The organism is Pseudomonas sp. BS3782 TE3695 (genome assembly GCF_050435305.1).
Classification (GTDB): Bacteria; Pseudomonadota; Gammaproteobacteria; order Pseudomonadales; family Pseudomonadaceae; genus Aquipseudomonas.
Map to the genome: position 1 here is coordinate 3971794 of NZ_JBNDKB010000001.1, position 922746 is coordinate 4894539.

817 protein-coding genes, 5 tRNA genes, 20 pseudogenes and 2 riboswitches (2 of these 844 cut by a window edge) are annotated in these 922746 nt (G+C 58.7%); of the genes and pseudogenes, 403 read left to right on the top strand and 439 right to left on the bottom strand.

All coding sequences use genetic code 11. From position 1 onward, the window contains the following. The 5 genes from ABH909_RS17860 to ABH909_RS17880 all read left to right on the top strand — a co-directional run. Positions 1–527 carry the end of an RHS repeat-associated core domain-containing protein gene (locus tag ABH909_RS17860; protein WP_429435609.1) on the top strand. 4426 nt of this gene lie to the left of the window's left edge, so only the last 527 of its 4953 coding nucleotides appear in the window; its start codon lies beyond the left edge, outside the window; its stop codon occupies positions 525–527. A gap of 265 nt (positions 528–792) precedes the next feature. Next, the gene (locus ABH909_RS17865) at positions 793–1344 is read left to right on the top strand and encodes a fimbrial protein (protein ID WP_429435612.1); all 552 of its coding nucleotides are present in this window, start codon (positions 793–795) and stop codon (positions 1342–1344) included. An 81-nt stretch (positions 1345–1425) separates the two neighbouring features. Beyond that, the gene (locus ABH909_RS17870; RefSeq protein WP_429435615.1) at positions 1426–2181 is read left to right on the top strand and encodes a fimbrial biogenesis chaperone; all 756 of its coding nucleotides are present in this window, start codon (positions 1426–1428) and stop codon (positions 2179–2181) included. Positions 2182–2198: 17 nt separating this feature from the next. Continuing rightward, complete coding sequence (locus ABH909_RS17875; RefSeq protein ID WP_429435617.1) at positions 2199–4712, top strand: fimbria/pilus outer membrane usher protein; 2514 nt, start codon at positions 2199–2201, stop codon at positions 4710–4712. A gap of 75 nt (positions 4713–4787) precedes the next feature. Continuing rightward, a complete protein-coding gene (locus tag ABH909_RS17880; protein ID WP_429435620.1) occupies positions 4788–5885 on the top strand; it encodes a fimbrial protein in 1098 nt (365 codons plus the stop codon). A 50-nt stretch (positions 5886–5935) separates the two neighbouring features. Here the strand turns inward: ABH909_RS17880 and ABH909_RS17885 are convergent, their stop codons facing one another. The 4 genes from ABH909_RS17885 to ABH909_RS17900 form a co-directional block, all read right to left on the bottom strand. After that, entirely contained in the window at positions 5936–7411 is a 1476-nt protein-coding gene (locus ABH909_RS17885) for a hypothetical protein (RefSeq protein ID WP_429435623.1), read from the bottom strand. A 124-nt stretch (positions 7412–7535) separates the two neighbouring features. Then, positions 7536–9749, bottom strand: a complete 2214-nt coding sequence (locus ABH909_RS17890; RefSeq protein ID WP_429435626.1) for an autotransporter outer membrane beta-barrel domain-containing protein — start codon at positions 9747–9749, stop codon at positions 7536–7538. 230 nt (positions 9750–9979) lie between these two features. Then, positions 9980–11755, bottom strand: coding sequence for a hypothetical protein (locus ABH909_RS17895; RefSeq protein ID WP_429435629.1), 1776 nt, complete (start codon positions 11753–11755; stop codon positions 9980–9982). A 238-nt stretch (positions 11756–11993) separates the two neighbouring features. Further along, positions 11994–13202, bottom strand: a complete 1209-nt coding sequence (locus ABH909_RS17900) for a pyridoxal phosphate-dependent aminotransferase (RefSeq protein WP_429435631.1) — start codon at positions 13200–13202, stop codon at positions 11994–11996. Between the two features lie 274 nt (positions 13203–13476). Here ABH909_RS17900 and ABH909_RS17905 point away from each other — a divergent pair. Continuing rightward, positions 13477–13704: pseudogene (locus tag ABH909_RS17905) on the top strand (DUF6124 family protein); the annotation flags it as partial. Between the two features lie 348 nt (positions 13705–14052). Here ABH909_RS17905 and ABH909_RS17910 read toward each other — a convergent pair. Continuing rightward, positions 14053–15189, bottom strand: coding sequence for a glycerate kinase (locus ABH909_RS17910; RefSeq protein ID WP_429435634.1), 1137 nt, complete (start codon positions 15187–15189; stop codon positions 14053–14055). 274 nt (positions 15190–15463) lie between these two features. Beyond that, entirely contained in the window at positions 15464–16579 is a 1116-nt protein-coding gene (locus ABH909_RS17915) for a sugar diacid recognition domain-containing protein (protein ID WP_429435636.1), read from the bottom strand. A 169-nt stretch (positions 16580–16748) separates the two neighbouring features. On the opposite strand from ABH909_RS17915, the gene ABH909_RS17920 reads away from it, so the two are divergent. The 3 genes from ABH909_RS17920 to rarD all read left to right on the top strand — a co-directional run bounded on the left by ABH909_RS17920 (position 16749) and on the right by rarD (position 20550). Further along, on the top strand, positions 16749–18059 hold the full coding sequence (locus ABH909_RS17920) for an MFS transporter (RefSeq protein WP_429435638.1): 1311 nt from the start codon (positions 16749–16751) through the stop codon (positions 18057–18059). Between the two features lie 237 nt (positions 18060–18296). Beyond that, a complete protein-coding gene (locus tag ABH909_RS17925; RefSeq protein ID WP_429435641.1) occupies positions 18297–19310 on the top strand; it encodes an aldo/keto reductase in 1014 nt (337 codons plus the stop codon). Between the two features lie 358 nt (positions 19311–19668). Further along, complete coding sequence (rarD, locus tag ABH909_RS17930) at positions 19669–20550, top strand: EamA family transporter RarD (RefSeq protein ID WP_429435644.1); 882 nt, start codon at positions 19669–19671, stop codon at positions 20548–20550. 153 nt (positions 20551–20703) lie between these two features. On the opposite strand, the gene hppD is transcribed toward rarD, so the two are convergent. Then, complete coding sequence (gene hppD / locus ABH909_RS17935; protein ID WP_063343742.1) at positions 20704–21780, bottom strand: 4-hydroxyphenylpyruvate dioxygenase; 1077 nt, start codon at positions 21778–21780, stop codon at positions 20704–20706. Positions 21781–22026: 246 nt separating this feature from the next. Then, positions 22027–22974 carry a DMT family transporter gene (locus tag ABH909_RS17940; protein WP_429435647.1) on the bottom strand — a complete coding sequence of 316 codons (948 nt, stop codon included), beginning with the start codon at positions 22972–22974 and terminating at the stop codon, positions 22027–22029. Between the two features lie 78 nt (positions 22975–23052). On the opposite strand from ABH909_RS17940, the gene ABH909_RS17945 reads away from it, so the two are divergent. The 3 genes from ABH909_RS17945 to ABH909_RS17955 all read left to right on the top strand — a co-directional run bounded on the left by ABH909_RS17945 (position 23053) and on the right by ABH909_RS17955 (position 26162). Next, complete coding sequence (locus tag ABH909_RS17945; protein WP_429435650.1) at positions 23053–23925, top strand: LysR family transcriptional regulator; 873 nt, start codon at positions 23053–23055, stop codon at positions 23923–23925. A gap of 102 nt (positions 23926–24027) precedes the next feature. Continuing rightward, a complete protein-coding gene (locus ABH909_RS17950; protein WP_429435652.1) occupies positions 24028–25563 on the top strand; it encodes an EAL domain-containing protein in 1536 nt (511 codons plus the stop codon). 233 nt (positions 25564–25796) lie between these two features. After that, a complete protein-coding gene (locus tag ABH909_RS17955) occupies positions 25797–26162 on the top strand; it encodes a histone-like nucleoid-structuring protein, MvaT/MvaU family (protein ID WP_429435655.1) in 366 nt (121 codons plus the stop codon). 172 nt (positions 26163–26334) lie between these two features. On the opposite strand, the gene ABH909_RS17960 is transcribed toward ABH909_RS17955, so the two are convergent. Then, positions 26335–26838: a DUF4946 domain-containing protein gene (locus ABH909_RS17960; RefSeq protein ID WP_429435658.1), complete on the bottom strand. Its 504-nt coding sequence runs from the start codon at positions 26836–26838 to the stop codon at positions 26335–26337. Positions 26839–26994: 156 nt separating this feature from the next. On the opposite strand from ABH909_RS17960, the gene gloA reads away from it, so the two are divergent. Then, positions 26995–27516: a lactoylglutathione lyase gene (gene gloA, locus ABH909_RS17965; protein ID WP_007935657.1), complete on the top strand. Its 522-nt coding sequence runs from the start codon at positions 26995–26997 to the stop codon at positions 27514–27516. 177 nt (positions 27517–27693) lie between these two features. On the opposite strand, the gene ahpF is transcribed toward gloA, so the two are convergent. The 3 genes from ahpF to ABH909_RS17980 form a co-directional block, all read right to left on the bottom strand. Further along, a complete protein-coding gene (ahpF, locus tag ABH909_RS17970) occupies positions 27694–29256 on the bottom strand; it encodes an alkyl hydroperoxide reductase subunit F (RefSeq protein ID WP_429435660.1) in 1563 nt (520 codons plus the stop codon). 125 nt (positions 29257–29381) lie between these two features. After that, positions 29382–29945 carry an alkyl hydroperoxide reductase subunit C gene (gene ahpC / locus ABH909_RS17975; RefSeq protein ID WP_038983195.1) on the bottom strand — a complete coding sequence of 188 codons (564 nt, stop codon included), beginning with the start codon at positions 29943–29945 and terminating at the stop codon, positions 29382–29384. Positions 29946–30082: 137 nt separating this feature from the next. Further along, entirely contained in the window at positions 30083–31021 is a 939-nt protein-coding gene (locus ABH909_RS17980; RefSeq protein WP_401170770.1) for a site-specific integrase, read from the bottom strand. A 178-nt stretch (positions 31022–31199) separates the two neighbouring features. Between ABH909_RS17980 and ABH909_RS17985 the strand changes: the two genes are divergently transcribed. Next, positions 31200–32219: a DNA-binding protein gene (locus ABH909_RS17985; protein ID WP_429435665.1), complete on the top strand. Its 1020-nt coding sequence runs from the start codon at positions 31200–31202 to the stop codon at positions 32217–32219. On the opposite strand, the gene gorA is transcribed toward ABH909_RS17985, so the two are convergent. Both gorA and galU read right to left on the bottom strand, forming a co-directional pair. Continuing rightward, entirely contained in the window at positions 32216–33574 is a 1359-nt protein-coding gene (gorA, locus tag ABH909_RS17990; protein WP_429435667.1) for a glutathione-disulfide reductase, read from the bottom strand. The two genes, ABH909_RS17985 and gorA, sit on opposite strands and share 4 nt — an antisense overlap. A gap of 129 nt (positions 33575–33703) precedes the next feature. Next, entirely contained in the window at positions 33704–34543 is an 840-nt protein-coding gene (gene galU / locus ABH909_RS17995; RefSeq protein WP_007900040.1) for a UTP--glucose-1-phosphate uridylyltransferase GalU, read from the bottom strand. Between the two features lie 280 nt (positions 34544–34823). Between galU and ABH909_RS18000 the strand changes: the two genes are divergently transcribed. Together ABH909_RS18000 and ABH909_RS18005 are read left to right on the top strand one after the other, a co-directional pair. Then, entirely contained in the window at positions 34824–35012 is a 189-nt protein-coding gene (locus ABH909_RS18000; RefSeq protein WP_007900038.1) for a hypothetical protein, read from the top strand. 139 nt (positions 35013–35151) lie between these two features. After that, positions 35152–35433, top strand: coding sequence for a hypothetical protein (locus tag ABH909_RS18005; RefSeq protein WP_429435670.1), 282 nt, complete (start codon positions 35152–35154; stop codon positions 35431–35433). Positions 35434–35444: 11 nt separating this feature from the next. Here ABH909_RS18005 and ABH909_RS18010 read toward each other — a convergent pair whose 3' ends face one another. Together ABH909_RS18010 and ABH909_RS18015 are read right to left on the bottom strand one after the other, a co-directional pair. Next, positions 35445–35675, bottom strand: a complete 231-nt coding sequence (locus ABH909_RS18010; protein ID WP_007935641.1) for a hypothetical protein — start codon at positions 35673–35675, stop codon at positions 35445–35447. Between the two features lie 72 nt (positions 35676–35747). Next, complete coding sequence (locus ABH909_RS18015) at positions 35748–36104, bottom strand: hypothetical protein (protein WP_429435673.1); 357 nt, start codon at positions 36102–36104, stop codon at positions 35748–35750. 212 nt (positions 36105–36316) lie between these two features. Here ABH909_RS18015 and ABH909_RS18020 point away from each other — a divergent pair, with 212 nt between their 5' ends. From ABH909_RS18020 to ada, 5 genes are all read left to right on the top strand, one after another. Further along, positions 36317–36619 (top strand): DUF1883 domain-containing protein, encoded by a 303-nt coding sequence (locus ABH909_RS18020; protein ID WP_429435675.1) that lies wholly within the window; start codon positions 36317–36319, stop codon positions 36617–36619. 29 nt (positions 36620–36648) lie between these two features. Next, positions 36649–36819, top strand: a complete 171-nt coding sequence (locus ABH909_RS18025) for a hypothetical protein (protein ID WP_162232616.1) — start codon at positions 36649–36651, stop codon at positions 36817–36819. A 126-nt stretch (positions 36820–36945) separates the two neighbouring features. Beyond that, positions 36946–37656, top strand: coding sequence for a 2OG-Fe(II) oxygenase (locus ABH909_RS18030; RefSeq protein WP_429435678.1), 711 nt, complete (start codon positions 36946–36948; stop codon positions 37654–37656). Continuing rightward, a complete protein-coding gene (alkB, locus tag ABH909_RS18035; RefSeq protein WP_429435680.1) occupies positions 37646–38326 on the top strand; it encodes a DNA oxidative demethylase AlkB in 681 nt (226 codons plus the stop codon). Before ABH909_RS18030 ends, alkB begins: the two co-directional genes overlap by 11 nt. Before the next feature lie 87 nt (positions 38327–38413). Further along, complete coding sequence (ada, locus tag ABH909_RS18040; RefSeq protein WP_429435683.1) at positions 38414–39487, top strand: bifunctional DNA-binding transcriptional regulator/O6-methylguanine-DNA methyltransferase Ada; 1074 nt, start codon at positions 38414–38416, stop codon at positions 39485–39487. Here ada and ABH909_RS18045 read toward each other — a convergent pair. Both ABH909_RS18045 and ABH909_RS18050 read right to left on the bottom strand, forming a co-directional pair. Further along, positions 39451–39939 carry a GyrI-like domain-containing protein gene (locus tag ABH909_RS18045; protein ID WP_429435686.1) on the bottom strand — a complete coding sequence of 163 codons (489 nt, stop codon included), beginning with the start codon at positions 39937–39939 and terminating at the stop codon, positions 39451–39453. The two genes, ada and ABH909_RS18045, sit on opposite strands and share 37 nt — an antisense overlap. A gap of 52 nt (positions 39940–39991) precedes the next feature. Continuing rightward, positions 39992–40975 carry an MDR family oxidoreductase gene (locus tag ABH909_RS18050; protein ID WP_429435688.1) on the bottom strand — a complete coding sequence of 328 codons (984 nt, stop codon included), beginning with the start codon at positions 40973–40975 and terminating at the stop codon, positions 39992–39994. 159 nt (positions 40976–41134) lie between these two features. Between ABH909_RS18050 and ABH909_RS18055 the strand changes: the two genes are divergently transcribed. The 9 genes from ABH909_RS18055 (at position 41135) to ABH909_RS18095 (ending at position 47858) form a co-directional block, all read left to right on the top strand. Then, complete coding sequence (locus ABH909_RS18055) at positions 41135–42199, top strand: NAD(P)H-dependent flavin oxidoreductase (RefSeq protein ID WP_429435691.1); 1065 nt, start codon at positions 41135–41137, stop codon at positions 42197–42199. A gap of 270 nt (positions 42200–42469) precedes the next feature. Continuing rightward, complete coding sequence (gene modA / locus ABH909_RS18060; protein ID WP_429435694.1) at positions 42470–43228, top strand: molybdate ABC transporter substrate-binding protein; 759 nt, start codon at positions 42470–42472, stop codon at positions 43226–43228. Further along, positions 43229–43909 carry a molybdate ABC transporter permease subunit gene (gene modB, locus ABH909_RS18065; RefSeq protein ID WP_429435697.1) on the top strand — a complete coding sequence of 227 codons (681 nt, stop codon included), beginning with the start codon at positions 43229–43231 and terminating at the stop codon, positions 43907–43909. It begins immediately after the preceding gene. Between the two features lie 3 nt (positions 43910–43912). Then, positions 43913–44992, top strand: coding sequence for a molybdenum ABC transporter ATP-binding protein (gene modC, locus ABH909_RS18070; protein WP_429435700.1), 1080 nt, complete (start codon positions 43913–43915; stop codon positions 44990–44992). A gap of 75 nt (positions 44993–45067) precedes the next feature. Further along, the gene (locus ABH909_RS18075; protein ID WP_429435703.1) at positions 45068–46138 is read left to right on the top strand and encodes a DNA topoisomerase IB; all 1071 of its coding nucleotides are present in this window, start codon (positions 45068–45070) and stop codon (positions 46136–46138) included. A gap of 35 nt (positions 46139–46173) precedes the next feature. After that, complete coding sequence (locus ABH909_RS18080) at positions 46174–46431, top strand: hypothetical protein (protein ID WP_038983179.1); 258 nt, start codon at positions 46174–46176, stop codon at positions 46429–46431. Positions 46432–46561: 130 nt separating this feature from the next. Next, entirely contained in the window at positions 46562–46792 is a 231-nt protein-coding gene (locus tag ABH909_RS18085) for a hypothetical protein (RefSeq protein ID WP_008012835.1), read from the top strand. A 307-nt stretch (positions 46793–47099) separates the two neighbouring features. Beyond that, a complete protein-coding gene (locus tag ABH909_RS18090; protein ID WP_429435705.1) occupies positions 47100–47384 on the top strand; it encodes a hypothetical protein in 285 nt (94 codons plus the stop codon). A gap of 45 nt (positions 47385–47429) precedes the next feature. Further along, positions 47430–47858 (top strand): hypothetical protein, encoded by a 429-nt coding sequence (locus ABH909_RS18095; RefSeq protein ID WP_429435708.1) that lies wholly within the window; start codon positions 47430–47432, stop codon positions 47856–47858. Positions 47859–47919: 61 nt separating this feature from the next. On the opposite strand, the gene ABH909_RS18100 is transcribed toward ABH909_RS18095, so the two are convergent. Further along, on the bottom strand, positions 47920–48501 hold the full coding sequence (locus ABH909_RS18100; protein ID WP_429435711.1) for a TetR/AcrR family transcriptional regulator: 582 nt from the start codon (positions 48499–48501) through the stop codon (positions 47920–47922). Positions 48502–48726: 225 nt separating this feature from the next. Between ABH909_RS18100 and ABH909_RS18105 the strand changes: the two genes are divergently transcribed. After that, positions 48727–49512, top strand: a complete 786-nt coding sequence (locus ABH909_RS18105) for an SDR family NAD(P)-dependent oxidoreductase (protein WP_429435714.1) — start codon at positions 48727–48729, stop codon at positions 49510–49512. Positions 49513–49627: 115 nt separating this feature from the next. Beyond that, positions 49628–50635: an NADP-dependent oxidoreductase gene (locus tag ABH909_RS18110; RefSeq protein WP_429435717.1), complete on the top strand. Its 1008-nt coding sequence runs from the start codon at positions 49628–49630 to the stop codon at positions 50633–50635. A gap of 222 nt (positions 50636–50857) precedes the next feature. On the opposite strand, the gene ABH909_RS18115 is transcribed toward ABH909_RS18110, so the two are convergent. Then, the gene (locus tag ABH909_RS18115; protein ID WP_429435720.1) at positions 50858–52069 is read right to left on the bottom strand and encodes an MFS transporter; all 1212 of its coding nucleotides are present in this window, start codon (positions 52067–52069) and stop codon (positions 50858–50860) included. Continuing rightward, entirely contained in the window at positions 52066–53094 is a 1029-nt protein-coding gene (locus ABH909_RS18120; protein WP_429435723.1) for an alpha/beta hydrolase, read from the bottom strand. The genes ABH909_RS18115 and ABH909_RS18120 overlap by 4 nt, the downstream gene beginning before the upstream one ends. Positions 53095–53284: 190 nt before the next feature. On the opposite strand from ABH909_RS18120, the gene ABH909_RS18125 reads away from it, so the two are divergent. Beyond that, positions 53285–54193, top strand: a complete 909-nt coding sequence (locus ABH909_RS18125) for a LysR family transcriptional regulator (protein WP_429435725.1) — start codon at positions 53285–53287, stop codon at positions 54191–54193. A 58-nt stretch (positions 54194–54251) separates the two neighbouring features. Here the strand turns inward: ABH909_RS18125 and ABH909_RS18130 are convergent. The 3 genes from ABH909_RS18130 to ABH909_RS18140 all read right to left on the bottom strand — a co-directional run bounded on the left by ABH909_RS18130 (position 54252) and on the right by ABH909_RS18140 (position 55876). After that, positions 54252–54338, bottom strand: a tRNA-Leu gene (locus tag ABH909_RS18130). Between the two features lie 195 nt (positions 54339–54533). Beyond that, positions 54534–54607, bottom strand: a tRNA-Cys gene (locus ABH909_RS18135). A 363-nt stretch (positions 54608–54970) separates the two neighbouring features. Then, the gene (locus ABH909_RS18140) at positions 54971–55876 is read right to left on the bottom strand and encodes an AraC family transcriptional regulator (protein WP_429435728.1); all 906 of its coding nucleotides are present in this window, start codon (positions 55874–55876) and stop codon (positions 54971–54973) included. Positions 55877–56199: 323 nt separating this feature from the next. Here ABH909_RS18140 and ABH909_RS18145 point away from each other — a divergent pair, with 323 nt between their 5' ends. After that, on the top strand, positions 56200–57510 hold the full coding sequence (locus tag ABH909_RS18145; protein WP_429435730.1) for an ABC transporter substrate-binding protein: 1311 nt from the start codon (positions 56200–56202) through the stop codon (positions 57508–57510). Between the two features lie 181 nt (positions 57511–57691). After that, entirely contained in the window at positions 57692–58465 is a 774-nt protein-coding gene (locus ABH909_RS18150) for an L-iditol 2-dehydrogenase (RefSeq protein WP_429435733.1), read from the top strand. An 86-nt stretch (positions 58466–58551) separates the two neighbouring features. Here ABH909_RS18150 and ABH909_RS18155 read toward each other — a convergent pair whose 3' ends face one another. Genes ABH909_RS18155 through nirB form a run of 3 tightly spaced genes read right to left on the bottom strand, consistent with a single transcriptional unit; the run spans position 58552 to position 61971 of the window. After that, positions 58552–58992, bottom strand: coding sequence for a CBS domain-containing protein (locus ABH909_RS18155; protein WP_008071340.1), 441 nt, complete (start codon positions 58990–58992; stop codon positions 58552–58554). A 31-nt stretch (positions 58993–59023) separates the two neighbouring features. Then, positions 59024–59410: a nitrite reductase small subunit NirD gene (nirD, locus tag ABH909_RS18160; RefSeq protein ID WP_429435736.1), complete on the bottom strand. Its 387-nt coding sequence runs from the start codon at positions 59408–59410 to the stop codon at positions 59024–59026. Beyond that, positions 59410–61971, bottom strand: coding sequence for a nitrite reductase large subunit NirB (gene nirB, locus ABH909_RS18165; protein ID WP_429435738.1), 2562 nt, complete (start codon positions 61969–61971; stop codon positions 59410–59412). Before nirB ends, nirD begins: the two co-directional genes overlap by 1 nt. A 479-nt stretch (positions 61972–62450) precedes the next feature. On the opposite strand from nirB, the pseudogene ABH909_RS18170 reads away from it, so the two are divergent. The 5 genes and pseudogenes from ABH909_RS18170 to ABH909_RS18190 all read left to right on the top strand — a co-directional run. Next, positions 62451–62546, top strand: a pseudogene (locus ABH909_RS18170) (DUF6124 family protein); the annotation flags it as partial. A gap of 279 nt (positions 62547–62825) precedes the next feature. Further along, positions 62826–63431, top strand: a complete 606-nt coding sequence (locus tag ABH909_RS18175) for an SCO family protein (protein WP_123494776.1) — start codon at positions 62826–62828, stop codon at positions 63429–63431. Next, entirely contained in the window at positions 63431–63904 is a 474-nt protein-coding gene (locus ABH909_RS18180) for a copper chaperone PCu(A)C (RefSeq protein WP_429435741.1), read from the top strand. The genes ABH909_RS18175 and ABH909_RS18180 overlap by 1 nt, the downstream gene beginning before the upstream one ends. Before the next feature lie 183 nt (positions 63905–64087). Then, positions 64088–65059 carry a TerC family protein gene (locus tag ABH909_RS18185; RefSeq protein WP_429435744.1) on the top strand — a complete coding sequence of 324 codons (972 nt, stop codon included), beginning with the start codon at positions 64088–64090 and terminating at the stop codon, positions 65057–65059. Between the two features lie 246 nt (positions 65060–65305). Next, a complete protein-coding gene (locus tag ABH909_RS18190; RefSeq protein WP_429435747.1) occupies positions 65306–66232 on the top strand; it encodes a bifunctional 5,10-methylenetetrahydrofolate dehydrogenase/5,10-methenyltetrahydrofolate cyclohydrolase in 927 nt (308 codons plus the stop codon). A gap of 202 nt (positions 66233–66434) precedes the next feature. Here ABH909_RS18190 and ABH909_RS18195 read toward each other — a convergent pair whose 3' ends face one another. Then, complete coding sequence (locus ABH909_RS18195; protein WP_429435750.1) at positions 66435–66953, bottom strand: SgcJ/EcaC family oxidoreductase; 519 nt, start codon at positions 66951–66953, stop codon at positions 66435–66437. A 169-nt stretch (positions 66954–67122) separates the two neighbouring features. Here ABH909_RS18195 and ABH909_RS18200 point away from each other — a divergent pair, with 169 nt between their 5' ends. From ABH909_RS18200 to ABH909_RS18215, 4 genes are read left to right on the top strand one after another with little or no spacing between them, the layout of a single operon-like run. After that, the gene (locus ABH909_RS18200) at positions 67123–68307 is read left to right on the top strand and encodes a sensor histidine kinase (RefSeq protein ID WP_429435753.1); all 1185 of its coding nucleotides are present in this window, start codon (positions 67123–67125) and stop codon (positions 68305–68307) included. Continuing rightward, complete coding sequence (locus tag ABH909_RS18205) at positions 68304–68957, top strand: response regulator (protein ID WP_429435756.1); 654 nt, start codon at positions 68304–68306, stop codon at positions 68955–68957. The genes ABH909_RS18200 and ABH909_RS18205 overlap by 4 nt, the downstream gene beginning before the upstream one ends. Then, positions 68954–71281: an ATP-binding protein gene (locus tag ABH909_RS18210; RefSeq protein WP_429435759.1), complete on the top strand. Its 2328-nt coding sequence runs from the start codon at positions 68954–68956 to the stop codon at positions 71279–71281. The genes ABH909_RS18205 and ABH909_RS18210 overlap by 4 nt, the downstream gene beginning before the upstream one ends. Further along, the gene (locus ABH909_RS18215; RefSeq protein ID WP_429435762.1) at positions 71278–71742 is read left to right on the top strand and encodes a response regulator; all 465 of its coding nucleotides are present in this window, start codon (positions 71278–71280) and stop codon (positions 71740–71742) included. The genes ABH909_RS18210 and ABH909_RS18215 overlap by 4 nt, the downstream gene beginning before the upstream one ends. Here ABH909_RS18215 and ABH909_RS18220 read toward each other — a convergent pair. Next, on the bottom strand, positions 71719–72636 hold the full coding sequence (locus ABH909_RS18220) for an alpha/beta fold hydrolase (protein ID WP_429435764.1): 918 nt from the start codon (positions 72634–72636) through the stop codon (positions 71719–71721). The two genes, ABH909_RS18215 and ABH909_RS18220, sit on opposite strands and share 24 nt — an antisense overlap. A gap of 303 nt (positions 72637–72939) precedes the next feature. On the opposite strand from ABH909_RS18220, the gene ABH909_RS18225 reads away from it, so the two are divergent. Both ABH909_RS18225 and ABH909_RS18230 read left to right on the top strand, forming a co-directional pair. Beyond that, positions 72940–73617 carry a glutathione S-transferase family protein gene (locus ABH909_RS18225; protein ID WP_429435767.1) on the top strand — a complete coding sequence of 226 codons (678 nt, stop codon included), beginning with the start codon at positions 72940–72942 and terminating at the stop codon, positions 73615–73617. Between the two features lie 446 nt (positions 73618–74063). Next, positions 74064–76259, top strand: a complete 2196-nt coding sequence (locus ABH909_RS18230) for a TonB-dependent siderophore receptor (RefSeq protein ID WP_429435770.1) — start codon at positions 74064–74066, stop codon at positions 76257–76259. Here the strand turns inward: ABH909_RS18230 and ABH909_RS18235 are convergent. Then, a complete protein-coding gene (locus ABH909_RS18235) occupies positions 76256–76585 on the bottom strand; it encodes a hypothetical protein (protein ID WP_429435773.1) in 330 nt (109 codons plus the stop codon). The genes ABH909_RS18230 and ABH909_RS18235 overlap by 4 nt on opposite strands. A 240-nt stretch (positions 76586–76825) precedes the next feature. Here ABH909_RS18235 and ABH909_RS18240 point away from each other — a divergent pair, with 240 nt between their 5' ends. Then, positions 76826–78250: a homospermidine synthase gene (locus ABH909_RS18240; protein WP_429435775.1), complete on the top strand. Its 1425-nt coding sequence runs from the start codon at positions 76826–76828 to the stop codon at positions 78248–78250. 36 nt (positions 78251–78286) lie between these two features. On the opposite strand, the gene ABH909_RS18245 is transcribed toward ABH909_RS18240, so the two are convergent. Further along, the gene (locus ABH909_RS18245) at positions 78287–78991 is read right to left on the bottom strand and encodes a phosphoribosyltransferase (protein ID WP_429435778.1); all 705 of its coding nucleotides are present in this window, start codon (positions 78989–78991) and stop codon (positions 78287–78289) included. A gap of 81 nt (positions 78992–79072) precedes the next feature. After that, positions 79073–79960 carry a universal stress protein gene (locus tag ABH909_RS18250; RefSeq protein ID WP_429435781.1) on the bottom strand — a complete coding sequence of 296 codons (888 nt, stop codon included), beginning with the start codon at positions 79958–79960 and terminating at the stop codon, positions 79073–79075. 295 nt (positions 79961–80255) lie between these two features. On the opposite strand from ABH909_RS18250, the gene ABH909_RS18255 reads away from it, so the two are divergent. Then, positions 80256–81479 (top strand): DUF3422 domain-containing protein, encoded by a 1224-nt coding sequence (locus ABH909_RS18255; RefSeq protein WP_429435783.1) that lies wholly within the window; start codon positions 80256–80258, stop codon positions 81477–81479. Between the two features lie 289 nt (positions 81480–81768). Here ABH909_RS18255 and ABH909_RS18260 read toward each other — a convergent pair whose 3' ends face one another. The 4 genes from ABH909_RS18260 to gabT form a co-directional block, all read right to left on the bottom strand. Beyond that, positions 81769–83892: a TonB-dependent siderophore receptor gene (locus ABH909_RS18260; RefSeq protein WP_429435785.1), complete on the bottom strand. Its 2124-nt coding sequence runs from the start codon at positions 83890–83892 to the stop codon at positions 81769–81771. A 149-nt stretch (positions 83893–84041) separates the two neighbouring features. Continuing rightward, positions 84042–84530 (bottom strand): Lrp/AsnC family transcriptional regulator, encoded by a 489-nt coding sequence (locus ABH909_RS18265; RefSeq protein ID WP_008146530.1) that lies wholly within the window; start codon positions 84528–84530, stop codon positions 84042–84044. A 47-nt stretch (positions 84531–84577) separates the two neighbouring features. Next, positions 84578–85234: an HAD family hydrolase gene (locus ABH909_RS18270; protein ID WP_429435788.1), complete on the bottom strand. Its 657-nt coding sequence runs from the start codon at positions 85232–85234 to the stop codon at positions 84578–84580. 93 nt (positions 85235–85327) lie between these two features. Further along, positions 85328–86620, bottom strand: coding sequence for a 4-aminobutyrate--2-oxoglutarate transaminase (gene gabT / locus ABH909_RS18275; RefSeq protein ID WP_429435791.1), 1293 nt, complete (start codon positions 86618–86620; stop codon positions 85328–85330). A gap of 287 nt (positions 86621–86907) precedes the next feature. Here gabT and ABH909_RS18280 point away from each other — a divergent pair, with 287 nt between their 5' ends. The 3 genes from ABH909_RS18280 (at position 86908) to ABH909_RS18290 (ending at position 89725) form a co-directional block, all read left to right on the top strand. Further along, positions 86908–87834 (top strand): 2-hydroxyacid dehydrogenase, encoded by a 927-nt coding sequence (locus ABH909_RS18280; protein WP_429435794.1) that lies wholly within the window; start codon positions 86908–86910, stop codon positions 87832–87834. A 268-nt stretch (positions 87835–88102) separates the two neighbouring features. Continuing rightward, the gene (locus ABH909_RS18285) at positions 88103–88960 is read left to right on the top strand and encodes a GNAT family N-acetyltransferase (RefSeq protein ID WP_429435797.1); all 858 of its coding nucleotides are present in this window, start codon (positions 88103–88105) and stop codon (positions 88958–88960) included. Positions 88961–89017: 57 nt separating this feature from the next. Continuing rightward, on the top strand, positions 89018–89725 hold the full coding sequence (locus tag ABH909_RS18290) for a cupin domain-containing protein (protein WP_429435800.1): 708 nt from the start codon (positions 89018–89020) through the stop codon (positions 89723–89725). 304 nt (positions 89726–90029) lie between these two features. Here the strand turns inward: ABH909_RS18290 and ABH909_RS18295 are convergent, their stop codons facing one another. The 13 genes and pseudogenes from ABH909_RS18295 to ABH909_RS18355 form a co-directional block, all read right to left on the bottom strand. Beyond that, a complete protein-coding gene (locus ABH909_RS18295; RefSeq protein ID WP_429435803.1) occupies positions 90030–91109 on the bottom strand; it encodes a tartrate dehydrogenase in 1080 nt (359 codons plus the stop codon). A 41-nt stretch (positions 91110–91150) separates the two neighbouring features. Next, positions 91151–92609 (bottom strand): annotated as a pseudogene (locus ABH909_RS18300) (NAD-dependent succinate-semialdehyde dehydrogenase). Between the two features lie 294 nt (positions 92610–92903). Continuing rightward, positions 92904–94061 (bottom strand): acetylornithine deacetylase, encoded by a 1158-nt coding sequence (argE, locus tag ABH909_RS18305; RefSeq protein ID WP_429435805.1) that lies wholly within the window; start codon positions 94059–94061, stop codon positions 92904–92906. Beyond that, a complete protein-coding gene (locus tag ABH909_RS18310; protein WP_429435807.1) occupies positions 94058–95227 on the bottom strand; it encodes an NAD(P)/FAD-dependent oxidoreductase in 1170 nt (389 codons plus the stop codon). The genes argE and ABH909_RS18310 overlap by 4 nt, the downstream gene beginning before the upstream one ends. Next, positions 95224–96600, bottom strand: a complete 1377-nt coding sequence (locus ABH909_RS18315; protein ID WP_429435810.1) for an FAD-dependent oxidoreductase — start codon at positions 96598–96600, stop codon at positions 95224–95226. The genes ABH909_RS18310 and ABH909_RS18315 overlap by 4 nt, the downstream gene beginning before the upstream one ends. Beyond that, positions 96582–96890: a (2Fe-2S)-binding protein gene (locus ABH909_RS18320; RefSeq protein WP_048393142.1), complete on the bottom strand. Its 309-nt coding sequence runs from the start codon at positions 96888–96890 to the stop codon at positions 96582–96584. Before ABH909_RS18320 ends, ABH909_RS18315 begins: the two co-directional genes overlap by 19 nt. Then, entirely contained in the window at positions 96887–98731 is a 1845-nt protein-coding gene (locus ABH909_RS18325) for an ABC transporter ATP-binding protein (RefSeq protein WP_429435812.1), read from the bottom strand. The genes ABH909_RS18320 and ABH909_RS18325 overlap by 4 nt, the downstream gene beginning before the upstream one ends. Position 98732: 1 nt before the next feature. Then, positions 98733–99605: an ABC transporter permease gene (locus ABH909_RS18330; RefSeq protein WP_429435814.1), complete on the bottom strand. Its 873-nt coding sequence runs from the start codon at positions 99603–99605 to the stop codon at positions 98733–98735. Beyond that, the gene (locus ABH909_RS18335; protein WP_429435817.1) at positions 99602–100558 is read right to left on the bottom strand and encodes an ABC transporter permease; all 957 of its coding nucleotides are present in this window, start codon (positions 100556–100558) and stop codon (positions 99602–99604) included. Before ABH909_RS18335 ends, ABH909_RS18330 begins: the two co-directional genes overlap by 4 nt. Before the next feature lie 46 nt (positions 100559–100604). Then, on the bottom strand, positions 100605–102251 hold the full coding sequence (locus ABH909_RS18340) for an ABC transporter substrate-binding protein (protein ID WP_429435820.1): 1647 nt from the start codon (positions 102249–102251) through the stop codon (positions 100605–100607). 85 nt (positions 102252–102336) lie between these two features. After that, entirely contained in the window at positions 102337–103611 is a 1275-nt protein-coding gene (locus tag ABH909_RS18345) for an NAD(P)/FAD-dependent oxidoreductase (protein WP_429435823.1), read from the bottom strand. A gap of 36 nt (positions 103612–103647) precedes the next feature. Continuing rightward, complete coding sequence (locus tag ABH909_RS18350) at positions 103648–104316, bottom strand: haloacid dehalogenase type II (RefSeq protein WP_429435826.1); 669 nt, start codon at positions 104314–104316, stop codon at positions 103648–103650. A gap of 363 nt (positions 104317–104679) precedes the next feature. Next, a pseudogene (locus ABH909_RS18355) lies at positions 104680–106004 on the bottom strand (NAD(P)/FAD-dependent oxidoreductase). 408 nt (positions 106005–106412) lie between these two features. Between ABH909_RS18355 and ABH909_RS18360 the strand changes: the two are divergent. Continuing rightward, complete coding sequence (locus ABH909_RS18360; RefSeq protein ID WP_429435829.1) at positions 106413–107882, top strand: aldehyde dehydrogenase family protein; 1470 nt, start codon at positions 106413–106415, stop codon at positions 107880–107882. Positions 107883–107964: 82 nt separating this feature from the next. Here ABH909_RS18360 and ABH909_RS18365 read toward each other — a convergent pair whose 3' ends face one another. Next, positions 107965–110052 carry a TonB-dependent siderophore receptor gene (locus tag ABH909_RS18365; protein ID WP_429439964.1) on the bottom strand — a complete coding sequence of 696 codons (2088 nt, stop codon included), beginning with the start codon at positions 110050–110052 and terminating at the stop codon, positions 107965–107967. Positions 110053–110792: 740 nt separating this feature from the next. Here ABH909_RS18365 and rfaH point away from each other — a divergent pair. The 14 genes from rfaH to ABH909_RS18435 all read left to right on the top strand — a co-directional run bounded on the left by rfaH (position 110793) and on the right by ABH909_RS18435 (position 127540). After that, complete coding sequence (gene rfaH / locus ABH909_RS18370; RefSeq protein ID WP_429439965.1) at positions 110793–111314, top strand: transcription/translation regulatory transformer protein RfaH; 522 nt, start codon at positions 110793–110795, stop codon at positions 111312–111314. Positions 111315–111541: 227 nt separating this feature from the next. Then, positions 111542–112696: an outer membrane beta-barrel protein gene (locus ABH909_RS18375; protein ID WP_429435832.1), complete on the top strand. Its 1155-nt coding sequence runs from the start codon at positions 111542–111544 to the stop codon at positions 112694–112696. Positions 112697–112713: 17 nt separating this feature from the next. Beyond that, complete coding sequence (locus ABH909_RS18380; protein WP_095631111.1) at positions 112714–113247, top strand: polysaccharide biosynthesis/export family protein; 534 nt, start codon at positions 112714–112716, stop codon at positions 113245–113247. A gap of 2 nt (positions 113248–113249) precedes the next feature. Beyond that, a complete protein-coding gene (locus ABH909_RS18385) occupies positions 113250–115496 on the top strand; it encodes a GumC family protein (protein WP_429435835.1) in 2247 nt (748 codons plus the stop codon). 139 nt (positions 115497–115635) lie between these two features. Continuing rightward, positions 115636–117027, top strand: a complete 1392-nt coding sequence (locus ABH909_RS18390; protein WP_429435837.1) for an undecaprenyl-phosphate glucose phosphotransferase — start codon at positions 115636–115638, stop codon at positions 117025–117027. Between the two features lie 28 nt (positions 117028–117055). After that, positions 117056–117763 (top strand): WecB/TagA/CpsF family glycosyltransferase, encoded by a 708-nt coding sequence (locus ABH909_RS18395; RefSeq protein ID WP_429435839.1) that lies wholly within the window; start codon positions 117056–117058, stop codon positions 117761–117763. A 24-nt stretch (positions 117764–117787) separates the two neighbouring features. Beyond that, the gene (locus ABH909_RS18400) at positions 117788–118867 is read left to right on the top strand and encodes a glycosyltransferase (RefSeq protein WP_429435842.1); all 1080 of its coding nucleotides are present in this window, start codon (positions 117788–117790) and stop codon (positions 118865–118867) included. Continuing rightward, on the top strand, positions 118864–119976 hold the full coding sequence (locus ABH909_RS18405) for a glycosyltransferase (protein ID WP_429435845.1): 1113 nt from the start codon (positions 118864–118866) through the stop codon (positions 119974–119976). The genes ABH909_RS18400 and ABH909_RS18405 overlap by 4 nt, the downstream gene beginning before the upstream one ends. An 843-nt stretch (positions 119977–120819) precedes the next feature. Beyond that, the gene (locus ABH909_RS18410; protein ID WP_429435847.1) at positions 120820–122133 is read left to right on the top strand and encodes an O-antigen ligase family protein; all 1314 of its coding nucleotides are present in this window, start codon (positions 120820–120822) and stop codon (positions 122131–122133) included. Between the two features lie 17 nt (positions 122134–122150). Continuing rightward, entirely contained in the window at positions 122151–123104 is a 954-nt protein-coding gene (locus tag ABH909_RS18415) for a glycosyltransferase family 2 protein (protein ID WP_429435850.1), read from the top strand. Positions 123105–123117: 13 nt separating this feature from the next. Further along, positions 123118–124536 carry an oligosaccharide flippase family protein gene (locus tag ABH909_RS18420; RefSeq protein WP_429435853.1) on the top strand — a complete coding sequence of 473 codons (1419 nt, stop codon included), beginning with the start codon at positions 123118–123120 and terminating at the stop codon, positions 124534–124536. Positions 124537–124618: 82 nt separating this feature from the next. Beyond that, positions 124619–125683: a UDP-glucose 4-epimerase GalE gene (gene galE, locus ABH909_RS18425; protein ID WP_429435856.1), complete on the top strand. Its 1065-nt coding sequence runs from the start codon at positions 124619–124621 to the stop codon at positions 125681–125683. Next, the gene (locus ABH909_RS18430) at positions 125680–127152 is read left to right on the top strand and encodes a LamG domain-containing protein; glycoside hydrolase family 16 protein (RefSeq protein WP_429435859.1); all 1473 of its coding nucleotides are present in this window, start codon (positions 125680–125682) and stop codon (positions 127150–127152) included. Before galE ends, ABH909_RS18430 begins: the two co-directional genes overlap by 4 nt. Before the next feature lie 94 nt (positions 127153–127246). Continuing rightward, positions 127247–127540 carry a hypothetical protein gene (locus tag ABH909_RS18435; RefSeq protein WP_429435862.1) on the top strand — a complete coding sequence of 98 codons (294 nt, stop codon included), beginning with the start codon at positions 127247–127249 and terminating at the stop codon, positions 127538–127540. Between the two features lie 16 nt (positions 127541–127556). Here the strand turns inward: ABH909_RS18435 and ABH909_RS18440 are convergent, their stop codons facing one another. From ABH909_RS18440 to ABH909_RS18510, 15 genes are all read right to left on the bottom strand, one after another. Beyond that, positions 127557–127811, bottom strand: coding sequence for a hypothetical protein (locus tag ABH909_RS18440; protein WP_429435865.1), 255 nt, complete (start codon positions 127809–127811; stop codon positions 127557–127559). Positions 127812–127813: 2 nt separating this feature from the next. Beyond that, complete coding sequence (locus tag ABH909_RS18445; protein ID WP_429435868.1) at positions 127814–128479, bottom strand: cytochrome c oxidase subunit 3; 666 nt, start codon at positions 128477–128479, stop codon at positions 127814–127816. Beyond that, positions 128442–130040, bottom strand: coding sequence for a cytochrome c oxidase subunit I (locus ABH909_RS18450; RefSeq protein ID WP_429435871.1), 1599 nt, complete (start codon positions 130038–130040; stop codon positions 128442–128444). Before ABH909_RS18450 ends, ABH909_RS18445 begins: the two co-directional genes overlap by 38 nt. Further along, on the bottom strand, positions 130037–130981 hold the full coding sequence (gene coxB, locus ABH909_RS18455; RefSeq protein ID WP_429435873.1) for a cytochrome c oxidase subunit II: 945 nt from the start codon (positions 130979–130981) through the stop codon (positions 130037–130039). The genes ABH909_RS18450 and coxB overlap by 4 nt, the downstream gene beginning before the upstream one ends. Next, on the bottom strand, positions 130978–131778 hold the full coding sequence (locus ABH909_RS18460) for an SCO family protein (protein WP_429435875.1): 801 nt from the start codon (positions 131776–131778) through the stop codon (positions 130978–130980). Before ABH909_RS18460 ends, coxB begins: the two co-directional genes overlap by 4 nt. Further along, on the bottom strand, positions 131768–132154 hold the full coding sequence (locus ABH909_RS18465) for a hypothetical protein (protein ID WP_429435877.1): 387 nt from the start codon (positions 132152–132154) through the stop codon (positions 131768–131770). The genes ABH909_RS18460 and ABH909_RS18465 overlap by 11 nt, the downstream gene beginning before the upstream one ends. After that, positions 132144–133154, bottom strand: a complete 1011-nt coding sequence (locus tag ABH909_RS18470; protein WP_429435880.1) for a hypothetical protein — start codon at positions 133152–133154, stop codon at positions 132144–132146. The genes ABH909_RS18465 and ABH909_RS18470 overlap by 11 nt, the downstream gene beginning before the upstream one ends. Beyond that, the gene (locus tag ABH909_RS18475) at positions 133154–133684 is read right to left on the bottom strand and encodes a c-type cytochrome (RefSeq protein WP_429435882.1); all 531 of its coding nucleotides are present in this window, start codon (positions 133682–133684) and stop codon (positions 133154–133156) included. The genes ABH909_RS18470 and ABH909_RS18475 overlap by 1 nt, the downstream gene beginning before the upstream one ends. Further along, a complete protein-coding gene (locus ABH909_RS18480) occupies positions 133681–134205 on the bottom strand; it encodes a DUF3341 domain-containing protein (RefSeq protein ID WP_429435884.1) in 525 nt (174 codons plus the stop codon). Before ABH909_RS18480 ends, ABH909_RS18475 begins: the two co-directional genes overlap by 4 nt. Further along, entirely contained in the window at positions 134198–135562 is a 1365-nt protein-coding gene (gene nrfD / locus ABH909_RS18485) for an NrfD/PsrC family molybdoenzyme membrane anchor subunit (RefSeq protein ID WP_429435886.1), read from the bottom strand. The genes ABH909_RS18480 and nrfD overlap by 8 nt, the downstream gene beginning before the upstream one ends. Further along, positions 135552–138449 (bottom strand): TAT-variant-translocated molybdopterin oxidoreductase, encoded by a 2898-nt coding sequence (locus tag ABH909_RS18490; RefSeq protein ID WP_429435889.1) that lies wholly within the window; start codon positions 138447–138449, stop codon positions 135552–135554. Before ABH909_RS18490 ends, nrfD begins: the two co-directional genes overlap by 11 nt. Further along, a complete protein-coding gene (locus ABH909_RS18495) occupies positions 138446–139030 on the bottom strand; it encodes a cytochrome c3 family protein (protein ID WP_429435891.1) in 585 nt (194 codons plus the stop codon). Before ABH909_RS18495 ends, ABH909_RS18490 begins: the two co-directional genes overlap by 4 nt. A gap of 142 nt (positions 139031–139172) precedes the next feature. Further along, positions 139173–139475 carry a hypothetical protein gene (locus ABH909_RS18500; protein WP_429435894.1) on the bottom strand — a complete coding sequence of 101 codons (303 nt, stop codon included), beginning with the start codon at positions 139473–139475 and terminating at the stop codon, positions 139173–139175. A gap of 268 nt (positions 139476–139743) precedes the next feature. Then, on the bottom strand, positions 139744–140643 hold the full coding sequence (locus ABH909_RS18505) for a proline iminopeptidase-family hydrolase (protein WP_429435897.1): 900 nt from the start codon (positions 140641–140643) through the stop codon (positions 139744–139746). Between the two features lie 93 nt (positions 140644–140736). After that, on the bottom strand, positions 140737–141498 hold the full coding sequence (locus ABH909_RS18510) for a LuxR family transcriptional regulator (RefSeq protein WP_429435900.1): 762 nt from the start codon (positions 141496–141498) through the stop codon (positions 140737–140739). Between the two features lie 180 nt (positions 141499–141678). On the opposite strand from ABH909_RS18510, the gene ABH909_RS18515 reads away from it, so the two are divergent. The 6 genes from ABH909_RS18515 to ABH909_RS18540 are packed head-to-tail and all read left to right on the top strand — an operon-like array spanning position 141679 to position 147867. Further along, on the top strand, positions 141679–142566 hold the full coding sequence (locus ABH909_RS18515) for a proline iminopeptidase-family hydrolase (protein ID WP_429435902.1): 888 nt from the start codon (positions 141679–141681) through the stop codon (positions 142564–142566). Positions 142567–142569: 3 nt separating this feature from the next. Then, positions 142570–143517, top strand: a complete 948-nt coding sequence (locus ABH909_RS18520) for an ABC transporter permease (RefSeq protein ID WP_429435904.1) — start codon at positions 142570–142572, stop codon at positions 143515–143517. Next, complete coding sequence (locus tag ABH909_RS18525; protein ID WP_429435906.1) at positions 143514–144368, top strand: ABC transporter permease; 855 nt, start codon at positions 143514–143516, stop codon at positions 144366–144368. Before ABH909_RS18520 ends, ABH909_RS18525 begins: the two co-directional genes overlap by 4 nt. Beyond that, positions 144365–145351, top strand: coding sequence for an ABC transporter ATP-binding protein (locus tag ABH909_RS18530; RefSeq protein WP_429435909.1), 987 nt, complete (start codon positions 144365–144367; stop codon positions 145349–145351). The genes ABH909_RS18525 and ABH909_RS18530 overlap by 4 nt, the downstream gene beginning before the upstream one ends. Next, positions 145348–146319 (top strand): ABC transporter ATP-binding protein, encoded by a 972-nt coding sequence (locus tag ABH909_RS18535; RefSeq protein WP_429435911.1) that lies wholly within the window; start codon positions 145348–145350, stop codon positions 146317–146319. Before ABH909_RS18530 ends, ABH909_RS18535 begins: the two co-directional genes overlap by 4 nt. A 33-nt stretch (positions 146320–146352) precedes the next feature. After that, positions 146353–147867, top strand: coding sequence for an ABC transporter substrate-binding protein (locus ABH909_RS18540; protein ID WP_429435914.1), 1515 nt, complete (start codon positions 146353–146355; stop codon positions 147865–147867). A 77-nt stretch (positions 147868–147944) separates the two neighbouring features. Here ABH909_RS18540 and ABH909_RS18545 read toward each other — a convergent pair whose 3' ends face one another. The 13 genes from ABH909_RS18545 to ABH909_RS18605 all read right to left on the bottom strand — a co-directional run bounded on the left by ABH909_RS18545 (position 147945) and on the right by ABH909_RS18605 (position 160851). Next, entirely contained in the window at positions 147945–148892 is a 948-nt protein-coding gene (locus tag ABH909_RS18545) for a Csu type fimbrial protein (protein ID WP_429439967.1), read from the bottom strand. A 72-nt stretch (positions 148893–148964) separates the two neighbouring features. Further along, a complete protein-coding gene (locus ABH909_RS18550) occupies positions 148965–151322 on the bottom strand; it encodes a fimbria/pilus outer membrane usher protein (protein WP_429439970.1) in 2358 nt (785 codons plus the stop codon). Positions 151323–151539: 217 nt separating this feature from the next. After that, the gene (locus tag ABH909_RS18555) at positions 151540–152328 is read right to left on the bottom strand and encodes a fimbrial biogenesis chaperone (RefSeq protein WP_429435917.1); all 789 of its coding nucleotides are present in this window, start codon (positions 152326–152328) and stop codon (positions 151540–151542) included. A 30-nt stretch (positions 152329–152358) separates the two neighbouring features. Beyond that, entirely contained in the window at positions 152359–152856 is a 498-nt protein-coding gene (locus tag ABH909_RS18560) for a Csu type fimbrial protein (protein WP_429435920.1), read from the bottom strand. Then, complete coding sequence (locus tag ABH909_RS18565) at positions 152856–153389, bottom strand: Csu type fimbrial protein (protein ID WP_429435923.1); 534 nt, start codon at positions 153387–153389, stop codon at positions 152856–152858. Before ABH909_RS18565 ends, ABH909_RS18560 begins: the two co-directional genes overlap by 1 nt. Before the next feature lie 18 nt (positions 153390–153407). After that, positions 153408–153941, bottom strand: coding sequence for a Csu type fimbrial protein (locus ABH909_RS18570; RefSeq protein WP_429435926.1), 534 nt, complete (start codon positions 153939–153941; stop codon positions 153408–153410). Between the two features lie 110 nt (positions 153942–154051). Next, positions 154052–154552, bottom strand: coding sequence for a Csu type fimbrial protein (locus ABH909_RS18575; RefSeq protein WP_429435928.1), 501 nt, complete (start codon positions 154550–154552; stop codon positions 154052–154054). A 192-nt stretch (positions 154553–154744) separates the two neighbouring features. Continuing rightward, positions 154745–155242 (bottom strand): Csu type fimbrial protein, encoded by a 498-nt coding sequence (locus ABH909_RS18580; protein WP_429435931.1) that lies wholly within the window; start codon positions 155240–155242, stop codon positions 154745–154747. Between the two features lie 223 nt (positions 155243–155465). Continuing rightward, positions 155466–156530, bottom strand: a complete 1065-nt coding sequence (locus tag ABH909_RS18585; protein WP_429439973.1) for a 2,3-butanediol dehydrogenase — start codon at positions 156528–156530, stop codon at positions 155466–155468. A gap of 89 nt (positions 156531–156619) precedes the next feature. After that, the gene (locus tag ABH909_RS18590) at positions 156620–157732 is read right to left on the bottom strand and encodes an acetoin dehydrogenase dihydrolipoyllysine-residue acetyltransferase subunit (protein WP_429435934.1); all 1113 of its coding nucleotides are present in this window, start codon (positions 157730–157732) and stop codon (positions 156620–156622) included. Then, positions 157729–158748 (bottom strand): alpha-ketoacid dehydrogenase subunit beta, encoded by a 1020-nt coding sequence (locus ABH909_RS18595; RefSeq protein WP_429435936.1) that lies wholly within the window; start codon positions 158746–158748, stop codon positions 157729–157731. Before ABH909_RS18595 ends, ABH909_RS18590 begins: the two co-directional genes overlap by 4 nt. Positions 158749–158781: 33 nt before the next feature. Then, positions 158782–159759, bottom strand: coding sequence for a thiamine pyrophosphate-dependent dehydrogenase E1 component subunit alpha (locus ABH909_RS18600; protein ID WP_429435938.1), 978 nt, complete (start codon positions 159757–159759; stop codon positions 158782–158784). A gap of 33 nt (positions 159760–159792) precedes the next feature. Next, positions 159793–160851 (bottom strand): ATP-NAD kinase family protein, encoded by a 1059-nt coding sequence (locus ABH909_RS18605; protein WP_429435941.1) that lies wholly within the window; start codon positions 160849–160851, stop codon positions 159793–159795. Between the two features lie 358 nt (positions 160852–161209). Between ABH909_RS18605 and ABH909_RS18610 the strand changes: the two genes are divergently transcribed. Further along, complete coding sequence (locus ABH909_RS18610) at positions 161210–163096, top strand: sigma-54-dependent Fis family transcriptional regulator (RefSeq protein ID WP_429435944.1); 1887 nt, start codon at positions 161210–161212, stop codon at positions 163094–163096. A 110-nt stretch (positions 163097–163206) separates the two neighbouring features. Beyond that, positions 163207–165207, top strand: coding sequence for a peptidase U32 family protein (locus tag ABH909_RS18615; RefSeq protein ID WP_429435946.1), 2001 nt, complete (start codon positions 163207–163209; stop codon positions 165205–165207). 199 nt (positions 165208–165406) lie between these two features. On the opposite strand, the gene ABH909_RS18620 is transcribed toward ABH909_RS18615, so the two are convergent. After that, positions 165407–165481, bottom strand: a tRNA-Gln gene (locus ABH909_RS18620). Positions 165482–165633: 152 nt separating this feature from the next. Between ABH909_RS18620 and ABH909_RS18625 the strand changes: the two genes are divergently transcribed. The 4 genes from ABH909_RS18625 to ABH909_RS18640 all read left to right on the top strand — a co-directional run bounded on the left by ABH909_RS18625 (position 165634) and on the right by ABH909_RS18640 (position 171767). Further along, entirely contained in the window at positions 165634–166746 is a 1113-nt protein-coding gene (locus tag ABH909_RS18625) for a CapA family protein (protein ID WP_429435949.1), read from the top strand. 334 nt (positions 166747–167080) lie between these two features. Then, entirely contained in the window at positions 167081–168820 is a 1740-nt protein-coding gene (locus ABH909_RS18630; RefSeq protein ID WP_429435951.1) for a dipeptidase, read from the top strand. 63 nt (positions 168821–168883) lie between these two features. Further along, on the top strand, positions 168884–169693 hold the full coding sequence (gene dapF, locus ABH909_RS18635) for a diaminopimelate epimerase (RefSeq protein ID WP_429435954.1): 810 nt from the start codon (positions 168884–168886) through the stop codon (positions 169691–169693). Between the two features lie 97 nt (positions 169694–169790). After that, complete coding sequence (locus ABH909_RS18640; protein WP_429439976.1) at positions 169791–171767, top strand: preprotein translocase subunit YajC; 1977 nt, start codon at positions 169791–169793, stop codon at positions 171765–171767. A gap of 238 nt (positions 171768–172005) precedes the next feature. Here ABH909_RS18640 and ABH909_RS18645 read toward each other — a convergent pair whose 3' ends face one another. Then, complete coding sequence (locus ABH909_RS18645; RefSeq protein ID WP_429435957.1) at positions 172006–173571, bottom strand: carbohydrate porin; 1566 nt, start codon at positions 173569–173571, stop codon at positions 172006–172008. Between the two features lie 168 nt (positions 173572–173739). On the opposite strand from ABH909_RS18645, the gene ABH909_RS18650 reads away from it, so the two are divergent. The 9 genes from ABH909_RS18650 (at position 173740) to ABH909_RS18690 (ending at position 194189) form a co-directional block, all read left to right on the top strand. Continuing rightward, positions 173740–175014, top strand: coding sequence for an ABC transporter substrate-binding protein (locus ABH909_RS18650; protein ID WP_429435959.1), 1275 nt, complete (start codon positions 173740–173742; stop codon positions 175012–175014). 21 nt (positions 175015–175035) lie between these two features. Next, entirely contained in the window at positions 175036–175998 is a 963-nt protein-coding gene (locus ABH909_RS18655; RefSeq protein WP_429435961.1) for a carbohydrate ABC transporter permease, read from the top strand. Further along, positions 175995–176837 carry a carbohydrate ABC transporter permease gene (locus tag ABH909_RS18660; RefSeq protein WP_429435964.1) on the top strand — a complete coding sequence of 281 codons (843 nt, stop codon included), beginning with the start codon at positions 175995–175997 and terminating at the stop codon, positions 176835–176837. The genes ABH909_RS18655 and ABH909_RS18660 overlap by 4 nt, the downstream gene beginning before the upstream one ends. 27 nt (positions 176838–176864) lie before the next feature. Beyond that, positions 176865–178010: an ABC transporter ATP-binding protein gene (locus tag ABH909_RS18665; protein ID WP_429435967.1), complete on the top strand. Its 1146-nt coding sequence runs from the start codon at positions 176865–176867 to the stop codon at positions 178008–178010. Further along, positions 178007–179509 (top strand): glycoside hydrolase family 32 protein, encoded by a 1503-nt coding sequence (locus tag ABH909_RS18670; RefSeq protein WP_429435969.1) that lies wholly within the window; start codon positions 178007–178009, stop codon positions 179507–179509. The genes ABH909_RS18665 and ABH909_RS18670 overlap by 4 nt, the downstream gene beginning before the upstream one ends. Before the next feature lie 75 nt (positions 179510–179584). Beyond that, a complete protein-coding gene (locus ABH909_RS18675) occupies positions 179585–180577 on the top strand; it encodes a LacI family DNA-binding transcriptional regulator (RefSeq protein ID WP_429435972.1) in 993 nt (330 codons plus the stop codon). A gap of 297 nt (positions 180578–180874) precedes the next feature. Next, a complete protein-coding gene (locus ABH909_RS18680) occupies positions 180875–185002 on the top strand; it encodes a DUF5801 repeats-in-toxin domain-containing protein (RefSeq protein WP_429435975.1) in 4128 nt (1375 codons plus the stop codon). Between the two features lie 306 nt (positions 185003–185308). Then, positions 185309–187999, top strand: a complete 2691-nt coding sequence (locus ABH909_RS18685; protein WP_429435977.1) for a DUF5801 repeats-in-toxin domain-containing protein — start codon at positions 185309–185311, stop codon at positions 187997–187999. A gap of 241 nt (positions 188000–188240) precedes the next feature. Continuing rightward, a complete protein-coding gene (locus ABH909_RS18690) occupies positions 188241–194189 on the top strand; it encodes a DUF5801 repeats-in-toxin domain-containing protein (RefSeq protein WP_429435980.1) in 5949 nt (1982 codons plus the stop codon). 124 nt (positions 194190–194313) lie between these two features. Here the strand turns inward: ABH909_RS18690 and ABH909_RS18695 are convergent, their stop codons facing one another. The 6 genes and pseudogenes from ABH909_RS18695 to ABH909_RS18720 form a co-directional block, all read right to left on the bottom strand. Continuing rightward, the gene (locus ABH909_RS18695) at positions 194314–195057 is read right to left on the bottom strand and encodes a response regulator transcription factor (protein ID WP_429435982.1); all 744 of its coding nucleotides are present in this window, start codon (positions 195055–195057) and stop codon (positions 194314–194316) included. Positions 195058–195595: 538 nt separating this feature from the next. Continuing rightward, positions 195596–196975 (bottom strand): TolC family outer membrane protein, encoded by a 1380-nt coding sequence (locus ABH909_RS18700; protein ID WP_429435984.1) that lies wholly within the window; start codon positions 196973–196975, stop codon positions 195596–195598. Between the two features lie 2 nt (positions 196976–196977). Further along, positions 196978–198291, bottom strand: a complete 1314-nt coding sequence (locus ABH909_RS18705; RefSeq protein ID WP_429435986.1) for an HlyD family type I secretion periplasmic adaptor subunit — start codon at positions 198289–198291, stop codon at positions 196978–196980. After that, positions 198272–200053, bottom strand: a complete 1782-nt coding sequence (locus tag ABH909_RS18710; RefSeq protein WP_429435989.1) for a type I secretion system permease/ATPase — start codon at positions 200051–200053, stop codon at positions 198272–198274. The genes ABH909_RS18705 and ABH909_RS18710 overlap by 20 nt, the downstream gene beginning before the upstream one ends. A gap of 267 nt (positions 200054–200320) precedes the next feature. Further along, positions 200321–201504 (bottom strand): annotated as a pseudogene (locus tag ABH909_RS18715) (MFS transporter). Continuing rightward, positions 201501–202715 (bottom strand): serine hydrolase domain-containing protein, encoded by a 1215-nt coding sequence (locus tag ABH909_RS18720; protein WP_429435992.1) that lies wholly within the window; start codon positions 202713–202715, stop codon positions 201501–201503. Before ABH909_RS18720 ends, ABH909_RS18715 begins: the two are co-directional and overlap by 4 nt. Positions 202716–202840: 125 nt before the next feature. Between ABH909_RS18720 and ABH909_RS18725 the strand changes: the two genes are divergently transcribed. Further along, positions 202841–203758, top strand: a complete 918-nt coding sequence (locus ABH909_RS18725; protein ID WP_429435995.1) for a LysR family transcriptional regulator — start codon at positions 202841–202843, stop codon at positions 203756–203758. An 80-nt stretch (positions 203759–203838) separates the two neighbouring features. Here ABH909_RS18725 and ABH909_RS18730 read toward each other — a convergent pair whose 3' ends face one another. Beyond that, complete coding sequence (locus ABH909_RS18730; RefSeq protein WP_429435997.1) at positions 203839–204861, bottom strand: AraC family transcriptional regulator; 1023 nt, start codon at positions 204859–204861, stop codon at positions 203839–203841. A gap of 130 nt (positions 204862–204991) precedes the next feature. Between ABH909_RS18730 and ABH909_RS18735 the strand changes: the two genes are divergently transcribed. From ABH909_RS18735 to ABH909_RS18745, 3 genes are read left to right on the top strand one after another with little or no spacing between them, the layout of a single operon-like run. Next, complete coding sequence (locus tag ABH909_RS18735) at positions 204992–206176, top strand: acetyl-CoA C-acyltransferase family protein (protein ID WP_429436000.1); 1185 nt, start codon at positions 204992–204994, stop codon at positions 206174–206176. A 13-nt stretch (positions 206177–206189) separates the two neighbouring features. Then, positions 206190–207041, top strand: a complete 852-nt coding sequence (locus tag ABH909_RS18740; protein WP_429436003.1) for a 3-hydroxybutyryl-CoA dehydrogenase — start codon at positions 206190–206192, stop codon at positions 207039–207041. Then, positions 207028–207654 carry a TetR/AcrR family transcriptional regulator gene (locus ABH909_RS18745; protein WP_429436006.1) on the top strand — a complete coding sequence of 209 codons (627 nt, stop codon included), beginning with the start codon at positions 207028–207030 and terminating at the stop codon, positions 207652–207654. Before ABH909_RS18740 ends, ABH909_RS18745 begins: the two co-directional genes overlap by 14 nt. Before the next feature lie 134 nt (positions 207655–207788). Here ABH909_RS18745 and ABH909_RS18750 read toward each other — a convergent pair whose 3' ends face one another. From ABH909_RS18750 to ABH909_RS18760, 3 genes are all read right to left on the bottom strand, one after another. After that, positions 207789–209033 carry a saccharopine dehydrogenase family protein gene (locus ABH909_RS18750; RefSeq protein WP_429436009.1) on the bottom strand — a complete coding sequence of 415 codons (1245 nt, stop codon included), beginning with the start codon at positions 209031–209033 and terminating at the stop codon, positions 207789–207791. 27 nt (positions 209034–209060) lie between these two features. Continuing rightward, positions 209061–210158 (bottom strand): carboxynorspermidine decarboxylase, encoded by a 1098-nt coding sequence (gene nspC / locus ABH909_RS18755; protein ID WP_429436011.1) that lies wholly within the window; start codon positions 210156–210158, stop codon positions 209061–209063. A gap of 608 nt (positions 210159–210766) precedes the next feature. Further along, complete coding sequence (locus ABH909_RS18760) at positions 210767–211363, bottom strand: TetR/AcrR family transcriptional regulator (RefSeq protein WP_429439979.1); 597 nt, start codon at positions 211361–211363, stop codon at positions 210767–210769. 606 nt (positions 211364–211969) lie between these two features. On the opposite strand from ABH909_RS18760, the gene ABH909_RS18765 reads away from it, so the two are divergent. From ABH909_RS18765 to ABH909_RS18800, 8 genes are all read left to right on the top strand, one after another. Then, complete coding sequence (locus ABH909_RS18765) at positions 211970–212983, top strand: SDR family oxidoreductase (RefSeq protein WP_429436014.1); 1014 nt, start codon at positions 211970–211972, stop codon at positions 212981–212983. A gap of 80 nt (positions 212984–213063) precedes the next feature. Beyond that, a complete protein-coding gene (locus tag ABH909_RS18770) occupies positions 213064–214584 on the top strand; it encodes a class I adenylate-forming enzyme family protein (RefSeq protein ID WP_429436016.1) in 1521 nt (506 codons plus the stop codon). Beyond that, a complete protein-coding gene (locus ABH909_RS18775; protein WP_429436019.1) occupies positions 214574–215185 on the top strand; it encodes an HAD-IB family hydrolase in 612 nt (203 codons plus the stop codon). The genes ABH909_RS18770 and ABH909_RS18775 overlap by 11 nt, the downstream gene beginning before the upstream one ends. 3 nt (positions 215186–215188) lie before the next feature. Further along, positions 215189–216949, top strand: a complete 1761-nt coding sequence (locus ABH909_RS18780) for an FAD-dependent monooxygenase (protein ID WP_429436022.1) — start codon at positions 215189–215191, stop codon at positions 216947–216949. A gap of 115 nt (positions 216950–217064) precedes the next feature. Continuing rightward, complete coding sequence (locus ABH909_RS18785) at positions 217065–218150, top strand: acyl carrier protein (protein WP_429436024.1); 1086 nt, start codon at positions 217065–217067, stop codon at positions 218148–218150. 83 nt (positions 218151–218233) lie between these two features. Next, the gene (locus tag ABH909_RS18790; protein ID WP_429436026.1) at positions 218234–221644 is read left to right on the top strand and encodes a beta-ketoacyl synthase N-terminal-like domain-containing protein; all 3411 of its coding nucleotides are present in this window, start codon (positions 218234–218236) and stop codon (positions 221642–221644) included. Between the two features lie 39 nt (positions 221645–221683). Then, positions 221684–222160: an SRPBCC family protein gene (locus tag ABH909_RS18795; RefSeq protein WP_429436028.1), complete on the top strand. Its 477-nt coding sequence runs from the start codon at positions 221684–221686 to the stop codon at positions 222158–222160. An 82-nt stretch (positions 222161–222242) separates the two neighbouring features. Further along, positions 222243–222941, top strand: coding sequence for an outer membrane protein (locus ABH909_RS18800; RefSeq protein WP_429436030.1), 699 nt, complete (start codon positions 222243–222245; stop codon positions 222939–222941). Positions 222942–223123: 182 nt separating this feature from the next. Here the strand turns inward: ABH909_RS18800 and ABH909_RS18805 are convergent, their stop codons facing one another. Then, positions 223124–224221: a GlxA family transcriptional regulator gene (locus ABH909_RS18805; RefSeq protein ID WP_429436032.1), complete on the bottom strand. Its 1098-nt coding sequence runs from the start codon at positions 224219–224221 to the stop codon at positions 223124–223126. A gap of 113 nt (positions 224222–224334) precedes the next feature. After that, a complete protein-coding gene (gene gabP, locus ABH909_RS18810; RefSeq protein ID WP_429436035.1) occupies positions 224335–225741 on the bottom strand; it encodes a GABA permease in 1407 nt (468 codons plus the stop codon). Between the two features lie 409 nt (positions 225742–226150). On the opposite strand from gabP, the gene ABH909_RS18815 reads away from it, so the two are divergent. After that, on the top strand, positions 226151–226840 hold the full coding sequence (locus ABH909_RS18815; RefSeq protein WP_429436037.1) for an SOS response-associated peptidase family protein: 690 nt from the start codon (positions 226151–226153) through the stop codon (positions 226838–226840). Positions 226841–226913: 73 nt separating this feature from the next. Here the strand turns inward: ABH909_RS18815 and ABH909_RS18820 are convergent, their stop codons facing one another. Both ABH909_RS18820 and ABH909_RS18825 read right to left on the bottom strand, forming a co-directional pair. After that, positions 226914–227444, bottom strand: coding sequence for a DUF2867 domain-containing protein (locus ABH909_RS18820; RefSeq protein ID WP_429436039.1), 531 nt, complete (start codon positions 227442–227444; stop codon positions 226914–226916). A 227-nt stretch (positions 227445–227671) separates the two neighbouring features. After that, positions 227672–228292, bottom strand: coding sequence for a DJ-1/PfpI family protein (locus ABH909_RS18825; protein ID WP_429436041.1), 621 nt, complete (start codon positions 228290–228292; stop codon positions 227672–227674). Between the two features lie 126 nt (positions 228293–228418). Between ABH909_RS18825 and ABH909_RS18830 the strand changes: the two genes are divergently transcribed. Together ABH909_RS18830 and ABH909_RS18835 are read left to right on the top strand one after the other, a co-directional pair. Further along, positions 228419–228973, top strand: a complete 555-nt coding sequence (locus tag ABH909_RS18830; protein WP_429436044.1) for a TetR/AcrR family transcriptional regulator — start codon at positions 228419–228421, stop codon at positions 228971–228973. Between the two features lie 135 nt (positions 228974–229108). After that, positions 229109–229510 carry a GFA family protein gene (locus ABH909_RS18835; protein ID WP_429436046.1) on the top strand — a complete coding sequence of 134 codons (402 nt, stop codon included), beginning with the start codon at positions 229109–229111 and terminating at the stop codon, positions 229508–229510. Between the two features lie 182 nt (positions 229511–229692). Here ABH909_RS18835 and ABH909_RS18840 read toward each other — a convergent pair whose 3' ends face one another. From ABH909_RS18840 to ABH909_RS18855, 4 genes are all read right to left on the bottom strand, one after another. Continuing rightward, the gene (locus tag ABH909_RS18840; protein WP_429439981.1) at positions 229693–230454 is read right to left on the bottom strand and encodes a tetratricopeptide repeat protein; all 762 of its coding nucleotides are present in this window, start codon (positions 230452–230454) and stop codon (positions 229693–229695) included. 398 nt (positions 230455–230852) lie between these two features. Then, positions 230853–231044, bottom strand: a complete 192-nt coding sequence (locus tag ABH909_RS18845; RefSeq protein ID WP_429436048.1) for a tautomerase family protein — start codon at positions 231042–231044, stop codon at positions 230853–230855. Between the two features lie 110 nt (positions 231045–231154). Beyond that, the gene (gene ahr / locus ABH909_RS18850) at positions 231155–232186 is read right to left on the bottom strand and encodes an NADPH-dependent aldehyde reductase Ahr (protein ID WP_429436051.1); all 1032 of its coding nucleotides are present in this window, start codon (positions 232184–232186) and stop codon (positions 231155–231157) included. 193 nt (positions 232187–232379) lie between these two features. Next, positions 232380–232745 carry a hypothetical protein gene (locus ABH909_RS18855; RefSeq protein WP_429436053.1) on the bottom strand — a complete coding sequence of 122 codons (366 nt, stop codon included), beginning with the start codon at positions 232743–232745 and terminating at the stop codon, positions 232380–232382. A gap of 135 nt (positions 232746–232880) precedes the next feature. Between ABH909_RS18855 and ABH909_RS18860 the strand changes: the two genes are divergently transcribed. Both ABH909_RS18860 and ABH909_RS18865 read left to right on the top strand, forming a co-directional pair. Continuing rightward, entirely contained in the window at positions 232881–234092 is a 1212-nt protein-coding gene (locus tag ABH909_RS18860) for a multidrug effflux MFS transporter (protein WP_429439984.1), read from the top strand. Between the two features lie 754 nt (positions 234093–234846). Then, complete coding sequence (locus ABH909_RS18865) at positions 234847–235305, top strand: HvfA family oxazolone/thioamide-modified RiPP metallophore (RefSeq protein WP_429436055.1); 459 nt, start codon at positions 234847–234849, stop codon at positions 235303–235305. A gap of 808 nt (positions 235306–236113) precedes the next feature. Here the strand turns inward: ABH909_RS18865 and ABH909_RS18870 are convergent. Further along, entirely contained in the window at positions 236114–237010 is an 897-nt protein-coding gene (locus tag ABH909_RS18870; protein WP_429436058.1) for a serine hydrolase domain-containing protein, read from the bottom strand. Between the two features lie 185 nt (positions 237011–237195). Beyond that, positions 237196–237657: a hypothetical protein gene (locus tag ABH909_RS18875; protein ID WP_429436061.1), complete on the bottom strand. Its 462-nt coding sequence runs from the start codon at positions 237655–237657 to the stop codon at positions 237196–237198. 199 nt (positions 237658–237856) lie between these two features. Between ABH909_RS18875 and ABH909_RS18880 the strand changes: the two are divergent. Then, a pseudogene (locus ABH909_RS18880) lies at positions 237857–238071 on the top strand (hypothetical protein). Between the two features lie 197 nt (positions 238072–238268). Continuing rightward, positions 238269–238649 carry a hypothetical protein gene (locus tag ABH909_RS18885; RefSeq protein ID WP_009043509.1) on the top strand — a complete coding sequence of 127 codons (381 nt, stop codon included), beginning with the start codon at positions 238269–238271 and terminating at the stop codon, positions 238647–238649. Positions 238650–238686: 37 nt separating this feature from the next. On the opposite strand, the pseudogene ABH909_RS18890 reads toward ABH909_RS18885, so the two are convergent. The 3 genes and pseudogenes from ABH909_RS18890 to ABH909_RS18900 all read right to left on the bottom strand — a co-directional run. Then, positions 238687–238949, bottom strand: a pseudogene (locus ABH909_RS18890) (integrase); the annotation flags it as partial. 108 nt (positions 238950–239057) lie between these two features. After that, positions 239058–239837, bottom strand: coding sequence for an SDR family NAD(P)-dependent oxidoreductase (locus ABH909_RS18895; RefSeq protein WP_429436063.1), 780 nt, complete (start codon positions 239835–239837; stop codon positions 239058–239060). A gap of 274 nt (positions 239838–240111) precedes the next feature. Next, positions 240112–240903 carry a response regulator transcription factor gene (locus ABH909_RS18900; protein ID WP_429436066.1) on the bottom strand — a complete coding sequence of 264 codons (792 nt, stop codon included), beginning with the start codon at positions 240901–240903 and terminating at the stop codon, positions 240112–240114. Between the two features lie 138 nt (positions 240904–241041). Here ABH909_RS18900 and ABH909_RS18905 point away from each other — a divergent pair, with 138 nt between their 5' ends. Both ABH909_RS18905 and tssI read left to right on the top strand, forming a co-directional pair. Beyond that, positions 241042–242145 (top strand): polyamine ABC transporter substrate-binding protein, encoded by a 1104-nt coding sequence (locus tag ABH909_RS18905; RefSeq protein WP_429436068.1) that lies wholly within the window; start codon positions 241042–241044, stop codon positions 242143–242145. A 402-nt stretch (positions 242146–242547) separates the two neighbouring features. Further along, on the top strand, positions 242548–244098 hold the full coding sequence (tssI, locus tag ABH909_RS18910) for a type VI secretion system tip protein TssI/VgrG (protein WP_429439987.1): 1551 nt from the start codon (positions 242548–242550) through the stop codon (positions 244096–244098). Between the two features lie 93 nt (positions 244099–244191). Here the strand turns inward: tssI and ABH909_RS18915 are convergent, their stop codons facing one another. Further along, entirely contained in the window at positions 244192–244614 is a 423-nt protein-coding gene (locus tag ABH909_RS18915; protein WP_429436071.1) for a MarR family winged helix-turn-helix transcriptional regulator, read from the bottom strand. After that, positions 244607–245095 carry an AAA family ATPase gene (locus tag ABH909_RS18920; RefSeq protein WP_429436074.1) on the bottom strand — a complete coding sequence of 163 codons (489 nt, stop codon included), beginning with the start codon at positions 245093–245095 and terminating at the stop codon, positions 244607–244609. Before ABH909_RS18920 ends, ABH909_RS18915 begins: the two co-directional genes overlap by 8 nt. Before the next feature lie 291 nt (positions 245096–245386). On the opposite strand from ABH909_RS18920, the gene ABH909_RS18925 reads away from it, so the two are divergent. Continuing rightward, positions 245387–245890, top strand: a complete 504-nt coding sequence (locus tag ABH909_RS18925; RefSeq protein ID WP_429436077.1) for a helix-turn-helix transcriptional regulator — start codon at positions 245387–245389, stop codon at positions 245888–245890. Positions 245891–245936: 46 nt separating this feature from the next. On the opposite strand, the gene ABH909_RS18930 is transcribed toward ABH909_RS18925, so the two are convergent. After that, on the bottom strand, positions 245937–250991 hold the full coding sequence (locus tag ABH909_RS18930; protein WP_429439990.1) for a trifunctional serine/threonine-protein kinase/ATP-binding protein/sensor histidine kinase: 5055 nt from the start codon (positions 250989–250991) through the stop codon (positions 245937–245939). 352 nt (positions 250992–251343) lie between these two features. On the opposite strand from ABH909_RS18930, the gene ABH909_RS18935 reads away from it, so the two are divergent. The 17 genes from ABH909_RS18935 to ABH909_RS19015 all read left to right on the top strand — a co-directional run bounded on the left by ABH909_RS18935 (position 251344) and on the right by ABH909_RS19015 (position 275384). Continuing rightward, the gene (locus ABH909_RS18935) at positions 251344–252336 is read left to right on the top strand and encodes a response regulator (RefSeq protein WP_429436080.1); all 993 of its coding nucleotides are present in this window, start codon (positions 251344–251346) and stop codon (positions 252334–252336) included. A 44-nt stretch (positions 252337–252380) separates the two neighbouring features. Further along, positions 252381–252746 carry a response regulator transcription factor gene (locus ABH909_RS18940; RefSeq protein WP_429439993.1) on the top strand — a complete coding sequence of 122 codons (366 nt, stop codon included), beginning with the start codon at positions 252381–252383 and terminating at the stop codon, positions 252744–252746. Between the two features lie 352 nt (positions 252747–253098). Continuing rightward, positions 253099–253752, top strand: a complete 654-nt coding sequence (locus ABH909_RS18945) for a hydrolase (protein ID WP_008075462.1) — start codon at positions 253099–253101, stop codon at positions 253750–253752. 70 nt (positions 253753–253822) lie between these two features. Continuing rightward, positions 253823–254827 (top strand): MBL fold metallo-hydrolase, encoded by a 1005-nt coding sequence (locus ABH909_RS18950; protein ID WP_429436083.1) that lies wholly within the window; start codon positions 253823–253825, stop codon positions 254825–254827. Between the two features lie 80 nt (positions 254828–254907). Then, a complete protein-coding gene (locus tag ABH909_RS18955) occupies positions 254908–256254 on the top strand; it encodes an OprD family porin (RefSeq protein WP_429436086.1) in 1347 nt (448 codons plus the stop codon). A 69-nt stretch (positions 256255–256323) separates the two neighbouring features. Then, positions 256324–257700, top strand: a complete 1377-nt coding sequence (locus ABH909_RS18960) for an NfeD family protein (RefSeq protein ID WP_429436089.1) — start codon at positions 256324–256326, stop codon at positions 257698–257700. A 220-nt stretch (positions 257701–257920) separates the two neighbouring features. Then, positions 257921–259486 carry a methyl-accepting chemotaxis protein gene (locus ABH909_RS18965; protein WP_429436091.1) on the top strand — a complete coding sequence of 522 codons (1566 nt, stop codon included), beginning with the start codon at positions 257921–257923 and terminating at the stop codon, positions 259484–259486. Between the two features lie 331 nt (positions 259487–259817). After that, a complete protein-coding gene (locus tag ABH909_RS18970) occupies positions 259818–260036 on the top strand; it encodes a hypothetical protein (RefSeq protein ID WP_429436094.1) in 219 nt (72 codons plus the stop codon). Between the two features lie 578 nt (positions 260037–260614). Continuing rightward, positions 260615–261739, top strand: coding sequence for a cellulose biosynthesis protein BcsQ (gene bcsQ, locus ABH909_RS18975; protein WP_429436097.1), 1125 nt, complete (start codon positions 260615–260617; stop codon positions 261737–261739). Next, positions 261736–263967, top strand: a complete 2232-nt coding sequence (gene bcsA / locus ABH909_RS18980) for a UDP-forming cellulose synthase catalytic subunit (protein WP_429436100.1) — start codon at positions 261736–261738, stop codon at positions 263965–263967. Before bcsQ ends, bcsA begins: the two co-directional genes overlap by 4 nt. Next, entirely contained in the window at positions 263964–266267 is a 2304-nt protein-coding gene (gene bcsB / locus ABH909_RS18985; protein WP_429436102.1) for a cellulose biosynthesis cyclic di-GMP-binding regulatory protein BcsB, read from the top strand. The genes bcsA and bcsB overlap by 4 nt, the downstream gene beginning before the upstream one ends. Before the next feature lie 22 nt (positions 266268–266289). Beyond that, positions 266290–267516, top strand: a complete 1227-nt coding sequence (gene bcsZ, locus ABH909_RS18990) for a cellulose synthase complex periplasmic endoglucanase BcsZ (RefSeq protein WP_429439996.1) — start codon at positions 266290–266292, stop codon at positions 267514–267516. Further along, on the top strand, positions 267492–271352 hold the full coding sequence (locus ABH909_RS18995; protein ID WP_429436104.1) for a cellulose synthase subunit BcsC-related outer membrane protein: 3861 nt from the start codon (positions 267492–267494) through the stop codon (positions 271350–271352). Before bcsZ ends, ABH909_RS18995 begins: the two co-directional genes overlap by 25 nt. Positions 271353–271369: 17 nt before the next feature. Continuing rightward, positions 271370–272032 (top strand): SGNH/GDSL hydrolase family protein, encoded by a 663-nt coding sequence (locus tag ABH909_RS19000; RefSeq protein ID WP_429436107.1) that lies wholly within the window; start codon positions 271370–271372, stop codon positions 272030–272032. Continuing rightward, positions 272029–272703, top strand: coding sequence for an alginate O-acetyltransferase AlgF (locus ABH909_RS19005; RefSeq protein ID WP_429436110.1), 675 nt, complete (start codon positions 272029–272031; stop codon positions 272701–272703). Before ABH909_RS19000 ends, ABH909_RS19005 begins: the two co-directional genes overlap by 4 nt. 18 nt (positions 272704–272721) lie before the next feature. Continuing rightward, positions 272722–274131: an MBOAT family O-acyltransferase gene (locus ABH909_RS19010; protein ID WP_429436113.1), complete on the top strand. Its 1410-nt coding sequence runs from the start codon at positions 272722–272724 to the stop codon at positions 274129–274131. Continuing rightward, entirely contained in the window at positions 274131–275384 is a 1254-nt protein-coding gene (locus ABH909_RS19015) for an alginate O-acetyltransferase AlgX-related protein (protein ID WP_429436116.1), read from the top strand. The genes ABH909_RS19010 and ABH909_RS19015 overlap by 1 nt, the downstream gene beginning before the upstream one ends. Positions 275385–275463: 79 nt before the next feature. Here the strand turns inward: ABH909_RS19015 and ABH909_RS19020 are convergent, their stop codons facing one another. Both ABH909_RS19020 and ABH909_RS19025 read right to left on the bottom strand, forming a co-directional pair. Continuing rightward, positions 275464–276453 carry a lipase family protein gene (locus ABH909_RS19020; RefSeq protein WP_429436118.1) on the bottom strand — a complete coding sequence of 330 codons (990 nt, stop codon included), beginning with the start codon at positions 276451–276453 and terminating at the stop codon, positions 275464–275466. 163 nt (positions 276454–276616) lie between these two features. Continuing rightward, positions 276617–276709: pseudogene (locus ABH909_RS19025) on the bottom strand (transposase); the annotation flags it as partial. Between the two features lie 186 nt (positions 276710–276895). On the opposite strand from ABH909_RS19025, the gene ABH909_RS19030 reads away from it, so the two are divergent. Continuing rightward, on the top strand, positions 276896–277156 hold the full coding sequence (locus ABH909_RS19030) for a DUF6429 family protein (protein WP_429436121.1): 261 nt from the start codon (positions 276896–276898) through the stop codon (positions 277154–277156). Positions 277157–277708: 552 nt separating this feature from the next. Here the strand turns inward: ABH909_RS19030 and ABH909_RS19035 are convergent. After that, positions 277709–277994, bottom strand: a pseudogene (locus ABH909_RS19035) (LysR substrate-binding domain-containing protein); the annotation flags it as partial. Positions 277995–277998: 4 nt separating this feature from the next. Here ABH909_RS19035 and ABH909_RS19040 point away from each other — a divergent pair. The 5 genes and pseudogenes from ABH909_RS19040 (at position 277999) to ABH909_RS19060 (ending at position 282101) form a co-directional block, all read left to right on the top strand. Continuing rightward, positions 277999–279020: pseudogene (locus ABH909_RS19040) on the top strand (transketolase family protein). A 269-nt stretch (positions 279021–279289) separates the two neighbouring features. Next, complete coding sequence (gene tnpA, locus ABH909_RS19045; RefSeq protein WP_429436124.1) at positions 279290–279622, top strand: IS66-like element accessory protein TnpA; 333 nt, start codon at positions 279290–279292, stop codon at positions 279620–279622. Beyond that, positions 279619–279954 carry an IS66 family insertion sequence element accessory protein TnpB gene (gene tnpB / locus ABH909_RS19050; protein ID WP_429436127.1) on the top strand — a complete coding sequence of 112 codons (336 nt, stop codon included), beginning with the start codon at positions 279619–279621 and terminating at the stop codon, positions 279952–279954. The genes tnpA and tnpB overlap by 4 nt, the downstream gene beginning before the upstream one ends. A 61-nt stretch (positions 279955–280015) precedes the next feature. Then, on the top strand, positions 280016–281572 hold the full coding sequence (tnpC, locus tag ABH909_RS19055) for an IS66 family transposase (RefSeq protein ID WP_429436130.1): 1557 nt from the start codon (positions 280016–280018) through the stop codon (positions 281570–281572). 22 nt (positions 281573–281594) lie between these two features. After that, positions 281595–282101: an AAA family ATPase gene (locus tag ABH909_RS19060; RefSeq protein WP_429436133.1), complete on the top strand. Its 507-nt coding sequence runs from the start codon at positions 281595–281597 to the stop codon at positions 282099–282101. 414 nt (positions 282102–282515) lie between these two features. On the opposite strand, the gene ABH909_RS19065 is transcribed toward ABH909_RS19060, so the two are convergent. The 3 genes from ABH909_RS19065 to ABH909_RS19075 form a co-directional block, all read right to left on the bottom strand. After that, positions 282516–283742 (bottom strand): maltoporin, encoded by a 1227-nt coding sequence (locus ABH909_RS19065; RefSeq protein WP_429436135.1) that lies wholly within the window; start codon positions 283740–283742, stop codon positions 282516–282518. A gap of 231 nt (positions 283743–283973) precedes the next feature. Next, complete coding sequence (gene pgi / locus ABH909_RS19070) at positions 283974–285638, bottom strand: glucose-6-phosphate isomerase (RefSeq protein WP_429436137.1); 1665 nt, start codon at positions 285636–285638, stop codon at positions 283974–283976. Positions 285639–286052: 414 nt separating this feature from the next. Further along, the gene (locus ABH909_RS19075) at positions 286053–287063 is read right to left on the bottom strand and encodes a LacI family DNA-binding transcriptional regulator (protein WP_429436140.1); all 1011 of its coding nucleotides are present in this window, start codon (positions 287061–287063) and stop codon (positions 286053–286055) included. Between the two features lie 517 nt (positions 287064–287580). Between ABH909_RS19075 and ABH909_RS19080 the strand changes: the two genes are divergently transcribed. The 5 genes from ABH909_RS19080 to ABH909_RS19100 all read left to right on the top strand — a co-directional run bounded on the left by ABH909_RS19080 (position 287581) and on the right by ABH909_RS19100 (position 292992). Then, positions 287581–289140 (top strand): sugar ABC transporter ATP-binding protein, encoded by a 1560-nt coding sequence (locus tag ABH909_RS19080; protein ID WP_429436142.1) that lies wholly within the window; start codon positions 287581–287583, stop codon positions 289138–289140. Next, positions 289137–290159: an ABC transporter permease subunit gene (locus tag ABH909_RS19085; protein WP_429436145.1), complete on the top strand. Its 1023-nt coding sequence runs from the start codon at positions 289137–289139 to the stop codon at positions 290157–290159. Before ABH909_RS19080 ends, ABH909_RS19085 begins: the two co-directional genes overlap by 4 nt. Positions 290160–290202: 43 nt before the next feature. Next, positions 290203–291129 (top strand): ABC transporter substrate-binding protein, encoded by a 927-nt coding sequence (locus ABH909_RS19090; protein WP_429436148.1) that lies wholly within the window; start codon positions 290203–290205, stop codon positions 291127–291129. Between the two features lie 161 nt (positions 291130–291290). Further along, entirely contained in the window at positions 291291–291929 is a 639-nt protein-coding gene (locus ABH909_RS19095) for a nucleoside/nucleotide kinase family protein (RefSeq protein WP_429436151.1), read from the top strand. A gap of 124 nt (positions 291930–292053) precedes the next feature. Next, a complete protein-coding gene (locus ABH909_RS19100; RefSeq protein ID WP_218537082.1) occupies positions 292054–292992 on the top strand; it encodes a carbohydrate kinase family protein in 939 nt (312 codons plus the stop codon). Positions 292993–293230: 238 nt separating this feature from the next. Here the strand turns inward: ABH909_RS19100 and ABH909_RS19105 are convergent. The 6 genes from ABH909_RS19105 to ABH909_RS19130 form a co-directional block, all read right to left on the bottom strand. Continuing rightward, positions 293231–293306, bottom strand: a tRNA-Gly gene (locus ABH909_RS19105). A 62-nt stretch (positions 293307–293368) separates the two neighbouring features. Next, positions 293369–293929 (bottom strand): CDP-diacylglycerol--glycerol-3-phosphate 3-phosphatidyltransferase, encoded by a 561-nt coding sequence (pgsA, locus tag ABH909_RS19110; RefSeq protein ID WP_008066866.1) that lies wholly within the window; start codon positions 293927–293929, stop codon positions 293369–293371. A gap of 33 nt (positions 293930–293962) precedes the next feature. Next, complete coding sequence (uvrC, locus tag ABH909_RS19115) at positions 293963–295786, bottom strand: excinuclease ABC subunit UvrC (protein ID WP_429436153.1); 1824 nt, start codon at positions 295784–295786, stop codon at positions 293963–293965. Positions 295787–295789: 3 nt separating this feature from the next. After that, positions 295790–296431, bottom strand: a complete 642-nt coding sequence (gene gacA, locus ABH909_RS19120) for a response regulator transcription factor GacA (protein WP_008015884.1) — start codon at positions 296429–296431, stop codon at positions 295790–295792. 127 nt (positions 296432–296558) lie between these two features. Then, complete coding sequence (locus ABH909_RS19125) at positions 296559–297002, bottom strand: GNAT family N-acetyltransferase (protein WP_429436156.1); 444 nt, start codon at positions 297000–297002, stop codon at positions 296559–296561. Further along, on the bottom strand, positions 297003–297761 hold the full coding sequence (locus ABH909_RS19130) for a carbon-nitrogen hydrolase family protein (protein ID WP_429436158.1): 759 nt from the start codon (positions 297759–297761) through the stop codon (positions 297003–297005). Positions 297762–298389: 628 nt separating this feature from the next. Between ABH909_RS19130 and ABH909_RS19135 the strand changes: the two genes are divergently transcribed. Continuing rightward, entirely contained in the window at positions 298390–299478 is a 1089-nt protein-coding gene (locus ABH909_RS19135) for a 3-deoxy-7-phosphoheptulonate synthase (RefSeq protein ID WP_429436161.1), read from the top strand. 61 nt (positions 299479–299539) lie between these two features. Here ABH909_RS19135 and ABH909_RS19140 read toward each other — a convergent pair whose 3' ends face one another. Then, positions 299540–300592: a hypothetical protein gene (locus tag ABH909_RS19140; protein ID WP_429436164.1), complete on the bottom strand. Its 1053-nt coding sequence runs from the start codon at positions 300590–300592 to the stop codon at positions 299540–299542. Between the two features lie 337 nt (positions 300593–300929). Here ABH909_RS19140 and ABH909_RS19145 point away from each other — a divergent pair, with 337 nt between their 5' ends. The 10 genes from ABH909_RS19145 to ABH909_RS19190 all read left to right on the top strand — a co-directional run bounded on the left by ABH909_RS19145 (position 300930) and on the right by ABH909_RS19190 (position 313982). Further along, complete coding sequence (locus ABH909_RS19145) at positions 300930–301811, top strand: esterase/lipase family protein (protein ID WP_429436167.1); 882 nt, start codon at positions 300930–300932, stop codon at positions 301809–301811. A gap of 97 nt (positions 301812–301908) precedes the next feature. After that, positions 301909–302190 carry a peptidylprolyl isomerase gene (locus ABH909_RS19150; RefSeq protein ID WP_007898306.1) on the top strand — a complete coding sequence of 94 codons (282 nt, stop codon included), beginning with the start codon at positions 301909–301911 and terminating at the stop codon, positions 302188–302190. Between the two features lie 136 nt (positions 302191–302326). Next, complete coding sequence (locus ABH909_RS19155) at positions 302327–304195, top strand: extracellular solute-binding protein (protein WP_429436170.1); 1869 nt, start codon at positions 302327–302329, stop codon at positions 304193–304195. Then, positions 304195–305256 carry a microcin C ABC transporter permease YejB gene (locus ABH909_RS19160; protein ID WP_429436173.1) on the top strand — a complete coding sequence of 354 codons (1062 nt, stop codon included), beginning with the start codon at positions 304195–304197 and terminating at the stop codon, positions 305254–305256. Before ABH909_RS19155 ends, ABH909_RS19160 begins: the two co-directional genes overlap by 1 nt. After that, a complete protein-coding gene (locus ABH909_RS19165) occupies positions 305256–306278 on the top strand; it encodes an ABC transporter permease (protein ID WP_429436176.1) in 1023 nt (340 codons plus the stop codon). Before ABH909_RS19160 ends, ABH909_RS19165 begins: the two co-directional genes overlap by 1 nt. A 14-nt stretch (positions 306279–306292) precedes the next feature. Beyond that, on the top strand, positions 306293–307873 hold the full coding sequence (locus tag ABH909_RS19170) for an ABC transporter ATP-binding protein (RefSeq protein WP_429436178.1): 1581 nt from the start codon (positions 306293–306295) through the stop codon (positions 307871–307873). 148 nt (positions 307874–308021) lie between these two features. Next, positions 308022–309437, top strand: a complete 1416-nt coding sequence (locus tag ABH909_RS19175) for a sigma-54 interaction domain-containing protein (RefSeq protein WP_429436179.1) — start codon at positions 308022–308024, stop codon at positions 309435–309437. Positions 309438–309719: 282 nt separating this feature from the next. Next, positions 309720–311111: a GntP family permease gene (locus ABH909_RS19180; protein ID WP_429436180.1), complete on the top strand. Its 1392-nt coding sequence runs from the start codon at positions 309720–309722 to the stop codon at positions 311109–311111. A 7-nt stretch (positions 311112–311118) separates the two neighbouring features. Continuing rightward, a complete protein-coding gene (locus tag ABH909_RS19185; protein WP_429436182.1) occupies positions 311119–311904 on the top strand; it encodes a 3-hydroxybutyrate dehydrogenase in 786 nt (261 codons plus the stop codon). Between the two features lie 122 nt (positions 311905–312026). Further along, positions 312027–313982 carry an acetoacetate--CoA ligase gene (locus ABH909_RS19190; RefSeq protein WP_429436185.1) on the top strand — a complete coding sequence of 652 codons (1956 nt, stop codon included), beginning with the start codon at positions 312027–312029 and terminating at the stop codon, positions 313980–313982. A 123-nt stretch (positions 313983–314105) separates the two neighbouring features. Here the strand turns inward: ABH909_RS19190 and ABH909_RS19195 are convergent, their stop codons facing one another. Further along, entirely contained in the window at positions 314106–315215 is a 1110-nt protein-coding gene (locus ABH909_RS19195; RefSeq protein WP_429439999.1) for a PilT/PilU family type 4a pilus ATPase, read from the bottom strand. Between the two features lie 117 nt (positions 315216–315332). Between ABH909_RS19195 and ABH909_RS19200 the strand changes: the two genes are divergently transcribed. Beyond that, complete coding sequence (locus ABH909_RS19200) at positions 315333–317870, top strand: PAS domain S-box protein (RefSeq protein ID WP_429436188.1); 2538 nt, start codon at positions 315333–315335, stop codon at positions 317868–317870. Positions 317871–317936: 66 nt separating this feature from the next. After that, positions 317937–318212 carry a peptidylprolyl isomerase gene (locus ABH909_RS19205; protein ID WP_007898282.1) on the top strand — a complete coding sequence of 92 codons (276 nt, stop codon included), beginning with the start codon at positions 317937–317939 and terminating at the stop codon, positions 318210–318212. Between the two features lie 152 nt (positions 318213–318364). On the opposite strand, the gene ABH909_RS19210 is transcribed toward ABH909_RS19205, so the two are convergent. From ABH909_RS19210 to cobW, 10 genes and pseudogenes are all read right to left on the bottom strand, one after another. After that, positions 318365–319300: a sugar kinase gene (locus ABH909_RS19210; RefSeq protein ID WP_429436191.1), complete on the bottom strand. Its 936-nt coding sequence runs from the start codon at positions 319298–319300 to the stop codon at positions 318365–318367. A 141-nt stretch (positions 319301–319441) separates the two neighbouring features. Next, on the bottom strand, positions 319442–320659 hold the full coding sequence (locus ABH909_RS19215) for an amino acid deaminase (RefSeq protein ID WP_429436193.1): 1218 nt from the start codon (positions 320657–320659) through the stop codon (positions 319442–319444). A gap of 39 nt (positions 320660–320698) precedes the next feature. Next, positions 320699–321463 carry an IclR family transcriptional regulator gene (locus ABH909_RS19220; RefSeq protein ID WP_032830034.1) on the bottom strand — a complete coding sequence of 255 codons (765 nt, stop codon included), beginning with the start codon at positions 321461–321463 and terminating at the stop codon, positions 320699–320701. Between the two features lie 151 nt (positions 321464–321614). Continuing rightward, positions 321615–322004, bottom strand: coding sequence for a RidA family protein (locus tag ABH909_RS19225; RefSeq protein ID WP_429436196.1), 390 nt, complete (start codon positions 322002–322004; stop codon positions 321615–321617). Positions 322005–322127: 123 nt separating this feature from the next. Then, positions 322128–322240, bottom strand: a pseudogene (locus ABH909_RS19230) (transporter substrate-binding domain-containing protein); the annotation flags it as partial. Between the two features lie 501 nt (positions 322241–322741). After that, positions 322742–324388 (bottom strand): phospholipase D-like domain-containing protein, encoded by a 1647-nt coding sequence (locus ABH909_RS19235; protein ID WP_429436199.1) that lies wholly within the window; start codon positions 324386–324388, stop codon positions 322742–322744. A 190-nt stretch (positions 324389–324578) separates the two neighbouring features. After that, positions 324579–325115, bottom strand: coding sequence for a vWA domain-containing protein (locus ABH909_RS19240; protein WP_429436202.1), 537 nt, complete (start codon positions 325113–325115; stop codon positions 324579–324581). Positions 325116–325234: 119 nt separating this feature from the next. Beyond that, positions 325235–326242: an ATP-binding protein gene (locus ABH909_RS19245; protein ID WP_429436204.1), complete on the bottom strand. Its 1008-nt coding sequence runs from the start codon at positions 326240–326242 to the stop codon at positions 325235–325237. Positions 326243–326424: 182 nt separating this feature from the next. After that, positions 326425–330342, bottom strand: coding sequence for a cobaltochelatase subunit CobN (gene cobN, locus ABH909_RS19250; protein WP_429436207.1), 3918 nt, complete (start codon positions 330340–330342; stop codon positions 326425–326427). Positions 330343–330345: 3 nt separating this feature from the next. Further along, positions 330346–331419 (bottom strand): cobalamin biosynthesis protein CobW, encoded by a 1074-nt coding sequence (gene cobW / locus ABH909_RS19255; RefSeq protein ID WP_429436210.1) that lies wholly within the window; start codon positions 331417–331419, stop codon positions 330346–330348. A gap of 100 nt (positions 331420–331519) precedes the next feature. Continuing rightward, a riboswitch (cobalamin riboswitch) is annotated at positions 331520–331733 on the bottom strand. Positions 331734–331931: 198 nt separating this feature from the next. Further along, positions 331932–332159, top strand: a riboswitch (cobalamin riboswitch). Between the two features lie 121 nt (positions 332160–332280). Between cobW and ABH909_RS19260 the strand changes: the two genes are divergently transcribed. The 4 genes from ABH909_RS19260 (at position 332281) to cobM (ending at position 334445) form a co-directional block, all read left to right on the top strand. Beyond that, the gene (locus ABH909_RS19260; protein ID WP_063340162.1) at positions 332281–332487 is read left to right on the top strand and encodes a CbtB domain-containing protein; all 207 of its coding nucleotides are present in this window, start codon (positions 332281–332283) and stop codon (positions 332485–332487) included. 11 nt (positions 332488–332498) lie between these two features. After that, entirely contained in the window at positions 332499–333206 is a 708-nt protein-coding gene (locus ABH909_RS19265) for a CbtA family protein (protein WP_429436213.1), read from the top strand. After that, complete coding sequence (locus ABH909_RS19270; RefSeq protein ID WP_007898224.1) at positions 333203–333616, top strand: cobalamin biosynthesis protein; 414 nt, start codon at positions 333203–333205, stop codon at positions 333614–333616. The genes ABH909_RS19265 and ABH909_RS19270 overlap by 4 nt, the downstream gene beginning before the upstream one ends. A gap of 82 nt (positions 333617–333698) precedes the next feature. Next, the gene (cobM, locus tag ABH909_RS19275; protein ID WP_305445821.1) at positions 333699–334445 is read left to right on the top strand and encodes a precorrin-4 C(11)-methyltransferase; all 747 of its coding nucleotides are present in this window, start codon (positions 333699–333701) and stop codon (positions 334443–334445) included. 168 nt (positions 334446–334613) lie between these two features. Here the strand turns inward: cobM and nfuA are convergent, their stop codons facing one another. Both nfuA and ABH909_RS19285 read right to left on the bottom strand, forming a co-directional pair. After that, a complete protein-coding gene (gene nfuA / locus ABH909_RS19280; RefSeq protein WP_007941757.1) occupies positions 334614–335198 on the bottom strand; it encodes a Fe-S biogenesis protein NfuA in 585 nt (194 codons plus the stop codon). A gap of 198 nt (positions 335199–335396) precedes the next feature. Then, on the bottom strand, positions 335397–337682 hold the full coding sequence (locus ABH909_RS19285; protein WP_429436216.1) for a fatty acid cis/trans isomerase: 2286 nt from the start codon (positions 337680–337682) through the stop codon (positions 335397–335399). A 155-nt stretch (positions 337683–337837) separates the two neighbouring features. On the opposite strand from ABH909_RS19285, the gene metH reads away from it, so the two are divergent. Continuing rightward, positions 337838–341548: a methionine synthase gene (gene metH, locus ABH909_RS19290; protein WP_429436218.1), complete on the top strand. Its 3711-nt coding sequence runs from the start codon at positions 337838–337840 to the stop codon at positions 341546–341548. 71 nt (positions 341549–341619) lie between these two features. Here metH and ABH909_RS19295 read toward each other — a convergent pair whose 3' ends face one another. Beyond that, positions 341620–348291: an NEL-type E3 ubiquitin ligase domain-containing protein gene (locus ABH909_RS19295; RefSeq protein ID WP_429436221.1), complete on the bottom strand. Its 6672-nt coding sequence runs from the start codon at positions 348289–348291 to the stop codon at positions 341620–341622. A 176-nt stretch (positions 348292–348467) separates the two neighbouring features. Between ABH909_RS19295 and ABH909_RS19300 the strand changes: the two genes are divergently transcribed. After that, on the top strand, positions 348468–348689 hold the full coding sequence (locus ABH909_RS19300; RefSeq protein WP_429436223.1) for a DUF2970 domain-containing protein: 222 nt from the start codon (positions 348468–348470) through the stop codon (positions 348687–348689). Positions 348690–348694: 5 nt separating this feature from the next. Here ABH909_RS19300 and ABH909_RS19305 read toward each other — a convergent pair whose 3' ends face one another. Further along, on the bottom strand, positions 348695–349780 hold the full coding sequence (locus tag ABH909_RS19305) for an ABC transporter substrate-binding protein (protein WP_429436226.1): 1086 nt from the start codon (positions 349778–349780) through the stop codon (positions 348695–348697). 521 nt (positions 349781–350301) lie between these two features. Between ABH909_RS19305 and ABH909_RS19310 the strand changes: the two genes are divergently transcribed. Further along, on the top strand, positions 350302–351960 hold the full coding sequence (locus ABH909_RS19310; protein ID WP_429436229.1) for a nitrite/sulfite reductase: 1659 nt from the start codon (positions 350302–350304) through the stop codon (positions 351958–351960). Then, positions 351944–352438 carry a DUF934 domain-containing protein gene (locus ABH909_RS19315; RefSeq protein WP_429436231.1) on the top strand — a complete coding sequence of 165 codons (495 nt, stop codon included), beginning with the start codon at positions 351944–351946 and terminating at the stop codon, positions 352436–352438. The genes ABH909_RS19310 and ABH909_RS19315 overlap by 17 nt, the downstream gene beginning before the upstream one ends. 73 nt (positions 352439–352511) lie before the next feature. Here the strand turns inward: ABH909_RS19315 and sohB are convergent, their stop codons facing one another. Continuing rightward, positions 352512–353534 carry a protease SohB gene (sohB, locus tag ABH909_RS19320; protein ID WP_429436234.1) on the bottom strand — a complete coding sequence of 341 codons (1023 nt, stop codon included), beginning with the start codon at positions 353532–353534 and terminating at the stop codon, positions 352512–352514. 203 nt (positions 353535–353737) lie between these two features. On the opposite strand from sohB, the gene ABH909_RS19325 reads away from it, so the two are divergent. The 7 genes from ABH909_RS19325 to ABH909_RS19355 all read left to right on the top strand — a co-directional run bounded on the left by ABH909_RS19325 (position 353738) and on the right by ABH909_RS19355 (position 362413). Next, positions 353738–354448, top strand: coding sequence for a histidine phosphatase family protein (locus ABH909_RS19325; protein WP_429436237.1), 711 nt, complete (start codon positions 353738–353740; stop codon positions 354446–354448). Between the two features lie 65 nt (positions 354449–354513). Then, positions 354514–354828: an SCP2 sterol-binding domain-containing protein gene (locus ABH909_RS19330; protein WP_310659038.1), complete on the top strand. Its 315-nt coding sequence runs from the start codon at positions 354514–354516 to the stop codon at positions 354826–354828. A 304-nt stretch (positions 354829–355132) separates the two neighbouring features. Next, positions 355133–356980: an amidohydrolase gene (locus ABH909_RS19335; RefSeq protein ID WP_429440001.1), complete on the top strand. Its 1848-nt coding sequence runs from the start codon at positions 355133–355135 to the stop codon at positions 356978–356980. A gap of 324 nt (positions 356981–357304) precedes the next feature. Continuing rightward, entirely contained in the window at positions 357305–359023 is a 1719-nt protein-coding gene (locus ABH909_RS19340) for a hydrogenase maturation protein (protein ID WP_429436241.1), read from the top strand. Between the two features lie 185 nt (positions 359024–359208). Continuing rightward, complete coding sequence (locus tag ABH909_RS19345) at positions 359209–360072, top strand: LysR family transcriptional regulator (RefSeq protein WP_429436243.1); 864 nt, start codon at positions 359209–359211, stop codon at positions 360070–360072. 110 nt (positions 360073–360182) lie between these two features. Next, positions 360183–361328, top strand: a complete 1146-nt coding sequence (locus ABH909_RS19350; RefSeq protein ID WP_429436246.1) for a sterol desaturase/SRPBCC family protein — start codon at positions 360183–360185, stop codon at positions 361326–361328. Continuing rightward, entirely contained in the window at positions 361325–362413 is a 1089-nt protein-coding gene (locus ABH909_RS19355; RefSeq protein WP_429436248.1) for an SMP-30/gluconolactonase/LRE family protein, read from the top strand. Before ABH909_RS19350 ends, ABH909_RS19355 begins: the two co-directional genes overlap by 4 nt. 148 nt (positions 362414–362561) lie before the next feature. Here the strand turns inward: ABH909_RS19355 and ABH909_RS19360 are convergent, their stop codons facing one another. Both ABH909_RS19360 and ABH909_RS19365 read right to left on the bottom strand, forming a co-directional pair. Next, entirely contained in the window at positions 362562–362822 is a 261-nt protein-coding gene (locus ABH909_RS19360) for a hypothetical protein (RefSeq protein ID WP_429436250.1), read from the bottom strand. 107 nt (positions 362823–362929) lie between these two features. Next, positions 362930–363172: a hypothetical protein gene (locus ABH909_RS19365; protein ID WP_429436253.1), complete on the bottom strand. Its 243-nt coding sequence runs from the start codon at positions 363170–363172 to the stop codon at positions 362930–362932. Between the two features lie 218 nt (positions 363173–363390). On the opposite strand from ABH909_RS19365, the gene ABH909_RS19370 reads away from it, so the two are divergent. Beyond that, on the top strand, positions 363391–363912 hold the full coding sequence (locus tag ABH909_RS19370) for a DUF4142 domain-containing protein (RefSeq protein WP_429436256.1): 522 nt from the start codon (positions 363391–363393) through the stop codon (positions 363910–363912). 157 nt (positions 363913–364069) lie between these two features. Here the strand turns inward: ABH909_RS19370 and ABH909_RS19375 are convergent, their stop codons facing one another. The 6 genes from ABH909_RS19375 to ABH909_RS19400 form a co-directional block, all read right to left on the bottom strand. Next, entirely contained in the window at positions 364070–366181 is a 2112-nt protein-coding gene (locus ABH909_RS19375; protein WP_429436258.1) for an ATP-binding protein, read from the bottom strand. A gap of 129 nt (positions 366182–366310) precedes the next feature. Beyond that, the gene (locus ABH909_RS19380) at positions 366311–369409 is read right to left on the bottom strand and encodes an error-prone DNA polymerase (RefSeq protein ID WP_429436261.1); all 3099 of its coding nucleotides are present in this window, start codon (positions 369407–369409) and stop codon (positions 366311–366313) included. Then, positions 369385–370800, bottom strand: a complete 1416-nt coding sequence (locus ABH909_RS19385; RefSeq protein ID WP_429436263.1) for a Y-family DNA polymerase — start codon at positions 370798–370800, stop codon at positions 369385–369387. Before ABH909_RS19385 ends, ABH909_RS19380 begins: the two co-directional genes overlap by 25 nt. 7 nt (positions 370801–370807) lie before the next feature. Continuing rightward, positions 370808–371425: a translesion DNA synthesis-associated protein ImuA gene (gene imuA / locus ABH909_RS19390; protein WP_123722357.1), complete on the bottom strand. Its 618-nt coding sequence runs from the start codon at positions 371423–371425 to the stop codon at positions 370808–370810. Continuing rightward, a complete protein-coding gene (lexA, locus tag ABH909_RS19395) occupies positions 371425–372042 on the bottom strand; it encodes a transcriptional repressor LexA (protein WP_253548010.1) in 618 nt (205 codons plus the stop codon). Before lexA ends, imuA begins: the two co-directional genes overlap by 1 nt. Positions 372043–372248: 206 nt before the next feature. Continuing rightward, positions 372249–373136, bottom strand: a complete 888-nt coding sequence (locus ABH909_RS19400; protein ID WP_429436267.1) for a Dyp-type peroxidase — start codon at positions 373134–373136, stop codon at positions 372249–372251. A 209-nt stretch (positions 373137–373345) separates the two neighbouring features. On the opposite strand from ABH909_RS19400, the gene ABH909_RS19405 reads away from it, so the two are divergent. After that, entirely contained in the window at positions 373346–374971 is a 1626-nt protein-coding gene (locus ABH909_RS19405) for an NADP-dependent glyceraldehyde-3-phosphate dehydrogenase (RefSeq protein WP_237884375.1), read from the top strand. Positions 374972–374978: 7 nt separating this feature from the next. Here the strand turns inward: ABH909_RS19405 and ABH909_RS19410 are convergent, their stop codons facing one another. After that, complete coding sequence (locus ABH909_RS19410; protein ID WP_429436269.1) at positions 374979–375872, bottom strand: DMT family transporter; 894 nt, start codon at positions 375870–375872, stop codon at positions 374979–374981. A 135-nt stretch (positions 375873–376007) separates the two neighbouring features. Between ABH909_RS19410 and ABH909_RS19415 the strand changes: the two genes are divergently transcribed. Genes ABH909_RS19415 through ABH909_RS19425 form a run of 3 tightly spaced genes read left to right on the top strand, consistent with a single transcriptional unit; the run spans position 376008 to position 377248 of the window. Then, positions 376008–376445, top strand: a complete 438-nt coding sequence (locus ABH909_RS19415; RefSeq protein ID WP_008006559.1) for an Lrp/AsnC family transcriptional regulator — start codon at positions 376008–376010, stop codon at positions 376443–376445. 57 nt (positions 376446–376502) lie between these two features. Continuing rightward, complete coding sequence (locus tag ABH909_RS19420; protein WP_429436272.1) at positions 376503–376832, top strand: YceK/YidQ family lipoprotein; 330 nt, start codon at positions 376503–376505, stop codon at positions 376830–376832. Positions 376833–376843: 11 nt separating this feature from the next. Continuing rightward, positions 376844–377248 (top strand): VOC family protein, encoded by a 405-nt coding sequence (locus ABH909_RS19425; RefSeq protein WP_429436274.1) that lies wholly within the window; start codon positions 376844–376846, stop codon positions 377246–377248. A gap of 58 nt (positions 377249–377306) precedes the next feature. Here the strand turns inward: ABH909_RS19425 and ABH909_RS19430 are convergent, their stop codons facing one another. After that, positions 377307–377978, bottom strand: a complete 672-nt coding sequence (locus tag ABH909_RS19430; protein WP_007898177.1) for a Bax inhibitor-1/YccA family protein — start codon at positions 377976–377978, stop codon at positions 377307–377309. A gap of 124 nt (positions 377979–378102) precedes the next feature. Between ABH909_RS19430 and ABH909_RS19435 the strand changes: the two genes are divergently transcribed. Further along, a tRNA-Ser gene (locus ABH909_RS19435) sits at positions 378103–378190 on the top strand. A 370-nt stretch (positions 378191–378560) separates the two neighbouring features. On the opposite strand, the gene ABH909_RS19440 is transcribed toward ABH909_RS19435, so the two are convergent. Next, positions 378561–379583 carry a hypothetical protein gene (locus ABH909_RS19440; protein ID WP_429385727.1) on the bottom strand — a complete coding sequence of 341 codons (1023 nt, stop codon included), beginning with the start codon at positions 379581–379583 and terminating at the stop codon, positions 378561–378563. A gap of 138 nt (positions 379584–379721) precedes the next feature. On the opposite strand from ABH909_RS19440, the gene ABH909_RS19445 reads away from it, so the two are divergent. Further along, positions 379722–380393: a TetR/AcrR family transcriptional regulator gene (locus ABH909_RS19445; RefSeq protein WP_429385725.1), complete on the top strand. Its 672-nt coding sequence runs from the start codon at positions 379722–379724 to the stop codon at positions 380391–380393. Between the two features lie 97 nt (positions 380394–380490). Here ABH909_RS19445 and ABH909_RS19450 read toward each other — a convergent pair. Then, positions 380491–380628: pseudogene (locus tag ABH909_RS19450) on the bottom strand (arsenical resistance protein ArsH); the annotation flags it as partial. A 223-nt stretch (positions 380629–380851) separates the two neighbouring features. After that, a pseudogene (locus ABH909_RS19455) lies at positions 380852–381033 on the bottom strand (SDR family NAD(P)-dependent oxidoreductase); the annotation flags it as partial. An 8-nt stretch (positions 381034–381041) separates the two neighbouring features. Between ABH909_RS19455 and ABH909_RS19460 the strand changes: the two are divergent. Both ABH909_RS19460 and ABH909_RS19465 read left to right on the top strand, forming a co-directional pair. Beyond that, positions 381042–381863 carry an alpha/beta fold hydrolase gene (locus ABH909_RS19460; RefSeq protein WP_429440004.1) on the top strand — a complete coding sequence of 274 codons (822 nt, stop codon included), beginning with the start codon at positions 381042–381044 and terminating at the stop codon, positions 381861–381863. Positions 381864–381931: 68 nt separating this feature from the next. After that, positions 381932–382930: an NADP-dependent oxidoreductase gene (locus ABH909_RS19465; RefSeq protein ID WP_429388883.1), complete on the top strand. Its 999-nt coding sequence runs from the start codon at positions 381932–381934 to the stop codon at positions 382928–382930. Between the two features lie 391 nt (positions 382931–383321). On the opposite strand, the gene ABH909_RS19470 is transcribed toward ABH909_RS19465, so the two are convergent. Beyond that, a complete protein-coding gene (locus ABH909_RS19470) occupies positions 383322–383879 on the bottom strand; it encodes a nuclear transport factor 2 family protein (protein ID WP_429385723.1) in 558 nt (185 codons plus the stop codon). 148 nt (positions 383880–384027) lie between these two features. Here ABH909_RS19470 and ABH909_RS19475 point away from each other — a divergent pair, with 148 nt between their 5' ends. Continuing rightward, positions 384028–384972 carry an NADP-dependent oxidoreductase gene (locus ABH909_RS19475; RefSeq protein ID WP_429385721.1) on the top strand — a complete coding sequence of 315 codons (945 nt, stop codon included), beginning with the start codon at positions 384028–384030 and terminating at the stop codon, positions 384970–384972. A 97-nt stretch (positions 384973–385069) separates the two neighbouring features. Further along, positions 385070–386038 (top strand): SDR family NAD(P)-dependent oxidoreductase, encoded by a 969-nt coding sequence (locus tag ABH909_RS19480; RefSeq protein WP_429436277.1) that lies wholly within the window; start codon positions 385070–385072, stop codon positions 386036–386038. 80 nt (positions 386039–386118) lie between these two features. On the opposite strand, the gene ABH909_RS19485 is transcribed toward ABH909_RS19480, so the two are convergent. The 3 genes from ABH909_RS19485 to ABH909_RS19495 all read right to left on the bottom strand — a co-directional run bounded on the left by ABH909_RS19485 (position 386119) and on the right by ABH909_RS19495 (position 389976). After that, positions 386119–387138 (bottom strand): aldo/keto reductase, encoded by a 1020-nt coding sequence (locus ABH909_RS19485; protein ID WP_429385717.1) that lies wholly within the window; start codon positions 387136–387138, stop codon positions 386119–386121. A 79-nt stretch (positions 387139–387217) separates the two neighbouring features. Beyond that, positions 387218–388624 carry an acyl-CoA reductase gene (locus tag ABH909_RS19490; protein WP_429385715.1) on the bottom strand — a complete coding sequence of 469 codons (1407 nt, stop codon included), beginning with the start codon at positions 388622–388624 and terminating at the stop codon, positions 387218–387220. Continuing rightward, positions 388621–389976, bottom strand: a complete 1356-nt coding sequence (locus ABH909_RS19495; protein ID WP_429385713.1) for a hypothetical protein — start codon at positions 389974–389976, stop codon at positions 388621–388623. Before ABH909_RS19495 ends, ABH909_RS19490 begins: the two co-directional genes overlap by 4 nt. Positions 389977–390174: 198 nt before the next feature. Between ABH909_RS19495 and ABH909_RS19500 the strand changes: the two genes are divergently transcribed. Continuing rightward, positions 390175–390990, top strand: coding sequence for a metalloregulator ArsR/SmtB family transcription factor (locus ABH909_RS19500; RefSeq protein WP_429385711.1), 816 nt, complete (start codon positions 390175–390177; stop codon positions 390988–390990). 36 nt (positions 390991–391026) lie between these two features. Here ABH909_RS19500 and ABH909_RS19505 read toward each other — a convergent pair whose 3' ends face one another. The 5 genes from ABH909_RS19505 to ABH909_RS19525 form a co-directional block, all read right to left on the bottom strand. Next, the gene (locus ABH909_RS19505) at positions 391027–391995 is read right to left on the bottom strand and encodes an NAD(P)H-dependent flavin oxidoreductase (protein WP_429440007.1); all 969 of its coding nucleotides are present in this window, start codon (positions 391993–391995) and stop codon (positions 391027–391029) included. Positions 391996–392093: 98 nt separating this feature from the next. Continuing rightward, positions 392094–393068: an NAD(P)H-dependent flavin oxidoreductase gene (locus ABH909_RS19510; protein ID WP_429385709.1), complete on the bottom strand. Its 975-nt coding sequence runs from the start codon at positions 393066–393068 to the stop codon at positions 392094–392096. A 101-nt stretch (positions 393069–393169) separates the two neighbouring features. Then, positions 393170–394663 carry an aldehyde dehydrogenase family protein gene (locus ABH909_RS19515; RefSeq protein WP_429385707.1) on the bottom strand — a complete coding sequence of 498 codons (1494 nt, stop codon included), beginning with the start codon at positions 394661–394663 and terminating at the stop codon, positions 393170–393172. A gap of 96 nt (positions 394664–394759) precedes the next feature. Further along, positions 394760–395590 carry an SDR family NAD(P)-dependent oxidoreductase gene (locus ABH909_RS19520; protein ID WP_429385705.1) on the bottom strand — a complete coding sequence of 277 codons (831 nt, stop codon included), beginning with the start codon at positions 395588–395590 and terminating at the stop codon, positions 394760–394762. Between the two features lie 112 nt (positions 395591–395702). Then, positions 395703–396710 carry a phytanoyl-CoA dioxygenase family protein gene (locus tag ABH909_RS19525; protein ID WP_429385703.1) on the bottom strand — a complete coding sequence of 336 codons (1008 nt, stop codon included), beginning with the start codon at positions 396708–396710 and terminating at the stop codon, positions 395703–395705. A gap of 277 nt (positions 396711–396987) precedes the next feature. On the opposite strand from ABH909_RS19525, the gene ABH909_RS19530 reads away from it, so the two are divergent. The 4 genes from ABH909_RS19530 to ABH909_RS19545 all read left to right on the top strand — a co-directional run bounded on the left by ABH909_RS19530 (position 396988) and on the right by ABH909_RS19545 (position 400370). Further along, entirely contained in the window at positions 396988–397587 is a 600-nt protein-coding gene (locus ABH909_RS19530) for a TetR/AcrR family transcriptional regulator (RefSeq protein ID WP_429385701.1), read from the top strand. A 106-nt stretch (positions 397588–397693) separates the two neighbouring features. Beyond that, positions 397694–398506: an SDR family NAD(P)-dependent oxidoreductase gene (locus ABH909_RS19535; RefSeq protein WP_429385699.1), complete on the top strand. Its 813-nt coding sequence runs from the start codon at positions 397694–397696 to the stop codon at positions 398504–398506. Further along, positions 398503–399279 carry an SDR family NAD(P)-dependent oxidoreductase gene (locus ABH909_RS19540; protein WP_429385697.1) on the top strand — a complete coding sequence of 259 codons (777 nt, stop codon included), beginning with the start codon at positions 398503–398505 and terminating at the stop codon, positions 399277–399279. Before ABH909_RS19535 ends, ABH909_RS19540 begins: the two co-directional genes overlap by 4 nt. Before the next feature lie 86 nt (positions 399280–399365). Further along, complete coding sequence (locus ABH909_RS19545) at positions 399366–400370, top strand: GlxA family transcriptional regulator (protein WP_429385695.1); 1005 nt, start codon at positions 399366–399368, stop codon at positions 400368–400370. 69 nt (positions 400371–400439) lie between these two features. Here the strand turns inward: ABH909_RS19545 and ABH909_RS19550 are convergent, their stop codons facing one another. The 8 genes from ABH909_RS19550 to ABH909_RS19585 all read right to left on the bottom strand — a co-directional run bounded on the left by ABH909_RS19550 (position 400440) and on the right by ABH909_RS19585 (position 409405). Continuing rightward, complete coding sequence (locus ABH909_RS19550; protein ID WP_429385693.1) at positions 400440–401189, bottom strand: SDR family NAD(P)-dependent oxidoreductase; 750 nt, start codon at positions 401187–401189, stop codon at positions 400440–400442. Positions 401190–401224: 35 nt separating this feature from the next. Continuing rightward, complete coding sequence (gene cysN / locus ABH909_RS19555; protein ID WP_429385691.1) at positions 401225–403129, bottom strand: sulfate adenylyltransferase subunit CysN; 1905 nt, start codon at positions 403127–403129, stop codon at positions 401225–401227. Then, complete coding sequence (gene cysD, locus ABH909_RS19560; protein WP_429385689.1) at positions 403129–404031, bottom strand: sulfate adenylyltransferase subunit CysD; 903 nt, start codon at positions 404029–404031, stop codon at positions 403129–403131. The genes cysN and cysD overlap by 1 nt, the downstream gene beginning before the upstream one ends. Then, on the bottom strand, positions 404024–404800 hold the full coding sequence (locus ABH909_RS19565; RefSeq protein ID WP_429385687.1) for a 3'(2'),5'-bisphosphate nucleotidase CysQ: 777 nt from the start codon (positions 404798–404800) through the stop codon (positions 404024–404026). Before ABH909_RS19565 ends, cysD begins: the two co-directional genes overlap by 8 nt. 31 nt (positions 404801–404831) lie before the next feature. Next, positions 404832–405995, bottom strand: coding sequence for a sulfotransferase family protein (locus tag ABH909_RS19570; protein ID WP_429385685.1), 1164 nt, complete (start codon positions 405993–405995; stop codon positions 404832–404834). Positions 405996–406151: 156 nt separating this feature from the next. After that, a complete protein-coding gene (locus ABH909_RS19575; protein WP_429385683.1) occupies positions 406152–407336 on the bottom strand; it encodes a DUF1214 domain-containing protein in 1185 nt (394 codons plus the stop codon). Between the two features lie 114 nt (positions 407337–407450). Further along, positions 407451–408470 carry a zinc-dependent alcohol dehydrogenase gene (locus ABH909_RS19580; protein ID WP_429385681.1) on the bottom strand — a complete coding sequence of 340 codons (1020 nt, stop codon included), beginning with the start codon at positions 408468–408470 and terminating at the stop codon, positions 407451–407453. Positions 408471–408607: 137 nt separating this feature from the next. Beyond that, positions 408608–409405 (bottom strand): metalloregulator ArsR/SmtB family transcription factor, encoded by a 798-nt coding sequence (locus tag ABH909_RS19585; protein ID WP_429385679.1) that lies wholly within the window; start codon positions 409403–409405, stop codon positions 408608–408610. Positions 409406–409616: 211 nt separating this feature from the next. On the opposite strand from ABH909_RS19585, the gene ABH909_RS19590 reads away from it, so the two are divergent. After that, positions 409617–410105, top strand: a complete 489-nt coding sequence (locus ABH909_RS19590) for a VOC family protein (protein ID WP_429385678.1) — start codon at positions 409617–409619, stop codon at positions 410103–410105. 25 nt (positions 410106–410130) lie between these two features. Here the strand turns inward: ABH909_RS19590 and ABH909_RS19595 are convergent, their stop codons facing one another. Beyond that, entirely contained in the window at positions 410131–410907 is a 777-nt protein-coding gene (locus ABH909_RS19595) for an SDR family NAD(P)-dependent oxidoreductase (RefSeq protein ID WP_429385676.1), read from the bottom strand. A 121-nt stretch (positions 410908–411028) separates the two neighbouring features. Here ABH909_RS19595 and ABH909_RS19600 point away from each other — a divergent pair, with 121 nt between their 5' ends. Next, complete coding sequence (locus tag ABH909_RS19600) at positions 411029–411349, top strand: 2Fe-2S iron-sulfur cluster-binding protein (RefSeq protein WP_429385674.1); 321 nt, start codon at positions 411029–411031, stop codon at positions 411347–411349. A 59-nt stretch (positions 411350–411408) separates the two neighbouring features. Here the strand turns inward: ABH909_RS19600 and ABH909_RS19605 are convergent, their stop codons facing one another. From ABH909_RS19605 to ABH909_RS19615, 3 genes are all read right to left on the bottom strand, one after another. Next, positions 411409–412203, bottom strand: coding sequence for an HpcH/HpaI aldolase/citrate lyase family protein (locus tag ABH909_RS19605; protein ID WP_429385672.1), 795 nt, complete (start codon positions 412201–412203; stop codon positions 411409–411411). 91 nt (positions 412204–412294) lie between these two features. Then, positions 412295–413146 (bottom strand): FAS1-like dehydratase domain-containing protein, encoded by an 852-nt coding sequence (locus tag ABH909_RS19610; RefSeq protein ID WP_429436279.1) that lies wholly within the window; start codon positions 413144–413146, stop codon positions 412295–412297. A 17-nt stretch (positions 413147–413163) separates the two neighbouring features. Beyond that, complete coding sequence (locus ABH909_RS19615; protein ID WP_429385668.1) at positions 413164–414054, bottom strand: enoyl-CoA hydratase/isomerase family protein; 891 nt, start codon at positions 414052–414054, stop codon at positions 413164–413166. Positions 414055–414571: 517 nt separating this feature from the next. Between ABH909_RS19615 and ABH909_RS19620 the strand changes: the two genes are divergently transcribed. From ABH909_RS19620 to ABH909_RS19645, 6 genes are all read left to right on the top strand, one after another. Beyond that, entirely contained in the window at positions 414572–416215 is a 1644-nt protein-coding gene (locus tag ABH909_RS19620) for a DUF1302 domain-containing protein (protein ID WP_429385666.1), read from the top strand. Positions 416216–416229: 14 nt separating this feature from the next. Further along, positions 416230–417600, top strand: coding sequence for a DUF1329 domain-containing protein (locus ABH909_RS19625; RefSeq protein ID WP_429385664.1), 1371 nt, complete (start codon positions 416230–416232; stop codon positions 417598–417600). Positions 417601–417707: 107 nt separating this feature from the next. Then, on the top strand, positions 417708–418313 hold the full coding sequence (locus ABH909_RS19630) for a WD40/YVTN/BNR-like repeat-containing protein (RefSeq protein WP_429436282.1): 606 nt from the start codon (positions 417708–417710) through the stop codon (positions 418311–418313). Continuing rightward, positions 418216–418761 carry a WD40/YVTN/BNR-like repeat-containing protein gene (locus ABH909_RS19635; RefSeq protein ID WP_429436284.1) on the top strand — a complete coding sequence of 182 codons (546 nt, stop codon included), beginning with the start codon at positions 418216–418218 and terminating at the stop codon, positions 418759–418761. Before ABH909_RS19630 ends, ABH909_RS19635 begins: the two co-directional genes overlap by 98 nt. A 65-nt stretch (positions 418762–418826) precedes the next feature. Beyond that, a complete protein-coding gene (locus tag ABH909_RS19640; RefSeq protein WP_429436287.1) occupies positions 418827–421319 on the top strand; it encodes an efflux RND transporter permease subunit in 2493 nt (830 codons plus the stop codon). Positions 421320–422931: 1612 nt separating this feature from the next. After that, the gene (locus tag ABH909_RS19645) at positions 422932–423498 is read left to right on the top strand and encodes a methyl-accepting chemotaxis protein (protein WP_429440009.1); all 567 of its coding nucleotides are present in this window, start codon (positions 422932–422934) and stop codon (positions 423496–423498) included. A 67-nt stretch (positions 423499–423565) separates the two neighbouring features. Here the strand turns inward: ABH909_RS19645 and ABH909_RS19650 are convergent, their stop codons facing one another. The 20 genes from ABH909_RS19650 to ABH909_RS19745 form a co-directional block, all read right to left on the bottom strand. Beyond that, positions 423566–423991, bottom strand: coding sequence for a carboxymuconolactone decarboxylase family protein (locus ABH909_RS19650; protein WP_429385657.1), 426 nt, complete (start codon positions 423989–423991; stop codon positions 423566–423568). 102 nt (positions 423992–424093) lie between these two features. After that, positions 424094–425383: an MFS transporter gene (locus ABH909_RS19655; RefSeq protein WP_429385655.1), complete on the bottom strand. Its 1290-nt coding sequence runs from the start codon at positions 425381–425383 to the stop codon at positions 424094–424096. A gap of 60 nt (positions 425384–425443) precedes the next feature. Beyond that, positions 425444–426616 carry an NADH:flavin oxidoreductase gene (locus ABH909_RS19660; RefSeq protein ID WP_429385653.1) on the bottom strand — a complete coding sequence of 391 codons (1173 nt, stop codon included), beginning with the start codon at positions 426614–426616 and terminating at the stop codon, positions 425444–425446. Positions 426617–426645: 29 nt separating this feature from the next. Continuing rightward, the gene (locus tag ABH909_RS19665) at positions 426646–427206 is read right to left on the bottom strand and encodes a nuclear transport factor 2 family protein (protein ID WP_429385651.1); all 561 of its coding nucleotides are present in this window, start codon (positions 427204–427206) and stop codon (positions 426646–426648) included. Further along, the gene (locus ABH909_RS19670; protein WP_429385649.1) at positions 427203–427364 is read right to left on the bottom strand and encodes a hypothetical protein; all 162 of its coding nucleotides are present in this window, start codon (positions 427362–427364) and stop codon (positions 427203–427205) included. Before ABH909_RS19670 ends, ABH909_RS19665 begins: the two co-directional genes overlap by 4 nt. A 12-nt stretch (positions 427365–427376) precedes the next feature. Then, positions 427377–428162, bottom strand: a complete 786-nt coding sequence (locus ABH909_RS19675; protein ID WP_429385647.1) for an SDR family NAD(P)-dependent oxidoreductase — start codon at positions 428160–428162, stop codon at positions 427377–427379. Beyond that, positions 428159–428872 (bottom strand): SDR family oxidoreductase, encoded by a 714-nt coding sequence (locus ABH909_RS19680; protein WP_429385645.1) that lies wholly within the window; start codon positions 428870–428872, stop codon positions 428159–428161. Before ABH909_RS19680 ends, ABH909_RS19675 begins: the two co-directional genes overlap by 4 nt. Before the next feature lie 52 nt (positions 428873–428924). After that, positions 428925–430046 carry an acyl-CoA dehydrogenase family protein gene (locus tag ABH909_RS19685; protein ID WP_429436289.1) on the bottom strand — a complete coding sequence of 374 codons (1122 nt, stop codon included), beginning with the start codon at positions 430044–430046 and terminating at the stop codon, positions 428925–428927. A 10-nt stretch (positions 430047–430056) separates the two neighbouring features. Further along, positions 430057–431271: an acyl-CoA dehydrogenase family protein gene (locus tag ABH909_RS19690; RefSeq protein ID WP_429385641.1), complete on the bottom strand. Its 1215-nt coding sequence runs from the start codon at positions 431269–431271 to the stop codon at positions 430057–430059. A gap of 54 nt (positions 431272–431325) precedes the next feature. Further along, positions 431326–432867 carry a class I adenylate-forming enzyme family protein gene (locus ABH909_RS19695; RefSeq protein WP_429385639.1) on the bottom strand — a complete coding sequence of 514 codons (1542 nt, stop codon included), beginning with the start codon at positions 432865–432867 and terminating at the stop codon, positions 431326–431328. Between the two features lie 67 nt (positions 432868–432934). Beyond that, positions 432935–433744 (bottom strand): 2-oxo acid dehydrogenase subunit E2, encoded by an 810-nt coding sequence (locus tag ABH909_RS19700; protein WP_429385637.1) that lies wholly within the window; start codon positions 433742–433744, stop codon positions 432935–432937. Positions 433745–433768: 24 nt separating this feature from the next. Further along, positions 433769–433999 (bottom strand): biotin/lipoyl-containing protein, encoded by a 231-nt coding sequence (locus ABH909_RS19705; RefSeq protein WP_429385635.1) that lies wholly within the window; start codon positions 433997–433999, stop codon positions 433769–433771. A gap of 25 nt (positions 434000–434024) precedes the next feature. Next, complete coding sequence (locus tag ABH909_RS19710) at positions 434025–435014, bottom strand: alpha-ketoacid dehydrogenase subunit beta (protein WP_429385633.1); 990 nt, start codon at positions 435012–435014, stop codon at positions 434025–434027. Continuing rightward, positions 435011–435994, bottom strand: coding sequence for a thiamine pyrophosphate-dependent dehydrogenase E1 component subunit alpha (locus ABH909_RS19715; protein WP_429385631.1), 984 nt, complete (start codon positions 435992–435994; stop codon positions 435011–435013). The genes ABH909_RS19710 and ABH909_RS19715 overlap by 4 nt, the downstream gene beginning before the upstream one ends. Before the next feature lie 44 nt (positions 435995–436038). Beyond that, the gene (locus ABH909_RS19720; protein ID WP_429385629.1) at positions 436039–437745 is read right to left on the bottom strand and encodes an FAD-binding protein; all 1707 of its coding nucleotides are present in this window, start codon (positions 437743–437745) and stop codon (positions 436039–436041) included. Continuing rightward, a complete protein-coding gene (locus tag ABH909_RS19725) occupies positions 437742–439103 on the bottom strand; it encodes an aromatic ring-hydroxylating oxygenase subunit alpha (RefSeq protein ID WP_429385627.1) in 1362 nt (453 codons plus the stop codon). Before ABH909_RS19725 ends, ABH909_RS19720 begins: the two co-directional genes overlap by 4 nt. A 315-nt stretch (positions 439104–439418) precedes the next feature. Further along, positions 439419–440618 carry a cytochrome P450 gene (locus ABH909_RS19730; protein WP_429385625.1) on the bottom strand — a complete coding sequence of 400 codons (1200 nt, stop codon included), beginning with the start codon at positions 440616–440618 and terminating at the stop codon, positions 439419–439421. Positions 440619–440676: 58 nt separating this feature from the next. Continuing rightward, positions 440677–441846 (bottom strand): serine hydrolase domain-containing protein, encoded by a 1170-nt coding sequence (locus tag ABH909_RS19735; RefSeq protein ID WP_429385624.1) that lies wholly within the window; start codon positions 441844–441846, stop codon positions 440677–440679. A 59-nt stretch (positions 441847–441905) separates the two neighbouring features. Next, positions 441906–443510 (bottom strand): GMC family oxidoreductase, encoded by a 1605-nt coding sequence (locus ABH909_RS19740; RefSeq protein ID WP_429385622.1) that lies wholly within the window; start codon positions 443508–443510, stop codon positions 441906–441908. 64 nt (positions 443511–443574) lie between these two features. After that, positions 443575–444822, bottom strand: a complete 1248-nt coding sequence (locus ABH909_RS19745; protein WP_429385620.1) for a cytochrome P450 — start codon at positions 444820–444822, stop codon at positions 443575–443577. 263 nt (positions 444823–445085) lie between these two features. On the opposite strand from ABH909_RS19745, the gene ABH909_RS19750 reads away from it, so the two are divergent. Genes ABH909_RS19750 through ABH909_RS19765 form a run of 4 tightly spaced genes read left to right on the top strand, consistent with a single transcriptional unit; the run spans position 445086 to position 448664 of the window. Beyond that, positions 445086–446339, top strand: coding sequence for an NAD(P)/FAD-dependent oxidoreductase (locus ABH909_RS19750; protein WP_429385618.1), 1254 nt, complete (start codon positions 445086–445088; stop codon positions 446337–446339). A gap of 21 nt (positions 446340–446360) precedes the next feature. Beyond that, positions 446361–446681, top strand: coding sequence for a 2Fe-2S iron-sulfur cluster-binding protein (locus tag ABH909_RS19755; RefSeq protein ID WP_429385616.1), 321 nt, complete (start codon positions 446361–446363; stop codon positions 446679–446681). Positions 446682–446729: 48 nt separating this feature from the next. Beyond that, positions 446730–447686: an SDR family NAD(P)-dependent oxidoreductase gene (locus ABH909_RS19760; protein WP_429385614.1), complete on the top strand. Its 957-nt coding sequence runs from the start codon at positions 446730–446732 to the stop codon at positions 447684–447686. Between the two features lie 51 nt (positions 447687–447737). Beyond that, positions 447738–448664: a LysR substrate-binding domain-containing protein gene (locus tag ABH909_RS19765; RefSeq protein ID WP_429385612.1), complete on the top strand. Its 927-nt coding sequence runs from the start codon at positions 447738–447740 to the stop codon at positions 448662–448664. A 54-nt stretch (positions 448665–448718) separates the two neighbouring features. Here the strand turns inward: ABH909_RS19765 and ABH909_RS19770 are convergent, their stop codons facing one another. From ABH909_RS19770 to ABH909_RS19855, 18 genes are all read right to left on the bottom strand, one after another. After that, entirely contained in the window at positions 448719–450263 is a 1545-nt protein-coding gene (locus ABH909_RS19770) for a class I adenylate-forming enzyme family protein (RefSeq protein ID WP_429385610.1), read from the bottom strand. Between the two features lie 107 nt (positions 450264–450370). Continuing rightward, positions 450371–451303 (bottom strand): electron transfer flavoprotein subunit alpha/FixB family protein, encoded by a 933-nt coding sequence (locus ABH909_RS19775; RefSeq protein WP_429385608.1) that lies wholly within the window; start codon positions 451301–451303, stop codon positions 450371–450373. Next, positions 451304–452053, bottom strand: a complete 750-nt coding sequence (locus ABH909_RS19780; RefSeq protein WP_429385607.1) for an electron transfer flavoprotein subunit beta/FixA family protein — start codon at positions 452051–452053, stop codon at positions 451304–451306. A 549-nt stretch (positions 452054–452602) separates the two neighbouring features. Continuing rightward, entirely contained in the window at positions 452603–453733 is a 1131-nt protein-coding gene (locus ABH909_RS19785; protein ID WP_429385605.1) for an acyl-CoA dehydrogenase family protein, read from the bottom strand. A 27-nt stretch (positions 453734–453760) separates the two neighbouring features. Continuing rightward, on the bottom strand, positions 453761–454957 hold the full coding sequence (locus ABH909_RS19790; RefSeq protein WP_429385604.1) for an acyl-CoA dehydrogenase family protein: 1197 nt from the start codon (positions 454955–454957) through the stop codon (positions 453761–453763). Positions 454958–454970: 13 nt separating this feature from the next. Next, positions 454971–455840, bottom strand: coding sequence for a MaoC/PaaZ C-terminal domain-containing protein (locus ABH909_RS19795; RefSeq protein WP_429385602.1), 870 nt, complete (start codon positions 455838–455840; stop codon positions 454971–454973). A gap of 69 nt (positions 455841–455909) precedes the next feature. Next, positions 455910–456827, bottom strand: coding sequence for an SDR family NAD(P)-dependent oxidoreductase (locus ABH909_RS19800; RefSeq protein ID WP_429385600.1), 918 nt, complete (start codon positions 456825–456827; stop codon positions 455910–455912). 62 nt (positions 456828–456889) lie between these two features. Further along, entirely contained in the window at positions 456890–457702 is an 813-nt protein-coding gene (locus ABH909_RS19805) for an enoyl-CoA hydratase (protein WP_429385599.1), read from the bottom strand. 10 nt (positions 457703–457712) lie between these two features. Then, positions 457713–458876 (bottom strand): acyl-CoA dehydrogenase family protein, encoded by a 1164-nt coding sequence (locus tag ABH909_RS19810; protein ID WP_429385597.1) that lies wholly within the window; start codon positions 458874–458876, stop codon positions 457713–457715. A 17-nt stretch (positions 458877–458893) separates the two neighbouring features. Then, complete coding sequence (locus ABH909_RS19815; protein ID WP_429385596.1) at positions 458894–460048, bottom strand: acyl-CoA dehydrogenase family protein; 1155 nt, start codon at positions 460046–460048, stop codon at positions 458894–458896. A gap of 2 nt (positions 460049–460050) precedes the next feature. Then, on the bottom strand, positions 460051–461247 hold the full coding sequence (locus tag ABH909_RS19820; RefSeq protein ID WP_429385595.1) for an acyl-CoA dehydrogenase family protein: 1197 nt from the start codon (positions 461245–461247) through the stop codon (positions 460051–460053). Between the two features lie 9 nt (positions 461248–461256). Then, the gene (locus tag ABH909_RS19825) at positions 461257–462402 is read right to left on the bottom strand and encodes a CaiB/BaiF CoA transferase family protein (protein ID WP_429385593.1); all 1146 of its coding nucleotides are present in this window, start codon (positions 462400–462402) and stop codon (positions 461257–461259) included. Position 462403: 1 nt separating this feature from the next. After that, positions 462404–463255, bottom strand: a complete 852-nt coding sequence (locus tag ABH909_RS19830; RefSeq protein WP_429436292.1) for an SDR family oxidoreductase — start codon at positions 463253–463255, stop codon at positions 462404–462406. A 3-nt stretch (positions 463256–463258) separates the two neighbouring features. Next, complete coding sequence (locus ABH909_RS19835; protein WP_429385589.1) at positions 463259–464050, bottom strand: enoyl-CoA hydratase/isomerase family protein; 792 nt, start codon at positions 464048–464050, stop codon at positions 463259–463261. A 10-nt stretch (positions 464051–464060) separates the two neighbouring features. Then, a complete protein-coding gene (locus ABH909_RS19840) occupies positions 464061–464849 on the bottom strand; it encodes an enoyl-CoA hydratase/isomerase family protein (protein WP_429385587.1) in 789 nt (262 codons plus the stop codon). A gap of 10 nt (positions 464850–464859) precedes the next feature. Next, positions 464860–465657 (bottom strand): enoyl-CoA hydratase/isomerase family protein, encoded by a 798-nt coding sequence (locus tag ABH909_RS19845; RefSeq protein ID WP_429385585.1) that lies wholly within the window; start codon positions 465655–465657, stop codon positions 464860–464862. Beyond that, positions 465654–466805, bottom strand: coding sequence for a thiolase (locus ABH909_RS19850; protein WP_429385583.1), 1152 nt, complete (start codon positions 466803–466805; stop codon positions 465654–465656). Before ABH909_RS19850 ends, ABH909_RS19845 begins: the two co-directional genes overlap by 4 nt. A gap of 59 nt (positions 466806–466864) precedes the next feature. Continuing rightward, positions 466865–467233, bottom strand: coding sequence for a Zn-ribbon domain-containing OB-fold protein (locus ABH909_RS19855; RefSeq protein WP_429385581.1), 369 nt, complete (start codon positions 467231–467233; stop codon positions 466865–466867). A 350-nt stretch (positions 467234–467583) separates the two neighbouring features. Between ABH909_RS19855 and ABH909_RS19860 the strand changes: the two genes are divergently transcribed. From ABH909_RS19860 to ABH909_RS19880, 5 genes are read left to right on the top strand one after another with little or no spacing between them, the layout of a single operon-like run. Continuing rightward, on the top strand, positions 467584–468783 hold the full coding sequence (locus ABH909_RS19860; protein WP_429436294.1) for an acyl-CoA dehydrogenase family protein: 1200 nt from the start codon (positions 467584–467586) through the stop codon (positions 468781–468783). Positions 468784–468833: 50 nt separating this feature from the next. Beyond that, positions 468834–469313, top strand: a complete 480-nt coding sequence (locus ABH909_RS19865) for a MaoC family dehydratase (protein ID WP_201195554.1) — start codon at positions 468834–468836, stop codon at positions 469311–469313. A 17-nt stretch (positions 469314–469330) separates the two neighbouring features. After that, entirely contained in the window at positions 469331–470608 is a 1278-nt protein-coding gene (locus ABH909_RS19870) for a CaiB/BaiF CoA transferase family protein (RefSeq protein ID WP_429385577.1), read from the top strand. A gap of 20 nt (positions 470609–470628) precedes the next feature. Continuing rightward, positions 470629–471393, top strand: coding sequence for a glucose 1-dehydrogenase (locus ABH909_RS19875; protein WP_429385575.1), 765 nt, complete (start codon positions 470629–470631; stop codon positions 471391–471393). Between the two features lie 28 nt (positions 471394–471421). Further along, on the top strand, positions 471422–472198 hold the full coding sequence (locus tag ABH909_RS19880; RefSeq protein ID WP_429385573.1) for an enoyl-CoA hydratase-related protein: 777 nt from the start codon (positions 471422–471424) through the stop codon (positions 472196–472198). A gap of 236 nt (positions 472199–472434) precedes the next feature. Here ABH909_RS19880 and ABH909_RS19885 read toward each other — a convergent pair whose 3' ends face one another. Both ABH909_RS19885 and ABH909_RS19890 read right to left on the bottom strand, forming a co-directional pair. Then, positions 472435–473673: a CaiB/BaiF CoA transferase family protein gene (locus ABH909_RS19885; RefSeq protein WP_429385571.1), complete on the bottom strand. Its 1239-nt coding sequence runs from the start codon at positions 473671–473673 to the stop codon at positions 472435–472437. A 15-nt stretch (positions 473674–473688) separates the two neighbouring features. Continuing rightward, positions 473689–474489 carry a crotonase/enoyl-CoA hydratase family protein gene (locus ABH909_RS19890; RefSeq protein WP_429385569.1) on the bottom strand — a complete coding sequence of 267 codons (801 nt, stop codon included), beginning with the start codon at positions 474487–474489 and terminating at the stop codon, positions 473689–473691. Between the two features lie 204 nt (positions 474490–474693). On the opposite strand from ABH909_RS19890, the gene ABH909_RS19895 reads away from it, so the two are divergent. The 5 genes from ABH909_RS19895 to ABH909_RS19915 are packed head-to-tail and all read left to right on the top strand — an operon-like array spanning position 474694 to position 481814. Then, positions 474694–477186 (top strand): alpha/beta fold hydrolase, encoded by a 2493-nt coding sequence (locus ABH909_RS19895; RefSeq protein ID WP_429385567.1) that lies wholly within the window; start codon positions 474694–474696, stop codon positions 477184–477186. Positions 477187–477236: 50 nt separating this feature from the next. After that, positions 477237–478847 (top strand): MFS transporter, encoded by a 1611-nt coding sequence (locus ABH909_RS19900; protein WP_429436296.1) that lies wholly within the window; start codon positions 477237–477239, stop codon positions 478845–478847. A 57-nt stretch (positions 478848–478904) separates the two neighbouring features. Continuing rightward, positions 478905–480545: an electron transfer flavoprotein-ubiquinone oxidoreductase gene (locus tag ABH909_RS19905; RefSeq protein ID WP_429388878.1), complete on the top strand. Its 1641-nt coding sequence runs from the start codon at positions 478905–478907 to the stop codon at positions 480543–480545. A 43-nt stretch (positions 480546–480588) separates the two neighbouring features. After that, the gene (locus ABH909_RS19910; protein ID WP_307337335.1) at positions 480589–481365 is read left to right on the top strand and encodes an enoyl-CoA hydratase; all 777 of its coding nucleotides are present in this window, start codon (positions 480589–480591) and stop codon (positions 481363–481365) included. 8 nt (positions 481366–481373) lie between these two features. Then, positions 481374–481814, top strand: a complete 441-nt coding sequence (locus tag ABH909_RS19915; RefSeq protein WP_429436298.1) for a PaaI family thioesterase — start codon at positions 481374–481376, stop codon at positions 481812–481814. Positions 481815–481905: 91 nt separating this feature from the next. On the opposite strand, the gene ABH909_RS19920 is transcribed toward ABH909_RS19915, so the two are convergent. From ABH909_RS19920 to ABH909_RS19940, 5 genes are all read right to left on the bottom strand, one after another. Next, positions 481906–483261 carry an MFS transporter gene (locus ABH909_RS19920; protein WP_429385561.1) on the bottom strand — a complete coding sequence of 452 codons (1356 nt, stop codon included), beginning with the start codon at positions 483259–483261 and terminating at the stop codon, positions 481906–481908. Further along, positions 483258–485657, bottom strand: coding sequence for an efflux RND transporter permease subunit (locus ABH909_RS19925; protein WP_429436300.1), 2400 nt, complete (start codon positions 485655–485657; stop codon positions 483258–483260). Before ABH909_RS19925 ends, ABH909_RS19920 begins: the two co-directional genes overlap by 4 nt. Positions 485658–485667: 10 nt before the next feature. Continuing rightward, a complete protein-coding gene (locus ABH909_RS19930; RefSeq protein WP_429385557.1) occupies positions 485668–486750 on the bottom strand; it encodes a WD40/YVTN/BNR-like repeat-containing protein in 1083 nt (360 codons plus the stop codon). 61 nt (positions 486751–486811) lie between these two features. Beyond that, complete coding sequence (locus tag ABH909_RS19935; protein WP_429385555.1) at positions 486812–488185, bottom strand: DUF1329 domain-containing protein; 1374 nt, start codon at positions 488183–488185, stop codon at positions 486812–486814. 29 nt (positions 488186–488214) lie between these two features. After that, positions 488215–489564 (bottom strand): DUF1302 domain-containing protein, encoded by a 1350-nt coding sequence (locus ABH909_RS19940; RefSeq protein WP_429440012.1) that lies wholly within the window; start codon positions 489562–489564, stop codon positions 488215–488217. On the opposite strand from ABH909_RS19940, the gene ABH909_RS19945 reads away from it, so the two are divergent. The 5 genes from ABH909_RS19945 to ABH909_RS19965 all read left to right on the top strand — a co-directional run bounded on the left by ABH909_RS19945 (position 489539) and on the right by ABH909_RS19965 (position 494087). Then, positions 489539–489760: a hypothetical protein gene (locus ABH909_RS19945; protein ID WP_429436303.1), complete on the top strand. Its 222-nt coding sequence runs from the start codon at positions 489539–489541 to the stop codon at positions 489758–489760. The genes ABH909_RS19940 and ABH909_RS19945 overlap by 26 nt on opposite strands. A gap of 353 nt (positions 489761–490113) precedes the next feature. After that, positions 490114–490602 (top strand): PaaI family thioesterase, encoded by a 489-nt coding sequence (locus tag ABH909_RS19950; protein WP_429385551.1) that lies wholly within the window; start codon positions 490114–490116, stop codon positions 490600–490602. Between the two features lie 6 nt (positions 490603–490608). Next, positions 490609–491622 (top strand): NAD(P)H-dependent flavin oxidoreductase, encoded by a 1014-nt coding sequence (locus ABH909_RS19955; protein ID WP_429385549.1) that lies wholly within the window; start codon positions 490609–490611, stop codon positions 491620–491622. Next, on the top strand, positions 491615–492871 hold the full coding sequence (locus tag ABH909_RS19960; protein WP_429385547.1) for an acetyl-CoA hydrolase/transferase family protein: 1257 nt from the start codon (positions 491615–491617) through the stop codon (positions 492869–492871). Before ABH909_RS19955 ends, ABH909_RS19960 begins: the two co-directional genes overlap by 8 nt. Before the next feature lie 19 nt (positions 492872–492890). Further along, on the top strand, positions 492891–494087 hold the full coding sequence (locus tag ABH909_RS19965; protein ID WP_429385545.1) for an acetyl-CoA C-acetyltransferase: 1197 nt from the start codon (positions 492891–492893) through the stop codon (positions 494085–494087). A gap of 91 nt (positions 494088–494178) precedes the next feature. On the opposite strand, the gene ABH909_RS19970 is transcribed toward ABH909_RS19965, so the two are convergent. Both ABH909_RS19970 and ABH909_RS19975 read right to left on the bottom strand, forming a co-directional pair. Then, positions 494179–494973, bottom strand: coding sequence for an enoyl-CoA hydratase/isomerase family protein (locus ABH909_RS19970; protein WP_429385543.1), 795 nt, complete (start codon positions 494971–494973; stop codon positions 494179–494181). Positions 494974–495056: 83 nt separating this feature from the next. After that, positions 495057–495971 carry an SDR family oxidoreductase gene (locus tag ABH909_RS19975; protein WP_429385542.1) on the bottom strand — a complete coding sequence of 305 codons (915 nt, stop codon included), beginning with the start codon at positions 495969–495971 and terminating at the stop codon, positions 495057–495059. Positions 495972–496295: 324 nt separating this feature from the next. On the opposite strand from ABH909_RS19975, the gene ABH909_RS19980 reads away from it, so the two are divergent. Then, positions 496296–497090, top strand: a complete 795-nt coding sequence (locus ABH909_RS19980) for an IclR family transcriptional regulator (protein WP_429385540.1) — start codon at positions 496296–496298, stop codon at positions 497088–497090. Positions 497091–497158: 68 nt separating this feature from the next. On the opposite strand, the gene ABH909_RS19985 is transcribed toward ABH909_RS19980, so the two are convergent. From ABH909_RS19985 to ABH909_RS19995, 3 genes are read right to left on the bottom strand one after another with little or no spacing between them, the layout of a single operon-like run. After that, the gene (locus ABH909_RS19985; protein ID WP_429385538.1) at positions 497159–498319 is read right to left on the bottom strand and encodes an acyl-CoA dehydrogenase family protein; all 1161 of its coding nucleotides are present in this window, start codon (positions 498317–498319) and stop codon (positions 497159–497161) included. Positions 498320–498329: 10 nt separating this feature from the next. After that, positions 498330–499541 (bottom strand): acyl-CoA dehydrogenase family protein, encoded by a 1212-nt coding sequence (locus ABH909_RS19990; protein ID WP_429385536.1) that lies wholly within the window; start codon positions 499539–499541, stop codon positions 498330–498332. 12 nt (positions 499542–499553) lie between these two features. Then, complete coding sequence (locus tag ABH909_RS19995; RefSeq protein WP_429385534.1) at positions 499554–500330, bottom strand: SDR family NAD(P)-dependent oxidoreductase; 777 nt, start codon at positions 500328–500330, stop codon at positions 499554–499556. Between the two features lie 90 nt (positions 500331–500420). Between ABH909_RS19995 and ABH909_RS20000 the strand changes: the two genes are divergently transcribed. The 3 genes from ABH909_RS20000 to ABH909_RS20010 are packed head-to-tail and all read left to right on the top strand — an operon-like array spanning position 500421 to position 503023. Further along, positions 500421–501212: an IclR family transcriptional regulator gene (locus ABH909_RS20000; RefSeq protein WP_429385532.1), complete on the top strand. Its 792-nt coding sequence runs from the start codon at positions 500421–500423 to the stop codon at positions 501210–501212. Between the two features lie 34 nt (positions 501213–501246). Beyond that, on the top strand, positions 501247–502179 hold the full coding sequence (locus tag ABH909_RS20005) for an NmrA/HSCARG family protein (RefSeq protein ID WP_429385531.1): 933 nt from the start codon (positions 501247–501249) through the stop codon (positions 502177–502179). Between the two features lie 40 nt (positions 502180–502219). Beyond that, positions 502220–503023: an enoyl-CoA hydratase/isomerase family protein gene (locus ABH909_RS20010; RefSeq protein ID WP_429385529.1), complete on the top strand. Its 804-nt coding sequence runs from the start codon at positions 502220–502222 to the stop codon at positions 503021–503023. Positions 503024–503104: 81 nt separating this feature from the next. On the opposite strand, the gene ABH909_RS20015 is transcribed toward ABH909_RS20010, so the two are convergent. The 6 genes from ABH909_RS20015 to ABH909_RS20040 all read right to left on the bottom strand — a co-directional run bounded on the left by ABH909_RS20015 (position 503105) and on the right by ABH909_RS20040 (position 509404). After that, on the bottom strand, positions 503105–504196 hold the full coding sequence (locus ABH909_RS20015; protein WP_429385527.1) for an NAD(P)H-dependent flavin oxidoreductase: 1092 nt from the start codon (positions 504194–504196) through the stop codon (positions 503105–503107). 59 nt (positions 504197–504255) lie between these two features. Beyond that, positions 504256–505155 carry a crotonase/enoyl-CoA hydratase family protein gene (locus ABH909_RS20020; protein WP_429385525.1) on the bottom strand — a complete coding sequence of 300 codons (900 nt, stop codon included), beginning with the start codon at positions 505153–505155 and terminating at the stop codon, positions 504256–504258. A gap of 80 nt (positions 505156–505235) precedes the next feature. Beyond that, positions 505236–506045 carry an enoyl-CoA hydratase-related protein gene (locus ABH909_RS20025; protein ID WP_429385523.1) on the bottom strand — a complete coding sequence of 270 codons (810 nt, stop codon included), beginning with the start codon at positions 506043–506045 and terminating at the stop codon, positions 505236–505238. Next, positions 506045–506959, bottom strand: a complete 915-nt coding sequence (locus tag ABH909_RS20030; protein ID WP_307337266.1) for a crotonase/enoyl-CoA hydratase family protein — start codon at positions 506957–506959, stop codon at positions 506045–506047. Before ABH909_RS20030 ends, ABH909_RS20025 begins: the two co-directional genes overlap by 1 nt. Before the next feature lie 178 nt (positions 506960–507137). Beyond that, the gene (locus ABH909_RS20035) at positions 507138–508061 is read right to left on the bottom strand and encodes an SDR family NAD(P)-dependent oxidoreductase (protein ID WP_429436305.1); all 924 of its coding nucleotides are present in this window, start codon (positions 508059–508061) and stop codon (positions 507138–507140) included. Positions 508062–508264: 203 nt separating this feature from the next. After that, on the bottom strand, positions 508265–509404 hold the full coding sequence (locus ABH909_RS20040; RefSeq protein WP_429385519.1) for a hypothetical protein: 1140 nt from the start codon (positions 509402–509404) through the stop codon (positions 508265–508267). 170 nt (positions 509405–509574) lie between these two features. Here ABH909_RS20040 and ABH909_RS20045 point away from each other — a divergent pair, with 170 nt between their 5' ends. Together ABH909_RS20045 and ABH909_RS20050 are read left to right on the top strand one after the other, a co-directional pair. After that, complete coding sequence (locus ABH909_RS20045; RefSeq protein ID WP_429385517.1) at positions 509575–510261, top strand: TetR/AcrR family transcriptional regulator; 687 nt, start codon at positions 509575–509577, stop codon at positions 510259–510261. A 198-nt stretch (positions 510262–510459) separates the two neighbouring features. After that, positions 510460–511092 carry a TetR/AcrR family transcriptional regulator gene (locus ABH909_RS20050; protein ID WP_429385515.1) on the top strand — a complete coding sequence of 211 codons (633 nt, stop codon included), beginning with the start codon at positions 510460–510462 and terminating at the stop codon, positions 511090–511092. 68 nt (positions 511093–511160) lie between these two features. Here ABH909_RS20050 and ABH909_RS20055 read toward each other — a convergent pair whose 3' ends face one another. The 4 genes and pseudogenes from ABH909_RS20055 to ABH909_RS20070 form a co-directional block, all read right to left on the bottom strand. After that, the gene (locus tag ABH909_RS20055; RefSeq protein ID WP_429385514.1) at positions 511161–512033 is read right to left on the bottom strand and encodes a reverse transcriptase domain-containing protein; all 873 of its coding nucleotides are present in this window, start codon (positions 512031–512033) and stop codon (positions 511161–511163) included. Between the two features lie 1165 nt (positions 512034–513198). After that, positions 513199–513408, bottom strand: a pseudogene (locus ABH909_RS20060) (AraC family transcriptional regulator N-terminal domain-containing protein); the annotation flags it as partial. A 51-nt stretch (positions 513409–513459) separates the two neighbouring features. After that, positions 513460–514085: pseudogene (gene tnpC / locus ABH909_RS20065) on the bottom strand (IS66 family transposase); the annotation flags it as partial. Positions 514086–514114: 29 nt separating this feature from the next. Further along, positions 514115–514387 carry a hypothetical protein gene (locus ABH909_RS20070; protein ID WP_429385510.1) on the bottom strand — a complete coding sequence of 91 codons (273 nt, stop codon included), beginning with the start codon at positions 514385–514387 and terminating at the stop codon, positions 514115–514117. Positions 514388–514669: 282 nt separating this feature from the next. On the opposite strand from ABH909_RS20070, the gene ABH909_RS20075 reads away from it, so the two are divergent. Continuing rightward, positions 514670–515437, top strand: coding sequence for an SDR family NAD(P)-dependent oxidoreductase (locus tag ABH909_RS20075; RefSeq protein ID WP_429385508.1), 768 nt, complete (start codon positions 514670–514672; stop codon positions 515435–515437). Positions 515438–515492: 55 nt separating this feature from the next. Here the strand turns inward: ABH909_RS20075 and ABH909_RS20080 are convergent, their stop codons facing one another. Continuing rightward, positions 515493–516371, bottom strand: a complete 879-nt coding sequence (locus tag ABH909_RS20080) for a LysR substrate-binding domain-containing protein (protein WP_429385506.1) — start codon at positions 516369–516371, stop codon at positions 515493–515495. 193 nt (positions 516372–516564) lie between these two features. Between ABH909_RS20080 and ABH909_RS20085 the strand changes: the two genes are divergently transcribed. From ABH909_RS20085 to ABH909_RS20095, 3 genes are read left to right on the top strand one after another with little or no spacing between them, the layout of a single operon-like run. Beyond that, complete coding sequence (locus tag ABH909_RS20085; protein WP_429385504.1) at positions 516565–517842, top strand: ribulose-bisphosphate carboxylase large subunit family protein; 1278 nt, start codon at positions 516565–516567, stop codon at positions 517840–517842. Between the two features lie 3 nt (positions 517843–517845). After that, positions 517846–519234 (top strand): four-carbon acid sugar kinase family protein, encoded by a 1389-nt coding sequence (locus tag ABH909_RS20090; RefSeq protein WP_429385503.1) that lies wholly within the window; start codon positions 517846–517848, stop codon positions 519232–519234. A gap of 56 nt (positions 519235–519290) precedes the next feature. Further along, the gene (locus ABH909_RS20095) at positions 519291–520634 is read left to right on the top strand and encodes an MFS transporter (RefSeq protein WP_429385501.1); all 1344 of its coding nucleotides are present in this window, start codon (positions 519291–519293) and stop codon (positions 520632–520634) included. 187 nt (positions 520635–520821) lie between these two features. Here the strand turns inward: ABH909_RS20095 and ABH909_RS20100 are convergent, their stop codons facing one another. Beyond that, positions 520822–522006 (bottom strand): aldo/keto reductase, encoded by a 1185-nt coding sequence (locus ABH909_RS20100; protein WP_429385499.1) that lies wholly within the window; start codon positions 522004–522006, stop codon positions 520822–520824. 187 nt (positions 522007–522193) lie between these two features. On the opposite strand from ABH909_RS20100, the gene ABH909_RS20105 reads away from it, so the two are divergent. The 12 genes from ABH909_RS20105 (at position 522194) to ABH909_RS20160 (ending at position 533330) form a co-directional block, all read left to right on the top strand. Further along, positions 522194–523174 (top strand): AraC family transcriptional regulator N-terminal domain-containing protein, encoded by a 981-nt coding sequence (locus ABH909_RS20105; protein WP_429385497.1) that lies wholly within the window; start codon positions 522194–522196, stop codon positions 523172–523174. A 491-nt stretch (positions 523175–523665) separates the two neighbouring features. After that, positions 523666–524340: a hypothetical protein gene (locus ABH909_RS20110; protein ID WP_429436308.1), complete on the top strand. Its 675-nt coding sequence runs from the start codon at positions 523666–523668 to the stop codon at positions 524338–524340. Between the two features lie 109 nt (positions 524341–524449). Beyond that, positions 524450–524680, top strand: a complete 231-nt coding sequence (locus ABH909_RS20115; RefSeq protein WP_429385493.1) for an AlpA family transcriptional regulator — start codon at positions 524450–524452, stop codon at positions 524678–524680. Positions 524681–524684: 4 nt separating this feature from the next. Then, on the top strand, positions 524685–525527 hold the full coding sequence (locus ABH909_RS20120) for a ParA family protein (protein ID WP_429385491.1): 843 nt from the start codon (positions 524685–524687) through the stop codon (positions 525525–525527). An 85-nt stretch (positions 525528–525612) separates the two neighbouring features. Further along, complete coding sequence (locus ABH909_RS20125; RefSeq protein WP_429436310.1) at positions 525613–525792, top strand: hypothetical protein; 180 nt, start codon at positions 525613–525615, stop codon at positions 525790–525792. Between the two features lie 44 nt (positions 525793–525836). Beyond that, positions 525837–527423: a ParB family protein gene (locus tag ABH909_RS20130; protein WP_429385489.1), complete on the top strand. Its 1587-nt coding sequence runs from the start codon at positions 525837–525839 to the stop codon at positions 527421–527423. After that, positions 527420–527968, top strand: coding sequence for a DUF2857 domain-containing protein (locus ABH909_RS20135; protein WP_429385487.1), 549 nt, complete (start codon positions 527420–527422; stop codon positions 527966–527968). Before ABH909_RS20130 ends, ABH909_RS20135 begins: the two co-directional genes overlap by 4 nt. Then, the gene (locus ABH909_RS20140; RefSeq protein WP_429385485.1) at positions 527965–529155 is read left to right on the top strand and encodes an STY4528 family pathogenicity island replication protein; all 1191 of its coding nucleotides are present in this window, start codon (positions 527965–527967) and stop codon (positions 529153–529155) included. Before ABH909_RS20135 ends, ABH909_RS20140 begins: the two co-directional genes overlap by 4 nt. A gap of 243 nt (positions 529156–529398) precedes the next feature. Further along, positions 529399–530154, top strand: coding sequence for a PFL_4669 family integrating conjugative element protein (locus ABH909_RS20145; protein WP_429436312.1), 756 nt, complete (start codon positions 529399–529401; stop codon positions 530152–530154). Next, positions 530151–530666, top strand: a complete 516-nt coding sequence (locus ABH909_RS20150; protein WP_429385482.1) for a DUF3158 family protein — start codon at positions 530151–530153, stop codon at positions 530664–530666. Before ABH909_RS20145 ends, ABH909_RS20150 begins: the two co-directional genes overlap by 4 nt. Continuing rightward, positions 530666–531136 (top strand): single-stranded DNA-binding protein, encoded by a 471-nt coding sequence (locus ABH909_RS20155; RefSeq protein ID WP_429388875.1) that lies wholly within the window; start codon positions 530666–530668, stop codon positions 531134–531136. The genes ABH909_RS20150 and ABH909_RS20155 overlap by 1 nt, the downstream gene beginning before the upstream one ends. Positions 531137–531362: 226 nt before the next feature. Then, entirely contained in the window at positions 531363–533330 is a 1968-nt protein-coding gene (locus tag ABH909_RS20160) for a DNA topoisomerase III (RefSeq protein ID WP_429385480.1), read from the top strand. 44 nt (positions 533331–533374) lie between these two features. On the opposite strand, the gene ABH909_RS20165 is transcribed toward ABH909_RS20160, so the two are convergent. Further along, positions 533375–533632: a hypothetical protein gene (locus ABH909_RS20165; RefSeq protein ID WP_429385478.1), complete on the bottom strand. Its 258-nt coding sequence runs from the start codon at positions 533630–533632 to the stop codon at positions 533375–533377. 209 nt (positions 533633–533841) lie between these two features. On the opposite strand from ABH909_RS20165, the gene ABH909_RS20170 reads away from it, so the two are divergent. The 23 genes and pseudogenes from ABH909_RS20170 to ABH909_RS20280 all read left to right on the top strand — a co-directional run bounded on the left by ABH909_RS20170 (position 533842) and on the right by ABH909_RS20280 (position 552156). Continuing rightward, the gene (locus ABH909_RS20170; RefSeq protein ID WP_429385476.1) at positions 533842–534183 is read left to right on the top strand and encodes a helix-turn-helix domain-containing protein; all 342 of its coding nucleotides are present in this window, start codon (positions 533842–533844) and stop codon (positions 534181–534183) included. Between the two features lie 898 nt (positions 534184–535081). Further along, positions 535082–535663: an STY4534 family ICE replication protein gene (locus tag ABH909_RS20175; protein ID WP_429385474.1), complete on the top strand. Its 582-nt coding sequence runs from the start codon at positions 535082–535084 to the stop codon at positions 535661–535663. A 71-nt stretch (positions 535664–535734) separates the two neighbouring features. After that, the gene (locus ABH909_RS20180; protein ID WP_429385472.1) at positions 535735–535992 is read left to right on the top strand and encodes a hypothetical protein; all 258 of its coding nucleotides are present in this window, start codon (positions 535735–535737) and stop codon (positions 535990–535992) included. Positions 535993–536093: 101 nt separating this feature from the next. Further along, a complete protein-coding gene (locus ABH909_RS20185; protein ID WP_429436315.1) occupies positions 536094–536234 on the top strand; it encodes a hypothetical protein in 141 nt (46 codons plus the stop codon). Further along, a pseudogene (gene radC, locus ABH909_RS20190) lies at positions 536218–536589 on the top strand (RadC family protein); the annotation flags it as partial. The gene ABH909_RS20185 and the pseudogene radC, both read left to right, overlap by 17 nt. A gap of 52 nt (positions 536590–536641) precedes the next feature. Next, a complete protein-coding gene (locus tag ABH909_RS20195) occupies positions 536642–537388 on the top strand; it encodes an ABC transporter substrate-binding protein (protein WP_429385468.1) in 747 nt (248 codons plus the stop codon). Positions 537389–537494: 106 nt separating this feature from the next. Beyond that, on the top strand, positions 537495–538037 hold the full coding sequence (locus ABH909_RS20200; protein ID WP_429385466.1) for a PilL N-terminal domain-containing protein: 543 nt from the start codon (positions 537495–537497) through the stop codon (positions 538035–538037). Further along, complete coding sequence (locus tag ABH909_RS20205; protein ID WP_429385464.1) at positions 538034–538705, top strand: chemotaxis protein; 672 nt, start codon at positions 538034–538036, stop codon at positions 538703–538705. The genes ABH909_RS20200 and ABH909_RS20205 overlap by 4 nt, the downstream gene beginning before the upstream one ends. A 9-nt stretch (positions 538706–538714) precedes the next feature. Next, positions 538715–539434, top strand: a complete 720-nt coding sequence (locus ABH909_RS20210) for a TIGR03759 family integrating conjugative element protein (RefSeq protein WP_429436318.1) — start codon at positions 538715–538717, stop codon at positions 539432–539434. Next, complete coding sequence (locus ABH909_RS20215; RefSeq protein ID WP_429436320.1) at positions 539416–539964, top strand: lytic transglycosylase; 549 nt, start codon at positions 539416–539418, stop codon at positions 539962–539964. The genes ABH909_RS20210 and ABH909_RS20215 overlap by 19 nt, the downstream gene beginning before the upstream one ends. Continuing rightward, on the top strand, positions 539961–540476 hold the full coding sequence (locus ABH909_RS20220) for an integrating conjugative element protein (protein ID WP_429436322.1): 516 nt from the start codon (positions 539961–539963) through the stop codon (positions 540474–540476). The genes ABH909_RS20215 and ABH909_RS20220 overlap by 4 nt, the downstream gene beginning before the upstream one ends. Positions 540477–540485: 9 nt before the next feature. Further along, the gene (traD, locus tag ABH909_RS20225) at positions 540486–542591 is read left to right on the top strand and encodes a type IV conjugative transfer system coupling protein TraD (RefSeq protein ID WP_429436325.1); all 2106 of its coding nucleotides are present in this window, start codon (positions 540486–540488) and stop codon (positions 542589–542591) included. 90 nt (positions 542592–542681) lie between these two features. Then, positions 542682–543413 carry a TIGR03747 family integrating conjugative element membrane protein gene (locus tag ABH909_RS20230; RefSeq protein ID WP_429436326.1) on the top strand — a complete coding sequence of 244 codons (732 nt, stop codon included), beginning with the start codon at positions 542682–542684 and terminating at the stop codon, positions 543411–543413. Positions 543414–543894: 481 nt separating this feature from the next. Beyond that, positions 543895–544455: a DUF1353 domain-containing protein gene (locus ABH909_RS20235; protein ID WP_429436329.1), complete on the top strand. Its 561-nt coding sequence runs from the start codon at positions 543895–543897 to the stop codon at positions 544453–544455. Positions 544456–544688: 233 nt separating this feature from the next. After that, on the top strand, positions 544689–545024 hold the full coding sequence (locus ABH909_RS20240) for an RAQPRD family integrative conjugative element protein (RefSeq protein WP_429436331.1): 336 nt from the start codon (positions 544689–544691) through the stop codon (positions 545022–545024). Next, on the top strand, positions 545021–545260 hold the full coding sequence (locus ABH909_RS20245; RefSeq protein WP_429436334.1) for a TIGR03758 family integrating conjugative element protein: 240 nt from the start codon (positions 545021–545023) through the stop codon (positions 545258–545260). Before ABH909_RS20240 ends, ABH909_RS20245 begins: the two co-directional genes overlap by 4 nt. 17 nt (positions 545261–545277) lie before the next feature. After that, on the top strand, positions 545278–545649 hold the full coding sequence (locus tag ABH909_RS20250) for a TIGR03745 family integrating conjugative element membrane protein (RefSeq protein ID WP_429436336.1): 372 nt from the start codon (positions 545278–545280) through the stop codon (positions 545647–545649). A gap of 7 nt (positions 545650–545656) precedes the next feature. Next, positions 545657–546070 (top strand): TIGR03750 family conjugal transfer protein, encoded by a 414-nt coding sequence (locus ABH909_RS20255; RefSeq protein ID WP_429436339.1) that lies wholly within the window; start codon positions 545657–545659, stop codon positions 546068–546070. After that, positions 546067–546708: a PFL_4703 family integrating conjugative element protein gene (locus ABH909_RS20260; RefSeq protein ID WP_429436341.1), complete on the top strand. Its 642-nt coding sequence runs from the start codon at positions 546067–546069 to the stop codon at positions 546706–546708. Before ABH909_RS20255 ends, ABH909_RS20260 begins: the two co-directional genes overlap by 4 nt. Beyond that, entirely contained in the window at positions 546705–547517 is an 813-nt protein-coding gene (locus ABH909_RS20265) for a TIGR03749 family integrating conjugative element protein (protein ID WP_429436344.1), read from the top strand. The genes ABH909_RS20260 and ABH909_RS20265 overlap by 4 nt, the downstream gene beginning before the upstream one ends. After that, positions 547507–549024: a TIGR03752 family integrating conjugative element protein gene (locus ABH909_RS20270; protein ID WP_429436346.1), complete on the top strand. Its 1518-nt coding sequence runs from the start codon at positions 547507–547509 to the stop codon at positions 549022–549024. The genes ABH909_RS20265 and ABH909_RS20270 overlap by 11 nt, the downstream gene beginning before the upstream one ends. Then, positions 548987–549403, top strand: coding sequence for a TIGR03751 family conjugal transfer lipoprotein (locus ABH909_RS20275; protein WP_429436348.1), 417 nt, complete (start codon positions 548987–548989; stop codon positions 549401–549403). The genes ABH909_RS20270 and ABH909_RS20275 overlap by 38 nt, the downstream gene beginning before the upstream one ends. Continuing rightward, complete coding sequence (locus ABH909_RS20280) at positions 549403–552156, top strand: conjugative transfer ATPase (protein ID WP_429436349.1); 2754 nt, start codon at positions 549403–549405, stop codon at positions 552154–552156. The genes ABH909_RS20275 and ABH909_RS20280 overlap by 1 nt, the downstream gene beginning before the upstream one ends. 40 nt (positions 552157–552196) lie before the next feature. Here ABH909_RS20280 and ABH909_RS20285 read toward each other — a convergent pair whose 3' ends face one another. Continuing rightward, positions 552197–552454 carry a LasR-specific antiactivator QslA gene (locus tag ABH909_RS20285; protein WP_007901072.1) on the bottom strand — a complete coding sequence of 86 codons (258 nt, stop codon included), beginning with the start codon at positions 552452–552454 and terminating at the stop codon, positions 552197–552199. Positions 552455–552623: 169 nt separating this feature from the next. Here ABH909_RS20285 and ABH909_RS20290 point away from each other — a divergent pair, with 169 nt between their 5' ends. Then, entirely contained in the window at positions 552624–552878 is a 255-nt protein-coding gene (locus tag ABH909_RS20290) for a helix-turn-helix domain-containing protein (protein WP_007901074.1), read from the top strand. Positions 552879–552913: 35 nt separating this feature from the next. Here ABH909_RS20290 and ABH909_RS20295 read toward each other — a convergent pair whose 3' ends face one another. Next, the gene (locus tag ABH909_RS20295; protein ID WP_238542609.1) at positions 552914–553138 is read right to left on the bottom strand and encodes a hypothetical protein; all 225 of its coding nucleotides are present in this window, start codon (positions 553136–553138) and stop codon (positions 552914–552916) included. On the opposite strand from ABH909_RS20295, the gene ABH909_RS20300 reads away from it, so the two are divergent. From ABH909_RS20300 to ABH909_RS20315, 4 genes are read left to right on the top strand one after another with little or no spacing between them, the layout of a single operon-like run. Next, positions 553065–553940 (top strand): TIGR03756 family integrating conjugative element protein, encoded by an 876-nt coding sequence (locus ABH909_RS20300; RefSeq protein WP_429436353.1) that lies wholly within the window; start codon positions 553065–553067, stop codon positions 553938–553940. The two genes, ABH909_RS20295 and ABH909_RS20300, sit on opposite strands and share 74 nt — an antisense overlap. Beyond that, entirely contained in the window at positions 553937–555319 is a 1383-nt protein-coding gene (locus ABH909_RS20305) for an integrating conjugative element protein (RefSeq protein ID WP_429436355.1), read from the top strand. The genes ABH909_RS20300 and ABH909_RS20305 overlap by 4 nt, the downstream gene beginning before the upstream one ends. A 3-nt stretch (positions 555320–555322) precedes the next feature. Further along, positions 555323–555631, top strand: coding sequence for a hypothetical protein (locus ABH909_RS20310; RefSeq protein WP_429436358.1), 309 nt, complete (start codon positions 555323–555325; stop codon positions 555629–555631). A 10-nt stretch (positions 555632–555641) separates the two neighbouring features. Next, on the top strand, positions 555642–557183 hold the full coding sequence (locus tag ABH909_RS20315) for a conjugal transfer protein TraG N-terminal domain-containing protein (RefSeq protein WP_429436360.1): 1542 nt from the start codon (positions 555642–555644) through the stop codon (positions 557181–557183). Here the strand turns inward: ABH909_RS20315 and ABH909_RS20320 are convergent. Further along, positions 557172–557567, bottom strand: a complete 396-nt coding sequence (locus ABH909_RS20320) for a DUF3742 family protein (RefSeq protein ID WP_429436363.1) — start codon at positions 557565–557567, stop codon at positions 557172–557174. The two genes, ABH909_RS20315 and ABH909_RS20320, sit on opposite strands and share 12 nt — an antisense overlap. Positions 557568–558021: 454 nt before the next feature. Between ABH909_RS20320 and ABH909_RS20325 the strand changes: the two genes are divergently transcribed. Together ABH909_RS20325 and ABH909_RS20330 are read left to right on the top strand one after the other, a co-directional pair. Further along, on the top strand, positions 558022–558351 hold the full coding sequence (locus tag ABH909_RS20325) for a hypothetical protein (RefSeq protein ID WP_429436366.1): 330 nt from the start codon (positions 558022–558024) through the stop codon (positions 558349–558351). Positions 558352–558487: 136 nt separating this feature from the next. Beyond that, complete coding sequence (locus tag ABH909_RS20330; protein WP_429436369.1) at positions 558488–559450, top strand: ArdC family protein; 963 nt, start codon at positions 558488–558490, stop codon at positions 559448–559450. Positions 559451–559573: 123 nt separating this feature from the next. Here ABH909_RS20330 and ABH909_RS20335 read toward each other — a convergent pair whose 3' ends face one another. Both ABH909_RS20335 and ABH909_RS20340 read right to left on the bottom strand, forming a co-directional pair. Then, positions 559574–559768 (bottom strand): hypothetical protein, encoded by a 195-nt coding sequence (locus ABH909_RS20335; RefSeq protein WP_093432593.1) that lies wholly within the window; start codon positions 559766–559768, stop codon positions 559574–559576. Positions 559769–559990: 222 nt separating this feature from the next. Continuing rightward, positions 559991–562153 carry a methyl-accepting chemotaxis protein gene (locus ABH909_RS20340; protein WP_429436372.1) on the bottom strand — a complete coding sequence of 721 codons (2163 nt, stop codon included), beginning with the start codon at positions 562151–562153 and terminating at the stop codon, positions 559991–559993. A 614-nt stretch (positions 562154–562767) separates the two neighbouring features. On the opposite strand from ABH909_RS20340, the gene mobH reads away from it, so the two are divergent. Both mobH and ABH909_RS20350 read left to right on the top strand, forming a co-directional pair. Next, positions 562768–564498 (top strand): MobH family relaxase, encoded by a 1731-nt coding sequence (gene mobH, locus ABH909_RS20345; protein ID WP_429436375.1) that lies wholly within the window; start codon positions 562768–562770, stop codon positions 564496–564498. A gap of 259 nt (positions 564499–564757) precedes the next feature. Beyond that, positions 564758–564973 (top strand): annotated as a pseudogene (locus ABH909_RS20350) (hypothetical protein). Positions 564974–565396: 423 nt separating this feature from the next. Here ABH909_RS20350 and ABH909_RS20355 read toward each other — a convergent pair. The 5 genes from ABH909_RS20355 to ABH909_RS20375 form a co-directional block, all read right to left on the bottom strand. Continuing rightward, a complete protein-coding gene (locus tag ABH909_RS20355; protein ID WP_429436378.1) occupies positions 565397–566347 on the bottom strand; it encodes a DUF2971 domain-containing protein in 951 nt (316 codons plus the stop codon). A 398-nt stretch (positions 566348–566745) separates the two neighbouring features. Continuing rightward, on the bottom strand, positions 566746–567168 hold the full coding sequence (locus ABH909_RS20360; RefSeq protein WP_429385416.1) for a hypothetical protein: 423 nt from the start codon (positions 567166–567168) through the stop codon (positions 566746–566748). Between the two features lie 130 nt (positions 567169–567298). Beyond that, positions 567299–567592 carry a hypothetical protein gene (locus tag ABH909_RS20365; protein WP_429385414.1) on the bottom strand — a complete coding sequence of 98 codons (294 nt, stop codon included), beginning with the start codon at positions 567590–567592 and terminating at the stop codon, positions 567299–567301. Between the two features lie 2 nt (positions 567593–567594). Next, positions 567595–567849, bottom strand: coding sequence for a hypothetical protein (locus ABH909_RS20370; RefSeq protein WP_429436380.1), 255 nt, complete (start codon positions 567847–567849; stop codon positions 567595–567597). Positions 567850–568764: 915 nt separating this feature from the next. Continuing rightward, positions 568765–569025 (bottom strand): hypothetical protein, encoded by a 261-nt coding sequence (locus tag ABH909_RS20375; RefSeq protein WP_429385412.1) that lies wholly within the window; start codon positions 569023–569025, stop codon positions 568765–568767. Between the two features lie 332 nt (positions 569026–569357). On the opposite strand from ABH909_RS20375, the gene ABH909_RS20380 reads away from it, so the two are divergent. The 4 genes from ABH909_RS20380 (at position 569358) to ABH909_RS20395 (ending at position 573321) form a co-directional block, all read left to right on the top strand. Then, on the top strand, positions 569358–570293 hold the full coding sequence (locus tag ABH909_RS20380; protein ID WP_429436382.1) for an alpha/beta fold hydrolase: 936 nt from the start codon (positions 569358–569360) through the stop codon (positions 570291–570293). Positions 570294–570393: 100 nt separating this feature from the next. After that, entirely contained in the window at positions 570394–572082 is a 1689-nt protein-coding gene (phaC, locus tag ABH909_RS20385) for a class II poly(R)-hydroxyalkanoic acid synthase (RefSeq protein WP_429436385.1), read from the top strand. Positions 572083–572482: 400 nt separating this feature from the next. Beyond that, positions 572483–572986, top strand: coding sequence for a hypothetical protein (locus ABH909_RS20390; protein ID WP_429436388.1), 504 nt, complete (start codon positions 572483–572485; stop codon positions 572984–572986). A 98-nt stretch (positions 572987–573084) separates the two neighbouring features. Then, entirely contained in the window at positions 573085–573321 is a 237-nt protein-coding gene (locus ABH909_RS20395; RefSeq protein ID WP_429385404.1) for a hypothetical protein, read from the top strand. A 78-nt stretch (positions 573322–573399) separates the two neighbouring features. Here the strand turns inward: ABH909_RS20395 and ABH909_RS20400 are convergent. The 5 genes and pseudogenes from ABH909_RS20400 to ABH909_RS20420 all read right to left on the bottom strand — a co-directional run. After that, positions 573400–573774 (bottom strand): annotated as a pseudogene (locus tag ABH909_RS20400) (DNA adenine methylase); the annotation flags it as partial. A 19-nt stretch (positions 573775–573793) separates the two neighbouring features. Further along, positions 573794–575050, bottom strand: a complete 1257-nt coding sequence (locus tag ABH909_RS20405) for a tyrosine-type recombinase/integrase (RefSeq protein WP_429385402.1) — start codon at positions 575048–575050, stop codon at positions 573794–573796. Between the two features lie 149 nt (positions 575051–575199). Continuing rightward, complete coding sequence (locus ABH909_RS20410) at positions 575200–575367, bottom strand: hypothetical protein (protein WP_429436391.1); 168 nt, start codon at positions 575365–575367, stop codon at positions 575200–575202. 357 nt (positions 575368–575724) lie between these two features. Further along, on the bottom strand, positions 575725–576957 hold the full coding sequence (locus ABH909_RS20415) for an NADH:flavin oxidoreductase/NADH oxidase family protein (protein WP_429436393.1): 1233 nt from the start codon (positions 576955–576957) through the stop codon (positions 575725–575727). A 74-nt stretch (positions 576958–577031) separates the two neighbouring features. Continuing rightward, positions 577032–578111 (bottom strand): saccharopine dehydrogenase family protein, encoded by a 1080-nt coding sequence (locus ABH909_RS20420; protein WP_429436396.1) that lies wholly within the window; start codon positions 578109–578111, stop codon positions 577032–577034. A gap of 194 nt (positions 578112–578305) precedes the next feature. Here ABH909_RS20420 and ABH909_RS20425 point away from each other — a divergent pair, with 194 nt between their 5' ends. Further along, the gene (locus ABH909_RS20425) at positions 578306–579097 is read left to right on the top strand and encodes a type 1 glutamine amidotransferase domain-containing protein (protein ID WP_429436398.1); all 792 of its coding nucleotides are present in this window, start codon (positions 578306–578308) and stop codon (positions 579095–579097) included. A gap of 115 nt (positions 579098–579212) precedes the next feature. Further along, the gene (locus ABH909_RS20430) at positions 579213–580139 is read left to right on the top strand and encodes an acetoacetate decarboxylase (ADC) (protein ID WP_429440015.1); all 927 of its coding nucleotides are present in this window, start codon (positions 579213–579215) and stop codon (positions 580137–580139) included. Between the two features lie 15 nt (positions 580140–580154). On the opposite strand, the gene ABH909_RS20435 is transcribed toward ABH909_RS20430, so the two are convergent. After that, complete coding sequence (locus ABH909_RS20435; protein ID WP_429436401.1) at positions 580155–580634, bottom strand: MerR family transcriptional regulator; 480 nt, start codon at positions 580632–580634, stop codon at positions 580155–580157. Between the two features lie 229 nt (positions 580635–580863). Between ABH909_RS20435 and ABH909_RS20440 the strand changes: the two genes are divergently transcribed. The 4 genes from ABH909_RS20440 to ABH909_RS20455 all read left to right on the top strand — a co-directional run bounded on the left by ABH909_RS20440 (position 580864) and on the right by ABH909_RS20455 (position 586283). Continuing rightward, positions 580864–581694: an alpha/beta fold hydrolase gene (locus ABH909_RS20440; protein WP_429436403.1), complete on the top strand. Its 831-nt coding sequence runs from the start codon at positions 580864–580866 to the stop codon at positions 581692–581694. Between the two features lie 327 nt (positions 581695–582021). Continuing rightward, positions 582022–582921, top strand: a complete 900-nt coding sequence (locus ABH909_RS20445; RefSeq protein ID WP_429436406.1) for an alpha/beta fold hydrolase — start codon at positions 582022–582024, stop codon at positions 582919–582921. Between the two features lie 192 nt (positions 582922–583113). After that, a complete protein-coding gene (locus ABH909_RS20450) occupies positions 583114–583857 on the top strand; it encodes a protein-L-isoaspartate(D-aspartate) O-methyltransferase (RefSeq protein ID WP_429436408.1) in 744 nt (247 codons plus the stop codon). Between the two features lie 2 nt (positions 583858–583859). After that, positions 583860–586283 (top strand): spermidine synthase, encoded by a 2424-nt coding sequence (locus ABH909_RS20455; RefSeq protein WP_429436411.1) that lies wholly within the window; start codon positions 583860–583862, stop codon positions 586281–586283. A 212-nt stretch (positions 586284–586495) separates the two neighbouring features. Here the strand turns inward: ABH909_RS20455 and ABH909_RS20460 are convergent, their stop codons facing one another. The 4 genes from ABH909_RS20460 to ABH909_RS20475 form a co-directional block, all read right to left on the bottom strand. Further along, a complete protein-coding gene (locus tag ABH909_RS20460; protein ID WP_429436413.1) occupies positions 586496–586813 on the bottom strand; it encodes an isochorismate lyase in 318 nt (105 codons plus the stop codon). A 45-nt stretch (positions 586814–586858) separates the two neighbouring features. Then, entirely contained in the window at positions 586859–588082 is a 1224-nt protein-coding gene (locus tag ABH909_RS20465) for a histidine decarboxylase (protein ID WP_429436416.1), read from the bottom strand. Between the two features lie 63 nt (positions 588083–588145). Next, a complete protein-coding gene (locus ABH909_RS20470) occupies positions 588146–589981 on the bottom strand; it encodes a (2,3-dihydroxybenzoyl)adenylate synthase (RefSeq protein ID WP_429436418.1) in 1836 nt (611 codons plus the stop codon). 27 nt (positions 589982–590008) lie between these two features. Beyond that, positions 590009–591181: an isochorismate synthase gene (locus ABH909_RS20475; protein WP_429436421.1), complete on the bottom strand. Its 1173-nt coding sequence runs from the start codon at positions 591179–591181 to the stop codon at positions 590009–590011. Positions 591182–591299: 118 nt separating this feature from the next. Here ABH909_RS20475 and ABH909_RS20480 point away from each other — a divergent pair, with 118 nt between their 5' ends. Both ABH909_RS20480 and basC read left to right on the top strand, forming a co-directional pair. Continuing rightward, on the top strand, positions 591300–595637 hold the full coding sequence (locus ABH909_RS20480; RefSeq protein ID WP_429436424.1) for an amino acid adenylation domain-containing protein: 4338 nt from the start codon (positions 591300–591302) through the stop codon (positions 595635–595637). Between the two features lie 82 nt (positions 595638–595719). After that, the gene (gene basC, locus ABH909_RS20485; RefSeq protein WP_429436426.1) at positions 595720–597039 is read left to right on the top strand and encodes a putative histamine N-monooxygenase; all 1320 of its coding nucleotides are present in this window, start codon (positions 595720–595722) and stop codon (positions 597037–597039) included. Between the two features lie 77 nt (positions 597040–597116). On the opposite strand, the gene ABH909_RS20490 is transcribed toward basC, so the two are convergent. Then, on the bottom strand, positions 597117–599294 hold the full coding sequence (locus ABH909_RS20490) for a condensation domain-containing protein (RefSeq protein ID WP_429436429.1): 2178 nt from the start codon (positions 599292–599294) through the stop codon (positions 597117–597119). A 225-nt stretch (positions 599295–599519) separates the two neighbouring features. On the opposite strand from ABH909_RS20490, the gene ABH909_RS20495 reads away from it, so the two are divergent. From ABH909_RS20495 to ABH909_RS20545, 11 genes and pseudogenes are all read left to right on the top strand, one after another. After that, on the top strand, positions 599520–600038 hold the full coding sequence (locus ABH909_RS20495) for a sigma-70 family RNA polymerase sigma factor (protein WP_429436432.1): 519 nt from the start codon (positions 599520–599522) through the stop codon (positions 600036–600038). 126 nt (positions 600039–600164) lie between these two features. Beyond that, positions 600165–601967, top strand: a complete 1803-nt coding sequence (locus ABH909_RS20500; RefSeq protein ID WP_429436434.1) for an ABC transporter ATP-binding protein — start codon at positions 600165–600167, stop codon at positions 601965–601967. Then, positions 601961–603730, top strand: coding sequence for an ABC transporter ATP-binding protein (locus ABH909_RS20505; protein ID WP_429436437.1), 1770 nt, complete (start codon positions 601961–601963; stop codon positions 603728–603730). The genes ABH909_RS20500 and ABH909_RS20505 overlap by 7 nt, the downstream gene beginning before the upstream one ends. Next, on the top strand, positions 603727–604671 hold the full coding sequence (locus tag ABH909_RS20510; protein ID WP_074877668.1) for an ABC transporter permease: 945 nt from the start codon (positions 603727–603729) through the stop codon (positions 604669–604671). The genes ABH909_RS20505 and ABH909_RS20510 overlap by 4 nt, the downstream gene beginning before the upstream one ends. Beyond that, on the top strand, positions 604668–605618 hold the full coding sequence (locus tag ABH909_RS20515) for an iron chelate uptake ABC transporter family permease subunit (RefSeq protein ID WP_429436440.1): 951 nt from the start codon (positions 604668–604670) through the stop codon (positions 605616–605618). The genes ABH909_RS20510 and ABH909_RS20515 overlap by 4 nt, the downstream gene beginning before the upstream one ends. Next, a complete protein-coding gene (locus ABH909_RS20520; protein WP_429436442.1) occupies positions 605615–606397 on the top strand; it encodes an ABC transporter ATP-binding protein in 783 nt (260 codons plus the stop codon). Before ABH909_RS20515 ends, ABH909_RS20520 begins: the two co-directional genes overlap by 4 nt. Next, positions 606394–607386: a siderophore ABC transporter substrate-binding protein gene (locus ABH909_RS20525; protein WP_429436444.1), complete on the top strand. Its 993-nt coding sequence runs from the start codon at positions 606394–606396 to the stop codon at positions 607384–607386. The genes ABH909_RS20520 and ABH909_RS20525 overlap by 4 nt, the downstream gene beginning before the upstream one ends. Positions 607387–607545: 159 nt before the next feature. Next, complete coding sequence (locus ABH909_RS20530) at positions 607546–609816, top strand: TonB-dependent receptor (protein ID WP_429436447.1); 2271 nt, start codon at positions 607546–607548, stop codon at positions 609814–609816. Positions 609817–609963: 147 nt separating this feature from the next. Next, a pseudogene (locus tag ABH909_RS20535) lies at positions 609964–610059 on the top strand (carbamate kinase); the annotation flags it as partial. Between the two features lie 51 nt (positions 610060–610110). After that, entirely contained in the window at positions 610111–610674 is a 564-nt protein-coding gene (locus ABH909_RS20540) for a hypothetical protein (RefSeq protein WP_429440017.1), read from the top strand. A gap of 49 nt (positions 610675–610723) precedes the next feature. Next, on the top strand, positions 610724–611398 hold the full coding sequence (locus ABH909_RS20545; protein WP_429436449.1) for a MarC family NAAT transporter: 675 nt from the start codon (positions 610724–610726) through the stop codon (positions 611396–611398). Positions 611399–611539: 141 nt separating this feature from the next. Here ABH909_RS20545 and ABH909_RS20550 read toward each other — a convergent pair whose 3' ends face one another. The 3 genes from ABH909_RS20550 to ABH909_RS20560 form a co-directional block, all read right to left on the bottom strand. Continuing rightward, positions 611540–612142: an eCIS core domain-containing protein gene (locus tag ABH909_RS20550; RefSeq protein WP_429436451.1), complete on the bottom strand. Its 603-nt coding sequence runs from the start codon at positions 612140–612142 to the stop codon at positions 611540–611542. A 144-nt stretch (positions 612143–612286) separates the two neighbouring features. Next, entirely contained in the window at positions 612287–612982 is a 696-nt protein-coding gene (locus tag ABH909_RS20555) for a tRNA (adenine(22)-N(1))-methyltransferase (RefSeq protein WP_429436454.1), read from the bottom strand. Positions 612983–613002: 20 nt separating this feature from the next. Continuing rightward, complete coding sequence (locus ABH909_RS20560) at positions 613003–613164, bottom strand: DUF2986 domain-containing protein (protein ID WP_429436456.1); 162 nt, start codon at positions 613162–613164, stop codon at positions 613003–613005. Positions 613165–613316: 152 nt separating this feature from the next. On the opposite strand from ABH909_RS20560, the gene ABH909_RS20565 reads away from it, so the two are divergent. Next, positions 613317–614033, top strand: a complete 717-nt coding sequence (locus ABH909_RS20565) for a class I SAM-dependent methyltransferase (protein WP_429436458.1) — start codon at positions 613317–613319, stop codon at positions 614031–614033. A gap of 84 nt (positions 614034–614117) precedes the next feature. Here the strand turns inward: ABH909_RS20565 and ABH909_RS20570 are convergent, their stop codons facing one another. Continuing rightward, on the bottom strand, positions 614118–614363 hold the full coding sequence (locus ABH909_RS20570; protein ID WP_429436460.1) for a DUF3079 domain-containing protein: 246 nt from the start codon (positions 614361–614363) through the stop codon (positions 614118–614120). 206 nt (positions 614364–614569) lie between these two features. Here ABH909_RS20570 and ABH909_RS20575 point away from each other — a divergent pair, with 206 nt between their 5' ends. The 4 genes from ABH909_RS20575 to ABH909_RS20590 are packed head-to-tail and all read left to right on the top strand — an operon-like array spanning position 614570 to position 617677. Then, positions 614570–615100: an iron transporter gene (locus ABH909_RS20575; protein ID WP_429436462.1), complete on the top strand. Its 531-nt coding sequence runs from the start codon at positions 614570–614572 to the stop codon at positions 615098–615100. After that, entirely contained in the window at positions 615101–615433 is a 333-nt protein-coding gene (locus ABH909_RS20580) for a cupredoxin domain-containing protein (protein WP_429436464.1), read from the top strand. A 22-nt stretch (positions 615434–615455) separates the two neighbouring features. Continuing rightward, positions 615456–616310, top strand: a complete 855-nt coding sequence (locus ABH909_RS20585; protein ID WP_429436466.1) for an FTR1 family iron permease — start codon at positions 615456–615458, stop codon at positions 616308–616310. Continuing rightward, a complete protein-coding gene (locus ABH909_RS20590) occupies positions 616298–617677 on the top strand; it encodes a 4Fe-4S binding protein (RefSeq protein ID WP_429436469.1) in 1380 nt (459 codons plus the stop codon). The genes ABH909_RS20585 and ABH909_RS20590 overlap by 13 nt, the downstream gene beginning before the upstream one ends. A gap of 15 nt (positions 617678–617692) precedes the next feature. On the opposite strand, the gene ABH909_RS20595 is transcribed toward ABH909_RS20590, so the two are convergent. The 11 genes from ABH909_RS20595 to ABH909_RS20645 all read right to left on the bottom strand — a co-directional run bounded on the left by ABH909_RS20595 (position 617693) and on the right by ABH909_RS20645 (position 632409). Next, positions 617693–618388, bottom strand: coding sequence for an anaerobic ribonucleoside-triphosphate reductase activating protein (locus tag ABH909_RS20595; RefSeq protein WP_429436471.1), 696 nt, complete (start codon positions 618386–618388; stop codon positions 617693–617695). Then, positions 618385–618552 (bottom strand): anaerobic ribonucleoside-triphosphate reductase, encoded by a 168-nt coding sequence (gene nrdD / locus ABH909_RS20600; RefSeq protein ID WP_017338867.1) that lies wholly within the window; start codon positions 618550–618552, stop codon positions 618385–618387. The genes ABH909_RS20595 and nrdD overlap by 4 nt, the downstream gene beginning before the upstream one ends. Positions 618553–618584: 32 nt before the next feature. After that, complete coding sequence (locus ABH909_RS20605) at positions 618585–620600, bottom strand: ribonucleoside triphosphate reductase (RefSeq protein ID WP_429436474.1); 2016 nt, start codon at positions 620598–620600, stop codon at positions 618585–618587. A gap of 327 nt (positions 620601–620927) precedes the next feature. After that, positions 620928–621920 carry a GTP 3',8-cyclase MoaA gene (moaA, locus tag ABH909_RS20610; protein WP_429436476.1) on the bottom strand — a complete coding sequence of 331 codons (993 nt, stop codon included), beginning with the start codon at positions 621918–621920 and terminating at the stop codon, positions 620928–620930. 25 nt (positions 621921–621945) lie between these two features. Further along, on the bottom strand, positions 621946–622905 hold the full coding sequence (locus ABH909_RS20615) for a peptidylprolyl isomerase (RefSeq protein WP_429436479.1): 960 nt from the start codon (positions 622903–622905) through the stop codon (positions 621946–621948). A gap of 10 nt (positions 622906–622915) precedes the next feature. Next, the gene (narI, locus tag ABH909_RS20620) at positions 622916–623596 is read right to left on the bottom strand and encodes a respiratory nitrate reductase subunit gamma (protein WP_429436481.1); all 681 of its coding nucleotides are present in this window, start codon (positions 623594–623596) and stop codon (positions 622916–622918) included. Beyond that, positions 623589–624344 carry a nitrate reductase molybdenum cofactor assembly chaperone gene (narJ, locus tag ABH909_RS20625; RefSeq protein WP_429436484.1) on the bottom strand — a complete coding sequence of 252 codons (756 nt, stop codon included), beginning with the start codon at positions 624342–624344 and terminating at the stop codon, positions 623589–623591. The genes narI and narJ overlap by 8 nt, the downstream gene beginning before the upstream one ends. A 2-nt stretch (positions 624345–624346) precedes the next feature. Further along, a complete protein-coding gene (narH, locus tag ABH909_RS20630) occupies positions 624347–625885 on the bottom strand; it encodes a nitrate reductase subunit beta (RefSeq protein ID WP_095631842.1) in 1539 nt (512 codons plus the stop codon). Between the two features lies 1 nt (position 625886). Next, positions 625887–629660: a nitrate reductase subunit alpha gene (locus tag ABH909_RS20635; protein WP_429436486.1), complete on the bottom strand. Its 3774-nt coding sequence runs from the start codon at positions 629658–629660 to the stop codon at positions 625887–625889. A 69-nt stretch (positions 629661–629729) separates the two neighbouring features. After that, complete coding sequence (locus ABH909_RS20640; RefSeq protein ID WP_429436489.1) at positions 629730–631127, bottom strand: NarK family nitrate/nitrite MFS transporter; 1398 nt, start codon at positions 631125–631127, stop codon at positions 629730–629732. Then, positions 631105–632409 carry an MFS transporter gene (locus ABH909_RS20645; protein ID WP_429436492.1) on the bottom strand — a complete coding sequence of 435 codons (1305 nt, stop codon included), beginning with the start codon at positions 632407–632409 and terminating at the stop codon, positions 631105–631107. Before ABH909_RS20645 ends, ABH909_RS20640 begins: the two co-directional genes overlap by 23 nt. Before the next feature lie 303 nt (positions 632410–632712). On the opposite strand from ABH909_RS20645, the gene ABH909_RS20650 reads away from it, so the two are divergent. The 4 genes from ABH909_RS20650 to ABH909_RS20665 all read left to right on the top strand — a co-directional run bounded on the left by ABH909_RS20650 (position 632713) and on the right by ABH909_RS20665 (position 636393). Then, positions 632713–634515: a HAMP domain-containing protein gene (locus ABH909_RS20650; protein ID WP_429436495.1), complete on the top strand. Its 1803-nt coding sequence runs from the start codon at positions 632713–632715 to the stop codon at positions 634513–634515. Next, a complete protein-coding gene (gene narL, locus ABH909_RS20655; protein ID WP_429436498.1) occupies positions 634512–635159 on the top strand; it encodes a two-component system response regulator NarL in 648 nt (215 codons plus the stop codon). Before ABH909_RS20650 ends, narL begins: the two co-directional genes overlap by 4 nt. A gap of 86 nt (positions 635160–635245) precedes the next feature. Next, the gene (locus tag ABH909_RS20660; protein ID WP_429436500.1) at positions 635246–635920 is read left to right on the top strand and encodes a Crp/Fnr family transcriptional regulator; all 675 of its coding nucleotides are present in this window, start codon (positions 635246–635248) and stop codon (positions 635918–635920) included. Between the two features lie 74 nt (positions 635921–635994). Next, positions 635995–636393, top strand: a complete 399-nt coding sequence (locus ABH909_RS20665; RefSeq protein ID WP_429436503.1) for a putative zinc-binding protein — start codon at positions 635995–635997, stop codon at positions 636391–636393. Positions 636394–637323: 930 nt separating this feature from the next. Here ABH909_RS20665 and ubiT read toward each other — a convergent pair. The 7 genes from ubiT to norR form a co-directional block, all read right to left on the bottom strand. Next, a complete protein-coding gene (ubiT, locus tag ABH909_RS20670; RefSeq protein WP_429436506.1) occupies positions 637324–637794 on the bottom strand; it encodes a ubiquinone anaerobic biosynthesis accessory factor UbiT in 471 nt (156 codons plus the stop codon). Beyond that, entirely contained in the window at positions 637788–638678 is an 891-nt protein-coding gene (locus ABH909_RS20675; RefSeq protein WP_429436508.1) for a U32 family peptidase, read from the bottom strand. Before ABH909_RS20675 ends, ubiT begins: the two co-directional genes overlap by 7 nt. Before the next feature lie 10 nt (positions 638679–638688). Continuing rightward, positions 638689–639684, bottom strand: a complete 996-nt coding sequence (ubiU, locus tag ABH909_RS20680; RefSeq protein WP_429436511.1) for a ubiquinone anaerobic biosynthesis protein UbiU — start codon at positions 639682–639684, stop codon at positions 638689–638691. A 214-nt stretch (positions 639685–639898) separates the two neighbouring features. Next, a complete protein-coding gene (locus ABH909_RS20685) occupies positions 639899–641134 on the bottom strand; it encodes a molybdopterin molybdotransferase MoeA (RefSeq protein ID WP_429436513.1) in 1236 nt (411 codons plus the stop codon). Then, positions 641131–641685 (bottom strand): molybdenum cofactor biosynthesis protein B, encoded by a 555-nt coding sequence (moaB, locus tag ABH909_RS20690; RefSeq protein WP_038982823.1) that lies wholly within the window; start codon positions 641683–641685, stop codon positions 641131–641133. Before moaB ends, ABH909_RS20685 begins: the two co-directional genes overlap by 4 nt. A gap of 315 nt (positions 641686–642000) precedes the next feature. After that, positions 642001–642648: a pyridoxamine 5'-phosphate oxidase gene (gene pdxH, locus ABH909_RS20695; RefSeq protein WP_429436515.1), complete on the bottom strand. Its 648-nt coding sequence runs from the start codon at positions 642646–642648 to the stop codon at positions 642001–642003. Positions 642649–642727: 79 nt separating this feature from the next. Next, entirely contained in the window at positions 642728–644257 is a 1530-nt protein-coding gene (norR, locus tag ABH909_RS20700) for a nitric oxide reductase transcriptional regulator NorR (protein ID WP_429436517.1), read from the bottom strand. Between the two features lie 154 nt (positions 644258–644411). Here norR and ytfE point away from each other — a divergent pair, with 154 nt between their 5' ends. After that, positions 644412–645086, top strand: a complete 675-nt coding sequence (gene ytfE, locus ABH909_RS20705; RefSeq protein WP_429436520.1) for an iron-sulfur cluster repair protein YtfE — start codon at positions 644412–644414, stop codon at positions 645084–645086. A gap of 75 nt (positions 645087–645161) precedes the next feature. Here ytfE and ABH909_RS20710 read toward each other — a convergent pair whose 3' ends face one another. Together ABH909_RS20710 and ABH909_RS20715 are read right to left on the bottom strand one after the other, a co-directional pair. Beyond that, the gene (locus ABH909_RS20710) at positions 645162–645599 is read right to left on the bottom strand and encodes a hypothetical protein (protein ID WP_429436522.1); all 438 of its coding nucleotides are present in this window, start codon (positions 645597–645599) and stop codon (positions 645162–645164) included. 27 nt (positions 645600–645626) lie between these two features. Further along, positions 645627–646817, bottom strand: a complete 1191-nt coding sequence (locus tag ABH909_RS20715) for an NnrS family protein (protein WP_429436524.1) — start codon at positions 646815–646817, stop codon at positions 645627–645629. Between the two features lie 591 nt (positions 646818–647408). Between ABH909_RS20715 and ABH909_RS20720 the strand changes: the two genes are divergently transcribed. Together ABH909_RS20720 and ABH909_RS20725 are read left to right on the top strand one after the other, a co-directional pair. After that, positions 647409–648092: a Crp/Fnr family transcriptional regulator gene (locus ABH909_RS20720; RefSeq protein WP_008075049.1), complete on the top strand. Its 684-nt coding sequence runs from the start codon at positions 647409–647411 to the stop codon at positions 648090–648092. Positions 648093–648097: 5 nt separating this feature from the next. Beyond that, positions 648098–648289, top strand: coding sequence for a protein DnrP (locus ABH909_RS20725; protein ID WP_429440020.1), 192 nt, complete (start codon positions 648098–648100; stop codon positions 648287–648289). Between the two features lie 234 nt (positions 648290–648523). On the opposite strand, the gene ABH909_RS20730 is transcribed toward ABH909_RS20725, so the two are convergent. From ABH909_RS20730 to ABH909_RS20755, 6 genes are all read right to left on the bottom strand, one after another. Next, the gene (locus ABH909_RS20730; protein ID WP_429436527.1) at positions 648524–650365 is read right to left on the bottom strand and encodes a nitric oxide reductase activation protein NorD; all 1842 of its coding nucleotides are present in this window, start codon (positions 650363–650365) and stop codon (positions 648524–648526) included. 78 nt (positions 650366–650443) lie between these two features. Continuing rightward, positions 650444–651871, bottom strand: coding sequence for a cbb3-type cytochrome c oxidase subunit I (locus ABH909_RS20735; RefSeq protein ID WP_063340224.1), 1428 nt, complete (start codon positions 651869–651871; stop codon positions 650444–650446). A 3-nt stretch (positions 651872–651874) separates the two neighbouring features. Continuing rightward, positions 651875–652315: a c-type cytochrome gene (locus ABH909_RS20740; protein WP_038982840.1), complete on the bottom strand. Its 441-nt coding sequence runs from the start codon at positions 652313–652315 to the stop codon at positions 651875–651877. A 279-nt stretch (positions 652316–652594) separates the two neighbouring features. Continuing rightward, positions 652595–652852 (bottom strand): cytochrome C oxidase subunit IV family protein, encoded by a 258-nt coding sequence (locus ABH909_RS20745; protein WP_429436530.1) that lies wholly within the window; start codon positions 652850–652852, stop codon positions 652595–652597. Positions 652853–652863: 11 nt separating this feature from the next. Further along, positions 652864–653451 carry a cytochrome c oxidase subunit 3 gene (locus ABH909_RS20750; protein ID WP_429436532.1) on the bottom strand — a complete coding sequence of 196 codons (588 nt, stop codon included), beginning with the start codon at positions 653449–653451 and terminating at the stop codon, positions 652864–652866. Further along, complete coding sequence (locus tag ABH909_RS20755; protein ID WP_052964435.1) at positions 653435–654226, bottom strand: CbbQ/NirQ/NorQ/GpvN family protein; 792 nt, start codon at positions 654224–654226, stop codon at positions 653435–653437. The genes ABH909_RS20750 and ABH909_RS20755 overlap by 17 nt, the downstream gene beginning before the upstream one ends. A gap of 199 nt (positions 654227–654425) precedes the next feature. On the opposite strand from ABH909_RS20755, the gene ABH909_RS20760 reads away from it, so the two are divergent. The 11 genes from ABH909_RS20760 to ABH909_RS20810 all read left to right on the top strand — a co-directional run bounded on the left by ABH909_RS20760 (position 654426) and on the right by ABH909_RS20810 (position 663463). After that, the gene (locus ABH909_RS20760; RefSeq protein ID WP_429436534.1) at positions 654426–656117 is read left to right on the top strand and encodes a cytochrome D1 domain-containing protein; all 1692 of its coding nucleotides are present in this window, start codon (positions 654426–654428) and stop codon (positions 656115–656117) included. Positions 656118–656141: 24 nt separating this feature from the next. Beyond that, a complete protein-coding gene (locus ABH909_RS20765; protein WP_429436536.1) occupies positions 656142–656456 on the top strand; it encodes a c-type cytochrome in 315 nt (104 codons plus the stop codon). Between the two features lie 16 nt (positions 656457–656472). Then, positions 656473–656799 carry a c-type cytochrome gene (locus ABH909_RS20770; protein ID WP_008075032.1) on the top strand — a complete coding sequence of 109 codons (327 nt, stop codon included), beginning with the start codon at positions 656473–656475 and terminating at the stop codon, positions 656797–656799. Beyond that, positions 656796–657974 carry a cytochrome D1 domain-containing protein gene (locus tag ABH909_RS20775; RefSeq protein ID WP_429436539.1) on the top strand — a complete coding sequence of 393 codons (1179 nt, stop codon included), beginning with the start codon at positions 656796–656798 and terminating at the stop codon, positions 657972–657974. Before ABH909_RS20770 ends, ABH909_RS20775 begins: the two co-directional genes overlap by 4 nt. 1 nt (position 657975) lies before the next feature. Further along, positions 657976–658434 (top strand): Lrp/AsnC family transcriptional regulator, encoded by a 459-nt coding sequence (locus ABH909_RS20780; protein ID WP_429436542.1) that lies wholly within the window; start codon positions 657976–657978, stop codon positions 658432–658434. After that, positions 658431–658946 carry an AsnC family protein gene (locus tag ABH909_RS20785; protein ID WP_429436544.1) on the top strand — a complete coding sequence of 172 codons (516 nt, stop codon included), beginning with the start codon at positions 658431–658433 and terminating at the stop codon, positions 658944–658946. The genes ABH909_RS20780 and ABH909_RS20785 overlap by 4 nt, the downstream gene beginning before the upstream one ends. Continuing rightward, positions 658939–659382 carry an Lrp/AsnC family transcriptional regulator gene (locus ABH909_RS20790; protein WP_123494260.1) on the top strand — a complete coding sequence of 148 codons (444 nt, stop codon included), beginning with the start codon at positions 658939–658941 and terminating at the stop codon, positions 659380–659382. Before ABH909_RS20785 ends, ABH909_RS20790 begins: the two co-directional genes overlap by 8 nt. After that, complete coding sequence (locus ABH909_RS20795) at positions 659357–659860, top strand: nitrite reductase (RefSeq protein ID WP_429436546.1); 504 nt, start codon at positions 659357–659359, stop codon at positions 659858–659860. Before ABH909_RS20790 ends, ABH909_RS20795 begins: the two co-directional genes overlap by 26 nt. 24 nt (positions 659861–659884) lie before the next feature. Next, complete coding sequence (gene nirJ, locus ABH909_RS20800; protein WP_429436549.1) at positions 659885–661063, top strand: heme d1 biosynthesis radical SAM protein NirJ; 1179 nt, start codon at positions 659885–659887, stop codon at positions 661061–661063. 70 nt (positions 661064–661133) lie between these two features. Next, positions 661134–661973: a uroporphyrinogen-III C-methyltransferase gene (gene cobA / locus ABH909_RS20805; RefSeq protein WP_008075018.1), complete on the top strand. Its 840-nt coding sequence runs from the start codon at positions 661134–661136 to the stop codon at positions 661971–661973. Then, positions 661970–663463, top strand: coding sequence for a cytochrome D1 domain-containing protein (locus tag ABH909_RS20810; RefSeq protein ID WP_429436551.1), 1494 nt, complete (start codon positions 661970–661972; stop codon positions 663461–663463). The genes cobA and ABH909_RS20810 overlap by 4 nt, the downstream gene beginning before the upstream one ends. Positions 663464–663649: 186 nt before the next feature. Here the strand turns inward: ABH909_RS20810 and ABH909_RS20815 are convergent, their stop codons facing one another. From ABH909_RS20815 to ABH909_RS20860, 10 genes are all read right to left on the bottom strand, one after another. After that, positions 663650–664393 (bottom strand): SDR family NAD(P)-dependent oxidoreductase, encoded by a 744-nt coding sequence (locus ABH909_RS20815; protein ID WP_429436553.1) that lies wholly within the window; start codon positions 664391–664393, stop codon positions 663650–663652. Between the two features lie 115 nt (positions 664394–664508). Then, positions 664509–665036 carry a nitrous oxide reductase accessory protein NosL gene (locus tag ABH909_RS20820; protein WP_429436556.1) on the bottom strand — a complete coding sequence of 176 codons (528 nt, stop codon included), beginning with the start codon at positions 665034–665036 and terminating at the stop codon, positions 664509–664511. Between the two features lie 31 nt (positions 665037–665067). Then, positions 665068–665898 (bottom strand): ABC transporter permease, encoded by an 831-nt coding sequence (locus ABH909_RS20825; protein WP_429436559.1) that lies wholly within the window; start codon positions 665896–665898, stop codon positions 665068–665070. After that, entirely contained in the window at positions 665895–666818 is a 924-nt protein-coding gene (locus tag ABH909_RS20830) for an ABC transporter ATP-binding protein (RefSeq protein WP_429436562.1), read from the bottom strand. The genes ABH909_RS20825 and ABH909_RS20830 overlap by 4 nt, the downstream gene beginning before the upstream one ends. Further along, positions 666815–668101 carry a nitrous oxide reductase family maturation protein NosD gene (locus tag ABH909_RS20835; protein ID WP_429436565.1) on the bottom strand — a complete coding sequence of 429 codons (1287 nt, stop codon included), beginning with the start codon at positions 668099–668101 and terminating at the stop codon, positions 666815–666817. Before ABH909_RS20835 ends, ABH909_RS20830 begins: the two co-directional genes overlap by 4 nt. A gap of 27 nt (positions 668102–668128) precedes the next feature. Next, a complete protein-coding gene (nosZ, locus tag ABH909_RS20840) occupies positions 668129–670051 on the bottom strand; it encodes a TAT-dependent nitrous-oxide reductase (protein ID WP_429440022.1) in 1923 nt (640 codons plus the stop codon). 53 nt (positions 670052–670104) lie between these two features. Further along, entirely contained in the window at positions 670105–672285 is a 2181-nt protein-coding gene (gene nosR, locus ABH909_RS20845; RefSeq protein WP_429436568.1) for a transcriptional regulator NosR, read from the bottom strand. A gap of 109 nt (positions 672286–672394) precedes the next feature. Next, the gene (gene hemN / locus ABH909_RS20850; protein ID WP_429436570.1) at positions 672395–673783 is read right to left on the bottom strand and encodes an oxygen-independent coproporphyrinogen III oxidase; all 1389 of its coding nucleotides are present in this window, start codon (positions 673781–673783) and stop codon (positions 672395–672397) included. Between the two features lie 22 nt (positions 673784–673805). Then, positions 673806–675149 carry a coproporphyrinogen III oxidase gene (locus tag ABH909_RS20855; RefSeq protein WP_429436573.1) on the bottom strand — a complete coding sequence of 448 codons (1344 nt, stop codon included), beginning with the start codon at positions 675147–675149 and terminating at the stop codon, positions 673806–673808. A 117-nt stretch (positions 675150–675266) separates the two neighbouring features. Then, complete coding sequence (locus ABH909_RS20860; protein WP_429436575.1) at positions 675267–675710, bottom strand: CopD family copper resistance protein; 444 nt, start codon at positions 675708–675710, stop codon at positions 675267–675269. A gap of 216 nt (positions 675711–675926) precedes the next feature. On the opposite strand from ABH909_RS20860, the gene ABH909_RS20865 reads away from it, so the two are divergent. Both ABH909_RS20865 and ABH909_RS20870 read left to right on the top strand, forming a co-directional pair. Next, positions 675927–676637, top strand: a complete 711-nt coding sequence (locus tag ABH909_RS20865; RefSeq protein WP_429376835.1) for an SOS response-associated peptidase family protein — start codon at positions 675927–675929, stop codon at positions 676635–676637. A 76-nt stretch (positions 676638–676713) separates the two neighbouring features. Then, complete coding sequence (locus ABH909_RS20870; RefSeq protein ID WP_095632617.1) at positions 676714–677127, top strand: CBS domain-containing protein; 414 nt, start codon at positions 676714–676716, stop codon at positions 677125–677127. 184 nt (positions 677128–677311) lie between these two features. On the opposite strand, the gene ABH909_RS20875 is transcribed toward ABH909_RS20870, so the two are convergent. The 3 genes from ABH909_RS20875 to ABH909_RS20885 all read right to left on the bottom strand — a co-directional run bounded on the left by ABH909_RS20875 (position 677312) and on the right by ABH909_RS20885 (position 678498). Continuing rightward, entirely contained in the window at positions 677312–677566 is a 255-nt protein-coding gene (locus tag ABH909_RS20875) for a hypothetical protein (protein WP_429436578.1), read from the bottom strand. A 259-nt stretch (positions 677567–677825) separates the two neighbouring features. Then, positions 677826–678137, bottom strand: a complete 312-nt coding sequence (locus ABH909_RS20880) for a hypothetical protein (RefSeq protein WP_429436580.1) — start codon at positions 678135–678137, stop codon at positions 677826–677828. Between the two features lie 166 nt (positions 678138–678303). After that, positions 678304–678498 (bottom strand): hypothetical protein, encoded by a 195-nt coding sequence (locus ABH909_RS20885; RefSeq protein WP_429436582.1) that lies wholly within the window; start codon positions 678496–678498, stop codon positions 678304–678306. A gap of 188 nt (positions 678499–678686) precedes the next feature. On the opposite strand from ABH909_RS20885, the gene ABH909_RS20890 reads away from it, so the two are divergent. Beyond that, on the top strand, positions 678687–678881 hold the full coding sequence (locus ABH909_RS20890; protein ID WP_429436584.1) for a hypothetical protein: 195 nt from the start codon (positions 678687–678689) through the stop codon (positions 678879–678881). Positions 678882–679144: 263 nt separating this feature from the next. Here ABH909_RS20890 and ABH909_RS20895 read toward each other — a convergent pair whose 3' ends face one another. From ABH909_RS20895 to ABH909_RS20910, 4 genes are all read right to left on the bottom strand, one after another. Beyond that, the gene (locus ABH909_RS20895) at positions 679145–679375 is read right to left on the bottom strand and encodes a hypothetical protein (RefSeq protein ID WP_429436587.1); all 231 of its coding nucleotides are present in this window, start codon (positions 679373–679375) and stop codon (positions 679145–679147) included. Between the two features lie 84 nt (positions 679376–679459). Then, positions 679460–679795 (bottom strand): hypothetical protein, encoded by a 336-nt coding sequence (locus ABH909_RS20900; RefSeq protein WP_429436590.1) that lies wholly within the window; start codon positions 679793–679795, stop codon positions 679460–679462. A gap of 76 nt (positions 679796–679871) precedes the next feature. Further along, positions 679872–680108 (bottom strand): hypothetical protein, encoded by a 237-nt coding sequence (locus ABH909_RS20905; protein ID WP_429436592.1) that lies wholly within the window; start codon positions 680106–680108, stop codon positions 679872–679874. Positions 680109–680211: 103 nt separating this feature from the next. Further along, positions 680212–681438: an RtcB family protein gene (locus ABH909_RS20910; RefSeq protein ID WP_429436595.1), complete on the bottom strand. Its 1227-nt coding sequence runs from the start codon at positions 681436–681438 to the stop codon at positions 680212–680214. A gap of 91 nt (positions 681439–681529) precedes the next feature. On the opposite strand from ABH909_RS20910, the gene ABH909_RS20915 reads away from it, so the two are divergent. Next, positions 681530–681769: a hypothetical protein gene (locus ABH909_RS20915; protein ID WP_429436597.1), complete on the top strand. Its 240-nt coding sequence runs from the start codon at positions 681530–681532 to the stop codon at positions 681767–681769. 11 nt (positions 681770–681780) lie between these two features. Next, complete coding sequence (gene osmE / locus ABH909_RS20920; protein ID WP_429436600.1) at positions 681781–682143, top strand: osmotically-inducible lipoprotein OsmE; 363 nt, start codon at positions 681781–681783, stop codon at positions 682141–682143. 49 nt (positions 682144–682192) lie between these two features. On the opposite strand, the gene ABH909_RS20925 is transcribed toward osmE, so the two are convergent. Beyond that, a complete protein-coding gene (locus ABH909_RS20925; RefSeq protein ID WP_429436603.1) occupies positions 682193–682396 on the bottom strand; it encodes a DUF2188 domain-containing protein in 204 nt (67 codons plus the stop codon). A gap of 221 nt (positions 682397–682617) precedes the next feature. Here ABH909_RS20925 and ABH909_RS20930 point away from each other — a divergent pair, with 221 nt between their 5' ends. Further along, positions 682618–682980 (top strand): NUDIX hydrolase, encoded by a 363-nt coding sequence (locus ABH909_RS20930; RefSeq protein ID WP_429436605.1) that lies wholly within the window; start codon positions 682618–682620, stop codon positions 682978–682980. A gap of 27 nt (positions 682981–683007) precedes the next feature. Here the strand turns inward: ABH909_RS20930 and ABH909_RS20935 are convergent, their stop codons facing one another. The 8 genes from ABH909_RS20935 to ABH909_RS20970 all read right to left on the bottom strand — a co-directional run bounded on the left by ABH909_RS20935 (position 683008) and on the right by ABH909_RS20970 (position 690495). Next, entirely contained in the window at positions 683008–683781 is a 774-nt protein-coding gene (locus ABH909_RS20935) for a 1,6-dihydroxycyclohexa-2,4-diene-1-carboxylate dehydrogenase (protein ID WP_429436608.1), read from the bottom strand. Between the two features lie 66 nt (positions 683782–683847). Continuing rightward, complete coding sequence (benC, locus tag ABH909_RS20940) at positions 683848–684861, bottom strand: benzoate 1,2-dioxygenase electron transfer component BenC (RefSeq protein ID WP_429436610.1); 1014 nt, start codon at positions 684859–684861, stop codon at positions 683848–683850. A 10-nt stretch (positions 684862–684871) separates the two neighbouring features. After that, complete coding sequence (benB, locus tag ABH909_RS20945) at positions 684872–685360, bottom strand: benzoate 1,2-dioxygenase small subunit (protein ID WP_429436613.1); 489 nt, start codon at positions 685358–685360, stop codon at positions 684872–684874. Further along, entirely contained in the window at positions 685357–686721 is a 1365-nt protein-coding gene (gene benA, locus ABH909_RS20950) for a benzoate 1,2-dioxygenase large subunit (protein WP_429436615.1), read from the bottom strand. The genes benB and benA overlap by 4 nt, the downstream gene beginning before the upstream one ends. A gap of 253 nt (positions 686722–686974) precedes the next feature. Then, positions 686975–687934 carry an AraC family transcriptional regulator gene (locus ABH909_RS20955; protein WP_429436618.1) on the bottom strand — a complete coding sequence of 320 codons (960 nt, stop codon included), beginning with the start codon at positions 687932–687934 and terminating at the stop codon, positions 686975–686977. Positions 687935–688052: 118 nt separating this feature from the next. After that, on the bottom strand, positions 688053–688982 hold the full coding sequence (gene catA / locus ABH909_RS20960; RefSeq protein WP_429436621.1) for a catechol 1,2-dioxygenase: 930 nt from the start codon (positions 688980–688982) through the stop codon (positions 688053–688055). Between the two features lie 51 nt (positions 688983–689033). After that, complete coding sequence (catC, locus tag ABH909_RS20965; protein WP_429436623.1) at positions 689034–689324, bottom strand: muconolactone Delta-isomerase; 291 nt, start codon at positions 689322–689324, stop codon at positions 689034–689036. A 10-nt stretch (positions 689325–689334) separates the two neighbouring features. Continuing rightward, on the bottom strand, positions 689335–690495 hold the full coding sequence (locus ABH909_RS20970; RefSeq protein WP_429436626.1) for a muconate cycloisomerase family protein: 1161 nt from the start codon (positions 690493–690495) through the stop codon (positions 689335–689337). Positions 690496–690622: 127 nt separating this feature from the next. On the opposite strand from ABH909_RS20970, the gene ABH909_RS20975 reads away from it, so the two are divergent. Continuing rightward, positions 690623–691516 (top strand): LysR family transcriptional regulator, encoded by an 894-nt coding sequence (locus ABH909_RS20975; protein ID WP_429436628.1) that lies wholly within the window; start codon positions 690623–690625, stop codon positions 691514–691516. 96 nt (positions 691517–691612) lie between these two features. On the opposite strand, the gene ABH909_RS20980 is transcribed toward ABH909_RS20975, so the two are convergent. From ABH909_RS20980 to ABH909_RS21000, 5 genes are all read right to left on the bottom strand, one after another. Next, positions 691613–691864, bottom strand: a complete 252-nt coding sequence (locus ABH909_RS20980; RefSeq protein ID WP_192342802.1) for a DUF1652 domain-containing protein — start codon at positions 691862–691864, stop codon at positions 691613–691615. A 196-nt stretch (positions 691865–692060) separates the two neighbouring features. Next, entirely contained in the window at positions 692061–692960 is a 900-nt protein-coding gene (locus ABH909_RS20985; protein ID WP_429436631.1) for a polysaccharide deacetylase family protein, read from the bottom strand. A 263-nt stretch (positions 692961–693223) separates the two neighbouring features. Continuing rightward, a complete protein-coding gene (locus ABH909_RS20990; RefSeq protein ID WP_367375148.1) occupies positions 693224–693382 on the bottom strand; it encodes a hypothetical protein in 159 nt (52 codons plus the stop codon). Positions 693383–693449: 67 nt separating this feature from the next. Further along, the gene (locus ABH909_RS20995; RefSeq protein WP_162830927.1) at positions 693450–693761 is read right to left on the bottom strand and encodes an AzlD domain-containing protein; all 312 of its coding nucleotides are present in this window, start codon (positions 693759–693761) and stop codon (positions 693450–693452) included. Beyond that, on the bottom strand, positions 693761–694459 hold the full coding sequence (locus tag ABH909_RS21000; RefSeq protein WP_032830637.1) for an AzlC family ABC transporter permease: 699 nt from the start codon (positions 694457–694459) through the stop codon (positions 693761–693763). Before ABH909_RS21000 ends, ABH909_RS20995 begins: the two co-directional genes overlap by 1 nt. 136 nt (positions 694460–694595) lie before the next feature. Here ABH909_RS21000 and ABH909_RS21005 point away from each other — a divergent pair, with 136 nt between their 5' ends. Continuing rightward, positions 694596–694982, top strand: a complete 387-nt coding sequence (locus ABH909_RS21005; protein WP_429436635.1) for a DUF2784 domain-containing protein — start codon at positions 694596–694598, stop codon at positions 694980–694982. A gap of 15 nt (positions 694983–694997) precedes the next feature. Here ABH909_RS21005 and ABH909_RS21010 read toward each other — a convergent pair whose 3' ends face one another. Together ABH909_RS21010 and ABH909_RS21015 are read right to left on the bottom strand one after the other, a co-directional pair. After that, the gene (locus ABH909_RS21010; RefSeq protein ID WP_429436638.1) at positions 694998–696575 is read right to left on the bottom strand and encodes a sensor domain-containing diguanylate cyclase; all 1578 of its coding nucleotides are present in this window, start codon (positions 696573–696575) and stop codon (positions 694998–695000) included. Between the two features lie 149 nt (positions 696576–696724). Next, complete coding sequence (locus ABH909_RS21015) at positions 696725–697252, bottom strand: DUF3087 family protein (RefSeq protein ID WP_429436641.1); 528 nt, start codon at positions 697250–697252, stop codon at positions 696725–696727. A gap of 226 nt (positions 697253–697478) precedes the next feature. Between ABH909_RS21015 and ppnN the strand changes: the two genes are divergently transcribed. Beyond that, a complete protein-coding gene (gene ppnN / locus ABH909_RS21020) occupies positions 697479–698852 on the top strand; it encodes a nucleotide 5'-monophosphate nucleosidase PpnN (protein WP_429436644.1) in 1374 nt (457 codons plus the stop codon). Between the two features lie 346 nt (positions 698853–699198). On the opposite strand, the gene ABH909_RS21025 is transcribed toward ppnN, so the two are convergent. From ABH909_RS21025 to ABH909_RS21050, 6 genes are all read right to left on the bottom strand, one after another. Next, entirely contained in the window at positions 699199–699558 is a 360-nt protein-coding gene (locus tag ABH909_RS21025) for a DUF6124 family protein (protein WP_429436646.1), read from the bottom strand. A gap of 610 nt (positions 699559–700168) precedes the next feature. Beyond that, a complete protein-coding gene (locus ABH909_RS21030; protein WP_427623069.1) occupies positions 700169–700540 on the bottom strand; it encodes a hypothetical protein in 372 nt (123 codons plus the stop codon). A gap of 2 nt (positions 700541–700542) precedes the next feature. Next, positions 700543–709170, bottom strand: a complete 8628-nt coding sequence (locus ABH909_RS21035) for a DUF637 domain-containing protein (protein ID WP_429436649.1) — start codon at positions 709168–709170, stop codon at positions 700543–700545. Between the two features lie 30 nt (positions 709171–709200). Further along, positions 709201–710871: a ShlB/FhaC/HecB family hemolysin secretion/activation protein gene (locus ABH909_RS21040; protein ID WP_429440027.1), complete on the bottom strand. Its 1671-nt coding sequence runs from the start codon at positions 710869–710871 to the stop codon at positions 709201–709203. 523 nt (positions 710872–711394) lie between these two features. After that, a complete protein-coding gene (locus tag ABH909_RS21045; RefSeq protein ID WP_429436651.1) occupies positions 711395–712822 on the bottom strand; it encodes an FAD/NAD(P)-binding protein in 1428 nt (475 codons plus the stop codon). A 158-nt stretch (positions 712823–712980) separates the two neighbouring features. After that, a complete protein-coding gene (locus tag ABH909_RS21050) occupies positions 712981–713544 on the bottom strand; it encodes a helix-turn-helix domain-containing protein (RefSeq protein WP_429436654.1) in 564 nt (187 codons plus the stop codon). A 15-nt stretch (positions 713545–713559) separates the two neighbouring features. Here ABH909_RS21050 and ABH909_RS21055 point away from each other — a divergent pair, with 15 nt between their 5' ends. The 7 genes from ABH909_RS21055 to ABH909_RS21085 all read left to right on the top strand — a co-directional run bounded on the left by ABH909_RS21055 (position 713560) and on the right by ABH909_RS21085 (position 720915). Continuing rightward, positions 713560–714564 (top strand): DMT family transporter, encoded by a 1005-nt coding sequence (locus ABH909_RS21055; protein ID WP_429440030.1) that lies wholly within the window; start codon positions 713560–713562, stop codon positions 714562–714564. 275 nt (positions 714565–714839) lie between these two features. Continuing rightward, positions 714840–717770: a monovalent cation/H+ antiporter subunit A gene (locus tag ABH909_RS21060; protein ID WP_429436657.1), complete on the top strand. Its 2931-nt coding sequence runs from the start codon at positions 714840–714842 to the stop codon at positions 717768–717770. Continuing rightward, complete coding sequence (locus ABH909_RS21065; RefSeq protein ID WP_008029186.1) at positions 717770–718114, top strand: Na+/H+ antiporter subunit C; 345 nt, start codon at positions 717770–717772, stop codon at positions 718112–718114. Before ABH909_RS21060 ends, ABH909_RS21065 begins: the two co-directional genes overlap by 1 nt. Then, the gene (locus tag ABH909_RS21070) at positions 718111–719796 is read left to right on the top strand and encodes a monovalent cation/H+ antiporter subunit D (RefSeq protein WP_429436659.1); all 1686 of its coding nucleotides are present in this window, start codon (positions 718111–718113) and stop codon (positions 719794–719796) included. Before ABH909_RS21065 ends, ABH909_RS21070 begins: the two co-directional genes overlap by 4 nt. After that, the gene (locus tag ABH909_RS21075) at positions 719793–720281 is read left to right on the top strand and encodes a Na+/H+ antiporter subunit E (protein WP_429436661.1); all 489 of its coding nucleotides are present in this window, start codon (positions 719793–719795) and stop codon (positions 720279–720281) included. Before ABH909_RS21070 ends, ABH909_RS21075 begins: the two co-directional genes overlap by 4 nt. Further along, positions 720278–720556: a K+/H+ antiporter subunit F gene (locus tag ABH909_RS21080; RefSeq protein ID WP_429436664.1), complete on the top strand. Its 279-nt coding sequence runs from the start codon at positions 720278–720280 to the stop codon at positions 720554–720556. The genes ABH909_RS21075 and ABH909_RS21080 overlap by 4 nt, the downstream gene beginning before the upstream one ends. Continuing rightward, positions 720553–720915: a Na+/H+ antiporter subunit G gene (locus tag ABH909_RS21085; RefSeq protein WP_008067690.1), complete on the top strand. Its 363-nt coding sequence runs from the start codon at positions 720553–720555 to the stop codon at positions 720913–720915. The genes ABH909_RS21080 and ABH909_RS21085 overlap by 4 nt, the downstream gene beginning before the upstream one ends. Before the next feature lie 168 nt (positions 720916–721083). Here the strand turns inward: ABH909_RS21085 and ABH909_RS21090 are convergent, their stop codons facing one another. The 4 genes from ABH909_RS21090 to ABH909_RS21105 form a co-directional block, all read right to left on the bottom strand. Beyond that, complete coding sequence (locus tag ABH909_RS21090; RefSeq protein ID WP_429436667.1) at positions 721084–721521, bottom strand: DUF3995 domain-containing protein; 438 nt, start codon at positions 721519–721521, stop codon at positions 721084–721086. 228 nt (positions 721522–721749) lie between these two features. Then, complete coding sequence (locus tag ABH909_RS21095; protein ID WP_429436669.1) at positions 721750–722766, bottom strand: ABC transporter substrate-binding protein; 1017 nt, start codon at positions 722764–722766, stop codon at positions 721750–721752. Positions 722767–722885: 119 nt separating this feature from the next. Beyond that, entirely contained in the window at positions 722886–723089 is a 204-nt protein-coding gene (locus ABH909_RS21100) for a hypothetical protein (RefSeq protein WP_429436672.1), read from the bottom strand. Then, positions 723089–723559, bottom strand: a complete 471-nt coding sequence (locus ABH909_RS21105; RefSeq protein WP_429436675.1) for a hypothetical protein — start codon at positions 723557–723559, stop codon at positions 723089–723091. Before ABH909_RS21105 ends, ABH909_RS21100 begins: the two co-directional genes overlap by 1 nt. A gap of 411 nt (positions 723560–723970) precedes the next feature. Between ABH909_RS21105 and ABH909_RS21110 the strand changes: the two genes are divergently transcribed. The 3 genes from ABH909_RS21110 (at position 723971) to ABH909_RS21120 (ending at position 724926) form a co-directional block, all read left to right on the top strand. Then, complete coding sequence (locus ABH909_RS21110) at positions 723971–724219, top strand: hypothetical protein (RefSeq protein ID WP_429440032.1); 249 nt, start codon at positions 723971–723973, stop codon at positions 724217–724219. A gap of 158 nt (positions 724220–724377) precedes the next feature. After that, positions 724378–724608, top strand: coding sequence for a hypothetical protein (locus ABH909_RS21115; RefSeq protein WP_429436677.1), 231 nt, complete (start codon positions 724378–724380; stop codon positions 724606–724608). 78 nt (positions 724609–724686) lie between these two features. Next, a complete protein-coding gene (locus ABH909_RS21120; RefSeq protein WP_007907886.1) occupies positions 724687–724926 on the top strand; it encodes a DUF2789 domain-containing protein in 240 nt (79 codons plus the stop codon). Positions 724927–724951: 25 nt separating this feature from the next. On the opposite strand, the gene ABH909_RS21125 is transcribed toward ABH909_RS21120, so the two are convergent. From ABH909_RS21125 to ABH909_RS21185, 13 genes are all read right to left on the bottom strand, one after another. Then, positions 724952–726556, bottom strand: a complete 1605-nt coding sequence (locus tag ABH909_RS21125) for a methyl-accepting chemotaxis protein (RefSeq protein WP_429436680.1) — start codon at positions 726554–726556, stop codon at positions 724952–724954. Positions 726557–726806: 250 nt separating this feature from the next. Next, on the bottom strand, positions 726807–727211 hold the full coding sequence (locus tag ABH909_RS21130) for a TraR/DksA family transcriptional regulator (RefSeq protein ID WP_429436683.1): 405 nt from the start codon (positions 727209–727211) through the stop codon (positions 726807–726809). Between the two features lie 327 nt (positions 727212–727538). Next, a complete protein-coding gene (locus tag ABH909_RS21135; RefSeq protein WP_008012126.1) occupies positions 727539–728561 on the bottom strand; it encodes an ABC transporter permease in 1023 nt (340 codons plus the stop codon). Between the two features lie 175 nt (positions 728562–728736). After that, positions 728737–730302 carry a sugar ABC transporter ATP-binding protein gene (locus ABH909_RS21140; protein ID WP_429436687.1) on the bottom strand — a complete coding sequence of 522 codons (1566 nt, stop codon included), beginning with the start codon at positions 730300–730302 and terminating at the stop codon, positions 728737–728739. 69 nt (positions 730303–730371) lie between these two features. Continuing rightward, the gene (locus ABH909_RS21145) at positions 730372–731298 is read right to left on the bottom strand and encodes a sugar ABC transporter substrate-binding protein (protein WP_429436689.1); all 927 of its coding nucleotides are present in this window, start codon (positions 731296–731298) and stop codon (positions 730372–730374) included. 367 nt (positions 731299–731665) lie between these two features. Beyond that, positions 731666–732718, bottom strand: a complete 1053-nt coding sequence (locus ABH909_RS21150) for a Gfo/Idh/MocA family protein (protein WP_429436691.1) — start codon at positions 732716–732718, stop codon at positions 731666–731668. 311 nt (positions 732719–733029) lie between these two features. Continuing rightward, positions 733030–734055 carry a Gfo/Idh/MocA family protein gene (locus ABH909_RS21155; protein WP_429436693.1) on the bottom strand — a complete coding sequence of 342 codons (1026 nt, stop codon included), beginning with the start codon at positions 734053–734055 and terminating at the stop codon, positions 733030–733032. A 31-nt stretch (positions 734056–734086) separates the two neighbouring features. Further along, on the bottom strand, positions 734087–736018 hold the full coding sequence (iolD, locus tag ABH909_RS21160; protein WP_429436696.1) for a 3D-(3,5/4)-trihydroxycyclohexane-1,2-dione acylhydrolase (decyclizing): 1932 nt from the start codon (positions 736016–736018) through the stop codon (positions 734087–734089). Between the two features lie 172 nt (positions 736019–736190). Then, positions 736191–737012: a TIM barrel protein gene (locus tag ABH909_RS21165; protein WP_429436698.1), complete on the bottom strand. Its 822-nt coding sequence runs from the start codon at positions 737010–737012 to the stop codon at positions 736191–736193. Between the two features lie 26 nt (positions 737013–737038). Continuing rightward, positions 737039–738541, bottom strand: a complete 1503-nt coding sequence (locus tag ABH909_RS21170; protein WP_429436700.1) for a CoA-acylating methylmalonate-semialdehyde dehydrogenase — start codon at positions 738539–738541, stop codon at positions 737039–737041. A gap of 44 nt (positions 738542–738585) precedes the next feature. Then, positions 738586–739428 carry a 5-deoxy-glucuronate isomerase gene (iolB, locus tag ABH909_RS21175; RefSeq protein WP_429436703.1) on the bottom strand — a complete coding sequence of 281 codons (843 nt, stop codon included), beginning with the start codon at positions 739426–739428 and terminating at the stop codon, positions 738586–738588. Continuing rightward, positions 739425–740318: a myo-inosose-2 dehydratase gene (gene iolE, locus ABH909_RS21180; RefSeq protein WP_429436706.1), complete on the bottom strand. Its 894-nt coding sequence runs from the start codon at positions 740316–740318 to the stop codon at positions 739425–739427. Before iolE ends, iolB begins: the two co-directional genes overlap by 4 nt. Positions 740319–740520: 202 nt before the next feature. Then, positions 740521–742458: a bifunctional 5-dehydro-2-deoxygluconokinase/5-dehydro-2-deoxyphosphogluconate aldolase gene (locus tag ABH909_RS21185; protein WP_429436709.1), complete on the bottom strand. Its 1938-nt coding sequence runs from the start codon at positions 742456–742458 to the stop codon at positions 740521–740523. A 311-nt stretch (positions 742459–742769) separates the two neighbouring features. Here ABH909_RS21185 and ABH909_RS21190 point away from each other — a divergent pair, with 311 nt between their 5' ends. Beyond that, complete coding sequence (locus ABH909_RS21190) at positions 742770–743690, top strand: MurR/RpiR family transcriptional regulator (RefSeq protein ID WP_429436712.1); 921 nt, start codon at positions 742770–742772, stop codon at positions 743688–743690. Between the two features lie 88 nt (positions 743691–743778). Beyond that, positions 743779–744390, top strand: coding sequence for a glutathione S-transferase (locus tag ABH909_RS21195; protein ID WP_429436715.1), 612 nt, complete (start codon positions 743779–743781; stop codon positions 744388–744390). Between the two features lie 124 nt (positions 744391–744514). On the opposite strand, the gene hcnC is transcribed toward ABH909_RS21195, so the two are convergent. The 6 genes and pseudogenes from hcnC to ABH909_RS21225 all read right to left on the bottom strand — a co-directional run bounded on the left by hcnC (position 744515) and on the right by ABH909_RS21225 (position 750018). After that, entirely contained in the window at positions 744515–745774 is a 1260-nt protein-coding gene (gene hcnC, locus ABH909_RS21200; RefSeq protein ID WP_429436718.1) for a cyanide-forming glycine dehydrogenase subunit HcnC, read from the bottom strand. Further along, entirely contained in the window at positions 745767–747176 is a 1410-nt protein-coding gene (gene hcnB, locus ABH909_RS21205; protein WP_429436721.1) for a cyanide-forming glycine dehydrogenase subunit HcnB, read from the bottom strand. The genes hcnC and hcnB overlap by 8 nt, the downstream gene beginning before the upstream one ends. Further along, a complete protein-coding gene (locus ABH909_RS21210; RefSeq protein ID WP_429436723.1) occupies positions 747173–747487 on the bottom strand; it encodes a (2Fe-2S)-binding protein in 315 nt (104 codons plus the stop codon). The genes hcnB and ABH909_RS21210 overlap by 4 nt, the downstream gene beginning before the upstream one ends. Before the next feature lie 529 nt (positions 747488–748016). Next, positions 748017–748967, bottom strand: a complete 951-nt coding sequence (locus tag ABH909_RS21215; protein ID WP_429436726.1) for a hypothetical protein — start codon at positions 748965–748967, stop codon at positions 748017–748019. 182 nt (positions 748968–749149) lie between these two features. Further along, positions 749150–749323: pseudogene (locus ABH909_RS21220) on the bottom strand (hypothetical protein); the annotation flags it as partial. A gap of 188 nt (positions 749324–749511) precedes the next feature. Further along, positions 749512–750018 (bottom strand): DinB family protein, encoded by a 507-nt coding sequence (locus tag ABH909_RS21225; RefSeq protein WP_429436728.1) that lies wholly within the window; start codon positions 750016–750018, stop codon positions 749512–749514. A gap of 324 nt (positions 750019–750342) precedes the next feature. Between ABH909_RS21225 and ABH909_RS21230 the strand changes: the two genes are divergently transcribed. Next, positions 750343–750639 carry a DUF2388 domain-containing protein gene (locus ABH909_RS21230; protein WP_429436730.1) on the top strand — a complete coding sequence of 99 codons (297 nt, stop codon included), beginning with the start codon at positions 750343–750345 and terminating at the stop codon, positions 750637–750639. Between the two features lie 66 nt (positions 750640–750705). Here the strand turns inward: ABH909_RS21230 and ABH909_RS21235 are convergent, their stop codons facing one another. From ABH909_RS21235 to ABH909_RS21245, 3 genes are all read right to left on the bottom strand, one after another. Next, a complete protein-coding gene (locus ABH909_RS21235; RefSeq protein ID WP_429436732.1) occupies positions 750706–751638 on the bottom strand; it encodes a pyridoxal-phosphate dependent enzyme in 933 nt (310 codons plus the stop codon). Between the two features lie 365 nt (positions 751639–752003). Continuing rightward, positions 752004–752672, bottom strand: a complete 669-nt coding sequence (locus ABH909_RS21240; protein ID WP_429436735.1) for an HAD-IA family hydrolase — start codon at positions 752670–752672, stop codon at positions 752004–752006. A gap of 131 nt (positions 752673–752803) precedes the next feature. Next, positions 752804–753211 (bottom strand): response regulator, encoded by a 408-nt coding sequence (locus ABH909_RS21245; RefSeq protein WP_429436737.1) that lies wholly within the window; start codon positions 753209–753211, stop codon positions 752804–752806. Between the two features lie 260 nt (positions 753212–753471). Here ABH909_RS21245 and ABH909_RS21250 point away from each other — a divergent pair, with 260 nt between their 5' ends. From ABH909_RS21250 to ABH909_RS21265, 4 genes are all read left to right on the top strand, one after another. Next, positions 753472–754005 carry a sigma-70 family RNA polymerase sigma factor gene (locus ABH909_RS21250; RefSeq protein ID WP_429436739.1) on the top strand — a complete coding sequence of 178 codons (534 nt, stop codon included), beginning with the start codon at positions 753472–753474 and terminating at the stop codon, positions 754003–754005. After that, complete coding sequence (locus ABH909_RS21255; RefSeq protein ID WP_429436741.1) at positions 753998–754534, top strand: DUF4880 domain-containing protein; 537 nt, start codon at positions 753998–754000, stop codon at positions 754532–754534. Before ABH909_RS21250 ends, ABH909_RS21255 begins: the two co-directional genes overlap by 8 nt. A 234-nt stretch (positions 754535–754768) precedes the next feature. After that, complete coding sequence (locus ABH909_RS21260) at positions 754769–757132, top strand: TonB-dependent receptor domain-containing protein (RefSeq protein WP_429436744.1); 2364 nt, start codon at positions 754769–754771, stop codon at positions 757130–757132. A 72-nt stretch (positions 757133–757204) separates the two neighbouring features. Beyond that, a complete protein-coding gene (locus ABH909_RS21265) occupies positions 757205–758143 on the top strand; it encodes a class I SAM-dependent methyltransferase (protein WP_429436746.1) in 939 nt (312 codons plus the stop codon). 132 nt (positions 758144–758275) lie between these two features. On the opposite strand, the gene ABH909_RS21270 is transcribed toward ABH909_RS21265, so the two are convergent. Further along, entirely contained in the window at positions 758276–759049 is a 774-nt protein-coding gene (locus ABH909_RS21270) for a helix-turn-helix transcriptional regulator (RefSeq protein WP_429436748.1), read from the bottom strand. 111 nt (positions 759050–759160) lie between these two features. Here ABH909_RS21270 and ABH909_RS21275 point away from each other — a divergent pair, with 111 nt between their 5' ends. Together ABH909_RS21275 and ABH909_RS21280 are read left to right on the top strand one after the other, a co-directional pair. After that, positions 759161–760264 carry a polyamine ABC transporter substrate-binding protein gene (locus tag ABH909_RS21275; protein ID WP_429436751.1) on the top strand — a complete coding sequence of 368 codons (1104 nt, stop codon included), beginning with the start codon at positions 759161–759163 and terminating at the stop codon, positions 760262–760264. A gap of 181 nt (positions 760265–760445) precedes the next feature. After that, entirely contained in the window at positions 760446–761567 is a 1122-nt protein-coding gene (locus ABH909_RS21280) for a P1 family peptidase (RefSeq protein WP_429436753.1), read from the top strand. A gap of 185 nt (positions 761568–761752) precedes the next feature. Here ABH909_RS21280 and ABH909_RS21285 read toward each other — a convergent pair whose 3' ends face one another. Continuing rightward, positions 761753–762406, bottom strand: coding sequence for an NAD(P)H-dependent oxidoreductase (locus ABH909_RS21285; protein WP_429436755.1), 654 nt, complete (start codon positions 762404–762406; stop codon positions 761753–761755). A gap of 100 nt (positions 762407–762506) precedes the next feature. Between ABH909_RS21285 and ABH909_RS21290 the strand changes: the two genes are divergently transcribed. The 10 genes from ABH909_RS21290 to ABH909_RS21335 all read left to right on the top strand — a co-directional run bounded on the left by ABH909_RS21290 (position 762507) and on the right by ABH909_RS21335 (position 773812). Beyond that, the gene (locus ABH909_RS21290; RefSeq protein ID WP_429436758.1) at positions 762507–763148 is read left to right on the top strand and encodes a TetR/AcrR family transcriptional regulator; all 642 of its coding nucleotides are present in this window, start codon (positions 762507–762509) and stop codon (positions 763146–763148) included. Positions 763149–763249: 101 nt separating this feature from the next. After that, positions 763250–765007 carry an L-lactate permease gene (locus ABH909_RS21295; protein ID WP_429436761.1) on the top strand — a complete coding sequence of 586 codons (1758 nt, stop codon included), beginning with the start codon at positions 763250–763252 and terminating at the stop codon, positions 765005–765007. A gap of 226 nt (positions 765008–765233) precedes the next feature. Further along, the gene (locus tag ABH909_RS21300) at positions 765234–766607 is read left to right on the top strand and encodes a glutamine synthetase family protein (RefSeq protein WP_429436764.1); all 1374 of its coding nucleotides are present in this window, start codon (positions 765234–765236) and stop codon (positions 766605–766607) included. A gap of 9 nt (positions 766608–766616) precedes the next feature. Beyond that, a complete protein-coding gene (locus ABH909_RS21305; RefSeq protein WP_429436766.1) occupies positions 766617–768008 on the top strand; it encodes an aldehyde dehydrogenase family protein in 1392 nt (463 codons plus the stop codon). A 3-nt stretch (positions 768009–768011) separates the two neighbouring features. Next, positions 768012–769172, top strand: coding sequence for an iron-containing alcohol dehydrogenase (locus tag ABH909_RS21310; RefSeq protein ID WP_429436768.1), 1161 nt, complete (start codon positions 768012–768014; stop codon positions 769170–769172). A 263-nt stretch (positions 769173–769435) separates the two neighbouring features. Continuing rightward, positions 769436–770323, top strand: coding sequence for a YghX family hydrolase (yghX, locus tag ABH909_RS21315; RefSeq protein WP_429436770.1), 888 nt, complete (start codon positions 769436–769438; stop codon positions 770321–770323). A 234-nt stretch (positions 770324–770557) separates the two neighbouring features. Next, entirely contained in the window at positions 770558–770746 is a 189-nt protein-coding gene (locus ABH909_RS21320; protein WP_429436772.1) for a DUF1843 domain-containing protein, read from the top strand. A 41-nt stretch (positions 770747–770787) separates the two neighbouring features. After that, complete coding sequence (locus ABH909_RS21325) at positions 770788–771432, top strand: DUF1842 domain-containing protein (RefSeq protein WP_429436774.1); 645 nt, start codon at positions 770788–770790, stop codon at positions 771430–771432. A 54-nt stretch (positions 771433–771486) separates the two neighbouring features. Beyond that, positions 771487–772068, top strand: coding sequence for a DUF1842 domain-containing protein (locus tag ABH909_RS21330; protein WP_429436776.1), 582 nt, complete (start codon positions 771487–771489; stop codon positions 772066–772068). A 280-nt stretch (positions 772069–772348) separates the two neighbouring features. Continuing rightward, complete coding sequence (locus tag ABH909_RS21335) at positions 772349–773812, top strand: GDL motif peptide-associated radical SAM/SPASM maturase (protein ID WP_429436779.1); 1464 nt, start codon at positions 772349–772351, stop codon at positions 773810–773812. Positions 773813–773946: 134 nt separating this feature from the next. On the opposite strand, the gene ABH909_RS21340 is transcribed toward ABH909_RS21335, so the two are convergent. The 3 genes from ABH909_RS21340 to ABH909_RS21350 all read right to left on the bottom strand — a co-directional run bounded on the left by ABH909_RS21340 (position 773947) and on the right by ABH909_RS21350 (position 777387). Further along, positions 773947–774876, bottom strand: coding sequence for a LysR family transcriptional regulator (locus ABH909_RS21340; protein WP_429436781.1), 930 nt, complete (start codon positions 774874–774876; stop codon positions 773947–773949). A 30-nt stretch (positions 774877–774906) separates the two neighbouring features. After that, on the bottom strand, positions 774907–775881 hold the full coding sequence (locus ABH909_RS21345) for a quinone oxidoreductase family protein (RefSeq protein WP_429436783.1): 975 nt from the start codon (positions 775879–775881) through the stop codon (positions 774907–774909). Positions 775882–775965: 84 nt separating this feature from the next. Further along, the gene (locus ABH909_RS21350; RefSeq protein ID WP_429436786.1) at positions 775966–777387 is read right to left on the bottom strand and encodes an MFS transporter; all 1422 of its coding nucleotides are present in this window, start codon (positions 777385–777387) and stop codon (positions 775966–775968) included. Between the two features lie 128 nt (positions 777388–777515). Here ABH909_RS21350 and ABH909_RS21355 point away from each other — a divergent pair, with 128 nt between their 5' ends. Continuing rightward, complete coding sequence (locus tag ABH909_RS21355) at positions 777516–778451, top strand: LysR family transcriptional regulator (protein ID WP_429436789.1); 936 nt, start codon at positions 777516–777518, stop codon at positions 778449–778451. A gap of 166 nt (positions 778452–778617) precedes the next feature. Here ABH909_RS21355 and ABH909_RS21360 read toward each other — a convergent pair whose 3' ends face one another. Both ABH909_RS21360 and ABH909_RS21365 read right to left on the bottom strand, forming a co-directional pair. Next, positions 778618–778800: a DUF1289 domain-containing protein gene (locus tag ABH909_RS21360; RefSeq protein ID WP_123494088.1), complete on the bottom strand. Its 183-nt coding sequence runs from the start codon at positions 778798–778800 to the stop codon at positions 778618–778620. A 3-nt stretch (positions 778801–778803) separates the two neighbouring features. After that, positions 778804–779175 carry a hypothetical protein gene (locus tag ABH909_RS21365; RefSeq protein WP_429436792.1) on the bottom strand — a complete coding sequence of 124 codons (372 nt, stop codon included), beginning with the start codon at positions 779173–779175 and terminating at the stop codon, positions 778804–778806. 497 nt (positions 779176–779672) lie between these two features. Here ABH909_RS21365 and katG point away from each other — a divergent pair, with 497 nt between their 5' ends. After that, positions 779673–781961: a catalase/peroxidase HPI gene (gene katG / locus ABH909_RS21370; RefSeq protein WP_429436794.1), complete on the top strand. Its 2289-nt coding sequence runs from the start codon at positions 779673–779675 to the stop codon at positions 781959–781961. 257 nt (positions 781962–782218) lie between these two features. Here the strand turns inward: katG and ABH909_RS21375 are convergent, their stop codons facing one another. From ABH909_RS21375 to ABH909_RS21400, 6 genes are all read right to left on the bottom strand, one after another. Next, positions 782219–783112 (bottom strand): tyrosinase family protein, encoded by an 894-nt coding sequence (locus ABH909_RS21375; RefSeq protein WP_429436797.1) that lies wholly within the window; start codon positions 783110–783112, stop codon positions 782219–782221. After that, positions 783099–783554: a hypothetical protein gene (locus tag ABH909_RS21380; RefSeq protein WP_429436800.1), complete on the bottom strand. Its 456-nt coding sequence runs from the start codon at positions 783552–783554 to the stop codon at positions 783099–783101. Before ABH909_RS21380 ends, ABH909_RS21375 begins: the two co-directional genes overlap by 14 nt. Positions 783555–783635: 81 nt before the next feature. Next, positions 783636–785231, bottom strand: a complete 1596-nt coding sequence (locus tag ABH909_RS21385) for an MFS transporter (RefSeq protein ID WP_429436803.1) — start codon at positions 785229–785231, stop codon at positions 783636–783638. Continuing rightward, positions 785228–786325 carry an HlyD family secretion protein gene (locus ABH909_RS21390; protein ID WP_429436806.1) on the bottom strand — a complete coding sequence of 366 codons (1098 nt, stop codon included), beginning with the start codon at positions 786323–786325 and terminating at the stop codon, positions 785228–785230. Before ABH909_RS21390 ends, ABH909_RS21385 begins: the two co-directional genes overlap by 4 nt. 97 nt (positions 786326–786422) lie before the next feature. After that, positions 786423–786836 carry a cupin domain-containing protein gene (locus ABH909_RS21395; protein ID WP_008070774.1) on the bottom strand — a complete coding sequence of 138 codons (414 nt, stop codon included), beginning with the start codon at positions 786834–786836 and terminating at the stop codon, positions 786423–786425. A gap of 43 nt (positions 786837–786879) precedes the next feature. Next, complete coding sequence (locus ABH909_RS21400) at positions 786880–787632, bottom strand: SDR family oxidoreductase (protein WP_429436809.1); 753 nt, start codon at positions 787630–787632, stop codon at positions 786880–786882. Between the two features lie 241 nt (positions 787633–787873). Between ABH909_RS21400 and ABH909_RS21405 the strand changes: the two genes are divergently transcribed. Then, a complete protein-coding gene (locus ABH909_RS21405; protein WP_429440035.1) occupies positions 787874–789463 on the top strand; it encodes a winged helix-turn-helix domain-containing tetratricopeptide repeat protein in 1590 nt (529 codons plus the stop codon). A gap of 101 nt (positions 789464–789564) precedes the next feature. On the opposite strand, the gene ydiJ is transcribed toward ABH909_RS21405, so the two are convergent. Beyond that, entirely contained in the window at positions 789565–792588 is a 3024-nt protein-coding gene (ydiJ, locus tag ABH909_RS21410) for a D-2-hydroxyglutarate dehydrogenase YdiJ (protein WP_429436811.1), read from the bottom strand. A 157-nt stretch (positions 792589–792745) separates the two neighbouring features. On the opposite strand from ydiJ, the gene ABH909_RS21415 reads away from it, so the two are divergent. Continuing rightward, on the top strand, positions 792746–793630 hold the full coding sequence (locus tag ABH909_RS21415; protein WP_429436814.1) for a LysR substrate-binding domain-containing protein: 885 nt from the start codon (positions 792746–792748) through the stop codon (positions 793628–793630). Between the two features lie 16 nt (positions 793631–793646). Here ABH909_RS21415 and ABH909_RS21420 read toward each other — a convergent pair whose 3' ends face one another. The 8 genes from ABH909_RS21420 to ABH909_RS21455 form a co-directional block, all read right to left on the bottom strand. After that, complete coding sequence (locus tag ABH909_RS21420; protein WP_429436817.1) at positions 793647–795191, bottom strand: amidase family protein; 1545 nt, start codon at positions 795189–795191, stop codon at positions 793647–793649. Positions 795192–795337: 146 nt separating this feature from the next. Next, positions 795338–796219, bottom strand: a complete 882-nt coding sequence (locus ABH909_RS21425; protein ID WP_429436819.1) for a glycine betaine ABC transporter substrate-binding protein — start codon at positions 796217–796219, stop codon at positions 795338–795340. Between the two features lie 52 nt (positions 796220–796271). Beyond that, positions 796272–796928: an ABC transporter permease gene (locus tag ABH909_RS21430; RefSeq protein WP_429436822.1), complete on the bottom strand. Its 657-nt coding sequence runs from the start codon at positions 796926–796928 to the stop codon at positions 796272–796274. A 14-nt stretch (positions 796929–796942) separates the two neighbouring features. Beyond that, complete coding sequence (locus ABH909_RS21435) at positions 796943–797941, bottom strand: ABC transporter ATP-binding protein (RefSeq protein ID WP_429436824.1); 999 nt, start codon at positions 797939–797941, stop codon at positions 796943–796945. Further along, positions 797938–798627, bottom strand: coding sequence for an ABC transporter permease (locus tag ABH909_RS21440; protein WP_429436827.1), 690 nt, complete (start codon positions 798625–798627; stop codon positions 797938–797940). Before ABH909_RS21440 ends, ABH909_RS21435 begins: the two co-directional genes overlap by 4 nt. A 337-nt stretch (positions 798628–798964) precedes the next feature. Continuing rightward, entirely contained in the window at positions 798965–799960 is a 996-nt protein-coding gene (locus tag ABH909_RS21445; RefSeq protein ID WP_429436830.1) for a GlxA family transcriptional regulator, read from the bottom strand. Between the two features lie 142 nt (positions 799961–800102). Continuing rightward, positions 800103–801077 carry an alpha/beta hydrolase family protein gene (locus ABH909_RS21450; RefSeq protein ID WP_429436833.1) on the bottom strand — a complete coding sequence of 325 codons (975 nt, stop codon included), beginning with the start codon at positions 801075–801077 and terminating at the stop codon, positions 800103–800105. 34 nt (positions 801078–801111) lie between these two features. Continuing rightward, a complete protein-coding gene (locus tag ABH909_RS21455) occupies positions 801112–802005 on the bottom strand; it encodes an amidohydrolase family protein (protein WP_429436835.1) in 894 nt (297 codons plus the stop codon). A 125-nt stretch (positions 802006–802130) separates the two neighbouring features. Here ABH909_RS21455 and ABH909_RS21460 point away from each other — a divergent pair, with 125 nt between their 5' ends. Next, complete coding sequence (locus ABH909_RS21460; protein WP_429436837.1) at positions 802131–802301, top strand: hypothetical protein; 171 nt, start codon at positions 802131–802133, stop codon at positions 802299–802301. 91 nt (positions 802302–802392) lie between these two features. Here ABH909_RS21460 and ABH909_RS21465 read toward each other — a convergent pair whose 3' ends face one another. Further along, a complete protein-coding gene (locus tag ABH909_RS21465) occupies positions 802393–803247 on the bottom strand; it encodes a sterol desaturase family protein (protein ID WP_429436839.1) in 855 nt (284 codons plus the stop codon). A gap of 67 nt (positions 803248–803314) precedes the next feature. Between ABH909_RS21465 and ABH909_RS21470 the strand changes: the two genes are divergently transcribed. After that, positions 803315–804331 (top strand): AraC family transcriptional regulator ligand-binding domain-containing protein, encoded by a 1017-nt coding sequence (locus tag ABH909_RS21470; RefSeq protein ID WP_429440038.1) that lies wholly within the window; start codon positions 803315–803317, stop codon positions 804329–804331. Between the two features lie 424 nt (positions 804332–804755). Then, on the top strand, positions 804756–806183 hold the full coding sequence (gene arcD, locus ABH909_RS21475; RefSeq protein ID WP_429440041.1) for an arginine-ornithine antiporter: 1428 nt from the start codon (positions 804756–804758) through the stop codon (positions 806181–806183). Positions 806184–806256: 73 nt separating this feature from the next. Here the strand turns inward: arcD and ABH909_RS21480 are convergent, their stop codons facing one another. Further along, positions 806257–807126 (bottom strand): LysR family transcriptional regulator, encoded by an 870-nt coding sequence (locus ABH909_RS21480; RefSeq protein ID WP_429436842.1) that lies wholly within the window; start codon positions 807124–807126, stop codon positions 806257–806259. A gap of 242 nt (positions 807127–807368) precedes the next feature. Between ABH909_RS21480 and ABH909_RS21485 the strand changes: the two genes are divergently transcribed. Both ABH909_RS21485 and ABH909_RS21490 read left to right on the top strand, forming a co-directional pair. Beyond that, positions 807369–808136 (top strand): sulfite exporter TauE/SafE family protein, encoded by a 768-nt coding sequence (locus ABH909_RS21485; protein ID WP_429436845.1) that lies wholly within the window; start codon positions 807369–807371, stop codon positions 808134–808136. A 212-nt stretch (positions 808137–808348) separates the two neighbouring features. Then, complete coding sequence (locus tag ABH909_RS21490; RefSeq protein WP_429436847.1) at positions 808349–808888, top strand: AAA family ATPase; 540 nt, start codon at positions 808349–808351, stop codon at positions 808886–808888. Positions 808889–809086: 198 nt separating this feature from the next. Here ABH909_RS21490 and ABH909_RS21495 read toward each other — a convergent pair whose 3' ends face one another. Beyond that, entirely contained in the window at positions 809087–810133 is a 1047-nt protein-coding gene (locus ABH909_RS21495) for an alpha/beta hydrolase family protein (RefSeq protein WP_429440044.1), read from the bottom strand. Positions 810134–810713: 580 nt separating this feature from the next. On the opposite strand from ABH909_RS21495, the gene ABH909_RS21500 reads away from it, so the two are divergent. Together ABH909_RS21500 and ABH909_RS21505 are read left to right on the top strand one after the other, a co-directional pair. Continuing rightward, on the top strand, positions 810714–811085 hold the full coding sequence (locus ABH909_RS21500) for a c-type cytochrome (protein ID WP_429436850.1): 372 nt from the start codon (positions 810714–810716) through the stop codon (positions 811083–811085). A 129-nt stretch (positions 811086–811214) separates the two neighbouring features. Beyond that, the gene (locus tag ABH909_RS21505; protein WP_429436852.1) at positions 811215–811784 is read left to right on the top strand and encodes a DJ-1/PfpI family protein; all 570 of its coding nucleotides are present in this window, start codon (positions 811215–811217) and stop codon (positions 811782–811784) included. A 164-nt stretch (positions 811785–811948) separates the two neighbouring features. Here the strand turns inward: ABH909_RS21505 and mqo are convergent, their stop codons facing one another. The 4 genes from mqo to ABH909_RS21525 all read right to left on the bottom strand — a co-directional run bounded on the left by mqo (position 811949) and on the right by ABH909_RS21525 (position 816743). Then, complete coding sequence (gene mqo / locus ABH909_RS21510) at positions 811949–813628, bottom strand: malate dehydrogenase (quinone) (RefSeq protein ID WP_429436855.1); 1680 nt, start codon at positions 813626–813628, stop codon at positions 811949–811951. Positions 813629–813943: 315 nt separating this feature from the next. Continuing rightward, on the bottom strand, positions 813944–814654 hold the full coding sequence (locus ABH909_RS21515; RefSeq protein WP_429436858.1) for a GNAT family N-acetyltransferase: 711 nt from the start codon (positions 814652–814654) through the stop codon (positions 813944–813946). 59 nt (positions 814655–814713) lie between these two features. Continuing rightward, positions 814714–815283 carry a YceI family protein gene (locus ABH909_RS21520; RefSeq protein ID WP_429436861.1) on the bottom strand — a complete coding sequence of 190 codons (570 nt, stop codon included), beginning with the start codon at positions 815281–815283 and terminating at the stop codon, positions 814714–814716. A gap of 128 nt (positions 815284–815411) precedes the next feature. After that, positions 815412–816743 (bottom strand): PLP-dependent aminotransferase family protein, encoded by a 1332-nt coding sequence (locus ABH909_RS21525; RefSeq protein WP_429440047.1) that lies wholly within the window; start codon positions 816741–816743, stop codon positions 815412–815414. Between the two features lie 88 nt (positions 816744–816831). On the opposite strand from ABH909_RS21525, the gene ABH909_RS21530 reads away from it, so the two are divergent. Next, entirely contained in the window at positions 816832–817728 is an 897-nt protein-coding gene (locus ABH909_RS21530) for a DMT family transporter (RefSeq protein WP_429436864.1), read from the top strand. Between the two features lie 144 nt (positions 817729–817872). Beyond that, the gene (locus tag ABH909_RS21535; protein WP_429436867.1) at positions 817873–818421 is read left to right on the top strand and encodes an Hsp20/alpha crystallin family protein; all 549 of its coding nucleotides are present in this window, start codon (positions 817873–817875) and stop codon (positions 818419–818421) included. 85 nt (positions 818422–818506) lie between these two features. On the opposite strand, the gene ABH909_RS21540 is transcribed toward ABH909_RS21535, so the two are convergent. Further along, entirely contained in the window at positions 818507–819424 is a 918-nt protein-coding gene (locus ABH909_RS21540) for a universal stress protein (protein ID WP_429436870.1), read from the bottom strand. Positions 819425–819865: 441 nt separating this feature from the next. On the opposite strand from ABH909_RS21540, the gene ABH909_RS21545 reads away from it, so the two are divergent. Beyond that, entirely contained in the window at positions 819866–820786 is a 921-nt protein-coding gene (locus ABH909_RS21545) for a universal stress protein (RefSeq protein WP_429436872.1), read from the top strand. 58 nt (positions 820787–820844) lie between these two features. Here the strand turns inward: ABH909_RS21545 and ABH909_RS21550 are convergent, their stop codons facing one another. Together ABH909_RS21550 and ABH909_RS21555 are read right to left on the bottom strand one after the other, a co-directional pair. Further along, entirely contained in the window at positions 820845–823685 is a 2841-nt protein-coding gene (locus ABH909_RS21550; protein ID WP_429436875.1) for a cation-translocating P-type ATPase, read from the bottom strand. A 44-nt stretch (positions 823686–823729) separates the two neighbouring features. Then, positions 823730–825118 carry an MBL fold metallo-hydrolase RNA specificity domain-containing protein gene (locus tag ABH909_RS21555; protein ID WP_429436878.1) on the bottom strand — a complete coding sequence of 463 codons (1389 nt, stop codon included), beginning with the start codon at positions 825116–825118 and terminating at the stop codon, positions 823730–823732. 293 nt (positions 825119–825411) lie between these two features. Between ABH909_RS21555 and ABH909_RS21560 the strand changes: the two genes are divergently transcribed. The 3 genes from ABH909_RS21560 (at position 825412) to ABH909_RS21570 (ending at position 828177) form a co-directional block, all read left to right on the top strand. Further along, a complete protein-coding gene (locus tag ABH909_RS21560; protein ID WP_429436880.1) occupies positions 825412–826059 on the top strand; it encodes a BON domain-containing protein in 648 nt (215 codons plus the stop codon). Positions 826060–826116: 57 nt separating this feature from the next. Then, entirely contained in the window at positions 826117–826542 is a 426-nt protein-coding gene (locus ABH909_RS21565; RefSeq protein ID WP_429440050.1) for a potassium channel family protein, read from the top strand. 267 nt (positions 826543–826809) lie between these two features. Next, positions 826810–828177 carry an erythromycin esterase family protein gene (locus tag ABH909_RS21570; RefSeq protein WP_429436883.1) on the top strand — a complete coding sequence of 456 codons (1368 nt, stop codon included), beginning with the start codon at positions 826810–826812 and terminating at the stop codon, positions 828175–828177. Between the two features lie 6 nt (positions 828178–828183). Here ABH909_RS21570 and ABH909_RS21575 read toward each other — a convergent pair whose 3' ends face one another. Continuing rightward, entirely contained in the window at positions 828184–828861 is a 678-nt protein-coding gene (locus ABH909_RS21575; RefSeq protein WP_429436885.1) for a dienelactone hydrolase family protein, read from the bottom strand. A gap of 155 nt (positions 828862–829016) precedes the next feature. Here ABH909_RS21575 and ABH909_RS21580 point away from each other — a divergent pair, with 155 nt between their 5' ends. Then, positions 829017–829601 (top strand): phosphoribosyltransferase family protein, encoded by a 585-nt coding sequence (locus ABH909_RS21580; protein WP_429436888.1) that lies wholly within the window; start codon positions 829017–829019, stop codon positions 829599–829601. A 152-nt stretch (positions 829602–829753) separates the two neighbouring features. Continuing rightward, entirely contained in the window at positions 829754–831580 is a 1827-nt protein-coding gene (gene ftsH / locus ABH909_RS21585) for an ATP-dependent zinc metalloprotease FtsH (protein ID WP_429436891.1), read from the top strand. Positions 831581–831586: 6 nt separating this feature from the next. Here the strand turns inward: ftsH and ABH909_RS21590 are convergent, their stop codons facing one another. Continuing rightward, positions 831587–833968: a phosphoketolase family protein gene (locus tag ABH909_RS21590; protein WP_429436893.1), complete on the bottom strand. Its 2382-nt coding sequence runs from the start codon at positions 833966–833968 to the stop codon at positions 831587–831589. 210 nt (positions 833969–834178) lie between these two features. On the opposite strand from ABH909_RS21590, the gene ABH909_RS21595 reads away from it, so the two are divergent. The 3 genes from ABH909_RS21595 to ABH909_RS21605 all read left to right on the top strand — a co-directional run bounded on the left by ABH909_RS21595 (position 834179) and on the right by ABH909_RS21605 (position 837903). After that, complete coding sequence (locus tag ABH909_RS21595) at positions 834179–834925, top strand: cyclic nucleotide-binding domain-containing protein (protein WP_429436895.1); 747 nt, start codon at positions 834179–834181, stop codon at positions 834923–834925. 33 nt (positions 834926–834958) lie between these two features. Beyond that, a complete protein-coding gene (locus tag ABH909_RS21600) occupies positions 834959–835942 on the top strand; it encodes a zinc-dependent alcohol dehydrogenase family protein (protein WP_429436897.1) in 984 nt (327 codons plus the stop codon). A gap of 155 nt (positions 835943–836097) precedes the next feature. Next, a complete protein-coding gene (locus ABH909_RS21605) occupies positions 836098–837903 on the top strand; it encodes a DAHL domain-containing protein (protein WP_429436900.1) in 1806 nt (601 codons plus the stop codon). 148 nt (positions 837904–838051) lie between these two features. On the opposite strand, the gene ABH909_RS21610 is transcribed toward ABH909_RS21605, so the two are convergent. Beyond that, positions 838052–838996: an aldo/keto reductase gene (locus ABH909_RS21610; RefSeq protein ID WP_429436902.1), complete on the bottom strand. Its 945-nt coding sequence runs from the start codon at positions 838994–838996 to the stop codon at positions 838052–838054. After that, positions 838993–840276, bottom strand: a complete 1284-nt coding sequence (locus tag ABH909_RS21615) for an NTP/NDP exchange transporter (RefSeq protein WP_429436904.1) — start codon at positions 840274–840276, stop codon at positions 838993–838995. Before ABH909_RS21615 ends, ABH909_RS21610 begins: the two co-directional genes overlap by 4 nt. Before the next feature lie 121 nt (positions 840277–840397). Here ABH909_RS21615 and ABH909_RS21620 point away from each other — a divergent pair, with 121 nt between their 5' ends. Further along, on the top strand, positions 840398–841186 hold the full coding sequence (locus tag ABH909_RS21620; protein ID WP_429436907.1) for an alpha/beta hydrolase: 789 nt from the start codon (positions 840398–840400) through the stop codon (positions 841184–841186). Position 841187: 1 nt separating this feature from the next. Here ABH909_RS21620 and ABH909_RS21625 read toward each other — a convergent pair whose 3' ends face one another. From ABH909_RS21625 to ABH909_RS21665, 9 genes are all read right to left on the bottom strand, one after another. Beyond that, entirely contained in the window at positions 841188–841700 is a 513-nt protein-coding gene (locus ABH909_RS21625; RefSeq protein WP_429436910.1) for a DUF6644 family protein, read from the bottom strand. Continuing rightward, entirely contained in the window at positions 841700–842050 is a 351-nt protein-coding gene (locus tag ABH909_RS21630) for a DUF6152 family protein (RefSeq protein ID WP_429436912.1), read from the bottom strand. The genes ABH909_RS21625 and ABH909_RS21630 overlap by 1 nt, the downstream gene beginning before the upstream one ends. 71 nt (positions 842051–842121) lie before the next feature. Then, the gene (locus ABH909_RS21635; RefSeq protein ID WP_429436915.1) at positions 842122–842442 is read right to left on the bottom strand and encodes a hypothetical protein; all 321 of its coding nucleotides are present in this window, start codon (positions 842440–842442) and stop codon (positions 842122–842124) included. A gap of 245 nt (positions 842443–842687) precedes the next feature. Continuing rightward, a complete protein-coding gene (locus tag ABH909_RS21640; RefSeq protein WP_429436917.1) occupies positions 842688–843503 on the bottom strand; it encodes a YfaP family protein in 816 nt (271 codons plus the stop codon). A gap of 3 nt (positions 843504–843506) precedes the next feature. Further along, entirely contained in the window at positions 843507–845129 is a 1623-nt protein-coding gene (locus ABH909_RS21645; RefSeq protein WP_429436919.1) for a DUF2300 domain-containing protein, read from the bottom strand. Position 845130: 1 nt separating this feature from the next. Next, on the bottom strand, positions 845131–849705 hold the full coding sequence (locus ABH909_RS21650) for an alpha-2-macroglobulin family protein (protein ID WP_429440053.1): 4575 nt from the start codon (positions 849703–849705) through the stop codon (positions 845131–845133). Then, positions 849702–850367, bottom strand: coding sequence for a DUF1175 domain-containing protein (locus ABH909_RS21655; protein WP_256348518.1), 666 nt, complete (start codon positions 850365–850367; stop codon positions 849702–849704). Before ABH909_RS21655 ends, ABH909_RS21650 begins: the two co-directional genes overlap by 4 nt. Further along, on the bottom strand, positions 850337–852046 hold the full coding sequence (locus ABH909_RS21660; RefSeq protein WP_429436923.1) for a DUF2138 domain-containing protein: 1710 nt from the start codon (positions 852044–852046) through the stop codon (positions 850337–850339). Before ABH909_RS21660 ends, ABH909_RS21655 begins: the two co-directional genes overlap by 31 nt. A gap of 35 nt (positions 852047–852081) precedes the next feature. Further along, on the bottom strand, positions 852082–852873 hold the full coding sequence (locus ABH909_RS21665) for a YfaP family protein (RefSeq protein ID WP_429436926.1): 792 nt from the start codon (positions 852871–852873) through the stop codon (positions 852082–852084). Between the two features lie 506 nt (positions 852874–853379). On the opposite strand from ABH909_RS21665, the gene ABH909_RS21670 reads away from it, so the two are divergent. Next, a complete protein-coding gene (locus tag ABH909_RS21670; protein WP_429436929.1) occupies positions 853380–854129 on the top strand; it encodes an SDR family oxidoreductase in 750 nt (249 codons plus the stop codon). A 53-nt stretch (positions 854130–854182) separates the two neighbouring features. Beyond that, positions 854183–854614 (top strand): hypothetical protein, encoded by a 432-nt coding sequence (locus ABH909_RS21675; RefSeq protein ID WP_429436931.1) that lies wholly within the window; start codon positions 854183–854185, stop codon positions 854612–854614. A 259-nt stretch (positions 854615–854873) separates the two neighbouring features. Here the strand turns inward: ABH909_RS21675 and ABH909_RS21680 are convergent, their stop codons facing one another. After that, positions 854874–855569: a DUF1963 domain-containing protein gene (locus ABH909_RS21680; RefSeq protein WP_429436933.1), complete on the bottom strand. Its 696-nt coding sequence runs from the start codon at positions 855567–855569 to the stop codon at positions 854874–854876. A 253-nt stretch (positions 855570–855822) separates the two neighbouring features. Then, a complete protein-coding gene (locus ABH909_RS21685; RefSeq protein WP_429436936.1) occupies positions 855823–857181 on the bottom strand; it encodes an MATE family efflux transporter in 1359 nt (452 codons plus the stop codon). Positions 857182–857274: 93 nt separating this feature from the next. Between ABH909_RS21685 and ABH909_RS21690 the strand changes: the two genes are divergently transcribed. Together ABH909_RS21690 and ABH909_RS21695 are read left to right on the top strand one after the other, a co-directional pair. After that, entirely contained in the window at positions 857275–857943 is a 669-nt protein-coding gene (locus ABH909_RS21690) for a hypothetical protein (protein ID WP_429436939.1), read from the top strand. 287 nt (positions 857944–858230) lie between these two features. Continuing rightward, positions 858231–858692 (top strand): PRC-barrel domain-containing protein, encoded by a 462-nt coding sequence (locus ABH909_RS21695; protein WP_429436941.1) that lies wholly within the window; start codon positions 858231–858233, stop codon positions 858690–858692. Between the two features lie 175 nt (positions 858693–858867). Here the strand turns inward: ABH909_RS21695 and ABH909_RS21700 are convergent, their stop codons facing one another. The 8 genes from ABH909_RS21700 to ABH909_RS21735 form a co-directional block, all read right to left on the bottom strand. Continuing rightward, positions 858868–859482, bottom strand: coding sequence for a LysE family translocator (locus tag ABH909_RS21700; RefSeq protein ID WP_429436943.1), 615 nt, complete (start codon positions 859480–859482; stop codon positions 858868–858870). A 239-nt stretch (positions 859483–859721) separates the two neighbouring features. Further along, complete coding sequence (locus ABH909_RS21705; protein ID WP_429436945.1) at positions 859722–861140, bottom strand: aldehyde dehydrogenase family protein; 1419 nt, start codon at positions 861138–861140, stop codon at positions 859722–859724. Positions 861141–861153: 13 nt separating this feature from the next. Then, the gene (locus tag ABH909_RS21710) at positions 861154–862194 is read right to left on the bottom strand and encodes a homoserine dehydrogenase (protein ID WP_429436947.1); all 1041 of its coding nucleotides are present in this window, start codon (positions 862192–862194) and stop codon (positions 861154–861156) included. A gap of 150 nt (positions 862195–862344) precedes the next feature. After that, entirely contained in the window at positions 862345–862782 is a 438-nt protein-coding gene (locus ABH909_RS21715) for an Lrp/AsnC family transcriptional regulator (RefSeq protein ID WP_429436950.1), read from the bottom strand. After that, positions 862779–864167, bottom strand: a complete 1389-nt coding sequence (gene thrC, locus ABH909_RS21720; protein ID WP_429436952.1) for a threonine synthase — start codon at positions 864165–864167, stop codon at positions 862779–862781. The genes ABH909_RS21715 and thrC overlap by 4 nt, the downstream gene beginning before the upstream one ends. An 18-nt stretch (positions 864168–864185) precedes the next feature. After that, positions 864186–865076 (bottom strand): LysR substrate-binding domain-containing protein, encoded by an 891-nt coding sequence (locus ABH909_RS21725; protein WP_429436955.1) that lies wholly within the window; start codon positions 865074–865076, stop codon positions 864186–864188. Positions 865077–865125: 49 nt separating this feature from the next. Continuing rightward, the gene (locus tag ABH909_RS21730; protein ID WP_429436957.1) at positions 865126–866565 is read right to left on the bottom strand and encodes an amino acid permease; all 1440 of its coding nucleotides are present in this window, start codon (positions 866563–866565) and stop codon (positions 865126–865128) included. 140 nt (positions 866566–866705) lie between these two features. Then, complete coding sequence (locus ABH909_RS21735; protein ID WP_429436959.1) at positions 866706–867974, bottom strand: cystathionine gamma-synthase family protein; 1269 nt, start codon at positions 867972–867974, stop codon at positions 866706–866708. A gap of 290 nt (positions 867975–868264) precedes the next feature. Here ABH909_RS21735 and ABH909_RS21740 point away from each other — a divergent pair, with 290 nt between their 5' ends. From ABH909_RS21740 to ABH909_RS21755, 4 genes are all read left to right on the top strand, one after another. Next, positions 868265–868810: a histidine phosphatase family protein gene (locus ABH909_RS21740; protein ID WP_429440055.1), complete on the top strand. Its 546-nt coding sequence runs from the start codon at positions 868265–868267 to the stop codon at positions 868808–868810. A 41-nt stretch (positions 868811–868851) separates the two neighbouring features. Further along, a complete protein-coding gene (locus tag ABH909_RS21745) occupies positions 868852–869172 on the top strand; it encodes an isochorismate lyase (RefSeq protein ID WP_429436961.1) in 321 nt (106 codons plus the stop codon). A 48-nt stretch (positions 869173–869220) separates the two neighbouring features. Beyond that, the gene (locus tag ABH909_RS21750) at positions 869221–869721 is read left to right on the top strand and encodes a GNAT family N-acetyltransferase (protein ID WP_429436963.1); all 501 of its coding nucleotides are present in this window, start codon (positions 869221–869223) and stop codon (positions 869719–869721) included. Positions 869722–869979: 258 nt separating this feature from the next. After that, positions 869980–870534 carry a YSC84-related protein gene (locus tag ABH909_RS21755; protein ID WP_429436965.1) on the top strand — a complete coding sequence of 185 codons (555 nt, stop codon included), beginning with the start codon at positions 869980–869982 and terminating at the stop codon, positions 870532–870534. A gap of 95 nt (positions 870535–870629) precedes the next feature. On the opposite strand, the gene ABH909_RS21760 is transcribed toward ABH909_RS21755, so the two are convergent. From ABH909_RS21760 to ABH909_RS21775, 4 genes are all read right to left on the bottom strand, one after another. Beyond that, positions 870630–871226, bottom strand: a complete 597-nt coding sequence (locus ABH909_RS21760; protein WP_429436966.1) for a LysE family translocator — start codon at positions 871224–871226, stop codon at positions 870630–870632. 51 nt (positions 871227–871277) lie between these two features. Then, positions 871278–872114, bottom strand: coding sequence for an AraC family ligand binding domain-containing protein (locus ABH909_RS21765; protein WP_429436967.1), 837 nt, complete (start codon positions 872112–872114; stop codon positions 871278–871280). Between the two features lie 67 nt (positions 872115–872181). Next, on the bottom strand, positions 872182–872658 hold the full coding sequence (locus ABH909_RS21770; RefSeq protein WP_429436968.1) for a VOC family protein: 477 nt from the start codon (positions 872656–872658) through the stop codon (positions 872182–872184). Between the two features lie 49 nt (positions 872659–872707). Beyond that, positions 872708–873637, bottom strand: a complete 930-nt coding sequence (locus ABH909_RS21775) for a LysR substrate-binding domain-containing protein (RefSeq protein ID WP_429436971.1) — start codon at positions 873635–873637, stop codon at positions 872708–872710. A 155-nt stretch (positions 873638–873792) separates the two neighbouring features. Between ABH909_RS21775 and ABH909_RS21780 the strand changes: the two genes are divergently transcribed. The 3 genes from ABH909_RS21780 to ABH909_RS21790 all read left to right on the top strand — a co-directional run bounded on the left by ABH909_RS21780 (position 873793) and on the right by ABH909_RS21790 (position 875910). Further along, positions 873793–874551 (top strand): sulfite exporter TauE/SafE family protein, encoded by a 759-nt coding sequence (locus tag ABH909_RS21780; RefSeq protein WP_429436972.1) that lies wholly within the window; start codon positions 873793–873795, stop codon positions 874549–874551. Between the two features lie 263 nt (positions 874552–874814). Then, on the top strand, positions 874815–875294 hold the full coding sequence (locus ABH909_RS21785) for a phage infection protein (RefSeq protein WP_429436974.1): 480 nt from the start codon (positions 874815–874817) through the stop codon (positions 875292–875294). A gap of 310 nt (positions 875295–875604) precedes the next feature. Beyond that, positions 875605–875910: a panthothenate synthetase gene (locus ABH909_RS21790; protein WP_429436976.1), complete on the top strand. Its 306-nt coding sequence runs from the start codon at positions 875605–875607 to the stop codon at positions 875908–875910. Between the two features lie 167 nt (positions 875911–876077). Here the strand turns inward: ABH909_RS21790 and ABH909_RS21795 are convergent, their stop codons facing one another. From ABH909_RS21795 to ABH909_RS21805, 3 genes are all read right to left on the bottom strand, one after another. Beyond that, complete coding sequence (locus ABH909_RS21795) at positions 876078–877247, bottom strand: hypothetical protein (RefSeq protein ID WP_429436979.1); 1170 nt, start codon at positions 877245–877247, stop codon at positions 876078–876080. A gap of 181 nt (positions 877248–877428) precedes the next feature. Then, positions 877429–877764: a hypothetical protein gene (locus tag ABH909_RS21800; protein WP_429436982.1), complete on the bottom strand. Its 336-nt coding sequence runs from the start codon at positions 877762–877764 to the stop codon at positions 877429–877431. Between the two features lie 129 nt (positions 877765–877893). After that, the gene (locus ABH909_RS21805) at positions 877894–878283 is read right to left on the bottom strand and encodes a c-type cytochrome (RefSeq protein ID WP_429436984.1); all 390 of its coding nucleotides are present in this window, start codon (positions 878281–878283) and stop codon (positions 877894–877896) included. A gap of 132 nt (positions 878284–878415) precedes the next feature. Between ABH909_RS21805 and ABH909_RS21810 the strand changes: the two genes are divergently transcribed. Then, a complete protein-coding gene (locus tag ABH909_RS21810; RefSeq protein WP_429436986.1) occupies positions 878416–879213 on the top strand; it encodes an alpha/beta fold hydrolase in 798 nt (265 codons plus the stop codon). A gap of 15 nt (positions 879214–879228) precedes the next feature. Here the strand turns inward: ABH909_RS21810 and yfcF are convergent, their stop codons facing one another. Then, the gene (yfcF, locus tag ABH909_RS21815; RefSeq protein WP_429436989.1) at positions 879229–879861 is read right to left on the bottom strand and encodes a glutathione transferase; all 633 of its coding nucleotides are present in this window, start codon (positions 879859–879861) and stop codon (positions 879229–879231) included. A 242-nt stretch (positions 879862–880103) separates the two neighbouring features. Between yfcF and ABH909_RS21820 the strand changes: the two genes are divergently transcribed. The 3 genes from ABH909_RS21820 to ABH909_RS21830 are packed head-to-tail and all read left to right on the top strand — an operon-like array spanning position 880104 to position 881770. Beyond that, the gene (locus tag ABH909_RS21820) at positions 880104–880676 is read left to right on the top strand and encodes a thioesterase family protein (protein ID WP_429436991.1); all 573 of its coding nucleotides are present in this window, start codon (positions 880104–880106) and stop codon (positions 880674–880676) included. Positions 880677–880733: 57 nt separating this feature from the next. Then, positions 880734–881237: an SLATT domain-containing protein gene (locus ABH909_RS21825; protein WP_429436993.1), complete on the top strand. Its 504-nt coding sequence runs from the start codon at positions 880734–880736 to the stop codon at positions 881235–881237. A gap of 47 nt (positions 881238–881284) precedes the next feature. Then, on the top strand, positions 881285–881770 hold the full coding sequence (locus ABH909_RS21830; RefSeq protein WP_429436996.1) for an adenosine-specific kinase: 486 nt from the start codon (positions 881285–881287) through the stop codon (positions 881768–881770). Positions 881771–881969: 199 nt separating this feature from the next. On the opposite strand, the gene ABH909_RS21835 is transcribed toward ABH909_RS21830, so the two are convergent. The 3 genes from ABH909_RS21835 to ABH909_RS21845 all read right to left on the bottom strand — a co-directional run bounded on the left by ABH909_RS21835 (position 881970) and on the right by ABH909_RS21845 (position 884286). Beyond that, positions 881970–882791, bottom strand: a complete 822-nt coding sequence (locus ABH909_RS21835; protein WP_429436998.1) for a MinD/ParA family protein — start codon at positions 882789–882791, stop codon at positions 881970–881972. Positions 882792–882996: 205 nt separating this feature from the next. After that, positions 882997–883383: a cupin domain-containing protein gene (locus ABH909_RS21840; protein WP_429437001.1), complete on the bottom strand. Its 387-nt coding sequence runs from the start codon at positions 883381–883383 to the stop codon at positions 882997–882999. A gap of 90 nt (positions 883384–883473) precedes the next feature. Further along, positions 883474–884286, bottom strand: coding sequence for an AraC family transcriptional regulator (locus ABH909_RS21845; RefSeq protein WP_429437003.1), 813 nt, complete (start codon positions 884284–884286; stop codon positions 883474–883476). 261 nt (positions 884287–884547) lie between these two features. Between ABH909_RS21845 and ABH909_RS21850 the strand changes: the two genes are divergently transcribed. Further along, positions 884548–885408, top strand: coding sequence for a CAP domain-containing protein (locus tag ABH909_RS21850; protein ID WP_429437006.1), 861 nt, complete (start codon positions 884548–884550; stop codon positions 885406–885408). Here ABH909_RS21850 and ABH909_RS21855 read toward each other — a convergent pair. The 4 genes from ABH909_RS21855 to ABH909_RS21870 all read right to left on the bottom strand — a co-directional run bounded on the left by ABH909_RS21855 (position 885378) and on the right by ABH909_RS21870 (position 890477). Next, positions 885378–886304 (bottom strand): hypothetical protein, encoded by a 927-nt coding sequence (locus ABH909_RS21855; RefSeq protein ID WP_429437009.1) that lies wholly within the window; start codon positions 886302–886304, stop codon positions 885378–885380. The two genes, ABH909_RS21850 and ABH909_RS21855, sit on opposite strands and share 31 nt — an antisense overlap. 624 nt (positions 886305–886928) lie before the next feature. After that, positions 886929–888161: a nucleoside permease gene (locus ABH909_RS21860; protein ID WP_429437011.1), complete on the bottom strand. Its 1233-nt coding sequence runs from the start codon at positions 888159–888161 to the stop codon at positions 886929–886931. 49 nt (positions 888162–888210) lie between these two features. Beyond that, complete coding sequence (locus ABH909_RS21865) at positions 888211–889314, bottom strand: sugar phosphate isomerase/epimerase family protein (protein WP_429437014.1); 1104 nt, start codon at positions 889312–889314, stop codon at positions 888211–888213. After that, a complete protein-coding gene (locus ABH909_RS21870) occupies positions 889311–890477 on the bottom strand; it encodes a Gfo/Idh/MocA family protein (RefSeq protein ID WP_429437017.1) in 1167 nt (388 codons plus the stop codon). The genes ABH909_RS21865 and ABH909_RS21870 overlap by 4 nt, the downstream gene beginning before the upstream one ends. Positions 890478–890679: 202 nt before the next feature. Here ABH909_RS21870 and ABH909_RS21875 point away from each other — a divergent pair, with 202 nt between their 5' ends. Further along, on the top strand, positions 890680–891681 hold the full coding sequence (locus tag ABH909_RS21875) for a LacI family DNA-binding transcriptional regulator (RefSeq protein WP_429437019.1): 1002 nt from the start codon (positions 890680–890682) through the stop codon (positions 891679–891681). Positions 891682–891691: 10 nt separating this feature from the next. Beyond that, a complete protein-coding gene (locus ABH909_RS21880) occupies positions 891692–892189 on the top strand; it encodes a heme-degrading domain-containing protein (RefSeq protein WP_429437021.1) in 498 nt (165 codons plus the stop codon). 219 nt (positions 892190–892408) lie between these two features. Here ABH909_RS21880 and ABH909_RS21885 read toward each other — a convergent pair whose 3' ends face one another. The 5 genes from ABH909_RS21885 to ABH909_RS21905 all read right to left on the bottom strand — a co-directional run bounded on the left by ABH909_RS21885 (position 892409) and on the right by ABH909_RS21905 (position 896663). Continuing rightward, the gene (locus ABH909_RS21885; protein ID WP_429437024.1) at positions 892409–893062 is read right to left on the bottom strand and encodes a peroxiredoxin; all 654 of its coding nucleotides are present in this window, start codon (positions 893060–893062) and stop codon (positions 892409–892411) included. A gap of 119 nt (positions 893063–893181) precedes the next feature. Next, a complete protein-coding gene (locus tag ABH909_RS21890; RefSeq protein WP_429437025.1) occupies positions 893182–893922 on the bottom strand; it encodes a TorF family putative porin in 741 nt (246 codons plus the stop codon). 117 nt (positions 893923–894039) lie between these two features. Further along, positions 894040–895782 carry an amidohydrolase gene (locus ABH909_RS21895; protein WP_429437027.1) on the bottom strand — a complete coding sequence of 581 codons (1743 nt, stop codon included), beginning with the start codon at positions 895780–895782 and terminating at the stop codon, positions 894040–894042. A gap of 447 nt (positions 895783–896229) precedes the next feature. Beyond that, positions 896230–896412, bottom strand: a complete 183-nt coding sequence (locus tag ABH909_RS21900; protein WP_429437029.1) for a hypothetical protein — start codon at positions 896410–896412, stop codon at positions 896230–896232. Positions 896413–896477: 65 nt separating this feature from the next. Further along, positions 896478–896663, bottom strand: coding sequence for a zeta toxin family protein (locus ABH909_RS21905; RefSeq protein WP_429437031.1), 186 nt, complete (start codon positions 896661–896663; stop codon positions 896478–896480). Between the two features lie 733 nt (positions 896664–897396). On the opposite strand from ABH909_RS21905, the gene ABH909_RS21910 reads away from it, so the two are divergent. Beyond that, entirely contained in the window at positions 897397–897756 is a 360-nt protein-coding gene (locus ABH909_RS21910; RefSeq protein ID WP_429437033.1) for a DUF6124 family protein, read from the top strand. 232 nt (positions 897757–897988) lie between these two features. Here ABH909_RS21910 and ABH909_RS21915 read toward each other — a convergent pair whose 3' ends face one another. The 3 genes from ABH909_RS21915 to ggt form a co-directional block, all read right to left on the bottom strand. Further along, positions 897989–899011 carry a helix-turn-helix transcriptional regulator gene (locus ABH909_RS21915; protein ID WP_429437035.1) on the bottom strand — a complete coding sequence of 341 codons (1023 nt, stop codon included), beginning with the start codon at positions 899009–899011 and terminating at the stop codon, positions 897989–897991. Positions 899012–899119: 108 nt separating this feature from the next. Further along, a complete protein-coding gene (locus ABH909_RS21920; protein WP_429437038.1) occupies positions 899120–899653 on the bottom strand; it encodes a cysteine hydrolase family protein in 534 nt (177 codons plus the stop codon). Between the two features lie 229 nt (positions 899654–899882). Then, on the bottom strand, positions 899883–901610 hold the full coding sequence (gene ggt / locus ABH909_RS21925; RefSeq protein WP_429437040.1) for a gamma-glutamyltransferase: 1728 nt from the start codon (positions 901608–901610) through the stop codon (positions 899883–899885). 150 nt (positions 901611–901760) lie between these two features. On the opposite strand from ggt, the gene ABH909_RS21930 reads away from it, so the two are divergent. Next, positions 901761–902279 (top strand): methylated-DNA--[protein]-cysteine S-methyltransferase, encoded by a 519-nt coding sequence (locus tag ABH909_RS21930; protein WP_429437043.1) that lies wholly within the window; start codon positions 901761–901763, stop codon positions 902277–902279. A 55-nt stretch (positions 902280–902334) separates the two neighbouring features. Here ABH909_RS21930 and ABH909_RS21935 read toward each other — a convergent pair whose 3' ends face one another. The 4 genes from ABH909_RS21935 to ABH909_RS21950 all read right to left on the bottom strand — a co-directional run bounded on the left by ABH909_RS21935 (position 902335) and on the right by ABH909_RS21950 (position 904520). After that, complete coding sequence (locus ABH909_RS21935; RefSeq protein ID WP_429437045.1) at positions 902335–902928, bottom strand: NUDIX domain-containing protein; 594 nt, start codon at positions 902926–902928, stop codon at positions 902335–902337. A 240-nt stretch (positions 902929–903168) separates the two neighbouring features. Then, positions 903169–903411 (bottom strand): hypothetical protein, encoded by a 243-nt coding sequence (locus ABH909_RS21940; protein ID WP_123493819.1) that lies wholly within the window; start codon positions 903409–903411, stop codon positions 903169–903171. A 12-nt stretch (positions 903412–903423) separates the two neighbouring features. Continuing rightward, on the bottom strand, positions 903424–903924 hold the full coding sequence (locus tag ABH909_RS21945) for a hypothetical protein (protein WP_429437048.1): 501 nt from the start codon (positions 903922–903924) through the stop codon (positions 903424–903426). Positions 903925–904082: 158 nt separating this feature from the next. Next, the gene (locus ABH909_RS21950) at positions 904083–904520 is read right to left on the bottom strand and encodes a hemerythrin domain-containing protein (RefSeq protein ID WP_429437050.1); all 438 of its coding nucleotides are present in this window, start codon (positions 904518–904520) and stop codon (positions 904083–904085) included. A gap of 146 nt (positions 904521–904666) precedes the next feature. Between ABH909_RS21950 and ABH909_RS21955 the strand changes: the two genes are divergently transcribed. Continuing rightward, entirely contained in the window at positions 904667–905095 is a 429-nt protein-coding gene (locus tag ABH909_RS21955) for a GNAT family N-acetyltransferase (protein WP_429437053.1), read from the top strand. Positions 905096–905204: 109 nt separating this feature from the next. Here ABH909_RS21955 and ABH909_RS21960 read toward each other — a convergent pair whose 3' ends face one another. After that, positions 905205–905555, bottom strand: a complete 351-nt coding sequence (locus tag ABH909_RS21960; RefSeq protein ID WP_123493811.1) for a hypothetical protein — start codon at positions 905553–905555, stop codon at positions 905205–905207. Then, positions 905488–905721, bottom strand: coding sequence for a hypothetical protein (locus ABH909_RS21965; protein ID WP_429437055.1), 234 nt, complete (start codon positions 905719–905721; stop codon positions 905488–905490). Before ABH909_RS21965 ends, ABH909_RS21960 begins: the two co-directional genes overlap by 68 nt. Between ABH909_RS21965 and ABH909_RS21970 the strand changes: the two genes are divergently transcribed. The 9 genes from ABH909_RS21970 to ABH909_RS22010 all read left to right on the top strand — a co-directional run bounded on the left by ABH909_RS21970 (position 905720) and on the right by ABH909_RS22010 (position 910739). Next, on the top strand, positions 905720–905974 hold the full coding sequence (locus ABH909_RS21970) for a hypothetical protein (protein WP_008008546.1): 255 nt from the start codon (positions 905720–905722) through the stop codon (positions 905972–905974). The two genes, ABH909_RS21965 and ABH909_RS21970, sit on opposite strands and share 2 nt — an antisense overlap. A 2-nt stretch (positions 905975–905976) precedes the next feature. Then, positions 905977–906306 (top strand): DUF6388 family protein, encoded by a 330-nt coding sequence (locus ABH909_RS21975; protein WP_429437058.1) that lies wholly within the window; start codon positions 905977–905979, stop codon positions 906304–906306. A 28-nt stretch (positions 906307–906334) separates the two neighbouring features. After that, positions 906335–907039, top strand: coding sequence for a YoaK family protein (locus ABH909_RS21980; protein WP_429437061.1), 705 nt, complete (start codon positions 906335–906337; stop codon positions 907037–907039). Positions 907040–907263: 224 nt separating this feature from the next. Then, positions 907264–907656 (top strand): sulfurtransferase complex subunit TusD, encoded by a 393-nt coding sequence (gene tusD / locus ABH909_RS21985; protein WP_429437064.1) that lies wholly within the window; start codon positions 907264–907266, stop codon positions 907654–907656. 2 nt (positions 907657–907658) lie between these two features. Beyond that, positions 907659–908021: a sulfurtransferase complex subunit TusC gene (gene tusC / locus ABH909_RS21990; protein WP_429437066.1), complete on the top strand. Its 363-nt coding sequence runs from the start codon at positions 907659–907661 to the stop codon at positions 908019–908021. Then, positions 908021–908314, top strand: a complete 294-nt coding sequence (tusB, locus tag ABH909_RS21995) for a sulfurtransferase complex subunit TusB (protein WP_429437069.1) — start codon at positions 908021–908023, stop codon at positions 908312–908314. Before tusC ends, tusB begins: the two co-directional genes overlap by 1 nt. Next, positions 908311–908646, top strand: coding sequence for a TusE/DsrC/DsvC family sulfur relay protein (locus ABH909_RS22000; RefSeq protein WP_429437072.1), 336 nt, complete (start codon positions 908311–908313; stop codon positions 908644–908646). The genes tusB and ABH909_RS22000 overlap by 4 nt, the downstream gene beginning before the upstream one ends. Beyond that, complete coding sequence (locus ABH909_RS22005) at positions 908643–909644, top strand: glycosyl transferase family protein (protein ID WP_429437075.1); 1002 nt, start codon at positions 908643–908645, stop codon at positions 909642–909644. Before ABH909_RS22000 ends, ABH909_RS22005 begins: the two co-directional genes overlap by 4 nt. Positions 909645–909734: 90 nt before the next feature. After that, positions 909735–910739 carry a glutathione S-transferase family protein gene (locus ABH909_RS22010; protein WP_429437076.1) on the top strand — a complete coding sequence of 335 codons (1005 nt, stop codon included), beginning with the start codon at positions 909735–909737 and terminating at the stop codon, positions 910737–910739. 139 nt (positions 910740–910878) lie between these two features. On the opposite strand, the gene cysG is transcribed toward ABH909_RS22010, so the two are convergent. From cysG to ABH909_RS22040, 6 genes are all read right to left on the bottom strand, one after another. Continuing rightward, positions 910879–912273 (bottom strand): siroheme synthase CysG, encoded by a 1395-nt coding sequence (cysG, locus tag ABH909_RS22015; protein ID WP_123493798.1) that lies wholly within the window; start codon positions 912271–912273, stop codon positions 910879–910881. Continuing rightward, positions 912274–913554: a serine--tRNA ligase gene (gene serS / locus ABH909_RS22020; protein ID WP_429437079.1), complete on the bottom strand. Its 1281-nt coding sequence runs from the start codon at positions 913552–913554 to the stop codon at positions 912274–912276. Positions 913555–913569: 15 nt separating this feature from the next. Beyond that, on the bottom strand, positions 913570–913944 hold the full coding sequence (crcB, locus tag ABH909_RS22025; protein ID WP_429437082.1) for a fluoride efflux transporter CrcB: 375 nt from the start codon (positions 913942–913944) through the stop codon (positions 913570–913572). After that, on the bottom strand, positions 913941–915266 hold the full coding sequence (locus ABH909_RS22030; protein WP_429440058.1) for a replication-associated recombination protein A: 1326 nt from the start codon (positions 915264–915266) through the stop codon (positions 913941–913943). Before ABH909_RS22030 ends, crcB begins: the two co-directional genes overlap by 4 nt. A gap of 172 nt (positions 915267–915438) precedes the next feature. Further along, positions 915439–916062, bottom strand: a complete 624-nt coding sequence (lolA, locus tag ABH909_RS22035; protein ID WP_007904916.1) for an outer membrane lipoprotein chaperone LolA — start codon at positions 916060–916062, stop codon at positions 915439–915441. Positions 916063–916130: 68 nt separating this feature from the next. Then, a complete protein-coding gene (locus ABH909_RS22040) occupies positions 916131–918536 on the bottom strand; it encodes a DNA translocase FtsK (RefSeq protein WP_429437085.1) in 2406 nt (801 codons plus the stop codon). A gap of 306 nt (positions 918537–918842) precedes the next feature. Between ABH909_RS22040 and trxB the strand changes: the two genes are divergently transcribed. The 4 genes from trxB (at position 918843) to infA (ending at position 921822) form a co-directional block, all read left to right on the top strand. Continuing rightward, a complete protein-coding gene (gene trxB / locus ABH909_RS22045) occupies positions 918843–919802 on the top strand; it encodes a thioredoxin-disulfide reductase (protein ID WP_429437088.1) in 960 nt (319 codons plus the stop codon). A 67-nt stretch (positions 919803–919869) separates the two neighbouring features. After that, a complete protein-coding gene (gene aat / locus ABH909_RS22050) occupies positions 919870–920550 on the top strand; it encodes a leucyl/phenylalanyl-tRNA--protein transferase (RefSeq protein WP_429437091.1) in 681 nt (226 codons plus the stop codon). 87 nt (positions 920551–920637) lie between these two features. Beyond that, a complete protein-coding gene (locus tag ABH909_RS22055; RefSeq protein WP_429437094.1) occupies positions 920638–921345 on the top strand; it encodes an arginyltransferase in 708 nt (235 codons plus the stop codon). A 258-nt stretch (positions 921346–921603) separates the two neighbouring features. Next, positions 921604–921822: a translation initiation factor IF-1 gene (gene infA / locus ABH909_RS22060; RefSeq protein WP_002553999.1), complete on the top strand. Its 219-nt coding sequence runs from the start codon at positions 921604–921606 to the stop codon at positions 921820–921822. Positions 921823–922003: 181 nt separating this feature from the next. Here the strand turns inward: infA and clpA are convergent, their stop codons facing one another. Beyond that, positions 922004–922746, bottom strand: the 3' portion of a protein-coding gene (gene clpA, locus ABH909_RS22065) for an ATP-dependent Clp protease ATP-binding subunit ClpA (protein ID WP_429437097.1). Its footprint extends 1528 nt past the window's final position; only the last 743 of its 2271 coding nucleotides appear in the window; its start codon lies beyond the right edge, outside the window — the gene reads right to left on this strand; its stop codon occupies positions 922004–922006.

Sequence of the window (922746 nt, forward strand, 5' to 3'; positions counted from 1 at the left end):
CATTAACACCGGCCCTTCGAAAAGGCCTCGGCAAATTGTTTAGTAAGGGGAGTAGTCGTTTATCGATGAGAAAGGGTTCTGCTGCCAGCTTGAAGGATGCGCCTGATGGTGGTAAAGGCCTCGGGGCTCAAGGACCAGAAGGACCTCCAGGACAACCAGGACGTGATGGGGCTCAAGGACTAGAAGGACCTCGAGGACAACCAGGACCTCCAGGACAACCAGGACCTCGAGGACAACCAGGACCTGATGGGGCTCGAGGACCTGATGGACGTCCAGGGCTGCGGGGGGCTCCTGCTGCGAGTGCAAGTCCGCCAGCAACGGCCGTCTCTCCACCTACGCGCCCTAAAGCTCCACCAGCGCTTCGCAGCCCTGAACCAGTGCCCAGCACTTCGCAAGGTAGACGTAAAGGTGATTGGTCGTGGCCTGACCTTCACAAAAAACAGACGACCCCACGGGAAGCGACTGATGTTGGGGGCCACCTCATCACCGCAACTGACCAACTCAGGGAGATAAGGCACTTAACTTGAAATCCGGATACGCCATAAAATAACTTTTACTAAACATAAAATCCGACGGGTTCCCTCTTCCAATTGGAGCCCGTTTTTTTAAAGCACATATCTGAAAACACCTTCGACGCAAACACTGAGAGTTCTCTCATATCCCCGCTCTACCTCCGCATCTAAACTCCCGCCGCCGAGACAACACCACCTTCCTCAACTCACATCATCGTGAGCACTTCCGGCACTGTCTCGCTCTACAAACGCCGGACTAACAACCTAAGGATTTTGTTACATGAAGACATCTTTGTTCGCACTCCCCTTGGCACTTGCCATGGGCTTGGCCGCCACTTCGGCATTCGCCGCCGATGGTCGCATCAACTTCACCGGCAATATCAACAGTGCCACCTGCCCTATTGAAATCGTCAACCCCGAGAACGGCAACGTCAGCAACCTGGTGTCCCTGGGCTGGGTCGATTCCAGTGCCTTCAAGGGTATCAACACCGTGGCCGGTGAGCGCGCCTTCCAAATGCGCGTAACCCCAGGCTCCAATTGCGTGCTGGACCCCGCCAAGCTCAACGCCACGGTCACCTTCAACTCGGTATACGGCGGCGGTGGCAACCACTATGGCCTCAAACCAACCGGCACCCCCGCAAATGGCGTTGCCGTGGCCATCAAGGATGTGAGCGGCAGCTTCATTGAAAACGGTGACACCTCCATTATTTACACGCTGGACGAAAACAACCCGACGATCATGGACTTTACCGCCATGTACATCGCCACCGCCGCCACCGTAACGCCCGGCCCTGCCGATTCAGATGTCGAGTTCACACTCAACATCAACTGAACACACGCGCCAGTTGTAGAGCAACGGGCCTGATGGTCCGTTGTTTACAGGTAACGTTTCGATACAGGGTTATTTCTTATTATGTTTGGTTTCAATAAATATCCCGACCGGACCCGGTGTGGGATTTTCTCCTGCGCGCTGTTTGGAGTTTTGACGACATGGATTGCAGACAGCCACGCCGCATTAACGATCAGTAGTACACGGGTGGTGTTTGACAGCGACAAACGCAATGTATCGCTAAACATTTCAAATCCGAGCAACAAACCGTTTGCCGTGCAAACCTGGGTCAATACCGCAGCAGACGATCAATCCACTGCGGTGCCGTTTATCGCCTCCCCGCCACTGTTCCGCTTGAATGCCAACAAAGAACAACAAGTGCAGATCAACGGGCTGCCTAATACGTTACCCAAAGATCGCGAGTCACTGTTCTATTTCAATGTTCAGGAGTTGCCGCAACTCGAGGCCGGCGATGCCAACCAGTTGAACATTGCACTTCGCACACGCATCAAGCTGTTCTACCGCCCGGTTGAAATCAAAAGCAAACCGCTGGAGCGGTTGCAGGACTTGCGCTGGTCGATCCAGCACATCGATGGCAAATCTCGCCTGCAAGTGAGCAATCCCAGCCCGTTCCATGTGTCTTTCGTGCGTATCGAACTGCGCGCCAACGGCAAGACCATCACGCTCAAGGAAACGCCCATGGCCGCCCCCATGGCGACCCAGGACTTTGAACTCGACGGTCTCAAACCCGCGCCAGGCATGCAAGTGAACTTTTCCGTGATCACCGACTACGGCGGCTACACAACCCCCATGACGCTGCCGGTCGCCCTTGATCCTTAACTTTGCGGACGCTCACCATGCCCTTCTACACACCGCGGCGCACACCTGTGGCGCAGCGTTTGCTCCACCTCTTCGTATTTACCGGCGCAGGGTCAGTGCTGCTCGATAGCAAACCGGCCCTGGCAGATGCGCCCGTGGAGTTTCAATCGACGTTCATGCGACAGCTGGACAACCATGCCAGCGATGCTGGCGCATTGGCCTTGAAGACCCTCTCCGCGAACCAGGATCTGGCACCGGGACGCTACCTCGTCAATATCGAAGTCAATCGCAGTTTTTTCGACCAGAGAGAAATAGAGTTCACCGCCAATGCCCAAGGTGGCGGGCTTTCACCTTGTCTTTCACGGCAACTACTGCTGGACATGGGGATCCGGCTCGACAGCCTGGCCGAGGCTGAATCGCTGGCCGACGCCTGTGTTGATCTGCTGCGCCTGGTGCCCGGCGCGTTGATCGAACTGAACGGCGGTCAACTGCTGCTTTCCCTCTCCATTCCGCAAATTGCCATGCGCCGGGATGTCGTCGGCTACGTCGACCCGCAACGCTGGGACTACGGCATCAACTCGGCGTTCATCAACTATCAGGTCTCTGCCCAACAGGGGCGGAACCAGTCAGGCCACAACAACAGCCAGGATCTGTTCCTCAACAGCGGCTTGAACCTGGGGGCCTGGCGCTTGCGCAGCAATAATGCTTTTCGCAGCGACGCTCAGGGCGAACGAAACTGGACGCGTGCCTATACCTATCTGCAGCGTGATCTGCCGGGCACGCATTCACAATTGACCGTGGGCGAGACGTTTACGCCTGGCGATGTGTTCAAGAGTGTGCCGATCAAAGGCATTCAGGTGGCTTCGGACATGAGCATGCTGCCCGACTCTCAGCAGCACTATGCGCCAATCGTGCGCGGCGTCGCGCAGACCCGGGCCCGGTTGGAAATCCGGCAGAACGGTTACCCGATTTATTCCAGCTACGTCAGCCCGGGCCCCTATGAAATCGATGACCTCACCATCGGCGGTGGCAGTGGTGAACTGGAAATCATCCTGACGGAAGCCGATGGTCAGGTGCGGCGATTCACCCAACCTTACGCAACACTCAGCAACCTGTTACGTGAAGGCGTCTGGCGCTACAGCACCAGCCTGGGCCGGTACAACGCCGCCTCGTCGTCCATCGATGACACCTCGCTGTGGCAAGGCACACTGGCCACCGGCATGGGATGGAATTCGACGCTGTATGGCGGGTTGATGGCCAATGAGTTTTATCGCGCAAGTACATTCGGCGTCGGCAGAAATTTCGGTCAGTTCGGCGCGCTGTCACTCGACGTCACACGCTCCTCGGCCGATGTCGACTCAACGAACAGTAGCCGCAATGTCCAGGGCATGAGCTACGCCATCAAATACGGCAAGACCTTCGAGACCCGCACCAACCTGCGCTTTGCCGGCTATCGCTACTCCACCGAAGGGTATCGGGACTTCGACGAAGCGGTGCGTGAACGCAGTGCCGACCAGCGTTTTCGCGGCAGCCGGCGCAGCCTGCTCGAAGCCTCAGTGTTTCAGAACATCGCTAGCGACAGCTCATTGAGCCTGACGTTATCCCAGGAAGATTTCTGGCAATCGGATTATCAGCAACGTCAGTTCCAGTTCAACTTCAACAGCCGTTACAAATCGATCAACTACAGCCTCTACGCTTCGCAGTCGCTAAACGATGAGCAGTCCAATGACCGGCAACTGGGCTTGAGTGTTTCCTTCCCGCTGGACTTCGGGAACTCGACCACTGCCACATTCGACATGCGCCAAAGTCGTGGCTCAATGAATGAACGGGCATCCCTGTCGGGGCGCAGCGAGGGAGATCGACTCAACTATCGGGCGTCCTTGTCCAACAACGAACAACATCAACAGACCGCCGAACTGGCGGTGGGTTACCAGACCACTTTCGCCAGCGTCGGCGCGGGCATGACTCAAGGCACTGACTACAACAACCTCTCGGTCAATGCCAATGGTGCGCTGCTGGCCCATGCCGATGGTATCGAATTCGGCCCCTATCTGGGTGAAACCAGTGGCTTGGCCTACGTGCCCGGTATCGCCGATGTCGGCCTGGTGAACGCTTCGAGCACCAAGACCAATGATCGTGGTTATGCCTTGATTCCTTACCTGCAGCCTTATCGGGTCAACCGGGTGATTCTGGACACCGATCAACTTGATCCGAATGTCGAGATCGAAAACGGCGTGACCCAGGTCGTACCCCGTCGAGGTGCTGTGGTCAAAGCGACCTTCCCTGCCCGAACCGTACAAAGGCTGTTGCTCACCACACATGACAGCCAGGGCGCACCGCTACCGTTCGGTGCACAGGTCAGCAACGCCGCTGGCGAAGTACTCGGGGTTGTCGGTCAGGCCGGCCAGGTGCTGTTGGGCACCGTAGATGGCCAGCAAACCTTCGATGTGCGTTGGGGCAATGCCGCTACCGAGCAATGCCGGCTGCACGTTGATGTCCAGAACATGCCCCTGGACCAGGGCTATCGGGTTCAAGACATGACGTGCCACTGACCAAAGCCTTCGCTTACCCCAGCTCGATGCACCTCGTGGTGCAGCGGGTGGTTTTTTTGCCAGGATAAAAACCGTATGTCGATCAGAAAACTTCCAGGCCTGTTGCTCGCGTTAACCGCCAGCGGGCTCATGCCGCTCGATGACGCTCATGCCGCAGGTTCCTGCAGTTGGGGCGGCAGCGCCGGCCCCATTCGCTACGTGGCCAATGTGGGTTCGCTGTACATCCCCAGAGATGCCCAGGTGGGCGACCCCATAGGCCCGGTTGACCAATCCTTCCTCGTAAGCGGTGGCGGACTGTCCATCCACTGCTTTACTGACGGACTGACCCGTCTGACATTCAATGCCGACTCGGCAACTGCCACAGTGCCCGGCCCTGTGCCGATAACAAACGGCAGGCGGACACGGGGCGCCTTAATACAAACCAGTATTGCCGGAGTTGCGGCTCAAATCAGCCTTGGCAGTCCATACGACGGCAGAACGCCTGACTACTGGAAAATCAGCGGCACCGACAGTTCGGTGCCCTTCAGTGGCTACATCGACTTCAATACGCCCTTTACTTTGCAACACACACTGTTGAGAGGCGTTGTCACACTGATCAAAACCGGACCGATCGGTAGAGGCATGCAGCCACTGGATGCCGGGCATGAATTGGTCAAGGCGTCCTTCAGCGATATCCCCGATGCCTTTAGCCTGGCGTTGAGCGGTTCGGTTACCCAGGCCGAATGCACGTTATCGGCCACCCCGGTGAGTGCCGACCCGGTGAAGCTGGGGGACTGGTCGACGGCGCAGTTTGCAGGCCAGGGCGATACGACCGATCCGGTGCCCTTCAGCATTGCATTGAACTCGTGTATTTCCGACTCGCTGCCCGGCGGCACGGTGACCACCGCGCACATTCGCCTGGAGCCCATGGCCGGCTCGACGACAATCGATGCGAACCTGGGCTTGTTTAGCCTCGGCAGTGGCTCGACCGCGAGGGGCGTCGGCATCCAGATACTGGGACGAGATGCCACGACGCCTGTCATGCTGAACACCGACGTGGTGCAGGGTACCATTCCGGCCAGCGGTGGCATGCTGCTGGAGTTCAACGCCCTTTACTATCAGACCGGAGCGACGGCCGATGTCTCGCCGGGGTCTGCTGACGCATCGCTGGCCTTTACCATCACCTACAAATAACCCCACTCGTCCGGCAGGTCCTCCTGCCGGGGAACGAGGGAAGTGGATGGTTATGTGACCACTTTCATCGGCATTGGCTTGAAGGCACGGTAGCTATGTCCCAGGTCAAAGCTGACGCTGGCATATAGCGTAAAGGTGCTGTTAAGCGGCAGCGACGCGACATAGTCCTTGGGCAGAGGCGTGCTGAATCTTCTGCTGGCATCGAGGGTGGGCGGCGCATCCTCCAGGAAGTCAGTGCGAACCCCGGAAGCGATTGCCCATACGTTTATTCGATGCTGGTTGTCGTGATAAGCCCATTTCTCTATTTCGATACTGGCACCGACGGATGCAACCTTGCTTTTGGAAAGCGTCGCCGGCGAACCGATCTCAGCCTCGGGGCATTCGATCGAGCCAAGCGTTTCTGCGGATAATTCGCTGATGGTCAGCGTATAGGTCGCTGAATGTTGAGGGTCATGACCGGCCCAGTACCAGATCTCTACCTTGCGCCCATCGCCACTGACCGGGATGTTGGCGGCAACGACAGGGGCTGCAATGGCGAATTCCAGGCTACCCGGCGTGACCGGGCTCACGTCCTTAACCGAGCCGATACCCTCCTCTCCGCCCAGCCCGATAAAATCCACCCGCACCACTTCCGTCGGATCGACTTCCGATGCTTCCACCACCACGGTCACCCCGGCCGTCCCCCTGAATGGGTTCAGTATCCCCGTGCCCATCTGGGTGCTGTCCGCCTGCTTGACGGTTGGAAACTTGCGCGGGGTGGGTGGGCGGATATTGACGCTCAGCTTTTCGTCTACGGACAGAACACTCTCGTTTCCGGCTCTGTCACGCACCCGATAAGTCGCATAAAAATCGCCATTATCCTTACGAAGCAAATCCCCCGAAAAACTCACCTGCACTGGTTGCCCGACATCACTCAGCGCGAGCGTCTTCGTGCCTGCAGCAGGGTCCCGGCCGCCGGGAGACCGCTCCCAATACCAGGAGATCACGTCACCTACTTTCTTCGCGGAGTAATCGGGCACGGTTGCCAGTACCTGATCCTGATGTGCGGGCTCGGCCAGGTAAGCGGCAGTGATGGCGTAGGGCGGAAGTACGTCAGAAGGGAAAATCAATTTGCTGTCAGCTGCGAGCAAGGGCCGCTGCGTATCAAGTGTCATCGGCAGATCGAATGAATCCGCTGACTCACCGTTGTAAATCGTCACCCTGTAATGGAACAGGTGCTCCCCATCGTGACTGCGTAGCCAGGCCTGGGGCACTTCCAGGTATCGATCTGAGTCTTCGATCGGCTGGTTCCACCGACGAGTCACCAGTGCATTCGGGCTGCCGTCAACGAACAGCGCAACGGTTTCCTCTCCCAGGTCGGGATCGGAGTTCTCCGGTACGGTAAACCAGATTTTCAGATCGGTATGGGTCGATGCCTCCGGCAACAGATTGGTTTCACCGTCCGGTACATCCGGCAGTAGCTCTTTGATCTCGGGCGGAGGCATTTCCGGGTTGCGGGAAGAGCGGACATTGCTGGACTTGACCATGAACAAAACTCCTTGAAAAAACAAAGAAGAAAAAACCCGACAGATTTCCCTTCTTTGCCTCATGAAAAGAACGTTGAACCGGTAGTGCATTGGCCTACAGACGTGTCGAGATCAAGCCAAATGTTTACCAGCTATAGCGCGCGCCCACGTTGAAGCCCCACGGCTGCTCTATCTTGTCTCCATTGCTGTAATCAAGATCCACATGCATGGAAACCTTGTCAGTCACCGCCATGGCCACGCCCGCGCCCAACTCGCCGCGAGAGCCCGACAAGTCGGAACTGAAACGGTTGTCATTGACCTCGACATCGCTGTTCTTGGCAAACTCGTGCACGTACGCGGCACGCAGGTACGGCTGGACTGTTTTGCCTTGTGCCCAAGAAAAGTTGCGACCCAGCGTGGTACCGACCTTACCCAGCAAGGAGTGCACACGATCACCTTTGGCGGCCAGGCCGTTGTCCAGGTCGTAATCGGCGCCATCGATCATCACACCGGACAGTTGAACGTAGGGCTCGACAAAGTAGTCATCCGCCAGCTTGATGTTTCGCCCAAACTCCAGCGACGCACCGATGCCGTCAGTGTCGTAATTGCCCTTGGTTTTCTTGCCGTCGCTGAGTTGAACGTCGGAATCGTTCTGGAACCGGTTGTATTTGACGACACCATCGAAGTAATAACCGCTCTGCGCATCCAGCCAGGTGGTATAGGCACCCAGGTAGTAGCTGTCGACTTCACCGGTCGTACCACGGCTCATGTCCAGGTCGGACTGGCTGTAACCGCCCAGCACACCGACCAGCCATTGCCCGTCCCCCATCGGCAGCGGCGCATCGGCACCGAACGAAATGCCTTGCTGGGTTTGCTTGTAGGCCACGCCGGCACTGTCGCTCACGTTGTATTTGTTGCCATAGGCACGGACCCAGCCACCGGCCTTGCCCTGATCCATGCGTACCTCGCCCATGCGGGTGCGCAACTTGCTGAGTTCACCGTACCAGACGGTCTGCGCGGCGCTAAACAGTGCCATGACCGATTGTGTGCCCGGACTGATAACACGCGAGGCCGTGTCCAGCACCCAAACATTATCGCCCTGCTTGATCAGGTCGTAGGAAAACGCCCCGAGGTTCACGGCACCGTCGGCCAGGGCGAATGTGGCGTCACCCGAGCCGATCTGCACCACGGCCTTGGAGCCTGCTCCTACCGGTTCGGTGCCCTGGCTGTCGAGGGCGACAAGATGGTTGCCACTGGCATTGCCAGACACGGTCAGGGTATCCACCTGCCCGGTGGTGAAGTCGTTGTGCATGTAAAAGGTTCCCCCCGTACCCGACAGGGTTTCCACGGAGAGATTGAAATACTGCCCTGGGTTGCCGAACTGGACGCCACCGCCGTTGAGCGAAAGGTTTTCGACACTGCCGTCACCGACCATGACCCAACGCGCATCGTTGTTTACAGTCAGGTTCTCGACGTTTTCCAGACGCCCGGTAAAGGTTGCAGACTGATCGAGCAACACGTCGGCACTGCTGCCGTCGGCCACGACGATATCGCCGACCAGATGGCTGTTGTAGACGTTGAAATTAGCGGCAGAACCGTTGGTGACTTCCAGCAGCGTGCCGTTTCCCCCTTTCAACGTAGAACCGTTTGTGACCGTGATATTGGCCCGCTCGGTGTTGGTTTGAGTCTGGCCGTTGACAATAATGGCCGAGCCACTCAAGCCCTCGACATGGGTCTTGTCAAGAATCAGGGCGTTGTTCGCGGGCAGGTTGCCCGCGGTGAACAGGCTGACACCATTGAGCCCGCCGACGATCGTGCTGTCAGTCGCCTGTACCTTGCCGCCGAAGCTTTGAATACCAATGCCGTCAGCGTTGCGGGCGGTGACTGTGGTGCCGGACTCCAGCGTCAACTCCGATTGTGCACTGAGGCTTACGCCAAACTGGCCGCCGGTGATCTCGCTGGCGCTGACCCGTGCAGTGGAGCCACCGTTGGCCGTGGCGATCAGACGCAATCCAGTGCTGTCACTGATGACCCGACTATTGGTAATGCTCGCCTCACTGGTGGACAGCTCAATGCCGTTGCTTGTACCCAAGGCCGTCGCCGTGGTGCCATTGAGTGAAAGCTTCGACCCCGTCTCGACACGAATCTGGTTAGTGGCGGCACCGTTGGCCGTCAGGCTCGAACCGCCTCGCACCAGCCAACTGTCCTGCGCCGTAGTTTCGTTGATGGTCCTGGAGGCGCCATTTTCAACCGTTGAAAGTGCCAGCGCGCACGGGCTGATCAACAGCATCGGCGCAAAGGTGGCAAGCGTGAGCTTGCGTGCGAGCGGCGAACATGAAAATGAATGTCTGAAGTACATAAGGTCGCTCCTGAGTCTGTCGGCTATAGGCAGAAACTCCACCTACCGGCGCTTTTCCAGATCGTGTATCTGTTGGGGCGGCAATCTTAAAAAACTTCCTACACCAGATATGTAGGAGTAATCCGAAACAACACTGGAATACTCCCTACCACCTGGGTAGCCGATGTTCACAGGTGTTGGGCCAGAGTCGACACGGACAGCAAACATCCGTATCGGCTCTGTGACTTCACCTAAGGTGTTATTGGGCATGGATCATCGGGCCCATGGAACGCTGTACGACTGACCAACGGCTCAGACCCGACCTTCTCTATTCCGTCATCGAAGAAATACTGGATCTTCACACGGCCCCGGCGAGTCGTCGGATTCTGGTCATAAAGCGGCTGGATATAGGTGGCGTAAGGCTCAACCCGAAATTCGAAGCCAGTCACGGGCGTACCGGCATTCCCCAAGATAAAATCAGCTTCGAACTTCACGTCGGGAATGGGATTGTCAGGCGAGGACAAGTCATCACCTATCATGGGAATGAACTCGAAACTGATGGTATCGCCATCCTTGAGCAGCCCCGTCAGATCGGGTATTCGAACCATCAGCGCGCCATCAGACTCCAGTGCCGTGCACCCCGGATAACCGGTTGGATCGGGAATTTTCGGAAAGCTTGCCGGTGGCAACTCAACCGCAACCGCATTGACTTCAACGTTCGTGGTATCGGAATCCAGATCATTTGCGACACCAGGCCGGTGGAGCTGATAGTGCACCGGTACGGCGTCGCCGTTGCCACCCTTTTTGATGTAATCCCAAAGGATATCGACCGTGAGGTCATCGCCAGGTGTATGGATTGTTCCGTCAAAAGTGACCTGTGCCTCAACGACTCTCTGCCCGTTCCAGAAAAAATCGACGACATCATCATCCTTTGCCGAGTCGTACCAGGTGAAGGTGAATTTGGCGTCCTGGCCCTTGTCAGCCCTGGTCAGCTGATTGGTCCGGCTATCATCGAAGTTTTTGACTTCACCGGCGAGCAGGTCAGGTACCACTAGGGTATTACCCCAGGTCACGCGTACATGGTCGCCAGCCTTCCAGTTTGTGTACTTATCGATCCAGACACTCACGCCCACCCGGACATGCTCATTCACCAGCGGTCCTGGATCGGCTTGCGGAACTTTTGGGGGGAGCAACGCGTCAGGCAAAGGCCCGAAGGTCAGGCCAACTAATTTGTGCACAGATACTGCACTGGGGTTTTGCGCCTCATCAATCAACACATAAAGAAGCACACATTCCGCATCGCCAAAAGCACGGATTGCATCCGCTGGAACCAGCACTGGCGTATCGGTAACACCGGGTGCAGGAACATTGCCGATAAACACCAGGTCGGCATCCGTCGGATCCTCAGGAATTTGCGCAGCATCCACCAGATAGATGGCAATTTTATCGGTTGCTTTCCAGTCCGGATAACCGGGAACCGTAACAGTGAGGTTTCCTCCAACGGGCAGATTGGAGTCATCCAGGTAATCAGCAGCGAGTTTCAGTGCATCGGGGGGCCCGTGCTTGTAGGGTGGCAAACGATCGCAAATGACCGTGAGCTCCGACGATGGAGTTTCGACGTTGTTGTAACCGGTAAAGATGTATTGCAGTTTGCACGTCGCGTCATCCGGAAGATGATTGACGTCGATAGGCATGGGATAAGGGAACGTCTCCGGAAAGGGCGACCCGTCAGCAGGGCGAGTGAATTTGTGATAGCCGACCTCATCCCAACGTCCCGTTCCACTATCAAAATAAAGCCGGACTTCATCACTGGCACCTGGCGGGGCCAGGTTTGTCCAATCCGGAATGTAAACCGACAGCCCGCTACTCAGCTTGGGTCCGTTGAGCAGCCCCGTTGCAGGGTTGGCATAATCCTCAGGTTTGATCACGATCACCATATCGGCAAGATTTGCCCGATACTCCGTGCGCATTTTCAAATAGGCAGCGCTTGCCTCCTGTCGTTGAAGCTTGCTCATTGCAGTTGCCATGTCCCGCTCTCCTGCTACGTCACTTGAACCATCGGCCATGCCATGGCCTTTCCATCGGTCGACAACAGGGGCACTGCGGGCAAGCCAAATGAACGTCTTCGCGCAGCAGGCCAAACTGACCTTGGGTGGATTAAACGCTCATGAAAAAAAAAGCGATACTGTCAAAGTTGACAGGTGGGTACCGATTCCCTGCGCAGCAAGGATGGGAGGCGCAGGGTTCAAGATGGCGAAGAAGACCTCAAGACCGTGCCGAAAAACCCAGGCTCGCAGCCCCCTCGAGCAAGTCCGTCACACACAGGGAAATACGTCGACAGGCGTCCGCCAGCTTCAGTCGGTCCACCACCAGGCCGATGCGAATGTGCCCCGCCGCACTCGGCCCGAAGGCCTCCCCGGCCAGCACCGACACGCCGTACCCTTCCAGCAGCCGCTCGGCGAAATGCTGGGCCGACAACCCGGTCTGGCGCACGTCGACCATCACGAACATACCGCCATCGGGGCGAATCGCCCGGATGCCAGGGCACAGATCCAGACTGGCGCACACCAGGTCGCGACGCTGACGATACTCCTCGCGCATCAGCGCCACTTCCGGCAGGTTTTGATCCAGGGCCAATTGCGCGGCGTTCTGGATGAAATCCGGAATGCCGAACAGCATGCACAACGACAAATTTACCAAATGTTCACACAGCGATTGCGGCCCGATCACCCAGCCCACCCGCCAACCACTCATGGCGTGGGATTTCGACAGGCTATTGATGGTCGCCGTGCGCTCGGCCATGCCGGGCAAACTCGCGGGGCTGATGTGTTCGCCCTCGAACAGCAGCTCGCTGTACACCTCGTCGCTGATCAACCACAGGTCATGGCGAATGCACAACGCGGCCAACGACTTCCAGGTCGACAACGGCAGGCTGGCGCCGGAAGGGTTGTTCGGACTGTTGAGCAAAATGGCGCGGGTCTTCGGCGTGATGCGTGCGGCCACGTCCAGCGGATCGACGCGAAAACCGTTTTGCGAATGCACCGGCACCGGCACCACTTTCGCCCCGCAGGCACCGAACACGCCTTCGTAGGTCACGTACATCGGTTCGGCGACGAGTACTTCGTCCCCCGGGTCGAGCAGGCATTGCACGACCGAATACACCGCGCACTGTGCCCCGGGGAAGACGATCACGTGCTGCGCATCCACTGCCTGGCCACTGCGCTGGCGATGATGCCGGGCGATGCTGTCGCGCAAGCCCTGGCTGCCGCGCACCGCCGGGTAGTGCGTGTCGCCGGCCAGCAAGCTGCCAATCGCGGCCTGCACGATGGGTTGTGGGGTGTCGAAGTCCGGGTCGCCAATCGACAGCAGCAAGACATCGACACCCAGTTCGCGTAGCGCAATCGCTCGATCGTGAATCTGCCAGGCCGCCGCTCCGTCGCCGGCGATTCGTTGGGTCAAGGCTGAGTAGCGCATGGCGTTCTCCTGTGGCGCGTATTCCTTGCCTCAACCCTATCTCAAATCGCGAAACACGCCAGCCGCGGGCGCCTGTTTAACGGCGTTCAAGGTTACTTCATGCAAGCTACAAGACCTTGCGCCATTGCCTACGGGTACGCCAGAATCCTCCGGCTTGTGCGCCTGGGGGCCATCAGTAACTTGATTCGCGTCACTGCTCATCAGTGATCGGGTTTAGTCGCCCAGTGGTTTTCTAGTGAAGTGCACAAGCTCTGTCAGTCAGGCATTCCCATGAACGCCGCGTACTCCCGGCTCACTGTTTACCGTAAACCCTGACGCCACGACCGAAACCCTGGTGGTTTATCTGGTGGAAACGCTGGCTTCGGTGGATGTGATGGTGCATCAATTGGTGGATCACCTGGACGGTGGATCGCGCAATGCGCTGCTGGGGATTTCCAACAGCGTGATGCTGGCGGAGATCACGGCGAACCGGGTGCTGGATCAGATTGATCCGCCTGAATAGTCCGCCAACACTCAAGAAACCTGTGGGAGCGAGCTTGCTCGCGATAGCGGTATGTCAGTCAGCATTGATATCGCTGACACACCGTCATCGCTAGCAAGCTCGCTCACACAATTGAACCGTGTGGATCTGCGAAGGATTGGTTGGCTGTCAGGCCGTCCTCGCGGGCAAGCGTCCTACAAGTGGGGCAGCGTAGATTTGAAAGAAATTGGTCGGCTGTCAGGCCGCCAAGATCAAAAGATCGCAGCCTTCGGCAGCTCCTACGTGGGGTTGTGTACACTCGCGATAGATTGATCGGCTGGCAGGCCGCCTTCGCGAGCAAGCCCCACAGGGATTGGGGTGTTCGAAAGGTCAGCGACTGGCCAGCCGCCAGACCCGCGCCACATCGGTCGCCCGCTCACGCAGCAAGCGCGGCGCCTCGGCACAGGCCTGCTCCAGGGTCATCGGCCCGCTCGCCAAGGCAAACGCAGCGTCGATACCGTGCTCGTACAGCGCCTGATAGCCCTCGCCCAACGTGCCGGCGATAACGATTACCGGCACGCCGTGTTCCCGGGCGACCCGCGCCACGCCAAAGGGCGTCTTGCCGCGCAGGGTTTGCGCATCGAAACGCCCTTCACCGGTGATCACCAGGTCGGCGCCGGCAACGGCATCGGCCAGGCCCACGAGTTCGGCCACCACTTCAACGCCCGCCTTGAATTGCGCACCGAGGAACGCCTTGGCGGCAAACCCAAGGCCGCCGGCCGCGCCACTGCCCGGCTCGTCGCGCACGTCGTGGTTCAAGGCTTGCGCGCAATGGTCGGCAAAGTGCCCCAGGGCGCGGTTCAGTTGCTCGACCTGCACGGGCGAGGCGCCTTTTTGCGGGCCGAAGATCGCCGAAGCGCCGTGGGGGCCGCACAGCGGATTGTTGACGTCGGCGGCGATGTCGAAGCGCACCTGGGCCAGACGCGGATCGATGTCGCTCAGGTCGACGCGGGCCAATTGTGCAAGCGCGAGCCCGCCCGGTGACAGCGTCTGCCCCTGGGCGTCGAGCAGTTTCACACCCAAAGCCTGCATGGCTCCGGCACCACCGTCGTTGGTCGCACTGCCGCCAATCGCCAGGATCACTCGTTGTGCACCGGCATCCAGTGCGGCACGGATCAATTGCCCGGTCCCGAAAGTACTGCTGATGCACGCATCCCGCTGCGCCACCGGGACCAATTGCAAACCGCTGGCCTCGGCCATTTCGATGATTGCGGTGTGGCTTTGCGGCAACCAGCCCCAAGCGGCGTCAACCTGCGCACCCAGCGGCCCGCGAACGTTGTTGCGGCGCAGTTCGCCGTCGTAGGCCGCCAGGATTGACTCGACCGTCCCTTCCCCGCCGTCGGCCATCGGGCATTTGATCAACTGCGCATCGGGCCAGACGTCAGCCAACCCGAGGGCGATGGCATCGGCCACGCCCTGGGCGCTGAGGCTGTCTTTGAACGAATCGGGGGCGATGACGATTTTCATGGGAATTCTCCAGTTCCAATGCCCACATGCTGCCAGCAGCCCGGAGCAATAACGCCGGGCCGCTGCACAAGTGGCTTCAAGGATTATTGTTCATTCCCACAAAACTCTCTGGATCGATGCTGATCGTGCGCCCGAATCAACGTTGACTGCACGCCTGGACAATGTAGGAGCTGTCGAGTGCAACGAGGCTGCGATCTTTTGATCTTGATTGTTTGGGATCAAAAGATCGCAGCCTCGTTGCACTCGACAGCTCCTACAGGGGGATTGGGTTTGGTCAGGGGTTTGTGTCGGGCAGGAGTTGCACGCCGAGGTACAGGGCGAGCATGCCGTCCAGGCGCAACGGATCAACCCCGCTCAGTTCGGCAATCCGCTCCATCCGGTATCGCAGGCTGTTGCGATGGATGCCCAACGCATCGGCGCAGGCCTGGCTCTGGCCGTCGTGTTCGCACCAACTGCGCAGCGTCGCCAGCAACTGACCGTTGCTGTCCTTGGCGATAACTTTGCGCAGCGGGTTGAGCAACTCGTCCAGCGCATCGTCGTTGCGATGACGCCAGAGCATCACCGGCAGCCGATATCGGTTGAGCGTCAGCAACCGCGAGCGCGGTAACACATCGCGTCCATAGGCCAGCAAATCCCCGACCCGACGATAACAGCGGCGCAACCCGATCAGCCCATCCGCCTGCCCGCCGACGGCAATGCGCAGAATGTTCCAGCCAAGACCGTCGAGCTTTTCCAGCAGCCGATCGTTTTCCACGGTCTGGCTCGCCGGCCGGCACCAGAGCAACGAGGACTTGGCCGAACTCACGCACCAACTGTCCGGATAGCGCGAAGTCAGCCAGGCGCTGAGGGCCTCGACGGTTTGCCCCGGTCCATGTTCCATGCCCAATTCGAACAGATACGGCACCCGCGTCATCTGAGGCTTGAGCCCCAATTGCTGCGCCTCGTCGATCAGGCGCGGCGAATTGCCGGCATCACTCAACAGCAAGGCCAGCAGGTCATCGCAACGCTGCCGCCGCCATTGCTGCTCGGCTTGCTGATTGCGCTGGCCGACGAGCATCTCGGCGGTCATGCGCACCAGTTCGGCGTAAGTGCGCAATTGTTCCGGTTCGCCGGTAATGCCCAGCACACCGATCAGACGCTGGTCGAGCAACAGCGGCAGGTTGATTCCCGGCTGCACGCCTTTGAGGTGAATCGCGGTTTGCGCGTCGATTTCGACCACGCGCCCGTTGGCCAACACCAGCTGCGCGCCTTCGTGGCGAGTGTTGATGCGCTCCGGTTCGCCGCTGCCAAGAATCAATCCCTGGCTGTCCATGACATTGACGTTGTACGGCAGGATGGTCATCGCCCGGTCGACGATGTCCTGGGCCAGGTCGTGATCGAGTTCGAACATAGCGCGGTTCCTTGAAAACGTGATGGAACGGGTTGTTCACCCGCACAGGCCTTGGTCATAAACCCTGTGCTCAGGCACAAAGACAATCACCCAAGGGGTGGCCGAGACTCACTGGGCGATCAACGTTACCCTTGCGTCGCAAAAAATCATAATAAAGAGAGAGCCCGCCATGTCACAGAGCGCCATAGCTACCCTGGCCAACGCTGACGACAAAAATGCCGTCTACAAACGCATTACCCTGCGTTTGATCCCCTTCATTTTCATCTGCTATCTGTTCAACTACCTTGACCGGGTGAACGTCGGGTTTGCCAAACTGCAGATGCTCGACGCATTGAAATTCAGCGAAACCGTCTACGGCCTCGGCGCCGGGATCTTCTTCATCGGCTACGTACTCTGTGGCGTACCGAGCAACCTGGCCCTGACCAAATTCGGCCCGCGACGCTGGATCGCGCTGATGATGATCACTTGGGGCACGCTCTCGACTTGCCTGCTGTTCGTTACCACACCGACCGAGTTCTACACCCTGCGCCTGTTCACCGGTGCGGCCGAAGCCGGGTTCTTTCCGGGCGTGGTGCTTTACCTCTCGCAATGGTTCCCGACGTTCCGTCGTGGTCGCATCATGGCGCTGTTCATGTCGGCGATCCCGGTGTCCGGCCTGCTCGGCAGCCCGTTTTCCGGCTGGATTCTCAACCACTTCGCAGCTGGCCAGGGTGGATTGGCGGGCTGGCAGTGGATGTTCCTGCTGCAAGGCATTCCGACGGTGATCCTTGGCGCGCTCGCCTACTTCCTGCTCAGCGACAGTTACGCCAACGCCAAATGGCTGACCCCTTACGAGCGTTCGGTGCTTGAGGCTGATCACGCTGAAGATTTGGCCAGCAAACCGAAAACCGCTACCGATTCGCTGCTGGCCGTGTTCAAGAACCCGGTGATCTGGGCCTTCGGCCTGATTTATTTCTGCATTCAGAGCGGCGTCTACGCGATCAACTTCTGGTTGCCGTCGATCATCAAGAATCTGGGTTTCAGCGATAATCTGGTGATTGGTTGGCTCAGTGCGATTCCGTACCTGCTGGCGGCAGTGTTCATGTTGATGGTCGGTCGTTCCGCTGATTTGCGCAAAGAACGCCGCTGGCACTTGGTGGTGCCGATGCTGATGGGCGCGGTGGGTCTGTTGATTGCGGTGAACTTCGCTGCCAACCCCGCCATTGCCATTCTTGGGCTGACCATTGCCACCATGGGCGCCCTCACCGGCCTGCCGATGTTCTGGCCCGTGCCGACCGCCATGCTCAACGCGGGTGCGGCAGCCGGTGGGTTGGCGTTGATCAACTCCATGGGGCAGATGGCGGGTTTTCTTAGTCCATATCTGGTGGGTTGGGTCAAGGACAGCACCGGGTCGACTGATGCGGCGCTGTATCTGCTGGCGGGTGTGATTGTTTGTGGGAGTTTGCTGGCGTTGCGCATGACGCGCACGTTGCGGGTTTAAAAGGGCAAGATCAAAAGATGCTTTTGTGGCGAGGGGGCTTGCCTCCGTTGGGTCGCGAAGCGGCCCCGGCATTTCAAAGTTAAACCGCATGTAATGGGTTTACGACTGCTTCGCAGCCGAACGGGGGCAAGCCCCCTCGCCACAGGGTGCCCACGAGACTGCGCAATAATTCCGTTTGCTCCCAGTCACGGTTCTGGTATTTGATTAGGGCTTTCTGACTGGTAAAAGGATTTCGTCATGAGCTATCGCACGCTGGGTCATTCGGGTTTACAGGTGTCGACCCTTGCATTGGGCACCATGATGTTCGGCGAGCAGACCAGCACCGAAGATTCCCTGCGGATCATCGACAAGGCCTGGGATCAGGGCATCAACTTCATCGACACTGCGGACGTGTACACCAACGGCCGTTCCGAAGAAATCGTCGGCGAAGCGATCGCCAGTCGCCGTCAGGAATGGGTACTCGCCACCAAGGTCGGTTTCGGACCGGTGGACGGTATGCCGAACCGCAGCGGCCTGAGTCGCAAGCATCTGTTCAACGGCATCGATGCCAGCTTGACGCGGTTGGGCACCGATTACCTGGACATCTATTACCTGCACCGCGAAGACCACAACACGCCGCTGGAGGTCACGGTGTCCGCCATTGGCGATTTGATCCGCCAGGGCAAGATCCGCTACTGGGGCTTGTCGAATTACCGTGGCTGGCGTATTGCCGAAGTCATCCGCATCGCCGACAAGCTCGGTGTCGACAGGCCAGTCATCAGCCAGCCGCTGTACAACATCGTCAACCGTCAGGCGGAAACCGAACAGATTACTGCCGCGCAAAATTATGGCCTCGGTGTGGTGCCCTATAGTCCGCTCGCACGCGGCGTGCTCAGCGGCAAGTACGCGCCCGACGTGACACCGGACGCCAACAGCCGCGCGGGCCGTCAGGACAAACGCATTCTGGAAACCGAATGGCGGGTTGAGTCGTTACGCATCGCCCAACATATCCAGGAATACACCCAGGGCCGCGGCGTGGGCATCGTCGAGTTCGCGATTGCCTGGGTACTGAACAATGGCGCTGTGACTTCGGCCATCGTCGGACCTCGTACTGAGGAGCAGTGGGATGCGTACACCAAGGCGCAGGCGGTGAAGATCACGGCTGAGGACGAGGCGTTTATCGATTCGCTGGTGACACCGGGGCACGCGTCGACGCCGGGATTCAATGACGTGAGCCACTTTGTACCGGGGCGTAAACTGCGTACGGTTTGAGACTAATCGCGAGCAGGGCTCGCTCCCACAGGATTCTTGTGACCGAAATATTGAGTACACCAGCGGCAAAAATGTGGGAGCGGGCTTGCTCGCGAAGAGGGCTTCACATTCAGCATTGATGTTGATTGGCAGTCCATTTTCGCGAGCAAGCCCGCTCCCACAGGGTTTTGTGTGGGCCGCACGCATCGAGTACACACCGGAAAGTTGTGGGAGCAAGCCTGCTCGCGATGGCGGTTTTGCATCCACCATTTGTCTGTGCGTCTGCCACACTCGATGGGTGTTGATCGTTCGGACAATATTCGCTTCGAAAACCACGTATCCTCCGCCCCCATTTCACGTTTAACCTCGCGAGGACAGTTTGTCTAAAGGTATTGCTCTATCGGTTACAGCCTCGATGCTGTTTGCCGTCATGTATTACTACACATCGCTGCTCTCCCCCTTGAGCGGCGTAGAAATCTTCGGTTGGCGGATGCTGCTGACCGCGCCGTGCATGACGGTGTTCATGGTGGTGTCCGGCGAATGGAAGCGCGTGGTCGAAATTGTTCGGCGGCTGGCCGGCAAGCCGAAGCTGATTGTCGGGCTGGTTGGCTCTGCAGTGCTGCTAGGCCTGCAACTCTGGTTGTTCATGTGGGCACCGCTCAACGGTTATAGCCTCGACGTGTCGCTAGGGTATTTCCTGTTGCCGCTGTCCATGGTCCTGACTGGGCGAATCGTCTATGGCGAGCGCCTTTCCTATCTGCAGAAAATCGCCGTGTTCTTCGCCAGCCTTGGCGTGCTCAACGAGTTGTATCAGGTGGGTGGTTTTTCCTGGGCGACCTTGCTGGTGGTGGTCGGCTATCCGATCTATTTCATCCTGCGCAAACGCCTGGCCACCGACAACCTTGGCGGACTCTGGCTGGACATGGCGTTGATGCTGCCAGTGGCGTTCTGGTTCGTGCAGGGCGGTGAACAAGGTTTCGGCGTCTTCGACCAGCATCCATCGCTGTCGCTGCTGATTCCGCTGCTCGGCGTGATCAGCGCTTCGGCGCTGGTGGTCTACATCATTGCCAGCCGTCTGCTGCCGTTCAGCCTGTTCGGGTTGTTGAGTTACGTCGAGCCGGTGCTGTTGCTCGGCGTTGCGTTACTGTTGGGCGAAAGCATCAAGGCCGGCGAATGGCTGACCTACATTCCGATCTGGTTGGCGGTGCTGGTATTGGTGTTTGAAGGGTTCAAGCATTTGATGCGTCATCGACGCCCGTAACGCAAAAGATCGCAGCCTTCGGCAGCTCCTACAAGTGGGTGTTCCGCAAACATTGCGGCGAACACGGTCAATGTAGGAGCTGCCGAAGGCTGCGATCTTTTGATCTAAAAAAAAGCCCGGTCAAAAACCGGGCTTTTTCACGCCTGAACCAGGTTAATCAGTAGAAAGCACACCCCGACGAACCTGGTCACGCTCGATGGATTCGAACAGTGCCTTGAAGTTGCCTTCGCCGAAGCCATCGTCGCCTTTACGCTGGATGAATTCGAAGAACACCGGGCCCATCAAGGTTTCCGAGAAGATCTGCAGCAGCAGACGCTTGTCGCCCGACTCGGACGAACCGTCCAGCAGAATGCCCCGCGCTTGCAATTCGTTGACCGGCTCGCCGTGGTTCGGCAAACGACCTTCGAGCATTTCGTAGTAGGTGTCTGGCGGCGGCGTCATGAAACGCATGCCGATGCTTTTCAAATGATCCCAGGTCTTGATCAAATCATCGCTGAGGAAGGCCACGTGCTGGATGCCCTCCCCGTTGAACTGCATCAGGAACTCTTCAATCTGCCCGGCGCCCTTGGACGACTCTTCGTTCAACGGGATACGGATCATGCCGTCCGGCGCGGTCATGGCCTTGGAGGTCAGGCCGGTGTATTCGCCTTTGATGTCGAAATAGCGGATTTCACGGAAGTTGAACAGTTTCTCGTAGAAGTTGGCCCAGTAAGCCATGCGACCGCGATACACGTTGTGGGTCAGGTGATCGATGATCTTCAGGCCGGCTCCGACGGGGTTGCGGTCAACGCCTTCGATGAACACGAAGTCGATGTCATAGATCGAACTGCCTTCACCGAAACGGTCGATCAGGTACAGCGGCGCGCCGCCAATGCCTTTGATCGCCGGCAGGTGCAGTTCCATCGGACCGGTTTCGATGTGGATCGGTTGGGCGCCGAGTTCCAGGGCACGCTTGTAGGCCTTTTGCGAGTCCTTGACGCGGAACGCCATGCCGCACACCGACGGGCCGTGCTCGGCTGCGAAGTACGACGCCACGCTGTTGGGTTCGTTGTTGAGGATCAGGTTGATCTGGCCCTGGCGATACAGGTGCACGTCTTTGGAACGGTGGGTCGCGACCTTGGTGAAGCCCATGATCTGGAAGATCGGCTCCAGGGTGTTAGGGGTCGGCGATGCGAATTCGATGAACTCAAAGCCCATCAGGCCCATTGGGTTTTCGTATAAATCTGCCATTTTGGCGCCTCATCATTTCTTATCAATTAACGGATCGTTAGTTGCTAGCAATGCTGAGAGCGGCGGGTGGCGCGCAGGAGATGCCCCTCACACTGCGGGCGAGGAAGTCACCGTAGATCAATTGAAACCCAAAACTCTTCATTGTCGACCCAAGGCTCTTGCGGGCGAGGCTTCTGCTGCCAGAAGACGATTATTCTTATATGCGTAAACCGATTCTACACAGCGTAAATCAGTTTGTCCGCCTTCTTATAAAATCCCCCTTTTTGCAGCCTGCGCAAGCGGTTTGTTGCACAGAAAAATCCCCGCCAGGATCAGCCCGCCGCCCAGGCACATCACCAGTGTCAATTGCTCGCCCAGCAACAATGCGCCAAACAGAACGGCGGTCAGCGGGTTCAAGGCGATGAACACACCCGAGCGCGTCGCACCGATTTTGCGGATACCGTCGTAATAACCAATATAGGCCAATGCCGAACCCAGTACGCCCAGGTACAGCAGGCTCAACCATTGTTGCGTGCCGAGTTCAGTCAGCGCCGCGACGCTCAGCTCACCACGCACGGCGCTGGTCACCCAGAGCATCAGCGTGCCCAGCAAAATCGAGTAAGTCACCGTCTGCACCGGCCCCAACGTTTGATTCAGGCCTTTGGAGAACAGAGAATAAATGCCCCAGCCGAGCACGCAGCCGAAGATCAACAGATCGCCGATCCAGGCATCAGTACCACCGGCCAGTAACTGCGGATTGCGGCTGACGATCACCAGGCTGGCGCCGGCAATGCAGATCGCAATACCGGCCACTTTCGCTCTATTCAGTCGCTCCTTGAACAATAGCCACGATGCCAGGCCGATCACAGCCGGATTCAACGCCACGATCAACGACGCCCGTGACGCGTTGATGTAGTGCAGCCCGTAAAAGAAACACAGGTTGTAGAAGAAGATCCCGAAAAAACCCAGCAGCGTCAGTTGCAGCCATTGCCGAGGGCTGGGACGCACTAAAGGCACCCGCGCCAACAACAGAAACAGCAGCAACGCCACGCTAGCCAGCAAGAACCGCAGGCTCGCGGCCAATAACGGACTGAGGCTGTCAGCCAGAAATCGCCCGGCGACGAACGTCCCGCCCCAGATCATGGTGACCGCGGCCAGTTTCAGATAAACCGGTACATCGGACGAATTCACCAAGGTCTGTTCATACGTAGTCATAAGTCTCCACCGTTAGATATCGGGCACATGGCGTATCATTCGACTAATGCCCAATCATCGTAAAATGAGTAAATGCTCATGACCCTGACGCAACTCGAGATTTTCTCGCTGGTGGCCGAGCTGCGCGGCTTCACGGCGGCGGCCCATCGTTTGGAGATTTCCCAATCCGCGGTGTCCCATGCGCTCAAATCACTGGAACAGGAATTGGGCGTTGAATTGCTGCGCCGGTATCAGTCCCAGGTCGAATTGAGTGACATCGGCCAGCAGATATTACTGCGCGCTCGGGCGATGCTCGGGCTGGCAAACACCTTGCGCCAGGAAGCGGCGGATGCCAGAGGAATGAAACGCGGCACCCTGCGCATCGGCTCGTTTGGCCCGACTTCATCAATCAAACTGCTGCCGAAAATCCTGCAGCATTACCGCGTTGCACACCCGGGCATCGAGGTTCACATCGACGAGGGGCCGGATCGCCAAGTGATTCAGTGGCTGGAAGAGAGACGTATCGATATCGGCTTCGTGGTGTTGCCCCAGGAACGTTTCGACACTTTCAGACTGATCGAAGACCAGATGGTCGCGCTGTTGCCAGCCGACCATGCGCTGGCCGGTCGCGACAGTTTGAGCTTGAGCGATTTATGCCATGACCCTTTTGTGCTGACCGAAGCCGGCTCTTCGGAACTGGTGTCGCGCTTATTCAATGCCTCGCGATTGACGCCGAATATTCGGTATCGCTGTTCGCAGTTGCTCAGCACGCTGGACACCGTCAGCCGAGGCGATGCTCTGACCGTTGTTGCCGAAGGCTCTTTGCCTGACCACAACGACAACCGCTACGTGAAAAAAACGCTGTCGCCACCGGTCAGTCGCCAGGTAGGGCTGGCTGTACTCGATCAGCGTCAGTCATCACCTGCGACGCTGGCCTTTATCAAATTGGCTTCAAGTCTGAATGATCATTGAACGGCATAAGTGCTGTCGGCCAACTATCATGACTGAACTCTTCCGAAGGCGTGTCGCCCTGCCAACCTTTGAAAGTCCTCTATTATCGCGATGGATTTGGGAATGCCTCTGAACCTCAAAAGTCGCCGCAAACGCGGTACCCGGATCATCGTGACCGCTCTAAGCGCACTGCTTCCGGTGGCGTTGGGCGTCGCCATTCTCTATCTGCAGGCTGAACGTACGCTCAAGCAAAGTACTGAACTGACTGGCGAAGAAGCCGTTCGCCAATTCGAGCTGATGCTCGACAACACCGCACAAGCGGCGCAAGAACTACTGCCTCTGGCCGGCCAGAATTGCAACGACGTCAAACTGGCCCTGCGTGAACAAGTCACCCGCCGACCATTCGTGCGCTCGACCAATCTGGTATGGAACACCAACCTCTATTGCAGTTCGTTGTTCGGTGACTATCAGGAAAAGATCAATCCGGGCGATTACACCCAAGGCAAGCTTTGGCTCATGAACGGCAATCCAGTCACGCCCAATACCGCGTTGCTGGTGTATCGGCTGAGCGAAGGAAATCAGGGCGCATTGACCACACTGGACGGTTATCACCTGAGTAATGTTCTGCGCCTGATCGGTCGCAAAACATTATTGTTGTTGCAAGTCGGTCCTCACTGGTTGTCGGCCGATGGCAAGGTCCACAACGAAGCCCTGCCCGCCTTGCCGGTGGCGCAAAACATGCTGACGTCCTCGCGTTATGCCTTTACCGTCGCCGCCGGTTTTCCCGAAGGAGAAACCTGGCGTTACATGCGCAATGAGTACCCGCCGCTGTTCAGTCTATTGATGTTTTTCGGTGTAGTGTCCGGCTCGATCGGGCATGTGCTGCAGAAACGCTCGATGTCACCGAGCCGTGAAATGCAGCGGGCACTGGAGGCAGCAGAGTTCATTCCTTATTTTCAGCCGGTAGTGCATGGCGACAATAAGCAGTGGTCCGGCGCCGAAGTATTGATGCGTTGGAAACATCCCAAAGAAGGCCTGGTACGCCCTGATCTGTTCATCCCGTTTGCCGAACATTCCGGGCTGATCGTGCCGATGACTCGCTCTTTGATGAGACAGACCGCCGCATTGCTGGCACCTTTGTCGGCCTCATTCGAGGAGCCATTTCACATCGGCATCAACATCACTGCCAGTCACTGTCGGGATCTGCAACTGGTCGAAGACTGCCGTGAATTCCTCAGCGCTTTCGCCCCGGGCAGTATCAACCTGGTGCTGGAGCTGACCGAGCGCGAACTCATCGAGCCGACAACCATCACTCTGCAATTGTTCGAACAGCTTCAAGAGATGGGCGTGATGATCGCGATCGATGACTTCGGCACCGGTCACTCAAGCCTGGGTTATTTGCGTCAATTCAATGTGGACTTCCTGAAAATCGATCAAAGCTTTGTCGCCATGATTGGCGTTGACGCTCTGTCCCGACACATTCTGGACAGCATCATCGAACTGTCGGCCAAACTCGATCTGGCTATCGTCGCTGAAGGCGTGGAAACCCTGGAACAGAGTGACTATCTGACGGCCCACGGCGTGAACTTCCTGCAAGGTTATCTGTTTAGTCGGCCGATGCCCGGCGCAGACTTCATTAGAACATTAAGTGATCATTAACTAACCACTTTAAGCACCGAGATCATGATGATACGCACCAAATTGAATCAAAAGACTACTCTTGTTACATGAAGAAAACGTCAGGATTTACTCTTGGCCCATTAACTACTACAATTTTTCATGCCTGTGCTGAACTGGCAGGTGCGCTACTATCACCGAGTCGCTTCAAGGCTCTTGGCTTATAGCTTTGTTTGCGGTTGGTATCAGCCAAACACACTATTGGAGTAAAGATATTGTCCAGACTCGCTGAATTCCGTGCAGCTGAAAAGGCCCTTCAAGAACAGCTCAAGCAGTTGGAATCGCTGAAGAACGATGCCGGGCTCAAGAAAGAAATCGAATTCGAAGAGAAGCTCCAGGGGCTGATGAAAACATACGGCAAGAGCTTGCGCGACATCATCGCCATCCTCGATCCGAACCCGGCGAAATCCGGCCTGCAGCAGACAGCAGCGCCCAAAACCCGCCGCGCTCGCGTGGTCAAGGTGTATCAGAACCCGCACACCGGTGAATTGATTGAAACCAAGGGCGGCAATCATCGCGGCCTGAAAGCCTGGAAGGAACAATACGGTGCTGCCACCGTTGATTCCTGGCTGCGAGGCTAAACACTCGCGATCATAAAAAAGCCCTGCATTGCAGGGCTTTTTTCATAGACAGCGTCTAAATGCAACGAAAGTCGCCGATCAACTCGTTACATATCGTCCAACTTTATGCTTAATCCCTTTGGCTATCTAAAAACTCCGAACCCGCTGAAATCTACTATACGCAAACCTTAAACTAAAGTTTCAAGCTGTTTCGAGCCACTGCTATGTCGTCCTGACTTGCCTTGTAAACCTCTGCCTGCCCCGCATAAGAAAGAACATAGGCCTTATCGGCGTCTACCGCAGCGACCAATGTTTGAGACAGCACATGTCGACCGTTCTGCGTAATCGTGCAGGTAGTTTCCAGCGCCGATAGCCGGCTTAAGGTAGTCGGGTGAATTTTAGTGCAAACGCTCTGATATCCACTCTGAAAAAAGTCCTTTTGCACCGACTTGCGCATTTCCAGCAGCACGCCTTCCAGGTTCACCTGATGACCACTTTCTACCTGAGTCATGGTCAACTCCATCACCATCACCGGCGTACCGTCCTGATCGTTTTTTACCGCGCGTTGCCGGGATACCTGCGGCTTAGCCTCATCTTGCGAAATAGCCTCGACAGTCCATCCGCCTGGCCAGGGCACGACCGGAGCCTCTGCATAAGCGGGGGTAACACCTGAAAGCAGACACATCAGGACGAACATCGATCGACAGAATCGGGTCATTGCAATGAACACTCACGAATTGAGCCGTAAAGTCTGATCCTCACCCGGCTGTCAGGCAAGCCTGCGGTTTTGGTTTGGCGATGCCGGAGCCCTTGCGTATCATTGTGACCATTCTTGGATTTTCCGGAGGGCCCCATGAGCCTGCACGAACTCAATACATTTCCCGGTGTGACTGCACAACCCGACACCGCCACCCAGAAATTCGTCTTCAACCACACCATGCTGCGGGTCAAGGACATCACTCGGTCGCTGGATTTCTACACCCGCGTCCTGGGTTTCTCGCTGGTGGAAAAACGCGACTTTCCGGAAGCCGAGTTCAGCCTGTATTTCCTGGCGCTGGTCGATAAAAACCAGATCCCGGCCGATGCCGCGGCGCGCACCGAGTGGATGAAGTCGATTCCCGGCATTCTCGAGTTGACCCATAACCACGGCACCGAGAACGACGCGGACTTCGCCTATCACAATGGCAACACTGACCCACGCGGCTTTGGCCATATCTGCATTTCGGTACCGGACATTCGTGCCGCATGCGAGCGCTTCGAAGCGCTGGGCTGCGATTTCCAGAAACGCCTGAACGACGGCCGCATGAAGAGCCTGGCGTTCATCAAGGACCCGGATGGTTATTGGGTCGAGATTATTCAGCCTGCACCGCTGTAAGCACCTCCGCAGATCCCCTGTGGGAGCGGGCTTGCTCGCGAAAGCGGACTGTCAGCCAGCATCACCGGTGAATGACACACCGCTTTCGCGAGCAAGCCCGCTCCCACAATTTAGAATGTGCAAGACACAAAAAACCCCATGATCACTCATGGGGTTTTGTATTTTCAGCGTCGGCGTTTATGCAGGTGCCGAGGTGCGGATCAAGTGATCGAATGCGCTCAGGGAAGCCTTGGCGCCCTCGCCCACCGCAATCACGATCTGCTTGTACGGCACGGTGGTCACGTCACCGGCCGCGAATACGCCAGGCATCGACGTTTCACCACGGGCATCGACGATGATCTCGCCACGCGGCGACAGCTCGATGGTACCTTTGAGCCAATCGGTGTTAGGCAGCAGTCCGATCTGCACAAAGATCCCTTCCAGCTCGACAGTGCGCAACTCGTCCGACTGACGATCCTTGTAGCGCAGGCCGTTGACCTTTTGACCATCGCCAGTCACTTCAGTGGTTTGTGCACTGGTGATCACGGTAACGTTCGGCAGGCTGTGCAACTTGCGCTGCAACACCGCATCGGCGCGCAGTTGGACATCGAACTCCAGCAGAGTCACGTGAGACACGATACCGGCCAGGTCGATCGCCGCTTCGACGCCGGAGTTACCGCCGCCAATCACCGCCACACGCTTGCCTTTGAACAACGGACCGTCACAATGCGGGCAGTACGCCACGCCCTTGTTGCGGTATTGCTGTTCACCGGGAACATTCATTTCACGCCACCGGGCACCGGTCGCCAAAATCACGGTCTTGGCTTTCAAAGAGGCGCCACTGGCGAAATGGATTTCGTGCAGCGCGCCATTTTTGCCCGGCAGCAGCTTGTCGGCGCGTTGCAGGTTCATGATGTCCACGTCGTATTGGTTGACGTGTTCTTCCAGCGCCACAGCGAGTTTCGGCCCTTCGGTTTCCTGCACCGAGATGAAGTTCTCGATGGCCATGGTGTCGAGTACCTGACCACCAAAACGCTCCGCCGCGACACCGGTGCGAATGCCTTTGCGAGCCGCGTAGATCGCCGCCGAAGCACCGGCCGGGCCACCGCCGACGACCAGTACATCAAAGGCTTCTTTGGCGCTGATTTTCTCGGCCTGGCGCTCGATGCCGCTGGTGTCGATCTTGGCGAGGATCTCTTCCAGGCCCATGCGGCCCTGGCCGAAGTTTACGCCGTTCAGGTAAACGCTCGGTACGGCCATGATCTGACGCTCGTCGACTTCAGCCTGAAACAGCGCGCCGTCGATAGCGACGTGGCGGATGTTCGGGTTCAGCACAGCCATCAGGTTCAACGCCTGGACCACGTCCGGGCAGTTCTGGCAGGACAGTGAGAAGTAAGTCTCGAAGTTGAACTCGCCTTTGAGCGAGCGGATCTGTTCGATCACCTCGACACTGGCCTTCGACGGATGGCCGCCAACTTGCAACAGCGCCAATACCAGGGAAGTGAATTCGTGGCCCATCGGGATGCCGGCGAAACGCAGGCTGATGTCGGCTCCCGGGCGGTTGATCGAGAACGATGGTTTGCGTGCGTCGTCACCGTTGTCGAGCAAAGTAATCTGGGTCGAAAGACTGGCAACGTCCTTCAGGAGTGCGAGCATTTCCTGGGATTTCGCACCGTCATCGAGGGATGCAACGATCTCGATCGGCTGGGTGACCCGTTCCAGGTACGATTTCAACTGGGCTTTAAGAGTGGCGTCCAACATACGGGCGATTTCCTTTATTCGTGTCGAAAAAAAACGCCCGAGCGAATCTCGCCCGGGCGTTTTTGAGGGCGGTGCAGCTTACTTAGGAGGTGCGGAGTTCCGCCCTGATGAAGCGCGTCACAGACTTAGATCTTGCCGACCAGGTCCAGGGACGGAGCCAGAGTGGCCTCGCCTTCTTTCCACTTGGCAGGGCAAACCTGGCCTGGGTGAGCAGCAACGTACTGAGCAGCCTTGATTTTGCGCAGCAGCTCGGAAGCGTCACGACCAACACCGCCGTCGTTGAGTTCAACGATTTTGATCTGGCCTTCCGGGTTGATCACGAAGGTGCCACGGTCAGCCAGACCAGCTTCTTCGATCAGCACGTCGAAGTTGCGGGAGATAGCGTGAGTCGGGTCGCCGATCATGGTGTACTGGATTTTGCCGATCGCTGGCGAAGTGTTGTGCCAGGCAGCGTGAGCAAAGTGGGTATCGGTGGAAACGCTGTAGATTTCGACACCCAGCTTCTGGAACTCGGCGTAGTTGTCAGCCAGGTCTTCCAGTTCGGTCGGGCAGACGAAGGTGAAGTCAGCTGGGTAGAAGAACACGACAGACCACTTGCCTTTCAGGTCAGCGTCCGACACTTTTACGAAGTCGCCATTTTTAAAGGCGTCAGCTTTGAACGGTTTAACTTGGCTGTTGATGATAGGCATCGATGACTCTCCGTCAGGGGTTAAGAAGTTGATGGGTGAATCCTACCCAGTCGATCGCCGGCTGGCTCATTGGCAAACCTGATGCTGCTGATTGGTTTTCGCTATTAGCCGACAGTATTAATAGAAGAAAACGTGATCTACAGCGCCAATGGCTTTTCAGCGATGCGGGTCATCCCGATAAACGGGCTGGATTCAACATAGCGCATGGCGGACTTCATATCCTTCCAGCCCACGTAACTCATCAACGACTTCAAATCCCAACCGCTCTGATGAGCCCAGGTGGCAAACCCACGACGCAAGGAGTGACTGGTGTAGTGCTCGGCCGGAATACCGGCGCGCTCCAGGGCCTGGCGCAACAACGGGATCACGCTGTTGGCATGCAAGCCCTCCTCGCTCAAATGGCCCCAGCGGTCGATACCCCGAAATACCGGCCCGCGGACCAACGCGGCGTCAGTGATCCATTGGATATAGGCCTGCACCGGACACAAACGCTGCAAGGCTGGCGTCTGGTACGTCTGACCGAGGTTCTCGCGGTCGCTCTTGCTGCGAGGCAAGTAGAGGGTAATGCCTGAACCGGCGCTGGCCTGCACATGCTCAATCTGCACGCGACACAACTCATCGCTACGAAAACCGCGCCAAAAGCCCAGCAGGATCAGCGCCGTGTCGCGCCTGGCCCGCAGCAATCCCGGTTGATCGCCCTGCGCCTTGGCGGTTTGTGCTTCCTGCTCCAGCCAGGCCACCACTTGCTCCAGATGCTGAAGCTGCAACGGCTCGGCCTGTTTCTCCTGCGCCGGGTGCAGCGCGCGAATACCCTTGAACACTTTGCGCACCACGGGTGCCTTGGTGGGATCGGCGAACCCCTGACTGTTGTGCCACTGGGCCAACGCGGACAAGCGCAACTTCAAGGTATTGATCGACAACACGCCTGCGTGGGCCACGAGATAACGGGCCACGCTGTCACTGGTCGCGGGCAGGAAACCGCCCCAACTCACTTCGAAATGCTCGATGGCCGCGCGATAGCTGCGACGGGTGTTGTCGCGCGTGGCGGCTTGCAGGTAGCGATCCAGTTCAGTCATGGGCTCAGTTCTCGAAAACGTACCGCTCTGGCGGGCGAAAACCCGGATTACAGCGCATCACACGGGGTAATACCAGTATATCCCGCATGAGAATCCATTGAATTCTAACTTCAATGGCATCATGGTACACTGCGTGATCTAGTGGTACGTACCACAGTATCAAATCGTAGGAGAACACATGGCACGTGGCGGCGTAAACAAGGCACTGGTGCAAGCGGCACGTTCAGCAATCCTTGCCCGGGGCGAACACCCGAGCATCGACGCGGTGCGGATCGAGATGGGCAATACCGGTTCAAAAACCACAATCCATCGCTATATGAAGGAACTCGAGGACGGCGCCGAGCCCGCCCTAGCACCTTCTGAGCCTATCGATGATGAGCTGACAAGCCTGGTGTCGCGCCTGGCGCAACGCCTGAAAGAACAGGCCCAAGAGCCCATCGACCAGGCACGCGCACAGTTCGAGCAGCAACGAAAAGAGCTGGAGACCCAGTTGCATGAGGCCCGCGAGGCCAATACCGAACTGCACCAGCAATACGAAATTCAAAGCCTGGCACTGACCCAGGAATCAGCAGAACTGCATGACACCCGCTCCATGTTGCAAAGCGAACAAACCCGCAACGCCGGATTGAACCAGGCGCTGGCGGATTTCGAACTACGCTTGCAAGACAAGGATGAGCAGATTCGCTCGCTGGAAGAAAAGCACCTGCACGCCCGTGAGGCGTTGGAACACTACCGTAATGCCGTCAAAGACCAGCGCGAGCAGGAACAGCGCCGCCACGAAGGGCAGGTTCAGCAGATTCAGATGGAGTTGCGGCAGGCGCAGCAAAGCGCACTGGTTCGCCAGGATGAAATCACCCAACTGCATCGTGACAACGAGCGTTTGTTGACGGAAAACCGCGGAACACTGCGAGAGTTGAGCCTGTCGCAAGAGCAACTCAAGCACACCCACAGCCGACAGGATCAGTTGCTGGAACAGGTCAACCGTATCGACAGTGAGCGCACCCTCCTCCAGGAACGCTTGCGCATCGCCTTGCTGGAAAATCAGTCGCTCAAGCAGAACATCGACGAACAGTCGCACATCAACAAAGCGCTGGAGATCGAACTGATCAAGTTGCAGGCAAGCCTGGATGAAAGCGCGCGCCTGGCCGCTGTCGTTGCGACAGGACCAGACGCATCAGCGCCGCGCAAGGAGGATTAACTCGCGACCGGCGTACGCATGGTGACGAACTCTTCGGCGGCAGTCGGATGCACGCCGATGGTTTCGTCGAAGTCACGTTTGGTTGCGCCCGCCTTCAGCGCAATCGCCAACCCCTGAATAATTTCGCCGGCCTCCGGGCCTACCATGTGGCAGCCCAGGACCTTGTCGGTCTTGGCGTCCACCACCAGCTTCATCAAGGTCCGTTCCTGGCATTCAGTCAGGGTCAGTTTCATCGGCCGGAAACGGCTTTCGAAGATCACCACCTCGTGCCCGACTTCTCGCGCCTCCTCTTCGGTCAGGCCGACAGTGCCGATGTTAGGCAAGCTGAACACGGCGGTCGGGATCATCTTGTAATCCACCGGGCGATATTGCTCGGGCTTGAACAAGCGCCGCGCTACGGCCATGCCTTCGGCCAGCGCGACCGGCGTCAATTGCACGCGACCGATCACATCGCCCAGAGCCAGGATCGATGGCTCTGCGGTTTGATACAACTCATCGACCTCGATAAAACCCTTCTTGTCGAGTTTGACGCCGGTGTTTTCCAGCCCCAGGTTATCGAGCATCGGACGCCGGCCGGTGGCGTAGAACACGCAATCCGCCTCCAGCTTACGACCGTCTTTGAGCGTGGCTGTCAGGCTGCCATCGGCTTGCTTGTCGATACGCTCGATGTCCGCATTGAATTGCAGGTCCATGCCGCGCTTGGTCAGCTCTTCCTGCAAATGCTTGCGCACCGCACCATCGAAGCCGCGCAGGAACAGATCACCGCGATACAACAGCGTGGTTTCGGCACCCAGCCCGTGGAAAATCCCGGCAAATTCCACCGCAATATAACCACCACCGACCACCAGAACGCGCTTGGGCAGCTCTTTAAGGAAGAACGCCTGGTTAGAACTGATCGCGTGCTCATGCCCCGGAATCTCCGGGACCTGCGGCCAGCCACCGGTAGCGATCAGGATGTTTTTGGCGGTGTAGCGCTTGCCATCGAACTCGACGGTATGCGGATCGACGATTTTCGCGTGGCCTTCATGCAAGCTCACACCGCTGTTGACCAGCAGATTGCGATAGATGCCGTTCAGGCGATTGATCTCGCGATCCTTGTTGGTGATCAACGTCGCCCAGTCGAACGTCGCTTCACCCGGGGTCCAGCCGAAACCTTGCGATTGCTCGAAGTCTTCGGCGAAGTGCGCGCCGTAGACCAGCAATTTTTTCGGCACGCAGCCGACGTTCACACACGTACCGCCCAGATAACGGCTCTCAGCCACGGCGACTTTCGCGCCGAAACCCGCCGCAAACCGCGCAGCCCGCACACCGCCGGAACCGGCGCCAATCACATACAGGTCAAAATCGTAGGCCATTTCTATCTCCTCGGCAGGCCACCAGCATACCTGCGAGCGGTCTTTGGGCAAGCGTTGCAAACTATTTGGGGCCGGAAAATGAAAAAGCCACCCGAAGGTGGCTTTTCAATACAAGCAGCTCAAGCGCTATCAGTAAGCCTTGCCAGTCTTGTAGAAGTTCTCGAAGCAGAAGTTGGTCGCGTCGATGTAGCCTTCGGCGCCACCGCAGTCGAAACGCTTGCCTTTGAACTTGTAGGCCATGACGCAGCCGTTTTGTGCCTGCTTCATCAGGGCGTCGGTGATCTGGATTTCGCCGCCCTTGCCTGGCTCGGTTTGTTCGATCAGGTCGAAGATATCCGGGGTCAGGATGTAACGGCCGATGATCGCCAGGTTCGACGGTGCATCTTCAGGCTTCGGTTTTTCAACCATGCTGTGAACGCGGTAGATGTCGTCGCGGATCATCTCACCGGCAATCACACCGTACTTGTGAGTTTCTTGCGGGTCGACTTCCTGAATGGCAACGATCGAGCAGCGGAACTGCTTGTACAGCTTGACCATCTGGGTCAGTACGCCGTCGCCTTCCAGGTTTACGCACAAGTCATCCGCCAGTACCACGGCGAACGGTTCGTCGCCGATCAGTGGACGACCCGTCAGAATGGCGTGGCCCAGGCCTTTCATTTCGGTCTGGCGAGTGTAGGAGAACGAGCACTCGTCGAGCAGTTTGCGGATACCGACCAAGTATTTTTCTTTGTCGGTGCCCTTGATCTGGTTTTCCAGCTCGTAGCTGATGTCGAAGTGGTCTTCCAGAGCACGCTTGCCACGACCGGTGACGATGGAGATTTCGGTCAACCCGGCATCCAGTGCTTCTTCAACGCCGTACTGGATCAGTGGCTTGTTTACCACCGGCAGCATTTCTTTGGGCATGGCTTTAGTCGCTGGCAGGAAGCGAGTACCGTAACCGGCTGCTGGGAACAAGCATTTCTTGATCATATAAGTCCTTGAAAGGGCTGTGTGTACGAGTTTCGGCGCAGTCTAATCAGGCGGCGTGCACCTTACAATGCCCCGCGCTGGCTAACCGACGCCATCATAGAGAAATATTCTGGGGGATAGTTCCGCAGATACATTACACAACCTCTTATAGATAGCAGAGATCGGCAGATCTGCGCGGCCTCATCCGAACGGCAATCGGCCCCACCCTACACGCATTGGCACCCGTTGAGGGCATTTGGCGCTATCATTGCGCGATTGAACCAGCCAACGAGGCAGATAGATGTCGGCAGCAAAAAGCGTTAACGGGTACCTGATCAATCAGGCAAAAGACGGTCAGTGGTGGGTAGACAGCGTCGGCGGCGAGAATATTGCCGGGCCGTTCCCTACCGAAGCGTTGGCGATTGAGGTGGCATCGGTGCTGCAGGATCAACCCGCAGGCCCCAAGCGGCGCGGCAAGGACAAGCCTTGAGCTGAACCTGACACGACGCAGCCTTGCCTTGCGCAGGGCTTTTTTGTGTTTATCTGCAGAGAAGTGGCCATTCGCTACAATCTTTCGATGCCACCGCTGTCACAGCCTTTAGCCCCCCATCACCGACGATCACCCCGACATGAATAAATTTTTGCCACTGATTGCAGTTCTGGCCCTGAGCGGCTGCGCCACGTCCGAAACGACTTACCTGAAAAATGGCGAACAAGGCCTGAGCATCGACTGCTCCGGGGAAGCCAACGCCTGGGCCACCTGCTACGAAAAAGCCGATGCCTCTTGCGCGGGCACCGGTTATCGGATTGTCGGTACCGACGGCACACCTTCGCCCCAGGAAAGCGACAAGACCCTGGGCGTCGACGTCGGCAATTACAAAAACCGCAGCGTGGTGGTGGTCTGCAAATAGGGCTCTTTGCCCTACATATGTATTTCGGCGAATTTGATCCCGAGCCCGCGCACGGTCTCGATCAAATCGTCGAGGCGACTGAAGGATTCGACTTCATCGTTATCATCCACCAGGAAAAAACTGCGCCCTGCGCTTTTCTTGAAAAACACGATCCACTCCCCCGGGTTCGCCGGGTTCTGAATCACGTGGGTGGCAGAGATATGACCCTCTGCATGGCGCTCGCGCACCTGTTCTCGCTTCATGCTTGACTCCAGAAATGACAATGCCGTCAAAGCGCGACTTTGACGGCATCGATGCTGACTGGGGGTAGTTTATCAGCCGGATATGCATGCGGTGGCGGCATTGCGTACATCCCATGGGCGCAATGGCACATTGGAGATGCGCTCATGCAACTTGATGCTGCTGCCGCCAGAGCGGTCTTCAATTTCAAATACGGCGGCCGGCCCCGACGAGAACTTTTGCGGCACGATAACTCGCACGCCTTCTTTATGCGGCTCGACTTGCAGGGCTCCACGGCTATCGGCGAGCTTTTCGACAAGGCATTGGGCGTACTCATGGGGATTCTTGCCTGATATCACGCTCATGGTGGGCATTGTCTGATTGATGTCCGAGACACTCGCACATCCACCCACTACCAACGCCAACGGCCCGACCAGTACTCCCCACTTCATACCAAACCTCCGATAAAGACCTTCCGACAACTCAAATGCTGGTTTTCTCCGAGGCTCACTGCTTTTATCGCTCATAGAATTCCGTATAACTGTTTTTAATTGTCAAAGCGCACCACGAGAGCCGGATAATAACCTGTTCGGGCTGATAAACTGCGTCAATCGCCCATGCTATCGTTTTGATTTTGTAGAAAAAGCCCTTTTGGAGGCGCCTCATGAAATTTATCCACCAGCGCGAGCACCTCAACGAAGACGACATCGTCGTCATTCAATGCTCCCAAACGTGCAACATCCGCTTGATGAACGACGCCAACTTCCGCAGTTTCAAGAATGGCGGCCGTCATACTTACCATGGCGGCGCATTCGACACCTTCCCGGCCCGCATCACTGCGCCAAGCACCGGCTTCTGGAACATCACTATCGACACGGTCAACCGCCGGCCGATCAGCGTGACCCGCAAGCCGAGCCTGACGCACTCGATCAAGATCATCCGCCGCTCCAGCTCGAAATTGAGCTGAGCCCACCTCGAAAACAGGCAGGTATGACCGTGGCCCAAACGACTAAGTACGTCATCAAATACAAACTCAACGGCGAACGCCGCTTTGAATTCGCCCAGCTGGAAAACGGCACGGAAGAAGAAGCCAAGGCTGCACTCGACGTCATTCATGGCCAGACTGAAGATGTCATCAGCGAGATCAGCGTGAGCAAAGCGCTGTAGTGCGATCCGGAGCGACAACATGGACGTCTGCTCCCCTTTCGAATTCGACCGCAAGCGCCGGAGTGCCCACTCCCGCCACGCTCACTACACTGGCCGCCTCGACCTTTTGGTCAAGGAGTCAGAACCTTGTTTACCGACCCGATTCATCTCGATGCCCTCGACTGGGCCGGGCTTGAGCAGCAACTCGATCAGGATGGCTGCGCGCTAATCCGGTCGTTTTTAGACCATCAGACCTGCGATGAAATAAGCGCCCTGTACGACCGACCCGAGCCCTTTCGCTCCAAAGTGGTGATGGCTCGCCACGGTTTTGGCCGTGGCGAGTACAAGTACTTCAAGTACCCGCTGCCGGCTCCGGTGGCCCGGTTGCGTAGCGCGCTCTACCCTCGACTGGTGCCTATCGCCAATCGCTGGTACGAATCCATGGGCCTGCCGACCCGTTTTCCCGAATCGCACGAAGCGTTTTTGCAACGCTGTCATGCCGCCGGTCAGGAACGCCCGACACCTTTGTTGCTGCAATACAGGCCACAGGATTACAACTGTTTGCATCAGGATTTGTACGGCGAACACGTCTTTCCGCTCCAAGTAGCGATTCTTCTGTCAGAACCGGGAGAAGACTTTACCGGCGGCGAGTTTGTGCTGACTGAACAACGCCCACGGATGCAGTCGCGCCCGCAAGTCATCGGCCTGAAGAAAGGCGATATGTTGGTTTTTGCCGTGAATCAGCGTCCGGTAAAAGGTGTTCGTGGCTATTATCGAGTGACCATGCGCCATGGCGTGAGTCGCCTGCACAGTGGAAAACGGCATACCCTTGGAATCATCTTTCACGATGCGTTATGACCCCATGAGCCCGATCACCTTCGATCTGTTTGCCGATGCCGAACCCGAGCAACACGCCAGACGCGAGCAAATCGGCGAACAATCCTTCGTTCTCAGAGGCTTCGCCCTGCCCTGGCTCGACCGGTTGCTGCCGGCACTGGAGACGGTTCTGGCAGCAGCCCCTTTTCGGCAGATGGTCACGCCCGGCGGTTTTACCATGTCAGTGGCGCTGAGCAGTTGCGGCACCTGGGGCTGGACGACCGACCGCAGCGGTTACAAGTACACCCGTAACGATCCGCAGACCGGCGCGCCCTGGCCTGAAATGCCTGAGGTGTTTTTCGAGCTGGCGCAAGCGGCGGCGCGAGAGGCAGGCTTTATGGATTTCGTACCGGATTCCTGCCTGATCAACCGCTATATTCCCGGTGCCAAAATGTCGTTGCATCAGGACAAAGACGAAGGTTCCTACGCGGCGCCCATTGTGTCGGTGTCCTTGGGGTTGCCGGCGACGTTTCTGTTCGGCGGCTTTGAACGCAGCGCCAAAAGCCAACGCGTGTCGCTGCTGCATAGGGACATCGTGGTCTGGGGCGGCGTCGACCGTTTGCGTTATCACGGCGTATTGCCGATCAAGCCGGGTTATCACCCTCGCTTAGGCGAACAACGGATCAACTTCACCTTTCGTACCGCGGGATGAAACCGTTGAATTCAACCGCAAGACCCAGAGTGTGACGTCTCTGGCGGCTGGTTAATCTGCATGAAACGGGTCAACGGACATGAAGCCATGACAATTCAATCGACAAAAAACGCTACCGAGAACGATCCTCGCTGGGCGGCTGTGGTCGCACGCGATCCCCGCGCCGACGGGCAGTTTGTGTATGCGGTGAAAACCACCGGCATCTATTGCCGCCCCAGCAGCCTGGCGCGTCTGCCGAAGCCGCAGAATGTCGAGTTCTTCGACACCGCCGAGCAAGCTCAGGCAGCGGGTTATCGCCCCAGCAAACGGGCCGCGAAAGATCAAAGCGACGTCGCCGCACAACACGCCACGACGGTGGCCGCCGCATGCCGTCGCATCGAATCCGCCGAGACGTTGCCGGCGCTGAATGAACTGGCGGATGCCGCCGGCCTGAGCAGTTTCCACTTCCATCGCGTGTTCAAGGCCATCACCGGCCTGACGCCCAAGGGCTACGCCACCGCCCATCGTTCACGCAAAGTTCGCGAGCGCCTGGCGCACGGTGGCACGGTCACCGACGCGCTGTATGAGGCCGGATTCAACTCCAACAGCCGTTTCTATGAGGCCGCCGATCAAGTGCTGGGCATGAAACCTGGCGATTACCGTGCGGCCGGGCAGAACAACGACATTCGTTTTGCCGTCGGCCAGTGTTCTCTGGGAGCGATTCTGGTGGCGCAAAGTGAGCGCGGCGTCTGCGCGATTCTGTTGGGGGACGACCCGCATCAATTGGTCTGTGACCTGCAGGACAAGTTTCGGCGCGCCAACCTGATTGGCGCCGATCATGAGTTCGAGCAGTTGATCGCTAAAGTGGTGGGCTTTATCGAAGCCCCGGCGCTCGGTCTGGACTTGCCGCTGGACGTACGCGGCACGGCGTTTCAGGAGCGGGTGTGGCAAGCCCTGCGGGAAATTCCCGCTGGCAGCACCGCCAGTTATGCCGATATCGCTCAACGCATAGGCGCACCGAAAGCCGTGCGCGCCGTGGCCCAGGCCTGTGGCGCGAACAGCCTGGCGGTGGCAATCCCTTGCCATCGCGTGGTGCGCAGCGACGGCAACCTGTCGGGCTATCGCTGGGGGGTGGAGCGCAAGCGTCAGTTGCTGGAACGCGAAAACGCGGCTGAGTCCTGAATGCCGATATAGACCGCCACGGTCTCCGGGCCGGTGTAGACCTCGAAGTCCGTGGCGAACTTGCGGCGAACCTGCGGGTTATCCTCGAAGTAAGCCCAGATCAAGCCCCACGTCTGAATGACGCTGTCGGGCATCAGCCCTTTGCCGCTGAACACCAGGTAATCGCCGCCCTCAACCTGAATCTGCGCAAAGTCCTCGGTGGGCGCGGTAACCGCCGCACCCGCGGTCACATCGAAGTGGCCCGAAGCATCGGACTCGTAGTTGGAATAGACGCCGTACATAAAGGAGTCCGGCTGTTTGTGGGCGATTTTGTCGAAAACGTCCTCAACGAAGAACTGTTCCCACATAGGGCCGATACGCGCGGTATCTGGCTGCTGTTCTGCGGCATTGAGGGTTCGCACCTGCAACCCCGAGACGCTAAACGGCAGCACTTCACGCAGCTTTACATCCATTGTCGCTTTTCCTTGTTTCTACAGTTTGTCTGTTTGATTGGCGCGAAGACGATCAAAGATTGACGTCGACCACCACCCGACCGCGCAACTGGCCGGCAAGCAGGCGCTGGGCCGCGTCGATGACTTCACTCAAGCCGATTTCGTGGCTGATCAGCGGCAGCAAGGCGAAATCCAGATCCTTGGCCAGGCGATTCCAGGCCAGTATTCGCTTGGCTTTGGGCTGGGTCACGCTGTTGATGCCGGCCAAGGTCACACCGCGCAAAATGAACGGCGCAACGGAAGCCGGGAAGTCCATGCCTTGGGCCAGTCCGCAAGCAGCGACGATGCCGTTGGCCCGAGTGCTGGCGCAAGCGTTGGCCAGCGTGTGACTACCGACCGAGTCGATCACCGCCGCCCAACGCTCCTTGGCCAACGGTTTGCCCGGTTCTGACAATGTGGTGCGATCGATGATTTCGCTGGCGCCCAATTGCTTGAGATATTCGTGCTCGGCGGTGCGGCCGGTGGATGCCACCACGCGATAGCCGAGTTTGCTCAGCAGCGCGATGGCGAAACTGCCTACGCCACCGTTGGCGCCCGTTACCAGCACTTCGCCCTGCTCGGGGTTCACGCCGTTATGCTCCAGCGCCAGGATGCTCAGCATCGCCGTATAGCCGGCCGTGCCGATGGCCATCGCTTGTGCAGCGGTGAAGGCTTTGGGCAACGGGATCAGCCAGTCGCCATTCAGGCGAGCTTTCTGCGCCAATCCGCCCCAGTGTCCTTCGCCCACACCCCAGCCATTAAGCAAGACTTGATCACCAACCTTGTAGTCCGGATGACCGCTGACTTCGACAGTGCCCGCCAGATCGATCCCCGGCACCATCGGGAATTTTCGCACCACCGGGCTGCTGCCCGTGATCGCCAGGCCATCCTTGAAGTTCAGCGTGCTGTACGCCACGCGCACGGTCACATCGCCTTCAGGCAATTGATCATCACTGATCTCTTGCAGCGTGGCTCGGTAACCGCTGTCGTCCTTGTCGATCAAAATGCCTTTGAACATCACTGCCTCCCGATGGAATCGCTCAGTTGTCATGCTGTTGAATAACACATGAAAACACATCGCCGCAGCCGACTTTAAGCCAATACTCAAACTCGACTGGCCTTGCGTCAGTCATTACTGATACAAATTCGCTTCTACCGACGTCGGAGAACACTGCACATGAGCCAATGGCCAGACACCCGCATTCTTGATCTGCTCGGGATCGAACTGCCGATCATCCAGGGCCCCTTGGCCGGCGCGACGACGTCGGCCATGGTGATTGCGGTGAGCAACGCTGGCGGCCTGGGCTCGATGCCCGCGGCAATGCTGAGCATCGAGCAATTGCTCGAAGAGCTGAAAACGATTCGCCAACACACCCAGCGCCCGTTCAACGTCAATTTCTTCTGCCATCAACCACCGCCGGCCGATGAGCAACGCGCCCGGGACTGGAAGAATCTGCTGGAACCGTATTACCGGGAATTGGGGGTCGATTTCGATGCCCCGACACCGGTGTCCAATCGCGCTCCGTTCGATAACGCAGCCTGCGAAGTGATTGAAGAGTTTCTTCCCGCAGTGGTGAGCTTTCACTTTGGCCTGCCGGAAAAATCCCTGCTGGATCGGGTAAAAGCGACCGGGGCGAAAATTCTCTCTTCGGCGACCACCGTTGAAGAAGCCATCTGGCTGGAACAGCAGGGTTGCGACGCGATCATCGCCATGGGTTACGAGGCCGGCGGCCACCGGGGGATGTTCCTCAGTGATGACCTGAGCAGCCAGGTAGGGACCTTTGCCCTGGTGCCACAAATCGTCGATGCGGTGAACGTGCCAGTCATTGCGGCGGGCGGGATCGGAGATGCACGGGGCGTAGCGGCGGCTTTTCTGCTGGGCGCTTCGGCGGTCCAGGTGGGTACGGCTTATTTGTTCACGCCGGAGGCCAAGGTCAGCGCGTCTCACCACAAGGCGTTGCGCACGGCCAGGGAAAGCGAGACGGCAGTGACCAACATTTTCACCGGGCGCCCGGCGCGCGGGATTCTCAATCGGGTGATGCGAGAACTGGGCCCCATGTGTGACAAAGCGCCGGCCTTTCCGTTGGCGGGCGGTGCGTTGATGCCGTTGCGGGCCAAAGGGGAAGCGGACTTCAGCAATCTTTGGGCTGGCCAGGCGTTTACGCTGGGGGTTGAAATGACTTCGGCAGAGCTGACCCGGCGGTTGGCGGATGAGGCGTTGGCCAAATTGACTCACTGCTAGACAGCGACCAACAAAAACTGTGGCTAGGGGGCTTTCCTGTGGCGAGGGAGCTTGCTCCCGCTGGGTCGCGAAGCGGCCCCAAAAGCTTCACGACTGCTTCGCAGCCGAACGGGAGCAAGCTCCCTCGCCACAGGCAAGCTCCCTCCCCACAGGGAACCCCTTCACTGTTGAGCACTTCACGCCGCTAGGCCGCTAGAAAGTTCCGTTTACAGGCCATTCGCTATATATTCCGCTATATAGCGTTTCACTCGCCTGCCACGGAGCCGCTCCATGATTGTTCGTGCCTCACGTATTGCCCCTGCGTGCCTGATCGCTGTGTTTGTTTTCGGCTCCGCCCAGGCGGATGAAGTCCAGGTCGCTGTTGCCGCCAACTTCACTGCGCCAATCCGAACCATCGCGGCCGATTTCGAGAAAGATACCGGGCATAAACTCGTCACCTCCTTTGGGGCAACCGGCCAGTTCTATACCCAGATCAAGAACGGCGCGCCATTCGAAGTATTTCTCTCGGCAGACGACGCCACCGCGCAAAAACTCGAGGCCGAAGGCGACACGGTCAAAGGCTCGCGCTTCACCTACGCTGTCGGCACCCTGGCGCTGTGGTCGGCCAGGGATGGTTATGTCGACGCCCAGGGCAAGGTGCTGAGCGACAATCAGTATCAGCATCTGTCCATCGCCAACCCGAAAGCTGCCCCATATGGCCTGGCCGCCACTCAAGTGCTGGCCAGGCAGGGCCTGACCGACAAAGTCAAAGACAAGCTCGTCGAAGGCCAGAACATCACCCAGGCCTACCAATTCGTGTCCACCGGCAATGCCGAACTCGGTTTTGTCGCCTTGTCGCAGATCTACAAGGACGGCAAAGTCACCAGCGGTTCGGCCTGGATCGTTCCGGCCGATCTGCATGACCCGATCAAACAAGACGCCGTGATCCTCAATAAGGGCAAGGACAACCCGGCCGCCAAGGCACTGGTTGATTACCTTAAAGGCCCGAAAGCCGCCGCCGTCATCAAATCCTACGGTTACCAACTCTAAATGACGCTATCGAGTGCCGACTATTCAGCAATCTGGCTGACCCTGAAACTGGCGTCCCTGACGACCGTGATCCTGTTGATCATCGGTACTCCGATTGCGTTATGGCTGTCGCGCACCCGATCCTGGCTGCGTGGCCCGATTGGGGCGATCGTCGCCCTGCCCCTGGTGCTGCCGCCGACGGTGATCGGTTTTTACTTGTTGCTGGCGCTCGGACCAAACGGCTGGATCGGTCAATTCACTCAATCGCTGGGCCTTGGCACTCTCACATTCAGTTTTGCGGGGCTGGTGATCGGCTCGGTGCTGTACTCGATGCCGTTCGTGGTCCAACCCCTGCAAAATGCTTTTTCCGCTATCGGCACTCGCCCATTGGAAGTGGCTGCAACCTTGCGCGCCAGTCCCCTGGATACGTTCTTCAGCGTAGTGGTGCCTTTGGCCCGTCCCGGTTTCATCACGGCGGCCATTCTTGGTTTCGCCCACACCGTCGGCGAGTTCGGCGTCGTGCTGATGATTGGCGGCAACATTCCCGACAAGACCCGCGTGGTCTCGGTGCAGATCTACGATCATGTCGAAGCCCTGGAATACGCCCAGGCTCATTGGCTGGCCGGGGCGATGCTGGTGTTCTCGTTTGTGGTATTGCTGGCGCTCTACTCCAGCCGTAAAACCAAAGCGGTCTGGAGCTGATCGATGATTCATGCGCGCTTGAAACTGAATTATTCGGGATTCTCCCTGGATGTGGACCTGCAACTGCCCGGCCGCGGAGTGACAGCGCTTTACGGCCATTCCGGCTCGGGCAAAACCACGTGCCTGCGCTGCATCGCCGGGCTGGAACGGGCCGAGCAGGGTTTTATTCAGGTCAACGATGAAGTCTGGCAAGACAGCGACAAACGGATTTTCATTCCGCCGCATAAACGCGCCCTGGGTTACGTTTTCCAGGAAGCCAGCCTGTTTCCACATTTGTCGGTGCGGGGCAATCTTGAGTTCGGCCTCAAGCGCATCCCACGCCAACAGCGCCGGGTCGACATGGCCCATGCCACTGAGTTACTGGGGATCGGCCATTTGCTGGACCGCGATCCACACAACCTTTCTGGCGGTGAGCGCCAGCGGATCGGCATCGCTCGCGCCCTGCTCACCAGCCCGAAACTATTGCTGATGGACGAACCGCTGGCGGCGCTTGATACCCAGCGTAAAAACGAAATCCTGCCGTATCTGCAACGACTGCATGACGAACTGGATATTCCCGTGTTGTACGTCAGCCATTCCCAGGATGAAGTCGCGCGGCTTGCCGACCACCTCGTGCTGCTCAGCAACGGCAAGGCTTTGGCCAGCGGCGCCATCGGCGAAACCCTGGCCCGGCTCGATCTGCCGCTGGCGCTGGGCGATGATGCCGGCGTGGTGATCGAAGGGCATGTCAGCGCCTATGACGCCGACTATCAGTTGTTGACCTTACAGCTGCCCAACACGGACCTGAGCATTCGGGTCGCCCATTCGCCAATGGCTGAAGGCCAGGCACTGCGCTGCAAGGTTCAGGCGCGGGATGTCAGCCTGAGCCTGCAAGGCGTCGAGCAAAGCAGCATTCTCAATCGCCTGCCGGTCACGGTGATCAGTGAAATCGGTGCTGATAACGCCGCTCACGTACTGATCCGCCTGAATGCGGCCGGCACCCCGCTACTGGCGCGGATCACCCGCTATTCCCGAGACCAATTGGGCGTGCACCCCGGGCAGCAACTTTGGGCGCAAATCAAAGCGGTAGCGGTTCTGGCGTGAATCCGTCGGCACCCCGACGATGGCGCGCGGTCAATGGCTTAACGCCCCGTGATTCGTCGCCCAGGATTGCCCGACATGCCAGATACCGCGTTGCCCGATGTTCTGCCGCCCGACCTGCATTACGTCGATGACAGCCAGCCCGGCATCACCCGCAAGATCCTGCGCGGCAACTTCTGTTATTTCGACCCCGCGGGTCAGCGCATTACCGATCCGGATGAAATCAAACGCATCAATGCACTTGCGGTGCCGCCCGCCTACACCGATGTGTGGATTTGCCCCGATCCGCGCGGCCATCTGCAAGCCACCGGCCGCGACGCTCGTGGCCGCAAGCAATACCGTTATCACCCGCGCTGGCGCGAAGTGCGTGACGCCGACAAATACTCGCGTTTGCGGGACTTCGGCCTGGTCCTGCCGAAACTGCGCAAACAGCTTGAAACTCTGTTGGCCGCGCCTGGTTTCAGCCGCGACAAGGTCATGGCCACGGTGATTACCTTGCTTGATGCGACGCTGATCCGAGTCGGCAACACGCAATACGCCCGGGATAACCGCTCATATGGCTTGACGACCCTGCGCAACCGTCACGTCGAGGTCAACGGCAGCGCGATTGTGTTCCAGTTTCGCGGCAAGAGCGGCATCGAGCACCAGATCACCGTAAAAGACCGGCGCCTGGCGCGGATCATCAAGCGCTGCCTGGAAATCCCCGGGCAAAACCTCTTTCAGTATCTGGATGAAAACGGCGAGCGGCACACCATCAGTTCCTCCGACGTCAACGCCTACTTGCAGACGTTGACCGGTGCCGATTTCACCGCCAAGGACTACCGCACTTGGGCCGGCAGTGCATTGGCATTGGCGGTGCTGCGCGAGTTGCAGTGGGAATCGGAAGCCGACGCGAAGCGGCATGTGGTGGAAATGGTCAAGAATGTAGCCCGACAGTTGGGCAACACTCCGGCGGTTTGCCGCAAGTGTTACATCCATCCGGCGGTCGTCGATGGTTTCATGCAGGGCGCATTATCCAAGCTGCCGCGATCAAGAGGACGTAAAAGATTGAGGGCAGAAGAAGTCGCGTTGGCTGTGCTTCTGGAGAAGCTTATCGAGACGGCTGAAACCCCTGAGAGCTCTTTGAGGCGAACTAAACCGACGAACTGACCTGTCCTTTTTTTGCGTGATTGCAAAGGGCTTCTATGCTTGATCTGAATACGAATAGCTTCGGTGACGCCATGGAAGACATTTTCGTTGTGAAACGCTGCAACAAGATCATCATTCATGGCCGCCGGGCCGGAGAACCCGATCACCCGCCACCCGATGCTGCCGTCTGGTATCGCATCGCCGATACCCGCACTCGCGGCTTCATCGGGGACGGCTTCGATCTTGAAGAGGACGCCGCGCGCGAATGTCGGCGGCTTAACGCGGTCAGCTCGCCGAAGTCCCGGCAGGCCTGAAGCTGGCCTGTTTCATTTCCGGGTCTATACTTAAAGGTGCTGAAGGATCGGCGACCCATCGGCAGAAAGCTCGCTCCCCGCGGGCTTTTTGTTGCCCTTCACCCGATTTCTTTGAACGGAGGTGTATGTCATGTCCGAGAAAGAGTCCATCACCACCCTGCTTACCCTGCTTGACTCCCGTCAGGCGCGTCTTGCCGCTGCCTGCAAGGAAATCGCCGATTGGGTTGATAATCAAGGGGGGCATCCGACAGCCCTCAGGATTCGCGATCGTCTGAACGACATCGAGAAAGATACGCCGCAGATTCGCAGCGCGCTGTCATCACTCAAACCTGTAGAGCCGCCGCTGCCTCGGTTCAGATGAATAACCCGAAACACTTGAGCCATGCACGAAGCCCCACTCAGGGCACTGAACGGTAACAATCGTCACCGGATTTATACCTGCCTGCCTTCATGCGCGACACACCCACCCGGCCAAATTAGCCGGTTTTTTTTGTTTGTGTCTTTCCCCCATTTCACACGGCGTTCACAACTCATCCTCTACAGTGCATCCACTCCTTTCAAGAAATCCCCTGGCCCGCCCGCATGCGGGCCTTTTTTTGCCTGCTATATAGCGAACGAACGCCCTCGCCCGTCTGTCGAACGATTACACATAACGAAGGAGATGCCTCGTGGTCACTCACTTCAAAGTCGGCGGGCACCTGGCCTGCGGACACAAAGGCAGTAATCTGACTTCAAGCCGAATACTGACCCGCGTGAAATGCCGAAGCTGCCGAAATACCGATGCGTTCAAAGAAGCACGCAAAGCCGAACGCAACGCCGCCCGCCGAGCCGCACGCAAGGCCAAAGCAACCCACACCACCAATGACTGGCGCGCAGCCTGGACCCAGCGCCTGATCGAAATGCCTGGGTTGCAAAGACTGCCGCGTGGTTTCACCGGCCAGCCATTCGTGTAGCTGACTCCAACCCCAACAAGGGGCGCTATAGGAGAGGAAATACCGATGAACAGTAGACTGCTTGGGCTTCTGATCGTCTGCCTGTGCCCCTCGTGGGTGATGGCACAAGGATGTGACGTCAAGACCCGATCCCAAAGCCCTTCCGTTCCCGTGATCGAAACACACTCCTGCTATGAGTACGAAGGCATGCCGGTGGACTCTATCGATTGGTCCTGCAGCAACGAGAGCAAGGAAATGCTGACCAGCACCAAGAAAAAAGTTGCCCAGTGCAGCGATCACTATCGGGCCACGTGCCTGGGCACCTTGACTGCAGAGGCGCTGGCCAACCCTCAGTCGATAAGCAAGGACAAGAACAGCAAACCGCTGAACATTCCCGACAATGCCCAGGTCATCACCTATTACTACAGCGTGGAGAACCTGCCGCAAGCCAGGATCGATTGCGAGACCGCGGGTGGGAAGTGGACGGAAAAGTAGCTGCTTTATGAGCTGATCTGACCCATTGCAGGCATAGCCAAAACGATCGATCGAGCAGGTCCTACGTTTCCGACTGAACGGTTAAAGATGCAGTGATACGAGCGTGGCAAACCTCGAGTATTTCATCGGCCAGCGAAGAGTCTTCCGGACAAGCGCGCGACAGTATGATCGCCCCTACCGCATGCGCCAGCATGTCGATCATCTTCACTCTCGCATCCCCGGGTGGCGCATCCGGCGCAGCTGGATACTTACTTCCCAGGGTTTGCAGCGTGCGCTCTATCCCGTCGGCAAACGCCGCTTTCAACGCATCCGGCTGGCGCGCAGCGTCGCCACACAATGCCGCCATGGTACAACCGCTGCTGCGGTCGTCCCGGTGAGCCCTCGATACATACACATCGATGAATCCCTGAACATCAAGCGCTTCGGCACTGGCTAACGATCGGGAAAGACTGTTGGCGGATGCCTCGGTCATCAGGTCAGCCTTCGAGCCGAAATGTTTGTAGAAGCCTCCATGGGTGAATCCGGCAGCCGCCATGAGGTCCGCCACGCCCACACCGTCAAAACCTCGCTCGCGAAACAGCACAGAGGCTGTCTCGACGATGTGCTCCCGATTTGCTTGCGCCTGGGCCTTGGTAACTCTCACGTGCACACCTCGTGTTCTGCTCAAAAATCATGCGCCAATGATACATAGATGTTGAGCGTAATCAAATTACGTTGACAGTTTAGATTTCGGTCATCATCCTAAATGCAGGTACTCACTCCCCTGCCGCACAACTGTGGGTGAAGGCTTCGTACTTAACGCGAACCAGGCATCAAACGTGATTTCGCGCATCAATCCTATCGATGTCCCTGAAAAAGAGAGAAGGCCATGACCACTCGCCCCACTGTTCTCATTACTGGCGCTTCCACCGGCATCGGCGCTGTTTACGCCGAGCGTTTTGCCCAACGCGGGCATGATCTGATCTTGGTTGCCCGAGATCAGGCGCGCTTGCAAACGCTCGCAACCAGGTTACGCAGCGAACATGACGTCGCCATCGATGTGCTTCAAGCGGACCTGACCCAACTCAGCGACCTGACCGTCGTCGAAGCTCGCCTGCGCGATGACGCCAGCATTGGCATCCTCGTCAATAACGCCGGCGCCGCGCAGGCCGGTAACTTCATCGAGCAGAGCACCGACAGCGTCGCGCATCTGGTAGCCCTGAACACGACTGCACTGGTGCGCCTGGCCAGTGCCATCGCTCCGCGTCTGGCCAAAGCGGGTAACGGCGCGATCATCAACATCGGTTCGGTGGTCGGTTTGGCTCCGGAGTTCGGCATGTCGGTCTACGGGGCGACCAAGGCGTTTGTGCTGTTCCTTTCCCAAGGCCTCAGCCTGGAGCTTTCGCCCCAAGGTGTTTATGTGCAAGCCGTATTGCCTGCCGCCACCCGCACTGAGATCTGGGATCGCGCCGGCATCGACATCAACACCTTGAACGAAATCATGGAGGTGGGTGATCTGGTGGATGCGGCGCTGGTCGGCTTCGACCGTCGCGAGCCGGTGACCATCCCACCGCTGCATGAAAGTGAGCGCTGGGATGTCCTGCAAACAGCCCGTCAGGGTCTGCTCTCGCAGATCAGGCAGTCCGCTGTCGCGCAACGATACCTGGCCCGTTGACCTGCTCGGCGGATTCGTCGCGCAAGACCTCAACGCCTGACAGCCTCGACGCCTTGTTTGCATCAAGATCAGGGTGTCGGAGCCCCTCATTCCAACAGACAAGAGCAGCAGCATCATGAAGGCATTTTTTATCGACCATTACGGCAAGCAGAACGGGAGTATTGGCGAAGTGCCCGACCCTACGGTGGGTGCCCATGACGTACTGATTCAAGTGCACGCCGCAAGCGTGAATCCGTTGGACTCGAAAATCAGAACGGGCGAATTCAAAATGATCCTGCCCTATTCATTTCCATTGGTCCTGGGCAATGACCTGGCCGGTGTCGTGGTTCGCACCGGCCCGGCGGTGAGACGATTCAAGCCAGGAGACGAAGTCTATGCACGCCCTCCCGAGAAACGGATCGGCACGTTTGCTGAACTGATTGCCGTGGACGAAAACGCGCTCGCGCTCAAACCCTTGAATCTCAGCATGGCCGAAGCCGCGTCCATCCCCTTGGTCGCTTTGACTGCCTGGCAGGCACTGGTTGAAACCGCTCGATTGAAAAAGGGCCAGAAAGTGCTGATCCACGCTGGATCCGGCGGTGTTGGTACGCTTGCCATTCAACTCGCCAAACACCTTGGAGCCTTCGTTGCGACCACCACCAGCACATCGAATGTCGAGTGGCTGAAAACACTCGGGGCGGATGTGGTCATCGATTACAAACAGCTAAATTTTGAAAGCGAATTGCACGACTATGACGTGGTGTTAAACAGCCTCGGTGCCGATGTACTGGAAAAATCATTGAAGGTGCTCAAGCCTGGCGGCCAGCTCATTTCCATTTCGGGGCCGCCCACAGCGCAGTTCGCCGTGGAACAGGGTTTATCCTGGGCACTGCGCCAAGTCATGCGTCTGCTGAGCAGCGGTATTCGAAGAAAAGCGGGCAAGCACGGTGTCAGCTATACATTTCTGTTTATGCGCGCAGATGGCGCACAACTACAAAACATCACCACGCTCATTGAAGCTGGAGTGATCAAGCCCGTCATTGACCGCTCTTTCTCTTTTGAATCGACGGCAGAAGCGTTGCGGTATGTCGAACAGGGCAAATCAAAAGGCAAAGTCACCATAACGATCAACCAAGCGCCTTAAAAAATGTCAGCAGATAACGTGCATGCTGCCGAGCATCAGACGCCGGCACCTGAACCAGAAGAGCAGCCCTCGTGCAAAATACAGGCGCCGGAGCAGTTGCAACCGGAAGTCTTGCCTTTGAAACAGCCGATCATCATTTGGCGCAGCTTGCTGCTTGAGCAGTAACGAAGACCTCGATTGTGCATTGCGCATGACTCGCCATGCTCGCCCGTCTCGCGGTGGCTAGCATGGTGAGGTGCGCAGCGCCCGAACCCCTGCCGGATCCGATCGCGACACGAACAGTGCGAGCGCGGCAGCGATCAAAAGAAATACTCCACTTGCGATGAATGTTGCCTGATAGCCAACTCCGTCATATAGCAACCCACCCAATGTCGCACCCAGTGTGATAGCCAACTGAATCACCGCCACCATTAACCCCCCTCCGATTTCGGCATCTTGTGGAAGAATGCGTGACAGCCAGGTGAACCAGCCCACAGGTGCACATGTAGCAATAAGCCCCCAAATACCCAGCAAAACGGCGGTCGCCCACATCGAGCTGCCAAAGACAACCAGAGCCGCAGCAATGCCCGACATCAGGAAAGGAATGATCATCAACACTCGATAAAGACTTCTGTTCAACACCGAGTCGATCACCAGAGTGCCTCCCAATCCGGCCATTCCTATAATCAGCAAGAGCAGGGAAAGTCCGGAAACATCGACGCGAGTCACCAACTCCAGGAACGGACGCAGATAGGTGAATAGCGCGAATTGCCCCATGAACAAAAATGCCACTGCGGCCATGCCTAGGGAGACGTTGGCGTTACCTAACAGCCGAAACACTTGAAGTGCAGAGCCGGACTCATTTTGACCAGGCATCTTCGGCAGTGTGAATGCCTGCCAACAAAGCGCCAGGGCGGCGAGCGGAACCACGCAAAAGAACGCACCTCGCCAGCCGATCAGCCCACCCATGAAACTGCCAAGGGGTGCTGCGACTGCAGTGGCGAGTGCCGTACCACCCTGGATCAAAGCAATGGCTTTCGGTACGAAGCTCTCAGGTGCAATCCGCATCATGACGGCAGTCGACATTGCCCAACTGCCGCCAATAGAGATCCCCAAAATGGCCCGACCAACCATCAATGCCGAGTAATTCGGGGCAAAGGCGACGAGCGTGCCCGAGGCAATCATCAAGGCGGTCAGGAAGAGCAAAACGGGTCTTCGGTCGAGCCGGCGAATGACTGAGGAAATGCAAAGACTGGTGATGACCGCGAAGAGGCCGGAGATGGAAATCGCCTGTCCGGCCTGCCCCTCGGTCAGCGCGAGATCGTTCGCAATCGGCGTGAGCAAGCTCACCGGCAGAAACTCCGAAGTCACCAGAGCGAAGGCGCACAGCGACATCGCCAGGACTGCGCCCCATACCTGTCGACTGGCTGCCTGGGTGGATATGATCAATGTCATCTAAGGTGAGTCAGGAAGAACGAGGCCAGCTTGGAAAACGGGATAAGGCCGACCCGATCATAGAGATCCACGTGGCCCGCACCTCGAATGATGACAAGCTCTTTGGGTTGACCCGCCAGTCGATAAGCCTCTTCACTGAACTCACGCGAGTGAGCATTTTCACCGGCGATGAACAGCATTGGGCGCGGCGAGATCGTCTCGATATCGTTGAAGGGATAGAAATTCATGAACTTGGCATTGCTGGTCAGCGTCGGGTGAGTGGTCAGCAACGGTGACTGTCCTTTGGGGGTGAACTCTCCACGTGGCGTGCGGTAGAAATCGTAGAACTCGCGCTCGATAGGGTTGGATTTTTCCGTCAGCGCATGGACCGTTCCACTGGTGTACCTGGTTTCGCCACCGGTGAACTCGACATAACGCTGCTCAGCGGCAGCGGCGATAGCTTGCTTGCGTTGCTCGACAGTGACGGAGTGCTTCAAGCCGTTTCGGTTGGCCGCGCCCATGTCGTACATGCTGACCGTTGCAATCGCCTTCATCCGAGGGTCGATCTTGGCAGCGCTGATGACAAAGCTCCCGCTGCCACAAATGCCCAGGACACCAATCCGATTCCGATCCACGAACGTCTGTGTGCCAAGGTAATCAACAGCTGCGCTGAAGTCCTCAGCATAGATATCGGGTAAAACCGCATTGCGTGGCTGCCCTTCACTTTCGCCCCAGTACGATAAATCAATGGCAAGGGTCACAAAACCTAGCTCTGCCAGTTTCTGAGCGTACAGGTTCGAACTCTGCTCTTTGACCGCGCCCATGGGATGGCCAATGATGATCGCCGCGCTTTTATTGCCTGCTTTCAAATCCTTGGGAATGAACAGATTCCCTGCCGTTTTCATCTGGTACTGATTTTTGAAGGTCACCTGTTGCATCGTGACCTTCTCACTTTGGTAAAAGTTATCGGCTCCGTTAGACATGTCTGCCCCCAGTGCGGAGAGCGACGCCATCAGAAGGCCGAGCAAAATAACGAGTTTTCTCATGAGTGGCTCCCATCAGTGAATAGATGCTGATCGCCGTAATTGCCGGTCTGAATCAGCGGATTGTACGAGCCCTGCCTGTGACCACAGGTGAGGCTTGTCCTATTCTCTGGGAATGCGTCATGCTTGATAAGCTAATGAAAGCTTCTTGAAGTTATAAGCGCAGCTAATCAATCACGACAGGCCGATTTCGATGCCGCGACATAATCTGAACGACCTTCTAGGCTTTGTGACCGTCGCAAGGGAGGGCAGCTTTACCCGCGCGGCCGCCCACTTGGGTGTCACGCAGTCCGCCCTGAGCCAGACTGTTTCCGCGCTTGAAAAGCGGCTGAAAATTCGCCTGCTTACGCGCACCACGCGTAGCGTCTCACCGACCAGCGCGGGCGAACGCCTGATGCAAGCCATTGGTCACCGGTTCGACGAGATCGAGTCCGAGCTCGATGCTTTGACTGAGCTTCGTGACAAGCCTGCCGGTACGGTACGCATTACCTGCGGCGATTTTGTTCTGAAGACGATCCTCCTTCCGCGACTCACTCCTCTACTCCTTGAATACCCTGACATCAAGGTTGAGTTTGATATCAATTACGGCTTCCGGGACATCGTGGCCGATCGCTTTGATGCAGGCATAAGATTTGGCGACACTGTCGATAAAGACATGATCGCCATTCCAATCGGACCCGAGGTACGGATGGCTGCCGTAGCATCGCCCTCCTATTTCACGCGCAACCGTATGCCGAAGAAACCACAGGATCTGGTGAGTCACGCCTGCATCGACATACGCTATCCCACCCTTGGCGGAGTTGACGCCTGGGAATTCGAAAAACGTGGTCGAAAAATCAACGTGCGTGTGGCTGGCCAAGTCATTGTGAACACCAGCGCACATGTCCCGGCGGCGGCAGTTAACGGCTTGGGAATAGCCTATTTGCCAGAGGAAGAATTTGCCCCGCACCTTGAGGAGGGTCGTTTGGTACGGGTACTGGAGGACTGGTGTCCCTTGTTCCCGGGTTATCACCTGTACTATCCAAGCCGTCGTTTGCCGACTCCAGCTTTCTCGCTGGTCCTGAATGCGTTACGAGGTGAGGATTTGGGAAAAGATTTTTGATTGCGGAAAACGAAATAAGGGCTTGCATGAGGAACCTCACGCAAGCCCTTGATATTCATGGTGCCCGAAGCCGGAATCGAACCGGCACGCCCTTACGAGCGGGGGATTTTAAGTCCCATGCGTCTACCAGTTTCGCCATTCGGGCGGTAGCGCGGTAAAGCGGTCTGAAGACTGACCCATAACAATCTGGCAGTTCTGACGCTTGTGCAACAGAGGGGGAAATATATACATCCCGCCCCGGTGAAGCAAGTTCGCAAAGATCCTTTTCAAGACTAAATCTTGCAGGACTGCGAAAATAAAAAAGCTCCGTAGATCATGGATCTACGGAGCTCGTTTAAAGTGGAGGCCGAAGTCGGAATCGAACCGGCGTAGGTGGATTTGCAATCCACTGCATAACCATTTTGCTATTCGGCCTCAAACATCTGATGTCAGTATCACAACATCAAACGTGTAAACTCGTATCTGGAAACAAGATTCTAATCTAGTATCCAACCCTTTGAAATCTAAGGGGTTTTCGTGTTCCTGAATCAGGAATGGACGCAATTCTGGACTGCTTCGAAAGGCATGTCAAGAACTGGAGGAAAATAATTCGAGATACGCTATCGCCAATACCCGGTCACCCGGTCGCTTTCGAGCCTAACACTTCAGCGCCACAAAAAACGCTGCCTATCGCAAGATGAGTGTCGGCTTTTGTGCCTCAAAAAGATCGCAGCCTTCGGCAGCTCCTACGCGCCTGTGGGCGCCGCCGAAGGCTGCGATCTTTTGATCTTGTGCCCTTTAATGCCTGACCGCCACCACTCTCTGCAACCGCTGCCGATACTGGCTGGGCGTTTCCTGCATTTCATGGCGGAAGTGTCGATTGAAATTCGACAGGTTGGCATAACCCACTTCAAAGCAGATTTCTGCAACGCTGAAACTGCTTTGTGCCAGCAAACGGCAGGCTCGCTGGATCCGCAGTTTGCGTGTCAGGTCGACGAAGGTATGGCCAGTGGCGCGCTTGAAAAACTTGGAGAAGGCCGGTTCGTTCATGTCCAGGCGCTGGGCGATAACGGACATCCGCAGCTCATCCGCGAGATCGTTGAGGATGTAGTCGAAGACAATACTCATGCGCTGGGCCGTCAATGCATCGAGCATCGGCGCATATTGCAGGCTGGCGAGCGTCTGTCGCTCGGTGTCGGGGGCCGATGCCAACAACTGCAGCAACGACAGGAACAGGCACAGCCTCTGTAATCCTTGGCATTGACCGATTTCTTCCAGCAGTCGGGCCGCTTTTTTACGGGTAACGCCATGAAACTGGATGCCCTGGGCCGCCTGACGAAACAGGCTTTGCAATTCGCTGAGTTCGGGGATCTTGTCGCGCAGTTGCATCAACATCTGACCGTCGAACTGCAGCACGACGTCGCGCCCCTCAATCACCTCGCCTTTGCCCAGGTCACTGATCCAGTCGTGAGGCAGGCCTGGACCGATCAGGGCGACGTGGCCGGCCTCGAAAAGGCCGATGTAGTCACCCGCCAATAGCCGGCCACTGCCTTCGCGGATCAGGTGGATCTCGAATTCCGGATGATGATTCCAACGCGCGAGGTCGAAGGGATAGTCATGCTCGTACCAACGAAAGCTGTGCTGGGGCTCGTTCAGAATGACTTCAAGCGCGGGCGGCTTGTCTGCGGTTACGTGATGGTTCATCACCCTGGCGATTCCATTTTTGTTGGTTTTATCAAGGTACCGCGAAGCCCGATAGGAGTCGAAGCTGATTCGAAACTCTACGGCACTGTTATCAGACTCACCCTAAACAGACAGTAATCCTAGCGCGCTATATGGCGGCCACTGATACTTTTTTTCCACTGTCCTGCCCGGTTAAAAAAGTATCAGCAAGGTGTATGCCGTTCATTTGTTCACCACTTGGGTTGCTGTAATCCTGTGGTCATCCCGTTGCGGCTATGACTCGCATCGTGGATTACAACAACAATAAGTGCCTCTGCCGCCCAAGGCGCAGAGCGGAGAACACGATGAAGATCATCCCAAGGGCGTTTTTTTTATCCGCCGGCCTGTCCTCTGCCTTGCTCTGCCAGGCTGCCGAAACGGTGACCATCGCCACGGTGAACAACAGCGACATGATCCGCATGCAGCGGCTGTCCAAAACATTCGAACAGCAGCATCCAGACGTGAAGCTCAACTGGGTGGTGCTTGAAGAGAACGTGTTGCGTCAGCGCCTGACCACTGACATTGCCACTCAGGGCGGTCAATTCGACGTGCTCACCATCGGCACGTACGAAACACCGCTGTGGGGCGCCAAGCATTGGCTGGAACCGATAAAGGATCTGCCCGCCAGCTATGACCTCGAGGATATTTTCCCCTCGGTTCGTCAGGGGTTATCAGTCAATGACACGCTCTATGCCCTGCCGTTTTATGGCGAAAGTACCATCACCTATTACCGAACCGACTTGTTCAAGAACGCCAGCCTGACAATGCCCGAGCACCCGACCTGGACGCAGCTCGGCGAGTTCGCCGGCAAGCTGCACCAACCGGACAAAGAGCAGTATGGAATGTGCCTGCGCGGCAAGGCTGGTTGGGGTGAAAACATGGCGTTGCTGACCACCATGTCCAACGCTTTTGGCGCGCGTTGGTTCAACGAGCAGTGGCAACCACAACTCACCGGGCCGGAATGGACCGCCGCCGCGAACTTCTACGTCAACACCCTCAAGCAGTACGGCCCGCCGGGTGTTTCGAGCAATGGTTTCAACGAGACGCTGGCGTTGTTCAACAGCGGAAAATGCGCGATCTGGGTCGATGCCAGCGTCGCCGGCTCCTTCATTACCGACAAAACCCAAAGCAAAGTGGCCGACAACGTCGGCTTCGTCGCCGCGCCCACGCAAGTCACCGACAAAGGCTCGTCCTGGCTCTATGCCTGGTCGCTGGCCATCCCTGCGACGTCCAAACACAAGGAGGCCGCCAAAGCCTTTGTGACGTGGGCGACCTCCAAGGAATACATCCAACTGGTCGCCGAGAAGGATGGCATCACCAACGTACCGCCGGGCACCCGCATGTCCACCTACAGCGACGCCTACTTGCAGGCTGCGCCCTTCGCCAGTGTCACGCTGAAAATGATGCAGCACGCCGACCCTGCGCACCCCTCAGCCCAACCTGTGCCCTACGTCGGTATCCAGTACGTGACCATTCCTGAGTTCCAGGCTATCGGCACGTCAGTCGGCAAGCTGCTGTCTGCGGCGCTCACCGGGCAGATGCCAGTTGAGCAGGCACTGGCCTCGGCCCAGCAAACCACCGAACGCGAGATGAAGCGCGCTGGTTATCCCAAGTAGCAACGGATTGGCGAAAATCCTTGTGGGAGCGGGCTTGCTCGCGAAGAGGCCGGCACATCCAACATCGATGCCGTCTGACACACCGCCTTCGCGAGCAAGCCCGCTCCCACATAGGTTCTCCGCAGACTTGCCATGCCCTCAACGGGGGCATCTCTTTAGCTCTAACGATTGGATGGGAAAAATGAAACGTTTGGAAGGAAAAAGCGCCCTAATCACCGGTTCTGCCAGAGGCATTGGGAGAACGTTCGCGCAAGCCTATATCCGCGAAGGCGCCACGGTCGCGATCGCAGACATCAACCTGGAACGCGCGCAAGCCACCGCGGCCGAGCTGGGGCCGAATGCCTATGCGGTCGAGATGGACGTGACTGATCAGCAATCCATCGACGGAGCCATCGCTGCGGTCATCGCGACCACAGGCAAGCTCGATATCCTGATCAACAACGCCGCCCTGTTTGATCTCGCGCCGATTACCGAGATTTCTCGCGACAGCTACGAACGGCTGTTCTCGATCAACGTTTCCGGCACCCTGTTCACGCTACAGGCCGCGGCCAAACAGATGATCCGCCAGGGGCATGGCGGCAAGATCATCAACATGGCCAGTCAGGCCGGTCGACGGGGTGAAGCGCTTGTCGCGGTGTATTGCGCAACCAAAGCCGCGGTGATCAGCCTCACGCAATCGGCCGGCCTCAATCTCATTCCCCATCACATCAACGTGAACGCCATCGCGCCGGGCGTGGTGGACGGTGAGCATTGGGATGGTGTCGATGCGCTGTTCGCCAAATATGAAAACCGCCCGCTCGGGGAAAAGAAGAGGCTGGCGGGTCAGGAAGTGCCCTACGGACGCATGGGCACGGCAGAAGATCTTGTCGGCATGGCGATCTTCCTGGCATCAAACGAGAGTGAGTATGTCGTGGCGCAAACCTATAACGTCGATGGCGGCAACTGGATGAGCTGACGAGTATTGAACCCGAATTAAAGCCCGTACCGAACAGGCCATGTCTACTGCACCGTAGACATGGCCTGCTCGTTCCCGTCCGGCCCTCAATGCCCGCGAATGTAGTGCTCCAGTTGCCGAATCAAATCGGCCTGCTCGACGATGGCTTCCTTGACCAGATCGCCAATCGACAGCAGCCCGATCAGTTCACCGCTCTCCAGTACCGGCAGATGGCGCAAATGACTGTCGGTCATGACTGCCATGCAGCGCTCGATGCTCTGCTGACTGTCGGCGGTCACCACCGGCGCGCTCATGATCTCGCGCACCGGTGTACCGACCGAAGAACGGCCCTGTAGCACCACTTTGCGCGCATAGTCGCGCTCGCTGATGACGCCGACCACCTGCCCGTCTTCGATGACGGGTAACGCGCCGACGTTTTTCTCGGCCATCATTTTCAGGGCGTCGAGGACCATCTGGTCCGGCGCGATGCTGTGCACCTGCTGGTTTTGCACGACTTTCAGTTTGAGCAACTGTGCGGCTGTCTTCATCAACGTTCTCCGATACGGTTCAGGGCGACAGTCAAGCCGCCGCGACTTCCACGACGCCGGCGTTCAGGCGCACCGGCCATACGCGCAGGCGTTGCTCCGGGTATTCCAGGCAACTGCCGTCCTCAAGACGGAAATGCTGCTTGTAGATCGGCGACGCCACCACCAGATCACCCTTGAGGCTGCCGATCAGTCCGCGGCCGATGACGTTCGCGCCGGATTGCGGATCATGGTTGTCGATGGCATAGAGGGTGCGACCTTCGGCCTGCGGCAGGTAGAACAGCGCCACCTGCGCGCCGTCGAGCCAGACGACGACGCCTGAGTTGCTGACCAGATCCTGCTGGCTGCACACCGCTTGCCAGGCTTGAGCATTGGCGGCCGTGGCAAGGGCGTTGACACGCTGGGTAGTGGACTGATTCATCAGGCATTCTCCTCGGTGACAGGGATAAGGTTGAGTTCGGCGGCCATGATCGGCCGGCGTTGACCGCGTTCCTGAACAAAATGGATGTCCGGGTCCGGGCGTTTATCGTTGACGAAGGTGCGGAAGCGCTTGAGTTTTTCCGGGTCTTTGAGGGCGTTGGCCCATTCGCATTCGTAGCGGTTGACCACCAGTTGCATCTGCGATTCGAGTTCTGCGCCGAGCCCCAGGCTGTCGTTGATGACCACGTCCTTGAGGTAATCCAGGCCGCCCTCCAGGCTTTCGCGCCAGACCGAGGTGCGCTGCAATTTATCGGCGGTGCGGATGTAGAACATCAGGAAGCGGTCGATGTAGCGGATCAGGGTTTCATCGTCCAGGTCAGTGGCGAACAACTCGGCATGACGCGGACGCATGCCGCCATTACCGGCCACGTAGAGGTTCCAGCCGTTCTCGGTGGCGATCACACCCACGTCCTTGCTTTGCGCCTCGGCACATTCTCGGGTGCAACCGGAGACGGCGAACTTGAGCTTGTGCGGTGAGCGCAGGCCTTTGTAGCGATCCTCGAGGGTCAAGGCCATTTTCACGCTGTCCTGCACGCCGTAGCGACACCAGGTGCTGCCCACGCAAGACTTCACCGTGCGGGTCGATTTGCCGTAGGCATGCCCGGTTTCGAAACCGGCCTCAATCAACTCGGACCAGATGTCCGGCAACTGATGCAACTGCGCGCCGAACAAGTCGATCCGTTGGCCGCCGGTGATTTTGGTGTAGAGGTCGTATTTCTTCGCCACCACGCCAATCGCGATCAGCTTGTCGGCCGTGATCTCGCCCCCGGCGATACGCGGCACCACCGAATAGGTGCCGTTTTTCTGCATGTTGGCCATGAAGGTGTCGTTGGTGTCCTGCAACGGCACCAGCGAGGCGTCCATGATCGGCTGGTTCCAGCACGAGGCGAGGATCGAGCCCACCGCCGGTTTGCACACGTCGCACCCGGTATGACCGCGACCGTGCTTGGCCAGCAGTTCTTCGAAGGTGATCACCCCTTCTACCCGCACCAGCGCATAAAGCTCCTGGCGGGTGTAGGCGAAGTGTTCACACAGGCTCTTGTCGACACTGACGCCACGGGCAATCAATTCATGCTCGAACACTTGCTTGAGCAGCCCCGCGCAACCACCGCAACCGGTGCAGGCCTTGGTCTGCGACTTGAGCAGGCCCAGGTCGGTGCAGCCACCGTCGATGGCCGAGCAGATCGAGCCCTTGGTGACGTTATGGCACGAGCAAACGGTCGCCGACTCGGGCAGCGCGCCCGGGCCCAAGGTTGGCGCGCCGGTGGACGACGGCAGAATCAGGCTGGCAGGTTCCGACGGCAAGGCAATGCCGTTCTGCATGTATTGCAGCAAGGTGTCGTAGTAGCTGTTGTCGCCCACCAGCACCGCGCCGAGCACACGTTTGCTGTCAGCATCCACCACCAGGCGACGGTAGCTGGCTGTGGCTTCATCGATGAACTGATAGCTGCGCGCACCCGGCGTCTGGGCGTGAGCATCGCCGATGGAGCCGACGTCAACACCGAGCAGCTTGAGCTTGGTCGACATGTCGGCGCCCTGGAACGGCTCCGCCACTTGATTGCACAGCAGCGACGCGACGCCACGGGCCATCTGATAACCGGGAGCGACCAGACCGAAGAGGCTGCCATTCCAGGCGGCGCACTCGCCAATCGCATAGATATTCGGATCGCTGGTCAGGCATTGGTCATCAATCACCACGCCACCACGCGGCCCGATGTCCAGTGCGCATTGGCGGGCCAGCGCGTCTTGCGCGCGGATGCCAGCGGAGAACACGATCAGGTCGGCTTCAAGAAATTCGTCATTGGCAAAATTCATCCGGTAGCGGTACTGCTCGCCGGCACTGATCGACTGTGTGCCACGGGACAAGTGCACACCCACACCGAGCCGCTCGATTTGCGCCTTCAGCGCCAGGCCACCCTGCTCGTCCAGCTGCACTGGCATCAGGCGTGGGGCAAATTCCACCACATGCGCTTCCAGACCCAGGCTTTTCAGGGCGTTGGCGGCTTCCAGACCAAGCAGGCCTCCGCCGACTACTACGCCGCGCCGGGCATTGGCCGCCGCGGCACGAATCGCGTCGAGGTCTTCGAGGGTGCGATAGACCAGGCGCGAGTCACCTTCCGCACCTTCAATAGGCGGCACAAACGGATAAGAACCGGTGGCCAGAACCAGTTTGTCGTACGCGACGCAACCTTGTGCGGTGATCACCTGACGGCGGTCACGGTCGATTTCCAGCACCGGCACGCCCAAATGCAGAGTGACACCCGGCGTCTGGTACAGAGAGGCTTCACCCAGGGCCAGCGACTCGGCATCGCGACCACCGAAATACTCGGACAGATGCACCCGGTCGTAGGCGCGCATCGGCTCTTCGCTGAAGACATGCAGCCGGTAATGGTCGAGGGCGCCGCGCTCGATGAGCTGCTCGACACAATGATGTCCGACCATGCCATTGCCGATCACGATCAGTGTTTGCAGTTTGTTCAACGCGGCAACATTGGAATTCATAGTAAGCACCCAGCCAAAGCCAATCACGGTTAAAAAAAGCAAAAAAAACGCCTGAAACCTCTCGGTTTCAGGCGTCTTTGCCTGTTCTTCGCGGTGTTCGACCTGGCGCCTTCGCCGGATCCACCGATGTTGCCCACGACCTGCTCGGCCGGTCGATCTTCGTTGATCGACGGGGCTGCCCATCTGTTATCGATGGACCTGAGGGGAACGATGCAGCCTTTGTGCCAGTCTGCAGTTTATGATTTCCTCAGTGTTGGAAAATCGACCATCTGAACGATGGAAGAATGCGATGAAGACCGCGATCCAGGCGGGTCTCATCAGGCGAGAGTCAACTTTGCAGGTCTGCGCGAGCGGCTAGGAAAATGGTGGAATTGGAGGAAGGAATAGCTCAGGAAACCGCTTCGCACTGGTGCACGTTGTCAGGCCTGCTCTTTAAAAGTGCATTCAGCTACGTTCTATTTGGGCTTGAGCAATGCCAGGAGTCGCGCTACGCCCTGCTGGGCATTTCAAACAGCATCATGGTGGCGGAGATCACTGCGAACCGAGTACTGGATCACACTAATACGCCTGAGTAGGTATGGGCTGTTGTGGTGAGTGAATTACTGACGCTGGGTTGTGCAGTGATCCTTTTTTTGGGGCCGCTGCGCGACCCAGCGGGAGCAAGCTCCCTCGCCACAGGTTTCTCGGTGTTTGTTCCCAGTAGCGTATCCCGAAGCCGCGACCTTTTGGCGCATGACCGGCGGGCCATCGATTGAGCGCCATAGCGCAACAGTTTGTTAACATCCGTGCGCTTTTTTTCGTCTGATTGATCAGCCACTGTAGATTCCCGGTCGCTACACAGGATGCTTTTTTCCATGAGTACGTTGTATACCCGTCGCACGGTCCTGCAAGGCATGAGCCTGTTGAGCCTTGGCCTGCTCGCCGGCTGCGATGACAGCAGCAAGCTGTCATTCAAGTACGGCAAGGACCTCAGCGACAAGATCATGGGGCGTACCTTCAAACTCAAGGACGCCCAGGGCGAAACCCGGATGCTGGGCAGCTATCGGGGCCTGATGCCGATGGTTTTTTTCGGTTTCACCCAATGTCCGGCGGTCTGCCCGACGACGCTGGCCCGTGCGGCACAGGCGAAAAAACTGATGGGCCGCGATGGCGAACGCCTGCAAGTGATCTTCATCACCCTGGACCCCGAGCGCGATACGCCGCAAATGCTCGACGCCTACGTCAAAGCCTTCGATCCAAGTTTCGAGGCGCTGTACGGCTCGCTGGAAGAAACCGCCGCCACCGCCAAGGAGTTCGGTGTGTTCTTTGAAAAGATCCCCAGCGGCTCGACCTATACCCTCTCCCACACCGCGACCAGCTTCGTTTTCGACTCCCGAGGCACTTTGCGCCTGGGGCTGTCCGCGTCCCTTACCGCTCAAGAGTGTGCAGAAGACCTGCTCACCGTCATGGAGGTCTGCTGATGACTTCGATCTACGCACCACGTATTAAACAGCTGACCCTGGGCCTTTTCCTGATCGGCATGGCCTGGCAGGTGTCCGCTCAAACCCAGGTGAACGACGCTTGGGTTCGCGCGACGGTGGCCGGCCAGAATTCGACCGGCGCCTTCATGACCCTGCAGGCCGACAGCGACAGCAAATTGCTCAGCGTGCAGTCGCCAGTCGCGAATACCGTGCAAATTCACCAATCCAGCATGAAAGACGATGTGATGAGCATGAGCCAGGTCAAGTCCGTCGCGCTGCCGGCCGGCAAACCGGTGAGCTTTGATCCCCATGGCTACCACATCATGCTGATGGACCTGACGACTCAGGTTAAGGAAGGCGACAAAGTGCCGCTGACCCTGACCGTGGAAAACGCCAAGGGCGAAAAAGAGACGATCAAGGTTGACGCCGAGACTCGGGCGCTCGGCATGCAGGATCACAGCAAGATGCATTGAGAGGCTCAACCCGGCCTGTCTGATCGTCGGGGTTGCGGTGGTGTTCGGCTCGCGCTGAGAATTATCAGCAATACTTCGTAAATAACGAATTATTGGTAAAGAATATTCGATTTTTCTTCGCTGCAATCTCCCCGCTAGCATGACTCCGTCGACTCCAGAATAAGTCCAGACAAGGAGAACGACATGCAACCCTTGAACATCGGTGAACTCTGGATGTGGGTCGCCTTCATTGTCTTTGTCGTCGCCATGCTGGCGGTGGATCTGTTTGTCTTCGGCGGGCGCAAAGCGCATCGGGTATCGGTGCGCGAGGCGTCGTGTTGGGTGATTGCGTGGTGTGCACTAACGCTGACCTTCGCCGGATTGCTCTGGTGGTACTTGCAGGGCGAGTTCGGACCGGAGATTGCGCGACGCAAAACCCTGGAATTCTTCACGGGCTATTTGATCGAACAGTCGCTGTCGATCGACAACATGTTTGTCTTCGTGATGATTTTCAGCTACTTCGCCGTACCTGCGGAGTTACAGCGTCGAGTGTTGCTGTACGGTGTGCTCGGGGCCATCGTGATGCGTGGGGTGATGATTCTCGCGGGTGTGTGGCTGGTGTCGCAATTTGCGTGGTTGTTATATGCGTTCGGTGTGTTCCTGATCATCACTGGAATCAAAATGCTGGCATTCGCCCGTCAGCGGCCTGATCTCGATAAAAATCCCTTATTGCGTTGGATGCACGGCCGTCTGCGCGTCACCGACGAGTTTCATGGCGATCACTTCTTTGTGATGAAAGAGGGTCGGCACTGGGCGACGCCAATGTTTCTGGTACTGGTGCTGATCGAGGCCAGCGATCTGATGTTTGCAGTCGACAGCATCCCGGCAATCTTCGCCATTACCACCGACCCGTTCATCGTGTTCACCTCGAACATCTTCGCGATCATGGGCCTGCGCGCCCTGTACTTTTTGCTGGCCGACATGGCTGACCGTTTCCATCTGCTCAAATACGGTTTGGCGATCGTACTGGTGTTTATCGGCGCCAAAATGACGCTGATACCGTGGCTTCACATGCCAATCGAATGGTCGCTGGCTGTTGTCGGCGGGATCATTCTGACTTCGGTGCTGTTGAGTTTGATCCTGACCCGCAAGGAGGATCAAATACGCTCTCTGTAGGAGCTGCCGCAGGCTGCGATCTTTTATCGATAACGAAGATCAAGATCAAAAGATCGCAGCCTTCGGCAGCTCCTACAGATTGCCCACGATCCCTTGCCTGTCTTATCTTCCGGTGTTGCGGTGGCATTCGCCTGCCCTCAACTGGTAGCCTGAGCCCCCTTGCCTGCATGTCTCTGATGAATCATCGTCGCGCAAAGACGCCGCGATGATCACTGCCCCCTTTTAAATCAGACAACGGTGACTCTTTTGACCAGCAGCACCCCCGCATTTGCCCGTGACATTGACGGCAAAGCCATTTCCGCCCAGGTTCTCGACGAGGTCCGGGAAGAGGTTCAGGCCCTGGCCGGCCAGCAAATCTATCCCGCCCTTGCGGTCCTGTTGGTCGGTGACGACCCGGCAAGCCATGTTTATGTGCGCAACAAACTGCTGCGCGCCAAGGAAGTCGGTATCCGCTCCCTTGAATACCGCCTGCCGGAAACCGCCAGCCAGACCCAGGTTCTGGAACTGATTGCTCAACTCAACGCCGATCCCACGGTGACCGGCATCCTGGTGCAATTGCCTTTGCCGGCCTCTATCGATGAGCAGGCGGTGATTCATGCCATCGACCCGATCAAGGACGTCGACGGTTTTCATCGGGAAAACGTCGGTGGGCTGGTGCAAGGCATGGAGGTCCTGACCCCGTGCACGCCCAGTGGCTGCATGCGCCTGCTGCATGAGACCTGCGGGGATGACCTGAGCGGCTTGCACGCGGTGGTCATCGGCCGTTCGAACATTGTCGGCAAACCGATGGCGACCTTGTTGTTGCAGGCCAACTGCTCGGTCAGCGTGGTGCATTCGCGCAGCGTCGACGCCCCGGCATTGTGCCGGTTGGCGGATATCGTGGTTGCGGCGGTGGGCCGGCCAGAGTTGATCGATGCCAGTTGGCTCAAACCCGGTGCGGTGGTGATCGATGTCGGTATCAACCGCATTGCCAGCGAATCCGGCGATCGTCTGGTGGGCGATGTCGATTACGCCAGCGCCCGCACCGTCGCCCGGGCGATCACCCCGGTACCGGGTGGCGTCGGGCCGATGACCATTGCCTATCTGCTGAAAAACACTTTGATCGCCAGCCAGTTGCAACGCGCCGCACAGGCCCGCGGGCAGCAGCCTGTGGACGACTTGGCGTTGAACTGAGTACAACGCACGCGGCCCACTTCAAGGTAGGCCGTGTCGGTAATGCCAGTCAGGCGCGGAACCTGTGGGAGCGAACTGTGGCGAGGGGGCTTGCCCCCGTTGGGCCGCGCAGCGGCCCCAAGACCTGCGAGCGCTACGCACTCGAACGGGGGCAAGCCCCCTCGCCACACAAGCCCGCTCCCACAGGGATTGTGCTTGGCCGTTACTTCCCGGCGTGCAGCACCTGCGCTTGCGGCATCGCCGAAGAGTGGTGGTTGAGAATCTTCCACTGCCCGCCAACCTGTTCATAGACGAAGGTGTAGCGCGCCTGCACCTGACGAGTCTTGCCATCGGCCTCGGTCAGGAAAAAGGTGTAGACGCCGCTGTCCATCGCCACATTGGCGCCCAATGGACGGATCTCACGGAAGTTGATCTGGCCCACCGGCTTGAGCGCCATGAAGTGATCGAAGTAGTCCTTGATCTGTGCCGGCGTGGTGCGCACTTTGTTGGAAACCGTCGGCTGCAGCACGGCATTCGGCGCGTACAGGTCGACCACGCTCTGCACATTGCCGCTCTTCAACGCGCTATTCCATTGATCAAACAGCGCGGCGATTTCACGATCCTTCGCGTTACCGGGCTGTTCGGCCACGCTGCTGTAGACGTACGGCACTGCCTCCAATGCCTGGGCCAACGGAGCGGTCAGGGCGAACAACAGGGCGATGGTTGAGGTCTTGAATTTCATTGCGCTATTCCAAGGGTGGTCGATGGCCACACTGTGCCGCTCGAAACGTCATCCGCCATCGGCCAACCGGAGTCATTTGCCTATGCCATTCGGCAGATAGCGCCCTGCCCCGTCAACAAGGTTTAATGACGCCCCAGCCCGAACGGGCGTGCCCGCCGGAATCTGCCCCATGCAAAACCCTGATCATGACCCCGGTAGCGCCCTGGCCATTCGCACCCAGTATCGGCAAGCGCAAAGTCGCGCCGCGCGACTGCGGTTGCTGGTGGATACCGGCCAGGAATTGACGCAACTGGCCCCTGAGGCCATGCGTCAACGGGTGCTGCAACGGGCCTGCGCCTTCCTCGCGATGGACCACGCGTTACTGCTGGAATGGGACGTAGAGGCGCAGGTCAAGACCACCGCCAGTCACGGTAGCCGTGATCGTTTACACAGCCTCGAGAGCCTCGCCGATACCGCGATGTGCGCCCCGCAATGGCAGGAGCAACCGAACGCGGTCCTGCCCAATGTGCTGCGAGTGCCGTTGCGCGGCGGCGATGGCGCGGCCTTCGGTGCGTTGGTGCTGGCCAACAGTGTCAGCATCAGTGCACCGGACACCGAGGACGTCGAATCCCTGCAATTGCTCGCCACCCTGCTGGCCGCGCACCTGGAAAACCAGCGGTTGCTGGATGCACTGGTGGCCCGCGAGCGCACCATGTCCGATCTGGTGCATCGGTTGTTCAGGGCACAGGAAGACGAACGCAAACGCATGGCTTACGACCTGCACGACGGCCTGGCGCAAACCCTCGCCGGGCTGCATCAGCGCCTGCAAGGTTTTGCCGGCCGTTGCCCGCCACTGCCCGACGAACTCGGCGCAGACTTACAGACGATTCTTGCATTGGCCCAACACTGCGTGGGTGAAGGCCGGCAATTGATCAGCGGCCTGCGCCCGACGGTACTCGATGACTTTGGCTTGCTGAAGGCGGTCGACAAAGAAGCGGATCGCCTGCGCGAGGCCGGGATCAAAGTGAACTGGAATGGGCGTTGCGAAGCGCGTTTGCCCAGCCAGGTGGAAATCGCCCTGTTCCGGATCGCCCAGGAAGGCATCAACAATATTCTCAAACATGCGCAGGCCAGCCACGTCGTCCTCGCGCTGGAACTGCACGAAGGACTGGCCTCGCTACGGCTGGACGACAACGGCAAAGGTTTTGCTCTGGAACAACGACTCGTCACCTGTGGCGCCCGGCACCTGGGGCTCGCGGCGATGAAGGAACGCGCAAGCCTGCTGGGCGGCGATTTCACTTGCGTCAGCCATGTGCATGGCGGGACGCAACTGCGCGCCACCGTACCTTCCGACCTCAATGGAACAGCTCAATGACTGAAGTTTTACGTTTGGTTCTGGCGGACGATCATGAGGTCACCCGAACCGGCTTCGTTGCGCTGCTGGCCGGCCATCCGCAATTCGAAGTGGTCGGCCAGGCCCGCGATGGTCAGGAAGCGGTGGACGCGTGCGAACGTCTGTTACCCGACATCGTCATCCTCGACATTCGCATGCCCGTGCTCAATGGGCTAGGCGCGGCGCGAATTCTTCAGCAGCGCCTGCCGGGCCTCAAAGTGGTGATCTTCACCATGGACGACAGCCCGGATCACCTGGAAGCGGCGATGAATGCCGGCGCCGTGGGTTACCTGCTCAAAGACGCCAGCCGCAATGAAGTGATCGACGCCCTGCAACGCGTCGCCGCGGGCGAGGAAGCCCTCAATAGCGCCGTCAGCGCCCGCCTGCTGCGGCGCATGACCGAACGCAACGCCAGTGGCGTCGTGCCTGCCGAAACCTTGACCGCCCGGGAACGTCAGGTTCTCGGGTTGGTGGCCAGCGGTTTCAGCAATCGTGAAATCGGCGAAGAACTCGGCATCACCACGGGCACGGCCAAAGCCCACGTGGAACGGGTCATCGGTAAACTCGGCGCCGCCGACCGAACCCAGGCGGCCGTTCGTGGCATGGCCCTCGGGCTGGTGCTCCAGTCATGAAGGTTTCAAATGCTCGACGCTGGGCCGATCTGCCGTTACGCGGCAAAGCCCTCGTGGTGATTTCCCTGCCGTTGGTGATCCTGTTGCTCTCGCTGGTGCTGATTTACATCACCGAGCGTCAGACCGCACGCGCGGAAGAGGACGTACGTCGCGTGCTGCTGGTGCAAGGCGACATTCAGGCCGTGCACACCCTGCTCGCCGAGGCCGCCGCCAGTGTGCGCGGTTATCTGCTGACTCGTCGCGAGGATTTCCTGCCGGGTTATCGACAAGCCAAGCCTTTGATCGAATCGGCCCTGCACCGGCTCGACAGCAACGTTCGCGATGAACGGGTGCGCAGACATCTGGCGGTCATCACGCCACTGATCGAGACCAAGGTCGAGGGTCTGGTTGAACTGCTCAATGATCGCAGCGCCACACCCGAGTCGATTACCACCATCCTGATCAATAACAAGCACGTCCTCGACGAATTGCGTGAACGCATCAGCGCCATGCGTACCCTTGAAGACACGTTGCTGGCCGAGCGCACCGCAGCCGCGGCTTCCACCCGACAGCGGTTGTTGTTCTCCACCCTGCTGGCCGCGGCGTGCGGGTTGTTTGGCGCCATCGTGGCGGTGCTGTTTCTGTCCAAGGGCATTGTCGCCCGGGTCAAACAGGTCCAGGGCAACGCACAACGGCTGGCACTCGGTCAGCCGTTACTGCCGCAACCGCCGGAAAATGACGAGATTGGTCAATTGGGCACACGCCTGGTCGAAGCCGGGTTGTTGCTGGCTGAACGTGAACGGGCGTTGCGCGACAACGAAGAGCGTCTCCGGCTGATCATCGACGGCGTGAAGGACTACGGTATTTTCGCCCTCGACACCCAGGGCTTCGTCACCAGTTGGAATGCGGGCGCCGAACGGATCAAGGGCTACACCGAACAGGAAATCGTCGGCCAGCATTTTTCGGTGTTTTATCTGTCGCAAGAATGTCCGCAGCATCCCGACATGGCGCTGCGCGAGGCCACTCGCGACGGTCATTACATGGAAGAGGCCTGGCGTTGCCGCAAGGATGGCAGCCGCTTCTGGGCCAGCGTGGTGATTACCGCGCAATACGACAACAGTGGTGCCCTGCGCGGATTTTCCAAGATCACCCGCGACATCAGCGATCGCCGCGTGGCCGAGATAGCACTGAGCACCGCACGGGAAGAAGCCGAACGCGCCAGCCGCGCCAAAAGCGAGTTCCTGTCGCGCATGAGCCACGAATTGCGTACCCCGCTCAACTCCATTCTCGGCTTCGCACAACTGTTGGACATGGACTCATCCAAAGGTCAGCGGGCACAGATCGGTCATATCTTGCGGGCCGGACAACACCTGCTGACCTTGATCAACGAAGTGCTGGACATCGCCAAGATCGAAGCCGGGCGCCTGCCGCTCAATGTTGAAGCAGTGCCCCTGGCGGCGGTGCTACAAGAAGCCCTGACACTGGTTTCCCCCATGGCCTGCGACGCCGGCATTCAGTTGGTTGAGCTGCCGATGCTGGCCGCCGACAGCGGAATCGTCGCCGATCGGCAACGCCTGGTTCAGGTGCTGCTCAACTTGCTATCCAACGCGATCAAATACAACCGGCCCCAGGGCCAGGTGCACATCGAAGTCAGGGTTATTCAACAGCGAATTGCGGTGTCGGTCTGTGACACCGGCAAGGGCATTGCGGCCGATCGACTGGAACAACTGTTCAAGCCGTTCGAGCGTCTGGAGACCGATCCGAACGTGGAAGGCACCGGCCTGGGCCTGGCCTTGAGCAAGAGTTTGCTGGAAATGATGAACGGCAGCCTGACCGTCAAAAGCCAACCCGGCGAAGGCGCCAGTTTCACCCTGGAGCTGCCCTTCGCGCGCCTGCAGCCAGTCACCGAGCCACCGGTTGCACGAATCAGCCCCCCAACGGTCACGGCCGCCCTCGCCGCGCCCGATTACCAGGGCAAAGTCCTGTGCATCGAAGACAATCTCTCCAGCCTTGCCCTGATCGAAACCCTGCTGCAACGGCGACCGCACATCCAGTTGCTCTCAAGTATGCAGGGGCAAATGGGTCTGGACCTGGCCCGTCAACATGCGCCACAGCTGATTTTGCTCGACGTGGCACTGCCGGATCTGGATGGTTTCAATGTGCTGCAACGCTTGCGTCAGTCTTCCATCACCCGTGCCATTCCCGTGTTGATGATCACCGCCGATGCCAGCGACCTCACGCATCTGGCATTGCTGGAAGCGGGAGCGACGGCGGTGCTGACCAAGCCGATTCACATCCCTTCATTTCTCGCCCATCTTGACCAGCATCTACCGGAGCCCGTGTGAACACCGACCTGCGCATTCTGATCATCGACGACCAGCGGCCCAACCTCGACTTGATGGAACAGTTGCTTGTCCGCGAAGGGCTGACCAACGTACTGAGCAGCACTCAGCCGCTGCGAACCCTGGACCTGTTCAACAGCTTCGAGCCTGACCTGGTGATTCTCGACCTGCACATGCCAGAGTTCGACGGCTTTGCCGTACTGGAACAACTCAACCGGCGCATCCCGACCGGCGAGTACCTGCCAATCCTTGTGCTCACCGCTGACGCCACGCGCGATACCCGCCTGCGCGCGCTGGCTCTGGGCGCCAAAGACTTCATCAGCAAGCCACTGGACGCCCTGGAAACCATGCTGCGCATCTGGAACCTGCTCGAGACCCGCGCGCTGTATAAAGCCTTGCGTACCTTGGTCCCGGCGGATCAGATCGAGTTGCTGCGTCAGTTAAAGCCGCACCCAGTTGGCTGACTGAAGAGGCGGAATCACCGACGCTTTGCTACTGAACGTCAAGTCTCGGGGCTGGCTCGGTATTTTGGCGATCGGCTGCAGGAAGCCCAGCAAGGCCTGCTGGGTGTCAGTCCAGGCCGTCGGGTGTTCCATATCGAGGAAGTGCCCGGCGTTCTTGATGGTCTGAAATTGAGCCTGAGGGTTATGCGCAGCAAAAAAACGGGCATCTTCCACCGAGGTGTACTCATCCCGTTCGCCGTTGATAAACAGCAACGGAACTTCGATGGCGTCGGCACAGGAAACGTAGCAATGGGTGTCCTGAGTCAGCACTTCGTTGACGTGAAAGTGCATCTGCCGGTATTCGTGTTCGTCCAGGCTGCTGACATGGCGTTCGTTGAAACGCTTGAACAGCGACGGCAGATGCTTGCCGATCGTGCTGTTGATCAAGCGCGCGACATTGCGCCGGTCACAGGCCTGCAGAAAGTGCCGACCACTCTCCAGATAGTCGCGCATCGGCGTATTGATTCGCGCCGCGAATGAACTGATCACCGCTTTTTCAATTCGTTGTGGGTGCTGGGCCAGCGCCAGCAAAGTCGCCGCGCCGCCCCAGGAAAAGGACAGCACATGCTGCGCGCGAAAGTGCTCGATTAACTCCAGCAATATTTCGGCTTCGTCTTCCTTGCGGATCGGCTGGTCATGCTGGTTGTGGTGTTTCGATTGACCGGCGTAGGGCTGATCGTAGAGGACTACGTTGAAGCGTGGCCGCAGGTAGCGCACGGTCTGGGCAAAAGAGGCGGTCGTTGCCAGCGAGCCGTTGACCAGAATAATGGTCTTGTCGGCGGTGGCGTTGAGGTAATGCTCGGTATAAACCTTGTACTTCTTACCAATCTGGACAATCGCGGTTTTCAACGTCATTTCATTCTATTCCTTGAACAAATTGGGCCAGACACACAGCTTGATTGACCGTCCGGCTTCCTCCGGGCAAGCCTGACAGCACAAACCAGCGACAACGGTACAAGGGCGCTGAGATGAACGCCATGACCAATAAGTCACAAACCGACCAGCGGTTCAGTCCGGCTGGGATTCTTCCGTTTGCAAGCACGCACATTCGAGCCCTGACGCACTGCTGACATCCGCCTATGATTGCTCACTGCCCCCGTCTTTTTCATATCAGGGTGTTGCGCTTCCCGCCCCTCCCCTCCAACGAGGAGTTGAAAGATGTCGCTGACGCTTTACTACCATCCATTGGCGTCGTTCTGTCACAAGGTACTCATCGCGCTGTACGAAAACGGCACTGAATTCGAGAGAAGAATCATCGATCTCGGTGACCCTGCCGACAGCGCAGAACTTCAGGCATTGTGGTCAATCGGAAAGTTCCCACTAATTTTTGACTCTGTTGACCAGCGGAATCTGCCGGAGTCCAGCGTCATCATCGAGTACCTGGATAGACGATTTCCGGGCACGCACTATCTGGTTCCAGACGATTGGGAGACCGCGCTGGAAGTCCGATTATGGGATCGATTTTTTGACCAGTATGTACAAGGACCGATGCAACAGATTGTCAGTGATCGACTACACGCGACCAACGGCGATTTGACCAAAGAGCGATCCATGCTGAAAACGGCCTACGGCATGCTTGAACGCCGGATGGCATCCAGAATCTGGGTGGCCAGCCCGGCCTTCAGCATGGCCGATTGCGCCGCTGCCCCGGCACTTTTCTATGCCAGGACGCTCGTGCCGTTCCCCGATGACTACAGTCACCTGAGCGCCTATTTCGAGAGGTTGGTACAGAGACCGTCATTTCAGCGCGTGATCGATGAAGCCCGGCCCTGGTTTTCGTTCTATCCGTTTGCGGAGGCCCTCGAGCAACGGTTTCGTGTGACGCGCCCCCCGTAGGAGCTGCCGCAGGCTGCGATCTTTTGATCTTTACCGTAAATGACTCGTTGCCTGAACAAACGCCAAGGTCAAAAGATCGCAGCCTGCGGCAGCTCCTACAGTTACCCGGCGCTCGTCGCGATTTCAGCGGGTGATCGAGAAGCCTGGCCCGGGTTTGCGCTCTACCCCGTTTGCGGAGGCCCTCGAGCAACGGTTTCGTGTGACGAGCCCCCCGTAGGAGCTGCCGCAGGCTGCGATCTTTTGATCTTTCCCGTAAACGACTCGTTGCCTGAACAAACGCCAGGGTCAAAAGATCGCAGCCTGCGGCAGCTCCTACAGTTATCCGGCGCTCGTCGCGATGACACTTTCATTTCATGATCGGTCCTCTTGTATGATGCCCCGCTTTCAAGCGTGAGCCACAGGCCAAGACTCGCCATACCCGGGCCCGCAGTCGTCGAGGATTTTTCATGAATAGGCTTTACCGGACCTCCCGCCAGGGAGTGGCCGCCCCGCGGTTTGCGCTCAATCCCCTGAATCTGGGTCTGGGCCTCCTGCTGAGCAGCGCCGTGCCTTCGGCCTGGGCCGCCGCGACCGAATTGCCGGCGGTGACCGTCACCGGCGAAGATTCTTCCGGTTATCAGGCCGACAGCGCTTCGGTCGGTGGATTCGAGGCGGCGCCATTGCTCGATACGCCGGCTTCCATTTCGGTATTCAATGAAGCCTTGATCAAGGATCAGCAGGCCCGCCTGCTCAGCGAAGTACTGCGCAACGACGCTTCGGTGGGTGAAAGCTACGCGCCGGTCGGCTACTACGAAAACTTCGTCGTGCGTGGCTTCTCCCTCAACTCCGCCAGCAGTTACAAGATCAACGGCCGCACCATCACTGGCGAGCAGAATGTCGGGCTGGAGAACAAACAGCAGGTGGAGTTGCTCAAGGGCCTCTCCGGTTTGCAAAGCGGTGTCAGCGAGCCCGGCGGATTGGTCAATTACGTGACCAAGCGGCCTGGCGACGTACGTTCGGTCACCGTCTCCACTGATGATCGCGGCAGTGGTTATCTGGCGACCGATGTCGGTGGCTGGTTCGGCAGCGAGCAACAGTTCGGTCTGCGCGCCAACCTGGCCCACGAAGACCTGCATTCCTACGTCGAACACACCAATGGTCAGCGCGACTTCGCCTCGCTGGCTTTCGACTGGAACATCAGCCCCAATGCGCTGCTGCAACTGGACGCCGAGTACCAGACCAAGGAGCAGCGCTCTGCACCAGGCTATCAACTGCTCGGTGGTTCCAGTCTGCCGCACCACGCCTCGCCGAAGAAGCTGCTGGCACACCAGAGCGGTTCGAAGCCGGTCACCACTGATGCGCTGAACCTCAACGGTAATTTCGAATACCGCTTCAACGACCAGTGGAAAGGCAACCTCAGCGCCTCGCGCAGCCGGGTGGTGATCGATGACTACAGCTCGTTCGCCTGGGGCTGCTATGGCTCCGCCAGTTGTGCCGGCGCGGCAGTGCCGAACTACTTCAGCCCCGAGGGCGACTACGACATTTACGATTTCCGCAGCCCCGACGATACCCGCCGCAACGATGAAGTGCAGGCGCTCCTCAGCGGCCACTTCGAAACCGGTGGCCTGGGCCACGAACTCAGCGTCGGGACTAGCGCGTTCCGCCGCGTGGTGGACAAACGCGATGCCATCAATCAGATGATCGGCAGCGCCAACATCAACAGCGAACCGGCTGATTTTGCCCCTTACGATGGCCCGCTCAACGATTCCTACCGACGCCTGGACAGCCGCCAGTACGGGCTGTTCTTCAATGACCGGATCAGTTTCAACGAGCAATGGCAGGCAGTGCTGGGCGGGCGCGAAGTGCGTCTGGATGAAGAGACCTTCGACAGCCAGGGCGAGACCACCCGGCATACCCAACGCTATGAATTCCTGCCCCAGGCAGCGCTGATCTACAAGCCGGTGCAAAACCTGTCCCTATACACCCGCTACAGCAAGGGCCTGTCCTTGGGCGGCGAAGCAGCGTGGTTCACCACCAATGCCTATGAAATCCTCGCGCCCACCGTATCGCGACAAATCGAGGCCGGGATCAAATACGACTGGCAGCGCATCAGCCTGGCCGCGGCGCTGTTCCAGATTCGCCAGGCCTACCAGTACTCGCGACCGAATGATGACGGTACGTTCACGTTCACCCAACAGGGCGAACAGAAAAACACCGGGCTGGAGCTCTCGGCCAATGGCTGGGCCAGCCAGCGCCTGCAGATCGCCGCCAGTGTCGCGGCGATTCGCGCACGGGTCACCGACAGTGGCACGCCAGCTTATGAAGGGCACCAGGCAATCAACGTTCCGACCCTGCGCGCCAACCTCTACGGCGACTACGCCCTGCCCTGGTTCAATGGCCTGGCGCTGCTCGGTGGAGTGCAGTACAGCGCCAGCAAGTACGCCAACCGCCAAGGTGAAGTGCAGACCGGGGCCTACGCCATCTTCAACATCGGCAGCCGCTACAGCACTCGCATCGACGGATATGACACGGTGTTCCGCCTGACCGTGGACAACCTGTTCGACAAACGCTACTGGCGCGATGCCGGTGAATACATGGGCGATGGCTACCTGTTCCAGGGCGCTCCACTGACCGCCCGGCTGAGCGCCTCGATCAACTTCTAGCGTCGGGCCAACTCATGCCGGATGCATTGCTCGTAATACGTTTGCTTGATCGCAGCAGGCTTGAGACGTGAGGCACTGTTATAGGTTTGTTCGGTAATCCCCATGGCCGTCATGCGCATCCACGGCCGGGGGAATTTTCGCGATTGCAGTTTCTTGCGTGCCCCGTAAAGCGTGAAACCGGAAAGCTTCGCCGCTTGTGCATCTGCGGCGATGTCCGAGCCCCAGCTGCAGACAAAACGACTGTTTTTGCTCAGGTCCTTTGCCTGAGCCTCCAGCGAGAGCGTCACCACGGCAAACGTCGCAGCCATCCATACCAAAGTCCGCATATCGCCAATGCCTAACCTTCTGAAAAGAAAGCAAGTTTGACAACGAAACGGAAATCGGGGGGCCAGCAGTTCGCCTCATTCTCATCTGTTTTTTGGTCTCGATCAGCACCGCCGTCCCGTTGAAGATGCCCGAAAAATTTTTTGAGCTTTAACTGAGCCTTGCAGTCTCTAATTTGAGAGCGTCGTGGTTATCGACAGGTCATTTGCGGCGAGCGCGCGGTCAGCCGGTGGAGGCTATCGATGTCGGATCTTGAGCATGTCATTCAGCCCTTTGATGCCCGGTTGGTGATGATCGGCTCTGGCTGTATCGGAAAAGGCGTACTCCCGCTGTTGTTGCGCCATCTTGAACTTGAACCGCAACGCCTGTTGATCCTCAGTCCCGATGAAGATGGACGTTTACTCGCGCAGGAATTTGGCGTCGCCCACCAAGCCGAGCAACTGGATCAGAACAATTACGAGGCGGTACTGGACCCTCTGTTGAGCGCTGGCGATTTCCTGCTCAACCTCTCGGTGGGAGTATCGAGTCTTTCGCTGATTCAGTTCGCCCAGCGTAAAGGCGTGCTGTATCTGGACACCTGTATCGAGCCGTGGGAAGGCGGTTACACCGACCCCGACAAATCCCTGTCCGAAAGATCCAACTATGCATTGAGAGAGGCTGCTCTTCAGCTTCGCAGGGAAAGTGCGCAAGGTTTGTCCACCGCTGTCTTGACCCACGGGGCCAATCCGGGGCTGGTGTCCCACCTGATCAAGCAGGCACTGGTCAACCTCGCTGAGGATTTGGGTGACACAATGCCCCAGCCCGCTACTCGCGAAGAATGGGCGCAGTTGGCCAACCGACTGAATATCCGCTGCATCCACATCGCCGAACGCGATTCGCAGTTTTCATCGCAACACAAAGTTGCCGATGAGTTCGTCAACACTTGGTCCGTGGACGGTTTCATCAGTGAAGGCAGCCAGCCAGCGGAATTGGGTTGGGGCAGTCATGAGAAAGCGCTGCCCGAGGATGGCTATTACCACGCCTTCGGGTGCCAGGCCGGGATCTACCTGCAACGTCCCGGTGCCTCCACCGGGGTTCGGACCTGGACACCCTCGACGGGGCCAACCCATGGGCTGCTCGTGACCCACAACGAAGCCCTGTCGATTGCCGACTACCTGACCGTTGGCCAGGGAAGGCAGCCGACTTACCGGCCGACCGTCCATTACGCGTATCGGCCCTGTGACGATGCCTTGCTCTCGGTGCATGAACTCGCCGAGCGCAACTGGAAACCCCAGAGCGGCCAGCGCCTGCTCGATGACGAAATCCTCGACGGCAGTGACGAACTCGGCGTGCTGCTGATGGGGCATGCCAGAAACAGTTATTGGTATGGCTCGCGCCTATCAATCCAGCAAGCCCGGGTTCTATGCCCTTATAACAGCGCCACCAGCCTGCAAGTGACGGCGGGAGTGCTGGCCGGCGTGATCTGGGCCATTCGCAATCCGCAACGCGGTATTGTCGAACCGGATGAGTTGCCCTTCAGGGAAATTCTGCAGATCTGCCTGCCTTACCTTGGCAAGGTAGAAGGTATTTATTCCGACTGGACGCCGCTTGCCGGACGTCACTCATTGATGCCCGAGCAGACCGATGAATCCGATCCGTGGCAATTCATGAACGTCAGGATCACGTGAAGGCCTGACGTGGTTTGCTCCACGCCAGGCAACGGCTCAAATACCGGAACCGTTCTGAAAGGAGTCGCCCGAACCGGACTCTCGTTGCCAGGCCCGGTGCAGAAGATCGATGACTTCTTCGTCCGATGTCTGCGAAAAATCCGTGTACCAATGACCGATCGAGATCATCCATTCGGGGATGAGCGGGCAAATCAGTTCGTCCACTTCATCGCGCAGCGCCTCTGCCGTCTCCTGCGGTGCCACCGGCACGGCAACAACGATGCGCGAGGGCGCTTGCAGGCGCACGGACTGTATCGCGGCCATCATCGTGGCGCCTGTGGCCAGGCCGTCATCGATCAGAATCACCACCTGATCCTTGAGCACTAAAGGTGCACGGGATGCCCGGTATAGCTGCTCGCGACGCAACAACTCCCGCGTTTCCTTTGCAACCACGGCATCGAGGGTGCGTTGATCAATTCCGTTAGCCCGCAGCGCATCTTCGTTGACGATTTGTATGCCGCCACTGGCAATTGCGCCCATGGCGAACTCCTGGTGGGACGGTACTCCCAGTTTGCGCACCAGCATCAGGTCCAGACGAACCTCCAGGGCCGTGGCGACTTCATAAGCCACCGGAACGCCGCCACGGGGTAAGGCGAGAACGATGACATCGGCTCTTTTAGCGTATTTGAGCAACGGCTCCACCAAGCCTCGGCCGGCATCCACCCGGTCATGCAAGATGGTTTGCAATGAAGGACTAGTCATTTGAAAACCTCCCTGGGGCGGGAGCCCCAAAAACGGGCGTTCGTTTGACGGCGGCCATCATTCCGATCGGGGCGCCCGCCCCTAGACCGCCAGAATGCTGCAAGGCACCTGATACAGAATATGTTCCGTCGTGCTGCCAAGCAGCCGTTCCAGACCACGGTATTGGGTTCTGCCTACCACGACCACATCCATCTGATGCTGGTGGGCGAATTCGCTCAGCACCGAGACAGGGTGCCCCATGATGAAATGCCGACAGTCAGAGGGCACGCCGAACCGACCGGCCAGTTTGAGGAAAGACTTTTCCAGGTCGCTGCGCAGTTCCCGGGTGAGTTGCGCAAGCGTCAGATCGACGTCCATATCCGCCAGAAAAGCTGCCGATATGTCACAGGCGTACAGCAGATGCAACTCGGCATTGCACTGCAGCGCCAGGCCCGACGCCTGCAAGATGATCCGGTCATTGAGTTCACCGTTCGAAGGCTCGGTATCCGACACGTCAACTGCGGCCACCACCTTCTGCGGCAAGGCATGGCCCTCACCACCGACCAGATAAACCGGTACCGGACAATGGCGCAACAAACGCCAATCCAGCGGTGTGAAGAATGCGCGTTTGAGCACGGGCTCATGCTGCACCTGCTTGATCAACAGATCGGGCTGCATTTGCGTGACATGGTCAAGAATGTCCTGACGCATGTTGTCGGCCCATGCAACTTCGGTTGTCACCTCTATCCCTCGGCCTCGCATCTTTTCCGCTTGTTCATCGAGCCAGTCGCGGTGTTCCTGCAGGTAGGTTGCCCGAGCCATTTTGCGGTCGCCTTCTTCGAGCAGCGACAGAATATCCAACGAGGGGATCAGGCCGGCAATGTGCAAGCTCGCCCCGCTGGCCTTGGCCAGGGCGGCGCCATGGTTTATCGCAGGAGAATGGCGCAGCAGCGGGTTGATGATCAGTAATAACCGTTGATACTGGCTCATGAGCAGACTCCAGACAGGTTGATCCCCGACGCCGGCTCGAGAATCCGGCATCAGGCCCAGATTCATCCCTTAAAGCCTCTTAAGCGTTGATTTATATCAACTCCCTTGGATTGAGGTATTTGAAAGGGTCACTTGAGAAGAATAGTTCACAACGCTGCAGTGCATTCCCTGGCAGGCTCATACGCGATGGCCGTTCGCCTGAAAATCGGCATTGGGCATCGCCAGGTTTGGTTTGTGACTCGGGTATTCATCACCCAGTCCCAAGAACAAACAACTCCAACATGGCCCAAACAGCATGCACCCGCAAAGACTGATCCTGCACAACGAGTTGCACGCGCGCCCGTCGCTGTATTTCGACGAGCCCGCCCACGTGTTTCATCTGGCGTTTCTGGCGAATGACGGGCAGTGCGACACCTTGCTGAGTCACTGCTGCCCCGGCCCGGTCGACCCGGAAGCGGCCCAGGGCATCACCGAGCTGGAGGGCCATGCCTTGAAGTGGGAACGGCACGCAGAGTTCCTGACGCTGACGCTGGTGGTGCCCTCCTCCAGTCACGAACCATGCTGGAGCCCGCCACCCAGAGCCTTGATGGACCGGGTCGAGCCTTTCATGCAGCACGTGATCAACGCTGTGCAGATTGTGGTGCGCACCGATACGTCTTTTTCCGGCGATCTGTCCGTTTATGAATTCAAGGATCCCAGCGGCTCTTGCATCGGCGGTGGCGATGCGACGGTCTGGAGCGATTTTCGCCTGAGCGAGGACGGCACCAACCGTTTTCTGTTCGTGAACAAACGCCTGAATGCCTATCGCCTGGGACGGATGATCCGCCGCCTGCTGGAAATCGAAACCTACCGAATGATGGCTTCGCTTTCACTCATCACCGCGAAAGCCTTGAGCACTCAGCTCAATGTCTTCGACAAGACTCTGGTCAACCTTTCGGAACGTAACGCCGGCCCCGATACCGGAAATGCGAAAGCGTTGCTGACCGATATTGCCAACCTGTCGGCGCAAGTGGTCAGCAGCAACGCAAAAACCCGACACCGCTTCAGCGCCACCCAAGCCTATGCACAGCTGGTTTTCGAACGCCTGGGTGAACTGCGCGAAAGCCATGTGGGTGATTGCCAGCGACTGGGTATCTTCATAGAAAGACGCTTCAAGCCCACGGTCAGATACTGCGCCGTCACCGAACAACGCCTGGAGCAACTGGCCGAGAGCGTGGCCAACCTCGGGGACTTGTTGCAGGCCCGTGTCCAGGTCGAAATGGAAGAGCAGAACTCGGAAATCCTGAAGAGCCTGAACGCCCGCGCCGATACTCAAATCAAAATCCAGCGCGCGGTCGAAGGCTTGTCGATTATCGCCATCACCTATTACTTGTTGAGCCTGTTCAAGCTGTTCTACTCGGGGCTGCACGTCATGGGCGCGGACATTTCCGCCAGAGATGCCCTGCTGGCCATGACCCCGCTCGCGCTCTGCGTCCTGCTGTTTATTTTGATCAGGATCAGGAAGGCCAAGGAGCATTGATACTGCCCTGTGGTGAGGGGGCTTGCCCCCGTTGGGCTGCGAAGCAGTCCTGAAATCTTTGGTGTAGCAAAGATTTTTGTGAGCGCTACGCACTCAAACGGGGCAAGCCCCCTCGCCACAGTTCGTTCCCACATCGATCGTCACCGAGGCAGACAAGGGTGAGCCAACATCGCTGGAATGGCGAATGATCAGAGCCATCCTTTCGAAGTTGAAGGCGAACGTTCATGACGCCGCCTCCGACTGATGCAGGTTGTTCGTGTGGCGCTTTAAGTGCGCCCTGAAACGCGCTCTACAAGGTGTATGAAATCCCCATCTGCACGGTTCTCGGCGCGCCCGGATAGGCGTAAACGTTGCCAAAGGCACCTTCATCATAGTGGCTGTCGAACACATTCTTCAGGTCAAGGTTAAGTCGCAGGTGCTCGTTGACTTTGTAAAAGCTGAGCAGATCGAACACCTTGTAGCTATCCATGGAGAAGGCATTGGCCGCGGTCTGGCCGGCGCGCTCGTCGACATACTTGGCGCCCAGTCCCAGGCCCAGTCCTTTGAGGCCACCGTCCTGAAACTCGTAGACGTTCAGCAGGCTGAAACTGTCGCGCGGAATGTTCATCAGGCGGGTGCCTGACTTCAGCACGTTGTCCTGGGTGACTTCGGCATCCACGTAGGCGTAGCCACCGATCATGCGCCACTCTGGCGTGAGGTTGCCGGCCACGTTCAGATCAAAGCCACGGCTACGCACTTCACCCGCCGCAACGCTGAAAGTCGAGTCCACTGGGTCCGTTGTCAGGACATTGCTTTTTTCGATCTGATACACCGCGGCATCCACGCTTAACTGCCGATCAAAGGCCTGCCACTTGACCCCCACCTCGTAAGATTTGCCTTCTTCAGGCTTGAAACCGCCGCCCGTTCGACTGGCACCGCTGTTGGGCTTGAAGGAGCGTGCCGTGTCGGCATAGATCGCCACGGTCGGGGTCAGATCGTAGATCAGCCCCAGGCGCGGAGTGACGGCGTTGTCGCTGTTGGTCCAGCTCACACCGTTGACAAGTTTGTTGTCGTAATCATGTTCGAAGCGTTCGAAACGTACGCCAGCCAAGACTTTCAACCGCTCAGTCAGCGTTACCTGATCTTGCACGAAAGCGGCATAGGTCTTGAGGTTTTCCTGATCATTGGTGGTGGTGCGGGTCAACGCCGGGCGCGGCTGGCCGTAGACCGGATTGAAAATATCAATGGGGTAGGCACTCACCGCGCCACTGGAGCGACGGATGATCGACTTGTAATCGTAATCCTCATACTCGATGCCCGTGAGCAACGTGTGATCGAATCCACCGGTGGAAAAATGCCCGGTCAGGTTCAACTGCACATCCCGGTCACGCCATTCCAGTTTGCGGTAATTGAAGTTGCGTCCCAACGTTCGGCCGTCGGCAGCGACCCCGTTGCCTTCAATGGCATTGCCTTGCAGGCTGCCGTCGAGAAATTGCGTGCCGCCGCCCAAGGTCCAGTTGTCGTTCAGGAAATGTTCGAAACGCAGTTGCGCCATGTTGTTGTCGTTGTGCAGCTTGCCGATATCCTTCTCACCGAAAAAAGTATCCCGCGACGCGACACCGATCTGATTGCGATAGCGGGTCACACCCCGATCGAGCGGCGCGTTGTTGCGCATGAAATCGCCTTCGAAGGTGATACGGGTAGTGTCGTTGACCTGCCAACCGAGGACCGGCGCCACACCATAACGCTCGTTTTCGACGTGATCACGGAAGGTGTCGCCACCCTCGCCTATCAGGTTCAGCCGGTAGGCCAGTCGCCCTTCATCGTCCAGCGGCCCTGAGGCATCCATCGTTGCGCGACGCATGCCCTGATCATTGAGCTGACTGCCCAGGGTGACCGTGGGTTCGGCCAGGGGTTGTTTGGACACCACGTTGAAGGTGCCGCCGGGATCGCCACGGCCGTAGAGCGTGGTGGCTGGCCCGCGCAGGACCTCCAGACGCTCGATGGTATTGGCGTCGGGCATGTTCGGATAACCGCGGTTGATCGGGAAACCGTTGCGGTAGAACTCACCGGTGGTAAAGCCACGCACGGTGAAAGTGGTCAGGCCCTGGCCGCCGAAATTGTTCGCACGGCCCACGCCACCCGCATAATCGAGAGCGTCTTGCAGGCGGGTGGCGCCGAGGTCTTCCACGACATCCCGGGTGACCACGCTGATCGATTGTGGGGTTTCATGAATCGGAGTGTCGGTGCGCGTCGCACTGGCGGAACGGGTCGCTCGATACCCCTGGACCGGGCCCTGGGCCGACTCTTCGAATGTGCCGTTGATGTCGATCGCTTGTAACTCTATTGACGCAGGCTCAGTCGGTGCCTGGTCAGCCCAAGTGGTTTGGGAAATGGCTTGGATCACACACAGAGAAACGAGAGTTCGACGCATCGACAGACGACCTTCAGAAGATGCCGGGGACTTCAGGAACCCGGCGAGAATTGATGACGAATAATATCAATTCCCATTCTCTACTGATACGTTTTATCTCTGTAAAACAGGGGGCAAGTGCAAATTAATTGCGGCTCATGGCCGGGGCCTCAGTGACGCAATAGTCTACGCAGCGGAACCCCATCTTTGAGGACTGGCGATTTGATGACGATGTAACTGAAGTACTTGGATATACCGATATTCTTGTCCAGCAAGCCTTCAATCACTTCCTGATAATGCTGGATGCTGCAGGTCATGAAACGCACCAGGTAATCGTAACCACCGCTGATCAAGTGGCACTCCAGTACCTCATCGACCAAACGGATATTGGACTCGAACTTGGCGAAGTCCTCCCGCTTGTGGTCGCTGAGCGTGATCTCGGTGAATACCGTGACCGAATCGGTAATCTTGGCAAGATTGAGATGGGCTCTATACCCGGAAATGTACCCGGCCGACTCAAGTCGCTTGACCCGTTGCAAACAGGGGCTAGAGGACAGACCCACTGCATCGGCCAGGCTGACGTTAGTCATTCGGCCGTCTTTTTGAAGTTCAACCAGGATACTGATATCAATTCGGTCTAGTTTGATTAAACCTTCCATCGTGTACCTCTTGATTGCCATTCAGTCATACAGTGGTTTTAGCAAAGTCAGCGTCGCAAAGATAGCTGATGCTGAGCGACCAGGTCGGCCATGCTGTTGATGCAAAAATCCGCAGGACTTTGCTGGGTATCGTTGCCATGCCCACGACAAATCAGGCACAAACCAGCCGATTTTGGCGGCTCGGCGGGAGGCCTGGAAACCTGCAGGATATCTTTGGCTTGCAGGTTATTGTCTTGCAACCAGACGCTGTCCTCCAATGGCTTGCTGACTCGGGAAAGCAAGTCTTCAGGCGTAATCCCCAAACGCTCACAGAGCTGTTCGCGATCCTCGGCATCACGATCGCAGCACACCAGCAGCCGATAGAATTTGCGCAGATACAACATGGCACCGGGCGCATCTTCGAACAGCGACCAGTTGCCCACCGATCGGGCGAAACTCATCCCCTCCTCCCAACTGGCCTTGAGCCCGAAGCGCTCTGCCAACTGACGATGGGCAAAGCACAATAAGCCACTGAAACCCAGTTCGGAAAAACGTGGATAGAGCGTGCGTACCGCCTCGTCAAACGCAGCCAATACCTCTTCCCTGCCCGGCACACCCGGATGATTTTCGAGCAACGGTTGCAGCGCCGTCCAGATACCGGAATCTCGATCGACCAGAACCTCATCACAATCGATCAGCAGTGCACGATAGTCAGTCAGGTACATGGTGTGTTGCCTCCCATGATGCATTTCATCAATCCATGCGTTCCAAATGCCCCGGTTGGCGCAGTATTACGTTGCGCCAACCGAAGCCTGAGATTAATTCAACACGCGTAACAATGCTGCCTCAAGAATCGTCAGCGCTTCATCGATCTGCTCCTCTTCGGTGACCAGAGGCGCAAGGAAGCGCAGCACATTACGGTACACGCCGCACTTGATCACCAACAGCCCGCCAACCCTGGCCTGATCGATCAGTTGCTGGGTGAGTTCGGCATCGGGGCTGCGGGCTTCATCGTCTTTGATCAGTTCGATCGCCAACATGAAGCCGGTGCCGCGTACGTCACCGATCCGAGGGTGACGTGTCTGCAGGCGCAGCAGGCCCTGGCGCAAGCGCTCGCCCAATACTTCACCGCGCGCGAGCAACTGCTCTTGTTCGTAGGTTTCGATCACTGCCAACGCTGCGGCGCAAGCCAGGGCATTACCACCGTAAGTACCGCCCAGACCGCCGGGTAATGGCGCGTCCATGATGTGCGCACGACCCACCACGCCCGAGATCGGCAAGCCACCGGCCAGGCTCTTGGCGACGGTGACCAGGTCCGGCTGGATGCCTGCGTGCTGGAAACCGAACCATTTGCCGGTGCGGCCGAAGCCTGTCTGAATTTCATCGAGAATGAGCACGATGCCATGTTGTTCGGTCAGAGTCCGCAGCGCCTGGAGAAACTGCGGCGGCGCGGAAAGGAAACCACCATCGCCCTGCACTGGTTCGATGATGATCGCTGCCACTCGGTCCACAGGGACTTGGGTCGCCAGCAACTCATTCAGGGCTTGCAGGGCCATCTCGCTGGTAAAACCGCGATAGGCATTAGGGTACGGGGTATGAAAGACCTCAGGAGCGAAGGGCCCGAAGTTCTGCTTATAAGGTTGGCTCATGCCGGTCAAGGTCGTGCCGAGCAACGTGCGTCCATGGAAACCGCCACGAAAGGAGATGACCGCTGGGCGATTGGTATGTGCGCGAGCGATCTTCACCGCGTTCTCCACAGCCTCCGCACCGGAGGTAAACAGCGCCGCTTTGTAAGCTTCACGACCACCGACCAACTCGCACAAACGCTGGACCAGGTCGAGATAAGGTTTGTAGGCCACTACCTGGAAGCAAGCATGGCTGACCTTTTGCAATTGGGCTTGCACCGCCGCGACTACCTTTGGGTGATTGTGACCGATGTTCAACACGCCAATGCCGCCGACGAAGTCCAGGTAGCGCGTGCCGTCCACGTCCCACATCTCAGAACCCTGGGCCCGGTCAATGACCAGCGGGTGTGCGGTAACCAAACCCCGTGGCACGAATTGATCGCGTTGACGGAGCAAACTCGGAGTTTCTTCGACTTTACTGTTCATAGGCATCTCTCATAGTGGGCCTGGCAACCGGAAAGCGGCTGCAATGTGGTTCACAGGTTAAGCTTTCGACGCAATTGTCTAAGCCGAACTTGGCCTCTGAGAAATTCGGATCGACTGTTTTCACCCCTGCAAACAGCAGAATCCTTCAGCGGCGACCAGCCCCATGGAATCTGCCGATATGCGCCCTATACAACGCAATGTCATGTGTTTATGCAGAGTCTTTCGGCATATCCTGCTTTGGCACTCGGGCATGCTTGATGCTCCCCATTTAATGCGAGAAATCACTCATGGCCCTGCTCTATAAAGCTGACCCGGTGCGCGGCGAACATTGGAAGCGGCTATTCGCCGAGCATGCTCCAGATATCGAATGGCGTGCCTGGCCAGACATCGGTGATCCGCAGGATATTCGCTACCTGGCGGCGTGGCAGGCCCCGGATGATCTCGACACCTTGTTGCCAAACCTGCAGGTATTGTTCGCCTTGTCGGCCGGGGTCGATCAGCTTGACCTTGACCGCTTGCCCACGAGCCTGCCGGTGGTCCGTCTACTCGACCCGAGCATTACCCGGGGTATGTGCGAATACGCCGCTTTTGCGGTGCTGAGCCTGCACCGGGATATGCTTCGTTATCGCCAGCAACAAATGGCCCGGTGCTGGCAGGCTCACTTGCTGCAACCGGCAGCCAAACGTCGAGTAGGCGTGATGGGGCTCGGCACACAGGCTCAACAGATTCTGGCCACGTTGCAGCCTTTTGGCTTTGCCTTGTCGGGCTGGGCACGCAGCGAGCATCGCATCGCCGGGGTGGACTGCTTTGCCGGTGCCGAGCAACTGCCGGCCTTCCTCGCCCAGTGCGACATCGTGCTTTGTGTTCTGCCACTGACCGAGCAGACCAAAGGGATTCTCAACCGTCAGTTGTTCCAGCACCTGCCCAAAGGCGCTGCCTTGGTCAACATGGGCCGGGGTGGGCATCTGGTAGAAGAGGATCTGCTTGAAGCCCTGGCCAGCGGCCAGATCAGCGCGGCGGTGCTCGACGTACTGCAACAGGAACCGGCCGCACCGGATCATCCCTTCTGGCACCATCCGCAGATAGTGCTGACACCGCATATCGCGGCAATGACTCAGCCAGAAAGTGCGTTTAGCGTATTGCTGGAAAATATCCGTCGGCATCAACGCGGTGAGTCCATGCTTGGCCAGATTAACCGCGAGCGAAGCTACTGACCCGCCGTTATCGAATTTCCGGGCGCCTTTTTTTAAGCAATCTCCCCATCAGAAGTGCATTTGCTTTGGCCTGCATCCTGAAAGTCGATCCAGTATTTGCTGCCGATCCTGCTTCTCATTTGAGCAGTAAATGTGGCCTACAGAGCTGTCGCTTTAAGAATCTACCGAATCAATAGGGACCTCTTGTCAGGCCTCGCCGCAGGTGAGATACCAATACTTTCAGCGGAAAAATCCGACCGATTAAGCTCCCTGTCAATGGAGACCTGCCATGTCCAACTCACAACGCTCTGCATATCTCTATCGCCCCATGACCTCGGCCGATGTGGCGTCGGCCCACGCCTTGTCCGTACAGTTGAAGTGGCCCCACCGCCTGGAAGAATGGGCCATGTTGCAGCGCATCGCGCAAGGTTTTGTCGTGGAAGACGAAGGCCGCCTGATCGGTACTGCGTTCACCTGTGCGCAGGGAGATTACGCCACCATCGGCCTGGTGATCGTCAGTGATGAATACCAGGGCCAGGGTATAGGTCGCAAGCTGATGGAGCTGGCACTTGAGGCTTGCGGATCGCGCACCGCCATACTCAATGCGACGCTGGCCGGTGCCCCGCTTTATGCCAGCCAGGGGTTCGTTGACTTTGGGCATATTCAACAACATCAGGGGCAAGCGCTATCCCCTGTACCAAATGATTTGCCAGCTGGTGAGCGCTGCCGCCCGCTGACCGAAGCCGATCGGAGCGTGCAGATTGAACTGGCCAACGCCGGCAGCGGTCTGGACCGAGACGCCGTGCTCAAGGATCTGTTCGATATTGTTGAACACTCGGTTGGTATCGAACGCGATGGTCAGCTGCGCGCCTTCGCCATGCTGCGTCCGTTCGGCCGTGGTCGCTGCATCGGCCCGGTCATCGCAGAAAACCCAGAGCAGGCCAAGCACTTGATCGCAGTGTTATTGGCCCAAGTGCCGGACGCCTTCGTGCGCATGGATATACCGTCCGACAACGGTCTGGCTCCTTGCCTGGAAGAAGCCGGGCTGAAGCACGTCGACACCGTTGCACAAATGGCTCGCGGTACCCCACCGCAGGCGATCGGCGCAGTGCACCAGTTTGCGCTGGTGACTCAGGCCATCGGCTGACAAACCCCACCGTTACATCCAACGCTACACGCTGCATTTCCCTGGAGAAACACCTTCATGCTAGAGCCCACTGCAGTGCTGTTGGCACACGCCGACGGCAGTCCCGTTCTAACAAAATTCGTCCCCGGTTCGTTGGGGGCAAACGATCCTTTCGACAGACAGATCGCTTATGTCGGGCCGGATGACATGGCTGCCGGCGTGGTCCAGGCGAGCGGACAATTCAGCATCGATGACTATCCCTACAGTGAAACGATCGTGGTGCACGCGGGACAAGTCACTTTGCGTAGTCAGGATTGCACGCTCCAACTGAATCCTGGTGACAGTGCGGTGATCGCCCGTGGCACGTCGCTCCAGATCGAGGCGCAACCCGATTCTTGCTGGGCATTCTGCGCCGATACACAGCCTGTTGAGGCCTGCAATCGCGGATTAACACCTCTCCCTCCGTTAACCCTGCTCTCTCCCTCGGCGGCACCGGATGCAGAAATTCTGCTAAGCCCGGCACCGCAATGTCGCTCGCACAATGTGTTTGTCGAAGAAGCGACCAACCTGCGCATCGGCGTCTGGGACTCGACGCCCTATACCCGCAGGGCGAGACCACACATGCTGCATGAACTGATGCACCTGCTCGAAGGCAGCGTCACCCTCCAGATTGCGGATGGGACCCATCTGACGGTCAATACTGGCGATACGGTGTTCGTGACTCGAGGTGCTCCCTGTGCCTGGAACAGCAGCGTGTATGTGCGCAAGTTTTACGTCGTCAAATAACTTGATCCGCGTTAACGCCGGCGGAGGATTTTTCTCCGCCGGCATTATCAGCCCTACTGATCAATCAATTGCTACTACTCCCCTCCTTGCGCGCAGCGCGCCCCCACTAAAAACAACAGCAACAGCTGCATTCAAGACTTGCCTCATAGACCGCTGCCCTCCTTCGTTACTCCCTTCGCAACAGCAAAAGAAAGAGAGATTAATCACGAGGGCGCCAGACAAAAAAAAGCCCGCAGTGAGACGGGCTAAAAGGGTGAGACACAAGAATGAGCAAAGCTTCCTGCTGAGCAGTTGTTGCCTCGGCTCAAAGCAATGCGGCGATCGCCATACCAACATCCTGGGTCGAGCCCTGTCCTCCCAGATCGGGAGTGATCGGCCCTTGGGCGATAACCTGCTCGATCGCCTGCAGAATTCCGTCGTGGGCGGCGCGATAACGCTCATCGCCATTACCCAGGAAGTCCAGCATCAGCGCACCGGACCAGATCATCGCAATCGGATTGGCAATGTTCTGCCCATAGATATCCGGTGCCGAGCCATGCACCGGTTCGAACAACGAGGGGAAGCGTCGCTCCGGGTCGAGGTTGGCCGACGGCGCAATGCCGATAGTTCCAGCACAGGCCGGCCCCAGGTCGGACAGAATGTCACCGAACAAATTCGACGCCACCACCACATCGAAACGATCCGGTTGCAGCACGAAGCGCGCGCACAGGATGTCGATGTGTTGTTTGTCCCAAGTGACGTCCGGGTACTTTGCAGCCATCAATGCAGTGCGCTCGTCCCAATACGGCATGCTGATGGAAATCCCGTTGGACTTGGTCGCCGCCGTCAGGCGCTTGCGTGGCCGGGTCTGGGCCAGGTCGAAAGCGAACTTGAGAATCCGGTCTACGCCGCGCCGGGTGAACACCGACTCCTGCAACACGAACTCATGCTCGGTGCCTTCGAACATCTTGCCGCCAACCGACGAATACTCGCCTTCGGTGTTCTCGCGGATCACCACGAAATCGATGTCCCCGGCTTCGCGCCCGGCCAGCGGGCACGGTACACCGGGAAACAGCCGCACCGGGCGGATGTTCACGTATTGGTCGAAGTCACGACGGAACTTCAGCAGTGAACCCCACAGGGAAATGTGGTCTGGCACCTTGTCCGGCCAGCCCACGGCGCCGAAGTAAATCGCGTCGAAGCCCTTGAGCTGTTCGAACCAATCGGCGGGCATCATCTGCCCGTGTTCCAGGTAGTAATCGCAGTGAGCCCAGTCGAGCACTTCGATGCTCAAATCCAGTTGCCATTTTTTTGCGGCCTGCTCCAGTACCCGCAGCCCTTCCGGCAAGACTTCCTTGCCGATGCCATCGCCGGCAATTGCGGCGATTCTGAATGGTTTGCTCATCAATCGGCTCTCCTCAATGTCTGTTCAAAACTGTGACCGGATCACAGCCCACCGATGTGGAAGGCTTTGACTTCAAGGTATTCATCCAGGCCGTACTTGCTGCCTTCACGGCCCAGACCCGATTGCTTGATACCGCCGAATGGGGCGACTTCCATGGAAATGAGCCCGGTGTTGAGACCGATCATGCCGAACTCCAGCGCCTCGCCGAACCGCCATGAACGACGCAAGTCCTGGGTGAAGAAATAGGCGCCCAAGCCATAAGGCGTGGCATTGGCCAACGCCAGCGCCTCTTCTTCCGTGGTAAAGCGCATCAGCGGTGCAACCGGGCCGAAGGTTTCTTCATTGGCCAGCAACATCCCGGCATGGGCGTCACCGAGCACCGTCGGCTGAACAAACTGGCTGTCACCCTCGGGGATGCCGCCACAGAGCAAACGCGCGCCCAGGCTCAAGGCATCATCGATGTGCCGGGCGACCTTGGTCACCGCCACCGCGTTGATCAGCGGGCCGATGCTGACGTCGGCGTCCAGGCCGTTGCCGACCTTGAGCTTGCCCACCTCTTCTACCAGGCGCTGGGCGAAGCGTTCGTAGATACCGTCCTGCACCAGAATCCGGTTTGGCGCAGACGCAGGTTTGTCCGGCGTTGCGAAACTTGCTGAGCATGATCCCGGCCACTGCCTGCTCAAGGTCAGCGTCGTCAAACACAATGAACGGGGCGTTGCCGCCCAATTCCAGGCTCAAGCGCTTGATGTGTTCGGCGCTCTGGCGCATCAGCAGCCGACCGATAGCGGTGGAACCGGTGAAGGAGATTTTGCGCACCGTCGGGTTGCCGGTCAGTTCTTCGCCGATGCCGGCGGGCATGCCGGTCACGACGTTGAACACCCCGGCCGGAATGCCGACCCGTTCGGCGAGTACGGCCAGCGCCAGGGCCGACAGCGGCGTCAGGTCCGAAGGTTTGACAATGATCGTACAGCCGGCGGCCAGGGCCGGCGCACACTTGCGGGTGATCATCGCATTGGGGAAGTTCCACGGGGTGATGGCGGCGCAGACCCCGACCGGCTGCTTGAGCGTGAGCAAGCGGCGGTCGCCACTGGGTGCCGGTATGGTTTCACCGTAGACCCGTCGGGCTTCTTCGGCGAACCATTTGACGAAACCGGCACCGTAGCGAATTTCGCCCTTGGCTTCATTCAGCGGTTTGCCCTGTTCGCAGGTCATGATCAGCGCCAGGTCGTCGAGGTTGTCGATCATGGCCTGATACCAGCGCTCCAGCAGCGCCGCCCGTTCTGCCGCCGGGCGTGCGCGCCATGCTGGCCAGGCGCGTTCGGCGGTTTCGATGGCGCGTCGGGTTTCGCTGCCTTGCATCGCGGGTACACGAGCGAGCAACTGGCCGCTGGCCGGGTCGATGACGTCAAGGGTGGCGGCGTTGTCGGCGCTGATCCACTGACCGTCGATGTAAGCGAGTTCTACCAGCAGGCTGGGGTCTTTCAAGCGATTCTTGAGCATGGTGTCGAGTCCTGTTCCGAGACAGCCTTCAGTCTATTGGGTCGTCCCGGACGAGGATGCTGAAAGCGCCACCCCAGCAGCCGTTGAATGCTGAAAATCGGTATTCGACGGCAGGCTCTACTGTTGGTGGGTGATGGAGGCCAAGGCTCGGCGGCACTCGGTCGATGCACTGTCGGGGGTCTGGTGTTTTTGGAGTACATATCCATTTCTGCGGTAACGGCCGCTGGCGGAACCAATAGCCGCCGTGACCGCAGCAACGGATATGTACACCGATCAAAATCGGGAAGCGGAACTCTAAAGCCGCATCGAACCCAACAACCCTTGAAGGAAGTGCTCGCCCGCCTTCATCTGGCTGATCTCGATAAACTCGTCAGGCTTGTGCGCCTGTTCTATCGAGCCAGGGCCGCAGACTACAACCGGCACATCCAGCCGCTGTTTGAACAACCCGCCTTCGGTGCCAAAGGAAACCTTGGCGGCACCGGTATCCGGCGCAGCAAAGTTCTTCAGAAAACGCACCGCTTCAACACTCGGGTGAGTATCGAGGCCGGGATAGACGTTCAGAGTTTCAATTTCGATATCCGCCACGCTGGACAGCTTTTTAGCTTCGCGCACGATCACTTCGGCACGTTCGCGCATCTGCTCCAGAAACTGATCCAGATCGTCCGCCGGCAAGTTGCGCACTTCGAAATCCAGGGTGCACAGGTTCGGCACGATGTTCAGCGCCTTGCCGCCGACAATCTGCCCGACATGCACGGTACTGAAGGGCACGTCATAGTCGGCATCCTGGGCGCCCTGCTCTTGCAGTTGCTGCTGGCTCTGACGCAGTGCCGCGATGAAATCGCACGCCACATGAATCGCATTGACCGAACGCGGTGCCAGCGAGGAATGCGCCTCCAGACCGCGACAGTAAGTGCGATAAGAACCCTTGCCCTTGTGCCCGAGCACGAACTGCATGTTGGTAGGTTCGCCAATCACGCACAAAAACGGCCGCACCGGTGCCAGGTGCAGTACGTCGAGCAAACGCCGCACGCCGACACAACCGATCTCTTCATCATGGGACAGTGCCAGTTGCAATGGCCGGTTCAATGAATGGTCGGCGGCATCGAGCATGGCGTCGATCGCCAGTGCGATAAAGCCCTTCATATCGCAACTGCCACGCCCGTAAATCCGCCCGTCCTGCACCGTCGCCTGAAATGCCGGGAAGGTCCAGGCCTGTCCCGCGGCGGGAACCACATCGGTGTGTCCGGACAGCAAAATACCTGGCACTTCCCGTGGACCGGTACTGGCGAACAGGTTGGCTTTTTTACCGGTGCAATCCTTGACGATCAACGACTCGATGCCCTTGGTCAGCAGCAGATCGCGCACGTACTCGATCAAGGCCATGTTCGACTCCGAAGACACGGTGTCGAACGCCATCAGCCGTTTGAGAATGTCCAGTACGCGGGGTTTCATGAGGCCCTGCTCCTTTGCTCAGTTGTCCGTTGCTCGGCTGAAGAAGCGAACCGGTTGATGGAGAACGGTAAAATCGAAGTGCTGGTGCTACCGGTGCTGATCAGTTCGGCCATCACGTCGCCCACGCCCGGACCGAGCTGGAAGCCATGGCCGGAGAAACCGAAGGCATAGAACAAGCCATCAACGGTGCCGCTTGGCCCCATGATCGGCAGGGAATCAGGCAGGTAACCTTCGATACCACTCCATACCCGAATGATGTTCAAGTTGCCGACACCCGGCAGCAGACGACGCATTTGCTCAAACTGATTGAGGATACTGCGCGGCTCGACCTGAGCCCGACGAGTGAGCATGTCGGGCTTGCTGCGGTAGCCGCCACCGATGACGATGTTGCCGCGGGGGATCTGGCGGAAATAAATCATTTCCTCTTCAATTTTGGTGTACACACCGATCACCGTCGGCAAGGCGTAAGGTACCGGTTCGGTCACGGCCATTTGCGGGCCTTTGGTCTCAAGCGGCACCGGTTCGCCAAACTGCGCCGAGAGCTTTTGCCCCCATGCGCCAGCGGTGATCAATAGCTGAGCGGCGCTGAACTGACGACCGTCGGTGGTGCTGATGCTGAACTCGCCGCCGACCTTCTGCACCTCGGCCACTTCTGTACGCTCTTCAATCCGCGCGCCGAGGCGTCGTGCCGCCCGGGCAAACGCCGGGGCGGCCAGACGCGGGTTGGCGTGACCATCGTGGGGAGCGTAGGAGCCGCCCTTCACATCCGGGCCGAGGAACGGGAAGCGCTTGTGCAACTCGTCGCCCCGAAAAATCTTCAAGTCCAGCTGCTCCGCCTCAGGGGCGTCTGCGTAGGCTTGCAACTCGGCGATCTCGTCTTCGCGGTAACACACACGCAAATGACCGCTGGCGATGAATTCCAGGTCATCGTCGATCAACTCCGGCAGACGTTTCCATAACCCATACGAGCGATTGGCCAACTCAAGCTGCCCGAGGTAACGACCCTGGCGCCGCACGTTGCCGAAATTCACGCCGCTGGCATACTGGCCGATCTGGTCGCGCTCCAGCAGAATCACCGACTGCCCGCGCTGGCGCAGGAAAAATGCCGCCGCCGAACCCATGATGCCACCGCCGACAATCACGACATCGGCTTTCTGTACAGTCATGGCGACACCTCCTCGGTGAGCATCGAAAGGGGTTTGACCGGTGCCTGACCGCGCTGACGACCGACCTGTTCGACATCAACGCCGGCAGCCGCGGCAATCAGCTCAGCCCCGGCCTGGGAGCAATAACGCCCCTGGCAGCGGCCCATGCCGACCCGGCTGAACGCCTTGGCCCGGTTGACTTCACAAGCGCCTTTTTCCCGGACCACTGCACGCAATTCCCCCGCGCTGATCATTTCACAACGGCAGACGATGGCCGTGTCCGGCAACGCTTTGGCTTGCGCCGCCGGCCAGGGAAATGCCTGGGCCAGGCCGAGACGAAACTGCTCCATTACCGCCAGCGCATGCCGTTGTTCGTCGCGCAACCCGACGTTCACCGGTTGCTGCAGATCCTCCAGCAGCGCCATGGCCACTAGTCTCCCGGCGTGCTCGGCGGCATCGGCACCGCGAATTTTCGAACCGTCGCCGGCGGCATATACACCGCTGACCGAGGTCCGACCGTCTTCATCGACGGCCAGCCACCATTGGCTGGAAGCCTCGTCAAAGCGCATACGGCAACCGGCCAGGTCGGCCAATTGGGTTTCCGGGCGCAAGTGATAACCCAGCGCCACAGCGTCGCAATCGACCGTCAACGTCTCACCCCGCGCCGTGCGCACGCGTACGCCACTGACACCGTTGGCCGCATCGCCCAGCACTTGCAGCGGCGAAATGCCCAGGTGCACCGGAATTTTCGCTCGATAGAGCTGCGCCAGCAGTTTCATCCCGGTGAACAGCAAGCCGGGGCGTGCCAACAGCTTGGGCAATGCGCCGACTCGCTTGCTCAATGGCGAGGTGTCGAGCACCGCCGCGACCTTGGCCCCGGCTTTCACATACTGACTGGCAACCAAATAAAGCAACGGCCCGCTGCCCATGAATACCACGCGGTGGCCGATGGACACGGCCTGGGACTTGAGCGCAATCTGCGCCCCGCCCAGGCTATAAGTGCCCGCCAATTGCCAGCCTTCGATCGGCATCAAACGGTCGGTCGCGCCGGTGCACAGGATCAGCGCGTCGTAATCCACCGTCGAGTGTTTGCCCTGGCTGACGCAGCACAGTTGCCCCGGCGTCAGGTTCCACACCAGTGTGTCCGGACGGTAGTCAATCTGCCCGCGCAAGCGGTCGAAGCTCTGGTGCAGGTCGTTGGCCTTGGCGGCTTCAGTGCCATACAGCGTGGCGTAATCGCGGGTAAAACCTTCGGGTTGGCGACGGTAGATTTGCCCGCCATCCCGACGATTCTCGTCAATCAGAATGGGCTTGAAACCCGCGGCGACCAGGGTTTCGGCACAACGTATGCCGGCTGGCCCGGCACCGACAATGGCTATCCGCGCAGTGGCCATATCGCCTCCGGTTGTGTGGTGACGATATCCAGGCCTTCACGGACCTCATTGGAACAGGCGCGCAGACGCTCGCCGCTGCGGGTCCAGACCCAACAGTCCTGGCAGGCGCCCATCAGGCAGAAGCCGGCGCGCCGGCCCGAATCGAATTCCGATTGGCGCAACGCCGAGCCCTGAGTCAGCAACGCGACCATCAGCGTATCGCCCTGCAGCGCCTCGATGGGCTTGCCGTCTACCTGAAGCTTGACGGTGGGCCGGCCCTGTTCGGCCAGCCTTACGAAACGCCCGTTCATGCATAGGCTCCCGTGATCAAGCTGTTGGCATCCTTCTGGGTTTTCAGCAACTCGGCACTGTCGTGATGACAAAGGACTTCACTGCCGCCAACAATCAACCGACGGTCCGGCGGGACGCAATTGCACAAGCCGTCAACCCGCACCGGACAACGATTGAGGAACGTGCACAGCCCAGGCACATTGGCTTTTTCACCAATGGGCGGCAGCGTGCCGCAGGTGGTTGTTCCACAGCCTTCCAGCCAGCCCTGGCGCAACTCTGGCACCGAATGGATCAACAGGTCGGTGTAGGGATGGAACGGCGCCTGGGCGTACGACTGGCGAGTGCCGGCCTGAATCTTGTGGCCGCTGTACATCACCACAATGTCATCGCACAGCGCTCGCACGGTGGAGATGTCATGGCTGATGAACAGATAGGACACGCCCAGTTGCTGACGCAGGTCGCGCAGCAGTTCGAGAATCGCTGCACCGACCACGGTATCCAGGGCGGAGGTCACTTCATCGCACAGAATCAGATCCGGCTTGGCGGCCAGGGCCCGGGCCAGATTGACCCGTTGCTTTTGCCCGCCGGACAGTTCGTTCGGGCGGCGCTCGGCCATGGTTCGCGGCAAGCGCACCAAATCCAGTAGCTCGCCGATACGCTCGCGCAATGCCGCCCCCTTGAGACCGAAATACATCTTCAGCGGCCGACTCAGAATGGTACTGACGCTGTGCATCGGATTGAGTGCTGTGTCGGCATTCTGGAAAACCATTTGAATCCGTCGGAACTGCTCGTCGGTGCGCGACGACAGGCTGCCACCCAAGGGTTGGCCATCGAAGGTCAGACCGCCGAGAGCGGGCTCCAGCAATCCGGCCACCACCCGTGCCAGGGTTGACTTGCCAGAGCCCGATTCACCGATCACGCCGATGGCCTGGCCTCTGCGAACCGTCAGGTCGATGTCTTCCAGCACGCGAATGGCCGGCATGCCTTGCGCGTTCTTGTTGCCGTAACCGGCGGTCAGGCCCTGGATGGTCAGCAGCGGGGTCTCTTCGGCGATGCCGCAAGGCGGACGAATTGTCGTGTCCGGCCGCGCCGCCGCCAGCAGGCTGCGGGTGTATTCATGAGCCGGGCCGTTGAGCAAAGGTCCGGTGGCGCTCTGTTCGAAGATCTCGCCGCCATTGAGCACCACGATCTGGTCAGCCATCTGCGCGACCACGGCCAGGTCATGGGATACATAGACCGCCGTCGCACCACGTTCACGCACCACCCGTTTGAAGGCACGCAGCACGTCGATCTGGGTCGTCACATCGAGTGCCGTGGTCGGTTCGTCGAGCACCACCAGCAGTGGATCGCTGATCAGTGCCATGGCCGCCATCACCCGTTGCAGTTGCCCGCCGGAGACTTGATGGGGATAGCGTTGGCCGATGCGATCGGGGTCTGGCAGGGCGAGATCGCGGAACAACTCGATGGCCTTGGCCTCAAGCTCCGCCCGGCTACCCAGGCCATGAATCAACGCGCCTTCCACCACTTGGTCGATGAGTTTTTTCGCCGGGTTGAACGCCGCCGCCGCGCTTTGCGCGATGTATGACACCCGATTGCCGCGCAAGCCTTGCAGTTCGCTTTCGCTCAACGCCAGCATGTCGTGTTCGCCGATTTGCACCACGCCACCTGCCAGCCGACAACCGCGCCGGGCATAACCGAGCAATGCCAGGGCGATGGTGGTCTTGCCGGAACCAGACTCACCGATCAATGCCAGCACTTCACCCTTTTGCAGGGAGAAGCTGACGCCCTTGACGATTTCCACCTCGCCGAGTTCGCCACAGGCGACCACTCGCAGGTCCTGGACTCGAATCAATTCGCTCATTTCAATGGCCTCCCGAACGTCGACTACGTCGCGACGACAGCCGGTCGATAAACAGATTCACACCGATGGTCAGTGTGCCGATGGCCAGGGCCGGAATCACGATGGCCGGTGCTCCCTGATTGAGGCCACCGATGTTCTCGCGCACCAGCGAGCCGAGGTCGGCATCCGGCGGTTGCACACCCAGGCCCAGAAAGCTCATGCCGCTGAGCAGCAGAACGATGAAACCGAAGCGCAAGCCCAGGTCCGTCAGCACCGGGTTGAGGATATTCGGCAGGATCTCCACGCAGGCGATGTACAGCCGACGCTCGCCGCGAGTGCGGGCCACTTGCACGTATTCCAGCGCTTCGATATTCACTGCCATGCTGCGGGCAATACGGAACGCGCCCGGGGTAAAGCTCAATACCGCCGTGCAGATCAGCAAGGTGACCGAGGAGCCGAAGGCCGAGACCATGATCAGCGCCAGCATCTTGCTGGGGATCGAAATGAAGGCGTCCATCAGGCGACTGATCAGCTCATCCAGCCACTTTGGTGAAACCACCGACAGCAACGCAAAACTGGTCCCCAACCCGCTGGCCAATACTGCGGCTATCAACGCCAGGCCGACAGTGAATCGTGCACCGACGAGGATCCGGCTGAGCATGTCCCGGCCCAGGTAATCGGTGCCGAACGGGTAAGCAGCACTCAGGTTGTCGAAGACATTATCAGAGACCACTTCCCCGACCGGATGTGGCGCCAGCCACGGGCCGAAGATGGCCACCAGCAACCAGATCACACACATCGCGGCACCGATCAGGCCGAGCCAGGACGATCCGTGGGAAACCTTGCCCAGCGCTAATTTTGTAGTAGCCGGCGATTTCACAATGAGATTGTTCATTGATTTCTCAGCCTCGGATTGGAAAGAATCGCGCACAGGTCGGCAATCAGCACCAACGTCAGATACGCCGTACAAAACAACATGGTGCAGGCTTGAACCAGGGCCATGTCGCGGTTGGTCACTGCATCGACCATGAGGCTGGCGATGCCGGGGTAGTTGAAAATCGTCTCGACGATCACCACCCCGCCCAACAGGTAGGAAAGACTCAGGGCGATGGCATTGGCAATCGGCCCGATGGCATTGGGCAAGGCATGGCGCAGGACGATTCGAATTTTGCTCACGCCTTTGAGCCGGGCCATTTCCACGTAAGGGCTATCGAGCTGATCGATCACCGCCGCCCGGGTCATGCGTGCCATTTGCGCGACGATGACGCAGCACAGCGTCATCACCGGCAACGCGTAAGTGCGCATGAATTGCCAGGGTGAAGTGATGTCACTGGCATACGACAGCGCCGACAACCAACCCAGGTTCACCGCGAATATCAGCACCGCCAGGGTCGCCACCAGAAACTCCGGCACCGCTACCATGGTCAAGGTCAAAAAGCTGAGGAAACCGTCGATGCGCCCGCCCCGCCCCATCGCCGAACCGATGCCCAGGATCAATGCCACCGGTACCGATACCAGCGCCGTAGCGGCCGCCAGCATCAGGGTGTTAGGCACCCGCCCGGCCATCAACTCGCTGACCGGCATGGCATTGGAAACGGACTGCCCCATGTCACCACTGAGCAAGTTCATCAACCAGTGCAGGTAACGCAACACACCCGGCTGATCCAGCCCCATTTTCAAGCGCAAGGCTGCCACTTGTTCCGGTGTGGCGAACTGCCCCAGAGACTGTTGTGCCGCGTCTCCCGGCAACACCGCCGTGATGGCGAAAACCACCATGGACACAATCAACAAGGTCACGATCGCCGCGCCCAGGCGCCGGCCGATCAACCACAGTGTGTTGCTATTCATCACCCTATCCTCATGCAATGTCGCTGCAGCAAAAACCCGACGTTCATCAAGCATCCAGCCAGATCTGCTCGGCAAACATGTAGCCCATGAAACCGCCCAGCGGGTTGGTGCCGTAGCCTTTGACTCGCTGATCGGCGCCATCAATGTTGCTGATGAACACCGGCACGCCGATACCGCTGTGCTCGTGCACCAGGGCTTGCATGTCTGCGTACATCTTGCCGCGCTTGGTCTCGTCGGTTTCGCCTCGGGCCTGTATCAGCAACTGATCGAACTGATCGTTTTTCCAGCCGGACTCGTTCCAGGGCGCTGTCGACTGGAAGAATTGCGAGAACAGCATGTCGGCATTGGGCCGCGGGTTGATGTTGCCGAAACTCAGCGGGTGCTTCGCCCAATGGTTGGACCAGTAGCCATCGCTCGGCAGGCGGTTGACGTCGAGCTTGAGCCCGGCCTGTTTGGCTGACTGCTGCAGCAACACGGCGATGTCCACCGAACCGGTCGCGGCCGGCGAGCACATCAGCGGCATGGTGATGCTTTCCATACCGGCTTTTTTGAGCAGGAACCTGGCTTTTTCCGGGTCGTAGGCACGTTGTGGCAGGTCGGCGTTGTAGAAGCGCGCACCGGGTGCGATCGGGTGATCGTTGCCGACCCTGGCGAAGCCACGGAATATCGCCGACTTGATCTGTTCCCGGTCCAGCAGCAATTTCATCGCCTCGGTGAATTCCGGGCTTTTGCCTGGCAACTGGTCCTGACGGATGATCAGGTCGGTGTAGTTACCCGACGGCGAGTCCACGACTCGATGCTTGGGACTGGCCTTGATGCGGATCGTTGAGCGCGGGTTAACTTCGTTGCAGATCTGTACGTCGCCCGACAACAGGGCGTTGATCCGCGACGGCTCGTCGGCAATGGCGATAAATTCGATTTCATCCAGATAGGGCAAGCCGGGTTTCCAGTAATTGGTATTGCGCACACCAATCGAACGCACTCCAGGCTTGAACTCCTTGGCCTTGAACGGGCCGGTGCCGATGCCTTGGCTGAAATCGCTCGTGCCCTCGGGAACGATCAACATGTGAGAGATGGCAAGCACCGACGGCAGCTCAGCATTTGGGCCGCTCAACTGTATCTGCACTTCATGGGTGCCGTTGGCCTTGACTTCGGCGAACTGCGACGCCAGCGGCAGGACCTTGGAACCGGTGATTGGATCCTTGTGCCGCAGCAGCGAGAACACCACGTCGGCGGCAGTCAGAGGCTTGCCGTTGTGGAAGACCACTTCCTTGCGCAGGGTGATCACCCAGAGCGTGGCGTCAGTGGTGTCGATACGCTCGGCCAACTCGAGTTGCGGCACCATATGGCTGTCGAAACGCGTCAGGCCGTTGTAGAACATGTAATGGCGCACGTAGTCGGTGGACGATGAACCTTTGGCCGGATCCAGCGTATCGGCGGTGGAACTGGACGAGCCTGCTACGCGAATACGACCGCCGGGTTTGCCTTTGCCAGGGCTTGCGGCTTCATCATCGGCAAACAGCTTGCCGGCGGCGCCGAACAGGCTGCCGGCGCCCGCGACGGCCACCCCTGCCAGCCCCAACATTTGCAATGCATTGCGGCGTGACATGCCGCGATTGAGCCCTTCGAAAATGCGCAGACTTTCTTTCCCTGTAATCAACTGGGAGTCGATACTGTTTTTGTTGTCAGTCATGTCAGTTCTACCTTTCGAAAAATGATAAGGCTCGAGTGCGCGCGGTAAATGGTGTGTGGTTAAAACGTAAGCAAATACCTTGAACTCAGTGTAGGTAGTCCTGCAGGCGGTAATACGCACCGACCAGGGGCAGGAACCAGGGTTTGCCGAAATGCCCGGGGATGGCCGGCCAGTCGAGTTCGCGCCACGGATTGGCCTCGACCCTGCCGGCCATGACCTCGGCCATGACCTGGCCCATGTGCACCGACATCTGAACACCGTGGCCGCTGTAACCCATGGAGTAATAAACGCCTCCATGCTGGCCGGCCCGTGGCAAACGATCAGAGGTCATGTCCACCAACCCGCCCCAGCAATAATCGATCTTCACGCCTGCCAACTGCGGGAACATCTGCACCATCGCTGCTTGCAACACTTTGCCGCTCTTGGCGTCGGAAACGCTGTCAGACATGGCAAACCGTGCACGACCGCCAAACAGCAAGCGGTTGTCTGGCGTCAGGCGGAAGTAGTTACCGATCATGCGGCTGGTGACATAGGAACGCCGTGCCGGCAGCAAGCTGTCGATCAGGGCCTGCGGTAGCACCTCGGTGGCGATCACGAAACTGCCCACCGGCACGATCCGCCGCCGATACCAGCCCAATCCGCCTTGCTGGCATGTGCCGGTAGCCAGCAGAACCTGTTTGGCATGCAGCGAGCCCTTGGTGGTATTGACCTGATAGCCGCCGGCGCGGGCCTTCCAGTCCGTCACCGACACGCCCTGGAAGATCAACGCACCGTGACGTGCAGCCGCCTCGGCCAGACCGACACCGAAGCGCCCGACGTGCATCTGCACGCCGTTGCGCTGCAGCAAGCCGCCATGGAACTGGGCTGAGTTGACTTCAGCACGGACCTCTTGTGCAGACAGCAACTCGACCTCGGCATCGACCTCCCGCCGAATCAGTTCACAGGTGCGCGCCAAGCCTTCGTAATGCATCGGTTTGGCGGCCAGCTTGAGCTTGCCATTGCGCTTGAGGTCGCAGGCAATCTGCTCCTGCTCCACCAGCGAGACGACACTCTGCACGGCGCTTTCGTAGGCCAGGTAATAGGCTCGCGCTTTATCAGCGCCGAGGCTGGCGCTGAGTGCCGCGTAGTCCTGGGCAACGCCGGTGTTGCATTGACCGCCATTGCGCCCTGACGCCTCGCCAATCACCCGCCCACCTTCCAGCACCACCACACTGGCCCCCTTCAAGGCCAAGGCCCGGGCCGCCGCCAGACCGGTGAGACCACCACCGACGATGGCCACATCGACCTGCCCAGGCAACGCACCGAGCTGGGCACCGGTGAATACCGGTGCGGTATCGAGCCAATAGGACTCACTGCCCATGTCTAACCCCTTTTGCCTTGAAGAGTGCCCTGAGACTCAGAGACCGACCAACCCGGCCAGACCGCCGATATCGGGGATCTGGTGGTAGCCATAGACCGCGTTCGCCGGCTGCTCGTGACCACGGGCAACGAAGGCTTTGTTCTTGATCTTCATGTCGTGGGCCGGCATCAAGTCATAGCGGAAGCTTGAAGACACATGCAGAACATCCTCAGGCCCGCAGCCGAGGTTATCGAGCATGAACTCGAAGGCAGCCAGGCGCGGCTTGTAGGCCTGGGCTTGCTGGGCGGTGAAGACCTTGTGGAAGGGTGCACCGAGCTTGTCGACGTTGGACATGATCTGCTCGTCCATCGCGTTGGAGAAAATCACCAGCGGAATCTTGTCGGCGATTTTCGCCAGGCCGGCCGGCACATCGGCATGTGGGCCCCACGTCGGTACGGCGTCGTAATAGAGTTGGCCTTCGCCTCTATACTCGATGCCCCAACGCTTGCAGACCCGCGCCAGAGAGGTCTTGATAATCTCATCATACGGCCGCCAGTCACCCATCACCTGATCCAGACGATAGGCGGAGAAGTCCGTGACGAACTGATCCATTTGCCCGGCCGGGACACGATCGGCGAACAGCTCGCGCGTCATGTTTCCCATTTGAAAATTGGTCAACGTGCCGTAGCAGTCAAAGGTAATAAACTTGGGTCTGAGAAAGCTCATGAGTGCAGTCCTGAATGATGGTTGAGGTCATGACGGGGCAAGCAGTTACGCCGCTCGGGAAGCATCGGTGTAACGCTGCATCACGGATTCATTACAACATCATGAGACCATGCATAAATCGTTAAAAGTATCGGTTGCTTGGCACAAACCACCGTTTTGCAGGGCTTGCTCAGCAGACTGTGCGGGACGCTCCAGACTCGGGCGCAGCCCCCCTTTTTCTGAGCTTTGTGGGCCGTTTTAGCGCACCGGCGAGCGACTCGGAACCCGACATGCGGCAGAATCTGCCTGCACAACGAGAACGGGCGCATCCCTTGAGGAATGCGCCCGTTTATTGTTTTTACGAGTGAGTGACGCGGCCTTTCCTCAGAATTCCGCGACCTTGCCCCACGCCGAAGACCGGAACCGGTCCGGATGATAGGGATGAGGATCAACCAGGGGCTCGGCACCGCTGATAATGTCGGCGATCAAGTGGCCAGCCCCAGGGCCGATGCCGAAGCCATGGCCACTGAACCCCGCCGCCAGCACCAAGCCAGGGAGGGTCGCCATCTCGCCGATCCCCGGGACGCCATCGGGCGTACTGTCCACATAACCTGCCCAGGCTCCGGTGACCGACGATGCCTTCAGCATCGGGACCAGGTCCAGCGCGCGCTTGTAAGTCAATTCAACGATCTTGGCGTCTGCCCTCGGATCAAGAACTCGCATTCTCTCCATCGGCGTTGGCTGATCCAGCTGCCAACGGCCCAAGCCTTCATGACCCGACTGGAAGCCTGCAGTCCGCCGGGCGCAAGCTTGCGCCATCTACGCTGGAACATCGGCAGGAACTGCGGGGCGAAGCGCAGAAGTTGCAGGGTGGGGTCAACGCGTCCACTGCCACTGATGGACAGCGTGAACCCTCCATCAGAACGACGGGTCATGGAGATGTCATTTGTGTGGAGCGCATCCGGTATTTCTTTGCTGCCCTTGGAAACCGACATCACCGTCTGGCGAATGGTCGCCTGGGGAAATCGAATGTCGTACTGACGGCAGAAAGAGGACGCCCACGCTCCCCCGGCGAGCACCGCGTGCTTCGTGCGAATGGTGCCCTTCTCGGTGACGACTGCAGACAACCGGCCACCTTCGGTCTCGAGGCCACGTGCTGCGCAACCCTGGTGCACGGTGCCCCCAAGCTTGATGATGGCTCGTGCGACCGCCGGGGCCGCACGGGATGGGTCCGCGATACCGTCGCTCGGTGAAAAGACCCCGCCTTTCCAAGGCTTGCCAGTCACCCGGCCGCGTTGAGCGGCCTGTTCCGCGGTCAGCATATGGGTTGTTACATTGACAGTGCGGGCAAATTCACCCCAACGTGCCCAGCCGGCCAGTTCCTTCTCGTTGTTGCTGAGATAGAGCAAGCCGCATCTTTTGAATCCCGTGTCCTCACCGGTCTCTGCGGCGAACTGCTCCCACAGATCCAGGCTTTTGGTCGACATCGGCAGCTCACGAGCGTCTCGATTCTGCTGACGGCACCAGCCCCAGTTTCGACTCGATTGCTCAGCACCGACACGTCCTTTTTCCACCAATGCGACCTTCATGCCGCGCTTGACCAGGTAATAGGCAGCAAAAGTCCCGACAATGCCGCCGCCAATCACGACAACGTCAGCGTGTGTCGGAAGTTCAGAATTCGTCTCTACGGAAGTTAAAGGTGCAGGCATTTCAAAGATGTCCATTGAGGGCCGGGGTCGCTGGTGCACCGGCCATTCGCGGAAGATTGCGACCAAGGCAAGCAGTTGCTCCGTTCCAGAAACATCGGCGCAATGCTGCATCACGGATTTATTACAACACCATGCGACCACGCATAAACGGCTAAAAACATAAGCTGTCTGGTACAAACCACTGTTTTACGCGGCTTGCCCAGCAGACTTTGTGGGACGATCAGCTGCTCCATGATCGCCAGGCTTTGCACCCCATCACATTGATGCAAAGTTAGCCTTGCAGATACAGCAGATTATCCCTTGCAAACTTAAAGAACGGCACATTTTGTCTGGGCCGCTTTGTTAGCTTATTGATAACCACCCTCTGCTGCTCGCAGTGCCTAATTACCGCTCTAAGGAGCTAGTTGGATGACCACACAATCTTCGTATAGCTACAGCGTTGATCCGCAAACGTCTCACACGTTTTATATCAATGGCTGTTGGTGCTTCCCGGCAATCCCGGCCAGTTTGCCGGTGATCAATCCGGCGACTGAAGAGGTTGTTGCGCACGTCGCGCTGGGCTCCGCCGAGGATGTTGATCGGGCAGTCGCTGCAGCTCGTGCAGCGTTTCCTGGCTGGTCTGCCACCTCGGCAGCATCGCGCGCGCTTTTCCTTGGAAAGATCTATGACCTGATCCTTGAACGAAAAGAAGTGCTTGCCCAGGCGATCTCTCTCGAGATGGGGGCGGCCATCGGTTCCGCACGAGCAATGCAAGTGCCCCTCGCGGCCGAACACGTTCGGGTCGCACGGGATCTGCTGTCCAGCTATCGTTTCCAGACCATTGAAGGCAGCACCGCGATTGAACGCGAACCCATTGGCATCTGCGGTCTCATCACTCCGTGGAACTGGCCGCTTTATCAAATCACCGCAAAAGTCGCCCCGGCTATTGCTGCCGGCTGCACAGTGGTCTTGAAACCCAGCGAACTGTCGCCATTGAGCGCCCTTCTCTTCGCACAACTGGTGCATGACGCAGGCCTTCCACCGGGCGTGTTCAACCTTGTGAATGGAAGTGGTTCCGAGGTCGGCGCAGCCATGGCGGCGCACCCGGATGTCGATATGATTTCGATCACCGGCTCAAACCGCGCGGGCGCGCTGGTCGCCCAGGCGGCCGCCCCTACGGTAAAACGCGTCACGCAAGAACTGGGGGGCAAGTCCCCGAACGTCCTGCTGCCCGACGCCGATTTCGCTAAAGCCGTCCCGCTGGGAGTGATGTCTGCGTTTCGCAACGTCGGGCAATCGTGCAGTGCGCCGACAAGAATGATCGTACCGAAGGACAGGCTGGCCGAGGTCGAGTCGCTAGCCGCGGCAACTGCCAATGCAATCATCGTGGGTGACCCGCGTTCGGAAGAGACGGTGCTGGGCCCCATTGCCAACGAAGCACAGTTCAATCGCGTGCAATCAATGATCGAGGCGGGCCTGAACGAAGGCGCAAAACTCGTTTGCGGCGGACCAGGGCGCGTACAGGGTTATGAAAAGGGCTTCTACACCCGACCCACTGTTTTCTCCGAGGTGAATTCCGCCATGCGGATCGCCCAGGAAGAAATTTTTGGTCCAGTGCTGTGCATCATTCCCTATGAGACCATCGATGAAGCGATCGCTATCGCAAACGACACGGTATACGGGCTGGGCGCCCACGTTCAGGCTCAGAACCTTGATCTTGGACGCGCCGTTGCCGCTCGCATCCGCGCCGGACAAGTGCACCTGAATTACCCTGCCTGGGATCCAATGGCTCCATTCGGCGGCTACAAGCGATCGGGTAACGGTCGAGAGTATGGTGTCTACGGTTTCGAGGAATATCTGGAAACCAAAGCAATCATTGGGTTTGGCGGCGAACGATAGAGATTTCGTCGGGGTTACCATGAGGCGCCCCGTTCCGACCGGTATAAATACCAGCGGAACGGGGCAGCGCGTCAAGGTGCGATCAGAACGTCACACTGGCGCTCAGGCGTGCCGTACGCGGCTCGCCGACATTGACTGCCAGTTGGGTGCCGGTAGAGGACGGGTAGTACTGTTTGTCGAACAGGTTGTCGACGTTGAATTGCAGCGAAGTCTTGTAGCCGAACATCGGCGTTTCCCAACGCACGAAGGCATCGGCCACGGTGTAGCTGCTCAGCCAGAAATCGTTGGCGTTGTTGGCCGCACGCTCGCCGACGTAACGGGCGCCAGCGCCGGTATGCCAGGCCCCGAATTCCGTAGGCACGTTCAGGTGATGGGTGAGGTACAGGCTTGCGGTGTGCTTGGGCGCATCGGCAAGGCGATGTCCTTCGTCATCCGGATCGTCGAGGATTTCCGTGTGGGTATAGGCGTAGGTGCCGATCAGGTCCCAGCGCTCGGCCACACGCCCGGTGATGTCCAGTTCCAGGCCCTGTGAACCGACCTTGCCCGCCGCTTCCGAAAGGCTGACGCCACCGATCGACTGGCTGGTCACGACGTTTTTCTTGACGATGTCGAACAGCGCAAGGTTGATATTCAACCCCGGCAGCGGATCGTACTTCGCACCCACCTCATAGCTGCGGCCCTCCTCCGGATCGAAGGTGTGGCCGGCGTCGTCGACTTCGGTATTGGGCTTGAACGAACGGCTGTAGTTGCCATACAGCGACAAGGTATCGGTGGCTTTGTAGACCAGGCCCAGAAACGGCACGAAGGCGTCGCCATTATCGTCGCGGTTGACGGTATAGCTGCTGCCTCGGCCCTGATCGCTGTACTGATCGTAATGTTGCTGACGACCGCCAAGGACCAGGATCCAGCGGTCATCGAGGTGCCAGTTATCCTTGAAGTACACGGAGCTTGAGGTCAGCTGGTTGCTCAGATCACTTTGCGTGGCACTGACCAGACTGGGCTCGGCCAAACGCCCGTAAACCGGCGCGGTAATGTCGAAGCCTGAGCGCGGGGTATTGCGGTAGGTTTTGCCACGGAACTGGTCAGACACTTCGTTATCCGCGCCGATCAGCAGGTCATGGCGTTGACCGAACAGCTCCTGCTGGCCGATGAAATCCCAACTGGCATAGCGGGTCTCATCATCGTAGTGAGCACCGTTGGCAGCACGTCGCAGATTGTTGCCGGTCAACGCATTCGGCTGGGCAATCGAGAGGCTGTAGCGGTCGTTGTTCCAGCCGTAGGTGACGCGGGTTTTCCAGTCGTCACTGAGCTGATATTCGAAACGCGCGGTGGCCACCTCACGGATACCGACGCTTTTGGCCCAGCGTTCGTCGAGACGCTTGTCGTAGTCGATGTCCGCCGGATGACCGTTGGTGAATACGGTGCCACGGTCGAAGGGGCTGGAATAATCGTTGTATTCATAGCTCAAGGTCAGGCTGGCGCGATCACCGGTCCAGCTCAGCGATGGCGCGACCAGGGTGCTCTCGTTCACGCCATAGTTGCGCCAATAATCCTCATGGCCGCGTTCGGCAATCAAGCGATAGGCCAGGCCCGTGTCTCCCAAAGGCCCCGTGGTGTCCACGGCCAGGGTGCCGCCGCCTTCGCTATAGGCCGAGCCGCTGAGCGTTGTGCTCTGGGTGTATTCAGGCTTCTTGCTGATCACGTTGATCAATCCGCCAGGCTCCAGCGCGCCGTACAGCATCGAAGCAGGCCCTTTGAGCACTTCCACACGATCCGTGGTGGCGCTGAAGTTGTGGCCCATATTGGAACGCACGCCATCGCGCAGGATCGAGCCGTCGTCGTTGCTGCCAAAACCGCGCTTGACCAGGGAGTCTCGCGAGTTGCCCAAGGTATTGCTCTGGCTGACACCACTGACGAACTTCATGGCGTCGTCCAGCGAGCGCACCTGATAATCAGCCAGGGTCTGTTGGGTAACCACATTGACCGATTGCGCCTCTTCCTTGATCGGCACATTGCTTTTGCTTGCCGTGCTGGCCTGAGAAGTGGTGTAGCTCGTGTCCTGGCTGACGCGGCTTGCCTGAATATCCGTGGTCGGCAGTTCGAGTGGGAACTGGGCCCACAGAGGACTGGCAAACATAACGCAGGAGAGCGTCGGCAACGCGTGTTTCATAAGGACCTTGCGGCGGGCAAAGGGGTGGGGCTGGCTCAAGACGTCGCACTCGATGAATTAGTAGTAACGATTCTCATTGTATTGTGCGATCTATTTTCAGTAAACCCTTGACGGCCATCTGTCCGCTTTTGATTTAGGAGGGGTTTTTGTCTGTTGTCTGCCGATCGATTTCAGTAAGCACGCTGTGTGCGTCAAAAAAAATGCCCCGTTAAAACAATGGCTTGAGGGCTTTTAATAGATTATTGGACAGAAGGCTATATTTTTGACTAGTGACATTTGACAGTCCGTCTGGAGTGGTCGATACCTAACAGGGTCGACGTATAACAAAGATGTAATTCCATTAATAGATATACGTCAGCCCCCTACGATTAAATTCACGATAGACAGTGTTTATTTTTCATAGGACCGAAAGTTCGGACCCTGCGGTAGCTTTGGCCATTGCACCGATATGATGCCACATCGATATCACTGATAGCGTTAAGTTACGTTTACACTTTACGATCAAAGGTTCTATTTGAGCGCCGTCCGACAAAGCGAACTAACTGTGCGGCGCTCACGCCAAATTGTTGACTTGCGCACTCTATCGTTACTTGTCCATTACCTGTTTCATTATTGATACACCTGTTCCAGCACCTTAACACTTTCGTGATGCCACAGGCCTCTAAAAACGTTCATTTGGAGACTCGGCCTTGCGGATACACGAACAGGCGATGCCTTACCCTATTCCGGAGCTTGCCAGAATGCTGACGAGTACCCAAGGTTCCAACTGGTATCTTTTACAGTGCAAGCCGCGTCAGGAGGAACGGGCCCAAATCAATTTATTGCGACAGAACTACGTTATATTTTGTCCGCAAATTATTAGCGAGCGCCTGATTCATGGCAAACCCCATCAATCGCTTGAACCGCTCTTCCCGGGGTATCTTTTCATCCAGCTGAGCCGCGACGACAGATGGGCGCCCCTGCGTTCTACCCGCGGTGTCAGCCGTCTCGTCGACTTCAATCACGGCCCGGCAATCGTCCCGGACGATGTCATCGAGCATCTGCGTACCCGGTGTTTCAAGCCACCCATAATGCAGGCCTCTCAACCGTTCAAACCTGGGGAAACGCTGCAAATAACCCGAGGACCACTGTCGACACTGGAAGGTATTTTCCTGAGCATGTTAGGGGATGAACGAGTGATGATTCTTCTGCACTTTTTGAATAGAGAACATCAGGTGCGCGTGCCATTAACCGACATTGCACGCCCTCGGCCTTACTTATAAACAGATCATGACATTTTTTAACTTTTGCAGTTTGCAATCACTACGCAGCTCAAATTAAAGGCCTGTTATCAGCAGCACCGCACGAACTATTGAACGCCACCGCAATTAAACTTACCAAACCATCCCGAACTCATTAATTATTGATTGCCGCCAGCGTTACACAACCTCGATTCACCCACTGTTTTTCCGGTCTATAGTCATTGAACTCACCCCCCAGGAGCAATGATATGACTCTCAAGACCCGCGGCCCTTTCGCACTGTTCATGATCTATTTGTGTCCCGGAACGGCCTGGAGTCTTGATCCCCAGTCCATTGATATTTATGGGTTCGACTTCACCCCTACCCTGCTGTTTTCAGAAAGTTATGATGACAACTTCCGCGAACTGGAGCGGGCGCAATCTTCGATGGTGACAAAAGTGGCGCCCACTTTTGAACTCAAGGCTGAAGACCGCAACAGTGGTACCCGACTCATCTGGCAGCCTACCCGGTACATTTATCATGACGATTCGGATGCCTCGAATACGGCGCAACGCCTGCGCCTCAATAGCATCATGGAATTCACCGACCGCCATCGACTGAAACTTGAAGCGGAAGCACGTAAATACGAGCGTACGACGTCGACCGCTGTCGATGGCGTCAATGACAAGATTCGCAGTCAACGCGCCAACGGTCTCTATACCTACGGTGCCAGAAGCGCTGCCAACCAGATTGATCTGGGCGCCAGTTACGCCCGACTTCGCTACGACAACTCAGGCGGCATCAACGACGACAAAGAGCGCGATACCACTGGCCTGACCACCACGTGGTACCACCGCATCGGCAGCAATACACGTGGATTACTGCAGTACGACCATACCGTCTTTGATTACGAGTCCAACACCCGTCTCAACAGCACATCCGATGCGGTTCTCGCCGGTGCCGAATGGGATTTCACCGCACGCACCACTGGCAAAGTCCGTGTCGGTTACGAGCGCAAGAACTTCGACGACAGCGAGGTCGATGACCTCAGCAACCCGACCTGGCAAGTGGATCTGCGCTGGAAACCACGCACCTATTCGACCTTCTCCTTTGTTGCCCGCCAGGCCATGGCCGAGGGCGATGATGGTGCTGATGCCGTCAAGACCACTACGGCGCTGGTCGGCTGGCGTCATGGCTGGACGGAACGTATCACCACAGTGGCCGAAGTCGGCCTTGGCCGTTATGAGTACGAGGGGCAGGACCGAACTGACGACCTTCGTGACTACAACCTCGGCGTGGAATACGCCATGCGCCGCTGGCTGGATATCGAGCTGGGCTATCGCTACCGCAATGATGACTCCGATGTCGACAATCAGAGTTTTGAACGCAACATCTTCTTGCTCAGCTTCAACGTAAGTCTCTAAGAGAAGAGGTTTTCCCCATGAACTCGCGAATGCTTGGCTTGTTGTTCGTGCCGTGGCTGTTGCCCGTGACGTTTGCAGCAGACACCGGTGCCCAGTACAAACTGGCAGCCGGCGATGTATTGCGTATCACTGTGTTCGGTGAGCGGGACCTGAGCTTCGAAAAAATCCGTCTCAACGATGCCGGAATGTTTTCCTATCCGTTTCTGGGTGACATTGCCGCCAAGGGACTCACGCCCCGGCAGGTAGAAAAACTCATCGTCGACGGGCTCAAGCAAGGTTATCTGGTCGACCCCAAGGTCAGCCTCAACCTGATCGCCTACCGCTCGTTCTACATCAATGGAGAGGTCCAGAAACCCGGCAGCTATCCATTCGAGCCCGGGCTGACGCTGGAGAAAGCCATCGCCCTGGGCGGCGGGCTGACCGAACGAGCCTCGATCAAGCGGGTGACCATCGTGCGCGGCGATGGCTCCCCACCGCTGACCGACAAGATCACGCGCAGCACTGCCATCGGCCCCGGTGACACTATCTCCATTGCACAAGGCTTTTTCTAATCATGGACAACAGCCCTAGCGTATATGTCGAACGTCCGATCCAGCCGCATGTGCCGCAATATCAGCAGTACAGCGAGGAAAAGGACACCATTGACCTGCTCAAATACTGGAGGGTGATCTGGCGCGCCCATTGGAAAATCTGCTGGTGGGTAGTGTTTGGCTGTGTGTTGGCGGTGGTTACGCTGTCGTTCATTCCTTCGCAGTACATCGGCAGCACCACGTTACTGATCAAAGAGAAAACGCCACCGTTGTTGGCCTTTCAGCAAGTCACGGACTCGAGCGCCGGTACCGTCGATTATTTGCATACGCAATTGGCGCTCCTGCAATCGCGCGATCTCGCTGAACGCGCCGTCAAAAAGCTGAACCTGACCACGCACCCGGTGACTGATCCACGCCAGCAACCGCAGTCATGGTTTGCGCCGCGCAAATGGTTGGCAACGCTTGAACTTGGTCAATGGCTGCCAGTACTGGGCCGTTTGGCGCCGATGCAGGTGGTGCCCTCCGAGGCCGAGGTGTTCAATCAGGTCACACAGAACCTCATGCGGCGGACCCGCGTCAAATTCGTCGGCAAGAGCCAGCTGATCAAAATAGAAGTGGAGCTGCCCGACCCTGGTTTGGCGGCCGCTACTGCCAATGCGATTGCCCAGGGTTTCATCGACAGCCAGCTCGATAACAGCCTGAAGTCGTCGTTGACCAACGCCAGCTGGATGAACACACGCCTGATCGAGTTGCGCAACAACCTGCGCAGCGCCGAAGACAAACTTCAGGCTTACCGGGAAGCACAAGGCCTGGTCGACGTCGGTGGTGTCGCCACCATCAGCGCCAATGAACTGGAATTGACCGGAAATCGCATGATCGATGCCCGTCGTAATCTGGCAGAGGCCGAGAGCCAGTACCGCCAGGTACAGGCCCTGAGCAACGGCAACCTGAGCAAGCTTTCCAGTGTGCCGGCGGTCTTGAGTAACCCTTTGGTGCAGAAATTCCAGGCCCAGCGGGCCAAGGCCCAAGCCAAGGTCGAGGAGCTGTCCGGGCGCTACGGTCCAAAACATCCGACCCTTGCGGCCGCCCGTGCCGAGTTGCGGACGGCTACCGACAGTTTGCGCTTGCAGGTCCAGCAAGTGGTTGCCGGTATCGAACGTGAATATCAGTTATCACAAGCCAATGAAAACTCACTGCGTAAATCCTTCAACAGCAACAAGGCGCAGCTACAGGATATTTCGCGCAAGGAATTTCAACTGCGTGAGTTCCAGCGTGAAGTCGACAGCAGCCGCGCGTTGTATGAAACCTTTATCACCCGTTTGAAAGAAACCGCGGCCACCTCAGACATGGACTCCACCAAGGCGCGCATCGTCGACCCTGCAATTGTTCCTCTGGAACCCAGCAAGCCACGTAAAAAGCTGATTCTGGCGATTGTCGCTGTCGTGGCTGCGCTGATCGGGGTAGCGCTGGCATTGTTGTCCGAAACCCTGAACAGAACCTTCACGAGCGACGAAGCCATTGAAAGCACGCTTGACGTTCCCCTTCTCAGCGTCGTGCCGCTGGTCACGAGGAGAAGCCGCCGGCAACTCGCGCGACTGTTCGATGACAACGACCATCCGCGCTTTTGCGAGACCATTCGCAACCTGCGCACCTGGTTGATGCTGCACGGCGGCGACATGCCGTCACAGGTGGTACTTGTGGCCTCGACCATGGCCGAGGAAGGCAAAAGCACCGTCGCCAACAACCTGGCCTACTCACTGGCCAAGCTGGAGCGTGTCCTGTTGATCGACGCCGATATGCGCAGACCCAGCCTTTCGCTCAACTTCGATTTCCCGGCAGACAGCCCGGGATTGGCCAACGTGCTGGCGGGTACTGCGCGGCTGGAGGACTGTATCCGTTCTGTCGGCAACCTCGACATGCTGCCGGCCGGAAAACTGTCGCCACCACCGCTGGATCTGCTCGGTTCGACGCGCCTGGCCCCGATGCTTGAGGCGCTGAAGTCGCGGTATCAACGCATCATCATCGATTCCCCGCCGGCACAAATGGTCAGCGATGCGCTGTTGCTGGCCAAGCACTCGGACGCGGTAATCTACGTGATCAAGGCCGAAAGCACGCCTGTCAGCGAGGTACAGAAGTGCCTTGCGAACCTGCAGCAGTGCCATGCGCCGGTGTTCGGTGTGGTACTTAACCAGGTTGATCTGAGCAAGGCCCGCAAACAAGGCTACAGCCATTCCGATACGTTCCAGAACTATGACTACTTGCCCAGGTAGAACCTTGCGCCTGCCTCACCCGTAGTCCCTTTCAAACATCTACTGAAAACTGCTTCATCCCAGTCGAGCTATACCAGCGTGCGGGAACGAGGGCGTGCAATTGCCGCCGATGTCCAACCCATGCCCGGAGGTTACGCCGATGACATCTCTTTACACCGCTCAAATGACGCGCCGCCGAGGTCTGACCTTCTGGGGCCAATGGCTGTGCGCGCTCACGCTGGTCAACCTGCTACTGATGTTGCTGGTGTATTGGCGCGTTGGCAGCCTGACCAGTGAATACCGTGTGCTGATGATTCTCACCGTGCTCGGTTCGGTGCCGATCTACAGCGTCATGCAGGTTTACCACAAACGCCATGAATGGTTGTCAGGGCTCGCTCGGCTGCTGGCGGCCTGGATGATCTTGCTGGCCGTGCTGATCAGCATTGCTTTCGTCACCCAGACCAGCGTGATTTTCTCCCGTCAGGTGATCATTGTCTGGGCCGTATTGGGTTACCTGATCCAGGCGGCGAGCTTTTTGCCCCTGCATTACCTGGCCCGACTGTATTCGCAAAAGCTCTGCAATGAGCGCCGCGCGGTGATCATCGGGACCTGTCCGACCGCACATACGCTGGCCAGAAAACTGTCCAGACGCAATCGCGTACCGCTGCTGGGTTTTATCGCAACCGCCGACCATACCGGCCCGGCCCCGAGCGTTCTGCCGCTGCTGGGACGTATCGACGAAGTTCGCGAAATCATCACCCGCCTGCACGTACGCCGCGTCTATATCGTTTTGCCGATGGCCCAAGCCGCCATCATCGAGGCGCTCTACATCGATCTTCTGGACGTGAATGTCGACGTGGTCTGGATCCCGGATTTCGGCAGCATGGTGCTGCTCAATCATTCGATCTCGGAAATAGAGCGAATGCCCGCCATCTACCTCAATGAAAGCCTGATCAGTTCGCACCCCGGCAGCCTGCTCTGCAAAGAACTGTTCGAACGTAGCCTGGCGGCCATGGGCATTATCGTGCTCAGCCCCTTGCTGCTGATCGTGGCGGCCGCCGTGAAGCTGTCTTCCCCCGGCCCGGTGCTGTTCAAACAAAATCGCTACGGCTGCAACGCTGAGGTGATCAAGGTCTGGAAGTTCCGGACGATGCGTGTGCATGACGACAGTGAAGTGCGTCAGGCCACCCGCGATGATGAGCGCATCACCCCGCTTGGGCGGTTTTTGCGCCGTAGTTCCATTGATGAACTACCGCAACTGTTCAACGTGCTCTTCGGCGAAATGGCCCTGGTCGGCCCGCGACCGCACGCCGTTACCCACAACATTTACTACACCGGCAAAGTCCGCGCCTACATGGCCCGTCATCGCCTCAAGCCAGGCATCACCGGACTGGCCCAGATCACCGGGCATCGAGGTGAAACCCAGACGCTGGAAAAAATGCAGCAACGCGTCGCCCAGGACCTCAACTACATCAATCAGTGGTCGCTGTGGCTGGACATCAAGATTCTGGTCAAGACGCCTTTTACGTTGTTCTCAAAAGACATCTATTGATAGGGTCGGTGACCCTGGGGCTCAGTCAATGATCGACCTGGAATTAATCGGGCATTACGCACCCAATCTGCTGGACGCCAACAAGGCATTTTCCTTCATCAATTTTGCGTCCGTCGGCGGTCTGCTCGATCGCCCCCCGACGTCCATCGCCTATTTTTGCGACGGCATGCTGATGTCGACCTTCATGTCGCGCATCACCGGGCGCACGATCGGCCGGGTCAGCTTTGACTTCACGTCCATCGCCGATTCTGTGTTCAGTTATGCCGAGAAAAACGGCAAGCGCCTCTACTTTGTCGGTGCCCGGCAAGCCGAACTGGACCTGTTCCTCGATAAGATCAGGGCTCGCTATCCGGCGCTGATGATTGCCGGGCATCACAATGGCTATTTCGATGCAGCGCAGGCCCCGTGCATCCTGGCAGACATCTGCCGCAGTGAAGCGAACATCCTGATCGTTGGCCTGGGCGCCGGGCTTCAGGAGCAGTTCGAGCAGGATGCCCTGCGTGCCGGTTTCAACGGTGTGGCATTCACCTGTGGCGGTTTCATTCGCCAGGAAGCCACGGCGACGCATGATTATTACCCTGAACTGATCAACCGCCTGCATCTGCGCGCGTTCTATCGGATGTACCGCGAACCGCACACCATCAAACGTTACCTGATCGATTACCCGACCAATTTTGTTCATCTGTTGGTGATGATCATCCGGCGAAAAGTGATCATCAATATCACTTATCCCTGAACATTCCAGTACCGAGCCGCGACCATGCATATCCTGTTCACCCTCAAGGACTTCAAGCCCGATGGTGGCCTCGAGCGTGTCCAGCAACGCCTGGCCAGACAGTTTCTGAAAGATGGTCAGCGTGTCAGTTATTTCGTCATGAATGGCGACACGCCAGACGATGAAGGAACGGCCACGCTCAATGGCGGCGGCAATGGAATCGTCGGTCTGCTCAAGTCCATCGTGTTGCTGCGCCGCATTATTCGTCGCGAACAAGTGACTCACCTCATCGCCGCCAAAGAACAAGCCAACCTCTGCACCTGGTTTGCCACCTTGGGTAGCCCCTGCAAGGTCATCTATAGCCGTCATGCAGCACTGGATTGCGGTGAACAAAAAATCAGCCCCGCCACCCTGCGCCTGCTCTATGCGTTGTACCTCTGCGGCAACGGCCAGGTAGTGACGGTTTCCAACGGCTTGCGCCAGTCCCTCTCTGACCTGGTGCCCTGGGGTCGCGAACGCATTCGTTATTGCCCCAATGCCGTGGTGACTGAACAGCTGCTCAGCGCCGCCCAGACGCCCATGTTCACCGGTTTGCCTGCGCAGTTTTGGCTGGCAGTGGGACGGCTGATAGAACCGAAAGGTTTCCACCTGCTGCTCGATGCCTATGCCCTGGCCTTGCGCCGTGCTGCGCTGCCGGATCTGGTGATCATCGGCGATGGCCCGCAACACGCCGCGCTGATTTCACAGGCCAGCCGCCTGGGCATCGAGGACCGTGTGCATTTCACCGGTTTCCTGAGCAATCCCTACCCGTTTATCAGGCAGGCGAGACTGCTGATTCTGAGTTCGTTTCATGAGGGCTTGCCGACCGTGCTGATCGAAGCCCTGGCGTTGGGCACCCCGGTGTTGGCCTGCGACTGTGAAACCGGGCCCCGGGAACTGCTTGATAACGGCCGCCTTGGCGAGCTGGTCAAGGTCAATGATGTACCGGCGCTGGCCGAAGGGATGTTGCGCAGCCTGCTCTCGCACAGCCAGGCGACGCCACGCGGGGAAATGGCCGCTGAAGCCGTTCGGCAGTACACCAGTCAACACGCCGCGCAAGCGTACTACCAGGTTTGGAATCAATGAAAAGGCTGCTGATTATTCTGCAGGACTTGAATGGCGGCGGCGCCGAAAAAATGATGGCGCGGCTTGCCGGTGCGCTGACTGAGGCAGGCAATGACGTGACCTTGTTGATGCTCACCGGCACAGGTGTGAACTCGGCATACCTCGACCCCCGGGTCAAACAGGTGCAGTTGCATAGTGCGCGCAGCGCCAGAGCCGTTCCGGCGCTGGCACGCTTTCTTCGTCACAATCGCTTTGACGCACAACTGGCCGCCCTCACCCATGTCAATGTCGTAGCCATCGCCGCGGCTGCGCTGTCAGGTACGCTGGCGTGCCTGCATGTCAGCGAACGCAACGCGTTTTCCCATGACAGGCACGTCAATCCGGCATTGATGGTGCGTATCGCCTATCTGTTGGCACCGCTGCTGTATCGGCTCATTCCCAATCCGGTGATTTGCGTCTCGCGCGGTGTTGCTCAGGACCTGGTCGACACCACCATCACGCGTCCGCAGGATGTCACCATCGCTGACAACCCGGTGCTCGACAACGATTTTCGCGACAAGGCGCCGGGACGTCCAAACCATCGCTGGCTGTCGAAAAAAACCGCCCCGGTGATTGTCGCCGTAGGTCGTCTGGCACAGCAAAAAGGCTTTGACGTATTGCTCGATGCCTTTGCCCGATTAGCCGATCCCACTGTTCGATTGATCATCTTCGGCGAAGGCGCGCTCAGAGCCGAATTGCTCGAGCAGGCCGTCACCCTGGGCGTGGCCGACCGCTTCGATCTGCCGGGCTATACCAACGATCCATTGGCCGAGGTGGCAGCGGCCGATTGCTTTGTGCTGTCGTCGCGTTTCGAGGGCAGTCCCAACGCGCTGGTCGAGGCCCTGTCCACGGGCACTCCGGTGGTATCGACCCGCTGCCCCTATGGCCCGCAAGAAATTCTCGACAATGGCGCGATCGCCCCGCTGGTGGCGGTCGACGACCCTGACGCACTGGCCCGGGCGATCACCGTGGAACTGACATTGCCGCGTGATGCAAACCGCCAGGCGCGCATCGATGCCGCTGCCCGTTTCGTGAGTGCCTGCGCGGCCAAGACCTATCTCGATGCCTTGCTAGGGGGCGTTTTGAACTAGTTCCGCGCCGGGGCTGGTGCTGTGCAGGGGAAGGCCGATTTTGAGGGGGTACATATCCGTTGCTGCGGTCATAGCGGCTATTGGTTCCGCTCTTACAGCGGGTCACTTTGGAAAAGCGCCAAAGTAACCAAAGCGCTTCTGCCCCTTTCGTTCGGTGCCTCGCCCAGGCTCGGCATGCTCTCGCTCCGGTCCCGCTCCGTGGGCCCGCCGCGATCGGCCATCCATGGCCGTGCGCGGCTAACCCGGCATCCATGCCGGGTTGCCCACTGCGCAGAACCTCCACTCGGCCTCTCGAGGGGGCGGTGCATCAAGATCAAAAGCTGCAGGCGAGCTAACGCTCGGCCTGACTGTAGGAGCTGTCGAGCGAAGCGAGGCTGCGATCTTTTGATGTTGGCTTCTGCTTCTGCTGTTGCTTTGGCCTTGGCTTTGGATCTGCCGCCCCCTTCCCAGAGGCCGAACGCAGGCGTTGCGTAGGGGGCACCGCGGCAAGGATGCCGCGGTAGCCGCCCCCGGCCATGGATGGCCGATGGCGGCGGGCCCCCGGAGCAATGCCGGAGTGAGGGCATGCCGAGCCTAGGCGAGGCACCGAATGGCGGGGCAGAAGCCCTTTGGTTACTTTGGGGCTTTTCCAAAGTGACTCGTTGTAAAAACGAAACCATAAGTGGCCGTTACCGCAGCAATGGATATGTACACCATCAAAAAAACAAACCGCCTGGCATACAGCCTTCGCGGGCAAGCCTCGCTCCTACAAAAGCCCAAGAGCTATGTAGATACCCATGCCGTTCTAACACGACAACGCGGCGGGGAAACTCATTGAGAACGCCCCCTAGGGAGCCAATCGTGATGAACAAACTGGAAGTCAGGTACACCACCCTGCGCGACGCTTTCACATTGTTCGGCGTGCTGTTCTATACCCAGGTCATCGGATTTTTTTTCGGGTTGACCGATACATCGAATCTGGGTGCCGCCGAAAAAGACCTCGAAGGCAACGTGGTCAACCAGATCTGCGGCCTGATCACCCTGCTGGTTCCGTTGTTCTTCTTCATCCGCAACAAGGTCTTCATCAGCAAAAGCTTTTACAGGAACAACGCCTTCCTGCTGATATTCATGCTTAGCCTGGCCGTATCGATCAGTTGGTCCTACGACCCGATGTTGAGTTTCAAACGGTTTGTGGCGCTGATCAGCGTGGTGTTCTTTGCCGGTTTCATTGCCTACAACTACAGCCTCGAGAAAATTGCTTTCATGCTCGGCTGCACCATCGGCGCAATAGCGCTGTTCGGTTTGATATTCGCGCTGATAAGGCCCGACATCGTTTTCATTGATGGCGGCATTCGTGACGGTGCGTTCAAGGGGATTTTCCCGGAAAAAAATGCCGCGGCCCGGATCAACGCGATCGCCATTCTGTTACTGCTGCCGATGATCCGTCAGCGCAATCCTTGGGCCATCGTCTACTCGTTATTCTCACTGATCGCGATTGCGCTGGCCCAATCTGCCACGGCAATCGCACTGATTATTGCCGGCACCGTGAGCTATTGGTACTTCCTCACGCTGATCCGCTTGCACATCAACCGCTCACTGACAGCATTCCTCGCTACCACATTCATCTATGTGCTGATCTGCCTGTTTCTATACGGCAATTACACCCTGCTGCTGGAACTGATGGGGCGTGACGCATCACTCACCGACCGCACGCTGATCTGGGAGTTGCTCACACCGCTGATCGACGCCGAATTCCTCAAGGGTTACGGCTTCGGCGCTTTCTGGTCCAGCCCGGGCGCCGAGACATTCATCAACCGCTGGGGTTACATCGGCAATGCCCACAGCGGCTACATAGAGACCTTGCTCAACGGCGGTGTCATCCAGCTGACAGCGCTGGTGCTGATGCTGATCGAGGCGTTGATCAAACACTACCGGGCCGTGGTAGCGGATCAGTCGGCGCGGTTTCACGCCAGCGCAATGGTGATCATCGCAGCGTTCATGCTCACCAACTATGTGGCGTATGTCGTTCCCAACTACCGCTCTGCAGAGTTTCTGGTGTTCTGCGTCCTCGCCCTGTCCTTGCGGCATCATCACGCGACATACCCCGAGTGGTCACGACCAACCCTGGGTCAGCGTCCGCCTGGCAAGGCATTACCACGCGACTCAGCCAATGCGTAACAGAAGGAGAAATAACCATGCCAGACCAAGCCCCCTCTTCACGCCCTACGGTATGCGTCGTGATCGCGATGTACAACGGCGCCGACAGCATCGAGCAAACACTGGCGTCCGTGGCCGGGCAAACCCGACTGCCCGATCACGTCATCGTCATCGACGATGGTTCCACCGATGATGGGCCACAACGCGTCAAGGACTTCGCGGCGCCGTTTCGCCTGACGCTGTTGCATCAAGCCAACGAAGGCCAGGCCAGCGCCCGCAACCACGGACTGCAGCACACTGAAGAGACCTATGTGGCGTTTCTCGATGCCGATGACCGATGGTATCCGCAAAAGCTGGAGCGACAACTGGCACTGTTTGAGGAACTGAGTCGTCAGGGACGGCCGGTGGCGCTGATAGATTGCTACGTGCACAACGACTACAGCGACGGAACGCGAATACTGGAAAACCGGCAAAAAAACGGCAGGCATTTCGACGATTTCATCCGCGCCAACGTTCTCAATGGCGTGTCCTCCGCGATGGCCAGACGTGACGTGATCATGCAACTCGGCGGCTTCAATCCCAGCCTGCGTTACTCCGAAGACCGCTTCATGTGGACCCGGATCGCCGAACACTGGGAGGTTCACACGGTGCCAGAGGTGCTGCTGCAGCGCATGGTCAACAGCGGCAACATGACCGCGCAACCGACAAGGTACTACCCGTCCAAAATCAGGTTCATCGAAGCGTTCCTCGACCAATTTGGCCCGCGGTTGAGCAAGCAGCAACGGATCGATTTCGCGCTGGGCGCCCACTCCGACTTTCTCGAACTGTTTTCCCGCAGAGGCGAGCATGCCCAGGTGATCGATGTGTACCGGCGAATGCTGGAATATTCCTGGCAAACGCTGATCTTCAGGAACGGCAAACCGACCTTGCGCTTGCTCTATGCATGCCTCCAGTCATTGCGCAAGGCAGCTGCGTCAACCACCGCTCATTGAGCCGGTATCCGCCATGGCCAATCACCGTCTGGTTAAATTGATCTGGATTTTCACCGAGAAATTCGGCCTGATTTTCCTGTCGATGATTACCTTTGTCGCGTATGCCAGGCTGCTCTCGCCCACAGAGTTGGGTGTGGGCACGGTCATCATTGCCATCGTCGAGTTGATCGGCATGATGTATTCCTCGGTTCTGGAAGACCCGCTGGTACGACTCGAGCGGCTGGAAGACAAACACATCGCCACAGCCTTCTGGGCGTCGGTACTCGTCAGCCTGGCGTCCATCGTCGTCATCTCGGGCGCGGCGATGCTGTACACGCCTGACCCGATGCTGCAATGGATGACGGCGGTGGCCTCGGTAAAGATCCTGTTCACCATGATGGCGCGGGTCTATGTGGCGCAAATGCGCCGTAGCGGCAACTTCAAGATGCTGGCGTCGCGTACGCTGCTGGGCAAGGTGTGTGGTGGCGTGGGCGGCATCGCTGTCGCGCTCTGGGGATTGGGCGCCTGGGCGGTCATTGCTCAGGCGCTGATCATGGAGTTCGTGTCCATTATCGTATTGATGCGCGCAGACCCGCGCCGCATTGCCTTTTACATTGACGGCCCGCTGTTGCGCGAACTGTTGAGGGCCGGCGCACCGGTTGCGGTCAATGCGCTGAGTTCGCAAACGCTACAGCGCGGGGTCACCGTCATCCTGGGCATGACGGCCGGCACCAACGCGGTTGGCATGTTCAACATGGCGATGCGCATCATCGATCTGCCGCGCACGGCGATCTATCACGGCCTGATCAGCTATGCGCTGCCGGTGTTTGCCCGACGCAGCGCCGATCCATCGCGGTTGCGCGCGATCATCAGCGATTCGACCGCCGTCAGCTGCTTCCTGCTGACGCCCCTGTTCATCGGCATCGCACTCACGGCGCACGAGTTGATTCTGTTGATCTTCGGCGCCAAATGGACCGACGCTATTGTGCTGCTGCAAGTGCTTGCGGTCACGGCAGCCATCGGTAATACCGCCATGTACGCCACGACCGCACTGGTCGCGGTCAATTGCAGCCACCTGACCATCAAGGCCGAAGTGGCAACCACCGTATTGGCACTGGCGCTGGTCTATGGCTTCGGCAGCCTCTATGGCGGCATGGCCGCCGCCCTCGCCCTGCTGGTCCGGATGGCGATCATCACGCCACTGCAAATCCGCGGCTTGAACAGTGCAATCGGCTATGGCTGGCGGCGATTTTTCGAAACCAACTATCGCAGCGTGATTGCTTCGTTCGTCATGGCAGCGATCGTCCTGATGGTTTCTCCCCGCCTGGGTGTTCAGGGCTACTTGCACCTGATCTACAGCATCGTGGTTGGCGCGCTGAGTTATGCCGTGGCGTATAGCGTGATGCATCCGCGCTGGCCGCAAGAATTCAAATCGGTTTTCACCACCCGCTGAGTGAACGCACCCGACAACCTTTTCCCTTCCCGGACACATTCTCCTGACTCGTGCAATTTCCTTGTGACAGGAACGCCTCATCATGCACAAAACCACGTTGATTACCGGCGGGGCCGGCTACATCGGCTCCCATACCACCCTGACCCTGATTGACGCCGGTCGACAGGTGCTGGTCCTCGATAACCTGTGTAACAGCTGCCGCGAATCGCTCACGCGCCTGGAGTATCTGACGGGCAAGCGAATCGACTTCATTGAAGGCGATATTCGCGATAGCCACCTGCTCGACGATATTTTCAGCCGCTACGACATCGATGCCGTGATGCATTTTGCCGGCCTCAAATCCGTCGAGGAAAGCGTTCACAAGCCGCTGGATTATTACGCCAACAATGTGATCGGCACGCTCAACCTCTGCCATGCGATGGCCCGGTTTGAGGTCTTCAAACTGGTGTTCAGCTCGTCGGCCACCGTGTATGGCGCCCCCCGGCAGATACCGCTCATCGAAGACCTGGGCGCAGGCAAACCGATCAATCCCTACGGCCGCACCAAGCTGCTGATCGAAGAGTTGCTCACCGACCTGTGCCTGTCCGACCCACAATGGAGCATTGCGGTGTTGCGCTACTTCAACCCGATTGGTGCTCACGCAAGCGGGCTGATCGGAGAAAACCCCAATGGCAGGCCCAACAACCTGCTGCCTTGCCTGACACGGGTCGCGATGAGGCAAATGCCCGAACTCATGGTGTACGGCAACGACTATCCCACTGTCGACGGAACGTGCGTGCGCGATTACGTCCATGTGCTCGACGTTGCCGATGGCCATCTCAAAGCGTTGCGGGCGTTGCAGAACACAAACGGCATCCACGTCTGGAACCTGGGAACAGGCATTGGCCATAGCGTGCTGCAGATCATCCACAGCTTCGAGAACATTACCGGTATTACCATCCCCTTCCGGTTCGCACCGCGCCGCGATGGCGATATCGCCGAATGCTGGGCCGACCCCACCAAGGCCGGGCGTGAGCTAGGCTGGTACGCACAGCGCGACCTGATGCAAATGATCATCGACACTTGGCGATGGCAATTGTGTAATCCGCATGGGTACCGCTCCCCACCCGGATTGGCGGAATCGGCTGCGTTGAAGCAATGGATATGAGCAGGTTCATTGTTTGGGTGGCCTTGCTATCGGTCGTTTGCAACGCCTTGGGAGGCACTCCCCCGCCGCAGGGCAACGGCCTGGTGCTGTGGCTCGACGCCACCGACGCGTCGACGATGACCCTCGATACCCAGAACCACCTCCTGCGGTGGCACGACAAGTCCGGCGAAGCCAATGACGTTACCGTAGACAATGGCGCAGACGCCGCACTGCCGCAGCGTGTAGAGGACGCCATGAATGGCCATCCGGTGGTGCGCTTGAGTGGTACTTCAGCCTTCCTTGGCAAGGCCATTCGTACGGCAAAAGGCCCGGTAACCCTATTGATCGTGTCACGCAGGCTAAACGAGCAAAGCGGCGGCGAGACCTGGCAGCGACTGTTCAGTTCGCGCCCGATAATCGCCGATAACGACAACGTGCCACCGAACTTCGCGATCAGCGTGCAACAGCGCACCGCCTACGATCCGGCCCTCTTCGTCCTGGAACTCAACGACGTGCCCATCGGCCCGTACGCGGTGGGGCGCAACGTAGTCGGCAGCGTCGAACATTTGCGCGGCGACATCGCCGAAATACTGATGTACGACCGGCACCTCGCCTCCCTGGAAGAACGGCAGCGTGTATTTAAGTACCTGGCGGACAAATGGTCCGTCGCCCTTCCCAAGGCTGCCAATTCCTGGACCCGCGTCGGCCCGCTGGGAACGATACCGGAACGGACCAACACCGGACTGCCGCTGTCCGATCAGGGCAATGCCGGCCAATGGAGGCTGGACACACAATTCTCAGACGATTTCGATGGCGCGACCCTTGCCCCCAGCCGCTGGCACGTCAACAACGCCACGGGCACCGACTCGCTCGGGCGCAAACCGGCGCTGTTCATGCCAGACAACGCTTACCTGAGCGATGGCCATCTGAACATCGTTTTCCGCAAGCAAACCTTGCCGCAAAAGTACGTAAAACTCGGCTTTGAAGATTACAGCTCGGCGATGGTGCGAACGATTGAGCGCAGTTTTTACGGCTACTACGAAGCCCGCGCCAAACCGATGGACTCGGCCGGCTCCAGCGCCTTCTGGCTCGCGTTTACGGGGCTTGCCGACAATGCCACGGAAATCGACATTTTCGAAATCGGTGGCAAAACCAAAAATGGCACCTTCGACCGTCGCTACAACATGAATGCCCACGTTTGGGCTACGCCGCACAGTACCGAACATTTGAGCGATGGCAGCAGTTGGGTCAGCCCATGGCGGCTGGCCAGTGACTTCCATGTCTACGGTTTTGACTGGCAGCCCGACACATTGCGTTGGTACGTCGACGGCGTACTGGTGCGCGAGGCAAAGAACACCCACTGGTTCTTCCCCATGTATATCCTCTTTGACAGCGAGGCCATGTGGCAGTGGTTCGGCGTAGTCGATGACGCCGACCTGCCCTCCACCTTCAGCGTGGATTACCTCAAGGTGTGGCGTCGCGGCAGATAGTCGTCGACCGTTTTTCTTGAAAGGCTCCCACCGTTTTTCACCGGCGCCAGGCATTACTCCAACTCCAGGAATCCCCATAAAAGAGGTCGCAACAATGAACGGTACGATGACTTCCGATCAAGCGATAGCCTGCCTGAATCTGGCGCTTGAACGTAACCAACAACTGTTCAGCGACGCCTATCACTTGAGCCATGCCGCCCTTGATCTTCTCGATCAGCCCAACATGGACGCGGAAAAGTTCACCCAGTATCAAAGGAAAAGACGCCAGGCCGATCTTAAATACCTGGAAGCTATCGAACACTTGCGATTGATCATGGAGCAATACCCTGCCCATCTCTTTGCAGTTGACCACTCAGCCCATCCGCCGCAGGTTTCGGCCGGGAAATGAATGACAAAATCCGACCTCAACGGGTCGCTGCCTCACCGAGGATGAACAGCATCATCATCAGCAACCACAGCAGATACAGCCAACCAAACAGCCGCACCCAACCCTGATGGCGATAAAGGCCCAGGTAAAATATCAGCAGCAGCAAAAATTGCCCGGCAGCGGCGAGCATGATCAGGCTGCTGTTGCGCGGCCACAACAGTGCGGTCAACACTTCTGCTGCCAGAAGCAGGAGCAAGCCGACGTAGACTTTCAACGCGTTCGCCGTGCTCATTCTCAGCGCCCTGCCAGGTAGAGGGTTGGAAATAGCAGAATCCAGATCCCGTCCACCAGATGCCAGTACAGGGTGACCATTTCCAGACGTGTGCGTGTCCCACGATTCAGCAGCTTGTCTGGCGCGAGTCGTACGTAAAGCCACAGCCCCAAACCGACCGCCACCAGTACGTGCATGGCGTGCAGCGCCGTGGCGATGAAATACAGGTTCATGAACAGACGCGCGGACGGTAGATGCAGCGGTGAGTCGACGGCGAATCCTGGCAGCAGTCCTTCGCGGTATTCAAGACCGTATTCGACGCCTTTGCACATCAGAAACAGTACCCCCGACAGAGTCGCCCCCAGCAAGCAGCGGCGCAGACGCCGCGCATACCGCGACGTGCGAGCCGCCAGCGCCAGGGTCATCAGCAAACTGCTGGTCAACAACATGAAGGTGTTGGCCGCTGCCAGTTGCCAGTGCAAAACCGCCACCGCTTGCGCCACACCGTCGGGGTGCTGCAGCTGGTAAATCCATGCCACCAGAATCAGGCTGCCGAACATCATCACTTCGGTGGCCAAGAACAGCCACATGCCCAGCCTCGCGGCCTCACGCTGCTGCGCCCAGGCCACGAAGGGCTCGGCTGGCCTCTCGTCAGACCGGATCACGGCGCGCCTCGGGAGAATAATCATAGGCTTCGAAATCCACCGTCACCGGCACCTCGAAATTGTGCGACGGCGGTGGTGACGGCACGCGCCACTCCAGGCCCGCCGCCTCCCAGGGATTCATTGGCGCCCGCTCGCCCCAGCGCAAGGAGCCCAGCAGATAAAAGAACGGCAACACGTAGGCCAGCGCCAGAATCGAGGCCCCGGCCGATGACAGGACGTTGAGGAACTGAAAATCCGGGTCATAGCTGTGATAACGCCGGGGCATGCCCAGATACCCGAGCAGGAATTGCGGAAAGAACGTCAGGTTGAAGCCGCAAAAAACCAGCACCGCGGTGATCTTGCCCCACAGCTGCGAATACAGGCGTCCGGTGATTTTCGGCCACCAGAAATGCAACGCACCAAAGTAGCCGGCCACCGCCGCACCGACCATGATGAAGTGGAAATGCGCGACCACAAAATACGTGTCATGGGCATGCAGGTCGGCGGCGAGCAATGCCAGGAACAAGCCGGTCACCCCCCCGATAATGAACAGCCCGATAAAGGTCAGGGCAAACAGAAAAGGCGCATGCAAAGTCAGGTCGCTTTTGTACAGGGTCGCGCTCCAGTTGTAGGCCTTGATCGCCGACGGAATCGACACCATGAAACTCAGCAGCGAAAACACCAGGCTGGCATACATCGACTGCCCGGCGACAAACATATGATGACCCCAGACCAGAAAACCGATGATCGCGATCGCCACGCTGGACCCGGCGACAAAACGATAACCGAAGATGCGCTTGTGCCCCGCCGCCGTGATCAGTTCGCTGACCACACCCATCGCGGGCAGGATCATGATGTACACCGCCGGATGGCTGTAGAACCAGAACAGGTGCTGGAACAGCAACGGATCACCGCCCAGGCGCGGGTCGAATACGCCAATGTTGAACACGTGCTCGGCGAGCAACAGTAACAAGGTGATCGCCAGCACCGGCGTCGCCAATACCAGAATGATCGAGGTGGCGTAGATCGCCCAGATGAACAACGGCAGACGCATCCAGGTCATGCCCGGCGCGCGCAACGTGTGCACGGTGGCGATGATGTTGATGCCGGTGAAGATCGAGGAAAACCCGGCGATGAACACACCGCAGATCACTGCCACCACGTGGCCGTTGCTGAACATCGTCGACAGCGGCGTGTAGAACGTCCAGCCGGTGTCGACCCCGCCGAGCAGCAGCGCCAGCAATGTGAACAAGCCACCGCCGAGCAGCAGGTACCAGCTGAACAGATTCAGGCGTGGAAAGGCCATGTCCCGGGCTCCGATCATGATCGGCACGAGGAAGTTGCCGAACACGCTGGGGATCGACGGAATCAGGAAGAACCAGACCATGATCACCCCGTGCAGGGTAAACGCTCGGTTATAGCCGTCGGCGGTCAGCAGATCGCCTTGCGGGGTGACCAGTTCGAGACGGATCAGGGTCGCGGCCAACCCGCCGGCAAAAAAGAAGAAGGTCACCGTGACCATGTACAGCACCGCGATGCGCTTGTGATCGCGGGTCAGAAACCACGAAAGCAAACCTTGTTGATGCAGATAGCCGGGAGCGCTCATTTCGGCTCCCCGGAAGCTGTGGTCGGTAAAGAACGCAGGTAAGCCACCAGGCGCTGCACGGCCTCTTCGTCCAACAGGTTGCTGTAGGTCGGCATGATCGGCAGGTAACCGGTCACCAGGTGTTTTTGTGGCAACACAATGCTGTCGCGCAGGTAGACGTCGTCCGCCACGATCTGGCTGCCGTCAGCCAGGCGCACCGTTCGATTGAATACGCCGGCCAAGGACGGCGCGTTGCCGGAATCGTGGCAACTGCCGCAGCCGTATTGGCGGTACAAGGTCTCGCCTTGGCTGATCAGGTCGGCGACGCTGCCGTTGTTCTGCAGCCATTGCTGATAGTCACCCGGATCGAGCACCACCAGCCGGGCGAGCATCGCCGCATGGTCGGTGCCGCAGTATTCGGCGCAATACACCTGATAGGTGCCGCTGTGTTCGGCCTGGAACCAGAGCATGCTGTAACGCTGCGGCAACACGTCTTGCTTGATCCGCAAACTGGGGAAAAACAGGCTGTGGATCACGTCTTCGGAAATCATCGTCAGCCTCACCGGGCGCCTTGCCGGGACGTGCAAGGTGTTGATCTCACGCTGCCCGCCCTGATGCTGAAACTTCCACATCCATTGCCGCGCCGTGACCTGGATTTCCAGGGCATCGGCGGGAGGCGTGCGCGCAAAAAAGAACAGCCGTGCCGAGAACAGAAAAATCACCAGCGAGCCAATGAACGGCAAGATGATCCAGGCCAGTTCGATCGGCAGATTGCTCTGCGCCCGATGATCCCGATTCGCCTCGCGCCCACGTCGATAGCGCCAGATAAACACCCATAGCGCGACAAACACGGGCACCACAAACAACGCCATCATCCCGGTGAAGCCGATCACCAGCCAATCGACCGAGGCGGCGTAGTCCGAGCCCTGCACGGGCCACAAGCGCAGGAAGTGTTCGTTCATGGCTGCCCCTGTCGATCGCGGCGCACCGCCAGAACAATGAACAGTCCCAATACCGATACCGTCACCAGTCCCGCCACTTGCAGCAAAAAGATGATCCGACTGCTGTAGGTGCCGCTCTGCGGGTCGTAGTGGTAACACAGCAGCAGAAGCTGCTCCTTGAATGCGCCCAGTTTGCCCTGCCCCGCTTCGGTCAATGCCAGACGCACATCGCTGGCCTGATATCCGAGGCCATAGAGCCAGCGCGACAGGCGTCCATCGCCGGTCAACACCGCCACCGCCGAGCTATGCGCGTATTGTTGCTGTTGCTCATCGAAGCGATAACTGAAGCCCAGTGAATGGGCCAGGGCCTGACTCGCACCGGCGTCGCCGGTCAGCAAATGCAAGGCTGGCTCAGCCGCCAGCGACGGCCAACGATGACTCAATCTGGCGAGCTCTTCGCGGGCGGCATGGCTGTCTTCCCGCGGATCGAAACTGAACGCAATCACCTGAAAATCCCGGCCCAAGCGGTAAGGCTGAATAGCCAATTGGCTGAACAGGGTCGAGAGCGCCGCGCCACAGACGTTCGGGCAGCGGTAATACAAAGGCACCAGCAGCGTTGGCCGACCGCCCAGCAAATCGCCGAGGCGTACCGAATGGCCGCGCTGATCGGTAAATTTTGCATCCAGCGCCAAACGCTGGCCGACCTGGGCCGTGTCGATTGGGGCGGAGGAAAACGGGTCGAACGTTTGCGCGGCACTGTATTGAACGGTGATCAGCCATAGCAACGCCAACGCCAGCGAAACCCGTTCACGGTTCATGCGAGGTGTCCTCGGGTGCTGGCCAACCCTGCTCCAACAGCACTTGCCGTGCGTGTTCCAGCGGCAGGTGCACGATGCGCCGCTCGCGGTCGACCCAGCCGAAGCTGTCGAGGTGAATACGCTCGGCGGCAAGCTGGCGTTCACCCTCCTGTCGAGGCTGGGATTGCAAGCGCGGGGCCGGTGGCAGCAGCCGCTCACGCTCCAGAGCGCTCAAGGGTGGCTGCCGCGATTCTGCGCGATGTTGATAGCTGATCAGCCACCAGGCCACGCCGGTGAGGCACAACAGCACCGCCGCCAGAAACAGCGCCACCAGGCTCCAGACGGTGTCACTGTCGACCGTGTCGGGTTCGTAGCCGAGCGGTTTTTCAGACTTCATGGCGCCTCCGTTGCCATTGCCAACGCCACCATGCCCACAGGCCAAGACCGTAAATCCCTTGGCAGAGCACGGCCATCAGACCGGCTCCGATTTCGACGTCGGGGAATATCGACGGCAAGCTCATCCAGATCGACTCGACACCGCCCAGCAGCAGAATCGCCGAGCAACCCCAAATCAGAACCTGTGACCGAGCGCCCCAAGGCGAGGCCAACGCCAGCAGGCACGTCACCTGCCCGGCCATCAGCAACCCGCTGAGCGCGCCCCAGACACCTGCCTGGCGTACGCGATACCACTGGGTTTCGTCTTGAAGATTCACCGACCAGATAATCAGGTACTGCATGAAATGCACGTAGGCCCAGAACGCCAAGGCACCGATCAGCAATCCACGCAGCACCTGACGCTGTGGGGCCGGCAGCGGCACAAGGTTCCAACACAGCACGCAGAGGCCGGCAAACGCCAGGCCATCGAGCAACTGCCGGGCGATCAGCAACACACCGAACAGGCTGGACACAAATCCCGACTGCAATGACATCAACCAGTCGACCGCCGCCAGGCTGACCACCAGCCCATACAGGATCAGCCCCGGACCACTGCGTTCAGCATCCGGACGCTGCGACCAGCACAGCAGAGCCAGCGCAAGCCCGGCGTAAAGCAGCGTGCGCAGCACAAAAAACCACGGCGACAGCCACAGCCCGCGAAACCCTGGCGTGTCGAGGTGGAACCACGGATACAGCCAGTTCATGGTGAGCAACACCGGCACCAGCATCGGCACAATCAGCAGCACCGCGCTGCTCCCCAGTCGGCTGCCCGGCGCCAGCAGCATTTGCCAGCGGCCACTGATCAAGGGCGTCAGTAGCGCCAGCAGCAGGCAACCCCACACAATGTTGCTGCCGTTGACCGCGGCCGCCAACGCCCCGGCGCCTACCCAGGCCGGCTGCCAAACCCCGAGCAGCATGACGCCGACGGCGCCAATGGCGAATGTTCCCGCTAACCGCCTCATCAGTTACTCTCCTCGAACGCCTGACGCAGCTCGGCTGGCAGACGCTCCAGAGGCGCGTGCTGGCTTAACTGCAACAAGCGCACATGAGCAACGATGGCCCAGCGTTCCGCCGGCAGGATGCGTGATTCATAGCCGTACATCAGGCCTTTGCCCTGAGCGATGACCTGCATCAGTTGAGCATCGGAGGCATCGAGCAATCGCGGTTCGGTCAACGGCGGCGGTGCCGGGAAACCCCGGCTCACCACCAGACCATTGCCTCGCCCGCTCAGGCCATGGCATGGAGTACAGAACGTCTGGTAACTCGCTTCGCCACGGGCAAGCAACGCAGCGGTCAATGGTGGACGCTGCTGCACAATCGCTTCACGCTCCAGTTGCCCTCGGGCGACGGTACCGACGGGAGGTTGTCGGCTACTCAGGCCGTTTTCGAACAAGGCGCCGGGGCGTTGTTGCGCAATTTTCGCCTGACGCGACATGTCATCGCAGCCGCTGCCCAGCACAACGACTATCAGCGCCCACGGCCAGACCTTCATGGCTGCACCTCGTGCACGCTGATCGCCCGCTCAGCCAGCCAGGCTCGAGTAGCCTGCGCGTCGAACAATGGATCGCCGGCGTCGATAAACAGGAAAAACCCATCGTCACTGGCCCGTTCGAAACCCTCTGCGCCAAACAACGGGTGATGCAAACGTGGCAGGCGGCTGCTGATCAGCAGCGTAAGTACCGCAGCCATCGCCGACCCGACCACGGCGAACAGAAAGGTCACCATCATCAGCAACGGCAAGGCAATCAACGGCCGGCCGCCGACGTTCAGCGGATAGCTCCACACCGAGCCGATCTGCATAAGCAGCGCCAGGCCGATGCCGAGCAATCCGCCGATGCAGGCCATGCCCGATACCCTGGAAGCCTTGGGTTTCAACAGCGGTTGCAGCGCCTCGAGCGGAAACGGCGCGAACGCATCGAGCTGTCGGTAGCCGATGGCCCAGGCGTGCAGGCTGGCTTCAACCAGCGTTTGCGGTGCATCGAATTCAGCCAGCAATCCTACGGATTCAGTCATCGCCGCGCTCCTGATGCAGCGCCTGCTTGACCTCGAACGCCGAGACCATGGGCACGTAGCGCAAAAACAGGCTGTAGGGCAGCAGAAACACACCGAAACTGCCGATGAACAGTGTCCAGTCCCAAAGCGTCGGGGTGTAGCCGCCCCAGGTCGAGACCAGAAAATCGCGGGTCTGCGGCGGGACCACCAGCATGAAGCGCTCGGCCCACATGCCCACCAATACCGCCAGCGCCACCGCCGCCAAAACGCCCGGACGCTGACGCACCGAACGCCACCACAACGCCTGGAGTACGCCGACGTTGCAGACCATGGCCAACCAGAAACTCCAGGCATGAGGGCCGCTCAGGCGTGTCAGCAGAACTTCGATCTCATGGGAATCGCCGCTGTAAAACGGCATGAATAGATCCATCAGATAGCCATAGGCGGTGAGCCAACCGGTGGCCAGCAGCAGGCGTCCGAGCATGTCCAGATGACGCAAGGTAATCAGTGCTTCGATGTGCAGCAACCAGCGCACGCCAATGGCGAGCAACGTCACCAAGGCAAAACCGGAAAACACCGCACCGGCCACAAAGTACGGCGGGAACAGCGTCGAATGCCAACCGCTTTGCGGGCCCATGGTCAGCAGGAACGAATAGCCGCTGGACACGGCAAACACCAACGGGATCGCCAGCATCGCCAGCACCCGGATGGTACGTCGCCACAACGCCCAATGCTGCTGCGAACCGCGCCAACCCAGCGCCATCAGGCCATACAGCGTTTGCCTCAGCGAACCTTGGGCACGATCTCGCGCCGTGGCGAAATCAGGAATGGCTCCCACCAGCAGAAACAGCAGCGACACCGTCAGGTACGAAAGGATCGCAAACATGTCCCAGGCCGTCGGGCTCTTGAATTGTGGCCACAGGCCCATTTCATTGGGGTACGGCAGGATCCAGTAAAACAGCCAGGGCCGCCCCAGGTGCAGGATCGGATACAGCGCGGCGCAGATCACCGCCATCAGTGTCATCAACTCCGCCAGGCGATTGAGGGTGTGCCGCCACGGCCGCTCGATCAGCAACAGCAAAGCCGAGATAAAGGTGCCGGCATGGCCGATGCCCAGCCACCAGATGTAGTTGAGAACACCCAAGCCCCAGTGCACCGGCTGATTGTTGCCCCACATGCCCACGCCGTTGGCCAGCAGTACCGCGGCCGAAGCCAGATACATCAGCAACAGCGTGATGGCAATTGCGAACATCCAGCGCCACGCCACCCGCCGGGGAAACTGCTGCAAGGGGCCGAACACCTGCCGTGACACTTGCTGATCGCTGAGGTCCCGTGGCAGAAAATGCCCGCTATCGTGCAGCAGCGGTTCAGGCCTCATCGCCGTCACCCCCCTCCTCGATCCGTGCCAGGTAAGTGGTACGAGGGCGTGTGCCGAGGGCTTCGAGCAAGCGGTAATGACGTGGATCCTTGCGGGCATGGCTGACCGCGCTGGTGGCGTCGGCGATGTCACCAAAGCGGATCGCCTGGCTCGGACAGGTTTGCTGGCAAGCGGTGACGACTTTTGTGGTGTCGAAGTCGGTGCCCTGCTGTTTGTCCTCGATGCGCGCGGCGCTGATGCGCTGAATGCAGTAGGTGCATTTTTCCATCACGCCCCGGGCGCGCACGGTGACGTCGGGGTTGCGCTGGGCCTGAATCGAGGGCGCGGTGTCGGCGTTCCAGTCCAGCCAGTTGAAGCGCCGTACTTTGTACGGACAATACGAGGCGCAGGTGCGGGTGCCGATGCAGCGGTTGTAGACCATCTGATTCAAGCCGTCGCGGCTGTGTACCGTGGCATTCACCGGGCAACCGGTTTCGCACGGCGCCTGTTCGCAGTGCATGCACGGCAATGGCTGGAAGCGCGAGCGTGGCGCATCCAGTGATCCCTGGTAGTAATGATCGATGCGCAGCCAGTGCATGTTGCGCCCTTTGGCCACCTGCTCGGCACCGACCACGGCGATGTTGTTTTCCGCCTGACACGCCGTGACGCAGGCATTGCAGCCAGTACACAAGTCTAGGTCGATGACCATGCCCCACTGCGGGCCGCTGTCAACGACCGGGCTATAGAGCGAGGCCGGAATCTGCTGCGCCGGCAATTGCGGCGCCTGGCGCTGCACCACGCGAATCGGCGGCGCTTCATCGCTCGGTAATTGATGATGGGTCTGGGTCACGGCCAGGGTATGGCGCTCGCCACTGGAGCGTACCGAGGCACTCACCGACGAGGACTGGATCGGCCGTACCGCATAACCCAACCCGTTGCCGACCCGCCCGGCATGGCTGCGCCCGTAACCGGTGTACAGGGCAATCACCTGATCGGCCTGTCCCGGCTCGATCCACGCCGCGCCGCGCAATAATTGCCCTGGAAGCGCCACTTCGACGCCATCGCCATTGCCCACGCCCACCTGTTCTGCCAACCGTGGCGACAGTCCGACCACGTTGCTCCAGGTCAGGGTGCTGATGGGTTTGGGCAACTCCTGCAACCAGCCCAGATTGGCGAAACGCCCGTCCCATACGCAAGGGTCCGGACGCACCACGGCTTCGAGGCCATCGATATCGATCAGGTTCAGCACCCATGTCGCCGCTTCAGGGACTTGCACCGCTGGCGCAGAGGTTTCGATCCAGCCATCGGCCAAGGCCTGACGCCACTGACTTTGCGGAACATGGGACCAGGTGATTCGCACCGGATCCAGGGCGTCGCTGTCGGCGGCGGTCAGCAGCAGTTCGATGATTTGATGCAGGGTTCGGGTCGAGTACAGCGGCTCGATCAGCGGTTGCACAATGCACGCGCTGCCATCCGCCGCCCGGCTATCGCTCCAGCCGTCAAGCGCATGATTGAGCGGCAAATGCCAATGGCAATGTGCGGCGCTCTCGTCGTAGTAAAGCCCGGCATGCAGGCGCAACGGTACTTTTTGCAGCAACCCTTCCAGCCCCAGATCCGGTGCCGAGGTCAGCAACGGGTTGCAATCGAGCAGCCACAATTGGCTGACGTTGCCACCAGCCAATTGCTGACTCAGTTGCTCCAGCGACGCCCAGAACTGTCCACGTTCATAACCCAACAACGTCGGCGTCTGCCAGTCCAGCGTCCGACCGTGGGCACCCAGCCGCTGGTTGAGCCGCATCACCTGCGCCTGCACATCACCTGCCGCTTGCTTGCTCACGCAGATCAGGCCACGGCCGGGATGAGCCTTGAGCGCCGTGGCGGCTTCGTCGACCCAGTCGAGCTGTCGCGCACTCAGGCGCGGCTGATCGGCCACGTTGTCGCCCAACGCGCGGCTCAGCGCCAGCACCAGATCAGGCTGTCGCGAAGGGGCAATCGGCAACCGTCGCGTGGCAGCAGCCCCGGTCAGCGTCGGAATGCTTTCGGCGACAAACGACAACGCCGCACCGTGCCCTTGCGCCGCTTGCCGTCGACGTTCCGCCCAGCCGCGTTGCAACAGCGTCTGGTGCGGACCGCTGCCCAGCGGATCGTCTTCCAGGCAAACCAGCACCTCGGTGTGTTCCAGGTAACGTCGGGCATCCAGCGGCTGGCCGAATACTCGTTCGCTGATGCGCAATGCCTGAGTCTCGGCGAACGGTTCGGCGTGATACAGCTGCGCCTCGGGCCAACGCCGACGCAGCGCTTCGAGTTGCCGCCCAAGGGTTGGGGAACTGCTGGCTGCGCAAACGATATGCAGGCCTTTGCCTCGCGTGGTGTCCAGCGTCAACCGTTGTCGAGCCAGCGCACCACGCACTTCGTCCCAACTGGTTTCCCGGCCCTTGAAGCGGGGCGCTTGGGAGCGGTCCGGGTCGTAGAGTTGCAGGATTGCGGCCTGGGTAAAGGCATCGCACGCACCACCGGACATCGGGTGCTGCGGATTGCCTTCAAGTTTGATCGGGCGTCCGCCGAGGGTTTTGCCCAGCACGGGTTGGGCGATGCCACAAAACGGCATGGCCGTGGCATACCAGCTCGCAATGCCAGGTGTCAGTTGCGTGGCTTGTCTGATCGCCGGCACGGCTTGCTCAGGGGGTTTGCCACACGCGGCCAGGCCTGCCATGGCCAGGGACGCCGCCATCAGTTGCAGAAAATGTCGGCGGTTCAACAAGGGTGCGGTACCGGGAAATTCTGCCTCAATCAGCGCCTGCGCCTCAGGCGTCGCGGCCAGCGCTTCAAGGCCGCGCCAGTACGCGGCGCCTTTGAGCCCGGCGAGCTGCTCGCGCCATGCGGCGAAGTCCGGCGAGGAGGCGCTCATCGATGACAAATCCCGCAATCGCTCAGGCCTCGGGGGTCGATTCGTCGCTCCCCCGCAGGGCGCGGCGCCGGATCGCGGTGGCAGGCCAGGCACTGGCCCATGCTCAGCGATTCGGCCTTGAACATCAGCTGCATGCGATCCACTGCGCCGTGGCATTCGCTGCAGCCCACGCCCGCCTTCACGTGCACGCCGTGATGGAAGTACACGTAGTCCGGCAGTTTGACCACTCGCTGCCAATGCAACGGCTGTGATTCGCGCAGGCTTTTGCGCAAGGGTTCGAGCAGGTCGGCGTTTTTCCAGATTTGCGAGTGGCACGTCATGCAGGTTTCGGTGGGCGGCAGACTGGCCATCGCGGAAGATTCCACGGAACTGTGGCAATAACGGCAATCGATTTTCAGCTCGCCGACATGGTGGGCGTGACTGAACGGCAGCGGCTGTTCGACCACCCAGTTACGGCCGGTTCGGTAGTCGGAGCGGTCCAGGGCCAATGCCACAAGCAAACCTCCCGTGAGACCGACGAACAGCACCAACAGCCCCAGGCGCAGCCAGGTATCGGCCGAGCGGCTGAAGATCTGCGCCATCGCCGGATTCCAGAATTCACGTTCTTAAGGCTATGGCTGCGTTTGCGCTCAGGAGTTCTTTATTTCCGATGCACGTGATCACGACTGCATGGATCCATGCAGGAGCGAGGCTGTGGCAGGTCCCGATCACCCCCTGCGCAAATCAACCGACCTTGTCGTTATCCTGTTCTGGCGTTTCGATGCCGGGCTCCGCTTCGCTGGTTTGTGCCCGGGTTTTGGTTGTCGATGACGTCTGCTCATCAGGCGCGTCACGCGGGTAACCGGGCATTCCTCGGGCGTCACTCGGGCCTTGGCGATGATCTTCCGCGTTCCTTTCCTTGTCCCAATCGGTGGTGGCATTGGGGTCTTCATCGCGGCCAGCGGTACCGAGCACGCAGCCATCGTCATTGGGGTTGCTCAAATCCTGGGTGGACTCTTCCTTGGTGGTGGACGGATCAGGTTTCATATCAGTCTCCAATACCAGGTAATGGAACTTCTTTGGAGACATTGTCCGTGCCAGAGTGCAGGGCAATTGACGAATGGTGCCTGCGATCTGAGCGATGATCTGGGTGCAAAAGGTTTCTCGCGGGCGAAAAAAAATGGACTTCTTTTCAGAGGTCCATTTGTTTCCTCATCCCACCAGAGATCGCAGCAAGCCGACGTCTGATTGGGTGATCGATCTTTGAGTGATTTTGCCGCACAAGCAGGCCCGTGGACCTCACGGGCCGTTTCGCCTACAAGCACTCATCCAGGAAACTCACCACCGTCCCCATGCAGCCGACCCGCTCCTCGACATGGGGCATATGGCTGGAGTTCTCGAACAACGCCCAACGAACATTCGGTATCTGCTGCAGAAAGGGTCTGACCACGGTCGGTGTTGCTTCATCGTAGCGACCTGATATCACCAGCGTCGGCACGTTGACCTGCGGCAAACGGTCGACGATGGTCCAGTCTTTCAGGCTGCCTATCACATGAAATTCCGTCGGCCCGCTCATGGCATGGTAAACGGTGGGATCGGCATCGACCTGGGCAAACGTACGCGCGACTTCTTCGGGCCAGGGAATGACGCGACACACATGGTTGTCGTAAAAAACCCTCGAAGCGTCCTGATAGGCGACCGCTTGAAAATCCCCTGCCCGTTCGTACTCAAGCAAAGTTTCATGGACACCGGCAGGCAGCAGTTGACGTAAACGGTTGGCTTCCTGAACCCAGACGCGCATGTCCGACGGGGAATTAGCGAGAATCAAGGCCCGGAGTCCCGCAGGTTGCCGTACCGCGTGCTCGCTGGCGAGCATGCCGCCCCAGGATTGCCCCAGGAGTGCGTAATTGTCGCTGATCTGAAGATGATCCAGCAGATTATCCAACTCCTCGAGAAACAGCGCTACGTTCCAGAACGAGGCGTCTTTTTCCGGCAGGTGGGTCGAGCGACCGTTACCCAGTTGATCGTAATGCACCACCGCCCGCCCACTCGCGGCGATGTCCTTGTAGGCATCGACGTAATCATGCGTGCAGCCCGGGCCACCATGCAGAATCACCAGCGGCGTGTGTTTACCGTCAAAGTGACCGGTGATGCGATACCAGGTCTGATAAGGACCAAAAGGTGCAAAGCCTTCGCGTATTCCGATAGATTCCATTTCTTCGTGCCGCCCCTGAAAAACCGTACGGCACACAATAGCGGGATCCGACCGTCAAAATAACTAGAGAAACAGATAGGTTTTTGCCCTGTTTCAGCTATCGAGCAATCGATAGTGGGTGGCACGAACCACGGCCTGGACCCGATTCTTGGCCCCGAGTTTGTGCATGGCCGAGGTCAAATGAAGGCTGATAGTGGCCAACGAACGATTCAGTTGGCTGGCAATCTCGGCGGCGGTCAGCCCCTCCGCCGCCCATTTCAGGCACTCGCGTTCACGTTTGGTCAGATGAATGGGAGGCGTGTGAGCCTCCTTGCCAAGCAACGGATAGGCCGCTTCCTGCAAGGCATGGGAAATCAGGCTGAAATCGGCCAGGGTCCGCCGGGCATCGCGCAACACACCGGCGCTGTTGCCGGAACGCAACCCGGTCAACGAGGCGAAACCGCCTTTGGGCAGATGAATCGGAACTGAGACGCCACACGTCATTTGCGTGTCTTCCAGATAGCTCACCACTGGCGCATGGCACTGGTTGATGACCGGTTCCAACAGGGTGTCAGTCCCGGGTTTGTAGGACCAGACAAAGGGTGAAACACAATTGAGGGCTACCTGCTGGACCGGGTCGATCTGGTAGTAACCCTCCGCACACCAACGCGTATGCCAATCGGCTGGCGTGTTGCGCAGTTTGAGCACCGAGGGCGTGATCAACTTGCCTTCATGGTCCAGTGGCACCGGGCTGTAGTCGTACACCAAAGCATCGAAGCCCAGCTCCTGAGCCAATAGCAAGGCGTTGTCCATCTGCTCATCCAGGCTCTTGCCTGATAAAAGACGGGGATTAACGTCAGATAGCTTGCTCTGCATCCATTGCGCTCCGTAATTAATTTCAATCCTGAAATTCAGCACGTAGAATGCCACGCCTCGGCGAGGGACTGCCAGACCAAACCTATAACAAATACTAGCTTTTGGGCACATGACTTACTCAGTAAGGTAGGCCATTTGGTTAGCATCCGAACCGGTCAGCATCATAAAGGGAGAGTTTCGATGTGGCGTGAAATCGAGCCGGACCAGCACTTTAACGTCGAAGTCGATGGCCACAACCTGGTGGTTTACAGCTTTGGCGAGGGCGATGAGGTCCTGTTGTGCCTCAATGGAGGCCCGGGGCTTCCCTGCGATTATCTGCGTGATGCCCATGGCTGGCTCAAGGACAAGGGGTTGCGCGTGGTCGCCTTCGACCAACTCGGCACCGGCGCGTCTGACAGACCTCAAGACCCATCCCTGTGGGATATTTCCCGTTATGTCGCTGAGGTGGAAACCGTCCGGCAGGCCCTCGACCTGGGCCGGGTGCATTTGCTGGGGCACTCCTGGGGCGGCTGGCTGGCGATCGAATATGCCATTTATCACCCTCATGCAATTAAAACCCTGATTCTGGAAAATACCGTAGGCGATATCCCGCACCTGTCTCAGGAATTGGAGCGTCTGCGTGGTGCGCTTGGCAGCGAAACCGTGGCCATGATGCAGCGCCATGAAGCCATGGGCACCCTCGATCACCCCCAATACCAAGCGGCAATCACCCTCCTCAACTATCGCCACGTCTGCCGCCTGGACGAGTGGCCGGCACCGGTCACACGCTCTTTGGGCGACTGGAACATGGGGCCCTACACAACCATGCAGGGGCCAAACGAGTTTCTCTACGTCGGCAATCTGAAAAACTGGAACCGTCTCCAGGAAATGGCGGACTTCACCATGCCGGTATTGATTACCACCGGCCAGCACGACGAACTGACGCCAGCCTGTGCCATGCGCATGAAAATGGCGCTCAAGGATGCGGCACTGCATGTGTTCCCCAACAGCAGCCACATGCCCTTCTACGAAGAACCTCACGCCTACTTTCCGGTGTTACTGGATTTCCTCCAGCGGCACCGAGGTTAGTCGATGAATCTGTCGCGTTACCGTTTCATCCTCTCACGCCCCCTGCAGCTGCTGCCGGTGCTGTTCGGCATCAGTCTCATCACGTTTGTGCTGGTGCGCTCGATTCCCGGCGACCCGGCGCGCGCCCTGCTCGGCTCGCGCAGTACGCCGGAGGGGCTGCTCAGGGTTCGCGCTCAGTTCGGCCTCGATCAACCGCTGTGGATGCAGTACTTCTACTTCCTGAAAAACCTGTTCAATGGCGACCTTGGCCAGTCATTGCTGTACAAGGTCGATGCCTTGAAGCTGATCAGCACGCGCATCGAGCCCACGTTGTCTCTGGTGCTGGGCAGCGTGCTGCTGGCCATGTTGATCGCGGTGCCGCTGGCCACCGTTGCGGCCCGTAACAAGGGCGGTTGGGGCGACAACCTGATCCGCCTGTTCACCACCGCCGGCCTCGGCATGCCGGCATTCTGGCTGGGGATCATGCTGATCCTGCTCTTCAGCGTACAACTGGGCTGGTTCCCGGTTTCCGGCTACGGCCGTTCCTGGCTGGACAAACTGCACCACATGGTCCTGCCCTGCCTGACCATTGCCCTGGCGTTATCGGCGGTATTGATACGTAATCTGAGGGCAAGCATGCTGATGGAATTGCAAGCCGACCATGTCACGGCAGCCCGCGCTCGCGGCCTGTCTGAAGACGTGGTGTTTCGTCGCCATGTGTTGCCCAACTCGCTCGTACCCGCCGTCAACCTGCTGGCGGTGAACATCGGCTGGCTGATCAGCGGCACGGTGGTCATCGAGAGTCTGTTCGCCATTCCCGGGATCGGCCAGTTACTGGTTCGAGGCATCTTCACCCGTGACTATATGGTGGTCCAGGGCGTGGCGATGGTGCTGGCCTGCGCCACTGTGGCGGTAAACTTTCTTGCCGATGTGGTAACAGTCGCCATCGATCCACGGGTGAAAATCCGATGAGCAGCCAGGCAACGACGGTTCCTCGATTGAACCTGCGCCTGGGTTTGCGCAACCCTCGACTGGCAATGGGATTGGGCCTGGCAATCCTGCTCAGCTGGCTGGCGCTGGCGATCTTCGCGCCCTGGATCGCGCCCTTCGATCCGATCGCCCAGAACACTGATATTCGCTTGCTGGCGCCCCATCTGGCCCACCCGTTCGGCACCGACAATTTTGGCCGCGACGTGTTGTCCCGAGTGATCTGGTCGGCCCGCATCGACTTGCAACTGGCGGTGATCGGGGTGATTTTCCCGTTTCTGATCGGCACCTGTGTCGGGGCGTTGTCCGGCTACATCGGCGGGCGTTTCGACACGTTCTGCATGCGCCTGATCGATATCATCCTGGCCTTCCCGTTCCTGGTGTTGATGCTGGCGATCATGGCGATCCTCGGTCCTGGCCTGATGAGTTTCTATATCGCCATGGCGCTGGTGGGCTGGGTGTCCTACGCACGCTTGATCCGCTCGCAGATCCTGATCCTCAAGGAAAGCGATTTTGCCCTGGCCGCCAAAAGCCTCGGCTTCGGTCATGGGCGCATTCTGTTCAGGCACCTGCTGCCGAACGCGATGTTCGGTTCGATCGTGTTTTCCATGTCCGATGCGGTACTGGTATTGCTCAGCGGCGCGGCGGTCAGTTACCTCGGTCTTGGTGTTCAACCACCGACCGCCGAGTGGGGCACGATGGTCGCCGAAGGCCAGAGTTTCATTACCTCCGCCTGGTGGATCTGCACCTTTCCGGGATTGGCGATCGTCACCCTGGCCATGGGGTTCAGCCTGTTGGCCGATGCTGTTGCCGAACACTTGGGTGAACGCTCGTGAGTGCGCCTGTGCTGAAGGTCGAAGAGCTCAGCATTATCGCCCGTAAGGGTGAGCACGAGGTGACGCTGGTGGATCGCTTGTCCTTTGACCTGGCCGAGGGTGAAGTGCTTGGGCTGGTGGGGGAAAGCGGCTCCGGTAAAACCATGGCTTGTCGCGGTTTAATGAGACTGCTGCCGTCTCCAAACCTGCGAGTCGAAGGCACAACCGTGCAGTTGGCCGGGGAAAATCTGCTGCGCCTGGACGAGGCCGGCATGCGCCGCATGCGTGGACGTCAATTGGGGATGATTTTCCAGAACCCCAGCAGCCATCTCGACCCGTTGATGCGCATCGGCGAGCAGATTGGCGAAGGTATTCGTCTGCACCAAGGCGCCAGCAAGCGCGAAGCCCGCGTTCAAGCCATCGACGTCCTTCGGCAAGTGGGCATTCCCGATCCGCAGCGACGAGTCGACAGTTACCCTCACGAATTTTCCGGCGGCATGCGCCAGCGAGCGATGATCGCCGTGGCGTTGGGTTGCAACCCGAACGTGCTGATCGCCGATGAACCGACCACCGCCCTCGACGTCACGGTGCAAGCGCAGATCCTGCGCCTGCTATTGGATCTTCGTGACCAGCGTGGCCTGTCGATCATCATGATCACCCATGACCTGGGGGTCGTTGCACAGACCTGCGACTCGATTGCCGTAATGTACGCCGGACGCTTGTGCGAGCACGGCAACAAGCACGAGGTGCTGGCCCATCCACGCCACCCTTACACCGCGGGGTTGATCGACTGTCAGCCGGCCACCAGTCACGGTCACGCATTGCTCAAAACCATCGCCGGGCAACCGCCCCTGCTCGACGCCCTGCCCCAGGGTTGCCGCTTCAATCCGCGTTGCCAGCAAATCGGTAACCGATGCACAACACTGATGCCGGGGTTGCAGCCGGTCAGCCATGGACACCGCATCGCTTGCCATTACCCCTTGGCCGCCGGAGACCGCTCATGACCCTGCTCAAGGTCAAGGATCTGCATGTGCGCTTCGCCGCGCCGGGCACTGGTTTTCTGGGCATGAACCGACAATGGCTGACGGCGGTCAACGGCGTTTCGCTGACCCTCTCGGCCGGAGAAACGCTCGGACTGGTCGGCGAGTCGGGCAGCGGTAAAAGCAGCCTGGGGCGGGCGATCCTGCACCTCAACGAGATTTACGCCGGGCAGGTACTGTTCGACGGCATCGACATGGCCCATGCCGGAAAAGTCGACATCGAGCGGCTGCGTCATGAGACGGCGATGGTTTTCCAAGACCCTTATGCCGCGCTCAATCCACGCTTGAGCATCGGCCAGACCCTGGCAGAAGTGCTTCGGGTACAACGCAAGGTGCCGGAATCGCTGATTGCCGCCCGTGTCGATGAACTGCTGACTTTGGTTGGTCTGCGCCCCGAATTGGCCGCCCGCAAACCGCACGCCCTGAGCGGCGGCCAATGCCAGCGTGTCGGGATCGCCCGTGCGCTGGCCGTGGAGCCGCGCCTGATCGTCGCCGATGAATGCGTCGCGGCGCTGGACGTGTCCATCCAGGGGCAGATCATCAACCTGCTGCTGGAGCTGCGTCAGCGCATGAACCTGGCGATTGTGTTCATTGCCCATGATCTGGCGATCGTTCGCCGGCTCTGTGATCGGGTGGCGGTGATGTACCTGGGCAAGATCGTCGAAGAAGGCCCCGTGGAGGACATATTTCGCTCCCCGCGACATCCTTATACCGCCGCGCTGATCCAGTCGATTCCAGAAATCGATCCGGCCCGAGCGCTACCCACCGACCCTTTGCCCGGTGAACCGCCCAGCCCTTTGCAGTTGCCATCCGGCTGCGCCTTTCACCCGCGCTGTCGCTACGTTCGTGCCACTTGTAGCCAGGTGGCGCCCCCTACCCGTCAACTCGACGTTCGCCGTTACGACTGCGTGCTCGAGGAGCCTTTGTTCTAAAAAACCACGTACTCATCAAGAAGGAGTTTGACCATGAGATCCAGGCATTTGAAATTGCTCGCCGCAGCCACATTGACCGCTTGCACCCTTGCCAGCGGCATTGCTCAGGCGGCGGGTGTACTCACCATCGGTTGCCGAGAAGAAAGCACCACGTTCGACCCGATCAAAAGCGCGCAAAACCGTGATACCTGGGTGTTTTCCAATGTTTACGACACGCTGATCCGGGTCGATAAGGCCGGCAGCAAAATGGAACCTGGCCTGGCTGAAAGCTGGAAAGTCTCCGACGATGGCCTGACCTACACCTTCAAAATGCGCAAGGCGAAATTCTCCGACGGCTCGCCGATCACGGCCGATGATGCGGCATTCAGTCTGTTGCGTACTCGCGATAACAAGGCCTCGCTGTGGAGCGATGCCTACAAACTGATCGACACGGCCAAAGCGGCCGACCCGCAAACTCTGGTCGTCACCCTGACCGCCCCGTCGGTGCCGTTCCTCTCGCAACTGGCCTCGCCGACTGTGTCGGTGCTCTCGCAGAAGGCCATGACCCGCATGGGGGAAGATGCCTATGCCCAGGAACCTGTGGTGTCAGGGGCATTTTTTGTCAAGGAATGGCTGCGCGGCGATCGCGTGAAGCTGGAGAAGAACCCGCATTTCTGGCAGGCCGACAAGGTCAGCCTGGATGGCGTGGAGTGGATTTCCATTCCCGACGACAACACCCGGATGCTCAAGGTGCAGGCCGGTGAGCTGGACACCGCGATCTTCGTACCGTTTTCGCGAGTCGATGCGCTGCGCAAGGATCCCAACCTGACCATCCACTCCGACCCTTCCACTCGGGAAGATCACCTGCTGATCAACCATGAGCACGGCTTGCTGAGCAAGCCTGAAGTACGTCAGGCGCTGGACATGGCGATCAACAAAAAATCGGTGGTCGATACCGTCACCTTCGGCCATGGCCAGGAGGCTTACTCCTACATTCCCAAAGGCTCGCTTTACCACTACGCCGACAACTTGAAGCGTCCATTCGACCCGGCCAAAGCCAAGCAGATGCTGAGCGATGCCGGCGCAGCGGGCATGAAGCTGAATTACGTGGTCAACGCTGGTAACGAAGCCGATGAACAGATTGCCGTGCTGGTTCAGCAGCAACTGGCGGCTGTCGGTGTGACCGCCACCCTGCAAAAGGTTGACCCCACCCAGAGCTGGCAGATGCTGGTCGACGGTGACTACGACCTGTCCGTGATGTACTGGACCAACGACATCCTCGACCCGGACCAGAAGACCACCTTCGTTCTGGGCCACGACACCAACATGAACTACATGACCCGCTACAAGAACGACAAGGTCAAGGATCTGGTATCGGCTGCCCGCATTGAAGCGGCCCCGGCCAAGCGTGAACAGATGTACGTCGACCTGCAGAAAATCGCCAAAAATGACGTTAACTGGATCGACCTTTACTACAGCCCTTACATCAACATTTCGCGCAAGAACATCGAAAACTTCCAGCAGAATCCACTGGGGCGCTTCTCTCTTGAGGAAACGGTGAAGAACTGAGTAATCGTTGCGCTCAAGCATGGAAAAACAAAAGGACCTCTTTTCAGAGGTTCTTTTTTTATGCCTGGAAGCTGGTACTAGAACCCAACATCCAGCACCACACTGTCCATGTAGGTTCCCGGTGGCGGCGTGCTCTGGTCGAGGTAGATTTTGGCGTTGTAGTTGAAGATCTGACTGCCAGTGCCCAAGCCGTTGCCGGGGTTGACCTCGGCATCGGAACTTGTGCGACGCGTCGTGCTGACACTGCCCCAACGAGTGCTTCCGGCACTCTTGAAAATGTCGTAATCCAAGTAATTGCTACCCGAGATCATCCGCCTGCGCCCGCCCACGCCGACAGCATGCTGACCATCGTCCAGCCCCACCGTATAGGCACTGCCCTTGGTACAGACCAGATTGATCGTCTGGCCAGTGACGGTGGAGAAGGAGCTGATTGCCGAGGCGCTGCCAAAACTGATGTTCGGCGCAGTGATCGTGCAATCGTTGTCCACGGTCATATTGACAGTCAGACTCGTGGAACCGCTGTTGATGTCTCGCCCCTGACAGCTGCCACCGCCACCATAGTCATGGCAATAATCCCAATTCCAGAAAATGTTGAGGGTTTCAGAATAAATCCCGGCCGCCACGTTGCTGCCGATGATCGTATTCAGGTAGATCGGTACAGCCTTGGCAACCGTTGGATTGGAAAGCAGGCCGAGGTCATCGATGATCGAGTGTCGGGCGAAATCGAACGCTACGCCGCGAGTGATCGGATAGCTGCTGCTGTTGTTGGCAAACAGTGTGTAGCCAATCACATCACTGGTAGGCCCGACCACCCCCGCGGTTGCCGATGTGATGGTGGCATAAAAATGCTCATCGCTGGCCAACGGCGATACCAACGAACCGGTGCAACTCAAACCGGCATGGGTGGTGGAACTGGTTTGCAAAGTGGTACGCACCGCGATCGAACTGAGCGAGCCAAAACCCGCCGGTGAAGTACTGGCCACCTCGCACAAGGCATAGGCCTGACACGGCAGAAAAATCGCCATCAGCTTGATCACTCTACCCGGCCATCCATCAGAAAATTGCACACCCACCTCCCTGTTCTAATCAATGCGGTTTCATTGGCATAGCAGCGGCCCGATCAACGGCACCTGGTCCTGTTGCATGTCCAGCGTGAACTGCGCCTGGCAAGTCCGGCCATCGTCCAAGGTCACCTGCAAACTGTTGTGCGCTTCCAGGTTTTCCAGATAAACCAGCCCGTCCCAACCGACCACGGCGTGCGCCCCGCTCTGCTCGTGCCGCACGCCGCTGCCCAAGGGCAATGGGTGCTGCTGCGAGTCCACCAACACAACACTGGCGGCAATGATCCGGCTCAGTGGAAACTCCAGCAGGTAACCACTGCCACGGCGCACCGCGACTCGTTGTTCAACATTCGAACTCTGCACATTGGTCGGCAAATTCAGTGGGTCGATTTCATATTTGCCGCGGTAATAGGCGCTGCTCCATGGCACCAGCAGATGACCGTTCTTATCCGTCTGGCCCACCCGTTGATTTTCGTAACGCACCGGAATATCGGCAAAGCCACCGGTGCTGACCACGACGAAAGCATCATCGATACGATTGGCAACGAACACTTGATGGTCCATCCACACCAGCGAGCCGCTGGCATCGGCCCAACGAGTCTCGGCGTCACTGTTGCCGTAAACCCCTGCCTGCAATTGCACCGATTGCAGGCGCCAGGTCAGGTCGGCCTGGCGATAATCCGGACCTTCGTCGTGGGCATAACCGAGGTTGAAGCCCACGCCGCCGGCACTAGGCACCGCACGACTGTAATTGACGCGCTGGCGGTTAATGCCGGTCTTGCTGCGCTCGCCACTCATGCTCAGAGTGCCCCGTAGGTCGAACGGGATGACCAGTTGCGCCTGCATCGCCCAGTCGCTATCGCCGATCTCGCGATTGGCCGACACGTAAAAACTGGTATTGCGCCACAGGGGCTTGCTCCAGGTCAGATTGAGTAACCGGGTGCGCGAATCATCCGCCGCTCGCACATCGAAATAGCCTGCGCCAAGGCTGCCCCAGCCGTTGAGACTGACGCTCAGGGTCAACTGCTCGCTGCGCTGGCTGAGGCTGACATAGGGGCTGTCGACCACGGTCAGGTCGGCGTACTGGTCGCGGCGCTGCATACGCTGATAGGCAACGCTGTAGTGCTGACTGCTGTATTGATAACCGAGGCTGACTTGCTGACCGCTATTGCCGTCGAACCGGCTTTGACTGACCGCCGTGTTGAGCACGCCGAAATTGCCCACGCGCAGGTTGCCGCCAACGCCACCAAGGGCCAGCGCGTCCGAGGCCTCGGCATGGGTTTCGAGGGTTAGACTGTCGTTCAGACCGTAACGCAGGCTGCCGGAGGTCACACCCGGACCGTAACCGAAATCGCGGATCCCGAAGTCGCGGCGCAGGGTACCGGCGGCCACCGAGAAATCCATCAGGCCTTTTTGCAGCAGGTTGCTGGTGACATAAAACGGCACGGTGGTCGAGACTTGTCGACCCAGGGCATCGGTCGTGACCACCACTGCTTCGCCCGCACCGTTGATGAACGGAACGTTGGTCAGCGTGTAGGGACCGGGCTGCAACTCGGCGCTGCTGGACTTGTAGCCGTTGATGAACAGGTCGACCGATGAAGGTACCGCCGCTTCCCCGGCGAACTGTGGCAACGGGTAGGTCACAAGGTCCGGGCGCACGCCGAAATCGCGCGACACTTGCACACCGCCCAGGCGCACCGAACTGCTCCAGGGCAAGGCACCACTGATCAGGTCGCCCGCCTCGTAAGTCAGCAGGCGTTCATCATCAGAATAACGCCAGGTGGTGTCGTAACGCCGATAACCATTGTTCAGTGTGTCGTTGCTGATTCCGGAAATCGTGCGCCGGTATTGCCCGGTGTTGGACAGCGTGCCCCAACTGTCAAATAGCCGCACCTCGTTCCAGGCCGCAAGGTAGGTGGCGCTGTCGTCGGTGTCATTGAGATACAGGTCGTAGTTGAGCAAGGCACCAAAACTGCTCAACGCCGCGGTGCGCGGGTACGCCTCTTGGCTGCCGACAAATTGCTCCGGCAACCAGTCCGGCGGGACGGTCAACAAAAGCCGCTGCCCCTGACTGTCATAGTCGCTTGTCAAACCTTGCAGACTGTCGAGGGCGACCTCAGCGTTGAGTGCTTGCGGCAATTTCATACCGATTTCGCGTAACGCCGCGACCGGTACAAAGAAGCGCCCGCCACGCTGCTCCACTGCCACCACACGCCCGGTCTCCATTTGATTGACGATCAGTTCCAGAAACAATTGCGCGTCGACAATTGCCTCCATGCCAATGGGGGCTGGCGGCAGCTCTGCCGCCAGGCCGGGGTGGGCGAATACCAGACAGTAGAGGCCAATCGCGGCCCACAGCGGACGCTTGATACTAAGAGCCCAATCCTGGCTCATCACCGCTTTACGTCCGTCAATGGACATTTCCTTACTGTGGCGATCAAGAGATACGCACAACACTTGTGATGAGGGGGCATGCTCCCGCTGGGTCGCGGAGCGGCCCTAAATTCAGCGACACCGTTTTATCAGGTAGAACGCGGCTGCAGATTTTACGACTGCTTCGCAGCCGAGCGGGAGCAAGCTCCCTCGCCACACTGTTCCTATCACCGGGCTATCATCGCCCCGGCGCAATATTCTGAACCTGCGGAGCACCATTGACCCGTACCTGCAAGGCCTGGTCCGCACTGATCGGCTCCGGTGTCGGCCACCGCATGATCGCCCCCGGCAGCACATAACCGAGCAGTCCCTCAACCAGCGGCCGTGTCTGACCGCCCTGCTTGAACGCGACATCGGTCAACCGGGCATGCACCGCGCCCTGATTGCGCACTTCCACGTACGAACGGCCATCGACCGCCACTTTGCGCCAGCTCAAATCAGGCGCCCCGGCGCCTTTGGGGTCGCGTTTACGGGTCATGTCTTCCTTGCTCCACAGACCGGCGCCGTAGGCAAACAGCGGCACCGAATAACGCATTTGAAACCGGATGGCGGCAGCGGTTTTGCCGTCTTCAGCCGTTACGGGCCTGGCCGCGGGAATTTCATCGATAATGATGCGATAGGCCAACTCCTGCCCCGGCGGTACATCGCGGGTACGGGTCAGGCGTACGAGTTGCTTCTGCCCGGGTTCGATTTTCGCGACTGGCGGGCTGCCAATGACATCGCGCTGGTTTTGATACTGATCGCTGAAACCACTCTGGCTCCAGGCAAACACGCGGATCTGCAGATTCGCCGTCTCGTTGCCGCGATTTTCCAGCCACAACGCACTCGCTTGTTGATCGGCCTCCAGCACCGGATCAATCGGCCAGATCAACACCGAACTGGCCGCCTGCACCTTGACCCCGCCCAGCAATGCCATTGCCAGCACAGCGCAACGCGCGGCTGGTAATCTGCGCAAAGGTGAATACATATGCCTGCTCCTTATGCCCGAACTACCGAGCTACCACGACAGCTGCACCTGCAGCACATCGCTATAAATTCCTCCGGGCTGATCACCCGGTAACTGTACTTGTGCGTAGATAGGCAATCGGATGTTGTTCGCATCGCTGTAGGCCACGGCCACGCTCTGACCGATGCCCAGGCTCTCACTGAAGGCCGCGTCACTGAATAATTGGTAGGCCATGCGGGCACTGCCGTCATCAAGCTGCAGATGTCGCCCGTTGCTGTTGTACTGGCCGCCATCGACGCTAATGTTCAGGCTCACGCCCGGCGTGCATTGCAACTGCACGCCGTCGCTCAATTGCACTTGAACAGTGTTGGTCGCCAACGCCGATTGAGTGCCGAAATCGAGGTTGCCGTAAGTGGAAACCCCGCCCATCACCAGACATGCCGCTGTCACTGTCGCGCTGACCTGAAAACTCTGACTGGTGCCCGCCGCCAGCGGCAGAGGCAAACCAGTCGCGCCGATCAGGATCAGCGCGGCAGGACTCCATTGCACTAGAAAGTCAATTCAACGGCGACAGAGTCCGAGTAGGTGCCCGCGGGCAAGCCGGCCTTGCCCACGGCCTTGCCGTAGATATTCACGGTCTGTGCTACCCCGGTACTTTCTGCAAGTGCGATCACTCCGTCGATCGCCAGGACCTGCGTACGACCGGAGTCGGTATACAGGTCGTAAGGTACGAAGTTGTTGCTACCATCGGTCAGTGCGCGAGTGCCGCCGACAGATCCGCCATCATTGTTGCCGGCCCCGACTGTGACAGTCGGTAAGGTGCCGCTGGAGCACAGAATCGACAGTGCGCCACCGCCGCCAGCGAGCACCTCCCCGTTTGCTGTAGTGAATAGACTGCCGGTGGCACCGAAGTCCAGCGTACCGAAGTTCACCCCGCTGGTTCCGCCGGCACCGTTGATCTGACAGCTGCTACTGAGCGTCATGCTGGAAGTGAACTGGCCAGTCGTCGTGGCTGCCTGAGCACTGCTGGCCAGCGCCAGAACGAGCACTGAAAATCCAATCCTTGATACGAGCGTATGCATGATGTCCATCCTCTGGGTTTACCAATCCAGCGTGACCGTCAAGGTGTCGGTATAGACCCCTGTCGGAACCGCGCCGGTATTCGCGACCACCGAGCCAAATACCGGGATTGGTACCTGGCCCCCATTGGTAACAGCGAAATTGCGTTGTTGCCCGATGCTGTAGCTGTCGCCACCAGACGCATCGAGGAACAATCGATAAGGGATGGTCTGGGTACCATTGCTCAGGCGCCGCGTGGTGCCGTCGCCATGGGTACCGCCATCGATGGTCACCGTGAAACCGGTGACCGAAGAGTTGCAAGAGACTTGCAGTGTGCCGTTGCCGGCATCGCTCAGGTTGGCATTGATCGGGTTGGTCCAGGTCGGACCTTGCGAGCCGAAATCCAACAGGCCAACATCACCGACCGGACTGCCGTCGCTATTGGTTATGTCATTGGTCACTGCACAACTGGCGATGATGATCAGCCGCGCATCAATCTGCCCACTGATCGCCGCTTGCGCCTCCTCGACCAGTAGTAAAACTGTGCCAAGGGTCATCACCACCCAACTTTTCATCGTCTTGCACCGATCCTAATTCCATCAGGATTCAAACAGTGGCCGTCCATTTGCGAACGACGTTTCCTTGTACTGCCCGAATCCATCGGACAGGTGTCACTCAATGCCTGTTACCAGCTCACGGTCACTTTCAAGAGATCGGAATAACGGCTGACGCGGGGGATCTCGGCCAACCGTTCGATACGAGCATACAGAGGCAAATCCACCGTACCTGAATCCGGTACCCGCCCACTCAAGAGCACATTCACCGGCAGCGGAATCTGCCGTGCGGCGTCTTGATAGAGGCGATAAGGAATGGGTTTGCTGTGCTCTGCACTGCCCGCCAGATAGCGGACCTCGTCGACGCCGCCATGCAGTCCGCCGTCGACCTGTAATTGGTAAGGGGTATCGGGATTGCATTCCAGGCGTGGCAGGCGTGTGTCAAGCAATGCTGCACTCAATGGCCCTGAAGGATCGTCCAGGCGGGCGGTGGTGCCGAAGTCGAGGACGCCCAATTGCTCGATACCCGCTTCACGCTGTTGGCCAACCAACTGACAACCGCGCTGCACATTGACCCGGACCTCAACCTGAAACTGCGCCGCCAATGCTGTCGTACTGAGCATCGTGCTCATGACCGCCAAAACTCCGAGCCCATTCAAATTCCCATTCCCTTTAAGGGGTTACTCGCAGGCTGAGGTTAGCATCGAAGTGGGAAAGAACACGTCAAATCCGCACCTTTGCGACGAAGGGGCATATTGGGTGTGTATCAGGGCATCGGCAGGTTTTCTGAAGGAAGGCACCGTGCTTGACCATGGTCTTTAAGGTCAAAAGGTGACGGTGGCCGTCATTGTGTCGGCATAGGTGCCTGGCGGACTAAGCTGCCCCGCCGCTACTCGACCATAGACAGGAATCACCTGAACGGAGCCACTGCCGGTTCCAGTGATGAGCCCGGTGCCACCGGTGTCGCCCCAATTGGTCGCCCGCGTGACGTCCGAGTACAGCGCATAGAACAGAATGCCTGCCGGAGTGCCGGACATCTGCCGGGCGGTCGCGGTGCCGCCGCTCGTCCCGGCACCGAGGCCCACACTATAGGCAGTCGTGTTGGTGCAGTTGACCGACAGGCTGGATTCGGCATCGGCTTGCACACCTGTATAGGCGCCGAAAGCCAAAGGAGAGGCGGTGATCCCGCAGCCGGCCACAATGCTTGCGGAAACGGTGAAGGTCGCAGTGGAGGTCGCTGAAATGGCCAGAGTGGGCAGCAGGCTGAGGGTAAAAACGCTCAGGATGCCGACACGGGCGAGAATGCCGCTATTGCGGTGCATTCGAGTCTTCTTGCCTGTCAGCGTGCCATTACTCACCCAAAGGGGATGTGAGGAGGGTTGCGTGCAATGCAAAAACGTCATGGCGATAACTCCCTGTAGTACTTGGCGAACGATCAGGTTTTTTCAAAGTTCTGAAAGAACCTGATCGTCCAGCCTGGATTCCAAAGCGTAGTCCAGAGTGGGCCTCTCACGGATATTTCGTGGCCGCACGCTTCAAGTGGCCTCAGACTCGAGCGGGTGAAACGATGATTTTCACGTTGTGTTCCTTGTTGTTGACCAATTCCTCAAAGCCCTGCCCGACGATCTGTTCGAGCTGAATGCGCCCGGTTACCAGCGGGGTGATGTCCAGCCGGCCGTCGGCAATAAAGGCGATCACATCAGCGAACTCACCGTTGTAGGCGAGCGCACCCAGCACCTGTTTTTCGGTGGAGACCAACTCGAAGAAATTGAACTCGCTGGGCTCCTCGAAGATGCCCACCAACACGCACATGCCGGCCTTGCGAATGAGGTCGATAGCGAGCTTGGCCGTGTGTTTGTTGCCGATGCATTCGAAGCTGACATCCGCCCCAAGTCCGCCGGTCAGCCGCCGTACCTCTGCCAGAGCGTCACATTCATTGGGGTCCAGCACGTGGCTCGCCCCAACCTCCAGAGCCTTGGCCTTGCGCGCTCCTGACATTTCCAGGGCGATGACCTGGGCCGCACCAGCAGCCTTGGCACACATGATGGTGCACAGACCGATGGTTCCCGCGCCAACCACCACCACATTTTTCCCCAGCACACTCCCGGCCTTTTTCACCGCGTGCATGCCCACGGCCAGCGGTTCGATCAGCGCCCCGGCCTCGGCGGGAAAGTTGGCCGGCAACTTGTACAGCAGATTGGCCGGCACATTGACCAACTCGGCGAATGCACCATTGTTCATCAACCCGGTGAAGGCCAGGTTTTCGCAAATGTTGTACAAGCCATGGGTGCAGTAATAACAGGTGCCACAGTGCTGACAGGCGTCGGCTGCCACCGGCTCGCCCACACTGAACCCTTCAACGCCGGCTCCCAGTTCGACGATTTCGCCACAGAACTCATGACCGAGAATGCACTGGCCCTTGATTCCGGTCAGCGGGTGCGGCGCATCCACCGGGATGAACACTGGCCCGGCCACGTATTCGTGCAAGTCGGAGCCGCAAATACCGCACCATTGCACGCGAATCTGGACCCAGCCCGCAGGTGGCGACACGGGCAGCGGAACGTCTTCGACACGGATATCGTGACGGCCATGCCACACAGCGGCGCGCATGCGGCGGGTCGGATCAATTGAAAGGCTCATGTTGCTATCTCCTTGAAGTCGTTGGCCTTGGCGACCCGCAAAAGGTCGCCATGGGAGCATCAGTGTTGTTGCACAAAGTCCAGAATCAGCCGGTTGACTTGCTCGGCCGCTTCCATCTGCACCATGTGCGCCTGGCCCGGCAGGATTTCGATCCGGGCTGTCAGGCCGGCACTGTGGGCCGCAGGAATGATCGCGTCGTCACCGCCCCAGATCAGCAACACCGGCTGCCGGCTTTCTTGCACCACGTCGCGCAGATCGAACTGTTGCCGTCCTTCTTTGAACAATCCCGAAACCAGCTGGCGCAGGGCCGCATCCACCCCTTCCAGGCGCTTGTACTTGAGCATGTCTTCGAGCATCTGCCGATTGACCAGTTCGGGGTTGGAGAACAGTTGCACCAGCTGTGGCCTGAGGGCATTGCGGCTGGCCGCCTCGACAAAACCTTGCAGGTAATCGCCGTTGATTTCCGCGCCCAAACCGGCGCTGCCGATCAAGATCAGGGAACGTACCCGTTGTGGAGCCAGACGCGCAGTGTTCAGCGATACCGCGCCGCCCATGGAGTGCCCCACCAGATGCGCTGCGCGAATGTCCAGGTGATCAAGCAATGCCAACACCACGTCGCTCAGCTCATCCAGGTTTCCGTGCTCCAGCTGTTTGGTCGACTCGCCATGGCCCGGCAGATCCAGAGCAATCACCCGGCGCTCGGCAGCCAATGCTTCATGATTGAACATCCAATTGTTCAGATCGCCGCCAAACCCGTGCACCAGCAGCAACGGTACCCCGCCTTCGCCGCGCTCGAAGTAACGGATCAGCCGCCCATCCAGTTCGACCTTCTGCGGTTTCGGCCCACTGTCTTCCTCGGCGCCGTCACCCGGCACGAAGGCGGCCTGAAACTGCTCGATCACTGCATCGATTTCGGCATCACTGGCTTCGCCGTCGACCACGATGCCGAGCAACGCACCGACCGCAAGGGTTTCATCCTGGCGCGCGATCTGCCGACGCAGCACACCGGAAAACGGCGCCTCGACGCTGCTGGAAATTTTGTCGGTTTCCACATCGAGCACTTCATCGCCCTTGGCGATCACCTGGCCCTCCTCCTTGAGCCAGACATCGACCCGGCCTTCTGTCATCGACAAGCCCCACTTGGGCATCGTCAGGGTATGAATCTGGCTCATGAACGCTTGCTCCACTCGATCAACTTGAGCACGGCGTTTTCGATCTTCGCCGCATCAGGGATATAGAGGTCTTCCAGGGCGTCGGAGAATGGCACTGGTGTGTGCGGCGCAGTCACCATCTCGATGGGTGCCTTGAGCGAGGCGAACGCTTTTTGCGCCACCAGCGCCGAGATATCAGTGGCCATGGAACAGCGCGGGTTGGCTTCGTCGATCACCACCAGGCGTCCGGTCTTTTCCACGCTTTCCAGAATACTGTCTTCGTCCAGCGGGCTGGTGGTGCGCAGGTCGATGACCTCGCAGTCAATGCCTCGCGCGGCCAGGTTGCGGGCTGCATCCATCGCCGTATTGACCGTGCGCCCATAGGAGACCAGCGTCACGTCCTTGCCATCGCGCAGGAAATTGGCTTCACCGAACGGGATGGTATAGAGCTCTTCCGGTACCTCGCCCTGCATGCTGTAGAGCAGTTTGTGTTCGCAGAAGATCACCGGGTCGTTGTCGCGGATAGCCTGGATCAACAGACCCTTGGCGTCATAAGGAGACGACGGGCAGACGACTTTCAGCCCGGGGATGTGGGTCCACAGCGATGTGAGCATTTGCGAGTGTTGGGCCGCTGCCCGCAAGCCCGCGCCGACCATGGTGCGAATCACCAACGGGGTGGAGGCCTTGCCACCGAACATGTAGCGAAACTTGGCCGCCTGATTGAGGATCTGGTCCAGGCAGCAACCGGCAAAGTCGACAAACATCAATTCACACACCGGGCGTACGCCGCAGGTCGCTGCGCCTACCGCGGCACCGACATAACCCAACTCCGACAGCGGCGTGTCCAGCACACGTCCGGGAAATTGGTGATAGAGGCCCTTGGTCACGCCCAGCACCCCGCCCCAGGCGTCGTTTTCACCGGGAGCACCGGCGCCGCCAGCGACGTCTTCCCCCATGATGAACACGCTGGGATCGCGGCGCATTTCCTGGGCCAGAGCTTCATTGATTGCCTGCTGATAACTGATTTTTCTCGCCATGATGAAGGTCTCGATTCTTGTTATAGGGGGCGTTCAGGGATAGGAAACGTAGACGTCGGTCAGCAGGTCGGCCGCACTCGGCTTGGGGTCGGACTTGGCCTTGCGCACGGCATTTTCGATCAGCAGGTCCACTTCGCTATCGATCTGGTCCAACTGGCTGGCATTAATCAAACCGGTCCTGGTGGTGCGTTCGCGAAACTGCATCAGGCAGTCGTTGTGCTCGCGGAAATACTTGACCTCATCCGGTGCCCGGTAGGTCTGGGCGTCGCCCTCGAAGTGACCGTAGTAGCGGGTCAGCTTGATCTCGATCAGTGACGGTCCTTCACCCGCTCGTGCCCGTTCCACGGCGGCGCCGGCGGCTTCATGAACAGCGAAAAAATCGAAGCCGTCGACGGTGACCCCGGGCATGCCGAAGCCGGCCGCGCGGTCGGCGATGTGATCGCACGCCACAGACCAGTTGGAGGCGGTGGCCTCGGCGTAACCATTATTCTCGGCAACGAACAGGCACGGCAGGTTCCACACCGAAGCCATGTTCATCGCTTCGAACACCGCCCCTTCATTGGAGCCGCCGTCGCCAAAGAACACCACCGCGACGCTGTCCGTACCTTTGAGTTTGGCGGCCAGAGCCGCGCCCACAACCAACGGTGCGCCGGCGCCGACGATGCCGTTGGCGCCGAGCATGCCCTTCTCGAAATCGGCAATGTGCATGGAGCCGCCCTTGCCCTGACAAACCCCGGTTTTCTTGCCGTAGATCTCGGCCATCATCCCGTACACGTCAACGCCCTTGGCGATGCAATGACCGTGGCCACGGTGGTTGGAGGCGATGCAATCATCATCCCCCAGGTGAGCCATGACACCGGCGGCCGAGGCCTCTTCACCGGCATAAAGATGGACGAAACCGGGAATCTCGCCGGTGGCGAACTCCACGTGCAAGCGCTCTTCAAAGACGCGGATGGTGCGCATCACCCGATAGGCATGCAGTAATTGATCAGCGGTCAGCTGTGTCGACATTTTTATTCTCCAGGGTGTCTTGAGGCTCAGGTTTCAAGGTGCAAGGTTCAAAGGGTGTTGCGGATGTTCACGGCCAATGGCCAGCAGCCGCTCTCGCGCTGCATAGGCCAGCGCCGCATTGACATCGATGCTCAGCGGACCGCCGGCATCGAGGGTAACGGTGGGGAAGTCATGGGCGTTGAATTCGATTTCCCGTTCGCCATCCAGGGCCAGGGTGCCGCTGGTCAGGCACAGACGATGGGCAACGCCGGGTTCAAGGCTGGCGGCGGCGAGCACGCCGCAGCCTTGCAACAGGCCGGGCGCCAGTGGCACCAGCAACGCTTCGCAAGAGTGCGGATCAAGGCGCATCCAGGCGCCATTGGGGGCTTGGCGCGATACCGGAAACCACAAGCCACAGAGCGCTGAAAGGCCAATGGACTGAGGTTCGGCGAACGTTACAAACACCTCCGCCAGATCGATCCCACGGCTGATGGCGCGGGCGCCGGTAAAGGGCAGCGAGGACACCGCCACGTCCACCAGGGCCACTTCGCACAGGTCGCGGTTCGCAATCCGCACCAACAAGCGCTTATTACGGCGCAAAGCGATTTCGGGTGGAATCCGCCCGCTGGCGAATAACCCGCCGGCCAGCCCGGCACTGGTGGCCTCACGCAGTTCCGGGAAGGCATTGTTGGTTCCCGTCGACAGCGTCAGCAGTGGAATGTCGCCGACTTCTGCTGCCACCGCTTTGTGGGTGCCGTCACCGCCGAGTACGGCAATCAGCGACACGCCGCGTTCAGCCATCCAGCGCGCAGCTTGGCGAGTGTCCGCCACGCTCTGGCGCAAGGTAAGGTCGAGGAACTCCAGGATGGGCCAGTAGCTGTCGCGCGCCTGGCGACCATGACTGTTCTTCAATACCGCAGCGGCGATGCCGGTCATGTCGGTGGGCATCAGCACCCGCTCGACACCGGTGGCACCAAAAGCTGCCAGCAGCCGCTGGATCACCGAGACCTTGTCGGTGCTGGAAAACAACCCGGCATTCGCCGTCAGGCGCCGTACATCCCGGCCGGACGCCGGGTTGGCAATGATGCCGACGGTCAATGGCAAGCGACTCATGCCAGCACCACAGGTAGAACAGGGAAAAGGCCTCGGCAGGAGGACATAGGGCACCTCTTTTTATTATCGGGTTGGCAGCGCACTGGTTGCAGGGGCTACGTTTCAGGGCTAGAGCAAGGCCGGTGCCAGGTTCGCAAAAAAGCGCCAGGAGGCCTGTTCCAGAGCGGCTACGACCTGAGTTCCTGAGGGTTTGGATTACGCTCGATTGAGACGTCCCATGTCAGCCCGCAGGGGTACGTGGTGAGACCTTGAGACGTTGCGTCTCACCATCGCCGTGAGTGAACCGATGCTTGTCGAGCGTCCGTGAACGGCGCTTAATGGCCGCACAACTAAAAGAACATCGAACCGGAGACCTTAAATGCTTTCCGCCCACTCGAAGGCGCATGTGGATTGCGTCAGCCGTGTTTTGAAGAACGCAGCGCACCTGCCGCAACTGCCTGTGCCGGACTTGATATTGGACTCCTGGCGCCGCTCCATGGAGCAACACCACCTGGACCCCGGCTCATTACAAGGGCCACGAATCCTTTCGCAAAACGTGCTGCAGGAGTGTCAAGAACGCTCCGAACTGTTCCTGCGCATCGCCAGCGAAGAAGTCGCCCGCCTCCATGGTCGCGTGCGCGATGCCGACTACTGCGTGTTGCTGACCGATGCCCAGGGCCAGACCATCGACTACCGCGTGGAAAGCACTATCCGAAATGACTGCCGCAAAGCCGGCCTGTACCTGGGCACCTGCTGGTCAGAAGGTGAAGAAGGCACCTGTGGCGTGGCTGCGGTGCTGACCGCACGCACACCGGTCACGGTGCATAAGCGAGATCACTTCCGCGCCGCTTTTATCGGGCTCACCTGTTCTGCCGCGCCCGTCTTCGACCCTCGGGGCGAACTGCTCGGCGTGCTTGATGTGTCCGCGGTGCGCTCTGCGGACGACCGCCGTTCGCAACACCTGATCCGGCAAATGGTGGTGCAGAGCGCGCGGGAAATAGAACAGGCTTTTTTCATGAGCAGTGCCCAGGGCTACTGGGTGCTGCGGGCTCACAACAGCCCCGGCTACGTCGACAGCCAACCCGATTACCTGCTCGCCTGGGACGATGACGGCCGACTGCAGGCGCTGAACCCCGCGGCGCGACAGTGGTTGTCGCACAGCTTTGGTCAACTGCCGGAACACATCGACCAAGTGTTCGATCAGCAAGTACTACATCGGGCAAGGGACGAATCGCTTTGCCTGTTTCATGGCCAAGGTGACCGTCATGCCTTGCATGGACGACTCAACGCGCCACGGCGGGTCAAACGCACCCCAGCGCGTCGGGTACTGTCACCCGCCGAACTCGACCCGCGACTGGAAGAAAGCCTGCGCCTTGCGGTACGGGTCAAAGACCGCAACTTACCGGTGCTGGTCCAGGGGGAAACCGGTTCTGGCAAGGAAGTCTTCGCCCGCCAGCTGCATCAGGCCAGCCTGCGCCGTGAGCGACCTTTTATCGCGGTGAACTGCGCAGCGATTCCCGAAAATCTGATCGAAAGTGAGCTGTTTGGTTATGTCGCCGGCGCCTTCACCGGTGCATCGAGTAAAGGCATGCAAGGGCTGCTTGAACAGGCCGATGGCGGCACTCTGTTTCTCGATGAAATCGGTGACATGCCCCTGCCCCTGCAAACCCGCCTGTTGCGGGTTTTAGCCGAGGGCGAAGTGGCGCCCCTCGGAGCATCACGGAGCAAAGCGATCGACATTCAGGTCGTCTGCGCGAGCCACCGCGATCTGGAAGCGCTGGTGACCTCTGGCGAGTTTCGCGAGGACCTGTACTTTCGCCTCAGAGGTGCGCGATTCCAGTTACCGCCGTTGCGCGAACGCAGTGATCGGCTGGCCTTGATCAACCGGATACTCGAAGAAGAATCGTCGGCCTGTGGGATAGCGGTGCAACTGGGAAGCGCCGCGCTGGAATGCCTGCTCGGCTATCGCTGGCCGGGAAATGTGCGCGAACTGCGGCACGTGCTGCGTTACGCCTGTGCGGTGTGCGAGACCCATTTGATTCTGTTGAGTGACTTGCCTGAGCAGCTGCTCGGCCATCGCATCAATGATCCGGCTTCAGCTGACACCGTGGAACGCTGCGCCAGTCCGGAACGCCAGGCACTGATCGATGCCCTCGTGCGTCATCGCTGGAAACCCACCGCCGCGGCCAAGGCCTTGGGCATCTCACGGGCAACGCTGTATCGACGGGTGCATCAACATGACATCGACATGCCTGGCAGAGGCTGACCACAGTTTCATTTGGCTGCCGCTCGTCAGCGGAGGGGCCTGTGGGTGCCGATCAAACATTTCGCCGCTACAATGCGCACCTCGACCGTGACAAGCCCGACTAAAAAAATATGTCCCTGCCCAAACATCATCTGGAACTGCTCAGCCCTGCCCGCGATGTGGCCATCGCCCGCGAGGCCATTCTGCATGGCGCCGACGCCGTGTACATCGGGGGCCCGAGCTTTGGTGCCCGCCACAACGCCTGTAACGAGGTGAGCGATATCGCCCAATTGGTGGAATTCGCCCGTCGCTACCACGCCCGGGTGTTCACCACCATCAACACGATCCTGCACGACAACGAGTTGGAGCCGGCCCGCAAGCTGATCCACCAGTTGTACGACGCCGGCGTCGACGCGCTAATCGTTCAGGACCTGGGCGTGATGGAACTGGACATCCCGCCGATCGAGCTGCACGCCAGCACCCAGACCGACATCCGCACCCTGGCGCGGGCGAAGTTCCTCGACCAGGCCGGCTTCTCCCAACTGGTACTGGCCCGCGAGCTGAACCTGCAGGAGATCCGCGCGATCGCCGACGAAACCGATGCGGCGATCGAATTCTTCATCCACGGCGCGCTGTGCGTGGCGTTCTCCGGCCAGTGCAACATCTCCCACGCGCAGACCGGCCGCAGCGCCAACCGAGGCGACTGTTCCCAGGCTTGCCGCTTGCCGTACACCCTCAAGGACGAAAAAGGCGGTGTCATCGCTTACGAAAAACACTTGCTGTCGATGAAGGACAACAACCAGAGCGCCAACATCCGCGCGCTGGTGGAAGCCGGCGTGCGCTCGTTCAAGATCGAGGGTCGCTACAAAGACATGGGCTATGTGAAGAACATCACCGCCTGGTATCGCCAGCGCCTGGACGATGTCCTCGAAGAGCGCCCGGACCTGGCCCGCGCGTCCAGCGGCCGCACCGCGCACTTCTTCGTGCCCGATCCGGACAAAACCTTCCACCGTGGCAGCACCGACTACTTCGTCAGCGACCGCAAGATCGACATCGGCGCTTTCGACACACCGACCTTCACCGGCCTGCCAGTGGGCATCGTGGAGAAAGTCGGCAAACGCGATCTGCTGGTGGTCACCCACGAACCGCTGTCCAATGGCGACGGCCTCAATGTGCTGGTCAAGCGTGAAGTCGTGGGCTGGCGTACCAACATCGCCGAGCCGAAGGGCGAGTTCGAAGAGGACGGGGAAAAGCGCTACCGCTATCGTGTGGAGCCCAATGAGATGCCCAAGGGGTTGCACCAGTTGCGGCCGAATCACCCGCTGAGCCGCAACCTCGACCACAACTGGCACCAAGCCCTGCTCAAGACCTCCGCCGAGCGCCGGGTCGGTGTTGCCTGGGTCGCTCGCCTGCGTGAAGATCGCCTGGAACTGACGGCCACCAGCGAGGAAGCTGTCAGCGTCAGTGTCGCCCTGGACGGTCCATTCGGTCTGGCCAACAAGCCGGAGCAGGCGCTGGAGCAATTGCACGACCTGCTCGGCCAACTGGGTACTACTCAGTACCACGCCACGGCTATCAAACTGGATGCACCGCAGGCGTATTTCATTCCCAACTCGCAGCTCAAGTCCTTGCGCCGCGAAGTCATCGAAGCGCTGACCGCGGCCCGCATCAAAGCCCACCCTCGTGGTAGTCGCAAGGCCGAGACCGAGCCGCCACCGGTGTATCCGGAGTCGCATCTGTCGTTCCTGGCCAACGTCTATAACCAGAAAGCCCGCGACTTCTATCATCGCCACGGCGTCAAGCTGATCGACGCGGCCTATGAGGCTCACGAGGAGACCGGCGAGGTGCCGGTGATGATCACCAAGCACTGCCTGCGTTTCTCCTTCAACCTCTGCCCCAAGCAGGCCAAGGGCGTCACCGGCGTGCGTACCAAAGTCGCGCCGATGCAATTGGTGCATGGTGATGAGGTGCTGACGCTGAAATTCGACTGCAAGCCTTGCGAAATGCACGTGATCGGCAAGATGAAGGGGCACATCCTTGACTTGCCGCAACCGGGCAGCGGGGTACAGCCGGTCGTCGGCTACATCAGCCCCGAGGAACTGCTCAAGACCATCCCTCGCGCGCCCCACTGAGTGACTGGCGAGCGCGCCGCTACGGCGCCGCGCTCGCTGCACTCGCAAGACGGCTGAACGTCAAAGACGTCACCCAGAGGGATTTGCAGGCATAAAAAAACGCCAGGCCGGATCGGCGTTGGCGTTTTCTGTAAGACGACTCTCCAGGACTCCCGCACTGCCTGTCGGCGGGGCCATACTTGGATGAGTATCAGGAAAATGGCAGGGGCGGCTGGATTCGAACCAACGCATGGCAGGATCAAAACCTGCTGCCTTACCGCTTGGCGACGCCCCTGTATCTGTAGCGAGTGCCCTTGCGCTACAAGCCCTGTAAGGGCCGCTGCAAGAACGGGCGGCAATTTATCAACTTTCTCTTCGTCTGGGAAGGCCAATACAAAAATATATTTGTTTTAAAACAGATGCTTACTCTTGATGCTGGAGGGTGCCATGGCGGCTGATACCGATTCACTGAAGCTGTTTCTCGCCGGCGATGTCATGACCGCCCGTGGCATCGACGCAGTATTGCCACATCCTGGCGATCCGCAGCTTTACGAGGACTACGTCAAGAATGCCGGCGTTTATGTCCGGCTGGCGGAAAGACTCAATGGCCCGATTCCCCTCCCCGTCGATTTCACCTATGTCTGGGGCACTGCGCTGGATGAGTTCGAACGTCGCCAGCCACACGCACGCATCATCAATCTGGAAACCGCGGTGTCGCGCCGCGGACGACCGGCGCCAAAAGGCATCAATTACCGCATGACCCCGGAGAACTTCCCGGCCATTAGCGCCGCCGGCATCGACTGCTGCGTGCTGGCCAACAACCATGTGTTGGACTGGGGAGCAACCGGCCTGGCCGATACGCTGGAGACCTTGTCGATCAACGGCGTGTGCAGTGCCGGCGCCGGGCACAACCGGCAAGCGGCCGAAGCGCCCGCGGTGCTGCCGCAGCCTGGCGGGCGACGCTTGCTGGTGTATGGCCTCGGCGCACCTGACAGCGGCATTCCGTCGGACTGGGCCGCCACAGACAGGCGCGCGGGTGTCGCGCGCCTGGAAGATCTGTCGATGCGCAGCCTGCGCCCTGTGGCCGAACGGATACTTCAGGACAAAAAACCGCGGGACCTGGTAATCGTCTCCATTCATTGGGGCGGCAACTGGGGATTCGATATCCCGCACGAGCAGGTCCGGTTCGCCCATGCCTTGATCGACGAAGGCGGAGTTGACGTCGTGCATGGGCATTCCTCGCACCACATCAAGGGCATCGAGGTGTATCGCGAACGCCTGATTCTCTATGGCTGCGGTGATCTGCTGAACGATTACGAAGGCATCGAGGGTCACACAGCCTTTCGCGGCGACCTGGGGCTTCTGTACTTTGCCTCGCTGGACCCGAACGGGCACCTACAGTCGCTGGACCTGATCCCCACTCACTTGCGTGGCTTTCGCATCTGTCGCGCCGAAGGGGATGACTGTCAATGGCTGCACGACACCCTTTCTCGCGAGTACGCACGCTTGGGCAGCAGCATTCAGTCGGGCGCAAAAAATGCCTTCGAGTTGCGTTGGTAGAACCCTACTTTTGTGGCGAGCGAGCTTGCTCGCGCTGGGCTGCGGAGCGGCCCCAAAAATCTGACAACAATCGCCGATTTTTGTGAGTGCTACGCACTCAAGCGGGAGCAAGCTCCCTCGCCACGGGTTCTCTACTGACTCAAGACTTTCTTAAATGAACAGCCTAGGGAACCTTCCCGTTTTTTTTCGTTTCTGCGTCGCTTTTGCATTTTTGTGCGACAGATCCCACTCCAGGGACTCCCGTACCACTGCTTTGTGGTGTTAGTTTGGAAACGTTTCTGACTCATCGACCAGATATTTCTTACAACCTGCCTGCAAAGGAATGCCCCTAACAATGGATTTTTCACTCAAGCACTTGGCCGCGACAACCCTGATGCTGGCCAGCCTTTCGTCGTTCACCACGTCAGCGCACGCCAACATCACCCCGCAACAGAGCGCGACCATCCTCAAGACGTTCAGTGACACTTCCGTCGCCGATTTCAGGCAATTCCTGGGACGCCTGGCCAAGAGCGACCTTGCCCACGCCAGCGACCTCGGCCCGGCGATCAGTGCCTTTCAGGGCAACAAGCCGCTTACCGCTGAACAACAGAACGAGATCCATCGCCTGCTTGGCCTCTATGCACGGGTGAAATACGGCAACGCTGCCACCGAGACTCTGCGCGAGCTGGTGGCAATCCCGACCTTCCGCGTGGACGGCGTTGCCCAGCACGACAATCCCGAATTCATCAAGATCGCCGACAAGCTCAAAGGCCTTGCCCAAGCGTTCAACCTGAGTTTTCGCAACATTGACAACCGCGTCTATGAAATCTCCCTCGCAGGCAATGGCGACGAAGTCGTAGGCATTCACGCGCATGCCGATGTGGTGCCCGTGACGCCGGAGAACTGGGTCCTGAAAGACGGCACCCGACTCGACCCGTTCAAGGTCACCCTGGTCGGTGACCGCCTGTATGGCCGGGGCACCGAGGATGACAAGAACGGTATCGTGGTGGCGCTCTACGCCATGAAGATCATCAAGGAAGAGAAGCTGCCGCTGGCGAGGAATTTCAAGCTGCTGGTAGACACCACCGAAGAAACCACCGGCGACGCCATCCCCTATTACTTCGAACACAACCCGACGCCCAACTACAACCTGGCGCTGGATGGCGGCTACCCGGTGGTGATTGCCGAGAAAGGCTACGGCACCGTCATGGCCAGTTTTCCTCGTCGCGCCGCAGAGGGTAAAGGCGCCGAAATCGTTGCAATGACGGGCGGCCTGGCAACCAACCAGATTCCATCGACGTCGGTCGCCACCCTGGTAACCGACAAGCCCGCTGAATTGGCTGCCAGCCTGCAAAAGGCAGGTAGCGATTATGCCAAGCGCAATGGCGGCAACTTCGAGGTGAGCGCCAAGGTCGTCGGCAAGGACGTCAAACTGACGGTCACCGGCGTTTCTGCCCACTCCTCCGAGCCCGAGTCAGGTGTCAATCCGGTGGCAAGGATGCTGAACTTCATCAACAGCCTCGACGGGAAGGTCGCGCTCAAGCACAACCACATCACCAATGCCGCTCGCTACGCCGCCGACAATTGGGGTCTGGACTACCTGGGTGGCAAATTAGGGGTCGGCTTTTCCGATGACTTCATGGGACCGCTGACCGCATCCCTGACCTACGTCGGGATGGATGAAAAAACCTTCAAGCTGGCGGTCAACCTGCGGGTGCCCAAAGGCAAATCCCCGGAAGTGCTCAAGACCGAAATCGCCGACAAGCTTGGCATCTGGAGCAAGAAGACCCAGATTACGGCGGCCTTTGACTACTCGATCGCCGAGCCGATGCACCGCAACCCTGAGGGTGAATGGGTCAAAGCCCTGCTGGCCGTGGCCAGCGAAAACCTCGGCATGGAACACAAGTTCGGCACCTCTGCCGGCGCCACATCGGTCCATGAGTTGCCCAATGGCGTGCAATTCGGCCTGGCCAGGCCCGAGGTCAAGTACACCGGCCACAACGACAACGAGTTCAAGACCGTCGACCAGTTCCTGCTGGACCTGCAGATCGTGACCGAAATGTTCGGGCGCATCGGGCAGATGCCGACACTCTGATCCTCCTTTCGGACCCGCTATTGTGGCGGGTCCATTTTTATGCGATTGGGGCAGGATCCTTTTATGTCGCTAAGTTTTCATAAAATGCACGCCAATGGCGATGACTTCGTCATTGTGGACTCGCGAAATTCGGCCAATCCAGTGACAAGCGCCATGGCCCGGCGAATGGGTGATCGGCACCGAGGAATCGGGTTCAATCAGCTCGCGGTGCTGCTCGATTGCGATGATGCCGTTGCGCGCCTGATGTTCTGGAATGCCGATGGTTCCACCCTGGATGCGTGTGGCAGCGCAACGCGGGGCGCCGCGGATAGGCTGATGCGCGAATCAAATACGACGTCGATAACACTGCGAACCAACCGTGGCCTACTCACGTGTGAGCGGACCTCAAGCGGTGCGATTTCCGTCAACATGGGGGAACCGCTTTTCGGCTGGGCGGAAATTCCCCTGGCGCTGGAACTGGATACGGCTGTTTTACCCCTGGCGGGTGGCCCAGCCGCGACCAGTATGGGCAATCCGCACTGCACCTATTTCGTCGATGATCTCACCGCCGTCGATATAGCGACCCTCGGACCGACCATTGAAACCAGCCCTCTTTTCCCCCTCAAGACGAATGTGCATTTCGTCCAGATCATTCATCGAAAGCACATTCGATTGCGTATCTGGGAGCGCGGAGGCGGGATTCCACTCGGTTCAGGTTCCTGCTCTTGTGGCGCCGCCGTTAACGGCATTCGTCGTGGTTTGCTAGACCATTGCGTTGAGGTTGAATGTGATGGCGGCACCGTAACGGTTCAATGGGATGGCGTGGGACCTGTCTTTCTCATCGGGCCGGTAGAAACGACGTTTTCGGGAACCGTTCACGACAGCATCTCCTGAATCGGCAGCCATCGCGTAACTGACCTATTCTGAATCGACCGACAAAAGATCACCCTTTTGAGGTACCTGAACTCGTTACAGCAATGGAGGCTGGATGATGAAGGAGCATTCGATTGAATTTCGCGCTGGAGAGGTGCATACGCCGCACACTCCGCCCCTCGCCATGACCCGTTCCACCCAATCTCCCACGCTCAATAGCCGAATCGAGCTTTACACCCAGGAGGCGATGGTCAACTGGCTGGGCCCGTTGCAGCTGATGCGCACGGGCTTGCAAACGGCTGTCGCCACCACGATGGGAGCCTTCGCAGACCCGCGCGAAGTGTTGGCGATGCTCAACCCCCGGGACTCTAACCCGCCCATCCAGGTGGTTGCCGACGGTGACGTGTGGGTCGATTATCTGGCCGATACCGGCGATGGCTGGGACTCCACCTACTCGATGGCGCTGTGTGTCAGCCATGCTGTCGAGTTGCCGGAACACCAGCTCTCATTACCGCGCGGCGACGTGCTGCTGCTCGGCGGCGATCAGGTCTATCCCACACCGGCCGGTAACGGGTATCGCACTCGTTTCCTCGATCCCTTCCGCGCCGCATTTCCCGCGCCGGTACCCAAGGAACGACCTGATGACCAGGCCCAGCCCGTAAGGCAGCCGGGGGCGCCGTGGATATTGGCGACGCCCGGCAACCACGATTGGTATGACGGTCTGCGCGGTTTCTCCCAGCTGTTTTGCGAGCAGAAGCCCATCGGCGCCTGGGACACCCGCCAGCGCACTGGTTACTACGTGCTGCAGTTGCCCAATGGCTGGTGGGTCTGGGGCCTGGATCTGCAGTTTGAATCCATGATCGACCGCCAGCAGAAGCAATACTTCCAGCAGATGCACGCCAAATTGCAACCAGGCGATCGCGTGATCCTCTGCACACCCGAGCCGAGTTGGGTGGACGAGGCCGAACGGCTGGCACGGGAGGACAGCAAGGCCTTGCCCTCGATCGAAACCCAGACGCCGCGCTTTCGCAGCCTGCGCGAGATCGAGGAACTCTTGGGTGACCACCTTGCGGTGGTTCTGGCCGGCGACTCACACCATTACGCGCGCTATCAGCCAAAAGCGGGCACCCCGGCGCCGCAGCGCATCACCTGTGGAGGCGGCGGCGCCTTCTTGAATGCCACCCATCACCTTCCCGATCCGCCCAAGCCGATCAACGTGGGCGGAACCCGCCAGCACTACGAACTGGCGGCGGTCTACCCGACCAAAAAGACCTCCGAGCAACTGCGTAACCGGGCATGGCGACTGCCTACCCGCAATTTCTCGTTCTGCGCCATGCTGGCCATCTTGTATCTGATGTTCGACTGGATGGTACAAAGCGCCAGCACGGTGCCCCACCTGGCACGAGGCAACCGCAGCCTGATGGACGTGTTGTCCGACCTCCAGGCGTCTATTCCCAACATCAGCGAAGTCTGGCGACATCTGCTCCTGGTCTTGTCACACAGTCCTTCGTCGGTGATGTTCGCCGTGATCATCGTGCTGGGTTGCGCCGTGTTCTCAGCCGCCGGGGTCAAGCGCACCCGAAAGCTCGCCTATGCCATTGGGGCTGTTCACGGGCTCCTTCATCTGGGACTGGCGATCGGGCTGCTGTGGCTGATGGGCCGTGTCAACATCCACTACCTGCAGTTGGAGGTTGAAAACCTGCACCAGGTTGTGTTGTTCCTGGCCGAAACGCTGGTGCTCGGCGGCAGTTTGGGAGGCCTGTTGTTCGGTGCCTGGATGGTGATGGGCAACACTTTCTGGGGGCTACATAGCGAGGCAGTTTTTTCCTCGCAGTGCATCGCCGACCACAAATGCTTCCTGCGTATGCACTTCAAAGGCGACCAACTGACCATTTACCCACTCAAGCTGGAGAAGGTCTGCCGGCGCTGGTCCCTGGGATCGGGAGTCGCCAAACTGGCGAAGGTGCAGCGCACCTGGAGGTTGCGGGCAACGCCTGAAAGCACTGGCCCGCGCTTCGTGCCAGCCTCGGGGGCGCTCGAACTGCAACTGATCGAGCCGCCGATCGTGATTCAACGTGGAAAAACCGCCTCATGAACGCTTCGTAGGCGTCAGGCTTGCCGGCGAAGGCGCTTTCAAAGACGCCTTTACCGGCAAGCCTTCAATGCCAGTCAGTTAAGGCGCGGAACCTGTGGGAGCGGGCTTGCTCGCGAAAGCGGCGTATCAGGCGACATCAATGTTGACTGTGCCGCCGAGCAAGCCCGCTCCCACATGGATTGCGCTTAACTGACTGGCATTGTCGGCAAGCCTGGCGCCTACACAGATGAAGCCGACATCAGAACCAGGTTTCCATCTGTATGCCGTACTGCCATACACCGCCGGCGTTGAAGTCCGACTTGCCGAAGTTGTCTGTGGAACTGTATCCGTCCAGATCCGAAGACCAGTTCATCAGGCTGGCGAATACTCGCAATTCAGGGCGTGTGAGCAGGTCTCCAACGTCAGGTTTGAATGTCGGGGCAATCGTGAATTTCCAGAAGTTGCCGTCGACTGCATTACGCTGCATGTAGCCCTTGGGGTCGAGGTCCATGGTTTGCCAGCTCATCTCGTAGGCCATCTCGAAATTGCTGTTGATTTCATTGGCCAACCGCATGTTCAACGTCATCCAGCGGTAGTCGTCACCCTTGACGTATCTGTCCTTGCTTTGTTCGGCCAGCAAACTGGGGCCTATGCGCCAGCCGGGGGCAATGGGCGTCTCGCCGTATAGCGCCAGACGCAGCGCACGGGCATCGTCGATCAGCTCACCATCCGCACCGATGTTCTTGACCTCTGCCCCCAGGCCTTGCCCGTAGAGCAGCGCCGTTTTAAAGAAGCCTTCGCGGCCGAAAAAGTCTTTCTGGTGATTGGCCAGCATGCTGTGCAAGCCGGAATCCGCAGGCGTCAGGCCCGCTTCATTGGTGCGAGTGGCAAAGTCGTTTTTCTTTGAGCCAATGCCATTGAACATCCACTGCCACTGACCATCATCGAAGAACTGGTTGGAGGTCAGGATGTAGCTTTCCACATCGGCATTGACACCGCCCTCACTGAAATCCCCATAGTTACGCCCCATCAAGGAATAATTCGAGCGCCAGTCCTTGTTCATCTGCACATCGTAGATACCACCCCCGGTGCCGGCCAGGAAGACCACGTCCGAGTCCAGCCAATGGATATCGTAGTTGTCTCTGTCGAATCGTTTGCCTGCCCACAGGGTGGAGTTCTCGAACACTGAATTGCCTTTGAAGGCGGCGAGATGATCGAGCTCGGTAAACACCTGACGCACGTTCAAATTGCTCTCGTCGGCGGTCCAGTCGTTGGAACTTTCCACACCGTCGGCGATGGACACGGTGAATTTGGAACGGGTGCCGTTCTGCGCATAGATTTCTTTCGACAGGTCTATGCGCATGTAGGTGTCGTCTTCGTTACCAAGTCGCCCGACGGCACCACCGACTGAACCGGCAGGCGTTGTATAAGGGCCGCCACGACCCCCCCCCAGCCCATCGTTGATCAGCAATCCGGAGCGGGCGTAGCCCTTGAAGCTGAAACCGTCAGTCAGGTGTCCGCTACTGTCTTGCTTTTCCATGCTTTGCTGACGGGCTTCGAGTTTTGCCAGTCGAGTGTCCAAAGTGGGCGCCGCAGTGGCGGCTGCAGTGGATGCCGCCGGCTGCAAGGCGGGAGTCGCCAGTTTGATCTGCTGCAATTCCCTGGCGAGTGCCTGGGTTTGCTGCTCGGCTGCGGCGGCGCGTTTTTCCGCAGCGGCGGCGCGCGCTTCAAACGCGGCCATTCGTTGTTCCAGGGTCGCGGCCTGAGAGGTGGCCGCCGAGGTGCCGAGTACGCCTGCGAGTAGCCAGCTTGATGCTTTCTGCATGGGGGATTTCCTGTTTTGTTTTTATTTTTCTGTCCTGCGACCGGCCTTTTTTTCGTGAATTGTTAATTGTCAAAATCCACGAAAAAAAGGATGCCTCATCGCAAATACGCTGCTACATTTGGCGATGTTAACGTTAACTTTTCTAAAAACAAAAATAAAGAGGGCTTTATGAAACACCTCAAATCTCTTCTTCCAGCAGCACTGCTTACCCTCTGCGCCGGGCTTCCATCCCTCTCGAGCGCAGCCGATTTGACGATCTCGTGTGGGGCGGTAGGTGCGGAATTACAACTCTGCAAAGAGGCTGTCCAGGCGTGGTCGAAACAGACCGGCAACAACGTCGAGGTGGTTTCCACGCCTAACTCGGCCACCGAGCGATTGTCGTTCTATCAACAGATCCTCAGTGCGCAGTCCAGCGACATCGACATCATTCAAATCGATATGGTGTGGCCGGGGATGTTGGCCAAACATTTGCTGGATCTGCGCGAGGTGCTTCCTGCCAACGCGACCCAAGGCTATTTCCAGGCACAGGTGGACAACGCCACGGTGAACGGACGGCTGGTGACGATGCCGTGGTTCACCGACTCGGGCCTGCTGTATTACCGCAAGGACTTGCTGGAGAAGTACAACCAGCAGGTGCCCCGGACCTGGGAGGAAATGACCGCTACCGCCAAAACTGTTCAACAGGCTGAGCGCACCGCCGGAAACCCCAATGCCTGGGGTTATATCTTTCAAGGGCGCGCCTACGAGGGCCTGACGTGCAATGCGCTGGAATGGATCAGCAGTCAACCGCAAGGCGGACTGGTCAATTCACAAGGCGACATTGTGGTCAACAGTCAGGCCTCAAGAACAGCGTTGACCCTGGCCAAAAGTTGGGTCGGCGACATCTCCCCGCGCGGCGTACTCAATTACACCGAGGAAGAAGGCCGGGGCGTATTCCAGTCGGGCAATGCGCTGTTCATGCGTAACTGGCCGTATGTCTGGGCCCTGGTCCAGGGTCAGGACAGTGCCGTAAAAGACAAGGTCGGGGTCGCTCCCCTGCCCCGCGGCGGCGAGACCGGCACCCATGCATCCACCCTCGGAGGCTGGGGCCTGGCGGTATCGCGGTACAGCGCCCACCCAAAACTGGCCGCCGAACTGGTGAGCTACCTGACCAGTGCCCAAGAGCAAAAACACCGTGCCCTGATAGGCGCCTATAACCCGGTTATCGAATCGCTGTATCAAGACCCCGAATTGCTCGCGGCCATGCCTTATTACGCTCAGCTGCACAGCATTCTCAACGATGGGGTCATGCGCCCCGCCTCCATCACTGCCGATCGCTATCCACGGGTCTCCAATGCGTTCTTCGATCGAGTGCATGGCGTGCTGGCGGGCGAGTTGCCTGTCGATCAGGCGCTGGCGGAACTGGAAAGCGAACTCACGCGCATCAAACGCCGGAACTGGTAAGCCACAAGGAAGGAAATCACCATGTCTGTCTCTACAACCCATGCCCCCGGTGATGAGCTTCTGCTCACCAGGGAAACGCCCGTACAACGTCGCCGAGTGCGCGCCGCCTGGCTATTTCTGACGCCGATGTTGCTATGTCTGGCCCTGGTGGCAGCCTGGCCGCTACTGCGCACATTCTGGTTCAGCCTGACCGACGCCAACCTGGCGGACACCGGTGGCGGAACCTTCATAGGCTTTGGCAATTATCTGTTCCACAACGGTTCCAGTTGGTCGGGCATTCTGGTCGATCCGCAATGGTGGAACGCGGTGCGCAACACCTTGCATTTCACCGTGGTGTCGGTGGGGCTGGAAGTCGTACTGGGGCTGCTGGTGGCGTTGCTGCTGAACATCAAGTTCACCGGCCGTTCGCTGGTGCGGGCGATGATTCTGATTCCCTGGGCGATTCCGACCATTGTTTCGGCGAAGATCTGGTCATGGATGCTTAACGACCAGTTCGGCATCATCAATCACCTGATGCTGAGCCTGGGCCTGATTGACGCCCCTCTGGCCTGGACGGCCGATGCGGATCTGTCGATGTGGGCGGTGATCATCGTCGATGTCTGGAAAACCGTCCCGTTTGTCACACTGCTGATGCTGGCCGCGTTGCAGATGTTGCCGAGCGATTGCTACGAAGCCGCCAGGGTCGATGGCATTCATCCGCTGAAAGTGTTCTGGCGTGTCACGCTGCCCCTGCTGATGCCCGCACTGCTGGTGGCGGCGATCTTCCGCATCCTCGACTCGCTGCGGGTATTCGACGTGATCTATGTGCTGACCTCGAACTCATCGAGCACCATGAGCATGTCGGTGTATGCCCGCCAGCACCTGGTGGAGTTCCAGGACGTCGGTTACGGCAGCGCGGCCTCGACACTACTGTTTCTGGTGGTTGCGGTCATCGCCCTGCTTTATCTCTACCTCGGACGCCGTCAACTGGAGGTCCGCTCATGAACCTGCGCCTACTGAAAAAAGCCCTGTTGCGCCTCGGGTTCTGGTGTCTGATCGGGGTGTTGCTGGTGTATGCGGTCTTCCCTTTCTACTACGCCATCGTGACGTCGCTGAAGCCGTCCAGCGCCTTGTTCGAGGTGAGCTACTGGATCGACAACCCCGACTTCTCCAACTACGCGGCGGTGCTCAATCAAGCCTCATTCCTGCGGGCGATCGGCAACTCGCTGGTGGTTGCGCTGTGTGTGGTGACCCTGGCGCTGTTCCTCAGCCTGACCGCCGCCTATGCCTTGGGCCGGGTGAAGTTTCGGGGGCGTGGCACGGTCTTGATGATGGTTCTTGGCGTGTCGATGTTTCCTCAGGTCGCGGTGCTGTCGGGACTGTTCGAAGTGATCCGCGCGCTGGGCCTGTACAACACGTCCTGGGCGTTGATCCTGAGCTACACGATTTTCACCCTGCCCTTCACCGTCTGGGTGCTGACCACGTTCATGGGGCAACTGCCCCATGAACTGGAAGAAGCGGCAATCATGGATGGTGCCTCGCCCTGGGTCACGCTGACCCGCGTGCTATTGCCGCTGCTCTGGCCCGCACTGGTCACCACTGGCTTATTGGCTTTCATCGCCGCGTGGAACGAGTTCCTGTTTGCCCTGACCTTCACCCTCACCGACACGCAACGCACGGTGCCGGTCGCCATCGCCCTGATTTCCGGCGGCAGCCCCCATGAGTTGCCTTGGGGGTTGTTGATGGCTGCATCGGTGGTGGTCACCGTCCCACTGGTGATTCTGGTGCTGATCTTCCAGCGCCGAATCGTTTCCGGTCTCACTGCCGGCGCGTTAAAGGGTTGATGCCCAACAAAGACAAGGAACAGCATCGTGATCAAATTGAAACTGGACAACGTAAACAAACAATTGGGCGGCGCGCGAATTCTTCGCGACGTCAGCCTGGAAATCGCGGCGGGTGAATTCGTGGTGTTCGTCGGCCCTTCGGGCTGCGGAAAATCGACCCTACTACGACTGATCGCCGGCCTGGATTCGATCTGCGGCGGCGATCTGCTGATCGACGGGCGTCGGGTCAACGACCTGGAGCCCCGGGAGCGTGGCGTCGGCATGGTGTTTCAGTCTTATGCGCTGTACCCGCACATGAGCGTCTACGACAACATCAGTTTTGGTCTCAAACTGGCCAAGACTGAAAAGACCAGCCTGCGCGAGCGCGTGCTGAAGACTGCGCAAATCCTGCAGTTGGACAAACTGCTGCAACGCAAGCCGAAGGAACTGTCCGGTGGGCAGCGTCAGCGTGTGGCCATGGGCAGAGCCATGGCGCGGGAGCCGGATATTCTGTTGTTCGACGAACCGCTTTCCAACCTGGATGCCTCCTTGCGGGTGCAGATGCGCAACGAAATTGCCCGGCTGCATGATCGGCTCGGCTCGACGATGATCTACGTCACCCACGATCAGGTTGAAGCGATGACCCTGGCCGACAAAATTGTCGTGCTCAATGGCGGTCGCGTAGAACAGGTCGGCTCACCGCGTGAACTCTATGAGCGCCCGGCCAGCCGCTTTGTCGCCGGTTTTCTCGGTTCGCCCAGAATGAATTTTCTGTCGGCGCGCCTGCAGACGCCAGGCGAAACCAGCCTGGTCGATACCCTCGTGTGGGGTATCACCTCCCTGCCCTTCGACAGCTCGAACCTGGCGGCAGGCACACCGCTGAGCCTGGGGATTCGTCCGGAACACGTGTCGCTCAAAGCGGCGGATGGTACCACTGGCGTCATGGTGACCGCGGTCGAATACCTGGGCAGCGAAACTTATGTGCACCTCGAGACAGGTCAGGACGAACCACTGATCTGTCGTTGCGAGGTCAGCGCCGGATGGCAAGCGGGCGATCGGGTTGAGCTGCAACTGGACATCGACAACCTGCACCTGTTCGACGCCGACGGCACGGCCTTGAGCCGTCATCCACACGCCATTGAAACCCTGCCGGCTGGCGTCCCTCAGCGCTCGGCACGAGCAAGCGCCCTATGACTGTGTCTTTGAATTCCATGAGTGTTCCAATGTCCGCTGCACTTGAGCTTGCGCAACATGCGCTGAGTGATGGCCTGTCCCGCGTCATCGATGATTATCGTCCCGGTTATCATCTTGCCCCCCCGGTGGGCTGGATGAATGACCCTAACGGGGTGGTGTACTTTCGTGGCGAATACCACGTGTTCTATCAACACCATCCCTTCGACTCGAAATGGGGCCCGATGTATTGGGGGCATGCCAAGAGCGCCGATCTGGTCCACTGGCAGCATCTGCCCATTGCGCTGGCGCCCGGCGATGACTTCGACCGTGATGGTTGTTTTTCCGGCAGCGCGGTGGTGTGTGGCGATACCCTGGCGCTGATTTACACCGGGCACACCTGGCTGGGTGAAGTGGGTGACGAGCGCTCGATCCGTCAAGTCCAGTGCCTGGCCACCAGCAGCGACGGCATCCGGTTCGTCAAGCATGGCGCCGTCATCGAGACCGCGCCGCACGATTCGATCATGCACTTTCGTGACCCCAAGGTGTGGCAAGAGGATGACGGCTGGTACCTGATTGCCGGCGCACGTCTGGGCGATGTGCCGTTGCTGCCGCTGTACCGTTCCGCGGATCTGCACACCTGGGAATTCCTCGACTATGTGTCCAGCGGCAGCGAGGGCGATGGCTACATGTGGGAATGCCCGGACCTGTTCCGGCTGAACGGGCGCGATGTGCTGCTCTACTCCCCCCAAGGCATGCAACCCGAGGGTTACGAGCGGCTCAACAAGTACCAGACCGGTTATCGAGTGGGCCGACTCGACAGCGAGTGGCACTTCACCGGCGGGCCTTTTATCGAGCTGGATAACGGCCACGATTTCTATGCCGCGCAAACGCTTCTGGCCGCCGATGGCCGGCGCCTTGTGTGGGCGTGGCTCGACATGTGGGAAAGCCCGATGCCGAGCCAGGCTCATCACTGGTGCGGCATGCTCGGTGTGCCGCGCGAACTTGAACTGCACGCCGATCGCCTTTGCGTGTATCCGGCACGGGAGCTAACCGCCCTGCGCATGGCGCCATTGCCAGGCGTGTCTTGGTGGGAGGGTTCGGGAAGTCGGTGGGTGCCGGAAGTGAATGGCCAGATGCTCGAAATTCATGTGCATCTGGATTTGCGTGGCTGCACTGATGGTCACCTCGGAATCGCCTTGCGTTGCAGCGACGATGGTCATGAAGAAACCCTGCTCTATTACGATGCGTCGCTGCAACGTCTGGTGCTTGACCGCAGCCGTGCGGGTGCGCAAGTCACCGGTCAGCGCAGCGTGGCGATTGACCCGACTCAAGAACGACTGGAATTGCGAGTGTTCCTCGATCGCTCGTCCATCGAGGTGTTCGACGAAAACGGTCGTTTCAGCTTCAGCAGCCGTCTCTATCCGCGACCCGACAGTCTGGGCGTGAAGCTGTTTGCCAATGGGAGTGGCGGGCGTGTCTCGATTCCCAAGGCATGGCCTCTGGCCTCGGGATGGCTGTGAGCGGCGTCATTCGAGTCGCGGGAAACCCGGGCCCTGTGTCATGATCCTGCGTCAACCTGACCGGCCTCGCCTCGCATGACTTCAGTGAAAGACGTTGCACAGCTGGCCGGCGTGTCCCTGATGACGGTTTCTCGAGCGCTCAATAATCCGGAAAAACTGAGCCCCGAAACCCTTCAGCGGGTGCGTCGCGCCATTGACGAACTGCAATTCGTACCGAGCCTGTCGGCGCGCAAGATGCGCGGCGACAACCTCCAGTCGCGCACCATCGGAGTGTTCGCGCTGGACACCGCGACCACACCGTTCGCGGTCGAGTTGCTGCTGTCCATCGAACAGACCGCGCAGCAGGCGGGCTGGAATGTGTTCATCCTCAACCTGTTGAGCAACCCGCCGACCGACCAGAACATTGACCTGATGCTGTCGCACCGTCCCGACGGGTTGATCTTCAGCGCCATGGGGTTTCGCCAGGTGTGCATTCCCGAACGCTTGAAGAGCAAACCCCTGGTGCTCGCCAATTGCCTGGCAGATGACAGTCGCCTGGTCAGTTATGTGCCCGATGACGAAACGGGGCAGTATCGAGCCGTGCATCACGCGTTGAGCCAAGGCTATCGACGTCCCCTGTGTATCAACTTGCCCAAACAGAGCCTGGCCTGGGGCCTGCGACAAAAAGGCCTGCAGCGTGCCTGCCAGGCATTTGGCCTCGCGCCTGAGGCACTGGTGCAATACGACCTTTCCGATCACGACGCCTATGGTGAAACCGCAGCCATCCTCGACCGGCACATCATCGAGGGTCGCCCGCAATTCGACATCCTGATCTGTGGCAACGACCGGATTGCCTTCTGTGCCTATCAGCTGTTGTTGGGCCGAGGCCTGAAAATTCCCGCCGATGTCGCCGTGCTCGGCTATGACAACATGATCGGCATCGCCGAACTGTTCATCCCGCCGCTGACCACGGTGCAATTGCCGTACTACGAGATCGGTCGCAATGCGGCCCGGCATCTGATCGAGACCCTTGAGGTAGAGGGTGCCCAGCCCGTTGATTGTCCGTTGGTGGTCAGAACGTCGTTGTGAGCTGTCAAAACCCTTTATCGAGGACCAGCGCTTGGTAAAGGGTTGATTGTTTAGTTGGGCGGAACGACGTTATCCGGCATTCGATTCACTGCCAATTCCCCCAGCATAATGACCTTTTGTTCCTGATCGCTGCCACGCCGCGCCCTCACGCCTCCTCCCGCCTCCCCTCCGAGTAGTCCGAAACTCCCAGCCCGTTTGGGAGTATCCGCCGATGCGCAATCCCTGGCGTTTATCCATAGTGGCGACCAAAGGTCAACGGTCAGGCCTAGATGACCGCAACTGCCCCAGGAAAAAGTCATGACTATTGAGCAAAATTCGTTGAGCATCGTGGCGACCGGCGTGGACGTTACGCTGGACGAAACGGCCGGTTTGCAGAACGCCACCGCCACTTCAAGCCCTGGGGAAGACGCTAACGACAACGACACGGCGCGATCCCTGCCCTCGGCCTTCTCTACCCGTTTGACCACCCTTGCGGCAGGTACCGCAATGGATGCGGCCTTGAGTGGCCATGACGGTGCCAACGAGGGCAGTAATGCGTTCACCATCAGCGGTGCAACAAGCGGTACTGATGTCAGCTTCGTCGGCAGCGATGGCGCACCGCTCAATGGTTTTGACAGCGGACTGGATACCCTCGATGGCACCAGCATCCTTCTCTATACCGATACCGAGAACAACAATATCCTTCTGGGCCGAGCCGGAGGCGCAACCGGCGCGATCGTGTTCGCTGCCTATATCGAGGAAACCGGATCGCCGGTCACAGGCGGCAAGATCTGGACCGTGGAGTACCAACCAATCAAGCATCCAGGTACGACGAACCCCGATGACTCGGTCGATCTGACGGATCTGGTTTTCATCGGAGCCAGTCAGAACCTGGAATTCAGTCTCGATAATGCGCCCTCCGGTCAGAACCTCTTCCTGATGTTCACAACAGCGAACCCGGCAACTGAAACGGTCGGCGGTGTCGTGCGGATCACCGATCCCGCCGTCATTGCCACTGGCAAGCTACCGGCGAATCAGTCCGGGCTTGACCCCAACGACCCGGGCGACGACATCAGCATAACGACTGGCGACACGATCAATACCAGCCAGGCAGGCGGGCCGACCACCTTCGGCACTAACAACCAAATGATTACGGAACAGGAAGGCATCCGTTTTTCGTTCGTCACCGGTGCCAGGCAGGATGTGACCATTCCCAACCTCAGTCAGGGTGAAGCAGACGTTGAATCCAACATCGACTTTACCGGCGTCGTCAATGTGAATACGGTCAGCTTCGACGTCGTGCAGTTGCAAAGCGGCAAGAGTGCTGTCGTAAAAATCAGCGCATTCAGTACCGATCCTGAACTTAAAACGGATTTCATCGACGGATATGCAGATGATGAATCGATTCCCATCACCAGTGTGCGCGTCCTCAACAGCTCCGGGACGGTGATAGAGAATTCAGATGGACCGGAGAATGACACGACCATTGAAATCAGCTTTGACGCTGATGGGGTTGCAACCCTCACCGGCATTAAAGCCGGCTACGTGATTGAATACACCACAACGGAGGTTCACAACCGCGTACTCATCGAGAACGGGGCGGCTCTCAACGCCAAGGGCAATGCCCACGCCGATTTTGATATCGATGGCCTCCACCTGTTCCAAGCCTCTATTACGAAAGCGGAAATCGGTTCCCGGATAAACTTCGAAGACGACGGGCCGGCGGCGGCCGGGACCGCCGTGGCGGGAACCGTCGACGAGGACGGCCTGACCAATGGCATTGCCGGTGGTACGGGCGACGTGGATGGCGTGGCGACCACGGCCAGCGGCAGTGTGACCGGCATCTTCCAGTCTGGCGTCGACACGCCGCTGACCTATGCCTTGTCGAGTGATACCAGCGGCTTACCGGCGCTGAACTCGGGCGGAGTGGCGCTGGTGTACAGCGTCGCGGGCGGCACACTCACCGCCAAGGCCGGCGTAGCCGGTGCAGACGTGTTCACCTTCAGTCTCACCGCAGCGGGAGTCTACACCTTCACACTGCTCAAGCCGCTGGATCACGCGGCCGGTAACAACGAGAACGACATCACCATCAACCTGGGCTCGCTGCTGCAAGCCACCGACAAGGACGGCGACACGGTGACAGCCGCGGCCGAGAAATTGGTCATCACCGTCGATGACGACACGCCGACTGCGACCGGCACTGCCGCAACGGGAACCGTCGACGAGGACGGCCTGGCCAATGGCATTGCCGGTGGTACGGGCGACGTGACTGGCGAAGCGACCACGGCCAGCGGCAGCGTGACCGGCATCTTCCAGTCTGGCGCCGACACGCCGCTGACCTACGCCTTGTTGAGTGATACCAGCGGCTTACCGGCGCTGAACTCGGGTGGAGTGGCGCTGGTGTACAGCGTCGCGGGCGGCACACTCACCGCCAAGGCCGGCGTAGCCGGTGCCGACGTGTTCACCTTCAGCCTCACCGCAGCGGGTGACTACACCTTCACGCTGCTCAAGCCGCTGGATCACGCGGCTGGCAACGACGAGAACGACATCACTATCAACCTGGGCACGCTGCTGCAGGCCACCGACTACGATGGCGACACGGTGACGGCCGCGGCCGAGAAACTGGTCATTACCGTCGACGACGACACGCCGACCGCGACCGGCACTGCCGCAACGGGAACCGTCGACGAAGACGGCCTGACCAATGGGATTGCCGGTGGTACGGGCGACGTGGAGGGCGAGGCAACCACGGCCGGCGGCAGCGTGACTGGCATCTTCCAGTCGGGCGCCGACACGCCGCTGACCTATGCCTTGTCGAGTAACACCAGCGGCTTGCCGGCGCTGAACTCGGGGGGGGTGGCGCTGGTGTACAGCGTCGCGGGCAACACCCTCACCGCCAAGGCAGGCGTAGGCGGTGCCGACGTGTTCACGTTCAGTCTCACCGCAGCGGGTGTGTACAGCTTCACGCTGCTCAAGCCGCTGGATCACGCGGCTGGCAACGACGAGAACGACATCACTATCAACCTGGGCACGCTGCTGCAGGCCACCGACTACGATGGCGACACAGTGACGGCCGCGGCCGACAAACTGGTCATCACCGTCGACGACGATACGCCCGTTATATCAACAGCCCCTGTGCAAGATGGCGATCCCACTTTGGGTGCGACGTCATGGACCTTTTCGGGTGAGTTCGCCTACTCGTTAGGTGCGGACCAGCGCGGGCCGACCTACTCTTCGGCAGCGGACAGTGATTTTGCCGAACTCGCCCTCGCTGGTACGGCGAACGATGTTGCGATCGTTGATCCAACGGTCACCTGGGATTCGGAGAATCTCGACGCTGCCACGTTTGATGTGTCGTTCAAATACGATCACGACCGCAACGCTGCCACCGATCCTGAACTGGTGGAAGGCACGCTGGTGTTTGACAAAGTCAATGACACCTACACCTTCGAGATGGATGCGCTGCAAACGACGCAAGACGTCACGCTGGGCGAAGGCACTGGATACGAAACGTATGACGTGGGTGGCATGAGCCCTTCCAGTGGCCCATCACCTGTGGCCACCGGGAAGCTTGGTGAAGGTTTCTTCATCCAGATCACGGGCTTCGAGTCACCACTGAGTGCCAACGGCAATACTGCCGTGGCGGAAGGTGAGCTTGTGAGCGGCACGCAGGCCCCGGTAACCTTGTCCAGCACGGCTCTGGGCGTCTCCGGAAATACGATCCAGGCCGGTGAAGCGGCCAACATCAACTTCTTCCAGACTGATCCGAAAGGAGATCTGGGCGCGACCGATTTTAGTTACGCGACCGATTTCTTTATCAAGTTCGATGGATACGAGACTGAAAGCGATGATCTTGTGCTTATAGTCAGTCTTGCTGATAGTACCGGCGCGACTACAACACGTGCCATCTACGTCGACCAAGGCGATGTGTACGAGAACGATACGGTCAATACCGATCTTGTTGGAACCAAGTACGAGGCCCTGATCGCCAACGACCTGGCCGATCCGAACGACCCGTTCCTGGACAATAATGATGCTCTATTGATTGTTGAAAGTAATGATTTCAACATTCAGAGCGGTGATAACTGGCTCATCAAGGGTATTCAGATTCTTTCGAATGATGCTGGCCTTACGGGCAGCGCGATAAATCTGAATCGCGATGTCGGTGCCGATGGCGCAAGCAGCACTTCCGCACAGCCGGTCAGTGGTCTCGTCGGGCCTGGAAACACGATTGCGGAGGATACGAGTACGAATCCGCTGAAGATCATCGATGCTGGTTTTTCCACCACCACGACTACACCCGCTACCCTTGATCTGACGCTGGATTTCAAGGTCGTCGATAGAGATAGCGATTCCACCGCTGTCCAGACGATTGATATCGAAAATCCTGTCGTGGTCGAACTGGTGGGAGTGACCAACTTGGCACCGACAGATTTGGTGCTTTGATCCGGTGACCGACATCGCAAGCACTGACATTGTCTGAAAACCGCTGCAGATACACGGCTTGGCTCCCGCAAGGGGCCAGGCCGTTTTTTATGGCCACTGTGAGCCTTGCGACATGTCCTCATTCACAAACGGAATAGGCGGCACCGTTCCTTCATCCCCTCGTGCTGTTCCCTCATCCAGATAGTCTGAAACTCCCATCCCGCTTGGGAGTATCGGCCGATGCGCAACCCCCGGCGCATGCTCATAGTTGCGAACTATGGTCAACGGTCAGGCCTCGATGACCGCAATTACCCCGGGAGAAAAATCATGGCTATTGGAATTACCGGCGTGAACGTTTCGCTGGATGAAACGGCCGGATTGCAGAACGCCACCGCCACGCCAACCCCACCGGGAGACGCTGACGACAACGACATTCTGGTGGCATCCCTGCCCTCGGCCTTCGCTACCCGTTTGACCGCACTGAGTGCCGGGACCGCAACGGGTGCAGCGTTGAGTGGCTATACCGGTGCCGTGGGCGACACGGGCAGCAATGCGTTCACCATCACCGACGGAGCAAGCATTACCGATATCAGCTTCGTCGACAGTACGGGCGCACCGCTCGATGGCGTCGACAGCGGATTGTTTACCCTCGATGGCACCAGCATCCTTCTCTACACGGATACGAACAACAACATCCTTCTGGGCCGAGCCGGGAGCGCTACCGGCGCGATCGTGTTCGCCGCCTATATCGAAGAAACCGGATCGCCGGTCTCGGGCGGCAAGATCTGGACCGTGGAGTACCAACCGCTCAAGCATCCAGATGATACGAACCCCGATGATTCACTCAATCTGCTGGATAAGGTGTTCGTCGGAACCAGTCAGGATCTGGAATTCAGCCTGGCCGGTGTGCCTTCCGGTGCGAACCTCTTCCTGATGTTCACGAAGGCGAACCCGACAGTTGTCGACGACGGTGGTGTCTTGCGGATCACGGATCCAACCATCATCGCCACCGGCAAAGACCCCGCAGACGAGTCAAGCGGCACCAATATCAACACTGGCGACACGATCATTACCAGCCAGGCGGCTAACCCGACCACCTTCGGCACCAACAGTCAGATGATTACGGAACAGGATGGCATCCGCTTTTCGTTCGTCACCGGTGCCCGGCAGGATGTGACCATTCCCAACCTGAGTCCGACCGAAGCAGATGTTGAATCCAACATCGACTTTACCGACGTCTTCAACGCGAAGATGGCCAGCTTCGAGGTCGTGCAGTTGCAAAGCGGCAAGAGTGCCGTGGTAAAAATCAGCGCATTCAGCACCGCTGCTGAACCTGGCGAGGATTTCATCAACGGCTATGACGGCGATACGCCGATTGCCATCACCAATGTGCGCGTCTTCAATTCAGGCGTATTGGTGACTGATCCGGCCCTTGTCATCAGCATTACTGACGGGGTTGCAACCATCACCGGCGTTAAAGCCGGCTACCAGATTGAATACACCACAGCGTCGGATCACAACCGCGTGCTCGTCGAGAACGGAGCAGCCCTCGACGCCAGGGGCAATACCCACGCCGACTTTGACATCGGTGGTTTTACGCTGCTCCAAACCGCTGTTGCGACCGCCGAAATCGGCTCCAAGATGCTTTTCGAAGATGATGGCCCTGCACTCGCCTTTGGTAACCTGATCGGCAGCGGTAGTGTCCTGCCACAAACCGGGTACTGGAGTCATTTGGCCGGTGCCGACGGGCTGGATGCGGACGGTCTGGATATTTCGGTGAATAGCTCGTTCACCCTCGTCAGGCCAGACAACACCACCACGACCGGGACCGCCACACTCACCGAGCAGTCGCCTTCACCGGACGGCAATGGCGCGTACCAATTCGCCGGGACCTTGACCGGCGATTTCGACAACAACGCGGCCACGGCGGATACCATCATCGACTACACGCTGAGTGCCTTGGCCGATGGCAGCTATGTACTGGATCTGGTGCAAGGCTTCAGTTCGACGGTCGTTCTCAGCAGTGCCGATGGCGCCCTCGGTGCCGGCGGCCCGGACCCCGTGCGCACCTTGTTAATCCCAGAGCAGGATCCACCAACTATTCCTTCGCCATCCGAGGAGATTGTCTTTTTTGGTGTTAACGCGACCACGTCCTCAAGCGATATATTTTCCGCCATCGGACTGGGAGCGCCCGACCTCACCGAAGCACAGATAGAAGGTGGCGGGTTTGCGTTCATCGGCGCCGCAAACATGAACGTCAGCACGTCCGGTATCGGCATCGCCAACAATAACCTGGATGGAAACACGACAGCAGGCATCAATGCCGGTGACGAGAGTTTCGTCATCAATCCCGAGTCTTTGTTGTCGAGCATGAAAGTATTCATCGACAACTCGGTGCAAGGGTACAACCCGGCAACGGAAGAGCTGTATTACACGATCTACTACGCGGACGGCACCACCTCGGGTTCGCCGACGAAGGTTCTTGCCGCTGATCTGACCGCGGAGGCCGGAGGACAGACGTCCTTCGTCATCGAGAAAGCGGATGCGACGCTGATCGACGCTGTTCAGCTCACGATGGGCCTGGGCACGATCAAGATCCCGGTGATCGAGTTCATTCAGCAGACCGAGAGCCTGGCCAGCGATGTCCAGCTGACATTCAACGCGACGGTGACCGACAGGGATGGAGACTCGGCGACGAGTACGTTCGACGCCAACCTGTTCGCCAACGACTTGACCGGCACCTTCGACTACACGCTGGTGGGCACGGGCGGTGAGCGGGATGCCTTCAACGTCGATCTGTCGTTCACCGAGAACCAGTACCAGGTCACCGGCTTCGATGCAGACGCCAATCTGCGAGACACGCTGGTGCTCAACGGCGACCAGAACGCGGTTGTCCAGATCGACAACGACGGCGCAGACAGCATCGTGTCGGTCACCGAAACGGGCGGACAGGTCACGACCATCACCTTGGTTGGAGTCGATCTTCTGACTAGCGACATTGTTCTTGGCAGCGCCTGAGCAACGCATGAAAGGATGCGAGGGTGGCACAAATCACCCTCGCATTTTTGCAATTCCAACAGGACATCCGCACGCTCGCATCAACCTGGGCACCCTGCGACAGACTACCGATGAGGATGACTAGGCCGAAACTCCCATCCCGCTTGGGAGTATCGGCCGATGCGCATTTTCCGGCGCTTGGTCATAGTTGTAGAGGTCAATGGTCAGACCTCAATGACCGCAATTGCTCGGGAGAAAAATCATGGCTATTGCAATCACAGGCGAGGACGTTGCGCTGGACGAAACGGTCGGGCTACAGAACGCCACCGCCACGCCAACCCCTGCAGGAGACGCTGACGACAACGACATTCTGGTGGCCTCCCTGCCCTCGACCTTTTCTACTCGTTTGACCGCACTGGGTGCCGGTACTGCAACGGGTGCAGCGTTGAGTGGCTATACCGGCGCCGTGGGTGATACGGGCAGCAATGCATTCACCATCACCGGTGGAGCCAGCATTACCGACATCAGCTTCGTCGACAGCGCTGGCGCACCACTCGATGGTCTGGACAGTGGACTGGATACCCTCGATGGCACCAGCATCCTTCTCTATACCGATACGGACAACAACATTCTTTTGGGCCGAGCCGGGGGCCCAAGTGGCGCCATCGTATTCGCGGCCTACATCGAAGAAACCGGATCGCCGGTCACCGGCGGCAAGATCTGGACCGTGGAATACCAACCGCTCAAGCATCCAGATGCGACGAATCCCGATGATTCGCTCAATCTGCTGGATAAGGTGTTCATCGGAGCCACTCAGGACCTGGAATTCAGTCTGACCAATGCGCCTTCCGGTCAGAACCTGTTCCTGATGTTCACGAAATTGAACCCGGCCACTGAAACGGTAGATGGTGTCGTGCGGATCACGGATCCCACCATCATCGCCACCGGCAAAGACCCCGCAGACCAGTCAAGCGGTGCCAATATCAACACTGGCGACACCATCAATACCAGCCAGGGGGGTGGCCCGACCACCATCGGCACCAATAACCAGATGATTGTGGAACAGGAAGGCATCCGCTTTTCGTTCGTCACCGGTGCCAGGCAGGATGTGACTGTTCCCAATCTGAGTCAGACCGAAGCGGATGTTGAGTCCAACATCGACTTTACCAGCGTCTACAATACGACCTCGGCCAATTTCGACGTCGTGCAGTTGCAAGGCGGCAAGAGTGCCGTGGTAAAAATCAGCGCATTCAACACTGCTGCTGAACCTGGCGTGAATTTCGTCAACGGCTATGCAAACGATACGCCGGTTGCCATCACCAATGTGCTCGTCACCAACATCAGCACCGGGCTGGTGATCGAGAATTCAGACGGTTCGGTGGATGATCCGAACATTAACATCAGCTTTTCCGGTGGGGTTGCAACCATCACTGGCGTTCTGGCCGGTTACCAGATTGGATACACCACGACGTCGGACCACAACCGCGTACTCATCGAGAACGGCGCGGCCGTCGATGCCAGGGGCAATGACCACGCCGATTTTGATATCGGCGGCTTCACGCTGAGCCAGGCCTCTAGCACGATCGCCGAAATCGGCTCCAGGATGATCTTCGAGGACGACGGCCCGAGCATCAGCGCCGCCGGCGACGAGCCAACACTGACGGTGGACGAAACGGTACTGGCGACTGACGCCACCCAGAGCTTTACCGCCAACTTCAGCTCGGCGTTTGGCGCGGATGGCGCGGGTACGCTGACCTATGCGCTGGGCGTCACGGCCGGGCCTTCCGGGCTGACCGACACGGCCACCGGCGAGGCGGTCAACCTGTCGCTCAACGGCACCGTGGTCGAAGGCCGCACGGCCACCACCAACCTGCTGGTGTTCACGGTCAGCGTCGCCGCCAACGGTGACGTCACTCTCGATCAACTGCGCGCGGTGGTGCATCCCGATGCGACCGATCCCGATGACGCGACGACGCTGTCGGCGGACAATCTGGTCACGCTGACGGCGACCATCACCGACAAGGACGGCGACAGTGCCCAGGCGACCCTCAACATCGGCCAGAACCTGGTGTTCGAGGACGACGGCCCGAGCATCCACACCACCGGTGACGAGCCAACGCTGACGGTGGACGAAACGGTGCTGGCGACCGACGCCACGCAGAGTTTTACCGCCAACTTCAGCTCCGCATTCGGCGCGGATGGCGCCGGCACGTTGACCTATGCGTTGGGCGCGACGGCCGGCCCTTCGGGGCTGACCGACACGGCCACCGGCGAGGCAGTCAACCTGTCGCTCAACGGCACCGTGGTCGAAGGCCGCACGGCCACCACCAACCTGCTGGTGTTCACGGTCAGCGTCGCCGCCAACGGTGACGTTACCCTCGACCAGCTGCGCGCCGTGGTGCATCCCGATGCCACCGATCCCGATGACGCGACGAGCCTGAGCTCGGACGATCTGGTAACCCTGACCGCCACCATCACCGACAAGGACGGCGACAGTGCCCAGGCGACTCTCAACATTGGGCAGAACCTGGTGTTCGAGGACGACGGACCCAGCATCCACACCACCGGCACCGAGCCCATACTGACGGTAGATGAAACGGTGCTGGCGACCGACGCCACGCAGAGCTTTACCGCCAACTTCAGCTCCGCGTTTGGCGCGGATGGCGCGGGTACGCTGACCTATGCGCTGGGCGTCACGGCCGGGCCTTCCGGGCTGACCGACACGGCCACCGGCGAGGCAGTCAACCTGTCGCTCAACGGCACCGTGGTCGAAGGCCGCACGGCCACCACCAACCTGCTGGTGTTCACGGTCAGCGTCGCCGCCAACGGTGATGTCACCCTCGACCAGTTGCGCGCCGTGGTGCATCCCGACGCCACCGATCCCGATGATTCGACGACGCTGTCGGCGGACAATCTGGTGACCCTGACGGCCACCATCACCGACAAGGACGGCGACAGTGCCCAGGCCACCCTCAACATCGGCCAGAACCTGGTGTTCGAGGACGACGGCCCGAGCATCCACACCACCGGTGACGAGCCAACGCTGACGGTGGACGAAACGGTACTGGCGACCGACGCCACCCAGAGCTTTACCGCCAACTTCAGCTCGGCGTTTGGCGCGGATGGCGCCGGCACGTTGACCTATGCGTTGGGCGCGACGGCCGGCCCTTCGGGGCTGACCGACACGGCCACCGGCGAAGCGGTCAACCTGTCGCTCAACGGCACCGTGGTCGAAGGCCGCACGGCCACCACCAACCTGCTGGTGTTCACGGTCAGCGTCGCCGCCAACGGTGACGTCACCCTCGATCAGCTGCGCGCCGTGGTGCATCCCGATGCGACCAACCCCGATGACGCGACGACGCTGTCGGCGGACAATCTGGTGACCCTGACGGCGACCATCACCGACAAGGACGGCGACAGTGCCCATGCAACCCTCAACATCGGGCAAAACCTGGTGTTCGAGGACGACGGCCCCAGCATCAGCACCACCGGTGACGAGCCAACGCTGACGGTGGATGAAACGGTGCTGGCGACCGACGCCACCCAGAGCTTTACCGCCAACTTCAGCTCGGCATTCGGCGCCGATGGCGCCGGCACGCTGACCTATGCGCTGGGCGCGACGGCCGGCCCTTCCGGGCTGACCGACACGGCCACCGGCGAGGCGGTTAACCTGTCGCTCAACAACGGTGTAGTCGAAGGCCGCACCGCCACCACCAACCTGCTGGTATTCACGGTCAGCGTCGCCGCCAACGGTGACGTCACCCTCGATCAGCTGCGCGCCGTGGTGCATCCCGATGCGACCGATCCCGATGATTCGACGACGCTGTCGGCGGACAATCTGGTAACCCTGACGGCCACCATCACCGACAAGGACGGCGACAGTGCCCAGGCGACCCTCAACATCGGCCAGAACCTGGTGTTCGAAGACGACGGCCCAAGCATCAGCACCACCGGCACCGAGCCAATACTGACGGTGGATGAAACGGTGCTGGCGACCGACGCCACCCAGAGCTTTACCGCCAACTTCAGCTCGGCATTCGGCGCCGATGGCGCCGGCACGCTGACCTATGCGCTGGGCGCGACGGCCGGCCCTTCCGGGCTGACCGACACGGCCACCGGCGAGGCGGTTAACCTGTCGCTCAACAACGGTGTAGTCGAAGGCCGCACCGCCACCACCAACCTGCTGGTATTCACGGTCAGCGTCGCCGCCAACGGTGACGTCACCCTCGACCAGCTGCGCGCCGTGGTGCATCCCGATGCGACCGATCCCGATGATGCGACGAGCCTGAGCTCGGACGATCTGGTAACCCTGACCGCAACCATCACCGACAAGGACGGCGACAGTGCTCAGGCGACCCTCAACATTGGGCAGAACCTGGTGTTCGAGGATGATGGACCGAGCATCAGCACCACCGGCACCGAGCCAATACTGACGGTGGATGAAACGGTGCTGGCGACCGACGCCACCCAGAGCTTTACCGCCAACTTCAGCTCGGCATTCGGCGCCGATGGCGCCGGCACGCTGACCTATGCGCTGGGCGCGACGGCCGGCCCTTCCGGGCTGACCGACACGGCCACCGGCGAGGCGGTTAACCTGTCGCTCAACAACGGTGTAGTCGAAGGCCGCACCGCCACCACCAACCTGCTGGTATTCACGGTCAGCGTCGCCGCCAACGGTGACGTCACCCTCGACCAGCTGCGCGCCGTGGTGCATCCCGATGCGACCGATCCCGATGATGCGACGAGCCTGAGCTCGGACGATCTGGTAACCCTGACCGCAACCATCACCGACAAGGACGGCGACAGTGCTCAGGCGACCCTCAACATCGGGCAGAACCTGATATTCAAGGATGACGTCCCGTCACTTGCATTCGGCAACCTGATCGGTACCGGTAGTGTCCTGCCGCAATTCGGCTTCTGGAATCATTCGGCCGGCGCCGATGGGTTGGGTGCGGCCGGGTTGGATATTTCGGTGAATAGCTCGTTCACCCTCGTCAGACCTGACAACACCACCACGACCGGGACCGCCACGCTCACCGAGCTGTCACCCTCACCGGACGGCAATGGCGCGTACCAGTTCGCCGGGACGTTGACCGGTGACTTCGACAACAACGCCGCCACGGCGGATACCAGCGTCGACTACACACTAACCGCGTTTGCCGATGGCCGCTATGCACTGGATCTGGTGCAAGGCTTCAGTTCGGAGATCGTGCTCAGCACTGCCGATGGCGCGCTCGGTGCCGGAGGCCCGGATCCCGTACGCACGTTGTTAATTCCAGAGCAGGATCCGCCGACTATTCCTTCGCCATCTGAGGAGGTTGTGTTCTTTTCCGCGAAGGCACTTGCGTCGACTTCGGACATTCTGAGCGGTATCGGACTCGGAGAACCCGATCCTACCGAAGCCACGCTACAAACCAACCCCCTGCCCTCGTACATCGACCCGTCGGCCATGAACGTGAGCACCGCCGGCATCGGCGTCGCCAATAACCTGTTCCAGGGAGACGACCTGGCGGCCATCGGCGTTGACGATGAGAGTTTTGTCGTCAATCCGGAGAGCTTGCTGACGGGCATGAGGGTCTTCATCGACAACTCCGTGGGAGGTTACAACACGGCAACCGAGGACCTGTACTACAGGGCCTACTATGAGGACGGCACGTTCTCGGACCTCATCGAAGTGAACACCCTGACGCCGGAGGCAGGCGGACAGGTATCCTTCCTCATTGAGAGCGATGGCACGAATCTGATCGACGCTGTTCAGCTCACGATGGCCCGAGGCGAGATCAAGATCCCGACGATCCAGTTCATTCAGGAGAGCGAGAGCCTGGCCAGCGATGTCCAGCTGACGTTCAACGCGACGCTGACCGACAAGGATGGGGACTCGGCGACGAGTACGTTCGACGCCAACCTGTTCGCCAACGACTTGACCGGCACCTTCGACTTCACGCTGGCGGGCACGGGCGGTGAACGGGATGCCTTCAACGTCGATTTGTCAGTCGATGAGAACCAGTACCAGGTCACCGGCTTCGATGCGGACGCAAACCTGCGAGACACTCTGGTGCTCAATGGCGACCAGAGTGCGGTTGTCCAATCGATCGACATCAGCGGTGCAGACAGCATCGTCACGGTTGCCGAAACGGGCGGACAAGTCACGACCATCACCTTGGTCGGGGTCGATCTTCTGAGTAGCGACATTGTTTACGGCAGCGTCTGAGAAACGCGCGTAGTAAAAGAATGCGAGGGTGGCGCAGACCACCCTCGCATTCTTTTGTCAGTTCCAATATGCAGATCCGCACGCTCTCACCAAACCCGGCACTTTGCGGCAGGCACCCAGGGTGTCAGATCGTCTTGTTTCGACGTGAAACCAAATCCAGTTCCACCCACGTGGACTCGGGTGGTTTTTCGTTGTTGGTGAGTCCGTGCTTCAGCGCATACATCAACAAATCGATGCGATTGATCAGGTCAAGCTTTTGGTAAATGTTGCTGAGGTGGTTGTGCACGGTGTGTTCGCTGATGCCCAGACGTCCGGCGATGCTCATGTATTTGGCGGACGGATCCCCGACAATGGCGCGAATCAATTCCCTCTCGCGTAGCGTCAGCCGCGCCTGTTTTGCCTGCTCCAGATTGCATTTCAAGTGAATATTCCCGGTCGCGGCATAGCCGGAAAGCCCACCGGCCCAGGCTCTATCCAGCCCGGTGTCGCGATGATGGACTGTGATGATGGCCTGGATAATTGATTCCGTCGGGTCTTCCGCCAGCACGATACCCCGTGCGCCCGCCTCTATTGCCTGGGCAACGGGGATCGCTTCGTACAAGCCCTTGAGCACCAGCACTTTCATTTCGGCGTTGCGGGTGAGCCCCGCAACGACTTCCAAAGGATTCAGCGCATCTGGAAAGAAACTGAAAAAAATCACATTGGGGCGCAGCTGATCAGCAAGATCCAGCGCATTGGTATAGGTGGTGGCCTGGCCGCTCACTTCCATCTGAGGCTTTCTGGCATTGATCAAATCTTGAAGGCCCATGAGAACGAGGGGACGACAATCGACCAGCATCACACGTATTGGTTTTTTGTGGGTCGTCATATTTTCCTGACTCCCTTGAAGAATTAATGACCTCCCTCCCTTGGCCTTCCTGAATCAGCAGCTCACTCACTTGCCCCACCGTGATCGAAGGACAGATGCGAACGCCGACAGGCCTTAGCGGTGCCTGCCCGGTTATTCTATTTTTTTGGGCCCTTCCACTGGCTTCACAAGCAGGGATTGCGGGCGTTTCCAAAAGCCGGGCAAAGCTATCGAGGCAACATAAATAGGAATAATCATCAATAACTTGCGCGTGATGACGTGCTCCCTCGAGCTGTTCAACTGAGTCTAGGCCAGACCAGCACACTGCCAGCACGCCTATCCGCCAGTCGTCGACTCGTGCCTTATGCAGGCAGCCCGACTGCTGTTAAAAACACCAATTTAATCTATTAGAATCAATGTCTTAGGCGTTCTGAGGGTGACTGCGATCAAAGTCTGATTGCGATCGAAATCGTCAATTAACCGACAAATGGTTTCTGCACAGACGTAATCGCAATACTGGCGTCAATTTGTCGTCGATACAGTCGGTGTTGCGGCAGGATCAGGGGGATGTGAAGTTCTGGCTGGAACTGCCGGCGCCCAACCAGCCATTAACGCTTTCGACACTTTCGGCAGGCAGCTTTCCCGCCCAACGATTGAGGGTGAGGACATTCGTGACGAATTCGTATTGCGTCTTGAGCAGGTCACGACGCGCCCGGAATTCGTTGCGTACGGTGGCCAGTACATCGACAGCATTGACCATGCCGTAATCGAGCGCTTTCTCTGCCGCCACTCTGGACAGCTGTGCCGAAGCCAGGGCATTGCGGCTCGCACTGATTTTTTCTCCGCTCGAATTGGCGGTCAGGTAAGCGCTGGTGATCTCCTTGACCACCCGGCGCCGAATCGCTTCCAGCTCCTGCTCGGCGGTAATCTGATCCTGATAAAGCCCACGCACCCGCGCCGAGGTCGAGCCGCCACTGTACAGAGGCACCTGCACGCCAATCCCGGCGACATAGCTGTCGGTGCGCGGCGCCAGGGCATTGTTGTAGCCCTCGTTGGTCTGCTGCGCGCTCAGCGTAAGGCTCAGAGTCGGATAGTGCCCGCCCTTGCCACTGCGCAACGCCGCGCCCGCTGCCTCGACGCCGCTCTCGTTGGCCTTGAGTGCCGGGTTCAGCGCTATACCCTCGCGCACCCAGGAATCCAGACTCTGCGCCGAAACCCGCAGTTGCACGTCATCGCGAATCCGGTTGAGCTTCTCCTTGACCGGCCGACCGACGATCTCCGCCAGCGCCTCGCGACTGATACTGGCCTGGTTCTGGGCATCCAGTTCTTGCGCCGCCAGCAAATCTACCCGGGCCTTGAGGTCGAGCTGATCAGTAATCAATGCCAGCTGCTTTTCGTATAACGCATTGACTCGGTCCAGGCTCTTTTGCGTAGTTCGACGCTCTGCCCTCACCAACTCCAGTTCATCCTCGGCGGCCAACGCGGCGAAGTAACGCTGCGCCAGGTCCACTGTGGCCTCGGCCTGAGCATCCAGCGCCTGGGATTCGGACTGACTGGCCAGGCTTTTGAATTTTTGGTAGTTCTCCCACGCGGCCTTGTTGTAGAGGTACTGACGCAGCACCAGGCTGTAGTTTTCGCTATCGTAACTTTGCTCCACCAGGTCGCTCTCCTGATGAATCCGATTCGTCCCGGCGTTGAGCGATACCTGCGGGAACAGCGCACCCATCGCCTCACGCTGATGTTCCTTGCCCGCCTGCGCTTGCGCATAGGAGGCCAATACCCGCGGATCTTCCAGCCTCGACTCACGGTACAACTGCATGAGGTCGGTGGAAAACGTCGAGGCGCTGACCCCGGTCGGTGTTGCCGCAAGGGTTTGTGCCAGAGCGGTTCCCGCTGCAAGCATGAACACACCGCCCAGCAGAACTGCCGACGCGCTCATGGTTATTCCTCGATCATCGATTGAGCCATGGCATCGCGAGCCGGCTGCATCAAATACTGCAACAACGTGCGTTGCCCGGTGATGATCAAGACGTCGGCCGGCATCCCCGGCAACAACTTGCGCTCACCCAACGTGCGTAAGCCCTCCTCGGTTACCCGCACCCGCGCCAGGTAATAAGCCGTCCCGGCCTTTTCATTGACCAGCCGGTCAGCCGACACGCTGCTGACCTCACCTTCGATCACGGGAGTGGTCGAGCTGTTGAACGCGCCGAAACGAATATCGGCACGCTTGCCGATGGCGACGCGATCAATATCCACCGGCGCCACCTGAGCCTCTATGACCAGCTCGGAAACCGATGGAACGATATCCAGCAGCGGCGTCGCCGGGCTCACCACACCACCGATGGTGTGCACGGTCATGCCAATCACCATGCCCGCGTCGGGTGCGCGGATCACAATACGACTGAGCCGGTCTTCCAGGGACGAGGTTTTCTCTTGCAGGTCGTACATCCGGGTCTGAACCTCGGCCAGTTCCTTGACCACCTCGGTATTGAAATCCTTGTCGATTTGCAGAATCTGCAGCTGCGTTTCATTGATCTGCAGACGGGTCTTGTTAATGGCGGAACGGTGATCGGCCACCTCCGACCTGAGCATCCCCAGCTTGCGTTCCTGCTCGAGCAGACGTTGTTTATCAACGAACCCTTGCTTGAGCAGGTCGGTCAATTCAACGATTTCACCGCTGTAGGATTTCTCCAGATGAACCTTGGCAGCAATCATCGATTCCAGTCCCTTGATCTGTTGACTCAACTGGCCAGTGCGCTCGCGCAACACCGAGATCTGACCCAGCCGCGAGCGTTGCCTGGCGTTGAATACCTGAGTCTCGCCCTGGCGCGCCTCCACCCCTCGCAGACTGTCTGGATCGGCTATCTCGCCAAAGCTGATCGCCGACTGTGTGTCGCGCTCAGCCCTGAGCCTTGCCTCCATGGCTCTGGTCGCAACCAACTGACCTCGGGTCATCTCGTATTCGAAGCGCAACTGGGCATCATCAAGAATGATCAGCGGGTCACCCCGCTTGACGATGTCACCGTCATGGACCAGTACCTCTTTGACGATGCCGCCTTCAGGATGCTGGACCGTTTTGCGGTAGGTCTGCACGGTGACCACCCCCGGCGCGTAAGCGGCACCGTCCAGGGGCGCAAGCGCCGCCCAAGTGCCGAACAGGCCGAAGGTTACCCCGACAATAGCAATGCCCAGGCGGCGGGCTTTACGATCAGATATCGGCAGGCCGGCGAAGCTTTCAATTTGACGACTGGGCATCGTAGGGTTCATCAGCATCGCCCTTGCTGGTTTTGACCGAAGCCATGGTGGCGCCTGCCGACATGGCGTGCTTTTGTGCCTGCTGTTTCTGCGCGAGTTCGGCGAGTACTTGCTCGCGTGGCCCGTAGAGACTGATAACCCCTGCGTTCATCACCATGAGCCGGTCCAGTTGCGACACGATGTTGGTTCGGTGGGTAATGACAAACAGGGTCGCACCGCTCTGCTTGATCTGCTGGATAGCTGCCACCAGGGCGCGATCACCGACTTCGTCAAGATTGGAATTGGGCTCGTCGAGAATAATCAGGCGCGGGCTGCCATACAGGGCGCGGGCCAGGCCGATGCGCTGGCGTTGCCCTCCCGACAGCGTGAGGCCTTCACTGCCGATGACGGTGTCGTAGCCATCGGGCAATTGCAAAATCATTTCGTGAACGCCAGCGGTCCTGGCAGCCTGAATGACTTTTACCGAGTCAACCTCGGCGAAGCGGGCGATGTTCTCGCTGATGCTGCCTTCGAACAGCTCAATGTCCTGGGGCAAGTAACCTATATACGGTCCAAGTTCATCTTTATCCCACGCGCTGATGTCCGCGCCATCGAGCCGGACCACGCCGTGCAGCGGAACCCATACCCCCATCAAGCCCCTGGCCAGGGTCGATTTGCCCGCGGCACTGGGCCCGATGATGCCGACAACGCAACCGGCAGGTACGTTGAAACTGATGTTGTTGATGATCGGGGTTCTCGAACCGGGTGCCGCAACCACCAGATTCTCCACCTGCACATGGCCCTGAGGCGCAGGCAATGACATACGCTCGGGCTGAGCCTGTTGTTTGTCGAGGATGTCGTTGAGACGGCCGTATTGCGAGCGAGCCGCAATAAAGCCCCTCCAACTGCCGATGATCAGATCGATGGGCGCCAATGCACGCCCCAGTAGCACGGCGCCGGCAAACACAAGGCCTGCCCCCACTTGTTGATCCACAGCCAGATATGCCCCCAGCCCCAGGATCAATGATTGCACCAGGATCCGGAACGTCCTGGAAATCGTGCTGACAATGGCACCTCTATCGCTGGCCTGGGCCTGTAGCAACAGAACATTTCTTTGCCGGTGACCCCAACGATCCATCAGGGTTTCAAGCATGCCCATGGACTCGATGACTTCAGCATTGCGCAGATTTTTCGTGGTGTAGAGCGTCGCGCCGATATGTTCCTTGTTCGCCTGGGCCAGCGCGGGCCCCGTCAGCTTCTCATTGATAAACGCGAGCAATAACAACAGCAGCGCACTGCCCGTCGCTACCCAGCCAAACCAAGGGTGAAACATGAACATCACGGCGATGTAGATAGGCAACCAGGGCGCATCGAAAAAGGCGAACAAGCCATTACCGGAAAGAAACTGCCTCAAACCCGTCAAGTCGTTGAGCGACTGGGCCGAGGCATCCATCCCACCGCTGTCCAGCGCCCGTTTGAAACTGGCCTTGTAGACCTGGCGACTCAGCAACACATCCAGTCGGGTACTGACCCGAACCATGATGCGCGAACGGATCCATTCCAGGGAGCCAAGCGTGATGATTAGCCCGGTCATGATCAGTGTCAGCATTGCCAGGGTTGTCAGGCTTCCGCTGGCCATCACTCGCCCATACACCTGCAGCATGTAGAAGGTGGGAACGAGCATGAGTGCGTTGATGAAAAAGCTGAAAAAGCCAACAGAAATAAAGCTGTCTCTACAGGCTTTCAACGCATTTTTCAGGCTGTTTTCAGGTGTGCTTCGCATTGAAACCCCTGCTCGCAAAAACCATCTTCTGGAGCTTAGATCATGCCGAAGGACTGTGTGTAGCAATCGGCCGGATCGCCTCAAACAACGAGCATTACCCATGCCACGACTCGGGCAGGAAGCACTCGACGCGAGGTTCAGAGAAGCTTCGGACACATGATTACTGGCCAGACCGCATTATTTCCAGGTAGTGCCCCTCCCGCTGACCGCAATCCGATGGCCGGCACCGACAGTGCCGACTGCCGCTACAAGATCGACAAGTTCCACTCAATCCGCGGCGATCTGCACGCCTCCCTTGCGCGTCTCGGCATTGAAAAACAGGACTTTCACCACGATGGCCAACACGGCCAGCGCGGCATATAGCAAACCGCTGTAAAGGGTGCCCTGCAAGCCCATGCGTGCCAGGAACCATCCACCCGTCGTTGAGCCAATGGTCACGCCCAGGTTGATGAACGAGATATAAATGCCGGTGGCGAATTCGGGTGCTTCCGGCGCTTCTGAGGTCAGCCATATCTGCGTGACGATCAGCCCGCTGGTATGGGTCGCGCCCCAGATCACCACGATAACCAGCATGGTCATCAAGGACGGGCCGGCGAACAGGTACAACAGCCCATAGGCACCGGCCAGCAGGATCGGCTGCAGGAGGGTTGTCCGAACCATGTTCCGTCCGATCAGCTTGCCGGCATACAGATTGCCCGCGACGCCGCCAATGCCGAAGATCACCAGCAGGATGCTGATCACCTGCGCGCTCATGCCCGCTTCCTTGGCCAGATACTCGGCTGAGTAGCTGTAGACGGAAAACATCGCGGCAAAAATCAGCGTTGAGGCGGTGATGTTCAGCCAGAGCGGGAACTTGCGCAGAATGGCCAGTTGCTCTTTATAGGAAACCCGCTGTTTGTCGGGCGCGTCCGGCAGCTTGGCAATGATCCCCAGACCGGCAATGCAGTTGACCACGGCGCAGAACAGAAACGACGCTTCATAGGAAAACTGCGCCGCGATCAGCGTCGTCAACGGCACGCCCAATACCATGCCCATGCTGGTGCCGACAAAGGCCTTGGCGGCGGCGCGGGTCGACTCCTGCGGTGGGTACAGCGAAACGGCCGCGACAAAGGCCAGGGAAAAGTACACGGGGTGAAACAACGCGGGGATGATCCGCAGCACCATCAGCGATTCAAAGTTGGGTGCGTAGGCCGATAGCACGCTGGTGCCGGCAAAAATGAACAATGCAAACGTCAGGATCTTCTTGCGATTGAAGCGCGACAGCAGCAAGACCATAACCGGGCCAAAAACCGCAATGATCAGCGCAAACAGCCCACCAACAGGCCGGCCTGGGACGCACTGATCGCGAAGCGCTCGATGATCACCGGAAGAATTCCGACCACGCCAAACTCAATGGTGTAAACGCCAAACAGACCTAGAGCGAGAAAGTAGATCGGATGGAGCATTTTCATGAGTCTGACTCCAGCGGGACCACGACTTTGTTGCGCTCACTGTTAATCGCCCCATAAACGGCGTTGCACAGGTCGACGGTAAATTGTCCGAACATGCCTTCGAAGGCGGTATTGGTGAAGGCAACGACCGTCAATTGCTCGGCCGGGTCGACAAACCAGGAGTGTCCATAGGCACCGCCCAATCGCCAGCTACCCACTGACTCGGCCGTCTGGGCGGCGGCCGGGTCCTTGAGCACGGTAAAGCCCAGACCGAAGCCGCGACCGGGCCAGTTTTCCAGTTCGAGCTCGCCGGTCTGGTTGGTGGCCATTTCTTCCACCAACGCTTCAGGCAACAACGGCGCCCCGCCTTTGCGCAGGGTTTCGAGCAACTGGAGGAACTCACCGGCACTGCCGATCAATCCCGAACCACCGGAGTTGAAAGCCTGTGGGTCGAGGGCCCGGCTCGGCTCCAGCTTGATGCCGGCGGTGCCTTCGAAAACCGGCACCACTTCCAGCTCTTTCATGCGCCGCGGCTGTGGTTGATCGTTCAGGTACGTCGGGCTCAGGCGGCTGGCGTCGGACACGCTGAAACCGATATCGCGCAAACCCAGTGGCTTGGCGATCAGCGCGTCGATTGCGGCGGCCAGCGAGGTGCCGGTGACCGCAGCAATCACGCCGCCCAAGACATCGGTCGCGATCGAATAGCCCCACGAACTGCCCGGTTTGTACAACAAGGGCACGTGGCTCAAACGACGCAGATTTCCTTCCAGCGTCAGGTTGCTGCGCTCCATGCCATCGGACACACCGGCGTCACGATAAGGACCACCCTGATCGCTTTCCAGAAAACCATACGTGAAGCCGGCGGTATGGCTCAGCAATTGACGCACCGTGATCGTCGCTGGCTGGCCGTCGCTCAGGGTCGGCTTGAAGTAAGGCAGCCAGCGGCTGATGTCGCCATCCAGGTTGAGTTTGCCCTGGCCGATCAGCGCCAGTGCCGCCACCGAAACGATTGGCTTGGATACCGAAGACAGCCGAAACAAGGCATCCCCGCGCATCGGCAACTGCGCCTCGCGGTCGGCCATCCCGGCCGCGCGCTGGTAAATCAGCTCGCCGCGGTGAGCCACCAGCACCACTGCGCCTACCAGGCGCTGATCGTGCAAGGTCTGCTCCAGCACCGCGTCGATGCGCGAACGTAGAGACTGTAACGGGCGGAGCGGTTTGTTGACTGACATTGGCGGGCCTGAATAGTTGGATGAATGACTCGATGTCAAGAGGGTAGAACGGGCCGTTGTCAGGAAACAGAGGCTACAATTCCGGGGTCAACGGACCTTTTTGTCCGCAATCAAAGGAGTGAGCGTTGGATAAGCTCAATGGCATCACGGTGTTTGTGCAGGTCGCCGAAAGCCGCAGTTTTGTTGGGGCCAGCCGTTTGCTGGGGATCTCCGCCTCGGCGGTGGGCAAGAGCATCGCGCGCATGGAAGAGAAACTCGGCGCCCGCCTGTTCCATCGCAATACCCGCAGCATCAACCTGACCAGCGAAGGCTCGTTGTTTCTGGAGCGCTGCCGCCGGGTGCTCAACGAACTGGAAGCCGCCGAGCAGGAACTCTCCAGCTTCAGTGAGACACCGCGAGGCAAACTGCGCATCAGCCTGCCGCTGCTGGGCAACGTTCTGTTCATGCAGCTCTCACGATTCATGCAGCATTATCCAGACATCCAGCTGGAACTGGACTTCACCGATCGGCTGGTGGATGTGATCGAAGAAGGTTTCGACGCCGTGGTGCGCACTGGTCAGTTGCACGACTCCCGGTTAATGGCCAGGAAACTCGATAGCTTCAGTTTCTACCTCGTCGGCGCCCCCAGTTACTTTGCCAGCCACGGCTACCCGCAAAATGTCGAGCAACTGCAGGAGCATCACTGCCTGCATTACAAACTGCCCTCCACGGGCAAACTGGAAAAATGGCCCCTGCCGGGGCTTGCCGAAGGCAGCGAGTTGAAAGTACCGGCCACGATGGTCTGCAATAATCTGGAAATGCTGATCCACATGGCCCGCCAAGGCCTGGGCATCGCCTGCGTCCCGGAGTTTGCGGTGCGCGAGGCACTGGCGGCCGGAGCGCTGGTGTCGATACTGGACGACAAAGTGCTGCGCACACTGAACATCCAGGTGGTATGGCCGTCGAGCCGTTACCTGACGCCAAAGTTACGAGCGTTTATTGACTTTGTTTGTGATGGCGCAACGGCGGGCCTGCGAAGTGGCAACGCAGCAGTAAACGGTTGAGGCGTTACAGGGCCGGTGTTCAGCGTAATGGCACGGCAGAACTGCTCGCGGGCCTGCGCATCGCGAGCAAGCGCAATTCATCAATCAATCGCCTCTGACGCCTGATACCGCGCCCGATACCGCCCCGGGCTCTCCCCTGTCCACTTTTTGAATGCGCGATGGAACGCACTCGGCTCCTGAAACCCCAACTGCTCGGCAATATCGCTGATGCTCGCCTTGCTCTGGCGCAACCGTTCAAACGCCACCGCGCGCCGCACTTCATCCTTGATTTCCTGATACGAACAGCCTTCACGTCCCAGCTTGCGGCGAAAGGTGCTGGGGCTCAGGTGCTGCTCCAGGGCGAAGGCCTGCAAGGTCGGCCATTCGCTGTAATGGCTGTGGCGCAGGCGCTGATGAACCTGCGAGGTCAGCCCATGCTGGTTGCGGAAGCGGATCACCAGCCATTGCGGTGCGGTGCGTAAAAACACTTTCAACGAAGCAAGGTCTTGAATCACTGGCAGGCGCAGGTAGTGACTGGCGAACTCGATTTCGGTGCGTTCGGTGCCAAAGGTCAGGTTGGGGCCCCAGAGCATGGCATCGTCACGCAGCGACAAACGCTGATGACGAAAGTCCGCCCGATCGATCGGAATGCGCCGCCCGCCCAGCCAGCACAACAGGCTGATCATCAACACCAGAAACGTTTCCTCGCCCAACCGGCTGACCTCGCTGTTCTGCGCGCGGGTCTGCAAGCTGATGACCGCACGCTTGCCCCGCACGCTCAACGTGCCGCGAAAATCACGCAAGAACAGGCCGAAATTGGCCAGGCACTGACGCATGGCTTTTTCCAGCGTCGGCTCCTGAATCAACGCCCGACAGATCAAGGCAAAACTGCCCGGCGGCATTCCATGAGAATCCAGCCGGAAAAATTCATCGTTCAACTCGCGAATCTGCACCAGCCACAATGCGGCGAAAGCCTTGGCCGGGACCCGTGCCGTCGGCTGGTCCATCAGTGCCGGATCAATTCCCGCCTGTTCAAGCACTGACCGCAGACGCTGCGGTTGCTCACGTAACGCATGGATCATGGGGTACATGAAGTAAACCGCCACCGAATCCGTTTCCCGCATTTGAATGCCTCTCTCGTCACATCTGAACATGGCAAAAAACGCCATCACCCTTGAACAGTTTTGGCATAGGCCAGTGGCGCTGCTGATTCTAGACTCGTGCCAACAAAAAAGACCTATTCAGAGAGCCAACATGAACCATTCCGATATTTTTGTAGTGAGCGCCGTTCGTTCTGCCATCGGCAGTTTTGGCGGTTCACTCAAGGATGTGCCGCCTATTCAGTTGGCAACCGACGTTTGCCGCGCCGCCATCGAACGTTCCGGCCTGGCACCCGAACACATCGGTCATGCGGTGATGGGCCATGTGATCCCGACCGAGGCACGCGATGCCTACATCTCCCGCGCCGTAGCGATCAATGCCGGCCTGACGAAAGAGACGCCTGCCTTCAACGTCAACCGCCTGTGCGGTTCGGGTTTGCAGGCGATTGTCAGTGCCGCGCAAAGTTTGATGCTGGGGGATGCGGGCGCTGCGCTGGCAGGCGGCGTCGAGTCCATGAGCCGAGGCGCGTACCTGTTGCCGCAAGCGCGCTGGGGCGCACGCATGGGCGACATGCAGGCCATCGACTACATGCTTGGGGTGCTGCAAGACCCGTTTGCCGGTTTCCACATGGGTATCACCGCTGAAAATATCGCCGAACACTATGGCATCACGCGTCAGGCCCAGGATGAATTGGCGCTGCTCAGCCAGCAACGTGCTGCCCAGGCAATTGCCGAAGGGCGTTTTGCCGGACAGATCGTACCGATCGAAATTGAAACCCGCAAAGGCACGGTTACGTTTGCGACGGATGAGCATGTGCGGGCCGAGGTCAACGCCGAGCAATTGAGCCGCATGAAACCCGCCTTCAAAAAGGACGGTAGCGTCACCGCCGGCAACGCGTCCGGCCTCAATGATGGTGCTGGCGCACTGATCATGGCCACGGGCCAGACTGTTCAGGAACAAGGCCTCAAGCCTATGGCTCGACTGGTGGGTTATGCCCACGCAGGCGTTGAACCGTCGATGATGGGACTGGGACCGATTCCCGCCACCCGTCTGGTGCTCAAGCGCGCCGGCCTGACTGTTGCCGACCTTGATGTGATCGAGTCCAACGAAGCCTTCGCGGCCCAAGCCTGTGCCGTAGCGCAAGAACTGGGCTTCGATCCACAGAAGGTCAACCCAAACGGTTCTGGCATCTCGCTGGGCCATCCGGTGGGCGCCACTGGCGCGATCATCGCCACCAAAGCGATTCATGAACTGCATCGCTGCCAAGGCCGATATGCCCTGGCAACCATGTGCATCGGCGGCGGCCAAGGCATCGCCGTATTGTTCGAGCGGGTTTGATAAGGACATGCGCATGAATCTTCAGAACATTGGCGTCATCGGCGCCGGCACCATGGGCAATGGCATCGCGCAAGTCTGCGCCCTGGCCGGCTTTAACGTGACCTTGATCGACATTGCTGAGAGTGCCTTGCAAAAGGCAATCGCGACCGTCGATAAAAATCTTGATCGGCAGGTCGCCAAAAACACGCTGACGCCTGAGCAAAAGCTCGCTGCCCTCGACAAGATTCGCACCAGCACCGATTACAACAGCCTGCAAAACGTGCAACTGGTGATCGAAGCCGCCACCGAAAACCTCGACCTGAAACTGCGCTTGCTGCAACAAATCGCCGCGCAGGTCAGCGCTGACTGCGTGATCGCCTCCAACACGTCGTCGCTGTCCATTACCCAGCTCGCCGCCAGTGTGAGCCAGCCTGAACGTTTCATCGGTCTTCACTTTTTCAATCCGGTGCCGGTGATGGGCCTGATCGAAGTGATTCGTGGCCTGCAAACCAGCGATGCCACCCACGCCCTGGCGCTGGACATGGCCACCGCACTCGGCAAAACCGCGATCACCGCCGGCAACCGTCCGGGCTTCGTGGTCAACCGGATTCTGGTGCCGATGATCAATGAAGCGATCCTGGTGTTTCAGGAGGGCCTGGCCAGCGTCGACGACATCGACGCCGGCATGCGCCTGGGCTGCAACCAGCCGATCGGCCCGCTGGCGTTGGCGGACCTGATTGGCCTGGACACCGTGCTGGCAATCCTTGAGGCCTTCTACGACGGCTTCAACGACAGCAAATACCGCCCCGCTCCATTGCTCAAGGAAATGGTCGCCGCCGGCTACCTGGGACGCAAAACGGGGCGTGGCTTCCATGCCTATGCCTGAGCGGTGCTCACGCTTCGCCGAATACCGGGACAAGGTGCTGGAGCTCTTTGCCAGCAAAGGTTTCGGCCAAGTCGGCATGCGTGAGCTCGCGACGTGCCTGGGGCTTTCCCCGGGCTCGCTGTATCACCATTACCCCAGCAAGCAGCACTTGCTGCTCGACCTGATCGAGGAGTTTTATGAAGAGCTGCTGGCCACTTTGGGGCGCGTCGAACAAACGGCCCCGGCAAAACGCGACAGACTCAATCAATTGATTCGCGCTCACCTGAATCTGCATCAGGAAATGCCCTGGCATTTTCGTCTCGTGGAGCGCGATAGCGGCTGCCTGAATGACGAGCAGCAGCAACGGGTCCGGCACCTGCGCGAGCAGTACGAACGCAAGTTGCTGCTGATACTGCGCATCCGCCCCCGGTTCAGTGAAGAGGGCGTGTTGGCCGCCGGTCATGTCATTGGCGCCTTGCTGAACAGTGCGCCCAGTTGGCTGACGCACTATTCGCTGGATGAACAAGAGCGCGATAGTCTGCTGGAAAACATGGTAAATGGCGCGATCGAGCGGTTACTGACGCCAGGCGATAAGCCCCGCCTCGCCAGCGTGAGCAAAAGACAGGACGTGTAACAAGCGCAAGCCCCCATGCAGTAAAGTCCCGCACCGGATGACACAACACATGACGCACAAACAAAAACGCCGCTCAAAGAGCGGCGTTTTTGCGTTTAGAGCGAAACACGAGTTTCACCTGGATTTTGCACGCCTCAGGCGTTGCAGTTCCAGGGACGGTCTCCGTTCTCATCCTTGATGCGGGTCGGCAGGCCCATCACATCCAGCGCCTTGAGGAACGGCTCGGCCGGCAGCTCCTCGACGTTAGCCATGCGTTGCACATCCCATTCGCCACGGGCGACCAACAGGGCGGCCGCCACAGGTGGCACGCCAGCGGTATAGGAAATGCCCTGGCTATCGGTTTCGGCAAAGGCCTCTTCGTGGTCGGCCACGTTGTAGATGAACACTTCGCGCGGCTGGCCATCCTTGGTGCCTTTGACCAGGTCGCCGATGCAGGTCTTGCCGGTGTAGCCGGGCGCCAGCGAGCTCGGATCAGGCAGCACGGCCTTGACCACTTTCAGCGGCACGACTTCCAGGCCTTCAGCGGTTTTGACCGGTTGCTCGGAGAGCAGGCCGAGGTTCTTGAGTACGGTGAACACATTGATGTAGTGCTCGCCAAAGCTCATCCAGAAACGCACGTTGGGCACACCGAGGTTCTTGGACAGGGAGTGCACTTCATCGTGGCCGGTCAGGTACAGGTTCTGCGCCCCTACGACTGGCAGGTCGTCGGTGCGTTTGACTTCGAACATCGTGTTGCTGGTCCACTGACTGTTCTGCCAGCTCCACACTTGTCCGGTGAATTCGCGGAAGTTGATTTCCGGATCGAAATTGGTGGCGAAATACTTGCCATGGGAACCGGCATTGACGTCGAGAATGTCGATCGAATCAATACGGTCGAAATACTGTTGTTGCGCCAGCGCTGCATAGGCGTTGACCACACCCGGGTCGAAGCCCACACCGAGGATGGCGGTGATGTTCTTCTCTTTGCATTCCTCGAGGTGCTTCCACTCGTAGTTGCCGTACCAGGGCGGCGTCTCGCAGATCTTGCCCGGTTCTTCGTGAATGGCGGTGTCCAGATAGGCCACGCCGGTATCGATGCAGGCACGCAGCACCGACATGTTGAGGAAGGCAGAACCGACGTTAATGACGATCTGCGATCCGGTTTCGCGGATCAGCGCCTTGGTCGCCTCGACATCCATAGCGTTCAGCGAGAATGCTTTGATGTCAGCGGGCTCTTTGAGGCTGCCCTTGGCCTTGACGCTGTCGATGATGGCCTGGCATTTGGAGATGTTGCGCGACGCGATAGCAATACGACCGAGTTCATCGTTGTGCTGCGCGCACTTGTGGGCCACCACCTTGGCGACACCTCCTGCACCAATGATAAGTACGTTCTTCTTCAATTTTTCTCTCTCTCCTTCACTGCCAGCTTACGAAAGGCTGGACATGTAGTCGTTGAAACCAAACTCACGAACCACCTCGACAGTACCGTCGAGTTGTTTCACTACGATGGACGGCATTTTCAGGCCGTTGAACCAGTTCTTCTTGACCATGGTGTAACCCGCCGCGTCGACGAACGACAGCCGATCACCGATGGCCAAGGGACGATCGAATTGATATTCGCCGAAAATGTCGCCAGCCAGGCAGGATTTGCCACACACCATGTAGGTGTGTTCGCCCTCGCTGGGCGCCAGCTTGGCATTCAGACGATAGATCAGCAGATCGAGCATATGCGCCTCGATGGAGCTGTCCACGACGGCCAGGTGCTTGCCATTGTAGAGCGTGTCGAGCACGGTGACTTCCAGCGAGGCGCTCTGAGTAATGGCGGCTTCGCCCGGCTCCAGATAGACCTGCACGCCGTATTTTTGCGAGAAGGCCTTGAGCCGCGCGCAGAACTCGTCGATCGCGTAGCCTTCACCGGTGAAGTGAATGCCCCCGCCCAGGCTGACCCATTCGACCTTGTGCAGCAGATGGCCAAACCGTTCTTCGATGGTGCTCAACATTTGGTCGAACAGGCCGAAGTCGGCGTTCTCGCAGTTGTTGTGGAACATGAAGCCCGAGATCTGCTCGATGACTTGCTCGATCTTCACCGGATCCCACTCACCCAGACGGCTGAACGGCCGCGCCGGATCGGCCAGCAGGTAATCCGAGCTGCTCACCTGCGGATTGACCCGCAGACCGCGCACCTTGCCTGCTGAAGCCTCGGCGTAGCGCTGCAGTTGGCCGATGGAGTTGAAGATGATCTTGTCGCAGTTGTCGAGCATCTCCTCGATCTCGTCGTCGGCCCAGGCCACGCTGTAGGCATGGGTCTCGCCAGCGAACTTCTGTCGACCGAGCTTGAGCTCGTAGAGCGACGACGACGTAGTGCCGTCCATGTATTGCTGCATCAGGTCGAACACCGACCAGGTGGCGAAGCACTTGAGTGCCAGCAGGGCCTTGGCCCCGGACTGTTCGCGCACATAAGCGATCTTCTGCATGTTCGCCAGCAGCTTTTGTTTGTCGATGAGGTAGTACGGCGTCTTGATCATTTCGAGGCCTCCGGCAAGGCCAGCCAAAAAAAGGATGCGCATTGTGCCTTCACTGGCAACTTATCGAAAGAGCAGAAAGCCCAGATCGCTGAGTCGTCCTGAACTGGATCCAGGAGCATGTTGAACGATGGGACGTCGAACATGTCGTCGGCGCTGCCTTTGCCGCGAGGTCCTTTCCATGCGTAGCAAACGGCTATTGTAGCTCTCTGAACTTTCCAGCCTCTGGATAGCTGACGGCCAGCCTTTACCTCCCTGCGGGAAAAATCTGCGCTGTGAAGGCGTTTTTTGCTTGATGATTTTGGCGAAAGCTTCGCCGAGTCCACCCATTGCGAGTGTGGCTGGGCGGTGTGTGCCGGCCTTTTCGTAGGTACCGCGTCGCAGCCAGTTGCAGTTGTAGCCAATCGGTCGCTGACCCGTGACTTCTTCGACCATGCCAGCTGCCTGGATGAGGAACTGCTTCTCTTCCTCGCGGCTCCTGCTGTGTAAGCCGATGACTCTGGGGCTCCTGACGGGAGACGCCATCGTAAGCACGCCAGGGCGGCGTACGCGTGGTGGCGCTTGGCGGACTTTGCGCCGCCGCAGCCATTATCGTATCGATGGGTGGGCTTCTATAAAGGCTCTGCTGTCTGGATAAGCGAGTTCAACACCAGCTTTATTTCAGAGGCTGGATCTTTATGTCCTTGCAGTATCAAACCTTCCGACAAAGCGGTAAAGGTCCTTGCAAGAGCGGCAGACGCCAAAGGAGGCTTCTTGCCTGCATGATTAAATATGATAGTAATCAACTTGCCCAAGGCTTCACTATTTTCCTGATGCAGGTCGTAGTAATGCTTTGAAAACTCTTCATCGCGTAAGGCAATCAGTTGCAGCTCTGCATCAAGAATTGCACAACTGGCATTATTTTTAAGCGTGTCAATATATGCATTCAACCCATGAGTCAGCTGCTCCGATGAATATCCTGAAGTGAGGGTAATACCTAAGCGTTCTATCTCAACTCCCTTGAACCTCTGAGTCAACTGCAGAAGCAAGTCTGACTTACTTGTAAAGTTTGAGAAGAAGGCCCCTTTTGAAAAGCCCGCCTCCTCGGAAATAGCATTGACACTGGCCGCATGAAAGCCTTTTCTCACCATAAGGTCAGTGGCGGCGTCGAATAACTTATCTCTTGTTACTTGCTGGCTTTCTTCTCGACCTAATCTCTTTTTGATCACACCTTCGGCTCCTTTGGCCAACATGAAAATCTATTTGTACTGGATGCAACGGACCTGCTACTCACTGCGCAAAAACCTGTTTCAACTATCACATCTTATACCAGACCCTCTTAATCATTTGGCATTTAAACTTTAACGAGTGCCATTTAAATGCCATGTACGGGGGGCTCAAGATGGCTGCACCGACGATTTTTCGCCGGTATTGCAGCGCTTTCAACTCATGAAGAAGTCTCGGTTCCAATACGCTCACGCGCGTTGGCATCCGGCCTGGCACGTGCCTCCCCTGTCGGATCGAGTCAGAGCGAGATGTCTTGTGACGCCTTCCAGAGACAGGCGACGGGTGGCGGAAATGCGCCTTGCGATGACATTGATCCGGTCAATCCAGGTGAATGCAAGCTGCCGACGACACTCTAAACCGCTGGATTTTTGTGTTTTAGAGCGGATTTAAGAGTGTCGACCTCTCAGCGGCCATGAAATACCGCTTGATTTTCAGATACCGAATGGTTTTTACTTGCCGCCGTTGATGGAACCAACGCCTGATCAAAGCATCGAGCCCGGGGACATTGATCTCAATGCAAGCAGGTACCTCACAGGAGCTGGATTTTAATGGAATATGCCTTTGTTACAGGCGCTACAGGCCTGCTCGGCAACAATGTGGTTCGTGCGCTTTTAAAGCGAAAAATCAAAGTAAAAGCGCTGGTCCGTTCCGTCGAAAAAGCCAAAAAGCAGTTCGGCAATCTGCCTGTCGAATTTGTCGAAGGCGACATGCTCAATGTCGATGTCTTCAGCCATGCCTTGCAGGGCTGTGATGCCTTGTTCCATACAGCCGCCTATTTCCGCGATAGTTACAAAGGCGGAAAACATTGGCAGAAACTTTATGACACCAATGTGACCGGAACCGAGCGACTACTGCAAGCCGCTTATGCCGCAGGCATTCGTCGTGCCGTGCATACTTCATCCATTGCCGTGTTGAAGGGCAACAAAGATCAAGTGATCGATGAAACAATGTCTCGCAGTGAATCGGAGGCTGACGATTATTACTTGAGTAAAATAATGTCAGAACAGAAAGTTCAGGAATTTCTGTTGCGGCACCCGGATATGTTCATCGCCATGGTATTGCCAGGCTGGATGTTTGGTCCTGGGGACATCGGTCCGACCTCATCAGGACAGTTCCTGCTCGACTTTGTCGGAAAAAAATTGCCCGGCGTACTGCCTGGAAGTTTTTCCGTTGTCGATGCCAGGGATGTGGCGGAGCATCAACTCGCGGCAATCACACGCGGCAGATCCGGCGAACGTTATCTGGCAGCCGGCAATCACATGGACATGAAAAGCATTTTCGAGGCGCTCTCGAGTGTCAGCGGCGTAAAAGCGCCGGAGCGCAAAGTCCCCCTCTTCATGCTGCGTATAATTGCCTTGATATATGAAGGTTATTACCGAGTTACGAAAAAGCCGGTACTCATCAGCACATCCACCGTCAAGCTCATGGAGCAAGAACAAGGGCGTACACATTTCAGTCACAACAAAAGCCTGACGGAGTTGGAGTGCAAGTTCCGCCCCGTAGCCGAAACATTAACCGATACCCTGGACTGGTATCGGAAAAACAACTATATCGACGTCTAATTGAAACAATTTATATGTAGCCTGCCTCTGTAGTACTTTATTGTCTAACCATATATTCAAGGATTGAGAGAGGTTGGTAAATGAAAAGCCTTTCATATAAAGAAGGTTTTCTGCATCGGTTCGTCGGTTTTTCAGAGACGTTCCCTGACCATATTGCTATCAAGAATCTGGACACGGAAGAAGATACCGTCACTTACCGAGAGTTGCGAATAAAAGCTGAAGAGTGCAATGGCGCCCTCAAAGCATTAGATGTATTGCCGGGCGACAAAGTAGCGCTTGTTCTACCCAATGGGGTGGAGTTCATTGCTTACTATTTGGCGATCATCGGGCGCGGTGCGGTTCCGGTCATTCTCAACTACAAACTTACGCCATTCGAAATGAACAGCGTCATCAGCATCGCCAGACCGATAGTGGTCGTGACGACCGAAACGCTATTGGAGCAGCATAGCGAGACATTTCAGCCTGCGTACGGCGTTCGGCACTCCTTGGTGTTGAACGCCGGAAACGAGCCGTCATCGCCCCTGCCCGGCAACACAACGGCGGATTCTCAGCTTCCCCGACAAACCGAGTCCTTGTTATTGCCCGAAGGTAATCCGATTGTCTCGGTACAGTTCACCTATCGGGGTATCGGCAAACCTCTGGCCGTTGCTCACCGCTACCTTGATCTGACGCAATCGAGTGATGGGCTGCATGAGCAGTTTCATCTTCAAGGCGTCGGATCCGTTCATCTGGTGACGCTGCCGCTGTACGCGATCTTCGGACTGTCCGTGATGATGGTTTTCCCCTTGAGCGTGGGTGCCACCCTATTAATGACTAACACCCTGCTCAATAGGGATCTGGCAGAAGTCCTGTCCCAGCATAAGGTTACTTTTGCCTGTCTGGTGCCTGACGTCATTCGCTACTTCAATACACGACTGGCCAAACGCAAAGGCGCGCTTTTGCCGATGCACCCACAACTGATGATTTACTCGGGTGGCAGCCATCTACCGGCAGACGAAGCCGAGAAGCTGGGAAGGCTGCTGGGGTGCAATCCGGTGCTGCAAGGCTATGGATTGACCGAGAGCATGCCGGTGATTGTCCAGAGCTCGATTGGCAAGGTCCATCGCGGCGCCATGGGCCAACCGATCAGGGGCGTGGAACTACGGGTCGTCGATGCCGAAGGGCGGGATGTCGCACCTGGACGTATTGGTGAACTGCTGATTCGCAGCTCGATGGTGATTGACGGCTATATCGATGCAGAGGACGCCAATGCCCGGTTCTTCCGTGATGGTTGGCTACACACGGGTGATCTGGTCTGGCAGGACGATGATGGACATGTGTTCTTCTATTGCCAACGCCTGCGAATCTCGAAGATCAAAGCGCAAATGGTCGACCTGACTGAAATCGAATCCATTGCCCTGAAGCATCCAGACGTGGTGCGCGCGAAAGCTTATATCGTCCCGGACAACAAGGAGGTCAACGTACTGCACCTGTGCGTTGAGGGGAGCGACGACCTGACCCAGAGCGCTATCTCTACCCTGCTCTCGCGCTACCTCTCAGGCTTCAAGTTGCCCAAAACTATCGAGATCATCTCTCTCAAGGAAGAGATTCATGCAAGCTAATGGCACACAACCGGTACTGGCCGTTTTTGACTTTGACGGCACATTGACCGACAGGCATACGTTTTGGCGCTACATGCGTTTTATCGTGGGAACCAAATCGTTCTGGCTCAGGATCATTCCCCTGCTGCCCAAGATGCTCAGTGTAATCCTTGGCATCACACCGTTGATGCAAGCCCGACTGGCATTCATTGCCTGTTATCTGGGCGGTCTGTCCGTTGAGCAAGAGCGCGAGCATGCCAGGTATTTCATCAGCGAGCAGCTACCGCTCTGGCTCAGGCCCGAGGCCCTGCGCCGGCTGAAATGGCATCAGTCCATGGGGCATGTCACCGCGCTGGTCAGTAACTCGCCGGAAAACTACCTGATTCCCTGGGGCCAGGCAGCGGGTTTTGACTATGTCTGCGGTACCCGCCTGGCAACTTCGAGGAACAAACTGACCGGCGGGATATCAGGTACCAACTGTGTTGAGAGAGAAAAGGTCACACGGCTCAGAGGCTGTCTGAGCAACCTTGATGACTTTTACATTTATGCCTACGGAGATTCATCAGGTGACGATGCCCTGCTCGACATCGCCAACTCTCCCTTCTATAGAAACTGGTACTGACAGATGAACACTCTGAGCACTTTGGCCCCAAAGCACTTCAGGCAAGCCGGTAATACCCCGACAGTAATGATCGTAGGCGCCGGCCCTATTGGCCTGTCCCTGGCAATCATGCTGAAAAAGTGGGGCGTCTCTTTTCGTATTATTGAAAAGAATGCCGGCCCCTCGACCGCTACCAAGGCGATGGCCATCCATTCCAGAACCCTGGAAATTTTTCGGGATCTGGGAATTGCCGATCAAGCCATCAGCGACGGTTTCACTATCAACCAGTTTTCGGTGCAATCGAACGCCAAACGGGTACTGAACTACAACTTCTCCTACCTGGACGCCACCTATCCCCTGCTCCTCAGCCTGCCACAGCCGCAGACAGAGAAAATTCTGCTTGAGCGACTGAACAAGTTGGGGGCAGATGTTGAGTGGAATACCGAGCTGGTCGATATAAAGAATCAGCCGGGATCAGTGCAGATGACACTTCATCATGCGGATGGCAGCGACGAATCAATTTCCAGTCGTTGGGTGGTCGCGTGCGACGGTGCTCGCAGCAACATTAGAAAACGTCTTGATATGACCTTCGAAGGATCATCCTACGACCGCTTCTTCATGCTCGCCGATGCCGATATCGAGTGGTCTGGAAGTAAAGACGAAGGCGCTTTCTTCCTGGGTGCACAAGACGGTTATGTGGCGGTCGCGCCGATCAGCGCCCAATCCCGTTATCGACTCTTCATCGAGATGCCCTACAACCTGCCGCCAGAAGGTGAGCGCCCTTCCTTGAGCCTGGAGAACTTTCAACGGCTGTGTGAAGGACGCGGGCAAAAGATGACGCTATCCAATATTTCATCGACCACCATCGCCTCTTTTCAACATCGCCGCGTGCAGTCACTGCAGCAAGGCTCGATGTTTCTGGTGGGCGACTCGGCTCATATCGGCAGCCCGATCGGCGGCCAATGGATGAACCTGGGGGTTTCCGAGGCCTATAACCTGGCGTGGAAAATGGCCTATGTCGATCAGGGCCTGGCAGATCCATCGTTGCTGGACAGCTACAACGAAGAACGCTACCCGGTGGCCCTGGAAGTCGAGAACACGGCACACCGACTGACCGGACTGATTACCGTCAAGCATCGCGCCCTCGTTTGGCTGCGCGACAATGTTCTGCCACTGATAAGCAACAGGCGCAAGGTTCAGCGCAAACTGCCCTCGATGATTTCCGGTCATCAGTACCACTATGGCAAGAGTGATTACATTCAAGAATCACTGACGAAAAAGCAGCGCATGAATTGGGACAGAAAAGGCAAGAAACCTGAGTTCCAGACATCTGTGCCTCGCGCAGGTCAACTGGCTCCCGATGTTGAGTTGTGGCAACTGCAGGGTACGCCGCCAAAGCGCTTGATCGACTTGTTCCACGGAACGTTCACGCTGTTGATTTTTAGCGCCGCCGATCAGTTTTCCCCTTTGTTACCGGGCTATTACTCGCTGGCCGAGTCGGTGGAGAAGGACTACCCAGGCATCAAGGCTTATTGTGTTATTGATGCCCTGAGCAGCGCCGAACCGCCTTCCTGGCACTCGACGTTGCTGGACCCCGATTGGCGGCTGCACAAGCGCTACCATGCCAAAGAGGGCACGTTGATGCTGATTCGTCCTGACGGCTACATCGCTTTCCAGGGAGCCGATGCAATAACGCTCTTCACTTATCTGAACGTAAGATCCGGGCTGCTCAAGGGAGTCAGAAAAACAGCTTCCGAGATCGACGCAGTGGAACTCCAATTTTAAGTCTCTATATGGCTACTGCCAGTTTGCTTCATTGATTTACACAAGCCCCCCTGGGCCAAGACTTTTTATTTATTGTTTATAGAAAACATATACCGACTTTAGTTAGGAGAACCTCATGCGCTTCCAACTCAACGATGTGGTGCAGGAATTCATCGTGTCCAATGGAAAAATAGCCAACAGCTATTTCTCTCTTTCAGAAAAGATCATTGATTCACTGTGCGAATCCAATATCGCAAAAGAATCAATATTGATGCGTTTGCTGGAGCAGGCTGAATCCGTCACTGCGCATTATTTCAATGCTCATCAACAAGTTCTCGAGGGCGTTTATACCCATGGAATTGAAGCTCCCGTCAATAAAAGCCTTCCGATGCTGGAGCCCGTACACTCGAACTCGGTAACCCTGGCATCGGCTCCCATCGTTGAACAAACGCCCGCACTCACCTACGGGCAATGGTTGCGCACCGAAATAAGTTCGGTCACAGGATTCAAAGAAGAACAAATCGACTTCGATCAAAGTTTCGAGAGTCTGGGCATCGACTCTCTCGGGCTGGTCGATATTTCCGAATCCCTGGCCCAACACTTCCCGGAAAAGAAAGAGCTCACATCACTGCTCTTTGATGCCCCCACTCCTACCGCCTTGCTGGCGCGCCTTGAAGCCGAGCCGCAGGCGCCTGCCGTGGATATAGAAGCATCGGTACTTGAACAACTGGCGAATATCACCGGTTTTACGGTTGACCAGATCGACCAAAAACAAAGCTATGAAAGCCTGGGCCTGGACTCTCTCGTGCAGCTGGACTTCCTGGAGTCCGTCGTCGCACTGTGGCCGCAACTCAAGGCCAACAGTACTGAGCTGGCCAACGCCAGGTATCCGCAGGCAACAATCGCCCTGATTAAAGCCGCCCTGGCCGCCCCCGAGTCGACATCAACACCCGCTACCGACGTGCAATCACCTGCTACAACGGACACCCAAGGACAGGTAAACAACCTGCTTTTCAACTCCCTGTCCCCCCTGATCCCGGACGCGCCACAGTCGTTCGATATTGAGACGCCCTTTGCACAGTTGGGGCTCAACGGTTTTGCCCGAGAAGCACTCTGCCAATCAATGGCTCAACAGTGCTCTGCCAGCGAGTTTGCCGGTGAAGCGCTGATGTCGCGTCGTACGCCGCAGGACGCCTTGTCACTTCTGGCAAGACTGAGCTGAAGCACTGAGCCGCTGTAAAAAATGGCATGGAATCCGGGTGATCGGACAGATCACCCAGCATTTTGGCAATCAGGAGACAGGGTATGAATGGCGCGGTAACAACAGAGGGCGACTTTTGCTTCAGCGCAATGGCTGGCGAGTTTCCCGGGGCACCGTCAACGGATGCGCTATGGCACTTGCTGTCGCAACGACAGATAGCGCCTATCAATTCGATGCTGACACGCTGGGAACTGGATAAGGCGGCAATTTTTTCAGCAAAGGCAGGAGAAAAGGATCGCGTTTACCTGGACAGTGCTTTTTGCCTGACCGATGACGTATCAACCCCTTCACGGCATGAAGGACGGCAGGTCGCCATCGGTAAGAAAGTACTGCAGACGCTCCTCACCCAACTTGCCGGACAAGGCTCGCCACTGATCAAGGAACGCACCGCATTGGTGGTCGCGACGTCTTGGAGTGACGAGAGTTATTTCGTCACAGGAATGTCCGGAAAGACCGATGCACCAAAGGGCTACACGCCGGGTGAACAAGTGGCTGAACTGGCTGCGGCTTTTGCCTTCGGTGGCCCGGCGTTATCGGTAGACACTGCCTGTAGTTCGTTTCCCTATGCAATCGATATGGCTCAGGCCCTGGTCAATAGCGGGCAGGCGGATAACGCGATTGTCATGGCGCTGAACACTGTGCTGCCACCGGCGCTGTTTCTGGGGTTCTCGCAGTTGACCGCCTTTTCCTCCCGGGCCCAAATGCAGGCGTTCGGCCAGGACGCTGACGGCATTGTGCCGGGCGAATGTGCGGTCGCCTTTCTGGTCGAACCCGTATCGCAGGCCCTGATTGCGCAGCGTCGTCCCCTAGGTGTTTTACGGGCATTGGGAATGTCCGCCGATGGCGCCGAAGGTTCAGTGTTTGCGCCTGGCAAACAGGCCCAGTACACGGCTTACCAGCGTGCCTATATCGGTCTTGATCCTAACGACGTGGACTACATCGAAACCCATGGCACCGGTACTCCGTTGGGTGATGCGACAGAGCTGGACTCGCTGAACAGCTTCTTTGCCCCCCACTGCACAGATGGCAAGAAAATTACCATCGGTTCGATCAAGTCCGTCATTGGCCACCCACTGGCCGCCGCCGGAGGTGCTTCGCTCGCCAAGGCGCTGATGATCTTGCGTCACAAAGGGATTCCACCTCAGCCCGACTACCGACCCAGCGCAAAAGTCGACGAGACCAGCTTGCAGCTGGCAACAAAGCAGATACAGCCGCTCGCGGATCGTCAGTCGGCGATCCGGATCGGCATCTCCAGCTTTGGTTTTGGCGGCGCCAATGCGCATCTGGTGGTGGATGAATATATTCCCGATAACCGCCCTGCCGTCCACTTGGCCAACCCCGGCGTGTTAATGCTGGACCTTGCGATTGTCGAGGCTGAAGCAGCGATCGGCAGTCACTGCTCACTACAGTCATTCAAGCAACAGCTCGATCGGCCAGCAGCGTCACCAGTCAGTTTCCCTTATGGGCGTTTCGTTGATTACACCCCTGCTCCAGGTCAGCCGTTACTGGGCCAATTCCTGGCGCAGGATCGCGTCATTGATATCGACGGTTTCGGCATGGGCCCCAAACCTCTGGCGCATGTAGATCCGTTCAAGCTGTTGATCACCGATCGCGTCAACCATTTACTGCGACGCCTGCCAGGTGTGGCCGGCTCGCCCGGCACTGCGATGGTCATGTGCTGCAACATGGGTGGGGAACGCTTCAGCAATGCTTACAGCAGCGCTCACAACTTCTACTCCCAGGCTCAAGGCACGCCACCGGGCGTGGAGGTAGCGGACGTGGCGACCATGTTGCCGAACATGTTGTCCGGCTACCCGGCGCAGATTTTTGACTTCAAGGGATTTCATCAAACACTGGTCGGCACCCCGGGTTTGTTCTGGCAAACCTTGCTGGCATCGCAGCAATGGTTCAAGAAGGGCGTAACAACGCTCTTGCTCGGTGCAGGGCGCTTTATCAGCGGTGAAATCGAGATCGAACGCGCCCGACACTCAGCGACGGTGCAAGGTGAAGGACTGGGGCTGATTGCACTGCGTCCTTATCAACCAGACGCCAGCGACAAACCTTTACTGGTGATCCGCGCGGCGGTCCTCGCCCATGCTGCGAACTCGCTGGAAGAGGCTTGCCAACTGCTGGGTAAAGAGCGGAGTCAATACCAGAACGTTGAAGTCTGCGAGCTGCAACCTGACGCGACTCATGCAAACGGATCACTGCAAGAGATTACCGGCTTCCTGGCTGAAGCCAGTGGCATCGAAACCCTCTTGGCGGTGATATTGAGTGCATCGGTTCGCACGGTGATCGAGGTTCGCGAAGCCGGCAAGGCCGTGATGTGGTTGTTTACTGAAAAGCTTCAGGAATGGAGCCCGGTGGCTGAACCCGCTCCTGCCATCAAGCATCCCTTTACATTGCGCTTTGCTCACTCGGCATCCCACGAACTGCAGCAGGTCATCCCGCCTGCCCGCCCTGTCAGCCTTGTACGCGAGCCGCAAAACGACGGCGTCGACGTGCTGCAACTCAGCGATATGCTGACCAACACCCTGCTCTCAGGGCTGCGTGTCAGGGTTCGCGCCATGGAGGGCATTTTCGCCCTGCATCGCGGAGCTGAAGTCCAGCGCCCGGCGCACTGGCAACGTAACCCGCAAAACATCGTGATCGCCAACGTCCAGCGCGGCCCTCAGTCACTGCACGCCCAACTCGTGGTGAATGAAGCGCACCCTTACTTCTTCGATCACCCTCTTGATCACATCCCCGGCATTTTACTGCTTGAGGGCGTGTTGCAACTGATTGAACTTGCCCTGCCCCCACTGAGCGGGCGAGTCGCCTATGTCAAAACCCTGAGTATCAAATTCCAGCAGTACGTACAAAAGCAGGGCGTGATTGATCTGCATCTGGAACAAGACAAAGACCCCCATGTATTCCATGCAAAGGTCATGCAAGGCGGAAAACTGATGTGCACCTGCATCCTTGGGATGACCTACAGCTCAGCGTTCGAGACATTGCCCGCTGGCGAGTTCAGGGCCACTCGCTGCCGCGACAAGGCCTTGCTGCATAAGGCCCGAGAAGAAAACGTCATCGTCAGTGACATGAGCACATTCGCTCAGGGCTTGAGCGTGGACACACTCAAGCTGCCGGATGATCACTTCTTCCAGGAGGGCGACCCCGAGCACTATTCGATGGTGTATTTCCTCGAAGTTGCCCGCCAGTGCTACATGCAGATAGCCCACACCTATCTGCGGATTCCACTCAATACCCCAATGAACCTGCTGGCTTTGAGTTTCACCCTGGATCGACCAATCCCCAGAAATAGTCCGCTGTCATTGGCACCGCAAGCCGGTTTTGACGCGCAGCAGCCATTCAAAACCAACCGCATCTATATCGACCTGTTCAACCGGGGAGAAAAAATCGGTCAAGCCAGTATTACAGCTCAAGTGCTGAGTCAATCCGCACCCGCAGCCTGAGGCAATGGCATGACCGTCCCCCACAACCAAGGTGTCGCCGTGAACGATGTCAAAGTGCAAGTCATAGTCAAATCGCCGCCTTCTGAAATATGGAAGATCTGGAGCAATTTTTCGGAAGCGCCGTTATGGGATACCGACGTTCGCCAGTGTGAACTCAATGGCCCGTTTCAATCTGGAACGAAAGGCAAATGCATTCTCAAGAATGGACTGAACATGCCGCTGAAACTGGAAGCAGTAAGCATGCATGAAAGCTATCGGAACACGGCAAGACTGCTTTGGATCGACCTTGAGTTCGATCATCAGATGCGCAGGCTTTCCCCGGATGAAACCCATGTCATCCATAGCGCGAAGATCTCTGGCCCGTTAAGTTTTTTGTACCGCGGGCTGCTGCGCAAAATGCTGACCGCGGCAATGACCACAGCACTGCGCAACCTGTGCACTTTGGCTGAACAACGAGCGAAAGCCATAAGTACTCCAGGGCTGAAAAAACCTGGAGCGCATTTGCACCGTGTATGAAATATCCCGGGAGCGAGCGTGATGGACGGTCGCTCCCGAACCCCTCGCTTACTTATCGATAACGGCACACTTCGGACCGAGCATGAACCTACTAAAAAAACCTCAGTATCTCGTGATGGGCGTCATTGGCATGGGCTTTATCACCCCGGCGTCCAGTTCCGCCGAGACGCTCGGCCCCTACATCAGTGTCATGGGCGGCGTGAACTGGGTTGCTGCGCAGGACCTCAACCAGAACGACCTCGATTTTGTCGAGATGGAGTTCAATCAACCGTTGCACTCCGGCTACGCCACCGGACTGGCATTGGGCTGGCGATTCCCCATCGGGCTCAGACCTGAAGTGGAACTCAGCTACCGCAAAAACACCCTGACCCAGTTCAATAACCGGGTCTACGAAGGCGGTGGGAGCATAGACGGCAAAGGCGAAGAGGAAGCTACCACCCTGATGGCCAACCTCTGGTACGACGTCTTGAACCTGCCAGCCCCCTTCAGTCGGTTCACTCCCTATATTGGCGGCGGCCTTGGTTACACAACCCTAACGGTCAGCGGCCTGGAAGCCGGTGGCGTCCAGTTCGGCGGCACTCATCGCGACACTGTACCGGCCTATCAACTCGGAGCTGGGGTAGGTTACGAGCTCACCGAGCAATGGACCATGTCCCTGGATTATCGATACCTCAAGACTCGCGATGCGCACTTCGGTGACATTCAGGGCCTGCCCCAAGGCGATGTACGCTCTGACTACAGCGCCCAGTCATTAATGCTCGGCCTGCATTATTGGTTCTAAGCGGGGAACTCCTCGATAGGCGTAGTTTCACCTATCGAGGAGTCCGAGGGGATACCTCAGCGACGTCCCAGGGTTGCGGCAAGATGTAAGTGGGAAAGCGGCTGGCCAGGGCGATCCAGATCAACAGTTGGAATGGCAATGACGCTGATTATTTGGAGTAATGAGTTTATCAACCGGATTGTTCAGGGCTTCAAAATTTTGATACTGGCGAACGTTGATTCATCACGGGCCTGATCCAGCAAACTCATCGGCCTTGCCAGTGGCAATGCCTGTACAACCGGCCTTGATGTCGCTTGCGGTTGCGTTTGCGTTTGCGCCGCCAAGCGCTCATCGCTGGGTGGGATGCCAAAGCACTCGCGATAGCACTTTGAGAAATGAGGGGTGGACACAAAGCCGCACACCACCGACAACTCTACTATCGAAATCGGCGTTTGCTTGAGTAACTGACGAGCGCGGATCAGACGCAACTTGAGGTAGTAGCGTGAGGGTGAGGAATGCAGGTATTTCTGGAATAACCGCTCCAGCTGTCGACGGGACAAACTGACATAATTCGCCAGTTCATCAAGGTCGATCGGCTCTTCCAGGTTGGCCTCCATCAAGGCGACGATTTCCTGCAACTTCGGTTGGTGGGTACCCAGCATGTGTTTAAGGGGCACGCGTTGGTGATCCTGTTCGTTGCGGATTCGCTCGTAGACGAACATGTCGGAGATGGCCGCTGATAGTTCATGACCATGATCGCGACTGATCAGGTGCAGCATCATGTCCATTGGCGCGGTGCCACCGGAGCTGGTGAAGCGGTCTCGGTCAAGGGTGAATAGACTGGAGCTGAGGTTCACTCGCGGAAAAGCTTCCTGCATGGCCGCCAGAAACTCCCAGTGCACGCTGCAATCGAAGCCATCGAGCAAGCCTGCCTGGGCCAAGGCCCAACTCCCTGTGCACACGCCCCCTATCCGCTTTGCGCGCCGCGCCTGGGCTCGCAACCAGGTAATGTGCGCATGGGTCACCGCGCTTTGAATGCCAATGCCGCCGCAGACGATCACGGTATCCAGTATCGGTGCGTTATTGATCGCCGCATCCGGGGTGATCGGCATGCCATCGCTCGCCCATACCCGCTCGCCCCCCAAACTGAAGGTGTGCCAGCGGTACAGCTCTTGTCCGGTCAGCTGATTGGCCATTCGCAGAGGCTCTATGGCAGATGCCAAAGAGATCAGCGTGAACTGGTCCAGCAGCAAGAAACCAATGGTTTGCAGAGGAACGGCCTTGGAGGTGTTGTATGCCATCGATGTTTTTTCTCGCAGTGAGCGGTAATGGCCCGTGGCGCTGGCGGCGTTAACCGCCCCGCCACTGCTGGCACACTGAAAAGATCGCAAGCAGGTTTATGCAAATAAAGCTGCTATGCACTTTCCGCCGACACTGCACGCTGCGGCTGCCCATGCTGACGCGCGGTCACAAGGCCGATAAAGGAAATCACCAGTGCCAGGCCAATGGTCGAAGAAACTTCCATACGGTGCTCGGGCGTCACCATCATCACCGCCAACGCTGCGCAGATGAAGGCGATGACCAACCAGGTGAGCCAAGGGAACAACCACATTTTGAAGGTCAGCGTGACATTCTGCCGACGCAGAATCTTGCGCATGCGCAATTGCGATACTGCGATAGCCAGGTAGACCAGCAAGGCAATGGCGCCAGAACTGGCGAGCAGAAACTGAAACAGTCCGGCGGGCATGAAGTAGCTGAACAAGGTCACGCCGGCCCCCAGTACGGTGCTGGCGATCACTGCAGCCCTCGGTACGCCACACGAAGACGTCGCCTTCAGCGGCTTCGGTGCATCACCGCGCTTGCCCAGCGAAAACAACATGCGCGAGGCAATATAGATCGAGGAGTTCATGCAGCTGGCCACGGCGATTAACACCACCACATCTACCATGAACTTGGCGTGGGGAATGTTCATCAGTTCCAGCGCTCGCTGGTAAGAGCCCACCGACGCCAGCAACGGATCATTCCAGGGCACCACGGAAATGACCACGAAAATGGACAGCAGATAGAACACCCCGATCCGCCAGATCACCGAGCGTGTGGCTTTGGCGATGTTCTGCGCCGGGTTGTTGGATTCGGCAGCTGCAATGGTCACCGCTTCTGTACCGATGAAGCTGAACATGATGGTGATGAATGCCCCCACAACCGCGGACAAACCGTTGGGCGCGAAACCGCCATGTTCCTCCATGAGTCGACTCAAGCCGCTGGCTTCGCGCTCAGGAATCCAACCCATCAACACCGCAAAACCAAGACCGATAAAGCCGATGATCGCCACGACCTTGGCCATCGCAAACCAGAATTCGAACTCGCCGTATTTGGACACGCTGAACAGGTTAGTGACGACCAACAGGATGATCGACGTCAAGGCAAACAACCAGGTATCGATCTGCGGGAACCATTGGTTCAATACATGCCCGGCCGCGAGCGCCTCGATGGGTATCACCAGCACCCAGAACCACCAATAGAGCCAGCCGATGGTGAAGCCTGCCCAACGCCCGATTGCCTGGTCGGCGTAGGTAGAGAAAGATCCGGTGTCCGGGTTGGCAACCGCCATTTCGCCCAGCATGCGCATGACCAGAACGACCAAAAGGCCGGAAAACAGATAAGCCAGCAATACCGCCGGCCCCGCCGCAGCGATGGCATGTCCGGAGCCAACAAACAAACCTGCGCCGATAATCCCCGCGATAGAAAGCATTGTGACGTGACGCGGTTTGAAACCCTGCGCCAACTGACCGTTCGAATCTCTGGAGTTCAGGTTATTCATTGTCTTTTTTTTGTTCTCTGGTGATCGACGTTAGGCGTACTGACTGAGGGTCAGGCGATCATCATTTTTCCCTGTTGCCGCGTCTCGAACGCGGCGCACCTCAACGCTCCGGAGTTTCTAAATCAAGCATCACAGCCGCATACGGCCATGAAGTGACGCGTCACCTTACGCGTCTTGACTTGGAAACCAGTAGCCCGAGTGCGCCACTTACGAGTCTGATTTCGACACGCGTTGCGCGTATCGCGTGTGGTGCATAAACCGGAAAAAGAGACCAAAGTCTCTTTTCCTGTTTTTAGTTGGCCCGCGGATCAATGCCGCCACAGCGCAAACCGATGTTCGGGTCGACGTTTTCCTCATCAAGCCGCCAGGTTCTGGACTACGCTGAAAACACAACCGGAGGCTTCCAACTATGTGCGGACGTCTTTCCCAGTACCGAGGCATTCATGACTTTGTCGCGGCGCTGAACATTCCAAACGCATTGATCAACTATGCAGGAAATCAGCCTTTAGAGCTCTACAACGTCGCGCCATCCGCTCAGCTCGCCCTCTTCCACCAGGAAGGTCAGTTTATGCGAGCCGACATGGTGCGCTGGGGCTGGCGGCCACGCTGGGCAATGGAGCATGCCGCACCGATCAAGGTCCGAGTAGACGGAGTTGCCCATAATCCATTCTTCAGAACGATATGGCCGCATCGGGCGATCATCGCGATCGACAACTGGTTTGAATGGGTGGACGAAGGTGGAGCGAAAACACAGCCTTATCTGATCCGGCGCAAGGATCGCGCACCAATCTTCTGCACCGCGATAGGCCAGTACCCCACCGCCGAGCATGAACCGGACGCGCATGACGGCTTCGTGCTCATCAGCGCCGACAGCAAGGGCGGCGTGGTGGATATACACGACTGGCAGCCGGTGACGCTCAATCCCGAACTGGCGCGGGAATGGCTGAACCCAGCAATCTCGGAAAAGCGCGCAGAGCAAATAATGCTATTGCAGTGGGAACCGCCGGAGGCTTTCGAGTGGTTCAAGGTCGACCGCGCTATCGGTAATATCCGCAATCAGCAAAGCGGCCTGATCAATCCCAGCGATCGACTTATCTGAATGCCTGCTGTTTATAAAAGTAGCAGTGTTGGAAGCTAAATCAGTTCGATGGAAGGGTCAGACCTCAGGAGCCTTAGGGGCAGGTAGCCAGAGGCCAACCGACGCGCGCTGCACGAAGGAGACTGGCCTTAACCACCAAGCGGTGAAATGGGGCAATAACGAAGATGTAGGCCCGGCCTAGACGGTTGTGGCACTGGACCACGGTTGAAAAAACGAGTTGGCGATTGCCTTCTGGCTCTGTCTCTCCAGAACATAGAATCGATATCCGGAAGTCGAGGTGCTTGTCGTCCTCTCCCAACACGATCTCAGTCTGGTTCGTGCTGTAGACCTTGAAAATTCCAATCCGATTAGCAAGTGATGCCAAATGTCTGGCTGTCTTGAGACCAAAACAGGCAACGATAGTGTCTCGGACTTTCATGAGCCATCCGATCCAGGATGGCTGGTGGGAAAGGATGAATCGAGCTAGCAAATCTGGGTTGCTAGATGTGCCCGCAGGGAGTCGAATCGCAAAAGCGTCTGCTAGGTTCATCGACTTGTAAAGGTGGGTGATGCCGGACCTCGATGGGACTGGCACGGACATAACGAGCTCAAATTCTCGTGGCATAGGGGATCTCTCCTGAGTTCTAACTACTAATTAGACGACATGCCATGTCGCGTTTCTTGTTGCGATGGTTTGTCGTATAACGCTCCTTGTCGCCCTGTAGGTGCTTGTCTAGCTTGGAAGTGACGGTTACCGACTTTCAAACCGGACAGGGACAACCGCGCTCACTGCTCATTCCCAAGCAGACGAGGTATCTGCATAGTGGAGGAATCTCGCTGAGCGCGCATGGATTAACGGGATGTTGTTGAGGCGCCAACTTCTCCTTGTCGGATACTAAGCCCGATCAAGGTATCATAAAGTTCTTGCTGCCCAGCTGGCAGAACAGGGAGCAACGTCGCACGGCGCTTGTCGACATCGAACCAGGATTCAACCAGCCATCCCACCAGATAGAGCGCCGAAAGGCATCCGCCAGCGGTTGCAACGTTCCCCTGGCATACAAGAGGCTGGTTCACGGACTCAAGTCCCAGAGCTTGCAAGCTCGATCGTGCATCCGGGTGTGTAGTTGCTTGGCCGCTGAGCAGCCCAAGCCGTTCGAGAATGAAAGCTCCGGCGCATATGGAACCGATTCGCTGGCGTCTGGAGTCAAGTTCAAACGACGGCAGGAAATCCGGGGCGGCAAGTGCAGCGGGTATCCCTTCCTTGCCGCTGACGAACAATACCGCGTCGGCACTATTGGCCTCGGAAAGCGGACCGTGCACCGAAACAGGCAGGCCGTGCGCCGATCGCACGATAGAGCTGGAACCCAATATTCGGACGTGCCAGTCTTCAGTGTTGCGGCCTAAAATGTCCCACATCAGGAATAGATCAATATCAGTGAATTGGTCGAAAGCAACCAGGACGATTTTCTTCAAGGCGAGCTCCATGAAAAGTGCTGGCGTGCAAAACGCAACGGCCATCTTTGCTGGTGTTCGCAGCGTATCAATCGGTTGCGCACCATACACAGTCTGTATGGCGCTAAATATGGAGCGAAATAACGGGTGAGAAAACTAACTCGTAATCATTGGATCGCGGCTGGTTTTGAGGCCCTCGACCAAATAGGGCATGTTGGCGTTTCGGCCGAGAGTCTATCGCGCCGATTGAATGTGACCCGCGGATCGTTCTATCACCACTTCCGCAATCGCGAAGACTTTGTCCGCACCTTGTTGGCCGCTTGGGAAGAAGACTACACGGAGCGCATGCTCACTTATGCGGCGCAGGGTCGTAGCGCGGGCGAAATCTTGAAACGCTACTTGAGTATTGCCGCTGAGAAACAACCTGGGCGGGAAGTTTCCATCCGAGCCTGGTCGCTGCACGATCCGTTGGTAGGCGAGTTTCAGCAGCGTGTTGACACAAGACGACTGGACTTCGCAATACGGACGTGCCGCCGCTTGGTCCATATGCCAGGCGAAGCAGAAGTGATTGGTCAGGTGGCCCATCTGTGCCTGATTGGTGGTCAACAGGCAGGGTTGCGGCGTGATGCCGCTCGCTTCAACAGTTTCCTGCATCGAGCCTTTTCACTTTTCGAAGGGGCTCTTCCGCCGTGGCGGGCCTAAGTCATGATCTTGTTGCTCCTAAGCCTTGGTGTCCTGCTTAGGCTGCCCCCCATCTATTTGGGCTGGCGTGGAGTCAGTCGACTGTCTTGATAGAGATGATTAAGCTGATGTGTTTTCACTTTCAGGGATGGGCGCATGACAGAGGTACACCAAGGAAGCTGCCTCTGCGCAGCAGTCAGTTACGAGCTACTCACTCCACCAAAAGCAGTGAGTCATTGTCATTGCAGCCAGTGTCGCAAAGGTCACGGAGCAGCATTCGCTTCGTATGGCAGCGTTCCCCGCAACGCGCTACGGATACTCAGTGGCGCCACCAGCATCAAAACCTATGCTTCCTCAGAGGCGGTGTTACGCGAGTTCTGCGCGCACTGTGGTTCGACGCTATTCTGGTCACGATCTCAAGGCGAATTTTCCGATTGGGTTTCGATAGCACTGGGCACGCTCGACACGCCCTTCATGCCTCCAAAACAAAAACATGTTCATGTCGACGCCGCAGTCCACTGGCACACACCACCCAAGTTGTGTCCCCACGCCAACTGACTGCTTCGGCTCGTTTTTCAGCCGGTCGCGACAGGCAATAAACGGCCGATTCTGTTAAAAAAAATCCAGCATGATTTCCACGGCAGAAACGTACACGCCTGAGATTGAAACCCTTGCTTTTAGCAGAGGTCTGAGGTCTCGGATTTCACGTAGCAGCGCGTGCAAAAGAGGACATCAGCAACTCAACCGCGCACCAGGTAGGCCCCTGACGGAACCCGATATCGCAGCTTCTTGCATTTGCCCGGTGCAGGCTGATGCCCCGGCGGACGATCAGGAAACCAGATTCGGCATTTACCCGGAGGTGGCATATGACCGCGGGGAATCTCAACCTCACCGTACGCAGGCTCTGGCTCGACATTAACCATTTGCAATTGTCCTTCGGGCCCGGCTCTGCCAACCGTCGGTGCATCCGAAACCCGATTTGCCTCTGCGTGAGTGAAGTTGTCAGCGTTGCGTCCAGTGTTCTGAGTGGATTGCTCAACAACCGCCATTTTCGCTTCCCGGCGACTTTGGCTCTCCTCTGCTAACCCCTTCTGTGCTGCGACCAGATCGTTTGGGGCATTGGGTGCGGTACCCGAAGACTGGGCCTGCTGCGCCGCCTGGATCAATTGGAAGTTACGGTTGCGCAATTCGACGTTGCGACCCACCCGCATGTTCGAGCGCACTGCCAAGGTTTCAGCCTGCTGGTACTGCCCCTGCTGAAGACGCAACACACCAAGGTAATGCAGCGTCGCGGGATTGTTCGGCTGGATATGCAGGGCACGCTCAAGCGTGGCGGCGGCCTGATCCAGTTGGCCATTTTCGTGCCGCGAGGCAGTTTCGATCAGGGTCGTTGATGCGCCGTTGCTTTGCGCGGGAGCTCTTCGCTCGGCAGCAAACGAATAAAGCGACGCGACGGCGCAGAACACCAGAATGAGACCCGGCAGAAAACTCTTGGTTGGCATCAGGGGGCGGACTCGAGTGAATTCGGACGGCACTGCTGTAAACAGATCACAGCGCTGCCCGGCACTTCCTATACCGGGCCGCTATTGACCTGGCCAATATCTCGAAGTTCCTGCGGCAATGGGCGTCGCAACCTGCATCATTTTTTACCATCCCAATATTTAAGCATGAGCTATTGCTGCACTTCGCGCAGAGCAGAAAAACGGACAGAAGCGGGCATCGAGTATGCAAATTTCAAAAGTAGTCGAACACTGAGAGCATTGGCTATTTAACCAACGGGTCCCTAGAACTTTTCCCTATTTATCGGTCTATGTGGATAGGTAGATTCGCTAGGAGAAAACGCGCTTTTTCTTTTTTTGTATTGGTCTCGTCAGTGATGCTGATAACAAGATGGAACGCGCTACCCCCTGCCTGCGATAACGGTTTCCCCGGCGATGAACCAATCCTCATTGGCGATATATTCGACGGTCGTTGCCATGAGTTCAGGCTGTTTGCCCAATACCGTGGCAGTGAGCTGATTGATAACAACCATAGCTTGCTGACCCAAGTTGGGATTGCGTGGACCTGACAATTTGAGCGAGATCGAAGGCATGAGATTGTCCTCTCAGGTAGATGGCGGCGGGTAAGTACTTAAGACGCGCGGTCGATACATCGCGAGCGTGAATTTGATAGTGCGTGTAGCGCACTTGCCACGCCGGTTTGTCATTTGTTCGCGTCCAGCACGACGCGGTATCGGGCCTTGCCACTGCGCAAATGATCGATGGCTTCGTTAACTCGGCTCATGGGGAATATCTCTACTTGCGGCAGGATATTATGACGTGCGCAAAATTCCAGCATGGTTGCCGTGTTGTTGGGCGAACCGATTGGTGAGCCGGACAAGCTTTTTTGTTGTGGTATCAGGTTGAAAACATGTACTGGAATGGCGCTCGGCACGATGCCTACAAAATGCAGTCGGCCTTTCCCGCGCAGCGTTCCTAGCATGGTCGGCCAGTCGAGATCCGCGCTGGCGCTGACTAAGAGAAAATCCAGGGTGCCGGCAATGGCTCTCAGTGCATTGCTATCGGTCGAGGCCATCACGTTGTGTGCACCCAGACGCTTGGCTTCGTCCTGTTTGTCCAAGGTCGAGGTAAAGGCCGTGACTTCGCACCCCCAGGCGTTAAGGAAGCGAAGTGCCAGATGACCGAGGCCACCAATGCCCACTACGCCGACGCGGTCAGTGGGTTTGACTTCGAATTCCAGAAGTGGATTGAAGACCGTCGAGCCAGCGCAGAACAGTGGCCCGGCCATGGCAGGGTCGAGTTCTTTCGGTAACGGAACAGCCCAGGCCCAGTGCGAACGCAGGTAATCCGCAAAACCACCGTTGCTACCAATAATGGTGGGTTTGACGGTGCCGCATAAGTGGTGTGAGCCACCGATGCACGAGGAGCAATGCATGCAACTGCCCTTGTACCAACCAATCCCCACGCGTTGCCCTACATCGAGCCCGCGCACGTGCGTACCCATTCGCACGATGCTGCCGACCACTTCGTGACCGGGGATAAAAGGATATTGGCTCAGCCCCCATTCGTTATCGATCATCGACTGGTCAGAGTGGCAGACGCCGCAATACTCAATAGCGACCTCTACCTCTTCATCTCCCAACGGACCGGGATTATAGCTATAGCGCTCCAGTGGAGCGCCGGCCGCCATAGCAGCCCAACCGGTAAAAGAGTTGAGTTCGGTGCTAGCACTCATCGAATACCTCCAAATTAGGAGAAGGTTTTGGCCGTGATGCCTGGTAGGAAGTTTGGGCGCCGACACAAAGCCCCGTTTGATTCGGCGTTGTATTTTCAGCCTCTGGAAAAATCAACAACTACATCTGCAAGGCGAAGCCCTGCTTTCAGGTATGCAAAACATTGCATTCGACTCCTTCAAAAAAGCGTGGAAACTATTTCGATTCCTCACCCAAGGTGCCGGTGTAATGCGCAAGGCGTTTCTCAACGTCGGCTTTTATCTGCAACCCAAGTTCCATTAGCTGTTTTATACGGGGTTGCGCCGCCGGACGTTTCACTGAACCGATGAAACCTTCCCATTCTGAGGCGATGGCTTCATTGGGTGGCAGGCTGGCCGCGTCGACCAGTCTCTTGATGTCGGCAATTGACTGTTTGTCGAACCGGGCGATGCGGCGAGCCATGGTGTCGACGAATGTGTCGAGTTCGGCATCGGGTAGCGCGCGATTGACGTAGCGTCCCGCATGCGAAGGTGCCCAAGGGATCCTAAGGAGATAAACGGCAGATAAAATTATGCCCGTCATATTTACAGCAATAAATTATTATGATCATAATACCGCAGGTTTCTTACGCTTGCGACTTCGTTTTAATGCGCCATAACCCAGCCAGAAACCCCAACAGATTGAGCGTGCCACCCTCACGTCACCTTGGAAATAGCCATGAAATATCCTAGTCGTTCCAGCGTGTTGCTTGCCCTCCTAATCGGACTTTGCGGCCTAGGTGAAATTTCTACCCAGTTGCTGATCCCTAGCCTGCGAGACCTTGAGATGGGGCTCAACGCCGCGCCGGGTGCCTCCTTGGCGGCTTTATCAGTGTTTGTCGCTGTCTTTGGCCTCGGACAACTTTTCCTAGGCCCGCTATCCGACCGCATCGGTCGCCGGCCGTTGCTGCTCGCCGGGGTCGCCATTTATGTGCTTGCTTCTCTATGGATGGCGTTTGCAGGGAATATGGCCGAGTTCATCGGTGGCCGAGCGCTTCAGGGGCTGGGTGCCTGCGCTGCGTTGGTAGTGGCGCGGAGCATCGTGCGCGATGTCTGGAAAGAGAAAGCGGGCCCAATAATGGCCATCACCGTGATTGGCATGCTCAGTGCGATCATGCTGTCACCGGTGCTTGGCGGGTTGATCGCTACCCACGCTGGAGGCTGGCGCGCGGTTGTGTTCGCCACCGTATTGTTTGGAGCACTTGCGCTGATCGCCTCGCTGTTCTTCAAGGAGACCAATCTGCAACGCGACCCACAGGCGGGTCGGTTGAAAACGCTTTTAAGCAACTACGCTGTGTTACTCAAAAGCTCATCCTTGCGCAGCTTTTCCATGGCCATTGCCTGCACCTATGGCGCGATGTTCTGCTTTATTGCCGGCTCCTCGCGGGTATTCGTTGGGCAACTCGGCTTGAGCCCGACCCAGTATGGCCTGGTTTTCGGCGGCATCGTGTCGGGGATGATCGCTGGTGCGATTTTTACCAACCGTACGATCATGAAGTTCGGTCCGGAAAAAATCGTGGGTATCGGCACCAGCCTAGTTGCGGTTGGCGCCAGCCTGGTCCTGGTACTCCATGAACTTATCGGCCCATCAGTGCTCGGCTTGATGCTGCCACAGATGGTGCTGACTCTGGGCGCGGGCATGGTCTTGCCGGGTTCGGTAGCTGGCGCGGTGATACCAAACCCGACTCGCGCAGGGTTGGCGGCGGGTTTTATCGGTTTTGCCCAGATGGCTGGCGCGACTATTTCCGGCCTATTGCTCAGTCGACTTCAGGACGACTCGGCCTTGCCAATGGTCGCTCTGAATGCTGCCTTCGCCGTGGTCAGTTTTTTAGCTTTCCGGATCATGCGCGTACGCAAGGCGCCCGCTGCGAAGGTCACACTTGCGGAGTAACCTCAGCAGTGGCATTCAATTTCAGCTCGGTCGTTCGGCCCGCACGATAAAGCCTGCTGCTTGCGATGGTGTCCAATAGTCCACAAAAAAATCCGGAGCCTTAATCAGGCCCTGGATTTTTTTTTGAAGTCACAACCGTATGTGAAAGTGCGGCACGTTGCGTCCTACGTTATTCAAGGTTTGAGTAGTCTTACTGCCTACTGGTCTTAATAACTATTGCCCGAAGCCAGCTTCGCAGTCATCGCGCTATTCACTATCTTTTTTCTACTCTGCGGGCCTCTTTACATAAATCGAGCATAAGCAAAGTCTTCTACCTGCCGCCAATACCAGCTTGCCTATAGTGGTTTGCTCTGTGCAACGCAAATTCGCGTCATTGAATTTTTACGAGTTTAGCAGATCATTGCCATCTGTCTTAACCCCTTAATCAGAGGCAAAAGGCCACATTGGGTGAAGAGGTCCAGAATCTTAATTCAAAATTTGCGAAACAGAATTATATATATGTATTGCATTGTATCTCAAAGAAACTATTAAACATTGACTTACAAAAACCTATTTTACCGATACATCAAGGATACACGGCTACGGCTAAATGGTTTGGCCCAAATGAGATCTGCCTGTCGAAGTGAACGTGGTTGCGCGTATGTCGCCAGAGATCTCTGGTTTCATCCGCTTCGCCTTTTGCCTTCTAGAAGGTTTTTCTCTTTCTGGCATGTCCTGCGCGGCTTAGTCGCGCAACAATATCCGGAGAAGTAATATGTCCCGCTCGTTCTCGAATAAAACCAGCCTCGGCTTGGTAGCTCTTGCCCTGACTGGCATTAGCTTAGCGTCATCCGCCGCCTTTGCCGTGGAAGCATTGCCTCAAGGTTATCAACTAGCCGCTGCGGATAAAACCTCGGAAGGTAAATGTGGCGAGGGCAAATGCGGTTCCAGTGAAACCAACGCCAAGCCCTCGAAGGCAATCACCGCTGAAGGAAAATGCGGTGAAGGCAAATGTGGCGACGCGATTTTCAATTCGATTGATACCGATCACGATGCTCGAGTCTCGCTTGCAGAGTTCCTGGGTGTTGCACCAGGCGCTCAAGCAATATTTGCAAAAAAAGACACTAATAAAGATGGCTATATCGACGAAATGGAGTCTTATATTAGCGTTAAAGCCGCTTACAACGAAAATGGTAAAGAGTTGCCAAAAGGTCTCTTTTCGACAAAAGAGTAATATTGCTTTTTCGTGATATCGCCTCCGCCTTTTGCGGAGGCTTTTTTGGTTAACCAGACATGAATGATCACTCCTCCAAAACCTGTTGATGAATAAAGACGCTCTGCACTAAATACGAGACGTTTAGAAGCCCCATACGTAAAACAGAAGGCACGCTGCCTCCAATTTCAACGCATACCGCACTGGGTTTTTGGTTAACGGTCCTAATCACACTTTTTGAAGCCTTGAACATGAAAATCATAAGTGTCGAGAATTACAAAGCAAGCGCACTGAATCAGTCATTGCTTGGGATAAAAACCATGAAATCGATATTTTCTCCACCGCTGCGATAGAATTATTTTCTTTTGTGGTTGCTGCGGCCGACTCCGGCCCGCATGTGTTCGACCGGTATGAATACTGTTCTCCGAACCAAATTCTTACACTTTGGGACGCCGACGAACAATACGATCGTCAAGGCGGAGAAGAACGTGAGGTGTGGGGGCAGATCGGAATTGGTAGCAAGGAATATGTCGCGGCAGTTGAGGGTCTTCATCAGTAGCGATTAGGTGCCACGAAGGACCGGTCTTGCCCATTTTCAGACCTTCACACCAGGCAGCTTTCGGCCCAGAGTGTGTAAAAACGCTTCGTCAAAATTGAAGTGCGCGCGTCTACGTTAAATCTGAAATTTATCGGCACGTCAGCGGATGTGGATTTGCGCAGAAGCGCGATTTCCAGTCCGGTTTTGAGTACTTGTCGCGCTCGAAAACGTTTTTACACAGCCTCGGCCCTAAGCGGTCTCCGGCAAATCATGAGGCAGACGCCAAAGGATTTAGACGCCTTCAGCCCCCTGCCGCAGAACTTGCATCAGCAGTCCTACAACGATTGCTTCGATGGCACCTTCACTGGCGCCCGCCTCAAAAGCAGCGCAACAAGCCGATGCGTCGCCGTCGCAGATACGGTAGACAGCAGTGACACTGCTTGGCCCGCAGCCTGTGTGCCCGCATAGGGAATATCCGCCGTCAATCGACCCCTGCATCACACCAAGGCCATAGCCCGGCGTGATCCATGGGCGCCCGGGAATCGGGCCGCCCAATGTTCGTGCTGTCTGCATCTCCTGGAGCAAGCCCATGGAGAGCAGATCTCCGCGGAGGAGTCGATCCAGAAATAGCGCTGCTTGCGAAATTGGGCCGATCAACAGGCCGTGATAAACCCAGGCGGGGTCATAATTTGAGGCGCTTCCAAGATGGGTCATTTGTAAGTCTGCTCGCGTTTTAGCAAAACGAACGTTCGACAGGCCCAGAGGGGAAAGTGCCCGTTGAATCACTGCTGCATCAAGGGTCAGATCGGTTAGCCGTTCAATTAGCCTGCCAATGAGCAAGTAGCCCACATTCGAGTAACGCCAACCGGTTCCGGGACTGTGTCGAAGTCGAGCACCGTCCAGGCGTTGCATCATTTCATTTGCCGACCAGGCTGGCTCATTGTTGGCAACGGCGGCGTGATACTCCGCAAGTTCGCCGTAATCAGCCAGACCTGCCTCATGCCGCAGTAGCTGGCGTAACGTGAAAGGCTGATCAAGAATTGGGTCGTCCAATCCGATCAGCCCGTCACGTACCAACGATAGGGCTGTCGCAGCCAAGACTGTTTTCGTAAAACTCCACCAGGGGACCATCAGTTCTAATCGGTCAGGCGTTTGTAGCTGACCATTTGATACGAGTGAACTGAGCATTGGCTTCCTTGGAATGTTGAGCAGATCGACAGTTCGACAAGATATCTCATTCACTCTTCTTCGCCGGAGTGGAAAGTCATCCTTTTGTACTGTCCTGAACGACTGCTTTTGGGCCGATTAAAGCCCTTCGCGAAAGGAAGTAATCCATTGAATCCACAGCCAAAAGCGGGCTTTCGGTTCCAGCTTTACACCCCGAGCGACAATGCACCGCAGTACATCAGAGTGGAGCACACAATCATCTGGGCGACCATGAACCCCGAGGCAGCTCCCAGAAAACCAACACCTGCGACGATCCACGGCAAGCTTGCTTTTACGCGGCACCTCAATAGCCAAGCCGACACGCCTGCACCAACCAACATGCCGGGCACGGAGAATAAATGCCCAAGCGCAATCAACCCCTCAGTGTGTTCCAGGCTGGACATGATTTTCATGTAGATCAATAGAGTAGCTACCGCTGCGGCTGTCGTGCCGGACAGAAACAACGCGGGTGCTCGCAGGATCAAACCCGGCACTAGCGCCGCCACTGCCACTCCGACGAGGTACCAACTGCCTGTGTACAGCGGATCGGCCCCCATGCTTGTGTAAAGGAGAACGGGAGTGATCAGCAGGATTGAATAGGTAAGATCATCTCTACGGCGGATTGTCATTCCTATCCTCGCTTTCAGCATCGGGGTTGCTGGAATAGCGTAGATGACGGGAACGTTCTTGTACTGTAAGTCCGCTATGGGTCGAAAGTAGCCGGTGACAGCTTCATCAATTGACCATACTCCAATAGACCTATTGCAGGTTCCAATTGGGGGCACTGTCGCTGCTATGCTTGAGCTTTCTCGAAAAGGAATCGACACCATGCCAAGCGATTATTCACTGTCGGATGTACTGGAAAGGCTGTTCGAAAATCAGCAGGCCTTAGAGGCCGCCATTAGGAGTTGACCCTGCTGATTGAGGAGCAAGGGGCACAGGAAGTGGGCGGAAATGTCCGTGGTGCACGGTGGACCATGGGTGAAAACGCCGGTCATATCAAACAAGGCCTGGCTCGATTGAAGAAATTGGACATCGGCTAGGTGCAACACCCTTTGCCAAGGCTGCGTGAATCCGACTCCAAAGTGCCTATGGGCGCATCGTTCGAGGGTTCTGACGACGATCAGACGCTTGATGCCAAAAAGAGGCGGAGAGTTGATTCTGGCAAGCGATGAGCAGACATTTTTTTGCGATTTACTCTGATACGCTGCTGAAGCACTCGTTTACAGGAGTTGTTCGTATGATTGGCAAGTTAATTTCGACGGGTTTCAGTTTGGCCACCTTGCCCGCCCGCCTGACTTTTCGCAGCGTCCGCGCCTTGGCCATGACGCCTGCCGAAGCCAGCCGCCTGCTGGCGGACATGCGTCAGGCATCGGATCAGGCGGTGCAGGAACTCCAGGGGCTGTTGGCCAATGTCGATGCGGACATGACCCACAAAACGGCGCACCTCAGTGCTGCCGACAAGCGCCTGGCAGCCGAACTGGCCCTGCACGCCGCCGAACAACACCTGAACATGGCCGCGATCAACATTCTGCGGGCCGTCTGGCTGACGCTTCACTCGACGCCGAACTTGCCGCCAAGCGAGCTTGATAAGCGGCTTGAACAGACACGTAACGACTAACAGACCGTCCGGCGGATCGGTCGATCCGGGAGAAATGGTCAAGGCCAATGGTTGTCACCCATGCTTTGACTATTCGAGCGTATTGCCTGGTGGATAGATCGTCTGAGCCGTGCAACCGGGTCGGAAACAAGAAGTCCTCGCTGCGGAGGCGGGCCTGATGTATCCACGCCTCCAAAATCGTTCGAGTTTGCTCAGTGATTTCAAATTGCACTGGGCCCAGATATCTCTGACTCGGAGCGGGGCTTTCTGCCCGACTAGCTTTCCCTTGTTCCAAGGCTGATGACTATATGTAGCAATGATCTTCCACGTTGAGGGAGGACAAGGGTGGATCAGTCAGGGTGCGTGGTGGTCGCTAACCGACCCATAGCTGCCGGTGAGCAACGGCAGCGTTCGCCCCATAGCTGCCCCTCAACGGGGCCTTTTGTTCTCAGAGAGGCAGTTGCCCCCGTCGACCACGAGAAGCTCGCCCGTAATGTAGCTGGACTCTGGAGAAGCAAGAAAGGCTACCGCGGCAGCGACCTCCTCTGGTCTACCGGCACGCCCGACGGGAACATACTGCGCTGCGGTCATTTCCTCTGCTGTGCTCGATTGCGTCGCGATCCACCCAGGGGCAACAGAGTTCACGGTGATACCGTATGGCGCGACTTCCAGCGCCAAGCTCATGTTCATGCCCACAATCCCCGCTTTCGCCGCCGCATACGCGGCCTCGCCAGGGTTGCTGACGCGGGTGCCGGTCGTAGAACTGATATGGACGATGCGTCCGTATAGACGATTCTGCATCCCCGGCAACACTGCGCGGGTCAGCAAAAATACAGTGGTCAGATTACGGGCAATCGAAGTGTTCCACACATCGACGCTCATATTGGCCACTTCAGAAAACGTTTCGGCTTCCCCCTGAATCGCCATACCGGCGTTGTTCACGAGTACATCGATTCGCCCCCATAGCGATTCCGCCCAAGTCACCAGTTCGACGACCTGAGCCGGCTGAGTGAGATCTGCAGTGCGTCCTTGCACCTCATAACCTGCCGCGATCAGTTCCGCGACGCGATCATGGATACGGGCACTGCTGCCGGTGATGATCAGCTTTGCGCCCGAGTCCCCAAGCCGTCGCGCGATGGCGAGACCAATCCCATGTTCGCTGCCAGCTCCACTGATCAATGCGACCTGACCACTCCAGTTTTTGAACATGCAATGCTCCACAGGGTTACACAGGAAGTACTGTCTGACAGTCCAGAGTAGACGCTAGCCGCCCGCATCGATGCATGACACAAGGATATCCCGATGACACTGGCTGACCTGCAACGTCTATCCGTATCTCAGAGCGAACTGGTTTCTCCACGCGATTAAAGCTGCCGATTATCCGTCGGGCGATAAAACACTTGAACATGGATGCAATCAGACCGAGTTCGTACCTGAAGCTGTGACCCCATTTAGAGGGAAAGCCCAGACTAAAACGCCGATTTCAACTTGTAGGAAAAATATCCTGTTTTGGCATAAAAAATCGGGCAAATAGTTCGGATTGTGACTTGATGTTTAATTTGGCGTAAATATTGCGACGGTGAACCTTTATCGTTTCTACTGAGAGGGAAAGTTTTCCGGCGATCTCTTTATTGGAGAAGCCACTAAGCAATAATCTGAGCACATCACTTTCGCGCGTTGTTATTTGCGTGCCAAGCTGGGTAATCGTTTCTGGCCATAGAGGTGGTTCGGTGAGATTTTTCTCTACGTCAATTTCAAAGCACATGCGCTGATGCATTAATGCAGTCACCCATGGCTTGATAATATCAAGCATTGTTATTTGCTCTTGATTAAAACGGACTTTGCTACCAACAGAAATGCATAACGTTCTATCGGAGTCGAGCTGAACATTGTACTGAGCCTCATCCACAGAGATATATTGTGCAAAATATTGTTGGTAATACTCAGTCTCAAGAAAATACTCCGGCGCAATATCCAGCAGATGGAAGAAACCGCTCTGCGGGTCTTCTCGATTAGCTATATAAAATGGATCCAGCAGATAAAGCCCCTTCACATAGCGATGAATGAACGCGTCTATCTCTTCCGCATCTGTTATCTCTGGGAGACTAACAACTTGCACTTGTTGATTGCTAAAAATCAATACAACCCAATTATCGATTTGAACATATTCATTCAATATACGAACAAGTGAACTCCAGAATTCTGGACGGTTCAACTGCATGATCAGCTTTCCAATCGAGCGGTGCCAAGCCAGGCTTTGAAGGTCGAACGGCATTTTCTACCCCTTTTGGGTTAGGAATTCGTAGGCCAGAGGTAAGTATTCGTAGGTATTTACTATTCGGTAATGCCCGGTATATTCACTATCAGAGCTTACGATGGCCATGAGGGCACATCGCCTTGACAAGGATGTTGCATGAGAAAATCACATTTGCGAACCGTTTTTTCAGCCTCGCTTCTCTGTGTAGGGATAAGCACATCAGTGGGGGCTGTAGAGCCTGGGTTGTATCTGTATAACTGGTTCGGGTTTATCGCACCGGAGACCCCAAAGGAGTTCGAGCAGGAAACCGGCACCAGAGTGCATATGGATGCGTTCGACAGCGCCGAAATCATGCAGAGCAAGGTAATGGCTGGGCGCACGGGGTATGACGTGGTTGTGGCTACCTCCAATGTGTTGCCCAGCCTGATCCAGGCGGGAGTACTTCAGCCACTGGATCGTAATCAACTGAGTAATTTGTCACATATCGATCCTGATATCTTGTCCCAGGTCGCGATCAATGATCCCGGTAATCGCTACGCTGTGCCCTATTTATGGGGCACCACCGGCATTGGCTATAACGTTGACAAAGTCAAAGCGGCATTGGGTGATAATGCTCCGGTGAATAGCTGGGATTTGATCTTCAAAGAAGAAAACATCAGTAAGCTCCAGTCGTGTGGTGTGGCAATGCTCGACTCTCCAAGTGAGATCATTTCGATTGCTTTGCATTACCTTGGGCTCCCCAGCAACAGTAGGAACCCGGATGATTACCAGAAAGCTCAAGCCCTGCTGTTAAAAATCCGTCCTTACGTCCTCTATTTCGATTCATCCAGAATTGACGCTGACCTGGCCGACGGCAATATTTGTGCAGTTGTGGGATGGGCTAATGGTGCCCTTGCTGCACAGGCCATAAACGAGAAGGACAACACTGGACGCAAGATTACCTACAGCCTTCCTCGCGAAGGGGCGCTGGTCTGGTCGGAAAATCTGGTTCTACTAAAAGACGCTCCCCACCCAAAGGAAGGCATGGCGTTTATTAATTACATGCTGCAACCAAAAATTATTGCCAAGACCTCAAACCACACGCTATATCCTAACGCCAATAAAGATGCCACTGAGTTTGTCGAACAGAAGCTGCGAGACAATCCTTGGATTTATCCAGACAAAAAGACTATTGCTACATTTATTCCACTTGAGCCACTGCCATTGAAGTTGGAGCGAATCCGTACACGGATTTGGACCAAAGTGAAGAGTGGCGTGTAATTCGACTTGATTTTGTCGCCTGCTGCTCTATGTAAATTTTAAGAGGATCGATGCCCGCCGCCACATCATTAGCCTTTGGTCCTGGGCCATAGACGTGAGCGTGGGGCGGCCAGCAGGTTGAGGCTATGTTATGTCCGGAAAGTAAGACACGCCGACATATAGGGAGTGCTGAGCTAGTGCCGATACTCCATTTTGCCCGGTATTACCCAGAGCTCTCTCCGGTCCATTGTTTAAAAGCCCGGTGAAACGCACTCGCCTCGCGGAATCCGGCTTTTTCAGCAATGGACAGGATACCCAATCGTTGCGCAGACACTCGAAGGCGATGGTCACGCGCACCTCACCCCGAGTTCCTGGAAGGAGAACCCCTCGCGTTGGAATTGGCGTCGGAAGCTGCCGATATTGATGGTCCCTGCTCTGGCCATTGCTCGTAACGGCATTCGCGCAGATGTTTTTAAAAGTGGCTGCCAAGCCCCTTCCGACTATAGGTTTTTGCCCTGGGCTGGATTTGCCCAGCTTCCTGATATTGCTGTCTGCGATAGCGCCAATTCAACACCTTATGTAGGAAGAGAACAACGGATGTTCAGCCCAGCCAATCAGACGCATTTCAGTTTGACAATCGACGGTTTTGAGCGCGATTTTCAAGTGCTCGCATTCACCGGAAAGGAAGCGATCAGCAGGCCTTACTTCTTCAACGTGGAGCTTGTTAGCGAGCGGTCTGACCTGAATCTCGAAAACCTCCTCGACAAAGAGGCTTTTCTGAACTTCGACACGCAGGGCAACGGCATTCATGGACGGGTCTATCACATCGCTCAAAGCGGTAATGGTCAGCGTTTGACGCGCTACAACCTGGCCCTCGTACCGCACCTGTCCTACTTGCGCCACCGCATCAACCAGAGGATCTATCAACAGTTCTCAGTGCCGAAAATCGTCGCATTGATACTGGAAGAGCATGGGATCTTGGGCGACGCTTATCGGTTTTATCTGGGGTCGACCTATCCCGAGCGTGACTACTGTACCCAGTACGACGAAACGGATTTGCACTTTATTCAGCGCTTGTGCGAAGAAGAGGGTATCCACTTCCACTTCCAACACAGCGCTCAAAGCCACGTGCTGGTCTTTGGCGATGACCAGGCGGTTTTTCCCAAGATTGGGCAACCCACTGCTTATAGACAAGAGAGCGATATGGTGGCCAACGAGCCACTGATCAAGCGCTTCAACCTGCGTCTGGGGGCCCTCACCAGTCATATCTCGCACAGCGACTATGATTTTGAGCAACAGCGTTTGCAGTTGGAATCGACCTTTCGCCTAGGGAGAAACGAGCAACGGCTAGACATGGAAAACGATGACAAGCTGGAGCGTTTCACAGGACATGAGCACGGCAAGCAGATAACTCTGCGTGCGATGGAGCGCCGCCACGCGGCTTACCGTCAAGCTGAAGGGCAAAGTGACCAGACGCGGTTAGTCAGCGGCCATGTTCTGGAAATCTCAGGCCACCCGCGCCAAGAGTGGAACGACCTATGGCTACTGACTCAGGTCATCCACGAAGGCAAGCAACCACAAGTATTGAGTGAGAACGTCGCCAGTGGCAACACTGACTACGAGGATGACTTTCATCAGGGTTACCGCAACCGCTTTAGGGTTCTTCCGTGGAACGTGTTCTATCGTCCGCCTTTGGCTCACCTGAAACCTCAGGTGCCAAGCAACCAGACCGCTGTGGTCATCGCTCTGGAAGACGAGGAGATCCAGTGTGATCGGCGCCTCGCAAGGGTCAAGGTCAAGTTTCCCTGGGACCGCGAAGGTAGATTTGACGACAAAAGTAGTTGTTGGCTGGGGGGGGCCTCCAATTGGAGTTGTGAAATTACGTCCCCCCGAACGGGAATGGAAGTCATGGTCACATTTCTCGAAAACGACCCCGATCAACCGCTGATCAGCGGTTGCCTGTGTTGCCGCTGACCGCAAACGAGTGGAATGGTCGAGGGTGGCATGTAGCTGTCGCATCAGTGGCTGTCGTTTCCAAGAGCCGTTTCAGATTGTAGGCGAGTACATTCAAGCGTCTGTCATCTCACCCAAAATGGCTTGGTAAGCCTCCTGGCACGAGCTCTCTGCAGTCAGCACCGCATCGTCAACGAGCTGCGCGCCCGCGGGGGTTAAGCACGCATAACCAACGCGCGCATCGCGCGGATCGCTTTGGCGAGATACCCAACCTATCTTTTCCAAGGGCAGAAGTGACTTGGTTACGGCTGACGCGGTTAAGCCCATGCATTCTGCCAAATCTGCACGACGAAGCCTGCCGCCATGGGCTTGTTTAAGATGATGCAGAATCATGAAGTCGCTAAAGCTCAATCCATGCACGGCGGAGAGTTTGGCGTCGATACGCCGAGTGGCGGCAGTGTATGCCCGGGATACACGGATATAGCGTTCAAGTGTTGAGGACGAAGTGCCTTCCGCACCCGGCGTATGGTCAGACATTGCAACACTCCTCCAGTTCGGATGGGGATGGGTGTTCAAAGCGTGCGTCCATGGCTTCGAACATTTGGGCCGTTATTTCGAACGAATAGCCCGCGCCTTTTTCCAGGTTCCGTTGCAGCACGCGCTCACGGCGTAGCGGCTTATCGGCATTTACGAAGTGGCTAAGCACCTCATAGCCCGCGTTGTGAGCCTGCAGTCGGATTTGAGTGCGGTCTGCTTTCGTCATAAAGCCTTGATCCAGCACCACATCCTTGCCCGACGCTAGAACCTGCACGCACGTTTCCCATATTTGCGCCTCGCAACGTCTAACACGGGGAAGCACCCATTCCAGGCTAAGGGGCTGAGGCAGATCCGGGCCGTATAGACGCTGCATCCATTCATCAATCGAGAAGCTGACAGCGTTTAGCTGGGCCGTTATCTGCCGAGCCAGGGTCGACTTACCGGCCCCGAGTGGGCCAAAAATAATGTGTACGGCGTTCATCTGTCACCTTACGTCCAAGTACTTTACCTGTACAGTATCCAGACGCAAGACTGGCGTTGTCAATCCACAGAACGTTTTGAAAAAACTGCTTCCTTCGACCAGACGCTGCCCCATACCTTAGATGATTGGCGCTTGTTCAATCAGAAGGCGAAAAGTAATCAAGCTGGCTGGCCTTGGAAGGTTATGAACCGGAGTCGATGTGGGCGCAGTCTTTCATAACTCTTAAGGTTTGCTTAAGGACTTTAAATGTCGCTGGCGGACAGACTTTCCTGAACGATCAGGAGAGCTGCCATGAACCCGCAAACGGTAGATTCAGACACCCCACGTCCCCTTGCGCGACCGCTGGGTGCCCTGTCCAGCTGGCAGGAGCGTCGCGCCAAGGAGTTGATGCTGCGTGACATGAGCAGCTGCGTGCGCATCAGCGATATTGCCGAACACTGCAACCTGTCCCGCAGCCATTTTTCCCGGGCATTTAAAAAGGTTACTGGCTACTCGCCTCAAGGCTGGCTGATGAGGATGAAGATTAAAAAAGCCAAAACCCTGCTAAGCACCTCAATACCGATTACTGAGGTGGTCTATGAATGCGGTTTTGCGGACCACTCGCATTTCACCCGCACCTTCAGCCGCCTGGAAGGGATGACACCCAAGGCATGGCGTCGGGCCTTTGAACATGCAACGAGCCATCTTCCCCAGCCGCCAGTGATCGATCGGGACATACCCGATTGGAGCCTTCGCGATAGCCTGGTCGAGGGCGTGGGACAGTTGCGCGTGCAGGATCTGCACGTGTGGAACTGATCGAGGTCGACAAAACGCTCCCTTTGGCCGCTTATGCGGCCCTTTTTTATCCGGCGCTGGTCGGCGCCAGTGGCAGGTTGAAACAAATCCGGGCGCCCTGCTCGCTGTCCTCAACGACCAGCGTCCCACCGTGCGCGCCAATCACCGACCTGCAAATGGCCAGCCCCATTCCCATGCCGCTGGCTTTGGTGGTGTAGAACGCATCGAAGATCTGCTCGCGCTGGTGCGCGTCAACGCCGGGCCCGTTGTCCTGAAAGCAGACCTGCACATGAATATCCTTCACCGCTGAACTGATGATAATGCGCCCTTGCGGCAACCCCGCTCCGGCGATGGCCTCCAGCGCATTGGTGATGAGGTTGAACACCACCTGTTGGATCTGCACCGCATCGACCCACACAGGGCATTGCGCCTTGAGCCGGGTTTGCAATTGTACGTTGCGGTTCGCCAGGTCGATGGCGGCCAGGCGCACGACCTCACCGATCAAATCATCGATCTGCACTGACAACCGTTGCAATGGCGTTTGTTTGGCGAGCGCACGCAGCGCCTGGACAATGTCGGCAGCGCGGGCGCTGTCGGAACGAATGTCTTCGAGCCCTTGAATGGCTTCTTCCAGATCGGGCTGATCACGCTTGAGCCAGCGCAGGCTGGCCGAGGCGTTGGACAAAATGCCCAGCAGCGGCTGGCTGATTTCATGGGCAATCGAAGCCGAAAGCTCCCCCATAAGCTTGAGGTGCGAGCTACGCGCCAGTTCAGCCCGGGAGCTGCGCAAATCCGCTTCCATCTGCGCACGCAGCTGGTTGTCCTCGACCAGTCGTGCATACAGCTGGGCGGTTTGCAGTGACACAGCGGCCTGGGAAGCGAGAATTTCCAACATGGTCAGGCGCTCGGCGCTGAACAGATGGGGGACGAGGCTGTTCTCCAGATAGACCACACCGATCAACATATTCTGTTTGAGTAACGGCAGGCACAACATGGAGCGCGTCTGGCGCCGTTGCAGATCGGCGCCGTAGGCCTCGGGACAATCAGCCCGGGCATCATCAATCACCAGAGGTATGCGGGTGCGCATGGTCGCGTTAAGTACCGAGGACGGCGCCAACTGTTCGAGCGGTTGCAGGGTGTCCAATGTGACGCGCACGTTGCCGACCTCGACAGAAGCCGTCGCTGCCACTTGCAGTTCAGTACCATTGACAATTATCAGAACGCCATTGTCGGCACCGGCCTGAATCATGAGGTGATTCATCAAGGTTTCGATCAGACGTTCGAGCAACACCTCCTGCGAAAGCGCACGCGCCGCCTCGATTCCCACTTCAAGATCTAGCCGGACCTGGGTCACGGGCCGGGCCGGCTCGAACGACGGTTCAGCCCTCAGAAACGGATGCAAGGTCTCCAACTGACGGGCCTTGCCGCAAGCGCCCCACAGGTTGTAGCAGTCGCGCGCGACGCGTAGATGGTGGTTGGCGCCGGAGACCAGTCCGTTAGGTAAGCAGATATTGGCCAGTTGTTCGTGGGCCAACGCCTGCTCATGGATAAAACCGGCCGCCGCCGCGGCGATCTGCGACTGATCGAAGCAGCGGATGGCCACCAATTCCTGACCACGCAAACGGGCAATCACCCCTTCGATCAGCAGCAGTTTGCTGCGGAAGGTCGTCGGGTTGAGCTCAACCCATGACAGAAACCGCTGACGGTGCTGCTCGAGCTTTTGTAGCTTTTCGACCACCTCACCGGGCGCCTGCGCACTGCCCATCGCCAGACTGTAAAACAGGTAGTAATCAGCAAGATTGATATGCGCCGGAATGGACCAGGTCAGCACCGCAGCTTCTTCGAAACGTCGCAATGCATAACGGATATCACCGAAATAAAACGCGGACATGCCGGAATACAGCCACGAAAAGAACAGAGTCGTTTGTGACACGTTGCAGCGATCGATGGGGCCGAACCTGTCATGTTCCATGCCATCCAGTTCGGCCAGCGGCCGGTGCGTGCGCCCTTCTCGCAGATCGGTAGCGAACGCCTGTTGCGCCAGCAGGATGCGTTCGATGTCGACGTAATGGAATTGACGCACCCAGGCCAGGCCCTGATCCAGTTCGTTCAATACCCCTTGCAAGGGTTCGCCCATGAACAGCAGGTCGGAGCCGATGTGGTTGCAGGCATAGCAGGACATACCCAGGTCGCCGCCAGCCTGGCCACATTCCAATGCAGCGAAAGCTGTCTGTCGGGCGTAGGCCATCGGCCGGGTCCACGGGCAGACCTGATCGAGCGCTACCAGCGTACCTGTGCGCCCTGCTTCATAGCCGTGCTTGTTGGTGAGTGCAAGGGCCACTTCGGCATAGGCTAGCCCGTCCACATATTCACCATAGCGCTCGGCAATCATTACGCCAAACCAGGCAAACCCATAACCACAGCTCGGCGTGGTGCCATGCATCAGCGTGAGTTCGACCATTTTCGCCAGGTGCAGCAAACGAATATCGTCATTGACGAAGAACGAGGAAATCAGCGTGCTGAGCAACTCCATGGCGGCTTCGATAGGCCGGTCATTCGCTTTGGGTAAATGCACCAGATCAGCGATCTGACGTGTGCCGAGGAGTGCACGTACCTGGAAAAACGCCAAGGTCAGCTGTTCCTGCGAGGGGTTGCGCTGCAGGGGAATGTCCAACAGGGTCAGACCGCTCAGGGCCTCGGTTATCGCGCCCTCGTAATCGGAGTGCAGCGTGCGCAAAGTGGCGCGTAACCGATAGGTCTTCGCGCGGTCGAGCACTGTGGTGGCGTGGCTCAGGCAATCGTCCAGGCGTCGTTGGGCGCCGGACAGATCGGCCAGGAGCATGTCGCACTCGGCAGCCAGCCATTGGGTAGCGAACGCTTGGGTGTAGAGGCTTGACCAACCCGTCTGGCCGAGCAAGTTCTCGGCAGTGCGCAGAAAACCCACGGCCTGCTCGACGGCGGCAGTGTCCCTGGCGCGTTCGGCGGCTTCGACCAACAGTTCAACGAACGCGGCACGGCGATGCGCTTCCAGCGTATCGACGTCAATACGCTGGATCTGGCTGGCGACTTCAAAAACACGTTCATGTATCTGCTCGCCCCACTGATCCAGCATGGCGCCGGCGATACGGGCATGTTCGGCAGCGCGTCCCGACTGCGCAGGAAGCTGGCAGGCGGCCTCTAGTACACGGTCGTGGGGAAACACCAGTTGCTCGCGTTCGCGCAGCAAAAATCCAGCATCGACCAGGCTTTGCACATCGCGTGTCATCTGTTCTGGATCATAGGGCACCAGCTGGTGCAGCAGCGATTCGTCACAGCGCCCGCCGACATAGCCGGCGGTGCGTATCACCTCACGCTCCATCGAAGACAGCCGTTCGAGTCGCTGCACCATCAAGTCGGCGACATTGTCCGCATAGCGATAACCGTCCACCTCCTCCTGGTTCCAGACCCAGCGGCGGGACTGCACGTCAAAGCGCACCAGATGCTCATCGATCAACGCCCGCAATACCTGGCTCACAAACAGCGGGTTGCCGGCCGTCTTGTAATGCACGACATGTGCGAGCGCTTCAATATGCGCGGTGGCAGTGTCCAATTCAGCGGCGATCAGTTCTGCGACCGCAGACACTGACAACGAACCGAGCATGACGCGTGTACAGGGCACCGATTGCTCACGTGCGAGTACCTCGAACAATCCGCCCTCACCTTCGAGCGCGTGCGACTCGGTCTCGCGGTATGCCAGAAAGAGCACGAGATGTCGGGGCTGCCGATCGACGAAGGCCTGAAGGAACGAGAGGGTCGAATCGTCCGCCCACTGCACATCATCCACAAACAGCACCAGGGGTCTGCCTGGCTGAGCGAAGACTTCCAGTACATCGAGCAGGGTGCGGTTGGCGCGATCGAGCGCATGTCGGGCCGGCATGTTCGGCAGCTCAGGCGTGACACCGATGACCAGCTCAGCCTCGGGCGCCAGCTCCACAAGGACCCTGCCCCGCCCCTTTAGCCGTTCGACCAGTTGATCGCCAAGCGTCTCCAGCTCCAACGCTGGCTTGCCCAGCAACTGGGTCATTAGCGATCTGATAATTTCCGACAAGGGTGCGTAGGGAATGTCCTGCTGTTGCAGATTGCTCTTGCCGCTGGCCCAGTAGCCGGGCGCCAGCGGACGGATACCCTGATGGATCAGCGTCGACTTGCCGGCGCCCGGCGCGCCGCCGACCAGCAGGACCCGGGCGACGCCATCGCTGCGGACCTGATGCAACAATTCAATCAGCTGCGCGCGCTCGATCTCTCGACCGAACAGAGCACCGCCGCGGGCCACAGAAGGCAACGCATCGAAAGCGCCCAGCCGAAACGCGTCGATGCGCTCATGCTCCAGCCATTGCTGTTGGCACCAGGCCAGATCCGCGGCCATCGATGCGGCGCTTTGATAACGGGCACCCGGCTCTTTCGCCAAGCCTTTGAGCAGCACTCGACAGATACCTTCCGGCAGACCGGCGACATGTATCACCGGTGACTCCGGCTGGACGGCAGCTTGCACGTGTAGCCATTGGGATGGGTCACGGGCAGTGAGCGGCAGGTTGCCGGTCAACGCTTGATAAAGAATCGTCGACAGGGCATAGACATCACTGCGCGCGTCAAAACTGGCGTCATCGCGCCGCAGCTGCTCGGGGGCCAGATACGGCCATTGCTCCAAGCCAGGCAATTCAGCGACGGGCGTCTCCCCACAATGGCTGTGAAAACCCAGGAGCTTGACCGAATTGGCAGCATCCACCATCAAGTGGTGGGGTTGCAGACTGGCATGTCGCACGCCCACTTTCTGCGCACAGGAAAGCGCATTGGCCGCCGCGACGGCGATGGCCAGAAAGCGCCCCAGTGGCAGCCCGGTATCACTGATCAGATCCATCAGCGGCGTTTGCGTCGAGGGATAGAGCAACAAGGGCCCTTCGGCCGAACGGATGAATGCGACAGGGGCAATCGCCCAGGCCGGATCCAGGCACAGGTGAAAATCGCGCTCCAGCCGCTGGCATGTGGCAGGCCGCTGGATCGGCGCCCGGGCGGCGATCCAGCATGTCCCCGATTGCGGGTCCTGAAGCGTGAACCAGGTCAGATCGTTTTCCCGGCGCAGCATTGCGAAGGCACAACGTTCCAGCCAGGCTTCATCGTGGACGACTTCAAGGTGGTGGGATCTGGATGCTGAGGGAACACTGCCGGGCATGAGAAATCACCGCTAAAGATTCGTTTCAGGCTGAGCCTCGAGAATATACGTACCGTTCTGGCCAGATAAATGCGGACGAACGATCTTGTCCGTAACCGGCACCATGATGGCCGTTGAGAGGCCCTGTGCCGGCGGTTTTCGCACCTGAAAATCACGCGTGTTATCCCTCGGGATAATTGCAATATGTCGGGCCGTCCCCTAGCGTGTAGACCAGATGAATCGAAGCTTCCCCAAGATTCCTCCCCAACGCAATGCAGAGAAACACATGATCCGACTCGGCCAAGCCACTATTTCCCTGGAACGGCGCGAAGCCTTTCGTGATGGACAGCCATTGCGTGTCGGGGGCCGGGCGTTCGAAATCCTCTCAGTGCTGATGCAGGCCGATGGCCGGATCGTCAGTAAGGACGAATTGATTACCCAGGTCTGGCCCGACACCATCGTTGAGGAAAATAATCTGCAGGTGCAGATTTCTTCGCTGCGCAAGTTGCTCGGAGAAAAACAACTTATCCAGACGGTCCCGCGTCGAGGTTATCGATTATTGAAAGAACGTGAACCGCCCCTGCCCTCGTTCCATCCGATGGTTCCGGGCCCCTTGGCGTCTCAAGATCAGGAGACGATCGATCCTGACAGCGTGCCGGTGTTCATCGTGGACGATGAAGCCTCCGTGCGCACAGCGCTCAGTCGATTGCTGCGAGCCGAAGGCATCGCGCACCGGATATTTTCCTCGGCGGAGGAGTTGCTTGGCGCTGATCTCAACATCGGCCCCGCTTGCCTGTTGCTGGATATAAGCCTGCCCGAGGCGACAGGACTGGAATTGCAATCGACGCTCGGACAACGCGGCCATCCGTGGCCGGTCATCTTCATGACCGGTTTCGGCACCATCCCAATGTCGGTGCAAGCCATGAAAGCGGGAGCGGTGGAATTCCTGACCAAACCTTTTAATGACGACCAGTTGCTGGACATCCTGCGCACCACCCGTCAGCGCGCAGCGACGGCGTTCGTGCAATGGCAACGCATTCAGAGCGCCCGTCAAAGGGCGGTCCTGTTGACACCCCGTGAGCGCGAAGTGCTGCCGCTGATCGTCGCTGGGCTGTCCAACAAGCACATCGCCAACCGGCTAGGCACCAGTGAAATCACCGCCAAGGTCCACCGCAAACACATCATGGAGAAGATGCAGGCGCGTTCGCTGGTCAGTCTGGTCAGCCTGTATGGCCTGATCAGCGCAGAGCCGGCGCCAGCCATGCAAGGTTCTTCATGACTATCGGCACTGGCGGCGCCGCCCCCGCACTGTCCGGCAATGCCATGATCATCGTCTGCATCGTGGACGACGATGCGTCCGTACGCAAAAGCCTGGCCAATTTGCTCCGGTCAGCGGGCTACCGCTCTCGGGTATTCGCTTCGGGTGAAGAATTCCTGGCTCTCGAAAACTTCGATGACGTCGCCTGTCTGCTGCTGGATCTGAAAATGAAGGGCCTTAGCGGAATAGACGTCATGCAAGCGCTTGCCCACCTGGACATAAAGTTTCCGGTGATATGCATGTCGGCCTACTGGGATGAAGCGACCCTGATTGAATCCAGCCGCTACGGCGCCAGTGAATGTCTGCGCAAACCCTTTACCGGCGATGCGTTATTGACCGCTGTCGAGATTGCGCTTCAACCGCGGCACTAGAGTCATCAGGATAAAACACCGCCAGTGCTCGCGCCCTCACCTGTGCCGGAACCATTCGACAGCACCCAATTCAGGCCGCTACAGGTCCATATCACTGGGCGTGAATCATTTCCCCTCATCTGCAGTCCTCAAGTGACGCCCATCGCTGCCGTCACCCGGTAAGCACTGCGCTGTCTTATCGAGAAAACCGCACGCTATCGCACAAACATCCCAAACCACAGCACACCTGTTCAATCTCGGCCTTGTGGAATGCGTGACCATTTCCCCCACGAAAGACCCGATGACTTTTTCATCAGCTCAACGGCACTTGTCGTCGCAAATAACCCTCGCCCAATGCTTAAGGAAAAATATCATGGCCCTCGCAAAAGCAGCTCCAGGCAAAACCCTTCTTACCCCAACTGACCATACCTTGATCATGATCGATCATCAGTCGCAGATGTCCTTCGCAACCAAATCGATTGATGCCGTGACCTTGCGTAACAACGCCGCGCTGGTAGCCAAGGCTGCCCGGGGCTTCGAGGTATCGACCATCCTCACCACCGTTGCCGAGAAAAGCTTTTCCGGCCCGATCTTCGACGAGATCAAGTCAGTGTTTCCGGATCACAAGGTGATCGACCGCACCAGCATGAACACCTGGGAAGACGAACGCATCGCCGTTGAAGTCAACGCCTTCGGCAAACAGAAAATCGTCCTCGCCGGTCTGTGGACCTCTGTGTGCATCGTCGGCCCGGCGCTGTCAGCTATCGATCAAGGGTTTGAGGTGTATTTCATCGCCGATGCCTGTGGCGATGTCTCCATTGAAGCCCATGAAATGGCCGTGCAACGCATGATCCAGATCGGCGCCCGCCCGATGACAGCACTGCAATACCTGCTGGAACTGCAACGTGACTGGGCTCGCAGCGAAACCTACGAAGAAACCGTCAAGACTTCGATCGCCAATGGCGGCGCCTACGGCCTGGGGCTGATCTACGCCAAAACCATGTTCCAGGCCTCTGAAGGCCATTAAGCAATGACAGCGGCTGCGCACAGGCGTAGCCGCTTTTCACGCCTTTCTTATTGCAACCAGGACGCAAGCCATGAGTCTTCTCCAGCACCTCCCCTCCTACTTCAAGGGTTCACTGATGGCCCTGAGTCTCACGCTTGCAGGCAATCAAGCCCAGGCGGCGCCACCGCCGCCCGTGCAAACCCAGGTCCCCGGCTATCAGCGCCTGGCAGTGGGTGAATTCGAGATCACCGCGCTGTTCGATGGCTACAACGACCTCGGGCCGACGCTGCTCAAAGGCCTTTCGCAGAAAGACATTCGCTCCCTGCTCGAACGCAAGTTCATTTTTACTCCAGGCATGCCGACCGCGTTCAACGCATTCCTGATCAACACCGGTAAAAACCTGGTACTGGTAGATGCCGGTGCCGGTGCCTGTTTCGGCGAAACTGCGGGCTGGCTGCCCGATAACATCCGCGCTGCCGGTTACCAACCTGAGCAAGTGGATACCGTGTTGCTCACCCACATGCATGTCGATCATGTCTGCGGCCTGATCAATGCCAAGGACGAGCCGGTGTTTGCCAACGCCACCGTGTATGCGGCGAAACCAGAGGCCGATTACTGGCTCAGTCAGGAAAACCTGGACAAGGCTCCAAAAGACGCCCGTGGCTACTTCGAGATCGCCCGTAAATCCGTGGCGCCCTATGTCGCCGTCCAGCGGTTCAAAACCTTCACCCCCGAACAATCGCTGGTGCCCGGCGTAACCGCGGTCAGCCTGCCCGGCCATACACCCGGCAGCAGTGGTTACACGTTCAGCTCCAACGGCCAGAGCATTCTGTTCATGGGAGACCTGGTCCACAGCTTTGCCGTGCAGTTCCAGCATCCAGAAGTGAGCATCGGCTTTGATGTGCAGGGTAAACAGGCCGTCGTGACGCGCGAAAAACTGTTCAAACAGGTCGCTCATGACCGTACCTGGGTTGCTGGTGCTCACTTGCCCTTCCCCGGTATCGGGCATATCAGCAGTCGCGAAAAAGCCTTCGCCTGGGTGCCCGTCGAATACGGCCCTTACCAGCGACCGAAAAATGTTCCGCTGATCCAGTGATCACCCCCCCGGACATAACCCGACTTCACTGCGGGAGTTCCCCACTCCCGCCTGTCTATAAAGGTTCGTGAGCAGTGCTGATGTATGCATCCAAAGCCCTCAACACGACCGGACTCTGGGCGCCCTTCTGGTTGGTCATGTTGCTCACCAGTACAGCCGCAACCGCGATCGCCGCCGAGCCTGTACACACCGCACAAGGTTTGCTGGCAGGGTCGACGCTTGAGGTGCTCAGCCGAAACTTTTACCTCAACAATGACTATCGATCGCCCTCGCCGACAGACAAGAGTTACAAACAGGAATGGGCTCAGGGTTTCATCGTATCGTTTGAATCCGGGTTCACTCCCGGCATGATTGGGATGGGTATCGACGCCCATGGATTCCTCGGCTTGAAACTGGACGGTGGCAAGGCACATTCCGGGACGGGATTGTTGCCTCTGGATCAGGACGGTCGCAGCGAAGACCGCTACTCCAGTGGCGGTGGAGCCCTGAAGCTGCGAGCCTCTCGCACCCTCTTGGCGTTCGGCGAAATGACTGTTGAAACTCCGGTGTTCGACACGGCAGACAAACGCCTGCAACCGGAATACGCCACGGGCGTGTTGATCGACAGCCGTGAAATCGATGACGTGCATCTGGAGGCCGGTCACTTCACTGCGTTCAAGAATATGGATGCGTCCACCAGCAAGGGCGACTTTTCCGGCTACGGTGTGAGCACCGGCACGGGCGGCATCGATTTTATCGGAGCCAACCTGTTCGAAGATCGTCCAGTGGGCGGCGCCTTTTATGCCTCGCAACTGAGCGACACCTGGCGTCAGTACTACGCCAACCTGCACCTGAAGCAGTCCGGTTTTTTTTTCGATGGCAATCTTTACCACACTCAGGACTATGGCGATGCCGTGGCAGGAGCGATCGATAACAGCGCCTACAGCCTGTCGGGCAAATACACCACCGCAGACCAAGCCTTCACCCTCGCCTATCAGAAAATCAACGGCGACACACCCTTCGACTTCGTCGGTGGTGATTCCATCTACCTGGCTAACTCGATCAAGTACGCTGATTTCAACGGCCCCCATGAACGCTCCTGGCAGGTGCGCTACGACTTCGACTTCGGCACTTTCGGCCTGCCCGGCTTGAAGTTCATGACCCGCTACGTAACCGGGCGTGGCATCGACGGCACCCAGGCCCCCAAGGGCGGCGCTTATCACCCGTTCGACCCGGGCACCGGCGATTACCAACCTCAACAAGGGCATGGCGGCCGGCATTGGGAACGCGATATAGACCTGCGCTACATCGTGCAGTCGGGCCCGGCCAAGGACTTGTCCGTGCAGCTGTCCCATGTGACGCATCGAGCAAACAGCGCTCAGGCCGGCGATGATATCGATCGGGTTTATGTGGTTATCGAGTACCCGCTCAAGCCGGGATCGCTTTGAGCGTCCAAAGTAGACTCAACTACGCTTTAAGTGAGGTTGCAGGCTGTCATACCCACAACTGGAGGTCCCGTGAACAGTCATTGGTGGTGCCGCCTGTTCTTGCTAATCATACTGATCGGGTTATCGACGGGTTCGACGATGGCGGCAGGTAGTGTCGTGGTACTGACTGTCAACGATGCTATCGGTCCGGCCAGTGCCGACTACGTGGAGCGCGGCTTGACGCGTGCAGTGACCGAGGGCGCGCAGTTGGTGGTCATCCGCCTCGACACCCCCGGCGGGCTAGACACCTCGATGCGCTTGATTATTAAGGCGATTCTGGCCAGCCCCTTGCCAGTGGCAAGTTTCGTCACTCCCAGCGGCGCACGGGCGGCCAGCGCCGGCACTTATATTTTATATGCCAGCCACATTGCCGCGATGACCCCCGGCACCAACCTGGGCGCTGCTACACCGGTGCAGATCGGCGGCCTGCCCGGGACCGCGCCCGAACCGCCGGGCTCCCCCCCCAGCGACAAGGATTCTGCGCGTGAGTCGCAAGACGCCATGACTCGAAAACAGATCAACGATGCAGCGGCTTACATCCGTGGCCTTGCGCAACTGCGCGGACGGAATGCCGACTGGGCCGAACAAGCGGTACGTGAATCGCTCAGCCTGTCGGCCCACGAAGCGCTCAAACTCAAGGTGGTCGATTATGTGGCCAATGACGTGGCAGACCTGCTCAAGCAACTGGACGGCAAGAGCCTGAATGTCTCTGGTCAAATGTTAAAGCTGAACACCGCCGGGGCCGCGCTCGTCGACCACGCGCCTGATTGGCGCACACAACTGCTGGCGGTGATCACCAACCCCAGCGTGGCGTTGCTGTTGATCATGTTGGGGGTCTATGGCTTGATCTTCGAGTTCATGAACCCAGGGTCGGGCGTTGGTGGGGTGCTCGGTGGCATCTGCCTGTTGCTGGGGCTGTATGCCCTGCAACTCTTGCCCGTGAATTACGCCGGGGTCGGACTGATTCTGCTAGGGATCGCCTTCATGATTGCCGAAGCGTTTCTACCGAGTTTCGGTGTCATTGGCTTCGGTGGGGTGGTTGCTTTTGTAGTGGGCGCAGTGATTTTGATCGACACCGATGTACCGGGCTTCGGCATTCCATTGGCACTGATCATCGGCGTGGCACTGATCAGCGCCCTGTTGCTGATGACGCTGGTCGGCATGGCGCTCAAGGCCAGACGCCGTGCCTTGGTCAGCGGCGATGCGGGCTTGGTCGGCAGCCAGGCCACGGTGACGGGATTGCTGCCGGGTATGCCGATGAGCGGCTGGGTGCAATTGCAGGGCGAAAGATGGCAAGTTCAGAGCCGCTCGCCCCTGCACCTGGGCCAGCAGGTCCGGGTAGTGGCGCGCACGGGTGTGATGCTGGACGTCGTTGCACTGGAGGAAACGCCATCGCAAGGAGATTGATGCGTGTTCGTGCTGCGAGTCCTGCCGTCCGGATTTTGCGCCACCCGGGCCCGGATCTGGACCAGGACCAGGACCAGGACCAGGACCAGGACCAGGACCAGGACCAGGTCAAAAATATAAATGCAACTCATTGTTATAGAAGAGTTTTTTAGAAAAAAAGACGCTAATCTTTTTCAAGTCCTAGCCGATGGCCTCTTAAAGGAACCAAGGAGCAATCGGAATGAGAAATAACCAGCCCGTTACGCAGCGAGAGATTTCACTCACACCTCAGCAGAAACTCATCTCGACGACAAATGATCGAGGCGTTATTACGTACTGCAATGACGCCTTCGTAGAGATCAGTGGTTTTGATAGAGCCGATCTGATTGGCGCTCCGCAAAATATCGTCCGCCATCCTGACGTCCCCGCTGCTGTATTTGCCCATATGTGGGGTGCTCTCAAGCAAGGTCGCCCGTGGATGGGTATCGTCAAGAACCGTTCCAGAAGTGGCGATCACTACTGGGTCAACGCGTACGTCACACCGATATTTGAAGGCAGCCAGGTTGTGGGCTTTGAATCGGTCAGAGTCAAACCGACGACTGATCAGATTCGTCGTGCTGAATCCCTGTATAAGCGCATCAGCCAGGGAAAACCGGCCATCCCCCGCCAAGACGCTTGGCAACCTGCCCTGCTCCATTGCTTGCCGTACCTGGCCATGGGACTGGCGGGTACCCTGAGTGGCTTGTTCTTCAGCGCGCCCGTGGCGATTGCCGTGGCCGTAGGCATAGCCGTGCCGATCGGCTTGCTCTCTTCACGTTGGCAGATGCGAGGAACTATGCGACTGCTGCAGATGGCTGAGCCTTCTACCTGCGACTCACTGATCGCTCAAATGTACAGCGATGCGCGCGGACCACAAGCCCGCCTGGAAACAGCCTTCGTCAGCCAGACTTCGCGCCTGAAGACTTGCCTGACGCGCCTGCAAGACACCGCCGAGCAACTCAGCGAGCTGGCGGGACAATCCGATGTACTTGCCACTGACAGCTCAAAAGGTCTTGATCGCCAGCGCGTCGAAACCGAACAGGTGTCTACCGCGGTCAACCAGATGGCCGCGACCACCCAGCAAGTCGCCAGCCACGTCCAGCGTACGGCTGATGCCACCCAACAAGCTAACCTGCTGACCCGTCGCGGCCGCGATGTGGCCCGAGACACCCGAGAGGCTATCGAGCGCCTCTCCGAAGTTGTCGGCGAGACAAGTCTGACAGTTGCACAGCTGGCCAGGGACAGCAACGAAATAGGGACAGTCGTTGACGTGATCAAAGGCATCGCCGATCAGACCAATCTGCTGGCACTGAATGCCGCCATCGAAGCAGCGCGCGCCGGCGACATGGGCCGGGGTTTCGCTGTTGTGGCCGACGAGGTTCGCCAACTGGCCCAACGCACTTCGCAATCCACCACCCAGATCCATGATCTGATCACCAAGCTCCAGACATCATCCAACAGTGCCGTGCAGACCATGGAGAGCGGTCATCGTCAGGCCCAAGAAGGTGTGACCTGGGTACTTGAGGCAGACAAGGCATTGGTGGGCATCAGCGAAGCGGTCTCCCACATCACCGACATGACCACCCAGATAGCCGCGGCCACTGAAGAGCAAACTGCAGTTGCCGAAGAAATCAGCCGAAACATCACCACGATCGCAAACTTGGCTGATCAAACCTCGGAACAGGCGCACCAATCGGCAGATCTGAATAAGGAACTGACCAAGACCGCGTCCACGCAGTACTCATTGGTTGAACGGTTTAACCGATAACCGATCAATCCTCATGGAGAGGCCCGCCTCATGCGGGCTTTTACCCGCGTTTTCGTATCCGGCCTGTCATGCCTTCGTCACACCCACTATGCACAATGCGGTCAGCCAAAAGGATTTGGCCCCATCGACAGAGAGCCCGGCCAAGTGCCGGTTTTTTTCGTTCCAGCGACATGCTTTTCACGAAATGCTCACAAAACAGAGCGCAGATTGAACGGACAAAAGGATTTGACCCCATACAGAGAGCCCGCCATGCACGACGCCATGCGCGGGCTTTTTGTTGTCAGCCATTCCCGCTGCTAAGCTCTCCACTCCCTCGAACGGAGTCGAAGCGATGCCCTCCCCTGAATATTCTCTCCCCGATGCTCTTGAACGCCTGCACCACAACCAACTCGCCCTGGAGGCTGCGCTGATGGAGCTGACCTCACTGGTTGAGAAACAAGGCCATGCCACGGCTGGCGACAACGTCCGCAGCGCGCTTCAAACAATCGGTCAGAACGCCGGACACATCAAACAGGGCTTGGCCAAGCTGAGAGCCCAAGGCCCACACTGATCAAGGCAGCCCCAATGGAAAGGCGGGAACAGCCAAAGAAAGACTTTTCTTTAGACGAAAAAATGGACCTCTTTCCAGAGATCCATTTTTTAATGCCTGGGGCGGGAAACGAAACTTCCATCTAGCGTCATGGAAACCCAAGGGGTTCTTTTATTCCTGAGGCAGGAATGGATTTATTTTCAAGGTGTATAAAAAATTTTTGAAATCGTCACCACCCCTTTCAAATACATCAGCCAACTTATTTAATGGATAACCCCGCATCAAATCATTGAAGGGATCAATACTCCATCACGCAGTCTCCTTACAAATACGCCCATTACCCACTACCACATCATACAGCCACCGAAACGTCATCATTGGACGCACTCTAACACTCCACACTTTCCGCGAAAAACATAACACCTTAATAACACTCGAATTAACACTTACAAGCCTCGCTGACTTTTTATAACAATCATTGACACCCAGACGCCGGCATCCTAGATTAATGGCACTCTGCCAACGCCCAGACGATACATCAACTTTGTTAAGTTAATGGAATGCTGAGTTTTTGAGTTATTTCATTCCTGGTACAACGCATGAAATATGTTGACGATATTACAAAACTCTTTACACGTTTTGGCGCCAATGCGCAGAGTTACCAGGAAATACAACCAAACTATAAAGGTTTCAAAGACGATCCGATTACACCTGTACTGGCTGAGCCAGAACAGTCGGTGGCCTTGTCTTCCCCAATATCAACACCCCCTGTGTTTTTTCTGGACGAGGCACAGCCTTCTTTATTCATGGGCGCGCCCAACTCCCCTCCCCTGACCGAGCCATCTGCAAGTTCTGGTACGGGTGACCGTCAGCGATTGAGCGACCTGTTGCGTGAACTCAACCAGGTTCGTCGAGACGGTCTGCCAGAAACGACTCGCAAGCGGACCAAGGCGAAGGTCATTGCTATCGTTTCGGCGAATGGTGGGGTGGGTAAAAGCACCGTCGCCGCTGGCCTCGCGCAAACACTTCGGCACCCCGGCGGGCGAACCCTCGCGATTGATCTGGACCCTCAGAACGCGCTGTCCAGCCACTTGGGTATCACGAGGCAGGTTCCGGGGCTGATCCAGCTCAAAGAGCAGGATGCAGACTGGGGCGCTCATTGCCTGCCAGGCTTTAGCGACAGTGAGTGCCTGCCCTTCGGCATTGGCGACATGAACGATCGCGGCTTGCTCAGGCAGTTGATGCTTGAAGATTCTGACTGGTTGAATCAGCACCTTGCGTCAATGAACCTCAGCGAAAACGATACCGTGATCCTGGACACGCCTTCGGGTGCGACCGTCTATTCGCAACAGGCACTCGACGCCGCCGATCTGGTGCTGGTGATGACGGTGGCCGACGCGGCCTCCTATCTGGCACTGGACACCATGACCCAGTGGCTGGAAACCACCCGACGACGCGCGCAACGGCACCGGTATGTGCTCAACCAACGGGATGACTCGCGTTCGTTCAGCAGGGACATGGGCGTGTTGTTTGTGCGGCGGCTCGGCGCTGACTTGATCGGGACGATTCGTCTTGATCACCAGTTCAACGAGTCGCTGGCCTATGGTCGGGACCTCTTCCAGTACGCACCTGAGAGCATTGGCTGTCAGGACATTCTTTCGCTGTCCGGCGCGGTCCATGCCCTGCTTTTCGCGGATGCTACCAACCAGCAGGGCACGCCATGACCGCCCAACTGAATCAGCTACCTGCAAAGACGTGGTGGTTGCAGGGGCTGCTGGATACTTTCCAGGATCGCGTCAGTCGATGGCCCGTGCGTTGGCGCCAAGGCCTGAAGATCTCAGCCGGGCTGATCGCAGCATTGTTGGTGCTGGGTATCCTCACTGCGCCGCTGAATCTGTATTCCCAGGCCGCGTTTGCCGCCGTCTGTTTTGCTGCCAGCCTGATCATCCGCAAACAAGCCGGGCGTCTGGCGATCCTGACCCTGATCACCCTCTCGCTGATCGCTTCGTTGCGTTACATGTACTGGCGCTTGTCCGACACTCTGAATTTCGACAACTGGCAGGATGCCGTATTTGGCTACGGGCTGGTGCTGGCCGAACTGTATGCCTTGCTCGTCCTGATCTTCGGCTATGTACAGACCGCCTGGCCGCTGCACCGCAAACCGCAGTTTCTGCAACAGCCACCTGCAGAATGGCCGACGGTAGACGTCTTCATTCCCACCTATAACGAATCATTGGGTATCGTCAAACTGGTGGTGCTCGCAGCTCAGGCCATTGACTGGCCCGAGGGCAAACTGCGGGTGCACATGCTCGATGACGGACGCCGGGAAGAATTCAAGATTTTCTGCCAGCAAATTGGTGTCAACTACATCACCCGTGACAATAATCAACATGCCAAGGCCGGCAACCTCAATGAGGCACTCAAAGTCACCGATGGCGAGTTCATTGCCATATTCGACGCCGACCACGTGCCCACCCGCTCCTTCCTGCAGATCACCATGGGCTGGTTTCTAAAGGACCCAAACCTGGCGTTGCTGCAAACGCCGCACTTCTTCTATTCACCCGATCCGTTCGAAAAAAACCTCGATACCTTTCGATCGGTACCCAATGAAGGTGAGCTGTTCTACGGCCTGGTGCAGGACGGCAACGACCTGTGGAACGCGGCCTTCTTCTGTGGCTCTTGCGCGGTCATCCGGCGGACTCATTTGCTGGAAGTCGGCGGCATCGCCACCGAAACCGTGACCGAGGATGCGCACACGGCACTCAAGCTCAATCGCCGTGGTTTCAATACCGCTTACCTTGCCGTTCCACAAGCGGCGGGATTGGCCACCGAAAGCCTTTCCCGACACATCAGCCAGCGCATACGCTGGGCGCGGGGTATGGCGCAGATTTTTCGGACCGACAATCCGTTGTTTGGCAAAGGACTGAACCTGGGGCAGCGCATCTGCTACCTCAACGCCATGATGCACTTTTTCTACAGCCTGCCCCGCCTGGTGTTCTTGACCGCCCCGTTGGCCTACCTGTTTTTCGACGCGCAGATTTTCCATGCCTCGGCATTGATGGTCACGGTCTATGTACTGCCGCATATTTTCCATTCCAGCCTGACCAACTCCAGCATCCAGGGGCGCTTCCGCCATTCCTTCTGGAACGAAGTGTATGAGTCGGTATTGGCCTGGTACATCATGCGACCGGTGCTGTTGGCCTTGATCAGCCCTTCGCTGGGCAAATTCAACGTGACCGACAAGGGCGGCACCCTCGAAAAGGACTATTTCAACTGGAAGCTTGCGCGGCCTTATATCGTCCTGCTGACCTTGAACATGATCGGTCTGGCGATCGGCGTGGTGAAACTGATCGGCGGTGATTCTGCCGAGGCCACTACCCTGCTGATCAACCTGGCCTGGACCGTGTACAACATCGTCATCGTCAGCACCGCTGTGGCGGTGGCCACTGAGTCCTCTCAGGTGCGCAACGAACCCAGGGTGCCTGCGGATTTGCCCGTGCGCATCTATCGCGAAGACGGCACCTGGTTCGATTGCGTAACCCGGGACTTTTCACAAAACGGCGTGGGTCTGGCACTGCCACCGCAGGTTCTGCTCAGCGTCAATGAGAAGCTGCGGCTGTGCATTCTGCGCACATCGCCCTCAAGCCTCTTTCCCGCCAAAACAGTCTTCAGCAACGACAACGTGGCGGGCGTGCAATTCGAGGCTTTGACCCTGCGCCAGCAAAGTGAGCTGGTGCGTCTGACTTTTTCACGGGCCGACACCTGGGCCAACACGTGGGGTAACGGCCGCCTCGACGCGCCCATGTCGGCGCTGCGCGAAGTCAGCAGCATTGGCTTTCGCGCCATCCTGCGCTTGTTCGTTGCAGCCCTAAAGGACAGCCAGGCGCTGCTGCGCAAACGCCCGGACACTCCATCATCTATCGACTCCACCGCGGACACGCAACGATCTTGAAGCCTTCCACTCGCCGGACCTTTCTTCCTCGTCGCTCACTCATGCTGATCACCTGCTCGTTAGTGAGCTGGAGCGGCTGGGCATTGAGTGCTGCCGCCCAACTCAACGTCACAGAGCCGGCGGTGATGCCGGTCATAACGTTGCCCGGGACCGATGACCCGAGCAACAGCTATACCCGCACCCTCAAGGAGCTGGGCAAAAGCTATTCGATGACCCTTAAAGGCGTGGAGGCCACCGACAGTGTGAACTTCGATGTGCGCGCCGATGAAGTCGTCACGGCGGCGCAGGTCACGCTGCAGTACAGCTACTCACCGGCGCTGCTGGCCGACCTTTCGCAGATCAATGTGCTGGTCAACGATCAAGTGGCCGCCAGCCTGCCCCTGCCGAAGGAAGAGGCCGGTAAATTGCAGACCCGGACCGTGCAGATTCCGCCGCAGACCATCACCGAATTCAACCGGCTCAGCCTGCAGTTCATCGGTCACTACACGATGCAATGTGAAGATCCTTTGCACTCCAGCCTATGGGCCCGGATCGGCAACGAGAGCCAGCTGAGCCTCCAGGTGTCCTCGATTAAACAGCCCAATGACTTGTCCGCCCTGCCGCTGCCCTTGTTCGATCGTCGAGACGCCTCGCCCCTGAAGTTGCCCTTCGTGTTCGCCGCGCGCCCGGGCGGCCCTGAGCTTGAGGCCGCCGGTATCCTGTCGTCCTGGTTCGGCGCCTTGGCCAGCTACCGTGGCGCAACCTTCCCCGCCAGCCTCACCAGCCTGCCGGCCAAAGGCAACGCCGTGGTGTTTGTCAGCGGCAGCGAAACAACGACCGTGAGTGGCTTACCGATCAAAGAGGCCACGGGGCCGACATTGACGCTTGTGAGCAATCCCAATGATGCTCAGGGCAAACTGTTGATCGTCTCCGGGCGTGATGGCGCCGATCTCAAGGTCGCCGCGACTGCACTGGCCCTCGGTAGCTCGGCCTTTTCCGGGCAGAGCGTAGTGATCGACCGGATCGACTCGCTCAAGCCACGCCAACCGTACGACGCACCTAACTGGCTGCCCTCCGATCGGCCGGTTCGCCTGGGTGAACTGGCGACGCCCGCAGAGCTCAATGTGTCGGGTTATAACCCGGGGCAAATGACGGTTGCGCTGCGCTTGCCACCCGACCTGTTCAACTGGCGTGAGCCCGGTGCGCAGCTTGACCTGAAATACCGCTATACGCCGCAACCGGTCTCCACCAACTCCTCGTTGCTGGTCAACTTCAACGACACCTTCATCAAGTCGATCGATCTGCCCTCGATAGAGAAACTCGGCAACAGCGACAGCCTGCTGGCGATGCTCAAAACCGATGACAGCCTGGCCCGCTCGTCGCGCATGCTGTTGCCGCTCAATTCCGTAGCGCTGCAATCGCGCCTGCAATTTCGCTTCATGTATGACTACATCAAACAGGGCGAATGCCGCGACATCATCATCGACAACATGCGCGGTGTGATCGACCCGGACTCGACCCTGGACCTCAGCCAATACGAACATTTCATGGCCATGCCCAACCTCGGAGTGTTCAAGGACAGTGGCTTCCCGTTCACTCGCATGGCCGACCTTTCTGAAACATCGGTAGTCCTGCCCAACGAGCCAGGCCCAGCCGATCTGAGCGCCTATCTGACCCTGCTGGGCCGCTTCGGCGACTCCACCGGTTACCCGGCCACCGGCGTGAAGGTGGTCCATGCCGACCAGGTGGCCGAGCAAAACGACCGGGATTTGCTGGTGTTCGCCTCTGGCAACAATCAGCCACTGCTTGAGCAATGGCAAAACCTGCTGCCGGCCAAGGGCGAAGACGCTGCGCAGTACGTTGAACTGTCTGACCTGCCCTTGCGTCTGCGCAACTGGATCAGCCCGGATACGAAAACCAATCTGCGTGAAGCGCGCAGTAGCTTCAGGTTTACCGCTGACGATGGCAGTGCTTATCTGACTGGATTCGAATCGCCGCTCAAGAGTGGCCGCAGTGTGGTGTTTATCGCCAGCGCAAGACCCAACGGCTTGGCCGACGTAACCAACGCCCTGCTCAGCAACGAAGAAAACGCCCGCGAGTTGCAAGGCAGTCTGGTGGTGGTCAGGGGTAAGCATGTCGAGTCGCTGGTCGCCGAGCAGGATTACTACGTCGGGAGCCTGGGTCCATTGCGCTATCTGCAGTGGTATCTCTCGCAAAACGTGATGGCGCTCATGCTGTTCACGCTCCTCGGGATCCTGCTGCTTGCTTCGATGGCCTACCTGGCCCTGCGCTTACGAGCCAAACGTCGTCTTGGTCAATGAGCCGCGCATGCCTGTGTCGTCCATGAGCCGCCGAGGTGTTTCACTTCGCCAGTACCTGCGTGGTAACACATGCAGGTTGAGCGCTGTGCTTGTGCTTGCCCTGCTGACGCCTGCGATAGCGGCCGGGAAATCCTGTGAGTCGCCAGCCTGGCCACTGTGGCAAACCTATGCAACGCGCTTCGTCCAGGCCGACGGCCGGGTTCTGGAATCGAGCCAGGAAACCAATCACAGCACCTCTGAAGGGCAGTCCTACGGCATGCTCTTCGCACTGATCGGCAACGATCAGCGACGCTTTGACAAACTCTGGCGCTGGACCTCAGCCAACCTCGCAGGCTCCGCCACCGCCACACGCCTGCCGGGCTGGTTATGGGGGCAAGGCACGGACGGTCAGTGGCGCCTGCAAGACGCCAATTCGGCCGCCGACGCCGACCTGTGGATCGCCTACGCCTTGCTCGAAGCCGCACGCCTGTGGGATCGGCCGGATTATCATCAGGACGCCCTGCACCTGATGGCGACGATTGAAGCTCAATTGGTCGTCACGCTGCCCGGGCTGGGCCCGATGGTGTTGCCTGGACCACAGGGCTTCGTCCAGCCGGACGCGCTTTGGCGCTTGAACCCCAGCTATCTGCCACTGCCACTGTTACGACGGCTGGCCAAGGAAGCCCCCTCCGGGCCCTGGCAAGCGATTGCCCACAACACCGCGACGATGATTGCCCAATCCAGCCGCCACGGTTTCGTCGCTGACTGGGTCGGTTATCAAGGCACTTCAGCGCAATCGGGCGCCTTCACAAGCGACCCGATCCACGGCGACACGGGCAGCTACGATGCCATTCGCGTATACCTCTGGCTGGGCATGAGTGACACCTCCGAACCGCTGGCAGCGCGCCTACTCAAGCGGCTGGACGGTATGGCCCGCAGCACTGTCGCAACGGGTTATCCCCCAGAAACAGTCAAGGTTCTCCACGGCACTGTTCAGGGTCAGAGCCCGTTCGGATTCTGGGCGGCACTGATTCCCTACCTTCAGGCCAAGGGCCAACCCGGGTTGGCCGATCAGCAACGACGCCGCGTGGAGCTCGCCTTGCACGAGGCGCTGGCCAGGCCTGATGGCGAAGCCGGTCCGCCGCGTTACTACAACTTCATGCTCAGCCTGTTCGCCCTCGGATGGGCAGATAAACATTACCGATTCCGGGAAGACGGAACGCTGAAACTCTCCTGGGAGACCGCATGCACGCGCACCACCGCACGCTAGCCATCGTCGTCATGAGCGCATGGACGGCTGCTGCACACGCTCAAAGTCCGACACCACAGGCATTACTCGTCGAGCAAGGGCAGTACTGGCAGTTGCGCAACAACCCTCAACGCGCGGCGGAAGTCTGGCTCAAAGTCCTGCTGTTGGACCCGGCCCAGGTTGACGCACTGTATGGCCTGGGCTTGATTGGCGTGCAACAGGGCAAGCCACAACAGGCGCAGCAATACCTCGCCCGCTTGCAGGCCATCCAGCCACCGCCTCGGCAGGCACTGCAATTGGCGCAGGACATCAGTGTGGCCCAACCGCAGAACCAGCAGCGTCTGGAAGAGGCTCGGCGCCTCGTCGATGCCGGTGAGCGTGACAAGGCGACTGCAGTGTTTCGCTCGCTGTTCGATGGCCGTCCACCTCAAGGTACGATCGGCCGCGAGTATTACAACAACCTTGCCTTCAATCAGGCAGATTGGGCTGAGGCACGCAGCGGACTTCAGCGCCTGCAACGCGAGATGCCCAACGACTCGATCGTCGCGCTGTTTTACGCCAAGCATCTGGTGCGCCGTGAAGACAGCCGCGCCGAGGGTATTCGCGCCCTGGTCGCGCTGACCCAGCGTGCCGACATTGCCGGTGATGCCGACGAAAGCTGGCGCCTGGCGCTGACCTGGATCGGTCCGCCCAATCCGGCACAAGTGCCGTTGTTCGAGGCGTACCTCAAGACGCATCCGGATGACGGAGAAATCCGGGCGCAGATGAACAAGGGCAAGCAACAGGTGGCAACGACGGCCAGCAAGGAATGGCAACCGCCTGCCGAAGTCGCGCGCGGCCTGAAGGCGCTCAAAGAAGGCGATCAGGCCACCGCCGAACAGGCTTTTCAAGCACGCTTGAAAAACCGGCCCGATGATGCTGACGCGCTGGGTGGCCTTGGGGTTATTCGCCAGCAGCAACACCGACTGGCCGAAGCGGAAAAGCTCTTGAGTCAAGCCATACGACAAAGCGACGGCAGCCGCTGGCAAGTTGCGCTGAACGAAGTGCGCTACTGGTCAGCATTGCAGCAGGCCCGCGACGTCCAGGCCAAAGGCCAGACAGCCCAGGCACAGGTCTTGGTCAACCAGGCGCTGCGGTTGAATCCAAACGGGGTAGATGCGCGTCTCGCTCTGGCGGACATTCAGGCCGGCGCGGGCCAGTTCGATGACGCTCAGCGCAACTATCGGCAGATTTTGAACCAGCGCCGCGACGACCCTCAAGCACTGGAAGGGCTGGTTAATGTGCTGTTCAAGAGCGGCAAGAACGATGAAGCCCTGCAACTGATCAACAGCCTGCCCGCCACCGGACAGGCAAAGATCGGCCAGTCCGCACGCCTGCAAGCCTTGCGCGCGACACAACTGGCCGCCCTCGCCGAACAACGCAACAACCTGCCCGCTGCGCGCAACGCCTTGCAAGACGCGCTGCGCGTTGAGCCGGACAACATCTGGACACGTTTCGCCCTGGCCCGCCTGAACCTGGCGATGGGCGAACCGCAAAAGGCTCGGGACTTGATCAACGCCATGCTCCAGGCCCGACCCGACAATGCCGATGCGCTTTACGTCAGCGCCTTGCTATCGGTGCAGATGGGTGAGTGGAAAGCCGCCCAGACCACGTTGGGACGCTTGCGCCCCGACCAACGCACTCCGGACATGGACGCGCTGGCCGCTGATGTCAGCCTCAACCTGCAACTGCGCCAGGCGATCGAGTTGGGCAAGCGCGGACAGCGCCAGGAAGCCCTGACCTTGCTCGACCGTATTCAGCCGACGGCCAACAACAGTCCAGATCGCACGGCGAGCCTGGCCTCGGCCTATGTCGACATCGGCGAGCCAACCCGTGCGCTGGCCCTCATGCGCGGCCAGTTGCAAAACACCACGGCGCCCTCGGCGGACTTCATCCTGCAATACGCCGCGGTCCTGCTTAAAACCGGAGAAGACGCACAAGTCAACGAGATTCTGCGCGACCTTCAGAACAGGCCTTTGAACGCGCCAGCTCGCAAGCGTTTCGACGACCTGCTCTATCACTATCGCATCCGCCAGGCTGACCAGTTGCGGGAACGAGGCAATCTGGCCAGCGCTTATGACACGCTAGCGCCGGCCCTGGCGCAACGCCCCGGTGACAGCGCGGCCGTCGCGGCATTGGCGCGGATGTACTCGGCCAACGGCGACACGGCAAAAGCCCTCGAACTCTACAAACCGCTGTTACAACGTCAGCCAAACGACCCGCAACTGCTGTTGGGTGCCGCCGACGCAGCGGTGTTAGCACAGGACACGGCCTTTGCCGAACAGGCACTGCAACAGCTGCTCAAGACTGAACCCGGCAACCCTCAAACGCTGACAGAGGCCGCCCGCCGCTACCAGAACATGGGCCAGACCGGCACGGCGACCGATCTGCTGCGCAAAGCGGTGGCCATTGAACAGAGCGAGAAACGCAGGAGCCAGGGAGGCCAACTGGCCGGCTCGACGTTGGCGGCCAACCCTTTTGCCGGGATTTCGGGTCCACGTAGCGAGGTCAGTCGCGACACCTTGCTGGCAGCGATCCCGCCACCGGTTCAGGAGATGCCGGGCAGCGTGAGGTCTGCCACCCCTTTTGGCATCGACGCCCCGCCACGGCCACAGCAGGCAAGCAATCGATTCGAGTCGCAGCTGCCGCGCTCAGCACTGGTGAGCGAGGACATCAGCCCCGCGCAACTGGCGCTGAATAAAATCCTTCAGGAGCGCAGTGCCTACGTCACCCAGGGCGTGAGCATTCGCAGCAACAACAGTGAGTCGGGGTTGAGCAAACTCACCGATATTGAAACACCATTGGAAATCAATATCCCGCTGGATGAAAGCCGCGTCGCTTTGCGTGTGACGCCCGTCTCGCTGAACGCCGGCAGTGTCAGCGACGATGCACTGTCGCGCTTTGGTAGCGGTGCGCAGAGCGACGGCGTCGGCTCGCAAAAAGCCGAGGGTGTCGGCCTTTCCGTCGCTATTCAACGACCCGCGGATGGATTCAAAGCTGATCTGGGCACCACCCCGCTCGGCTTCAAATACACCACCGCCACTGGTGGCATCAGCATTGATCGACCCGTGAGCGACTCCTCTAATGTCCGTTACGGTGTGAGCGTTTCCCGGCGGCCGGTGACTGACAGCGTCACCTCGTTTGCCGGCACCACGGACAAACGCAGCGGGCAGTCCTGGGGCGGTGTGACCGCCAACGGCGGGCGTGGCCAGTTGAGCTTTGACGACAACGAAGTCGGTGTCTATGGCTACGCCTCCTGGCACCAGCTATTGGGCAACCATGTCGAGTCCAACAGCCGCGGTGAGCTGGGCAGCGGTGTCTACTGGTACCTGCAAAATGCAACGGACAGCAAGCTGACCGTCGGCCTGAGCATGACCGGCATCAGCTACGCCAACAATCAGGACTATTTCACCTATGGCCACGGTGGCTATTTCAGCCCGCAGACGTTCTTCGCCCTGGGCGTGCCAGTGACCTGGGCACAACGCACCGGGCGCTTGACGTATCAAGTCAAGGGCTCGGTTGGCGTGCAACATTTCGAGCAGGACAGCGCCGACTATTTCCCCAACGACAAAGCCCTGCAAGCGGCCTCGGGCCTGCGCTACGAAGGGCAAAACAAAACCGGGATCGGCTACAGCGTCGCCGCGGCGGCTGAATACAAGGTCGCTTCGAACTTCCTGCTGGGTGCCAATCTGGGCCTGGACAACGCCCACGACTACCAACAACTCAGCGGTGCCCTGTCTTTGCGTTACCAGTTCGAAGACATCAGCGGCCCCATGAGCCTGCCGGTCAGCCCGTACACCTCGCCTTATTCCAACTGATCATTCTGGAGCTTTCGATGCCCACTTCTGCCCTTGCCGGCCTGTCCCTCCTTGTTCTTGGGGAGAGCCATATGAGCCTCGCGGACCATTTGCTGGAGCCGCTGCACGACAACCTGACTCGCCAAGGCGCCCTGGTTCATTCCATCGGTGCCTGCGGCGCCAGCGCCGGCGATTGGCTGATCAGTAAAAAGGTCGACTGCGGCGCCGAGCGCAAAGGCAACGACAAGATCGTGATCAAAGGGCGCGAGGCAACCACCACACCGATCCAGGACCTGATCGCCGCCGACAAACCCGACCTGGTGGTACTGGTCATCGGCGACACCATGGCGTCCTATGACAAGCCAGTGTTTCCGAAGGCCTGGGCATGGCAAAGCGTCACCGGCCTGGCCAAGGCCATTGCAGCCACCGGGACCCGTTGCGCCTGGGTGGGCCCGGCCTGGGGCAAAGCCGGTGGCATGTACCAAAAGAATGATGCCCGCACCCAGTTGATGTCGCAGTTTTTGGCCGCGAACGTGGCGCCTTGCACCTACATCGATTCGCTGACGCTCTCCAAACCCGGGCAGTGGATCACCACTGACGGGCAACACTTCACCGTCGCCGGTTATCAAGCATGGGGCACTGCGATTGGCGGTGCGTTGGCCAAACTGCCCGCCAACACCGTCACAGGAGCCGGTAAATGAGCCGATCCGCATGTGGCTGGGCGCTGTTAGCGCCCTTGATGCTGAGCCTGCACGCCCAGGCCGCCGACATTGCCCTGTACCCGACGGGCCCGGATCAGGACTCGGCCTTCCTGCGCTTTATCAACGCTGCTGACCAACCGTTGCAGCTGCTGGCCGAAGGTTCACGGGCCAGCCTCAGACTCGAAGGTTCGAATGCCGTGTCCGACTACCTGCCCGTGCCCGCCAACCAACCGATCAAGGGCAGCCTGGAACGCAATGGCAAAAGCCAGCCGCTGGACCTCCAGGTGGCAGCAGGTGAATTCGCCAGCGTGATCGCTTTGCCAGACAGCGCCCAAGGTATCCGCCAAGTCGTCATCCGTGAGCAACCCGACGACTTCAATAGCCTGAGAGCCTCGCTGGCGTTTATCAGCGCCGATCCAGCGTGCACCCAGGCCAGTTTGCGCGCGGCGGGGAAGAACGCCGACCTGTTCAAGGAGGTGGCCGAGGGCAGCGTGCAACGTCGCGCGATCAACCCGGTCAGCCTGTCGGTTCAATTGGTCTGCGCCCAAACCAACGTCGGTGCCCCGCTTGACCTGGGCCAGCTCAAGGCCGGCGAGCGCTACAGCGTTGTGCTGCTACCTGGCGCAAAGGGTTCTTACCTTTTGCTCGCAACTGACGTTATGGCCCACTGATCGGATCGCGCCACCACCATGGTTTTTGCCTCTCTCGAGTTTCTGACGTTGTTCCTGCCGCTGTTTTTGTGCACTTATGCAATGTGCCCAGCCGCCTGGCGCAACGTCACGCTACTGATCGGCAGCTGGCTGTTCTATGGCTGGTTGAGCCCCCGGTTCCTCGCCGTGCATGTTGTGCTGACTATCACGGCGTGGGCCGGCGGTTTGCTGATTGACGCCTCGCGGGAAAAAGGCAAGGGCCGTGTGCGGCTATTGGTGATGCTGATCGTGCTCAATACGGCGGTGCTGTGCTGGTACAAATACGCCAACATTGTCGCCGGCACGTTGATCGATACCGTCACCTGGTATGGCGCCATGCCGCTGGACTGGCAGCGGGTCATCATGCCGGCCGGGCTATCGTTTATTGTTTTGCAGGCGATTTCCTATCTGGTGGATGTACACCGCCGCACGGTGCCGGTCGAACGCAGCTTCATTAATTACGCCACCTATATTTCGATGTTCGGCCATTCGGTCGCTGGCCCTATCATTCGCTATGACTGGGTTCGGCGTGAGCTGAATCAGCGTCACTTCAACCTGCAGAATTTCTCACTGGGCGCACGCCGGTTCATGGTCGGGATGAGCATGAAGGTGCTGGTGGCCGACACCCTGTCGCCGCTGGTCGATGTGGCGTTCAGTTTGCCAAACCCCAGCTTCTCCGACGCCTGGGTTGGCTGCCTTGCCTATTCCCTGCAACTGTTCTTCGACTTCGCCGGCTACAGTGCCATGGCGATTGGGCTGGGACTGATGCTGGGTTTTCACTTTCCCGAGAACTTCGACCGTCCCTATCTGGCTAACAGCATCCAGGACTTCTGGCGTCGTTGGCATCTCTCGCTGTCCAGCTGGTTACGTGACTACTTGTATATTTCGCTGGGTGGCAATCGCAACGGCACCTGGAAGACCTATCGCAACCTGTTCCTGATCATGGCCATCGCCGGTCTTTGGCACGGTGGTGATAGCTGGAATTATCTGCTGTGGGGCAGCGCCCATGGCATTGCGTTGTGTGTGAATCGGGCCTGGAACAGCTCTACCCTGTCCCCGATGCCGCCGGTGCTTTCCCATGGGCTGACACTGCTGTTCGTTTGCCTGGCCTGGACACTGTTCCGCGCCCCCGACTTTCACAGCGCGCTACGTCTGTATGCCGGACAGTTCGGCCTGCAGGGCATTGCCCTCGGTGATGAACTGTCCGCGACCCTGCGCCCGGTACACGGCCTTGCGGGCTTGCTGGGTGTGTTCGGAATCGTCGCACCGCTGCTGCGCCCTTACTGTGAGAAACAACTGGGCGGCATTGCGTTTTACACCGCTGCCCTTTGGCCCATCGCCGGTTTATTGCTGTCGTTCGCACTGATCGCCAGTCGCGAAACCGTCCCCTTCCTGTACTTCCAATTCTGATGACGAACCTAAAGCACACCCCGTCCCCCACTCCGCCAGATGATCTGGCGATACGCAGCAGTCGGTTGGCAGGCGTGGCGCTGCTGATATTCCTGTTCGTCGGGCTGCTGTCCTCTGGCCGTCTGATTGTCTCAGGGCAAATCTCGCTACCCGATAAAGTGCTGACCCCGCAGATTCTTGACGGCGATATTACTCATCGGATCGCCAAGGAACTGTCGAACGCTCAACTCCCCACGACCTTCGCCGAGCTGGAGCGCGGTGCCAGTTGGCTGCTCCTCGGTGACACCGGGCCGAGGGTTCGCTCGGGCTGTCCTGACTGGTTGTTTTTGGCCGATGAGCTCAAGGTCAATGATCAAGCGCAGCGCAATGCCGATGCCAAAGTCCAGGCAGTGATTGATCTGAAGCAGCAGCTCTCCCAACGTGACATCAGTCTGCTGGTGGTCATTGTTCCAGACAAAAGCCGCATCGCTTCCGGGCAGCGTTGCGCACTGCACCGTCCAGCCGTTCTTGAAGGGCGCATCCAGACCTGGGCCTCGAAATTAGATGTGGGTGGCGTGTCGAATCTGGACCTCACCGGTGCGCTGATGCCACTGGGGGCCAGTGCCTGGTTACGCACCGATACGCACTGGAGCGAATCCGGCGCGAAGGCGGCGGCCAACGCCATCACCCAACGCCTGAAGACCCTGGGCATCAGCGCAACGCCACGCAGGTCGTTCAACGAAACTTATGCCCCGCTCGCGGTGCGACCTGGCGATCTGGTGCATCTGGCGGGCATCGACTGGCTGCCGCTCAAATGGCAACCCGCACCCGAAATGGTCGCCCAAACCAGCACCCACGAACTTCCCGTTGCGTCAGCCGACAGCCCTGACACTGAGGCAGACCTCTTTGGCGATGCCGACCTGCCCAACACCGCGCTCATCGGCACCTCATTCTCGCGCAACTCCAACTTCGCAGGGTTTCTGCAGCAGGCACTGGGCGCCCCCGTGGGTAACTTCGCCAAAGACGGCGGAGCGTTCTCTGGCGCGGCAAACAGCTACCTCAACAACCCGGCCTACAAAGAAACACCGCCAAAGCAAATCATCTGGGAGATCCCGGAGCGGGACCTGCAGTCGGCTTACATCGACCCCATTGCCCCCGTCTCTCAGATAAAAAGCGAACAAGGTCGTGTCTTTCTCGGTGGTCGTCGTCCGATGAACTCACCGACCACATCGCGTCTGCCTAAGTGCTATTGCGGGCAAAAGGCTTCCGGATAAGCGAATTGCAGTTGCGTCGACTTCCCCAAGGAAACCTCGGCAACCGCAACTCAAACATCTGGACGGCGAGACTGCCCCACTAGCTGCCGAACGGCGGCATCGGTATATCGGTGGGCTGCAGGCCCAACAGTGTCATGTACTCATAGATGTGCTGATAGCCGGATTGAGACTTGTAGTTTGTGCAGTCGGATTGAGGTTTCCCGCAGAGCCGCAGTTCCATGTTCACGCTGCCCATTCCCCATTGCGTATAGTTCAGGTTGTTATTCACAACCTTGTCTATGCGGGACCAAACCGTGTTCCTCGTGCTTTCATCAATGGGATCATCCTCATACACGGTCAGGGAGTAATCGAGAGAAGTTGCGCACCACGCCATAGGAACAATATCCAGGGTGTTGTAGATGCGAAGCGCATTACCGGCCATTTGCTTATTGAAATAACCGGCGAAAAAACCATCTCCCGCCGTGGGCGCAGCGAAGGTTTCGCAAAAGAAGTTAAAGCCCGGGAACCTGTCTTTCAGATAAAGCGCGAGCACCGACATGAGCGCACCGCCAAGGCTATGTCCAACCAGACGGATCGTCGCCCCACTTTGCTGCCTCCCAAGAAAATCGCACAGTGTACCCGTGGCACCGATAGTCGAGGCTGTGGTCAGTATCGCGTTCACACCATCCGCCGTTCCCTGGGCGATACTCGCCGATCCCTGGTAACCCGGAATAACGCTCTGCAACGGTACCATTGGAAAAATATCGAGATCGTCCACCAGATCCTTTAAAGAATCCTTGAGTGTCCCACTCGTCACCACGACGATATCGTTCCCACTTCTCCCGCCGGTCAGCACCACGGTGATGTGCGCCGTGTACTCGCCATCCGTTACCAGCGCGGGGCCCCAGGCTACGGCATAGCCGCCGCCTACCTTCGAGCCATTGAGACGCGTAAGAATATTGTCTTTGACCTGGCTCGGCTTGGGGTTCTTGATGTTTTCCCAGGACTGCGAATACAACGCCGCGTTATTGACCACGAAAGCGTGGGTGAGGCTGATTTGCCTTTGCAAAAGTGTGTCTGGGGTAGTCATGACTGCTCCTTGTCTCGAAGAAAGTTTTCAAAGGATCCACGAAAACCTATGGCAGCCGTCGATCCTTCTGGGCCAGCAAGACCGAGTGTAGTCGCAGTTTTGGAAGCGACAACTTGATGTGCAGCGATTTGAGCAGCAGGTCGAACGGTCCTTGATTCCGTCAATCCCGAAACTGCTGGTAGACCGCAGACCAGGAGCCGAAGCGTTCGGACATATCGCGCCAGGCGGCGCTTGAGCAAAGCATCCAGAGCACGCCATCAACCGCTGGGCCGCCACGGCGTCGATGTTCCACGCCAAACCTTGGCGCGCTGGATGATCCAGTGCAACGAAGCTTTACTGCCCTGGAACTGCTCGCCGGTATCGTATAATTAAGCGCGCGATCCATCTTGATGGCTGGTGGGGTTTATGATGAGTATTAAAAAATACGAGCGGAGCAGCGATCATGGAGTACGACGATAAACGGATTGAAGAAGCCGTGCTTGCCCTGTTGGCAACCTTCAGTTTTGATAACGGCAATGCTTGGAAAGGGTTCGACTTCGAGACCATGAGCCGATTGCATGAACAGGGTCTCATCAGCAATCCGGTGAACAAGAGCAAATCGATTTGGTTGACGCCTGAAGGGCTGGAGCGCGGTCGACAGATAGCCGATCGATTGTTTGGGGTAAGAACTCAAGTGGAGCATGTATCCGGCTCGGATACTTGACTTCATACCACGACCATACGGTAGGTGAAGTTTATGGATCGCTTACATTACGCTCCAGCTGCCGACGGATACGCGGACTGCCGTATTTGTGAGGTCAAAGAAAGACTTTTCTTTGGACGAAAAAAAATGGACCTCTTTTCAGAGGTCCATTTTTTAGTATTTGGAGCGGGAAACGTGACTCGCATCTAGCGTCCGACCCATTGAAATCTAAAGGTTTTGTAATATCCCCTCAGTGGGAATGGACTCATTTTTGGACTTGTTCGGAGGGCATGTCAAGAACAAGAAGAACATAAGTCCGAGTCGCGCTACCGAGTGCTTTCTACAGCCACGCGGAGAAGCGGCTATCAGGCCGTGAGTATCATTTTCCACACGATTGCCGCGATGGTCGGAGGTACGTCGATCAGCTGTGTTCTCTCGCTTTTCGTGGCGATTCAAAAAACGACATCGCCCGATCGAACACCACTCCAAATATCGAACGCCGCAAAAGCGGCCTCGCCGTCGATGGACTCATGATGACCATGGTTATCGGAGCTCCTCGCACCTAACTGACATTCAGTAACTAAAATCATGCCCCAACTCTTTCTGCATCCATTCCAGGAATCGTCTGACCCGAGGGAAGTGTGCGTGGGCCCTTGGGAAAACCAAGTGGTGTGCAGTAATCGAAGCGCTCAGCTCCGGCGCTACCTCTACCAACGCACCGTGCGAGATAGTCCTGCGCCAGCAAGGTGCTTTCGAGGGCAAAGCCGAGCCCGTGGCTGGCAGCCTCCAGCGTCATGTAGGAACGATCGAAGCTGAGGGTGTAGGGCTTCTCGGGGTGTGACACACCATGAAGGAAAAAACCAATGAGCAACGCCGCCAACACTCCGACTTCGATTGCCGAACCGACCAAAAAACGCCTGACCACCTCAGCGATGATCGCTTCGATTGCCTCAGAAGGCCAAGCCACGAAATCCGCACCTTTCGGTCATGCGCTCGCGGCGCTGGCAGAACAGCGTTCAGACATCGTCGGTCTGTCCGCCGACCTGTCCAAGTACACCGACCTACACATCTTCGCCAAGGCACATCCCGACCGTTTCTATCAAATGGGCATGGCCGAACAGTTGCTGATGAGTGCGGCCGCGGGTATGGCCCGCGAAGGCTTCGTGCCTTTCGCCACCACCTACGCGGTGTTCGCTTCGCGCCGCGCCTATGACTTCATCTGCATGGCGATTGCCGAAGAAAACCTCAACGTTAAAATCGTTTGTGGGTTGCCCGGCCTCACTACCGGCTACGGCCCAAGCCACCAGGCCACCGATGACCTGGCAATCTTCCGCGCCATGCCCAACCTGATGATCGTCGACCCGTGCGATGCCCTGGAAATCGATAGGCCGTGCCCGCCATCGCCGCGCATCAGGGGCCGGTATACATGCGGTTGTTGCGCGGCAATGTGCCGCTGGTGCTGGATGAGTACGACTATAAATTCGAGATCGGCAAGGCCAAGACCCTGCGCACCGGTAACGATGTGCTGATCATCTCCACCGCTCTGATGACCATGCGTGCGCTGGAAGCAGCCAAGGAACTGCAAGCGGACGGCGTCGATGTCGCCGTACTGCACGTACCGACGATCAAACCACTGGATGAGCAAACCATTCTTGCCGAGACAAGGAAGTCAGGTCGACTGGTGGTCACCGCAGAAAACAGTTCGATAATTGGCGGTCTCGGTGAGGCCGTTGCCGGAGTGCTGCTGCGCAACGGAGTGACGCCAACCTTCAGGCAGATCGCCTTGCCCGATGCGTTCCTCGATGCCGGGGCGCTGCCGACGCTGCATGATCGTTATGGCATTTCAACTCAAGCCGTTTGTACGCAAATCAAAGCCTGGCTTTAACGGGCGAGCACAAGGCACCTGGAAGCGGGGCCATTGAGTTCGAAGCAAAGGGAGGGGAACGTTGAAGCAAACCAGTAACACTCCAGTCCAAGTCTATCGGCAGGTTCGACTCAGGTTTGGCCGATGGTTCCTCATCAGCTCGGATCGACATATAGGGGAAATCGCGGTATCCGTCCGGCCAAGTCATCTACCCAGTCCCGCGAGGCCAGGACATGGTGTGCACTTAAATTTAGGTGGACACCAGTTCTAGCCTTTTAAGCGGGTATTTCATGCAGCCACAACGCCGTTCCTACTCCAAGTCCTTCAAGGCTCAAGTCATTCAAGAGTGTGCCCAGCCCGGCGCTTCTATTGCCAGCATCGCGCTCAGCCATAGCCTCAACGCAAACCTCGTCCATAAATGGATTCGGGTACAAGCGCAGAAAAGCACGGCGCTGCAACCTGCGTTTGTTCCGCTACCCATGCAGCTGGTCGGAGCAAATTCGCAAGCTGTATCGTCGAATATCTGCGTCGAGATCCAGCACCCGTGTGGCACCGTCAAAGTGAACTGGCCAACTGAAAGTGCTGCTGCGTGCGCGACCTTTCTTCGAGACCTGCTGCGATGATCCGCATCGACTCCATCTGGCTCGCCACCGAGCCGATGGACATGCGAGCTGGCACCGAGACCGCGTTGGCCAGAGTGATCGCGGTGTTCGGTGCGGCGAAGCCGCACTGTGCTTACCTATTCGCGAACCGCCGCGCCACTCGTATGAAAGTTCTGGTGCATGACGGTTTCGGCATCTGGCTGGCTGCTCGCCGGTTGAACCAAGGCAAGTTCCACTGGCCAAGCATTCGCCATGGCTCTGAAATACAGTTGGATACCGAGCAACTCCAAGCCCTGGTATTGGGCCTGCCATGGCAACGCGTGGGGGCTGGTGGCGCGATCACACTGCTTTAACGGCTGCCATTAGGCTATCGGTCTATCGCTGCAAACTGCCTGCTCTGCCAAAATCGGCGCCATGACTTCGCACCCCAATCTCGACCACCTTACCCCTGAACAACTGCGCGCTCTGGCAGCGCAGTTGATGCAGCGTGTGGAAAGTCTCGATCAGACAGTCGAAACAATGGGCAAGAAGATCCATCGCGATCAAACGGTGATCGAGAAGCTGACTCACAAGATTGCGCAGCTCAAGCGTTTGAAGTTTGCCAAGCGCAGCGAACAGATGAATCCTGATCAGGCTAGCTTGCTCGATGACTTGATCGATACCGATATTGCGGCGATTGAAGCAGAGCTTCAGGCCTTGCAAACAGTGCCAGCGGCGACCGAGAAAAAGCAAAAGCCCAAGCGCACAGCGTTGCCGGCAGAGTTTCCACGCACGTTGATCCATCACGAACCGGACAACACTCACTACCAATGTGGTTGCGTACTCAAGCGCATCGGTGAGGACATCAGCGAGAAGCTGGACTACACGCCCGGCGTGTTTACCGTTGAGCGCCATGTGCATGGCAAATGGGTCTGTGATGACTGCGAAACGCTGATCCAGGCACCGGTTCCGGCGCAGGTCATCGACAAGGGCATCCCGACCGCCGGGCTACTTGCCCACGTCATGATCGCCAAGTTCGCCGACCATCTGCCGCTTTACCGCCAGGAGTCTATTTTCGGTCGAGCTGGTTTGGCAATTCCACGTTCAACCTTGGCTCAATGGGTTGGCATGACGGGCGTGCAGTTGCAGCCTCTGGTCAATGCGCTACGCGACGTAGTGCTCGGGCACCAGGTCATCCACGCCGATGAAACACCGGTGCAGATGCTCGCTCCGGGCTCGAAGAAAACCCATCGTTCTTATGTGTGGGCCTACGCCACCAGCCAATTCTGCGAAACAGCGGCTGTCGTTTACGACTTCAGCCCCAGCAGAGCCGGTGAGCACGCTCGCAACTTCCTGCAAGACTGGAAGGGCAAGCTGGTGTGTGATGATTTTGGCGGTTACAAGGCCAGCTTCGAACTCGGCGTAACCGAGATCGGCTGCATGGCCCATGCGCGCCGCAAGTTCTTCGAACTGCACGCCACCAACAAGAGCCTGCTCGCCGAGCAGGCCCTGCGTTATATCCAGTTGCTGTACGAAATCGAGAGCGAAGTCCGTGACCTTGAACCGGGTTTACGGGGCCGAATACGGCAAGAAAAAGCCGTACCGGTGATGGATATGCTGCATGCCTGGATGATCGCCCAGCGTGATCTTGTACCCGAAGGATCGGCTATCAGCAGAGCGCTGGATTACAGCCTGAAACGCTGGTCAGCACTGTCGCGCTACCTAAATGACGGGGCCGTACCCATAGACAACAATTGGGCGGAGAACCAGATCCGGCCGTGGGCTCTTGGACGCAAGAACTGGCTCTTCGCAGGGTCACTACGCAGCGGAAAACGGGCAGCGGCGATCATGAGTTTGATCCAGTCTGCGCGGTTGAATGGGCATGATCCGTATGCTTATTTGAAGGATGTTCTCGCGCGGCTGCCGACGCAGCGGGCGAGTGAAATCGACCAGTTGCTGCCGCATAACTGGCAGCCACCTAAACTGGGTTAACTCACTAACCTAAGGACATAGAATGCTCATTGTCTTCAGCGGCCTTCCAGGTACCGGAAAAACGACTATCGCAAGTGACCTTGCCACCAGAACAAGTGCCGTGTATCTGCGGATCGATACGATTGAGCAGGCTATTCGAGACTCCGGTGCTCTTGCACAAGACGTAGGTCGGAGCGGTTACATGGTCGCCAATGAGCTTGCTCTGAGCAATCTTCGTTTTGGCAGCACGGTCATAGTTGACTGTGTTAACCCAGTAATCGAAAGCCGAAAGGCGTGGAGCGATATCGCCGCACGCTCTGGTGCTCCATTAGTGAGCATCCAAGTGATCTGCTCTGATAAACATGAACACCAGCGCCGGGTAGAAACCAGAAAAATTGATATTCCTGGGCTGACTCCACCAACCTGGCAATCTGTACTGGATCACGAATATGAGGCGTGGGAAAGCGCTCCGTTTCATATAGACACAGCCCTGACGTCTCCGGCGCAGGCGGTGGCGATGATCACCGAACGATTTTTATCCAAGGAGTAGCGCCAGCTAAAAGCCCAAGGTCGCAAGGTGTGATTAGCAGACGCTTACAAATCGCGGGTTCGCCGATGCACCTTATTTCATTCGACATCTTCAGAACATGTTTGGCATGTCACCCGGAAAATTGCGCAAAGAGTTGATGCGAAAAGCGACACAGTGACGCAATTACAAACTCGATCACTGGATAAAAGGATGGTGACGTTGTCTCTCACTCTGAGTGACTCGCCTGAAAAAGCTTCAACAATGTTCGAGCGACTATGGTGCTGAACGTCACAACGTTCAGCACCATCTGACTCGCTCACTTCCTCTCGCGGTTCACCACTCCCTTCCTGTTTGAGAGCAAGCGTTGGATTGCCCTCGCTATCCGCAATTGTCGAAGCAGATCCGGGCTGATTGTCAGCCCTGTCATTTCAGGATTTATTTCCACCAATACTCGATCTGAAACCCTACGTTGGAGCCGTGCAGGTCTGTACCAAACGAACCGGTATCAGACAACGCCGATCCCGGAGATTGCAAGCTGGCGGCGCGTTGCGCAGCCTTGTTCCAGGTAGCGTAGGTGTAATACAGACGAAATTCCGGCCTGTCCCAGAATCCCGGGCCCTTCGGAGACCAGGTCGGCGCGATGGTGTACTTAGTGAGTTTCCGGGTACCGTCTGCGGCTTCAACCTGGTCACGCCCAACTTCGGTGATCAACTTGAACTGATCCGTGAACGCATAAATTGGCCGAACACCAATGGATAACCAGTTCTGATCATCACCATCAGGGCGCGTGTCTTTTTGATAGACCAATTCAACTTGACCACTGAAAGCATGGGTCATTTGCCAGTCGAAAAACTCCACGACCCGCCAGCTCTTGTTGCTCTCATCCAACGTGGTATCACCGGTGTAGCCCAATGCGGTGCCCGGCCCTCGGCCGTATTGAACAGCGAACTTGTTGACTCCGCCAAGAAACGCGACCTGCTTGTGCTGGGCAACCACCGACCAGCCCTGATGAGCATTCTCGCGGCTCGGCTTGTCCAGATAACTGACGCCCAGTTGAACCTCGCCACCGGGATTTGTGTTGAATCCGCTGACGGTCACATCATGACGGGTAACAAAATCCTTTTGGAAGACGTTGTCCTTGCGTGAGAACACGTAGCTGTATTTCAGATCTCCCAATGCGACCTGGTCGAACCCAAAGCCTGTTGAGCTTTGGTTCCAGTAGAAGTAGTCGGAAATATTGATGTCGTTTCGGTTGTAGTAACGACGGCCCGCCCAGAAAGAACCGCCATTCAATGCCGGCATCTTGCTCCACTCAGCGTAGAGCTGACTCATCCGCGTATAGCCGTGCTCCCCGTCAAATTTTGGTTCATGGCCATATTCGTTATAAAACTGTGCCATGCCTTCCACGCTGACCACCGAGCCGTCGTCCAGTGAAAGCAGATCCTGGCGCAAATCCAGTTCCAGATATTGCTCACATTCGTTGCCAAGACGGTATTTGGATTGCGCGCCCGGTAGCTGAAAACACGACTGTTTCCCTCCTTGAGTCGAATCTCCAACTCCGGTTCTGAAATAACCACTGAAGTCTGTTGAATACGCGTCAACGGGTAAAAAGCCGACAGCAAAGGACGCACCCAGAACTGAGCTGAGAGTTTTAACGTTCATTCATAACACCTTTTGTTTGTTATATTTATTGGATAAGGCCGACGCGAACAGCACGCTTTTAATCAACGTACGCGGTTAACTCCCACGCTCCTGTTTCAGAAAGGGAAATACCAAGTTAAATCGAATAGAAAAGGCACCGCTGAACCAATGAGAAAAATCCAGGCATTGCCGGTGCAAAGTGACCAGACGAGCTAACGATAAGGTATTAGTCCCGTCCAATCTTATAAGGCTCTACCCCCGATGACGTCCTCGGAAGAAATCTATAAGACCCTGCGTCGAGGAATCATCAGCCGGTTGCGCGTCATAACGAGTCAGGAGGCTATGCACGCTGTTACTTAGCTCCTTGCCCAGTTCCACGCCCCATTGATCAAACGAATTGACTCCCCAAATTACGCCCTGGACAAAGACTTTGTGCTCATAAAGGGCGATCAGCGCACCAAGGCTATGTGGATTGATGATCTCAAGAGCAACTGTATTGCTTGGCCGGTTACCGGGGATCACTTTATGCGGTGCCAGTCGTTCAATCTCACTGGATGAAAGGCCTTTGGCTTTTAGCTCTGCCTCAGCTTCACTGCGGGTTTTGCCCCACATCAGCGCTTGGCTTTGAGACAAGCAATTGGCGTACAGCCATTCCTGATGATCAGCCACTGGATTGTGGCTGACCACAGGCACAATGAAGTCAGCTGGAATCAGAGGCGTGCCCTGATGCAGCAACTGGTGGTAAGCGTGCTGTCCGTTACACCCCACGCCGCCCCAGATTACCGGGCCCGTGGTGCAGGACACTGACGTGCCATCATGACGAACACTTTTGCCATTTGACTCCATGTCCATCTGCTGTAGATGCTTAACGAAGTTGCGCAGGTAATGGTCATAGGGCAAGAAAGCATAGCTTTGCGCCCCCCAAAAATTGTGATACCAAACGCCGAGTACCGCTAAAAGAACAGGAAGGTTCTGTTCCAATGGTTCGTTCAGGAAATGCTGATCCATAGCGTACGCGCCGGATAGCAGTTCCTTGAAGTTAGCGATGCCAATGGCCAGCGCAATCGGCAGGCCAATGGCAGACCATAGTGAGTAACGGCCACCGACCCAGTCCCACATAGGAAAAATGTTTGCTTCACGGATACCGAAATCCAGCGCTGCCTGGCGATTACTGGTCACAGCAATGAAATGGCGATATAGCTTCTCTTCCGTCCCGCCCTTAGCCAAGTACCAGTTACGAGAAGCTTGTGCATTCTTCAAGGTTTCAAGAGTACCGAAGGTTTTGCTGGAAATGATAAACAGCGTTGTTTCTACGTTCAGTTCGGCTGTAACCTCTCGGAACTCACTGCCGTCGATATTAGCTAGATAATGGCACCGCACCCCATGCCGAGCAAAAGGCGCCAGCGCCTCAGAGACAAGCTCCGGGCCCAGAAATGAGCCACCAATACCAATGTTTACGACATCGGTGATGACCTTGTCGTTGTAACCACGCCACAGATGGTTATGGATACGACTCACAACGTCAGTCATCTGCGCCAGGGCGCTATGCACATCGCGCATCAAGTTACGACCATCGACCATCAAGGCGTCCCCTACTGGTCGCCGCAGCGCCGTATGCAGCACTGGGCGCCCTTCGGAGCAGTTGATTTTCTCTCCACTGAACATGGCACGCGCGGCCTGTTCCACGCCTGCCTCGCGAGCAAGGTTTACAAGCAATGAACGCGTTTCGTGAGTGATGAGGTTTTTGGAGTAATCCAAAAAAAGCCCGCAGCCCGCCAAGGAAAAGTCTTGAAAGCGTTTACTGTTATCTCGAAAGGCATCGCGCATACTAAAATTTTTCATGCTCTCCCGATGGTCGAGCAGATTGCGCCATGCCGGCAGTGCAGTCACATCATTCGTTTTGTTGTAGTTATTCATGCTCAGCCCTTCTTCGCCAATACGGCTTGTGCCGTCTCAATCAACTCTTTTCTTGCCATTCAAATGTGGGCGTTTTGTAATTCTGCAAACGCAGAAGCGCCATCACAGGAATAAGCCCTGCATTGTGCAGTTACGACCCATTATCGGATTTACTCCCGCGAGGGCCAGCGTTCTCCATCGCGATTCAAATAAATGTCTATCTCTATAACGAAATCATTGAAACCTGAAGAAAACAAAACCGAACGCGGGGGCGCTCAAGCAGAAAGCACTGCAAACATGCATATCCGTGCACGACAAGTGGAAACCAGGTGCCAGTCATTTAGTTTAAAAATTATCCAGACGGCGAGACGTGGACAAGCATCAAATAATTCACGTCTGCACCGCTAGATCGTCAGGACGAAACCCTGAGTACAGTCATTTTGGAGTGCCGCAAGAATCTCGCTGGATTAAAGAGGGTTTCAATCTAATAGTTTGACGTCGACCCTCAGGTTGCTTGATACGCTTCAATAAAAGCTTCACAGCCTGGGCTCCGAGTTCCTCGAGAGGTTGCGCTACAACTGTCAGTCTTGGGCTAAAAGCATCCGCCCAGTCGAAATCGTCAAAGCCAACCAGCGCGATATCCTTTGGCACCTCAAGCCCCGCTTCACGAAGAGCCTGCATTGCACCAATGGTCATCAAGTTGTTTGCAGTCATTATTGCGGTGGGCGGGTGCTCTAGCGATAGCAAACGGCGCGTGGCTTCCATTGCCGGCGCAATCGCCGATTCACCGCAGCAAATTAATTGATCTTCGTACTCAATTCCAGCGTCAGCTAAAGCCGCACGATAGCCGTCAATTCGCTCATGAGAAGAAGACTGAGTCAATCGTCCGGATACCATCCCGATACGCCGATGACCCAGCTTAATCAAATGTGCAATCAACTCTTGAGAGGAGTGCTTATTCTCTACCCCCACCTGATCAAAAGACGTCGAGAGAAGTCGATCGATGAGAACCGTGGGTATCTTGTTGGCTTTTAAGTAATTAAATACTCGATTTTCCGGATCATATTCCGACGCGAGTACAATCCCGTCAACACGTCGCTCATGCAGTGCCTTGACCGCTTTGAGTTCCTGTTCCGGATCTCTTTGCGTATTGACCAGTATCATCATCAATCCGCTTTTCGCGCATGCCGCTTCGATGGCACGTACTGTTTCACTGAAGTAATAGTTTGAAAGCGTAGCAATCGCCACGCCGATAGCCCCCGAACCCGAAGAGGAACGAGCCAGAGATCGAGCGAGTGAGTTTCGAATATAGCCTACGGACTCTACAGCCTGATTCACACTTCGGACGGTGTCAGGATGTACTTTACGAGTACCGTTGAGTACATGAGATACCGTAGACATTGATACGTTCGCGGCTCTCGCGACATCGCTCATCTTTGCGCCCACTGTGTATCACTCCTTTCTCACGTGATTTGATGGATAGCGCTGAACTCATGTCCAGTGGCTACCTATTGTAAAGCTCACGGCGAGAAAATGCGTCGATGGCTCTCGGAATTGATGCCGGGACGAACCCGCAATTTCGTGAAAGACCCAGCGAGGTGCGCAGCACATCTGAAGTCTGTGAATCGAGATGGTGGAATCCGCTATGTAGCATAGCCGGGCACTCCTTTTTATTATCGTAGCGATCCTCCTGCGAACCAATTAATGGACGCAGCAGCGCTTGTTGAAAAAAGCATAGCCGAGACGAAAGCGCTTGCGCAAGCGCTTTTCTAACATCCTATTCATGTCCTCTTTGGTCGGGGCTTCCCTAGGGGATGGACATGGAAGTGCTTTTTTGAGAATTCCTCGAACGAAAAGGAAAGCGCTTGCGCAAGCGCTTTCCTTTCGACTATGTTGCTCGAACAAGAACACCGATGAGAGGTTTCAACTGCTTCTCAAATCGGTAGATAAGGAGTTAACAGCTATGCTGAGCACTGGATCTGAAAGCCCCCCTCCTGCCCTATTGGAAATGCATTCCATCTCGAAGTCATTCAATGGGGTGCGCGTCCTGCATGACATTGACCTCAGTATTTTCCCTGGACAAATCCACGCGCTAATGGGCGAAAACGGCGCCGGAAAATCCACTCTGATGAAAATACTATCGGGGGCCTATGTCGCCGACAGTGGCACTATTCGAATCGACGGATGTGATATTCGAAACTATGGCGTGAACGATGCGAAGCGCCATGGCATATCCGTCATCTATCAAGAGCTCAGCTTGTGCGCGAATATGAGCGTGGTGGAGAACATCTACCTGGGTAGAGAGATTCGACGATGTGGAGTTATAAATCGCAAGGCAATGACCGACGGTGCGCTCGTAGTACTAAAGCGACTTGGCGTCACATTTGATCCGCACGCACTGGTCGGTACTTTGTCGATTGCGGACCAACAACTTGTTGAAATCGCGCGTGCAATTCATGCCGATACGCGAATCCTGGTGATGGACGAGCCTACAACGCCGCTATCCACAAAAGAGACCGAAAGTCTTTTTACATTGATTCGCCAGCTACGTGATGATGGCGTCGCGATCATCTATATCAGCCATCGAATGGCCGAAATATACGCATTGTCCGACTTTGTTTCGGTGCTCCGGGACGGTCATTACGTTGGTTCGCTGGATCGCGTCACGCTGTCAGCTGAAACCCTGGTCCGGATGATGGTTGGCCGCGATGTTTCCGGCTTCTACGCCCATGAGCGCTCTTTGTGCTCTTACGAGCAACCGATACTACGTGTTCGCAATCTTACAGATGACTTCAAAATTCAGGATTGCAGTTTCGATCTGTATGCCGGCGAAATTCTCGGGATTGCAGGACTGGTCGGTTCTGGAAGAACCGAACTTGCCCGATTAATCGCAGGCGTCGATGCGTACTCAGGCGGAAAGATTGAGATGGACGGCGAAGTTGTAGTCATACGCTCTCCTCGCGATGCAGGTAACGCAGGCATTGTCTACCTGACAGAAGACCGCAAAGCACTGGGCCTTTTTCTCGACATGAGTGTCCACGACAATATCAATGTATGTGTTGTGGGAAGTGATGCTCGATTTGCGGGGTTTGTGGACCGAACGGCCGGAACTGGACGTACCGAACAAGCAATTCAGGCACTCAATATCAAAGCGTCTTCAGATATCAATGTTGGAGCATTGTCCGGAGGCAATCAGCAAAAAGTTTTGTTGGCTCGTCTGCTGGAGATGAAGCCCAGAGTATTGTTCCTCGACGAGCCTACATCGGGTGTCGACATTGGGGCTAAATCAGAAATATATAAAATCATCAATGCATTAGCAGCATCCGGCGTTTGCGTAGTGATAATTTCAAGTGAACTACCAGAAATCGTTGGAATTGCCGACCGTGTATTGGTCATGTGTGAAGGTAAACTTGTCACCGAACTCGGTGGCCACAGCGGTCTTGATATCACACCTGAAGCCATTATCGCGTCTGCTACAGGCAGCGACAGGTTGACTCTAGCCAACGGAGACTTAGTCCAATGACTTCCCCACTGCAAAGCAAAGTAGCAAGTGACTTCACCACGTCTGGTGTACGAAGCATCGCCGGAGCTTCCACCCAGGATAAAATGCGCCAATTGATGAGAGTGGCGGGCATGCTGCCCGTACTGTTACTCCTTTGTGTGGGCTTTGGCCTGATGAGCGAGAGCTTTTTCTCGGTTCAGAATTTCTCGATCATCAGTCAGCAAGCCTCTATCAATGTGGTATTGGCGTCAGGTCTGACTTTTGTGATTTTGACAGGAGGAATTGACCTTTCGGTTGGTTCGATTCTGGCTGTTTCCGCAGTAGTGGCGCTATTGGTATCGCAAGTTCCGGGGTTTGCTCCCCTGGCCATCGCTGCGGGGCTTGGAGTCGGACTGCTACTAGGGCTCGTCAATGGTGTATTGGTCGCTTTTGGAAAGCTACCGGCATTTATCGTCACGCTAGGCGGATTGACTGCGATGCGTGGAATCGCACGCCTCATCGGCGAAGACAAAACGGTTTTCAATCCTGACCTGTCCTTTGCTTACATTGGAAACGATACGTTGTTTGGGGTGCCATGGCTGGTTGTAATCGCGGTAGTCGTGGTTACTCTTTCGTGGGTTATTCTTCGACGTACAGTGTTAGGCGTACAGATTTACGCAGTGGGCGGCAATCCTGAGGCCGCACGGTTGTCGGGAATCAAAGTCTGGAAAGTCCTGTTATTTGCTTATGCCCTATCCGGTTTGTTGGCGGGTGTGGGGGCTATTATGACTTCCGCTCGACTGATGGCTGCTAACGGACTGCAAATGGGACAGTCTTATGAACTCGACGCTATCGCCGCTGTTATTCTGGGAGGCACGCGCTTTACAGGAGGCGTCGGCACCATCGTCGGTACGCTAATTGGCGCCCTGATTATCGCTACACTTTCCAATGGCCTGATATTGCTGGGAGTTTCGGATATCTGGCAATACATTATCAAAGGTGTTGTCATCATCGGCGCGGTAGCCCTCGATCGCTTTCGGCAGTCAGGTGCACGAACCTGAATCATATATAACCCCCACACTCCAATAACAAGAGACAGTGCTCATGAAAAAAATAATATTTACCGCTGTTTGTACACTACTGGCATTTAGCAGCGCTCAAGCGCGAGAGTTGAAATCCGTCGGGATAACTGTTGGCTCGCTGGGTAATCCTTATTTTGTAGCGATGGTAGATGGCGCCAAAGCCGAGGCACTGCATATCAATCCAGCCGCAAAATTTATCTCGGTGTCGGCAGATTACGATTTGAATAAGCAGTTCACTCAAATCGACAACTTCATTTCTTCGGGCGTGGACTTGATTCTTGTCAACGCCGTCGACCCTGTCGCAATCGCGCCTGCGATTGCGAAAGCAAGGAAGGCAGGCATAGTGGTTGTGGGCGTAGATGTCATGGTGCAAGGTGCCAACGCCACGGTACAGACCGATAACGTCGAAGCCGGCAGGATTGTATGTCAGTACATCTCTGAGAAGCTGGGTGGCAAGGGTAACGTGATTATCCAGAATGGTACGCAGACTTCAGCAGTCTTGGACCGAGTCAATGGCTGTAAGAGTGTTTTCGCGCAGGCACCCGATATCAAGGTGCTGTCTGATAATCAGGATGCCAAAGGCTCGCGCGAAGGTGGCTACAGCGTGATGCAAGGCGACTTGACTCGCTTTGCAAAAATCGACGCAGTGTTCGCGATCAATGATCCCCAGGCCATAGGTGCAGACCTGGCAGCAAAACAACTCAAGCGCAAAGGCATCATTATCGCATCGGTGGATGGAGCTCCCGATATAGAGACTGCGCTCAAAAGCGATACACAGATCCAGGCATCGGCCTCTCAGTCCCCGTGGGGCCAGGCACAACAGGCCGTAGCAATGGGCAACGACCTGCTGAATGGCAAATCGCTGGAACGCACAACGGTACTGCTTCAACCCTCACTGGTAACCCGAGCCAATGTCATGGAGTACAAAGGCTGGCAAGCTGACCACTGACCACTGAGGGGTTGAGTCAAATGACATAGGGGTTTCTAGCCACCTCTGTCATGCGGGGAATGGCTGCTGCGAGGTACTCGCAGCGGCCGCACGGCATGAAAATCCCTAAAGGGACGAACCTACGGGAAACCTGAGCGACGGCTGCTGAGGAGAGATTTGGCATGTTCACCAAAACAAACACAATAGTAAGCACAGAGCTACTCAACTACGTTAAGGCTCTGTCTGGTAATCGAATTGTCGTTGCGCTAGCGGGGCCGCCTGGTGCCGGTAAGTCCACCGTCTCTCAAGCCTTGGTAGAGGCTCTTAATAACGTTATGCCGGGGAGCGCCGCTGTCGTTCCCGGGGATGGCTTTCATTACGATGACGCGGTTCTTGGATCCTTGAACCTATTAGACCGTAAGGGCTCACCTGATACATTCGATGTGGGTGGCTTCAGGAGTCTGCTGCTACGGCTTCGCGCGAACAATGAACCAGCGGTTGCCGTTCCGGTATTCGATCGAATTCTGGAGATATCCCGTGCTGCAGGACAATTGATTTCCTCTGACGTGAAATATCTCATCGTGGAAGGAAACTACCTTCTATTAGATCTCGCCCCATGGTCGTCCTTAATAGACTGTTTTGACGCCACCATAATGCTGCAGGCTGACCGCGAAACCCTGGAAGCGCGCCTGCTTGATCGATGGCGATCATTGGGTTTCGATGAGGCTACTTCCTATGAAAAGGTTCATCGCAACGACCTTCCGAATGCCGACATTGTGATTGCGGCCAGCAATATCGCTGACTTCACGATCACAAATTAAGATCCCAATTCCTCTCTTTTGAGAAAGAATCACGCGTTCAGCTTTGCTTGGCTAGCTTTTTAACGCTCACAGGCCTACGAACGCTATCAACAACTTGTAGCGAACCTTTAAAGAGCGAATGACTATGTATCTGGTATGTGGTGAAGCGCTGTTCGACTTCTTCAGTGAAAACGACGTCAACGCTCAAGCTTCAAAAGTGAATTACAAAGCAATTGCCGGTGGTTCGCCGTTCAACGTCGCCGTCGGCTTGCGCCGTCTGGGCATCGACGTCGCGCTGTTCGCCGGGCTGTCCAGCGACTACCTCGGCCGGCGTTTACAGCAAGTGCTGCAGGAGGAAGGCGTGCGCCCGGACTACCTGCAGGACTTCGACGCACCGACCACCCTGGCGATGGTCGCCGTCGGTGCCGACGGCTCGCCGCATTACAGCTTCCGAGGCGAAGGCTGTGCCGATCGCCAGCTGTTGCCGGGGCATTTACCTGAGTTAGGCGCTGAGGTGCGTGGGTTGCATATCGGCTCGTTCTCGCTGGTGGTGCAGCCGATTGCCGACACCCTGCTGGCCCTGGTCCGCCGGGAAAGCGGCAAACGCCTGATCAGCCTCGACCCCAACGTGCGACTCAACCCAGAACCGAATATCGAACTGTGGCGCGAACGCATCAACACTCTGGTCGAGCATGCCGATCTGATCAAGGTCAGCGACGAGGACCTGAACCTGCTCTACCCCGAGCGTGATCCGCAGAGCGTGATCCATGGCTGGCTGGAACACCGCTGCCAGCTGGTATTCCTCACCCGTGGCGGCCAGGGAGCAACGGTATTCAGCCGCCGCCATGGCAGTTGGTCGGCACCGGCCTGCGCGGTGGTGATGGCTGATACCGTGGGCGCCGGCGACACCTTCCAAGCGGCGTTGATCGCCTGGCTGACCGAACAGCAGCTGGATTCGGTGGAGGGTTTGCAGCGCTTGAGTCGCGAACAGATCGACGCGATGCTCACCTTCGCCGTCAGTGCCGCCGCCCTGACCTGCGGCAAGACCGGGCCGGACTTGCCTTATCGGCATCAGTTGGATTGATATCCGGAGAAAGGGATTGCGTGAGGGGCTTGGGAAGCGCTACCACATCAAGGTACGACGCGGAATTTTGGTCAAGCCCCCCAATCCGAATTCAAGACTCTCATTCGAGACTCAATTCAGGACTTAAAAGCACTGGGTGGCGCTGAATTTCAGTGGTTCCCGCAGGAACGAAAAAAGGACCCGAAGGTCCTGATTTCAATCGCTTACAGAATTCAGTGGAACTCTGTAGCGCAATATTTGGAGCGGGAAACGAGACTCGAACTCGCGACCCCGACCTTGGCAAGGTCGTGCTCTACCAACTGAGCTATTCCCGCGTCTTGGTGAGGCGCATTCTATAGAATCCACATCCCCCGTCAACCCCTTGATTCAAAAAAGTTTATTTCTTTTCCACGTCCGTCTTCAGATGCGGCCAGGCAGCCCGCAAGTATTGGACCATGGACCACAACGTCAGGCCTGCGGACACCAGCAACAAGGCGTAACCCATCAGGACCCAGAAGCTGAAGTCCGAAGGGTTGGCCAGCAGGATCACCAGCGCCAGCATTTGCGCGGCAGTTTTCCATTTACCCAGGTTCGACACCGCTACATGGGCACGGGCACCGAGTTCGGCCATCCACTCGCGCAGTGCCGAGACAACAATTTCGCGACCGATGATCACGGCGGCCGGCAGTGTGAGCCACAGATTGCCATGCTCTTGCACCAGCAGAACCAGTGCAACGGCGACCATCAGCTTGTCTGCAACAGGATCGAGGAAGGCCCCGAACGGTGTGCTTTGTTCCAGACGACGGGCAAGATACCCGTCCAGCCAGTCGGTCGCGGCGGCAAAGGCGAAAACCGAGGCAGATGCCAGATAGCTCCAATGGTAAGGCAAGTAAAACAGCAAAATGAAGATCGGGATGAGCAGGACGCGTAGAACGGTAATCAGATTAGGGATATTCATCGGCACAACTGGCTACGAGGTGAGTTGGGCATTCTACTCGCTGTGCAGATTTGCATAAATCAACTCTGCGAGCTTTTTGCTGATTCCGGGTGCTTTGGCGATCTCTTCGATGCTGGCACGAGACAGCTCCTGCAATCCACCAAAATGTTTTAACAAATCGCGCCGACGTGTCGGGCCGACACCGGCAACGCCCTCAAGTGTAGACGTGCGGCGAGTTTTGCCACGACGTGCGCGATGCCCCGTAATGGCGAAACGGTGCGCTTCGTCGCGTATCTGCTGAATCAAATGCAGCGCGGGGGAATCGCCGCGCAAGGTGAACTCATGAGCTGCGTCGTTGAGGTACAGGGTTTCAAAACCGGCCTTGCGCGTCGCGCCCTTGGCCACACCCAGCAAAATCAGGTCGGGCACAGCCAGTTCGTTAAGCACATCACGGGCCATGGATAGCTGACCTTTACCGCCGTCGACCAGCAGGATGTCCGGCAACTTGCCCTCGCCGTCCTTCAATTTACTGAAGCGCCGGGTCAAGGCCTGGTGCATCGCGGCATAGTCATCGCCCGGGGTAACGCCTTCAATGTTATAGCGGCGGTAGTCGGACTTGATCGGGCCTTCCGGGCCGAACACCACGCAGGACGCCACGGTGGCCTCGCCGCTGGAATGGCTGATGTCGTAACACTCAAGACGTTGCGGCGGCTCGTCCAGGTTCAGCACTTCGGCCAGCGCATCGAAACGGGCCGCAACGTGTTGCCGGTTAGCCAGACGTGCACCCAGCGCTTGCTCGGCATTAGTGACTGCCAATTGCTGCCAGCGCGCGCGGGTGCCGCGTACTCGATGGCTGATGGTCAATTCTCGACCGCGCAGCGCTTCGATGGCTGCGATAAGGGTCGGGAAGTCTTCGTGAACCACGTTGACGATCAGCTCGCTCGGCAAGTCCCGTTCAGGACTGCTGATGAAGTATTGGCCGAGAAACGCTGCCATGACTTCAGAAACGTCTTCCTCAATACCCACCTGCGGAAAGAAGTTCTTGCTCCCCAACACCCGACCACCGCGCACGCTGATCAAGTGCACGCAGGCGCCACCTGGATTGACGAACGCCGCAATCACATCGACATCGCCCGTCCCACCTTCCATGCTCTGCTGGTCCTGGACCCGACGCAGCAATGAGATCTGATCACGCAATTCGGCGGCGCGCTCGAATTCGAGGTTGACCGCCGCCTCCTCCATGGCCGCAGACAACTCATCCGCCAGAGCGTTGCTGCGCCCTTCAAGAAACATCACCGAATGGCGTACATCTTCGGCATACACCTCGGGCTCCACCAGCCCCACACACGGCGCCTTGCAGCGTTTGATCTGGTATTGCAGACAAGGTCGAGCGCGGTTCTTGTAAAAACTGTCTTCACACTGACGAACGAAAAATGCCTTTTGCAGCAGGCTCAGGCTTTCGCGAATCGCACCCGCGCTGGGATAAGGGCCGAAATATTTGCCCTTGGCCTTTTTTGCCCCGCGATGAATGCTCAAACGTGGGAACTGGCCATCCGAGAGAAAGACATAAGGGTAGGATTTGTCGTCGCGCAGCAGGATGTTGTACGGCGGACGCCATTCCTTGATGAGCGTCTGCTCAAGCAGCAAGGCTTCGGTTTCGTTGGCCGTGATGGTGGTTTCGACCTGGGCGATACGCCCTACCAGTGCAGCGGTCTTGGGGGCAAGACCTGTTTTGCGGAAGTAGCTCGCCAAACGCTTCTTGAGATTTTTCGCTTTGCCGACATAAAGCAGGCGCGCCTCGCTGTCGAGCATGCGATAGACACCTGGTCGCCCGCTGACCGTCGACAGAAAAGCACTTGGATCGAAAGTTTCAGTCATTTTTCAGAGGCTGGCATCAACCATGCCGTGACGAACCGCCAGCAGCGTCAATTCGACATCGCTGCTGATCGAAAGCTTCTCGAAAATACGGTAACGGTAGGTATTCACTGTTTTTGGCGACAGACACAGTTTGTCGGAAATGATCTGCACCTTCTGACAGCCGACAATCATCAACGCAATCTGGATTTCCCGCTCCGACAAGGCGTCGAAGGGTGAATCATTGGTTGGCTGGAACGACTTGATCGCCAGTTGCTGGGCAATCTGCGGGCTGATATAGCGTTGCCCGGCAAACACCAGGCGGATGGCCTGAACCATTTCCGGCAATCCGGCGCCCTTGGTCAGGTAACCGGCGGCACCTGCCTGTAACAGCCGGGTAGGAAACGGATCTTCTTCGCACACGGTGACCGCGACAACTTTGATGTCTGGATGACTGCGCAGTAATTTGCGCGTGGCTTCAAGACCGCCGATCCCGGGCATCTTGACGTCCATCAGCACCACATCGGGTTTCAACTCACGCGCTTTAAGCAGGGATTCCTCCCCTGACTCGGCCTGACCGACTACTTGCAGGCCATCGATGTCAGCCAGCATTCGTGTAATGCCTGTACGAACGAGATCATGGTCATCGACTACTAGCACCCTAATCAAGCAGACACCTCGCGAATTGGTCTTATTGGGTTGTCGGACACCTTAGCAAAAAGCAACTGGCAGACCTAGCGCAAAGCAGCATTTAAAAAGTGTCAAATCTTCTTGCGAGGCTTGCCGCCAGTGTGTTTCAGCGATGCAGTTCATTGATATCACGCTGCATTCTCAGGAAACACTGGTCTTTGCCGACCACCTTCAGGCCTTTTCTTTCGTAAAGCTTTTTTGCCGGATTATTTTCAAAGACGGTCAGACGCAATGCCGGACGTCGTTCCTTGCACGCCATGGCGAATACCTGATCGATCACCCAAGAACCGGCGCCCTGCCCCTGGTACGCTTCAAGCATATGCAATTCGCGGATATACAAGGCTCTGGCGTCACGGCTCAGGCTGACATAACCCATCAGCGTGTCATCACGTACGATCAACCAGTTTTCGCGTCCCTCCCAGGCGACATCGAAGGCCTCGTCCAGCCACAACAGCTCATGTTGAATGTAGTAGCGAAGCATATTTCGACACGTCAGGTCACGGGCAAAATCCAGGTCCCTGGACGTTGCCGGACGCAATTCGAAACCCATTCAAGCCTCCGCCACAGCCACGATTTGCCCTTTCCAGCCATCAGCATTGCGGCGAGCAACAACCATAAGGCTGCCTATACCCGGCGCCGCTGCAATCAACGTTCCGTCCTCCGCCCAGATTGCACTGCGCCCTGCAGACTCCCAGCCACCCGTTGCGCCACCATGATTGGCCATCAGAACCGCCATCGAATGAGTGCAAGCATAGTCTTGCAATAGCGCGGTATCCGGAGCGTAGCCGTTTTCTGTGATCAACACACCCGCGGCATAAAGATCAGCACCCAGCCGTGCCGCGGCTGCCGCGTGACTGGCGTGAGAAAAATCGGCGCAGACCGCCAGCGCGACGGTATCGGTGCCGATCTTTAATGTCGAACCGCCCGTTCCCGGAGCAAACGCCACCTCCTCGCCCGGGTGCAGATGCTGCTTGCTGTAAACCCCAAGCGAACCATCGGCGCCCAATACCAGAGCTCCGATCAATACCGGCGAATCGTCCGACAGACGAATCGGCATCCCGACGACACTGGTCACACCGACTTCCCGCGCGAAATCGCGCAGCGGTTGCAGCACCCCGGCGTCTGGTGCTACGGCCAGGTCCGCCGCCAGGCCGCGTTCGTACCCGGTCAGTGACAGTTCCGGAAACACCAGCAATTGCACGCCCTGCTCCGCAGCAACCTGCATGAAGCGCTGATGCCAAGCCATATTGGCGGCAAGATCACCGGCGATGGAGATCGATTGAGCGGCGGCAATGGTCAGTGTCGTCATGGTTCGTCCTTGTGGCATTGTGGTTGTTGGGCGCAGCGCAAAGTGTGTCACAACCCCCGACGTACTCAAGCGATAGACAAGCCCGTGATCATCGATAGCATTTTCTGATTGAATCCGCGTACCGGCCTCTAGTAAGCTCGGCTCATTCATCGGAGACAGACCATGCTCAACGCCCTCTCACAGCTTCGTACCGCCAGCGCCCCGCGCTCGGTTGCGGCTGCCCGGGCGAATGACGTTTGTGCTTCGGTCAGCTTTTATTTTGGGTATTGGTTTAGCCACTGGCGCGCCTGATACCCACATGGCGCCCACTTAAAACGGGTCGCCACCAGAGAATTCTCAACCCCCGGTCGGCCTCCCGACCGGGGGTTTTGTTTTTTCAGCCCTGAACATTTTTAGCGTCACACCAGACAATTTGAGGATTCACGACATGAACTACGCCACTTATTACCGTCACGACAGTTTTACCGCCTGGCGATTTACCAGCCTCCGCTCGGGACAGCCTGCCGCCTCCGATCGGTCACCCACAGGTGGCAAGCACACACACGCAGCCAATCCGGCCAATTGTCGAACACCCCAGTAGGGCCGAGCGCGCGGGAACGAACCCGCCGCCAGCCCAGGAAGCCCGAATATGAACTCGTCCGTCTCTGCTCTGCCGCTGTCCACTTTGAACCCTGCCAATGAGGCGCTGACCTTGCGTCTGCCCAGCTCATTGCAGCTCAAACAGCAATTACCCCTCAGCAACGCCCTGACCCAGCAAGTCGCCGCCCACCGTCAAGCGGTTCGCGCGATCCTCAACGGTGAAGACTCCCGTCTGCTGGTCATCGTCGGTCCGTGCTCGATTCACGATCCCCGCTCCGCCCTCGAATACGCCGCACACCTTGCCCGCCTGGCCGACGAAGTCAGCGACGAGATGCTGCTGGTGATGCGCGCCTATGTCGAAAAACCCCGCACCACGGTGGGATGGAAAGGCCTGGCCTACGACCCGCACCTGGATGGCAGCGACGACATGGCCGGCGGTTTGACGCTGTCTCGCGAATTAATGCGCGAAATGCTCCAGCTGGGCTTACCCGTTGCCACCGAGCTGCTGCAACCGATGGCCGCCGGCTACTTCGACGACCTGCTGAGCTGGGTCGCGATTGGCGCCCGTACCACCGAATCACAGATCCACCGGGAAATGGCCAGCGGCTTGAGCATGCCGGTAGGGTTCAAGAATGGCACCGACGGCGGTGTGGCCGTCGCCAGCGACGCCATGCGCTCGGCCGCCCATCCGCATCGTCATTTTGGTGTCGATAGCCAGGGGCACCCTGCAATTATCCAGACACCGGGCAACGCCGATACCCACTTGGTATTGCGTGGCGGCCATCGCGGGCCGAACTACGACCGTGACAGCATCGCTCAAGTGCACAGCGATTTGACCCGGCTGAAGATTCCGGCGCGGATCATGGTCGATTGCAGCCACGCTAACAGCGGTAAAGACCCATTGCGTCAGCCAGCGGTGTTCAACGACGTGCTTGAACAGCGCCTGCAGGGTGATCGATCGTTGATTGGCATGATGATCGAAAGCCATCTGTTCGAAGGTTGCCAAGCGCTGAGCCCGTCGCTGCGTTACGGGGTGTCAGTAACGGATGGCTGCCTCGGCTGGACCGGGACAGAACGGTTGTTGCAGGAGGCAGCCGAGCAACTTCGTGCGCAGGGTTGTACCCAACAACCGAAGTGACCAGCAGTAAGCCGCCATCCAGTTCTCCAAGCGAAACTGGATGGCGGTTGCCTTGAACCGGTTACGACTGCACTTGTACCAACGTGACTTCGGACTGTTGGCTCACATCGTCGAGACGTTCGACCGAATAGGCTACCCGGACTGTCAGATCCCGATGTTCGCGCCAAAACCTGTAGGGAACGATAAATACCAGCGGTTGACCGGCCATTTCCCTCGTGATCTCACGATCATCGCGATGATTGAGACGCTCCCCGTCACATTTCAGATAAACCAGCTCCCCCTCTTCGGCCTGGGCATTGTCGATCACGACTGTGACACCATCGATCGCATCTTGCAGATCCAGCCATCCCTCATCGGCCTCCAGCACAGAGGGCGGCAATAGCGGTCCTCGCTCCAGAGGGCCGATCAACAACTGTGCAGGCTCCGAGCAGCGAGGCGCTTGGCCTTCTTGCTCGACGCAATAGCTGATCGTAATGGTTGCACCAAGGTTTGGTGCAATAGACTCGGGACGTACCCAGAACGACAGTTCGCCACCCACTGCGAAAGATTCGATTTTCAATGTGTCATTGAAGCTTGATTGTGGCGTACCGCCGGCCCAGGACAGCAAGACCCGATCTCCAGCCTCCATTCGGGAATACGGCCTGATCGTAACGCGCGCGCCCTCGGCAACCCTGTCCGGATCGAGTGTGCCGCCCACCGCATCGTTCACAATCACTGGCAACAGATCCGAGCGGACATCACCGACGTTCAACTGTAAACGCCCGGACTCCAAAGGTTCACAATGAAGCGCGCTGTACAGCGTGTAGTAAACCTCGAGCGAACCGCCGTCCAGTGCGGCGATGTGTACGTCCGACACCGTAAAGACAATGACCTTGTCCAGCTGGGCTTCGCTGACGAACCGCGACACTTCATGCCGATACGCCACACCCTCTGCATCGATACCTGACCAGGACAAGACCAGCTTGTCTCCGCAGGCCATGGCCTGATAAGGCGCAACAGTGACAATGGCCTTTCTTTCGGATGGATCCAGCATGGCGTTTTCCGCCTGGTCCAGCCGTGGTGCGGCCATGTATTGCTCTACAACATTCAGGTTTGCCGCTTCATAAATAGTCATTCATACGCTCCAGTCCTTGGAATAAATGCCGGTTGAAAGTCGGCATCGAACGAAGCCTATTGAACCTCACGGCGCTGATTCGTGATGCAGGGCAAAGGCGTCGGCTTGCACGGAAAAATGACGCTTCACAAGTAGGTCATTGCGAGGGAGCACTCAACCATCGTCAAAAAGATGTCCGGATATTCCGACCAAGACCTCATGCTCATCCGAACTTTCGTACATTTTCTATTCCGTTTTCAGCGGGTTATAGCGGCTTTTTCATACATCGGCGAGCAGCTGGTGTGCTTTAGAGTGCCCCCTGAGCACACACCTGACCTACTGCGAAAAAGGAATCTACATGCTACGGAATGCAACCACTCACTATCCCATCCTGCTGGCCCACGGGCTCTTCGGCTTTGATCGCATCGGCAACCTGGAACTGTTCCATGACGTCAAACTGGCCCTCAGAAGCGCCGGCGCCAGGGTCTTCATCCCGCATCTGTCGGCTACCCACAGCAATGAAACCCGCGGCGAGCAACTGTTGGCGCAGATCGATCGGGTACTGCAGGGAACCGGTGCAAGCAAAGTCAACCTGATCGGTCACAGTCAGGGAGCGCTGGCGGCACGCTATGCGGGAGCGTTGGCACCCGAGATTGTCGCCTCGGTGACATCGGTCAGCGGGCCGAATCATGGCTCGGAACTGGCCGACTTCCTGCGCAAGGCGCTGATACCCGGACGCCTGCCGGAACACGTTGCCGGAGCGGTGGCCACGTTGTTCGCCGATTTCCTGTCATTGCTCAGTGGCAATCGGCATCTGCCGCAAAACGCCATTGCCGCGCTCAATGCACTGACCACCGAAGGCGTCGGCGTCTTTAACGACAAGTACCCGCAAGGGTTGCCAAAAACCTGGGGGGGCAAGGGTCGCGATCAGGTCAATGGCGTGCGCTACTATTCCTGGAGCGGCATTTTGCAGGGGGACATCCTCGATGAGGGACTCCACGCACTCAATCCCCTGCATGGGTTTCTGCGGGCCTTCTCCCACTATTTCACCACCGAAGCCGAGCAGAATGACGGCATGGTCGGTCGATTCAGTTCCCATCTGGGCAAAGTGATCCGTTCGGATTATTCGCTGGATCATCTGGATAGCCTCGGCCAGACGACCGGTCAGGTCCGTCGGGGTACCGACCCGATTGCCCTGTATGTGCAACATGCCGAACGCTTGCGAAATGCCGGCCTTTAAAAACGCGGCATGAAACAGACGGAACTTTGAGGAAGAAATAGCCCACTGAATCCGGTAGGCTCCGCATTTTATTGAACATTGAATGGAGTATTTTCCCATGGCCAAAGCCACTGCCCGTCATATCCTGGTTTCCAGCGAAGAAAAGTGCAACGAACTCAAGGCCCAGATCGAGGCTGGTGCCGATTTCGCCGAAGTCGCCAAAGCCAACTCATCCTGCCCTTCCAGCCGCCAGGGCGGTGACCTGGGTTCGTTCGGCCCGGGCCAGATGGTCAAGGAATTCGACACCGTGGTCTTCAGCGCGCCGATCAACGTGGTGCAAGGCCCGGTCAAGACCCAGTTCGGTTACCACCTGCTGGAAGTGACCAGTCGTCAGGACTGATCAATGCTTTGAGTTTGCTGCATAACGGCCCGCCTTTTGGCGGGCCGTTGTGTTTTCGTTACGTGATACGGCTGGCGAGGGACGCGCCGCTAGCGTACAAATTGTGGTTATCCACCACCCGGCTCCAAGGCTGACAATGCGACTGGCTTTCCCCACTTTGTTGTTCACTGCCGTGACGCTGCTATTAAGTGCCGCTGGTGTGAATGCTGCACCACAACATGCGTTGACCGTGTACGGTGAACCGGCGAAATATCCCGCTGACTTCAGCCATTTCGCCTACACCAACCCGCGCGCGCCCAAGGGCGGCACGATGCGTCGCTCGGCGATGGAAATCGGTCATTTCGACCATATGCTGCCGTATATCGACAAGGGCACGGGTGTGACGCAGATCGACGGCTTGATCTACTCGCCCCTGGCCCAGCGTTCGCTGGATGAGCCCTATACCGTTTACGGCCTGGTCGCTCAACAGATGGAGCGTTCCGACGACGGATTGTCGCTGCGTTTCTACCTGAATCCGAAGGCCCGTTTCGCCGATGGCAAGCCGATCACCGCCGAAGACGTGCGCTACACCTTCAACCTGCTGATGACCCAGGGTAGCCTGCGCTATCGCACGCAATTCGCCGACGTCAAAGGCGTCGAAGTGGAGTCACCACTCACCGTTCGGTTCGACTTCAAGAGCAACGAAAACCGTACCCTGCCCCTTGACCTCGCGACCTTGCCGGTGTTTCCCGAGCATTGGTGGAAAACACGCGACTTTGCCAACGGCGGTGGTTACGAGCCACCACTGGGCAGCGGGCCGTACCGCGTGAGCAAGGTCGACTCCGGGCGCAGCATCACCTTCGAGCGTAACGCCGATTGGTGGGCCAAGGATTTACCGGTCAGCCGCGGCCTCTACAACTTCGATCATTTCAGCATCGAGTATTTCGGCGATACCGACGTTGCCCGTCAGGTCTTGCGAGGGGGCGCCTACGATTACAACCGCGAATTCTCCGCCACCGCTTACTCTATTGGCTATGAGAGCCCGGCCCTGAGCGACGGTCGCCTGCAAAAAGCCCACCTGGCCAAAGAGGCACCACAAGCGGCCCAGGGTTTTGTGTTCAACCTGCAAAACCCGATGTTCCAGGACCGGCGCGTGCGTCAGGCCCTGGCCATGCTCTGGGATTTCGAGTGGAGCAACCGGCAGATGATGCGCGAGATGTACATCCGCCAGCAGAGCTACTTTTCCAACACCGACCTCGCTGCCCGAGAACTGCCCGACGCTGGCGAACGGGCGATTCTCGAGCCGTTGCGCGGGCAGATCCCCGACGAAGTCTTCACTCAGGTCTTCGAAGCGCCGAAAACCGACGGCAGCGGCGTGATTCGCGACAAACAGTTGCAAGCCCTGGGTTTGCTCGAACAAGCCGGGTGGAAACCCGATGGCGATCAACTGGTCAACGCCCAAGGCCAACCGCTGAGCTTCACTTTCCTGGTCAGCCAGAACGGCATGGACCGTTTACTGCTGCCTTATAAGCGCACCCTGAAACAAATCGGCATCGACCTGAATATTCGGCGCATCGACGCCTCCCAATACATCAACCGCCTGATGTCCCGGGATTACGACATGATCGTCACCGGCTACCCGGTCACCACCTCGCCGGGCAACGAGCTGTACAACTATTTTGGTTCGGCGGCGGCCAATGATCCCGGTTCCAACAACTACATGGTGCTGAAGAACCCGGCGGTCGATACGCTGGTCAACGGCCTGGTTCGCGCCACCACCCAGGCTGACATGCTGCGCTACGCCCATGCCCTTGACCGCGTCCTGCAATGGAACTTCTATTGGATTCCCAATTATTACCCGCCGGGCAGCTCGACTGTGTGGTGGAACCGCTTCGGCATTCCTTCTGTGCAAGCGAGCAATGACGAAGCCATCGAGAGTTGGTGGGAAGTGAGCACCACGCCCCTGACCAACGAACAGATGACCGCCGAACTGATCAAACGCGGCCAACCCGGAGGGCCGCACTGATGTGGGCTTACATACTGCGGCGCTTGCTGCTGATCATTCCGACACTGGTGATCATTCTTCTGGTCAATTTCGTCATCGTCCAAGCCGCGCCCGGTGGCCCGGTGGAACAGGCCATTGCACAATTGCAGGGAATCGGCGGTGCGAGTGTCGGTGGCGGTTCCAGCGAAACCATGCATGGCAGCTCACGGGCCAGTCGAGGGCTCGACCCGCAGCTGATCAAGGAAATTGAAAAGCAATATGGCTTCGACAAACCGGCCCCGGAGCGTCTGTGGCTGATGCTCAAGAGCTACGCCCGCCTCGACTTCGGCAAGAGCTTTTTCCGCGGTGCCATGGTCACTGACCTGATCCTGGAAAAAATGCCGGTGACCATTTCTCTCGGGCTCTGGGCCACGTTGATCACTTATCTGGTATCGATTCCGCTGGGCATCCGCAAGGCCGTGCACCATGGCAGCCATTTCGATATCTGGAGCAGCACCGCGATCATCATCGGTTACGCCATGCCGGCGTTCCTGTTCGCGATGTTCCTGATCGTGGTCTTCGCCGGTGGTACTTCGTTGAACTGGTTCCCGGTGCGCGGGCTGGTCTCGGACAATTTCGAGTCACTGTCGACCCTGGGCAAAATCGCCGATTACTTCTGGCACCTGGCGCTGCCGGTGACGGCGCTGGTGGTTGGCGGTTTCGCCACCCTGACCATCCTCACCAAGAACTCCTTCCTCAATGAAATCACTCGCCAGTACGTGGTCACCGCCCGAGCCAAGGGCTTGAGCGAACGCCGGGTGCTTTACGGCCATGTGTTTCGCAACGCCATGCTGCTGGTGGTGTCGGGGATACCGCAGGCTTTCATCAGTGTATTTTTCGCCGGCTCGCTGCTGATCGAAGTGATCTTCTCCCTCGACGGATTGGGGCGCATGAGTTACGAAGCGGCGGTGTCACGGGACTATCCGGTGGTCTTCGGTTCGCTGTTCATCTTCACCTTGTTCGGCCTGCTGATAAAACTCATCGGCGACCTCTGCTACACCCTGGTCGACCCCCGAATCGACTTCGCCGCGAGGAACGCCTGATGTTCAAGCTCTCGCCGCTGGGCCGTCGCCGTTTCGAGCGTTTCAAGAAAAACCGCCGGGGCTGGTGGTCGCTGTGGTTGTTTGTCGGCCTGTTCCTGCTGACTCTGGGCGGCGAGCTGATCGCCAACGACCAACCGCTGGTGGTCAGTTATCAGGGCTCGCTGTACTTCCCGGCGTTCAAACGCCACACCGAACAGGAGTTTGGTGGGCAACTGCCGTTCCGGGCCGACTTCCGCAGCGATTACGTGCAGAAGCTGATTCATAAGGACGGCGGCTGGATGCTGTTTCCCCCGATCCCGTTCAGCGACGACACACCCAATTACGATCTCAATCAACCCGCGCCGAGCCCGCCGTCGAAGGTCAACTGGCTGGGCACTGACGATCAGGCCCGCGACGTGCTGGCCCGGGTGATTTTCGGGGCGCGGGTGTCGATTCTGTTCGCGCTGGCGCTGACCTTCATCAGCGCCTTGATCGGCATCGCCGCCGGCGCGCTGCAAGGCTACTACGGCGGTTGGGTCGACCTGATCGGTCAGCGCTTGCAGGAAGTCTGGTCGGGGCTGCCGGTGCTGTACCTGCTGATCATTCTGTCGGGCTTCGTCGAGCCGAATTTCTGGTGGCTGCTGGGGATCATGGCGCTGTTTTCCTGGCTAGCGCTGGTGGACGTGGTGCGCGCCGAATTCCTGCGCGGGCGCAACCTGGAATACGTCAAAGCCGCCCGTGCGTTGGGCCTGACCGACCGCAAGGTGATCGTGCGGCACATCCTGCCCAACGCGATGAATGCGACCCTGAGTTATTTGCCGTTCATTTTGACCGGGGCGATTTCCACCCTCACGGCACTGGATTTCCTCGGCTTCGGCATGCCGGCCGGCAGTGCGTCCCTGGGCGAATTGATTGGTCAAGGCAAGCAGAACCTGCAAGCGCCGTGGCTGGGGCTGACGGCGTTTTTCACCCTGGCGCTGATTCTTTCTTTATTAGTGTTTATCGGGGAGGCATTACGTGATGCCTTTGATCCTCGGTCTTGAAGCGGACTGTTGATATGAGTGACAACCTGATCGAAATCCGTGACCTCAACGTCGCCTTCAGCGGCCAGACCGTGGTGCGCAACCTGTGCCTGGACATCCGCCCCGGCGAATGCCTGGCGCTGGTCGGCGAGTCGGGCTGCGGCAAGTCGGTGACGGCCCACTCGATCCTGCAACTGCTGCCTGAAAACGGCACGACAACCACCGGCAGCATTCGCTATCACGGGCAGGAATTGATCGGCGCCGACGCCAAGGTCTTGCGCGAGCTGCGCGGCAACCGGATCGCGATGATTTTCCAGGAGCCGATGACCTCCCTCAACCCGTTGCACAGCGTTGAAAAGCAGATCGGCGAAACTCTGCTGCTGCACCGAGGGTTGGGCGGCAAAGCGGCGCAAGCAAGGATTCTCGAGTTGCTGCAACTGGTGGGCATCCAGAAACCCGAGGAGCGGCTCAAGGCTTATCCCCATCAATTGTCTGGCGGCCAACGGCAACGGGTGATGATCGCCATGGCCCTGGCTTGCGAGCCGCAATTGCTGATCGCCGACGAGCCGACCACCGCGCTGGATGTGACGGTGCAGCGCAAGATCCTGTCGCTGCTCAAATCCCTGCAACAGCGGCTTGGCATGTCGCTGCTGCTGATCAGCCACGACCTCAATCTGGTGCGCAGCATCGCCCAGCGGGTGTGCGTGATGAAGGCCGGGGAAATCGTCGAACAGGCGCCTTGCGAGACACTGTTCACCGCGCCGAAACATCCTTACAGCGGTGTATTGCTGCACGCCGAGCCGGAAGGTGAAGCCTTGCCCCGGGATGAGCGTGAAAATGTGCTGGAAGTGAATAATTTGCAGGTACGATTCGCCATCGGTGGAGGCCTGTTCCAGCGTAAAACTTACCTGCGCGCAGTGGATGGCATCAGCCTTAATGTTCAGCGAGGCAAGACACTGGGCATTGTCGGTGAGTCCGGTTCAGGCAAGTCCACCCTTGGTCAGGCGATTCTGCGCTTGCTCGATTCGCAAGGCAGCATTCGCTTTCAGGGCGAGGCCCTGGAGGGCCTGACGCAAAAGCAGCTGCGGCCGTGGCGCAAAAAGATGCAGGTGGTGTTCCAGGACCCCTTCGGTAGCCTCAGCCCACGAATGTCCGTGGCGCAGATCATCAGTGAAGGCCTTGAGGTTCATAGCCAATCCACCCCGGACGAATGCGAAGCCCAGGTGATCCGGGTGCTGGAAGAAGTCGGCCTCGATCCGCAAAGCCGTCATCGCTACCCGCACGAATTTTCAGGTGGCCAACGCCAGCGCATTGCCATTGCCCGCGCACTGGTGCTGAAACCGGCGCTGATCCTGCTCGACGAACCGACCTCGGCGCTGGATCGCACGGTGCAAAAACAAGTGGTCGCCCTGCTCCGCCAGCTTCAGGAAAAATACGGCCTGACTTACCTGTTCATCAGTCACGACCTGGCGGTGATACGCGCTCTGGCCCACGACATGATCGTAATCAAGGACGGTAAAGTGGTGGAAAGCGGCGCGAGCCATGCTGTGTTCGACTCGCCGCAGCATCCCTACACCAAAGAGCTGTTGGCGGCGGCGCATCCGGGGTGGGCATAATCGGCGTCATGTCGTTGGACCGTGTCGTGGCCTTCGCGAGCAAGCCCGCTCCCACATTGGATCGCATTAACACCTCAATTCAAATGTGGGAGCGGGCTTGCTCGCGAAGACGCCCATAACAACACCACACATTCTGGATATGACACCGATGAACACCACCGAAAGCCTCAAGGACTACCAGCGCGTTCGTACCCTGGCGATCCGTTCGCTGTTCGAAATCATCGAGCAATCGAGCGAAGGCACGGTGATTGTCGACCGCGACGCGAACATCGTCTGGATGAACGAGCGTTATGCCCGGCGTTTCGGTCTCGAATCGGCTGCAGGTGCGATCGGCCGGGCCTGTGAAAGTGTGATCCCTGGCAGCCTGTTGCGTGAGGTGGTGCGCACCGGACGCCCCATCCTGCTGGACATGCAAGACACCCCCAAGGAACCGCTGGTGGTGATGCGCCTGCCGATTCACGACGATGCCGGCGCAGTGATTGGCGCTATCGGCTTTGCCCTGTTCGATGAACTGCGCAGCCTATCGCCGATGCTCAAGCGCTACCTGAGCATGCAGGAAGAACTCGCCTCCACCCGCTCGCTGCTGCGGGCACGGCAGACCAAGTACAACTTCGCCCACTTCATCGGCACCAGCGCCGCCAGCCTGGACGTCAAGCGTCGTGCCCGGCGTAGCGCCAGTGCCGAATCTCCGGTGTTGCTGCTCGGCGAAACGGGTACTGGCAAGGAGCTGCTGGCCCAGGCGATTCACAGCGCCTCGCCTCGGGCGCACAAAGCCTTCGTCAGCATCAACAGCGCGGCGATCCCCGAGTCGCTGCTGGAAGCCGAGTTCTTTGGCACCGCCCCCGGCGCATTCACCGGCGCCGATCGCAAGGGCCGCACCGGCAAGTTGCAGATCGCTCAGGGCGGCACGCTGTTTCTCGATGAGATCGGCGACATGCCGCTGCCGCTGCAAAGCAAATTGCTGCGGGTGTTGCAGGAAAAGGAATTCGAGCCGGTGGGCTCCAACGAAGTAATCCAGAGCGATGTGCGAGTGATCGCGGCCACTTCCACCGACCTGGAAGCGGCGATCAAACGCGGCGAGTTTCGTGCCGATTTGTATTACCGCCTCAACGTGTTGCCGATTCAGGTCCCGCCCCTGCGTGATCGCCTCGACGACCTGCCGGCCCTCAGCGAAGCGATTCTCGAAGAGCTGCGCAGCCAGCACGAACTGAACCCCGAAGCCCTGGATTTGTTGGGCCAACACGCCTGGCCGGGGAACATCCGCGAACTGCGCAATGTGCTGGAACGGGCGGCATTGCTCAGTGATGATTTGATGCTGAACGCGGCGGATATCCGCGCGGCGATTGGCAGTTTTATCCCAGTGCAGCGTGTGCCGCCCTTGGCCATCGAGCCGGTTGCCCATGAGACTTTCAGTGAAGCTCGCTTACGGTTTGATCGGCAGTTGATTGAAGCCGCCCTCGCGCAATGCGGCGGGAAAGTTATCGAAGCGGCGGCACGTTTGGGGCTGGGGCGGTCGACGTTGTACAAGAAGATGGTGGCGTTAGGGATTGCAGAGTCTCCATAGAGAGACATTGATCTCCATTGGTAGATGTATTTTTCAAGATCAAAAGATCGCAGCCTTCGGCAGCTCCTACGGTGGATTTCCGCGTCCCCCTGTAGGAGCTGCCGAAGGCTGCGATCTTTTTGGGCGTCGCACGTCTCAAAATAGAGACTACAATCTTCATAGCATTCAAAAAAATCAAAATAAAACCTTATATTTCAATGACTTAATCTTCTGGCACGAAACTCGCTATAGCCCTTCCCACAAGCTTCACCCTACAAAAATAACAATCGAAGGAGACACACCATGAGTGTGATTATTGCCTTGGCAGCTCTTACGCTGCTGATGGTGGCTGCTTACCGTGGCTACAGCGTTATCCTCTTTGCCCCGATCGCCGCCCTCGGCGCCGTCCTGCTCACTGACCCATCCGCCGTTGCCCCCGTCTTCACCGGGGTGTTCATGGAAAAAATGGTCGGCTTTGTCAAACTGTATTTCCCGGTGTTCCTGCTCGGTGCCGTGTTCGGCAAGCTGATCGAGTTGTCGGGCTTCTCGCGCTCCATCGTCGCAGCGGCCATTCGCTTGCTCGGTACTCGTCAGGCGATGCTGGTGATCGTGTTGGTCTGCGCCCTGCTCACTTACGGCGGCGTGTCGCTGTTTGTGGTGGTGTTTGCGGTCTATCCGTTTGCCGCCGAGATGTTCCGTCAGAGCAATATCCCCAAGCGCCTGATCCCGGCGACCATCGCCCTTGGCGCATTCTCCTTCACCATGGATGCCCTGCCGGGCACGCCGCAGATCCAGAACATCATTCCCAGCACCTTCTTCAACACCACCGCCTGGGCCGCACCGTGGCTGGGTGTGATCGGCACGATTTTCGTGTTCTGCGCCGGCATGCTGTTCCTGCAGAGCCAGCGCAACAAGGCCCAGCGCAGCGGTGAAGGGTATGGTTCAGCGCTGCGCAACGAGCCGGAAACCGCGCCGGACATCAAGCTGCCCAACCCATGGATCGCGCTGTCGCCGCTGTTGATGGTGGGCCTGATGAACCTGCTGTTCACCCGCTGGATTCCGTTGTGGTACGGCAAAACCCACAGCGTCGCGCTGCCAGGCATGGCAACCCCCGTGACCACCGACATCGCCAAGTTGACGGCGATCTGGGCGGTGCAAGCAGCCTTGCTGGTGGGCATCGTCATGGTGCTGGTGTTCAGTTTTCAGACGATCAGCAGAAAGTTGGCCGAAGGCAGTAAAAGTGCGGTCAGCGGCGCGCTGCTGGCGGCGATGAACACCGCGTCGGAATACGGTTTTGGTGCAGTAATCGCCTCGCTGCCAGGTTTTCTGGTGCTGTCCGGTTGGCTCAAGAGCATTCCCAACCCGCTGGTCAACGAAGCGATTACCGTGACCCTGCTGGCCGGCATCACCGGTTCGGCGTCGGGCGGCATGAGCATTGCCCTGGCGGCGATGTCCGAGACGTTCATCAGCGCCGCCCATGCCGCCAATATTCCGCTGGAAGTGCTGCACCGGGTTGCCGCGATGGCCAGTGGCGGTATGGACACCCTGCCGCACAACGGCGCGGTGATTACGTTGCTGGCGGTCACCGGTTTGACCCACCGCGAGGCCTACAAAGACATTTTCTGTATTACGCTGATCAAGACACTCGCTGTTTTTGTGGTGATCGGTACTTTCTACGCCACTGGCATTGTGTGAGGTATTCATGACGACTCTTTCGGGCAAGACCGCACTGGTCACCGGTTCCACCAGCGGCATAGGTCTGGGAATCGCCCTGAGCCTGGCCAAGGCTGGCGCCAACCTGATCCTCAATGGTTTCGGCGATGCGTCCAGGCTGATCGCCGAGGTGGAACAGCTCAATAATAAAAGCGGCGGCAAGGTCGGCCATCACCCCGCCGACGTCAGCGACCCGGCGCAGATCGCCGACATGATCGAGTACGCCGAGCGTGAGTTCGGCGGCGTGGATATCCTGGTCAACAACGCGGGCATCCAGCACGTGGCGTCGGTGGAAGACTTTCCGGTGGAGCGCTGGGACTCAATCATTGCGATCAACCTGTCGTCGGTGTTTCACGGCACCCGTTTGAGCTTGCCGGGAATGCGCTCCAAGGGCTGGGGACGGATCATCAACATCGCGTCAGTGCATGGCCAGGTCGGTTCGGTGGGCAAGGCGGCGTATGTCGCGGCCAAGCATGGTGTGATCGGTCTGACCAAAGTGGTTGGTCTGGAAACCGCCACGACGAATATCACCTGCAACGCCATCTGCCCGGGTTGGGTGCTGACGCCGCTGGTGCAGAAGCAGATCGATGATCGCGCCGCGACCGGAATCGACCCGCAGCAGGCGCAACATGATTTGCTGGCCGAGAAGCAACCGTCGCTGGAATTCGTGACGCCACCGCAGCTGGGCGAGTTGGTGCTGTTTTTATGCAGCGAAGCCGGTAGCCAGGTGCGTGGCGCCGCGTGGAATATTGATGGTGGGTGGTTGGCGCAGTGAGCTACCGGTAACCCCTGTGGCGAGGGAGGCTTGTCTGTGGCGAGGGGGCTTGCCCCCTCGCCACAAGAGCTCCCTCGCCACAAAAGCCTGCGTGTTATGCATAAATCAGAAGAGGCCAAGCCATGTCCGACATCCTCTGGCAACCCGGCACCGAGCGCATCGGCAAATCCCGCATGGAGGCCTTTCGGCGCTCGATCAATCAGCGACACAACCTCAAGATCGCCGACTACCCTGCCCTGCACCAGTGGAGCATCGATCAGCGCGAAGCTTTCTGGCAGGCCATCGTCGATTTCTTCGACATCCGTTTCCACGATCAGCCAGACGCGGTGCTGATTGAGGGCGCACAAATGCCCAGCGCCCAGTGGTTCCCCGGCGCCACGCTGAACTTCGCCGAACACTTGCTGCGCCGTCGCGACGACGCCGTGGCGGTGGTGGCCATTGGCGAAAACGGCCAACGGGAACAACTGACCTGGGCCGAACTGGCAAGCCAGGTCGCCGGTTTTCAAAACGGCCTGAAAGCCGCCGGCGTCGGCCTCGGCGATCGCGTGGCCGCGTGCATGCCAAACACTTGGCAAACACTAGTGGCGATGCTTGCCACCACCAGTCTGGGTGCGATCTGGTCTTGTTCCTCGCCAGATTTCGGTACTCATGGGGTGATCGACCGCTTCGGCCAGATCGAGCCGAAAGTGCTGATTACCTGCGCCGGTTACCGTTACGCCGGCAAAGAGATTGACCAGACCGCCAAGGTCAACGAAATCCTCGGGCAACTGCCGTCCTTGCAGCAGTTGATCGTTGTGCCTTATGCACGACCCCAGGCGCGCATCGAAGACTTCCACAGCCAGGCCAACGTGACGCTCTGGGACGATTTCTACGACCCGGGCGGCGAGCCGCAATTCATTCCCGTGCCCTTCGCTCATCCGCTGTACATCCTCTATTCCAGCGGCACCACCGGCGTGCCGAAGTGCATTGTTCACAGCACTGGCGGCGTACTGCTGCAACACGTCAAGGAACATGGACTGCATACCGATCTCGGCGCCGGCGACCGTTTGTTCTACTACACCACGTGCGGCTGGATGATGTGGAACTGGCTGGTCTCGGCCCTGGCAGTCGACAGCGCCGTGGTGCTGTACGACGGCTCGCCGTTTCATCCAGGCCCGGAGCGCTTGATCGACCTGATCGACGACGAACGCATCAACGTCTTCGGCACCAGCCCCAAGTTCCTCACCGCACTGCAAAGCAATGGCCTGAAGCCCTGCGACAGTCATGACCTGGGCAGCCTGAAAACCGTGCTGTCCACCGGTTCCGCGCTGTCCCCGCAAAGCTTCGATTACGTCTACCGCGCGTTCAAGTCCGACCTGTGTCTGTCTTCGATGTCTGGCGGCACCGACATCGTTTCGTGCTTCGTGATTGGCAATCCGGTCCTGCCGGTGCGCCGTGGCGAAATACAGTGCAAGGGCCTGGGTATGGCGGTCGAAGTCTGGAACGACGCCGGTAGGCCTGTGATCGGTGAAAAAGGCGAACTGGTGTGCACCCGACATTTTCCGGCGATGCCCATCTGTTTATGGCATGACCCTGACGGAGAGAAACTGCGAAAGTCCTATTTCAGCCTGTTTCCCGGCGTCTGGGCCCAGGGCGATTACGCCGAACAACTGCCCCATGGTGGCCTGTTGATCCACGGGCGCTCCGATGCCGTGCTCAACCCCGGCGGCGTGCGCATCGGCACGGCGGAAATTTATCGTCAGGTGGAGAAAGTCCCGCAAGTTCTGGACAGCGTCGCCATCGGCCAGCAATGGCAGGATGACGTGCGAGTGGTGCTGTTCGTGAAATTGCGCGACGGTGTCGAGCTGGATGAAGCGCTGCAACAACAGATTCGCCAGGTAATACGCGCCAACACTACACCACGGCATGTGCCGGCGAAGATTGTCGCGGTGACGGACATTCCGCGGACCATCAGCGGCAAGGTGGTCGAGTTGGCGGTAAGGAATGTGGTGCATGGCCAGAAGGTGAAGAACACCGATGCACTGGCCAATCCCGAGGCATTGGAGCAGTTTCGCGACCGCCCTGAATTGAATGATTGAAACGTAGATCCATTGTGGGAGCGGGCTTGCTCGCGAAGACGATTTCACCTTCAACATTGATGTTGGCTGATAGACCGCTTTCGCGAGCAAGCCCGCTCCCACATTTGATCGTCGTTGCCGGCGCTAGTCCACTAATCCCCATTCCCCTGGCGGTGTATGGGGCCCGGGCGTGGCCTCGGCGTGCATTTTCAGGCGCAGACGCAAGTTGTTCACCGAGTCCGCATGTTTCAACGCCTCTGCCTCATCGATCGCGCCTTCGGCAAATAGCCCGAACAGCGCACTATCGAAGGTCTGCATTCCCGCCTCTGACGACTTCTCCATAATCCCCTTGAGTTCGCCAAGCTCATTGCGCCGGATCAGGTCGCCGATGGTTGGCGTTCCCAGCATCACTTCCACCGCCGCCCGGCGTTGCCCGTCGCGGGTGCGTACCAATCGCTGGGAAACAAAGGCCTTGAGATTATTGCCCAGGTCATGGAGCAGTTGCGCCCGGCGCTCTTCCGGAAAGAAGTTGATCACGCGGTCCAGCGCCTGATTGGCGTTGTGGGCATGCAGCGTGGAAATGACCAGATGACCGGTATCGGCAAACGCCAGCGCGTGCTCCATAGTCTCGCGGTCACGGATCTCGCCGATCAGCACCACGTCCGGCGCCTGGCGCAGGGTGTTTTTCAACGCCGCATGAAAACTGCGGGTATCGACGCCAACCTCACGCTGGTTAATGATCGACTTCTTGTGCCGATGGATAAACTCGACCGGGTCTTCGATGGTGATGATATGGCCGCTGCTGTGACGGTTGCGGTAATCGATCAGCGCCGCCAGCGAGGTCGACTTGCCCGAGCCGGTCGAACCGACGAACAGGATCAGCCCCTGTTTGAGCATCACGGTTTCGAGCAGCACCGGTGGCAGCTTGAGGTCTTCGAAGCGTGGAATATCGAGTTTGATATTGCGCGCCACGATCGACACATCGTTGCGCTGCTTGAAGATATTGAGCCGAAAGCGCCCGACCCCGGCCAGGGAAAGCGCCAGGTTCATTTCCAGTTCGCGATCGAACTCCAGGCGCTGTTCGGCGTCCATGATGGACGCGGCAATGGCAGCGATTTCTCCGGGCTTGAACGGTTGCTCGGCCAGGGCTTTGAGCACACCGTCAAATTTCGCGCTGGGTGGCGCGCCCGTGGACAGGTAAAGATCGGAGCCATTACGGCTGGCCAGAATCTGCAACAGTGCATCGATTTCCATGGCAAAAAACACCCGCGAAGCATTCAATTGAAAAAATGACCCCATTTGGGTCATCCAGCGTCTACCGCCCTGCAAGGATAGTAGACGCCGCCACACCGACTGACGCAGGACATTGCAATGAACGCACCACCGATCGCCAGCGACGCCCAGGCCTTGATTGCCCGACTGGACTGGACAAACAACCCGCTAGGCGCCGCTGATCACTGGCCACAGAGCCTGCGCACCGCCGTGGACATTGTGATTCACTCGCCAATGCCGATGCTGTTGCTGTGGGGCCCGCAGCTCACCCAGATCTACAACGACGGCTTCGCCTTCCTCGCCGGCAGCAAGCACCCTCACGCTTTCGGACAACCGACACACCTGATCTGGCCAGAACTGAAAGACTTTACCGACCCGATTTACAGCGCCGTCCTACAGGGTCAGGTGCGGACCTACAGCGAACAGCGCTTCACCTTGCAGCGCGACGGGCGAGATTCCGACTTCTGGCTGGATTTGACCTACAGCCCCATTCGCAATGAAAGCGCCGAGGTCGCCGGGATTCTGGTCACGGCCATCGAAACCAACGAACGCCGCCGCATCGCTTTGGAACTCGAACAACGCTCCGCCGCCAGCCTCAAGGCGCAGCATGAAACCGAGCAGCGCTTGCAACTGGCGCTGGCCGCCACTGATGCCGTCGGCACCTGGGACTGGGACATCGGCGAAGACCGTTTCATCGCCGATGCCCACTTCGCCCAATTGCATGGCGTCGATCCGGCCATGGCCAACCAGTTACCGATCAGCGAATACCTCCACGGCGTGCACCCGGAAGACCGGGCGATGATTGCCCGCAGCATCAAGCACTGCATCACCCATGGCAGCGAGTACGCCGAGGAATATCGCTTGCTGCAAGCCGACGGCCAATTGCGCTGGGTGTTTGCCCGGGGTCGTTGCTACAAGGATCATCATGGCCGACCGATTCGGTTCCTCGGCGCGGCACTCGACCTGACCGAACGCAAACACATCGAGCAGGCCTTGCGCCAGAGCCAGACCGAGCTGCAACTGATCATCAACGCCATGCCGATCCTGATCAGTTATGTCGACAGCGAGGAGCGTTTTCGCCTCAACAATGCCGCCTACCTGGAATGGTACGGCCTGACGCCCCAAGAGCTTTACGGCCGCACCGTGCATGAAGTGCTGGGCGACGAAGCCTATGCCCTGCGCGCCGAATACGTTGCCGAGGCGCTGAAAGGCAAGGCTTGCAGTTTCAGCATCAGCGCCGCGCACCGCGATGGCAGCACCCGTCAGGCCTTGATGAACTACCTGCCCCGTCATGGCGCGGACGGTGCGGTCAATGGTTTTTACATCTTCGTGATCGACGAGACCGAGCGCAAACAGACCGAAGAAGCCCTGCGCAACCTCAACGAAACCCTTGAAGAACGCGTCAGCGCTCGCACTCAGCAATTGGCCGAAGCCAACCAGCGATTGCAGAACGAGATGTTCGAACGTGAGCGCGCCGAAGACGCCTTGCGGCATGCGCAGAAAATGGAAGCGGTGGGACAGCTCACTGGCGGCATCGCCCACGACTTCAACAACATGCTCACCGGGATCATCGGCAGCCTCGATTTGATGCAGCGCTACATCGCCGACGGACGCGCCGCCGAGATCGGTCGCTTTACCGAAGCCGCGGTGTCCTCGGCTCACCGCGCCGCTGCCCTGACCCATCGCCTGCTGGCGTTCTCCCGGCGTCAGTCACTGGATCGCAAACCGCTGAATGCCAATCAGCTGGTGCATTCCCTGGAAGATTTGTTCCGCCGCACCAAGGGCGACTCTATCGAGCTCAAAATAAAGCTGGCCGATGAAGTCTGGCCCGTCAGCACTGACGTCAGCCAACTGGAAAACGCCTTGCTCAACCTCGTGATCAATGCCCGGGATGCGATGCCCGAAGGTGGCGAGCTGCTGATCGAAACCGCCAACGTTCATCTTGACGGAAGTGACGTCACCCCTCTGGAACCGGTCAGGGCCGGGGATTACCTGATGATTGCCGTCAGCGACAATGGTGCTGGCATGACGCCGTCAGTATTGGCCAAGGCCTTCGACCCGTTTTTCACCACTAAACCCATCGGTCAGGGCACCGGCCTGGGGCTGTCGATGATCTATGGTTTCGCCCAGCAGTCGGGCGGGCACGTCAGCCTTCACAGCTTGCCGGGCCAAGGCACCAGCGTTCGTCTGTATTTGCCACGGCTGCACGTCGCGGTGCCGGAGCACACTCTGGAGCCGCTCACCGGCGAAACTCCGGCAGCGGTGGCCGGTGAAACGGTGGTGTTGGTAGAAGACGATCCGGCGGTGCGCATGCTGGTGCTCGATCTGCTCAATGAACTGGGTTATCACGCTCATGAGGCCGAAGACGCGAAGGCCGCCCTGCCCTTGCTGGAATCCGACCTGCGGGTCGATCTGCTCGTGACCGATGTCGGGCTGCCGGGCATGAACGGTCGGCAACTGGCAGAAATCGCGCGTCAGCATCGCCCGGGTCTGAAGGTGCTGTTCATGACCGGTTATGCGGAGAAAGCCGCCGAACGCCAGGGCTTCCTGGAGGAAGGCATGGACATGGTGGTCAAACCTTTTTCCATTGACCTGTTGGCCAACAAGATTCGCACGATGATCGGCCAAGCGGACTGAGTTAAGGCATAATCGCGCGCCCCACGCTGGCACCAACATAGCCACCACCGTTGCAAGGTACTGCCAATGAAAGCCCAAGCCCGCCATATTCTGGTGAAAACCTCGGAAGAAGCCGAGCAGCTCAAACAACGCATCGCCAAGGGCGAAGCCTTCGATGTGCTGGCCAAGAAATACTCCACGTGCCCGTCCGGCAAACGCGGCGGCGACCTGGGCGAAGTACGGCCCGGGCAGATGGTCGGCGTGATCGATGCGGTGATCTTCAAAAAACCACTGCGGGTGGTACATGGGCCGATCAAGAGCAAGTTCGGTTATCACCTGGTGCAGGTGTTTTACCGAGATTGATGGGCCCCTATGTAGGAGCTGCCGAAGGCTGCGATCTTTTGATCTTGATCTTTTGATCTTTTGATCTTTTCGGGATCGCTGGAGATCAAGATCAAGATCAAGATCAAGATCAAAAGATCGCAGCCTTCGGCAGCTCCTACAGGGATTGCATTTCAATTCTTGGGGATGAGTGCCCCCGGCACCTGAATCACCCGACTCGCCAACCAGTGCCCCGCCTCGGCAGCCTCGACCGGGCTACCGCCCTTGAGTCGACACGCCAAATACGCCGCGCTGAACGAATCCCCCGCCGCCGTGGTGTCCACTACCCGCTCGACCTTCTGCGCCGGTACTTCAAATGACTCACCGTCACAGCGAATCAAACACGCCTCGGCCCCGCGCTTGAACACCACCTCAGGCGTGCCCATCTGCTCGTAAGCGGCAAACACCGCCGCGCAATCGGAAAAATGGAACAACGCCTGCTCATCGTCAACCGTCAGCAACGCCAAGTCGATATAGGGCAGAACGCTGCGATAAGCCGCCCGTGCCTCTTCAATCGACGCCCACAAACGTGGCCGGTAGTTGTTGTCGAACACGATCCGCGCATCCCGTTGCCGGGCTTCGATCAGGGTTTCCAGCAGTTTTTCCCGCCCTTGCACACCGAGCACCGCCAGGGTGATGCCGCTGAAATACAACACGTCGTAATCCGGCAGCGCCGCCAGAATCGGCGCGGCCGCCGGGGTGGTGAAGCAGTCGCGCACTGCCGCTTCGTTGCGCCAATAGAGAAAACGTCGCTCGCCGGCCGCATCGGTCTGAATGCAATACAGGCCAGGCAGGCGACCGGGCAAACGCTGGACCCTGTCCAGCCCGATATTTTCACTGGCCCAGCTCTGGCACATCGCGTCGCTGAAACTGTCATCGCCCAGGGCGGTGACGTAATCCACCGTGCCGCCATCGCCCAGCTCACGGGCCAGGTAGACCGCCGTGTTCAGGGTATCGCCGCCGAAGCTTTGTTGCAGCGTACCGTCGGCGCGTTGCTGCAATTCGATCATGCATTCGCCGATCAGGGCGATGCGCGGCGTGTTGGGGCCGAGGGGGCTGATGCTGTTCATTGATGTGGTGTCTCTGGTGTTTCGGTGGTGTCTGGGCGGACGTCTTCGCGAGCAAGCCCGCTCCCACAGGGGTCTTGTGAACACTGAAGATCCAATGTGGGAGCGGGCTTGCTCGCGAAGGCCACGACGCGGTCTCAAACCTTAGAAACAGGTTTCCATGGTTTCGATGACATTCAACTGCTCATCCACCAGACACCCAATGCGCCATTTGTCGAACGTCAGGCACGGGTGCGAAGTACCGAACGAAATGATATCGCCCACCCGCAACTCAACCCCCGGCGCCACAGTCATGAACGCGTGCTGGTCCATCACCGCTGTCACCTTGCAGGCACTCACATCCTCGCCTATCGCCGGCACCACACCGGCCTTATAACGCAGCAACGGTACCGGCAAACCGGCGTCATAGGCGACGTCGCGTTTACCCAGGGCGATCACCGCAAAACCCGGTTCAGGCAATGACTGCACATGCGCCCAGACTTCCAGTGCCGGGCGCAAACCTTCGTGCAGGTCACTGCGACGGTCGAGCACGCAGCATTGCGCTTCCTTGTAGATGCCATGGTCGTGGGCCACGTAACTGCCGGGGCGCAGCACGCTGAGGAAACGCCCGCCGGCGTTCTGCGCTTCGAAAGACTCGGCGATCAGGTCGTACCAGGCCGAACCCGACGCCGTGATGATCGGCTTGGCAATGGCGAACGCACCGCTGTCCTGCAATTGCACCGCCAGGCGCACCAAAGAATCAGCGAATGCACGGATGCCACTCACCGCGTGATCGCCGTGAATCACCCCTTCGTAACCCTCGATGCCGGTCAGCGCCAATGCCGGTTGCGCCGCAATCGCCTTGGCCAGCGCCAGCACTTGGGCTTCGGTGCGGCAACCGCAACGCCCGCCGACCACGCCGTACTCGATCATCACGTTCAACCGCACCCCGCGCGAGGCGAAATACGCGCCGAGGTCCGCGACGTTATCCGGATGATCGACCATGCAATAGAAATCGAAGGTCGGGTCTGCCAACAGATCAGCGATCAGCGCCATGTTCGGCGTGCCGACCAATTGGTTGGCCATCAGCACCCGATGCACACCATGGGCGTAAGCCGCGCGGGTTTGCGTGGCGCTGGCCAGGGTGATGCCCCAGGCACCGGCGTCCAGTTGGCGGCGAAACAGCGCCGGGGTCATGCTGGTTTTGCCGTGGGGCGCCAGTTCCGCGCCGCTGTTGCTGACGAAGTCCTGCATCCAGCGAATGTTGTGCTCCAGCGCGTCACGGTGCAGCACCAGCGCAGGCAGGCTGACGTCGCGCACAAGATTGGCGCCTGTGTGGGCAAAGCCCTTTTCCACGGTGGCAGTATTTTTGGCGGAATACATGGTCGAGCTCCTCACATTCGCGGCCGCTGGCAGCCGCTGTTATTCGTTGATACGCCGGGCGAGGCTGTTGGCGCTGTCGATCAGCACCCGACGATAGTCGTTGTAATTGTTCTTCGCATCGGCCCTTGGCGCGACGATGCACAGGGTTGCGATGGCCACGCCGTTCGGGTCTTTAACCGGGGCGGCGAAGCAATGGGTAAACGTGTCAGCGACGCTGTCGAAGGAAAAGAACCCGTCGATACCGGCCTGGCGAATTTCCTCGAGAAACCGCTCCAGCGGCAAACGTTCGCCATCAGGCAGGATGAAGTCGTCCGGATCGATCAAGTCGACAATCTGCTGATCGCTCAGGTGCGCCAGCAGCAAGCGCCCGGAAGCGGTCCAGGGGATTGGCGCGTTCTCGCCGATGTCCGAGGAAATGCGGAAATGCCGCTCGCCTTCTTTCATCAACGCCACGGTGTATTTGCGCCCGTTGAGCAGGCACATCTGCGCGGTTTCACGGGTCTGGCTGACGATCTCTTGCAAGGCAAGATCGGCCTCGCGGGTCAGGTCGAAATGGCGCAAATGCGCCTGCCCGAGGAAGTACAGCTGACGACCGAGGTAAACGTGACCGTCCTTGCCCACAGGTTCAAGAATGCGCCGTTCCAACAAGGAGGCGACCAGTTCGTAGACCGTGGATTTCGGGCTGCCGATGCCGCTGGCGATTTCATTCGGGCGCAGGGGCTGGCCGATTTCCTTGAGGAAATCGAGAATGTCGAACGCCCGGTCCAGACCGCGAGCCCGGCGCTTGATGGTGTCTTCGGTCATTTCAGTGGTTCCCATTCAAAGTCGCCCCCGTAGGAGCTGCCGCAGGCTGCGATCTTTTGATCTTGATCCTGCTCTTGCGGCTCATCCAAAAGCGCCAAAAGATCGCAGCCTTCGGCAGCTCCTACAAGGGCCAATCAGCCGCGCTCTCGGTTCAGGCCTTTTTCTTGTACGCGATGCAATCAATTTCGACCTTGCAGTCGACCATCATGTTCGCTTGCACGCAGGCCCTCGCCGGGGCGTGTTCGCTTTTGAAGTACTCGGAAAACACCTTGTTGAAACTCGTGAAATCCCGCGGATCCTCCAGCCATACGCCAGCACGCACCACATCTTCCAGGCCATAGCCGGCCTCTTCGAGAATCGCGATCAGGTTCTTCATGGTCTGGTGGGTCTGTTCGACAATGCCGCCAGTGATGATCTCGCCATCCAGCGCCGGCACCTGCCCGGAAACATGCAGCCAGCCATCGGCTTCAACGGCGCGGGCGAAAGGGCGAGGCTGACCGCCAGCGGCGGTGCTGCCAGTGCCGTAACGAGTAATGCTCATGGGTGTTTCTCCTGATTGAAAACGTTAAAAGCGAGTGTTCTTGACAAATTCCGCCAGACGCGGCGATTGCGGGCGTTCGAACAGTTCCAGCCATTTCTCACCGGTGCCCTCGATCAATTTTTAAGGGGCCAGTACGCTGTCGAGCTTGCTGTCTGCCGTTTGGGCGACACCCATGACAGGGCCGAAGCCGCGAACAGAAAAACACACGCTTTAAACAACGGAGGTCGGCGATGCATGGCAAGCACTCCAGAGTTGTGTTAATTCCGCTATACCGGAACATGGTATGTAACAACGGAATAGACAGCAGAAAGTGTGCCATAGGTTGTGGGCGGAATCTCAGGGAGTCTGGAAAGTGTTTTGAATCAGATGGATGCGCGTGAGCGCGAGGAAGGCGTTACGAAACGCACATATAAGAGAACGCTACCGTGGGACACAACGTTCGAGTACTTGCACCCCATCTGGAGCCATAGCGATTCAAAATGAAGCAGAGCCCTACCTGTAATTTCTGAGAGTAGACCCACCTGCTTGCCTCCTTTAACGTCAACAGGCCAGAAAACCCTCAGCACGTTATGCACTGCGCCTCGGACGCAGGAGCTGTTGCATGTGCGTTTGATGGGTCAAGTTTGAGTCGTCTGACAGACCGCTATCGCGAGCAGGGCTCGCTCCCACATTTTGATCTGCGGCGTCCACAAAAAATGGATTCACCGCAGGTCCCCTGTGGGAGCCCGCCAGGCTGTTTATCGTCCGGCAAAGCGCAACCGCGACAACATGCGCAGATCGCCTTCGAGGTAATAATCATCGGTCCAGCTATCGTCCGCTGCCAACGGTCGGACCTGTTTGAGCGCCAGTTTTTTTGCGAAGTAGCGGAACCGGTAATGCTCGTAAAAGCGCAGCAGTTCCAGCCCGTAACGATCGGCCAGGTCGGTGTCGCCACGGATGATCAGGTAGTTCTCGTCATTGCCGTTACTGGCCGCCTCACTCAGGTTGTGACTGCCGCTGATGATCGTCGGTTTGTCACTGGTAAAGTCGACGACGATGGCTTTGGTGTGTACCAGCAGTCTGCCCTTCTGGCCTTTCATGTTTTCCTTGAGCCAGCCTTCCAGACCAGTATTGAGCAGCGCGGTGGCGGCAAATTGAGCGGTGCGATCAGCGTGGAAACCGGTGATGCTGCTGACGGTGTTTTGCAGGCCGTAACGCAAGATGTCGTCGTGGGGCAGGCCGAGCAAGGCGTTGAGCACTTCGTCCGGCAAGGCGAACGCCGTGACAAACAGCAGGTCTTTTTTGGCAGCATTGATGATGTCGACGAACTCACGCAAGTCGCCCTGGCCCGAGCGCGGTGAGAAGCCGGCGAACAGCGCCTGCTCCGGCTGCATCGGATTGTTTTCCGTGAGCCATTCCCGGGTGGCGCCCACGTCTGCTGGCGTGCCCCAGACCTGTTCGAAGGTTTGCAGATAACTGGCACTAACCCGAGCGTCGTCCAGCACATGCACCACGTTGGCCTGACGATAAACGCCGTTGGCGGTGAAATTGGTGCTGCCACACAGTACCGCTTCGGGCTGATGCTGCCCCGCTGCGTCGAGCCGGCTCAGGACCATGAACTTGTTGTGAAAGATGTTGTGTGTGACCCGCCCGCGCTTGTTCGCCGCCGGGATTTTTTCCAGGCGGGCTTCGTTCAGTGCGGTGGTGTCCTCGTCCGGTTGGGCGTGGTACAAAACCCGAACCTTTACGCCGCGCTCGAAAGCGGCGTTCACCGCATCGACGATCACCTGCAACTGGTATTCATAGATCGCGATGTCCAGCGCCCACTGATCATCCTCAGCCCGTTCGATAAACCCCAGCAAACGTGCGAGCAGGCCATTTTCCAGCCATTGCCGCGCAGCGTCGGGCCATTCTTCGATGGCCAGTTTTTTGTTGGCGCTGAGCAGCGCATCGAGGTCGGCGAATTTGCGCTGGAAGGCCTGACTCGCGGCCACTGCCCGGTTGAAGATTACGCTCTGGCCCGCTGGAAGGCCATTGTCGGTTGTGAGCGTCACCTCCAGAAACTCACCCAGCTGCGGCGCATCGGCGGTGCCGTAGGCCAGGTGAACTCGATAATGGATCGTCACGCCCGGATTGACCGCGTAATCGGCCCAGCGAAATTTCTGCAACGGCGCGGCATCGCTGGGGGTGGCGCGAAACTGGGGGAACGTATGAGCCTTGCCGGGGAAAGTCAGGCTGTTGAACAGAAACAGCCAGGGTTTGCTGCCTTGCTGTTTTTCGATGGCGAAACCCAGCAGGCCTTTGCGGCGGGGTTCGGCCAGATCGATTGCCAGCAACACGCCATTGGTGCCAGCGTAGGCTTTGACGCGGAAATCGTCCTGATCGTTGCGGGCTAGAACGCGCATGGGTCACTCCTGTGAAGATCAAAAGATCGCAGCCTTCGGCAGCTCCTACACCGATTGTGGCACACCCGCCATACGCGGATGTACCCGCATGTGCGCCAATCATTCGCGGATGTACCCGCTACTCACCCATCATTTGCGGATGTACCCGCTCCCTGTAGGAGCTGCCGAAGGCTGCGATCTTTTCGCCCTGCTACAGCTCATCGATATGTTGATAATGCGTTTGCAGTTGAGCCGCCAACACTTTAGCCCGGCCAAGACGAATCGGCCCGCGCTCGATGTCGATCAGCAGCCCCGGGCAATCGAGTGTTGGCAACGCTGACCATTCCTTCAGTCGTCCATCCGTCACCAGCAGCAGCCGTTGCTGCTCTGCCGGAAAACGCTTCTGCCGAGCCGCCAGCCAGAGCCCTGCCTCGCCCAACGCTGCCAGCATCGGCGTACCGCCGCCGGCCCCGAGCCCGTCGAGCCAGTCGCGCAAGCCAGCCGAGGCTTTCAACCCTTGCACCTGCCACTTCGGCATATGACCGCTGGCGGTCAGCAACGCCAGGCGCGCACGCTGTCGATAGGCGTCGTCGAACAGTTGTGCCAACAAGCCCTTGGCATCGCTCAACGCTTGATGGCGCCGGGTCGAGGCCGAGGCGTCGACGATCACCAGCCATAACTCATGAGGGCTGCGGGTGCGCAGGTGAAACAGCACATCGTCGCGTTGACGCGGTCGACCATTGAGCAACGTGCCGGGCCAATTGATCGATCCGCTCAGGGCCGCGTAACGCTTGCCCTGTTTGCCGTGATTCAGCCGTCCTGCACGGGGTCTGGCATTCGCCCCCGCGTCCGATCGAGGGCGAATGCCTAGGGCTTTTTTGGCCAGCTCGGCACCTCACGTCGGGCGCCGACCGGCAGCGCCTGGGCGGGCATTTCGCCCCACTGGCCCTGACCTTCGCTCGGATTGGCGTGCCCGTTCGAGGGCGGCTGCGGTGCCTGGGATTGGTGCGGCGCCGGTGGCGAGTATTCGCGACGGCGATGGCGCAAGGCTAACTCGGCGACCGCGTCGATATCTTCTTCGCCAATGGCATTCGCTCCGCGCCAGGCCGCATGGGCCCGAGCTGCACGTAGCCAGACCAGATCGGCTCGCAGGCCATCGACACCGGCAGCAAAGCAGCGCTCGGTTATCTGCGCCAGCGCGGCATCGTCGAGGGGAATGTTCGCCAGTGCCGAGCGCGCCTTCTGGCAGCGCTCACGCAGTGCGTGTTGCTGACTTTCCCACTCGACGCAGAACCCTTGCGGGTCGCTGTCGAAATCCAGTCGGCGACGGATGATCTGACCACGTTCGGCCGGTGGGGTGTGGCCACTGAGGGCGACGTTCAGGCCAAAGCGGTCGAGCAATTGCGGACGCAACTCGCCCTCTTCCGGGTTCATAGTGCCGATCAGCACAAACTTCGCCGAATGCCGATGGGAAATTCCGTCGCGTTCGATCAGGTTGGTGCCGCTAGCGGCCACGTCGAGCAGCAGGTCCACGAGGTGATCGGGCAACAGATTGACTTCATCGACATACAACACGCCGCCGTCGGCCTTGGCCAGTACGCCGGGGGAAAACTGCGCGCGGCCCTCGCTCAAGGCCGCGTCGAGATCGAGGGTGCCCACCAATCGTTCTTCGGTGGCGCCCAGGGGCAAGGTGACGAATTGACCGCTGGCCAACAGGTCCGCCAAACCTCGGGCCAGGGTGGATTTGGCCATGCCGCGCGGGCCTTCGATCAGTACGCCACCGATTTTTGGGTCGATGGCAGTCAGGTATAGCGCGAGCTTCAAGTCATCGGCGCCGACCACGGCGGAGAGCGGGAAATGTGGGGTGTCAGTCATGTTCAAATCTCGGTCATGGTCGGTGATAACTCTGTGGCGAGGGAGCTTGCTCCCGCTCGGCTGCGTAGCAGTCGTAAACCTGAAAATGCGGTGTGCCTGACAGAACCTGGTTTTAGTTTTGGGGCTGCTGCGCAGCCCAGCGGGAGCAAGCTCCCTCGCCACAGGTGTCCTTTGCTCGCCAGCTACCCGTCTTCTTCTATATCCAGCAACAAATTCTCCAGCGCCTCGCGGTACTCGCCCGGCTCTTTCCACAGCCCCCGCTGCTGCGCTTCGAGCATGCGTTCGGTCATGTCGCGCAAGGCATGGGGATTGTGTTCGCGGACAAACTCCCGGGTTGCTGGATCGAGCAAATAGGCATCCGCCAGCAACGCATATTGGTGGTCGTCGATCAACTGCGTGGTGGCGTCGAAGGCAAACAGGTTATCGACCGTCGCCGCCAGTTCGAACGCACCTTTATAGCCATGACGCTTGACCCCGTCGATCCATTTCGGATTGGCCGCCCGGAAACGGATCACCCGATTCAGCTCTTCCTTCAAGGTGCGGATCTTCGGCAAATCCGGCTGACTGTGGTCGCCATGGTAACTGGCCGCCGCTTCACCGCTGAGGCTTTCGACGGCCGCCAGCATGCCTCCCTGGAACTGGTAATAGTCGTTAGAATCGAGCAAGTCGTGCTCGCGGTTGTCCTGGTTTTGCAGCACCGCCTGCACCTGGCTCAAACGCTGGGCGAACTGTTCGCGAGCGGCGGTGCCTTCGTCAGAGCCGCCGTAAGCATAGCCGCCCCAGTTCAGGTAAACCTCGGCCAGGTCTTCGCGGCTTTGCCACAAGCGACCGTCGATGGCGCCCTGCACGCCCGCTCCGTAAGCACCCGGTTTGGCCCCGAAGATGCGCCAGCCGGCCTGACGCCGCGCCGCTTCTTCATCCAGCCCGGATTCCAGCAACGCTTGCCGCTCGGCGCGGACCTTGGCCGCCAACGGGTTGAGATCGTCCGGTTCATCCAGCGCGGCGACCGCTTGCACAGCGGCGTCGAACAGCCGGATCAGGTTGGCAAAGGCATCGCGGAAGAATCCGGAGACGCGCAAGGTCACGTCCACCCGTGGGCGGTCCAGCAAGCTCAATGGCAAAATTTCGAAATCGTCGACCCGCTGGCTGCCCGTCGCCCACACCGGACGCACGCCCATCAGCGCCATGGCCTGGGCGATGTCATCGCCGCCGGTGCGCATGGTTGCGGTGCCCCAGACCGACAGACCGAGCTGCCGCAGGTGATCGCCATGGTCCTGCAAGTGTCGCTCAAGAATCAGGTTTGCGGACTGGAAGCCGATGCGCCACGCGGTGGTGGTTGGCAGGTTGCGCACGTCCACCGAATAGAAATTGCGCCCGGTGGGCAGTACGTCCAGCCGTCCGCGACTCGGTGCGCCGCTCGGGCCAGCGGGGACGAATCGGCCGCTGAGGGCGTCGAGCAGGCCGCGCATTTCCGCTGGGCCGCAGGCGTCCAGGCGCGGGGCAATGACCTCGCGCAGGTTGTCGATGATGGCGTCTACTTCCGACCAATCTGACTCCTGTGGACCTTTGTGGCGAGGGAGCTTGCTCCCGTTGGACTGCGCAGCAGTCCCATTTTTTGGGGCCGCTTCGCGACCCAACGGGAGCAAGCTCCCTCGCCACAAAGGCTCGCGCTCACAGGGGCCTGGCTCGACTTGGGGAGGGTTCAGAAACTCGACCTCGGTATTTAAACTCAGCGAGATCAGTTGAGTGGCGAACAGTTCCAGACGTTCACGGGTATCGCCCGCCGTGCGCCAGACTTCATCGCTGATCGACAACAAGGCATCTGGTCGAGGGCCGCTCCAGGGCTCGGCCAACGCACAATCCAATGGATCAAACCCCAACGCAAACGCCTTGGCCAGCGCCCGCAGCAAGCTCGATTGCGCCCCACGACCATCTCCGCGGGGAATACGCAGCAAGGCCAACAAGGTGTCGATGCGCAATCGCCCGGTCGGCGACTCGCCAAACACGTGCAGGCCATCGCGGATCTGCGACTCCTTCAAGTCGCACAGGTACGTGTCCAGGCGCGGCAACCAGATCGCTGCATCGGCATCGCTGTCGAGTTTCTCGTCCAGTTGCAGTTCGCGGTCGATGTGCGTGTCGCGCACCAGTTGCAGAATGTCGCGCTGCAGTTCCCGGGCGCGGCGCGGATCGAGCAATTGCGCTTCGTAATATTCATCGGCCAACGATTCGAGATTGCGCAGCGGACCGTAGGTTTCGGCGCGGGTCAACGGCGGCATCAGGTGATCGATGATCACCGCTTGGGTGCGGCGCTTGGCCTGGGCGCCCTCGCCCGGGTCGTTGACGATGAACGGATAGATGTTCGGCAGCGGCCCGAGCAACGCATCCGGCCAGCAGTTTTCCGACAGCCCGACGCCTTTGCCCGGCAGCCATTCGAGGTTGCCGTGCTTGCCCACATGGATCACGCCGTGAGCGCCGTAGGTGTTGCGCAACCAGAAGTAGAACGCCAGATAACCGTGAGGCGGCACCAGGTCGGGGTCGTGATAGACCGCGCTCGGGTCAACCTGATAACCCCGGGCCGGTTGAATGCCAACAAAGGTCAGGCCGAAGCGCAGACCAGCAATCATCATTCGTCCGCCACGGAACATTGGATCGCTTTCGGGCGCGCCCCAGCGCTCCAGCACGGCTTGGCGATTGGCCTCGGGCAGCGCGTTGAACATCAGGTTGTAGTCGTCCAGCGCGAGGCTTTGATGACAGGGACGCTGATCGAGGGTGTCGAGGTCGTTGCTGACGCCGCCGAGCAATTGCTGGATCAGCGCGGTGCCGGTGCCTGGCAATTCAGCCGGCAGCGGATAACCTTCAGCGTGCAGCGCTCGGAGGATGTTCAACGCCGCAGCCGGAGTATCGAGGCCGACGCCGTTGCCGATACGCCCATCGCGAGTCGGGTAGTTGGCGAGGATCAGGGCGATGCGTTTTTCGCCGTTGGGCACCCGCGCCAGATCGATCCAGCGCCGGGCCAGTTCGGCGACAAAATCCATGCGCTCAGGTTGCGGCCGGTAGCAGACCACGTCTGACTGACTGCGCTCGCTGCGCCAGGCCAGGTCCTTGAAACTGATCGGCCGGCTGATGATCCGCCCGTCCAGCTCCGGCAGTGCGATGTGCATCGCCAGGTCGCGGGGACCGAGGCCTTGTTCGCTGGCGCGCCAACCGGGTTCATTGTCCTGGGCGCAGATCGCTTGAATCACTGGAATGTTGCGGCGAAACGGCCGCAGGTGCGGCGCTTCGGGGCTGGACTGGGCGAAACCGGTGGTGTTGAGAATCACCCCCGCCTCGGCTTCATCCAGCAAGTCCTCAACCACCGTCAGGCAGCCGGGCTCTTTCAAACTGGCCAGCGCAATCGGCAACGGATTCAACCCCGCTGCCTGCAGACACTGGCAGAAAATATCGATGAAACCGGTGTTCGCCGCCTGCAAATGCGAGCGGTAAAACAGCACCGCCGCCACCGGCTGATCAGCTTGCCAGTCGGCTTGCCAATCACTCAACTCAGCGGGGCTTTTGTGCGGGTGGTAGATCGCCGTGCGTGGCAGGGTTTGCGGCTCGGACCATGAGTAGTCGCGATCCAGCCAGCGATTGGCGAGGCAGCGAAACAGGTCGAGTGCGTTGGCCATGCCGCCCTGACGCAGGAAGTGCCAGAGCCGGTCGCGGTCTTGCGCGGTTACGGTGCTCAGGTCACTGAGTTCCGGGTCCGGGCGATCGTCCCCCGGCACCAGAATCAGCTGCACACCGCGCTCGGACAATTCCACCAGCCGCTCAATGCCGTAACGCCAATAGGCGATGCCGCCGTGCAGCGAGATCAGAATCACCTTGGCGTGGCGCAGCACTTCATCGACATAGAGATCGACCGAGGCGTGGTTCTGCACCTGCATCGGGTTGGCCAGGCGCACGCTCGGGTAATCGTCGGGCAACTGTTGCGCCGCTTCGGCGAGCAACGCCAGGCTGGAATCGCCGCTGCACAGGATCACCAGCTCGGCGGGGGTTTGTCCAAGGTCGGCAATGTTGTCATCCGACACGAAACCGCCGGGCTGGGTCCTGAGCAGGTGCATGGCTTAAACGCTGAGCGCAGCGCGCAATTGCGCTTCGAGCGCAGCGGCGTCCAGGCCCTGACCGATCAACACCAGACGGGTGCTGCGCGCTTCTTCAGCACCCCACTGACGGTCGAAGTGCTTGTCGAAACGCGTGCCCACGCCCTGGATAAGCAGGCGCATCGGTTTGTTCGGCACCGCTGCAAAACCTTTGACTCGCAGGATGCCGTGCTGGACCACCAATTGAGTCAGCGCATCCATCAGCAGGCTTTCGTCGGCTTGTGGCAGCTCGATCGAGATGGAATCGAATGCGTCGTGGTCGTGGTCATCGTGATGGCCGTCTTCACCTTCATGGTGATGATCGTGATGGCTGTGCCGGCTGTCGATGTGTTCTTCGGAACCGGCGCCGAGGCCGATCAGCACGTCCAGTGGCAGACGACCGCTGCTGGCTTCGATGACTTTCACCGCTGGCGGCAGTTCTTCGGCGACTTCCAGGCGCACGCGGGCCAGGTCTGCGGCGCTGATCAGATCGGCCTTGTTGAGGATCACCAGGTCGGCGCTGGCCAGTTGGTCGGCGAACAGCTCATGCAGCGGCGATTCGTGGTCCAGGTTCGGGTCAAGTTTGCGCATGGCGTCGACCTGATCCGGGAACGCAGCGAAGGTACCAGCAGCGACGGCCGGGCTGTCGACCACGGTGATCACCGCGTCAACGGTGCAGGCGCTGCGGATTTCTGGCCACTGGAAGGCTTGAACCAAAGGCTTTGGCAGGGCCAGGCCCGAGGTTTCGATGAGGATGTGGTCGAGGTCGCCGCGACGGGCCACCAGTTCGCGCATCACCGGGAAGAATTCTTCCTGAACGGTGCAGCACAGGCAGCCGTTGGCCAGTTCATAAACGCGACCGTTGGCTTCTTCTTCGGTGCAACCGATCGAGCACTGCTTGAGGATTTCGCCGTCGATGCCCAGCTCGCCGAACTCGTTGACGATCACCGCGATACGACGGCCCTGGGCGTTGTCGAGCATGTGGCGCAGCAAGGTGGTTTTGCCCGAGCCGAGGAAGCCGGTAACGATGGTGACGGGGAGTTTAGCCAGTGTTTTCATCGGATGCCCTTTGGCAAGATAGCGGGCATACGGGACGACAATCGCAGCGGCGGATGCGCGCGTGGAAGAGTTCGCCACCGGATCACCCCGCCCGGTTGTAGTGAGAATCTGTGTCGAGGCAGGTCTCCTGGCTGACGGTGTGCCAATCGTTCGACTGGCGTTTGCTGCGCCTTCCCGCGAACCTGATGGATCAGGGTTTGCAGTGGCGTGGCAGCGAACATCACCGTTCACAGTTGCGGGGGCAGCCGCGGCATCGACCGCGTTCCCTTCTTAGCTTCGGCAAATGCCGAAGAACCTCGAAAGCGCAAGGCTACGCATCGTGTGGGGGCGGGTCAATCACTGAGCACGCCGCCCCCCTGTAGGAGCTGCCGAAGGCTGCGATCTTTTGATCTTGTTTTTGAAAGCAACATCAAAAGATCGCAGCCTTCGGCAGCTCCTACAAAGAGCCAGTCAGCAGCGGGCATCCAAGTGAGAACCCTTGCCAATTGACGCCCAACCCCCGCCCATGCTCTCCTACACGCCTTGTTACGGGTGCCCTTCACAGGGTGAAACGGGAAACCGGTGAATCATGTGCTTTACTCTAAAGCCATGTCAGTCCGGTGCTGCCCCCGCAACGGTAAGCGAGTGAAGCGTCAGATCCACTGTGCCCGTCATATGGCATGGGAAGGTGATGCTTGCAGGTCTGGGCGCAAGCCCTGCCCCTCGCGAGCCCGGAGACCGGCCCGCAACACAAAGTGACTTTTACGTTCACTGAATAACAAACCCGCGGTGGGCGGGCGCTGTTCGAAATCTCGGCGTGCCCCGGCGTGCGGAGGTTTTCATGCGCTCTATTCACCCGCTGACAGACCAGAGGGAAGCGCCATGTCGATCATCAGCAGCACCGCCAGCAACACCGATAAAAAGAGCACGATCAGCACCACCACTACCCTGAGCCAACGCCTGACCGCCGCTTTTTGTGCGTCGATCCTTGGCGCCAGCCTTGTGTATTTCGCCGGTTTCTCGCACATCGAAGCGGTACACAACGCCGCGCACGATACCCGTCACAGCGCCGCATTCCCGTGCCATTGAGACCTGCTGACATGATCAAGCGTATTGCGCAAACCGCAGGTTTCACCGGGCTGCTGGCCGCCCTGCTGCTCACCCTGCTGCAAAGCTTCTGGGTGGCTCCGCTGATTTTGCAGGCCGAGACCTACGAAAAATCCGAGCCGGCCGCGGTTCAAATCCACGAGCATGCCGCGGGAGCTGTCACCGCTCACACCCACGATGCCGAAGCCTGGGAGCCCGAAGATGGCTGGCAGCGCGTGCTGTCGACCACCGGCGGCAATCTGGTGGTATCGGTCGGTTTCGCTTTGATGCTGGCGGGCCTCTACACCTTGCGCGCTCCACGCCGTACTTCTCAGGGCCTGCTCTGGGGCCTGGCGGGTTACGCAACGTTCGTGCTGGCGCCAACCCTCGGCCTGCCACCTGAACTGCCAGGCACCGCCGCGGCAGATCTGGCGCAACGGCAGATCTGGTGGATTGGCACCGCCGCATCCACCGCTGTCGGCATCGCGCTGGTCGCTTTCAGCCGCCACTGGCTGATGAAGGTACTCGGCGTGGCAATCCTGGCTGTGCCTCATGTGATCGGTGCGCCGCAGCCGGAAGTCCATTCGATGCTGGCACCGCAAGCTCTGGAAACGCAGTTCAAAATCGCTTCGCAGCTAACCAACATGGCGTTCTGGCTGGCCCTGGGCCTGATCAGCGCCTGGTTGTTCCGCCGCAAAAGCGATGGCCAGTATTGCGCATGACTGACGTCAGCGCAGCGCCGACCCTGGTGGTCGGCCTGGGCTGCCAGCGCGGCTGCCCCGTCAGCACGTTGCGGGCGCTGCTTGATCAGGCATTACAGGCCCATCAAATCGAGCTCCGTGAGATCAAGGCCCTGGCCAGTATCGACCTGAAGCGCGAAGAACCCGCCCTGATCGAACTGGCCGAACAGCTGGCCTTGCCGTTAATGTATTTCAGCAGCGAACAATTGGCCGGTTATGAACCGCAACTCAGCCATCACTCGGACATCGCGTTCGAACGCACCGGCTGTTACGGCGTAGCGGAAAGTGCCGCGCTGGCACTGGCCGAACAATTGGCCCAAGCACCGGCAAAGTTGCTGATTCCACGACAAAAATACGCCCAGGCCACCCTCGCATTGGCCAGCGCCGCGTAAAATCCCCGATAATCCCCGCCTTCGATCATGAGCAATCTTCATCTGAAGCGTGCCCATACCCCTTTTCTGACAGGAAACGACGATGACCGTCTACTTCATTGGCGCCGGCCCAGGCGACCCGGAACTGATCACCGTCAAAGGCCAGCGGCTGATTCGTAGCTGCCCGGTCATCATCTATGCAGGCTCCCTGGTGCCCGCCGCCGTGCTGGAGGGCCACCGCGCCGAACAGGTGGTCAACAGCGCCGAATTGCACCTGGAACAGATCATCGAGCTGATCAAGACTGCTCATGCCAACGGCCAGGACGTGGCCCGGGTACACTCCGGCGATCCGAGCCTGTACGGCGCGATTGGCGAGCAGATTCGCTACTTGCGTGAACTCGACATCCCTTTCGAAATCATTCCCGGCGTCACCGCCACCGCCGCCTGCGCGGCGCTTTTGGGTGCTGAACTGACCCTGCCGGACGTGTCACAAAGCGTGATTCTGACCCGCTACGCCGACAAGACCGCGATGCCGGCCGGCGAAGAGCTGGGCAGTCTGGCGCAGCATGGGGCGACCATGGCGATCCACCTCGGGGTCAATCATCTGGAGAAGATCCTTGCCGAACTGCTGCCGCACTACGGCGCCGATTGCCCGATCGCGGTGATTCATCGGGCGACCTGGCCGGATCAGGACTGGGTGGTGGGGACGCTGGCGGATATTGCCGGGAAGGTTCAAGCCAAAGGGTTTCGCCGCACGGCGTTGATTCTGGTGGGTCGGGTGTTGGGCAGCGATCACTTCAGTGAATCGTCGTTGTATCGCGCGGGGCATGCGCATTTGTACAGGCCCTGAAGCACTTGTGGCGAGGGAGCTTGCTCCCGCTGGACCGCGCAGCGGTCCCAATATCAACCAACGCATTCATCACGGAAAAATGCATCGGCTGGTTTGCGACTGCTTCGCAGTCGAGCGGGAGCAAGCTCCCTCGCCACAGCACCGTTTTTTTATGTCGCAGCGAACACCTTAGTAGTAGGCGTTTTCTTTCTGCGTGTGGTCGGTCACGTCACGAACACCCTTGAGCTCAGGAATACGCTCAAGCAAGGTGCGCTCAATGCCTTCCTTCAAGGTGACGTCTGCCTGGCCGCAGCCCTGGCAACCGCCGCCGAACTTCAGCACGGCGATGCCGTCTTCGACCACATCGATCAGGCTGACCTGACCGCCGTGGCTGGCCAGCCCCGGGTTGATCTCGGTTTGCAGGTAGTAGTTGATGCGCTCGTTGACCGGGCTATCGGCGTTGACCATCGGTACTTTGGCGTTTGGCGCCTTGATGGTCAGCTGGCCGCCCATGCGGTCGGTGGCGTAGTCGACGACTGCATCATCCAGGAAGGCTTCGCTGAAGTGATCGATGTACGCGGTGAAGCTTTTGAGCCCCAGCGCGGTGTCTTCAGGTTTTTCTTCGCCCGGCTTGCAATAGGCAATGCAGGTTTCGGCGTACTGGGTGCCAGGCTGGGTGATAAAGACGCGGATGCCGATACCCGGGGTGTTCTGCTTGGAGAGCAGATCAGCCAGGTAATCGTGGGCGGCGTCGGTAATGGTAATAGCGGTCATGGAAACTCCTCGCAGGCTTGGACGCAGTTTACGCCAATCATCGCGCCGCACAAAGTCCTAGTATTTTTGTCGGGAAAGATGCGCTGATCCAATGTGGGAGCGGGCTTGCTCGCGAAGGCGGCGGCACCGTCAACATTGATGTTGCCTGACACACCGCTTTCGCGAGCAAGCCCGCTCCCACACTGAATCGCAGGCACCTCAAAGATTCTCGTAGCGGTTCATGTCCAGCACGCCCTCTTCCACCGGGTTGGTGTCGTGGATATAGCGACTCAGGTCATGAAAATACTGCCAGAACTGCGGGTGACTGCGGCGGATGCCCCAGCGTTCGACGATTTTCTCAAAACTGGCAGCGTCCTTCGCGATTTCCATCGCATCAACGAAAGCAGGCACTTGGCCGGCCGGAATGTTGAACATGAAATTCGGGTAGCTGCTGAGTACCCCCGGATAAATCGTCAACGTATCGAGCCCCGGCTGATAGCGCCGCGACTCCCCCAGCAGGAACGCCACGTTGCTGTGGGCCCGGTTGCGCAGCAGGCTGTAGATCTCGCGCTTGCCGCTTTGGCTCTCGATACGCAGCATCGTGGCTTCCGGCAAGTGATCGATGACCTTCATCCCCGCCGCCGGACGCGAAGTCAGGCGGCTCAGGGCCTGCTCGGCGTTCTGCAATGCCGGGTCGATGTTCGGTCGCGAGCAGTAAGCACCGTCGCAGCGGTTGATCGGGTCGGGATTGGCATTGAGCTCACCGTACCGGGCCAGCAATTGCAGGGCGAAATCGCGTTTCGGGTCCTTCTCGTCCAGCGTCAGTGCCGTGGGTTTGTCGTTGTCGATGTACTCGTAATCCAGCCACATCTTGAGTTGGCCGCCGTTCTGATACCAATCGTCGAGATACCCATCCCGTGAATCGGCCGGCATCAAGCGCAGGAAGTTCTGCTCGGCACCATTGCGAATCAGATCGAAGTAAAGCCGGGTCTGGGCTTGATGGGATAGGTTGCCAAACACATCGAAGTTGACCGCCAACTGGTAATACGTGCGTTCCAGCAAGGGGAAATCGAACAGCCACATCGTCTGCGGCACTTCACCGATCAGCCCTTTGTTCACCGAGGCGCTGTCGAAATGCCGGAAGATGCTCAGCAGCGCGTTGTCATTGCCGGCCCACAGGGTCGACCAGCTCGGGGCTGGCAAGTCGGCATAGCTGTCCCGGCGCAGGGCCTCGTATTCGTTGCGTTTGTCGCGGTAGTCGTGCCACAGGCTCAGGACACTGCCGACGTCATCGTTCTGCCCCGGCATCGCCAGCAGCGGCGTGGCCTGGCCGCGATAATTCGGGTCGGTGATGTAAAGGTCATGCTCCGGGGCCTGGAACAGCGCCCAGAAGTTATCGCGAATCACGTCGGTGGCGATCTGGCCGCGGCAGACCGGGCCACGAATAAAGGTGCGTACGAAGTATTCGGCGTTATCGAGCATGAACTGATAACGCGCCTGCGCCGGAATCGCCTCGAACGTGGCGAACGGATTGGCCCGGCGTTCCGGCCCATAACCCGGCAGCGCGTTGACCTGCCAGTCGGCGCTGTAGAACAGGCTTTTGATCCGCGCCATCTTTGCCGCGCTGAGCGGATAGGTGATGTGGGTCTTGTGCACGATCACGCCCTGCACCGGCCATAAACGGTAATAGACCTGAGTGCCCGGATCGTCATTCGGACGACGGGTGTTGATCAGGTCAATGGGCTGGCCGGTCGGCGTGCGCGAACGCACCCATTGAAAGAAATGCCCCGGCTCGCCGTCCTTGAAATAGAGGTGGGCCAAAAACCAGTGCTCGAACAACCAGCGTCCCACCAGGCTTTCCCGGGCGCCCGGCGCGTTGAGCAGGTTTTCCCACTGCACCACCTGCAGGGCTTCCCTGGCGCTGGGCACCAGGCCCTGCTCATCGATCGGCGCGCCGGAGGCCAGCCAGCGTTGCAGCGTCTGGTATTGCTGATCGGTCAGACCGGTGACCGCCAGCGGCATGCCTTCTTTGGGATGAGAACGGGCATAGCCGTCGAATTCGGCCGGCATGGCGCACACGTTCTCCCGGTTCAGACCCAGGACGATCTCTTCCGGTAGTTTGGCATTGGGTTGCAACGGCGTTTTGTGGCCCAGCTCGAGCATGCGCGCCATCAGTGCCGCCTGGCTGCCTTGGGCGTCGAGCACCGAATAAAAGCCTTTTTGCTGCCAGGCGCGTTTGCCGAAGGCGTCATAAAACAGCCGGGTCGGCGCTGCGGCCTGTCTGCGTTCACCATCATAAACGGGCGCCTTGGTTGCCCCTCGGGTCGCCCCTTCACCACTGCCCAGATTGAGCTGACAGGCGGAGTCGTAGCAGGCATGGCAGGCCACGCACTTTTCGGTGAAGATCGGTTGAATGTCCCGGGCGTAGGAAATGTCCGGACCTTGCGCAACGGCGCCCCCGCTTAAAAACAGCATCAATAGGCTGGTGACGACGCGATACGACATATCCCTGGTCCTGATCATGAGAAAACGCCGCGATTCTACCGGTCTGGCCTGCGCACCAACATGAACGATATTCATGCAAAACCCGCACATGCTCCAAAAGCGCACAGGTTTGTTATCATTCCGGCCCTTCGTCATGGCCTTACCGAGTAGTCCAAATGTCCGATCGCAGCGTTCGCCTTCAAGCTCTCAAGCACGCCCTCAAAGAGCGCATCCTGATTCTCGATGGCGGCATGGGTACGATGATCCAGAGCTACAAGCTCGAGGAGCAGGATTACCGTGGCAAACGCTTCGCCGACTGGCCGAGCGATGTCAAAGGCAACAACGACTTGTTGGTGTTGACACGTCCTGACGTGATTGGCGGCATCGAGAAGGCCTATCTGGACGCCGGCGCCGACATCCTGGAAACCAACACTTTCAACGCCACCCGGATTTCCATGGCCGATTACGGCATGGAAGAACTCGCCTACGAATTGAACGTAGAAGGCGCTCGCCTGGCCCGCAAGATTGCCGATGCGAAAACTCTCGAGAACCCGGACAAGCCGCGTTTCGTCGCTGGCGTACTCGGCCCGACCAGCCGCACCTGCTCGCTGTCGCCGGACGTGAACAACCCTGGCTACCGCAACGTGACCTTCGATGAGCTGGTGGAGAACTACACCGAAGCCACCAAAGGCCTGATCGAAGGCGGCGCCGACCTGATCCTGATCGAAACCATCTTCGATACCCTCAACGCCAAAGCGGCGATTTTCGCCGTGCAAGGCGTGTTCGAAGAACTGGGCGTCGAGTTGCCGATCATGATCTCCGGCACCATCACCGACGCCTCTGGCCGCACACTGTCGGGACAGACCACCGAAGCGTTCTGGAACTCCGTGGCCCACGCCAAACCGATTTCGGTCGGCCTGAACTGCGCCCTCGGGGCCAGCGAATTGCGTCCGTACCTGGAAGAACTGTCGAACAAGGCCAACACCCACGTTTCCGCACACCCGAACGCCGGTCTGCCAAACGAATTCGGCGAGTACGACGAACTGCCGGCCCAAACCGCCAAGGTCATCGAAGAATTCGCCCAAAGCGGCTTTCTGAACATCGTCGGCGGCTGCTGCGGCACCACGCCGGGCCACATCGAAGCCATCGCCAAAGCGGTGGCCGGCTATGCGCCGCGTGAGATTCCGGACATTCCCAAGGCCTGCCGCCTGTCGGGCCTGGAACCGTTCACCATTGATCGCAGCTCGCTGTTCGTCAACGTCGGCGAGCGCACCAACATCACCGGTTCCGCCAAGTTCGCCCGCCTGATCCGTGAAGACAACTACACCGAAGCCCTGGAAGTCGCCCTGCAACAGGTCGAAGCCGGCGCACAGGTGATCGACATCAACATGGACGAAGGGATGCTCGATTCGAAGAAGGCCATGGTGACCTTCCTCAATCTGATTGCCGGTGAACCGGACATCTCCCGCGTGCCGATCATGATCGACTCCTCCAAATGGGAAGTGATCGAAGCCGGCCTCAAGTGCATCCAGGGCAAGGGCATCGTCAACTCGATCAGCATGAAAGAAGGCGTCGAGCAGTTCATTCATCACGCCAAACTGTGCAAGCGCTATGGCGCCGCCGTGGTGGTGATGGCCTTCGACGAAGCCGGCCAGGCCGACACCGAAGCGCGCAAGAAAGAAATCTGCAAACGCTCCTACGACATTCTGGTCAACGAAGTCGGCTTCCCGCCGGAAGACATCATCTTCGACCCGAACATCTTCGCCGTGGCCACCGGTATCGAAGAACACAACAACTACGCTGTGGACTTCATCAACGCCTGCGCCTACATCCGCGACGAACTGCCGTACGCCCTGACTTCCGGCGGCGTGTCGAACGTGTCGTTCTCATTCCGTGGCAACAACCCGGTGCGCGAGGCGATTCACTCGGTGTTCCTGCTGTATGCGATCCGTAATGGCCTGACCATGGGTATCGTCAACGCCGGCCAACTGGAGATCTACGACCAGATCCCGGCGGAACTGCGCGATGCCGTCGAAGACGTGATCCTCAACCGCACCCCGGAAGGCACCGATGCCCTCCTCGCCATCGCCGACAAGTACAAGGGCGACGGCAGCGTCAAGGAAGCCGAGACCGAAGAGTGGCGCAACTGGGACGTCAACAAACGCCTGGAGCATGCGCTGGTCAAAGGCATCACCACCCACATCGTCGAAGACACCGAAGAGTCGCGTCAGTCCTTTGCGCGCCCGATCGAAGTGATCGAAGGCCCGCTGATGTCCGGCATGAACATCGTCGGCGACCTGTTCGGCGCCGGTAAAATGTTCCTGCCGCAAGTGGTGAAATCCGCCCGCGTGATGAAGCAGGCCGTGGCCCACTTGATCCCGTTCATCGAACTGGAAAAAGGCGACAAGCCAGAAGCCAAGGGCAAGATCCTGATGGCCACGGTCAAGGGCGACGTACACGACATCGGCAAGAACATCGTCGGCGTGGTGCTGGGCTGTAACGGCTATGACATCGTCGACCTTGGCGTGATGGTGCCGGCGGAGAAGATCCTGCAAGTCGCCAAAGAACAGAAATGCGACATCATCGGCCTGTCCGGCTTGATCACGCCTTCACTGGACGAGATGGTTCACGTGGCCCGCGAGATGCAGCGTCAGGACTTCCATCTGCCGCTGATGATCGGTGGCGCGACCACCTCCAAGGCGCACACGGCGGTGAAGATCGAGCCCAAGTACAGCAACGACGCGGTGATCTACGTGACCGACGCCTCCCGCGCCGTGGGCGTGGCGACGCAACTGCTGTCCAAGGAGCTGAAGGCCGGTTTCGTCGAGAAGACTCGCCTGGAATACATCGACGTTCGCGAGCGCACCGCCAATCGCAGCGCCCGTACCGAACGCCTGAGCTACCCGGTGGCCATCGCCAAGAAGCCGCAGTTCGACTGGGGCAGCTATGAACCTGTCAAACCGACGTTCACCGGCGCCAAAGTGCTGGACAACATCGACCTGAGGGTTCTGGCCGAATACATCGACTGGACGCCGTTCTTTATCTCCTGGGACCTGGCCGGCAAGTTCCCGCGCATTCTCAAGGACGAAGTGGTCGGTGAAGCCGCCACCGCGCTTTATGCCGATGCCCAGGAAATGCTCGCCAAACTGATCGACGAAAAACTCATCAGCGCCCGTGCGGTGTTCGGCTTCTGGCCGGCCAATCAGGTGCGCGACGATGACATCGAAGTCTACGGCGATGACGGCAAGCCATTGGCCAAGCTGCACCACTTGCGCCAGCAGATCATCAAGACCGACGGCAAACCGAACTTCTCCCTGGCTGACTTCGTGGCGCCCAAGGACAGCGGCGTGACCGACTACGTGGGGGGCTTCATCACCACCGCCGGGATCGGCGCCGAAGAAGTGGCCAAGGCCTATCAGGATGCGGGCGACGACTACAACTCGATCATGGTCAAGGCCTTGGCCGACCGCTTGGCCGAGGCCTGTGCCGAATGGCTGCACCAACAGGTGCGAAAAGACTACTGGGGCTACGCCAAGGACGAGACGCTGGACAACGAGGCGCTGATCAAAGAGCAATACACCGGCATCCGCCCTGCTCCAGGCTACCCGGCCTGCCCGGATCACACCGAGAAAGCCACACTGTTCAAACTGCTGGACCCGCAAGCGGAAGAACTCAAGGCCGGCCGCAGCGGCGTGTTCCTCACCGAGCACTACGCCATGTTCCCGGCGGCAGCGGTCAGCGGCTGGTACTTCGCTCACCCGCAGGCGCAGTATTTTGCCGTGGGCAAGATCGACAAGGATCAGGTGCAGAGCTACACCTCGCGCAAAGGCCAGGAATTGAGCGTGACCGAGCGTTGGCTGGCGCCTAATCTCGGCTATGACAACTAAGCTGCGGTAAAAACGATCAGCCCCGCGGCGCCGGAAAAACCGACGCCGAGGGCCTGAGTAGCAGCCATGTTTTACGCGTTTGACGGCTCCGTCAGGCGCTTCGATGTGCCCGACTGCCCTGCACTGCTGGCGGACGCTTCAATCTCCCTGACTTCTTTTCGGGACAGTTCGATCATCTTCCCGTTGCGCGCGGCCGCAAGATCAAAAAGCTTGCTCATAAACGCAGAGTCGTCCGATTCATCTTCAATCTCCTGCGCCTCATCGAGCTTTCTGAACTCATCGGGATACTTCTCCTTGAGGTAATCCACCCAGTAGTCACGCTGGATCAGCTCTTCAAAAAAGCCATCACCCTGCTCTGCACTCATCACCTCGATGCGCGCTTCGGCCAACTGCCCGGGCGTGACACCTGAGGCATACGTCATATGTTTCGGTTGCCCGGGCAGGTCCAGGCCGTCGCCCCAGCCCTGCGTCAGACCAATTCGATAACCCAGGCGCACCTCTGCCTCATCGTGACCTGTGCGAGCGGCAGCTTTTGTCGCCAGATTGTCGACCTTGTCCAGCCGGAACAGCCGCCTGGACAACTTCAACAGCGCCGCCCCCTTCATGCCCTGACGTCCGACAGGAATCTCGAGCAAGGCATTGTGTGTGAACACTTTGCTTTCCAGCCCACTGAAGGTAAGGATTCGACCGTCGACACAGGTGCCATGGGTGTTCGAACTGGCGAACACTGTCTCCCTGAGTTCGGTATTGCTGGCGGCGGCTTCTATAACAGTCCACACCCGTCGCGTCAGGTCGGCATTGGCCACACTGAACTCACGGGTGTCCTGCAACCGCGACAGCAAATGAAAGAACGCGCCGTTGTCTGGCTCTGCCGCCAGTTGATTCCAGATCTGATTTTTGGTGGCCAGTTCATCGGGAGGGACATTGGCCAGCCATGGCGCTTGTTGTGCGGTGTCAGGCGTCACATCAGGGAGAATTTCATCAGACTCGACGCTTTCACTTGCACTGTCACTCCAACCCTCGCCGGTAGCATCGGCAATCCAGTCGTCAAGCTCAGAACGCGAAAACCCCAGAATGCTGCCGCGATCACCTGTGTCACGGTACACCCTGAGTCGCTCAAGACTCTCAAGCGACAAATTGTAGTTGTCGCTCAGGTCTGTACCGGACATCAATGCGTCGTGGCTGCCATCCAGGCCCTGTGAAGGAATCGTCGTGATGTCGTTACCACTCAGGTTCAGGGTTTCGAGAGCGCTGGCATTCAGCACCCCTTGCGGCCACTCGGTCAGATTGTTGTTGCGCAAATCGAGCATCACCAGTCGTTCAAAAAACCCGACATCGAAGCTTTCCAGTTTGTTGTAGCTCAGATCCAGCCATTTCAAATGCTCATGGTGGCTCAACGAGTCATATAAGTGCTCGGCGTCATCCAACCGGTTTTCGGACAACTCCAGTCGTTCAAGCTGAGCCATGTGCTGAATCGGCTCAGGCACTGCCGGCAGCTCGTTGCCATTGAGCTTGAGCGTCTTCACGTGGGTAAACGCCTTCAGAAACCCATCGCTGCCCTGTGCGGAAAGCCGAACGCCGGTCAGATTCAAGGTGCTCACATGGGCGAATACTGCCGGCAGTTTGGGAAGATCCCCCAGTTGCAGGCCATTGAGATTCAATACGGGGCTCGCAATACCGTTCCCAATCAGACCTTCGCGCCAGCTCTCGAGGATTCGCAAAGCCGCCAGCCTGCGAGTGTCGGATGACACTCTCCAGTCAGCGCCGCGGGATTCCCGGGTATATAGCCAACCATTCAATTCACGCGTCAGCGTTTCGAAGGTCTGGTCCCACTCCGTCATCCGTTCGCTGATCTGAATATCCGTTGCCCCGCGCCTGCGCAGCAACTCAATCGCTTGCCAGGCTTGATCATCGGTCAGTGTCGGATTCAGCCGTTGCAAGCGCTTGGCAAAATACGCAGCCCCTTCACCTACCGGGGCTTGCGGTAGCGCCAGCAAATGGCGAGCAAGTGAAAAACCGCTTTCTGACGGTGGGAATGGCGGCACCGCTTCTTGGGCGAACTTGCCCAGAGTACCGGCGGGCAGACCTTTGGCAATTTCCAATCGCTGCCAGGCCGCTTCAAGCGCGGCTTGAGCTTGCGGGGTCAACGGGGTTCCGGTCAGATTGGTTTTGATCAGCATCTCATCTTCAAGCACCGCTTCCGGCAGCGAAGACATCTGGCTGTCACGCACATCCAGCCAGGTCAGTTCCGGCAGATCATGCGCCCCCGTTGGCCACTCATGCAGATCGGTTGCCCCCAGATTCAACGCCTTGAGGCGACTCATTGCACTAACGTCCAGAACGTTCAGCGGGTTATGGCTCAAGTCCAGGTATTCGAGGGACTGCAATCCATCAATACATTGCTGAACGGCAGGCTCGACCATAATCCGGTTGCCGGAAAGATCCACACGCTTCAACTTCGCAAGATCACCAGGCGCAATAGGCACTTCGGTTAAACCGCTGGCACTCAGATCGAGCGTCTGAAGCTCGGTAAACCCGCGAACAAAGCCGCGCACCTGCTCGGCAGTCGCTTGCACGCCTTTCATATACAACGTCTGGACATGCGAGAACGCTCCGCTGGGCAGTTCGGGGAGCTCTTCTACCTGCAAATTCGATAGATCAAGCACCGAGGCATCGGCCGTCGAACCGTAGCGTTTGAACACGCCGTTACGCCAACAGGTTCTGATGGAAACCGTCGCCATTGATCGCTGGATAACCTCGGCAACGTCCAGTTGTCTCTGCATCGCACGCCCCGTCCATCCATTGAGTTGGCGGTCAAGCACGCCATATTCCTCGCTCAAGGCGTCCATGGCCTCGAACCTCTCCTGGGCTCCTTGCCATTGTTCGACAAACCTGTTGAACATGGCGTTGGAAGACTGGCGTCCGCCTTCGCCTAGACGCCTTAGTTCACCCTTGCAGTAATCGCTGACCATTTCCTCCAGATCGATAAGGTGCTCAGGGTGTTGTTTTACATATTCATATGCCAACTTGAAGTTGTCCCGGGGAAAGTTCGACCAGTCCAGCGACAACCCGGACCACAGTCGTTCATGTCCCTCGTACATTGCATCAGGCAATGTCCTGATGCCCGTGCCTTTGAGGTTCAGACGTTCAAGATGGGGCAATTCAAGAATACCGGCGGGCCACTGGAACAACGAAGGCGCAATGATCTCCAGTTTGTGCAGATTGCGTAAACGGCTGACATCCAGAACCATGGGTGTGTAACCCGAAGAATAAATACTGAGCTCCTCAAGCGAGGTCAACGTGCTCAACCTTGTTGGCATATCGACTGCATAGGGAGCGGCTGAATACAGGCTCAGGCCAGTGAGTTCCTGCATCCCGCTCAATGCCTCGGGAACGTTACTGAATTCATTTCCTGTCGCATTGATCCTGAGGTTTTTCAGCTTGGGGAAACGTCCCAGCAGTGCATCGATATTGGCGTCCGTGACACACCGTCCTCGCACATGCAAATCCCGCACGTGTGAAAAGTCCGCCGACAGGGATGGAAGCGGATCATCACAGATCAGATCAAGCGAACTGAAGTGCGTGCTGCCCTCGGCCAATGGTGAGTAACGCCAGCATTCCTTGATATTTCGCGCAACGCTCGCCCTGCCCCCCAACATTGACCGCAGCAAAACGTCCGCTATCGGTTCTCCAACCCATTGATCGAGGGTTGACTCAAGCGCCTCCCACTCATGCCGACGTGCCTGTAACAGGTCATAAATCTGTGCGTCGGTTTTTCCTGCCCGCAACTGCCGCAGGATAAATCCGTTGGCTTGCTGATCGGTGAGCGCCGGATAGACATCGCGCACGCGAGTCACCAGCATAGGATTGACACCCTGCCCGCGCCCACTGGCGTAGTAACCCACCAGGCCGTCATTCACGCGTACGGGGCGCTTGAACACCTTGTTGCTGCCAATTCGTTTTTTCAGCCGATGTGCCAGTTCAACGTGATGCCTGGTTGCTGAGTCGATAACCGCGCTCTGCAGATCGGCACATTGACTGACACGCGGAACACCCAATGCCTGCCGCGACTCATCGGGCAACGCATGCATGATCGAGGCGAAAAAGTTGTCGCCGCTTGAGGGCACGCCATTGAGCGCATTTCCCCGCTCATCAAACGCCTGATAGACCGGCCCCTTCTTGACGACATAGGTGAAGTTCGCGGCGGACTCGCTGCCAATGCCATCGATCAGGGGGCCGCTAATGTGGCCGTCGCGCATCTCCAGACGTACCTCATCAGACCAGCCCGGCAGTTTTTCCAGCGCGCGCAGCGCGAGCCATTGGCTGTCAGCCGATGCCATGTGCTCCAGATGCAAACCGACAAAGGCCCGACTCACTCGCCCCTGTTGCGCATGCCAACGAGCCTCCTCGAGCATTTTCAACGGAATTCGCCGCGTTGTTTCCAGGCGTGCGAGCTCTTCGGCATTGGCATCCAGCAGCACCCTGTGCGCTGCGGATTCACTAAGCCCGGGGCAAGCTCGCTGCAACATCCCGGTAAATAGTTCGCCGCTGATCTGCGCACTGACTTGCGCCGCCCCATGATCAGCCGCGAACAATCGCAAAGCGTCAGCCAGTTCAGGCGGTGGAGGCAAATGATCCAGGTGCATTTTGCGCAAGGCGTTGTCATTGATGCCCACGGCGTCGGCGATCTTGAGCAGTTGCTCATCGGTCAGCGCCTCGGTCACATGGCCCATGCGCCGCAACAGCGTCAGGCGATCCCATTCAAGTGGACGCTCCAGCATATGGCGCCAGGCGCCATAGCCGTTGTGCTCGAGTATTGGCTGATAGGCATCTGCGTCGGTCGGATGCTGGATGCGCCACTTTTTCAGCGGCTCATCGTAGATCGTTTCATAGACCTTGCCCGTCTGGCGGATATAGGTCTTGCCGTTTACCCGGTGTTGCCCCAGCGCATCAGCGGCGGAATTGCTATCTAACGTAATGTCGTTTTCATAGGCGTCCAGGTCTGGCTTCCATAAGCGGGTCTGGCCATTGAGTCGCTTGATTGGCTCCAGACACTCGATCACCGGCTCGGGTTTCACCGCCATCAGTTTGCCTAACCCTTTGCCCACGCCGGCCATCACGCCAATCATCGCCAGGTTTTGCGCCACATCGATCAGGTGCGCCTTGGCGGCGTCACGATCGCCCTCACTCCATTCGATCGCACCCTCAAAAGTTTCATACAACAATTGACCCGCCATCACCGTCATCATGACCTCGCCCAACACCGGTACGAACATTGACACCATGTTCAATGCCAGCATGCCGACTTCCAGTAGATGACTGAGCTTTTGCGCACGCACCCTCGCATCGACATCGGCAGTGGGAACCGCATGGCTGCGTGCATCGGCAATGACCTTTTCACGGCTTTGTTCGTAGAGATAGGTCCACAGATCCGTATTGTCAGACCACAGGCCACCTTCTTTTTGAAGGATGCCGAATGGATTGAGATAAGGATCCTCGACCGGCTCCCGCGCACCCTGGCGCTCAGGAGGCAACTCTTTGATACGGGCGATGGAAGAAAACGGCGGAAGGAACTGTGCGACTTTCAGCCAGACCGAATGCAAGGGATCCGCTGGAGCGTCCGCCGCTTTTCGAGTGAACTGGCTAAAGTAGTAAGGACGGTCGGCGTAGGCCACGAACTGGCTGAAAAAACGCTGGTAGGCCGTCGGGCCGTCACCACCGGACGGCGCTGTATCCCGGGCCGTGAACTGGCGCTTGAATACTTCACGCAACTGCGAAGTGGTGTAGCGCTTGAGCGGGTGCTGCGGATCATGGGGAATGTAAACAATGAACTCATCGGTGTAGTGATACTTCTCACTGATAGCGAACACCACGCAGCCTGTCATCCTGCGCTTCATCAAACTCAGGTCACGAAACCAGACTTGTTTATTGCCCTGCCAGGGATGAATGTTTCCATCAATGACTGAAAGAATCATTTCATAGTCTTTGCGCTCGATATCCTTTTTCAGCAGGGCCAGCTCGGCAGCCGCCCTCATCGCCTCTTTCTGACTGGTCATGAATTGCTGACGCAGTGTCGTTTCCGCCGCCTGGAAAAACACCTTCACGTACGTCTGATACTTCGCCCCGATGTCCAGATTGCGACAAAGCGTCAGGAACTGCCTCACTGTCACGCCAACGGTGACAGGCTGATATATGCCGGGTGTCGAGGTTTCTATCAGGAAGCCGGATGCTTTATGAAAAGCCTCCGCCTCACATTCGGATGCTTCGAAGTTATGCAACGCAGCCTGCAGCAGCGAAAGTTTGAACACCTCGAAATGTGAAACTTCAATTTCAAGATCACTGATTTCCAGGGGGCGTCTGAGGCACAACAGGGTTTTGCTGACATCTACCTCTACCCTGAACTGATCCTTTAGTGCGTTGCTCAGCAAGAGTTCAGCAAATGTGTCGATGTCCTGAAGCGCCGACATCGCCTTGTCCAAACGGGTCTGTGAGGTAAAACTGGTGCTGAAACATTCTTTCAGTACCTGTTGTTGCGCAGAGGATGCGCGCTGATACCAGTCCGGCGAGAACGTGCTGGCCTGTTTTATCGCATGACGTCTTGCTGGTGTGGCACTGATCAGCCATTCGGGAGCCATCCGTTCAAGAAGCTCGCCATGAATGCTGGTTCTCTCTGAGACCCGCGGTTTTAACTGCATGAGTGGGGCCGTCGCCATGGTGGACGAAGGTGGGGGCATGATGGGCATGGTGTCTCTCCTGAAGTAAAGCGACAGGACACCATTTCAGGAGAACGATTTGCGGTAGATAGTTATCGCTATACCGGCGATTTGTTACGAATGACTTCTATCTGGAGCGAACCTGCCACGGCACGAATCGTCGAATTGACTATGCTTTGGGGACATACTTTTAAGACGGGGGATTTATGGACGATCCAGTCGACAACAACAAGCCACCGACCTTCTGGCAGATGCTGCACAGCGTCATGGCGGCGGCGTTCGGGGTGCAGAGCGGGAAGAACCGGGCCCGGGATTTCACCCACGGCAAGCCGAGTCATTTCGTGATCTTGGGGATTCTGTTCACGACAGTGTTCGCCTTGACGCTGTTTGGCATCGTCAAGCTGGTGGTGTACCTGGCGGGTCTCTGAACGGCTCAGTGCATCAGGGCTTGCAAGCTGAACGGGTAGCGATACGACGCCGGCCGCCCCTTGGCCGAGAGCTTCTGGAAATCCACACCATAATCCTGAGTCGCACTCAACGCCAACAAACGCTTGGCTTGCACGTGATCGATCAGCTGCAACAACGGAATCTGCCGGTCGCGCCCGCCGTACTGGCTGACATCCACGCCCTGATCGTAGTCATGCAGTTGCACCAGGGCCCAACCACCCAGAGTGAAGTGCCCGCCCAACAGCACACTCAATCGCCCCTCCAACAGCGCCTGTAACGCAGTCGGTGAATTATTGACGGCGCTGAACAGCGCGTCCTTGCCGGGTTGGCCGCCCGTTTCGGCGTAGGCCTGCATGGCACCAAAGGCCATTTCATCGTTAGCCGACCAGACCAGCGACGTTTGCGGATAACGCTTGAACAATAACCTGGCCTGTTCATAGGCGCGCTCGCGGGTCCAGCCGCCATAGACCAACTGGCGCAACCGCACTTCAGGGTGTTCGGCCAATGCCCGCATCATGCCCTTCTCACGCTGTTGCGCGGCGGGCGTGATCTTCAGCCCGGAGAAGGCCACGAGATCAATGACCTGACCGGGCGCGACCGGGCGATGCAGGCGAATCAGTTCCTTGAGCATCAAGTAGCCGCCCTCCTCATTGTTGGGCACCAGGCTGCCCAACCAGTCGGGATACTTGTCCGGCTGGGCGCCGAGCAGGCGCATCTGGTCTGCGGTCAGGCCGTTGTTGACCAAAAACAGCTTCACACCGCTGCCTTGAGCCAGACGCAGGATTTCGGGTGCAACGTACAGTTCGTTGACGAACACCAGATAGTCCGGTCGATTCGGTCCTTGCAGGGCTTCGCGGGCTTGCTTGAGTGTGGTTTCAGCGTTTCGCTCGGAATACTGGATGCGCAAATCCATGCCCAGGTTCTTGGCCGCTGCCTGCATGAATTGCGAATAGCTGACCCAGAACGTTTCCTGGCTCGTTCCCGGATTCAGGAACACTACGGACGCCGCCTGAACACAAGGTCCCAAGACCGTGCCAAGTATCAGCACTACACCATAGAAGAACTTCAACATTAAACGTCCGAGCCCCCGAAAATCCGCTGGGCATTATAGCCAGCGAACTCCCTTGGAACGGCGCTTATTCCGGCTTCCGTCCGACAATCGTCGGTGCCGGGCCCGGACGGGGTCGTTTATTGATGGCTGACCCAGAACACCGCTGTGCCCACGACCAGGATAATCAGGAACAAAATCGCCCAAGCATCGACCGTGCTATCGCTTTTCCTTGCTTTGGTTGGGTTGCTCATTGCATCGCCTCTTGTCGGTTTTATCGGTGATTGCATAAAGACTCGAGCACAGTTAAGACGATGTTTGCCCGCACCACAAATGTGGGTTTTACACCCATGAGTTTCATTAGTCGTTTTGGTTCTTTGCATATACTCAAACATCACTTTTGCGCATAACTGCAAACTGGTATCTTGCGACGGCTCCGTTGGGAGTGCGCGGCCGTGCGCGCAGAATTGCCGAGGCTGTATCGGATGAAAGCTCGCGAAAACGCAGCTGTATCCAACCGGCCCAAGCCTGAGAACAGGACTTATATGTACGTATACGACGAGTACGATCAGCGGATCATCGAGGACCGCGTCAAGCAGTTCCGTGATCAGACCCGACGCTATCTGGCAGGCGAGCTGAGCGAAGAAGAATTCCGCCCCCTGCGCCTGCAAAATGGCCTTTATATCCAGCGCTTCGCGCCGATGCTGCGGGTGGCGGTGCCTTATGGCCAACTCACTTCGCGCCAGACGCGGATGATGGCCAAGATTGCCCGCGACTATGACAAGGGCTACGCCCACATCAGTACCCGGCAGAACGTGCAGTTCAACTGGCCGGCGCTGGAAGACATCCCGGACATCCTGGCTGAACTGGCGACCGTGCAGATGCATGCGATCCAGACCAGCGGCAACTGCCTGCGTAACGTCACCACCGACCAGTTCGCCGGTGTCGCGGCCGACGAATTGATTGACCCGCGTCCATGGTGCGAAATCGTCCGTCAGTGGACCACCTTCCACCCGGAATTCGCCTACCTGCCGCGTAAATTCAAAATCGCCATCAACGGTTCGACGTCCGACCGTGCGGCCATTGAAGTCCATGACATCGGCCTTGAGCCAGTGCACAACGCCGCGGGCGAGCTGGGTTTCCGTGTGCTGGTCGGTGGCGGCCTGGGCCGTACGCCAGTGGTAGGCGCGTTCATCAACGAGTTCTTGCCGTGGCAGGACTTGCTGAGCTATCTCGATGCCATCCTGCGGGTTTACAACCGCTACGGCCGTCGCGACAACAAATACAAGGCGCGGATCAAGATTCTGGTCAAGGCCCTGACACCTGAAGTCTTTGCGCAGAAAGTCGACGCGGAAATGGAACACCTTCGCGGTGGCCAGACCACGCTGACCGAGGCCGAAGTGCATCGCGTGGCCAAACACTTCGTTGACCCGGACTACAAGGCCCTGGACAACCAGACCGCCGAACTGGTCGAGCTCGACAAGCAACACCCAGGCTTCGCCCGCTGGCGCACTCGCAATACCCTGGCCCACAAAAAGCCGGGTTATGTGGCCGTGACCCTGTCGCTGAAGCCGACCGGCGTTGCGCCGGGCGACATCACCGACAAGCAGCTCGATGCCGTTGCCGATCTCGCCGACCGTTACAGCTTCGGTCAGCTGCGCACTTCCCACGAACAGAACATCATTCTGGCTGACGTTGAGCAGAGCCAGTTGTTCACCCTGTGGGGCGAGTTGCGCGAGCAAGGTTTCGCGACACCGAACATCGGCTTGCTGACCGACATCATCTGCTGCCCAGGCGGCGACTTCTGCTCCCTGGCCAACGCCAAGTCGATCCCGATCGCCGAATCGATCCAGCGTCGTTTCGAAGACCTGGACTACCTGTTCGACATCGGCGAACTCGACCTGAACATCTCTGGGTGCATGAACGCCTGTGGTCACCACCACGTCGGCCACATCGGCATTCTCGGGGTGGACAAGAAAGGCGAAGAGTTCTACCAGGTGTCCTTGGGTGGCAGCGCCAGTCGTGATGCAAGCCTGGGCAAGATCCTCGGCCCGTCCTTCGCACAGGAAGCCATGCCTGACGTGATCGAGAAGCTGATCGACGTGTACATCGAACAACGTACCGAAGATGAGCGCTTCATCGACACCTATCAGCGTATCGGCATCGACCTCTTCAAGGAGCGCGTCTATGCAGCGAATAATTAAGAACAACGAAGTCGTCGACGAAACCTGGCACTTGCTGCCGAAAGATTTCAACATCGACGAGATCAGCAACTGCGACGACCTGATCGTCCCGCTGCAACTGTGGCGCGAACACAGCCGTATGCTCAAGGCCCGCGACGGCGGCCTGGGTGTGTGGCTGGATGCCGATGAAGAAGCCGAAGAGATCGGTGATGACGTGGACCAGTTCCAGGTGATCGCCTTGAACTTCCCGGCCTTCACCGACGGGCGCAACTATTCCAACGCTCGTTTGCTGCGTGACCGTTATGGTTTCAAAGGCGAATTGCGGGCGATCGGCGATGTGCTGCGCGACCAGTTGTTCTACATGCGTCGCTGCGGTTTTGACGCGTTTGCGATTCGCGCCGATAAAGACCCGTACGAAGCCCTTGAAGGCCTCAAGGACTTCTCGGTGACCTATCAGGCCGCCACCGACGAACCGCTGCCGCTGTTCCGTCGCCGCTAAGTACGCAGTCAAACAAAAAGCCCTGAATCGGCAATACGGTTCAGGGCTTTTTTGTGTCGCGCGTAAACGAGTACTACCAGAAGCGTTGCTGGGTCAATCGGCTCCACCAGCTCAGTAATACGCGATCGATCGAACCGCTGGCCGCGATACCGATGCGCTCCTGCAGGCTTTTGCGTTCGGCGTAATGCAAGTGGTAGAGCTCGGACTGCCTGGCGCGTTCGGCAAGGTATTCATCGCTGGTCTTGAGTTCATCCACCAGGTGTTTGTCGAGCGCCGCCATGCCCAGCCAGATTTCTCCGGTGGCCACTTCGTCGATGGCCAATTGCGGGCGATAGCGGGAAACGAAGTTCTTGAACAACTGATGGGTGATGTCCAGGTCTTCCTGGAATTTCTCCCGGCCTTTCTCGGTGTTTTCGCCAAACACCGTCAGGGTGCGCTTGTACTCACCGGCCGTCAGCACTTCGAAGTCGATGTCGTGTTTTTTCAACAGGCGATTGACGTTGGGCAACTGCGCCACAACACCGATCGAGCCGAGGATCGCGAACGGCGCACTGATAATCTTCTCGCCGATGCACGCCATCATGTAGCCGCCACTGGCCGCGACCTTGTCGATGCACACGGTCAACGGCACGCCGGCTTCACGAATCCGCGCCAGTTGCGAAGACGCCAGGCCATAGCTGTGAACCATGCCACCGCCGCTTTCCAGGCGCAGCACCACTTCATCCTTGGGTGTGGCGAGGGTCAGCAGCGCGGTGATTTCGTGGCGCAGGCTCTCAGTGGCCGACGCCCTGATGTCACCATCGAAATCCAGCACGAACACCCGGGGTTTGGCCTCGGGTTTCTTCTTTTGCTTTTTATCGGTTTTAGCCTGGGATTTGCGCAAGGCCTTGAGCTGATCCTTGTCGAGCAAGGTTTCCTCCAGGCGTTCGCGCAGCCCTTTGTAAAAATCATTGAGTTTGCTGACTTGCAGCTGCCCGGCCGACTTGCGCCGACCTTTGCTGCGCAACGCCGCAAAACTGGCCAGGACCACCAGAATGGCGATCACCAGAGTCACGGTCTTGGCCAGAAAAATGGCGTATTCGAACAAAAGCTCCACAGGGACTCCTTCAATCAATGCGCGGGTTAAACACGCGCGGGGATTGCTCCAGCATACCCATCCGTCGCCCCCACGGCCAGCCATGAAACCTCTGGCAACAGGCCTGTAACGGGCATTTCAAACAAGCGTATGTTTTTTCATTGACAGCTCACCGCCATCCTCATAACCTCGCCAAACCTTCAACGTACCGGGATGACGCGGACGTGGGCAGCATCTACTTGATTCGACATGGCCAGGCCTCCTTTGGTGCAGACGACTATGACGTCTTGTCGTCGACCGGTATTCGCCAGGCAGAACTCCTCGGCCAGCACCTGGCCGAACTCGGTGTCAGCTTCGATCGCTGCCTGTCGGGCAACCTGCGCCGCCAGCAACACACCGCCAACAGTGCGCTGGAACAGTTCGCGGCCGTCGGTATGCCGGTGCCTGCCCTGGAAATCGATTCCGCTTTCAATGAATTCGATGCCGACGCAGTGATCCGCGCCCTGCTGCCGGCCATGTTGGAGGACGAGCCCCACGCGCTGGATATCCTGCGCAATGCGGCACAAAACCGTGCTGAATTCCAACGCATTTTTGCCTTGATCATTGAGCGCTGGCTTGCCGGCAGCTACGACACACCGGGACTGGAAAGCTGGCTGGGCTTCGTCGAACGCGTACAGAGCGGTCTGCATCGATTGCTCGAACAAGCCGACAATACCCAGAAAATCGCCGTGTTCACCTCCGGCGGCACCATCACTGCCCTGCTCCATCTCATTACGCAAATGCCCGCAAAACAGGCCTTTGAACTGAACTGGCAAATCGTCAACACCTCGCTCAACCTGCTTAAGTTTCGCGGTCGCGAGGTGGCCCTGGCTTCCTTTAACAGTCATGCACACCTGCAACTGTTGAAGGCCCCGGAACTCATCACATTTCGCTGAGTCCGGATTAGTTGTGACCCTGGCTGTAATCACCCAGCTCTTATTACCCAAGAAAGGATCGAACCATGACCTCCGTAGCTGATGCCGTACAAGCAATGAAAGCCAAGTTCAACCCAGCCGCTGCTGCCGGTCTGGACCTGGTATTCGGTTTTCGCATCGACGACACCAAGAACTTCTCGCTGATCGTCAAAGACGGCACCTGCGAACTGCAAGAAGGCGAGAACCCGGACGCCCAGGTCACTCTGGTCATGGACGGCGAAACCCTGCAAGGCATCGTCGACGGTTCGACCGACGGCATGCAAGCGTTCATGGGCGGCAAACTGCGCGCTGAAGGCGACATGATGCTGGCCATGAAACTGTCCGAGCTGTTCCCGGCCTAAGCACGCCGCTCCCGTCTTTCGGGAGCACGTCTGGCTGCAAACGAATCCCGCCCCTCGTGGCGGGATTCGTCGTTTTCGCCCTCGGCAAAAGGCTATCTGTGGATTTGCCGACTATATTCCTTCTGGCCGCATGCGTCAGACATCGGCTGTTGATCCCCTCTTCTTTGTGAAGAACTTTGTGGAGAGCGCTGCCATGAGCCCACCTGACGAACACAACGACTTCAGTCGTCGCCGTGTACTGCAAGGCCTTTCGGCAGGTGCCGTCGGTGCCTGGGTCAGCCCACTATTCGCAGGGAGTAAAGCCATGCCCGATACCCCAGCCGACCTGATTTTGTACAACGGACGCCTGCACACCGTTGACCGCAAGAAACCCCAGGCCAGTGCCGTCGCGATCAAGGACGGGCGCTTCGTGGTAGTCGGCAGCGACGCCCAGGCCATGGCCCTGCAAGGCCCCGGTAGCCAAATCATCGACCTGCATGGCCGCACGGTGATTCCAGGTCTCAACGACTCTCACCTGCACTTGATTCGTGGCGGCCTGAACTACAACCTCGAGCTGCGCTGGGAAGGCGTGCCATCTCTGGCCGATGCATTGCGTATGCTCAAGGACCAGGCCGATCGCACGCCAACGCCGCAATGGGTGCGGGTGGTCGGTGGCTGGAACGAGTTCCAGTTTGCCGAGAAGCGCTTGCCGACGATCGAGGAATTGAACAAGGCCGCGCCAGACACCCCGGTGTTCGTTCTGCATCTTTATGATCGCGCCCTGCTCAATCGCGCGGCGTTGAAAGTGGTCGGCTACACGCGCGACACGCCGAACCCGCCGGGCGGCGAAATCCAGCGCGATGCCAATGGCGAGCCCACCGGCATGCTGATCGCCCGGCCCAATGCGATGATCCTCTACTCGACCCTGGCCAAGGGACCGAAATTACCGCTGGAGTATCAAGTCAACTCGACCCGTCAGTTCATGCGTGAACTCAATCGGCTGGGCGTCACCAGCGCCATCGATGCCGGCGGCGGTTATCAGAATTACCCGGACGATTATCAAGTCATCCAGCAACTGGCCAAAGACCAACAGCTCACGGTGCGCATTGCCTACAACCTGTTTACCCAAAAACCCAAGGAAGAGCTGACCGATTTCAAAAACTGGACCAGCACCTCCCATTACGGTCAGGGCGATGACTTCCTGCGGCACAACGGTGCCGGGGAAATGCTGGTGTTCTCGGCAGCCGATTTCGAAGACTTCCTCGAACCCCGCCCAGACTTGCCGCAGACCATGGAGCAGGAGCTGGAGCCGGTGGTGCGGCATCTGGTGGAACAGCGTTGGCCCTTCCGCCTGCACGCCACCTACAACGAATCCATCAGCCGCATGCTCGACGTGTTTGAGAAGGTCAACCGGGATATTCCGTTCGACGGTTTGCCATGGTTCTTCGATCACGCCGAAACCATCAGCCCACGGAACATCGAGCGGGTCAAAGCGCTCGGTGGCGGCATCGCCATCCAGGACCGCATGGCATTCCAGGGTGAATACTTTGTCGACCGTTACGGCGCGAAGGCGGCCGAAGCGACACCACCGATCGCACGCATGCTGGCCGAGGGTGTGCCAGTGGGCGCCGGCACCGATGCCACGCGAGTCTCCAGCTACAACCCCTGGACCTCGCTGTACTGGCTGGTCAGCGGCCGCACCGTCGGCGGGCTGGAGCTGTACCCGCAAGGTTTGAGCCGTGATACGGCGCTGGAATTGTTCACCCACGGCAGCGCCTGGTTTTCTTCCGAACAAGGCAAGAAAGGCCAGATCAAAGTCGGGCAACTGGCGGACCTGATTGCGCTGTCGGCGGATTACTTCCACATCGAAGACGAAGCCATCAAATGGATCGAGTCGGTGCTGACCATTGTCGACGGCAAGATCGTCTACGGCAGCGTCGAATTCGAAAAACTGGGGCCTGCGCCTATCCCGGTAGTGCCCGAGTGGTCGCCGGTGGTGCATGTACCGGGGCACTGGAAACCCTTGGCGCCGCTGACTGCGCAAGTGCACCAGTGCGTGGGCGCTTGCGCGGTGCACGCCCACAGCCACGAGCGAGCGCGGTTGTCGTCGGCACCCGTCAGTGACTTTCAAGGGTTTTGGGGGGCGTTTGGCTGTTCGTGTTTTGCGTTTTAAAAAAAGAGAAAAGATCGCAGCCTGCGGCAGCTCCTACAGGATTTATATTCACCGAAATATCGTGGGTGAACATCGATCCTGTAGGAGCTGCCGCAGGCTGCGATCTTTTGATTTTAAGCCCCAACATTCCCACATACATTTGAAGTAATAAAAAATCAATCCACAGAAATAAGCCGCTCGGCCGCCAATGAAACACCCACTGACACAAGCTTGATCTCGATCAGTTGCTCACTCCCTCGCAATCACTATTATCACGCTTCCATCGAAGGCCAGGGACGGCTCATTGGGAGCCTGCGGCCCGTCATTCTCAAGGAAGAGTCAATCGTGCGGTCATTGAAAATCATTCTACTGGCGTCAGCGTTCAACGGCCTGACCCAGCGGGTCTGGCTGGACTTGCGTCAGGCCGGCCACTCGCCCAGCGTGGTGCTATTCACCGATGAAGAGGCGGTAGGCGAGCAAATCGAACACTCCGGCGCCGATCTGGTGATCTGCCCGTTCCTCAAGGACCGGGTACCGCAACAGTTATGGAGCAACCACCAACGTCCGGTGGTGATCATTCATCCGGGCATTGTCGGCGACCGTGGCGCCAGTGCGCTGGACTGGGCGATAACCCGTGAACTCAACCGCTGGGGCGTGACTGCGTTGCAAGCGGTGGAAGAAATGGATGCAGGACCAGTCTGGGCCACCTGTGAGTTCAACTTGCCCCAAGGCTTGCGCAAATCCGAGTTGTACAACGGGCGCGTCAGCGATGCGGCGATCTCCTGCATCCGCGAAGTGGTGGAAAAATTCATCGACGGGTTCGTGCCGGTGCCCTTGGATTACAGCCAGCGCCATGTGATTGGCCGCTTGCAGCCGAACATGAAACAAGCCGACCGGTCTTTCAGCTGGCACGACAGCTCACACTTCATCAAACGCTGCATCGACGCCGCCGACGGCCAGCCCGGCGTATTGGCGAGCCTGGCCGGCGATCAGTATTACCTGTATGACGCTCACCTGGATTCGCGCGGCGGCACGCCGGGAGAGATTCTCGCGTTGCACGATGACGCGGTGCTGGTGGCGACCGGCGATACCAGTCTGTGGATCGGTTCCTTGCGACGCAAACCCCAGCCCGGTGAAGAAACCTTCAAGCGCCCGGCCCGGCATGTACTCGCCAAACAGCCGGCGCAAGTACCTACCCTTGATTGGTCGATCGCCTCCCATCCCTTCAACAATGAAAGCTATCAACCGATCCGTTATCGCGAATCCGGCCATGTCGGCGAACTGACCTTCGAGTTTTACAACGGTGCGATGAGCACCGAACAGTGTCAGCGACTGATAGAGGCCCTGCGCTGGGCCAAGTTGCGGGACACCCAGGTGCTGCTGATCAAGGGTGGGCGCGGCAGTTTCTCCAACGGCGTGCACCTCAACGTGATCCAGGCTGCAGCGGTTCCGGGGCTGGAAGCCTGGGCCAATATTCAGGCGATTGATGATGTCTGCCAGGAACTGCTCAGCGCCCGGCAACTGGTGGTCAGCGGCTTGACCGGGAATGCCGGGGCCGGCGGTGTGATGCTGGCGCTGACTGCCGATATTGTCTTCGCCCGGTCCGGTACCGTGCTCAACCCTCATTACAAAACCATGGGCCTGTACGGCTCCGAGTACTGGACCTACAGCCTGCCCCGCGCCGTCGGCCAGGCAATGGCGAAAAAACTCACTGAAGACTGTCTGCCGATCAGCGCCACCCAGGCCTTGCAACTGGGCATGGTCCAGGAAGTCGGCCCGCGCTGCCCCGACGAGTTTGGCCTGTGGTTGTTGCAGCGGGCCAATGGTGCGTTGAGTGATCCGGCGTATCAGGCGATCCGTGAGCGTAAAAGCCAGTTCGATACTCAACTGGTGCAGCACTGTCGCAATACCGAGCTGGAAGAGATGCAGCTGGACATGGTGCAGAACCGCAAACAGTTTGCCGAAAAATGCCGAAATTTTGTGTTCAAGCGCAAGGCATGTGGCACGCCGCAGCGGTTGGTGGCGCAGTGGGCGATGGTGAAGGAGGTTGAGCTGGCCGGCTGATCGGTAGCGTCTGCAAAAGATCGCAGCCTTCGGCAGCTCCTACATTGAAATTGCGCATGCCGAGAAATATCGGGCGAACACAAACACTGTAGGAGCTGCCGAAGGCTGCGATCTTTTGATCTTGCTTTCTATCCGCTGGCGGCGCCTGCTCTTACAATGCCCGCACCTCCCGCATCGGCCTGCCCATGGACATCGACCTCGCCCGCACCTTTCTGGAAATCGTCCGCCACGGCAGCCTGGCCGCGGCGGCCGAAAAGCTGCACGTCACCCAGACCGCGATCACCGCCCGCGTGCAAAAGCTCGAAAGCCAGCTCGGCAGCACGCTGTTCGTGCGCAACCGTGCCGGGGCACGCCTGACACCCAACGGTGAGGCCTTTGTGGTTTACGCCAATCAACTAGTGCAGACCTGGGAAGCAGCGCGCCGGGACTTGCCGCTGCCCGAGGGTTACCGCGACGTGCTACACATCGGTGGCGAGGTCAGTCTGTGCAACCCTTTGATGCTCAGCTGGGCCGGCGAGTTGCGCGATAAAATCCCCAGCCACGCCCTGCGCATGGAAATCCGCGACGGCGAAAACCTGCTGCGGCAACTGGAACTGGGGGTGCTGGATGCGGCGCTGGTCTATCAGCCCGAGTACTGGCCACGCCTGCAAGTCGAGCAGGTGCTGGAAGAAAAACTCATTTTGGTACGCTTGGCCGGCCAGCCCGAGCCTTACGTGTATATCGATTGGGGCCCGGACTTTCGTCGTCAGCACGATGCCGCACTGCCGGAAAAGGCCAAGGCCGCCTTGAGCTTCAACCTCGGGCCGCTGGCCTTGCAATACATCCTGGAAAACGGCGGCAGTGGCTATTTCCGCACCCGCGTAGTCCAGAGCTATCTGGAAAGCGGTGTTCTGGAGCCAGTGCCCAAAGCACCGGAATTCAGCTATCCGACCTACCTGGTTTACTCCCGGGACCGCGATTCGGTGACCCTGCAACGAGCTTTCGACTTACTGCGTGAAGTGATCAAGTCGGACGACGATTGGTCCCAGCGCTGGAACCCCTTGACCTGACGCCAGGCGTCTTGCACCGGAGCATGGCGCATGTGACCTCAAGGTTGGACCGGCCTCTGCGGTGGGATCGACTAATCTGCTGGTGATAACAATAACCACAGGTGAACGCAGTGAGGCAGACCACCGAAGCATTCCGCGCGCGCTACCGTGCCGATATTCATCCGCTCTACAACCCCTGGCTGCATGGCGCCTTTGTGTTGCTGTTCGGGTTGCTGGCCATCGGCGCATTCTGGAGCACCGTGCATCAGGTACAACCCCTGGAATGGCTGGCGGTACCGCTGACCCTGTTGTTCTTCAACTTCGGCGTCTACGTCGTGCATCGGCATCTGGGGCACCATAAAAAGCGCTTGGCGCGAATGTTCTACGCCCGTCACGCCGGTGACCATCACAGCTTTTTCACCCCCGGCCACATGACCTACGACAGCGCCCGGGACTGGCGGGTGATTCTGTTTCCGGCCTGGCTGATTGTGTTGCATACCCTCGTCATCACCACGCCCGCCTGGTGGCTGTTGGCTCAATTCAATGACAACGTTGCAGGGCTGTTCGGCGGTTGCATGGTCCTCGGTTACCTGACTTATGAGGTGTTTCACGCTTGCGAACATCTACCACCCGGCAACCCGCTGACACGTCTGCCGTGGATTCGCCAGATGCGCCGTCTGCATGAACTGCACCATCGCCGTGAGCTGATGCAGGAGCGTAATTTCAATATCGTGTTTCCACTGATGGACTACCTGTTCGGCACCTTGTACTGGGAGTCGGAGCAAGCGTCCATGCACCTTACGAGAGCGCCCATGACCCGCCTGCAGCACGTGGTCGATATCGCTGGAAATCCGCTCGCCGTGCTCGCCTACGCCAGCACCGCGACACGTTGGCCAGAGTGGCATCCGTCCTCCCTCAAGGTCGATGGCCAGAGCGGCCCTTTGTATGCCGGGGCGCGGTTCGAGGAAGACATTCGGGCCGGTGGGCGTGAGGGACATCTGAGTTGGGAGGTCGACGAATACTTGCCCGGCCGTCGCTGGAGCGCTCGGGCCCAAGACGATCATGGGCTGTCGTTGGTGTTGACTTACGAGTGCGAGGCTTTGGGCGACGGCACACGGTTTATCCGCACCCTGGAATATTGCTTCAGCGGTGTGCTGATGCGCATTGCCAATCGATTGTTGCTCAAGCGGCGCATCGAGCGTGAATCGGCGCAATCGATGCTGGCGTTACGCGAGATGGCGCAAAAACATCTGGCCTCGACAGGAGTCACCGCGTGAAAAGAGCCTTCAGGTTTCGGCATTTATTGTTGCTGTTGATCATCGTGATTGGCGGCTTCCTGTTGTTATTACCCACCAAGGTCCAGCCGATTGCCTGGACACCGTCACCAGCGCCCTCCCTCATCGATGGTATCTACACAGACAATCAGCGCCTCAAAGGCGTGGAACGTGTCGGTGCCGCTGACATCGACGGCCCGGAGGCATTGCTGCTGGAAGAAAACATCCTCATCACCGGCCTGCATGATGGCCGGTTGATTAGCACCAGCCTCGACGGCAATACCACCAAGGTGCTGGCCGATACCGGTGGCAGGCCATTGGGCCTGGCGCGCCATCCCAATGGTTTGCTGGTGATCGCCGACGGGGTCAAGGGTTTGCTGTCCCTCGATGCTCAGGGCCGTGTGGCTGCATTGAGCACCACGGCCAATAACGTGCCCTTCGGCTTTACCGATGACGTGGTCATAGACAAGTCCGGGCATTACGCCTATTTCAGTGATGCTTCCAGCCGGTGGGGTTACGGCAAGGATGGCGAGGCGATCATCGAGCACGGTGGTGACGGCCGATTGCTGCGATATGACTTCCAGACCGGCAAAACGACGGTCCTGCTGGAGAAACTGGAGTTCGCCAACGGTGTGACCCTGGGGCCTGACGATGCGTTCGTGCTGGTCAACGAAACCGGCGCCTATCGCATCAGCCGCTATTGGCTGACCGGGCCGAAAGCCGGGACACACGATCTGTTTATCGACAATTTGCCGGGGCTGCCGGACAACCTGGCATTCAATGGTCGCGACCGTTTCTGGGTGGCGCTGTATGCACCGCGCAATGCACTGCTCGATGCCACCGCGCCCTACCCGCTGGTACGCAAAATGATCGTGCGCGCGATGACGGTCTTGCCCATACCGGTGGAGAAACGCGCCTTCGCGCTCGGCCTTGACCTCGACGGTAAAGTAATCGCCAATCTGCAGGATGCCAGCAGCGGCAACTACTCCCCCATCACCACCGTGCGCGAGTATGGGGACTGGTTGTATCTGGGATCGCTGAAAGCGCGGCACATGGCGCGGTTGCCGTTGAGTACGGCATTGCAGTAGTAAAGGTGGTCAACCTGTGGGAGCGGGCTTGCTCGCGAAGGCGGACTGACATTCAACATTGATGTCGACTGACATGGCCTCATTCGCGAGCAAGCCCGCTCCCACAGTTGATCGGGGTGCCGCGAGATTTGCGATCAACACTCGTGAATCAACGTGGATCCATCTCACCGTCACGAACCGAATTGTCTGTCTCTTCGCGCACTCGCTCCGGGTCGATGTCAGTGACGTCATCCTGCTCCAGAGGCGTTATGCCCTCATTGTCCGGCAATTCATCAATGCCCGGCTCGTCCTCGGGGTTGACGGTGGTACGCCCCGGGCTAAGGGGGTCCGGATGTTTCGGAATCGGGTCGTAGCTGCCCTGTTGTTCGCTGGGGTACTTTTCTTTATCGGGAAAGGCTGAATGGGGCATGGGGCACCTCGCATGGGCCGCAAAGTCGGCTCTGATCGTTCGAGGTGCCGGTATTTATCACCATTCCAATTTTTCAGTCACCGGTTGTCGGTGGTTGACTATGGAGGTCAGGATGACGTCTGGAGTCGTTCAACGATCTTGTTCTTTACCTGCACGCGCTTCTCCTTGAGCTTCTTCAGTTCGTCATCGCTGAGTGCATTCGATTGTGCAGACTCGGCTTTCACCACTTCCGCGTCCGTCTGGGAGTACTTGTTGAGCAGTGAATCCAGTAACGGATCCTTGGTGCGTTTTTGCTGGATCTCTTCCTTCGTGCAGCGCAAGTCCTGATAAAGGTCATGAGTCACCGGCATGGAACACCTCCGTTGGTTAATCGGTAGCGAACGCGATCGATTGCGCTCACCAGCTATCAGAATGGCCTTGCTTATGGTGTTCTGTCGACCGCCTATCAGACCAGCGGTGTCCGTTCGTCGTCCTGTCGCAAATGCGATAAAACCTTTGCCCGATCGTCCGTCTCCATTGATTAACGATCACCTGGATCGCCCATAAAAATCTGTGTGGAGAATGACCGATGGACGGATTCAATCTGCGTCACCTCGCCCTGGCCGTAGCCTTGAGCACCGGCATGGGCACGGCTTTTGCCGCCACTTCCAACGACTTCGTCGATGACGCCGCCGAGGGTGGCATCGCGGAAGTCGAGACCAGCAAACTGGCCCTGGAAAAAAGCTCATCAGCCGACGTAAAGGCGTTCGCCAATATGATGGTCACCGATCATTCCAAAGCCAATGAAGAACTGGCGGCCCTGGCGAAAAAGCACGACATCGAGATGCCGGACACCACAACGGTGGTCAAACAGGCCAAGGAAAAAATTCTCGACCTGCGCGATGAATCCTTCGACAGGGCCTACGCCAACAATCAGGTGAAGGCTCACGAAGAAACGATTGAACGGTTCAAAAAACAAGCCAACACAGTAACGGACGACAAAACCAAAGGCGCCACCGATCTCAAGGCCTTTGCGCAAAAAATGCTGCCGTCGCTGGAAAAACATCTGGACATGGCGAAAAAACTTCAGGCGGCTCATCCCGACAAATAAGCCCACGCGCTGATGACAGTCAGTCAAAGCGCGGAACCTGTGGGAGCGGGCTTGCTCGCGAAGGCGGCAGCACAGTCAATATTGATGTTGCCTGGCACCCCGCTTTCGCGAGCAAGCCCGCTCCCACATGGATTGCGCAATCAATGAAAATCCAGAATCAACCCCCCAGCACGTTGCGGATCTTACTCAACAGTGCTTCAGGGCCATAGGGTTTGCTCAGCAGATAAGTATCGGGGCTGAGTTGGTGATTGCGCGAAATGATGTCCCGGGTGTGGCCGGAGGTAAACAGCACCGCCACCGGTGGATTCTGTACCTTGGCCCAAGCGGCCAGATCCGCGCTTTTGATCAGACCGGGCATGACCACATCGGTGAAGATCAGGTCCACCGACGCGCCATCGAGCAACATCTGCATGGCCAGGTCACCGTTGGCCGCGGTCAACACCTGATAGCCCTCTTCATGTAACAAATCCACTGCCGAGCCACGCACCGCTTCGTTGTCCTCGACCACCAGAATGGTTTCGTTCCCGCCCCGATGCAGCGGATCATGACGCATTGTTTCACCGGGCAACGGGCGCAAGCTGCGGGGAAAATACAACTGCACCCGAGTGCCCTGCCCGACGACGCTGGAAATCTCGATGTGCCCACCGCTCTGTTTGACGAAACCGAACACCATGCTCAAACCCAGGCCGGTGCCCTGGCCGTCGGCCTTGGTGGTGAAAAACGGTTCAAAGGCTTGGGCGAGCACTTGAGGCGGCATGCCGACACCCGTATCAGCCACCGCGACGCAAACATAGTCGCCGGCGACGATGCCCTTGCCTGCGCAAAACTTGCGGTTGAGGGCAATGTTCTCGGCGCTGAGGGCTATGGTCCCCTCGCCGCTCATGGCGTCTCGGGCGTTGATCGCCAGGTTGAGAATGGCGTTTTCCAATTGATTGCGATCCACATAGAGATGCCATGAATGGTCAGGCGCCGTCACCTTGATCTGAATAGTCTCCCCCAGCGCCCGTTGCAACAATTCACCCAGCCCTTCGAAGATCTGCCGTGGATCGCAGACCGCCGGCGACAAAGGCTGACGACGGGCGAACGCGAGCAATTGCGACGACAGTTTGGCACCGCGCTCGACCGCGGCAATTGACGCACTGACCCGGCGTTGCACGTTGGCGTTGTCCGGCTCGTGACGCGCCAGTAAATGCAGATTGCCGGCGATGACCTGCAACAGGTTGTTGAAGTCATGGGCCACGCCGCCGGTAAGACCGCCGATGGCTTCGAGTTTCTGTGATTGGCGCAACTGCTCTTCGGCCGCCAGCCGCGCGTCGACTTCATCGGCGACTCGTTGCTCCAGGTTGCGGGTGAATTTGAGCAAGGATTCTTCGGCGGTCTTGCGTTCATGAATGTCAATCAACACCCCGGGAAAGCGGAACGCCTCGCCTTTTTCATCGAACTCGCAACAGCCGCTGGCCAGCACCCACAGGTAACTGCCATCGGGCCGCAAAACCCGGTACTCGGCGTTGTAGGGGATGCCCGTTTCCACCGATTGATTGATCCGCTCCTGAACCCAACCGCGGTCGTCGGGATGAACCTGCATCTCGGCGATGAGCGGTGGCAGGTTGGCCAGGTCCTGATCGGGCGGGTAGGAAAACGTGCGGGCGAAGCGTTCGTCGGCAGACAACACATCAGCCTTGATATCCCAGACGAATGAGCCGAGCAAAGCCCCGGCATTGAGCGCCAGGCGAACTCTTTCGTTGTCGGCGCGATAAGCGCGTTCAGCTTCCTGGCGCCGGCGCTCGGAAATCACATGGTCAGTGGTGTCGACCACCATCGCCATGACTCCGGCCGGATGCCCGTCATCATCGGCGACAGGACTGTAGTAAAGATCCATCCAGACGTCTTCGGGTACGCCATCACGCAACAGCACCAGGGCTTTGTTGTGATAGGACAAGGTGCCGCCCGCCAGGCAGGTGTCCACCACATGCCGATTGAATTCGGCAACCTCTGGCCAGCCCAATTCCACCGGGGAGCCCAGCAGGTAAGGATGTCGTCCTCCGGCAAATCTCGAATAGGCATCGTTGTAGATCATGTAACCGGGCCGGCCCCACAACATCACCATCGGCAGGGGTGAGGCGAGCAATAGCTGTACCGCGCTGCATAAGCTCCCGGGCCAGGTATCGATGGGCCCCAGCTCGGTCAGGCTCCAGTCGAACGTACGAATGCGTCCGGCCATTTCGCCGCTCCAGCCGGTACATCCGTGGCTATTGTCTAGAAACTGCATCGACTGGCCTATGTCCTGTGGATGACATGTTTTCAGGCAGTGCAACGGCGTGAGGAGACGGTGCGTGCCCGTTTGTTTCGAGCATCGCCGACGCCAATGGTTTCATAGAGGTATAGCTGAATGTCAAAGTCAGCGGAAATCCCGGCTGCGCACGTGAATACCGTCGAGCAGTGAACTCAGGTCGCTCAGGCGTCCGGCAATCAGATGCCGCACCTCCCCTTCCTTTTCCCAGCGCCCATCGACCTTGAGCAATTGCGAGCCGACCAGTACCTGCCGTTGCCGTTCGGCCAGGTCGCGCCAGACCACCACGTTGACGTTGCCGAACTCGTCTTCAAGCGTCACGAAGGTCACGCCACTGGCGGTCCCCGGACGTTGCCGACCGGTGACCAGCCCGGCGACGCTGACCGGTCGACCGTGCTCGACATCCATAAGCTCTTTCGAACTGCGGCAACGCCGGGCTTTCAACTCGCCTCGCAGCAATGCCAGCGGGTGCGGGCCGAGGGTAGTGCCAAGACTGTTGTAATCGGCTTGCAAATCCTCGCCCACGGTGGGTTTGGGCAGAGACACCGTCGGCTCTTCCTGGCTGGGCAAACCGGCAAACAAGCCGAGCTGCTTTTGCACCCCCGCCACTTCCCAACGCGCCCGATGCCGGTCACCGGCCAGCCCGCGCAACGCACCGGCATCGGCCAGTTGCTCCTGGGCGCGGGCATCGAGTCGCGCCCGTTCGCCAAGGTCGGCGATGTCGGCAAACGCCCCTTTCGACCGTGCGACTTCAATACGCCGGGCATCGTCCTCGCGAAAGCCCTTGATCATCCGCAATCCCATGCGAATGGCCGGCTGCGCGCCGATAATCGGTTCCAGGCTGCAATCCCAGTCACTGGCCCGCACATCCACCGGACGAATCTGCAAATGATGCCGACGGGCGTCCTGAAGAATCTGGTCCGGGCTGTAGAAACCCATGGGCCAGCTGTTGATCAGCGCACAGGCGAAGGCTGCCGGCTCGTGGCATTTCAACCAGCAACTGGCATAGGTCAGCAAGGCAAAACTGGCCGCGTGGGATTCGGGAAAGCCGTAATTACCGAAGCCTTTGATCTGCTCGAAGATCTGCGCAGCGAACTCCGCCGTGTAGCCGTTTTTCTTCATTCCGTCCGCCAGACGTTCCTTGTGCGGTTCCAGTCCGCCGTGGCGTTTCCAGGCGGCCATGGAACGGCGCAATTGATCGGCCTCGCCGGGACTGTAGTCGGCGGCGACAATCGCGATCTGCATCACTTGCTCCTGAAACAGTGGCACGCCCAACGTACGTTCCAGCACCGCTTCGAGTTCTTTCGACGGATAGATCACCTCTTCTTCGCCCTTACGCCGCCGCAGATAGGGATGCACCATCCCGCCCTGAATCGGCCCCGGGCGAACGATCGCCACCTCAATCACCAGGTCATAGAAGGTCGTGGGTTTGAGCCTGGGCAGCATCGACATCTGAGCCCGGGATTCAATCTGGAACACCCCGATGGTATCGGCACGTCCGATCATCTCGTAGGTTTGCGGGTCTTCGGCCGGTACCGTTGCCAGACTCAGGTCCCGGCCACGGTGCCGTCGCAGCAGGTCGAAACAACGGCGAATCGCGCTGAGCATGCCCAGCGCCAGAATATCGACCTTGAGCAGCCCGACCGCATCCAGATCGTCCTTGTCCCACTGGATGATGGTGCGCTCGGCCATGGCGGCGTTTTCCACCGGCACCAGGCTGTCCAAGGGCTGCTCGGAAATCACGAAACCGCCAGGGTGCTGGGACAGGTGCCGGGGGAAACCGATCAACTGTCCTGTCAGGCTCAGCACTCGGCGCAACACCGGGCTGTCGGGATCGAAACCACCTTCACGCAGACGCTCGACGGGAGGCGCCTGATCACTCCAGTGACCGCAGCAGTCGGCCAGGGCGTTGACCTGATCGGGCGGCAAACCCAGTGCCTTGGCCACATCGCGGACTGCGCCGGCACCATGGTAAGTGCTGACCACCGCCGTCAGCGCCGCGCGGGTCCGACCATAACGCTGAAACACGTATTGCAGGACTTCTTCACGCCGCTCGTGCTCGAAATCGACGTCAATGTCTGGCGGCTCGTTGCGCTCTTTGGAAAGAAACCGCTCGAACAGCAACGTGCTCCGCTCCGGATCGATCTCCGTAATCCCCAGCACGTAGCACACCGCCGAGTTGGCCGCAGAACCGCGCCCCTGACACAGGATGTGTTGCTTGCGGGCGAAATTGACAATGTCGTGAACGGTCAGGAAATAACTTTCGTACCCCAGCTCGGCAATCAGTTGCAGTTCCTTGTCGATCTGCGCCAACACCTCGTCTTTAGGGCCTTTTTCCCAGCGCCACCGAACACCCTTTTCGGCCAATTCCCGCAGCCAGGACGTAGCCGTGCGCCCCTCAGGCACCAGCTCCCGGGGATATTGATAACGTAACTGACCGAGGTCGAAGGTGCAGCGCCGGGCGATGTTCAGCGTTTCGTCGAGCAGTGCCTGCGGATAAAGATCGCGCAAGGCGTCGAGGCTGCGTAGATGCCGTTCGCCATTGGGGTGCAGGCGCAACCCGGCCTCGGCCACCGGCAAGTGATGACGAATCGCAGTCATGGTGTCCTGCAAGGCGCGACGGCCACGGGCGTGCATGTGCACATCGCCGCTGGCCACCGCCGGGATCCGCAATTCCCGCGCCAGGGTCAGCAGCGCCGCCAGTCGCCGGGTGTCGTCCTGCCCGCGATGTAACTGAACGCTCAGCCACAGGCGCTCGGCGAAGGTCTGCTTCAGCCAGTGACCCTGCTCAACGTCATCGACGGCGTCCGGCACCCACAACGCCAACAGCCCCGGCAACGGCTCGGCGAAATCCTCCCGCAGCACTTGATACTGACCTTTCTGCGTACGGCGTCTGGCGCGGGTAATCAGGCGGCACAGGGTTTGGTAACCCTCGAGGCTTTCGACCAGCAGCACCAGTTTCGTGCCGTCTTCGACGCGTATTTCACTGCCGATGATCAGCGGCAATTCCACGGCCTTGGCCGCCTGCCAGGCGCGGACGATGCCCGCCAGGGTGCATTCGTCGGTGATCGCCAACGCTCGATAGCCCTGCTTTTTCGCCCGTTGGAAAAGCTCGAGCGCACTGGAAGCACCGCGCTGGAAACTGAAGTTCGACAGGCAGTGCAGTTCGGCATAATCGACACTCATGCGAACCAGCCTTGCAGCCACAACGGACCGCCTTCGCCCACCGCCCGATAGGCCCAGCCCTGCTGACCGGAACGGGTTTCGATCAGGTAATAATCGCGGCGCACATCGTCGCCGTCCCACCAGCCCGACTCGATACGTTCCGGCCCCATGAGGATGCGCGTCGAACCTTCGTGTACTGCCTGCGGTTCCGTCAGCAACCACCCTGGTCGTTGCACCGCAGGCAGCGCCCCACAAATCTGGCTGTCGACACTGGCCTGCCACGCGCATTCCGGCCGGTGATCGGCCTGGAACCGCAAGCCTTGCACCGCGTCATCCCCCAACCGTGCGCGCAAGCGTTCGCGCAGTTGCTCCCAAGGCAAGGATTGCTGCGGGCGATCATCGAACAGTTCCTGGTACTGGGGCACAAAGGTCGGCAAATCTTCGGCGCGCAGACGAAAACCGCGCACCGGCGCCTCGACCTGAACCTGCTCCAGCCTCCCCCGGGCCAGCTCGAACAGCATCGCCGGATCGCGCTCGGCACTGAGCAGGCCGACCTTGATCAGCGTGTCTGGCAACCCGGCGTGCTCCAGATGCAGGTCAAAACGCTGCACACCGCTGTCGCGCCCGCAGAGGAACGCCGCCAGATCGCCGGTCAGCCTGCGCAATGGAAACAGCAATGCCTGATGGGATTGCACCTCGAAATTGAGCTCAATGCGCACATCGAAACGGTCCGGCGGCAGGTAAAACGCCAGAGCCAGGTGCCGTAAGCCGAACAGGGTGTCCAGATGCTTGAGCACCCGGGCTTCGAAACGCCGGGCCAGGCTATGTCGTGGCAGCGCCTGTACCTGACGCAAAGTGCGCAACCCCATGCGCGACAGTGCCGTGGCAACGCTTGGCTCCAGGGCGATCCGGTCAACGGGCAACTGCCCGAGGTGATGCTGCAAAGCGTCATTGTCCGGCACCACCAGACCGTCATAAACGTTGGCCAGCACCCGCGCCGCCACCGGGTTGGGCGCGGCGACAATTCGGTGACGAAACCCCAGCTCGCCAAGTTCCGTCCGCAACCGCGCCTCGAACTGCGGCCAAGGCCCGAACAAGCCCAGGCTGGATTCGATTTCAAACACCACGGCGCGCGGGTAATGCACGCTGACCTGAGAACTGAACCGATAGGCCCAGGCGGCCAGGAATTGCTGCCAGTGCTCGATCTCGGCGGCGTCGTATTCAGCGGTGACAAACCCTTTGCTCAGGGCCTGAGCGGCGGTCATCGACTGGCCGGGACGCAAGCCCAGCGCCCGCGCCGAGCCGTTGACCGCTTGCAGCACCCGACGCTGGGCCGGGCCGGTCAGCAGCGCCAGCGGCTCATTGGGGTCGGGGCGCTGACGCAATACCGCGTCCAGCGCCAATTGCGGGAAGAGAATACAAACCCAGCGCATGGCAACCTCAATGCCCGACGGCAAAGGCAATCGGCGCCGAACGGGCCAGCCCGCCCCGGCACTTGAGCACTCGCAATTGCGCAGGTTTGGCGTCGATGGCGATGCGCAGGGCCGCTGGCGACGGGTTGATGGCTTCACTGATCGAGCGATAGGCGAACGCCAGGGTCTGACCGGTTTCCGCCGCCACCTGCAAACGTCGCAATGCCCGATCGTCGGCTTTATGCGGCCAGCACAACACCGCCCCGCAACTGCCCGAACGCAGGCATTGTTCCGCCGCCCACAGCGCATCGCGCTCACTGGCCTGGATGATCGACAGTTGCCGCAAATCGACCCCTGCGTTCTGCCAGGCCTGGGGATACGGCACGTAAGGCGGCGCCACCAGCACGATGCGCTCCCCCGCCGCCGACAGCCGCGCCAGCGCCGGCCACACCAGCTGCAACTCACCCACGCCCTGCCCGGCCAACAGGATTTCAGTCAGCGCCGCTTCCGGCCAGCCACCCGTGGGCAATGCTGCATCCAGCGCCGCATGCCCGGTGGGTTGCGGGCTGACGGCCGGTGGTGCAGGCCGGCCCTTCCAGACCTGGCCGCCATTGAACAGCGTATCCAACGCAACGACGGCGCCCATTACCCTTGCCTCACCAGACCGCAGAACACGCCTTCGATGGCCAGATCCTGATCGGCTCGAACAATGATCGGTTTGTAAGCCGGATTGCGTGGTAACAGCCGAACAGAATCGCCGACCCGCTCGAAACGCTTGATGGTGACTTCGCCGTCGAGCCGCGCCACGACGATCTGGCCGTTGACCGCTTCGGGATTGCGCCGCACGCCCACCAGATCGCCGTCGAGAATGCCGTCCTCGATCATCGAATCGCCCTGCACCCGCAGCATGTAATCCGGTAGCCGCGAGAAGATCGACGGATCAAGCAGCAAACGGCTGTGGACTTCGGCATCGGCACCGATCGGCGCACCGGCCGCCACTCGACCGAGTACCGGAACGTCCAGTAGTTCGGGCCGCGGCGGTTGATTCAATAGCCGAATGCCGCGCGCCTGATGTGCATTGACCTCGATGAAACCGGCCTCGGTCAGCGCCAGCACATGCTTGCGCGCCACGCTACGGGAGGCGAAGCCAAAGGCCTCGCTGATTTCAGCGAGGCTGGGGGGCTGACCATGTTCGGCGATTCGATCGCGGATGAAGGTCAGGATGGCGGTACGGCGGGGAGTTAAAGTCGTCATGGAGTACATTTGTACTCTTTTGGACTTTTCCTGACAAGGACTTGTAGAAGCTGTGTAGGAGCTGTGTAGGAGCTGTCGAGTGAAACGAGGCTGCGATCTTTTGATTCTTGCTCTTTAAAAACAACATCAAAAGATCGCAGCCTCGTTTCACTCGTCAGCTCCTACATCTTCAACCAAGACAGAACCGGCATCGGCGTGTCCGATTTACCCGAGGTTTAGCCGACACGCAGTGCGCGCAGGTCAAGGCGACCGTCCTTGAGCGGCGGGCACCAGTAGTAGCCGCCGGTGATCGGTCGGCTGATGCGATACAGACCGTCGGTAATGCCGTCTTCCAGACCGCTCATGCGCCGCAACTGGGATTCGAACGCATCGAGGGAAAAACCGAAGGCCAGGAACATCAGGCCGGCACGATCGCCTTCGATCCACGGCATCGAGCGACGGACCACGAAGGCTTCAGGTGAGAAGCTTTCCTGGGCGGTGCGCTTGACGTGGGCAGAGATCGGCGCGTCATCGATTTCTTCGTTGTCGCTCAGGCGACGGCCCATGATGTTGTCTTTCTCATGGGGCGGCAACGCGTGGAAACCTTTCAAATCATGCTGCCACTGCTGGATCGCGGCGAAGCTGCCACCGACCAGACCGTCCGCGCCGTCGCTCAACAATGCAGCGGCCACAGCGGCTTCATCGTGAGGGTTTTCGGTGCCGTCTTCGTAACCGGTCAAGTCGTGCCCGGTCATGTGGCGGAAGGTTTCGTTCATCTGCACCACACGCAGGGCCGGTGCCAGCGCGGCTTCGAGTGCACGGCTGCGATTGAGCAGTTCGCCACGGTCAACCCCGTGCAGCCAGCACCAGAGCGCGTGTTGGGTCGACGGGTTGTCGACACCCACACCGACCAGCGCAGGAAAAGCGCGCAGCCCATCGATCTGCGCGTGCAGCGCCTTGACCAGGGAGTCACCAAAACCGACTACAGCCGATTTGCCGTCCACCAGGCGCATCAGGTTATCCAGCGCAGCCGGCAGTGCCTCGGCGGATTCAAGGGCGAAGAACATATGACGAGCTTGAGGCGGAACAGGGGTGGCGAGAATGCCCGGCTGGTAATAACTCATATGAACTCCTTTGAGAAAGAGCATGAAGTTTAACCGGGGGATCGTTACTTGTGTGTTTTCAGGGCAAAAGATCGCCCCGTAGCAGCTGCCGACAGATTCGCGACCCATAACGCCGAGCAAAAAAATCATAAGATGAGCCATGACAAGCGAGTCCGAGGTCTGCTAAAACGATTCATCAGTGCATCACCCAATCCAGACGGGGTAGCGATATGACCACAGCACAAATCCTTGGCAACCTGTTTCCCACCGCCGACAACGTCCCGGAAAAGTACCGCCTCAATGGCCCGACCGAGCAGCGCGAGTATCTGGTCGATGGCGAACTGAAAACCTGGTCCGGGCCCCTCGCTCAAGTCCGCAGCCCGGTGTACCTGAGCGGTGCGAATGGTGATGAACAGGTGATTCTCGGCAGCACGCCACTGCTCGATGCCGATACTGCACTGACCGCACTCGACGCCGCCGTCCGCGCCTATGACCGCGGCCAGGGCCTGTGGCCGACCATGCGCGTGGCCGAGCGCATCCAGCACGTCGAAACCTTCCTGGCTCGCATGCGCGAACAGCGCGAGGCGGTGGTCAAGTTGCTGATGTGGGAAATCGGTAAAAACCTCAAGGACTCGGAAAAAGAGTTCGACCGCACCTGCGACTACATCGTCGACACCATCAATGCCCTCAAGGAACTCGACCGCCGCTCCAGCCGCTTCGAACTGGAGCAGGACACCCTCGGCCAGATCCGCCGCGTGCCGTTGGGCGTGGCGTTGTGCATGGGGCCTTACAATTACCCGCTGAACGAAACCTTCACCACGCTGATTCCCGCGCTGATCATGGGCAACACCGTGGTATTCAAGCCGGCCAAGCTTGGGGTGCTGTTGATTCGCCCGTTGCTGGAAGCCTTTCGCGACAGCTTCCCGGCCGGAGTCATCAACGTTATCTATGGCAGCGGCCGCGAGACGGTCAGCGCCCTGATGGCCAGCGGCAAGATCGATATCTTTGCGTTCATCGGCACCAACAAGGCCGCCAGCGACCTGAAAAAACTCCACCCAAGGCCTCACCGCCTGCGCGCGGCGCTGGGCCTGGACGCGAAGAACCCCGGCATTGTTCTGCCGGAGGTCGATCTGGACAATGCGGTCAGCGAAGCCGTCACCGGCTCCCTGTCGTTCAACGGTCAACGCTGCACCGCGCTGAAAATCCTCTTCGTCCATGAAGACGTGGTCGAAGCGTTCATCGAGAAGTTCAACGCCAAACTCGCCGGCCTCAAACCCGGCATGCCGTGGGACAGTGGCGTGGCCCTGACGCCATTGCCGGAATCAGGCAAGGTCGATTACCTGCACACCCTGGTGGCGGACGCGGTCAGCAAAGGTGCAGCCGTGGTCAACCCCAATGGCGGTGAGTCCCGCGCATCGTTCTTCTACCCGGCGGTGCTGTACCCGGTGACACCGCAGATGCGCGTCTACCAGGAAGAACAGTTCGGCCCGGTCGTGCCGATCGTGCCTTACCGTCATTTGGACACCGTGATCGATTACGTCCTGGAATCCGACTTCGGCCAGCAACTGAGCATCTTCGGCACCAACCCGGTGGCGGTCGGCAGGCTGGTGGACACCTTCGCCAACCAGGTCGGACGGATCAACCTCAACGCCCAGTGCCAGCGCGGTCCGGACACTTATCCGTTCAACGGCCGCAAGAACTCCGCCGAGGGCACGCTGTCGGTGCACGATGCGCTGCGGGTATTTTCGATTCGGACCCTGGTGGCGACCAAGTTCCAGGAGAGCAGCAAAGAGCTTCTCAGCGAGATCATCAGCGGACGCAACTCGAGTTTCCTGACCACTGATTACATCTTCTGAGGCCTGTTTACTGCGCCGCCACCCGCCGAAGCTTCAGGCTCCAACCCTGTTGCATCCCGGCGGCGGCCAACAGGATCGCGGCGACACCGATCCATTGCAGCGGCTCCAGGCGATGGCCGAAGGCGAACCAGTCGACGAAAATCGCCGCAATCGGGTAGATGAACGACAACGCGCCGGTCAGCGCTGTCGGCAGTTTTTGAATCGCGCCGTAAAGCAGCACATACATCAGACCGGTATGCACGATGCCCAGGGTCACCAGACTGGCCCAGGCATCGGGCGTTTGCGGTATCGCCGAGAAATGCGCAAAGGGCGCGAGCAATAGCACGCCGGTGCACACCTGGACCAATGCGATCAGATGCGGTGGTGTGCCGGTCAGGCGCTTGATGATCAGCGCGGCAACCGCGTACAGAAAGGCAGCCCCTAGCGCCAGACCAATCCCCATCAGGTAATCGTTACCGCCCTCGCCCTGCTCACCGTGTGCGCTGACAATCGCCAGCATTCCAAGAAAGGAAATGCCCAGCCAGAACAACTTCTGCAGGGTGATCTTCTCCCCCAGGAACAACGCAGCCAGCCCCACCAGCATGAACGGCTGGACGTTATAAACCGCCGTGCCAATGGCAATCGAGGCGCGGGAATAGGATGCGAACAACAGCACCCAGTTACCGACAATCGCCACACCGCTCAGTACGGCCAACAGAAAAGTGGTGGACGTCAAAATGCCGGGGCGCAGGAAGCCGAACGCCGCGCAAATCAGCAACAAGGTGCCGGCGCCGAACACGCAGCGCCAAAACACCACGTCCAGCACCGGTTGCCCGGACACCAGCACGAACCAGCCAATGGTCCCGGAAATCAGCATGGCGGCGGTCATTTCGAATGAGCCGCGACGTATTGTTTTGTCCATCATCAACCTCCTGTGTTTGAGCCCAAAGTATGCCAATCCATTTGGGGGCTTCTCCAGCGCAAAAAGCAGGCTAAACTCGGCTTTCGCCTTTTTTATCAAGGCTTATTCAACCGATTGCCTAACAGGGGATTCGCCATGACCGACGACATCGACCAAGTGCTGATCAGCGCGCTGATGGAAGATTCACGCCGCTCGCTCAAGGCCCTGGCACAGATCAGCGGCCTGTCCTCGCCCAGCGTCGCCGAGCGCCTGCGCCGCCTCGAAGAACGTGGCGTGCTCAAGGGCTACACCGTCGAGATCGACCCCAAATGCTTCGGTTACCAACTCCAGGCCATTGTCCGCATTCGCCCATTGCCGGGCCAGTTACAGGAAGTGGAGCGACAGATTCAGGCCATCCCCGAATTCACCGAGTGCGACAAAGTCACTGGCGATGACTGCTTCATCGCCCGCCTGCACGTGCGCTCGATGGAACAGCTGGACACCCTCCTCGATCGCCTCAACAGCCACGCCGAAACCAACACCGCCATCGTCAAGAAGACCCCGGTCAAACGCCGGCTGCCACCGATGGCTTGAGTGCTGTTTTGTTCGCGAAGAGGTAGATTGGGGTTTTTCCGGCGAAGGATTGGCGGTATGAAAACTCAAGTCATGTTACTGGCGGTAATGATACTCACTGGTTGCGGCACGTTTCAGACCGTGGTGCGCAGTGACGAGGCAGCGGCGAAGAGTCTCAAGGAACAGAAAACCTACTGCGGTGCGGTTCCCCGGATCTATAGCGGCGTGACGTATGACTTTTGCAGTCTGCATGCACCTCCAGGCCCGGGCATCGATGAGTACAAATACAACAACGGCACGCCCTTTGTACTGATCGACGTAGTGATTTCCGGCGTTCTCGACACCATGCTGCTGCCCTACACCATTTATCGGCAACAGGCTGATGGCAGCATCATTGTGGTCGAATAAGGAGCAGATGAATGTTGTCTCACGTTTTTATCGGCATCACCGATTTCGATCGTGCATTAGCGTTCTACCGACCGATCATGGATGCACTGCAGCTGCAGATGAAATTTTGCGATCCCGGTAAACCCTGGGCGGCGTGGATGAGTAAGGATGCGCCGCGTCCGCTGTTCGTCATTGGCACTGCGTTCGACGAACAGCCGGCCACACCGGGGAACGGGCAGATGATCGCCCTGCTTGCGCCGAGTCACGAGATCGTCAAACGCTGTCACGCACTGGCCATGGCTCATGGTGGATCCTGCGAGGGGCCGCCGGGCCTGCGTCCGCATTACCATCCCGATTACTTCGGCGCCTATATGCGCGACCCGGACGGCAACAAACTCTGCGTGTGTTGCCACGAACCTGATCAAAACCAACGCTGAGCCAAATCACAGACAATAAAAAACCCGCCTAAGCGGGTTTTTTACTCAAGGCTGGCGATCAATCATCGCGGCTCATGATGCCGAACAGTTGCAGCAAGCTGACGAACAGGTTGTAGATCGATACGTACAGGCTGATGGTCGCCATGATGTAGTTGCGCTCACCGCCGTGAATGATGGCGCTGGTCTGGAACAGAATGCACACCGAGGAGAACAGCACGAAACCTGCGCTGATCGCCAGTTGCAGACCGCTGATCTGGAAGAACAAGCTTGCCAGTGTCGCGCCCAGCAGCACAAAGAAACCAGCGGTGATGAAACCACCGAGGAAACTCATGTCCTTACGGGTAATCAGCACATAAGCCGACAGGCCGCCAAACACCAGCGCGGTCATCGCGAAGGCCGAGCTGACGACTTCCGCACCGCCCTGCATACCCAGGTAACGGTTGAGAATCGGGCCGAGCAGGAAACCCATGAAACCGGTCAGCGCGAACGCAGAAACCAGGCCCCATGCCGAATCACGGAGTTTATTGGTGAGAAAGAAAAGGCCGTAGAAGCCGATCAGCACCACGAAGATATTCGGGTAGCCGACACGCATCTGCTGTGCGACAAACGCCATCACGCCGCTGAATGCGAGGGTGAGAGCGAGTAGACCGTAAGTGTTGCGCAGGACGCGGCTAACCTCTAGCTGCTCAGCCTGCACGCTGTTATTCACTGCGTAATCCTGTTCGCGCATGGCGACACTCCTGTTGGGTTTGAAACGTTCAGTCGCAAAGATCATAACAGACGCTCTGTAACAAGCCATGCACAGAGTTTGACAGTGTGTTTCATTCAGGTATTATGGCGCCCGCAACGCAAACGGAGGTGTGGCCGAGTGGTTTAAGGCAACGGTCTTGAAAACCGTCGACTGTAACAGGTCCATGAGTTCGAATCCCATCGCCTCCGCCATCTTTATACGACAAAGCCCTGATTTTTCAGGGCCTTGTCGTTTCTGGCTTTTGGAAAAACCTCACAGCCCACACTCCAGCCCACACCTTGGATGAAGTCTTGCTTTTCGACCGGCGGCTAGTTTTTCGAATGGCCTGTTGCGTGCACCTACCGTTCTGAGAAACGGGCTCAGGGGGAGTTTTCGCAGGAAGCGCCGGAACGAATGTAGAGATCGCGATCTTCTCCTCGACGCAGCCCACAAATTACACACAAACAATAACGCCGCTCAGTGAGCGGCGTTTTTGCGTTTTTGGAGAAAGAAACGAGACTCGTATCTGGCGTCCGATTCATTGAAACCTAAGGGGTTTCTTTCTTTCCAGAACAGGATTATTCAGAGTCGAAATCTCAGTTTTCGCTCGGTGCCGGTTAGCGGGCTTATTTCGCCCCACGCCCAGTACGTCTCTGGTTCCCTTGTGTCTCCTACCCGGCGCCAGCGTCCTTCGTTCTGAGGGGTCGACGGCTGAGATTTTCCGAGAAAATCAGGCATACGCCCTTTCGGATCGGGGATGAACTCCCATAGAGAGTCCCCGGCGCGCAGGTAGATGGCCTGAGGGAAGTTTCGATCGGGGCCAGCCTTTACGATGGCTTCGACATCGGTGCAGGTGGTGACCACCTGTTGGTCCGTGGTTATAAGTGCGAAACCCCATCGGTCATGTCCGGCACTAAAGTGGCCCCCCTCAAATGAGCCATCCTTATAGCGCGTTCCCCAAGTGTACCAAGTGACGTGCGTATGATCGCCGGCCATTGGATCTCCATCGCCATACAGCATCGCGTCTTCGCGCATGAACACAGTGTCGGCGCAGACGAAGCCCCGAACATCACGGCCGGCTAGTTTACCCGTCACTTGGAACATTGCTGAAGCGTAATAGATACCTGAGTCAGTCTGCGGCAGGTACCAATGCAGGCCGGGACCACAGAGGCTACCGTGCAATTCCATCACACCCTGCTCGCGCCATTGCAGCGTGTCCGAGCCGTAGACAATCTCGTAGGCGGCGCCGTCAGCGTCGGTCGGACTACGACGAAAGGCGTTGCCGTTCTCAATGCCGCTAACAACGTTCTTGCCGGACGCGGCGCCTTGGAATAACGGGGGATCGAAATGCAGGCACCCCTCAGCATTGCGCGATGACTGGATGATGAGACTATCCCGCCCTCCTTTGCTCGTATCACAAAAGCGCCGGGTTAGGGAATAGAGATGACCTTCGTCGTCTCGCAACGTCCCATAGTGCAGCGCGCCTTCCCAACTAAGGCCAAAATAGCCTCTAGTTTCAATCAGTCGTTCAGGTTCATATAAATGCGGCCCGACTAGGGGCTTGTAGCCGAAATTACCTCGTTGAGGCCATTGCAGATTGGACATGTGCAGCTTTCTCCTATATGGACAGTGTACAGAGGCGCCGGAATCAACGTTTCGACCGGTACTACGTAGAGAGCCAGGCGGGCCGCGGCCAGGACCATAATGGTACGGTCGTGTATCTTTATCAAGGGTTACTTGTACATGAAGCAAACCATTTCTACTGAGTCCGACGCAGCTGCTGCATCAGGCGAGCTTCGCAAGCCGCGTAGAGGGCGCCCGTCGCAAGCCGACGCGCCGCGTTTGGAGCAGCATCTGCTTGATATTGCGCACCGCCTTTTCGTCGCCAATGGATATGACGTAACGACCATGGACTCCATTGCGATGGAAGCGCGTGTTTCCAAGCGAACGCTTTATCTTCGTTACCCTAGAAAAGAGCTGCTGTTTGCGGCGGTGATAGCCGACCATACGGTTCGCAGTTTCGCAGCAGTGCAGGCGGTGCTGAAGCGATTTGAAAGCGACCCTAGTTTGGATTTGCGCGCACGGTTACAGATGTTGGGTCATGTCTTCGTGGAGCAAGCTGTTAATCCGGATACCCTATCTTTAGATCGGAGTATGGCGACTGCTGCCAAGCGCTTCCCCGAACTACTCGATTCGCTGCACAGAGCTGGATATGAGCGCGCTACTTCCATAGTCCAAGCCTTGCTATCAGAGGCGGGGGCCATGGAGTCAGAGATTTCCGCACAGGCCTTTTATTCGTTGCTCGTACTTGCTCCGATTCGAGAGCGTCTAAGGGACGGGAAACAGCAGGTTCCAGACGTTAACCGAGTGATTGACTTCATCACCGCTGGGGCTCGAATTTCTGCGACATGTTGAAGTCTGCATCAACACCTATTTAAGGCTCGTTTTAGTTCGGAAGGTAGTTGGTCGGAAGCTTAGGTTCGGGAAAACGCCCGACCTGGTCGACCGATCACAAATCACAGAAATCCTGAATCTTGGGATGCTCAACCGGAGCACCGTCTGGCAGCGGCAAGCCGGATGGGTTGCAGGTGCAAGTTTCTACGTCAAAATATTCCAGCCGTCGTGCTGCTTGCTCCGTCAGCAAGCGGCTGACGTGCGCTCCAACTTCGATCGTGTTACCTCGATATCGAGCATCTGCCTCATGAAGGCTCCAGGGTCATCATTCCGCCTCTGTTGCTAACTCGATTCAGAACGCGCTGCTACCGAAGACACTCGAAGGTTGCGAATCTGGTCGACCAGAACTTCGACATCGTGGCCACAAGCTAGCGCGCTCTGAGCTGCCGATCGTTGATTTGGCCGCACTCATCAAAAGATCACTGTAGGGTTTGGTAGCGCTGGGCAACCGCAGCTTGGCGGATTTGCCCAGCAATCCCTGACGTGCGCTCTGCAGGTCATCCCAGCGTTCAGCTTCGTGCAGCGGCGGGATCGTCACCGGCTCGCGACGATCGAAACCGACCAGTGCGGCATCCACCAGATCGTCCACTTCCATGATTTCGCGCGTTCATCAACGCGGCGAACCGGTCGATCACAGTCAATGGCACTCCCTTCGCCTACCGCGACATCGGCCCCGCAACCGGTGTGCCTCTCGTACTGTTCAACCATTGGGGCGCGGTGCTGGACAACTTCGATCCCGCGATCATCGATGGCCTGGCACAAACACGACGCGTCATTGCCACTGACTATCGCGGGATCGGCGGCTCTGGCGGAACCGCGCCACTGACGGTCGGCGAAATGGCTGACGATGCCATCCAGTTGATCCATGCGCTGGGGTTCGAAACCGTTGATGTGCTCGGTTTTTCGCTCGGTGGCTTCGTCGCTCAAGACATCGCCCTGAAAGCCCCCGAAAAGGTGCGTCGCTTGATTCTGACCGGCACCGGGCCGGCCGGCGGAACCGGTATCGACAAGGTCGGTTCGGTGACGTGGCCATTGATGATCAAAGGTTTGCTGACCTTGCGCGATCCCAAGTGCTACCTGTTCTTTACTTCGACGCCCAATGGCCGCCGAGCCGCCTCGCAGTATTTGCAACGCTTGAAAGCGCGCAAAACAAATCGCGACAAAGGCCCGACGCCCTACGCTTTCCTGCGGCAGTTAAAAGCCATCACCGCGTGGGGTAATCAGGCACCGCAAGACCTCGAGCGCTTGCGGACGCCGACGCTGATCGTCAACGGCAACAACGACATCATGGTGCCCAGTGTTAACTCGCTGGCGCTGGCCAACCGCGTCCCGAACGCACAGTTGGTTATTTATGAAGATGCCGGGCACGGCGGAATTTTCCAGAACTACGCTGACTTCGTGGCCAAGGCACTGGCGTTCCTCGATGCTTGACGACGCAGCCCATCAACACCGAAAACGTACCGCCCCCCCTCCCTCCAACCGACAAGAGCCGCACCACGATGAAGGCATTTCTAATTGATCGCTATGGCAAGAACACTGGGCGCATTGGAGAAGTGCCCGTCCCTAACGTGGGCGCCCACGACGTCTTGATCGAGGTACACGCCAGCAGCGTCAACCTGCTGGATTCGAAGATCAGGAAAGGCGAATTCAAACTGATCCTGCCCTATGCATTTCCGCTGGTGCTGGGCAATGACTTGGGGGGCGTAGTGGTTCAGATTGGAGCACAGGTGACGGGGTTCAAGCCGGGAGACGAGGTCTATGCCCGCCCGCCTGAAGCGCGGATCGGAACGTTCGCCGAATTGATCGCTGTGGACAAAAACGCGGTCGCACGCACACCCGCCAATACCACCATGGTACAAGCCGCGTCCCTCCCCTTGGTTGCACTGACCGCCTGGCAAGTGCTGGTCGAAACCGCCCAACTGAAAAAGGGCCAGAAAATACTGATCCACGCCGGCTCCGGCGGCGTCGGCACCCTCGCCATCCAGCTCGCCAAACACCTCGGCGCCTTTGTCGCGACCACCACCAGCACCGCAAATGTCGAATGGGTGAAGGCACTCGGGGCCGATGCAGTGATCGACTACACACAGCAGAACTTCGAAAGTGTCTTGCACGACTACGACGTGGTGTTGAACAGCCTCGGCGCCGATGTACTGGAGAAGTCACTCGAGGTCCTCAAGCCCGGCGGCCAGTTTATTTCCATCTCAGGTCCACCCACTGCACAGTTCGCGCGGGAGCAAAGGTTGTCCTGGCCATTGCAGCAAGTCATGCGTCTGCTGAGACTTGGCATTCGTCGCAAAGCGCGCAAACAGAACGTCAGCTACGCGTTCGTGTTCATGCGGGCCAATGGCGCTCAACTGCAACAAATCACCGCACTCGTTGAGGACGGCATCATTAAACCTGTGGTTGATCGCTCCTTCACCTTTGAATCAACGGCAGAGGCGTTGAAGTACCTCGAGCAGGGACGAGCCAAGGGCAAGGTCGTTGTTACGCTCAAATGACGACGCCACAAGTGGCTTGCGATGCGGCCGTTGCGCACGAAGTGGACCCAGTTGGGCTTGATACGATCCCCTAGTGCAGCGCGCGTAACCCTTATCGGGCCGCTGGCAAACGCCGCCGGCTTGATGCCCTTCCAGACCTTCGGGGGATTCGGCGCGCCAAAGCTCTCGGCATGTGCGTACGCAATGCCCAGCCAGCGTAAGGTGTTCCCGGTTTTAGCGCCCACGAACCAGCCGCTTGTGGTCCTGACTTTCATGTTGATCATTCGTTGATGGGCCTCAGGTGAATACGAGCAAACCGAGCGGCAGTAATTGAGTCTGCGAGCGCACCAGAGTGAATTTCGTTCTGCCCGGCAATGACTGTGCTGGAAAATGATCGACGCAATCATCCTCCTCAGAACGGCAAGTGGCCTCGAGGGCGAGTCACTGTTAGTGGACGCTCGTAGGAAGGGTCGGTCTTATCGCGCGATGCCACGCCCGTAGCGGCATAAGCGTCCAGCGCTTCCTGAGGCAGAGGGAATTCGCCAAGCGCACCGTTCCATTCAATCACGCACTTGCGTGCAGCAATCGCCCACCTGCCGTCACGGCGTTCGAAACGGTCAAGGTACCTGCCGCCACTCAGAGTGAGGCCTGGACCGACCTGATTCTTGCCCGAGAATATCCAATAGGTTTCGGTGTGCGCCGTATCGCCATCCAGATCGCATCGATGGTTGAGCACGTAATGCTTATGGGTGTGTTGATACTTGGCGTGATAAGCGAACGCCCAGTCGATGAACTCATCTACCGACCCGACAAACGCGCCATGATCATCCAGGGCATCGTCGTGATACACGCTTTTCACCATTTCCCGGTCGAATCTGTCCACGCCGCTGCAATACCGAATGATGCAGTCATGGATTTTCTGACGGTCGATAAGCTCTTGCAATTCAACAGGAACAAATGGGCTGGTCATGGATTTTCCTTTTCTTGTCAGAGGTACCGCACCGGATCAATGAACGTCGCGAAGCCTTGTTCAAAAACGCTTCATCTATCTCGCCAGGGATGCCATTATCTGAACGGCGATCAGATAATAGAATAAAAAACGATTAAGGGAGAAAAAAATGAAAGCGATTCGCTTCCATCAATACGGAGGGCCCGAGCAACTTGTTTTGGATGATGTAGCCACGCCGGGTATAGGCGCCAACGAGGTTCTGGTGCGAATTCATGCGGCGAGCGTCAACCCGGCGGACTTCAAGTTCCGCGCAGGCTGGTTCAGGGACTTCGTCGACCTTGCCCTGCCCTTCATTCCCGGTGCGGATTTTTCCGGTACGGTGGAGAAAGTTGGCTCGCAGGTCGACGGCTTCAAGCCTGGGGATGATGTGTTTGGCATGCGGGACGTCCAGGCGGGCGGTAGCTACGCGCAGTACATCGTTGTGAGCAGCGACGCGATTGCCTTGAAACCGAAGCACTTGAGCCATGCCGAAGCAGCCGCTGTGCCTTTGGCCGCGTTGACTGCATGGAGCGCTCTGTTCGATCACGCACAGCTGAAACAGGGGCAGCGAATACTGATTCATGCCGCGGCAGGCGGTGTAGGAATATTCGCCGTTCAACTGGCCAAGCTTGCGGGTGCTGAAGTCATAGCCACAACGTCCACGCCCAACGTGGACCTGGTTCGCTCGCTTGGCGCTGATCAGGTGATCGATTATCGGCTTGTGGACTTTGCAAGCGTCGTGCGAGATGTCGATGTGGTTCTGGACGCTCTTGGCGGTGAAGGCCAGGCGAAATCGATGAGTACGCTGCGACAAAATGGCTTGATCGTGACGCTGCAGCCGCCTGGCGTCGATGCCGCCCTCGCGCAACAGATGCAGGTGCGTACAGCATTGGTGGCTGTCTCCGCTAATGGCATTCGTACCGCCGAGCTAGCTGCACTTCTGGACAAGGGCACTCTAAAACCCGTGATCGATCAGCAATTCCCCCTGGCGGATGCGGCCCAGGCCCACGTTCGCAGCGAGTCGGGCAGGACCCGGGGCAAGATAGTTCTGACCATGGATCAAGAACCCGAGTAGATCACTTCTCATTGGCCATCACGCTGGCACTTGAAGGCCGGACATCGGCTTGCTTAGTACTGGCGACGGCCCGATTACAAAAAGGGGGAAAACCCAAATGCTCAGTTTCGATGCAAAAGTCGCTCTCATCACCGGTGCAGGACGCGGCATCGGCCGCCAGCACGCCCTTTCGTTGGCTGAACGCGGCGCTTTTGTCGTGGTGAATGATTACGGCGTCAACGGGCGCGGCGAGCAAGGCGGGAATGCCGACCCGGCGGCTTCGGTGGTGGCCGAGATTCACGCTTCAGGCGGTCAGGCCATGGTCGCTTGCTGCGATATCGGCGACAGTGCCCAGGTGGCCGAGATGATGGATGCGGTCATTGCACGGTGGGGCAGAATTGACATTGTGATCCACAACGCGAGCACCTACGCGGATCTCGGCCCGTTCGAATCGACCCGCGTGGATGACCTTGAACGCATCATGCGCGTCAACGTGACCGGAGGCTGGAATGTCGCCCATGCCGCCTGGCCGCACATGCAGCGCCAGGGACAGGGCCGCATCGTCATGACAGGCTCAGGCGCCGGCATGTTCGGTCGCCGCCGCGATCAAGCGTACAGCGTGGCAAAAAGTGCGCTCATAGGCCTGACCAAGGTGCTCGCCACCGAGGGCGAACGCCAGGGCATCATGGTCAATCTGGTTGGCCCGGTAGCGTTCACCGACCAGTCCAAAGCTCAGGGCATACCGTCGATCATGGAGCGTTTCGCCCCGCCCATCATGGTCAGCAATCTGGTGATGCTGCTGGGCCATACCGATTGCCCGGTGAATGGCGAAATGTTCCATTGTGGTGGCGGATTCGTCTCGCGGGTATTCGTGGGGGAAACGTCCGGCGTGACATTCACGCTGGAGGATATGTCGCCCGAAGGCTTGCTCGAAGCGTTGCCACGCATTATGGATGAGACTGACTACGCCGTGCCCAGAAGCTCTGATCAATCAGGTGCGCGGCTGTCAGCCGGTATCGCTTCGGTCAATCCGGAATTTGCCGAAGTACTGGCGGCTGCCAAACGCGCGCGTGACGTCGCGCGGTAAGACGAATTGAAAGGCAACACGGGGGCGAGGAACTATCACGCCCCTGGAATTGGGGCCGCTGCACGGCCCCTTTTTAGACTCTACAGCTTGATCACGCCCTCGAAGCCCCCCAGCACAATGCCTTTAGTACGCTTGATGAAGTCATGCGGGTAACCCAGCTCCAGCTTGCTGAGCTGGTCTAGTGACGCCACCTGATTTGCATCCAGCTGGAAATCCAGGCAGGCCAGGTTGTCGCTCAATTGTGCCAAGGTCCGGGCTCCCAGCAGAGGGATCACTCCTTGCTTGGCGCGTAGCCAGTTCAGCGCCACATGCACGGGATGCCTGCGTAACTGTTCGGCCAGTACGCTTACCCCCTGGGCGATTGCGAGGCTACGCTCATCGAGGGGCTTGAGCTGGAAGGTCTCCAGACGTTTGCCCTGAGTATCGTCAGCATTGCCATATTTGCCGCTAAGAATGCCACTGGCCAGCGGCGACCATGCGCAAACGGAAAGCCCCAGCGCTGCAGCCATAGGCAGCAATTCGCGTTCTGCCGCGCGTTCGATCAGGTTGTATTCGATCTGCAGCCCCACGAATGAGGTCCAGCCCCGCAGCTCGGCCAGGGTATTGGATTGCGCCACTACCCAAGCCGGGGTATTGGAGGCACCGATATAAAGGATCTTGCCCTCTCGAACCAGATCGTCCAATGCACGCATCACCTCATCCACCGGGGTGATACCGTCCCAGCAGTGTGTCCAGAGCACATCAAGGTAGTCAGTGCCCAGCCGACGCAGGCTGGCCTCCACCGAACGCTTGAGACTTTTGCGCTGGTTCCCGGCGATGTTCGGATTGCGCGAGCCGGGTACATGGAAGCTGTACTTGCTGGCGATGACCGCTTCATCCCTGTGCCCTTTGACCAAGCGTCCCAGGATTTCCTCCGAGCGACCATCGGAATAGATTTCGTTGGCCGTATCAAAGAAATTGCCACCGGCGTCGCGAAACGCCTGATAAATCGGGCCAGCCTCCTGCTCGGAAGTACCCCATTGTTTGGCCCCGAAGGTCATGGTTCCCAGGCAAAGCTCAGATACCCGCAAACCGGAGCGGCCGAGTAGTTGATAATTCATGTGTTTCCTCGCTATTGAATTCGAATGTCGTGAACCGCCGTACAACGCGGCGGCGATGAAAAATCATCAGTACCTGGCCCTATCCCTCATCATTCACCCAGCGAACAAAACGCTGCAGAGGGTTGAAACCATCGTGGGGCAAGCCCGCTTCCACGCCAGCGGAACCGCCAATATTCACGACCCTTTGCGCCCCGGCGCAGGCCAGCCGGTCGCGCAACTGTGCCTTGCGTTCTGGGGGATAGACGCCCACCGTCTGCGTGGCGATGTTCACATGACGAACAGCGTCCTGTAGGTCATCCACCTGCACGACATTGACGACCTTGCCATCAGGGTGGAAATCGACAGGCTCCTGGGAACGGATTACCAGCCCTTCCCCGCCGTGCCCGCCCCATACGCGATAGGACGGCTCGAGCATGCGCAATCCGTCGATTTCATCCCGCAGTTCTGCAGACACACGCGGTCCGATCGCCGATGCCGTCGGCCTGTCGATATTCATTCGCCGTTGCAACAGGGCGCAGAATCGGTCCACCTGCTCGGTGCTTCCCTCGACGAACTGGAAGCGGCTGGAGGCGCAGGCTTGCTGATTCATCAGCGTCACATCAAAAGCCGCCTTGTCGGCGACCGCTTCCAGCGTGTCCTGCGAGTCGAACACCTCGCGGCCGATCATGGAGATGGAGGTTTTCGGATCGAACGACACCAACTCGAACCCTGGGCCGATGTATTTGCTCACGCTGCGGATCGCGCTGTCCCCGCCCCAGGCAACCACCTTGTCAAAGAACTGCGGCCTGAACAGCGCACGCTCGACCTGCTCATCGCCGCCTCGCCAGTACACCGCAGAGAAAGAACGCGTGAGCGGGTGGCCAGGCGCCACGGCAGCCATGGCGCGCAAAATGGCGGGTGCCGTGAACAAGTCGTTCGAGGGCAACTTGAGCAGGTGCACGCCTTTGGTGAGCGCACCCCGCACCACCGTCAAAGCCGAAACCCCTGGAGCGTTGCCCGCGACGATGTGGATCAATCTTGGGGGGAACGCACGGATGCGACTTTGCCGTCCGCTTGGAGCGTCGTTGATCACACGCCAACCATCCAGTACGTCGGCACCACCCAGCTCGGTGCGAATCTGGAACTCCAGGCTTGTACGGTTGAATGGTGCCGAAATGTTCTCGTAGGAAAACTCCATGATGTGACGCGGCAACGGGCCGGTCCTCAGCGAGTTTTCCAGGGCCTCGGCGACGAGGCCGTGCGGGTCCGACTTGAGCCACTGCCCCGTCTGCTCCAGCACTTCGATGATCTCAGCAACAGGCGTATCGAATGCAGGCCCGGGCTGGTCGCGCGTCCACACCAACTGGTCGAGGTCCAGCCTGGGCGTCGCAAAGCGCGCGCGGGCGGGTCCGTGTTCACATTCAGCGCCGTGCACTGTCTGGCCCTTGATGAAGTGGCAAACCGTAACCGTACCGGGCACTTGTTGTGCTGCGGGAGAATAAGTCATTCTGCAAGCGCTCCTCGAATGTAGGCATCTAACGTCCCGGCGCAGCCGATGTGATCGTCCTGGCCGATCTGGCTGAAACGGGTGATGTTGTCGAGCAAGGTCGGGCCATGTCGCCCACAGGGACAGCTGTCGGAAAAATCGACGGTCACTTTGTCGCCCGTGATGACACCACCCCACCGGCCTTCGTACAGCAGGTCGAGAAACGCAAAGCGCCCCTCGGCGAAACCTTCTGCATTGGCATCTTCCATCGTTAACAAGCGCTCGCCGGGCTCATCAGTGATCAACCAGATCAGACCCGGCGCACGGTGATAGCGCCCGGCTTCACAGCGGGGCATCAGTTGGGCGATTTCGGTCATGCCGTAGGCCGCGGGGCGGATGACATTGCCATAGAATCGAGCGACCTGATCCTGATAATCCTCAGGCAACGCCACGCCTTTTATGCCGCCGCCCGCCTGAACGATGCTCTGGGGATGGAATTCACCGTCACCGATTCCGCGCTCGCGGGCGCACTCGATGATCATCATGTGCTGGGCCCACAGCCCGCTGATCATGATGGGCTCATGCCGGTGATCAAGAATTTTATCGGCAAGCTTGCGCATGTCCTCAGCACCCTGGCGAGCCTTGAGTCGTGCCGCTGCTTCGAAGGCCTGGATCTCCTCGGGCAGTGCAGTACCCTCCGCGATCGCCTTGCGCATGGCAGCGGCGCGGCTGACCTCGCTGATCAGCAACGGCTCTTCGGTCAACGCATACATTGCTCCCGCGCGGCCCCAATTCAGGCGGCCGATCTGCGCCGATTCGATGGCGCTGTTATAACCCTTGATAGGGCCCAGCCAGAACAGCGCCCGGTTGGGCTCGGCACGCACGAACGGCCAACCGGTGGCGTGTTTGTAATGCAGCGCCTTGTTCTCTTGATCGGCGGCGGTGTGATTAAGGAAGGAACATTTGCCACTCGAACCACTGGTCGCCAGCGGTCGGTGCCCTGCCGCATATAAGCGTTCAAGCCACTCATCAACGTCCTTCACGCCTGTGACGTCGACGTTGCTGACATCCGCCACGGAAAACGTTTGCAGCCACTGAAGCATCCGATCCCATTGATTGTTGTCGATGAAGGTTTGCGGGTAGGACTTGTAGACCGTGTGAGAGAAAAGCAGCGGCACCAGCTGCTCGAGGCTGTCGATTCGAGTGATGCCCGCTTCCTCCGCGCGGTGACGTAACAGCGGTATCTGTTCGATACGGACCTCGAACAGCTCTTGCGCAGCGAGCAACTGAAGTTCATGGACCTGTGCTTGTGGCTGATCGAACGCGTGGGGCTCGACGATCTGATCAAGCAATTGTTTTCGTATGGGCGTCATTGAATACCTCGGCTTGTTGTTCTTATATGTGAACGGCATTTAATTTACGAGGGAAATTAATAGCCCGGTTTAAAGCCGTGGTCAACCCCTTCTTTCCGACTGTCATTGCAACGCCTTTTAAATCAATAAAACCATGGCCTCTGTTGAGCACAGCTGCTAACTTCAAGCCTCATTACGGCAACGACCAACATAACAGCCATGACTAACCAATCTGATGTTCTTACGGAAGCCTTCATTGCCTTGGCCGACCCCACTCGACGGACACTTTTCGAGTTGCTGGCGACCGCACCGTCATCTGTTGGCGCGTTGGCGCAGCAAATGCCGGTCACCCGCTCTGCGGTTTCTCAGCACCTCCAGGTGCTCCATAAAGCCGGATTGATCGAGCAAACCAGGAGTGGCCAACGGCGAATTTATGCGCTCAGGAAAGAAAGGCAGGGAGTGCTGGAGAAACTGAGCGAATACGCGCGCTCATTCATGGAGTCCACAGCAATCATCGTGGATGAATGCGTCCCGCCCCTGCGCGGCGATGATCGATCCGAAATGGCACAGTTGAATTGGCAGGCGGTGAACGCTGAGGTCGATACTCAGGTCGTTGCGCTGGCAGGTCGGTTCTATGTAGCAGGTCACCGCATGGAGCAACTCCTGGCGCGCACGGCTGCACGTCACCGCTTGAACGTCGGAGAAGCGATGATTCTAGGTACGTTGAAGCGCCTGGGCAGCGAACGCGCTTGTACACCCACTCAATTGGGCCGGCACTCGCTGATATCCCTGCCGGGCATTGCAAAACGGCTAAGCCGTCTCGAACAGATGGGCCTGATCGAGCGCACGATGGCTGATCGGGATCGGCGCTCGGTACAGGTTATTTTGACAGACGCAGGGGCGAAGGTCTTCGAAGCGATCAGCCACGAACAGTTCACCCACAGTTACGCAGGCTTCATTGCGCTTTCCGCCGCCCAACGCGATGGGCTGGATGAAGTGTTGGATCGCCTGCTGACGACGCTGCCTCCACTCTGACACGGCACAGAGCGTCCCCCATCCTGAAGAAGGCGCTCACTCTGAAAATCGTGTCAGACGCCCGTCAATGACCGCACGCGCTTGCGACATGATCGATTGCACCAGGTCGGCGCAAGTGGGCACATCATGGATCAGCCCTACTCCCACGCCTGCGGCATAGGCACCGTCGTCCGGGTCGCCACGCTCCGTGGCGAGCACCCAACGCAGGCCGCTGGCCAACGCCATTATTTCATCATGCGCCGCTCCGACCTTTTCCATCTCCAGGATCTGTTCGGTCAAAGCGTTGCGCAGTACCCGCGTCGTATCGCCAATGCTGCGACAAATCAGCGTGGTGTCGCGCTCAGTGGCCGCCAGGTAGCGAGCCTTGATCGCTTCCGGCATGGGCGACTCCTGAACCATCAGAAAGCGCGTGCCCATCGCTATCCCCTCCGCACCCAACGCCAAGGCGGCTACAAGGCCGCGACCGTCGGCAAATCCGCCGTTGGCGACCACGGGAATTCTCAGTTGATCGACCGCCGCCGGAATCAGCACCATATTGGGCACATGGTCCTCACCCGGATGGCCTGCTGCCTCAAACCCGGTCAAGCTGACCGCATCGGCCCCCAACTGTTGCGCCTTCAAGGCAAAGCGAACCGCCGTGCATTTATGCAGCACCTTGATTCCAGCCTCCTTGAAGGCGGTAATGAACTGGGCTGGATTACCGCCGGCCGTTTCCACACAAGTGATGCCCGCATCCAGGATGACCTTGGCGCTGTCTTCAGGTCTGACGCTGAGCTTGGGCAGGATCGTCAGGTTGACGCCAAAAGGCTTGTTCGTCAGGCCGCGGGTCTTCTCGATTTCTTCGTGCAAAGCAGTCGGTGACGGGAAACTGTGAGCGGACAGGAACCCCAGCCCGCCTGCGTTGGCAACCGCTGCCACAAGCTCGGCGCGCGACACATAACGCATACCGCCCTGGATCAGGGGAAACTGGATACCGAACAGCTCAGTGATTCTGGTTTTGAACATCATGACTCGCTCTAGGAGGTGATACCTGATCCGACTGTCGTCTCACAGCGCTCCGCAGTCGCAGAACGCCTTCAAGCACGTCCGTTCGTATGTGTCGATCAGGCTGAAGCCAGTTCTGCCGCTTGGGCAAGCTGCACTCGACATTCGCGGACCATGCGATCGAGCAATTCCTTGCAGCTGGGAATGTCATTCATCAGGCCAATCGACTGGCTGGCCCACACCAAGCCGTCGTTCACGTTGCCCGATTCCAGCGTCGCGCGACCTCGAGCGCCTGCTACCAGCGGACGCACGTCCTCGAATGTGCAGCCGCCAGGCTGACGCTCGATGGCCACGACCTGCTCGGAAATGGCGTTCTTGAACACCCTGCCGCTGTTTTTCAGGGTTCGGAAAATCAAAACGGTGTCACGCTCACTGCCTTGCACGACTGACTCCTTGATGCCGGAGTGGATCGGCGCCTCCTGCGTAAGCATGAAACGTGTACCCATGTTTACACCCTGCGCGCCAAGCACCAGTGCCGCCGCCAATCCATAGCCATCGGCAATGCCGCCGGAGGCGATGACCGGGATGCTGAGCGCCTTGACCGCTGCCGGGATCAGCACCAGGCCGCCGACGTCATCTTCGCCGGGGTGCCCCGCGCATTCGAAGCTGTCGATACTGATGACATCGACGCCACTGCGTTGCGCACTCAGTGCATGGCGGACCGAGGTGCACTTGTGCAGGATAGTGATACCGGCTGCCTTGAGCCTGTCAAAGTATTCCTTGGGACAGTTACCTGCTGTCTCAACGATCTTCACGCCACTGTCGATAATCGCCTGAAGATATTCGGCATAGGGCGGCGGGTTGGCCGTCGGCAGCACGGTCAAGTTAACGCCGAAAGGTTCACGGGTAAGAGTACGGCAACGTTCAATTTCATCGCGCAACGCGTCGGGCGTTGGCTGCGTCAACGCAGTCAGAATGCCAAGCCCGCCGGCATTGGAAACCGCAGAAGCCAGTTCGGCGCGACCCACCCACATCATGCCCCCCTGAATAATCGGGTAGCGAATGCCCAGCAGCTCCGTCACTGCAGTTTTCATGATGCCCTTCTCCTCATGCGCTGATCATTGTTTGTTCTTATATTTGAACGTCATTCAACTTGTCATGCTGTCCCCGACCGAACAAGCCTCCCGGTCATTGCTCACTCAGGCATCACGCTCACCCCAACGCCCTTGATACGGATGAACTCATCGAGGCCCGCCTTGCCTCCCTCACGGCCAAATCCGGAGAGACCCACGCCGCCAAACGGCGATGCAGGATGCAAGGCGGGAGTTGCCCGATTGATGTAGACCGTGCCCGCGTGCAGGCGATGAATGAGACGCTGGCTGATGTTCAGGTCATTCGTCTGCACGTAAGCCGCCAATCCATATTCGGTTGCATTGGCGAGGGCCACAGCTTCGTTTTCATCGCGGAATTTGAAGGCGCAAAGCACCGGTCCGAAGACCTCTTTCTGGGCGATGGACGCGTAGGGGTCCGTATCGGCAATGAGGGTGGGCTGGATGAAATTGCCCTGCCCCTGCACTGCAATGCCTCCAGCGAGAAAACGACCCGCATTGCCAGCACGCGCTGCGCCGATCATTTCCAGCACCCGTCCACTGGCCTTGGCGTCGACCATTGGCCCAACGATCACGTTCTCGTTGAGCGGATCGCCATACGGCAATTGTTCGACAGTGGCCTGCAATGCTTCCAGGAACGGCTCGTACACCGCCTCATGAATGATCAAGCGGGTTGGCAGCGCGCAACCTTGCCCGCTATTGGACAGCCCGAATGTGGCGCAATAGGCCGCCGTGGAAGCAATGTCGACACCAGGAAAAACAATGTTGGCTGATTTACCGCCCAACTCGAACACCAACGGCTTGAGGGTGTCAGACGCGGCCCGCATGATTGCGCGGGCGGCTTCCGGGCCGCCGGTAAAGGAGATTTTGTCGACCCCCGGATGGCTCGCCAGTGCGGCCCCTGCCGCGACCCCGCCTGGCAACACGTTGATGACACCTGGCGGCACACCGGCCTCCAGGGCCAGCTCGGCAAAGAGTTGCGAACTGAAGGGCGTGGACTCCGCGGGTTTGATCACAACGGTGTTGCCCACTGCGAGCGATGGCGGGACTTTCATCGCCAAAGACAGCAAAGGCGCGTTCCAGGTGATGATGTGGCCGATCACGCCATAGGGCTCAGGAACCGTGTACTCGAAATGCCCCGCTGGCGATGTACCGGTTACGAGGCCTTCGATCTTGTCCGCCCATCCTGCGTAGTAGCGCACCCAAGCACTGATACGCGGCGCCATGCCGTGCACCATCGTGCTGATCGGGATGCCGTTTTCGACCACGGCAATGTGCGTAAAACGCTCCATGTTTTGATCAATCAGGTCGGCAAAACGATCAAGAATCTGTCGGCGCTGGACAGGCTTCATCGCACGCCATGCCGGGTAAGCGGCGCGTGCAGCAGCGACGGCCATCACGACTTCATCGCGCCCCGCCATGGGAATATCCATCTGAAACTGTCCCGTCGCGGTATTGCGGTGACTGAAGGTGCCGCCGCTCCCGCGCGCAAGGCTGCGCTCACCAATCAGCAGGTTGACAGCGGGCAACGTGGCGGCAATCGCGGCGTGCTGCGCCGGGTTCGGGGGAATGAATATCATCGTCCAGATTCCTTTTGGCTTACCCAGTGTGGCCATGCCACGCAGGCTGGCCCCTTGATCGGGGCCCATGGATAGACGGGACAGACAAAACTGCTGTCAGTTTTCGTCCGCACCTGCTTCGATCAAAGCATGCGCCGCCATCGGGCCGATCTCCGTCACGCCACCGTCGACCGGCAGGTGCACGCCGGTGATGAAGCGCGCTTCATCGCTGGCCAGGTATCGCACCGCCAGGGCAACGTCCCACCCGTCACCTTCAATGCCGAGCGGGCCGACATTTTTACGCGTGACGCGCATCTGCGCAGGCAGCAGCGACATTGCCAACGGCGTGAGCACATGACCAGGAGCGACCGTGTTGGCGCGAATGCCCTGGCGCCCATAAAGAACGGTCAGTTCGCGCGCAAGCGCAGCCATTGCCGCTTTCGATGGTCCATAGGCGATACTTCCATGGGCGCGAATGCCTGCTATCGAAGAAATGTTGATGATCGAACCGGCACCGTTGCGAATCATTTCAGGCACGGAGTAGCGGCTCATCAGCATCGCGCTGGTCAGGTTGATGTTGAGTACCCTCATCCACGCTTCTTCGTCCGGCGCGTCCAGGGTGACGGGCGTCGCCACACCGACGTTGTTGACCAAAATATCGAGGCGACCGTAACGGGCGACCGTTTGCTCGACGATGCGGGCACAGTCATCGCGCAGCGTAACGTTACCAGTGCAAACGAAGGCTTCGGCGCCCATGTCCTGGATATGCTTGAGAGTGTCCTGCGCACGTTGGGCGTCGAGGTCAACGAGGCACACCTTGGCCCCTTCGCCGGCGAGAACGACAGCGATGGCACGGCCGATCCCGATGCCGTCGCCTTCGGCGCCAGCTCCCGTGACGATGGCGACCTTACCGGCCAATGTGGCGTTGTAATGCTTGGGTTGGGGCATGATGGAACTCCGAGTTCGTGCGGGTTCCGAGCAGGCAGCAGGATGACCCCGGCCCGCCTGCCCGATGATGGGCATGGCGAGCCATCTGGCCACTCGGTTTTCAGTCAAGGAATCAGTGAATCGAACGCACCAACGTCGCCGCCCGTCCGTCGTCGCTGTTGACGAGTACGGTCTCGCCGTGCTGGAACGTCTGCGGAATGTCAGCACCTTCGCGCTTCTTGCCATCGGTCCCGCGCACGTACGTCTGGGGCTCGATATCGAACGTCCTCTCTAGTTGAGTGCGGTCGTCACGCAGGGTGATATGCTGCGGCGTAATGCTCACCACACTGCCAATCGAGGGCACCTTGCCCGAAGCTTCGGTCACGCGAATGTCCATCGACATGCGAAAGCGATCCCGGGACAGGTTGGTGAGCCCGCTATGCGGCAGATTCAAGTCGAAAATCATGATATCCCCGGCTTCGAAATCCGCACGTTTCCAACCCTCGATGGGGATGAGGTCGGTTGGAATGGGGAATTGTGGCGGGTTGTTCAGATCATGCAAAATCGGGCCGCGATGGGCACCCTCCACCCAGGCACAGCCGCCCACTTCATCGTCCACCGTGTCGATGGGCACCCAGCAGATTTTCATCTCCAGGCCACGGCTGTAAAAGCCATCCTGGTGCGGATAGATAAAGCGGTTCTGGCCCGGATCTTCCACAGGTGGGTTCGCCCGGTATTCGGCGATCGGCAACCAGAACGGATCGTCGCCCAGCAACTCCTTCATGGTGGCGACAATCTTCGGATTCTCGGTCAGCATGCGGTGCATGTTGTTGTGATTGAACTCGCTGACACGCGCCAGCTCGGCGGGAGAAACGCTCTTGCCTTCGAAACTGGACCCGTTGTAGCGGTTTTCATTGACACCCGGATCGATCAGACCATGGCGCTGGAGGTAGTCTATCCAGCGCGCACGCATTTCGCCGATCACGCCTTTGTCCAATACATCCTTGAAGTACCAGTAACCGTCTCGCTCCCAAGCCTTGTTGAGCGCCTCCCGGTCACCAAGCAAATGATTGGCAGTCTTCAACTGCCCCATTGTCCGGGGCTGTTCCAACGGTACGGCTTGTGCATTTTTATTGTTCATGGACCGTCTATCCTTCTGGCTCGCGTTCGGCCAAGCAGGTTGATGATGCCCCATGCTGCCACCCCTTCGCCCCCACCATTAGGGTCGTATTCGACATAATCAGGGGGTGAATTCAACATCGCGACCGCCCACCCTGTTTATCGGATGCTCCGCTGCTCTGGAGCGAATAAACACCCCCTCAACGCCGTATCGAGTTTTTCTATAGATCTATTGAATTCCTTTGAAGTGCCGGCTACCTTACCTGCATCCTCTCCCTTGCCTTGCCCCGGAAATAACCATGTCTAACAGGACAAGTACCGACAAGTATTCCCGACGTCGCCTGGAAATCCTGATGGCGGCCGCCTCGGTGATTGCTGAAAAGGGCTTCCATGGCTGCCGGACTCAAGACATCGCCGATCGGCTCAACCTCAAGCAGGCGAGCCTGTACTACTACTTCCCGACCAAGGAAAGCGCGCTGGAAGCGGTGTGCCTCTATGCCGTTGAGGAGTCGACCAACCGGCTACGCCAGATCACGCAGAACACCGGAGCGCCGCTGGCCGATCAGATTCATGCCGTGATTCATGCCTATTTGCACGATCTGGACACTCACCGGGATTGCATGATCGTGCTCGCCGAACAACGTCGTTATCTGGGGCAGGACCAGCAGGTTGCGGTCCGTGCGCAGAGGCGCGAATACCGAGCCCTGCTCGAGCAGATGCTTGAGGATGCGCGCGCAGATGGCCAATTGAGCGCTGACATCGATTGCCAACTCGCCGTGCGCGCGTTGATCGACCTGTGTCATTGCGCCGCCTTGAGACTGCAGCGCAACCCCGGACATGACGCGACGTACATCATCGACCAATACAGCCGCCTCTTCTGCAAGGGTATTGAGCGTTGAGTTCGAAGACGCCCGCCCTCAAAGCGGTTGGGTAATGCACCAGACCGGGCAAGGGTGATCAGTGCCTTCGCTCGAGCCAGCAACGTCATCCGGAGGATGAATCATCATGAATCAGCTCAGCGGCAAGGTGGCGCTCGTCACTGGATCCACCCAAGGCCTCGGCGAGGGCATTGCCATGCGTTTCGCCCAGGAAGGGGCGAAACTGATCGTCAACGGTCGATCCGAAGAGAGGGGGCGAAAGGTCGTCAGCGCCTTGCAGCAGTTGGGTGCTGAAGCGATATTCATACGCGCCGACCTGACCGATAAAGATCAGGCACAGCGCCTGGTCCAGGACGCGGCGCAGCACTTCGGCCGTCTCGACATCCTGGTTAACAATGCCCAGGTTGTGCCGCCGCTGGCGCCCGCCGAATTTGCAGTCAACGACGGACTTCTCGACGCAGCCCTGCGCTCCGGGCTGTATGCCTCGCTCTGGACCGGACAAGCCGCGCTTCCCTGGTTCATCCAGGCCGGCGCTGGCCGCATCATCAACTTCGCTTCGGTGAACGGTGCCTACGGCAGTCGCTACGGTCTGGCCTACAACGCCACCAAAGAGGCCATTCGCGGCCTCACCCGAACCCTGGCCAACGAATGGGGGCGGCACAACATCACCGTCAACGTAGTGTTGCCCTCCGGCTGGAGTCCGGCGTATCAGGCCTTCTATGGCGACGATCTGCAGAAGCTCGAAGGTGTAGCCCGACACACGCCGATGCGGCGCCACGGACGAGCTCAGGAAGATATTGGTTCAGCGGTGTTGGGGCTTGCCAGCGACGACAGTCGATTTATCACAGGGCAATCACTCTACATCGATGGCGGTCAGAACTTGCTCGGCCTGCCTCAGTTGCACACCCTGGAACCCCTTCAGCAGGAGATTGCGCCATGAGCCAGCTACAAGATAAACATGTGCTGGTCGTAGGCGCCGATGCGATCGGCCGCGGGATCGCCATCCGTTTTGCGCGAGAAGGTGCCCGAGTTGCAATACTGGACCCAACGTTCGCCCTCGCCCAGGAAGTCGCCGAGGCCATTGAAGCCGGCGGCGGCTGTGCCGTCGCGTTTGCTGGCGCCTTTGATGCACACGTTGGACCGACACTGCAAACCGCCATCGCTGCACTGGGCGGTGTCGATGTGCTGGTCAATAACGTCCTGCCCATTCCCGTCATCGCGCCCCTTGAAGAGCAATCGGCCGATGCGTTCAACGACGCGTTCGCCCGGGTCCAAGCAGCGGTGTGCGCGATGCAGGCCGCGCTGCCCGTCATGCAACAGGCAGGCGGCGGACGTATCGTCAATGTCGGGCACCGTTATGGCGAAGGTGTCAACGAAGCGTTGGCCGCGTACAACTGCGCCGCGTGGAGCCTGGCTGGGCTGACGCGCACTGCGGCGGTCGACTGGGGGCGCTACCAGATAACTACCAACCTGCTGCTGCCATTGGCCGATACGCCCGAAATGCGCCAGTGCCATGCGCGTCGCGCCCGGGTCATGGACCTGATGATCGACCAGCTTCCATTGGGGCGCCTGGGCGATCCGATTGAAGACGTTGGCGCAGCGGCGTTGTTTCTGGCTTCGGACGCCTGCACCTTCGTCAATGGCGAGACCCTGCATGGCGACGGCGGCCAGCACGTGGCCGGCCCGGTGTTGAACCCCGCACGGTTCGGCTGACTGGCCAATGCCGGTGAACACAGATGCGCCTGACGCCTGGCTTGCGCCATACTGCGCCAAAGCGCCCCACTGACAAGGACCAATAAATGTCGGGTTTCGCAGTCGTCGGCCTCTCAGGCGCTTACCTTTCCAGCCTGGGTGTCTTCCTTGATGCATTCGAGCTTATCGGCCGGCAAGTCATTGAGCTGTATCGCACCCGCGAACCGATTGCCATGCAGACCCGCGTTCATCTGCTGACGCTCGACGGACGCCCTGCCCGATTGGCCGGAGGCAGAACCCTCCCTTCCGACGGCGGCCTCGATGCGCCGGTCCAGTATGACCTGATCCATCTTCCGGCCTTCATCTTTGACGACCAATCGACACTGCCGCCCTGGCTGGATAAAAACGGTCCGCTCTGCCAGTGGCTGATTCGCCAACACGCAGGCGGTGCACTGATTTCGGCCAGTGGCTCAGCGGTTTTCCTGCTTGCCGAAGCAGGACTCCTGGGCGATGGCACCGCGACGATTGCTCGCCCGTTGATACATCTCTTCCGCCGTAGGTATCCCAATATTCGTATTGATCATCGCTCGGCGGTGGTGGAGCACGGACGGGTCATCAGCGGCAGTGGCCTGGCGGCGGATATTCAGCTACTCACGCGCGTGGTGGAGTACGTCACCACCCCGGAGCTTGCCCGCTGGTTGAGCGATGTGACGAGCCTTCACCAGGCCGCCGAAGATCACCTGGCAGACGACCCGCTCACCGCCAACGCCCAGCTGTGGCTGGAGGAACGCTTCGCCCAGGACGTGCGCATTTCGGAGCTGGCCAAGGCCATGGCCGTCAGCCAGCAGACAGTCCTGCGACATTTCCAGCGGCACCTGGGGACCACGCCTCAGGAATACGTGCGACAGCTGCGAATGAAATCCGCGCAGGGATTGCTGATGCGTACCAGCCGCCCCATCGCACAGATCGCGACACTGTGCGGTTACAGTGATGTGCAGACCTTTCGCAAGGTCTTCCGAGAGTATGTCGGGGCGAGCCCGAGCCAATACAGGGTCCACGGCAAGGACACCTCATTCGGGCACCTTCCTCAGACCAGATTGCCGGTCCATTGATCGGCAAACATGCTTTCCAAGCGCCAACCGAGAATCTTTGCGACATCCTTGTCGCACGATTCCAAGGGCTCACACTCCCGCCGTGCGCCCATCATCGATCACCTGCATTGTCCCCGTGATGCCCGCCGACTCGTCGCCTCCCAGGAACAGCGCAAGGCTTGCCACTTCATGTGGCTCGATCATGCGCGCGCTGGTACGAGCCAACAAGGCAGCCATGCCCTCTTTCGACACCTCGTCGAAGATGGACGTTCGAGTCATGCCCGGGCAGATTGCATTGACCCGTATTCGGTGCTCACGATATTCCAGGGCGGCCGCACGGGTCATCATCAGCAATGCGCCTTTGGATGCCAGGTAGGCAATGGCATTGCAGGTGGCTGAAAAGGCGCCAACCGAGGCCACATTGATAATCGACCCTCCACCCGACGACATCATTGCAGGCAAAGAGTATTTCATCATCAGGAACGCCCCTCGCTGGTTAACGCCGATCACCCGATCCCAATCCTCGAGTGCTACCGCGTGGGTCGGAACCCTTTCACGCGGACCGATGCCTGCATTATTCACCAGCACATCAAGGCGACCATAGCGGGCTTGCACATGATCGAGCAGCGCTTGCACCGCCACCGGGTCACTGACGTCGCAGCCCCGACTTTCCAGTCTGCCGCCAACGTCGCGTGCAGCGCCAGCGGGTTCCAGCTCAAACACGTTGAGGTCAACAGCGACCACCTGCGCCCCCTCCTCGGCAAACCGCAACGCCACTGCGCGCCCGATTCCCGCTGCCGCGCCCGTGACCAGGGCGACCTTTCCAACCATTCGTGACATGACACCTCCTCCCTGCAAAAAGCAACCGTCAGTTTTTAACCAACCAGAACACCGCGCTCACGCATGCACGCGACTATCTGCCGTGCAGCGTCGATCGCGCTCTGGCGGGTCGTGTCGATGTAGACGTCCGGTGTCAGTGGTACTTCATACGGCGAGTCGATGCCGGTGAAGTTCTTCAACGCCCCCTGACGCGCTTTTTTGTATAGGCCCTTGGGATCACGCCGCTCTACAACTTCCAGAGGCGTGTCGACGAAGATCTCGATGAACTCCTGCTCTTCCACCAGACTGCGCGCAAGCTCCCGCTCGGCTCTGAAAGGCGAAATGAAGGCGCTGATGACCACGAGTCCCGCATCGACCATCAAGCGGGACACCTCTGCAATGCGGCGGATGTTCTCGACGCGGTCGGCGGCAGTGAATCCAAGGTCCTTGTTCAAGCCATGACGAACGTTGTCGCCGTCGAGCAGGTAGGTGTGCACGCCCAGCGCATGAAGCTGCTGCTCGACCAGATTGGCAATGGTCGACTTCCCCGTACCCGACAGGCCGGTCAACCACAGCACCACGGGCTTGTGACCATTGAGCTGGCCACGGGCCGATTTGTAAACCTCGACCGCTTGCCAATGCACGTTCTGCGCACGACGCAGGGAAAATTGCAGCATGCCTGCGCCCACCGTCAGGTTCGTAATCCGATCGATCACGATGAAACTGCCCATGTCGCGGTTCTGGCTGTAGGCATCAAAGGGTAACGGCCGATCCAGCGAGAGGTTGCACACGGCAATGTCATTGAGCTGCAGGGTTTTACCCGGAAGATGCTGCAGCGTATTGACGTCAACCAGGTATTTGGGAGTCGAGAAGGTCCCAGCCACAGTGCTCGCGCCCATTTTCACCAGGTACGGGCGGCCGGGAAGCATTTCGTTCGCATCCATCCAGACCAGCGTGGCCTGAAACTGATCGGACACCTCGCAAGGATCGCTTGCGGCCACGAGCACATCGCCGCGGCTGACGTCGATTTCGTCGGCCAGGGTCACCGTGACGGACTGGTGATGCTGAGCCGATGCGAGGTCACCGTTAAGGCTGACAATGCGTTCGACCTTGCTGTTGGTGCCTGATGGCAGCACACGCACGTTATCTCCGGGGCGCAGCGTGCCGCCCAGTATGCGACCTGAGAAACCGCGAAAATCAAGGTTGGGCCGATTGACCCACTGCACCGGCATGCGAAACGGCGCATCACTGCTCGCACTCTCGATGTCGACGTTTTCAAGGTAATGCATCAAGCTCGGCCCCGTGTACCAGGGAGTATTGGCACTGGGTTCGGTCATGTTGTCGCCCTTGAGCGCTGACAGCGGGATGCTTTGAATGCAACTGAAACCCAGTTTTTCCGCAAACGCCCGATAGGCCCGGTCGATGCGCTCGAAAATCTCCTGCGCATAATCGACCATGTCGAGCTTGTTCACGGCCAGCACCACGTTCTTAATGCCAATTAGCGAAACCAGATAGCTGTGACGGAAGGTCTGGGTCAACAAGCCTCTGCGGGCATCAACAAGGATGATCGCGACATCGGCCGTCGAAGCGCCGGTGACCATGTTGCGGGTGTATTGCTCGTGCCCTGGGGTATCAGCGACGATGAACTTGCGCTTTTCGGTGGTGAAAAAGCGGTAGGCCACGTCGATCGTGATGCCCTGTTCCCGCTCGGCACTCAGGCCATCGACCAGCAGGGCGAAATCCAGCTGGTCGCCCTGGGTCCCGCTTTTTTTCGAGTCAGCTTCCAGGGTAGCCATCTGGTCTTCCAGCAGCGCTTTGGCTTCATAAAGCAGTCGGCCGATCAGCGTGCTCTTGCCATCGTCCACACTGCCGCAGGTGATGAAACGCAGCAGCGTCTTCTTCTCGTGCAATTTCAGGTATTGATCGATGTCCTGCTCGATGAGTGATGTGCTCGCGTTCATCAGAAATACCCCTCGACTTTTTTCTTTTCCATGGAGCCAGAGCTGTCGTGATCGATCACGCGCCCCTGACGTTCAGTGGTGGTGGACAGGAGCATTTCCTGAATGATGGCGGGCAACGTTGCGGCCTGTGATTCCACCGCGCCGGTGAGCGGATAACAGCCAAGGGTGCGGAACCGCACGCTGCGTGTCTGCACGCTTTCGCCCTCGCGCAATGGCATCCGTTCGTCGTCGACCATGATCAGCGCGCCGTCGCGCTCGACCACGGGCCGCTGGGCAGCGAGATACAGCGGCACGATGGGGATGTTTTCCCGGTAGATGTATTGCCAGATGTCCAGCTCGGTCCAATTCGAAAGCGGGAATACGCGAATACTTTCACCGGGATGCTTACGCGCGTTGTACAAACGCCAAAGCTCCGGACGTTGGGCCTTGGGGTCCCAGCGCTGTTGCGCGGACCGGAACGAGAACACGCGTTCCTTGGCCCGGGATTTTTCTTCATCACGACGGGCACCACCGAATGCCAGGTCGAACTTGTGCAGGGCCAGGGCCTGTTTGAGCCCTTCGGTTTTCCACATATCGGTGTGCAGGGAAGAACCATGGGTGAAAGGATTGATATTTCGCGCTTCGGCTTCCGGGTTGCGGTGGACCAGCAACTCCATGCCGGACTCCTTGGCCATCTGCTCGCGCATGCGGTACATGTCCTGGAACTTCCAGGTAGTGTCGACATGCAGAAGCGGAAAAGGTGGACGCGAAGGGAAGAAGGCCTTGCGTGCCAGATGGAGCATCACGGCGCTGTCCTTGCCGATCGAATACAGCATCACCGGGTTTTGTGACTCGGACACCGCCTCCCGGAAAATGTCGATGCTTTCGGCTTCAAGGCGTTGCAAGTGGGTCAAATCAGGCATGATGAAACTCCTCGTGCCGTAGGCACTCGGCAATGGTCGACAATAAAGAAGCAGCAAGCTCCGGACGGCAGATCAGCACGTCGGGCATGAACACCTCGGCCTGGTTGTAGCGGCAGGGGCTGCCATCGATGCGCGAGGCGTGAAGGCCCGCCGCCAATGCAATGCCTACGGGAGCGCAGGAATCCCATTCGTACTGGCCTCCCGCGTGCAAATAGGCATGCGCCTCACCCCGCACGACGGCCATGGCCTTGGCACCTGCCGAGCCCATGGGGATCAGTTGCGCCCCCAGGCGCTGCGCTACCTGCTCGGCGACGCGCGGTGCCCGGGTGCGGCTGACCAGAATCTTCAGCGAACCTTCGAGCGCTGCCGGCAAGACCGGCGGCGCGGCGCCGCTGAAGGTTTGACCCAGGGCCGGCAGGCACACCGCGCAGGCCGCGTCTGCGATGCCGTCCTTGACCAGGCCGACATGCACCGCCCAATCCGTTCGGCCTTCTGCGTATTCCCGGGTACCGTCGAGCGGGTCGACGATCCACACCCGGCGCCTGGACAGCCGGGCCTCATCGGCAGCTTCTTCTTCCGAGAGCAGGCCATCGTCCGGTCGATGCCCACGCAACAAGTCGGTCAGCAGCGTGTTGGCCAGGCGATCGCCGTGGGCTCCCAGATAGTTCGCGGGCAGCAGGCCGTGTTCGCGCAGTTTCAGCAGGTGTTCACCGGCGGCGATCGCCAGGCGTGACGCCAGTTGCGCGTCGTCGAGTACTGATTCAGACATTCAGGCACCTCCTACAGGTGTCGGTCGGCTTTCACGCCAGGGCGTGTCGCTGGATGTACGGCGCGAAACGTTGATTGATCCCGGCCGCGTCAAGGCCGAAGGTTTCAGCGCTGTAGCGATGCTCGCCATGGCGAGCCTCCGGCGCTGCACCGATCCGCTGCAGCATTCGAGCCCGTGCCTCGTCGCTCAGGGTCAGCCCGAAGTGCTGATAGATGTTCTGGACGACCGCCATGGGCTCACGCTGAATGTCGCTTTGCAGCACGTCCAGAAACTGCCCTGGCGCACGGGCACGCGCCTGGTGCGCATCGTCCACGGCAGCTTGCCAATAGCGGGTTTCCCGCTGCCCGATGGCCTGCGCATCGACGCCCTCCTCCAGGATTGAACGCGCCTCGCGCAGCACGCTGCACAGTGAAGGCAATGCACTTGCCGGGGAGCGATGGGTCTGAACCACACAGGCGTCGGGAAAAATGTCGAGCAGAGCGTCGACCTGCGCCACATGTCCCGGGTTTTTCAGTAGCCAGGTTTTCTGTGGGCTGTTGGCGCCAATCAGCTGGATCACTTTCAACAAGCGCTTGTAACTGCTGGCTTCGCTTTGCTGCAGCCACCAACGGTCGTAGTCGGGAACACGCAACGAGGAGCCAAAAAAATTGCTGCAGAAGTTTTGCTTGAGTACTTCCAGGCACTCGTCCACGTCATCGGCGCGCATGTCGTGGGCGGCGCGCATATGAGGCGCTGCGGCAAAAAACTGCTCAAGCCCGGCCTCGCACGCTTGATACCAGGGATTATCAACCCAGGACTCGCGCTCGGGCCTGGGCATCGGGAACGCGGTCAGCCATCGTTCCATGCCTTGAAACTGCGGGTCCATGGACAGCAACTTGTGCAACGCAGTCGTGCCGGTGCGGGGTATTCCGATCACAATGAGCGGGCGCCGCACAGGCTGCTGCAAACAGTGCGGATGGGTTTTCCAGCCCTGCTCGCTGAACAGGCGCGAAATCAGCACCCCCACCAGCAGATTCCACGCAAAAGCTCGACCCTGCGGCTTGAACACCGGCCCGTTTTCATCCAGCGCAGCGAGCAAGCGCTGCAACCCCGGAAGGTATTCGGCGGCATCGCCGAAGTCGGACAACCCTGTTGCGGCGCTGGCGGCGGCATGCAGCTGCCCCTCCGCGCCTTTGAATGTGGCGGAAATAGTCATGTCAGTCTTCTCTGAAGATAGGAAGGAAGCGTGGCGGTGGTCACGTTGCCGATGGGTCGATCAGCCAGGTCTGGCCGCCGCGACCGCTGCCTGGATTTCGGCAAAGGCGGGATTGCGGCGAAATGTCATGCCGTTGAGATGTCCCATTTCAGCCCCCTACCAGCGTCGACGCAGCTGCGCGCCAACACGCCGCTCACGCAGAGCTTCAGCGCGTTGCGCTGGGGTGAGCATCAACGTGTCTGGCGGAAGGTGGTCACGCAGTTGAGCGAACTTGACCTTGGTCAACGTGGGCGTAGGGTGCGAACTGCTGCGATACCACCGTCCGATCAACATGCCCTTGAGATGGCCGCCACTGTCCAGCCAGTTCGCCACGCCGGGGTCCTCGACCGACAACACGGCGCGGAATCGACCGTCGCTGTCAATCTGCGCCTGATGGCCATTCAGGCTGCTTTGTCGGTGCACCAATTCGACCTGATTCCACAGGGCATCGACCACTTGGACGTTCCAGTAGACCAGTTGCTCCGGCAGTTCGGTTTCGAGGATCAGCGCTTCATCCGACTCCAAATCGTAAACGCATTCGTAATAGGCTTGCGGCCAGTCATCGCCGTTGCCCAACTCGGGGTAGGTCGTCAGCTGCATTTGATGGAGCGGACGACTTTTGCGGCTGTTGGCGAGGATGCCCTGGCAAAGTTGCGACAGACGCTTCACGTATCCGCCAAACAGCTCACGCAGTTGCTGGTCGATGGTGGCCACACTCATCCGGGGCCGCAGCGCCTGCTCATCCAGATACTCAATGCACACCTTGACCTCTCGCTCCCGCCCCCAGTCATAGGAAAACTGACGCAGCAGCAGGAAACGTGATTCAGGGTGCAGGTACAGCCAGTTGCCCTGATACCCCGGCGGGCGCTCACTGCTGAAAACAACGTCGAAGCTGCCATCCTCGGCGATGTCGAGCATGTCCAGGTCATAGTTGTTGAACCCGGGACCTGGCGGGTTCGCCATGCCGATCATGTTTTTGCCAGTGGCGAAGCCCGCGACGGGCACGTTCCCTCGATTGCCGGACACGCGATAGGTTCCCTGACCGTTGACTGCGCTGTAGTGATACACCGCGTCGGGGTTTGGCTGGGCGAGAAACACCGAGTTTTCGAAAGGCGCCCAGTCGGGATAGAACGGGTCTGCCTGGAAGTACAGGAAATAGCCCTGGGACAAATTCATGGCGAACTGACGGTAGAGCTCGGCGCGCAACTGCTCGTCTTGCGGCTCCCACAGTTGGAGCTCAACCTCGCTCGCCGCTTTGAGCAGATCGACATAGGTCGCCCAGGGTTGCAGGGAAGCATTCATTCATTCACCTCCAATGAAGCACAGTAAATTTCGCTGGATTACCGAAAAATTGACAAACCTGTGGCGTGAAGCCCATTTCGCCCCCAGATCTAAATCAAGCTTTGAATAGGCGGTTCATGCCCAAGGATGAATCATCACCTTGCAATGTCCGCTGGGCGTACGTAGCTCTTCGAACACTGACGGCACGTCGTCCAGGGAAATATGCCCCGTGATCATGGCGCGCGGCTCCAGCGAGCCTCGGGCAAGCACCTGCGCCACGTAGCGGAAATCATCGACGGTGTAGGTGTTGGAAAAACGCAGATTGATTTCTTTCCATACCGCCGTGGCCGGTACGAAGCTGTCGGACGACGTACAGAAGCCCAGCACCACGACCGTTCCGCTCTTTCGAACCGCCTGGATCGCCTGGCCGATGCACCCCGGCTGCCCTGCACACTCCAACACGATGTCCGGCAGCGCACCGAGGACCTCCTGGACCGCAGTGTCCAAGGGTTGTGCCTCACTCTGAACGATAAAGGCGTCCGCCCCCATCTGAAGTGACAATGCTTCCCGGCGAGTAGAGTTGGCCACCACGACGATTCGACCCGCACCCAGCTTGCGAGCGAAAAAGGTGGCGGCAAGTCCAATGGGTCCGGCCCCCATGACGAGAACCGTCGAACCTGGCTTGATACCCGCCATCGCCGCACCATGCAGTCCCACCGCCAAAGGCTCCAGCAGCGCACCGTCGTCGTAACTGAGCGATTGCGGGAGCTTGATCGATGTCCGTTCGCTGACCGCGACATATTCACTGAAGCCACTGCCGAGCCCGCGAAACTCGGGGCAATGACTGGGATTTCCCATCTGGCAGGCCTGGCAGTGCCCGCAGCCGGTGAATGGCAGAGCGCTAATTCGATCGCCTATCCGCAACCCTTTGACATCAACGCCAACGGCAACGACTTCACCGGCGTATTCGTGCCCGGGAATGGTTCCCGATGGGTAGTCGAAAGCCGGGGCATGCCCTTGGGTCATGTGAAGATCGCTGCCACAGATGCCGCAGCTATGGACTTTCATCACGACTTCACCGGGACCCGGATCCGGATCGGGACGTCGCTCGATGACCAGAGGCTCGCCGGCCGCGTGAAACACCGCTGATTTCATTATTGTTCTCCGCAGGTGATTACGTTTCCAGTGCTGCGAGTGGCCGAAGATGGCAGCCAAGCGTCGAGCACCTTGGAAACAATAGTTCACCAGGAAACAATAATCGTCAACAGATTTTTTTGAACACCGTGCAGTTATTACCTCGAGTTCCGGCGAAGCAGCTCCTCGTTCATGAGGCCGTGGTACTCCTGCAACAGCTGCGACAGCTTCGCCAACCGCTCGGGTGGCAAGCGCTTGGCAGCGGCATGGTCGGCGCCATACTCGTGGTGATTGAGGATATTCGCCAAGGTTTCATGCGCTTTGGACGTCAGTGCGACGTGGCTGCTGCGGCGATCCTCCTGCGACCCCGTCCGTTGCAGCAATCCCAGACTTTCGAGATGACTCATCAGTTTGGTTACCGCGCCCTTGCTCAGTCCCAGCCTTGACTGAAGCTGGGATGGTGTAAGGCTATCTTCGGGTGTCAGGTTGAGCGCATCGAGCAGGAGCAATTCGCTCCCTTGCAGGCCATGGCGTTCGGCGGTCTCCTTCAGCGCACGCTCCACGTACCGCCCCATCATCAGAAGGCGCTGGGTCACCGCGTACACATGCGGGTCCTGGCCAGGCCAAGTATCGGCCCAGCGGCGAGCAGCCAAGGCGATGGCATCGCTTGCACCTCCAGTCGAAACCGTCTCCTGCGGCGCCTCAGGCTCAGCCAGATAATTCCTGAGCTCACTCAGTGCGCCTTCGCAGGCACTGTAGAGCGTGCGCCGACCATCGACTACCTGGGAAACCAGGCCCGCCTCGAGAAGCACCTTGAGATGCTGGGACACGGCGGGCTGACTCAACGGTAACTCGGCCACCAGGGTGGCCGTGTAGGCAGGCGTTTGCCGGATGCGATCGTAAAGTGCTCGGCGACTGCCATCCGCCAGTGCACGAAGCTTTTTATCATAAGTCATTGCTTATCTTGGCCTGCGGGATGTGATGCGGGATGGCTGGATTAAACATAAGCGCTTACTTATGTGTCAACATCATAGCGTGCTGCCCGGGACGAAACGACGAATTTTTCTATAGAGTTATTGAAAGATCGATGGGCGCTCGCTATCGTCTACCGGCACACAAGGGTATCAAGTTTCAGGAAAGTCACTTCTTCAGCCCCTCGAATGAGGCATGATCGGCATGGAATTTGAAGGCAAGCTGTATCAGATCGGAGTCGTCGTACGCGATCTGGATGCAGGCATGAAACATTACCAAACCCTGCTCGGGCTCGGACCTTTTCGTCGACTCGACACCCATTACACCGGCCGCTACCGAGGCACCGTGCAAGAGATCGCCAACAGAAACGCGTTTGCGCGCTGGGGCGACCTGTACCTGGAAATGGTCGAGCCCGGTCGCGGCCAAAGCAGCGCCTCCGAATGGCTCGCGGCGCGCGGTGAAGGGATCTTCCACATCGGCTACGCCACGACCAACCTCGAACAACGTCCCGGTGGAGCGCAGGTCTGCTTCGAGACCATCGACAACCTGACCGAAAGCGGCCAGCCTGCCATCGTCCATCTCGATACGCTCGCCGAACTGGGATACTTCGTCGAACTCGCCGATGCGGATTTGGCTGAACGCCTTGCGCGCTGGATTGACGGCGATGCAAGCCTGGATGAATGAGGCTTGCACCCAACCAGAGAGCTGATCAACTGATCAGGAAGCCACCGTCAACCGCCAGAAGCTGGCCGGTGATGTAACGTGCTGCCGGGCTTGCCAAAAACAATGTCGCATTGGCAATGTCCTGCACGTCACCCATGCCGCCCAGCGGTATGCGCCCCTCGCCCATGATCGGCCCTTTGAGCTCGATGGCGGCTGATGCAGCGCGTGCGCCTGCCGTAGGGATGCCGCCTGGAAGCACCGCGTTGACCCGGATACCATCAGCGCCAAATTCGAGTGCCGTGGTACGGGTCAGGCTGTTCACGCCCGCCTTGCTCGCATTGTAGGTACCGTTGTGATGCACGACAGCCTGCATGGACGACACCGATGAGATATTGACGATCGAGCCACCGCCGCTTGCTTTCATATGGCGTATTGCTTCGCGCAAGCACAGGAAAGTGCCCCGCAGGTTGACCGCCTGCAGACTGTCCCAGAATGCTGAATCGACCTCCAGGAACGGCTTTTTCGGAAAGATGGCGGCGTTATTGACCAATATGTCGAGGCTGCCATAGCGCCCCACTACATCCTCGAACATAGCAATCACTTCAGACTCTTGCGAAACATCAACCGCCATTGCATAGGCCTGCCCACCGGATTCGACAATGGCCTTGGCGGCGGCTTCAGCGGCTGCATGATCCAGGTCAGCCACGACGATGCATGCGCCCGCTTGGGCAAACGTTTCAGCAATACCGCGGCCGATGCCGGAAGCGGCCCCGGTGATGACAGCGATCTTGTTGTCCAAACGGAAAGCAGTTGGCAGCGTCATTCGGCGTTCCTTCAAAATCAGTGGTAGGTTGGCCGCGGCCAGTTTGACAGCAGCCCTTTTTGTCGTTCAGTATTCCTAACAACGTTCCGAATATCATATAGATGTGAGTCAAAAAATAACAATGCCAACGATAACGTTCATTCAATACGATGGTCGCGTACAGACAGCAAAGGCGGAAATCGGACAGTCAGTCATGCAAGTCGCGGTCGACAATTCGATCCCCGGCATTCTGGGTGATTGTGGCGGCAATTGCAGTTGTGGGACTTGCCACGGCTATGTGGACAAGGTTTCGGCGGCCAAGATTCCGGCAGCCGATTCCTATGAACGGGACCTGCTCAGCTGTGCGTCAGCACTGACAGAGGACAGCCGGCTCACTTGCCAAATCATCGTCACTGATGCCTTGGAAGGAATGATCATTCACTTGCCGGAATCGCAATACTGATTTGTACCGCAACCCGTGTGCCCCCCGCATGCCTGCTCGATGCCGATGATGGTTACGGTTCACGAAACACTCCCCGCCAGGGCTAGAAGATTTTGCGCCCGGATTAGCACGGGCAGGTCGACCATTGCACCATCCACCGACACTGCAGCGCCACCCGCTCGCCTGCTGGCCTCGACCACGCGCTGGGCCCAGGCCAATTCCTGCGGTGACGGCGTAAACGCCTGGTTGACGAACTGCACCTGGCGCGGATGAATGCAGAGCTTTCCTGCAAAGCCGAGTTCCCGACTACGCGTTGCTTGGGCGGTGATCACCTCGCCGTCGTCCAAAATGACGGACACCCCATCGATCGGCGCTTGCAAGCCTGCCACACGAGACGCCAGGACGATTTGCGACCGGGCATACAGAAGCGCCTCGTCTGTGTGCGCGCAGCCAACGTCGACCTGAAAGTCGATGGAGCCGAACGCCAGCCGTTCGACATTCGTCCCACCCGCGATATCCAGCACGCGCCACACACCCGACGCGCTCTCAATCAGGGGCACAATTGCTGCATCGGTCGCGTCGGCTAACACACGTATGGATTCAGCGGATTCCGCCTTGGGTAACATTACTGCTTTTACCCGCAACCGACGCAGCAGATCCAGGTCATCGGCGAACGCGTTGGAGCCTTCGCTGTTGATGCGAATCATCACCTCGGCGCCCTCTTCGACCGCCCGGGCAATGTGCTCTCGGGCGATCGGCTTGTTGGCCGGGCTCACCGCGTCCTCCAGGTCGAAAATGACCCTGTCGGCCCCTGCCGCCAATGCCTTGGCGAATCGCTCCGGGCGGTCGCCCGGCACAAATAGATAAGAACGCATGATCACCCCGTACCCAAAATCGTCAGAAAGATAAGCATCAGCCACAACAGCACCCAGATGAGGTCAGTGGCCAAAATCGTGCGCCGAAACATCAGGCAAGCTCTGCCCAGGCGTCCATGCACAAAAAGCCCTCGGCATCTTCCGCCCACAAATGGATTCGCTCCGCTTGCTCTTCACACCCGCAGACCCGCATCGAACGCTGATCGAAAATCGGCCGTAGCGCGCGAAAGGAAAAGGCGGTCACCTTTGCCGACGGACGCTCGTCACGGAGCAGGTTCATCAATAGGGTGGCTATCAGGGGGCCATGCACAACCAACCCCGGATAGCCTTCTTCTTGAGTGGCGTAAGGGCGGTCATAGTGGATGCGATGGCCGTTGAAGGTCAGCGCAGAGTAGCGAAACAGCAGCACCGGGTCCGGAAAGAGCTCGCGAGTCCACTGAGCATTGGTCGGCGCAGGCTGGGCGCGTGGAGCAGGCTCGTTCGGACTGGGCGCGTCGCGATAAACGATGTCCTGTTCTTCTCGCACTCGTACCTGGCCCTCGACCGCCAATTCATGCAGCAGCTTGACGAATATCAGGCTTCCGCTTCGTCCGGTCTTTTGTGTCACGTCCAGAATAGTGGAGGTGCGCTCTACCTCTGCCCCGACCGGCAACGCGCCCTCGAAACTGAGCCGACTGCCTGCCCACATGCGCCTGGGCAGTGTGATGGGGGGAAGAAACCCGCCGCGAAGCGGATGACCATCAGGCCCAACGGCGGATTGATGAGCCAACGGCAGAAAATACAACCAATGCCACAGAGGCGGCACTTCCCCTGCCGGGGTGTAAGTGCGGTCTTCGCGATCGAGCGTCGCTGCCAGGGCATTGAGTGGCACGCAAGTGAGTACGTCGCGCTGGCATTCCTGGCGACCGATCCATTGCTCGAAAAACTGTTCATCGATAGGCACGGCGGTGAGTCCTTTTGTCATGGAGCGGCAGGATCGACCCGTGGGCGATTCTCCGGCGCTGATTCCAGAAACCGATCGCGGCCACGCAGGATCTCGTCGCCAGCCATCAATTGATCGTAAAGCCTTCGGGCACAGTCCATACCGGCATCAAAATCCGATAAAGATGCCCCGGCCTCGACAGCCTCGAACAACGATCGGGATGCAGCATCTTGCCTGCCCGACAGGCACTGCCGGGCTTCTGCCAGGTCGCGCTGAATATCTGTGCCAGGGATCGCCCAATGGCGTATCAACCGCTGCTGTAATTCTTCATTGCTGGGCGGCATTGCCACCAACTCGGTCGCCAGCGCACATGCTGTGGAAAGGCCCTGCCCAGGGTCGACAATCCGGTCAAACAGTGCGGTATGGGAAAATTCCGAGACTGTTTTTTGATGACCTTCAATCATGAATTGCACCGCTGGGACGATGCCCAACACTCGCGGTAGACGCTGTGTTGCGGATAAGGGCAAGGTTCCCAGGGACACCTCTGGAAGCCCTAGCACGGTGCCTTGTTCGGCGACTCGATAGTGGCAAGCGAGCGAGGTCTCGAGGCCACCGCCCATGGCAAACCCGTGAACGGCCGCAATGACCGGTTTGCCGAGCTGCTCGATCGCCAGGTGAATATGACTGGACAACCCTGGCGCCGCGCTGGCACGAGCGGTTCCAAACTCGCGGATGTCCCCGCCTGCGCTGAAGCCTCGCCCACTGCCAGTCAGTACCACCGCTTTGACGCACTCTGTCGCAGCTGCCCACTGCAGCGCGCTGTACAGCTGGAGCCGCAGACTCAGGCTGAACGAGTTGACGGGGGGAGCGTCGAGGGTAAGCACAGCAACAGGACCGTGGCATTCCTTATGGACCTTCGCCTCACCCATGGTCGTACCTCACTGCTCGGCGTCGGTTGCCAAGCCCGGCCGCTCCTGGCGCTGGTACGCGCACAAACAAAGGACTCAGGTAGAGCAAATATTTCACGATACACAAGACCTCTCTATTCGCATTTACGAACGTCGTTCAGCATATTATCTTATTCAGATGCAAGGCAAGCGCTCCGATTAGTCGGCTGAAATTGTCAGGCTAAATTAAAACAAATGTATGAAATTAGCCCGCCCCAATCGTTAGGCAACACTTGCGCTGGCCTCATCGAACTCATATAAATGTTGTGCGTGTATGTGAACACGATTCAGGAAAAGCGAATTCAGTGCCTAATGGAATGCGGCGAAAAATTCTCCGAGAGGTCGTTACAACACAGTGCAATGAACAAGCAGTGCCTCGCGACCTCAGGTCCACCACGTCACTGCTATTAGAATGAAAACAAAAACAATAATTCAGAGGGCACTTCAGATGGATAAAAAGAAAACGCTGGTTTCTCGCCCCCTAACGGCAGCTCCCCTAATGCTCGCCAGCCTATGCCTGGCCATGGGGGCCAGCGATGAAGCGTTCGCCTTGCGCATCGATAGCGGCAACCCCGACCTTTCCATGAGCCTGGATACGACCGTGCGTTACAACCAGGGGTGGCGGGTCGACGGCCGAGACAAGAAGCTGGCCAACAATCCCAACTTCGACGAAGGCAACTACACCTTCGACAAGGGCGATGTGTTTCTCTCGCGGCTCGACCTCTTCAGCGAGTTTGACTTGAACTGGCAGGATAAGTACGGCCTGCGCGTCAGTGGTGCTGCGTGGTATGACCATGACTTTCCCGACCAGACCGAAAGCGCTCCAGGCCTGGCACCGGTAGCCAACTATCGCAACAATGAATACTCGGGTGTGGTCAAGCGCTACTATGCAGGGCCGTCTGCCGAGTTCCGGGATTATTTCGTGTGGGGCAACTTCAACATCGGCACCACTGAATTGAATGCCAAGGTGGGTAGCCTCGCTTGGTTGCCTGGCGAATTCCTGTTCAGCAACGGCAGCAGTGTGTCGTATTCGATGGCACCCAATGATGGTTTGCTGAGCGACCTCAGCCCGGGCGCCTCGGCCAAGGAAACCTCACTTCCGATCGGTCAGTTCGCCACCACCTGGCAGTTCATCCCTGAACTGTCCCTGATGTTCCAGTACACCTACGAGTTCGAACCCTCACGTGTATCGGAAGGCGGTACTTACTACGCCGTTGCCGACGGTGCCCTCAAAGGTCCGGACTTCCTGGCCCCCGGCGTAGCGCGTCGCGATGCCAAGGAAGGCGATAACGGTGATATCGCCATTGGTCTGCGTTGGTCGCCGGACTGGGCAATGGACAGCAGCTTCGGTGCCTGGTATCGCAAGTTCGACGACAAGAACGCCAGCTGGGCGAACCAGGTTATCGTGCAAAATCCGAGAGCCCCCTACGCCCGCGCGGTCTACGCGAAGGATATCGAACTGTACGGGCTTACCTGGAACGGCGTGTACAAGTCTGTCAGCATCGGTGCCGAGGTGAACTACCGCACCAACATGCCGCTCAACACCACCGGCCAAACGTTCATCGCGATCGGCCAGCCTGAGCCAGGCAACCTCGATGGTGCGCGTGGCGATACTGTGCATGCGTTGCTTAGCGGCGCATTCACTATCAACAAGAATGCATTCTTCGACAACGGCTCCATCGCCGCCCAACTGGACTACATGCATCTGGTCAAGGTCACCGATAACAAGGCCTTCTACAATGGCAGTGACAGCGAAGGTGGTTCGGTTGCCGGCCGCTGTGAAGACAAAGAGCTGCTGCGTGGCTGCTCTACTCGTAACGCCGCTTCCTTGGGGGCTTCGTTCACCCCGGTATGGCAACAGGTAATGCCAAGCGTGGACGTCTCGTTCCCTGTATTTGCAACCTACGGCCTTTACGGCAATCCGGCTGCACAGAACGCGGGCATCCCGCCTGAAGACTCCTACCTGCTCAAGTTCGGCCCGCGTGTGGAGTACTTTGCCGGTTCAATGAAACATCAATTTGACCTCGCGTACACCGCACGTCATGGCCGCACCGGCCGAATCAATGGTAACAACGCTTATTCCGGTCTGGGCTACTTGCATGATCGTGACACGCTGATCCTCACTTACCAAACCGCATTCTGATCGGGAGTTCCAGGATGAAAATAATACATACAACGCTGGCGATTACTCTGTTGGCAGCCAGTGCTGCCCAAGCTGCTGTCTCACCTCAGGAAGCTGCAGAACTGGGGAAATCCCTCACGCCTTGGGGCGCAGAAATCGCAGGCAATAAAGATGGCACTATTCCCGCCTACACCGGCGGGCTGGCGACGTCAACGCGTCCGGCGGGCTTTCAGCCGGACACGGGGCACTGGAGCAACCCGTTCGCAGATGAAAAACCTCTGTACGTCATCACAGCGAAGAATGTCGATCAGTATGCCGACAAGCTCTCCGAGAGCACCAAAACGCTGATCAAGCGTTTCCCCGACACCTACAAGGTTGCGGTCTATCCCAGCCACCGTACTGCGAACTATCCTGACTGGATCAACCAGAACAGTGTTGCCAATGCCACCCGTTGCAAGACCAGCGAAGATGGCCTTGCGGTAGAAGGCTGCTTTGGTGGCGTGCCGTTTCCGATTCCAAAAAATGGTCATGAAGTCGTCTGGAACGCTCAGTTGCACTACAAGGGTGAATCGAACATCACCAAGGGCGAAGGCTGGTATGTCGACTCCAAAGGCAGCCGCGTATTGACCGGTGGCATCAACAACCGTGGCGATGCTCAGTATTACAACAAAGAGCTGGACGTTGAGAAATTTTCGTCCATCGGCACGTACCTGACCCAACTCAATATCTACACCGCGCCTTCGCGTAACGTCGGTGAAGGAAACCTGCAACGGTTCTATGTCAATCCGGTTGCAACACCAAACCCGACCTGGGCGTACTCCCCAGGTCAACGTCGGGTGCGCCGCTCGCCAGATGCCGAATATGACTTCCCTGTTTCGACCTCGGGCGGCGCGATGCTGTACGACGAAATCTACGGTTTTTCGGGCAAGCAGGACCGGTACGACTTCAAGTACCTGGGCAAGAAAGAGATGATCATCCCGTACAACAACTATGACTGGATGCAAACGTCGCCTGACGATCTGCTCAAACCCAATCACCCGAATCCCGATGCTACTCGCTGGGAACTGCACCGCGTCCATGTAGTAGAAGCGACGCTCAAACCCGGGATGCGCCACGTGCAACCCAAGCGCCGGCTTTATTATGACGAAGATATCCTTGCCGCTGGCATGACCGACGCGTGGGACGCTTCAGGCAAACTCGCCAAGGGCGTTTATATGCCCTCGTGGCAGATGTATGACAAACAGATCCCGCATACGTCGTCGACCTGGTTGTTTGACTTCGCCACGGGCGTTTATTACCACTCCAGTATCACCGGCGGCGCTCGAGGCGGGATTTTCCCTCAGGCCAAGATGCAACCACCTCAATTCTTCACCCCCGAATCGCTGGCGCGTCAATCCCAGCGCTGATGGATATGACAGCAACAGGTGGACCGGCGGCTGTTGTTCGGCAACTCAAGCGATCACTCGACGACGGATTCGGCGTAGTGATCGCTTGACCAGAAATGGAGAAGACGATGAATGCAGTACTGAAGGTGCTGGCGATAAGCGCAGGTGTGTGGAGTTGCGCATCCCCCGCTTTCGCCTTTACTGACCCGCTGGATCAACCTGCCATGTTATCGGAGCGCGCCTCCAGCTCGCCGCTTTACGGGTTGGCTGGAGATGGTAGCGCACGGGTCGTGGCCGTGGGGCCACGGGGCCACATCCTGTATTCGCAAGACGCAGGCAAGCACTTCAATCAAAGCCAGGTGCCTCTAAGCAGCGACCTGGTGGCGGTCTATTTTGCCAGCGCTCAGCAGGGCTGGGCGGTGGGCCACGACGGCGTCATCCTGCACAGCAGTGACGGCGGCGCAAGCTGGGAGCGCCAGCTGGACGGCAGGCAGATCGGTGATATAGCCGCTCGCTACTACGCATCGATTCAGGAAGATGGCGAAGCGTTCGACCGCGCGAAGGAATACGCCCAGACACTACAAGACAGCGGTCCGGTCCGACCGCTGCTCGATGTCTATTTCGAAGACGAAAAAAATGGCTGGGGCCATTGGCGCCTACAACCTCATCCTGCGCACTACCGATGGCGGCAAACAATGGACGCCATGGATGGAGCGCGTGGAAAACCCGGATGAATACTCGTTGCATGCCATTCGCAAAGTGGGCGACCAGATCTTTATCGTGGGCGAGCTGGGGCTACTGCTGCGCCTTGATCGGGAGCAGCAGCGTTTCGTCAAACTGCAGAGCCCTTACCCTGGTTCGTATTTCGGGCTGACAGGCCGCGATGGGCTGCTTGTGGTATTCGGCCTGCGCGGCAACGCTTATACCAGTCGCGACGAAGGCAACTCCTGGAAGAAGCTGGATACCGGAGTCAGTGATTCAATCAACGGCGGCACGATGCTCGCTGATGGTCGCTTTGTGCTCGCCAGCGCCAGCGGAACCCTGCTGGTCAGCAGTGCTGATGGCGACCGCATTGCCAACAAGGTGTCCGAGGCTCGCAGCCCTCTCTATGGCGTGACAACCTCCAGCGCTGGCATGGTAGCGATCGGCCCCAATGGCGTGCGCATCATCGCCCTGCCATAAAGAACAACAAATCGTGCGCCCGTCCGGGTAGCGCGAGTACTCGCTTCCCCATCGGAGAAACCGCGATGGCTATAAAGATGGACAAAGCCACGGACAATTACCCCGTGATCAAGGATCGTCGAGACTTCGACCAGAAGACCGGCAATCGCGTTGAACGACTGATCTTCAATTATCGAGCCTTGATCATACTGGCAATCATGCTGGTATCGCTGTTTCTTGGCTGGCAGGCAACACGCCTGGTGATCAATGCGAACTTCGATCGAATGATTCCCACCTCTCATCCTTACATTCAGAATTTCATTGATAACCGAAATGAGCTGAGTGGTTTGGGCAACAGTTTGCGCATCGTCGTGGAGAACACCAAAGGCGACATTTTTGACCCTGCCTACCTGGAAACGCTGAAGCAGATCAATGACGAGGTGTTCTTGACCCCGGGCCTGGACCGGCCATGGATGAAATCGCTGTGGACGCCCATCCTGCGCTGGACGCAAGTCACCGAAGATGGCATGCGTGGCGGCCCCGTCATGCCCGATCACTTTGACGGTTCACCGGAAAAGCTCGACGAGTTGCGCGAAAACCTGAGCCGTTCCGGCGCACCTGGGCGAATTGTGGCCAATGACTACAAGTCGTCGATGATTACTGTGCCTGTGCTTGATCGCTACTCCGACTCAGGCCTGCCGATTGATTACAAGGCGCTGTCGCAAGCCCTTGAAGAGAAGATTCGGAGCAAGGAAGGCGACGGCATTCGGGTGCACATTGTCGGGTTCTCCAAGCTGGTAGGCGACCTGATCCAAGGTATGAACAAGGTCTTGATGTTTTTTGGCATCTCGGCATTGATCGCCACTGTTTTTGTCTATGGTTATTCCCGCTGCCTGCGCAGCACGCTGATGCTGGTCGCGGTGTCCATTTTAGGCGTTGTCTGGCTCTTGGGCCTGATGCATCTGGCAGGTTATGAACTGGACCCATACACCATCCTGGTGCCTTTCCTCATTTTCGCCATCGGGCTGTCCCATGGCGCCCAGAAAATGAACGGGATCATGCAGGACATCGGCCGAGGCACCGACAAATACGTGGCCGCGCGCTATACCTTCCGACGCTTGTTCATGGCCGGGCTCACGGCACTGCTGGCTAACGTAGTGGGCTTCGCCGTACTGATGATCGTCGATATCCCGGTGATTCGTGATCTGGCGCTGACTACCAGCATCGGCGTGTCGGTGCTGATCTTTACCAAGCTGATCCTCATTCCCATCCTGCTCTCCTACACCGGGGTCAGCCAGAGCGCGGCCAACCGTTCGCTTCGTGAGCAAAACGGTGAAAAGGGCCTGCTCAATCCCATCTGGGCATTCTTCGCGGCATTCACCCGTCGCAAATGGGCCGTGTGCGCGATCGTTGTTGCTGCCCTGCTGAGTACCACAGCCCTCTTCGTTCGGCACGACCTGCAGATCGGCGACCTCAGCGCCGGCGCCCCGGAACTGTGGCCAGACTCGCGCTACAACCGCGATGTCGCTTTCGTCGCTGCGAATTACGGGCTGTCCAATGATCAGTTTGCGATCATGGTCAAGACTCCGCCTAACGTGTGCGATCACTTCAGCAACCTGGTGGAAGCAGACCGGCTTGGCTGGGAATTGAGCCATGTGCCTGGAGTGCAGGCCACGGAATCCTTTGCGACTCTGACCAAGCGCGGAGTCAGCGGTACCTATGAGGGCTACTACAAGTGGAACAGCATTGTTCGCGAACCACGGTCCCTGGGCTATGCGGCATCGCAGGTTTTGGTGAACAATCCTGACGTGCTTAACCCCAAGTGCTCGGTCTTCCCGGTCATGGCCTATCTCACCGATCACAAGGCCAGTACGCTGAGCGGCGTGCTTGAGCGGGCGGAAGCGTTCGCGCAAAAGCACAACAGCGCCGAGGTGCAGTTCCTTCCAGCGGCAGGCAGTGCAGGGATCGAAGCCGTCACCAACATCGTCGTCAAGGAGTCGTTCTACAAAATGCACGCGCTGCTCTACGTGGGGGTGATCCTGCTGTGCCTGATCACCTTCCGCAGCTGGCGGGCTGTTCTTGTCGCGCTTGTCCCGTTGTTGATCACCACGGTGTTGTGCGAGGCCCTGATGGTCTGGCTCGGCATCGGGGTCAAAGTAGCGACGCTGCCGGTCATCGCACTCGGCGTGGGGGTCGGCGTTGACTATGCGCTGTACTTGCTATCGATCCAGTTGCTCCTGCAACGGCGTGGGTACAGCCTGTTCCAGGCCTATACCGAGTCGCTGCAGTTCACCGGCCGCGTCGTGGCACTGGTCGGCATGACCATGGCTGCAGGCGTGATCACCTGGGCCTGGTCGCCGATCAAGTTCCAGGCCGACATGGGCATATTGCTGGCGTTCATGTTCCTGTGGAACATGCTCGGCGCGCTGATTCTCATCCCTGCCCTGTCCTACTTCCTCTTGCAGAGTCGAGAACAAAGGAAGCAGGCCCAAGCGGCAAGTGTCGAGGCTGAGCTGGCGGAAGACACTCCAACGGCCAAAACCAGCCACAAAAAAGCGGTAACAGTCAGAACCGCGTAAGTACCGACTGCTGGCGGCCCGCTTCGGCAGGCCGCCAGCGACCGTCCAGTTCCCTCCCCTTTCAATAACGTTCCGCCGGATCAGTGCTACGTGCGCCAGCATCGCTGCGCGTCAACGTCCGTTGGCCCCGGGGAACCCCACACAAGAAAAACCGATTAAAAATCGGGAAAAGGATAGAGACATGAAATTCATACTCAACCCGGCGGTTGCGTTGATGAACCGTTTGAATTTCACCCTGAAGTCCAGCTTGATCTGCATCCTTATCCTGGCCCCCTTGCTAGCGGCCGAATATTATTTGACCCGCGATGTCTACGAGCAGATCGGCACTGCCCGTGTCGAACGCGAGAGCCTGCAGACGCTGCATACCTACCTGGACGTCGTCCGGGATCTACAAGCGCTCGCTGATCTCTCGGAATTACTGCTGGTTCATGGCACGACTGGGCGCGCCGCCGAAGCGATAAAAAAGTCAGACGCGCTCGAAGCATCGGTTTTACAGAAACTCAACAGCATGACCTGGAACGATGCTGGCGAATTCGGGAAAAAGCGCGATGCCATCGTCACCGGCATGAAAGCCGCGAGCAAGGAACAACTCTGGTCCGCCAAGCTCGAAATTCGCCGCAAGCAGCTGGCCCACTCGCTTAACCTGGGCCGATTCATCTTCTCCGAAGCTGGACTCTCGCAAGATAGCAGCCGCGCCATCCGTCAACTGGTGGACCTGCTGGCCAGCAGTACGCCTCGAGTTACGGCAATCCTGGGCACGACCCGCGCCGTCGGCTCTCTGGTGATGCTCGACCAGCAACTCGGTTCTGCCAGCGCCATTCGCCTGGAGCAGGCCTTGGTGGCCTTGGCTAGCCTCGAAGATGAGTACCGCCAGACCCTCGATGAGTTGCAGGAGCCCGCATTGGCCGAACGGGCCGCGCAAAGCTTGCAGACGCTCAAGCATCAGCAAGATGTACTGGCCAATGACCTGCTGGCCAGCGATCAACTCGATACGCCTTGGCAGACGTTTTATGCCAAGGTCACTGACGAGATGGCCAAGACCTACAATTTCAACGAGGCGGTGCTTGAGCTGATCGATGAGAAGCTGCAGGCGCGTATTGATCGTCAGGTCATCAACCTGGGCATGCTGATCGCTTTTCAGGCTTTGTTGCTGCTGGTCATCGTCTATCTCTTCTGCGGCTACTACGTGTCAATCCGCGCATCCCTCCAGGGCTTGGGGACGCTGCTGGAGCAGGTCGAAAAAGGCGACATGACCGCGCATTACATCCCGTCCAGCCGCGACGAGCTGGGGGATCTGGGTCACAAGCTGTCACGGGCGCTGGCCAGGACACGGGAGCTGATCGTTCGCGTAAGCGCAACCGCCACTCAAGTGGCGCAGCGCACCGCTCAAGTCGAAGTACATTCGGTGGATGGCTATCAGGCCATCTCCAGCCAGAGAGACCAGATAAGCCTGCTCGCGACTGCAATGAGCCAGATGACGGCGAGCTCGCAGTCGGTGGCAGGAAATGCTGCGATGGCCGTCGACAGTGCGCACCGAGTCAATCAGCAGACGGTGAACGGCCGGACATTGATTGATTCCCAGGTCGCAGCCATCGCCGACTTAAGCAGCGAGATGGAGCAGTCAGTCGCGGCAATCGACCGGCTCGCGCAGAACAGCCACCAGATCAGCCGAGTAGTCGACGTGATTAACAGTATCGCGCAGCAGACCAACTTGCTGGCACTCAATGCCGCGATCGAGGCCGCAAGGGCTGGCGAACAGGGTCGAGGCTTTGCCGTAGTCGCCGATGAAGTTCGAACCCTGGCCAAGCGAACCCAGCAATCCACGAGCGAAATCGGGGAAATGATCGATGTGCTTGGGCAAGGGGTCGCAAAAGCGGTAGAAACCATGAACACCAGCCACGACCTGGCCAGCCGGTGCAAGAGCCAGTCTCAGCAAGTGGAAGACGCGCTGACCGACATCCTGAAATGTGTCGCGGATATTCTTGATCAAAGCCAGCAGATTGCCGCTGCGGCGCAGCAGCAGAATGCAGTGGCGGTGGAAATGGACCGTAGTATCGTCGAGATTAATAGCGCTGGCACACGCACCGCTGCCGGGGCGGGTCATACCGAAGATGCATGTCGCCAGTTATCGATTCTGGTCGTTCAGCTGGAAGAGGCCGTAGGCCGATTCAGCGTTTAAAGCCCGGTTTTCTGTTAGAGAACATCTGGAACTGGGGGCATGAGTTGGGACCACCCCCCGTTCGTCGTTACAGCAGCCCTGTTTCTGCCGCCGTCTTCACCCCATCATCCAAACCGCGTTCACGCAACACTTCCACCGCCACCGCCAATGCGCTGGAGACGGCTGGAAACCCAACGTACGGCACGGTCTGGATGATCACTTCCTGAAGCTCATCAGCAGTCAGTCCGTTGTTGAGGCCGAACCGCAGGTGGTTGCGCAGTTCTTCGGTCTGACGCAGCGCAATCAGCGAACTGATCACGACGATGCTACGCACCTTCAGGTCCAGCCCTGGGCGAGACCATACAGCGCCGAACGCGTGTTCGACGGCCATGCGCCCGACATCAGCGGCGAAGCGCCCGGAGGTGACATTGGCCTCCATCGTCTTGGCAAATTCCGGTCCCATCATGCGGACCATCAGGTCGTAACCGGCTTTCCAATTGTCGTTATCAATCATCTTCAACACTCCTGGAGAAAAAAGAAATTCCGGGCTCCGCATGCCGGCCTTTCAAAAGGCCAGCTTCTAAGCGGTTAGCCAAACCCGAGGCGTTGTGCCTCCTCATTTGGTCTGAGCAATGCCTGCAGCGGGCGTGATAACCACGCGTTCACCCTCGACTGGCGACGGTTCACTGGATGGATACCGCCCCATGCCGAGGTAGCTGAACGCGGACAAGACGAAACAGGCAGCGGCGACGACCAACGCCACGTTGTAATGGCCGAAATAATCGTACGAGAGACCAATCAACGAGCCCTGGATAGCGATCATCACCGCAATGCACAACACGCTCAGCCCGTAGATCGACGCATAGGAGCGCATTCCGAAATAGCGCGCAATCATGAAGGCGACGACATCGATTTCGGCCCCCTGCCCGAGCCCCAGCAACACCAGCGCGACAATTGCCACCCAGAGTTCCAGCGAATCGGGTAACAACAACAGGCAGCCCAATGCAGGTCCCAAAGTGAAAACACAGGCCACCAAGGGTGCCCAAATACGATCAACGAGCAGTCCGGTCACCACGGCCCCTACCAAGGCCGAAACTCCGACCACTCCAATCAGCGCCGCAGCACTGGCGGCCTCCAGTCCCTTACCTACCAGCAATGGCTGGAACTGTGAAAGCAAGGCCACAATGGGGGCATAGTTCAATGCAGAAGCCAGGCACACCAGCACGACCTTGTGATTTTTCAGCAATTGAAGCATGGAGGCCTGGCTTCGACCCGAGTACTGCTTGCGCGGCACCGCCACGCTCGCGCCCCGCACCCAGAAAATAGCCGTGGGCAGGGCAGTCAACAAGATGAGCACACCCAGCGCAACATAGCCCATCCGCCAGCCGTAGTTGGCGATGATTGCGAAAATCGTAGAGGGCAATAAAGCACCGGACACCGCCAGTCCTGACCGGGTAATGGCTAACGCCAGCCCTCGTGAACCGACGAAGGCGCCGCTGACCACGCGAGTGTAGGTCAGGCCGGTGGTCGCCGTACCCACCAGGCATAACACCGCGTAGAGCAGGTAATACAGCGGCAGCGGCCCGCGTTGTATGGCCAGCAGAAAATAAGCCATGGCCGTTAACAGCAGGCCGCCGAGCAGTACGGGGCGAACACCGATACGGTCGACCAACCGACCGAGCGCCGGCGAAATGAATGCGGCAGCAAGGCTGGCGTTTTGCGCCAGGGCAATTTCGCCCCGGCTCCAGCCAAACGCCTCCTGAAGCGGACCTACGAACAGGCTGGAAACCGATGGCCATACCGACAGACACGCTCCGGTGCCGATCAATGATGCCAGTCCGAGACGCCAGTTCTCGCGCCATTCGCGCTTGGCAACGCCCCAGGCACCTTTGTTGTTGACTGTCATGCTGCACCCTTTTGTTGTTATGGAGAGTTCGCGTGCAAGAGACACGCGGCAGTCGAAGCGTCAGTTGAGTGCCGACAGCGCTTCATTGGAAAAAGAGTCGAACGCTTGGCCCAGACGGGCCTTGAGCGCCCACTGGGGGTCTTGCAAGAGTGAACGCCCGACGCCCACCAAATCGAATTCGCCGCGATTGAAACGCTCCATCAACAATTCGAGGTTATTGCTGGCCTGGGCACCGCCCTGCTTGTTGCTGTCGTACATGCCGTTGTTCAGGCCGATGCCACCTACCGTCATCGAAAGACATCCGGTCACCCGCTTAGCCCAGCCGGCAAGGTTCATTTCACCGTCCGGGCCCGCCTGGTCCGGAAATTCCGCTCGGTTGAAATAGCGCACGCTGGCGTCAAAGACGTCGACGCCAGCCTCGGCGATGGGCGCCAGTACGTCCTCCAGCTCGGCTGGGCTGTTGGCCAGACGCGCCTTGAAATCCTGCTGCTTCCATTGCGAAAAGCGAAACACGATGGGCATCTCCGGGCCCACTGCGCGCCGTATCGCACGGACCACTTCTGCCGCGAAACGGCTACGCTCGCGTCGACTCCCACCCCACATATCCGAGCGTTGGTTGGTCACCGACCAGAGGAAATTGTCGATGAGGTAACCATGCCCGCCGTGAATCGCGATGCCGTCAAAACCGCACTCGAGCGCATGCATTGCACTGCGGGCATAGGCTTCTATGACCTCTTCGATTTCCCGTTCGGTCATGGGTTGTGTGGGCACCAGTTGGCTCTGTACGTAGAAGTCCGGAGATGACGTCAGTCCGCCCGGTAACCCCCAGATCCCCGAAGGACGCATCGAGGCGACCTGCGGGTGAGGACCGGTGCCCTGGCGGCGCATCACGCCTTGGTGCCAAAGTTGCGGGAACACAACACCACCGGCATCGTGCACCTGCTTGACGACGCGGCGCCAACCACTCAGCGCCTGCTCTCCGTACAGGTGGGGCAAGTCACTTTCACCGATGCCGGCTTCACCGAGCGCCGCCGGATGATCGATCCCGACGGCTTCGGTGATGATCAAACCGGTTTCACCTTCAGCGCGGCGCTGATAATAGCCGGCTACATTTTCGCCAGGCACGCCGTCGGGGCTGTAATTACGGGTCATCGGCGCCATGACGATACGATTTTTCAAACGTAACGAGCCGACACGCAAAGGCTCGAACAGTGGGGCAAGCAGTGTGTCCATCGGATTGTCCTCGAAATGCTGGCAAATCTTCAGCGAAGAGCGTTATGTACGCCAGAGCCGGCCCAGAAACGCTCCCAGGTCGAAAAGCTGGAAGGAAGGCGTGGTTGATGACGTTCGCCGGTGTATTTGCCCGGCCAGTTCTGCCATACCGGATCGCCGGGGCGTTGCAACCAGTCGGTGGAGTACCAATGGCGCTCATCCCGTCGGGCAAAAAACCACTGGCCGTCACGGCATACGTAATGATCGAAGTAACAGATCGCCATCACTACCCAGTGCTCGCCGTCTTCGTGTTCTGCCCGGCAATAGACAGTGCCGGTCGCGTGCGCAGCGTCCTGAAAGTCCAGGGTCTGCCCACACACCTGGTGCACGCTACGGTGGAACGCCTGAAGGATCTGTTCGGAGCTGTAAAACGCTGCAAGTGCTTCACGTCCGGTGCCCCAGCGCCCGCAGTCGACATCGTCGACAAACAGCGCGACCAGGCCATCAATATCGCGCGAGTCGACTGCCAACGCGTACCTCGCAGGCAATTGCCCAATGGCGAGCTGAGCTTCTAGTCGCTCGACGCGCGCCAACAACGCAGCCTGGTTCATGGCTGTTCCCCCACCAACCAGCGACGCTTATCGGCCAGATACGGTTGATACGAGAACAGCCCGCCATCGACATGGGTCATCTGGCCCGTAATGAAGTCAGTGTCCATTGCCAACAAAGTGCCGCGCAGGTTGATGCGCAGGGTGGTGAGTAGTTGCATCTCCTGCTCCTTTTACACCGCGGTATAAAGGCCACCATCGACCTGAATGACCTGCCCCGTCACGTAACCCATGCCCGGACCGCACAGGCTGGCTACCGCCTGACCGATATCCTGACGCTCATCGCCCATTCGCCCGAGCGGGAAGTTGGCGATATAGCTGTCGCGCAAGACCGGGTTGAGCTCAAAAAAGGCCGCTGACGCAGCGGTCAGCGCCGAAGGGGAGATAGCATTGACGGTGATGCCCTGCGGGCCCCACTCCCGTGCCAATGCCTTCGTCAGTCCACGAATGCCGCCCTTGATGGCGGCGTAAGCTGGATTGAGCGCAGCACCATGCAGACCGAAGGTCGAGCAGAGCAGGATCACGCGCCCTTGACCACTGGTGCGCAGCGCTTCATAGCCGGCAAGCGCACAATGATGGGCGCCCGCGAGGTCGACCGCGACCTGTGCATCCCAGTCGGCATCGTCAAAATCCTGCAACTGCTTGGGATGGCCCGAAGCGCCGTGTGTGGCATTGTGAACGAGGATTTCGAGGCTGCCGAATCGCTCGAGCGTGGCCTTGACAGCGTTGTGCATGTCTTCGAGGCGGGTCACGTCGCCTTCCACGGACAGTGCTTCTGCCCCTTCTGCTCGCACGAGGCGCGCCGTCTCTTCACCCGTCGCACCACGTCGCGCGACGATGACAATTCTGGCTCCGGCAGCGGCCAGTTCCAGGGCAATGCCGCGCCCAATCCCCCCGCCTGCGCCGGTAATCAAAGCGGTTTTGCCCGCCAGGCTTTTGTTTCGCGTTAGCTCATTCATGGCACCATCCATACGCCACCGTCCACAGGGATCGACGCACCCGTGATGGCAGTGGCACCGATAAGCATCGCGATGGTTTGCGCCACCCCGGTCGTGATGCCCGGCACGAAGCCGAGCGCTGGTGGCGGTGGTCCCATTTCAGGGCTCAACGGCAGCGCGGCGTTGGCCAACTGTGCGTCGAACACGTGAGCATCCAGACCCAGCCAGTTCAGACGAATGCCCTGTGCGCCCCATTGCCGCGCGGCGGATTTCATCATCGCACGCTGCCCCTCGCTGAGTACGGACAGCGCCGCCAGCCCGCTGGCTCCCGTCAGGGAAAAATTGGGGCCAACCACCACGATACTTCCCGGCTCACCTGCCAGGGTCCGCCACGCCGCCTGCAGACAATGCCGGCTGGTACGAAGCGGATCGAGACAGGCCGTGCGCCATTGCTCAGGCGACAACGAGACGAACGTGCGCGCTTGCCGGCTCTGGAGGTTGCCGACCGCCAGGACGATGGCATCGACGCCGCCCATTGCGGCCCTGGCTCGCCCGAAGGCAGCTTCGATGGCAGCGAGGTCAGTGAAATCCTGATCAGCATCAAGTCCCACACACACCGCGCCGTGGGCACCGATGGCGTCGCATAAATGACTCAACTCCGGGCATCCAGGCGTCGCCACCAGCACTTTCATCCCTTCGAGCATCTGTTTGTTCCAGGCCGGCTCCGTCATCGTAAGTCCTCTATTGTTCTTATCGAGCTGAGGGGTACTGCGAACCGAGTGATTAATACCCTTTGGCGAAGCGCGCCAAATGGAAGTCCGTATCGCCGAAACGCTTTTCGAGCAACGTCATGAAGCGGAAGTAGTGGCCAACCGGATATTCCTCGGTCATGCCGATACCGCCGTGCAACTGCACGCCTTGTGCGCAGACAAAACGCCCCGCCTTGCCGGTGGCTGCTTTCGCCGCAGAAATCGCCCGAGCGCGCTCGTCGGCAGGTTTGTCCAGGTAGGCCATGCCCCGGTAGAGGATGGAACGGGCGTGCTGCGCCTCGACGAACATTTCAGCCATGCGGTGCTGCAAAGCCTGAAACTTGCCGATGGGCTGACCAAACTGGTTGCGGGTCTTGATGTACTCGGCAGTCATGTCCATGACGCCGTGCATGACACCCAGGCTTTGCGCCACAACGGCCAAGGCTGCGCGGTCCGATGCTTCCTCGAGAATGGGTTGGCTGAGCGAGGGTTCGACAAGCAGCGCGGCGGCGGGTAGATCAACCTTGCTGAATCGAACATCCGCAGCCCGGGTGCCATCAACCAGTGCGTATTCGATCACTTCCACGCCCGGTGCAGTGCGGTCGACGACGAATATCGCAGGATGCGAATGGTCATCCAGGCGCGCGGTCACCAGCAACTTGTCAGCGGAAGGCGCATCGAACACCAGCGTCTTCAAACCATCGAGCTGATAGCCGTCTGCTGTGCTGCGTGCCATGGTCTGTTCAATGCTGCCCACGGCGAAACGTGAGCCGCACTCGCTATCTGCCAGCGCGAGCAACAAATGACCCTCGATCACGGCAGGCAACAGATCCTGGCGGTGGTATTCGGAGCCTGAGCGGTCAACGATGCGCGAGCACAACATGACGCTGCTGATAAATGGCTCCAGCACCATACCGCGGCCAAACGATTCCAGCACCACAGACGCTTCGACGAATGAGCAGTCCAGACCGCCGACATCCTCTGGCAAGGTCAATGCCAGCCATCCCAACTCGGCGAATGTCTGCCAGTGTTCCCGACTGAAACCTTCGCCAGACGTGGCCTGGTGCCGGCGCTGCTCGAAGCCGTAGTCATCGCGAATGTATCGCTCCACGCCATCACGCAGCATCAACTGCTCTTCGGAAAGATTGAAATCCATGTGAAAACCCTCAGAGTCCGAAAGCCAGTTTGGCGATGATGTTTTTCTGTACTTCGCGAGCCCCGCCGTAAATGGTTGAAGCACGCTGGAAGAAGTACATGTTGGTGCGGCCCAGGGTGTGGGCTGGCCAGAGATCGTCCCATTCTTCGGAGGCGTCTTTCTGCCGTGCGTCGTGACTGAAAAAACGCAACGCGCGAGGTCCCATCGCGTCGACCTGCAATTCGGTCACGCGTTGCTGCAGTTCCGAGCCACGTACCTTCAGAGTCGAAACGACGGCATCGAGGTTATCGCGCAGTTCCTCCTTCGCCAGAATCCGCAATACGGACCATTCCAGCGCGAGGATGTCGGCCTCGATCTCCGCCACTTTGCGAGCGAACACGGGCGTCTCCAGCAGTGGCACACCATCGATCAGTTCGGCACGGGCAATGACCTTGGCTTTTTCCAGTTCGCGCTTGTTGAAGTAGATGAATGCGCTGGAGGTGCGCTCCTTTTCGAGCAGGTATTTGGCGTAGGTCCACCCCATGCCCGGCTCACCGACCAGTTGCTCTTTGGGAACCCGGACGTTTTCCAGAAACACTTCGGTCAGGCCATGCCCACCGTCGATGGAAATGATCGGTCGTACGGTGATGCCAGGTGACTTCATATCGATCAGCAGGAAGGAGATGCCCCGTTGCGGCTTGACCGTCGAATCGGTGCGTACGAGGAAAAAGCCCCAATCAGCGATCGTCGCATCACTGGTCCAGATTTTCTGGCCAGTGACCACATAGTGCGTGCCATTTTCGTCGAGCTCTGCGCGAGTCTTCAGGCTGGCGAGGTCAGAGCCGGCATTCGGTTCGGAGAAGCCTTGGCACCAGAAGACTTCACCCGACAGCAAGGGTGGCAGGAAGGTCTGCTGCTGCCACTCGTTGCCAAATGCGATGACCACGGGAGCCATCATGTGGGTGCCTTGCCAACCATAGTCCAGGCCGTTGGCATTGAGCATTTCCTCCAGGAAGATATGCTTTCGGATCGGCGACCAATCAGTCCCGCCAAATTCTTGCGGCCAGTGCGGTGCGCCCCAACCACGCGCGTGCAAGGTCTTTTGCCATTGGCGCAGGACATCACGGGGTGGAGGATGAGCTCCCACGTAACCAAAGTGAGCGACTTCAGGGCTGACACTTTCCTGGAAAAACTGCCGGACTTCCTGACGGAAGTTCTCATCTTCGGGGCTGAACTGGAAATTCATACTGCAGTCTCTCACTGTCGTTGAAAGGTTGGCGATAAAGGCAGCGAAGGCTGCTCAGCCATTGGAGGCCAGTGCGCGCTCACGCAGCGCAACCTTGTTGATCTTGCCCGTCGCGATGCGCGGCAATTCGCTGATGAACTCGATGGCCTTCGGGCACTTGTAGGAAGCAAGCACCGATTTGCAATGGCCGATCAGCTCGGTCTCGGTGAGCCTGGCACCCGGCGCAGGGACGATGAAGGCTTTTACCGCCTCACCCCAGCGAGGGTCTGGAATGCCAATGACCGCCGACTCCAGCACCTGTGGATGCAACTCGATCGCTACCTCGACTTCCCGGCTGTAGATGTTTTCACCACCGGAAATGATCATGTCCTTCTTGCGATCCACCAGGAACAGATAGCCCTCATGGTCCTGATAACCCATGTCTCCGGTGTGGTACCAACCGTCACGCAGGGCTTCCATGGTGGCTACCGAGTTGTTCCAGTAACAGGACAACTGGGTGTCCGAACGCAGCAACACTTCGCCGGTCTCACCCTGTAAGCAGTCATGACCCTCGTCATTAACAATCCGCAAGTCAAATCCCGGGGCAGGCAAACCGACCGACTCCAGCCGCCTTATCTGATCCGGGCTGCCATTGGGATTGACCTCGTGACGAGGCAAAGCGCAAGCATTGCTTTCGGTCATCCCGTATTGCACTGAGAAGATCGGGCCAAGCCTCTCGATCGCCCGCTTGAGCAGCGGCACCGGAATCGGCGCCGCTGCCGTCACGACATGTTCGAGTGACTTGAGGTTGAAATCATCTATCTGCGGCAGGTCGAGCACCGTTTGCAGCATGGCCGCCACCATGAAGGTAAACGTCACCCGCTCCTCCTGGACGGCCCGCAAAGCAGCCAGCGGATCAAAGCCTTGATGTACGACGGTCGAGCCGCCCATCCAGGCGGCGGAGTTGACGAACCCGATGCCGCCGATGTGAAACGCAGGCGTAGTTTGCAAAACCCGAGTCGCACCACTGAAGCCGGTTACCAGGGCACAGGATTCGGCAGTTCTGCACATGGCGTGGTGAGTGCGCACTACGCCCTTGGGCGTTCCCGTGGTGCCGCTGGTGTACATCAGGTAGGCATAATCCTGCGGCTGGGCGCGAATAGGCGGGCCCGCCTCATCGCCATCGGCGATCGCCTGCTCGAAGGGCACCGCCCACTGCGGCGTCACACCGATGCAGATGAACTGCTCGATCGTGGGTAGCTCGGCGCGAAGCTGATCGACCAATGCCGTGTATTGCGCTTCAAAAACCAGCGTCCTGGGCGAGGCGTCCTGCAGGATGTAGAGGATTTCCCGGGGGGCCAGGCGGAAATTGACCGTAGCGGCAATGAATCCTGCCCATTCACACGCACGGTACGTTTCAAAATACTCCACACAATTGGTCGACAGAATCGCCACGCGATCCTGGCGGCGCAGACCTGCACGATAGATAAAGGACGACAGCCTGCGCGCGCGTGCAGCCAATTCGTAATTGCTCACCCGCCGTGAAACGCTGGTGAAAGCATTGCCAGCAGGAAAATAGCGAGCATTGCGCTCGGTCATCTCACCAAGAGTCTTCATTGAAATTCCGTCATTTTTATCAGGCTGTTGTTGAACGGATTATCTGAGTGCTGCGCGAAGCGTGGCGTCAGGCCTCCAGAGCGGCAGGATCTGCAAGCAGTCCGGCCACCCTGGCGGTAAACCGCGCGGCGTCGGCGCCGTTAACCACTCGGTGGTCATAACTTAATGAAAGCGGCAGGGCCAGGCGCCACTCGATGGCGTCCCCGCTACCGCGGCGCGGCTTCTCTTGTGCGCGCGTGACCCCGAGAATGGCCACCTCGGGCGCATTGACGATCGGGGTGAACGCTGTTCCGCCAAAACTTCCGAGCGAGCTGATGGTAAAGCTGCCGCCACTCATTTCAGCCATCGAGAGGCCCTTGTCACGCGCTTTCGTTGTGATGGCCTGGAGCTCGGCAGCCAACTCGTGGATGCTCTTGCGATCACAGTCGCGCAGCACGGGGACCAACAGACCGAAGCGCGTATCTACGGCCACGCCAATGTGGAAATATTTTTTGAACACCAGGTTCTTGCCAGTGCCGTCGAGCGAGGCGTTGAACTGCGGGAAGCTTTGCAGCGCACCGACCACCGCCTTGATGAGATAAGGTAGCAGCGTCAACTTGGTGCTCACGCCCGCTTCGTTCTGCGCTTTACGCAACAGCTCAAGATCGGTGATGTCCGCATCGTCGTGGTGAGTGACATGGGGAATCGTCACCCAGTTACGCGCCATGTACTTGGCGGTCAACACTTGCACCCGGCTGAGCGCACGAGTCTCGATCTCGCCAAACTCGCTGAAATCGACCTGCGGCCACGGCGGCAAGTCGCTACCGAACGCCGGCTGTGCAGGTCGCTCGACGGCGGGTTGGCTGGACTGTTTAGCCACTGGAATATCGACGCTCATTCGCTTCACCCTACCCTACGATTCTTAGACAATCTCAGCCAACAGGGTGCCAACCTCATAGGTCTCACCGGCCGCAGCGATGATCTTCAAGGTGCCACTGATCGGAGCCTCGACTTCCTGGACTGACTTGTCGCTTTCCAGGGCATAGATGATCTGGCCTTCTTCGACCGGGGAGCCATCGGCGACCAACCATTCGGACAAGGTGCCTTCATTCATCGAAAAGCCCAGTTTGGGCAGGAGAATCTGAGTGCTCATCACGCTTTCCTTAATTTAAGTTGCTTCATTTGAACGTTGCACGGACGGCCACTTCGATCTGCTCGAGGCTCGGAACGTGTGCGTCTTCCAGTGGTTTGGAGAACGGCACCGGGGCGTAGTTGGAACCGACACGCTGCACGGGCCCCTTGAGTTGGCCGTAAAGCGACTCGTAGATGAGCGAGGCAATTTCTGCACCGACACCAAACGGTTTGACCGCTTCATGGACGATGACTGCCCGCCCAGTCTTCGCCACAGAGGCGAGGAATGTTTCGGTGTCCAGCGGCGAGATGGTCCGCAGGTCGATCACCTCGGCCGAAATGCCCTCGGCAGCGAGCTTCTCGGCCACCGCGCAGCAGTCCAGCACTCGCCGGCTGTAACTGATCAAGGTGACGTCGGTGCCTTCGCGCAGAATGCTGGCCTTGCCCAAGGGGATTTTTACCCCGCGCTCGGGGGCAGGCCCCGGCGTCCAATAGGTCGGCATGTTTTCGATGAACAACACCGGGTCGTCGTCTTCGATGGCTGAGAGCATCAAGCCGTAGGCATCAGCCGGACTGGAGGGCGCAACCACCTTGATGCCAGCAGTATGGGCGAACCATGCTTCGAGATAATCCGCATGTTGCCCGCCCGTACCGAAGCCTGCACCGGTCATGGTGCGGATGACCATTGGCACATGCGTTTGCCCGCCCGACATGAAGCGTAGCTTCGCTGCGTGGTTGACGATCATGTCCATGGCCACGGTGGTGAAGTTCATCAGCATGATTTCGGCTACTGGCCGCATGCCAACAATCGCCGCGCCAATGGCTGCGCCGATGATTGCCTGCTCTGAGATCGGCGTGGAACGCACCCTCGCGTCGCCGTACTTGCTGGACAGGCCTCGGGTCACCCCGACAATGCCGCCTTCTTCCTTGTCGCCGACATCCTCGCCGAGCACAATGACATTGACGTCCGCCGCCATCGCGTCGTCGAGCGCCTGATTGATTGCCTGAATAGTGTTGATCTTGGCTGGCTGGTTCATACGTTCACCTCATCCTTGTAGATATCGCGATGCAGTTCCGCAAGATCCGGGTAGGGGCTGTTCAAGGTGAATTCGACAGCCTCGTCGATTTCGAGCTCGATGGCTGCTTCCAGGGTCGCCAACTGGTCTTCGCTGGCAAGGCCGGTCGCGATCAGCCAGTTGCGGAAAAGCGGCACCGGGTCTTTGGCCATCCACGCATCTTTCTCGCCCTTGTCCATGTAGGCATCGGCATCACCGAAGACATGTCCATGGAACCGAAAGGTCTTGGCCTCGATCAGTGATGGACCGAGACCCTGGCGCGCCCGATCGACGGCTTCGCGCGCAGCAAGGTAGGTGGCAACGGGATCGTTGCCGTCCACGGTGATGCCCGGCATGGAATAGGACGCCGCGCGCTGGGCAATGTTGGCCACGGCGGTTGAGTTGGCATATTTGGTATGCTCGCCGTAGCCATTGTTCTGGCAGACGAAGATCACTGGCAGCTTCCACACCGAGGCCATGTTCAGCGCTTCGTGGAAAGCGCCGATATTGCTCGCGCCGTCACCGAAATAAGCCACGCTGACACGCTTCTCACCACGGATCTGGGCGGCGAGCGCCAAGCCGTTGGCAATCGGCATCGAACTACCGACGATGCCGGTGGTGACCATCACGCCCGTTCCCGGATGGGTCACGTGCATCGGCCCACCCTTTCCCTTGCAGGTACCCGTGGCGCGACCGCCGAACTCAGCCCAGAGGTCATTGAGCGGGATGCCCTTGGCGATCATGTCATGCACACCACGATAGATAGTGCAGATGTAATCCTCATCGTCCAGGCACGCCGACACTGCCGAAGGGATAACTTCCTGCCCGCGTGGCGAGTAGTACGGCATGACCAGCTTGCCGGACTTCAGCACCGCACGAAAACGCTCATCATTCTGTTTGATCCGAGTCATGCGCCGGTAGATGCCTACAAGGATCTCGCCGTCCGGGATTGCGGCTGTCATTTTTAATTCTCCATTGGAACCAAATCAAAGGCTGAGTTGTTGACTCACCAGATCTTGTCCTGCCCCGCCGAGTGCGCAGCAGCGATGTAACCGAAGATAAAGGATGCGGCGATACTGGTGCCGGCCCCCGGATACACACGCCCGCTGACCCCTGCGGTGGCGTTGCCCGTGGCGTACAGCCCACTGATGGGCTGGCCGTCTTCGCGCAATACCCGAGCGTACTCATCGGTAACCAGCCCGCCGGCAGTGCCGACATCACCCGGGTACATGCGAACCGCATAGAACGGACCCTTTTCGATGGCGCCCAGGTTGGGGTTTGGCTGGATGGTCGGGTCACCGTGACTGCGGTCGAACGCCTTACCGCCGCGTGCAAAGTCTTCATCTTTGCCGCTGGCACAAAACCCGTTGAAACGCTGTACGGTCGTGAGTAGCCCGCGGGTATCGATACCGCACTTTTTCGACAGTTCCTCAAGCGTCTCGGCCTTGATCATGTAGCCACTGTCCAGCCACTGCTGCGGCACCTTGCCAGGCATCGCCGTTCCCCAGGGGTAGAATTCACGCTGGCGACTGTCCATCACCACCCAACTGGGCACGGCCTTGCCGGTTTCGGCCTGGCGCTTGTACATGCGCTGGCCGATTTCCATGTAGGACCCCGCTTCATTGCAGAATCGCTGGCCGTCCTGATCGACCATGATCGAATAAGGCAACGACAAATCCAGGTGATGCATGAAAGGCAAAGGTTCACCCGCCGGTGTGCGCGCGCCTTCGGGGAACGTCTGACCCGGGCCGAGGGACGTCACCACCCACCAGGCTTCGTCCATGCAATCGGTGGCGGCGCCAAGACGCATGGCGGCTTCAATCACTTCGCCGGTATCACCTGGGTTCGCATTGGTCCAGTCGGCGGAGGTTGGTTGTGGCTGGTAGCGTTTGCGCATCTCTGCATTGTGCGAAAAGCCACCGGTATTGATCAGCACGGCGTCATGCGCCTGGATGCGCCGTACACGGTCATCCTGACGAACCGTTACGCCCACCACCCGGCCTTGCTCCACGATCAATTCCTCGACAGGCGAGTCGGTCCAGATCGGCAGTTGTTCGCGCAATGCGATCTGCAACATGCGTCCCTGAATGGCGGCACCACCGCCCAGGATGTTCTGGCCACGCAGCTTTTGCTTGAGCATGCGCCAGCCCAACTGCATGGCCTTGCGCTTGCCCGCCCAGGTCCGCTTGAGCAGAAATAATGTTGGAAATTCATTGGAATTGGCCGGGATCGCTGCGCCACGGTAGCGTGACAGGCGCCCTTCCCATTCGCCCAGTTCCCGGACGTCGAACAACTTGGCCACTAGCGAGCGTCCACGCGGCTCACCGCCTGGACGGTCATCGTAATAATCGCTCCAGCCGTCGGCGTACTCGAACGCCATGCCTTTGCGCTCAAGAAAGTCGACGATCAGAGGGCTCATGTGCAAAAAAGCATCACGGCGTTCGACGCTGGTGGAAGGACCCTCGTAGGTCACCACGCTGTCGAAGTATTGCCGAGCGCGCTCGTAGGAGTCCTCCACGCCGTGGCGTTTCATGACCGGGTTGTTTGGCAGCCACCAAACCCCGCCCGAATAGCCAGTTGAGCCACCGATCTTATCCAGCTTCTCGATAATCAGTGCACGCTTACCCAGCTCCTTGGCCTTGAGTGCCGCACACATCGAGCCGCCACCACTGCCGATGATGACCAGGTCGTAGGACTCGTCCCATTGACTCATTGCGCGGACTCCGTGCCGTAGATGTATTCCTGAAGTTCACGGTGGAAATTGGAGATCGACGATTCCTGCAGTGGGTTAGTCCGTGAGCCGTCGAAGCCACGAGACTTCATGCCCATCTGCACCTGCCCCATGTTCTGGAAGTCCTGGCTGAGGATCAGGCCGAAATTCTTGACCGTATCCTTTTTCCAATCATCGACGCCGTGATAGAACTCGCGCTCGAGTTTGGGTTCCTGGCCGGGTGCATAACGCTTGAGTGACCAAATGTCATAGATGCAGGAATCGGGATTGTCGCCATCGGGACGGGCACGATAGAACAGAGCGCCGTCCGGATAGTGCAGGAACACCAGGTTGGGGAAGACGTGCCAGTCGGTGCCGGCGCGCATCATCTGCTCCATCGAGATATTCGGCCAACCGGCCCCGTCGGCGATGGCGGCTTCGACCTGAAACTGCATCGCCTTGCTCAGCACCAGCATCTGATCCTGAGTCGGTTCCACTTCCGTCAACAGCCGCTTGGTGGCCTCGTTGTCCCGATCGGTGAAGATTGCCTTCAGCTGGTCTTCCATGATCTGGTAGAACTTCACCATCCCCGGACGGATATCATCCGGAATGGGTTTACCCGTGCGCGGGGACGGCGTGCCGGGCAGACGGGTCGCAGTCGAGTAGTCGAACATGCCGTGCTTGCCGAAAGCAAAGCTGCGGGTAACGTCGTCGCCCTGGGTATCGAGAATTTGCGGATGTGTCGCGGCGACGTGGTAGCCCTCGTTGAAGGCCTCGAGTGCGACTTTCCAGTTGCACGGCAGACGCACCGACTTGTACCAGCGGTAGCGCATGTTCTCGAATTCGTAGCAATCGGTAATCTCGGGGACCGGCGCCAGGTACTTGGCCAGCGGCTCGGCATTGGGGTCCATGTTGATGAACACGAAGCCACCCCAGGTATCCACCAGCACTTCCTTGAGTGCCAGCTCTTCATGAGTCATGTTCGGGCAACCGGCCCAATCCTGCTCATCAAGGATACGCAACACGCTGCCGTCAAGGTTCCACTGCCAACCATGGTAGCTACAGTGGAACTTGGCGGCATGCCCGCAACCACTGGTGAGGCGACGCCCCCGGTGCTGGCAGACGTTATAGTAGGCCTTGATCTTGTCACCAGTAAGACGAGTGACGATGATGGACTCGTCGATCACGTCGAAAGTGACGTAATCCCCCACACTGGGAATCTCCTCGAGGCGGCAGGCAACTTGCCAGACCTTGGGCCACATCCGCTCCTTTTCCAGATGAACGTATTCCTTTGACAAATAACCTTCACGGGGGACGAAGTCAGGCCGTACGGTTTTGGGTGCCGATTCTCGAGCGGTCATTGCAAACCTCCTTCACCGGCAGCCTCTGTAATGCTGCCTTTGGCTTATTATTCTTGTTTGAAGAGCGGCTGAAGCGCTCTATCATTTTGTGAACGATGTTCAAGACTATAAACGGCGCGAGATTGAGTGTCAACGCACTGCAACATCGAAGATGAGGGCTTAAAGACGTGGAAAAATGACGCGGGATTGAAGCTTGAGACAATGTAGGAAGGGCCTCACAGGTCTGGCATCGGTCGACGCAGACCCAGCCCTGAGGTTGTTCGCGGCCCGCGGCCGCGAGGTGCCATCCGGCAACCGAGAGCACATCAATCGCTGTCAGTCGATTTTCCAGCGCAACGGAAGATGAAGCAGGCCGTTGACCATGCCTGAGGCGCAACGAGGTGGGTCTTCTGCAACGAGTTCGAACTCCGGTATACGCTTGAGCCATTCCTGGAGGAAAACCTTGATTTCCATCCGGGCCAGAAATGAGCCGGGGCAGCGATGAGGACCATTTCCGAAAGCCGCGTGCAACACCGGCTTGCGCTCGAAATCGATGGCCATGGGATCACTGAATCGCCGCTCATCAAGACCAAACAGTGCGTTTGGCACCTGGATAGGGTCGCCGCGCTTAAGGTATACACCATTGAGATGCATATCCTCGACCACTACACGCGCCGTGTTGGTCACGCCGTGCCGCCTGACCAACTCGTCCACCGCCGTCAGTATGAGCTCGGGCTGTTCGACCAGGCGCCTGCGCTCGACAGGATGCTCGGCCAGGTAACGGCAAACAAAACCCATCATGGCCGCCACCGTATCCAGCCCACCGAATATCACCACCACAAGCAACCCGAACATGCGCTGCGGCGCAATGGGCTCTCCATCGACCTTGGCATTGACGATCAGGCTGATCAAGTCGGTTCCGGGTTTGTGGCGTCGGTTCTCGATCCATTTTCCGATGTAACCCGCCAGCATCTGTTGGGACCGATGGCGCTCCTCGACGGTGCCTCGCACAGCCAACTCGGTCATTTCCAGCAGCTGCAGCCGGTCCTCCTGGGGCAGGTCAACCAGTCGCAGAAAAATCACGATCGGCAGCATCTTGGCAAACTCACCAATGAACTCACACTCGCCCTTGCCCGCAAACCCCTCGATCAGTTCAACCGTCAACAGCCGTATATCGCCTTCCATTGCAGCGATGGCTTGGGGCAGAAATGCAGGCGTGATGAGCGCACGATAAGCACTGTGCTCTGGCGGATCGAGCTCCAACGGCACCAGCGCAGGATCCTGTCCCGGGGGGATGTTCACCCGCGCATGAGAAAAGCGCTGATGGTCTTTCTGTATGACTTCGATATCGTCGGCGCGAGTGGCAATCCAATGCCCACCGTTGTAGGGCGACCAGACGATGTCGGGTCCGTTGTGCAGGGCCTTCCAGGCCAGGTGAACATCGGCGGTCACATTGGGAGGGTTCATGAAATCGAAATCGACGACACGGTCGCTGGGGACATGTTCGGGCACGGTCCAGGTAGCAGATGCATTCATTACAGCCTCCACGGATGTTGCTGTTAGGTTATCGGGGGCGGGTATCAACGAGGCCTCGTTACCCGCGGCGAAGCATGTCCGCCGCCTGACGAATGGACTGGGCTATGGGGTACAGCGGGTCCTGGTCGATTGACGCGGGATTGAAAAGACGGTTGTGACAAATCGCCACCGCCAGGTTCAGGTCAGGATCGGCCCAGCCAATCGAGTTACCCTGCCCCGGGTGACAAATGGCTCTGGGGTTTTGCACGCAGCCAACCGGAGGATGATCGCCCCCCAGCCAAAAGCCACCCTCGGTGATCGGAATTGGGAAACCGAACATCACAGCGTCGGGTTCCGCGCTATTGGCACGCGGTGCCCTTATTGCCGCCACACGCTGCGCCGACAACAAGCGCACGCCGTCCAGCTCCCCGCCGTTAGCCAGCAATGCCCAGAAACGCGCTTGGGAACGGGCGGTGAAAATGCCGCCGACCCCGGCGATCTCCGCTCGGCGCACGTCCGCTCGCTCGAAGACTTGCGGCACGAGCGCAACCTGCGGCGGCATGGACGCCAGGAACAGGGGCGGCAGGTGTTCGGGCGGCGTGACGAGCATGGCATCGATCTGCTTCGCAACGCGGTGCTCAACGGCGTCGGGCAGGCCGATCCACAGGTCGCGGATGCCCAGAGGTTCGGCGATCTCCTCGCGCACGAACTGCCCCAGCGAGCGACGACCGGGATCTACACGACGCACCAGCTCGCCGATGATCCAGCCAAACGTCATGGAGAGGTAGAGCGTTCTGGTACCGGGCTCCGCCAGCGGCTCCAGGTCGGCGATGGCGCGGGTCATCCAGTCCCAATCACACATCCGCTGCGGCGTCACATCCCTCGGCATCTGTGGCACGCAGGCGCGGTGAGTGAGCACATGGCGCACCGTGGTCGCCGCTTTGCCCTTTGCCCCGTATTCCGGCCAGTAACGGCTTACCGGCGCGTCATAGTCGATGTGCCCCCGCTCTGCCAGGATGTGCAGGGCGGTCGCCGCGACCGCCTTGGTGACCGAGTAAACGTTGAACAGCGTGTCGCCGTCTACAGGGCGCAGGTCTTGCGGGTCTGCAATACCACTCCAGGCATCGACGATCAATTTTCCATCCAGATAGGCCGCCACCTGCACACCGACCTCACCGCCTTTGCCGGTAGCATTGTCCAGCGCGCGTTGCACGATCGTCTGCACGCGCGGATCGAGCTTCTGCTGCATGTCTACCTCTCCAATTTACGACGGGTTGAGTAGTGACCGGAAGCCTGGTAACCGAGGAATCATTGAGCATCTTCAAGGATCAATTGCGCGGCTCGCCATGCCATGGCCATCATCGGCCCATTGGTATTGCCGGACACCATCGTCGGGATAACCGACAGGTCCATGACACGCAGCCCTTCTACCCCCCGAACCCGTAGCCTGGGATCCAGCACCGAGTCGTCGCGCGACCCCATCGCACAGGTCCCACAGGCGTGATAACCAGACTGCCCTCGCTGGCGGAACTCCTCGAGGATCTGCTCGTCGGTCTGCACCTGCGAGCCTGGATAGGTTTCGCCCTTCACCAGGTGCCTCATGGGCGCGCTGTGGACAATCTTGCGCATGAAGCGAAAGGCCCCGATAGAGACCTGCCGATCGTATTCATCGGCCAGATAGTTGGTGACGATCCGGGCAGGCCGACCGGGATCAGCAGATTCGATCGTCACACTGCCCTGGCTGCGTGGACGCAATGGATAGGAAAAAAGCTGCATGCCGGGATCAGTTTCGCAACGATAGGTTGGCGCGCCAAAATCCATCGAATAGGGGGCCATCATCAACTGCGCATCCGGCCGCTCCAGGCCCGGATGAGTTTTGAAGAACCCACCCACCGGAAAGGGGCCGAGGGCCATGACTCCACTACGGGTGAGCGCGTATTGAACGGCATTCTTGAACAATCGGGCGCCGGAAAACTCGCGGTTCTGGCTCTCGTGCCAGTCATGTAACCTGAGTTGCAGGTAGCACAGAAGGTGCTCACGCATGTTTTGCCCGACCTCCGGGCTATGGGCGACGACCGCGATACCCAGCGGCTCCAGCAAGGCTCGGTTGCCGATGCCGGACAACTGCAGCAAACGCGGCGATTCCAGCGCTCCTGCACACAGAATGACCTCTCGCCGCGCGCGGTGGATGCCGGGTTCAGCCGTGCCTTCGCGGGCACTCACACCGATCGCCCGGCGCCCGTCAAAAAGAACCTTCTGCACCTGGGTATCGGTCATGACGTTGAGGTTGCGCCGTTTGCGCGCAGGCTTCAAAAAGGCTTGTGCGGCGCTCTGCCTCACGCCTCGCGACAGTGTATAGGTGAGGTAGGCAACACCTTCGTGGTCCAACTCATTGATATCTTCCTTGCGCTTCAAGCCCAGGGTTTCACAGGCCTCGATCACGGCATCGCCCACGCCTGTGCGCCGAGGATAAGGAGCGACCTTGAGCGGGCCTTCATCCCCCCTGAGCGCAGACGCGCCCAAGGCGTGATTTTCAATGCTGCGAAACGCCTTGGCCATGGTCTCCCAGCCCCACCCGATCGCCCCATTGGCCGCCCATTCGTCATAGTCCGCGGGATGCCCGCGCATATAGACCATGCCGTTGATGGCACTGGAGCCGCCCAACATCTTTCCGCGCGCCCATATTTCCTCGCGGCGCCCACTCGCAGGGTCCACGGTAACGGGAAGGTGCCAAGCGTGGTTGGGGTCGCTCAGCAGCTTGCCAAAGCCTCTGGGCATCCGCACCAGGGGGTTACGGTCGTCGGGCCCCGCCTCTATCAGCAGCACGCTGTGTCGTCCACTGGCGGACAATCGATCGGCCAGGACACAGCCAGCGGAACCTGCTCCGACAATGATGTAGTCAAAATCGCTCATATTTGATTGGGCTCGTTTTGCCGCACCGGCGAGTGCCAGGCGGCACGACTGACGGAGAGGATGCTCAACCGAACTTGACGTGGATCGAATGCGGTACGCGCATCATGGTCCCACGCGTCTGCGGTGCCGGCTTATCCGGGTCCAGGCGCAGGTTGGGCAAAAGGTCGAGGATGGCATTGAGGGCCCGGGTCATCTCCACCCGCGCCAAGTGCTGTCCGATGCACACATGTGGACCGAAAGCGAAAGCAAAATGCCGATGCTGCGGCTTGCGAAAAATGTCGAACTTGTCCGGCTCGGGGAATTTCGTCTCGTCGCGGTTGGCGGAGCCTGCGACGACGTCGATGAAGGCGCCTTGGGCAATGTCCACTGAACCCAGCGTCACAGCCTTGCTCGCGTATCGAGACTGCATCAGCACGGGGCCGTCCCAGCGCAGGGCCTCTTCAATGGCCTGAGGTATCAGGGAGCGATCCTCTCGGACCGCGGCGAGCTGTTCTGGATGATGCAGCAACGCACTCAGTAACACACTGGTGGCACGGTAAGTCGTGTCGCCAGCCGCATTGACCAACTGACGGAGGAAGGAAATGAGCACTTCTTCGGGCAAGTATTCTCCGTCTACTTCCGCCAGGGCCAAATTACTGACCAGGTCGTCACCCGGATTGCGCCGACGTTCGGCTACAAGATTTTCGAAATAGGTACCCAGCTTGCGTGAGGCCTCGGTGCCATGGGCAACGTCCACGGCGACGACCGTCTGGGCGATGGCCATCTTGTGGAAGATGGCGACATCTTCCGGCGGTAGCGCCAACTGGCGGTAGATGATCTGGAAGGGATAATGCAGGGTGAAGTCCTGAACCAGATCGGCCTCGCCCCGATCGACAAACTTGGCCATCAGTTCGTGAACCACCGGATCGACCAGTTTGTCGCCCCATGCAGCGACCGTCTGCGGCATGAATGCTTTTTGAAAAATTCTACGGAAACGCGGGTGCTCGGGGACGTCCATGGTGGAGATGCTGCGCCCGAAGCTGATCCCCAAATTGTAGGTGTAGCTGTGGTTGGTAAATGTCTTGGGATCCCCAAGCACTTGCGCCACCTCATCGTAGCCGAAGACGCAATAATGCTGAGCCTGGGCAGGGCTGGTGATGTCCGGCGCAAGCCCCATCATCACTCGATAGTCTCCCTGATGAACACTGGCCTCTCGCCTCAGCTGCGCGAGCCTTGGATACGGATCCGGGTGATCGCCAAATACCAGTGCATCCTCCATGAATGGATCGAAGGACGGATCATCAAACGGCTCGATTGGCTGCACCCTGCTCATCACTACAAATCTCCGGCGTGTCCATAGTAGTCAGCTACCGCACGATATCCGCGCTCGAAAGCCGGAACGTGCTTTTCGCCACTCTAGGCAACCGCCGTAATGGGATAAACCCACATAAACCAACAACATCTTTCAATGAAATTGAATAATGCCGCGCTGTTCAAGCGGCATACTTTGTCGTGACTCGAGCGACGCGATGGGCGGGTTTCGAATAAGTCACAACGCCACGTACGTGGATCAAGTCGTCGATCAAAGGTGTCGATATGAGCGAAGTACTTTCAGGCACTGCCATCATCGTGGGCGCAGGGCACGCCGCCGGTGAATTGGCAATCCATATGCGAGACAACGGCTGGCGAGGCCGAATTTCTGTCATCGGTGAAGAGTCGTCCCTCCCCTATCATCGCCCGCCGTTATCGAAAGCTTACCTGGCAGGCACCGTCACTGCTCAAAGCCTGCTGATAAAGCCAATGGCAGTCTTTGAAAGCGCGAACATCGAGTTCATCGGAGGCGTAAGGGTCAACGCCATCGATCGCGCCAGTGCCAGGGTCCACCTCGCCGATGGCAGGACAGCGCACTACGACCGACTCATTCTGGCCACGGGAGGAAGACCACGCCCGCTGCCAGTGCCGCGAATTCAACAAAGGACCCCGGACAACCTCCATTACCTGCGCACGCTCGCGGATGTCGATCGCATGCGCGAGCAGTTCAAACCTGGCAAGCGCCTGGTGATCATTGGCGGTGGCTACGTTGGCCTCGAGGTGGCTGCCGTTGCAATAGAGCGCGGGCTGCACGTCACGATCCTGGAAGCACTGCCGCGCGTGCTGGCTCGGGTCACTGCCCCCGAACTGTCGGCTTTCTACGCCGCGCAACATCGAAACGCGGGCGTCGAGATTCGCACTGACACTCAAGTGGAGGACGTCCAACTGGATCCTTCAGGTAATACCATCACCACGGTGGTGTCCGTCGATGGCAGCTGGGTTGAGGCTGATCTCGTCGTGGTCGGTATCGGTCTTGTCCCCAACGTCGAGCTGGCCTCAGATGCCGGCCTGGCAGTAGACAACGGCATCCTGGTCGACGAGTTCGGTCAAACCAGCGACCCGAATATCTATGCCGCCGGTGACTGCACCAACCACCCCAATCGCTTTTTTGGGCGACGACTGCGACTGGAGTCGGTGCCGAATGCCCTGGAGCAGGCGCGCTGCGTCGCTGCGTCAGTCTGCGGCATACCCAAAGCCTATGCGTCCGTCCCATGGTTCTGGTCGGACCAATACCATCTGAAGTTGAAAATGGTCGGTCTGTCCCAAGGCTATGACCAGTTGGTGATGCGCGGGACGACTGAAAGCGAATGCTTTGCCGCCTTCTACTTGAAAGACGGTTACCTGCTGGCGGTCGATACGGTCAATCGCGCGCCCGAATTCATGTTGGCCAAGCGGCTGATCAGCGAACGGATCCGTGTCGACCCGTGTCGCCTGGCTGACGAGGACATCCCTGTCAAAGACTGGCTGACCCATCCCTGACATTTCCCCGCGAGGTTACCCATGCCAACGATCATCTTCATCCAGCCAGACGGCAGCGAACAGCGCATCGATGCACCGCTCGGCCTGTCGGTCATGCAGGTCGCGGTCAATCATCAGGTTCCCGGCATTCTCGGGGACTGCGGCGGCAGTTGCAGCTGCGCGACCTGCCACGGCTACGTCGAGCGAGAATGGGCGCAGCATATGCCTGTTGCCGAGCCCTATGAAAATGACATGCTCGCCTGCGCGGTCGAAGTCACCGAAAGCAGTCGGCTCAGTTGTCAGATCATCGTCACGCCGCAGCTGGATGGGCTGGTGATCCGGCTCCCCCCGACATCACGCTGACCTGAGCGTGCGAGTCCCCCCGACAACAAAAACAAAGCGAGACCACACATGACTAATATTGACTTTACCCACCGCGTCGCCATTGTCACCGGTGCAGGCGGTGGCCTGGGTCGCACCTTCGCCTTGGAACTCGCCGCCAGGGGTGCTGCAGTGGTGGTGAATGACTTGGGCGGTCGGTTCGACGGCCAAGGCAGTTCCCATGGGATGGCGGATGAGGTCGTGGACGCCATCCGCGCGGCCGGCGGCAAAGCTGCCGCCAATTATGACTCCGTCAGCAGCCGCGCCGGTGGCGAAAGTATCGTGCGAACAGCATTGGAAAACTTCGGCAAGGTCGACATCGTCATCAACAACGCCGGTCACTTGCGCAACGCGTCGTTCGAAGACATCGATGACGAAACCCTCGATTCGCTTTTGGATGTGCACCTTAAAGGCGCCATCTACGTCACCCAACCTGCCTACAGGATCATGAAGCAGCAAGGCTACGGCCGAATTTTGTTCATGTCCTCCGGGGCGGCCGTTTTCGGTAATCCCAAGCAGGCGGCGTATGCCGCCGCCAAGGCCGGACTGTTGGGCGTGATGAACGTGTTATCACTCGAAGGCAAGGACCACGGCGTGCTGTGCAACGCGCTGCTTCCCGTCGCCACCAGTCGCATGGAGGCCGCGATGGACCCTGAACAATTGGCCGCGTTTACCGCCCAATATGCGTCATTGGGCGAAAAACTGGGCAGCTCCTACTTACCCGAGTTTGTCACGCCGCTTGCGGTCTACCTCGCGAGCGAATCCTGTACCAGCACTCGCGCAATCTATTCGGCGGCCCTCGGTCGATATGCGCGAGCCTTCATTGGCGTGACGGACGGCTGGGCCGGTCCGCGATACAAGCCGGCAACAGCCGAGGGCCTGGCCGAGCATTTTCTGCGGATCGGGGACGTGGGAGCGTTCAGCATTCCGGATTCCCTGTCCGACGAATTCTCGATTATTGGCCGCACACTGGGTCAATCGCTGTAACATGCTATCGCCCTGCGGGATCCAGGGCGTTCTGTTTCGTTGGAGATGAACGTGGACAAGCTACGCAGCATGGAAGTCTTCATGGCGGTGGTGGACCATGGCAGTCTCAGTACCGCAGCGACGGCGCTGAGTCTGTCGCCGTCGATGGTCTCTACCCATTTGAGCAAGCTTGAGCGCGCTTTGGGCGTGCGCCTTCTCAATCGCACCACACGCCGCATCAACCTGACCGACGAAGGCTCGATCTATTATTCGCATTGCCGGCATCTGCTCGATGAGCTCGCCGACGTAGAGTCCCTGCTCTGCGGTTCGCAAGTCCAGCCGCGCGGAAGGTTGCGTGTAGACGCCCCAAGTATCATTGGCCAATACCTGGTCGTCCCCATGCTTGACGCGTTTCGCCAGCGTTATCCGGACATTCAGCTGGACTTCTCGGACTCCGAGCAGCTCTACGATACGGTCGAAAGCCAGCATGACGTGATCATCAGGCTCGGTCCCCTGGGCGACTCGAGCATGATCGCGCGCCCGCTTGGCCACACTCCCCTGCTCACGGTGGCTTCGCCGCGCTACCTTGCAACACGTCAAATGCCACAGGTTCCGGAAGACCTGCGCGCCCATGACTGCATCAGCTACCGGGATACACGCACCGGCCGGATGCATCCCTGGTCGTTTGAGCAGCATGGTCATCGCAAGACGCTGGACCTGCCAAGCAACCTGTCCATCACACAAGGCTGCATCCAGATAGAAGCAGCGCTGAGTGGTCAAGGCGTCATGCAAGGCATGGGGTTTTATCTGGAGGAGCACCTGCGCAGCGGGGCGCTCTGCCAGATCCTGGCGGATTGGGTAACGGACGCCCCAACCATGGAAATGCTCTACCCGCAGGGGCGCAGAGCGTCACGCAAGGTACACGCGTTCGTCGATTTCATGCTTGAACACTACCCAGCGGGCAGGCCCATTGCAGCGCCCCCACGTTCTGCGATTTGAAATCGCGCCATACGCAAAAATGCTACCCGCTTGCGATGTGATGCAGTCCCGGTATCAAGCCGGCGCCTGGGCGGAAAACATCTGACGAAGCGCGATTTTATTGACCTTGCCGCTTGGAAGGCGCGGCAGTTCGGTCACGAAGTCCACGCTGGTCGGCCGCTTATAGCGCGCAATCCGTATTCCAGAAAAGTCGATCAACTGTTCAGCGGACAACTCGGCATCCGCCTTCAGCACCACGACTGCCTTGACGGTCTCGCCCCACTTCTCGTGTGGCACACCGATGACCGCCACGTCGCTAACATTCGGATGAAACATGAGCGCCTGCTCGACCTCCTGGCAATAGATGTTTTCACCGCCGGAAATGATCATGTCCTTCTTGCGGTCAACCAGATACAGGAATCCCTGATCGTCGCGCCACGCCATGTCACCGGTGCGTAACCACCCATCACGCAGCGCTTCGAGCGTGGCGGCATTGTTGTTCCAGTAATAAGCCAGGTTGGCGGGTGAGCGGATCCAGATCTCACCCGGTGTTCCGTCAGGGCAGTCCTGCTCGTTGTCATCCACGATACGGATGTCACAGTAGGTCATGGCCTGCCCGATCGAGCCAAGACGGCGCAAGTCTTCCTCGCTTCCCTCTAGCTTGTGCAGATGCCGGGGCAACACCGTACCGCTGGTCTCGGTCATGCCCCAGGAGTTGACGAATATGGGCCCCAGTAATTCCACCCCGCGTCGCAAGACCGCGACTGGCATGGGCGCGGCGGCATACAGGATGGTTTCCAGGCTCGACAGATCGTAGTCGCGGATATCGGGAAGCTCCAATACCTGCTGCACGATGGTCGGGGCCATGTGCACGGTGACCACGCGCTCACGCTCAATGGTGCGCAGCACTTCGCGGGGCTCGAATTTACGATGCAGGATCACGCAGCCCGCATTCCAGAACTCCGATAGCATCATCGACAGCCCGCCGGCATGAAACATGGGCATCATCACAAGCACACGCCCGTTGATGCGGATGTCCATCACGGCGGCCTGGTTTTGCGCCAGGGCAAGATCGCCTCGCTGGCTGCGCGCTGCCCCCTTGGGTCGCCCAGTGGTGCCGCTGGTGTAGACCAGATGCACGATATCATCGGGTACCGCTCGCATCGGCGCGCCAACGCTTTGCGCTACCGAAAGAGCTTCCTCGTAGGGCTGCGCCCAAGGTGGGCAGTTTCCGATGCACAGGTAGTGCTCGACCGACTTCAACTGCGGGCGCAGGGCATCGATCACATCGCTGTACTGATCTTCGAAAACCAGTACCCGAGGGGCGCTGTCCTGGAGGATGTATTCGATTTCAGGTCCTGCCAGGCGGAAGTTCACCGTGGCACAGATATAGCCCGTCAGCTGACAGGCCGCGTACACATCAAAATATTCATTGCAATTCATTGCCAGGATCGCAACGCGATCCTGATGTCGCATACCGCGAGCGTACAAGGCGGATGACAACCTGCGAGCGCGATCGAGCAGTTGCGAATAGGTGATGCGACGGTCATCGTAAACGACCGCTTCCTGGTGCGGAAACAGGCAAGCGTTGCGTTCCAGCAACTCACCGAGTGTTTTCATTATTATCTCGTATGCTGATGGTCCAGAGTCGGCAGTCAGGGGGGGCCCGCACCTGCCGCTCATGTAGAGGTCGCCGCGTTGTACCGGACCTGCGACGACCGTTAGCGTCAGGTTAGACTGCCAGTCAATTCCGGTACAGCCTCAAACAGGTCCGCCACCAGGCCGTAATCGGCCACCTGGAAGATCGGCGCTTCTTCGTCCTTGTTGATCGCAACGATCACTTTGGAGTCTTTCATGCCGGCCAGGTGCTGGATCGCGCCGGAGATACCGACGGCGATGTACAGCTGTGGAGCAACGATCTTGCCGGTCTGACCGACCTGCATGTCGTTGGGTACGAAACCTGCGTCGACGGCGGCGCGGGAAGCACCGACGGCAGCACCCAGCTTGTCGGCCAGGGCGTACAGATGTTTGAAGTTGTCGCCGTTCTGCATGCCGCGGCCGCCGGAAACGACGATCTTGGCAGCGGTCAGTTCCGGACGATCGGACTTGGCCAATTCTTCGCCGACGAAGCTGGAAATACCCGCATCGTGAGCAGCTGCAACGGCTTCAACCGAAGCCGATCCACCTTCAGCAGCAACCGGGTCGAAACCGGTAACACGCACGGTGATCACTTTGACCGCAGCGTTCGATTGAACGGTGGCGATGGCGTTACCGGCATAGATCGGGCGCTTGAAAGTGTCAGCGCTTTCGACCGAGATGATCTCGGAGATCTGGTCAACGTCCAGTGCAGCGGCAACGCGCGGCAGGATGTTTTTGCCGTTGGAAGTCGCGGCAGCCAGGATGTGGCTGTAGCCCTTGCCCAATTCGGCAACCAGAGGAGCAACGTTTTCCGGCAGCTGGTGAGTGTAGGCGGCGTTATCGGCCACCAGCACTTTAGCCACGCCCGCGATTTTCGCAGCGGCTTCAGCCACGGCACCAGCGCCTTGGCCTGCAACCAGAACGTGGATGTCACCACCGATTTTAACGGCGGCAGCGACGGTGTTCAGCGTGGCCGGGGCCAGCACTTTGTTGTCGTGTTCAGCAATAACCAAGATAGTCATTTAGATTACCTTCGCTTCGTTTTTCAGTTTCTCGACCAGTTCAGCCACCGACTTGACCTTGATACCCGCGCTGCGTGCAGCTGGCGCTTCGACTTTCACGGTCTTGTTGGTGGAGGCGGTGGAAACGCCCAAAGCGTCCGGAGTCAGCACTTCGAGAGGCTTCTTCTTGGCTTTCATGATGTTTGGCAGGGACGCGTAGCGCGGCTCGTTCAAACGCAGGTCGGTGGTGACGATGGCCGGCAGTTTCAGGGAAACCGTCTGCGCGCCGCCGTCGACTTCACGAGTCACGGCAACGCTGTCGCCGCTGATTTCGACTTTGGACGCGAACGTGCCCTGACCGTAGCCGCTCAATGCCGCGAGCATCTGGCCAGTCTGGTTGTTGTCGCTGTCGATGGCCTGTTTGCCAAGGATCACCAGCTGAGGCTGTTCCTTGTCGACAACGGCTTTCAACAGTTTGGCAACAGCCAGCGAAGTCAGATCTTCGGCGGATTCGACGAGGATGGCACGGTCGGCACCCAGAGCCAGCGCGGTGCGCAGTTGCTCCTGAGCGGTGGACGGGCCGACGGAGACGACGACGATTTCAGTCGCAACACCCTTCTCTTTCAGGCGTACGGCTTCTTCCACGGCGATCTCGCAGAATGGGTTCAACGACATTTTGACATTGGCAAGGTCGACACCAGAGTTATCCGGTTTGACGCGAACCTTGACGTTGTAGTCGACCACACGTTTCACAGCTACAAAAACCTTCATCGCAACCTCGCAAATATACGAACGACATTCACAATGATGAATAACGTTTGGCGCATTGTCAAACGTTCGCCTCTATGATCCGAGCGCCTGGTCGAACCACTCGTCCTATTCCGCTGGCAAACCTTCACACACCTGCTATTTATATTTACAAACGGCGTTCAGTTTTGCTGAGCGCTGTGGCAAGATCAAGCCAGCGCCTGAGATGTACTCTCAGAGACCACGCATCTCGACAGAGGGCCAGGCGCTACTAATTCCAATAACACTGCTAAAAGCAGGTATGAACGACATGAAACTATCCTTACCCGTTAGTGTTTCGCTGTTCATGTTCGCCCTCATCGTTGGCGCGCATTTCGTTATCGAAAGCCGCCAGGCTGAGCTTCGAGCTCGTGTCGAGGCTTGCCACCTCCATCCCTATACCTGCTACGCACCGACAGGCAGCCTGGCGATGCTCCGCTAGCGAGCCTGCTTTCGCTTGGACCACCACGACCCAGGGCCGCAATGCGGCCCTGGGTTTTGGTGCTGAATCGGATTGATTCCTGCGGATTTGCCCTACATCAATGTGCCATAACGTTCGACGTAGTGGTCGCTGTCGCCCCATGTCATATCAATCACGGTCAAACGCTTGAAGAACCAACCCACCGCGAGTTCATCGGTCATGCCCATGCCGCCGTGCAACTGCGTGGCATGTTGCCCGATCAAGCGGCCGGCGCGTCCGACCAAGGTCTTGGCGGCTGAAACCGCGCGTGCTCGATCATCGCGCTCACCATTTAGATTGGCCGCAGCGTAGTGGGTGATGGAACGTGCCTGCTCGCTCAGCCCGAGCATTTCGGCAACCCGATGCTGCAACACCTGGAAGGTGCCGATCGGCTTGCCAAACTGCTTGCGGGTCTGCAGATACTCGACTGTCAGTTCAATCAAGCGGTCCATGCAACCTACGGCTTCGGCACACAAGGCGAAGCAGGCACGATCCACGGCCCACTCCAGATCCTCCAATGCCTCATGCACCGGCCCCAGCAAGGCATCTCGAGCCACGTTGACGCCATCAAACTGCACCTCCGCGACACGTTGCCCATCCAGCCCGGCAAAACTGCGTACGATGACGCCGGGCGAGTTCGCATCAATCAGAAACAGACTAATGCCATGACGGTCAGTTTGCGCGCCGCCGGTCCTCGCGGAAACGATCAGCCAATCAGCAGAGTCACCGTGCGATACCACGCTCTTGCGCCCCTCCAGACGGAAACCGTCTTGAGTTTCGCGAGCAATGCACGACACATCGCACAAGTCGAATCGGCTCTGCGGCTCCAGCGTTGCCAGGCTGATGCGAAGTTCACCACTGGCCAACGTCGGCAACAAATGCTCTTTGTGCTGCACGCTGCCAACCCGCTGCAGCAGCGGGGCGCCGACCAGCGCGCTGGCCAGATAGGGCTCCAGAACGAGCCCCCGGCCAAATGCTTCCATCACCGCCAGCATTTCTTCGGCTCCAGCGCCGAGACCACCATACTGCTCATCGAGAGCGAGGGCTAACAGGCCAGTTTCAGCGAGCGCCGCCCAGTTGTCCTCGGACCAGCCCCGGTCGCTCGCAGCCGAGACGCGGCGCGCCTCGAAATCGCATTGGCGTTCGACAAAGCGGGCAACCAGGTCAGCGAGCATCTGCTGCTCTTCATTGAGGGAGAAGTCCATCGCAAAACCTCCGGGCGTATGCGCCGGTCAAAGGCCAAGGGTCAATTTGGCAATAATATTCTTCTGCACTTCGTTGGACCCGCCGTAGATCGAGATCTTGCGCCAGTCCAGATAGTGCGGCGCCAATGCGTTGAGCAATCGTCCATTGGCCGTGTCGATGTCGGCGTCACCTTCCAGTGCCTCGGGCACGAAGGGCACCGCATAAGGCCCGGCACACTCCATGATCAGCTCGGTCAGGCGTTGCTGTATCTCCGAGCCCCGAATTTTCAACAGCGAGGCCTCAATGCCTTTGCCCTGCCCCTTCCCTTCCTGGTCGATCAAGCGCAGCAACGACCATTCATGGGCGAGCAGCTCCATCTCTATGGAAACGACCTTGTCGCGAAACCGCACGTCTTCGAGGAGAGGCCGGCCGTGTTTTTGGGTGCTGGCGGCGATTTCCTTGAGCCGTCGCATGAACCGTTTGCAATTGCCCAGGCCGGCAATGTTGGTGCGTTCATGACCGAGCAGGTATTTAGCAATGGCCCAGCCCTTGTGTTCTTCACCCACCAGGTTGTCCCGAGGCACCCGGACGTTGTCGAAGAACACTTCGTTCACGTCGTGGCCACCATCGAGCGTTTTGATCGGACGCACCTGAATTCCAGGGGTGGACATGTCGATAAGCAAGAAGGAAATGCCCTCCTGCTGGCGGCCTTCGCTGTGCGTACGGACCAGGCAAAAAATCCAGTTCGCCCACTGCGCGAACGATGTCCATATCTTCTGGCCATTGACCAGATAGCTGTCGCCACTGACCTCGGCCCGGCAACGCAGTGCCGACAAATCGGAACCTGCGCCCGGCTCCGAGTAGCCTTGGCACCACCAGTCGCTCATATCCAGAATACGCGGCAGGAAACGCGCCTGCTGCTGCGGTGTGCCGAATTTTTGCAGCACCGGTGCGACCATGGACAACCCGAACGGCATTTGTCTTGGCGCACCTGCCGTGAAGCATTCTTCGTCAAAGATGTTGCGCTGCGCAGCCGTCCAGCCCGCGCCGCCAAAGGCAGCCGGCCAACCCGGTGCCCCCCACCCCTGCTGGTGCAGGATGCGCTGCCAACGCACATAATCCTCGCGGCCCAGGTGTTGAAAATTCAACACCCGATCACGGATGTCCGTCGGCAGTTCGCGCTCTACGAATGCACGCACTTGCAGGCGAAAAGTCTGATCTTCGGCGCTTTCACGAAAGTCCATCGGCCCATACTCCTCAATCGATCTCGATCAAACCGTTGTTCAGCACCACAGTGTCGCGACTGTCGATCCGCGCCCGCAGGTGCACCCGACCGCCCTCGCCGCTCCAAAACTGGAAGCGCAGCGTTTCACCTGGGTAGACAGGCGAGGTAAAACGCGCGGCCAAGCGCTTGAGCCGCGATGCTTCGCCATCGGCACAGCACTTGATCGCGGCGAAAGCCGCCATGCCGTAGGTGGCCAGGCCATGCAGGATCGGCTGTTTGAAACCCGCACGTGACGCCACCTCAGGATCGGCATGCAACGGGTTGGCATCGCCGGACAACCTGTAGATCAGCGCGGCCTGGGTAGGCGACAAGAGTTCATATTCAAAATCAGGCGCGCGATCCGGCACCGCCGGCAGGCTCTCTGGCGGTTCGTCACTGGCGCCGCCTTGCGCCGTATAACCACCATCACCACGCAGGAAGGACACCTGGCGCGTCTGGGCGATGCGCTCGCCACTGCCTGCGTCGATAATGTCGCGCAGCAGTTCGACGATGGCACCCTTGCCTTCACCCTTATCGCAGACTCGATTGACACGGGTACGGCTGATCACCGTTGCGTTGGTCGGCATCGGCAGAAACCAGCGGGTATCCTGCTCTCCATGAACAAGTTTGAGGTAGTTCACGCCGGTGTCAGGGTTGGTCATCCATGGCTTGGGCCAAGCGATTGCCGCCGCGAGCGTCGGCACCGATTGCAACTCTTTTTCATAGGTGAACCGCAGCTGGACGGGGTCCATTGGATCACCACCCACCCCGAGGCCGAGAGCGTAAAGAATGGTGTCGCGCTCCGTATAGCTGCGCGTGACCTCTTCGATAGGCCAGTGCTTGACGCGTTCATAGTTCAACATGGGGATCGCTCGCAGTTGGTGTCGGGCTCGCCCCAACGACAGCATCGATGGGGCTTGATGGCATTCAGCTCAGATGGGTTCCCAGCTGTAGACGTCGTGAGTCTGATGCAAGGGCAGGAAGCTTGAGCGCAGCGCGGGTATGGCGTGCTCGGCCACGTCGCGCGGGGTCCAGCCATTGTCACGGTGTACGGAACGGGTAACGCGCGGCTGGCTGACCAGCATGATTTCGTTGGCACGTACGTAGAAGATCTGGCCCGACACATCCTTGGCCTGGTCGGAGGCCAGGAACACCGCCAACGGCGCTTGACGCGAGGGGTGCATCATTCGCTCCATACGCTCGGCCTGCAGCTTTTTCTCTGGCGTGTCAGTGGGGACCGCGCCGATCATCCGGCTCCAGGCCGCTGGCGAGATACAGTTGGACCGCACGCCGAAATTGGCCATGTCCAGAGCGATCGCCTTGGACATGCCGACGATGCCCATCTTGGCCGCCGCGTAATTGACCTGACCGATGTTCCCGACCAGGCCAGTGTTGGACGTCATATGGATGTAGTTGCCCGAGCCCTGCGCGCGGAAATGCGGGGCGGCGGCGCGGGCCATGAAGAACGAACCATTGAGGTGCACATTGAGCACCGCCATCCATTCCTGCTCGTCCATTTTGTGGAACATGCGGTCACGCAGGATGCCGGCATTGTTCACCACGGTGTCGATCTGGCCGAACGTATCCATCGCGGTTTGCACGATTCGATGGGCCGAATCCCAACCCGCCACGCTATCGGTGCTGGCCACCGCTTCGCCACCCGCGGCCTTGATTTCATCGACCACACGCTGCGCAGGGCCTGCGTCCTGGCCTTCGCCATGAACCGAAGAACCCAGGTCGTTGACCACCAAGCGGGCACCTTCAGACGCCATTGCCAATGCAATGGCTCGACCAATACCGTTACCGGCACCGGTGACGACCACGACTTTACCTTCAACCATTCCACTCATAACGGATTCCTCTTGTTGTTAGATTGGACCACTGCCCCGCAGGAGCCCGTGGTCGCGAGTATTCAGAATTTATCGTCCGGGAACTGCGGTGGGCGCTTCTCCATAAAACTGGCGATGCCCTCCTTGTAGTCTTCCCCTTGATTGGCGATCGGCATATCGAGGCCGGCGCTCATCACCGCCTCATGACACGTCTGGAACGGCACCTCCCACAACTGCTGCTTCATGATGCGCATCGAGCGCGGCGAGCAGTTCTGCGCCAGGTCACGGGCGTAGGCATAGGTGTGAGCAACCAATTCATCGGCAGGCACTGCGAGGTTTACCAGGCCCATGCGCTCGGCCTCGCGGCCCTTGATCTTGCGTCCCGACAACAGCAGGTCCAGGGCATGCGCCTGGCCGACATGGTGTTCCAGGATCCAGGCCATGCCGTACTCGGCCGTCAGGCCACGACGGGCGAACGCTGTCGTGATCGTGGCGTCTTGCGCGGCAAACCGGATGTCGCAGAACAGTGCGTGGATAAGACCGATTCCCACTGTCGCGCCATTGAGCATGGCGATCACGGGTTTGGGAATGGCCGGGTAATAAGAGCATCGGGTCTGCCAATCGGCGCGCTTGCGCATGTCGAAAGGCCGCGGCAGCTTGGTCATCAACCCGTTCGGGTCGCCGCCAAAGCTATTGATGTCACCGCCCGCGCAGAAGGCCTTGCCGGCACCGGTGAAGACGATCACTCGCACGCCCGGGTCCGCACCCGCCGCTTGCATCGCGTCGTACACCTCCGTCGCCACCTGGTCATTCCAGCTGTTGAGCTGGTCCGGCCGGTTGATGGCGATGGTGGCGATGCGATCCTTGATTTCGTAGAGAATGCTCTCGTAGCTCATTCCAACCTCCTCAGAACGACCGCGGCAGACCGAGAATGTGCTCGGCCACGTAGGAAAGGATCAGGTTGGTGGAGATCGGTGCCACCTGGTACAAGCGGGTCTCGCGGAATTTTCGTTCCACGTCGTACTCGCAGGCGAAGCCGAAACCCCCATGGGTCTGCAAGCAGGCGTTCGCCGCCTTCCACGAAGAAGTCGCAGCCAAGTGTTTGGCCATGTTGGCCTCGGCGCCGCACGGCTGGTGAGCGTCGAAGAGTTCGCAGGCACGGTAGCGCATCAGGTCCGCAGCACGGATGTCCATGTAGGCTTCGGCGATGGGGAACTGGATACCCTGGTTTTTCCCGATCGGCCGATCGAACACCACGCGGTCGTTAGCGTAGCGCGTGGCACGGTCGACAAACCAGTAACCGTCGCCGATGCATTCTGCCGCAATCAGCGTGCGCTCGGCATTGAGCCCGTCGAGGATGTACTTGAAACCCTGCCCTTCTTCGCCGATCAGGTTTTCTTCCGGGATCTCCAGGTTGTCGAAAAACAGCTCGTTGGTCTCGTGGTTGACCATATTCGGAATGGGCCGCACATCGAGCCCTTTGCCAATGGCGTCATGCAAGTTGACCAGGAAGCACGACAAGCCCTCGGATTTCTTTTTCACATCGGCCAGCGGCGTGGTGCGAGCCAACAGAATCATCAAGTCCGAGTGCTGGACGCGAGAAATCCATACCTTCTGCCCGTTGACGACATAGCGATCACCTTTCTTTACAGCGGTGGTGCGCATCTTGGTGGTGTCGGTACCCGTGGTGGGTTCCGTCACCGCCATGGACTGCAGGCGCAACTCGCCACTGGCGATCCTGGGCAGGTACTGGCGCTTCTGCGCTTCGGAGCCGTTTCGCAGCAACGTGTTCATGTTGTACATCTGACCGTGGCAGAACCCCGAGTTGCCGCCATTGCGGTTGATCTCTTCCATGATCACCGACGCCTCGGTCAGTCCCAACCCCGAGCCGCCATACTCTTCCGGGATCAGCGCGGCCATCCAGCCCGCCTTGGTCAGGGAGTCGACAAACGCTTCCGGGTAAGTGCGCGCATGATCGATCTGGCGCCAGTATTCATCCGGAAACTCTGAGCACAGGCTGCGCAGGGAGTCACGCAGTTCGCGGTACGGGTCGTTTGCGTCATGTTTCATAGGATTCTCTCGTCGATTCAGGCGTCAGCGGCGATCAGTCCGCCGTCGCGCGCCAGCTGGGCTAGATGGTGGTCGGCATCGCCGAACAGGATTTCGATCATGGACAGGCGCCGCATGAAATGGCCCACCCGACATTCTTCGGTCACGCCGATGCCGCCATGCAGTTGCACGGCCTGCTGCGCCACGAAGCGCGCCGATCGGTTGATCTGCACTTTGGCCGCGGCGATGGCACGGCGACGCTCGAGCACGTCTTCTTCGTTGACCATCATGCTGGCGTAATAGGCCATACTGCGCGCTTGTTCGATCATCACCAGCATGTCCACCGCACTGTGCTGCAGCACCTGGAACGAGCCGATGAGCACGCCGAACTGCTTGCGCAGCTTCAGGTATTCCACAGTCATGTCGAAAGCCTGCTGCATCGCGCCGACGGCTTCAGCGCACAAGGCCGCAATGGCACCGTCGACGGCTTTTTCGATCAGCGGCAACGCCTGGCCGGACGTACCGAGCAGCGCCACCAACGGAACACGCACGCCATCCAGAGTGATGTCCGCGGCGCGCAAGCGGTCCTGGGTTTGATAACCCCTGCAACTCACGCCGACAGCCTTGGCGTCGACGACGAACAAGGCGATGCCATCGGGATCGCACCGCTCGCCGCTGACGCGAGCTGACACGATCAACTGGTCGGCGCAGTCGCCATGCAGCACGAAGCGCTTGCAACCATCGATGACCCAGTGATCCCGATCGCGGCGGGCACGGGTGTCGACGTCGCCCAGGTCATAGCGGGCTTGTGCTTCGCTGTGAGCGAATGCCAGGAGCCGTTCTCCGGCAATGAGGGGCGGCAGTATTTCGGCGCGCTGTTCTTCGTCGGCGGCGCTGGCCACCAGGCCGCCGGCCAACACCACACTTGCCAGATAGGGCTCCAGCAGCAAGCCACGGCCCACCGCCTCCATGACGATCATGGTTTCAGCGGGACCGCCTGCGAAACCACCGTCAGCCTCGGCAAACGGCAGGCCGAGCAGGCCCAGTTCGGCGTAGCTGGCCCAGAGCTCACGACTCCAGCCATCGGCCTCGCCCAAGTAACGCGCGCGCTGTTCAAAGCCATAGCGGTCGGCGACCAGACGGTCGACCGCATCCTTGATCATGCGCTGTTCTTCATTGAAATCGAAATTCATACTTAAAGTCCGAGCAGAGTTTTGGCCAGGATGTTGTGCTGGATTTCGTTGGAGCCCCCTACGATGGAGACGTGGCGTACCCAGTAGTAATTCGGCGCGATAGTGCGTGCCCAATCATCGTCGTGCTGCACCTCACGTTCACCCGTGACGAAAGCGTGGTCATATTCCAGGGCGTTGTACCCGGCGACCTCCATCAGTAGTTCTGTGGCTGCCTGCTGCAACTCCGAACCTTTCATCTTGAGAATGGAGCTTCTCGGATCCGGGCTGTGGCCGAACTTGTCGCTGTCGGCAATGACACGCATCTGCGTCATTTCCAATGCCTTGAGCTCGATTTCCAGGGCTGCGACGCGCTCGCGGAAGCGCGGCTGGTCTGCCAGTACGCCATCGCCGGCGGGCGTCTTGCGCGCCAATTGCTTGGCCCGGCGTACGCGGAATTTGGACAGGCCGACACGGGCGATTCCTCCCCGTTCGCTACCCAGCAGGAACTTGGCGACGTCCCAGCCCCGGTTTTCTTCGCCGATCAGATTACTCACCGGGATACGCACGTTATCGAGGAACATCTCGTTGGTTTCGTGATGTCCATCCAGGGTAACGATCGGGCGAATGGAAATGCCGGGCGTTTTCATGTCCATCAACACAAAGCTGATGCCCTGCTGCTTCTTCGCCGTGGCGTCGGTGCGCACGAGGATGAAACACCAATCGGCATGATGGGCAGTGGACGTCCAGAGCTTCTGACCGTTGACCACATAATGGTCGCCATCGCGCACCGCGCTGGTTCGCAAAGAGGCCAGGTCCGAGCCCGCGCCAGGCTCCGAGAAGCCCTGACAGAACCAGTAATCCATGTTCGCGACGCGTGGCAGAAAGTGCTCTTTCTGTTGCTGCGTGCCGAAGGCGATGAGCACCGGTCCGATCATGTTCATATTGAAGGAGATCGGCTCGGGCGCGGGCGCCATGTGCAGCTCCTCCTTGAAGATGTAATGCTGCGTGGCGCTCCAGGCCTGCCCGCCCCATTCCGGGGCCCAGGCCGGGCATGACCAGCCCTTGGCATTGAGAATCTGCACCCAATTGACCATTTCCTCCTTGGAGAGGCGCTGGCCATATTCGACCTTGCGCCGGATCGAAGCAGGCACGGCATTCTTCAGAAAATCCCTGACCTCATCGCGAAATGCCAGTTCTTCCGGTGTGAATCGCAATTCCATGGAGTTTCCTCAATCAATGATGCCGCATTCACGCAATTGGGCGACCCGATCCGGGGCGAACCAGGCGGACAACGCGGTATCGGTGTTCGACGGTGTGATGGGCTGGGGTGCAAAGGGGGTTTGCGGGACGCTGCGCGAGAAACGGGGTGCAGGCGCAGGCTGAGTCACGCCGTCAACCTCGATGAAGGTTCCCCGTGCGCGCAGATGCGGATGGTCGGCGGCCTCAGTAAAACTCAAGACCCCGGCAGCACAGGCATCACTGGCCTCCAGCAAAGCGACCCATTCGTCCCGGGTGCGGCTGCTGAAACGTGCGGCGAGCACCTGCTTGGCATTGGCCCAGGCGGAGCGATCCATCTGCTCTCCCAACAGATGCGGGTCCAGATCCATGAGGCGCAGCAGCTCGTCGTAAAACTTGCTTTCGATGGGGCCCACACTGATGAATTTGCCATCGGAGCAAGCATAACAATCGTAGAAAGGCGAACCGCTGTCGGTGATGTTGGTCCCGCGCCCCTCCTTCCAGATGCCAGCGGCCATCATGCCGAAGAACGTGGTTGCCAGGTGCGCAGTGCCGTCCACGATCGCCGCATCGACTACCTGACCCTTGCCTGAGCTTTTAGCCTCAAGGATGCCGGCCAGCAGACCGAGTGCCAGGTACAACGATCCGCCCGCGTAGTCACCCAGCAGGTTCAGCGGGATAGTCGGCGGCTGGCCTTCACGGCCAATGGCATCGAGTACGCCGGTGAGTGCCAGATAGTTGAGATCGTGACCCGCATATTTAGCCATCGGGCCCTGCTGGCCCCAGCCGGTCATTCGGCCATAAATCAGACGCGGGTTACGGGCCAGACACTCCTCCGGCCCCAGGCCCAGGCGTTCAGTGACGCCAGGACGGAATCCCTCTATCAGGGCATCTGCCTGCTCTACCAACTGCAGTACCGTCTCCACACCCGCCGGATCCTTGAGATCGACGGCAATCGCGTAGCGGTTACGCAGCAGGGTGTTGTACTGCAACGGACGCTCGATACCGAGCTTGGCAGGTTGCTTGCGGTCGACACGAATGACGGTCGCCCCCAGGTCGGCCAGTAACATCGCGCACATCGGACCCGGGCCAATGCCGGCCAGCTCGACGATTTTGATTCCCGCCAGTGGACCACCCATGTCATGTACGCCCTTTGCCGCGCATGGCTTGCCACTGGTCTTCGTTCCAGTCCTGCATGGCACGGAAACTCGGCCCGCCCACACCTTGCATCCAGCGCCCTCCATCCATCACGATCATTTCGCCGTTGATATAGGCGGAGCCCTCACTGGCCAGATAGCTGTACAGATCCGCCAATTCGCGATGGTCGCCGAAGCGGCGCAGCGGAACGCTCTTCTCCTGGGGTTCGACTTGCGAACCCGGTGGATAGAGCTGCTCCCAGGCACCCGGAGTGGGAAACAACCCGGGGGCAACACAATTAAGGCGGATGCCCTTGGGCCCCCATTCCACTGCCAGACTGCGGGTCATGGCCAGCACCCCTGCCTTGGCGGCTGCGCTGGGCGCCGTAAACGCCGATCCGGTCATGGCCGGGGTGGAGACCGTGCTGATGATATTGCCGGCACGCCCCTCGGCGATCCAGCGCTTGCCGGCGGCGATTGCACAATAGAAGCTACCGTGCAGGACGATGTCCAACACCGCATCCACCGCTCGCGGCGACAGCGTCTCGGTGCGCGCGATGAAATTGGCGGCCGCGTTGCACATCAGCACGTCCAGTGGCCCGCTGCGCCATACTTCTTCCATCATGGCCTCGACCGAGTCAGCGTCGCGCACATCGGCCTGCACGGTACTGACTCGCGCTGTCGGCAGCGCATCGCGGAACTCCTCAGCGGTAGCGTCCAGCACTTCCTTGCGCCGACCCGCAATGACCAACTCCGCGCCCAATTCCAGAAAACGTTGGCCGATGCTCTTGCCCAATCCGGTACCACCACCGGTAATCAGGATTTTTTTGCCTGCCAAAAGGTTGCTCGCAAACATGGTTCAATTCCCGCTGAAAGTCGGTTGACGTTTTTCCATGAAGGCCGCAACAGCCTCCTGGTGATCCTGGGTCTGGCGGGTCAGCGGGTTGAGATCCACCTCGCGGCGCCATGCGGCCTCGATGCTGTCGCCGCCACGCACCAGCGATGACTTGAGCAAGGCCAGGGTGACTGGCGGCAACGCTGCCAGGTGCTGAGCTCGAGCCACAGCCGCTTCCAGGGCTTCGCCTGGTGCGACGACCTGATTGAAGAGGCCGAATTGCCCCGCCTGGATGCCATCGAAAGGTTCTGCACCCAGCATCAGCTCGCGAGCCTTGCTTGCACCGACTTTCTGTGGAAGGGTCCACAACAGGCCTGTATCGGGTATCAGGCCGACCTTGACGAAGACGCAGGCCAGCTTGGCCGCTTCGCTACCGACCGCCAGGTCACAGGCGGCGGCCAACGAAATGCCGGCGCCCATGCAGTTGCCCTCCACGGCCGCTACCACCGGTTTGTCTCCGGTGAACAGCAATCGAAACAGGCGCACACCGATGCTGATGCGCTCACGCATCTGCAGCAACGAAGGCGACACGGTAGTCATTTCGGACAAGTCGCCGCCGGCACAGAAATGTCCGCCGGCACCGGTCAGCACGATGGCACGGCAGCTGTCGTCCTGGTGGTGCAGCCGGTGGAAGGTTTCCAGCAGTGCCAAACGCATGTTCAACGAGAAGGCGTTGCGTCGTTCGGGGTAATTCATGGTGACGATTGCCACGCTGCCCCGATGTTCTACCTGGACGATGTCGCTGTGTTGAGTCATCACAGGTTCCTTATTGGCCAGTGAATACAGGGGAGCGCTTTTCGAGGAAGGCGTTGGCTGCCTCGAGGTGGTCACTCGATTGGCGCAACAGCGGCTGGAAGTCGATCTCGGCACGCAGTGCGGCGTCCATGTCATCGGACGAGAACGTCAACGCCGTTTTGGTCAATGCCACGCCAAGCGGTGGCAGCTTGGCCAGGGTCTTGGCGTAGTCGATGGCCGCGCTCAATGCCTGCCCCGGCTCGACAACCCGGTTAGCCAGGCCGATACGCCCCGCTTCGACGCCGTCGATTTCACGCGCCAGTGACAGCAACTCGCGGGCTTTGGCCGGGCCAATCTTCTTGGGCAGCGTCCACAGCACGCCGGTATCGGGAATCAGTCCGATACGCAGAAACGCCGCGCAAAACCTAGCGCTCGATGCCACCACCAGATAGTCGCTCGCCACCGCCAGCGAAAGACCGGCACCAAAAGCCACGCCCTCCACTGCAGTCACGACAGGTTTCGGCCCCCCGAGCAAATCACGCACCACTTCACAGGACTCTTCGAGTATTTCCCGACTCTGCGACACGGTTCGCTTGGTCATTTCGGAGATATCGGCGCCGGCGCTGAATTGCCCGCCCGCACCGGTCAGGACGATGGCACGTGACTCGGGGTCAGCGACCATGAGCCGATGCACCGTGTCGCGCAACGCAAGGCGCATCTGGCGGCCCATCGCATTACGCCGTCCGGGATTATTCAGGGTGATGATCGCCACTTCGCCATCGCGGGTGACTTGAATACGTTCGTCGGTATGTTCGGACATTGCGCTCTCCTCAATTGCCAACGAATACAGCAGGACGTTTTTCCATGAAGGCTTTGGCGGCCTCCTGATGGTCCTGGCTGCGACGCATGATCGGCTGCAGGTTCACCTCGGTTTCGATCGCCTGATCGAGCGAACCAATGCCGTTGGCCAGTGCAGCTTTCAGGTGTGCGAGCGCCAACGGCGGCATGAGCGCATATTGGCGGGCGATGTCGACGGCGGCCTGACGGGTTTCGCCCGATGGTGCCAATTGGTTTGCAAATCCGATGCGCAGCGCTTGCTCGCCGTTGAACTCGTCAGCGGTAAGCATCAACTCACGCGCCTTGGCGGCACCGACTCTCTGGGCGAGCGACCAGAAAAGACCGGTATCAGGCATCAGGCCAACCTTCACGAATGCGCAGGCATAACGTGTATCGGGCGCACAGACCACGTAATCGCTGGCCGCGGCCAAAGAAACCCCCGCACCCATGGCGAACCCTTCGACCGCGGCGATCACAGCCTTGGGCCCTTCGACCAGCAGGCGGAAGATATTCAGCGGCAAAAGGTTACGTTCACGGTATTGCATCACCGTGCGTTCCTTCATCTCGGAAATGTCGCCGCCGGCGCAGAAGACGCCGTTGGCGCCGGTCAGGACGATGGCCCGGCAAGAGCCGTCCTCATACATCAGCCGGTAAAGGACCTCATACAGGGTTTCGCGCATTTTCAGCGAGAACGCATTACGTCGCTGCGGGTAGTTGAGGGTCACAACGGCAACGCCGTCAGACTGCTCGACCTGAACGATTGAATCGGTAATGGTCGGCTCCTGGCTCACAGCGTGTCCTCCGTACCAAGAATCAACGTCGCCTGGCTGGACAACACGCCGCCATTGCCGTGGGCAATCGCGAGCCTGGCCTGCGGCACTTGGCGCGCGCCGCATTGGCCCATCAACTGCTGGGTGGCCTCGACCATGGTGAACAGGCCATACATGCCGGGATGGACGCACGAGAGTCCACCGCCATTGGTATTGACTGCCAGTTGTCCGCCGGGGGCAATGGCGCCTCCTGACACGAATCGACCGCCTTCGCCTTTCGGACAGAACCCCAGGTCTTCGAGAAACAGGATCGGGTTGATGGTGAACGCGTCGTACAGCATAACGACATCGATGTCCGCGGGGCCGACGCCCGCCATGGCATAGGCACGCTGCCCGGATTCACGGGCGGCGGTGACGGTCAGGTCGGCCATCGAAGCAATCTCACGGTGTGAAGTGGCCGAACCTGCGCCCAACAGATAAGCCGGTCGGGCAACCAGGTCACGGGCCCGGTCGGCTCGGACCATGACTACAGCCGCAGCACCATCGGTGACCAGGCAGCAGTCACGCACGGTCAACGGATCGGACACCATTCGCGCATTCAACACATCATCGATGCTCAAGGGATCGCGCATATAAGCGTCCGGATTGAGCTGTGCCCATTTACGCGCTGCAACAGCGACTTCGGCGAGCTGCTCGCGCGTGGTGCCGTACTGATGCATGTGCCTGGCGGCGGCCAGCGCGTACGAAGACACCGGATTCATCGGCCGGTACGGGGTTTCCCAAGGCGATGGGCGCGACGATTGCACCAGCTTGCCGGATGAGCTTTTCTGGTTGCTGCCATAGGCAATGAGAGCTACATCGATCTGCCCTGCAGCCAGAGCCATTGCAGCGGTGTGGGCGTAAATCTGAAACGCCGATCCACCGGTACGGTTGTTGTCGGTAAAGCGCGGATGGATACCCAGATATTCCGAGAAGGTCAGGCCGGAGAGCATGTCGTCGGGTACGCTGACGAACAGTCCATCCACATCCGCTGGCGTCAACCCCACCTGTGCCAGTGCGCGAACGCTGGCCGCTGCTGCCAGGTCCATGGATGACAGACCAGGGGCTTCGCCCATCCCATAAGTGGCGCCCGCCACAATGGCCGTTTGTCCACGTAGACTTTGATTCATTAGTTTCCTGCCTTTGTTGTTATGGCTGCAGGTTTGCAATTATTTGTGCACCGCGCCGATCAGACTGGCTCGAACACCAGCACCGACGCATCAGCGTCCAGCGCTACGATCTTTGCCCGCACCGGCATACCGATGCGCACGTCTTCAGGCGGCACCCCTTCGACACGGGACATCATCCGCACACCCTCCTCCAGGTCAATCAACGCCACATTGTAGTTAGGCGTCGGTGGGCGCTGGCGGACCACTGTCGAGGAGTACACCACGCCGACTCCGCTGGCTTGCACCCATTCCAGGTCGGTGTTTCCGGTACCAGGCTGGGCGACGCGCGGATAGAAGAAGTAGCCACCGTTCTGGCGACTGCGCTGCAACATGAAGCGTCCCTCATTAAGGAACCGTTGGTAGTCGGATTCTGGCTGCAGGCTTTGCATGAGCTCTCCAGTGACAAGCGGCTATGTTTTATGAACAACGTTCCGAATAGTAAACGCGAGCTCCGTAATTCGTCAAGCCATCGACGGCGGCTCTGCCTACTCTTATGCACTATGCGAAACAGCGTTTCCATTAATTTCTAATATTTATCGCTCGTTTGACCCTTCGCAAAATTTTTCAAGACGGACCGAAACGCCCGCACGCTCTGGTTACGCCCGGATATCGAAGCACACGCGGGCAAATGTCCCATCACATCGGCTTGACACTTTCGATGACCGTCGTTTACTTTTACGAACATCGTTCAGAATATCACCTTGCCCTGTAGCGACCGATCATGCAGCGGGTGCAGTCCATGACTGGAGCCATGAAAACCGTGAATTACGAATTGACCGATGAACAGCGAGAAATCCAGGACCTGATCCGTCGGGTTGCCCGGGAAAAGGTCGCGCCCAGAGCCGATGAGATCGACCGCACGGCGGAATATCCCCATGACATGTTTGCCCTGCTCAAGGAACTGGGGCTGTTCGCGCTCCCCTTCCCAACCGAGTACGGCGGCACCAACAGCTTGCTGTCCGCCTGCATCGCCGTCGAGGAACTGGGCCGGGTCTGCTACAACACCGGCTATCTTCTGGTCGTGCAATGGACCCCGTTCGGCGCCATCCTTGCCGGCGGAACCGATGAGCAAAAACAACGTCTGCTGCCAGGGCTGGCCAGTGGCGACTTGCGCGGCGCGCTGTCGATAACCGAGCCGCAAAGCGGCTCCGATGTCTCCGGTATCAAGACTTCCGCACGTCGAACCAAAGGCGGCTACGTCCTCAACGGCGCCAAGATCTGGTGCACCAACTCCAACATGGCTGACTTCATCCTGGTAGCCGCCAAGACGGTGGCCGAGGATGGCTCGGCCCTGGGCATCAACCTCTTTATTGTTGACCGGGGTACGGAAGGACTGACCATCGGCGCGCCGGAACACAAGATGGGCGCACGGGGTGTCGCGGCCTGCCCGCTGTTCTTCGACAACGCCTTCATTCCGGTCGCCAACCGCGTGGGCCCTGAAGGAGGTGAAGGCTTCAAAGTTGCTATGGAAGCCCTCAATACCAGTCGCCCCTTGGTGGCCGCTCGAGCGGTGGGCCTGGCACAGGGCGCAATCGATCATTCGGTCGATTACATCCAGAACCGCGTGGCCTTCAAGCAGAAAGTCAGCGACTTCCAGGGGATACGCTGGATGGTTGCGGACATGGTGACGCAAACCGAAGCCGCACGGCAGCTCGTCTACCGCACCGCGTCCATGGTCGACGCCGGAGTGTCAGGACGCACCCTGGCCCCGATGGCGGCCATGTCGAAATTGTTTGCCTCCGATGTTGCGATGAAGGTTGCCACAGACGCGGTGCAACTGTTCGGTGCGGCGGGCATTTCCAATGAATACCCGATCAATCGGTATTTCCGTGATGCCAAAGTCGTGCAGATCATCGAAGGCACCAATCAGATCCAGCGCAACATCATTGCCGACAGCGTGCTCGGCCGTATTGCCCGCAGCGACTCGAAAGTTCGCTGAGGCGATGTACCCATTGCAGTTCCACATAACCAACGCCAGGAAACAATAAGATGGAACAGATCGAAACCGTGGGCTTGGGCATTCACTGGGAAGATCTCCCGGTTGGGCGCCGATTCAAAACCGTAGGTCGAACCGTGACTGAGGCCGATGTCGTTAACTTCGTCTCGGTAACCGGCATGCTTGAGGTGCTTTTCACCAACGTGGAATTCCTCAAGGAACAATCAGCCATCAAAGGCCGCGTTGCCCCTGGTGCGCTGGTCTTCACATTCGCCGAGGGTCTGCTGACACAGGCCACCATGCAGGGAGTGGGTTTCGCGTTCCTCAACATGGAACTGGACATCAAGGGACCAGTCTTTGTCGGTGACACCATTCACGTGGAATGCGAAGTCATCGAATGCCGTGAAAGCAATGGCCGTCCTGGTCTGGGGCTCGTGCGTACGCGCAACCGCATCTACAAACAGGACGGCACTCTGGTGCAGGAGTACACCCCTCTGCGCCTTGTCAAAGGCAAGGACTACAGGGCTGACTGATCATGGCACAACGGGCAATGGCACAACCCACCGGCCCGCTGTCAGGGCTGCGTGTGATCGACCTCACTATTAACGTTCTGGGGCCAGTCGCCACACAGATACTGGGCGACATGGGGGCGGACGTCATCAAGGTAGAACCGCCAACGGGCGACCAGAACCGGCAGAACGGGCCGGGCCGGAACCCTGGCATGTCGGTGTTCTACCTCATCATGAACCGCAACAAGCGCAGCGTCGTGCTCGATCTCAAGCAGCCGGAATGCATGGAGGCATTGCTCAAACTGGTTGAGACCGCCGATGTCATCGTGCACAGCATGCGCCCGAGCGCGGCCAAACGCCTGGGCATCTGTTACGAAAAAATCCGCGCACGCAATCCGAAGATCATCTACGCCTTCGCTCCCGGTTACCGAAGCGACGGACCAAACGCCAACATGCCGGCTTTCGATGACGTGATCCAGGGTGAAAGCGGTTTGGCAGCCATCAACCGTGACGCTGATGGCCGACCGCGATACTTCCCGACGGTGATCGTCGACAAGTTCTGCGGCTATGTCCTGGCGTCGTCCATCAGCATGGCGTTGCTGCACCGCGAACGCACGGGTGAGGGGCAGGAAGTGCGCGTGCCCATGATGGAGACCATGCTCCAGTTCAACTTGTTCGAGCACCTTTGGGAGGGTGCGTTGGGCAAATCGGACGGCCTGGGGTACACGCGCATGTTCTCCACCAATCGGCGCCCCTACTCGACCCGCGACGGATACATCTGTCTGCTGGCGGTCAATGACGAACAGTGGCGGCGAGTATTGACGGCGATAGGTCGACCGGAGCTGCTGACTGACCCGCGCTTTTGTCGCATGACGGAACGAATGCTCCATATCAACGAGTTGTACAGCATCCTCGGGGAAGTGATCGCTACGCAGACCTCGGCGCATTGGGAAAAAATCTTCGATGAAGCCGACGTGCCGCATGGCCAGGTGCGCGAACTGCACGACCTGATGGACGACGAATATCTGCGCGAAACCGAGTTTTTCAAGAAGGTTCAGCACCCGACCGAGGGCGAGCTGGTCATGACCTCGATTCCCGTGGAGTTTTCCGCTTCTCCAGGCAACGTGCGTTATTTGCCACCGAACCTGGGTGAACACAGTGACGAGATCCTTGGCGAACTTGGCTACAGCGCCGAGCAGATCACCTCATTGTGCGCCTCGCGTAACCAGGCTGCGGCACCGACACACCCACCTGCACCGCCGCAACAAGCCGGCGCCGAGGGCATGATCCCCAAAACCGCGGCACAGCCGCGCCCCTGAAAAAAGCAAAGGTAGTGAAAATGAAAGGGTTGAAAGATAAGGTCGTGGTGGTAACTGGGGGCGCAGGCGGCATCGGCAGCGCCATTTGCAAGCGCTTCACCGAAGCAGGCGCCATTGTGGCGGTCTTCGACCTCAACACCCAGGCGGCAGATGCCCTGGTGGGCGAAATCGAAACCGCCGGTGGCCGTGCCCGTGACTATAGCGTGGACATCACCGACCACGAGGCGGTCCACGCCGCAGTCGAACGTGTCGAGCAGGAGCTGGGGCCGATCGATGTGCTGGTCAACAACGCCGGCTGGGACACTGGCGCGTTCTTCCTGCAGACCGAAAAACCGTTCTGGGACAAGGTCGTGGCCATCAACCTGTATGGACCATTGAACATGCACCATGCCGTCCTGCGCCGCATGAGCGAGCGCGGTCACGGTCGTGTGGTCAACATTTCCTCCGATGCGGGCCGCGTCGGCTCCTCAATGGAGGCTGTGTACTCCTTCTGCAAGGGCGGGCTGATCGCCTTCAGCAAAACCATGGCCCGGGAAATGGCCCGCCAGCAAATTCCGGTCAACGTGGTCTGTCCCGGGCCGACGGCCACGGCACTACTGGACAATCTTGCCCAAGGTGAGAAAGGCGAGAGGATCAAGGCTGGGCTGGTCAAGGCTGTGCCCTTCGGACGCATGGGCCAACCCGAGGACATCGCCGGAACGGTGCTGTTCCTGGCAAGCGACGACGCAGCGTTCATCACCGGCCAGGTGATCAGCGTTTCCGGCGGCTTGACGATGGTGGGCTGAGGCTCATTTTTTCCAAGAGGAGAAACACATGGAATTCAAAGATATTCTCTACACCGAAGACAATGGCATCGCGACCATCACCATCAATCGCCCTCAGGTCTACAACGCGTTCACCGCCGATACCTGTGAGGAATTGATCCAGGCGTTCAGCCTGGCCGGGTACAGCAAGGACATCGGCGTCGTCGTACTGACAGGTGCAGGTGACAAGGCATTCTGCACCGGCAGTGACCAATCGGGTGGCCGACACAAGGGTCGCGGCGTGGTGGGCCTGCCAATCGAAGAATTACAGAGCATTATTCGCGACATCCCCAAACCTGTGATCGCTCGAGTCAACGGCTACGCGATCGGCGGCGGCAACGTGCTGGTGACCTTGTGCGACCTCGCCATCGCTGCCGAGACTGCGCAATTGGGTCAGGTTGGCCCGAAAGTCGGCTCAGTGGACCCCGGCTTCGGCACCGCCCTGCTCGCCCGTCTGGCCGGCGACAAGCGTGCCCGCGAGATTTGGTATCTGTGCCGTCGTTACAGCGCCAAGCAAGCGCTGGACTGGGGCCTGGTCAACGCGGTGGTTCCGGCCGTCGAGCTGGATGCCGAGGTCAAAAAATGGTGTGACGAAATCCTGCAGATGAGCCCGACCGCCATCGCCCTCGCCAAGCGTTCGTTCAACATGGACAACGAGAATATTCGCGGCATCGGCGCATTCGCGATGCAGGCCTTGGCCATGTATTACGAGACCGACGAATCCAAGGAAGGCGGCAACGCCTTTCGCGAGAAGCGCAAGCCTGAGTTCCGCAAATACGTCAAATGATCGACCGGATGAACGTACGGTGACCCATGCCCCCCGGTGATCTCTGGGCCGGGGTTGACGCAGGTCATCGACGCAACTGAGCTTGGTACCCTTTTGCCGCCCGCCTTGTGCAGGCGGCATTTTTTTTGCCAGCGCTTTTTATCCACCTGCGAATTGTCTGCCTGCAAAAAAAATCCCGGCTGCGCGTACGGGCCGGGATTTTTTCAGACGCTGGGCAGCTATCACTAGGTGCTTCGTCAGATGACGCCTTTGTCACGCAGTGCTCGAATCTCACCTTCGTCCATGCCCAGCCATTCGCCCAGGATGGTCTCGGTGTGCTCTCCCTGAGTGGGCGGTGCCTTGTATTCAACGATGGGCGTTGCCGAGAATTTCACCGGGTTGGCAACCATCCGCACTTTTCCATCGGCAGAAGCGGCATGGTGGCTTTCCACACACATTCCGCGCTCCTGAACATGAGGGTCGGCGAACACCTGCTCCAGATTGTTGATTGGGCCTGCTGGCACTCCCGCCTTATCCAGGGCGTGCAGCAAGTCGAGCACTTTCCAAGCCGCCACCAGCGGCTCGAACACATCCCCCAGCGCCCGACGGTTGACCACCCGCAGCGAAATTTCGGCAAACCGGGCGTCAGTGGTCAATTCCGGATGACCCAGCACCTCGCAAAAACGCGCGTATTGTTCGTTATTGCCGGCGACGATCATGATATCGCCATCGGCACAGCGGAACATACGCGAGGGCATGCCGCCGTTGCCCTCGGTACCACGCCGCACGGGGACGTCCCCTGAGACCAGGTACTGAGAAGCATAGTGCGACGTCGATGCTATCAATGCGTCCAGCAGGGCAATGTCGATGTGCTGGCCGGGCGCTGCGTTGACGTCGCGAGCGTACAGCGCCGCCTGGATGGCGTAGGCCGCATATTGACCCGCGAGTATGTCAGCCAGGCTCGGTCCGGTTTTCATCGGCCCGCCGCCTGGGATCTCATCCGGCAGGCCGGTAATGCTCATCAGTCCGCCCATGGCCTGAAAAATCGAGTCGTAGCCCGGACGTGGCGCGTAAGGCCCCGTCTGCCCGAAACCGGTCAGCGAACAGTAGATCAGGCGCGGGTTTTCTTCACTCAAAGAGGCATAGTCCAGGCCATACCGCTTGAGATCACCCACCTTGTAGTTCTCCAGCAGCACGTCGCACTTCGCGACGAGCTTGCGTACAAGCGCCTGCCCTTCGGGTTTCGCAATATCACAGGTAATGGACTTCTTGTTGCGGTTGGTACTGATGTAGAACGAGGATTCACGGGTGTTGCGTCCCTCGGCGTCTTTCAGAAACGGCGGGCCGAACTGTCGCGAATCGTCGCCTTTTCCCGGACGCTCGATCTTGATCACCTCGGCGCCCAGGTCCGCAAGCATCTGCGCCGCCCAGGGTCCGGCGAGAATGCGGCTCATATCAAGCACGCGGATGTTGCTCAGCGGGCCTTTAATCATCATGTTCTCCTCTTATTGTTATCGCCCAACAAAATGTGCAGGCCGCTTTTCGATGAAAGACTGCACACCTTCCTTGGCATCTTCGGTGTTGAACAAACGACGCTGGGTGTTGGCTATGGAAGCATACGCGGCCTGCCACCCGTAATTCACCGCCGTGTGTGCATTTTGCAGGGTCGCTTGTACCGCGAGCGGGGCTTGCTCGGCGATTCGTTCAGCCAGTGCGATAGCCCTTGGCAGCTCCTCGCCAACGGGTACGACCTCCTGCACGAAATTGAGCCGCAATGCTTCGGCGGCGTCGAACTCGTCACCGGTCAGCAAGAGCTTCATTGCGTTGCCCCAGCCGGCACGTTCAACAAACCGGAACGTCGCACCGCAGCCAGCCATGATGCCGCGCTTGACCTCAATCTGGGAAAAGCGGCAATCCTGCGCGGCGATGACGATGTCGGCCGCTAGCATTAACTCGATGGCTACGGTGAAACTGATGCCCTTGAGCGCCATGACCACAGGTTTGCTGCGCAGTGGTTCGCGCAAGTTGAAGGGGTCGACTTCGGCTGGCGGGATATAAGGTTTGCCCTCTTTGCGAAGCGGCGCGCATTTGGGCATATCGAGCCCGGCGGTGAAATGTTCGCCTTCAGCGTACAACACGCCCACTCGCAGCTCGGGGTCCTGTTCCAGCCGCGTGTAGGCGGCGGCCAACTCGGCGAACATTTTCGGGGTAAAGCCATTGCGCTTCTCGGGGCGATCAATGCCGATCAGCAACAGGGCGCCGCGTTGCTCCAGCTTGATCTGGCCATCTGGATCGCGTTGTGCCTCATTCATAGGTTCGTTCCTCGTTGAAAGAGCCGTCAGTACCGGGTTCGTTCTGGGCGCATTTGCGCGACCAGACCTCCAACCGAGCCAAATTTTTGCGGCTAAAAACGGCCGCTGACACGACTGTAAAGTATCAAACTACTTCACATATTAGAACAGCGGACCTATATTCGAACAACATTTTGCCTTGCCAACCTCATCGACATAAGTGCCATGACCGACAAGAACCGCTCTATCACGCTTGATTCAACCTCGATTGCGAACCTTTCTCGGGCATGTGACGTGGTACATCATTGGGCGAGTGTCACGCCCTCTGCCCCCGCGCTGAGTGACGCGAGCCGCTCGCTGGACTACAGCCAGTTGGCGCAGGCTGTTGAAGAATTGGCCACACTGATTTCCGGGCAAGGTGTCTTACCGGGTGACCGGGTACTCATCGTTGCCGAAAACAATATCGCCGCCGTCGTCGCCCTCTTCGCCTGCCAGCGCGTCAATGCATGGCCCGCAGTAGTAAATGCACGTCTGCCGGCAGCAGAGTTGGAGGGACTCAAGGCACTGGTCGAGGCCCGACTCTCTCTGTACGCGGTGGAAGACAGCGAAGCGTGTGAAGCCCAGGCATCGAAAGCCGGCGCCTTGCCTGTCGAGGGTTTGCTCGCGGGGCCGGTCGCGCTCAGCGCTAGCGATACCACCGAAGCACAGCCGCCGTCGGCCGACACGAATGTGGGACTGCTCATCTTTACCTCTGGCACCACCGGAAAGCCCAAGGCCGTGATGCACAGCCACGGCGGGCTTCTGGCGCTCGGCTCGATCCTCAGTCGTTCGCGTCGCGTCAGTGCTACCGACTGCTACAACGGCGTCGCCCCCCTTGCGCACATCATGGGAATCGCCAATCTCATGTCAGTGATGGCGGCAGGCGCCAGCCTGCGCCTCATGGCTCGCCTGGCGTTGCCGCAGCTGGCAGCCGGTATCGCCGACGGCAGTATTTCGCACCTGTCGTTCGTTCCGATCGTCTACGCCCGATTGCTCGATTACATCATCACCCAACGGCTGGACGTCTCGGGACATCAGCTGCGCTACATCAGCTGCGGCGGTGCGCCGCTCGATGCCACCCTGCAACGGCGGGTCCAGTTGTTGTTCGGCATACCGTTGGTCAATGGCTATGGAATGACCGAATGCGCACCGGGTGCTCGAACCCCGGGTGACCGTCCAAGCGAACCCGGCACCATCGGCTTCGCTGAAGAGGGCGTCGAGATCCGTTTCGTCGACGCCCAAGGCTGCGACGTGAGCGACGGCACCATCGGTGAACTGTGGATGCGGGCGCCGGCAACGATGCTCGGCTACTACCGTAACCCGAAGGAAACCGCTGCCACGTTGCGTCCTGGGGGCTGGATCGCCACCGGAGATCTGGGCAAACGACTTCCTGACGGCGCACTGGCCATTGCCGGTCGCCAGAAGGAAATGATCATCCGCTCAGGCTTCAACGTTTACCCAGCGGAAGTGGAGGCGGCGCTCAACAGCCTGCCAGGTGTCGCCGCCTCGGGCGTCGTGGGTCGAGCCCTTGCAGAAGGTGACGAAGAAGTCGTTGCGTTCGTCGAGCCACGAGCCGGCCACAAGATCGACGCGCCAAGTATCGACAACGCCTTGCGCGAGCTGATTGCACCTTACAAGCGACCAGGTCGTATCGTCATTCTGGAGCAATTGCCCCAAGGCAGCACAGGCAAGATCTGGAAAGCCAGGCTGGCGAGCATGGCGGCGGCACTGGATGATGCGCCACAGGGTGGTGGACCCTCGCCTACGCCACAATATTGCGATGCACAACCCTGGCTGCTGCGCGCCATCAGCGCCCCGACACGCTCGCATTTTCAGCAGTGTCCAGAGACACGCTTGCATTACCGCAGCTGGAACGCGAGCGATACCGAGAAACCGGTTCTGCTGTTCGCCCACGGCTACCGGGCCAACAGCCATTGGTGGGATTTCATTGCGCCCTACTTCGTCGATCGATATCGGGTTTTTGCAATGGATTTTTCCGGGATGGGCGAAAGCGGAGCCCGGCAGACTTACAGCGCGCAGGCTTTCTCCGATGACCTGATCGCCATTCTCGAGAACGCGCTCGGCCCTGCCACCGTGGTCGGTCACAGCTATGGCGGTTTGCGCACGCTCAGCGTCTGCGCCAACCGACCGGATCTGGTCCGACGGGCCGTTATTCTCGACAGCCGGGTGCGTTTCCTCGATGAACCAAAGTCGAGCTTTCCGCTGCCGCCGGCGCGCAGCGGTCGGGCAAGGCATTACCCTGATTACGCGACCATTCGGGAGCGCTACCGGGTAATCCCCGACCAGCCGCTACCCCTCGCGGACACCTTCGAGCACGTTGCATTCCATTCCATCGCGCAGAGTCCCGAGGGATGGCATTGGCGCCTTGATCCGACCCTACCGTTTACCCTGAATGAAAAAGATGGCGACACTTTGCTGGGGAGTATCGAAGTACCGGTGGACTTCGTTTACGGTGAAGAAAGCATCGTCGTCGAACGCTGGCGCGCCGAGCGAATCGCCTCTCGGTTACGTCACTGCCGAGGCGCTATTGGCATTCCCAACAGTCACCATCATCTGATGCTCGATCAGCCATTGGCTTTGGTGGCCGTCATCAGGGCACTGCTGGCACCCGTCGTCGAGCGAGCGGTTGACAGCAACCAAAAAACGCATTCAGAATAGTAAACACCGTTCATTATAATAAATAGGGGTCACACCCCGACAGGCCCAGCATGCAGTCAGACGGATCCACAGGCCATCAAACAACGGCCGATAACCTGCCACCGTTGCGTTATGCGTTGTTTCGGGCCGTCTGGTGCGCAACGCTGACAGCGAACATCTGCCTGTGGATGCAGAACGTCGCGGCAGCGTGGTTGATGGTCCAGTTCGATCCCTCTCCGTTGATGGTGGCGCTGGTGCAGACAGCAATCACCTTGCCGGCTTTCCTCTTCGGTCTGCCGGCCGGCGTTTATGCCGACTTCATCGACAAGCGGCGGATCCTGATCGTCACTCACGCCTGGATGCTGGCTGCGACTGTGTTGCTCTTCTTGTTGTTGATCAACGATCAGCTTACGCCGTGGGGTCTCTTACTGTTGGCGTTCAGCCTCGGAACCGGCAGCGCGGTGAGTATCCCCGCCTGGCAGGCGACGACGTCGGACGCGGTGCCTCGCAGTGTTCTGGGCGCTGCGATCAATCTCAATGCGATCGCCTATAACGCAGCCCGTGCCGTGGGGCCCGCCCTCGCCGGCATCATCATTGCCAGTTCGAGCCTGCAATGGGTGTTCGCGCTGAACATCGTGTTGCTGGTGGCCGTGCTCGCGATATTCATTTTCGGGTATCGACCTGGCCCTACGACGCCTGCGCCAAGGGAGCCACTGCTGACCGCCATGCGTACCGGCCTGCGGTATATTCGCCATGCGTATCCGCTGCATGGTCACATCCTGCGGACTTTGTTCTTCATCAGTTGCGCGAGCAGCCTCTGGGCCTTGCTGCCGTTGGTCGCTGGCGGCGACGAGGTGGGCGGCTACGGCCTGCTGGTGGGCAGTCTGGGCGCCGGCGCCGTTCTGGGCGGTGTCCTGCTCAACCAGTTCAGGTCGCGCATCAATAATCTGCAGCGCTTGGCGGCGATATCTAGCGTCATCTTCATGCTGGCAATGCTGGTTGCGGCCTGGACCCCTTTTCTCTACCTGACCAGCATCACCCTGGTATTAGCCGGCGCGGCCTGGATCAACTTCAATTCGACCACCAGTGCTGCCTTCCAGACCACCCTCCCGGCCTGGGTGCGGGCGCGGGCATTGGCCATCTTCATGCTGACGTTCCAGGGTTCCATGGCCATTGGCGGCATGCTCTGGGGCGCAGTGGCCAACTACATGGGCGTTTCGTGGACGCTGACTCTTGCCGCGGGCTTGATCGCCATCGGTCTGTTTTTTACCCGTCATTATCCATTGCGCATGGGCCAGGAAGCCGAGGTGACGCTGTCGGCACACTGGGCGGAGCCACGCGTGCACGGCAGCCCGAATGCCAGTGACGGGCCGGTGGCGGTCCAGGTCGACTATCAGATTGTGGCCGAGCACCAGGATCGATTCTGCAACCAGCTGTTTCGCCTGGGGCGCATCCGCAAACGCGACGGCGCCAGCCACTGGCTCCTGTATCAGGATCTTGCCGACCCCCAGCGTTTCAGCGAGCGCTTCATCATTGCCTCCTGGGGCGAGCATCTGCTGCAGCGCCAAAGAAGCACGCTGGCTGATTTCGAGCAGGAAAGCCAACTGACACATTACCTGAAACCCGGGACTGTCCCTTCGGTGTCCCACTACCTGCTCGTCGCGACTGCGACGCTACCGTGAAACTGGTCGCCACCGCAGACGTGGCATAGGAGAAATCTGTTGACCGATCGTGAGTACATGGAATTTGACGTTGTCATCGTGGGCGCAGGCCCCTCCGGCCTGTCAGCGGCCTGCCGACTGAAGCAGCTTGCCACTGATGCGGGCCGGGACATCAGCGTGTGTGTGGTCGAAAAAGGCTCCGAGGTCGGCGCCCATATCCTCTCAGGCGCAGTGTTTGAAACTCGCGCCCTGGACGAGTTGTTCCCAGATTGGCAAGAACGGGGGGCGCCGCTCAACACGCCAGTGACCCGCGACGACATCTATCTGCTGCAGGGTCCGGATACCGCCACCCAGATACCGGGATTCTTTGTGCCCAAAACAATGCACAACAAAGGTAACTACATCATTTCGCTCGGTAATCTTTGCCGGTGGCTTGGCCAGCAGGCGGAGAACCTGGGCGTCGAGATCTACCCAGGCTTTGCGGCCCAGCAAGCGTTGATCGACAAAGCAGGCGTGGTGCGCGGCATTGTGACGGGTGACCTTGGGGTGGATCGTGACGGCCAGCCCAAAGATGGCCTGTACACACCCGGCATGGAATTGCGCGGCAAGTACACCTTGTTTGCCGAGGGCTGCCGTGGACACATTGGCAAACAACTGATCAAACAATATCAGCTCGATAGCGAGGCCGATGCCCAGCATTACGGAATAGGCATCAAGGAAATCTGGGAAATCGACCCCACCCGGCACGAACCTGGGCTCGTGGTGCACACCGCTGGTTGGCCGCTCAATGACGACAATCCGGGCGGCTCTTTCCTTTATCACCTGGAAAACAACCAGGTGGTGGTCGGGCTGATTGTCGACCTGTCCTACAGCAACCCGTACCTTTCGCCGTTCGACGAATTCCAACGGTACAAGCATCACCCGGTGGTCGCACACTATCTGGAAGGCGGCAAACGCTTGTCCTACGGCGCTCGCGCCATTTGCAAGGGCGGTCTGAACTCGCTTCCAAAAATGATATTTCCTGGCGGCGCACTGATTGGCTGCGACCTTGGGACCCTGAATTTCGCCAAGATCAAAGGCAGCCATACCGCCATGAAGTCCGGCATGCTCGCTGCGCAAGCGGTAGCCGACGCCCTGCTCGCCGGCGGCGAAGGTGGCGACATGCTTCAGGAATACGTCGAGGGCTTCAAGGCCAGCTGGCTGTACGACGAGTTGTTCCGTAGCCGTAACTTTGGTGCCGCCCTGCACAAGTTTGGCGCGCTGGCTGGCGGTGCTTTCAACTTCATTGACCAGAATGTCTTCGGCGGAAAGCTGCCGTTCACGCTCCACGACAACAAACCGGATCATGCCTGCCTCAAGCCTGCGGCCAAATCCGAAAAAATCAGCTACCCCAGACCGGACGGCAAGCTCAGCTTCGACAAGCTGTCGTCGGTGTTTCTCTCCAACACCAATCATGAAGAGGAACAACCTTGCCATTTAAGGCTCGCCGATCCAGATGTCCCCCTGACCAGCAACCTGCCGCTGTACGACGAGCCCGCGCAGCGGTATTGCCCGGCCGGCGTGTACGAAGTGGTGACGCAGGAGGACGGTCATAAGCGCTTCCAGATCAATGCGCAGAATTGCGTGCATTGCAAGACCTGCGACATCAAGGACCCTGCGCAAAACATCACGTGGGTGACCCCTGAAGGCGCTGGTGGCCCCAACTACCCCAACATGTAAGCAACCCTGGCGCCTCAGCGCCTGCTTCCACAGGAGCGGAAATATGCCTTTTGAAACCCTCATCCTGGAAAAACAGGAAAATGTCGGCGTGGTACGCCTGAACCGACCAGAAGCCTACAACGCATTAAACGATCAGTTGATGGACGAGCTGACCACCGTGCTCGACGAACTGGAGGCGGATGACACGATCGGCGCCATCGTGCTGATCGGCAGCGACAAGGCCTTCGCCGCCGGCGCAGACATCAAGATGATGCGCGAGTGGAGCATGATGGACGTCTTCAAGCGGCAGTTCATCACCGCCAACTGGGAGCGCGCCGCATGCTGTCGTAAACCGGTAATCGCGGCGGTGAGTGGTCTGGCACTCGGTGGCGGTTGTGAGCTGGCGATGATGTGCGATGTCATCATCGCTGCCGATAACGCACGTTTCGCCCTGCCCGAAATCACTCTGGCGACCATTCCTGGCGCCGGAGGCACTCAACGTCTTACACGCGCCGTTGGTAAGTACAAGGCCATGGAAATGATCCTCAGTGGCCGTCCGATGCTGGCAGAAGAAGCCGAACGCAGCGGCCTGGTCAGCCGTGTGGTACCGCTCGCTGAACTTCGTAATGAGGCATTGGCATTGGCGGCCAAAATGGCTGGGTTCTCGCAACCGGTCGTGGCATTGGCCAAGGAATGCGTCAACAGGGCGTTTGAAAGCAGTCTCAGCGAAGGGGTTCTTTACGAGCGTCGTATGGCCTATGTCACGTTTGGCACCGAAGACCAGAGCGAAGGCCTGGCCGCATTCGTGGAAAAACGCCCGCCGCAATTCAAGCACCGTTAGGAGTCCACATGGCTGATTACGACACCAGAAAAAGAGCCGTCCGTTACGCTGATTACCGTGTGGATGTTCCCTTTCTTGACTACCTGGATATCCTCGTCGAACCAGACCCTGAGCCCCCGTGCCTGGTTGTCGATCTGGAGCACAAACACCTCAATGGCGCTGGCCAGGCGCATGGGGGATTGATTATGACCCTGCTCGATATGGCCATGGCGGCAGCGACCCGCACTACCGATCCCAAATGCCGTTCATGTGTGACTGTGGAAATGAAAACCAATTTCCTGCGTCCTGGTGGCGCCACTGGGAGACTGTCGGCACGTGGCCGGTTGCGATACGCCAGCAAAAGTCTCGCATTTTGCGACGGCGACCTGTTTGATGAGCAAGGACGGCTTGTGGCCAGCGCCAGCGGCACCTTCAAGTTCGTCCACCTGCCCGGTGACGATGCTCCGTGAACAAGATCCGGAAAAACTAGAAATGCCCCTTCGTTGATTCCCTTCAAGAGGCGTGCCGCATCACGCCTCATTTTTTTTGCTTGCGTTGCAGTCAGACCGCCATGTTCTCAATCACGGCCGAACGCATCGCCGGCCGGCCCAAATGCAGGGCAAGTGCTGATAACGGACAGGCCAGGACGAAGATCAATGCCAGCGAATAACCCACCTTGGCATCGTCCTGAAAAATGAAATCGGTGAATGCGGCGACGACTGAGGGCCCAGCGCCAATTCCCAGCAAGATCATCACGAATAGATAGAGCGAGGACAGACGACCACGCAGGTAAGCCGGGGCAGCAATTTGCAGGGCCGCGGCCGAAATGCCCATGATCGGACTGACCAGCATCTGGATGAGGAAGAAGGCCGCCAGGAATATATAAGGGTCGTGCCACAACACTCCGACCACCGCGACCGGCACGCTCACGAGGGAGGTTAGGCTGAACAACCGCATGTGAGCGTCAAGGCGCCCTCGGGCGACCTGCCGATCAATCAACTGACCGCATCCCAACGCACCGATGACCCCGCCCAACGTACCCACCACGCCAAGCCAGATCCCTACCTGTGCAGGCTTCCACGCGAAAGCGCGATAAAGGTAGGTGGGCGCCCATAGTGCCATTCCCGCGACAGCCATGACGCACAGCGTGAAGCCTATATGGTGACAGAAGAAAAACCGTCCGTGGCGGCGAATATGCCGAAAGACCTCGCCGAACACTTGGCCCACAAGAGCGGTGGATGGCCGCGAGGAAGCAGTGGTGCGCCGGGGAGGTTCGCGGAAGGTGAATACCAACAAACCCAGGAACACACCAGGAAGGCCAATGGCGATAAAGACCAGTTGCCATGAGCGCACTTCGCCAACCAGCGGTAGCAGCACCGAGTGATGCTCACTGACCAGGCCGACGATAACCCCGCCCAGCAGATAGGCCATGCCGGTTCCGAACAGCGAACCGAGGGAATAGACCGCCAGGGCAGTCGTCAGCCGGTGTGCTGGGAAGCTATCAGCCATCAGCGAATACGCCGCCGGACTCAAGGCGGCCTCCCCTGCGCCGACACCGACACGCGCTAGAAAAAGCTGCCAATAGCTGTGAGCCACCCCGCAGAAAGTGGTGGCCAGCGTCCAGATAGTTACGCCACCGAAAATGACCCAACGTCGACTGAAGCGATCCACCAGCCAGCCCAACGGTAACCCGCACACTGCGTAAAAGACGCCGAAGGCAAAACCTTGCAGCAGTGACAATTCGAAATCAGTGATGCCCAGGTCGCGGCGAATCGGATCGACCAGCAGCGAGATAACCAGTCGATCCAGCAGCGACAACCAGTAGAGCAGGAAGAGCACGCCCGTCATGTACCACGCCGTGGCCGGCCTGGGGAATGCTTGCAGGCCCGCCGCAGGTCCGGGAATTTCCAGTTTCATCGCGATGCACTCCGTAGCAGGAAGCAAGACAAGGCTGGAATGAGGATCAGCGCACCGAGCATGTTCCACACGAACATGAAGGTCAGCAAAATGCCCATATCTGCCTGAAATTTGATAGGCGACCATGCCCAGGTGATGACGCCAGCGGCGAGCGTGACGCCTACCAGCGCGACCACCTTGCCGGTGAACAGCAACGCATGCCGGTAGGCTTGCGCCAACGGCACCCCGTTACGCTGTTGGGCCAGTTGCACACTGAGCAGGTACAAGGCGTAGTCGACACCGATGCCAACCCCCAGGGCAATCACGGGCAGCGTCGCTACCTTGACGCCGATCCCCAGCGCGACCATCAGCGCCTCGCACAAAATCGAAGTCACGATCAGTGGCACCAAGGCCACCACGACCGCTCGCCAACTGCGGAACGTGATAAAACACAGCACGGCCACCGCCAGATAAACGAACACCAGCATGGTGCGATTGGCGTCCCGCACCACAATATTCGTCACCGCGTCGATTCCCGCGGAACCTGCGGCCGGGAGGAACAGAGCACGATCGGAGTCATGCTCGCGGGCGAAAGCTTCCACGGCCAGCAAAACCCGATTCAGCGTCTGCGCCTTGTGATCGGCCAGATAAGCGATGACGGGCACCATCGAACAATCCGAATTGACCAGGTCCGGATTGGCTTCCTGAGCCCGCAGCACCGAGGTGTTCACCAGTGCCTGGTTATGGCTGATGGTGATCCATTTCGGCGACGCTTCGAACAGGGCCGAGGACAGCCGGCTGACTGCGCCCGCCAGGGACACCGTGCTCTGCACGCCCGGCACCTGTTGCAATGTCCATTCAAGACGATCTATTTCCATTTGAGTCTGCCAGGCTTCGCAACCTCCTGGCGGCGTCTTTACCATGACAGCAAATTGATCACTGGACAGCCCGTAATGGGCCGTGATGAATGCTGCGTCCTGGTTGTACCTCGCGTCTGGCCGCAGCTCCGGCGCGCCAGCGTCAAGATCACCAATCTGCAACTGCAGGCTGAGGACAAAGCCCAGAACCGAGAGTATGACGGCCACGCCGATCGCAGATATCGCCCACACAGGCTCAGTGAAACGTACCAGCACGTTCCAGGCGCCAGGTGGATTCTGCACGGCCTCGTGGCTTCGCCGTGCTGCCGCAGCGCCGACACCGACGTAGGACAGAAGAATTGGCAACAGGATGAGGTTAGTGAATACCAGCACGGCAACGCCAATACTTGCGGTCAGTGCCAACGACTTGATCACCGGGATGTCGATGATCATGAGCACGGCGAAGCCGACTGCGTCGGCGACCAGTGCAGTCAACCCGGCCAAGAACAATCGGCGAAAGGTAAAACGCGCCGCGACGTATTTGTGCGTACCGCTGGCGATGTCCTGCATGATGCCGTTCATTTTCTGGGCGCCGTGCGAAATGCCGATGGCAAACACCAGGAACGGAACGAGTATGGAGTAGGGATCGAGCGAATAACCCAGCGCGCGCACCATGCCCAGTTGCCACACGACCGCCACCAGTGAACAGGCAACCACCAGGACTGTGCTGCGCACGCAACGGGTGTAGAAAAACAGGATGACAATGGTCACCACGGCCGCGATAGCAAAGTAGAGCATGACCTGATACAAACCGCTGATCAGGTCACCGGCCAGTTTCCCGAACCCGACGATGTGGACACGAATTTTACCCGGCTTGTCCGGCACGGCAGTGTCCTGCAATGAACGCAAGGTTTCGAGCTGATGGTAAAGCTGGCGGTAATCAATGGCCTTGCCGGTGTCAGCATAACGCTCCAGCAAAGGCGCGACGATCATGGCCGAGCGCTGATCGTTGGCTACTAGATTCGCGCGAAGCCCTGCTCGGCTGACGTTCAGCCGCAGGTCACTGATCGCTCGGGCGGAGCCATCATAGGTGTCCGGCATCACCGGGCCACCGCGGAAACCCTCCTCGGTGACCTCGGTCCAGCGCACGACAGGCATCCAGATCGATTTCACGAAGGAGCGGTTCACGCCCGGCATCAGGAACAGCTTGTCGTTCACCTGCCTGAGCGCCTCCAGGTATTCGGGGTCGTAGATGTCGCCCTGGGTATTTTCCACGACGACGCGAAGATTGTTGCCGAGCCCCCGAAGGTCTGTTTTGTTCTCCAGGTAGTTGCGGATATAGGGGTGCGACTGGGGAATGATGTCTTCAAACCCTGCGTTGACCTGCAGCTTGCTTGCCTGGAAGGCACACAGGACGGTCAGCAAACCGCACACCAGCATGATAATGCCACGATGGTTGAACAGGAGGCGCTCGAGAGAGCTACCCGAGTTCGAATCAAATTGCGAGCGTTCGCTGACCACGCGCCGGTGATCGGCATCGTTGTCCAAAAAAATGGTCATGTCGGTCTCCTCACTGACGTTCAAGTTCGATGCGCGTTACCCCACCGAGGCCAACGGCGACGATGGCTTCACCTCCTGCCGGAGTTACCCCGTACAAAGGGATCGATTGCTGGCTGGCAACCGGGCGGTAACGTTCAGCCGAATCATCGTCACTGAGCAACACTTCGCCTGCCTGGGTGATGAGGACCACTCGGCCGTCGCCCAGAGGCGTCGCCGCGGTGATTGTACTTTCGCTTTGGGTACTCGCCTGTCGCCAGTGGCGCCCATCGTCATGACTGACGTAGGCGTTGCCGCGAAGACCAAAAAGCAGCAGGCGCCCAGGCTGCTCAAGCATTCCGAACCAAGTGCCGCCATAGGGTGTAGCAAGTGCTTCGAACCGTCCTGTAAGCGGATTGTTTTGCAGTAACAAACCTTGCTCCCCTGCCAGGTACACGCGGCCGCCGTAGCCAAGTCCCACGGCGTTGAAGTGCAAGCCTCCCGGGTTGTCCGTTCGACTTGCCAGTGACTGCCAGGTCTGACCTCCGTCGCGCGTCTGCAGCAAGAGATTGTATGCACCCACCGCGTAGCCGTTCAGCGCATCGGAGAAGCGTACATCCAGGAAGGGCCGGCCAGGCCCCTCCGCCTTCAGGCGTTCGGCATCCATCAGCGCCAGGGATGCGCCAGGTTCCTCGTCACCGGCACTGGCGGCGAGCGGTTGCCAGTACGCAATCAACAGATCCGCCAATACCCGCCCGTCCATTTGCTTGACCCAGGTTCGGCCGCCATCGGCGGTATGCAGGATGACCGCGCCATGGCCAACCGCCCAGCCCTGCTCCGCGGTGGGGAAATGCACAGCGACCAAATCTACCGAGACCGGCACACTCGCTTGATGCCATGTGGCAGCGTCATCGGAATACACGATGTGCCCACGGCGGCCCACGGCCACCCATCGGCCATTGGGCGCCTTAGTGATGCCGGTCAACATGCTGCTGCGGGCCAATGCGCTGGGGCTGGCCGGCAAGTCCAGAGGGTCGCGGAACTCGGCTGCCATGACGCCAGCCAAGCCCAACAGCAACCCGGCAAACGCCAATAGGGTTTGTTGTATCAGTCGCATCGCAATGATCCTTGTAGGTGGCGCCTGGCGTCATGCGACGCCAGTCGATTACGGCAACCGCTCAGCGGCCGCTACGAGCCTGCAAGGCTTCCGGGGTGAATGTTGAACGTGGGTGCAGCTTGTCCAGCACCTTCCAGCCGAATTTCAGATCGGCATAATGCTGGGAAAAAGAGTAGGCACCGGTTGCGAAGTCATATGCCCAATAGGTGCGCGACATGGGAGCCTGCTTGTCGTAGAGCTGGCTCATGCCCTGCTGCATCGACTTGTATAGCTTGCCGGATCCGTCGTACTCATCGGCAACGCCTGCGCCGGACCAGTCTTCATCGTAGTAGTACAGCCGTTTGCTATAGACGTGACGCACGCCGGGCTTGAGCGTTCCCTCCACAACCCACACTCGGTGCAGTTCCCAGCGCACATGGTCGGGATTCACGTGCTTGGGCGTCAGCGACTTGTCCGAGGTCACATTGAAGCTCAGGTCATAAATGTTGTAGGGAATGTAGAGTTCACGCTTGCCCACCAACTTCCAGTCAAAACGATCGAGACGGCCGGTGTAGATTTCAGCATCGTCATACGTGGTGACCCCTCCCTGCGAAGCGATAGGGGTGTCGTAGGCGATGTCCGGACTAAGACGCACACGGCGCGTACTCGCCGAATAGGCATAGGCACGCCGGGGCATGTCGACCAGGTCGACGGTGTCGTAATACATGGTCGCATCACCGACGCTGCGTGCTGGGCCGGTGAAGTGGTAAGCATTCTGGAAGATGAACGAATCGTTCTTCTTGATCGACTCTGCCGTGGCCTCTGGATTATGAAAGGCGAAATTGCGCGACAGCTTGATTTCGCCTGAGTTGATCAACTTACCGTTGCTATCGACGTAGAAGTTGCGCATGTGATCTTCGACCGCGATACCGTTGTACCGCGTCATATGGTTCCACATCACTTCCTGGCCGGTTTTCGGGATCGGAAACGGAATCCCACCAATTGCACCCTGCAGGGCATCGCCCCCCTTGCCGAGGCTGGCCTGGGTCGCATTACTACGGGTCTTGTCGAGGATGTACTGCGGGTAATTGACACTTCGATGGGTGGGATACACATCAAGCCGGTAGGTGGGCTGCCGGCGCAGCATTTCCTTGGTGCCTTCCGACAGCTTGTCCGTGTAGTCAGCCATGTTAGCGGCGGTGATCACGTACAGGGGCTTCTCCGCCGCATAGGGGTTGACCCATTTTCCGCTGTCCTTGACGAAGCCGACGGGATTGGTCGAGGTAGGAAGGCCGCCGTTGTAGGCGGGAATGCTGCCGTCTGCGTTGCCCTGCGCCTGGGCGCCAAACAGCGTCAGGCCGGCGCCCAACTGCGCCGCTTCATCGGCGCTGACTGCGGCCAGCGCATGGCCGCACAGGCTTACGATTGCGCAAGCTGCAATGGTTTCTTTCAACATGGGAGTGCCTCGATAGAATGGTCGGCAAGTCAAAAGGAGGTCTGGTAGGTCAGTGATACCCAGGCCTTATCCAGATAGGGAGCGCCGAGAATCAGGTTGTCCGACTGGCTTTTTTTCTGGTCGTAGTAGGTCACGGCCAGATCCACGAAATGACGGGCGTAAGCCTCTGCAGAAATGCCTACCTTCGCCGTGGTGAAGCCTTCGCTGCCTCCGCCGTTGGTGGGCGCGTTTCCGCTGAGATTTCGCGAGAGGAAAATCGGCAGCTTGAGGTCGATGCCGGGGAAGACCTGGACCCAGGTCGGGGTAAACGCCACTGAAATCGAATAGAACTCATCATCCGAGCAACCGAGCATGGTGGCGTTGTTGTTGCACCCGGCGTTATAACCCTTGGCACGGTAGGCACCACGGTTGTCGGTGACTTTATCCAGCCTTGCCCACGCAACCTCGCCAGACAGGCTGGCCGAGTCGAAGTACGCCGTGTCACCATACGTCTGCACTGCATTGAACAACCCATGCCAGGTCGAGCCGCGAGCGCCTTCCAGGTGATGCGCCTGGTCTGCAGCCGCGCCACTTGAATTGAGTGGCATATTTTCGCGGTAAGACAATTCGGCCCCGACTGCAACACCCCACAGGTTACTGCTGACACTGACACCGTACAGCTCGATGTCCTTGGCATAAACCGCGTGCACCAGGCCTGTGGCAAAGTCGCGCTGGGAAACCCATGCCGACTTCTCATCGAAGCGGCGATAGTAGAAACCGAGCGTGCCATCAAACCATTCCGGTCGATACCGTAGCGACACGCCGTAGTCGCCCTTGTCGCCCTCGATGGCCTTGCCCCGCCCCACGTTGGGGCCCTCGAGTATCGCGTCGCTCCCCGCAAAGTAGGTCCCGCCCTCGGGGATGCGGTTAGGTTTCCACTCGAACAGATACTGCCCCGCCAACACGATGTCGTCGTTGAGTTGAGTCATGAAGGAAATCTGATCGACAGGCAGCGCCGTTTCCTTCGCAGAGGCGCCGGGGTTGGCGGTGCCCTTGCGCAGATCAGCGGGCGCTTGCGAATAGGACACTGCGTTGGTGCTGCCGAAGAGTCCCTCGCCCCAGATCACCGCATGCTGGCCAGCGCGCACATCGGTGGCCAGGCCTGCAGGTTCGAAACGTCCATACACGTAGGCATCCAAGAACTCGCCCGAGGGACCCCCGTAGTAGCGCTTGACGATAGGGGTGAATTGATTGTCGACGTAGCTGGTGCCGCCAGGGACCGTTGCCGGATGCTTGCCATCATAGGCCTCGTCATACCAGGCGGCTGCACTGAGGCGCGCGCCGTAACGGCCCTGATAATTCAGGTCCAGTTCGGTGAGCAAATCGAGCCGGTTGGTTATGGTGTCGTATTTGTCGAACGCGGCGTTGCTCTGGTCGTATGCGCCAGTTGTAACGGGCGGTGTTGTCCCACCTCAGGTGAAAATCGGAATCACCCATGTCTGCTTCGAACGCCTGAACCTGGCCCACCGTCATGAACGCAATCGTGACGCCGAGCAAATGGGGCGGCAATCGCCCCGCAGCCTTCATCATCATTGATAACCCTTTTCGCTTTTTTATTTGTGAGGGTGCGGCAACTTCATATTCACTAATGTGAATGGCGTTTCATAAATAGTAGAGATATTGATGCTGCGCAAGAAAACTGATGATTTTTTTATTTCTCGCCTAATCCGGGGAGTACAAGCAGTTATTGGGCAAAAATGGGCCACGAACGGAAGAAGCCGCGGGGATGAGACGAAAAATACGTATTGATATATGAACGTCGTTCATTATAAATTAAACCCCATCAATAGCGTCGCGCTAGCAGCGAGAGCTCGGGGTTGAGGGCGAAAATCACATGAAGCGTTTGAGAAAGGCCGGCGTCGGTGAGGCAACCATAGATGGACTGACGTATGAGTGACTCATGCCTGCGACCATTGACGCCGATCCAATTGCAACAGGTCATCGATGCCAACCCCTTCAGTAACTGGATGCAATTGCGTGTTCATCGAATCGATGAAGGAGAACTCGAGCTGCGTTTGCCGAGCCGCCCAGAGATGCTGGGAACCGAGGCACTGCAGCGGCTGCATGGTGGCATTATCAGCAGCCTTATCGATGTTGCCTGCGGTTATGCGGCGCTGTGCATCAGCGGCCGTGGCGTCAGCACGGTCAACCTGCAAACCGACTTTCATCGCGCCGCAAGCCTGGGTGAATTACGCGTCGAAGGCAGCGTGCTACACCAGGGAGGCCGCCTTTTGACAGCGCAAGCGCGCGTGACATGCTGCGCCGGCATTCTTCTCGCCAGCGGCCGCAGCACCCTCTACATGAGTCGGAATGTCCATCCTGTACTTGCGCCCGAGTCGCTGGCAGATGCCCTGCCCGGCGTCCATCACCAAAGGTAACAGCCGATGCGTGAAGCACTCTTCACCACTCCCATCACCGAAATGCTGGGTATTCGCCATCCGATACTTTGCGGTGGCCTGGGTCCTGCAATTGCCGATGCCGACTATGTAGCGGCCGTGGTCAACGCGGGCGGCATGGGCTTCATTGTGGCGGCCGGTTTTCCCGACCCCGACGCATTCCGCGAACAGTTGACGCGATGCCGCCTGCTTACCGGCGGCAAGGGCTTTGGCGTAAACCTCTATATCTCTCGCCAGGCCGGAGGGGCGCAACGGCTGGAGCGCCATTTGCAAATCCTGATTGAAGCAGGTGTGAAGTGTGTCGAAACGGCAGGTGCAAGCCCCGAACCGGTGCTGCCCATGCTGCGCGACGCCGGTGTGAAGGTGCTGCACAAAGTGCCTGCGGTGCGGTATGCCCACACGGCCGCGCGGCTGGGCGTCGATGGAGTGATCGTGGTGGGCAATGATTGCGGGGGGCACCCCGGGATCTATGGCATCAGCAGCATGGTGCAAGCCGCGCAGGCTACAGCAGAACTAAGTCTGCCAATCGTAATTGCCGGTGGTATAGGCACAGGCCGGCAACTGGCAGCCTGCTTGGCGATGGGCGCTGACGCTATCCTGATGGGCTCACGCATGCTGGTTGCCAAGGAGCTCGCAATCCATGACGCCTACAAAGAGCAGGTGGTCCGCGGTGACGGCACGGAGAGCATCGTGGTGAAAACCGGCCTGAGAGACCATCACCGGGTGCTGGTCAATGACAGCGCCAAGGCTGTTGCGGCGCTCGATGCCAGCGGCGCCAGCGAATTCGAGCAATATCGACCGCATGTGATGGGCGCCCTCGCAACTCAAGCCTATCAAAGCGGCGATAGCCGCCAGGGGATGCTCGATTACGGGCCGGCGACGGTGTTTGCCGATGCCATCAAGCCTGTGGAATCCATCTTTGATGAAATGATTGATGACGCCCGCAATGCCCTCACACGCCTGGGGCTACTGACTCGCCAACTGAAAAAAGACCATGACTAAAATTTTCACCCACGAAGACTCGCTCGACCTCAGCGGCATCATCAGGCCCGGCGAGACCGTGATGTGGGGGCAGGCCAATGCCGAACCTCTGCCCTTGACGAACGCGCTGATGCGCAAACGTCGGCGCATCGGACATTTGCGCGTTTTTCTGGGCATCACCGACAGCGACACCTGCCTCCCTGAACATGCCGACTGCGTCGAGTTTGTCTCGTATTGCGGCAGCGGGCACAACAGAGCTCTGGCCAAGGCGGGCGTACTGAATATCCTGCCTTGCCATTATTCCGAATTCCCTAAGTTGATTCGCCAGGGCCTGCTGAGAGTCGACGTGTTGATGTTGCAATTGGCACCGCCAGATGAGCTGGGACGGTTCAGCCTGGGACTTGCACACGAATACCTGCTGCCCGCCCTGGAAACCGCCAGGGTTGTCATAGCCGAAGTAAACCAGGCATGCCCATGGACATTCGGTGAGCGCTACCTGATCCAGGACGAGCTGGACGTCATACTGCACACCGATCGCCCGCCCCTGCAAAGCCGGACGGTGGAGCCTGGACCAGTGGAGCGTGCCATCGCCCAGCGCGTTGCCGAGCGCATCGAACACGGCGCTACGCTTCAACTTGGAATTGGCGCGATCCCCGAAGCCGTACTTCAAGCTCTGCATGACCATCGGGAGCTCGGCGTGCACTCCGGGACCATCGGTGATGGAGTGGCCGAGCTCATGCAACGGGGCGTCATCACCAACTCCCGAAAGAGCCTGGACAAGGGAGTCACCGTGGCCGGAGTGCTGATGGGCAGCGAACTGATCCACCGCTTCGCCCATCGCAACCCTTTGATCCGCATGCGCTCCACCGAATACACCCATTCGCCGCAGGTCCTGGCCGCTCAGGATCGTCTGGTAGCCATCAACTCGGCGATCGAGGTGGACCTGACAGGGCAAATCAATGCGGAGAGCGCGGGTGGCCAGTACATCGGCGCCTTGGGCGGCGCAGTTGACTTCCTGCGCGGAGCACGACAATCGCGTGGAGGGCTGCCCATCATTGCCCTGCCTTCCACTGCCGGGCCGCGCAGTCGGATCGTGTCGCGCCTGAGTGGGCCCGTGAGCACGCCGCGCAGCGACGCCGGACTGATCGTTACTGAATATGGCGTCGCCGACCTGCGCGGGCTTAGCCTGAGCCAGCGCGCTCGCTGCATGATCGAGATCGCTCATCCGGATTTTCGCGAACAACTCAAACAAGACGCCGCCAGCCTGTAGCTGGCAACAGGAGCAAAACATGAGACGTGCAGCAATTGTCGCCCCACTGCGAACCCCCGTAGGCACCTTTGGAGGCAGCCTGCGACCGCTCGCCGTAGAAGTGTTGGGGGCCCATGTCGTCAATGCCGTACTGAGCAAAAGCGGGCTGGATCCGGCGCGCATCGACGATATCGTCTTTGCGCAATCGTACGCCAACAGCGAAACCCCTTGCGTGGGGCGATGGATCGGCCTGCAAGCAGGGCTGCCGGTTGAAGTGCCCGGCATGCAGCTCGACCGACGCTGCGGTGGTGGCCTGCAAGCCGTACTGAGCGCCGCGATGATGGTACAGACCGGGGTGGCTGACGTGGTCGTGGCGGGCGGCGTCGAGAGCATGAGCAACATCGAGTACTACAGCACGGATATGCGCTGGGGCTCGCGCGCTGGCACAGTCAAAATGCATGACCGCCTGGAGCGAGGTCGGGAACGTTCGCAGCCTGAGGAGCGCTTCGGCCACATTTCCGGAATGATCGAAACCGCTGAAAACCTGGCCCGCCTCTACGGCATCAGCCGCGAAGACAGCGATGCTTATGCCATGCAAAGCCACCGACGAGCAGCACAGGCCTGGTCTGAAGGACGTTTCGAGGCGGAAGTAGTCCCCATCAGTGTCCCGCAACGCAAGGGCGAGCCGGTACTGTTCAGCCGTGATGAAGGCATCCGCGCCGAAACCAGCATGGAAAGCCTGAGCAAGCTACGCACACTGATGCGCGATGGCACCGTGACCGCGGGCAACTCCAGCCAACAGAACGATGCCGCAGCGGCCTGCCTGGTAGTGGCTGAGGACAAGTTGGCCGAATTGGGACTTGAACCGATGGGGTATCTGGTCGGTTGGGCCGCCGCGGGTTGCGAGCCCTCGCAAATGGGTATCGGTCCGGTACCCGCCGTGCACAAGCTGCTGGCAAAAACCGGCCTGAGCCTGGCGCAAATGGACCTGGTTGAATTGAATGAGGCATTCGCCTGTCAGGTGCTCGCAGTACTCAAGGGATGGCAGTGGCACGACACAGATCGATTGAACGTCAATGGTTCCGGCATCTCGCTGGGTCACCCGATCGGCGCCACTGGAGTGCGGATGATGGCCACTCTGTTGCACGAGCTGCAGCGCCGCCAGGGACGCTATGGCCTGGAAACCATGTGCATCGGTGGCGGACAAGGGCTGGCTGCTATTTTCGAGCGTTACTGACCGCGTGAGGTGGATGCGGTTAGTGTAAATCCCGGGCCGCACTGCGGCCCTTTTTATACGAGCGCATCCATTCCATATCGGACGTCAGCGGTCACCGACCTTTGAAGACTGGCTTGCGTTTTTCACGAAAAGCGTTGACCGCCTCCTGATGGTCTTCAGTCAAGTTGGAAAGCGCCTCGTACGCCAGCGATGCATCGATCACCGAAGTCACCGCCTGCTTGAGTACAATGTTCATCGAGGCCTTGGTCCACTGGATCGCATAAGCTGCACCATTGGCCAGGCGGGCGGCCATTTCCTGGACGCGCTCATCGAGATCGTCCGCAGAAACAGCGTAGTTGATCAGCCCGATTTTCTCGGCATGCTCGGCAGTAAGGGCATCACCTGTGAGCAGGTACTCCTTGGCTTTGGCAAAACCGATGAGCTGCGGCCAGATGGCTGCACCACCGTCCCCCGCGACGAAGCCTACCGCAACGTGCGGATCGCCGATTTTCGCGTGTACGGCGGCGTAGCTCATGTCGCAATAGAGGGCCAGCGTGGCTCCCAGTCCAATGGCATGGCCATTGATCTTGGCAATGATCGGCTTCTGGCAATCGAGCATCGAGAACACGATTTGCTTGCCACGGCGCATGCTGTCGAAGAAGCGTTGTGGCTCATCGATCACCTTCTGCATTTCTTCTATATCACCACCGGCGCTGAAGGCCCTGCCTGCGCCGGTCAGGATAATGACCCGCGTTTGCGGGTCATGGCCGGCTTCGATAAACACCCTCGATAACTCCTTGTCCATGTCGTCATCGATGGCGTTGAGCGTGTCCGGTCGATTGAAGGTGATGGTGAGAATGCCGTTGTCGCGCTCGACTTTGAGCGCCTGATAACTAGAAAGATTCATTGTTGTCCTCATCATGCAGCCGCTCGGGGCGCATCAATTTGTTAGGGCTGAAGTGTCCCAGGCCCGCTGTTGTGGCGCCTGAATCAAACAGGATCCCAGGTAAACACATCACCCGAGCGTTCCATAGGTACGAACGACCCCTTGAGCGCAGGCATGCCATGTTCGGCAAGTGACTCTGGCGTCCAGCCCTCGGAGCGCTGCACCGAACGAATCGGTCGAGGCTGACTCATCAGGAAGATCTCATTGTTGCGCACCGCAAACACTTGCGCATTGACGTCGCTCGCCTGATCGCTGGCCAGATACACACAAATGGGAGCGATCTTGGCGGGCGTCATCTGCTTGATTTTCTCGACGCGGGCCTGCTGCTCCGGTGTATCGGTAGGAATGGCGCCGATCATGCGACTGAAGGCAAAGGGCGCTACGCAGTTGGAACGTACGTTAAATTTTTCCATGTCGAGGGCAATGGACTTGGACAATGCCATGATCCCCAACTTGGCCGCGTTATAATTGGCCTGGCCCAGATTACCGATCAGCCCGGACGTGGACGTCATATGGATATAGCAGCCGGCGCCCTGCTCCTTGAAGTAGTTTGCCGCAGCCCTGCTGACGTAAAAGGAGCCATACAAGTGAACCTTGAGCACCGAGTCGAATTCTTCGGCACTCATTTTGTGGAAGAAGCGGTCGCGAAGGATGCCCGCGTTATTCACCACGCAATCGATTCGACCAAACCGTTGTACCGCCTGCTCCACCATGCGCGCAGCGGCACCAGGGTCTGACACGCTGTCGGTGTTGGCCAAGGCTTCACCACCCGCGGCGACGATTTCATCCACCACTCGCTGCGCCGGGCCGACGTCCGCCCCTTCCCCCGCGACCGAGGCACCAACGTCATTGACCACTACCTTGGCGCCATGTTGAGCCATGAGCAGGGCGATGTCGCGGCCAATACCGCCGCCAGCGCCCGTTACCAAAACGACTTTGCCTTCGACCATTGCAGCCATTTCTTACTCCGTCCTGTCGGGAGACGCACTGCGTTAGCGCGTTCTCGGCTTCTCAATACAACCAGCGCCAATGCCAGTCGTCCTCAAGCGATATTAATGAACGTTGTTCAACTATGCAAACATTAGGTAGGTGGCTAAGTACTCGTCGGACTTCTGATCCCACTATAAAAAACGGTTCAGCGAGACAAATTGCCGAGCGCAGAGCATCAAGCTGTGATATTGGAATGAGTGATCACATGTGAACGCTATTTGATATACTGCACACCACGTGCGCAAGAATTACAAATTATTGCAGCACCGATTTTTTACCCAAAGGGAACATTCATGAAAAAAACGGAAACCGACGTGGACGCCGCTGAAACGCCCGTATCGCTGGGCCCCCGCTCCGTCACCCGAATCCTTGGGCTGTTCGAGGTCCTGGCCAAATCGCCAGACGGCCTGTCCCTGGCAGAACTCAGCAGTACTTTGGAGTCTCCGAAAAGCAGCCTGCTGACATTATTGAGACCTTTGGTCGCCGAGGGTTATCTCAACCACACGGCCAGCCGCTATTACCTGGGGCCATTCATTTATCGACTCGCGGGCAATATCCTGGCGACACGTAACTTCTCAAGGATGATGCGCCCATACCTTAATGAACTGGCGGGCAAAACCGGCGAGAGCATCTATCTGTCCGTCATTGACATGGACACCCAGATGGTCACCCACATCGATGGCATCGACTCGCAGAATCCTGTGCGTTATGTATCGCCACTAGGCGCGCCCCGCCCCCTGCACTGCACGGCACCTGGCAGACTGCTTCTCGCGTATCAGGACGAAAAAGTGCAGGAGCATTATCTGCGCACGGCCAAACTGAAGGCGATGACGTGGCGGACTGTAACCGACCGCGGGACACTCAAAAAACAGCTCAAGGAAATCCGCGAGTCCGGCATATCCATCAGCATCAGCGAGCTGAGCGAGGGTGCGGCAGGTATTGCAGCCCCGGTATTCGATACCGATGGCACCGTCGCGGCAGCCTTGGTTATTGCGGCTCCCGCCGAACGTATGCAACACAAGCTCAATGATTTGCGGCCAATGTTGATAGAGGCCGCTGCGGAAGCATCGGGCTTGTTGAAAAATTGATTCCAACTGCTCCGCGCAAGGGCCTCACCGGCGTACCGAGGAGGCCCTGCAAAACGGTAACAGCGAACCTAAGCCATTTCTGCGCAGGCTTGTTGGATCGAGCGCGCGTAACGTGCCAAGTGATAGTCCATGCCTCCGAACCAGGCATTGCTAAGCACAAGACGACGGTAGTGATGTCCCACCCTGAACTCTTCCGTCACCCCATAGCCGCCGTGTAGCTGAATTCCCTGGGCGGTGACGAATTTAGCGCTGCGCATCACCTGCGCTTTGCAGCCGGATATCTGCGCACTGCGCTCATGGTCTGCTGCGGTAACCGACGCGAGAATGGCGAGCCCACAGTGCAGACTCGCACGAGCCTGCATGGTCTCGATGGCCATATCCGCCATGCGATGCTGGAGCGCCTGGAAACTGCCGATTGCCACCCCGAATTGCTTTCGGGTTTTGAGGTACTCAGCGCACAGCGCGAGCACATCTTCCATCCCACCGACGATTTCTGCGCACTGGTGGACAATGCTCTCATCGATTGCTCGCTGCAATCCTGCATACGCAGCGCCCTCGGCGCCCAACAAGGATGCCGCCGGGACCACCACTTCATTGAGTACAAGGTCAGCCGCTGGCGTGCCATCAAGCAAACGCACCGGTTCCAGCAGGACGCCCGGCGTATCGCGGGGCAGCAGAAAAATCGAGAGCCCCTCGGTGGCGCCCGTCTCTCCCGCGCTACGCGCCACTACCAGCAGCCAGTCGCTCTGCGCGGCGCAGACCACCATACTCTTGCGACCATTCAAGACATAATCGTCACCCCGACGCTGCGCTCGCGTGGCCACCCATGCGACGTCGCCCCTGGATTCGGGCTCACTGCAAGCCACCGCGATCAGTGCCTCGCCCGAACCGATAGCCGGTAGCAGTTGCAACTTGTGCGCCTCGTTGGCGCAGTGCTGTATCAAGGCTGCTGGCAACAGGCACGCATGCAGGAAGGGTTCGAGCAACAAACCCCGGCCCATTTCTTCCATGAGGATCGTAGTTTCAACCGGGCCGAAGCCTACCCCGCCAAATTCCTCGGGAATGCCGGCTGCCAGCCAGCCCAGTTCCGCATACTCTTGCCACTGCTTGGTGGCGAAATGGCCATCGGCGGCGATTGCCTGCCGGTTGTTGAACGCGTAGCTTTTCTCCATGTAACGCCGGGCGTTTTCCTGCAACATGCGTTGCTCATCGCTCAATTCGAAATTCATGGCATTCCCCTCAAAGATTGAACATTGCCTTGGCGATGATGTTGCGCTGGATCTCGGCCGAGCCGCCGTAAATTGAACAGGCACGGCGGTAGAAAAGCTCTGCGGCCAGGCCTGGGGCGAACTCCGGACCGATGAAACGCTGCCCTCGCAACTCGCGATCCTCGTTTGGGTCCGGGTAATAGGCCGAACCGTAATCGCCCAACACGTCCACCAGCATTTCAGTGAGTTTCTGGTGCAGTTCCGACCCGCGGACTTTGAGCATTGAACCCACGGCCATCCCGCCCGTCTGCTCGCTTACGCCTAGGTGCAAGACCCGCTTGACGGCCATGTCGATGGCGAGGACCTCCAGTTCGTATTCCGCCAGGCGGTTGGCGAACACCGGGTCCTGGATCAAGGGTTGCGCACCCGCGCGCGCCTGCGAGGCATACCGACGAATCTTGGCCAGGTAGCGTTTGAGTGCTGGAGCCTCCGCACCGAGAAAAGCGCGCTCATTGAAAAGCAGGAACTTGGTGTAGCCCCACCCTTTGTTTTCTTCACCTACGAGGTTCTCCACCGGAACCCGCACGTTCTCGTAGAACACTTCGGCCAGATGGTTACAGCCATCGAGGCTGGTAATCGGCCGCACCGTCACGCCGGGTGTGTCGAGATCGACAAGCAGGAAGGAAATACCTTTTTGCGGTTTGGCCTCGGTATCGGTTCGAACCAGCAGAAAACACCACTGCCCCCAGATACCGTTGCTGGTCCAGATCTTCTGGCCATTGACGACGTAGTGATCACCGTCACGAATCGCCGTCGTACGCAAGGACGCCAGGTCCGATCCCGCTTCAGGCTCGGAGAACCCTTGCACCCAATACACTTCGCCCTTTTTGATCGCCGGCAGAATCCGGCGTTTCTGCTCTTCGTTGCCAAACTCGCAAATTACCGGCCCCACCAGGGTGACACCTTGCTGGTTGGGGGACGGAGCGCCAGCCAGATAGCATTCCTCCTCGAAGATGTAGCGCTGCTCGGCGGTCCAGTCAGTGCCTCCGTGCTCCTTCGGCCAGAACGGCACCGACCACCCGCGCGTTTCATGGAGGATGCGAGTCCACTTCAGCGAGTCATCGTCACCTGGCAAATAGCCTTGCTGGCCACGCCAGGCCATGTCGGCCGGAAGGTGTTCGCGCAGGAAGTCCCGAACTTCTTCCCGAAAGATTTCATTGGCAGCATTGGATTCGAAATTCATCGTCGACTCCACTCAGCGGAAAGAAATCGTATGACCACCATCCACTGCGATGGTCTGGCCATTGATGTACCCGCCAGAAGGCGATGCCAGCAGCACTGCAAGACCCGCGAGTTCGTCCACTTCACCGAAGCGCTGTGAAGGGTTGCGTCCTCGGTACCAGTTCACCATGGCCTCGTCCTCCCACTGGGATCGCGCCATCTCGGTCTTGAAGGTACCGGGCGCAATGCAGTTCGCCGTGACACCCTTGCTGGCAAACTCGTTAGCCAGATTACGCACCAACTGCATGTCGGCAGCTTTTGTGAGGCCATAGGTGCCGGTGACAGGATCTCCCAGCAGGCCAACAACCGACGCTACGACAATGAAGCGTCCATACCCGCGCTCCAGCATGCCCGGCACGGTCATTTGTGCCAGCCAGATACTGCTTTGTACGTTGACCTGCATGAATTTATTGAAGGTCGCTTCCTGCAGGTCCAACACCGAGCCGATCCAGGGGTGAATGGCTGCATTGGCCATGACGATATCCACCCGCCCCCAGGTGTGCATCGCGCTGTCGACCAGACGCTGCAACTCTTCCTTGCTGCCGATATTGCAAGGAACAGCAATGGCTTCTCCACCATCGGCGCGGATCTCGGCGGCGGCCTGTTCACAGGCATCCGCTTTGCGTCCGGAAATCACTACCTTCGCGCCATGCGCTGCCATACCCTTGGCACTCGCCAGCCCTAAACCGCGACTGGAGCCGGTGATGATCGCGACTTTGCCGTGCAGGTCAAACAAGGAAGATGTTGTCATCGTAACCTCTTATTTTTATTCGCTGTGCAAATACACTATCCACACTGTGAATTTTGACTATACTCTGAAAATCCTTCTGGAGCGAAAGTAATGATCCAAGTTTTGCCCACAGACCCAAGCCCCGAGGGCGAGAAAGACCGCCAATACGTCACGGCGCTGGCGCGGGGTCTGCAAATTCTGCGTTGCTTCAGTCATGACAAGCCCGAGCTCACTCCTCAGGAAATCGTGCGAATGACCGGGCTTCCTCAGCCGACCGTATGGCGCCTGTGCCATACGCTGAGCAAAGAGGGATTCATCGTCTGTGCAGGTGAAAACAATCGCATGGCGCTAGGTTTGCCCGCGCTGGCGTTGGGGTATGCGGCGCTGGTAAGGCAGTCGTTGCCCAAGATCGCCTTGCCGCACATGCAGGCCCTCACTGACAGCGAAGGTATGGGAATGTCGCTGGCCGTTCGTGATGGCCTGGACATGTTGTATATCCAGCGCACACACGGTGATTTCGTCTACATGAACGATCCGGTGGGCGCCCGGCGTCCGTTTGCTTCTGCGCCGACAGGCTGGGCTTGCTTCGCTGGCTACGACGACCACGAGCGCGAAACGGTGCTCCTGGCGTTGGAGCAGCATGAGCCGAAAGCTTTGCCGGCGTTGCGTGTGCAACTCGAACACAGCCGCGCGCAATTCGCACAGCATGGTTTTGTCACCAGCCTCGGCATTATCCACGAGCACCTCAACGCGGTGGCGGTTCCCATTCGCTCATTGCGCAGCGGCACTGTCTACGCGTTATCTGCTTCAGGCCTGGCTGCGGATTGGCCGCAGTCAAAACTGGAGGCCATCGGTCATCGGCTTGTGCACCTGGCCCGGCAACTTGAAGTCGCCGCCGATTGAATTTCCCCCCATACAGCCATAAAAGGAGTTACCTGTGTCAGCTATCAAACCTCTGGTCCTGGTCACGGGCGCCACCGGCGCTCAAGGTGGCGCCGTCGCGCGAGAATTACTGTCGGCAGATTTCCACGTGCGTATCCTGACGCGCAATCCGCAGTCACCTGCGGCGCAGGCGTTGATCGCCGCTGGCGCTGAGGCGGTAGTGGGTGATCTGGAGGATGCGTCGTCCCTGGCCGCGGCCCTTGAGGGCGCGTCCGGAGTATTTTCGGTGCAGATACCCGATGCTGCAGGTACGGACGCGGAACGCCGACACGGTTTCGCCCTGGTTCAAGCAGCAAAAGCGGCGGGCGTTACCCACTTCGTTCACACCTCGGTATGCGAAGCCGGTAAACATACGCAGTTCCCCCGTTGGGACAGCAACTACTGGTGGCAGAAGTACTGGACCGATAAGTGGGATGTGGAAGAAGCCGTTCGCGGTGCCGGGTTTACCCATTGGACCGTGCTGAAACCGGCATTCATGATGGAGAATTTCGCCCAGCCCAAAGCGCGCCACATGTTTCCCCACCTGAAGCAGGGCAAGATCATCACTGCGCTCTTACCGTCCACACGCATGCAACTGATTGCCGCAGATGATATAGGCGTTGTTGCACGTGCCGCTTTCGTCGACCCTGGACATTTCTCCGGGCACAACATTGACCTGGCCATCGAGGCCCTGACCATGGATGAAGTGGCCCTGACCCTCTCGCGGGTCCTGGACAAACAGGTTCGTGCGGAGTCGGTCAGCCCTGAGAAGGCGATCGAATCCGGTGTGTTTGCAGGCTGGGTACGCTCCCAGGAGTGGACCAACGAAGCCGGATACCAAGCGGACATCCCTGCACTTGTCCAGTCGTTCGGCCGTCGCGACATCGTGCTGACGCCTTTTGAAGCATGGGTCAAACGACACGCCGGTGAAATCCACGTCGATGCGTGACAGGTCTACTTGTAGCTGACTAACAAAAAGAGATGAAACCATGTCCAACTTGTACGATCTTCCCGATGACATCATGGTCACCGCCGAAGGTGGCCTTCGCATCATTACCCTCAACCGGCCGGACGACCTCAATGCCTCGACGACCGAGATGCTTTTTTCCTACCCCAAGCTGTTCCGCGGCCTGGCCGAAGATCCCGATGCCAGGGTCGCCATCCTGACGGGTGCGGGCCGGGCATTCAGCGCTGGCGGCGACATGAACCATTTCGTCAAGACACTGGACGACAACGACTTCGCGCGCGCAGTCCAGGAAAATGCTCGTCGCACCATCCACAGCTTCATCGACTTGCCTATTCCTATCATCGCCGCCGTCAACGGACCGGCAGTCGGCTGGGGCGCAACGCTCGCGACCTTATGTGACATCGTCCTGATTTCCGAGAACGCCTTCATGGCGGAACCCCACATCAACATAGGTCTGGTCGTCGGTGACGGCATATCCGTTTCCTGGCCGCTCTACACGAGCCTGTTGCGCGCGAAGGAGTTGATCTTTACCGGAGACCGCATCAGCGCCCAGCAAGCTGTCGAATTCGGCTTGGCTAACCGTGTTGTCGCCCCGGATAAGCTGCTCGAGGAAGCCAGGGCACTGGCCGCCAAACTGCTCAAGCAACCAAGCCAGGCGTTGCGCGAGACCAAGAAATTGATGAACCTGTACCTGCACCGCTCCGCCGCGCACATGCTCGACGCCACCTTGGGTCGCCAGCTCGCGGCTACTACCAGCCCCGAGCATCACGCGGTCGCCAGTCAATTCATCGAACAACAGAAACGCAAGCAAAAAGAAGCGAAGTAAAACCCGCTGAAACAAAAGCCCCCGAAGCGATGCTCCGGGGGCTTGGTTGCAGCCCTTCCCGTCAAAACCGAGTGCCTGGCCTCAAGAGCGTGGAACGGATGCAACCTTATCCTGGAACCGGGGCGCCTCGTTTACGGGGATCTGGGTAGCGAGCCGACGCTGGACAGCTTCCGCTTCGGCGATCAAGGTTTTCATCAGCTCGGCGATGCTCGGCAAGTCATGTACAAGGCCAACCGACTGCCCGGAAGCGGTCATGCCTTTGTCGAGATCACCGGTCGACATGGTCAGGCCATGCATCTGCAACATCTTGGACATGCGCATCATCGACTCGATCTGCCGAGGGCCCAGCGAAAGTGTGTGCTTCACTAACTTGAACCATGGCGTTTTCAACTCTTTGGCAATGGTGAACGAGTTGAGAAAAATCTCCCAGACATTCAACATTTTCGCATTCACCATGCGTTCAGCGGCCGCCGTTTTCATTTGCCGGCATGGAATACCGTCGAATCGGTCGGAAAAGATGGTGTCTTGAACGTCCAGTTCCAGCGCCTTGTTCTTGAAATTGGCATGCATCGGACCTTCCTGAGTGACCCAGAACCGCGTGCCCATGGACACGCCCGCGGCTCCCAGCGCCAGCGCGCCCACCAGGCCGGCACCGTTGGCCACCCCGCCGGCAGCGATGATGGGAATGTTGAGCAACTCGGCCAACCGAGGAATCAGAACGAAACTGCCGATTTCCCCGGCGTGGCCCGCGGCCTCGTAGCCTGCGGCGATCACCGCATCGCAACCATGGACCTCGGCCCGCTGCGCCAGCCTGACGTCACTGACCGACGCCACGACCTTACCCCCATAGGCGTGCGCAGCCTTGACGATCCAGTCGCCCTTGCCCATGGAGTAGTTGATGACCGGCACGCCTTCCTCGAGCATGACTTTGGCGTTCGCCATGCCATTGGGCAGTGCCAATGGCGCATTGGCACCAAAGGGTTTGTCGGTCAATTTCCGGATCTCCCGGATCGCTGCCCGCGTCACATCAGGCGGATTGGAGCCGGCGCCGTAAACGCCCAAGCCACCAGCGTTCGACACCGCCGCGACCATGTTCGGGAACGCAACTCGGCCCATTCCTGCATTGAGGATTGGATAATCGATCCCGAACAGTTCAGTAATCGCAGTTTTCATGTTCTAAGTCCCTGGGCGCATGGGTAACGCCGGATATTGTTGTTGGGTTTTTCCAAGGATTAGGAATAAGTCGGCTCATCCCACCAGGGGAAATAGTCCGGCATGTCTTTGGACACTGTACATTCAAACTCAGGCAGTCGTTTTTCCATGAATGACTTCACCCCTTCCTTGGCATCCGGGCTGCGTCCGCGGGTGCAGATACCACGGCTTTCAATGCGATGGGCTTCCATGGGATGCGACATCCCGAGACTGCGCCAAGCCATCTGGCGCATCAGCGCCACCGATACGGGAGCCGTGTTGTCGGCGATCTCGCGAGCGATCTCGTAGGCACGGGTCAGCAGTTGGTCATGCGCCACCACCTCGCTGACCAGGCCTCCGGCCTTCAGCTCGTCGGCTGGCATGACGCGTCCGGTGTAACTCCACTCCAGTGCCTTGGTGATGCCCACGATGCGCGGCAAAAACCAGGACGAACAGCATTCGAAAACGATACCGCGGCGTGCGTAGACAAAACCCAGTCGCGCCTTCTCGCTGGCGATACGGATGTCCATCGGCAGCAGCATGGAGGCGCCGATACCGACACCCGCACCGTTGATGGCACCGATCACCGGCTTCAGGCTGGCAAAAATGCGCAACGCCAATTTGCCACCGCCGTCACGCGCGGATTCCTTGCTGTAATCGAACGAGCCATCGGCACGGAATGGACTTTCCTTCTGAGCACTGCCGTTCTTGTCCTTGTCGAAGATGTCCGCGCCTTTTGACAGGTCTGCGCCACCGCAGAAGCCTTTGCCCTCGCCCGTCACCACGACGACCCGCACTGCGTCGTCGCGGTCAGTCTCATCGAACAAGGCGATGAGCTCATTCATCATGACCGAGTTCATGGCGTTGAACACCTCGGGACGATTGAGCGTCACCGTGGCGATACCGTTTTCAACCTGGTAGCGAATAGTTTCGTAAGTCACCGGTCAATCTCCTCGACAGCGGGTCGTCTCGACCCGCCGCGCTGCTTTATCTGATAGAAGCCGCTACCCGTAGGCGCGCTTTACTTGTAGGAAAACTTTGGCGGACGCTTCTCGAAGAATGCTTTTTGCTTCTCGACCTTGTCTTCGGTGGACTGTGCCACATACACGCCTCGGCCCTCGAACTCGATGGCTTGCTCCAGGCTGCCAGCGTTCATGTTCTGCCACAGTGATTGCTTCGTCACCCAAATGCCCATCGGCACATTGACCACGATGTTTCTGGCGATCTCAAGGCAGGCCTCCTGCAGTTCATCGTCCGGCACGGCCCTCAACACCAGGCCGATGCGCTCTGCCTCTTCGGCCAGCACGGGGCGGGAAGTGAACAGTATTTCGGCTGCACGTTGTGCGCCGACTGCACGGGGCAACAGATAGCTGATGCCCAGCTCGGCGCCTGATCCGGCGTTGTGGATGGCATTGACGAATTTCGCGGATTTCGCTGCCAGAGTGATGTCAGCCGCCAGCGGAAAAGCCAACGCCATGCCTGCCACAGTGCCGTTGACGGCGCAGATGATCGGTTGCGGCAAGTTGCGCATCAGCACCGGAAGAGAGGCGATTACATCGATCGTGTAACGCGAGTAGAAAGGCTTGCCGACATCATCCGGCACCCAGTCGGCCTTGCCTGGGTTTTTCAAGTCATGGCCGGTGCAGAAATGCCTGTTTCCCGCAGCGGTGAGAATAACCACGCGCGTTCTCGGGTCATATTTGATCTGTTTGAACAGATCGGCCAGCTCCGTATACATCTCGAATTGAAACGCGTTGGTCGCATCCGGGCGGTTGATCGTGATGCGTTTGACGCCTTCGATCGGCTCGTCAATCAGAAAGTTGTCGCTCATCACTTGGCTCCCTCTTCACCGTTCAACCAGTGCGCCTTTACCATGCCATCGCCATAGGGCTCATCGCGCTTCTTCAGGGCATCCTTGAGGCCATGTTCGGCCATGTCGGCTTTAAACTGGGTACGGCGCGGTCCTTGAGTGAGATGAGCACGGGCATCCATTTCTGCCGCCAGACGCTGAAGCGTCTTCGCGCCCTGCAGTTCCAGCGCGGTATTGACGATACGCTTGTGCGCCGAGAGCAGCTCGGCGTCAACGAAGCTGATTCGACGAGCCAACTCGTTCACTGCATTGTCCAGCTCTTCCACCGGAACAGCGTCAAGCACCAGACCGATTCGGGCAGCTTCACGCCCCCAGAGATTGTCGCCAGTCATCAGCATGCGCTTGGCCCATTGCGGACCGACGTGATAAATCCACATCTGAACGGGCGGCGTTCCGTTGGCCCGCGCTGCGGGGAAACCGATCTTGGCGGTCTCGGTACAGATAACGAAATCGCACATCAGCGCCAGGTCGGTGCCTCCCGCCAGGCAGTTACCCTGAACTTTGGCAATGACCGGCTTGTGCATGTCGAACAGCACCATGTTCAACTTCTGGGTCTGCTCCAGATTCCAGCAGTCATCATCAATGGACTTGTTGGTCGTACGGTACCGATTGACGTCCCACGGCGGCGTACCACCCTCGAACCCTGCATAGGCACCCGCCAGGTCATAACCTGCACAGAAGTCTTTCCCGGCGCCTTCGAGGATGACAACGTTGACGTCGTTGCGATCATCAGCCTCCAGCAAAGCATCACGTAGTTCGGTGAGCATCGCAGGATGGAGAGCATTCCGCTTGTCAGGACGATTCAGGGTAATTCGAGCGATGCGGTTTTCGACACTGAATAGCAGATATTCGGTGCTACGGAGGTGCTTATTCATTGTTATCTCCATGCGATTTTATAAACGATGGTCGATAATATAAACGATGAGTGCGGATGGTCAAGCTGATCTGAGTGGTTGGCGGACGACTGCGCCGCGTGCAGGCAGCGCAGTTGCAGCCCCTGTATTATCCGCCCTACACGAGGGGCTGCTCGTACAGCGATAGTCGAACTTGAACTCAGCGACGCCGCGCCTCGCGCTCGAAGAGTCGACCGGCAATCACCGCCCCAGATTGATTGGCTTCCTCGGGCAGGTCCATACCGGTGACATCCATCACCTCGTTGAACCCGTCAAGCAGCGCTTCAGCCGACTCAAAGGCGTTTCCCCGGGTCTGGCCGACGACAACGCGGGACAGATGCTGACCCACGCTGTGAAAAAGCTCGCCATTGACCGGGCATGAACGATGCGCGAAGAGTGCGACGGTTTCAGCGACGCACTCTGCAGTCGTCAGCTGTGTAAGTGCCTCGGGTACATCCTGGCCGTCCCAAGCGCGTGTCGCGGCCACTGGCGCGATGCAATTGACGCGAATGCCATGGTTCTCCCCCTCCTTGGCCAGGTACTTGGCAAAACCCGACATCGCCGACTTTGCCATCGAATACGCCGGCATGCCTACTCGCCCCCAAAGGCCCGCCGCGGAATTGATCAATACCATGCGTCCATACCCCTGGGCGCGAAAAAGCGGCCAACACTGACGGGCAAGCTCCCAACTGCCCACAGCGTTCACTCTCAGGCTCGTGTCAAAACCTTCCTGCGCCGCCTCTTCGAGGGAAGTCATGGGCATCACCGGGCTGGCGTTGTGGATGACTATATGCACACCGCCCAATGCAACGGCTGCCTCGATCACTTCGCCGACACCTTGTGCGCTGCCGATGTCAGCCACGACAGGGACAGCCACCCCCCCCGCCGCCCGTATCTCGGCGACCACATATTCAGCGGGGCCCGCGTTACCGCCCTGCTCGCCCGTCAGCGCGCAACCGAGATCGTTTACCACTACGGCGGCGCCGCGAGCAGCAAGGTTGAGCGCAATCGCCCGCCCCAATCCACGTCCTGCACCTGAAACGATGGCGACCTGCCCGTCAAACCGAAGCTGTTGCTGACTCATGGTTGTCCTCCCGGTCATCCAAGACATTCACGCAAGGATGACGCGTCTGATTATTTTTGTTATGTGATTTGCAGTGCGAATAGCTTAACTGCATAGTGAATTTAGCGCACAATTTGCAGACAGGCGACATTTCCCCTGATATGCAGGGTTGATGAGTGAGGGGCGACCGGCAGATCGGGTCGGCCGCCCTCCGCACGACCGGGTCACACAGGGCGTTGCGCCACAGGGCCCGTGGTGGTTTCAGTGGCTGTTAAAATGGTGCGACAGAAGGAATTGACGGTCAGATGTTCCTTAAGCTCAATCGTACGCCCGTCCGGCAATTCAACGGTCCCGGTCATCGTGGACAGCAGATAGCAATACATGCGGGTGCCATGAGCCGTTGGCCAGTGACTGTAGGCGCGACCATGGGCGGCGATGTCTACGGCTACCTTGCAGCCCCCGCGCTCCATGTTCAATTTCCATTTGACCGGCAGATTCATACCGGTCCGCGGATCCTCCCATTTCTCCGTCACGTCGAAGCGAAGGCTCGCCTCTTTATCCTGCGAGGAGATGTTGACCTGCTCGTGTTCGCCATACTTCACGAACCCCAGCTGCATCTGGTCATTGATCTGGAAAAAGTTCACCTTCACGTCCCCTTCGATGGTGTAGAGCCACCACATCCAGTTCGGCGCCGGAAGATTCCTCACCGGGTCATTCATCTGACCGGTCAGGATGTGCTCCCGCACGCCATAAGCATTGACCAGGTTCAACGTCTGCTCGGGTAACTTGATGGAACCGTTGGCAGTCACGAACGCGTCATAGCCGGCGCGATCCGCCTGAGCGGCATTCGCAAAGGGCCCCCAGTTCCAGAGCGGCGTGCCATCCTGCTCATAGGTAAGGTCGAAGTGAGCGCCACCGGCTTCCCCCTTGAGCGCCCAGGTGGGCGGCGCTGCTTCGAAGCGCAGGCCGTTGAAGTCCCAGGTGACACGTTCGTCGTCACGCGTCACTTTCAATTGATCGGCCGTCAGTCGCTCGGTGGGTGTCCAGCCCACCCGCAGAAAGTTGTTGTCGCTCATCGTTCCTCGTTGCGAGCGAGGCACGACGATGAGCTGGATCTCGCGCTCGGCGGTGATGCCCTCCCCCCAAATCCCCTTCCCATTGCCCGACAGGACATAGCCGGCAGCCCAAAGGAGTACGTCATTGTCACCGGCTTGTCCGACCAGCCCCAGTGCCGTCTCTTCCCAAAAATCCGTCTCTTCCGGGGGGGGCGACAGTGAGTCAAAATGCGTCCCCTCGTCGTCGAGCGTGATCGCAGCGTGGGAGTGGTCGATGGACTTGTACTTTGAGTTGTAATCGTCGCTCATAAATCGATCCTTTCATTTGATGGGTTTGCAGGCTCGAGTGCCGTCGCAGCGAACGGCAAAAGGACGTTGCAACCAAAAAATTACAGGCTCCGCACCTTAAAGTATACTCCAGGGTACCATTAAAAGTTGGCGCGGATATTCGCACCTCAAGACATTCAAGGAATCATTGATTGAATTCAGCGCTTACTGAACAGAACAACACAAGCCCCGCATTAGCGGAAGGGCGCTCCAGCAAGGGAGGTCGGCCAAGCCGCGAAGTGGCGGCAAAGCTGCGCAACCAAATCCTTGAAGTCGCCTTGCGCGCGTACAGCCAGCACGGTATCGACGGCGTCACGCTCAGCGATATTGCGCGCGAAGCAAGGATTTCCAAGCGCACGCTCTACACTCGATTCCAAAATCGCGACGATCTTCTGGTTGCGGCGATTGAGCATGGGATCGAACGTTTACTGACTCCGCTGTCGGATACTCTTCCGGCAGGTCCGTTAAGGGACCAGCTTCTTTATATAGGGAGGGAAATGATGACGATTTCCTTGCAGCCGAGTGTCATCGGACTCGAACGCCTTCTCGCCCTGATCGCTCAACGAATGCCTGAGGTCTATCAGCGGGTTTCCGAGACCATTCAGAGGGGTCGCCTGTCGTTGATTGAAGCGATCCTGAAACAGGCTGCCGCCAAAGCTGAAATCGAAGAAAAATCAATACGCATCGCGGCCTCGATCATCTTCGACATACTCGTCACACAGCCGAGGCGGGAGCTCATCAATCACCCAGGCAAAGATGAGGAGACGCTGACTGCAAACGACTATCTGCCAGAGGCGATCGATCTCATTCTGTACGGAATTTGCGTCAGAGCGAAGTAGAGGACGGTCTGGGTCATACAGGGTAGGTCGTTGTCCACCCATCAAGGTGTCCGATCCAGAGTCGCGGTTTCGGCGCGCTTGGCATACTGGACCGGATGACATCGTGATATTCTGAACCTTGTTCACAATATAGAACTCCGCTATGACTCCGATAAAACCTCTGCAGCGATTGGGCTCTTGGCATTGGGTGGTTCATCCATGAATGCCCAACGACTGACACACCGGAAACGTTCAGCCATCATCCAGGCTGCCACCACCGAGTTCCGGAGCAGTGGTTACGATGCCACCAGTATGGATAGAATCGCCACCAGTGCCAACGTTTCCAAGCGAACGGTGTACAACCATTTTTCGAGTAAGGAAGAGCTGTTCGACCAGGTTTTCCAGCAGTTAAGGGCAAGCAGTGCAAAAGCGTTAGACATGACGTATTGCACCCATCGACCCGTGCGGGAACAGCTCAAGCAACTGTTAGTTTCGAAAATGCGCGTCATTAATGACTCCAGCTTTCAGGGCCTGGCTCGTTTTGTCACCGCCACAGCCATGCACTCCTCCAACAAAGCTCAGCACATGGTTAGCCAAATAGGTGAGCCTGATGAAGGTTTCGCTTCCTGGATTCGGGCTGCCCAAGCCGACGACAAACTCAAGGCAGCCGATCCCTATCTGATCGTCAGGCAAGCGAACGCCCTGCTGAAGGAGTTCGCTTTCTGGCCCCAAATCACCACCGGCCAAGCACGGCTGTCTGCGGCTAAGCGGCAGCACGTGGTAGAAATGACGCTGAATATGTTGTTATCTTCATATGAATTACAGGAACAGACACTCCAGTGGTCGCGGTAGGGATGGCAGTTACCTGCCACCCCCCGCACAGATCCGTACGTGCGGAACTACCGCATACGGCTCCTGCCTCAGGTACGTGACGCGAAGCGTTCCTCTGGGTAAGGATGAACGGTTCTGGGCCTTGGTATATAGAGGTCGGCAAGGCGTCCATATCGCGACCACTGAAGCCTGTTTCTCTGGCTACGTCGTTTGAGGGCTTGCCGCCATAAGCGGCAGACCGCAACTCGAAAACCATCAAGACGTAACAGGTTTCCTGGCACGGCGTGATAGTTGAAGTATCCCCCAACAACACTGCCAAGCCATCGTCCTACGATTTGAACAGGCTCATGTCGGCGGCGATTTAGAGCGACCCGAATGGATTGTAATGTCGCACGCATTCGCTTCTTGACCGTCAGGCGCAGTATTTGAAACCCACCGCTTCTATTGGTACTACAACAGTGTGTGAAGCCCAGGAAGTCAAATGTCTCCGGTTTTCCTAACCCTCGCTTCCTACGATTTCTCGCAGCAAAACGACCAAACTCAATCAGCCGTGTCTTCGAAGCGTTAAGTGATAAACCGAACCTGGCCAAGCGTTCCTGCAACTGCACCAGAAACTGCTGAGCTTGCCATTGCGTCCTGAAACCCACCACGCTGTCATCCGCGTAGCGCACAACGATCACATCGCCACGGGCGTGGCGCTCGCGCCACTGCCTTGCCCACAGATTTCCCAACGGGCGTTGCCTGCCATCGGCTTTGGGAATGTAGACCCGCCGCGATGGCGTTGCTCGATAGGCTCCACCGTGGAGCCTTGCGTGCAAATCAGCTGCCCGCTGGAGAAGACCTTCCTCGTATTCCCGCCACGACATGCCGTCCACACCTACCGCTGCATCGCGGCGCAGGGCATAGAAACTCTGCGCCAATAACTGCGGTGTGATGTGGTGCAGTAAAGCCGTGAACTGCATGCCCCTGTTCCTTCGGGCTGCTTCACGTACACCTTCAAGTCCCATCGACGCGCAACTGATCCGGCTCAGTGTCCGGGGCGCGGGAGGCTTGTTGGTGTTTCCCTTGGCTACGTCCCTTTCCTCCACTATCTCCGCAGGGCCAGACCCTTTGTTCGATGGCTTCTCAGGTACTACGGACGTATCCGACTTCTCGGCGGCGTAGGTAGCAGGGTTACGGCTTTTGGCCTTTCCTGCTCCGCCCGATGCTTGCGCACCGGGCACTGCTGAGATCTCCCAGTTTCTGTGCAAAGGACTTCCCGACGTGCACAGGGTCTCCGACCGCGCGGGATCAGAGCATGACTGGCGTATAACGCCATGCTCCGTGTTGCCTTCTGCTTCGCTTAACAGCATCGGCATCCCGAATTTCTGATTTCGTGGCTCAATGGCTGGCCCATCGGTTTCCCTGTCAACGCTTCACCCTGCACCTCACGGTGCAACATGCATGACTCGGGGTCTGGTTGATTCGCCATTTCTTACCAGTATCGAACTTTCATCGACTATCCTCCGCCAGCTTTAACTGGCGCACTAAGCGCCCGACGATAGCTCTTAATCCCAACAATGAACAAACCTTCCTCAGGATGGGCAAGTTCTACCGCGCCATGAGCTCTGACCGTACCGCAGCTGTGTTCATTGGGATCAATCATTGGAGCAAGCAAACCTGAGCTTTGGGTAGCAGGATCGAGTGCGACACGCAGCTCCGCGAGCAGGCTCATGTCAGGTCGGAATCCAGTCGCCACAATGATTGTGGTCCGCAGGTGGAAGTATCTGGTCTCCCGCCTTCACGATCACCCCTTGGTCATTGCCTGAAACCTGATCGATAGCGACGTTTTTGAATCGTTAACACATCACGACAGTCAATTTCCGACTTCCCCAAACGAATTCCACGAGAAAGCCGCACTCCCGCGATATCAGGCGCGTAGCTACAGACGTCTTTTATCGCATTTTCCTCAGGGGCGCTGCGATGAACTTCAAGATGATGTGCTTTAATTTCTGATGTGCGAGTGTTACCACCATTTACAGGCGAGATGCATCATGCATGGGGCTATGACGAGCGCTGAGAGAGTTAAGAGGGAAGACGTATTTGTCGTCCTTGGCCGACTCCATTTACGTCATAGATCGGCTTGCCGTCCGCTCCGAAGCTCAGAAGATTGTCGTTAATTGCGACGCGCTTCGAGCCTTGCAGGATGAAGCAGATCATCGAGCGATACAGGCATGGCGCCTTGTCTGTAGAGCCTTGTCCGACGCAGATGTCCACACGCGGGATCGGTGTGATAGTCAAACCTGGTGGCGCATGGCGCAGGGCTATATCAAGATGCGGTGCAAGATCGTTGTGCATGAGCCGATTATGCGTACGCGCCGCCACCACGCAACATGATTGATACAATCATACCAGCTTGCCGTTCCAGGAGCCGAGGAAGTTACGCGCATGCTCGCCCGCTCGGCTTGGGCTAAAGTCATAAACCACAGCCTTGAGTGTCGAAAACGGCGTGGCGCAATAGGCCTAGACATATGCTCGGTGAGTTTTCTTCTCGCCTGGCGTAAGCATTTGAACTGGGGTTTCATCGGCGTGAATCACGCCCTGGGAAAGTATCGTTTCACGTAACGCATCGACCAACGGCTGGAGCTGCACGCCGGTTTGCCCGACCCACTGCGCCAGTGTCGAGCGAGCAATCGTCAGCCCGGTGCGGCCGAAGATTTTCTCCTGCCAGTACAGCGGCAGGTGGTCAGCGAACTTCGCCATCATTACGTGGGCCAGCAAGCCTGCGGTCGGAATGCCCTTGTCGATCACCTAAGCCGGTACCGGCGCCTGGATCAGTGTTTCGCACTTGCGGCAGGCCCACTTCCCACGCACGTGCTGCTTGACGGTGAACACGCCCGGCGTGTAATCGAGCTTCTCGCTGACATCTTCGCCGATACGCTGAAGCTGGCAGCCGCAGGCGCACTGGGGGGCGGCTCGTGATGGATTACGGTGCGTGGGAACTGCGGCGGCAACGGCGTGCGCTTGGGCTGTTGAGTGGCGAGCCAGATGGCGTCGATGCGGATCACTGGGCAAACTCACGGACAAAGCGTGCGCATCCTTCAGGATCGGAAGTTGGCCATTTCATCGTGATTGATTGTTCACCAACGGACAGCTCAATAATAGCCAACGCCTCAGCCGGTCGTTTAGGCGAAGCCCTCAAAGGAACAAACGCCAGCAGCGCCGCTGTTGACTGATCCCCGTAAAGCGGCAGCCACTTGCGAATGACGTCGGCGTTGATACCGTGGGTGATCGCAACGCTGGAGATGGTCGCGCCGGGTTGCAGGAATGCCTGCAACCGGCGCTACCGTTTCCAGTGGCGCCATTCGCCCCGGATCACTAATGGCGATTTCTGACGGACTCCAGTACGGCAGTGGCTAGAACTCAATGCGTCTTCGTACCTTTATTAAGCGACTAGTCAGAGTGCGTTGCACATGAGCTACGGTGCCGAACCGGTGCCGTCGGCTGTGAGTTTTTGTGACGTCCTGGCGACTTTTTTTCGGTTGCGCAATCGACATGCCCCTCTTAGGATTTCGACTGACCGCCTGCCTTGGTAACTATAATAAAAGAGGAATTCTCGATGACGCTTACAAATAAGAAAGTCGCCGTAATCACCGGCGGCGCTATGGGTATCGGAGCGGAAGCAGCAAGTGCGCTGGCGAGAGATGGCCACCATGTAGTCATCTGCGACATCAATGCAACCGAGGCCGAACGTTTCGCGCAGGAGCTACGTGATCAAGGTCACACTGCCGATGCCTTCCAGATCGATGTTGGTGTACCTGCTTCGGTGTCCGCTGCGTTCGAATGGATTGAGGCCGAGTTTGGGCGCTGCGATGTGCTGGTCAACTCTGCGGGCATCGCCAAGACTATGTCTTTCTTGGAGTTTGATGCTGATGTCTTCAACCGGACAATGCTTATCAATGTCACGGGCACATTCTTGTGCTGCCAGCTAGCGGCACGCATCATGTGTAAGAACGAGTTCGGCCGGATCATTAACATTGCCTCCGTCGCCGGGATGCGCGCAGTCGGCAAAGGCAGAACGGCCTATGGCACATCAAAAGGTGCTGTAATCGCGCTGACGAGGCAGATGGCCGTCGAGCTGAGTGAGTACGGAATCACCGCGAATGCCATCGCCCCTGGCCCGGTCGATACGCCGATGACCAAAGAATTGCACAGCGATGAGTTCCGTAAGGCTTACAGCAGCGCCATCCCAGCAAAACGCTATGGCACCACCCGTGAGATCGCCGGTGCAGTCAGTTATCTGGCCTCTGACGTCTCAGCTTACGTCAATGGAATTGTCCTTCCCGTGGATGGTGGCTTCCTTGCGTGGGGCGCTGGCGATATCTGAGCCCTGACACGAACAAAGGGGGGGCGCTAAATCCAGGCACGCCTTTTGCGGCTGATCATTCAGCCGCCATTTCTTCTTTGACCCACTTGACCAAGTCCGCTGTGTCGGCCCGCATTCTGGCGTTGGGAGAGATCCACAGCACCAATTTTTCCGGACCTTGAACACAGCCAAAGGGTGCTACCAGCGCACCATTCTCCAGTTCCGCTTGTACCAGGAGCCTCGGCACGCAGGCAAATCCCAAGCCAACCTTAGCCGCTTGAATTAGCAAATAAAAATGCTCGAAGTATTCCAATTCAAGTGGGTCGGCTGTGGGCATATGCAGAGCTGAATACCACTCTTTCCAAGCATGCGGGCGGGTCTTGGTAGCCAACAGCTTTTCGCCGTTCAGGTCGCTAACCTGTTGCACCCCTGAAGCCTTAAGGTAATCAGGCGAGCATATAGCTCCAATCCATTCATTGGCCAGCGGGATCGGCGCGATGCCGGGCGGCGGGACTATGCTTCCCAAGCGTATTGCCACGCTGACACCATCCTGGGCAAAGTCGATCGGCCCATGTCCTGTTCTCAAGCCCAGCTCCATCGTCGGAAAGTTACTGTGCAGCCCGGCAAGTCTCGGCAGTAACCAGTGCATCATGATGGACGCCGAACATGACAGTTCTAGCGGCTGAGGGCGCACCTCTTCAACACTTTGTTGGATCAAGTTGAATGCGCGACTCAAGCCGGCAGCAAGACGCGCGCCTTCGGGGGTCAGCTTAGTGCCATGTGCATTACGTGTGAGCAAGACAACCCCCAGCACATCCTCAAGCGTCCGAATGTGTCGGCTGATAGCACCGTGAGTCACGGAAAGCGCATCAGCGGCTTCGCCAAAGGTGCCTTTCCTCGCAACCATTTCGAAAGCTCTCAGTGCATTGAGAGATGGCCGTGGGGGGGATGACATGTACTGCACCTCATGAGCAGGCCGTGGTGGCTAAAACGCTAGCCTAGCCAGAAACCTAGTGTGAGTTTTTCTCAACTTATAAGGAAATCATATCGTTAGCACGCCAGCAGGGTCAATGTATATTCGGGGGTGAGGGCCACCCTCGCTAAGGCGGCCAGTCTGTATAAAAAACAATTAGAGCCGAGGTATTTAAATGATCGATCTAACAGCCGGACGCGAAGAGTTTACGGCCCGTTTTTTCGTAGAGAGCAGCTACCCGATTGAACGAGTCAGCGAGGTTATCGCTGGCGAGCAGTCCAGCGGGACATTCATTGCCTTGCCCGGTGAGTCAGCAGAGTTGAAACAGCGTTCACGGGCCCGAGTGGTGTCCGTCAAGTCTCTTCCAGCGGTCGCCAGTGCTTCGTTACACAGCGACTACCTGGATAGGCACAATCCTTCCGCGACGTTCTACCGCGGCGAAGTTGAAATCGCCTTTCCAACTGCCAATATTGGTACGAATATTCCTGCCTTGTTGACCACCATTGCCGGCAACCTTTTCGAGCTAGGTGAAGTCAGCGGTTTGAGAGTGCTCGATGTCGATCTTCCGGCGAGGTTTGCCGCCGGGTTCTTGGGCCCACAGTTCGGTATTGAAGGGACTCGTAAATTGTGCGGCGTTCATGACCGTCCAATCATTGGCACTATCATTAAACCCAGCATCGGCCTGACGCCTGAGCAGACCGCTACCATAGCCGATGAGCTCTGTGCCGGCGGGATTGAGTTTCTCAAAGATGATGAACTCTTGATCGACCCAACGTATGCATCCTTCAATGCGCGGTTAAATGCTGTCATGCCTGTTCTGCACAAGCATGCAGACCGCCTCGGCAGGATGCCAATGTACGCGATCAATATTTCTGGGAGCATTGATGAAATGCTTCGCCGCCACGACGCCGTGCTGGAGGCGGGAGGGACCTGCGTCATGCTCTGCCTGAACTGGATTGGGCATTCGGGAGTCGAGCACATCCGTAAGCATTCCCAACTACCCATTCACGGCCATCGCAACGGCTGGGGAGCCTTTACCCGCAATCCACAGCTTGGCTTTTCGTTTGAGGCCTATCAGAAAATCTGGCGCCTGGCTGGCATCGATCATCTGCACGTCAATGGTATTCAGAGCAAATTCTGGGAGCCGGATGACTCAGTCATTGCCTCGGCACTGAGCTGCCTAACCCCATTTTCGGGCGTCCAACCGGTCCTGCCGGTTTTCTCTTCCGGCCAATGGGCTGGGCAGGCGCCTACGCTTTTCGAAAAGCTGCAGTCGGTGGACCTCATGCATCTGGCTGGCGGCGGCATTATCGGCCACCCACAAGGTATCGGTGCCGGCGTTCAGAGTATGCGTGAAGGATGGGAAGCTGCGACTCAGGGCATACCGCTTCAACATTACGCTGAGGGCAGGCCTGCACTAACCGCCGCCTTGGCGAAGTTTGGGGGCGTATAAATCATGCACCCTCATTCGCCCAAGCTTCGTCTGGTGTTCTACGGTGATGATTTCACCGGCTCGACCGATGCTCTCGAGGTTCTTACCGCAGCAGGCCTAAGATGTGCACTGTTCCTGACGCCACCATCGCCCGAGCTGCTAGAGGAGCTGGGCGGTTTTGACGCTATTGGCATCGCTGGCGACAGCCGTGCGTTGTCCAATGCTGAAATGGATGAAGTACTCCCGGAAATATTTGAAGCGATCAAGCGCCTGTCCCCGGATATTGTGCATTACAAGGTTTGCTCCACGTTCGACAGCGCTCCCGACGTGGGCAGCATTGGCCATGTCATTGAGCTCGCATCATGCGCCTTTGGGGTAAAAGGGGTGCCAATCATCGCGGGTAACCCGGCCCTGGGTCGTTACTGCGTCTTTGGCAATTTGTTTGCGTTGTCCAAGACCGACCACGGTGTGCACCGGATCGACCGCCATCCTATCATGCGGGCCCATCCCATCACGCCTATGGGAGAAGGGGATCTGAGTGTCCATATTGGCAGGCAAAAAAACTTATCGATTGCCAAGATTGACATTCTGCAGCTGGAGCAGGCTGCCGACCTGGCTTCCCTGGTTCGCGAAGCCGCCCTGTGCCATGACTCGGTGCTGATCGACGGCACTACCGAAGCACATATGACCCTCGCAGGAAAGGTACTTACGGAGATCTCTAGCAGCAAGGCGCCGCTATTCGTAGTTGGCTCCTCGGGCGTTGAATATGGATTGACGCAGCACTGGCATTCGGTAGGACTGATAGACGCCTGCCAAACTCAGGTCACTCCGCTGAAGCCCACCAGGCAAGTGCTGGTCATCTCGGGAAGTGCATCCCCGTTAAGTCGCGCTCAAATCGATACCGCAATCTCTAGTGGATTCGTCGAACTAAGTGTGGATGCAGCAGCAATCATCGCAGAGTCCCATAAAGGCGGGATGGTCCAGGATGTGGTGGCGATGGCATTAGCGCACCTCAAAAGCGAGCGCTCCGTGCTGATCCACACGGCAAAAGGTCCAGATGACCCGAGAATCGAACAGATGATCGAAGCGATGACCGCCAAAGGCCTGCTTCGTGACGAGGCAAAGATCCGCGGCGGTAAGCAATTGGCTGTCGAAATGGGCTACATCGTTCTGGAAATTCTCAAGGCGTATCCGCTCGGAAGACTGGTTATATCGGGTGGTGATACGTCAAGTCAGATCACCAAGATTCTCGACCCTGATGCATTGGTCATTAAATCTGATCTCTCTCCCGGCGCGCCCCTCTGCCAGGTTCGCTCAAACAAACCGTACTTGGACAACCTGGAAATCGCTTTGAAAGGCGGGCAGATGGGTGACCAAGACTACTTCGTAAAAGCGCTCACAGGTAGGAGCTAACTTCCGTTCAAGGACAGGAGCACGCTTGCATATTTACAATAACAACAGGTGGAACTATGCAAACCTCACTTTCAAGTGACATCGAGACTCATCATGAATATGTTGATGATGAGAAGAAAAAATCCATGAAAAATGTTGTTGCCGGAAGTCTCTTCGGCACAGCGTTAGAAACTTATGACCTCTATTTGTACGGTACCGCGGCGGCGTTGATCTTCGCCCCTCTGTTCTTTCCAGGCACTGATGAAGCCGTCTCAAGACTCGCTTCGCTAGCATCCTTCGCCATATCATTTGTCGCACGGCCACTGGGTTCGCTGGTGCTTGGACATTTCGGCGACCGGATAGGCCGCAAGAAATTGCTCTACCTCACGCTGATTATCATGGGCTTGAGCACCGTCGGTATTGGCTTGCTGCCTACCTACGCGAGCGTAGGAATCTGGGCGCCCATTATGCTGTGTGTGCTGCGCTTCATCCAGGGCTTCGCTTTTGCCGGAGAATACAGCGGTGCAGTGCTCATGCTACTTGAGCATGCGCCCCGGCGAAAACGAGGTTTTTATACAGCCATCAACAATATTGGTCCGGTGTTCGGCTTCATCGCCTCGGCGGGAATGCTGCTTATCGTTAGCAGCTTATTGTCCACGGAGGATTTCTATAAGTGGGGATGGCGCATTCCATTCATTGCCAGTATCGCTCTGTTGATTGTCGGCGTTTTTGTACGGTCTAAGGTTCCCGAGTCTCCAGTGTTCAAGAAGACCGTTGAGAAACGCGCTGCGGCTGAGGGGGCTAGCCAATCGCCTGCCATGCGCCTGTTTACCAAATACCCTAAGCAGCTACTTTTGGTCGCAGGTGCGAACATCTGTCATTTTTCAACCTTTTATCTTTTTACCGTGTTCGCATTAAGTTATGGCCAGAAGGAGTTGGGCCTTTCCAATGCGTTTGTGCTCTCAGTAGCGATGGTAGCTATCTGCACGCACCTTGTAGTTGTACCCTTCGCCGGCGCAATGGCTGATCGAATTGGTCGACGCACAATGATGTTGATTGGCTTCGCGGTGACTGCACTGGTCGCGTTTCCCTTCTGGCAGCTATTTTCCACAGGCCAGTTCCTACCTATGGTCTTGGGCTCGTGCCTGTTCATGATTGGCTACGGCCTGGTATACGGTGCTGTGGCTTCATTCACCGGCGAGGCATTTGGGCCCAGTGCACGATTCACTGGTTTCGCCATGGCCACCAATGTCGGTGGCATCATCGGGGGCGGCACGGCGCCTATCGTCGGCGCATATTTGCTCAGCCACTATGGCTCGCCCTACGCCATCTCGGTCTACACGGTTGCGCTCGCAGCAATCTCTGCCTTGTGCGTCTACCTGTCAGCCGAAACCAGAACGATCGACATCTCTGACGAGTAATGACAATGACCCCGCGTGCGGTATGTCGGCTTGCCTTTATGCCGCACGCTTGCTCGACTCAGCAAGCGTCGCCCTCAGTACCAGCCCAGCAACCATTGCAGTCGGCGAAGCTGGCATATGCGTCCGACCATAACGAGGCTGGCGACGATGGCTTCACATCAGCAGGTAGCACGGGCGTAGCCCCGACTCAGGAAGGTACCGGTGCTTGAGCATCAATCAAGCTCTGGCTCTTCAGCTCCTCCCAAAAGGCTGCTGGAATATCAACCTTCATCGCCTGAACATTGGAAACGATCTGCCCCGCCGAACGAGCACCCGGAATGATCGCGGACACTTGCGGATGTGCCGCTGCGAACTGCAAGGCGGCAGTATGAATGTCGATGCCATGTCGGCTGGCAATTGCCATGATTCGCGCGCGCTTCTCTATCGCACCGGCAGGTAGATGCTGGCTGAAGTTATATCGGCTGCGACCTCCCAGAAATCCATCATTCAGTGGTGTTCCAATCACGACGCTGGTGCCCTTCCTTCTCAAAGCCGGAAAGGTGCTGCGCAACGCATCGCCATGGTCAAGGAGGGAATACTGGCAGGCAAGCAACACGATGTCGGGAATCGGGTCATCATTGGTCAGTGCCTGAACCACGGCATTCGGTGTATTGACTCCGAAGCCCCATGCCTTAATGAGCCCCTCATCGCGCATCTTTTCGAGCTCAACCATCGCCCCTGTGCGCGCAATTCGATACGCCGCTTCCCAGCCGCCTTCCAGCTCGGTGTTATCTGGCGAGATATCATGGATAAAAACGATATCGATACGTGGCAACCCGAGACGCTGCAGGCTGTCTTCCACGGAGCGACGCGCGCCTGCCGCGGTGTAGTCATATCGGTAGTTGAAGGGCGCCGGCGATTTCCAAATGGCATGGTCTGCACGCTGGCCACCAGCGGCCGTCAATACGCGGCCGACCTTGGTGGAGACCACATAGTCGTCTGGATTTTTGCCGTGCAGGAAGCGGCCTAGACGATACTCACTCAATCCAAACCCGTAGAACGGAGAAGTGTCGTAAAGCCTTACACCCGCGCCCCAAGCCGCCTGCAGAACCAAACCCGCCTGCTCGTCGCTGATCGGCGCAAAGATATTGCCGATCTGCGTCCCACCCATACCTAAGCGTTGAGGTGTCATGTATCTCATTGTATGTGAGGGCACACTGAGAGGCAGGTCTGCGCGCCCGAGCCGCCCTTCCGTACGCATTACGCTTCCGGGGTCTGTCAGTGAAAGGGGCGCTGAGGCTATGGCCACCGAACTTGCGACACTCGATGCGGGCAGCAAAGCGGCTGCAACAGCACCAGCGGCCGAATAGGTAAGAAAATCTCGTCTGTCCATCCAACTTTCCTTTAGCGACTGAGGTTTCACGGGTTCATCGAAGCCGGCATTCATACTAGAAATTAGAACAACGAGGGATTGCCGGGTGAGCCTAATACGCCATATTTTCTGCATAATCCTGCCGATAAGCTTGTGCTAGGCACGCACTCTCATCACACTCAAAAACTCCGTTAACAGGGCGCAGGTGATGACGAGCGGTTCCTTCTCGCAGTTCGGTTTCGGCCATGTGCATTCCCTGAACTTGGGCGAACCCGCTCAGCCCAGCGAACGCCTCCAGGCACTTAGACGGCTTATCGAAAAAGTCACCCTGCAGATTGGTTTAAACGAGGTCTGCAGAACATCGATTCCCGACCTGACCTTTTATCGAATGGCCGAACTGGGTACGCCCACTTACTGCGTTTATGAGCCCTGCGTGGCGATCATTCTGCAGGGCGTGAAGGAGATCACGTTCGGCGAGGAGGCTTGTGAGTTCGGGCAAGGGGCGTTCTTCGTCACATCGGTTGATATTCCGACACTGGCTCGCGTTACCGCTGCTAGCGTGCAGACCCCCTATTTATCTATCGTGTTGAAGCTCGATCTTTCCATGCTCAACGAGGTGATCCAGACCCAGGCACCGCCAAAGAAAGAAATGACATCTGAAGCGCGAGGGTTCGCAGCCGGATTGGCGTCAAGTGAGCTGCTCGACGCGTTCGCTCGACTCGCCACGCTGATCGAACGGCCATTTGAAGCAGAAATGATGTCGAACCTTATCAAGCGGGAGATATGTGTTCGGCTGCTGCTCAGTGGGGCGGGTCCGTGGTTGCGCAGCGTCACTCGTGATGGTTACCGAGACAAGGGCATCGTGAGAGCCATTGAATGGTTGAAGCATCACTATGACAAGCCGCTGCACGTGGCCGAGCTAGCCGCACTATCAGGCATGGCCAGCTCTACGCTGCATCACAACTTTCGCAAGCTGACTGGCACCAGCCCCGTTCAATATCAAAAATCGTTACGGCTGCAAGCCGCGCGCAGCCTGATGTTGACCGAGCGGGTAGACGTGAACACCGCCGCGTTGCGAGTAGGCTATGAAAGCGTCGCTCAATTCAGTCGCGAATATGCCCGGCGCTTCGGAGCTCCACCCTCGAGAGACATCAAGCACGCACGGCAAAATGGTGGGCGGCTCGATTAGCCGCACCACGCATGGCACGGGTAGGCGCCCACATCATAGGCATAACAAAGGTGAATGAATAGGAGAAGCAATAAAGGAGAGAGTCGACAGCATCGCTTGCGCATTTACTTTGCTTGTTGATGAACATGACCAATATGAGTTCGCACAGGCGCCGACTATCAGTAGGGAAAATCGGCTGACCCGATGCATCATCGTTATGTAAGCCCGGACATACGGGGCTGCATGCCTCATCAAAGTTGAACCGTTGGTTAAATCAAGCTGCTCCAAAGTGACTGATCAACTCAATCAGAACGGAAAATACTTGTTCAGCATCTGGGACACTGGACAGCAACCGCACGGAAGCCTAGGTCACTTCAATAGATCTTTAGACTGTACCTAGCGGGTCTGCCCTTTAATAGGAGGCTACCTCTATGTACAGACCTAATCCCTATAGCTCTGATGAGAAGCTGTTCTACAGGCCCATCGAAGCGGCTATACGCTGGTGTGGCTTGATGAGTTACGAAGCTAGCATTCTCGAATTGACGTGGGATTACCCTGAGCGCCTCATCTCGGCCTTCCCCCAATGGCCCTGTTTATACAAGAAGTTAGAGAAAATTCTGGATGCCGTACGAAACCAGGAGTTGCGTTATGGGCTGCTCGGCATCACCGTTTCACCTGGTACCCCTGTCGATCTCAAACTGCTGACCATCCGGCACTCGGACCTTAAGTCGTGGATGTTTCATCACTATCCGGATGAGCGTCCTTCTTTTCTTTTTCACGAAATCACACCTGACCACGAATCGATACGCTACGGCACATACCTAATTTTGCTAGCTGATAGGGACGCCCTACAGGTGCAGCTAAAATCTACCGAGGCAAAGCTCCAGGAGGTCATGGCAGAACTGGCAGCTGCTGGACTAGAGCGAGAAAATCTACGCTCGCTTGCCGACACGGCAAAAGAGCTAAGCGGACAGAGTAAAGCCGGCTATCTCAACGTCATTGGTGCTCTAGTCAATACCATGCTTGGCTCTTCTGAAAGCGGAAGGCGTCATTCGATCTTCGATAGCCAGGCATCTATTGTCGACTCGATAACCGCGCATTACGGCGAGGTTCCCGGGCTGAGCAAGCGTTCACTGGATGAAAAGTTTGCGGCGGCCCGACGCAGTCTTAGTCAAGCCAGACGGTAAGGATTGCAACGCAATCAAGTCAATTGCATTGCAATGACTAGGCACATTTTCTGGTATTGAATCCAAGTCACTTCTCACCAAATGCCAACTGGCGCTAGGAGTGACCACTATGTCCAGCCAACCCTCCCCCAACGATGAAACAGCTCGACCACAGATCGAACGCCACATTATGCGGCGTGACGAAGTGGAGCGGAAAACCGGTTTCAAACGTGCACACATTTATAACCTGATGAAGGAAGGTAAATTCCCTCAAGCCAAACGCATTGGACTACGCGCTGTAGGCTGGGACTCGCTGGAAATCGAGCAGTGGGTCACTCAGCGCTTAGACCCGCAGGCCTGATGTGATGCGTGTGGTATCAGTGGTTTCCACTAAGGGTGGGGTGGGTAAAACAACGGTGACCGCGAATCTCGGCGGTCTGTTGGCCGATGCAGGCCTGCGCGTTCTGCTGTTGGACCTAGATAGCCAGCCCACCCTCTCCAGCTATTACGTTTTGAACCAGAAGGCTGTTGCCGGTGCGTACGAGTTCATTGCGCTCAACCTAGCAACTCCTGCCCAGATTGTTTCCAAGACGGTGATCACAGGGCTCGATCTGATCGTCTCCAACGACGATCAAGCCCGACTCAGCACCATGCTGCTGCATGCCCCTGATGGGCGACTGCGTCTGCACAATTTGCTCGGCAATTTCAGCCCCCACTATGACGTGCTTTTGATCGACACCCAGGGCGCACGTAGCGTGCTGCTGGAGATGGCCATCCTCGCCTCCGATCTCGCCCTTTCTCCCATCACCCCGGAAATGCTCGCCGCCCGCGAACTGCGACGCGGCACCTTGAAGCTGCTCAGTGAGCTCGAACCATTCCGTCATCTGGGCATTCCACCGCCGCCCTTGCGCCTGCTACTGAACCAGGTGAATACCATTCGAGTGGACACACGGATGATCATCCGTGGCCTGCGCGAGACCTTCACTGGAGTTAACAACATCTCGGTTCTAGACACCGTAGTTCCAGACCGAGTGGCTTATCTCAATGCCGCTTCCCTTGGCCTACCGGTCCACCGAATCGAGGTGCGCCAGTCACGCGAACGACGCTCGCCATCCGCGATGGAAACCATGCAAGCGCTGGCCATTGAGTTATTTCCGGAATGGCGCGAGGCGATCTCTACGGTGACCAGATGCGCGGAGGTTCAATGAGACAAATCACCAAGCCCACATTTCTCACCCAGTCATTAGGTTTGATCGACCTTGAGGCCAACAGCGTTTGGCTAGGAGTCTTTTGATGTTGGATCAACTGCCCATCATCGTTCCACCCTCCATTCGACCACACCACCCACCTTGCGAGGAGTACTGCACCGTGGTCTTTCGCCTGCAAGGTGGGCGCTCGGCCATGGGTTGGTTCCTCGCAGAGCTCTCCCGACATTTCGAAGGTTCGGGCACTGCCGAGATCGTCAAGTTCTAGGTCGGTGACCATTTGCGCAACCGGCGTTAACCGAGGTTGTTCCGATGAAAAAGCTCAGTCAGGAGCAGATCACCGATAAGCTGCACCAGGACCACTTCCCTCGCGGCCCAGAACTGGAGCGACTGTCTGACCCACTTACTGACACGCCGATGCTGGTCACTCTGGAGCAGTTGCGGCCCTACGAACACAACCCGCGTTTCATTCGAAATCCGCTTTACAATGATATCAAGGCCTCCATCCGCGAACGCGGGCTGGATCAACCGCCGCCGATTACCCGCCGTCCAGGAGAAAGCTTTTTCATCATCCGCAACGGCGGTAATACGCGCTTAGCGATTCTCGGCGAACTGTGGCAGGAAACCCGCGACGAGCGTTTCTTCCGCATTCATTGCCTGTTCCGGCCCTGGAGCAATGAAATCACCGCCTTACTCGGCCATCTGGCCGAAAGCGATCTGCATGGCCAGCTCACCTTCATCGAGCGTGCGCTGGCCGTGGCCAAACTCAAAACCATGCTCGAAGCAGAGGGGGCTGGGCTCTCGCAACGTGAACTGGCACGACGCCTCGCGGCTGGTGGTTATCCGATTTCGCAGTCACACATCAGCCGGATGCTCGACACCCTCGAACACCTACTGCCCGCCATTCCGCAAACGCTGTATGCCGGGCTGGGTAAGCCCCAGATAGAACGCCTGATCGCACTGCGTAGCCAGGCCGAACGAACCTGGAACCGTTATCCAACCGCCACCATTGCGTTCGCTGATTTTTGGCTCGATACCCTGAGTTACTTCGATGCCGAACCCGAGTCCTTCGATCTTGAGCAAATCCAGGATGAACTGCTCGAACGCATGAGCCGCTTGCTCGGACAGTCCTACCGTATGTTGTCCCTGGAACTGAGCGACACCCAACGGGTCATCTCGACGCCTGGCGTTGTCGTCACCACGCCCTCGGAGAACAGCCATCTGCCGAGCGTTGATGAAGCTGCGGCAGGACCGCCCTCCTTCGAGTCCCATCCCCAATCAATTGAGACCAGAACCCAAACCGAAACAGCGCGAGAGGAGCTGCTCACACTGCCCGAAACAAATGTCGTATCAGCGGTCAGCCCTGCGTCACGCGTTCAACAGATTCGCGAGCAGATCGATCGCGAGACCGCCACCGAAACAGCACCGAGCGTCGAGGGCTGCACGACCAACGACCTCTGGACCATTGCACCAGCACTGGATTGCCCCGAACAACTGCGTTTAGCCATCGCCGGACTGGCACGGGAAATGGCGGCCTATGCCGGACATCCCGAGAGCATCATCGAACAGCAGCTTGGCTTAGGCTTCGTCCTCAACATCGAGCGACTTGATCTTGCAGCACCTCGCGAGACCGGCGTTCACCTACTGCTCCTGGCCCTGCTGCGCGCTCAAGACGACGTGAACTGGGAGGATCGCAAGCAATTGCCCTCAGCCCTGTTCGGCCAATTGTTATTGGGGGTCTATCAACTCCCGCTGACAGATCATCCCGCCGTGGACATAGGACTGGAGCGACTGCCCGACAGCTTGTTGATCAAGCTGTATCGGCTGATTCGTTTGGCCCGTCGCCTGATCGACTTAACGCTTACCCCTGAAGACAACTTACCGAAGGAGCTGCCATGAGCCTGTCCTTCAATGTGCTCAACCAGGCCATGCTGACCCAGGTGCTGCATGAGCTGCGTCAGGGTAATCTGCAACGCTGCAAAGCACTCGGATTGAGTGAAGACAATATCTACCTGTTGCAATCTTTACCCCCCACCACGCTGTCTCGCCTGGCCCATGCCACCGTCCCTTGGGTTGAGGTCAAGATTGACTCGCCAGTGCTGCATCGGTTGATCGAGCAAGCCGAACGCGACGAGCAGAATGAGCGCTTGATCAACCGCGCGCTCAAGCTCGGCGCCAGCAGCACCATCATGTATCAATGCTTCGGCTTGGCGCATTCGGAAACCGCCCTGCGCCGAAGGCTACTCAAGATAGAAACCCGTAAGGGCCGCCCTCAGCATTTGAGCGAAACGCAGGAACATGCGCTCTGGCAGCGATGGTGCCAGCTACGCTCTCAGGACGGTACCGAGGATCAGCTCGACGCCATGATGATGCTGGCGGAGGAGCAACAGATCAGCTTGACCATTGTTTGGCAGCAGATCGACCAGTACAGCAACGAAACATGAACACTCCCCTCTCCAGTCGCTGGCAGCGTGTCCTGCAGCAATGCACCCAGCAACTGAGTGAACGCTGGCCCGCACGCCCTACCACTGAACAACCGTCCAGTCAGGCGCTGCAGGCTGGCTTTTTGTTCAGTGGCCAATCACACGAAGTCGTGCCGCGTCGCCTGCTGTTGGATCATCGGCTGACGCCATTGGAACGTAATGCCTGGCAAGTATTTCGACTCATGCTGCAAGGCCAGGGCGTGATCACACCGCGCTATGAGGATTTGCAGCCTTACCTCTCGAGCGTGCCCTACGGCGCGTCAGCCTCACGTGAAACCATCGCTCGCGTGTTGACGATGCTCAGGTTGACGCGCTGGCTTAGCTTGGTGAGTCGCGGGCGCGATCAGCTCAGCGGGCGCCTGCAAGGTTCTCTGTACGTCCTGCACGATGAGCCGTTAACCCCCGCCGAAGCCATGGAACTGGATCAGGATTACCTCGAGCTGGTCGGACATGCCCTCGGTCATGCGACCAAGGCTGTGCGCATTGTCGCTCAGAATATGCTGGAAGAAATTCGACAGGACACCCGTATCGATTTAGGTCAGCTACCCACACGGCTCGATAGTTGGGGCGAACACTGGATGCATCAAGGATTGGATCAGGCGATCGACGCCAGCATGCACGATTCCGAACTGGGGGAAGATCACCTCGTTCGGAATCGTGCAGGCCCTCGTTCGGATTCCGAACCGGGCCTGAACGCCAGTGTTTCCGGCGCAGTTCGGAATCCGAACGCCGCCTGTACTGTATTAAAAGAAAGTACTTGTACTGTACCGCGCGCGACCCCGGCGGTGGATAACCTGCACTGGCCCGATCCGCTGCACCTGCGTCCAAGCGAACGTCAGGCCGTCGCCGTGGCGCTGAACAAGCTCAAACCCGCGGATCGTCAGGCGGTGCTCAACGAAGCGGGTGCACGCTGTACGGCAGGAGGTATCCGCAAGCCAGCGGCGTATCTGATGGGTCTGATCCAGCGCGCACTGAACGGCGATTTTCGTCCTTGGGCAGTTCAGACAGCGCCCTCACCCGTTGCAGAAACACCCTTCACAGCACCGTCACGTCCGTCCCGAAAACAGGGCGAACCTGCCTCCGCCCTCGCCCAAGCGTGTCTGAATGAGCTACGCCAATTGCGCGGCAAACGCCCTGGACCTCAGTAGATTTGATGCCAGTGGCATCAAATCTACTGAGTTCTACTGTGGGATCGCAAAGGGCCGAACCTGCGCAATTCGAGCGCCATCGCCATCGCCATCGCCATCCCTGGAAATGATGCCACCAGCATCACTCACGAACGTCTCCGAAATTAACCCTCTCAAACCGAACAGACCGCATTCAGCTTTTTGGCTGCCCTTGACCCTCATCTGTCGCAACGTTCCCGTCCAAGCCAATGCGAGGACAACACCGTGGCCGACCACTATCAACTCAATCTGGGTTCATTGCGCAGCAGCATCACCCTGACCCTGCACACTCACCACGCCGCCCGTATCTGGCAAGGTCGAACCGCACGCGAAGGTGTCCACTCGATCATGGGCATGGCCGGCTACATCAGTGTCACCAACCTGATCAAACAAACCGCGGCCCAGGACGATCCCTATGCCGACTGGGCCATGGTGCAACTCGAAGAAAAACTGATGCAGGCCAAGGCTGGGATGCTGGAACTGACCCAACAGCTGGATCGGATCAGGCAGGACCTACCGACACAGATCGACATGGGCGACAACCTCAACATCCACCCCGTCACTTTGCCGTTATACATCGGCAGCCAGTTGGGTTTTCTGGCGGTCTACCTGCTGACTGACTACGACACCCTGGTGCGTCGTACGCTATTGGCCCATCACACCGCCTTGATCGGTCGCAGAGACATGGAAGCCTGGATCGACGACGGTGCCCATCTGCTGCGCAGCCTATTCGGCCAAGCGCAACGCTATCGGCATGCCGGCGTCACGCGTGATGACATGGCGGCGAACAACGCCCGTGCCCTGACGGCCATCGAGAAGTTAGGTTTGCCCCCAATGGACATTCTTGAGGGTCATCGCCGCTCCCAGTTCGCGCCGCCGATCATTCGTCGTAGTGCTGTGCCAGTGGATGACAATGATGCGCTGGCAGAGGAAGCAGGAGAGCTACCTACAACGGTGGACATGCTGAGGGACGGAGCATGAATCCCCTGACTTCAGCCCAACCAATGCCCTTCGAAGCATTGACACCCGATGCCTATCGGCAGCTCGAACACGCAGCCTCCCTAAAAGGCCTTTTAAAGCCATTTAAGGGTAAGGGGGAGCTGGAGCGTCTGGCGCAGGTGGCGAGGGAAACCGAGGCGCAGCTATGTCACCTGATGGAGGCTGTGGTGCAGCAGGCCGGACAGCCTCCGTACTCATTGCTGGATATCCGATTGGTGCTGCAGAACACCAGCGCGAGCAGCACCTTTTTGCGTTGGCGCACCCGTGATTTTGCCCGTATGGGGGTTGCGGTCTGGGAACGCCAGGTCTGCAACAACGCCCTGTCGCAGGTCGTGCGCGAGGGATTGCACCGTTTCGAATGCGATCGCATTGCACTGAACCTGCAGATGAGCGTGGTGCATTCGCTCTACCGCCAGGCCACCACCTGCGCGATCAAAATGGACAGCGCCGTACGGCTGCTGCGCCAGTTCACACCAGCAGTGGAGATATCATGATGAGTACTTTTTTCGTCGGCGAAGGCAACATTGGCAGTGCGCCAGAGTTCCAGGAATTTGCCTCAGGCAATGACGAGCCACGGCGTTTGCTACGGCTGAATGTGTACTTCGACAACCCCGTGCCACGCGAGGGCGGCTATGAAGATCGAGGCGGCTATTGGGCGCCGGTTGAGCTCTGGCACCGCGAGGCTGAACACTGGAGCACGCTGTACCAGAAAGGCATGCGTGTGCTGGTCGAAGGCCGCACCGTACGCGATGAGTGGGAGGACAGCGAAGATAACGCGCGGGTGACCTTCAAGATCGAGGCCCGTCGCGTCGGCATCCTGCCTCACCGGGTGCACAGCGTAGTCATGCGGGAACGCTCCAGTGAACCGGAGGCATCGGCGACACACGTTGGGAAAAACACAGAACAAGCCAGTTCACCTGCGTCGAAATCCAGAAAGCGCAGAGGGCAACCACCGACGGACTGACAGACTTCAGACATAAAAATTGCGCCTTTGCGCGAAGTTGCTGGGCTGTTTTTACTCGCTGCTCGGGACGCCCCACCCTGTTGCCCACGCGCCAACCGGCTAGCGGCCTCGAACCATTTAAGCTGGTCCTCACCGAATAATATGAGGAACCTGCCATTCAGGTTTCTCATATCTCGCCACCGCTGTTTCCAACAACGCTGCTCCGAACTCAATCCGGAGCAGTTCTATGCGCCTCTTCCTCTGCGAGAAACCGTCCCAAGGTCGTGACATCGCCAAGGTGCTCGGAGCCAGCCGGCGCAGCGATGGCTGCCTGATCGGACCCGAGACAACCGTCACCTGGTGTATCGGCCACCTGCTGGAGACGGCCCCACCCGAAGCCTATGGCATTCAGTACAAGAACTGGTCGCTGGATGATCTACCAATCATTCCCGCGCAGTGGCAGGTCGAGGTCAAACCCAAGACTGCGGCCCAGTTCAAAATCATCAAGCGCCTGCTCAGTGAAGCGGCTACCGTCGTCATCGCCACCGACGCCGATCGCGAAGGTGAAATGATTGCCCGCGAATTGCTGGAGCTCTGCCAGTATCGAGGCCCTGTTCAGCGCCTCTGGCTGTCCGCACTCAACGAGGCGTCAATTCGCAGGGCACTGTCCGCGCTGAAGTCTGGTCAGGAGACCTACCCACTCTACCACTCCGCCCTCGCCCGCAGCCGCGCCGACTGGCTGATCGGCATGAACCTCAGTCGTTTGTTTACCCTTCTTGGTCGACGAGCGGGCTACGACGGCGTGTTGTCAGTGGGACGCGTCCAGACACCCACCTTACGTCTGGTGGTCGATCGGGATCGTGCGATTGCCAGCTTTGTCCCGGTTCCTTACTGGAACGTTGAAGTGCACCTATCGTCGATGGGCCAGCGATTCATCGCGTCGTGGTTACCGCCATGCTCAGGACGGGACGAGTCGGGGCGTTGCCTGCAACAGGCGCTTGCCCATCACGCGGTCCAAACAATCACCGACGAGAAGTCCGTCACGGTACTCTCGTTGCAGACTGAGCATTTCCGCGAAGCGCCGCCCCTGCCCTTCGACCTGAGCACCCTGCAGGAGATCTGCTCGCGCAAGCTGGGACTCGGCGTCCAGGAAACCCTGAACATCGCCCAAGCCCTGTATGAAACCCACAAAGCCACCACCTACCCGCGCAGCGATTGCCGCTATTTGCCAGCAAGTATGTTCAACGAGGTAGCTGCGGTATTCGATGCCCTGCTCAAAACGGATCCCGCACTGCGGCACGCACTCGCAAGCCTCGATCGATCATTGCGGTCACGGGCATGGAACGATGCCAAGGTCACCGCGCACCACGGCATCATCCCCACCACCGAGTCGGCCAACCTTGCGCGGATGTCTGAACAAGAGCGCCAAGTCTACGAACTGATCCGTAGCCACTACCTCGCGCAATTTCTTCCGCACCATGAGTTTGATCGGACCCAGGTCGAACTGGAGTGCGGCGCAGAGCGATTGACCGCTGTTGGCAAACAGATCCTGGTTCCGGGCTGGAAAGGCTTGCTCTACGAAAACACCGAGGAGGATGAGCCCCATCACAAGTCCCAAGTCTTACCCGTCTTGCAACAGGGTACGCGGTGCGCAGTGGACGACGTCGAACTCAAGTCCATGCGCACCGCCGCCCCCAAACCTCTCACTGAGGGCGATCTGATCAAGGCGATGAAAAATGTGGCCAAGCTGGTCAACGATCCACGCCTGAAACAGAAACTTCGGGACACCACCGGTATCGGTACCGAAGCCACGCGAGCCAGCATCATCAAGGGGTTGATTGATCGCGGTTATTTGCTGAAGAAAAAACGCGCCTTAATGGCCTCGGCGGCGGCCCATACCCTGATCGAAGCGGTACCAACAGCGGTTGCAGATCCGGGTATGACCGCAGTCTGGGAACAGGCTCTGGACGAAATCGAATCGGGACGTCTGACCCTGGATGCATTCGTCGCCAAGCAGGCAAACTGGATAGCGCAACTGGTCGCACACTGCGGCTCACTGACTTTAGCCATGCCTGTCGAAACCAGCCCGGCCTGCCCCATTTGCTACGCCTCAATGCTCAAGCGAAAGGGGAAATCAGGGCCGTTCTGGTCATGCTCCCACTACCCCGACTGCAAGGGCACTGCCCCGATCAAAAAAGATACGCCTCGCCCATAACGCGCCATTGGAGATCAACATAAGCATTGGGGTCAATGTAGTGGTCAGTGCATCATCAACGGCGACTGATCCCTCTCTAAGTCGATTAAGGGTTGTCCAATTTCACGGGCCAAAGCAATGCCTGCTGCCATCCATATCTGCCCCAAATCGTTGAAGGCTTGCAGGTGTACAGAATCTTCGTTGAGCCAATGGACAAGGCTGTCGAAGTGTTCGGGGTTATCCGGGTGATCATGGATCTTGATGAACAGCTCCAGTGTTCGATCCCAGATCAGATCCATGACGTCCTTGCTCTCATCTTCCATGCTCAACCATCCCTCAGCTTGGCCCTATCAGACCGTTCATTCTCACTGACCACCCTGGACTCTGATTCCTGGCGGAACAGAAACCACGTCGCGATACACAGCTATTTAAGTCACTATAACAACCCAATAAGTCGATACTCAACCTTTAAGGATGTTCATGTCAACGGGTCTTTGCTCAACCATTCGGGTTGAACTGGAGAACTCATCACTTGGCACATAAACATCCAACCCAAGCCCAAATCGGGCGCATGATCGCGAAGCACCGCACCGAGCGAAATCTGACCCAGGAAGAGGTGGCTGAACGCTTGGGGATTGGTAGCGAAGCCATCTCGCGCCTAGAGCGGGGTGTAGTGGAGCTTTCCGTGGTCAAGCTGATGCAACTGGCGGATATTTTCGACTGCCGGATGGATGAGCTGCTGACGGAGTCGAGCAATCGTCCCAATGACCAGGGTCAGATGATCGCGGGTCTGCTGAACGGTCTGAAAGAAAGCGACCGAGCCTTTATCTTGGCAACCGTCGAACAATTAGCCGCTCATCTCGCCAACAAGTAAGTTCATTCACTCGCATCCGATACCGGGGTCTTTGAGGCGGCGCACTCTGCCTTGACGTCGTCCCACCCTCTCTGCTGTAGTGCCTCAGGATCATCGCCAACGGCGACCCAAGACCGATTCGCTCCGGGCAGCTCGGTCAGACTCTTAGAGTTCGGAGCCTTCTCCTCTGCGGGATTTCGTTCCCGTTTTGTGCTCGACCTGATCGTGGTGGCGGATGACCACTGTTGCCGCTACAAGGCAACAGCGGTCATCCGCCTCGGCGATCGTATTCAGTCCCGGAGCCCCCCGGGGAAACACGGGGCACCCTTTGTGCGCGGATGCGTGCCAGCATGTTCCGACCCAGGCCACGACAAGGGTCGGTTGACGAATCAAGGCGCAGTTAAACCAAGCTTTGCGAGGAGCTTTTCGACTGCGTATGACCGTCAAAGGTGGCTTTTCTATTCCTCGCCTGGTGACCCACCAGGCCAGCTCTTCTTTTTCTCATTCCAGTGACTGCCACCGTATTCCGGCCATAAAAAATCGGGTTGCAGCGTCTTGACGCTCCCCTGTGACAGGCTTATACAAAGGGCGTGGTTCGCTGTCGTTGACAGCCCAGCCCAGGTAGCTTGAACCTTCAAGGCTACGCCACGTTCGTGGTGGTTTACCCAAGTGCGATCAGCGTTCGGAAGCTCGCACGGTTACCGCTTCAGCGGTGATGAATGCCCACTACCCCATGCCTGCGGATCACTACCGCAGACGTTTCTCTGCTGCACCGCTATTCTCCCAGACGCATCGTTCTGAACGTCATCGCCTTGCCGGTGGCGAGTCGTTCATTGCTCATCTTACCCACCCTGACGGGGGCTCACTTCCCCGTCAGGGATTGTGCGCCGCCGTTTTCCCTTGAAACAGGAGAACCACCATGGCCCACGCCAACCATCCCCAAGAAGCAACCACTTACTTCAACCTGCACACCGTCGGTATCGGCTACCTCAACCGTGTTCGTGAAGTACAAGTCCGCCGCGGCCAGCCATTCATGGCCTGCGATATTGCAGCCCTGCACGGCGCCACCGATGCGGTGGAGTACACCCGTTTCGACTGCAAAGTCGCTGGGGGTGAAGCTGAACGCTTGATTCGTCTCTATATGGACGCCGTCAACGTCGAGAAAAAGGTCTTGTTGTCGTTTCGTATCGGCGACCTGTGGATCGATCCGTTTCTCTACGAGAAAGGCGATAAACAAGGTCAACCGGGCGCCAGCCTGAAAGGTCGTTTGCTGTTCATTGACTGGATCAAGGTCAACGGCACGTTCGAGTACAAAGCGCCCGCCAGGCAGGAAGCAACAGCACCTGCTGAGCAAGCGCCAAACAGTGAGTCATCCGCACCATCGGCTGATGCCGAAGCTGAGGATATCGGAAACCCAATAGAGGCTCGGGTTGAACCTGAATCTCCACCCACTCCGCGCACGGCCCGCCGTGATGCCACCCGTACCGTTCAGTCCGCCTGAACAGTTCACGATGTTCCACATCAAGGCGCTCCCTCGAGCGCCTTGTCTTCAACCCGCAAAGGAGAACCAACATGGAATCCTTCTGGCTTTGCGACGTCTGCCTGTTCGCTGCTGCTTACGAGGACTACAGCACGTTATCGCTCTACTACACGACAGATGAAATCGAGAAACGCATCGCCGGCATCCATCGTGGACTGGTGCGGTTAATGCCCATCAGTGCCGACTTCGATCCCGAAACCGGCTGGGGAATAAAAGCCTTTTCTCCATTGCCTTGCGATGGTTGTGGTTCGCCCTTGTACGGTCAACGCCACCGATTCACTCGGCTTTAAACAGCGCGCCATCGGCTAACGCCCACGACTCCACACCCACCTTGGGGGATACCACTCCCCTCGGGCGTGTACCCCTGATTGTTCCCTTCGGAGGTACCGCCATGAGCACCCAACTCACACTGATTGAGACCTCGGACTTCGAGGCTGATCGCATTGTCCAAGAAAACCAGCTGATCGACGAAGCGCTGCATATTCTGGATCGTCGGCTGTTCACCCGCGGCCCCAATCCTGACATCACCTGACGCCGTAGCCTCCTACCTAAAACTGCACCTTGCGCAACAAGAGCATGAAGTCTTCGGTGTGATCTTTCTCGATGCCAGGCACCGGGTGCTGACATTCGAAGTCCTCTTTCACGGCAGCATTGATGGCGCCAGCGTTTACCCCCGCCAAATCGTTAAGCGCTCCCTCGCGCATAACGCTGCGGCCGCCATTTTTGTTCACAACCACCCCTCAGGGTGTACAGAGCCCAGCCAAGCGGACCGCGTTTTGACCGCACGGCTGAAAGAGGCCTTGGCCTTGATCGAAGTGCGCGTACTGGATCACTTCATCGTGGGTGAAGGTCGTCCTCTCTCCCTTGCCGAGTACGGCTGGCTTTAACCCTCACAGGCGCCTACGGGCGCCTTGTTCATTTCCATTCTGGAGCATGCCCATGAACCCCACACACCAAGCCCCAGCCCTACTGACGGCCTCAAACCCATTTGCTCGCGGTTACGACCATCTGCATATCGAACGGCTGCTACTGATCACCTACGAAAACACCTGCCCTCCCTGTTTTCGAACCGTGCACGACTCACAGATCCACCTGCCCGACGATGAACTGCAACTGTTCCCCTGCATCTTCAATGACGATTTTGCTTTGATCAGCGAAGGCCAATCCATTCCGGATGAGTTGGGTGAACGCTGCCCGTCCACCGGTCTGGTGCGCCACGTGATCTATGCCGTGATGGGCGAAATGCTCAACGAGCGACATCACGTCGGCGATCTGTACTCCCTGGAAGAGGCACAAGCCATGGTCCATCGCTTGCGCTTCGAAACGGGACACTACAGTCGAGCCTGGGAGATCAGTACCGCACACCTTCCTGAAGAAGCGATGTTTTATCTGGAAGGGTGGGTCAGTCACTCCGCTCCGAGGCAAACCGGTCTTTTGTTCGAACTTTTCGCGTTGCCGGATTGCTGCGGCATCGGTTGCAAGTTGATCGGCACACCATGGACGGACGAGAACTTGCTGAACATTGAGGGCAAACGTTATTCAAGCTTGAGACAAGAGCAACTCGACGCCGGCACACCGGAAGCCCTGGTCACGGTGTTATACCTGGCGGCATTGGCGGATGTGCGATTGTTGATCTTCGACCCCGACGCCACCGTCTTGGATAGACTCGCCATTTTTGATGAGTAACAACGCGCTCGGCTTTAACACGACCCGCTTTGAATCAACTTTCTCACTGAATCGCTCCTTCACCTCATGTCAGGTTCTGCACTGAATCTGACATGAGGTTTTTTCCATGGAGCGTTTTTTTACCCCTGTCTGCCTACTGGGTTTGTTGAGCGCCTGCACCGCGCAAATCCCCACCCCATTACCGCCCCATCCAGAAATCGGCAGTGGCTCCAATCAAACCCCGCACTCGAGGGGTACAGCCGAAGAAAGCCATCCGGCAGAACTTCGTTATGGCCGCTACACGCTGGTCAGCACCGAGCCCACCACGGAACAACGCGATCTTCTTGCCCAAATCATTGACGTGAGCATCCCGTCCAGTCTGAGTCCTTCGGTGCAGGATGCGTTGCAGTACGTATTGCGACGCTCGGGCTATTCGCTCTGCCCCGCTACTGCGTCGGTGAGGGTGCTCTTTACTCGGCCCCTGCCCGCAGCTCATTACCGGCTCGGCCCGCTCTCTTTGCGCAACGCGCTACAAGTGCTAGCTGGGCCCGCCTGGCAACTCACGACCGATGAAGTCAGCCGTTCGGTCTGCTTCGAACAGCAGAAAACGCAGGCCGGCGTCGTGCGGGCCACACCAAGCTCATCCCATCAGGCGGAGGCACGTCCATGAAAGCCTCGACGTTTCAAACCCTCATTATTGGATTGCTTTGCCTGGCGGCCGCCGGGCTGAGTGGTGGATTGTATAACCAGTATCAGCGCGTGGCGGAACTACAGAGCAAGAACACGCAATACCGACAAACCCTGGATACCCTGCAACGTGATTCAAGCGCCCTCAAGGACGCCCAGGAGAAGCTTCAGTACGCGCTGAAAGACCTGAAGCAGATGGTCGATACTGGTGAGCAACAGGCCAATACCCTCGATCCGATGTTGGATCAGTGGGCGCAAGAGGTACAGGAACTGCGCGACGGTCTCGCAGCCCGCGCCACCCAGGCAGACCTGACAGCGCTGCGCGCACGCCTTGAGCACGTCGAGCAGCAGCTCCTGGACCTCAAGACTCAGCCTTCCCCCCCACCGTCGACGCCTTCCGCAACCAAACCGAAAAAGACCGCTCGCCCCAAACCCGCCCGGCTATCGCCACCGTTCTCGGTGTTGAGTGTCGAGTCTCGTGGTGGTGAGCGCTTTCTGGCGGTCGCCCCCCATGACAGTCACTCACTCACGGATGTCCGGCTACTGCACAGCGGTGAGCAGCTCGGAGCCTGGCACCTGAAAGTGCTGGAACCGAACTCAGCCGTCTTCGCGGTGGCCGCTCAGCCAGACCAGACCGTGCTCCTCCCTTGAGAAGTGATCATGAACCGAGCACTACTGTCCCCCGTCGTCTGTCTCGTTTCACTGCTTAGCGCGGGTGCTGTGCTGGGCAACTCTGTTACGACACCGTCACGGAACCAGGACATACAGTCCACTCCGCTGGGGCGCTCGCACTCTGAACAGGCGGCAAGCTGGGGTCTCACGGAGCAGGAGTGGACACGCTTCGAACAGATCCAAGCCGGCCCGCGTGGTTTCTGGAGTCCGAATCTCGATCCGTTGACCGCACTCGGCGTCGAGGCCCAGACCGACCAAGAGCGCCAGCGCTACGCCGAATTGCAGGTAGCGCTGGAAGCCAAACGCGCCGAGCGCGAATTGTCCTACCAAAACGCTTACACCGCCGCCTGGGCCAAGCTGTTTCCCGGGCTGCTGCCGATCCAGGGCATGGCATCCCCGTCCCCTGCCAGCTCATCGGTCGTGCCGCGCCAGGCCCTGTTTGTAGAGGACCACTGCCCGGCGTGCACCGCCGAAGCGCAGCGTCTGCAAAGCAGTGATACGGCGTTCGATATCTACCTGGTGGGCAGCCAAGGCGAGGATGAACGCGTCCGTAGCTGGGCTCGGCAAGCAGACGTTGATCCGGCCAAGGTCCAACGCCGGCAGATCACCCTGAACCATGACCGTGGTCGCTGGTTCAGCCTGGGAGCCCCGGGGCCATTGCCTGCCACATTTCAACAGGTGAATGGACAATGGCAACGCCTCGACTGAGTGGTATTGCGCTCATGCTGACAATGCTCGCCGTCCAGGCTGACGAACTTCCGCCTCCTGCCTACCAACTGGCGGCGCATGACGCCGACATCCCTTCTACGGTGCTGTTCGCGATTGCCCTGCAGGAGAGTGGTATCCGCGTCCGTGGTCGACTGCTGCCCTGGCCTTGGACCCTGAACATCGCCGGAACACCCTACCGCTTCGCCACTCGCCAGGCCGCCTGTCACGCCTTGCTTCAGGCACTCGCCCGACATGACGCCAAGCGGGTCGATGCCGGTCTCGGGCAAACCAACCTGGGTTACCACGGACAACGTTTTTCCAGCCCTTGCGAAGCCCTTGATCCCTACCGAAATCTCGCCGTGACCGCCGCGCTGCTGCAGAAGCATCACGCCGTCACCGGTGACTGGGTGTCAGCTGCCGGACGCTATCACCGTCCGGCAGGAGGAACGCTGGCGGCGAGTTACCGCGCCGGATTTACCCGGCAACTCGAACGGTTGCTGGTCTCCTTCAAACAGGGCACACCGCCATGACGCGAATATTCCTTACCTGCTATTTCATCCTGTTCTTGGCACCTGTCGCCCAAGCGAAACCAACCGTAGTCAGGGATCCGGCTGGCAACGTCACCCAACCCTATTTCCAAGCCACAGACCTGCCCATAAATAACAGAGTTCAGGCTGACCGGGCCGTGCATGCGGACCTGTCCACGTTTGCCGATGAAGCCTGGATACTGCCCGTCCGCAGCTCCCACTTGAGCCCCGGTCAGATCACGTCTCGCGCCCTGAACATGCCGGGCTTGCGGCCATTTTTTTTGGTCGGTGAGGATCCCCAGTCGCTGACTTGGCTGCGTCAACGCGCGGCTGAACTGCAGGAAATGGGCGCGGCTGGCCTCGCCATCGAAGTGGCCGATAATGAAGCCCTGGCCCGGATTCGAGCAGCCGCTCCGGGCATCACCATCCTGCCGGTGAATGGCAACGACATCGCCACCCGCCTGCAGATTGAGCACTATCCCGTCTTGATCACTGCCACCTCACTGGAACAGTGAGTCCAGGTCATGGCCGAGCATGCGATGGAGTCCAAGCTCCGGCCAGCGGTGGAGCTGTATACCGTAGCAATCTGTATCGCTGCCGCGGTGTTGTGCGTGTACTCGCCCTGGGCCGTGGCGCTGTCACCCGAGATCGGTCTGGTCGCAGCGTTGGCCTATGTCCTGTTCGGCCTTATCCGGCTGCGACAAGCCTGGGAGGTGCTGCGTTATCGGCGCAATATCCGTCGGCTACCCCGCTACAAGCTGACCAGCCGGCAGATACCGGTCAGCCGCAGGCGCCTGTTCATGGGCCGAGGCTTTCGCTGGACCCGCCTGCACACCCAGCGCTTGGTCGAGGCCCAGGATCCGGCGGTCGCCCACTATGTCGACCAACCGACCAGCTACCGCCTGGCCCGTGGACTCGAACGGCGGCTGGAGCATGCACCATTTCCACTCTCGATACTGGCCCGTGTCACGGCCTGGGACAGCGCCTTCAATCCGTTGCGGCCTTTGCCCCCGGTAGGTGGCTCGCCACTGTTGCATGGGGTCGAGCCCGATGAAACGGAAGTCAGTCTGCCGCTGGGCGAACGGGTCGGACACACCCTGGTGCTCGGCACTACCCGTGTCGGCAAGACCCGGCTCGCCGAGGTGTATATCACCCAGGACATACACCGCGTCGAACACGAGGTAGTGATTGTCTTCGATCCGAAGGGCGATGCCGACTTGCTCAAACGGATGTACGTCGAAGCCAAACGCGCTGGTCGGGAAAAGGAGTTTTATGTGTTCCATCTGGGCTGGCCGGAGATCTCCGCTCGCTACAACGCCGTGGGGCGCTTCGGACGCATCTCGGAAGTGGCGTCACGCATCGCCGGGCAGCTCAGTGGCGAAGGCAACTCGGCGGCCTTTCGTGAGTTCGCCTGGCGCTTCGTCAACATCATCGCCCGCGCCCTGATCGAGCTGGGCCGGCGTCCGGACTACCTGCAAATCCAGCGACATGTGGTCAACATCGACGCACTGTTCATCGAATACGCCCAGCAGTTTTTCGCCAAGACCGATCCGAAAGCGTGGGAAGTGATCGTCCAGCTTGAAGGCAGGCTCACCGAGAAAAACATTCCCCGCCATATGGTAGGACGCGAAAAGCGCGTCGTGGCCATCGAACAGTACCTGGCGGCCAAACGGGTATTTGATCCGGTGCTGGACGGACTGCGTTCGGCGGTACGCTATGACCGTACTTACTTCGACAAGATTGTCGCCTCGCTGCTACCGCTGCTGGAGAAACTCACCACCGGCAAGACCGCCCAGTTACTGGCCCCCAACTACACCGACCTGGATGACCCGCGGCCGATCTTCGACTGGATGCAGATCATCCGAAAACGCGGCATTGTCTACGTCGGTCTGGATGCACTGACCGACGCCGAGGTGGCCGCCGCTGTGGGCAACTCCATGTTCGCCGACTTGGTCTCGGTCGCCGGGCACATCTACAAACATGGCATTGACCATGGCCTCCCCCCATCGGGCAGTAGCAGTGAGAAGTTGCCGATCAACCTCCACGCCGATGAGTTCAACGAGTTGATGGGTGATGAATTCATCCCGCTGATCAACAAGGGCGGCGGTGCCGGTATCCAGGTCACCGCCTACACCCAGACCCTCAGCGATATCGAAGCACGTATCGGCAACCGCGCCAAAGCTGGCCAGGTTATTGGCAACTTCAATACCCTGCAGATGCTGCGGGTGCGCGAAACCGCCACCGCTGAACTGCTCACTCAGCAATTGCCCAAGGTCAACGTGCTGACCAAGACCCTGGTGTCGGGTGCCACCGACACCTCCGATCCGGAAGCCAATACGGACTTCACTTCGTCCTCACAGGACCGTGTCAGCAGCACCAGCGTGCCGTTGATCGAGCCTGCCCACATCGTCAGTTTACCCAAAGGGCAAATGTTCTCCTTCCAAGCCGGTGGCCAGCTCTGGAAAGTCCGCATGCCGTTGCCAAAACCCTCCAACGACGATGCCATGCCCAAGGACCTGCAGGAGCTCACCCAGCGAATGCGGACCACCTACAACGAGCAAGCGGGGCAATGGTGGAACGCAAGCGGTGGCGGCCCAACAACACACTTCGATCTGGATCAGGTGGGGTAGTCCGTACCCGCGACAGGTTTCGATTCAGCAGAGAACGATCCAGAAGGCGTTGTGACGACATCAACTTTGCAGCGCGCAATGGAGTGAACAATGGCGACTTCAGCCCAGAACATGCCGCCACAACCGATCCAGCGCCCAGGATTAATCGTCTCAGCCATCAGCCTAATGCTGCGCATCATCGGCTTGCTGATAGCCTCGTTGCTGTTCTCGATCCTGATCGAGTTCGCGGGCCTGCTGCTCTTCTGGGGTGATCAGGGCTGGCGGCATAGTCAGGCCATGCTAACCAGTGAATTGGGCTGGCTCAGCGAGCACTTCAAATCTTCACTTCTCATCCAACAACCCGGACAGACGATTGTCCAATGGCTGGATTTTCTCAATCAGTGGTTGTTAGTCAAGACCGGCTTTGCAGGTTTTGCCCAGCAGACGCGGGTGTCGAGCCAGGGCAACGACTTCTGGAGCTGGATCAATCAGCTCTACGTAAGCATTGAGGATTTAGTGCTGGCGGCGGTGTATGTCACCTTCACCTTCGTGGTGCGTCTGAGCATTCTGGTCCTGGCGACACCCTTGTTTCTGCTGGCCGCGCTCACCGGTTTGGTCGATGGTTTGATGCGCCGCGATCTGCGCAAGTTCGGGGCGGGACGAGAAAGTAGCTTCGTCTATCACCGCGCCAAGCGTGCCGTGATACCGCTACTGATTGTGCCCTGGGTCATTTACCTATCCCTGCCCTTTTCGATCAATCCACTAGCCGTTTTTTTCCCCTGTGCGGTGTTCCTCGGGATGGTAATTGCAATCACTGCCGCGACGTTCAAAAAGTTTCTCTGAGAACTTAAGGAAACTCCGAGCAACTTCGGTTATGCACTCAATTAACCGCAAAAAAACCGGATTTCAGCACCTTTCAGTGGGTGGACACCACGTAGCGACTCTTGACCGGGCTTTTCAGTTCGGTTTCCCGCTCACAGACGCGCCTGCCCATACCCACTAGGTGTTTTTGAGTCACCCACAGGTTCGACAGCACGAACAGAGTGGTCAGTCGAGCGATGTGTTTAAGTGGTCCAAGTTTAGAGCGTACCTCATCACGTTTGAGGACTTGTTCGGAGAATCCTTAGCGCGACCATTGGACAGTCCATACTGCATCGTCTTAGCTAATGCTGTCACAGTAAAGACCCTCTACGGAGCATTCCCGTAGGCAGTACATGAGCCTAAACCCTGGGTCTTGATGTGTTTACTTACGTTTCAATCTTTCGATTAATGGTGACTACAAGCGTAAGGCCGACTCAATAGCATCTCTTTATAGGAGTTTCATATGGCGAACTACGGATACTTTTCAGGCAATCCAAAAACTGAGTGGCTTGTCGATGAGACAGGGGCTGACCGTGACATGAAGCTACTGGAGGATTTCTTTTATACTGACCCAAACAACAGGATTTGGCCGGCTTTAATGGACTCGGTAGTTAACGGAGCGAGCATCCCGGCAGCTCTTTGGTCCACAGTCGGCAGCCCCTACACGGGCGACTACCGACGGGCTTCCATCGTCCACGACGTGGCGTGCGATAGCCCGATAGTTGTCAGGAAAGATGCGGATGTTATGTTCTTCTATGCATGCTTGGCTGGAGGATGTGGCCTGCTTCAGGGACGAACTCTTTACGCAGGTGTACGCATCGGAGCATGGTCCGCTTCAAGTTTACCGCAGGCAAAACTTTCTCAAGATAGGATGCTGTTTCGGAAGCGCCTTGATCTCCCAGTGTTAGAGGAGGCTTTCCTTCAAGGCAAATTGTCTGAAATCTCGCGCGAGATGGAATCCTTACCTGAGGAGGCATCCATTGAGGATCTAGATGCAGTTATAGGACGCCATCTTATAATCTAGGACCTTATCTCCAGGGCATTTTTCCATGTAACCCTTAGCCATGGGGATTCCGGCTTTCGGCTGGTGGGGTACGCGCTATGCCGCGTTTTATTAGGTTCTCGGACGCGAAAATCCACACCCTGTTATCCATTAGCTTTCGCAGAGAAAAAAGCGATCCATCACACCTCAGGTTTCTTACGGAATTGTTCGACCTCTAACTTGATTCTGTTCCCAGATCCACATGGGCCAGCATCATGCCAACTACCGTCTTTCGCTGCTTGTTATTACTCTCGCTGGCAATCGCCCATGGCAGCGGCTATGCCGCCTCGGCTCATGAGCAGGAGCAGCTCAGCCTTATCCAGCAGCAGCTCGACATTATCGAACGCCTTGCAGCACGAGCTGAGACAGCCAGTGCCTCTGAACCAGACAACCGCTATCGCTTCGACTACACCCGCTTAATTCAGGACATCCAACGTATTCGCCAGGGCGTGCAGGGCTATCTGTCCCCCTCTCGCGCTCAACCCCGCGACCCCAGCGAACTGGTCGGCGATTACCGCCTCGACACTCCGTCCACGGAGCCTTCGCCATGAGCATGACCGACGCCCAGACCGCAGCCTTCCAAAACGCCTCCGGCTTCTCGGCGCAGAGCAGTTCGACACTGTGGCTGTCCCTGGTTCTGGTCCTAGCTTTGCTCTGGTGTGCCTGGGTGATGTGGACGGCTTACCGGGGATGGGCGACAGGCAGTGTGCGCTTCGGCGCGTTTGGCGGCAGTACCGCCCGTGCACTTATCACCTTATTGGTTTTGATGTTCTTCACGCTGTCCTAACCCAGGAGATCACCGCCATGTTCAAGTGTTTTGTCCCCCTGAAAAACAACCTGCGTGATCGTGCCAGTCAGCGCTTAATCGGTCTGCTCCTGGTACTCGGCCCAAGCCTAGCTTTTGCCGAGCTACCGACCATGGAAGCGCCTTCCCGCGGTGAAGGTTCCGGGTTGATCGAGACGATAAAAAACTACGCCTACGACGGCGGCATCCTGCTCGGCCTGCTGATCGCGCTACTCGCTTTTCTCGGCGTGGCCTGGCATTCCCTGACCGTTTATGCCGACGTGCAGAACCAGCGTAAGACCTGGAAAGACTTGGGTGCAGTGGTCGGTATCGGTGCCCTGCTGGTGGTCATCATCATCTGGTTTCTGACCAAGGCCGCCGCGATTTTGTGAGGTTGGCATGAACGACACTATCGAGCGTCTTGCCGACGGCACCTTGGTCTTTCTACCGGAGCGACTCAACCGTGATCCCGCCGTGTTGCGCGGCTTGACCAATGATGAGATGTGGGTAGCGCTCGGCGCTGGCGCCGTCATTGGTCTGCTGCTGGGCATCCCTCTGGCGATCACCACCGCCTCCATTGCCGTGGCGCCGACCGGCATGATCGCGGGCATGACGGTGGTGCTATTGGCCGGTGGCACGCTACTGCGGCGGGCCAAACGAGCCCGCCCCGAGACCTGGCTGTACCGCAAGCTCGAATGGGTACTGGCCAGCCGTTGGCGCTTGGGTCGCGGCAGTCTGATCCTCCACTCCGGCGCCTGGACGGTTCGCCGCTCGCGCCGACTGCGTCCTGCCCTGTCCCGGTGGCAGCCATGAGCCGATTTCGGAACAAGGTGGATGCCCAACAGGCCCATATCTTCAGTCTGCGTCTGGCAGTAATGATCCTTGCCCTGGTCTGTGCCGGACTCTGGTACGGCTGGCGCTCGACACCGACCGATCTGACCGTGCATGTCCCCCCGGATCTGCGCTCGGGCAGCACGCGCAAGTGGTGGGATATCCCCTCGGAGAATGTCTATGCCTTTGCCCTGTACATCTTTGGCCAACTCAACCGTTGGCCCTCGGATGGTGAGCAGGATTATCGCCGCGCCATCTATGGCTTGCAGTCTTACCTGACACCCGCCTGCAAGGCCTTCCTCGACGGCGACTACGAGTACCGCAAGGCCGCTGGCGAACTGCGCCAGCGGGTGCGTGGTGTCTACGAAATTCTGGGTCGAGGTTACAGCGAAGATCCGGAACTCAGAGTGCAGCAACTCGATCGCGACAGCTGGCTGGTCAAGCTCGACCTCAATGCCGATGAATATTACGCCGCCGAACCGGTGAAACGGGTGGTGGTGCGCTATCCATTGCGCGTTGTGCGTTTTGACCTGGATCCAGAGCGCAACAAATGGGGGCTGGCGCTGGATTGTTATCAGGGCACACCGCAAAAAATCTCCCTGCCTGGAGGTGAGCCATGAAGCGGAGTTCTACCCTAGGACTCGCCGTCGCACTGACCACATGGGGAGTTGCAGCGCAGGCCGTCGAGCTGATGCACTGGGAACGCCTACCCCTCGCGGTCCCGCTGGTAATCAATCAGGAACGGGTGGTCTTTGTCGATGAGGCTGTTCGAGTCGGCGTGCCCTCAACCCTGACCGGCAAACTGCGCGTACAATCAACTGGCGGCACGCTGTACCTGCGCGCGTCGGAAGCCATTGCCCCGACCCGACTGCAACTGCAATCGGTCACGACGGGCGAGATCATCCTCCTGGACATCGCGGTCACGCCTGGTGATCAACCGCTGGAGCCCGTGCGTATTCTCAAGAATGCTCCGGTGCAGGCTACCGAGGCTGAATCGAGCGCCGCCCCGGCTCCAGAACGCACTCCGATCCCGGTCGCTTTGACGCGCTATGCCGCGCAAAGCCTGTACGCGCCGCTGCGCACCGTAGAGTCCCTACCCGGCGTACGCCGCGTCCCGCTCAAGCGGCACACCGAACTGCCGAGCCTGCTGCCGACGGAAAACGTGTCCAGCACACCCATCGCCGCCTGGCGACTCGGTGATTACTGGGTAACGGCGGTGAAGTTGCGCAATCGTGGTTCAGAGACGGTGCATCTCGATCCTCGTCGGCTTCAGGCCAAGCTGTTCGCTGCGGCCTTCCAACATGCTTTCCTCGGGCCTGTCGGCAGTGCTGAAGACACCACGATCGCCTACCTCGTCACCCGCGGTGCCGGCCTCGAACAAGTCGTGCTACTCCCGCCCGTTGCGCGAGGTGCTGACGATGAAAGCTAACGCATTGCTCAAATGGCTGGTACCGGCTGCGCTTCTGGCCGTGGTGTTGATCATCCTGAAAAGCTGGGTCGCGGGTGGCAGCACGCCCTCTCCAGAGAACCCAGTTGATCAGGGCAATATTCAGTTAACCGCCGAGCAAGCCAAGTCGCTCGGCATTGCGGGCGATACCCCACGCGACACGGTCGCCACCCTGGTCGGGCAGGTGAAGGCCATGCGCAGCGACATGCTCGGTTTGAAGAAACACAACGATTCACTGCAGACGGAGAACAACCGCCTGCGCGAGCGGGAAAACAGTGTTGATTCGCGTATCCAGACGGCGCTTGGCAGTGTGACCCAGCAGGTCGACGAAGGCCGCCGACAAGCCAACGAGGCCCGACTCAAAGCAGAACAAGACAGTCGCCAGGCCCGTGGCCTGCTGACGCAATTGCAAGACAAGTTGTCGGGGCTGACCGGCAAAGGCAAGGACATGCCGATCGGATTGGGGCTTGGACCGGGCGATGGGGCCCAGTTCGACGGGCGGCATCCTGCTGATGATGCGCTGCAGTGGATTGAACCCTCGGATGCTCCGCCCACCAACGCCCGAGGCAAAACCAAGTCATCCACCGCACTGAGTCTGCCTACCGCTTTCAACTCGCTGGAGGGCTTGAACGATAACGCTATTGATCGCAGCCAGAAACAGCTGCGAGCCGTCACCCAGGGTGGACGTGACCTGACGCGATCGGTTGATCGTACCGAAGGCGCGAAGCCGGTCTACACCATTCCCGAAAACGCCACGCTGATGGGCTCAGTCGCCATGACCGCGCTGATCGGCCGCGTCCCGGTGGACGGCACCGTGAATGATCCCTATCCCTTCAAAGTGCTGGTTGGCCCCGAGAACCTGACGGCCAACGGCATCGACCTGCCGGACGTCGCGGGGGCCGTGATGAGCGGCACGGCGTCCGGTGACTGGACCCTGTCTTGCGTACGCGGACAGGTCGAGTCGATCACCTTTGTGTTTACCGATGGCACCATCCGCACGGTGCCGCAGCCGAAGGCGGTCGCCAGCCGCAATGCCTCCACCACCCAGAGCTCGAACACCGACAAGATCCGCGGTGGACTCGGCTACTTGTCCGATCCGTATGGCATTCCTTGCATCGCTGGCGAGCGCCGCTCGAACGCCCAGCAGTACCTCGGCAGCCAGAGCCTGATCACCGCGGCTGGCGCCGGTGTCGCTGCCTTGCTCGGGGATGAGCAGAACAACAGCAGCGTGATCAATTCGGGCGGCAGTACCCTCGGGGTCACCAGCAGCAGTGGCAACAGCGCACTGAATTCAATTCTCAGCGGTGGGGTCAGCGACATCCGCGAGTGGGTCAACAAGCTGTATGGCGAGGCCTTTGCTGCCGTGTACGTGCCACCGGCCGCACAGGTCGCACTGCACCTCGACCATGAGATCACCATCGACTACGAGCCCAAGGGCCGGAGCGTTCGCCATGAAAAAGACCATGCCTCTCTGCCTGACCTGGATTAGCGTGCTCTGCTGGGTCCTGGCGGGGTGTTCCACCGACAAGGACACGCTTTTGCCCCATGGCGAGCAAAACATGCTGGACGTCTGGAACGATGCCGGTTCGCAAGGCACTCAGCAGCAACTGCTAGATGCTCGGCAGGCGTTACGCCGCCCGCTGGCCCAGGCAGATTTCTCCGTTGCTCTCCAGGAACCGTACACGCGCACCGCAGCGAACGAGATCCGCAGCCTGTTCCCTCGCCTGCCCAATCCCGATCTGGTGCTGTACGTGTATCCGCATTTGAGTGGTACCGAGCAGGCACCGGTTCCGGGTTACTCGACCGTCTTTCCGTTCTACCAGCGTGTGCAGTACGCATTGCCGGGTGAACGTCAGGAAGACTTGTAGTGCGTAGCGGCGATTCGGGCAATCGCACTCCCCCGTGGAAAGGCTGGCGCCATCCATTGCGCCCTCGCGCCACCTTGGCCGATGAAGCCGCACTGTATGCGCGCAACCCCAGCTTCACCGATCACCTGCCGTGGGTCGAGTACCTCGACACCGAGCAGTGTTTTCTGCTCGATGACAATCGCTCGGTGGGTGCGGTGTTCGAGTTGCTGCCCATCGGCACTGAAGGGCGCGAACCCGATTGGTTGATGGCGGCCCGCGATGCGCTTGAGGATGCCCTGCAGGATAGCTTTGACGAGCTGGATCAAGCACCTTGGGTGGCGCAGTTTTTCTGCCAGGACGACAACGACTTCACCCCCTACCTGACCCGGCTCACCGATTATATTCAGGACAGCGCGCGAGGCACGATTTTCACCGAAGCGTACCTGGAACTTACTCGCCGCCATCTGAAGGCCATCGCCAAGCCTGGCGGTCTGTTTGAGGATAAGGTGGTGACACGCCTGCCCTGGCGTGGCAATAACTGCCGGGTACGCCTGGTGGTCTATCGCTGGCTTGAGTCTGACGCTGAGGAGACAGGACTGACCCCGGTGCAATCCCTGCATCAAGCTTGCGAACGTATCGCGGCTTCATTGCAGGCGTGCGGGGTGCAATCGACCCGAGTCGATGGTCGAGGTCTGTATGCCTGGTTAGTGCCCTGGTTCAATCCGGCCCCCAGTCTCACCGATGAAGCGCCCGAGGAGTTCTATCACCGCGTGGCCTATCCGGAGTGTGGCGACGGTGAGTCGCTGGATCTACCCTTCGACCACGACTTTGCCGAGCGGCTGTTCTTCAACGAACCGCGTTCGGATCTGCAGCACGGACTTTGGTTTTTCGACGATCAACCCCACCGGGTGATGGTGGTAGACAAGTTGCGGCGGGCACCGTTGATTGGCCAACTCACCGGCGAAACCCGCAAGGGTGACGTGGTGAATGCCCTATTCGACCAGTTACCTGAAGGTACGGTAATGAGTCTGACCCTGGTGATCAAGCCGCAGGACGTACTCGAGGACCAATTAAACCGCCTGGCGCGCAAAGCCATCGGTGAAAACCTGGCCTCGACCCAGACCCGTCAGGATGTCGAAGAGGCTCGTGCGATCATCGGTCGTCAGCACAAGCTGTACCGCGGCACCCTGGCGTTCTACGTGCGCGGTCACGATGAGCAGCAATTGCACCAGCGCTCGGTCAGTCTGGCCAACGCACTACTGGGTGCGGGCCTGCAGCCGGTACGCGAAGGCGATGAAGTCGCCGCCTGCAACAGTTACCTGCGTTGGTTACCGATGGCTTACAACCCGGCCCGCGACACGCGCAACTGGTACACGCGCCTGATGTTCGCCCAGCACCTGGCGAACCTCGTTCCGGTCTGGGGTCGCAGCACCGGCACCGGCCACCCGGGCATCACCCTGTTCAATCGTGGCGGCTCGCCGTTGAGCTTTGATCCGTTGTCACGCCTGGACCGGGCCATGAATGGTCATCTGTTGTTGTTTGGCCCCACCGGCGCCGGCAAATCGGCGACCCTGGTCACCTTACTGATGCAGGTCATGGCCGTGTACCGCCCTCGCCTATTTATCGTCGAGGCCGGCAACTCATTTGGCTTGCAGGGCGACTACTTCGCGACACAAGGCTTGTCGGTCAACAAGGTCCAATTGAAACCTGGCGCCTCCGTCAGCCTTGCGCCCTTTGCCGATGCTTGGCGCCTGGTCGAGCAACCGGATCAAGTGGCGAGTCTGTCGATCGATGAGTGGGACGAAGAGGCGGTAGCCAGTCGCGAGGACCAGCGCGATGTTCTCGGTGAACTGGAAATCACCGCCCGGCTGATGATCACTGGCGGCGAGGCCAAGGAAGAAGCCCGCCTGAGCCGGGCCGATCGCAGCTTGATCCGCGAGTGCATCCTCGATGCGGCGCAGACCTGTGTCGCGGCGGGTCGCCAGGTCCTGACCCACGACGTGCGCGACGCCTTACTGCGCGTCGCCGCCGACCCGCACTTGCCGGAGAAGCGTCGCGAACGTGCCCAGGAAATGGGCGAGTCCATCGACCTGTTTTGCCAGGGTTTCGAGGGTGAACTGTTCGATCGCGAGGGCACGCCTTGGCCCGAGAGCGATGTGACCATTGTCGATCTGGCCACTTACGCTCGCGAAGGCTACGAGGCCCAGATGTCCATCAGCTACATCAGCTTGATGAACACCGTGAACAACCTTGCCGAGCGCGACCAGTATTTGGGGAGGCCGATCATCATGGTCACCGACGAGGGCCATATCATCACCAAAAACCCGCTGCTGGCGCCCTTCGTGGTCAAGGGGACCAAGATGTGGCGCAAGCTCGGCGCTTGGTTCTGGCTGGCAACCCAGAACCTTGCTGACTTTCCCACTGCCGCGCAGACCATGCTCAACATGATCGAATGGTGGATTTGTTTGAACATGCCGCCCGCGGAAATCGAAGAGATCGCCCGGTTCAAGAAACTCACGCCGGCGCAGAAAGCCTTGTTGCTCTCCGCCAGTAAGGAGCCGGGGAAGTACACTGAGGGGGTCGTGCTGTCGAAGAAGCTCGAGACACTGTTTCGAGCCGTGCCACCCAGCCTTTACCTCGCCCTGGCCATGACCGAGCCCGAGGAAAAAGCCGAGCGTTGGACGCTGATGCAGGAGAACGGCTGCTCAGAACTGGAAGCGGCGTATAGGGTAGCTGAACGGATCGATAGAGCGCGAGGAATAGAACCCGCATAGGGGAATCTATTGAGGCTCTCGCTCTAAAGCGAGTGACCGGTTATTGCGGTACGCCCCGGAGCCGCTGCTGAATCCTCAACAGGAATCCGGCTTCGAAGGCATCCTGGCAGTCACCGACAGGAAAGGTCTTGCGGGTTTGCGCCAGCTCCCACCACAGGGGTATCTCACCGGTTGAATCAAGCCAAGCCTGAGCGCATTGCACGCCACGTTCGATCATCGGGGCAAATTCGTTGCCCCAAGGTGTCAGAAGACTTGGGCAACCATCCGCCGCCGGAATTGAAATGTAGTTTTCGTCCATACACACCCTAGATTTCTGAATTATTGTTAGACAAGGAGTCCAGCTTCGAAAAGCTTAACGACACCAAATGAACGCTCGATAACAGGCATGAGCATCAAATGGCCTAGATCACTACCAATGTAGACTATATCCCGTGGATTGAGAGTCCCTCAAAGCGCAATTTGCGCGCATGACTCAAGACTACGAACAGCTTCGTCTGCAGCTGGCGGAAAACATCCGCTTGATGCGACGCGTGAGAAACCTTACCCAAGAGCAGCTGGCGCTCATGGCCGAGGTGGATCGCACCTACGTCAGTCAAATCGAACGATGCACGGGCAATCCGTCGCTGTTGGTCCTGTGCAAACTCGCCAATATTTTCGAAATTACCGCAGATCAGTTACTTGTGGAACCCGATACCCTACGCAGCGCCCTTCACGTCAAATAATAGTCTCACGTCTCACAAACCCGATAGACCCGCCTTCATAATTTCAACTGACAGTCTTCAGCCCGTAACTGAACCTGCCCAGGCCATACACCAAGAGCCTGGATCATGCCCGTTGCCTGCTCGTCAATCCCACCCACAAAGCTAAGGCCCTTGGCGCTGAGCGTCCTGTTAGTGTGCGGCCCAAGCATGGCGCTGGACAGCGGCAGCATCACGTCCTCCGTGCTTTCTTCAGGCTGTCTCGAATACCGGATCGTCGGCATTTGTTTCTGGCTCCTCTGCACGCCCTTCGGCTGCACAGTCAAAACCTCGATGAAGGTTCGTCATTTCATTCCTGAGTTGGTGGTCTCGAGCTATGCCACCACCGGCGACAACCCCTGGACCGAGATGGCCGCCCTCTCCGCTCCCATCAGCGGCGCGGAAGGTGGCGGTAACCTGATCACCCCGAACACCCACCGCGACAACCTGCCCCGCTTCAAGAACGTCGACGGCATCGGCCACCCCGGTGGCTGGGCCGCCACGCAACTGGCCTCGCAATCCGGCTACGCCTGCGCCAGCGGCGCTACTGCGTTCATGCCCTACTACCTGAGCACCCTGGACTCACTGGCCTGGCGCCAGGGCATCCCAGAAAGTTTCTACCCCGAGTCACTCATGCCGGGGCTCCGTGAAATTGGTCGTCAGGCTTCGGGAAACATGTGGGGCAACGTCTATCCCCGCCAAGGCATTCTGGTACAGCCCGACGACTTCAAGGCGGCCGCGGTCATGGCGCAACGGGCCGGCGATGTGATTACCCGCAACGGACAGCCGCATGTGTATGTACCGCTCACGCCCGCCAAACGCGACGGCTACTGGCCGCCTGGTCCGATCGTTGAAAACGACGCTTCGACCCACAAATGGCAATTGCTCTACCCCCAGGTTCAAGCGACTTGCGCCATCTTCCCCAGCGATCCGGTACCGGGCGCGGATGGCGGCTACGCCTGGTCGCTGTGGCGTCCCTATAGCTGCTGCAAACGTGAGGGACAGACCTTTCTGTTCAGCATCGACTTCGAAGGAGGTGCTTCATGAGTCGGCTTCTTGCACGACCATGGTTGGTCGTGATGAGTCTGTTGCTCAGTGGACTGCTCGCCATGGCCACTCATGCCCACGCCGCCGAGGGCGATTATCGCCTGGGTACTCAAGGCGAAGTACTCGACGACCGAGTGATGTACACCATTGGTGGCGGCTCGGCAGTCGGCTCACCGAGTTCGCTCTACCGCCCCAGCGGTCTCGGTGTCGGCGGGTCCTGGCGAGCAAACATGATGTGCGGAAACATGAGCCTCACCAACACCCTACAAAATCAACTGAATGGTGTCACCGAAGGCTTCCAGCAGATCATGGGCAGCATCGTGCAGAACGCAACCCAAGCGGTAATGTCGTTGCCGGCGTTGATCATCCAGCGCGCCAACCCCGGTCTCTATGAGTTGCTGAGTAACGGGGTGATGCAGGGTCGTATCGACTTCGACCGCTCCAAGCTGACCTGCCAGGCCATGGCCGAAAAGATGGCGGACAAGGTCGGTCAGGCCGGCTGGGGTGCGTTGGCCAAGAACCAGGAAATGCAGGGCAACCTGGAGCAAACCGGCGGTGATGCGGTGGCCGCGGTGAAAAATACCGAGACCCATAACGGCAACAATGGGGTGTCTTGGGTCGGCGGTTCGAAGGCTGGTGGGTATGGGCAGACACCCATTCGGGTAACCTCCGACGTAGTGCGCGCGGGCTACAACCTGCTGCATAACCGGACGGTGGATGACAGTGCCTCGATCAATAGCAGCGATTGCCTGGGTGGGGCCATTTGCCAGACCTGGGCTTCGCCCCAGGAGGAGTCCGAATGGGCCGTTCGGGTATTGGGCGAGAGCGAAGTCGCGACCTGCGACAGCTGCGAAACCCTGCGTACGACCGCCGGCAGCGGGCTGACTCCGCTGATCCAAGAGGCCTACAGCGAGCGGCTGAAAGCCTTACAAGGAATGCTATCAGGTTCACTGCCGCCTACCCCTGACAACCTGGCTAAAGCCTCCAGCCCGTTGCTGCCGGTGACTCGTGGCGTGGTCGAAGCCCTGCGCGACGATCCCGATCAAGATCTGCTGGCACGGCGCCTGGCGAGTGAGACGGCCTTGTCCAGCGTGCTCGACAAGGCACTGCTACTACTGCGCACGCTCCTGGCGGGCAGTCACGAACCGAACATCGCCTCCGCCGAGCCGGCCCAGACCGCCTTGACGAAAAACATCGACGCTCTGGAGCGCGAAATACGCCTGCTGCAGACCGAACTGCAGGTCCGGCAGATGCTGACCACCAATACCGCCAGCCTGGTGCTCGATCGGCATGCCGGTGGTGCCGATGCTTCGCGTACCGTCGAGCAAGGCGACCCTGAGCCCGGTCGACTTAATGACGCTGACGCCAGGCGCAAGTGAGCCATGAAACGCTCACCGCTATTCACTTTGCTTTCGAGTCTGGGGATTGCCACGGTGATGATCCTGAGCGCCGCGCTGGTCACCTGGATCGGCCGCGCTGCGCTGGGTAGTTTCGAAGTCTGGCAGCAGGCATTCGAATCCGCACGGCCTTATCTACGGTGGTGGCGCGCCCTGCTCTACTGCGCCCTCTTTGCGCTCTGGGTCGATCTGTTCCAGCGCTACCGACATCGACCACAGGATCGACTGCGCGTGAAGCGCATCGGGACATTAGGGCTCGTGCTCTTGACCGTCGTCGAGTTCACCCGACTGTGAGGTCACCACCATGCTCATGAGCACCAACAGTTACTTGGAGTTTTACCTCTCCCTGCTGGCCTGGATCATCAACAACGGCCTCTGGAGTGTCCTGTCCGACACCGGGCTATTCGCCGCGCCCTTTGGTGCAATCATCTTGCAAGAATGGCTATCGGCCCGTCAGCAAGGCGCGGATGAAGGCAACAAGGGCCTGCTCTCGGTGCCGCGAATCGAAAACCGGCTGTGGCTGGCCTACATCGTCGTGTTGTTCGGCTGCGCGCCGGTCTTTCCGCTGAGCCTCACGTCAATGGCGTTCGATGATGCGGCCAGCCAGCGCTGCGGCGTGAGTGTGGCTAAGCCAGCAGAAACCGCCTGGGGGACCACCTTCAATACCATCGGCGAACGCTCTGCCAACGTGCCGATCTGGTGGTTTCTGGTGCATGCTTTGAGCAAAGGTGTGACCGCTGCGGCCACCGCCTCCATCCCCTGCGCACCGGATATCCGGCAGATGCGCATGGAGATCGACAGCTCGCGCATCGACAGCCAGGTACTGCTGCAGGAGGTCGCCGATTTCACCCGCGACTGCTACGGCTATTCCCGTTCTCGGCTATTCACCAACCGCCCGCAGTTGGACAAGGCACAAAGTCATGACGCCTCCTGGATCGGCTCAAGCTATTTGCTCGACACGCCCGGCTACTACGATACGGATCGTTCACACACACCACGAGTCAGCTGGCCCTATGACGAAAGTCGCGATGTTTCCTTGCCGCGGCTAGAGAATGGCGCGGGCTATCCAACCTGCAAGCAGTGGTGGAGCGATAGCGGTGTTGGGTTGCGCGAGCGCTTGATCGAGCAGGTCGATCCTTCGCTGCTGACTCAACTGAAAGGTTGGTTGGCTGGCCGTTCGAGCAACGAGATCGAAGATGCCACCCTGCGCGAACTGGTCAGTCCGCGCCAGCAATCGATGTCCATGTCGCCCGGACAGGTGTATCAGGACTATGGCTCCAGCGCTCGTGGCGGCTCGATCAATCAGGGGCTCAATAACCTGGCCACCAATACCGGGTTGGCGCTCGGTTCCTTCAGCAACTTCCCGGCAATGAATGCACTACGCGCCGCCTTGCCGATGGTGCAGGCGTTCCTGATCATGGGCGTCATCATCAGCTTGCCGCTGATCCTGCTGGTCAGTACCTACCAGCTGAAGACCGTCATGACGGTGACGTTCGCGCTGTTCACCTTACACATGCTGAGCTTCTGGTGGGAACTGGCTCGCTGGGTCGACTCCAGCATGCTCGACACCTTGTACAACCAAGTTTCGACGTCCAATCAGGTGCTGTTGTCGTTGCCCACATCCGGCTTTATGGATGGAACGGTCACGGCACAAGTGATCGAGTATGTGATGGGAGCGATGTTCATCGTGCTACCGATGCTGTTTCTAGGGGCCATGAGCTGGGCAGGATATTCAGTCGGCAACGGCATTCAAGGCATGTTGGCAAACGGTAGCAAAGCCGCAAGTGATTCAGCGAGCAAAGGTACGGATCAAATATTGGGTGCTGCTAGGCGCTCAATTAGATGACTTGCTGTCGCCTATATAATGCCCATTGTCGTCGAAGTCTCCGATATAGAGATCAGCACCTAGGTAGTCAGGCCCTGGATTTTCCTCTTGATGATCGGAACCAACAAAAACCCTGAACCATAGCAAAGTGATGACAGCCAGCATCATCACAATGAAAGTAACCAGCCAAGCACTGAAGAAGAGCAGCACCCCGATCAATGCCAACTTGGCAATCAGAAAGCTCCCGCGAACGAGTAATTTACCTGCGGGCAGACCTGCCGTCACCGCACGCTCAGCCACACGGGGCTCAAGCGCTTTCAACTTACGAAAGCCACACTTCACCGACATGCCACAGGTATATGCCCAGCGGTGGGCACGGGAAACCACAGAGTTTGGAGTTGGCATGGTCTCGCCCTCTTCTGAGCGTTTTCATGGTTGAAACAGGAGTAACAGCCTACTACTGAAAACTGTCCATGCCTGACCGTTTATCAGTTTGCCCAGCCGAATAATCTTCACTGGAAGACAGAAGACTAGCCGCGAGAAACAGCGTCTCTACAGTGATTGACCCATATAAATTGTCCGGCTAAATACAAGGTACGGATCGCTGTTATCGACAGCATCTTCCCAGGTAGCCAGAGCCTTCAAGACTACGTCACTTCGGTGATGGCTCTTCCCAAGTGCGATCAGCGTTCGGTAGCTCGCACGGTCACCGCTTGTAGGGTGATGAACGCCCACTGCTCTCCTGAGCGCCTTTCGAGCTCTGCTCGCCAGGCAAACCATCTTGTTTTTTTCAACCCACTGCGGGGAAATTCTTTCCCCCACGGGACAGGTTTCTTCGCGTTTTCAACGGAGGCACACCATGTCCAACTCACTTACACCGGAAGCACTGAACTTCCTTCGGTTGCCAATTGTGTTCACTCCTGGCGCTTGGCAACGCGCAGTACTGCTCGATCGCTCAGGTCATCCTGAGAAGCTGCAGGTCGATCGGCTGAGCAACGTATTACGCGCAGCCTTCGAGGCTCACCTGGCCTACCCACACGAGCCCTATGTGGTGTTCGAGGTCGCCCAAATAGCCTCAACGGGTCATCCACGCCATGATCCATTGCTGCAACTGAGCCTCAGCCTGCTCCAAGAGCCGGACCAACCTGACGCCTTGCTGATAGCGCTTGCAGGAGAGCACCAACGCTAAACGCATACGGCCGTACTCAGCACCCAGATCCACACTCAGACGGTAAGCAAGTCCTGCATCAATCCAGCCCATCACCCACCGGGTAACCCTCCCCGACGGGCAAGGCGTTCCTCCATTCTCTGTTGAGGAAAATGCCATGCGCGATATCTACCAAGACGTGACTGACAAGATCGTTACCGCTTTGGACCAAGGCGTTACCCCCTGGATCAAACCCTGGTCCCCGAGTCGCTCAGCTTACGTTGGTCATCATCAACCCTACCCCATCAACGTAATCACGCGTCGTCCCTATTCGGGCATCAATTTACCGTTGCTCTGGGCCGAGGCGAGGTTGCAGGGATTCACTCAAGATCGTTGGCTGACCTTCAACCAAGCCAAAAAGGCCGGTGGGCATATCCGTAAGGGTGAGCACAGCACCCTGGCGGTGCTCTACAAGCCGATGGAGCGCGAGGAACAGACTGAGTCAGGCCAACCCGTACTCGATGAAAACGGTCAGCCCAAAGTCGCTCACTTCGGCATTCTCAGGACGCATTTTCTGTTCAATATCGAGCAAACGGAGGGGCTCGAATCGCTCAATGAAACACTGCTCGAAACGGAACCGACCGATGCCTTCCAGGCCAACAGCGCTGCGGAAAATCTGCTGTTAAGTTCAGGTGCACGCATCGTTCATCGGCCTGCCGACGAAGCTTTTTACCACCGGATCAGGGATCTCATCCAACTGCCGACGAAAGCACAATTTCACGATGAAGGCGGGTACTACGCTACCGCACTGCACGAGCTGACACACTGGACCGGGCATCACTCTCGGTTGCAGCGCGAGGGTGTGACGTCATCCTGTCCTTTCGGCTCGCCAGGCTACGCGTTTGAGGAGTTGATCGCCGAAATGGGCGCTGCGTTTTTATGTGCCTACACCGGTATACAGGGAGAGTTGCGACACGAGGCCTACATTGACTCCTGGCTCAGCCTACTCAAGGCTGACAAACGCGCGATCTTCCGCGCCAGTGGCCACGCCCGAAGCGCCTCGGAGTATGTACTCAACCTGGAGCAGCAACTGAAGCAAGCCGTCTTGGATGACTCACTATGCATGAACGATGGAGCTTAATGATTGCCTCACCACTGCAAACGCTTCACAGGGCCCAACGCGAGTTGAGCCCTTTTTTTGTGTCCAGAAGCATTACGCCGCGGGGCCCTCACGCAAGACAAGAGAGCCCCCCGCAGCTTGTCATTACGTATCCAAGTTCTGCGCCAGAAAATCCACCAACTCGAGTGGGCTTCGGCTGTCGATCACCTTGTAGATCAGATCGCGTTTACTGCGCGGCAACTTCTTGACCACGCTCTTCGCCGAGGCCCTGACGGCTTCGTCTGTCCCATGGATGCGTGCCGCAAGCAGCAGCACGAGCGTGGCGTCAGTGAGGGTCATGATAGGACTCACGAAAATTTGCACCGCAGTGTACCGAGTTCTCCTTACCCAACACTAACTAGATCATCGATGTACTCGCCGCATAGCCAGAGAATGAGCAATATTTCAGTCTTTTAATAGTTGGATCCCTCACCAAAAGACATGATCCAGCGCATCGATGGCGGTCTGGATCAACCCCGTACTCTTCACCGATCTGCGTACTTTGAAGTACGCGGCAAAGCCTCAAGCAGCACTTTGCCGGGAGTTGTTGCTCACCTCGAACAGCCCCACCAGTTTTTGCAACTTGTTGGCGTCGAGCCTTACCGTTTCCGCACTGGTCTGCAGCACGATCACCGTCTGGCGCATCTCTGCGGACGACTGGTCGACCTGCTTGATCGTTTTGCCATAGTCGAGGCTGCGTTCATTGAGTTGCTGGATGATGCTGAACATGCTTTCCACTGCCTGATGCAGTTGCACATTTTCCGAGGATGCCTCTTCGGCCAGGCGCAGGCTGTTGTCAACATCCTTAACTCCGTTTTCCATAAAACCCACGGCTCTTTGCGTTTCGTTTTGCAGGCCTTCGACCATCTGCCGGATGTCGTCGGCGGCGCGGGATGTGCGCGCGGCCAAGGTTCGGACTTCATCGGCTACCACCGCAAAACCACGACCATGTTCGCCGGCGCGGGCGGCCTCAATGGCGGCGTTCAGCGCCAGCAGGTTGGTCTGATTGGTGATGTCGCTGATCAGGCCGGTGATATTGCCGATTTGTGCCATCCGGCTGTCAAGCAACTGCACGCTCGAAGAAGACCGCTCCACGACATCGCGAATTGACTGAGTCCCCACTTGTACCGCGAGAAATTGCTCGCGGGCTCGGCTGACCACTTCGTCCATCGCTTGCTTCATTTGTTCGGCACTGGCCGAGGCTTGTTGGATCTCGCCCAGTTGCTCTTCGACAATGATCATCATGCGATGCACCGCATCCGCGACCTCACCGGAAGTGAGTGTGGCTTCCTGGCTGCGACTGAGCATCAGCTGGTTGGTCTTGCCGACGCTATGGCTGGCCTTGACCACCTGCCCGACGACTGCATCCAGATGGTCGATAAAACTGTTGATCCAACGGCCCATATCTCCGGTCTCGTCGTTGGCCATACGCGTGGTGTCGAGGCGCTGACGCAGATTGCCCTCGCCTTCAGCGATGGTCCTGATCACACCGGTCATTTCGTTTAGACGCGCAGCCAACCGCTTCGGGCCAAAAGTGCTGAACAGGGCCGCAGCCGTCAACATGCTCAAAGTCTCGCAAGCATCGATCAGGCTCTGCTCCAGACCACTGTAGTGCTGGACCAGGAAATTGCAGGCGAACAGGCCAACCATTGTTGCCAGGTAAGGTTTCATCAACCCATAACTCAGCGAGCGCCGTCGATAGACTTCCTCCAGATCGGCTTCGCACATCATCCCCCAGCGGTCAGGTGAACCCGGCAGTTGGAAAGTAACACCCTTGCCGACTACCGGAATGTGCCGGTAGTCCGAGTAACCTGGGTAGGTGACGAACAGATTGGAACCGCTACGAATGGTTTCTCGCACACCGGGGTGCAACTGCTGGGTCGCCGGATCGGTGAAGCGCAGCTCCAGTTCGGTGTGGCGCTGTATCTGTACGGTCTTCCAGGGGGTGCGTACGCCACTTTTGAGGTTCTCGCCGCGGGTGAACGTACCGTCCTCAAAGCGTGAACGTGACAGGGCAATACCCGGCTGAATCGTTGAATCGAAACGCGACTGGACCATGAACAGATAGTTATCTCCCGACTCGGCAAAAATATGCCCGGCCTCACGCTGGATCAAGTCGCCCAGGACATCGTTCGGTACACGGCCGCAGAGGCAGCCAAGGACTTTGCCATCAGCCTTCAGGGGCTGGTAGAACATCAGCGTGACCTCATCGTGAAAGCGCGAGGATGAAGGGCCGATCTGCAAGGTCAGAGGGTCACTGTAGGGGCCGTGGAGAAACGGTGCTTTCAAACCTTCGGCCAGTGCTTTGGGGTTGCAGGGGCTGCTTTTGCCATGGCCATTCCAAGTCGAGGCGATGACTGCGCCACCTATATCGACGACAAAGAGTTCGGAAAAGTCCTCGGCCTGGCCGAGCTTGTCCAGCAGCGGATGATTGTCGAGATGGGAGAATTCGCGGCTAAGGGTCACGGCCAGTTCGGCCAAGTGTTCCCACTGCTCCCGAGTCCAGTTGTGCAGCAATTTGACTCGGGTTTCGGCAATAGCCTCGAATGTCTGCTCAATCACCGGGTAGGCAGACCGATTGAGTCGGCAGGACCAGCTCATCGCCAGTTTTCCGGTCTTGCCAAACCAAGGTAACCAGCGCTTTTCGGCGGAGGATAACTGCATAGAATTGCTTGATAGCGACATTCACTTCCCCAAGTACGACATATGAGTGCCAAACTTGCAGGCAATTACCACGCCAATACGAAAGCTTGCTATCCATCGCCGATGCTTAAGAACTTAGACTCAGAGTTGGCTTGCGCAGGATCTACCCAAGCTGAAGGTTGTCAGCGCTAGGTAGGCGCTCAGAGCAACAGAAGGTTATTGAGCGGACTATCCGATTGGAACATTCGTGTTTCAAAGAAGTGCACGATGCGATACACGCTCACTAACAGGGCCGTATACGACTACCCGATATAACTGCTAGCGTGATTGGGGTACTGCTTCCCGTCTCGATCAGATCGTTGATTTGACCGCCCCGCTGCTGGGAACCGGTGCCCTCGCTGATTACTCTTAGTCGGTGATATGACGCTGGATCATTGCCTACCCCTGATCAGCGAAATCATGGCTCAGCACCTACCGGCTCCCTCCAAGCTCCGCTGCAAAATGGTACTTGGAGAAAATCGGCATTCCCATTGCCGCACAAAGGGACACGCGCCAAAAGGACAGGTAAGGGTTGGAACGGAATGGGGAGTCAAGGGTAAGAGCCCTATCCGAAAAGGCTAAAAGGCCACTGACCCAGCCGCTTCCCGGAGGTCACGATGCTCCTCAGCCCGTTTCGCCGCAAAAGGCAAAAGCCTCCTCCGCCGCCGACCGTGAGCGTCGCCGAAGGTTACCTGCCCATCGAGTCGGCCCACAGCTTGTTAGCAGTGGAACACCGCCGCCAGTTGCTCGATCGCATCTGGCAATACACTGCCCTCTCCCATGTCCAATTCACCCAGCTCTACTTAAACCCGATCCATCGCTACGCCGAACAGGTCCAGCAACTTCCGGCCAGCGAGACGCACCACCATGCGTATCTCGGTGGCATGCTCGATCATGGCCTGGAGCTGGTCGCTTGCAGTTTGAAACTGCGCCAGTCGTATCTGCTTCCGACCGGCGCTGCCCCCGAAGACCAGGCCGCCCAGACCGATGCCTGGTCGGCTGGCATCGCCTATGGCGCCCTGCTGCATGACATCGGCAAGATCGCCGTGGACCTGCTGGTCGAACGCCAGGATGGCAGCCCTTGGCACCCCTGGCAGGGGCCACTGGATCAGCCCTACCGTTTCCGCTACCTCAAGGGTCGTGATTACCACTTGCACGGCGCCGCCGCAGGCTTGCTCTACACCCAAATTCTCGACCGCCCAATCCTCGATTGGCTCAGTGGATTTCCGCCACTGTGGGCCAGTCTGCTGTATGTCCTGGCGGGCCAGTACGAACGTGCGGGCGTGCTCGGTGAGTTGGTGATGAAGGCCGACCGTGTTTCCACCGCACAGAACATCGGTGGTAACCCGAGCAAGGCGCTGCAAGCGCCGATTCATTCGCTGCAATATCACTTGATCAGCGGACTGCGTCATCTGGTTCAGCACGAACTGAAACTCAACCAGCCAGGTGCCGCAGCATGGCTGACCCAGGACGCGCTGTGGCTCGTCAGCAAGACGGTCACGGACAAGCTGCGCGCCTATCTGCTGTCGCAATCGATTGAGGGCATTCCTTCATCCAACATTGCTGTGTTCGACGAACTGCAGTCGCATGGGCTGGTCGAGTCTACCCCGGAAGGCAAAGCCATCTGGACCGCTCTCGTGACACAGGGAAACTGGCAGCAGAGCTTTACCTTTCTGCGCCTTCAGCCGGCGTTGATCTGGGGGAACGAAGACCGCCCCGAGGCTTTCAGCGGAACGTTGAGCGTGGTAGCCGATGACCACTCGACTGACACTCCGACATCACCACCAGTGCCTAAAACTGTTAGTACAGGATTGCGTCAAAGCTCCTTGTTGCCAGATCCCATAGCGATGGAAGATGCCGACTATCTCGGAACGCTACTGGATATGTTCGACTCGGCAGAACCTGAGGTTCGTGAAGAACCGTCAGAAAGCGCTCTCGGAATTTTAAATCCCACTTCGGACAACCCTGGCCAGGCATTCCTGAATTGGGTCAAGGAAGGCATCCTGAGTCACAAGCTGATCATCAATGACAGCAAGGCCAAAATCCACACGGTGAGTGGCAGCGTATTTCTGGTCACGCCTGGTCTCTTCCAACGCTACGCGCAGGAGTTTCCTGGTCTCTCTCAGGGGACCGAAGTTGAAGAATGGCGTTGGGTGCAGAAGCAATTTGAAAAACTGAAGGTCCACAGGAAGCGAGCCAACGGCCTAAATATCTGGGCATGCCATGTCCAGGGCCCTAGGAAGAAAACCACCTTGAAGGGATATTTGATCGAGGAACCGAAGTTACTTTTTGAATCGATACCACCAGATAATCCTTTTCTGAAAATCGAAAAAATTAAATTTCCGTAGTGCCCCCCATTGGTGGAGATCGAAGCGCAGAGTTGACTCTGGAGTGACTCGCGACGTCACTGGCCTGTTACCCTTCCCCGCCGGTGAATCGTGCCCAATGATGGATTGGGCATAGCCCTCCCCCAACGCCCCAGCCAGACTGGCTAACCCGCCGCAACCTCTTCGCTTTGTAGCAATTTCTAAGCAAGCTGCAATAACTGCCTGACACGAGCACTGCCGGCACTTATGCTTGTACTTTTTCTCGAAAGGAGTCGACGTCATGCCAAGCAATTATTCGCTGCCGGACGTGCTGGAAAGGATCTACGAAAACCAGGAGGCTCTGCAGGCGGCCATTATGGAGTTGACCCTCCTGGTTGAGGAGCAAGGGGCGTAGGAAGTGGGCGGAAATGTCCGTGGAGCACTGTGGACCATGGGTGAAAATGCCGGCCATATCAAACAAGGCCTGGCGCGATTGAAGAAATTGGATATCGGTTAAGCTACGTCGGGGTGAATTCTGGGTACCAGTTCTGTTCACCTCACAGCGGGTATGGCCAGGAGCGGACGTTTGAGTAGGAAAATGAAGTAACGGAAAAGCGTGAACTAGCCGTTCTCGATAGCTAGAATCCTTTGCCACTGCGTTCGCTTCGGGCCTTCGCGCGGATCGTTAGCTCAACGTAAGAATTACACCGACATGTTAGAGGGGGTATGTTCGGTTGTTAGGGTCAATGAAGCCGGGGGTTTTGTACTCATACGAACCCAGTTTCCCGTGCTAAAACCCACCTAGTGGTACAGAAATTGGTACGGGAATACTTACCTCGACGACGTTCCCAGTATCCGTAGTTACCTTGATTACCAGTCTGGTAGGAGTTGCAGCAAAGTCGTTGGTGAAAAGGAATTTTCCGTTCGGCCCCTTGCGGCACTACAGGGAATGAGGCACTGCCTCCATGCGAAACTCGTGCGGAATCAGGCGCATTTTGAATACTGGCACTCCAGCTATGAGAGCGTCTTCGAGAACCGAATTCTCATCTTTTTCACTGATTTTAGAGCCGAGATAAACAGCCTTTAGTGGCGCAACAAAATTTCTCGGTGGTTCCTTCGGACTATCTGCCAAAACCAGCCGCCACTCTTCCTCATATTTCCAATCGGGTGATTTGTGAAGTGCAGCGATCACACCAAACAAATTATTGAACGATTGCCCTGGCTTTATCCCTCGTAGTAAATCCGAGGCATTGAACACACCACTGTATCTCACAGGCCACAACGATAGCCCGACCAAGCTATTGAACGGCAAGCATCGGAAGTCGTACCCCATCGCAAACCCGGTGTGATTCTTTGCGTAATGGGCCCAAAGGGGCAAGGAGTCCAAACGTTCAGTAAGCGAACAGATTTTGTAAGAATTCTGGAGCTGACTATTCATTTCAGTGACGATCTTGGCGACGAAGCCTGCGTGAACATCCTTTATCACCGCAGCGATTTTCGCTAATACCTCCTCGCCAACCTGACCCGCTGCCGCTTGAGTATGGTGATATCTCACCACCTCCAACATCGGATCTTCTGCGCTCAGAATAGCTAAGCGACTCTCCTCGGAAACCCCTTCAGTTCGCTCCAAAAACAACTCGGCATGCGTGGTTCCGAAGTGAGGATCAAAGTCCACAGCGGAGTCGTAGGGATCGTTAAATGTGCTCGCGAAAGTCAGGTGAAGCGTGGCATTTCTTAGATTGCTCAAGGAATATTCATTAACCTCGCGAAACTTGTATAGCGAGGCCGGAAAGTTACGACGCTTCATCTGCTGAGCAGCACTGATGTTTTCCAGCGGCAGATCACGCGCGCACATTAACTGCATTAGCTCTTCGACCCAGTCCTTCGACATCCCTGTCTCCCTACTCTCTGGCTAAGCTATAGATTATTCGCATCATTTTTCTCAGACGTCCAATGAGTTTCTGTGGAATATAGCTGCGCCATTACTATAGCCCGACGTCTGCTTTGGGTCGAAGGTAGCTAGTGACAGCTTCACTAACTGGTGGCGGCGTTGCCCCTATAGGCCGTGTTTTCTGGCTGTAACGCCCGTTCTTGCCTACTTGCATAAATGCATAGCGGGCATTGAATGGCAAGGTTTTGCGTACGGTTTGCCCCATCCCCAACCTCCGCTCCCCCCTAGCCCAGGTTCAAGCCAGGTAACCCTGGCGAGGACCGATCTATTTCGCAAGCAGACAACTATCGGCCACGATCAGACATCCGTATGTCCACGAATTCGGTGTCGAAATGCCCCTATGAGGCTGCCGGTAGGTTAATCAGCCTGAAGAATAAGCCAGCTACCGATATCACGATGGCGATACTAGATAGCCAAGTGGACAATTGAAATTTGTTGCTTTCCTCTTGGAGTCCCGCTAACACAGAAGCAAGGAGTGGGAAGTTAATGCACTTATCATCAGGCCCTACCCTCAGCGAGAAGAAAGCTACTCTACTGTCGTCCGCTCTCTTGTAACCGTATTTCTCTTCCAGATGGTAGTAGAGTCTGCCAAATACAATGTCATCATCAACCTTCAGCTTCTTGGCAATCATTTTGCAATTGATAGGCACGTAAACCTTGGAACATCTGCTGTTCTCACCGTCAGCGGTATAATTTTTGAACTCCTTGTAGTACATCTTGTATATGGCATTCAAAATTTTTAGGTCTGAGGGCGCTTTCATCAGTTGTTTCCATGGGTAAGAAGCCAATTCTATTTTAATTAGCAGAATGCCATTTCGTCATACGAAGCCCCAGAACGAGGTATAAAAAACCCCGCCGAAGCAGGGCTCTCCTACGCTAGCTTGTGTTAATTCAAGCGCCCAGCAAGATGGTAGGCTTCCTCCACTCCGTAGGTGCCTCATCCGCCAGCGAAACTAAGGCTTCATACTTTGCGATTCCTGCAATCCGCGCTGCTTTATCAATGCTGTCACGAGCATCTTTGAGAGCGGTTGCTTTTGTCCAGCCATCCATATAGCGCACTGTCCATAATGTGGTCAGTTTGTGCTTGGCGAATTTTTCTTTTTTCAGTTCTTCGTTGAAAACATTACGGGCCGACGAGCTAACACCGCCGTCTAAGTCAACGGTTGCGACTGCATAAAGCGCCATGATTATACCCCTCGCGCTTTGTTGGATTGGGACACAACCGAAGCAGCAAGAGACTTTGTCTCGTCGCTGTACTTGTCGCTCTGGAGAACCTTACCTGCTTTTGCCTCCATCTCAACGCTCGTCTGTTTTCCAGAGTTGGTTTGGGCCAAGGTGGAGGCTGCGAGGCTCTTCGCGATTGCAGATGCGGTTGAATCGCGGAGGATTTCAGATGCCAGTGTGGCGACCTTCGCGGAGGATTGCTTGGAGTTCTTTTTCATGAGTAGTTTCTCGATAATTACGCTCAGGGCGCACTTATCCAGAACGACCGCCAATCGACTCCCTGTTGACGAAATCGTCAGTAGTGGGCTAAATGGCGTCCTTCTCTAGATACGTGCATTTACAAATGCGTGCGTCAGAGGGTGCAGGTAGTCGCGCTACGTTTGGCGACAGAAACGTGACTACTTGCATGCATTCTTTAGCGAAACGACCTTAAATGGTCGTTTTTGCGTTTGTACGCCAAGACTACTTGAGCGTCCTTTCTAATAGCAACTCGATTCTGTGCATATACTGCGAGTTTTCTGGGGATAAACCTGTGGATAACTTGCGAGTTCTATTTGCGTAGCCCCTACAGGCCGCAGTCTGTGGAGATTTCTACCGTTTGTCGGCGGAAGTGAATATTTTCATAAAATGGCCTCCTGTACGTCTCTAGAGGCGTAGATCAGCGCGGTGGCACTGTCGACCAGCGTTAAAGTCGAATTGCCGCTTGAGTGCCTTTTGAGGGCCTTCTGAGGGCCTATTGGGTATGCATCCAGTATCGTTATGCTAGGCGCTCGTTGTGAATTCCCCCAACGAGAGTTCTATCTGCTACCCCGACATAGGCAGTTGCCAATGGCCCACGGAGTCGATGGACATTTGCCTTTGTCCGCTTTGGTCAAATGCGGACGTTGGTATGACAAGAAAAGTGATACTGGATAGGGATTCGAACCCTTTGCCACTGCGTTTCGCTTTGGACCTGGCCAACTCAGAATCTCCCGTCAAAACGCGGTCATTGGTACAAAAATCGGTACACCCCCCTCTCAGAACACATAAAAGCTCCGTGACGGCTGTACCCGTGCGGGGCCTTTTGACAACTAGAGTTGATGCTCTTAACGCTGCCTGAAAGGGCACCGGCATTACCCGCCCTCCCATCTTGTTCACGTGCTCTCCACAATTAGTTGATGCTTTGTAGTCTCGTCACGCGTAATCGCAGGCACTAGGCCCGGCCGAGAGTGGATCATCAAATATTGCTGCGTACGCTCGGTGTCAAAGACCTGATCTGCTGCCTCCATCTCGTCAATCAACTGCCGATCGACTGAGTAGTAGCCACAGTTCGGACATTTAAACTCATCAAAACTGCCTACTGGAAAAGCTTTTTCGGCGCTATCACCACATACGACGCAGACGGTGATACTCATACGCACCTCCTTTCAAATGATCTATCAACTGTAGTTGATCCCGCCTAAATCAACCGGCCTGTTGCTGGCGTGCAGATGCTTCAAACCGCAATTTCTAAACAAGCTGCAATTACTGCCTGTCGGCCGCCGAGCCTTCGGGCAGTCCATCTTCACGGGCATAGCTCACAGCCCGTCGGAATAGTTTGTTTGCGCGCTTGCATGTGGAAGATCACCTGCTTAACTCTGAACCTCTGGTCAGTCAGTGACTAATTGGTCTGCTATTCGCAATATGGCCTACGGGCAGTAGCTCAACCCTCTGCACGTAGTCCAATTTGCTCAAGGAAGAGAATGACATGATGCTGAAGACTGCTATCGTCGAGATCGGTAAGAAGTACAAGGTTTATACCGAGCATTATCTCAACGCCGCCGCCGACAAGACCATTATTCTGGTCAACGGCTCGCTGGCAACGACTGCATCGTTTGCCCAAACCGTGCGCTATCTGCGGCCACGCTTCAACGTAGTCCTCTACGATCAGCCCTACGCCGGTCAATCGAAACAACACAACCTGCATGACCAGCCGATCCGCAAGGAAGACGAGGCCACAATCCTGTTGGAGTTGATCGAGCACTTTCGTGCGCAACATGTGCTGTCCTTTTCCTGGGGCGGCGCGGCGACTTTACTGGCGCTGGCCCAGCACCCACGACGAATCGAAAAAGCGGTGATCAGTTCATTCGCGGCGCGAATCAATACGCCGATGCGCGACTATCTGGAGAGTGGCCGGCACTTCCTCCAGGCCTGTGATCGGCGCAATGTCGCGCGCTTGATCAACAGCACGATCGGCAAGCACCTGCCGTCGCTGTTCAAGCGTTTCAACGAACGCCATGTCAGCAGCCTGGACGAACACGAATACCGGCAGATGCATTTTCACGTCGACGAGGTGCTGACTCAGGACACTCATTGCTACGTTTCCTGTGCCGACGCCATCGAAGTTCCGCTGCTGTTTATCAACGGCGAACGGGATGAGTACACCTCGGTGGAAGACGCCCGTCTTTTTGCGGCTCATAGCCGTCAGGCTCAGTTTCAGACCATCAAGAACGCCGGGCACTTTCTCGACATGGAACACCCGACGGCTTGGCATGACACCCAGCAGGCGTTGCTGGGTTTTCTGCAGCCGGCCTCCAGCCTTGTCAAACCGAAGAGCCCGCCACTGTTGGGCAGCCCGCACCGCTACACAACCAGTGACCGTATCTTCAGTCACAGTGCGGCGCATAACCACTTGTCTCGCTAGGACGTGGCTCTGGGTTGACTCTTGGCGCGGCAGTTTGGCGCATGTTGGTACAAATCCTTTCTGTTTGGCTCGATAACGATACGACGATGGAGTTTGGTCCATGCGAAAAAAAACAACTGCGGCGAGCACCTTGCCCGGATCCGCGTCCCTTGTTAAAGCAGAACGAAGCGCAATACTCGGTCTACATGGTCGAAGTCTGTTCCCCACATTGCGCACTCTGGCGCTGCAAGGAATCAAGCAGCCTATCCACAGCGCCCGCCATACTCTAGCTCTTGGTGGCCTACTGGGCCGCGTGCTGCTCGGTAATACGTCGAATCCCTCCCCCGTCCAGGATGCGCGCTTCCAGGACCCATCCTGGCGCTTCAACCCCTTCTACCGCCGCAGACTGCAAGCCTATCTTGCCTGGCAAAAGCAACTGAACGCTTGGATTGACGAGAGCAATCTGGCGGCCGACGATCAAGCGCGCGCACACTTCATATTGGCTCAACTCGGCGATGCGCTGTCGCCGTCCAACAGCCCGCTCAATCCGCTGGCGATCAAAGAGCTGTTTAACACCGGCGGCGCCAGCCTGGTCAAAGGGATTGGTCATCTGCTCGACGACCTGCGGCACAATGGCGGCATGCCCAGCCAAGTCAGCAAGCAGGCCTTTGAAGTCGGCCAGAATATCGCGATCACCCCTGGCGCCGTGGTGTTCCGCAACGAGCTGCTAGAGCTGATCCAGTACCGGCCGATGAGCGAAAAACAATACGCCCGTCCACTGCTGATCGTGCCGCCGCAGATCAACAAGTACTACATCTTCGACCTCAGCGTGGAGAAGAGCTTCGTTCAGTATGCACTGAAGAACGGCTTACAAGTGTTCATTGTCAGCTGGCGCAACCCCGACGCTCGCCATCGCGAGTGGGGTCTATCGCGTTATGTAGAAGCCATCGAAGAAGCCCTCGATGTTACCCGTGCCATCAGCGGCAGCAAAAAAGCCCATCTGATGGGCGCCTGCGCGGGCGGCCTGAGCATCGCCGCCCTGCAAGGCTACCTGCAAGCCAAACGACAGCTGCACAAAGTCGCAAGCGCAACCTATCTGGTCAGCCTGCTAGACAGTCAGATCGACAGCTCAGCCATGTTATTTGTCAATGAGCAAACCCTGGAAGCCGCCAGGCGCCGCTCCGATCAGCAAGGCGTGCTGGATGGCCGCGACTTGGCCAAGGTCTTCGCCTGGATGCGCCCGAATGACCTGATCTGGAACTATTGGATCAATAACTACCTGCTCGGCAAGCAACCCCCTGCCTTCGACATCCTTTACTGGAACAACGACAGCACTCGCCTACCGGCCGCCCTACATGGCGATCTGCTGGACTTCGTCAAACTCAATCCGCTCATACATCCTGACGGCTTGGAGGTCTGCGGCATGCAGATTGACCTGCAGAAAGTCACGGTCGACAGTTTCAGTATTGCCGGTATCAACGACCACATCACACCTTGGGACGCGGTATACCGCTCGACCCTGCTACTCGGTGGCGAACGGCGCTTCCTGCTCTCCAACAGCGGGCATATCCAGAGCATCCTCAATCCGCCAGGTAATCTCAAGGCTAGCTATCTGGAGAACGACAAACTGCCATCCGACCCGCGTGCCTGGTATTCCGATACGCAGAAGCACGATGGCAGCTGGTGGCCAGGTTGGCTGGGCTGGATTCAGGCGCGTTCTGGTGCGCAACGCGAAATTCAGCTGGAGCTGGGAAATCAGAATCACCCACCGATGGAGGCCGCTCCCGGCACCTACGTGCATGCGAGTTGAACCCTGACTTGAACATTGAAAAGACCGGCCGGGGATTTCTCGGCCAGTTACCGTTGCCGACCTGCAGAAAGAAGCAGGGATGAAACTTGCGATCTTATCCACGAATGCAATGCAGGCAACCAGAAAACCTAGGAAGGCCGTGAGGACAATCATCGGGCCGCCCGTGATTGCAGATCAAGGATAAGCCTTGGTCTTTGGATGATTTGGTGATTGCGGTCGCCACCTGCTTCAACCCGATACTCCCATTCATAAACGGTGGACCTATAGTTATTTATCCCGTTCCCAACTGCGGGCGCGCCATGACTGAAAATTACTTCATTGCCATACTATTGGCGCTGAGCATGATATGGATTGCGGTTGTTTGGTGGATGATGGCTCCGTATGTATGAGACATCCTCCCGTGACACCAACCGATTCTCCAAGTCGCTGGCCTGATAAACCGGGGCTTCCAGAGTGTCCGCACCCTCCCCGCGCCTTTGAGCGCTCTGTAGCCCAGAACTGGGTTCGATCACTGATTGCGCCACCGCGCCCTTTTGCACAAAAAACGGACATAGGGCGTCGGCGGGAGGGGATAAGTGCTTTTCGTCATGTTTTTTTGCCATCGGAAGATTTGGTATCGGGCTGCTATGGTTTTCAATATGAGACAGCTACCCATAGGGCCACCGTGATGAGCGAGAACGGGATGCTAAAAATTAGCTATAACGAGCTTGGTTATCCGATGGAGTTGTTTATCGCTGTGCCATTGCATGCGAGAGCAGATGAGTACGCTGCACTGTTCAATATTCTTAGACAGTATGAAAACCGGAAGGACTTTGACATTGACTTGACCGCAATCGAGGCAGAACAGCTGCGTCCGCAGGTGGCAGCGTTAGGCATAACCGATGTCACATGGGAATTCGTATAGCGGAAAGAACGGGCCCTGTTCGGGGTATGCCCGGCGCATGAATATGCCAGGCTGGCATGTCATTGTTGATATCAGACAGTGAGTTAAAGGGTACAGGGATGAAAGACAACGGGACGCTAAAAATCATCTTCAAGAAACACGGCCATCCAGCACAGATGTCTGTAGGCACTCTCCTCAGGGCGAGAACAGATGAGTTCACCGTACTGTTCCATATTCTCAAACGCTATGAACATCAGCAAAGCGTCAACGCCAGGTTGACTGAAATCGAGGCAGAGCAATTGCGTTCGCGGGTAGCAGCGCTAGGTATCACGGACGTTATGTGGGAGTTCGTGTAGGGAGTGGATAATGGAGCCCTAAAGGTAAAACCCGCATTGCGCGGGTTTACAGGGATGCGTCATTAGGTTTGGTCGCTGGAAGGTATGCGCACGGTCATAACGCTCCGCGCATTCGAGCCAGGGTAGATGTTCGACGTAGGTCCCAGACAGGCGCTGCCAGGCCGCCGAGAGATTTTCCTCAATCCGCAGCAGGTTGATGGCCGGGCCTGTGCTGGAGGTACCGAACGTCTGCCCGGTGACCTTGCCGGCGAAGGCATGGTGCTGTAGGTAGAAAAATCGCGCGGCGCGCTGGATGTCGGTGAGGTTTTCGGGGCGGGTCATCTTCTGCCACTCGAACACCTGGCGTGAGCTCAGCGCCCATTTGAACTGGCGCACGAATTCTTCCAGGTGGTTCTGCACGACGCGGTACAGCGTGACCAGGTCGCCGTTGATGTCGTTGAGGACTTCAATAGGTCACTAAACAAGCTGAACCTTAACTGGCAGCCTCCCTACTGTCCGGTGCGTCCTGCATGCCACACACATATCGTGACCATTGATCCATTAACATTTGACGCTTCCCGAACAGATCTCCACGGCGATAAGCAGCCTCAACCGCATTCTCTACTGTATGTGCAAGCGCCTGTTCGCAGACCTCTCGAGGATAGTGGGTGACCTCACTCGCCCAATCCCTAAAAGTCGAGCGGAATCCATGCGTCGTGAGATCGTTGCGCTTCATTCGACGCAACACCATCAACATCGCCATATTGCTCAGCGGCCTCCCTTTTCGAGCACCAGGAAACAGATGATTGTTCCCTTCTACGCGAGGAAGACCAATCAGTAGATCCAATGCTGGTTTCGACAGCGGAACCCGGTGCTCTTTCCCTGCTTTCATTCGCGACGCTGGAATGGTCCATATTCCAGCAACGAGATCAATCTCTGCCCACGTAGATAAGAGTACTTCGCTGGTTCGGCAAGCAGTCAGGATAGTGAAGCACAGGGCCTTAGAACTCAGATCTTCTGCTTTCTCAAGAGTCGCCACGAACGTAGGGAGCTCAGTCCATGGGATTGCTGCGTGATGTTTTACAGCACGCACTTTTTGGCGAGGAGGCAAAAGCTTGTCCAAGTGTCCTCGCCATCGAGCGGGATTTTCGCCTGCGCGTAGGTCTCGAGCTCTTGCTGCGTCGAGGACAAGTTCGATACGGTTTCGCAAACGACTAGCGGTTTCGGGCTTTACTGTCCAAATCGGCTTGAGGATTTTCAGCACATGTTCAATGCCTATCTCCTGGGTGGGAAGATCGCCTATGACCTTGAACGCATAAGTAGTCAGTGTGTTCTTCCACTGTTGGGCGTGCTTGGCATTTTTCCAGCCCGCCTTATGGGCAGCGATGTAATCAAGAGCAACCTCCTTAAAGGTTATTGGTTTGGTCGGGGTTTCGCGCTCCGATAGAAACGTGGCTTCTTTTTCCAGCCTTTTCCTCTCCAACACCTCATCTCGACTCGCAATTGGATCGACTCCAGATCTACTCAGCCTTCTAGCATCAGATGCTTTTTCCCGAGCTGCCGCGAGACTTGTCTCTGGATGCTTTCCCAAGCCCATGTATCGGCTCTTTCCTGAGAGCTTATAGCGGAAAAGCCAACTTGCGCCGCCGGTAGGGCCAACTCTCAGATACAACCCATCTCCGTCATTGGTCATGCCAGGCAAGCCAGTTCTGACTATTTTCTCCACCGCCTTTGTCGTAAGTGATGCCATGCGTCACCTCATCTTTTTAAGGACGATGACCTAATCTAAATCAGCTCCAGCCCACACTCCAGCCCACACCTTGGACGATGGCTTTCGGTAATATCCATTGGAACACAAAAGACAAAAAATCAAATATCTACATGTTTAATAAGGACTTTTTAGTAAACAGCCAGACGGCAATAGAACTCAAAATACGTCAAAATAGCGGACATCGCCTCCGCCATATTTGTACCGACAAAGCCCTGATTATTCAGGGCTTTGTCGTTTCTGTGGCGCACACTTTCTATTGCATCATTTCTGGATCGTTTCCGCATCTTTTCGGCCATTTCCGCAACCTTACCTCTCAGCCCACCCTCCTACCGCCAAATATCAGCTGCCCGACCTGAAGTGAAGATGCGTTTGGTGTGGTGCGACAAGCAGCTTTCGGCCCAGAGTGTGTAAAAACGCTTCGTCAAAATTGAAGTGCGCGCGTCTACGTTAAATCTGAAATTTATCGGCACGTCAGCAGATGTGGATTTCGCGCAGAAGCGCGATTTCCAGTCCGGTTTTGAGTACCTGTCGCGCTCGAAAACGTTTTTACACAGCCTCGGCCGAAAGCAGTCGCTCATAAGTGGCTACTTTCGGCCAAAACCGGTTACTTCATCAGCCGTAGAGGGTGGTCATAAGGTTACCCATGGCGGATTTCAGCTCATGTATTTTTCTACCCAGCTCCGATACTGACGCGTGCGAAACGCCATGCCGATCTGCTGCAAAATCAGCGCACGCAACGGTGACACGCTCGGGTCAGGCTTTTTCGCGCGACTGAGTTTGCGCAGCTGAAACTTCACAACCGCCATGTTTGCCAAGGCGGCTATGGCCTTGTTTTTCCAGGTGATTGCCGGCAATTGCGGAGCGTTGTCCTTGCCTTGAAGCCAATCACGCGGCAGATATGGATCGATGGCCAACGCCGTGCCGATACCGACCATGTCCACACCACTTTGCACGACGCTTTCGGCAACTGGACGCCGGCGGATGCCGCCGGTGACCATCACCGGCATTTTGGCGACAGTCTGGACGTCCCGGGCAAACTCGACGAAATATGCCTCACGAGCCAGCGTGCGACCATCGCGCGCCTCCCCCTGCATGGCCGGGACTTCGTAACTGCCGCCGGACAACTCCACCAAATCCACGCCTAGATCGTTAAGCAGTTCAACAACCTTTTTCGCATCGTCGGCGGTGAATCCTCCGCGCTGAAAATCGGCGGAATTGAGTTTCACCGCAACGGCAAACTCTGCGCAAACCACCGCCCTGACTGCTTTGACGATTTCCAGCAGCAGCCGCGCGCGGTTTTCCAGAGAGCCGCCCCACTCGTCCGTTCTTTGGTTCGTCAGTGGCGAAAGAAACTGGCTCAACAGGTAGCCGTGAGCGGCATGGATTTCCACGCCGGTGAAGCCGGCTTGCTTGCCAAGGCGTGCGGTGTTCGCGAAGCGCTGAATGACATCCTCAATCACGCTTTGAGTCATCGCGTGAGGCGTAGCGAAACGCTTGGACATTTTGCCCAACTCCAGCGGAACTGCCGACGGCGCCCAGGTTTTTTGCCCGAGGTTGGCCTGCATCTGACGCCCTGGGTGATTGATCTGCAGCCAGAACTGGGCACCGCCGGATCGGCCAATTCGCGCCCAGCGCTTGAATTTGTCCAGTTGCTGATCATCCTGCAACACGACGCCACCGGGTCCGGTCATGGCGCGGCCATCGACCATCACGTTGCCAGTAATGATCAATCCTGCACCGCCGTCGGCCCAGGCCTGATACAGACGCATCAGGTCTATCGAGGGCGCCTGGTCGGCGTCCGCCATATTTTCTTCCATGGCGGCTTTGGCGATGCGGTTCTTGATGGTCGAACCGTTGGGCAGTATCAGGGTGTCAAACACGTTCATGGGCAAGTCCTCAACTGGAAATGAGGCCACCATAAGATTGAAGTCAACTTTAAGGTCAATGACTTTTTTCAAGGTCATTCAATGTCGATGGCGCCCGACCCAGGCAAGCGCGTCACCAGATCGGCACCCAACAACCGCGCAGGCGTGTAGGCACCGCCAGGCGTGCGTGTCTGCAACAGATAGCCCACCACCGCCAACGCAGCGTCGATCGTCAGGCTGTAAACGTTCGCCGTGTGCACGCGGGCGACTTTGCATTCACCGCGAGCATTACGGGCCTCGCCCCATACATATGTGCCTTGGTCAGCACGTTTTGCCTGATCCGGCCCGACCACAGTCTTGCTGATGCGAGCCTTGAGCAACCGCTGCACAAACGACAGCCCCAGCAACGGGCGAATCAAGTTGGCAAGCCTGGCGCCGCGAATCATTCCCGCCGAGCCCGGTATGAACACCTCGATATTGGCGATGCCGGTGGTGTGCCAGGCAGTGGATACATCGCCCCAAGGGATGGTCATCGCCAGCTTCTCTCCAGCACCGAAATCGATACGACGTACCCGATAGGCCAGCGGCACCGAAACGATCTTGCCGTCACGCCGTATCTTGCCGCCCTGCGCCAGGCCTTCGATTGAAGTCTTGGCGGTGCCGGGTGAAAAGCTCGATCGAGAATCGAAGCCTAACGCCAGATGCGTCGCATCCGGCAGCGCGTTTTTCAGTGCAGCGGCGACGCAGTCGGTCGGGACTACATCGAAGCCGACGCCCGGGCAAATGACCGATCCGGCTGCGCGCGCCCGTTCATTCAGGGACTGCGCATGCTCGAATACGGCAATCTCGCCAGTGATGTCCAGGTAATGCGCGCTAGCCCGCAGACAGGCCTCGATCATCGGCGCGGCGGTTGCGGAAAATGGCCCCGCGCAATGCAGCACCAACCCATGCCCCTTGATCTGCGCAAGCAACCGCGCTGGCTCATCCAGCCCAAATACCCGGGCCTCGAGCCCAAGCTCCCAAGCCAACGCTTCGACCTTGTCACGACTACGTCCGGCCAATACCGGCCTGAGTCCACGCCTGACGGCATCGCGAGCGATCAGTTCGCCGGTGTAACCGTTGGCGCCATAAATCATCCATTTCATCTGCGTATCCGGTTTGTCTTGCTGACTCATGCGTTCCTCCTGAGGGGATTGATGATGAGCGTTATGGCCTTGCCCGATCTGCTTCAGACGCTAGCGTTAAAGTCAGGTTGAGGGTCAAGTCAAAGTACAGATGCAGTGACGGAAATTATTTACAGCAGCGGGGTTGACCTTAAAGCGAGGTTTAAGGTGAGCATGCGCAGACCTGCTTGATCGATGGAATCCGGATGATGCTGAAGACCCTTTTTTCCTACGCCCTGGTATTGATAGGTGCTGCTTTCATGACGTTTGCAAATGCTCAATCGGCTACTACCAAGGATCGCCAGATACTGGTGATCATGACCAATCACGCCAGCTATCCCTCACGAACCGATACCACGGGATTGTGGCTGACCGAGCTGACCCACTTCACCGATGTGGTGGAAGCAGCCGGCTACACCACCGTCTTTGCCAGTCCCAAGGGTGGCGCGGTGCCTCTGGACGAACGCAGTCTGGGCTGGTTGTACATGGATAACGCCGCCCGGAAGCATTTGCAGTCTCCTGCTTTCCGCGCTCGCCTGGCCAATACGCTGCCGATATCCGAGGTCGATCCGTCACGCTTTGACGTCATTTACTTCACTGGTGGCCATGGGGTGATGTGGGACTTCCCTAACAATCCCGACCTGCGGCGCGTCGCCGAGAGCATCTACAACCAGGGTGGCATCGTCTCGGCCGTCTGCCATGGCGTAGCGGGTCTGTTGGATCTGAAGGATAAACAAGGCCAGTTGATCATCAAGGGCAAGAACATCACCGGTTTCTCTGATCGCGAAGAGCTGTTCTCCGGCATGAAAAGCCAGGTGCCCTTCTTCCTTGAGGACAGGTTGGTGAGCCAGGGCGCGCACTACCGCAAGGGGTGGCTGCCGTTCACTTCATTTGCCATCACGGATGGAAGGCTGGTGACCGGCCAAAACCCTCAATCGCCCAAAGCCGTAGCTGAAGCCGTGATGGCGGTGCTCTCTGGCGACAACGTAGCTCGCTGAACCCTCAAGTAGTTCCCACCACCCGGAGAAAGACCGATTGAAACTCGCAAGCATCGTATTAGCAGGATTGCTGTTCAGCTCAATTGCCAACCATGCGTTGGCGGGGACGCCGGAAATGCTCAGCCCGATTGAAACCAACACAATCGATATCGCAGGCCACCAAGTGCCCGTCGTCAAGGGAGGCCTGTACGACCGTTATCGCTCGAATCCGCCCTTGTCGGTGATTGCAGCAGAGCTGCCGGGTGTTGATCTGAGCTGGTTCAAAGGACTGGAAAAGCACAAGGTCGACATTGGCTTCGAGTCATACTCCCCGAACTTTTACTATCAGAACAGTCGAGTAACGGCGGTCTACACGGCCGACCTGGACGCACTGCGGGCATTGATGCCGCCCGAAGTATTGGCAACCGTACACCCCCTGCAAATCTGGCCAGGTCGCGGCTTGATTGCGTTTACCGCCTACACCTATGAACATTGTGATAACGACGCCTATAACGAAGTGGCCGTGTCGATCATTACCAGCAAGCCAGGCAAAACCAATCTGGGTCCATTCACACTGATTGGCCAGTCGATGTCGGGAGATTTTTGGGGCTACGTGCTCAAGCTGCCGGTCAATACTGAGCTTGCACGGGTGCGCGGTGTCGTCGGTTACAACCTGCCTAAATGGCTGACCGGTATTGACCGCAAAGAAGATGCCCAATCTGTGGTCTATGACATCACCGACAGTCAGACCGGAAAAGTCGACGTGTCCTTCAAAGCGAAGAAGCTCGACAACCTCTCTCGCGATGTCGACATCGTCACCAGCAGCTTCATCAATCTCGATCATCAGGGCCAACTGGCCTACGGGTATGCGGTTTCCCGCCAGCTCAGTCACGGCTCCAGCCGCGACGCAGATTCGGCCACCCTCACGCTGGGTGACGGCAGTCTGTCGAATTACTTCCGCGCCCTGAAACTGGGAAAAATGATGAAGTACGAATACGTGCCAGAGTTCCAGAGTGCGCTTTATGCGCCCAAACCACTCACCAGCCTGATTGGCGAGCGCTGAAACCTTTTGCGCCTGTCAGGCCCCGGAAGCCTGGCGGGCGTTTTTTTTCGCGGAAGACGTTGCCGCACGCCTATCTGAAGCCTTGCCAACCCCCTCTTCCCGCAGACGATTTATCAGCATTTGCGCATTGTCCCCACACGCCATGCCCTCGGGCTTACCTTCGATGCCCTTTATGACGAGCAGAAGTTGCGCTTTGTTTTGCGCTAGCCTTTCCTGCAGAACACTGATTTCTTTCACCTTTTGCTTGAGTCCAGTCAGCAACTCGTCGTGCCGCCAGCCACTGGCATTCATCGGCATCAATTGCCGGATCTCCTCCAATGAGAAACCAGCCGCCTGTGCGCCGGTGATGAGCTCCAGAATCCACTCGGTATCAGGCGCGTAGTCCCGGTAGCCATTGGCCTTACGTTCGACGGAGCTAATCAAGCCACTGGCCTCATAGAATCGGATGCGTGACGGTGCCAATCCGCTGATTTTCGCCAGTTCGCCTATTCTCATATCCCACCCTGAAAAACCTATTGACCTTAAAGTTGACTTTAAACCTAAAGTCATCGGACGCCCAAGCACAACGTGTGACTTGGGCGTCATGGAATTCATGGGGAAGCGGAGACTAATCCAGCATCACGCCCCCTGAAGTGCCTAACGGAAGGGCTGCACTCTGTTCACTCAAGGCCATGATCGGAACACGATTCGATGAAGGCCTTCACTTCATTCAGGAGATACGAACATGGGGTATGTCACTACGCAGAATGGTGTTGAAATCTTTTACAAAGACTGGGGACCACGCAATGCCCAGGTCATCTTTTTCCACCACGGATGGCCACTGAGCGCGGATGATTGGGACGCGCAAATGCTTTTTTTCCTGGCCAACGGCTACCGGGTTGTTGCGCATGACCGAAGGGGGCACGGGCGATCCACTCAGGTATGGGACGGACACGACATGGATCACTATGCCGATGACGTCGCCGCCGTGGTAGATCACCTAGGTGTACAAGGTGCAGTCCATGTCGGCCACTCCACCGGCGGCGGCGAAGTCGTTCATTACATCGCTCGCCATGGCGAAGACCGAGTCTCTAAAGCAGCCATCATCAGTGCGGTGCCACCGTTGATGGTCCAGACGCCGACCAATCCTGGCGGCCTGCCGAAGTCAGTGTTCGACGACTTGCAGGCACAACTGAAAGCCAACCGCGCGCAATTTTACTACGACGTTCCGGCAGGATCTTTCTACGGCTATAACCGCCCAGGTGCAAAACCGTCCGAGGGCATCGTTTGGAACTGGTGGCGACAAGGCATGATGGGTTGTGCAAAGGCACACTATGACGGGATCGTGGCGTTTTCTCAGACAGACTTCACCGAAGATTTGAAGAGCATCAAGATCCCCGTTCTGGTGATGCATGGTGATGATGACCAGATCGTGCCTTATGAAAATGCCGGGGTTTTGTCAGCCAAACTTCTGCAAAACAGTACGTTGAAAATCTACCCGGGCTTCCCTCATGGAATGCCTACAACCAACGCCGATACGATCAACGCTGATCTGCTAGCGTTCGTGCGGAACTAAAAATGGGGGCGGGTAGAAATCCCGCCCTTTCCCCTTCAAGGCTACTAGATCGGAGTTCGGATTCAGCAAAGTGGATTCGAAACTGCGCTAACTGATTGTCCGCTCTTGGCCGATTTCTGCCTGTCACGAAGAGCTGCCACCGGCCCAAAGCGGACGCTAAGGATTGCAGGCGGGGATAGTTTCCTGGCGCATTCGTGCGCCGTATAGTGGCAATATTTTTTCGGTCAAAGGAATGGCTATGAACCCCTTAAGCTGCCTACTTGTCGGTGTGATTGGCGACCGTGACATCGTAAATGTCACTTCGCATTGCGCTAAAAGGGGAACGTCATGCGTGTGGGAATGATCCTTGCTGGGATCGGCACCACGTTGGCGCTGGTGTCAACATCGCCAGCCCAGCCTGCGTCCCTGCCGCCAGGAACTATCAACCAGGGTGGTATCTCGGTGCTGGTCCAAGGCTCGGGAACAGACATTATATTAATTCCAGGATTGGCGTCGTCCTACGAAGTATGGGCTGATTTGGCCTCCAGATTACGGCAGAGCTACCGTCTCCATCTCGTACAGGTAGCTGGCTTTGCCGGCTCGCCTGCCGTATCCGATCCAGATGGGAGAGTAGCAGCGCCGACGGCCGAGGCAATCGCTGAATATATCCGAAGCCAGAGCATCAAGGCGCCGGTCATCATCGGTCATTCGTTGGGTGGTGAGGTGGCACTGATGCTAGGTGCTCGTCATCCCGACCAAGTTGGACGCCTGATGATTGTCGATGCGCTGCCCTTTTATACGTTGCTGTTTGACCCCTCCGCGACCAGTGAAACGGCGACCCCGCACGCTGCTGCGATGCGCGCTGCAATGTTAGCGGCAACGCCTGAGCAGGCGAAAGCCATGCTGCATGCATCCATCGCCCGTCTCGCCAAAACTGAAGCGGTCAGGCCTGGCCTGGCCGCAGCGGGAATAAGCTCGGACCGAAAGACCATGGCCAATGCCACGTATGAACTGATGGTCACCGACCTCCGACCTGAGCTTGGACGTATCAGGGTGCCGGTCGAGGTCGTCTATGCCTACGACCTGCTATACGGCGTACATGCGTCCCACGTTGATGCAATGTTCCGTAACGCCTATGTCTCGACCCCAAACATCAGCTTCAGGCGCATTGACGGCAGTTTTCACTTCGTCATGCTTGATCAGCCAGAACTGTTCGCCGGTGCTGTCATCAAGTTCCTGAATCAGTGAGCGGCGGCAGCGGGGTTGGTAGAGTGACGAATTGCCGTAAATGGGCAGAGGATGGCCGACTGCAGCCCTTCGCTACGGGCAGAAATCGGCCACTAGCTGACAATTGCATTCGCTTTTGTATCAGCACCCCGGGCTTGCCGAGCCAGCCCGCCGGCCATACGATTCGATTATTCCTCAGGCGGAGGAGTCATTGTGAAGCCGGTGATGCTCCTGACGCGCATCCTGGCGCCTGCCATCGCTCTGGCGCTGGCATCCGCCGGCCTGCATGCCGACGATCCGTTCGCACCGTTGCGCGACGCCATGGTGCGGGAGATCACCAACATGTCGTCCGACACCCGCGAGGAAACCGGCAGGGTCGAGTTTGCCGCGCCGGTGATGGCCGCGATGGCCAAGGTGCCACGCCATAAGTTCGTCCCGCCCGACGAAGTGCCCTACGCCTACGAGAATCGCCCGCTGCCGATCGGCTACGGCCAGACCATCTCCCAGCCTTACATCGTCGCCCTGATGACCGACCTGACGCAGGTCGGACCCGGCGACGTGGTACTCGAGATCGGCACTGGCTCGGGCTATCAGGCGGCGATCCTCGCCGAGCTGGCGCAGGCGGTCTATACGATGGAGATCATCGAGCCGCTGGCAGTGCAGGCCAGTGAGCGCCTGGGCCGGCTGGGGTATGCGAAGGTGCAGGCCCGGCTGGGTGATGGCTACCACGGCTGGCCCGAGCACGGACCTTATGACGCCATCCTCGTCACTGCCGCCGCCAGCCATGTGCCGCCGCCACTGATCGCCCAGCTCAAGGCCGGAGGACGGATGGTAATCCCGGTCGGCGCGCCGTTCATGATCCAGTACCTGCTGCTGATCGAGAAGGCCGGCGATGGCAGCGTGTCCACCCGGCAGGTGCTGCCTGTGCGCTTCGTGCCTCTGGCCGGAGGCGATTGAGCATGCATTCGCCGCCGCTGCTCGCCCTGGCGCTGCTGTCTGCCTCCGCGCTCGGCTATGAGGTGCTGCTGCTGCGGCTGCTTTCGATCATTCAGTGGCACCATTTCGCCTACATGATGATCAGCGTCGCGCTGCTCGGCTACGGCGCCGCCGGCACCGCCGTGGCGCTGGCGCGGCCTGTCCTGGCGCCGCGCTTCCATGGCGTGTTCATCGGCGGCGCGGTGCTGTTCGGGCTGAGCGCCATTGCCTGCTTCGGCCTGGCCCAGCAGGTTCCATTCAATCCCCTTGAGATCCTCTGGGACGCGCGGCAGTCGGCGCGCCTGCTGATGATCTACCTGCTGCTGTTCGTGCCGTTCTTCTGCGCGGCGGTGTGCATCTGCCTGACCTTCACCTGCTTTCAGGAACAGATTCATCGGATCTACGCCTTTGATATTCTCGGCGCCGGCGTAGGCAGCCTGGCAATCGTCGCCGCGCTGTTCGCCCTGACGCCCGTCGATGCGCTGCGGCTGCTGGGCGGTACCGGCATCGCCGCCGGGGCGCTGGCCAGCATGGCTTGCACGGGGCATAGGCACTGGCTCGCGCCGTTGCTGCTGGCGGCGGCAGTCGTTGTGCCTGCCGGCGTGCCCGAGCGCTGGATCGCCCTGTCGCCCTCCGAGTACAAGGAACTGAGCCAGACGCTGCGTATTAAGGATGCGTACGCAATCGCCCAGACCTGGAGTCCGCTGGGCCTGCTCACGGTCGTCGACAGCCCGACCATTCCCCTGCGCCACGCGCCGGGTCTGAGCCTCAACGCGACGCAGGAACCGCCCGCCCAACTGGCCATCTTTACCGACGGCGATGGTCTTTCCGTGCTGAACCGCTATGACGGGCGCCGTGAACCGCTCGCCTACCTGGGCTACCTGACCTCGGCTCTGCCCTATCACCTGCTGCGGCAACCCCGCGTGCTGGTGCTGGGCAGCGGCGCCGGTGCCGATGTGCTGCAGGCGATCTACCACGGCGCCAGCGCGGTGGATGCCATCGAACTGAACCCGCAGGTGATCGATCTGGTCCAGCGCCGCTTCGCCGACTTCTCCGGCAAGCCGTACAGCGCGCCCAACGTCCGCGTGCTGATCGGCGAGGCGCGCGGCCTGGTGGCTTCACGTGTCGAGCCTTACGACCTGATCCAGATCGCCCTGCTCGACTCCTTCGGCACCGCCTCGGGCGGCCTGCATGCGCTGTCCGAGAACTACCTGTACACGGTGGACGCCTTCGCCGAGTACCTGCGCCATCTCGCGCCCGGTGGCCTGTTGGCCATCACCCGCTGGGTCACCCTGCCGCCCCGCGATGTTCCCAGGCTGCTGGCCACCGCGGCCGCAGCTATCGAGCGCGATGGGCAGGCCAGCGCGGCGCGGCGCATCGTCATGATCCGCGGCTGGAAGACCGCGACGCTGTTGGTCAGCAACAGGGATTTCAACGAGGCTGGCATCGCCGTGCTGCGGGAGTTCTGCCGAGCGCGCTCCTTCGACCTGGCCTACTACCCCGGGATGACCGTGGCCGAGGCGAACCGCTACAACCTGCTCGACCGGCCCTGGTTCTTCGAAGCGGCGCAGGCCCTGCTGTCCGGCGAGCGCGCGGAGTTCCTGGCACGCTACAAGTTCGACGTGCGTCCGACCACGGATGACCGGCCGTATTTCTTCCATTTCTTCAAGTGGCGCTCTCTGCAGGAATTGCTGGCGCTGAAGGAACAGGGCGGCCTGTCAATGCTGGAGTGGGGCTATCCGGTGCTGATCGCCACGCTGCTGCAGTCCAGCGTGGCCGCCGTGCTGCTGATCCTGGCGCCGCTATGGGTGGCGCGGCGGCGCTCTCAGAATGCGGCTTTGGCCAGGTTCGAACTTAGGGTCGTGTCCTACTTCGCCGCCATTGGCTTCGCCTTCATGTTCGTGGAAATCGCCTTCATCCAGAAATTCACCCTTTTCCTCAGCCACCCGTTGTATTCGGTGGCGGTAACGCTCAGCGCGTTCCTGATCTTCGCTGGCCTCGGCAGCCGTTACTCTGGCCGCCGGCGGCGGGACATCGGAACGGGTGTAGCGCCCCGTCATCCGCTCACGTGGCCAGTCTTGGCGATCTGCGTGATCGCCCTGCTCTACCTGATCGCCCTGCCCCCGTTGTTCCAGCTGCTGGCGCCGGTGCAAACCCTCGCCAGATTCGGCACCTGCGCCGCGCTGATAGCGCCGCTGGCGTTCGCCATGGGCATGCCGTTTCCGCTCGGACTCGAGCGCATCTCCGCGCGCGCCGAAGCCCTGGTGCCGATCGCCTGGGGCGTCAACGCCAGCGTATCGGTGGTGGGGGCCGTGCTGGCGACCCTGCTGGCGATCCACCTGGGCTTCACCGTGGTGTTGCTGCTGGCGTTGCTGCTGTACCTCGCAGCGGCGGTCACATTTCCCTGATCGCGGCGGTTCGCAGCGAAACGTCAACAGACCCTGGTGAGACGAATGACCTATTGGAACCTCGCTTGCCGCAGTTCACACGTCTCACCGTGTCGAGACGCGAGAGTGACTTTCTCAGCAACTGGGCCAGGTCGACCTGCGACAGCGAGTCGAAACCCAGGCCCCAATGTTTCTCGAATCGGGCCGCCTGACGGCCCGAAGCTGCCGCGCAATCAGGATTGCGCGGGAGGAAGCGAACGCCAGTGGAGTATTTGCTGCTGGATGTTCCAATAGATGATGTGTTCGTACAGCGTTTTGATGAAGGCCGGGTCAAACCCGGCGTCAGCGGCCCACGCGAGGCGTTGCTCTAGCATCGCGGCAACCCGTTCCGGGGCCGGAATAGCCTGCTCATTGGCCTTGAATTGCGTGGCAGCCTTGACGTAGCCCAGGCGTTTTTCGAGTGCCTCGAAGATTTGCCGGTCATGGTGGTCAATACCTGCCCGGATATCGTCAAGGCTGGTGCAGGTATCAGGGCTTTTCAGTGGCAACATTGTGGGTGTCTCAAATCTGCAGAGATGGAAATCGTCGGGAAGTGTTCATATGACATCGAAGCGCGAATCAGGCATGCGGACGTGCGTCTGCAGCCGAATGCCGGCGGTAGGGTCATCGCTGTCGTCGCGTTTTGCATGCCAGACTTCCGGCTGTTCGGCAATGATCTCGTCGATCAGTGCGTCAACCATGCGGGTATCCCGATGATGGGGCGTGGTGATCAGGTGTGCGCTATCACCGGATGTCGCCAGGCTGTATTTCTTCGCAATACGCGCAGAGGGGCACGGGAACACTACGGTGATCGAGTTCTCATTGCACCAGGCCGCAATGCCTGCGGCCTGCATCCGGTCGACGGCATGCCGGGCGATCGCCAGACTGTGCTGGACGCGCCGGCGCCATTGCGCCGGCGAGTAACTGCGTAGCGCCGCCCACATCATCATCGGCGTATGGCCATTGCGTGAACCGCTGATGGTCTTGTCGCTGGCGCTGATGTAATCGACGTCGACGGAGATGCGCTCGACGTTGTCGCGCTTGGCCACGACAATCCCGCAGGGGATCGGCGAGCCGATCATCTTGTGGCCGGAGACACAGATCGAGTCGATGCCATCGGCAAAGGTAAACGGCTGCGGCTGATCGACAAAAGGCAGGATCATCCCACTCAGTGCCGCATCGGCGTGCAGGTAGTAATCCTTGCGGGCGATGCCCGCCAATTGCAGGCGGTGCTGGATGACTGCAATGTTGTCGACCGCACCGCGCATGGTCGTGCCGATGTTGACGAAGATGATCGGGTGGCGTTCGTTGTCAGCAGCGATCTTCGCCAGGAGGTCGTCGTAGTCAATCTCGCCATTGGGCAGCGATTCGACCGCGCGGCATTTGATCCTCAGCAGCTTGACGATTTTTGCCACCGAATAATGGGTGTCCTTGGAGTAATAGAAGGTGCCGTCGGGAAACAGCTCCCGGCCCAGGTAACAACCGAACATGTTGCCTTCGGTGCCGCCGTTGGTGACGTAGCCCCAGCTGTCCCCCAGGCGAATGTCGAACAGTTCGGAGAAGTACGCCATCACCTCTTTCTCGAAGTCGAAGGTGTTCAGCACATAATTGCTGGGGGCCGCCCAATCCCCGCAGTTGTTGATGGAAAAGCGCAGAAAGCGATGCAGCGCCGAGTAATCGAAGTCGGCGTTCTCCGGGTAGCCTATGTTGAAAAACTGATGTTCCAGGCAATGCTGCCAAAATTCATCCAGCCGGGTTTTATCGGCGAAAGACAAAGTCATATTCAACTCCTTTTAAACTGACCTAAAAGGCCGCCCCTAGCCGGTGCGGCCCATTGCTGGCTGTCAGGCGGCCTTCTGGCGCGCCTCCACCAGCGACCACCAACCCGCCAGGGTGGGGGCGCTGGCCAACTCTTCAAAGCTCACCGCAATGCCACGCTCCTTGAGCTCGGTCGCCAGCTTCATGACTTGCAGAGAATCCAGGCCGTAGAAGATCAGGTTTTCCTCTGGATCAAGCTCATTGCCATCCTCGAGCAATTGCACCAGCCGCGACTGCAGCCACTGGCGAGTGGTATCCACCGCCAACAGGTGACGCAGCTGTTTTTTGTCGATCTTGCCCACGGCAGTGAGCGGCATGACCTCGATCATGCGGATGCGATCCGGCAACTTGTATTCGGCGATGCCCAGATCCAGCAAGTGACGCCTGAGCGCCGGTGCCTTGAGGTTGGGGTTGCGCGTAACGACAAATGCGCAGCTCTTCTCACCCAGTTTTTCATCGGGCATTGCCACCAGCCCGGCATGGGTGACCTGCGGATGCAGCACCAGCAGGTTCTCGATCTCTTCCGAAGCAACCTTCTCGCCACCGCGGTTGATCTGGTCCTTGATCCGCCCGACTACTCGCAGGTCGCCGGTAGCAGTCATCTGCACCAGATCGCCGGAGTAATAGAAACCGTCCTGATCAAACGCCTTGGCGTTCTGCTCCGGGCTCTTGTAGTAACCGCAAAAGGTGTAAGGGCCGCGGGTGGCGAGCATGCCGGTTTCGCCAAGTGCGACGGGCATGCCCTCCTCGTCCACGATCTTGATTTCGTCTGCCGCGCTGATCGGGCGTCCCTGGGTGGTGAAGATCTGTTCATCACTATCGTCCAGGCGGGTGTAGTTGATCAGCCCCTCGGCCATGCCGAACACCTGCTGCAATTTGCAACCGAGCACCTCGGGTACCTGGCGCGCCAGAGAGTCGGCGAACACTGCGCCGCCGACCTGCAGGTACTCCAGCGATTGCAGCTGCTCACGGTGCTGCGGTGCTGCCTGCAGCCAGAGCGCGACAGCGCTGGGGACCAGGGCCACGGTATTGATTTCGTGCCGATGGATCAGCTCGAAACAAGTCAAAGGCTCCGGGTTCGCGGCCATGACCACGCAGCCTCCGGCATGCATGACGCCCAGGGCGCCTGGGGAGCTGAGCAGGAAATTGTGCGCCGCGGGTACCGCGCAGAGGAAACGGCTACGGGTCGTCAGTGCACAGACGTCGGCGCAGGCGCGGGCGTTGTAGTAGTAATCGTTGTGCGTGCGCGGGATGAGCTTTGGGGTACCGGTGCTGCCGCCCGACAACTGGAACAACGCCACTTCATCCGCTGCCGTGGGTGCGTAGTGCACCGGGCGGTCGCTGGGGCTGTCGAGCCACTGCGCAAGGCTTCGCTCAGCCTCGGGCTCGCCCAGGAACAAAGTGACCTGCGGCTGGGCGCCGGCTTGCTCAAAGAGCGCAACGTAGCTGTCGTCGCGAAACACTTCATGATCGCGGGAGGCAATCAACAGTTTCGGCAGGATCTGGCTGGCGTACGAGGTCAGCTCCAGCTTGCGGTGGCTGTACAACGCCATGAGCGGCGCAACGCCGGCTTTGAGCAGGGCAAACAGCGTCATATAGAATTCGGCAACGTTTGGCAGTTGCACCAGCGCCGTATCGCCTTGGCCAAGCCCTCGCGCCGCCAGGCGCGAAGCCAGGTTGGAAGACAGTCGATCAAGTTCGGCGTAAGTGAAACTCCGCTCTCCACCGATTACCGCCAGCGCATTCGGCTGGGCTTGGCAACGCTGCTGAAGAATCTGCGTAAGTGGCTGGTCGATCCAGTAGCCATGATCGCGATAGCGCTGCGCTCTGTCCTGGGGCCAGTGATTGAATTCAAGAGTCATAAGGTTTCACACTTCAGAAGTTTCGGTTCAGTGGGGCAATCCGCAAGCACGCAGCATGGTGCGTAGCTTGGTCTGGACTTCCGCCCATTCCATTTCAGGCTGCGAGGCTTCGACGATGCCTGCGCCGGCAAACAGCCGGACACGATTGCGTCTGATCGTGCCGCAGCGAATGGTCACGACCCATTCCCCGTTACCCTGTGCATCGCACCATCCCACCATGCCGGTGAAAAGCCCGCGCTCGGCCGCTTCGACGAAGCGGATCAAACGCCGCGCGCGCTCGGTAGGGAAACCGCATACGGCCGGTGTAGGGTGCAGCCGGCAGGCGAGCTGCAAGGCTGTCACGCCCGGGTCGATCAGGTTGCCCTCTATGCGTGTAGACAGATGCCACAGCGTCGGCGTACTGATCAGGGAGGGACGCTCGGGCACTTCAAGGCGGGTGCACCATTCGCCCACCCGGGAGGCGATATCGCTGGTAACGAATTGATGCTCGTAGTGATCTTTTTCCGAGGCCGCCAACCATGCGGCATTACGGCGGTCAGCCTCGGCATCGGCCATGCGCTTGGCCGAACCGGCCAGCGGATTGGAAATGAAGCTCGGCCCTTCCTTGCGCACAAGCAGCTCCGGGCTGACGCCCAGCAGTACCCCGCCATCGCCCATCGGCACGCGGAAATGGTAGCCGCTTGGGTTCTGCGCACGCAGGTTGCGCTCGACAACCTCAGCATCGACGTCCTGTGCAAACACCAGCTCACGTTGAGTGGAAAGCACCGCCTTGCGCACATCGCTGTGGCGGAAATTGACGATGGCATGCTCCACCGAGCGCTTGAAGGCGTGTTCGCCGGGTATGTCGTATTGTTCGAGCAGCTCGGGCAATGCGGCGCTCGCGCCCTCTGCTTCCGCTACTGCATTGCGTGTACGCCATTCGGCGTGTTCGGGGATATAGAGGCAAGAAGCCTCGGCGGGGTCGAACGGAACGGCGCCGACCATGATCGGGTTCGCCTGGCCTGCTTGGCGGGCACGTTCGAAAGCCCGCGCGACCGCCTTCTGAAACACACTTTCTGGGTCATCCCCACCAACGGCAGGGGCTTCAACCCGCTGCATCGCACCACTGACCACCAATTCCCGATCACCTGAAGTGAATGAGAAACTCGTTTCCTGTTGTGCCTTGTCGATGTCACCCGCCCTGAGGACGTTTGTTCTCATCTTGCATCAGCCTCCATGCTAGCTGGTTAAAATTTTTCTTGAATCTTAATCATTCTCGTTCCTAATAATAGAGGACGCCATTTCTTATGGCTTGTCAATGACGTGATATGAGTGATCCATGAGAGAGTTAACTTCGATGCAAGCCGCCTGTTGGATCGGGCGCACTGCTCATGCGGCGCTAGGGAAAGTTTCAGCTCATCTGTACGCTGAGTTCGACGGCCATGCCATTGAGCTGCAAAGGTTGCGCAGCGCCTTGGCCCAAGTCGCTTCGATGCACCCCATGCTGCGCTTGCGAATCAGCGAGGACGGCCGACAAAGCGTCGCCTCGGTCGACCAGGCACCGCAGCTCGAGGTCGATGACCTGCGCTCGATGACCGCGCAGGAGGCAACGCAGCACCTGCTGCGCAAACGTGAACAGTGGAGCCATCAACAGCTGGACCTGCGGCACGGCAATCCTGCGCGTTTCAGTATCAGCCTGCTCGCCGACCAGCAGTTCCGTCTGCACGTAGATACCGACATGATCGGCGTCGATCCCTCGAGTTTCCGCACATTAATGGAAGACCTGGCCGACAGGTATGAAAACCACGAGCAGCCAGCGGGAGCCCGGCCGACCTTCTTCGACTGGTGGGACCGTGCGGGAACGGATGCCCAGCTCAAGGCCGCCCATGACCGCGATCGCCACTGGTGGCGCGAGCGCCTGGGCAACATCGCACCGGCGCCGAGCCTGCCGTTGCTCGACCAGCAACCAGCACATGCCCGCAGCGAACGCCTGAGTACCTGGCTTGACCCGCAGCAACGCCAGGCGCTGACGCAGCTGGCACGGCAGCGCAGGATCACCCTGTCGAACCTGATGCTCGGGTTGTTTGCGGCCGTGCTCGGCGCGCACACCGGCGACCCTCGGTTTCGCCTCAACGTACCGACGTTCTGGCGCCCCCCTCTGCTGGACGGCGTCGACCAGGTCATTGGCGATTTCGTCAATGTGCTGATCCTCGACGTGGAGAACCGGACCGACACCAGTCCGGCAGCGCTGAGCACTCAGCTGGCACAAAAAATGGTGAGCCTGCTCGAGCATTGCGCCTACTCCGGCGTGAACGTCATGCGCGACCTTTCTCGCCATCATGGCTCACCACAGTTGGCTCCCGTGGTATTTACCGCCGCCCTGGATATGCCCGGTGGCGAGCTGCTTTCCGAACGCGTGCGACGTAGCTTTGGGCCAATGAACTGGCTGATCTCGCAAGGCCCGCAGGTCGCGCTCGACGCACAATTTGCCTGCGCCGACGGCGGCATCCTGATCAATTGGGATATCCGCCTGGACGCCCTGCCGCAGACTTGGGTAACGCGGCTGTTCGAGGCATTCCTGTCGTTGGTGACCGACGTCGCCAAGCACCCCGCTACCTTCGACCAGCCATTGCCCCGCAAGGTATCGACGCAGCCACTGAATGCATTGCAACAAGCCTACCTCCTGGGGCGCAGCACACAGATGCCGCTCGGCGGCGTGGCCATGCAAGAGTTTCGCGAATACCGCGGCGAAATGGCGCTAGACCTGCTGCGCAGCCGCCTGGCTGAAATGGTCCGGCGCCATCCCGGCCTGCGCACGCGTATCGACCCGAACAAGCGGGTGCAGTACGTCAGCGAAGACGTGCAGTTGAATCTGGATGAAGTCGACCTTCGCTACCTTTCGATCGAAGACGCGATGGCCGACATCGTTGCCCGGAGGGACGACTTTGCGCATGCCATCTTCGATCTGGACCGTGCGCCGTGGAACATCACCGTATTCAAGCTGGCCCAGGGGCAGTTGGTGGTATTCGCCCGCATGGATGCGTTGATTCTGGATGGGCGCTCGATCGCCACGTTGATGCTGGAATTGTTCGAAGGCTTAACGCCGCAAGAGCCTTCGGGCGAAACAACAGCCGCACAGGCGAATGTGGGCGAGCAGCGAAAAGTGGACGCCGCCTACTGGGCAACCAAACTGGCACCCGTTGCAGGCGCCCCACGCCTGCCCTGGCTCGTGGCCCTGGACCAGGTTGGCGCTTCGCGCTACGCACGAGAAAGCCTGCTTGTACCCAAGGAAAGCTTTGCAAAACTGTGCAAGGTCGGCGCCCGCCAAGGGCTGTTCAAGAACTCCGCGCTGATGGCGGTCGTGCTCGAAGTGCTTTCGCACTGGGTCAACGAAGGCGACTTGTGCGTGGCAATTCCCGTTGCGCCACTGTCGGATGCAGCATTCGCCAACCGCTCAAGCTTTATTGCGATCAACTGGACAGCGGACGACGAGCGTTTCGTCGAGCGTGCGACCCGCTTGCAGGTGGACGTGATGGAGGGCCTGCAGCACCTGGCGTTTTCCGGTGTGGACTTGGCGCGCCTGCTGTTCGACAGGTGCGGTCCGGGCCCGGTATTACCTGTGGTCATCACCAATGGCCTGTCCTGGCCCTCGGCCCCCGCCGGCAGCGCCATGCGCCTGCACGACGGGCTGACCCAGACGCCTCAGGTAGCCATGGACATCCGCTTTTGCGCCAATGCCGATGGGGCGTTGCTGCTCGACATCGACTATGCCCGCGAGATGCTCGCGCAACCGCTGGTCACTGACATCCTGCATACGCTACGGCGCGCCATCGAACGGATCGCTAGCAGTAGCGATTTCGCGGTGGAAGCAGCGTCGATCATCGACACCAGCCATTACCGTTTGAACAGCCCGCCTGACGAGGCTTACGGTGATGGGTTCCTCGGTCAGATAGCGCGCAATCTGTTTACGCCAGGCAATCGCAAAATCGCCCTGGTCTACGCAGACCGACAACTGAGCTATAACGAACTCGGTGACGGCGTGGCCCGGATCATGGCCGCACTGCAAGCCCGCGGGCTGCGCAAGGGGCAGGTGGTCGCCATCTGCCTGCCGCGTAGCTTCGAACACACTCAATTGACGCTGGCCTGCGCACTGGCGGGGCTGATCTGGGTACCGATCGATGCTGCCGCGCCGGAAGAAAGAAGGCGCTACCTGCTCGACAATTGCCAGCCCGATCTGGTGGTGCTGAACGATGCCCAAGCTGTCGGGCACCCGACAGCCACCAGCAGCGAGCTGCTTGCAACGCCTGCGGCACTGCCCGATACGCTGGCCGACCTGTCAATGAACGATGCCCCGGGATACTACCTGTACACCTCCGGCACGACAGGCCAACCGAAGTGCGTCGTACTGAACAATCGCGCCACCAGCAACGTGATCGGCAGCACTCTGGCCAACTGGGCCGTGACCGCCAGCGACATATTCATGTCGGTGACACCGTTGCACCATGACATGTCGGTTTTCGATGTGTTCGGCTGCCTCACCGCTGGCGCCACACTGGTGCTGCCTGGCCCGGGCGAGGACAAGGACGCGGTGCGCTGGAACCAGCTGATCGTCCAGCATCGGGTCAGCTTGTGGTGCTCCGTGCCGGCCATGCTGGAAATGCTCCTCGCCTGCCGCGCGGGCAACGCATTGCAGAGCTTGCGCTTGATTGCCCAAGGAGGGGACTACATCAAACCGACGGTGATTGCCGAATTGCGCGACCTGTTGCCTGGCGCGCGGTTGATCTCGTTGGGTGGCCCGACCGAAACCACTATCTGGAGCATCTGGCACGAAATCGGCGAGGAAGATCGTGGGCAGATCCCCTATGGCCGACCGCTGCCTGGTAACAGCTATTACGTCCTGGATAACCAGGGCCGTCATTGCCCAGCGGGCGTGGTTGGGCGCATTCACACCGCCGGCATCAATCTGGCCCTGGGCTACTTGCAAGGTAGCGAGCGAATCCAAACCGACTTCATCACCGTCAACGACCTGCAAGGTTTGCCGGTACGCGCTTTCCGAACCGGCGACTGCGGGCGTTATCGCACCGATGGCACCTTGCTCTTCGACAGCCGGGTCAATGGCTACGTGAAAGTACGTGGGGTCCGGGTTTCGCTGCCGGATATCGAGATGGCATTGAGCACGCATCGCTCGCTCCGACAGGTGCTGGTGGTTGATTTCGGTGACCCGCGTCAAGGCGAGGTAAGCCTTGGTGCGCTCTACGTCAGCGACCCGGCCGGCGCAGCACCGAGCGCAGCCGAACTGCGCAACTACGCTCGCTTGCACCTTGCGCAATCGCATGTACCCACGCGCTTCATCAGCGTTGCCGAGCTGCCGCTTTCGCAAAATGGCAAGGTCGACCGACAGCGGGCACGGGCGCTGCTCTGCACTCAGCCAGCGGGCGACGCCCCTGCCCTGCCAACGGCGCGCGACAAGGTGCTGGACATTTACCTGACGGTGCTGGGGCGGACCGATAACGGTGCCCCAGCGGACTTCATTAGCCTGGGTCTGCGCCCACAGCATTTGAAGGCCATATCGGCGCGGATGCAGGAGCAGTTCGCCGTGACGCTATCGCCTGGACAGCTGTTGCGTTGCCGCAACTCCGAAGAGGTGGCGCAACTGCTTACGGCAGCAGGCGCTTGAGCCGATTGTTTTTTGCCATGAACCGAGCGGGCGTCGACGTGACGCCCGCTTTCTGACAGCAGGATGTAGGGAGAAGTACTGGATGAAGGATGCACCCATTGTAGATATCGCCGGTGTCGGCGTTGGCCCGTTCAACCTGGGCCTTGCCGCACTGCTCGCCACCCATTCCGAGGTGAGCGGCATCTTTCTTGAACGCAAGACCGAGTTTCGTTGGCACGAAGGGCTGCTATTGCCAGGCACTACCTTGCAGGTACCGTTCCTGGCCGACCTGGTGACCATGGCCGACCCCACTCACCCACTGAGCTACCTGAATTACCTGCACCAACACGATCGCCTCTACCAGTTTTATTACTACGACAACTTCCAGGTGCCGCGCCGGGAATACGACCACTATTGCCGATGGGCGTCTCAGCAGCTGGCTGCCTGCCACTTCGGCGAGGAAGTCTGCGATGTGCACTATGACGCCGATGCCGGCCGCTTCCTGATCGAAAGCCAGTCTGTGTCCGGCTTCAAACGGCATTACTACAGCCGGCATCTGTCGGTGGGCATCGGTACCTCGCCGATCCTGCCACATTGGGCACAAGTGAAGAGCTCGGCCCCCATCATGCATTCGGCGGAGTTCGGCAAGCGCCAGGCGCAACTGGCGCAGTGCCAACAAGTGACGGTCATCGGTTCCGGGCAAAGCGCTGCCGAGTGTGTGCTGGCGCTGTTCAACGAGCTGACCCCGGAACGGGTCGCGGCCGGCGCTTCCATCCGCTGGATCACCCGTGCTCCCGGGTTCCATCCGATGGAGTATTCCAAGCTCGGCCAGGAGTGCTTTACCCCGTCCTACATGGAGTATTTCCACAGCATCCCCCGCGAGCGCCGCCGCGATATCGTCGCTGGGCAAGGGTTGCTGTACAAGGGCATCAGCTTCTCGACCATCGGCGACCTCTACGACCTGATCTACGAGCGCTCGATCGGCGGCGCAAACCCCGGGCTGACGCTCCTGTCCAATTGCGAGGTCGAGCGGGTCGAAACTAACGCCGGCAAGCTGAAAGTGATGTATCGCCATCGCGAACTGGGCCAGACCAGCAGCTTCGAGGCGGATGCGCTTGTTGCAGCGACTGGGTATGGGCATGCCTGGCCACAATGGTTCGAGCGCCTCAAGGGCAGCGTGCTGGCGACCGACGAGCACGGCGACTGCATCGTCGAGGAAGACTTCACCGCACGCCGCTGCGACAACGGTCAAGGGCGTATCTTCGTGCAGAACGCGGAGATCTTCCAGCATGGGGTTGGCTCGCCCGACCTGGGCATTGCCGCCATTCGCAACGCGACGATAATCAACCAACTGCTGGGCCGATCGCACTACCGCCTGCCCAAGCGCTCGGCATTCCAGCGTTACGGAATGCACGAGGAATAAGCCCTTCTCCCACCCAAAAAAATCCGGGGCGCCTGGCGCCCCGGAAACTATCGTGCAGCGGCTAACCCGATCACGTTTCAGGCCCGCACATGCTCAACCTTCACCGCAGCACCTTCCGGGCTCACGAACAGTGCGAACACCTGCTCGATGGCAGCGCTGACGCGTGCCATCTGCTCGGCGCTGTAACGGTCCGAGCGGTAAGTCACCACCAGCCGCAATGAGCGCTGGCCATCGAGCATGTTTTCCATGATCTCGAACTGGATACCGAACATCGACTGGTTCTTGTCCGGGTCAATGTGCCGATAACGGATCGACCCCGAGTCAGGTGTCGGTAATGCGCCGTTGAGCGCGTTGTTGGCGTGGATCTGGACGTAGACATCGAACAACAGGCCGTCCGCGGGCGTCATGCCCAAGGCTTGCTGGATGTGCTCCATGGGCACATCGGCATAGGCCATCGATTCATTGATCAGGCGGCTGGTGTTTTCGATCATTGCGCCAACGGTCTGCCGGGAATCGAATTGCACACGGTGCGCCACCATCGTGGTGAAGTAGCCGACCGTTTCATAATACGCAGGGTCGGTACGCCCGGAAGCAGACGTGCCGATGACCAGGTCCTGCAATCCCCCGACTTTGTGCAAGGCCAACGCAATCGCGCTGTACACCACACCGAACAGCGACGAATTGTTTTGCCGGGCGAAACTGTACAGGTGGTCGATCAGGGCTTGGTCCGGCTTGATCTCGAACCACTCGGCCCTGGTTGAAACCTCGCCCACCGCTTCGCGGCAGTCGCCATCGACAGCCGGCAGGGCCAGCCCGGGCGTGGCAGGGCGAAGCATGTCGGTCCAGTAGGCCAGATGCTGCTGATTGATTCCCCTGGCCTGCTCGTGCACCGAATATTCGTGGAACGAAGGTGCCGGAGCTTCCCATACAGGCGCCTTGCCGACAGCACGGGCCAGGTAGGCCTTGCCCAACTCTTCCATCATCACGTTGAGGGACCATTCATCGATCGCCATGTGGTGCACCAGCAGTGACAAGGTCTGCCGCTGACTCCGCGGATCGCGCAAGAACCGCACGCGCATAGGCAGTTCACGGGACAGGTCGAATTGGTAGCTCGCTTCGCTGGCCAGTGAGGCCTCTTCACTCTCATCGCTGGACCAGAACCACTTGAAGCGGCCCAACTGGCCAGGCGCAATCCTTTGCTGATAAGCCTCGCCCGCCTCGAAATGGAAGGTGGTCCGCAGGCTGGCATGGCGCTCGATCAAGTCGGTAAAAGCGTGCTCGAACAAGCGCTCATCGACTTCGTCGAGGAAGTCCAGGGCAAACGGCAGGTTGAAAATGGTACCGAATTCAAAGGCGGCATAGGCGCGGCCGAGCGAAGCCTGGGCCAGGGCGAACGGCGCTTTCTGCACCTCTTGAGTCTGCTCGGACAAGGCGCATGCACCCGCCGTCCCAAGGACCTGAGCCCGCGAAGCCAGGGCCGCAGCCGAGGGTGCGCTGAAAAAGTCGTTGAACTGCACTTCAATGCCGTGACTGCTCAACAGCTTGCCAATGATGCGGGTGGCCAGCAGCGAATGGCCGCCAAAATCGAAGAAGTCGTCATTCTGCGACATGGTCGGCTCGCCCAGGGCACCGCGAAACTCATCGAGGATAACCGTGACCACCTCTGCGCGGTCATTGCCGGCATCAGCGGACCGGGCCACAGCCATCGTGTCCGAGGCGCCGGCGCCGGATGTGCCGTGACGCTGCAGCCAAGGTAAATGCGCAGCCCCAACGGAGCGCCCGGCGTAAGCATCCAGGGTCATTCGGTACAGGTCATCTTCGCGGCAGGTCTGGTCGAGCACTTGATGCAGTACAAAGGCCAGGATTACATCGGATTTTATCTGCACGATCAGTGCAGCCAAAGGCGGCTGGTTTTCAGCGTCCCACGGCTGGGCCTGGTGCGCCAACAACAGTTCTTGTGCCTGACTATCGTCATCAGCCTGCAACACCGCAACGCAAGCCCCCCAGTCGTCTTCACGCACCTTGAGCAGCTCGCCTTCGTCGTTGAATCGATAGCGGACGTTGAGCTCCGGTATGCGGGTAATGACTGCCTCGAGCGCCGCCTCGAGCCTGGCCGGATTCACCTCATCGGTGAACCGCCATGCGCTAAAGTGCTTGAGGGCTTGTTCAGGGTATTGCTGCTGCAAGAGCCACGCATGCTCTTCAAAATCGCTGACAGATAGCTGAGTCGCTGTATCTGGATTGCGTTCCATCATGGAATTTCCCGCCTTAACGAACAAAAAACAGTAGGTGGTAGACACGGCCGCGAGTGCCGACAGACCCATCCTCGGTCTGGTGGTAACGCCCAGGTGTTCTGAGCGTCGGAGTGAGGTGCGAGCAGGTGCATTGCACGGGGTGCAGAAACGCCTGTATGCTACCAATACTAATCATAACTATTCGCATTAGTCAAAAATTGCACTGATGCCGATATCGGAGAAGTAGTGGACAACGGAACGTTCGCGCTCAAGCAGCAACTTGGGCGACTGTATCTTGAGCATCACCATTGGTTGCATAACCTGCTGCGGCGCATGCTGGGCAACTCATTCGACGCCGCCGATCTCGCTCAAGATGTCTATCTCAGGCTTTTGAAGCGCGGCAGTGTTCCCGCAGCAGAAGTGTCCCGTTGCTACCTGACTCAGATTGCCAAGGGCCTTGTGATCGACCTCTATCGCCGGCGCCAGCTTGAGGCCGGGCATCTCGAAGGCCTCAAGCAGCAGTGCGAACCCCTGGCCCCCTCCGAAGAAGCGCGTGCCTTGATGCTCGAAGCACTGGCGCAGATCGATGCCGCCCTGCACGCCCAGCCCGCCAATGCCCGCAAGGCACTGCTGCTGTACAAGTTGAACGGCATGGGCCATCGCGCTATCGCGACTGAACTGAAGGTATCGGTGTCGTCCGTCGAGAAGTACATCTCTTCAGGCGTGCGCGCCTGCACCCCATTCGCTTCCGTGCACGGTGCGTGACACCACACGGGATTGAGGATTTTGCCGGGACGTTCGGAATACACAGTACGCACAGCTTGGAACGCGCGGACGCTAAGGACATCAGGCACACCCCAGATTGCCTGTCGTGGTCATTCAGGAGATTCAATGAGCGTTGAAGATGCAAGCACGGCCCCCCCCACATCAGCCGGCACCGTGGCTGAGGTATTGCAACCGATTCGCGGTCGCCTGCTGATCGCCGGCCTCCTCGCCGCCCTCGGCACGATGCTGAGCATGGTGCCCCTGGCGGCAATCGCCCATGTCGCACAACTGCTGCTGACACCGCAGGCCAGCGGCACCGACGCGCAGATCCGGCAACAGATCTGGCAGGTGGCGGGCATCAGCCTGGGGTGTCTGTTCGTCGGCATGAGCCTGGTCTCGCTGGGCGAAATGCTTGCCCACCTGGCAGACAACAGCATCACCCGCCATTTGCGCCTGGCGATCACCCGGCGCCTGGCCAAGGTACCGCTGGGCTGGTTTACCAGCAGAGCCTCGGGCGAGGTCAAGCAGGCCATGCAAGATGACATCAACATCTTGCACAGCCTGACTGCGCACTTCTACACCACCCTTGGCCGAACCCTGGGCGCGGTCGTTGTCTCGGTGCTGTACATGCTCGTCATGGACTGGCGCATGGCGCTGGTTTCGCTGCTGCCCTTCCCCTTGTTCTTGCTGTTCTTCTTCAGGGCCACCAAGGCCAGCGGCGAAAACATGCAAGCGTTCGGTGCGGGGATGACGCGCATCAACAATGCCGTGATCGAATTCATCAATGGCATTCCGGTGGTCAAGGCCTTTGGCATCGAGGGCAAGGCGCACGGCAGCTACCGCGAGGCGGTGGACACATTTGCCGCGGCGTTCACCGATTTCACCCGGCCACTGGTCAGTGCCATCGCCAATGCCCATGCCATGCTCACGCCGGTGGCGGTGCTTGGGGTGGTCCTGGCGTTCGGCACCCTGTTCACCAGCCTGGGCTGGATCCACCCCACCGACATACTGCCCTTTGCCCTGGTGGCGCCGGGCATGTGCGCCCCGCTGCTGCTGCTCAGCTACGTCATGCATGATTTGCACAACGCCACCGGCGCCGCGCAGCGCGTGCACGGTCTATTGCACACGCCAGTCCTTGAGACCCTGGCGGGCGGCCCGCTGGAGCTGGACGCAAAAGCCGAGATTCGCGTCGAGCACCTGAGCTACAGCTACGACGGCGACACCCCGGTACTCGATGACATCAACTTCAGCCTCAAGCCTGGGACGGTCACCGCCATTGTCGGCGCCTCGGGGGCAGGCAAATCGACGCTGGCGCGGTTGCTGCTGCGCTTCTTCGACCCGAGCGCCGGCCGCATCAGCATTGGCGGAGCAGACCTGCGCCAGATCGACAGCAGCCGCCTGTATCGCCACATCGGCTTTGTGCTCCAGGACGTCCGGCTGATCCATGCCAGCCTGCGCGACAATATCGCCCTGGGCCGCCCGTCTGCCAGCCAGCAGGAAATCGAGCACGCCGCACGCACTGCCAATATCCATGAGCGCATCCTGGCCTTGCCGCGAGGCTACGCCTCGGTCATCGGCGAAGATGCGCAGCTTTCCGGTGGCGAGCTGCAGCGCGTGAGCATTGCCCGTGCGGTGCTGCTCGACCCGCCCGTGCTGGTGCTGGACGAAGCCACCGCGGCTGCCGATGCCGAAAACGAGGTACAGATCCAGCACGCACTGTCGCGCTTCGCCCGGGGCAGGACCGTGCTCGTTATCGCCCACCGCCTGGATACGGTGATGCACGCCGATCAGATCATCGTGCTGGACAACGCACGCATCCGCGAACAAGGCAACCACCAGCAATTGCTCGCGCGCAATGGCCACTATGCCCGCCTGTGGGCGCTGGGTGGCTACCAACAGCCCACGGAAGAGGCGCAGTCCCCATGCTGAAAACCTTTACTCAACTGCTAGGCGACGACACATCGATCCTGTTGCGCTACCTCTGCCTGACCGTGCTGTACGGCCTGGTCTGCGGGCTGAGCATCGTCAGCGTGCTGCCGGTGCTTGGCAGCTTGCTGAACAACGAACTTCACACCAGCAAACAGTGGTTGCTGGTGTTGCTGGTCGGAGTGGTGCTGTGCTGGGCGCTTCGACGCACGGTGGAGAAAGCCGGCATTCGGGTTGGCGTCGCTGTGCTCCAGCGTGGCCGCCACCGGCTTGGCGACCACATCGCGCAACTGCCCGTCGGCTGGTTCAACGCGCACAATACCGCGCGCCTGAGCCATGTGACCTCGCAAGGCATGATGGCCCTGGCGCAATTGCCGGCTCACGTCTTTACCCCGTTGATCAGCGGCGTCATCACCCCGCTTGTGGTCATCGCGGCCCTGTTCACGCTGAACCTGCAGATGGGCTTGATCGCCCTGCTGGCCCTGCCGTTCCTGTTCGGCGTATTCGTCCTGACAGCACGCCTGGGCCAGAACGCCGATGAGCGCTACCACGCGCACACTGCGCAAGCCAGCCAGCGCATGGTCGAGTTCGCCCAGGCGCAATCGGTGCTACGCGCATTCAACGGTGAAGACGGCGGCATCCACTTTCTCGAACAGGCCATTTCCCGCCAGCAACAGTCGACCCGGCACCTGATTCATGTTTCCGCCATGTCGGTGGTGGTCAACAGCTGGGCTGTCCAGGCGGTTTTCGCCGTACTGCTGGTCGCCGCCGCGCTGTGGCTCGGCGACCTGTCGGGCAGCGCCCTGCCCCCGGCTTCGCTGGTATCCGTGGTGTTGGCGCTGCTGCTGGTCAGCCGCTTTATCGACCCACTGTTAGAGGTGGCCAGCTACAGCGAGGTATTACGCAGCGCACGAAGCCAGTTGGCGGTAGTGCGCGAGTTGCTCGCGGTCGAACCATTGCCACAGGCGCCAGGCAAACGGGCGCCGGGCGATGGCAGCGTGGACTTGCAGGCAGTGAGCTTTCGCTATGCCGAACAGCAACCGGGTGTACTGCAAAACATCAATCTGCGGATTTTGCCCGGCAGCATGGTCGCCCTGGTGGGGGCTTCCGGCTCGGGCAAGACCACTCTCGTACGGCTGATTGCCCGGTTCTTCGACGTCACCCAAGGCGCTGTACTGATTGGCGGCGTGGACGTGCGGCAACTGTCCAATGCGCAGCTGTCGGCGCAGATCAGCCAGATCTTCCAGGATGCATACCTGTTCCAGGGCACCATTGCCGACAACATCCGTATCGGCAAAGCCGACGCCACAGATGCCGAAATCATGGAGGCGGCACGGGCCGCCGGTGTCATGGAAATCATCGAGCGCCTGCCAAAAGGGCTGGATACGTCCGTTGGCGAGGGTGGCGCACGTCTCTCGGGAGGTGAACGCCAGCGCATCTCCATCGCCCGGGCGCTGATCAAGGATGCACCGATCCTCTTGGTCGACGAAGCCACTGCCGCACTCGACGCCGAAAACCAGGCGGCGATCACCGATACCCTGGCGCGCTTGCACGGTAAGCGCACGGTGATCGTGATCGCCCATCAGCTGTCGACGGTGGCGATGGCCGACCAGGTCGTGGTACTGGACAACGGCAGTATCTGCCAGCAAGGCTCACCCGCTCAGTTGAGCGAAACGCCCGGCCTGTACGCCCACTTCCTCGCTCAACGCCGCGCCGCGAAGGGCTGGCGGATAGCAGCCGAGCCCGTGAGTGAGGCCAGTATTTGAACCGTGCAGCCTTGTTGGGCCTGTTCGCCGTGCTCTGTTGCCTGTCGCTGGTGATAGGGGTCAAGCAAGTATCCTGGCTTTCCTTGTTCAGTTTCTCCGGCGACGCTTGGCTGACCCTCACCGCCAGCCGCTTGCCACGCTTGGCCGCGCTGGTACTCACGGGTGTCGGCTTGGCCGTGTGCGGGGTGATCCTGCAGCAGATCGTGCGCAATCGCTTTGTCGAGCCGGCCACTTCCGGAGGGCTGGATGCCGCGAAACTGGGCATCCTGATCGCCCTCACCACGCTGCCGTCAGTGGGCACCACTGGCAAGATGCTGTTCGCGCTGGCCTTCTGTTTCGTCGCCAGCCTGCTGTATGTGACGATCATCCGCCGCATCCGCTTCAAGAACACCGTGCTGGTGCCAGTGGTGGGGCTGATGTATGGCAGCGTGCTCAGCGCCGTTGCCGAGTTCTACGCCTACCGCCACAACTTTCTGCAAAGCATGCAAGGCTGGCTATTAGGAGACTTCTCCAAGATCGTTCAAGGCAACTACGAGATCATCTACCTGATCCTGCCGATCGTCCTGCTTACCTACCTCTTTGCCCAGCGTTTCACCGTGCTCGGCATGGGTGAAGGCATGGCCAGCAGCCTGGGCTTGAACTATACGGCCAACGCAACCTTGGGCCTGATGCTGGTGGCCGTCACTGTATCGGCCACGGTGATTACCGTGGGGGCAATTCCGTTTGTTGGCCTGGTCATCCCTAACCTGGTGGCATTGCACTATGGCGAGAACCTGGCGCGCACCCTACCCATCGTGGCCTTGTGCGGCGCTTCGCTACTGCTCGCCTGCGACATCCTCGGGCGCCTGTTGATCTACCCCTTCGAGGTCCCCATCGGCCTGACCGCAGGCAGTGTGGGCGGCGTTCTTTTCCTCATCCTTTTGATCAGGCAATACCGATGAGCAGCGCTTTCATCCGTTACGGCGTCTGGCTGCTGGTCCTGCTCCTGGCGTCAGGGTTCCTGCTGCTGGGCTCGGGCCTGGACTTCGATTACATCATCCCCAAGCGCCTCACCCGTCTCGCAGCGATGGTCATCGCCGGCCTGTGCATCGCCTATTCCTCGGTGATTTTCCAGACCATCGCCGGTAACCGCATCCTGACGCCGGCCATCATGGGGTATGAGGCCATCTACCTGCTGTTCCAGGCGTTGTTGATCCTGCTGCTGGGCTCGCAAAGCCTGGTACTGCTGGGGCGCGATGCCAATGTCGCGATGTCGATAGCGTTGATGCTTGGTTATTCCTGGCTAATTCACCATTGGCTGCTGCGCGACGGGCGCAACAATGTCTACCTGTTGCTCTTGCTCGGATTGGTGCTGAGCATGGTGATGTCCACCTTCACGCAATTCATACAGCTGAAAATCAGCCCCGGCGAATTCTCGATCCTGCAGGGCTTCAACTACACCTCGTTCAACAAGGCACAACCTGCCCAGGTGTTGTATTCAGGCCTGCTGGCGATTGCCGTGTGCCTGGCCATCCAGCGCTTGCTGCCAACCCTCGATGTGCTGGCGCTGGGGCGTGATCAGGCGCTTTCCCTCGGGGTCGACTACCTGACCAGCGTGCGCCTGCTTCTGGCGCTGATTGCCATCCTGGTAGCCCTGTCCACCAGCCTGGTCGGGCCGACCGCGTTCATGGGCGTTTTTGTCGCCAACATCAGCTATGGCCTCGCCCGCACCACCCGCCACCGGGTGACGCTGCCGATCGCCAGCGCGATTGCGATCGGCCTCTTCATCATTGCCCAGTACCTGGTCGAGCAACTGTTCAACTACAACACCTCCGTCAGCATCCTCATCAACCTGGTCTGCGGCGTGTATTTTCTCACGCTGATGGCTCGCACACGGGGCACCGCATGATCTCCCTCAGCCACGTTTACAAGGCTTACGGCAACAAACCGGTGCTGACCGATGTCAGCGTACGCTTTCCGTCCGGGCAGATAACCTCGCTGATCGGCCCCAACGGCGCCGGCAAGACGACCCTGCTGATGCTGATAGCCCGCCTGCAGGCTGCATCAGGTGGCGAGCTGAGTATCGAGGGGCGCGACATCGGCACGATCCCGGTGCGCGACTACGCCAAACGCGTGGCCACGCTGCGCCAGGCCCCCGAGTTCAATCTGCGCCTCACCGTAGATGAACTGGTGGCATTCGGTCGCTTCCCCTACAGCCGGGGCAACATGACCAGCGCGGACCGCGAGGCCGTTGATGACGCCATCTGCTTTCTGTCGCTGCAGAAGCTGCGCCACGCCTATATCGATGAACTCAGTGGCGGGCAGCGGCAAATGGCGTTTCTGGCCATGACAATCGCCCAGCAGACCGACTACCTGCTCCTGGACGAACCACTGAACAATCTCGACATGAAACATGCCGTGATGATCATGCGTGCCTTGCGTCGTCTGTGCGATGAACAAGGCCGTACCGTGATCCTGGTGGTCCACGACATCAACTTCGCCGCCAATTACTCGGATCACATCGTCGCGATGAAACGCGGCACCGTGCACCGAAGTGGCCCCGTTGCAGAGGTGGTCAACGAAGACTGCCTGCGGGAACTGTTCGACCTCGACTTCGAGATCCTGCGCGGCGGGCCGGGGTTCGTCTGCAACTACTTCAACCCATCGACCTCAAGGGAACTGATATGAACGCTGGTTACCGCAACAAGCTCGCTCACGCGCTGCTGGCCATGGCCGTGACCGCTGCCCTGCAAGGCTGCGACAACCCCCAGCCCGACGCCAACGTGACGCCACCTGAAGCAGCGTCCGCAACCGCCTACCAACCGATTACGCTGAAGCACCCGTTAGGCATCACCGAAATCAACAGACTGCCGCAGCGTGTGGTCGCGTTCGACATGAGCGAACTCGACAGCCTCGACCAGCTCGGCGCGCCGGTGGTGGGAATGGCCAAGGATTACGTGGCCGATTTCCTCACAAAATACCGCGACGACTCCGCTGTCGCCGATGTCGGCACGACCATCCAGCCCAACCTCGAACGACTGCACGCACTGAAACCCGACCTGATCCTCATTTCGCCCTTGCAGGCGCAAAGCTATGCGCAGCTGAGCCAGATCGCGCCAACCGTCTATGACGATGTGGACCTGAGCAACAAGAACGGCAACTACATCGAGACCGCCAAGAATCACCTGACGCAGCTTGGGCGCATCTTCGGCAAGGAAGAGCTGGCCAGCCAGAAAGTCGCCGAAATGCAAAGCAAGGTCGAGCAGACGCGCAAGGTCACTGAAGGTCGTCCGGAGAAGGCCTTGATCGTGCTGCACAACAACGGCGCGTTCACCTCCTATGGCGTCCAGTCGCGCTATGGTTTCATCTTCGACACTCTCGGCGTGAAGCCAGCCAGCAGCGACACCGCCGCCGGGTTGCACGGCCAGCCGATCTCCAACGAGTTCATCCAGCAGGCCGACCCGGACATTCTCTACGTCATCGACCGCACCGCCGTCATGGAACGACGCCCGGCGCTCACGCTCGACAGCCTGGACAACCCGTTACTGCGCAAGACCAAAGCCTGGAACAACGGCCGGGTGATCTTCGTCGATGCGCAAACCTGGTACCTGTGCACTGCGAGTGTCACCTGCCTGAACCGCATGGCTGATGAGGTGATGCAAGCCTACAAGGGCTGAGTTCACCTCGCTCCACAGCTACCGCCCGCCCGGGCCAGTGCCATCAAAGCACTGGCCTTTTTTTGTAAATGCTAATGATTTTTATTGAGGGTTTATCTATCTGAGCCGGAAACCTTTATGAACACTCTTCACTTTTCTGTGCTTTGAAAGGAATCCAGCATGTCGCAACGCTGTAAAACACAGCACGTCAGCCCTCTGCCAACACACGCTGCGTCGCCATTTGAGTTCAACCGCACCTTCATCGCTGTACACATGGCCCTGCTGCTCAGCTTGGGCAGTGCAAGCATGACGGTGGCCGCTGCTCAATCCAGCGAACAGGCCGACGCGACTGAACCGGCTGCAAAGGTGCAGCAACAGGGCTCGGGCAGCGGCAAGCTGGAACTGTCCGAAACCATGATCGAAGGCAAGCTGGATGCCCCTGGCGCATTGCCTCCCGCCTATGCCGGCGGCCAGGTTGCCTCGGGAGGCCGTGTCGGCTTGCTGGGCAACAAGGACTTCATGGAGACCCCGTTCAGCACCATCAGCTACACCGAAAAGTACATCGAGGACGTCCAGGCCCAGAACATCACCGATGTGATCGCCGCCACCGACCCAGGGGTGTTCAGCAACGGGTTGACCGGGACCCACAGCGAGAACTACTCCATCCGCGGTTTCGCCTCCAATATCAGCGACGTGAGCTTCGGCGGGCTGTATGGCATGGCGCCCTACTATCGGATCTCCCCCGAAATGTACGAGCGCATCGAAGTGCTCAAGGGCCCCTCCGCCCTGCTCAATGGCATGCCGCCGGGAGGTTCGGTCGCCGGCACCATCAACCTGGTACCCAAGCGCGCAGGCGCCGAACCGCTGACACGGTTGACCACGACCTACATGTCGGATGCACAGTTTGGCGGGCACCTGGATGTCGGCCGCCGCTTGGGCGAGGAGCAGCAGTTCGGCGTGCGCTTCAACAGCGTCTACCGCGACGGCGATACCGCGACCGAGCACCAGCAAATGAAAGTCCAGCTCAACTCCCTGGGCCTGGATTGGAATGGTGAGCGGACGCGCCTGTCGGTCGACCTCTATCAGAGTGAAGATCGCGTCAACGGCCAGAACCGGGGTGTTGGCCTTGCCGCGGATGTGCCGGTCCCCAAGCCGCCTAAATCCGACACCCTGCTCAACCCTGACTGGGGCTACGTCGAGACCAAGGACAAGGGCGTGATCGTACGGGGCGAATACGATCTCAACGACAACATCACGGCCTATGCGGCGGCAGGCACCAGCAAGACCGACTACGCCTACAACGGCGCCATCTCTTCCCAGGTGATCAATACTGCCGGTGACTTCACCACCACCATGGGCCAGCTGAAGATCGACCTGAAGAAGACTTCGGGCGAGGCCGGGCTTAGAGGGAAAATGGACACTTTCGGCATCGGTCACCAGTGGTCGATCAACGCCACGCACTATTCCGACGAGGAAAAAGACTATGGCCGTCGATCGGTGCCAGGTGCGAACTGGATTACCAACATCTATAACCCGGTTTGGGGGCCGGAGGCGCCGCAGAGCTGGCCTGCCGTGCTGCACACCGAGTCGCGCCTGACCAGCTACGGTTTTGCAGATACCTTGTCGTTCCTCGATGAGCGGCTGCAGATCACCCTCGGTGTTCGTCGCCAGCAAGTATTGACCGACACGTTCAGCGTCACTACCGGCGCGCACACCTCGCGTTATGACGAGGGCGCCACGACACCCGCCGCGGCGGTGCTGCTCAAGGTGACCGATGAAGTGTCGCTCTATGCCAACTACATCGAAGGCCTGAGTAAAGGTGCCACTGCGCCGCTGACCGCAGCGAACGCCGGCGAAGTGTTCGCGCCTTACAAGTCCAAGCAAAAGGAGGTCGGGGTAAAACTTGACCTGGGTGATTTCGCCCACACCCTCAGCCTGTACCAGATCGAGCGTCCCAACAGCTATACCGACCCCGCCACCAACGTCTTTTCCTTTGGCGGCGAGCAACGTAACCGTGGGGTCGAGTGGAGCTTCTTCGGCTCGCCGGTGATCGATGTACGCCTCATGGGCGGTGTTGCCCGTGTCGATCCCAAGGTCACCAAGACTGCCGGCGGCGTCAACGAAGGCAAGCTCGCCACCGGCCAGCCGAAGCTGCAAGGCAAGCTGGGAGTCGAGTGGGACACCCCGATCCTGGATGGTTTGACCCTTACCGCCAACGCGACTTCCGTGTCGAAGCAGTACATTAATGCCGACAACTCCAAATCCATTCCGGGCTACACCATCTATGACGTCGGCGCCCGTTACGCGATGCGGGTCGCCAGCCATCCCGTGACATTGCGCGGCACGGTGAACAACGTGACGAACAAGGATTACTGGGGCATGCCGCTATTGACCACGCTGGGGCTTGGCGCCCCCCGCACCGTGCAGCTTTCTGCATCCGTGGACTTCTAGGTGACAGGGGAACAGCACGCCTTGCCGTGCTGTTCCGCGTCAGCGGGAGCCCTACATCACCATCAACAATCAGTAACTGAAATGCACGCCGTCCGGGTCGGGGTCCATCCGACAACTAACGGGTGAGCTCCCCACGGCAATGATTCGCAGGTCCAAGCGGACTGCGATTTTGCCCGCCATACTGGAAAAACCGCAGTGATCGGTCCACTCTCGGATATCGAAGCGATTGTCCAGGGCAAGGCTCTTTGTGATGCCTGGATTCTTTCTGTCAACCATCTATGGAACAGCAGACCCATGAAACCAATCCGCGTCATTGCCCTCGCCTCACTCCTCTCGACCGGCCTGACGGCCCATGCCGCCGACATACCGTTGGGCAGCAATGCCATGGAAGGTCACATCGTTTCACGGGTACTGGCCGTTGATCCCGCCAACTATCAGGTCACCATCGAAGGTCGCGACAAGAGTCCAGTGCCTATCCAGCTCACCGACCAGGCCAAAAACCTGCACAATTTGAAAGTCGGGGACACGGTCGATATTCATGTGATTCGCTCGGTCGCTTATAAACTTGATACCGATATTGGCGGTGCATCAGGCATCACTGACGAATCCATGTCCATCCGCGCCACCAAGGACAATCCCAATCCCGGAGGTGAAGCGGTTCGCCAGGTCAAGGTCACGTCCAAGATCACTCACATCGACTTTAAAAAGCATGAGGTAACCTTGCTTCCGCCGGAGGGAGAAGCCACTGTACTGAAAGTCGAAGACCCGCAGCTTCAAGAAAGAATGAAGAAACTCCAGGTGGGTCAGACAATCGATGCCATTTATACCGAAGTCCTGAAAGTCAAAACTTCACGCTAATGACGCTCACCGACAAACGCGGTCTCGAACGACAGGACTTGAGTTCGACATGACAGATCTGTTCAATGCAATCGGACTTGGATTACTGGCGCTGCTGCCGTTGACCAACCCTCCCACGACAGTGGCACTGTTTCTCGCCTTGAGTAAGGGACTGAGTCACAAGGAAAAAAATACACAGGCTTTTCTGACGTCCTTCTATGTCTTTCTGATCATGACGGTCACTTACTACGTCGGCGCGTTTGTTATGGATGCCTTTAGCATCTCCATACCGGGCTTGCGTATGGCCGGTGGCGGAATTCTCATTATCATGGGCTTGAAGATGCTGTTTCCGCCGCCTCTTCAGCACTCTGCTTCCAGCAATGGCGCAACCGAACAACCGAACTTCGCCTTCATCCCCTTGGCCATGCCCAGTACGGCTGGCCCTGGCACCATTGCGATGATCATAAGTTCTGCCGCCACTATCAAACACAGCACTTTATTCCCCGCCTGGGTCATATTAATAGCCCCTCCATTAATCTTCCTGTTTACCGCACTTATCCTTTGGGTATGCCTGCTTAGCTCAGGAATGATCATGAGAATGATGGGACAGTCAGGCATTGATGCCATATCACGCCTGATGGGGTTCCTTCTGGTATGCATGGGTGCGCAGTTCGCCATTAATGGCTCAGTGGAAATAATCCAGACCATCATTGACAGTAATGCTCACCTGCTCCGCCCTCAGTAATCTCAAGAGCGTTTTCCATGAGTACCATTGGCTGGCTTTCGGTATCCAGAATGAGAACCCTGAGGTTCTGCTGCCGCAGATGCCAACCGCATGCGAGCCCAGGTTTTGCCCGCACCGATAACGCCCCTCGATGAGGGGTCGCTATTTTCCAATAAGCCCTTCGCGCACCGACCGTCTGACCTCAGCCTGTATGGCATAAGCCGGCGCCTCTACAGCATTGAAATCCTGTGTATATCGCTGGGCAAATCCTTCTACCCCCCATTCCTGATACTGCTGCACATGCTTTAACTCGTGAGCCCAGAGCGCGATGTTCTGTTCCGCGCTTTGAGCATCCCGGAAAAGGATGATGTCGATCAGCGTCACGGCCCCGACATCGGGGTTTTGCAGCATGGCAGTGGCGGCGTTGAATTGGCCGTCGTCGCCAACTTTGTAGCGCGCGGCATCGAGGACGCCGGGGTCGTACCAGCGCAGCAGTTGCTGCCGGATGTGCGGAGGAATGGGTTGGATGCCGGTGCTGGCGGCATCAGCACGGGCTTGGGTCAACCAGAGCGCCAGGGCAGGCGCCGCGATCTGGTGGACGTCATCCGGCAGGGAGCCGAGCATCGGCCCCAGGTCTGGCAGGCAGATGCAGCCGTCCAGGCACACCTGTGTCTCGCCCGCTGGGCAAGCGCTGGTCTGGGCTGGCACTTCAAGCGTCAGGCAAAGCACGAACAGCGCCACCAGGCGCGCGGTGATGGGCGGCATTGGGCGCTCCAGGGACGGACGTAGCGCGAACAGGTCACAATTGATCGAGGATCCGCATAGCTTTAGCGTAGTCCCGAACCAGGCGCTCCCCGGGATACCGTGAATCCTTTGCTCGGCGACTTCATGTACCCCGCTGGACCGTGTTCAAGCCAGCAGCTCGGTGATCCACCGGGCTTGCCGGGCGATGTCTTGCACCTTTTCCTCGGGCACGACCTGCCGAGCCCGGGCGAAGCTGGTCAGCGTCTGTTGCTTGTGGCGCAGAATGCGCTGCCACTTGATCAGGAACGCCGGGCTGCGTGCCTGCATCTGCAGCGGGCCGAAGTACAGCTCCTCGGCGGTATACAGCACCGGCCCGACGCGCTCGGCGACGATGATCTCGTAGTAGAAGCGATTTTCCCGCAGCACTTCCTCGCAGAGGATACGGTAGCCATTCTCCATCAGCCATTGGCGCAATGGCTGCTCGCCGCCGTTGGGCTGCAGGATCAGTCGCTCACGGCCACTGAGGCGTGCCTTGCCGCTGTCGAGGATGTCTCGGATCGTCTCGCCGCCCATGCCACAGATGCTGATCGCCGTGATCCCGTCTTCCGGCTCGATCGCCGCCAGGCCATTGGCCAGGCGCACGGTGATCCGTTGGTCCAGGCCGTTCTCGCGCACAGTGCGTTCGGCCGAGCGCAATGGCGTCAATGCCACCTCGCCCGCCACCGCCGCTGCGATGGCGCCACGGCGCATCAACGCCACCGGCAGATAGCCGTGATCCGAGCCGATATCGGCCAGGCGCGCCTCTGCTGGTATATGCGCCGCGACGCGTTCCAGGCGCATGGACAATGTGTGTTCGTTCAACAGCAGCCCCTTTTCACGGATCAGCTCTCAGGGGAAATGATCGAGTCCAGACCGGGTTCAGCAGCCAGTTTCAATCGGTCAGCTTTACTGACGTATTTAGACTTACTGGGCGGTGCCAATTTGGCGCTGGCCTTTTTGGCGTGAGCCTTTAATAGCTGTTGTATTTTTTTACGACGGTTCATATTTCTGCTCGGCGTGTGAGTTCTTGAATGATGGCAGAGGTGCGGGTAACGGGACAATGGTTGATGGCTTCCAAATGGTTCGCGACAACGCTTCTGCGACCTGCCAGCACTTGTCCTATCCTTCCATCTAACCCATGAGCCCGGATATCGAAATGCCCGCCCCCGAGTCCACCCTCCTCCAGAGCTGGCACCACAACGCCCGATCCTGGATCGAGGCCGTCCGTACCGGCAGCATCGAAAGCCGCCTGCAAGTCACCGACCAGGCCATCCTGCTGGCGGTACTCAGCCGCCAACCCGAGCGCGTGCTCGACTTGGGCTGCGGCGAGGGCTGGCTGTTGCGTGCGCTGGCTGACCGGGCCATCCAGGCGGTGGGTGTGGATGGCGATGCAGCGCTGGTTGAGGCTGCGCGGGCGGCGGGCTCTTCGCGGGTGCATTTGGCGAGCTATGAAGAGTTGGTGGAGACGAAGGTAGACATTGGCAGCAACTACGACCTGATCTGCGCCAACTTTGCCCTATTACACCAGGACATCATTCCCCTGCTCACGGCCATGAACGCCCTGCTCGTTCCTGGTGGCACGCTGGTGATCCAGACGCTGCATCCGTGGACCGCGGCGGCGGGCGACTATCAAGATGGTTGGCGGGAGGAGACCTTCGCTGGGTTCAAGGGACAGTGGCAACCCATGCCGTGGTACTTGCGAACGCTGTCCAGTTGGCTCAATGCGCTGGACATGGCCGGTTTTCGGCTGGCCGGCTTGCAGGAACCACAGCACCCGCAAAGCCCTATGCCGCAGTCGTTGCTGCTGGTGGCGGAGCAAAACCCACCCATTACCGCAAAAGTAGTCGCCAATGACATCAAAGTTGAGCGTTAACGGAAAAGGTTTACCGCCTACCGATGGGTATCCCGCCCGCGCAGCTTCAATCGCGACGCACCGCTGACTCCTACAAAAAACGGATCAACCCTTTGCGTGCAGCGCATCATCAGGCAGTGATTGAAAGTCATCGACCACCTTGTCTGTAGTAATGACCGCATCAAGGCCCCAGTCGCCAGGCACGTGCCAATCCTCCCCAAACATCTCCGCCGGATGCATCGTCCGTTCCGAACCATTGCCGCACGCCAGGGACTTCGCCGGGCAATACAGGTCGCATCCCCAGCAGATCCGTTCGGGGTGCTTGGGGTTGACGGGGAAGTTCTTGGCCATGCCGATCTCCGATCATTGAGTGGCGTTTTTCCAACCTACAGCCCTTGCGCAATGCCAGCCTTGATACATATCAAGAATCGACATCGAGCCCCCTGCGCAATCCTGAGCCAACCCTTTAATTTTTCAAAACTTGATAACAATCATTATTGTTCGCAGCAAAGCTTCCTAGACTCGGGCTCCTACTCGTCAGTGTTCAGGAAGCTATTATGCGTACCCCTTTTTCGCTATCACTCGCCCTGCTCTTGCTATCGCCGCTGGCTCACGCCAAGGAATACCCGATCGGGGAACCACAGTTGTGTCCCGGGCTGGAAGTCGGGGCGGTGTATTTGCAGCCGATAGAAATGGCACCTGCGGGGATGATGCGCGCCACCGCGGATTCCGACGTCCACCTGGAAGCTGACATTCGGGCCACTGCGGACAACCGGCAGGGCTTTCAGGAAGGTAGTTTCGTGCCCTACCTGAACGTTTCTTTCAACCTGAAAAAACAGGGCAGCGACCCCGAGATAAAAGGCGCTTTCCACGCCATGGTGGCCAATGACGGTCCGCACTATGGCGACAATGTGAAGCTGCTTGGCCCCGGTAAATATCAGCTGACATTCACCGTCCTGCCGCCTGGCGGTCATGGTTCGCTTGGGCGTCACACGGATAAGGAAACCGGTGTCGCGCCCTGGTTCGAACGCTGCGAACTGCACTACGAATTCATCTACGCCGGCATCGGTAAAAAAGGCGGCTATTGAATGAAGCGCCTGCGCATTGCCTGGTTGATTGTGGCCGGAACGGTTGCACCGTTGACGGCCCATGCCGAGTTGCCGAGCTACGAACTGGTTCTGCGCGATGGCCACTTCACCCCTGCCTTGCTGGAGGTGCCGGCCGGACAGCGCTTCAAGATCATCCTGAAGAACGTCGGCCAAGGTCCGGCCGAGTTCGAGAGCACGCCATTGCGGGTTGAAAAAGTCTTGTCGCCGGGCGTGACAACCTTCGTGGTCATTCACCCCCTGAGGCCGGGTCACTACCCCTTCTTCGACGAGTTCAACCCGCAATTGCCCGAGGGCGGCATCCTCGCGAAATAACCTGTTAGCGCACGGAGCTTGCATGAATCAATCAATGTTCATCGTCTGGCGCGAAAGCGTCGAGGCGTTGCTGGTGATCGGGATTCTCCAGGCCTGGGCCAGCCAGCAAGGCCAATGTAATCGTCTGGTCAAATTCCTCTGGGCCGGTGTGGTGCTGGGGTTGATGCTCTCGGGCCTGCTGGCGGTGTTGATTCTGTTTGCCGGTGAGGCCATGAGCGGGTCGGCCAGCGAATGGTTCCAGGCCGCACTTGCGTTGGTTGCGAGCCTGTTGATGGTGCAGATGGTGGGCTGGATGCATCGCCACGGACGCACCCTCAACCACGATTTGCGACGACACGCCGATAGCCACCTGGCTCGGCAAGGTGGAGCAGGTCTATTACTGCTGGCCATGCTCGCGATCAGCCGCGAAGGCAGCGAAACGGTGGTTTTTCTCTATGGCGCCGGCGCCCGGTTGCGAGGCCCGCAGCTCGGTTTGTTTGCCGTCGGCGGCGTGTTGGGCCTGGTGCTGTCGGCGCTGACCATTACGGTGCTGCACAGCAGTCGCCGATTCATTTCATGGCAGCGATTCTTTGCCATCAGCGAAGTCATCCTGCTCATGCTCGGCGCAGCGTTACTGGTCGGTGGCACCGAACGAATCGGCGGCCAACTGCTCGCCCTGGATTTGCCGGACGTGGTTTACCGCCTTGTTGGCGAAGCGCTTTGGGATAGCAGCACATTGCTGAACGACAGCCACGGATTAGGTGGTTTTCTTGCCGGGTTCGCCGGTTATCGGGCAAGCCCCAGTGGCCTGACCTTGTTGGTGTGGATCGGTTATTGGTTGGCCGTCGGCGGCTGGCTACGGCAACGAACTGCGGAAAACCTGCCATGCCCGACCTGAGCCGGCGCAATCGATGGCTCCAGCACCTGGGCGACGGGATGCGTCGCCATGCGCCCGTCATCCGTGCGGTGCAGTGGGCTGTTGTAGTGTTTTACGCGGTGCTGTTGGTGACCCCGGCGCTGTTGCCGCTGCCAGACAGCCAGGCACGGATACTCGACAACCTGACCTTGCTCGCGCAGTTTCTATTCTGGGGGATCTGGTGGCCGTTCGTGTTGCTGTCGATGGTGTTCTTCGGCCGACTCTGGTGTGGCGTTTTGTGTCCGGAAGGTTCGCTCAGCGAATGGGCCAGCCATTACGGTAAAGGCCTGGGTGTGCCGCGCTGGTTGCGCTGGGGCGGCTGGCCAACCTTGGCGTTCTGCCTGACGACCCTCTACGGCCAATTGATCAGCGTCTATGACTACGCCCAGGCCGCGCTGTTGATTCTGGGCGGTTCGACGGTGGTAGCAGTCATCGTCGGGTTGTTGTTCGCCCGGGGCAAGCGGGTCTGGTGCCGTTACCTGTGCCCGGTCAGCGGTGTCTTCGCCCTGCTCGCAAGGCTGGCCCCCGTGCACTTTCAGGTCGATGAACAACGCTGGCTAGAAAATGCCGCACCGCGCCTGCCGCCGCCCAACTGCGCGCCCCTGCTCGATATCCGCCGCCTGCAAGGCGCCAGTGATTGCCATGCCTGCGGACGCTGCAGCGGGCAACGCGGTGCCGTTCAGCTGATCGCCCGCTCCAGCAATCAGGAGATTCTTCACGCGACAGCGCAGACCCTGTCCCCTTGGGATGCACGCTTGCTGCTGTTCGGCGTGATTGGCTTGGCCATGGGCGCATTTCAGTGGACGGTCAGCCCATGGTTTGTCGCCCTCAAACAATCCCTGGCCCAGTGGCTGGTCGAACACGACCAACTCTGGGCCCTGCAGGACAACGCTCCCTGGTGGCTGCTCACCCATTACCCGCAGCTCAACGACAGCTTCAGCTGGCTCGACGGTTTCAGCATCGTCGCTTACCTGAGTTTGAGTTCGATCGTGCTCGGCACGGCGTTGATGCTCCTTCTGCGTCTGACGGCCCGACTGGCGCGGGATCGCACTCTGTATTGGCCCCTGGCGCTGACACTCACGCCCCTGGGGGGTGCCGGCCTGTTTCTCGGGCTGTCGGCCACCACCGTCAAATTACTGCGCTATGAAGGGCTGCTGCTGGAGTGGGTACAACCGGCCAGGGCCTGTCTGTTATTGGCCGCGATGGGCTGGAGCCTGCTACTGGGTTGGAAACGCCTGAGCTGCGAAAATCTTTCCCGGGTGCGACGCGGGTCCGCCATCGCTTGCCTGCTCCTGGCCGAAGCCATGGTGGGGTTTGGCTGGTGGTTGCAATTCTGGGGCTGGGCTTGAGTTCCCCTGCCCCCATTACCCCCGCAACACGAAGGCTGGAAACAACTCGCGCATGGCCTCCCACAACTCTGGCAGCAATGCTTGAGCCGAAACGCTCGGCAACAGCGGATCGAACATCCGCTCGGTGCGAACCAACTGCACGGCAAAGCGTTTGACGCCAAGCGCATTCAAGCGTTTTGCCAACGTCAGCAGACGCGCCGGCTCGAACAGATGCCAATGCACCGTGGTGCGACATTCGTAGTCGACACCACTGGCCAACAGATGCTCCAGGCTGCGCCAGTTGGCGGTGCCGCTGCCCTCGACCCGGGTGATGGCCTGGCAATCCTCGGGCAACGCCTTGACGTCGAAACCGACCCAATCAGCACCGGTCAGTGCCTTGGCGAACGCGGCCGGCTTGATCCCCGCGCTGTGCAAGCCGATGCGAAATCCCATGCCCCTCACTTCATCCATGGCGCTGAGCAAACCGTCCTGCAGAGTCGGCTCACCACCGCTGAACACCACGGCATCAAGCAGGTCCTGACGACGTTGCAGAAATGCCAACACCCGCCGCCAATCCACTTCCTCATTGCCACGAGGGGGAATCAGCTGCGGGTTATGACAATAACGACAACGCCAGGCGCAACCCTGGCAAAACAGCACGCAGGCGAGCTGTCCCGGATAGTCGATAGTGGTCAGGGGCACCATGCCCCCGACCCGAAGCATTCGACTCATTGGCGCCCGGCCAGTGCCGCGCTTTCAGTGAAGTGCACCCGCTCGCGGTGCTCCGACTGTTTACCCGGATTGAACGCCGACACGGGACGGTGATAGCCCATCACCCGAGTCCAGACTTCGCAGCGTTGACGTTGAGCCTGAGGCAGTGTTTGCGATGCAGTCATGGTGAAGCTCCTTGCGGTTGAGTGGATCGAAATCAATGAACGGTGCCGAGCTTCTGCTCTTGCAGCAGCAGTGCTTCGTCGCACTTGGGGCAGAACTCATGTTCGCCATCGAGGTAGCCGTGCACCGGGCAGATCGAGAACGTCGGGGTCACGGTCAGGTACGGCAGGCGGAAGCGGCCAAGGGCTTTTCGCACCAATTGCTTGCAGGCCTGGGTCGAGGAAATTCGCTCGGCCATGTACAGGTGCAGGACCGTGCCGCCGGTGTATTTGCATTGCAGTTCGTCTTGAAGTTCCAGCGCCTCGAAGGGGTCTTCGGTGTAGCCCACGGGCAGTTGCGAGGAGTTGGTGTAATACGGCGCTTGCACGCTGCCAGCCTGGAGGATGTCGGGGTAGCGCTTGAGGTCTTCTTTGGCGAAGCGGTAAGTGGTGCCTTCTGCCGGCGTCGCTTCCAGGTTGTACATGTGGCCGGTTTCCTCCTGGAAACGCAGCAACGTGGCACGCACATGATCGAGCATCTTCAGGGCAAACTGCCGGCCGTGCTCGGTGTGCATGCCCTCCTCGTCGCCACTGAAATTGCGCAGCATTTCATGCAGACCGTTGAGGCCGATGGTGGAGAAATGGTTGCGCAAGGTGCCCAGGTAACGCTTGGTGTACGGGTACAAACCGGCGTCCATGTGATGCTGAATGACTTTGCGCTTGACCTCCAGGCTCTCCATCGCCAGTTCCATCAGCGTGTCCAGGCGCTGCAACAAACCGCTGGTGTTGCCCTTGAAGACATAGCCCAGACGGGCGCAGTTGATGGTCACCACGCCGAGCGACCCGGTCTGCTCCGCCGAACCGAACAAACCGCCGCCGCGCTTGAGCAACTCGCGCACATCGAGTTGCAACCGGCAGCACATCGAACGCACCTGATTGGGCTGCAAATCCGAATTGAGGAAGTTCTGGAAATACGGGAGGCCGTAACGCGCGGTCATCTCGAACAAGCGGTCGGCGTTTTCACTGTCCCACGGGAAATCATGAGTGATGTTGTAGGTCGGGATCGGAAAGGTGAACACTCGCCCTTTCGCATCGCCAGCCTGCATCACCTCGATGTAGGCGCGGTTGAGCAGGTCCATTTCGACTTGCAGGTCGCCATAGGCAAATGGCATTTCCTCACCGCCGATGACGGGTATCTGATCACGCAAATCCTGCGGGCAAACCCAGTCGAAAGTCAGGTTGGTGAACGGCGTCTGGGTGCCCCAGCGCGACGGCACGTTGAGGTTGTAGATGAACTCCTGGATCGCCTGGCGCACCTCCTGATAACTCAACTGGTCCTTGCGTACGTATGGCGCCAGGTAAGTGTCGAACGAGCTGAACGCCTGGGCCCCGGCCCATTCGTTTTGCAGGGTGCCGAGGAAATTCACCATCTGCCCCAAAGCGCTGCTCAAGTGCTTCGGCGGACCGGCTTCAACACGCCCCGGCACACCGTTGAGCCCTTCGTGCAACAGGGTGCGCAGCGACCACCCGGCGCAGTAACCGGCGAGCATGTCCAGGTCGTGCACATGCAAGTCCGCCTCGCGGTGGGCCTGGCCGATGGCCTCGCTGTACACCTCGTCCAGCCAGTAGTTGGCAGTGACCTTGCCCGACACGTTCAACACCAGCCCACCCAGGGAATACCCCTGATTGGCATTGGCCTGAACCCGCCAGTCTTCACGGTCCAGGTACTCGTTCATCGAGGTCGCCACTTCGACCATGGTCCGGCGGTCCCGACGCAAACGCCCGTGCTGTTCGCGGTAGACGATGTAGGCGCGCATGGCGAAGAAGAAACCGGCGTCCATCAATACCCGTTCGACACGATCCTGGATCTGCTCGACATGCAACCTTGGCAGTCCGTCCAGTCGAGCGAGTACCGCCTGAAGCAAACCTTCAACCTCAACCTCGGTGTACTCCCCGGTTGCCTTGCCGGCAGCGATCAACGCCTGACGGATCTTGTCCGCATCGAAAGCGACCAGACTGCCATCGCGCTTGTGCAAGCGGTTACATCCTACTGCGATCAGCGTGCTCTGCATTTGGCCTCCAGATACTACATATAGATGTTTATAGACAAACAAACACAACATGCAGTGAAGACTACGGACAAAGGGCTGATCTGCAATTGATCGATATCAAGATTTGGCGGTGAAAAAAACCGCCCGGAGGCGGTGAAGGGAAATCCGGTGCGAACACTGTGGCGAGGGAGCTTGCTCCCGCTCGGCCGCGAAGCGGTCGTAATCCTGCACACTCAATTTGTCTGGATAATCGTGGTGCCTCATTTAGGGTTGCTTCGCAACCCAGCGGGAGCAAGCTCCCTCGCCACAAGTATTGTGTTTGGCAAACTCTTTCTTTAATAGATCAGCTCAACCGCCACTCATGTTCATGAACCGCACAATCTGCACCTCCCGTTCAGGACTGAAATCGTGGCGCAACGGCTTGCCGCGCAAGGCCTTCTGCACCGCATTGATCACGGGCTGGTCATCCAGCGGATAACGCCGCAGCAATCCTCTTAAATCCAGCGCATCGTCCTGCCCCAGACACAGCAACAGCTTCCCTTCAACTGTCATCCGCACCCGATTACAGCTGCCACAAAAGTTGTGACTGTTGGGCGAAATAAAACCGATCCGAGTATCGGGATGGCGTTCCAGGCGCACGTAGCGCGCCGGTCCGCCGCTGTTTTCAGTGCTGTCGAGTAACCGATGCTGGCTGGCGATCAGCGCCCGCACTTCGTCGCTGGAACAGAACGATTCACCCCGGGAACGACCGACGTCGCCCAAGGGCATTTCTTCGATGAAACTGATGTCGATGCGCTGGTCGATGGCGTACTGCACCAACGCCGGGACTTCATCGAAGTTGCGGCCCTTCATCACCACGCAATTGAGCTTGATCCGCTCAAACCCTGCGTCACGCGCCGCTTCAATGCCGTTGAGCACGTGGTCGAGATCGCCGATGCGGGTGATCGCGCGAAACTTCTGCCCGTCCAGGCTATCGAGGCTGATGTTCATCCGCTTAACCCCCGCCTCTGCCAATGGCCGGGCCAGGCGGCTCAGTTGCGAGCCGTTGCTGGTCATGACCAGTTCGCGCAAACCGGGCAGCGAGGCAATGTTACGGCACAGTTCGACAATGCCCGGACGAATCAGCGGCTCGCCGCCGGTCAGGCGGATTTTGCGTACGCCCAATCCGACGAACAGCGTTGCCAGACGCTGCAACTCTTCCAGCGTGAGCACCTGCTGGCGCGGCAGGAAGGTCATGTTTTTCGCCATGCAATACACACAGCGAAAATCACAACGGTCCGTCACCGACATCCGCAGATAATCGATCTGCCGTCCAAAGCCATCCTGCATTACAGCGTTCATCACATCTCCCGGATTGCCTCGAGGCTCACTGCACCAGCGGTGAGTCGGCGCCCTGCAAGTGGATACCGCGAATATCCGCCGCACCAATCAGGGTTTGCAGGTACTGCACCAGCGCTTTTTGCCAGACGCCTTGCTGCAACTGCGTGCGGATCGCCGTCGACACCACTTCATAGGGCAACGGCGTGCCTTCGATCCGCTGATCGACACTGACCACATGCCAGCCGTAGCGACTTTCCAGCGGTTTACTGGCCAGGCCCGGCGCCAGAGTGAACAGCTGACGTTCCAGTTCGGGCACGGTCTGGCCCTTGCTGATTTGCCCCAGGGAACCGCCCTGAGCCTTCGACGGACAGGCCGAATACTTCACGGCCAGCTCGGCGAAACTGCCGGGAAAGTCTTCCAGACGTTGCAGCAGAACTTCCGCCTGATCATGCGCAACGGCGCGCGCCTCGACATCATCCGGCGCACACTCGAGCAGGATGTGCCGAACCGCCAGCAACGGTGCGCTGTGAAAGCGCCCGCGATTGTTTTCGTAGTAGCGCAGGCTGGTTTCCTCATCGCACTGCGGTACCTGCACCTCGCGTTCGAGCAACAAGCGCGTCGCCGCTTCTTCTTCATTCTCGCCAGCGCCAATCTCCAGCGACACGCCGAGCTCGGCGATGCGCTGCTGCAACAACTCGCGGATCACCAATGCCCGAGCGGCCAGGTACACCGCTTCCTCGCGGCTTTCGGCCGGGTGATATTGCAGCTCCTGGGCCATTGCCTCCGGGGTGATCGATACCTCATTGACGCTGATGATCGGCCACTCCTGTTCGCTGCTGGCGATCAACTGCGCCGGGGCGTCGGAGGCAGCCGCCGGCTCAACCGGGAGTGCTTCAAACTGCGCCTCTGCGACTGGCGCGATGTCGAGAACGTCCTCGGTTTTTTTCGAAGACCCGCAGCCACCGCTGCCGCCGTTACCACCACCACATCCACATCCACCTGACATGACTGTCTCCTCAGTACTTCTGACGAACGATTTGATAACGACGCCCCAGGTACCAGATCGGTGCGCTGATCATGTGTACGAGGCGGGTGAAGGGGAACAGCACAAACAGGGTCAAACCGAGAAACACGTGCAGCTTGTAAGTCAGCCCGACCGGCGCGATGGCCGCCGCCGCTTCCATCGGCCGCAACAGCACGGTGTTCTGCGCCCAATCGGCGAGCATCACCATCACCGAGCCGTCCATATGCGCGGTGGACGCCGCAATCGTCAGCAGCCCCAGCAGTAACTGCGCCAGCAGCACCAGCAGAATCAGGATGTCCGAAGGGCTGGAAGTGGCGCGTACCCGAGGATCGGTGAGCCGTCGGTTGACCAGCATCAGCAAGCCAATCAGGCACAGCAGGCCAAAGAACCCGCCGGACACCATGGCCAGCAACTGCTTGTTCTCGGTGCTGATCACATGGTGATAGACCGACGCAGGCGTCAGCAGGCCAACGAAGTGCCCGGCCAGCACGAACAACACACCGACGTGAAAGAGGTTGCTCGCCACGCGCATGCCGCCTTGGTTGAGCATCTGGCTCGAACCTGCTTTCCAGCTGTATTGCGACAGGTCGAAGCGTGCCCAGCTGCCAATCAGGCAAGTGGCCAGGGCGACGTAAGGATAGATCCCGAACAACAACAGATTCCATTTAGACATTACTGACCTCCTGGGCTGGCGCGGCGGCCAGCCCTTCATGCTGAAAATCCACCCAGTGCAACGGTACAGCGCTTTCTTCCCGAGCCTTGCCCGGTGCGCTTGGCAGCCCACTGCAACGGTCCTGCTGTTCGGCCTGGAGAAAGTCCACAGCCTCCTCTTCCCAGATCTTGTCGAGAGCTTCGAGGGAGTCGTCGCGCGGTTCCGCCGCCACCTGCGCCCGCAGGTCGGCCACTGCCTGATGCGGTTCTGCCCCGGCGATTTGCAGCAGCGCCCGGAAGCAGCTGGCATAGGCGCTTTCACGCTCTTCCAGGCGTGCGGCGAGCAAGGCCAGCAAGTGCGAAACATCTGCCAGGCCCTCGCGGGCCTCGATGTCTTCGCGGGTGGAGAGGAACTCCAGGTACAGCGGGATGTAGTCCGGCAGCTCTTTGACGCCGATGGCAAAACCGGCTTCTTCGTACTGCGCCATCATGTCGACCATGGCCTGGCCACGGTCGCGGGACTCGCCATGCACGTGCTCGAACAACAACAGCGACAGCGAGCGCCCCCGGCCGAACAGCGCACCGTAGTGCTCCTGCCCGTCCATCAGGTCATTGGCGCAGATCAGCTCGAGCAATTCGAACAACGCGCCGCGTTGCTTGGGGCTGATTTCCCGTGACTGAATAATCGCTTGCTCCAGTTCGTCGCGACCGCCAATCAGCGTCTCGGTCGGGTAATCGAGCAGCAGCGAAATCACTTTGAGAATCTGCATGCTCACTCCTCCCACAACTGGACGGTTTTCAGGACGTCGCGGCGGTTGGCTTTCTTCGCACCGAACATGTTGGTGTCGGAGCTACCGCTGCAGCCGCTGCCGAAACTGAAGCCGCAACCGGAGCGCTCGGCAAAGGCGTCACTCATGGCGTCTTCACGGTGCGCGCTCGGTACCACAAAGCGGTCTTCATAGTTGGCGATCGCCAGGTAGCGATACATTTCCTCGACCTGGGCCACGCTCAAGTCAACATCCTTGAGTACTTGCAGGTCCTGAACCCCGTCGACTTGCTCGGAACGTTTGTAGGCGCGCATCGCCAGCAAGCGTTTAAGCGCACGCTTGACCGGTTTTTCATCGCCCGCCGTCAGCAGGTTGGCCAGGTACTTGAGCGGAATACGCAGGCTGTCGACATCCGGGATCACCCCGTTCATGCCAACGGTGCCGGCAGTGGCGGCGTTCTGGATCGGCGACAGCGGCGGCACGTACCAAACCATCGGCAAGGTGCGGTATTCCGGGTGCAGCGGCAGCGCGAGTTTCCAGTCCACGGCCATTTTGTAAACCGGCGAACGTTGCGCCGAGTCGATCACCGATTGCGGTACGCCATCGGCCAGGGCCTGACGAATCACTGCCGGGTCATTCGGGTCGAGGAAGATCTCCAGTTGTTTCTCGTACAGGTCCTGCTCATTGGCGGTGCTCGCCACTTCGCTGATGCGATCGGCGTCATACAGCAGCACACCGAGGTAACGGATGCGCCCGACGCAGGTTTCGGCGCAAACAGTCGGCATTCCGGCTTCGATTCGCGGGTAGCAAAAGATGCATTTCTCGGACTTGCCGCTCTTCCAGTTGAAGTAGATTTTCTTGTACGGGCAGCCGCTGATGCACATCCGCCAGCCACGGCATTTCTCCTGGTCGATCAGGACGATGCCATCTTCTTCACGCTTGTAGATCGCACCGCTCGGGCACGATGCGGCGCACGTCGGGTTGAGGCAGTGCTCGCACAGGCGCGGCAAATACATCATGAATGTGTTTTCGTACTCGCCGTAAATGTCCGCCTGAATCTTGTCGAAGTTCTTGTCCTTGCGACGTTTGGCGAATTCGGTACCGAGGATCTCTTCCCAGTTCGGGCCCCACTCGATTTTTTCCATGCGCTTGCCGGAGATCAGCGAGCGCGGGCGCGCGGTGGGTTGATGCTCGCCCAGCGGTGCGGTGTGCAGGTGCTGGTAATCGAAGTCGAACGGTTCGTAGTAATCGTCGAGGCTCGGCAGGTCCGGGTTGGCGAAGATGTTCGCCAACACGCGGAATTTACCGCCGATGCGCGGGTTGATCGTGCCATTGGCGTTGCGGATCCAGCCGCCCTTCCACTTGTCCTGGTTTTCCCATTCTTTCGGGTAGCCAATCCCGGGTTTCGATTCGACGTTGTTGAACCAGGCGTATTCCATGCCTTCACGGCTGGTCCAGACGTTTTTGCAGGTGATCGAACAGGTGTGGCAACCGATGCACTTGTCCAGGTTCAGAACCATGCCGATTTGTGAGCGAATCTTCATCTCAGTTCTCCTCGATTTCGGTCGGCAGCGGACGTGGCAGGTCATCGCCACTTGAACCATCGAGCCAGTCGACTTTGGACATTTTGCGCACCACGACGAATTCGTCGCGGTTACAACCGACCGTGCCGTAATAGTTGAAACCGTAGGCCTGCTGGGCATAGCCGCCGATCATGTGGGTCGGTTTGAGCACAACGCGGGTGACCGAGTTGTGGTGGCCGCCACGGGTCTTGGTGGTTTCCGAACCGGGCACGTTCACGATCCGTTCCTGTGCGTGATACATCATCACCATGCCGTCCTTGACGCGCTGGCTGACCACCGCCCGGGCGGTCAGTGCACCGTTGACGTTGAAGCATTCGATCCAGTCGTTGTCCTCGATGCCGGCGCTTTTCGCGTCGTTCTCCGAGAGCCAGACAATCGGCCCGCCACGGCTGAGGGTGAGCATCAGCAGGTTGTCGCTGTAGGTGCTGTGGATGCCCCACTTCTGGTGCGGCGTGATCCAGTTCAGGACGATTTCCTTGTGGCCGTTACTGCGCTTGCCTTTTACCCCTTCGATGGTGCGGGTGTTGACGGGCGGGCGATAACTCATCAGTTGCTCGCCGAACGCCTGCATCCACGGATGATCCTGGTAGAACTGCTGGCGACCGGTGATGGTGCGCCATGGGATCGCTTCGTGAACGTTGGTGTAGCCGGCGTTGTAGCTGACGTGATCGTCTTCGAGACCCGACCAGGTCGGGCTGGAAATGATCTTGCGCGGCTGTGCCTGAATGTCGCGGAAACGAATCGCCTCGTGTTCCTTGGACAGCGCCAGGTGGCTGTGATCGATGCCGGTAAACTCCGACAGCGCGGCCCAGGCCTTGACGGCGACATGGCCATTGGTTTCCGGCGCCAGGGACAGAATCACTTCTGCAGCATCGATCGCCGAGTCGATTTTCGGCCGACCCTGGCTGATCCCGGCAGCCCCTTCTTTGTGATTGAGCGCACCGAGGAATTTCACTTCGGCGTCGGTGTTCCAGTTGATGCCCTTGCCACCGTTGCCGTGTTTTTCCAGCAATGGCCCAAGCGACGAGAACTGTTTGTAGATGTTCGGGTAGTCACGCTCCACCACATGCAGGTTCGGCGCGTTCTTGCCCGGCTCCGGTGCCACGCCAGCGCTTTTCCAGTCGGTGCCGCCAAACGGTTGGGCCAGTTCACCGACGCTGTCGTGCATCAGCGGGATGGTCACCAGGTCCTTTTCAACGCCCAGATGCCCGACCGCCATGCTGGAAAACGCCTTGGCGATGCCTTTGTAGATTTCCCAGTCGGAACGCGATTCCCACGCCGGGTCGATGGCGGCCGACAACGGGTGAATGAACGGGTGCATGTCCGAGGTGTTCATGTCGTCTTTTTCGTACCAGGTCGCGGTCGGCAAGACGATGTCGGAATAGACGCAGGTCGAGGACATGCGGAAGTCCAGCGTGGTGACCAGATCGAGCTTGCCGATGGCGCCCTCGTCCACCCATTCGGCTTCTTCGGGTTTGCAGTCGCCGACCTGGCCGATGTCTTCGTTCATCACCCCGTTCTTGGTGCCCAGCAGGTACTTGAGCATGTACTCGTGGCCCTTACCCGAGGAGCCCAGCAGGTTGGAACGCCAGATGAACATGTTGCGCGGGAAGTTGACCGGGCTGTCCGGCTGTTCGCAGGAGAAGCGCAGCGAACCGTCCTGCAGCGACTTGACCACGTAGTCTTTCGGGTCCATGCCGGCCGCCGCAGCGTCGCGGCAAATGTGCAAAGGGTTGGTGTTGAGTTGCGGTGCGCTGGGCAACCAGCCGGCGCGTTCGGCGCGGATGTTGTAGTCCAGCGCATGCTCAGGGAATTGCGATTTGTCGGCCAGCGGCGAGAGCACGTCGTGCATGCTCATCTTCTCGTGGCGCCATTGCGAACTGTGGGCGTAGAAGAAGCTGGTGCCGTTCATTTGACGAGGCGGACGGTTCCAGTCCAGGCCGAACGCCAGGGGCAGCCAGCCGCATTGCGGGCGGAGTTTTTCCTGACCGACATAGTGCGCCCAACCGCCACCGGTCTGGCCGACACATCCGCAGAGCATGAGCATATTGATCAGCCCGCGGTAGTTCATGTCCATGTGGTACCAGTGGTTCATCGCCGCGCCGACGATGATCATCGAGCGGCCCTTGGTCTTGTCGGCGTTGTCGGCGAACTCACGGGCAATCTGGATGGCTTTCTCACGGCTGACGCCGGTGATCTGCTCTTGCCACGCCGGAGTGCCGGGCACTGAGGCGTCGTTGTAATCCTTGGCCACGTTGGCGCCACCGAGGCCGCGATCGATGGCCAGGTTGGCGGCCGACAGGTCGAACACGGTGGCGACTTTGGCCACGCTGCCGTCCGCCAGCACCACGTTATGCACCGGCACGCGACGGTATTGCACGGCATCGCCGGCCACGTGCTGGAAGTGTTCGTGGGACTCGCCGGCAAAATACGGGAACGCCACTTCGGCGACGTCATCGCCGATCAGGCTCAGCTTCAGATCGATCTCACGGCCTTCGCCGCCTTCACGAGGCAGGATGTTCCACTTGCCCTTCTCGCCCCAGCGATAACCGATGGAGCCCTGAGGAGAAACCAGTTCGCCGCTGACATCCAGCGCGATGGTTTTCCATTCCGGGTTGTTTTCCTGACCGAGGTTGTCGGTCAGGTCGCTGGCGCGTAGGAAGCGGTCCGGCTGGTAACCGGCGCCCGGTGCCTTGTCGACCATTTGCTTGAGCAGCACCAGCACTGGCAAATCGGTGAAGCGTTTGGCGTAGTCAGTGAAATAAGCGCTCGGTTTGTCCAGGTGGAATTCTTTGAAGATCACATGGTTGAACGCCTGGGCCAGCGCCGCATCGGTGCCCTGCTTGGGGTTCAGCCACAGGTCGGTGAGCTTGGCGACTTCCGAGTAGTCCGGCGTTATCGCGACCGTCTTGGTGCCCTTGTAGCGGACTTCGGTAAAGAAGTGCGCGTCGGGGGTACGGGTCTGCGGGACGTTGGAGCCCCAGGCAATGATGTAGTTGGAGTTGTACCAGTCGGCCGATTCCGGCACGTCGGTCTGCTCGCCCCAGACCATCGGCGAGGCCGGTGGCAAGTCGCAGTACCAGTCGTAGAAACTCAGGCAGGCACCGCCGATCAGCGACAGGTAACGCGAGCCTGCGGCGTAGCTGACCATCGACATGGCCGGGATCGGCGAGAAGCCGACGATCCGGTCCGGGCCGTATTGCTTGATCGTATAGACGTTGGCCGCTGCAATGATCTCGTTGACTTCTTCCCAGTTGGAACGAATGAAGCCGCCCATGCCGCGCTTGCTTTTATAGGAGTCGGCCTTGGCCTTGTCCTCGACGATGCTGGCCCAGGCTTCGACCGGCGCCATGGTCTGCCGCGCATCGCGCCAGAGCTTGAGCAACGGCTTGCGGATTTTCGGGTACTTGAGCCGGTTGGCGCTGTAGATGTACCAGCTGTAACTGGCACCACGGGGGCAGCCACGGGGCTCATGGTTCGGCAGGTCGTTACGGGTACGCGGGTAGTCGGTCTGCTGGGTTTCCCAGGTGATCAGGCCGTTCTTGACGTAGATTTTCCACGAGCAGGAGCCGGTGCAGTTCACCCCGTGGGTGGAGCGCACGATCTTGTCGTACTGCCAGCGCGAACGGTAGACGTTCTCCCAGTCGCGAGACTCTTTGCGGGTCTCGCCATGACCGTCGGAAAACTCGTTTTGCTTGCGATTGAAAAACCGCAATTGATCCAGTAAATGACTCACGGTGTAGTCCTCTCAGGCTTTGTCGCGGAGTCTGTGCCCCGCCCACGCAATGATTGAATTCGGGTCGTCTCAGCAGGGTGTCGCGGCGCCTTTGCGCGCGTACCACCACCAGGTCACCACGATGCAGCTCAGGTAAAAGCCGACGAACATGTAGAAGGCCATCTCCGGGCCGCCGGTCAGGGCCATCGAAGAGCCGAAGGATTTGGGAATGAAGAACGCACCGAAGGCGCCCATGGCCGAACTGAAGCCCAGGACGGCGGCCGATTCTTTACCGGCATCCTTGAGCGCTTGTTCGCGTACGGCTGGCGGTTTTCCGGCCGACGCTTTTTCATGCAGGGTGCGGAAGATCACCGGGATCATCCGGAAGGTGGAGCCGTTGCCGATGCCCGTGGTGATGAACAGCAGCATGAACAGGCCGAGGAAGCCGTAGAAGTTGCCGCCGGTACCGTTCTGCGGCAAAAAGTGCATCACGGCGAAGACCATCGCGATCATCGCCACGAAGTTCCACAAGGTCACTTTTGCGCCACCGAGCTTGTCCGCCAGCCACCCGCCCAATGGGCGTACCAGAGCGCCGACCAACGGGCCAAGGAAGGCGAATTTCAAAGCGATGACATCAGGGAACGAGGTTTTGATCAGCAGCGGAAACGCGGCGGAGAAACCGATGAATGAACCGAAGGTCGCCAGGTACAACCAGCACATCAGCCAGTTGTGTTTGCGTTTGAAGATCACCGCCTGCTCGCTGAACGAAGCGCGGGCACTGGACAGGTCATTCATGCCGAACCAGGCCAGCACCGTCACCAGGACAATAAACGGCACCCAGATGAACCCGGCGTTCTGCAGCCACAACTGGCCACCGTCCGGCAGTGCTTGCGGCGAGCCGCCCATGAAGCCGAACACCCCGAAGGTAATCACCAGCGGCACACAGAACTGCATCACCGAGACGCCCAGGTTACCCAGCCCGGCGTTGAGGCCAAGGGCCGTGCCCTGCTGCGACTTGGGATAGAAGAAGCTGATGTTGGACATGCTCGAGGCAAAGTTGCCGCCGCCAAAACCGCAGAGCAAGGCAATCAACACGAACACGCTGTAGGAGGTGCTCGGGTCCTGCACGGCGAAGCCCATCCAGATCGAGGGCAACAACAGCGACGCAGTGCTCAGGGCGGTCCAGCGACGGCCGCCGAAGATCGGCACCATAAAGGAATAGAAAACGCGCAAGGTCGCGCCGGACAGCCCCGGCAACGCCGCCAGCCAGAACAGCTGGTCAGTGGTGAAGGTGAAGCCGATGGCGTTCAAACGCACGATCACCGTGCTCCAGACCATCCACACCGCGAAGGCCAACAACAGCGCAGGAATGGAAATCCACAAGTTGCGGGTGGCGGTCTGTTTGCCGCTACTTCCCCAGAACGCGGGGTCCTCGGGGCGCCAGTCATGAATGACTGGGCCTTTGTCAGGCTTTTGCAGAACGGACATGTTCTTCTCCTAGGGCAATGCTGGAAATCGGTGACGGGGTCAGCAGCGGCGCTTTACCCAGCACCGGGCTTTTGCGTATTTCGCTGAAGTACATCCAGGTGAGGGAGACCCAGACCACGCCGTACATCAACATGAAGCAGGAAGAGCGCACGCCGGTGAGGTCCACCAGGGCGCCGAACAGGATCGGCAGCACGAAGCCACCCAGGCCACCGGCGAGGCCGACGATGCCGGACACCGCGCCCATGTTTTTCGGGTAGTCATTGGCGATGTATTTGAAAACCGAGGCCTTGCCGAACGCGAAGGCGATGCCTATGACGAACAGCAACACAGTGAACAACGCGGGGCTCAGGCCAATGTGGAAATCCACCGGGCCGTTGATGGTCTGTACTTGCAGTTGAGTCTGGGGATATGAAAGCAGGAACAGGCAGATCCAACTGACCCACAACACCCACCAGGTCACGCTTTGCGCCCCCCAGCGATCCGACAGCCAGCCGCCGACGGCACGCAGTACGCCACCGGGCAAGGAAAAACAGGCCGCCAGCAGCGCCGCGCTTTGCAAACTGAAACCGTATTCCTGCACGTAGTACTTGGTCATCCACAGGGCCAGGGCGACGTAGCCACCGAAGACGATCGAGTAGTACTGGCAGTAGCGCCACACCGCTGGGTCTTTCAACGAGCGCAGTTGCTCACGCAAGGTGGCGCCGGATGCACTGCGGTGGTCCTTGTTTTCGGCACTGAGAAACCAGAACAGCAGCGCGGTAATAAAGAGGATCGCGCTGAAGACTTTCGGCACCAGTTGCCAGCTGCCAGCGGCGATCAGTGCCGGGGCGAGAAACTTGGTCACCGCAGCCCCGGCGTTACCGGCACCGAAGATGCCCATGGCGAAGCCTTGATTCTCCTTGTCGAACCATTTGGCGACGTAGGCAATCCCGACCGAGAACGAGCCGCCGGCCAGGCCGACGAACAAACCCAGCACCAGGAACTGCCAGTAGGCAGTCGCGTGGCTGATCAGGTACAGCGGCGCGACGCAGCTCAGCATCAGCAGGAAGAACACGCTGCGCCCGCCAAAACGGTCGGTCAGCAACCCCAGCGGCAAACGCACCAGCGAGCCGGTCAGCACCGGGGTTGCGGCCAGCAGGCCGAACTGGGTTTCGTTGAGCTGGAGCAGTTCCTTGATCGGCACCCCGAGCACGGCAAACATCATCCAGACCATGAAGCACACAGTGAAGGCCAGCGTGCTCATGCCCAGCACCAAGCCTTGTCGTACACGCGGTGGGTTCACAATGCTCTCCAGTCAGTTAGCCATGGCGGCAGACTAGAGAGGCCAACCCCGCAAAAACTTGACCCATGTCAACGAAGCCCAAGGGGGCATAGGCCTATGCTTGTGCGGTCTACCTCTAAGGAGGTAGTGCTAGAAAGCGTTAAAACCCTTTATTTATCAGCCTCTTAAGAGTTTTAACCGACATTTTTGCCGACAAGGAACTGTCGACAACTCTTTAGAGGTAGCGCGCCCCGGATCGGCGGCAAAACCCATTCTGGTGCTGCACATGCTCTGTTTTCCTGATGTCTTCCGGGACCTGCGCCGATGATGCGCTGGTTGCGCAGCTCCCTGCCCGCTCGCGCCGGGCTGGCGGTGATTTTGATCGCCGTGCTGGCGCTCGCCAGTTCGCTGAGCGCCGGGCTGATCGCCTGGTTCAGCCAGGGCGATGCCGCCGCCATCAATACCGCAGGCTCGGTGCGCATGGAGACTTATCACCTGAGCTGGAAACTGGCCGCGGGTGCAACGCCCGCAGAAATCGCCGCCATCACCGACAGCCTGCAAACCCGCCTCACCAGCCAGTCACTCAAGGCCGTACTGGAAGATGGCCCCACCGCCGCCCTGCAAGTCAGCTATGGGCAAATCCAGCAACAATGGAACGAGGATTTACTCCCGGCACTGCTGCGCGGCGATGCGGCTGCCTTTCAAGTCCAGGCTCATTCCTTCGTTGAGCAACTGAACCAATTCGTCAACCTGTTGCAGCGCCAGAGCGAACAAAAGCAGGGCTGGCAACAGGCGATCCAGGGCCTGGCCTTGTTCACCACCATGATTGTCCTGCTGATCGGCTTGTACGAATTGCAGTACGGTGTCGTTACGCCTCTCAAGGAGTTGGTGGACGCCACCCAGCGTTTTCGTCGCGGCGACTTCAAGGTGCGGGTCAACCATCAGTCCCAGGACGAACTGGGCCAGTTGGCCACGAGTTTCAATACCATGGCCGAGACGATCGAAGAGTCGCATCGCACCCTGGAAAGTCAGGTCCGGCAGAAAACCCTGAACCTGCAACAAGCCAACGCTGCCCTGGAGCTGCTGTATCAAAGCAGCCGAAGCCTGGCCACCCGCCTGGCCAATGCCGAAGGCCTCGATCAGTTGATTCGACGCTTCCAGCAACGCCTGCCTGGCTTGCGTCTGTCGCTGTGCCTGCAAGGCCAACAACAGGCACCGGCCCAACAGTTACTGGCCCTGCATGGCGCGAACATCCGCGAAGTCTGCGCCAGCAGCGACTGCGCCACGTGCCAGAAGCACCACAAAGCCAATCCGCAAACCTTCAGCATCAGCAACCAGGGCAGTGAACTGGGTGAGCTCAAGGCGCACTTTGTCGACGGCCATCCCATGCAAGCCTGGGAAACCCAATTGATCCAGGCCCTGGCCAACCTGATCGGCACCTCGCTCTCGCTCAAGCGCCAACGGGAACAGGATCATCGCCTGCTGCTGCTCGAAGAACGCACGATCATCGCCCGCGAGCTTCACGACTCCCTGGCCCAGGCCCTGTCCTACATGAAGCTGCAAGTCAGCCGCATGCAGACCCTGATGCGCCGGGGCGAACCGGTCCAGACCCTGGAAACCGTCACCGCCGAATTGCGCGAGGGACTGAACAATGCCTATCGCCAGTTACGCGAGTTGCTGACGACTTTTCGTTTGCAGATCCACGACGCGGGACTGGTGCAGGAACTCAAGGACACCGCCGAGGAGTTTTCCCGTCGCGGGGAGTTCCAGGTGCACCTGCACGTCGACACCCTGGCCTTTCAGCTATCGGCCAGCGAACAGATCCACATTCTGCAGATCACCCGCGAGGCGCTCTCCAACTGCTTGCGCCACGCCCATGCGCAAAACGCCTGGCTACAACTGCGCCAAGACGGCGAGACAGTCAGGTTGTCGGTTGAAGACGACGGTCGCGGCTTCAGCGGCAACGTCGACCAACGCGAACACCACGGCCTGAACATCATGGATGAGCGGGCTCGCAGCTTGCACGGCCAGCTGCAAATCCTCTCCAGGGAACCCCAAGGCACCCGTGTCCAACTGGAATTCCACCCGGAATTTCTCGGGCAGCAAACAGAAGGCAGTACCCTATGACCCCGTCCCCGCAACACAGAATCCTGCTGGTAGACGACCATCCGATGATGCGTCACGGCATTCGCCAGATGCTCGAACTCGAAGATGATTTTTTGATCGTCGGCGAAGCGAGCCAGGGTGAAGAAGCGCTCGGCCTGATTGAGCCGCTGCAACCGGATCTGGTCTTGCTCGACAACAACATGCCGCAAATGAATGGCATCGAAACCCTGCGCCGATTACGAGCGATGAACTACACCGGCAAAGTGCTGCTGTTCACCGTGTCGGACGCCGAAGACGATATTCGCGATGCACTGCGCCTGGACGCCGACGGTTATCTGCTCAAGGACATGGAACCGGAACTGTTGATCCAGTACATCCGCGATGCCTTGAACGGCGCCTTGGTCATCAGCCCGGGGCTGACCCAAGTCATGGCCCAGGCGTTGCGCTCGCCGCCGCGCCAGGCCGTGGTGGAATTGACCGAGCGTGAGCGTCAGGTGTTGAAAACCATCGCCAGCGGCTTCAGCAACAAGGTCATCGGGCACAAGCTGGGCATCACCGAAGGGACGGTCAAGGTCCACGTGAAAAACCTGCTGCACAAACTCGGCTTGCGCTCGCGGGTGGAGGCGGCAGTGTGGGCCATGGAGCATCTGCGCAGTGCGGGCTGACAGGCATGCCTCCTTGGAGGTAGGCCTGCAGAGGCATAGGTCATTTGGCCTGCGCTCTCTACTATGACGGTCAGCGGAGGTACGCCATGCTGACCCACCCTTCCATCGTTTTAACGTTGCGCCGTCATCATCTGTTCAGCCAGCTCCCGGAGAAAGTCTTCGAGGAAGTCTGCGGCCTGGCCATGCTCAAGCGCCTGAGTTGTCACAGCACGCTCATGCATCAAGGGGATCCGGCCAGGCGTTTTTTCCTGCTGGTCAGCGGCCAGGTCAAGTTGTACCGGCTCACCGGCGAAGGCCAGGAAAACCTGGTGGAAATCATCCAGTCCGGCCAGACCTTTGCCGAAGCCTTGCTGTTCAGCCAGGCCCGGCTCTACCCGGTGAGCGCCACGGCCCTGAAGGACAGCGTGCTGGTGAGCATCGAGGGCAACCATTACCGCAATGCCCTGGAGGATCAGCCGAAAGTCTGTCTGGCGATCCTCGCGAGCATGAGCGTTCACCTGCACCTGCGTCTGCGCGACATCGATACCTTGACCATGGCCAGTGCGACTCGTCGGGTGATCAATTTTCTGTTCCAGGAACGCCACCCGGTGACCGGCCAGATTGTCTTGCAGGTGTCCAAACGCCTGGTGGCGTCGAAGCTTGGGATTCAGCCGGAAACCTTCTCGCGGATTTTGCATCGCTTGGTGGAGTGCGGCCTGATCGCCATGGAGCGTCGTCATATCAGCATTCTCGCTGAAGAGGAGCTGGCGGCTTTCCAATAGCCGGAATTGACCGCCATCAAGGCGCGAAGCCAGGCGCCTTGCACACTGGCAGCGTCCATCCACGGAGAGTGCAAATGCCCCGTTCAACCCTGCCTTTGGTTTACTCCTGCTCAGGCTGCTCCAACGTCGCCCAACTGGCCAACACCCTGGCCGTGCGCCTGGACCGCAGTGGCCTGGCGGAAATGTCCTGCATCGTCGGTGTCGGCGGGCATGTGGCGGCACTGGTCAACAAAGCGCGCTCGGGGCGGCGGATTTTTGCGCTGGATGGCTGTCCGTTGCAATGCGTTGAAAACTGCCTAAAGCAACATGGGCTGCATGCGGATGTGCATTTGATTCTTAGCCATTACGGGTTGCGTAAACGCCATGGTGAGGACTGCACGCAGGCGCAGAGTGATGAGTTGTTTGAAGGGATCAGGCAGTTGATTGCCAGTGATGCTCGCCAGCATGTAAGCCAGCAGGAAACGATGGCCTGAAGAACAACAAAAACCCTATGGGCTTGCCTGCTATGTGGCACGTGCACTCGCCTCGGCAGGGTGTATATCCGTTTCTTCGGTAACGGCGGCTTAGGGTTCCGCCCTTACGGCGGGTTACTTTGAAAAGCGCAAAGTAACCAAACGCTTTCGCCCCTGACGTACGGTGGCTCGCCCAGGCTCGCCATACCCTCACTCCGGTCCTGCTCCGTGGGCCCGCCGCCATCGGCCATCCATGGCCGGGGGCGGCTACCGCGGCATCCTTGCCGCGGTGCCCACTGCGCAGAACCTGCGCTCGGCCTTCCGACGGGGCAGATCAAAATCAAAATCAAAAGCCAGATCAAAAGCCAAAACGAGGCGGCCTGATAGCCGACCTGATGTTGGTTCGGCCAAATCTGGTCAGCGGCGGTGTACCCAGATGCCATGCCTAACAAATTTTAACTGTGGGAGCGGGCTTGCTCGCGAAGAGACCGTGTCAGTCGACATAAATGTTGAATGTAAGCCCGCCTTCGCGAGCAAGCCCGCTCCCACAATTTATCAGTGTTGCTTCCAGAGAATGTGAACGATCAAGTCAGCGAAGCGCGCCCGCTTGATGCCTAGGTCGGCCCAGAGGCCGCCTCGCTTTTGCTGTTGCGGTAGTCGCCCCCTCGAGAGGCCGAGTGGAGGTTCTGCGTAGTGGGCAACCCGGCATGGATGCCGGGTTAGCCGCGCACGGCCATGGATGGCCGATCGCGGCGGGCCCACGGAGCAGGACCGGAGCGAGGGCATGGCGAGCCTAGGCGAGCCACCGAACGAAAGGGGCAAAAGCGCTTTGGTTACTTTCGCGCTTTTCGAAAGTGACTCGCTGTAAAAGCGAAACCAATAGAAGCCGTTACCGCAGAAATGGATATGTACGGGAGCCTCGAGCCAGCTCCCACAGTTGAACGACATCAATTACCCCGCCGCCAACCCCTTCCCCGCCCGCTCCAGATTGCGCCACAACCAAACAGGCAACACATCAGGATCCAGACTGTCGATCAGATTCTTCAACGCCAACCCCAACTCCGTATCCCCCTCAATCACCAAACGCCGGCGAAAAAACAACGTATCCGGATCCTCCTGACGGCTCGCCAACAGTAAAAACTCCCGCCAGTTGCCACTTATCGTCACATGCGCCACGGCCTGCTCGACAATCCGCAACCCTTTACCAGTGAGCGTCAGATACCAGGACAACCCCAGATCGGGAATCCGCAAGCACAACCAACGCCCACGCAACACCTCGAACTCGCCATCGCGCAACGGTCCGGCGAGGCAGCGATTGAGCGCCTGTTGCAACGCCAGCCGCTGCACGGCAAAAGGCACCCGGCGCATCAGCGGCAACACCCGGTCGGCACCTTTCAACAGCCACTTTTTTCGATTCAACACAGGCCGACCTCCTCGACACGCAGCATGCCGGCCTGGCCATGCCAATAACCATTGCACCCTTCGACGAACAGCGGCGGTGTCTCGCCCAGACGGACCCGTTGAAAGGCTGCGACCACCTCAGCCATGCCCTGAGCGCGAGGACTCAAGCGCAACAGATTGGCACCGCAGGCAACCAATCCGGAGTAATCGGCCAGCAGATTGGTCACCTCGGCCGACATCGTTTGAATACCGTTGATGGTGAACAGCGCCTGCCCTTCCTGACTGGTCAGCGCCAAGCCATCGGGGTAGTTGATGCAGCAAAACTGGCAGTCGTCCTTGGGCCGGTTTTCCGCTCGGGCCGTAAAGCAGCGGGCGGAATAGGCCAATGGCAAATGCCCATAGGCGAAAATTTCAACTTCCGGCACCGCACGGCCCAGTTCGCGCACCTGCCCGATCACATCAGCAATCAACGTCGCCGAACATTCCACCGGCGGCACCCAGCGAGTCATGCCGCTGTCGAGCAGTTGCGCCAATGAGTGTCCGTTGTACAGATTGAGGGCCGGGCCGCCCACGAATGGCAACTTGCGTTCGGCCAGGAAGTGCACCGCGCCCATGTCGTTGGCTTCCACCAGCAATTGGCCGTTGTCGCATAGCCGACGCAGGCTGGAAAGCTCGGACGCCGCTTCGATCAGCGTCAGGCTGGAAAGCACCAACTGCGCCTGGCTGCATTCCTGCAACTCACGGCCCAGCCCCAGCCATTGATCCAATGAAAAAGCCCGACGTTTCGAACACACGGTTTCCCCCAGGTAAATCACATCCAGGGGCAAGGCCGACATCTCGGCGTAAAAGTGGCTGAGTTGTTCCTTGTCCCAATAGAACAGGACCGGTCCCAGGCTGAGTTTCATGTCGAATCCCTCATTGCCATGATCGATGATAAGCACCCAGGGTGGTCTGGCTGCCTTCGGACAAACCGGCCAGCACCTGACGCCATTCCTCCTTGACCCGAAAACTGCCCGGCGCGCCGCGATGGGCGTCCAGTGCCGCGCGCCAGACACGGGTGACTTGTTCGACATAGGCCGGGCTGCGTTGGCGGCCTTCGATCTTCACGGCTTCGACGCCGATGGCCGTCAGTTCCGGCAGCAAGTCCAGGGTGTCGAGGCTGGTGGGCTCCTCCAGCGCATGAAAGCGTTTGCCGCCGACCAGGAAGCGGCCCTTGCACAAGGTCGGGTAACCGGCCGGTTCGTCAGGGGTGTATCGGTCGATCAGCACTTCGCTGAGGCGCGCGCTCAAGCCTTCGGTGTCCTCGCTCCAGCGCACGGCCTTGGCGGGCGAACAGACACCGCACAGGTTCGGCGACTCGCCGGTAATGTAGGAAGACAGATGGCAACGCCCTTCTGCCATGATGCACAAGCTGCCGAAGCCAAAGACTTCAATGGGCACCGGGCTGCTGGCGGCGACCTGGCGTACTTGCGCCAACGACAACACCCGCGGCAGCACCGCGCGCCGAATGCCGTAGCGCTGCGCATAAAACTCCAGCGCGGCGGCATGGGTCGCCGAGCCCTGGACCGACAGGTGCAATGCCAGACTCGGGTGACGCTGACTGGCGTAGTTGAGCACCCCGGGGTCGGCGGCGATCAGTGCATCGACGCCGAAATCGGCGGCACGATCCACCGCTCGCTGCCAGCGCTCCCAGCCCTTGGGCTGCGGGTACGTGTTGACCGCGACGTAGAGTTTGCGTTGATGCTGGCGGATGTGGGCGACCGCGGCGTCGAACTGCTTGTCGTCCATGTTCAGCCCCGCGAAATGCCGGGCGTTGGTGTCATCGCGAAAGCCGACATAGACGGCATCGGCGCCTTGGCGCACCGCCGCTTTAAGCGCAGGCAGATTCCCTGCCGGGCAGACCAGTTGCATGGGTAATCCTCATGAAAAAACGCAGTCCGGGGCCTAATCAGTCATGGTTGGAATGCGCTTGTGGCGAGCGAGCTTGCTCCGGGCGGCGTTCCGACGCTGGATTGCGCAGCAGGCCTAAATAACAGGGCCGCTTCGCGCCCCAGCGGGAGCAAGCTCCCTGGCCACACAGTCTAGCGAGACCGGCAGGCACGGCCTTGACGGCAATCAATTGCCATCAATGCATCAGGTCGGCGAAGGACAGGAACATCACGTTGTCGTGCTTGAGCACTTGCTGCTCGCATTCGATCACCGCCAGCCCGTCGGCCCAGCACGCGGCGGTCAACATCGCCGAGCTTTGCTGCGGGTGCAGTTCCACGCTCAACTGGCCGTCGGCGCCGGGCGTCAATCTGGCCCGCAGGTACTGCCGACGCTTGTTGCGCTGCAACCAGTCGAACCCGGCGGGCACGGCCAACGGCACCGGCAGTACGTCAGTCACGCCTTGGGCCCTGAGCAGGAACGGACGCACCACCACCAACGCGGTTATCAGCGCCGCCGAAGGATTTCCCGGCATGCCGATCCAGGGTTTGCCGGCCACTTCACCAAAGGCCAGTGGCTTGCCCGGCTGAATGGCCAACCGCCAAAAATCGACGTTACCCAGTTCCTCGATCGCCTGTTTGAGGTGATCTTCCTCGCCCACCGACACGCCACCGGAACTCAACAGCAAGTCGCATTCCGAAGACGCCAGGCTCAAGGCATGCCGGCTGGCCGCCAACTCATCGACCATGACGCCGTAGTCATGCACCTCAACGCCCCAGCCGCGCAACAACGCGGCGAGGCAATACCGGTTGCTGTTGTAAATCTGCCCCGGCGCCAAGGGATCGCCCGGCTCACGCAGTTCATTACCGCTGCTGAGCAGGCATACCTGTAACGGCCGATAGACCTCGACCCGCGCGATACCAGCGCCAGCCAGCAACCCCAGTTCTTGTGCGCGCAGGCGTTTGCCGGCCTTGAGCAACAGATCCCCGCGGCGAACTTCCTCACCCTCCTTGCGCACATGGTCGCCAACGGATACAGGCGGGAACCAGACGCGCTCGCCCTCGACCCGACAGCGCTCCTGCGGCACAACGGTATCGGCGCCCGGTGGCAATGGCGCGCCGGTAAAGATCTGCACCGCCTGCTGCGCGAGCAAGGGTGAACTTGCTTGATCCCCCGCCGCAATGCGCCCGCCAATCGATAAACAGCCACCCACCTGGGGCAGGTCAGCCGCCCTGAGGGCATAGCCGTCCATGGCACTGTTGTCCCAGGCCGGCAGGTTCACCGGGGAATGAATGTCCGCCGCCAGCACCCGCCCCATGGCGTGATCCAGACGCACCATTTGCGCCGGGGGCGGCGGCGGTGCCTGGTCCAGCAGACGGCTGATGGCCTCGTCCACCGGCATCAGGTTGCCGAGGTCGCACACCCGGCCGGTCATGAGCGTGTCCCGCAGGCGTCGATGACCCGTTGCGCTTGCGGTTTCAGATGCGGGGCGAAATTGCACGGGCCGGTGCGACTGTCCAGTTGTTCGAGCAGGATCTTGTTCCAGGCCGTCCGGCAGGCACCCGGCGAACCTGGAACGCAGCACACCAGCACGCCGTTACTCATGCCGGCCAGTGCCCGGGACTGCAGGCTGGACATGCCGATTTCCTCCAGAGACACCTGGCGGAACAATTCGCCGAAGCCTTCCACATGTTTGTCCAGCAGTGGCAGCACTGCTTGCGGTGTGTTGTCGCGAGCGGTGAAACCGGTGCCGCCGGTCATCAACACCACTTGCACCTTGGGGTCGGCGATCCACCGGGAAACGGTGGCGCGGATCTGATAAATGTCGTCCTTGACCAGATCACGATCGATCAACACATGCCCGGCGGTTTGCAGCAAATCCGTCAGGGTCTGCCCCGACGTGTCGGTGTCAAAGGTGCGCGTATCGCTGATGGTCAGTACGGCGATGTTCAGGGGTTCAAACGTGCGTTGCGCCAGATGGGCCATATCCAGGTCTTCCCGTAGATGAGGGTATGGCCCGAAGCCTGAACCGGAATGGTGAGCGAGCCTATTCCTCCAAGGAGGTACCTCGTCGGGGACATAGGGGGAATACCAGTCAGCGGTGATGACAAGTAGCACACAGACCTGTGGCGAGGGTGCTTGCTCCCGCTGGGCTGCGGAGCGGCCCCAAAACCTGCCCCCGCAATTCTTCAGGTAGACCGCATCTGCCGTTTTACGACTGCTTCGCAGCCGAACGGGAGCAAGCTCCCTCGCCACAGGTCTTGTGCTCGGCGCATCATTTCGTGAGTCGGTGAAAAGTGTTCAAGGCGCCAACCGGCTTCGCTTCCACAAGCCATCGCGCAACCGGTAATCGAGTCGATCATGCAAACGGTCGGCCCGCCCCTGCCAGAACTCCAGACGCTCAGGGCGCAGGCAGTAGCCGCCCCAATGCTCGGGACGCGAGACGGTCTGGCCAACGAAGCGTTTGATGGTTTCAGCCAGCATGGATTCCAGCGCTGCACGACTGGCCAGCGGACGGCTTTGCGGTGAAGCCCAGGCGCCCAGGCGACTGGCCATGGAACGGGAATCGAAGTACGCATCCGACAACGCCGGATCGAGCCTGAACACCTGCCCTTCGATACGCACCTGACGCTCCAGTCCCGGCCAGAAAAACGTCATCGCGGCATAGGGATTGGCGGCCAGTTGCTGCCCCTTGTCGCTCTGGTAATTGCCGAAGAACGTAAAACCTTCATCGCTCAAGCCCTTGAGCAGCAGAACCCGACAGTGCGGCCGGCCTTCAGGGTCGACCGTCGCCAGCACCATGCTATTGGCCTCGACAGGTGCGCACTCGGTGTCGCGGGCCTGTTGCAACCACTGCCGGAACATCGCCAGCGGATCATCCAGTGCAGCCTCATCTTGCAAGCCATTAAGGGTGTAGTTGCGGCGCATTTGGGCCAGGGAAAGTGGCATGACGGTGATCTCCGGAAGGTTTTTACGCAGTGTGCGAGGCACTGCGCAAAACCACCTTGACCGCCATCAACACCTTCGCCTACTTGAGACGCAGCCGCCGCGCCAGTTTGTGCAAGTTGCTGGGATCGACTTCCAGAATCCGCGCAGCGCTGGCCCAGTTTTCCCCGGACAGGCTCAGGGCCTGGAGGATTTTCTTGCGCTGGTAATCGTCGACGGCTTCGCCCAAGGGCTGGAACGGCAAATCGGCCGTAACGTCCGGGGATGGCTCGACCACCGCCCCCGATGCCGCCTTCGCGCTGTCGAGATCGAGAATCTCAGGCTCCAGCGTCATGATCAACGCGCGACTCGTACCACGGCTGAGCTGTTTCAACGCGGCCCGACTGATCACGTGTTCCAGTTCGCGCACATTGCCCGGCCAGGTATAAAGCAACAGCGCGCGTTCAGCCGCCGGCGACAGGCGCAAACCACGCAGGCCGAGCCGCGCCCGATTGAGCTCAAGGAAATGCCCCGCCAGCATCAACACGTCATTACCGCGCTCGCGCAGGGGCGGAATCGGCACCGGGTACACCGAGAGCCGGTGGTACAGATCGGCGCGAAAAAAGCCGTCGCGGATGCTGTCCGGGAGGTGCCGGTTGGTGGCGGCGATGATCCGCACATCCACGTGCAGCGGCTTGTCGGCGCCGAGGCGCTGGATCTCGCCGTTCTGCAAGGTGCGCAATAACTTCGCTTGCACGCTCAAGGGCAACTCCCCGACTTCATCGAGAAACAGCGTGCCACCGTTGGCAGCATCGAAGCGTCCGGCACGGTCACTGGTGGCGCCGGAAAAGGCGCCTTTGACATGCCCGAACAACTCACTCTCTGCCAGTGACTCCGGCAAAGCGGCGCAGTTAACGTGTATCAGTGGTTTGTGGTGGCGCCTTGAAAGACGATGCAAACGCCGGGCGAACAGCTCTTTGCCGACGCCGGTCTCGCCCAACAGCAATACCGGCAGATCGGAGTCGGCCAGTACATCCAGCTCATTGAGCAACTGATGCAACACCTCACTCTGCCCGAGAATCTCGCCCTCCTCGACCGGCATTCGCAAATCCTGGGGATCGCTGCGGGACAGGCGCAAGCTGCGGTTTTCCTGTTCCAGACGGGTGACCCGCACGGCGGCTTCGATTTGCAAGGTGCAGCGCTTGAGCTCTTCTCGCGCCCGGCTGTCGAAGGTCCCGGCGTGCAGCGCATCGAGGGTGATCGCGCCCCAGATCCGCCCTTCGACATACAGGCTCACGCCCATGCAGTCATGCACCGGCAGCGGTTCGCCGACGTGGTTGTCGAGCAAGCCGTCGTAAGGGTCCGGCAAGCGGCTGTCGGGCTCGAACCAGGTCGGCTCGCGCGACGCCATGATAGCCGCCAGCCGGGGATGCTGGGCGATGACGAAGCGGCGCCCCAACGCTTCATGAACCAGCCCCACCGTCGCAACAGGCCTGAGGCTGTCGTCATCCAGACGCAACAAGCCCACAGCGCCACTGTTGAAGTATTCGCGCAGGGTCTGGACCAATCGTTGCAACCGCACGGCATTGGGCAACTCGACGATCAGGTCGGCTGCCAGGCTTTCTCGCAGCATGGTAGTAATCACCCTCTATGGTTGGATTCACCCTGAAGCATCAGGGTGTCTATCACCACAACTAAAAATAAATTCATGTTTTTCAATCGTTTAAATATGGCATGTCGGATGCAATGAGCCTGGGGAACCGTTTAAACCCAAACAAGGAACCCTGATGAGCCAGACCCTATTGGAACAAAGCCTCGGCCAACTGGCCTGCGACATTCCCGGTGCCACCCGGATCTTCCACACCTTCAAACTGGACTTCTGTTGCGGCGGGCATAAAAGCCTGCGTGAAGCGGCCCTTGGCAAAAACCTCGATCCGGTCCTCATTGCCGACGCCCTGAACATTCTGCAAGACGCTGGCGAAACCCAGCACGACTGGCGCAACGAACCTTTGGAACTGCTGATCGCCCACCTTCTGACGCGCTACCACGCCCGTCACCGCGAGCAACTGCCGGAACTAATCCGCCTGGCCCGCCGCGTCGAGCAGGTCCATGGCGCGCGCAGCAGCTGCCCCAATGGCCTGGCCGATCTTTTGACCGACATGCAGCAAGAACTCGAAGGCCACATGCTCAAGGAAGAACAGGTGCTGTTCCCGATGCTGCAACAAGGCATCGGTCCTCAGGCCGCTCCGCCGATCCAGGTGCTGCGCTTCGAGCACGATCAACATGGTGAAGCACTGGAGAGAATGCTCGCCCTGACCAATTACATCATCCCGCCTGCCGATGCCTGTAACACCTGGCGCGCCCTCTATCGCGGGCTGCTGGAATTCAAAGACGACCTGATGCAACACATCCATCTGGAAAACAACGTGCTGTTCATCAATGCCCTGAACCCTCGTCATTGATCGATCGCCAGTCACACCCAACCCGCGTCAGCCCATCGGTTGACGCGGGTTTTGTTTATCCTGGACTGCTCATGATCAGCCGTGCCAATAGAACATCGCCTTAGCCAGGATCACGATCAACACCATGTGCCCGAGGATGCTGCGGCGAATCCAGCTGGCGCGAGTCGCGGTCAGGCGCGCATGGGTCAGCCAATAGGCCAGCAGCAAGTAATGACCGATGATGCTCAGGGCCAACAGGATCTTCAGGCTCAGCAACGTGCCAAAACTGCTGGCCAGCGGCTGACTCAATGCGCCCCGGTACTGCCACGCCAAGCCGATGCCAGCGCCATACAACAGCAACACCACGCCATGCAGCACTTTGCGCGAACGCACGGCAATCGCCTGATCTGCCGTCACTTGCGATACGTCCGCCAACTGCTGGCGTGCGCGATGCCAGATGACCACTTCGAAAAACAGCGTGCCGATGAAGGCAATCGCTGCCAACAAATGCGTGACCAGCAAAAAGGGATACATCAGCGCCAGCCTCTGTCAGTTCGCTGCTCATCCCGGATGACCGTCCACCCGGGCGCGCAGCAGCATCGGCCCATAGCGCCAGGCGTACAGCGCAAACGCCAGCGCCCAGCACAGACCGGCCAGCCACAATGCCGGCAAGGGAAAGAACTCGATCAACACGACCCGGCTCAGACACGCCAGGTTGAGCAAGATGAACGCCAGGGTCATCCCCGACGGCGGCTCCAGCGCACGGCCGGTATGCCCAAGGCTGACCCGCGCAATCATCGCCAGCACCAGGCCGCCCATGGCCCCGATGGTCAGGCAATGCACCGCCAGGCTCGGATTGATCGGCGCGCCGAAATGCCACAGCGCCATCCCAAGACACGCCGCCGCCAACCAGCCATAAGCCAGGTGCAGCGACCACAGCAACGGTACGTGCCAGAGTGCCCGGTCATGCCAACGCACCAGTCGCACCAGATGTCCCGCCGCCAGAACCGCGAACAGCAGGCCCACCCAGACATTGGGGTTGAGCGCAGGTCCTGCGGCATATAACAACGCCACCAGCGGCGAGCCCACCAACAGCAACCGATCCAGCCAGGGCCAGGCGGCAACGCCTTCGACCCGGCCAAGGCCACGCTGGGTGAAGAACGGAATCACCCGCCCACCAATCAACCCCATCATCGCCGCCACTAGCCAGATGCCGGTCAGCACGCCCTGGCGCTGCCAGCCTTCATGCCCCTCGACCAGGCCGTACAAGGACAACCCGTCGGCCACGGCCAACAACAGCAAGACCACCACAATCGGGTAGTTACGTTTCTGCCGCACCTTCCACAAGGTGAAGCCCATGAGCACCGCCACCGCCAACGGGAACGCCATTTCCAGCACCGCGAGCAACGGCCACGACACGTTGGCCAGCCAGGCCACTCGCGCCAATAACCAAAGCAACGCCAGAGCGGCCAACGGCTTGCCGCTGAGGCCAGGGCGACCGGTCCAGGTCTGCACGGCCGTCAGCAAAAAGCCCGCGATAATCGCCAAGCCGAACCCGAACAGCAATTCATGCCGATGCCAGCCCAGCCAACCGCCTGCCGGTTGCCAATCGGACATCGAACCGCCAAAAGCCGCCAGCCACAGCGGAATGGCCAGCACCGCCAACAGGCAGCCGGCGAGGAAAAACGGCCGAAAGGCCAGCCGAAACAGCGGCGCGATGGCCATCGCTTTACGGCGGTCGAGCACTTGCATAAAACCACTCCTCTACCTTGTTGCCGACCTTTGCGCCAACTCGCAGGCGCCGAGGTAAATCCAGGGGCAATCATCGGGTATTACCGATCCATTGCCGTTGTCGCAGATCAAGTGTGCAAGGGACGTGCCCCGATGCCGAGCGCGCGTCCTTTGTGGCGAGGGAGCTTGCTCCCGCTCGGGTGCGCAGCAGCCGTAAACCGGCTGATGCGCTGTATCTGAAGAATTGCGATGGCCGGTGTTGGGAGTGCTTCGCACTCCAGCGGGAGCAAGCTCCCTCGCCACAAGGTGCTCCCGGCCAGGGTAAAAATGACCATTTAAGGGTTATTTAAACCCTATACAGCATAGTCTTTTTTACCCTCATGCTTGAGAACCCCCATAAACAAGGCCCTCCAGGCCTGGCCCGCGTCTTGCTCTGCATGGGCAACCTTTCAAAAATCCTGGATCCCTTTCGATTACCGGAGTCGTCATGAAAAAAGTCATCCAGCCACTGGCCTGGTTTGTTGTGTTGACCTCAATCCTGGCCTTGGCCAGCGGCGTTTCTCTAGGTCTCGTCTGACCTGCCCCCCTTCTCTATCTTCAGGATGAATTCTCATGGTGCTTCATCGCGTCCATCACCAGATTCTGCGCAGTCATCACTTGTTCGAGCCGTTGAACGAAGAACAGCTGGATGAATTGATGAGTACCAGCCATTTGCTGAGCATCGACAAGGGCGAGCCGTTGTTCCGTCAAGGTGAGCCGGCCGATTCGTTCTATTTCATCATTGCCGGCGCGGTGAAAATCTACCGGCTGACACCCGATGGGCAGGAGAAAGTGTTTGAGGTCATCAGCGATCGGCAAACTTTCGCCGAGGCGATGATGCTGATGGACACCCCGAACTACGTGGCCTCGGCCGAAGCGATCTGCCCCACCCAGCTCTACCGGTTATCCAACAGCACCTACATGCGCCTGCTGCAAAGCAACAGTCGGCTGACCTTTGCACTGCTGGGCAAGCTCTGCGTTCGCTTGCATCAACGGGTCAATGAAATCGAAACCCTGTCACTGAAAAACGCCACCCACCGGGTTGTGCGTTATTTGCTGACGCAACTGGTGCGTCAGCAAACCGTTGACAGCCAATTCGAGTTGCCGATGGCCAAGCAGCTGATTGCCGGGCATCTGTCGATCCAGCCGGAAACCTTTTCGCGGATCATTCGCCGCTTGATCGATGAAAACATCATCACTCAGGACGGCCGTCAGATCGCCATTCTTGATCGCCTGCGCCTGGAACAGTTCGAGTGAGCGCCATGCCCGTCTGCCTGTATTGCCAACACGACAACCCACCACAAAAGATCGAATGCCGCCAATGCGGCATGCCCCTGCCGGCACTGGCTGAACACGCCGGGGAACGTCGGCAGCGCCGATTCATGTGGTTCTGCGTTGGCTTGACGCTCTTCTGCGTGACGATGTTTTTCTGGCTGCCGCGCAGCATTTTCTGAAGCCCACACCACAACTTTCAATTCCACATATCTCGCGCCTGCGAAGCGCAGCCCCTGTGGCGAGGGGGCTTGCCCCCGTTCGGCTGCGAAGCAGTCGTAAAAACAGCCAGTGTGTTTTATCTGCCACAACATAATTACCGGGTTAGGGCCGCTTCGCGACCCAACGGGGGCAAGCCCCCTCGCCACAGGGGCTGCGCTTCGTAGGCGCGGCAGCTGCTGCATGGACCGTGTCGCTCAAGGTTGAGTCAGCTGGCGGTACAACTGCGGCAAGCGCAGCGGTAACTGCTCAGGCTGACGGATCAAGGTGTAGCCATTAGCGCCGAACATGTACGGCAGGTAATCCCCGGCTTCGCGATCGATCGTGATACAGAACGGCGTCAACCCCTGACGCCGCGCCTCCAGCACCGCCTCGCGGGTGTCTTCAACACCGTAGCGCCCTTCATACAGATCCAGATCATTCGGTTTGCCATCCGTGAGCAGCAGCAACAGTTTGCTGCGCCGCTTGCTCGTGCCCAATAGTTGCGTGGCCTGACGAATGGCGGCGCCCATGCGCGTGTAATACCCCGGCTTGAGACCTTGAATGCGACCTCGGGTGGTGTCGTCATAACGCTGGGTGAACGCCTTGAGTTCCTGCATGCGCACTTGCTGACGGCGCAGCGAGGAAAACCCGTACAGGGCGAAATCATCACCGAGCACCGACAAGGTTTCGCCGAACAGCAGCAGGCTGTCGCGGATGACATCGATGACGCGGTGCTCATTGTTCAAGTGGGCGTCGGTGGACATCGACACGTCGGCCAGCAACAGGCACGCCAGGTCGCGGCGGGTCTGCCGCTGCTCCATGAACAGACCGCGTTCGGCACACTGGCCATGCTCGCGCTCAACGTGAAAATCCAGCCAGGCCTGCATGTCCAGTTCAGACCCTTGAGGTTGCTGGCGTAACCATTGGCGGTCGTTGCGCAGGTACTCGAACTGGCGGCGCAGACGGTGCGCCGAGGCCTTCAGCCGTGGCGGCAATGGCTGTGCCTCACAGTCGCGGGGCACCATCATTTGCAGATTGACGAAGCTGTCCTGCATTTGTTGTTTGCGGTAGTCCCACTCCGGCAATTTGATGCCCTCGCCGAGGGGAATATCGTCGACATCCGCCGGTGGCAAATCCAGGTGCAACTTGAGGCCGCCGCCCTTGCGCAGACGGGTGCGAGATAGCGTCAGTTCATCCAGGTCATCGGCAACCCGGGCGGCGTCCGGGTCTTCGCTGTCGTCCGACCAGCGATCCAGATCGACGTGCTCGGTCCAACTGAACAGGTTCTCCAGACGCACCACCAACAGCCCGCCATCGCGGGTGCTTTCATCGATCCGCGTCGCGCGTTTACGCCCGCTTTTCTGTTCGCCGGGCGGCGTAGTCAAAGACTCTTCGGATTCATCGCCCAGATCGGCAGCCTGCGGGCTGGCAAGGTTTTGCGGCGGGTACAACCACAGCGGCAGCGGCCACGCCGCCCGTTCGCTGCGGGGGAAATGTTCGACACTGCCCGGCTCGCGTAACGCCTGGCATAAAGCTCTTTCCAGCGCAGCTTCGCCGGGGTTCAATGTTGCCGGATCGGGGCGCAATTGCAGATGGGCATCAACCAGTCGTTTGTAACGAGCACGCAACGCGGGATAGCGTTGCAACAGCTGCTGCGTCCAGCGTTGATTGTCCCGCCCCCAGTGCCGCATCGGCCCGGCCTGTGCCGCCAGCAACGCGAGCCAGCGATAGAGTTCCTCGTTCAGTGCGACTTCAGGGAACACCGCCAGGCTCGATGGCAGCCGCAAATTACTTGCGTCACACCACGCCAACGGCACTTGTTTGCAGGTGCCGGCGATCTGCTGCAACACATTTCGGCGCAGCAGCAGATCGCGGTCGCTGGCCGCTTCCACACCGATGCCATTGGCACCGCCCATGGCACGAAACAACAGCGCCAGCGGGCGTTGCTGACTGGCCAGTTCAACCCGTGCTTCAGGGAAGTCCGGGCTGGCACGCCGGGTGATGAAACGGTGCCAGACACTGCCTACCCACTCTTCCAGTTCGACGGTAAACGCCATGATGCTTGCCTTTCCCGGAAACCAAAAAAACGGCCCGCTGTATCAGCCGGGCCGACCTTTTCTAGCCATTGCACTCGTTCATGAAGGTACAACCGCAGCCGGTGCGCGCAAGGCGGCGCGGCTCCGTTGCTTGAAGCTGAGCAGGTAACAGAGCAAGCCGGCGAAGAAGCCGAGACCGGCGCCCAGACGCGCCCAGAACAGCACCTGCAGATGTTCGACCGTGGCCATGAATGGCAACGCAATCCCATCGGCCTGCCAGCGTTGCAGGTAAACCTGGACGACACCGGCAGCGGTAAGGAACAGCGTGATCATCACCATCGACAAGGTCATCAACCAGAAGCCCCAGATTTCCAAGGTCTGCGAACGCTCGTCTGCGGCTTCACCCAGCCCGCGCAAACGCGGCATGGCGTAGCTGATCAAGGTCATCACGATCATCGCGTAAGCACCGTAGAAGGCCAGGTGACCGTGCGCCGCCGTCAGTTGCGAACCGTGGGTGTAGAAGTTGACCGGTGCCAGGGTGTGCAGAAAACCCCAGACACCCGCACCGAAGAACGCAGTGACGGTGGTGCCCTTGGCCCACAGGGTGGCGGCGCGGTTCGGGTGTTGCCGGCGACGGTTCTTCACCATGCTGAAGGCGAAGATCACCATGGCCAGGAACGGCAGCGGTTCGAGTGCCGAGAAGATCGAGCCGACCCACAACCAGACCTCAGGCGCACCAATCCAGAAGAAGTGGTGACCGGTGCCGATGATCCCGGTAATCAGCGCCATGGCGATGATCACGTACAGCCATTTCTCCACCACTTCCCGGTCGACACCGGTGATCTTGATCAGGACAAAAGCGAGCATCGACCCCATGATCAGTTCCCACACGCCTTCCACCCAAAGATGCACCACCCACCACCAGTAGAACTTGTCGCGGGCCAGGTTGCCGGGGTTATAGAAGGAGAACAGGAAGAACACCGCAAGCCCAATCAGCCCGGTCATCATCACCATGCTGACGGTGGTCTTGCGACCTTTGAGCAGGGTCATGCCGATGTTGTATAGGAAGCCCAGGCACACCACCACAATGCCCATCTTGGTGATGGTCGGCTGCTCCAGGAACTCCCGGCCCATGGTCGGCAGCAACTCGTTGTGGGTCAGTTTCGCCAGGCCTGCATAAGGCACCAACAGATAGCCGAGGATCGTCAGCACGCCCGCGGCGGCGAATACCCAGAACAGGATGATCGCCAACTTTGGACTGTGCAGTTCGCGGTCGGCCTCTTCCGGAATCAGGTAATAGGCAGCGCCCATGAAGCCGAACAGCAGCCAGACGATCAGCAGGTTGGTGTGCACCATCCGCGCCACGTTGAAGGGAATGATCGGGAACAGAAAGTCCCCTACCACGTATTGCACACCCATGATCAAACCGAACAGCACCTGACCGAGAAACAGCATCAGGGCGAACACGAAGTACGGTTTGGCCACGGCTTGCGAGGCGAATTTCAGATGCGGATTAGCCATGCTCATCTCTTAGCCCTCCTTGTTTGGCGGCCAGCCATTGGTGTTGATGTTCGAGCTCCATTTGAGGAACTCGGCGATGTCATCCACCTCTTGCTCGCTCAACTTGAACTGCGGCATCGCGCGCCGGCCCGGTACGCCCAGCGGCTGCATTTTCATCCAGGCATGTAGAAAGGGTTTGAAACCCGCCTCCCCGCCGCGCCGCTGGAACACATTGCCCAGCTCCGGCGCAAAGTAGGCGCCCTCGCCCAGCAGCGTGTGGCAGCCGATGCAGTTGTTTTGCTCCCAGACCGTCTTGCCGCGGATCACTGATTCAGTTAACTGCGCTTCATTGCTGCGCTCTGGAAAGGTCTGTTCCGTGTGATAGGTCAAGGCCAGGAATATCAGGAAGAAGAAGATGCTTCCCCCGAAGTAGATATTCCTGGCCATGCCTTTGGTGAAGGTCTCTGACATGGTCGCTTCCTCTTTGCTTGGCGTGCCCATGATAGGAAGCGAAGGGTTGAAACCTGCTTGATGGCGATCAAGAAAGGCAGATGGTTTTGGTCGGGTATAGGCACCAGGACGCCAGGCACCAACCTGTGGCGAGGGAGCTTGCTCCCGCTGGGGCGCGCAGCGGCCCTAAAACCAGTCACCGCGCATATTCAGATAGCGCGATTATTCAGATAGAAAGCAGGCACAGGTTTTACGGCTGCTTCGCAACCGAGCGGGAGCAAGCTCCCTCGCCACAGGTAATTAACCAATTGAAACCAGCGTCATACCCACAACCACCGTCAACACCACCGCCCAGCTCACCATCAACCGGCGCCACAATCGCGGGGCATGGCGCATTTCCATAAAGCCATCGGCAATCAACCAGGCCTTGCCGACCGCCACCAGCAAAATGGCCACCGACAGCAGCCACGTCGCGCCCATCTGTGCCAGCACCACCGTGCACACGCTTAACGTAACCAGCGCGGCCCAGCAGACCAGCAAAAACCTGCAAGCGGACATCAGAACCTCCGTCAATTCAGAACGTAGACCAGCGGAAACAGCACCACCCAGATCAGATCGACCATGTGCCAATACAGCACACCCGATTCAAGCCCGCTGCGGTTGGCGGCGTTGTACAAGCCACGACGGCAACGCTCGGCCAGCCAGCCGAGGATGACCATGCCGAGCAGTACATGGAGAAAATGAAAACCGGTGAGGATCCAGTAGAGGGTGAAAAACGTGTTGTGCTCCAGGCCCAGCTCCGAGGCCAGCAAGTGCCGGTATTCCGTGATCTTCAAGACCACGTAGACACTGGCGGCAAGCAACGCTGCCAGCAGGTAGACAGCGCCGTGGCGAGACCGGGAGCGCTTGACTTGCTCTTGAGCCAGCGCGGCGAACAGCCCGGCGGTGAGCAGGCTCAGGGTCATCGCCAGGCCGGTAGAGGTGTTGAGCAACAGACGGCTTTCACCGAACAGCTGCGGTTTGAGTGCCTGGGTCACGGCGAACGCCAGAATCAGGATGGCGAACACCGACAGCTCGGCCAGAATGAAAAACCACATCGCCAGATCACCCGGCAAGTGACCCGGCGCAACGCGTCTGGCCTCAGCCGAAGTGGACATCAACCACGTCCATCAGCGCCGCAACCGTCAGCGGATCATCGCTCAACGGCTCGGCCAGGCAGGCCATGCACGCTTCACGCGGGCTCATGCCGGAGCGGATCATTCGCGCGGTGAAAATCAGCAGCCGCGTCGAGGCGACTTCCTCCAGGTCATGTTGATCCAGCCGGCGCAGGGCCTGTCCCAGCCTGACTACTTGCGCCGCCAGCGCACTGTCCACCTGCGCTTCCCGGGCGACAATGCGCTCTTCGTCAGCCACCGGCGGATAGCCGAAACGCATCGCCACGAAGCGTTGTCGGGTGCTGGGCTTCATGCCTTTGAGCAGGTTCTGGTAACCCGGGTTGTACGACACCACCAGCATGAATGACGGTGGCGCCTGCAGCACTTCGCCAGTGCGCTCCAGGAACAGCTCGCGACGATCATCAGCTAGCGGATGCAGTACGACCACCGTGTCCTGACGCGCCTCGACCACTTCGTCCAGATAACAAATACCGCCTTCACGTACCGCGCGGGTCAGTGGCCCGTCCTGCCACCAGGTGCCTTGGGCACCGATCAAATGACGGCCGATCAGGTCGGCGGCGCTCAAATCATCATGGCAAGCCACGGTGTACAGCGGCAGTTTCAACCGATGGGCCATGTGCTGGACGAAACGGGTCTTGCCGCACCCCGTCGGGCCTTTGATCAGCACCGGCATGCCGTGTCGCCAGGCTTGCTCGAACAGCGCCTCCTCATTATTGAGCGGTTGATAGAAGGGGTCGCAAGACTGGATTCGGTCCATGGGCTGTCTGCTCCAAAAGCGGATTCAAGCCACACGCTACGGGCCCCTGCGACAACCTGGCAAGTGACATGGCCGGCAAACTTGATCGCGGTCAAGCGAGCATTGGCCTGCTCGGGCATAGCCTTGCACGGCACTAAGAACCTGCGTTCTGCGCTGCCGTTTCAGCACATCGCAAAGGTCTTGCCTGAGGAGAAATGGAATGCTGATCAGCAATAGAAAAACGTTTGCTCTGACTGTCGCCACATTGTGTTCGACGCTGGCCCTTGCGGTGACTCATGCGGCCCGGGCCGACGAGCCCGCTGCCGCTGCGGCCAGCCCGCTAATGGTCAAAGCCGCCGGGGCGCCCGACATGAGTCAGGCCGAGTTCGACTCATCCAAGGAAATTTACTTCCAGCGCTGCGCCGGCTGCCACGGCGTTCTGCGCAAAGGCGCCACCGGCAAGCCACTGACACCGGACATCACCCAGTCTCGCGGGCAACCGTTTCTGGAGGCGTTGATTACCTACGGTTCACCGGCGGGCATGCCGAATTGGGGAACGTCCAATGCGCTGACCAAGGATCAGATCACGTCAATGGCCAAGTTCATTCAGCACGCGCCGCCGACGCCACCCGAATGGGGCATGGCCGAGACGCTGAAAACCTGGAAAGTGCTGGTCAAGCCTGAGGATCGTCCGAAGAAGCAACTGAGCAAACTCAACCTGCCCAATCTGTTTTCGGTGACGTTACGCGATGACGGCAAGATTGCCCTGATCGACGGTGACAGCAAGAAAATCGTCAAGCTGATCGAGACCGGTTACGCGGTACACATCTCGCGGATTTCTGCCTCGGGTCGCTACCTGTTGGTGATTGGTCGAGACGCGCGGATCGACATGATCGACCTGTGGCCGGTGGAGCCGACCAAGGTCGCCGAAGTCAAAGTGGGCATCGAGGCGCGCTCGGTGGAGACCTCCAAGTTCAAGGGCTACGAAGACAAATACACCGTCGCCGGCTCCTATTGGCCGCCGCAATTCACCATCATGGATGGCGAAACCCTGGAGCCCAAACAGATCGTCTCGACCCGCGGCATGACCGTCGACAAGCAGGAATATCACCCTGAACCCCGGGTCGCAGCGATCATCGCCTCCCACGAATGGCCGGAGTTCATCGTCAACGTCAAGGAAACCGGCAAGGTCATGCTGGTCAATTACCAGGACATCAAAAACCTCACCATCACCTACATCGATGCCGCGCCCTTCCTGCATGACGGCGGTTGGGACAGCACCCACCGCTACTTCATGACCGCCGCCAACAACTCCAACAAAGTCGCGGTGATCGACTCCAAAGATCGCAAGCTGGCAGCGTTGGTGGAGGTCGGCAAAACCCCTCACCCGGGGCGCGGCGCCAACTTCAACCATCCGACTTATGGGCCAGTCTGGGCCACCAGCCACCTCGGTGATGACGGCATTTCCCTGATCGGTACCGACCCGGTCAAACACCCGCAATTCGCCTGGAAACAGGTCGCCTCCCTCAAGGGCCAGGGCGGCGGATCGCTGTTTATCAAAACCCACCCTGATTCCCGTCACCTGTATGTCGACACCACCCTCAACCCCGACGCCAAGCTGAGCCAGTCGGTGGCGGTGTTCAACATCGACAAACTCGACGCCGGCTACACCGTGCTGCCCATCGCCGAGTACGCCGGCATCAAGCAAGGCGCCATGCGGGTGGTACAGCCGGAATACAACAAGGCCGGCGATGAAGTCTGGTTCTCCGTGTGGAGCGGTCAGTCAGAGGAATCGGCGCTGGTCGTGATCGACGACAAAACGCTGAAGCTCAAATCAGTCATCAAGGACAAGCGACTGATCACCCCCACCGGGAAATTCAACGTCTACAACACCCAACACGACATCTATTGAGCTCCATCAATGCAAGGAATCCCCATGAAAAATACTCTGTTTTCACTGTTCGCCCTGACCGCTGCGCTGAGCCTGCAGCCGACCATGGCCCAAGATGGCCAGGAGCTGTTCAAAAGCAAACCCTGCGCCGCCTGCCATTCCATCGACACCAAGCTGGTCGGCCCGGCGCTCAAGGATGTCGCGGCCAAGAACGCGGGCGTGGCCGGGGCCGTGGACACCCTGGCCAGCCACATCAAGAACGGTACGCAAGGCAACTGGGGCCCGATGCCAATGCCGGCCAACCCGGTGACGGATGAAGAAGCGAAGACACTTGCAACCTGGGTCCTGAGTCTCAAATAGCCAACTGGAGGGCGTCATGAAGGTTTATCGACACGCTGCGATTCTGGCGGCCCTCCTCCTCATTTGCGCAACCACGGTTGCCGCGCCCGACGCCAAGCGTCAGGCACAGCTCGAACACCTGCTGGCCCAGGACTGCGGCGCCTGCCATGGCCTGCACATGACCGGCGGGCTGGGTCCCGACCTGACCCGCGCAACACTGGCGGGCAAGTCCAGGGACAGCCTGATAGCCACCGTCAGCCAAGGCCGGCCCGGCACCGCGATGCCCGGTTGGGCACCGCTGCTCAGCCCGGATGACATCCGTTGGCTGGTCGATCTTCTTCTCCAGGGATATCCCGCACCATGATCCGATCAACCCTGCTTATAGCGGCGACCGGGCTGTTGTTGTCCGCGTGTGCTCAGCCACCGTTGCGTGGTACCGGCGATCTGGGGGTGGTGGTGGAGCGCGCCACCGGTAGCGTGCAAATCATCGAAAGCGCCACCCGCACGGCACTGGTCCGACTCGAGGGTTTGGGCGATTTGTCCCATGCCTCGGTGGTGTTTTCCCGCGATCAGCGTTATGCCTATGTGTTCGGCCGCGACGGCGGGCTGAGCAAGATCGACCTGCTGACCCAACGCATCGATCAACGGCTGATACAGGGCGGCAACAGCATCGGCGGCGCGATCAGTCAGGACGGCAAACTCATCGCCGTGTCCAACTACGTGCCCGGCGGGGTTAAGGTGTTCGAGGCCGAAAACCTGCAACTGGTGGCCGATATTCCGGCCACGCCCCTGGCCGATGGCAGCAAGCGCTCACGGGTGGTCGGCCTGGTCGATGCGCCCGGTCAGCGGTTTGTGTTCAGCCTGTTCGATACCGGCGAGATCTGGAGCGCCGATTTCAGTCAGGGCAACACGCCGCAAATCAGCCGTTTCACCGACATCGGCCAGCAACCCTACGACGCGTTGGTGACCCCGGATGGTCGCTATTACATGGCGGGACTGTTCGGCGAAGACGGCATGGCGCAACTCGACCTCTGGCACCCCGAGCGCGGGGTACAGCGGGTACTCGGTGATTACGGACGCGGCCAGGTGAAACTGCCCGTCTACAAAATGCCGCATCTGGAAGGCTGGGCCGTCGCCGATCACCAGGCCTTCGTGCCCGCCGTCGGCCGGCATCAGGTGCTGGTGATGGATTCGCGTACGTGGAAGCAGACCGCTGCCATCCCGGTGGCTGGCCAACCGGTGTTCGTCACGTCGCGGCCGGACGGTCGGCAGCTGTGGGTCAATTTCGCCTACCCGGACAACGATCGGGTACAGGTCATCGACAGTGAAACCCATGCCGTGGTCGCCGATCTGCGGCCAGGGCCGGCGGTGCTGCACATGGAATTCACCGCTCGCGGCGATCAGTTGTGGCTGTCATTACGCGATGGCGATCAGGTTCAGGTCTGGGACCCGTACAGCCTGAAGCAGCTGAGCACCCTTCCCGCCACCGCGCCGAGCGGCATCTTCTTCAGCAGTCGCGCGCAAAAAATGGGTTATTGAAATGAACCTCGACCTGCTCAGCCGCCAACTGATCGACCGCTTCCAGCACGGCATGCCGCTGTGCGCGGAACCTTACAAAGAGATGGCGCGGATGCTCGGTTGTTGCGAGGCCCAGGTGATGGCTTGCCTGGAAGAAATGGATCAGGCCGGCACCCTCTCACGGATCGGCCCGGTGTTCGAACACAGTCGCGCCGGGGCCAGCACCCTCGCCGCCCTCGCCGTGCCCGCCGAACGCTTGCAACAGGTCGCCGAACACATCAGCCAATACCCCGCAGTCAACCATAACTACGCGCGGGAGCATTTCTACAACCTATGGTTTGTGCTGACCGGCCCTGATCGCCAACACATCGAACGGGTTCTCGAACAACTTGAGAACGACACCGGCCTCATGCCGCTGGATCTGCCGATGTTGACTGCTTACCGCATCGACCTCGGTTTTGCCCTGGGAGAAAGCTCATGACACCGGGGTTGAATCCCAAACAGGCACTGGCGCTGCGTCGGCATCTGGAAGGCGGATTGCCGCGGGTATCGCGCCCCTATCAGGCCCTCGCCGAACGGATAGACGCCGACGAAAACCAGGTGCTCGCGCAAATGCGTCAGTGGCACGAGCAAGGGCTGTTTCGCCGGATCGGTTTGGTGCTCAACCATCGCGCGCTGGGCTTTACCGCCAACGCCATGCTGGTACTGGATGTTCCGGACGCGCTGATCGATGAAGTCGGCCAACGCCTGGGCCGGGCGCACGGCATCACCCTCTGCTACCAACGGCCGCGGCGCCTGCCGCAGTGGCGCTACAACCTGTTCTGCATGGTTCACGGGCGCCAACGCGCGCAGGTCGAAGCGCAGATCCAGGCGTTGCTGGAAGAACACCTGCTGAGCGACCTGCCCCACCAACTGCTGTTCAGCACTCACGCATTCAAACAGTGCGGCGGACGCTTTACCCCCTCACCAACCGGAGCCTCCACCCATGGATGACCTCGACCGTCGGCTGATCAACCGCCTGCAACTGGGCCTGCCGCTGGTGCGCCACCCGTGGCAGGCATTGGCCGCTGAACTGGAGAGCAGCAGTACCGAACTGCTCGACCGCCTTCATGAACTGCTGGAAGACGGCATGCTCACCCGATTCGGCCCGATGTTCGACATCGAACGCCTCGGCGGCGCCTTCACCCTTGCCGCATTGGCGGTGCCGGAGGAGCGTTTCGAAGACGTCGCCGAGCAACTGCATGCACTGCCTGAAGTGGCGCACAACTACCGACGCGAACACGCCTGGAACATGTGGTTTGTGCTCGGCTGCCCGACCGAACAAGGTATCGCCGAGACCCTGCAGCACATCGAAACCCTGACCGGCCTGCCGCTGCTCAACTTGCCCAAAGAGGAGACCTACCATGTCGGTCTGTACTTCCCGGTCTGAAGACACCCTCGCTCGGCGTCTGATCGAGCTGACCCAGGCCGGCCTGCCGTTGCTGGACGACCCGTGGGCCTGGCTCGCCGAACAGCTGGAGTTGAGCATCGAATCCACCCTGGACTTGCTCAAACGCTTGCAGGCCGAGGGCGCCATCCGGCGCATCGCCGCCGTCCCCAACCACTATCGCCTGGGCTATCGCTATAACGGCATGACGGTCTGGGATGTGCGCGACACGGACATGCAGCGCCTCGGCGCACTGATCGGTGCGCAGCCCTTCGTCAGTCATTGCTATCGGCGCCCGCGACGAACCGCGTGGCGCTACAACCTGTTCGCCATGGTCCACGGTCGCAGCCGCGAGGAAATCGACAGCTACCGCGAACACCTGCGCTACTTGCTGGGCGACGCCTGCGTCGCCGACGAGATGCTGGTGAGCAGCCGCATCCTGAAGAAAACCGGTTTGCGGCTGCCGTCAGTGCCACGCTGAACACGCGCTCATAAGGAGATTTGCATGTTGAGGATCAGCCAATACCTGCGTGCCCTGACCGGCCAGGCGCCTGCCCCCAGAACCAGCCCACCGGGCAGCAACCGGCCGCCGGTGGTGATCTGGAACCTGCTCAGGCGCTGCAACCTGACCTGCAAACACTGCTACGCCACGTCCGCCGACAGTGTCTTTCGCGACGAACTGGATACGCCCGCCGCACTGACCGTGATCGACGACCTGCACGACGCCGGGGTGAAGGTGCTGATTCTTTCCGGCGGTGAACCGCTGTTGCGCGAGGATCTGTTTGTGCTCAGCGCCTACGCCCGCACCAAGGGTTTCTTTGTCGCGTTGTCCACCAACGGCACGCTGATCGATGAGCAGAACATTGCGCAGATCCGCGCGGCGAATTTCGATTATGTCGGGATCAGCATCGATGGCCTGGAAGCCACCCATGATGCGTTCCGCCAACTCAAGGGCAGTTTCGCCAGTTCCATGCGGGCGATCCGCCTCTGTCGTGAACAGGGTATTCGCGTCGGCCTACGCACCACCCTGACCCAAGAGAACCATCAACAATTGCCGCAATTACTGGCGCTGATGCGCGAGTACGACGTGCAGAAGTTTTATCTGTCGCACCTCAATTACAGCGGTCGCGGCAAACGCAGCCGCAAGCTCGACGCCCGGCAGCAGATGAGCCGCGAAGCGATGACGTTGATCTTCGAACAGGCCTGGGAAGACATCGAGCACGGTCGCGACAGCGATTTTGTCAGCGGCAACAACGATGCCGACGCGATTCTCTTGCTGCAATGGGTGGGCCTGCATCTGCCCGAACATTACCCGCGCCTGGAACACCTGCTCCGGGCCTGGGGCGGCAACGCGTCGGGCAGCGGCATCGCCAACATCGACAACACCGGCGAAGTGCATCCCGACACCTACTGGTGGCAGCACTCGGTGGGCAACGTCCGGCACACGCCGTTCCGCACGCTCTGGCTGGACCAGCCGGACGCCTTGTTGCAGCAGCTGCGCGCGCATCCTCGCGCCGTGGGTGGCCGTTGTGGCCAATGCCGCTGGCTGAACATCTGCAACGGCAATACCCGCACCCGTGCCTGGGCCGAAGGTGACCTCTGGGGGCAGGACCCCGGTTGCCATCTCAGCGATGAGGAAATCGGTATGCCGCCATTAATGACCATCCCTTGCGTCATGCACTGAAGCACCCGCCTGGCGAGCCATCTGGCAAAGGATGGAGCCGGCCCACCTGATGAAGAACCAAGGACGTCACATGCACCCATCGATTGTTTTACCGGCCGCACTTGCGTCCCCGTTCAGACCGGGCGAAGTGGCCCTGGTCGGCGCCGGCCCCGGTGATCCACGTTTGCTGACCCTGCGTGCCTGGAGCCTGTTGATGCAGGCCGACGCCGTGGTTTACGACCGCCTGATCAGCCCCGAGCTGCTGACCTTGATCCCTCTCACCTGCGCCCGGCATTACGTCGGCAAGGCCAGCGGCTGCCACAGCCTGCCCCAGGAACAGATCAACGAACTGCTCGCCGACCTCGCCGATTCGGGGCAGCGCGTGGTCCGGCTCAAGGGCGGCGACCCGTTCATATTCGGCCGTGGCGCCGAGGAGCTGGAGTATCTGCTGCAACGCAACATTGACTGCCAGGTGGTCCCGGGCATCACCGCCGCTTCCGGCTGCAGCGCTTATGCCGGCATTCCGCTGACTCATCGCGACCTGGTCAACTCCTGCCGCTTCATCACCGGTCATTTGCAGCGCGATGGTGAGTTGCAATTGCCCTGGAGCAGCCTCGCCGACAGCAGCCAGACCCTGGTGTTTTATATGGGGTTATCGAACCTCGGAATTATTGCCCAGCGCTTGATCGAAGCCGGAATGGCCGCCGATACACCGGCGGCGCTGATCAGCAATGGCACGCGTCCCGACCAGCACGTCGCCCGAGGCAAGCTGCACCAGTTGCCGACCCTGGCGCTGGATTGCCCACCGGGCATTCCGACGCTGACGGTGATCGGCAAAGTGGTCGATCTGTTCGCTGCCCAACAGCAGGAATATCCGGCGCGCTTTTACTCCGCTCCCGTGTTGCAACGCCACGGTAAGGTGGCGATATGAGGCGCCTGCTGCTTGCCCCATTGTTATGGGTCGGCGCGGCCCATGCCGGCGCGGCGCTTCCATCCTCCGACGCGGCCGCCGACCTCTACCAACAGCATTGCCAGCGCTGCCATGGCGCCAACCGTTTCGGCGGTACGGGGCCGGCCTTGCTGCCGGAGAGTCTGAGCCGGATCAAACCCGATGAAATCCGCAGTGTCATCCAGAATGGTCGCCCCGCGAGTCAGATGACCGGGTATGCCAACGTGTTCAATCCCGCGCAGATCGATGCGCTGGTGAGCTTCCTTCAACAACCACCCGCCAACCCACCCACCTGGAATAACGACGACATTCGCGGCAGTCATTCCATCCTCGCCGACATCAGCAAACTGCCCGACACGCCCCAGCATGGCGCCAACCCGCTGAATCTGTTTGTGGTGGTGGAAGCCGGCGACCATCACATCAACATCCTCGACGGCGATCGTTTCTCAGTGCTGGCGCGGTTTGCTTCGCACTTTGCTGTGCATGGCGGGCCGAAGTTCTCCCCGGATGGACGCTTCGTTTACGTCGCCTCGCGCGATGGCTGGGTCAGCCTGTATGACTTGCACAACCTGAAGCTGATCGCCGAGGTCCGCGCCGGGCTCAATACCCGCAACCTGGCGGTGAGCAAGGATGGCCGATGGGTGCTGGCGGGCAACTATCTGCCGGGCAATCTGGTAATACTCGATGCCCGCGATCTGTCGCTGGTCAAAACCATCCCCGTAATCGGCCAGGACGGCACCGCGTCTCGGGTCAGCGCGGTCTACACCGCCCCGCCACGGGACAGTTTCATCGTCGCGCTCAAGGATGTGAAGGAAGTCTGGGAGTTGTCGAGCGCCGGCACACCGGACTTCGAACCACGGCGGATCCAGGCCGAGGATGTGCTGGACGACTTTTCCTTTTCACCGGACTACAAGCAACTGCTGGCCACCTCGCGCAAGGCCAAGGGCGGCCAGGTGATCGACCTCGACAGTGGCAAGGTGGTCACCGACATACCGCTGCCGGGCATGCCGCATCTTGGGTCGGGAACCTACTGGAAACGTAACGGTGAGTGGGTGTTCGCCACGCCAAACATCAGCAAGGGACTGATCTCGGTCATCGACTTCAAGACCTGGAAACTGATCAAGGAAATTCCGACCCTGGGGCCGGGGTTCTTCATGCGCAGTCACGTTAACTCGCGGTATGCCTGGACTGACGTGTTCTTCGGGCCGGACAACGATGCGATCCACCTGATTGACAAACAGACCCTGGACATCGCCCACACCTTGCGCCCGATGCCCGGCAAGACCGCCGCCCATGTCGAGTTCACCCGCGATGGCCGCTACCTGCTTTTGAGTATTTGGGCCAACGATGGCGCGTTGATTGTGTACGACAGCAGTACCCTTAAAGAGATCAAGCGTATTCCGATGAACAAGCCTTCGGGCAAGTACAACGTGGGCAACAAGATTGAGTTTGTGGAGGGCACTTCGCATTAGGTTTTGTGCCCAAATATCGAAATACACATCGCACTTGTGGCGAGGGAGCTTGCTCCCGCTGGGGCGCGAAGCGGCCCTTAAAGCAGTCACCGCGTACATTCAGATTAGACGCAGGTGCTGATTTTACGACTGCTTCGCAGCCGAGCGGGAGCAAGCTCCCTCGCCACAGGGTTTGTGTTCACCTCTTCAGCCCAAGGTGTATCCATTATCAACCTTCCAATCCTGCCCATAGACACCCCGGGCGCCTTGGGACAGTTGAAAAATAATCACATTAGCCACCGCCGACGCATCGAGAAAATGACCGGGCAGCAGACGTTTGCCAAGAGTATCAGCGACATCATCGAGCTCACGGTCACTCAACCCCAGGTTGTCCCACATCGAGGTCGCGGTCGGCCCCGGCGAGACCAGATTGATGCGCACGTCATAACGCGCAAACTCCACCGCCAATGTGCGTGCCTGAGCCGCCAGCGCGGCCTTGCTGGCGATGCAGGCGGCCAGACCGGGAAAGCTCGACCCGGTCAGGAAACTACCGACAAACACCACCGAAGCCGGGCTCGCCAACTCACCGCGCAACGCCGCCAGGGTGTTCAACGCCCCCGCACCGTTGACCGCCCATTGGCGCTGGAAGGCCGGCATATCCAGGCTGTCGGCCATTTCGGCAATGCCCGCGTTGGGCACCAGATAATCCACCCGCCCCAGCGCTGCCGCCCGCCGGGCCAGCCCTTGCAAGTCTTCCTGGCAGGTTACGTCCCCGGCACACCATTGCAGCCGTTCACCGTAGATCTGCTGCAAGGCGGGCAAATCACCGGCAGTGCGTGACATCGCCAGTACCTTGACCCCACGCGGCAACAGCGCGGCGCACAACGCCAGGCCAATCCCGGAGCTGGCACCGGTGATCACCGCCAGACGATCCTGAAACTCGGTTTGCATCATGTTCTCCTGGGCATCGTTAATGCCAAGCACTGGGGACGTCGTGAGCCCCTATCTTTGAACAGACGCAGAAATACTGACTTGACGGCGATCACTTTTCTCGATGGCGCGTCGATCAATGAGTCGAGTGCGACATCGCTGGCTGCTGCTGAAGCACCGCCTGATCGATCTCGCTGAAACGCAGCACACGACCGCCCTGGTCGGCGGCCAGCTTTTGCGCAGCCTGTTGGCTGGAGAAAGACGCAAGCACTACGCCCATGGCGCCTTTGAGCTGGGTGCCGACCACGTAAAACGCATCCTTGGCATCGATCAGGTGGGCATCGTTGGGTGCGTTCCACGGGCTGCGGCCCATGTCGTGGACATACAACCGGGCGTCACCATGATGATTTTCCGGTTGCAGCCACCAACCGATCATCTCCGCCGTGGAGCAGAATTTCTTGGTGCCGCTGCGCTCGACCACTTCGCCCTTGGGCCCGGGGAAGCCGTCGATGATCATGCCGCAAACATGGCATTCATCACTGGGATGGAAAGCAGTGGCGGCGTCGCTGTAGGTGGCTTGCACGGGTTTGTCACAGGCCGCCAGCAGCAGACAGACCATCAGGCCCGCCGCGGCGCGTACCGTCGTCGAATACAGATTACTCATCGTCAGATGCTCCAAAAACCAAGGTGTGAATTCATGTCGCCCGTCGACGGAACAGCAACCAGGCCAAGCCCAAAGGCACCGCCACCCACAGCAACAGGCACAACCAGAGCATCGAGCCCGGCACAGGCAAATCGCTGCCCAGGGTCAGCACACCAGCACTACCGGCACCGGGCTCGAAACCGGAGAGATTGATCAAGCGATAGACATCGGCGGGATTGAGCAGCAGTAACCACGGCAGCACCTTCGGGTTGAACTGCCCTTCGCTGAGCACCAGCAGTGCCAACAGCGCCAGGTCGAACACCAGCACGAAGAAGAACCACACCCCCAGCGCCAGCCCGGCGGCGGTGGATTTCTCGGCAGACACACTGCTCAGCACATAGGCCAACCCTAGAAAACCCCAGCCCAGTAACGTCGACGACAGCATGAATCGTCCAAACGCCCAGAGCAGCAGGTTCAGTTCGACGTTCTCCACCAGCACCGCAATCGCAAGCATCGCGCAGCCGAAACCGATGAGGGTCGCCAGCGCCAGGATCAATCCGTGGCCGACGAACTTGCCGAGCAGAATGTGCCCGCGCCCCAACGGATAGGTCAGCAACAGCAGCAACGTGCCGCTTTCGTCTTCGCCGACGATGGCGTCATAGGCCAGCAGCAAGGCAATCAACGGCATCAGGAACGTCGCCAGGCTGGCCAGGCTGGCGACGGTCGCAGGCACCGAAGTGAAGCCCAATTGCCCGGAGGCCGCAGCCCCCAACCAGGCGATGCCGGTCGCTAACACCGCGAACAATAGGCTGATCGCCAACAACCAGCGGTTGCGCAAACCGTCATTGAATTCCTTGCGGGCCATGTTCCAGATCGGGTTCATACGGTCTCTCCACTGGGGGTCGCACCGGCCCGGCCCATGTAATAGCGGTAGATGTCCTCCAGGGACGGTGGGTCGATTTCCACGTCAGCCGGCTCGTGTTCATTGAGCAGTTGGCGCAACAGGTCCAGTTTGTTGCCATTGAGCGCAGCCACTTCAAGGCCCTCCATGCCCCAGCGCTGAGTGACATGCCCGGCGTTGTTCCAGGATCGCTGCAACGGCCCGGCGTGCTTGAGCCCGTTGGCGCGAATCAGCGTCGGCAACCCGGCTTCCTCGCGCAGGCTGCGCAGACTGCCGAGGGCCAGCAGGCGCCCCTGGGTCAAAATCGCTGCACGGTTGATATGCGCCTCGACCCCCGGCAATACGTGGGAACAGAGAATGATGCTGGTGCCCTGGCTGCGCAGCCGGTCGAGTAACCGATAGAGGTCTTGAGTGGCGATCGGATCGAGGCCGACGGTCGGTTCGTCGAGCAGCAATAAACGCGGCTCGCCGAGCAAGGCTTGCGCCAGTCCCAGGCGCTGGCGCATGCCTTTGGAATAGGTCTTGACTCGTCGATGCGCCGCGCCCGCCAGGCCGACTTCCTCCAGCAGCACGTCCACCTGCGCGGGCGCTGCGCCTTTGAGTCGGGCGAAATGCCGCAAGGTCTCCAGGCCGCTCATCTGCGGATAGAAGGTCACGTTCTCCGGTAAATAGCCGAGCAAACGCCGAACCTGCGGATCACTGGGCGTGCGGCCGAACACCCTGACCTGCCCTTCACTGGCCTGAAGCAGACCGAGCACCAGTTTCATGCTGGTGGTCTTGCCCGCTCCGTTGTGCCCGAACAAGCCCAGCACTTCGCCTTCGCCCAGGCTCAGGTTCAGTTGATGCAACACGGTGGTGTACCCATAGCGCTGGCTGACGCCTTCCATGTCGATGACGTTCATGCGGTGGGCTCCTGGGTCAGGGGTCGGGTGGTGGGATTCATCAGCGGATGGCTGTCCAAAATGCCCGGCGACTTCATCACCGGGAAAGCCCGTTGCACCCAGCGCAGCAATTCGATCCCGGGGCTGTTCATCAACAGCCGCACCTGCGGGTACAGCCACAGCAGGCGGTCGACGTTGTCGTTGGGTTCATAGGCGACATCGCCCAGGCCATCGTTGTTGCGATCCCAGCCCAGGTAATCGCTCCAATAATTGCCCCGGCCATCCGCCGACCATTCCTGCAAGCGGGTGGCGACGTATTTGACCTGCCGTTGGTTGCCGACAAAGGCGTTGTCGGCGATGCGGTTGTCTTCGGAGCCGGCGGTGAGGTGAATGCCCACGGCACTGTGCTCGAAGTGGTTGTGTTCGATGCTGTTGAACAGCGAGTTGTAGATGAACAATGCCTTGCCCTCGGCGCCGCTGATCATGCTGTCGCCGGTCGAGCCGTCGCGCACGTCCGTGACGAAGTTGTCGCGCAAGGTTGAATAGGTGATGTAGTTCATCAGGATGCCGTAGTTCTGATCCTGTTCGGAGCGGTTGCCGATCACCGTGAGCTTGCGGCTTTGCATCAGGGCGTAGCCGGTGCGGGTGCGACGGGTGGTATTGCCGATCAGCCGGTTGTCATTGGCGAACATGTAATGCACGCCGTAACGCAGGTCTTCCAGGGTGTTGCCCTGCAGCAGGTTGCCGTTGGAAGTGTCGATGTAGATGCCATCGCGGGTATCGCGTACCTGGTTGCCGATGACCTTGGCGCCATGCACCGCATACAAGTGAATACCGTTGCCGCGATCCTGAGAACGCAGCGCCGAATCCCCCTGAATGTTGTTATCGATCAGGCTCGCATCCTGCGTCCCGTCGACCCAGATACCGAAACCCTCGCCTTGCAGGCGATTGCCTTTGATCACCGCGCCACGGGCCGTGGGCTGGAGGAACACCGCCGCATTCATGGCCGTGAGGTCGTGCCCCCAGTCCAGAAAGGTACAGCCCTCGATCCGCACATCGGGCGCGCTGACGATCACCCCATTACCCTGCCCTTGCGCCTGAAACACCGCGCCGGGCTCGCAGAGAATCTGCATCGGTTGATCGACGCTGAACGAGCCAGCGTACTCGCCCGCCGGCAAGTGCCAGCGTTGTTCAGCGTCAACCCGCAACGGCAATGTGGTGATGGGTTGCACCGCCAGCGCGCTGCCGGATATCAGCAGGAGCGCAAACGCGACCTTGATCGGAGTGCGCTTGATATCGGTCATCGGCCCGCTCCCGTCGATTGGCAACTGTCAGGTCCGCTCGACCTTCATGCGGCCGACCATTTCCATGTGCAGCGCATGGCAGAACCAGCTGCAGTAGTACCAATGCAGGCCGGCCTTGTCGGCGGTAAAGGTGATGGACGAGGTTTGCTGCGGGCTGATCTCCATGCTGGCGCCATGGTTGGTCATGACGAAACCGTGGGACACGTCCTCGATCTGGTCGATGTTGGTGATGATCACGGTAACCTCGTTGCCCTGCTTGACCGTGAACTCGGTCAGCCCATAGGCCGGGGCCATGGAGGTCATGTAGACCCGCACCTGATTGCCGTCGCGGATGACCTTGTTGTCGGTCTCCAGGTTGATCCCGTCTTTCTTGGCCAGCTCAACGGTGGCGGCGAAGAACGGGTCGTTGCGGTTCCAGATCTTTTGGGTCTTGATCTGGTCCCGGCGCGCCAGGATGCAATCGTGGGGTTCGGCAAACGCAGGGCCGTCATGCACCAGCTTCATTTCATCGCCGGAAATATCGATCAGTTGGTCGTTCTCCGGGTGCAGCGGCCCGGTCGGCAGGAAGCGGTCCTTGGAGAATTTGCACAACACCACCAGCCACTTGCCGTCCGCTTCACTGGTTTCGGTCAGCGAGGCGTGGTTATGCCCGGGCTGGTAATGCACGTCGAGCTTCTGCTTGATGTAATTGACCTTCTCGCCCTTGTAGGCGCGTATCGCTTCTTCCATGTTCCACTTCACCACCTGGCTGTCGATGAACAGCGTGGTGTAGGCGTTGCCGCGACCATCGAAGGTGGTGTGCAACGGCCCCAGGCCCAGTTCCGGCTCGGCGACGATGACCTCGCGCGGGTCCTTGAATTTATCGGCGAACAGGTCGTCCAGCCGGTCGATGGCAATCATCGATACCGTTGGCGACAGCTTGCCGTTGGCAATGAAGTACTTGCCATCGGATGAGGTGTTGAGGCCGTGGGGGTTCTTCGGCACCGGAATGTAGCGAGTGAACTCGGAGTCCTTGCCGTCGGTTTTACGACCGTCGACCACCGGCACTTTCGAGTCTTCCAGGGTGATGAACTTGCCGGCCTTGATCGCAGCCTCGATGCGCGGGATGTTGAACACCACGACCCAGTCGCGCTCGTTGCGCATCATGCCGCCAAGGTCGTAAGCCTTCTCCGAGTTGTAGCAGGTGGACGCGGCGTACTTGCCGGTGTAATCGGCGTCGGAGTTGTCCAGGTTGCCGTCGACAATGACCTGGAACGCCATCTCCATTTTCTCGGCATCGATGGCGTTGAACAGGGTGAAGCTGTTCTTGTCTTGCAGATCGAACGTGCGGCCGTCATTGGGGTGCGGGATGACGAATTCAGCATTGGCGAACACGTACTTGGTGTAGGGCACTTTTTGCAGACGCAGGCCGTGGATGGCCTGCACGTTCGGCACGGTGAGGATTTTGTCGCACTTCATGATGTCCAGGCGGATGCGCGCGACCCGGGAGTTGGCCTTGTCGTTGATGAACAGGTATTTGCCGTCGTACTTGCCATCGGTCATGGAGATATGCGGGTGATGGCAATCGCCGTTCTGGAACTTTGCACTGTCGCCCAGGATCCGTTTGCTTTCGTTGGTCAGGCCCCAACCGGTGGCCGAATCGACGTTGAACACCGGAATACGCATCAACTCACGCATCGATGGCACGCCGAGCACCCGCACTTCGCCCTGATGACCGCCGCTCCAGAAGCCGTAATATTCGTCCAGCTCACCGGGGCCGACATGGATTTTCGCCTGCGCATCCTTGACCGCCGCGGCCCACGACTCGCGGCTGAACACTGCGCCGCCCAACGTCGTCGCACCCGCCAGTACCGCACCGGTCACTGCGCTGGTGCCCAGGAAACCGCGACGACTGAGGCCGGTCGGTTCCGGCACTTCAGTGGTTTTTTTGGATTCTGTGTCGTTCATCAGGTGTTCTCCTTGAAGGGATAAAAACGGTCACTGCGGACAGGTGCTCGCGGGGTTCATTCCAGAGCGGTCACTTCCACGACAGGTATCAGCTGAACCGCCACCGGTGCCGGTTTGCCGCGCTTCTTGCGCTTGTTGATCAGCGGCGGGCATTTGTCTTCGTTGTGGTAGGTCATCTGGCAATCGAGGCAGTAGTGACACTCGTTGGCATTGATCCGGCCATCAGGGTGAATCGCCTGGATCTCGCATTCCTTGGCGCACAACTGGCAGGGGCTGCCGCATTCCTGGCGGCGCTTGAGCCAGTCGAACAAGCGCAATTTGGTCGGGATCGCCAGCGCTGCACCCAAGGGGCAGATGTAGCGGCAATAGACTTTGCGCGTGAAAATGTTGATCACCAGCAGCGCCACCGCGTAGAGCACGAACCACCACTGGCGGTCGAACTTGAGGGTGATGGCGGTTTTGAAGGGTTCCACCTCGGCGAACAGCTCGGCGGTAGACATCGATTCCAGGGAGATGCCGAAAAGCAGGAGCAAGATGATGTATTTGATCGCCCACAGCCGCTCATGCACCGCAAACGGCAATTCGTACTGGGGAATTTTCAACTTGCGCGCGGCTTCGTTGATCAGCTCTTGCAAGGCGCCGAACGGGCACAGCCAGCCGCAGAACACACCACGGCCCCACAGCAGGATGCTCGCGGCAGTGAAGACCCAGAGCATGAAGATCAATGGATCGGTGAGAAATAGCTCCCAGCGAAAGTGCTCGAACAGCGCATGCACAAAGGTCAGGACATTGACCACCGACAACTGCCCCAGGGCATACCAGCCCAGAAAGACCACGGTAAAGAGCAAGTAACCACGACGCAGCCAGTGCAGAAAGCGTGGCCGGCGGGTGAGTTTGTCTTGCAGAAACAGGATGGCCGTCAGCAGCAACAACGCGCTCGCGAGGACGGCGATCTGGAAGTGTTTCTGGTACCAGATGTTCAACCACATCGGCCGGCTGGCTTCCTCGATGGCCGCCCGTTCTTCGGCAGTTGGCGCAGGTCGCTCAAGGTAGGGTTCGGGCAGTTGATAAGGCAGTTCGAAGCTGCTGAAGGTGCCGCTGACCGGTCCCGTCTGACGCCGCACAAGGAGTTCCAGGGACCAGGGCGATCCCGGGTCGAACCCCACCGGTTTGCGCACAATGAACACCGACATTTCAGTGAACTCGGGCATGCCCTTGGCAAACACGTCGGAGAGCCGCTGATGGTCCATGTCGCGAAAGCTGATGACGTTGCCGAACTGGCGCAATTGCACCCGATCGAAAATCCCGCCGCGCACATAACCCGAGCCTTTATAGGAAAACAGCCCACGCCCCAGCACCACGATGGCCTGCTCGCCAGGTTTGAGTTCCTGCATGAGGAAGCGATATTGATTGTCGCCCAGCAGCGCGCGGCCAATGGTCGGTGGGTTCAAGTCGGCGGTGTACAGCTCGATAAAGGTGTCATCGACTTGATCCGGGCCGGCGTTGTCGACGCCTTCGGCTTCGGTGCCCTTGAAGGCGGCATCGACTTGTCCACGGGTCAGGTTCAACCGGCGAATGGCGCCGTTACCGGTCAGCTGCTCCCAGGTGGCGGGCTCGTAGAAATCCTGGCGCACGGTGGCGGGCTTGTTCACCACCCCGCCCCTGTCCTCAATCAGCTTCAACGATACGGCCACCTCATGGGCGGCACGCATGATGACTTCATTGACCACCATGGCGGTGACGGTTGCGCCGGCGATGGCATCCACGGTGACCGCGCTCGGGTCGCTGGAATGCCCGACGACTACCCGTTGGCTGACCTTGATCCCTTTGTATCGGGCGCTGAAACCGTGGAGTTTTTCTTCGGGGATGCCGATCAGCAGAATCGGTTCGTGGTGCTCCAGCACATAGGCGTCCCGAATCACTCCGGCGGTGTCGAGGATCACCTGGGTGTTGATCGGCTTGCCCGAGTAGGCCGGAATATCCACCACATCCAGGCTCTGGAACACATACCCGATGACCTTGCCGGCCGCCGACAGCGTGCGCACCTTGAATGTGCCTTCGGCTGCGGAGATTGAATCGGTTTGCGGGAAGACTTTCTCGATGCGCTGCTGCTCGATGTCGCCGTATGACTTGGCCTGCACCGTCGCGAACGCGGCGATCATCAGCAAGACCATCACCGCCAGCCCGACGCTCCAGATGCGCGGATTGCCAGGTGTCGAAGGCTGATGGATTGTCATGAATTCGCTGATTTCAAAGGGGCTTGCGGCCATGTTAGGGAGCGCTGTGTGCCTCGCCCTTGATTGAAATCAACTCGATAAAATTCCTCGAGCCAAGCGTCCCGACGCTTCAAACGGTGCGGGAAAACCGGCCTTTTTGCTCCCCTCCCAGATAGGCGTCAAATGCCATCGCGGCACTGCGCATCATCAAATGCCCTTGCGGCAACAGCACCAACTCATCGCTGTGAATCTGCAACAGTCCGTCATGCACCTGCTCGTCCAGTTGCGCCAGCGCATCGGCAAAATACTCGGTGAAGCAAATGCCATAACCCGCTTCGAACTTGGCGAAATCGATCCGCCCGTGGCACATCAAGTCACTGATCACTTCACGGCGCAGCAGATCGTCGGCGCTCAAGCGATAACCACGATGCACCGGCAACAAGCCTTGATCGATACGGGCGTAGTATTGCGAAAGCTCCTTGACGCTCTGGCTGTAGCTGTCGCCAACCTTACCGATCGAAGACACCCCAAGGCCGATCAAGTCGCAATCGGCATGGGTCGAGTAGCCCTGAAAATTGCGTTGCAGAGTGCCATGGGTGCGGGCCAGCGCCAGTTCGTCGTCCGGCAAGGCGAAATGGTCCATGCCGATATAGACATAACCGGCCTCGGTCAGGCGGCGGATGGTCAACTCCAGCAACTCCAGCTTGCGCTCCGGTGGCGGCATGTCCGCCGGGCGAATCAGCCGTTGCGCGCGCACCAGCTCGGGTAAATGGGCATAGCTGTAGGCGGCAATCCGGTCCGGACGCAGGGCAATGATCTTGCCGAGGGTGACGTCGAAACTGTTCACGGTTTGCAGTGGCAGGCCGTAAATCAGATCGACGCTGATCGACTTGAATTGCGCCTCACGTGCCGCTACGACAAGCGCGTAAATCTGTTCTTCACTTTGCTGGCGATTGACCGCCGCCTGCACATCGGGATCGAAGTCCTGCACGCCGAAACTCAAGCGGTTAAAGCCCAATTGACGCAGCGACTGAATCTGCTCGGTGTTGATGGTGCGCGGATCGACCTCGATGGAAAACTCATGGTCATCGCTGTCGTCCATGTCGAACGCCTGGTGCAGGCAGTCCATCAGATCCGCGAGCTGTTCACGGGTTAAATACGTCGGCGTGCCCCCGCCCAGGTGCAGTTGCGTGAGTTTGCGCGTGCTGTCGAACAACGCCGCCTGCATGGCGATTTCACGTTTGAGGTACGTCAGGTATTCGACGGCCCGATGGGTTTTCCGGGTAATTATTTTGTTGCAGGCGCAGTAGTAGCAAAGGCTCTTGCAGAACGGAATATGGATATACACCGACAACGGCTTGGGCACCGTCGCCAGGTTACTGTCGGAGGCGGCACGCTGGTAGTCGTCGACGGCAAACGCCTGATGGAACTGCGGCGCCGTGGGGTAAGAGGTATAACGCGGCCCTGGGCGGTCATATTTTTCGACCAGGGCTCGATCGAAATCGAATGCAGATTTCATGATCAATCAACTCGCAGGTGGGTTAATGCCTTGCACTGCCCGAATCCTTTTCAAACAGGTTGCAGATGGCATCCACTTCCGGCCGGCCGGTGGGAAGAATGCTGATGAAACGGTCCGACAATTCAATCAACCCCTCACGACTCAATTGCTCCAGCAATGGCCAGACAGATGAAAAATACTGATGGAAAATCAGCCCATAGCGCCGCTCGATGGCGCGGATATCCAGCTCTTGATCACAGGCCAGACGCTCCATGACCATGTGCCGTATCTGATCCCCCGCCTCGAAACGCCAGCCACGAGACGTCGGCAATTGGCCCCGGTCCAGTTGCTGCTGATAGCGCTCGATTGCGTCGGTGTTTTGCGTGTACAAATCGTCGATCTGACTGATAGCCCCCAAACCGAAGCCGATATGGTCGCAATAGCCGTGACGGGTAAAACCGTCACAGGTGCGACGCAACTGGCCCCGCTCCTGAGCGATCGCCAGATCATCATCGGGCCGCATAAACTGGCCCATACCGATGTAGTGATACCCTGCGCCCATCAACTGTTCGAAGGCGATCTGGCGCATCGCGCCTTTATCGTCCTGGCTGCACAGTTCCCTGACCTTGTCGCCGAGTTTTGGCCGATAGCGGCGTGGTGGCCGGGCATAGTCGAACACCATCAGCCTGTCCGGCTCCAGCTCGATAATGGTCGTCAGTTTCAGCGCGAAGCTTTCTGGCGTTTGCCAGGCATGACCAAAACCCAGATCGACGTTGATGGATCGATAACCAAAGGTACGGGCGGCATCGATCAGTGAATGAACGGGGGCCGGGTTCTGGTAGCAGGCCACCGACATGCCACAGTCGCTGTCGATATCCGGAACACCGATGCTGACATGATTGAATCCCTGGCCCCGTAGCGCGCCCATGGTCGTCCAATCGGTATGGTGAAGGTCGACGTCAACGCTGTAATCGCCGCACTCATGTTCGAGAAAGTTGAACCGACTGCGCAGACGCCCCATCAGCCGCTCGAGATGAGCGCTGGTGGGTGTTCCGCCGCCCAGATGAAATTGTTCGACCCGCTGCTCCGAACTCAGGTGGCAACCGACGAGGTCGATCTCGTGTTCCAGGCGCTGGAGGTACTGTTCGATGTCGCCATGTTCGCAGGCATCGCGCGGGGAACAAAAGGATGGCTTGAGCCGGGAAGGCAGTTGCACGTTCAGGGCGATCGGGCGTCGTTTCTGGCGGCTGACGCGCAAGGCACGGAGCAAATCCAGGGAGCCAATGCCGTCATGAAACTTTTGCGTATCGGCATGACAGTTGGGGTCGAGTACGCCCTGATCGCACCGAGCGATCAGCTCGCCGGGGGCGTGAGAAAAATCGAGCATGACAGGTCTCCGAGACTGGCTGCGGATCAACAGTGTCCGGGATTGGCGGTCAATGCTCCTTGACTTGCATCAAGCGCAAGCCAAGTGCTTGCAGGACAAACCTTGGGGCAAGGCCGCTCACCACGTCAGGTAAAACATCCCCTTGGCCAACAACACAATGACGACCAAATGGCCGAACACACTGCCATGGATGAAATGCAGGTAACGAGCGTTCATTCGGCCGCTTTTGAACAGAAACATGGCGGCCAGGAAATGCAGCAGCACGCTCACGGCGACCATGATTTTCAGCAGCAACAAAGTGCTGAACGATGAGGCCATTGGCGTTGCAAGGACGGGCAAATAGCGTAGCCAGACCATGCCCAGCCCCGCGCCGAACAGTGCCAGCAGCACCCACGGCATCAGGGTGCGGGCGCGGCGGCCAATACCCTCCTCGACCAGCAGCATTACTTTGGCCGGCAACTGTTTGCGGATGCTTTCCAGGAACAGGACTTCGAAGAACACTGTGCCGATAAAGACCAGGGCGGCAAACAGATGAAAGGTCAGAAACAGCGGATAGAGCATGGATGTTCGCCCTCGGTTCAGCTGTCGGTTTCTGCGCAGAATACAGAGCAGGTCGACTCAGGCGATTGACATCAATCAAGAAACCCGCGAATCCCCGATGTGGGCTGGGCCGCGAGCGGCGACTCTGTTTTTTTGAAGGCGTTGCTGGTTAAACAGCCTCAACGCTTCACCTTGAAACTATTGTCTAAACTTAAGCTTCAGCATGAGGGCTCAGCCATGTGCGGACGACTTTCGCAGTATCGAGGTGTTCACGAGTTCGTGGCGGCGCTGAGCATGCCCAACGCCCTGGTCAACAATGCTGGCGACCAGCCGCTCGAGCTCTACAACGCCGCGCCGTCGACTCAGCTCGCCCTCTTCCACGAGGAAAGCGGCATGTTGCACGCCGACAGGGTTCGTTGGGGCTGGCGACCGCATTGGGCCAGGGATCACGCGACACCGATCAATGCCCGGGTTGAGAAAGTCGCCCACGACCCGTTCTTCAAGGAGATATGGCCGCACCGGGCAATTATTGCCATCGACAACTGGTTTGAATGGGTTTACGAGGGCGGTCCGAAGAAACAGCCGTACCTGATCCGTCGCAAAGATCACGCGCCGATCCTGTGCGCCGCCATTGGTCAGTATCCAAGGTACGAAAAGGAGCCGGAAGAGCATGACGGCTTCGTAATCATCACCGCGGACAGTGAAGGCGGCATGGTGGATATTCATGACCGTCGGCCTGTGACGCTCAGTCCCGAACTGGCTCGGGAATGGATTGACCCCTACACGCCCAAGGAGCGCGCCGAACAGATAATCCTGCAGGAACGCGAACCCTGCGACGTCTTCGAATGGTTCAAAGTGAACATGGCCGTGGGCAACGTGAGGAACCAGGGCTCAGAACTGATAGAGCCGATCTCCGCCACCATGACGAGCGGAGATAAAACAATCTGAACCCGCACTTCCCCTCCAAGTCGAAAAAATTGGCAGCCCTTTAATCACTGAAACATCACTTTAAAGGAGTCTTTTCATGAAGATTTCGGAAGTCATGACCAAAGATGTTTTAACAGCCAAGCCAAACCAGACGATCCAGGAGGCCGCGAACATGATGGCCAGGATCGATAGCGGCGCCATTATGGTTGAGGAACAGGAGCGTCTGGTTGGCATGATCACGGACCGGGATATAGCCATTAGGGCCGTAGCCGAAGGACTTCCTGGCAAAACCCCTATCAGTAAAGTAATGACGGGTGGCATCCGCTATTGCTTTGAGGATGAAGACATCGAGCATGTGGCAAAGAACATGGCAGACATACAACTGCGCCGCCTGCCCGTACTTAACCGGGAAAAGCGCTTGGTGGGCGTTGTATCGCTGGGCAACATTGCCAGCACTCGGTCTCAATCCGCCGCTGCTACGGTTTTGCGCGGAGTGGCGCAGGCTCATTAACCGGTTGGAATAGGATCGTCTAAACATTCATCAGAGTTGCCATGGATCCGGCATGCGCTCGCCTGGCTTGTACTGAAACTTTTCGATCCGGAATCCGGTTTCAGCGGTCAGGCGAGTCATTCTTCCGGCGCTGATGCATGAAGCAAGCGCCTTTTGCTGGAGCCCGTGCAGGTTCTGTGACAGATCAGTCCGGCTCGATGAGCAGGTCTTTATCTTCCGCCCCTAGCGCCGGCTCTTGATCTTCCAAGTCGTCGGTTTCACGCTTCTTTTTCAGGCGGGCTCGAGCGCGCTCGGTGTCATAGATTTTTCCCTCGGCCAAGCCGCTCAGGGTTGTGGAAATCCGATAGTAACCACCGCACGGCTCGCAATGAATGCGTAACCCGGCCCCGTACGAAGAATCTTCCAGCGCATAAGTGTTTCCACAAAGCGGACAATTCATAGCCACCTCCTGATCATTCAGTTAGCCGCTTTCAGCCCGCCATAAATACTGACAACCCGGATCGGGAGGGTAACTAATAGCGGGGACATGTTGATATCGACAGGGGCTATCCATGGAGGTTGCTTGTTTTTCGTCGATGAATCGGGCAATACCTGTGAACCCTGTAGGAGCTGCCGAAGGCTGCGATCTTTTGATCTTTCGAGAGCCGCGGAAGATCAAAGGATCGCAGCCTTCGGCAGCTCCTACAGGGAGACGGGGGTTATAGCCGGGAATCCGCAACCAACGCCTGCCTGGAGCGAGTCGGCGTGACCGACCTCTCCTCGGTGTCGCGATGCAATAAGGAAACGTAGTAGTCATAGGTGGATATCAACGGCACGGGCTCATCGTTGCGCGCCATCTCAAGCCATCGTCTTGTGCGTTCAATATCAAAGCACTCGTTCTTGAATTTCATTTTCGCCACAAGGTTCGCAGACACCTTGTAGCGTCCACACCCGGCCGAGCAATCGACCTCTGAGCAGTCTTCAGCGGCATGACCGGTTTTAGAGGCAGCCTGACAAATTAAGCACTTCATGTCCGATCTCCGTATCCATGAACTACCAACTGTAGACGATCCGTGATCAGGGAGCCGTGCACTCCAGCAGAAAAAGGGGCATCCCGTCGCGCCGACTACAACGACTACCTGGCCAGTCAATCGATCCTCGAAAAGTGAAGAGCCCAGCGCAATGGCTGGGCTCCGGTTATCTTCTGTTTTCCAGCATTTTGTCGGCGAGTGCCTTGGCCCTTTGGATTAACAGATTCTGTCTGTCTTCGTGGGTGGCTTCTCCTACCACCGGTGCCGTCAGATGGCTTTCGGCAATCAACGCGGCACAGAAGTATTGATCCCAGACAGCGCTTTGCTCCGACTCCTGTCTGTTCATTTGGTCGGCGATCATATGCGGCTCCTTTTGATGAGGTAGCTTTTTAAGTTTATGCCCGAATCGTGGACTACCCGCATCGCGAAGGATGACCGGCACCTCATTGCCATCCGCTCACTGGCGACAAATCGTTTCCTCGACTAGGATTTTCAGCGCACAGGACTTCGCCCACTGTGTTGTCGGGCGACTCATCAAAGGAGAGATAGATGACATCTACTCGAATTTCCGAGCAAACCTATCGTGGATGGTCCAACCCCATCTTGCTCGAACTCAAGGAAAGAGAACATCAGCTAAGCCCTTCGGCACGCCAGGCCCTGCAAAATGTCCTGGTGGAGAGGAGGCTTCTTGATACTGGCAATCCATCCGGCAGCGATCGGCGCAAAGCTGATCCGTCCTGGTAAACGACAGGCATCCCTGGCGTTTTCTATCGCTCATCCTCTACGCTGCTGGCGCTTCGCCGGCAGCGTGTTCATAAGCCACTGCCAAACTCCAGACAAAAAAAAGCCCAGGCAGCTGATGGACGCCTGGGCTTTAAAAATGCATAAACCGTGGTGGTGAACGCGAGGTGATATTACCCAATCGGGGGACTTGTAACAAGATATTCTTTACTCACTATCCAGTTACTAAATCTCCTAAGCCTTTCAATATCCACACTATTTTGAAGTCATCTGCTGACTGTTCCGCTCCCAACACCATCGATCGCAGTGGAAAAAGCCTCCCGTGCATCGCGCACCAGCTCACGCCATTCGGCGTTATTTATGAGCCCGGCCCCTTCCATTTCATCCGCCGCCTTCAGCAGTTTGTCGTAGTGTTCTTCACAATCCATCCCGGCCTCCGGTTCTCTCAAGAGCCGGTACCAGGCATCGAGGGCTGCCTTTTTCCGATCATCATTCATGGCCAAACTCCAAGGACTGTCAGCGCTTGGAAGTTGATTCAGGCATGACCGTTCCTCGGTTCCGACATACGGCAGCGGCGGGCCTTACAAACAGTCCCGGACCGCTTGGCGCAGCGCCCCTGACTTGGCCCACGGTGGCCCTTGGTAAAGCGATACCCGGCTGCCATCCTTCGATTTCACGATGTCCAGAATTTCGTCGGCCGTGATGATGCTCGGCGCGGTGATCCGGTAGCCATTGGACATCGGCGATTGCGTCGATCCCGGAACGTCCTTACGCCATAACGGTAATACACACGCGGCATATTCCTTGGGTGCCTTCACGCTGTACTTGCTGACATTGGGCTCGCCGGGCACCACGGATGCAGGTAATGAACAACCCGCCAACACAGCCACCGCTATTCCCGTTACCAACCTGCGCATAACGCTTCCCTACCCTGCAAAACGGGAAATGTAGCCTGTACTTGCGCAGACATCCAGCAGACAGCCGGCGATGTCTCTATAACGGGGCTTCGCCCTGCCCCACCTCGGCTCCCGAGCCGGAATCGGGATACGATCTCGCATTGAGGTACGTCATCCATCGCTCGTACGCTTCGTGCTGCCATTTCATGACCCGCTCCCACTCCGGACCGCTCATCTGATGGGCCGAGATCAGTTTCATCATTTCCGTGGTGGCCGCATCCAGGTCAACGATCAGCTCATGTGCATGGTGTCTGAATTCATCGGTAGTCGTCATTTTCGAGATAGCCTCGCCCCAGCGAATAAATCACTACCTCACTACGACAGCAGAGCTGTTATCTCACGTTAATGTTCCCGACCAATGGAAGCACCTTCCATCACTATCCCTTTACGCAGACCACCTGTCGCAAAGTGTGCAGCACTTCCACCAGATCACGCTGTGCGTACATGACTTTATCGATGTCCTTGTAGGCCATCGGAATCTCATCGATGACCGCCGCATCCTTGCGGCACTCCACATGAGCGGTCGCACGAATCTGGTCCGCGACGGTGAAGGTATTCTTGGCTTTGGTGCGGCTCATGGTCCGACCAGCGCCGTGGCTGCAGGAGCAGAACGATTGCTCATTGCCCAGACCTCGAACGATAAAGCTTTTGGCGCCCATTGAGCCGGGAATGATCCCAAGCTCGCCCTTCTTCGCCGACACCGCGCCCTTGCGGGTGACCAGGACGTCTTCACCGAAGTGCCGCTCTTTCTGCACGTAGTTGTGGTGGCAGTTCACGGCTTCGAGCGCGACCTCGAAGGGTTTGCGGATCACTTGCCGCGCGGCCTGAATCACTGCCTGCATCATCAAGGCCCGGTTCTGCCGGGCGAAATCCTGAGCCCAGCCCACCGCTTCGACGTAGTCATCGAAGTGCCGGCTGCCCTCTTTGAAATAGGCCAGGTCGCGGTCCGGCAGATTGGCGATGTGCTGGCGCATGTCCGCTTGGGCCAATTGAATGAACAGGGTCCCGATGGCATTGCCAACGCCGCGAGAACCGCTGTGCAGCATGAACCAGACGCGGTTGGCCTCATCCAGGCAGACCTCGATGAAGTGATTACCGGTACCGAGGGTGCCCAGGTGCTGACGATTGTTGGTACTGGCGAGTTTGGGGTATTTGTCGGTGATCGCCTTGAACCCTGGACTCAGCGCCCTCCAGACTTGATCGGCCTGGTGTGGAACGTGGTTCCAGGCACCTTCATCGCGGCGGCCACGGCTCAACGTGCGGCCATGTGGCACGGCTTTTTCGATGGCACTGCGCAGGCCGTGCAGGTTGTCTGGCAAATCGGCAGCGGTCAGTGAAGTACGCGCGGCAATCATGCCGCAGCCGATGTCCACCCCCACGGCCGCCGGAATGATCGCGCCCACAGTGGGGATCACGCTGCCGATGGTGGATCCTTTGCCCAGATGCACGTCCGGCATCACCGCCAGGTGCCTGAAGATGAATGGCATCTTCGCGATATTGATCAATTGCTGCCGGGCTTCGCTTTCAACCGGCACACCCTCGGTCCAGAGTTTGATCGGCTTGCCGTTGGCGACTTCCAGCAGTTGGTAGACAGGTTGTTGCATGATTTCGACTCTCTTGCGATCAGACGAACATAACGCTCCAGACAGGTAAATGGGACTACTATTTCGTAGCGGGGAATTGCAGGAGGTCATCATGTGGCTTAACGAATATGAACAGCAACTTCGGCGCGACCTGCAAGGTGTAGCCTCGGACCTGAGGTGGTCGGCGGTAGAGCTTTTGCGCATCGCAGAGCAGTTGCGCCTGGCCGGCAATGAGGTGGACGCCGAGGCAACATTAAGGCTGTGCGAGTTATTCCAGGGCGATGAAGAGCGACTGGCGGGCTATGCTGAAGAAGTGAAGGCAAAATCCATCAGTCGAACGAAAGCTCACTAGAGAGCGCTGCCATGAACAAGCGTCTATGCGCGCTGATCGCCGTGCTGGCGGCGTCAGGTGGCTGCAATACGGAATCACATATTTATCGAGACCAACCGCTGGTCGCCAAGGTCGAGACGGGCATGAGCAAGGAACAGGTCCAGCAGATTGGCGGCCAGCCTTTATCGATCACCAAGCGCACGGTGGAACCTGGTACCTGCTTTGATTACAAGCTGATCCAGAATGGCCGTCAGCAGCCGTACATTGTCAGTTTCGACAAGCTGGGCAAGGTCGACCACAAAAGCTTCATGACCTGTGCGCAATGGAGTCGAGCCCAACAAAAAGCCAGAGAATATTCTCCTTCCACAGGCGGGATGGGTGGCGGCGGGTATTGATTCTACCGTGTAGCAGCTGCCTCGCAGGCTCGGCAGCTGCTACGGCGCGCTATTTGTCTGATTTGTGGCTACGCGACGCTTTACCCGACCGGGCTCGGTAGGCGGGAAGCGAAGCTGCATAAGCCAGCGCCTCCTCTCTGCTGCCAAAGGCTCCAAGTCGGTCACCTTTGGTGCACACTCGCCAAGGGCCGTTGTTCACGCTGAGTACGTCATAGCCGTTCATGTGCATTTTGTTCAGCATCGGAACGCTCATAGTCACCTCCATTCGGCAGTGATAGTTCTGGATCGACTTTATTACCTTACACCCGACTCTCACTGAAGTGCCGACCAGACGTCGCGTCGGGATTCCGGCATTCCAATCGCACTTTCAGCAAACCTGTCGACTCCAATCCTTAAAGCAAAATACTTCGGAGCACTTCGGTCCGAATATTGCATTTTCATGACTGTTTTATGACAACTACAGTCGGGTAACCCATGAAAGTACGTGCCACGGTCATTTGCGAACAGGATCGGCATATCCTCCTGGTGCGCAAGCCCAAGTCTCCCTGGACTTTGCCCGGCGGAAAAGTAGAGCGAGGAGAAACCGCTGCGGGCGCGGCCATACGAGAGCTTTACGAAGAAACAGGGCTTGGAGTCGACGGCCTGCTGTACCTCATGGAACTGGAAACAACCAGCACTCGGCACCATGTCTACGAAGCGTCGGTCGTAAACCTGGCGGAGGCTCGTCCACAAAATGAAATCTTCGACTGCATCTGGTATCCGCTGGAGGCCGTCCACAATCTGAAAATAAGCGACGCCGCGCTCAGAATCGTCAAAGCGTTTCGGCGTCGCTTGTAGGTCGAGCCGGCGCCACCCGCAAGCTTTTCAGCCCAGATCGCCGCCACCGACCGGCATGACCATGCCGGTGATGTAGGAAGCTTCGTCGCTGGCCAGAAACAGGATAGCGCTCGCCTGTTCATCCAGGGTGCCGTAGCGCTTCATCAAACTGCTGTCGAGGGTCTGGTCGACAATCTGCTGATACCAGAGCTCTTCCTGCGCGCTCTGTTGCCCGGTGTTGCGTGGGATCAGGCGCGGTGGCGCCTCGGTGCCACCGGGGGCGGTCGCGTTGACCCGCACGCCACGACCGGCTGTTTCGAAGGCCAGGCATGCAGTCAGCGCATTGACCCCGCCCTTCGCCGCACCGTATGGCACGCGATTGACGCTGCGGGTGGCAATGGATGAAACGTTGACGATGGCGCCGCTGCCTTGTTCGAGCATGAACGGCAGCGCGGCATGGCAACACCATAATGTCGGAAACAACGAACGGCGCACTTCGGCTTCGATCTGCGCCTCTTCATAGTGCTCGAAAGGCTTGGCCCAGATCGTGCCGCCAACGTTGTTGACCAGCACGTCGAGGCGAGCAAAACGTTCGACAGCGGTGCGCATCACGCGTGAGCACTCGGTGTATTGCTCAAGGTCGGCGGTCAGGGCAAGTACCTGGCTGCTCTGCCCCAACTCCTTCTGGAGTTCGAACACCAGATCGGAGCGGTCGACCAGGATCAGTCGTGCACCTTCGATGGCCATGCGTTCAGCCACGCGCCGGCCGATGCCCTGAGCGGCACCGGTAATCAGCGCGACTTTTTCGTGGAATCTGTTCATGTGTACCTCGTGACGAAGGATGCTTCCCGGCGCGATCCTGTAGGGGTGCATCGCTGCAGAAAATTTTTATGCCGCGCTGGCGGCAAATTTTTCGTAGTAGAAGTTCACCGGCGCAATGCCTTGTTCGCGGATGAACTGGCTGACCGCTTCGACCATCGGTGGCGGGCCGCACAGGTAGACGTCGACGTCGCCATCGTTCAAATGCCGTGGCTCGATGTGTTGGGTCACGTAGCCCTTGAGCGGGTGCCGGCTGTCGGGATTGGCCACGCAGGCACTGAAGCTGAAGTTCGCAATTCGCGCGGCGAAGGCTTCGAGTCGATCGAGTTCCACCAAGTCGAAATCGTTGGTCACGCCGTAGATCAAATGCAGCGGATGCTCGCTGCCCTGTTCGGCGATTTTTTCCAGCATCGCGGTGAACGGCGCCAGGCCGGTGCCACCGGCCAGCAGCAACAATGGACGGCGGATGTCGCGCAGATAGAAACTGCCCAACGGTCCGGCCAGGCTCATGCTGTCGCCGGCCTTGGCCATGCCGGTGAGGAAACTGCTCATCAAGCCGCCGGGTACGTTACGAATCAGAAAACTGACTTCGCCGTCCCGCTGCAGCGAGCTGAACGAGTAGGCCCGAGTCTGCTCGCTGCCGGGAACCCCCAGGTTCACATACTGCCCCGGCAGGAACGCCAGTCTGCTCAGGGCTTCGCCCTTGATCGACAGCGCGATGGTGCTGTCGGACAACTGCCGCACGGCGCTAATGGTCGCGTCGTAACTGGCCTGACGGGTGCGGCAGACATCCGATGAAACCGGCACCCGCACCACGCAATCGCTCTGCGCCCGCATCTGGCAGGTCAGAACAAAACCCTGTTGCGCTTCGTCGGCGCTGAGGGCGTCTTCGATGTAGTCCTCACCCAAGTCGTAGCGGCCAGCCTCGGCGAAGCACTTGCAGGTGCCGCAAGCACCATCGCGGCAGTCCAGGGGAATATTGATGCCTTGGCGATACGCGGCATCGGCCACGGTTTCGCCAACATTGGCGTCGATGAATCGGGTGACGCCGTCTTCAAAATTGAACGCAATAGAATGAGTCATGACGGCCGCCTCAGAGGTGGTAAACATCGATGACCTGGCGAACGTAGTCGTTCTTCAGGATCACTTTCTTGGCCTTGATCAGCGGGTTTTCGCCGCGCACATCGAGGGTGTAGAAGCTGCTGCCGAAATAGCTGTCGACGGTCTTGTAGCGAAAACTCAGGGTGTGCCAGTTGAAGCGCACCTTGCACAGCCCGTCGGCCTGTTCGAGCAGCTCGATATTGCTGAGGTTATGCGAGGTGCGGGTGTCCGGCACGCTGGCGCTGGAACGCTCGGTCTTGATGCGGAAGATGCGGTCTTCCAGGCCGGTGCGGTTGCCGTACCAGATCAGCGAGATTTCCCGCTGCGGGTCTTCAGTCAGCTCGTCGTTGTCGTCCCAGGACGGCATCCAGAATGTCGTGTCCGGGGCGTACAACTCCAGCCAGTCGTCCCATTGTTTGTCGTCGAGGTAGCGTGCTTCGCGGTAGAGAAAATCGCGCACAGCATCATAGGTAATGGTCATTGCACAGCCTCCACTGCAATCCGTTCGGACTGCTCGGCGGCCAACGCCTTGAGCATCGTTTGCTGCCAATACTTGTGTTGCAGCACGAACAGGCCTTCGTCTTCGGTACGCACGCCGCTGAGCAGCGGATGCAGATCGATCTCTTTGGCAGCTTCATCAGCGCCTTCGACCCAGTGTTCGGCACCACGGGACATGTCGTTCCACGTGGTGACGCTGCCCTGGTAACCCGTCTGGCAGGAGCGAAACTCTTCCAGATCGTCCGGGGTCGCCATGCCGCTGACGTTGAAGAAATCCTCGTACTGACGAATCCGGCTCGACCGGGCGTGGTCGCTTTCGCCTTTGGGGGCGATGCAATAAATGGTGATTTCGGTGCGGTTGACCGAGATCGGCCGGGCGATGCGAATCTGCGAGCTGAACTGGTCCATCAGGTACACGTTCGGGTACAGGCACAGGTTGCGCGAGTTCTCGATCATCCAGTTGGCGCGAGCCTGGCCGAAGTCCCGGGCCAACTCGTCGCGACGCTCGTACAGCGGGCGGTCCTCGGGGTTGGACCAACGGGTCCAGAGCAGCATGTGGCCCTTGTCGAAAGAATAGAAACCGCCGCCCTGCTTGGCCCAGGTGCCGGCGCTCATGGTCGGGTTGCAATCACCAGCCTCGCGCTGTTTGCGCTGGTTCTGGGTCGCCGCGTAGTTCCAGTGCACCGAGCTGACGTGATAGCCGTCGGCACCGTTTTCGGCGGTGAGTTTCCAGTTGCCTTCGTAGATGTAACTGGAGGAACCGCGCAGCACTTCCAGGCCATCGGCGGACTGGTCGACGATCATGTCGATGATCTTTGCCGATTCGCCCAGGTGATCGACCAGCGGCACGACATCGGCCTTGAGGCTGCCGAACAGGAAGCCGCGATAGGATTCGAAACGCGCGACCTTGGTCAGGTCGTGGGAGCCTTCGCAATTGAAGCTTGCCGGGTAGCCGGCCGCTGCCGGGTCCTTGACCTTGAGCAGCTTGCCGGAGTTGTTGAAGGTCCAGCCGTGGAAGGGGCAAGTGTAGGAACTCTTGTTGCCGGTCTTGTGCCGGCAGAGCATTGCGCCACGGTGGCTGCACGCATTGATAAAGGCGTTCAGTTCACCGTCCTTGTTGCGCGCGATGAAGATCGACTGACGCCCCATGGTGGTGGTGTAGAAATCGTTGTTGTTGGGAATCTGGCTCTCGTGTGCGAGGTACAGCCAGTTGCCTTCGAAGATGTGTTCCATCTCGAGGTCGAACAGCCGCGGATCGGTGAACATCTCGCGCTTGCAGCGATAGATGCCCTGCTCAGGGTCTTCTTCAAGCAGGGAGTGAAGGTATTCGGGTCGCAGGGACATGGCCGCCGCCTCCATTGTTTTTATTCAGGCAGGGCCATGCTAGGACGCGGGGATGGGGCGGACTATCCGCCGGGTGCAGACCTGTATCCGTTTTGTGCAGAGAGCGGTCGGTGGTTGACGCTTGCCAATGTGGCGAGGGAGCTTGCTCCCGCTGGGCTGCGAAGCGGCCCCACTCTCTTCCTGAAAGAATGGGACTGCTGCGCAGTCCAGCGGGAGCAAGCTCCCTCGCCACAGGTTACTTATCGCAACCTATTCAATGACGGCGCTTTAGGGTGTCCGATGGCAATTCGCCGAACTGTTTGCGGTAGCTGTCGGAGAACCGGCCCAGGTGCAGAAAGCCGTAATCCATGGCCACTTGCGTGACGTTGCGCACGTTGCAGGTCGGGTCGCTCAGGTTGGCGTGAATGCGTTCGAGCTTCTTCTGCCGAATGTAGTTTTTCGGCGTGTCTCCCGCATTGCGTTCGAACAAGCCATACAGCGAACGCAGGCTCATCCGCGCCTGGCGCGCCAGTTCTTCGCTGTCGATGTCCTGCTTGAGGTTGCACGCGATGTAATCGACCAGCGCCTCGAACGTGGCCGAGGGTGAGCCGGGATCGGTGCGCATGACGTTGGTCTTCATCAGGCCAAGCATCTTGCTGACAACGATTTGCGCATAGTGCTCCTGCACCCGGGGAATCTGCTCGGTGGCTTCCGCCTCCTGGCAGATCATCGCCAGCAGACCGACGAAACCTTCCAGTTCGTTGAGCTGATAACGGTTCTCCAGAAACCGCACGCCCTGCCCCGGATACCGCCAGCGCTGCTCCTCGCACACCGACTCCAGCAGCCGCGCGGGGACTTTCAGGATAAATTTTTCGCAATCACTGGAATAGGTCAGGTCCACCGAATCATCGGGATTGATCAGCAGCAACTCGCCAGGCGCGAAGTAGTGTTCCTGGCCATGACCACGCCACAGGCAGTTGCCGCGCAGCAACACTTGCAAATGATAGATGCTGTCCAGCGCATGGGACATGACGCGCACACTGGCGCCGTAACTGATGCGGCACAGGTCGAGGCTGGCGAATTTGCGATGATCGAGACTGGCCAGCGGCCGGCCGGCGCGAGGCATCCGCAGGCAATGATTGCCGACGTGCTGATTGACGTAGCCGGATACCGCGTAGGGGTCGGCATGGTCGAAGACTCTGCTGCGATGACTCAACAATTGCGCTTGCATCATCGGATCACTCTCATTGTTATTGTTGATTGCGCCGCCATTCTAGTGTGCTGGCCGAAACACAGAAGGCCACGAGATAAACGGTCGGTTATCTCGTGGCCCGGATCAGCTCGCAGTGCCGTCAGTCCTCGAGCGCGCGAACCCGTTCGTGGCGTTGCTGCTCCTCAGGCTGGGCAGACGACTGCAACGTGAAGTCAAAATCGATTTCGGCAAAACGCCCGCTCACGCCATGGGCCGCCGCTCGCTGCGGATCGTCGCTGAAGGTGATTTTGGCGATCAGTTCGTCACGGGTGGCGTAGGCAAAATCGTCATGCAGGTACTGATCGCCGTCGAGGTTGATCTGGGTGGTCAGGTGACGATGATCCGGCGCGGAGATGAAGAAGTGAATGTGCGCCGGCCGCTGACCATGACGGCCCAGTTGATCGAGCAGTTGCTGAGTCGGACCGTCCGGCGGGCAGCCGTAGCCCGACGGCACGATGCTGCGAAAACGGTAACGGCCCTCGGCATCGGTGACGATACGGCGACGCAGGTTGAATTCCGATTGAGTGGTGTCGAAGTACGAATAAGTGCCGCCGGTGTTGGCGTGCCAGACATCCACCACCGCGCCGGCCAGCGGTTCGCCGGCGGTGTTGCGCACTTGGCCTTGCATGAACAGCACCACTCCCGGATCGACGCCGTCATCCAGCCGCGCTTCGCCTTCCGATATGGGCGCACCGGCCACATACAGTGGCCCTTCGATGGTCCGCGGTGTGCCGCCGGCTTTGCCGGCCTGTTCGTCTTCGGCGTCCATCAGCAGGTCGAGGTAATGCTCCAGACCGAGCCCGGCCACCACCAACCCGGCCTCTTGGCGCGCACCCAGCACGTTGAGGTAGTTGACGGCTTTCCAGAATTCTTCCGGGGTCACAGCCAGGTCTTCGATGATGTTCACCGAATCGCGCAGGATGCGGTAAATCAGCGCCTTGACCCGCGGGTCGCCGGCTTCGTTATGCAGACCGCTGGCGTCTTCGAGAAACTTCTGGGCACTGGCAGTGTGGGAAATCTTGACGTTCATAGTGGTTCCTCATCTTGTAATTATTAGCGTAGCGAACTGAACAGGCTGGGTTCAGCAGTCATCCTCGCGAATGGAAGAAGGATGCCGGCACATCGCGGTGACTTTGATCGCCATGTACGGATACAGCGGCAATTGCATCAGCAGGTCATGCAGTTCCTGAACGCTGTCGACATCGAACACGCTGTAATTGGCATAGAGCCCGGCGATGCGCCACAGATGGCGCCACTTGCCTTGCTCTTGCAGGCGCTGGGCCAGGGCTTTTTCGTCTGCCTTGAGCTGAGCGGCGCGTTCCGGGTTCATGTCGAGCGGTAAATTCACCGTCATTTTTACGTGAAACAGCATGATGCCCTCCTCAGGCTTGATGAACGGCAGTGGATGTGATCCTGGAGACTTTGTCCCGACGGAAAAACGCCAGGCGCTCTTCATCCAGGCTCAGGCCCAGCCCCGGTGTTTGCGGAACGTGCAGTTGGAAATCGCGGTAGACCAATGGCTCGCTGAGAATGTCTTCGGTGAGCAGCAGCGGGCCGAACAACTCGGTGTCCCAGCCCAGTGTGTTCAGCGTGAGGAAGGCATGGGCCGAGGCCAATGTGCCGATACCGCCTTCGAGCATGGTGCCGCCGTACAGGCCAATACCCGCCGCCTCGGCAATCGCGGCGGTTCGCAGTACGGCACGTGGGCCGCCGTTCTTGGCGATTTTCAGGGCGAATACCGAAGCCGCGCCCTCGCGCGCCAGGTTGAAGGCATCTTCCACGCATTCGATGGATTCATCGGCCATGATCGGCGCCGGGCTCACGGTATTCAGGCGCACCATGCCGGCGCGGTTATTGCGCGAGATCGGTTGTTCGATCAGGTCGATGCCGTTGGTGCCGAGGATCCGGCAGGCCCGCAGGGCAACCGCTTCGTCCCAGGCCTGATTGACATCGACCCGCACGCTGGCGCGATCGCCCAGCGCCTTTTTGATCGCAATGACGTGAGCCAGGTCGCGGTTGACCTCGCCAGCGCCGATTTTCAGCTTGAAGATCCGATGCCGGCGCAGGTCGAGCATTTGTTCCGCTTCGGCGATGTCCTTGCCGGTGTCGCCGCTGGCCAGGGTCCAGGCCACCGGCAGCGCATCACGAACGCGACCGCCCAGCAGCTCGCTGACCGGCAGGCCGAGGCGCTTGCCCTGGGCGTCGAGCAAAGCACTTTCGATACCCGATTTGGCGAAGGTGTTACCCCGAATGCTGCGTTCCAGACGCAACATCGTGGCATTCACATTGCCGCTGTCCTGGCCGATCAGCAATGGCGCGAAGTGTTTGTCGATGTTGGTCTTGATGCTGTCCGGGCTTTCGTTGCCATAGGCCAGACCGCCAATGGTGGTCGATTCACCAATCCCTTCAATACCGTCGGCACAGCGCACACGGATGATCACCAGAGTCTGGTTCTGCATGGTGTGCATCGCCAGCTTGTGCGGGCGAATGGTCGGCAGATCGACGATGATCGTCTCGATCAATTCAATGGCAGTTGCACGCATGTCGATACCCGTCAGGTTCTTAAAGTTCTGGAACGGATTCTGGTACGGCTTTTTCTGGACGGCCAATATAGAATTGGTCTGGATCGATACCTTAAAGGTATTTAACAGACCGACGTCCGGAGGCCCCATGGAACTGCGTCATCTGCGCTATTTTCAGGTGTTGGCTCAAACCCTCAACTTCACCCGCGCCGCCGAACTGCTGCACATCGCCCAACCGCCGCTGAGCCGGCAGATCCAGCAGCTGGAAGACGAACTCGGGGTGCTGCTGCTGGAGCGCGGCCGACCGCTGAAGCTGACCGACGCCGGGCGGTTTTTCCACGAACATTCCACCGCCCTGCTCGAACAACTGGGCAAGGTGTGCGACAACACACGGCGGATCGGGCTGGGTGAAAAGACCTGGCTGGGCATCGGCTTTGCGCCATCGACTTTGTATGGCGTGCTGCCGGAACTGATTCGCCGATTGCGCAGCGGCGAGCCTTTGGCGCTTGAATTGGGGCTCTCGGAAATGACCACGTTGCAACAAGTGCAGGCGCTCAAGGCCGGGCGCATCGACATTGGTTTCGGGCGAATTCGCATCGACGACCCGGCGATCATTCAGACTGTTTTGACTGAAGACCGGCTGGTCGCCGCCCTGCCCGCCGGCCATCCATTACTGGCCGGACCGATCAGCCTTCGTGACCTGGCAAAAGAACCCTTCGTGCTCTACCCCGGCAACCCGCGGCCCAGCTACGCCGACCACGTGATCGCATTATTCGAATCCTATGGCGTGCACATCAACGTGGCGCAATGGACCAACGAGCTGCAAACAGCGATCGGCTTGGTGGGTGCGGGAATCGGGGTGACGCTGGTGCCGGCTTCAGTGCAATTGCTGCACCGCGACGACATTGGCTTCACCCCGGTGCTGGAAGATAACGCGACCTCGCCGATCATCCTCAGCAGGCGCGTGGGCGATGTATCGCCGGGGTTGAATCATTGTTTGCAGATGATCGGTGAACTGCTGCCGCGCGACAGACCAGCGTAGGAGCTGGCGAAGCCTCCGATCTTTTGATTTTCGGCGGTTTCGAAAATGCCGAGGATCAAAAGATCGCAGCCTGCGGCAGCTCCTACAAGGAGTGCGTCAGGCCATTACACCAGCGAAGGCCCGGCGCCCGGCGCGCATTTCGGTACGAAGTTCGCCGATCAGGTTGGAAATATCGCGGACACTGGTCAACTCGTCGGGCGATACGCCGGTAATCAACAGCTCAATCCGCCCGGTGCTGTGATCGAAGACCTTGATCCGCAACGTTTCATCACGATTCACGGTGCATTCGCAGGACAGCGGTTTGAAACCGGACTCCACAATGCTGCAAAGCTGGGGAACTGGAATCATGGCGAGCGCCCTCGGGGACGGTTTTGCGATTGGATCCACTCAGCGTAGATCAACTTGCGCAACGCGCCAGCGAGTTCTGCGTAGGAGCTGCCGCAGGCTGCGATCTCTTGGATCTTTGGCATTTTTCGAAACCGCTAAGAATCAAAAGATCGCAGCCTGCGGCAGCTCCTACGCCGGTCAATCGCCCCGACATCACTCAGTGGGTATCTGCCCCCCACAACCAGTTCCAGATGCCTGGCAGCTCAACCGCTTCTGAACTGTCACGGACAGTACGCGCCATGGCCGCCCGCTGCAGTGCTGCCGTGTCGTCGTAAAACGCTTTCTGCGCCGTCACCAGACCGGTTGCACTGGCACTGTCGAGGAGGATTTGCAGGTATTCGCGGGTATGCCGGGCGGTGTAGCGATTCAGGTCGTGAAAGGTCACTACCACCGGAATCACGCCGTCCACCGTCGGCAACTCGCCGAGGGCAATGCGCTCTCGGACTTCGGACAGTTGCCGCAGCATATTGGCCCGACGACGGGGGCTGGCGTTAAAGCCCCAGATCTTGCCGTCATTGGCGCTCAGGTCAGTCAGCAATACGTGCATGCCATGCTGTTGATAGGCCGCAAAGGTGCGCTTGTCGTAGTTCCAGAATGGCGGACGCACCAGGGTCGGCGTGGTTTTGCTGATCGCGGCGATGTCTGCACTGCCATCAGTGAGCGACTGTTCCAGCTCTTCCGGGTCCAGAGAACGATGGTTGGTGTGCCGGCGCGTGGCGGTGTGGAAGCCCAGCAGGTGACCTTCGGCGTGTTCGCGACGCATGATCTGTCGACCCGCTTCACTGCCGCCGGCGCGTGAGTCACGGGTCTGCACGAAGAACACCGCTTTAATGTCGGGTTGCAGCGGATTGCGCGCGAGGCTGTCGAGCACGGTGACGGTCGGGTTGTAAAAACCCGACGCGCTGGGCCCGTCATCGAAGGTCAGCAAAAAGCGGATCGGCGCTTGCTCGCGCAGACTTTGTTGCGTCTGCGGCGTCATTTCAATGGGCGCGGCAATGCAGCCCAGCAGGCCGACTGCGATGGCGAACGCGGAGAAAACCTTGACCAGCTGCTTCATGTTTTGCCTTGGACCAGACCTTGCGGTCATCACGTTTAATGGCAAAAACCCCTCGCCCATTCATCCCTCGACCGGCCCGCAGATCGCTGCAAGCCGAGGTTGGATAAGGGTACACAGTGTTTGGTTCCGGCGCCCGCTCTCGGAGGCGCCCGTCAGATTGTTTTGCCCCCAAAAATCAAAAGATCGCAGCCTTCGGCAGCTCCACATTAAATGGCGTAGGAGCTGCCGAAGGCTGCGATCTTTTGATTTTGATTACCAGCCGATCAGGGTTTCAGCGGACGCTCCTGATCGCGGTCCGACAGTTCTTTACCGTCGTCAGGATGCTTCCAGTCCGGCGTCGAACGCCTCTGCTGCTCGAGCTCTTCCTCTGTCGGTTCATCGATGTCCTCATCCGGGTCCGGACGCGTTGGTTCAGTGGCCATGTCCACCTCCTCTCCTCAAAAGATCAGTCATCTTTTTTAAGCGTAGAACAGTTTCGGATAAGACGACTCAGAGCCACCACCGCAGCAAAAAGAAGAACCCCATGCTCAACAACATGCTGAGCAAGGTGTTGCGGGTGTAAAGGACCAGGCCCACGGCCACCAGCGAACTGATCAGGTACGGGTTGTCCCACTGCAGGTTCAACTGCTTGTCGGGCATGAACACGATCGGCCCGCAGATGGCGGTAAGCATGCCCGGCACCGCGAAACCGAGGAACTGCCGGGCATTGCTACTCAAGCGCACCGGCAGCCGAGGCTCAAGAAATACGTAGCGGTTCAGGAACACCAGCAGGCCCATCCCGATAATCACAGCCCAGACCATCATGTGCGCCCCACATAGAGTTTGTTGCAGATAAAGCCTGCGGTCATGCCCGCCAACCCCGACAACACCAGGGCCGAGCCCCATTGCCAATAGCTGAACAGCACCGAACAGAACAGTGAAACCGCCACGCAGACCACTGTCGGAACATTGCGCACCACTGGCGTGATCAAGGCGATAAAGGTCGCCGCGATGGAGAAGTCCAGCCCAAGGTGTTCAAGGCCCGGAATGCTGCTGCCCAGCACAATGCCCGCCAGGGTGAAGAGGTTCCACGCGATGTAAAACGTCAGGCCCACACCCAGGGCGTACCAACGATTGAACTGCTGTTTGTCATGCTGGCTGGTCAGGGCGAACAACTCGTCGGTGAGCAAAAAGCCGAGCCCCACACGCCAGCGGCCCGGCAACGGGGAAATCACTGAACGCATGCTCATCCCGTAAAGCAAATGCTGGGAGGTCAGCAACAACGTGGTCAACAGGATCGAAAAGACCCCGGCACCGCCCTTGAGCATGCCGATGGCGACCAGTTGAGCCGCGCCGGCAAACACGATGCTCGACAGCCCCTGGCCTTGCAGCGGTGTGAGATTGGCCTCGATGGCCATGGAACCGGCCAGCAACCCCCAAGGCGCGGTCGCCAGGGACAACGGCATGATGGCCGCGGCACCGCGAAGGAATGCACTGCGCGGCATGAGTGAGTTGGACATAACGCTCTACAACCAGGGAAAGACTCCAGACTGTGCCAGCAGTCACGACCCATGGCTTGAACTATCTTGCGCACTTTTGGCGATTATCCGGCGCGAGTACCATGGAACGATTCACATAACGCGTCAGGGAATCGACATGCTTTACCGAATCGCCGCTGACGGGCTGGTCCTGTCTCACTTGTTGTTCATTCTGTTCGTGCTCTTCGGCGGGCTGCTGGTGCTCAAATGGCACCACCTGGCCTGGTGGCACCTGCCCGCCGCCGCGTGGGGCGTGATCGTGGAAGTTTTCCACCTGACGTGCCCACTGACCGATTGGGAAAACCTCATGCGCCACGCGGCCGGGCAAACCGGTTATGGCGGCGGTTTTATTGAACATTACGTGTGGCCGATTATTTATCCGGCCGGGCTGACCCCCACGATTCAGCTAGGGTTGGGCAGCGTGGTGCTGGCGATCAACGTGCTGATCTACCTGCGGCTGATCCGCTTATGGAAGCTGCGACATCCGACTCATTCAGGGCACTAACCGCTCTGGTTGAGTTCAGTTGGCAATGACGCTCATGTTCCGGCCACTGGCCTTGGCCACATACAGCGCTTTGTCTGCGGCGCCGATCAAATCTTCGGGCTCGCTCTGCGCTGTCTGGTTGTAGGCACAGACCCCCAGGCTGACCGTGACGAGGCCTTCGGGGCTGCCGCTATGCTTGATGTCGATTTGCTGAACCGCGCGACGGATTTTTTCCGCCACCAGAAACGCCCCCACATAATCGGTGCCGGGCAGCACCACCGTAAACTCCTCACCACCGAATCGTGCAGCAAGATCGCCGGGGCGCTGGATGTTGTCGGTGATGATGGTGCTGATCTTGCGCAAACACTCATCGCCTGCCAAATGGCCGTAGTGATCATTGAAACTCTTGAAATGATCGACATCGATCATCAGCAACGCAAGGCTGGTGTGGGTACGCCTGGCACGACCCATTTCCGCCAGGATGAACAGGTCAAATTGGCGCCGGTTGGAAAGGCCGGTGAGTGCGTCCTCCAGCGCCAGCAACTTGAGGCTATGGTTGACCTCGAGGAGTTTGTCCTGAGCCTCCAGCAATTCGTTCTGAACAGTATTCTGCTGCTTCATGACACGAATCAGGCGATAGCCCAGAACGCTCACAAAACCCAGCAGCAATGAGACGATGCCCGCACTGAGTATTGACTCCTGCCGCCAGCTGGCCAGGACTTCTTCCTTGTCCAGGGCGGTAAAAACGATGAGCGGATAACCCTCGACCCGCCGAAATCCCACCACCCGCTCCACCCCGTCTACATAGGATTTGACGATGGCCGTTCCGGAATTCCCCTTGGGCAATAGCTGGGTAAACAGCGGCCCCTTGGCGACATTGGTGCCGATATCGGCTTCGTTGAACGGTCGGCGAACGACGATGGTGGCGTCGTCGGCGATCAGATTGACCACCCCGTTACTGCCCATGTCGATGCTGTTGTACAGGTCCAGGAAATGGTTGAGATAGATCGAAGCCGCCACCACGCCGGCAAACCGGCCATCGGCATGATTGATCCGGCGTGACACGGTCATGACCCACTCACCGGTCGAGCGACTTCTTATCGATGGACCGACATGAGGACCGCGATCGGGATGATCACGGTGGTAGATGAAATATTCACGGTCGGAATTATTGGCATTGGCCAGCACCACGTTATTGGAGTTGGCGAGCCCGCGTCCTTCTTCGTCGTAAACGAACAGCCCATGGATCTGGGCCAGTTCACTGCGCTGGGCGTGGAGCAAACGTTGCAGTCTGGGAATTTTTGCCGGTTCCATGCCGTCATTTTCGAGGCGGTCCACCACCGCAAACAGCAGCGTATCGGCCTGTTTGATCGATGCTTGTGCCTGCGAGGCCAAGGTTTGCGCCAGGTTGGACATCTCCACTTCGCTGCCGTGCAAATGATACTGACGTGCGTTCCAGCCTTCGCCGATCGCAATGGCCGTCATGGACAGGCACACCGCAACGAGCAGGAAGACTGCGTATCGAACCTTGAGTGTCGACTCAAGCTGCCCGGGCATCCGAGGCGTGGCGAGCCGGGTGCTTTCAATACGGTCTTTGACGGACGGATGCCCCATGACGCTCCCTTAATCCCTTATGACATGGCGAATTTTCCCGTTCGCCCTTTTAGCGCCAGCCAGCCGTGGCTGGCGCTCGGACTACTATGACTCATCAACGAATACGATAGGTGATTTGCACGAAAATGCTCATCGCCAAGATCGAAAGGCTAGCTCTGTGTCTGTTTAACCGCCTCAAGCCAGGCCGGATTCAATCGCGTCTGTTCGGTCTCGATACCCAGCACTTCCATTCGCGCTTTGTGCTGGTCCATTTCACGGGCCAGTTGGCTATGGTCGCTGGAGTTGCCGTCCAGCTGGTGCATCTGGCTCAGCCCCAGATGATAAAAACGCAGCAGCTTCATGGCGTCTGGATCGCCCTTCTCCACTGCCGCCGTGACCTGGTGCATGACGTTGGTGATGCTCATCAGGCTGCGCTTGAGCTGCCAACCGTAGACCGCTGGCGCCATCCATTCCTGGGTCCAGAACGTGCCGCGCATCAGCGCCGCCATCAGCAATAATGCGGCAAACACGCCGCCCACGTTGAAACGCAGATTGTCGCCGCCGGGCTCACCGAACAGCGCCACCGCCGCCGTGGACAGCACCATCGCCAGCGCCAGGAACATCAGGGCGATGATCACCGTGCTGCGCCGCGTCTGGCGTCGGTAGGTTTGAGCATTCATTGGCTGGATTTCGAACATCGCGACGGGGTTCCTTGCGTCAATGGTAAAAGGCGCTGTGGCAAAAAGACTGCAGGGCATTATCGCCTCTGCGAGGGATTTAGCTATGCTGGGGCTCCTTTTCATCTTTCCATGTCAAACGGGGAACATGGCGATACAGCGCAGTTCGTGCCATCTTCTCCATGGATACACACTATTCGGATGCCATGCGCCTGCCGGCGGGTGACATCGTTTTAAGGATCATTGAATGACCCAACGACATGTAATCAACGCCTCGGTCAGCCCAAAAGGCAGCCTGGAAACACTGTCCCAACGTGAAGTACAGCAACTGAGCGAAGCCTCATCCGGCATCACCTACACCCTTTTTCGCCAATGCGCCCTGGCCATCCTCAATACCGGCGCCCACGTCGATAACGCCAAGACCATTCTGGAAGCCTACAAAGACTTCGAAATCCGCATTCACCAGCAAGACCGTGGCGTACGCCTGGAATTGCTGAACGCCCCGGCCGACGCTTTCGTCGATGGCGAAATGATCGCCAGCACTCGCGAAATGCTTTTCAGCGCCCTGCGCGACATCGTCTACACCGAAAACGAACTCGACGCCTTGAGCATCGACCTGAGCACTTCCCAAGGCATCAGCGACTACGTCTTCCACTTGCTGCGCAATGCCCGCACCCTGCGCCCCGGCGTCGAGCCGAAAATCGTGGTGTGCTGGGGCGGCCACTCGATCAACACCGAGGAATACAAATACACCAAGAAAGTCGGCCACGAGCTCGGCCTGCGCAGCCTGGACATCTGCACCGGTTGCGGCCCGGGCGTGATGAAAGGCCCGATGAAAGGCGCGACCATCGCCCACGCCAAACAGCGCATCCACGGTGGTCGCTACCTCGGCTTGACCGAACCCGGGATCATCGCCGCCGAAGCGCCGAACCCGATCGTCAACGAACTGGTGATCCTGCCAGACATCGAAAAGCGTCTGGAAGCGTTCGTGCGCGTCGGCCACGGCATCATCATTTTCCCGGGTGGCGCAGGCACGGCTGAAGAGTTCCTGTACCTGCTTGGCATCCTGATGCACCCGGACAACGAAGGCCTGCCCTTCCCTGTGGTCCTCACCGGGCCGAAAAGCGCCGCGCCGTATCTGGAGCAATTGCACGCCTTCGTCGGTGCCACCCTCGGTGAAGCCGCGCAGCAACACTACGAGATCATCATCGACGACCCGATAGAAGTGGCGCGGCAAATGACTCAGGGCCTCAAAGAGGTCAAACAGTTCCGCCGCGAGCGCAACGACGCATTCCATTTCAACTGGCTGCTGAAGATCGACGAAGGCTTCCAGCGCCCCTTCGACCCGACCCACGCCAACATGGCCAACCTGCAACTGAGCCGCAACCTGCCGTCCCACGAACTGGCCGCCAACCTGCGCCGCGCGTTCTCCGGCATCGTCGCCGGCAACGTCAAGGACAAGGGCATCCGCCTGATCGAAGAACACGGGCCGTACCAGATCCGTGGCGATGCCGCCGTCATGCAGCCACTGGACAAACTGCTCAAAGCGTTCGTCGCCCAGCACCGGATGAAACTGCCGGGTGGCGCGGAGTATGTGCCGTGTTATCAGGTGGTGGCGTAACAATATTGATGTGAGCTTTAACATCACCCCTGTGGGAGCGGGCTTGCTCGCGAAGGCGGCGTAACAGTCGACATCTCTGTTGAATGTTAAGCAGCTTTCGCGAGCAAGCCCGCTCCCACACTTTGACAAGAAACCCCGCGTGATGCGGGGTTTCTTGTTTTTTGGGGAGTGTGTCAGTGGAGCCCATTGTGGCGAGGGAGCTTGCTCCCGCTGGGTTGCGAAGCGACCCCAAATCCTGCAACCGCATTTTTTCTGGCACACCGCGTATACCGATTTTGCGACTGCTGCGCAGCCGAGCGGGAGCAAGCTCCCTCGCCACAGATGCCCAATCACTTCCGATCCTGTGTCAGACAGACGGATCGAGATTATCCAGCACCCGGTTCACCGCCAACTCCCCGAGCATGACCACCGATTGAATCCCCAACATCATGTTGCGATGTGGCATGTCCATCAACCCGGCGAACTCGCTGAGCATCATGCTCGCTGACGCCAGGGACTCGCAGGCGTTGACCAGCAGGGTTTCGTTATCGACCTCGGCGCCGACATGGTAAATGGTGCTGGGTTTGCGCTTGGTGTCTTTGGGGATGGGCGGCTTGAGGTAGTAATCGAGGGCGCGGTCGGCGGCTTCGTTGAGTTTTTTCGAATCGAGGGATTCGTAGGGGGATGTTGGATCGGTTTCCGGTGGATTTGGTGTTGGTTTGAACATATGACGCTCCTAGAGTTATGGAGCCGCTACAAATCGCTGCTAAACGAAAAAGAGGTGGCGGCTGTACGCGGGTTAGCAGACCAGGACTCTAGAACCCGGCGCACCGAAGTGCCCCACGCAAAGCCGCCATAACATGAACGGTTAACGTTGTACGTCTAGAGATGACCCGGGCTGCTAAACCCGATCGCTGATTCGTCAGCGACCCGGAAACGATAGAGCCCGGCCTCAAGGCGCACAAGCCGGCGGATTCTGGCGTAGTCGTAGGCAACGGCGCAAGGATGTGTAGCCTGAGTGAGTATCTGGAGATGTCGATTAAACATCCCTTGTTTATCGGTCTCACTTCGGGTTCTGTAGTGGATGGGCTGGCCTCTTCGCGAGCAAGCCCGCTCCCACAGTTGATTTGTGTCGGTCACAAATAATGGGTCCACAGAAGATCCAGTGTGGGAGCGGGCTTGCTCGCGAAGAAGCCCGAAAAAACACCCTCCAACTTTCGGTCAAACCACCGGATAAATAAATTCGTCGCCTTTCCCTTCTACCACTACGCCCGAAGCAAACAAATAAATCTGCCCCAAATCCGCCCCCTTTTCCTTTATTCCCTACTCCCCCAAAACTACAGTTCAATAAAACTAAACGCCTGACGAAACGCTTGCTCTGTCGTGGGGGCTGCCTCTAATTTTTTCAAAGCCTCCTCTAGTGACAAAGGCATATCGTAAGGCTTCATCCCGCGACGAACGGCTATGCCATACAGCGCATACTCTTCATCATCACTATGTTCCCAATAAGGTACCCTACCGATGATCTGATAGATTTTAAAAATTTCATCATCAAACTCCATTAGGTCATACAGAAAATATGGCGCGTTTTCTAAGGTGGCACTCTGAGCGCACCAGATTTGGAACTCAGTTTTACTGATAGCCTCACAAAATAGACAGACAAGTACGAACCCCATCAACTCGTCGTTATAGCGCTCGAAATTCAACATAATTACATTCCTCCTCCCATAGCTTCGCCACCGATATGCCCCGTCTTTTTATGTACCATCTCAGGAATCAATTGCATTCGGCCGTTATCCTGATGGTGATGCCATGTGTAACCATCAATTTTCCTAGCGCCCATTTCAATCTGCTGCAACTGTTTGGCGGAAAAACTAGATTTTTTCACTTGCCCCTGTTGAATCGCCCCAAACAAATCCTTCGTTGCAAGTTTCATTTGCTGTTCATAACTTGCCGCTTTAAATAAATCATTTGAAATCCTCGTATCAAATGTAGCGACATCATCAAAAATGGGGAATCCTCTATTATCAAAAACGACTCCAGTTACTGGATGGCGCTGCCCTGCCAGATGGACGTTCCTTCCGTCAATTGGTGGAACTGTTGATGAGATAACATTGTCGCGACCATAAGTAGTTTCAAGATCAACTCTTACCGTTTGGGGATTATATGGAGCGTCCGAGCCGCTGCCTTTTACTCCCGTAACCCTCGTCTCACCCGCAACCAACTCCGCCAGACTACCCCCAGCCTTCGGCTTGAGTCCACCCTCGGCGGTTTCGTAATAAAAGCCCCCATCAGCGCCAACGACTTCAGTATTACCGGTCTTGGCATCAACGACCCGACGATAACCCGCTGGAAGTGAGGCAAGCTCGGCACTATCAACCGCTCTGCCTGCCGCCCCCAACTTCGCCAGCGTCTTAACCCGGTTCACCGGAAGGAAGTTCAACGCAAATTCAACATCGCTTTGCGCACGGATCGCGGCGCTGGCGGCGGTGTTGCCCTGCATGTCATAGAGGCTCGCCAACGCCATTTTGGTTTGGCTCGCCTCGACGCTGCTCATCAAAGAGTCGACCGGGTGTTTGGTCAGCCCTGCCAGGCCATTGACGATTTGTTCGCTGCCTTGCGCCGGATTGCTCAGCAAAGCCCACGCCGAACCCGCTGCCTCCGACAATGCCTTCCCCGCACCTTGGGTGCTGCCGCTTACCGTTCCCCAATCCGTCAGGCCCGGGCCGCCCGCCAGGTTCTTGCGGTAGTAATTGGCGTATTCATAACCGAGATCGCCTGTGAATAGCCCTTGCAGGTTGATGGCATTGATTGAGTTGTCCGCGTACTGCGCCGCATGGGTGCTGCTGTAGTTGGCGATTAACGCGGCGGTTTCGGTGGGTGTGTAGGTTTTCGCGGGACCGATTGCCGGAATATCCGTCGCTGCTGCGGGTGCGTACGTGGCGCCCAGCGGTGAAAGCGCGATGCCCAAGTGTTTGACCGTCACAGCATCGGGCGCAGCACCTTGGCCACTCAGCACACCGTTCCAGTCTTTGTCGGTGTAATACACCAGCGCTTTGGCCAGGCGTCTTTCCGCTTCTGCAGGGCTGAGTCCGGCTTCCTTCGCCAGACTGTCCGCCTGTTTCTTCAGAAGCGGGATTTCGTCCGGATGAAGCTGACGGTTGTACTGATCGGCCATCAGCGAAACCCAGGCCGCTTTCTCGACATCTTTACCGGCAAGACCGGCGGCGGTCAGGCCGACGATTTGTGCGGCGGCCTCGCGATATTCCGGCTGCGTTTTGAAGACATCATTTAAAGCGCCAGCCATGGCCTGGCTGGCACCGGCGGCCACTGCACCGGTCGCGAAGTCGCCGCCGGTGGCCGAGGACATCGCGCCGCCCATCATGGCGTGCAGCGCGGTTCGTCCGGCGCCCCCCTCGGCCCACAGCGCCATGCCGACCGAGTCTTTATTGGCCGCAGCCTTGAGGTACTCTTTCTGAGCGAAGCTGCCGACCTGGCTGAACCCCACTGCCGCGGCAACGGTCCCGGCCTGGGCCACGAGTTCATCGACCAGGTTATCGCCCAGGCTGCCGCCGTTGACTGCGGTTTTGACCACGCCTGAGGTAACGCCTTGTGCGCCGGCATGCACGGCGAAACCACCTATGCCCTCAAGGGTGGATAAGTCAAAACCCTTGGTGATGCTGTTGTAAGGCTTGGTTGTCCCGCCCAATTTCGGGTCGATCACGCCGGTGGTAAACCCTGCGACCATCCCGGAAATGGCGGCATTTTTCAGGCTGTCGCTGCTGAAAGTGTCTTTAACAGCCGCGCCCAGATTACCCTTGTTGTTGATGACGCTAACGGCACCCGTGCTGGCCATGGAAGTCATCGCCGCCGTGGCCATGACGTTGCCCCAACCAGCCCCTACATAGGTCGCCCCGGCGGCCACGGCCTCGGCAGTCGTCGCCGCCGCCATGGCGGAGGCGGTGCCGGCCTGAGCCCCGGCCGCCGCGCCAGCCAGACCACTGGCCGCACCTGCGGTGAGGATCGTCACGATGATGATGATCGCCAGCATCGCGCCCTGGCCCAGGCTGGAGTGGCTGTACTTGAAGGAGTCATGCACCTCCTTCACTTGGCGCCAGTCCACATCTCCGCGTTTTTCCGCTTCCTTGACCCAGGCCAGTTGCGGGTCGGCCTTGACCATCGCATCGATGGTCTGGCTGACGGTGTTTTGATTGATCTGTTTGATGTCGATTTTCAGCCCATCGACAGCCCGTATGGCCAACGAACCTTGGGCAATCAGCGTGCTCTGACGCAACGTTTCATCGGTATTGCCCTTGCCCTTGGAGCTGGTCCAGGCCAGGTCGCTCTTGCTCTTGGTGTGGCTTTCGTCGTGGTAGTCCTTGACCCCCTCAAAGGCGATGGCACCGCCGCTTTCAAGGATCAGGTCTTTGCCACTGTTGAGCTTGGCGACCTGGTAGCGCTGATCGCCGGCACTGGCGAGAGTGAGACGGCCGCCGGTGTTGATCTCGGTACCGACGTGGGTGATCTGAGTGACTTCATCGCGCTGGGCCTTCTTGGCGCCCCAGTTACCCTTCTCCTTCATGTCATACAGCGTATGCGTACTGTCCTGCGCGGCCAGCAGGCTCAGCTTGTTGCCGCTGTACAGATACGCTTCGTTGCCGGCGCTGATCTTGCTGGCGATGAGGTTGATGTCACGAGCGGCCTGGGCGTTGAAGTTGTTGCCCGCACTCAGGATGCTGGCGGCCTGGGTGGTGCGGTCGTTTTCTTCGGTGATGCGTTTTTTGCCGTCCTTGGTTTTGCTGGCGACGTTGTGGATGTCGTCGGCAGAGGTCACGTTGAAGTCCTGGCCGGCCTTGACGGTCAGGTTGTTCCCGGCCTTGACCTGACTGGCGATGACATTGACGTCGCGGCCCGCATCCACGGTCAGGTCGCCGCCGACAGTAACGGTCGCGGCGAGGTTCTTCACGTCAGTGGTGATGCTCGACTTGTGGCCGCCGTCGCTGAATTCGTGTTTCTCGCTGGTATCGGTCTTGGCCGCCAGGTTGATGTCCCGGCCTGCTGTCAGGGTCGCGTTGCCGCCACTGCTCAAGGCGCCGTGGTTGGTCAGGTCGCGGCCGGCCGCAACGGCCAGGTTTTCCCGGGCGCTGATGCTGCTGCCCGCATCGGTCAGGGTGCGCATGCCGGCGCCGTCACGAACCTGAATCGCAGTGCGGTCGTTGATGATGTCGCCCTTGAGCGCGACAAGGCTGACCTGGCTGGCGCGGATCTCGCCGGCCATGGCGTTGCGAATGCTGTCTTGCGCCAGCATTTGCAGGTCGTTGCCAGCCTCGACCAGCCCGCCCTGGTAGACGCTGCCGGCGCTTTGGACGTTGAGGTTGTTGCTGGCGCGAAGCGTGCCGACGTTGACCAGATCGCCGCCGGTGAACAGGTTCAAGTCCCGGCCCTGGATCAGGCTGCTGCCGCGTACGTTGCGGTTATCCGCCTGGGCCAGGTACAGCACCGGCACGAGGACTTTTTGCCCGTCGACGATGCGGTTTTCCATCCAGACAATGTCATGGGTCAGCGCGCTGACCTGCTCGCCCGTCAACGAGACGCCAAGGCTCAGGCGCAGTGCGTCTTTGCTGGCGAGGGCGTTATCCATCAGGTAGCGGTATTGCTCGTAATCGCTGGTCAAACCGCCGGCGAGAAACCGCTGGCCGGTTTTCGCCAGCACCGCATCGCGAATCAGGCGCTGCTCGTAAAGGCCATCGCCGAGTCGACGCCAAGTGCTGTCGGCGTTGACGTTCAACTGCTTGAGCAGGTAGTCCGAACCAAAGAACTGCGACAGGTTCGTGAGGTTCGGGTTGGTCTCGATCAGGTAGCGGCTGGTCGGGTCGGGGTTCTTGATGAACAACCCGTAATCGCCCTTGGGCGTTTGGAAATTCGGCCCGGCCGTCGGGTCCACGGAGGTGAAAGGTAGCCCGCTGTAATCCACCGGTTTGAAGACGGTCTGTACGCTGCCATCCGCCGCGATACGCTCGATGGGTTGCACAGCGGCAGGCGTCACGGCGGTGGCACTGGTCGCCTGCGGGTTGAGGTTGATATTGATCTCGCCAACCCCGATGCCCGTCTGGTCGTCGCCCAGCGTACCGGTCAGTTGTTCGAGCGTGTTCTGGTGCAGCGTTCCGTTTTGCACGGTACGCGTGACGCTGAAGTTGACGGTGGCGCCGGCCTGAATCGTGGCGGCGTAGGTCGGCTCAGGGTTGTCGGTCCAGACGGTGACGTTGCTGCGCTCCTGGAAGCGGCTGTCGCTGGAACGCGATTTCAGCAGTTCGAAGCGGGCGTCGTCGTAGTTCCCGGCGGCAACGGCCGCGTTGAAGGCCGGGACGTCGACGTACTCCATCTGATCCCAATAACCGGTGGAAATGCGCCTCGGTGTACGGATCACGATGGTGTTCTGCCCGGTGCGAGTGGACGCGCCCTGGTTGAGCAGGTCATCGGCAATGATGGTCAGGTTGTTGTTGGCGGCCAGCAGGCTGTAGCGGTTTTGCACGCTTGAGGCCTGGATGTTGAGGTCTTTGCCTGCAACCAGGCGCGCCGAAGCAGAGTCTTTGATGGCGCGCTCGATGAACGTTTGGCCGATGGTGATCCAGCCGCGTTTGAAGGAGTCATGTCCGCCACAGTGTTGGCTGCACGCCCACCTCAAGGTGCCGCTTACCCGTTGTTGTTCCAGCTCGAATTCGGCCTTGGCGTTTTCCAGCGAGACGGCGTGAAGGCTGATGTTGCCTTGGCTTTCGACGGTCCCGGAGAGGTTTCTGAAGCTTTGCGCGGCGGCGCCGTCGATGCCGGCGAAACTTAGATTGCCGGCGCTGTAGAGGTCGCCATACCCGTTGAGCAGGCTACTGGCGCGCAGGGTCATGTCGCCGCCGCTGAACAGCAATGTATCGGCGCCGTTGGTGATGCCGCCGGTGGCGGTGAGGTTGACTTTGCCTTGGGCACCCAGTGTGCCGTGGTTGTCGATTTGCGCCGCGTCGATGCGCAGGTTCTGGCGGGCAGTCAGGTAACCGAGGTTATCCAGCGTACCGCTCAGGTTGAGGCGTGTGTCGGTGCCGGCCCCCATGCGTCCGCCGTTCTGGCGGACATCATGGGCGGTGATAGCCAGCATTTTTTGCGCGGATAACCGACCGCTGTTGAACAGATCGCCCGTAAGGTTCAGCGTGAGGTCGCCATCGCTGAGCAGCTCGCCGCCGTTGCTCAGGCTACCAAGGTTGAGCACCAGTGCCGTGCTGCTGGCCAGGCGATCGCCAGACTGAAGCGTCAGCAAATCGCTGGTGTAAGTCAGGGCCTCGTTGAGCTGTGCATGCCCCAGCCCATTCACTGCGCCAAAGTTCCAGTCGCCGCTGCCCAGGCCGGTGATATCACCACCGGCACCGGTCAGGCGATCAAGGTGCAGGGTAAATAACCCGGTGTTGGCGTGTTCGAGGGTCCCGGTACGGTTATCCAGCGAGCTGGATTTGAAACTGAACGACGAGTTACCGACCTCGATGGTGCCGTTGTGGTTATTGACGGTGTCGCTGAAATCGAGCGTGCTGATGTCGTCTGTAGAGACGCGAAGAGTACTGACGTTGTTGCCCAGCGCACGGATTCGCCCCGAAGCGCTGTTGTCCAGCGTGCCGCCCTGGAGTGCAAGCCAGGTGTTGGATTCGATCAGTCCGCCCTGGTTGGTCAGTTGGTCGGCCGTCAGGTCCACGGTGTTGCCACTGAGCTGTCCGCCGCTGTTGTCCAGCGTGGAGCCTTTGAACACCAGCGCGGTCTTGGCGAAGAGTTTGCCGGCGCGGCTGGTCAGTGAATCGACGGTCAGCTTCAGTTCGCCCGCCAGGCTGGAGATCATGCCGGCCTTGGTGCCGTCGCTGCTGTTATCGAGATTGCTGGCGGTCACCTCGACGCTGTCGCCCTGGATCGTGCCGCCCAGGTTGCCGATGCTGCCCTTACCGAGCTTCAGGCTGGCAAGCCCACCGTCGGCGAGAATAACGCCGCCGCTGTTGTCCAGTCGGTTCCCGCGGTAGGTCAACCCGCCAGTCCCTGCGACCAGTTGCCCCTTCTGACCGTTGAGCAAAGTGCTCGCCTGAAGGTCCAGTCGCTGGCCGCGAATCGTGCCGCCCTGGTTATCGATCAGGCTCGCGCCGGTGACGGTGGCCGTGTTGTTGCCGGCGTCGATCACACCGGTCAGATTGCTCAACAGGTTGCTGACATTCAGGACAACGTCGCCGCCATTGCTGACCAGTGCGCCCTTGCCGTTGTTGATCAGGCGTTGAGCATCGACCTGGATGGTTTTACCGAGCACTGTGCCCGCGCTGTTGTCCAGCCAGCCACCTTGCAGCAAAAGGCCGCCGTCGCTCTGAATGCGCCCTTTGTTATTGAGCAACTGCGCCTTGATGGCCGCCGGATCGAAGATCAGGCTCATGCCCTGGGCGCCTGCCGCCAGCAGCCCCGCGTTGCTGTTGTCGAGCCCCGAGGCGTTCAGATCAACGCGCTCGCCGACGATTTTCCCGCCGCGGTTGTCGACCTGCCCACCCGGCGCGCGAATGCTGACCTTGGTCCCCAGCACGCTGCCGAGCTGGTTATCGAGGCTCGAGGCTTGCAGATCGAGGTCACCGTTGACCGCCAGCAGCCTGCCGCCCTGGTTGATGACCTCTTGGCCCGTGACTGAAAGCTGGTTTTGCGCCTGGAGAGTGCCCGAAGTGTTATCGAACCTGCCGCGGGTGTTCACCCGCGCATTACCGGCGCTGGCAGAAAGCAGGCCGGCGCGATTATCAAGCGTGGTGGTATCGACGATGAGGCCGCCAGCGTCGATTTGCCCGCCACGGTTATCCAGCTGGCGGGCGGTGATTGTCAGGCTGCCGCCCAGCACCTGGATCAGGCCTTCGCGGTTGTCCAGGCTGTCGAGTTGCAAGGACGCCGCCTGCCCCGCGCCAAAGCGGATCACCCCTGCCAGGTTGACGATGGCGGGTGTAGTGATCACCAGCGACCGCTCACCGACGATTCGCGCAGCAGCGCCCTGATTGGTAACCCGGGCGCTGGTCAGATCGACCGCCGCGCCCTGAACCACGCCTTGATTGGTCAGGGTTGTGCTCGCACGGATACTCAACGAGCGACTGGCTTCAAGACTGCCGCTGTTGGTCACGGAGGGGCTGGTGATGCTCAGGTCGCCCGTGGTGTTGCGGCTGTTATCGGCCTCGATGCCCGCGGCAATCACGCCGGAGTTACTGAGTTTGTCGGCATTGATGTCGATGCGGTTGCGAGCGGCCAGACTCTGCCGGTTGACCAGCTCGCCGGGCGTACGTACATCGACGCTGCCGGCGTAAGCCTTGCCGGTCATCTCGACACTCTGCGCGTTGACCCGCAAGGCACCTTGGGCCGATGTCTGCGCGATGCTCAGATGGCCACCGGCATCGATTTGAATATCGCCGGCACTGGCGGCCATGTTGCCCGCCAGCTTGACCCCGACGCCCTGCTCGGTGCCCACCAGTTTGATGGTGTTGGCATACATCCCGCCCAACGCCGCCGCATCGATTGCCAGTTGAGGCTTGTCGGCATCACGGGCCGCGCGAGGGGTAGTGGCCAAGCTGTCGGCGTTGACGTTGTTGGCACCGGTAATGACATTCAATTGCCGGGCATGGATGTCTGCGTTGATCTTCGCCGAACGGGTAATCAGGTCGAATTGATCAATGTTGGCCGCATCAAGCCCCATGCCATCGATGGTGATGCTGCCGCCATCAACCTCGAAGTGATCAAGCTTGCCGCTGCCGTCGAGTACAGGCTTGCCGGTGCTGAGGGTCACACGCGGCGTGTTGATGAAGCCGCAACCGTTACAGCTCACGCCGTAAGGGTTGGCGATGATGACCCGAGCTGACTGGCCTGCCACTTCGGTGTAGCCGTTGAGCTGGCTGGGGCTACCGCCGTTGACTTCGTTGAGAATGGTGCCGGCTGCCCGTCCACCGAGCTGGCTGTTGCCCAGAATGTGGCCGCCCAGTTGGGTGTTCTGCACTGCGTTTGTCGCGTTGTTGAGGATCACGCCCTGGCGACCGACGTTGTAATCCTTGAACTGGTTGTGCGAGAGCCCGGCAGCGTTGGGCGCGGCAATATTGATCACCGGTACGCCGTTGCCGGCCTGCCCTATGCCGGTCTGGGTGTTGCCACTGACGGCGATGCCTTCGGCCTGGGCCCAGATCGGCTGCCAGAACATGACGTTCGCCAGCAGCAATGCCAGCCAGCGTTTGGGCATGCCCAGGAAGTGCGTGCGAGGGGCCACGGCAGCCGAAGGCTGGCGGGACAGAAAGGCAAGCTGGTGAACGTCCATATTCAGAATCTCGACGCGATAACAAATGAATTAAAGAAACAGGTCGACCTGGAAATAGATCGGCGCCTCGCGCTCGGTGAGCACGGTGGGGCGTTCCAGTGAGTGGGCGAACGTCACGCGAGTGGCGAGGTACTTGCCACGGGCGAAGAGTTCCAGAGAGTTGCTGGACATTCGGCCATGCACTTCGCTGTTGTATCGGTCATTGCTGATCACGCCTTGGTCATAGCCGACACTGGTGCCGTACTCGCTCAGTGCCGGGCGCAGCCAATCGACCGTCACCGGGCGGGTCCAGCGCAATTCGTTGCGCCAGTAGCCGCCGCTGTCTCCGGATAAAAACTGGTCTTTATAGCCACGCACCGATGAACTGCCACCCAGGCTGATGCGTTGCGGGCTGAACAACACGTCTTCGCTGCGCTGGCCCGTGGCGAGGCTGCTGAACGTGAAGGACTCGCCCAGCCAGTTGAACGGCAACAGGTAACTGGCCGTGGCGGTGTACTTTCGATAGCGAGCGTTGGCGGTAAGATTGCCGGCATCATCACGACGCTGGTCGTTGCCTTGTGCATCCAGCGCGCCTATGCCCTGCTGCATGCCCAGGTCCAGGTTGACGAACGACTGGCCAATACGCCGGCCGTGGTTGATACCCAACTGGGCTTCGGTAATACGCTGGCTGCTGTTATCCAGGCGGCTATCTTCGATGTAGTTGTTAGTGCGCAGATGGGCGAAGCCGGCATTGATCGACGTTTTGCTCACCGCATCGCGATGGACGAGGCGCTCGGCGCGAAATTGATGATTCTCGCTGTCGCCGCTCTGGCTGAAGTTGAAACCATTGCCTTGGGCCTGGGAGCGGTATTCGCTCTGGCTGTAGGTATAACTGAAGTTCCACCAGCCCCAAGGCACGTTGTAATAGAGCATGGCGTTTTTCGAGGTTTTCTGGTGATCGCTCAACGCGTCATGGCCGCCGCGCAACATCAACTGGTCGGCCATCCCCAGCGGGCTGTCCCACTCAAAGCCTGCGCCCCACTGCTGTTCACCGGTGCTTTTCTGACCGTCGTTGTTACGTGAGAGGTTGGCACGCCAAGGCTTTTGCGGGGTGTTCTTGACCAGCACGTTACTGCCGCCGACCTGAACGCCGGGGGTCAGTTCCATTTGCGCCTGGTTGGAGGGCAAGCGGTTCAACTGATCCACCAGTTGTTCTATTTCACGAAGATTGAGCAATTCGCCCGTTTTACCGGGGAAGGTCATGGACAGTTCCCGATCGGAGATATGGCTGTCGTCAGCGCCCTTCAAACCTTCGAGTTTGCCCTCGACTACAAACACACTTAAGTGGCCGCTGGAGAGGTCTTGCTGCGGCAAGTAAGCGCGGCTGGTGATCATGCCCTTGCCGATGTAATAGTCGGTGATGACCTTGAGCAATTCGTTGAGTTGCGAGACGCCCAGGCATTGACCGATATAAGGCTTGAGCAAGCGCTCGCGGTCGGCAGCGGACAGACTGTCGGCGCCCTTGAGTTCGATGTCTTTGATAGGAAAGCAACGGGTATCCGCCGGGGCGCCCGGTATTGCGGGCAATGTTGGCTTGCCCGGCAGTTCCTTGAGTTCTTCCAGTCGACGCTGTTGTTCTTCGATCAGGCGGTTCTGGCGATCGCGGATCAGGTCCTGGTCACCCGGCGTTGGCAGGCTCGCGCCATAGGTGCTGCTCTGCATACTCAGGTTAAACAATAGCGCGCACAGCACCGGCCACATCCGTGGGGAGATAAACATAACGCTCCATGTCATAAAGTGCTGAGGGCGCAAATCAATGCCCGCAGGAGAAGGGTCGTAGACGCCCTGAAATTGATGTCAGAAATACTGGCTAAATGACGCCAGCCATCATGGACGGTAAACAGACCGCACACATTTTGAAAAATTCAGCCGACAAGGAAATTAATATCAATTGTGTCAGACCAACTGAACCACACGGCGGGCTCGATACAGCAGCGAGAGGCTTGCCCCCGTTGGGTTGCGGCCAGCAGGGTTTCGTTATCGACCTCGGGTCGACGTGGAAAAGAGTGTCGTTTAAACAATGCTTGTTTAGTGGCCTGAGCGTTGTAATGACTGTACTGGCCTCTTCGCGAGCAAGCCCGCTCCCACAGGGGATCTTCGGTGAACACTGTCTGTGTACGCCTGAGATCCAATGTGGCAGCGGGCTTGCCCGCGAAGAGGCCCGAAAAGCCCCTCCAGCTTTCGGTCAAACCACCAACCGCGCCGCAAGTGACTTGGCCTGGCTCGCCACGTCGGTCACTGCCGTGCTCTCCCACCACATCCCGCGCAGCGGCGGGCCCATGGCGAACAAACGGTTGGCGACCTGCCCATCAGCGCCTGACACCGCGCCGTCATCCGCTGCCGCAATGCCCAACGCCAATGGCCCCGGCCGCACCAACCCGCGTGCCAATAGCTGCTGCGGCAATGGCCTCGCCACCCGCCGCCAGTCGTATTCGATGCCGCTGGAATTGATCAGTGCCGCGCCATGCACCACGCAGGTTTCGGCCTCGCCACGGCGACGGATGCGGATACTCACCCCACCGCTCAACGAAGGCTCCAACCCTTTGAACGATGCAGCATGAATCCGCAACCGCCCTTCCCCGTGTAGCCGCGCCACCAACTCGGCACTCAACGGCGGAGAGCGATGGTGATGGCTCTCCCACCACGGCCGCACATGGCGCACGAATTGCCGGCGTTGCACGTCCGTCGCCTGACTCCACAACCGCCCGATGTGCGCCCGCACCGTATCGAGTGGCGCTTGCCAGTCGATGCCTTGGGCGATGGCGTCGCGGCAATGCCGACGCAGTTCGCGCATCAGCTGACGCGGTGTGCGAATGCTGTGATCCTCGGCCAAAAAATCCGCCCAGGCCGGCGGCTGCCTACGCACGTGAGGCAGCAGACCATGACGGGAAAACACTTCGATCGGCCCGCGATGCCCGGCCTGCTCCAGCGACACCACGGCATCGACCATGGTCAGCCCGGAACCGATGATCAGCACCGTCGACTGCGGATCGAGCTGGCGCATGGTGGCCACATCCCACGGATCAAGGGCGGCGGCGTTCAGGCCACTGGATTCGGTCTGCGGCGTGCGTGCGACGGGGAACATACCGGTGGCCAGTACCGCATAGGCGCCTTGCAGGCGTTGCCCATCACTCAAGGTCAATTGCACTGAATCGTCCCGGGTTTGCAGGTCCACCACTTCGGCACGCACATGTTCGACGGTCGAACCGTGCCGCTCACCCACTGCTTGCGCTTCGGCCAGACGCTGCTGCACATAGACCCCAAACAGCCCACGCGGCGGGAACAACTCACTGACTGGCACATGTTGCTGATCCGACTCCGGCCATCCACCCGCCGCGATGTGTTCGGTGAGCCATTGGGTCAAATCATCAGCGTTGTCGGGATCGACACTCATGCGCGCCGCGTTGCCGTTAAGCGTATGCCCCAGTTCGACCGCGCTATAGGCCTCGCCCCGACCGAGTTCGGCGCGGGGCTCGATCACCAGCGCCTGACGCTTGCCCGGCAAACGCAACAACTGCGCCGCCAGCATCGTGCCGCTCAGGCCACCACCGATGATCAGGATATCCGCGTGGCGGATGGGTTTGGTCGCCTGTCCGCTTGGGGTGTCAGTCATGGCGTTCTCACTGGTCAATGTTTGGATAGAAGTCGTGCAGATCGCTTTTTTCGCTGGAGTCGTTCCGACTACAATCTTTATATTTCAAACAGTTAAACAATATTCAGAGAAACACTTGCAGCTTGAACCAACAGTATCCGGTGCTGATCACTGCACAATCAAATCACCACATTACGCACAAACCGCGCCGCCACATCACCCTCGTTGCGGTAGGAATGGGGCTGATTGCTGGCGAACATGAAGAACTCACCAGCGGCGATTTTCTGTGGTTGACCTCCCAGCATCAACGTCAGGCTGCCTTCAAACACATAAATCTGTTCGCTATAACCATCGGCATCCGGCTCCGAGGGGTAATGCTCGCCTGGCTCAAGGCGCCATTCCCAGAGTTCCACTTCACGAGTGGCGGTAGCTTTGGCCAGCAACACCGCTTTACTGCCAGGGATCGTGCCGGCCCAGGCCAGTTCGTTGATGCGACTCGGGTCGCGGGCTTCCGGGGCCTGGATCAAGTCGCTGAAGGCGACGTCCAGCGCTTCGGCCACGCGGTCGAGGGTGGTCAGGCTGACATTCTTTTCGCCCGCCTCGATGGCCACTAGCATGCGACGGCTGACCCCGGACTTTTCGGCCAGGGCACTCTGGCTCAGGCCTGCGGCGTGGCGCAGACGTCGGACGTTCTGGCTGACGTGCTGGAGAACCGACGCCCGTTGGGTGGAATCTTTGTGCACTATATTGCTCACTTGATGGTGTTGCGCAGTATACTGCCCAACTTCCGGCGCATTGTGCGTCTCCCTCAGGTAGCGTGCAAGGTCATGACGTCGGTGAACTCCTCCCCTGCTTCCTCCCGTTTCTCACGGTTCAGCAAAGCTGAGTGCGTGTTGGTGCTGATCACCATGGTCTGGGGCGGGACCTTTTTGCTGGTGCAGCATGCAATGACCGTCAGCGGGCCGATGTTTTTCGTCGGTCTGCGTTTTGCCGCGGCAGCGATTCTCGTTGCCCTGTTCTCCTGGCGTCATCTGCGCGCACTGACCCTGTTCGAACTCAAGGCCGGGGCGTTTATCGGCGTGGCGATCATGCTCGGTTACGGCTTGCAGACCGTGGGTTTGCAGAGCATCCCCAGCAGTCAGTCGGCGTTTATTACCGCGCTGTATGTGCCGTTCGTGCCGTTGCTGCAATGGCTGGTGCTGGGTCGGCGGCCGGGGTTGATGCCGAGCATCGGGATCATGCTGGCCTTCACCGGGTTGATGCTGTTGTCGGGGCCGTCCGGCGCTTCGTTCAATTTCAGCCCCGGTGAAATCGCCACATTGATCAGCGCCGTGGCAATCGCGGCAGAGATCATTCTGATCAGCACCTATGCCGGTCAGGTCGACGTGCGCCGGGTGACGGTGGTGCAACTGGCGGTGACTTCGGTGCTGGCGTTTCTGATGGTGGTGCCGACTCAGGAAGTGATTCCGGAGTTCTCCTGGTTGCTGTTGTGCAGCGCATTGGGCCTGGGCGCGGCGAGTGCGGCGATTCAGGTGGCGATGAACTGGGCGCAGAAGAGTGTTTCGCCGACCCGGGCGACGCTGATCTACGCCGGAGAGCCGGTGTGGGCCGGGATTGTCGGGCGGATCGCCGGGGAGCGGTTGCCGGCGATTGCGTTGGTGGGCGCGGGGTTGATTGTCGCGGCGGTGATTGTCAGTGAGTTGAAGACCAAGGGTAAGGTTGTTGCGGCGCAAGAGGATTTGGAGCGGGAAACGCTAGGGTAAGACCCGATATCTGCGGCGCCTGATAGATCGTCTTCGCGAGCAAGCCCGCTCCCACAGGGGATCTGCGGTGTACACACAATGGGTGTCGCACCGAAATCCTAATGTGGGAGCGGGCTTGCTCGCGAAGGGGCCGGGACAGGCGAAATCGCGCTCCCTGAAACAACATGAATCCGGATTTTTCCGTCTATCTTGTAGGATTCTGCGACAGCTTGGCGTTTGGTGATCAGGGAACTGGCACGTATGATGCTTCACAAACTTCCGCAGATTAGAAGCCTATGTCTCTGATAGTTCTACTGCTTCTGCCTTTTATCGGCAGCTGTCTGGCAGCCTTGCTGCCGCACAACGCGCGTAACACCGAATCGCTGTTGGCTGGCCTGGTGGCCCTGATTGGCACCGTCCAGGTCGCGCTCTTGTACCCGCAAATCGCCGATGGCGGCGTGATCCGCGAAGAGTTCTTCTGGCTACCCAGCCTGGGCCTGAACTTCGTGCTGCGCATGGACGGTTTCTCCTGGCTGTTCTCGATGCTGGTGCTGGGCATCGGCACGCTGGTTTCGCTATACGCCCGCTACTACATGTCGCCGGATGATCCGGTGCCGCGTTTCTTCGCGTTTTTCCTGGCGTTCATGGGCGCCATGCTGGGGTTGGTGATCTCCGGCAACCTGATCCAGATCGTATTTTTCTGGGAGCTGACCAGCCTCTTCTCATTCCTGCTGATCGGCTACTGGCACCACCGCGCCGATGCGCGACGTGGCGCCTATATGGCGTTGATGGTCACCGGTGCCGGTGGTTTGTGTTTGCTGGCGGGGGTCATGCTGCTTGGCCATGTGGTCGGCAGCTATGACCTGGACAAGGTCCTGGCCGCCGGCGATCTGATTCGCGTACATGCCCTCTACCCTATTCTGCTGCCCCTGATCCTGATCGGCGCCTTGAGCAAAAGTGCGCAATTCCCCTTCCACTTCTGGCTGCCCCACGCCATGGCTGCGCCGACACCGGTCTCGGCGTATCTACACTCGGCGACCATGGTCAAAGCCGGCGTGTTTCTGCTCGCACGCCTGTGGCCGTCGCTGTCCGGCAGTGAAGAATGGTTCTACATCGTCAGCGGGGCCGGCGCCTGCACGCTGTTGCTCGGCGCTTACTGCGCAATGTTTCAGAACGACCTCAAGGGCCTGCTGGCTTACTCGACCATCAGCCACCTGGGCCTGATCACGTTGCTGCTGGGCCTGAACAGTCCGCTAGCCGCCGTGGCCGCGGTGTTCCATATTCTCAACCACGCCACGTTCAAGGCCTCGCTGTTCATGGCCGCCGGAATCATCGACCACGAAAGCGGCACCCGGGACATTCGCAAACTCAGCGGCCTGATCAAACTGATACCGTTCACCGCCACCCTGGCCATGGTCGCCAGTGCGTCCATGGCCGGCGTGCCGCTGCTCAACGGTTTCCTCTCCAAAGAGATGTTCTTCGCCGAAACCGTGTTCATCAACGCGACGGCCTGGATCGAGATGACCCTGCCGATCGTCGCGACCATCGCCGGGACGTTCAGCGTCGCCTACTCCCTGCGCTTCACTGTCGATGTGTTCTTCGGCCCGACCGCCACCGACCTGCCGCACACCCCGCACGAGCCGCCACGCTGGATGCGCGCGCCGGTGGAATTGCTGGTGTTTACCTGTCTGGTGGTGGGGATCTTCCCCGCTCAAGTGGTCGGCCCGTTGCTCGCGGCGGCGGCATTGCCAGTGGTGGGCGGTACGCTGCCCGAGTACAGCCTGGCGATCTGGCACGGCTGGAGCGCGCCGATGATCATGAGCCTGATCGCCATGTCCTGCGGCATCATCCTCTATCTGCTGTTGCGCAATCAGCTCAAGCGCGGGCGCTTCTCGCACCCGCCGGTGATCAGCCATTTCAACGGCAAGCGCCTGTTCGAGCGCGGCCTGGTGATCATGATGCGCCTGGCCCGTCGTCTGGAGCGGCGGATCAGCACCCGGCGCCTGCAAACCCAATTGTTCCTGGTAGTGCTCGCCGCCGTACTGGCCGGGTTGATCCCGATGCTGCACAGCAGCCTGAGCTGGGGTGACCGGCCGAAAATTCCGGGTTCGATCGTGTTCGTGACCCTCTGGCTGCTGGCGATTGCCTGTGCTCTTGGCGCGGCGTGGCAAGCGAAGTATCACCGGCTCGCGGCCCTGACCATGGTCAGCGTCTGCGGCCTGATGACCTGCGTGACCTTCGTCTGGTTCTCGGCGCCGGATCTGGCCCTGACGCAATTGGCGGTGGAAGTGGTGACCACGGTGTTGATCCTCCTCGGCCTGCGCTGGCTGCCACGACGGATCGAAGAGGTGTCACCATTGCCGAGCAGCCTGCGCAAGGCACGCATCCGCCGTATCCGCGACTTGCTGCTGTCGATCGCGGTCGGTGGCGGCATGGCGCTGCTGTCCTACGCGATGCTGACACGCCAGACGCCAAACGACATTTCCTCGTTCTACCTCAGTCGCGCCCTGCCCGAAGGCGGCGGCAGCAATGTGGTCAACGTGATGCTGGTGGATTTTCGTGGCTTCGACACCCTCGGCGAAATCACCGTGCTGGTGGCGGTGGCCCTGGCCGTGTTTGCCCTGCTGCGACGCTTCCGTCCACCGAAAGAAAGCCTGCAGCTGCCGGCCCAACAGCGCTTGCTGGCACCCGACGTGGTCACCGATCTGGTCAACCCGCGTCACGCCAGCGACACCGCGCTCGGTTTCATGATGGTGCCAGCGGTGCTGGTGCGTCTGCTGCTGCCGATTGCATTTGTGGTGTCGGTCTACCTGTTCTTGCGCGGGCACAATCAACCCGGTGGCGGTTTCGTCGCCGGTCTGGTGATGTCGGTGGCGTTCATCCTGCAATACATGGTCGCTGGTACCCAGTGGGTCGAGGCGCAAATGAGCCTGCGGCCGCTGCGCTGGATGGGCACCGGGCTGCTGTTCGCTACGGTCACCGGGCTCGGGGCGATGGCGGCCGGGTATCCATTCCTTACCACTCACACCTGGCATTTCGCATTGCCGCTGCTCGGCGAGATTCACATCGCCAGCGCGCTGTTCTTCGACATTGGTGTGTACGCCGTGGTGGTCGGCTCGACGCTGCTGATTCTGACCGCCCTCGCCCACCAATCGGTACGCGGTCATAAAACCAGCGCGCAACCCAAGTCCGTGGCCAAAGCAGCTGTCACGCAAGGAGCCATCTGATGGAAGAAGTCATCGCAATCGCCATTGGCGTGCTGGCCGCGTCCGGTGTGTGGCTGGTGCTGCGGCCACGGACATTCCAGGTGGTCATGGGCCTGTGCCTGCTGTCCTACGGCGTCAACCTGTTCATCTTCAGCATGGGCAGCCTGTTCATCGGCAAGGAGCCGAACATCAAGGACGGCGTGCCGCAGGATTTGCTGCACTACACCGACCCGTTGCCGCAAGCGTTGGTGCTGACCGCGATCGTCATCAGCTTCGCCATGACCGCGTTATTCCTGGTAGTGCTGCTCGCCTCCCGGGGCCTGACCGGTACCGACCATGTGGATGGCCGGGAGCCTAAAGAATGAATCCAATGGCGCACCTGATCGCAGCCCCCATTCTGCTACCGCTGCTGACCGCCGCGGTGATGCTGATGCTGGGTGAGAAACACCGCCCGCTAAAGGCCAAAATCAATCTGTTCTCCAGCCTGCTGGGGCTGGGCATTGCCGTGATGCTGCTGCAATGGACGCAAACCACCGGCGTACCGGGCTCCATCGGTGTGTACCTGCCGGGCAACTGGCAGGTGCCGTTCGGTATTGTGCTGGTGGTCGATCGTTTGTCGGCGCTGATGCTGGTGCTGACCGGAATCATCGGTGTCAGCGCGTTGCTGTTCGCCATGGCCCGCTGGGACGGTGCCGGGTCGAGTTTCCACGCGCTGTTCCAGATTCAGTTGATGGGCCTGTACGGCGCCTTCCTGACAGCAGACCTGTTCAACCTGTTCGTGTTTTTCGAAGTGCTGCTGGCCGCCTCTTACGGGCTGATGCTGCACGGTTCGGGCCGGGCGCGGGTGTCATCGGGGCTGCATTACATCTCGATCAACCTGCTGGCCTCGTCGCTGTTTTTGATTGGCGCGGCGTTGATCTACGGCGTCACCGGCACGCTGAACATGGCCGACCTGGCACTGAAAATCCCACTGGTGCCCGAAGCCGATCGCGGCTTACTGCATGCCGGCGCGGCCATTCTGGCGGTGGCGTTCCTGGCCAAGGCCGGGATGTGGCCGCTGAACTTCTGGCTGGTGCCGGCCTACTCCGCGGCCAGCGCGCCCGTGGCGGCGATGTTCGCGATCATGACCAAGGTCGGCGTCTACACCTTACTGCGCCTGTGGACGCTGCTGTTCTCCGGCCAGGCCGGGGCATCCGCTTACTTCGGTGGCGACTGGCTGATCTACGGCGGCATGGCGACCATCGTCTGCGCCGCCGTGGCGATCCTCGCCGCGCAACGCCTGGAGCGCATGGCCAGCCTGAGCATTCTGGTATCGGCAGGCATCCTGTTGTCGGCCATCGGTTTCGCCCAGCCGAACCTGATCGGCGCGGCGCTGTTCTATCTGGTCAGCTCGACCCTGGCCTTGAGCGCGCTGTTCCTGCTGGCCGAATTGATCGAACGCTCGCGGTCGGCCAATGAAATGCCGCTGTTCGATGAAGGAGAGTTGCTGCCACGGCCCCTGGAATCCTTATATCCGCCCAAAGGCTTCAACCTCGATGACGACCGCAAAGCCGTGGTCGGACAGGTGATTCCCTGGACCATGGCGTTTCTCGGTTTGAGCTTTATCGCCTGCGCCCTGCTGATCATCGGCATGCCGCCGCTTTCCGGGTTTATCGGCAAACTCAGTCTGCTCAGCGCCCTGCTCAATCCGTTGGGTCTGGGTAATGGCGGCGACGAACCGGTTTCGAACGGCGCGTGGAGTTTTCTCGTTCTGTTGATCTTGTCCGGGTTGGCCTCGTTGATCGCTTTCTCACGTTTGGGGATCCAGCGTTTCTGGACCCCGCAAGAACGTCCATCACCCTTGTTGCGGCGCCTGGAATGTGCGCCGATCGTCATTCTGCTGGGGCTGAGCATTGCGTTGACGTTCAAGGCTGAACCACTGCTGCGCTACACCCAAGCGGCGGCCGATGCATTGAACAACCCGCAGCAATACGTGATGGCGGTGCTCGAAACCCGTGTGATTCCGAATCCGCAAGCCACGGCAGCACTGTTGGAGGTGCAACCATGAAGCGCCTGTTTCCTGCACCGTGGCTGTCGCTAGCGTTGTGGCTGCTGTGGCTGGTGTTGAACCTGTCAATGAGCCCCGGCAATCTGCTGCTGGGCGCGATATTAGGGCTCTGTGCCCCACTGATGATGCGCAAGCTACGGCCGCGGCTGGTCCGTATTCGTCGGCCAGGGGTAATTCTGCGTTTGTTCTTGCTGGTCGGGCGCGACGTGATCGTGTCCAACCTCGCCGTGGCCTGGGGCGTGCTCAACGCAGGCCGTCGTGCGCCTCGCTCGCGGTTCATCAAGGTGCCGCTGGATTTGCGCGATGCCAACGGCCTGGCGGCGCTATCGATCATCTGCACGGTGGTGCCCGGCACGGTCTGGTCGGAACTGGCGCTGGATCGCAGCATTCTGCTGGTGCATGTTTTTGATCTGGACGACGAAAGCCACTTCATCCAGCACTTCAAGGCGACCTACGAGCGCCCCTTGATGGAGATCTTCGAATGAGCCCATTGCTGTCGAACGCGATCCTGCTGAGCCTGTTCATCTTTTCGATGGCGATGATTCTGACGCTGATCCGGCTGTTCCAGGGCCCATCGGCTCAGGACCGGGTTCTGGCGCTGGATTACCTGTACATCATCGCCATGCTGATGATGCTCACGTTGGGTATTCGTTATGCCAGTGACACTTATTTCGAGGCGGCGCTACTGATCGCCTTGTTCGGCTTCGTCGGCTCGTTCGCCCTGGCCAAATTCCTGCTGCGTGGCGAGGTGATCGAATGAGGCCTGAATTGTCTCTGTGGGTGGAAATTGCGGTGGCGATTCTGCTGGTGCTCAGCAGCCTGTTTACGCTGATCGGCGCGGCCGGATTGCTGCGGATGAAGGACTATTTCCAGCGCATGCATCCACCGGCGCTGGCTTCTACCTTGGGCGCGTGGTGCGTGGCACTGGCTTCGATCATTTATTTTTCGGCGCTCAAGTCGGCACCGGTGCTGCATGCCTGGCTGATTCCGGTTCTGTTGTCGATCACCGTGCCGGTGACCACACTGCTGCTGGCTCGGGCGGCGCTGTTTCGCAAGCGCATGGCGGGAGATGATGTGCCGGCTGAGGTGAGTAGTCGGCGCACGGAAACCGGAAGTTAAGATCAAAAGATCGCAGCCTTCGGCAGCTCCTACAGAGCGTACGCCGACCCAATGTAGGAGCTGCCGAAGATCAAAAGATCTCAGCCTTCGGCAGCTCCTATAGAGCGTACGCCGATCCAATGTAGGAGCTGCCGAAGGCTGCGATCCTTTGATCTTGCTTGTACCGAATCAGATCCAGGCCACTGCCAACAACCCCGCCCCCAACACCACGCACAGCGGCGAATACGCCCATGTGTCGAGCCCGGCAAACTTCGAACCTTTGACCTGCTTGAAGAACCCCACCAGGTTCGAGTCTCCGATCGCCCGAGCGAACATCAGCATCGCGATCGCGCTGATCACCCATTGCAACGACCAATGATGCACCGTGGGCAGATACAGCCCGACCCGCAGGCACACCAGCATCGCGATCAGCAGCAAGCCCACCGCCACCAGCAACGTGCCAAAACCCGACGGCTTGAACGCCGGCCTTGATGCCTCACCGCCCTCCCCGGGCACGCGCGGCACCGCCGCCTCGCTGCCCCATTTGCCACCCGCCGCCCAATACAGGTGGACCAGGCTGATCAATAAAAAGATTGCGGCAATCCATTGCGCGACCAAAAGACTCATATTCAGGCATCCGGTGTGAAATGTTGCAGCAGGATGAACTTCCTTACGCGTTTTTGTAAGGGTATTCGTCATTGACGGAGTTCCCCTTGTGGGAGCGGGCTTGCTCGCGAAGACGGCGGCACATCCAACCGGGAGGTGACTGATGAACCGCTTTCGCGAGCAAGCCCGCTCCCACACTGGATTCGCGTCGGCCAGGAATACCGGGATCAATCCAGTCCTCTACCCCCTCTATTTCAGGGCCGCAGAAACTTTATCCGCCACATCCTTGGGCACCCAGGCCCGCCACACGTCCGGGTGCGCCTTCATGAAGGCCTCTGCCGCTTGGCGTGGCGGGGTGTGCTTTTCGCTCATGTCAGCCAGGGCCTTGTTCAACGCATCGATTGGCAAATCGACCTTGGTGAAGAACTCGGCAATCTGCGGGTATTGTTTTTGAAATGGCGTGGATACGCCGATGGACAGCTTGGAGGGCAGCGAGCGCGTCGGTTTCGGATTGGGGTTGTCGGCGTCGGTCAGGGTTTTCCAGGCTTCGGCGTCGAACGGTGGCTCTTGCAACTGAATCAGCTTGAAACGGCCGAGCAACGGTGTCGGCGACCAGTAATAGAACAGAACCGGTTTGCCGCGACGAATCGACGAGCTGATCTCTGCGTCCAGCGCCGCCCCCGAACCACTGCGAAAGTTCACATAGCTGTCATCCAGCCCATACGCCTTGAGCTTCTGCTTATTGACCACTTCCGACGTCCAGCCGATCGGGCTGTTGAGAAAACGCCCCTTGCCCGGGGTTTCCGGGTCTCTGAACACGTCTTTGTAGCGCGGCAGATCGCTGACACTGCGCAGATCCGGCGCCATTGGCTTGATGCCCTTGGCCGGGTCGCCCTTGATCACATACTCCGGCACCCACCAGCCCTCGGTAGCACCTTTGACCGTATCGCCCAGGGCCATGACTTTGCCCTCGGCCTCAGCCTTGACCCAGACCGGACTGCGACCGGCCCATTCCTCGCCAATAACCTGAATGTCATTGTTGGCCAGCGCGGTCTCCAGGGTAATGGTCGTCCCCGGCAAGGTGTCGGTCGGCAAGCCATAGCCCTTCTCGACGATGATCCGCAGGATATCGGTAATCAGGCTGCCGCTTTCCCAATTCAGGTCGGCGAAATGAATCGGTGCCTGGGCAGCAAACACCGGAGCGGGTGAAGCCAACAAACTGAACGTGGCCAGGGTAGCGGCCAATAACCGTCGAAATCCCCTCATGCTTTTGCACCTCGCGCTGTTCACAGCAATAGCAGGATGGCCTGACAAAGAAGACCGCAAGCCTCTGAATACTCAGTCATCTGACTGTAGTTGAGGTTCCTGCTTTCGAGGGGCGAGGATTAATTTTCGGAAGTTTCCTGCAGGCCCGCAAGCTCTCTTCTGACCATGCTGGCGTACGCCGCCGGACGCAACAGGTAGATCTGTGATGCCACCCAACTCAGCCAGGCTCCCTGCAGAACGGCCTTTTGAGCCAACAGACGCTGCGCCTCGGCGTGCGCACTGGCCTGGTTCTGTTCGTGGAAATCGGCGCGGGTCAGGGTCATTACTCACTGGCCTTGAAGGTCACCAGTTCGCCCTTGCGCCACTTGGCGGCCTTGGCGGTCACCGCTTTCAGGGTTTTGGTCAGGCCATCCTGCAATTGTTGATGGGCCGCGAACACCATCACCACGCTATGACCTTCCTTGAACACAATGCCATGGCCGTCTGCGGTGGTCACGAATGCGTAATCCCCCAGCCCGTACACCGTCAGTTTGATTTCGCGGAACTTGATGTCCAGCTTGCCGCCTTCGCGACTGGGCAATACGGAAGCACTGAAATGATCGCCGACCTTGAGTTTAAGCCCTGGCTTGTCATCCACCACCAGCGCTGCTTCGGTGTCGAGCTCGGCAATGTAAATGCCTTCAGCGTTCTGTTCGGTGATGTAGACGAAACGTGACTGAAACTGTTTAACCAGCTTTGCGCGCAAATCACCCAGTACGAACAAAGCATGCATATCGAGATTACTTACTGCCAAGGAAACATCCCCACATCTGAAAATGACGCCGTACGCAGGAAACGCGCACAGCAGAAAAAAGCGGCAATGCCGAGGTGCAGCCAAATGACCCGGGTCGAATCCTGGAATGAGCAGAGGGCTCATTCATCGCGAGGTTTGAGAAGATTACTGGAACATCCCTCACGTCGTCTTGCCTGGCGGTCGTCAGATGTTGAAGGAAAACGCCCTTCTGACGGCCAGATAAAAACCGGATTACCAACTTTAGGGAAAAATCTCTTTAAAAAAAGCACTTTTCCGACATATCGCCAGTAAAAAATTGCTTTAGATGGGCACCAATCGCCAACCATCGATGGCGATTCTAGAGCAGCGATGCTCACCGAGACTACCCATAACAACGTACACACGTCGGTAAAACCACGAAAAGGACTTCATATGTGCACACTGACTCACTTTGCCCAGCCTCACACCCGTCACACGAACGGCTCGTCATCTCTGCATTCGATGGGGCTCCACCAGCAGGACTTCCTGCCGCAAGAGCGTCTGCTCCCACGTTTTCAGGTGGTATTGGCGGGCAACGCCTTTTTCCATATCAGGGAAATTTCCACCGGACGTGTAAGAGGTTTCCGCGGCAATCATAACGATGCCTGCGCCCTTGCCCGTTTGCTCGAGGCAAGCAGTTGAGGCACCTGCTGCATTCACTTCTATAGACGTTTCGTCACACCGGCGACTTAACTCAGCCGCCGGCAGGCAACTACTGCCATACTGCCCGACCAATGAAACCCGTCCCCAGGGCCGGACGGCGTTCAACACAACAACTATTTCCAAGGGAAGACTGCTACGTGACGGAATTTGATATCGGTGAATTTTTTATCCGGGGCGAAGCCAGAGAGGTCGAAGGCGAATTCCAGGCAGTCATTATCATGCGCGCCAAACCGCCGTTGACCACTGTGACGTATCACCAGGTCGAAAAGGATCGCTGGTTCAAGACCGCGGATGTCGCGGCCGTTGCCGCCCAGGATGCCGCCAAGGCGCTGAAGCTTGCCGTCGATGAAGGTGCATTGAAGGCCTGATCATCGGGATTTGCAGTCTATGCTCATCCCTGCTTTTGCTTGCACTCGACGCGACGGATTATCTGCAAGGAGATGAAGATGGACTCACCCACACATGATTTGAAAGGCCTGTTCGACCAGCTCGGCCTGGACTCCAGCGAAAAGGCCATCGACGATTTCATCGCCCGTCATTCACCCCTGGCTGACGACAAAAAACTCATCGATGCCGAGTTCTGGACCCCGCAGCAAGCCGGTTTCCTCAAAGAACAACTGCGTGAAGACGCCGATTGGGCGCATGTGGTCGATGACCTGAACCTGCGCATGCACCAGATCCACTGATAACCGATAACAATTGCCGTGCCTCTCAGCGAGGACTTTGCGGTTTGTAACCCAACCGCAAACCACCCCAATGCCGGCCCTTGAGCATGATCGGCACCGAAAGGTCGTGCATCAACTCACCAGTGTCGCGGGTGTAGGTCTGCAACAGGACGGCCTGTTGATGGCTGCCACAGCGGATCCCGGTACGGTCGGCGAACCTGCGCTTGGTGCGGTTTTGCAGGGTATCGACCTGCACATCACCGGTTAGCGGCTGGCTGAACACGGTGTTGTGGGTCGGCACATAACCCTGCTGCGTGCAGGCGATGGCGAACACCAGGCCTTCATGGCGCGGCAGCAACGGTTCCTGAATCGCCGGCAATACCTGATCGGTGTAACGATCGAAACGGGTCTGGTATTTGGCTGGGCTGGTGTTGGGAATCGTCTGGTAACTGCGATCAAACAGGTCATCGAGGCTGATCCGGCCCTGATCGATGTCCGCTTCGAAGCGTGCCGCTATCTGACTCGCCCCTTCGCGGGCCAGGTCGTAAATCCGCTGGTGATAGTCATCCAGTCCGACTTCGGCCAGGCGCTCGCTGATGGTTTCGGCCTGCCCTTCCATTTGCACCGCTGCCTGGGCGAGCCGCTGGGTCTGCTGGTCGCTGATCGCCAGATCGCTGCGCATCTGTTCGATAGCGTGGAACAGACTGTCCAGTTGTTCGCGGTTGGTGTCTGCGCCCTGAGCGATTTCCCCGACCTGCCTTTCGACCCCTGCGGCCAGGCGCGCGATGTTTTCCAGGTGCTTCCCGGTGTGCTCGACTTGCGCAACACCAGTGTTCAGATCGCTTGCCAATTGACGAATCTGCTCCACCACTTGCGCGGTGCGTTGCTGAATGTCGGCGACCATCTCCCCGACTTCACCGGTCGCCGTCGCTGTGCGCGCGGCCAGCCCGCGAACCTCATCGGCCACCACCGCAAAACCGCGACCGTGCTCGCCGGCCCGCGCCGCTTCGATGGCTGCGTTCAGCGCCAACAAATTGGTCTGACTGGCGATGGACTGGATTACCAGCGTGACTCGCTGGATATCGTCGCTGCGCAGGCTCAGCGCTTCGATCAGCTCGCGACTGTTGCTGGCACGCTCACTGAGTTGATGCATGCGCGCAATCGACTCGACCAATTCCGTGCGCCCTGCCGCGCTGCTTTGATGGGCTTCGCTGGCCGCGCTCAAGGCTTCCCGACTGAGTGTCGACGTAGCGTGTTCGGTGACGATCATCACTTCAGCGCTGCTGACAATCTGCGCCGCGGCGTTGAGTTGCGATTGCAGCTTGTCCGCCAGTTGTTTGACCGAATAGGCCACGCCGGCAGCCGACAAGGCGTTATGACTGGTGGTATAGGAAAGATCGCGAGTCAATTCGGCGATGGCGCTGGAACTGTCTGCGGGGGTTGCGTCAGGGAGGGTGCGCGAGCGCAGGCGCGGCAGCCAGATTATCAGCACGGCCAAAGGCAGGCCAAGGTAAAGCGACCAGCCAGCCAACACCATGGCGCACAACAAGAGCATCAGGGCGATGCTTTGCAGGGTCGGCGTCAGCCAAAGGTTTTTCGGCAAAAGTACTGGTGCAGGCATTGCCCCAACCAGAGATCCGTCCCTCGTCATCTTCGTCACCCCATACGTCTTCTAGTTGTTGTGATCGCATTAAACGCCACTACAAAGCCATTATCTATGGTCCGTTAGTAGTGGGGGTTGCAGCAGATCAACAGAAGTGAGTGAGATTTTTCGCAGATGTCGAAAAGCAAAGATCGCAGCCTTCGGCAGCTTCTACATGGGTTCGCATAAACCTGTAGGAGCTGCCGAAGGCTGCGATCTTTTTCAAGGCAACCCACCTTCAATGGGTTGCCTCATTGAATCAGGCCTGACGCTGGTGCTTGTCGATCTGCTCGTGACGCTCTTGAGCTTCGATGCAGTACTTGGTGGTCGGGCTGATCAGCAGGCGTTTCAGGCCGATGGCCTCGCCGCTGTCGTCGCACCAGCCAAAGCTGTCTTCCTTGATGCGTTCCAGGGCCTGTTCCAACTGAGGCAGCATGCGCTGGTCGCGATCGATCGCGTTCACCAGCCAGGTGCGCTCTTCTTCGACGGAAGCCGCGTCAGCCGGATCGGCCGGGGTGTCCAGGCTTTCGATGGCGATGCGATTCTGTTCGATGCGCTGATGGGTTTCGACTTTCATGTTCTGCAACAGCTCAGAGAAAAAAGCATGTTGCTCGGCATTCATGTAGTCATCCGCCGGCATGGCCAGCAACTTGTCCTTTGTCATTGATATCTCTATAAAAAAACGTGCATTAAGGCGAATTAGGGAGCGATCCGTTGAACCTGAAGCGTTCATTGGAAAGGCGCCGTTTATTCCAAGCGCCACCCGGCACTCAATTTACGAGGGGCGGCAGTCTAAGGCCGACTTGAGGCCTCAGCAACTGAAAAGACAGCAAATCTGTCCGACAAAACCCTGAAAGTGCGCTACGGCAGGCTTTGAGGCGCATATCGGAGTGCGTTTATAGCAAGAAATTCAGTCGAGCGGCTGTATATAGAAGACAAACGGCTGCGCCACGCGGGTCAGGCGTGGCGCATTTTCGCGTTTGGTCCGGCTTCAGCGCTTGAGTTTGCGCTTGTTGCGGTATTGGTCGATGACCACCGCCACCACAATAATCAGCCCCTTGATGATGTCTTGAATATAAGCATCAACTCCGACAAAGGTAAAGCCGCTGGCCATGACCCCGAGGATCAACGCGCCGATCACGGTGCCGGTGATCCGCCCTACGCCACCGGCCAGGCTGGTGCCGCCGATGACTGCCGCGGCAATCGCATCCAGCTCATAAGACATGCCCATCCCGGCCTGCCCGGTCGCGGCCCGCGCCGATGCCACCACGCCGGCCAGGCCCGCAAGCAACCCGGCGATGCTATAGACGATCACCAGATGCCGCTTGACGTTGATCCCGGAGGTGCGCGCCGCCTGCATGTTGCCGCCGATGGCGTAGGTATATTTGCCGTACTTGGTGTAGCGCAAGGCGATGTGAAAAATCACCGCCACCACCAGAAAGATGATCACCGGCATCGCGCCGTGGCCTATGGCCGTGTAGGAATCCGAGAGCATGCTCACCGGCTGACCTTCGGTGTAGTAGCGCGCCAGGCCACGGGCCGAGACCATCATGCCGAGGGTGGCAATGAACGGCGGAATGCCGGTGATCGCAATGATACTGCCGTTGATTGCCCCCGCCAGCAATCCCACTCCAAGCCCGACGATCACTGGAATCCACACCGGCAAGTCGGTCAGGGACGGAAACACCGCACGGGCAAAGTCCGAGGTCTGGGCCAGGCTGGCGGCAATCATCGCCGACAGCGCCAGCACCGAACCGGAAGACAGGTCGATACCGGTGGTGATGATGACTTGGGTCACGCCGATCGCCAGCAGGCCGATGATCGACACTTGCAGGATCATCAGCACCAGACGCTGAGAGTTCATCAGGAAGCTCTGGTCCCGCACGATCCAGCCGAACATTTCGAAGACCAGGCCGATACCGATCAGCACCAGGAAGATACTCAATTCGGTCGGAAAGCGCCGGCGACTCTTGACCGGCGCCACTGCAGGCTTGTTTTCAAGTATCGCGTTCATAACCACTCACCCTTCAAATGAAATCCGTGTGGCGAGGGAGTTTGTTTGTGGCGAGGGAGCTTGCTCCCGCTGGGCTGCGAAGCGGCCCTAAAATGGGACTGCTGCGCAGTCCAACGGGAGCAAGCTCCCTCGCCACACAATTCCCTTTCACCCTTGAACTGCGTTCACCCTTGATTTAATGACACTGGGACATGCCCGAGGCCAGTTGCATCACTCGTTCCTGGGTCGCTTCGCTACGGTCGAGAGTGCCCATCAGGTCGCCCTCGTGCATAACCATGACCCGATCGCTCATGCCCAGCACTTCGGGCAGTTCCGAGGAAATCATGATCACCGCCATGCCTTCGCTGGCGAGGTAGGAGATAAGCCGGTAAATCTCGGCTTTGGCACCGACATCGATACCCCGGGTCGGCTCGTCGAGAATCAGGATGCGCGGGTTGGTCATCAGCCAGCGTGCCAGCAAGGCTTTCTGCTGATTGCCGCCGGACAGCGTGTCGATGCACTGCTCCAGGGACGGGGTTTTCACCCGCAGTTTCTTGCACATGTCTTCACACAACGCCCGCAGGGCTTTTTGCTGGATGAAGCCGTTGCCGACGTAATGGGGCAACACAGCCATCTCCATGTTCTCCAGCACCGACAGGCACGGGAACAGGCCGCTGAGCTTGCGATCTTCGGTCAATAGCGCGAAGCCTTTCTCGATCGCCATGTGCGGATCGCTGATGCGCACCACTTCACCGTCGAGGCGGATTTCGCCACCGTCGCTTGGGGTGATGCCGAAAATCGCTTCGGCGACATTGGTCCGTCCCGAGCCCATCAACCCGGCGATGCCAAGGATTTCCCCGGCATGCAGGTCGAAGGAGACGCCCTTGAAAATGCCGTCCAGCTTGAGGTCGCGTACCGACAGCAACAGATCGCCGATCGGCTTTTCGCGCACCGGGAACAACTGGCTCAACTCACGACCCACCATCATTGAAATCAGGCTGTCGCCGTCCATGCTATCGGCCCGCTGCAAACCGATGTAGGCGCCGTCCCGGAACACCGCCACTTCATCGGCGATGCTGAACACTTCGTTCATTTTGTGGGTGATATAGATGATGCCTTTACCCTGGCGCTTGAGGTCGGCAATGATCGAGAACAGATGCGCGACTTCCTTATCGGTAATCGCCGAGGTCGGCTCGTCCATGATCAGGACGTCGGAGTCATAAGACACAGCCTTGGCGATCTCGACCATCTGCCGTTCGGCGATGCTCAGGTTGCCCACCTGCTCTTCCGGGTCGAGGTTGATCCGCAGGCGTTCAAGCAATGTGGCGGTGCAACGGTGCATCTCGCGATGGTCGATCATGTGCAGGCCGTTGAGCTGTTCGCGACCGATCCAGATGTTCTCGGCGATGCTCATGTGCGGCATCAGGTTGAGTTCCTGGTGGATCATCGCGATCCCGGCCTGGAGCGCAGCCAGTGGTGTTTCAAAGACCACCGGTTTGCCCCGCAGGCGCAACTCGCCGGCGTCCGGCTGGTAGATGCCGGCAATGATTTTCATCAGTGTGGATTTGCCGGCGCCGTTTTCGCCCATCAGCGCCAACACGGAACCGGGACGCACCCGAAGCTGTACGTCGGACAAGGCCACCACACCGGGAAAACCCTTGCTGACGTTGATGATTTCCAGCAGGTACGGCTCATCGACAGGTGTTGCTGTCGGCTGGACACCCATTAACGGGGTGCTCGAAGCAGTCGCTGAAGCGAACATGATCAGGTACTCCATCAGCAAGGTCGCGTTGCAACCTTGCGTGCTTATTGTTGTTATCGAACGGACGGACTATTTGAAGGTGTCGACGTTCTGCAGCGTGATCAGGCGATACGGCACCCACACGGCCGGTTCGACCGGTTCGTTCCTGGCCATTTTCACCGCCGTGTCGATCGAACCGTCCGCCTGACCCTTGGCATCCTGGAACACCGAGACCAGCAGAGAGCCCTTCTTCACCGCGTTCAAACCGTCAGGCGTACCGTCGACACCGGCGATCAGCACACTGCCTTTGGCGACGCCAGCCTGTTGCAGGGCCATGGCCGCGCCAATCGCCATCTCGTCATTGTTAGAGACCACTGCGTCGAATTTGCGGCCCTGGGTCAGCCAGTCGTTGACCAGGGTCATGCCCTTGTCCCGCAACCAGATGCCGGACTGTTCTTGCTCGATCTTGATGTTCGGGTACTTGGTCAGCACCTCTTTTACGCCCTTGGTGCGGTTGGTGGTGGAGTTGTTGGCCAAATCACCGAGCAAAATCACGATGTCGCCCTTGCCGCCCATTTTTTCGGCCAGGTATTGCATCTGCATCTGGCCGGCCTCCAGATCGTTGGAGGCGACAGTGACCACACCTTTGGGCAGGTTCAGGTCATCGGGACGACGATTGACGTACACCAGCGGAATACCGGCCTTGACCGCTGCTTCAGTGATTTTTTTGGTGGCGGCGGTATCCACCGGGTTGACCACAATGGCGTCGACATTCTGGCTGATGAAGCTTTCTACCTGGCTCAACTGCCTGACTACATCGCTGCGGGCGTCTTCGAACTGCAGCTTGACGCCATCGGGATAGGACTTGGCTTTGGTGTCCATGGATTCGCGCAGGTAAGTCAGCCAGGTGTCATCGAACTGCGACATGCTGATACCGATCTTCATGTCAGCGAGTGCGGCGCCGCTGGCGAACATCAGGGACAAGGCCAGCGAGGCGAAACGGATCTTGGTCTTCATGAAAAGTCTTTCTCCACATTCTTGTTGGTTTTATGGATAAGGCGTGACGATTTCAGTGAGCGGGCAAGCGGACAATCGGTGCACCTGGAATACAGCAGACCAGGGCGCCGTTGCGTTCGACGCAAAGCAAGCGAAAGAAGGAATGAAACGAGACGCGAGGCAGGTCGCAAGAGAGGTGCAGCGCGGAACGTAAAGCCTGCAGAGCAGAGTTGAAGGTTTTCATCGACGGTACCTGGCTTCTGTTTCTTGTTTTTGGTGCGTCCTTCACTCGTTCAAGGCCTGCTTGAGCGTGATCGGACGTTGATAGTCGGCAACCTGGAAACGACTTTATTGGAAAATAATTTCTATATCAACTCATTTTAGAATTTTATTCTGATTTTATTCCATGACTGTCGAACGTGCTCAGTGTCACCACCTGATGCCGCTCGAAGCTGAGCCGCGCAGCGTCTAGCACGCGGGTGGTCGCCAGTGCATCACGGGCCTCGACCGGCAGTGGGCCACCGCTCTGTAACGCGGTTTGTAGCTGCAAATAGAACTGATTCCAGCAGCCACGCTCGGATGGCACCCGCTCACGCACCTCGCCCTGTTCGAACCAGCCCCAGCGCCGGTGCTCTTCGACGCCCCAGCGCTCGCCTTCGGATTTCGGCGAGAGCCCGGCGAGGGTTGACGCCTCCTGCCCGTCCAGACCATCGACGCTGTAACAGCCCTGGGTGCCGGTCACGCGAAAACGCGGGCCGGGGGTGTTTTGCAGGCAACTGCCGCCCAGGTGCGAGATCACGCCGTTGGCATGGGTCAGGGACATAAAGAAGCCGTTGTCGAAGGCCTGGCCTTTTTCGAGGTAATCCAGTTCGGCGAAAACCCGGGTGACGGGGCCGAACAACAAGAGCGCCTGATCCACCAGATGGCTGCCCAGATCGCGCAGGAAACCGCCGCCGCTGCCGTTGTTCACCGACTGCGGCGAATAGCGCTCGATCCGCGATTCGAAACGGGTGACCTGACCCAGCGCACCGGACTCGATGAGTTTGCGCACGGTGAGAAAGTCCGAGTCCCAGCGCCGGTTCTGGTAGACGCTCAGTTGCACGCCATGGCGCTCGGCCATGGTGATCAGGGTTTGCGCTTGTTGCGCATCAGCAGCGAACGGCTTGTCGCTGACCACTGCCACCTCGTGCTCGATGGCGTCGAGTACCAGCGCCGGGCGACCTTTGAGCGGCGTGGAGATCACCAGCACATCGACCCCGGCTTCGACCAATTGGCCGATGCTGTCGAAGGCCGGCACACCGGGATGTTCCGCGGCCAGCAGCTGCCGACGCTCGGCGGAACGGGTGACCACGCCTGCAAAGGTTGCCGCCGGCAAACTGCTGATCAGCGGAGCATGGAAAAACCGGCCGCCATGGCCATAACCGACAAGTCCGATACGCATGAAATTATTCTCCTTATAGAACGCGGCTCCTGTGGGAGCGGGCTTGCCCGCGATAGCGGTCTGACTATCACAGAGATGTTGAATGTGCCGCCGTCATCGCGGGCAAGCCCGCTCCCACAGGTTATGTGTGGATAGGTGGACTCGTCCGGCCGGTCTTCCCAGGCGAATACCGAGACGGTCGACGCCGCCCCCTGTAGGAGCTGCCGAAGGCTGCGATCTTTTGATCTTGATTCTAAAAAACAAAATCAAAAGATCGCAGCCTTCGGCAGCTCCTACATGATCGATGAGTGTCAGCAAAGATCAGGTTGTGGTTAGCCGTAGAAGCGTGGGCGGTCTGGCAGGCCGACTTTTATGATCTGGCCGCTGCTCTGCGCTTCGATGCAGGCATCCGCCGCCACCGCTGCCGCAAAACCATCCCACGCCGACGGTCCGCCGACCTGCCCGGCCCGCACGCCATCGATAAACGCCTGCAACTCGACGTCGTACGCGGCGATGAACCGGTCCTTCCAGTCCATCAAAATTGCATTGGACAGCTTCGCCCCGCTGCGTAATTGAACCTGCGACGGCTCCGGCAGTTTGGCGATGCCGGTCTCCCCCACCACTTCGCACTGGATGTCGTAGCCGTACTGGCAGTTGACGAAAACCTCGACATCGATACGGGTGCCCTTGGCGGTTTCCAGCAGCACGATCTGCGGGTCTTTCAAATGGGCGTGGGCCTTGCTGGTCTTGCGCGGGAATACCACTTGCACCGACACATAATCATCGTCGAGCAACCAGCGCAACACGTCCAACTCATGGATCAGCGTGTCGGTGATCGCCATGTCAGTCTTGTAGTTTTCACCCACGGTCGGGTTGCGGTGGGCGCAGTGCAGCATCAACGGCTCGCCGATCTGGCCGCTGTCGATCACTGCTTTCAACGCCCGGTACCCTTCATCGTACGGGCGCATGAAACCGACCTGCACCAGGCGTTTGCCGTGGGCCACTTCGGCCTCAACGATCTTGCGGCAGCCTTCGGCAGTGACCGCCAGTGGTTTCTCGCAGAACACCGGTTTGCCGGCGGCAATCGCCGCCAGCACGAACTCTTCGTGGCTCGGGCCCCAGGAGGTCACGAGGATCGCATCGACTTCCGCAGCCTTGATCAGCGCATGACCGTCGGGATAGACCTCGGCAGTCAGTTTCAGATCGGAAACGACCTTGGCCGCTTGCTGCAGATTGATGTCGGTGACCGCGACAACCTGGCTATTGAGCAAGGTCTGGCTGCAACGACGGATATGGTCCTGGCCGATGGCCCCGGTGCCGATCACGCCGATCCGCAACGAATGGGAAAGCAAAGACATATAAACACTCCTGTGGGTTCGTTCAGGGCAATCAGTATTGACGAGCCTTGGCCAGTCGTTCATTGAGGGTCTTGGCCACCGCATCGGTGCGGGCGCTGGTGGAGACTTGCGCCACCCCGACCCGCCACCACGACAGGTATTTGTGAATCATGGTCTTGGGCAAAACCTTGATATCGATCAGCGTCGACACCGTCTGCAACCGCGCATCCGCCAACGCAGCTTGCAACTGTTCAACGGTGTTCACTTTGTAAGTCTTGCAGCCGTAAGCCGCCGCGCTCATGGCGAAATCCACCGGCACGAAGCCGCCATCGAGCTTGCCGGTTTCCGGGTTGCGAAAACGAAACTCGGTGCCGAAGCTGTCCATGCCGTGCTCCATTTGCAGGTTGTTGATGCAGCCGAAGGTCATGTTGTCCAGCAGCACCACATTGATCTTGCGCCGCTCCTGGATCGAGGTCGCCAGCTCCGAGTGCAGCATCATGTAGGAGCCGTCGCCCACCAGTGCGTAGACCTCGCGCTCAGGCTCGGCGAGCTTCACGCCCAAGGCGGCATTAACCTCGTAACCCATGCACGAATAACCGTACTCGACGTGGTAGGTGTTCACGCCCTTGCTGCGCCAGCTACGCTGCAAGTCGCCGGGCAAACTGCCGGCGGCGGCGACGATTACAGCGTCATCGGCCAGGGTTTGATTGAGCACGCCGAGCACCCGGCTCTGGGTCAGGCAGGAACCGGTCAGCTCGATGAATTCGCGCAGCACTGCCGGGTCCATGTGGTCGTTGATTTGCGGAACGAAATCTTTCGCCTGGTATTCGACCTGATAAATTCGATCGACTTCCTCATCCAGTTGCGTCTTTGCTTGACGGGGTTGATCGCCCCAGCTCGAGCGGTAATCGCCCAGTGCTTCGGCCAGTGCCTGCAAACCGCTTTTGGCGTCTGCCAGCAGTTGCACACCGTCGAGTTTCAGGGCGTCGCAAGGGCTGATATTGAGGTTGAGGAATTGCACGTCCGGGTGCTTGAACAAGGACTTCGACGCGGTAGTGAAATCGCTGTAGCGAGTGCCGATTCCGATGATCAAATCAGCGTCCTTGGCCAACAGGTTCGCCGCCAGGCAACCGGTTTCGCCGATCCCGCCGACGTTCAGCGGATGGCTGGACACCACCGCGCTTTTGCCGGCCTGGGTTTCGGCAAAGGGAATATCGAAGCGTTCGGCAAAGGCCTGCAACGCCGCATTGGCGCCGGAATATTTGACCCCGCCGCCGCAGATGATCAGCGGTTTTCGCTTGCCTTTGAACAGGGCCACCGCATCACCGAGCATCGCTTCGGTGGCCGGACGGCGCTCGAGGCGGTGCACGCGTTTTTGCAGGAAATAATCAGGATAGTCGTAAGCCTCGGCCTGCACGTCTTGCGGCAAGGCCAGGGTCACCGCGCCGGTTTCGGCGGGGTCGGTGAGCACGCGCATGGCGTGGATCGCCGCGGTCATCAGTTGCTCGGGACGGTTGATGCGGTCCCAGTATTTGCTCACGGCCTTGAACGCATCGTTGGTGCTGATGCTCAGGTCGTGGAACTGCTCGATCTGTTGCAACACCGGGTCCGGTTGGCGGCACGCATAAACGTCACCGGGCAACAACAGCAAGGGAATACGGTTGGCGGTGGCTGTTGCGGCAGCGGTCAGCATGTTCGCCGCCCCCGGCCCTACCGATGAAGAGCAGGCGTAGATCTTGCGGCGCAGGTGTTGCTTGGCGAAACCGATGGCGGCGTGGGCCATGCCTTGCTCGTTGCGGCCCTGATGGACGATCAGGTCGCCACTGTCCTGTTCCAGGGCTTGCCCCAGGCCCAGCACGTTACCGTGGCCGAAAATGGTAAAGATCCCGGCGACGAATTTGCTCTGGACCCCATCGACCTCGATGTACTGGTTATCGAGGAATTTCACCAGGGCCTGGGCCATGGTCAGTCTTGTTGTGGTCATGCTTGCACCTTCCTTTGAAGCTAAATCCGGTATGTGCTGTGAAAATCGGTCCCTGTGGGAGCGGGCTTGCTCGCGAAAGCGGTGTATCAGACGACATCAATGTTGACTGTGCCGCCGCATTCGCGAGCAAGCCCGCCCCCACATTGGATCTCCATCAGGGTGACGAACGATGTCAGCTCAGGGATTTCTGCAGGTGATCCATGCTCGCGCCGATCGCCGTCTGGATATCCGCCAGGCCATGGACGCTGTCAGCGAACGGTTCGAACGACAGGTAGCCGCTGTAGCCGGTAGCGAGCAAGGTCTCGATCTGCGCCGCGTTACCGAGGATGTCGCCCTCGCCCACCAGCACCCGATGGCCGTCGCGGATGGTCGCCAGTGGCGCCTCGGCATCTTCGACGCCGGAGATGTGCACCAGCCCGGTCAGCTCGGGGAAGAACTCATGTTCGCAGGCCAAGTGATGGTGAAAGGTGTCATGCACCAGACGGAACACATCCAGCCCACCGACGGCCTTGATCGCATCGACCGCGGTGCGTTTGCGCCGCAGCGAGCATTGTTCGAAACCCAGCGGCTCGATGAAACCGAGGATGCCGTGATCGCGCAGGATCGGCGCCAGTTCACTCAGCGCCGTGCGCAGGCCGGAAGCACGCTGCGCTTCGGTTCGTGGATCGGCGCGGTCGTTCAACGGGCACATCACCACACCCTGCGCGCCACAATCACGGGCATAAGCGGCGAGTTTCAGCGCGTGTGCACGGCGCTCGTCATTCCAGACATCGAACGGATACAGCGCGTTGATCGACAGCACGGTGATGCCTTTGACCGCGCACAGCTCACGAACGTGTTCGGGCGCGGTGCCGTCCTCGATCTCGACGCCCTTGAGGTCGTTGCGGATCTCGATGGCATCGGCCTTGAGGGTCACCGCCAACTCGATGAACGCGGGCAGGGACAAACGTGGGGCGACCATACGATTAAGGGCGAAACGCAGGGGCTTGCTCATTTTTTGTTGTTTTCCGCACAAGTGAATTAGTTGGCTGTCGGCATGCTGAATTCAGGGCCCTTGGCGATGCTGTCGGGCCAGCGCTGCATCACGCTTTTGTAACGGCTGTAGAAGCGGATGCCTTCTTCGCCGTAGGCGTGGTGATCACCGAACAGCGAGCGCTTCCAGCCGCCGAACGAGTGCCAGGCCATGGGCACTGGAATCGGCACATTGATGCCGACCATGCCGACCTTGATGTTGCGGGCAAACGAGCGGGCGATGCCGCCATCGCTTGTAAAGCAGGACACGCCGTTGCCGAATTCATGGGCGTTGATCAACGCTACGGCGCTGGCGAAATCCGGCACGCGCACGATGCCCAGCACCGGGCCGAAGATCTCTTGCTGGTAGATGCTCATCTCGGTCGTGACGTTATCGAACAGCGTCGCGCCGACGAAGAAACCATTCTCGGCTCCCGGCACCTTGAAATTGCGCCCGTCGACAATCAGCTGTGCGCCTTGAGCCACACCTTCGCCGATAAAGCCTTCGACCTTGGCCTTGTGCTCGGCGGTCACCAGCGGTCCCATATCGCTGTCGCCCTGCATGCCATTGCCGACCTTCAATTGATCGATGCGCGGCAGCAGTTTGGCAATCAACTGGTCGCCGACATCGCCGACCGCCACGGCAATCGAAATCGCCATGCAGCGCTCACCGGCCGAGCCGTACGCGGCGCCGATCAATGCATCTGCCGCTTGGTCCAGATCGGCGTCGGGCATGACGATCATGTGGTTCTTCGCCCCGCCCAGCGCCTGTACGCGTTTGCCGCGCGAAGTCGCTTGCTGGTGGATGTACTCGGCAATCGGCGTCGAACCGACAAAGGAAATCGCCTCGATGTCCGGGTGTTGCAGCAAGGCGTCGACCGCGGCCTTGTCGCCCTGGACCACATTGAACACTCCGTCCGGCAAGCCGGCTTCGGTGAGCAAACGGGCCATCAGCAAACTGGCGGAGGGATCGCGCTCGGAGGGTTTGAGGATGAAGCAGTTACCGGTAACCAGCGCCAGCGGAATCATCCACAGCGGCACCATCACCGGGAAGTTGAACGGCGTGACCCCGGCACACACGCCCAGCGGTTGGCGCAGATTCCAGTTGTCGATGCCGCCGCCGATGTTGTCGCTGAACTCGGTTTTCAGCAGGTTCGGTGCGCCACAGGCGTATTCGACGATTTCGATGCCGCGCGTCACTTCACCCTTGGCGTCGGAGAACACCTTGCCGTGTTCGCGGCTGATGATTTGCGCCAGTTCATTGTGATGACGGTCGAGCAGTTCCTTGAACTTGAACATCACCCGCGAACGGCGCAGGGACGATTGCTCGGACCATGCCGGGAACGCCTTCAGGGCTGAGGCGACGGCATCGTCCACGGTCTTCTGGCTAGCCAGCCCGACCCGCGCCTGAACCGCGCCGGTGGCCGGGTTGAAGACATTGCTGAACCGCTCGCTGCCGCTGTCCTGCACCTGACCGTCGATGTAATGGCCGATTACCTGGGCGTCGCTCATTGTTCTTGTTCTCCGTTCGAATGTTGAAATTCAGGCTTTTTAGTTCAGAGCTCAAGCAGCCAACTGTGCTGCGGATCGTTATGGAACTGCCAGACGCGTTTCGGGCCGGCCATCACGTTCAGGTAATACGACTCGTAGCCGTAAGGCACGCTGACCGGGTGATAACCCTTGGGCACGACGACCAGGTCGCTGTTTTCCACGGCCATGGCCTGATCGATGCTGCGGTCGTCGGTATAGACCCGCTGGAACACGAAGCCTTGGGACGGGTTGATCTGGTGGTAATAGGTTTCTTCGAGAAAGCTCTGGTGCGGCAGATCGTCGGTGTCGTGTTTGTGCGGCGGGTAGCTCGACGAGTGCCCGGACGGCGTACGCACTTCCACCACCAGCAGCGAATGGGCTGGCTCGGTGTCTGGCAGGATGTCGCAGACGTAACGGGTGTTGGCGCCCTTGCCACGCACGCTGCGTTTCATCGTTTCCGGTTTGATCAAACGCGGACCGTAGGAGCTGCCGAAGGCTGCGATCTTTTCGTTTCCAGTTTCAGTAATGGACCCAGGCGCTGAGCAAACAGCGATTTGCACATCGCTAAGCGCAACTACTTGCGCCTGACTGCCCGGTGGCAAGTACGCGGCGAACGGCGATTTGTCTTCGAATACCGATTGGCGATCGCCGATGTTGTTCCAGTTGAACGCGCCCTGCCCCGGTGCTTCACCCTTGATGCTGACCCGGCCGCTGAGCAGCACCAGGCACAGCTCCTTGTCGCCGGCGCTGACCGGCAGGGTTTCGCCGAGGCTCAGGCGATAAGCGGCGAAACCGACGTATTCCAACGCTCCCTGCCCCAACTCGACCATGGTCCGGCCCCGTGCATTGCTTTTGACCAACAGGCTCATCGCACGGTCCTCTCGTCGAGCAACGCACGCAAGGTGTCGTAGCCTTTTTTGGCGTAGACGTAACTCGGCGCCACCGCTGGATCCTGCTCGGCCTCGACCACCAGCCAGCCGTGGTAATCGGCGCTCAGCAGGACGTCGAGCAAGGCGCCAAAATCGATATCGCCATCGCCGGGCACGGTGAAGGTGCCGTTGATGATGCAGTCCGGGAAGCTCCACAGGTTGTTGCGCGCCAGTTGCACCACCGGTTTGCGCACATCCTTGAAATGCACGTGGCAGATGCGTTCGATGTGTTTGCGCAACACCTTCAAGGGTTCACCGCCGCCCATGTAGCAGTGGCCCGAATCGAACAGCAGGCCGACTTCGCTGCCGGTCAAGGCCATCAGTTTGTCGATGTCCGCCGGGGATTCGACGTAGGCGCCCATGTGGTGGTGATAGGCCAAACGCACGCCCTGGGACAGGGTAAAGCGCGCCAGTTCGGTGAGTTTGTCGGCGTATTCCTGCCAGGCTTGTTCGGTGTGGAAACGCGGGCGCTCGACCAGTGGAATGCGCTGGCCTTGAATCGAGTCAGCGACTTCGCCATAGACCAGCACCTTGGCGCCGTTCTTCGCCAGCAGCTCGACATGACTGGCGATGGCGTCGATTTCCTCGGCCACGGAACGGCGGGCCAGACGGCTGGAATACCAGCCGGAGACCAGCGCCAGATCGTAGGGCCGCAGCACGTCGCCGACGCCTTTGGCATCCTTGGGAAATTTGCCGTTGAGTTCGAAACCTTCGTAGCCGATGTCCTTGCCTTCGCTGAGGGCAGTGTTCAACGGCGTCTCGCCACCCAGGGACGGCAAGTCGTCGTTGCTCCAGGAGATCGGGTTGATGCCAATTCGGATAGCGGGCATGGCTGCACCTTTTATTGTTTTTACTAAAATGTTCAACCGACCACCTGTGGCGAGGGAGCTTGCTCCCGCTCGGCTGCGAAGCAGTCGCAAACCTGTGAATGCGGTTTACCTGATGCACCGGGCTGGTAGATTTGGGACTGCTTCGCAGTCCAGCGGGAGCAAGCTCCCTCGCCACAAAAGCCCCATCAATCAGCTAATTTGTTCAGGCCCGGGCCGTGCGCCAGGCATCGATCAGTTCGACGAACGTCCCCTGCACCTGGCGGATCAGCGTTTCGTCGTCGATTTCACCGGCCATCCACGCGCGGCTCGGCTCCTGGAAAATCGTCCGGCCTACGGCAAAACCTCGGCAGGTCTGGCTCTGACTGGCTTGCTGAAACCCTTCGGCCAAGGCCGCCGCCGGCGCATTCAAGCCCAGCAGCACCACGCCACGGCAATACGGATCGCGTTCTTGAATCAGCTCGTCCAGCTGTTTCCATTCCTCGGCGCTTTGCGCTTCGATCTTCCACCACGCCGGGTAGATACCCAGGTTGTAGAGGCGTTTCAGCGCGCGATACAGCACGTCTGGATGCGCGGACGGGTGATCCTTGGGCGGAATGATCTCCAGCAGCAATTCATGACCGCTGACCTGGGAGGCCTGATACAACCCCTTGATCTGCGCTTCCTGCTCCAGACGCAGCAGCGGTTCGTCATCGGGATGGAATTGCACCAGGCACTTGATGATTTGTTCCTGCGGCCAGGCGATCAGGTTGCTGCCGATCGAACGCCCGTGCTCGAACGCCAATGGCCGCGAACCCTGTACTTCCACCGGCCGTGCCACCCACCAGCCGCGACCGGTGGCAGCGTTCAGCGCGTCCTGACCGAAACGTTGATCGGCCAGCAAGCCGACATCGGCGTCGACGCCCTGCTCACGCAAATCCGCTTCGACCCGCTCCACGGCCTGGATAAAGAGTTGTTTGAGTTCGCCGATCGCGTTCAGGTCGCGACCGCCCTTGTGGGCCAGCTCCACCAACTGCCCGCGATGATCGAAGGCAAAGATGAACAGCTGCTTCCACTGTTTGCGCGGCACGCTGACCTGATGCAGACGCTGTAACATCGCGTCCTGATCCGGCCGGGTGATCGGTACCGGGCTGTTGAATAGATAGTCGAGTTCGGCGCGGGTCGGCATCGCCGGGGCGCAGGCATGGCGCGACACCACCAGAGCGCCGCAGGCATTGGCCAACTGGCAGCAACGCTCGTCGCCGGCGTCCTCCAGCCAGCCGCTGAGGAAACCCGACATGAAGGCATCGCCGGCGCCCAGCACATTTAGCACTTCGACGCGCACGCCGGGATAGATCGCGCCGTCTTCCAGACGCGCCGGAATCGCTCCGTGAATCACCGTACAGCCTTGCGGGCCAAGCTTGACCACCAACGTCGCCGCGCTCAGTTGCCGGACACTGCGCAGCGCGGTGAGCAAATCTTCGGAACCACCGGCGATCAAAAACTCTTCTTCAGTGCCGACGATCAGGTCGAAACGCGGGAGGATTTTCTGCACATGCTGGCTGACGTTCTGATCAGCGACGAATCGGGTTTCTCCGTCCGCCTTGCCGGCCAGGCCCCAGAGCACCGGGCGATAGTCGATGTCCAGCACCCGTTTGACGTTGTGCTTCTCGGCATGGTCCAGCGCCTGAATGCTTGCCTTGTAGACGCCGTCGGTGGAGAAATGGGTGCCGGTAATCAGCAAGGCTTTGCTGGAAGCAATGAAGGCTTCGTTGATATCTTCGGCGCGCAACGCCATGTCGGCGCAGTTTTCGCGGTAGAACACCAGCGGAAAGGTTTCGCGGTCCTTGAGGCCCAGCAGGACCATGGCGGTCAGGCGTTCCGGATCGACCTTGATGCCACTGACGTCGCAGCCTTCGCGAGCCAACGATTCAACGAGGAAGCGGCCCATGTGATCGTCCCCTACCCGGCTCAGCATCGCCGACTTCAGACCCAGCCGAGCGGTGCCGAAGGCGATGTTGGCGGACGAACCGCCGAGGTATTTGGCGAAGCTGCTCACATCCTCCAGCCGCGCTCCGACTTGCTGCGCATAGAGGTCGACGCCCAGGCGCCCCAGGCAAATCAGATCCAATTGACGCCCACTGGCAAAACGAGTCTGGCCCATGCTGGCTCCTGTTATTTTTATCAGCCTGCGTTCGGGGCGATGAAGGCGCCGAACGCTCTTGGTGGATGCAGACTAAAACGACCGGGACCGAACAATCAATAATTATTCCAAATATTTTTCACGTGGAATATTTTTTCCAATAAACTTGTACACAAGCGCACCAGACGCAGTGCATCGTTTCAGCAGAACCGATGACGGCCGCAAGCTCAAGATTTTATTGGGGCCTACCCTGTAGACTGCGCACAGCCAACCTATTGTCAGGGGATGATGCGCCCCGTCGTCTCTATAAGCACAAGCCAGAAGGATTCCTTATGTCCCGCACCGATCAGCCGGCCACGACCGAGAGCACGCCCGACAGCGATCTCGTCAGCCCTCCGATCAATGCCGAGCGTTTGTTGCAGTTGATCACCGATGAATACGAAAGCCTGCCGCGCCAGCTCAAACGCATCGCCAGCTACATGAGCCAGCAAAGCGACCGGATCATGGTCGACCGCATCAGCGATATCGCCCGCGAATGCGAAGTGCACCCGTCGGCCATCGTGCGGTTTTCCCAGCGTTTCGGCTTCAGTGGTTTCAGCGAAATGCAGGCGTTGTTTCGCGAGGCCTACACCCACAAGACCACCCCGGTGCAGAACTACCAGCAGCGCATCCGCAGCATGATCGCCAACAAATCGCAGAAGGCCAGCGGCGGCGATCTGGCTCGCGAGTGCATCAACGCCACTCTGTCGGGCATCGAACGGCTGGGGCTGGAACTCGATGACCAGGCGTTCGACAAGGCCGTGGACCTGGTGGTGAATGCCGACAACATCTACGTGGTCGGGGTGCGCCGCTCGTTCGCAGTGGCCGATTACCTGGTCTACAACCTGCAACACACCAACAAGCGCATCCATCTGGTATCGGGTCTGGGCGGCAGTTACCGCGAGCAGATGCGCAGCGTGCGCGCCAATGACCTGGTGATCGCCATCAGCTTCACGCCCTATGGCAAGGAAACCCAGCACTGCCTGCGTATTGCCCAACACAATCAGGCGAAAACCCTGATCATTACCGACAGCAACCTTTCACCTTTGGCCAAACGCGCCAACACGGTGCTGTTGGTCAACGAAGGCAGCTCGTTTGCCTTCCGCTCGCTGAGTGCGACCTTGTGCCTGTGCCAGGCGCTGTTCATCGCCGTGGCTTATCGACTGGAATTGAAGGTCGATGAGATTCATGAGCAGGCAGGTTTTGAGGATTAGCCTCCGAGGATTAGCGCGAGGCGTTTGCAGGTCGCTGAACCTCAGCTAAGGTTGTCCATCCCCCAAAGAACCGTCGAGGAGAGGCTCAATGAAACTGATTGGCATGCTGGATTCGCCCTATGTGCGGCGCGTCGCCATTTCCGCCAAGTGCCTAGGCATACCGCTGGAGCATGAGTCGGTTTCGGTGTTCAGAAACTTCGCGCAGTTCCAGCAGATCAACCCGGTGGTGAAGGCGCCGACCCTGGTGCTGGATGACGGCGAGGTGTTGATGGATTCGACGCTGATCATCGACTACCTGGAAGCTCTGGCTGCGCCGGGTAACAGCCTGATACCCAACGATCTGGAGCAACGCTTGCGCTCGCTACGGCTAACCGGCCTGGCGTTGGCAGCATGTGAAAAATCGGTGCAGCTTTACTATGAACGCAACTTGCGGCCGGCGGAGATTCAGTACGCGCCCTGGGTGGAACGGGTCGAAAAGCAATTGGCCGCGGCGTATTCGGTGCTGGAGCGGGAGCTGGAAAAACAGCCGCTGAAAACCGACGGTTCGATTGCACAAGACGGAATTACCCTGGCGGTGGCCTGGAGTTTTACCAACCTGATGGTGCCGGATCAGGTAGAGACCGCGCAGTTTCCTCGGATCAGCGCCTTCACAGAGTATGCCGAGGGGCTTGAGGTGTTTGTCGGTACGCCGATCGATTGAGATTTATTGCGCCAGTTCCGAAGTCTTCGCGGGCAAGCCCGCTCCCACATTGGTTCGGCGTCGGATGCAAAATACGCAACCGATCGAATCCCCTGTGGGAGCGGGCTTGCCCGCGAAGGCGTCCTCAAGTCATTTCCATTCCCTTCGATTCAACCTGTGCCACCCCTGCAAACCGATCCGCCAGAAACGGTGTGATGTCCAGCGGCAACGGCTCATTGTTCACCAGTTTGTCCAGCAACACCCCGGTGATCGCCGACGTCAGGATGCCGGTGCGGAAATGTCCGCAGGCGTTCAGGTAACCCTCTACCCCTCGCATCGGCCCCAGAATCGGCAGCTCATCCGGCGAGCCCGGACGCAACCCGGCCCAGCAGCGTTTCAGGCTGATGTCGGCTAGCGCCGGAATACACCGTAGCGCGCCTTGCACCAGGCCGCTGATTTCCGGGTAGGTGGTGGTCACGTCGAAACCCTTGTCTTCGGTGGTGCTGCCGATCAGGATTTCGCCGTTGTCTTTCTGCGCCACGTAACAGTCGCTGGTGGTCAGGCAACCGTGCAGGATTTTCGGCATGCGCTCGGTCAGCAGGATCTGGCCCTTCACCGGGTTTACCGGAATGCGAATGCCGGTGGCCTGTTCGCTGAGGTCGGCCGCCCAGGCACCGACGGCGTTGATCAGCGTATCGCATCGGAACACGCCGGCCTCGTCGGTCTGCACGCCGTTGACCCGCGAGCCGTGCTTCAATACACCGGTGACGTTGGTGTTGAAATACAGATCCACACCGTTCTGCCGTGCGCCTTCGGTGTAGGCATCGGCCAGGCGGAACGGGCTGACCTGATGGTCGCAGAGAAACTCCAGTGCCCCCCTCGCCTCATGGCTGACACTCGGTTCGGCTTCGCGCAATGCTGCTTGATCGAGCCAGCGCACCTGCTCCGCCAGATGCGGAATGCAAGCGACGATGTGTTCAGCGTAGAGCCGGTCTTCATCGTCATAGATCACGAATTTCAGTCCGGTCTTTTCGAACTTGAAATCCATCCCGTGATTCTCCTGCAACTCCCGATGCAAATCCGGGTACATCGCGTTGGACTGCAAGGCGAAATCGAAGAACGCCTGCGGCAGAATGTGTGGCGTGCTGGAATCCACCGCCACGGCGGCGCCCTGGGCTTCGCGCTTGCGATTGGCCGACATCATGCGAAAGAAGATCACCCCGCACCCCAGCCCCACCGATTCGCCGATCGCCCACAGACCACCGGCCGAAGCGCGGGTCGCGTTGCCCGGACGCTTGGCGTCGATCAACGCGACTTTCAGGTGTTTGCGCTTGGACAATTGATAGGCGCAGGACGCCCCGATCACCCCGCCGCCGGCGATGACCACGTCATAGAACTTACTCATGGCTCGCGGCCTCCGTGCCAACAGGCTGGAACGCTGAAAAAGGAATCGGGTCGACGGGGAAACGCGGTCGCAACCAACCCACATCCTGCCGGCCGGTGGCTTCGCGCAAACGGTCGGTGCAATACCCCACACACATGCGTCCCTGACAATCGCCCATGCTCACACGGGTGCGCATTTTCAGGCTGGCCAGGTCTTGCACGCCCTGCTCCAGCGCCCGATCGATGTCGGCGCGGGTTGTGTGTTCACAGCGGCAGATCACCGTGTCGGCGGCGGGCAGTGCGGTCTGCCCGGCGCCGCGTTCGGTGTAGCGGTCGACGGCGGCGCGAAAGCGCACGATGGACTTGAGTTTCGACAGGCACCGGTCGCGCCGCACAAGCGCCAGTTCCAGGTCCAGCGCATTGCGTTGCAGCAGGATCGACACCGCCGCGATTTTTCCCGCGAGCATGGCCGCCTCGCCACCGCGAATCCCGCCCATGTCACCGGCCAGATGCACGTGGGGCTCGCTGCTTTGCTGCCAGACATTGGCGCTGGCCCGCAGGTAGCCGTCGTCGCTGAAACTGTGATCCAGGCCCATTTGCTGGCTGAGTTGGGTGCGGGGAATGAAGCCGTAACCGACCGCCAGGGTCTGCGCGGCAACCTGCTCGGCGCGACTGAAGTCTGGAACCCAAGTGCTGGAGTACGGCGCGACGGTCACCGAGTTCAATTCACCCTCGCCCTGTGCCTCGACCACGCCCCAGCCATAGTGCATGGGAATGCCGTGCAGTTTCAGGTACGCGAGCATGCTCAAGCCATCGAGAAACAGCTGTGGCTTGTTCAACAGCGCAAGGCTTTCCCGAGCGATTTTGCCGAACGCGCACGCCTCGTAAACCCCGGCGACGCTCACCCCAGAGGTGTGCAGTTGGCAGGCCACCAGCGGCAACAACGGACCGGTGCCCGCGATCACTACTGGCCCCTGCGGTTTAACCACGCCGCTCTTGATTTGCAGTTGCAGACCACCCAATAGAATCACGCCGGGCAAGGTCCAGCCGGGAAATGGCACGCTGCGTTCATGGCAACCGGCAGCCAGCAGCAACTGCGAATATTCGATCTCCTGCAAGCGCTCATCGGCGTCCAGCGCCACCAGTGCACGAGTGCCTTCAGCACCGACCACGCGATGGTTCAGGCGCACGTCGATCAGGCCCGACTGCTCCCGGAAATCGCCATGCAGCTTGGCCAGCGCTTCTGAATAGCGCGGCCCCAGATAATCCAGCTGGACGCCATCACGCAACGGTCCGCGATAGACTACTCCGCCGAGCCGCGAGGCTTCTTCCAGCAAAGTACACCGCACCCCATGCCGGGCCAGTTCAATGGCCGCCGCCATACCCGCCGGCCCACCGCCGACGATTACCGGACGCAGGCTCATAACACCTCCTGCCCGGTGATGCGGTTGACCCGGGTTTCGATGTTCATGCCCTCACGCACAATCGTCTGGCAGGCGCGGCGTTTGTGTCGGCCATTGATTCTCACCATGCAGCATTGGCATACGCCCATGCCGCAATAGGCACCGCTGACTTGATCATGATCGTTGCGAGCCACTTGGCGAATGCCCAGTGATTGAATGACCGTCAGGACGGTTTCGCCGATGGCGGCGTTGACGGTTTGGCCATTGATGCGCACAGTCATGTCCGCCTGCACCAGCGGCTGGATATCGAAGGTTCGGTCTTGGCGTTGCATTGCGACGTTCATCCTTGAAAAGTTCAGGTAAGGGTTGCCAGCTCCATGCTGCACTTACACTTGCGGTGGCCCGATGAGATACAAAAACGAGGGACCTGCTCGGGTACTAGTCGATGCCGCAACAAGGGCCTGGAGTGTTCACGGTAAGGCATGCCCCCGAACGAAATATTGATCCAGGCCAGTAAAAGCGTGTCCTTTCACCCTGAGTTGCTGGCAGACCGCCTTCGCGAGCAAGCCCGCTACCACAGGGGTTATGGGGGGGTCATCATTTTTCTGAACACCACGGACTAAATGTGGGAGCGGGCTTGCTCGCGAAGGCGGCGTGTCAGGCAACATCGTCGTTCCTGACAGAATGCCTTCTAATCGCTACCCCGGAGCCCAAAAGCACAACGCCGCTTCCACCTGAGGTAGAAGCGGCGCAGGCAAGTGCTTCAAAAGCGGCTCACGTCAGCAAGGCAATCAGAATGATGATCGGGATCGGTACGCCGAGAAAGAACAGCAATATAGAGCGCATGAGGCTTCTCCTGGGTTAGCGAACAGGTGGCAGCGTCGTGGTTGTGGTGGTGGTCACATAGGCATCGGTTTCCAGGTACTCCACGGCATCCCGACGACGACCGCCGAAGATCGCGGCGAGGCTGGCAAAAAATGCACCGGCCAGTAGCGCGACAAACATCCACAACGCGCTCAAGGCTGCGACTTTAGCTGCGGTGTCAGCCGCTTGTTGCGCCGCCAGTTTGGCGTCGGCGACGGCTTTCTGGGTGCGGGCATAGACTTCATCGACACGGCGCTCGGCGTCCGCTTGAGTGAGGTTGGTCCGCTGCGCGACCAGTTGCGCCAGGTAGGCCCGATCCTCGGGCGCCAATTGACCGTCGTTGCGCAGGCTGCGCGCGAAGATCCGGGTGACGGTGCCATTGACCGCGTCTTCGCTGACGGCGACAGGCCGATCATCGCGAAACAGGCTGTCGATGAAGTAACCGTACGGGTCATCGTCGGTGTTACCGACCGCGCTGCCGGCAGCCTGGGTCATGGCGCTGGCGGCACCACCGGCGACTGTCGCCCCGGCCTGTACGCCGCCGCTGACGATGTTGCTGACCGAGCCGACCACCAGGGTCGCGGTCACCAGCGTCGCGATACACCAAGCCAGGAAGCCGTGGGCAGTGTCACGGAAGTAAACTTCATCGCTATGCAAGTAGGCCCATCTCACCCGCAGGCGACCGGCGATGTAGCCGCCGAGCCCGGACGCCACGATCTGGGTAAAGGCCAGCCAGACAATCGTCGAGATACCCAGGCTTTTGGCGCTGACGCCTTCATGGACCCACGGCGAAACCGCCGCGAAACCCAGGCCAAACCCCAGCAAAACGAGGATCAGCGACAACGCCGCAGCCGCCGCGGCACCGGCGAAGATAGCGGCCCAGGACACGCCCGAGAGCGTGCTGAACTCATCTGCGACAGGATAAAAACCATCAGAGGATCTGTTCATTGTGATAGTGCTCCAGGCAGGTATTACAACTCGTCAAACGAGCAATTGCAGTCACCGTGCCAGTCGCACTACTTAAATAAATCGTTCTATTTCAAATAGTTGAAAACAATGAACTTCTCAGGATCATGCAGTTTGCAAGGAGCCAGCCATATCGGCGGGTTTTATGCATTGCGCTAAACCAATCATTTGCGCTTGTAGCTCTTGTTGCCGCTGGGCGTCAGGCAATATACCCCGCCTCTTGGCCCGGTGCAGAACGTGCCAGTGCCGCAGGCGCAGCCATCGGAATCCTGCAACAGCGTCTGCGGACGCGCCTGGCTTTCATTACCAAACATCGCCGAGCAGCTTTTCTTCGAACCACGATTGCTGGCAGAGCCTGATTGCTCAGGCCTGATCAAAATCTCCTGAACTGACACGTAACCTGTGGGAGCGGGCTTGCCCGCGATGGCGGCCGGACAGAGAAATCTATGTCGCCTGACACTCCGCTATCGCGGGCCAGCCCGCTCCCACAGGAGATTCGTTTGGGTCGGGAACTGCAGGGTTTGACTCAATACCCCGGAACCTCGCGCAGAAACACCGGCAGGTCGGTGATTGGCGGCATGGCCGGTATCTCGCAGTACATCTGGACCACCCAGCCTCGGTGAAAGCTGGCGTTGTTGACCACGTGCAACAGTATCGCGCCGGCGCTCATGACCCCGTTTTCGCCCGAAACCGAGGTGAATTCGATGGGCTTATCCAGCGAGTCTTCGGTCTGGGCCGAACTCCATCCACAAAACCATTGATCGATCTCCTGCTGCACCAGTCGCAGCTCGGTGAGCTCGGGATGAAGCAACCCATGGGTGGTTTTGAAGCCGTGGCCGCGCCCTTCCAGATGCGCCTGCCAGATGCAGTCGACCACGTAGATATGGTTCAAGGTGCCGATGATGTTGTTGAACACCGACACCCGTTTGCGGTTGAGCTCTTCGGGTGGCAGCGCCATGAGGCTGTCGAAGAGTCGCTGATCGGCCCAGCGCCTGTAATCGGCGAGCATGCGGGCAGTGCGTACGTTGATCATCAGAGGTCTCCCATATCGATGGGCGCATTGCCAAGAATAGCGCTCGCCTTGAATGGCATTTGCAGACACTGATAACCGGCAGCTTCGCGGCGACCTGTGTAGCAGCTGGCGAAGCCTGCGTTCGGCTGCGAAGCAGTCGTAAAACATGCCCATGCGGTTTACCTGATAGGCCGCAGTGCCTGAATTCACGACTGCTGCGCAGCCGGACGCAGGCTTCGCCAGCTGTTACACAGGAATGCAGTATCGAATCGGCAGGGAACTCCTGGGCACCGTCAGGCATCCTAAATTATGTGTTATTTCCTTTCCGCTTCGGAGGACGCCGTCATGCGCCGTCTATTGCTCATATCTTCACTAGTGCTTTGTTTGCCCGTTGGTTCGGCCATGGCCGATGTAGAGGCAAAAGATGTCGCCACTTCGGCCGGTATCTCCGCATCGCTGTACTCGACATTCAAAGATGACAAAATCGTGATTCCCGCCCGGGATGACGCCTCTAGCTTCGTGGCAAGTGGCGGTACGATTCGCGGCGCTTACCTGGAGTCGGTGTTGCAGCAAATTCGACAAGATCACCCTGACCTCCAGGCCAGTGATGAAGACCTGGCCAAAGCGATCCTCGCTCAATAAAGGTCCGGTCGCTGAAACCTGTAACAGTCAGCCGTGGGCTCGCGACACCGGGATAGTGTCCGGGCCCTAGGTTGTTTGTGCCCCAGCGGACAGCCGCGCCCAGCCGGCGACCAATTGCGCGCTGATACTGACGCCACCGCACACCACAATCACCACATCATGGGCCTTGGCGATCGCCGGATGGTCGAGGTATGCCACCGCCAATGAGACGCCACACGCCGGCTCGACCAACTGGCGCAAGTCGTTGGCGTAACGGACCACGCCCATGATCGCCTCATCATCGCTGAGCACCACGCATTCATGCGCAAAATCGAGGATGTGTTGCACCGGCCAGGCCGCCACCTGCGCTGCGCCAAGTGAGGTGGCGACGGTATCGATGCGCGGCAATCTGACCGGGTGGCCGGCACGGATGGCAGCCGCGAAAGACGCCGCGCCCCGGGTTTCGCAAGCAACGATTCGACAATCCATGCGCTGATGACGGATCAGTCCAGTGAGCAGGCCCGCCAGCAACCCTCCGCCGCCCACCGACGTCACCAACACATCGACCTGAGGACAGTCCTCGAGAATTTCATCGATCATCGTGCTGTGCCCTTCCCACAGCACCGGATGATCGAAGGCGGGCACGTATTCGGTGTCTGCGCCCTTTGCGAGTTCTTTCGCCCGTTGATTGGCTTCGTCCCAGACCTTGCCATGGACGATCACCTCGGCACCGGTTTTCCTGATCCTTGCGCGAGTGGTTTGCGGGGTGGTGTTCGGCACCACGATGCAGGCTTTCAGCCCCAGGCTGGCGGCGGCCACGGCGGTGGCCAACCCCGCATTCCCTCCGGAAGGACAGACCACTTTGCGCTTGCCCTGCTCCGCGGCCTGACTGCACAGCAGGCCCATGCCGCGCAGTTTGAATGAGCCGCTGGGTTGCAGGTTTTCCAGCTTGAGCCAGATTCGCCGGGTCGGGGTCGACAGGCCGGGGTGCAGAATCAGGGGCGTTCTGATGTGAAGCATCGTGTGCTCCTTGTGACGCTCCCGGCCCAGCGGGATGTTCAACGCGCCGGGAGTGAATAGATGGAACCATCCTTATCCAAGCTTAGTTCACCCAGCACTGCGGCTACCGTTGTGCGATAACGCGGTACCGCGTCGAATGGCCGGACAACCATTGCCGCAGGCTGCGATCTTTGATTCTTGAGCAATATTGTCAGGGAACAAAATCAAAAGATCGCAGCCTGCGGCAGCTCCTACATGTTTTTTGTGAATTCAGTCATGTGAACCCACCACAATCTACTGTGGGCGGGCTTGCTCGCGAAGGCGGTGTATCAGTCGACATCAATGTTGCATGATGAACCGCTTTCGCGAGCAAGCCCGCTCCCACATTAAATTGTGTACAGGCTGATCTGGCTGTTGAGATCCACTCGCGCCTCGACCGAGTCATAACCCGCCAGGGTGGCATGCGGGGTCTGGAACGGATGAACATGGGTCGCGGTGATGACCATGACGTGGCCGCCCGCCGCTTCACCTGCGCGAATCCCCACGGCGGCATCTTCGAAGATCAGGCACTCGGTGGGTTCGACTCCTAACCGACTGGCGGCCAGCCGATACCCCGCAGGGTCGGGTTTGCCGGCGCTGACGTCTTCGGCAGTGACCATCACCAAAGGCTCGGGAATGCCTGCCGCCGCCATTCGGCGCAAGGCCAGCGCCCGTGGCGCCGAGGTGACGATGGCCCATTGATTGGCGGGCAGCGATCTGAGAAAACTCGCCGCGCCGGCCACTTCGACAATCCCTTCCACATCGCCGATTTCCGCCTCGGTGATCCATGCGGCTTCAGCTTCAGCGTCTACACCGGACAAGGCCAGGCGGTTGATGGTGTCGATGGCGCGAGCGCCGTGGATGGTCGGCAGGAAGGTATCGACATCGACACCGTGACGCCGGGCCCAGGTGGTCCAGATCCGCTCGGCGGCGGCGATGGAATTGAGGACAGTTCCGTCCATATCGAACAGAAAGGCGCGGTACGAGGTGTTGAACACGGAGGCTTGAATGGACAAAGGGCGATTTCCAGAACCAGGCGAATGTTGTCAGGCAATGTACATCACCCACGTAGGAGCTGCCGCAGGCTGCGATCGGTTGATCTTCGTTTTTAAAGGCAAAATCAAAAGATCGCAGCCTGCGGCAGCTCCTACGCGGTCCGGTTCGAATGCAGGGCGTTTTGTACACAATCGAGCAACTGTCCCACCGCCCAGGGTTTCTTGATGAACGCAACCGGATGCTTGACCCCGGAGCTTTTCGGGGTTTCGAAGCCGGACATGATCATGATCGGTTTGTCTGGCCAACGGTCGCCGAACTGATTGGCCAGGTCCGCGCCATTGAGTTTGCCCGGCATGGTGATGTCCGTTAGCAACAGTCCGACCTCCGGCGCATGCTGCTCCAGAAACTGCGACGCGGCGTCCGCGCTGATCTTTGGTTCAACCGCAAAGCCTTCCTCCTGAAGAATTTCGCAAAGAAACTCCAGAATCAACGGGTCGTCTTCCACCACAAGAATCAATCCGTCAGACAAGTGCGCGCCCGCCGTTGATACTGGACCCATGACTGTGCCACTCCCTGATTGTGTAAATAGTTTCGCAGGCTCAAATCCACCACCTACAGGTATGAGCAGCGGACTTCGTGGAAATTCATTTTTGATACAACCGGACGACGAAATCAGCTGAAACGCATTCTTTGCGACCCTTTCGGTTTTCATCGGTCTTTGGCTCATCGCATCAGACTTGAACGTCGCGCAGCAACATGACAGCATTCGCAATTGCAACAACTTCCCATTTGCGAATTATCTTCGTTCGAGGTTTCGTCGTGTCGGGTCAGTCCGCTTCGTCTCTTTCCGAGCTTTACCGTGGGCATCATGGCTGGCTGTTCGGCTGGCTGCGCAAAAAGCTCGGCTGCCCCGACAATGCCGCTGACCTGGCCCATGACACCTTCGTCAAACTGCTGGGCCTGGATGCTTTGCCGACATTGCAGGAACCTCGGGCTTATCTGCTGGTGGCAGCCAATCGTCTGTTGATCAATCAGTATCATCGCCGCCGGGTCGAAGAAGAAACCCTGCGCAGCATGGTCGTTCTACTCGATCAGCAGGCCCAACAAGGCCCGGAACAGATCATTGCCGTGCGCCAATTGCTCGGCAAAGTTCTGCTGCTGTTGCTCGAAGAACTGGAAGAGAAACCGCGCAAGGCTTTTCTGATGGCGCGTGTCGATGGCTGTTCCTATGCCGACATTGCCAGGCACCTTCAAGTTTCCGAAAGCAGCGTCAAGCAGTACCTGGCGAAGTCGCTCGCCCACTGCCATGCCCGTTTGTTCGACGCCTTGCCCGAAGGGTTGAGCGATGACTGAATTTCTCAGCCAGGATCAGATCCGCGAGCAAGCGGCCCATTGGCTGGTGCGTCTCGACGAGGTGCCCTCACCTGAAGTTCTGGCCGAATTCAACGCCTGGTATGCTGCCGATGTGCGCCATGCGCAACTGTTCGAACAACTTCAGCAGCTTTGGCAATCCTTCTCTCCACCACCAAAAGCCCGGCCCCGTCGCGCCCGCCTGATAGGCGCAGCCCTGGTGTTGCCGGCGGCGATCGCCGTAGGTCAGTGGCTGCCCGTGCAGAACTGGATGGCGCCCGCCACGCAGGCAACCGCTTCGCTCCCCGCCCGGCTGATTTTCCACGACAGGCCGCTGCCCGAAGTACTGGCCGAAATTGATCGGCATCGTCGGGGAGTTATCTGGGCGTCGGATGCGCAACTGCAAACCCTGCGCTTCACCGGCGTGCTGCCCGCACAAGACAGCGATGCCGCACTGGCCTTGTTGCAGGCGGCCTTGCCGATTCGTATCGAGACCTACAGCAAATACCTGGTGCAGGTGCGGCGGCGCTGAGCTCTGAGCCCGATCGGCTTTTGTAGGAGCTGCCGCAGGCTGCGATCTTTTGATCTTGATTTGTGGCGATAAGGAGACCGTCAAAGATCAAAAGATCGCAGCCTGCGGCAGCTCCTACGGGGGGGCACCCGAGCAAACGGCGGCGCTCCCAAAAAAATATCTTCAAGACAACTGCCCGATTTCATTTCAGCCCGGTCATTGGAGTTAATACAGTCGATTCCATGAGCAACAACAATGACCCACCAGACTTTTTCTTTCTTTCGCCTGAGCGCTCTGGCACTTGCCTTGGGCTGCGCCGTTCCGGCCTTCGCCGACTCCGCGACAGGCACTTATCACTTCGAACTGGGGAGCCAGCCGCTGGACACTGCACTGACTGCGCTGGCCACGCAGACCGGGCTGTCGATCGGCGTCGACGCGGCGCTGTTGCGTGGCAAAACGGCGCCGTCGCTCAAGGGCGATTACAGCACCGAACAGGCACTCAATAACCTGTTGCGCGACAGTGGCCTGCAATGGCGCTTCAGCGGTAAAAACAGCGTCACGCTACAACCGGCTCCGGCACCGCTGGAACTGGGCAGCGGTTCGCTGGCTCTGTCCGACACCGTGGTGTCCGCCACACGCAGCGAGGCCAGCATCGCCTCGATTCCCGGCACCGTGCAGTTGATTCAAGCAAAGGAGATCGCGCAACAATCGGCTGCAGGGCGCAAGGTAGCCGATATTCTCGGCACGCTGGTGCCCGGTCTGGCGCCCTCCTCCGGCACCATGAGCAACTACGGCCAGACCATTCGCGGACGTAACGTGCTGGTGCTGATTGACGGCGTTTCGCAGAACGCCAGTCGCGACGTTTCACGCCAGCTCAACAGTATCGCGCCGTCGAGTATCGAACGCATCGAGGTGGTCTCCAGTGCCAGCAGCCTCTATGGCGCGGGCGCCTCGGGCGGCATCATCAACGTCATCACCAAGCGTAACGAGGGGCAACCCCTGGCGATGAGTAGCCGCATAGGGCTCAGCACCGCCGACAACCTCAATCGCAAAGGTTTTGCCTACGAAGTGTTCCAGAGCGTGACCGGGCGCCAGAACGCCTTCGACTGGTACGTGTCCGCCGACCTGTTACAGCGCAACGACCAGTTCGATGGCAACGGCAACCGCATCGCCCAGGAAGCGTTTCAGGGCAGCAACATGGACACCGAGAGCCATGACCTGCACGCCAGATTCGGCTTCGATCTGGATGACGATCGACGCCTGAGTCTGTCGGTGCAGGAATATGAGGACAAGCAAGACACCGGCTATGTGGCCGGCTCTCGCAATGGCGAGTCGGTCGCGATCAAAGGCTTGCAATTGAGCGACCAGCCGTTCACCCATAACCAGGCCGTGAATTTCAATTACAGCGATCGCGATCTGTTCGGCCAGCACTTGATGGTGGAAAGCTACTGGCGCAAACAGCAGGCGCGGTTTTTCCCCTACAACTGGGGTGCCAACGCCGGGGTCGTGGCGTCCGAGAGCGAAGCCGAGGTCTATGGCCTGCGCACCGCCGTGGAAAGCCCCCTGCCCTCGATTGGCAGCGCCACCGGCAACCTGGTCTGGGGCGCCGACTTCCAGAACGAACAAATCAGCCAGCACGGCGACCGTTATCGCGTCGACGGCTTGGCCTACACGCCGACAGGCGAGCGCTACGCCTTCGGCCCGGACATTGAAACCAACACCACGGCACTTTTTGCTCAATCGAGTTGGGACATCGGCGACTGGACCCTGCGCGGCGGTGCGCGGCACGAGTGGATTCACAGCGATGTGGCCGACAGCATCGCCTTTGGCGGCATTTGGCAAGCGGGCGTGTCCGAAGTGCTGCCCGGCGGCACGCTGAAGTACGAAGACACCCTTTACAACCTCGGTGCGGTCTACCACATCAGCAGCGCGCAGGATGTGTTCGTCAACTTCAGCCAAGGCTTCTCGCTGCCCGATGTGCAGCGCTTTCTGCGTGATGTGCGCGGCAGCTACAACATCCAGGACCTCAACGCTCAGGCGATCAAGGTCGACAGTTACGAACTCGGCTGGCGCGGTGACTGGGAGTCGTTGCAGGCCAACGTCACCCTGTTCGAGAACCGCTCGGACGTGACGCAATACTACGACTCCGTCACCCGTGCGCAACGGCTGATCGATCAGAAAGAACGCGTGCGCGGTGTCGAGACCAGCCTGACTTATCACCTCGATCAAGCCTGGTCGCTGGGCGGAACCTACGCCTGGACCAAAGGTGAAACCCGTCAGAACGGCGAATGGCTCGACCTGCCGGCCACGCGCATCTCTCCGGCCAAAACCACCGCCTTCGTCGCCTATGAGCAGGACGACTACAACTTGCGGTTACAGGCGATGCGCCTGGACAGCTACGACGCCGGTTTCAAGGATGGCAACGGCCGTAAAATCGAAGGCTATACCACAGTCGACCTGCTGGCCGGCGTGGAGCTGCCGGTGGGCAAACTGGACATGGGCGTCTATAACTTGAGCGATCGCAACTACGAAACGCTCTACATGCAGGCCAATGCGGCCGCGCCTTATCCTCATGCCGAAGGGCGTCGATTGGCGGTCAGCTATTCGGTGGATTGGTAAACGCGCGCTGTTCGTTCGTGGGGGCGAATTGTGGTTAAAATGCCGCCCCCTTTTCATGGCCGACCTTGCCCGATGAACCCAGATGCCCTCTCCGTCCTCCACGACCATTTGCTGACTGCGCTTGCGGCTGCGCCCGCCGAAACCCGTCGGCTGTTCCACGGCCGTGGCCGCTGCTGGCCGGGGCTGGAGCAATTGACCGTCGACTGGCTGCAGGGCGTGGTGCTGGTCTGCGTGTTCAAGGAACCGCAAGCGTCGCAACTGGACGATTTGAAGCAGCGGCTGATGGCGATCACGCAGTCGCCTGCCTGGACGACATCCGGCGCACATACCTTGCTGCTGCAACATCGATACCTGCAGGAAAGCACCACCGAATGGCTGCTCGGGGAGCCAATCGAGGAGATGACGATCACCGAGGGCGGCCTGCATTATCGCGTGGACCTGGGCCGCAAACAGAACACTGGCCTGTTCCTCGACATGCGCTACGGCCGCGATTGGGTGCGGGCCAATGCTGATGGCAAGCGGGTGTTGAACCTGTTCGCCTATACCTGCGGGTTTTCGGTGGCCGCCATTGCGGGTGGCGCTACACATGTGGTCAATCTGGACATGGCTCGCTCAGCCCTGAGCCGTGGCCGCGACAATCATCGGCTCAATGGGCATGACTTGAGCAAGGTGAGTTTTCTCGGCCATGACCTGTTCAAGTCCTGGGGCAAGGTGATCGGCAAGGGCCCATATGACCTGGTGATCATCGACCCGCCGTCCTTTCAGAAAGGCAGTTTTCTGCTGACCAAGGATTACCAGCGCGTGCTGCGCCGCCTGCCGGAATTGCTCAGCCCACAGGGCACGGTGCTGGCTTGCATGAACGATCCGGCTTTCGGTGCGGACTTCCTCATCGACGGCGTCACCCGCGAAGCGCCGAGCTTGCGGTTTGAGCAGCGGTTGGAAAATCCGCCGGAGTTTCCGGATGCCGATGTTGAGTGCGGGTTGAAGGCGTTGGTGTTCAAGCTGGGGTAGTTGCAGATCAAAAGATCAAAAGATCAAAAGATCGCAGCCTTCGGCAGCTCCTACGGGGGTTGGGTACACCCATTACATTGAGGTTGCATACGGTAAATGCAGGAGCTGGCGAAGCCTGCGATCTTTTGACGTTCAACGCGGCTGCAACACCAGCGCAAACAACTCTCCATGCCCACTGACATTGAGCTTGTGATAGAGATTGCGCCGATGCACCTTCACCGTTTCCGGGGAAATACCCAGTTGCTGGGCGATGGCTTTGCTGGAGAAGCCCTGGAGAATCAGCCGCGCCGTTTCGACTTCGCGCACCGACAAACGCGCATCGAAGCGATCTAGCAGGGTCGCCAAGTCGCCAGCCACGGCCTCGGCGGTCGGCCCTTCCGGGGGCATCAGTTGCAGGTGACGGCGCATGGCCGCCAGCACCCAATCACGCACACACAGCAGACGGCCCTGCTCTTCAAGGGTGAACGTCGTCGAGCGCCCCAACGATAAACCGAGCACCGCGTCGTCGACGTTGACCATGAACTGCAACTCGTCGCGACCCACCACCGAGCGGAAGTAGCTCAGGTAATACTCGCTTTGCTGAAACTGGTCGGGAGCCACGGCGGCCAGGCTGTGCAAGCCATCGGCAATACCGGCACAAGCGGCCTGGTAGAACGGATCGAGCAGGTACATGCCGGCGCTGTAGTCCGCCAGTTCTTCATGCTCGTCGGCGCCGCCCTTAGCGTCGAAATCAATCAGCAGCCGTGGCACTCGCCCCGATCGCATTACCGCGACCAGCGCGTTATCCATCGGCACCAATAGCCGTAGCGTGTCCACCAGCGCACGCCAGAACCCGTCCTGACCCAACGCCGCAAAGACCCGCGCCAACCCTTGGTGCACCGGCAATTCCTTGAGCAACGCGTCCACGCCCTACCCCTTTCGAGTAACCCATGATGGGAATGGGTGAGTCCCCCGCCTGCCGATACGCTGCAAGCACCTGATCATCACCGGCCTGCAGCAGGCCAGGAGTGCCGCATCATGAGTGGTCATCGCTCGCATATCAACCTGGGACTGGGCGCCTGTTTGTGCGCTTCGCTTTCGGCGATCGCCGCCGACGCCCCCACCGTGAACGTCTATAACTGGTACGACTACATCGGCCCCAACACCTTGCAGGATTTCAAGCGCGACACGGGGATCCAGCCGGTTTACGACACCTTCGACAGCGCCGAAGTCCTGGAAGGCAAACTGCTGACCAGCCGCAGCGGTTACGACGTGGTGGTGGCCAGCAATTTCAGCCTGCCGACGCTGATCAAGGCCGGGGCGCTTGCACCACTGCCTCGCGCGCAAATGCCTGACTACAAAAACATGGATACCGCGCTGCTGGCGAAACTGGCCAACAACGATCCGGGTAACCAGTACGCTGTGCCGTATCTATGGGGCACCAACGGCATCGGCTACAACGTCGACAAAGTCCGCGCCGCCTTGGGCGACAAGGCGCCGGTGGACTCCTGGGAGCTGGTGTTCAACGAAGCGAACCTGGCCAAGCTCGGCGAGTGCGGCGTGGCGATGCTCGACTCGCCTTCGGAGATGCTGCCGGTCGCGCTGCATTACCTGGGCCTGCCGCCCAACAGCACCAACCCCGAGGACTACAAGAAAGTCCAGGCGCTACTGCTCAAGCTGCGCCCGCATATTGCCTACTTCAACTCTTCAAAATTCATCAGCGATCTGGCCAACGGCAACATCTGCGTGGCGGTGGGTTGGTCCGGCGCGATGCTGGAAGCCAAGACCAACGCCGAACAAGCAGGCAATGGTGTGAAGATCGCCTACAGCCTGCCGAAGGAAGGGGCGCCGGTGTGGTTCGACACCTTGGTGCTGCTCAAGGACGCGCCGCATCCGCAGCAAGGCCTGGCGTTCATCGACTACCTGATGCGTCCCGAAGTCATTGCCCCGGTCACGGACCATCTGTCCTACCCCAACGGCAATCGTAGCGCGACCAGCCTGGTGGCCGAGGCGACTCGCAACAACCCTGCCATTTACCCGCCGGCCGAGGCCTTGGCCAAGCTGTTCACCCTTGAACCTCTGCCCAAGGCGACCGAGCGCGTGCGCACTCGCGTCTGGAGCGCCGTGAAAAACGGTCAGTGATCCTATGCAATCCATGTGGGAGCGGGCTTGCCCGCGAAGGCTGCGGCACAGTCAATATTGATGCCGTCAGACACACCGCTTTCGCGGGCAAGTCGGATCGCCGCACCGCCGCTCCCACAGGTTCCTTACCTTCGGGCCAACAAGCCCTCTTTTTTCAGACCAATCGAACATGAGAACCACCATGAAACCACGTGCCCGCGACCTGAACATTCAGTTCGGCCAACTGCAACCCGGCCCCCTCAACGCCATCACCGATGTGCCCGGCGTACGGGTCGGCCACAGCAATGTGCGAGGACGAACCGCCAGCGGCCGCGACATCCATACCGGTGTCACGCTGATCGAGCCGCGTGACGGTTCCGCCAATCAACAGCCATGCTTCGCCGGCGTCCATGTGCTCAACGGTAATGGCGACGCCACGGGGCTTGAGTGGATTCGCGAGGCCGGCCTGCTGACCAGCCCGATTGCCTTCACCAACACCCATAGCCTGGGCATCGTGCGCGATGCACTGATCGTTTTGGATCGTCAGGAGCAACCCGACGATGGGCGCCTTTACTGGAACATGCCCGTGGTGCTGGAAACGTTCGACGGCTTGCTCAACGACATCAATGGTTTTCATGTACGTCCTGAACATGTGGCCGAAGCGCTACGCGCAGCCGTCGGCGGCCCGGTCATCGAAGGCGCGGTGGGCGGTGGCAGCGGGATGATCTGTCATGAATTCAAGGGCGGGATCGGCACCGCCTCGCGACGGCTGAATAGCGCTCAAGGAGGCTGGACCGTCGGCGCAATCGTCCAGGCCAACCACGGCATTCGTCACGAATTACGCGTCGACGGTTACCCGGTAGGGCGTTACATGGAACAGGTCGACTCGCCCTTCCTCAAAGCCTCCCTGCCCCATCCGGGCATGGGCTCCATCGTCGTCTGCCTGGCCACCGACGCGCCTCTTTTGCCACACCAATGCACGCGCCTCGCGCAACGTGCCAGCCTCGGCCTGGCCCGCACCGGTGGCGGCAATGAAGACCACAGCGGCGACATTTTCGTGGCCTTCGCCACCGGCAATCAGCACGTGCCGCCGGCCGCCTATGAAGGCAAAGGCGCGCCTACTTGCGATCACCTGAGGATGGTCAACAACGACCACATCAGCGAACTGTTCCTGGCCGCCACCGAAGCCGTGGAAGAAGCCATCATCAACGCCCTGCTGGCCTCGAACACCACCGAAGGCAACGGCCATACGGTGCCGGGCCTGGATGCCAACACCTTGCTCAAAGCCCTGCGCCAGGCCGGTTGGCCGGGGGGATTAGACTAATGGTACTTGAGTGCCAGCCACCGGCTTCTTACGATGTTGGTACGTAGCGGTTGGAGGTTTAAAGCCGTTGCGTAGGTGGTGAGTGAACTGAACCCCAATAAGCTCACCACTTGTTTCATGCGCATCTTGAGCCTCTGGCTCTACTTCCTCCCCATCAAAGAGCTTCGAGGCTCTTTTTTTGTCTGTCAAAAAGCATTGGCGCTGGCCGGTTGGCAAAGATGAACATCCTGGGCCGCGTCGCTGCGTCTGGATGTACCGAAAAGATCACGACCGATCACCCGCGCAGCCTCCAGGTGAACCGTCGGCTCCTGGATTTCCGATTCGAATAGCAGCTCGGACGTCACAACGCTGGCACCGCAATAATCGAAGATCCCATGGTCGATCTGCGTTTTCATGGCATCGGCATAACCATGGCGCGCATAGGTTCCCGCGTCGGCGCCACCAACGCCCACAAGGTGAACCTGCAGATGGCGAAGCTTCTTCTCCAACTTGGCATCCGCACTGAAATCGAATGCCCAGCCGTTGGCGAACACCCGATCGATCCAGCCTTTAAGCAGCGCCGGCATCGACCACCAATAAACCGGATACACCAGCACTAGCGCATCGGCGCCATCGATTCGCGCCTGCTCGGCGGCCACATCGGCGGGGGGCGGTGCTTCCCGATGATGGACGGCGAGATCGGCCGCGCCGAATCTCGGATCGAATCCTTGCGTCCAAAGGTCCGCGATCTCGAAAGAGTTATCGGAATCAGCTGCGCATACACCTTCGCCGATCTGCCTGGCGAGGCTATGGGTGAGCGACTGTAGATCATGGTGAGCGACAACAATGAGTGCGTGCATGTCGAAAACTCCTGCTACGGAATGAGTGATTGAGGGCTAGAGACGAGCCTTATATACTCTTGGTAAGTTACGATCAGTAAGCTACTTTTGGTACATAAGCATGTCAAGCACCGAAACACCTGAGCAGAATTCCAGCCCGCAACCACGTCGCCGGATGTCGCGTGAAGAGCGCCAGCGCCAATTGCTGGATGTGGCCTGGCAGCTCGTTCGAGAGGAAGGCACGGAAGCGTTGACCCTGGGCCGGCTCGCCGAACAGGCGGGGGTGACCAAACCGGTGGTTTACGATCATTTCACCACCCGCCCCGGGTTGCTGGCGGCGCTTTATCAGGAGTTCGACGCGCATCAGACCGCGCTTATGGACGCCGCGCTTCAAACCAGTGAACCGACGCTGGCGAGCAAGGCAATGGTCATCGCGTCTTCATATGTTGATTGCGTTCTTCTCCAGGGCCGCGAGATACCCGGCGTGATCGCGGCGTTGACCAGCTCGCCCGAACTGGAAAAGATCAAGCGCGAGTACGAAGCGATCTTCCTGGACAAGTGCCGCAACGCCCTTCTCCCCTTTGCCGGAACCGGTGAAATCGCGCCAGCGAGTCTTCGGGCGATGCTCGGTGCAGCCGAGGCGCTGTCCCATGCCGCCGCGACTGGCGAGATCACGCCAGTGCAGGCACAGGACGAACTTTTCGTAACGATTGTGGCGATGGTTGAAAGGAGCGCACGCACTGGAGTCGGCCTCGAAACCTGAACGGCTGGCCCCCCAGGACAGCAGCGTAATGCCACCTATACTCCAAACCACCTTCCCCCACGGGGGTCTGCGCTACCAACAATAAAAAGCAGAGGTGGAACATGGTCTGGCAGCAAATCTACGACCCTTTCGATAACCCGATGCTCTCAACCATCATGGCGGCGGTGCCGGTGGTGGTGATGCTGGCCTCCCTGGCGTTTTTCCACATCAAGGCGCACCTGGCAGCATTGTTGGCCCTGGGCTCGGCTTTGCTGATTGCGATTTTTGCCTTCGGCATGCCGGCGAACATGGCGGGCTCGGCCGCACTTTACGGTGCCGCCAACGGTCTGCTGCCGATTGGCTGGATCGTGCTCAACATCATCTTCCTGCACCGGCTGACGACCGAGAACGGGTCGTTCAAAGTGCTGCAAGATTCCCTGGCGCGCATCACTGACGATCGACGTCTGCAACTGCTGCTGATTGCCTTCTGCTTCGGCGCTTTCTTCGAAGGAGCCGCCGGTTTCGGCACCCCCGTGGCGGTGACCGGGGCCATTCTGATCGGGCTGGGCTTTTCGCCCCTGGCGGCGTCTGGCCTGGCGTTGATCGCCAATACTGCACCCGTGGCATTCGGCGCCTTGGGCACGCCCATCATCACCCTGGCCAAAGTGACCGGGCTGGATGAAATGGAGCTGTCGATGATGGTCGGCCGGCAACTGCCATTTTTCTCGGTGATCGTCCCATTCTGGCTGATCTGGGCCTTCGCCGGCTGGCGCAAGATGCTGGAAATCTGGCCGGCGATCCTGGTCGCCGGGGTCAGCTTCGCCATACCGCAATTTCTTGTGTCCAACTACCACGGGCCGATGCTGGTCGACGTGATCGCCGCGCTGATTTCCATGGCCTGCCTGACCGGTTTCCTGAAGGTCTGGAAGCCGGTCACTGTGTATACCTCCGCCGCGTTGTCCGGCCGGGCCGACGACTCCAGAGTAGAGCCTGACCCGGACGAGAAACCCAGCGCGACCTTTGCCAGCGATGCAAAACCTGCCGTGATGCGGGCATGGTTGCCGTGGATCATCCTCACGGTTTTCGTCTTTGCCTGGGGCACCCAAAGCTTCAAAAACCTGTTCGATACCCGCCCGGCGATAGATCCGCAAACCAGCGCCGCCAAGCTCGATCCTCAGGGCAAGCCAATGCGCGAGGCGAACCCGATCTTTGCCCCGACCTTGACCTTCACCACCATTCACCAACAGATCGAGAAGGTCCCGCCCGTGGTGCCCGTGGCTAAAACCGAGGACGCAATCTACAAGTTCAACTGGTTCACCAGCACCGGCAGCGGCATCTTGCTGGCGGCACTCCTTGGCGGGCTGCTGATGGGCTATTCCATCCCGCAGCTGCTGCACCATTACCTGCGAACGCTGTGGGTGGTGCGCTACTCGCTGATCACGATTGTGGCCATGCTTGCCTTGGGCTTCCTGACCCGCTATTCGGGCCTGGACGCGACCATGGGCCTGGCCTTCGCCGCCACGGGCATTTTCTACCCCATGTTCGGCACGTTGCTCGGCTGGCTGGGTGTTGCCCTGACCGGCTCGGACACGGCCTCCAACGTACTGTTCGGCGGCTTGCAACGGGTAACGGCCGAGCAGTTGGGCCTGAGCCCGGTCTTGATGGCGGCGGCCAACAGTTCCGGCGGGGTCATGGGCAAGATGGTCGATGCCCAGTCGATCGTGGTCGCGTCCACCGCCACCCGCTGGTACGGCCATGAAGGGGAAATCCTGCGCTACGTGTTTTTCCACTCCGTGGTGCTGGCGATTCTGGTCGGCGGGCTGGTGACATTGCAGGCTTATGTGGCGCCATTCAGTCAGATGGTGGTGGGCGGGAATTAACCGAGGCGAGCGCTGTTAACCATGGCCCGGCATCGCAATCCGGGCCATGGCTCAAGTCAGATAACCGCCGTCCACATCCGACCGAAACTTGCGCATGGCAACAGTAAGCTAAGCTTTCAGCAGCTCATTGCTCACGATGCTCGATTCTGCAGGGTTTGGTTTTTTCTGGAGAGCGTCTGCAACAGCTATTTCAGACAGGCCCAACCTTTCACGCAGGATTGACGTGATGACCGAGCCCCTCCTCAGCTTTGATGCACTCAAGCGCGCCGCTGCCTCTGGCGAAATCGATACCGTGTTGGTCTGCATGGTCGACATGCAAGGACGACTGGTCGGCAAGCGATTCCAGGTCGAGTTTTTCATCGACAGCGGCCATGAAGAAACCCACTGCTGCAATTACCTGCTGGCTGACGACATCGACATGGAACCGGTGCCGGGTTACGCCGCGGCCAGCTGGAGCAAAGGTTATGGCGACTTTGTCCTGAAACCCGACATGGCCACCTTGCGTCGCGTGCCTTGGCTGGAATGCACGGCGCTGGTGCTCTGTGACGTGCTCGATCATCACCATCGGCGCGACCTGCCCCACAGCCCGCGGGCGATCCTGAAAAAGCAGATCGAGCGCCTGCGCGAACGCGGCTATACCGGCATGTTCGCCTCGGAGCTGGAGTTCTATCTGTTTGACGAGAGTTATGAAGCGATCCACAAGCGCAACTATCACAAGCCGAAAACCGCCGGACACTACATCGAGGATTACAACATCTTGCAGACCACCCGCGAGGAGCCGGTATTGCGGGCGATTCGCAAGCATCTGCAGGCATCCGGCATTCCCGTGGAAAACTCCAAGGGTGAATGGGGGCCGGGGCAGGAAGAAATCAACATCCGATATGCCGATGCCCTGACCATGGCCGATCACCACGTGATCATCAAACACGCCTGCAAAGAGATCGCGCAACTGCAAGGCAAGGCGATCACGTTCATGGCCAAGTGGCGCTATGACGCCGCCGGTTCCAGCAGCCACGTGCACAATTCGTTGTGGGACAAAAATGCCAAGAAGCCGCTGTTCTTTGATCCCAAGGCCGAGTTCGGCATGTCGAAGCTGATGCGCTCCTGGGTGGCCGGGCAGCTCAAATACGCCAACGACATCACCTGTTTTCTGGCGCCCTACATCAATTCATACAAACGCTTTCAGGCCGGCACTTTCGCGCCGACGCGGGCCGTATGGAGCCGGGACAATCGCACGGCGGGCTTTCGTTTATGCGCGGAAGGCAGCAAGGCCATCCGTATCGAATGCCGCATCGGTGGTGCCGACCTCAACCCCTATCTTGCCTTCGCCGCCTTGATCGCCGCGGGGCTGGCCGGTATCGACGAGAAACTCAACCTGGCGCCACCCTTCGAAGGCGATGCCTACCTCGACGAGCACTTGCCTGAAGTGTCGAAAACCCTGCGCGAGGCCTGCGCCGCGCTCAAGGCCTCGAGCATGTTGCGCGAGGCGTTCGGCGATGAAGTGATCGACCACTACGTGCACACCGCCGAGTGGGAACAGAAAGAGTACGACCGGCGCATCACCGACTGGGAATTGCAGCGCGGCTTCGAGCGCTATTGAGCACACACCATGACTGAGATCGTTCAACTCATCTCCCCGGTCGATGGCCGGGTCTACGCCGAGCGCCGCCGTGCCGATGCGGCGCAGCTCGACCAGGTTCTGACGGCGGCCACAGCGGCCCAGGCGCAATGGCAGCGCCGGCCACTGAGCGAACGCGCCGCGTTTTGCAGCGCCGCCGTGGACGCAATGCTGGCGATGAAGGCCGAGATCGTGCCGGAACTGGCTTGGCAGATGGGCCGCCCGGTACGCTTCGGCGCTGGCGAGCTGCGCGGTTTCGAAGAGCGCGCGCGGCACATGATCGCCATTGCGCCTGAGGCATTGGCAGCGATTGAACCTGCCCCTGTCGCCGGTTTTCGGCGTTATATCAAACGTGAACCGTTGGGTACGGTGCTGGTCGTCGCACCGTGGAATTACCCCTATCTGACGGCGGTGAATACGATCATCCCGGCGCTGATGGCGGGCAACAGCGTGATCCTCAAACATGCTTCGCAAACCTTGCTGGTGGGCGAGCGTTTCGCCGAGGCCTTTCGCCGCGCCCATCTGCCCGAAGGCCTGTTCCATAACATGCTGCTCGATCATCAGCAGACCGCCGCGATCATCGCTTCAGGACGCGTGCAGCAGGTGAATTTCACCGGCTCGGTCGGGGCCGGCAAAGCCATGGAAGCCGCCGCCATGGGCCGCTTTCTCGGCATGGGCCTGGAACTCGGCGGCAAAGACCCCGCCTACGTCAGGGCAGACGCCAACCTTGAACATGCGGTGGAAAACCTGGTGGACGGCAGTTTCTTCAACTCCGGGCAGAGTTGCTGCGCTGTCGAACGTATCTATGTCGATGAAAAAATTTACCAGGCCTTTGTCGAGCGCTTCGTCGCCTTGACCCGCCAATACGTACTCGGCAATCCGCTGGACGAAGCCACCACCCTCGGCCCGCTGGTCACGCCGAGCGCCGCTGAATTCGTTCGCAGGCAGATCGCCGATGCGCTGGCACAAGGGGCCCGCGCGTTGATCGATCCAAGGGACTTTCCCGTCGATGTACCGGGCAGCGCCTACCTCGCGCCGCAGGTGTTGGTGGATGTAACCCATCACATGTCGGTGATGCGTGAGGAAAGCTTTGGCCCGGTGGTCGGCATCATGCCGGTGACCAGCGACGACGAAGCCATCGCCTTGATGAACGACAGTGAGTTCGGGCTCAGCGCTTCTATCTGGACGCAAGACCTCGCCGCCGCCGAACGCATCGGCGACGAGATCGCCACCGGCACCGTATTCATGAACCGCTGCGATTATCTGGACCCGGCCCTGGCCTGGACCGGGGTGAAAAACAGCGGGCGCGGCGTCACGCTGTCGCGCCTTGGCTATGAACACCTGACCCGCGCGAAATCCTTCCATCTGCGCCACGAGATCTGAGCCATGAGCCTGACCGCGAACTGGAACTACCCCACGAGCATCCGCTTCGGCGTTGGCCGCATCGCCGAACTGGCCGAGGTCTGCCGCAGCCAAGGGATCCAGCGACCGTTGCTGGTCACCGACAGCGGCCTGGCGCGTGCCCCGATCACCACCGCGGCGATGGAATCCTTGCGCGCTGCCGGCCTTGGTGTAGCGCTGTTTAGCGACCTCAAGCCGAATCCGATCGAAGCCAATCTGGCAGGAGGACTCGACGCCTGGCGCGCCGGCCAACACGATGGCGTGGTCGCCTTCGGCGGTGGCAGTGGCCTGGACATGGGCAAGCTCATCGCGTTCATGAGTGGCCAGACCCGACCGGTTTGGGATTTTGAAGACATCGGCGACTACTGGACACGCGCCGACGAAAGCAGCATCGCCCCGGTCATTGCGGTGCCGACCACCGCCGGCACCGGTTCCGAGGTGGGCCGTGCGGCGGTGATCATCGACGAGCGTACGCACACCAAACGCATCATCTTTCACCCGAAAATGATGCCGCGGGTGGTCATCAGCGACCCGGCCCTCACCGTCGGCATGCCGGCAAAAGTCACCGCTGGCACCGGCATGGATGCGTTTGCCCATTGCCTGGAATCGTACTGCGCCCCCGGCTTTCATCCGATGGCCGAAGGCATTGCGGTGGAAGGCATGCGCCTGGTGGCCAATGCGCTGGTACGCGCCGTACACACCCCCTCCGACCTCGACGCGCGCGCGCAAATGTTGGCAGCTGCGGCGATGGGCGCCACCGCTTTCCAGAAAGGCCTGGGTGGCATGCACGCACTCGCCCATCCGGTGGGCGCGCTATACGACACCCACCACGGAATGACCAATGCCACGTTCATGCCTTATGTGCTGAAGTTCAACCGCCCGGCTATCGAGGAACGCATCACTCGCCTGGCGGCTTATTTGCGTCTGCCCTCCCCAGGCTTCGACAGCTTTCTGGCCTTCGTCCTCAAGCTGCGCAAAGACATCGGCGTGCCCCATACGCTGTTTGAACTGGGGGTGGATGACAAGCAGGCCGATCTGATCGCAGACATGGCGATTGTCGACCCTTGCGCCGGCGGCAACCCGTTGCCGTTGACACGAACTGGCGCGGCAGAAATTTTCGACGCGGCGTTTCACGGCCGTCTCTAGAGCAATCGTCTGTTCATGACCTGGGGGCTCCTGTGGCTAGAGAATTTCTGTGGCTGGATTCCTGTGGCTAGAGGCTTCTGTGGCGAGGGGGCTTGCCCCCGTTGGACTGCGAAGCAGTCCCAAAAACACTACTCGTTCTGACAGGCATACCGCATGCATCGGCTTTGCGACTGCTGCGCAGCCGAACGGGGGCAAGCCCCCTCGCCACAGAAGCGCCCTAGCCCCAGGAGCACTGACCTTATCAACCAACAGGAAGCACGCAGATGGACCGTCTCACGGCGAAAGACTTTGCCCCTGAACTGCTCGAACTCTACGACTGCTACGCCCACGGCAAAATCAACCGGCGAGCGTTTCTTGATCGTGCGGCGCTGTTCACCTTGGGCGGCTTGACGGCCACAGCCCTCCTCGCCGCCTTGAGCCCGAATTATGCGCTGGCCGAACAGGTGCAATTTACCGACCCGGACATCCTTCCCGAGTACATCACCTACCCCTCGCCCAAGGGTCACGGGCAGGTTCGTGGCTATTGGGTGCGCCCTGCGAAAGCCAGCGGCAAGGTGCCGGCGGTGGTGGTCGTACATGAAAACCGTGGGCTTAATCCCTACATCGAGGACGTCGCCCGGCGCCTCGCCAAAGCGGGATTCATCGCCCTCGCCCCAGACGGCCTGACCTCGGTGGGCGGCTATCCCGGCAACGATGACAAAGGCCGGGAATTGCAGCAGACCGTCGACCCGGAAAAACTCATGAATGATTTTTTCGCCGCCATCGAGTGGCTGATGGAACATGATGCCACCCGCGGAAAAGTCGGCATCACCGGCTTCTGTTATGGCGGAGGAGTCGCCAATGCCGCAGCCGTGGCCTATCCGGAGCTCGGGGCCGCCGTGCCCTTTTATGGCCGTCAACCAAAGGCTGAAGATGTCCCCAGAATCAAAGCCCCGCTGCTGCTTCACTATGGCGAACTGGATACGCGGATCAATGAAGGATGGCCCGCCTACGAGCAGGCGTTGAAAGCGGCCGGCAAGACGTATGAGGCCTATATTTATCCGGGCGTTAACCACGGCTTTCACAACGACTCCACGCCTCGATACGATGATGCCGCCGCCCGGCTTGCCTGGGACCGAACACTGGCCTGGTTCCGGCGTTACTTGGCTTGATTAAACAAATACAAATAATGGCGATAAGGAATAACGCTTATGAAGAAGTCACTGAACAGGTCTTCCTTCATTACCAATCTTAATATTGAACCTATCGCCGCCTAACCCATCGCGATTAATAAAATTATATTTAGAATTACTCTTCTATTATCCATTGCATATTGATCGACGCCTGCTTAACTGCAAAAACTGCTGATGACAGCAGTGCCCGTAAACACCACGAAAGGAATCGTTATGAGCAATTCAACTCGCCATAGCATGCCCCCCTATGGGGTGGCCATCCAAAGCGCGATCAAGGCCGGCGACCTGCCGCAAATGAAGACGCTGTTGAAACAACGCGATGCATCCACACCAGAAAACAAAGAGCTAAGTACTGCTTACGAGCAGTTGGCCAAGGAAGTCGCACGCCTGGAAAAGCACTAACAGCTATTTCCGCTCCCCTTATTGCAATGGAGGCAATAACCATGTCTGGTTCTACTCAGCAATCTGTCGGCTTGTTCCCGCTCGGCTACCGAATTGGTACTTCGGCACCGGGTGCACAAAGTCTGGCACTCAATCTACTGGTCTTTACCCCTGATGAGACCGTAAACGGCACCGCCGCTATCACTCAGGCGACCAACCCGCCGCTGGATGTGCACGCCGATGTCTGGGGCGAATACACCTACCTGACGGTCATGTCACCCGGCGTCAGCAAAATCCTGATCACCGCCCAAGGCAATCACGGCGGCTCAGGCTCCAATTCCATGGTGAATTTCAAGTTGCAACTGGTGGTGGGCACCGACTGGAAAGAAGGCGTGGCCAACTATTCGTACTTGAATGGTCAGCAGTGGGTCGAGGTCAACAATGCTCCCGCCCACCTCATTGAGGCGGTGCCGTCCCACGTTTCCCCGCTGCCGTTGGAACCCGGCCCGGTCATTCCACCGGAATCATCGTATCCGCCCATCATGCCGCTGTACGCCGCCCCCATTCAAAGTGCAATGGCCAGTGGTGACCTGGCCCAGATGAAGAACCTGTCGCGCCTGGCCCAGAAGCAACTCGATCAGCAACCCCAACTACAGACGGCGCTTGAAACGGCCAAGGAAGAAATCAGCCGGCAGGAACGCCGCTGACTCGACCACGAAACATGCCCGACTTGTCTTGAATACAATTAAGGGAGTAGCACCATGTCAATCGGACTTTTTCATACCCGCCTCAACGTCAGCAATCACCTGCTGGGCGCACCGGTTTTAACCCTCGATCTGCTGGTGGATACCACAAAGAAAAAGGTCAGCGGGATTGCGAGTATTTTCCAAAGCACCTACCCGACCCTCAACTTCCGTGCCCGTGTCTGGGGTGAATACTCCGAGGCCAAACTGGTGCCGACGGCGGAGAACCACATCATCCTCACCCTGGCCGGCAGCCCGAGCGGCCCTCTCAGCCAGATCGCCCAGACCTTCGGCTTGAAGGGCATCCTGGGTGGCGATTGGGCCAGTGGTTATGCCGACTACAAATACCAGGAACAGGGCCATTGGCATTACGTGAAACACGCCGCGGTCAGCCAGGCTCCCGTTATTGTGCGCCCTGAGCATCCGCACCATGCGGTACCGCTCTACGCCGTCGCGGTCCAGCAAGCGCAAGCCAGCGGTGACCTGGCGCAACTGAAGGCGGTAGTCAGCCAGGGTGAACAGCAACTGGCCCACAGCGGTGCGTTGCGCAATGCGCTGGACCAGTTGAACGTTGAAATCGCCCGGCTGGAGGCTCGCTAACCCGCACCCGGTAATGCCAGTCAGGCAAGCACAATCCATGTGGGAGCGGGCTTGCTCGCGAAGGCGCCAGCACAGTCAATATTGATGTCGCCTGACACACCGCTTTCGTGAGCAAGTCGAATCGTCGCACCGCCGCTCCCACAGGGTTGCGCGTTTAACTGACTGGCCCGGCTCACTTCAACAACAACAACAGGTAAATCCGGTCGCGCCACTGACTCAAGGAAGGCGCGAACACTTCGATGGATTCGTGCCGCGCACGCGTTGTGCGCAAGGATTTCCCATGTCAGACACACGCCCTGCCCGCTACCTCAGTGAAACCGACCTCAAACGCTACGTGCCCGTGCATGTGGTCTGGGAAATCACCCTGGCCTGCGATCTCAAATGCCTGCATTGCGGCTCACGCGCCGGCCATAGACGCCCCGATGAATTGAACACCCGGGAATGCCTGGACGTCATCGATTCCCTGGCCGCTCTCGGCACCCGCGAGATCACCCTGATCGGTGGCGAAGCCTATTTGCGCAAGGACTGGACCCAACTGATCCAGGCCATCCACGATCACGGCATGTACTGCGCCATACAAACCGGTGGACGCAACCTGACGCCCGCGAAAATGCAGGCAGCGGTAGATGCCGGGCTCAATGGCGTCGGTGTTTCACTGGATGGGCTGGCCCCGCTGCATGACGCGGTGCGCAATGTTCCGGGCTCCTTCGACAAGGCGGTAGACACCTTGCGACGGGCCAAGCAGTCCGGGCTTGCGGTGAGCGTCAACACCCAAATCGGCGCAGCCACGTTGCCCGACTTGCCCGAATTGATGGACCTGATCATCGGCCTCGGCGCCACTCACTGGCAGATCCAGCTGACGGTCGCGATGGGCAATGCCGTCGATCACCCGGAGCTATTGTTGCAGCCTTATCAACTGCTGGAGGTGATGCCGTTGCTGGCGCGTCTGTATCGCGAAGGTGTTGATCGTGGCCTGCTGATGAACGTGGGCAACAATATTGGTTACTACGGGCCTTATGAACACATGTGGCGTGGTTTCGGCGACGAGCGCGTGCATTGGAGTGGCTGCGCCGCCGGCCAGACGGTGCTGGCGCTGGAGGCCGACGGCACCGTCAAGGGTTGCCCGTCATTGGCAACCGTGGGGTTTTCCGGCGGCAACGTGCGCAACATGAGCCTGCACGATATCTGGCACTACAGCGAAGGCATGCACTTTGGCCGATTGCGCGGCGTCGAAGATCTGTGGGGTTATTGCCGCAGCTGCTACTACAACGACGTCTGCCGTGGCGGCTGCACCTGGACGTCGCATTCCCTGCTCGGCAAACCCGGCAACAACCCCTACTGCCATTACCGCGCGCTGGACCTGCAAAAACGCGGGCTGCGTGAGCGCATCGTCAAACTCGAGGACGCGGCGAAGACCTCCTTCGCCGTCGGGCGTTTTGACCTGATCACCGAACGCATCGACACCGGCGAGACGGTCAGCAGCGTCAGCGACAGTGGCCAGGTGATCAAACTGGCCTGGGCAAACCAGGGCCAGAAATCACCGGATGAAGGACGTATTCCACCGCAACTGGCGCTGTGTCGGGGTTGCTTGCAGTACATCCATGCGCACGAAGTGACCTGTCCTCACTGCAACGCCGATATCGCCGCCGCAGAAGCCGTGCACCAGACAGACCGCGCGCGGCAACAAGCGATTATCGACACCCTGACTGGCCTGCTAGGGATGCCGCCCTATACCTCGATGTAAGGGAGTAATGGCCAGTCAGTCAAAATGCGATACCTGTGGGAGCGGGCTTGCTCGCGAAGACGGCGGCACAGTCAACATTGATGTCGTCTGACACACCGCTTTCGCGAGCAAGCCCGCTCCCACATGGACTGCGCTTAACTGACGGGCATTTGCCAAGGCGCCCCCTGCACAAATCTGTCCTCCAGCCACTCCTTGAATGCCATGAGCGTCGCTGGCGTGAACGCCGCTGACGCTCGCACCAGATAAATCCCGCCCTGAGCATCCAGATCCCACTCCGGCAGCACGCGCACCATTTGGCCGTTGGCGATTTCCCGGCTCATCAGCCACTCGCCAGCGCCCAAAATACCGACACCGGCCTTGGCCGCGGCGAGCAACGCTTCGCCGTCGTTCGAGGTCAAGGTGCCCTTGGTGATGACCTTCTCCTGCCGCTCGCCCATCGACAAGCGCCATTCAGGGAATGCCGCCAGACCGGTGAAGCCAAGGCAATTATGATCACTGAGTTCCTTCGGACAGGTCGGCATGCCGTGCTGCTCGATGTACCCCGGTGAAGCGCAGAGTATGCGGCGATGATCGCTGAGCTTCTTCGCAACCAGGCGGTTGTCGTTCAATTCGCCGATACGAACCGCCGCATCGAATCCTTCACCAATGATGTCGACGACGCGATCGCTGTAATCCACCTCGACGGAGACCAACGGATGAGCCGCCAGAAAATCCGGCAGCATCGACGCCAGCCACAGGCGCCCCATCGCCGCAGGAAAAGCCAGGCGCAAAACGCCACGCACCTGCGCCGCGCCCAGTGACGCTTCCTGCTCGGCCTCGATGATCAACCCCGTGGCGGAGCGCAGACGTTCGACAAGACGATTGCCGGCATCGGTCAACCGCACCTGTCGCGTCGTGCGCTCCATCAGCCGCACGCCCAGGCGCTTTTCCATGGCCGCCAGGCGCTTTGAAATCACCGTCGGATGGCGTTGCAACTGGCGTCCGGCAGCCACGAACGAATGCGCCGAGGCGACCGCAAGAAGCGCTGCAATTTCATCGATGTGGCGGCTGTCCAGTGGGTTCACAAAACACTCTTTTGTTCAGGTAAAAAACAATCACGGCTTGAGGACGATCGCTCCGCGAGATTGGCCGCCTTCCAGATCGGCATGGGCCTTGGCCACGTCGGCCAATGCATAGCGGCCCCAGATGCCGGGCTTGATTATGCCCGCCTCGACCGCGGCCAGTACATCCTCGGCCCGTTGCCGGTATTCGGCGATGTCCGTGGTATGCGCGGCGAGTGAAGGACGGGTCAGGAACAACGAGCCCTTGGCATTGAGCGTGGCCACTTCGACCGCCGTCGGCGCTCCGGAGGATGCTCCGAAAGACACCATCACCCCACGCGGTCGCAAGCAGTCGAGCGACGCTTCGAACGACACCCGCCCGATGGGATCGTAGACCACATCGGCTTTCTTGCCGTGGGTGATCTGCGCGACGTCCGTGGCCAGTGTCTGGGCATTGAATACCAACACCGCATCGCAACCCAGCGCCTTGGCTGTCTCGACACTCTCGGCCCGGGACACAATGCCGATGACAAAAGCCCCCAGGTGTTTGGCCCACGTTGCCATGATCTGCCCGAGGCCACCCGCTACGCCATACAGAACCAGGGTGGTGCCGGGGCCGACCGGATACGTCGTCTTCAGCAGGTATTGCGCGGTAATGCCTTTGAACAACACCGCGGCCGCCTCTTCAGCCGTCAATGCGTCTGGAATCGGCACCAGCCGCTCGGCCGGAAACAGCCGCGCACTGGCGTAAGCGCCGATAGGCCCTGTTGCGTAGGCCACCCGATCACCCACCTTGACGTTGCTCACTCCCGCGCCGATGGCGGCCACCCGGCCCGCCCCTTCAAGGCCCAGACCCGACGGCAATGGCAGCGGTACGGCGCCCTTGCGCTGACTCACATCGAGGAAGTTGACGCCAATCGCCTCCTGCTCCAGCCAGACTTCACCCGGCCCCGGCTCACGCGCCGTCACTTGCTCGATGGTCATCACCTCAGGTGCGCCGGTGTGTGCGATACGAACGACAGAAACCATTGCCTCACTCCTTCACTTCAGCGCAGCCCATCTGCGCCATGTGGGGGAAGTATCGGCATTCGATTTCATGCGAACAATACGTCTTCACTGCAGTTCATTACTGCATGCAGTGCAGCAATGTGGAATGCGAAACGTCGACGCAACAGCAAGGGCCAGGACGATCAACAATGCGGCGACGGCAAACGTTATCTGCATGCCGTTGGCGATGGCGGCGGGAGATGCCGTGGTGATGTCAGCTGTCGCCGAGGCAAAGGCAAACACCGCGCCCATGACCGAGGCGCCGGTGATCAGCCCGAGATTGCGCGACAGGCTAAGCAGGCCGGCAATCACGCCGCGCTGATCCGGGCGGACGTCGGTCATGATCGCGGTGTTGTTGGCCGCCTGAAATAACGCATAACTGGCCGTGATCACCGCGATGGGCGCGAGGTAACCAAGAATGCCGAAAGTCGCCGGCATCATCGATAAAGCACCCGTACCGAGCACCATTGCGACAAGCCCTGCGACGGTCATGCGCCGAGTGCCAAAACGGTCCACCAGGCGACCGGCCGGCACCCCGCTCAGCGCCGCCACCAACGGGCCCACCGACAAGGCCAGGCCGACAAGTGCCGTGCTTAGGCCAAGCGCACCCGAGAGATAAAACGGCCCGACCACCAGCGTCGCCATCATCACCGTCGAAACGAGCGTGCTCATGGCCAGGCTGGCGCTCAATCCTGGCTCACGGAACAGCGCCAATTTAATCAGTGGCGAGGCAACCCTGGCCTCAACAAATATGAAAATCCCGGCACCGACAACAGCCGTCAGCAGCAGCGCAATGTTCATCGGCCCCAGATCACCGTGCCCAATCGTCATCGCTAGCGCATACGCCGCGAGCGTCAACCCCAGCAGCAACGTGCCAGCCTTGTCGAATCCCACCCGCAGCGCTTTCGCCTGCGGTGCATCCGCCGGCAGATAGCGATACGCGAGCCAGATATTCAGAATACCCAGCGGCACGTTGAGCAGAAAAATCGTCTGCCAACCGAAACCGGAAATCAATAACCCACCGAGTGACGGCCCCAGCGTGGTGCCGACCGCCGACATCGTGCCAAGCAGCCCCATGGCACTGCCGGTCTGCGCTTTCGGCACCGTTTCCCCGACAAACGCCACGGTCAGCGCCAGCATGATCGCCGCCCCGAGCCCTTGCACTGCCCGGGCGCCGACCAGCCATCCAAGCGACGGCGCAACACCACAGGCCAGCGATGACAGGGTGAAAATGCCGATACCCGCCAGCAGCAAACGTCGACGGCCGACGAGGTCACCGAGTCGTCCGACGCTGACAATCAGCGTGGTGATCGCCAGCAGATACGCCAGAACGATCCACTGCACTTGCGCAAAGGAAGCCTCGAACGCCTGGGCCAACGTCGGCAAACCCGCGTTGGCGATGCTGGTGTCGAGTGAGGGCATCAACATCGACAGCGAAAGGCTGGCGAGCGCCCAGCGAACCGAGCCTGATTGGGTGATGAGTTTCATGGTTTGGCCACATCTGAAAGGTAGATCAGCAGCGTATGCCCATGCGTAACATGGCGGAAGACGCACCATTTGCACTTGATAGTTGCGTTTGACGCCATATCACCCACACGCCGTGCTAACGTTGAGGCATGACGACTCCCGACCTGAATTTGCTGATTACCCTGGATGTGCTGCTCGCCGAAGGCAGCGTCGCACGCGCCGCCCAACGACTGCGCCTGAGCCCGTCGGCCATGAGCCGGGCGCTGGCGCGATTGCGCGAAACGACGGGCGACCCGCTGCTGGTACGGGCCGGACGCGGGCTGGTGCCGACGCCTCGGGCGCTCGAATTGCGCGAACAGGTCAGCCGATTGGTGCAAGACGCAGAAGCCGTGTTACGCCCCGCCGAACAGCTTGATCTCAAACAACTGGTCCGGACGTTTACGCTGCGCACCAGCGACGGTTTCGTCGAAAACTTCGGCCCGGCACTGATTGCCCGCGTCAGTGAACAAGCACCTGGCGTGCGCTTGCACTTCGTGCAGAAGCTGAACAAGGACAGCGCCGCGCTTCGCGACGGTTCCGTCGACCTGGAAACCGGTGTGGTCGGCGGCACGACGAGCCCGGAAGTGCGCACCCGTGCGTTGTTCGAAGACCGTTTCATTGGCGTCGTGCGCACGGGGCATCCGCTGAGCCAGGGCGAAGTCACCGCCTCCCGTTATGCCGCTGGCAGGCACATCCTGGTCTCGCGTCGCGGGCTCGATAAGGGGCCGATGGATGAAGCCCTGGAAGTGCTGGGGCTGGAGCGGGAAATCGTCACCCTCGCCAGCGGTTTTTCGGCCGCGCTGGCACTGGCTCGCGCCTCGGACCTGATTGCCACCGTGCCCGCACAACACACCCGAAACCTGCGCGCAGGCTTGTACAGTTTCGACCTTCCGTTCGACCTGTCGCCGATCACCCTTTCGATGCTCTGGCACCCACGCATGGATGCCGACTCAGCGCATCGGTGGCTGCGTGAATGTGTGCGCAAGGTTTGTGCGCAGCCCCATGAGCTGGTGAAGTCAATTTCAGCCACAACGCACGCTTTGTAGCTGCGCTACTGTGGCGAGGGAGCTTGCTCCCGTTCGGCTGCGAAGCAGTCGTAAATTGGTTTTGGGACAGCTGCGCTGTCCAGCGGGAGCAAGCTCCCTCGCCACAGTAGTGCAGCCTTCGCCAGATGCTATAGATCGCATTACGGCTTGCTGGCGGGCATTACCCTCAAACACTCTTTTTCTGCAGCCCCTTCAACCGCAAACTCGCCCGCTGCGCCGCCGCCATTTTTTCCGGACGCTTCATGCGCTTCCATTTTCTGATGTCGTCCTTGGTGCGACCACAACTGACACACAGTTCACCACTGAGCTGGCAAATGGAAATACACGGATTTTCGATATCCTTGGCCACGCTTCAACCCCGCGTCGAGCGCTTGGGTGCCAAGCGTTGCTGCCAGTTGCCGGCATTGGTGCGCTGACATTGCTCTTCAGAATCAAACAGCACATGGGCCGCTACCGGGCTGATGAGTACATCCGCTTCACTGAATGCCACGGCCGTCAGTTCGACCATACGCTCGCCCTGCCCGCTCGCCAGTGCCTGATCCTTGTTGGCCTGCGTATCGAAAACCCAGATCACCCGCAGGCTGGAAGGAAAGACCGCGTAATCGACTTCGTGGGTCAGCCAGCAGAACCCGACTATTTCCGCCTTGGCGGTTTCACACGCCTCGGTCAGGGTGGCGACCAGGCGACGTTCGATGTGGGCCTGATCGCGTTTGCTTAAAGACATCGGGGTAAGGGTCCTTGGGCGTCGATAAAAGGAGATCATCATACGATACCGTTTGCGGGCTGATTCGAGGAGTTGCTGCGTCTGCGCTACCGTCCTCGCGGGCAAGACTCCCACAGGTTTGTATGGAACATGATCCTATAAACGACGCACGCCCTGTAGGAGCTGCCGAAGGCTGCGATCTTTTGATCGGCCTCATCTCGACGGCTCAGGTAAAAGATTCTGCCTATCAAGCGTGAATACCCCACCTATTAGCTGACTGCTTTATAGGCGTCTAACCTTAATGCAGCGCTGGCGTGAGCCGGCCGGTTGAGACTTGATAAAAGATACGAATGAATCAGAAGCGTACCAGGCTTGCCGTGGGCCACCGTACAGGCAACTCGATTTGCCGCTATCCAGATTCCCCTGTGACCACGATGAACGGTTGATCGAACGGCACCAGCCTATGTCATTGATTTCGCTCGTCGCTATCGCGCGCCCACCCCGGGCCGGATAGCAGGATGATTACGACCAAAGGTAGCGCACACATGGCAAATGAATCGAAATGCCCGTTCAATCACGCCGCCGCTGGCGGTGGCACGACGAACCGCGATTGGTGGCCGAACCAACTGAATCTGAAGATCCTGCACCAGCACTCACCCCTGTCTAACCCCATGGACAAGGATTTCAACTATACCGAAGCCTTCAAGAGCCTCGACTTTCAGGCGCTCAAGCAAGACCTGAACGCACTGATGACCGATTCGCAAGACTGGTGGCCGGCAGACTTCGGTCATTATGGGCCGCTGTTCATTCGCATGGCGTGGCACAGCGCCGGCACCTATCGCGTCGGTGACGGTCGTGGCGGCGCCGGCTCCGGTCAGCAGCGCTTTGCACCGCTCAACAGCTGGCCAGATAACGTCAGCCTCGACAAGGCGCGGCGGCTGCTCTGGCCGATCAAACAAAAATACGGTCGCAACATCTCCTGGGCCGACCTGATTGTCCTCACCGGCAACGTCGCGCTCGAATCCATGGGCTTCAAGACCTTCGGTTTTTCCGGCGGTCGGCCAGACGTCTGGGAACCGGATGAGGCGGTCTACTGGGGCTCCGAAAGCAAGTGGCTGGCAGGCGACACTCGCTACGAGAAAGACAAAAAAGAACCCATGCAAGAACCCGGCGAAGGCCCGCTCGTTGCAGAGCCTGGGGAAAATGAGGACAGCCGCACCGACAAAGGACGCAATCTGGAGAACCCGCTCGCCGCGGTACAAATGGGCCTGATTTACGTCAACCCGGAAGGCCCGGAAGGCAATCCCGATCCTCTCGCGGCGGCGAAGGACATCCGCGAGACCTTCGGGCGCATGGCAATGAATGACGAAGAAACCGTCGCGCTGATCGCTGGCGGCCACGCCTTCGGCAAGACCCATGGCGCCGGACCTGCCGACAATGTCGGTGCCGAGCCCGAAGCCGCAGGCCTCGAACAGCAAGGACTGGGCTGGAAAAGCACCTTCGGCAGCGGCAAGGGTGGCGACACCATTACCAGCGGCCTGGAAGTGACCTGGACCACCACCCCCACAAAATGGAGCAACAACTACCTGGAAAACCTGTTCGGCTTCGAGTGGGAGTTGACCAAGAGCCCGGCCGGTGCGAGCCAGTGGACAGCCAAAGATGGGGCCGGGGCTGGCATCATTCCAGATGCTCACGACCCTTCCAAGCGGCGTAATCCGACCATGCTGACCACGGACCTGGCCCTGCGATTCGACCCGATCTATGAGCCGATTTCGCGGCGCTTCCTTGAGAACCCCGATCAGTTGACCGACGCCTTCGCCCGCGCCTGGTTCAAGCTGATCCACCGCGACATGGGGCCGCTCTCGCGCTACCTCGGTCCGGAAATGCCCAACGAAGAACTGCTGTGGCAAGACCCGATCCCGGCGGTCGACCATGCCTTGGTCACCGACAGCGACGTGGCCGCACTCAAGGGCAAACTCCAGTCCTGCGGCCTGTCGGTCTCGCAACTGGTATCGACTGCATGGGCAGCGGCCTCCACCTTCCGCGGCTCCGACAAACGCGGCGGCGCCAATGGCGGACGCCTGCGCCTGGCTCCGCAGAAATTCTGGCAAGCCAACCAGCCTGAGCAACTGGCGAGCGTATTGGCGAAACTCGAGAGTATCCAGAACGAGTTCAACAGCGGCGGCAAGAAAATCTCGCTGGCAGACCTGATCGTGCTGGCCGGTTGTGCCGGTGTCGAACAAGCGGCAAAAAATGCCGGCCACACCGTCACGGTGCCATTCACGCCGGGAAGAATGGACGCCTCGCAAGAACAAACGGATGTTGAATCCTTCGGATACCTCGAACCTGCCGCCGATGGATTCCGCAACTTCCTCAAGAGCAGATACCGCGTACCGGCCGAGGCGTTACTGATCGACAAGGCGCAACTGCTGACACTCACCGGGCCAGAAATGACCGTGCTCATCGGCGGTATGCGCGTGCTGAACACCAACGTCGGACAAACCCGACACGGTGTCTTCACGAAACAGCCGGAAGCATTGACCAACGACTTCTTCAAAAACCTGCTGGACATGAGCGTGGAATGGAAACCGGTCTCGGATGACAACGAGGAATTCGAAGGGCGCGACCGGAAAACCGGCGACCTTAAATGGACGGGTACCCGTGTCGATCTGGTGTTTGGCTCGAATGCGCAGTTGAGGGCCTTGGCTGAGGTCTATGCCAGCGACGATGCGAAGGAGAAGTTTGTGAACGACTTCGTTGCAGCCTGGGACAAGGTAATGAATCTGGACCGGTTTGATCTGAGATGATCTGAGCAATTTTGCGTAAACCCGCAACGCCTCCCTATGGAGGCGTTGTGGTTTTTGCCGGCTAGAATACGCCGACCGCATACCCCCTGAAGTACGCCCTCTCCGTAGGAGCTGCCGAAGGCTGCGATCTTTTGATCTTGGCCATGTTCAAAACCGCTGAAAATCAAAAGATCGCAGGCTTCGCCAGCTCCTACGCCGACCGCATGCATCCCTGAGGTACGCCCTCTCCGTAGGAGCCTTGGCCCGTTCGATGCTCTCTAAAGCAGATCGCCCAAGGTGTCGTACTTGTAGTACTGGTTGTAATTCAGAACATCTCGAGGTGTCACCTTTTCCGGGAAAGGGCTGTACATCGGGTCATCGATCCGATGGAATTTGAGCGTATCCGAGGCATTTGCGGCGGGTACGTAGGCGGCGGCGGGATGCTTCGCTTGCCATGCAGCCCAAAGCCGGTCGACATTGCAATGATGTAGAAAGAACACTGGATCGTTCGGCGAGGACGATAATCCCATGTCACCGCCGACCCACACATGGACGTTGTTATGAATGCGTTCTTCGCCCGCCCATCCCTCGATGCTGTTGCGCGCACCACCGGTGGACTGCGCCGCGTTGTAGGGTGCTTTGTCGTACACCGGGTTTTCATGGATGACCTTGCGCACATTGGCTCGGCTGGGCAGCGCCCCGCCTCTTCCCAGATAACGCACCAAGGGGCGGTTTACCCCGTCCAGTTCCATGGTGCGGCCATTACCCGTCAATCGCACCCGCCACTGCCCCTTCACGAACTGTCCAAGGTGCTCATCCGACCAGATGAGTGAAGTCCTCGGGTCCTGAAGTTGCGCGTCAGTGCCCCAATCCCAGTACGGGACTCGAAAGTGTGGGTCGTCTAGCGCCTTGCAAAGTAAGGTTTCCAGTCGCACCAGGAAGTAGCGATGCCATGGCAAGAAGGATGGCCCGCCGTGCGCAGCATTCCTGGCCATCTGCCCGGCAGGCGTAGAAATCATCATGGCCCGGTGGTGCCAGGCCACGAAGGAATCATAAATCGAGAGGCTGGCCTGCCCGGGCCAGGGATTCTGCACCGGGTCCTTGAGCCGCTTTACCCCTTCAACGTATTTCTTGAGCGCCGGGAGATCATTGACAGCATTAGACCTGATCATGATGTGCTCCATGGGCATGGTGATCCGAGTGCTCTCCCCCGTCGCCATCATCCTTGGCAAAGGATTCTGGATAGGCATCGATCACCGCCGTCATCAAATCGAGAGCCGATCCGTAAGTGACGAATGGGGTAGCGTGGGTATGGACCTGGCCCGCATCGTCCACAAACAGATGCGCCTGGACCGGGCCTCCATCCACCTCCACCTGGTAGGTGGTCACGATCCGGACAACATGCCCCTTGTGGTTAATCTCGCGAACAGTCCTGGCTTCATGCCCTGCATGCGGGTCCACGTATTCAGGGAACTGCTCCTTGATCCACGCAGGGTGCGTCTTGTCCGGATCGGTGATGGATATCTCTGCGAGAGCACTTATATCAGGCGGGCTCAATAGCACATTGGGTTTTGTGCCCGCTGGTTCGGGGCTGGAGACATTCTTCCGTGTCATGATTCCTCCTGGAGTGTGCCCCCGGACGATCGCCCGGACTGGCTGGAGGAAGTGTAGTTGGTCGCTGGTAGGTGGGCTGTCTCACGCAACAGCTCGCCAAGCGCGCACTTTCTCGTATCGCGCGAATCCGATCTTGATGCCGACCAGAATGGGGGCAGCGATTACAAACAGCAGAGCCACTGCAATGAACGCTGTGTCGAAGGCAATCACCGTGGATTGACTTGTCACTAACCGGCCCAGAAGGCTCGTCGCTGCCCGACCAGCAGCCACTGCATCCATTCCTTTCGCGCTCAACATGGCTGTCGTGGTCGTCATCCGCTCGATGACCGCGGCCCCGCCTGCGGTGACGTTGGTGCCGAGAACCACGGCATTGGTGACGACGTTATGGTCGATCAGTGTCTGGAGCCCTGCGACGCCGATAAGGCCACCTAACTGGCGACCCGTATTGAAAAGGCCTATTCCACTCGCAAGGTTCCGGCTGTTGAGGTGGCTGAAGGCGATCAGCGTGATCGATAGAAACAGGAAGCCAAGCCCCAACCCGCGCAACAGGATAGCCGCCATCATATCGTCCGCGCCGCTTTCGCTGGTCGAACCGGACAGCATCCACATTGCAACCATGATCATCAGGATTCCAAAGGGCACCGTAGCGAATGGCGCAACGCGGTGGGCCTGCATGAGATAAGCAGATATGAGAAGTGCGCCGACAAAAAACGCGCCACTGGGCAACAGCAGCTGACCGGCATCGGTAGGCGTGAACCCGAGGACCGACAGGGCGAACGCCGGAATCAGGAACGCGCTGCCGAACAAGGCCGCACCGGCAACAAAACTGACGATAAAGGCGAAAGAAAAATCGCTCGTTTTGAACAGGGTGAAGTCGAGCAGGCCCTGCCCTTTGGCCAACACTTGTTGGCCGAGAAATGCCAGCAAAGCCGCTGCGCCAATCACGGTTAGCCACAGGATGCGAGGCTCCTCGAACCAGTCCCATCGGCTGCCCTGGCTGAGAACGTAGGTGGAACACAACAGGGTGATAGAGATCAGCGAGAAGCCGATCCAGTCAAACGGACGGTATCGGGCCTTGGCGGGCATCGGGCCGTCTGCGATCAACACAAGTCCGCTAGCCGCCAAGGCAATCGGCACAACGCTGAAGAAGATCCAAGCCCAGGATTGGCTGTCGATCAACCACCCTTGAAGCGCCGGGGCGAGCGTCGCAGGCGCGACAACGGAACCCATGGCAAACAGGGCCTGGAGGATTGGCTGAAGAGTCCGCGCAAAAGCACTAAATATGATCGCCTGCCCCCCGACCAGCAGGGTGCCACCGGCGAAGCCCTGAATAACTCGAAGTGCAACCAGCAGATCCAGCCGAGCGGTGATGGCGGCAATGCCGCATGCCAGGCCCATGACCAAGGTTGAGCTGATCATCACATGACGCGGATTAAAACGCTTCAGCAGCCAAGGGGCGGTCATGAACCCGATCAGCTTGAGTGCGATGTAGCCGATATCCAACCAGGCAAATTCATCTGGCGTTGCATAGGTGTCGCCGATGATGTCGCCGCGTCCGAACGCCAGAACGGTGCTGGCAATCGCTTCCGTCAGCGTGGCAAGCACGATGCCCGCCATGAGCAGGACACCGGTCGTAGCGCTGGCATTGCTCCGCGTGGCGCTGGCAACCGCGGTCATGAGCCGCCACCTTGCGCAACCTCGACACGCGCGGACAGGCCAGGCACGATGCGGCCCGGCAACGGGTTGTGGGCAAGCCGGATTTTTACCGGAACCCGCTGCACGACACGCACAAAGTTTCCTGTTGCGTTGTCTGTGGGGAGCAAGCTGAACGCCGACCCGCTACCCGGTGCAAAGCTGTCGACTACGCCTTCAAGTGCCCCGTCGGGATAGCCGTCCACCGTGATGCGCACGCGCTGACCGGGGCGGATATGTTCGAGCTGGGTTTCCTTGAAGTTCGCCACGACCCACACATCATTGACCGGCACGATATCGAGCAACGAAACACCCGGCGTAACGAACCGGCCGACGCGAACCTGACGGTTACCGATAACACCATCAACAGGCGCGTGTACCACGGTGCTGTCGAGATCGATCTGGGCCAGATCGCGCGCGGCCTGTGCCTGTGCCACGGCAGCAACGGCAGCTTCTCGCTGGGCCACAAGGACGGTGATGCGTTGCTGTTGAGCCTCGACCGTTGCCGAAGCGGCCGAGACCGTCGCCTCGGCTCTGGAGCGTGCCGTGCCGGTTTCATCGACGAGGGCCTGGCTGACCGCGTTGCTGACGATCAGTTTTTGACTGCGATCATGGGTCTTGGTCGCCAGATTCATCTCCGCGGAGGCCGAGCGTCGCTGGGCTTCGGCCTGTCGAATCAGGGCACGCTGAAGCCGGGTTTCGGCATCGACATGGGTCAGGCGAGCCTCGGCAGCGCTGACATTGGCAACGGCCTGCGCAAGCCGTGCGCGATAGTCCCGATCATCAATCCGGAACAGGACGTCACCCGCCTTGACGGTCTGGTTGTCCTCCACTTCTACCGCCGTGACATAGCCGGCAACCTTGGCGGCGAGCGAAGTGAGATCGCCGCGCACATACGCGTTATCGGTGGAAGTCGAACCGCTCGAAAACGCCATGGCCCATCCGCCAGCCAAAACCACCACGGCACCGATGCATAGCAGGATGCCGATCATCTTTCTCTTGCTTTGCCGCGCCACCACGACAGGAGTCTCGGCGCTTGCGCCGGTGGCAATGGCGGCCTTGTCCTGAAGCGAGTTCATGTTCTTGCTTCCTGTTCAATGCCAAAGATCCGCAGCAGCCACAGGACGGCAGTGATCTGCCGCCCGGCGGTCGGGCGTCGATGAGCGCGTGACCGGCTCACTTTTTGATGGGGGTGACGAGCTCCTTTTCATTGCTGTCGAGGACGAACACAGCCAACAGGCGAGCAGGCTTCGTGTCGCTGGCGTTGGCGCTGACTTCGTGCACGGAGCCCGGCTCCTCTACGAAATTTTCGCCGACGTTGTAGATCTTTTCCGGCTCGCCTTTGACTTTGATGCGAAACGAGCCCTCCAGGACCGTTGCATAGATGAAAGCCGTTTTCGGATGGGTGTGGGACGGCGACGCGGCGCCCGGCCCATACTCGACCAGCACGCCCTTCATGCTCTTGCCGGGGAGGTTGGGAATGGGGCGGTCGAATACGACCGACACCTTGCCTGCGGGCGGCTCGGCGGCCGACGCTGCGCTGATCGACAGTGCCGCGAAGGCAGCGGCCAAGAGAAATCGGGTAACCATGGCAATGCTCCTTGATGCGTAGGTGGTGTGAGCGCGCGGCCCGTTACCGAGCCGTCGACTGACCGAGCCAGTCCTCGAAGCGGATCGTCCCCAGGCGCGGGTTCTGGCCGGGCGTCAGCGATTGATCGTCGAGCACCGAACCGAAGTAGCGCGCATGCACATCCGGCACGACCTTGCGCGTGTCCCGAGTGGCCCGCAGGAAGCGCCTGACCAGTTCGTCGAGTGGCATGGCCTCGGGTCCGGCGACTTCGACCGTGCCGTTGACCGGCGTTGCCAGCGTGACCTCGGTGAGTGCTGCCACCACGTCGTCGGATGCCAGCGGCTGAATCAGCGCCGGTGACAGGCCGATTTCCTCACCGACGGTGGCCGCCTGCGCAATGCCGCCGACAAACTCGAAGAACTGCGTGGCCCGCAGAATGGTGTAAGGAATGCCGGACGCCTTGATCAGGTTTTCCTGCGCGACCTTGGCCCGGAAATAGCCGTTCTCGGGAAGCCGTTCACAGCCCACGATCGACAGGGCCACGTGATGGCGAACGCCAGCGGCCGCCTCGGCAGCCAGCAGGTTACGGCTCGACGTTTCGAAGAACTCGAGAACGGCCCGGTCTTCCCACGAAGGCGCATTCGCTACGTCGACGACGATATCGGCGCCATCCATCGCTTGGGCGAGGCCCTCGCGGGTGATGCTGTTCACGCCCGTACTGGGGGCGGCTGCGAGCGCGTCATGGCCGCGCTCGCGGAGGATATTCACAAGTTTCGATCCGATGAGGCCGGTGCCTCCAATGACGACGATCTTCATGGTTTCTCTCCGCTACTCTCGACTGCAACCATTGCTGTCGGTGTAGATCGAGAATGCCAGCGTGCGTCAGGGACGTCCTTGTACCGATCTTGGGTTTGCCTTCAAGGAAGCTTGTTTTTTCGTCCAGAAAACAGTTTTCGACGGGTATCTCTTGCCGCGGGCGCTGCCGTATTATCGATACCACCTACCAAAAGCCAGCTCGGACACGATGTCGACGGGCGCTCGACCGGGGATTCTCACCTTGCCATTCGTGTTTGAAGACTACGCGCTCGATCAGGAGCGCCGGGAACTGACCTTGCGCGGGCAAGTCGTGGCTGTCGGGCCGCAGGTCTTCGATCTATTGCTGCTGCTCGTCAGTAACCGCGATCGCGTTGTCAGCAAGGATGACCTGCTCAAGGCCGTGTGGAGCGGTCGGATCGTCTCTGAGTCGACGATCACCAGCCATATCAATGCGGTGCGCAAGGCCATCGGCGATACCGGCGAAGAGCAGCGGCTGGTGCGCACGGTCGCCCGTAAGGGATACCGCTTCGTCGGCGAAATCAAAGTGGATGAGATCGGGGAAACGCGACAGCCTGACATCGAAGAACCCACGCCCATGGACCTGAACCAAACGCCTGCGCCCCCGCTTGTCCTGCCGGACAAACCCTCCATCACCGTCTTGCCTTTCCACAACCTGAGCGGCGATCCCGAGCAAGAGTATTTCGCCGACGGCATGGTGGAGGACATCATCACCGCCCTGTCGCGTATCCGCTGGCTGTTCGTCATTGCGCGCAATTCGAGCTTCACCTACAAGGGGCGGGCCGTGGACGTTCAGGGCGTTGGCCAGACGCTCGGCGTGCGCTACGTGCTGGAAGGTAGCGTGCGCAAATCCGGGAACAAGATACGCATCACCGGGCAGTTGATCGACGCGACGACCGGGACGCATATCTGGGCGGAGCGCTTCGAGGGAATGCTTGATGACATCTTCGAGCTGCAGGATCAAATCGCCGAAAGCGTCGTCGGCGCCATAGCGCCGCAGCTGGAACGGGCGGAGATCGAGCGCGCCAAGCGCAAACCGACAGAAAGCCTGGACGCTTACGACTATTACCTGCGCGCAATGGCAAAACTGCACAACGGCACCCGCGAAGCCATCGAGCAAGCGCTGCCGTTGTTCTACAAGGCCATCGAGCTCGATCCGGAGTTCGCCTCGGCCTATGGCATGGCAGCCTGGTGTCATTTCTGGCGCAAGTTGAATGGCTGGATGACCGACCGGCCTCGAGAAATCGCCGAGGGCGTACGACTCGCACGTCTGGCGGTGGAGCTCGGCCGGGATGATGCGGTGGCGCTGACGCGAGGCGGACACGCACTCGGCCATCTCGCCGGCGATATTGATGGCGGCATTGCCCTGCTCGACAGAGCACGCCTGCTCAACCCCAACCTCGCTCCCGCCTGGTTCCTGGGCGGTATCCTGCGCGCACTGCGCGGAGAAACAGACGCCGCCATTGAAGATTTAACCCATGCCGTTCGCTTGAGTCCGCTGGATCCGGAAATGTTCAGGATGCAGGTCGGGATGGCGCTGGCGCACTTCTTCGCTGGGCGCTTCGATGCCGCTTCTGACTGGGCGGAAAAGGCGCTGGGTAACCTGCCCTGCCTCCTGGCAGCGGTGGCCCTGATGGCGGCCAGTCATGCGCTCAGCGGACGCATGGACAAAGCGAAGCAGGCGATGCAACGTTTGCAGGCGCTGGATCCGTCCTTGCGCGTCTCCAACCTGAAGAACTGGCTGCCAATCCAGCGTCCTGAGGATTTTGCACGGTTTGCCGATGGGTTGCGGCTGGCTGGGTTGCCTGAGTGATTGCGGCCCGGTGAACGGCCAATGGCTTGCAGCCCAAGCGCAGTAAAAAGCCCCGTCCCATTTGGTTGGGGCGGGGCTTTTTTGTTTTTCAGATCAAACGATCAAAAGGTTGCAGCCTTCTCCAACACCACCTCCAGCGGATGACGCAGTTGCCTGTTGGCGTGACGCTTTACCTGACTACGACAGGAGTAACCCGTTGCCAGTGCTTCTCCCGTCTTGTCCAGCTTGCCGGCCCATGACTGCTCAAAAATGATTCGCGAGGTGTCCTGGTTGCGGGCTTCATGGCCGTAGGTTCCGGACATGCCACAACAGCCCGTCGCTTCAGTCACCAACGTGAGCCCAAGCCGGGCAAACACGGCCTCCCATTGCCTAGTACTGGCCGGCACATTGGTCTTCTCGGTGCAGTGCGCCAGCAAACGGAATGTCTGAGTAGCCGGTTGCGGGTTTTCAGGCAACACATCAAAGAGCCATTCCTGGGGGAGCAAGACCTTTGGGCAATCGTTGAGCCCCGGCACTTTCTGGTATTCCTGGCGGTAGACCAGTGTCATCGCCGGATCCAGCCCCACCAGCGGTACTTCGCAGTCGGCTAGTGCCTTGAGTTGACTGGCGTTGCGGATCGCCGCTTTGGCGAATGCGCCGAGGAAACCCTGTACATGCAACGGCTTGCCATTGGCACTATAGGGCGCCAGAAACACGCGATAGCCCAACTGATGCGCCAGCTGGATAAAGCTCGCCAGCAACGGTGTTTCGAAATAACGGGTGAACGCGTCCTGCACCAACACTACGCTGCGCTGACGTTGCGCGACGGTGAGCTCGCGCAGGGCTGGCACGCTGGCGACCACCACCTTGCAACGGGTCAATGTGGCCTGCAAGTCGTAACGGTTGATCAGCGGGCTGTCGAGCATGCCGACGTGTCGCGCAAGCAAGCGGCTCATCCATGTTGAGCCCATCACCGCGTTGTACAGGCCCGGCGCGTAGGCCATATAAGGAATGGTGAACTCCAGCGAGCCGATCAGATAGTCGCGAAGCGGACGTTGATAGCGACCGTGATAGAGCTCCAGAAAACGCGATCGGAATTCCGGGACATTGACCTTGACCGGGCATTGTCCGGCGCACGATTTACAGGCCAGACAGCCCGCCATCGCGTCATAGACTTCATGGGAGAAATCCGCCTCGCCGCGTGAGCGTGCCAGGTTATTGCGCACCCTCGTTGGCAGCCCGCGCAACCACGACAACTTGCCCCGCGCCGCTTCCAATACATCGATATTGGCCGCGCCTTGCAGACGCAACCATTCGCGAATCAATGACGCCCTGCCCTTTGGCGAATGCTGGCGCTCACGGGTGGCTTTCCACGATGGGCACATTGCATCGTCGGGGTCGTAGTTGTAGCAAGCGCCGTTACCGTTGCAGTGCACAGCGGTGCCGAAACTTTGCCAGACACGCTCGTCGATTTGCCGATCCAGCTCACCGCGCAGCGTCACTTCGTTAACCTTGAGCAAGCCTTGGGCGGCATCCGGCGGAGTACAGATCTTGCCGGGGTTGAGCTGATTGTGCGGATCGAACGCGCCCTTGAGCGATTGCAGCGCCGGGTACAGCTCGCCAAAAAAATCAGGGACATATTCGGAACGCAATCCCTTGCCGTGCTCGCCCCACAACAAACCACCATAGCGCCGGGTCAGCTCGGCCACGGCATCGGAAATCGGCTTGACCAGCGCGGCCTGGACCGGGTCTTTCATGTTCAGCGCCGGGCGCACATGCAACACACCCGCGTCGACATGCCCGAACATGCCATAGGCCAGGCCATGGCTGTCGAGCAAGGCGCGGAACTCCGCGATGTAGTCGGCCAGTTTCTCCGGCGGCACGGCGGTGTCTTCAACGAAAGGCTGCGGGCGAATTTCGCCGTCAACGTTGCCCAGCAGCCCGACCGAGCGTTTACGCATGGCGTATACGCGGGTCACTGCTTCGCTACCTTCGGCCAACGTGTGGCCCAGCCGCTCGATCGTGGTGTCGGCCTGCAGATGCGCCACGAACGATGCCACGCGAGCGTTCACTTGCGCCAGGTCTTCCCCGCTGAACTCCACCAGATTGATACCCAGCGTCGCGCGCTCGGCGTCCGTCGGGAAATACTCGGCGACGCTGTGCCAGACAATGTCTTTCATTGCCAGCATCAACACTTTGGAGTCCACGGTTTCGATGGACAGCGGCTTGTGCGCCAACAGCGCGTTGGCGTCACGCAGGGCATCCATGAAACTGGCGTAGCGTACGTTCACCAACACCGAGTACTTGGGAATCGGCAGCACGTTGAGCTTGGCTTCGACGATGTAGCCCAACGAACCTTCCGCACCGCACAGCACGCTGTTGAGGTTGAAGCGTCCGTGCTCATCACGCAGGTGCGCCAGGTCGTAACCCGTCAGGCAGCGATTGAGTTTGGGGAACACCGACTCGATCAGGTCGGCCTGGGTTTCCTGAATATGACGCGCGGTGCGGTACACCTCGCCGATGCGGCCGGGTTGTGTGCATGCCACCTCCAGCGCCGCGTCGGACAGTGGATGACTGTGCAGGCGCTCACCGCCGAGCAGCACACTGTGCAGCTCCAGCACGTGATCGCGGGTCTTGCCATAGGTGCAGCTGCCCTGGCCGCTGGCGTCGGTGTTGATCATGCCACCCACCGTGGCGCGGTTGGAGGTCGACAGCTCCGGGGCGAAAAACAATCCATGAGGCTTGAGCGCGGCATTGAGCTGGTCCTTGACCACGCCCGCCTGCACCCGCACCCAACGCTCGGCGACGTTGATTTCGAGGACAGCGTTCATGTGCCGCGACAAGTCGACCACAATGCCATCGGTCAATGACTGGCCGTTGGTCCCGGTGCCGCCGCCTCGGGGGGTCAGCTTGATCTGGCGAAAGCGCGGTTCGGCCATCAAGGTCGCAATGCGCACGATGTCGTCCGCGTCCAGAGGGAACACCGCCGCTTGCGGCAGACGCTGGTAAATCGAGTTGTCGGTCGCCAGCACGGTCCGAGTGGCATAGTCGGCGCTGAGCTGACCGCGCCAGCCGCTGGCGCGCAGGGCTTGCAGAAATTCCGGGTACTGTGCCGCGGGTTCAACGGTCGTCAACTGGGCGATCATCGCTGGATGGTCTCTTGTAGGTCTAATCACGAAAAATCAAAACACTTGTCGCCTGAGCATTAATACGTCAGCCTCAGGTCGTCGGCTGCGCCAATGATCCTGCAGGTTCTGGCACCGGACAAACGGATAATCCTGCCGCTATCGATGACTTTTACGAATGAATTATCGTCACCTCACCCCTTCGATGTCATTGCTGCTGGCCTTTGAAGCCGCCGCGCGACACGAAAGCTACACCCACGCGGCGCTGGAACTCTCGCTGACCCAAAGCGCAGTCAGCCGCCAGGTCCAGGCGCTGGAGCAGCAACTGGGCCTGACGCTGTTTCGCCGTGAAGGCCGCCAGGTGAGGTTGACCGATGTCGGTCGTCTTTATCAGCGGGAAATGAGCGAAGCACTCGGGCGCATTCGTAGCGCCACGTTGCAGGCCATGGCTTATCAATCCGGCAGCGGCACATTGCGCCTGGCCACATTGCCGACCTTCGGCTCAAAGTGGTTATTGCCGCGCCTTCATGACTTTTACAAAAGCCATCCTGGCATGCTGGTGCACATCAACTCCCGGATCGACGCCATCGACTTTGAAACCAGCGGCATCGATGCCGCGATTGTCGTCGGCAACGCTGATTTACCAGGCCTGATCAGCCATCGACTGCACACGGAAGAACTGATGGTGATCATTTCTCCACAAGCGGCCAAGGCCCATGACGCCTGGCCTGCGGAGCGCATTGGCGGGCAGACGCTGCTCAATGTCGCGAGTAATTCCAACGTCTGGGGCGAGTGGTTCAGCCACCACGGCTTGCCCCATCGGATGATGCGCCTGGGGCCGAGTTTCGAACTCACCTCGCATTTGATCCAGGCCGTAAGAGCCGGCATCGGAATAGGTCTGGTGCCTCGTATTCTGGTGGCCGACGAATTGGCCAATGCAGAGCTGATCGGCCTGGACCTGCCCTTCGCCAGTCAGCGCAGTTACTACCTGACCTACCCGCCGCGCAACGAAATGCTGCCGTCACTCATGGCGTTCCGTACCTGGTTGCTGGAACAGATATGAACGCCTGGCAGAATGATTACCGCCCGAGGAAGGCGTAGCCAAAACCCACAACCTTGGCATCTTCACCGTAGCCGCCCAGGAACGAAACACCGACAGGCAGGTTGCCCTTGATGATGCCGGCGGGAACCGTGATCTCGGGAAACCCCGTAGCGGAGGCAATGTACGACGACGCATAGGTATCACCGGATTTGCACACGTAACTGTCATCGGTCACGCCGTGAACCACCGAAGCCGGGCAATTGATGGTCGCGAAGAACAGGCTGTCTGCTTTGTTCTTCTTCATGATGTCCATCAGTTGCGCACGCAACTGTGGGATCTTTCTGGAGAGGATGGAGATATACAGCGGCGAGTCAGTGCTTGCGCCATTCGATACCGCTTCCAGCCCGGCCAGACGTGCCGGGTTCATTCCATGCGAACCGTTTTCAGCCTGATTTTTCCTGGCCAGATCGAGAAACTGCGCCAGCGTTCGAGGCTGGCTCGCATTGAGGGTGGCCAGGTAGCGTTCGAACTGCGGTTTGAATTCACTCTCTCCTACGGGGCCCAACACATCGCTCCATAGCGTTTCAAACGCCTTGGGAAGGTCGATGGAGACAACATGGGCACCGCGCTTGCGCAGGGTTTCCTGCGCCGCTTCAAAGACCGCATCCACCTCAGGGTTGGCGCCTTTGAAGTTTGTGATCACCCCAATGGTTTTGCCTTTCAGCGAGGATCGGCTCAGCGCTTGTTCGAACTGTATTTTGTCGGTAGCAAGGTCGAGGGTCGCCGAGTCGCTTTGGTCCTGCCCCTTGATCGCATCCAGCACGATGGCCTGATCCAGCACACTGTTTGTAATCACTCCGCCGGTATCGAACGCGAGAGAGAGCGGAATAATACCGCTGCGACTGATCAGCCCCAGCGAGGGTCTGAAGCCTACGGTACCGGTGACGCTGGCCGGCGCGCGGATCGACCCGCTGGTATCCGACCCCAGCGCAAAGGGGGCGAACGCTGCAGCGACGGAAGCGGCAGAACCGCTGCTGGAGCCAGAAGCGTCACGCTTGGTATTTCTGGGATTCAGCGTTTGGCCACCGAACGAGCTGTAGCCAAACCAGCCAAAGGAAGCAGCCAGTTCCGACAGGTTGGCTTTGCCGAGGAGAATCGCTTGCCCCTCGATCAGCTTTTTGACCGCGAAGGCATCCTGGCTCGGCACTGACGAACGCAGTACGTAGGATCCACCCGAGGTGACCATACCTGCGGTGTCAAAGTTGTCCTTCGCGACAAAAGGAATGCCGGCCAATGGTGCGTACTGGGCATTGGGGTTTTTGGCGCGTTCGGCGTCCCATTTCCTGGCCTGTTCGATCGCCTGACCATTGAGGGTCACCAGCGCATTGATGTTTTGGCCCTGATGGTTGTTCGCGCGAATGTTATCCAGATAGTGCCTGACCAGTTGTTCGGAACTGATATCCCCATTATTCAAAGCACGACGCATATCGGCGAGTGTCATGCGGTCGATACCGTCATCCGCTTGAGCACTGACCGCCCATACCAAACACGAGCAAGCCACGAACTTTTTATTCAACTGCATGGGTAATTCTCCTAGTGGGTACAGGCGAACGGAATGAGCCCACGCCCCTGGCTAACAGGATGGGCCTTATCAATAAGCAGGATAAAAAGAGGCCAGCGATATTCAGCTGGCCTAGTAAGTCATGATGAAACCGAGTGAGGGAATAACTAGATCAACTTGTTTTTCTGCAAAAATTCCCTGGACACACTCTCGATAGACTCACGGCCGACATCGACCCGAGAATTAAGAGCCGCAATGGTATCGTCGTCCAGTTTGGAGGAAAGAGCGTTGAGCAGTTCGCCGATCTTCGGGTTCTCGTTGAGGACTTCAGTACGAATCACTGGCGTCAGCGCATAGCTGGGGAAAAATCCTTTGTCGTCCTTCAGGACAATAAAGCCGAATGCCGGAATCCGCCCGTCAGTCGACAGCACCAACGCCACATTCACCTGACCATCCCTGAGTGCCTGATAGGTCAACCCGCCGTCCATCCGGACGACGTTTTTACGCTCGAATTCAAACTTGTACGTGTCTTGAAGAGGTTTCAAGCCATCAGGGCGCGAAAAAAACTCAGCGTTAGAGGCAAACTTATAAGCTTTGCCTGCGCCGATATTCTTCGCCAGATCGCTGATCGAGACGATCCCCTCCTTATCGGCTTCATCCTTGCGCATGGCGAAGGCATAAGTGTTATTGGCTTTTGACCGGTTCAGCCAGGTGATGCCCTTCAGTGCGTCAAGGGTGCTGATCCTCTTGTAGGTCTCGTCGGCATCAAGTTTGTCCAGGACTTTATTGTAAGTAATCAGCGAAGTACCGGTGTATTCCCAATACACATCAACCTGACCGTTTTCTTGCGCAGCACGTAATACAGATGACCCCAAGTCCGGACGTTTATCGACGCTGTAGCCATTGGTGCGCAGCAATTGAGTCGTCATTTCAGCAACCAGTTGCTGTTCTGTAAACTTCTTGCCACCCACCACAATCGTACTGTTGGCAGAAGCACTGCCCACTAAACTTCCAACAAGACCAAGCGTAAAGATCAGACTGACCAGCATTCGATGAATCATCATGCACCTCGTATTATTAGTTTATGTCCACGTCTACAATTCATTCGCGCCCGGCCAGCCTCAAACCCCGTGATACCGCGAGGGTTTGAATCAAGCCACAGCCCAGATCCACCGCGATTGCCAAAATGGCGGTCGATGCAGCACCGGCCAACATCATTCCGAAGTCATTCAGGTCGATACCGGTAAAGATCAACTCACCCAACCCTCCTCCACCGACCAGGAAGGCAAGTGGCGCAGTACCGACGTTGATGGCGAGTGCCGTACGTATGCCGGCGAAAATCACGTTCATCGCATTCGGAATTTCGACTTTGCACAGCGTTTGCGCAGGCGTCATGCCCATGGCCTCGGCCGCTTCAACCAAGTGTTGCGGCACCGCGCGCAATCCTTCATAGGTGTTGACCGCCACGGGTAACAAGGTTGCGACAAACAATCCGATGATGGCCGCGCCGCTGCCTATGCCGATAAAACTCATGGCCAATGCCAACAGGGCGAGCTTGGGTATCGCCTGCCCCACATTGAGGAACTGCATACTCGCCATGGCGTAACGCTGGTTCCCAGGGCGGCTCATCCATACACCCAATGGAAGCGCAACGAGCAGGGCCAGAACCCCACTAATGGCAACTATCTGCAAATGCTGAACCGTCAGATAGCTGATATCGCCCCAGTAATACTGGAGCCCTTCCCAAAATCTGATCATCAAGTCAGACATCGTCAGTGCACCGCCGGAGTAATGTTTTCAACCAGTCGGGCCAGAATGTCGGTCTGGTGGACATAGCCGATGAAGCGTCCGTTGCTGTCGTTGCATAACGCCCAGTCCTGGCCACGACCCAGTAGCTGCGAGAGCACCTGGCGCAGGTCATCTCCGGGCTTCACGATCAGTTGCGAGCGCATGGCGATGCCACTGTTTGCGCCCACAACCTGCATCTGTTCGCGTGGAGGGATCTTGCTGGCGACATCAGCGGCACGCAGCAGACAGAGGCGTTTCATGATCCTGTCGCTGCCCATGAAGTTCTCCACGAACTCGCTGTCTGGCCTGGCGAGAAGATCATCCGGGCTGCCGAACTGCTCGATTTTTCCGTTATGGAACAGCGCGACACAGTCAGCCATCTTCACGGCTTCGTCGATGTCGTGACTGACAAAAAGCACGGTCTTGTTGACTTGGCGCTGGATGCGCATGAACTCGTCCTGGATCACTTCCCGGTTGATGGGATCGATCGCGCCAAACGGCTCATCCATCAACATGACGGGCGGATCCGCGGCCAGGGCTCGGGCCACTCCCACGCGTTGCTGCTGACCTCCCGAAAGTTCGCAAGGGTATCGCTTCAGAAATCTGGATGGCTCCAGCGCGACGACTTCCAGCAACTCCGCTGCTCGCTTGAGGCTTTTGGTTTTATCCCATCCCAACAGATTGGGGACGACGCAGATGTTTTCCTCTACGGTCATGTTCGGGAACAAACCGACTTGCTGAATCACATAGCCGATGGATCGTTTGAGGGTGACGCTGTCCAGTTCGGACGTATCGCGACCACCGATCCTGATTGTCCCCGACGTGGGCGTGATCAGTCGGTTGATCATTTTCAACGTCGTGGTTTTGCCGCAGCCAGACGGCCCCAGCAGCACGCAGATTTGACCCTCTTCAACATTGAATGAGACATCTTCTACTGCGGTGATTGAGCCAAATTTCTTGTTCAGGTTCTCGATCTGGATCACGTCGTCGCTTCCTTCATTCGGCCGGTGGCCATTTTATTCTTGTTCAGGCCTTTTGGCGTCAGGATGAGCTGCAGGGCGTACAGCGCATAATCGGCCGCAATGGCAATGATGCTGATGACGATGGCTCCGGCTAACAGCTGTCGGGTATCCGATTGGGCGATGCCGCGAATAATGAGACTGCCCAAGCCACCGGCGCCGATATAGGCGGCGATTGCCGCGATACCGATATTGATGACGGTCGCCATCCGCACGCCCGCCATGATGAGAGGAACCGCTATCGGTAGCTCGACCTTGCGCAGCCGTTGCCAGGTTGACATTCCCATCCCGATCGCCGCTTCGCGTAACGCAGGGTCGATGTTGGAGATCGCGGTGGTGGTGTTGCGGATGATGGGCAGCTGGGAATAGAGAAAAAGCGCAATGACCGCTGGCACCACGCCGATCCCGTAACCGATCAGGGACAGGGCCGGAATCATCAGCCCGAACAGCGCGGCAGAGGGGATGGTCATCAGAACAGCAGCAAAGGCCAGCACCCAACGGCGAGTCCTGGGGTGCTGGGATATCGCGATCCCGACAGGCACGCCGGTCAGAATCGCCAATCCCACCGCAATCGCCACGATAAGAAGGTGCTGTCCGAGTAGCAGGCTGATCAGCCCGCCGTTTTCCAGAATGAAACTCAAGGTTTCCATGATTGTCAGGCCTTCTTCATGTCATTGTTGTTTTTGCCGGCTGTGCATCTGGAAGTGGACGCCGGATTTGTAATGAACCTTACCTCGCTCCTGAACGGAGCCTGAGCTTTGAGTTCGACGATTTCTATCAAAAAACCGACGTCCCGAGGCCTGCTGGCGTGCAGTGCAATATGAAGGGTCGAGCGAGGAAAGAAGTATGCAGGATCGCCGAATCAGCAAGGCTCGCCAGCGCGTACCTCTTGTCGGGCCAAGTCATTAGCTTGCTATGCGGTTTGGTTGAGAGAAGGAGTTTTTCGGGGGATCAGCGTTCATTGACCGACGAGCTCGGCGACTGCAATCAGGAATGAGCCTCATCAAATTTCCGCCGCTCTTCGCCAGGCGTACATCCCCATACACGACGGTAAGCTGCACCCAGATGTGACGCCGAGACAAATCCGCAGGTGTAGGCAATGGAAGCAATGGGCTGTGTGCTTTCACGCAGCAAACGGCGGGCTTCTTGAAGCCTGAGCTCCAGGTAAAATTTCTTCGGCGTCATTGCGAAGTGCTGATGCCACAATCGCTCCAGTTGACGATGCGACAGATTGCATCGGTCGGCGATCTCTTCGATGCCGACAATGTTCTCGAGGTTATTTTCCATGAACGCAATGGCAGCTGTGAGCCGTTTATCGTGAATCCCGAACCGCCACTGTATCGACATCCGCTGATGTTCTTCCGGGGCTCTTATTCTTGCGTGCAGAAATTGCTCGGCAATATTCGCGGCCAGCTGATTACCGAAATCAAGGGCGATCTGCGCCAGCATGAGGTCGATGGCCGCCGTTCCCCCTGCACACGTCCAGCGGTTTCCATGGTTGACGTACAACTCCCTGGTGACTTCGATGGTGGGAAACTCTTCGGCAAATTGACCGATGGACTCCCAGTGCAACGTGCAGCGCTTCCCTTCCAGCAATCCGGCGCGAGCAAGAATGAAAGTACCGGTACTCAGTGCACCAACAGTTATTCCTCGTGCCGCTGCGCGCTGTAAAAAGCGCAGCATCTTCGGTGGTTTCTGATGTTCGATGTCCAGGCTTGCCAGCACAAAAACGCGGTCGACATCGGGCGCTTGCTCGATCGGCAGTGTCTGGATCTCGATACCGCTGCTGGAGCTGACCGGTCCACCCGATTCCGTGAGAAGGGTCCACTGATAAAGCGTCTTGCCCGAAAGCCGGTTTGCGGCCCGCAAGGGTTCGCTGGCCCCAGCCAATGCCATCATGGAAAACTGAGGGAGAATGAGCAGCCCAATTCGCTTGGTTGTGTCGCTATTTACAGGCGTCGCTGGTTCAAGGGGGCTCGTCATCACCAGATCCTGATCAGGGGGAGTTTCCAGCCGTTCAGATACTACAGCTTAGGCCGGCCCGAAGGAGTGGGAAAAATGCACCGCGACGCTGAAAATCGCTGCAAGGCCCCGTTGCGAGGCCTTACAGGATAATGCGAGCGAATCAGCCGCGCGTGCGAATAGCCTCATCAATGCTCTGGATCATCGACTTGAACACGGGGCTGTCGACTTGATTCTGCTGGCCATGTTGCATGTGCGGCATGATCAGCGCGCTCGGACCGGCATCACCCGGATAGTGTCGGTGCAGACGTTCAGACTCCGAGGGCATGTGCAGGGTGTTCTCGGCACCATGGATGATCAGTGCAGGCGGGAATTTTTTTGCGCCGTCCATGGTCTGCTCCGGGTCATACGCCACATACGATTTATAGGACTTCGCAGTCACGTGGGTGCAACCAGGCCAACGGTCAGCACCGCCCGCTTCGGTATAGCCGCCCAGTTGCTGATCAACATAAGCCTGGGTTTCAGGATCAAGCGGATAATATCCCAGGCGGGTCGCCTCGGTTCCGGTATCAAACGGAGGAATAGGCGCATCATCCGGGAGTTGGTGAATGGCTGCATCAGCAACATCCTTGTCTGCGCGCAAGGCTTGCAGTTTGCGGATGTTGGTGTAACTCATCGGCACCCAAAAGCGGATCTGCTCACCGCCTGCAGCAGCAAGCTCAGCCACTGCACCCAGGCTGGCCACTGCCCCCATCGCCCATGACGCTACTACGGGCATCTCACCAAAATTGTCGCGGGCCCATACAACGGCACCGAGGACTTCGTCTTTCTGGTCTTCGAGGGTGACATTGGTGATCACCATGTCACCCTCCTGGAGGGTGTTTCGTATGTGCTTGTTGGTAAAAAAGCCCGCTACGTCGTAGGTCATGACTCGATAACCCCGGGCAGCCAGGGCGCGACCGAAAAGCTGACCGTACATCGACACCCCGCCCGTGAAGCCGGAGTTGAAGACTACGGGTGGAAGTTTGCGGGACGAAGCGTCGATTTGTTCTGGTTCGAACACCATTCCCTTGAGACTCAGGGTTTCGTCCCCGTACTTGACAGCAAAGTTGATTTCTTTAGTTGTAATGTTGGTCATCGCTTGATATCTCGAAGTTTGGGTGCGCACTAGATCAAATTACCAACTGGCCAGATGCTCCACGGAGAAGCTGGTCAACAGGAATCCGGATTTGTGTAGAAACATGATGTGCAACGGCATCAACAAAGTTAAAAGCTTTGGGCAAATCAAACAGATCGGAATACGGCACACCGTTGTTGTCGGTTCCAACATGAGGTGCATCGGTTGCTTCCAGAAGAATCTTTTCTGCACCGACCATGCGAACAATCTGCATGACAAAACGCGCTGTTTCCTGGGGGCTGACAGAAGTGCGATAGCCAGGCCCCTTGAACCACACGTTGCCTCGCCTGCCCGCTTCAGTGAGTAAAGCGATATACGCCGGCTCCGCGGGTCCCCGCTCGCTGTAACAACTGCCTAGATGATCGATAATGACTCGCACATCGTCAGGGATCTGTCGCAATACGCGCAGATTGGTCTCTGCTTCTTTTGCGTAAATGTGAAGATGCTGGTGCGCAAGCAGACGAGGATAAAACGCAGCCCATGGTCTATCTCTAAAGCGGGTATCAGAAACAGTTTCAGGCCGTGCATCGTGCAGAACGATTCGAGCGCCGACTATCTGCGGGTGCGCAAGGCGTTCTTGTGTGGCGTAGGCAGGGTCCGCCTTGATCGTTCCTACCAGTTTGATTCCCCCGTAGCGCACAGGGTTTTGAGCCTGTAGGTTCTTGAGCTCTTCAAATGAAGCGAACACATTTTCCGAGTCTGGCAGGATACTTAGATGAACATTATTGACCACCGCCGGGGTAATTGCGGCGTTGAGCAGTTTATCCAGATACGCTGTAAGCGGATGCGGCTCCGGTAATGTATAGGGCAGCGAACCGGCCACCCGGCGAAGATCTTTCGAAGTGTAAAAATGAACGTGACTATCAATTCTTTTCGTCGAAGACAGCATGATTATTGTTTCCTGCTTTTGTGCGAAAACAATAATCGTCGTCAGTGCTTCGTCGCTCCCGCCAACTCGACGTGTAGTATCAAAATTTCGCCATGTACGATTTGGCGGGCAACGGAGACCTCAAGATGAAGAGCGCCCTCCCCTTACACCGGAGAGATCGTGGCAAGCGCACCAATCAAAATGGTCAACACCAGAAATCCACCCAGGAAAAATGCCATCTTGCCCATTGGGGCCTCCTACGTAATGAGTTTGCGGTGCAGCGGCTACCGCCGCTGCTGACCGTGCTGTCATTGTGAGCCGCAGGCTGATCCCATTACAGGCGCAGATGGCGAAGGAAAAACCGTATCAGCCCCAACCTTGACTGATTGATCTGGACAAGTGGACGACTCATCGCGCTACTTTCCGGTTAGCGTTTACCTTGGGAGCGGCACGGCGGGAACGCACGATGGGCCAGAACAATTCTTCTTTCCAGCTTATCGGTGACAGGTGTTCGATTCCGTAGGCTGGCGGACGTCGACGGGTAATTTTTGCGGTTCCGAACAGCACGTCCCAAAAAAACAACAGGTTGCCAAAATTGCCTTTGTAATGGGTGACGCCATCCTCGGCAGTCAAACCGTGATGCGCAGAATGAGTGGAGGGTGTGGAGAAGGTTCGTTCCAAAATCCACACAACCGGGCGTAATGCGCGAATGCGATAAAGTCTGTCGTCCCACGCAACGCTGCTGTGTGCAGCGAAGATCACGGTCATTTTCAGAATCAGATAACCATAATAAACGGGGGCAAGTCCGAGGTAGATCAGCACTCCGGACAACCAGATGCCGGGCATCAGAAGATAGTAAAAACTGTTATTGCGATAGACGATGCGCACACTCATATAAGGTGCGGAATGATGCGCACGGTGCAATGCATAAAGTGCGGGAACCCGGTGAGTCAGGCGATGCCACCAGTATTGGGTCATGTCATCGAACAGTAAAAACAAGACAAACCCTGCGATCCACGGGATTCCAGCCAACGCGTCCTTCATCTCCGGTACAACCTGACTTGATATTTTGCCGCTTAGCCACATGACTAAAGGGAACGTAATCGCCACCAGGATGCCGGAGCCGACGACTTCAATGAGTACGTCACGCTTGCCGCCTGACGACTGACGAAACGAGGAGCAGGCAAGCTCCAGAAAAATGAAGGCAAGGAAAATCCCGGCCACGATTACAGCAGGGTTATTGGCGAGCATTGTTATATTCATGGCACTCTCGATTCAGGCCCTTGCGGGCAATGCCATGTCATTAGAAACCCAGGAGCCAGCTCTCCCAATGCGCGAAATGGACAGAATCGAGCTAGAACCGGCCAATCGCCCGCCCCAGCGCTTTCATCGAGGCCGCCTGGGCCAAGTGCTGGAGCGCTTTCTTAACAGCCAGGTTTCCCGGAAAAGCACGGATTACAGCCTGATCGAACTGGATAAACTTTGGCGCGAGGCGGCGCGCATTGATTCAGCTATCGGGTTAAAACTGTTCGCGCTGTTCACGCCTCAGGACTGGCACGTCCTGGCTTATCTTTGCCTGTATAGCCCCGACGTTTTGTCATCCATGCAACTTTGGGCGCGCTACGCACCGCTTGCATCGGACACAGACAATGTGAAGTTGATCAATGACGAGAACGGCGTGGGAATCGAGCTGTGCGTCGATGCGCCAGGCGAGTTGGCGCGGTACGTCATCGAACACTATGGCGTGATGTCCATCGCACAATTGCGCCGTGGAACAGGACAAGAGGTGCAGCCGATTCTGGCAAAATTCAGGCATTCGCGTCCGTCGTATTACAAGCAATATGCGCAGTGGTTTGGAGACCGTATCGAGTTTGACTGCCCGGTAAACTGCTTTTACTTCCATGTTCAAACCTTGAGCCTGCCGATGCAGACCCGTCATCACGGGATGCTTGAGTTATTGACTCAGGAACTGGATCGACGGATTGCCGCGCACCGCAATTTCAGCGGTTGGTCAGCCAAGGTCGCCGAAGGTGCGCGACGCTCTCTGGCCAGAGGTGAAACGCCAAATCTGGACTATCTGGCAAAGACGCTGCACCAGACGCCCCGGACATTACGCAGACGCCTGGAAGAACAAGGCACGACCTTCAGGCAATTACTCGATCAGGTTCGTGCAGAACTGGAATTGCATCTTGAATTGCAAGGCGAGTCGCCGACGGAGATTGCAGCTCAATTGGGCTATAGCGACTTGACTGCCTATCTTCATGCCCGAAGTCGATGGCGTGAATCCATCAAAGTCATTAGCTCTCAAGTGCAGCCGCTGGGGCCTGATGCGAACTGCGCTCTGTAGCAGCCGAACGCAGGCTTCGCCAGCTACTACACAGAGTACGCAGGCTCGCAGATTGCAATATACGAATGAAAGCTACACTGAAGTTGCCTGAATCTTGCGTTCCCTCTATCGGGAGAGCCAAGTGAATCTAAGGATCGAGTCAGGTTCAAAGCAGCAGAAGCCTGTTTTGGCTGGTACGAAACTGCGATTTAAATGCGTTTTAGTTGTTTGTGCCCAGCTGCGGGGAATGACATCAACTCATTCCGGCAGCGAAAAAGCAGTCTGTTCGGTGGCATGCGTCACTCGAAGGGGTCATGCAGTGCATTAGCGACCATCTCTTGTTAGCCCGTCACCTCTTGAACGATTCCGTTTCGGTAAGGAGATTCAGATGGTCGACTCCGTCAGCAACATCGACAAAGATGCCCTGCCTCACAAAGATACCCAGATCTCTGCCTCCAGCGATAAGTTGAAATTCGGAGCCTTGATCGCTCTGGTCGTCGGCTCCATGGTGGGCGGCGGGATTTTTTCGCTACCGCAGAACATCGCTAAAAGTGCCAGCGCTGGCGCCACGCTGATCGGCTGGCTGATCACGGGCGTGGGCATGCTGATGCTGGCATTCGTCTTCCAGACACTGGCCAACCGCAAGCCCAAGCTCGATGGCGGGGTTTACGCCTACGCCAAGGCCGGTTTTGGCGACTACATGGGCTTCTCATCGGCTTGGGGTTACTGGATCAGTGCCTGGATCGGCAACGTCAGCTACATGGTGTTGCTGTTCAGTACCCTCGGTTTTTTCTTCCCCATGTTCGGAGAAGGCAACACGCTACCGGCAATCATTTGTGCCTCCGTGCTGCTCTGGCTCCTGCATTTTCTGGTTCTGCGCGGAATCAAGGAAGCCGCCTTCATCAACGTGATCACAACCATCGCCAAGATGGTGCCGCTGGCGCTGTTCATTGTTATTGCCGGCGTGGCCTTCAAGATGGATGTTTTTACCAGCGACTTCTGGGGCGCTGGCAACAGCGACCTGGGCACGATAATGAATCAGGTTCGCAACATGATGTTGGTCACCGTCTGGGTGTTTATTGGCATTGAAGGGGCCAGCATCTTTTCCGCCCGTGCTGAAAAACGCAGCGACGTCGGCAAGGCGACCGTGGTTGGCTTCGTCGGGGTGCTGCTGCTACTGGTTCTGGTTAACGTGTTTTCTCAGGGGATCATGGCCCAGGCACAACTGGCCGGCCTGAAAAATCCGTCCATGGCAGGCGTACTGGAACATGTGGTGGGTCATTGGGGGGCAGTGCTGATCAGCGTAGGGCTGATCGTCTCGCTGGTCGGTGCGCTGTTGTCCTGGACACTCCTCTGCGCGGAAATCCTCTTTGCCAGTGCCCGCGACCACACCATGCCGGAGTTCTTGCGCAAGGAGAACGCCAACCAGGTTCCCGCCAATGCGCTATGGCTCTCCAACGGGCTTATCCAGCTGTTCCTGATTATCACGTTGTTCAACAGTTCCACCTATCTAAGCCTGTTGTACCTGGCAACCTCGATGATCCTGGTGCCTTACTTCTGGTCCGCCGCCTACGCTTTGCTATTGGCCTGGCGTAACGAAACCTATGAGCAGGCTCAGGGCGAGCGCACCAAGGACCTGGTCATCGGGGCGATCGCTGTGCTCTATGCCGTATGGCTAGTGTACGCGGCCGGGGCGCAGTACCTGCTGCTGTCTGCATTGCTTTATGCGCCTGGCGCAATCCTGTTCGCCAAGGCCAAGCGCGAACTGGGCCAACCGGTATTCACCTCCATTGAAAAGGTCATTTTCGTTGTCGTGATGATAGGTGCGCTGCTCGCGGGATACGGGCTCTACAGCGGCGTCCTTAGCCTCTGAAACAAGAAGCTGCTGGCGGACGGAGTACTCCGTCTGCCATGCAGCAGTCAAAAAGCCATTTTTAGAAACAGCATCACAGGTGTTTAAATTCTTCTTTCAGCAGCTCGGCAAACTTATCTTTTGCACGATGAAATCCAACGTTTTTGTTCGATATGAAATAATTTTGCACAGGCAATAAATCTTCAAACATAAATTCACTTATACTTCCGATCCGCTTGAACTGTTCAAACACACCTTTTGGAACTAACGACACGCCTGCCCCGGAACTTACGCAGCCAAGGATGGTGCCATAACTGGCTATGCTTGTTATGGAGCTTGTAACTTCATGCCTCTCGAGCCAACTTACCAACGTCTTTCTGTAAGGGCACCCTTCAGGCCACATGAATATATCGGTGCCACTCAAATCCTGCGGCTCATGTATCCGCCCCGCAACCGAAGAGGCAATCAATACCAGTTCCTCCTGGTAAATCTCAATGCTTTCAAGATCCGGATGCTCAGGCCTGACAGCGATGATTGCTCCATCCAGTTCATGGCTGACCACATCGTTTGACAATTGCGACCAATCCCCCGTACTAAACTGCATCTGCACAGAAGGATAGAGCTGATGGAACTTTGACAACAGCTTGGGCAACCTGCCTGTGGCGGATGACTCTATAGCGCCAATTTTCAAGTTTCCCGACGGCGCTGCGGCAGGATCGAGGGCTCTTTGTGATTCGTCACACAAAGACAGGATCTTGTTAACGTAGCCAAGAAACAACCGCCCGGAAGGGCTGATTACAAGCCCCCTGCCTTTCCTTATAAATAACGAGACCCCGAGCTCTCTCTCTAAAAGCTTGATTCTGTTCGTGATGTTTGACGGAACACAGTGCAACAGTTCAGAGGCGCGGATAATGCTTCCTTGATCGGCCACTGTTTTGAAAATCTTTAACTGAGACAACTCCATGTCATTGCTCACCAAAAGTGAATAGTGACATCACTATAAGTCACTTGTTGCAAGCACTCAACCAGTTTAAATTTTAGATTCTGACTACATTTAATGTTTTTCAACTAAAGAACGAAGGCTCAGAGCCTGCGCAACATTAAAGGATATGTCACGGGGTATTCTGGCGAAGTAAAAAACAGCATGGCTTGCATGCTTTAGCCGCGACACAAGCATTTTGTCGAGCTTCCAAAAGGATCCATCATATGTATTTTGAACAAGCTTTGCTCGCGCTAGGCTTTTTTGCCTTTTGCGGTGGCTTGATAGATGCTGCAGTGGGTGGAGGCGGGCTTGTACAACTGCCGGCACTTTTACATGCCTTCCCTCAGCAAAGCCTGGCCACTGTTTTTGGGACTAATAAACTGGCTGTTTTGGCAGGCAATTTATCTTCCATATCCAGCTATGTAAGGCGAATAAAAATCATGTGGAAGTTGATGCTTCCCACCATGCTTTGCGCATTTGTATTTGCCTTTCTTGGTGCCTTCTCAGTATCAATCGTGCCAAAAAAACTGATGGAGCTCGTTGTTTTTTTCATCCTGATAGCCATGGCCATTTATACTTTTACGGAAAAAAAATTAGGCTTGGTGGGTTCTAATAAGCACTGCGGATCAAAGGAGATCATATTAGGGATTTTTTTTGGTAGCCTCATTGGTTTCTATGATGGTGTCTTTGGACCTGGTAGCGGCAGCCTTCTGCTTTTTATATTTGTCAAATTTTTTGGCTTCGATTTTTTAAACGCATCAGCCTCTGCAAAACTGGTTAATTTGGGCACGTTTAGCGCAGCGCTTATGTTCTTTGTTCCGTCAGGCAACGTCTTATGGGCTGTCGGCGGTGTAGTTGCTCTGTGCAATATGGCAGGTTCTCTCACCGGTGTTTTCTTGGCACTCCGTTACGGAAGTGGCTTTATCAGGATATTTTTCCTGGTTCTGCTTTTATTTTTGATAGGCAGAATGGGGGTGTCTCTATTTTCGTAGGGATATCTGCGACACGTGACAATACATCATAGCTTTCTAAGATTTCGTGAAAGACAGCGTATTTACACATTCTGGGCCGGAAGAAGTCCTTGGATGAACGTCTTTTGGCCGAAAGCAGCTCGTAACGCTGACCGCTTGTTGTTGATGGAGACTGGCATTGACGTAAAATCGCCACCCCCAAAAATCAGCTTGCATAGCGAGAGGAGGTTTCGATGCTGCGGGTGATGATTGTCGGGCAACCCGGGTCTGGTAAAAGCACTTTGGCGCGTAAGCTTGGCCAGCTTACGGGCTTGCCGATCATTCATATCGACACTATCCACTGGCAGCCAGGGTGGGTCGAACGGAGCTGGGAAGAGAAGACGCACCTTTGTCGCGAGATCGAGGCCCGTGAACGCTGGATATTCGAAGGTGGCCATTCAGCCACTTGGGACAATCGGGTGGTCCGCGCAGATCTTTTGATATGGATTGATCGTTCGGCGACGCTTCGATTCTGGCGCGTATTGCTCAGAACGCTGCTCAAGCGCGGTCGGTCTCGGCCTGACTTGCCGGAGAACTGCCCCGAACTGCTGGCGAATCTGCCGGAGTTTTTTGGATTCATGTGGCGGACGAAAAAATCAGCGAGAGCAAAGATGCAGCAACTCGTGGCGACTGCACCATCCACTTGCCGCGTGGTCTGTCTGCGGTCCAATCGGGATACCAGAGTTTTTCTCGCCAGCATTGGAAATTTGACTGGGCAGGATCCGCGAGATTGATAGACGGTTGACTACTTCAATACGAAAATCGCCTATTGCGACCGGCAGCTCTTGGCCGACTGCTGTCTTTTGCGAAGGGCAGCTTTTGGCCGAGGCTGTGTAAAAACGTTTTTGATCGTAATAGGTGGCTGGATTCGACACAAAAATTGCGCTCCTACACAAATTTCAGGTCTGCTGAGCTGCCGAGTGCCAGCAATCCTAGAGCTCCACTTTGTTATTCGCGGACTGCGCCAAAAACTCGGTGATCAGTGACGTAACTTGCTGTTGAATTACCTCTCGCGGGCGAGCATTGTCGCCATCCCCGCAAATGATGCCATCGCCAGGAATGTCCTCTTCGAGCAATGCCACTGCACCTGGTTTGCAAATCGGCAAGAAGCTGAAATGGCTGGCGTCACTGATCTCGACATAGCGGCTGGACGCTTGGGGCAGGCGTGTGGCCAGGTTGGCGGACTCCAACTGAGCAGGCAGTTCCACCGATGGTGCGCCGGCAGCGATAACTAGCACCGGCACCGGCAGTGCCGCAAGGCTCTCATCGGTCATCCCGCGCGAGAGTCCCAGGTCCAAAGAAACCACAGCGGTGACGCGTTGATCGCGCAAATCGCCGGCCAGACCAGCCTTTAATGCCGGAGTACTCTCAGGATTGATCTTTTGATAATTGGTGCAACTGGATAACTGCGGATGGAGTTTGCAGTCACGGGCAAACAGGGCCGGGTCGAAACGAGCACCGGCGGTCTCCATTGCAGTCCAGCCGCCGAGTGAATGGCCCACTACAGCAATTTGACGCTTTGCGACCACGCCAAATTTTTCAGGTTGAGTGGTGACCGCCTCAATGGCCCGATGCAGGTCAATGGGCCGCTGCCATAACTGCGCCGCCGCTTGCGGGCTGCGATCATGGGTCGTGGTGCCGGGGTGGTTGACCGCTGCGACAATGTAACCCTTATGGGCCAATGCACTCGCCAACCAGTTCTGATTGTTCCAATTGCCTCTGAATCCATGGGAGAGCACCACCAATGGGTGCTCGCCAGCAGAGGGTGGCGCGTTGCGAACCGCAGAAGCACCGACAAACACCACATCGTCGCCGATCAACTGTGGGGTGACGGTCGTTGTACTGGGATACCAGACGACCATCTCCAGCGGACGCTCATTGTCCGGCAGGGTGGAGGATTGGAAGCCGACAGAGTTGACGTCAGCGAGAGCGCTGGTCGTCAGACAGGTTAAAAGCAGGGCGCCGAGAGCTGTTTTCAATGGGGTTTGTCTTCCTTGATTTAGATAGGGGTTCAGAACCTGAAACCCACCGATAGCGTGCATCACATCTCGCAAGTTATAGAAATCCAGCGCCGTGAGCAGGTGAATCTGCACCGACATTAAAGCCGAAACTGCGACTGACATGCATAGTTTTCGTTATCTGAATTGACCGGTCAGCAGCCGGGCTTTCGGGGCAAGTCCGAAGGGCCGCTATTGGCCGATTCTGTTGAAAAAGTCGCTCGGCCCAAACTGCCTGACCATTGACTGGTGAAAACGCCTTTTTTGCACGCTGCTGCGTGAAATCCGAGTCCGGAAGCCTCTGCCAAAAGTAGAGATTTCAATCTCGGACGCGTACTTTTCCGATGCGCAAACCATGGCCGGCTTTTTCAACAGAATCGGTCGATTCCAGCCTGTCGCAACAGGCAGAAAACGGCCAGAAGTGTTCACAGGAATGCGCCTGAAAACGAGTTGATTCAATGGGCGTCAGAAATGACTGTATATGCCGGCACGTTGGCTGATATCTTCCCGCGCATAAAATCGTGTCCAGTCGACGCTGATCCCATCAAGGAAGATAAAAACAATGAAAATATCATTCATCGTTTCGCTAGGAATTTTATCGTTAATTCAAACATCACTATCCTTCGCGGATAATGCCAATGGAAAAAACCTCTATTTACAGCGATGCACCATGTGCCACGGAATAGATCTCAAGGCAACAGGACCACTGGCTAATAAAAGCAATCCTCCTACACCTGATCTGACAACATCCGCTTTCAAAAAACGATTAAAAGATTATCCGGGCGTAATTGTATCGTCGATAATACTTCGCCCCAATGGAGACTTGATTCCAAAAACTTTGCGAGAGAACGGTGTAAAGCTATCGCCGCATTCATGGAGCGTTAAAGATCTGCGCGATTTAAATCAATATATGGGTGGTGTGATTTCAAAATGAGAGGTAGAAGGAAAAAAGCTTCCCGGTCGATTTCTGCCTTTAATGGGGGGCAGCTTGCTACTCAAAGCAACCCTTGATGTATGTTTGTTGTCGCCATATGTTATTGGCATTCATGGAGGATTCTGACTGATGGCACGCGTGGGATTGATACTGACACCCGGTTTTGCGGACTGGGAATATGCTTTCATTGCTGGAACTGCATCCCCGTTTTACGGGATCGACGTCAGGTTTTTCGCTCCTGCTACGGGGCAGTTCCGCTCGCAGGGTGGATTGGCTGTAACGGTTGATAGCCGTTTGCAACAATGTCTGGACTGGAAACCGGACGTTGTTGTCGTCATTGGAGGAATGGTCTGGGAACGTGCAGAAGCACCGGATATTCGAGACTTTCTTCATGCTAGTCGTTCAAGTGGAGCGACCATTGCCGGTATCTGTGGGGGAACGCTGGCACTTGCGAGGGCCGGGCTTCTCGACGCGGTTCCTCATACCTCGAACAACGCTGATTTCTTACAACAGAATGCCGTAGGTTATGAAGGGCGCAGGCATTATCGAAGCAGTCCGGGAGCTGTGGTTGCAGACCGCATCATAACTGCTCCAGGCCCTGCACCCGTTAGCTTCACCTGCGCAGTGTTCGAAGGTGCCGGACTATCTTCAGAGATTATTTCTCAGTTCAGGTCAATGTTAGCAGCGGAACATCGGTGACCCTTTGTCCTACAAAACAGCCGATCAGGTGATGGGGTCGAGTGGCCGCTTGCGGCCCGAACGCTGGCACGTGAAACGAGATGAATCTGCCCTTTAAAACCACCCCCCACAAAAAAGCCCACTGACCGTCACCGATCCAGTGGGCTTTGCGATTACGCTTCTACTTACAAAGCCATATCCGTCGCAGCATTAGCCTTCGGCGCCTTGGCCGGGGCAGCCGGAGCAGCCGGAGCAGCCGGAGCAGCCGGAGCCGCCGGAGCAGCCGGAGCCGCCACCTGCCCCATCGCTGGCGGCGGAGTCAGCTCCAGCACCTTGGCGGTGTAAGCCCATTCTTGCGCCACTTTCTCAGGGCTGCTGTTCAGCTGAGTGCCGTAGCTCGGCACGATCTGGTGCAGCTTTTCCTGCCAGGCTGGCGAGGCGACCTTGTCCTTGAACACTTTCTGCAGCACGGTCAGCATGATCGGTGCGGCAGTCGATGCACCTGGCGATGCGCCCAGCAGGCCAGCGATGGTGCCGTCTGCGGATGCAACGATCTCGGTACCCAATTTCAGCACGCCACCGGCAGCTTCATCACGCTTGATGATTTGCACGCGTTGACCGGCTTGCCACAGGCGCCAGTCTTCGGCTTTGGCGTTCGGGAAGTATTCTTTCAGGGCGTTGAGGCGGTCTTCGTCAGACAGCATCAGTTGGCCTGCAAGGTACTCGACCAGCGGGTATTCCTTGATGCCGACCTTGGTCATTGGCCACACGTTGTGTGTGGTCGTGGTGGTCAGCAGGTCCAGGTACGAGCCTTCTTTGAGGAACTTGGTGCTGAAGGTTGCGAATGGGCCAAACAGGATGACGCGCTTGCCGTCCAGGACACGGGTGTCCAGGTGCGGAACCGACATGGGCGGTGCGCCAACGGAGGCTTTGCCGTAGGCCTTGGCCAGGTGTTGTTCGGCCAGGGTCGGGTTCTCGGTCACGAGGAACGAGCCGCCAACCGGGAAGCCTGCGTATTCCTTGGCTTCAGGAATGCCGGACTTCTGAAGCAGGTGCAGTGCACCGCCGCCCGCGCCGATGAAGACGAACTTGGCGTCGGTTTCGGTTTTGGTGCCGTCTTTCAGGTTTTTGTAGCTGACGCGCCAGCTGCCGTCTTCGTTCTTGGTGATGTCTTGCACTTCGCTAGACAGTTTCAAGTCGAACTTTGGCGTGGTTTGCAGGTGTGCGACGAACTGGCGGGTGATCTCGCCGAAGTTGACGTCGGTACCAAGCGGGCTCCAGGTGGCCGCGACTTTCTGGTTCGGGTCACGCCCTTCCATCATCAGCGGAACCCACTTCTTGATGACAGCCGGGTCTTCGGAGTACTGCATGCCGGCGAACAGCGGGCTCGCTTGCAGGGCTTCGTAGCGCTTCTTCAGGAACTTGATGTTGTCATCGCCCCACACAAAGCTCATGTGCGGAGTGGAATTGATGAACGAACGCGGGTTCTTCAGCACGCCTTGCTGAACTTGCCAGGCCCAGAACTGACGGGAGATCTGGAAGGCTTCGTTGATTTCAACGGCTTTCGGGATCTGGACGTTGCCCTTGTCGTCTTCCGGGGTGTAGTTCAACTCGGCCAGGGCGGAGTGACCGGTACCGGCGTTGTTCCAGCCGTTGGAGCTTTCCTGGGCGACGCCGTCGAGGCGCTCGACCATTTCCATCGACAGACCAGGTTCCAGCTCATTGAGCCAGACACCCAGCGTTGCACTCATGATGCCGCCGCCAATGAGCAGCACATCGACTTTCTTTGCCTCTTCCGCGTAGGCGGACGTGATCCCCATCGACAAAGCCAGCCCCAGCAGGGCCGTGTTCAGTTTCTTAAACATCTGTAGCACCTATGATAAACGCCATCCGCCTCCAATCCTCAACATGAGCAACCCAAGAGTACGGGTACGCAGGCAGCGTGCCGTGGGTTCCTGCACTTACAAGGATTTGAAGGTGGGCACACAAGGCCGACGTGTCTCCATCGACCTCAGTTATATGTCCCTCGTGCACTGACTTTTTATCGTTATTGGCTCAGTTACTTGAGCGACATTGATTCTGTCGAACGTCTGTGGACGTACGAACCGAATAAGTCAAACCAAGTTAATGCGACAGAATATCACGCCGCGGCCAGCCTGCGCGCCCGAAAGGACTGCACGCTAGTCGGGACGAGACCCACGCCCGGCATCTTTGCTCAAACGATCCAGCACAAACGCCTTGGCGTTGCGCGTCATTTGGTCGAGATGCCGGTCGCGCTGCTTCTCCGCATCGATCATCGCCCGCTTGCCGTGTTTCTGTAGCAGATACGTATGTATCTGCCGCACCTCCAGAGAACTGTAGATTGATGTGACATCCAGTAAGCCCATCAAGCCTTCCGTGCCGTGATCACGGGTGTTCATCAGCACCTGGGTGCCGCGCACGCCCAACACCTGGAAGCCCATCGATTCGAACCAGGGCACCTTGGCGACGGTGCAGGTCAGTTCGGCATGCGGGTAGCGGTCGAGCATATTTTGCAGCATCGCCCGGGCAACGCCCCGCCGCCGATGGCTGGACTGCACCGCCATGTACGCCACGCCGCACGCCTCGGGGTCGTCTTTGACCGGCAGGTACAGCAGAAAGCCGATGACCTGCTCAGGGTCTTCATCGTCCGTGGCGACGATCAGCTCAACCGCAATGCCTTTGGCGCCACTGAGCGCTTCGAGGTACAGATGAACCTCATAACCCACCGCGTATTGATAGACGTTGTACAACGGGTTGCTCGGCGCGATGCCCACCATGCTGATGTCGGTCAGGTTGTCGACGACCATTTGCAGGATCTGGCTGTTGATGGGCTCTGGGCACGGGGTGGCGAAGTGGGTGAGCTGGGGCATTGCGTTTTAGACTCCGGGTTAAGCCCGCTATTGTCACAGATCGAGCCCCCGCAGGAAAATCACCGCTCGGGTGCAACGATGCGGAAGCGGATGTTGATGTCGTTGGAGACAACATTGTCCGCCCACTCCCCTTCGCCGATCTTGAAGTCCCGGCGTTTCACGATGATGTCGCCATCGAAGAGGCCGATGCCCTTCTCCGGCTTCAGCAATACCTTCACCTGCAACTCACGCGTTATGCCCTTGAGCGTGAGGTTGCCGGTGATCAAGTAGCGATGGTCGCCCAGTGCTTTCACCCCGGTCGATTCAAAGGTAGCCACCGGATACTCCGCCGCGTTGAACCATGCAGGTTTTTGCAGCTCACTGTTGGCATCGCTGCCCCCGGCGTCGATGCTGGCAAGGTCGATGGTCAGCTTGGCGCGGGCCGCGGTGGGGTTCGCCGTGTCGAAATCGATTGTGGCGTCGAACTTGCCGAAGGTGCCATACGCCCTGGAACCGAACTGGTTATAGGTGAAAGAGATCTTGCTGGCGGTGGTGTTCACCTGGGTGTATTCGACGGCGTGGGCGCAAGGCAAGGTGCCGACCAGGAGGATGGCGAGCAATGCGGCGAAACGCGGGAATCGAGGGGGCATGGGATTCTCCGGTTGAAGCGCCCTTCACGAATTGAAATACCGCACCCGTGTGGCTGCGATAGCTGGACTTAAGCAAATAATCGTTGAATACGCCAGGTCCGGGGATAAATGCGATCTGTAGGAGCTGACTACGAATAAGCCCCAATCATCCACTTCACTTTCTCCAGCGCCTCGCGCAATGCGCCCATCTCCACCGAGCCCAGCGCCAGGCGAAACGCATGCGGGACGTTGGCCGAAGTGGCGAACGGTTCGGCGGTGGAAACGGATACGTTTTCGCGCATCAAGGCCATGGCGATCTGGTCGGCCCTTGCGTCTTCCGAGAGTGGCAACCACAGAAAATACGACGAGGGATGGCGAATGCAGCGCAGCCCTGTCAGTACCTCGCCGGCCACGACTTGCCTTGCTTGCGCGTCCTGGCGCTTCTCAGCTTCCAGTTGCATGACGGTGCCGTCGTCGAGCCAGGCAGTGGCGATGGCCGTCATCACGCCCGGGGTATTCCAGGTGGTCGCTTTGATCGTGCGCTCCAGCGCGGGCACGTGTTGAAGGGGGGCGACGACGAAGCCGACGCGCAGTCCGGTGGCCACACTTTTGGAGAGTCCTGATACGTAAATTGTTCTCTCGGGTGCGAGTACCGCCAGCGGCGCGGGAGAATTTTCCGCCAGGAAGGCATAAGCGGCGTCCTCGATGATCAATAGCCCATGGCGGCGCGCAATCGTCACCAGACAGTCCCGTTGATTGGCACTCATCACCCACCCCAACGGATTGTGCAGGGTCGGCATCGTGTACACGGCCCGCACGCGCCTGTGCCGGCACAGGCTTTCCAGCGCTTCCAGATCCGGGCCATGATCGAGCACCGGAATGGGCACGATTTCAAGGTGCAGTGAGTCGGCCAGGGCTTTGAATCCTGAATAGGTCAAGGCATCCGCTGCAATCACGTCACCGGGTTGCAACAGCGCCATCATCGTCACGGCCAGCCCCTGCTGGGCACCAGTGACGATCAGCACCTGGTCCGCCTCAACCGCCAGGCCTCGGACGCGCAGATGGCGCGCCACCGAGGCGCGTTCATGCGGGCGCCCCGCGTGTGGCTGGTAGCGCAGCAGCGATTCCAGATCGCCGGCCGATGCGAGCTGGCGCAGGGCATTTCGTAGCAGTTCTGCCTGCCCTGGAAGCGCCGGATAGTTGAAGTTCAGGTCCGTCATGCCAGCGGCAACGCTATGCTGGTCGATACTCTGGCCCGGTGACCACGACGTTTCCCTGACGAAAGTCCCCCGCCCCATCTCTCCGCTGACCAGGCCCATGGCTTCCAGCTCCGCGTAAACCCGGCTAGCCGTCACCAGCGCCAGGCCTTGCGTTGCCGCCAACTGACGGTGGGTCGGCAAGCGCGTGCCTGGCAACAGTCGTCCGGAGCGGATGTCCGCGGCAAATTCATCCACCAGTGATTTGTAGCGTGAACGAGGCATGGGCAAGTGTATCCATGACAATATTTTGATTGTATTAAGTTTCGTCCATAGGATGCCTCCCATGCAACCGGCATAAAGGGAGTCCTCAATGGAACGCACATCGAACCTGCAAACCCACACCACGGAAAAGACCGCGAACGGCTGGCTCAACGGGTTCATCGGCGTGCTCATTTTCAGCGGCTCGCTGCCGGCGACGCGGGTGGCCGTTCTGGAGTTTGACCCGGTCTTTTTGACGGTTGCCCGGGCTAGCATCGCTGCCCTTCTGGCGCTGGGCATGTTGCTGCTCTTCAACGAAAAACGGCCGGCCAAAAGTCAGTTGCTCTCCCTGGCAATCGTGGCTCTGGGCGTTGTATTCGGGTTTCCACTGCTGACGGCGCTGGCGCTGCAATATGTAACGTCTGCGCATTCCATCGTCTTCGTAGGCCTGTTGCCCCTCGCCACCGCAGCGTTCGGGGTCTGGCGCGGTGGTGAGCGTCCGCGGCCGGTCTTCTGGTTTTTCTCGGTGTCGGGAAGCCTGCTGGTGGTGGGGTTTGCCGTTTCCCAAGGCTTGAGCGCTTCGCCTGCGGGGGACATTCTGATGTTGCTGGCCATCCTCGCCTGCGGATTGGGCTATGCAGAAGGCGCGAAGCTTTCAAGAACACTGGGCGGCTGGCAGGTGATTTCCTGGGCCCTGGTGCTGTCGCTGCCGGTCATGATCCCGCTGACCTGGTTCCTGGCCCCGCCTTCGCTTTCGGGAATAACCCCGACTGCATGGTTCAGCCTGGCTTATGTTTCGCTGTTCAGCATGTTTCTCGGCTTCGTGTTCTGGTATCGCGGATTGGCCCAGGGCGGGATTGCCGCCGTCGGTCAGCTTCAGTTGCTACAGCCGTTTTTCGGCCTGGCGCTGGCGGCCACGCTGCTGCATGAACACGTCAGCCTGGGCATGTTGGGTGTGACCGTTGCGGTGATTCTTTGCGTAGTGGGTGCACGCAAGTTCTCAAAATAGACGCCTCGCCGTCAGAAACCGACTGTTGGTCGGTCTGGCGGCCGCAGGAATACTAACCTTTTAAGGTAAGGCCTGAATCGTCGTGGTGGACCGGCCTCCGAGTTGTTTCCGGCCCACCGCAGTACTTGAGAGGAGGAATGAAAAATGGCCAATTCAGAGAAGAAAATGCCGGTGCAGACCGACGATGAAAAAACCAATCAGCAACAGATGGCGACATCAGACCCTTGGCGTCCTCTGGAAAAACTGCGCCAACAGGTCGATCACCTGTTCGAAGACTTCAATCGTGGCTCGGGGTTGACCCCTTTCCGGCGTGGGCTGTTCGATGTCGAACCGTTCTGGAGTCGGGAATTCATCGGCCGCAGCGTGCCTGCGGTGGACATTACCGAGAAGGATGAAAGCTTCGAAATCACCGCCGAACTGCCGGGCATGGATCAGGAAAATATCGACATCAAATTGTCCAATGGCAACCTGATCATCAAGGGTGAAAAGAAAGAGGACAAGGAAGAAAAAAGAAAGGGCTATCACTTGTCAGAGCGTCACTATGGCTCCTTCCAGCGGGCATTCAGCCTGCCAAAGGGCGTCGATGCCGACAAGATCGAAGCAAACTTCAGCAAAGGCGTGCTGAGTATTTCGCTGCCGAAGAAGCCCGAAGCCATGAACGCGGACAAAAAGGTGCAAATCAAATCAAGCTGAATCGCCCTTCGCGCGACAGAAAGCCCCTTGCCGGGAAGCGGCCAGGGGCTTTTTGTTGTTTTGCGAAAGAGACTGGCAGGACCTGTCAGTCGACCTGGGGCAATGGCTTGATGATCGTCAGACTGCAGGGTGATCGGTTAAACACCTTTTCGGCTGTACTGCCGATGAATATATTGATCCCGCGATGGTAGGTTGTCCCCAGTACTACCATGTCGAAGGCGTGTCGTTGTGCAAAATGCGCGATCACCTCCGGAGGGATCCCGGGCAGTAAATGTTGCTGTTGTTTCTCGACTCCATAGCGCTCGGCAAGCACCTCGAAGGCCTCCAACTGAGCATCGATGACCGCGTCTCTTAAACTGCCATCCAGTGTCGCTGTCGGCACGTTCACCTCAGACTCCCCCAACTGCGACCAGCCGTCGACGTTGAGCAGGTGCAAGGTGGCGCCGCAGGATTGCGCCAGCGTCGAAGCGAGGTCGAGAATCCGGTCATTAAGCCCTTGGGTCAGCGCCTCCAGATGGGACAGGTCGACGGTGGCGAGGATGCTCAACGGGTTTGGATTGGCGGCATCGGTGACCAGGTGCAAAGGCGCCGGACAGTCACGCAGCAATTGCCAGTCCAGCGGTCGGTGGAAGGCGCGGTCGAGTGCCGACATGCGGTGTGTGTCCTTGATCACCAGGTCCGCGTGGAAGTCATTCACATACTCAAGCAGATGCGCCAGGCTCGGTCTGGCCCAGACCACTTCAGTGGTCACCTGCAACCCTTCGCATCGTTGAAACCTGGCTTGCTGCTCCAGCCAGTGTCGATGCACTTGCAAGTAACCTTCCCGCGCCTGGGCCATCGCATCGTGATCGAACAGGCCGGCCACCGCCAATGCCTGAACATGATCGAAAGCGACGATGTGCAACATTGCACCGGTTGCACAGGCCAGGGCTCGCGCCCGATCGAACGCCGGGGTGCGAGCCATTTCGGTCGGGGCAATCAAGAGCAGACGTTGAATTTTCACCTCTACTCTCCTTGCAATATCGGCAATTGCATCGCGCGGGCGAACATGGCGGCCCGATCGAACGCCGGAGTACAAATCATGGCGCAAGGAGCGATCAACAGTAAACGCTGTGTCTGCGACATAGGGCACCTCGGCGCACGGCCATCTCGATGCAGTGGGTAGAACCACAGAGTGAGCGCTCCAGATTCGAGCAATTTGATCTTTGTCAGTTATCGGGTCGACCGTTCTTCCGAATCGTCAGTTTGCTGGAAACAAACCCGGAAACGGCTCTACAACGCTCCCGCCACACGTCGGGGGCGCATGCGGCATCACTCGCCAGGTTGATAAAGATCAATCCCGTTTCCCCTGTCAGTGACAGGATAAAAAATATGGCCTCGGTGCCCAAACGCATGGGTGCCATGGAGCACAGGTGTTTCTGCAGTTTTTGACGGGAGTTTTGTCATGTCTGAGCAATTACGCTTCATGCTGGTCGTCTCGCCGCTCATGGAAAACAGCCCCGCGTTCGACCGAGCCGCCGCGTTGGCCAAGGCCGCGGGCGCGGCCCTGCACATCGTCGCCTTCGATTACCTGGAAGGTTTGGCAACGGCCAATCTGGTCAATGGACAAGTGCTGGAGCAGATGCGGCTCGGGTATGTCGAGCGCCATCGCCAATGGCTCGAAGAACAGGCCCGTCCCTTGCGTAAAATCGGTGTGCCTGTCACCACTGAGGTGGTTTGGGTTGAAAGACCGTTGCAGGAAATCCTCGTTCACCTCAAAGAACAGCCGATGGCAGTCCTGATCAAGGCTCTGGAATACGAGTCGCTGCTGTCACGGATCATGTTCACGCCCCTGGACATTCATCTGCTGCGCGAATGCCCGGCTCCGCTGCATTTTGTCAGCCATGTGCAGCACGCGTTGCCGCGCAAGATCGTCGCCGCGGTCGATCCCTTCCACAGCAACACTCAGTACAAGGATTTCAACGACAGGATTCTGCGCGAGGCGTCAAAACTGGCCAGTACCTGCAACGCCGAGCTCGATGTTATCTACGCCCATGACCTGTCATCGATCAGCGCGGACGAGTTCGATTTCGACAACAGCTCGACGTTTTTCTCTTCAGGCAAAGCCAAGACACTGTTCGACGCACAAGCCGATGTCTTCCGAGAACTGGCCGAACGCAACGGTATTGCGCCGGAGCAACAGCACATGATCATGGGCAACCCGGCCAAGGTCCTTACCCATTTCGCCGACGCGTACAACGTCGATGTGATTGTCATGGGCCGGGTCGGCCATCGTGGCATGGGTCGACTGGTGGGCAGCACCGTGGAGCATCTGCTGTACAAAATGCCGTGCAGTGTATGGGTGGTTTCACCTGAAGATCTGTAGAGCGAAGCTGCGACAGCGCTTGGACACTCCTGTCGGGCGCTGAGCCGCGCCATGAAACTCAGGACAGTTTTTGGCACAGGTCCTTTTCTCGCCACGGGCTGCTCAAACGCAACACAAGTTTGTGCAACTCACTGAACCAGAAAACACTGCTGGCCATTGCAACACAAAGTCCCCACTGGCTCAGCGTCAATGCACTCGTGTTGAAAGCCTTGTTGAGTGGTGACCAGTGCACCACGGCAATCTGCAAGGTCACCGCCAAGGCTATTGCCCCCCAGAGCCACTGGTTGGCGAATAATCCGATGAATGCACTGGCTGATTCCGAGCGAGCACTCAGTGCATTGAACAGTTGCGCCAATACCAGCACCGTAAAACAGGCAGTACGGGCCTGAACCAAAGACTCATCGCCCGGTATCAGGCCACCAGGCAACATCCAGTCGACCGTCAGCAAACTCGCCAGCGCCATCACCAGACCGACCTGGAGCACGCCGCTCCACATGCTTGTGTCGATAATTCGATCCGTTGGCTTGCGCGGGCTGCGTGTCATCACATCCTCACTGTACGGATCAAGCCCCATCGCGATGGCAGGCGCCGCATCAGTGATCAGGTTGATCCACAGAATCTGTGTGGCCAGCAGCGGCAGGATGATCCCGCCCTTCTCATCCACCAACCCAATGACGCCGGCACCGACAACGGCAAGAAACACCGTTAGAACTTCCCCCATATTGGAAGACAGCAAATAACGAAGAAACTTGCGGATATTGTCCAGAATCCCGCGCCCTTCGCGAACAGCCAGTACGATGGTCGCGAAGTTATCATCAGCCAGAATCATTTTTCCCGCCTGCTTGGTCACCTCCGTTCCGGTGATGCCCATGGCAATGCCGATATCGGCTGACTTCAGTGCCGGTGCATCATTCACACCATCCCCGGTCATCGCCACCACATGCCCCTGCGCCTGAAGCGCGTCGACAATCCTCAGCTTATGCGAGGGCGCCACGCGTGCATAAACAGATGTCGATTTGACCACCTCGGCCAAGGCCGCATCGTCCAGTTCATCCAGGTCGGCACCGGTCAATGCCCCTCCACCGGCCTGGATGATGCCCAGATCCTCGGCGATGCGGGCAGCCGTTCGCGGATGGTCGCCAGTGATCATGATGATGCGGATGCCTGCCCGACGGGCCTCGGCAATGGCTGGCGCGACTTCTTCGCGCGGTGGATCGCTGATGCCGACCGTCCCGATGAAAACCAGCGCTTTCTCAAGGGGTTGACCGGCCGTGACATCCTCTTCGGGTGACAACGGACGGTACGCCACGGATAGCGTGCGCAAAGCGGCACCCGATAATTCATTCACATCGGCCACGGCTTTGGCACGCAGGTCGTCGGTGAGTGGCACGACATCCATACCGACCTGAACGTGTGTGCAATGTTGAAGAAGCACATCCGGCGCGCCCTTGCTGATCAGTAGTCGCTCATCGTTGCGCTCATGATCGATGACCAGTACCGACATCATTTTTCGATCAGAGGTAAAGGGTATTTCAGCCACGCGCTCGAAGCGTTCCTTGCTACGTGCCGGGGCATCAAGCTTGCGCTCCGCCACCAGAAAGGCGCCCTCGGTCGGATCACCTTGAATCACCCAGGTGCCCTCTTCCTGCTGCGCAAGCGCGGCATTGCCAGCCAGGCTTCCGCCACGCAGTAACAGCACATTTTCGATGTGCACCGGGCCGCCGCTCATGGGCAGGTCCTGATGATGAATCTGACCCTGCGGGGCGTAACCGACACCGCTGACCACCCCTTTGCCTGATGCCGTCATGGTTTGCTGGATGGTCATTTCAGAACGGGTCAGCGTGCCGGTCTTGTCGGTACAGATGACCGATGCAGACCCCAGGGTCTCTACCGAAGACAGTCGCTTGATGATGGCTTTGTTGCGGGCCATCCGCAGCATGCCGAATGCGAGCACCAGTGATAAAACCGCAGGCAGCCCCTCCGGCACCGCGGCTACCGCCAGAGACACACCCAGCAGAAGCACCCGTAGCACATCGTCGACCGTGCGAACATCAGTGAGCATCAGCACTGCCGTAACGACAATCGCCGCGATCAGCAGAACAGCAATACCGAGCATCCGCCCTATGGCGCGCACTTCCTTTTGCAGCGATGTCACCTCTTCGGGCGTGACATCCAACAGATGAGCGATCGCCCCGACTTCAGTCGCCATGCCAACGGCAGTGACGATGCCGAGCCCCGCCCCCTGGGCGATGGCTGTGCCTTTGAACACCATATTGGAGCGCTCTGCCAAAGGGACTTCGGTGCTCGAACACGTTGTATTTTTCGAGACCGCTTCACTCTCTCCGGTCAGCGATGCTTCCAGGACCCGCAAGGCATTGGCCTGAACAAGACGAGCATCGGCGCCCACCGAATCACCCTCGGATAACACCAGCAGATCGCCGATCACCAGTTGCTCACTGGGGATACGCGTCAAGGCCCCATCGCGGATGATGGAGGACGAGGTTTGGGTCAGTTTGGCCAGCGCCGCAACAGCTCGCTGTGAGCGGGTTTCCTGGAAAAACCCGAGGAACGCATTAGCCAGCACAATCAGGGTGATGACCAACGCATCGACAGGCCAATCGCGGTTATCGCTCAGCAACCAGATGGCCAAGGTGATGGCCACTGCGACGAGCAGCAGATACACCAGCGGATCCTGAAACTGCGCCAGTAGATAATGCCAGGCGGGTTTGACCGGTTGAACCCGTAATTCATTGGGCCCGTCTCGGTTCAGACGGGCCTGGGCTTGTGCATTGGACAAGCCCAGGCCGATGTCAGTGTCCAGCTCACGGGCAATCATCCCCACGTCTTCAAGGTGAGGGTGAGCGATAGCGTGGCTGCCAGATTCAACTGTCTTGCTCATCTTATCCCCGGCCCTTTGCCGGAAAACCGGCCAAGGGGTTTATGTCAGAGTGATGAGCTTGAGGGCTGATCGACGGGGGTTAATTCGACGCTGTCGCGGTACTCCGGCACCGAAACCGACCAGCCCAGTTCCAGACTGATACGCCGGCGCAGTACATCCGAGGCATTCGGTTCCCCGTGCACCACATACGTGTGTTTCGGCGGCCGTTTGAACCCGCGCAACCACTGCATGATTTCATCCGCATCGGCATGCGCGGACAGCGTTTCCATCGGTACCACTTCGGCCCGGATCGGCACATCTTTGCCATGGATACGCACCGATGGCGCACCGGCGACGATCTGCGCACCACGGGTACCGCCCGCCTGGAAGCCCGGCACCAGCAACGTGTTCAACGGGTTGGGTGCCAGAGCCTTGGGGTGATGAAGTACGCGCCCACCGGTGGCCATGCCGCTGGCGGCGATGATCACCGCCGGGGTGCGTTGCTGGTCCAGTTCGATAGAGTCTCGGGTCGAGCGCACGAAATGCGCGACATGGCACATGCCCTCGCACTCTTGCAGTGACAACCGGTGTTCACTGCGAAAACGCTGGTACAGACGCGTGACGTCAGTGGCCATGGGGCTGTTGAGGTAGATCGGCAGATCCGGGATCGCCCGTGCCTGGACAAGCCTGTACAGGTAATACATCAGCAATTGCGCACGTCCGACCGCAAACGAGGGCACCAGCGTGATGCCGTGGCGCAAAGCGGTGCGGGTGATGACCTGCGCCAGTTGCTCCTCCGGGGATTCAACAGGGTGCTGTCGGTCGCCGTAGGTCGATTCCACCAGCAGATAATCAGTCTGCTCGATGATTTGCGGGGCGAACATCAATGGATCGTTCGGCCGCCCCAGGTCCCCGGAGCACACCAGCGTCATGCCATCGGCCACCACTTCCACCGTGGCGGCGCCCAGTATGTGCCCGGCGCAGCGCAACAGGATGCTCATGCCCGGAACAATCTGGACCCGGTGGTGCAACTCCACCGGATGCAACAATTTCAGCGCCTGCTCGGCGTCATGCTCGGTATAAAGCGGCAGCGCCGGGGTATGTTTGGAGAAGCCATGGCGATTGGCAAACTCGGCCTCTTCTTCCTGCAAGCGGCCACTGTCGCGCAAGAGGATTTTCACCAGTTCACAGGTTGCGGGGGTGGCATACACCGGCCCGCGATAACCGTTGCGCACCAGCACCGGTAAATAGCCACTGTGATCCAGATGGGCATGGGTCAGCACAATGGCGTCGAGGTCGCGAACCGGTATCTGGAAAGGGTCCCAATTGTGCAGACGCAGTTGTTTATAGCCTTGGAACAAACCGCAATCGATCAGCACATGATGGTCGTGGTGTTCCAGCAGGTACTTGCTGCCGGTCACCGTGCCCGCCGCACCGAGAAATGTCATTCGCATCGTCATTTCCTCAAGCCAGGTAACGCTTTACCCGACGGATAAACGCTTAGCCATGCTTTTCCTTTCGGCTCATGGCGGCAGGGCAGTGTCAGGTTGTGATGAACAGTATCTGGCGCTAGGGCGATGCGGCTCTGATATATGTCAATTAATGACCGTTAGTGATAGCCGGACACACTCACAGAAGCCTTGTTGATTTAGCTCAATGTCTTGATGTCGTTCACGTGTAAAAAAAAACTGATCGGGCCAGGCTTTGCGCCCGCAGTAAGCCATCCACCGGACAGAGGGCAATCACCATGAGCGACTTGAGTTTGCGTCAACATATTCTGGAAGAGCTTGAATTCAAGCCTGATATCGATGCTGCCAACATCGGTGTGACCGTGGACAACGGCGTCGTCACGCTCTCCGGGCACGTCAAGAGCTACATGCAGAAAATCAACGCAGAACGCGCGGTAAAAAGCATCAAAGGAGTACGCGCGCTGGCCGAAGAAATTCAGGTCAGACCGGAGAAAAACGCTGGCACGGCGGATGACACCATCGCAGCCCGGGCCTTGAACATCATTGCGTGGAGCTCAGACGTTCCCGAGGATGACATCGAAATCACGGTGCAGAACGGCTGGGTCACCCTTGAAGGCGAAGTGGACTGGCAATACCAGAAAGAAACCGTGGAGCGGGCCGTGCACAAATTGTCCGGAGTGGTCGGCATCGACAACCTGCTGACCCTTCGTGCGCGAGTGAATGCAGTCGATGTCCAGCAACGTATCGAAGAAGCCCTCAAACGCAATGCCGAAGTCGACGCCAAGGAGATCCACGTCAAGGTCGAAGGCGACGTCGTGAAGCTTGAAGGCAGGGTTCATTTGTGGCGCGAACGCAAGATCGCGGAACGTGCAGCCTGGTCGGTGCCCGGTGTGAAGCAGGTTGAAGATCATTTGCTTCTCGCCTGAATCAATGACCTGGGCAAATCGTGGATCGCACCAGCCGCGTTTCACTGGAGGGGCATGATGCTCGCGGTCACATTGATCAATACGCTGGTGGTGATCGTCGCCGTGGTGATCCACTACGAATGCCTGTTACGCCTCAATGACTGGTTGCCGAGGCTTAAACTCTGGAGCCGCTTCAGGATTGTCGTCGGGGTGTTCGGTGCGCTGCTGGCCCATGCCATAGAGGTGTGGTGCTTCGCGCTGGTCTATTACCTGATGGTGCGCTCTGGGGAATGGGGCAGCCTGATCGGCAATTTCGACGGTTCACTGATGGACTGCGTGTACTTTTCATTTACCACGTACACGACAATCGGTTTCGGCGACATTGCACCGGTGGGCAACCTCAAGTACCTGACGGGTCTAGAGGCTCTGACCGGTCTGGTCCTCATCACCTGGACGGCATCCTTTCTGTTTATCGAAATGCAGAAGTACTGGAAGCGCAAGTAACCCGCCGCCCTTGCCTTGCACCCCGACAGCCGTGCAACCAGATCTGGCGCAACAGCTCCTGCGAGTCTCCATTGCTGTCTAGCCTCTTTCTGATCTAGATCAAACAGGCTTTGGCCGTTCATGCACAAATCAAGAGTCAGCATTCACACCGTCGTGTTTTCTTGTGAAAATAGATCAAAAAGTGCAAATCAGTGCGGCTCCTGACAGTCGACGTGAATACCGCGCCGCATGGCACGACGGCCAACCCGCCTTTATGGGGTGACGTTCATGAACACACCTTCCCAAGACATGCTGAACACACTTTATGGCTCGCATACGCACGTTGACGAGGCCTCCATCGCCCCGCTTCTGCGTCAGTACGCCGAGCCCCTGCCGGAACTGAATTCGCCCGCATTGGGTGAAATGTTCGACCGCTACGCGGATGCGCGCGTGGTGATGATCGGTGAAGCCAGCCATGGCACCAGCGATTTCTATCGAACCCGGGCGGCGATCACCCAACGACTGATCGAGCAGCACGGGTTCAACATTGTTGCCGTTGAAGCCGACTGGCCAGACGCGGGCCACGTTGACCGTTATGCTCGAGGGCTGGCGCATTCGGCCTGGACGCGGCACATCTTCAGCCGGTTTCCCACCTGGATGTGGCGCAATACCGATGTGCAAGCCTTCGCCCACTGGCTGCATCAGTACAACCATCAACACGCGCCTGAACGCCGCGTCGAGTTTCGCGGCCTCGATGTTTACAGCTTGCGCAACTCGATCCATGAAGTGCTGAGTTATCTGGACCGAGTCGACCCGCACCTGGCACACGAAGCTCGGCGGCGCTATGGCTGTTTGACGCCTTGGCAGGATGATCCTGCACTGTACGGCCACTTTGTCGAACGCGACGGTGTAATGCCTTGCGAGCATGCGGTGGTCGAACAGCTCAATGCCATGCTCGCCGAACAGTTGGCCGGGCTTGTCCAGGACGATGAGGCGTTCTTCAATGCAACGCAAAACGCCCGGGTCGTCCGGGCGGCGGAACAATATTACCGCGCGATTTATCGAGGTTCGACCGCCTCCTGGAACCTGCGTGACCGGCATATGTTCGACACATTACAGGCGCTGCTTGAGCACCGGGGCCCTCAAGCCAAAGCCGTGGTGTGGGCGCACAACTCGCATATCGGCAATGCGGCCGCCACGCAGATGGGCTGGAGGGGGCAGTTCAATATCGGGCAGCTGTGCCGCAATGCCTATGGGCGCGATGTCGTGCTGATCGGCATGAGCACCGACCGTGGCCAAGTGGCCGCGGCCGATGACTGGGATGGCGAGATGCTCATCAAAGACGTCCGGCCATCTCGTCCAGACAGTTGGGAGCGTCAGTTCCTCAAGGCCGGCGTGCCGGCTTCATTGACCGACTGGCGAGATCCGCAGCGAAAAGACCTGCGTCGAGCCCTGTCCGAACCGCTGCTGGAGCGGGCCATCGGGGTGATTTATCGCCCCGAAACCGAACGCAGCAGTCACTACTTCGAGGCGGTGCTGGCCGAACAATTTGACGCCATGGTCTGGATTGAACAGACGCAACCGGTGACGGCCTTGCCCTTGCCAAAAAGCCAAACGCTGGAACCGGAAGACGAAACCTTTCCATTTGGCGTCTGACAAGCATCAAACGGTGGAGGTCGACACTGGATCACCACCGTGCAGATACCGCTCGAACCAGTCGCCAGCCAGGCTGGCGACTGTTTCAAGCGCGCCTGTTTCTTCAAAAAGATGCGTAGCGCCCGGCACGACTTCCAGACGTTTCTCACACCGCAAGGCATGACTGCTTTGCACATTCAGATTGATCACCACCGGATCTTGCTCACCGACAATCTGCAGGGTTGGCGCCTTCACGCGGGCCAGCGCCGCACCCGCAAGGTCGGTCCGCCCTCCTCGGCTCACCACGGCATACACCCGGTCCGCACGCTCGGCCGCTGCGATTAGCGCCGCAGCGGCGCCGGTGCTGGCGCCGAACAATCCGATCCGAAGCTGTTGCAGTTCGGCATCCTGGCCAATCCAGTCGATCACCTTCACCAGTCGTCTGGAAAGCAGTTCGATGTCGAAACGCAGTTTCCGGGTCTGATTATCCAGGTATTGCTCTGGCTCCGTGAGCAGGTCGAACAGTAATGTACCCAGCCTCCGCCTGGCCAAAGACTCGGCAACTTGTTGATTACGCGGGCTTGAACGACCGCTGCCACTGCCATGGACGAAGACCACCAGGCCGACAGCGTTCCTGGGCAGACGCAAGTCGGCAGACAGCGCCACGTCCCCCAGGTCCAGCTTTCGATAGCGAGCTTCAATCATTTCAATCCTCTTCTCCAGCCTGTGGGCCGCTGACGTCTTCAGTGAATTAGATTCAGCCCCTGAAGATTCGTTGCTGTCCACTGGTCCTCCCGGGCACATGCCCGACAAAGCCCTTACGCTATGATTCACTCATCGGCTCTGGACGGGAGACTGCCATGCCTGACCTGCCTGCGGATCAGCGGTTGCGCTTGTACGACAGCGATGAACTCGATTCGGTGCTGCAGGCGATGGCGCGCCAGGCCGCAACCCTGTTGCCGCCCGCACAAGCGGCACTGGTTGGCATCCAGCGTCGCGGTGAGCCGCTGGCACAGCGTTTACGGCAACATCTGTCACATCAGACCGGCCAGCCAGAGCTGCCTCTCTACCCGTTGAAGGTCAAGCGCTATGCCGATGATCTCAAGGTGCTGCATGCGCACACGGCACTGACCGAGAACCCGCTTCTCAACACGCTGGACCTTGCCAATACCACCCTGCTGGTTGTCGATGATGTGCTGTTTGAAGGCCACTCACTCCTGCGCACCTGTGCTTATTTGGCGCAACTGGGTGCTCGTCGGGTTTATACGGCGGTACTGGTCGACCGGCATGTCTGCCAGCAGCCGATCCATGCCGATATTGTCGGCGTGCACCTGCAAGTGGCCGCCCATGACATCGTCGAATGCAACGTGCCACCTTATGAACTGGAGTTTTGCATTGAAGTGCTGCGCCATGGCGCAGCGCCTCACCCGCGAGGGAGAAGCTGAAGCAGGCTAATCTTTATTAGAAGGGGGTCGGCCGCTGGTCTGCGCCAAACAGGGTTTCAATGACTTTTCATCCCCTGGGCGCTGGAACAACCCTGACCGCGCAGTCTCGGCCCGTTGTAAATGCCCCTGAGTTCTCACTCTGAGCCAAGGCCATGAAAAAGAACGAACAGTGGAATCTGTCCTACTTCGCGATCGCTTTTATCGTGCTGAGTCTCATGCAGATTTTCTTTGGCGAGCGCCAGGCGGTGCAGCCCCTCCCGTACAGCCAGTTTCTGCAACTGTTGAGCGAGCAAAAAGTCAGTGATCTGCGGGTCGACAAGGACCAGATCAGCGGCAAGTTGCATGAGCCCATCGACGGACGCGAACGGTTCTCCACCGTGCGGGTCGATCCGGCGCTCGCAACCGAACTCTCTCAATCGGGCGTCGGTTTTACCGGAGTCACTGAAAATACCTTTATGAACAGCCTGTTGGGCTGGTTGTTGCCGTTTGTCCTGCTTATGGTGTTCTGGCATTTCCTGTTTCGCGGGATGGCCGACAAACAAGGTCTTGGCGGGCTGATGAATGTGGGCAAATCCCGGGCCAAGGTGTTTGTCGAACGCAACACCGGAGTGACCTTCGCCGATGTCGCGGGCATCGACGAAGCCAAGGCCGAGCTGGTGGAAATCGTCTCGTTTCTCAAGGACACGGCCCGATACGAACGCCTGGGCGCACACATTCCCAAGGGCACCTTGCTGGTCGGCCCGCCCGGCACCGGCAAAACCCTGGTGGCCAAAGCCATCGCCGGTGAAGCCGGTGTGCCGTTTTTCTCGATCTCCGGTTCCGAGTTCGTCGAAATGTTCGTCGGTGTCGGTGCCGCCCGGGTCCGCGACCTGTTCGAGCAGGCCAGGCAGGCGGCGCCCTGCATTATCTTCATCGATGAGCTGGATGCGCTGGGCAAGATGCGCGGCGTCGGTACGCTGGGTGGCAATGACGAAAAGGAACAGACCCTCAACCAGTTACTGGCCGAACTGGATGGCTTCGATCCCCGCGAGGGCGTGGTATTGCTGGCCGCGACCAACCGGCCGGAGGTCCTCGACCCGGCGTTGTTGCGTGCCGGGCGCTTCGACCGGCAGATTCTGATCGACCGCCCCGACCGCAAAGGTCGGGAGGCCATCCTCAAGGTCCATCTCAAGAAAGTCACCGTGGAGCCAGGGCTCGATGGCGCACGTATCGCCGAGATCACTACCGGTTTCACCGGCGCCGACCTGGCCAATCTGGTTAACGAAGCGGCCATCGTCGCCACTCGACGCGGCGCCGAAGCGGTCAGCCTGAACGATTTCACCGCAGCGGTAGAGCGCCTCATCGCGGGGCTCGAACGCAAGAGCAGCCTGCTCGATCCCGACGAACGCCGGGTGGTGGCCTATCACGAGATGGGCCATGCCCTGGCCGCCAGTACGCTGCCGGCGATGGACCCGGTTCACAAAGTGTCGATCGTGCCCCGCACCATCGGCTCGCTCGGCTATACCCTGCAGCGACCGACCGAGGATCACTTCCTGATCAGTTACCAGACGCTCAAGGACCGGATTGTCGTGCTGATGGCCGGGCGCGCCGCCGAAGACCTGGTTTATGGCCAGATCTCCACTGGGGCTGCCGATGATCTTGTCCGTGCAACTGATATTGCCCGGCAACTGATCACCCGCTTCGGCATGAGCGCCGAACTCGGGCAATCGGTGCTGGAGCGGCAAACCCCAACGTACCTGGGAGACCGCATGGCCACGGTGGGCGAGAAAGATTATTCGGAACAGACCGCCCGGGAAATCGACCTGGGGATCCGCGCCCTGCTCGATGAAGCCTATCAACGGGCCAAGGCATTGCTGCAGAGTCGTCGGGCCGACCTCGATGAGGGGGCCCGCCTGTTGCTGGAAAAAGAAACCCTCACCCCCGAGGAATTCCCGCCGCTGATGCCGCTCAAGCCTGCCCCGCCACTGCCGAAACTATGATCCCTCTCATGCCCGGTGATCCGCCGCCGGCGTCCATTGCCACTGCATCACTTCGGGCATGTCTTGCCCGTGTTCGATGAGATAAAGCTTGTGCTTCTCCATCGTCGCCCAGTAACGCGCCCGGGCAGTCTGGAGCTGATCGTGTAGCCTGGGCACGCGTTCGATGACATCCAGCGCCAGTTGATATCGGTCCAGGTTATTGAGCACCGCCATGTCGAACGGCGTGGTGGTCGCCCCCTCGTCCTTGAAGCCGCGAACATGAAAGTTTTCGTGATTGGTGCGCTTGTACAGCAGTCGATGGATCAGCGCGGGATAGCCGTGGAAGGCGAAAATCACGGGCCGGTCGACGGTGAACAGTTCATCGAATGCGTTGTCCGCCAAACCATGGGGATGGTGGTACGACGGTTGCAACACCATCAGATCGACGACATTGATCACCCTCACCCGCAAATCCGGCACGTATTCGCGCAGCAAAGTGACCGCGGCCAGGGTTTCCAGGGTCGGCACGTCGCCGGCACAGGCCATGACCACGTCTGGGTCGCTATCGTCCTGGCAGGCCCAGTCCCACCGTCCGATACCAACCTGGCAATGACGAATCGCCGCATCGATATTCAGCCATTGCCATTCCGGTTGCTTGCCGGCCACGATCACGTTGACGTAATTGCGGCTTCTGAGGCAATGATCGGCCACCGACAAGAGGCAATTGGCGTCGGGCGGCAGATAGATCCGGACCACGTCCGCGGTCTTGTTCGCCACCAGATCAATGAACCCTGGGTCCTGATGGGAAAAGCCGTTATGGTCCTGGCGCCAGACATGGGACGTGAGCAAATAGTTGAGCGAGGCAATGGGTTTGCGCCATGGCACTTCAGCGGCGGTTTTCAACCATTTGGCATGCTGGTTGAACATCGAGTCGACGATATGGATGAACGCCTCGTAACAGGAAAACAGCCCATGCCGGCCCGTCAGCAGATAGCCTTCGAGCCAGCCTTCACACACCTGTTCGCTGAGAATCTCCATCACCCGGCCATCGGCCGCCAGATTGACGTCGTCGACGCCCAGCGGCTCCATCCATGCCTTGGCGCTGACCTCATACACCGCGTCCAGCCGGTTCGAGGCGGTTTCGTCCGGACCGAACAGACGAAAATTGCTCGACGTCAGATTGTCTTTCATCACGTCTCGCAAAAACGCGCCCAGCACCCGTGTCGCTTCCGCACGCAGACCACCGGGCACCTCGAGGTTTACCGCATAATCGGTGAACCGCGGCAGCTCCAGCGGTCGTAACAGCAGCCCACCGTTGGCGTGGGGATTGGCACTCATTCGCTGGTGGCCGGTTGGCGCCAGGGCGGTGATTTCGGGCAGCAAGGTGCCATTGGCGTCAAACAATTCGTCAGGGCGGTAGCTGTAGAGCCATTCCTCCAATTGCCGCAAGTGCGTGTGTTGCTGGAAATCGGCCAGCGGGACTTGATGCGCGCGCCAGGTGCCTTCGACCCGACGACCATCGACGAATGTCGGCCCGGTCCAGCCCTTCGGCGTGCGTAACACCAGCATCGGCCATAAAGGCCTCTCCGGTGTCCGGGTTTGCGGCCGTTGGCGCGCGATCCGCTGAATTTCCCGAATCTCCAGCACCATGGTGTTCAGCGTTCTGGCCAGGGCTTGATGAACCTCTGCCGGGTCATCGCCCTCGACAAAATACGGATCGTAGCCATAGCCATACATCAAGGCCGATAACTCCTCCTCGGTGATGTTGGAGAGCACGGTCGGGTTGGCGATTTTGTACCCGTTCAGATGCAAAATCGGCAGCACAGCCCCGTCACGCGCCGGGTTGAGGAACTTGTTTGAGTGCCAGCTGGCCGCCAACGTCCCGGTTTCGGCTTCGCCGTCGCCAATGACACACGCCACCATCAAATCCGGATTATCGAACGCGGCGCCGTAGGCATGGGCCAGGCTATAACCCAACTCGCCTCCTTCATGGATCGACCCCGGAATCTGCGCCGACACATGGCTGGAAATACCGTAGGGCCAGGAAAACTGCCGAAACAGTCGGGTCAAACCATTGGTGTTGCACCCCACCGACGGGTTGAATTCGGTGTACGTCCCTTCCATGTAGGTCTGAGCCACGACTGCCGGGCCGCCATGCCCGGGGCCGGCGATGAAGATCATGTTCAGGTCATGGGTCGTGATCAGGTGGTTGAGGTGCGTGTAGATCAGGTTCAACCCCGGCGTCGTGCCCCAATGCCCCAGTAGCCGTGGCTTTACATGCGCCAGCGTCAGCGGCTCCTTCATCAGCGGGTTATCCTTGAGGTAGATCTGCCCCACCGCCAGATAGTTGGAGGCCCGCCAGTAGGCATCCAGTCCTTCCAGTTGCTCGGCACTCAAAAAATCGTTCATGACGTTCTCCGCGAGGGGCTCGGTACACCGATAAACATGCGCCAATTCTGGGAGTCTGCAATGCGCAAGACTTGATTTACATCAAGTCTTGCGCCGGCCGCCCCGTCTCGATGAGGACGACCTTTTCCCGCTCGTCGATTGCCTTTGTAAACGCCCGATTGAAGTTGCGATCAGAACTATCCTTTACCCCACTGTCAGGGGGCTACGGCGATGCCCGAAATACGGCCATATCAACATCATTATCTGAAGGCCGCGTGCTCCAACTGCAGCGTCCTGGAGTTGTGCCTGCCGATCGGCTTGACCGGCCAGGAGGTCGAGCGGCTGGATACCCTGATCGTTCAGCGGGTAAAGGTTAAAAAAGGCGCAGCCCTGTACCGGGCCGGTGATCCGTTGCGTTCGCTGTATGCGGTACGCATCGGTTCATTCAAGACCAGCATGCTGTCGATCGACGGCCGCGAGCAGGTGACCGGTTTCCAGATACCCGGCGAGATGCTCGGTCTGGATGCCATCAGCGACGATCGGCACACCTGCAGTGCCTTTGCCCTGGAGGACAGTGAAGTCTGCCCCTTGCACTACGCACAACTTGAGAAACTCGCTCACGAACTGCCCTCACTGCAACACAACATGAACAAGCTCCTGAGCCGGGAGATCGTGCGTGATCACAGCTTGCTCATGATGATGGGCAACATGAACTCCGATGAACGCCTGGCGGCCTTCCTGCTGAACCTGTCGCAACGGCTGAGCATTCGCGGGTATTCATCCCGCGACTTCGTGCTGAAGATGCGCCGGGAAGAGATCGGTTCGTATCTGGGCCTGCGTCTGGAAACCATCTGTCGGGGCATCGCTCATCTGCGGGATCTGGAGTTGGTCGAGATTTGCGGGCGTAACGTCAAAGTCCTGAATCTGGATGGGCTCAAGCAATTGGTCGCTGGCTGTCACCGACAGTCGCCCCCCTGACGCCTCAGGAGCATCGGCTTTTGGAGAATCGTCATGCGCGCCATGGTTTTGCATGCCCCCGGCCAGCCGCTGCAACGGGAGGAGCGTGCCATCCCGATACCCGCCACGCACCAACTGTTGGTCAAAGTCCTGGCCTGTGGTGTGTGCCGTACCGATCTGCATCTGGTGGACGGTGAACTACCGCAAGCGATGCTGCCGCGGGTGCCGGGCCATGAAATCGTCGGTGAAGTGACGGCGGTGGGTGCCAACGTCGCACCCGACTGGGTCGGTAAGCGCGTCGGCGTTCCCTGGCTCGGCTGGACGTGCGGTGAGTGCATATTCTGTCGCTCGGGCCGGGAGAACCTCTGCGATCGCGCCCGGTTCACCGGCTGTCACCTGGATGGCGGCTATGCTGAGTACACCGTTGCCGACGCCCATTTCTGTTTCCCCATCCCGGACGCACTCTCGGCCGCCGAAGCCGCACCGCTGCTGTGTGCCGGGCTGATCGGTTTTCGCGCCTTGCAGATGGCCAAAGGGGCGCATCATCTGGGTCTTTATGGCTTCGGCGCGGCGGCGCATCTGGCCATTCAGGTGGCACGGGGCCGGGGGCAACAGGTGTATGCCTTCACTCGGCCGGGCGACAGCGAGGGCCAGGCCTATGCCCTAACCCTGGGCGCCGAATGGGCAGGCCCCTCGGATCAACCGCCGCCGCACCCGCTCGACGCCAGCCTGATCTTCGCCCCCGTCGGTGCACTTGTACCACGGGCGCTGGAAGCCACCGTCAAGGGCGGCTGTGTGATTTGCGCGGGCATCCACATGAGCGACATCCCCAGCTTCCCCTATCGCCTGCTGTGGGGCGAACGCAGCCTCCGTTCGGTGGCCAACCTGACCCGCGAGGACGGCACGGCGTTTTTTGCAGCGCTGCGTCATACGCCTGTGCACAGCGATGTCACTTGTTTCGCCCTGGACGATGCCAATCAGGCACTGGCAAGCCTGCGGGCCGGTCAGGTCAAAGGCGCGATTGTGCTCATTCCCTGATCGGTGATTTCTGTTTTTTTCAACGGTATCCGCCAACAACGCTAGGCTTACAAACAATGTGGTGATCATCGCCATTTTGCAGGGAGCGCAAAAATGGAAATCATTAACCGTTGGCAAAACCTCTCTCTCAAGGTGGTCCAGAGAGGAATGCCGCAATGAAACTTTCCAATCATTACAAATGGACGGCCCTGGGCGTCATTGCGTTGACCCTTTTCAGCGTATTGATATTTTTGCTGATCAAATCCTATTCCCATGACACATCGACCTACTTCGAGTCGCGCGACTTCGTTCGTCAACTCAAGCAGTTCGATGCCAGCTGGAACGTGAAAATTCTGAGAGCAAAAATCGGCATGAACAACAATCTGCTTCTGGTGGCGCATCCTGAAGCAGAGCAACGCTGGCAGCAGCTCGACGACCTCAACACTGCCGGCCCGCTTTCGATTCTTTGGCAATCCCGACGCCAGGGTTATCTGGATGCGGTGGAAAACAAAACCCGATTGGTCGAACAATTCAAACAGCACAACACGGTGTTGCGAACATCACTGGATGCCCTGCCTGAACAGGAAGATGACATTCAGGCATTACTGGACAATAACAACAATCAGGATTTGGCCGCCGCCTCAAACGTATTCGATCTCACGCTGGCAACTCTCGAGTACGCCCTGTATGTATCCCGTAACAAAGCCGACGAGATCGCCCATCAACTGAACGAACTCAATGAATACATCGCTCAACTGCCCCTTGATCGGCGCCAGCCTTTTACTGCATTTGTCGAGCATATAAACGCCATCGTTCGAGAGCAGCCTGTCGTCAATGACCTGCTTGATCGCATCAGTGTGATTCCGGTCGCACAGCAATTGGACAGCATCAATGAGTTATTGAACGAGACACAACGGCGCGCCGGTGCGACCTACCGCCAATATCACCTTTATCTGGGCATATGCGCCGGCATCATGGCGCTGCTGTTGTTGTACCTGGCCGCGCGCCTGATTCGCAGTTATGCCCTGATCAACAAGATGAACAATGAGTTGCAAACGGCAAACGAGCGACTGGAGCAACGTGTCGAGGAACGCACCCGCGAGTTGATCGAGGCCGAGCGCGAACTGGTCGATGCCGCACGTATGGCCGGCATGGCAGAGATCGCGACCAATGTGTTGCACAACGTCGGCAATGTGCTGAACAGCGTTAATGTTTCGGCAGATTTGATCACCCGCAAACTGGCGGTCAGCAAAACCCTGGGCCTGGGTAAAGCGGTCAACATGATGAACGAGCATGCCGAAGATCTGGGGCAATTCATGACCTTCGATGAAAAAGGCAAACTGCTTCGCGGTTACCTCAATCAACTGGTCGACTCCATTGCGGCCGAGCAATCGAGCATCGTTGACGAACTGTCACAACTCACCAAAAGCATCGATCACATCAAGGACATCGTGTCCACTCAGCAGGCCTATGCCGGCGCCGCCAGGCTGGTCGAACCGTTGAACGTCGTCGATCTGTTTGAGGATGCGTTACGCATGAATTCCGGTGCGTTGAGTCGCCACCATGTCGTCGTCACCAAGGACTACCAGGACACGCCGGTGATCATCGGCGACAAACACCGACTGCTGTTGATCCTGATCAACCTGATCAGCAATGCCAAATATGCGATGTCCAAGGTCAGCGACCGCCAGCGCCATATGACGCTAGGCGTCAAGATTATCGATAACACAACACTGCGCCTCAGCGTAGAAGATCAGGGCGAAGGGATCGCGGCCGAGAACATGACCCGCATCTTCAATCACGGCTTCACCACACGCAAGGAAGGCCACGGTTTTGGCCTGCACAGTTGTGCGCTCGCGGCGGTGGAGATGAACGGCCATCTTCGCGTGCATAGCGATGGACCGGGCCACGGAGCGGTTTTCATGCTGGAGATTCCGCTGGAAACTGCCGACGCATTGCCGACCGCTGCGGTCCTGCAATAAGGTCGCCCCGCCAATACCCGTCAGGCCGGTGCAAAACCTGTGGGAGCGGGCTTGCTCGCGAAGACGGCAGCACAGTCAACATTGATGTCGTCTGACACACCGCCTTCGCCGAGCAAGCCCGCTCCCACAGGGATTCCCGCCAACGGGCCTACCCCACCAAGGCCATCAACTGTTGACGCTGCGCATCCGTGAGCATCGGGCCAAAACCGGCACCGGCGTTCTCCGCCATGTAGCGCGGGTTGCTGGTGCCGGGGATGACACAGGTCACCGCCGGATGAGCCAGCAGGAACTTGAGCGCCAGCTGCGCCCAGCTGTTGACCTCCACTTGCGCTGCCCACCCCGGCAGCGGTGTGCCTTTCAATCGAGTGAGCAAGCCACCGCCGCCAAATGGCCGATTACAGATCACCGCCACACCGCGCTCACGGCACAACGGCAGAATGCGCTTCTCGACGCCGCGGTCGTCCAGGGCATAGTTGATCTGCAAAAAATCCATCGGCTCGGCTTTCAACACCGCTTCCACTTCGTCATACGCCGACGCCGTGTAATGGGTGATGCCGATATAGCGGATGCGCCCTTCTGCCTTCCATTGGCGCAGGGTGGGCAGGTGGGTTTTCCAGTCCAGCAGGTTATGAATCTGCATCAGGTCGATACGGTCGGTCTGCAACAGTTTGAACGACTGTTCCATCTGCGCGATGCCTTCTTCGCGACCACGGGTCCAGACCTTGGTGGCCAGAAACGCAGGCGAACGAGGCTGATGGATCGACAGCAACTCACCGGTCGTCTGCTCGGCGCGCCCATACATCGGTGAACTGTCAATCACCGTGCCGCCCTTCTCGAACAACGCGCTGAGCACGGCGGGCAGTTGCTTGTAAGCGGCGTCGGAAGGCGCGACATCAAAGCCGCGATAGGTGCCCAACCCGACCATGGGTAACGGCTCGTTGCTGGAAGGAATGGCTCGGGTCAGCATGTTCTTGCCTCCTGTTTCCGTCGACGGCGCCGATGCAGCAAAGGCCCGGTCGAAGGTGAAGACCGCCGAAACACCGGCAGCCAGCGTAAGTAGTCTTCTACGCGTGAAGACAGCAGGATCGGTCATGGAATTCCCCCTGGCTGTTCATTCATGGTTGCCCTTTGTTCTTGTCGTCTGGCCAGCCACAGACATAACCAGCCCCACAGCCCGGCGAACGGCACGATCACCACCGCCACCAGACCAAACCCCGCGCCCAGTGCGGTCAACCCGGCGGAGAGCCAGCCACTGGCGGCATCACCGCCGCGATACACCAGGGTTTCGATCACATTCTTGGCCTTGTACTTTTCCTCGCGGCTCACCACCGTCCATAACACTTCTCGCGCCGGGCGCACGATGGCGAACTCCACGGCGCGGCGCAGCCCTTGCGCCAGCGCGACCGTTGCCGGCACGGGCGCCAGAGCCATGGCGCTAAACGCCACAATCGTCGCCAAAGGCAACGCCACCAGCGCCCCGCCGATACCGATCAGGCGGATCAATGGCGCAGTCAGCAGCAGTTGAAACAGCAACGTCAGCGCCGACACGATCAAATCGACGACGGCGAAGAATTGCGTCCTGCTAGCCACATCAGCATAGCTGCCAGCGACGATTCGTCCCTGTTCGAAATACAGCAAGGTCGCGGCACTGGTGTGCAGCAACATGAACAGCACCAGCCCCATCAAGTAACGCGAGCGCAGGATCAGTGTGATCCCGGCCAGCATGCTGCCGCCCATGCGCCGCTCATCCAGCCAGCGACTGCCAGACTGCGATGTGGTGCGCGATAACAGCGCCCGATAGCAGCGCACCGCACATTCCAGCAACATGGCCGCCGCGACGGTCAACGCCACCGGCCCAAGCTTTGTGGCCATGGTCGCGGCCAGCAACGGCCCGATGAACGTGCCCAAGGTGCCACCCGCCGCAATGAAACCGAACAGCCGTCGCCCTTGCTCGCTGGAAAAGCGGTCAACCAGCACGCTCCAGAAAATCGAAACGATGAACAGGTTGTAGATGCTGATCCAGACGAAAAACACCCGCCCAACGGTCACCGGCGCGATGCGCTGAGCGATCAATACGCCAAACACCAGCATCGACAAGGCGATCAAGCGATAGATCAGCGGCACGAAACGCATGGCAGGCAGCCGCGAAACCAGCGCGCCGAACAGCGGCACCATCACCAGCATCACCACGAACGTGGCGGTGAACAGCCACTGCAACTTGTCGGCACCGCCTTCAAGGCCCAAGGCATCGCGCAAGGGTCGCACCAGGTAATAACTGGCAAGCACGCAGAAATGGAAGGCGAAACCCAACATCAGGGCCGTTCGTTCGGAGGGCAGAACCTTGACCCCTTTCAGCACGTCGGTGGCCGTCATGGGACGGCGCCCGGATACAAGCGTCGAGTCTTGGACATCGGTGCGCTCCCGTACCGCAACTGTCGATGTACTACACTCTGACGGCGCTCAAGCGATAGCCGTCGTCAGGCCAGAGCAGTCCATGTCGTTCACTAAACTTAGCCGAATGTCGCGCACCCTGATGTCTCTCTTCGCATTCGTTGCCGTTGCGTACCTGGTGCTCTGCGCGGCGCTGTTCGTCTTTCAGCGCGCCCTGATTTACTACCCGCAACCCCGCGCCATCGATGCGCCCGAAACGCTGCTGACGTTGCAAGTCGCCGATGCGCAAGTGCTGGTGACCGTCAGGCCGCACGATGGCCCGAAAGCGTTGATCTATTTTGGTGGCAATGCCGAGGACGTTTCCCGCAACCTGCCCGATTTTTCCCAGGCCTTTGCCGATCATGCGCTCTATTTGCTGCACTACCGAGGCTACGGTGGCAGTTCCGGGTCGCCGTCCGAGGAGGCGATTCAGCGCGATGCCATGACCTTGTTCGACTTTGTCTACAACACCCACCCCACCATCGCCGTGGTCGGGCGCAGCCTGGGTTCGGGCGTCGCCGTGCGCCTCGCCAGCCAACGCCCGGCCTCGCGGCTGATCCTGATCACGCCCTACAACAGCCTTGAAGACCTCGCCGCCCGCCAGTTCCGCTGGTTCCCGGTGAAGTGGCTGCTGCGGGACAGGTTCGAATCCTGGAGATACGCCGCTCACATCACCGTACCGACGCTGATGATTGCCGCCGAGCACGACGAAGTCATACCGCGCTCAAGCACAGACGAGCTCTACACCCATTTCGCCAAGGGCGTGGCCACGCTGCAGGTGATACCGGGCACGGGCCACAACTCGATATCCGAAAGCCCGCTGTATCTCCAGTTGCTGGGTTCAGCGTTGTGAGTCAGGTATAGGCCAACAGTCGGCCGCACAGCACCACCGTGACCCATAACCCCATCGAAAGCACTGCCTGCACTTTGGCCATGGCAGGTGCCGCAATGCCTGTATTCCATTGGGCGACTGAACGGTAAACACCGACGTGAAAAAGGGCTGCATTGAGGCCCGCCGTCGCGATCAAGCACAACTTCAAAATGAAAATATTGTTGGTGGCGAAGTCATGGGGATGGGCCGTAAACATCATCAGGCCGGCCGGTACGATCAACACCAGGGCAGCAACGGACCATCTCAGCAGATGGCGAGCCAACGCCGTCACCGGGATATCTTTAGACAGGCCAAGCACCCGCAGATCGAACATGAACACCGAGCCGACCAGCACCACGAAACCAATGATATGAACCACCTCGACGATCGGGTAAAGCCACAACTCACTGCGCATGGCCAGCCCGAGTCGCGAGTCATCCAGCCAGTCCAGCCAACTTTGCGGACCTGTCCCCGCGCCGGCACTTGTAGTGTCCATCAGCGCAACTCGGTGGTTTTATCGCCGACGGTGATGCGCTCTGCTCGCAGTTCTTCGGGTTTGTTTCGATTCGGATAACCGACCACGGTCGCCGCCGTACCGACACTCAGCATGTCCTTGGACAGCCCACGATTCTCCATGCGCGAGGGTGGTGCCAGAACGATGGTCCACGTCTTGTCGGCTGTTTTGAGCCGCAACAGCCCGTGCGGATGGGAATAACCGGACTCCTCGATGGTTCCGTTGAGCTGCATGGAGTTGCTCGAATCGTACTCACTCCAACCGTGATGAGCGAACGCCGCAGTGGCCACCAGTAGCGATGACAGTCCGATGCTTCTGAGCAAGACTTTCATGATGCGGTTCTCCTGTTGCAGTCATTGATTAGCGTCAGTCGTGTCGAGAACAGCGGTGCCCGAACAACCGATCAATCGTCGCCGTCGCATTTGACCTCTTTCTTGTACTCATCCCGCTTGGCTTCGATCTTGACCTTGCAGCCACGCTCCCGGTACTCGTCTTTCCACTCGCCACGACGCCAATTGGCGCCGCGGCCGTTTGGGCATTTGATTTCTTCCTTGTATTCATCGTTTTTGGATTCGACCTTTACCTTGCATGGCCCATCCCAGTATTCGTCCTTCCACTCGCCCCCCTCGCGCCCGCCTCGCCAGTGATCCGCTGACGCCGGCGTCAAGATGACTGAACTCATCGCAGCCACCATCCACATGCCCAGCATGGGTCTCGCGCTCATTTCACTTCCTCTGCAATTAAAGACGATATGCCTGCTGCTGATACGACAACACTTTGCCGCAGGTTTCTCCAATGGCGGGACGAAACCGTGGGCTGATCGTCGGAAACGAAACGCCTTATCTACGTTGATCACTGGGTTCTGATTGGTCAGCAGCCTGCTGACCAATTCTGCCGGCCTCACTCAGGCAGTTGGGCAGCAGCCTGCTGCCCAATTCAAAAGTCTCAGCACTGCTGCGACTATTTCACTCACGGATAACTAAACCCCTTAACCAACGTCAACTCCCCCACCGCCCGCATCGGCACCAGGAACGTTTCCATCTTCTCGTTCGGCGTCCCCTCTTCCGTAATCACCGTGATGTGCGCCGTGGTCAGGGCCTGCACAGCTTCCTCCTGCCCCTCCTCATCACTGCGATACCCGCCACCGTAGTAGTTCACGTAGACCTGGTATTGGCCCTTGATCGGCGCCGGCATGGCGAAGATTTCCGGGCCGTAGCCGGTGGTGACGTCGACGTCGAGTGCGCCGCCGTTGGCCGCGACGCGGTCGCCGTACCAGATGTGGCCGCCGTCAGGCGTGACGACATGCAGGTCGAGGTCGGTGCCGTCGCTGTCCCAGGCCAGCAGTACTCGCAACTTGGCCGGGGTGGCGCCGCCGCTGGTGTTGAGGAATTGCGTGCGGTGGCGTTGTTGGCCGTCGGGGCTGCGGACTTCAACGCTGTTGCTGCCGTTGGGGAATGAAAACGGGCGATCGTAGCGGCCGGCGGGGTCGATTTTCAGCGGCATGCTGACGCCATTGACGATCAGCTTGCCGGGCTCATTGCCCTTGGGGGCCGATTTGATCTGACCGGTGATGCGAGCGGTATTGGCCTGCCCCACCGGCGTGTTGACCGAGGACGCCGGGTAATTAACCGTCTGACGAAAGCTTTCGCCTTCGCCTTCGGGCGCGCCTGTGCGCCAGCCGCCGACGGGCGTGTCGAGTTTGACCGCGCTATCGGCGGCGAACGGGGTCGGCCATACGCAAAAGGAACAAAGGAACAGGAGGACCTGTGGGTAACGGAGTTTCATGGCCTATTCCAGCAAGAGGTGGCGGGCGAGCCCTTCGATGTAGGTTTCATCCTGGCCGTTGGGGTGTGCTTCGAAGGCCAGGTGCAGGTATTCGTGGGTCAGGTCGAGGCGGTCTTGCAGCGACAGCACGCCGCGCACGTAGATGCGCTGGCGTTCGCGGTCGACAAAAGGACGGCCGAAGGCCAGGCGGCAGACGGCGAAGGTGTTGACTTCGTTGTAGCCAACCTCGCTTACCAGCCGTGGACGCCAGCCTCGGCGTTGTTTTTGCAGCCAGTCTTGCGCGGCGGGCAATGCGTCGCAGGAAGCGACGGGATTTTCCCAGCGGCTGAGGCTGGCGCGCGGATAAGCGTGCAGCAGGATGGCATCGTAACGTTGACCGGCATTGGCCTGTTCGACGGCTTGCTGCCAGGAGAGCTTGTCCGGCCCCGGTTGGTCAGAGTGATAGGTGACGGTGCTGCCGGCCAGGACCAGATCACTGGTCCACGCGGCGATGTTGCGCGACTCGGTGGCGGCCGGGCGTGGGGCGACGCGCTGTCGGCTGCTGCTGTCGTCGATGCTCAGGCAGTCGCCATTGCGGGTGGCGTTTTGCAGCAGGTAGGTGCGGATCGCGATGCTCAGGGCTTTGGCGGCTTCGGCAGGTTCGGGTCTGGCTTCGCGCTGCAGGACGCGGGCGACGTATTCTTCGCGGTCCAGGCGGGCGACGAGTTTGTCCTTGAGCAAGAACAACTCGCCGTCGCTATGGATATCGAGTTGATTGCCATTGGCGAACTCGACGCGATAGTCGCCTTGCAAGGGCCCGGGCGCTAACACGCGATCCCCCGACATCACGCGTTTCAGCGGATAACGCGCGAACAGGCCGACCTCGACGCACTTCCCCGCCTCGGCGGGCCATGACGAAGGCAACGCCGTCGCCAGTGCCTGACCGTAATTGCGCAAGACCATTTGACTGGTGCCGCGCCCACCGGCCCAGATCGGCGTGCCGTCCGCCGTCCAGCCTGCGAACCCGCCCTGGCGTGATGAAGAGTCCTGATCCCCCAGCCAACTCCAGGTTTTCACCCGCAACCGACCACCGAGTTCGCCCACGACATTGCCGTCAGCCGCATTCAACACCACATCGAGCAAGACCCGCCGCGCCTGATCCTGCGCCGGCATCACGGCCAAGACTTTCAGCAACTCAGCCACCGAAATCCGGGTCTGCGGTTGCAACGACGGCAGGTCCAGCAACCACTCTGGCGCTTGTCTCGCCTGCCAATACTCGCGCCATTCAGCGTCGGCAATACCCAGACGCGCAGGCTCGAAATACAACCCGCAAGACTTCACCAACGCCTGATCGCGCTCAGTCCTGCCGCCCGCGGTGCAGCAATAGACTTCTTCCTTCGATTGCCCGCGACATTCATAAGCCGGTTCCCGCGCGCCGGTGTCCACCAGCCAGCCGTAGACAAACAGTTTCCACAAGCTGCCCAGCGGCGTTTGCAGATCAGCAGGCAATGGCTCACGCGCGATCACCTGAGTGCGGTTCAACGACAGCAGTTCATCCTTGAAACCCAGCCGCAACGGTTCATCCTGCGCGGTCGCCAGCGCAGGCATCAAACACAACAGCCACACCCAAACCAAACGCCGGGTCATGTCAGTGGACCGTGACCTGACCGAGTGCCGGTTTCTGTTCCTGGGCCTGATGCTGAGGCGCATAGACCTGAGTGAAACGCACCGGCGGCAGGTTGAACTGGCCTTTTTGCGAGAAGCGCACCAGATGACGCAAGCGCAATTCACCGCTCAAGGCATCCACCGGGATCGCGTAAGCCATTTGCCCCGGTTCGAAACGGGCCTTCTCCAGCGCGGTCGGCTCGGTGCCGGCCTTGTCCATCAGCTTGATGCCCCACGTGGTGCGCTCGACGTCCGCGCCCGGTGGCAGCGGCACTTCGAGCATGCCGTAGCGCAGTGGTTTTGCGGCTTTGCTGGTGATGATCACTTCGTCCAGGTACAGACTGTCGCTGGACAACGGTTTGGTCCCGACGGCTTCGAGTTTGAATTCGAACGCTTCGTCACCCGGCACCAGACGCGACAGGCGACGAGTGATGGTCACGGCCATCGGGCTCACCGGCGGTTGCTTGCTCTGGAAGCTCAACGCGGCGCGAAGTGGGCGCTCTTGCTCCCCAGTCAGCGACAACACTGCCGGCACGGGCGCAGCACCCTGCCACGTCCAGTACATCTCACCGGTATCACCGTACTTTTTCTTCCAGCCTTCACCCGGCGCCAGTGCGATGGTGGGTGAAGCCTGCTCGATGCTGCGTTGCAGCCAGGTCAGCGCCAAGGCGCGTTCCAGAGTCGATTGCTGTGGCAACAGGCGTTGCAACAGCGCTTGCGCGTGAGCCTGATCGAAGGCTTGCAGCGACAGGTTCAAGGCTTCGACAAACGGTTGGGAACTGGCAGCGACGTGTTGCTGCGCTGCTTCCAGTTGACCATTGAAAGCCTCCGGCAGAGTGACCTTGGCCTGACGCGCCAACGATGCGGTCAACAGCCGAGCGCTGGCCAGCCCCAACGCCGAATCCGGATCGCTCATGACCAGGCTCTCTTCGCCATCGTCCATCACGCTCGCCCCATGACCTTCGCCGGCTTTCACCAGGTCATCGATCAAACCGCTGAGCAGTGTGTTCACCGGCAATTGCATCTGTTTGGCAAACCACAGAATCAGCGCCCGCTGCAACAGCGGCGTGTTCTTCGACTGCTTCGCGTACACGTCCAGCACCCGCTGCCAATGCTCCGGTGGCAGGCTCAGCTCCAGCGCTTTGCTGGCGTGCCAGTCGGCGTAATAGGCGTAAGCAGTGAGGAATGCATCCGGCTCACCGTCATAGCCCCACCAGGTGAAGCTCGCCGACGGGCCGGCCATTTGCACCAACCGCAGGCGGCTGTTCTGCATGATCAAACGCAAGCGATCGCGGATCTGCGGGTTCGACGACAAGGTTGGATAAGCGATGCTCAACGGCAGCAAACGACTGGCGGTTTGTTCGACGCCGCCGTACGGATAGCTCAGCAAATCGTCGAGGGCCGAACGGAACAGCGCTTGCGGGCTGTCATCCAGACGCAGGCGAATATCGCTCGCGTCCGCCGGCAAGGTCAGCGGCGTATCACCGCTGGCCACGTCCAGGCTTTGGCTTTGCGTTACCTGCCAGCCTTCGCCGGTCGCGGTCAGGCGCACGGCCAGGGCATCAGCGGTTTTGCCGTCCTGCACCAGTTCGGCGGTCCACTCGCCATTGGCTACTGTGAATGCGGGCAAGGCGATGTAGTTGATGCCGTTGTTCAAGGTCACCGGCACGCGCTGTTCTGCACCGCCGTAATGAATCACCAGCTCAGCCTTGACCGGTTTCTCGGCCTGACTGAATGCGAACACACCGAGGTCCGGTTTGTCGCTGTTGCGGAATCTGGTTGGGCCGCTCCACTTCAGGTACAGCGGTTTTTCCGAGCGCACGAATTGCTTCTTCTGCCCGACCTGGCCGTCATCGGCAATGGCACGGGCGGTGATGCGCCAGCGGGTCAGCGAGTCCGGCATCTTGAAGGTGAAGCGGGTTTTGCCATTCGCATCGGTGATCAATTCCGGCTGCCACGCGGCGGTGTCGACGTCTTCACGACGTGGCCGCTCCAGTACTTTCACCCCGCGCTCACTGCGGTTGGCTTTTCCCGGCGCGCCTGGGCTGCCCGGCAATGCCACGTCGTAGCTGATGAACGACAAACTGGCGCTGGTGCGCACGTTGTTGCGGCGCGGGTGATAGAAGAACTGGTCGATGGTTGGCGCGACTTCCGGTTGCAGCGCGTAGACCATTTCATCGACCACGCTGACCGTCAGGTGCGCCGGAATCGGCTTGCCGGCGAACTGCGTGGTCAGGTCGACCGACACGGTATCGCCGGGCTGATACGCCTCTTTGTCGGTGGTGATTGCCACATCGATTTGCGGCGCGATCACCTTGATCCCGGCGTTCTGGAAGCTGTACTGACCACCCTTGGTGTAGAGCACAGAGAAAGTCAGGTTCGGCGCAAAGTTGTCCTTCACCAGAATGCGCGCGCGGTATTGGGTGTCGCTGAGTTTTTCCATCTTCAGCCACTCGTTGCCCTTGGACAGCAGCGCTGTGGCCTCGACCTTGTCGCGTTCCAGCGATAACAGCGCATCGATAATCGGCTCGGGGAAAGTGATCAACGCGAGGGCCTCATCGCCAGCCTTGTACTCGGGTTTATCGAGGACAATTTCCACGGTGCCGGGCACGGCTTTGACGCCGTCGCCAGTGACCGAGTGACCGGTCGCGCCAAGCACGCGGCCGTGATCATCTTTCAGCGTCAGGTTGTAAGTGCCCGGACGGTCGAAGGCCAGGGTGAAGCCTTTATCTTTAGCGGCGAGTTTACCTTCGCCAGTGGTTTGATCTTCAAGTCGCACCCAGCTGTAGCTGCTCGGGTTGACCGCTTTGCTCTGCTCGCTGCCCCCTTCGTTGGCATAGCTGAAGGCAACCTGGCTGCCCACCGCGCTGAAGCGCTGAGGCGCGCTCAGACGGAAACTCGCAGCACCGCGATCAATGAGGATTTCCTTGGTGGTCTTGACCCGATACGCCGCGCCATCGCTGGCGAACACGGTGAGCATGTAGCGGCTCGGTTTCTCGGCGGCGGGCAGATCGAGGCTGGCGTTGCCCTTGGAATCGGTGGTCAGTTCGGCGCTGGTCAGCTCCACCGGGAATTGCCCGAGGTATTGCAGCTCGTTATCGACCATCGACAATTGTTGGGCGCGCAGGCTCAGGCTCAACTTGGCATTGGCCACCGGTTTACCGTTCGGGTACAGCAACACCAGATTGCCCTTCACCGGTTCGCCGGTGCGGTAATCCTGCTTGGCCAGGTTCAGGGAAATTTCGAAGTGCGGCTTGATGTATTCAGCGACACGGAAAGCGCTGCTATAGGCCTGATCCTTGTAGCTGAAACGCAGCTCATAGCCGCCCGCCACCGCATTGTCCGGCAACTGGAAACGGCCCTGAGTACCGGCCTTGGAATCGAGCTTCAGCGCCAACGACTGCAGCGCCGTGCCCGTGGCATCGAGCACGGTGACGTTGACGTCGGCAGCGCTCGGCGCCACTGAATCCCGCGCGTTCTTGAACTCGCGACCGACGATTTTCAGCGACACCCAATCCCCCGGCCGATACAGCGGCCGGTCGGTGAATGCATAGAGTTTGGTGTCGTAGATTTCGCTGTCGTAATAGAAGTTCTCGGAGACGAACACCCCGCCCTCTTCGTCCTCGCCGATCACGAATGAACGCTCGGGGCTGACGTGTTTCAGACGCAGCAAACCGTCGGCGTCAGTCGCGCCGCTGCTCATCACGCCCAAGCCGTCGGTCCACAGTACATTGACCTTGGGCACCGAACTGCCTTCGTGTTTGCGCGCGGCCCATACCAGCAATTCATCGCCAGCAATCTTGCTCACGGCCACGGTGTTGGAGACGAAAACCATGGTGGTTGCGCGGTACTTGCCGATCAGCGCTTCCACCAGGTACAGGCCCGGTTTCAGGTTGCCCAACGGGATGTACACATTGCCCGGCGAGACACTGACGAACTCGCTGGAAGAACCGTCCAGGTTCACGCCCTCAGGCGGCTGGATCGGTTTGGCTTGCCACAGCGGATAACGGAATTGACTGACCACCGGCAGGCCCGGAATCAACGCGAATTGCGGCTGTGCGTCGTAAGGCGTTGGCGCGGCGATGGCGGTGCCCATCTTCAGTTCCGGCACTTCTTCGGTGACTTGTTTACGCGACTCATAGGAAAACGCCCGCTGCATCACCCGACGAGATTTGCGGTACCAGTTGTCCCACAAGTACGCGAGGGTGTTCGACAGGCCTTCGCCCTTGAACTGGCCGTCACTGACCACGCGGTGCAGGTTTTTCTGGCGCTTGAGGAAATCCAGCGGTTTGTCGATGCGATACACACGAATGTCCGCGCCGCCGTAAGGCTCCATGCGGAACCGGCGGTAATCGCGGCCCGGCGCTTCGAGGCGAACCATTGCCTGTTCGTCGCTGGCGAAACTGCTGTCGGCCAGCAGGAAAAAGCTTTCACCGGCCACCGGCGTGTAGCCGCTTGGCTCGACGGTGTCTTCGGCGTTGACCGTGGCCAAAGGCGCCAGAAGGGCCAGCAGCAATAGAATTGGAGAGCAAATGCGCAGCATGCGGGCACCGGTCATTGGGAGAGGAAGTTGAGTCGATAGACGCCGATGAAGTTGGGGTTGGCTGCGTCGGGTATCCATCGGGTGTCCTTCCATGTCATGAGTTGTTGCAGGCTTGCGGAGCGCATGCCGTTGTCGGTTGGGGTGGTGGTGCCGGTGTGATAGGCGATGAAGCGGCCCATCCAGATCATCAGGTGCTGGTCGTCGCCCTGATCGAAAAACATCAAGTCGCCGGGCCGGGCCTGGGCCAGATCGCGCCCCACCAGATGACTGTTGAACTGAATCAGTTTGATCGCATTGACGTAAGGCCCGACTTTGCCGCCGCCCTGCTGCCATTGCTGCGCAAGGCTGCGTTGGGCGTCGCTCAGCTGCAGTTCCGGCGGCAGGTAGCGATTGGACAGGCCATTGCTGCGCAGCCATTTGTCGTCATGGACTTTCAGCGCTTCGTTGGCGGCAAACCGCACCAGCCCGGCGCAGTCCTGCTGATACCAGCGCGGGCTCGGGCCTTGGGTCAGTTGTTCCTGGGCGATGCGCACGAACCAGGCGCGGAATACCTGGGATTGCTGCGGGTCGAGCGCGGCGGCTTCGCTGGCAAAGGTGCGAGTCCCCAGCAGCAACGCCAGCAGGCCGAGGCCTCGGATGAGTGCGGTCACAGGGCTTTCCACTCCAGCGGCAGCCATTGCCAGTGACCGTCGGGCTCGCTGCCTTCAGGCAAGGTCAGGGCATATTTGCCATAGCCGCCGAGGGTGCGCAGTTTCGGGATCAGGTAGGTTTGTGCGGCGTTGTAGAACACCGGTTCCATGTCTTGCGGCAGGCTGTCGAGGGTTTCCTGTTGCATCAGCTGCGCCATGGAATCCGGGCCGAAATAGATCGGCATCAGCAGGTCTTTCGGCACGACGTCAGCCATGGGCGGGAAGCGTTTGTCGAGGGTGCCGAGGGCTTTGTCGACCAGTTTGTCGTCCAGGGAGAACAGCAGTGTCGAACCGTGGCGCGCCAGGCTGACGCGCATAAAGGCTTTGCCGGTGATCGCCTCCGGTTGCTCGGCATCCTTGGCCTTGTAGGGACCGAAATTGGAGCTGACCTGGCGTTGCCACTGATGAGTCTGGCCTTCCTGTTTCTCGACCACCGGGAACGCGTGCTCGGCAACGTTGCCTTCGTAGGCGCCGACCATCGAGCCGAACAAGTTGCCCAGGTCGCCGTCGAGTTTGGCGCTGTCATCGTCGTTCAGGCTGGCCACCAGCAGCGGCGTGTACAGCCGCGAATCGGCGTACCAGCACAGGCCGGCGGCACCGGCCATGTGTTCGGTCAGGGCTTGGGCTACGGCGTCGTCGGCGCCGAGTTTCACCAGCAGCGGTTTCTGTTGTTCGGCGGCCAGCGGCAAAGTCACGCAGGCGCTGGCGCCCATCGGCATGGCTTGCCAGATCGGTTTGAAGTCGAAATCTGGCTGGTTTTCCAGTTCGTCCATGGCGAGGAAGCTATGCCAGCCTTTGTCGTCCATGTCGAAACGCAGGCCGGCGAAATTCGGGATGAAGCGCTGGTAACCCATGGCCAGAACGCTGGAATTGACCGAGAGCCGTTGTTTTACCTCAGGCGCGCGGGGTTGCAGACCGAAGGCTTCGGGGAACAGTTTCTCGCCGCCGAGCAGTGCTTCCAGCGATTCGGTCGATACCATACCGGGTTCGTCGACTGGACCGTGGCCGGTGTCATAAAGCTTGGTCGGGTTGGACAGCACCACCAGTTTGTCGCCATGGGAGGCGAACAGCAGCGCTTTGCTGTTGTTGTAGGTGAGTTGATAAAGCGGCACCACATCGCCGGCAACCTTGATTTCAGCCAGCTTGCTCAGCTGCGTATCACCCAGCGCCACTTTCGCCAGCGGCTCCAGCACCTTGGCCAGCCCGCCGCGATCCATCACCAACAGGAAATCCTTGAGACGCCCATCCGCACCGCGCCATAGCGCCACGTCCGCCGGTTGATCGAACAGCTGCTCGATCAGGCTGTCCTGCAACTTCAGGTCATGCTCGTAAATGATCCGCCGCAGACTGCCGATCAAACCGAGACGATCGGCGTGGGCCTGGTAATAGAAGACGAAATCTTCGGTCAGGGTTTCCTTGAGAAATGGCACTGCCAGCAGATCCTTGGGCAACTGGCTCAGGGAGTGGGTTTCGAGCAAACCGTCCGGTCGGCTCATGCCCAGTTTGTCACTGGCCAGTTCCGCAGGCGGAGCCTTGGGTTGGTTCAGAAACCACCCCAACCCGCCCGCCACGCCGGCCACCAGGCACAGCCCGATGACCAGCGCCGGCCAGCGACGGGAAGTGTTGACGGCTGGGGAGACGGCCGGGGAAACAGTGTTATCACTCATGTTCACAAACCCAATTCATCCGTGGTGCGGGATGTTTAATAGTTGAAAGTCTTGACCAGCAGCAGGTCGCCGATCGCTCGCAAAGGCACGATGAAGGTTTCGCGTTTTTCGTCGACGGTATTTTCGTTGAGCACCAGATTGATTTGCGAGGTGATCACCTCGTTCTGGTTGCTGGTCTCATCGAAGTTATAGCCGCCGCTGCCGAAGTTGCCCCAATAGTTCACGTAAACCAGATAAGTGCCATGCATTGGCGCGGTCATGGTGAACATTTCCGGGCCGGGGCCATCGACCCCGTCCGGGTCCAGGCCGCCGCCGTTGCTCATCGCCGGGCGAGCCCAGAATGCATGCTGGCCGGCGGGGGTAATGATGTGCAGATCGAGTTCGGCTTTGGGATCGTCCCAACCCAACACCACGCGAATTCGTGCCGGCGTGCGCAGGTTGTTGGCTTCGTAGAATTGAACGCGCTTGAGCGACTTGCCCTCGGAACTGCGCACTTCGACGCTGTTGGACCCCGCGCCGAACGCATACGGCCGGGCAAAACGCCCTTGGTCGTCGGTGTACAAATTAAGGGGATTGCCGTTGACCGCCAGGCTATGGGGCGGACGCAACGTGCCGAGGGCCTTGAGCTGGCCTTCGATCATCGTGCGATTGCGCTGCACGCCCCGGTCGATGGGCGGCGTGGGATAGGCGACGCGAGGATGTTCACTGCGGTCCAGCAGGCCGTGATAGCGCCAGCCGCCCACCGGTTCCGACAACTCGGCCGTGGGCTCGGCCCTTGCCACCTGGGTACAGACCAGCGTGATCAGCAGTGAAAGAACACAACGCATGTAACGCCTCCTGCCATGCATAACGAAGCCTTGCGCCCAATCCTCGGCGCGTTATTTGAACTGATTGCTGGGAAGGCGCTTGAGTAGCCTCAAACAAGCCTTCGAACTTCAAAACATGATGGGTGCAGACGCCCAATGCCAGTCAGTTAAGCGCAATCCATGTGGGAGCGGGCTTGCTCGCGAAGACGGCGGCACAGTCAACATTGATGTCGCCTGATACACCGCTTTCGCGAGCAAGCCCGCTCCCACAGGTTCCGCGCCTTAACTGACTGGCATTGGGGCAGAGGCTGGCAATATAACATTCCCGCCAATCTGTTTTTCCGGTCTTTTTGTGCGCATCTCTGCATTTTTTTCAGATAACTCGAACAGCATCTGATCGAACCACCTATCGGACAACACGAAGCAATTCCATTGCGGGTCTTTAATGGTTGCAGGATTCAACGTCAGCCCCTCGACCTATCCACCAACACGACACTCGGGACTGACATCGCATCGGGAGACTCGTCATGAAAGTCGTCGTCATTGGCGGTACCGGGCTGATCGGCAGACACCTGTGCAAAAACCTGCAAGACCTGGGGCATGAAACCCTGGCTGCATCACCGAGCACCGGCGTCAACGCCCTCACCGGCGAAGGACTGCAAACCGCCTTGCAAGGCGCCGACGTGGTGGTCGACGTAGCCAACTCGCCCTCCTTCGAAGACGCTGCCGTGCTCGAGTTCTTCGAAACCAGCGGGCGCAACCTGCTCGCCGCCGAGAAATCCGCAGGCGTCAAACACCATGTAGCCCTGTCGGTGGTGGGCACCGAGCGCATGCTCGACAGCGGTTACTTCCGCGCGAAGATGGCGCAGGAAACACTCATCAAAGACTCAGGCATCCCCTACACAATAGTGCGGGCCACGCAGTTCTTCGAATTCATCGGGGCGATTTCGCACTCGGGCGTGCAGGACGGCGACACCGTCCGCCTGACCTCCGCCGAGCTGCAACCGATTGCCGCCGTCGATGTCGCGATAGCGCTGGCGAAGGTGGCGGTGCAAGCACCAAGCAATAAGACCCTGGAAGTGGCGGGCCCTGAACGCTGGCCGCTGGTGGAATTCGTGCGCCTGTTTTTGCAACACACCAACGACCCGCGCCAGGCCCAAGCGGACGACACGGTCCCCTACTTCGGCGCGCCGATCGATGACCACTCGCTCACGCCGGGAGAGCACCCCATCATAGGGCCGACGCGCTTTGAAACCTGGCTCAAGAACAGCGTTTGATATGCAAATGGGTAATTGCACAGACTTGCCCACCCATTCTTAAGGAGAAGGTCATGTCAGATGAAGATCCTCCCAATCGGGAACGAGAAATCCCTGGACCAACGAGCCAGGACGTGACTCCCGTTAGATTGCGAATGCGCCAGATTCTACTTATCGCCTGCCTTGCATATCTGGCAACTCTTGTTGGCGCCTTTGTGGCCCTTGTGCTGCTGCCAACCTTCGAGGAGGTGGGCCGTCTTAAGCATGGGTGCTATCGAACGGACGCTTTGCTACCCTACGTGGAATGCCGAGGTTTTTTTGCTTGGCCGCTCGTAAAAGTTGTACTTAATCTTCCCTATCAGATCGTGTTTGTACCAATGTTTGCGGTGTATGCCGCTTCCGAGTTTGAACCGCGTCCGTTTTTGTTGCTCCTGAGCCTTGGTATCCTGCTTTGGCTGCCCCTCATCTATTTGGGCTGGCGTGGCTTCCAACGAATCGCAACTTAACAAACGGCTCAAAGCCGATTGCTTCGCTCATCGGGTTCGCAATAGCTTAATCGTTATGAATGTCTGCAATGGGTCGAAGACGGTCGGTCGCGAATGGCAGCAAACGCCCCATTGCAGTCAGTCGGAGAAGATGGTGCAAAGGGTACGGTCGCATTTGGGGGCAGAGCAGACCTCTTAGAGATTTGCTGTCGAAGCCGGCGTGTGAGCCGACTACGAAGTGGATGGATCTCAATTAATCTTGGGCGCTTAATCATGACGATTAGTAGAAGTCATAGTAAATAGCCCATGTGCCAGTGGTGTTATTTTTCCAGAACATCAGGCTTCCGCCGTCCACCACATTCAAGTTTATTTTTGAGTCTGACGATATCTGGAACACGAACTCAAAATCATCACCCGGGTCAACGCCAGACTGGCAGAATGAGGGGTATCCACCGATCTTGTGTTCGTATGTGTGAGTCATAAGATCGTAATAGCTCTGTATCTCACCTGTCCGCTCAAGCCTGAGTATTTCGGCTTCAATGTTCGCCGGTATTCCGCCTCCATCCCATAGAGGAAAGTCCTCTGCCACCAATTCAGCCTTCAAGGGAAAGGGCTTGATGTACGAGCCCGCTACCGACAGCTCCTTACGGATAAGCACATCGTCAGCCCCATACTCTCTGATAAGCCAGTTGTTACCCATCGGCTCGAACTGCTCTGGAAAGGGATCAGAAACGAACAGTGTAAGTGTACGAACCCCTTTAAGAACCGGGCTGTTAAATGGCAGGCTTGGTAGGTGAAACTGTGCATACGGATGCAGCTCATCTCCGGCTTTGTTTCTTGGTATGACTTCATCTGGCCGGAAAAGAATTACTTTTCCAAGCCAGCTTTCCTCAGTCTCTTTGGTAGGTCGAAATCCGCCAGCGACGAATTTTGTGGCCGGCCTGGCCAAGCGTTGTCTGATCTCTTGAATTTCCATACTGACGCGAAGCTCCATTGCTCAAGAGTTGGGTAAGAGAAGGAAATGAATGTTGCCTTCTTTTTTCGCGGAGTACACGCACGAGTCTTGTTTCACTTTGACCAGGTGTGCCAATGACTGCTTTTGGCCCGATTGCTGCCTGTCGAGAAAGGCTGCAATGCACAATTCTCTGCCGATTACGGTTATGAAACATGACAGTCAAATCCCATGCAACCGATCAAGTGGAGTGCAATTTCGCACTCAAACGAAGGCCCTACACCAACCGCTCAATCTTCTGATGCTGCCAGACCATTTTGTAATACAGCGTCTGCAACATCAGCATGCCCAGATAGGCCACCGGAAACGCCATCCACACACCTTGCAGCCCAAAGCGCGCATCCAGCAGATACGCCACCGGCAACTGCACCCCGACCACGCAGACGATCGAAACCGCCACCGGCACCAACACCGTGCCGCTGGCGCGCATGATGCCGCCGACAATCGCCTGGAAGCCAAACACCAACAGGCTCCAGAGCATGATGTGCAACAGGTGTTCCGCCATCGCCCGGGTGGAATCATCCGTGAGGAACAGCCCCAGCAACCAGTGCGACAGCAAATACCCCAACACCACCAAACCACCGGTCAGGCACACGTTGATCAACAGCCCTGTGCGCAAAATCGGCCCCATGCGCTCGATGCGCCCTGCCCCGATCGCCTGCGCGCCGAGGATCGACGCGGTGATTGCAATCGATAGCGCCGGGAATTGCACGTAATTGACGATCTGCGTCACCGCCCCGTACGCCGCCGTCGCCTGAGAACCGTGCTGATTTACCAGCGCCAGAATCACCAGCTCCGACAGCGATAAAACCACCATCTGCAACCCGGTCGGCAGCCCGATGCGCAACACCTTGCCGAGGATGTCCATGTCCAGCCGCATCGAGGCAAACATCTCCCGATCCGGTGCCAACGGATGCCCCTTGCGAATCAACCGCCACGCCAGCCACCCCATCGCCGCCAGGTTACCCGCCAACCCCGCCCACGCCGCACTCTGAATCCCCATCGGCGGCAAACCCAACCAGCCGAGAATCAACGCCGGCGTCAGCGCCAGCCCGACACACGTCGACACCACCAGCGCCAACAACGGCGACACCGTATCGCTCACCCCTCGCAGCAACTGCGTGAACAACACAAACACCAACAGCGACGGCAAGATCCACATCATCACATGCGCATACGCCACCGCATCGTCCAGCACATCCACCGGCGTCCCCAAACCCTGCAACGCCGGCCGGGCAAACACACTGCCCAACACCGCCGCCACCAACCCGATCATCGCCCCCAACAGCAACGTCGAACCGGCAATGGCCTTCACCAAATGCAACTCCCGAGCGCCCCAGGCTTGCCCGATCAACACCCCGGCGCCCGCGCCGAGGCCGATGACCAAGGCTATGAAGAAGAACACCACGGGAAACATGCCCGATACCGCCGCGAGAGCCTGGGTGCCGAGCAATTGGCCGATGTAGATGCTGTTGATGGTGCCCGACATGGATTGGAGGAAATTGGAGAGGACCATGGGGGCGAGAAACAGGAGGTAGGTTTGCCAGAGGGGGTGTTGGGTGGTGGGGGTTCGCATTGAGGTTCCGTCTCGGGTGGGGGCTGCGTTGGGAAATTCTACGCTACGGAACCGGGAACAATGCGCTTCTATTTTGCAGACTGGGGAGCGTGAATGATGGGAGTGTCAGATTTTCTGTGCGGACATGAAGCGGCCATCCTTCCCCTCTTCCCAGGTAGGGAGCACAGCCTGGACAAAGCGGCTACCTACCATACACTTGGCAAACAAGCGCCTTTTTTCCCCGGCTGGATAAACCAGGTCAGGCCTATGAACCCTCGCTACCATGAAATACACCGGGCCGAGATCAAAAGACAGTTGTATCGCCACGCCGATCAACAGTGGGACGCTCTCTTTAGCCTATTCATCGCAAGCATTATCTTTGCTGGCTTTGGAGTTAAGTTCTGCTTTGCGCTTATATCAGGCAGCTGGATTATAGGGTTCGTGTTCTTTTCCTTGAGTGCACTTTTTTTCGCCTTCTATCGGTGGACGCTTCGTTTGCTGAGCAAGCGAGGAACAGACAGCGGATGGCTTAATACACCTGATCAACTAATCTGTGTAGCACTTATAGGTCTGGCTATATTTTTATCTGACTCCAACCAAATAGTATTGTTTTTTTTCTTTCTTTGCGCAGGTGCATACGGTAATTGGCGTCTAAGGAAGAACCTGCGAATTCATATGATGCGCTATTATTTTCGCGAAGCGCGCGAGTATATTCGAGAGGTAGAACGTTACAGCCCTCGCCCTAAACGCCCGACCCCGTTGAAAGCGCCACCAGAGGAATAGGTACTTTGGGTCGCAAGTTGCTCTTCTTGATTGGCTGAAAATAGCTGATTGCGTGCCATATCTACGACATAAAGCCAAGCTAACACCCATAATAAAAAAACAAAGTATTACAGATAGATAGCGCACTCATTAAAAGCGGATTAACTTTTTTACGCCCCACTTACCACTCGTCGTCATGCGCAAAAAAAATTCAAATTTTTCGAAAACGGGCGACTCCTACCCATACAGCGATCAAGACGACCGGGTCCATTTTTTGATCGATTGACGATTGCTGATAGGAGATAGTCATGAACTACGAAGATCGCGATACCTATGGCATGTACAAAACCAACCTCATACGAGATACCGACTCAGACGAACAGGGTCCTGGCCCCGATCTGATGGGGGCAGACACACTCATTGGAAATGATGTTTATAACCATAACGAAGAAGACCTGGGGGATATCAAGGAAATCATGCTGGACGTTCGCAACGGAAGAGTAAGTTATGCTGTTCTATCTTTCGGCGGCTTTCTTGGCATGGGAGAAAAACTGTTTGCGGTACCCTGGAATGCATTGACACTCGACACCATAAATAAGCGTTTCGTATTAAACGTAGAGAAAGAACGTTTGGAAAATGCACCAGGTTTCGACAAGGACAACTGGCCTAATATGGCCGACGAATCCTGGGCAACAGAAATCCATTCGTTTTATGGAACTAAACCCTTCGATTACGATACTGTTCAGAGACAACGTATCGACCAAAGCTAACTGTCCATATCCGAAACGAAAAATGCGCGCCGAGCAATAGGTTTCTTGGGAGTACCAAACCTAAGGCGCGCATTGCGGTGGAAACAGGTTTGTCGACAGCAACAGGGGTATATCAGCAAATGGAGAAGCGCGATTTCCAGTCTGGTTTTGAGGGCCTGTCGCGCTCGAACAAGTTCTAAACCAGTTGGCGGATCCCCAGAGACAAAATCAAACCACCGCACAGTCGATCGATTGCTTTTTTCCGGCCTTGATACGCGCAAGCAATCTTAGGTTGCGATAGAGCGATTGCAACCATTCCATACCAAGTCATTGAAACCACCACTACAACTGCCAGCATCGACGAAAACGTGCCTAGCGAAACGTGGGCGGGGGCTGCGGCTGAAAAAACAGCGGCATAGAAGGCCATGGACTTGGGGTTTCCAATGTTGGTAATGACGCCCTGAAGAAAAGACTGCCTGCAACTACCGGCGACGGCATCATTTAGTGGTCCAAGCGCATTCTTTCCCGCATTGATCAACAGTCGGAATCCGAACCATATCAGGTAGACAGCCCCTAGCACCTTTACAGCAAGCGCAGCCCAAGGGAACGCAGCAAATACAACCCCCAGACCTGCAATTGCACAAGTGGACCAAAACAAGTTGACCAGTACGATACCTGCTACCAAGGCCAGAGCTTCTGACCGTGTAGCAGCCACCGCTTTATGGACCACTGCAACGAAATTTGGTCCAGGGATAACGACACCAGCCAGGTACACCAAAAAAACTGTCAAAACAGCGGAACCATCGATCATGTGCTTCCTCGCGAGTCCTGTGAACAGGACCATCCCTTAGTATTGCTGATTGCCATTGGGCGCTGAGTGCCCGGCTCATTCTCGATGATGAGTGTGGAAGCTGTCGAGCGACCGATTCCGACCGATACTTTTGAAAACGTCGGTGCTGCCCAAACTGCCTGATCATCGACTGTACCGCACTGCCACCAATCATGAGCGGGGCGACCGACCGTGCGTCAGCCGACCATCCCCTTAAGCGCTCAACCCATTTCGTTGATGCAGACCACTTTGGGTTGCGTCATGTCCTCATAGGCAAACCGGACACCTTCTCGTCCCAGACTTCCGTACTTGAAGCCACCGAAAGGCATGGCATCAAAACGATAATCGGAAGAATCATTGATCATCACGCCACCGGCTTCAATTTGGCGCGCCAATTTCAGGGCCTTGGAAAGATCACGGGTAAAGACGCCCGCATGCAAGCTGTACTCCGGAGTGTTTGCCAGGGCAACGGCGTCATCCAGGTGGTCAAAAGGCTCCAGGATAACCACCGGCGCGAAGACTTCCTGCTGCCAAATCCGACTGTCATGGCTTACACGCTCCAGCACGGTCGGCGCATAGCTTCCCGCTTGGCGATGGTGCCCGCACAGAAGAACAGCACCCTCGTTCAGTGCTTCATTCACCCATTGTTCGGTACGACGAGCCGCCTGCTCCGTAATCATCGGGCCAACATCCGTTGCTCGCTGATCAGGATCGCCAAGTATCAATGCACGGGCCTGGCTGACAAAACGTTCACGGAAATCTTCGTAGATTGAACGGTGTACGAGGATGCGCTGGGTGCCGATGCAGTTCTGTCCTGCTGCCCAAAAAGCACCCGATACACAAGACTCTACGGTCGGTTCAAGATCACAGTCTTCGAGCACGAGAACCGGTGCATTTCCCCCCAGATCCATCGCCAGTTTCTTCAAGCCTGCACTGCGAGCAATGGACTCTCCAGTGGCAAAACCACCCGTGAAGGAAATCATCCGCACTTCGCGCAGTTCCACCAATGCTTTACCCAGGTCGACGCCTCCGGTCGCCGGGGTTACCACAGACGGAGGCAGGCCCGCTTCCACCAGGCATTCAACCAGCTTGAGAGCCGACAACGGTGCGAGCTCTGAAGGCTTGAGAATCACAGCATTGCCACCGGCGATGGCCGGGCCCAATTTATGGGCGACCAGGTTCAGCGGATCGTTGTAGGGGGTGATCGCGACAATAAGCCCCAACGGTTCGCGAGTGAACCAGCCCTGGCGCGATTCTGAGCCTTCATAGGCCTCGAATGGAATCACTTCCCCGGCGTTACGACGAGCCTCTTCCGCCGATAGCTTCAGCGTGTTCACGCAACGCTTCACTTCCTTCTCTGCTTGTCGCAACGTCTTTCCCGCCTCTGCAACAATGAGTTTGGCAAACGCTTGAGCCTCGAGCTCTACACGCCGGGCTGTTTCCTCAAGGATGCGGGCACGCTGGTGACGAGGCATCGCTGCACTCTCACGCACGCCAATTCGCGCACGCTCCAGCAAGCCAGGAACAGCGGTTGCATCGAGGCAAGGTACGCTTCCCACCAGGCGACCATCGAATGGACTGAACACATCAATCTGTTTGGCATCAACGAGCTGGATGCTGGCCATGCTGGATACGCTCATGACGACTCTCCTCTCACTTGCCGTGGCTGGTATGGATGGCGATGATGTCCGACAGCAACGCAAAGGCAGTCTCGAGACGCCCTGCCCCAGGCCCGGACACCGTGACAGCCCCCAGCAGTTCGGTATTGAATGACACCGCGTTCGTGGCGCCGGAAATTCCTGCAAGAGGATGGGAATTCGGCAACAGTCTGGCTTGCACACTTGCTCGAACCGAGCCATCGACCTCGCGATTTGCAGAACCGATCAGCTTCCAGCTTGCGCCGTTGGCAGTTGCTTGAGCGATGTCTGCCGGGCTGATGCTGCTAATCCCTGAGCAAGCCACGTCACTGACGCTCAACCGAGCATTGAGCAGTTCGTTGGCGAGGATCACCACCTTGAGACGAACGTCAAAACCCTCCACATCAGCCGTTGGGTCGGCCTCGGCATAGCCGAGCTGTTGAGCCTGCGTGACGGCGTCGTTGAACGTCAGGCCGTCCTTCATGCGGGTCAGCACGTAATTGGAAGTCCCGTTCAGAATGCCTTCAAAACCTTGAACCTCTGCACCCGCCAGCGCCTGTCGTGCCAGGCGAATCACCGGCGTACCGCTCATAACCGAACCTTCGTACTCGAAGGCAACACCATGACGACGGGCCAAATTCTTGAGCTCGGCGCCGTGCAGCGCGATAGGCCCTTTGTTGGTGGTCACAACATGAATACCGCTTTCCAGTGCCCAGCGGCAGAACGTAGTAGCGGGCTCACCATCGACAGGGTTGGTAAAGGTGGCTTCCGCAATCATGTGCGCGCCAGAATGCTTGATCACGGTTTCGTTGAAGGCCTCGGCATTGCCGCCAGGCAGTTGAGCGAATACACCTTTTTCAACGGGCAGCGCGACCAACTGCTTTGCATCCAGACCGTCTTTAGCAACGATGGAGCCGAGGAACAGATCGGTGACACCGACAATTTTGATCGTAAAGCCCAGGGACTCTTTCCACTGGGCATTACTATCGGCAACCAATTGGGCGAAGCCACGGTTCACGCCACCAAACCCTACCAAGGCAATTTTGTACTCAGTCATAAAGCTGTTCCTTTATTGATGTTGTTTGATAGGAACATCCTAAGAGTCGAACTCTGGCAGTTGAATATGGCAGAGTGCTGTATTAATTGGCCGTTTTGCCCGTACAGCAAGACAAGGTGTGTGCAGGGGCAGAGCACCTTTTTTTTGGGCTCAAAACACGGCAGAAAGAATGAAGGAAGTGACAGTGTTTTCCACCCCGGGCATCGCAGAGATTTCCTTCCAAACGAGATGGACACGTTCCGGGGAGGCCGCATTGACTCGAAGCATCAAATCGAATTCACCACTCAATACTTCACACTGCACCACCTCGGGGAGCGAGCGTAGCGCGGCAAGTACCTCTTCTCCACGCATGCGGTCGTAGCGGTACACAAAGATGACTGCACTGATCAGCGAAGAAGGTCGTCGGGAATCACCCAGCCGTACCGTATAGCCCTGGATGGCGCCGTCTCGCTCAAGACGCTCAATGCGCTGGCGCACAGCGTTGCGAGACAAGTTGACCTTGGCGCCCAGCTCAGCATGGGCGATTCGAGCATTCGCTGTGAGTTCGGCAAGTATGCGCTCATCCAGCGGATCCAGAATGCGCTTCATACATACCTCTGCTGCGCCGATAAGAGGGCCTGGCAAAGACCCTCCAGATCGCCTTTGGCCAAGTACGGTGGCTGAGCAAAAATTTCAGGCGTCGTTGGCACCTCTGCCTGCCAGACACCCAATTCGGACAATAGGGCCGCAGATTTGGCCGGAGCAATTTGCCCAAAGGTCACCATCGGAGCCCCCAGGCTGCGTCGATGAATTCGGCCAGCCAATACGCCCACAGCGGTATGTGGATCGATTGCAGACCCGGTCTCACGGAACAACTTGACGACTTCGTCGCGAACCTGTGATTCGTCGACTGCATAGGAATCGAACAGCACCCGGGCTCGCAGCCATTGCTGGTTGCCAATGCTTAACTCGCCGCAGTCTTCAAAGTGCTCCATGAGCGCCTTTACTGAATGCCCATCGTGCCCATACAGCTCCCAAATGAACCGCTCCAAGTTGGAGAACAGGGAGAAATCCATCGCAGGAGACAACGTTCGGTTGCTGACTCGGGTTGAGTAGCGATTGCGATGAATAAACTGATGAAGTGCATCATTACTGTTAGTAGAAATGATCACCTGGTTGATGGGTAATCCCATTCTCTGAGCCATGTATCCAGCACAGATCTCGGCAGAGCTGGCTGCTGGAACGCTGAAACCTACAGGACGTGTCCCGCCCCCCAGCTGCAAGGCCGCGTGGAAATAAAAAACGATTTGCGCGAGGACGCCGATCCAGTTGGTGGAGTTGAAACTGATCGGTATTACCCCCTCTAACGGCCAGTCACGCAAGAGTCGAGAGACCAACGTCTGGCAGTCGTCGAAATTACCGTCTACCGGAAAAAGTTGAACCCGTTCAGGGTCTGCCGCCTGCAGGGCAGAAAGTTGCTCAGCCGCTACCCCATTGCGCGGGTACAGTATCGCCATGCGAGTGCCAGGGCAGTTAGCAAACGCCTCAAGCGCAGCCAGCCCGGTATCGCCATTGGTCGCACCGATGATCAGCGCCTCTGCACCGACCTCACCCAAGAAATGCTCCACCAAGCGAGATTGCAGTTGCGCAGCGAAATCTTTGGAAGAATGGGTCGGGCCATGGAACAGCTGGAGTATCCATTCGTTATGGCCAATCTGTTCAAGTGGCGTAATAGCGCGGTGGTTGAAGTTTCGATAGCTGTCGCTCAGCAAGGCCCGCAGAGTGCTTTCGTCCATGGAAGAGCCAACGAAAGGTGAGACGACCCGCCAGACCAACTCATCGAATGGTAACCACGACCAACTGGTTATCTGCTTCTCGGTAAAGACAGGCAAACTTGCCGGGACATAGAGACCACCATCTTCGGCAAGCCCCGACAGAACCACACTGCGAAAATCCGCCCGTACGTCACCGCCGCGTGTGCTTACGTAATGCATGATGACTCCAGATCAGAATTACAAAAGGCGGTGAGCTTGAGCCACCAACCAAGTAGAAAAAGTCGCGGCATCAGGCGAGAGCAGCTCGGCCTGCTCACGCACCAGATAAAAAGACTCGCTGGCTTCGATTCGGTGACTGAATGGCGCAATCAGGTGCCCACTCTTCAGCAAATCTTCCACGACGGAAGACCGCGCCAAGGCAACGCCCTGACCCAGTTCTGCCATGCGAATGGTGGAAATCAGTGTGTCGAACTGAAGGCCACGGGAATAATCGACATCGTCTGCTCCAACCCGCTTCAACCAGTAGCCCCAACCTTCCTCGTACCCCAATACATGCAGCAAAGAATGGTTCATCAAATCGCCAGGTTTACGTATCGGTGAGCGGGTCATAAGTTCAGGCGAGCAAACGGGCTGAAGGATGTCCCAGGTTAATCGCTGCGCGTGCAATCCCGCCCACTCACCACATCCCCAGCGAATCTCCAGGTCATCTTCTCCGTCCGGTTCCTTCACCCAAATGTTGCTGATATATCGGATGTCGATGTGTGGGTACTCCCGGCAAAAATCTGTGAGCCGAGGGGCCAACCAATAATGAAGGAAGGAAAGGCTGCCACGCACCTTCACATGCCTTCGGTTACGCTGGCCAAAGATCTCGTTGGTGCCCACTGCAAGACGGCTGATTGCGTCTTGTACTACCGGCAGATACGACTGCCCTTCTTCAGTCAAGCCAAGCCCTCGGGGCAGACGCTTGAACAGCGCCACCCCAAGGTGCCCCTCCAACTGACGGATCTGTTGACTGACTGCACCTTGAGTCAGGTGCAGTTCCAGTGCTGCATGGGTGAAATTCAAATACCGCGCCGATGCTTCGAATGCCCTCAGCCAATTCAAGGGTGGTAGTGATTTCTGACTCATCGGCGCAACCTTATCGAACTTATCGGAGCTCAATCATTGCCTGAGCCAATCAAGCTGCGCCAGCGGAATGATGTACAGTCGCCGCCAATGCCAACCGCTCTTCCCGCTTCTTGCGAGTGATCCAATAAACGAAGTAACACCACGCGATAAACGGAAGACCGAAGTAAAGCGCCACTCGCTGCTCAGGATCAAAAGCAATGCCGACGCAGGCCAGCAAACAGCACAACAATGCACCAATAGGAACCCAAGGGTAGCCGCGCACACGGAAATGCAGATCTTCCACTCGCCCACCATTGGCGACGTATTGGCGGCGGAAGGCTATCTGACTTGCAGCGATGCTCATCCAGACGATCACAACCGCAAGACCCGAAATCGACACCAGAGCCAGGTAAACCGTATCGGGGGCAAACACGCTGCTGAGCAGCGACGCCACTGCACCCGCCATACTCAAAACGATTGCATTAACCGGTGTACCCTGGCGCGAAAGCCTGGCGTAGCGCTTAGGCATATGCCCTTGATCACTCAATGTCCACAGCATGCGCGAAGCCGCATACAGCCCCGAGTTAGCGGCGGATATCAGGGCGGTGAGAATGACGAAGTTCATAATGTCAGCTGAATATGGGATGCCAATCAGCTCGAACACCATCACAAACGGACTTTCTATCAATCCCGCCTGCTCGCGGGGCAGCAAGGTTGCAAGTACGAAAATCGTGCCCACGAAGAACAGTGCCAGACGTACTACTGTGGTGCGGATCGCCTTGGGAACGCTGGTCTGAGGATCTTGCGCTTCACCTGCAGCAATCCCGATAAGCTCAGTTCCGGAAAAAGCAAAAGAGACCGCTAGAAGTGTCATGGCAATGGGCAGGAAGCCTGTCGGGAAAAGTCCCTCACGGGTAAAGTTCGAGAGCCCGGCACCTTGTAAATGCTGGACCTGGAAAAGACCGCAAATAGCCCCGCCACCAATGACGATAAACGTGATAACCGTCAGAACTTTAATGAGCGAAAGCCAGAATTCAGTCTCCGCAAATAAACGAACCGATACAACGTTACTTATAAAGACTGCAATGGCAAAAAACGCGCTCCAGATCCAGACCGGTGTATCCGGGAACCACCGAACCATCAGGATGCCCGCCGCCGTGAATTCAGAACCAATAGCGACTGCCCAAGTGAGCCAGTACAGCCAGGCCACTGTATAGCCCGTACCGGGGCCCAAGTATCGAGTTGCGTAACTACTGAAAGATCCGGTTTCTGGCATCTGTACCGCTAATTCACCGAGACAGACCATTACCAGATACACCATCACCGCACCGATGATGTAGGCAATCACTGCGCCAAGGGGCCCAGCCTGATTAACGGTGTAGCCGGAGGTAAGGAATAATCCCGTACCGATTACACCACCCAACGCCAACATGACGATGTGGCGGGTTTGCATTTCTTTCTTGAAATTCAAGGCTGGGTCGGACTGTTCTTTTTTTGTCGGGATAGTCATCGCTGTGTTCTCATGAAATGTACGGACAAATATTTCTTGTAACCGACTATTAGGCAGCACAATTTAATTGTCGCTAGTTGTTATTGTTTTAAACCATTCATGAAGGACGATCCGATCATAAATCGGAAGTCTTACCGAGTTCAGGTTTCTACCTCGGTGAAACGCTCGGTTTTGTCAGTGTGGAGATTTGCATTACCTTGTTTACTGTGAACTAACGTAAATGCTTGTTTAAGGTCAGCCAACAAGTCTTCCGTATCTTCAATACCTACGGAGACTCTCACCAAGCCCTCGGAAATCCCAAGTGCCTGCCGTTCCTCCAGGGTGTTTTCCACGTGGCTGGTTGTCCGTGCCGGCCCGTAGATGGTTTCAACCGCGCCCAGGTTGCCCGCACGATGTGCATAGTTGAGCAGCGGTAACAAACGAGTCACTGTGTCCATGCCACCTTTCAACACGAAGCTGACGATGGCTCCAAATCCGCGCATTTGCGAACGGGCAATGACATGACCTTGATGGTGAGGAAGTCCCGGATAGTTCACAGACTCCACCAAGGGCTCGGTGCATAGGTATTCGGCCAGTACTTGTGCACTCGCCTGTTGCTGGCGAAGACGCAAAGCCAGCGTCTTGATGCCGCGGATGATGAGATAAGCCGAAAACGGATCCAGCGAGGCTCCATTGATTTCGCGGTAATGGCGAACGTGTGACATGAGATGCTCGGCACCGCAGACCACACCGCCAAGCACATCGCCATGACCGGAGAGGAACTTGGTAGCGCTGTGCACCACCACATCAACCCCGAGAGCAAGGGGGTTCTGATTCAAAGGTGTCGCGAACGTATTGTCTGCTATGACCAAAGCCCCAACACGTTTCGCCGTCGCCACGAGACGTCGGATATCCAGAACCTTGAGTGTCGGATTCGTTGGGGTTTCCAGATAGAGGACATTGCAGCCTTTAGCGATCTCATGCTCGATAGCTTCTATATCTAGGGTATCGCAAAGCGTGACCTCGACGCCCATGCGGGGGAGAAACTCTTCGAAGATCTTGTTGGTGCCACCGTAGCTGTCGCGGGTAGAAACCACACGCTGCCCACAGGCCAGAAAGGTATGCAGCACACCACTGATGGCCGCCATCCCGGTACTGAAAGCGACAGCCGATTCTGCGCTTTCCAGCTCGCAAAGTTTGTCTTCCAGGACAGTGACAGTAGGGTTACTCATGCGGCTGTAAATGAAACCAGGCTCTTTTCCCAATGCCACGTCATACCATTCATCGATGTCACGGTATCCGTAGGCGGCGCTGACGACGATGGGAGTCTGGGTGGCGTTGTAGGGATGTTGAACTTGCTCCCCGCCCCAAACCACTCGCGTCCCCAAACCAGCATTCCGGCTCTGACCCGGTGTTATCTTGTCATCCATAAATTTATCTCGCATCGATGAAACACAGAGGTGTTCCGATTGGGCTTGCGATGACTATAGGGAAGGCTTGAGCGTGTGAAAAATCATGTTATCTGGGGCTAAGGGGGGCTTTTTTTAATGGATGAACAAAATGAAGGGGCCTGATGACACCTCTGTGTGCAACGGTTACTGGCCCTTAACCTTGCACGATGGGAGTATTCGCCGGTCGCTGGCTGCTATTGCTGCCGGTCCACATCACCGCACACCATGACAAGGACGTAAACATTACTGTGAGCAGAAAAATAATCCTGATGCGTCACGGCCAACCAAAGTTGGCTGCAACCGACAAAATGTCAGCGCTCGATATGAAAGAGTGGATCGAACACTACAACCGGTCCGAAATCACCCGCCAGCCCGTCCCGGATGCCAGCATGCAGCTCGCCGCAACCGCCACGGTGATCGTCTCAAGCAACGCGCCCCGTGCGCTGACTTCCGTCCAGGCTCTTGGCCTGAAACCCGCCCTCGTCGACGCACTTTTCGGTGAAGCGCAACTGCCTTATGGTCGCTGGAAGCTGCCACGGCTATCGCCGTTTACCTGGGCATTTATCCTTCGAGTTTTATGGTTGTGCGGTTACTCACGCGACGTCGAATCCGTCGCCACTGCGAGGATGCGCGCCAGCACGGCAGCTCAACGACTGCAATCCCTTGCTGCCAGCGAAGGACCGGTTCTATTGCTCGGTCATGGCTTCATGAATCGAATGATCGCCAAACAACTGGTGGCAGATGGATGGACCCGGCAAAAACGTAACGGCAGCCAGTATTGGAGTGCGACCGTGTATCAATATGGCGGTGTTTGAGAGGTGCTTCACAATCTTTTTCAGCAAATGGAGTCACTTACATGGAAGTCATCAATCAATTACAACCCGCAGAGTGTGAAGGTATGGAGGACATCCGATGCGAAATCGATGCCATTGACCAAGGCGTTATCAAGCTGTTGGGCAAGCGTTTTCATTACGTGCTGGCTGCCTCGAAGTTCAAGACCTCGGCAACTTCGGTGCGTGCTCCGGAGCGTTTCAAGGCGATGCTGGCGACACGTCGCGAGTGGGCCGAGGCCGAGGGCTTGAGCCCGGATGCCATCGAGAAGATGTACAGCGACCTGGTGAACCACTTCATTGCCGAAGAGATGAAACACTGGGCGGCTCATCAATCCGGAAACTGATCCATTGCGCAACGACCAAGCAGTTCTACCAGAAAGGGAAGCGACCTTATGAGCCCCGTCAGAGTTCGTATCCTACAAAGTACTGACGCCGAGGCGTTGTTGGCATTTGAAATGGACAATCGCGAGTGGTTCGAGCGTTTCATTGACGCGCGCGATGCTGCTTTTTACACAATGCAGGGCGTCACCGACCACATTGCGGCTTATTTATCTGGTTTTACCGCCGGAACCTGGCACCCATTTGTCCTCGAAGAGGCTGGCGGAACTATTGTTGGGCGCGCGAACCTGAAAGGCATCGACCTGTCCGCGCGGTCGGCAGAAGTTGGCTATCGGATTGCTCAAAGCGCTTGCGGACGGGGATTGGCAAAGCTGGCGGTGAGGCATTTGATTCAGGAGGCGCAGTTGCATTGGAACCTTAAACAACTGGTTGCCAACGTATACGCTGGAAATATAGGTTCGGCAAAAGTACTCGAACGGTGTGGCTTTTTGATCGAACCTCTATCCCGGCAAGAAACGACAGAGCATGAATATCGGTTTGATCTTTCGATTTAGATGATTGAAAAACGGACACCTTGTCAGGTGTCCGTTTTTTTTACAGTTGGCCATCGCAGTTTCTGACGACGAACCCGGCTGATACACAGAGGTCAAAGCAGGTGATGACGTCGCCAATGATCAAAGTCTCATTCAAGGGCGAAGTCAGTAGCTCACATACTTTAGGGTGCGCCGGATAGTTTCAGCAGGCTCGGATTGTTCCGAGGGGCAAGTGCTGACTGCTGCTCATATCCAATGCTCCCGTATCGGAGTACTAACATGACTCAGTCAATGCGGTTCTTCCTATCGATTGTCCTTGCGGCACTGGCATCGGCCAGCTTCTTGAACACTGCAGGTGCGGCAACTGCCGAGGATCTGGATGTCGACGCTCGGCAAGCATTGCAAACGCTGTACAAGTCCACGCCCTTTGCTGAAAGCATTTCGCACAACGCCAAAGCGATTCTTGTCTTCCCGAAAATCATCAAGGCGGGCCTTGTGTTCGGCGGCAGCTATGGCGAAGGCGTATTGTTGAAGGACATGAAAGTCGAGAATTATTACAACTCCGTAACCGGGTCCTGGGGGCTGCAAGCCGGCGCCCAGTCGTATGGCTATGCGGTTTTCTTGATGACCGACAAAGCCGTGGACTACCTACGTAAAACCAAGGGGTGGGAAGTTGGCGTAGGCCCCACCGTTGTAATGGTTGATGAAGGGGTGGCGAAGAATCTGTCCAGCACGACCGTGAAGGACGATGCCTACGCGTTCATTTTCGACCAGCAGGGGTTGATGGCCGGGATCAGCATCGAAGGAACCAAGATTTCCCTGATCAAGCGCTAACACCGGTCGTTTGGCGCATGGATGCGCCAGTCCATGAATGCGCTCTCTTGTAGCCATGCGGGGTCCTGATTCAAGCGACCTGTCCACTCAACGATCTACACCAGCATGGCTAACCAGGCCGACACCAGCAGCAAACAAGCCAGTGCAGTGTTCATGCGTTTGAATGCCTGCGGCGAAGCAAAAGCCCGGGCACTGCCCACGCCGAGCAATGCCCACAGGGTCATGCACGGCACGGAGACCAACAAAAATAGCAGCGACAACCCCACCAGCCGCAGGGTCTTGTCGCCCTCACCGACAAATACGCTCACTACCGCCACCGCCATCATCCAGACCTTGGGGTTGACCAATTGCAGAATGGCGGCACCGAACACGCTGACACCTTCGTCACGCGAGGTGGTCGGGGCCAGGGACGGCGGCGCGCTTTGAAAGATCTGCCAGGCGAGCCAACTCAACCAGAGCACGCCGGCCCAGGCCATTGCCTGCTGCACATGCGCAAACCGCAGCAGCGTTTCGCCCATGCCGAGCCCCACCGCAAACACAATCAGCGCCGCCGCCCCGCAGGCTGCAAAAATGATGGGCAGTGTGGCGCCCAGCCCCCGCCGCGAACTGTGGCTCAACACCAGAATATTGGTCGGCCCCGGGGTAATAGAAGCCACGAAGGCAAACAGCAGGAAAGGCAACAACGATTCCATGGAATGGACTCCTCGATCAGACAGGAATCCATGGTCGCGAATCGGCGAAGTTCAGTCTGGAAGGTTTGAGCAGCGCTTGCGGTAATCCGCGGGGGTGAGCTGGTAGGCACGGCGGAACCAGCGCCCCATATGACTTTGATCGGCAAACCCGAGGACACTGGCCACCTGTGCCGGCGACTCGCCCCGCGCCAGCAGCTGTCGCGCCTTGGCCAGGCGCAGCTGGATCAAATAAGCATGAGGCGCCAGCCCAAAGGCTGCCTTGAAGGCGCGCGTCAGACGAAAGCGATCGACACCACAGGCTTTGGCCAGATCATCCAGCCCAATGTCTTCATGGACATGAGCATGCAAATAGTCACGCGCAACCTGGGCCACCCACGGCAGGCGCGGATTAAAAGCCTGACGCTTGCGCCAATCAAGATGGCCAGTGAGCGCCCCCAACAACGTGTCGATGGCGCTCTGGCGCACAATGCGCAAGTCGCCCTCATGGAGTGCGTGAAAGGCTTGAAAAATGGCAGTGGCCAGGCGCGGATCCTGGCTCAGTGTGTCGGCAAAACCCGGCTGACTGTTGGCCGGCGCATGCTCGAACAACGCGTGCAACTCCCGCTCCAGCCAATGCGGATCGAGGTAGAGCATGGAATAGGTAAACCCCTCCTCGGTCGGCGCATGCCCATCGTGGATTTCACCCGGCTCCAGCATGAATACCTTGCCCGGCGTACTGAGGTGGCGAACGCGCCGGCAATTGAACTGCTGCACGCCCTGCTCGGTGACCCCAACCAGAAAACTGTCATGCCAATGCGGATCGTAGGCATGCCCCTGAAAATGGGCACGAATCGATTCAATCCCGGTATCGGCGTCCTGGGACAGCTCAATCCAGTTGCGTCTATCCACGCAAGGCTCCATTGGTTCAGCGTTCATCTGTGCGGACACCTAAATTACCGCGCAATGGAAATGACGTTTAGAAGATTTGTGCAGGCTCCTGGGCAAACGCATCCTTGATGAATGCCTCCAGCTCTTTCTCTTCAAGCAGCTCAATAGAAAAATGCCCAAAGCGTTTCGGTAACCAGATTATGCGTGTCCCGCTGGGCGATTGCAGATTATCGCGAGACAGTGGTTTTCCGTTCTCGTTTTCCGGCTGGACTCCCGCCTCGATCAATTCGTCATAGGCAGCTTCGATGTCTGGTGTGCAATAGCAGTGACGGTAGATCGTACCTTCGCCGTTGGAGTCCATCAGCGCCTTGAGATTGCCGGTAAATGGTTGTACCAGCATCAGGCGCTCCGTTCCAAACATGACGATCGCATAGCGCACATGCAAACCGTCGCGCTGCCAATCAAGTGTTCTGGAAATCCTGGCGCTGAAGACTCGGGCGTAATAGCTGCACGCTTCCTCGAGGTCTTTGACGAGAACATCCACGTGGCTGAACTTTAATTTCAATGGCCTCACCCTTTTCAGACATACGATTGGTTTGGAAACCATTGTCGACCTAAAGCGTCACCGCATGCTTTCGACCAAGGCTGTCGCCAAAACCACGAATCACATCCAACAACGACTTCACCCGCAGCGGCAGATTCCCGGCCGGGTACACCGCGTGCATTTGCGGGCTTTCACCGCCGCTGGAGGTGAGTTTGTACTCGGGACAGACCCGCAGCAGGCGCCCCGCTTCCACTTCGGGCTCCGCCATCCAGTCCGCCAGGCGGGCGATCCCGACGCCCGCCAGCGCCGCCTGGAACACCGCCGAACCGGAGCTGAAACGAAACTTTGGATGAACCCGAAAGCTGATGGCCTGTTCCTCGCTGCGAAAATTCCACTCCTTGAGAATCCGCGGCGCCGTATGCAGGATCAGCGAGTGCGCCTCCAGCGCCTCAATGGAGTCGGGCATCCCGCGCCGCTCCAGATACCCGGGGCTGGCATACAGGTAGCGTGAATAATTCCAGAGCGGATAGCCGATCAGGTCACTGGATTGCGCAAACGCGCCGCGAATCGAGAAGTCCAGCTTGCTCTTGGCCGGGTCGATGAGCTCATCGGTGAAAATCACATCGACGTTCACGTCTGGATAACGCTCGCTGTACTGCGCGATTAACCGGGGCAATACCCCGTGGCCGAGAAACTCGGGGGCGGAAAAGCGGATCCAGCCATAGGCCAGGCCGCTGAGGCCGGCCAGGTCTTCATCCGCCTCACGTTGCAGATCCAGCATTTTGTAAGCGTGAAGCATCAAGCGCTCACCCGCTTCGGTCAAGCTCACGGCATTGGACGAGCGATTGAACAACTTGACCCCGACACTTTCCTCCAGGGCTTGAACAGCACGGGTCAGCGCGCTGGGGGAGCGCCCCAGAGTACGTGCCGCCGCGACGAAACTGCGCTTGCGAGCCACCGTCGCGAAGGCTTCAAGTTCCCCCAACATATTCAATGCCATTGACCACCTCATTGCACTTTTCACAACGTGGTATTGCAACACATTAAAAGCCCTTCCGTTAACCTTCCTGCTCAAGGACGCAGGCAAGCCGATGCGATGAAACACGTAGAAGCCGCCGGACGCTCACCCACCCTTCAACGTCAGAGCCTGATTTCATGGTCGATATTGTCATCCTTTGCGTGTTCGCCTTCGCCGCCGGCCTGATCGATGCTGCGGTGGGCGGCGGCGGACTGATCCAGATACCCGCGCTGTTCAACGTGCTGCCCACGGCACAACCGGCGGCGCTGCTCGGTACCAATAAAGTCGCGGCAGCCTGCGGCACCGCCTTCGCGGCCCGGTCCTTCGTGCGCAAAGTGGTGATCAACTGGGGCTTGGTGATCCCCGCCGCCTGTGCGGCCTTTGTCATGGCCTTCTTCGGAGCGGCCACGGTGTCGTTCGTCCCCCAGTCGATGATCCGGCCGGCGGTGCTGGTGTTGATCGTGCTGATGGCGATCTACACCTTCTGGAAAAAGGACTTCGGCGCCCTGCACAAACCCATGCGCATCGGTACCAAGGAGAAACTGCTGGCGATCGTCATCGGCGGCGCCATCGGCTTCTACGACGGACTGTTCGGTCCCGGCACTGGCAGCTTCCTGATCTTCCTGTTTATCCGCTGCTTCGCCTTCGACTTCCTTCATGCCTCGGCGTCGGCCAAGCTGGTGAACATCGCGACCAACGTAGCGGCGCTGATATTCTTCATTCCAACGGGTAACGTGCTCTACCTGATCGCAATTCCCATGGCGGCATTCAACATCCTGGGCGCACTGACCGGCACGTGGCTGGCGGTTCATAAGGGCGTGCCCTTTGTCCGGACTCTGTTCCTGGTGTTGCTGGTGATTCTGATCAGCAAACTGTCTTACGACCTGTTCCTGTAAACCTGAGGAAAATCACATGCATCCCGCCAACTGCTACAAGGAATGCGTCACGCCTGAAACTGCTTAACTGGCTGGCATTGTGCTTTGTCGTTGGGACGTGTGCGCTCATGGCGGTTTGTCCGGCATGGACGCGCCACTTGCCCACTACGTTTCAACCATTGCTGGCATCGATAGTCACCATCACGTCAATGAAGTTCTCATAAAAAATCCTCGGCGTAACATCCGCTCCATACCCAACCAATAACACCCCGGAGCACACCATCATGAAACGCCAAATCATCCTCAGTATCGCTTTCTCGGTTTTTGCAGTTAACGCTTTTGCCGCGTCTTCTACTCACCCGGTTGTCGCTGAAGGCGGCTCGGATCGTCTGATCGAATACCGCGTCGCTGAAGGTGGTTCGGACCGTCTGATCGAGAACCGCGTTGCCGAAGGCGGTTCGGATCGTTTGATCGAAAATCGCGTTGCTGAAGGTGGTTCGGACCGTCTGATCGAGAACCGCGTCGCCGAAGGTGGTTCGGACCGTCTGATCGAGAACCGCGTCGCTGAAGGCGGCTCGGATCGTCTGATCGAGAATCGCGTCGCCGAAGGTGGTTCGGATCGTCTGATCGAGAATCGCGTTGCTGAAGGTGGTTCGGATCGTCTGATCGAGAATCGCGTCGCCGAAGGTGGTTCGGATCGTCTGATCGAGAATCGCGTCGCCGAAGGTGGTTCGGATCGTCTGATCGAGAACCGTACTGCATGAATAAGTCGCTCTACGCAACACTCAACCAAAAAACCCGGCCTCATCAGCCGGGTTTTTTCATGGTTTTTTTGCCCCTCAATCATTAAAGGCCAGGCCACCGGGCCCGGTTTTCCTTTCATCGAGGATTTGCAGGCGGATTCATTAGCCCAATGAACCAAAACGACCGTCCGTAACCCCTGCCCTGGCAGCCTCGAACCCTTCGCTATTCTTAACCACACCCGCTGGCTCTGCCGAGCGCACCGCTGGCGGCATCTTCGTCAGGAGTAAGGATCCGGGTAAGGAGCACGTCACTTCAATAGAGTATCGAATAATGAAAATGCTACTGATGGTCGAATTTCCCCATGAGCCTTTCAACGCGCTTGTCAGGTCCGGAGAAATCGGCGAAATCATGAACCGCGTGCAGGAAACCATTAAGCCGGAGGCGACTTATTTCACTGAGCAGGATGGAATGCGAAGTGGAATTTTTCTGATCGATATAGAAGACCCTTCTGAAATTCCCGGCTATGCGGAACCCTTCTTTCTCAACTTCCAGGCCAACTGCAAATTCCGAGTGGTCATGAGTGCGCAGAACCTGCAAGACGCGGGTCTGCAGGAGCTCGGAAAAGCCTGGGGCTAAGGTGCAGCAACGAGTAATAAACCTGTGGCGAGAGAGCTTGCTCCCGCTTGAGTACGTAGCACTCACAAAAATCGGCATTTACTGTCGGACTTTTTGGGGCCACTACGCAGCCCAGCGCGAGCAAGCTCGCTCGCCACAAGCGGTTTCCGCCGTTCCAGGCACCGGCGTCAGAAACGAAGTACCGCAGCGGCTCCGGTGCCGGTTGGCATGACGTGTTCTGGAGGAAGCATCACCACTTCACCGCCTTGGCGAAGCACCAGAAGAATCAGCTCCTCAAGCACATCCGGGGCACCCTTGCTGCCGCTGTTATCGAGAATCAACGTGCCGTTGTCCTTGTCCAGCGTACCGGGGATTTGTCGGTCCGCTTCCACCAACAGCAATTCAACGCGGCCGTCAAAGGCCGCGTGGGCGATATCGGCCAGACGCGCTCCGGCAAGCCCTTGCCCCACCGCTATACCGTAGCGATTCAAGGCATCAATGAGTCGATCTTCGTGAATATCCTGGATCAACCTGGCGCATTGCGCGCTGAGTTCTTCGACGCTTGAAAGCGATGGATCGTTATTGATGCCCTTCGGCAAGAGCTGCTGGTTATGGCTGACAGCCCTGAACACCGCCTGATTTTCAGGCAGTGCCACCAGCAGCATCGGCAATCCCGAGCGCTGATGTTCCTCTATGGCCTTGTCGACCGCACGGAAAAACCGTTCCCGGTCCAGGTTGATTTCGTCTTGCTTACCGCCGCCGGCAGACTCGTGGGTCATCGAATCGCCGCGTTCGCCGCTTCTGCCGTGCCCCCCCGGAAATCCTTGCTGATTGCTTGGAGTCAGCTCGCTGCCCAACGCATCGTTCTGATTGCGTGGCACTTGTGGCGCCAGTTCGATTTTTTGCAGTTGCCGGGAAGAGCCTTCATACATCCAGACTTCATCGCGGGTCAGGCACAGTACCTGGTAACGCTCCAGGGACGGTTCCAGACTTAGCAGCGGCTTGAGGACAGGATGGGAATTGACGAAAGCACCTTCGGGCAACGGCTGGTGCACGCTGATGACTTTGAAATAATCCCGGGTGCCGAATACAGCGATGCCATCGCCATTGGAGCGCCAGAATGACGGATCTTTTTCCAAAGCCAGAAACGGCTCGACCAGTGGCTTGGGATCCTGTTCCGGATACCGCTCTTGCAGCAGCGATTGCAACTGTCGAACCAGGTTTTTGTAGCGAATCGGATCCTGAGCGCGCTCCGCAAGTATCCGATGGGTCGGCATATACAGCGAAAGACTGGGTTGTGCATCGAACGCCAGCAGCTCAGCCAATGCCTGCCGGGTAAAGGGTTCATGAACAGTCATGGCCCGTCTCCTTATTCTTCGGCCGTTTACTGTCGGTAGAAGAACATCGACTGAGCGGAGTTCCCGGCATGGGACAACCGGTAAAAACCTTGACGGTTACCTGCAACGCTGACGAAAAAGCCCGGTAAAAACCGGGCTCTTCATGTGAAAACACATTCGTCAGTCAGGCAAAGCGCTGCGCTTACTGAACAGTTTTCAGCTTGACCACATCACCAGAGATTGTGGTGGTGTAACCGGTCAGGACCCAAGCCCAGAACCAGTTTTCCTGCACCTGGGTGTTGATCATCGCGTCGCCGCCCCGGGCTTTGATCGCAGCGTTCTGAGCGCGGATGAAACGGTTGTTCTGCTGAATCGGGATGACGCCAAACAGCAGGAGGCCAGTGGCGGTCGCTTCGCTGTGGCCGACAACGGTGTATTGATTGCTGTCGTACTGCTGAGTCTTCATCGGGGTGCCGGTGCAACCCGCCAGAACCAGACCGAACAGGGCTACGGCAACGACTTTGCTGAGGTAATTCACTGAGTCACTCCATTAGAAATACCCGGGATCCGTCTCTCGGGCGGTGCATACTTTAACGGATGAAGTGGCCCATTAATATCACTTGTACAGCTTTTTGCGGTATCAAAAAACGGGTTGCTAAGACACCGATTATTGCGGCTGAAATGTCTGAAGGTAGGCCAACAGGTTTTCGATCTTCTGCGGATCGCTGAGGCCCCAGAAAATCATCCGGGTTCCGGGGACTACTTCTTTTGGCGCTTCGATGTATGCGGTCAGGGTTTCGCGGGTCCAGACGATGCCTGATGATTTCATCGCGGATGAATATTGGTAGTCCGTCGTGCTTCCCGCCGGGCGCCCAAAAACGGCATTGAGTTGCGGACCAAAAGAACCCCGTGCCGATGTCCCTACTTGATGACAGCCGCCGCAAATACGGTTAAACAGTTTCTGACCGGCGTCAGCATCCCCCGCCGCTTCTGCTTGAGTGCTGAATAAACCGGTACTGAGCATCAAGGCGAAGGCAAGGACAACGGCGTTTTTCATGCGGAGCTCCAAATCAGGTGTTGCTGACAGCAAAAAGCGGGCGGCTATTTCATCATGACTGACGGCTACACCGAAGCCTTGAAGCTAACCTATAACTCTCTTTGTCCGTAGCATCGTTGCAGGAGAGCCAGAATGAAACCCGTCGAACCCTTTTATCGGGACTCCGGCAAGGGCCCGGGCGTTGTCTGCTTTCACGCCAACGCGAGTCATTCGGTGCAGTGGCGTGAACTGCAAGATCAACTGGCCGCAAAGTTTCGGGTCCTGGCGCTCGATTCGTTTGGCGCCGGCAAGAGCCCGGCGTGGCCCACCGATCGAATCGTCACCCTCAGTGAAGAAGCACGCTTCGCCGAACCGGTACTCGCCCGTGCCGGCGAACCGCTCATTCTGGTCGGTCATTCTTATGGCGGGGCAGTGGCGTTGATCGCGGCGTTGCAGAACCCCGGCCGGGTGCGCGCCATGGCTTTGTATGAGCCCACCTTGTTTGCCCTGCTCGACGGGCAATCGCCGCCACCCAACGAGGCGGATGCCATTCGTGAAGTCGTCGCAAACGCCGGGCTGGCACTTGAGGCGAGTAACCTGGACGCAGCGGCCCGGCACTTCATTGACTACTGGATGGGGGCCGGCGCCTGGGAGCAAACCCCGGCACAACGCAAGCCCTCCATCGCCGCCGCCGTGGCCAATGTGCAGGGTTGGGCTCACGCGTTGTTGAACGAACCGACACCATTACAGGCGTTCCGCTCGCTCAACCTGCCCGTGCTTTTCATGGTCGGCAAGGATTCGCCGGCATCCTCACGGGCAGTGGCGCGGCTGTTGACCGGCGTACTGCCGAACGTTGAAGTGGTGGAACTCGAGGGGCTCGGCCATATGGGGCCCATTACGCATCCTGAGGTCGTCAATCAGGTCATCGTGCAGTTTATTGAGCGCATTTGACCTGACGTCACACCGCTACAGCGCAGGACGTTGCAGTTTGACCCACTCCTGCACCGTAGGCCGCTGCCATTGACGCTGGGCGTATTCCACCAGCGCGGATGGCACGGCGTCACCGTTGAGTATCAGCCGATTGAGCATCAAGGCCAGATCCACATCGGCGATCGACCATTGCCCGAACAAATACTCGCGGCCGTCAGCCAGCAGCGCTTGTGCAGCACCGATCAGTTTGCGCGCGGCCGACTCGGCAGCGGGCGACAGGGGCGCTGATTTGAGCCCATAAAACACCACCAGTGTGGAACGTTCCTGTCGGATGGGCAGCAGGTCACTGCGCAGCCACGCCTGGATTTGTCGTGCCTTCGCGCGCTGTTTCAATTCTTGCGGGTAAACCGGCGTTTGAGGAAAAACGTCTTCCAGGTATTCAGTGATCGCCGACGATTCCGACAAGGCAAAATCGCCATGCACCAGCGTCGGTACACGCTGGGTCAGCGAGAGGCTGGCATAGTCTTTTGCCTGGTTTTCGAACGCGTCGAGGTCCAGCGGGCTCAGTTCGAATTCGATGCCCTTTTCGCGAAGGGCCACGAAAACCGACATGGCATAGGGGCTGGTGAATTGAGCATCAACATACAGGCGCAGGCGGGAATCATTCACGGGAACATCTCCATAGGGTGAGCAGACACGCTACGACTTCCAAAGCCATAAAGAAAATGCATGATTTTTATGGGGGCATTCCTGAGCGGAATACCGGGCTGGCGGACAACCGCTGAAATGGCCACCCCAGCGCATGAATGATCCAATTGCGCTTTTCACCTGAAAAAAGTCATTTGCGCACCTATCTCGCGCGCATTCCTCGTCCTAAAGTGCACCAATCTACCCTCGCCCTCGGACGACTAATGAATCTCTGGTTTCGACTGTTCCTCATGCTGTTTCGTCGCCCATGGCGCAAACCCGTTGACGCCTTGGCCACCACCGTCATCCGCATGCGCGTCTGGCCGCTCGATCTCGACCTCAATCGGCACGTCACCAATGGCCGCTATTTCACCCTGGCCGACGTGGGCCGCATGGACTTCGTCCTGCGCAGCGGTGCCTACCGCGTAGCCTTGCGTCACAGGGCGGTACCGATCGTCGGGGATACCTGGGGCAAGTTTCGGCGGGAGCTGAAGCTGTTCGAATCGTTCGAGATTCATACCCGAATACTCGGCTGGGACGATAAGTGGAGCTTTATGGAACACCGCTTCGTGAGCAAAGGACGGGTAGTCGGCGTCGTCATCATGCGGGGGCTATTTCGCGCGGCCAAAGGCACGGTGCCACCTGCCGAGTTGGTCCGGGAACTGGGGTTGGCTGAACAGTCACCCCAGATGTCGCCGTGGTTGACGGCCTGGTCGCAGAGCTGCGACGACATGAGCCGCCAACTGCGAGAGGAAGAAGGCCCGGCGCCTCAGCTCCGTCCTGTCTCTGAACCCTGACCAAGCGGCCAAATAGAAGCTAATATTCCCCTGACCCCCCTGCCAAGGACTGCAACCATGAGCCGGCTCGAGCTACTGACCAAATGGAATCGCATGATTGTCCGGTTGCAGATTGAACACGAAATCAGCGCCCGGGATTTCGAGAAATTCAGCTGGAAACTGGGCATCCCCTGCGTGGTGCTGTCGGCGATTGTCAGCGCCAGCGTCTTTGGCTCGATCAGTGACTCCTCGCCCGTATGGCTCCAATACCTTGCCGGCGTGCTGTCACTTCTGACCCTGGTGTTGAGTTCGGTTCAAACCTTTCTGAACTTTGACACCCGAGCTGCCGGGCACAAAGACACCGCCGAGAAACTCGGGGCGATATCGCGTGAGATTCAGGACGAAATCGCCAGTGGCAAAGACGAGGCTATCCTGGGCCCAATCGTTTTTGACATCCGCAAGCGCATTGATTCGATTCTGCTTGATGCGCCAACCTTGCCCAAGTCGACGATAAGGAGACTGGGGGATGTTCGCGTCTCCACAGAGCCACCGCCAGCGGGGCAAGACACCGTCCCGGCTTGATCAACGGCCAGACCTGGCCCGCAGCATCGTGAAAGGAGGCGTTTGCCATGCAACTCATCACGTTGAAAATCGACAAGCCAGAAGCGACGAATTTCATTTTGGGCCAGACGCATTTCATCAAGTCCGTCGAGGATATTCATGAAGCGTTGGTCAACGCCGTGCCAGGTATTCAGTTTGGCGTGGCCTTTTGTGAAGCCTCCGGCAAATGCCTGGTGCGCTGGTCCGGCACCGATACCGCCATGATCGAACTTGCGCAGAAAAACGCGCAAGCCATTGCCGCGGGCCATAGCTTTATCATTTTCCTGGGCGAGGGTTTCTATCCGCTGAACGTGTTGAACACCATCAAAATGGTGCCGGAGGTGTGCCGGATTTTTTGTGCGACGGCCAATCCCACCGAGGTGATTCTCGCTGAGACGAAACAGGGACGCGGGATTCTGGGCGTGGTGGATGGCTTCTGTGCCAAAGACATTGAAGGTGATGAAGACATTCTGTGGCGCAAGAATCTGTTGCGGCAGATTGGCTACAAGTTGTGATTTGAGGCTGGTTTTGAGTCAGTGAGAAACCTGTGGCGAGGGAGCTTGCTCCCGCTTGAGTGCGCAGCACTCACAAAAATCGGCAAAGTTGTCAGATTTTTGGGGCCGCTGCGCAGCCCAACGCGAGCAAGCTCGCTCGCCACAAAGGCAGGTATGACTGATGAGCGTTGAAGTGAACAACATCACAAGGTCTTGCGGCTCACCTCCCCGAATTCTGCACAAGTTGCTCGACAAAAAACTCCACATGCCCTCTCGGATGCGTCGGCAATGGCCAGGTGTCGACGTTGCGCGCCAGGGCCTGGAAGGCTTGCGCGCATTTGGAACGGGGGAAGGCTTCAAACACCGCACGCCCCTTCTGCACGGCTTTGTGCGCACATTCATCGTGGGGTATCGCGCCGACGTATTGCAGCGAGACATCCAGGAACATGTCGGTGATCTTTTCCAGCTTGGCAAACAGATTGCGGCCTTCCGCCGGACTGCCCGTCATGTTGACCAATACTCGAAAACGATGCAGACCGTAGTTCAGGTTGAGCAGTTTGATCAGCCCGTAGGCGCCGCTGATCGAGGTGGGTTCATCGCACACGACCACCATCACTTCCTGGGCCGCGCGGATGAAGTTGACCACTGAACCACCGATACCGGCGGCGGTATCGATTACCAGCACATCCAGCTTGTCGCCAATATCGCTAAAGGACTGGATCAGCGCACGGTATTGCGCCGCCTCCAGATGAATCATGCTCTGCAAGCCCGAAGAGGCCGGGGCCACACGAATGCCGCCAGGTCCAGGCAACAGCGCGTCGGACAGCTCGCAACGCCCTTCGATGACATCGGCCAGCGTGTAGCGCGGCGTCAGCCCCAACAGAATATCGATATTTGCCAGGCCCAGATCCGCGTCGAGCAATACAACGCGGCGCCCCATTTTTGCCAGCGCCAACGAAAGATTGACCGCCACCGTTGTCTTGCCCACGCCACCTTTACCGCCAGTCACAGCGATAACCTGCACGCAATGCACATCATCCATTTTGTCTTCCTTCCTTGCGCATCGTGTGCCAGTACGTCATGGCCACCGTCCAGATGCCGGAAGAATAGCTGAAAAGCGCGAAATAGCCGCGTTGTCTTCCGACGAGAGGCACTTCGCTACCCGCCATCGACTGATTTAACGAAAACGCTGCTAATAGGTTGATTCAGAGAATGACAATGCTTGCTGGAAGACGTGCCGATAGAGGCTAAACCCATACATCGTTGATCGCGGTTCTTTCTCCGTCCTGATCACCGGTATTCAGCACGCCACGCGGCTCGATCAGTAACATCTTTACCTCTCGCTCGGCGTAAGGCTTGTGTTCGACGCCCTTGGGGACGACGTACATTTCTCCCTGCCTGACCACCACGGCGCCCTGTCGAAGATCAATGCGAAGCTCACCCTCAAGGACGATGAAGGTTTCATCGGTGTCGGCGTGGGAATGCCAGACAAAATCGCCTTCGATTTTCACCACCTTGAACTGGTAGTCGTTCATTTCGGCAATGACCTTGGGCTTCCATTGCTCGCTGAACAACGCAAATTTTTCGGCAAAGTTAATCACGGTGCAGGTTGTCACGCCGGATTGGGAATGCATTTGAATCGCCCTCACTAGACACGTTATCGAGGTCTGACTTTAGGAGAGGATCAGCACTGCGTATTGCATGATTGTGCAAGTCGAACGCCATTAAACAAGGCCCAGCCTTTTCATCCATCGACCGGGTGAAACGCCGTAGCTCTGGACGAATTGACGCGTCATGTGGCTTTGATCGAAAAAACCTGCGCAGACGGCCGCTTCCGCCATCGAGTGCCCCGCGAACATTAACGCTCTTGCCAGATCGAGACGTCGTTGAGTCATGTATCGATAGGGGCTCGTGCCGTACAGCACACGAAAATCACGGCTCAGGCTCCAGCGGTCGCGACCACTGGCCTGCGCTAATTCCTCCAGGGTGATGACGCGATCCAGCGACTCATGAATCAGCGCACGGGCGCGTTCGGCCGCTACAAAGTCAAACGACTTGCGCCCCCCGCGGCGCCCCGAGGTCACATCCAGCGCCTGCGCGAGATCGTAAATGGCATCGTCTTCTTCCAGGGGCTCGATATAAGCGTCGAGGTTTTGCAGCAGCACCTGGGTCGCCGCATAAAGCCGTGGGTCGCTCGATAGACCACCCTCGATGAAAGGCAAGGGCTTGCCGCCTAATACTTGCTGAATTAAAGCGGGTTCGATGTAGATCATCCGATAATGAAAACCCGCTTCGGTACCGGCTTCCCCGTCATGCACCTCGTCGGGATGCAAAACGATGGTTTTCCCGGGCAGGCTGTGACGTTTGGTGTTGCGGTACTGAAAGCTTTGTACACCCGACAGCGTTCGTCCGATGGCGTAGATGTCGTGACGATGCGGCGTAAACCCATGGCCACCGAAAAAGGCTTCGATGCGTTCCATCTTCAATGGCTGCGTCGAGTGCTTTACCCAATCCTTGTCGCCCCTGGTTTTCGTCATGTCCCTGTACCACCTGAATGATGTCAGTACGGTACCAGCCAGCCAGCCAGCGAGTCCGATGTCCCCAGCGTACTGACACGGGAAAACCTGAATCAGCCCCCACGGCGGCGCCGCCAAATTTGTCTTCTCCCTTCGTGAACCAGTCTTCAGGCCCGCAGTCTTAGCCGTGCCGTAAAAGATGCTCGCCTGCGAAGCACTCGTACGGTCATTGCTCGTCCCTGTCCCACTTTATTGTCGTCTTCTCATCAGAGTTGTTCGTTCATGCGCCCAACCGTCCGCCGCTGTCGCTTTATCTCGCTGTGTCTGATGCCTTTGCTCCCGTTGCTCGTCAGCCCTGCCCATGCCAGTGGAGAGCGGCAACTGGTGGAGGTCATCAACGATTATCGCGCCGATCCCGATCGTTGCGCAGGGCGTACGGTCAAGCCGTTGCGGCCGCTGTCACTGAAATCGAACCTGGCCTTGCCAGTCGGCTATGGCGGCGGTTTGCGCAGTGCCTTGAAGGCCAACGGCTATCAAGCGGTGACGGTGCGCACCCTTCGCGTGGTCGGCGCGCAAGATGCCGATGAGGCGTTTGACATGCTTGAGAGCGACTATTGCGGGGTGCTGCTCGATACTCAGTTCGCCGACATCGGCGTCACTCGCGCCCGCAGCGAATGGCAGATAGTGCTGGCGCAACCGGTATTAGACGGACGTGCCGGTGATTCGCGAGCAGCGGGCAAGGCGTTGCTGGCACAGGTCAACGCGGCACGGGCCAAGCCGCGCATATGCGGGCGTCAACGCTTTGCCGCCGCACGACCGTTGACCTGGAATGCCGCTCTGGGCGCCGCTGCGCAAGGTCACAGCAAGGCGATGGCCTACGGCAATTACTTCGCCCACCGCGATCCCGACGGTGATATGCCGTTGGATCGGGCCAGAGCCGCCGGTTATCGAGGCCGGCAGATCGGCGAAAACATCGCCGCCGGGCAAAGTTCACCGAACAAAGCGATGGCCAGCTGGCTGGCCAGCCCCGGGCATTGCGCCAACCTGATGAACCCGATGTTTACCCAGGTGGGCGCAGCCTATGCCGCCGATTCGCGCAGCGATAAAGGTGTTTATTGGACGATGCTGTTTGGTGCGCCTTGAGTAAGCTGCGTTCCATAACCCCAGTCGATTAAACGCAAAACCTGTGGGAGCGGGCTTGCCCGCGAAGACGGCGGCACAATCAACATTGATGTCGCCTGACCCACCGCCATCGCGGGCAAGCCCGCTCCCGCAAAGAGATTGGCGACGTACACAAACTTTGCGAACAACACCGACCACTGTGGGAGCAGGCTTGCCTGCGAAGACGGCGGCACAATCAACATTGATGTCGCCTGACCCACCGCTTTCGCGAGCAAGCCCGCTCCCACAAAGAGATTGGCGACGTACACAAACTTTGCGAACAACACCGACCACTGTGGGAGCGGGCTTGCCCGCGAAGACGGCGGCACAGTCAACATTGATGTCGCCTGACCCACCGCTTTCGCGAGCAAGCCCGCTCCCACAAAGAGATTGGCGACGTACACAAACTTTGCGAACAACACCGACCACTGTGGGAGCGGGCTTGCCCGCGAAGACGGCGGCACAGTCAACATTGATGTCGCCTGACCCACCGCTTTCGCGAGCAAGCCCGCTCTCACAAAGAGATAGGCGACGTACACAAACTTTGCGAACAACACCGACCACTGTGGGAGCGGGCTTGCCCGCAAAGACGGCGGCACAATCAACATTGATGTCGCCTGACCCACCGCTTTCGCGAGCAAGCCCGCTCTCACAAAGAGATAGGCGACGTACACAAACTTTGCGAACAACACCGACCACTGTGGGAGCAGGCTTGCCCGCGAAGACGGCGGCACAATCAACATTGATGTCGCCTGACCCACCGCTTTCGCGAGCAAGCCCGCTCTCACAAAGAGATAGGCGACGTACACAAACTTTGCGAACAACACCGACCACTGTGGGAGCGGGCTTGCCCGCGAAGACGGCGGCACAATCAACATTGATGTCGCCTGACCCACCGCCATCGCGGGCAAGCCCGCTCTCACAAAGAGATAGGCGACGTACACAAACTTTGCGAACAACACCGACCACTGTGCACTGTGGGAGCAGGCTTGCCCGCGAAGACGGCGGCACAATCAACATTGATGTCGCCTGACCCACCGCCATCGCGGGCAAGCCCGCTCTCACAAAGAGATAGGCGACGCACACAAACTTTGCGAACAACACCGACCACTGTGGGAGCGGGCTTGCCCGCAAAGACGGCGGCACAATCAACATTGATGTCGCCTGACCCACCGCCATCGCGGGCAAGCCCGCTCTCACAAAGAGATAGGCGACGTACACAAACTTTGCGAACAACACCGACCACTGTGCACTGTGGGAGCAGGCTTGCCCGCGAAGACGGCGGCACAATCAACATTGATGTCGCCTGACCCACCGCTTTCGCGAGCAAGCCCGCTCCCACAAGAGATTGGCGACGTACACAAACTTTGCGAACAACACCGACCACTGTGGGAGCAGGCTTGCCCGCGAAGACGGCGGCACAATCAACATTGATGTCGCCTGACCCACCGCTTTCGCGAGCAAGCCCGCTCCCACAGGTTCCGTCGGTATTCGGGCAAGATTCAAATACTCGACGGCGCTGCCACGCTTTGCCGCCCTTTGAAGGCCAGCGAAAAACAGAAAAATATCGCCAGCGCGAACCCTGCCGGGAACAGCCAGATGCTTTTCCATTCATGACTGTCAGCCGACGCATAGTGATCGGTGACCGCCCCGGCCACCCAAAAGCCAATCAGCATGCCCAAGCCGTACGTCGCGAGGGTGATCAAGCCTTGCGCGGAGCTTCTGAAACGCTCCGAGGCTTTGGCATCGGTGTAGATCTGCCCCGAAACAAAGAAGAAGTCGTAGCAGATGCCGTGCAAGGCGATGCCGGTGAACAACATGAAAGCGAGGTCTCCGTTGTTGCCGTAGGCGAATAACAGGTAGCGCAACGCCCACGCCAGCATTCCCACCAACAGCGCGATCTTGATGCCGAAACGCTGGATGAACAGCGGCAGGAGCAACATGAACAGCACTTCCGAGACTTGCCCGATCGCCATCTTGGCGGTTGGATTGGTCACGCCGATTTCCGCCAGAAACGGGTTGGCATTCTGGTAATAAAACGCCAACGGAATACAGATCAAAATAGACGCGATGAAGAACACCAGATAACTGCGGTCCTTCAACAAAACCAAGGCGTCCAGCCCCAGTATTTGCTTTAAGCCGACACTGCCCGGCTCAGGTTTGAGCGGCGCGGTGCGCGGCAGGCTGAAGCTGTAGATGCCCAGAACGAATGAGGCGATGGCCGACATCAGAAACGTGTTGCGCAAGCCACCGGATGAGATCGCTTGTTGCGAATCCCAGGCAAACACAAAACTGATCACCACGCCCGCCACGATCCAGCCGATGGTGCCCCACACCCGAATCCGCGAGAACTCCAGGGCCGGGTCACGCATCTGCCGGAACGCCACCGAATTCACCAACGCCAGCGTCGGCATGTAGATCATCATGTAGGCCAGCACGAACGGGTAAAACCCACTGAAGTCAGGCGCTCGATAGAGTTGTAATAGCAACACCGCGCCGATCAGATGCAACACCGCAAGAATGCGCTCGGCATTGAAGTAGCGGTCGGCAATCAAACCGATGACAAAGGGCGCGATGATCGCCCCCCAGGACTGCGTCGAGAACGCCATGCCGATCTGCCCGCCGCTGGCCCCAAGGTTACTGGAGAGGAAGGTACCGAGGGTTACGAACCATCCGCCCCAGATAAAGAACTGCAGGAACATCATTACGCTTAATCGCGCACTCATCATGGTCATATCAATCACCGTCTTATTGTTTTTTTTGGGGGGAGAAAGAACAGATTTTTCAGGCGTCAGGCAAACCCAATAGCCGTCGATTGAAACGCTCGTCGGACGCCACGCTGGCGAAGTCGTCAAACGCCTTTCGGGTTTTGCTGATCATGTGCTGCCGGATGAACGCCGCTCCTTCTGCGGCGCCCTGCTGCGAATCCTTCAGGCAACACTCCCACTCCAGAACCGCCCAGCCGGCAAAGTCGTACTGCGTCAATTTGCTGAAAATCGATTTGAAATCGATCTGCCCATCGCCCAAGGAACGGAAGCGGCCAGGCCGATCGACCCAACCTTGATAACCGCCATAGACACCCGAACGGGCATCGGGCCGGAACTCGGCGTCCTTGACGTGGAACATGCGGATGCGCTCGTGGTAGCGATCGATGAAGCCCAGATAGTCCATTTGCTGAAGCAGCAGGTGGCTCGGATCGTAGAGAATCGCAGCGCGCGGATGGTGATCGACGGCCTCAAGGAAACGCTCGAACGAGGCACCGTCGTGCAGGTCTTCACCGGGATGGATCTCGTAGCAGAGGTCGACGCCGGCCTCTTCAAAACAATCGAGGATCGGCAACCAGCGCCTGGCCAGTTCGGCAAAACCCTGCTCCACCAGCCCGCTCGGGCGTTGCGGCCACGGGTAGACGTAGGGCCATAGCAGCGCACCGGAAAACGTCGCGTGCGCCTTCAGCCCCAAGCGTTGGCTGGCACGGGCGGCGAGCTTCAATTGATCGATGGCCCACTCGGTGCGGGCCTGAGGCTGACCGCGTAAATGCTCGGGGGCAAAGTCATCGAACAACGTATCGAACGCCTGATGCACCGCCACCAGTTGCCCCTGTAGATGCGTCGACAATTCGCTGATTTCGATACCTTCCTGGGCGCAAACGGCTTTCAATTCGTCACAGTAATCCTGACTGTCGGCGGCGCGAGCCAGGTCGATGTACTGCGTGCCCAGGGTCGGCAATTGAATGGCTTTGTAACCCTGCGCTGCAGCCCACTGAGCAATGTTGGCGAGCGTGTCGAAAGGCGCTTCGGCGGACATGAACTGCGCGAGAAAAATGCCCGGGCCGCGCAGGCCTGCCGGTGCTGGGGAGGTTTGGTTCACGGGAGGGTTCTCCGGATTCATGGGTTGCAGACCAGTGGGGTCCACTTCGCGTCGCCGCGATGATTGGCGATCACGGCCTCAATGAACGCCATGCCACGCAATCCGACGTCGATACCTGGCACGCCGGGGGCATCGTTGCCTTCGACGTTGCTGCGGATCGCGGTGGCGAAATCACCATAGAGATTGGCCATGGCCTCGAGATAACCTTCAGGATGCCCGGCAGGCAACCGCATGCGCTGGCTGGCGGCCTCGCATAACCAGGGCTGGCCGACACCGGAACGAAGGATGCTCAACGGTTGATCGAGGGAACGATGGATCAGGCTCGCGGGCTCTTCCTGACGCCACTCCAGCCCGCCCTTGTCGCCATAGACGCGGATCTTCAACGGGTTCTCTTCGCCGGCGCAGACCTGGCTGGCGATCAACACCCCGCTGGCCCCGGCGGCCATTTGGAACAGCGTTGCCGCGTCATCGTCCAGTTGCCGCCCGGCAACGTGCGAACCCAAGGTTGCGCACACCTGCTCGATGGGTTGGTCCGCGACGAATTCGGCCAGTGAAAAGGCATGGGTGCCGATGTCGCCAATGCAGCCGCCCAACCCGGACTGCTCGGGCTGATCGCGCCAACTCGCCTGCTTGTTGCCCTGCCCGGCCACATCCCGGCTCAGCCAGCCTTGCGGGTACTCGACGATGACCTTGCGCACTGCGCCGATCACGCCGGTACGCACCATCTTGCGTGCCTGCCAGACCATCGGATAACCCAGATACGTGTGGGCCAATCCGTAGAGGCGGTCGCTGCTTTTCACCACGGCCTTGAGCGCCAGCAGTTCAGACAGATTCAGTGCCGCGGGCTTTTCGCTGAACACATGAAAACCCGCGCTCAGGGCCTGGCTGGCAATCGGCGCGTGCAAGTGATTGGGCGTGACGATGACCAGCAACTCCATGCGCTCGTCAGCAGGCAGTGCGCGCTCGCTGGCCAGCATCTGTTGCCAGTCGCTGTAGCAGCGTGACGCGGACAATCCCAGCGCGGCGCCGGTGTCATGATTGTTGCGGGCGTCTCGGCTGAATGCACCGCACACCAGTTCAAAACGACCATCGAGGCCGGCGGCCTGGCGGTGGGCTTTGCCGATGAAGGCGCCCTCGCCGCCGCCGACAAACCCCATTCTTATTTTTGCCATTGCACCATTCATCGCGAATTTTTCTCTTGTTCGGGGCGGATTAACGCTCGAGGTTTGACTATGATGTAACCGGTTACATCATGCCGGAAATTTAGGCTCAGTTACTTCCAGTGTCAAACCCGGGATTAAAAATGAAGCTCATTTCAGCGCACGGCCGGACTGCGGTAAGCTCGCCGGCCACGTGTACATCTGTCGGTTCGATAACGAGGTCGTCTTGTCCAATATCCGTGAAGTAGCCCGGCTGGCCGGCGTCTCGGTGGCCACCGTGTCCAGAGCGCTGAAGTCGCCCGAGCGCGTACTCCCCGACACCCGGGACAAGGTCAACGCAGCCGTGGAACAGGCCGGCTACCGGCCGAACCTCATGGCCGTGCAGTTTCGTTCGCGCAGAACCGGCAACCTGGTGATTCTGGTCCCGGCCATCGCCAACACGTTTTTCGCACGGGTGATCAGCGGTGCCCAACAGGCGGCGCAGGCGGCCGGTTATCGACTGCTGTTGTGCGACACCCAGGGCCGCGAGGAAATCGAACGGGAGTTTGCCGCGCTGGTGTACGCCCACCAGGCCGACGGCGTGATTCAGTTGCGCGCCTACGACCCTTTTGAATCACCCTTCCCCCATGGCGAATCACTGCCCTTGGTCAACGCCTGTGAGGTGATTCAAGGCGGGCGGCATCCGACCATCAGCCTCGACAACCGGGCGGCGGCCAAAGCCATGACGGAGCATCTGATCGATCTGGGCCATCGCCGGATCGGCCTGATCAAAGGCCCGAAAAGCAGCCCGCTCACACGCGACCGAGTGGCCGGTTATCAAGATGCATTACTCCAGGCCGGTATCGCCCCGGACACGCAATTGATCTGCCACGGCGACTTCACATTGCAGGCCGGTTTTGATGGTGCGGGAATGCTGCTGGAATTGCCCGACCGTCCGACCGCATTCTTTTGCGAGAACGATGAAATGGCGATCGGTGCGTTGAAGCGCATCAAGCAACAGGGTTTGCGGGTACCCGACGATATTTCGTTGGTCGGTTTCGATGACATTCCGTTCGCGGCCTACTGTGATCCAGCGTTGACGACCATCGCGCAACCCGCCGAAATCTTTGGCCAAAAAGCCGTTGAAATGCTGATCGCCCTCATCGAAAAAAAACCCATCCCGGACCGCCATGTGGTGCTGCCGTTCACATTAACCGTGCGTAACAGTACGACCGCCCGAAAGGGATGAGGGAGAAACCATGGACATCAAAACCGACCTGCAACGTATCGCGCTCCAGGAAGAAACCCTGAAGTTTGAGCGCTTCGATAAAGAGACGGCCTGGGACTTGGGCACCCGTTTGAAAACCGCCTGCGAGGAGCAAGGCGTGTCCACCACGATTGAGGTCAGGCTGGCGCGGGACACCGTGTTTTTCTATTCGATGCCGGGAACCTCTGCCAGCAATGCCGACTGGGCACGACGTAAGCGAAATGTCGTGGAACTGATGGAACTCAGCTCGTACCGTGTAGGCCGGTCCTTCAAGCTTCAGGGCGATTCACTCGAAAGTTTGATGGGGTTGCCCCTGCGTGATTACGCCGATCATGGCGGCAGCTTCCCGATATCGGTCAAAGGCGTGGGATGCATTGGCGCCGTCACCGTTTCAGGGCTGCCCCAGCGTGAGGATCATGCTTTGGTGGTTCAGGTGTTGGCACAGATGTGTGGGGCCGACCCGAGCGAACTTGCGCTTGAGGACGAGTAGCCCCGCCGCACGCGGGTTGTGGGAGCGGGCTTGCTCTAGTGCCAGTCAGTTAAGAGATAGAACAAGCGATGAGTAACCTGTGGCGAGGGAGCTTGCTCCCGCTGGGTCGCGAAGCGGCCCCCCTTATCACCAAAAAGAGGGGGACTGCTTCGCAGTCCAACGGGAGCAAGCTCCCTCGCCACAAGTTCAGTATCACGCTTAACTGACTGGACGGATCGGTTACTTCGGTTGCGCCACCGTGCGCAAATAAGGTTTCAGCGTCTTGAAGCCATCCGGATATTTCTTCCTGGCGTCCTCGTCGGAGACCGAAGTGGGAATGATCACATCCTCGCCCGGGCGCCAGTTCACCGGGGTGGCGACGGTGTGCTTGGCGTTCAATTGCAGAGAATCGAGCAGACGCAGCACTTCATCGAAGTTGCGCCCAGCACTCATCGGGTAAATCAGCATCGCCTTGACCTTTTTGTCCGGGCCGATGATGAACACTGAACGCACCGTGGCGTTGTCCACAGCAGTCCGTGCGCCGCCACTGGCATTCGGATGAATCATGTCGTAGAGCTTCGCCACCACCAGATTCTCGTCCCCGATCATCGGATAGTTGACCGCATGCCCCTGGGTCTCTTCGATGTCTTTGGCCCAGCTCTGGTGATTACTGACAGGGTCGACGCTGAGCCCGACGATCTTGGTGTTGCGTTTATCGAACTCCGGCTTGAGCCCAGCCATGTAGCCAAGCTCAGTGGTGCACACCGGGGTGAAATCCTTGGGGTGCGAGAACAGAATCGCCCACTTGTCCCCGATCCATTCGTGGAAATGCAGCGGGCCTTCGGTGCTTTCGACGGTAAAGTCCGGTGCTTCGTCGCCAATACGGATTGCCATGTTCGTTCTCCTTACTGTTGAGTCGTAGGGAAGCCGCTGGCTGCTGCTCCAGCGGCATTCGGGATCTGTGTTGAACCTGTCAACGCGGATCAGTATAGGAGACGCTTGAGCACGCGGGCTTAGAAGGCCTTGCTGGCACTGGCGACCACGGTGGCCGTGCACAGATCGTCATAGCCGTACCAGCTCGCGCATTCGCTTTTCGACAGGTCGGTATCGATGTAGCTCAGGCCCCAGGTCACGCCGACGAAATCACGGGTCAGTTTGGCTTCCCACTCGGTGTAGGCATCGCGACTTTCACCGTTGGCGGACCAGAAAGCCGGGTCTTTGACATCGTTGCGCCCCACGCGCAGGTCCAGGCCGAGCTCGGCCGGCAATTCGACTTTGTAGCTGAGGTAGGTGTAAAGAGTGTCCTGGTCCTCACCAAAGAAGTTCGGCGTATCGTTTGAGTAGTTGGCACTGAGCTTAACGCCATAAACGTCAAGGATGGCGTAGACCTCACTCATGTTGAATTGGCCTTCCTTTGGATAGTCGTATTTGATGTAGCCCAGATCGAGACTGATTGCTTCGCTCGCCTGCCAGTAGTAGCCCGCGTAGTACTCGAGTTCCTGCCGGGTTTTGTAGGGGCCGCCGAAATCGACATTCGAGGTCCAGGCGCCAATGTACAAGCCGCTGCTGTGCACCAGCGTGGCGCCGGCCTGAACCGCCGGGTCCCCCAGGGTTTGCGAAATGCCACGGGAGCGATAGTCACTGAAAACGCCCAGAGTCAGGTCCAGGCTGAAGTTATCGTCAAGCGTCAGTGCCTGGCTGGTCAGGGGCGCCAATACAAGGCTGGCAACGGTCAATGCTGAGCGTACGTTCATACAGGTCTCTTATTTTTATGGATCAGCGGGTGATGTCGGGCACGGCGTTGCCCGGCCCCTCGCTATGCGAGGAGCAGGAGCATTTATTTTTGGGGGCTGCCGGCAAGCGGTCAGTGGTCAGGACGCGGGCGCGTAAACTTGCTTGCCAGCGAAGAACGTCTTCAAGACCTTGGTGTTGAACAGTTCGTCGTCGCTAACCTTGAACACATCGCGGTCGAGGATGATCAGATCGGCCTGTTTGCCGGGCGCCAGCGAGCCAATCTGTTGCTCCAGCCGCAGGACTTTGGCGGCATTGAGGGTGTAGGCATAGAACATGGTCTGGCGATCAATGCTTTCATTGGCATTCAACACACCCAGCGGCCCTTTGCGCGTGCTGGCCTGAGCGATGGCGTTCCATGGGTTGGGGCTGGACACCGGCCAGTCACTGCCACCGGCGATGACCGCACCGGCGTTATGCAAGGACCTGGCGGGATACTGGTAACCGTAAGCAAACGCACTGATATACGGTTTGACCAACTCCACCGTGTAAGACTCGCCGGTAGCCCACAGCAGCTGCATGGAAGCGATCACGCCAAGCTGCTTGAAGCGCGGGAACTCCTTGGGATTGACCAGTTGCAGGTGCGTGATGCTGTGGGCCATCGGTGTCGGATTGAGTTTGCGCGCGTATTCAACACCATTGAGCGACTCACGTACGGCACGGTCACCGACCGCATGGGTGTGCACAATCCAGTCACGCTTCTCCGCCGCGACTACCAACTCACCAAAGTGCGCCGGATCAATCAGCAACTGACCGTTTTTTTGACTGTTGGTGAACGGAACGATCACTGCGGCCGTCTGCCCTGGAAACTCCAGGACGCCGTCAGCGAAGACCTTGATGCCCGGGAAACTCAGGTTGGGTACGCCCTCGAATTTCTTCATCACCTTGGCCAGCACTTCCAGATCGGCCGGCCGGCTTTTGGGGTTGGCCAGCAGCAGCGCCGCGACGTGGGCATTGAGTTCGCCCTTCTGCGCCAGTTCGCGGTAAAGCGGTAGAACACCGTAACTCTGCTCGGTGGCCTGGAAATCGAGCAGCGAATCGCCACTTCCGGCATTCGCTGCCGCGTCCATCCAGGCGGTAACGCCATATTGGTTATTAACCTTCACCGCCTCGCGGGCAGCCTTGAGCATGACCTCGTTGCCGGGCGCGGGGATCTGACTGCGTACCTTGTCCCAGCGCGACTCGGCAAAATACCCGTTGGGGGTGAAGTCCGCTTCGTGCCCTACGAAACTGCGATCCTGTTCCGACAGACCTTTTACCAATGCCGCGTCGATCTTCAGACGCTTGAGCATCGCGTTGTTGGCCCAGCCGGTATGGCCGTCAATTCCGCTGAGAACCACCGGTTGGTCCGCCCAGCGTCCCTGATTGAAACGCTGACCGAGCTCGCGGCTTTTCTCCCAATAGGCCGAACTCACCCCGGCAATGCTGATCACGTCACCGGCCCGTGCTCGCCCCGCTTCATCCTGCTCGATCACCCATTGCTCGAGCTCCGGCAACGGCTTTACTTCATCCAACAGGTTGGCGCCTTGGCTGTTGAAGGCCGCAACGATCGGGTGGCTATGGGTATCAATCATTCCAGGCATCAACACCTTGCCCGCCAGATCGATTCGTTGCGTCTGGGCATCGGCCAAGGCGTTGATCTCGGCATCGCTGCCCACTTTAAGTATCTTGCCGTCTTGCACCGCCACGGCCTGAACCAGCCCTTGACCGGGTTCGGCGGTAAAGACCTTGCCGTTGAACAGCACAAGATCAGCAGCGGCCATGGCCTGCGCCGAGGAAAGGGCCAGGGCTGCGGCCAACAGGTTGGGGATGAATAGTCGCATCGGAAACTCTCTTGTTTTTATCGGGCGATTCGGGATGGGGGAAGCTTGTGACAACGCCTGTGGATCGAGCCCAACGATCGGCGTCCTGGCCGCGCTCAGGCAGTGTCCCGAACAGACGGCCGCAAGCCTCTGATGTGCAGGCCTACCCTATAGGGCGCAAGCGTCGGATGGACCTCTACAAATGAGGAGGGGTGAGCAATTAAGTGACCGGCGTCCGATCTGCAGAGCGGCGGAGCCTGTGGGAGCGGATTGCTCGCGAAGACAGCGGCACAATCAACATGATGTGGCCTGACGTTCGCAAGCAGATTGATGGGTCTGTTGTAGAGAGTTTCCCTTCTCGCGAAGCTGCTGGCCGTGGCTTAGGTTGACCCTTCTCGCCTGTACGAATCCCCAGAAATGAAAAAGCCCAGCGGATCGCTGGGCTTTTTGATCAATGACACATTCGCCTTAGGCAGAAGCCTTCTCGGTTTTTCGCGCCATCTTGATAGCTTCCGCCTTATCCAGCACGTCACGCTGAGAGGCAATCGCTTTAGACATCGCCATTAAAAATACGTCCCGCTTGGTTTCGGGGGAAGCCTTGCAGAAAAATTCAGCCAAAGGACTGGATTTTCCGGTCTTAGCTGCACTCATTTTTCTCTGCCTCGGTTAGGAGCTCAACAAGCTCAAGATGATCATAGGTCTCAGGTATCAGGTGGTCAATCTGGTCGACGGTCACATCGCCTAGTTTTTCCAGCCCCGGGCGACCCGGCCATAAAAACCGTTATAGGGGAATCCTCTGGTGGAAAGATGCTGGTGTCAGCAATTGCCCTTGCAAGAGAAGCCCTATTGGCCCGAGCAAACGCAAAGGCAGCCTCTTCTGTCGCTTTTTCTTCGGGGGTCATTTGAAGCTCGCAATTCGTTTGGCTCAACCTAACACTTAGATCGCCTCTAGACCATCCGCCTGCCTGTACGACCCCCAGTGACGCCCACCCGCCGATTCCGACGACGTCTTTGGACCAATTCTGCGAAGATCCCCCATCAGCTGCTTGCTCGTTTCAATATGTTGCTTGACCTCCACCATACCCATTTCCAATGACTGCAAGACGCTTACCGATGACCCGCGGGGCTTCGTGGAGTGACGGGATGTAGGCGGCAAAGGTGGCGGCCAGTTCTACGCTAGCCACCACACTTGCGATGACCCACTTCAAACATACGTCAGATGCGTCCTCCGTTTTCAAGGCTCCACCTCCTGTAGGACGCACGTACAAGATCATTCAACGTCGCCCGAGATCGCTTGTTTAAGCATCCCCATGGTTACGTCCTGCAAGCTACAAAACCTTGCGCCGTTGCCTACGGCTGCACCAGAATCCGCCGGCTTGTGCGCCTTGGGGTCACTCGGTAACTTGATTCGCGTCACTGATCCTCAGTGATCGGGTTTAGCAGCCCGTGGTGATACGAAGCGCATTTGCATTCCAGACAGTCCGGTAGTTTCATGCTGCACTTCATGGTAGCTGTGCGCAGGGCGCCCTCGGGCGCGCCGGTTTCGTGTCTCCCCGGTCTGCTAACCTGCGCACAGCTGCCACCCTTCGTTTAGCAGCGACTCGGTGACGGCTCCACTACTTTGGAGCACGAAATATGTTCAAGATAACGCCGAACCCGCCGGTCACAGACCCGGCATCCCCCTACGAATCTCTCGATTCAAAAAAACTCAACGAGGCCGCCGAACGCGCCCTCGACTTCCACTTCCCGTCGAATGCCGACATCAAAGCCACCGCGCGTACACCCAGCACGATGTTCTCCGTGGACCCACAGGCCACAGCCGAAACCCTGGCGGTTTTTTTGGTCGAGACGCTGGCCTCGGTCGATGTGATGGTCCATCAGTTGGTGGATCATCTGGAGGGTGAGTCGCGCTACGCCCTGCTGGGCATTTCGAACAGCATCATGGTGGCGGAGATCACGGCGAACCGGGTGCTGGATAAAATTGCTACGCCTTAGAACTGTGAGCTCCATTCCTCTGTAGGAGCGAGGCTGTTCACTTAAGCGAGACGCTTCAGTAATGCTTACCTTTGTGGCGAGCGAGCTTGCTCGCGCTGGGCTGCGTAGCGGCCCCAAAATCTGATAACAATCGCCGATTTTTGTGAGTGCTACGCACTCAAGCGGGAGCAAGCTCCCTCGCCACAGGTTTCTCACTGACTCAAGACGTTCTTAAGTGAACAGCATTGCGCTCCTACAAGGGACGCATCGCATCCGCAAGCGAGGTCGCTGAACGCAGCACCGACCCCAGTTCCACCTTGCTCTTCACCCCCAGTTGCAGGTAGCAGTTGCGCAGATAGGTGCGGACTGTCGCAGGGCTCAACTCGAGGATTTTGGCAATTTCCTTGTAGGAATGGCCGGCGGCGAACAGCATCGCTGCCGTTCGCTCACGTGGCGCCAGCATTGCCCCGCGCGATTGGGCTTCGAGCGACAGGATAACGTGCTCGGCGTTAGGGCTCAGTGTCAGGGCGCAGCGGCCCAGGCGCATGACGCAGGGTGCCTTTGGCAGTTGCGCGATCACCTGCGCGGGAAGCATTGAACCGTTCCAGCCGGGCAGCTCACGTTCAATGGCTGCACACAGCGTTGCTCCCACGTACAGCAAGCTGCCGTCCATGCGCGCGACGCCAAAGTCCGACGCGCCGCTGCCCGTGTCGAAGCGGATCATGTCCTGCACCTGGAACCGCCACAGCTGCAAAAGGTGGTCGCAGAAGGCCGAAAACAGATCGGCCTCGTTGTCGTTGAACGTCCAGGCATCCCTGCCTCGGTAGAGGCAGACGAAGAACATCAAACCGCTTTCGGGTAATTCGAAGGTGATGCACATCAGGTAATAGAGATCGTGGCGCCGAGCGAACACATTCACGTCTTCATTGGGGTCGGTGAAGCCGCTGTCGCGCACGACCTCACCGGGCCGACTTATGGTGTCATCGGAGAATTTGTCATTGCGCGCACAGGTGTGCCACTCGGCGGTAAACGACTCGGGTAGATTGATCCGCCCGTGCATCCAGTTTCTGGTCGAAACATCGACGCCCGGCGCAGACATCTCGCCCCACCAGGCCGAAGCGAAAGGCACCAGTTGGCTGAACGCCTGCAGACCGTCGGTGATGAAGCGGGAGGCACCGCGATCACGGGCAAGACGCCCCAGGTGCAAGATGCAAAGGTTGAACGCTTGCAGCGTTGCCATTGATGTCTTGGCGCCGACCTCATCACCCTCCCCCATGTTCTGATCCTGTTCGCTGCATGGTGTATTTTTTTGACCATGCCACAGGCGCAGCGAATGCGTCCAGCCCCAAGCACGCAAGCTCCCCCGCCGTAGTGTTGACGCTGTTCAGACTTTGATTTCACTGGCCGGCATCACGTCGATCCGCGCCACGGAGCCGGTCAGGTGCGCCAGATCCTTGTTGTGTTCGGCGATGATGTCTTCGGCGCTCATCGTGCCGTTATCGATCGTGGAATGGGCGTCGGCCACCAGCACGACGTCGTAGCCCAATTGATGCGCCTGGCGAACGGTGGCGTTGATGCAGTAGTCGGTTTGCAGGCCGCAGATGATCAGGCGGTCGGCGTCCAGCTCTTGCAGCTGTTCATGCAAGTGGGTCTGGTAGAACGAATCCGGGGTGGTTTTGCGCACGCGCAGGTCTTGGGGTGAAGTCTTCAGACCCTCGGCCAGTTGCCAGCCTTCGCCACCGTATTGCAGCAGGTCGCCCTCTTCTTCGTGCTGGATCAGGATGACCGGGATGTTGGCGGTTCGGGCTCTGGTGCTCAGCTCGTTGATAGTGCCGATGACGCGCTGGATGTCGAAGCATTCATCATCGCCGGTGCACAGCGCGCGTTGGACGTCGATGATCAGGAGTGCGGTGCTCATGGCTTCCTTCCTTAGATAGGTCGGTAGAACAATGGAATTCAACTCCCTTTTTAACCTGTAGCAACTGTCGAGTTTGCGAGGCTACGTTCGAGCCCCCGTAGGAGCTGCCGAAGGCTGCGATCTTTTGATCTTGCTTTCGCAGACATCAAAGGCAAAAGATCGCAGCCTTCGGCAGCTCCTACGGGGATCGGGGCCACCCGGGAGTTCAGGTGGCCGCTGATCGCCTGCTTCAGTAACCGAGTGACAACCCGGTATTACGCCGTGGATCGTTCGCTCCATAGAAACGGTTCTTGCCCACGGGCTTGCCTTCCAGCGAAGGCGCACCTACCAGAATAGCTGCGATATGGTTGGGGTCCTGCGGCCCGGCAAATTTGTGTCCCCAACTTTCGAGCATTTTCTTGGTGTCCGGGCTGGTGGCGAAATTTTCCAGGTTGGTTTCTTCCGGCAGCCATTGCTGGTGGAAACGCGGCGCATCCACCGCTTCCTGAATGTTCATGCCGTAGTCGATCACGTTGAGGATAGTCAGCAGGGTGGCGGTGATGATGCGGCTGCCACCGGGGGTGCCGACGACCATGACGACTTTGCCGTCCTTGGTGACGATGGTCGGGCTCATGGACGACAGCGGCGCCTTGCCGGGGGCGATGGCGTTTGCTTCGCCCTGCACCAGACCGTACATGTTCGGCACGCCGATTTTCGAGGTGAAGTCGTCCATTTCATCGTTGAGGATGACCCCGGTTTTGCTCGCCATCACGCCGGCACCGAACCAGTCGTTGAGGGTGTAGGTCACCGACACCGCATTGCCCCATTTGTCGACGATCGAGTAATGGGTGGTGTTGCTGCCTTCGTGGGGCGCTACGCCGGGTTTGATCTCGCGGGACACGCCGGCCTTTTGCGGATCGATGACTTCACGGATTTTAGTCGCGTAGTTTTTATCCAGCAGATGAGCGATCGGATTTTTCACGAAGTCCGGGTCGCCCAGGTAGCTGTTGCGGTCCACATACGCGTGGCGCATCGCTTCGATCTGGTAATGCATCGCCTGCGCCGAGCGGAAGCCCAGCTCTTTCATCGGGTAGCCATCGAGGATGTTCATGATCTCGCAGATCACCACGCCACCGGAGCTTGGCGGTGGTGCCGAGACCACGTGATAGCCACGATAATCGCACTCGATCGGCGCCAGTTCGCGGGTCTGGTATTTGTCGAGGTCGGCCTGGGTGATGATGCCCTTGTTGGCCTGACTGGAGGTGACGATCGCGTCGGCCACCCAGCCTTTATAGAAACCGTCGGCGCCCTTCTCGGAAATTTCCCGCAGGGTTTTGCTCAAGTCTTTTTGTACGAGTTTCTGGCCCACCTGCATCGGCTCGCCATTGCTCAGGAAAATCGAGCCCGAGTCGCGCATGTCTTTCTTGAAGACGTCCGTGGCGTACTCCAGCAAGTCGATATCGCCCTGCTCCAGCACAAAACCGTCTTCAGCAAGCTTGATCGCGGGGGCGATCACTTCCTTGCGGGGTTTGGTACCGTATTTCTTCAGGGCCAATTCCATGCCCGAGACGGTGCCCGGCACGCCAACGGCAAGATGGCCGCGGGTGCTCAGCTCCGGGATGACGTTGCCTTCTTTATCGAGGTACATGTCGGGGGTCGCGGCCAGCGGGGCTTTTTCACGGAAGTCGAGGAAGGTCTTGCGCCCGTCCGCCAATTGAATCGTCATGAAACCGCCGCCGCCCAGGTTACCCGCCGCGGGGTACACCACCGCCAGCGCATAACCCACCGCAACGGCGGCGTCGACGGCATTGCCGCCATTCTTGAGCACATCGACGCCGACATGGCTGGCCAGATGTTGGGCGGTGACGACCATGCCGTTTTCGGCCGCGACCGGGGCGACGGAGGCCGCGTGGGCCGTCAGGCAACTCAGCGCCAATCCGGTCGCCATGAGCGTTTTGACAAAAGGTTCGAACTTCATGAGTCGGTCTCTTTTTGTTTTAAGGCTCTGTACCAAAACAGAGGGAACGGTTCAAAAGCACAGGCAAGTATGGTCGCGATCGCGTATTGCGCCTCCCCGACGAGGCAGTATGCTGGGTCCCCCTGTTCAGCATTTACGGAGTCCGCCGGCATGCCCTATACCTTCACCACCTTGGCGTCTCCGGTCGGCGAATTGAAACTGGTCGCGAAAGGCGCTCGACTGGCAGCCATTCTCTGGGAAAACGACAAACCGGGTCGGGTCAGGCTGGGGCCGATGACTGAAGCAGCGGACAACCCGATCCTGGTGCGCACCGCACAGCAGTTGCAGGAATACTTCGCCGGCACGCGTAATCGTTTCGAACTGGAGCTGGATTTTGCCGGGACCGAATTTCAGCAGAAGGTATGGCAGGCGCTACTGACGATTCCGTTTGGCGAAACACGCAGCTACGGCGAGATTGCCCGGCAGATCGGCAATCCCAGCGCGGTTCGGGCGGTGGGTGCGGCGAATGGCAAGAACCCGATTTCGATTGTCGCGCCTTGCCATCGGGTGATTGGTGCGTCGGGGAAACTGACGGGGTTTGCCGGTGGGCTTGAGGCGAAAGAGCGGTTGCTGACACTCGAAGGGTACGAGTGCCGCGAGGCTGGCAGAACAGATGATTTGTTCATCTAACGGACCAGGCGAACCGCTCTTGTAAAACCGCAGAGCCGTGAACCTTGGAGCCGGATCAAAGCGCGCCGAAGACATCCTTCATCGCCGCATACTGAAGCAGCATGATGGTCTTGGCATCGCAGATCTCCCCGCGATGGAACGCCGCCAGCGCGTCGTCGAACTTCCACTCCAGTACTTCCAGTTCTTCGGTTTCTTCCTCCAGCCCGCCGCCATCACCGACTTTGGAAGAGGCGTCGTACTCGGCCATGAAGAAATGCAGCTTTTCAGTCACCGAGCCGGGGCTCATATAGGCCTCGAAAACCTTCTGCACATGGTGGACGCGATAGCCGGTTTCCTCCTCGGCCTCAGCACGAATGCGCTCTTCAGGCGCAACGCCTTCCAGCAGCCCCGCTGCCACTTCAATCAACAAACCATCGTGGCCGTTGACGAACACCGGCAGCCTGAACTGGCGGGTCAGTACGACGGTTTTCTTCTCACGGTTGAACAGCAAAATCGCCGCGCCATTGCCCCGGTCGTAGACTTCGCGAGTCTGACGCTGCCAGTCGCCGTTGTTGCGCAAGTAATCGAAAGTGATTTTCTTCAGCAGATACCAGTCGTGGGACAGCACCTGGGACTCGATGATGTTGACCCGCTCGGCTGTGTTCGACATGACAATCCATCCTTATGTTCGTCAGAAAGCGTCCATGTTAGGCGAAAACAGAAAAGCCCGGCGACTGCCGTAATGGCGCTCCCAAGAGAATCTTGAGTCAGAGAAACCTGTGGCGAGGGAGCTTGCTCCCGCTGGGCTGCGTAGCGGCCCCAAAAATCTGACAACCATTGCGATTTTTGTGAGCGCTACGCACTCAAGCGGGAGCAAGGTATCCGTCCGGTCAACACACCTTCCTGACCTTCAGCCAATCTGCTCGAACCGCCGCCTGGTCACGAACAGCCCCGCGCCCACCGGCACGGCAAGGACCGACATCAATCCCAAGTCAAAGCCCAGCAACTGGGTCTGGCTCACTGCAACGCAGCCGATTGCGCCTGCCACCACCAGCGTCACCCCTAGCCACTTGCGCAGCGGGTACGGCTTAAGAAACCGATCAAGTAGAAAGGCCAGCACCACAACGATGACCGTCTGGGTAATTTCGGACATGTGCAGCCCCACTCAGGTCTTGATGATCAGGGATTCGGAAGAGCGCTGTGGGCCAATCCCACCATTGACCTGCGCCTGGATGCTGACGATTACGTCGCCAGCATGGTAGGTGGGCAGAGCGTCATTGACGTACGAGCGCACACCCGCCGTTACAACAGTACCTGCGGCGACACTGCCTGCAGGTCCGGCTAAACCGCCCACAGTACCGGCAGCGCCACCGAAGGCGGAGGCGGCCAGGTTGGCGATCTTGGTGCGTTGGCCATTGAGGACATCGCCCTGTTGCCGGGTCAGCGGCTTGGAGATGCCGATCATCATCACGCACGGCAGGCTCTTGGCCTGCATCTTGTCGTACACCTCGACGACCTTGCTGTTGACCTCATAGTGGGCGCTTTTCGCCTCGCCAAAATACAGCTCGCGCAGGCGTCCGCGCTCGCTGTCGGTGAGGGTGATCTGCGAGACGTTGAAGACGATCCCGTGAGTGCCCATGTATTGGAAAGTCCCTTCGAACTTCATCGCGCGCATCCTTTCGAGGCAAAGATGGCGATTCTCTACAAGGAGCGCATTGGATTCAAATCATTTCACCTTGCCGGCAAGGTGTGTTGGCTCCCTCGCCACAAGTTCTTACTGACTCAAGACTCTCTTGAGTGAACCGCATTGCGGCGCTTTCACCCTCAGGAAAGTTGCGCCTTGTATTCTTTCTCATATTGACCGGCCAGGGTTTCTTTCTGTTGCTCGTCGAGCAACTTGCCGGCCATCTGGAAGAACTTCTGCTCCTCCTCTTTCAAGTGGTGATGGACCTTTTCCGAGAGCTTTTTCGCCGTCGCCAACCAGGATGGACTGGACATTTCGGTCGCATCCAGCGCTTCCATCATCTCGTCCATTTCGTGGTGTTCGGAGATGGCGTGGCGGCTAAGATCCACGCCGTTGTCGAACGCCATCAGCGGCATGTAGAAATGGCGTTCTTCAGCGGTTTCGTGGGCCTGAAGCTCGGATTTTAGCCGTTTGTAAGCCTCGACCCGTTCCGGGGTGTCGCCCTGGGTTTGAATCAGCGCATCGGCATAGCGGCGCTGACGGTCGTGGCTTTCGCGCAAGGCTTCAAAAATGTTCACGGGCTGTCCTCAATGGCTGCGTTCAGCAATGACGTTGTTCAGGCTAGACATTCCCGGGACTGCGGCGGTTCCTTCGGTTACAGGGGATAGAACAATCGCCCCAACCGGGATAGGCTCCGTGTTCATGCCATAAGGATGTGTAGCCTATGACCCTGCGAATCGAACTGTCGAAAAATGCCACTCAGGAAGAACGCGACGCGATCCTCACACCGCTGCGTGCCTATAACGCCTCAAAGGCCGGGGCCACGGTGTCGGAGCAGATTGCGTTGCTGGTACGCAATGACCGCGACGAGATTCTCGGCGGGCTTTACGGCCGAGTGTTTTACCAGTGGTTTTTCATTGAGTTGTTGTCAGTGCCGGAGCTGGCCCGGGGACAAGGGATGGGCTCGAAGCTGATGCAGATGGCCGAAGAGCTGGCGCGGGAAAAGGAATGTATCGGGATCTGGCTGGACACCTTCGACTTCCAGGCGCCGGAGTTTTACAAGAAGCATGGCTACAGCGAGTTGGGGCACATTGCCGATTATCCGCCGGGCCATAAGCGCTTCTTTTTTCAGAAGCGTTTGGTGGATTTGTAACCTTCGATTTTCGGGGGGGGACCCAAAAGATCGCAGCCTTCGGCAGCTCCTACATGGGATTGCGTTCACCCTGTAGGGGCTGCCGCAGGCTGCGATCTTTTGATCTTGCTTACAAGCAGGTCGCCAACGCCGCCAATCGGCGCTTGGCGACAAAATCGTCATGCTGTGCGTAATAGCTCAACGCTGTACCCGAGGCGTCGGTGCTCACGTCCACGAAGGACTCGGCCGAACGGGTGTAGACCGTCGAGCCGCCCTTCTTGCCCGGCTGCAAATACGCACCCGCATCAACGCCGAATACCGCTTCGTCCTGCCAGGCAAACTGCACGCACTGGGCAACAATTTTTTCCGGTTTGTCCGAGGTCAGGGTTTTGTACGGGGTTTTGGTGCGGGCGTCATTCATCGCCGATCCGGCGCAGCCCGCCAGCAAGGTTGCGGCCAGCGCCATCATCAGAATTCGCATTGCGTTCGCTCATCAGGAAAAAGCGGACTGTATCACCGCAGCGCAGCGCATCGTTCTGCTTTACTTCATTTATACCGCGACACCGCGCAACGATTCGCGCACCCTGTCGCGCCATTAACGCCGCATCGCCCATTTTTTTCGGGCGCTTTTTTTCTGGAAAGGTCATGACACCCAACGCCGAATACTACAAACCGACTGCTGAATACGCCGACAAATTGATCAGCCAGATCGGTCAGACGCCTTCCTGGATCGCCAAGCGAATTGGCGTCACCGACAAGCGGATTCGCTACATTCTCGATGGCGAAAGAACCGTCAAAGGCGAAACCACGCCGATCCAGATGACTTACCCCGAGCAATTTGCCCTGGAGTGTCTGGCCGCGGCTGCCAAGGCGAGCAAAAAGCAGTCTTCCAAGGAGTGACCATGGCGGCAACCGAACAGCAACACGAGCAGGCGCTGAAAAAGTTTCTCGATCAACGCCCTGAGCTGCGTGTCGAACTGGACAACCTGAATCCACTGTTGGCCCAGGCCAAGGGCGAGACAGTGGCGCAGTACCGCGACGAGCGTTTGCATGAAGCGTTCGAAGCCGAGGCCGAGCGCCTGGGCTTGTTTGCCTGGGAGCTGACGCTGCAACTGACTGCTGCCACGCCTGAGGACTACCTGGCCCAACGCCTGGAGGTGCACAAGGAAGTCGCGGAGATGGCCGGCATGGACTGGCTGGAGTATTGCGAGTTATATGGGCTAACCAAATAATCATCGCTGCTCAAGGAAGTCCTCTTCAATGTTGCCTTCTCCGTCAGGCACCCGGGCCACGCCGGGGCATCTGCATACCCATAAATGGCGCGGACGCATCGGCCTGTCGCTGGTCGCCGGTTTGTCGGTGCTCGCCGGCATGACCGATGCCATCGGTTTCATGGCGAGCGGCGACTTCGTGTCCTTCATGAGTGGTAACACCACCCGCCTGGCCGTGGCGATCAGCGATGGCGACTTTGGGCTGACGCTGCGCCTGGTCATCCTCGTGGCCACGTTCGTCGCTGGCAACGCCTTGGGCATTGTCGTCAGCCGGTTCGGTGGCCGACGGGCGCTGCCATTGATGCTGTGCATCGCCACATTGCTGTGCGGCGCTGCGGCCTGGCCCTATGACCTGCAATTGCCGGCGCTGCTGGCGACGATCATTGCCATGGGCATGCTCAATGCCGCCGTGGAAGAAGTGAACGGCCTGCCGGTCGGGCTGACCTATGTCACCGGCGCGCTGTCGCGATTTGGTCGCGGGCTGGGACGGTGGATGCTGGGCGAGAGGCGCAATGGCTGGCGAGTGCAGCTGATCCCGTGGGCCGGGATGTTTGTTGGTGCGGTGCTTGGCGCGGTGCTGGAACATCATCTTGGGCTCAGGGCGCTGTTTGTCAGCGGGCTGCTGGCCGGGGCGCTGGGATTGCTGTCGTTGAAAATACCGCGGCGTTGGCAGTTGGGTTACATGCCGCGCTGAGCAGGTGATCAAATCCTGAATTTATGTTGCCGGGAAGTCCGTCTTCGCGAGCAAGCCCGCTCCCACACTGGATCTGCGGCGGACCACTGTTTTGTGTTCGACATAAATCCAGTGTGGGAGCGGGCTTGCTCGCGAAGGCAGCGACTCGGTCTTCAAGTAAACGCCCTTCGCCGCCCCGCCGATAAAGCTTTATCATGGCCGCAGTTTTGCTGATCGAGCTCATCATGAAATTCGCCATTGCGCTGTTTTCCGCCGCCCATGCGCCCTCCTCGCGCCGCGCCTTGCTGTTCGCCCAGGCCGCGCTGGCCGACGGGCATGAGATTGTCCGGCTGTTTTTCTATCAGGATGGCGTCTATAACGCGTCCGCCAGCGTGGTCACGCCTCAGGACGAGCAGGATTTGCCCATGCAATGGCGCAACTTTGTTATTGAGCATCAACTCGATGGCGTGGTCTGCATCGCCGCCGCTCTGCGCCGCGGGGTGTTGAACGAGGAAGAAGCCCAGCGCTATCAGCGTGAAGCAGTAGCGGTGGGTGCGCCGTGGGAATTGTCCGGCCTCGGCCAGTTGCATGACGCGGTGCAGGACGCTGACCGCTTGATCTGTTTCGGAGGCGCGTGAAAATGGCCAAATCCTTGCTGATGATCAGCCGTCAGGCGCCGTGGTCCGGGCCGAACGCACGGGAAGCGCTGGACATCGTGCTGGCCGGCGGCGCCTTCGATCTGCCGATCGGCCTGCTGTTTCTCGATGACGGCGTGTTCCAGCTCGCCAATGAACAGAACGCCAAGGCCCTGCAACAGAAAGACCTGAGCGCCAACCTGCAAGCCTTGCCGATGTTTGGCGTCGAAGACCTGTTCGTGTGCGGTGAAAGCGCCGCGACCCGTGGTCTGGACCCCGAAAACCTGTCGCTTGAAGAAGCCCGGGTGCTGGACGCCCAGGAAATCACTGCCCTTATTGATCGTTACGACCAGGTGATCACCCTCTGATGTCGACTTTGCATGTGTTGTCTCATTCCCCTTTCGGCGATGACCGCCTGAGCAGTTGCCTGCGCGTGATCGGCGCCAACGATGCGCTTTTGCTGAGTGGCGATGCGGCTTATGCCTTGCAGCCAGGCACCGTGCCATTCAGCGCGCTGCACGCCCGCGGCCTGAAGTTATTCGTACTGGCCGAAGATGCTCAGGCACGGGCGCTGCAAGTCCCGGACTGGGCCAAGTCCATCGACTACCCGGCCTTCGTCGAATTGTCGATTCACTACGACAAGGTCAACAGTTGGCTATGAAATCCCTGACGGTCGGCGCCCGCGCCGTTGAACTGGACAAGGACGGTTTCCTGGTCGAACTGAGCGACTGGTCTGTCGAGGTGGCCGCCGCCCTCGCCGCCGCCGAAGACATCGAGTTGAGCCCGGAACACTGGGAAATTCTCGAACTGCTGCGCAGCTTCTACGACGAATTCCAGCTGTCCCCCGCGACCCGCCCGCTGATCAAGTACACCGCATTGAAACTCGGTCCCGACAAGGGCAACAGCCTGCACCTGAACCGACTGTTCAAAGGCACCCCTGCCAAACTCGCCGCGAAACTGGCGGGCCTGCCCAAACCGACGAATTGCTTATGACCGACTATCCAGCACTGACCCTCGAAACGCCCGCCGAGCACCCGTTCGCCCAGTTCGTGCGGATGCTTGGCAAGGGCAAACGTGGCGCTCGTAACCTGACTCGCGAAGAAGCCCGTGAAGCCATGGGCCTGTTGCTCGACGACAAGGTCGAGGACACCCAGCTCGGCGCCTTCCTGATGCTGTTGCGGCACAAGGAAGAAAGCGCCGAGGAAATGGCCGGGTTCACCGAAGCCGTGCGTGAACGCCTGAATCCGCCAGCGCTGGCGGTTGATCTGGACTGGCCGACGTATGCCGGCAAGAAGCGTCACCTGCCGTGGTACCTGCTGGCGGCCAAGTGCCTGGCGCAGAACGGCGTGCGCATTTTCATGCATGGCGGTGGCGCGCACACGGCCGGGCGACTGTACAGCGAACAACTGCTCGAGACGCTGAACATTCCACTATGCCGCAACTGGCGGCAGGTCGGCGCGGCGCTCGATCAGGGCGGGCTGGCGTTCATGCCATTGGTGGACTGGGCGCCGCAACTTCAGCGAATGATCGACCTGCGCAACACCTTGGGCCTGCGCTCGCCGATCCATTCCCTGGCGCGAATTCTCAACCCGCTGGGCGCTCGCTGCGGTCTGCAAAGCATTTTCCATCCCGGCTATCAGGCCGTGCATCGCGAGGCCAGCGGTTTGCTCGGCGATACCGCCATCGTGATCAAGGGTGATGGCGGCGAAATCGAGATCAACCCGGATGCCGACAGTCACCTGTATGGCACCACCGGCGGCGAAAGCTGGGATGAAGAATGGCCACAGCTGTCGACCCAGCGCCACGTCAAACCGGCCAGCCTCGATCCCGAGCATTTGAAAGCGGTGTGGCGTGGCGACGTGGTCGACAGCTACCCGCAAATGGCGTTGATCTCGACCATGGCCCTGGCATTGCGCGGCCTCGGTCAGCCCCGCGAGCTAGCGTTCGAAACCGCCCAGCAGTATTGGGATGCAAGGGATCGATCGATTTAACCGATCATAACTGCCTAACCTTTGCGCTTTTTGTTCGAACCTATGCGCATAGACTCCTCTCCAACGCTTATCGGTTGAGGAGTTTTGCACATGGGTTTGTTAGTCGAAGGCCGCTGGCAAGATCAGTGGTATGAAAGCAAGGACGGCACGTTCCAGCGTGAACAGGCACAACGTCGCAACTGGCTGACCGCCGACGGCAAGCCAGGCCCCACCGGCATCGGTGGTTTTGCCGCCGAGGCCGGTCGCTATCATCTCTACGTCTCCCTCGCCTGCCCGTGGGCTCATCGCACGTTGATCCTGCGTAAGCTCAAAGGCCTGGAAAACCTGATCGATGTGTCGGTGGTGAGCTTTCTGATGCTGGAAAACGGCTGGACCTTCGACAAGGCTCATGGCTCGACTGGCGACAAGCTTGGCGATCTGAAATTTCTGCACCAGCGCTACACCACCGATACCGCCGACTACACCGGCCGTGTCACGGTCCCGGTGCTCTGGGACAAGCAGACAAATCGCATCGTCAATAATGAATCGGCGGAAATCATCCGCATGTTCAACAGCGCGTTCGATGATTTGACCGGCAACGACCTGGATTTCTACCCGGTGCCATTGCGGGCCGAGATCGATGCGCTGAACGAGCGGATTTATCCGGCAGTGAACAACGGCGTGTATCGCGCCGGGTTTGCCACTTCGCAGCAGGCTTATGAAGAAGCGTTCGATGAATTGTTTGCTGAGCTGGATCGGCTGGAGCAATTGCTGGGCGCGAATCGGTACCTGACGGGCGAATACCTGACGGAAGCGGATATTCGGCTGTTCACTACGATGATTCGTTTCGATGCGGTGTACTTCGGGCACTTCAAGTGCAACCTGCGACGGATTGCCGATTATCCGAATCTGTCGAACTGGCTACGGGAGATTTATCAGTGGCCGGGGATAGCCGAGACGGTGAGTTTTGAGCACATCAAGAATCACTATTACGGTAGCCACAAAACCATTAATCCGACCGGGATCGTGCCTAAAGGGCCGGCGCAGGATTTCACTGCGGCTCATGATCGGGCGCGGTTGAAGGGGAAAGGGGTTTGGCGTAAGGCTGAGGTTTGATCCGAGCATGGGGGTGGTTTTGAGGGCCCCTTCGCGAGCAAGCCCGCTCCCACATTTGATCTGTGTCTGGCCATGAATCTGTGGCTGAACACGATCTAATGTGGGAGCGGGCTTGCTCGCGAAGGGAACAACTCGGTGTTCAGACCTGCGCCTGAGCCCCTTCAAACCACGCCAGTTTCTCGCGCAATTGCACCACTTCCCCGACGATCACCAGGGTCGGTGCATGCACTTCATGCTCCGCCACCAGCCGTGGAAGGTCGGCCAGGGTGCCGGTAAACACCCGCTGATTGACCGTGGTGCCCTGCTGGATCAACGCCGCCGGGGTATCGGCCGCGCGACCGTGCTTGATCAACTGCTCGCAGATGATCGGCAACCCCACCAACCCCATGTAAAACACCAGGGTTTGCGCCGGTGCGACCAGATCGGCCCACGGCAAATCGGTGGAACCGTCCTTCAAGTGCCCGGTGACAAACCGCACCGACTGCGCGTAATCGCGGTGAGTCAGCGGAATCCCGGCATAGGCCGCGCAACCACTGGCCGCGGTAATGCCCGGCACCACCTGGAACGGAATGCCATGGGCCGCCAGTTCCTCGATCTCTTCGCCACCGCGCCCGAAAATGAACGGATCGCCGCCCTTCAAGCGCACCACGCGTTTGCCGGCCTTGGCCAGATCCACCAGATGCTGGTTGATCTGTTCCTGAGGCACGGCGTGATCGGCGCGGCGCTTGCCGACGTAGACCCGCTCGGCATCGCGACGGCACAAATCCAGAATCGCCGGCGCCACCAGACGGTCATACAGCACCACATCGGCTTGCTGCATCAGACGCAAGGCGCGGAAGGTCAACAGGTCGGGGTCACCCGGCCCGGCGCCCACCAGATAAACCTCGCCGGTAGCGACAGGTGCTTCGCCATTGATTTTCGCCAGCATCAAGCGCTCGGCCTCGGCGCCCTGCCCGGCCAGTTGCCGGTCGGCAATCGGGCCCTGGAAGACATCCTCCCAGAACGCCCGGCGCTGTTGCACATCCGGAAACAGGCCTTTGACCTGAGTGCGGAAACGCGCCGCCAGACCGGCCAGTTGCCCGTAGGTAGAAGGAATCCAGGTTTCCAGCTTGGCGCGAATCAACCGCGCCAGCACCGGCGCATCGCCGCCACTGGACACCGCAATGATCAATGGAGAACGGTCGACGATCGCCGGGAAGATCACGCTGCACAGGGCCGGCGCATCCACCACGTTGACCGGCACGCAACGCCGATGAGCATCAGCGGAAACTTGCGCGTTCAGCGGTTCGTCGTCGGTGGCGGCGATGATCAGCCCGCAACCGTCCAGATCCGTTTCGGCGTAACCACGCACCAGGCACTCGCCACCGCTGCCGACCACTAGCTCGCGCAGTTGCGGTTCGATTTGCGGTGCAACCACCCGCAGCAGCGCACCGGCTTCGGCCAGCAGGCGGGATTTGCGCAAGGCAATCTCCCCTCCGCCGACGACCAATACACGACTGCCGCGAAGGTTATGAAACAGCGGCAGATAGTCCATTTAGCCGATAACCTCAAGGCCACCCATGTACGGCTTGAGCACTTCAGGTACACGGATCGAACCGTCGGCCTGCTGGTAGTTCTCGAGCACCGCCACCAGGGTACGGCCGACCGCCAGCCCGGAACCGTTCAGGGTGTGAACCAGCTCAGGCTTGCCGGTTTCCGGGTTGCGGAAGCGTGCTTGCATGCGGCGGGCCTGGAAATCGCCGCAGTTGGAGCATGAGGAAATTTCGCGATATTTGTCCTGGCTTGGAATCCACACTTCCAGGTCGTAGGTCTTGACCGCGCTGAAGCCCATGTCACCCGTGCACAGCGCCAGGGTGCGATACGGCAGTTCCAGCAGTTGCAGGACCTTCTCGGCGTTGGCGGTCAGGCTTTCCAGCGCTTGCATCGAGGTCGATGGCTCGACGATCTGGACCATCTCGACCTTGTCGAACTGGTGCTGACGGATCATGCCGCGAGTATCGCGACCCGATGCACCGGCCTCGCTGCGGAAGCACGGCGTGTGGGCCACGAACTTGATCGGCAGCAGTTTCGAATCGACGATCTCGCCAGCGACGATGTTGGTCAGCGACACTTCAGCGGTCGGGATCAGGTACAGATCGGCTTCGCCATCGCGGCTGATCTTGAACAGGTCTTCTTCAAACTTCGGCAGCTGACCGGTGCCCTGCAACGCAGGCGCTTGCACCAGGTACGGGGTGTAAGCCTCTTCGTAACCGTGTTCATTGATGTGCAGGTTGATCATGAACTGTGCCAGTGCACGGTGCAGACGGGCGATCGGGCCGCGCAACAGGGCGAAACGGGCGCCGGACAGCTTGGCGGCGGTTTCGAAGTCCAGCCAGCCGAATTTCTCGCCCAGGGCTACGTGGTCCTGAACCGGGAAATCGAAGGCTTTAGGCGTGCCCCAGCGGCGCACTTCTACGTTGCCTTCTTCATCATCGCCGACCGGCACCGATTCGTGCGGCAGGTTCGGGATGCCCAGCAGGATCGAATCCAGGTCGGTCTGGATCGCGTCCAGCTCGAGTTTACCGGCGCTCAACTCACCCGCCATGCGCTCGACGTCCGCCATCAATGGCGCGATATCTTCGCCGCGCTGCTTGGCCTGACCGATGGACTTGGAGCGCGCGTTACGTTCAGCCTGCAGAGCTTCGGTGCGGGTCTGGACGGTCTTGCGCTGTTCTTCCAGCGCTTCGATGCGCGCAACATCCAGGGCAAAGCCACGGGATGCCAGGCGGTCCGCTACGTCCTGAAGGTTGCTACGTAACAGTTTGGAATCGAGCATGTCGGTTTCTCGTTATCAAAGTTTGGTCAGGGACAGGCCAGCCCAGGTGGCGAGCAGCCCGCCGAATACGCTGATGACCGCATAGCCCAGGGCCAGCGGCACTTGCCCGGTTTCCAGCAGGCGCACCGTATCCAGTGAAAAGGATGAAAAAGTCGTCAGCCCCCCAAGGAAGCCGACCATCAACCCGGCGCGCACCGCAAACGGTACCTCCGGGCGTATCAAAAACAGGCCGTACAAAATGCCGATCAGCAGACAGCCCACGATATTAACGGCCAGCGTCGCGGTATAGAAGTGCCGCGGCCAATTCGCGTTGATCCAGTTACCGGTGGCAAAGCGCAACAGCGTACCGGCGACACCGCCGACAGAAACGGCAACGATCAATGGAATCACTTTTTTCTCCGCTGTCGGGGGCTCAGACGATCAAGCTGCGCCAGGTGGTTCAGCTTTTCGCCGATCTTCAGCTCCAGGCCGCGGGGCACTGGTTGATAAAACCGTTGCGGTTCGAGCTCGTCCGGGAAGTAGTCTTCGCCAGCGGCGTAGGCATCCGGTTCATCGTGGGCGTAACGGTATTCGTCGCCATAACCCAATTGCTTCATCAACTTGGTCGGCGCATTGCGCAGGTGCAGTGGCACTTCGAGGGAACCGTGTTCGGTGGCGCTGCGCATCGCGGCTTTGAAGCCCATGTACACCGCATTGCTTTTCGGCGCGCAGGCCAGATACGTGATGGCCTGGGCCACTGCCAACTCACCTTCGGGGCTGCCAAGGCGCTCCTGCACTTCCCACGCCGCCAGGCACAGGCTCAGGGCGCGAGGGTCGGCGTTGCCGATGTCTTCGCTGGCCATGCGCACCACGCGCCGGGCCAGGTACAGCGGGTCGCAACCGCCGTCGATCATCCGCGCGAACCAATACAGCGCGCCATCGGGATTGGAGCCGCGCACTGATTTATGTAGCGCGGATATCTGGTCATAGAAAGCTTCGCCACCCTTGTCGAAGCGCCGACGGGTGTCACCGAGCAGACTTTGCAGCAGGTCGACGCCGATTTCGCTGTTGTCTTCGGCCAGGTCCGAGGCATTTTCCAGCAGATTGAGCAGACGTCGGCCATCGCCATCGGCGGCGGATAACAGCATCTGGAAACCTTCATCGCTGAGGGTCAGTTGCCGCTTGCCCAGCCCACGCTCTTCGGTCAGCGCGCGATGCACCAGCTTGCGCAGGGCCGCTTCGTCGAGGCTTTTGAGCACATAGACGCGCGCCCGGGACAGGAGCGCGTTATTGAGTTCGAATGAGGGGTTTTCGGTGGTCGCGCCGATGAAAATCAGCGTGCCGTCTTCAACGTACGGCAGGAACGCATCCTGCTGGGACTTGTTGAAGCGATGCACTTCGTCGACAAACAGGATGGTGCGTTTACCGTATTGCCCGGCCTGCTGCTTGGCGACTTCCACCGCCTGGCGGATTTCCTTCACGCCCGCCAGCACCGCCGAAACCGTTTCGAAGTGCGCATCGGAGACTTCCGCGAGCAACCGCGCCAATGTGGTTTTACCCACCCCCGGCGGCCCCCAGAAAATCATCGAATGCAGGGCACCCTGCTCCAGCGCTTCGCGCAATGGCTTGCCGCGAGCGAGTAGGTGTTCCTGACCGACGTACTCGTCCAGATTGGTCGCACGCAGGCGTGCGGCCAAGGGTTGAGCAATGGGGGCGCTGCGAAACAGGTCCATCACGTGCGGTTGAAACCTCGTTTTTTTACGTAGTTCTCAAGTCTGGCGAAATCCTGTGGCGAGGGAGCTTGCTCCCGCTGGGGCGCGAAGCACCCCCAAAATGGGACTGCTGCGCAGTCCAGCGGGAGCAAGCTCCCTCGCCACACAAGCCAGCTCCCACGGGTTCTGCGTTTTATTCCTGGATCACGTCGGCACCCTTGGGGATGTCGAACTTGAATTTGGACGCAGGAATCGGCTCGTTGGCCTTCACACCTGTAAACAGGATATTAGTGCGCTGACCGACGCTATCAATCAGCTGCATGTCATTGACCAGACCGTTGCGGAACGACAGACGCAGGCTGTCGAACAGGGTGTCTTTGGTTTTCGGCTTCAGGGTGAAGTCGATCACGCCGCCGGCTTCCTTGGCGCTGATGTCGAAGCTCTGGCTGATCTTGGACACATCACCGGACAGCAACAGGGCCGGAGTCTGGGTCAGACGCTGGTCAAGGGTCTTGATGGTGACCTGCTCCAGGTCCGGGTCCCACAGGGAAACCTTCTTGCCGTCGGACACCATCAGCTGCTCTTGCGGCGCATCGGTGTGCCAGTAGAACAGGCCCGGGCGCTGCAAGGACATTTGACCGGCGGTTTCCTGCAACTGGGTACCGCTGCCATCAAGGGTCAGCTGGGAGAAACGCGCGGTCAGGGTCTGGGATTTTTCCAGCAGTTGAGTCAGACGCGCCACGTCCTTGTCATCGGCGTGAGCCGAGAGCGTGGTCAAAGCCAGTACCGGCAGCAGCAACATGCGGATAAGACGCATGGGAGTCCTCATAAACATTCGTGGGAGTGCGGGCGGCGCCTCAAGACACCGCCCCTTTCAAAACCGGATCAGTCGCGCACCGGGCCGGGGGCCAGGACTTCACGCGAACCGTTGGTGTTCATGGACGTCACGACCCCGGCCATTTCCATGGCTTCGATCATGCGCGCCGCGCGGTTGTAGCCGATTTTCAGCTTGCGCTGAACCGCAGAGATGGACGCACGACGGCTTTCCAGGACGAACTGCACCGCTTCGTCGTACAGCGCATCGGTTTCGGCATCATCGTCACCACCACCGCCGCCGTTTTCAAAACCGCTACCGGCTTCTTCGACACCGGCGAGGATGTCGTCGTTGTATTCCGGCGCGCCGCGCAGTTTCCAGGCTTCAACCACCCGGTGAACCTCATCGTCGGACACGAACGCGCCGTGAACACGAATCGGCAGGCTGGTGCCCGGCGGCATGTACAACATATCACCGTGGCCCAGCAGTTGTTCGGCACCGCCCTGGTCGATAATGGTCCGCGAATCGATCTTGCTCGATACCTGGAACGCCATACGGGTCGGAATGTTCGCCTTGATCAGACCGGTGATCACGTCCACCGACGGCCGCTGGGTCGCGAGAATCAAGTGGATACCCGCCGCACGGGCCTTCTGGGCAATACGGGCGATCAGTTCTTCAACCTTCTTGCCGACGATCATCATCATGTCGGCGAATTCGTCCACGACCACGACGATGGTCGGCAGTTTTTGCAGCAGTGGCGCTTCGTCGTGGATGCTTTCGCGCTTGTACAGCGGATCGCTCAACGGCTCGCCGGCGTCCTGGGCTTCCTTGACCTTGGCGTTGAAGCCCGAGAGGTTACGCACACCCATCTTCGCCATCAGTTTGTAACGCCGCTCCATTTCGGCGACGCTCCAGCGCAAGGCGTTGGCGGCGTCCTTCATGTCGGTGACCACTGGACACAACAGGTGCGGAATGCCTTCGTAGATCGACAGTTCAAGCATTTTCGGGTCGATCATGATCAGCTTGGCGTCTTCCGGGCCAGACTTGAACAGAATCGACAGAATCATCGCGTTCACACCCACCGACTTACCGGAACCGGTTGTACCGGCCACCAGCAAGTGCGGCATTTTCGCCAGGTCGGTGATCACCGGTTTGCCACCGATGTCATGACCCAGGGCCAGGGTGACCGGGGACTTGAAGTTATCGTACTCGGGGGTCGACAAGACTTCGGAGAAGCGCACGATCTGCCGGTCTTCGTTAGGAATCTCGATACCGACCGTGGTCTTGCCCGGGATCACTTCCACGACACGCACACTGGTCACGGCCAGGGAACGGGCCAGGTCTTTCGCCAGGTTGGAGATGCGGCTGACTTTGACACCGGCTGCTGGCTGGATTTCGTAACGGGTAATCACCGGGCCCGGGTGAATCGAATCCACCGAAACCTCGACGCCAAATTCCTTAAGCTTGATTTCCAGCAAGTGGCCGACGGCCGCCAGGGATTCGGGCGAATAATTGAGTTGTTTCTTTTCCGCGGGGTCGAGAATCGAGATCGGTGGCAAGGTGCCTTCCACGGCGCTGTCGACGAACAACGGCGCCTGCTTCTCTTTTTCCACGCGCTTGCTGGGGGCTGCCGGTTTGGGCGGCGCCGGGGCAATCACCGGCGGCACCTGTTTCTCGCGCTCGGACATGTGCTTGCTCAGGGCTTGCTCACGCTCGATCAGGCGCTCCTTGACCTTGGCCTGCTCGCGTTTGTCGGTGACGGTCGGCGCGACCACGTCGTGCACGCGATCATCGACCTCACGCAGCTGGGCAACCAGTTGCTTACGTTCGATACGCGCCGCCCACCAGCGATTGGCCGCGCCTTGAAACAGTTCGAACAGATCAAGGGTGATCTTGCCGGTGACGTCCATCACCTTGAACCACGACAGGTCGGTGAACACCGTCAGGCCGAATAGGAACAGCGCGATGAACAATAACGTGCTGCCCTGGATGTTCAGCGCGTTCCGGGCCAGATCGCCGAGGCTTTCGCCCAAAGCGCCGCCCGCGCCGGCCGGCAGACCGGTCGCCGCATGGAAATGGATGTGGGCCAGCGCCGCACCCGACAGCACCAGGAATACCAGGCCGATCAGGCGCCAGGAGAACAGCCAGCCGCTCCACTGCCACGGCTCGTGGCGCTGGCGGAAGATCTGATACGCCTTGATCGCCAGCAACAGCGGGAAAATGTAGGCGAAGTAACCCAGAACCATGAACAGGATGTCGGCGCTGTAAGAGCCGGCCGGCCCGCCGAAGTTCTGCACATCGTCGATCTTGCTGTTATGGCTCCAGCCCGGATCGTCTTTGCCGTAGGTCAACAAAGCCATCATCAGGAACAGGCACAAGGCGCCGATGGCGATCAATGCACCTTCCTTGAGCCGGTAGTGCAATTGCTGGCGCCAGAGCGGGACGACTGTTTTAGGTGCTGCGGTGGATTTCTTCAAAACGCTTCTTTTCCTGCGCCCATGGCGCGTCCATCTGTTGAATGACTATAAAAACTGCCCAATCCAGGCAGGTAAAAAAGTTAACAGGCGCAACTGGGACTACTTTTAACATTGTGCCCCGGTTTTTCGGAATACGGCACGCACCGCTTTTTTGATACAAACACTGTTACAAGCAGGCATTGTACGGGTTTGTTCGCCCGATGCCATGCTTGAGACCCTTGGGTGCAGCATAGCCAACAGCACAGTACGCGCAGTCCAATTTGAGCATGCATTCTCTTTTGTGACAAAGGCTTATGAGGTGTTTTTATGACTGAAGCGAAGCATTCCCGCCTGATCATTCTGGGTTCCGGTCCCGCCGGTTACAGCGCAGCCGTTTATGCCGCTCGCGCCAACCTCAAACCCGTTGTCATCACCGGCATACAGGCAGGTGGCCAGCTGACCACCACCGTCGAAGTTGACAACTGGCCCGGCGACGTCGAAGGCCTGACCGGCCCGGTACTGATGGAACGCATGCAAAAACACGCCGAACGCTTCGACACAGAGATCGTTTACGACCACATCCATACGGCCAAGTTGCAACAGCGCCCGTTCGAGCTTATCGGCGACAGCGGCACCTACACCTGCGATGCGCTGATTATCGCCACCGGCGCTTCGGCCCAATATCTGGGGCTGCCATCGGAAGAAGCCTTTGCCGGCAAAGGAGTCTCCGCCTGCGCCACCTGCGATGGGTTCTTTTACCGCAATCAGGTGGTCGCGGTGGTCGGCGGAGGTAACACGGCCGTAGAAGAAGCGCTGTACCTGTCGAATATCGCCAAGGAAGTTCATCTGATACACCGTCGCGACAAATTGCGCTCGGAGAAGATCCTCCAGGACAAACTGTTCGAAAAAGCCGCCAACGGCAATATCCGCCTGCACTGGAACCAGAATCTGGACGAAGTATTGGGCGATGCCAGCGGCGTGACCGGTGCCCGCCTGCGGCACAGCCATACGGGCGAAACCCATGAATTGCCGCTGGCCGGCGTATTCATCGCCATTGGCCACAAACCCAATACCGACCTGTTCCAGGACCAGCTGAAAATGCGCGACGGCTATCTGCTGATCAAGGGTGGCAGCGAAGGAGATGCCACCGCCACGGACATTGCAGGCGTGTTCGCCGCCGGTGATGTGGCCGATCATATTTACCGCCAGGCGGTGACGTCCGCCGGGGCCGGCTGCATGGCCGCGCTGGATGCGGAGAAGTATCTCGATGACATCCCCACCGTTTGACGGTTAACCTCCTCAAGGCGGGCTCAGCGGCCCGCTACCGCCCTCCCCTTCTGCAAGCCCGGATGCCATGCTGACTTGGTTACAACGCAACACCCTGACCTTCCCGCCGCTGGAAAAAGCCATGCGCGACCCCAACGGGCTGCTGGCCGCGGGCGGCGATCTGTCCGCCAATCGCCTGATTCAAGCCTATCGTCACGGCTGCTTTCCGTGGTTCTCGGAGGGCCAGCCGATTCTGTGGTGGTCGCCGGACCCACGCACGGTACTATTTCCCGACGAACTGCATGTTTCCCGCAGTTTGAACAAACTGCTGCGCCAACAGCGCTACCAAGTGACCTTCGATCGGGATTTTGCCGCAGTCATACGCGCCTGCGCCGCACCGCGCGAGCACGCTGACGGCACCTGGATCACCCAGGCGATGCAGGATGCCTATGTCGAACTGCACAGGCGTGGTTACGCCCATTCGGTGGAAGTCTGGGACGATGGCGCGCTGGTCGGCGGGCTCTACGGCTTGGCTATGGGGCAGTTATTCTTCGGCGAATCGATGTTCAGCCGCGCCGACAACGCTTCCAAATATGGCTTCGCCACTCTGGTGCGACACCTGAAAGAGTCGGGTTTTGTGCTGATCGACTGCCAGATGCCTACCGATCATCTGCACAGCCTGGGTGCCCGAGCGATTCCGCGCCGCGAATTTGCCGGCTATCTTGCGCGACACCTGGATCAACCCGGCCGTGCCACTTGGGTTTGCTGAGCGACATTGGCGCGTGTGGCTTACACTTAATGCGGGGAAACTCATTGAGAGCGCCCCCTAATCAAAAGCTTATCCCGAGGGTTGATCATGACCGAGTTGGCGCGTTTGAAGTTTTATGCCACTCAGCCCCACTCTTGCAGCTATCTGCCCGAGGAGCAGGCCACGACGCTGTTCCTCGACCCTAGTCAGCCCATGGATGTGCACGTCTATGCAGACCTGTCGGAAATGGGTTTTCGTCGCAGTGGCGATCATCTCTACCGACCCCATTGCCAGCATTGCAATGCGTGCGTACCGGCGCGCATTCCTGTGGCGCAATTTACGCCCAACCGCCAGCAGAAACGCATTCTCAAACGCAATGCCGACTTGCAGGTGCGTCCGACCAGACCAAAGTTCAGCGAAGAGTACTTCGACCTTTATCAGCGCTACATCGAACAACGTCATGCCGACGGCGATATGTATCCGCCAAGCCGTGACCAGTTTTCGACTTTCCTGGTGCGTGACCTGCCCTTCTCCCGTTTCTACGAATTTCGTCTCGAAGGCCGCCTGCTGGCCGTGGCCGTCACTGACTTGCTGCCCAACGGCCTATCGGCGGTCTATACCTTCTACGAACCCGCAGAAGAGCGTCGTAGCCTGGGGCGCTACGCCATCCTCTGGCAAATCGGCGAAGCCCGGCGCCTGGGGCTGGAAGCGGTTTATCTCGGCTACTGGATCAAAAACTGCAAAAAAATGAGCTACAAGACCCAATATCGCCCTATCGAACTGCTGATTAATCAACGTTGGGTCATCCTGAGCTAGTGCCCTGTCTCGCAAATACTGTTCCTTTTTGACGGCGTCTGTTGTCATCCTGCTGCGTTGCCGCTCCTTGCCATCGCGGGCTATGACTCGTCGCGGCGCCTTGCCTGACGACAACAGCCACTCGCCAAAAGAGGAACGTATTTGTGAGACAGGACACTAACCCCTTGGCTTAAACCCCATTTTTCGGGCACAATGCACGCCGCTTTTGCCTGGCGCAGTTGCACCGGGCCATTCATTGGACACCGAGGGCTTTACTGCATGTCGAAAGAAGACAGCTTCGAAATGGAAGGCACTGTCGTCGACACCCTGCCCAACACCATGTTTCGTGTGGAGTTGGAAAATGGGCACGTCGTAACCGCGCATATCTCCGGCAAGATGCGCAAGAACTACATCCGTATTCTTACCGGCGACAAAGTGCGCGTCGAGCTGACGCCCTATGACTTGAGCAAAGGGCGCATCACCTACCGCGCTCGCTAATCAAGTCAATACAAAACGCCCGGCTATGCCGGGCGTTTTTGTTTGCGGATCGTTCCCACGCTCTGCGTGGGAACGATCAAAGATCGCAGCCTTCGGCAGCTCCTACAGGGGGATCGGCGTATAACAGACAGACAGCAAAAAGGCGCTTTTCAGCGCCTTTTTGCTTTGTTGCGGCTTAACGTCAGGCCATTTCAGCCGTGGTCTCGAACTCGAAAGTCAGTTCGCCGTCCTTGATGTCGATGTGTACCACACCGCCATGTTCGGCCAATTCGCCAAAGAGGATCTCTTCGGCCAGTGGACGCTTGATCTTGTCCTGGATCAAACGTGCCATTGGACGAGCGCCCATTGCCGAGTCGTAACCACCGGCCGCCAGCCAGCTGCGAGCAGCGTCGGTGACTTCCAGCAGCACACGCTTGTCTTCCAGTTGCGCCTGAAGTTCGGTAAGGAACTTGTCCACCACGCTTTTGATGACCTCATGGCTGAGGCGACCAAACTGGATAATGGTGTCCAGACGGTTACGGAATTCCGGCGTGAAGCTCTTCTTGATCACTTCCATCGCATCGGACGAGTGGTCCTGATAGGTGAAACCGATCGAAGCACGCGCTGCAGTTTCAGCGCCGGCGTTGGTCGTCATGATGACGATCACGTTACGGAAGTCCGCCTTGCGCCCGTTGTTATCGGTCAGCGTACCGTGGTCCATGACCTGCAACAGCAGGTTGAAGACTTCCGGATGCGCCTTCTCAATTTCATCGAGCAACAGCACGCAATGAGGCTGCTTGGTGATGGCTTCGGTCAGCAGACCGCCCTGGTCGAATCCGACATAGCCTGGAGGCGCACCGATCAAGCGCGATACGGTGTGGCGCTCCATGTATTCAGACATGTCGAAGCGAACCAGCTCGACGCCCAACGCCTTGGCCAGTTGCC

Excerpts from the sequence above, each read along its gene's own strand:
- ABH909_RS20885 (WP_429436582.1), bottom strand. The coding sequence starts at position 678,498 with ATGATCGCCGACCAAATGAACAGACAGGAGTCGGAGCAAAGCGCTGTC.
- ABH909_RS22000 (WP_429437072.1), top strand. The coding sequence starts at position 908,311 with ATGAAATCCCTGACGGTCGGCGCCCGCGCCGTTGAACTGGACAAGGAC.
- ABH909_RS21345 (WP_429436783.1), bottom strand. The coding sequence starts at position 775,881 with ATGGTTTCTGTCGTTCGTATCGCACACACCGGCGCACCTGAGGTGATG.
- ABH909_RS19125 (WP_429436156.1), bottom strand. The coding sequence starts at position 297,002 with ATGGGTTTCGAATTGCGTCCGGCAACGTCCAGGGACCTGGATTTTGCC.
- ABH909_RS20880 (WP_429436580.1), bottom strand. The coding sequence starts at position 678,137 with ATGAAGTGCTTAATTTGTCAGGCTGCCTCTAAAACCGGTCATGCCGCT.
- ABH909_RS19980 (WP_429385540.1), top strand. The coding sequence starts at position 496,296 with ATGAAAAAAACGGAAACCGACGTGGACGCCGCTGAAACGCCCGTATCG.
- mobH (WP_429436375.1), top strand. The coding sequence starts at position 562,768 with ATGCTCCTCAGCCCGTTTCGCCGCAAAAGGCAAAAGCCTCCTCCGCCG.
- ABH909_RS19700 (WP_429385637.1), bottom strand. The coding sequence starts at position 433,744 with ATGAGCGTCGATATTCCAGTGGCTAAACAGTCCAGCCAACCCGCCGTC.
- ABH909_RS18050 (WP_429435688.1), bottom strand. The coding sequence starts at position 40,975 with ATGTTCAAAGGCATTTTGATCGACAAGGACGACAGCGGTTACCGAGCC.
- ABH909_RS21400 (WP_429436809.1), bottom strand. The coding sequence starts at position 787,632 with ATGAAGATCGTCGTCATTGGAGGCACCGGCCTCATCGGATCGAAACTT.
- ABH909_RS18700 (WP_429435984.1), bottom strand. The coding sequence starts at position 196,975 with ATGAGCGCGTCGGCAGTTCTGCTGGGCGGTGTGTTCATGCTTGCAGCG.
- modC (WP_429435700.1), top strand. The coding sequence starts at position 43,913 with ATGATTCATGCGCGCTTGAAACTGAATTATTCGGGATTCTCCCTGGAT.
- ABH909_RS19210 (WP_429436191.1), bottom strand. The coding sequence starts at position 319,300 with ATGAACAGCATCAGCCCCCTCGGCCCCAACACGCCGCGCATCGCCCTG.
- ABH909_RS19900 (WP_429436296.1), top strand. The coding sequence starts at position 477,237 with ATGCAGTCAGACGGATCCACAGGCCATCAAACAACGGCCGATAACCTG.
- ABH909_RS20915 (WP_429436597.1), top strand. The coding sequence starts at position 681,530 with ATGTGGCTTAACGAATATGAACAGCAACTTCGGCGCGACCTGCAAGGT.
- ABH909_RS19600 (WP_429385674.1), top strand. The coding sequence starts at position 411,029 with ATGCCAACGATAACGTTCATTCAATACGATGGTCGCGTACAGACAGCA.
- ABH909_RS20715 (WP_429436524.1), bottom strand. The coding sequence starts at position 646,817 with ATGCAAGTGCTCGACCGCCGTAAAGCGATGGCCATCGCGCCGCTGTTT.
- ABH909_RS18860 (WP_429439984.1), top strand. The coding sequence starts at position 232,881 with ATGAAATATCCTAGTCGTTCCAGCGTGTTGCTTGCCCTCCTAATCGGA.
- ABH909_RS21685 (WP_429436936.1), bottom strand. The coding sequence starts at position 857,181 with ATGCGAACCCCCACCACCCAACACCCCCTCTGGCAAACCTACCTCCTG.
- ABH909_RS21630 (WP_429436912.1), bottom strand. The coding sequence starts at position 842,050 with ATGAAAGTCTTGCTCAGAAGCATCGGACTGTCATCGCTACTGGTGGCC.
- ABH909_RS18390 (WP_429435837.1), top strand. The coding sequence starts at position 115,636 with ATGACATCTCTTTACACCGCTCAAATGACGCGCCGCCGAGGTCTGACC.
- ABH909_RS20335 (WP_093432593.1), bottom strand. The coding sequence starts at position 559,768 with ATGACCCTCACTGACGCCACGCTCGTGCTGCTGCTTGCGGCACGCATC.
- ABH909_RS19855 (WP_429385581.1), bottom strand. The coding sequence starts at position 467,233 with ATGCAAAGCCTGCAGCCAGAATCCGACTACCAACGGTTCCTTAATGAG.
- ABH909_RS19205 (WP_007898282.1), top strand. The coding sequence starts at position 317,937 with ATGAAAGCCCAAGCCCGCCATATTCTGGTGAAAACCTCGGAAGAAGCC.
- iolD (WP_429436696.1), bottom strand. The coding sequence starts at position 736,018 with ATGACCACAACAAGACTGACCATGGCCCAGGCCCTGGTGAAATTCCTC.
- ABH909_RS18900 (WP_429436066.1), bottom strand. The coding sequence starts at position 240,903 with ATGCCGTTCGACCTTCAAAGCCTGGCTTGGCACCGCTCGATTGGAAAG.
- ABH909_RS18000 (WP_007900038.1), top strand. The coding sequence starts at position 34,824 with ATGTCGGCAGCAAAAAGCGTTAACGGGTACCTGATCAATCAGGCAAAA.
- nirB (WP_429435738.1), bottom strand. The coding sequence starts at position 61,971 with ATGAATTCCAATGTTGCCGCGTTGAACAAACTGCAAACACTGATCGTG.
- ABH909_RS20520 (WP_429436442.1), top strand. The coding sequence starts at position 605,615 with ATGATCTCCCTCAGCCACGTTTACAAGGCTTACGGCAACAAACCGGTG.
- pdxH (WP_429436515.1), bottom strand. The coding sequence starts at position 642,648 with ATGCCACTTTCCCTGGCCCAAATGCGCCGCAACTACACCCTTAATGGC.
- ABH909_RS19755 (WP_429385616.1), top strand. The coding sequence starts at position 446,361 with ATGCCAACGATCATCTTCATCCAGCCAGACGGCAGCGAACAGCGCATC.
- ABH909_RS18245 (WP_429435778.1), bottom strand. The coding sequence starts at position 78,991 with ATGACTAGTCCTTCATTGCAAACCATCTTGCATGACCGGGTGGATGCC.
- ABH909_RS19730 (WP_429385625.1), bottom strand. The coding sequence starts at position 440,618 with ATGAATGCATCTGCTACCTGGACCGTGCCCGAACATGTCCCCAGCGAC.
- ABH909_RS21620 (WP_429436907.1), top strand. The coding sequence starts at position 840,398 with ATGTCGTTCACTAAACTTAGCCGAATGTCGCGCACCCTGATGTCTCTC.
- ABH909_RS19410 (WP_429436269.1), bottom strand. The coding sequence starts at position 375,872 with ATGGACAAAACAATACGTCGCGGCTCATTCGAAATGACCGCCGCCATG.
- ABH909_RS20240 (WP_429436331.1), top strand. The coding sequence starts at position 544,689 with ATGCCAACTACCGTCTTTCGCTGCTTGTTATTACTCTCGCTGGCAATC.
- narJ (WP_429436484.1), bottom strand. The coding sequence starts at position 624,344 with ATGCAGATTCTCAAAGTGATTTCGCTGCTGCTCGATTACCCGACCGAG.
- ABH909_RS18730 (WP_429435997.1), bottom strand. The coding sequence starts at position 204,861 with ATGCGGGAAACGGATTCGGTGGCGGTTTACTTCATGTACCCCATGATC.
- ABH909_RS21275 (WP_429436751.1), top strand. The coding sequence starts at position 759,161 with ATGAGTGGTCATCGCTCGCATATCAACCTGGGACTGGGCGCCTGTTTG.
- pgsA (WP_008066866.1), bottom strand. The coding sequence starts at position 293,929 with ATGAATATCCCTAATCTGATTACCGTTCTACGCGTCCTGCTCATCCCG.
- ABH909_RS20180 (WP_429385472.1), top strand. The coding sequence starts at position 535,735 with ATGGAATCCTTCTGGCTTTGCGACGTCTGCCTGTTCGCTGCTGCTTAC.
- ABH909_RS20325 (WP_429436366.1), top strand. The coding sequence starts at position 558,022 with ATGTCCAACTCACTTACACCGGAAGCACTGAACTTCCTTCGGTTGCCA.
- ABH909_RS18885 (WP_009043509.1), top strand. The coding sequence starts at position 238,269 with ATGATTGGCAAGTTAATTTCGACGGGTTTCAGTTTGGCCACCTTGCCC.
- ABH909_RS17910 (WP_429435634.1), bottom strand. The coding sequence starts at position 15,189 with ATGAAAATCGTCATCGCCCCCGATTCGTTCAAAGACAGCCTCAGCGCC.
- ABH909_RS19015 (WP_429436116.1), top strand. The coding sequence starts at position 274,131 with ATGACGAACCTAAAGCACACCCCGTCCCCCACTCCGCCAGATGATCTG.
- ABH909_RS18670 (WP_429435969.1), top strand. The coding sequence starts at position 178,007 with ATGACTGTGTCTTTGAATTCCATGAGTGTTCCAATGTCCGCTGCACTT.
- ABH909_RS20160 (WP_429385480.1), top strand. The coding sequence starts at position 531,363 with ATGCGCCTCTTCCTCTGCGAGAAACCGTCCCAAGGTCGTGACATCGCC.
- ABH909_RS20365 (WP_429385414.1), bottom strand. The coding sequence starts at position 567,592 with ATGGCGCTTTATGCAGTCGCAACCGTTGACTTAGACGGCGGTGTTAGC.
- ABH909_RS20935 (WP_429436608.1), bottom strand. The coding sequence starts at position 683,781 with ATGAACAGATTCCACGAAAAAGTCGCGCTGATTACCGGTGCCGCTCAG.
- ABH909_RS19170 (WP_429436178.1), top strand. The coding sequence starts at position 306,293 with ATGAGTGACAACCTGATCGAAATCCGTGACCTCAACGTCGCCTTCAGC.
- ABH909_RS21930 (WP_429437043.1), top strand. The coding sequence starts at position 901,761 with ATGCCCTATACCTTCACCACCTTGGCGTCTCCGGTCGGCGAATTGAAA.
- lexA (WP_253548010.1), bottom strand. The coding sequence starts at position 372,042 with ATGTACTCCATGACGACTTTAACTCCCCGCCGTACCGCCATCCTGACC.
- ABH909_RS20870 (WP_095632617.1), top strand. The coding sequence starts at position 676,714 with ATGAAGATTTCGGAAGTCATGACCAAAGATGTTTTAACAGCCAAGCCA.
- ABH909_RS20930 (WP_429436605.1), top strand. The coding sequence starts at position 682,618 with ATGAAAGTACGTGCCACGGTCATTTGCGAACAGGATCGGCATATCCTC.
- ABH909_RS21650 (WP_429440053.1), bottom strand. The coding sequence starts at position 849,705 with ATGACCGGTGCCCGCATGCTGCGCATTTGCTCTCCAATTCTATTGCTG.
- ABH909_RS21010 (WP_429436638.1), bottom strand. The coding sequence starts at position 696,575 with ATGGGGCATCCGTCCGTCAAAGACCGTATTGAAAGCACCCGGCTCGCC.
- ABH909_RS18935 (WP_429436080.1), top strand. The coding sequence starts at position 251,344 with ATGATCCGACTCGGCCAAGCCACTATTTCCCTGGAACGGCGCGAAGCC.
- ABH909_RS20220 (WP_429436322.1), top strand. The coding sequence starts at position 539,961 with ATGACGCGAATATTCCTTACCTGCTATTTCATCCTGTTCTTGGCACCT.
- ABH909_RS21090 (WP_429436667.1), bottom strand. The coding sequence starts at position 721,521 with ATGAGTCTTTTGGTCGCGCAATGGATTGCCGCAATCTTTTTATTGATC.
- ABH909_RS18490 (WP_429435889.1), bottom strand. The coding sequence starts at position 138,449 with ATGAGCGCCTCCTCGCCGGACTTCGCCGCATGGCGCGAGCAGCTCGCC.
- ABH909_RS17865 (WP_429435612.1), top strand. The coding sequence starts at position 793 with ATGAAGACATCTTTGTTCGCACTCCCCTTGGCACTTGCCATGGGCTTG.
- ABH909_RS21065 (WP_008029186.1), top strand. The coding sequence starts at position 717,770 with ATGGAAGAAGTCATCGCAATCGCCATTGGCGTGCTGGCCGCGTCCGGT.
- ABH909_RS18470 (WP_429435880.1), bottom strand. The coding sequence starts at position 133,154 with ATGAGGCGGTTAGCGGGAACATTCGCCATTGGCGCCGTCGGCGTCATG.
- basC (WP_429436426.1), top strand. The coding sequence starts at position 595,720 with ATGAAGGATGCACCCATTGTAGATATCGCCGGTGTCGGCGTTGGCCCG.
- ABH909_RS20760 (WP_429436534.1), top strand. The coding sequence starts at position 654,426 with ATGCTGATCAGCAATAGAAAAACGTTTGCTCTGACTGTCGCCACATTG.
- ABH909_RS18695 (WP_429435982.1), bottom strand. The coding sequence starts at position 195,057 with ATGACGACCCACAAAAAACCAATACGTGTGATGCTGGTCGATTGTCGT.
- ABH909_RS19645 (WP_429440009.1), top strand. The coding sequence starts at position 422,932 with ATGGAGCAGTCAGTCGCGGCAATCGACCGGCTCGCGCAGAACAGCCAC.
- ABH909_RS18740 (WP_429436003.1), top strand. The coding sequence starts at position 206,190 with ATGAATCTTCAGAACATTGGCGTCATCGGCGCCGGCACCATGGGCAAT.
- ABH909_RS19415 (WP_008006559.1), top strand. The coding sequence starts at position 376,008 with ATGACCGACGACATCGACCAAGTGCTGATCAGCGCGCTGATGGAAGAT.
- bcsA (WP_429436100.1), top strand. The coding sequence starts at position 261,736 with ATGACCGCCCAACTGAATCAGCTACCTGCAAAGACGTGGTGGTTGCAG.
- ABH909_RS17980 (WP_401170770.1), bottom strand. The coding sequence starts at position 31,021 with ATGACTGAACTGGATCGCTACCTGCAAGCCGCCACGCGCGACAACACC.
- ABH909_RS18495 (WP_429435891.1), bottom strand. The coding sequence starts at position 139,030 with ATGGCGCAGATCTTCAGCCGCTCGGCCGATACCTGGCTGCGCCTGGGG.
- ABH909_RS21600 (WP_429436897.1), top strand. The coding sequence starts at position 834,959 with ATGCGCGCCATGGTTTTGCATGCCCCCGGCCAGCCGCTGCAACGGGAG.
- ABH909_RS21960 (WP_123493811.1), bottom strand. The coding sequence starts at position 905,555 with ATGCGAATTCTGATGATGGCGCTGGCCGCAACCTTGCTGGCGGGCTGC.
- ABH909_RS18920 (WP_429436074.1), bottom strand. The coding sequence starts at position 245,095 with ATGAACGCCGTACACATTATTTTTGGCCCACTCGGGGCCGGTAAGTCG.
- ABH909_RS19300 (WP_429436223.1), top strand. The coding sequence starts at position 348,468 with ATGGACGATCCAGTCGACAACAACAAGCCACCGACCTTCTGGCAGATG.
- ABH909_RS19225 (WP_429436196.1), bottom strand. The coding sequence starts at position 322,004 with ATGAGCATTACTCGTTACGGCACTGGCAGCACCGCCGCTGGCGGTCAG.
- ABH909_RS21150 (WP_429436691.1), bottom strand. The coding sequence starts at position 732,718 with ATGCGTATCGGACTTGTCGGTTATGGCCATGGCGGCCGGTTTTTCCAT.
- ABH909_RS18600 (WP_429435938.1), bottom strand. The coding sequence starts at position 159,759 with ATGTCGACACAGCTGACCGCTGATCAATTACTGCATGCCTATCGGGTG.
- narL (WP_429436498.1), top strand. The coding sequence starts at position 634,512 with ATGACCCCGTCCCCGCAACACAGAATCCTGCTGGTAGACGACCATCCG.
- ABH909_RS19515 (WP_429385707.1), bottom strand. The coding sequence starts at position 394,663 with ATGATATTCATTCCCCCGAACCCGGCGCAGCACGCCGCGATTGCCGCC.
- ABH909_RS18435 (WP_429435862.1), top strand. The coding sequence starts at position 127,247 with ATGAACGGTACGATGACTTCCGATCAAGCGATAGCCTGCCTGAATCTG.
- ABH909_RS21185 (WP_429436709.1), bottom strand. The coding sequence starts at position 742,458 with ATGGGCCAGACTCGTTTTGCCAGTGGGCGTCAATTGGATCTGATTTGC.
- ABH909_RS21825 (WP_429436993.1), top strand. The coding sequence starts at position 880,734 with ATGAGCCGGCTCGAGCTACTGACCAAATGGAATCGCATGATTGTCCGG.
- argE (WP_429435805.1), bottom strand. The coding sequence starts at position 94,061 with ATGAAACCCCGCGTACTGGACATTCTCAAACGGCTGATGGCGTTCGAC.
- ABH909_RS19925 (WP_429436300.1), bottom strand. The coding sequence starts at position 485,657 with ATGACCATTTTTTTGGACAACGATGCCGATCACCGGCGCGTGGTCAGC.
- ABH909_RS19215 (WP_429436193.1), bottom strand. The coding sequence starts at position 320,659 with ATGTATTCCGCCAAAAATACTGCCACCGTGGAAAAGGGCTTTGCCCAC.
- ABH909_RS19760 (WP_429385614.1), top strand. The coding sequence starts at position 446,730 with ATGACTAATATTGACTTTACCCACCGCGTCGCCATTGTCACCGGTGCA.
- ABH909_RS20210 (WP_429436318.1), top strand. The coding sequence starts at position 538,715 with ATGAACCGAGCACTACTGTCCCCCGTCGTCTGTCTCGTTTCACTGCTT.
- ABH909_RS18450 (WP_429435871.1), bottom strand. The coding sequence starts at position 130,040 with ATGAGCGCTCCCGGCTATCTGCATCAACAAGGTTTGCTTTCGTGGTTT.
- ABH909_RS19295 (WP_429436221.1), bottom strand. The coding sequence starts at position 348,291 with ATGCCCATCATGCCCCCACCTTCGTCCACCATGGCGACGGCCCCACTC.
- ABH909_RS21625 (WP_429436910.1), bottom strand. The coding sequence starts at position 841,700 with ATGGACACTACAAGTGCCGGCGCGGGGACAGGTCCGCAAAGTTGGCTG.
- ABH909_RS19195 (WP_429439999.1), bottom strand. The coding sequence starts at position 315,215 with ATGGAAATCGATGCACTGTTGCAGATTCTGGCCAGCCGTAATGGCTCC.
- ABH909_RS21980 (WP_429437061.1), top strand. The coding sequence starts at position 906,335 with ATGTTGCCTTCTCCGTCAGGCACCCGGGCCACGCCGGGGCATCTGCAT.
- ABH909_RS18660 (WP_429435964.1), top strand. The coding sequence starts at position 175,995 with ATGAACCTGCGCCTACTGAAAAAAGCCCTGTTGCGCCTCGGGTTCTGG.
- ABH909_RS21125 (WP_429436680.1), bottom strand. The coding sequence starts at position 726,556 with ATGACGAGGGACGGATCTCTGGTTGGGGCAATGCCTGCACCAGTACTT.
- ABH909_RS19905 (WP_429388878.1), top strand. The coding sequence starts at position 478,905 with ATGGAATTTGACGTTGTCATCGTGGGCGCAGGCCCCTCCGGCCTGTCA.
- moaB (WP_038982823.1), bottom strand. The coding sequence starts at position 641,685 with ATGGCCCATCTGGCGCAACGCACGTTTGAACCCCTGAACATCGCCGTA.
- ABH909_RS18685 (WP_429435977.1), top strand. The coding sequence starts at position 185,309 with ATGGCTATTGGAATTACCGGCGTGAACGTTTCGCTGGATGAAACGGCC.
- ABH909_RS19245 (WP_429436204.1), bottom strand. The coding sequence starts at position 326,242 with ATGACTGACACCCCACATTTCCCGCTCTCCGCCGTGGTCGGCGCCGAT.
- ABH909_RS20105 (WP_429385497.1), top strand. The coding sequence starts at position 522,194 with ATGACGAGCGGTTCCTTCTCGCAGTTCGGTTTCGGCCATGTGCATTCC.
- ABH909_RS21170 (WP_429436700.1), bottom strand. The coding sequence starts at position 738,541 with ATGAGCGACGCCCAGGTAATCGGCCATTACATCGACGGTCAGGTGCAG.
- ABH909_RS19880 (WP_429385573.1), top strand. The coding sequence starts at position 471,422 with ATGGAATTCAAAGATATTCTCTACACCGAAGACAATGGCATCGCGACC.
- tusD (WP_429437064.1), top strand. The coding sequence starts at position 907,264 with ATGAAATTCGCCATTGCGCTGTTTTCCGCCGCCCATGCGCCCTCCTCG.
- ABH909_RS18350 (WP_429435826.1), bottom strand. The coding sequence starts at position 104,316 with ATGAGCTTTCTCAGACCCAAGTTTATTACCTTTGACTGCTACGGCACG.
- rfaH (WP_429439965.1), top strand. The coding sequence starts at position 110,793 with ATGCTGACGAGTACCCAAGGTTCCAACTGGTATCTTTTACAGTGCAAG.
- ABH909_RS18820 (WP_429436039.1), bottom strand. The coding sequence starts at position 227,444 with ATGCCACGAGAATTTGAGCTCGTTATGTCCGTGCCAGTCCCATCGAGG.
- ABH909_RS21290 (WP_429436758.1), top strand. The coding sequence starts at position 762,507 with ATGTCAAGCACCGAAACACCTGAGCAGAATTCCAGCCCGCAACCACGT.
- ABH909_RS21905 (WP_429437031.1), bottom strand. The coding sequence starts at position 896,663 with ATGACCCCCGAAGAAAAAGCGACAGAAGAGGCTGCCTTTGCGTTTGCT.
- gabP (WP_429436035.1), bottom strand. The coding sequence starts at position 225,741 with ATGAATAACCTGAACTCCAGAGATTCGAACGGTCAGTTGGCGCAGGGT.
- ABH909_RS18315 (WP_429435810.1), bottom strand. The coding sequence starts at position 96,600 with ATGGCCACTGCGCGGATAGCCATTGTCGGTGCCGGGCCAGCCGGCATA.
- ABH909_RS18905 (WP_429436068.1), top strand. The coding sequence starts at position 241,042 with ATGAGAAAATCACATTTGCGAACCGTTTTTTCAGCCTCGCTTCTCTGT.
- ABH909_RS20790 (WP_123494260.1), top strand. The coding sequence starts at position 658,939 with ATGGATGACCTCGACCGTCGGCTGATCAACCGCCTGCAACTGGGCCTG.
- ABH909_RS21855 (WP_429437009.1), bottom strand. The coding sequence starts at position 886,304 with ATGTTGATTGTGCCGCCGTCTTCGCGGGCAAGCCCGCTCCCACAGTGG.
- ABH909_RS20835 (WP_429436565.1), bottom strand. The coding sequence starts at position 668,101 with ATGACCGATATCAAGCGCACTCCGATCAAGGTCGCGTTTGCGCTCCTG.
- ABH909_RS18840 (WP_429439981.1), bottom strand. The coding sequence starts at position 230,454 with ATGCCAACCAAGAGTTTTCTGCCGGGTCTCATTCTGGTGTTCTGCGCC.
- ABH909_RS18120 (WP_429435723.1), bottom strand. The coding sequence starts at position 53,094 with ATGAGAAAACTCGTTATTTTGCTCGGCCTTCTGATGGCGTCGCTCTCC.
- ABH909_RS18360 (WP_429435829.1), top strand. The coding sequence starts at position 106,413 with ATGACCACACAATCTTCGTATAGCTACAGCGTTGATCCGCAAACGTCT.
- ABH909_RS19235 (WP_429436199.1), bottom strand. The coding sequence starts at position 324,388 with ATGCGCGTTCTAGCCCGCAACGATCAGGACGATTTCCGCGTCAAAGCC.
- ABH909_RS18445 (WP_429435868.1), bottom strand. The coding sequence starts at position 128,479 with ATGATTATTCTCCCGAGGCGCGCCGTGATCCGGTCTGACGAGAGGCCA.
- ABH909_RS20595 (WP_429436471.1), bottom strand. The coding sequence starts at position 618,388 with ATGAGTCGAATGCTTCGGGTCGGGGGCATGGTGCCCCTGACCACTATC.
- ABH909_RS20195 (WP_429385468.1), top strand. The coding sequence starts at position 536,642 with ATGAACCCCACACACCAAGCCCCAGCCCTACTGACGGCCTCAAACCCA.
- ABH909_RS18290 (WP_429435800.1), top strand. The coding sequence starts at position 89,018 with ATGCTAGAGCCCACTGCAGTGCTGTTGGCACACGCCGACGGCAGTCCC.
- ABH909_RS19080 (WP_429436142.1), top strand. The coding sequence starts at position 287,581 with ATGCTGAGCACTGGATCTGAAAGCCCCCCTCCTGCCCTATTGGAAATG.
- ABH909_RS19650 (WP_429385657.1), bottom strand. The coding sequence starts at position 423,991 with ATGATTGATAACGACAATTGGAAAGCCGGTTACGACCTGATGGTCCGC.
- ABH909_RS18020 (WP_429435675.1), top strand. The coding sequence starts at position 36,317 with ATGAAATTTATCCACCAGCGCGAGCACCTCAACGAAGACGACATCGTC.
- ABH909_RS18295 (WP_429435803.1), bottom strand. The coding sequence starts at position 91,109 with ATGAGCAAACCATTCAGAATCGCCGCAATTGCCGGCGATGGCATCGGC.
- ABH909_RS19630 (WP_429436282.1), top strand. The coding sequence starts at position 417,708 with ATGAATGCAGTACTGAAGGTGCTGGCGATAAGCGCAGGTGTGTGGAGT.
- ABH909_RS21910 (WP_429437033.1), top strand. The coding sequence starts at position 897,397 with ATGTTCAAGATAACGCCGAACCCGCCGGTCACAGACCCGGCATCCCCC.
- ABH909_RS21750 (WP_429436963.1), top strand. The coding sequence starts at position 869,221 with ATGAGCCCCGTCAGAGTTCGTATCCTACAAAGTACTGACGCCGAGGCG.
- ABH909_RS21530 (WP_429436864.1), top strand. The coding sequence starts at position 816,832 with ATGGAACGCACATCGAACCTGCAAACCCACACCACGGAAAAGACCGCG.
- ABH909_RS18200 (WP_429435753.1), top strand. The coding sequence starts at position 67,123 with ATGCAAAACCCTGATCATGACCCCGGTAGCGCCCTGGCCATTCGCACC.
- ABH909_RS20235 (WP_429436329.1), top strand. The coding sequence starts at position 543,895 with ATGGCGAACTACGGATACTTTTCAGGCAATCCAAAAACTGAGTGGCTT.
- ABH909_RS19165 (WP_429436176.1), top strand. The coding sequence starts at position 305,256 with ATGTTCAAGCTCTCGCCGCTGGGCCGTCGCCGTTTCGAGCGTTTCAAG.
- ABH909_RS21385 (WP_429436803.1), bottom strand. The coding sequence starts at position 785,231 with ATGACCGCGGTTGCCAGCGCCACGCGGAGCAATGCCAGCGCTACGACC.
- ABH909_RS19835 (WP_429385589.1), bottom strand. The coding sequence starts at position 464,050 with ATGACTCAACACAGCGACATCGTCCAGGTAGAACATCGGGGCAGCGTG.
- ABH909_RS20475 (WP_429436421.1), bottom strand. The coding sequence starts at position 591,181 with ATGAGAACAAACGTCCTCAGGGCGGGTGACATCGACAAGGCACAACAG.
- ABH909_RS21295 (WP_429436761.1), top strand. The coding sequence starts at position 763,250 with ATGGTCTGGCAGCAAATCTACGACCCTTTCGATAACCCGATGCTCTCA.
- ABH909_RS20090 (WP_429385503.1), top strand. The coding sequence starts at position 517,846 with ATGCACCCTCATTCGCCCAAGCTTCGTCTGGTGTTCTACGGTGATGAT.
- ABH909_RS17900 (WP_429435631.1), bottom strand. The coding sequence starts at position 13,202 with ATGCGCTACTCAGCCTTGACCCAACGAATCGCCGGCGACGGAGCGGCG.
- ahpF (WP_429435660.1), bottom strand. The coding sequence starts at position 29,256 with ATGTTGGACGCCACTCTTAAAGCCCAGTTGAAATCGTACCTGGAACGG.
- ABH909_RS21820 (WP_429436991.1), top strand. The coding sequence starts at position 880,104 with ATGAATCTCTGGTTTCGACTGTTCCTCATGCTGTTTCGTCGCCCATGG.
- ABH909_RS20925 (WP_429436603.1), bottom strand. The coding sequence starts at position 682,396 with ATGAGCGTTCCGATGCTGAACAAAATGCACATGAACGGCTATGACGTA.
- trxB (WP_429437088.1), top strand. The coding sequence starts at position 918,843 with ATGACTGAAGCGAAGCATTCCCGCCTGATCATTCTGGGTTCCGGTCCC.
- ABH909_RS20270 (WP_429436346.1), top strand. The coding sequence starts at position 547,507 with ATGAAAGCTAACGCATTGCTCAAATGGCTGGTACCGGCTGCGCTTCTG.
- ABH909_RS21880 (WP_429437021.1), top strand. The coding sequence starts at position 891,692 with ATGGACATCAAAACCGACCTGCAACGTATCGCGCTCCAGGAAGAAACC.
- ABH909_RS19950 (WP_429385551.1), top strand. The coding sequence starts at position 490,114 with ATGAGTGACTCATGCCTGCGACCATTGACGCCGATCCAATTGCAACAG.
- ABH909_RS20740 (WP_038982840.1), bottom strand. The coding sequence starts at position 652,315 with ATGTCAGAGACCTTCACCAAAGGCATGGCCAGGAATATCTACTTCGGG.
- ahr (WP_429436051.1), bottom strand. The coding sequence starts at position 232,186 with ATGAGTGCTAGCACCGAACTCAACTCTTTTACCGGTTGGGCTGCTATG.
- ABH909_RS20910 (WP_429436595.1), bottom strand. The coding sequence starts at position 681,438 with ATGCAACAACCTGTCTACCAACTGCTGGAAGTCGCCAACGGCAAGCCG.
- ABH909_RS18240 (WP_429435775.1), top strand. The coding sequence starts at position 76,826 with ATGTCGGATCTTGAGCATGTCATTCAGCCCTTTGATGCCCGGTTGGTG.
- ABH909_RS17870 (WP_429435615.1), top strand. The coding sequence starts at position 1,426 with ATGTTTGGTTTCAATAAATATCCCGACCGGACCCGGTGTGGGATTTTC.
- ABH909_RS21755 (WP_429436965.1), top strand. The coding sequence starts at position 869,980 with ATGACTCAGTCAATGCGGTTCTTCCTATCGATTGTCCTTGCGGCACTG.
- ABH909_RS21660 (WP_429436923.1), bottom strand. The coding sequence starts at position 852,046 with ATGAGTGATAACACTGTTTCCCCGGCCGTCTCCCCAGCCGTCAACACT.
- ABH909_RS21155 (WP_429436693.1), bottom strand. The coding sequence starts at position 734,055 with ATGTCTTTGCTTTCCCATTCGTTGCGGATCGGCGTGATCGGCACCGGG.
- ABH909_RS18195 (WP_429435750.1), bottom strand. The coding sequence starts at position 66,953 with ATGAAATTCAAGACCTCAACCATCGCCCTGTTGTTCGCCCTGACCGCT.
- ABH909_RS18745 (WP_429436006.1), top strand. The coding sequence starts at position 207,028 with ATGCCTATGCCTGAGCGGTGCTCACGCTTCGCCGAATACCGGGACAAG.
- mqo (WP_429436855.1), bottom strand. The coding sequence starts at position 813,628 with ATGTTTAAGAAACTGAACACGGCCCTGCTGGGGCTGGCTTTGTCGATG.
- ABH909_RS19710 (WP_429385633.1), bottom strand. The coding sequence starts at position 435,014 with ATGAACCAGCCAGCCAAGATCAACACTATTCAGGCAATCAATCAGGCG.
- ABH909_RS20295 (WP_238542609.1), bottom strand. The coding sequence starts at position 553,138 with ATGCCGACGATCCGGTATTCGAGACAGCCTGAAGAAAGCACGGAGGAC.
- ABH909_RS20660 (WP_429436500.1), top strand. The coding sequence starts at position 635,246 with ATGCTGACCCACCCTTCCATCGTTTTAACGTTGCGCCGTCATCATCTG.
- ABH909_RS18555 (WP_429435917.1), bottom strand. The coding sequence starts at position 152,328 with ATGTATTCACCTTTGCGCAGATTACCAGCCGCGCGTTGCGCTGTGCTG.
- ABH909_RS21085 (WP_008067690.1), top strand. The coding sequence starts at position 720,553 with ATGAGGCCTGAATTGTCTCTGTGGGTGGAAATTGCGGTGGCGATTCTG.
- ABH909_RS18010 (WP_007935641.1), bottom strand. The coding sequence starts at position 35,675 with ATGAAGCGAGAACAGGTGCGCGAGCGCCATGCAGAGGGTCATATCTCT.
- ABH909_RS21365 (WP_429436792.1), bottom strand. The coding sequence starts at position 779,175 with ATGTCTTTAAGCAAACGCGATCAGGCCCACATCGAACGTCGCCTGGTC.
- ABH909_RS19480 (WP_429436277.1), top strand. The coding sequence starts at position 385,070 with ATGCTCAGTTTCGATGCAAAAGTCGCTCTCATCACCGGTGCAGGACGC.
- ABH909_RS18565 (WP_429435923.1), bottom strand. The coding sequence starts at position 153,389 with ATGCATACGCTCGTATCAAGGATTGGATTTTCAGTGCTCGTTCTGGCG.
- katG (WP_429436794.1), top strand. The coding sequence starts at position 779,673 with ATGATTACGACCAAAGGTAGCGCACACATGGCAAATGAATCGAAATGC.
- ABH909_RS19005 (WP_429436110.1), top strand. The coding sequence starts at position 272,029 with ATGAGCCGATCCGCATGTGGCTGGGCGCTGTTAGCGCCCTTGATGCTG.
- cysD (WP_429385689.1), bottom strand. The coding sequence starts at position 404,031 with ATGCCTGATTTGACCCACTTGCAACGCCTTGAAGCCGAAAGCATCGAC.
- ABH909_RS20175 (WP_429385474.1), top strand. The coding sequence starts at position 535,082 with ATGGCCCACGCCAACCATCCCCAAGAAGCAACCACTTACTTCAACCTG.
- ABH909_RS18800 (WP_429436030.1), top strand. The coding sequence starts at position 222,243 with ATGAACCTACTAAAAAAACCTCAGTATCTCGTGATGGGCGTCATTGGC.
- ABH909_RS21130 (WP_429436683.1), bottom strand. The coding sequence starts at position 727,211 with ATGACAAAGGACAAGTTGCTGGCCATGCCGGCGGATGACTACATGAAT.
- ABH909_RS21140 (WP_429436687.1), bottom strand. The coding sequence starts at position 730,302 with ATGTTCGCTTCAGCGACTGCTTCGAGCACCCCGTTAATGGGTGTCCAG.
- ABH909_RS19500 (WP_429385711.1), top strand. The coding sequence starts at position 390,175 with ATGACTAACCAATCTGATGTTCTTACGGAAGCCTTCATTGCCTTGGCC.
- ABH909_RS21035 (WP_429436649.1), bottom strand. The coding sequence starts at position 709,170 with ATGGACGTTCACCAGCTTGCCTTTCTGTCCCGCCAGCCTTCGGCTGCC.
- ABH909_RS18705 (WP_429435986.1), bottom strand. The coding sequence starts at position 198,291 with ATGCCCAGTCGTCAAATTGAAAGCTTCGCCGGCCTGCCGATATCTGAT.
- ABH909_RS18185 (WP_429435744.1), top strand. The coding sequence starts at position 64,088 with ATGCAACCCTTGAACATCGGTGAACTCTGGATGTGGGTCGCCTTCATT.
- ABH909_RS20720 (WP_008075049.1), top strand. The coding sequence starts at position 647,409 with ATGGTGCTTCATCGCGTCCATCACCAGATTCTGCGCAGTCATCACTTG.
- ABH909_RS21640 (WP_429436917.1), bottom strand. The coding sequence starts at position 843,503 with ATGAAACTCCGTTACCCACAGGTCCTCCTGTTCCTTTGTTCCTTTTGC.
- ABH909_RS21450 (WP_429436833.1), bottom strand. The coding sequence starts at position 801,077 with ATGACCAACATTACAACTAAAGAAATCAACTTTGCTGTCAAGTACGGG.
- ABH909_RS18500 (WP_429435894.1), bottom strand. The coding sequence starts at position 139,475 with ATGAAACCTGATCCGTCCACCACCAAGGAAGAGTCCACCCAGGATTTG.
- ABH909_RS20315 (WP_429436360.1), top strand. The coding sequence starts at position 555,642 with ATGCTCATGAGCACCAACAGTTACTTGGAGTTTTACCTCTCCCTGCTG.
- ABH909_RS20360 (WP_429385416.1), bottom strand. The coding sequence starts at position 567,168 with ATGAAAGCGCCCTCAGACCTAAAAATTTTGAATGCCATATACAAGATG.
- ABH909_RS20370 (WP_429436380.1), bottom strand. The coding sequence starts at position 567,849 with ATGAAAAAGAACTCCAAGCAATCCTCCGCGAAGGTCGCCACACTGGCA.
- ABH909_RS19330 (WP_310659038.1), top strand. The coding sequence starts at position 354,514 with ATGACCTCCGTAGCTGATGCCGTACAAGCAATGAAAGCCAAGTTCAAC.
- ABH909_RS18325 (WP_429435812.1), bottom strand. The coding sequence starts at position 98,731 with ATGAGCGAATTGATTCGAGTCCAGGACCTGCGAGTGGTCGCCTGTGGC.
- ubiU (WP_429436511.1), bottom strand. The coding sequence starts at position 639,684 with ATGCAACTGGTCTGCCCGGCAGGGAATCTGCCTGCGCTTAAAGCGGCG.
- ABH909_RS19520 (WP_429385705.1), bottom strand. The coding sequence starts at position 395,590 with ATGCCCCAACCCAAGCATTACAACGCCACATTGGCCGGTAAGGTCGCC.
- ABH909_RS21505 (WP_429436852.1), top strand. The coding sequence starts at position 811,215 with ATGGCACGCGTGGGATTGATACTGACACCCGGTTTTGCGGACTGGGAA.
- ABH909_RS21840 (WP_429437001.1), bottom strand. The coding sequence starts at position 883,383 with ATGCATTCCCAATCCGGCGTGACAACCTGCACCGTGATTAACTTTGCC.
- ABH909_RS21900 (WP_429437029.1), bottom strand. The coding sequence starts at position 896,412 with ATGAGTGCAGCTAAGACCGGAAAATCCAGTCCTTTGGCTGAATTTTTC.
- ABH909_RS18175 (WP_123494776.1), top strand. The coding sequence starts at position 62,826 with ATGAGTACGTTGTATACCCGTCGCACGGTCCTGCAAGGCATGAGCCTG.
- ABH909_RS18625 (WP_429435949.1), top strand. The coding sequence starts at position 165,634 with ATGGCGGCTGATACCGATTCACTGAAGCTGTTTCTCGCCGGCGATGTC.
- ABH909_RS18115 (WP_429435720.1), bottom strand. The coding sequence starts at position 52,069 with ATGACATTGATCATATCCACCCAGGCAGCCAGTCGACAGGTATGGGGC.
- ABH909_RS21570 (WP_429436883.1), top strand. The coding sequence starts at position 826,810 with ATGAACACACCTTCCCAAGACATGCTGAACACACTTTATGGCTCGCAT.
- ABH909_RS19735 (WP_429385624.1), bottom strand. The coding sequence starts at position 441,846 with ATGCAGCAGAAGCTCGATCCGCGCGTGCAGACGATCGTGCAACGCGCG.
- ABH909_RS21135 (WP_008012126.1), bottom strand. The coding sequence starts at position 728,561 with ATGAACGCGATACTTGAAAACAAGCCTGCAGTGGCGCCGGTCAAGAGT.
- ABH909_RS19135 (WP_429436161.1), top strand. The coding sequence starts at position 298,390 with ATGAACTCGTCCGTCTCTGCTCTGCCGCTGTCCACTTTGAACCCTGCC.
- ABH909_RS21945 (WP_429437048.1), bottom strand. The coding sequence starts at position 903,924 with ATGAAGTTCGAAGGGACTTTCCAATACATGGGCACTCACGGGATCGTC.
- ABH909_RS20460 (WP_429436413.1), bottom strand. The coding sequence starts at position 586,813 with ATGTTGCCACTGAAAAGCCCTGATACCTGCACCAGCCTTGACGATATC.
- ABH909_RS18945 (WP_008075462.1), top strand. The coding sequence starts at position 253,099 with ATGGCCCTCGCAAAAGCAGCTCCAGGCAAAACCCTTCTTACCCCAACT.
- ABH909_RS21810 (WP_429436986.1), top strand. The coding sequence starts at position 878,416 with ATGAAACCCGTCGAACCCTTTTATCGGGACTCCGGCAAGGGCCCGGGC.
- ABH909_RS21210 (WP_429436723.1), bottom strand. The coding sequence starts at position 747,487 with ATGCAACGCCAAGACCGAACCTTCGATATCCAGCCGCTGGTGCAGGCG.
- ABH909_RS18780 (WP_429436022.1), top strand. The coding sequence starts at position 215,189 with ATGAACACTCTGAGCACTTTGGCCCCAAAGCACTTCAGGCAAGCCGGT.
- ABH909_RS19310 (WP_429436229.1), top strand. The coding sequence starts at position 350,302 with ATGTACGTATACGACGAGTACGATCAGCGGATCATCGAGGACCGCGTC.
- ABH909_RS20975 (WP_429436628.1), top strand. The coding sequence starts at position 690,623 with ATGGAACTGCGTCATCTGCGCTATTTTCAGGTGTTGGCTCAAACCCTC.
- ABH909_RS19545 (WP_429385695.1), top strand. The coding sequence starts at position 399,366 with ATGTCGGGTTTCGCAGTCGTCGGCCTCTCAGGCGCTTACCTTTCCAGC.
- metH (WP_429436218.1), top strand. The coding sequence starts at position 337,838 with ATGTCCGATCGCAGCGTTCGCCTTCAAGCTCTCAAGCACGCCCTCAAA.
- ABH909_RS21460 (WP_429436837.1), top strand. The coding sequence starts at position 802,131 with ATGAAGAGCGCCCTCCCCTTACACCGGAGAGATCGTGGCAAGCGCACC.
- ABH909_RS18375 (WP_429435832.1), top strand. The coding sequence starts at position 111,542 with ATGACTCTCAAGACCCGCGGCCCTTTCGCACTGTTCATGATCTATTTG.
- ABH909_RS19420 (WP_429436272.1), top strand. The coding sequence starts at position 376,503 with ATGAAAACTCAAGTCATGTTACTGGCGGTAATGATACTCACTGGTTGC.
- ABH909_RS19655 (WP_429385655.1), bottom strand. The coding sequence starts at position 425,383 with ATGACAGTCAACAACAAAGGTGCCTGGGGCGTTGCCAAGCGCGAATGG.
- ABH909_RS19150 (WP_007898306.1), top strand. The coding sequence starts at position 301,909 with ATGGCCAAAGCCACTGCCCGTCATATCCTGGTTTCCAGCGAAGAAAAG.
- ABH909_RS19305 (WP_429436226.1), bottom strand. The coding sequence starts at position 349,780 with ATGTTGAAGTTCTTCTATGGTGTAGTGCTGATACTTGGCACGGTCTTG.
- ABH909_RS19885 (WP_429385571.1), bottom strand. The coding sequence starts at position 473,673 with ATGATGATTAAAGGCCCGCTGAGCAACATCCGCGTGCTTGATATGAGC.
- ABH909_RS21690 (WP_429436939.1), top strand. The coding sequence starts at position 857,275 with ATGATGGGAGTGTCAGATTTTCTGTGCGGACATGAAGCGGCCATCCTT.
- ABH909_RS21665 (WP_429436926.1), bottom strand. The coding sequence starts at position 852,873 with ATGCGTTGTGTTCTTTCACTGCTGATCACGCTGGTCTGTACCCAGGTG.
- ABH909_RS18395 (WP_429435839.1), top strand. The coding sequence starts at position 117,056 with ATGATCGACCTGGAATTAATCGGGCATTACGCACCCAATCTGCTGGAC.
- aat (WP_429437091.1), top strand. The coding sequence starts at position 919,870 with ATGCTGACTTGGTTACAACGCAACACCCTGACCTTCCCGCCGCTGGAA.
- ABH909_RS19720 (WP_429385629.1), bottom strand. The coding sequence starts at position 437,745 with ATGAGTCAATGGGACGAGTCCTACGACCTGGTCATCATCGGCAGTGGT.
- ABH909_RS20050 (WP_429385515.1), top strand. The coding sequence starts at position 510,460 with ATGAATGCCCAACGACTGACACACCGGAAACGTTCAGCCATCATCCAG.
- ABH909_RS21320 (WP_429436772.1), top strand. The coding sequence starts at position 770,558 with ATGAGCAATTCAACTCGCCATAGCATGCCCCCCTATGGGGTGGCCATC.
- ABH909_RS19775 (WP_429385608.1), bottom strand. The coding sequence starts at position 451,303 with ATGACTATCTTGGTTATTGCTGAACACGACAACAAAGTGCTGGCCCCG.
- norR (WP_429436517.1), bottom strand. The coding sequence starts at position 644,257 with ATGCTGCGAGAAAGCCTGGCAGCCGACCTGATCGTCGAGTTGCCCAAT.
- ABH909_RS21775 (WP_429436971.1), bottom strand. The coding sequence starts at position 873,637 with ATGGCATTGAATATGTTGGGGGAACTTGAAGCCTTCGCGACGGTGGCT.
- ABH909_RS21350 (WP_429436786.1), bottom strand. The coding sequence starts at position 777,387 with ATGAAACTCATCACCCAATCAGGCTCGGTTCGCTGGGCGCTCGCCAGC.
- ABH909_RS20125 (WP_429436310.1), top strand. The coding sequence starts at position 525,613 with ATGTTGGATCAACTGCCCATCATCGTTCCACCCTCCATTCGACCACAC.
- ABH909_RS19595 (WP_429385676.1), bottom strand. The coding sequence starts at position 410,907 with ATGACGCTGCCAACTGCTTTCCGTTTGGACAACAAGATCGCTGTCATC.
- ABH909_RS18110 (WP_429435717.1), top strand. The coding sequence starts at position 49,628 with ATGAAGGCATTTTTTATCGACCATTACGGCAAGCAGAACGGGAGTATT.
- ABH909_RS17885 (WP_429435623.1), bottom strand. The coding sequence starts at position 7,411 with ATGGTCAAGTCCAGCAATGTCCGCTCTTCCCGCAACCCGGAAATGCCT.
- ABH909_RS19785 (WP_429385605.1), bottom strand. The coding sequence starts at position 453,733 with ATGGACTTCTCCCTCAATGAAGAGCAGCAGATGCTCGCTGACCTGGTT.
- ABH909_RS21390 (WP_429436806.1), bottom strand. The coding sequence starts at position 786,325 with ATGAACTCGCTTCAGGACAAGGCCGCCATTGCCACCGGCGCAAGCGCC.
- ABH909_RS18345 (WP_429435823.1), bottom strand. The coding sequence starts at position 103,611 with ATGGGCAGTGAGTCCTATTGGCTCGATACCGCACCGGTATTCACCGGT.
- ABH909_RS20795 (WP_429436546.1), top strand. The coding sequence starts at position 659,357 with ATGTCGGTCTGTACTTCCCGGTCTGAAGACACCCTCGCTCGGCGTCTG.
- ABH909_RS21845 (WP_429437003.1), bottom strand. The coding sequence starts at position 884,286 with ATGACGAAAACCAGGGGCGACAAGGATTGGGTAAAGCACTCGACGCAG.
- cobM (WP_305445821.1), top strand. The coding sequence starts at position 333,699 with ATGACCGTCTACTTCATTGGCGCCGGCCCAGGCGACCCGGAACTGATC.
- ABH909_RS20490 (WP_429436429.1), bottom strand. The coding sequence starts at position 599,294 with ATGATGGAACGCAATCCAGATACAGCGACTCAGCTATCTGTCAGCGAT.
- ABH909_RS20640 (WP_429436489.1), bottom strand. The coding sequence starts at position 631,127 with ATGTCCGTTCTGCAAAAGCCTGACAAAGGCCCAGTCATTCATGACTGG.
- ABH909_RS20590 (WP_429436469.1), top strand. The coding sequence starts at position 616,298 with ATGCCCGACCTGAGCCGGCGCAATCGATGGCTCCAGCACCTGGGCGAC.
- catC (WP_429436623.1), bottom strand. The coding sequence starts at position 689,324 with ATGCTGTTTCACGTAAAAATGACGGTGAATTTACCGCTCGACATGAAC.
- ABH909_RS20860 (WP_429436575.1), bottom strand. The coding sequence starts at position 675,710 with ATGCTCTATCCGCTGTTTCTGACCTTTCATCTGTTTGCCGCCCTGGTC.
- ABH909_RS21920 (WP_429437038.1), bottom strand. The coding sequence starts at position 899,653 with ATGAGCACCGCACTCCTGATCATCGACGTCCAACGCGCGCTGTGCACC.
- osmE (WP_429436600.1), top strand. The coding sequence starts at position 681,781 with ATGAACAAGCGTCTATGCGCGCTGATCGCCGTGCTGGCGGCGTCAGGT.
- ABH909_RS19575 (WP_429385683.1), bottom strand. The coding sequence starts at position 407,336 with ATGAATGCTTCCCTGCAACCCTGGGCGACCTATGTCGATCTGCTCAAA.
- ABH909_RS18640 (WP_429439976.1), top strand. The coding sequence starts at position 169,791 with ATGAAGGAGCATTCGATTGAATTTCGCGCTGGAGAGGTGCATACGCCG.
- ABH909_RS21165 (WP_429436698.1), bottom strand. The coding sequence starts at position 737,012 with ATGAGCAAGCCCCTGCGTTTCGCCCTTAATCGTATGGTCGCCCCACGT.
- ABH909_RS20470 (WP_429436418.1), bottom strand. The coding sequence starts at position 589,981 with ATGACTCTTGAATTCAATCACTGGCCCCAGGACAGAGCGCAGCGCTAT.
- ABH909_RS19440 (WP_429385727.1), bottom strand. The coding sequence starts at position 379,583 with ATGTCCAATCTGCAATGGCCTCAACGAGGTAATTTCGGCTACAAGCCC.
- ABH909_RS20575 (WP_429436462.1), top strand. The coding sequence starts at position 614,570 with ATGCGTACCCCTTTTTCGCTATCACTCGCCCTGCTCTTGCTATCGCCG.
- ABH909_RS19315 (WP_429436231.1), top strand. The coding sequence starts at position 351,944 with ATGCAGCGAATAATTAAGAACAACGAAGTCGTCGACGAAACCTGGCAC.
- phaC (WP_429436385.1), top strand. The coding sequence starts at position 570,394 with ATGCGAAAAAAAACAACTGCGGCGAGCACCTTGCCCGGATCCGCGTCC.
- ABH909_RS19680 (WP_429385645.1), bottom strand. The coding sequence starts at position 428,872 with ATGACGGAGCCGGCCTGGAACAAACAGATGCTCGAAGGGATGAAAGTG.
- bcsZ (WP_429439996.1), top strand. The coding sequence starts at position 266,290 with ATGAGCCGCCGAGGTGTTTCACTTCGCCAGTACCTGCGTGGTAACACA.
- ABH909_RS18720 (WP_429435992.1), bottom strand. The coding sequence starts at position 202,715 with ATGTCAGTCAACAAACCGCTCCGCCCGTTACAGTCTCTACGTTCGCGC.
- ABH909_RS18320 (WP_048393142.1), bottom strand. The coding sequence starts at position 96,890 with ATGAACGGGCGTTTCGTAAGGCTGGCCGAACAGGGCCGGCCCACCGTC.
- ABH909_RS21420 (WP_429436817.1), bottom strand. The coding sequence starts at position 795,191 with ATGCAGTTGAATAAAAAGTTCGTGGCTTGCTCGTGTTTGGTATGGGCG.
- ABH909_RS19445 (WP_429385725.1), top strand. The coding sequence starts at position 379,722 with ATGAAGCAAACCATTTCTACTGAGTCCGACGCAGCTGCTGCATCAGGC.
- nrfD (WP_429435886.1), bottom strand. The coding sequence starts at position 135,562 with ATGAGGCCTGAACCGCTGCTGCACGATAGCGGGCATTTTCTGCCACGG.
- ABH909_RS21670 (WP_429436929.1), top strand. The coding sequence starts at position 853,380 with ATGAAAGTCGTCGTCATTGGCGGTACCGGGCTGATCGGCAGACACCTG.
- ABH909_RS20665 (WP_429436503.1), top strand. The coding sequence starts at position 635,995 with ATGCCCCGTTCAACCCTGCCTTTGGTTTACTCCTGCTCAGGCTGCTCC.
- ggt (WP_429437040.1), bottom strand. The coding sequence starts at position 901,610 with ATGAAGTTCGAACCTTTTGTCAAAACGCTCATGGCGACCGGATTGGCG.
- ABH909_RS19605 (WP_429385672.1), bottom strand. The coding sequence starts at position 412,203 with ATGCGTTCTTATCTATTTGTGCCGGGCGACCGCCCGGAGCGATTCGCC.
- ABH909_RS20275 (WP_429436348.1), top strand. The coding sequence starts at position 548,987 with ATGAAAAAGACCATGCCTCTCTGCCTGACCTGGATTAGCGTGCTCTGC.
- cobA (WP_008075018.1), top strand. The coding sequence starts at position 661,134 with ATGCACCCATCGATTGTTTTACCGGCCGCACTTGCGTCCCCGTTCAGA.
- ABH909_RS21635 (WP_429436915.1), bottom strand. The coding sequence starts at position 842,442 with ATGAGCGCGAGACCCATGCTGGGCATGTGGATGGTGGCTGCGATGAGT.
- ABH909_RS20455 (WP_429436411.1), top strand. The coding sequence starts at position 583,860 with ATGCATTCGCCGCCGCTGCTCGCCCTGGCGCTGCTGTCTGCCTCCGCG.
- ABH909_RS17950 (WP_429435652.1), top strand. The coding sequence starts at position 24,028 with ATGCCTCTGAACCTCAAAAGTCGCCGCAAACGCGGTACCCGGATCATC.
- ABH909_RS20500 (WP_429436434.1), top strand. The coding sequence starts at position 600,165 with ATGAGCGTTGAAGATGCAAGCACGGCCCCCCCCACATCAGCCGGCACC.
- ABH909_RS19750 (WP_429385618.1), top strand. The coding sequence starts at position 445,086 with ATGAGCGAAGTACTTTCAGGCACTGCCATCATCGTGGGCGCAGGGCAC.
- ABH909_RS21865 (WP_429437014.1), bottom strand. The coding sequence starts at position 889,314 with ATGAATCCGGAGAACCCTCCCGTGAACCAAACCTCCCCAGCACCGGCA.
- ABH909_RS18865 (WP_429436055.1), top strand. The coding sequence starts at position 234,847 with ATGTCCCGCTCGTTCTCGAATAAAACCAGCCTCGGCTTGGTAGCTCTT.
- ABH909_RS18150 (WP_429435733.1), top strand. The coding sequence starts at position 57,692 with ATGAAACGTTTGGAAGGAAAAAGCGCCCTAATCACCGGTTCTGCCAGA.
- ABH909_RS20905 (WP_429436592.1), bottom strand. The coding sequence starts at position 680,108 with ATGACGACTACCGATGAATTCAGACACCATGCACATGAGCTGATCGTT.
- ABH909_RS20775 (WP_429436539.1), top strand. The coding sequence starts at position 656,796 with ATGATCCGATCAACCCTGCTTATAGCGGCGACCGGGCTGTTGTTGTCC.
- ABH909_RS21120 (WP_007907886.1), top strand. The coding sequence starts at position 724,687 with ATGGACTCACCCACACATGATTTGAAAGGCCTGTTCGACCAGCTCGGC.
- ABH909_RS21490 (WP_429436847.1), top strand. The coding sequence starts at position 808,349 with ATGCTGCGGGTGATGATTGTCGGGCAACCCGGGTCTGGTAAAAGCACT.
- ABH909_RS18915 (WP_429436071.1), bottom strand. The coding sequence starts at position 244,614 with ATGTCTGACCATACGCCGGGTGCGGAAGGCACTTCGTCCTCAACACTT.
- ABH909_RS21080 (WP_429436664.1), top strand. The coding sequence starts at position 720,278 with ATGAGCCCATTGCTGTCGAACGCGATCCTGCTGAGCCTGTTCATCTTT.
- ABH909_RS19085 (WP_429436145.1), top strand. The coding sequence starts at position 289,137 with ATGACTTCCCCACTGCAAAGCAAAGTAGCAAGTGACTTCACCACGTCT.
- ABH909_RS21595 (WP_429436895.1), top strand. The coding sequence starts at position 834,179 with ATGCCCGAAATACGGCCATATCAACATCATTATCTGAAGGCCGCGTGC.
- ABH909_RS21305 (WP_429436766.1), top strand. The coding sequence starts at position 766,617 with ATGACTGAGATCGTTCAACTCATCTCCCCGGTCGATGGCCGGGTCTAC.
- ABH909_RS18590 (WP_429435934.1), bottom strand. The coding sequence starts at position 157,732 with ATGAGCCAGATTCATACCCTGACGATGCCCAAGTGGGGCTTGTCGATG.
- ABH909_RS19220 (WP_032830034.1), bottom strand. The coding sequence starts at position 321,463 with ATGACCGAAGACACCATCAAGCGCCGGGCTCGCGGTCTGGACCGGGCG.
- iolE (WP_429436706.1), bottom strand. The coding sequence starts at position 740,318 with ATGCCCGCTATCCGAATTGGCATCAACCCGATCTCCTGGAGCAACGAC.
- ABH909_RS18925 (WP_429436077.1), top strand. The coding sequence starts at position 245,387 with ATGAACCCGCAAACGGTAGATTCAGACACCCCACGTCCCCTTGCGCGA.
- ABH909_RS21870 (WP_429437017.1), bottom strand. The coding sequence starts at position 890,477 with ATGAATGGTGCAATGGCAAAAATAAGAATGGGGTTTGTCGGCGGCGGC.
- ABH909_RS19705 (WP_429385635.1), bottom strand. The coding sequence starts at position 433,999 with ATGAGCACTCAGATTCTCCTGCCCAAACTGGGCTTTTCGATGAATGAA.
- ABH909_RS19725 (WP_429385627.1), bottom strand. The coding sequence starts at position 439,103 with ATGACCGCTCGAGAATCGGCACCCAAAACCGTACGGCCTGACTTCGTC.
- ABH909_RS20330 (WP_429436369.1), top strand. The coding sequence starts at position 558,488 with ATGCGCGATATCTACCAAGACGTGACTGACAAGATCGTTACCGCTTTG.
- ABH909_RS21395 (WP_008070774.1), bottom strand. The coding sequence starts at position 786,836 with ATGGTTACCCGATTTCTCTTGGCCGCTGCCTTCGCGGCACTGTCGATC.
- ABH909_RS20515 (WP_429436440.1), top strand. The coding sequence starts at position 604,668 with ATGAGCAGCGCTTTCATCCGTTACGGCGTCTGGCTGCTGGTCCTGCTC.
- ABH909_RS19375 (WP_429436258.1), bottom strand. The coding sequence starts at position 366,181 with ATGCAGTTTCTAGACAATAGCCACGGATGTACCGGCTGGAGCGGCGAA.
- ABH909_RS18765 (WP_429436014.1), top strand. The coding sequence starts at position 211,970 with ATGGAATATGCCTTTGTTACAGGCGCTACAGGCCTGCTCGGCAACAAT.
- ABH909_RS21565 (WP_429440050.1), top strand. The coding sequence starts at position 826,117 with ATGCTCGCGGTCACATTGATCAATACGCTGGTGGTGATCGTCGCCGTG.
- ABH909_RS19870 (WP_429385577.1), top strand. The coding sequence starts at position 469,331 with ATGGCACAACCCACCGGCCCGCTGTCAGGGCTGCGTGTGATCGACCTC.
- modA (WP_429435694.1), top strand. The coding sequence starts at position 42,470 with ATGATTGTTCGTGCCTCACGTATTGCCCCTGCGTGCCTGATCGCTGTG.
- ABH909_RS18875 (WP_429436061.1), bottom strand. The coding sequence starts at position 237,657 with ATGACAATCCGCCGTAGAGATGATCTTACCTATTCAATCCTGCTGATC.
- nirJ (WP_429436549.1), top strand. The coding sequence starts at position 659,885 with ATGTTGAGGATCAGCCAATACCTGCGTGCCCTGACCGGCCAGGCGCCT.
- ABH909_RS19910 (WP_307337335.1), top strand. The coding sequence starts at position 480,589 with ATGCCTTTTGAAACCCTCATCCTGGAAAAACAGGAAAATGTCGGCGTG.
- ABH909_RS19535 (WP_429385699.1), top strand. The coding sequence starts at position 397,694 with ATGAATCAGCTCAGCGGCAAGGTGGCGCTCGTCACTGGATCCACCCAA.
- ABH909_RS18105 (WP_429435714.1), top strand. The coding sequence starts at position 48,727 with ATGACCACTCGCCCCACTGTTCTCATTACTGGCGCTTCCACCGGCATC.
- ABH909_RS21545 (WP_429436872.1), top strand. The coding sequence starts at position 819,866 with ATGTCTGAGCAATTACGCTTCATGCTGGTCGTCTCGCCGCTCATGGAA.
- ABH909_RS21955 (WP_429437053.1), top strand. The coding sequence starts at position 904,667 with ATGACCCTGCGAATCGAACTGTCGAAAAATGCCACTCAGGAAGAACGC.
- ABH909_RS19935 (WP_429385555.1), bottom strand. The coding sequence starts at position 488,185 with ATGTTGAAAGAAACCATTGCAGCTTGCGCAATCGTAAGCCTGTGCGGC.
- ABH909_RS20900 (WP_429436590.1), bottom strand. The coding sequence starts at position 679,795 with ATGCGCAGGTTGGTAACGGGAATAGCGGTGGCTGTGTTGGCGGGTTGT.
- ABH909_RS17890 (WP_429435626.1), bottom strand. The coding sequence starts at position 9,749 with ATGTACTTCAGACATTCATTTTCATGTTCGCCGCTCGCACGCAAGCTC.
- benB (WP_429436613.1), bottom strand. The coding sequence starts at position 685,360 with ATGACCATTACCTATGATGCTGTGCGCGATTTTCTCTACCGCGAAGCA.
- tnpA (WP_429436124.1), top strand. The coding sequence starts at position 279,290 with ATGCAGCCACAACGCCGTTCCTACTCCAAGTCCTTCAAGGCTCAAGTC.
- ABH909_RS19800 (WP_429385600.1), bottom strand. The coding sequence starts at position 456,827 with ATGAGTGGAATGGTTGAAGGTAAAGTCGTGGTCGTCACCGGTGCCGGT.
- ABH909_RS19020 (WP_429436118.1), bottom strand. The coding sequence starts at position 276,453 with ATGACTACCCCAGACACACTTTTGCAAAGGCAAATCAGCCTCACCCAC.
- ABH909_RS21710 (WP_429436947.1), bottom strand. The coding sequence starts at position 862,194 with ATGACTGAGTACAAAATTGCCTTGGTAGGGTTTGGTGGCGTGAACCGT.
- ABH909_RS19495 (WP_429385713.1), bottom strand. The coding sequence starts at position 389,976 with ATGACGCCCATACGAAAACAATTGCTTGATCAGATCGTCGAGCCCCAC.
- ABH909_RS18930 (WP_429439990.1), bottom strand. The coding sequence starts at position 250,991 with ATGCTGCGCCGGGAAAACGATCTGACCTGGTTCACGCTTCAGGACCCG.
- ABH909_RS20310 (WP_429436358.1), top strand. The coding sequence starts at position 555,323 with ATGAAACGCTCACCGCTATTCACTTTGCTTTCGAGTCTGGGGATTGCC.
- ABH909_RS17960 (WP_429435658.1), bottom strand. The coding sequence starts at position 26,838 with ATGTTCGTCCTGATGTGTCTGCTTTCAGGTGTTACCCCCGCTTATGCA.
- ABH909_RS20755 (WP_052964435.1), bottom strand. The coding sequence starts at position 654,226 with ATGGACCGAATCCAGTCTTGCGACCCCTTCTATCAACCGCTCAATAAT.
- ABH909_RS20320 (WP_429436363.1), bottom strand. The coding sequence starts at position 557,567 with ATGCCAACTCCAAACTCTGTGGTTTCCCGTGCCCACCGCTGGGCATAT.
- tnpC (WP_429436130.1), top strand. The coding sequence starts at position 280,016 with ATGACTTCGCACCCCAATCTCGACCACCTTACCCCTGAACAACTGCGC.
- ABH909_RS20290 (WP_007901074.1), top strand. The coding sequence starts at position 552,624 with ATGACTCAAGACTACGAACAGCTTCGTCTGCAGCTGGCGGAAAACATC.
- ABH909_RS21325 (WP_429436774.1), top strand. The coding sequence starts at position 770,788 with ATGTCTGGTTCTACTCAGCAATCTGTCGGCTTGTTCCCGCTCGGCTAC.
- ABH909_RS19160 (WP_429436173.1), top strand. The coding sequence starts at position 304,195 with ATGTGGGCTTACATACTGCGGCGCTTGCTGCTGATCATTCCGACACTG.
- ABH909_RS19175 (WP_429436179.1), top strand. The coding sequence starts at position 308,022 with ATGAACACCACCGAAAGCCTCAAGGACTACCAGCGCGTTCGTACCCTG.
- ABH909_RS19670 (WP_429385649.1), bottom strand. The coding sequence starts at position 427,364 with ATGCAACTACTCACCACCCTGCGCATCAACCTGCGCGGCACTTTGTTG.
- ABH909_RS20570 (WP_429436460.1), bottom strand. The coding sequence starts at position 614,363 with ATGGCCAAGAACTTCCCCGTCAACCCCAAGCACCCCGAACGGATCTGC.
- ABH909_RS18055 (WP_429435691.1), top strand. The coding sequence starts at position 41,135 with ATGAGCCAATGGCCAGACACCCGCATTCTTGATCTGCTCGGGATCGAA.
- tusC (WP_429437066.1), top strand. The coding sequence starts at position 907,659 with ATGGCCAAATCCTTGCTGATGATCAGCCGTCAGGCGCCGTGGTCCGGG.
- ABH909_RS18255 (WP_429435783.1), top strand. The coding sequence starts at position 80,256 with ATGCACCCGCAAAGACTGATCCTGCACAACGAGTTGCACGCGCGCCCG.
- ABH909_RS21060 (WP_429436657.1), top strand. The coding sequence starts at position 714,840 with ATGTCTCTGATAGTTCTACTGCTTCTGCCTTTTATCGGCAGCTGTCTG.
- ABH909_RS20650 (WP_429436495.1), top strand. The coding sequence starts at position 632,713 with ATGATGCGCTGGTTGCGCAGCTCCCTGCCCGCTCGCGCCGGGCTGGCG.
- ABH909_RS20250 (WP_429436336.1), top strand. The coding sequence starts at position 545,278 with ATGTTCAAGTGTTTTGTCCCCCTGAAAAACAACCTGCGTGATCGTGCC.
- ABH909_RS19370 (WP_429436256.1), top strand. The coding sequence starts at position 363,391 with ATGGACGGATTCAATCTGCGTCACCTCGCCCTGGCCGTAGCCTTGAGC.
- ABH909_RS21860 (WP_429437011.1), bottom strand. The coding sequence starts at position 888,161 with ATGACCATGATGAGTGCGCGATTAAGCGTAATGATGTTCCTGCAGTTC.
- ABH909_RS18785 (WP_429436024.1), top strand. The coding sequence starts at position 217,065 with ATGCGCTTCCAACTCAACGATGTGGTGCAGGAATTCATCGTGTCCAAT.
- nirD (WP_429435736.1), bottom strand. The coding sequence starts at position 59,410 with ATGAATCAGTCCACTACCCAGCGTGTCAACGCCCTTGCCACGGCCGCC.
- ABH909_RS19795 (WP_429385602.1), bottom strand. The coding sequence starts at position 455,840 with ATGTTGAACTATGAACGCGTCAAGCACTGGCCTATCGAAGAGGTCACG.
- ABH909_RS21280 (WP_429436753.1), top strand. The coding sequence starts at position 760,446 with ATGAAACCACGTGCCCGCGACCTGAACATTCAGTTCGGCCAACTGCAA.
- ABH909_RS18540 (WP_429435914.1), top strand. The coding sequence starts at position 146,353 with ATGAGATCCAGGCATTTGAAATTGCTCGCCGCAGCCACATTGACCGCT.
- ABH909_RS18475 (WP_429435882.1), bottom strand. The coding sequence starts at position 133,684 with ATGAAGGTCTGGCCGTGGGCGCTGATAGTCGTTGTGCTGGGCAGCGGC.
- ABH909_RS18460 (WP_429435875.1), bottom strand. The coding sequence starts at position 131,778 with ATGAACCGTGAACGGGTTTCGCTGGCGTTGGCGTTGCTATGGCTGATC.
- ABH909_RS19405 (WP_237884375.1), top strand. The coding sequence starts at position 373,346 with ATGACCACAGCACAAATCCTTGGCAACCTGTTTCCCACCGCCGACAAC.
- ABH909_RS21535 (WP_429436867.1), top strand. The coding sequence starts at position 817,873 with ATGGCCAATTCAGAGAAGAAAATGCCGGTGCAGACCGACGATGAAAAA.
- ABH909_RS21655 (WP_256348518.1), bottom strand. The coding sequence starts at position 850,367 with ATGGCTGCCGCTGGAGTGGAAAGCCCTGTGACCGCACTCATCCGAGGC.
- ABH909_RS18340 (WP_429435820.1), bottom strand. The coding sequence starts at position 102,251 with ATGACTGACAACAAAAACAGTATCGACTCCCAGTTGATTACAGGGAAA.
- ABH909_RS18580 (WP_429435931.1), bottom strand. The coding sequence starts at position 155,242 with ATGCACCGCAATAGCGGCATTCTCGCCCGTGTCGGCATCCTGAGCGTT.
- ABH909_RS19550 (WP_429385693.1), bottom strand. The coding sequence starts at position 401,189 with ATGTCACGAATGGTTGGAAAGGTCGCCCTGGTCACGGGCGCGGCAGCG.
- ABH909_RS18995 (WP_429436104.1), top strand. The coding sequence starts at position 267,492 with ATGCACGCGCACCACCGCACGCTAGCCATCGTCGTCATGAGCGCATGG.
- ABH909_RS19490 (WP_429385715.1), bottom strand. The coding sequence starts at position 388,624 with ATGACTTATTCTCCCGCAGCACAACAAGTGCCCGGTACGGTTACGGTT.
- ABH909_RS20875 (WP_429436578.1), bottom strand. The coding sequence starts at position 677,566 with ATGAATTGTCCGCTTTGTGGAAACACTTATGCGCTGGAAGATTCTTCG.
- ABH909_RS17920 (WP_429435638.1), top strand. The coding sequence starts at position 16,749 with ATGTCACAGAGCGCCATAGCTACCCTGGCCAACGCTGACGACAAAAAT.
- ABH909_RS20080 (WP_429385506.1), bottom strand. The coding sequence starts at position 516,371 with ATGTCATCCCCCCCACGGCCATCTCTCAATGCACTGAGAGCTTTCGAA.
- ABH909_RS19335 (WP_429440001.1), top strand. The coding sequence starts at position 355,133 with ATGCCCGATACCCCAGCCGACCTGATTTTGTACAACGGACGCCTGCAC.
- ABH909_RS21000 (WP_032830637.1), bottom strand. The coding sequence starts at position 694,459 with ATGTCCAACTCACTCATGCCGCGCAGTGCATTCCTTCGCGGTGCCGCG.
- ABH909_RS20445 (WP_429436406.1), top strand. The coding sequence starts at position 582,022 with ATGCGTGTGGGAATGATCCTTGCTGGGATCGGCACCACGTTGGCGCTG.
- ABH909_RS20085 (WP_429385504.1), top strand. The coding sequence starts at position 516,565 with ATGATCGATCTAACAGCCGGACGCGAAGAGTTTACGGCCCGTTTTTTC.
- ABH909_RS19985 (WP_429385538.1), bottom strand. The coding sequence starts at position 498,319 with ATGAATTTCGAATTGAGCGATGAGCAACGCATGTTGCAGGAAAACGCC.
- nspC (WP_429436011.1), bottom strand. The coding sequence starts at position 210,158 with ATGATCAAGACGCCGTACTACCTCATCGACAAACAAAAGCTGCTGGCG.
- ABH909_RS18950 (WP_429436083.1), top strand. The coding sequence starts at position 253,823 with ATGAGTCTTCTCCAGCACCTCCCCTCCTACTTCAAGGGTTCACTGATG.
- thrC (WP_429436952.1), bottom strand. The coding sequence starts at position 864,167 with ATGCATTACGTAAGCACACGCGGCGGTGACGTACGGGCGGATTTTCGC.
- ABH909_RS17985 (WP_429435665.1), top strand. The coding sequence starts at position 31,200 with ATGGCACGTGGCGGCGTAAACAAGGCACTGGTGCAAGCGGCACGTTCA.
- ABH909_RS18415 (WP_429435850.1), top strand. The coding sequence starts at position 122,151 with ATGCCAGACCAAGCCCCCTCTTCACGCCCTACGGTATGCGTCGTGATC.
- ABH909_RS19895 (WP_429385567.1), top strand. The coding sequence starts at position 474,694 with ATGACCGACAAGAACCGCTCTATCACGCTTGATTCAACCTCGATTGCG.
- ABH909_RS19745 (WP_429385620.1), bottom strand. The coding sequence starts at position 444,822 with ATGAGCAGGGTGCAGCCAATCGAGCCGTTTGATGATCCGTCCTTCGAT.
- coxB (WP_429435873.1), bottom strand. The coding sequence starts at position 130,981 with ATGAACGAACACTTCCTGCGCTTGTGGCCCGTGCAGGGCTCGGACTAC.
- tnpB (WP_429436127.1), top strand. The coding sequence starts at position 279,619 with ATGATCCGCATCGACTCCATCTGGCTCGCCACCGAGCCGATGGACATG.
- ABH909_RS18775 (WP_429436019.1), top strand. The coding sequence starts at position 214,574 with ATGCAAGCTAATGGCACACAACCGGTACTGGCCGTTTTTGACTTTGAC.
- ABH909_RS19810 (WP_429385597.1), bottom strand. The coding sequence starts at position 458,876 with ATGAAACATGACGCAAACGACCCGTACCGCGAACTGCGTGACTCCCTG.
- ABH909_RS19010 (WP_429436113.1), top strand. The coding sequence starts at position 272,722 with ATGGTTTTTGCCTCTCTCGAGTTTCTGACGTTGTTCCTGCCGCTGTTT.
- ABH909_RS18015 (WP_429435673.1), bottom strand. The coding sequence starts at position 36,104 with ATGAAGTGGGGAGTACTGGTCGGGCCGTTGGCGTTGGTAGTGGGTGGA.
- ABH909_RS19505 (WP_429440007.1), bottom strand. The coding sequence starts at position 391,995 with ATGTTCAAAACCAGAATCACTGAGCTGTTCGGTATCCAGTTTCCCCTG.
- catA (WP_429436621.1), bottom strand. The coding sequence starts at position 688,982 with ATGAACGTCAAGATTTCCCACACTGCCAGTGCCCAGAAGTTTCTCGAA.
- ABH909_RS19955 (WP_429385549.1), top strand. The coding sequence starts at position 490,609 with ATGCGTGAAGCACTCTTCACCACTCCCATCACCGAAATGCTGGGTATT.
- ABH909_RS21245 (WP_429436737.1), bottom strand. The coding sequence starts at position 753,211 with ATGGGTCCAGTATCAACGGCGGGCGCGCACTTGTCTGACGGATTGATT.
- ABH909_RS20820 (WP_429436556.1), bottom strand. The coding sequence starts at position 665,036 with ATGAGTAATCTGTATTCGACGACGGTACGCGCCGCGGCGGGCCTGATG.
- ABH909_RS21835 (WP_429436998.1), bottom strand. The coding sequence starts at position 882,791 with ATGGATGATGTGCATTGCGTGCAGGTTATCGCTGTGACTGGCGGTAAA.
- ABH909_RS18510 (WP_429435900.1), bottom strand. The coding sequence starts at position 141,498 with ATGCAGAGCAAGCTATCTGACGTTAATCCCCGTCTTTTATCAGGCAAG.
- ABH909_RS21500 (WP_429436850.1), top strand. The coding sequence starts at position 810,714 with ATGAAAATATCATTCATCGTTTCGCTAGGAATTTTATCGTTAATTCAA.
- ABH909_RS20990 (WP_367375148.1), bottom strand. The coding sequence starts at position 693,382 with ATGGCCACTGAACCAACGCGTCCGGACCCGGATGAGGACATCGATGAA.
- ABH909_RS19540 (WP_429385697.1), top strand. The coding sequence starts at position 398,503 with ATGAGCCAGCTACAAGATAAACATGTGCTGGTCGTAGGCGCCGATGCG.
- ABH909_RS17875 (WP_429435617.1), top strand. The coding sequence starts at position 2,199 with ATGCCCTTCTACACACCGCGGCGCACACCTGTGGCGCAGCGTTTGCTC.
- ABH909_RS18205 (WP_429435756.1), top strand. The coding sequence starts at position 68,304 with ATGACTGAAGTTTTACGTTTGGTTCTGGCGGACGATCATGAGGTCACC.
- ABH909_RS18125 (WP_429435725.1), top strand. The coding sequence starts at position 53,285 with ATGCCGCGACATAATCTGAACGACCTTCTAGGCTTTGTGACCGTCGCA.
- dapF (WP_429435954.1), top strand. The coding sequence starts at position 168,884 with ATGTCGCTAAGTTTTCATAAAATGCACGCCAATGGCGATGACTTCGTC.
- ABH909_RS18270 (WP_429435788.1), bottom strand. The coding sequence starts at position 85,234 with ATGTACCTGACTGACTATCGTGCACTGCTGATCGATTGTGATGAGGTT.
- ABH909_RS21440 (WP_429436827.1), bottom strand. The coding sequence starts at position 798,627 with ATGGAAACCTTGAGTTTCATTCTGGAAAACGGCGGGCTGATCAGCCTG.
- ABH909_RS17940 (WP_429435647.1), bottom strand. The coding sequence starts at position 22,974 with ATGACTACGTATGAACAGACCTTGGTGAATTCGTCCGATGTACCGGTT.
- ABH909_RS19265 (WP_429436213.1), top strand. The coding sequence starts at position 332,499 with ATGATCAAGCGTATTGCGCAAACCGCAGGTTTCACCGGGCTGCTGGCC.
- ABH909_RS20560 (WP_429436456.1), bottom strand. The coding sequence starts at position 613,164 with ATGAACCGTCGTAAAAAAATACAACAGCTATTAAAGGCTCACGCCAAA.
- ABH909_RS18075 (WP_429435703.1), top strand. The coding sequence starts at position 45,068 with ATGCCAGATACCGCGTTGCCCGATGTTCTGCCGCCCGACCTGCATTAC.
- ABH909_RS18440 (WP_429435865.1), bottom strand. The coding sequence starts at position 127,811 with ATGAGCACGGCGAACGCGTTGAAAGTCTACGTCGGCTTGCTCCTGCTT.
- ABH909_RS19830 (WP_429436292.1), bottom strand. The coding sequence starts at position 463,255 with ATGTTTGCGAGCAACCTTTTGGCAGGCAAAAAAATCCTGATTACCGGT.
- ABH909_RS21355 (WP_429436789.1), top strand. The coding sequence starts at position 777,516 with ATGACGACTCCCGACCTGAATTTGCTGATTACCCTGGATGTGCTGCTC.
- iolB (WP_429436703.1), bottom strand. The coding sequence starts at position 739,428 with ATGAGCCTGTTGGTCAAAAGCAATGCACGGGGCCGGACCATGGTCGAG.
- ABH909_RS20895 (WP_429436587.1), bottom strand. The coding sequence starts at position 679,375 with ATGAATGATGATCGGAAAAAGGCAGCCCTCGATGCCTGGTACCGGCTC.
- ABH909_RS18805 (WP_429436032.1), bottom strand. The coding sequence starts at position 224,221 with ATGGCATACAACACCTCCAAGGCCGTTCCTCTGCAAACCATTGGTTTC.
- ABH909_RS21045 (WP_429436651.1), bottom strand. The coding sequence starts at position 712,822 with ATGACTGACACCCCAAGCGGACAGGCGACCAAACCCATCCGCCACGCG.
- ABH909_RS18895 (WP_429436063.1), bottom strand. The coding sequence starts at position 239,837 with ATGTTCAAAAACTGGAGTGGTCAGGTCGCATTGATCAGTGGAGCTGGC.
- ABH909_RS18575 (WP_429435928.1), bottom strand. The coding sequence starts at position 154,552 with ATGAGCACGATGCTCAGTACGACAGCATTGGCGGCGCAGTTTCAGGTT.
- ABH909_RS21025 (WP_429436646.1), bottom strand. The coding sequence starts at position 699,558 with ATGTTCAAACCAACACCAAATCCACCGGAAACCGATCCAACATCCCCC.
- ABH909_RS19525 (WP_429385703.1), bottom strand. The coding sequence starts at position 396,710 with ATGAACAATAAAAATGCACAAGCCGTACCGTTGGAACAGCCCCGGACA.
- ABH909_RS21730 (WP_429436957.1), bottom strand. The coding sequence starts at position 866,565 with ATGACTATCCCGACAAAAAAAGAACAGTCCGACCCAGCCTTGAATTTC.
- ABH909_RS19970 (WP_429385543.1), bottom strand. The coding sequence starts at position 494,973 with ATGAATCTTTCTAGTTATCAGGCGCTCAAAGTCGAGCGCGACAACGGC.
- ABH909_RS21785 (WP_429436974.1), top strand. The coding sequence starts at position 874,815 with ATGAAACGCCAAATCATCCTCAGTATCGCTTTCTCGGTTTTTGCAGTT.
- ABH909_RS20435 (WP_429436401.1), bottom strand. The coding sequence starts at position 580,634 with ATGAGAATAGGCGAACTGGCGAAAATCAGCGGATTGGCACCGTCACGC.
- ABH909_RS19060 (WP_429436133.1), top strand. The coding sequence starts at position 281,595 with ATGCTCATTGTCTTCAGCGGCCTTCCAGGTACCGGAAAAACGACTATC.
- ABH909_RS19620 (WP_429385666.1), top strand. The coding sequence starts at position 414,572 with ATGCTCGCCAGCCTATGCCTGGCCATGGGGGCCAGCGATGAAGCGTTC.
- ABH909_RS20230 (WP_429436326.1), top strand. The coding sequence starts at position 542,682 with ATGGCGACTTCAGCCCAGAACATGCCGCCACAACCGATCCAGCGCCCA.
- ABH909_RS21695 (WP_429436941.1), top strand. The coding sequence starts at position 858,231 with ATGAACTACGAAGATCGCGATACCTATGGCATGTACAAAACCAACCTC.
- ABH909_RS19510 (WP_429385709.1), bottom strand. The coding sequence starts at position 393,068 with ATGAAAACTGCAGTGACGGAGCTGCTGGGCATTCGCTACCCGATTATT.
- ABH909_RS18380 (WP_095631111.1), top strand. The coding sequence starts at position 112,714 with ATGAACTCGCGAATGCTTGGCTTGTTGTTCGTGCCGTGGCTGTTGCCC.
- ABH909_RS19875 (WP_429385575.1), top strand. The coding sequence starts at position 470,629 with ATGAAAGGGTTGAAAGATAAGGTCGTGGTGGTAACTGGGGGCGCAGGC.
- ABH909_RS20465 (WP_429436416.1), bottom strand. The coding sequence starts at position 588,082 with ATGACTTTGTCTTTCGCCGATAAAACCCGGCTGGATGAATTTTGGCAG.
- ABH909_RS22055 (WP_429437094.1), top strand. The coding sequence starts at position 920,638 with ATGACCGAGTTGGCGCGTTTGAAGTTTTATGCCACTCAGCCCCACTCT.
- ABH909_RS20300 (WP_429436353.1), top strand. The coding sequence starts at position 553,065 with ATGGCGCTGGACAGCGGCAGCATCACGTCCTCCGTGCTTTCTTCAGGC.
- ABH909_RS18180 (WP_429435741.1), top strand. The coding sequence starts at position 63,431 with ATGACTTCGATCTACGCACCACGTATTAAACAGCTGACCCTGGGCCTT.
- ABH909_RS20380 (WP_429436382.1), top strand. The coding sequence starts at position 569,358 with ATGATGCTGAAGACTGCTATCGTCGAGATCGGTAAGAAGTACAAGGTT.
- ABH909_RS21700 (WP_429436943.1), bottom strand. The coding sequence starts at position 859,482 with ATGATCGATGGTTCCGCTGTTTTGACAGTTTTTTTGGTGTACCTGGCT.
- ABH909_RS18650 (WP_429435959.1), top strand. The coding sequence starts at position 173,740 with ATGAAACACCTCAAATCTCTTCTTCCAGCAGCACTGCTTACCCTCTGC.
- ABH909_RS20200 (WP_429385466.1), top strand. The coding sequence starts at position 537,495 with ATGGAGCGTTTTTTTACCCCTGTCTGCCTACTGGGTTTGTTGAGCGCC.
- ABH909_RS18045 (WP_429435686.1), bottom strand. The coding sequence starts at position 39,939 with ATGGATGTAAAGCTGCGTGAAGTGCTGCCGTTTAGCGTCTCGGGGTTG.
- ABH909_RS21675 (WP_429436931.1), top strand. The coding sequence starts at position 854,183 with ATGTCAGATGAAGATCCTCCCAATCGGGAACGAGAAATCCCTGGACCA.
- ABH909_RS21430 (WP_429436822.1), bottom strand. The coding sequence starts at position 796,928 with ATGATCAGATTTTGGGAAGGGCTCCAGTATTACTGGGGCGATATCAGC.
- ABH909_RS20255 (WP_429436339.1), top strand. The coding sequence starts at position 545,657 with ATGAACGACACTATCGAGCGTCTTGCCGACGGCACCTTGGTCTTTCTA.
- ABH909_RS21375 (WP_429436797.1), bottom strand. The coding sequence starts at position 783,112 with ATGATCAGGTCTAATGCTGTCAATGATCTCCCGGCGCTCAAGAAATAC.
- pgi (WP_429436137.1), bottom strand. The coding sequence starts at position 285,638 with ATGAATAACTACAACAAAACGAATGATGTGACTGCACTGCCGGCATGG.
- ABH909_RS18310 (WP_429435807.1), bottom strand. The coding sequence starts at position 95,227 with ATGACTGTACAGAAAGCCGATGTCGTGATTGTCGGCGGTGGCATCATG.
- ABH909_RS20710 (WP_429436522.1), bottom strand. The coding sequence starts at position 645,599 with ATGTATCCCTTTTTGCTGGTCACGCATTTGTTGGCAGCGATTGCCTTC.
- ABH909_RS19920 (WP_429385561.1), bottom strand. The coding sequence starts at position 483,261 with ATGAAACTGGAAATTCCCGGACCTGCGGCGGGCCTGCAAGCATTCCCC.
- ABH909_RS18410 (WP_429435847.1), top strand. The coding sequence starts at position 120,820 with ATGAACAAACTGGAAGTCAGGTACACCACCCTGCGCGACGCTTTCACA.
- nosR (WP_429436568.1), bottom strand. The coding sequence starts at position 672,285 with ATGACAATCCATCAGCCTTCGACACCTGGCAATCCGCGCATCTGGAGC.
- ABH909_RS22010 (WP_429437076.1), top strand. The coding sequence starts at position 909,735 with ATGGGTTTGTTAGTCGAAGGCCGCTGGCAAGATCAGTGGTATGAAAGC.
- galE (WP_429435856.1), top strand. The coding sequence starts at position 124,619 with ATGCACAAAACCACGTTGATTACCGGCGGGGCCGGCTACATCGGCTCC.
- ABH909_RS18085 (WP_008012835.1), top strand. The coding sequence starts at position 46,562 with ATGTCCGAGAAAGAGTCCATCACCACCCTGCTTACCCTGCTTGACTCC.
- ABH909_RS18535 (WP_429435911.1), top strand. The coding sequence starts at position 145,348 with ATGACCCTGCTCAAGGTCAAGGATCTGCATGTGCGCTTCGCCGCGCCG.
- narI (WP_429436481.1), bottom strand. The coding sequence starts at position 623,596 with ATGTCTAAATGGAATCTGTTGTTGTTCGGGATCTATCCTTACGTCGCC.
- ABH909_RS19155 (WP_429436170.1), top strand. The coding sequence starts at position 302,327 with ATGCGACTGGCTTTCCCCACTTTGTTGTTCACTGCCGTGACGCTGCTA.
- ABH909_RS21735 (WP_429436959.1), bottom strand. The coding sequence starts at position 867,974 with ATGGATGACAAGATAACACCGGGTCAGAGCCGGAATGCTGGTTTGGGG.
- ABH909_RS21830 (WP_429436996.1), top strand. The coding sequence starts at position 881,285 with ATGCAACTCATCACGTTGAAAATCGACAAGCCAGAAGCGACGAATTTC.
- ABH909_RS18595 (WP_429435936.1), bottom strand. The coding sequence starts at position 158,748 with ATGGCGAGAAAAATCAGTTATCAGCAGGCAATCAATGAAGCTCTGGCC.
- benA (WP_429436615.1), bottom strand. The coding sequence starts at position 686,721 with ATGTCCCTGCGACCCGAATACCTTCACTCCCTGCTTGAAGAAGACCCT.
- ABH909_RS20565 (WP_429436458.1), top strand. The coding sequence starts at position 613,317 with ATGCCCGCCCCCGAGTCCACCCTCCTCCAGAGCTGGCACCACAACGCC.
- tssI (WP_429439987.1), top strand. The coding sequence starts at position 242,548 with ATGGTCCCTGCTCTGGCCATTGCTCGTAACGGCATTCGCGCAGATGTT.
- ABH909_RS18550 (WP_429439970.1), bottom strand. The coding sequence starts at position 151,322 with ATGAGCCAGGATTGGGCTCTTAGTATCAAGCGTCCGCTGTGGGCCGCG.
- ABH909_RS21935 (WP_429437045.1), bottom strand. The coding sequence starts at position 902,928 with ATGTCGAACACAGCCGAGCGGGTCAACATCATCGAGTCCCAGGTGCTG.
- ABH909_RS19285 (WP_429436216.1), bottom strand. The coding sequence starts at position 337,682 with ATGTCGTATCGCGTCGTCACCAGCCTATTGATGCTGTTTTTAAGCGGG.
- ABH909_RS18210 (WP_429435759.1), top strand. The coding sequence starts at position 68,954 with ATGAAGGTTTCAAATGCTCGACGCTGGGCCGATCTGCCGTTACGCGGC.
- ABH909_RS22030 (WP_429440058.1), bottom strand. The coding sequence starts at position 915,266 with ATGGACCTGTTTCGCAGCGCCCCCATTGCTCAACCCTTGGCCGCACGC.
- ABH909_RS20140 (WP_429385485.1), top strand. The coding sequence starts at position 527,965 with ATGAACACTCCCCTCTCCAGTCGCTGGCAGCGTGTCCTGCAGCAATGC.
- ABH909_RS21680 (WP_429436933.1), bottom strand. The coding sequence starts at position 855,569 with ATGGAAATTCAAGAGATCAGACAACGCTTGGCCAGGCCGGCCACAAAA.
- imuA (WP_123722357.1), bottom strand. The coding sequence starts at position 371,425 with ATGGGCGCCGTCGTTGCGTTGGATACGCTGTTCAATGGCGGCCAGGTC.
- ABH909_RS18330 (WP_429435814.1), bottom strand. The coding sequence starts at position 99,605 with ATGAACAATCTCATTGTGAAATCGCCGGCTACTACAAAATTAGCGCTG.
- ABH909_RS18505 (WP_429435897.1), bottom strand. The coding sequence starts at position 140,643 with ATGGAATCTATCGGAATACGCGAAGGCTTTGCACCTTTTGGTCCTTAT.
- ABH909_RS20675 (WP_429436508.1), bottom strand. The coding sequence starts at position 638,678 with ATGAAACTCAGCCTGGGACCGGTCCTGTTCTATTGGGACAAGGAACAA.
- hemN (WP_429436570.1), bottom strand. The coding sequence starts at position 673,783 with ATGAAATCTGCATTCGATTTCGATCGAGCCCTGGTCGAAAAATATGAC.
- ABH909_RS19960 (WP_429385547.1), top strand. The coding sequence starts at position 491,615 with ATGACTAAAATTTTCACCCACGAAGACTCGCTCGACCTCAGCGGCATC.
- tusB (WP_429437069.1), top strand. The coding sequence starts at position 908,021 with ATGTCGACTTTGCATGTGTTGTCTCATTCCCCTTTCGGCGATGACCGC.
- ABH909_RS19850 (WP_429385583.1), bottom strand. The coding sequence starts at position 466,805 with ATGAATCAAAGTCTACGTGGACAAACGGCCATTGTGGCGGGCGCCACT.
- ABH909_RS19580 (WP_429385681.1), bottom strand. The coding sequence starts at position 408,470 with ATGAAATCAGCGGTGTTTCACGCGGCCGGCGAGCCTCTGGTCATCGAG.
- ABH909_RS21445 (WP_429436830.1), bottom strand. The coding sequence starts at position 799,960 with ATGACGAGCCCCCTTGAACCAGCGACGCCTGTAAATAGCGACACAACC.
- ABH909_RS18690 (WP_429435980.1), top strand. The coding sequence starts at position 188,241 with ATGGCTATTGCAATCACAGGCGAGGACGTTGCGCTGGACGAAACGGTC.
- ABH909_RS18095 (WP_429435708.1), top strand. The coding sequence starts at position 47,430 with ATGAACAGTAGACTGCTTGGGCTTCTGATCGTCTGCCTGTGCCCCTCG.
- ABH909_RS18520 (WP_429435904.1), top strand. The coding sequence starts at position 142,570 with ATGAATCTGTCGCGTTACCGTTTCATCCTCTCACGCCCCCTGCAGCTG.
- cobN (WP_429436207.1), bottom strand. The coding sequence starts at position 330,342 with ATGCACCTGCTCAGGACCCAGCCCGGCGGTTTCGTGTCGGATGACAAC.
- ABH909_RS18735 (WP_429436000.1), top strand. The coding sequence starts at position 204,992 with ATGAACCATTCCGATATTTTTGTAGTGAGCGCCGTTCGTTCTGCCATC.
- gabT (WP_429435791.1), bottom strand. The coding sequence starts at position 86,620 with ATGAACAGTAAAGTCGAAGAAACTCCGAGTTTGCTCCGTCAACGCGAT.
- ABH909_RS19130 (WP_429436158.1), bottom strand. The coding sequence starts at position 297,761 with ATGACGACACTGACCATTGCCGCCGCTCAATCGATCTCCATCGCCGGT.
- ABH909_RS19000 (WP_429436107.1), top strand. The coding sequence starts at position 271,370 with ATGCCCACTTCTGCCCTTGCCGGCCTGTCCCTCCTTGTTCTTGGGGAG.
- ABH909_RS20075 (WP_429385508.1), top strand. The coding sequence starts at position 514,670 with ATGACGCTTACAAATAAGAAAGTCGCCGTAATCACCGGCGGCGCTATG.
- ABH909_RS21885 (WP_429437024.1), bottom strand. The coding sequence starts at position 893,062 with ATGGCAATCCGTATTGGCGACGAAGCACCGGACTTTACCGTCGAAAGC.
- ABH909_RS21480 (WP_429436842.1), bottom strand. The coding sequence starts at position 807,126 with ATGGAGTTGTCTCAGTTAAAGATTTTCAAAACAGTGGCCGATCAAGGA.
- ABH909_RS18680 (WP_429435975.1), top strand. The coding sequence starts at position 180,875 with ATGACTATTGAGCAAAATTCGTTGAGCATCGTGGCGACCGGCGTGGAC.
- alkB (WP_429435680.1), top strand. The coding sequence starts at position 37,646 with ATGCGTTATGACCCCATGAGCCCGATCACCTTCGATCTGTTTGCCGAT.
- ABH909_RS21110 (WP_429440032.1), top strand. The coding sequence starts at position 723,971 with ATGTGCACACTGACTCACTTTGCCCAGCCTCACACCCGTCACACGAAC.
- ABH909_RS20605 (WP_429436474.1), bottom strand. The coding sequence starts at position 620,600 with ATGCAGAGCACGCTGATCGCAGTAGGATGTAACCGCTTGCACAAGCGC.
- ABH909_RS18220 (WP_429435764.1), bottom strand. The coding sequence starts at position 72,636 with ATGACGTTGAAAACCGCGATTGTCCAGATTGGTAAGAAGTACAAGGTT.
- cysG (WP_123493798.1), bottom strand. The coding sequence starts at position 912,273 with ATGGACTATCTGCCGCTGTTTCATAACCTTCGCGGCAGTCGTGTATTG.
- ABH909_RS18835 (WP_429436046.1), top strand. The coding sequence starts at position 229,109 with ATGACAGAGGTACACCAAGGAAGCTGCCTCTGCGCAGCAGTCAGTTAC.
- ABH909_RS20685 (WP_429436513.1), bottom strand. The coding sequence starts at position 641,134 with ATGACCGGCCGGGTGTGCGACCTCGGCAACCTGATGCCGGTGGACGAG.
- ABH909_RS20995 (WP_162830927.1), bottom strand. The coding sequence starts at position 693,761 with ATGGTCTGGGCTGTGATTATCGGGATGGGCCTGCTGGTGTTCCTGAAC.
- ABH909_RS20785 (WP_429436544.1), top strand. The coding sequence starts at position 658,431 with ATGACACCGGGGTTGAATCCCAAACAGGCACTGGCGCTGCGTCGGCAT.
- ABH909_RS19660 (WP_429385653.1), bottom strand. The coding sequence starts at position 426,616 with ATGGACACACTGCTTGCCCCACTGTTCGAGCCTTTGCGTGTCGGCTCG.
- ABH909_RS19430 (WP_007898177.1), bottom strand. The coding sequence starts at position 377,978 with ATGCGCGAACAGGATTACGCAGTGAATAACAGCGTGCAGGCTGAGCAG.
- ABH909_RS21610 (WP_429436902.1), bottom strand. The coding sequence starts at position 838,996 with ATGACCGATCCTGCTGTCTTCACGCGTAGAAGACTACTTACGCTGGCT.
- ABH909_RS19360 (WP_429436250.1), bottom strand. The coding sequence starts at position 362,822 with ATGCCCCATTCAGCCTTTCCCGATAAAGAAAAGTACCCCAGCGAACAA.
- ABH909_RS20815 (WP_429436553.1), bottom strand. The coding sequence starts at position 664,393 with ATGCAAACCGAGTTTCAGGATCGTCTGGCGGTGATCACCGGTGCCAGC.
- ABH909_RS19665 (WP_429385651.1), bottom strand. The coding sequence starts at position 427,206 with ATGAACCAGGCTGCGTTGTTGGCGCGCGTCGAGCGACTAGAAGCTCAG.
- ABH909_RS20095 (WP_429385501.1), top strand. The coding sequence starts at position 519,291 with ATGCAAACCTCACTTTCAAGTGACATCGAGACTCATCATGAATATGTT.
- ABH909_RS21555 (WP_429436878.1), bottom strand. The coding sequence starts at position 825,118 with ATGCGAATGACATTTCTCGGTGCGGCGGGCACGGTGACCGGCAGCAAG.
- ABH909_RS19400 (WP_429436267.1), bottom strand. The coding sequence starts at position 373,136 with ATGAGTTATTACCAGCCGGGCATTCTCGCCACCCCTGTTCCGCCTCAA.
- ABH909_RS20970 (WP_429436626.1), bottom strand. The coding sequence starts at position 690,495 with ATGCGTGCAACTGCCATTGAATTGATCGAGACGATCATCGTCGATCTG.
- ABH909_RS21330 (WP_429436776.1), top strand. The coding sequence starts at position 771,487 with ATGTCAATCGGACTTTTTCATACCCGCCTCAACGTCAGCAATCACCTG.
- ABH909_RS18080 (WP_038983179.1), top strand. The coding sequence starts at position 46,174 with ATGCTTGATCTGAATACGAATAGCTTCGGTGACGCCATGGAAGACATT.
- ABH909_RS21715 (WP_429436950.1), bottom strand. The coding sequence starts at position 862,782 with ATGAAGCGCATTCTGGATCCGCTGGATGAGCGCATACTTGCCGAACTC.
- ABH909_RS19825 (WP_429385593.1), bottom strand. The coding sequence starts at position 462,402 with ATGGGTGGTCCACTGGCGGGAATCAAAATCGTCGAGCTGGCCGGCATT.
- ABH909_RS20205 (WP_429385464.1), top strand. The coding sequence starts at position 538,034 with ATGAAAGCCTCGACGTTTCAAACCCTCATTATTGGATTGCTTTGCCTG.
- ABH909_RS19190 (WP_429436185.1), top strand. The coding sequence starts at position 312,027 with ATGTCCGACATCCTCTGGCAACCCGGCACCGAGCGCATCGGCAAATCC.
- ABH909_RS18250 (WP_429435781.1), bottom strand. The coding sequence starts at position 79,960 with ATGAGCCAGTATCAACGGTTATTACTGATCATCAACCCGCTGCTGCGC.
- ABH909_RS18480 (WP_429435884.1), bottom strand. The coding sequence starts at position 134,205 with ATGACTGAATCCGTAGGATTGCTGGCTGAATTCGATGCACCGCAAACG.
- ABH909_RS21915 (WP_429437035.1), bottom strand. The coding sequence starts at position 899,011 with ATGGGGGAGGGTGATGAGGTCGGCGCCAAGACATCAATGGCAACGCTG.
- ABH909_RS18845 (WP_429436048.1), bottom strand. The coding sequence starts at position 231,044 with ATGCCTTCGATCTCGCTCAAATTGTCAGGTCCACGCAATCCCAACTTG.
- ABH909_RS19425 (WP_429436274.1), top strand. The coding sequence starts at position 376,844 with ATGTTGTCTCACGTTTTTATCGGCATCACCGATTTCGATCGTGCATTA.
- ABH909_RS20770 (WP_008075032.1), top strand. The coding sequence starts at position 656,473 with ATGAAGGTTTATCGACACGCTGCGATTCTGGCGGCCCTCCTCCTCATT.
- ABH909_RS19270 (WP_007898224.1), top strand. The coding sequence starts at position 333,203 with ATGACTGACGTCAGCGCAGCGCCGACCCTGGTGGTCGGCCTGGGCTGC.
- ABH909_RS19185 (WP_429436182.1), top strand. The coding sequence starts at position 311,119 with ATGACGACTCTTTCGGGCAAGACCGCACTGGTCACCGGTTCCACCAGC.
- ABH909_RS18645 (WP_429435957.1), bottom strand. The coding sequence starts at position 173,571 with ATGCAGAAAGCATCAAGCTGGCTACTCGCAGGCGTACTCGGCACCTCG.
- ABH909_RS20305 (WP_429436355.1), top strand. The coding sequence starts at position 553,937 with ATGAGTCGGCTTCTTGCACGACCATGGTTGGTCGTGATGAGTCTGTTG.
- ABH909_RS21310 (WP_429436768.1), top strand. The coding sequence starts at position 768,012 with ATGAGCCTGACCGCGAACTGGAACTACCCCACGAGCATCCGCTTCGGC.
- ABH909_RS18230 (WP_429435770.1), top strand. The coding sequence starts at position 74,064 with ATGAATAGGCTTTACCGGACCTCCCGCCAGGGAGTGGCCGCCCCGCGG.
- ABH909_RS20825 (WP_429436559.1), bottom strand. The coding sequence starts at position 665,898 with ATGAACCCGATCTGGAACATGGCCCGCAAGGAATTCAATGACGGTTTG.
- ABH909_RS19995 (WP_429385534.1), bottom strand. The coding sequence starts at position 500,330 with ATGACAACATCTTCCTTGTTTGACCTGCACGGCAAAGTCGCGATCATC.
- ABH909_RS20615 (WP_429436479.1), bottom strand. The coding sequence starts at position 622,905 with ATGTCAGGTGGATGTGGATGTGGTGGTGGTAACGGCGGCAGCGGTGGC.
- ABH909_RS17895 (WP_429435629.1), bottom strand. The coding sequence starts at position 11,755 with ATGGCAACTGCAATGAGCAAGCTTCAACGACAGGAGGCAAGCGCTGCC.
- ABH909_RS18615 (WP_429435946.1), top strand. The coding sequence starts at position 163,207 with ATGTCCCTGCCCAAACATCATCTGGAACTGCTCAGCCCTGCCCGCGAT.
- ABH909_RS20340 (WP_429436372.1), bottom strand. The coding sequence starts at position 562,153 with ATGTCGCTATCAAGCAATTCTATGCAGTTATCCTCCGCCGAAAAGCGC.
- ABH909_RS17945 (WP_429435650.1), top strand. The coding sequence starts at position 23,053 with ATGACCCTGACGCAACTCGAGATTTTCTCGCTGGTGGCCGAGCTGCGC.
- lolA (WP_007904916.1), bottom strand. The coding sequence starts at position 916,062 with ATGCGTCTTATCCGCATGTTGCTGCTGCCGGTACTGGCTTTGACCACG.
- ada (WP_429435683.1), top strand. The coding sequence starts at position 38,414 with ATGACAATTCAATCGACAAAAAACGCTACCGAGAACGATCCTCGCTGG.
- ABH909_RS21230 (WP_429436730.1), top strand. The coding sequence starts at position 750,343 with ATGCGCCGTCTATTGCTCATATCTTCACTAGTGCTTTGTTTGCCCGTT.
- ahpC (WP_038983195.1), bottom strand. The coding sequence starts at position 29,945 with ATGCCTATCATCAACAGCCAAGTTAAACCGTTCAAAGCTGACGCCTTT.
- bcsQ (WP_429436097.1), top strand. The coding sequence starts at position 260,615 with ATGAAATATGTTGACGATATTACAAAACTCTTTACACGTTTTGGCGCC.
- ABH909_RS19860 (WP_429436294.1), top strand. The coding sequence starts at position 467,584 with ATGACTGGAGCCATGAAAACCGTGAATTACGAATTGACCGATGAACAG.
- gloA (WP_007935657.1), top strand. The coding sequence starts at position 26,995 with ATGAGCCTGCACGAACTCAATACATTTCCCGGTGTGACTGCACAACCC.
- ABH909_RS20865 (WP_429376835.1), top strand. The coding sequence starts at position 675,927 with ATGTGCGGACGACTTTCGCAGTATCGAGGTGTTCACGAGTTCGTGGCG.
- ABH909_RS20780 (WP_429436542.1), top strand. The coding sequence starts at position 657,976 with ATGAACCTCGACCTGCTCAGCCGCCAACTGATCGACCGCTTCCAGCAC.
- ABH909_RS20540 (WP_429440017.1), top strand. The coding sequence starts at position 610,111 with ATGAAACCAATCCGCGTCATTGCCCTCGCCTCACTCCTCTCGACCGGC.
- ABH909_RS18365 (WP_429439964.1), bottom strand. The coding sequence starts at position 110,052 with ATGAAACACGCGTTGCCGACGCTCTCCTGCGTTATGTTTGCCAGTCCT.
- ABH909_RS21520 (WP_429436861.1), bottom strand. The coding sequence starts at position 815,283 with ATGCCCCCTCGATTCCCGCGTTTCGCCGCATTGCTCGCCATCCTCCTG.
- ABH909_RS18710 (WP_429435989.1), bottom strand. The coding sequence starts at position 200,053 with ATGCGAAGCACACCTGAAAACAGCCTGAAAAATGCGTTGAAAGCCTGT.
- ABH909_RS20100 (WP_429385499.1), bottom strand. The coding sequence starts at position 522,006 with ATGGACAGACGAGATTTTCTTACCTATTCGGCCGCTGGTGCTGTTGCA.
- ABH909_RS20375 (WP_429385412.1), bottom strand. The coding sequence starts at position 569,025 with ATGAGTATCACCGTCTGCGTCGTATGTGGTGATAGCGCCGAAAAAGCT.
- ABH909_RS20110 (WP_429436308.1), top strand. The coding sequence starts at position 523,666 with ATGAGTTACGAAGCTAGCATTCTCGAATTGACGTGGGATTACCCTGAG.
- ABH909_RS21965 (WP_429437055.1), bottom strand. The coding sequence starts at position 905,721 with ATGACCTTTCCAGAAAAAAAGCGCCCGAAAAAAATGGGCGATGCGGCG.
- ABH909_RS19675 (WP_429385647.1), bottom strand. The coding sequence starts at position 428,162 with ATGAATGAGCTAACGCGAAACAAAAGCCTGGCGGGCAAAACCGCTTTG.
- ABH909_RS18260 (WP_429435785.1), bottom strand. The coding sequence starts at position 83,892 with ATGCGTCGAACTCTCGTTTCTCTGTGTGTGATCCAAGCCATTTCCCAA.
- ABH909_RS20530 (WP_429436447.1), top strand. The coding sequence starts at position 607,546 with ATGTCGCAACGCTGTAAAACACAGCACGTCAGCCCTCTGCCAACACAC.
- ABH909_RS20035 (WP_429436305.1), bottom strand. The coding sequence starts at position 508,061 with ATGAGTCAGCAACAGCTTCGGTTTGACGGGCAGGTCGCCATCGTTTCA.
- ABH909_RS19780 (WP_429385607.1), bottom strand. The coding sequence starts at position 452,053 with ATGAAGGTTTTTGTAGCTGTGAAACGTGTGGTCGACTACAACGTCAAG.
- ABH909_RS21465 (WP_429436839.1), bottom strand. The coding sequence starts at position 803,247 with ATGAATATAACAATGCTCGCCAATAACCCTGCTGTAATCGTGGCCGGG.
- hcnB (WP_429436721.1), bottom strand. The coding sequence starts at position 747,176 with ATGAGCCTGCGTCCGGTAATCGTCGGCGGTGGGCCGGCGGGTATGGCG.
- ABH909_RS19820 (WP_429385595.1), bottom strand. The coding sequence starts at position 461,247 with ATGGAATTGCGATTCACACCGGAAGAACTGGCATTTCGCGATGAGGTC.
- ABH909_RS21575 (WP_429436885.1), bottom strand. The coding sequence starts at position 828,861 with ATGATTGAAGCTCGCTATCGAAAGCTGGACCTGGGGGACGTGGCGCTG.
- ABH909_RS20745 (WP_429436530.1), bottom strand. The coding sequence starts at position 652,852 with ATGTCCGCTTGCAGGTTTTTGCTGGTCTGCTGGGCCGCGCTGGTTACG.
- ABH909_RS18940 (WP_429439993.1), top strand. The coding sequence starts at position 252,381 with ATGATCATCGTCTGCATCGTGGACGACGATGCGTCCGTACGCAAAAGC.
- ABH909_RS19365 (WP_429436253.1), bottom strand. The coding sequence starts at position 363,172 with ATGCCGGTGACTCATGACCTTTATCAGGACTTGCGCTGCACGAAGGAA.
- ABH909_RS21425 (WP_429436819.1), bottom strand. The coding sequence starts at position 796,219 with ATGCTGGTCAGTCTGATCTTTACGCTTGGTCTTGTTGGAAGTTTAGTG.
- ABH909_RS19690 (WP_429385641.1), bottom strand. The coding sequence starts at position 431,271 with ATGAATTTCCAGTTCAGCCCCGAAGATGAGAACTTCCGTCAGGAAGTC.
- ABH909_RS18405 (WP_429435845.1), top strand. The coding sequence starts at position 118,864 with ATGAAAAGGCTGCTGATTATTCTGCAGGACTTGAATGGCGGCGGCGCC.
- ABH909_RS20430 (WP_429440015.1), top strand. The coding sequence starts at position 579,213 with ATGCTCAGCCCGATTGAAACCAACACAATCGATATCGCAGGCCACCAA.
- traD (WP_429436325.1), top strand. The coding sequence starts at position 540,486 with ATGGCCGAGCATGCGATGGAGTCCAAGCTCCGGCCAGCGGTGGAGCTG.
- ABH909_RS18970 (WP_429436094.1), top strand. The coding sequence starts at position 259,818 with ATGCCCTCCCCTGAATATTCTCTCCCCGATGCTCTTGAACGCCTGCAC.
- ABH909_RS19615 (WP_429385668.1), bottom strand. The coding sequence starts at position 414,054 with ATGGGTGAGGCGAAGGTCCATAAGGAATGCCACGGTCCTGTTGCTGTG.
- ABH909_RS21975 (WP_429437058.1), top strand. The coding sequence starts at position 905,977 with ATGGCGGCAACCGAACAGCAACACGAGCAGGCGCTGAAAAAGTTTCTC.
- ABH909_RS20480 (WP_429436424.1), top strand. The coding sequence starts at position 591,300 with ATGAGAGAGTTAACTTCGATGCAAGCCGCCTGTTGGATCGGGCGCACT.
- infA (WP_002553999.1), top strand. The coding sequence starts at position 921,604 with ATGTCGAAAGAAGACAGCTTCGAAATGGAAGGCACTGTCGTCGACACC.
- ABH909_RS21725 (WP_429436955.1), bottom strand. The coding sequence starts at position 865,076 with ATGAGTCAGAAATCACTACCACCCTTGAATTGGCTGAGGGCATTCGAA.
- ABH909_RS20030 (WP_307337266.1), bottom strand. The coding sequence starts at position 506,959 with ATGAATAAGCACCTCCGTAGCACCGAATATCTGCTATTCAGTGTCGAA.
- ABH909_RS21215 (WP_429436726.1), bottom strand. The coding sequence starts at position 748,967 with ATGAACAGATCCTCTGATGGTTTTTATCCTGTCGCAGATGAGTTCAGC.
- ABH909_RS19590 (WP_429385678.1), top strand. The coding sequence starts at position 409,617 with ATGATCGGCATGGAATTTGAAGGCAAGCTGTATCAGATCGGAGTCGTC.
- ABH909_RS20735 (WP_063340224.1), bottom strand. The coding sequence starts at position 651,871 with ATGAGCATGGCTAATCCGCATCTGAAATTCGCCTCGCAAGCCGTGGCC.
- ABH909_RS21100 (WP_429436672.1), bottom strand. The coding sequence starts at position 723,089 with ATGACCCTGACCCGCGCCGATTTCCACGAACAGAACCAGGCCAGTGCG.
- ABH909_RS21605 (WP_429436900.1), top strand. The coding sequence starts at position 836,098 with ATGAAACTTTCCAATCATTACAAATGGACGGCCCTGGGCGTCATTGCG.
- ABH909_RS20440 (WP_429436403.1), top strand. The coding sequence starts at position 580,864 with ATGGGGTATGTCACTACGCAGAATGGTGTTGAAATCTTTTACAAAGAC.
- ABH909_RS19145 (WP_429436167.1), top strand. The coding sequence starts at position 300,930 with ATGCTACGGAATGCAACCACTCACTATCCCATCCTGCTGGCCCACGGG.
- ABH909_RS20215 (WP_429436320.1), top strand. The coding sequence starts at position 539,416 with ATGGCAACGCCTCGACTGAGTGGTATTGCGCTCATGCTGACAATGCTC.
- ABH909_RS21560 (WP_429436880.1), top strand. The coding sequence starts at position 825,412 with ATGAGCGACTTGAGTTTGCGTCAACATATTCTGGAAGAGCTTGAATTC.
- ABH909_RS18430 (WP_429435859.1), top strand. The coding sequence starts at position 125,680 with ATGAGCAGGTTCATTGTTTGGGTGGCCTTGCTATCGGTCGTTTGCAAC.
- ABH909_RS20750 (WP_429436532.1), bottom strand. The coding sequence starts at position 653,451 with ATGTCCACTTCGGCTGAGGCCAGACGCGTTGCGCCGGGTCACTTGCCG.
- ABH909_RS20765 (WP_429436536.1), top strand. The coding sequence starts at position 656,142 with ATGAAAAATACTCTGTTTTCACTGTTCGCCCTGACCGCTGCGCTGAGC.
- ABH909_RS21890 (WP_429437025.1), bottom strand. The coding sequence starts at position 893,922 with ATGAACGTACGCTCAGCATTGACCGTTGCCAGCCTTGTATTGGCGCCC.
- ABH909_RS18955 (WP_429436086.1), top strand. The coding sequence starts at position 254,908 with ATGTATGCATCCAAAGCCCTCAACACGACCGGACTCTGGGCGCCCTTC.
- ABH909_RS18335 (WP_429435817.1), bottom strand. The coding sequence starts at position 100,558 with ATGAATAGCAACACACTGTGGTTGATCGGCCGGCGCCTGGGCGCGGCG.
- ABH909_RS18225 (WP_429435767.1), top strand. The coding sequence starts at position 72,940 with ATGTCGCTGACGCTTTACTACCATCCATTGGCGTCGTTCTGTCACAAG.
- ABH909_RS20355 (WP_429436378.1), bottom strand. The coding sequence starts at position 566,347 with ATGTCGAAGGACTGGGTCGAAGAGCTAATGCAGTTAATGTGCGCGCGT.
- hcnC (WP_429436718.1), bottom strand. The coding sequence starts at position 745,774 with ATGAGTAAGTTCTATGACGTGGTCATCGCCGGCGGCGGGGTGATCGGG.
- ABH909_RS19100 (WP_218537082.1), top strand. The coding sequence starts at position 292,054 with ATGTATCTGGTATGTGGTGAAGCGCTGTTCGACTTCTTCAGTGAAAAC.
- ABH909_RS19530 (WP_429385701.1), top strand. The coding sequence starts at position 396,988 with ATGTCTAACAGGACAAGTACCGACAAGTATTCCCGACGTCGCCTGGAA.
- ABH909_RS18585 (WP_429439973.1), bottom strand. The coding sequence starts at position 156,530 with ATGCGCGCCGCTGTGTGGCATGGCCGTCACGATATCCGTGTCGAAGAC.
- ABH909_RS18770 (WP_429436016.1), top strand. The coding sequence starts at position 213,064 with ATGAAAAGCCTTTCATATAAAGAAGGTTTTCTGCATCGGTTCGTCGGT.
- ABH909_RS19990 (WP_429385536.1), bottom strand. The coding sequence starts at position 499,541 with ATGAATTTCGAATCCAATGCTGCCAATGAAATCTTTCGGGAAGAAGTT.
- ABH909_RS19865 (WP_201195554.1), top strand. The coding sequence starts at position 468,834 with ATGGAACAGATCGAAACCGTGGGCTTGGGCATTCACTGGGAAGATCTC.
- ABH909_RS20420 (WP_429436396.1), bottom strand. The coding sequence starts at position 578,111 with ATGAGTCAGCAAGACAAACCGGATACGCAGATGAAATGGATGATTTAT.
- ABH909_RS21260 (WP_429436744.1), top strand. The coding sequence starts at position 754,769 with ATGACCCACCAGACTTTTTCTTTCTTTCGCCTGAGCGCTCTGGCACTT.
- ABH909_RS18400 (WP_429435842.1), top strand. The coding sequence starts at position 117,788 with ATGCATATCCTGTTCACCCTCAAGGACTTCAAGCCCGATGGTGGCCTC.
- ABH909_RS21590 (WP_429436893.1), bottom strand. The coding sequence starts at position 833,968 with ATGAACGATTTTTTGAGTGCCGAGCAACTGGAAGGACTGGATGCCTAC.
- narH (WP_095631842.1), bottom strand. The coding sequence starts at position 625,885 with ATGAAGATTCGCTCACAAATCGGCATGGTTCTGAACCTGGACAAGTGC.
- ABH909_RS18465 (WP_429435877.1), bottom strand. The coding sequence starts at position 132,154 with ATGAAGTCTGAAAAACCGCTCGGCTACGAACCCGACACGGTCGACAGT.
- ABH909_RS19715 (WP_429385631.1), bottom strand. The coding sequence starts at position 435,994 with ATGACAGCCGCAATCCCGGACGGCGAGATCCTTGTAGGCATCTACCGG.
- ABH909_RS21790 (WP_429436976.1), top strand. The coding sequence starts at position 875,605 with ATGAAAATGCTACTGATGGTCGAATTTCCCCATGAGCCTTTCAACGCG.
- ABH909_RS19930 (WP_429385557.1), bottom strand. The coding sequence starts at position 486,750 with ATGCGACTGATACAACAAACCCTATTGGCGTTTGCCGGGTTGCTGTTG.
- ydiJ (WP_429436811.1), bottom strand. The coding sequence starts at position 792,588 with ATGATCGCCCAGTTGACGACCGTTGAACCCGCGGCACAGTACCCGGAA.
- ABH909_RS20155 (WP_429388875.1), top strand. The coding sequence starts at position 530,666 with ATGAGTACTTTTTTCGTCGGCGAAGGCAACATTGGCAGTGCGCCAGAG.
- ABH909_RS20115 (WP_429385493.1), top strand. The coding sequence starts at position 524,450 with ATGTCCAGCCAACCCTCCCCCAACGATGAAACAGCTCGACCACAGATC.
- ABH909_RS21780 (WP_429436972.1), top strand. The coding sequence starts at position 873,793 with ATGGTCGATATTGTCATCCTTTGCGTGTTCGCCTTCGCCGCCGGCCTG.
- ABH909_RS18610 (WP_429435944.1), top strand. The coding sequence starts at position 161,210 with ATGCTTTCCGCCCACTCGAAGGCGCATGTGGATTGCGTCAGCCGTGTT.
- cobW (WP_429436210.1), bottom strand. The coding sequence starts at position 331,419 with ATGAAAACACTGGCTAAACTCCCCGTCACCATCGTTACCGGCTTCCTC.
- ABH909_RS21015 (WP_429436641.1), bottom strand. The coding sequence starts at position 697,252 with ATGTTCGAAATCCAGCCAATGAATGCTCAAACCTACCGACGCCAGACG.
- ABH909_RS20585 (WP_429436466.1), top strand. The coding sequence starts at position 615,456 with ATGAATCAATCAATGTTCATCGTCTGGCGCGAAAGCGTCGAGGCGTTG.
- ABH909_RS20830 (WP_429436562.1), bottom strand. The coding sequence starts at position 666,818 with ATGAACGTCATCGACATGGAAGGCGTCAGCCAGCGCTATGGGTACACC.
- ABH909_RS20260 (WP_429436341.1), top strand. The coding sequence starts at position 546,067 with ATGAGCCGATTTCGGAACAAGGTGGATGCCCAACAGGCCCATATCTTC.
- ABH909_RS21895 (WP_429437027.1), bottom strand. The coding sequence starts at position 895,782 with ATGCGACTATTCATCCCCAACCTGTTGGCCGCAGCCCTGGCCCTTTCC.
- ABH909_RS18525 (WP_429435906.1), top strand. The coding sequence starts at position 143,514 with ATGAGCAGCCAGGCAACGACGGTTCCTCGATTGAACCTGCGCCTGGGT.
- ABH909_RS21040 (WP_429440027.1), bottom strand. The coding sequence starts at position 710,871 with ATGCAGAGCAGCACCTATGGCGCGAGCCTGCCAACGCCGGGTGACCAG.
- ABH909_RS19695 (WP_429385639.1), bottom strand. The coding sequence starts at position 432,867 with ATGAAGACTCTTGGTGAGATGACCGAGCGCAATGCTCGCTATTTTCCT.
- ABH909_RS20000 (WP_429385532.1), top strand. The coding sequence starts at position 500,421 with ATGATCCAAGTTTTGCCCACAGACCCAAGCCCCGAGGGCGAGAAAGAC.
- ABH909_RS20550 (WP_429436451.1), bottom strand. The coding sequence starts at position 612,142 with ATGCCGCCCATCACCGCGCGCCTGGTGGCGCTGTTCGTGCTTTGCCTG.
- ABH909_RS21415 (WP_429436814.1), top strand. The coding sequence starts at position 792,746 with ATGAATTATCGTCACCTCACCCCTTCGATGTCATTGCTGCTGGCCTTT.
- ABH909_RS21030 (WP_427623069.1), bottom strand. The coding sequence starts at position 700,540 with ATGTTGAATTTCGAGCGCTATAACGACGAGTTGATGGGGTTCGTACTT.
- ABH909_RS18655 (WP_429435961.1), top strand. The coding sequence starts at position 175,036 with ATGTCTGTCTCTACAACCCATGCCCCCGGTGATGAGCTTCTGCTCACC.
- ytfE (WP_429436520.1), top strand. The coding sequence starts at position 644,412 with ATGAGCCAGACCCTATTGGAACAAAGCCTCGGCCAACTGGCCTGCGAC.
- ABH909_RS19915 (WP_429436298.1), top strand. The coding sequence starts at position 481,374 with ATGGCTGATTACGACACCAGAAAAAGAGCCGTCCGTTACGCTGATTAC.
- ABH909_RS21550 (WP_429436875.1), bottom strand. The coding sequence starts at position 823,685 with ATGAGCAAGACAGTTGAATCTGGCAGCCACGCTATCGCTCACCCTCAC.
- ABH909_RS18870 (WP_429436058.1), bottom strand. The coding sequence starts at position 237,010 with ATGCTCAGTTCACTCGTATCAAATGGTCAGCTACAAACGCCTGACCGA.
- ABH909_RS18545 (WP_429439967.1), bottom strand. The coding sequence starts at position 148,892 with ATGGCGATTTTTCTGCCGTGTCAGGCCTATGCCTTGTGCGAGGTGGCC.
- ABH909_RS19565 (WP_429385687.1), bottom strand. The coding sequence starts at position 404,800 with ATGTCTGAATCAGTACTCGACGACGCGCAACTGGCGTCACGCCTGGCG.
- ABH909_RS18420 (WP_429435853.1), top strand. The coding sequence starts at position 123,118 with ATGGCCAATCACCGTCTGGTTAAATTGATCTGGATTTTCACCGAGAAA.
- ABH909_RS20010 (WP_429385529.1), top strand. The coding sequence starts at position 502,220 with ATGTCCAACTTGTACGATCTTCCCGATGACATCATGGTCACCGCCGAA.
- ABH909_RS20150 (WP_429385482.1), top strand. The coding sequence starts at position 530,151 with ATGAATCCCCTGACTTCAGCCCAACCAATGCCCTTCGAAGCATTGACA.
- ABH909_RS21485 (WP_429436845.1), top strand. The coding sequence starts at position 807,369 with ATGTATTTTGAACAAGCTTTGCTCGCGCTAGGCTTTTTTGCCTTTTGC.
- ABH909_RS21380 (WP_429436800.1), bottom strand. The coding sequence starts at position 783,554 with ATGACACGGAAGAATGTCTCCAGCCCCGAACCAGCGGGCACAAAACCC.
- ABH909_RS21940 (WP_123493819.1), bottom strand. The coding sequence starts at position 903,411 with ATGTCCGAAATTACCCAGACGGTCATCGTTGTGGTGCTGGCCTTTCTA.
- hppD (WP_063343742.1), bottom strand. The coding sequence starts at position 21,780 with ATGGCAGATTTATACGAAAACCCAATGGGCCTGATGGGCTTTGAGTTC.
- ABH909_RS18630 (WP_429435951.1), top strand. The coding sequence starts at position 167,081 with ATGGATTTTTCACTCAAGCACTTGGCCGCGACAACCCTGATGCTGGCC.
- ABH909_RS18570 (WP_429435926.1), bottom strand. The coding sequence starts at position 153,941 with ATGAAAAGTTGGGTGGTGATGACCCTTGGCACAGTTTTACTACTGGTC.
- ABH909_RS20410 (WP_429436391.1), bottom strand. The coding sequence starts at position 575,367 with ATGGCCGAAAAGATGCGGAAACGATCCAGAAATGATGCAATAGAAAGT.
- ABH909_RS18965 (WP_429436091.1), top strand. The coding sequence starts at position 257,921 with ATGAGAAATAACCAGCCCGTTACGCAGCGAGAGATTTCACTCACACCT.
- ABH909_RS18280 (WP_429435794.1), top strand. The coding sequence starts at position 86,908 with ATGGCCCTGCTCTATAAAGCTGACCCGGTGCGCGGCGAACATTGGAAG.
- ABH909_RS21265 (WP_429436746.1), top strand. The coding sequence starts at position 757,205 with ATGAACCCAGATGCCCTCTCCGTCCTCCACGACCATTTGCTGACTGCG.
- ABH909_RS19470 (WP_429385723.1), bottom strand. The coding sequence starts at position 383,879 with ATGACCAGCCCATTTGTTCCTGTTGAATTGCAAGAGCTTATCGACCGT.
- ABH909_RS20580 (WP_429436464.1), top strand. The coding sequence starts at position 615,101 with ATGAAGCGCCTGCGCATTGCCTGGTTGATTGTGGCCGGAACGGTTGCA.
- ABH909_RS18675 (WP_429435972.1), top strand. The coding sequence starts at position 179,585 with ATGACTTCAGTGAAAGACGTTGCACAGCTGGCCGGCGTGTCCCTGATG.
- ABH909_RS20165 (WP_429385478.1), bottom strand. The coding sequence starts at position 533,632 with ATGGAAGATGAGAGCAAGGACGTCATGGATCTGATCTGGGATCGAACA.
- ABH909_RS20395 (WP_429385404.1), top strand. The coding sequence starts at position 573,085 with ATGAAAGACAACGGGACGCTAAAAATCATCTTCAAGAAACACGGCCAT.
- ftsH (WP_429436891.1), top strand. The coding sequence starts at position 829,754 with ATGAAAAAGAACGAACAGTGGAATCTGTCCTACTTCGCGATCGCTTTT.
- cysN (WP_429385691.1), bottom strand. The coding sequence starts at position 403,129 with ATGAACGCGAGCACATCACTCATCGAGCAGGACATCGATCAATACCTG.
- ABH909_RS19790 (WP_429385604.1), bottom strand. The coding sequence starts at position 454,957 with ATGGACTTTCGTGAAAGCGCCGAAGATCAGACTTTTCGCCTGCAAGTG.
- ABH909_RS21615 (WP_429436904.1), bottom strand. The coding sequence starts at position 840,276 with ATGACGGCCACCGACGTGCTGAAAGGGGTCAAGGTTCTGCCCTCCGAA.
- benC (WP_429436610.1), bottom strand. The coding sequence starts at position 684,861 with ATGACTCATTCTATTGCGTTCAATTTTGAAGACGGCGTCACCCGATTC.
- ABH909_RS19180 (WP_429436180.1), top strand. The coding sequence starts at position 309,720 with ATGAGTGTGATTATTGCCTTGGCAGCTCTTACGCTGCTGATGGTGGCT.
- nrdD (WP_017338867.1), bottom strand. The coding sequence starts at position 618,552 with ATGACTGCATCGCAAACACTGCCTCAGGCTCAACGTCAACGCTGCGAA.
- ABH909_RS21075 (WP_429436661.1), top strand. The coding sequence starts at position 719,793 with ATGAAGCGCCTGTTTCCTGCACCGTGGCTGTCGCTAGCGTTGTGGCTG.
- ABH909_RS21195 (WP_429436715.1), top strand. The coding sequence starts at position 743,779 with ATGAAACTGATTGGCATGCTGGATTCGCCCTATGTGCGGCGCGTCGCC.
- ABH909_RS19095 (WP_429436151.1), top strand. The coding sequence starts at position 291,291 with ATGTTCACCAAAACAAACACAATAGTAAGCACAGAGCTACTCAACTAC.
- ABH909_RS17880 (WP_429435620.1), top strand. The coding sequence starts at position 4,788 with ATGTCGATCAGAAAACTTCCAGGCCTGTTGCTCGCGTTAACCGCCAGC.
- ABH909_RS19635 (WP_429436284.1), top strand. The coding sequence starts at position 418,216 with ATGGCTGGGGCCATTGGCGCCTACAACCTCATCCTGCGCACTACCGAT.
- ABH909_RS21970 (WP_008008546.1), top strand. The coding sequence starts at position 905,720 with ATGACACCCAACGCCGAATACTACAAACCGACTGCTGAATACGCCGAC.
- ABH909_RS20415 (WP_429436393.1), bottom strand. The coding sequence starts at position 576,957 with ATGAACGTGTTTGACACCCTGATACTGCCCAACGGTTCGACCATCAAG.
- ABH909_RS21235 (WP_429436732.1), bottom strand. The coding sequence starts at position 751,638 with ATGCTTCACATCAGAACGCCCCTGATTCTGCACCCCGGCCTGTCGACC.
- ABH909_RS20425 (WP_429436398.1), top strand. The coding sequence starts at position 578,306 with ATGATGCTGAAGACCCTTTTTTCCTACGCCCTGGTATTGATAGGTGCT.
- ABH909_RS19685 (WP_429436289.1), bottom strand. The coding sequence starts at position 430,046 with ATGGATTTCAATCTTTCCGAAGAGCAGTTGATGCTGCGTGATGGCGTG.
- ABH909_RS21190 (WP_429436712.1), top strand. The coding sequence starts at position 742,770 with ATGTCCCGCACCGATCAGCCGGCCACGACCGAGAGCACGCCCGACAGC.
- yghX (WP_429436770.1), top strand. The coding sequence starts at position 769,436 with ATGGACCGTCTCACGGCGAAAGACTTTGCCCCTGAACTGCTCGAACTC.
- ABH909_RS19260 (WP_063340162.1), top strand. The coding sequence starts at position 332,281 with ATGTCGATCATCAGCAGCACCGCCAGCAACACCGATAAAAAGAGCACG.
- ABH909_RS19475 (WP_429385721.1), top strand. The coding sequence starts at position 384,028 with ATGAAAGCGATTCGCTTCCATCAATACGGAGGGCCCGAGCAACTTGTT.
- ABH909_RS19975 (WP_429385542.1), bottom strand. The coding sequence starts at position 495,971 with ATGGCTGCAATGGTCGAAGGCAAAGTCGTTTTGGTAACGGGCGCTGGC.
- ABH909_RS17915 (WP_429435636.1), bottom strand. The coding sequence starts at position 16,579 with ATGTTCGAACTCGATCACGACCTGGCCCAGGACATCGTCGACCGGGCG.
- ABH909_RS21805 (WP_429436984.1), bottom strand. The coding sequence starts at position 878,283 with ATGAAAAACGCCGTTGTCCTTGCCTTCGCCTTGATGCTCAGTACCGGT.
- ABH909_RS19345 (WP_429436243.1), top strand. The coding sequence starts at position 359,209 with ATGGACATCGACCTCGCCCGCACCTTTCTGGAAATCGTCCGCCACGGC.
- ABH909_RS21005 (WP_429436635.1), top strand. The coding sequence starts at position 694,596 with ATGCTTTACCGAATCGCCGCTGACGGGCTGGTCCTGTCTCACTTGTTG.
- ABH909_RS20505 (WP_429436437.1), top strand. The coding sequence starts at position 601,961 with ATGCTGAAAACCTTTACTCAACTGCTAGGCGACGACACATCGATCCTG.
- ABH909_RS19200 (WP_429436188.1), top strand. The coding sequence starts at position 315,333 with ATGAACGCACCACCGATCGCCAGCGACGCCCAGGCCTTGATTGCCCGA.
- gorA (WP_429435667.1), bottom strand. The coding sequence starts at position 33,574 with ATGGCCTACGATTTTGACCTGTATGTGATTGGCGCCGGTTCCGGCGGT.
- ABH909_RS20985 (WP_429436631.1), bottom strand. The coding sequence starts at position 692,960 with ATGAAGCAGCTGGTCAAGGTTTTCTCCGCGTTCGCCATCGCAGTCGGC.
- ABH909_RS21145 (WP_429436689.1), bottom strand. The coding sequence starts at position 731,298 with ATGAAGACCAAGATCCGTTTCGCCTCGCTGGCCTTGTCCCTGATGTTC.
- ABH909_RS21705 (WP_429436945.1), bottom strand. The coding sequence starts at position 861,140 with ATGAGCGTATCCAGCATGGCCAGCATCCAGCTCGTTGATGCCAAACAG.
- ABH909_RS19585 (WP_429385679.1), bottom strand. The coding sequence starts at position 409,405 with ATGACTTATGATAAAAAGCTTCGTGCACTGGCGGATGGCAGTCGCCGA.
- ABH909_RS19385 (WP_429436263.1), bottom strand. The coding sequence starts at position 370,800 with ATGCGCTGGGTTTGTATTCTCTTCCCGCAATTGGCGCTGGACGCGGTA.
- ABH909_RS21525 (WP_429440047.1), bottom strand. The coding sequence starts at position 816,743 with ATGCCTCGTTCACGCTACAAATCACTGGTGGATGAATTTGCCGCGGAC.
- ABH909_RS19965 (WP_429385545.1), top strand. The coding sequence starts at position 492,891 with ATGAGACGTGCAGCAATTGTCGCCCCACTGCGAACCCCCGTAGGCACC.
- ABH909_RS19770 (WP_429385610.1), bottom strand. The coding sequence starts at position 450,263 with ATGAAAACACTCGGTGAGTTGCTGGAACGCAACGCTTGCCTGTTTCCG.
- ABH909_RS20245 (WP_429436334.1), top strand. The coding sequence starts at position 545,021 with ATGAGCATGACCGACGCCCAGACCGCAGCCTTCCAAAACGCCTCCGGC.
- ABH909_RS21300 (WP_429436764.1), top strand. The coding sequence starts at position 765,234 with ATGACCGAGCCCCTCCTCAGCTTTGATGCACTCAAGCGCGCCGCTGCC.
- ABH909_RS19570 (WP_429385685.1), bottom strand. The coding sequence starts at position 405,995 with ATGACTATTTCCGCCACATTCAAAGGCGCGGAGGGGCAGCTGCATGCC.
- ABH909_RS18235 (WP_429435773.1), bottom strand. The coding sequence starts at position 76,585 with ATGCGGACTTTGGTATGGATGGCTGCGACGTTTGCCGTGGTGACGCTC.
- ABH909_RS20890 (WP_429436584.1), top strand. The coding sequence starts at position 678,687 with ATGACATCTACTCGAATTTCCGAGCAAACCTATCGTGGATGGTCCAAC.
- ppnN (WP_429436644.1), top strand. The coding sequence starts at position 697,479 with ATGACCCAACGACATGTAATCAACGCCTCGGTCAGCCCAAAAGGCAGC.
- ABH909_RS20025 (WP_429385523.1), bottom strand. The coding sequence starts at position 506,045 with ATGAGCGACAACTTTCTGATTGACGAGCCGATCGAAGGCGTCAAACGC.
- serS (WP_429437079.1), bottom strand. The coding sequence starts at position 913,554 with ATGCTCGATTCCAAACTGTTACGTAGCAACCTTCAGGACGTAGCGGAC.
- ABH909_RS20055 (WP_429385514.1), bottom strand. The coding sequence starts at position 512,033 with ATGCAGTTCACGGCTTTACTGCACCACATCACACCGCAGTTATTGGCG.
- ABH909_RS21515 (WP_429436858.1), bottom strand. The coding sequence starts at position 814,654 with ATGCCCCAGCTCACCCACTTCGCCACCCCGTGCCCAGAGCCCATCAAC.
- ABH909_RS17925 (WP_429435641.1), top strand. The coding sequence starts at position 18,297 with ATGAGCTATCGCACGCTGGGTCATTCGGGTTTACAGGTGTCGACCCTT.
- ABH909_RS18515 (WP_429435902.1), top strand. The coding sequence starts at position 141,679 with ATGTGGCGTGAAATCGAGCCGGACCAGCACTTTAACGTCGAAGTCGAT.
- ABH909_RS19465 (WP_429388883.1), top strand. The coding sequence starts at position 381,932 with ATGAAGGCATTTCTAATTGATCGCTATGGCAAGAACACTGGGCGCATT.
- ABH909_RS19065 (WP_429436135.1), bottom strand. The coding sequence starts at position 283,742 with ATGAACGTTAAAACTCTCAGCTCAGTTCTGGGTGCGTCCTTTGCTGTC.
- nfuA (WP_007941757.1), bottom strand. The coding sequence starts at position 335,198 with ATGACCGCTATTACCATTACCGACGCCGCCCACGATTACCTGGCTGAT.
- ABH909_RS21335 (WP_429436779.1), top strand. The coding sequence starts at position 772,349 with ATGTCAGACACACGCCCTGCCCGCTACCTCAGTGAAACCGACCTCAAA.
- ABH909_RS19625 (WP_429385664.1), top strand. The coding sequence starts at position 416,230 with ATGAAAATAATACATACAACGCTGGCGATTACTCTGTTGGCAGCCAGT.
- ABH909_RS20855 (WP_429436573.1), bottom strand. The coding sequence starts at position 675,149 with ATGCTCGATTTTTCTCACGCCCCCGGCGAGCTGATCGCTCGGTGCGAT.
- ABH909_RS21055 (WP_429440030.1), top strand. The coding sequence starts at position 713,560 with ATGGTGTTGCGCAGTATACTGCCCAACTTCCGGCGCATTGTGCGTCTC.
- ABH909_RS19805 (WP_429385599.1), bottom strand. The coding sequence starts at position 457,702 with ATGAGCTACGAGAGCATTCTCTACGAAATCAAGGATCGCATCGCCACC.
- ABH909_RS20135 (WP_429385487.1), top strand. The coding sequence starts at position 527,420 with ATGAGCCTGTCCTTCAATGTGCTCAACCAGGCCATGCTGACCCAGGTG.
- ABH909_RS19090 (WP_429436148.1), top strand. The coding sequence starts at position 290,203 with ATGAAAAAAATAATATTTACCGCTGTTTGTACACTACTGGCATTTAGC.
- ABH909_RS18385 (WP_429435835.1), top strand. The coding sequence starts at position 113,250 with ATGGACAACAGCCCTAGCGTATATGTCGAACGTCCGATCCAGCCGCAT.
- ABH909_RS21795 (WP_429436979.1), bottom strand. The coding sequence starts at position 877,247 with ATGACTGTTCATGAACCCTTTACCCGGCAGGCATTGGCTGAGCTGCTG.
- ABH909_RS18265 (WP_008146530.1), bottom strand. The coding sequence starts at position 84,530 with ATGGAAGGTTTAATCAAACTAGACCGAATTGATATCAGTATCCTGGTT.
- ABH909_RS20525 (WP_429436444.1), top strand. The coding sequence starts at position 606,394 with ATGAACGCTGGTTACCGCAACAAGCTCGCTCACGCGCTGCTGGCCATG.
- ABH909_RS19840 (WP_429385587.1), bottom strand. The coding sequence starts at position 464,849 with ATGTCCGAACATACCGACGAACGTATTCAAGTCACCCGCGATGGCGAA.
- ABH909_RS18155 (WP_008071340.1), bottom strand. The coding sequence starts at position 58,992 with ATGAAGACAGCCGCACAGTTGCTCAAACTGAAAGTCGTGCAAAACCAG.
- ABH909_RS18145 (WP_429435730.1), top strand. The coding sequence starts at position 56,200 with ATGAAGATCATCCCAAGGGCGTTTTTTTTATCCGCCGGCCTGTCCTCT.
- ABH909_RS18605 (WP_429435941.1), bottom strand. The coding sequence starts at position 160,851 with ATGAGTCGCTTGCCATTGACCGTCGGCATCATTGCCAACCCGGCGTCC.
- ABH909_RS20405 (WP_429385402.1), bottom strand. The coding sequence starts at position 575,050 with ATGGCATCACTTACGACAAAGGCGGTGGAGAAAATAGTCAGAACTGGC.
- ABH909_RS20015 (WP_429385527.1), bottom strand. The coding sequence starts at position 504,196 with ATGAAAACTGCGATTACTGAACTGTTCGGGATCGATTATCCAATCCTC.
- ABH909_RS19640 (WP_429436287.1), top strand. The coding sequence starts at position 418,827 with ATGGCTATAAAGATGGACAAAGCCACGGACAATTACCCCGTGATCAAG.
- ABH909_RS21225 (WP_429436728.1), bottom strand. The coding sequence starts at position 750,018 with ATGATCAACGTACGCACTGCCCGCATGCTCGCCGATTACAGGCGCTGG.
- ABH909_RS21255 (WP_429436741.1), top strand. The coding sequence starts at position 753,998 with ATGACTGAATTTCTCAGCCAGGATCAGATCCGCGAGCAAGCGGCCCAT.
- ABH909_RS20980 (WP_192342802.1), bottom strand. The coding sequence starts at position 691,864 with ATGATTCCAGTTCCCCAGCTTTGCAGCATTGTGGAGTCCGGTTTCAAA.
- ABH909_RS22005 (WP_429437075.1), top strand. The coding sequence starts at position 908,643 with ATGACCGACTATCCAGCACTGACCCTCGAAACGCCCGCCGAGCACCCG.
- ABH909_RS19890 (WP_429385569.1), bottom strand. The coding sequence starts at position 474,489 with ATGAATGAGGCACAACGCGATCCAGATGGCCAGATCAAGCTGGAGCAA.
- ABH909_RS20730 (WP_429436527.1), bottom strand. The coding sequence starts at position 650,365 with ATGGCGTTTACCGTCGAACTGGAAGAGTGGGTAGGCAGTGTCTGGCAC.
- ABH909_RS18285 (WP_429435797.1), top strand. The coding sequence starts at position 88,103 with ATGTCCAACTCACAACGCTCTGCATATCTCTATCGCCCCATGACCTCG.
- ABH909_RS21285 (WP_429436755.1), bottom strand. The coding sequence starts at position 762,406 with ATGCACGCACTCATTGTTGTCGCTCACCATGATCTACAGTCGCTCACC.
- ABH909_RS20810 (WP_429436551.1), top strand. The coding sequence starts at position 661,970 with ATGAGGCGCCTGCTGCTTGCCCCATTGTTATGGGTCGGCGCGGCCCAT.
- moaA (WP_429436476.1), bottom strand. The coding sequence starts at position 621,920 with ATGAACGCTGTAATGCAGGATGGCTTTGGACGGCAGATCGATTATCTG.
- ABH909_RS18140 (WP_429435728.1), bottom strand. The coding sequence starts at position 55,876 with ATGAACCATCACGTAACCGCAGACAAGCCGCCCGCGCTTGAAGTCATT.
- ABH909_RS19485 (WP_429385717.1), bottom strand. The coding sequence starts at position 387,138 with ATGAATTATCAACTACTCGGCCGCTCCGGTTTGCGGGTATCTGAGCTT.
- ABH909_RS21645 (WP_429436919.1), bottom strand. The coding sequence starts at position 845,129 with ATGACCCGGCGTTTGGTTTGGGTGTGGCTGTTGTGTTTGATGCCTGCG.
- ABH909_RS19740 (WP_429385622.1), bottom strand. The coding sequence starts at position 443,510 with ATGAGCGATTTTGACTACATCATTGTCGGAGCAGGTTCCGCTGGCTGT.
- ABH909_RS21760 (WP_429436966.1), bottom strand. The coding sequence starts at position 871,226 with ATGGAATCGTTGTTGCCTTTCCTGCTGTTTGCCTTCGTGGCTTCTATT.
- ABH909_RS21745 (WP_429436961.1), top strand. The coding sequence starts at position 868,852 with ATGGAAGTCATCAATCAATTACAACCCGCAGAGTGTGAAGGTATGGAG.
- ABH909_RS20040 (WP_429385519.1), bottom strand. The coding sequence starts at position 509,404 with ATGAGCGACGATTACAACTCAAAGTACAAGTCCATCGACCACTCCCAC.
- ABH909_RS20285 (WP_007901072.1), bottom strand. The coding sequence starts at position 552,454 with ATGGACGAAAACTACATTTCAATTCCGGCGGCGGATGGTTGCCCAAGT.
- ABH909_RS19140 (WP_429436164.1), bottom strand. The coding sequence starts at position 300,592 with ATGACTATTTATGAAGCGGCAAACCTGAATGTTGTAGAGCAATACATG.
- ABH909_RS20130 (WP_429385489.1), top strand. The coding sequence starts at position 525,837 with ATGAAAAAGCTCAGTCAGGAGCAGATCACCGATAAGCTGCACCAGGAC.
- ABH909_RS21580 (WP_429436888.1), top strand. The coding sequence starts at position 829,017 with ATGCCTGACCTGCCTGCGGATCAGCGGTTGCGCTTGTACGACAGCGAT.
- galU (WP_007900040.1), bottom strand. The coding sequence starts at position 34,543 with ATGATCAAGAAATGCTTGTTCCCAGCAGCCGGTTACGGTACTCGCTTC.
- ABH909_RS21850 (WP_429437006.1), top strand. The coding sequence starts at position 884,548 with ATGCGCCCAACCGTCCGCCGCTGTCGCTTTATCTCGCTGTGTCTGATG.
- ABH909_RS18855 (WP_429436053.1), bottom strand. The coding sequence starts at position 232,745 with ATGACGGGCATAATTTTATCTGCCGTTTATCTCCTTAGGATCCCTTGG.
- modB (WP_429435697.1), top strand. The coding sequence starts at position 43,229 with ATGACGCTATCGAGTGCCGACTATTCAGCAATCTGGCTGACCCTGAAA.
- ABH909_RS20955 (WP_429436618.1), bottom strand. The coding sequence starts at position 687,934 with ATGATGCAAGCGCAATTGTTGAGTCATCGCAGCAGAGTCTTCGACCAT.
- ABH909_RS21470 (WP_429440038.1), top strand. The coding sequence starts at position 803,315 with ATGCGCGAAATGGACAGAATCGAGCTAGAACCGGCCAATCGCCCGCCC.
- ABH909_RS21740 (WP_429440055.1), top strand. The coding sequence starts at position 868,265 with ATGCGTCACGGCCAACCAAAGTTGGCTGCAACCGACAAAATGTCAGCG.
- ABH909_RS21095 (WP_429436669.1), bottom strand. The coding sequence starts at position 722,766 with ATGAGGGGATTTCGACGGTTATTGGCCGCTACCCTGGCCACGTTCAGT.
- ABH909_RS20120 (WP_429385491.1), top strand. The coding sequence starts at position 524,685 with ATGCGTGTGGTATCAGTGGTTTCCACTAAGGGTGGGGTGGGTAAAACA.
- ABH909_RS20265 (WP_429436344.1), top strand. The coding sequence starts at position 546,705 with ATGAAGCGGAGTTCTACCCTAGGACTCGCCGTCGCACTGACCACATGG.
- ABH909_RS18790 (WP_429436026.1), top strand. The coding sequence starts at position 218,234 with ATGAATGGCGCGGTAACAACAGAGGGCGACTTTTGCTTCAGCGCAATG.
- ABH909_RS20185 (WP_429436315.1), top strand. The coding sequence starts at position 536,094 with ATGAGCACCCAACTCACACTGATTGAGACCTCGGACTTCGAGGCTGAT.
- ABH909_RS19815 (WP_429385596.1), bottom strand. The coding sequence starts at position 460,048 with ATGAATTTCGATTTCAATGAAGAACAGCGCATGATCAAGGATGCGGTC.
- ABH909_RS21455 (WP_429436835.1), bottom strand. The coding sequence starts at position 802,005 with ATGCTGTCTTCGACGAAAAGAATTGATAGTCACGTTCATTTTTACACT.
- ABH909_RS18815 (WP_429436037.1), top strand. The coding sequence starts at position 226,151 with ATGTGCGGACGTCTTTCCCAGTACCGAGGCATTCATGACTTTGTCGCG.
- ABH909_RS19030 (WP_429436121.1), top strand. The coding sequence starts at position 276,896 with ATGGAGTACGACGATAAACGGATTGAAGAAGCCGTGCTTGCCCTGTTG.
- ABH909_RS20725 (WP_429440020.1), top strand. The coding sequence starts at position 648,098 with ATGCCCGTCTGCCTGTATTGCCAACACGACAACCCACCACAAAAGATC.
- ABH909_RS20545 (WP_429436449.1), top strand. The coding sequence starts at position 610,724 with ATGACAGATCTGTTCAATGCAATCGGACTTGGATTACTGGCGCTGCTG.
- ABH909_RS21070 (WP_429436659.1), top strand. The coding sequence starts at position 718,111 with ATGAATCCAATGGCGCACCTGATCGCAGCCCCCATTCTGCTACCGCTG.
- ABH909_RS18005 (WP_429435670.1), top strand. The coding sequence starts at position 35,152 with ATGAATAAATTTTTGCCACTGATTGCAGTTCTGGCCCTGAGCGGCTGC.
- uvrC (WP_429436153.1), bottom strand. The coding sequence starts at position 295,786 with ATGACTGAAACTTTCGATCCAAGTGCTTTTCTGTCGACGGTCAGCGGG.